A 912211-nucleotide genomic window follows, 5' to 3' on the forward strand; every position below is an offset into this window, starting at 1 on the left:
ATCTTCGGCCCGGTGCTGGTGACCGCGCCTTTCGACGACGAGGACGAAGCCCTGGCCCTGGCCAACGACTCTGACTTCGGCCTGGCGGCCGCGCTGTATTCAAATGATCTGGGGCGCGTGCATGGCCTGATTCCGCGCCTGCGGGCCGGCACCGTCTACGTCAACGCCCACAGCACGCTCGATCCTTCCATGCCCTTCGGCGGCTACAAGCAGTCGGGCTACGGCAAGGACCTCGGGTCGGAGCAACTGGAGTTTCTGCTGGAAACCAAAGCCGTGTGGATCACACTGCCCTGAGGAACTGGGCGGGAAGGCGTCGTCGCCTGCGGGCGGCGGCGTCCATCAGTTGGATGCATCGAATTTCAAGAACAAGAACCCATTGAGGTGATGCCCAGATGAACAGCCAAGCCGAAATCGAGCGTGCGCAGGAGCTGGAAAGACGCATCCGCGTCTTCGAGGAACTGGAAAACAGCAAGCACTGGCCGGGGGCGCTGAACGCCGTCGACTACATCGCCATGACCCTGATGACGCTGGTGCTGGTCATCGGCTCCTACGTCTGGGGGTACTGAGCCATGGCCCCTCAAGAACGCGTCAATCACAGCCTGGAAGCCGAGCGGGGCGACACGCCGCTGCTGCCCAACGAACGCATGTGGGGCTTCTGGGAGTTCACCTACGCCAACTCGGCCCTGGCCATCGCCACCTGGGCTTTCCTCATCGGCGGCGCCACGGCCTTGTTCGTGGGCCCGATGCAGGGCATCGCCGCCATCGTCATCGGCAACATCCTCGGGGTGCTGCTGACCACCTTCGCCACCTGCATACCCTGCGGCAAGTACGGGACCGAGCAGTTCACCTTCCTGCGCAGCATGTTCGGCGGCAATGGCAGCCGGCTGGTGTACGTGCTGGCGGTGGTGTTCCTCACCATGGGCTGGCTGGCGGTGCTGGGGCTGATGTTCGGCCGCTCCATCGACGGTCTCACCAGCCTGGTTTCCGAGCACAAGACCGAGGCCAACGGCTGGCTGGTGCTCGGCTCGGGCTTCTTCGCCATCCTTCTGACCGGCTTCGTGGTCGCCAGGGGGCCCACCTCGATCAAGCTGTTCAACACCATCGTGGCGCCGGCCCTGGTGCTGATCATGGGGGTGATGTTCTACATGATCCTCAGCCAGCACACCTTCGCCGAGCTGATGGCCATGCCCGCGCTGGATGCGCCCTTCGATGATCCGCGGGTGAACTTCATGATCGCGGTGGAAGTGAACATGGCGGCGGGGTTCTCCTGGTGGCCCTACGTCGGCAACCTCGCACGCCTGTCGAAGAACCAGCGGACATCCTTCTGGCCCAACATCATCGGCATCTTCGGCGCCGCTTGCCTGGGCGAAGTGGTGGGGCTGCTGGCCGCCGCCGCGCTGGGCGACAGCGACCCGACCGTGTGGATGGCCCGCATCGGCGGCCTGGTCTTCGGCGTCAGCGCCCTGGGTTTCGTGGCCTTCGCCAACGTCACCAGCATGGTGAACATCCTCTACACCTCCATCGTTGGCCTGCGCCAGTTGGCGGGGCAGAAACTGCGGGCGATGAGGTGGGAGTGGCTGGTAGTGCTGTTCTGCGTGATTCCGGGCCTGATCGTGCTGCTCGCGCCGGGTATCTATGACGGATTCTTCATCTTCCTGGTGTGGACTTCGGCCCTGAACAGCGCCCTGGCGGGCATCGGCATCGCCGACTATTTCTTCCTCCGCCGGCAACGCCTGAACCTGCGCCACCTCTACGCCGACCAGGACCGCTCGCCGCTGCGCTTCTGGCACGGCTTCAACCCGGCGGCCATGGTGGCGCTGGCGGCGGGCTTCGCCATCTACGTGGTGGTGTTCAACCCGCAGACCCTGGCCAACACCACGCTCTTCACCTTCGCCACCGCGTCCCTGCCGTCCTGCCTGCTGGCCGGGGTGATCCACTACGTGCTGACCCGCGTGCTGGTCGCCCGCCTGGGCTGGGGCGGCTACCCAAAGGCGAACGAAAGCAAGACCGAGGTACTGGGCCTCGATGCAAAGGGCTACAGCAATGAATAAGCGATACGACTACATCATCATCGGCGCGGGCTCCGCCGGCTGCGTGCTCGCCAATCGCCTGACCGAGGATGCCGGCACCTCCGTGCTGGTGCTGGAATTCGGCGGCAGCGACCGCAGCGTGCTGATCCAGATGCCCAGCGCCTTTTCCATCCCGATGAACACGAAGAAGTACAACTGGCGCTACGAGACCACGGCCGAGCCGCACCTCGACGGCCGCCGCCTGCACTGCCCGCGCGGCAAGGTGCTGGGCGGCTCGTCGTCGATCAACGGCCTGGTCTACATCCGGGGTCATGCCTACGACTTCGACGAATGGGAATCCCTGGGCGCGAAGAACTGGGGCTATCGCCACTGCCTGCCGTATTTCAAGCGTGCCGAGACCTACAAGTTCGGCGGCGACGACTACCGTGGCGGCGCCGGCCCCCTGGCCACCAACAACGGCAACAACATGCAGAACCCGCTGTACGGCGCCTGGGTGGAGGCCGGCGCCCAGGCCGGCTACATCAAGACCGACGACTGCAACGGCTACATGCAGGAAGGCTTCGGCGCCATGCACATGACGGTGAAGGACGGCGTGCGCTGGTCCACCGCCAACGCCTACCTGCGCCCAGCCATGGAACGGCCCAACCTGACGGTGGTCACCCATGCCATGACCCGGCGCATTCTCCTCGACGGCAAGCGCGCCGTGGGCGTGGAGTACGACCAGGGCGGGAAGACCCATACCGTGCACTGCAACCGCGAGGTGCTGGTGTCCTCCGGCCCGATCGGCTCGCCGCACCTGCTGCAGCGTTCCGGTATCGGCCCGGCGGAGGTCCTGAAGAAAGCCGGCATCGAGGTCCGCCACGACCTGCCTGGCGTGGGCGAGAGCCTGCAGGACCACTCGGAAATCTACATCCAGTACGAATGCAAGGAGCCCATCACCCTCAACGGCAAGATGGGCCTGCTGGGCAAGGCGCTGATCGGCCTGCGCTGGCTGCTGTTCAAGGACGGCCTGGGCGCCAGCAACCACTTCGAGGCGGGTGGCTTCATCCGTTCCGAGCAGGGCTTGAGGTGGCCGGACATCCAGTTCCACTTCCTGCCGGCGGCGATGCGCTACGACGGCGACAAGCCGTTCAAGGGCCATGGCTTCATGGTCCTCACCGGCCCCAACAAGCCGAAGAGCAGGGGCCATGTCCGGGCGCTGTCGGCGGACCCCTACGAGCATCCGGAAATCCGCTTCAACTACCTGGAGAGCGAGGAGGACCGCGAGGGCTTTCGTCGCTGCGTGCGCTTGACCCGCGAGATCATCGGCCAGCCGGCCATGGATCGGTACCGAGGCGCGGAGCTGGCACCGGGGCCGCACGTACAGAGCGATGAGGAAATCGACGCCTTCGTGCGTGCCAACATGGAAAGCACCATGCACCCATGCGGTTCCTGCCGCATGGGCGAGGACGATCTGGCGGTGGTGGACTCCGAGCTGCGGGTGCGGGGCATCCAGGGGCTGCGGGTGATCGATTCGTCGGTCTTCCCCACCGAGCCCAACGGCAACCTCAACGCGCCGACCATCATGCTCGCCGAGCGTGCCTCGGACCTGGTTCGCGGTCGCCGGTCGCTGGCGCCGGAGGACTTGCCGGTAGGCCTGGCCGCCAACTGGGAAACCGCCCAGCGCAGCAGCGCCCCCATGCGTCAGGTCGGCGCCTGAAACCCGCCGGGGGAGGGGCCGTAGTGGCCGCTCCCCCCGGTGTGGCAACGACCGTTCGGCGCTGGTCATCAAACTGTCACGGTTCTGTGGCAGCGCGAACGCAAGGAATTCATCAGAATCGCGTTCAACTGGGGTTTTGCGTTCTGGATTTCCAACATGCGTGTGCTGATCCTGCTCGCCGCGCTCATTTGCGGCTTGCCTTCCTTTACGTTCGCCAACGTCCGCTGCGATGTGACCGTGCCGACCGAGACCGTCGACCTGGGCGACGTGCGCCTGGCCTACCAGAGCGTGGGGCATGAGCGGGACCCGGCGCTGCTGCTGATCATGGGGCTGGGCGGGCAACTGATCCATTGGCCGGACGAAGTGGTGGAGCGGCTCTGCCGCAGCGGATTTCGGGTGATCCGCTTCGATAACCGCGACGTGGGCCTGTCCGCCTGGACCGGCGTTGCGCCCTCGGCCAACCTGCCGTACGAGGTGCTGCGCTACCGCCTCGGACTGCCGGTGACGGCGCCCTATGGCCTGCGCGACATGGCCGTCGATTCGCTGCACCTGCTGGATGCCCTCGGTATCCGGCAGGCTCATGTGCTGGGCGCGAGCATGGGGGGGATGATCGCCCAGCACCTGGCCGACCTGGCGCCGCAGCGGGTGCTCAGCCTGACCCTGGTGATGACCAGTTCCGGTGCCCAGGGTCTGCCGGCACCCAGCCCGGCCCTGCTGGAGCTGCTGGCCCGGCGCGAGGCGCCGAGCCGCGAGGTGGCTGTCGAGCATCAGGCGGACCTGCTGGCCGCGCTGGGCAGCCCCGAGGTCAGCGACGATCGCGCGCAACTGCTGGAACAGGCCGCCCGGGCCTATGACCGATCCTTCAACCCCGAAGGGGTGCAGCGGCAGATCCTGGCGATTCTCGCCGAACCCAGCCGCGTCGATATGCTCAACCGCCTGAAGGTGCCGACCCTGGTGGTGCACGGCACGGCCGATCCGCTGCTGCCGGTGATGCACGGCGTGCACGTGGCGGCGCATATCCGGGGCGCGGAGTTGAAGCTGATCCCCGGCCTGGCCCACCGCTTCCAGGAAGCGTTCAAGGAGCCCCTGTTGTCGGCGGTGCTGCCGCACCTGTTGGCCCATCGTGCAGAGGGGCATGTGGCGCAGCTGTGATCAAGCCGTTGTGGCCGGATGTCTTCGATTGTGGGGGCGAATTCATTCGCGAATGAATTCGCCCCCACAGGTTGTTCCCCGATATCTCCTTACGCCGCATCCGCCCGTGGTCGGCGCGGATGCTCGTGCTTCAGGTAGTGGGCCAGGCGTGCCTGCTGGCTGGCGCTCATGAACAGGCCGAGCTTGGTGCGGCGCCAGAGGATGTCTTCGGCGCTGACGGCCCATTCCTCCTGGCAGAGGTAGTCCACCTCCCGCGTGTAGAGGCCGGCGCCCAGGTGTTCGCCGAGGTCGGCCAGCTCGCGCACACCCCGCAGCAGATGCCAACAGCGGTTGCCGTAGAGGTTGGCCCAGCGCCGGGCGATCGAGGTGGGCAGCCAGCCGAAGTGGGCGCAGAGGGCTTCCACCAGGGCACTGCGGCTTTCCATCTGTTCGCCGCCGGGTAACGGCGCCGTGGCGGTCCATGGGCCCCTGGCATCGGGAAACCAGGGCGCCAGTTGCTCCAGGGCGGCTTCGGCGAGTTTGCGGTAGGTGGTCAGCTTGCCGCCGAATACCGAGAGCAGCGGCGCATCGCCGGGGTGGGCGGAGAGTGCCAGGGTGTAGTCGCGGGTCACCGCCGAAGGGTCGTCCGACTCGTCGTCGCACAACGGGCGGACACCGGCGTAGCTGTGGAGGACGTCCTCTTCGCGCAGTTGGCGCTTGAAGTGGCGGTTGACCACGTCCAGCAGGTAGCGGGTTTCTTCGGGCGTGATCGCCACATCCGCCGGGTCGCCGTGGTATTCGCGGTCGGTGGTGCCGATCAGGCTGAAGCGTTCCAGGTAGGGGATGGCGAAGACGATGCGGCGGTCTTCGTTCTGCAGGATGTAGGCCTGCTCGCCGTCGTGCAGGCGCGGCACGATGATGTGGCTGCCCTGGATCAGGCGGATGCCGTGGGGCGCCTGCTGCTTGAGGTCCTGCTCGATGAAGCGGGCCACCCAGGGGCCGGCAGCATTGACCAGGGCGCGGGCGCGGATCGACAGCAGGCTGCCGTCGGCGCGTTCCAGATGGATATGCCAGAGGCCCTTGCTGCGCCGGGCGCTGACGCAGCGCGTGCGGGTGTGGATATGGGCGCCGCGTTCGCGGGCGGCCATGGCGTTGAGCACCACCAGGCGCGCGTCGTCCACCCAGCAATCGGAATATTCGAAGCCCTGGCTGATCTCCGCTTGCAGCGGGCTGCCAGCACCGAAACGCAGGCCGCGGGAGGCGGGCAGGCGCTTGCGCTTGCCGAGGTGGTCGTAGAGGAACAGGCCGGCGCGAATCATCCAGGCCGGACGCAGGTGCGGCCGGTGCGGCAGGATGAAGCGCATGGGCTTGACGATGTGCGGGGCCTTGGCGAGGAGCACTTCGCGCTCGGCCAGGGCTTCGCGCACCAGGCGGAATTCGTGATGTTCCAGATAGCGCAGGCCGCCGTGGATCAGCTTGCTGCTGGCCGAAGAGGTGTGTCGGGCAAGGTCGTCCTTCTCGCAGAGAAACACCGACAGGCCCCGGCCGGCCGCATCCGCGGCGATGCCGACGCCATTGATGCCGCCGCCGACGATGGCGAGGTCATAGACTTCGGCAATGGGGGGGTGGTTGTGGTTCATGGGCAGGCACCAAGGTCGAAATCGAACTTTCAATGTTCACTTTCGAAAATAGCCTAGTCGAGCAGGCGCGGAATGAACAGCCCGATGCGCGCTTTCGCGCTGGGCGGTCACGGAAAATTCATGTGGGGAGGGCGGTCAGACCCGCTCGAGGTGTACCTTGTGCTCGGCCAGCAGGCGGGTCAGGGCGGGGGACGGTTGGTGGTCGGTGAACAGGCGGTCGACCAGGGCGATGGAGCCCAGGCGTACCACGGCATTACGCCCGAACTTGCTGGAATCGGCGGCGAGGAACACCTGCCGGGCGTTGTCGATGATGGCCTGGGAAACGCGCACTTCCTGGTAGTCGAAGTCCAGCAGGCTGCCGTCTTCGTCGATGCCGCTGATGCCCACCAGGGCGTAGTCGACCTTGAACTGCTGGATGAAATCCACCGCCGCCTGGCCGACGATGCCACCGTCGCTGCGCACTGTGCCGCCGGCCACCAGCACCTCGAAGTCGGGTTTATCGGCCAACTGCGCGGCCACGTGCAGGTTGTTGGTGATCACCTTCAGGCCCTTGTGGCCCATGAGTTCGCGGGCGATGGCCTCGGTGGTGGTGCCGATGTTGATGAACAGCGAGGCGTGGTCGGGAATGTACTCGGCCACCGCCTCGGCGATGCGTTGCTTCTCGTCGCGGTTCTGCCCGGCGCGCATGGCGTAGGCGGTGTTCTGGGTGCTCGAGGCTTCGCTGGCGGCACCGCCATGGGTGCGTCGCAGCAGGCCGTGCTCGGCGAGCTGGTTGATGTCGCGGCGGATCGTCTGCGGGGTGACGGCGAAAGCCTGGGCCAGCTCGTCGATGCTGACGTAGCCACGCTCACGGGTGAGGTCGAGGATGTCTTGTTGCCGTGGGCCCAGGTTCATGCTGGCTCCTTGATTTGCGCGGCATTATAGCGGTGTGCTGCCGAATCACGGCTTTTCCGTTAAGGTACGCCGAATCTGTCGCAGGATTTTCACAATCGAACATGACTCCCGCCATCGATCTGCTGAAGAAAGCCAAGGCTGAGCACAAGGTGCTCAGTTACGCCCATGACCCCAAGGCGCCGTCCTATGGCCTGGAAGCCGCCGAGAAGCTCAACCTGGACCCGGCACGGGTGTTCAAGACCCTGCTGGCCGTCACCGAGAAGGGTGAGCTGCTGGTGGCCGTGGTGCCGGTGGCGGGCAGCCTGGACCTGAAAGCCCTGGCGCAGGCGGCGGGGGTGAAGAAAACCGAGATGGCCGACCCCGGTCAGGCCCAGCGCAGCACCGGCTACCTGGTGGGGGGCATCAGCCCGCTGGGGCAGAAGAAGCGCCTGCGCACCTTCATCGACAGCACGGCGCGCCACTTCGACAGCATCCATGTCAGCGCCGGACGGCGTGGACTGGAGGTGGAGCTGGCCGCCGATACCCTGGCCACCCACACCCAGGGCCAGTTCGCCGATATCGGCCGCCCCTGATTCCCATAACAACAAGGAAGCATCGCCATGGCCCAGTACCTGCTCGCCATCGACCAGGGCACCACCAGCAGCCGCGCCATTGTGTTCAGTGCCCAGGGCCTGCCGGTGGCGCGCGCCCAGCAGGAGTTCAAGCAGTACTTTCCGAAGGATGGCTGGGTGGAGCACGACGGCGAGGAGATCTGGCTGACCACCCTCAAGGTCTGCCGCGAGGCGATCGAGCAGAGCGGTCTCAACCCCGCCGAGATCGCCGCCATCGGCATCACCAACCAGCGCGAAACCACCCTGGTCTGGGATGCGGCCACCGGCACCCCGATCCACCCGGCCATCGTCTGGCAGGACCGGCGCACCGCCGACTATTGCACCGAGCTGAAATCGGCCGGCCACGAGTCCGACGTGGCCAATCGTACCGGTCTGCTGATCGACCCGTATTTCTCCGCCACCAAGCTGCGCTGGATACTGGAAAACGTGCCCGGGGCCCGGGCGCGTGCGGAGCGGGGAGAGCTGCGCTTCGGCACCGTCGACTGCTTCCTGCTCTGGCGCCTGACCGGCGGCAAGGTGCACCGCACCGATGCCACCAATGCCTCGCGTACCCTGCTGTTCAATATCCACAGCCAGCAATGGGACGCCGAGTTGCTGCGCTTGTTCGACATCCCCGCCAGCCTGCTGCCGGAAGTGCTCGACTGCGCCGCCGAGTTCGGTGCGACCGACGCTGCGCTGCTCGGCGCCAGCATTCCGGTGCTGGGCATGGCCGGCGACCAGCAGGCGGCGCTGGTCGGCCAGGCCTGCTTCCAGCCGGGCATGGTGAAAAGCACCTATGGCACCGGCTGCTTCATGATCCAGAACACCGGCGAGCGACCGGTGACCTCGCGCAATCGCCTGCTCACCACCGTCGGCTATCGGCTGAACGGTAAGGTGAGCTATGCGGTGGAGGGCAGCATCTTCGTCGCCGGAGCCGCCGTGCAGTGGCTGCGCGATGGCATCAAGCTGATCAGCCATGCGCGCGACACCGAGGCACTGGCGGAACAGACCGGTGACGCCTGCGGGGTCTACCTGGTGCCGGCCTTCACCGGACTCGGCGCGCCCTATTGGGACCCGCGCGCCCGTGGCGCGATCTTCGGACTGACCCGCGACACCGGGATCAAGGAAATCGTCACCGCCGGCCTGCAATCGGTCTGCTACCAGACCCGTGACCTGCTGGAGGCCATGGCCCAGGACGGCGCCGCCGCGCCGAGCGCCCTGCGGGTGGATGGCGGCATGGTGGAGAACAACTGGGTGATGCAGTTCCTTTCCGACATCCTCGGGGTGCCGGTGGAACGCCCGGAAGTGACCGAGACCACCGCGCTGGGTGTGGCCTACCTCGCAGGCCTGCAGGCGGGTCTGTATCGCGATCTGGACGAAGTGGCCAGTCACTGGCATCGTCAGCAGCGGTTTGCCCCACGCATGGCCGATGACCACCGTAACAAGCTCTACGATGGATGGCTGGATGCGGTGCAGCGAGTTCGCAGCGGCACCTGACCAGGTCCCGGGCGCCCCCATGCGCCCCATTGCGGAAGCGTTACGGCCTGACTCCGCTAGACTGAGCTGACTTCCCTCTGATCAAGGCTGGCCGCGTCATCCGTGTGGGGTGTCGGCGGCCGGTGTGCCGCTTCTGCTTGCCCCATCTCAAGGAGCTTCTCATGCAGCTGGATTTCCACCAGGTCGATGCCTTCACCCAGCGCCCCTTCGGCGGCAATCCGGCGGTGGTCTACCGCCTCGATGCCTGGCTCGACGACCAGCTCATGCAACGCATCGCCGCCGAACACAACCTGTCGGAAACCGCATTTCTGGTGAAGGAAGGCCATGCCTGGCATATCCGCTGGTTCACCCCCAGGGCCGAGGTGCCGCTCTGTGGCCACGCCACCCTGGCCAGTGCCCATGTACTGTTCGAGCTTTATCAGGAGCCGGGCGATCGCCTGGCGTTCACCAGCAAGTCCGGTGAGCTGCGGGTGAGCCGGGAGGAAGAGGGGCGCCTGGCCTTGGACTTCCCGGCGCAGGTGCCGCATGAGGTGGGCGTGAGCCTGGAGCTGGAGCACGCTTTGGGAGTCGCCCCGGTGGATGCGCTGGGGGCCAACTTCCTGCTGGTGGTGTTGGAGTCTGAGCAGGCGGTGCGTGATTGCGCGCCGGATTTCAGGGCCCTGGCCCGGCTGCCCTGGACCGGGGTGATCGTCACCGCGGCGGGGTTGAAGTATGACTTCGTTTCGCGCTTTTTCGCGCCCTCGATCGGCCTCGACGAAGACCCGGTGACCGGGGCCGCCCACTGCGCCCTGATTCCCTACTGGGCGAATCGCCTCGGCAAGCGTGTGCTGCGTGCCGAACAATGTTCGGCCCGTGGCGGCGAACTCTGGTGCCGCCTGGATGGCGAGCGGGTGAGCATTGCCGGGCACTCGGTGCTGGTGGCCAGCGGCCGGTTGTGGGTCTAGGGGATGAACAGGACGATCCTGATTCACGAGGACTGAAAAAAGGAAGGGGCCGCATCTGTGCGGCCCCTTGTCGTTTCAGAGTGCGCCACTGATGCGGCGCACGCCGGATTCCTGGGGTGTGAAATGGGCGGCGACGCTGCCCTGGGCGGGGAACACCACCAGATGGTCGGCAGCGATGCGGATGCCGACATCCTCTCCGGGCTGGTGGTCGGCGTGGCTGGGGAAAATGGACTCCAGCTGGCTGCCGGTGGGGAGCAGCAGGCGATAGAGGGTCGCGGCGCCGAGGAAGGTCTTGCCGATCACCCGCGCGCGCAGGTCGCTGTCCGGTGCGTGGACGATGTCGTCCGGGCGCAGCAGCACATCCACCGCCGCCCCCTGGGGCCAGGTGTAGGCGCGGTTGCCCCGGATGGTACCCAGCTCGGTGTTCACCGCGTCGGCGGATACCAGTTGGCCGCGGATGAAATAGCCCTGGCCGACGAAGCTGGCGACGAAGGGGGTCAGGGGCTCGTGGTAGAGGTTATACGGCGTATCCCACTGTTCCAGCAGGCCGTTCCTGAACACGCCGATGTGATCGCTGACGGCGAAGGCCTCTTCCTGATCATGGGTGACCAGGATGGCGCTGGTGCCGCGCGCCTTGAGGATCTCGCGGACCTCCTGGCTGAGGCGGCGACGCAGTTCGCCATCGAGGTTGGAGAAGGGCTCGTCGAGCAGCAGCAGGCTGGGCTCCGGCGCCAGGGCGCGGGCCAGGGAAACCCGTTGCTGCTGGCCGCCCGACAGCTCATGGGGGTAGCGCCTGGCCAGGTGGCCCAGTTTCACCAGTTCCAGCAGTTCGTCGACCTTGCGCGCGCTGTCGGCCTCCTTGCGGATGCCGAAGGCGACGTTGTCGGCCACGGTCAGGTGGGGAAACAGGGCGTAGTCCTGGAACACCATGCCGATGCGTCGCTTCTCCGGCGCCAGGGTGAAGCCGGCGCGGGAGATGACCTCGCCGGCCAGCTCGATTTCGCCTTCCAGCACCGGCTCGAAGCCGGCGATGGCGCGCAGTGTGGTGGTCTTGCCGCAGCCCGAGGGGCCCAGCAGGCAGCCGATGTCACCGGCGTTGAGATGGAGATTCAGGCCCCGCACAACCTGCTGGTCGTGATAACCGCAGCTGAGGTTGCGCAGGCTGAGGAGCATTTCGTGAGTCATGCGTGATGGGCGTGTTCGACCAGCAATTCAAGCAGGGCCTTCTGGGCGTGAAGACGGTTTTCCGCCTGGTCCCAAGCCACCGAACGCGGGTCGTCGAGCAGGTCGACGCTGATTTCCTCGCCTCGGTGGGCCGGCAGGCAGTGCATGAATATCACGTCCTCCGCCGCCAGGTCGAGGAGCGCCTTGTTCACCTGGTAGGGGGCGAACAGCGCCAGGCGCTTGGCCGTTTCTTCCTCCTGGCCCATGGAGGTCCAGACGTCCGTGCTGACCAGGTGAGCGCCGGCCACGGCTTCGCGCGGGTCCCGCGTGATCCGGACGCGGTCACCCGCCTGGGCGAGGAACGCGGCGTTGGGCTCGTAGCCTTCGGGGCAGGCGACGCGCAGTTGGAAGTCGAACTGGATGGCCGCTTCTATGTAGGTGTTGCACATGTTGTTGCCGTCGCCGATCCAGGCCACGGTCTTGCCCTGGATGCTGCCGCGATGCTCGAGGAAGGTCTGCATGTCGGCCAGCAGTTGGCAGGGGTGCAGGTCATCGGAGAGGCCGTTGATCACCGGTACCCGCGAGTGGGCGGCGAATTCGGTGAGCGTGCTGTGGGCGAAGGTGCGGATCATCACCGCGTCGAGCATGCGCGACATGACGATGGCGCAGTCGCTGATCGGCTCGCCGCGACCCAACTGGGTATCGCGCGGCGACAGGAAGATGGCCTGGCCGCCGAGTTGGATCATGCCGGCCTCGAAGGACAGGCGGGTACGGGTGGACGCCTTTTCGAAGATCATGCCCAGCACGCGGCTTTTCAGGGGCTCGTAACGCACGCCTCGGTTGCGCAGATCCTTCAGCTCGGTGCCTCGGCGGATCAGGCTGTTCAGCTCCTGGGGAGTACAGTCCATCAGGGAGAGAAAATGCCTAGCGCTCATGGTTACTACCTTTCTTTCTTGTCACTGGCCGCGAGTCCTGGCCGGGTGTTGCGGGAACAAAGCAGGCGGGACGGCGGATGAGGCCGCACGAAGCGACGATTTAGGGGGAAGGCGCGATCTTATAAGGAAATGTCGCGGTTTTCCAATATGTGCCGGAAGCCGTGCCGTTCATGGCGATGCGCCCGCGAGGGGATTCGCTCCGGGGGGCTGGGTGCGCCGAGGGTCGGGGCCGCTCTGGCCTGGCGCTCCGGGCAAGGACGAAGTTGTACAACGGCATTGGCACGTCTGGCAATCAGCGGAATGCCAGATTGTTTCAGCCTACCGGCTTGTCTAAGGTGAGCCCAGGTTGAAAAGCGTGAGGAGCGAAAGGGATGGTAGGAACCGGTCCGGATCCCGACCAGGGTAATCCGGGAACGCGGCGTTCCCTCTGGCTGGCTTACGCCCTGCTGGTGGCGGCGGGGCTGGGCGCCATTCTGGTCAGCCTGCTGCAGGTGCTCGACTCCAAGCAGCTCTACCTGCGCGAAGCGGACAAGGCCAATGCCAACCTGGCCTACTCCATTGCCCAGCACGCCCAGGAATCGCTCAAGGAGGCCGACATCATCCTCGCGGGCATGGTGAAGCTGCTGGAGCGCGGGGAGAACAGCCCGGCGGTGATCAACGAACTGCTGATGACCTACAAGCAGCGCACCTCGCAATTGGCCGGCGTGTTCGTGTTCGACGCCCATGGACGCTGGCTCCACACCACCACTCCGCCACCGACGCCCGATGCCAGCAATTCGGACCGGGCCTACTTCCAGCATCATCTCCATTCGATGAGTCGCGATACCCAGGTGAGCAATCCGGTACTCAGTCGTTTTTCCGGCGAATGGGTGCTGCCGGTGTCGCGTCGCTTCAACGACGAGCACGGCCGGTTTGCCGGGGTAGTGGTGGCGGGCATCCGCATCGATCACTTCCGTGCGTTCTACAAACTCTTCGACATAGGCCGGCAGGGCACCATCCTGATCGCCATGAACAACGGCACGGTCATCTACCGGCGCGCCAATACGCCTGGCTCCACCGGGGTGAACATGTCCGGCGGGCATCTGTTCCAGTCCGACCTCAAGCGCTCGCCCGTGGGCGTGGGCGCGAGTATCTCGCTGTTCGATGGCGTGGACCGGGTCTATGCCTATCGGGCGCTGGATCATTTCCCTTTGGTGGTGGTGGTCTCGATGTCCCGCGACGAGGTGCTCGCCGAGTGGGGAGGCAAGGCGGCGATGGTAGGCAGCCTGGTGGCCTTGCTGGTGCTGGCGTTGATCCTGGTCGGCAGCAGCCTGGTGACGCGTCTGCGCAAGCGCATGGACGCGGCCCAGACCATCGCGCGGGAAAACCGCGAGCTGTTCCACCTGGCCAATCGCGACAGCCTCACGGGCATCTCCAACCGGCGACAGTTCGACCAGGCGCTGCAGATGGAGTTTCACCGTGCCGCCACCGTCGGTACGCCGCTGGCGCTGGTGATGATCGATGTCGATTTCTTCAAGGCCTACAACGATCGCTACGGCCATCAGGCAGGGGATGTCTGCCTGAAGGCGGTCAGCGATGTGCTGCGTCGCTTCAAGGTGCGGGCCGGGGACACCGTGGCGCGCTACGGCGGGGAGGAGTTCGCCGTGCTGCTGCCGCATACCGACCTGGCGGGTGCCCGGCTGGTGGCGGAACGGATTCGCCAGGCGGTCTACGAGCAGGGACTGGTCCATACCGACAGCCCCGCCGGCGTGGTGACCGTGAGCATCGGTGTGCACAGCCTGGTGCCCATTGAGGCCGACGGTCCACAGCAACTGCTGGAAATGGCCGATGGAGCGCTCTACCGGGCCAAGAACGCCGGGCGCAACAGGGTCTGCCTGGCCGACCCGGCCCCTTGAGGTCCAGCTGGAGAGGCTGGCGAGCCCGGTTGCGGACCGATCAGGAAATTTCCCATGGGCTTTTCGGACTTCATGGCCTGATGTGCCGCAGTCTCCATTGCTAGGGTGGCGCGTCCCAGAATCGCCTGCGATTCAGGGACCGGTGTCCGCGTAAGGAAAATCTGCGGAACCGATCAGAGACCTATATTTCCATGGAGAAATCGATGAAGAAGTTCCTCGTCCCCGCTGCGCTGACTGCAGCCCTCGCCGTTCTTTCCGGTTGCAGCAGCTACAACGTCAGCCAGCCGGCCACGCCGCTCAACGGGAGCGTGAAGACCGGTCTGAAGGCAGACGTTGCCGTGGGTGAGCAGATCAGCGGACAGTCCGAAGTGAATATCCTGTTCAGCGTCCTGCGTTTCGGTGGCGACTCCCAGTTCGCCGATGGCGTGACCTATGGCGGCGACTCCAGCGGCGTCCTGCCCTTCGGTCCCGATCCGATTTCCGCCGTGAAAGCCGCCGCGGCTTACAAGGCCGTGAAGGCCTCGGGCGCCGATCTGATCGTCGCCCCGCGCTATGAGCTGACCGTCCAGGACTATTTCGTCTTCAAGAAGGTCATTGCCAAGGTGACCGGCAACAAGGGCACCATCAAGTCCATCCATTAACGCCTGAGGTGGATCGGCAGGCCTGATGCCTGCCGATTCATGGCGCTGACCCTGCTGGCCGAGCGGTGAATCTGGCTCCATAGTCTTGCTTTCGCGACCCGACCGATCGTCTCGGACAAGAATAGAGGCCAGGCCATGACCAAGACCCTCCATCACCGTGCGTGCCATCTCTGCGAAGCCATCTGTGGCCTGACCATCGAAACCGAGGACCAGGATGATGGCGGTCGCCGTATCCTCTCGATCAAGGGCGATGCCCAGGACAGCTTCAGTCGCGGCCATATCTGCCCCAAGGCCGTGGCCCTGCAGGATATCCAGAATGACCCCGATCGCATCCGCCAGCCGATGCGCCGCGCCGGCAGCGAATGGTTGCCGATCGGATGGGACGAGGCCTTCGCCCTGGTTGCCGAGCGCCTGGCGGATATCCAGGCCCGACACGGCAACAATGCAGTGGCGGTGTACCAGGGCAATCCCAGCGTGCACAACTACGGGTTGATGACCCACAGCAACTACTTCCTCGGTCTGCTCAAGACCCGCGGGCGCTTCTCCGCCACTTCGGTGGACCAGTTGCCTCACCACCTGATCAGTCAGCAACTGTATGGCCATGGCTTGCTGATTCCGATTCCCGACATCGACCACACCCGCTTCATGCTGATCCTCGGCGGAAATCCGCTGGCTTCCAACGGCAGCATCATGACCGTGCCGGACGTGGAGAAGCGCCTGAAGGCGCTGCAGGCGCGGGGCGGCAAGCTGGTGGTGGTGGACCCGCGGCGCAGCGAAACCGCCGCCATGGCCGATCAGCATCTGTTCGTGCGGCCGGGACAGGACGCGGCGCTGCTGTTCGGCCTGCTCAACACGCTGTTCGAGGAAGGCCTGGGACGCGCCACGCACCTGCAAGTGGACGGCTTGCAGCAGGTGCGGGAGGCCATTGCCCATTTCACCCCTGAAGCCATGAGCCTGCGTTGCGGTATCCCGGCGGAGCAGATCCGCCGGTTGGCGCGGGAGTTCGCCGCCGCCGACAGCGCGGTGTGCTACGGCCGCATGGGCGTTTCCACTCAGGCCTTCGGCAGCCTCTGCCAGTGGTTGATCCAGTTGATCAACCTGGTCACCGGCAACCTCGACCGGGTGGGGGGCGCGATTTGCACCGAGCCCGCCGTCGACCTGGTGGCGGCCACCTCCGGCGGGCATTTCAATCGCTGGCAGAGCCGCGTATCCGGGTTGCCCGAGTACGGTGGCGAGCTGCCGGTGGCGGCTCTGGCCGAAGAAATGCTGACTCCAGGCGAAGGGCAGGTGAGGGCGCTGGTGACCGTTGCCGGCAACCCCGTGCTGTCCACGCCCAACGGGCGGCAGCTGGAGCAGGCGCTGGATGGCTTGGAGTTCATGCTCAGCGTCGATCTCTATATCAACGAGACTACCCGCTACGCGGATTTGATCCTGCCACCCACCGCGCCCCTGGAGCATGAGCATTACGACACCACCTTCAACCTCTTCGCGGTGCGCAACGTCACCCGTTTCAACGACGCGGTGCTGGCGAGGCCAGCAGGTGCGCTGCATGACTGGGAAATCTTCGTCGGCCTGGCCAAGGCCTTCGCCGCGCGGACCGGTGGCGAACTCAAACCTACCCTGGCGCCGGAGCAGATGATCGACATGGGGCTGCGCGCCGGTCCCTACGGCGACCGCTCCGAGCACAAGCTTTCCGTGGCTCGTCTGCGCGATTATCCCCATGGGCTCGACCTGGGGGCGCTCAAGCCTAACCTTGCCAAGCGGATCAGAACGGCCAGCGGCAAGATCGAGGCTGCGCCGGCGATTCTGCTCGCCGACCTCGAACGCTTCGCCGCGCAGCCGGTGCCGCGCGAGGGCGAGTTGGTGCTGATCGGGCGGCGCCATGTGCGCAGCAACAACTCCTGGATGCACAACTATCACCGTCTGGTGAAAGGCAAGCCGCGCCACCAGTTGCTGATGCACCCGCGTGACCTGGAGGTCCGTGGCCTGGTGGATGGTCAGCGGGTGAAGGTGCGTTCGCGCGTGGGCGTGATCGAAGTGGAAGTGGGCGCCAGCGAAGAGATGATGCCCGGCGTGGTCAGCCTGCCCCACGGCTGGGGTCATGCGCGTCCCGGCGTGCGCATGGGCATTGCCAGCGAGCAGCCGGGCGCCAGCGCCAACGACCTGACCGACGAGCGTCAGCTGGACATGGTGTCCGGCAATGCGGCACTCAATGGCGTTCCCGTGGAAGTGGTGGCCGCCTGAAGGCAAGGGAAGCCCGAGCGCACTGCTCGGCTTTCCGTTACAATGCCGCCATCCTGCCGACTCGCCAGTCGGAAAGTTCAGCCGAGGTGCCCAATGGATATCATCGAAACCATCAAAGAGCAGATCGCCAACAACACTGTCCTGCTGTACATGAAAGGCTCGCCGAATGCTCCGCAGTGCGGCTTCTCGGCGCGTGCCGCGCAAGTCCTGATGGCTTGCGGCGAGAAATTCGCCTACGTCGACATCCTGCAGAACCCGGAAATCCGCGCCAACCTGCCAAAGTACGCCAACTGGCCGACCTTCCCGCAACTGTGGGTGGGCGGTGAGCTGGTCGGCGGCAGCGATATCATGACCGAGATGTTCGAGAAAGGTGAGCTGCAGACTCTGGTCAAGGATGCCGTGAGCAAGGCCAGCGCCTGATCACTCCTTGAATTGAAAAGAGCCCCGCCAAGTGCGGGGCTTTTTTATGGTTCATCGCGCTTTCCCGGGGAAGGCGGCCTTGATTTTCAGGAAGAAGTAGTGGGAGTCCCGGAAGCCGTAGGCCATCCGTTTGATCACCTTGATGCGGTTGTTCACGCCTTCCAGGACGCTGGTGTGCAGGGGGAAGCGGGCGCTGGCGAGGATGCCCCGGGCGTATTTGCGCAGATTCCGGGCAAAGCGTTGGAGCGGCTCCAGACCGCTGTCCCGAGCATGCCGTAGCCAACTTCGCCAGCGCCGCCAGCCCTCTCGCACAGTGGGGGCGTACCAGACTTCCTTCAGGGCATCCTTGAGCACGTAGACCGTGGCCAGCGGCTGGTTGGCGTCGAGTAGCTCCTGCAACTGCACGGCTTGCCCGTCCTTCAGACTCTCGCGGTTGCGCAGCAACAGCCAGCGGCTCTGCTTGACCACCTTGCGCGCCGGTTTGTCCTGGCGCAGCAGGTTGGCCTGGTCGACCCGGATGCGGTCGATCACCTCGCGGCCGTAGCGCGCCACCACATGGAAGAGGTCGTACACCACTTCGGCCTGCGGGCAATGCCGCTGCACCTCCAGGTCGAACGCGGTGTTCATGTCCATCGCCACCGCCTCGATCTGTTGGCAGCGCTCGCCGAGCAGCTCGAAGAACGGACGAATCGCCTCACGGCTGTTGCCATGCCCCACCCACAGCACCCGTGTCCGCTCGGCATCCATGATCACCGTGGCGTAGCGATGGCCCTTGTGCAGGGCGAACTCGTCCATCACCAACCGGCGCACCTCGCCCGGATCGAACGCGCCGACGGCGGCTTCCAGGCGACGTTTATCGAGCTGCTTGAGCGTGTGCCAGTGCAAGCCGGTGAGGCGGCTGACGTGGCTGATCGGCAGCAGTTGCAGCAAAGCCTCGAGCCAGGCCTGCAAGCGCCGCGTCAGGCGTGACGCCGGCTCCAGCCAGGCGATCCGCTCGGTCACCCGCCCACAGCGCAGGCAGTCAACGCGGCGCACCGGCACCTGGAGCAGAACGCGCTGGTCGAGCAAGTCGCGATCGCGTACCCGACGCAGTCGGCACTCATGGATCAGCGGACAAGCTTGGCCGCAGCGCCCACATTCGGGGATGGCGTCGGCTCGAGGCTTGAGTTCGATCAGCAGGGTGTTGTCGGCAGAGGGGCGACAGGCGACGACTTCGTAGCCTGGCCAGAACTGGGCAAGATCAATAGGATGCACGGCGGCAGCAGGGAGTGGGGGTTGGTTCGTTTGGCGACTGCCAATTTACCCACTTCCCTGACTGTCAACGCGCTCTTCCCCCAGACTCCGCGAAGAACCTTTTTTATTGCCGGAAGTTCTTGGCGTTATTCGGAATTACGGTTGTCAGTTGAAATCGGTCCTGCTTGCGGAAATTCTGATTTATTTGGGCCTCAAATGAAAAAGCCCCGCATCGGCGGGGCTTATTGCCGTGCGCTGGATTATTCGTCCATCTGCGACTGCAGGTAGTTTTCCAGACCGACTTTCTCGATCAGGCCCAGCTGGGTTTCCAGCCAGTCGATATGCTCTTCCTCGGACTCGAGGATTTCTTCCAGCAGCTCGCGGCTGCCGTAGTCACCGACGCTCTCGCAGTAGGCAATGGCGGTCTTCAGGTCCGGCACGGCCTGCTGCTCCAGCTTCAGGTCGCTGGCGAGCATTTCCTTGGTGTTCTCGCCGATCATCAGCTTGCCAAGGTCTTGCAGGTTGGGGAGGCCTTCGAGGAAGAGGATGCGCTTGATCAGCTTGTCCGCATGCTTCATCTCGTCGATGGACTCGTGGTACTCGTGATCGCCCAGCTTCTTCAGGCCCCAGTCTTCATACATGCGGGCGTGCAGGAAGTACTGGTTGATCGCAACAAGCTCGTTACCGAGGATCTTGTTGAGATGCTGTATGACTTTCTTGTCGCCTTTCATTTGGAATCCTGCCGTGTGAAGAATGGATGATTAACGAATTCTGATCTCCGGAACTATCCGTGTCAAATATAAGTCCTTGAATTGCAAATGAATTTGAATATTAATAAGAATGTTTAACTTCTACATTTGAAGTCTAAACGTCTGAAATATAGGCACAAAAAAACCGGACGCTGAGGTCCGGTTTTTTGTTTTCCGCCGAGCGGTCAGGCGACAGCAAATGACGCCGGGTAGGCGAGGGCGCTCTGGCTGCTCTGTACCTCCGCCAGGGTGTCCTTGACGACCTGTTTGGCGAGGCACGCGCACTTGCCGCACTGGGTACCCACTTCGAGGGCGTTACGCACTTCGCGATAGCTGCAGCAGCCTTCGTAGATGGCTTCGCGAATTTGACCGTCAGTGACACCTAGACAGAGACAGACGTACATGGCGACTCGAGACTCAGGGTGTGGTTGGATGTGAGGGATACTAATAGTAATGAGAATGATTGTCAAAGTTGTGCTTGAAAGCGGCGGAGTAGACGGGTTCGACGGCTGATCGGCGTCAGTCCGAGGGCCTTGGCCAGGGAGTCGAAAGCACCAGGCGGGGCGTGTATGATTGCCCGTCCTTTTGGAAACGGGTGTCACGGCGCCGCCATATAGGTCGGCCAGGCTGTGCCCCACCCCACCGATTACTCATGACAACTAGGAGACATGGAATGAGCGTACTCGTAGGCAAGCAGGCTCCGGATTTCACCGTCGCCGCCGTTCTGGGCAATGGCGAGATCGTCGACAGCTTCACCCTGTCCGAAGCCATCAAGGGCAAATACGGCCTGGTGTTCTTCTACCCGCTGGACTTCACCTTCGTCTGCCCGTCCGAGCTGATCGCCCTGGACCACCGCATTCCCGAGTTCCAGGCTCGCGGCGTGGAAGTGATCGGCGTGTCGATCGACTCCCACTTCACCCACAACGCCTGGCGTAACACCCCGGTGGACAAGGGCGGTATCGGCCCGGTCAAGTACACCCTGGCTGCCGACATGAAGCACGAAATCGCCAAGGCTTACGACGTCGAGTCCGAAGGCGGCGTGGCCTACCGTGGTGCTTTCCTGATCGACAAGAATGGCGTTGTGCGTTCCCAGATCGTCAACGACCTGCCGCTGGGCCGTAACATGGATGAGCTGCTGCGTCTGGTCGACGCCCTGCAGTTCACCGAAGAGCACGGCGAAGTCTGCCCGGCCAACTGGAAGAAGGGCGACAAGGGCATGACCGCTTCTCCGGAAGGCGTTGCCCAGTACCTGGCCGAGAATGCCAACAGCCTGTAATACGCTGCGGCGCGATTCTCAAGCCAAAGAAGAAGCCCGGCATCCGCCGGGCTTTTTCATGTCTGGGTTTCGACGCGGAGTCAGTCCTCGTCGTCGATCCAGCCGCCCATTTCCTTCCAGCGGTTGACGATGCCGCAGAACAGTTCGGCGGTCTTCTCGGTGTCGTAGCGCGCCGAATGCGCCTCGCGCCCGTCGAAGTCGATGCCGGCGGCCTGGCAGGCCTTGGCCAGCACGGTCTGGCCATAGGCGAGGCCGGCCAGGGTGGCGGTATCGAAGCTGGAGAACGGGTGGAAGGGGTTGCGCTTGAGACCGGTCCGATTCACCGCGGCATTCAGGAAGCCGAGGTCGAAGCTGGCGTTGTGGCCGACCAGGATGGCGCGCTTGCAGCCATTGGCCTTGATCGACTTGCGCAGGCCCCGGAAGATTTCCGTCAGTGCGTGCTCTTCGCTCACCGCCATGCGCAGCGGATGGTCCAGCTTGATCCCGGTGAACTCCAGCGCGGCCTGTTCGATGTTGGCGCCCGCGAACGGCTCGATGCGGAAGAAATGGGTGTGGTCCGGGTAGAGGAAACCCTGCTCGTCCATGGCGATGGTGGTCGCCGCGATCTCCAGCAGGGCGTCCGTGGCGGCGTTGAAGCCGCCGGTTTCCACATCCACCACCACCGGCAGGTAGCCGCGAAAACGCGCCGCCATCGGGTGGCGGGGGCCGGACGGCAGGCTGCCGTCCAGTTCGTCGTCGAAGATGTCTTCGCTCACGCTCGCTCCTCCAGCAGACGCCAGCGCAGCTTCTCGCCAGCGCGCAGCGGGACGACCACCTGCTCGCCCAGGGGCAGGGTGGCAGGGGCGCTCCACTCCTCGCGCACCAGGGTGATGCGGTCGGTGTTGCGCGGCAGGCCGTAGAAGTCCGGGCCGTGGAAGCTGGCGAAGGCCTCCAGCTTGTCCAGCGCGTTGCGCTGTTCGAAGGCTTCGGCGTAGAGCTCGATGGCCGCGTAGGCGGTGTAGCAGCCGGCGCAGCCGCAGGCGGCTTCCTTGGCGTGCTTGGCGTGGGGGGCCGAGTCGGTGCCGAGGAAGAACTTGGCGCTGCCACCGGTGGCGGCGTCCAGCAGAGCTTCCTGGTGCACGTTGCGCTTGAGGATCGGCAGGCAATAGAAGTGCGGCCGGATTCCGCCCACCAGCATATGGTTGCGGTTGTACAGCAGGTGGTGGGCGGTGATGGTGGCGCCCACGTTGGCCGAAGCCGATTGCACGAACTGCACCGCATCGCCGGTGGTGATGTGCTCGAAGACCACCTTGAGGGTCGGGAAGCGCTCGACCACGCGGGTCAGGTGTTCGTCGATGAAGACCTTCTCGCGGTCGAACACGTCGATCTCGCCGCGGGTCACTTCGCCGTGGACCAGCAGCAGCATGCCCACTTCGGCCATGGCTTCCAGGGCCGGGAAGATCTTGTCGATGCTGGTGACGCCGGAGTCCGAGTTGGTGGTGGCGCCGGCCGGGTAGAGCTTGGCGGCGTGGATGAAGCCGGATGCCTTGGCCGCGCGGATGTCCTCGGGGCTGGTGCGGTCGGTGAGGTAGAGCACCATCAGCGGCTCGAAGCGGCTGCCGGCCGGGCGGGCGGCAAGGATGCGCTGGCGATAGGCGTCGGCCTCCTCGGCATTGCGAACCGGGGGCACCAGGTTGGGCATGATGATGGCGCGACCGAAGGTACGGGCAGCATCGGCAACGGTGTGGGCCAGGACGGCACCATCGCGCAGATGAATGTGCCAGTCGTCGGGACGCAGGAGGGTCAAACGGTCGGACATGAGGGGCTTCCAGGCGGGCAGAACTGGGCCGACATGCTACCGGAAAAGCCCTTCCGGGGCACGCGGGGCTTGCGCCCGCGGCATGTGTGCCGGCAAATCCGCGCTCAAGTTTTGCCGCCTGGGACCGATATCCAGCAGGAACGCCGCAATTCCCCGTGGAGCCCGCCGTGCGCCAGCGCTATCTCGTCTTCCTGAGCTTGTTCGCCAGCCTGCCGGCCATGGCAGTCACCTTCCAGACGCGCCTGGAGAAGGTGGAGTGGAAGGTCGAGGGCGACAAGTTCGAATGCCGGCTGTCGCAGCCCATCACCGATTTCGGCGCCGGCGAGTTCGTGCGCCGTGCGGGCGAGCAGGCCATCTTCCGCCTGAAGGCCCACGAGCGCTGGCTGGGGGCCGGTTCGGCCACCTTGCTGGCGGCCGCCGCCCCCTGGCAGCCGGGGAGGGGGGATATCAATCTCGGCGTGGTCAGCGTTGGCGGCGGTGAAGTGCCCTTCAACAGTTCCCAGCAGCAGGCCGGGCGCCTGCTTACGGGGCTGCTGGAGGGGCGCAGCCCGCTGGTTCGCCATCGCACCCTGCAGGGCGGCGATGCACTGGAGGTACGCCTGCTGCCGGTGAAGTTCAACCAGGCCTATCAGGATTACCTCGCCTGCACCGCCAAATTGCTGCCGGTGAACTTCGATCAGGTCAGGCATGTCCAGGTGGGCTTTCCCGGTGACGGAATCGAGCTGGATGACCTTTCCCGCGCCAAGCTGGGGATCATGCTCGACTTCATCAAGGCCGACCCCAGTGTCAACCACATCGAAATCGATGGCCACTCCGACAACAGCGGCAACCGCCTGACCAACCGCGACCTCTCGCGTCGCCGTGCCCTGGCGGTGTACGACTTCTTCAAGGCCAACGACTTCCCCGAGGCGCAGATGGTCATGCGCTTCCACGGCGAGCGTTATCCGCTGGTGCCGAACAACAGTGCGGCGAACCGTGCGAAGAACCGCCGTGTCACCGTCCGGCTGTCGCGCGTGGACCTGCCCGTGGAAGCATCGCCCGCGGCGCCCGCCCCCGCTCCCGCCCCGGCAGAGGCGCCGGCGCCCACGGCACCGGGGGTTCCCGCCGCCGCACCCGGAGCTCCCGCCGCCACCCCCGGCGCCCAGCAGGGGGCGGCCAGGCCGCAGCCGCCGGCCGGTTCTTGATCGCGCCATTCGTCGTGACGCCGACAGAATCTGTCGCCTCGTCGTCATAAGCTGTCGCGCCACTGTAATTTGGCCGCCAGGGTCAGTAGAATCACGGGTTTTTCGTACAACCCCCGTGGAGTTGATGGCATGGCGGACGTGAAGAAGGTTGTCCTGGCTTATTCCGGTGGCCTGGACACCTCGGTGATCCTCAAGTGGCTGCAAGATACCTATAACTGCGAAGTGGTGACCTTCACCGCCGACCTCGGCCAGGGCGAGGAGGTCGAGCCGGCCCGCGCCAAGGCCCAGGCCCTGGGCGTCAAGGAAATCTACATCGATGACCTGCGCGAAGAGTTCGTCCGCGACTTCGTCTACCCGATGTTCCGCGCCAACACCATCTATGAAGGCGAGTACCTGCTGGGCACCTCCATTGCCCGTCCGCTGATCGCCAAGCGCCTGATCGAAATCGCCAACGAGACCGGTGCCGACGCCATCTCCCACGGCGCCACCGGCAAGGGCAACGACCAGGTGCGTTTCGAGCTGGGCGCCTACGCCCTCAAGCCGGGCGTGAAGGTGATCGCCCCCTGGCGCGAGTGGGACCTGCTGTCCCGCGAGAAGCTGATGGACTACGCCGAGAAGCACGGTATCCCGATCGAGCGTCACGGCAAGAAGAAGTCCCCGTACTCCATGGACGCCAACCTGCTGCACATCTCTTATGAAGGCGGCGTGCTGGAAGACACCTGGACCGAGCACGAAGAGGACATGTGGCGCTGGACCAAGTCCCCGGAAGCCGCGCCGAACACCCCGACCTACATCGAGCTGACCTACCGCAACGGCGACATCGTCGCCATCGACGGCAAGGACATGACCCCGGCCCAGGTGCTGACCGAGCTGAACCGCATCGGCGGCGAGAACGGCATCGGCCGCCTCGACATCGTCGAGAACCGCTATGTCGGCATGAAGTCCCGTGGCTGCTACGAGACCCCCGGCGGCACCATCATGCTCAAGGCCCACCGCGCCATCGAGTCGATCACCCTGGACCGCGAAGTGGCCCACCTGAAAGACGAGCTGATGCCCAAGTACGCCAGCCTGATCTACACCGGCTACTGGTGGAGCCCGGAGCGCCTGATGCTGCAGCAGATGATCGACGCCTCCCAGACCAACGTGAATGGCGTGGTGCGCCTGAAACTGTACAAGGGCAACGTCATCGTGGTCGGCCGCAAGTCCGACGACTCCCTGTTCGACGCCAACATCGCCACCTTCGAGGACGATGCCGGCGCCTACAACCAGGCCGATGCCGCGGGCTTCATCAAGCTCAATGCCTTGCGCATGCGCATCGCCGCTGGCAAGGGCCGCAAGCTGTTCTGATAAGCTGGTAAGCCATGAGCCCACGGACCCCGGCCACGAGCCGGGGTTCGTCGTTACAGCGCCCGGGATCGCGGGCAACCGATGAGGAAGAATCGATGAGACTGCTGCATACCATGCTGCGTGTCGGCGACCTGGACAAATCCATCGCCTTCTATACCGAAGTGCTGGGCATGACCCTGCTGCGCCGCAAGGACTATCCGGACGGCCAGTTCACCCTGGCGTTCGTCGGCTACGGCGACGAGGGCCACAACAGCGTGATCGAGCTGACCTACAACTGGGGTGTGGAGCAGTACGAGCTGGGCACCGGCTACGGCCACATCGCCCTGGAAGTGGCCGACGTCTACAAGGCCTGCGAGGACATTCGCGCCCGTGGCGGCAAGATCACCCGTGAGCCGGGCCCGATGAAGCACGGCACCAGCATCCTCGCCTTCGTGGAGGACCCGGACGGCTACAAGATCGAATTGCTGTCCCCCTCTCGCAACGACTGACGTGCTGTGCTGATATGAAACCTGGGCGACTTGCCCCGGTATGGAGGCATGGATCCATGGATGGTGACGTTGTCAGCTACGAACGCAACCTCGAATGCCTGGTGCGGGCCATCCAGGAACTGTCCCTGGCCCGCGATCTCGACCGTATCGCCGAAATCGTGCGCAGCGCCGCCCGCGAGCTGGTGGGCGCCGATGGCGCCACCTTCGTGCTGCGGGATGGCGATCGCTGTTTCTACAAGGACGAGGACGCCATCTCGCCGCTCTGGAAGGGCCTGCGTTTCCCCATGGAAACCTGCATCAGCGGCTGGGCGATGCTCAACCGCGAGCCGGCGGTGATCGACGACATCTACGTCGATCCGCGCATTCCCCACGACGCCTACCGGCCTACCTTCGTCAAGAGCCTGGTCATGGTGCCCATCCGCAGCCTGGCACCGGTGGGGGCGATCGGCACCTACTGGGCCACCCCGCGCCTGGCCAGCGCGCGCGAGGTTGGCCTGCTGCAGGCGCTGGCGGACTCCACCTCGGTGGCCATGGAAAACGTCCGGCTGTACGACGAACTGGAACAGCGGGTCGTCGCCCGCACCCAGGAACTGGTCGCGGCCAATCGTCTGCTCTATGAAGAGGCTTGCGAACGCGAACGGGTCGAGCAGGATATCCAGCGCTTCTCCATGACCGACGAACTCACCGGTCTGCACAACCGGCTGGGTTTCCTGCATCACGCCGCCGAACTGCTGAGCGCTTCGCGCCAGCAGGGCACGCCTTGCCTGGTGCTTCACCTGGAGGTCGAGAGCCACGACAGCGGGCCGGGCGAAAACCTGCCGCTGGCGGCCGCGCGCATGCTGCGCGCGCAGTTTCGCCGCGACGACCTGCTGGCCCGGCTCGGCGGTGGCGAGTTCCTCGTGCTGGCCACTGGCTACGGCGAGGCGAGCGCCGTCCTGCAGCGCCTGCGCGCGGGACTGGGGGCCTTCAACCGGGCGACCAACCAGAACCTGGACCTGCGCATCGGGCATGCCGAGTCGACCCGTGGCCAGGGCCTCGAACAATTGCTTTACGAAGCGGACAACGCCCTGCAACGCAGCGGTCCGGGATGGGGTGGCACCTGACTGGCTGACCGCAGGTCTCCGCTATATAGTTCGCCATACAGCGAAACTGATTCCCCGGGCAATCCATGAGCCTCCCCCTCGATCGCACCGACCTGGCCGCCATCTGGCTGACCCTCGAACTGGCTACCCTGACCACCTTGCTCCTGCTGGTGCTGGGCACGCCCATCGCCTGGTGGCTGGCGCGCACCCGCTCGCGCCTGAAGGGGGCGGTGGCCGCGGTAGTGGCGTTGCCGCTGGTGCTGCCGCCCACCGTCATCGGCTTCTACCTGCTGGTGAGCATGGGGCCACACGGGTTCATCGGCCACTTCACCCAGAGCCTCGGCCTCGGCACCTTGCCCTTCACCTTCGCTGGCCTGGTGGTGGGGTCGGTGATCTATTCCATGCCCTTCGTGGTGCAGCCGCTGCAGAACGCCTTCAGCGCCATCGGCCAGCGTCCGCTGGAAGTGGCCGCGACCCTGCGTGCCGGTCCCTGGGACAGTTTCTTCAGCGTGGTGCTGCCCCTGGCGCGGCCGGGTTTCGTCACTGCGTCCATCCTCGGCTTCGCCCACACGGTGGGCGAGTTCGGCGTGGTGCTGATGATCGGCGGCAATATCCCGGAAAAGACCCGCGTGGTTTCGGTGCAGATCTTCGACCACGTCGAAGCCATGGAATATGCCCAGGCCCACTGGCTGGCCGGCGGCATGCTGCTGTTCTCCTTCCTCATCCTGCTGGCGCTGAACACCAGCCGGCGCCTGAAACCCGGCTGGACCTGAGCCCATGCAATCGATCCGTGCGCGTTTCCACCTGCAACTCTCCGGTTTTTCCCTCGACGCCGACCTCGACCTGCCCGGCCGGGGCGTCAGCGCGCTGTTCGGCCATTCCGGCTCCGGCAAGACCACCTTGCTGCGCTGCATCGCCGGCCTGGAGCGGGCTGCCGGGGGCTTCCTGGAAATCAACGGCGAAGTCTGGCAGGACAGCGCTCGCGGCCACTTCCTGCCTACCCACAAGCGTCCCCTGGGGTATGTGTTTCAGGAGGCCAGCCTGTTCGAGCACCTCTCGGTGCGGCGCAACCTGGAGTTCGGCCAACGGCGCATCCCGGCGCGGGCGCGGCGCGTGCACCTGGACCAGGCGGTGGAGTTGCTGGGCATCGGTCACCTGCTGGAGCGCATGCCGGGCGGCCTGTCCGGCGGCGAGCGGCAACGCGTGGGCATCGCCCGCGCCCTGCTGACCAGTCCGCGCCTGCTGCTGATGGACGAGCCCCTGGCGGCCCTGGACTTCAAGCGCAAGGGCGAGATCCTGCCTTACCTGGAGCGCCTGCATGACGAACTGGATATCCCGTTGCTGTACGTCAGCCATTCGCCGGACGAAGTGGCGCGCCTGGCCGATCACCTGGTGCTGCTGGACAACGGCCAGGTGCTCGCCAGCGGCCCGCTGGACCAGACCCTGTCGCGCCTGGACCTGCCCACCGCCCAGGAGGACGAGGCGGGCGTGGTGATCGAGGGGCGGGTGCGTGGGTTCGACGCCGGCTACCAGTTGCTGACCCTCGCGCTGCCCGGCAGCGAGCTGAGTGTGCGGGTGGCCCATTCTCCGGTCGTCGAGGGGCGCACCCTGCGGTTCCGGGTGCTGGCGCGAGACGTCAGCCTGAGTCTGGAAAGACAGCGTGACAGCAGCATCCTCAACCTGCTGCCGGCGCGGGTGGTGGAAGAGACGCCCGCGGCCAACCCCGCCCACGTGCTGGTGCGCCTGGAGGTGGAGGGCACCTCGATGCTGGCGCGCATCACGCGCTTCTCCCGCGACCAGTTGGGCCTGCATCCCGGCCAGGCGCTCTGGGCCCAGATCAAGTCGGTGGCGCTGCTGGCGTAGGCGTTTGCCGCGGTCCACCCTGCGGCCCTGCACGCAGGATGGGGAGCGCGGAGCGAAACCCGTGCGGTCGACCCGATAGGCTTCGTGGCTCCGCCCTACGACGGGGCCAATCCGCTCCCACGCGTCACAGGACGTCGTGGTTGCCGGAGGGCTCCACGCAAACGCAGTTGCGGCCGGACTGCTTCGCCCGATAGAGACCACGGTCGGCGCGGCCGATCAGGCTGTCCAGGGAGTCGTCCGGGTGCATCTCGGCCAGGCCGATGCTGGTGCTCACCTGCAGGTTCACGCCCTTGAAGGGGTAGCGCTGGGCGGCCACGTCGCCACGGACCTTCTCCGCCAGCTGGTGTGCCGTGGCATGGCCGGTGTCCTTGAGCAGGACAATGAACTCCTCGCCGCCCCAGCGGCAGATGATGTCCGACTGGCGCAGGCCATCGCGCAGGTTCTGGGCGAAGCCCTGCAGCACCTGGTCGCCGGCCTGGTGACCATAGGTGTCGTTGAGCATCTTGAAGTGGTCGAGGTCCAGCAGCAGCGCGGCCAGCGGCTTGCGGTCGCGGCGAGCTTCCTGCAGCGCCTGGCCGGCGAGCAGTTCGAAACCGCGCCGGTTGGGCAGGCCGGTCAGGCTGTCGGTGGTGGCCAGCGCGGCGATGCTGCGCTGGTAGCGGCGCATCAGGCGGACCAGCAACACCAGCACGACGACGGTGACCAGCAGGCAGATCAGCAGGTTGAGGTAGAGGGTATTGCGCAGGTTGGCGAGCATGCCGTCTTCGTACTTGTCGACGAACAGGTACCAGTCCAGTTCGGGGATGTAGCGCACGTTCAGGTAGTGGTCGCGGCCGCGCTCCTGGTATTCGAACTTGCCGGTCTGCGGGCGTCTCAGCCTGGCCTGCAGGTCGTTCAGGCCCGGCACTTCGGCCAGGCTCTGGCCGATCCGTGCGCCCATCGGGCCGCCATCCGCCCCGGTGAGGACGATGCGCCCGCCGGTGTCGACGAAGTAGACGCTGCGCTGGTAGCGGCGCTGGTATTCGTCGATCAGCTTGACCACCGCGTCCACCGTCAGGCCCACGCCGGTGGCGCCGAGGAACTTGCCGTCGTAGTCGAACACCTTGTAGTTGATGAAGATGGTCAGCCGGTCCTGGTTGGCCATGTCCACGTCGACGTTGATCTCGTAGGGCTCCTTCAGGTCTCGCACGCGGAAGTACCAGATGTCCCGCGGCTCGTTCGGGCGTATCTGCTTGAGCACGCCCTTGGTCTGGTAATAGGTCAGGCTGCGGTCGGAAATGAAGAAGCTGGTGAAGGCGCCGTAGTGCTCCTGGATTTCGCGCAGGTAGCGGGTCATCTGCTCGACGTCCTTTTCGCCGCGCATCACCCAGTCGCGCACGAACGTGTCGCGGCTCATCATCGAGGAAATCAGGATGGGGCGGACCAGGTCCTTCTGGATTTCCGAATAGACGTTGTCCGAGGTCAGTGGCAGCTCGGTGTTGACGATGCTGCTGCGGATGGACTTCAGGGCTGCCTGATAGCTGACCAGCGAGGTGGCCAGGAAACCGCCGCCGAGCAACAGAATCAGGGCGAGTACCAGCGGGAGATGACTTTGCTTGGTGTGTTCTGGTAACGGCATCGGACAACCTGATCTCGGACTGGTGGCGTCATGCTAGCGTGCGCTTGGTACGGGCGTCACGGACGGGTACTTGGCGTCATGCTATCGGCGGTTCACCCTTTTCCTTGACCGGCTTTTTGCGTCGGTGCCGCTTGAAATGTAGGGCCGCTCGGCGGGATGGGCAAACGGCCGATTGCGCGCCTGGAACACCCAGGGGGCGAATTCATTCGCCAAGGGCAGCGCAGCTGCCCCTGTTGGCGCCAGAAGGGCAGACCGGCGGTCTGCCTGGCGATTGAAATCGCCTCCACAAGGGGCCGCTGCCCGCACGGCGCGGTTGTCAGGCTTCTTCCAGCACCACCACCCGTTGCCCCGCGCGCACGGGCGAGCCGGGCTGCACCCGCACTTCGCGCACCACGCCGTCGCGCGGGGCGGTGAGGGGGATTTCCATTTTCATGGACTCGAGAATCACCAGGGTGTCGCCGGCCTTCACGCTGGCCCCTTCTTCCACCTGCACCTGCCAGAGGTTCCCGGCGATATGGCTTTCCACCGCGTGCTGGCCGCTGCCCAGGGGCGCGTCTTCGCCCAGGTCCGGCGCCGGCTCGTCGCTTTCGAAATGGGCCTGGCCCGAGGCGATCCAGCGTTCCCGCTCGGCATTGAAGGCCGCCTGCTGCTGGGCGCGGAAGGCGGCGATGCCGTCCGCCTCGCGGGCGAGGAAGGCCTGGTAGTCGGCCAGGCACAGCTCCGTCTCTTCTATACGCAGCGGGAAGCGGCCCAGGGGAAAGTCGCGGCGGATGTTCAGCAGCTCCCCGGCCGAGACCGGGTAGAAGCGGATCTGGTCGAAGAAGCGCAGCAGCCAGGGCTTGCCGTCGAAGGCAGCGACGTCGCGGTAGCGGTTCCACATCTGCAGGGTGCGTCCGACGAACTGGTAGCCGCCGGGGCCTTCCATGCCATAGACGCACAGGTAGGCGCCGCCGATGCCCACCGAGTTCTCGGCGGTCCAGGTGCGCGCCGGGTTGTACTTGGTGGTCACCAGGCGATGGCGCGGGTCCAGGGGCGTGGCCACCGGCGCGCCCAGATAAACGTCGCCCAGGCCCATCACCAGGTAGCTGGCCTCGAACACGGTGCGCTGCACTTCATCGAGGTTCGGCAAGTCGTTGATGCGGCGGATGAACTCCAGGTTGCTCGGGCACCAGGGGGCGTCCTTGCGCACCGTGGTCATGTATTTCTCGATGGCCAACTGGCACGCCGGATCGTCCCAGGACAGCGGCAGGTGCACGATGCGCGACGGCACTTTGAGGTCGCCAGCGGCGCAGACGTCGTCCCAGAGCCCGCTGACGGTTTCCAGCAGGCTGTGCAGGGGCAGGGTTTCGGGTTGGTAGTGCACCTGCAGGGAGCGGATGCCGGGGGTCAGGTCGATCACGCCGTCCAGGGCCTGGGCCTCCAGCGCCTGCATCAGCGCATGGGCGCGGAAGCGCAGCACCAGGTCCAGCTCCGGCGCGCCGATCTCCAGCAGCAGGTGGGTGTCGCCGGAAAGGCGCGCCACCAGTCGCTTGTCGCCTTCACCGAGGTCGAGCACGATCGGAGACTGTAGCCCGGATGCAATCCGGGGCACCCTTGGCGCAGTGCTCCCGGCTTGCATCCGGGCTACGCAAGGGTCCTGTGCCTGGGCTAGTTCCCGCGCATCGTCGATGCTCACCGCCACGAAGCGCACCTTGTCCCCGGCCTTCAACTGACCCAGTTGCCAGAGGTCGGCTTCGATCACCGTCACCGGGCAGACGAAGCCACCCAGGCTGGGGCCATCCGGGCCGAGGATCACCGGCATGTCGCCGGTGAAGTCCACGGCACCTATGGCGTAGGGGTTGTCGTGGATGTTGGACGGATGCAGGCCGGCCTCGCCGCCGCTTTCGCGCGCCCACTCCGGCTTGGGCCCGATCAGGCGCACGCCGGTGCGGCTGGAGTTGAAGTGAACTTCCCAGTCGGTGGCGAAGAAGCGGTCGATATAGGCCGGGCTGAAGTATTCCGGTGCGCCGTGGGGGCCGTAGATCACCCGCAGCTCGCGCACCGCCGGCAGCGATGTGCGCTGGGCCAGCGGCAGGCTCGCGCCGTGGCTGGCATCGGTCAGCGGCGCCAGGTGCAGCACGTCGCCGGCGCGCAGGGCGCGGCCGGCATGGCCGCCGAACTGGCCGAGGGTGAAGGTGCTCTTGCTGCCCAGGTAGTCCGGCAGTTGCAAGCCGCCGCGCAGGCACAGGTAGCTGCGCGCGCCGCCGCCGGCGAGGGTGCCCAGGGCCAGGGTGGTGCCGGCGGGCACGAACAGGGCGGTATCCATGGGGTGCGGCTGGCCGTCGAGGGTCAGCGGGATGGGTGCGCCGGTGACGGCCACCACGGCATCGCAATTGAAGCGCAGGCTCGGGCCGCTCATGGTGATTTCCAGCCCGGCGGCGCCCTCGGCGTTACCCAGCAGGCGGTTGCCCAGGCGCAGGGCGCGGTTGTCCATGGGACCGGACGGCGGTACGCCGACGGCCCAGTAGCCGAGGCGGCCGGGATAGTCCTGCACTGTGGTCTGAGTGCCGGCGCTCAGAATTTCAAAGGTATTGGCCTTGTAGCGCAGGCCTTCCAGGCAGCGGGTCCAGGGCGAGCCGCTGGCGAAGGGGGTGTCTGCAAGGATCTGCCGCAGGTAGTCGCGGTTGCTTTCCACCCCGTACAGGGTGGTTTCGGCCAGGGCCCGGTCGAGGGCGGCACTGGCCTCGAGGCGAGTCGGCGCCCAGGCGATGAGCTTGGCGATCATCGGGTCGAAGTAGGGCGGGATTTCGCAGCCGGCTTCCACCCAGGTGTCGATGCGCAGGTGCTGGCCGTCGGCCTCGGGGAAGGCGACGGCGGTGAGCAGGCCGGGGCAGGGCTGGAAGTCGCGGCCCGGGTCCTCGGCGTAGAGCCGCGCCTGAATGGCATGGCCGGCGGGTTTCAGTGCCGTGCCCAGTTCGCCCAGCGGCGGCAGGGTGCCGGCGGCCAGTTCGATCATCCAGCGCACCAGGTCGACGCCCCAGACCTGTTCGGTGACGCCGTGCTCCACCTGCAGGCGGGTGTTCACTTCGAGGAAGTAGAAGCGCTCGGCTTCGCTGTTGTAGACGAACTCCACGGTGCCGGCGCTGCGGTAGTTCACCGCTTTCGCCAGCTTGATGGCGGCGGCGCAGAGTTCATCGGCCATGCCGGCGGGCAGGTTGGGGGCCGGGGTTTCCTCCAGCACCTTCTGGTTGCGCCGCTGCACCGAGCAGTCGCGCACGCCCAGGGCCAGCACCTCGCCCCGGCCATCGCCGAACACCTGCACCTCCAGGTGCCGGGCGAGCGGGATGTACTTCTCGATGAACACGCCGGCGTCGCTGAAGTTGTTCTGCCCCAGGCGCTTCACGGCCTCGAAGGCGTCGCTCAGTTCCACGGCTGAGCGGCACACGCGCATGCCGATGCCGCCCCCGCCGGCGGTGCTTTTCAGCATCACCGGGTAGCCCACCTGGTCAGCGGCGGCCAGCGCGGTATCGAGGTTTTCCAGCAGCTCGGTGCCTTCCAGCATGGGTACGCCATTGGCCTTGGCCAGGGCGCGGGCGGTGTGCTTGAGACCGAATACCCGCAGCTGTTCCGGGGTGGGGCCGACGAAGGCGATGCCGGCGGCCTCGCAGGCTTCGGCGAAGGCGGCGTTCTCGGAAAGGAAGCCGTAGCCGGGATGGATGGCGCTGGCGCCGCTGTCGCGGGCGGCGGCGAGAATCTTGTCCACCACCAGGTACGTGCTGGCGGCGGGGCCGTCGCCCAGGCTGATGGCCTGGTCCGCCTGCTGGATGTGCAGGCTGGCGGCGTCGGCCTCGGAGTACACGGCCACGCCCTGTACATCGAGCTGGCGCAGGGTACGCAGGATGCGGCAGGCAATGGCGCCGCGGTTGGCGATCAGGAGTTTTTCGAACATGAGGTTTTCCCCATGAGTGGTGGGTCGTCCCGCCGGTATTCGGTCAGCACCACGGTCGTCCGCGGAGCATGGCTGGAGGTTTCGTAGGATGGGTCGGGCGGCGTTCCGCGAGCGGAGCGAAACCCATCAATCCGGAGCGATGGGTTTTGCAGGCTCTACCCATCCTACGGGGGTGTCTCGCAGGCATTGGCCGGAGCGGCTCTGGCAGAGCAGGAAGAGCCACCGCCGCAGGCGGATCAGTCCCATACCAGCACCTCCGCCGGCGTCGGGTTCCAGCCGTTGCAGGGGTTGTTCAGCTGCGGGCAGTTGGAGATCAGCACGATGATGTCCATGTGCGCGACCAGCTCGACGTACTTGCCGGCGGCGGAGATGCCGTCCTCGAAGGTCAGGCCGCCTTCGGGGGTGACCGGCACGTTCATGAAGAAGTTGATGTTGGCGCCGAGGTCACGCTTGCTCAGGCGGCCGTCGTGCAGGCTGGCGCGCAGGAAGTTGTCGCGGCAGCTGTGCATGTAGCGCCGGTCCAGGGCGTAGCGCACGGTGTTGCTCTCCTGGGCGCAGGCGCCGCCGAGGGTGTCGTGGCGGCCGCAGGTGTCGGCGCTGATGGTCAGCATGGGGTTGCCGAGGTTGGACCAGAGCACGCTGCCTGGCCCGAGGTAGACGCGGTTCTGCTTGCGCAGGGTGCGCTGCACGTCGTAGCGCTCGCGCGGGTTGCGCGCGTTGTAGAACAGGGTGTCCACCGCCTGGTTGCCTTCCAGGTCCGAGAGGCGCAGGGTCTGGCCGGCCTTCACCTCGGTCAGGAAGGGCTCGCCGGCGGCGATGACCGCGCGGTAGGCGGCGGCTTCGGGGTGTTTTTCGCTGGGGATCGGGTGCATGGGGCGGTCCTCAGATGTACAGGCGTTCGGTGTTGTGGAAGCCGCGCGCGTTTTCCGGGCGTGAGGTGCGGCAGAGCAGGGTGATGCCGTCGTTCTGCACTTGGTGCCAGGACAGCTGCACGGGCTTGGGCGCGTAGGCGGTGTTCGGGTCCATGGGGTGCTGCAGGGCGGTGAGCACCACCAGCGTGTCCATCGGCGCGTACAGCTCGATGTAGTCGCCGGCGCTGGAATTGCCCGGTTCGAACCGGAAGCAGCCGTCGCCGTCCACCGTCACCTTGCTGAACAGGTTCAGGCACATCAGCAGGTCCTGCAGGTTGAGGTCCCACTTGCCCATTTCCACCAGCAGGTTGTCCGCGCCGTTGCGGAAGAAGCCGTTGCGCAGTTCCTGGTAGCGGCCGGCGCCGTACTTCTCGTGCACCTCATCGGCGTTCAGCACGCCGCCGAAGCTGTCGTGCCAGCCGCAGGTGTCGGCGGTGATGGCGGCCAGCACCCGGCCCATGTCGGAGTACAGGCAATGGCCGGCGCTGAGCTTGGCGGTGTGCTGGCACTTGAGGGTGTCCGGCAGGTTCAGGCGCTCGCTCTTGTCGATGGCATTGAGCAGCAGCAGGCTGACATTGGCGCCCCCTTCGAGATCGGTGATGCGCAGCAACTGGCCGCGTTTCAGCACGAAGGAGGTGTGGCCGCCGCCGGGGACGGTTTCTTCATAGAGGGTGGGGCGCAGGGCCAGGGGGTCGCTCATGGGGCAGGTTCCTCGTCAGTGGGCTGTGGCGGGCTGCAGGGCGGCGGCGAGCCGCTCGGGCAGGGCCTCGACGGCTGCGCGGGCGGCGCGGCGGTCGGCGTTCAGGGGAATGTCGTAGGTGATGCGCGCGCCGTAGGCGTTGGGGGCCTGCGGGTCCTGGCGCACCTTGTCGAACACCAGCAGGCGGGTGCCCAGGCTGAAGCCTTCGGCGAGGTCGTGGGTGACCATGAACACGGTCAGCCGGGTTTCCTGCCAGAGGCCCAGCAACAGTTCGTGCATGTCCTTGCGGATGCCGGGATCGAGGGCGCCAAAGGGCTCGTCCAGCAGCAGCACGCGGGGTTTCATCACCAGCGCCTGGGCGATGGCCAGGCGCTGCTGCATGCCACCGGAAAGCTGGCTGGGGTACTTGTCCAGGGCATGGGCGAGGCCGACCTTGGCGAGGATGGCGGCGGCTTCGTCACGGGCCGCGCGCTTGGCGCTGCCGAACAGGCGGCCGAGCAGCGGCGAACGTGGCAGCTCCAGGCCGAGGGCGACGTTGTCCAGCACGCTGAGATGGGGGAATACCGAGTAGCGCTGGAACACCACGCCCCGGCTGGCGTCGGGTTCGGCCACCAGCGGACGGCCGTCGAGCAGCAGTTGGCCGCGGCTGGGGCTTTCCTGGCCGAGCAGCATGCGCAGGAAGGTGGACTTGCCGCAGCCGGAGGCGCCCACGAGGGTGCAGAACTCGCCTTCGTTCACCGACAGGTTCAGGTTCTCCAGCACCACCTGGTCGTCATACCGCTGCCAGACATTGCGGACACTGATGAAGCTCATGCCTTGGCTCCTTCGTACCAGGGGAAGGCCAGCCGCGTGAGCTGGCGCAGGCCCAGGTCCATCAGCCAGGCGAGCAGGGTGATCCACGCCACGTAGGGCAGGATCACGTCCATGGCCAGGTAGCGGCGGACCAGGAAAATGCGGTAGCCCAGGCCATCGGTGGAGGCGATGGCTTCGGCGGCGATGAGGAACAGCCAGGCCGAGCCCAGCACCAGGCGCAGCGAGATCAAGAGGCGCGGCATGAGCTGCGGCAGTACTACGCGGAGGATCAGCGTCCAGGTGTTGGCGCCCAGGGTCTGCGCCTTGATCAGCAGCTCGCGGGGGATTTCCCGGGCGCGCTGTTCCAGGTCGCGGGCGATGCAGGGGGCGATGCCGATGACGATCAGCATCACCTTGGACAGCTCGCCCAGGCCGAAGACGATGAACAGGATCGGCAGGATCGCCAGTGGCGGGACCATCGACAGCACCGTCAGCAGCGGCGACAGCGGCGCGCCGAACAGCGGCAGGGTGCCGGCGGCGATCCCCAGGGCCAGGCCCAGCAGCGCGGCGATGGACAGGCCGATTGCCAGGCGCTTGAGGCTGGAAGCGCTGTCCTGCCAGAACAGGTAGTTGCCGCTGCGCTTGTCCTCGGTGAAGGCCAGGCGCTCCACCGCATCCGCCATCTGCACGGCGCTGGGCAGCAGCTTGTCGTTGGGGTTCTCCGCGAGTCGGGTCGCCGAACCGCTGAAGTAGGCCAACAGCAACAGGGCGAACGGCAGCAGGACCAGGATCAGGCGTCCGGCGCGGTCCGGTTGGCGGTTGATCAGGCGCATGACGGGTACTCGGATAGGTGGAGCGGGTAGGTTGGCGCCGAGGAACGGGGCCCAACATCGTCGGGTATCCGGACGTTCGTTGGGCTTCGCCGCGCTCGGCGCCAGCCTGCGGTCAGAGCTGGCCGTCGGCGGCGAGCTGCACGTAGGTCGGGTCGAAGCGCAGCTTGACGTTGCCCTTGTCGCCGGTGACCACGCCCTTGGCGAAGCTCATGCCCACCGCGTTGGCGTCCTTGGCGCCTTCACCCAGCAGGCCGTGGTTGAACGAGAAACTGGCCACCTTGTCCATGGTCGCCGGCAGCTTCGGGCTGGTGACGAAGGCCAGGGCGTCGGCCGGGGTCTGGAACAGGCGGGTGGCGGCCAATTGCGACTGGTAGCCGGCCAGGTCGGTGCCGGAGGCCTTGGCCATGTGTTCCAGGGCGGCGGCGCTTTCGGCGGTGCCGGCATTCATCAGTGCGACGATCTCGAACCAGGCGCCGGTGAGTGCCTTGCCCAGGGCGGGGTTGGCCTGCAGCGTCTCGGTGTTCACCACCATCATGTCCATGATTTCGCCGGGTACCTTGCTGGAGTCGAATACCAGGCTGGTGCCGGGCTTGGCGGTGATCTCGGCGAGCATGGGGTTCCAGGTGGTCACCGCCTGGACTTCGCGGGTGTCGAAGGCGGCGGCGATGTCGGCGTCGGAGGTGTTGACCACCTGCACGTCCTTTTCCGAGAGGTCGGCGCGCTCCAGGGCGCGGGCCAGCAGGTAGTGGGAGACGGACAGTTCCACCAGGTTGATGGGCATGTCCTTGAGGTCGGCCAGGGTCTTGCCTTCGCCCTTGACCACCACGCCGTCATTGCCGTTGGAGAAGTCGCCGACGATCAGCGCGGTGCTGTCCACCCCGCCGGCGGCCGGAATGGTCAGGGCGTCCATGTTGGTCATGGTGCAGCCGTCGAACTGGCCGGCGGTGTACTGGTTGATGGATTCGACGTAGTCGTTGAGCTGGGTGACCTGGATCTCGATGCCGTACTTCTTCGCCCACTTGTCGACGATGCCTTGGGTGGCGCCGTACTCCCAGGGCATCCAGCCGGCGTAGAGGGTCCAGCACACGTTGAAGCTGTCCTTCTGGGCAGCGGCGGTATTGAAGCTGAGGGCGGCGGCGAGGCCGGCAAGGGCGAGGGCGAACAGACGGGACTTGCGCATGGAGAACCTCCGGTTCGGTTGAGGGCGGGCGGAGCTGCGCGGCACTTCCCTGCAAAGGGGCGCGTTCTCCCGGGCTTTTGTCCCGCCGTGTAACCTCGCTGGAGGTCGCCAGCTCTCGGACCAGTCATCCGCCTGCGCGGACCGGAACCCTAGCCAGCCATTGCAAATTGTGGTGCGTGGACCCGGTGGTCCGGGCAGCTCCTGCACACCAAAAGCAAAGCGAAGGCCGTGCCAAGATGGTTCGAGGGCTCTGGCGTGGGCCTTTCGCTGTAGTCGGGGTGATTCGGAGCGGGAACGGGTGCCCGCTCATGGGGCGTCGGGCGTCAACTTGGTGCGCAGCAACAACTGGCAACGGATTTTTCCGACAGATGCCGAGTGCTGTTCTGTAGGACGTGTTGTCCAACGCAGTGGGAGCCATCCCAGTCGCCGACATTTGTCTGCGCCGTCCCTCGCGGTCGAAGGAGGCCGCCATGTCCTACCGATCATTCATCCTTGCCGTACTCAGCCTGACCCTGGGCGGCTGCGCCGTCTACGACTACGACAACAACTACCCCAGCCGCCGCTACTACGGTGCCGACGACTACCGGGCGCACCGGTATTACTACGATCCGCCCGGTGCCTCCTATTACATCGTCGACAAGCGCTACGACGACCGTTACCACGAGCGTCGCCATTACGACCGTCGCCACTACGACGGTCGCAAGGACTACTACGACAAGCCCTACAAGCGCTATGACAAGCGCTACAAGGACAATGACCACCCGTACCGGCATGATCGCCGCTATTACCAGCCGCGCCAGGACAACTTCCAGGAACGCCGACACGACTACACGCCGCGCCTGCAGACCTGGGGCCGCAACGACCCGCAGCCCGGCTATCGCCAGCCCCACTACAAACAGCCCAGCCACCGTCAATCCGGCTACCGCCAGCAGTACCGGGTGCAGCCGGGCTACGAGGCGCGCCCGCACAACAATCCCCGTTACAACAACCGCAGCAACTGGTCGCTGCAGCAGCGTCGCTGAGCCAGCGCTTTCGGCGTTCGGCAAGACGCTTGTCACAACTCCCGCGCAGCCGGTGACCGGCTGCACGCGGAGGGGCTGAACACGCCACAGGCGGATGAACTCCGCGCGTCGTCAGGGGGTAGCGGCGGCGCCGGGTTCAGATCAGCCCCGATTCGCCATCATCGATGAGGTGCGAGATGCCACCCAGGGCTTCGCGCGCCTGGCTGCGGCTGAGCAGCTTGGACTGGGCGGCCGGCGGCAGGTCGGTGATGCGAATGACGCCCTTGTCCATCAGCACCGTGATCAGGTCGTCGAGCACGCGGATCATGTCCAGGTCGCTCTGCTGCAATTGCACCAGGCTGACCTGGGCCGCCTGGCCGGCGTACCACGCGCGCAATTCCTGGTCTTCGGCGGGCAGCGTCCCGCTCATGCCGTCGAATGCCGTGGTCTCGACGCGCACCAGGCGTCCTTCCGCATCACGCTGGATATACAGCATCGCTCCTGCCCCCTCCTCGAGATCGCTCGCACAAGGTTAGTTGCTGCCCCTTGGTCCCGCCCGTTCGTCGACCCGCCGGTCGGGCAATGCGCTGCCGTCGATCCGGGCTTCGCGGCCGTTCGTCGCTGCGGTGCGCCGGAGTGGCGCTGGAGGGCGCGATTTCCGTGGAGGAAACGCCGTTCAGTGGACAGGTGTAAGCACAATATCAAGTTGACATCAATTTCTAATTCCGCTGTAGAATTGACGTAATTCCGCGTAAGAATAAGAGAAATGATGGTTTATTGACGCGAGATTTTTGGCTCGGTCACTTGAATCTCTGCCGCCATACAAACCTGAAGTGTTGACATGAGCGTATCGAGCGATATTTCCAACCTGTTCAAGCATTTCGGCGGCAGTGTCGACCAGTACCAGGAGATTTCCCGGCGCGATGACGAGCACGATGCCCACAGCCGCTGGCCAGTCGTCTCGGCGGCCGACCCCCAGTCGCCCTCCCGTGACGGCCAGCGCAGTGGCCTGTTCGGCCAGCCCGCTGCCACGCCCGAGCCCCGTATCGAGCCGGTGATTCCGCCTGCCCCGCAGGTTCCGCAAGCGGCGCCCGTTGCCGAATCCTCGGCCTGGTCCGCCGCTGGCCTGCAGGGGCTGCTGGCCAAGCTGGCCCAGGAAGGCCGCGAGGAGGTCCGTCGTGAAAGGCCGGTCGATCACGTCCGGCCGCAACTGGATCACCTCAAGATCATCGCCGTGGTATCGGCCAAGGGCGGGGTCGGCAAGAGCACCCTGGCCGCCAATCTGGCCGCGGCCCTGCAGCGGGTGGGGCAACCGGTGCTGGCGCTCGATCTCGATCCGCAGAACGCCCTGCATCACCACTTCCAGCCGGCCACCGACCTGTCACCGGCGGCGCTCGACGCCGGCATCGCCCAGTCCGGGCGCGACTGGCGCGAGTTGGGCGTGCCGAGCATGAACGGTGTCTTCGTACTGCCCCACGGCCTGGTGGACGAGGACCAGCGGCGCGACTTCGAAGAGCAACTGGAGACCGACCCCTTCTGGCTTGCCCGACGCCTGCACGACCTGCAACTGGCCGAGGGCGCCGTGGTGATCGTCGACACCCCGCCGGGGCCGTCGCCGTACCTGCGCCAGGCCCTGTCGGTGGCCAATATCGCCCTGGTGGTCAGCCTGGCCGACGCCGCGTCCTACACGGCACTGCCGATGATCGACAAGCTGATCGAACGCTACACCGCTGGCCGCGACGACTTCCTCGGCAACGCCTACCTGATCAATCAGGTGGACAATTCGCGGCAGTTGAACAAGGACATCGCGCAGATCATGCACGGCCTGCTGGGCAAGCGGGTGGTGGGTGCGGTGCACCGCGACCAGTCCATTACCGAGGCCCTGGCCTATAACCGCAGTGTGCTGGATTACGACCCGCACGGCCGCGGGTGCCATGACATCCTCCATTGCGCACAGGCCCTGATCGGCCGGCTGGCGACACACGTCCGACACGGACAACCGGCATGACCGCACCGGCGCAAAGGGCCGGCGTCCTGGCGCCGGCCTCCGGTCTCATGCGGCTGCTGAGTCGGCCAGCCTGCTACCGGAGCCTGGCGCTGCTGGCCTTCGGCCTGCTCTGCGTCATCGTCGCGGTGCCCCTGGAGCTGGAATCGCAACTGCTGTTCTCGGCCGTCTGCATGGGGGCCGCGATGCTGCTGCGGCGCCGGGCCAACCGCCTGACCATCCTGGCGATGATCGTGCTCTCGGTCATCGCCTCGCTGCGCTACATGTACTGGCGCCTGACGTCTTCCCTGGGGTTCGACGACCCGCTGGACATGGTCTTCGGCTACGGCCTGGTGCTGGCCGAGTTCTACGCGCTGCTGGTGCTGCTGCTGGGCTACCTGCAGACCGCCTGGCCATTGCAGCGCAGGCCCTATCCGCTGCCGGCGGACCGCAGCCTGTGGCCCACCGTCGACCTCTACATTCCCACCTACAACGAGCCGCTGGACATCATCAAACTGACCGCCTTCGCCGCCCAGGCCATCGACTGGCCGAAGGACCGGCTCAAGGTCTACGTGCTCGATGACGGCCGCCGCGAGGAGTTCCGCGCCTTCTGTGCATCCGCCGGGATCGGTTACATCGTTCGCCCGGACAACAGCCACGCCAAGGCCGGCAACCTCAACTTCGCGCTGAAGCAGACCGGCGGCGAATACATCGCCATCTTCGACGCCGACCACGTGCCGACCCGTTCCTTCCTGCAGATCGGCATGGGCTGGTTCCTCAAGGACCCGAAGCTGGCGCTGCTGCAGACACCGCACTTCTTCTTCTCGCCGGACCCCTTCGAGAAGAACCTCGACACCTTCCGCGAAGTGCCCAACGAGGGCGAACTCTTCTACGGCCTGGTGCAGGACGGCAACGACCTGTGGAACGCCACCTTCTTCTGCGGCTCCTGCGCGATCATCAAGCGCGGTCCCCTCGAAGAGGTTGGCGGCATCGCCGTGGAAACCGTGACCGAGGACGCCCATACCGCGCTCAAGCTCAATCGCCTGGGCTACAACACCGCGTACCTGGCGCTGCCCCAGGCAGCGGGCCTGGCCACCGAGAGCTTGTCCGGCCACATCGGCCAGCGCATCCGCTGGGCGCGGGGCATGGCGCAGATCTTCCGCACCGACAACCCCCTGCTGGGCAAGGGGCTCAAGCTCGGCCAGCGGCTGTGCTACCTCAACGCCATGCTGCACTTCTTCTACGGCCTGCCGCGCCTGGTGTTCCTCACCGCGCCGCTGGCCTACCTGGTGTTCGAGGCGCAGATATTCCAGGCGCCGGCGCTGCTGATCATGGCCTACGCGCTGCCGCACATCCTCATCGCCAGCGTCACCAACTCCACCATCCAGGGGCGCTTCCGCCATTCCTTCTGGAACGAGGTCTACGAGACGGTGCTGGCCTGGTACATCATGCGCCCGGTGTTGCTGGCGATGGTCAACCCCAAGCTCGGCAAGTTCAACGTGACCGCCAAGGGTGGGGTGATCGACCAGAGCTATTTCGACTGGAAGATGGCCCGTCCCTACATCCTGGTGCTGCTGCTCAACCTGTTCGGCGCCCTGGTCGGCCTGGTCAAGCTGGGGGGCGACCCGGACGCCGACGCCGTGACCCTGCTGATCAACCTGATGTGGACGCTGTACAACATCGTCATCAGCTCCGCCGCCGTGGCGGTCGCCGCCGAGGCCCGGCAGATCCGCGCGGAACCGCGTGTGTACGCCCGCCTGCCGGCCACCCTCGGCCTGGCCAACGGCAAGACCGTGGTCTGCCACACCAACGACTTCTCCCAGAGCGGCATCGGCATCAGCCTGCCCGAAGGCGTGCGGGTGGAGCGCGGCGAGAACGTCCAGGTCTCGTTGTTCCGCGATGCCGAGGAAGGCGTGTTCCCGGCCACCGTGGTGTTCGCCCGTGGCCAGGTCCTGGGCTTGAACTTCGTCGACCTCGACCTGCGGCAGCAGCGCGAGTTGACCCGCATGACCTTCTCCCGCGCCGACACCTGGGCCGCCACCTGGGGCCAGGGCGCGGTGGATACCCCCCTGCGCGCCTTGCGCGAGGTTTCCGGCATCGGCTGGCGCGGCATCCGCCTGCTGTCCCGGGCCAGCTTCGCCGAACTGGCCCGCAGTCTCCGTTCACTGGCCCTTGCAGCCAAAACCCAAGCGAGGAATTCATGAGTCTCCAGCGCAACGGAACGTCTTCCGTCTGGTTCGGGCTGGCCCTGTCGGTCCCGCTGCTGCTGGCCAGCGCCACGCCCGCCGGGGCGGAAGAGGCCGCTGCCGTCGCCGATCCCGCGACGAGCGCGCCCGCCGAGGCCGCGCCGGCCGATGCCGGCCTGAGCTACCGCTACACCCTGCGCCAACTGGGCGCGAATTACCCGATGAACCTGCGCGGCATCGAAGGCAGCGACAGCGTCAGCTTCGACGTGCGCGCCGACCAGGTGGTGACCGGCGCCTCCCTCAACCTCGAATACAGCTACTCGCCGGCCCTGCTCAGCGACCTGTCGCAGATCAACGTGCTGGTCAACGACCAGGTCGCCGCCAGCCTGGCGCTGCCCAAGGAAACCGCCGGCACGCCGCAGACGCAGGTGGTGGATATCCCGGCGCACCTGATCACCGAGTTCAACCGTCTCAGCCTGCAGCTGATCGGCCACTACACCATGCAGTGCGAAGACCCGCTGCACTCCAGCCTCTGGGCCAAGATCAACAACGGCAGCCAACTGGACCTGCGGGTTACCCCCATCAGCCTGCCGGACGACCTCGCCCGCCTGCCGCTGCCGTTCTTCGACCCGCGCGACGCGAGCCTGCTGGAGCTGCCCTTCGTATTCGCCGCGAACCCCGACGAGCGCAGCCTGGAGGCCGCCGCCGCGGTGTCCTCCTGGTTCGGCGCCCTGGCCAGCTACCGGGGCGCGAAATTCCCGGTGAGCGTCGGCCAGTTGCCGGAGAAGGGCAACGCCATCGTCCTGCTCGGCGGCGACGCCGGCATCGCCGGTATCGAGGCACCCCGGGGCGACGCCCCGAGCCTGACGCTGATGGCCAACCCCAGCGATCCCTACGGCAAGCTGCTGGTGATCGCCGGCCGCGACGGCGAACAGCTCAAGCAGGCCGCCCGTGCGCTGGTCAGCGGCAACCGCGCCCTGTCCGGCGCCAGCGTGACCATCGAGCGCATCGACAGCCTGGCGCCGCGCAAGCCCTATGACGCGCCGAACTGGCTGCCCAGCGACCGCCCGGTGCGGATCGGCGAACTCATCGACGCCAAGCGCCTCAGCGTCTCCGGCTACGATCCGGGCACCATCAGCGTCGACCTGCGCCTGCCGCCCGACCTGTTCAACTGGCGCCAGCCGGGCGTGCCGCTGCACCTCAAGTACCGCTACACGCCGCAGCCGGTCTCGACCAACTCGTCGCTGCTGGTGAGCGTCAGCGGCAAGTTCGTCAAGTCGTTGCCGCTGCCGTCCCTGGAGCGCCTGAAGGACGACGAGCCGTTGCTGGCCCGGCTGCAGTCCGACGACAGCCTGATCCGTGAAACCGACCTGCTGCTGCCGCTGGACAGCCTGCCGCTGCAGTCGGCCCTGCAACTGCGCTTCATGTACGACTACATCAAGCAGGGCGAATGCCGCGACATCATCATCGACAACATGCGCGGGGTCATCGAGCCGGACTCCACCCTGGACCTCAGCGGCTACGACCACTTCATCGCCATGCCCAACCTGGGTGTGTTCCAGAGCACCGGCTTCCCCTTCACGCGCATGGCCGACCTGTCGGAGTCCGCCGTGGTGCTGCCGGAGGGCGCCGGTGTCGAGGAGCTCTCGGCGTTCCTCACCGTGCTCGGCCGTTTCGGTGAGTCCACCGGCCTGCCCGCCACCGCGCTGACCGTGGCCCGGGCCGAGGACGAGGCGGCGCTCAAGGGCAAGGACCTGCTGGTGTTCGCCTCGGGCAGCAACCAGCCCCTGCTGGAGCGCTGGGCGGCGCACCTGCCGGCGAGCCTGGACGGCGACCAGCAGCATTTCGAGCTGTCGGACCTGGTCTACCGCATGCGCAACTGGTTCAGCAGCGACGAGCGCGCCAACCTGCGCCAGGCCCACGCCAGCCTCACCACCCGTGGCGGCACCGCCAGCGCCTACCTGAGCGGCTTCGAGTCGCCGCTGGACAGCGGCCGCAGCGTGGTGGTGATCGCCAGCGGCAGCCCGGACAGGCTGTCCGACGTCACCGCCGCGCTGATCGGCGGCGAAGACTACAAGGAGTCGATCCAGGGCAGCCTGGCCGTGATCAACGGCAAGCAGGTCAGTTCCCTGGTGGCCGACGAGCAGTACTTCGTCGGCCACCTCGGCTGGTTCAAGTACCTGCAATGGCTGATGTCCCGCCACCTGGGCCTGCTGCTGCTGGTCACCGCCCTGGGTGTGGGCCTGATCAGCCTGCTGCTCTTCGTCAGCCTGCGGGCCCGTGCCCGGGCCCGCCTGAGCGACTGAGGCGCGCCCATGAGCCGAACCCGAACCGCGTGGTTGCCGCGCCTGTGCACCGGCCTGTTCGCCAGCCTGGCGAGCGCCGTGGCGCAGGCCGCCACGTGCGACGCCAACTGGCCGGACTGGCAGCGGTTCGCCGAACGCTGGGTGCAGGATGACGGCCGCGTGCTGGAGTCCAGCCTGCAGCCCGACCACAGCACGTCGGAGGGACAGGCCTACGCGCTGTTCTTCGCCCTGGTGGCCAACGATGCGCCGCGCTTCGAGAAAATCTGGCGCTGGAGCCGCGAGAACCTCGCCGGCAACGCACCGCAGCACCAGTTGCCGGCCTGGCTCTGGGGCAAGGGCGAAGACGGCCAGTGGAAGGTCCAGGACCCGAACTCCGCTTCCGACGCCGACCTCTGGTTCGCCTATGCCCTGCTGGAAGCCGCACGGCTGTGGCGCAAACCCGAGTACCAGGCCGACGCCGGGCGCCTGCTGGGCCGCGTCAAGGCGCAGGAAATGGCCGACCTGCCCGGCCTCGGGCCGATGCTCCTGCCTGGGCCGGTGGGCTTCGTCCAGCCCGATCACCTGTGGCGCCTGAACCCCAGCTACCTGCCGCTGCCGCTGCTGCGCCGCCTGGCGCGGTTCGAGCCGGACGGCCCCTGGCGGGCCATCGCCGAAAACACCGCGACCCTGCTGGTGCGGGGTTCCGCCCATGGCTTCGTCGCCGACTGGGTCGGCTATCGCGGCACCTCCGAGGGCAGCGGCCTGTTCGTCGACGATCCGTTCAAGGGCGATGTCGGCAGCTACGACGCCATCCGCGTCTATCTCTGGGCCGGCATCACCGATGACGCCGACCCGCTGCTGGCCAAGGTGCTGGCCAGCCTCGACGGCATGGCCAGGGTCACTGCCTCCAGCGGCGTACCGCCGGAAAAGGTGGCGGTGCAGCAGGGTCGCGGCGAAGGGGCCGGACCGTTCGGCTTCTCCGCCGCCCTGGTTCCCTATTTCCATACGGCGCGGCAACCCTGGCTCGCCGACCTGCAGTACAAGCGCGCCAGCGCCGGCCTGGAGGCCGCGCTCGCGGGCGAGCGCAAGGCAGACCAGCCGCCGGTTTATTACGACTACATGCTCAGCCTCTTCGGCCTCGGCTGGGCGGAGAAACGCTACCGCTTCGACGCCGAAGGCAGCGTTCACACGTTCTGGGAGTCTCCATGTTCCGCCACCACCCGCTGACCCTCGGTCTCATGCTCGCCCTGGCGCAGGGCGTCGGCCACGCCGACGACAGCGACGCCCAGAGCCTGTTGATCCAGCAGGGGCAGTTCTGGCAGGCCCAGGACAAACCCAAGCGCGCCGCCGAAACCTGGAACAAGCTGTTGCTGCTCGACGCTGCCCAGCCCGACGCCCTTTATGGCCTGGGCGCCATCGAAGTGCAGGCCGGGCAGTTGCGCAAGGCCGGTGAATACCTCGCTCGTCTGCAGGCCATCCAGCCGCTGCCGCGCCAGGCGCTGCAACTGGAGCAGGACATCCGCCTGGCCGAGCCGGCCAACCGGGAGAAACTGGAAGAAGCGCGCCTGCTGGTGGACAACGGTGAGCGCGAGCAGGCCGCGGCGGTCTATCGGCAACTGCTGGGCGGCAAGCCGGCCCAGGGCCTGATCGGCCGCGAGTACTACAACAACCTGGGCTTCACCGAAGGCAACTGGGCGGAAGCCCGCGGCGGGCTGGAGCGCCTGGTGCGCGAACGCCCCGACGACGCCTTCGTCGACCTGTTTCTGGCCAAGCACCTGGCCCGGCGCGAGGACACCCGCGCCGAGGGCATCCGCGCCCTGGCCAGGCTGTCCACCCGCGAGGACATCGGCGGCGACGCCGACGAGAGCTGGCGTCTGGCGCTGACCTGGATGGGCGCGCCGAACAAGGCTCAGGCGCCGCTGTTCGAAGACTTCCTCAAGGCCCACCCGGACGACGAGGAAATCCGTGCGCTGCTGGCCAAGGGCCGCAGCCAGCCCGCCGCCGGGACCGGCGCCTGGCAGCGCGACGCCGGCGTGGCGCGCGGGCTCGAGGCGCTGGAACGGGGCGACCGGGCCAGCGCCGAACGCGCGTTTTCCGCACGCCTGAAGACCCACCCCGACGATGGGGACGCCCTGGGCGGCCTGGGTGTGCTGCGCCAGCAGCAGGACCGTCTGGACGATGCCGAGGTCTTGCTGAGCAAGGCCGTGCGGCAGAAGGGCGGCAGCGCCTGGCGCAAAGCCCTGGATGAGGTGCGCTACTGGTCGCTGTTGCAGCGCGCCCGCGATGCCCAGGCCAAGGGCCGTGGCGCCGAGGCGCGCCGCCAGTTGGAACAGGCCATTCGCCTGAAACCGCGCGACGTCGCCGCCCAGGCCGCGCTGGCCGACCTTCAGGCCGAGCAGGGCGACTACGCCGCCGCGGAGGCGGGCTATCGCCGGGTCCTGGCGCAGCAGCCTGCCAACGCCCAGGCTCGTCGCGGCCTGATCGCCGTACTCGGCCCACAGGGCAAGCAGGAGGAAGCGCTGCGCCTGATCGAGGCGCTGCCCAAGGCCGAACAGGACAAGGTCGGTGGCCTGGGCCAGATGCGCGCCGAACAGGCCATGCAGCGGGCCCGCCTGGCCGAACAGCGCGGCGACCCGGCCGGGCAGCGCGCCGCCCTGGAGGAAGCGCTGCGCCATGACCCGAACAACGCCTGGGCGCGTTTCGCCCTGGCCCGCCTCTATGTCGGCCTGGGCGCCGTCGAGGAGGCGCGCAGCCTGGTGGACGGCCTGCTGGCCAGCCAGCCGAAGGACCCCGACGCCCTCTACACCAGCGCCTTGCTGTCGATGCAGCTCGGCGAATGGCAGAAGGCCCGTGACAGCCTGGCGCGGATTCCGCCGGCGGCGCGCAATGCCGACGTCAACCGGCTGGTGGGCGAGGTGGATTTCAACCTGCGCCTGCAGGACATCCAGGCGCTGAACAAGACCGGCCGCTACCAGGAGGCCCGTGCCTTCCTGGTGCGCCTCGAACCCCAGGCCGCCAGCCACCCGCAGCGTCTGGCGAGCCTGGCCACGGCCTATGCCGAGGCCAGGGACCCGCAGCGCGCCATCGCCATGATGCGCGACCTGCTGGCGCGCAGTCCGCGCGCCGAACCGGGCCTGACCCTGCAATACGCCGGGGTGCTGCTGCAGGCCGACCAGGACGCCGAGGTCAGCGCCATCCTGCGGGACTTGCAGGGGCGCAGCCTGAGTCCGGACGAGCGCCGGCAGTACGACGACCTGCTGTTCCTCTACCGTGTCCGCCAGGCTGAGAAGCTGCGCGAGCGCGGCGAACTGGCCGCGGCCTACGAGACCCTGGCGCCGGCCCTGGCGCAGCGGCCGCAGGACAGCCTGGCGGTGTCCGCCCTGGCGCGCATGTATGCCGCCAACGGCAACCCGAGCAAGGCCCTGGAACTCTACAAGCCGCTGCTGCAACGCCAGCCCGACGATGCCCGGCTGCAGATCGGCGCCGCCGACATGGCCGCCCAGCTGCGCGACGACGGTTTCGCCGAGCAGTCCTTGCAGCGTGCCCTGAAGCTGGCGCCGAACGACCCGGACATCCTCACCAGCGCTGCGCGCATCTATCGCCAGCAGGGCCGTTCGGGCAAGGCCGCCGAGTTGCTGCGCAAGGTGGTGGCCCAGGAGCAGCGCCAGTCGAGCAGCCCGGCCTTCGCCGCCAGCGCGCCGGCTGCCGCCGCCCAGGCCAACCCCTTCGCCGGCATCGGCACCGCCGCCGCGATGTCGGGCGCCATCCCGGCGCCGGTGGGCGCCGAGCCGGCGGGGCAGGGCGAGCGGCTGCCCGCCACCGACCCCCTCTCCGCCGCGCCCATGGCGGTGCCAGCGGCGACCTACCTGGCCGATCCCTACGGCGGGGCGCTGGCTTCCACCGATGCCTACGGACAAACCGCAGCGGCCCTGGCGGCCAACCCCTTCGCCGAGCCGCCGGCGGCCGCCCAGGCGGACCCGCGCGCCGGCATGAGCGAGGCGGCGCGCGCCCTCGACGACATCATTCAGGAGCGCAGCGGCTTCGTCGCCCAGGGCCTGACCATCCGCGCCAACGACAGCGAATCCGGGCTGAGCCGTCTGAGCGACATCGAGGCGCCCTTCGAGGCGAACATCCCGGCCGGCGACAACCGCCTGGCCGTGCGGGTCACGCCGGTGGCGCTGAATGCCGGCAGCCTCGATGACGACGCCGCCAGCCGCTTCGGCGGTGGGCCGGCCGCCTCGGCCGCCAACCCGGGCCTGTCGCCCGGCTCGCAGAAGGACGCCGGGGTCGGGCTGGCCGTCGCCTTCGAGAGCCCCGCCGAGGGCGTCAAGGCCGACCTCGGCACCACGCCCCAGGGCTTCCTCTACAGCACGGCGGTCGGCGGCGTCAGCGTGCAGCGCCCCTTCGCCAGCAACCCCAACCTGCACTGGGGCGCCAAGCTGTCGCGGCGCGCGGTGACCGACAGCCTGCTGTCCTTTGCCGGCGCCGAGGACAAGCGCACCGGCCAGCAGTGGGGCGGGGTCACCGCCAACGGCGGGCGTGCCGAACTGAGCTACGACGACCAGGAAGTGGGCACCTACGCCTACGGTTCCTGGCACCGCCTGCTGGGCAAGCATGTCGAGGACAACAACCGTGGCGAACTGGGCGCCGGCGTCTACTGGTACTTGCAGAACGACGACGACAGGCTGCTCACCGCCGGCCTGAGCATGACGGCCATGGCCTACGACGAGAACCTCGGCCAGTTCACCTACGGCCACGGCGGCTACTTCAGCCCGCAGACCTTCTTCGCCATCGGTGTGCCGGTGAGCTGGGCGCGCCGCTACGACCGCCTGAGCGTGGCGCTGAAGGGCTCCCTGGGCGTGCAGTTCATCGACCAGGACGAGGCCGACTACTTCCCCGGCGACGCCAACCTGCAGGCCGAGGCCAGCCGCGTCCTCGGCCGCGAGGCGGTGTACCGGGGCGAGAGCAAGACCGGGGTCGGCTACAGCCTCGCCGGTGCCGCCGAATACCAACTGGGCAGCCACTTCTACGTCGGCGGTCACCTGGGCCTGGACAACGCCCAGGACTACCGCCAATGGAACAGCGGTCTGTACCTCCGTTACCTGTTCGAGGACATGACCCGGCCGATGAAGCTGCCGGTCAGCCCTTACCAATCCCCCTATTCGAACTGATCGAGTCAAGGAGCCGTTGCGATGTCTTCTTCCGTCCTGGCCGGACTGTCCCTGCTGGTACTCGGCGAAAGCCACATGAGCCTGCAAAACCACCTGACCGAACCGCTCAACGCGGCGCTCGCCCAGAAGGGCGCGACGGTGCACGCCATCGGCGCCTGCGGCGCCAGTGCCGGCGACTGGCTGATCACCAAGAAGGTGGATTGCGGCGCGGAGCTCAAGGGCACCGGCAAGCTGCTGATCAAGGGCCGCGAAGCCACCACCACGCCGATCAAGCAACTGATCGCCGCGGAAAAACCGGACGTGGTGGTGCTGGTGATCGGCGACACCATGGCGTCCTACGACAAGCCCGCGTTTCCCAAGGCCTGGGCCTGGCAGAGCGTGACCAGCCTGACCAAGGCCATCGCCGAAACCGGCACCCGCTGCGTGTGGGTGGGCCCGGCCTGGGGCAAGGAGGGCGGCATGTACAAGAAGAACGCCCAGCGCACCCAACTGATGTCGCAGTTCCTTGCCGCCAACGTGGCGCCCTGCAGCTACATCGACTCGCTGAAGCTGTCCAAGCCCGGCGAGTGGATCACCACCGACGGCCAGCACTTCACCGTCGCCGGCTACAAGGCCTGGGGCAATGCCATCGCGGACGCGATGAGCAAGCTGCCGGCCGCCAGCCTCAAGGGGGCCAAGTGATGACGCGCGCCCTGCATGCCCTGGCGGGCCTGGGTGGCCTGCTGGTCCTGGGCGGCGCCCAGGCCGCCGAAATTCCCCTGTACCCCACTGGCCCCAGCGAAGACTCGGCCTTCCTGCGCTTCTTCAACGCCGGCACGGGCCCCCTGGAGCTGACCGCTGCCGGTTCCGGCGCCAGCCTGAGCGTGGACAGTGTCCGGCGTGCCTCGGACTTCCTCACCGTGCCGGCCGGCAAAGCGGTCAAGGGCAGCCTGAAGCTGGACGGCCAGGAGCAGGCGCTGGATGTCAGCGTCGAGCCGGGCGAATTCGCCACCGTGGTCGGCATTCCCGTGGCGGGGCAGGGCCTGCGCCTGGTCACCGTGCGCGAGCAGCCGGATGACTTCAACGCGCTCAAGGCGTCGCTGGCCTTCTACAGCCTGGATGCCACCTGCGCCGATGCCGGCGTGCAGGCGGCCGGACGCAACGTCGACATTTTCAAGGGCGTGGCCGACGGCAGCCTGCAGCGCCGCTCGATCAACCCGCTGAAACTGTCGGTGCAATTGCGCTGCGGCGGCGCCCCGGTGGGCGAACCGCTGGCCCTCGGCGAACTGGCCGCCGGCCAGCGCTATACCCTGTTCCTGGTGCCGTCGGCCCAGGGCCCGCGCCTGATCCAGGTGCAGGACAACCTGGCCCACTGACGAACGCCCATGGTCTTCGCTTCCCTGGAATTCCTCATCCTGTTCCTGCCGGCGTTCATGCTGGTCTACGCACTTGCCGGGGCGGGGGGGCGCAACCACGTGCTGCTGCTGGGCAGCTGGTTGTTCTACGGCTGGCTGAGCCCGGCCTTCCTGCTGCTGCATGTGCTGCTGACGGGGGTGGGCTGGCTCGGCGGCCTGCTGGTCGAGCGCAGCGGCGACCCGGCGCGCCTGTTGCGTATCCGCCTGCTGGCGGGGCTGATCGCCCTCAACGTGCTGGTGCTGTGCTGGTACAAGTACGCCAACATCCTCGCCGCCACCTTCAACGAGCTGTTGGTCACCCAGGGCGCGCTGCCGTTCGAGTGGCAGAAGGTCGCCCTGCCGGCGGGCCTGTCGTTCATCGTCCTGCAGGTGATTTCCTACCTGGTGGACGTGCACCGCCGGGTGGTGCCGGTGGAGCGCAGCTTCGCCAACTTCGCCACCTACCTGGCGATGTTCGGCCATTCCATCGCCGGGCCGATCATCCGCTACGACTGGGTGCGCCAGGAGCTCAACCAGCGATATTTCAACCGGCAGAATTTCGCCCTCGGCTCGCGCCGCTTCATGATCGGCATGAGCATGAAGGTGCTGGTGGCCGACAGCCTGTCGCCGCTGGTGGCCGTGGCCTTCGCCCAGGAGTCGCCGTCCTTCGTCGATGCCTGGATCGGCTGCCTGGCCTACTCGCTGCAGCTGTTCTTCGATTTCGCCGGCTACAGCGCCATGGCCATCGGCCTGGGCCTGATGCTCGGCTTCCACTTCCCGGAGAACTTCAACCGGCCCTACTGGGCGCGCAACATCCAGGATTTCTGGCGGCGCTGGCACATTTCGTTGTCGAGCTGGCTGCGCGATTACCTCTACATCGGCCTGGGCGGCAATCGCCTGGGCACCTGGAAGACCTACCGCAACCTGTTCCTGATCATGGCCATCGGCGGCCTCTGGCACGGCGGCGACAGCTGGAACTACGTGATGTGGGGCGCGGCCCACGGCCTGGCGCTGTGCGTCGACCGCGCCTGGAGCCGCGCCGGCCTGCCGGACCTGCCGGCCTGGCTGGCGCACAGTGTGACCCTGCTGTTCGTCTGCCTGGCCTGGACCCTGTTCCGCGCGCCGGACTTCGCCACGGCGCTGAACCTGTACGCCGGGCAGTTCGGCCTGCACGGCTTCGCCCTCGGCGCCCCCCTGGCGGCGACCTTGCGTCCGGCCCACGGCATTGCCGCGGCGCTGGGCGTGCTCTGCCTGATCCTGCCGCTCTACCAGGCGCGCGCCGAAGCCCGCTTCGGCGAGGTGGCGCTGTTCCGCGTGGTCGGCGCGCTGTGGCCGGTACTCGGTTTCCTGCTGTCGTTCGCCCTGATCGCCAGCCGCGAAACCGTGCCCTTCCTCTACTTCCAGTTCTAGGGGCCCGAGCATGTCGAAGAAAGACGACTCCCTGGCACCGGTGCCGCCCAGCCAGATGATGATCCGCCTCAGCCCGCTGGTCGGGGCGGTGATGTTCACCTTCCTGTTCTTCGGCCTGGCCTGCAGCTTCTGGGCGCTGTTCGTCAGCGGTGCGATCCAGCTGATGCCGGCGAAGGTTGACTGGAACGCCATCCGCAAGGGTGAGATCACCCACCATATCGCCCGGGAACTGGCCCACGTGCCCTTCGCCCAACAGGCCGCCGACTTGGAGCGGGCGGCCAGTTGGCTGGCCATTGGTGACACCGGCAGCCGCGTGCGCCAGGGGTGTCCCGGCTGGCTGTTCCTCACCGACGAGCTGAAGGTGCATCCCCACGCCGCCGCCCATGCCGAGGCCCGCGCGGCCAAGGTCCGCGCGGTGCGCGACTACCTGGCGAGCCGGAACATCCGCCTGCTGGTGGTGCTGGTGCCGGACAAGAGCCGCATCGCCGCCGACCGGCTGTGCGCCATCCCGCGCTCCGCCGGCTTCGCCGGGCGCGCGGTGCAATGGCAGGCCGCCTTGCAGGGCGCCGGCATCCCGGTGCTGAATCTGGCCGAGGTGCTGGGCCCGTTGGGCAGCGCGGCTTACCTGCGCACCGACAGCCACTGGAACGAGACCGGCGCCGAGGCGGCCGCCCGCGCGGTGGCCGGCCGTGTCGCCGCGCTGGGCGTCACCGCGACACCGGCCAAGGCCGTCCGGCGCACCCGGGAAGCGCCGGCCGTGCGCCCCGGCGACCTGGTGCGCCTGGCCGGACTCGACTGGCTGCCCGCGGCGCTGCAGCCGGCGCAGGAGCGCGTCGCCAGTACGCTGTTCAGCAGCGTGGAAGCGACGGACGACGCCCTCAGCGAAGATGATCTGTTCGGCGACAGCCAGTTGCCCAACGTTGCGCTGATCGGCACCTCCTTCTCGCGCAACTCGAACTTCGTGCCCTTCCTCGAACAGGCCCTGGGCGCCAGCCTGGGCAACTTCGCCAAGGACGGCGGCGAATTCTCCGGCGCCGCGAAGGACTACCTGGCCAGCCCGGCGTTCAAGCAGACGCCACCGGAGCTGCTGATCTGGGAAATCCCCGAACGCGACCTGCAATCGCCGTACGAGGACGACATCGTCCTGCCGCAGGGGTAGGGCACGGAGTCCCGGCGGGCCGCGAATGGTGGACCGGTGACGCGTGGTCCACCCTACGAACCTCCCGGCCGAGGGGGCGGGCCATTCACTCGGTGAACAGCTTCTGCACCACCGAGAAATCCTTCTTGCCCTTGCCCTGCTTGAGCAGCAGGCGGTAGAGCTGCAGCGCCAGGGCGCCCATGGGGGTGCTGCTGAGGCTGTGCTGCGCGGTTTCCTGGGCCAGGCCCAGGTCCTTGGCCATCAGTTCGGCCATGAAGCCGCCTTCGTAGTCCTTGCTCGCCGGAGCGTTGGGCATCACGCCCGGCCAGGGGTTGTAGCGCTCCAGCACCCAGTTGCCGCCCGAGCTCTGGCGCATGATTTCGGCCAGTACGTCCGGGTCCAGGCCGTTGGCCACGCCCAGGGCCATGGATTCGGCGGTGCCGATCATCTGCACCGCGAGCAACTGGTTGTTGCACACCTTGGCCACCTGGCCGGCACCGTCGGGGCCGGCGTGGAAAATGTTCTTGCCCATGGCCTGGAAGATCGGCCGGGCCTTTTCCAGGGCCGCCGCCTCGCCACCCACCATGAAGGTCAGGGTGCCTGCCGCCGCCCCGGCGGTACCGCCGGACACCGGGGCGTCCAGCAGCTCGATAGCGCGCGCCTTGGCCGCTGCGTGCACCTTGCGCGCGGATTCCGGGGCGATGGTCGAGCACTCCAGCAGCAGGCTGCCGGCGGCGATGGACTCCAGCAGCCCGCCCTCGCCCAGCAGCAGGCCCTCCACGTGCCGGCTGGCCGGCAGCATGGTGATGACCACCTGGGCATCGCCGACGGCGTCACGGGCGTCCCGCGCGGGTCTGGCACCCTCGGCCGCCAGTTCGTCGACGGCGGCCTGCACCAGGTCGTAGACCTTGAGTTCGTGGCCGGCCTTGAGCAGGTTGCGGGCCATGGGCAGGCCCATGTGGCCGAGTCCGATAAAGGCGATCTTGCTCATCGTGCTTCTCCTTGGGCCGGGCCGTGCGGCCGCGGCGTTCGGTCAGAGATCGTCCAGCGGGTGCCGGCCTTCCCACACCGGCTCGAAATGGGCTTCCACCACCGTGCGGGGAATGGCCGCCACGTCCGGCCAGTGCCAGCGCGGCGCGTTGTCCTTGTCGATCAGCCGGGCGCGCACGCCTTCGGGGAACTCCGGGTGGCGGCAGCAGTTCAGGCTCATGGTGTATTCCATGCGGAACACGTCGGCGAGGGACAGGTGCCTGGCCCGGCGAATCTGCTCCCAGACCAGGTGGGCCGTGAGCGGGCAGCCGGCGGCCAGGGTCTTGGCCGCGCGCGCCAGGGGCACGTCGCTGTCGTGCTGCAGGGCGGTCAGGGCCTTCCAGGCGGCGGGCAGGTCGGGCACATCCAGCAGCGCGTCGATGCGCTTGCGCCGGGGCAGCCACTGGGCTTCCGGCAACTGGCCGCGGGCTTCGTGTTCCAGGGCCTTGAGCAGGCTGTTGAGCTGGGCGTCGGGCTGGTCCTGCCAGTTGAGCTGGACCAGGCCGGCCAACAGGGCGTCCTGCTGGTCGTCGAGGAGGAAGCGATCGGCCAGGTCCAGGTCCAGGGCGTCGTGGGCGTTGATGGTGCCGGCGCCCAGGCCGAGGAACAGACCGAGCCTGCCCGGCAGCCGGGCGAGGAACCAGCTGCCGCCGACGTCGGGATAGAGTCCGATGTTGATTTCCGGCATGCCGAGGCGGCTGGAGGGGGTGACGATGCGAATCGAGGCGCCTTGCATCAGGCCCATGCCGCCGCCCAGCACATGGCCGTGGGCCCAGCAGATCAGCGGTTTGGGATAGGTGTGGATGCGGTGATCGAGGCGGTACTCATCGGAGAAGAAGCGGCCAGCGAGCGGCGGCACCACACCGGGGTGCTCGCGGCAGGCGTCCACCAGCTTGCGCACGTCGCCGCCGGCGCAGAAGGCCTTGGGGCCATTGCCGCGCAGCAGCACGCAGACGATCTCCGGGTCGTCGGCCCAGGCCCGCAGCCGGTCGTCCAGGGCCTCGATCATCGGCAGGGAGAGGGCGTTGAGGCTGGCCTCGGCGTCCAGGCTGGCGATGCCGATACGTGCGCCATGCAGGCCGTTGCGTTCTTCGAAACTCACATTCATGGTCGTTCTCGTCCGGCTTTCGCTCATTTGTTGCGCCAGTGCGGGTCGCGCTTTTCCAGGAAGGCGTTGACGCCTTCGCGGGTGTCCTCGGCGTCGAACAGGTCGACGAAGCGTTCGCGTTCTTCCGGCAGCCAGCTGTTCGGCCCACGCGCACGGGCACCCTGGATCAGCGGCTTGATGGTGCGCACCGCCACCGGGCTCTGCCGCGCCACCTTGGCGGCCAGCAGCAGGGCGGTGCCACGGGCTTCGCCGCTGTCCACCACCTGCTCCACCAGGCCGATACGCAGGGCGGTTTCGGCGTCCAGCCGTTCGCCGCAGAGGATCATGCGCTTGGCCCAGCCTTCGCCCACCAGCCAGGACAGCGCCTGGGTGCCGCCGGCACAGGGCAGCAGGCCCACGGTGGCTTCCGGCAGGGCCATCTGTGCCTGGCGCTCGGCGATGCGGATGTCGCAGGCCAGGGCGCATTCCAGGCCGCCACCCATGGCGTAGCCGTTGATCGCGGCGATGGATACACCGCGAAAATCGCGCAGGGCCTCGAAGGCCTCGCCGAAGCGGCGGGCCATTTCGCGGGCGCGGGCCTTGTCGCCGTCGGCGAACAGGTTGAGGTCGGCGCCGGCGCTGAAGAACTTCTGCCCCTGGCCGGTCACCACCAGCGCGTAGATATCGTCGTCGCGGTTGAGGTGCTCGATCAGTTGCTTGAGACCGATCAGCGACTCGCGGTCCCAGGTGTTGGCCGGCGGGTGGTTGATGGTGATCAGCGCGGTATGGCCGTGCTTCTCCACGGTGAGTTTGTGGGTCAGGTCGAAGACGCCGGGTTGGTAGGGTTCGACGGCGGTGGTCATGTGCAGCTCCTTACAAGAGGCGGTCCAGGGCGCCGCCCTGTTCCAGTAAACGGCGCGCGATGATCACGCGCATGATTTCGTTGGTGCCTTCCAGGATCTGGTGCACGCGGGTATCCCGCACCCAGCGTTCCAGAGGATAGTCGTTCAGGTAGCCGTAACCGCCGTGGAGCTGCAGGGCCTCGTTGCAGAGTTCGAAGCACTGGTCGGTGGCGAAGCGCTTGGCCATGGCGCAGTAGAGGCCGGCCTCGGCGTGGCGTTGGTCCAGACGATGGGCGGCCAGGCGCACCATCTGCCGGCTGGCGGTGAGGGCGGTGAGCATGTCGGCGAGTTTGAACTGCAGCGCCTGGAACTCGGCCAGGGGCTTGCCGAACTGCTTGCGTTCTTCCACGTAGCGCAGGCTCTGCTCCAGGGCAGCCTGGGCGGCCCCGAGGGAGCAGCTGGCGATGTTCAGGCGGCCACCGTCCAGGCCCTTCATGGCGTAGACGAAGCCCTGGCCTTCCGGGCCGATGCGGTTGCCGACGGGAATGCGCACGCCTTCGAAGGTGATGGTGCGGGTGGGTTGGGCGCGCCAGCCCATCTTGTCCTCGTTGCGACCATAGCGGACGCCTTCGGCGTCGGCCGGCACGAGGAAGCAGGAGATGCCCTTGGCGCCGTCCTCGCCCGTGCGCGCCATGACGATCAGCACCTGGGTGCTGCCGGCGCCGGAAATGAAGCACTTGCTGCCGTCCAGCACATAGTGGTCGCCGTCGCGGCGGGCGCGGGTGCGCAGGCGGGCGGCGTCGGAGCCGGCGTCGGGCTCGGTCAGGCAATAGGACGCCAGCAACTCGCCGTCGATCAAGCCGGGCAGCCAACGGGCCTTGAGCTTCGCGTCGCCGAACGAGGCGAGCATCCAGGCGGCCATGTTGTGGATGGTCAGGTAGGCGGTGGTGGCTACGCAGCCGGCCGCCAGTTGCTCGAAGATCAGCGAGGCGGAGAGTCGGGACAGGCCCAGTCCGCCGTCCTCCTCGCCGATGTAGAGGGCCAGGTAGCCCTGCTCGGCGGCGCGGCGGATCACCTCCAGGGGGAAGTGGTGCCCGCGGTCCCAGTCGGCGGCATGGGGCGCCAGTTCGTGGCTGGCGAAGGCGCGGGCACTGTCCACCAGCAGGCGTTGTTCTTCGGTGAGGTCGAAATTCATCTGTGTTCTGCCTCGGTTCGGTTCCGGGGCGGTGCTGCGCACCGCTGGGCGACTGCGTTCGCCCTTACTTCAGGTGGATGGTCATGTTCGGTCCGCTCACCGGGGCGTCGTCGAACCAGCGGCTGGTGACGGTCTTGGTCTCGGTGTAGAAGCGCACCGCCTGCTTGCCGTAGGCATGCAGGTCGCCATAGAAGGAGCCCTTCCAGCCGGTGAAGGAGAAGAAGGGCAGGGGCACCGGAATCGGCACGTTGATGCCCACCTGGCCGACTTCCACCGCGTGCTGGAAGTGCCGCGCGGCGCCGCCGGAACGGGTGAACAGGCTGGTGCCGTTGCCGTAGGGGTTGGCGTTGACCAGTGCGATGGCCTCTTCCAGGCTGTCCACCTCCATGCAGATCAGCACCGGCCCGAAGATTTCCTCGCGGTACAGGCCCATCTTCGCGGTCACGCCGCGGAACAGGGTGGGGCCGAGCCAGTTGCCGTTGGGATAGCCCGGCACCTGGCACTGGGAACCGTCCAGCAGGCATTCGGCACCTTCCGCCTTGCCTTCGGCGATCAGCCGCAACACCCGCTGGCGGGCCTGCTGGCTGATCAGCGGGCCGAAGGCGGAATGGGCGTCCTTCCAGTGGCCGGGACGCAGCTCGGCCATCTGCGCGGCCAGCTCGGGAATCCACGCCCGCGCCTCGCCGACGAAAACCGCCACGCTGATGGCCATGCAGCGCTGGCCGGCGGCGCCGCAACTGGCGCCCACCAGGTTGCTCAGCACCTGGTCCTTGTGGGCGTCGGGCAGCACCACCATGTGGTTCTTGGCGCCGGCGAAGGCCTGCACCCGCTTCAGGTGGGCGGTGCCGGTGCGGTAGATGTGCTGGCCCACTGGCACCGAGCCGACGAAGGAAATGGCACGCACGTCCGGGTGGGTGAGCAGGGCGTCCACCTGCTCGCGGCCGCCGTGGATCACCTGCAGCACCCCCTTGGGCGCGCCGGCTTCGAGGAACAGCTCGGCAAGGCGGTTGGGGGTCAGCGGGTCCTGTTCGGACGGCTTGAGGACGAAGGTGTTGCCGCAGGCGATGGCCAGGGGAAACATCCACAGCGGGATCATCGCCGGGAAATTGAAGGGGGTGATGCCGACGCAGACACCGAGGGGCTGCACCCAACTGGCGGTGTCGATCTCGCGGGCGACGTTCTCCACTGTCTCGCCCATCATCAGGCTGGCCACGTTGGCGGCGTGCTCGGCCACTTCGATGCCGCGCCAGACGTCGCCCTTGGCATCGGCGAAGGTCTTGCCGGTCTCGCTGGCGAGCAGTTCGGCCAGTTCGTCGTGGTGATCCTTGAGCAGTTGCTGGTAGCGCAGCATCATCCGTGCGCGCTCCGGGACCGGCACCTCGCGCCAGGTCTGGAAGGCTAGCTTGGCGCTGGCGACGGCGGCCTCGATTTCCTCGGCCGTGGCCTTGGGGGCCAGCGCGAGGACTTCCTGGGTCGCCGGGTCGGTCACTTCGATCAGCTCGCGGGCGCGGCTTTCGCGCCACTCGCCGTCGATCAGTTGCGGGATGGTCTTGGCCATCTGGGACCTCCACCCGTGAGACGGGACTGTGTTGTTTCTTGCTCTTATAACGGCCGCCGGGGCAGATGTGGATTGACGATCTTGGTCGTCGGATGGACGATCTTGGCATTGCAGACGCATTCGAGAACCGCCATGAGCCGCTCCGTGGAAACCTCCAACTGGCCGCTGCCGGCCAATGGCGTGCGCTTCACCACGCCGCCCCGCCTGCGGCGTCTGTTGGCGCGTCACCCCTTGACTTCGGCCTGTTATCCCCTGGCGCTGGGCTACTACCCGGAAGCCCTGGGGCACCGCATGGAGCGCCATGCGCCGGCGGACCACCTGCTGGTCTACTGCCGTTCCGGGCAGGGCTGGCTGGAGTGCGGGGATGGACGATTCGAGGTGGCGGGTGGCGACCTGTTGCTGCTGCCCAAGGGCCGCCTCCACGCCTATGGCGCGGACGCCCGGCGCCCCTGGAGCATCTACTGGGTGCATTTCGAGGGAGAGCTGGTGGAGGACTACCTGCGTCCCCTGGGCCAGTCCGTCCTGCATCGGATCGGTGTGCAGCCGCGCCTGCTGGCGGACTTCGATGCCCTGCTGGGGCTGCGCAAGCAGGGGCTGAACCTGCCGCACTTCGTGCATGCCAGCCACCAGTTGCAGACCCTGCTGACGTCCCTGGCGGTGCTGCCGGTGCGTGGCTACCTGAAGTCCGGGCGGGTGCTGGATGTGGACGCGGTACAGGCGGTGATGCGCGCCCACCTGCACGACAGCCTCAACCTCGACCAACTGGCGGCGCAGTTCAAGCTGTCGCGTTTCCACTTCGCCAAGACCTACCGCGCCCTGACCGGCCATGCGCCGATCCAGGACTTCATCCAGTTGAAGATGGCCCATGCCTGCCGGCTGCTGGACGAGGGCGACCAGGGGGTGAAGCAGATCGCCGAGCAGTTGGGTTACGAGGACGTCTATTACTTTTCGCGGTTGTTCAGGAAGGTGGTGGGCATGGCGCCCAGTCACTACCGGGCGCTGCACCAGGGATGAGCCGGGCACGACTTGCAGGTCGTGGCTGAGCTGCGCGAAGCCCAACGTCGGAGCCGTATCGGACGCCGGGCCTCGCGACGCTCGGCGCCAATCTACAGACGCGTCATGCCTCCGCTGTGAGGGGGCGACCGCCCAACAGTTTGAGCCACAGCGCCGCCACTTCGGCCAGGTCCGCGCGCAGGACCTGGGGCGCCGGCAGTTCCATGCGCTGGTAGGCGGGCAGCCTGGCCAGGCGGTTGTCGTCGCGGGGTTCTTCCAGCAACTGGCTGGCGACCTGCACCACGTCCGCCAGGTCCACCGGACCCTTGTGCTGGCGACACCAGTCGCGGCGCAGGCGGGCGCAGTCCTGCAGGCTCGCCGGCAGCTTCCAGGCCCCCAGCAGCAGGTCGCCCAGCTCGGCGGAAAGCTGCTCGCACAGTCGCTGCAGGTCGACCTCCAGGCGCGACACCTGCGGCCACCGGTGCAGTTCCTTGAGCAGCGGCAGACAGCCGACATCCTGCAGCAGGCCGGCCAGCAGGGCGTCTTCCACGTCCAGGTGGGGCAGGTGCTGGGCCAGGCCGGCGCTGAGCGCGGCCCGTTGCAGACTGAGGTTCCAGCGCTTGGTGAAGACCTTGCGCAGGCTGGGTTCGTCGCCCTCGAAGAGGTTCCGCAGCTCGAAGGCCAGCACCAGGTTGGCCAGGCGCCGCGCGTTGAGTTGCCGGACTACGTCCAGCAGGCCGGTGCCAGGGTGGATATGGCCGAGCAGCGGCAGGCCGGCGAATTCCAGCAGGCGCCCGGCCAGGTCGGGACGGCCTTCCAGCAGGGCAGCAGCCTGTTCGTGGGCGGGCGCGCCGCTACCCGGCAAGCGGCGCAGGTGCGCGGAGGTTTCGGGCATTGGCGGCAACGCACCGGCCTCCTTGAGAAAGTGCTCGTAGAGCGCGAGTTTCACCCTGTCGTGACGATTGTCCATGCGGGAATGCTCCGTGCGTCCTTGATTGACAAGGGTAGTGGGCATTTCTTAGGGTGCCCGACCATCGGGCGGGAAGCGCCCCGGCAACCGCCATGGAACAGAAAGCGTGATGACTGAAAGCGACGACCGGATCAAGCTCGAAGCGAGCTGGAAAGAAGCCCTGCGGGACGAGTTCGACAAGCCCTACATGAAGGCCCTGGGCGATTTCCTGCGCCAGGAAAAGGCCGCCGGAAAGGTGATCTTCCCGCCGGGACCGTTGATCTTCAACGCACTGAACTCCACCCCCCTGGAACAGGTGAAGGTGGTGATCATCGGCCAGGACCCGTACCACGGTCCGGGCCAGGCCCATGGCCTGTGCTTCTCGGTGCAACCGGGCGTGCCGGCACCGCCGTCGCTGCAGAACATCTACAAGGAACTCAAGCGCGACCTGAACATCGACATGCCGTCCCACGGCTACCTGCAGTCCTGGGCGGAGCAGGGCGTGCTGCTGCTCAACACCTCCCTCACGGTCGAACAGGCCCGCGCCGGTTCCCATGCCGCCGCCGGCTGGCATCACTTCACCGACAAGGTGATCGAAGTGGTCAGCCAGCAGCGGCCGAACCTGGTGTTCCTGCTCTGGGGGGCCCATGCCCAGAGCAAGGAGCGGCTGATCGACCCCACCAAGCATCTGATCCTGAAGTCGGCGCACCCGTCGCCGCTGTCGGCCTACCGGGGTTTCCTCGGCAACGGCCATTTCGGCCGCTGCAACAAGTTCCTCGCCCAGCACGGCCTGGGTCCGATCGACTGGCGCCTGCCCGAGCTCTGAACGCTCAGCCCGGATAGCACGCCAGCCCTTTCAGGTCGGCCACCATCTCGCGGATGCGCGCCCGCAGCGCGTTGCGCTGGGTCGCGTCGGCGCTGTTGAACAGGTCGGCCAGCAGTTCGGCCAAGGCCGCTTCCGACGCGCGGTAGGCCTGGCGATAAGCGGGCGTCCAGAAGTCTTCAGGTTGCTGCAACAGGGCGGTGACGCGCCGCGGGAAGTCCGCCGTATGACGGCCGTAGAGGGTTCGGCGCAGTTCCTGCTGCCAGGCCTCGCGGTTCTCCGCCCAGATCCGGTTGTAGTCGCCCTGGCCACGAGCCCAGGCGTCGATGCGTGCCCGCTGGCTCGATCGCAGCGGCCCGAACCAGTCCTCCACCCGCTCGCGCATGCGTTGCGCCCGTTCCTCGATCTGTTGCTTCAGCGGCGGTTCTACGTGCTCCTCGCGCAGTTCGGCGTCGCGCTCGTCCAGGGCCACATAGAGCTCACCCATCTGCCGGGGCGTGAGGCTTTCCGCCAGGTCTTGCACGGTCGGGGTGATTTCCACGGCGATGCGCCGGATGGCACCGCGCACCTGGCCGAATTGGCCACGCAGGTCGGCGGGGCTCAGCTGGCGGCGCCGGCTGAGTTCGAGCGATTGTTCCAGCCAGGCGACGTATTCCGGTAACTGGGTGCTGCAATGCCAGGCGAGGTGCTTCTGCAGGCGCGGTTCGAGCCAGTTGCGCTGGCTGGCGTCGAGGCTGACGTAGTCGTCGATCCACCAGGGGATGATCAGGTCGAGGTTGCGGTACGCCAGGTCGAGCCGGCTGCACGCCGCCAGCAGCAGGAAGGCGCTCATGATCAGCAGTGGGCGAAGCGGGGCGAGGCGTCTGGACATTATTCGGCCTTGGCGAACCACGGATAGGGGAGAGCATAGGGTGGACCCACGTGCGCCACCAGAGGTTGCAGGAGCATGAAAAAGAGCCCGCGCGAGACGGGCTAAGCGTGGGTTCGTGATTGCTGCCAGCGGCGGAACAGCGGCTCGGCGAGGAACAGCACCAGCAGCAGGCGCAGCACCTGCAGGGCGGTGACCAGCGGCACCGAGAGCTGCAGCGCTTCGGCCGTGAGGCTGAGTTCGGCGATGCCGCCGGGCATCATGCCGAGCATCAGCGAGCGGTGGTCGAGGCCGTCCAGCCAGCCGAGCAGCTCGGCGGCCACGGCGGCGAAGGCCATGCCCAGGGAGGTGGCGAGCAGGGTGCGGGCGATGAAGCTGGGGGCACGGCGGAAGAAGGCGCGGTCGAAATGGCAGCCCAGGGCGCTGCCGATCAGCCATTGGCCGAGCTGGCTGGCGCCGTGCGGCAGGCCCAGTTGCAGGTCGAAGCCGATGGCCAGGGCGGCGCTGACCAGCAGCGGGCCGATCAGCCAGGGGTTGGGCTGGTGGAAGCGCTGCATCAGCATCGCCAGCAGGGCGCCGCCGCCCAGCAGCAGGGCCAGCCAGCCCCAGTCCACCGGCGCCGCCTGGTGCGGCAGGGCGGGCAGGCCGACGAACAGTTGGAACAGTGCCGGCACGCTGAGGACCACCAGCAGCAGCCGCAGGCTCTGTCCGGCGGCGACGCGGCTGAGCACCGCGCCGTTGCGCTGGCCGAGGTTGACCATCTCGCTGGCGCCGCCCGGCATGCTGGCGAAGAAGGCAGTGGCGCGGTCTTCGCCGCTGCGCAGCATCAGGCTGATGCCGATGACGCTGGAGAGGGCGGTGGCCACGGCGCCGACCAGGATGATGGCGCTGTTGGCCAGGACCTGCTCGATCACCGCCGGGGTGAAGTGCAGGCCGATGCCGATGCCGACGATCCATTGTCCGCACTTGCGCCCCCCCGGTACTTCGGCCAGGGGGACATCGGCGAGGCAGCGCACGGCGATTACCGCCAGCAGCGAGCCGACCATCCAGGGCAGCGGCCAGCCCACCAGGCTGGCCAGCCAGCCACCGATGACGCCCACCAGCGGCGTCAGCAGCCACCTAGGCATGGGCGAGCTTCGCCTTGCTCCGGCGTGCACGCAGCCAGCGGATGCCCGGCAGGGCCAGCATCACGGCGGTGAGTACCCAGAGGGCGATGGTGATCGGGCTGCTCCAGAGAATGCCGAGATCGCCGTTGGTGATGGACAGGGCGCGACGCAGGTTGGACTCCATCAGCTCGCCGAGGACGAAACCGAGGATAAGCGAGGACAGCGGGAAGTCCATCTTGCGCAGCAGGTAGCCGAAGACGCCGAGGGCGGCCATCAGCACCAGGTCGAAGGTGGTGCTGTGCACGGCATACACGCCCACCACGCTGACCACGGTGATGGCCGGCACCAGGACCCAGGTCGGTACGCTGAGCATGCGCGAGAACAGGCCCACCAGCGGGATGTTCATCACCAGCAGGATGACGTTGCCGATGAACAGCGAGGCGATCAGGCCCCAGACCACGTCGGGCTGCTGCTCGAACAGCAGCGGGCCGGGGGTGATGTTGTACAGCGTCAGGGCGCCGATCATCACCGCGGTGGTGCCGGAGCCCGGTACGCCGAGGGTCAGCATGGGGATCAGCGAACCGCAGGCCGAGGCGTTGTTGGCCGCCTCCGGCGCCGCCAGGCCGCGCAGGTCGCCCTCGCCGAAGCGGCCGGAGGCACCGGCCATGCGCTTTTCACTCATGTAGGTGATGGCGCTGGCGATGGTGGCGCCGGCGCCCGGCAGCACGCCGATGACGAAGCCGGCCAGGGCGCTGCGCACGCTGGTCCACCAGGTGGAGGCGAATTCCTTGAGGTTGAACAGCATGCGTCCGCTGGTCTTCACCGCCTTCTGGCCGGTGGTGGTGTGTTCGAGCATCAGCAGCATCTCGCTGACGCTGAACAGGCCGATGACCACAATGACGAACTGGATGCCGTCGGAGAGGCCGATGCTGTCGAAGGTAAAGCGGTAGACACCGGTGGTGGCGTCAACGCCGACCGTTGCCAGGCCCAGGCCGATCAGCGCCGAAAGCAGCGTCTTGACCGGCTTGTCGCCGACCATGCCGCCCAGGCAGGCGATGGCGAAGACCATCAGCACGAAGTACTCCGCCGGTCCGAAGGCCACCGCCCAGTTGGCCAGGATCGGCGCGAACAGCACCACGCCCATGGTGGCGATGGTGCTGCCGATGAAGGAACTCATGGCCGACAGCGACAGGGCGATGCCCGCCTTGCCCTGGCGCGCCAGCGGGTAGCCGTCGAGGGTGGTCATGATGGCGGCGGCGTCGCCTGGCACGTTGAGCAGGATGGCGGAGATGCGTCCGCCGTACTCGCAGCCCAGGTACACGGCGGCCAGCAGGATCAGCGCGGTTTCCGGCGGCAGGCCAAGGGCGAAGGCCAGCGGCAGCAGGATCGCCACGCCGTTGATCGGGCCCAGGCCCGGCAGCAGGCCGACGACGGTGCCGATGAAGGCGCCGAACAGCGCCACCAGAAGGTTGATCGGGCGCAGGGCGACGTCGAAGCCCTGGGCCAGGAAGTTCAGGGTTTCCATCTCAGTTCTCCAGGATGCCCAGCAGGCCGAGGGGCAGCGGGACGTCCAGCAGGTAGTCGAACAGGCCGTAGAGCAGCGCACCCATCAGCACGCCGCTGACCAGGCTCGGCAGCGGGCGGCCGTTGAACAGGAGGCCCAGGCCGAACCCCGCCAGGGCGGTGCTGAGGACGAAGCCCAGGGGCTCGAACAGCAGGGCATAGGCGAACAGGCCGGCGATGAAGAGCGCGACCTTGCGCGCCAGGGGCCAGGAAATCGGCAGGTGCTCGGCATCCCCCGGCTTGTAGATCAGCCAGAGGGCGGCCACGGCCATCAGGAACAGCAGCAGCAGGGGGTAGGCGCGCGGGCCCACCGGGTCGTAGCTGAAGGGCGCCTGGAAGCCCCAGGCGACCACGGCGAGCAGGGCGCAGACGAGCAGCCAGACCGCAGCAAAGATTCGTACGTACATGGCGGTTTACCTGGAAGTACGGAAGCCGCCTCTCCCCGCGGGAGAGGGGGCCTTGATGGGAGGATTACTGCGCCAGGCCGAATTCGCCGGCGAGCAGCTTGTACTGCTTCACCTGGTCGAGGACGTAGCTCTTCAACTGGTCGCCGGTGAGGCTCAGGGGGAACAGGTCACGCTGTTCGCGCAGCTTGGAGAAGTCCTCGCTGGCCAGCAGGGTGTCGAACTGCTGCTTCCACCAGTTGAAGTCCTCGTCGCTGACTTCCGGGCCCATGTAGAAGCCGCGGATCACCGGCCAAGTGATGTCGTAGCCCTGCTCCTTGGCCGTGGGGAGATCGGCCAGCTTGCCCGGCAGGCGCTGCTCGGACAGCACCGCGAGGACGCGGATCTTGCCGGCGGCGAGCTGCGGGGTGACTTCGCCCAGGCCGCTGCTGGTGACCTGCACGTGGCCGCCGAGCATTGCGGTGAGGGTTTCGCCGCCGCCTTCGAAGGCCACGTAGCGCAGCTTCTGCGGGTCGATGCCGGCGGCGCGGGCGATCAGCGCGGTCTGCATCCAGTCCTGACCGCCGATGGTGGCGCCGGCGCCGAAGACGATGGCGGCCGGGTCCTTCTTCACTGCGTCCACCAGGTCGTCGAGGGTCTGGTAGGGGGAGTCGGCGCGCACCGAGATGGCGCCGTAGTCGGTGCCGATGCCGGCCAGCCAGCGCACGGCGTTCTCGTCATAGCGGCCGAACTTGCCCTGGGCCAGGTTGAGCAGGGAGCCCGAGGAGAAGGCGGTGATGGTGCCGGCGTCCTTCGGCCGCTGGGCCACCACGGCGTTATAGGCCACGGCGCCGACGCCGCCCGGCATGTAGGTGACGCGCATCGGCGCCTTCAGCAGGCCGCCGTCCTTCAGACCGCTCTGGGCCAGCTTGCAGGTGAGGTCGAAGCCGCCGCCGGGCTTGGCCGGGGCGATGCACTCGGGGCGCTTGGGTTCGGCCAGCAATTGAGTCGAGAGCAGCAGGCCGGAGGTAATCAGGGCGATGCGGGAGAGGGCGGTTTTCATCGAAGGTCTCCTGTGGAGTTTTATTGTGGGTCACCAGATCGGCAGTGCATAACTGACGATCAGGCGAAGTTCGTCCGCATCGCGGGCGAAGGTGGAACGGAATCCGGCGTGGCGGGCTCGGAAGGTCAGGTTCTTCAGGCTGCCGCTGGGCACCACGTACTTGAACTCGACGTCGCGCTCCCTCTCGCGGCCTTCCTCGGGGCTGCCGGTGACCTGGGCGTTGTCGCTGGTGATGTAGCGGGTCATGAAGCTCAGGCCGGGCACGCCCAGGGCGGCGAAGTCCAGGTCGTAGCGGGCCTGCCAGGAACGCTGGTCGGCGTTGGCGAAGTCGTTGATCTGCACGAAGTTGACCAGGAAGGGGTCGCTGCCATCGATGTAGGCGTAGCCGGTGTCGCCGCTCATGCGCTGGTAGCCCAGACCGACCTTGTGGCTGCCCTGGCCGTAGCTGAGCATGCCGTTCAGCGCGCGGTTGTCCACCTTGCCGGCTTCGGCGCGGCCGCTGTCGTCGCTCACCGCGTAGCGCAGGTCCGCGCTCAGGGTGCCGGCGCCAAGCGGGTGGCTGGCCAGCAGGCCGAAGAAATGCTGGCGGTAGACCTCGTCCAGTTCGGCGAAGTAGTAGCGGCCGGTGTAGTGCTTGCTGAAGGCATAGTCGGCGCCGGCCAGGTCGAAGTGATCGCCCGTGGCGGCAGCGGCGAAACGCTTGTTCTTGTTGTTGATGGCCAGGTCTTCGGAGTTGGTGGAGGCGCGGTCCTTGACCTCCGAGAGGCGTCCGCCGGTGAAGGTCAGGTTGCTGATTTCCTTCGAGGTGAGCAGGCCGCCTTCGAACACCTGGGGCAGGATGCGGCTGTCGCTGGCCTTCACCACCGGCAGTTCGGGAATGTGGGTGCCGAGGCGCAGCTCGCTCTGCGAGGCGCGCAGTTTGGCGGTCAGGCCCAGTTTGCTGTATTCGTCCGGCGTGCCGCCGTCGTCCTGCACCGGCAGCAGGTCGGTGCCGCTGCGGCCGGGACCGGAGTCGAGCTTGATGCCGAGCATGCCGAGGGCATCGAGGCCGACGCCGACGGTGCCTTCGGTGAACCCGGATTCGATATTGAGGATGAAGCCTTGCGCCCATTCCTCGCGCTTGGACTGGCCGCTGCCGTCGTGGAAGTCGCGGTTCAGGTAGATGTTGCGGGCTTCGAGGGTGGCCGAACTGTCCTTGAAGAACTCGGCCTGGGCCTGGGTGGCCAGGGTGCAGCCGGCGATGGCCAGGCTGAGGGTGCGAACAGGCGGAAGCGCCTGCCGTGCGGCAGTGAGCATCGGGTGGTCTCCGTTGTTGTTTTTGTCAGCCGGCGCAACCACGGGCCAGCTGTTTGGCGGGTGGTCCTTGCCACCCTGTCGCGATGCTATGCAGTGAAACTTTCGCCAGCCTTTCAGCGTGAAAGAAAACCGCAGCGGCGTTCACAGGCTCCGACTGCCCGTTAAACTGCTGGGCGATCGCTGCCATTTCGGAGGCTTTGTCGTGCGAATCCTGCTGGTCGAAGACCATCCCCAGCTGGCTGAAAGCGTTGCCCAGGTACTCAAGAGCGCGGGCTGGACGGTGGACGTGCTGCATGACGGCGTGGCCGCCGATCTGGCCCTGGCCAGCGAGGACTACGCCCTGGCGGTGCTGGACGTGGGCCTGCCGCGCCTGGACGGCTTCGAGGTGCTGGCGCGCCTGCGCGGCCGTGGCAAGACCTTGCCGGTGCTGATGCTCACCGCCCGAGGCGAGGTGAAGGACCGGGTCCATGGCCTCAACCTCGGCGCGGACGACTACCTGGCCAAGCCTTTCGAGCTGACCGAGCTGGAAGCGCGCGTCAAGGCGCTGCTGCGCCGCAGCGTGCTCGGCGGCGAACAGCAGCAGCGCTGCGGGGCGCTGGTCTATGACCTGGGCACCCGGCGCTTCAGCCTGGACGGGGACATCCTCAGCCTGACGTCCCGCGAGCAGTCCGTGCTGGAGGCCCTGATCGCCCGGCCGGGCAGGGTGATGAGCAAGGAGCAACTGGCTTCCCAGGTGTTCGGCCTGGACGAGGAGGCCAGCCCCGACGCCATCGAGATCTACATTCATCGCCTGCGCAAGAAGCTGGAGGGCAACGCGGTGCGCATCGTCACCTTCCGTGGCCTGGGCTACTTGCTGGAGAGCCCGGATGCGTGAAGCCGGTAGCCTGCGCGGGCGATTGTTGCGCCGCCTGGCGCTGATGCTTGGCGGCCTGCTGCTGATTGCCAGCCTGAGTGCTTACTGGAATGCCCGCGAGGCCGCCGATACCGCCTATGACCGCACCCTGCTGGCTTCGGCGCGGGCCATCGCCGACGGCCTCTACGAAAATGACGGGCGCCTGAAGGCGGACGTGCCCTATGTGGCCCTGGATGTCTTCGCCTACGACAGCGCCGGGCGCATCTTCTACCAGGTGATCGACCCCGACGGGAAACTGGTTTCCGGCTACGAGCACCTGCCACCGCCGCCGTCGGGCACCCGACGCACCGACGACTATCCGGCCCTGGCGCGTTTCTACGATGCCGAGTACGAGGGTGTCGGGGTGCGCGTGGTGAGCCTGATGCAGCCAGTGAGCGAGCCGCGCCTGAACGGCATCGCGGAAATCCGCGTGGCGGAGACCGAAAGCGCCCGCGAACGACTGGCCCGGGGCCTGCTGGTGGACAGCCTGTGGCGCCTGGCGCTGCTGGTGGTGGCGGCACTATTGCTGGTGTGGTTGGCGGTGAGCGCGGCGTTGCGGCCCCTGAACAAGCTGCGCCTGGCGGTGGAGGAACGCCAGGCCGACGATCTGCGGCCCTTGCCCGAGGTGGCGGTGCAGCGTGAGCTGCGGCCCCTGGTGGATGCCCTCAACCAGTTCACCGAGCGCTTGCGCGGGCTGTTCCAGCGCCAGGCGGACTTCATTGCCGACGCCTCCCACGAGTTGCGCACGCCCCTGGCCGCCCTCAAGGCGCGGGTGGAACTGGGGCTGCGCGAGCAGGACCCGGCGATCTGGCGCTCGACCCTGGAGGTGGCGGCGCAGAACACCGATCGCCTGACCCATCTGGCCAACCAGTTGCTGTCCCTGGCGCGCATCGAGAGCGGTGCGCGGGCCATCGCCGAAGGCGGCGCCGAACGTATCGAACTGGGCCAGATTGCCCGCGAGCTGGGCATGGCCCTGGCGCCGCTGGCCCACGCCCGCGGCATCGCCCTGGCCCTGGAGGCGGAGGACCAGGCCTGGGTGATGGGCGAGCCGACCTTGCTCAACGAGCTGCTCTGCAACCTGGTGGACAACGCCCTGGCCCACACGCCCAAGGGCGGCAACGTGATCCTGCGGGTACGTGCGCCGGCGGTGCTGGAAGTGGAAGACGACGGCAGCGGCATCCCGCCCGAGGAGCGCGACAAGGTGTTCCAGCGCTTCTATCGGCGCAACGCGCAGAGCGGCGGGGCTGGACTGGGCCTGGCCATCGTCGGCGAGATCTGCCGCGCTCACCAGGCGGAGATCAGCCTGCATGACGGCGATGCGGGTGGCTTGAAGGTGCGGGTGCGTTTCCCGGCGGCGTGAGGCGTTCGCAATGGGCCCGCTGAACGAGCGAAATCATTTGAGAGAGGAAGCCACGTCCTACGAACGTGGATGTTCACTCGCGAGGGCTGCAAGGGCCTTGAGGTCAGCTCCGCTCCCACAGGCGATCCAGACCTACGGCGCCAGGGATAGCGGCTGCTGCACTTCCAGCAGGTACTGGGCGACCTTGCCGCTTTCCCGCAGCCGGGCCAGGCCTTTGTTGAAGCGCACAATCAGCTCGGCATTGCCGGGTACCTCGCGGGAAAGCATCAGGTGCAGGCCGTCGCTGCGCAGCGGGAGTGGGTGGAAACTCAAGCGCGCACGTTCGGCGGAGCTGAAGCGGTCGTTGAGCAGGGAGAAGGCAACCACCTTGTCCATCGGGAAGGCATCCAGCCGGCCTGCCAGGACCATTCGCATTCCCTGTTCCTCGTTGCTCAGGCGCTTGACCTGGATTTGCCCGCCCAGCTCGGCCCGCTGGAAGGCCGTGCCGTAGTCGTAGCCGATGGCGCCGCCCAGGCGCAGACCCTTGAGGTCGGCAACCTGCCGCCAGTCCAGGGGACGGTCCTTGCGGTGGAACAGGTAGTAGGTGCTCTCGATCACCGGGTCGCTGATGTAGAAGGTCCTTTCCCGTTCCGGACTGCGTAGCCAGACGGCGGTGCCGGCGCGTTCGCCGCGTTCGGCCAGGTACATCGAACGGGCCCAGGGGTAGAACTCCCAGTGCACCTGGACGCCTTCCAGGGCGAAGGCTTCCTCGACTATGCGCGACGCCACGCCCTGGTGGGGCAGGCTGGCACCCAGATAGGGTGCCCATTCGCCGTTGGTCAGGCGCACCTCTTCCGCGGTGGCGAGCCCGTGGAATAAGAGGCAGAAAGCGAGCAGGAAAACGCGCATCCGGATCCATCCAGCGACGTCAGGGGATGCCTGAGTCTAGCGCCGGATGGGCGAATGCGCGCAGGGTTGTTACTGCAGCATGCCCATGGCCGCTTCCATGGCGGCGGAGAGGTCCTCGTCGGCCTGCATGTCGACGTTGGGGTCGAGGCCGAGCTTGCCGAAGGCGGGCACCTGGCTCCAGTCCAGCTGGGTGTAGGGGTGCTCGCTGCCGAGGTAGCTTTGCAGGGTTGCGACCTGGACGATGTCGACATAGTCGACGCGTGCCGAGTTGCGGTTGAAGTCCAGGTGCTGGCTGGGGACGGCGGCGATCGGCTCGGGGAATTCCCAGGCACGCAGGATGCGGTCGCCGATCAGCGGGTGAATGCGCTCGATCACGTGGTTCAGGCTGATGGAGTCGGCCAGCAGTTCGTTGTGTTCTTCGGCGTAGGTGAGGATCGGCAGCACGCCAATCTGGTGCACCAGGCCGGCCAGGGTGGCCTGGTCGGGCATCAGGCGGGTGTAGTGGCGACACAGCACGTGGCAGATGCCGGCGATTTCGGTGCTTTTGTTCCAGACCTCGCGCATCTTGCGGTCGACCACGTCCGTGGTGGCCTGGAACATCTGCTCCATGGCCAGGCCCGTGGCCAGGTTGCTGGTGTAGTTGATGCCCAGTCGGCTGATGGCCATCTGCAGGTCGGTGATTTCCTTGTTGGTGCGCAGCAGCGGGCTGTTCACCACCTTGATGATGCGGGCGGTCAGCGCGGCGTCGTTGCCGATCACCTTGGCCAGATCCTGGATGCTGGCATTCGGGTCTTCGGCGGTTTCGCGCACCTTCAGTGCGACTTCCGGCAGGGTTGGCAGCACCAGTTCATCGCTTTCGATGGCCTGGATGAGTTCCTGTTGGACTTTGTCGGCTAGCTTGCTCATTCACTTCCTCGTCATTGGCCGGAAAGGACTAGCGTTGGATTTCGCGGTCGGCGTCCAGGGTATAGGGCAGATCCAGCAGGTCGAGCGCCGGGCCGTCGGCGGCACCCAGGTAGAGGCGGCCATCGTTCACGGCATCCTCCTGTAGCACGGCGAGCAGCTCGCAACCCTCGGCCGCCGGGGCTGCCAGCACCACTTCGCCTACCGAGCTCTGGTGCACCGGCGAAAACAGTTCGACACCGGGAAGGGGCGCTTCGCCGGCGGCCAGCTCAAGGCGGTAGAGGCGGCGCTTGAGCTTGCCCAGGTACTGCATGCGGGCAACGATTTCCTGGCCGGTGTAGCAACCTTTCTTGAAGCTGACGCCGCCCAGGGCCTGGAGGTTGATCATCTGCGGGATGAACAGCTCGCGGGTGCTGCCGAAGACCTGGCCGATGCCGGCGCGCACCTGGGCCAGCAGCCAGGCTTGCAGTTCTGCGCGAGGCAGGTGCGCGGCCAGGCGGGCTTCCAGGCTGGCGGCTTCGGCACTGGGCGCCCAGAGTTCGGCGCGGCCGTCGGGCAGACGGATGGCGATCAGGTTGCCGTCGCGGGCGACGCTGTCGGCGGCTTGGGGAAGGTCCAGGCCGAGGGCGAGGAGGGCGCCGTCGCCCTGGCTGAGGCCGAAGCGTGCCCAGTCGGCGCTTTCGTCGATCAGGGTGGACTTGGAGAAGACGGCGTACTTCTTCAGGTCGTTCAACTGCGCTTCCAGCAGGTCGCTGGACAGCGCCAGCAGGAAGCCGTCGCCCTGGGCCAGGATGCGGAAACTGGAAATCATCCGGCCCTTGGGCGTGCAACGGGCGCCCAGGCTGCTGGTGGACTGGTCCAGGTAGTTGAGGTTGCAGGTCACCTGGCCCTGTAGGAACTTCGCGGCATCCACGCCGCGGACGGCGAGCAGGCCTTCGTGAGTGAGCAGGCAGAAGAATGCGGAGTGGGCCATTGCGGATCGCTGGAAAAAAGTCTGGGGCGCCATCATAGAGTCCCGCCGGTGGCTTGTCAGCGGGTGCCCGGCGAGGCGGCTGTGGTTATAATGCGCGCCTCTTTCCTGGAGGCGCTGTGATGGCCGACGCAATTGAACTGAACCGACTCTTCTGGCACAGCCGTCGCGGCATGCTCGAACTGGACGTGCTCCTGGTGCCCTTCGTGCAGGAGGTTTATTCGAGCCTCGACGCCGAGGACCAGGCCCGCTACCGCAAGCTTCTGGAGTGCGAGGACCAGGATCTGTTCGGCTGGTTCATGCAGCGTGGCGAGCCGGAGGATGCGGACCTGCGCCGCATGGTTCGGATGATCCTGGACCGTGTCCAGCCCAAGTGATGTCTTCGAATGCCACTGGCGCCCGTCGCGGCGCCTGTTGGTCCTCTACCTGATCCTGTCGCTATTGGCCGCCCTGGCCCTGTCGTTCGCCGGGATTCCCCTCTGGGCGCGCTTCGCCGGCTTCTCCGCCCTCGCGATTCATGCAGCCTGGTGTCTGCCCCGGCAGATTCTCCTGAACTCCCCCTGGGCCTTTACCGGTTTGCGCCTGGATGGCGACGGCTGGCAGCTCTGGCGTTCGGCCGACGGCTGGCGGCCGGTGCAGCTGCGGCCGGACAGTCTGGCGCTGCCGCAAGCGGTGATCCTGCGCTTCCGCCTGTCGGGCGAGTGGTGGGCGAGGGGGCTGTGCATTCCGGCGGATGCCCTCGATCGCGAGCAGCACCGCCGGTTGCGGGTCAGGCTGGGGTTCAGTCGCCGTAGGTGGGCGGCACCAGAATAGTGTCCCTGGCCTCGGGAAGCAGTTGCGGGTAGTCCAGGGTGTAGTGCAGGCCGCGGCTTTCATGGCGCTGCATGGCTGAGCGGATCATCAGTTCCGCGACCAGCGCCAGGTTGCGCAGCTCGATCAGGTCGCGGCTGACTTTGTAGTTGCTGTAGAACTCGTCGATCTCGCTGAGCAGCAGGCGGACCCGGTGCTGGGCGCGCTGCAGGCGCTTGTTGGTGCGCACGATGCCCACGTAGTCCCACATGAATCGCCGCAGTTCGTCCCAGTTGTGGGCGATGATCACGTCCTCGTCCGAGTCGGTCACCTGGCTGGCATCCCAGGTCGGCAGGCTGGTGGGCATCGCAACCTTGCCCAGTTGGCTGAGAATGTCTTCCGCCGCCGAGCGGCCATAGACGAAGCACTCCAGCAGCGAGTTGCTGGCCATGCGGTTGGCGCCATGCAGCCCGGTGAAGCTGGTTTCGCCGATGGCGTAGAGGCCGGGGATGTCGGTTCGCCCATGCTGGTCCACCAGGACGCCGCCGCAGGTGTAGTGCGCCGCCGGCACTACCGGAATCGGCTCGCGGGTGATGTCGATGCCAAAGTCCAGGCAGCGTTCGTAGACGGTGGGGAAATGGCTCTTCACGAACTCGGCGGGCTTGTGGCTGATGTCCAGGTAGACGCAGTCCACGCCCAGTCGCTTCATTTCATGGTCGATGGCGCGGGCCACCACATCGCGCGGTGCCAGTTCCGCCCGCGGGTGGAAGCGCTGCATGAAACGCTCGCCGTTGGGTAGCCTGAGCAGGCCACCTTCGCCACGCACGGCCTCGGTGATCAGGAAGCTCTTGGCCTGCGGATGATAGAGGCAGGTGGGGTGGAACTGGTTGAACTCCAGGTTGCCTACCCGGCATCCGGCGCGCCAGGCCATGGCGATGCCGTCGCCGCAGGCGCTGTCGGGATTGCTGGTATAGAGGTAGACCTTGGCCGCGCCGCCGGAAGCGAGCACGGTGAAGCGGGCGTGGAAGGTATCCACTTCGCCGTTGCTGCGGTTCAGGACATAGGCCCCCAGGCAGCGCTGACCCTTGCGGCCGAGCTTGCGCTCGGTAATCAGGTCGACGGCGACTCGCTGCTCCAGCAGTTGGATATTGGGGCGCTTCTTCGCCTGTTCCAGCAGGGTGTTGAAGATGGCCGCGCCAGTGGCGTCGGCGGCGTGGATGATGCGCCGGTGGCTGTGGCCGCCCTCGCGGGTCAGGTGGAACTCGAAGCCGCCGTCCTCGCGGGCGCTTTCGTCGTCGCGGGTGAAGGGCACGCCCTGGTCGATCAGCCATTGGATGGCGGCACGGCTGTGTTCCACGGTGAAACGCACGGCGTCTTCGCGGCACAGGCCGGCACCGGCGACCAGGGTGTCCTCTACGTGGGATTCGACCGTGTCGGTAGTGTCCAGCACCGCGGCCACGCCGCCCTGGGCCCAGTAGGTCGAACCATTGCTGAGATCAGCCTTGCTCAGCACGACGACGCTCAGGTGCGAGGGGAGGGTGAGGGCCAGGGTCAGGCCGGCGGCGCCGCTGCCGATGACCAGTACGTCATGCTGGAGATGTTGGCTCATGTCGGTTCCCGCGAAAAAAGCGGCGGCTAGTATATAGCTGGGGGGCTGGGCACAATAGCGCGCTTATGATCTTGCATGGAGCCAGGGAACTTTTTTAGTCGTTCAGGTTCCATTCAGGGTCACCATTTTAAAGAGACGGTGCTTGCTTACTCTGACGCGACGAATGCACATGAAATGTGCAGCCCGGATGCCTGTAGATCAAGCGACTAATATTCTGCGCAGCAAGGCCACTGGCCCTGCTGCGTCATGCTGTGCAGATGAAAAGACAATCTGCAGGAAGCTTGCTTGGAGGGGAGAACTTTTGCGCAACGCCCGAGTCTATTTTGGCAAGCCGATCCACTGGCTGGCGCAACACCCCTTCGAGATCGACGAGGAGTGTTCATGCTAACCCAGGAACAGGATCAGCAACTGGTCGAACGGGTGCAGCGGGGCGACAAGCGGGCTTTCGATCTGCTGGTGTTGAAATACCAGCACAAGATTCTGGGGCTGATCGTGCGTTTCGTGCATGACGCCCAGGAAGCCCAGGACGTCGCTCAGGAAGCCTTCATCAAGGCTTACCGCGCGCTCGGAAACTTTCGCGGCGACAGTGCGTTTTATACGTGGCTGTACCGTATCGCCATCAACACGGCGAAGAACCATCTGGTGGCGCGTGGCAGACGCCCGCCGGACAGCGATGTAAGTGCTGAGGACGCCGAGTTCTACGACGGCGACCACGCCCTCAAGGATATCGAGTCGCCGGAGCGAGCGCTGCTCCGCGATGAGATCGAGGCCACAGTGCACCGGAGCATCCAGCAATTGCCTGAAGATCTGCGCACGGCGTTGACCCTGCGCGAGTTCGATGGCCTGAGTTACGAAGACATTGCCAGCGTTATGCAATGTCCGGTCGGTACTGTGCGATCCCGCATCTTCAGAGCGCGGGAAGCCATCGATAAAGCCTTGCAACCTCTGTTGCATGGAACCTGAGACAGCGGCGACAGCCAAGAGAGGAACCGCCATGAGTCGTGAAGCTTTGCAGGAATCGCTGTCCGCGGTGATGGATAACGAGGCGGACGAACTGGAGCTGCGTCGAGTGCTCGCCGCCAGCGAAGATCAAGAGTTGCGAGCTACCTGGTCGCGTTACCAGATCGCCCGGGCCGTGATGCACAAGGAGTTGCTGGAGCCGCGCCTGGACATCGCCGCCGCGGTATCGGCCGCCCTGGCCGAGGAGGCGGTGCCGCCGACCAAGGTGGCGCGCGGCCCCTGGCGCAGCCTGGGGCGTCTGGCGGTCGCAGCGTCCGTGACAGTGGCCGTGCTGGCCGGCGTACGCCTGTACAACCAGGACGAGGTCGCAGGTACCCAGCAACTGGCGCAGCAGGGCAGTCAACCCACCATGGTCATGCCGCAGGCCCAGCAAGGCGCGGTGCTGGCTGGCTATAGTGAAGAGACCCAGCAGGCGCAGCAGCCCATCGGCGTGAACCAGTCGTCCGGTTGGCACGAGAAACGCTTGCCGGCATACCTGCGGCAGCATGCGCAGCAGGCCGCGATGAGCGGTAGCGACAGCGTACTGCCCTACGCTCGCGCAGCCAGTCTGGAGAGCCGCTGAGGAGGAACATGCGCGCACTTCCGGTATTCATCTTGCTGGGCGGCTGGCTGATTCAATCAGCCCACGCCGCCGACGCTCAGGACTGGCTGCAGCGCCTCGCCGATGCGGAGCAGCGTCAGAGTTTCCAGGGAGTCTTCGTCTACGAACGAAATGGGAGTTTCTCCACGCACGAAGTCTGGCATCAGGTCCGGCAGGGCGGGGAAGTGCGCGAGCGTCTGTTGCAGCTCGATGGTCCGTCGCAAGAAGTGGTGCGCATCAACGGCCGCACACAATGTGTGAGTGGCGCCCTATCCGGCCAGATGTCCGATAGCGAGGTATGGCCGGCTCGTGCCTTCGATGGGAAACAGCTTTCCGAGTGGTATGACCTGCGCCTGGCCGGCGAATCGCGCGTCGCCGGTCGAGTGGCCGTGGTCCTGACCCTGACCCCCCGTGACCAGCATCGCTACGGCTTCGAACTGCACCTGGACCGTGACACCGGCCTGCCGCTGAAGTCGCTGCTCCTGAGCGACAAGGGGCAGTTGCTGGAGCGCTTCCAGTTCACCCAGATCGATACCTCCGCTGCGCCGGCCGATGCCGATCTGCAGCCCGGTCCAGCCTGCAAGGCGGTGCGGGTCGGCGAGGCGCAGGCCGACAAGCCGGCCCGGTGGCGCTCCGAATGGTTGCCGCCGGGCTTTAGCCTCACCGGCGCCCAGCAGCGCCGTAGCCCGGCTTCTTCCGATTCGGTGTCCAGTCTGCTTTACAGTGACGGCCTGGCGCGCTTTTCGGTGTTCCTCGAGCCGCTGCACGGTGCCGTTGTCGAGGATGCGCGCAGCCAACTGGGGCCGACGGTCATGGTGTCCAAGCGGGTCAGCACGGCGGATGGCGACGTGATGGTGACCGTGGTCGGTGAAATTCCCCTGGGAACGGCCGAGCGGGTTGCCCTGTCCATGCGGGCAGCGGAGGCTTCAGCGACACAATGATCCCTGCTGGAGGATCCGCCGCCATCTTGCGAGGCGGGAGCATGGGCTCCCGGCTTGTCTTTTTCACGATGTTCCACCGAGCCTGGGGCTGACGCCCCGGGCTCGTTTTGCTTTCATGTTGCTGTTTTGTTCACCGGACCGGGCGGTCCGGTGAGTCCATACCACTCGTTATGCGACGGGAGCTGTATGTCGATGCTTAACCTAAAATCCTGCATGACCGCCGTGGCCGCATTGCTGCTGCTCGGTCAAACCCTAGTGGCCCGCGCCGAGCTGCCGGACTTCACGCCTCTGGTCGAAGAGGCGTCTCCGGCGGTGGTCAACATCAGTACCCGGCAGAAGGTGCCCCAGCGTGGTGCGGGCGGACCCCAAGTGATGCCCGACCTGGAAGGGCTGCCGCCCATGCTGCGCGAGTTCTTCGAACGCAACATGCCGCAGATGCCGCGCAATCCCCAGGGAGGGCGCCAGCGCGAGGCGCAGTCCCTGGGTTCCGGCTTCATCATCTCCAAGGACGGCTATGTCCTGACCAACAACCACGTGGTGGCCGATGCCGATGAGATCATCGTGCGGCTGTCGGACCGCAGCGAGCTGGAAGCCAAGCTGATCGGCGCCGACCCGCGTACCGACGTGGCGCTGTTGAAGGTCGAGGGCAAGAACCTGCCGATCGTCAAGATCGGCAAGTCCGACGAACTCAAGGTGGGCAGTTGGGTGCTGGCCATCGGCTCGCCTTTCGGCTTCGATCACTCGGTCACCGCGGGCATCGTGAGTGCCAAGGGTCGCAGCCTGCCGAACGAGAACTATGTGCCTTTCATCCAGACCGACGTGGCCATCAACCCGGGTAATTCCGGCGGCCCGCTGTTCAATCTGGATGGCGAGGTGGTCGGCATCAATTCGCAGATATTCACCCGATCCGGCGGCTTCATGGGGCTGTCCTTCGCCATCCCGATCGACGTGGCCATGGGCGTGGCGGACCAGCTCAAGTCCGAAGGCAAGGTCAGTCGTGGCTGGCTGGGCGTGGTGATTCAGGAAGTGAATAAGGACCTGGCCGAGTCCTTCGGCCTGGACAAGCCGGCCGGCGCCCTGGTGGCCCAAGTCCAGGAGGGTGGCCCGGCAGCCAAGGGCGGTCTGCAAGTGGGTGACGTCATCCTCAGCATGAACGATCAGCCGATCGTGGTTTCCGCCGACCTTCCGCATCTGGTGGGCAACCTCAAGCCGGGCAGCAAGATCAGTCTCGACGTGGTGCGCGGCGGCAGCCGCAAGACCCTCGACATGGCTATCGGCGCCCTGCCGGAAGACGGTGACGAGATGGCCGCGGCCACCGGCGACGGGGTCGAACGCAGCAGCAATCGCCTCGGCGTGAGCGTGGTCGAACTGACCAGCGAGCAGAAGAAGGCCTTGGATATCCAGGGTGGCGTGGTGATCAAGGAGGTGCAGGACGGTCCTGCCGCCATGATGGGCCTGCGTCCGGGTGATGTGATCACCCATCTGAATAACCAGGCCATCGCCTCGGCCAAGGCTTTCACGCAGATCGCCAAGGAGCTGCCGAAGAACCGTTCGGTGTCCATGCGCGTGCTGCGCCAGGGCCGTGCCAGCTTCATTACCTTCAAGCTGGCTGAATAAGACGGTAGTGGTATGAAAAGGCGGCCCCGGGGCCGCCTTTTTCGTTTTCGTCTTCCGCCGCATGGGCGTGACGGGCTGGCCGCCGATCAGGTAAACTCCCCCGCTATTTTTCGGCGAGCAGCCTGCTCGCGGCTTTTTCGAGTGTCCATCCGTGAGTGACCTGAGTCATATCCGCAATTTCTCCATCATCGCCCACATCGACCACGGCAAGTCGACCCTGGCGGACCGCTTCATCCAGATGTGCGGCGGTCTGTCCGACCGCGAGATGGAGGCCCAGGTGCTGGACTCCATGGACCTGGAACGCGAGCGCGGCATCACCATCAAAGCCCATAGCGTCACCCTGCACTACAAGGCGCAGGATGGTAAGACCTATCAGCTGAACTTCATCGATACCCCCGGACACGTGGACTTCACCTACGAGGTGAGCCGCTCCCTGGCTGCCTGCGAAGGCGCGCTGCTGGTGGTGGACGCCGGTCAGGGCGTGGAAGCCCAGTCCGTAGCCAACTGTTACACCGCCATCGAGCAAGGCCTGGAGGTCATGCCGGTGCTGAACAAGATGGACCTGCCCCAGGCCGAGCCGGAGCGGGTCAAGGAAGAGATCGAGCACATCATCGGCATCGATGCCACCGACGCCGTGCCCTGCAGTGCCAAGAGCGGCATGGGCGTGATCGACGTGCTGGAGCGCCTGGTGGAGGTGATCCCGGCGCCGGAAGGCGAGATTGACGCTCCGCTGCAGGCCCTGATCATCGACTCCTGGTTCGACAACTACCTGGGCGTGGTCTCGCTGGTGCGGGTCAAGCACGGCCGGGTGAAGAAGGGCGACAAGATCCTGGTGAAGTCCACCGGTAAGGTCCATCAGGTGGACAGCGTCGGTGTATTCACCCCGAAGCACACCGAGATGCCTGATCTCAAGGCGGGCGAAGTGGGCTTCATCATTGCCGGTATCAAGGACATTCATGGCGCTCCGGTGGGAGACACCCTGACCCTGTCCAATACCCCTGATGTGGACGTTCTGCCGGGTTTCCAGCGCATCAAGCCGCAGGTTTACGCCGGTCTGTTCCCTGTCAGCTCCGACGACTTCGAGGACTTTCGCGAAGCGCTGCAGAAGCTGACCCTGAACGACGCCGCCCTGCAGTACGAGCCGGAAAGCTCCGAGGCCCTGGGCTTTGGCTTCCGCATCGGCTTCCTCGGCATGTTGCACATGGAGATCATCCAGGAGCGCCTGGAGCGCGAATACGACCTGGACCTGATCACCACCGCGCCGACCGTAGTGTTCGAGATCGTGCAGAAGAACGGCGACATCATCTACGTCGACAACCCGTCCAAACTGCCCGACCTCGCTTCCATCGCCGAGATGCGCGAGCCCATCGTGCGCGCCAACATCCTGGTGCCCCAGGAGCACCTCGGCAACGTCATCACCCTGTGCATCGAGAAGCGCGGTGTCCAGCGCGACATGCAGTTCCTCAGTTCCCAGGTCCAGGTTTGCTACGACCTGCCGATGAACGAGGTGGTGCTGGACTTCTTCGACCGCCTGAAGTCGGTAAGTCGTGGTTATGCGTCGCTGGACTACAGCTTCGATCGCTTCGAACCGGCTAATCTGGTCAAGCTGGACGTGCTGATCAACGGCGAGAAGGTCGATGCCCTGGCACTCATCGTGCATCGCGACCAGGCCCACTACAAAGGCCGCGCGCTGACCGAGAAGATGAAGGAACTGATCCCACGGCAGATGTTCGACGTGGCGATCCAGGCGGCGATCGGTGGACAGATCGTTGCGCGAACTACTGTAAAGGCGCTCAGGAAGAACGTTCTGGCCAAGTGCTACGGCGGCGACGTCAGCCGTAAGAAGAAGCTGCTGGAGAAGCAGAAGGCCGGTAAGAAACGGATGAAGCAGGTTGGCAGCGTGGAAATCCCGCAGGAAGCCTTCCTCGCTGTGCTCAAAGTGGATAGCTAGGGTCTATGTCGATCAATTTCCCGCTGTTGTTGGTTATCGCCGTGGCAGTCTGCGGCGTGCTTGCACTTATCGACCTGGTTCTGCTGGCGCCGCGCCGGCGCTCCGCGATTGCCGCCTATGAGGGGCAAGTCAGCGAGCCCGACCCCGAGGTTCTCGACCGGCTGAACAAGGAGCCGCTGTTGGTGGAGTACGGGAAGTCCTTCTTCCCCGTGCTGGCCATCGTGCTGGTGCTGCGCTCCTTCCTGGTCGAGCCCTTCCAGATTCCCTCCGGCTCCATGAAGCCGACCCTGGAAGTGGGCGACTTCATCCTGGTCAACAAGTTCGCCTACGGCATCCGCCTGCCGGTGCTGGACAACAAGGTGATCGAAATCGGCGATCCGCAACGCGGCGACGTCATGGTGTTCCGCTACCCCAGCGACCCGAACATCAACTACATCAAGCGCGTGATCGGCTTGCCCGGTGACCGCGTCGCCTACAGCAGCGACAAGCGCCTGACCATCAATGGCCAGCCGGTCGCCGAGAAGCTGATCGGTGAAGAGCCGGGCACCCTGGGGAGCGCCAATCTCTATCACGAGAAGCTGGGCGAGGCCGAGCATCTGATCCGCAAGGAAATGAAGCGCTATCGCATGGAGCCAGGCCGCGAGTGGGTGGTGCCCCAAGGGCATTACTTCATGATGGGCGACAACCGGGACAACTCCAACGACAGCCGCTACTGGAACGATCCCCGAATTCCGAAGGACCTGCTCGGCATGGTTCCGGACCGGAATATCGTCGGCAAGGCGTTCGCCGTGTGGATGAGCTGGCCCGATCCCAAACTGCGCAACCTGCCGAACTTCTCCCGAGTGGGCCTGATTCACTGACGGTCCGCTCGCCATTGCGGTTTTGCGGCGCTGTTCATGACAGCGCCGCAGTCGCTATATAGTCTTGCTTGCGGGCCAACCGGCCTCCATAAAAACACAGACATTGAGGTCGATCATGACGTTCGCGCGTAAGCAGAAGGGTATGTCGGTTCTGGGTTGGCTGCTGGTTCTGGCCGTAGTGGCTTTCCTCGCCAGCACCGCCTTCAAGATCATCCCGCATTACCTCGACTTCTTCTCCCTGGAGAAGATCATCACGTCGATGGAAACCGAGAAGGCCCTGGAAATCCGGAGCATTCCCGACTTCTATAGCCATGTCTCCAAGGGCATGCAGGTCAACGGCATTCGTGACCTGGACCTGGAAAAGGCGTTGACGGTGACCCTGCAGAACGACCAGTTCGAGGCGCACCTCAAGTATGAAAAACGCGAGCCGCTGGTCGAGAACCTCGATCTGGTGGTGCGCTTCGACAAAGAATTCCGTGTGCGAACCCAGTGAGCGTATCCCTCAGCCGTCTCGAGCGTAAGCTCGGCTATACCTTCAAGGAACAGAGTCTGATGACTCTGGCCCTGACTCACCGCAGTTACGCGGGGCGCAATAACGAGCGCCTCGAGTTTCTCGGCGATGCCATTCTCAATTTCGTCGCCGGCGAGGCCCTGTTCGAACGCTTTCCCCAGGCTCGCGAAGGGCAGCTGTCACGGCTGCGAGCGCGCCTGGTGAAGGGTGAAACCCTGGCGCTGCTGGCTCGCGGTTTCGAGTTGGGTGAGTACTTGCGCCTCGGCTCGGGTGAGCTGAAGAGCGGCGGATTCCGCCGCGAATCGATCCTCGCCGATGCACTGGAAGCGCTGATCGGCGCGATCTACCTGGATTCCGGGATGGAGGCCGCGCGCGAGCGCGTCCTCGCCTGGCTGGCCAACGAGCTTGACGGCCTGACCCTGGTGGATACCAACAAGGATCCCAAGACCCGCCTGCAGGAGTTCCTGCAGTCCCGGGCCTGCGAGCTGCCACGCTATGAGGTGGTGGATATCCAGGGCGAACCGCACTGCCGGACGTTTTTCGTCGAGTGCCAGGTCACCCTGCTGAATGACAAGACCCAGGGGCAGGGCGCCAGCCGCCGCATCGCCGAGCAGGTGGCCGCCGCCGCCGCCCTGGTCGCCCTTGGTGTGGAGAATGGCAATGACTGATATCGATACCCCCCGTTGTGGCTACGTCGCCATCGTCGGCCGTCCCAATGTGGGCAAGTCGACGCTGCTCAACCACATCCTCGGGCAGAAGCTGGCAATCACCTCGCGCAAGCCGCAGACCACTCGCCACAACATGCTGGGCATCAAGACCGAGGGCGGTGTGCAGGCGATCTACGTCGACACCCCCGGCCTGCACAAGAAGAGCGACAAGGCGCTGAACCGCTACATGAACCGCAGCGCTTCGGCGGCGTTGAAGGATGTGGATGTGGTGGTCTTCGTGGTGGACCGCGATCGATGGACCGAAGAAGACCAACTGGTGCTGGAGCGCGTGCAGTACGTGCAGGGACCGGTGCTGATTGCGGTGAACAAGACCGACCGCATGGACGAGAAGGGTGAGCTGATCCCGCACCTGTCCTGGCTCCAGGAGCAGCTTCCGAACGCTGAACTGGTGCCCATTTCCGCCCTCCAGGGCCACAACCTGGACACGCTGGAGCGTCTGGTGGCCGAGCGCCTGCCGGAGGGCGATCACTTTTTCCCGGAAGACCAGATCACCGACCGCAGCAGCCGTTTTCTCGCTGCCGAACTGGTGCGCGAGAAGATCATGCGCCAGCTGGGCGCCGAGCTGCCCTACCAGATCACCGTGGAAATCGAAGAGTTCAAGCAGGAAGGTCATGTCCTGCACATCCACGCCCTGATCCTGGTGGAGCGGGACGGCCAGAAGAAAATCATCATCGGCGACGGCGGCGAGCGCATCAAACGCATCGGCCAGGACGCCCGCAAGGACATGGAAACCATGTTCGACTCCAAGGTCATGCTCAACCTCTGGGTGAAAGTGAAGGGCGGCTGGTCCGACGACGAGCGGGCCCTGCGTTCCCTGGGCTACAACGACCTCTGAGCCCCTCATGATCGGCGCGGCGCTACCGGCGTTCGTTCTGCACAGCAGGGCCTATCGGGAAAGCAGCGCGCTGGTCGACTTCTTCACCCCCGAAGGCCGGCTGCGCGCGGTACTGCGCGGTGCGCGCGGCAAGGCCGGCACCCTGGCGCGGCCGTTCCTGCCGCTCGAAGCCGAGATTCGTGGCCGTGGCGAACTGAAAAACGTTGCCCGGCTGGAAAGTGCCGGTATCCCCAACCTGCTGGCGGGCGAAGCGCTGTTCAGTGGCCTGTACCTCAATGAGCTGCTGATTCGCCTGCTGCCGGCCGAAGACCCGCAGCCTGCGCTTTTCGACCACTACGCCGCCACCCTCCAGGCACTGGCCGCCAACCGTCCGCTGGAACCCCTGCTGCGCGCCTTCGAATGGCGTCTGTTGGACGAGCTGGGCTATGGTTTCGCGCTGGATCGGGATCTGGCCGGGCAGCCCATCGCCCCCGAAGGCATCTATCGCCTGTTGCCCGATGCCGGCCTGGAGCCGGTGGGTCAATTGCAGCCCGGCCTGTTCCAGGGCCGCGAACTCCTTGCCCTGGCTGATGCCGACTGGGACGCCCCGGGTGCTCTCGGCGCGGCCAAGCGCCTGATGCGTCAGGCCCTGGCACCTCACCTGGGCGGTCGGCCGCTGGTCAGCCGCGAGCTATTCATGACGATCAAGGAACCTCTCCGTGACTGAAGCCAATCGTGTACTTCTGGGCGTCAACATCGACCACGTCGCCACCCTTCGCCAGGCCCGTGGCACCCGTTACCCGGACCCGGTGAAGGCGGCGCTGGACGCCGAAGAGGCCGGCGCCGACGGCATCACCGTGCACCTGCGTGAAGACCGCCGGCACATCCAGGAGCGCGACGTGCGCCTGCTCAAGGACGTTCTGCAGACCCGCATGAACTTCGAGATGGGCGTCACCGAGGAGATGATGGCCTTTGCCGAGGAAATCCGCCCCGAACACGTCTGCCTGGTGCCGGAGACCCGCCAGGAACTCACCACCGAAGGCGGCCTCGACGTCGCTGGCCAGGAAGCCCGCATCAAGGCGGCGGTGGAACGCCTGGCGAAGGTGGGCAGCGAGGTGTCCTTGTTCATCGACGCAGACCCCGCGCAGATCGAGGCGGCCCATCGTGTCGGCGCGCCGGCCATCGAGTTGCACACCGGCCGCTATGCCGATGCGCACACGCCGGAAGAGGCCGCCCGCGAACTGCGGCGCATCGAGGACGGTGTCGCCCTGGGCCTCAGGCTCGGCCTGATCGTCAATGCCGGCCATGGCCTGCACTACCACAACGTCGAACCGGTGGCGGCCATCCCCGGCATCAACGAGCTGAACATCGGCCACGCGCTGGTGGCTCACGCCCTGTTCGTGGGCTTCAAGCAGGCGGTGGTTGAGATGAAGCAGTTGATCGTTTCGGCGGCTGCGCCGCGCTAAGCAACATCGAAGGGCAGGTCTTCGGCCTGCTCAGCGAATGAATTCGCCCCCACAGGAAATGCACGCACCTTGTGGGGGCGAATTCATTCGCGAAGGGTCGCGCAGCGGCCCCTTTCAGGTCAGGGCTTGCGTGCGATCAACACGGCCCGCGCCGGCGCCGGCAGGCCCTCGATGGTGCGGCTGTGGTCGGCGGGGTCGAGGAATTCGGGCAGGGACTGGAAGCGCATCCAGTCCGTGCTGCGCTGCTCTTCCACGCTGGTGTAGCTGACGTCCACGCAGCGGACATCCACGTAGCCCGCGCGGCGCAACCAGAGTTCCAGCGCGGGCACCGAGGGCAGGAACCAGACGTTGCGCATCTGCGCGTAGCGGTCCTCGGGCACCAGCACCTGCTGGGCGTCGCCTTCCACCACCAGGGTTTCCAGCACGAGCTCGCCGCCCCGGCGCAGGCAGTCCTTGAGGTCCAGGAGGTGGTCGATGGGCGAGCGGCGATGATAGAGCACGCCCATGGAGAAGACGGTATCGAAGCCTTCCAGCTTCGGCGGCAGTTCCTCCAGCGCCAGGGGCAGGTGCCAGGCGGGGAGGTCGGGCAGGAAGCGCTTCATGGCCAGGAACTGGCAGAAGAACAGCCAGTTGGGGTCGACGCCCACCACCGCGTCGGCACCGGCGCCGAGCATGCGCCATTGGTAGTAGCCGTTACCGCAGCCCACGTCCAGCACGCGACGGCCGCGCAGGTCGAGATGGGGTGCTACCCGCGCCCATTTCCAGTCGGAGCGCCATTCGGTATCGATGTGCACGCCGAACAGTTCGAAGGGGCCCTTGCGCCATGGGATCAGACCCTGCAGCGCGGTCTTCAACGCCGCACGCGTGGCGTCATCGCAGGGGCCATCGAGCAGGAAGCGCTGGGCCAATTCCACCTGCTGCGGTTGCAACGGCGGTAGGGCCTCGACCGCAGCGCCCCACCGCTGCAGGTCGCCATGGCCGACCGCCAGCTTGGTGTCCAGTTGCGCGGGCAGGTCCGCCGCCCAGTCCTGCAGGGGGCTGCCCGCCAGTCGTTGTTGCAGGGCGTCAAGGTCCAGCGTACGAATCATGGCAGGGCGATCAGCGAGGCGAAATTGAGACACTGGAACCAGGGCACCACCCTGGAGAAACCGGCGTCGAGCAAGCGAGCGCGGTGTTCCTCGAGGCTGTCCGGCTGCATGACGTTCTCCAGGGCGCTGCGCTTCTGGGCGATTTCCAGTTCGCTGTAGCCATTGGCGCGCTTGAAGGCGATATGCAGCTCGGTGAGCAGTTGATGTTCCTCGGCCTCTTCGAAGCGCAGTTTCTCCGACAGGATCAATGCACCGCCCGGCAGCAGGGCCTGGCGGATGCGACCGAGGAGGTCGCTGCGGTGCTCGCGGGGCACGAACTGCAGGGTGAAGTTCATCGCCACCAGGGAGCAGGGCTGGAGGTCCAAGGCGAGGATGTCCGCTTCCAGTACCTCCACCGGCAGCAGTTCCTGGAACATGGCGTCCTGGGCGTGCAGGTATTCCCGGCAGCGCTCCACCATGGCGCTGGAGTTATCCACAGCGATCACCCGACAGCCGTCCGCCTTCACATGGCGACGCAGGGCCTGGGTCACCGCACCGAGGGAACTGCCCAGGTCATAGAGCGGAGTCCCTGCCTGGGCGAACCGGGCGGCCAGCACACCGATGTTTTCGACAATGGTGGGGTAGCCCGGCACCGAACGCTTGATCATGTCCGGGAACACCCTGACCACGTCTTCGTTGAAGGCGAAGTCGGCGACCTGGGTCTGGGGCTTGGCGTAGATGCGATCGGGGCTTTCGGTCACGGGCCGGTACCAGCAAGGGAAAAGGCCGGCATTCTAGCGGACTGCGCGGCGCGGCCAAACCTCCCTTACTTCAACTGATCGGAAAAGAACTCGCCGGCGCCCTGTAGCGGACCGAGGGGATTGCGCTTGACCTCGTAGCGGCGAATGTTCGGCTCGCCGTTGCTCACCTTGTGCACCAGTACGTCATCCACCAGCACGAAGACCGCGCGGAAGGTCCAGCCCTGCAGTTCACGGTTCTTGCGGAAGTTGAATACGTCAGCCCAGAAATTGCCGACGCGCTGGGTGTCGGTCTTGGTGAACTCGAAGGCGTAGCCGATGCAGCGGTCCTTCGCTTCCAGGCAGCTCATCAGGCCGTCGGGCAGGTAGTCGATGGGGACGTTGGGCTGCACGAACATCAGGCGCACGTCGATGAACGACAGCATCTTGCCATTGCCCTGGACGAGCGGGTCGAAGCCCAGCGAGAACAGCTCGGTCCGGCTGGTCTTGCCGGGCTGAGCCTGGGAATAGCGGATTTCCGCGTCGGTGTAGTCGCGAAAGGGTGACAACACTTCCGCCCGTTCGCTGGGTAACAGGCTACCGCAGCCTGAGAGAAGCACTGCACAGCACAGCATCAAGCTCCACAGTCGTACCAGACCACCCATCCCGCGTTCCCCATTTCAAGTGTCCGCCTAATTCCTATAGCCGATTTCCCGCGAGGGTGCCGATGGTTTTTCCCTGCTTGCCAACGGGGTCAAGCTCCTTGGAACGGAGGCGGCGATGCCCCACTGGCCCAGCCAGTAAGTGAGGATGATGAGATAACTGGCGCCCTCGAAGGGGGCGACGAATCGATTGACGCCGATCAGGCTGTCGGACAGCACGAACAACGTCGCGCCACCGGCCGCGAGCAGCGCCGAGGGACGGTCGATTCCGCTGCCCAGACGGGCCAGGGCACGCCAGAGCATGGCACTGATGGCCAGTGCGTAGCAGGCTACCGGCAGCAGCAATGCGCCCAGGCCGCCGCTGGCAAGCAGGGCAAAGATGGCGCCACCCGCGCTGGCCGCCGCCAGCAGCGCCAGTGGGGCCAGGCGGCGGGTATTCAGCAGGTAGGCGCGCAGGTACGCCAGGTGGGCGACGAGGAAGGCGCCGAGGCCGAAGACGAACAGGTCGCCCGGCCACTCCAGCAGCATGTCGCCGAGCAGCGACAACCCCAGGCCGACGGTGATCCAGCGGCGGTACGGACTGCTCGGTGCGCGGCGCAACCAGAACAGCAGGGCGATGACGGGGACGGGCTTGCTGACGAAGGACAGCCAGTCCAGTTCCAGCGCGCGGCCGGCGAGAAAGGCCAGCACGCCGGCCAGTCCGAAGATCAGGGTTCCCATAAGTGCTCCTGCGGATTCGACAGAGCCCCACTATGGGAAGGTGCCGACGCGCGCGCCAGGCGGCGGACGCCAGCGGCACCGTCATTTGGTGCTATTTGACGCTGATCTGGCAGTCGAAGGATTTGGCGGGCGCCACCTCGACTTCCCAAGGGCGCTGGTAGTCCAGGTGCAGGCGGCCCTCGCCGGGCTGGCTGGCCTTGAAGCGCCAGGTGGATTGGCCGGCGCTGCCCACCAGGCCGGCATCCTCCGGCGTCGAGTAGACCTCCGGGCCGAGGCTCTGCAGCACGTTGGCGGCGGCGTCGCGCATGACCCAGCGGAAACCGGTGGTGGGATTGCTGGGCAGGGTCAACACCAGGGGCTGGCCCTGGCTGAGGGACAGCGGACAGTCATCCCGCTGGTCCTGGACCAGGACGGGGCCGGTCTTCTGCTGGGCGCAGGCGGTGAGCAGGGCGAGGCCCAGTGGCAACAGCAGGCGAGGGGAGGGGACGAGGGACATCGGCGGCTCCATCGATCAAGGGCGGGGCCAGCATAACGGCTGGCTCCGCCCTTGCGTAGGCTGCGAGGAGAAATGACCGGGATGGCGGCTCATCTCGCCGCGGCGACGCGTGACCTGGTGGCGACGTGTAAGCGACTTCGAGCGCGAGCGAACTCGCGCTCCCATCGCGCGCAGGCTCAGTCGAAAAGCACCTTGGCGACATCGGCGAAGCGCCGCGCGAAGTGCACCGTCAGGCCTTCCTTGAGGTAGTCGGGCAGTTCTTCGAAAGCCCCCCGGTTGGCTTCCGGCAGGATCAGCTCGAAGAGCTTCTGCCGGCGCGCGGCGATAACCTTCTCGCGCACCCCGCCGATGGGGAGTACCTGGCCGGTGAGGGTCAACTCGCCGGTCATGGCCACGCCTTTCTTCGGCGTCTGGTTGCGTGCCAGGGAGAGCAGCGCGCTGGCCATGGTGATGCCGGCGCTGGGACCGTCCTTGGGCGTGGCGCCTTCCGGTACGTGGAGGTGGACGAAGGCCTGGTCGAAGAAGGTCGGATCGCCGCCGTAACGCTTCAGGTGTGCGCTGATATAGCTGTAGGCGATCTCGGCCGATTCCTTCATCACCTCACCCAACTGGCCGGTGAGCTTGAAGCCGCGGTTGAGGGTGTGGATGCGCGTGGCCTCGATAGGCAGGGTGGCGCCGCCCAGACTGGTCCAGGCCAGGCCGGTGATCACGCCGACGCCCGCCAGCAGTTGTTCCTTGCGGAAGGGGGCCAGGCCCAGGTAGGGCTCCAGGTCCTTCTGGCCGACCTTGATCTTGGTGTCCGGCTCCTCCAGCAGGCGCACCACCGACTTGCGGATGATCTTGCCAAGCTGTTTCTCCAGCTGACGCACGCCGGCCTCGCGGGCGTAGCCCTCGATCACGGCCGTCAGGGCGCCGTCGGTGATGGACAGGCGTTCCTTCGGCACGCCGGTGCGTTCCAGCAGGCGCGGCCAGAGGTGGCGCTTGGCGATGGCGTGCTTTTCCTCCGTGATGTAGCCGGAGAGGCGGATGGTTTCCATGCGGTCCAGCAGCGGGCCGGGGATGGAATCCAGGGTGTTCGCGGTACAGACGAAAAGCACCTTGGACAGGTCCAGGCGCAGGTCCAGGTAGTGGTCGAGGAATTCGACGTTCTGCTCCGGGTCCAGGGTTTCCAGCAAGGCCGAGGCCGGGTCGCCCTGGTAGCTGGCGCCGAGCTTATCGATCTCGTCGAGCATGATGACCGGGTTCATCACCTCCACGTCCTTGAGGGCCTGCACCAGCTTGCCAGGCAGGGCGCCGATGTAGGTGCGCCGATGGCCCTTGATCTCCGCCTCGTCGCGCATGCCGCCGACGCTGAAGCGGTAGAAGGGGCGGCCGAGGGATTCAGCGATGGATTTGCCGATGCTGGTCTTGCCCACTCCGGGCGGCCCCACCAGCAGCACGATGGAGCCGGATATCTCGCCCTTGAAGGCGCCCACCGCGAGGAATTCGAGGATGCGACTCTTCACGTCGTCCAGCCCGGCGTGGTGCTTGTCCAGCACCTTGCGCGCGTGCTTGAGGTCGAGTTTGTCCTGCCCGTAGACGCCCCAGGGCACCGAGGTGGCCCAATCCAGATAGTTCCGGGTGACTGCGTACTCCGGCGATCCGGTCTCCAGGATCGACAGCTTGTTCAGCTCTTCGTCGATGCGTTTCTTCGCCTGCTCGGGCAGCACCTTGCCTTCCAGGCGCTGAATGAACCGCTCGCTATCGGCGCTGCGATCGTCCTTGGTGATACCCAGTTCCTGCTGGATCAGCTTGAGCTGTTCCTTGAGAAAGAACTCGCGCTGGTGCTGACCGATCTTGCGGTTCACCTCGGCGGACAGCTCGCTTTGCAGCCGCGCCATCTCCACTTCCTTGCGCAGTAGCGGCAACACCTTCTCCATGCGCTTGAGGACCGGCACCGTGTCCAGCACTTCCTGCAGCTCGCGGGCGGGCGCGGTGGTCAGGGCGGCGGCGAAGTCGGTCAGGGGCGACGGGTCGTTGGGGCTGAAGCGGTTGAGGTAGTTCTTCAGCTCCTCGCTGTACAGCGGATTGAGCGGCAGCAGCTCCTTGATCGCGTTGATCAGTGCCATGCCGTAGGCCTTCACTTCGTCACGCGGATCGAGGGGGCTCTGTGGATAGTCCACCTCCACCAGGTAGGGCGGGCGATGGCGCTTGAGCCAGCCGCGGATGCGTACCCGAGACAGGCCCTGGGCCACGAACTGCAGCTTGCCGCCTTCGCGGCTGGCGTGGTGGATCCGTACCAGCGTGCCGTGCTCGGGCAGGGTGTCGGGGTCGAAGTGGCGCGGGTCTTCCGGCGGATTCTCCATGAAGAACAGCGCCACGCAGTGATGTTCGGTCTTGCCCACCAGTTCCAGGGTTTCTGCCCAGGGCTCCTCGTTGACGATCACCGGCAGCACTTGGGCCGGGAAGAACGGGCGGTTGTGGATGGGGATGATGTAGACCTTGTCCGGCAGGGTCTGGCCGGGCAGTACCAGGCCCGTCCGCTGGCTGGAAGTGGCTTCTTCGACGATGTCGGCGTTGATGTCCTGATCGCTCATGGGGGCACCTGGCTATTGGCTTACCCAGGCTAGATGGGGCGGCCTGGAGGGCATTTCAACCGCCTGTGGCGATGACCCCTGCCGGGCGGTGCTGTGCAACCCGGGTTGCGACGTCTAGAATGCGCAAATTTTGTACAAGTTGCCCCATGTTCGAAGCCCGCCTCCTGCGCCTGGACGATCAGGTTCACCACCACGCCCACGACCATCACCAACTGGTGATGTCCCTGGCCGGCCGCGCCGACTTCGAGGTGGACGGACGTGGCGGCGAAGTATGCCGGATGCGTGCCTGCCTGGTGCCGGGCGATGCCGGACACGGATTCGCCGGCGTGGGCGAGAACCACATGCTGATCCTCGATCTGGACGAGCAGGGCACCTCGCCCGAGGACCTGGAATTGCTCGGCCGCCTCTTCGAGACGCCGCGGTACCCGGAGCTGGATGCGGATTTCCAGAACCTCCTGAGCTATGCCGGCGCCGAACTGGCCCGTTACGGCAGCGACCCGATGCTCGCCCGCTCCCTCGGCGGCATCCTCCTGCGTGCCCTGTACCTGCGGCTGTTTGGCGAGGTGCGCCGGCGCCCGCTGGGCAGCCTCGACATCGAGCGCCTGGACGACTACATACGGGACAACCTGGCGCGCCGGATCAGTGTGGCGGAGCTGGCCCAGGTGGCCTGCCTGAGTCCGAGCCATTTCCATGCGCAATTCAAGGACAGCCTGGGCCTGACCCCTCACCAGTACCTCTTGAAGACCCGCCTCGATCGCGCCGCGCGCCTGCTGCGGGAAAGCGATCGACCCCTGGTGCGCATCGCCGAGGAGTGCGGCTTCTCCAGTCAGAGTGCGCTGACCACGGCCATGCGTCGCTACCTGGGCCTGACGCCCAAGCGCTTGCGCGGCGCCGAATAGATCCCGCCCCGCCGTTTCCCGCGTTGCCGGTTATCGGTATTTTTCGCGTAAGTGCAACCGTGCTGGCTTGATTGGGCAACCTTTGCATGAGTTGCTTGTTTGGGTTGTACCCCTATGGAGCAACCTGATGCTTCGTGTGGGGATTGGTTTTTTCCTGGAATGTCCGGCTGGACTGACATGGTCGAGGTTGCACCTTTTGGCGGAAAGTTCCCTGAATCAGAGTTTTTCGCAAATAAACCAGAGAATCCGACAAGAAAGGCGCAGTGCCATATCTCTAAATTCCGCACTCGCCTCACGGCCGCCAAGCGCTCGAAGCGCTCTTGCGGGCCGGGGAGGTTGAACTAGACCAAAGTAGAAGCGAATCCGGAGACGGGTGGGCGTGGCACCGATCGCAGGCCGCCCTTCCCCGGGCAGTGGTCGCGTTGCCGTCTTGTCCACTGCCGTCATTTGCAGCCCGTTGGTCGCCATGCCCTTCGTCTGCCGCCCCGCACGCGGCCCGTGGGGCAAGCAGGGGGATCACTTATTCGCATGGTGGACCGCGCCCGAACCGGCAAGGTCCACTGTCGCATTGGCAGGGCCGGATGCCCTGCGAACGTTGCTCGACCGGGATAGCGTCGGCTCCATGGCCGAGGCGGTCGGGAAGTTAACCGGTGGCTGCCACAAGCGCCCGCCAAATACCAACCACGGAAGCGGATGACCCGCCGCCTCCGAATAAAAACAAACGAACAGGGGAGACCCCCATGAGTGTGAGCAACCCGACACTGATTACCTTCGTGATCTATATCGCGGCCATGGTACTGATCGGCCTCTATGCCTATCGTTCCACCAACAACCTTTCCGACTACATCCTCGGTGGCCGCAGCCTCGGCAGCTTCGTGACCGCCCTGTCCGCCGGCGCTTCCGACATGAGCGGCTGGCTGCTGATGGGTCTGCCGGGTGCCGTCTACCTCTCCGGTCTCTCCGAAAGCTGGATTGCCATCGGCTTGATCGTCGGTGCCTACCTGAACTGGCTGTTCGTCGCCGGCCGTCTGCGCGTGCAGACCGAGCACAACGGCAACGCGCTGACCCTGCCCGACTACTTCACCAACCGCTTCGAAGACAACAGCCGCATTCTGCGTATCTTCTCCGCCGTGGTGATCCTGGTGTTCTTCACCATCTACTGCGCCTCCGGCATCGTCGCCGGTGCCCGCCTGTTCGAGAGCACCTTCGGCATTTCCTACGAAACCGCCCTGTGGGCCGGTGCCGCTGCGACCATCTGCTACACCTTCATCGGTGGCTTCCTGGCGGTGAGCTGGACCGATACCGTCCAGGCCAGCCTGATGATCTTCGCCCTGATCTTCACCCCCATCATCGTGATGATCGCCACCGGCGGCGTCGATCCGACCTTCATGGCGATCGAAATGAAGGACGCGACCAACTTTGACATGCTCAAAGGCGCCACCTTCATCGGTGTGATCTCCCTGCTCGCCTGGGGTCTGGGCTACTTCGGCCAGCCGCACATCCTGGCCCGCTTCATGGCCGCCGATTCGGTCAAGTCCATTCCGAACGCCCGCCGCATCTCCATGGCCTGGATGATCTTCTGCCTCGGCGGCGCGGTGGCTGTGGGCTTCTTCGGTATCGCCTACTTCTCCGCCCATCCGGAGCAGGCCGGCGCCGTTGGCGAGAACCATGAGCGCGTGTTCATCGAACTGGCCAAGATCCTCTTCAACCCCTGGATCGCCGGCGTGCTGCTGTCCGCCATCCTGGCGGCGGTAATGTCCACCCTGAGCTGCCAGCTGCTGGTGTGCTCCAGTGCCCTGACCGAAGACTTCTACAAGGCCTTCTTCCGCAAGAGCGCCAGCCAGCTTGAGCTGGTGTGGGTCGGTCGCGCCATGGTGCTGCTGGTGGCCGTGGTCGCCATCTCCATCGCCTCCAACCCGGACAGCAAGGTGCTGGGCCTGGTGTCCTACGCCTGGGCCGGTTTCGGCGCCGCCTTCGGTCCGGTGGTGATCCTGTCCCTGCTGTGGAAGGGCATGACCCGCAACGGCGCGCTGGCGGGCATGATCCTGGGTGCTGTCACCGTGGTCCTGTGGAAGAACTTCTTCGGCTGGACCGGCCTGTACGAGATCGTTCCGGGCTTCATCCTCTGCACCCTCGGCATCATGATCTTCAGCAAGGTCGGCAGCGCTCCGTCCGCCGCCATGCTCAAGCGCTTCGACGAAGCCGAGAAGGAATACCAGGACGCCCACATCTGACTCTGTGCGGCGCGCGGCTGGTCCTCCGCGTGCCGCGCTCCGGGGTATCCCGGGCTCTCACCTACGACCCGATAGTGCTTCACCGGCCCATGTCCTCGGATATGGGCCGGTTTTTTTTGCCTGGGCGATGCCCCGGCAAGAGTGGGGAGGGCGCGGCGTGCAGGCTTCGGGGCGCGTCCGGCTCCGGTAAGACCATGGTCGAATGGCCCCACAGAAGGGTGGGGGATACAAAAGGCGCCATACAAAAACAACTACCCACCGAGGTAAGACCCATGAGTGCTGCTTCTCTGTATCCGGTCCGCCCTGAAGTGGCCGCCCAGTCCCTCACCGACGAAGCGACCTACAAAGCCATGTACCAGCAGTCCGTCATCAACCCCGACGGCTTCTGGCGCGAGCAGGCCAAGCGCCTCGACTGGATCAAGCCCTTCAACAAGGTGAAGCAGACCTCCTTCGACGACCACCACGTCGACATCAAGTGGTTCGCCGACGGTACCCTCAACGTCTCCGCCAACTGCCTGGACCGTCACCTGGAAACCCGTGGCGACCAGGCGGCGATCATCTGGGAAGGCGACGATCCGTCCCAGAGCCGCACCATCACCTACCGCGAGCTGCACGAGCAGGTCTGCAAGTTCGCCAATGCCCTGCGTGGCCAGGACGTGCACCGTGGCGACGTGGTGACCATCTACATGCCGATGATTCCGGAAGCGGTGGTCGCCATGCTGGCCTGCACCCGTATCGGCGCCATCCATTCCGTGGTGTTCGGTGGCTTCTCCCCCGAGGCCCTGGCCGGACGCATCATTGACTGCGGCTCCAAGGTGGTGATCACCGCCGACGAGGGTTTGCGCGGTGGCAAGAAGGTGTCGCTGAAGGCCAATGTCGACGACGCGCTGACCAACCCGGAAACCAACAGCGTGCAGAAAATCATCGTGTGCAAGCGCACCGGTGCCGACATCAAGTGGAACCCGCATCGCGACATCTGGTTCGAGGACCTGATGAAAGTGGCCGGCTCCACCTGCCTGCCGAAGGAAATGGGTGCCGAGGACCCGCTGTTCATCCTCTATACCTCCGGCTCCACCGGTAAACCCAAGGGCGTGCTGCACACCACCGGGGGCTACCTGGTCTACGCCTCGCTGACCCATGAGCGGGTGTTCGACTATCGCCCTGGCGAGGTCTTCTGGTGCACCGCCGACATCGGCTGGGTCACCGGTCACACCTACCTGGTCTACGGCCCGCTGGCCAACGGCGCCACCACCCTGATGTTCGAGGGCGTGCCGAACTACCCGGACGTGACCCGTGTGGCCAAGATCGTCGACAAGCACAAGGTCAACATTCTCTACACCGCTCCCACCGCTATCCGCGCCATGATGGCCGAGGGCAAGGCGGCGGTCGAAGGCGCCGACGGTTCCAGCCTGCGCCTGCTGGGGTCGGTGGGTGAGCCGATCAACCCGGAGGCCTGGCACTGGTACTACGAGAACGTCGGCCAGGGCCGCTGCCCGATCGTCGACACCTGGTGGCAGACCGAGACTGGCGCCTGCCTGATGACCCCGCTACCGGGCGCCCATCCGTTGAAGCCGGGTTCCGCCGCGCGTCCCTTCTTCGGCGTGCAGCCGGCCCTTGTGGATAACCTTGGCAACATCATCGAGGGTGCCGCCGAAGGCAACCTGGTGATCATCGATTCCTGGCCGGGTCAGGCCCGTACTCTCTACGGCGACCACGACCGTTTCGTCGACACCTACTTCAAGACCTTCAAGGGTATGTACTTCACCGGCGACGGCGCCCGTCGCGATGAGGACGGTTACTTCTGGATCACCGGTCGCGTGGACGACGTGCTGAACGTTTCCGGCCATCGCATGGGTACCGCGGAAATCGAAAGCGCCATGGTCGCCCACTCCAAGGTGGCCGAAGCCGCCGTGGTCGGCGTCCCCCATGACATCAAGGGGCAGGGCATCTATGTCTATGTCACCCTGAATGCCGGCGAGGAGGCTTCCGAGCAACTGCGCCAGGAGCTGAAGGCCTGGGTGCGCAAGGAGATCGGTCCGATCGCCACCCCGGATGTCATCCAGTGGGCGCCGGGCCTGCCGAAGACCCGCTCGGGCAAGATCATGCGCCGCATCCTGCGCAAGATCGCCGTGGCCGAGTACGACGCCCTCGGCGACATCTCCACGCTGGCCGATCCCGGTGTGGTGCAACACCTCATCGATACCCATCGCACCATGCAGGCGGCCTGACCCGGGCCAGCCACCGAACCCCGCCCCGGCCACAAGCCGGGGCGGGGTTTTTCGTTTCTGTGTGGCGTCGGCGTCGGCGGTCGACGCGCGAAATCCGATTGGATATCGGCTTAGCCCGTGGGAGGGGCGCGGTCGTAACAGTCGGCGTTACGCCATGCACGTATCTGGTTCCATCGGAAACGCTCTGATCGATAGTGGTGCGTTTTCAATGGCGGCTCTCGCAAGTTGAAAAGCGCAAAGCCCCTTGAATAGTGGTCTGCGTGTTTTATGGCCCGACAATTGCCTGTTTATTAGGTTTAATGATTTTCCCTGTCCGCACTTTTTGTCCCGCCTGTCAATCCTCTTTCCCTTGTCCTCCGGCCCTTCTGTAATTTGTTGTCGCATTGAAGAAATATCGACTTAAGGGCTGTGGCTAGAATGCCGCACACTCAGTCGTAGCCTTTTGCCTACAGCCACTGTCGGCAAAGACGACGACTCTTTCTACAATTTCGCGGACCGTCTGGACGTGTGCTTGCGCTGCCGACAGAAGCCATATCCTTTTGAAGGAGTCACAAGATGAAGAAGATTGCACTTCTCGGCGCCATGGCGCTGTCCCTGTTGTCGCCGCTGGTCGCCATGGCGGACGACAAGCCCCTGCGTATCGGTATCGAAGCGGCGTATCCGCCCTTCGCCTACAAGACGCCCGACGGCAAGATCACCGGCTTCGACTACGACATCGGCAATGCCCTGTGCGAAGAGATGAAGGTCGAGTGCAAGTGGATCGAACAGGAGTTCGATGGACTGATCCCGGCCCTGAAAGTGCGCAAGTTCGACGCGGTATTGTCGTCCATGACCATCACCGAAGAGCGCCTGAAGTCCGTAGATTTCACCGGCAAGTACTACCACACCCCCGCGCGCCTCGCGATGAAGGAAGGCGCCGTCATCAATGACCCGCTGGCTGACCTGAAGGGCAAGAAAGTCGGCGTGCAGCGCGCGTCCATCTACGATCGCTACGCCACCGAAGTGTTCGCACCGGCAGGTGTGGAAGTGGTGCGCTACAGCTCGCAGAACGAAATTTTCCTCGACATGTCCGCCGGCCGTCTCGACGCCACCCTGGCGGACGTGGTCAACATCGACGATGGCTTCCTCAAGACCGACGCCGGCAAGGGCTTCGCCCTGGTAGGCCCGGCCTTCACCGAGAAGAAGTACTTCGGCGAAGGCGCCGGTATCGCCGTGCGCAAGGGCGACAAGGCCCTGGCCGAGAAGATCAATGCCGCCATCGCTGCCATTCGTGCCAATGGCAAGTACAAGGAAGTACAGGACAAGTACTTCGCCTTCGACGTCTACGGCGAGTAATCGCAATTCCCTGAGAGTGGCACAAACTTCACATAGCGGTTTGTGCCACTTTTTCGTTGTGGCGGTGCCGTCCGGGGCCTTCCGGCGCGCTGCATGAGGATCTGATCATGCTCAACGGCTACGGCTCGACCATTCTCGAGGGCGCCTGGCTCACCCTGTTGCTGGCCCTTTCATCCATCACCCTGGCGGTGATACTCGGCCTGATCGGCGCGGCTTTCCGGCTCTCCCCGGTCAAGTGGGTGGCGCTGCTCGGCGAGACCTATGCCACGGTGATCCGGGGCATCCCGGACCTAGTGCTGATCCTGCTGATCTTCTACGGCGGTCAGCAACTGGTGAACGTGGTCGCGCCCATGGTCGGCTACGAGGACTATGTCGACCTCGATCCCTTCTGGTCGGGTGTCTTCACCCTCGGCTTCATCTTCGGTGCCTACCTCTCGGAAACCTTCCGTGGTGCCTTCATGGCGATTCCGAAAGGGCAGGGCGAGGCGGGCCTGGCCTATGGCATGAGCGGTACCAAGGTGTTCTTCCGCATCCTGGTGCCGCAGATGATCCGTCTGGCGATTCCCGGTTTCACCAACAACTGGCTGGTATTGACCAAGGCCACCGCGCTGATCTCGGTGGTCGGCCTGCAGGACATGATGTTCAAGGCCAAGAGCGCAGCGGACGCGACCCGTGAACCCTTCACTTTCTACCTCGCGGTTGCCGCGCTCTACCTGGTGCTGACCAGCGTCTCCCTGCTGGCGCTGCGCTACATGGAGCGACGCTACTCGGCGGGCATCAAGGCGGCTGAACTATGATCTTCGACTACAACGTGATCTGGGAGAGCCTGCCGCTCTACTTCGGCGGCGTGCTGGTGACCCTCAAGCTCCTGGCGATTTCCCTGGTCCTCGGCCTGACCGCGGCCGTGCCGCTGGCGCTGATGCGTGTGTCCAGGCAGCCCTGGGTGAATTTCCCGGCCTGGCTCTACACCTACGTGATCCGCGGCACCCCGATGCTGGTGCAGCTGTTCCTCATCTATTACGGCCTGGCCCAGTTCGAAGCCGTGCGTGAAAGTGCACTGTGGCCCTACCTGTCCAACGCGACCTTCTGCGCCTGCCTGGCCTTCGCCATCAACACCAGCGCGTACACCGCGGAAATCCTCGCCGGCAGCATCAAGGCCACGCCTCATGGCGAGATCGAGGCGGCCAAGGCCATGGGCATGTCCCGCGCCAAGCTCTACCGCCGCATCCTGCTGCCCTCGGCCCTGCGCCGCGCGCTGCCGCAGTACAGCAACGAAGTCATCATGATGCTGCACACCACGAGTCTGGCGTCCATTGTTACCCTGATCGATATCACTGGCGCCGCGCGCACCGTGAACTCGCAGTACTACCTGCCGTTCGAGGCCTTCATTACCGCCGGTGCGTTCTATCTGTGCCTGACCTTTATCCTGGTACGCCTGTTCAAGGCCGCCGAACGCCGCTACCTGGCCTACCTGGCCCCGCGCAAGGCCTGACGCCATGGAGCGAATCGATCACGAACTGCCCTGGGGTTGCCTCGGAACTCGTCGCCAACTGACGGTATTCCGTTTCGGTGGCGGTGCACGTAAGGCCTATATCCAGGCCTCCCTGCACGCCGACGAACTGCCGGGCATGCGCGTTGCCGTGGAACTCAAGCACCGACTGCGCGAGCTGGAAGAGCAGGGTCTCCTGAACGGCCTGGTCGAACTGGTGCCGGTGGCCAACCCCATCGGGCTCGGTCAACTGATCCAGGCCACCCAGCAGGGGCGCTTCGAGCTGGGCAGTGGGAAGAACTTCAACCGTGACTTCGCCGATCTGGCCGACCTGGTGGCCGATCGTCTGGTCGGGCGCCTGGGGGTCGATGCCGCCGCCAACGTGGCGCTGATCCGCCAGGCCATGGGCGAGGCCCTGGACGCCCTGCCGCCGGCCGGCTCCGAGCTGGACGGCCTGCAGCGCCTGCTGCTGCGGCAGGCCTGCGACGCCGACCTGGTGCTCGACCTGCATTGCGATTTCGAGGCGGCGGTGCACCTCTACTGCACGCCCCAGCACTGGGCCGACCTGCGTTCGCTGGCGGCGCGCCTGGAGGCTGGTGCGGTGCTGACCGCCGAAGACTCCGGCGGCAGCTCCTTCGACGAATCCTGCTCGCTGCCCTGGTTGCGCCTGGCGCAACGCTTTCCCGGGGCGTCGATTCCCCCGGCTTGCGTGGCAGCCACCGTGGAACTGGGCAGCATGGCCGATACCGACAAGCCGCTGGCCGAGGCCCGCGCCGAAGCCATCCTGGCCTACCTCGCCGACCAGGGCCTGATTGCCGGGCAGTGGCCGGCGGCACCGCAGGCTTGCTGCGAGGCCACACCTTTCGAGGGCGCCGAGTACCTCTACGCGCCGCATGCCGGCGTGGTCAGCTTCCTGCAGCCCGCCGGGGCGAAGGTGAAGGCGGGCGATGCGCTGTTCGAGGTGATCGATCCGCTGGAGGACCGCCATGCCGTGGTGCGCGCTTCGGTGGACGGCGTGCTGTTCGCGCGTGAGCGGATGCGCTTTGCGCAACCTGGACTTTGGCTGGCCAAGGTGGCCGGCCGTGAACCCATTCGTCAGGGACGCCTGCTGAGCGACTGAGCCAAACGAGACCGAGACCATGTACAAACTGGAAGTCCAAGATCTGCACAAGCGCTACGGCAGCCACGAAGTGCTCAAGGGCGTGTCCCTGGCAGCCAAGGCCGGCGACGTCATCAGCATCATCGGCTCGAGCGGCTCGGGCAAGAGTACTTTCCTGCGCTGCATCAACATGCTGGAGCAGCCCCACGGCGGCAAGATCCTGCTCAATGGCGAGGAGCTGAAGCTGGTGGCGAACAAGGACGGTGGCCTCAAGGCGGCCGATGCCAAGCAGCTGCAGCGCATGCGTTCGCGCCTGGCCATGGTGTTCCAGCACTTCAACCTCTGGTCGCACATGAGTGCCCTGGAAAACGTCATCGAGGCGCCGGTGCATGTGCTCGGAGTGCCGAAGAAAGAAGCCATCGAAAAGGCCGAGCACTACCTGGCGAAGGTGGGGGTGGCCCATCGCAAGGACGCCTACCCGGCGCACATGTCCGGCGGTGAGCAGCAGCGCGTGGCCATTGCCCGCGCCCTGGCCATGGAGCCGGAGGTGATGCTGTTCGACGAACCGACTTCGGCCCTGGACCCCGAACTGGTCGGCGAAGTGCTCAAGGTGATGAAGGACCTGGCCGTGGAAGGCCGCACCATGGTGGTGGTGACCCACGAAATGGGCTTTGCCCGCGAGGTGTCCAACCAGTTGGTGTTCCTCCACAAGGGGCTGGTGGAGGAGCGCGGTTGCCCGAAGGAAGTGCTGGCCAACCCGCAGTCCGATCGCCTCAAACAGTTCCTTTCCGGCAGCCTGAAGTGATCTCCGACATGGCGGCCCCAGGGCCGCCGTCGTGCGTTCCAAGCCCTTGTCCGCCTTGTCCCTTTCCTCCTGCCGGGGTCTGCTAAGCTGCCTGCCATGACTGCCCATCGAATTGCCTTTCTCCTCTGGCCTGGTACCAAGGCGCTGACCCTGGCGCTGGCCGAGGAAGCCCTGCGCGTTGCCCAGCGACTGCATCCGGACGTGGTCTACGAGATGTCTTTCCTGCAGGCCGAGCCGGCCGCCGAGGGCGCCTGGCGCCTGCCCGGCGAACCCTGGGCCGGCAAGCTGGAAGGCCAGCAGCGCTTGTTCCTGGTGGCTGACGAGCCGCCAGCGCAGCTGTCGCCGGCGCTTTCTGCCGCGATCAAGCAATGCGTGCGTGGCGGTTGCGTGGTCGGCGGCCTCTCCGCGGGCGTCTACCCCTTGGCGCAACTCGGCCTGCTGGACGGTTATCGCGCGGCGGTGCACTGGCGTTGGCAGGACGACTTCACCGAACGCTTCCCCAAGGTGATCGCCACCAGCCACCTGTTCGACTGGGACCGCGATCGCCTCACGGCTTGCGGCGGTCTGGCGGTGCTCGACCTGCTGCTGGCGGTGCTGGCCCGCGACCATGGCGCGGAACTGGCCGGAGCGGTGTCCGAGGAGCTGGTGGTGGAGCGCATCCGCGAGGGTGGTGAGCGCCAGCGCATCCCGCTGCAGAACCGGCTCGGCTCCAGCCATCCCAAGCTGACCCAGGCCGTGCTGTTGATGGAGGCGAACATCGAAGAGCCGCTGACCACCGACGAGATCGCCCAGCACGTCTGCGTATCCCGTCGTCAGCTGGAGCGCATCTTCAAGCAGTACCTCAATCGCGTGCCCAGCCAGTACTACCTGGAGTTGCGCCTGAACAAGGCGCGGCAGATGCTGATGCAGACCAGCAAGTCGATCATCCAGATCGGCCTGTCCTGCGGCTTCTCCTCCGGCCCGCACTTCTCCAGCGCCTACCGCAACTTCTTCGGCGTCACCCCCCGCGAAGACCGCAACCAGCGCCGCGGCTCCAGTCCCTTCGAAGCCCAGCAGCAGCCGGCGGCGGTGGCCGAGCGGGGGTGATCCTTCTCTCTCCCTGCCTCTTCTTTTCTTGTGGGGGCGAATTCATTCGCTGAGCAGGCCGAAGGTCTGCTCTTCGAACCACCAGGGGGCAGCGCTGCTGCCCTTAGCGAATGAATTCGCCCCCACAATCAGTTTGGCCTTCGCTGTAAGTCATTCAGTCCCGCCCCTTCCTCTGATACCCGCCAGTCACCCTGTGGAGAAAATTTCCCCCACGGTGCGTGGCGGTGCCGATCAGCGTTTAAACTGCGCCTTCCCGACGCTTTCTGTCGCATTTCCATAAGCGCCGGTTTTCGCCGGGTTGGCGCTGTAAGAAGTTGTCGCATGGCGGCAATGCCAACCCCGATTCAGTCCCTACAATCCTTTCATCACTAGCCGTTCATGGCAGGAGAAACTGATGTCCGTTGAGCATGCGCAGGTCGAGCGCGCCGATTTCGACAAGGTGATGGTTCCCAACTATGCCCCCGCCGCTTTCATTCCGGTGCGTGGCGAAGGTTCTCGCGTCTGGGACCAGTCTGGTCGCGAGCTGATCGATTTCGCCGGCGGCATCGCAGTGAACTCCCTGGGCCATGCGCACCCGGCGCTGGTCAAGGCGCTGACCGAGCAGGCCAACAAGATCTGGCACGTGTCCAACGTCTTTACCAACGAGCCGGCCCTGCGCCTGGCCAAGAAACTGGTGGACGCCACCTTTGCCGAGCGGGTGTTCCTCGCCAACTCCGGCGCCGAGGCCAACGAAGCGGCCTTCAAGCTGGCCCGCCGTTACGCCCATGAAGTCTATGGCCCGCAGAAGCACGAGATCATCTCGGCCACCAACAGCTTCCACGGCCGTACCCTGTTCACCGTGACTGTCGGCGGCCAGCCGAAGTACTCCGACGGCTTCGGTCCGAAAATGGAAGGCATCGCCCACGTGCCTTACAACGACCTGGAAGCCCTCAAGGCGGCTATCTCCGACAAGACCTGTGCGGTCGTCCTGGAGCCCGTGCAGGGCGAAGGCGGTGTGCTGCCGGCGGACAAGGCCTACCTGGAAGGCGCCCGCAAACTGTGCGACGAGCACAACGCCCTGCTGATCTTCGACGAGGTGCAGAGCGGCATGGGGCGGACCGGTCACCTGTTCGCCTACCAGCACTACGGCGTGACCCCGGACATCCTCTCCAGTGCCAAGAGCCTGGGCGGTGGCTTCCCCATCGGCGCCATGCTGACCACCACCGAGATCGCCAAGCACCTGTCCGTGGGCACCCACGGCACCACCTATGGCGGTAACCCGCTGGCCAGCGCCGTGGCGGAAGCCGTGCTGGACGTGATCAACACGCCGGAAGTCCTGAGCGGCATCAACGCCAAGCACGACCGTTTCAAGACCCGTCTCGAAGCGATCGGCGCCAAGTACGGCATCTTCAGTGAAGTGCGCGGCCTCGGTCTGTTGATCGGCGCCGTCCTTTCCGATGCCTGGAAGGGCAAGGCCAAGGACGTGCTGAACGCCGCCGAGCGGGAGGCCGTGATGGTCCTGCAGGCCAGCCCGGACGTGGTGCGCTTCGCCCCCAGCCTGGTGATTCCGGATGCGGACATCGACGAAGGCCTGGATCGCTTCGAGCGCGCCGTTGCCAAGCTGAACCAGGCGTAAGCCGCCGCTGTACGCAGCGCAGGGACGCGCTGCACGTAAAAGAGCCCAGGGATGACAGGGATTCATACGTGAGCACGGGCCATCGGCCCGGCTTCTCTCCGGATGGAACCACTGGTTCGTCCGGAGTCTTCGACAAGAAAAAGGAGTGACCCCAATGCTGGTGATGCGCCCCGCGCAAATGGCCGACCTCGCTGAAGTCCAGCGCCTGGCTGCGGATAGCCCCGTCGGCGTCACTTCGTTGCCGGACGATGCCCAGGTGCTGGCCGAGAAGATCGCCGCATCCGAGGCATCCTTTTCTGCCGAGGTGAGTTTCAATGGCGAGGAAAGCTATTTCTTCGTCCTCGAAGACAGCGCCACCGGTCGCCTGGCCGGCTGCTCGGCGATCGTCGCCTCCGCCGGCTTCTCCGAGCCCTTCTACAGCTTCCGCAACGAGACCTTCGTGCATGCCTCACGGGAGCTGAAGATCCACAACAAGATCCATGTCCTGTCGCTTTGCCACGACCTCACCGGCAACAGCCTGCTGACCAGCTTCTACGTCGAGCGCGACCTGGTGAGCACCCCGGTCGCCGAACTCAACTCCCGTGGCCGCCTGCTGTTCATGGCGAGCAACCCCGAGCGTTTTGCCGACGCGGTGGTGGTGGAGATCGTCGGCTACAGCGACGAGCACGGCGAGTCGCCGTTCTGGGATGCCGTGGGGCGCAACTTCTTCGACCTCAACTACACCGAGGCCGAGCGCCTGTCGGGCCTGAAGAGCCGTACCTTCCTCGCCGAGCTGATGCCGCATTACCCGATCTATGTGCCGCTGCTGCCGGACGCAGCCCAGGAATCCATGGGCCAGGTGCACCCGCGCGCGCAGATCACCTTCGACATCCTGATGCGCGAAGGCTTCGAGACCGACAACTACATCGACATCTTCGACGGCGGCCCGACCCTCCATGCCCGCACTTCGAGCATCCGCTCCATCGCCCAGAGCCGTTTAGTCCCGGTGAAGCTTGGCGAGCAGGGCAATGGTGGTCGCCAGTACCTGGTGTGCAACGGCCAGTTGCAGGATTTCCGCGCCATAGTCGCCGACCTCGACTGGGTGCCCGGCAAGCCCGTGGTGCTTGGCGCAGAAGCCGCCGAAGCCCTGGGTGTCGGTGAAGGTGCCAGCGTGCGCTTGATCGCGGTTTGAGTCGTTGACCCGCCTCCCACCGGGAGGCGGTGGCCCTGATGGGGCCGGATGAGAGCGAGGCTCTCTCCCTGGCCGCCTTCCCGGACGGAAGGGGGCGCAATTTCTGGAGGCACTATGATCGTTCGTCCCGTACGCAGCGCCGATTTACCGGCCCTGATCGACCTCGCGCGCAGCACCGGCGCAGGCCTGACCACGCTGCCGGCCAATGAGGAGCGCCTGGCGCATCGCGTCGGCTGGGCGGAGAAGGCATTCAGTGGCGAGGCCGAACGCGCCGATGCGGACTACCTGTTCGTCCTCGAGGACGACCACGGCGCCGTCGTCGGCATTTCCGCCGTAGCCGGCGCCGTGGGGCTGCGCGAACCCTGGTACAACTACCGGGTCGGCCTGACCGTCAGCGCCTCCCAGGAGCTGCACATCCACCGGCAGATTCCTACCCTGTTCCTGGCCAACGACCTGACCGGCAACTCCGAGCTCTGCTCGCTGTTCCTCCATGCCGGCCACCGTAACGGCCTCAACGGTCGGTTGTTGTCCAAGGCACGCTTCCTGTTCATCGCCGAGTTCCCCGAGCTGTTCGGCGACAAGGTGATCGCCGAGATGCGCGGCATGTCCGACGAGCAGGGTGTTTCGCCGTTCTGGGAAAGCCTCGGCCGGCACTTCTTCAAGATGGAGTTCTCCCGCGCCGACTACCTCACCGGCGTCGGCAACAAGGCCTTCATCGCCGAACTGATGCCCAAGTTCCCGCTCTACACCTGCTTCCTCTCCGAAGCGGCGCGCAACGTCATCGGTCGGGTGCACACCGACACCGAGCCGGCGCTGGCCATGCTCAAGGGCGAGGGTTTCAGCTACCAGGGCTATGTCGACATCTTCGACGCCGGCCCGGCCATCGAATGCGAGACGGCGAAGATCCGTGCCGTGCGCGACAGCCAGAACCTGGTGCTGGCGGTCGGCACGCCGGGCGACGATGCCACGCCCTTCCTGATCCATAACCGCAAGCGCGAAGACTGCCGCATCACCGCCGCGCCGGCCCGTCTGGCGGCCGGCACCCTGGTGGTGGACGCGCTGACCGCCAAGCGCCTGAAACTCTCCGCCGGCGCCTCGGTCCGTGCCGTGCCGCTGTCGGCCAAGGAGTCCGTATAAATGAGCACCCATTACATCGCCGGCAACTGGCAGGCAGGGCAGGGCGAAGCCTTCGATTCGCTGAACCCGGTGACCCAGGCGGTCGTCTGGTCGGGTCGCGGTGCCGACGCCGGCCAGGTGGATGATGCAGTCAAGGCTGCCCGTGCCGCCTTCCCGGCCTGGGCGCGCCGTCCGCTGGAGGAGCGCATCGCCATCCTCGAACAGTTCGCCGTGGCCCTGCGTGGCCGCGCCGACGAGCTGTCGCGCTGCATTGGCGAGGAAACCGGCAAGCCACTGTGGGAATCGGCCACCGAAGTGACCAGCATGGTCAACAAGGTCGCCATCTCCATCCAGAGCTACCGCGAGCGTACCGGTGAGAAGAGCGGCCCCCTGGCCGATGCCACTGCCGTGCTGCGCCACAAGCCCCACGGCGTGGTGGCGGTGTTCGGGCCTTACAACTTCCCCGGCCATTTGCCCAACGGCCATATCGTGCCGGCGCTGCTGGCCGGCAACGCGGTGGTGTTCAAACCCAGCGAGCTGACGCCGAAAGTCGCCGAGCTGACGGTGAAATGCTGGGTGGACGCCGGTCTGCCGGCCGGGGTGCTGAATCTGGTGCAGGGCGCCCGTGAAACCGGAATCGCCCTGGCCGGCAACAGCGGCATCGACGGCCTGTTCTTCACCGGTTCCAGCCGCACGGGCAACCTGCTTCACCAGCAGTTCGCCGGACGCCCGGACAAGATCCTCGCCCTGGAGATGGGCGGTAACAACCCGCTGGTGGTCGACCAGGTCCAGGACGTGGATGCCGCGGTCTACACCATCATCCAGTCCGCCTTCATTTCCGCCGGCCAGCGCTGCACCTGCGCGCGCCGCCTGTTGGTGCCGCAAGGTGCCTGGGGCGACGCCCTGCTGGCGCGCCTGGTGACGGTCGCCGCCAGCATCCAGGTCGGCGCCTTCGACGCCCAGCCCGCGCCTTTCATGGGCTCGGTCATCTCCCTGGACGCCGCCCGTCACCTGATCAAGGCCCAGGATCACCTGATCGCCAAGGGTGCCAAGGCCCTCCTGGCCATGTCCCAGCCGCTGGCGACGGCCGCGCTGCTGACGCCCGGCATCCTCGACGTGACTACGGTGGCCGAGCGTCCTGACGAAGAGTTCTTCGGCCCGCTGTTGCAGGTGATCCGCTACGCCGATTTCGACGCTGCCATCGCGGAGGCCAACGCGACGCAGTACGGCCTGGCTGCCGGCCTGCTCTCGGATTCGGCCGAGCGTTACCAGCGTTTCCTCATCGAAAGCCGCGCAGGAATCGTCAACTGGAACAAGCAGTTGACCGGTGCCGCCAGCAGTGCCCCCTTCGGTGGCGTCGGCGCGTCGGGGAACCATCGCGCCAGCGCGTACTACGCCGCGGACTACTGCGCCTATCCGGTGGCCTCGCTGGAAAGCGAAACCCTTGCCCTGCCTGCAACCCTTACTCCAGGAGTCAGCCTGTGAATGCCTATGAAGTGAACTTCGACGGACTGGTCGGCCCGACCCACAACTATGGTGGCCTGTCGTACGGGAACGTCGCCTCGCAGAGCAACAGTCAGGCGGTCTCCAATCCGAAGGAGGCCGCGCTGCAGGGCCTGGGCAAGATGAAGGCGCTGATGGAGATGGGCTTCAAGCAGGGCGTGTTCGCCCCGCAGGAGCGCCAGGACGTCGCCGCCCTGCGCAGCCTGGGCTTTGCCGGCACCGACGCCGAAGTGATCGCCCGCGCCGCCCGTGAAGCCATGCCATTGCTGGCCGCCTGCAGCTCCGCGTCCAGCATGTGGACCGCCAACTCCTGCACCGTCAGCCCCAGCGCCGACACCGCGGATGGCCGCGTGCATTTCACCGCCGCCAACCTGAACTGCAAGTTCCACCGTTCCATCGAGCACCCGACCACCAGTCGCGTGCTGCGCGCCATGTTCGCCAACGACCAGCATTTCGCCCACCATGCGGCACTGCCGGCGGTCGGCCAGTTCGGCGACGAAGGCGCGGCCAACCACACGCGCTTCTGCAAGGGCTACGGCGAGGCCGGCGTGGAGTTCTTCGTATTCGGCCGCAGTGCCTTCGACAGCCGCTTCCCGTCGCCGCAGCGCTATCCGGCACGGCAGACCCTGGAAGCCTGCCAGGCGGTCGCGCGGTTGCACGGCCTGGGTGCCGACGGCGTGGTCTACGCTCAGCAGAACCCGGCGGTGATCGACCAGGGCGTGTTTCACAACGACGTGATTTCGGTGGGCAACGGCGAGGTCCTGTTCTACCACGAGGACGCGTTCCTCGAGACCGACAAGGTCCTGGGCGAAGTGGACACCAAGCTGGGCCAGCGCGGCGGTCGCTTCCAGGCCGTGCGCGTGCCGCGCAGTGCGGTGAGCGTGGAGGACGCGGTGCGCTCCTACCTGTTCAACAGCCAACTGCTCAGCCGCGCCGACGGCAGCATGCTGCTGGTCGTGCCGGAGGAGTGCCGCAGCAACGCCAACGTGTGGAATTACCTCAGCGAACTGACCGCGGGCAGCGGCCCGATCCGCGAGGTGAAGGTCTTCGACCTCAAACAGAGCATGCAGAACGGCGGCGGCCCGGCCTGCCTGCGGCTGCGCGTGGCGCTGAAGGAAAACGAGCTGGCGGCGGTCAATCCGGGCGTGATCCTGACGGCTGAACTCCATGCAAGCCTGAGCGCCTGGGTCGAAAAGCACTACCGCGACCGCCTGAGCGAAAGCGACCTGGCCGACCCGCAATTGCTGGTGGAGTGCCGGACGGCATTGGATGAACTGACGCAGATCCTTAAACTGGGCGCTGTCTATCCCTTCCAGCTCAACTGAGAAACCTGAAATGTCCGATGCCCTGCAACTCATCCTCGAAGATACCGACGGCACCCAGCTCGAAACCTCCTGCACCCGGTTCGCCGTTGTCTGGCAGGGCAAGGAGGTCTGGATCCAGCAGGCCGGCAACGGCCAGTTGCTGATCGGCGTCGACGTGGAGGAGGGCGATACCGAGTACGCCAACCTGCTGCTGCGTCCGCTGGCCACCAACCTGGTCAGCCTGCAGCTGGAAATGGAACCGGCCGACGCCGCCGACGACGACCATGTGCACGGTCCCGACTGCGATCACGATCATTGAGGTAACAGGATGCTAGCCCTCGGAAAACTGCTCGAACTGACCCTCGCCGGCCGCGAGCCGACCGAGAAGATCCAGCTGACATCCGGGGGTGTGCGCCTGCACTGGCTGGGCGAGGGGGCGCTGGACGTCACTCCGCCCGCCGCCGAGGACAGCGGGTTCGACCTGCTGTTGTCGGCCGGGGTCCACGGTAACGAAACCGCCCCCATCGAGTTGCTGGACCGCCTGGTCCAGGCCATTGCCCGCGGCCAGCTCAAGCCGCGCGCGCGAATTCTCTTCCTGCTCGGCAACCCCGAAGCCATTCGTCGTGGCGAGCGCTTCGTCGAGCAGGACATCAACCGCCTGTTCAACGGCCGCCATGCCGAATCCAGTGGTTTCGAGGCCATGCGCGCCGGTGAGCTGGAGCGCTACGCCGCCGCCTTCTTCAGCAAGCCCGATCGTTCGCGCCTGCACTACGACCTGCATACCGCCATCCGGGGCTCGAAGATCGAGCAGTTTGCCCTCTATCCCTATGTGGAAGGCCGTGATCATTCCCGCCAGGAGCTGGCCCGCCTGCGCGACGCCGGCATCGACGCCGTGCTGCTGCAGAACAAGACCGGCATCACCTTCAGTTCCTACAGTTATTCGCAGCTGGACGCCGAGGCCTTCACCCTGGAACTGGGCAAGGCGCGGCCCTTCGGCAGCAACCAGGAGGTCAACCTCGACCGCCTGGAAGCCCGTCTGCATGCCCTGATCGAGGGCCGCGAGCCGCCAACCGACGGCGACAGCCTGGACGGCCTGCAGCTGTTCTCGGTGTCGCGGGAAATCATCAAGCACAGCGAATCCTTCCAGCTGCACCTGGCGCCGGATATCGAGAACTTCAGCGAGCTGCCGGTGGGCTACCTGCTGGCCGAGGACATCGCCGGCACCCGCTGGGTGGTGGAAGAGCCGGGCGCGCGCATCATCTTCCCCAACCCCAGGGTGAAGAACGGCCTGCGTGCCGGCATTCTCGTGGTGCCCGCCAGCGTCTGAATCGCGCTTTCCACAGTCTTCTGTATCTGTACCGGCGGGGCGGTGGGCCTTAGGATCGGGCCTTTCGCCCATCCAAGGAGCCCGGCATGAGCCTGATCGACCTGCGCAGCGACACCGTTACCCAACCTACCACCGGCATGCGCGAAGCGATGCAGCGTGCCGAACTGGGTGACGATGTCTACGGCGAAGACCCCACGGTCAACCGACTGGAGGCGACCCTCGCCGAGCGCCTCGGTTTCGAGGCCGCCCTTTTCGTGCCCACCGGCACCATGAGCAACCTGTTGGCGCTGATGGCCCACTGCGAGCGCGGCGACGAGTACATCGTCGGCCAGCAGGCGCACACCTATAAGTACGAGGGCGGCGGTGCGGCGGTGCTGGGTTCGATCCAGCCCCAGCCCATCGACGGCGAAGCCGATGGCAGCCTGGACCTGGCCAGGGTGGAGGCGGCCATCAAACAGGATGACTTCCACTTTGCCCGCACCCGTCTGTTGGCGCTGGAGAACACCATGCAGGGCAAGGTGCTGCCGCTGGACTATCTTGCGGCGGCCCGCGAGCTGACGCGCCGGCGCGGCCTGGGCCTGCACCTGGACGGCGCCCGCCTGTACAACGCCGTGGTCAAGCTGGGCGTGGATGCGCGCGAGATCACCCGGTATTTCGACTCGGTGTCGGTGTGCCTGTCCAAGGGGCTTGGCGCTCCGGTGGGCTCGGTGCTCTGTGGCAGCGCGGCGCTGATCGCCAGGGCCCGGCGCCTGCGCAAGATGGTTGGCGGCGGTATGCGCCAGGCCGGCCTGCTGGCGGCGGCGGGGCTCTATGCGCTGGATCACCAGGTCGAGCGCCTGGCTGAGGACCACGCCAACGCCGAGCGGCTGGGAGCCGGGTTGCGTGAGCTGGGCTTCGAGATCGAGCCGGTGCAGACCAACATGGTCTACGTACAGGTCGGCGAGCAGGCGCGGGCGCTGGGCGAGTTCCTCGCCGGCCAGGGCGTCCGAGTGAGCCCCGCCGCGCGCCTGCGCCTGGTGACTCACCTGGACGTGCGGGCTGCCGATATCCCCCGTGTCATCGAGGCATTTGCTGCTTTTCGACAGGCCTGAGCCGGCGGCCGGCATAAATAGCCGCCTTCTATCGCACAAAGGCACTATCCCCCCAGCGCAGGGCCGATATAATGCGGCCCTTTGCCGGTGATTCGTATGCCCGTCGCCAGACGGCTGCGAGTTTCGCGCGCAATGTTGGAAACGGGCGGGGAATGCCGGGATTTTCTGGAAAACCTGCAGCATTTTCGCCGATTTCCGCTTGCCGTCCTTCGCCGATAACGATTTGCACCCACCGTTGTGGCCGCAGTTTCCGTGGAAGAACCTATGAAAAGCGCAGAAATCCGTGAAGCCTTCCTGAGCTTCTTCGAAGAGAAGGGGCATACCCGTGTCGCTTCCAGCTCCCTGATTCCGGGCAACGACCCGACCCTGCTGTTCACCAACGCGGGGATGAACCAGTTCAAGGACTGCTTCCTTGGCCTGGAAAAACGCGCCTACACCCGCGCCACCACGAGCCAGAAGTGCGTACGTGCCGGCGGCAAGCACAACGACCTGGAAAACGTCGGCTACACCGCGCGCCACCACACCTTCTTCGAGATGCTGGGTAACTTCAGCTTCGGCGACTATTTCAAACGCGATGCCATCCACTACGCCTGGGAATTCCTCACCGGCGACAAGTGGCTGAAGCTGCCCAAGGACAAGCTCTGGGTCACCGTCTACGCCACCGACGACGAGGCCTACGACATCTGGACCAAGGAAGTCGGGATTCCCCACGAGCGCATGGTGCGTATCGGCGACAACAAGGGTGCGCCCTACGCGTCCGACAATTTCTGGGCCATGGGCGACACCGGCCCGTGCGGTCCCTGCACCGAGATCTTCTTCGACCACGGCCCGGACATCTGGGGTGGCCCGCCCGGGTCCCCGGAAGAAGATGGCGACCGCTACATCGAGATCTGGAACAACGTGTTCATGCAGTTCAACCGCACTGCGGACGGCGTGATGCACCCGCTGCCGGCACCGAGCGTGGACACCGGCATGGGCCTGGAGCGCATCAGCGCCGTGCTCCAGCACGTGCACTCGAACTACGAGATCGACCTGTTCCAGAGCCTGCTGAAAGCCTCCGCCGAGGCCATCGGTTGCGCCAACGACGACGCCCCTTCGCTGAAAGTGGTGGCCGACCACATCCGTTCCTGCTCTTTCCTCATTGCCGACGGCGTGCTGCCGTCCAACGAGGGCCGCGGTTATGTACTGCGCCGCATCATCCGTCGTGCCTGCCGTCACGGTAACAAGCTGGGCGCCAAGGGCAGCTTCTTCCACAAGATCGTCGCGGCGCTCGTGGCCGAGATGGGCGACGCCTTCGTCGAACTCAAGCAGCAGCAGGCGCACATCGAGCGCGTGCTGAAGACCGAGGAAGAGCAGTTCGCCAAGACCCTGGAGCAAGGGCTGAAAATCCTCGAACAGGACCTGGTGGGCCTGAAGGGCAAGATGATTCCCGGCGAAACCCTGTTCAAGCTGTACGACACCTACGGCTTCCCCGTCGACCTGACCGGCGACATCGCACGCGAGCGCGGTCTGACCATCGACGAAGCCGGCTTCGAGCGTGAAATGGAAGGCCAGCGCGAACGCGCCCGCGCCTCCAGCGCCTTCGGCATGGACTACAACGCCCTGGTCAAGGTGGACGCTGATACTGACTTTACCGGCTACGTCTGCACCTCCGGCGAAGGCAAGGTCCTTGCCCTGTTCAAGGACGGCCAGGCCGTCGAGCAACTCGCCGAAGGCGAGGAGGGCGTACTGGTCCTGGATCGCACCCCCTTCTATGCCGAATCCGGCGGCCAGGTGGGTGACTGCGGCTTCATCGCCGCCCAGGGCCTGCGTTTCGACGTGCGTGACACCACCAAGGCCGGTGGTGCCTTCCTGCACCATGGCGTGATCGATCACGGCGTCCTGCGCGTGGGTGCCACTGTCACCGCCCAGGTCGACGCCAGCGTGCGCCAGGCCACCGCCCTGAACCACTCGGCTACCCACCTGCTGCATGCCGCGCTGCGCCAGGTGCTGGGTGACCACGTCCAACAGAAGGGCTCCCTGGTCGACAGCCAGCGCCTGCGCTTCGACTTCAGCCACTTCGAGGCCATCAAGCCCGAACAGCTGAAGGACCTGGAGGACATGGTCAACGCCGAGATCCGCAAGAACAGCGAAGTCGAAACCGAAGAGACCGACATCGACACCGCCAAGGCCAAGGGCGCCATGGCCCTGTTCGGCGAGAAGTACGGCGACCAGGTGCGTGTGCTGACCATGGGCGGTGACTTCTCCGTCGAGCTGTGTGGCGGTACCCACGTCTCCCGCACCGGCGATATCGGCCTGTTCAAGATCATCAGCGAAGGCGGCGTAGCGGCTGGCGTACGCCGTATCGAAGCGGTGACCGGAGCGGCTGCGATGGCCTACCTGAACGGCGCCGAAGAACAGCTCAAGGAAGCCGCGAGCCTGGTCAAGGGCAGTCGCGACAACCTGCTGGACAAACTGTCCGCGCTGCTGGAGCGCAACCGCCAGCTCGAGAAGGAGCTGGAACAGCTCAAGGCCAAGGCGGCCAGCGCCGCCGGCGACGATCTCGCCGCTTCCGCCATCGACGTGAAAGGCGTGAAGGTCCTGGCTGCGCGCCTGGATGGCCTGGACGGCGACGCGCTGCTGGCGCTGGTCGACCAACTGAAGAACAAGCTCGGTCGCGCGGTGATCCTGCTCGGCAGTGCGCTGGAGGGCAAGGTGACACTGGTCGCCGGCGTCACCCAGGACCTGACCGGCCAACTCAAAGCCGGCGATCTGATGAAGCAGGCCGCGGCAGCGGTCGGTGGCAAGGGTGGCGGTCGCCCAGACATGGCCCGTGGCGGCGGTACCGACGCCGCGGCCCTGGAGCAGGCCCTGGCGCTTGCCGTGCCGTTCGTCGAACAGGGGCTCTGAAGGCCCCGGCACCAGCGGCCCGCCCCACGCCCGGCGGGCCTTGGCAGTGTTCTGCGTTGATTGTTTAATGGGCGCCCTTCACGGGATTAGGCGGCTTTGAAATGGCTTTGATCGTACAGAAGTTTGGGGGGACCTCGGTCGGCACTGTCGAGCGCATCGAGCAGGTGGCCGAGAAGGTGAAAAAATTCCGCGAAGGCGGCGATGACATCGTGGTCGTGGTTTCCGCCATGAGTGGCGAAACCAACCGCCTGATCGAACTGGCCAAACAGATCAGTGAGCAGCCGGTTCCGCGCGAGCTCGACGTCATGGTTTCCACCGGCGAGCAGGTGACCATCGCCCTGCTGGCCATGGCGCTGATCAAGCGCGGCGTGCAGGCAGTGTCTTACACCGGCAATCAGGTGCGCATCCTCACCGACAGCGCCCACAACAAGGCGCGCATCCTGCAGATCGACGACCAGAAGATCCGTGCCGACCTCAAGGCCGGTCGCGTCGTCGTGGTCGCCGGCTTCCAGGGTGTGGACGAGCATGGCAACATCACCACCCTCGGCCGTGGCGGTTCCGACACCACTGGCGTGGCGCTGGCGGCGGCTCTGAAGGCTGACGAGTGCCAGATCTACACCGATGTGGATGGCGTCTACACCACCGACCCGCGTGTCGTTCCGCAGGCCCAGCGCCTGGACAAGATCACCTTCGAAGAGATGCTGGAAATGGCCAGCCTTGGTTCCAAGGTGCTGCAGATCCGCTCGGTGGAATTCGCCGGCAAGTACAATGTCCCGCTGCGCGTGCTGCACAGCTTCCAGGAGGGTCCGGGCACCCTCATTACCCTTGATGAAGAGGAATCCATGGAACAGCCGATCATCTCCGGCATCGCCTTCAACCGCGACGAAGCCAAGCTGACCATCCGTGGCGTACCGGATATCCCCGGCGTGGCATTCAAGATTCTGGGCCCGATCAGCGCCGCCAACATCGAGGTGGACATGATCGTGCAGAACGTGGCGCACGATAACACCACCGACTTCACCTTCACCGTCCATCGCAATGACTATCAGAACGCCCAGCGCGTGCTGGAGCAGACCGCCAACGAGCTCGGTGCCCGTGAGGTGATCGGCGACACCAAGATCGCCAAGGTGTCCATCGTCGGCGTCGGCATGCGCTCTCACGCTGGCGTCGCCAGCCGTATGTTCGAAGCGCTGGCCAAGGAGACCATCAACATCCAGATGATCTCCACCTCGGAAATCAAGGTGTCCGTGGTCATCGAAGAGAAGTACCTGGAACTGGCGGTCCGTGCCCTGCATACCGCTTTCGAGCTGGATGCCCCGAACCGACAGGGCGAGTAAGGCATTTATCAAAAGGCGCGGCTCATCCCGCGCCTTTTGTCGTTTTTGGCCGCTACGGTGGAACTTTCCTTTTGCCGGGGCTGGTCAATACTTGGGTGTAAGCTCCGGCGGCTAATGTCCTGGAGCCGCAACCATTTCTTTTTTGCAGACTGTTGTCCCGAAACGAATCCGTAAGGAGAAAGGAATGCTGATTCTGACTCGCCGGGTCGGAGAGACCCTGATGGTGGGTGACGATGTCACTGTGACCGTGCTTGGCGTGAAAGGTAATCAGGTGCGCATTGGTGTCAATGCTCCCAAAGAGGTTGCCGTGCACCGCGAAGAAATCTACCAGCGCATACAGAAAGAGAAAGACCAGGAACCAAGCCACTAATTTTTCTGCACTTTTTGCTTTGCAAACGGGGAAAACATGGATATCATGCGCCCCGTGTTGCGGAGAGGTGGCCGAGTGGCCGAAGGCGCTCCCCTGCTAAGGGAGTACACCTCAAAAGGGTGTCGGGGGTTCGAATCCCCCCTTCTCCGCCATTTATCGTGTTGTAGGGTGGTTGGGTGCTAGATCGATAAGTTATTGAAACTTCTCGAAAAAAGCAGTTGACCGAAGCAGAAAGATCCCTATAATGCGCGCCCACAACGCACTCGTAGCTCAGCTGGATAGAGTACCCGGCTACGAACCGGGCGGTCAGAGGTTCGAATCCTCTCGAGTGCGCCATTTTTCAAGGTTCCGGTTTGATCGGAATCGTGGAAGCAACCAGCGGTGATCTGGTCAAAAAACACCATACGCACTCGTAGCTCAGCTGGATAGAGTACCCGGCTACGAACCGGGCGGTCAGAGGTTCGAATCCTCTCGAGTGCGCCATACCGAAGAGGGCCTGCAGAAATGCAGGCCCTTTTTCTTTGTGCTGAAGGCGTGCTGTGTGCCGGCAACGCGTTGCCTGCGAGTGGCAAGGCCTTCTCGCCCGTGCTCGCGGTCTCAGCGTCCGCCTTTCACGCAGCCCGTCTCATCGAACTGCACCAGGTGGCGGGCTCCCTGCTTCGGTTGATAGTGATATCGAACCTGTCCATTTCTGCCGCTGACGCGGTCGGGCTTTCCTAGTGCGCTCTCCACGTCGGCACGGGTCATGCCGCTGCGAACCTGCTTGCGAATGATGGCCTGACGTCGTTCCTGCGCTGAAATCAGCTTGCCGCACACCTCATCCCGCTCACCGACCACTACTATTTCTTGGGTGTGTTGAGCATTTTCCCGGTGATGAATCGGAAAACTCCTGTCGTCAGGTTCTTTCCGTAGCGGCTCGCTGTTCAACAGGTTTGGCGTCCTGGTGCGCTGTTGTTCGGTCTGGCTGCCTGGCGGGCAGCCGTACTGGTTGAAACTGACGTTGCCTTCGGCATCGCTGCAACGGAATACCGAGGCCGCATGCAGCGGGGCTTCGGGCCAGCAGGGCAGGGTGGCGACGAGGAGCATCGAGAGTCGTTTCATGGGGCCTTCTCCTTGGCTTGGACTCTCGAGGGTATCCGCTGATTTTCGTTGCGGGCGCGTGTCCTACAGAGGAACGCCATCGTCGCAACAGGGTGAAGGCAATCCCAGCTTTGCGATGCAAGCGATTGTTCTTTCCATGATTTTGTAACGCGAGAGCCGAACGGCGGTGTTATCATTGCGCGGTCAGCCCCGCCGGGGCATTCGGACAACCATCATGGACTTACCCAGTAGTTACTCAGAATCCCGATTGCACAATCGCGAAATGACTGTCTGACCCCTTCTGGCGTGCTCTGCCACTGGGGGTGGAGCGCGCTATATGACTGAAGTAGAAGCCAAAAAGCCGCAAGAGAGCCTGCAGGACCGTCTGGCCCAGGTAATCGAACTGCTGCATCGCCACAAGCTGGTGGAAGACCTGACGCACCGTCAGGAAGGCCAGCATCGCGACCTCGTTGAAAACCTCGTCCACCGACAGAACCTTGTCGAGCTGCAGCGCAAGCTGGACGAGCTGCACCCTGCCGACATCGCACACATCCTCGAGGCCCTGCCGCTGGATGACCGCCTGACGGTCTGGCAACTGGTCAAGGCCGAGCGCGACGGCGACATCCTCCTCGAAGTCTCCGACGCTGTCCGTGAGTCGCTGATCGCCGACATGGACGATCACGAACTGCTCGCCGCGGCCAAGGAGATGGATGCCGACGAGCTGGCCGACCTCGCGCCCGAGCTGCCGCGGGATGTGATCCACGAGCTGATGGAGTCCCTCGATGCGCAGCAGCGCGAGCGCGTTCGCTCTGTGCTGTCCTATGAGGAGGATCAGGTCGGTGCGCTGATGGACTTCGAGATGGTCACCATCCGCGACGACGTGGCCCTTGAGGTGGTACTGCGCTACCTGCGCCGGCTCAAGGAATTGCCCGGCCACACCGACAAGCTCTTCGTGGTGGATTACGACGGCATCCTCAAGGGCGTTCTGCCGATCAAGCGCCTGCTGGTCAACGATCCGGACAAGGATGTGGCCGAGGTGATGGCCACCGACCCGGTCAGCTTCCATCCGGACGAGGATGCTTACGACGCCGCCCAGGCGTTCGAGCGCTATGACCTCGTATCGGCACCGGTCGTGGACAAGAACGGCAAGCTGATCGGCCGCTTGACCATCGACGAGATGGTGGACCTGATCCGTGAGGAAAGTGAGACCGAAGTGCTCAACATGGCCGGTCTGCGCGAAGAGGAAGACATCTTCGCTTCGGTCTGGAAGTCGGTAGGCAACCGTTGGGCCTGGCTGGCTGTGAACCTGGTCACCGCCTTCATCGCTTCGCGGGTGATCGGCCTGTTCGAAGGCTCCATCGAGAAGTTGGTGGCGCTGGCCGCATTGATGCCTATCGTCGCCGGTATCGGTGGCAACTCGGGGAACCAGACCATCACCATGATCGTTCGTGCCATGGCCCTGGACCAGGTGGGCACTGGCAACACCTCGCGCCTGATGCGCAAGGAGCTGGGCGTGGCCCTGATCAACGGCCTGGTCTGGGGTGGGGTGATCGGCCTGGTGGCTTTCTACCTCTATGGCAGTTGGTCGCTGGGCGTCGTGATGACGGGCGCCATGACCCTCAACCTGTTGCTCGCTGCATTGATGGGGGTATTGATTCCCATGACGCTCACACGCATGGGGCGTGATCCGGCGATGGGCTCCAGTGTGATGATCACCGCCGTGACCGACAGTGGTGGCTTTTTCATCTTTCTCGGCCTTGCCACCCTGTTCCTGCTCTGAACCTTCCGTGTACGAAAAAGCCGCCTCAAGGGCGTAATGCTGTTCACTTAAGCGGAGCAGCCTTGCGGTCCACCGGGTAGCGGGTCTTGGAAATCTTCACCGTCCTGGGTCTTGATGGCTTGGGGCGGTGATCCAGAAACAACCCGCCAATACCGGCTCGCAACTCCGACAGGCGACGGCCCGTGGCCGAAATCGGGTTGGCCGCCGCCATCACGATCAATTGCACGGCGATATAGTGAGCCACCGGCTTGAAGCGGATGTCGGCGGGTGAGCGGCCGAAGGCGACTGCCGCCTGACCGGCCTCACGGCGGATGATGTTGTAGGCCAGCAACAATCCCCAGACCTCCTGGTAGACCAACGCCTTGACCTTACTGCGCAGGGTCACCGCATTCTGCTGCAGGGAACTCTTGATGTTCCGGAAGCCCAGTTCGATCTCCCAGCGCTCCCGGTACAGTGTGGCGACCGCCTTGGCGCTGTAGCGCTCGGCCGGCAGCGAGGTCAGAACGGTTTTTACCTTGCCCTGGACTTCGTAGCTGACCTCGCGCACCTCCCAGTGCGTGGGTAGGTTCGGGTTACGGTTTCGCGCCTGGGGCGACACCTTCATGCGCAACAGGCGATCCCCTTTGCCATAACGCGTCACTTCCTCGCTGACTAGACCCTGGCGGGCCGGGATCAACCAATGTCGGTGGTCACCGCCCTTGTTCAACCCCAACAGCAAATCGGCGCTCCAGAACCCCTTGTCGAACAAGGTCACCGAATGGTCGGGAATCTGCTGCACAAAGGCATCGGCCAAGCGCATTTCACTGCGCCGGTATGGGCTCAGCTGGGCATCCAGAATCAAGTGCGAGCGCACATTCATCAGGGCCACCAGACGCAGCATGGGGAACGGCGTCTGACGGTCGGTGGCGGTATTGCCAGAGCCGAAATGCTCCCGCAGTTCGGGTGTATCCGGGGTGCGCAGCAGTGCACCATCCACCGCCAACACCTGCAGGCCCTGCCAGCTATCGCCGTCATAGCGCTCACACCCCCATTGCTGACCCGTCTGGCGAAACAGCCATTCAACCGGATCGGCCCCCAGCCGTTTGCGTGCCTCGGTGACCCCACTTCTGGCCAGCAGGTGGTCGGAGGCCAGACCCTGGGCGCAGATGTTCAGGCGCCGCGCCACCTCATGGACCGGCTCGTCGCGGAACAAGGCCATGCCGAGCACCAGCCAGAGCACCTGATCACTGGGCAGGCGCCGGCGGCGGATGGTGGCCTGGGCAGAAAGCTCCAGCGCCGACGCCACCCACTCGATCGGGATGTTTTGGGTGAAGGTGCTCAAGTCGGAGAAGTTGAACAACTCGCCCAGGTCGAGCAACTGCTGTTGAAAGGACATAAAAAATCCGATGCCAGAGGTCTGGCATCGGATTCTCGGGGAACCTCGGCTGCAGCTCAAATGCTTATGTGAACAGCATTAGCCTCAAGGGCGGCTTTTTCGTATCTGCGATCCCGACGCCATGGAACGGGACGTGAAAAAGCCGGCTATTGCCGGCTTTCTCGTTCAATGCGGGGTGGTCTCACGACTCCTCGGCTGCGAGTTCCGCATCGTGGGCAATCAGTGCAACCAGCGCATTCTGCTGGCGCCGCGAGAGCTGACGGAAGCGCTGCAGCAGTTCGCGCTCGTGCAGGGTCAGTTCCGGGCTGTCCAGGCGCATGGATACACCTTCGTCCAGCGCGCCTTCCTGGAGCATGCTCTGCTCGAGGCGGGCGATGATCTCGGAGTTCATGCTGCGATGGTGGTTGCGGGCCACGACGGCGATGCGCTCGCGCATGCCCTCGGGGAGGCGAACGACGAATTTGTCAGCCGTGCGACTGGAATAGATAGCCTGTTTCATAGGGCGCATACATTCAACCGGTTAGTTCAGGAAAGCGATGCTGGCAATTAGCTGCGAGATTGTCACCGGTTTGACTGTCCTTAGCAGCAATTGTTCAACCAGTTTCGCGCTTCGAATCGGTACGACCCGCAGATCGTCAAAACATTTCCTTGACGTCAATATGATGTCGAATTGTGGTCATTGTAGCGGCTTTTAGCCAGCACCAATTGTCCAAAATGCGAGTGGATGAACAATCCGTACTTCTCCGACGTGCGTGTAGGCCAACGCCGGTCCTGATCGCACTCTCGCGGTAGCGGACAGTACCGGGCGATGAAACGCCATGATGCTGTCTGGCCATCATGTTGAAGGGTAGCCGCTGTTGTCTGACCACGCTCTGTGCAAAAGAGTCCTTTGCGCTGTCATGAAAGCGGTTCAGAATTTTCACCTCGATCTCCTGTTTCCGGCCACGATCCCGGGACGCAATTCCCTTCTCGTCAGGTGTTCCCATGAAAGGCAGGCTCATTTATCTCATTGGCCCTTCCGGTGCCGGCAAGGACAGCCTGCTCGACGCCTTGCGTGTCGACCTGGACGGACAGGGCTGCCGCGTCGCGCGCCGGGTCATTACCCGCTCGGCCGAGGCCCGCGGCGAATTGGCCGAGGCGGTCAGCCCCCAGGCGTTCGCCGAACGCGAGGCCCGAGGCGATTTCGCCATGAGCTGGTATGCCAACGGCCTTTCCTACGGTATTCCCCGGGTGATCGACGACTGGCTGGAGGCGGGCGAGGACGTCCTGGTGAACGGCTCCCGTGGCTACCTGCCGGAAGCGCGCCGCCGCTACCCTCATCTGCTGGCCGTGCTGCTGACGGTGGAGGACGAGGTCCTGCGCCGCCGCCTGCATGCCCGTGGCCGCGAGTCCGCGGAGGAGATCGAGGCCCGCCTGGCGCGCAATGCCGGCTTCGCCGACACCCTGCTGGCCGGCGAGAATCCCGACCTCTGCCTGCTGGACAACTCCGGTTCCCTCACCCAGACCTGCCAGCGCCTGCTGCAGCTCATCGAGGATCACCGCCCCATCGCCTGGCCGGATTCCGCCTGAGTCTCAGTCCAGCGGCAGCTCCGTGGTGCGCTTGACCTCGCTCATCGCGATGTTCGAGTGCGCCTCCAGCACATGGGGCCGTTGCAGCAACTGGTCACGCAGGAAGCGCTCATAGCTGGCGATGTCCTTGGCCACCACCTTCAACAGGTAATCCGAGCCGCCGGCCATGGTGTAGCACTCCTGCACTTCCGGGTAGCCGACTATGGCTTCCTCGAATTCGGTGAGGTTGTTGCGTCCGTGGGCGGACAGCTTGATGTTGACGAACACCGTGATCGAGAAGCCCAGCAGCTTGGGATTGAGCAGCGCCACCTTGCGCTCGATCAGTCCTTCCTCCTGCATGCGGTGGATGCGCCGCCAGCAGGGGGATTGCGACAGCTCCACCTTTTCCGCCACTTCGGCGGCGGAAAGGTCGGCATTGTGCTGCAGCAGACGGAGAATCTTGCGGTCGATGGGGCTCAAGGCGTTCTGCATGAATCAGTCCGGGATTTTGTTCTTGTTGGAAGGATCATGCGCAAGTCTGGCGCTGGAGCCCAAAAATAGAAAGAAAAAATCAGCACCGTCCGGTCATGATCTTGGCAAGCGTCCGATGCGGCGATCCCGCGCCGGGCTGAACAAGGGATGGCACCCACCGTTGCCATCCAGGTCGCCATAACAATAAAAGGAGCGCCCGCATGTCTCTGGCCGAGATCCGCCTGGATGACAAATACCGCCTCGAAACCGGTCACCTCTACCTCACCGGCACCCAGGCCCTCACCCGCCTGCCGATGCTGCAGAAGCAACGGGACAAGGCCCACGGCCTGAACACCGCCTGCTTCATTTCCGGCTACCGGGGATCGCCGCTGGGCAACCTCGACAAGAGCCTCTGGGAGGCCAAGTCCTTCCTCAAGGAAAACCACGTCCACTTCCAGCCCGGCGTCAACGAAGAACTGGCCGCCACCGCATGCTGGGGCAGCCAGCAGACCAGCCTGTTCCCGGGTGCCAAGTACGACGGCGTGTTTTCCATGTGGTACGGCAAGGGGCCGGGCGTGGACCGCTGCGGCGACGTCTTCAAGCACGGCAACTCCGCCGGCGTTGCGCCCCATGGTGGTGTTCTGCTGCTGGCCGGCGACGACCACGGCTGCAAGTCCTCCAGCATCGCCAACCAGAGCGAGCACGCCTTCATCGGCGCCTCCATCCCGGTGCTGAACCCGGCCAACGTCCAGGAAATCCTCGATTACGGCATCATCGGCTGGGAGCTGTCGCGCTACAGCGGCTGCTGGGTCGCCCTGAAGACCATCGCCGAGAACGTCGACTCCTCCGCCGTGGTGGAAGTCGATCCGCTGCGGGTCGAGGTGAAGATTCCGGACGATTTCGAACTGCCCGAAGACGGTGTGCACATCCGCTGGCCGGACCCGCCCCTGGCGCAGGAAAAGCGCCTGAACATGTACAAGATCTACGCCGCGCGCGCCTTCGCTCGCGCCAACAACCTCAATCAGGTGATGCTCGACTCGCCCAACCCGCGCCTCGGCATCATCACCACCGGCAAGTCCTATCTTGACGTGCGCCAGGCCCTGAACGACCTGGGCCTGGACGAGGAACTCTGCGCCAGGGTCGGCCTGCGCGTGCTCAAGGTCGGCATGAGCTGGCCGCTGGAGCCCATCTCCGTCCACGAGTTCGCCGAAGGCCTGGATGAAATCCTGGTGGTGGAAGAGAAGCGCAGCATCATCGAGGATCAGGTCACCGGCCAGCTCTACAACTGGCCCGTGGACAAGCGTCCGCGTGTGGTAGGTGAGTTCGACGAAGAGGGCAATTCCCTGTTGCCCAACCTCAGCGAGCTGACCCCGGCCATGATCGCCCGGGTCATCGCCAAGCGCCTGGCGCCGATCTACTCCAGCGAGCAGATCGAATCCCGCCTGGCCTTCCTCGCCGCCAAGGAAAAGGCCCTGGCCGCGCCCAAGCACACCACCACCCGCACCCCGCACTTCTGCTCCGGCTGCCCGCACAACAGCTCCACCAAGCTGCCGGAAGGCAGCCGCGCCCAGGGCGGCATCGGCTGCCACTACATGACGCAGTGGATGGACCGCAACACCGACACCTACACCCAGATGGGCGGGGAGGGCGCCACCTGGATCGGTCAGGCCCCCTTCACCGACACCCCACACATCTTCCAGAACCTGGGTGACGGCACTTATTTCCATTCCGGTCAGTTGGCCCTGCGCGCGGCCGTCGCCGCCGGGGTCAACATCACCTACAAGATCCTCTACAACGACGCCGTGGCCATGACCGGCGGCCAGCCCATCGACGGTGAGCTGCGCGTCGACCAGCTCAGCCAGCAGGTCTTCGCCGAGGGCGTGAAGCGCATCGCCCTGGTCTCCGACGAGCCGGAGAAGTACCCGAACCGCGCCACCTTCGCGCCCATCGTGACCTTCCACCACCGCCGCGAGCTGGACGCCGTGCAGCGTGAGCTGCGCGAGTTCAAGGGCGTGTCGGTGATGATCTACGACCAGACCTGCGCCACCGAGAAACGCCGCCGCCGCAAGCGCGGCAAGCTGGTGGACCCGGCCAAGCGTGCCTTCATCAACCCGGCGGTGTGCGAGGGCTGTGGCGACTGCAGCGTGAAATCCAACTGCCTGTCCGTGCTGCCGCTGGAAACCGAACTGGGGCGCAAGCGCCAGATCGACCAGAACGCCTGCAACAAGGACTTCTCCTGCGTCGAGGGCTTCTGCCCGAGCTTCGTCACCGTGCACGGCGGCAGCCTGCGCAAGCCGGAAGCAGCGGGTGCCAAGGCGCTCTTCGTGGCCCTGCCGGAGCCGCGTCAGCCGAGCCTGGAGCGTCCCTGGAACATTCTCCTGCCGGGCGTCGGCGGCAGTGGCGTGACCACCGTCGGCGCGCTGCTGGGCATGGCCGCGCACATCGAAGGCAAGGGCTGCACCGTGCTCGACCAGGCTGGTCTGGCGCAGAAGTTCGGCCCGGTGATCACCCACATCCGCATCGCCGCCAGGCAGGATGACATCTATGCCGTGCGCATCGCCGCCGGCGAAACCGACCTGCTGCTGGGCTGTGACCTGGTGGTGGCCGCCAGCGAGGAAGCCCTGGCCAAGCTCAACGAGCGCATTGCCCACGCGGTGGTGAACAGCCATGAAGCCGCCACGGCCGAGTTCACCCGCAACCCCGACGCCCAGGTTCCCGGCGCGGCCATGCGCGAAGCCCTGGCCGAAGCGGTGGGCGAGTCCAAGACCCACTTCGTCGACGCCACCCGCCTGGCCACGCGCCTGCTGGGCGACAGCATCGCCACCAACCTGTTCATGCTCGGCTACGCCTACCAGCGCGGCTTGGTGCCCATCTCCGCCGAGGCCATCGACAAAGCCATCGAGCTCAACGGTGTGTCCGTGGTCCTCAACCAGCAGGCCTTCCTCTGGGGCCGTCGTGCCGCCCACGACCTGGTGGCGGTGGAGAAGCTGGCCAAACCGGCGGAGGTAGAGGCGCCGCGTTGCGAAACGGTCGAAGAGATCGTCCAGTACCGTGCCGATCACCTGCGTGCCTACCAGGATGCCGCCTATGCCGAGCGCTATCGCGCCCTGGTGGAGCGCGTGCGGCAGGCCGACAGCGGCGAGGACAAGGCCCTGACCCGCGCCGTCGCCCGTTACTACGCCAAGCTCCTGGCCTACAAGGACGAGTACGAAGTCGCCCGTCTCTACAGCGACAGCGCCTTCCGCAAGCAGCTGGAGGCGCAGTTCGAGGGTGACTACCACCTCGAATTCCACCTGGCGCCGTCCTGGCTGGCCAAGCCCGATCCGCTGACCGGCGAGCCGCGCAAGCGCCGCTTCGGCCCCTGGATGCTCAAGGCCTTCGGTGTGCTGGCCGGCTTCAGGTTCCTCCGTGGCACGGCCTTCGACCTTTTCGGCTACAGCCACGAGCGCAAGCTCGAGCGGGAGCTGATCGGCGAGTACGAAGCCCTGGTGACACTGATCCTCAAGGAGCTGAAGCCGAGCAACTACGCCACCGCCGTGGCCCTGGCCGAACTGCCGGAACAGATCCGTGGCTACGGCCCGGTGAAGGAGCGCGCCCTGGCCAAGGTCCGCGAGCAGGAGAAGCAACTGCGTGCGCGCCTGACCGCCAACGAAATCCAGGTGCTGCACCTGTTCGACCCGGCCGCCTGATCGTATTCCTGCCCTGAACCTCCCCCCTCTCCCGCTTGCGGGAGAGGGGCCGGGGGAGAGGGTGCTTTCCGACTTGAAACACGCCAACACCGAATCGAGGAAACACCATGTCCGTCTTCACCCACGTCGAGTTCGATCATCACGAGCAAGTGGTTTTCGGCCACGACAAGGCCACCGGTCTCAAGGCCATCATCGCCATCCACAACAGCAACCTCGGCCCGGCCCTCGGCGGCTGCCGCATGTGGCCCTACCAGAACGACGAACAGGCCCTGCGCGACGTGCTGCGCCTGTCCCGTGGCATGACCTACAAGTCCGCCCTGGCCAACCTGCCGCTGGGCGGCGGCAAGGCGGTGATCATTGGCGATCCGCACCGCGACAAGAGCGAAGCGCTGTTCCAGGCGATGGGTGACTTCGTCGACAGCCTGGGCGGCCGTTACATCACCGCCGCCGACTCCGGCACCGGCGTCAGCGAAATGCGCATCATGGCCGAGCGCAGCCGCCACGTGGCCGGCGCCGGCACTCGCGAGGCCCTGGGCGGCGGCGTGCGTGACGGCAACCCGTCGCCGTCCACCGCCTATGGCACCTTCGTCGGCATCCGCATGGCGGTACAGCACCGCCTCGGTCGCGACGACCTCACCGGGCTCAAGGTGGCCATCCAGGGCGTCGGCCAGGTGGGCTTCAGCCTGGCCCAGTACCTGAAGGCCGCCGGGGCCCAGCTCTGGGTCTGCGACATCCACGAAGCCAACGCCCGTCGTGCTGCCGAGCAACTGGGCGCCACGGTGGTCGGGCAGAACGAGATCTATGGCCTGGACGTGGATGTCTTCGCGCCCTGCGCCATGGGCGGCATCGTCAATCCGCAGACCCTCGAGGCCCTGCGCGCGCCGATCATCGCCGGCGCCGCCAACAACCAACTGGCCGATGCCGGCCTGGCCGAAGAGCTGCGTCGCCGCGGCACCCTCTACGCGCCGGACTACGCAATCAACGCCGGCGGCATCATCGATGTCTGGTACGAGCGCAGCAACGGCAGCGAAGCCGCGCTCAAGCAGCATGTCGAGGGCATCGGCGAGACCCTGCGGGAGATCTTCGTCCGCGCCGACGCCGAAGGCCGCACCACCACCGCCGTGGCCGACCGAATCGCCGAGGAGCGCTTTGGCCGCGATTGAGTGGATTTCCCGGCCGGCCACCCGCAGCGCCGGATGGCCGGCACGTACCTCACTACAACAACAAGACGGTATGTCCCCATGACCCAAGAAAGCCTCATATCCGGCACTGCCGGTGATGCCTCCCGACCCTCCGGCGCCCGTGGACAATGGTCGTCGCGCTGGGCCTTCTTCCTCGCCGCCACCGGCTCCGCCGTGGGGCTGGGCAATATCTGGAAGTTTCCCTACATCACCGGCGAGAACGGCGGCGGCGCCTTCGTCCTCGTCTACCTCGGCTGCATCCTGGCGATCGGCATTCCCCTGCTGATGCTGGAAGTGATGCTCGGCCGACGCGCCCGCGCCAACCCGGAACAGGCGCTTGGCCTGGCGGCACTCGACGCTGGCGCCGGACGCCACTGGCGGCACCTGGGCACCGTGGCGGTGCTCACCGGCTTCCTCATCCTCAGCTTCTACACCCTGGTGGCGGGCTGGGCGGTGGCCTACGTCCCGGATGCCCTGAGCGGACGTTTCGCCGGGATCGACGGCAAGGCCAGCGAGGCGCTGTTCGGCGCCATGCTGGCCAATCCGCTGAAGCTGCTGGCCTATGGCAGCGGCGTGCTCCTGGCCACCCTGCTGATCGTCGCCCTGGGTGTGCAGAAAGGCCTGGAGCGTTCCCTGCGCTTCCTCATGCCGGGGCTGTTCCTGCTCCTGCTGGTACTGGTGGGCTATGCCGCCACCACTGGCCATTTCGGCACCGCCGTCCATTTCCTCTTCGATTTCGACTTCAGCAAACTCACTGGCCAGAGCGTGCTGATCGCCCTGGGACACTCCTTCTTCACCCTCAGCCTCGCCAGCGGCGCCATGATGGTCTATGGCTCCTACCTGCCCGCCGGCACCTCAATCGCCCGCACCTCGATCATGGTGGCCATCGCCGACACCAGTGTGGCCTTGCTGGCCGGGCTGGCGATCTTCCCGCTGGTGTTCGCCAATGGCCTCGAGCCTGGCGCCGGCCCCGGCCTGATCTTCGTCACGCTGCCCATCGCCTTCGGCCAGATGCCGTTCGGCAGCCTGGTGGGCGGGCTGTTCTTCGTCATGCTGGCGATTGCCGCGCTGACTTCTGCCATTTCCCTGAGCGAGCCCACCATCGCCTGGCTCACCGAGCGCTTCGGCATGGGGCGGGTCAAGGCGGTCCTGGTGAGCGGCCTGGGTCTGTGGGTGCTGGGCCTGGGTTCGGTGTTCTCCTTCAACCATTGGGCGGAGTACACCCTGTTCGGCAAGACCTTCTTCGATGCCCTGGATTACCTCACGGCCAATCTGCTGATGCCCATCGGCGGTCTGCTCACCGTGCTGTTCTGCGGCTGGGTCCTGGGCCGCGCCAAGGTGGAAGACGGCGTGGGCATTGCCAGCCCGGCGCTGTTCGGCCTTTGGTGGCGGGTGCTGCGCTATGTCACGCCGCTGTGCATCCTGGTGGTCTTCCTGCACAGCCTGGGCCTGTTCTGAGTCCGTCGGGATGGCATGACAAATCGCGCGGACGCCGTTAACATGCCGCCCGTCCTCAGGACCTCGCCATCGTCGGCGAGCCCGCCGCGTCCCAGTAGCTCAATTGGATAGAGCATCCCCCTCCTAAGGGGAAGGTTGGTGGTTCGAGCCCACTCTGGGACGCCATATAAAGCCCTTTCACGGCGGCAGCGAGTAGCGCCCGTGACAGCAAGCTCGAAGCATCGGCACCCGTCACGCGAACGGGGCGCGGATGCGCAGAACAGCAGTGCTGCCAATGGCGTGGCGCACCGTAGTTCGGATACCCGGGCCGGCCTTCAGCCACTCGCTAACGCGTTTGTGCAGATCGGCCCCACTTCCTTCGTTAACACGCGCAGACGCTCCAGCCGGTCGACCTTGGCGCCGCTGGAGCCCTTCCCGTACTGCGCGGCGATCATTTCGTTCGTGGCTGGCGGCGAACGGCTGCAAGTGGCATGGGCAGTTTGGCGGCCGGCGGTTCCGGCGGGCGATCTGGCTCTATCTTTAAGGCATTCACCCCGTACGTTCATCGAGACTTGGCGTGAGTCTTGCTGCTTTACGGCATGCCGCCAGTCATTGCCTCAAGCCTGGTTACGATGCGTCCGGCCAGCATTCTCATGCGTGAGGATGCGGCGTGCCATTTTTCAACGGGATCCAAGTCCGCATGCCAGATAACCCAAAAGTAGACGACTTCAATAGCTCACCCGCCTTCTGGCGCTCTCAGGAAATGCTCCTGCTGCAGCAGGTCACGGCGCTGGCGGGCAAGAGTCTGGCCGTGGAGCCGGTGTTCAAGGAGATGCTCCACCTGCTTTCCGAGCTGTTGGGCCTGAACCGGGGACGGATCGTCCTGCGCGATGACGATGAACGCGGCGGGACCATTCGCTATGCGTACGGTTTGACCAGGGAGGAGGTGGCGCTTGGTCACTACGCCCTGAATGAAGGGGTGACCGGCAAGGTGCTGGCGCATGGCCAGGTGACGATCGTGCAGGATATCGACAAGGAACCGATCTTCCTCGGCCGCATGGTCGAGCGCAGCAAGCTGCCGGCAGGACCGGTGTCCTTCATCGCCCTGCCTATCCAGATCGGCCAGAAGACCGTCGGCGTGCTGGCCTGCCATCGAATCCGCATGCGAGCCAGGCCATTGGCCGACGATCTGACCATCCTGCGCATCCTGGCGACGCTGGCCGGGCAGATGTTGCATCTGCAGAGTTACATCGAGGAGAAGACCCGCGCGCTGGAACAGCGCAACGACCTGTTGACCAGGGCCCTGCATGCCGATGCGACCCGCTACGGCATCGTCGGGACGTCCCCCGAACTGCTGCGGGCCATTTCCGAGCTGGAGCGGGTTTCCAGTGCCACCGCCAGCGTGCTGCTTCTCGGCGAGTCCGGCAGCGGCAAGGAGCTGTTCGCCCGCGCCCTGCACTTGGCCAGTCCACGTTCCGACAAGCCGTTCATCAAGGTCAATTGCGCCGCCATTCCCGACACCCTGTTCGAGTCCGAACTGTTTGGCTACGAGCGCGGAGCCTTCACGGGGGCCAGTGCGATGCGTGCAGGCTGGTTCGAGCAGGCCGACGGCGGCAGCATTTTCCTCGACGAGATTGGCGAGCTGCCGCTGGGGATGCAGGCCAAGCTGCTGCGCACCCTGCAGGAGGGCACGATTACGCGCCTGGGCGGCAAGCGGGAGATTCCCGTCGACGTTCGCCTGGTGGCGGCGACCAACCGTGACCTGGCCATCGAGGTGGCGCGCGGGCAGTTCCGCCAGGATCTCTACTACCGGCTCAATGTCATCCCCATCCATCTCCCGTCCCTGGCCGAGCGACGTAGCGACATCCCCGCGCTGGCCATGCACTTTCTCAACCGGGTCAACCAGGCCAACCAGCGCAACATCAGCCTGACCGCCGATGCCATCGAGCGCCTGCAGGCGCACCCCTGGCCGGGCAACATCCGCGAGCTGTCCAACGTGATCGAGCGGGTGGTGCTGCTGGCCGACAAGTCGCCCCTGAGTGCCGGCGATCTCGAGCCCTTCCTGAGTATTGGCGAGACGGTGGAGGAGGTGCGGGTACAGCCGGTCAGCAGCCGACCGCAGGCAGAGCCATTTATGCTGTCGCTGCCCGTGCGCCCCTACGCCCCCGCCGGCTCGCACTCCGCGGATGCGTTGCAACAGGCGCTGGTCCAGTGCGGAGGCAACAAGTCGCGTGCCGCGCAACTGCTCGGTCTGACTCCACGCCAGTTCAACTACCGCTGGCAGAAGCTCGGCCTGTAGGCCGAAGCACGACCTTGCCCGCGCTTCTCTCCCACAGGGCAGACCACGGTCTGCCCTGTGCGTTTGATACCACCGCATCGGCCAGATTGGGCGACATTGACATTATTGACAATGTTGCCAATTGGTCGTCCGCCGCCTGATGGTCAGTCGTCGAGAGGGCTGTTCGAATACCTCTCGTCTAATTTCAACTTATTGATTTCATTGTGTTTTATTGGTTTTTCTGCGAATTGGCATACCCCCTGCAAAAGAGCATTCGACACTCGATGGGGCAGCCCGCCTGCTCCCCAGATACCGCTGGAGAATGCCATGACCGCAGCAACCGAGACTTGCCCGACCACCCTGAAGACCTACCTGAAACCGATCGACCGCGAGGGCCTGCTGGCCTTCGCCGAGAAGGGCCGCAACAACCCCGCCAGCCGTGGCACCAACAAGGTCCACACGGTGATGCAGGGGATGTACCGCAGCCTGAGCTACGTGGGCGATCACGAAGCGGTCGTGGTCGATGAGCCGCTGCACCTGTTCGGCGAGGACACCGCGCCGGCACCGGGCGAGATCGTGCTTTCCGGGCTGGGTGGCTGCCTGGCCGTGGGCATCACGGCGGTGGCGACCTGGAAGCAGGTGAAACTGAGCAAGCTGGAAATCTTCCTCGAGGCCGACATCGGCAACCCGGCGGCGTGGGGCGCCGGTGGTGCGCAGATGCAGCCGGAGCAGATGGGCTTCCAGGCGATCCGCGTGAAGGTGCTGGTGGAAGGCGACGCGAGCCGCGAGGAACTGGACGAGATCGTCAGGCACGCCAACTTCTACTCGCCGGTGGCCAACACCCTGCGCAACCCGATTCCGTTCAGCATCGCGCTGGCCGACTGAGCCGCGGAGGACGCCATGAACAGCCTCGCACTTGCAGTACCCTCCGCGGCAGCTGCCTGGACCGACGATGCCCGCGTGCTCGCCGAGGTCGGCCGCGTCGCCCGCGGCCCGCTGGCGCAGATTGTCAATCGCATCGACCATGAGGGCTATTACCCACTCGACATCATGGCTGCACTCGGCGAGGCCGGCGCGCTGGGCGTGCATCTCGACAGTCACGGCAGCCGTTACGGGCTGTCGCTGGCGGCCATGCAGGAGATCAGTCGCACCTGCGGTTCGACCGGCTTCCTCACCTGGTGTCACGACGTCTGCGGCCTGTACATGGAGCAGTCGGGCAACCCGGCGTTGCTGGCCCGGCTGTCCGACCACGCCACCGGGCGGACCTGCGGCGGTACCGCACTGTCCAACCCGATGAAGTCGCTGGCCGGTATCGAGAACATGCTGCTGCGCGCCCACAAGGTGCCGGGCGGCTACAGGGTCAGCGGCTCGCTGCCCTGGGTCAGTCATATCGCCAAGGGGCAGTACTGCGGTGCCATCGCCGCTGTGGAGCGTGACGACGGCAGCCGTTCGCACGAGATCATGTTCCTGCTCGATCTGGACGAGCGCGTCGAGCTCAAGGCCTGTCCGGAGTTCTCCGCCATGGAGGGCACCAGCACCTGGCGCATTCAGCTCGACAACTACTTCGTCGGCGAGGACTGCATGATCGCTGACCCGGCGCGTCCGTTCATCGCCCGCATCCGCGCCGCTTTCGTGCTGCTCCAGGCCGGCATGGCCACCGGCATCGTCCAGGGCAGCCTGGACTCGATGCGCGAGGTGGAGCCGGTGCTCGGCCACGTCAACCGTTTCCTGCACGACCGCCCGGACGAGATCCAGGCCGAGTTCGAGGAGCTGGGGGGGCGGATCATGACGCTGGCGCAAACCCCGTTCGACGGCAGTACCGACTTCCTGCTGGATGTCCTCGACGCACGCACCCAGAGCGCCGAGCTGGCGCTGCGTGCCTCGCAATCCGCGCTGCTGCACCAGGGCGCGCGAGGCTACCTGAAGAGTGCGGCACCGCAGCGGCGTATTCGCGAGGCCCAGTTCGTGGCCATCGTCACCCCGGCGATCAAGCACCTGCGTTGGGAGATGGCGCGCCTGATGAAAGAGGAGATGCCGGCATGAGCGACGCGACCCGAGCCTGGCGGCAGTTCATCTGCCGCGCCTGTGGGCTGATCTATGACGAGGAAATGGGTGATCCGGACAGCGGCCTGGCGCCCGGCACCCGCTTCGAAGACATCCCCGACGACTGGGAGTGCCCGCTGTGCGGGGTGACCAAGCTCGACTTCGAGCCCTTCGTCAGGCGCGAGGCCGCGCCATCCTGTGTGGTGCAGGGCGCACAGCAGGGCAGGGGCGTGGTGGTGGTGGGCGCCGGCCTTGCCGGCTGGGCCACCGTCGAAGCCCTGCGTGCGCTGGACGCCGCGGTGCCGATCACCCTGGTCAGCGCCTGCAAGGGCGACCTCTACCACAAGCCGGAACTGTCGGTGGCCCTGAGTCGCGGCCAGACGCCCGAGTCACTGGTTCGCGAGACGGCGGCCGACGCCGCCCGTCGCCTGGGCGTGCGTCTGTTGACCGACACCTTCGTGGTCGGCCTGACGCCGGCGCAGCACCAGGTACGCACGACCCAAGGCACGCTGACCTACACCCGGCTGGTGCTGGCCCAGGGCGCGCGCCCGGTACTGCCCGCCGAGCTGCCGCCGGCGTTGTGCTGGCGGGTGAACCACCTGAGTGGCTGGAGCGGTCTGCAGGCACAACTGCGCCAGGGGTCGCAGCGGGTCGCCATCGTCGGCGCCGGCATGGTCGGTTGCGAGCTGGCCGAGGACTTCGCCCGCGCCGGGCATCAGGTGACCCTGGTGGATCGCCAGCACCTTCCGCTGGCGGGCCTGCTGCCCGAGCCCGCGGCGCGTCGGCTGCGGCGGAGTCAGCAGCAACTGGGTATCGGCTATCTCGGGGCCGTGCAGGTTGCCGGCGTCAGTGGCCTGGATGACGGCAGCAAGTGCATCGCCACAACGTGCGGGCAGCACCTGGTCGTCGACCAGGTGATCGCTGCCACCGGCCTGGCGACCGATGCCCGTCTGGCGCGGATGGGCGGGCTGGATTTCGACAGGGGCATCCAGGTCGATCCTGGCACCCTGCAGACCAGCGCCGCGGATGTCTACGCGCTGGGTGACTGCGTGAGCCTGGAGGGCACCGCCTGCCGGTTCATCGAACCCATCGCTCACCAGGCCAGGGCGATTGCCCATGCCGTTCTGGGCCTGGCCGGGGAGCGTTACCGGCACAGCCAGCCGGTGATCCGTCTGAAGACCCGCTCCCTGCCGATCGAAATGCATGGCACGCCTTGTGCTGCGGGCCAGTGGCGGGTGGTGCACGAAGACGACAGTTATCTGCTCATGGAACAACAGGTCGATGGGCGTACCGCTTCAACCTTGCGTGTGGGCCAGGCCAAGGCCGCCTGATCGGATGACTCAGAGGAGGGCACAGCGATGACCGACAAGAATTTCTACCGCCCCTATTCGGAGCACAGCAGCCTGTCAGGCTGCACCTGCGGGGCCCACGGCAGCCAGCAGGAACACGACCTGCAAGTCGAGCGGGAGCGTCTGGCCTGCGGGCGTGACAGTGACAGGCTGTCTCGCGACTTCATTGAGGCCGCCGCCGTGCGCGCGCTGTTCCCCCAGGATGCCGCCCGGCGCCGCTTCCTCAAGGCGGTGGGCATGGGCACTGCGATGGCCGCCATCGCCAGCGTGCTGCCGTTGCAGGCGCTGCAGGCAATGGCCGAGGAGCGCGGCCCGCTGGAAAAGAAGGACCTGAAGATCGGCTTCATTCCGATCAACTGCGCTACCCCGCTGATCATGGCCGATCCCATGGGCTTCTATCGGGAACAGGGACTCAGCGTCAGCCTGCAGAAGACCGCCGGCTGGGCCCTGGTGCGCGACAATATGCTCAACGGCGAGCTGGATGCCTCGCACTTCCTGGCCCCCATGCCGCTGGCCATCTCCATGGGCCTGGGGTCCAGCCCGCAACCCATGCGTGTGGCCACCATCCAGAACACTAACGGCCAGGCCATCACCCTGGCGCTCAAGCACAAGGACAATCGCGATCCGCGCAACTGGAAGGGCTTCAAGTTCGCCATTCCCTTCGAGTTCTCGATGCACAATTTCCTGCTGCGCTATTACCTGGCCGAGCACGGCCTCGACCCGGACCGTGACGTGCAACTGCGCGTGACGCCGCCTGCAGAGATGATCGCCAACCTGCGCGCCGGCAACATCGACGGTTTCTTCGGGCCCGAGCCGTTCAATCAGCGTGCCGTGTACGACGGCATCGCCTTCCTGCATGTGTTGTCCAAGGATATCTGGCAGGGGCACCCGTGCTGTTCGTTCGGCACCTCGCAGGCCTTCATCGAGCAGAACCCCAACACATTCGCGGCGCTTTACCGGGCGGTGCTCAACGCGGCCGCCGCCGCCAACGACCCGGCCAATCTGCCGACGATCGCTCAGGCCATCTCCACGCCGAACTATCTCAACCAGCCGGAGATCGTCGTGCGGCAGGTGCTCACCGGCCGTTACGCCGATGGTCTGGGCGAGGTCCGGAACGAGCCCGATCGAGCCAAGTTCGACCCGATGCCCTGGTATTCCATGGCGACCTGGATGCTGATCCAGATGAAGCGCTGGGGCTACGTAAAAGGCGACGTGGACTTCAACGCCCTGGCCGAACAGGTTTTCCTGATGACCGATGCCCGCCGCCACATGGCCGAGCTGGGCATGAACGAGGCGTCCGCCGAACCGGTGAACGGCTACAAGAGCTTCTCGGTGATGGGCCGCCCGTACGATCCGGCCCAGCCGAAGGCCTATCTGGACAGCTTCGCGATCAAGCGCGTGTGAGGAAAGGATCATGAACAAGTCGATACGACTGAAATCCGCCTTGCTGTCGCTGGTGATGCTGCTGGTGCTGCTGATGGTCTGGCAGGTGTCGACCCTGCCCGACAAGCAGGTTGCCGCAAGCGCGATGGATGAGGAGTACGCCCTGCTGATGGGGCAGGCCACGAGCGGCGAGAGCCAGAAGATCAACGGCATGCCTAGCCCGCTGCAGTTCGCCGAACTGGCCTGGGAGCAACTCCGCGATCCCTTCTACGACAACGGACCGAATGACAAGGGCATCGGTATCCAGTTGGTGCACTCGCTGGGGCGCGTAGGCCTCGGCTACCTGATCGCCGCGCTGGTGGCGATCCCGCTGGGTTTCGTGATCGGCATGTCGCCACTGCTCTACAAGGCGTTCGATCCGTTCATCCAGGTGCTCAAGCCGATCTCGCCTCTGGCCTGGATGCCGATCGCGTTGTACACCATCAAGGACTCCACCACCTCGGCGATCTTCGTGATCTTCATCTGCTCGGTCTGGCCGATGCTGATCAACACCGCCTTCGGCGTCGCAGGGGTCCGCAAGGACTGGCTCAACGTCGCCCGCACCCTCGAGGTCGGCCCGCTGCGCAAGGCCTTCCAGGTGGTTCTGCCCGCGGCCGCGCCGACCATCATCACCGGCATGCGCATCTCCATGGGTATCGCCTGGCTGGTGATCGTCGCCGCGGAAATGCTGATCGGCGGTACCGGCATCGGCTACTTCGTGTGGAACGAATGGAACAACCTGTCCCTGGGCAACGTGATCTTCGCCGTGCTGATGATCGGCGTGATCGGCATGCTCCTCGATCTCCTCTTCGCCAGCCTGCAAAAGAAGGTGACCTATGTCGAATGAAGCTCACAAGCACGGTGTCCCCTTCATCAAGGTGGAAGGCTTGACCAAGCGTTATCGCGACGATCAGCCGCCGGTGTTCGAGAACATCAACTTCAGCATCCAGCAGGGCGAGTTCATCTGCATCATCGGCCACTCGGGCTGCGGCAAGAGCACCATCCTCAACGTCATCGCCGGCCTGGAAGAGGCCAGCAGCGGCGGGGTGGTGATGGCGGGCAAGGAAATCTCCGGTCCCAGCCTGGACCGTGGCGTGGTGTTCCAGAGCCATGCGCTGCTGCCCTGGCTGAGCGTCGAGCAGAACATCGCCTTCGCCGTGCGTTCGCGCTATCCGGCCTGGTCGCGCAAGCAGGTGGCCGAGCATGGTGCCCGCTTCCTCGACATGGTCGGCCTCAAGGTCGCGGCGCAGAAGAAGCCCAGCGAGCTGTCCGGAGGCATGAAGCAGCGCGTCGGCATTGCCCGCGCCTTCGCGGTGGAGCCGAAGATGCTGCTGATGGACGAGCCGTTCGGCGCGCTGGACGCGCTGACTCGCGGCGTGATCCAGGATGAACTGCTGAAGATCTGTTCGGCGACCCGGCAGACGGTGTTCATGATCACCCATGACGTCGACGAGGCAATCCTGCTGGCTGACAAGGTCATGCTGATGAGCAATGGACCGCGCGCCCGGGTGGCCGAGATCGTGATCAACACCCTGCCGCGCGAGCGGACCCGCGAAACCCTGCACCACGATCCGCAGTACTACCGTATCCGCAACCACCTGGTGGACTTTCTGGTGCGCCGCTCCAGGGCCATCCAGCAGGGGGAGACGGATGCGGAGTCCGGCGGTGAGCCGCTGATCGTCAGGCCCGGACTGGAAGGCGACGAGCCGCCGCCGGGGCCGGATCAACCGCAGACCTCCACGATGCGCATCGTCGCCTGATCGACCCGCCGGTAACGCCCTTTCCCGCTTCGCCGACCCGCTAACGGCCGCCAGCACGCCAGTACTGGCGGCACGGGGAAGGTGCGCCCTGAAAACATGCCAGGAAAGCCCCCATGCGAGCCAACCCTCTGCTGCTTTGCCCCCTGCTGTTCGCCGCGACTGCGCCAGTCGTGGCCCAGGCCGAAGAACACCTTGCCAACCTGTTCACCCAGGGCAAGCCGCTGCTCGATCTGCGCTATCGCTACGAGCGCGTCGATCAGGACAACGCCGGCGAGCATGCCGACGCCCAGACCCTGCGCACCCGCGCCGGCTTCCAGAGCGGCAGCTGGTACGGTTTTTCCGGACTGTTCGAGGTCGACAACGTCAGTCACATCGGCGAGGAGCGTTTCAACGATACCCGCAATGGTCGCGTTCAGTACCCGCTGGTTGGCGACCCTGACGGTACGGAAATCAATCAGGCGCTGCTGCGCTACGAGCATGGGCGGGGTAGCGCGGTGGTCGGCCGCCAGCGCATCGAGCTGGACAACCAGCGCTTCGTCGGTAGCGTCGCCTGGCGGCAGAACGAGCAGACCTACGACGGTGCGCTTGCCCAGTGGCGGCCGCTCGACGGGCTGACCCTGACCTACGCCTACCTGGACAACGTCAACACCCCGTTCGGTCCCGACGGACAGCATGGCTATCCGACCAACCCGGCGAACATCGAGGGGCACAGCCAACTGTTCAACCTCGCCTATGCCTGGCGTGCGGAACTGAAGGTCAGCGCCTACAGCTACCTGCTCGGCCTCGACAACCTGGCGCTGGCGCCGGCCGCGGCACCGGGCAGCCAGTCCAGCCGCACCAGCGGCCTGCGCCTCACCGGCGTGCGCAATGGTTTCAGCTATGCGCTGGAATATGCCCGCCAGCGTGATTACGCCGGCAACCCGCTGGCGCTGAACAGCCACTATGTCCTCGGCGAACTGGGTTACCAGTACGGCGGTTACCTGGCCAAGGTCGGCTACGAGGTGCTTGGCGGGGAGAATGGGCCGGGCAACCGCGCCTTCCAGACCCCGCTGGCGACCAAGCACCTGTTCCAGGGCTGGGCTGACCAGTTCCTCATCACCCCGGCCGATGGCATCCGCGACCGCTACGTCGGTGGCAGCCTGCCCCTGCTGGGGGGCAGCCTGCAGGTCTGGTACCACGACTTCCGCGCCGACCAGGGCGGCGCCCACTACGGCAAGGAGCTGGACCTGGCCTACAGCCGCCCGATCCCCCAGATCAAGAACCTGTCGGCCATGGCCAAGTACGCCCGCTACGACGCCGACCAGTTCGGCGTGGATACCGACAAGTTCTGGCTGCAGCTTCAGTACCGCTACTGAACGGCAATGGGCGCCCGCCGGGCGCAGGAGGACGCATGCTGCTGGAAATGCTCTACGGACTGGGCGTGGGCGTTGCACTGGGCCTGACCGGAGGCGGAGGGGTGTTGGCGGTGCCGGCCCTCATGCTCGGGCTGGGTTACAGCTTGCCCGAGGCCACGCCGGTGGCACTGATTGCGGTCGGCGCCGCGGCGATGCTCGGCTGCCTGGACGGCTTGCGCCGTGGGTTGGTGCGCTACAAAGCGGCGCTGCTGATGGCGCTGGGCGGCGCCATCTGCGCCCCGCTGGGACTGCAGCTGGCGCGGACCCTGCCCGTCACGGCGCTGATGCTGCTGTTCTGCGCCGTGCTGCTACTGATCGCCGCCCGCATGGCTGGCCAGGCGCTGAGCGCACAGGCGCCGGGGGCGCTGCCTGAGACGCTGGGCAGGAACTGCATGATCAATGTCGCTACCGGGCGCTTTCGCTGGAACGCGCGCTGCTTCATCAGCTTGTCCGCCATCGGCGGGTTGTCGGGGCTGTGCAGTGGCCTGCTCGGCGTCGGCGGTGGATTTCTGATCGTTCCTGGCGTGCGCCAGTTCAGCAACCTCGGCATGCACGGCATTGTCGCTACCTCACTGATGGTGATCGCGCTGATCTCGGCCACGACCGTGACCGGCTTCCTGTGGACGGGGGGCACGCTGCCCTCCGCAGCCTGGGTGTTCATCGCCGCCGCGGGTGGCGGAATGCTCGGCGGTCGCCTGCTGTCGCCACGGGTGCCAGCCCGCCACCTGCAGCTGGGTTTTGCCCTGTTGGCCGGCCTGGCCGCGCTGTTGCTGCTGAGCAAGGCCCTCGTACCCCTTCTGCCGTTTCTCTGATCACCGGAGCCTCCATGCCGCCTCATGTGGAAAGCTTTTTCGACGAACCGACCTCGACCTTCAGTCATGTGGTGCACGGTGGGCCGGGCACGCCCTGCGCCATCATCGATTCGGTGCTCGGCTATGACCCGAAGTCCGGGCGCACCGACACCCGCGCTGCCGATGCCATCCTCGACTACGTGCTCCAGCAAGGCCTCAGTGTGCAGTGGCTGCTGGAAACCCACGCGCATGCCGACCACCTTTCCGGCGCGGCCTACCTGCGCGAACGCCTGGGCGGGCGGATCGGCGCCAGCGAGGCCATCCGCCAGGTGCAGCAGGTCTTCCGGGGGATCTACAACCTGCCCGCCGACTATTGCGCGGCCCACGGCCAGTTCGATCACCTGTTCCAGGCTGACGAGGCGTTCGCCATCGGCGAACTGCGCGCCCGAGCCCTGCACGTCCCTGGCCATACGCCGGCGGACCTGGCGTTCCAGGTGGAGGAGGTGCTGGTGTTCGTCGGCGACACCCTGTTCCCGCCGGATGTCGGCACCGCCCGCTGCGACTTCCCAGGCGGCTCCGCCAGCCAGCTCTACAACTCGGCTCGTCGCCTGCTCGCGCTGCCGGGGGAAACCCGCCTTTTCATGTGCCACGACTACCCTCCGCCCGGACGCCAGCCGATCGCCGAGTGCACGGTGGCCGAACAGCGCGCCACGAACCTCCACGTGCGTGATGGCGTGGGCGAGGGCGACTTCGTCGCCATGCGCCGCCAGCGCGATGCCCAGCTCGACATGCCCAACCTGCTGTTGCCGTCGATCCAGGTGAACATCCGCGCCGGTGTACTGCCGGAGCCGGAGGGCAATGGGGTGCGGTATATGAAGATGCCGATTGATGGCCTCTGAAGCGCGCGTACCGGCCTGGGCGCGTTAGCCGCCCCTGGTCCGTCCATCGGCAAGTGGCGCCCTCGCCGCAGCCTTCCTCCCTGAACAGGCCACAGTGCCTGTCGGTTCCCGTTTCAGCCCTTGCACCCCTGACGCCCGCATCCGTCGAGTGACTCCCCGGCGTTCCGGCACTTTTGCCAACGTCCGAGGCGGCCATTCACGGTGCGGCATAGGTCCAGTCTTCACCGGACATTGTCGACATTGTCTTCAATGTCCGGTGCTGGCCCAGGGCGCCGCTTGCTGGGCAATGGGCTGCGTATGGCCTTTGAAAATTGTAAGAGACTGATTGTAAAGGATTAATTTTCGTGTCGTGGCGGGTTGGTGTGGGTTGGCACACTCGCTGCAAAAGAGCATACGAGTCCAAACGAGCCGTCACTGCTCGATCAACACCCGATGGAGAATGCCATGTCTGCTGCAACCGAGACTTGCCCGACCACCCTGAAGACCTACCTGAAACCGATCGACCGCGAGGGCCTGCTGGCCTTCGCCGAGAAGGGCCGCAACAACCCCGCCAGCCGTGGCACCAACAAGGTCCACACGGTGATGCAGGGGATGTACCGCAGCCTGAGCTACGTGGGCGATCACGAAGCGGTCGTGGTCGATGAGCCGCTGCACCTGTTCGGCGAGGACACCGCGCCGGCACCGGGCGAGATCGTGCTTTCCGGGCTGGGTGGCTGCCTGGCCGTGGGCATCACGGCGGTGGCGACCTGGAAGCAGGTGAAACTGAGCAAGCTGGAAATCTTCCTCGAGGCCGACATCGGCAACCCGGCGGCGTGGGGCGCCGGTGGTGCGCAGATGCAGCCGGAGCAGATGGGCTTCCAGGCGATCCGCGTGAAGGTGCTGGTGGAAGGCGACGCGAGCCGCGAGGAACTGGACGAGATCGTCAGGCACGCCAACTTCTACTCGCCGGTGGCCAACACCCTGCGCAACCCGATTCCGTTCAGCATCGCCCTGGCTGACTGAGCCGGCCTGCTGCCTTGCCAATCACTTCTGCTGGCAGCTGTCATCCCGCGCTGTCCGCATGCCTAACCGAATGAGGAACGCATCATGATTTCCAGCCGTGAAGACGTGACCAAAATGATCCTGGCCGCCAAGGTCAGCAAAGGCCTGAAATGGGGGCATGTCGCCGAAACCATCGGCCTGTCCAAGGAGTGGACCACCGCCGGCTGCCTGGGTCAGATGACCTTCGACAAGGCCCAGGCGGAAACCCTCGGCAAGCTGTTCGATCTGCCTGATGAGGCGGTGGCCTGGCTGCAGATCGTGCCGTACAAGGGCTCGCTGCCGAGCGCCGTGCCCTCCGATCCGCTGATCTATCGCTGGTACGAGATCGTCAGTGTCTACGGCACCACCATCAAGGAGCTGATCCACGAGGAGTTCGGTGACGGCATCATGAGCGCCATCGACTTCTCGATGGACATCCAGCGTCAGGCCGACCCCAAGGGGGACCGCGTCAACGTGGTGCTGTCCGGCAAGTTCCTGCCCTACAAGAGCTACTGATTCAGGCGCCAGCCTCCACTCCCGGCCAGCTGCGGCTGGCCGGCCCCGATCAGACGAGGATGGAATCATGGACAATCAGCTCCTTTTCAGGCCCGAAGAAGTCGCAGCCCTCATTCAGGCCGGCCAGGCCATAGTGGTCGACATCCGTGACCGCGAGAGCTACCAGGCCGGACACATCAGTGGCGCAGTCAATGCGCCGGACGTTTTCTCCTACCTGGCGGAAACCAGCCCCGAGGGTCTGCAAGCCTTGCAGGCGCAGTTCGCCGAGGTGTTCGGCAAGGTCGGGCTCGATGGCCAGAAGGTGGCCATCGTCTACGAGGATGCACTGAATACCCGCTACGGCGGCTCCTGCCGAGGTCTCTGGCTGCTGCAGTACCTGGGGTATCCAAAGGTCGGCATTCTCGATGGCGGCCTGCGGGCCTGGCAGGCGTTCGGCGGCACGGTCGACACCGCCGCGGTCACGCCGGACTCGGTCAGCTTCCCGCTGCGACCGCGTGCCGAGCTGCTGGTGACCAAGGAGCAGATGCTCGCGGCTCTGGCCGATCCCGCGATCAAGTTGCTCGACAACCGCGACAAGGATGAGTGGCTGGCCGAGAGTTCGTCTCCTTACGGCAAGGATTTCGCGCCGCGCAAGGGCCGCATCCCCGGTGCGGTTTGGCTGGAGTGGTACGAGCTGATGGACACCAGCCAGCCGATCGCGGCGTTCAAGTCCGCCGAGCAGGTCCGTGCCCTGGCGACCGAGCGGGGGCTGAGGCCCGACGATGACATCATCATCTACTGCTTCAAGGGCGCGCGGGCAGCCAACACCTTCGTCGCCATGCAACTGGCGGGGTTCACCCGCTTGCGCATCTACCTCGGTTCCTGGAACGAGTGGTCGCGGGACGAAAGCCTGCCCATCGAAAGCGGCCTTCCGAAGGGTGCGGTGCGCATGTTGCCCCTGGCAGGCTGAGGTCGGCGCGGGGGCTCCGGCACGCTGACCAACTGCCTGGCCGGACGTTGCTCGGATCGCTTCGGACGCCAGCCGCTTCCGGGGCGTCCGGGCCTCGCCCCTGGGGCGCAAGCGCTGCTGTGAAACCCTCGCCCGCAGCCGTTATCGGCGCCCCGCCGGGAAATCGAGCGCCCCGGCGGCTTTTTCGACCCGGTGGCCGGTCCGGGTCGAAAAGCAGGCTTGCTTCCTGTACCATGCCGTCCGCAATTCACCCCGAGACTCCCCGAAGTCCCATGAGCGTGTCCCTTCGAATGACTTGGCTGCCCACTCCGCCATAGCGTTTCGCCCCCCGCGTTACCCGTGACTGCTTGCCTTGTCCAGCGGTCGCGCGCCGCTGCCTGTCCGCTTCCCTTGCCGGCCCGGCTGCCTCCTGAACCCAAACAATCCGAAATCCGTACTCGCCTGCTCGCTGCTGCCCGGTGTGCCGGTCGATGCCTTTGCTTTGGACGTCACGATGCTTCAGACAATCAAACAGAACTGGTTTTCCAATATCCGTGGCGATGTGCTCGCCGGACTGGTGGTGGCACTCGCCCTGATACCGGAGGCGATCGCCTTTTCGATCATCGCCGGGGTCGATCCCAAGGTGGGGCTGTACGCGTCCTTCTGCATCGCGGTGGTGATCGCGTTCGTGGGCGGACGTCCGGGAATGATTTCCGCCGCCACCGGGGCCATGGCCCTGCTGATGCTCACCCTGGTGAAGAATCACGGGCTCGAGTACCTGCTGGCGGCGACGTTGCTGTGCGGCGTGTTCCAGATCGTCGCCGGCTACCTCAAGCTCGGTTCGCTGATGCGCTTCGTCTCGCGGTCGGTGGTGACCGGATTCGTCAATGCGCTGGCGATCCTGATCTTCATGGCCCAGCTACCGGAACTGACCAACGTCACCTGGCACGTCTATGCGATGACCGCGGCGGGTCTCGGGATCATTTACCTGTTCCCCTACGTGCCGAAACTGGGCAAGGTCATTCCCTCGCCGCTGGTGTGCATTCTGCTGCTGACCGCCATCTCCATCTATCTGGGGCTGGATATCCGTACCGTGGGCGACATGGGGCAGTTGCCGGACACGTTGCCGGTGTTCCTCTGGCCCGACGTTCCGCTGACCTTCGAGACGCTGGCCATCATCTTCCCTTACTCGGCCGCCCTGGCGGTCGTGGGGCTGCTGGAGTCGATGATGACGGCCACCATCGTCGACGACCTGACGGATACGACCAGCGACAAGAACCGCGAGTGCAAGGGCCAGGGGGTTGCCAACATCGCCGCGGGCCTGATGGGGGGCATGGCCGGTTGCGCCATGATCGGCCAGTCGGTGATCAACGTGAAATCGGGCGGACGTACCCGTCTGTCCTGCCTGGTCGCCGGTGTGGTGTTGCTGTTGATGGTGGTGTTCCTCAGCGACTGGGTGCGCCAGATTCCGATGGCGGCCCTGGTCGCCGTGATGATCATGGTGTCCATCGGTACGTTCAGCTGGGACTCCGTGCGCAACCTGGGCAAATTCCCCCTGTCGACCAATATCGTGATGGTGGCGACAGTCGTGGTCGTCGTCTTCACCCATAACCTGGCCTACGGCGTGCTGGTCGGCGTGTTGCTGGCCGCCCTGTTCTTCGCCAACAAGGTGGGGCATTACCTGGATATCGGTTCCGAACTCGATGGCGCGGGTGAGCACCGCACGTACAAGGTCGTCGGGCAGGTGTTCTTCAGCTCGGCGGAGAAATTCGCGGCCGCGTTCGATTTCAAGGAAGCACTGAGCAAAGTCACCATCGACCTCAGCCGCGCCCACTTCTGGGACATCACCGCGGTCGCCGCGCTGGACAAGGTGGTGATCAAGCTGCGCCGCGAGGGCGTGGATGTCGAGGTGCTGGGGCTCAACCAGGCCAGTGCCACCATCGTTGACCGCTTCGGTGTGCACGACAAACCGGATTCCATTGACTCGCTCATGGGCCACTGAAAGGGAGAACGACCATGACCCACGTAATCGCTTGCATCGACGGTTCCACGTCCTCTCCGGCGCTGTGTGACTACGCCGCCTGGGCGAGCCTGCGTCTCGGCGCACCGCTGACGTTCCTGCACGTCCTGGATCAGCGGCAGTATCCGACCCGGACGGATCTCAGCGGCAACATCGGGCTGGGCAGCCGCGAACACCTCCTGGAGGAGCTGGCCGCACTCGATCAGCAACGCAGCAAGCTGGCCCTGGAGGAGGGGCGCATCATGCTCGCGGCGGCCAAGGAGCGCGCCCTGGCCGACGGTGTTGCGAATCCCGAGTCGAGGCAGCGTCATGGCGACCTGCTGGACAGCCTGCGGGAGCTGGAAGGGCAGACCCGCCTGCTGGTGATAGGTAAGGGCGGGGAAGCCCATGGCGGTTCAGGGCGCCACGTTGGCAGCCATGTGGAAACGGTGGTTCGCACCCTGCACCGACCCATTCTGGTGACCCCGACGACCTTCAAGGCGCCAGAGAGCCTGATGCTGGCCTTCGACGGCAGCGCGACCACCCGCAAGGGCGTCGACATGCTGGCTGCCAGCCCGCTGTTCAAAGGGCTGCCCATCCACCTCGTGACAATCGGTTCGGACACCGCCGACACGCGTGCGCAACTGGATTCGGCCCGTACGGTTCTGCAGGCCGCCGGATTCGCTGTGAGCACGGCGGTCCGCGCTGGCGAGGTGGAGCCTTCTCTGCATGCCTACCAGGCCGAACACGCTATCGACCTGGTGGTGATGGGGGCTTACGGTCACTCGCGCATTCGCCAGTTCCTGGTGGGCAGCACCACGGCGAACATGCTGGCGACCAGCGTCACCCCCCTGTTGCTGTTGCGTTGAGCGGACGCGTCGACGAAGGCCCGGCGGGCTGATTGCCCAGCCGGGCTCAAGGGGTCGCACCGTCGATTCGGCGGGTGGCGTTCGCCGCCCTCAGCGCGTCATCGGCAAGGCCGCGCCGATCAGCGCGAACAGCGTGCCGCAGCCGCGATTGAAGCCCTTGCCGCCGCGCTCCAGCCAGGGGCGGATCTTGAATGCCAGGCGTGCCAGCAGGTACTCCACCAGGAACTCCACCGCCACGAAGGTCAGCGCCATGACGATGAACTGGCTGACCAGGGAGCGCTGCAGGTCGAGGAACTGCGGCAGGAAGGCACCGTAGAAAAGCAGCACCTTGGGGTTGGAGATCGCCGACAGGAAGCCCTGGCGGAACAGCGTGGTGACGGGCGTCGCCGTGGCACCGGCGAGGGGGGTCAGGTGTAATGCCGGCGCCCGCCACAGCTGGATACCCAGCCATACCAGATAAGCCCCGCCCAGCCACTTCAGCACCGTCAGCGCGGCCGACGAGGTCTGCAGCAGGGCGCCCAGCCCGAACATCGCCAGTGCGATCAGCAGGCTGAACCCGGTGACGCCGCCGATGATGGTGAACAGCGTGCGCGTCGAACCGTGCAGGGCGCCGTGGGTCAGGGCCAGCAGGCTGTTCGGACCGGGTGTCAGCGCCAGGCCGATGGTGGCGATGAAGTAGAGCAGCCAGGTATCGGCAGCCATGTGCGCTTCCTCGTGGATTCCTGCGCTGCAGTCTAGGGGCGTCGGGCGTTACACAGAAGGCCTGCCGGGCGGAAAAGCGCCGGTGTCAGGCGCGCTGGCGGGCGCCGGCCAGTCGGAAGGGTCACTCGAAGACGTATTCCAGATCGACTCCCGCATACCAGCTGCGGCCGGCGCCGGCTTCGTAGAAGCGTTGGTTGGCCTCGCCGATGATCACCGAACCGACGTAGTCGCGGTCGAACAGGTTGTTCACGCGCAGGGTCTGGCTGAAGGTCCAGGGGCGCAACCGCTGTTCGACGCGCAGGTACCCGTTGGCCAGGGCGTAGCCCGGCGCGGCGCGGGCCTGGTTGTCGTCTTCCACCTCCAGGCTGCTGCGCAGTTGTCCCTCCAGGCCGGCGCTGATGGCGGGGCGGGGCGTCCATTCCAGGCGCGCGAACAGGCTGTGTTCGGCGATGCCGGGCATGCGCCGGCCCGAGGGAATCGGTTCGCCGGCACTGATGAAGGCCTGGGAATAGCGGGCGTCCAGCCAGGTGTAGGCGAGTTCCAGTCGCCAATGCGCGGCCAGTGCGTGTTCCAGGCCCAGTTCCAGCCCCTGGCGGCGGGTCTGGGCGGCGTTCTGGTAGCGGGTGCGGCCGCCGACGGAGGAAGCCACCACCAGCTCATCCTCCGTGAGGATATGGAACAGCGCCAGGTTCAGGTGCCCGTCGGCGGGCAGCAGCGCCTTGATGCCCAATTCGACCTGCTCGCTGGTGGCTGGCCGCAGGTCGAAGCCGAAGCTTCCGTCCGGGCCGGAGTAGGACAGCTCGTTCAGGGTGGGCGTCTCGAAACCCCTGGCCCAGCTGGCGTAGACATTCAGCTCCGGCGTCAGGGCATAGGTGGCGCCCAGGCTCGGCGTGGTCTTGCGGTAGGTGACGCGGCCGCTGTCGTCGCCGTTGGCCAGATAGTGGTCGTCCACGTCGAACGCCACCTCGTTGTGCCGCAGCCCGCCCAGCAGGCGGAAGTCCTGCCGTTCCCAGGCAAGCTGCAGGTAGGGCGAGGTACCGGTCACGGCGTCGCGTTCGTCGCGGCGCAGCGCACCCTTCACCCCGAGGCTGTCGCCGATGAAGTTCTCGTAGCCCTGGCGGTCGTCGCGGGAACGGTCGTAATCGATTCCGGCGGTGGCGGTGAAACGGCCCAGCCCGGTGTCGAACGGCTGGATCCAGCGGCTGCCGATGCCCTGGTAGTCGCGCGCGAAATCGATCACGCCGCCGGCTTGGCGCGGGTTGACCTGGGCCGCCACCGGGATCGACTGGAACTGCAGCACCCGCCGGGTGCCGCTGTAGAGGGTGGTTTGCCAGGTGGCTTCGCCGACCCGGCGTTCGAGGTTGAGGCCGCCCTGGCGCTGGTCCACGGTCTTGCGGGTATTGAACAGCAGGGTGGTGGCCGAGACCGCGCGCGGGTCCTGGCGGTAGGCCTCCCAGGTCAGGCCCTGCGGGTCCTGGGTGCCGTTCTGGTTCAGGTCGCTGTAGATCAGTGCCAGGCGCGTGTCGGCATCCGGGCGCAGGGTCAGCTTGGCGAAGGACTTTTCGAACTGCGCCGCGCTGTGGTCGCGATAGCCGTCGGTCTCGTAATGGGCGCGATTGACCAGGTAGCCGATGTGGCCATCGCCACCTTCCAGCGTCACGCGCTCCCGCTGGGTCGCCCAGGACCCGAGCGTGGTGCTGCCGGACAGCCGTGGCGAGCCTTCGCCGTCGCGGGAGAACAGCTGCACCACGCCGCCGGAATTGCTCCCGTAGGTGCTGGCGAAGGGGCCGCGCAGCACTTCGATATGGCCGAGCACGTCCAGGTCGAAGCTGGAGGCCTGGCCCTGGCCGTCTGGCGTCGTGGCCGGTATGCCGTCGCTGAGCAGCTTGATGCCACGCACACCGAAGGCCGAGCGGGCGCCGAACCCGCGCGAGGAGAGCTGGGGTTCCTGGGCATGGTTCTGGCGGTTCTGGATGGCCAGGCCGGGCACGCCGGAAAGCGGTTCGGACAGATCGATGCCCGGTTGACCCCGTGGCTGCGGGTCGACCCGGTCCACCGAGAAGGGCAGGTCGAATGCCGGCGCGCGGTAGCGGCTGCCACTGATCACCAGTGGCGGGGCATTCGGCGCTGGCGGATCGGCCGCTGTCGCCGCCCCGCACGCCAGCAGGCAGAGGACAGCGGCGCAGCGGAGGAGGGTGGCAGCCATGATGGAGGTCGTTTTGATGGCTTTTGATACTGGTTGATCTTTCCTGAAGGTAGCATCGGCCACGATACGCCCGGCCCCTCCGGCTGCGCGCGGGCGAGGAATCAACACGCGGTCCGCCCCTCGGATCGCCCAGGAAAAGAACCCAGATCGCATGCGCAAGCACAGACGCCTGACCTTCCGCCAGATCGACCGTATCCATGTCATCAACCGCCTGAGCAGCGAGCCGATGGGCTATATCGCCGACTTGTCCGTCGGTGGCCTGAGGCTGGTCAGTCCTTCTCCGTTGGCGCCAGGGGCCTGTTTCGAAATGCGCCTGGAGGTGCCGGTGCGCGAAGGGCATTTCCGCTCGGTGGACATTCACGTGGTCTGCCAGTGGTCACGCAAGGACGGCATGAGCGGCCGCTTCCACATCGGCTTCGCCCTGGACCGGCCGGCGCCGGAATTCACCGAGATGGTCGCCTCGCTGAATGCGTCGCTGGGATTCGTGCGCGCCCAGAAGAGCTGAGCCCACCGGGACCCTCCAGGTCGGCGCCTTGCCGGGTGACGCTAAGACAGCCGCCACCCCGCGAGGGCCTGTCGGTCAGCCGAGGGTGCCGAGGATGTTCACCCCCACCTTCTCCGGAATCTCGTTCTGCGACAGCACGTGCAGGCCCGGGCTGAACACCCGGGCGTAGCGGGCCAGCAGCGGGCGCAATTGCGGCATCACGGTGAGGATCGGCGGGTGGCCTTCCTTGCGCAGCTTTTCCTTCACCACCGGCATGGCGTTCTGCAGCTGGTTGAGCAGCGCCGGTTCCACCGGGATGTTGTCCAGGCTCACCGGGCCGGCCTGCTGGGCGATGGAGAGGGCGCCCAGCAGGGTGTTTTCCAGGGCGTTTTCCAGGATGAACACGGCAATCTCGCTGCGATCCCCGGCGATCCGCGAGACGATGCTGCGGCGCAGCGCATAGCGCACGTCCGACGCCAGCAGCACCGGGTCCTTGGTACTTTCGCTGCCTTCCAGCAGGGCGCTGGCGATGGACACGATGTCCTTCAGCGGCACTTCTTCCTGCAGCAACTGGCGGAATACCCGGTGCTGCTGGGCGTAGTTCAGCTGCGTCTTCAGGGACTCCGCCAGCTTGGGCGCCTGCAGTGCCAGGCGCTGCATCAGGTGCTCCACGTCGTCGTGCTTGAAGATGTCCGGCAGGTTCTCGCGAATCACCTTGTTCAGGTGGGTCGCCACCACGCTGGCGCAGTCGATCACCTGGTAGCCGAGGTTCAGCGCGCGGGTCTTGTCGCTGGGCAGGATCCACACCACCTGCATGCGGTAGGCCGGGTCGATGCCGAGGATGCCGTCGATCTCGCCGTAGACCTCGGGGGAGGGGATGGCCATCAGGCGGTCGGCGTGCAGTTCGGCGCCGTCGATGCGCTCGCCGTTGATGTGGATGCTGTACTGCGAGGCCTTGAGCCGCAGGCTGTCGCGGATCTGCACTTCCGGCAGGAGGAAGCCCAGGCTCTCCGACAGCGTCTGGCGCACGCCGCGCACCCGCTGCGCCAGGGGCGCGCCGCTGGCGTCGCTGACCAGGCCGACCAGCTTGTAGCCCAGGGAAATCGACAGGCGCTCCACCAGCGGGATGTCTTCCCAGGCCAGGTTCTGCGCGCGCTCCTGGTCCATCGCCTTGCTCAGCGCCTGGACCTGCTCCAGGGATTGCGCTTCGGCGATGGGTTCGGCCAGCGATACCCGCCAGCCGATGTAGCCGATCACCGCGGCGAAGCCGAGGAAGGCCAGGTGCGGCATGCCCGGCACCAGGCCGAGTACCGTGAGGATGCCGGCCACGGTGTAGAGCACCGAAGGCGAGGCGAGCAGTTGCCGCTGCACCAGGTTGGTGATGTCCGCCGACTCGTTGACCCGGGTCACGATGATGGCCGCCGCGGTGGACAGCAGCAGCGCCGGAATCTGCGCCACCAGGCCGTCGCCGATGGTCAGCATGGCGTACTGCTGGAAGGCCTGGCTGCCGTCCAGGCCATGGACGAAGACGCCGATGGCGATACCGCCGAAGAGGTTGATCAGGAGCACCAGGATGCCGGCGATGGCGTCGCCGCGGACGAACTTCGAGGCGCCGTCCATCGCACCGTAGAAGTCGGCCTCCTTGGCCACTTCCTGGCGCCGTACCTTGGCTTCTTCCTGGGTGATGATGCCGGCATTGAGGTCGGCGTCGATGGCCATCTGCTTGCCGGGCAGGGCGTCCAGGGTGAAGCGCGCGGTCACTTCGGAGATCCGCTCGCCGCCCTTGGTGATGACCATGAAGTTCACGATCATCAGGATCACGAAGACGATCATGCCGACGATGAAGTTGCCGCCGATCACCACTTCGCCGAAGGCCTCGATCACCTTGCCCGCGGCGCCGGTACCGGTGTGGCCCTCCAGCAGCACCACGCGGGTGGAGGCCACGTTCAGCGACAGGCGCAGCAGCGTGGTGACCAGGATCACCGTCGGCAGCAGGGAGAAGTCCAGCGGCCGTTTCGACGACACGCTCACCATCAGCACCAGGATCGCCATGCCGATGTTGAAGGTGAAGAGCGCGTCCAGCATCAGCGGCGGCAGCGGCAGGATGATCATCGCCAGGACGGACAGGATCACCAGCGGGATGCCGATGCGCCCGCTGCGCAGGGTGGGGGTCAGTTGCTGGAGTAAACGCATGGGGTCAGGCCCTGTTCAGCAGGTCTTCGGGAATCGGGAGGTTGTCCGCCAGCTCCGGTTTGCCGCGGCGCCCCTGGCGCCACGCCTTGAGCTGGAGGATGTAGGTCAGCACATGGGCCACGGCGCGGTAGAGCTGCGCCGGGATCTGCTGGTTGACCTGGGTGGTGAAATAAATGGCGCGCGCCAGCGGTGGGGCTTCCACCACCTCCAGGCCGTGGGCATTGGCCATCTTGCGGATGTACAGCGCGGTCTCGTCCGCGCCACGGGCGATCACGTAGGGCGCCTGGGCCTTTTTCGGGTCGTACTTGAGCGCGACCGCGAAGTGCACCGGGTTGACGATCACCACGTCGGCGTTCTTCATCACCCGGTTGATCTGCCGTTGCACCAGCTGGCGCTGCAACTGCTTGATGCGCGACTTCACTTCCGGGCTGCCTTCCTGGTTCTTGTGCTCTTCCTTGCGCTCCTGTTTGGTCATGCGCATTTTTTTCAGGAAGAAGAAGCGCTGCAGCGGGACGTCGATCAGCGAGAAGACGACGAACACCAGCAGCAGCGAGAGCGTCAGGTCGAAGGCCAGGGCGAAGGCGCCGGCCAGCGCCTCGTGCAGGTTGCCGCGCTGCAGGGCGATCAGCTGGGGCAGGGCGTCCTTCAGTTGCCACCAGGCCACCAGGCCCAGCACGCCGATCTTCAGCGTGGACTTCAGCAGCTCCACCTGGTTCTGCAGGGAGAACATGCGGCCCAGGCCGGCGATGGGGTCCAGCTTGGACCACTTGGGGTGGACGTTCTTCGACGCGAACAGCCAGCCGCCGGACAGCAGCGACAACGCGACCACCACCAGCGGCGTGAGCAGCAGCGGCAGCAGGATCTGCATGAACAGAAGCAGGCCGTTGCCCATCACCAGGCGAATGTCTTCCAGGCTGATCTCGCTGCGCGACAGGTCCACCCAGGTGCGGCTGAAAATCTGTTCCAGGCCGTGTTGCAGCCAGTCGAGGCTGAATTTCAGCAACAGCAGCGTAGCCAGCAAGGACAGCGTGGTGGACAGGTCCTTCGAGCGGCTGACCTGGCCGTCCTCACGGCTTTTCTTCAGCTTCTGCTGGGATGCTTCCTCGGTCTTTTCCTGGGCGCTGTTCTGCTCAGCCATGGCGCCCCTCGACGAGGATGCGGCCGAGGTTGTCCAGCAGCGCGCGGGTCAGGTGCAGGTAGCTTTCCGGCAGGTTCGGCAAGGTCAGCTGGATGCAGAAGAGCCCCGCGACGATGGCCATGGGGAAGCCCAGGGAGAACAGGTTCATCGCCGGCGAGATGCGGTTCAGCAGGCCGAAGCAGAACTGCAGCAGGGTCATGCAGAACACCAGCGGCAGGGCCACCAGCACCGCCGCCGAGAACACCCAGCCGAGGGACTGCAGGATTGCGCCCAGGCCGGTGTAGTGCAGGCCGCTGCCCACCGGCCAGTAGACAAAGCTCTGGAACAGGATGCTCACCACCAGCAGGTGCCCGTCGATGGCGAAGAACAGGAACACCAGCAGGATGAAATAGAGCTGGAAGATGATCGACGACGAAGACACCCCATTCAGCGGGTCGTTGAACATCGCCATGCTCAGGCCCAACAGGGTGGCGACCACGTCGCCGACGATGCCGAAGATGGCGAACACCAGCATCAGCGCCAGTCCCAGCAGCAGGCCGAAGGCGATCTGCTCCAGCGCGGTGAGCAGGCCCCGCGCCGACAGCGGCTCGATGGCCGGCATCGGCGGCAGGGCGGCGGACAGGGCGAGGGTCAGGGCCAACGCCAGCAGCACCCGCAGGCGCATCGGCAGGGCCTTGTGGCTGAACAGCGGGGCCAGGCCGAACACCGCCATGATCCGGCAAAAGGGCCACCAGTAGCTCTGCAACTGGTGCAGGTACTGGCTGAACTGCAGGATCGCTTCGCCGCCCGCCATGGCATCAGCCGACCAGGCGACCCGCTTGCTTGAAGGTTTCGATGAACAGGTCGCTCAGGGTGCGCAGAATCCAGTGCCCGGAGAACACCAGCATGCCGAGGGTGATCAACAGGCGCGGCAGGAAGCTCAGCATCTGTTCGTTGATCTGCGTGGCCGCCTGGAAAATGCTGATCAGCAGGCCGCCGAGCAGGCTCGGCACGATGAGCACGCAGACCACCAGGGTGGTGATGTGCACAGCGTTGGAGATGATGCCGACGGCGGTATCGGGGGTGAGCATGGGCGACCTCAGAAGGGCTGCACGCTGGTGGTCAGGGTGCCCATCATCAGGGCCCAGCCGTCCACCAGGACGAAGACCATCAGCTTGAAGGGCAGGGAGATCATCATCGGCGAGAGCATCATCATGCCCATGGCCATCAGCACACTGGCCACCACCAGGTCGATCACCAGGAAGGGCACGAAGATCATGAAACCGAGCTGGAAGGCGGTCTTCAATTCGCTCAGCACGAAGGACGGCAGCAGCAGGGAAAAGTCCAGCGCCTCCAGCTTGTCCGGCATCTTCTCGCCGGCCAGCGCGACCATGGTTTCCAGGGAATTGCGGTTGGTCTGCGCCAGCATGAAGCGCGACAGGGTGGTCTTCGCGCGTTCCAGGCCCTGTTCCAGGGTGATGGCGTCGGACTCGAAGGGCTGGTAGGCCTCGCTGTACATCTCCTGCCAGACCGGGCGCATCACCAGCAGCGTCATGATCAGGGCGATGCCCACCAGCACGTTGTTCGGCGGGCTCTGTTGCAGGCCGATGGCCTGGCGCAGGATCGCCAGGACGATGACGAAACGGGTGAAACAGGTCATCAGCATGAGCATCGCCGGGAGGAAGCCCAGCAGCGTCATGATGATCAGGATCTGCAGTTTGACGCTGAATTCCTGGCCGTTTTCCGTCTGGTTCAGGTTGAACAAGGTGATGTCGCCGCCGGCGGCCTGGGCCAGCAGCGGGAAGCCGCCGGCCAGCAGCAGGGCGAGGCAGGCCAGGCGGCGGATCATGCCGGCAGTTCGTTGAAGCGGTTGCTGTTCAGTTCGACGATGCGCAAGCCGTAGTTGCCGTTCATCACCACCACTTCCGCCTTGGCGAACAACGCGCCGTTGACCTTCACGTCGAGCGGCTCGCCGGCCAGCTTGTCGAGGATGATCACGCTGCTGGTGTCCACCTCCATCAGCTCCTTCAGGGAAATCTCCACCGACGCCACTTCCAGGGTGACGTTCACCGGAATCTTGCCGAAGAAGCTCATGTCCGGGCGCGGCGCCTGGATGGCCGCCGGCTCGACCGTCTCGGCCAGGCCGGCATCCAGGTCCAGGCCGTCGTCGTTGATCAGGGATTCGAACTCGTTTTCCGAAACCGCGCTGCTCATGGGGTCTTCACACTCTCGATGGAAGTCAGGAACAAGGTGCCATCGTCTTCGAAGATGGCGCCACGGAAGAGGGCCTGCTGGTTGACGCGCACGTCGGCGCGCTCCTTCAGGCGCAGGGTCAGGATGTCCCCCAGCTGCAGGCCGAGCACCTGGCTCAGGGGCATGCGCGCCTGCGCCAGCACGCAGTCCAGGCGCACCGGCAGGTGCCTGATGTTGTCCAGCGGATCGCCGGCCAGGCGCGGCGGCGGCGGTCCGGCGAGCAGGCTGGTGAGCCGGTCGGTCAGCTCGGCATCCAGATAGAGGAAGAGCGACGATTCGCTGCCGGTGAGGTGGCTGCTGTAGCGCAGCTCGGCGACGTACTCCCAGAGGGTTTCCTCATAGGCGTTGTCGAAGCGCTCCAGTTCGCCCAGGCCCGACCCGCTCAGCAGGGTGCGGCCGAAGATCCGGCAAATGTCCTGCCCCAGGCGTTCGCGCATCCGTTGTTCGGAGGTGCTGATGGGCGTTTCTTCGTGGCTGGGCAGGCTGGTGCCGCCGTAGTAGCACTCCAGGGCTTCGGCCAGCAGGGCGCGATCGATGGTGAAACCCACCTTGCCCAGCGTGGAACGGTAGATGCACTCGGCGGGGCGGGGCGAATGTTCGAGAACATCCACTTTGTTCAATTCGAGATTGATTCGATAACCCCGCAGAAAGTAGTCGCTGATAATGCGCGGATACTTGTGCGTGGTTTCCTTTATATGTTGGGGAATCCGATGATGGTGCCGCCCAAGCTTCTGGGGCTTGAGGCGAATCAGACTTTCGGCGGGCACGCCATGATGGACTTTGGAGTTGCCAGTCATGCTGAAGATTCGTAATTCCAGGTTTGCACCAAAGTTGTGCGTTTGGCGAACGCCTGAATGTCTCGGCCGAAGACATTTCATGCGCCGACGTGCTGCTCCTTACCAGTTGCGCTGAACACCTCGCGGCATCGCACAGTCTGGCCACTGGCGGCGCCATTCTAGGGCTGTAGCCTTGTGGGGTTTAAATCAAGAGCTGTCAAAAGCTGTCTTTTGATCTTTGATTTCGACTTTTGACGGAAAATAAGCGGAGTGCGATGTGGCAATTTGCCCGCACTTGATATGGTGCGCGCACTGACACCGGCAGAACGCCGAGGAATTGGGCTTTCGAATGCCGGTTAAAGCACTAAGGCGACCATTCAGGCGAAAAGTTCAAATTTATTTCGAAATTATTTCGAAGTGTCGAAAGTGCCGGCTTGGCGCAAGGGAAAGATGCAGGTGATATGCGATGAGTAGTCAAAGTCAGGCGCTGACCCGAAGGGATGAAGTCTTGCTCGAACAAGTTCCGGCATTGCACCGGATCGCTGTTATCGGCTGCGCCGGACAATGCCAGGCCCTGCTCGACGGCTTGCGTCGCGAAGGTTGCCGGATAATCCCGTATTCCGGACTGGAGGCGGTGGGCGCCGACGACCTGGCGGACACCGACCTCGCCTTTGTCTTCGCCAGCCAGCAGCCGGACCAGGCGCTCTATGCGCGGGTCGGCGCCTTGCTGCGGCAACTGCCCCAGCTCAGCCTGGTGCCGGTGGTGGAATACGCCGACCAGGAAAAGGCCGCCACCCTGCTGGAGCTGGGCTGCATCGACTACCTGCTGACACCCTTCAGCGGCTCCCAGCTCAGCGCCCTGCTGCAGCGCCAGGCCCAGGCCCGTGCCGCCCAGGACGACTTCGTCTGCTGCTCCCAGGCCGGCCGCCGCCTGCTGGCCATGGCCCAGCGTGTGGCGCCGACCCGCGCGCCGGTCCTCGTCACTGGCGAGACCGGCACCGGCAAGGAGCTGATGGCGCGCTACATCCATCGCTTCTCGTCCACCCCGGACGCGCCGTTCATCGCGGTCAACTGCGCGGCCATCCCCGAGGCCATGCTCGAGTCCATCCTTTTCGGCCACGAGCGCGGCGCCTTCACCGGCGCCGTCACCGCCCAGCCGGGCAAGTTCGAGCTGGCCAACGGCGGCACCCTGCTGCTGGACGAGATCGGCGAACTGCCCCTGGGGCTGCAGGCCAAGCTGCTGCGGGTGCTGCAGGAACAGCGTGTCGAGCGCCTCGGCGGGCGCAAGGAAATCGCGCTGGACGTGCGCATCATCGCCGCCACCAACCGTGACCTGCAGCAGGAAGTGGCGGCGGGGCGTTTCCGCGCCGACCTGATGTTCCGCCTCGACGTCCTGCCGCTGCACATCGCCCCGCTACGCGAGCGGCGGGACGACGTGCTGCCCCTGGCGCGGCGCTTCATCCGCAAGTACGCACCCCAGGACGCCCAGCACAACCTGCTCACCGAAGCCGCCTGCCAGGCGCTGCTGGCCCATGACTGGCCGGGCAACGCGCGGGAGCTGGAAAACACCCTGCAGCGCGCCCTGGTACTGCGCAACGGCCTGTTCATCCAGCCGCGCGACCTGGGCCTGGCGGCGGCCGACCTGGCGCAGCCGCTCGCCACCGGCGCGGCGCCGGTCCAGGCCGTGGAAGGCCGCGCCGCCCTGCGCGCCAGCGGCAAGCTCGCCGAATACCAGCACGTGCTGGACACCATCCGCCGTTTCGGCGGCCACAAGACCAAGGCGGCCGAGAGCCTGGGCATGACGCCCCGGGCCTTGCGCTACCGCCTCAACGCCATGCGCGAGCAGGGCCTGCAGGTACAGCTCTGACCCTTTCCGGAGAACAAGCATGAGTTCGATCACACAGGTCCAGCAGGACATGCTGGCGCGCATGGGGCAGTTCGCCGAACTGGCCGGCGGCGACGCCGTACGCCCGGCCATCCTGCCCAGCGACGGGGCCGCCGACGGCATTCGCGAATCCTTCGAGTCCGCCCTGCGCGCGGTGGACGCCGAGCAGCACCGCGCCGGTGAAGCGATGGCGGCGGTGGACAGCGGGCGCAGCGACGACCTGGTCGGCGCCATGGTGCAGAGCCAGAAGGCCAGCGTTTCCTTCAGCGCGCTGATGCAGGTGCGCAACAAGCTGGCCACGGCCTTCGACGACGTCATGAGAATGCCGCTCTGAGCGGCTGCGGGAACTGAATCGTGCTGCAGTTGATCAAGAGCAAGCTGGCCGAGGGCGGCTTCAAACCCGACCCGCGCCTGACCCTGCTGGCCATGGCCGGCGCCGCCGCATTGCTGGCGGTGGGCACCGTCTACTACCTCTGGCGCGACCAGGGCGCGTTCAAGCCGCTGTATGGTGCCGGCGAGGCCTTTCCCGCCGCCGAGGTGATGCAGGTGCTGGACACCGAAGGCCTGGCCTACCGTCTCCACCCGCAAAGCGGGCAGGTGCTGGTGGGCGAGCGCGACCTGGCGCATGCGCGGATGCTGCTGTCGGCCAAGGGTGTGAAGGTGTCGGTGCCGCCGGGTTATGAGCTGTTCGACAAGGACGAGCCGCTGGGCACCAGCCAGTTCGTCCAGGACGTGCGCCTCAAGCGCAGCCTGGAAGGCGAGCTGGCGCGCACCATCATGGCCGTCAAGGGCGTCAAATCCGCCCGCGTACACCTGGCCCAGGAAGAGGCCACCTCCTTCGTGGTCAACCGCCGTTCGCCGCCCAAGGCCTCGGTCATGCTGACCCTGGACCCGGGGACCCGGCTCAAGCCCGAGCAGGTGGGCGCCATCGCCAACCTGGTGGCCAACAGCGTGCCGCAGCTCAAGCCGCAGGACGTCAGCGTGGTCGACCAGCTGGGGTCGCTGCTCTCCCGCGGGCTGAACACCTGGGGCGACACGGGGCAGAACTGGGAAGTGATCGACGACTACCAGCAGAAGGCCGTGGCCAACATCGAGGAAGTCCTGGCGCCGGTGCTGGGGGCGGGCAACTACCGCATCAGCGTGGCCGCCGACATGGACTTCAGCCAGAAGGAAGAGACCTTCCAGGCCTATGGCGACAACCCGCGCATGCGCAGCGAAGTGCTGCGCAACGAAACCACCCTCGACCAGCTCGCGCTCGGCGTGCCCGGCTCCCTGAGCAACCGGCCGCCGCCCGCGCCGCCGCAGCCCGACGCGGCTGCCCAGGCGGAGGGTGGCAACTCGATGGTGAAGACCGAGAACAAGGCCGCCACCTCCACCCGCAACGAGACCACGCGGCAGAACGACTTCGACCAGAGCGTGACGCACATCCGCCATCCGTCCTACGCCCTGCGCCGGCAGAGCGTGTCGGTGGTGCTGAACGCCGCCAGCGCGCCGGAGGGCGGCTGGACCGCGCAGGCCCGCGCCGAGCTGGAAGCCACGGTGAAGAGCGCCGTGGGCTTCGACGCCAAGCGTGGCGATGAGCTGACCCTGAACGTGTTCCCCTTCACCCAGCCGGTGGCCGTGGAAGATCCGGCACCCTGGTGGGAAAGCAGCGCCCTGCAGGAGTGGATCAAGCTCGGCCTGCTGGGCCTGGTGAGTCTGCTGCTGCTCCTGCTGGTGGTGCGCCCGGCGGTCCGGCACCTGACCCGCGCCCCCGAACCGGCGCCCAGCCACGACCTCCTGGAAGATCCCGAGGCCCTGGCCGCGCTGCCGCGCCATGAAGCCGAGCGCCTGCTGGCCCGCAGCAGCGGGGGAGAACCGGGCGGTGGCAGCGTGTTCGGCGAACTGAACCCGTTGTCGGAGATTCGTCTGCCGGCGCCGGGCTCTGGCCTGGAGCTGCAGATCGAGCACCTGCAGATGCTCGCCCAGAACGACCCCGAGCGCGTCTCGGAGGTGATCAAGCATTGGATCGGCCGCAATGAGAGAAGCCATGAGCCAGCCTGATGAAGGGGCGCTGCCCTCGGTCAAGGACCTGAAGAAACGCCCGGTGCAACAGCGCGCGGTGAGTTCCCTGGAGCAGGCGGCGATCCTCATGCTGAGCATGGGCGACGACATCTCCGCCGGCGTGCTGCGGCACTTCAGCCGCGAAGAGATCATCGCCATCAGCCAGGCCATGGCGCGCCTGTCCAACGTCAAGCAGCCGATGGTCTCTGACGTGATCAGCCGCTTCTTCGACGACTACAAGGAGCAGAGCAGCATCAAGGGCGCGTCCCGTGGCTACCTGGCCGGCATGCTCGGCAAGGCCCTGGGCGGCGACATCACCCGCAGCCTGCTGGACAGCATCTACGGCGAGGAAATCCGCGCCAAGATGGCCAAGATGGAATGGCTCGATCCCAAGCAGTTCGCCGCGCTCATCGCCAAGGAACACGCGCAGATGCAGGCGGTGTTCCTCGCCTTCCTGCCGCCGTCCATGGCCACCGAGGTGCTCGAAGCCATGCCCGCCTCGCGCCAGGACGAGCTGCTGTACCGCATCGCCAACCTGAACGAAGTCAACAGCGACGTCATCCGCGAGCTGGAGCAGCTCATCGACCGCAGTCTGAATGTGCTCACCACCCAGGGGTCTCAGGTGCGCGGGGTGAAGCAGGCGGCGGACATCCTCAACCGCTTCAAGGGCGACCGCAACCAGATGTTCGAGCTGCTGCGCGCCCACAACGACGACCTGGTGACGAAGATCGAGGACGAGATGTACGACTTCTTCATCCTCTCCCGGCAAAACCAGGACGTGCTGCAGACCCTGCTGGAAGTCATTCCGCTGGACGAGTGGGTGGTCGCCCTCAAGGGCGCCGAGCCCGAACTGGTGCGCGCCATCCAGGCCGCCCTGCCGAAGCGCCAGGCGCAGCAGATGGATTCCATCAACCGCCGCCAGGGCCCGGTACCCCTGAGCCGCGTCGAGCAGGTACGCAAGGACATCATGGCCGTGGTTCGCGAGATGGCGGCCGAAGGCGATCTGCAACTGCAACTGTTCCGCGAACAGACGGTGGAGTGAGGCGATGACGGTCAGGGTGATCAAGTCGGCCGGCACCGCCTGGCGCGCCTATCGCTTTCCGCCGCGTTCGCGGGTGCTGCCCGGCGACTCCGGCGAATGGGACAGCGACCCGGCGGCACGTCAGCGCGCGGTGGCCGAAGGCTTCCAGGAGGGCATCGAGCGGGGCTACCAGGACGGCCTCAACGAGGGCCGCGAAGCCGGTCAGCGCGAGGGCATGGAGCGCGGTCGCCAGGAGGGGCAGCGGCTGGGCCGGGAAGAGGGCCGCACGCTCGGCCAGCAACAGTTCGAAGAGGCCAGCCGGCCCTTGCAGCGGGTCGCCGCCGAGTACCGGCAGTTCCTCCAGGATTTCGAGCAGGCGCGTCGCCAGCAACTGCTGGAGCTGGTGAAGAAAGTGTCCAAGCAGGTCATCCGCTGCGAACTCACCCTGCACCCCACCCAGTTGCTCAGCCTGGCCGAGGAGGCCCTGGCGGCGATGCCGGGCGATCCGGGCGAGGTGCAGATCCTGCTCAATCCCGAGGAATGCGCGCGTATCCGCGACCTGGCGCCGGACCGCGCCGAAGCCTGGCGCCTGGTGCCGGACGAGCGTCTGGCCCTGGGCGAATGCCGCGTGGTGACCGCCCAGGCCGAAGCCGACATCGGCTGCCAGCAGCGCCTGGACTCCTGCATGGATGCCCTGGCCGGACACCTGCAAGGCGAAGAATGAAATGAGCGCGCGGGAAACCTTCAACCTCGACGACGCCCTGCGCTCCCTCGACAGCGTCCAGCTGGCCAAGGTCAGCGGCCGCCTGGTGCGGGTGTCCGGCATGCTCCTGGAGAGCCTCGGCTGCCGCCGCATGACCGGCCAGCGCTGCCTGGTGGAGCTGGCCGACGGCAACATGCTGGAAGCCCAGGTGGTGGGCTTCAACCGCGACATCACCTACCTCATGCCATTCAAGAAACCGGTGGGCCTGACGTCCGGCTCGCGGGTCTTCCCGGCCCGCGACCAGGCCCTGCTGCAGATCGACGCCAGCTGGCTGGGACGGGTGGTCAACGGCCTAGGCGAACCCCTGGACGGTCTCGGCAAGCTGGCCGGGCGCGATCCGCTGCCCGCCGAGCTGCCGTCGGTCAACCCGCTGCGCCGACGCCCGGTGAGCGAACCGCTGGACGTCGGCGTGCGCGCCATCAATGCCCTGCTGACCCTGGGCAAGGGGCAGCGGGTCGGCCTGTTCGCCGGCAGCGGCGTGGGCAAGAGCGTGCTGCTGGGCATGATCACCCGGCAGACTAAGGCCGACGTGGTGGTGGTCGGGCTGATCGGCGAGCGCGGTCGCGAAGTGCAGGAGTTCCTGCTCCACGCCCTGGGCCCGGAAGGCCTGAAGAAGGCGGTGGTGGTGGTGGCACCGGCCAACGAATCGCCGCTGATGCGCCTGAAGGCCACCGAGCTGTGCCATGCCATCGCCGCCTATTTCCGCGACCAGGGCAACGACGTGTTGCTGCTGGTGGACTCCCTGACCCGCTACGCCATGGCGCAGCGCGAAATCGCCCTGGCCCTTGGCGAGCCGCCGGCCACCAAGGGCTACCCGCCCTCGGTGTTCGGCCTGCTGCCGGAACTGGTGGAAAGCGCCGGTAACGGCGAGAGTGATCGCGGCAGCCTCAGCGCCATCTACACCGTGCTCGCCGAAGGCGACGACCAGCAGGACCCGATCGTCGATTGCGCCCGCGCCATCCTCGATGGCCATATCGTGCTGTCGCGGCGCCTGGCGGATGTCGGCCACTACCCGGCCATCGACGTCGGCGCCTCGGTCAGCCGCTGCATGAGCCAGGTGTCGCAACCGCGCCACCTGGCGGCGGCACGCCAACTCAAGGAATTCAGCGGCACCTACGAGAAGATCAAGGAACTCATCCCCCTGGGCGGCTACACGCCGGGCATGGACATGAAGACCGATCGCGCTGTGCAACTGGCACCGGCCATCGAGCGTTTCCTGCGCCAGGACGTGGGGGAGGGCGCCGAGCTGGAGGCCTGCATCGCCGCCCTGCAAGGGTTGACCGGCGCATGAAGGAACAGATCGAGATGCTCTCGCGCCTGGCCGGTCTGCGCGGCGCCAGGGTGCGCGAGATCCTCGGGCGGGTGAACTACCAGCGCAACCTGTGCCAGCGCTACCGCAACAACATTTCCGGCCTCAGCAAACTGTGCAGTTTCAGCGCCCCGGTCAGTACCCCCTTGCAGCGCAGCAACCAGCAGCAGTACAAGCTCACCCTGCACAAGATGCTGCACCTGCAGAAAGTGGAACTGTCGGTGGCCGAACAGACCCTGGCGCGTATTCAGGACGAACTGCTGGCGGCCATGCGCAGCGAGAAGCTGCTGGCCCAGGTGATCGACGGACGCCTGCAGGAGTGGCAGCAGGTGCTCGCCCGGCAGGAGCAGAAGATCCAGGACGGGCTGGCCAGCCAGGCCTGGTGGCGGGGGCAGGGCGCGTAGGCGGAAGAATTCTTTGCGCACCGATTTAAGCGCCGCCGCGAAGCGGTCGCCTGTACAGCAGTAACCCGAAGATCTGGACGCAACCATGGAAATCAGCAGGCAATTGAAAACCGGCGCGGCCCTGCAAGCCGAGGCTGCCGACAAGCCCCGCCAGGAGGCGCCGAAGGCCGTCCGCGAGGCCGTCGAAAGCCGTCCGGCGGAAAAGCTGCAGCTGGACCAGATGCAGGAAACCCTGCGGCAGATGCCGGACGTCGACCTCAAGCGCATCGAAGAGATCCGCCAGGCCCTGCGCAACGGCAGCATCGACACCGATGCACGTTCGCTCGCCGCGAGCATCCTGTCCTACCACACCGGCAGCGAGTCGTGACCCGCCGCGACAAACTGCTGAACCTGGTGGAGCGCGATATCCAGCAGGACCGTGACGACTACCTGGCCCTGCGCGGCCTGATGCAGCGCCTCTACGGACACCTGCTGGAGCGCGACAGCCCGCGGATCGAGCAGGCCAACCGGGACATCCTGGCCCTGGTCGACGCCCTCGGCGAGCGTGCCGCGCGCCGTGCCAAGGTGCTTGCCGCCTTCGGTCACGCGCCGGGAATGGCCGGCATGGATTCGCTCTTCGCCCATTACCCCGGTGTTCGTGGCGAACGCCTCGGGCAGGCCTGGCAACAGCTCGGCCAACTGGCGGCCCAGTGCAAGCAGCTCAACGAGCGCAACGGCAAGCTGCTGGCCATGCACAACGACATCCTCACCCAGCTCCTTGGCGCCAACGAGGGCGCGCAGCTCTATACCCAGCAGGCGTACTGAGTCCGGCCGGGCAGGCCGGAAGCCGCCCCGGTCCCTCTCCCTGAAGAGGGGAGGGCGGCGAGGTCCCAACAATCCTGAAGCCCCGGCGCGACGATGGCGCGAGGGAATCCGACGAAGTCGGGTCCAGGGGCAAGCGTTTTTGGTTTCTTCTTTGGCGACTGCAAAAAGAGACTCGCCGGGAGGCGAAACAGAGACGTGCAGCCTGCTCGGCAATCGGCTTGGCCCTGGATGCTCTAGCGACACTCAATGCAGGCATCACCAGGTGCTCCCCGCGCCTTAACGAATCCCTCCGCCAGGTCGCCTTTGCCTGGTAGCACGCCCACCCGAGTGGTGCGGAAACGCTTTTTCCCCTTGTCGTCATCTGGCGTCCAGGGGGAAGCCGGGTTTCTCCTTCTTCGCGCGGAAAGCCGCATGAATACTGGCTTTCGGCCATTGGCATCGAACTTGCTCTTCCAGGCTCAAGGGGTAATACGACATGGCTATAGATTCCGATTACGTAAAGCAGATGGCGTCGCAGCTGGCCAACTACGAGGTGCAGGCCTCGCTGGCCAAGGCCAGTCGCAACCAGAGCGCCTACAAGGCCCAGCTGGACGCGGTGAACAAACTGGATTCGGCGCTGAAGAGCTTCTCGTCCGCTGTGCGTGGCCTGAAGGGCACCACATCCAGCGTGCTGGTGAACAAGGCCACCTTCAGCAAGGAAGGCATGGCGTCCGCGACCCTGGGGCCGAAGGCCACGTCGGGCAGCTACCAGTTCTTCGTCGAACAACTGGCCAGCACGCACCAGGTGGCGCTGCAGGGGCTGCAGACCGATGACATCGATACCCAGGGCGAACTGACCATCAGCCAGAACGGCCTGTCGTTCAAGGTCGACCTGTCCACGGTCGACAGCGATGGCGACGGCAAGAACTCGCTGGAGGAACTGGCGGCGGCCATCAACGGCCATGCCGACAACAAGGGCGTCAAGGCCAGCCTGTTGCGCGCCAATGGCCAGGTTTCCCTGGTGCTGGGCGCCGAGAAGAGCGGCGCGGCCAATGCCATCGGCTTGTCGCTGGCCGGCACCGACGGTGCCAGCAACGTCTTCGAGAACGCCGTCGCCAATCGTCTCGAACTGTCCGCCGCGCGGGACGCGCGGGTGCGCGTGGGCGGTGAGTCCGGGATGCTGCTGACCAATTCCAGCAACACCTTCGACAGCCTGATCGACGGCGTCAGCCTGACCTTCAACCAGACCCACAAGCCTGGTGACCAGCCGCTGCAGGTGGATATCGGCCGCGACCAGACCGGCACCAAGACCCAGGTGCAGAAATTCCTCGATGCCTTCAACACCCTGATGTCCACCTTCGACACCCTCACCGCCAGCGGCGGCGAGAACAGCGGCAACCGTGGCGTGCTGGCGGGCGACTCCAGCGTGCGCGCCATCGAAGGGGCGCTGAATCAACTGGTGCGCAAGGCGTTCGGCGGGAACAGCCTGGCCAACTTCGGCATCGGTGCCGACCGTAGCGGCAAGCTGACCATCGATGCCGCGCGCTTCGAGAAGGCGGTGGCTGCCGATCCTCAGGCCCTGGACCAGCTGTTCCGCGACAAGGACGGCCTGCTGGAGTCCGTGGACAAGAGCCTGTCGGTCTACACCAGCAGCGCCAACGGCCTGATGAAGAATCGCAAGGACTCCCTGAACCAGGGACTCAAGCGTGTCGATGAGCAGTTCGACAGCATCCAGAAGCAGTACGACAACTACTACAACCGCTACCTCAAGCAGTACACCAGCATGATGCAGATCATGGACTCCATGTCCCAGACCAGCAGCCTGTTCTCCACCTCCGGCGGGATGTTCGCATGAGCGGCTACGACATGACGGACAGCTACAACAGCTACCGCGCCATCGACCTGGAAGCCAAGGCCGCCGCGGCTTCCCCCTATGAGCTGGTGCTGGTGCTGTTCGACGGCCTGCTCGACGAACTGGCCCGCGCCCGTGGCCATATCGAGAACAAGCGCTACCAGCAGAAGGGCCAGTCCCTGGAGAAGTGCCTGAATATCCTCAACGGCCTCAACGGCGCCCTCGACTACGAGAACGGCGGCGAGGTGGTGCAGGGCATCGCGCGTCTCTACGACTACTGCATCTACCGGCTATCCGACGTCAGCGTGTCGCTGTCGCTGGACGGCCTGGACGAAGTGGTGCACCTGCTCGGCACCCTCCGCGAAGGCTGGGAGGGCGTGAGTGCAACCCGACGTTGAATGCCAGCAGGCGCGCGAACTGCACGACCAGCTGGAAGCGGCCCTGCTCGCCCAGGACTGGCCGGCGGTGAGCCGCGCCGATCTCGCCATTCGCCAGTACCTGCAGGCCCAGGTAGGCCGCGACCTAGCGGCGGAAGTCCAAGCGTCGCGGCAGCAGCTCAAGGCACTGCACGACCGCGCCATGCACGCTTGCGCCCAGGAGTGCGAGCGCCTGCGGCGCCTGTTATTGAACCGCCTGGAGTATTCCGAAGGACGTTCGGCCTACATGCAGGTGGATGCCTACCCAGGAGGGCGATAGGCCGTGATCCAGACCTTCAATGCGCCATCCCAGCCCCTTGCCGCGTCCACCGGCGAGCCGCTGCCGCTGCCCGCCGCCCAGGACCTGCTCGCGGTCCAGCCCCCGCCGATGGCGGAGCCGGCGTGGCAGACGCGCTCGGCGGTGCTGCCGCCGAGCTTCAGCGACGAACTGCTGGACAGCGTCGACGCCCTCGTCGAGGCCCCGGCGCAAGCGCTGCCCGAGGAACCCCTGGACGAACCGCTCGCCAGTCCGGCCGAGGTCCACACCCTGCCACGCGGGCAGGCCGAGCAGCAGGCCCCGGCGGCACTGACCCCCGAGCTCTGGTTGCTGAGCATGCTGGGCCAGCAGAACCTGCAGGTGCAGGCCCAGGACACGCCGGCCGGCGACGAACCGGCCGGGGCCGCGGCGACGGCTGGCGATCCGCTGCCCCCCGTCGCGTCCAGGCCCGCGCTACGCGCCACCGATGCCGCCCCCCGCGACGCCGTTGCGGCTCCGCCGCCGGAAGCCGCCCGCGCGCCGCATGCGCCGGTCGACCTGCCCGACAGCGCCCAGGCCGCCGTGTCCTCCGCACCGTCCAGCGAGCTCGGCGCGGCGTCTTCCGTGCCCGGGGAACGCGCGGCCCCGGCCGCGCCGCCCGCCCTCCATGTCGAGACACCGCGGGCGCCGGCCGCCAGCGCCGCGCCGACGACCCGCCCGGCACTGTTCGAGCGCACCCTCGGCCTGCACGGCAATGAGGCGCGTTGGGGCGAGCAGATGCTCGGTGCGCTGCGCGACAGTGTCGAGCTGCAGCTGAACCAGCGCGTGCAGAACGCCACGATCCGTCTCGACCCACCGGAGCTGGGCAGCCTGGAGATCCTCCTGCGCCACGAATCCGGCCAGCTCAACGTGCAGATTTCCGCCAGCCAGGCGGATGTCGCCAGGGCCTTGCAGGGCACCAGCGAACGTCTGCGCCAGGAATTGGTGGGGCAGAACTTCCTCCAGGTCAGCGTGCAGGTTTCCGCCGATGGCCAGCAGGGGCAGGGGCAGCAGCAGCACGCGCGTGCGCGGTTCCTGGCCGACGAGGCGCCCCTGGCGGCCCGTGAAACCCTGGGCGAGCACGAGTCGCGGGCCGTGGCGCAAGCCGCCGGCCGGGATGTGCTGGTCACCGTCTAACCCGATCCGAAACCCTGCGACCCAGGTCCAATCGAGAGCCCCGCATGTCCACCACCCGTTTAGTGTTGCTGATGTTCGTGCTGAACATCGCCGTCGTCCTTGGCGGCCTGTTCGTCAACTACAAGATGATCCAGTCCGCCACCCTGGGGGCCGCCCGGCCGGTGGCCGAGTCCGCGCAAGGCCAGGCGGCCGTGGAGGAGGAAGAGGACGAGCCGGCCGAGTACCTCTTCGTGCCGGTGGAGAAGGTCATCGTCAGCCTGGCGGGTGAAGGCCGCGAGCACTACTTCGTGCTCGATCTGGTGCTGCAGGCCGAAGTCGGTACCGATCCGAAGAAGATCGAGCAGGTTGCCCCCATGGTGCGCAGCTCGGTGGTGGCCAACCTTTCGGCCATGCGCTTCGACGAGCTGCGTGCGCTGCCCATCCCGCAATTGCAGCAGAAGCTGGAAGAGCACCTGCTCGCCGACTTCGCCGGCCGCAGGGTGGCGACGCCGTTCCAGCATGTGCTGGTCAGCAAGATGATCGTGCAGTAAGGCCGGGCCCGCGCCATGCACGCCAACTGCAGTGCCGACTTCGACTACACCGCCGCCCAGGGCGCCCTGACGCTGTTGTCGCCGGCGGCGGAGCAGCGCTGGATGATGCAGTACTTGCCGCTGGTCAGGCGTATCGTCAGCCAGCTGTCGCTGCAGGCCAACCAGGTCCTCGATCGCGAGGACATGGAGCAGATCGGCCTGATGGGCCTGCTCGAAGGCCTGCGCCGCTATGGCGAGCCGGACGAGCAGTTTGGCCGTTTCGCCGCCCTGCGCATCCGCGGCGCGATCCTCGACGAGCTGCGCCGCCAGGACTGGCGGCCGCGCCAGGTGCGCCAGCAGGCGCACCGCCTGCGGGACAGCATCCGCGCCCTGGCCCGGCAACTGGGGCGCGAGCCCGGCGAGGAGGAAATCCTCGCCCACACCGGCCTCGACGCCCGGGACTACCAGGACTTTCTCCAGGCCGAGTCCAGCGAGGCGATCGAGAGCCTCGACGCTCTGCTGCAGTCCGGCCAGGAGCAGTTTCACGACGCCGGCTCGGTGGTCGAGGAGCGGGTGCTGCAGCAGCGCCTGCTGGAACAGGCCCTGGGCCATTTGAACGAACGGGAGCGGCTGATCCTCACGCTCTACTACCAGCACGAGCTCAACCTCAAGGAGATCGCGCTGGTGCTGGAGCTGACCGACGCCCGCATCTGCCAACTGATGAAGCAGGCCATCGCCAAGGCCTGTCGTTTCCTCACCGCGAGAGCGTAGAAGCCGCCATGCAGAAAATACTGGGTTCACTCATCATCATCGCCTGCGTCCTGGGGGGCTATGCCATGGCCCACGGCGACATGCGCGTGCTCTGGCAGCCGGCGGAAGCGCTGATCATCCTGGGGGCCGGTCTCGGCAGCCTGATCGTCGCCAACCCCCGTGAAGTGCTGATGGAAATGTGCTCGCAGATCAAGGGTGTGTTCCTCCACAAGCGCCGTGGCGAGGAGTTCCAGCGCCAGTTGCTGATGATGCTCTACGAGCTGCTGGAAATGGTCGACGTCGGCGGCCTGAAAGTGCTCGACGCGCACATCGAGGAACCGGAGCAGAGCGACCTGTTCGCCAAGTACCCGCTGATCCTCCAGGAACCCAACCTGATGGCGTTCATCGCCGACAACTTCCGCCTGATGGCCATGGGCAAGATCAGCGCGCACGAGCTGGAGGGCTTCCTCGAACAGGAGCTGGAAGCCATGGAGCACGCGCTGCTGCAGCCATCCAAGTCGCTGCACAAGGTGGGCGAGGCCATGCCTGGCTTCGGCATCCTGGCGGCGATCATGGGCATCATCATCACCATGGGCAACATCGGCGGTTCGGTGGCGGAGATCGGCACCCACGTCGCCGCCGCCCTGGTGGGCACCTTCCTCGGCATCTTCTTCTGCTACTGCCTGATGGACCCGCTGAGCAACGCCATGTCGCAACGGGTCAAGACCGAGCTGTCGGCCCTGGAATGCGTGCGCACCACGCTGGTCGCCCACGTTGCCGGTAAGCCCACGCTGCTGGCGGTGGACGCCGGCCGCAAGCTGATCGAGCAGGACGTGAAGCCCGCCTTCAAGCAGTTGGAGAACTGGGTCAACCGCTATGAAGAAGAGCGGGACGCGGCATGAGGAAACGCGCCGACAAGGACCATGAAATCATCGTCAAGCGCCGTAGCAAGAAGGGCCATGGCGATGAGCACGGCGGGGCCTGGAAGGTCGCCTTCGCCGACTTCACCCTGGCGATGATGGCGCTGTTCATGGTGCTCTGGATCGTCCACCCGCAGACGCTGGAGCAGCCCAAGGCCATGGGCGACCAGCAGACCAACCCGCTGGTGGACGGAGGTGTCGGCGTGTTCGACGGCGCCAGCCGCACGCCCCTGGAGCTGGATGGCTTGCCGGCGCCGCTGCATCGCGAGGCACCGGCCAGCCCGCAACCGCCCGAACCGGTGGCCGAGGCGGACCCGGCCAGCGCCAACGAGGCGCTGGCCCGGCGCATCCAGTCCAGCGAGGAGCTGCAGCAACTGGCGCGGCTGATCCGCGATGTTTCCGGCACCGTGGACGCGCTGACCAATATCGAAGTCGACGTGGTGCCCCAGGGCCTGCGCATCCTGATCAAGGATGACCAGCAGCGCTTCATGTTCCAGCGCGGCAACGCCAGCCTCGACCCGCATTTCCGTGGCCTGCTGGCGGCTCTCGCCGGGGTGCTGGGCAAGGTGGAGAACAAGCTGATCATCAGCGGCCACACCGACGCCACGCCCTATCGCCGCCAGTCCGGCTACGACAACTGGAACCTCTCCGGCGATCGCGCCCTGCGCGCGCGCAACGTGCTGGTGGACAACGGGCTGCCGCCGAAGAACGTGCTGCAGGTGGCGGCCCAGGCCGACGTCATGCCGATCAAGCCGGACCAGCCGGAAGACGGCGCCAACCGTCGGATCGAGATCCTGCTGCTCACCGAGCGCGCCGAAAGCCTGTACCGCGAGCTGTTTGGCGAGGGCTATGCGCAGGCCCAGGTATCCGCCTCCGGCGCGCGCTACCAGGCACCGGCGAAGCCCTAGCGGCGGGCTCGCCCGCCCCGTTCAGTTCGATGGGCGGGTGGGGCAGTAGACCTGGCGGGTTTCCACCGCGTAAAGGCAGGCGCCCAGGCGTTCGAGGTTGAGCACCGAACCGCGCTTGCGGCTGTAGAGCATGTTGAACACCAGGTCGTTATCCAGGCCTTCGCCGGGCCACAGGCCGCTGACTTCGCCTTCGTCCACCCGCAGGCGGAAGCGCCCGAGAAAACCCGATTCCACCTTGCCCGAGGTTTCGATGATGGCATTGCCCTGGCGGGTCATGGCGTAGAAGCGGCCATCCTTGAACAGGATGGTGTGGGAGACGTCGAGGGTAATGCCGCTGCTCAGGATCACCTGGCCGGACGAGCCGTAGCGGCCCGCCAGTTCGGCACGGGCGTGGAAGTGGAAGGCGATCAGGCCGAGGCCGGCCAGCGCGACGGTGCCCCCCAGAAGCAGGGGACGGCGAAAGCGGCGAATCAATTCAGGCAGCTCTTCAGGTTCTCGTTGGGAATCGCTGCGAGCTGGCTGTTGTGCACCATCAACCAGTTGACTCCGCCATTGGGCTGCACGCAGAGGATTTCATAGAAATCGGCGGTGAGGTTCAGCACCAGCTTGGCCGGCCGGGTGGCGAGCTCCGCCACCTGCTGGGAGAGCGAGTGGGTGTCCATCACCAGCTCCTGCAAGGCTTTTTCGCGGGTGTCGGCGTAGATGATCTGTGCCTTGCCCGCCTGCACTTCGGTGCTGAACACCCGAGTCTGGAACATCGTTGTGTAGAAGCCGCTCAACACCATCAGCAGCATCAGCGCGAGGACGCCGCCAATGCCCACCGTGCGCAGGGAAAGACGCCAGGACGCCAGCGGGCGCGAAAAATGTTCCAGGGAGGCGGCGAAGGGTGGGCTGGGCGTGACTGTCTCGGTCGCCTCGGTGGTCGGTGCGTCCGGCTGCCGTTCGGCAGTGAGGGGTGGGCTGGCGAGGAACTTGGGGTTGAACAGGTAGCCGCGGCGCGGAAGCGTCTGAATGATCTCGCGCCGCTTCTCGTCGCCCAGCACCTGGCGCAGGGTGTAGATCTGCTGGTTCAGGCTGCCCGGCCCGACGATGCGATCGGACCAGGCATGGGACAGCAGCGCGTCCCGTGGCACCACCTGGCCGGGGGTCTGGAGCAGGCGTTCGAGCAGGCGGCTGCCGGAAAAACCCAGGTCGATCTTCTCTTCCCCGTCCGCACGGATCAGGTCCAGGCGGTAGAGCGCCGGATAGAAGCGTGCACGGCAGTCAGTATGGCCGGTGCCGATTTCCAGGTAGGCGATCGATTGACCGGATTCGCTGAGTGGCTGGATGTTCTGCATGCTGGTCATGTTGTCCCGCAACTGCGCTCGCTACGACTCGTGGAGAATGGTTCTGGAACAGCGGATTGCCACTAGGGGGCCAGCATTTTGGCGTCAGAAAAATGTTGCTGCAAGTTCTGTTTTTCTTGTAATCCGATTGATGGGTTCTTCAATAGTGTGCTAGGCGCTTGGCGTGCCTGGGCCGATTTCCGCTAATCCGCAGCTGTAGCGTCCAGCAAGTCGGCGAAAGACTGATGAACCTCGGGAAAGTCCCGATGGACGGGGTGGGGAGAAACGGCCTGTTGCGGTCGATTATGTGTTTTGTGAATACCGCTTCATAAATGAGAACGCCCCGACCAGGTCGGGGCGTTTCGTTTCGCGTGGTCGGTACCGCGGGATCAACCCAGCAGGGACATGACCATGCCCGGCATCTGGCCGGCTTGCTTGAGCATGGAGATGCCCGACTGCATGAGCATGGAGTTCTTGCTCATGGCGGCGCTTTCCTTGGCGAAGTCGGCGTCCATGATGCGGCCCTTGGCCATGTCGGTGTTGTCCTTCATGTTGGCCAGGTTGTTCGCGGTGTGGTTCAGGCGGTTGATGGAGGCACCGAACTGGGCGCGCAGGGCGCCGACGGCGTCCAGGGCGTCCTTCACCAGGTCGATGGTGGCGTTGGCGGCGCCGGTGATCTCGGCGCCCGCAGTGGCGGCGCTGCCGGCGGTGTAGACAGTGGACATGGCGTCCAGGGCATCGGTCAGGGTCTGGATGGCGTCGGAGCCGCCAGCGGTCAGGTCGATGGTCATGGTTTCGGCGGCGGTGGCACCGATCTGGAAGTTCACGGCAGCGGCGAACTTGCCTGCGCTGTTGTCCTTGCTGAACAGGGCCTCACCGGCGTAGCTGGTGTTGTCCATGATGTTGGCCATTTCTTCGGCCAGCTGGTCGTACTCGGCCTGGATGGAGTCCAGGTCGTCGGTGCTGTTGGTGCCGTTGGCGCCCTGGGTGGCCAGGTCCTTCATGCGCTGCAGGATGTCGGTCATTTCGTTGAACGCGCCTTCGGCGGTCTGCAGCATGGAGATGGCGTCGCCGGTGTTGCGCATGGCCACGTCCATGCCACGGGACTGGGCGTTCAGGCGGGTGGCGATCTGCAGACCGGCGGCATCGTCCGCGGCGCTGTTGATGCGCAGGCCGGTGCCCAGGCGCTGCTGGTTGGTGCTCAGCAGGCTGTTGGTCTTGTTCAGGTTGGTCTGGGTAGTCAGCGCCGAGTAGTTGGTATGAATCGACAGAGCCATTTGAGTCTTCCTTCGTGCAAGGGAACTTGATTGAAGCTGGCTGTGATTGCCTGCTGATGGGGTAAGGCGACGGTTCCCGGAAGGGACTTAAATGGCGCTGGAAAAATATTTGGCGGCAGGGCTTTGGCGCTATCGGTGCCGGATCAGCGCCTGTCGAAGGTGCTGCTCACCACCCCGTTGCCGATCACCTTGGCGTCGATGTGCTTCTGGCTGCCGGTGTTCTTCACCCGGATCACATCGCCGTTGCGGCCGTCGGCCAGGGCTTCGCCCTGGGTGGCGGCGACTATGCCTTCATGGCTCGCCTGGATCGTCACCTTCTGGCTGCGCCTGACCAGCAACGCACCGGCCAGCAGCGCCGGAGTGAGCAATTGGTTGGCGCGGATGCGGCGCTTGGCGGTCATGCCCGCCACCTCGGCCGGGTCCTGGTAGAAGCCCTGGCGCGCCTTGCCGAGTTCCTGGGTCTGCAGCGCCAGCTGCGTGGCCGACAGCGCCTGCCCGCGCGCGATCACCCCGGTCGCCACCAGCATCGGCAAGGCCAGGCGCGGGGTGCTCAGCACCGTCACCGGCCAGCCGGGCTGTCCCGGCGGACAACTGACTTGCAGGCGCTGGCGGGTGAGCGGGTCGCCGCCGACGGGGGCCCGCACCACGGGCGTGGCGGGGCAGGGCGACAGGCTGGCGGCGCTGCCGAGCAACTGGTTGTCCAGGCTGTGGCGCATGCCGGTCCAGCCCTGGCGTTGCGCTTCCTGTTGGAGGCTGGCGTCCTGGTAGGCGGCGACCGCCTGTTCCACCTGCCGACGAGCATCGTCGGCGGCTTGGGCGAAGCCGACGCAGGCGAGGAGGAAAAAGGCGGAAGCGGCCTTTCCGCATCGACGCGCCATGGCTGCCGTGGGCGCCTTGCCGTTTCCGCATGGGCGCTCTTCGTGTCTGTAAAAGTTCAGTGAAATCAACTGTTTAGTCTTCCTTGTCGGGTTCGGCACGTTTCGTGCGAAGTGACGCGGGCTTACCAACAGGCAAGGGCAAGAAGCGGATGAGTATACGGATTGACGAAGCCTTGGGCGTCCATACCCGTGCACTGGCACTGCGCATGGAGCGCAGCGAGATACTGGCGGCGAACCTCGCCAACGAAGACACGCCGGGCTTCCAGGCCCGGGACATCGACTTCGCCGGTGAGATGCGGCGGCTGGACGGCGACGGCCAAGCGCTGTACGCCAGCACCGGCGGGCCGAACCTGAAGTACCGCGTGCCGACCCAGCCCGCCCAGGATGGCAACACCGTGGAGCTGTCCGTGGAGCAGGCGGAGTTCTCCCGCAACGCGATGGATTTCCAGACCAGCCTGACCTTCCTCAACATGAAATTCCGTGGGCTGAAAGAAGCCATCGAGGGCCGTTGATCATGTCTTTCGACGCCATCTACCGCATCGCCGGCTCGGCGATGAACGCGCAGACCGTGCGCCTGAACACCGTAGCCAGCAACCTGGCCAACGCCGATTCGGCCTCGGCCAGCGCCACCGACACCTACCAGGCGCGCAAGCCGATGTTCGCCGCGGTCTACGAGAACGGCGAGCTGACCCGCGATGCCGGCCTGGGCGGCGCCCATGTGCAGGTGCTGGACGTGGTCACCTCGGGCCGCGACCCGGTGCGTCGCTACGAGCCGGGCAATCCCCTGGCCGATCGCGACGGCTACGTCTTCTACCCGGACGTCAACCAGATCGAAGAAATGACCGACATGATGTCCGCCACCCGCAGCTTCGAGACCAATGTCGAGGTGCTGAACCGGGTCAAGAGCATGCAACAGGGCCTGCTGCGCCTGGGAGAAGCCTGATGTCCACCGTTAACGGCACCCGCGCCGACGGCAGCGCCGCCGGCACCGACAACGACCTGCCGCGCGCGGCGGTCAACCTCAGCGAAGCGAGCCAGCTGGAGAACAATTTCATCAGCCTGATGGTGGCGCAGATCAAGTTCCAGGACCCCACCAACCCGGTGGACAGCACCGAGTTCCTCAACCAGTACTCGGCCATGTCCCAGGTCAAGAGCATGGAGAACATGACCAAGCTCTCGCAGAGCAACCTGGTGCTGATGGACAACCTGCAGACCCTCACCGCCGCCGGCCTGGTGGGCCAGGAAGTGAAGGTCCGCGTCGAGAGCCTGGAGCTGGACGAGCAGCCCATCGACGGCCAGGTCCAGCTCGAGTTCGCCTCCGGCAAGACCGTGCTGCGGCTGATTGACGCCAACGGCCAGAAAACCGAAATCCAGCTCGGTCCGCAGGTGGCCGGCAGCGTCGATTTCCGCATCGATCCCAAGGCCCTCGGCCTGCGTCCCGGCGAATACCGCATCGAGGTCGATACCGAGAGCGGCGAGACGCCCCAGGTGGAAGTGGCCGGTCTGGTCGGCAAGGTTCGCGTCAGCGCCGAAGGTCCGGTGCTGGAGGTGGACGGAGTCGGCTCGGTGCCGTTCTACAACATCGTCGAATTCGGCCCCGGCAAGACCGCCGTCTGAGCCGCCCCGTCAGTTTTCACATTCCAGGAAGAGGTCCTCGGCCCATGAGCTTCAACATTGCCCTGACCGGTCTGAACGCGGTCAACGAGCAACTCAACACCATCAGCCACAACATCGCCAACGCCGGCACCGTGGGCTTCAAGTCCTCGCGCACCGAATTCGGCAGTGTCTACGCCGACAGCCAGGCGATGGGCGTGGAAGTCATCGGTACCACCCAGAGCATCAGTCAGGGCGGCGCCCTGGTGGCCACCGGACGCAACCTGGACCTGGCCATCTCCGGCGGCGGCTTCTTCGTCACCAAGGCCAGCAACGGCGACGTGCTCTACACCCGCGCCGGGGTCTTCGGCACCGACAAGGACAACTACCTGGTCAACAGCTCCGGCATGCGCCTGCAGGGCTACCCGACCGACGCCGCCGGCAACCTGCTGGTGGGCACCATGAGCGACCTGCAGATCAAGAACGCCAACCTGCCGGCCCGGGCCACCGACAAGCTCGCGTTCGTCGCCAACCTGGATTCCAGTGAGAACGTGCCCGCTGTCGTGCCCTTCGATCCGCAGAACCTGAACACCTACAACTCCACCTACACCACCCGCGTGTACGACTCCCAGGGCCGCGAGCACACCCTGACCCAGTACTTCGTGAAGACCGCCGCCAACCAGTGGGACGCCCACTACTACATGGACGGCGCCGCCATGGGCGGTCCCCAGGCGCTGACCTTCTCCACCGCCGGCCAGTTGACCGCGCCGATGGCGCCGGTGAACCTCACCGCCGCGCTGCCGGGCGTCGACCCGCTGAACATCGCCCTCGACTACACCGGCACCAGCCAGCACGGTTCCGACTTCGTCGTCACCACCAACAACCCCAGTGGCTACCCGCCCGGCGAGCAGACCGGCCTGATGGTGGAGAAGGACGGCCGCGTCTTCGTCAACTACAGCAACGGCGAGCGCCTGCTGCAGGGCCAGGTGGTGCTGGCCAACTTCGCCAACGCCGGCGGCCTGGCCAACCAGAGCGGCACGGCCTGGAGCGAGACCGCCGAATCCGGTGGCCCGCTGATCGGCGTCGCCGGTATCGGCGCCTTCGGCTCCCTGTCCGCCGGCAGCCTGGAAAACTCCAACGTCGACCTCACCCAGCAACTGGTGAGCCTGATGGAAGGCCAGCGCAACTACCAGGCCAACACCAAGGTCATGACTACGGACAAGGAACTGACCCAGGTCCTGTTCGGCGCCATCTGAGGAACCTGACATGGATCGCCTGGGATACACCGCCATGGCCGCCGCCAGCCGCACGATGATGTCGCTGGAGGTGCGCTCGAACAACCTGGCCAACGTCAACACGCCGGGCTTTCGCGCCGACCTCGAGCGCGCCGCGGAAGTCGCGGTGCCGGGCTACGGCTACGACAGCCGCCACCTGGTGCGCGTGCAGGACAACGGCGTCAGCCTGGAGAGCGGCACCCTGATGGCCACCGGCCGCGACCTCGACTTCGCCATAAAGGGCCCGGGCCTGGTCGCCGTGCAGACCGGCGAAGGCGAGGCCTACACCCGCAGCGGCAACCTGCAGATCGATGCCGAACGGCGCCTGACCATCGGCGGCCGGCCGGTGCTGGGGGAGGGCGGTCCGATCGTGCTGCCCGAGTACGACGCCGTGAGCATCGGTTCGGACGGCACGGTGTCGGTGATGCCGCGCGGTGACTTCCTGATGGCCGAGGTGGACCGCATCAAGGTGGTCGACCAGCCCGCCGGCGCCTTCACCAAGAACGCCGCCGGCCTGCTGGTGGCGCGCAACGGCCGCCCGGCGCCGGCCATGGACAACCCGCTGCTGGTCAGCGGCCACCTGGAGTCGAGCAACGTCTCGGCCATCGATCAGTTGGTGTCGAGCATGAGCCTGAACCGCCTGTTCGAGACCCAGGTGAAGATGATGAAAGCCGCCGAGGACCTGTCCTCCGCCGGCAACCGAATGATCCGTGGCAGCTAGAAAGCGACCGCACTCGGCCATGCGGCGTTGGCAGCGTCCGAAAACCGCCCCCTTACCGCTGGTAAACGGTGCCTTTTCGGACGATTCCGCCTTGCCTGGCCTTCGCTCGCAACGCTTTTCATAGGGAGAAAAAGGAATGAGTTCAGCACTCTGGGTCAGCAAGACCGGCCTGGCCGCCCAGGACACCGCCCTGTCCACCGTGGCCAACAACCTGGCCAACGTGAACACCAACGGTTTCAAGTCCGATCGCGTGGTCTTCGAGGACCTGTTCTACGCCGTCGAGCTGCAGCCTGGCGCCCAGGCCGACCAGGTCAACACCGTGCCGTCCGGCATCCAGCTCGGCAGCGGCGTGCGCGTGGTGGGCACCCAGAAGGTGTTCACCGAAGGCAACATGCAAACCACCAACCAGCCCATGGACCTGGCCATCATCGGTCGTGGCTTCTTCCAGGTGGAGGCGCCCAACGGCGACATCCTCTACACCGAGAACGGCCAGTTGCAGCTCAATGCCGAAGGCGTGGTGGTGAACGCCCAGGGCCTGCCGCTGACCCCGGCCATCGAGGTGCCCAACGGGTCCAGCAAGTTCACCGTGGGCAGCGACGGCATCGTCACCGCCGTGCTGCCGGGCGACAGCCAGCCCACCGAGCTGGGCCAGATCACCCTGGTCAACTTCACCAACCCGGCCGGCCTCGAGGCCCTGGGCGGTAACCTCTACCGCGAGAGCGTGGCCAGCGGCGAACCGGTGGAAGGCACGCCGGGCGAGGAAGGCCTGGGCACCCTCAAGCAGGGCGTGCTGGAAGGCTCCAACGTGCAGGTGGTGGAGGCCATGGTGAACATGATCGCCATCCAGCGCGCCTACGAGGCCAACGCGAAAGTGCTGGATGCCGCGTCGGGGATGCAGCAGTTCCTCAATCAGACGGTGTGAGTGCCATGATGCGCGCGCCGATCCTCGTTGCCGCCCTGGCCCTGCTCGCCGGCTGCCAGAGTTTCAACGAACTGCTCCCGGACGAGGACTCCTCGGCCTACCAGCCGCCGGAACTCGACTACAGCCTGCCCGCCACCACCCGTGGCGGGCTGTTCCGTCCCGGCTACAGCAGTTCGCTGATCCGCGACAAGCGCGCCATCGGCGTGGGCGACATCGTCACCGTGGTGCTGAACGAATCCACCCAGTCGAGCAAGAGTGCCGGCACCAGCTTCGGCAAGAGCTCCAGCATCGATGTGCCGGTGCCGACCATCCTCAACCACGAGTACGACCGGCTGAACACCTCCGCCAGCGCCGAGCGCGACTTCAACGGCTCGGCGAAGAGTTCCCAGCAGAACACCCTGCAGGGCTCCATTGCCGTCACCGTACACAAGGTGCTGCCGGGTGGCGTGCTGCTGGTCAAGGGCGAGAAGTCCCTGCGCCTGAACCAGGGCGACGAGTTCATCCGCCTGACCGGCCTGGTGCGCATCGACGACATCAACCGCGCCAATCAGGTGTCCTCGCAGAACGTGGCCAACGCGCGCATTTCCTATGCCGGGCGCGGCGTGCTCAACGACAGCAACTCGGCCGGCTGGCTGACGCGCTTCTTCACCCATCCGCTGTTCCCGATGTGAGCCTGGAGTCCTTCGTGCGCAAATCCCTGCAACTGATGCTGGCCGGCCTCGCCCTGCTCTGGCATCCGACCCTGTCGGCGGTGCCGCTGATGGACCTGGTGGATGTCGAGGGCGTGCGCGGTAACCAGCTGATCGGCTACGGCCTGGTGGTGGGCCTGGATGGCACCGGCGACAAGAACCAGGTGAAGTTCACCAGCCAGTCGGTGACCAACATGCTCAAGCAGTTCGGTGTGAACCTGCCGCCCAACGTCGACCCCAAGCTGAAGAACGTCGCCGCCGTCAGCGTCACCGCCAGCGTGCCGCCGAACTACGGGCCGGGGCAGACGGTGGACGTCACCGTGTCGTCCCTGGGCGACGCCAAGAGCCTGCGCGGCGGCCTGCTGCTGATGACCCCGCTGCAGGGCGTGGACGGCGAGGTCTATGCCCTGGCCCAGGGCAACCTGGTGGTGGGCGGCCTCAAGGCCGAGGGCCAGAGCGGCTCCAGCGTCGCCATCAACAGCGCCACCACCGGCCTGATCGCCAACGGCGCCACCGTGGAACGGACCATCCCCAGCGACTTCACCGAGCGCCCCGAGGTGATCCTCAACATGCGCCAGCCGAGCTTCCAGACCGTCAGCCGGGTGGTCGACGCGGTCAACGCGCGCTTCGGCTCCGGCACCGCCACCGCGCTCAATGCCACCAAGGTGTCGCTCCGCGCGCCGCTCACCAGCACCCAGCGCATGAGCTTCATGGCCATGCTCGAGTCGGTGGACGTGGCCGAAGGCCGCAACCGGCCCAAGGTGGTGTTCAACAGCCGTACCGGTACGGTGGTGGTGGGGCAGGGCGTGCGGGTGAAGGCCGCGGCGGTGTCCCACGGCACCCTGACCGTGACCATCAGCGAGAACCCCCAGGTCAGCCAGCCCAACGCCTTCTCCCGCGGCCAGACCGCGGTCACGCCGCAATCCGACGTGGCCGTCACCCAGGACAAGAACGCCATGTTCAAGTGGCCCGAGGGCTCCAGCCTGGAAAGCATCATCAATACCGTGAACAGCCTGGGCGCCACCCCGGACGATGTGATGAGCATCCTCCAGGCGCTGGAGCAGGCCGGCGCCCTGAACGCCGAACTCGTCGTCATCTGAGCCGGTTTCCCATGAGCATCGTTTCCCTGCCTACCTCCTTCGTCTCCCCGCGTCGCGCCGAAACCCCGGCCGGCCGAAGGGAGCAACTGGAAGCCGTGTCCGAACAATTCGAGGCGCTGTTCCTGCAGCAGATCCTCAAGCAGATGCGCAAGGCCGGCGACGTCTTGTCCGCCGGCAGCCCGATGCGCAGCCGCGAGCTGGACACCCTGCGCGACTTCCACGACGAACTGCTGGCCGAGACCCTGGCCGGCAAGCGCCAGACCGGCATTACCGACATGCTGGTCAAGCAGCTCTCCGGCGACCCGACCGCCGCCGGCCTGGCGGAAACCGTCATCGCCGGCGGCGAGCTGCCCCGCGCCGGCGCGGCCAGCCTGGAGCCCCTGCGCGCCACCTGGCATCGCGGCGGCGAACTGCTCTCCAGCGCCTGGGAGCAGGGCAGCGCCGGCTTCCGCGCCCTGGTCGACAGCCTGATCAGCCAGGAATCCAGCGGCAATCCCGATGCGGTGTCGCCCAAGGGCGCCCGTGGCCTGATGCAGCTGATGCCGGACACCGCGCGGGAAATGGCCGCCGAGCTGGGGCTGGACTACAGCGAGGAACGCCTGACCCGGGACCCGGCCTACAACAGGCAGTTGGGCACCGCCTACCTGAACAAGATGCTCGATCGCTATGACGGCAACCGGGTGCTCGCCCTGGCGGCCTACAACGCCGGCCCCGGCAAGGTGGACGAGTGGCTGCAGGCCAACGGCGACCCGCGCAGCGGGCGGGTCGGCATCGACGACTGGATCCAGCGGATTCCCTATCCGGAAACCCGCGACTACACCCGCAACATCCTGCGCAACCTGGAAGCTGCGGCGCCGCAACCCGGCCCGGCACAAGGTGCATTTAAGCCGGCGGCCGAACCGGTCGCCTTGCAATCAGGCCAGCAGCAGATCCCGTCGGCCAGCGCGCACCAGGCCCGCTCCGCGGCCTTCGCCCAGTCGATCAGGATCGAGAACCAGGAGAAACGCTCGTGAGCCTATTGAGCCAGATTGCCTACAGCGGCCTGCGCGCCGCGCAGATCGGCCTGTCGACGACCGGGCAGAACATTGCCAACGTCAATACGCCGGGTTTCAGCCGGCTCACCCCGAACCTGGTCTCCCTCGGCGGGCAGGGCGGCCCCAACGTCGGCGGCGGCGTGGAAGTGAGCGGCATCCGCCGCATCGCCAACGATTTCCAGAACCGCCAGCTGTGGCGCGCCACCACCGAACAGAGCTACTACAGCGGCTCCCAGCAGTACCTCACCGCCCTGGAAGGGCTGATGAGCGGCGAAGGGTCCAGCATCAGCGTCGGCCTCGACCGCTTCTTCGCCGCCCTCAGCGAGGCCAGCCCCACCCCTGGCTCCATCGCCCTGCGCCAGCAGGTGCTCGCCGAGGCGGGCAACCTCGCCCAGCGTTTCAACGGCCTTTCCAGCAACCTCGATGCCCAGCTCTCGGCCCTGCAGGAGCAGCGCCAGACCATGGTCAACGAAATGAACGGGCTGTCGCGCAACATCGCCGAACTGAACCGCCAGATCGTCGAGGCGCAGTCCGTCGGCGGTGACACCAGCGCCCTGCGCGACCACCGCGAGAGCCTGGTGAAGGACCTCAGCCGCTACGCCGGCGTGCGTGTCAACGAGTCCGCCGATGGCGGCCTGACCGTGGCGTTCGACAGCGGCCAGCCGCTGGTGGCCGGCAGCACCGCGGCACAATTGAGCGTATCCACCAACGCCGCCGGCGAGCAGGTTGTGGAGCTGGCCTTCGCCGGCACCCGGTTCCCGCTCGACCTGAGTGGCATCGGTGGCTCCCTCGGAGGCATCCAGGACGTCGAGTTCGGCCAGTTGCGGCCGAAGATGCAGGCCCTGCACGAGATGGCCGGGCAGATGGCGCAGATGGTCAACGACATCCTGGTCACCGGTTTCGACCTGGCCGGCAACCCCGGCCAGCCGCTGTTCACCTACGACCCCACCAGCAACACCCGGCTGCTCAGCCTGAACAACCTCAAGCCCGAGCAACTGGCTTTCTCCGACACCACGGGGGAGAGCGGCAACAACAAGGTGCTGCTGCAGTTGCTCGACGTGCGTACCCGGACCGTCACCGTCAACGGCAGCCAGGTGGGCCTCAACGACGCCTACACCGGGCTGCTCGGCCAGGTGGCGAGCGCGAGCCGGCAGAACCAGGCCGACCTCAAGTCCGCCACCACCGTCGTCGAGCAGGCCCAGGCCCAGCGTGACAGCACCAGCGCCGTCAGCCTGGATGAGGAGGGGGTCAACCTGATGACCTACCAGCAGGCCTACCAGGCCAACATGAAAGTCATCAGCACGGCCAACGAACTCTTCGACGCCATGCTGGCGGCGTTCTGACGCCGTCCCTTACCGAGAGCGGAACCATGCGGATCACCAACCCCCAGATCACGGCGCTGATGAGCAACTCGATGAGCGCCAGCTCGGCGCAAATCGGCAAGCTGATGCAACAGATGGCCACGGGACAGCGCATGATGCTGCCGTCCGACGACCCCATCGCCAGCGTGCGGGTCATGCGCGTGCAGCGCGAAGAGGCAAGCCTGGAGCAGTACCGCAAGAACATCGCCAACCTGTCCAGCAGCCTCTCCACCCAGGAGGCCAACCTCACGGCCACCTCGGATGCCATGCTCAGCGCCCGCGACCTGCTGCTGTGGGCCGCCAACGTCGGCGCCAATGCCGAGGAAGACGTGGCGGCGATGGCCAGCGAACTCGAAGTCATCGAGTCGACCATCCTCAGTTTCGCCAACGTGCGCGACGAGGAGGGCCGCTACCTGTTCTCCGGCACCCTCAGCGACCGCCCGGCCGTGACCTTCGATGCGGTCACCGGCACCTACGGCCTCACCGGCAACGACAAGCATCGCCAGGCCGCGGTGGCCAACGGCGTGCTGGTGGACGAGAACGTCACCGCCGCCACGGTCTACGGCCCTGGCGTCGATGCCCTCAATGGCCTGCACGAGATCGTGCAGATGCTCAAGGACCCGGCGCTGGACATCACCGATCCCACGGTCAAGGCGCGGATCGACGACGCCCTGGGCAAGCTCGATGCCGGACATGGCAACGTGCTGGGGGCCATCACCGACCTGGGTGGTCGGCAGAATTCCCTGAGCCTGCTCAATGGCAGCAACGAGGAGGTCTCCCTGGTCAATCAGAAGACCGAAGGGGAACTCGCGCGCCTGGACTACGCCGGCGCGGCGATCGACCTGAACAACTACCAGCTGTCGCTGCAGGCGACCCAGAAGACCTACCTGAAGATCAACCAGCTGTCGCTGTTCGGCCTGTTGTAAGCCAGGAGCCCGCCGATGAAGGTCGAGAATTCCCTCACGTCCGTCGCCGTCGCCGATGCCCAGGCGCGTCGCCAGCCGCTGCTGCCGGAAGCGGTGCCGGCCGTGCGACGCAAGGCCGAGAAGCGGGCCGCGGAAACCACCGGCGGCGAACGCGGACCGCACAAGAACGCCAGCTTCAACCTGCAACTGAACCAGCAGCTGTCGTCCATGCAGACGGCGGAAAGCTACCTCGACCAGTTGGCCGAGCACCTCGGCCAGCTCAAGCTGAACATCGGCCGCGAGCTGGCCAACCCGCAGAACGGCGACAAACAGGCCGTGCGCGAGGCCGCCCAGCAGGTCAACACGCTGCTGGAGGAACGCACCCGGCGTTCCGGCAACGCCCTCGACGCCAGCCTCAAGCTGCGCCTGCACGAACCGGTGCGCAGCCGCTTCAGCCTGCAGGGCCTGGACTCGGTGGAGGCCATCCAGCGCTCCGGCAAGGAAACCCTGCTGTTCGCGGGCGGCCGCAGCCTTGGCGAGCCGGTTGCGGTGGTGCTGGACGACGGCATGAGTACCGAGCAGGTGCTGCGCCGTTTCAACGCCACCCTCGGCCAGGCCGGCATCCGCGCCGAGCTGGACCGGGACGGCGCGCTGAAGTTCTCCGCCCAGGAGGGCGACTGGCAGTCGCTCAAGGGCCAGCTCAAGGTGCAGGGCGAGGACAAACTGTTCGCCAAGGGCCGCTTCACGCCGCTGGACAGCCAGGAAGAGGGGCTCAAGGCCTTCCCCACCGACTTCAAGGGCGACACCCTGCGCGAATTGCGCCAGGTGCTGGACCAGGTGGTCAGCGCACTGGACAAGGTGTCGTCCCTGCGCGAACAGATCCGCAACCGCCAGGAAGACATTCGCGAGTTCCTTGCCCGCCAGTCCGACGAAGACGAGCAGACCTGGGCGCACAACTTCGCCACCGCCGTCTTCAACCTGATGCGCAAGAGCCCGAGCAGCTACGGCGCCGTCACCCAGACGGTGGTCGCCCAGGCCAACCTGAGCCGCTATGCGGTGGTGAGCCTGCTGTCGTAAGGGGGTTTTCCATCGCGAGGGGGAGCACGCAGGCCGGTTTCGCGAAAGCACGCGCGCCCGCACCGGCAGCCCGGACGAAATCCGCGAGGGGTATGCCGGGGACGCGGCTTGCATCCGGGCTGGGGTCCGCCCGGCCGTGCGGCTAGAATGCCCCGCACATCCGCTTTCCGAGGTCCATCGCCATGCTCAGCGCCGAGCTCAAGGCCTTCTATATGGTCGCCCGCCTGGGCAGCATCACCCAGGCGGCGAAGAAGCTCGGTCTCAGCCAGCCCACGGTGACCACGCAGATCCGCAACCTCGAAGGCCAGTACGGCGTCGAACTGTTCCACCGTGGCGGCCGCCGCCTGGTGGTGAGCGAGGAGGGCGCGCGGCTGCTGCCCATGGTCAAGGTGCTGCTGCAACAGGAAGCCGATATCGAATTCTTTCTGCGCAATTGCGGGCAGATGCAGGGCGCCCTGCGCATCGGCGCCACCGCCCCTTATTACATCCTCGACCTGGTGCGCACCTTTCGCGGCCGTTTCCCGCAGACCGATGTCTCGCTGGAGATCGGTAATTCCCAGCAGGTGATCGAGGCCCTGGAGGAATACCGCGTCGACCTCGCCGCCTCCTCGCAGAAGCTCGACGATGCGCGCCTGACCCGCCTGGTGCTGGGCAGCGACCCGCTGGTGCTGGCCGTACACCGCGAACACCCCCTGGCGCGGCGCAAGTCCGTCGCCCTGGCCGACCTCAAGGGCCATTGCCTGCTGATGCGCGAACCCGGCTCCACCACCCGCCAGCTCACCGAGGCCATGCTCAAGGACGCCGGCATCGCCATCGGCCCGCTGCTGGAGATCGGCAGCCGCGAGTCCATCCGCGAAGCGGTGATCCGCAACCTCGGCATCAGCATCATCGCCCGCCACGAAGTGCCGGATAACCCGGACCTGCGCGTGATCGAACTCAAGGGCGCGGCGCGGATCGACGAATACCTCTACTGCCTCAAGGAACGCCGCCAGGCGCGTCTGCCAGCGGCGTTCCTGGCCCTGGCGCGGGAAGGCGCCACGTAGATTGGGCTGAGGCACGAAGCCCAACACCACCCGGTGGAGCGCCGCACGTTGGGCCTCGCTGCGCTCGGCGCCCATCGCAAATCCGCCAATGCCACTATCGGCGTACTTTGCCTGACTGCCATCTAGCCTTCGCATTGGCTACCTAGCATCAACCTCGTCGAGTCGTGCACCTGTGCGCGCCCACCGCTCAACGAGGTACCGCCATGCCCCATTCCGACCAGCTCGCCCCCCACATGCGGGTGCGTGATATCCACAAGCGCTTCGGCCATTTCACTGCCCTGGGTGGCGTATCCCTGGATATCGCCGAAGGCGAGCTGGTCTGCCTGCTGGGGCCTTCCGGCTGCGGCAAGACCACGCTGCTGCGCTGCATCGCCGGACTGGAGCAGCAGGACGGCGGCAGCCTGCATATCGGCGAGCGCGACATTTCCCGCCTGCCGCCCCAGGCCCGTGACTACGGCATCCTGTTCCAGTCCTACGCCCTGTTCCCGAACCTGACCGTCGAGCAGAACATCGCCTACGGCCTGGCCGGCAACGGCCGCGAGCAGGCCCGCGCGCGGGTGGCCGAGATGCTGGAGCTGGTGGGCCTCGCCGGCAGCGAGAAGAAGTTCCCCGGTCAGCTCTCCGGCGGCCAGCAGCAGCGCGTGGCGCTGGCCCGCGCCCTGGCGCCGAGCCCGTCGCTGCTGTTGCTGGACGAACCCATGTCGGCCCTGGACGCCCGCGTCCGCGAACACCTCTGCACCGAACTGCGTCAGCTGCAGAAGCGCCTGGGCATCACCACCCTGATGGTCACCCACAACCAGGACGAGGCCATGCTGATGGCCGACCGCATCGCGGTGATGAACCAGGGCCGCGTGGAGCAGTACGGCACGCCCCGGGAGATCTACCGCCAGCCGGCCACCCCCTTCGTCGCCGAGTTCGTTGGCCAGGGCAACTGGCTGCCCTTCGAATCCCGCAGCCAAGGTCACGCACGCGTCGGCGCCCTCGACCTGCGCCTGCCGGAATCCGCCGGCACCGCCGCCAGCGGCCGCCTGTTCTGCCGCCCCGAGGCCATCGCCATCAACCCCGCCGAGCAGCAGGACAACCGCTTCCGCGCCCAGGTGCGGGAAATCACCTTCCTCGGCAACCGCTGCCGCATGAGTTTCGAGCTGGAACAACTGCCTGGGCATCCGCTGCTGGCCGAACTGGACCCGGAAAGCCTGCCGCGCCTGGGCAGCCCGGAGATCTGGGTGGCCCTGCCGTCCCGCAGCCTGCAGGTGTTCGCCTGAAATGGATGCCGTGATCAAGCTGGGCAAGGCCCAAGGCCAAGGCGCGCCGCGCAGCGACCTGGGCGATCGCCTCTTCGTCCAGGGCGGCAGGTACCTGCTGCTGGGCCTGCTGACTTTGGCCGTGCTGCTGCCGCTGCTGGCCATCTTCTGGCGCGGCTTCAGTGGCGAGGCGGGGCAGGGCGGTGGATTCGTCGCCGCCCGCGAGCTGTTCGCCAGCGCCAACTTCCACTGGCTGCTGGGCAACAGCCTGAAGGTTTCCCTCAGCGTGGCGGCCATCGTCGTGCCCAGCGCCTACCTGTTCGCCTACGCCCTGCAGCGCACCCTGATCCCGGCCAAGGGCCTGTGGCGCGGCATTTCCCTGCTGCCGTTGCTGGCGCCCTCGATGCTGCCGGGCATCGCGCTGATCTACCTGTTCGGCAACCAGGGGCTGTTGCGCGATTGGCTGCCGGACAACATCTACGGCTTCTGGGGCATCGTCCTGGGCGACGCCATCTACACCTTCCCCCACGCGCTGATGGTGCTGCTCTCGGCCCTGGGCATGGCCGACGCGCGCCTGTTCGACGCCGCCGCCAGCATGGGCGCCGGCCCCTGGAAGGCCTTTCGCAGCATCACCTGGCCGGCCACCCGCCAGGCGGTGTTCGCCGCCTTCTGCCTGGTGTTCACCCTGTGCATCACCGACTTCGGTGTGCCCGTGGTGGTCGGCGGCGACTACCAGGTGCTGGCACTGGAAGCCTACAAGGCCGTGGTGGGCCAGCAGCAGTTCGGCCGTGGCGCGCTGATCGGCATGGTGCTGCTGGTGCCGGCGCTGCTCAGTTTCGGTGTCGACGCCTGGCTGCGTCGCCGCCAGGGCGAAGCCATGAGCGGCCGTGCCCAGGTCTTCCAGCCGGCACCGTCGAAGGGCCGAGATGCCTGCTTCCTGGTCCTGGTGCTGGTGATCTGCGCCATCCTCCTGCTGGTGCTGGGCATGGCGGTGTACTCGTCCCTGGTGAAGTTCTGGCCCTACAACCTGTCGCTGTCCCTGCGTCACTACGCCTTCGAGGAAACCGCCGGCGGCGGCTGGCTGGCGTACCGCAACAGCCTGACCCTGGCCACCTGCACCGCGCTCTTCGGCAGTGCGCTGATCTTCACCGGCGCCTACCTGATGGAGAAAACCCGCGGCCGGAAAGGCTTGAACCAGGCGCTGCGCCTGCTCAGTTTCGTGCCCATGGCCGTGCCAGGCCTGGTGCTCGGCCTCGGCTACGTCTTCTTCTTCAACCTGCCGGGCAACCCGCTGCACGTCCTCTACGGCAGCATGACCCTGCTGGTGATCTGCTCCATCGCGCATTTCCTCACCACCGCGCAGATGACCGCCACCACCGCCCTGCGCCAGCTGGACGGCGAGTTCGAGGCCGCCGCGTTGTCGCTCAAGGCCCCGCTCTGGCGCCACTACCTGCGGGTGACGGTGCCGATCTGCCTGCCGGCGCTGCTGGATATCGTCCGCTACCTGTTCGTGTCCGCCATGACCACGGTGTCCGCCGCCATCTTCCTCTACAGCCCGGACAGCATCCTCGCCGCCGTGGCCGTGCTGAACATGGACGACGCCGGCAACGTCGGCGGCGCGGCGGCCATGTCCACCTTGATCCTGCTCACCTCGGCCACGGTGTCCCTGCTGCTGGCCTGGGCTTCGCGCGGCCTGCTGCGCCGCTCCCAGGCCTGGCGCAACGGTGCCCCGGCTACCACCTGAACAACCCCAAACCGCAAGCCAACCCCGACAAGGAGCTTTCCATGTTCAAACGCCTCGCCCTCGCCGCCGCCGTTGTGGCCGGCTTCAGCCTCCAGGCCCAGGCCGCCACCGAGCTGACCGTCTACACCGCCCTGGAAGCCGAGCAACTGTCGGCCTACAAGAAGGCCTTCGAGCAACAGAACCCGGACATCGAGATCAAGTGGGTGCGCGACTCCACCGGCATCATCACCGCCAAGCTGCTGGCCGAGAAGGACCGCCCGCAGGCCGACGCCGTCTGGGGCCTGGCCGCGTCCAGCCTGGCCATCCTCGATGCGCAAGGCATGCTGGAGACATACGCGCCCAAGCACCTGGAAACCATCGGCGCCAACTACCGCGACGCCGCCAACCCGCCGGCCTGGGTCGGCATGGACGTCTGGGCCGCGACCATCTGCTTCAACACCGTGGAAGCCGAAAAGCAGGGCCTGACCAAGCCCGGTAGCTGGGAAGACCTGACCAAGCCCGAATACCAGGGCAAGATCGTGATGCCGAACCCGGCCTCTTCCGGCACCGGCTTCCTCGACGTCAGCGCCTGGCTGCAGACCTTCGGCGAGAAGCAGGGCTGGGCCTACATGGACGCCCTGCACCAGAACATCGGCCAGTACGTCCATTCCGGTTCCAAGCCGTGCAAGCTGGCCGCTGCCGGCGAGTTCCCCATCGGCATCTCCTTCGAGTACCCGGCCGTGCAACTGAAGCGCCAGGGCGCGCCGCTGGACATCGTCCTGCCGAAGGAAGGCCTGGGCTGGGAAATCGAAGCCACCGGCATCGTCAAGGGCACCGATCAGCTGGAAGCGGCGAAGAAGCTCGCCGACTTCTCCGCCAGCCCGGCGGCCATGGCGCTGTACAAGGAGAACTTCGCCGTCCTCGCCGCCCCCGGCATCGCCAAGCCGCAGACCGAACTGCCCGCCGACTACGAGCAGCGGCTGATCAAGAACGACTTCGCCTGGGCCTCGCAGAACCGCGACCAGATCCTCGCCGAATGGCGCAAGCGCTACGACGGCAAGTCCGAGAAGCTGCCGCAGTAAACCGAGGTATCCGGCTTCTCCGCTTTGCTCCCTCTCCCTCCGGGAGAGGGCTGGGGTGAGGGAGGCCGGCCCCGCTCGAACCCAAGGAGTTCCCATGCTGCAAGACACCGATATCGCCATGGTCGGCGCCGGCATCCTCGGCCTGTCCCACGCCTACGCCGCGGCGCGGCGCGGTTTGCGCGTCAGCGTCTTCGAGCGCAGCGCCACGCCCCTGGGGGCCTCGGTGCGCAACTTCGGCCAGGCCCTGGTCACCGGCCAGCCGCCGGGTCCGATGCACGCCCTGGCCCGGGACAGTCGGGACATCTGGGCCGGTTGGGCCGAGGCCGCCGGATTCCACCTCCGTCGCAACGGTTCCCTGCTGCTGGCCCGGACCCGTGCCGAGGAAGCGCTGCTGGAAGCCTTCTGCGAGGTGCGCGCCCGCGAACACGGCTACCGCGTGGAGCTGCTGCGCGGCGACCGCCTGCATGACCTTTATCGGGGCCAGTTCAGCCACCACCGTGCCGCCCTGCTGGGGCTGGACGACCAGCAGCTCTATTCCCGCGAGGCCGTGCCCGCGCTGGTGGACTACCTGCGCCGGGAGTACGGCGTCGAATTCCATTTCTCCACCCTGGTGCGCGCGATCGAACCGGGGGTTATCCACAGCACCGCCGGTCGTTGCCGCGCGGAGCAGATCATCGTCTGCTCCGGCCACGACTATCAGACCCTGCTGGCCGAGCAGATCGCGCCGCTGCAACCCCAGGTCTGCCGCCTGCAGATGCTGCGGGTGCGCCCGGAGCGCGACTTCGGCCTGAACCAGGCGGTGCTCACCGGCCTCAGCTGCGTGCACTACGGCGCCTTCTCCGACCTGCCGGAAGCCGAGGCCATTCGCGAGCAGATCCGCAACGAACAGCCGGCCTTGGAGGAGCACGGCATCCACCTGCTGGTCAGCCCGACGCCCCATGGCGAGTTGATCGTCGGCGACTCCCACCACTACGGCAGCGATGCGTCGCCCTTCAATGCCGAAGCGGTGGACGACATCCTGCTGGAACTGGCCGAGCACACCCTCGGCACGCGCCTGACGGTGGTGGAACGCTGGCAGGGTGTCTACGGCGCCCGTGGGCCGGGGCCGTTCTCGGTGCTCAAGGCGGCGCCGGGGGTGACTGCGGTGCTGATGCACAGCGGCGTGGGCATGAGCGTCGGCCCGGCACTGGGCGAGCGGACGGTGGCGGGATTGCTCACCTGACTGCAAACAAAAAGCCCCGCATTCGCGGTAATGCTGTTCACTTAAGCGGAGCAGCCTTGCGGTCCACCGGGTAGCGGGTCTTGGAAATCTTCACCGTCCTGGGTCTTGATGGCTTGGGGCGGTGATCCAGAAACAACCCGCCAATACCGGCTCGCAACTCCGACAGGCGACGGCCCGTGGCCGAAATCGGGTTGGCCGCCGCCATCACGATCAATTGCACGGCGATATAGTGAGCCACCGGCTTGAAGCGGATGTCGGCGGGTGAGCGGCCGAAGGCGACTGCCGCCTGACCGGCCTCACGGCGGATGATGTTGTAGGCCAGCAACAATCCCCAGACCTCCTGGTAGACCAACGCCTTGACCTTACTGCGCAGGGTCACCGCATTCTGCTGCAGGGAACTCTTGATGTTCCGGAAGCCCAGTTCGATCTCCCAGCGCTCCCGGTACAGTGTGGCGACCGCCTTGGCGCTGTAGCGCTCGGCCGGCAGCGAGGTCAGAACGGTTTTTACCTTGCCCTGGACTTCGTAGCTGACCTCGCGCACCTCCCAGTGCGTGGGTAGGTTCGGGTTACGGTTTCGCGCCTGGGGCGACACCTTCATGCGCAACAGGCGATCCCCTTTGCCATAACGCGTCACTTCCTCGCTGACTAGACCCTGGCGGGCCGGGATCAACCAATGTCGGTGGTCACCGCCCTTGTTCAACCCCAACAGCAAATCGGCGCTCCAGAACCCCTTGTCGAACAAGGTCACCGAATGGTCGGGAATCTGCTGCACAAAGGCATCGGCCAAGCGCATTTCACTGCGCCGGTATGGGCTCAGCTGGGCATCCAGAATCAAGTGCGAGCGCACATTCATCAGGGCCACCAGACGCAGCATGGGGAACGGCGTCTGACGGTCGGTGGCGGTATTGCCAGAGCCGAAATGCTCCCGCAGTTCGGGTGTATCCGGGGTGCGCAGCAGTGCACCATCCACCGCCAACACCTGCAGGCCCTGCCAGCTATCGCCGTCATAGCGCTCACACCCCCATTGCTGACCCGTCTGGCGAAACAGCCATTCAACCGGATCGGCCCCCAGCCGTTTGCGTGCCTCGGTGACCCCACTTCTGGCCAGCAGGTGGTCGGAGGCCAGACCCTGGGCGCAGATGTTCAGGCGCCGCGCCACCTCATGGACCGGCTCGTCGCGGAACAAGGCCATGCCGAGCACCAGCCAGAGCACCTGATCACTGGGCAGGCGCCGGCGGCGGATGGTGGCCTGGGCAGAAAGCTCCAGCGCCGACGCCACCCACTCGATCGGGATGTTTTGGGTGAAGGTGCTCAAGTCGGAGAAGTTGAACAACTCGCCCAGGTCGAGCAACTGCTGTTGAAAGGACATAAAAAATCCGATGCCAGAGGTCTGGCATCGGATTCTCGGGGAACCTCGGCTGCAGCTCAAATGCTTATGTGAACAGCATTACCGCATTCGCGGGGCTTTTTCGCAGGCGTCGACTACAGGTCGAAGTCGTAATCGGAAAGCTGCTTCTGCAGGCGCCGCTCTTCGAGGTAGTTGTCGATGATGCGGCGCTTGGTCAGGTTGGTTTTGGCGGTTTCTGCCGGGGCTTCCGAATCTTCGCTGTCTTCGGAAACGAAATCTTCTTCGAGCTCGATGTCGTCTTTGGCTGTGCTCATAAGGGTCACTCCACAAAGCGGGGCGCTATTGGCGCACCTTATAGCGGCAAAGACAGGACCGGTAAAAAAGATTTTTTCAATCGGATACTTGAGCGAATCAATAGGTTATCAATCGTCAGACGTCTTCGCCTTGTACTCGCAAAGATCCTCGATACGGCAGGCGCCGCAGCGCGGCTTGCGCGCCACGCAAACGTACCGGCCGTGCAGGATCAGCCAGTGGTGGGCGTCCAGCAGGAATTCTTTTGGTACGAATTTCAGCAGCTTCTTTTCCACCTCCAGCACGTTCTTGCCGGGGGCGATGCCGGTGCGGTTGCTGACCCGGAAAATGTGCGTGTCCACCGCCATGGTGGGCTGGCGGAAGGCGGTGTTGAGCACCACGTTGGCGGTCTTGCGGCCGACGCCGGGCAGGGCTTCGAGGTCCTCGCGGTTGTCCGGCACCTGGCTGCCGTGCTGCTCGATGAGGATGCGGCAGGTCTCGATGACGTTCTTCGCCTTGCTGTTGTAGAGGCCGATGGTCTTGATGTACTCCGACAACCCCTCCACGCCCAGGGCGTAGATGGCCTCCGGGGTGTTGGCCACCGGGTACAGCCTGGCCGTGGCCTTGTTCACGCCGACGTCGGTGGCCTGGGCGGAAAGGATGACCGCGATCAGCAGCTCGAACGGCGTGCTGTAGGCCAGTTCGGTGGTGGGGTTGGGATCGTCGTCGTGGAGGCGGCGGAAGATTTCGTAGCGTTTGGCGGCGTTCATCGGGAATCAGCGGTCTTCTTGGTCAGGTGGCGCCAGAGCGCCAGTAGCGTTCCCAGCAGGATAAAGGCTCCGGGCGCCAGGGCGAACAGGGGGATGCCATCGGCGCCGAACTGCACCCGCCAGCCCAGCGCGGGCGGACCCAGCAACCAGTCGAAATGGGCGAACAGGCTGGCATGCCCGAGGGCTTCCCGCAGGGCGCCCAGGAGTAATGCCAGCAGGGCGAAGGCGAGGCCCAGGCGCAGGCCGTCGAGCGCGTCCGAGCGTTCCCCTTGGCTCAGCTGCAGGCAGGGCACCAGCAGCAGGTAGAGGTAGGGGCCGAAGGCCCGGTGCAGTTCGAACGCGCCGGCTTGCAGCAGCAGGCTGGCGATACTCACCAGCAGGACGGACAGCAGCAGTGCGCCGAGCCCGTGGGCGGTGCCGGTCAGGTGACGATCGAGCAGCGGCAGGACCAGCCCCAGGAGGCCGAGCAGGGGCAGGCCGACCAGGGCCAGCCCCAGGCCCTTCACCAGCAGGTCGGTGGCGCCGATCAGCAGGGCCAGGCCGATCAGGCCGAGGTGGCTGGCTTTCATGGCGTGGCCTCCCCGAGCAGCAGTCGGCGCTGGCCGTCGAAGAATTGCAGCGCGCGCTGGATGGCGCTGACCACGGCGCGGGAGGTGATGGTGGCGCCGGCGATCTGGTCGAACTGGCCGTTGTCGGCTTTCACCTGCCATTGCGCTTCCGGGCGCCCGGCCAGGGAAACGCCATCGAAGGTTTGCAGCCAGGGACTGCGGGCCGGCTCGATGCGGTCGCCGATACCCGCTGTTTCGCGGTGGTCGAGCACCTTGCTGGCCAGCAGGCGGCCGTCCGGACGGATCGCCAGCAGCAGGTGGATCGGCCCTTCGTAGCCCTTGGCGACGACCGGCAGCAGCACCGCCACCGGGACGCCTTCGCGGGTGGCCAGCCAGGCCTGGTTGGGCGGCGGGCTGCCCAGCAGCTCGCTGGCGGGCAGGGCGATCGGCCGGGCCAGGGGGCGGTTGTCGTAGCTGCCGGCGGGCAGCAGGTCGAGCAGGGCGCGTTCGTCGGCGGCCTGGCGTTCGGCGTCGATCCGCCCGGCGAGCAGTTGGCTGACGGCGATCAGCACGGCCAGCCCGGCGCCCGCCAGCAGGACCAGCACCCGGATGTCGCGGCCATTCACGCGGGCGTCTCCCGGCTGCGCGCCGTCAGCCGGTCCAGGGACGGCGTCAGCAGGTTCATCAACAGGATGGCGAAGGCCATGCCGTCGGCATAGCCGCCCCAGGTGCGGATCACATAGACCAACAGCCCGGCGCCGATACCGAAGTACAGGCGGCCACGGTCGCTGGCGGCGCCGGACACCGGTTCGGTGGCGATGAAGAAGGCGCCGAGCATGGTGGCGCCGCTGAGCAGGTGGAACAGCGGCGAGCCGTTGGAATCGGAGCCGCTGCCGTTCCAGCACAGCAGGCTGATGACGAAGAGGCTGGCCAGCAGTCCGGCGGGCGCGTGCCAGCGAATCACCTTGCGTTGCAGCAGGAACAGGCCGCCCAGGAGGAACGCCAGGTTGACCCACTCCGCGCCGTGCCCCCCGACGCCGCCGAAGGCGGCGTGACCGGCGAAGAGTTCATCGACGGTCAGGCGGTCGTTGTGCTTGAGGCTGTCCAGGGCGGTGGCCTGGCTCCAGCCATCCACCAGACCGCCGCCGACACCCAGGACCTGCTGCAGGGCTTCGCCCAGGCCGGGCTGCTGGCCGGGCGTGGGCCACTGGCTGAGCTGGACGGGGAAGGCCACCAGTACCAGGGCGTAGCCGAGCATGGCCGGATTGAGGGGGTTCTGCCCGAAGCCGCCGAACAGTGCCTTGCCGAACAGCAGGGCGAAGGCGCAGGCGCAGGCGGTCAGCCACCAGGGCGAATAGGGCGGCAGGGCCAGGGCCAGCAAGGTGGCGCTGACCAGGGCGCTGCCTTCGCCCAGCAGGGGGCGGTTGAACAACGCGGCTTGCGTCGCGACGGGCTGCCGGCGCAAGCGGCGAACCAGTGCCTCGCAGGCCAGGGCGACCGGGAGGGCCACCAGCAGTTGCAGCAGACTGCCCCAGCCGTACTGCCAGAACAGTGCCAGCAGGCCCGGCAGGCAGGCCAGCAGCACCAGTTGCATGCTGGGGCGGGGGTCGAAGGCCGGGCGGGTGGTCATCGCCGTTGGTCGTCAGGGATGTTCGGCGAGGGCCCGTTCGGCCTTGGCCAGGCGTTCGCGGGCCTTGGCCAGGGCGGCCGGGTCGTTGTCGGCCTGCCGTTCAAGCTTGCTGAGTTCGGCTTGGGCGTAGGCCAGTTCGGTCTTCAGGGCGCGCATGGCCGGGTCCACCGGGCGCTTGTCGATGCGTTGCAGGTCGGGTGGTTGCTTGCCGGAGGCGTCCTCGGCCGCGTGCAGGGCGACCTCGGCGTCGGCCAGGGCCCGGCGCAGCGCGACCAGTTCCGCGTCGATGGCGCCACGGGCTTCGGCGCCCTTCAGTTCGGCGCGGCGGCTGGCGAGGGCGATCTTGGCCTGCTTGAGGCGGGCCTGGCCGTCGCTGGCGACGGGCGCGAGCGGGCTGCCCTGAAGGGCTTCCAGACGCTGCTGGGCCTGCTCCTCGGCGGCGCGCAGCTCGGCCAGTTGGGCCAGTTGTGCGTCGGTCGGGGCTTCGCCAAAGGCCTTCTCGGCCTTGCTCAGTTGGGCGCGGCTCATGGCGGCGGCGATTTTCGCCTGCTTGAGGGCGGTTTCATCCACCTGCGGCGCCGGGGCTTCCAGGGCCGCCTTGAGGGCGGCCTGGGCCTTGTCGTTGGCCAGGCGCAGCTCGGCGACCTGGGTTTGGAGGTCGGAGGTGCCGTAGACCTCCAGCTGGGCTTCGGCCTTCTTCAGCGCCACCTGGGCCATGGCGGCCTCGATCTTCAGGCGCTTCTGCTGATCGCTGAGGCTGGGGGCGGCGGCCTTCTGCGCCTTGACCCGTTCGATGGCGGCCTGGACGGCATCCTGCGGCGCGGCGGCGGTTTGCCCGGCCTGGGCGATGCGGGCGACACGGGCCTCACGCTCGGCCTGGCGGCGTGTCTCTTCGCGGGCGAGGCGGGCATTGCGGAATTCGAAGCGCTCGCGGAACTGGTCGGCGCGTTGGCGCTGGGCGCCGGCGGCCGGCTCGGCGAGCGGCAGGATATCGATGCAGTCCACCGGGCAGGGCACCACGCAGAGTTCGCAGCCGGTGCATTCATCCGTGATGACGGTGTGCATCTGCTTGGCGGCGCCGACTATGGCGTCCACCGGGCAGGCCTGGATGCACTTGGTGCAGCCGATGCACTCGGCTTCGCGAATGAATGCGATCTGCGGCGGCACCGGGCCGTTGGGGGCGTCCAGGGGCAGCGGCGGGACCTTCAACAGGTCGGCCAGGGCCAGGATGGTGGCGGTGCCGCCGGGCGGGCATTTGTTGATCGGCTCGCCCTGGGCGATGCCTTCGGCGTAGGGCTTGCAGCCGGGATGGCCGCACTTGCCGCACTGGGTCTGGGGCAGCAGGGCGTCGATGCTGCGGATCAGGGCTGCTTGGGTCATGGAGTGCCGAATCCGTTGAAGCCGAGAAAAGCCAGGCCCATGAGTCCTGCGCAGATGAGCAGCATGGGCGTGCCTCGGAAAGGTGCGGGGACGTCGGCCTGTTCGACCTGCGTCAGCAGGTCGTCGAACAGGCGCAACGCGAGCCAGAAACCAAATCCACCCCCCAGCCCCAGCCCCAGTGCCTGGAGCAGGCTTCCGGCCGGGGCCAGGAGCATGGCGCCGAGGGCCGCGCCGTTGCCCAGCAGCAGGAAGCTGTCCACCGCCAGGGCCGGGCGCCAGCGTGCCAGCAGGCGCGTCACCAGCCAGGCCAGGGCCGCCAGCAGCGGCAGGAAGAGGAACAGGCGCAACGGGCCGAGGTTCAGGGGGGCGAGGAAGAATTGGTCGAACAGCCAGGCGAGGGGGGCCGCGGCCGCCAGGAGCACGCCGCCCGCCAGGGCCAGCGCCCGGCTGCGCGGCTGGCGCAGGGCGTCGGCGCCCAGGGGCAGGCCGAGGACCAGGTTACTGGCCAGGGCCGCGCCGAGCAGGGCGAAGAGAAGGTCGGTCATGGGACGTGGCGTCGCCGGGCTGGAAAAAGGGCCGCGTATTATCCGGGATGCAGCCGGAGCGGTACAGGGGCGCGGTGCCCGCAGGCCGTGCCTAGGTTCAAGGCTAGCTCAGCTGAAAGGGGGCAGGTTGGCGCCGAGGAACGAGGCCCAACGTGCTGATGTCCGCCTCCGCAGGTTGGGTTTCGTGCCTCAACCCAACCTGCGGCAGAAAACACAACGCCCGCGATAGGCGGGCGTTGTGCTGCAGCTCGGCGTCTTACTTGACCCGCTGACCCGGCTTGGCGCCGCTGTCGGGGCTGAGCAGGTAGATTTCCTCGCCGCCGGGGCCGGCCGCCAGGACCATGCCTTCGGAGATGCCGAACTTCATCTTGCGCGCCGCCAGGTTGGCGACGTACAGGGTGAGGCGGCCTTCCAGCTTGCTCGGGTCCGGGTAGGCGCTCTTGATGCCGGAGAAGACGTTGCGCTTGGCGTCGCCGATGTCCAGGGTCAGGCGCAGCAGCTTGTCGGCGCCCTCGACGAACTCGGCCTTCTCGATCAGGGCGATGCGCAGGTCGACGGCGGCGAAGGTGTCGAAGGTGATTTCCGCCGCCAGCGGGTCTTTCTCCAGCTCGCCATTGCCCTTGGGCGCCGACGCGGCGGCCAGATCTTCCTTGGAGGCGGCGACCATGGCTTCGACCTTCGCCGGCTCGATACGGGTCATCAGCGGGTTGAAGGGGTTCAACTGATGCTCGGCGAGCAGGGTCTTGTGGTTGTCCCAGGTCAGCGGCGCGACGTTGAGGAAGGCCTCGGCGTCCGCGGCCAGCTTCGGCAGCACCGGCTTGAGGAAGATCACCAACTGGCGGAACAGGTTGATACCGGCGGCGCACACCGCCTGCACCTCGGCCTGCTTGCCTTCCTGCTTGGCCAGGGCCCAGGGCGCCTTGTCGGCGATGTAGGCGTTGGCACGGTCGGCGAGCGCCATGATTTCGCGCATGGCACGGGCGAAGTCACGGTTTTCGTAGGCTTCGGTGATGCTCGGTGCGGCCGCGGCGAATTCGTCGAACAGTTCCGGGGCGGCGTTCTCGGCCACCAGCTTGCCGGCGTTGCCCTTGTGGATGAAGCCGGCGCAACGGCTGGCGATGTTCACCACCTTGCCCACCAGGTCGGAATTGACCTTCTGCACGAAGTCCTCGAGGTTCAGGTCGAGGTCGTCGACGCTGCGGCTCAGCTTGGAGGCGTAGTAGTAGCGCAGGTATTCCGGGCTCAGGTGATCCAGGTAGGTGCGCGCCTTGATGAAGGTGCCGCGGGACTTGGACATCTTCTGGCCGTTCACGGTCAGGTAGCCGTGCACGTTGAGCGCGGTCGGCTTGCGGTAGCCGGCGCCTTCGAGCATGGCGGGCCAGAACAGGGCGTGGAAGTTGACGATGTCCTTGCCGATGAAGTGGTACAGCTCGGCCTTGGAGTCCTTGTTCCAGAAAGCGTCGAAATCCAGCTCGGGACGGCGCGCGCAGAGGTTCTGGAAGCTGGCCATGTAGCCGATGGGCGCGTCCAGCCAGACGTAGAAGTACTTGCCGGGGGCGTCGGGAATTTCGAAGCCGAAGTAGGGCGCGTCACGGCTGATGTCCCACTCCTGCAGGCCGGCGTCGAGCCACTCGGCGATCTTGTTGGCCACCGACTCCTGCAGCGCGCCGCTGCGGGTCCACTCCTTCAGCATGGCGTCGAAGTCCGGCAGCTTGAAGAAATAGTGCAGCGACTCCTTGAGCACCGGGGTGGCGCCGGAAATGGCCGACTTGGGGTTTTTCAGTTCGTTGGGGGAATAGGTGGCGCCGCACACTTCACAGTTGTCGCCGTACTGGTCTTCGGCCGCACATTTGGGGCAGGTGCCCTTGATGAAACGGTCGGCCAGGAACATTTCCTTGTCCGGGTCGAAGTACTGGGTGACCGGGCGGGTGGCGATGTGGCCGGCGTCGCGCAGCTTGGTGTAGATGCTGCTGGACAGCGCGCGGTTTTCTTCCGAGTGGGTCGAGTGGTAGTTGTCGAAGTCCACCAGGAAGGCGGCGAAGTCGGCGGTGTGCTCGGCGCGGACGTTGTCGATCAACTGCTCGGAGGTGATGCCCTCCTTCTCGGCGCGCAGCATGATGGCCGAGCCGTGGGCGTCGTCGGCGCAGACGTAGACGGCCTGGTTGCCGCGCATCTTCTGGAAGCGTACCCAGATGTCGGTCTGGATGTACTCGACCATATGCCCGAGGTGAATGGACCCGTTGGCATAGGGAAGGGCGCTTGTCACGAGGATTTTGCGGGGCTCGGTCATGGTGCTCGGCTACCGGATTACGAAACGAAGGGAAGTCGGCAACTATATAGGCGCGGCGCGATTTTTTCACGTCCGGAGGACCCAGCGGCGAGGCGGTCGGTTAGGATAGCCGCCTATTCCGCTCGGTCTTTCCGGAGTCATGCGATGAGCACTCTTTCCCGCGCCCAGGTCGAAGCCACCCTGCGCCAGTTCACCGATCCCCACCTGAACCAGGACCCGGTCAGCGCCGGCTGCCTGCGCGAAGTCGATATCCAGGGCGGCAATGTCCGCGTGCGCCTGGAGCTGGGTTACGCTGCCGGGCTGTTCAAGGGCGGCTGGGCACAAATGCTGAAGATGGCCCTGGAGAACCTGGACGGCGTGGACGGCGCCGATGTCCAGGTGGATTGCGTGATCGAAGCGCACAAGGCCCAGGAGCAGGTGCCGGCGCTGGCCAACGTGAAAAACATCATCGCCGTGGCCTCCGGCAAGGGCGGCGTGGGCAAATCCACCACCGCCGCCAACCTGGCCCTGGCGCTGTCCCGCGAGGGCGCGCGCGTCGGCATTCTCGACGCCGATATCTATGGCCCCAGCCAGGGCATCATGTTCGGCGTTGCCGAGGGCACCCGGCCCAAGGTGCGCGACCAGAAGTTCTTCGTGCCCGTCGAGTCCCATGGCGTGCAGGTGATGTCCATGGCCTTCCTCACCGATGACAACACTCCGGTGGTGTGGCGCGGCCCCATGGTCTCCGGCGCGCTGATCCAGCTGATCACCCAGACCGCCTGGGAGGACCTGGACTACCTGGTGGTGGACATGCCGCCGGGCACCGGTGACATCCAACTGACCCTGGCGCAGAAGGTCCCGGTGAGCGGCAGCGTGATCGTCACCACGCCGCAGGACCTGGCGCTGCTGGACGCGAAGAAGGGCGTGGAGATGTTCCGCAAGGTGAACATTCCCGTGCTCGGCGTGGTGGAGAACATGGCGGTGCACATCTGCTCCAACTGCGGCCACGCCGAGCACCTGTTCGGTGAGGGCGGAGGCGAGAAGCTGGCGGCCCAGTACGGCGTGGAGCTGCTGGCCTCGCTGCCGCTGTCCATGGCCATTCGCCTGCAGTCCGACGGCGGCAAGCCCACCGCCATCGCCGATCCGGAAAGCCAGATCGCCATGATCTACCAGCAGATGGCCCGTTGCGTCGGCGCGCGCATCGCGCAATCCGATCAGGCCGCCACCGCCATGCCCGCGATCAGCATCAGCGACGACTGACCGCGCCGCGGGGGCGTCCGCTCAGTCGCCCCCGCCGCCACAGCCCCCGCCACCATCTCCACCGCTGTCTCCGAAGTCCGTAGAGCCGGAGTCGCCTCCCGAGCAACCGCTGGAAAGGTCGCTGCCGCAGTGCACCACCCCGCCCGAGTCCCTGGCCGGGCGCGGCAGGCCGCTGCAGTCGGCGACATAGGCGAATCCGCCGGCGATTCCCAACTGGCTGTCCAGGGCGAACAGCAGCGGCACGCGGCTGGGCGCGCGGGGATCGATGCGCTCTTCGCGGCAGCTGAACCACCAGCAGCGACGCAGGCCGGCGTCGCTCTGTCGCTGGCCGCCCAGGGCTGCGGCGGGGGTGTGGTGGAGGAAGCGGCCAAAGGCCAGTTTGCAGAAGGCCTGGTAGGCACGGGTGTGCAGGATGAACTCGTGCCAGAGGTCGTCGACAACCTGGGACGGCATGGAGACATAGCCGTGGCCGCTGTTCAGGTAGGCGAGGAAAAACTGCCGCAGACCGCCCGCGACGAGCTGGCAATCCGCCTGGCTCAATTGCGGATGACGGGTCCTCAGTTTGGCGAGCAGGTGCTCGGGAACGCTGAACCGGCGGATGAAGGCTTCGCGTTTGCGGGTGCGCTGCCGCTTCAGGTACAGCACGGCCAGTCCGACCAGTGTCAGGGCGACGATCCATAGCATCACGATCATGGGACTTCATCTTTTGCGGAGGGCGGGCCGGACATTGTGCAATCGCCAGCGGAAATTCAAGTGCCTGCGACCCGTGCGGCGCTTTCGGCCCGATGGTTCGCCGGTCGGAACGGCCGGCGCCGACCGGTCGTGTGTGACCTTTGCCCGGATGACCCGCGCCCGGTAATATTCGCGGTCAATTTTCAGCCCCTGACAGGAACACCGCCATGAGCATCAAATCGGACAAGTGGATTCGCCGCATGGCCCAGGAGCACGGCATGATCGAGCCTTTCGTCGAGCGCCAGGTGCGCGGCGCGGGCGACAGCCGGGTGATTTCCTACGGGGTGTCCAGCTACGGCTACGATGTGCGCTGCGCCGACGAATTCAAGGTGTTCACCAATATCCATTCGGCCGTGGTGGACCCGAAGAACTTCGACGAGAAGAGCTTCGTCGACATCAAGAGCGATGTCTGCATCATCCCGCCGAACTCCTTCGCCCTGGCCCGCACCGTGGAGTACTTCCGCATTCCGCGCGACGTGCTGACTATCTGCCTGGGCAAGAGCACCTACGCGCGCTGCGGCATCATCGTCAACGTGACCCCGCTGGAGCCCGAATGGGAAGGCCACGTGACCCTGGAGTTCTCCAACACCACCAACCTGCCGGCGAAGATCTACGCCAACGAAGGCGTGGCGCAGATGCTCTTCCTGCAATCGGACGAGGCCTGCGAAGTGTCCTACAAGGACCGCGGCGGCAAGTACCAGGGCCAGACCGGAGTGACCCTGCCCAAGGCCTGAGGTCTGTCTGAAATGAAAAAGCCGGGCGTTTGCCCGGCTTTTTTGTGCCCGCGATGTGGCGGGAGGCCAAGGCGACATCCACCCGGGGGCGGGCGTCGCGGCGCTCAGGGCACCAGCGGCAGGATGCGCTTGTGCTGGGTGTTGTCGTAGGTGCGTACGATGGTGGCGTAGGCTTCGGGGCTGACTTCCTGGCCATGCAGGAAGGCGTCGATTTCCACGTAGGTGACGCCGTGGGCTTCCTCGTCCGGCTTGCCCGGGCGCAGTTCTTCCAGGTCGGCGGTAGGCACTTTGTGCACGGCGCTTTCCGGCGCTCCCAGGTAGCGGGCGATGGCACGCACCTGGTGCTTCACCAGGCCGGAGAGCGGGGCGAGGTCGCAGGCGCCATCGCCGAACTTGGTGAAGAAGCCCATCACCGCCTCGGCGGCGTGGTCGGTGCCGATCACCAGGCCGTTGTTGGCGTTGGCGATGGCGAACTGGGCGACCATGCGGATACGTGCCTTGACGTTGCCGGTGACGAAGTCGCGGCGGGCGTCGCTGAGGTTGTTCAGGTGAGCCACCTGCTCGGCCAGGCCGAGCACGCTGCCGGCGATATTCACCGTTTCTTCTTCGTCGGCGCGGATGAAGTTCATCGCCACCTGGGCATCCGCCTCATCGTGCTGGACGTTGTAGGGCAGGCGCACGGCGATGAAGCGGTAGCCGGCGTCGCCGGTCTCGGCGCGCAACTCTTCCACCGAGAGCTGGGCCAGGCGGCCGGCGGTGGTGGAGTCGACGCCGCCACTGATGCCGAGCACCAGGACTTTGAGGCCGGACTTGCGCAGGCAGTCCTTGATGAAGGCCTTGCGGCGTTCGACTTCGGCCACCAGGGCGGCTTCGTCGGCGAAGGGCGGAACGACGTCCAGGGCCTTGGCGATTTCTTGCTGGCGATTGCTCATGAGGGGAGTCCTTGCTGGGCGTCGGCGACGCGGAAAACGTGTTTCAGGTAGGCGACGAAGTGCTCGTCTTGGCATTGGGACTGGCCCGCTGCGTCGGTAATCCTGGCCTCTGGCAGGCCGTGAAGGGCGCAGGATGCGACAAGGGGGCGGGGCGGTGCAAGACGGCTGGAGTCGGCCAAAGCCTGGAGACCCCATGCAGAGGCTGACCCTGCTGGTGGGCAAAAGAAAAGGCGCCCGGGGGCGCCTTGAAATGTGATCGATGGAGTAAGTCCACCGGATCAGAGCGGCGTGGCGGCGGAAAGTTCCACCGCCGGCGGATCATTTCTGCGGGGTCAGCATCAGGCGCTTGGTGCCGTAGACGGCGTCGAGGTTCTGCGGCTGGAAGGGGAACTTCATGTAGCGCGCCTTGAGCCAGGCGTCGATGCCGTCGGCGTAGTGCGGGCTGGCCGGGTTGCCGGACTGGCCGGAGCTGTTCATGCCGATCATGGGCTCGGGTTGGCCGAAGTCGACGATGATGCGCATGGCCGGGATCAGCCAGGTATCGAAGCCCTGTCCCCAGTGGTAGGCCGAGACGTTGAGGGTGCTGTGGTCGCCGCCGGCCGCATAGGGACCACGGTCCAGGTAGCCCTTCAGGGCGTTGAGGCCGGTGCGCTGGCTGGCGCTCATGTAGGGCGCCAGTCGGGTGCTCTCGGTGACCCACTCGTAGGTATGCAGCTTGCCCCATTGCCAGGCCTTGCGGTCTGCCCCCAGGCGGCTTTCGGTGAAGGTCACGGCACTTGCCAGGCTGCGCGCGAGGATGGTGGCCTTGTCCTCCTTCTGCGGGGTGTTCACGTCATCCCAGAAGGGGCTGTCGACACGGCCCAGCAAGTGGTCGGCCTGGGCCGAGTAGGAGAGGTCGCCGGCCTGCACCAGGGCGCGCCAGGCGGGGCTGGATTCCGGGCCCAGTTCGTCGAGGAAGATCTGCCGCGCGCTTTCGTGGAGGAAGGCGCCGTAGTAGGCGGCATCCGCCGAGGTGGGGCTGAGGCGGCCGTCGAAGGCCAGCAGGCGGCCGAGGCCTTCCTGGGCCTTGCCGCGCTCGACCGGCGGCAGGGCATCGATGGCCTGCTTGAGCGGCTGGGCCATGCCCGGGTCCTGCAGCATGGCCTTGAGCTTGGCCGGGAAGGGGCTGGTCTGGTCGTACTGCATGGCGATCATGCTTTGCCAGTCATGCCGGCTGCTGCCGCCGGCCAGTTCGGCGATGCGTTCGGCGCGCTCCGGGTAGTACCAGGAGTTGGACAACTGCACGCCATAGCCGCCCTGCACGGTGCGGTGGTTGGCGGTGCCGAGCCAGCCCTGGGCGGGGTCCTGATCGTAGGGGTGGAGAATCGGGTCGGCGTAGCCGTCCCAGTCATAGCGACCGTCCCAGCCGGGGGAGGGCAGCAGGCCACGACCTTCGCGACGGTTGGGGTAGCGGCCGGTGACCTGCCAGGCGATGTGCCTGGCATCGGCATAGAGGATGTTCAGGCCCATGGCGCGGACAGCGCGGGTGGCCTCGTGGGCTTGTTCCACCGACTGGGCGCGGGACAGGGCGAAGAAAGCGTCCAGGGACTGGTCGGCCTCGAACTGGCTGGTCTGCAGGGCGATGCCGTAGCCGCTCTTGATCTCCAGAGGCTGTAGCGGGTGCTTGCGCTGGCCCAGCACGCTGTTCAGCAGCGGGCCGTGGCGGGTTTCGTAGATGACCTCGCGCACCGGGCGCTCACCTTTCACGAAGAAGGTTTCCATGCGCTCGCTGGCGGGCAGCCACTTGCCGTCGGCCTGGTAGTAGAGACGGTTGCCTTCGCGCTTGATCTTCTCCAGGAACAGGTCCTGGTTGTCGCCCATGACCATGGTCATGCCCCAGGCCAGCTTGCCGTTGTAGCCAGCGACCACGGCCGGCACGCCGGCGATGGAGACGCCCGCGGCCTGGAATTTCGGCGAGCGGATCTGCACGAAGTTCCACACCGACGGCATGGACAGCGGCAGATGGGTGTCGTTGGCCAGGATGCTGCGCCCGGTGCGGCTCTTCTGCGGGGCGATGGCCCAGTTGTTGGAAGCGGCAACGCCGAGCATGTTCAGCGCGGCGATCTGCCCGGCGGTTTCGTTCAGCGCTGCCAGGCCGGGAATCTGCCCGCCCAGTTGCAGGCCCTTGAGCTTCTCGGCTTCCTCGAACGGCAGCGGCTCGTCCGGGTAGACGGGAGTCAGCCAGGCCAGTTTGTCGGCGCCGACCTTCTGCGCCAGCACCAGGGACGCGATCTCTTCCTGCAGGTTCACCGCCAGGCCGAAGTTCAGCAGGCTGAATACCAGCACCGAGTCTTCCGGTTTCCAGTAGGCAGGTGTGTAGCCGGACTCGGCCAGGTCCATCGGCAGCTTGTCGCGGTAGCGGTAGAGGTAGGCGTTGACGCCGCGGGCGTAGACCGCGAAGAACTCCTTCAGGCGCGGCGAAGCGTTCTTGTAGAGGATGTCGGCGCTCTTGCGCAGGTTCACCGCGCGCATGAACCGGTCGATTTCCAGCACGCCGGGGCCGGCCATTTCCGCCAGGCGGCCCTCGGCCATCAGACGCAGGCCGACCATCTGGCTGAGGCGGTCGGAGGCGTGGACGTAGCCCAGGGTGAACAGGGCGTCGTGGAAGGTGGTGGTCTCGATCAGCGGCATGCCCAGCGGGTTGCGACGGATGGACACGCTTTGTGCCAGACCCTTCACCGGCTGGAAGCCGGAGGTGGGCGGCAGGCTGCTCGAGTAGCGGCTATCCAGCCAGGATTGGCAGCCGCTGAGGCCGATCATGGCGCCAGCGGCGGCGGCAACGCAGAACCGGGGAAGGAAGCGCTTGAAGGCTGGCGAAGCCATGGAACGGGCTCTCCTGAGAGGGGCATCGGATCAAACGCGCTACGTTAGTGAGCCGCCCCGTGCCACGCAAGCGCCGCCGCCCCTACTTTTTTCCGGTGGCCGGGTTGATCCGTTCCACGACTGCGTAGGCGCGGAGGGTGGCCGGGCGGGCTTTGATGGCCTGGTACCAGCGCTTGAGGTTGGGGAAGTCGTCCAGGTTCTGCTCCTGCCAGGGATGGCGGTCGATCCAGGGGTAGATGGCCATGTCGGCAATGCTGTACACGTCGCCGGCGACGAAGGCGCGATCGGCCAGGCGCCGGTCAAGCACGCCATAGAGTCGGGCGGTTTCCTTCACGTAGCGTTGGATGGCGTAGGGCAGCTTTTCCGGGGCGAAGCGGTTGAAGTGGTGGTTCTGCCCGGCCATCGGACCCAGGCCGCCCATCTGCCAGAACAGCCATTGCAGGCATTCCTGGCGGCCGCGCAGGTCGTGGGGGATGAAGCGGCCGGTCTTTTCGGCCAGGTAGAGCAGGATGGCGCCGGACTCGAACAACGAAACCGGCTCGCCGCCATCGGTCGGTTGGTGGTCGACGATGGCGGGGATGCGGTTGTTCGGCGAGACCTTGAGGAAGTGCGGCTGGAACTGCTCGTCCTTGCCGATATCGATCGGGTGGATGCGGTAGGGCAGGCCGGTTTCTTCGAGGAACAGGGTGATCTTGTGGCCGTTGGGTGTGGTCCAGTAATACAGATCGATCATCGAGAAGACTCCAAGGGGGCTCTGGCCTGAAACGAACAGGCCCGCACTAGGCGGGCCTGGTTGAGTGCACGCGCATCAGGCGCCGTGGCACTTCTTGAATTTCTTCTGGCTACCGCAGGGGCAGGGGTCGTTGCGCCCGACTTCCTTCAGCGGGTTGCGCACTGGCTCCTGGTGGTCGTGGTTGCAATGCGGGCCATGCACATGGTGGTGATCGTGGTCATGGTCGTGGTTGCAGTTCGGACCATGGACGTGGGGTTCTTGACTCATGAAGGTTCTACTCCGGGATGTAACTGCCGGGGATTATCTCGCCATTGCGGCTGAGGTGCACGCTCTTGCCGAACATCAGCCCGGTCTTCACTTCGCCCTGGAGGCGGTACTTGATGGGCTCGTTGGGTTTTTCCAGGAGCTTGACGATGTACTTCATGTGTCGCCACAGGTTGGTGCGTACCGGAACCTCGAAGGTCTGGTTGCCACGGGCGGGGACGGTGAACCAGGTACTGGACTCGCCGGATGCGAGCTTCACGTCGTTGAGATAGACGGTGTAGGCCAGGCCGCGTACCGGCAGGCTGACGTCATTGGGATTGTCGATGCGGAAGCGCAGCACGAACTGCTGTTCCAGCAGCTTGGCGCGCACCACGTCGACCTTGAGCAGACGCACATCGGGGTCCTGGAAGCTGCTGCTGATCCAGGTGGAACATCCACTGAGGCCCGAAAAAGGTAGGGCGAAGATAAACAGTAGGCTGAGAATTCTTATCGTTTGCGCCTGGTAAAACATCGCGATACTCCAAGTAGGGCTCCAGTGTAACAAGCAACTGCTCGGCCGCAAGCGGTTGTAGGCCGAAAAAAAGCTGCGCCATACTGCAGGGCAATTCGGACAGGAGTGTGACCAATGGGTCGTTACGAAATCGCCTTTTCCGGGAAGCTGGTACCCGGTGCGCAACTGGAACGGGTGCAGGCGAATCTGGCCAAGCTGTTCCAGGCCGACGCCCAGCGCGTTGCCATGCTGTTCTCCGGTCGGCGCGTAATCCTCAAGAACAACCTGGATGAAGTAGCCGCGGAGAAGTACCGCTCGACCCTGGAGCGTGCGGGGGCGCTGGTCGAGGTGGTGTCCATGGAGCCGGAAATCGAAGAGGTGGAACTGGCGCCGCCGCCCGAGCCGGACGCCGAGGCCCTTTCCGCGTCGGCTCCCCAGCCGGTGCCGGCCGCCGCGACGGGTCGCCTCAAGGTCGTGCCGCGCGATGAGTACATGGCCGCCTTCGCTGGCGTGGACGCACCTGATTTCGGTATCGCGCCGGTCGGCGCCGACCTGCAGGACGCCAAGCCGCAGACTTCACCGCCGCGTTTCGATTTTTCCGGCATCAGTGTGGCGCCGGCAGGCAGTGACATGGGACAGGTCAAGGCACCTTCGGCCGCCCCGCCGCCGGACACCTCGCACCTGCGCCTGGAAGAGCGCAAATAGCCAGACGGAGGCCCGCAACCAGCGGGCCTCTTCGCGATCGATTCAGAAATAGCTCGAACAGCACTTCTTGAACTTCTCGCCACTGCCGCACGGACAGGGATCGTTGCGGCCCACCTTCACCGGCACGGTCGGGTCGAGGAAGTACCAGCGGCCGTCTGCCTGGACGAAGGCCGATTTCTCGCGATGACTGTGTTCGCCGCCCTGGTCGTGCCAGCGCGCGGTGAAGGTGACGAAGGCGTGCTCGGGCTGGCCGCCCAGTACTTCGTGACCCTCCACCTCCAACCCGAGCCAGGTGCTGGACAGGCTCCAGGCGCGGATGGACTCGACATCCAGCCCGGCGCGCTGGGCGGGCAGGGTGGTAGCCACCAGGTAGTCCACCAGGCCCAGCACATAGGCGCTGTAACGCGAACGCATCAGCGCCTCGGCGCTGGCCGCGGGGTGGCCGGCATGATGGCGGCCGCAGCAGACTTCCAAGAGGTTGCCGCTACCGCAGGGGCAGATCGCAGTGCTCATGGCTTACCACCAGTACTTTCCAAAATTCTCCGGGTTGGCCCAGAACTTGGCGTTGAGCCAGTCGGGGACCTGCTTGTATTCGCGCAGGTCGTAGGTGAACAGGGTCAGGGTCTGATCGTCGCGGCGGAAGCGCTCGCTGGCCTGCAGGGCCAGGGCGAAGAAGTCGATGTCCTTCCAGTCGCAGGCGTTGAGATCCGCCAGTACCGCCACGCGGCTGGCGTTGAGGTTGCGGATGCCGCCCAACAGTTCCAGGCCGCTGCGCTTGGGCAGGTGCTCCAGGCAATCGGCCAGCAGTGCAAGATCGAATCGGCGCACGGCCTGCTCGGCCGGCAACGGTCCGGCGGGCACCTGCACCACCTTGCTGTCCGGGTGGGCGGCGGCGAAGGCCTCGAGTGCCGGGAGCGGGCTGTTGCCGACCAGGAGCAGGCTTTGCGGGACATAACGTTCGAGCAGGGCCGCAAGGGCTTGCTGGGGTGTGCGGGAAGAAAAGCTGGCAGTCATCGAAAATCCTCGAACAAGTGGGTCAAGACTAGCCTGAAGGCGAGTCATGGCCTAGTGCTGGCGGTTTCCGGGGCTGGCGTCTTTACTCCCTATTTGTCGGTATGGGCCGATTCTAAGAGGAGACTCGCTTATGAGCATTACACGGACAGCTTTACCCCTGATTCTAGTGACAAGCCTGCTCACCGGTTGCGCCGGCCTGCAAAAGACCGACTGGCCGAAATGCGCGGCGGTAGGGGGTGTGGTAGGTGCGGGGCTGGGTGCGATTGAAAGTGGCACTTATGCCGGCTGGGGCGCCCTGATCGGCGCCGGTACGGCGGCCGCCTATTGCTGGGTGCATGGTGACGGTGACGAGGATGGCGATGGCGTTCTCGACAGTCGCGACAAGTGCCCCGGTACTCCGCGCGGCACCCAGGTGGATGCCGATGGCTGCCCGATCAAGGAAGAACCGATGGTTGAAGAAGTGGTCGTGGTCGAGCACGAAACCATCGTTGTCCGCGACCTGCTGTTCGCATTCGACTCTTCCAAGCTGGATGCCGCCGACGAAGCCGTCCTGGACGACGTTGCCGCTCGCCTGAAGAGCGAAGCACCGGACGCCAAGTTGACCATCACCGGTCACACCGACAGCGTTGGCTCCGATGCCTACAACCAGAAACTCTCGGAGCGTCGCGCCCACGCGGTGGCTGACTACCTCATGCGCAGTGGCATTCCGGCCTCCAACATCGTCAGTGTCGGTGGTGCGGGTGAAAGCCAGCCGGTGGCCGACAACTCCACCAAGGACGGTCGGGCGATGAACCGTCGCGTGGAGATCCAGATCGACCGCTAATCCTCGGATAACCTGCGGCGCACGCCTTGTGCGCCGTGGGGGCCGGGTCTTTACTCCTGTGTTACCGGTTGGTCCGGTGACACAGGAGAATTCTCATGAGCAACCAACTCCCCCGGGTTGCGATTTCCCTTCTTCTGGTCAGCAGTTTCCTCTCGGGTTGCGCTTCCACGTCCAGTGATGGCCGCGCCGCGCTGAATCAGGGGAATTGGCCAATCTGTAGCGTGATCGGCGGCCTGCTGGGCGGCGGACTGGGTGCCATCGAGAACTCCGCCTGGGCGGCTGGCGGTGCCGCAGCCGGCGCGATTGCCGGTGGTCTCATCTGCTTTGCCCAGGATGGCGATGCCGACGGTGATGGCGTGTTCGACCGCCGCGATGATTGCCCCGGAACCCCTGCCGGCATGCCCGTCGACCACCGGGGTTGCCCGCCGCGGACGTATCCCGAAGCACCCGCGGAAGCGCCGCCGCAGGACGAAGTGATCGTGCTCAGCGACATGGGCAACGTGCTGTTCGCCTTCGATTCCGCCGAACTGACCTCTGTCGCCAGGGAGCAGTTGGTGGCCATTGCCAACCGCCTCACCAGCGCCAGCCTGATCAGTGTCAGGGTCGTGGGACATACCGACAGTGTGGGCTCCGAGCGCTACAACCAGGGGTTGTCCGAGCGCCGAGCAAGGCGTGTGGCGGACTTCCTGGCGAGTCAGGGCGTGCCTTCGGACAAGCTGGTCAGCGAGGGCCTGGGTGAGAGTCGGCCAATCGCTGACAATGGCACGGACGTGGGGCGTGCGCAGAATCGCCGGGTGGAAATCCACGTCGACCGCTGACGGGCATTCCTGCCCCTGCATCGATGACGAGCCCGCGATCCCGGAATTTTCCCGGCGGCGAACTGGTACGCCGCCGGGCTTCGGCGTATGTTTCGCAGAATTAGAACAATGCCGGGAGGAAGGCATGCGGGTATTCATGGGGGTGGGCAAGGTCATTGCCCTGTTGTTCTGGTTGGTGGTCATCGCCAACCTGTTCTCACCATTCGCCAGACCATTCGGGACCTTGCTGAACATCGCCGGAGCCCTGGTGATACTGGCCCATCTGTTCGAAATCATGCTGTTCAACGCGCGGCTGCGTGATCGCCCCAGTCCCTGGGGCGATCGCCTGCAACTGCTTCTGTTCGGTGTCTTCCACCTGCTCGGCATCCCGCGCCACCGCCGCAAGGAGGCCCGTGATGCGTAAGCTTGTCATGCTGGCCGCCCTGATCGCCCCCATTGCCCTGGCCGAGGGCCAGGTGAAGGTGGAGGCGCACAACCTCCTCAAGCTGCCATCCAGGACCGGCAGCCTCAGCCTGGACCGGGTCGAGGTGGCCGATTACGCCACGCTGCTGATCCCGGCGGGGGTTACCGAACTGCGGATCGGCGAGCTGCGCATGGGGCGTGAGGCGCGCCTGGGCATCGCACCCTCCGATAAGACCTTTCGCCTGGAGGTGCAGCGGGGCGAGATCGGTACCGGCAGCCATATCACCGCCTCCGGCGCCGCCGGCAGCATGAGCAAGCCGGCCAGCTCGGGCCGCAGTCTCGACCTGCGCCTGGTGGATGTCCAGGTGGGCGAAATGACCGTGGACGTGCGGGGCGGTATCGGCGCGCCCGGTCATCCTGGCCTGGCGGGTGCCGACGGCGATGCCGCCGGCTGTGTCTGGGGCGAGGCCAGTCGTGGCTGGGATGGCCAGCCCGGCGGGGATGGGCAGGCCGGTGGCGCCGGTGGCCAGGTGCGTCTGCAGGTGCCCGAGTCATTCCCCGTGGAACGGGTTCGTGTGCGTCTGGAGGGTGGCGTCGGCGGTGCCGCCGGCGAAGGTGGTGCTGGCGGCCAGGGCGGCGCCGGCAAGGGATGCCTGCTCTACCAGGCCGATGGCGCCAGGAGCGGCCGCGACGGCCAGTCCGGCCGATCGGGAGCCGCCGGCAGCACCGGCAGCTTCAAGGTCGTGCGTTTCTGATCGAGCGCTGGCGCACGGGGTTGTGCGCCAGCTTCAGAAGCTCGGGCGGATGGCGACTACGGTCACCAGTGCCAGCCCGATCAGCAGGTTGAACCCCACCACCCGGCGGATGCGGCCCAGAACGGCGCCGCCTTCCGGCCAATTCTCCGCGTTCACCGCCGTTCGCAGTTGCGGCAGCAGCAGGGCGCTCACCCGCAGGAACAGCGCGAGCATCGCCACGTACAGGCCGATCATCATGTGCACGTAGCGCGGCGCCGCCTCCATGCTGGCGTAGGACATGTGCAGCATGCCGACGCCGGTGAAGGGCAGCACCAGCACCGCCGGCCAGACCCAGAGGAAGAAGCGGCGGAACACGTCCAGCCACAGACGCAGCCGGGCAGGCGGCTCCAGGGTGGCAACGGCAGCGGGTCGCAGGATCATCCAGGCGAAGAACATGCCACCGACCCAGATCAGGGCGGCCAGCAGGTGCAGGGCGTAAAGGGCGGCGTGAGGTGTCATCCGGTCAACTCCATTCGGCGGGGAAGAGAAGGCGCGCTATCATAGCCGCCCTGTTAAAGTACTGAAAATTTATCCAGCATTCCGGCCCCGCCATCTCCCATGCTCAGCACTGAACTCAAGTCCCAGATCCAGGGCGCCTATAGCCGTTTCCTCGAAGCCAAGGGCCTGAAGGCCCGCTACGGCCAGCGCCTGATGATCGCCGAGGTGGCCAAGGCGCTGGGCGCCATTCCCGTGGACGACGAGGGGCATCGCGAGGGGGAACCCGCCGTGGTGGCGGTCGAGGCGGGGACCGGTACGGGCAAGACGGTGGCCTACAGCCTGGCGACCATTCCCGCGGCCAAGGCTGCCGGCAAGCGCCTGGTGATCGCTACCGCCACCGTGGCCCTGCAGGAGCAGATCGTCCACAAGGACCTGCCCGACCTGATGCGCAACAGCGGCCTCAATTTCAGCTTCGCCCTGGCCAAGGGCCGTGGCCGCTACCTCTGCCTGTCCAAGCTCGACATGCTGCTGCAGGAAGGCCAGGCGCAGAGCGCCACCGCGCAGTTGTTCGCCGACGAAGGCTTCAACATCGCCGTCGACGAGAAGGGCCAGAAGCTGCTCAACCAGATGATCGAACGCCTGGCGGGCAACCGCTGGGACGGTGACCGCGACGCCTGGCCCGAGGCCATCGAGGACCAGGACTGGGCGCGAGTCACCACCGATCACAGCCAGTGCACCAAGCGTCATTGTCCGAATTTCCAGCAGTGCGCCTTCTATAAGGCGCGCGAAGGCATGACCAAGGTGGACGTCATCGTCACCAACCACGACATGGTGCTGGCTGACCTGGCGCTGGGCGGCGGTGCCGTGCTGCCCGATCCGCGCGACACGCTCTACGTGTTCGACGAAGGCCACCACCTGCCGGACAAGGCTATCGGTCACTTCGCCCACTACACCCGCCTGCGCTCCACCGCCGACTGGCTGGAGCAGGTGGCCAAGAACCTCGCCAAGCTGCTGGCGCAGAACCCGCTGCCCGGCGATTTCGGCCGCCTGGTGGAAGGCGTGCCGGAGCTGGCGCGGGAGCTTCGCACCCACCAGCAGTTCATGTTCAATGCCTGTGAAGAACTCGCCGACTTCCGCGCCGGCGAGGACATGGAAGGGCGTGATCGCCCGCGTCATCGTTTCGAGGCCGGCGTGGTCCCCGAGCACCTGCGGGAGCTGGGCATCGAACTGAAGAAAGGTTTTTCCAGGCTGCATGACGTCTTCACCCGGCTGACCGAACTGCTCAAGGAAGCCATGGACGGCGAAGGCAGCATCGGCATTGCCAGCCACCAGGCCGAGGAGTGGTACCCGCTGTTCGGCAGCCTGCTGGCCCGTGCCCAGGGCAACTGGGAACTGTGGACCGCCTTCACCGCCGAAGACCCGGAAGACAGCCCGCCCATGGCGCGCTGGCTGACCCTGGCCGAAAGCGGTGCGCTGCATGACATCGAAGTCAACGCCAGCCCGATCCTCGCCGCCGAAACCCTGCGCCGCAACCTGTGGAACGTGGCCTACGGCGCCCTGGTGACCTCCGCCACCCTTACCGCCCTGGGCAAGTTCGACCGCTTCCGCATGCGCGCCGGACTGCCGAAGGCGTCCGTCACGGCCGTGGTGCCGAGCCCCTTCCAGCACGCTGATGCCGGTCTGCTGCGGGTGCCGGATCTCAAGGCCGATCCCCGCGATGCCGCCGCGCATACCGCCGCCATCGTGCGTGAACTGCCAGCCCTGGTGGAGGGCGCGCGGGGCACCCTGGTGCTCTTCGCATCGCGTCGGCAGATGCAGGACGTGTTCGAAGGCCTCGACCGCGATTGGCGCAAGCGCGTGCTGATACAGGGCAACCTGTCCAAGCAGGAAACCCTGAACAAGCACAAGGCGCGGGTGGATGACGGTGAGCCCAGCGTGCTCTTCGGGCTGGCCAGCTTCGCCGAAGGGGTGGACCTGCCGGGTGCCTACTGCGAGCACGTGGTGATTGCCAAGATTCCCTTCGCCGTGCCGGACGACCCGGTGGAAGCGGCGCTTTCCGACTGGATCGAGGCCCGTGGCGGCAACCCCTTCATGGAGATCGCCGTGCCCGACGCTTCCCTGCGCCTGGTGCAGGCCTGCGGCCGCCTGCTGCGTACCGAGGCGGATCGCGGCACCATCACGCTGCTGGACCGCCGCGTGGTGACCCAGCGCTACGGCCGCGCGATCCTCGACGCGTTGCCGCCGTTCCGCCGAGAGATCGCCTGATGACCTGCCGGCGGGCAGGGGATTTCTCCGAGCCCGCGCGTTCCCGGTCGGCGTAATCGCCCCGCCCTTGACGCTGTGCGCCCCCGATCTGCGATGATGCCGCAGTTTTTGCGGGCGCCCCCGGCGCCCGCCCGGTCCGCTTCGTTTTGTCGCACCCCTGGCGAAGAAACGAACGTCCTGCGGTCTATGCACTGCATTCTCTTGGGAACCCCGTCTGATGCTTTCGACACCCAAACGCCCCCTTGTCCTGGCCATCTTCCTCGGGATGGTGGGAATTCCCTTGGCCGCCCAGGCAGAGACCCTGTTCAACTTCGTCCGGCCGCTGGACGCCGTGCAGGTAGCGACCGAGGACGCCAACCTGCCGAGCGTGACAGCCGAGTCCACCGCCGATGGCGAGATCCTCCGCCGACTCACCTTCAACGCCGCCGAGAAACCCAGCCTGCGCCTCACCCCGCAGAGCGGTAGCTGGGATTGGTCCAAGGCCCAGGCCATGAGCCTGCGCATCCAGAGTGCGCAGGATTGGGCCATCACCCTGGACGTCGCCATCGAGAGCACCGATGGCAAGGTACTGACCACCCAGGTGGCATTGCCGGCTGGTCCGGCACAGACGCTGCTGGTGCCCCTGGCCGCCACCTCGCCGAATGCCCACGGCATGCGCGCGGCGCCGCCAGTACCCTGGACGCGTGGGGGCAAGCGCTGGCTGCCGGCAACCCAGGTCCAGGGCGAACTGGATCGCAGCAAGGTCGCGTCCGTGACCCTCTCCCTCAACCAGCCGAATGCTGCCCAGAGCATCCTGCTCGGTCGTTTCGGCACGGAGCAGGACGACCAGCAGGAGGCCCTCTATGACGGTCTGATGGACGCCTACGGCCAGTACGCCCGGGCCGACTGGCCGGGCAAGGTGAAGAACGACGAGCAGTTGAAGAAGGGCGCCGCGGACGAGGCGCGCCAGCTCGCCGACTGGACCGCCAAGCTGCCGCAACAGGATGCCTACGGTGGCTGGCTGGGTGGCGAGACCTTCGAGGCGAGCGGCTTTTTCCGCACCGAGAAGCGCAAGGGGCGCTGGTTCCTGGTCACGCCGGAAGGCCATCCCTTTTTCTCTCTCGGCGTCAACGCGGTCACGCCGGGCCTGAGCCAGACCTACATCGAAGGGCGCGAGGCCATGTTCAAGGCATTGCCCAAGGACGGTGAGCCCCTGGCCAGGCACTTCGGCCAGGGGGATGACCGGGCCGACACCGATGCCAACAAGGGCCGGGCCTTCAACCAGGGCCGCTGGTACGACTTTTATGGTGCCAACCTCGAACGCACCCATGGCGGCAACGACCCGCAGCGCTGGCTCAGCCACAGCGTGGAGCGCCTCAAGGCCTGGGGTTTCAACACCGTCGGCAACTGGAGCGATCCCGCTTTCGGCACCGGTCCGCGCATGCCGTACACCTTGCCGCTGTCCATTCGAGGCGACTTCGATGTCATCAAGACCGGCTTCGACTGGTGGGGCGGCATGCCCGACCCCTTCGACCCGCGTTTCGCCATGGCGGCGGAACGGGCCATCGCCATTGCCACGCGCGACCATCTGGACGACCCCTGGCTGCTGGGCTACTTCGCCGACAACGAACTGGCCTGGGGCGGCCACGGCCAGGACCCGAAAGCCCGCTACGCCCTGGCCTACGGCACCCTGCGCCTGACCACCGACGTACCGGCCAAGCGCGCCTTCCTCAAGCAACTGCGCGACAAGTACCGCAACCAGCAGGGGCTCTCCAAAGCCTGGGGCATCGATCTGCAAGCCTGGGAGTTGATGGAGGACCCGGGGTTCGAGGCACCGCTGCCGAACCCCGAGCACCCGGCCATCGAGGAGGACTTCAAGCGCTTCCAGCGCTTCTACGCCGACACCTACTTCAAGACCATCGCCGATTCGCTGAAGTGGCACGCCCCCAACCACCTGCTGCTGGGCGGCCGCTTCGCCGCCACCGTACCCGAGGCCGTCGAGTCCTGTGCCCAGTACTGCGACGTGATCAGCTTCAACCGCTACACCCGCGAGCCGCAGCACGGGCTGGACATGGAGCTGCTGCGTCGCCTGGACAAACCGCTGATGCTCACCGAGTTCCACTTCGGTTCCCGCGATCGTGGCCCGTTCTGGGGCGGTGTGGCCGAGGTCTACAAGGAAGAAGAACGGGGCCCGGCCTATGCCGCGTACCTGAAGAAGGCCGCTGAAGAGCCGTTGATCGTCGGTGCCCATTGGTTCCAGTACCTCGACCAGCCCGCCACCGGCCGTCTGCTCGACGGCGAGAACGGCCACCTCGGCCTGGTGGGGATCACCGATCGTCCGTGGCAGGGCTTTGTCGAGGCGGTGCGCAAGGCCAACCTCGCCCTGGCGGCGAGCCTCGGCAAACCGCTGGAAGCCAAGGCGCCGGCTGCGCGGGCGGAAGTCGGCAAGCCCTGACGGGCGACCCGTCTTCGGCACGGTTCACAAGGGGCGGCAAGGCTGGAACAATGCCGCCTCCATTTCTTCAGGAGCATGCCGGTGCAGACCCAGGGCTATTTCGACTTGCGCTTCGAGGCGGCGAGAGACGCCTTCGCCGAACTCTTCGCCGACCCGCAGGAGCGCGGCGCCGCCCTTTGCGTGCAGGTCGGCGGGGAAACCGTGCTCGACCTGTGGGCCGGCGTGGCCGACAAGGATGGCCGGGAGGCCTGGCACAGCGACACCATCCTCAATCTGTTCTCCTGCACCAAGCCCTTCGCCTCGGTGACCCTGCTGCAGCTGGTCGGGGAAGGCAAGCTGGAGCTGGATGCCCCCGTCGCACGCTACTGGCCCGAGTTCGCGGCCGCCGGCAAGGCGCGGATCAGCGTGCGCCAACTGCTGTGCCATCGCGCGGGGCTGCCGGCGATCCGCGCCGCGCTGCCGGCCGAGGCCCTCTACGACTGGCAGGCCATGACGGCCGCCCTGGCCGCCGAGGAGCCCTGGTGGACGCCGGGCGAGGCCCACGGCTATGCGCCCATCACCTACGGCTGGCTGGTGGGCGAGCTGATCCGCCGTGTCGAGGGGCGTGGCCCCGGCGAGGCCATCGTGGCCCGTGTCGCCAACCCCCTGGGGCTGGACTTCCACCTCGGTCTGGCGGATGAAGAGTTCCATCGCGTGGCGCACATCGCCCGCGCCAAGGGCAACCTGGGCGATGCCGCGGCACAGCGCCTGCTCAAATGCATGATGACCGAGCCAACCTCGCTCAGTACCCGGTCGTTCACCAATCCGCCGTCGATCATGACCAGCACCAACAAGCCGGAATGGCGGCGCATGCAGCAGCCGGCGGCTAATGGTCACGGCAATGCGCGCAGCGTGGCGGGGTTCTACGCCGCCCTGCTGGAGGGTCAGTTGCTGGATTCGGAACTGCTCGCCGAACTGACCCGGGAGCATGCCCAGGGCGAAGACCTCACCCTGCTGACCGCCACCCGCTTCGGCCTCGGCTGCATGCTCGACCAGCCGGACGTGCCCAACGCCACCTACGGCATGGGCCGCTACGCCTTCGGTCATCCTGGTGCGGGCGGTTCCACCGGCTTCGCCGATCCGGAGCGCGAACTGGCGTTCGGTTTCGTCACCAACACCCTCGGCCCCTACGTGCTGATGGACCCTCGCGCGCAGCGTCTGGCGCGGGTGGTCAAGGATTGCCTGGGCTGAGCCACTCGTCAGGCGGATAGATTTTTTCTTTGCTGATTAACGACTTGCCGCCAGAATTTAAGCCTTATTGTGAAGTCATATCGCCATCATCGCGCTGTCGGTGTGCGGCTTTCAGCGAGTACGGAGCGCTGCCTATGAAGCTGTTGAAGATATCCACCTTGATTCTCTGCGTGTCTGCCTCCGGTTGCAGCATGCTCGGCCAACCGAAGGCCGAAGCCCCCGCCAGGCCCGAAAAAGCCACCGCCGCCAGCCACTGGTGGTGGCCCTTCGGCGCCGAGGCGAAGGCCCAGGCACCGAAGGTGGCCAAGGTGGACGTCAAGGCGACCCAGGCCTGGCTCGACCAGTACGAACCGCGCCTGCGCGAGGCGCTGAAAGGCAGCAGGCTGGAAGTGGAGCGGCGCGAGAACGTCTTGGTGGTGACCCTGCCGGTCGATCCCTCGTTCAACCCGGACCGCCCGAGCATGCTGCTGCCCGTCACCCTCGGGCCCATTACCAAGGTGGCCAAGCTGGTGGAAGGCGATACCAAGACCGGGGTGCTGGTTCTGGGGCACGCCGACAGCTCCGGCAAGGACGACGCCAACCGCAAGCTCAGCCAGGAGCGAGCCCAGGCGGTGGCGGCGATCTTCCGCCTGAGCGGCCTGCAGCGCGATCGCCTGTCCCTCAAGGGCCTGGGCTCGGACATGCCGCGTGCGGCCAACGACAGCCCGCAGGGCCGTGCCCTCAACCGGCGCGTCGAAATGCTGCTGACGCCCCAGGACACCCTGGTTGCGCTCATCGCCCAGCACAGCAAGCCGGCCAGGCCGGAACAGCCGGGCAAGTCCACGCAGGTGGTTGCGGCGGATCAAACCAAGTAGGCCGGGCTTGGGTAAGCTATTGGCTTTCCGTACACAGGACTGCCAACCATGACCCAGACCCTGGCCGATATGCGCCGTGACTACACCCGTGACGGGCTCAGCGAGGAGCAGGCTCCCGCCGAGCCTTTCAGCCTGTTCCAGCACTGGTTCGGCGATGCGGTGAAGACCGAGCAACTGCCGGTCGAGCCCAACGCCATGACCCTCGCCACGGTGGATGCCGAAGGCCGTCCGCATTGCCGGGTGCTGCTGCTCAAGGGCCTGGATCAGCGCGGCTTCACCTTTTTCAGCAATTACGACAGCGCCAAGGGCGAGCAACTGGCCGCCAATCCCTTCGCCGCCATGACCTTCTTCTGGCCGGCGCTGGAGCGTCAGGTGCGTATCGAGGGCAGGGTGGAGCGAGTGACCCCGGCCGAATCCGACGCCTACTACCAGGTGCGTCCGCTGGGGAGTCGCCTGGGCGCCTGGGCCTCGCCCCAGAGCCGGGTCATACGCGATCGCGCCGAGCTCGAATCCCTGCTGTCGCAGACCGAGCAGCGCTTCCTCGACAGCGCGCCCGGTTGTCCGCCGCATTGGGGCGGCTATCGCCTGTTGCCCGAGCGCATCGAGTTCTGGCAAGGGCGGCCGAGCCGCCTGCACGACCGCCTCAACTACCGCCTGGTGGACGGCGCCTGGGTTCGCGAGCGCCTGGCGCCCTGATCCTTTCCCGACGGGCATGCCGGGGCGCTAGACTGCCTGCTGCTCAGGAGACCCCGATGCTCGAACTCGATTCCGCCCTTGCCCAGCTGATCGTCGACCGCGCCATGGCGATCCTGCCCTACAACATCAATGTGATGGACGAGCAGGGCATGATCATCGGTACGGGGGATCCGCTGCGCCTGCATACCCGTCATGAGGGCGCACAGCTGGTCCTCGCCAACCGGCGAGTGGTGGAGATCGATAGCCAGGCAGCGGAATGCCTGCGCGGCGTCCGCCCCGGGGTGAACCTGCCGCTCTTCCATGCCGAGCGGCTGATTGGTGTGCTCGGCATCACCGGTGAGCCGGAGGTGGTGCGCCCCTATGCGGAACTGGTGCGCATGGCCGCGGAAGTGCTGGTGGAACAGCGCCAATTGCAGGTCGAGCGGCACTGGCAGCGGCACCAGCTGGAAGCCTGGCTGTGTCAACTGGCCGATCCCCGGACCGATCTGGTGCAGCTCTCCGCCGAGGCCGAACGCATTGGCCTGCTGCTCGGTTGGCGGCAGCAGGTCTGCCTGCTGGAGCTGGCGGAAGAGGAAGACTTGTCGCACCGGGCCAGGCTCATCGACAGCCTGTCGCGCCAGGGGTATCTCTGCGCGCCCTTGTCCGCTCGGGAACTGATCAGTTGTCGCCCATTCAGTGCCGAGCGGGACGATCAGGCCTGGCTGGAGCTGGCCGACGAGCGCGGCTGGGGCATTGTCCGGCTGTGCGTCAGCGATCCCCAGGCCAGCATTGGCGACTTGCGCGAGGCGGCCGTGGCGACCCGGGCGCTGTTGGCATTCGCCCGAGCCTGCCGGCCGACGCAGCGCCTGCTGCGCTTGGAAGAACATCGGCTGTCGACCCTGCTGTTCACCCAGCGGGACAACTGGTTGATGCGTCGCTGGCTGGGGCCGTTGCAGCGACTGCGGGCGGAAGACACGGATGGCGTCCTGCGCCAGACCCTGCTCAGCTGGCGCGACCACGACGGCCATACCCAGGACTGTGCGCGGGCGCTGGGCATCCATCGCAACACCTTGCGCTACCGCCTCGAGCGCATCGCCGAGCTGGGTGGCCTGGAGGATGTTCGCCATGACCAACTGGTGTTGCTCTGCCTGGGCCTGGACTTGTTGGAGGAAGGGACTTGTGCCAATGCACGGGTCGGCCCGCGAATTGGGGCGCCGCGCTAGGGCATCCGCACAGGGTTGAGGATGGCGGGATTGCTGCACAATCTCCGGGTTGTATCCGGCATCCATAACAACAACCAAGGAGTCCGCACATGGTTCTGGTACTGATTCTGGCGGCGCTGATCGCCTTCATCGTGCTTTCCACCACGCGCCTTAAACTGCACCCCTTCCTCGCCCTGCTCGCGGCGGCCTTCATCGCCGGTTTCGCGTACCAGGTTCCCACCGCCGAAATCACCAAGACCATCACCGCTGGTTTCGGCGCCATCCTCGGTTACATCGGGATCGTCATTGTCCTGGGCACCATCATCGGCGTGATCCTCGAGCGCAGCGGCGCCGCCATCACCATGGCGGAGACGGTGATCAAACTGCTGGGTGAACGCTTCCCCACGCTGACCATGTCGATCATTGGCTACCTGGTGTCCATTCCAGTGTTCTGCGACTCGGGCTACGTGATTCTCAACTCCCTGAAGAATGCCCTGGCGGCGCGCATGCGCATCTCCACCGTAACCATGAGCGTCGCCCTGGCCACCGGCCTGTACGCCACCCACACCTTCGTGCCGCCGACGCCCGGCCCCATTGCCGCCGCCGGCAACCTGGGCCTGGAAACCAGTCTCGGTCTGGTGATCGCGGTGGGCCTGCTGGTCGCGCTGGTGACCGCCTTCGCCGGCATGTGGTGGGCCAACCGTTTCGTCGGCCGCGATGTGCAACTGGAGGATGACGGCCTGCCGCATCCGTCGGAGCAGGACTTCGCCGAACTGCGTGCCAGCTACGGCAAGTTGCCCAGCGCCTTCCAGGCCTTCGCGCCGATCTTCGTTCCTATCCTGCTGATCTGCCTGGGTTCCATTGCAGCCTTCCCCACCAAGCCTTTTGGCAATGGCATCTTCACCGCCACCCTGGGCTTCCTCGGTCAGCCGGTGGTGGCGTTGCTGGTGGGCCTGGCGATCGCCTGCACGCTGCTCAAGAGCGATGACAAGCGCAAGGAGTTCCATGACCGTGTGGTGGATGGGATCCTCTCCGCCGCGCCCATCCTGCTGATCACCGGTGCCGGCGGCGCCTTCGGTGCGGTGCTGAAGATCACGCCGCTGGGCGATTACCTCGGCAGTACCCTGTCGGCGCTAGGTATCGGCCTGTTCATGCCGTTCGTGGTGGCGGCCGCGCTGAAGACCGCCCAGGGTTCCACCACCGTGGCCCTGGTGACCACCTCGGCGCTGGTGGCGCCGCTGCTTGGCCAGCTCGGCCTCGACAGCGAGATGGGCCGCGTGCTGACGGTAATGGCCATCGGCGCCGGTGCCATGACCGTGTCCCATGCCAATGACAGCTTCTTCTGGGTGGTGACCCAGTTCAGCCGCATGCCGGTCTCGCTTGCCTACCGTGCCCAGACCCTGGCGACCCTGGCACAGGGCATCGCCGGCATGCTCGCCACCTGGCTGCTCAGCCTGGTCCTGCTCTGACCGCAATTCCGCCCGGAGCCGCGAGGTTCCGGGCCTTCCCGAGGTAGTTCGATGAAGATCGTCATTGCTCCCGATTCCTTCAAGGAAAGCCTGAGCGCACCCGAAGTGGCCGCCGCGATCGCGCGTGGCTGGGCTTCAGTGCTGCCAGACGCCCTGCTGGTGTGCAAACCCATGGCCGATGGCGGCGAAGGCACAGTGGACGCTGTGCTGGCGGCCACCGGGGGCGAACGCCGTGAGGCGTCGGTACAGGGGCCCCTGGGGGAACCGGTACAGGCCCACTGGGGCTGGTTGGGGGAGGGGCGCGCCATCATCGAGATGGCGGCCGCCAGCGGTCTGCACCTGGTGGCGCCCGCGGCCCGCGATGCCACCCGCACCAGCAGCTTCGGCACCGGTGAGCTGATTCGCCATGCCCTGGATGCCGGGGCGACGCGCATCATCCTCGGCCTGGGCGGCAGCGCGACCAATGATGGCGGCGCCGGCCTGCTGACGGCCCTGGGACTGCGACTGCTGGACCAGAACGGCGCGCCCCTGCCGGCTGGCGGCGCGGCCTTGGCGCGTCTGGCCAGGGTCGATGTGTCGGGTCTCGATCCCCGTCTCGCCGGTGTCGAGTTCGAAGTGGCGGCGGATGTGGATAACCCGCTATGCGGACCCCGCGGCGCCTCCCATGTCTTCGGCCCGCAGAAGGGTGCCACTCCCCGGCAGGTCGAGTTGCTGGATGCCGCCCTGGGGCACTATGCCCGGGTGGTGGCCGAATGCCTGGGCGAAGACCACAGCCTGCATCCGGGTGTCGGCGCTGCCGGTGGTCTGGGCTTCGCCGCCCGCTGCTTCCTCGGGGCGCGCTTCCGACCCGGCATCGAGCTGGTGGCCGAACTCGCCGGGTTGGCCGAGGCGGTTCGGGGCGCCGATCTGGTGGTGACGGGGGAGGGACGCCTCGATTCCCAGACCCTGCATGGCAAGACGCCGGTGGGCGTGGCGCGGATCGCCCGGGCCGCCGGAGTCCCGGTGATCGCCCTGGCCGGCAGCCTGGGGGAGGGCTACCAGCGGCTGCGCGAGGCGGGCATCGGGGCCGCCTTCAGCCTGGTCCCCGGTCCCATGGAGCTGGCTCGCGCGATGGCCAGTGCTGCACCAGAGCTGGAAGCCCGCAGTGCGGATATCGCCCGGCTCTGGACCCTCGCTTCAGGTCAGGCGCGGTAACGCTGCGCCGCACGCTCCAGCCAGGTCGGCAGGTCCTTGCGCTTGACGCCTTCGGTGTAGGCAGCCTGCAGTTGCTCCAGCATGAAGGCTTGCCTGGCCTTGTCGCCCTCTGCCAGGGACAGCGCGAGGTCCCGGTCCATCCAGCGCTTGATGCGTACGTAGAGCCACCAATGGAAGTACAGGCCGGCGGTGGTGGTAATTACGATGATGAAGTAGTCCATGGGCTAACCTTGGTGTACTGGGGCGTAGGAAGATTTCCCGGGTGCCGTCGGAAAGCTGAATTCAGGCTGAATGAAATTTGAGTAGTTTGGTCGTTCTGGTGACAGCCTCAGCGGCGGGGAGTCTAATGGACAGGTAATCAATCTGGAGGAAATGCTATGCGTAAACCCGTCCTGCTGGTGGCCTCTTTCACGGCATTGGCACTGGCGCTGGGTGGCTGTCAGTCGAGCCTGACCGGTGACACCTATTCCCGTGACGAGGCTCGGCAAGTACAGACCGTGCGCATGGGTACCATCGAATCCCTGCGCCCGGTGAAGATCGAAGGTACCAAGACGCCGATCGGCGCCGGTGCCGGCGCGGTGGTCGGTGGTATTGGCGGCAGCACCATCGGCCATGGCCGAGGCAGCGCGGTGGCCGCCGTGGTCGGCGCGGTGGCCGGTGGCCTGCTGGGTGCGGCGGCCGAGGAAGGCCTCACCCGTACCCAGGGTGTGGAAATCACCGTGCGTGAGGACGATGGCTCGATGCGCGCCTACGTCCAGGAAGTCCAGCCCAACGAGGTATTCCGGGTCGGCGAGCGTGTGCGGATCATGACCGTCAACGGTACCAGCCGCGTCAGTCACTGAAGTCGAGCTGCCCATCCGGGCAGCTATTCTTTCATTTTCCAGTCCTGCAAACGGGCGACAGTGGATGCACCTGTCGCCTTTTGGGCTGTGCGTCTTCCGGCGTCTCAAGTGTTTTGAAATGATTCAATCTATCGTCGAGAATCGATAGTAATGGATAATCGCCTACTATTTTCGCTCGCCATTTCCGCCACTTAGGAGGAAATGGCGCTGACCTGGGGGAGATTTGGATGATCCTGGTGCTCATTGTCGCCCTGCCTTTTCTCGGGGCGCTGTTGCCACCACTGGCCGAGCGCCATGGCCGTTCCGTCTGCGCGGGTGCTGCCGCGCTGGTGCCGCTCACCGGCCTCATCCTGCTGCTGGCCCAGACCGACAGTGTCTTCGCCGGCCACGTCCTGACATTCGCCCAGCCCTGGCTGCCTGGCGTCGGCCTGAGTTTCAGCCTGCGCCTCGATGGCCTGGGCTACCTCTTCGCCTTGCTGATCCTCGGCATTGGCCTGCTGGTCATCCTGTACGCCCGTTACTACCTGTCCAGCGAAGAGCCGATGGGGCGCTTTTTCGCCTTCCTGCTGCTGTTCATGGGCGCGATGCTAGGGGTGGTGCTGTCCGAGAACCTGCTGCTGATGCTGGTGTTCTGGGAGCTCACCAGCCTGTCGTCGTTCCTGCTGATCGGCTTCTGGGGAAGTCGCTCCGACGCTCGCAAAGGGGCGCGCATGGCCCTCGCGGTCACCGGCGGCGGTGGCCTCGCGTTGTTCGCTGGCGTGCTGCTGATAGGGCATATCGTCGGCAGCTACGAACTGACCCACGTGCTGGCGGCGGGCGAGCGGATCCGCGCCCACGCCCTCTATCCGGTGGCCCTGGCGCTGGTGCTGCTGGGGGTGTTCACCAAGTCCGCACAATTCCCTTTCCATTTCTGGCTGCCGCACGCCATGGCGGCGCCGACCCCGGTATCCGCCTACCTGCACTCGGCCACCATGGTGAAGGCCGGCGTTTTCCTCCTGGCGCGTCTCTATCCGGCGTTGGCCGGTTCCGACCTGTGGTTCTACCTGGTCAGCCTGAGTGGCCTGGCGACCCTGCTGATCGGCGCCGGCATGGCCTTGTTCCAGCATGACCTCAAGGGGCTGCTGGCCTACTCGACCATCAGCCACCTGGGCCTGATCACCCTGCTGTTCGGCCTGGACTCGCAACTGTCCAACGTGGCGGCGGTGTTCCACATCATCAACCATGCCACCTTCAAGGCCTCGCTCTTCATGGCCGCCGGGATAATCGACCACGAGACCGGCAGTCGCGACATGCGCCTGATAAACGGGATGTGGAAGTACCTGCCGCACACCGCGGTGCTGGCCATGGTGGCGTCCCTGGCCATGGCCGGGGTGCCGTTGTTGAACGGTTTCCTGAGCAAGGAGATGTTCTTCGGCGAAACCCTTCAGCAGGAGCTGCTGGGCAGCTTCAGTTGGGTGGTGCCGGCGGCGGCGACCCTGGCCGGGGTATTTTCGGTGGCCTACTCGCTGCGTTTCGTGCACGACGTGTTCTTCAACGGCGAGCCGGTCGCGCTGCCCAAGTTTCCGCCCCACGAGCCGCCGCGCTATATGAAGGTCCCGGTGGAAATCCTGGTATTCCTCTGCCTGCTGGTGGGTATGCTCCCCGGCTACACCGTGGCGCCCCTGCTGGCGGCCGCGGCGTCCGCCAGCCTCGGCGGCGAATTGCCGGTGTATAGCCTGGCGATCTGGCACGGCTTCAACCTGCCGTTGGCCATGAGCTTCGTGGCGCTGGTCGGTGGCGTGCTGGTCTACGTCTTGCGCAAGCCGCTGTTCCACTGGTACGCGGGGCTGCCCGACATCGACGCCAAGGAAGTCTTCGAGCAACAGGTGCAGCGTGTAACCCGGGTGGCCCGCTGGATCACCGGCGTGCTGGAGAACGGCTCCCTGCAGCGTTACCTGGTCCTGTTGCTGGGCAGCGCCATGGTGTTGGTGGCACTGCCCCTGGCGTCGCTGTCGCAAGTCGCCGGCGATCGTTCGCTGACGCCGCTGGACGGCATTACCGCCCTGGGCCTCGCGGTGCTGGGGCTGTCCGGCGTGCTGAGCGCGGCCTTTCACCGCCAGCGGCTGATCTCCCTGATGATTCTCGGCGTCGCCGGCTTGCTGGTGGCGCTGGTGTTCGCCCGCTTCTCCGCCCCCGACCTGGCCCTGACCCAACTGGTGGTGGAGGTGGTGACCCTGGTGCTGCTGATCCTGGCGCTGTATTACCTGCCGTCCCGCACCCCCGGGGAAAGCTCCAGCCTGCGCGGCCTGCGCGACCTCATCCTGGCCTGTGCCGTGGGCGTGATGGTGGCGCTGCTGGCTTATGCGGTGCTGACCCGTCCCTACACGGGCATCGCCGATTTCTTCCTGGCCAACAGCCTTTCCGGTGGCGGCGGCAGCAACGTGGTCAACGTGATACTGGTGGACTTCCGCGGCTTCGACACCCTGGGCGAAATCACTGTCCTGGCCATCGCCGCCGTGGGCATCGCCGCCATGCTCTCGGGCCTGCGCCTGGTGAATCCCACCTGCGATCCCCAGGGCCGCAACTGGGCCCGCGCCAAGCATCCGCTGATCCTCGAAACCCTGTCGCGCCTGGTGCTGCCCCTGGCGTTGCTGATCTCGGTGTTCATCTTCCTGCGCGGCCACAACCTGCCGGGCGGCGGCTTCATCGCCGGCCTGATCACCGCCGTGGCGCTGGTGCTGCAGTACATCGCCAGCGGCACGGCGTGGGTGGAGCGACGGATGAGCCTGAACTACCAGCGCATGGCCGGCGCCGGCGTGCTGGTCGCCGCGCTCACCGGCCTTGGCAGCTGGGCCTTCGGGCGCAACTTCCTCACCTCCGCCTTTGGCCATTTCGAGCTGCCGCTGGTGGGGGAATTCGAACTGGCCACCGCCATGCTGTTCGACCTCGGTGTCTACCTGGCCGTGGTCGGCTCGACATTGCTGGTCCTGGTCAATCTGGGGCAGCTCAGCCTGGCCCCGGCCGCGAGCAAGGAGATTCATTGATGGAGGCGCTGTTCGCCGTGACCCTCGGCCTGCTCACCAGCAGCGGCGTCTACCTGCTGCTGCGTGGGCGGACCTTCCCTGTGGTGCTGGGGCTGACCCTGCTGTCCTACGCCGTCAACCTGTTCCTTTTCGCCATGGGGCGGCTGGCCGGCGAGGCCGCCGTGCTCGGGCGTGACGTGCAGTACGCCGACCCGGTGCCCCAGGCCCTGGTGCTGACCGCCATCGTCATCGGTTTCGCCATGACCGCCTTCGTGGTAGTGCTGGCCCTGCGCGGCATCGGCGAGCTGGGCAGCGATCATGTGGATGGCCGCGGCGACGGGGAGTCGGCGCCATGACCCACCTGACGATCCTGCCCATCCTGATTCCGCTGTTCACCGGCGCGCTGCTGCTGATACTGCCCTCCATCGAGCGGTTGAAGCGCAGCCTCTCCGTACTCGCCACCCTGGCCCTGGTGCCGCTGGCGCTGCTGCTGATGCAGCAGGCCGGTGATGGCCAGTTGCGGGTGTATGCGCTGGGCAGTTGGCAGCCGCCATTCGGTATCGTGCTGATGCTCGACCGCCTGGCCGCGATGATGTTGCTGGCCACCGCCGTGCTGGCCAGCGCCGCCGTGCTTTACGCGGTGCGTGGCGACGACCGGATCGGCCTGCGCTTCCACGCGCTGTTTCAGTTCCAGCTGCTGGGGATCAACGGCGCCTTCCTCACCGGCGACCTGTTCAACCTCTTCGTGTTCTTCGAAATCCTGCTGATCGCGTCCTACGCGCTGCTGCTGCACGGCGGAGGCGGCGAGCGGGTGCGCGCGGGCTTGCACTACGTGGTCCTCAACCTCGCCGGGTCGGCGCTGTTCCTCATCGCGGTGGGGACCCTCTACGGCATCACCGGGACCCTGAACATGGCCGACCTGGCCCGCCAGGTGGCCGCCGCGTCGGCGGGGAACGTGCCGGTGCTGGCCGCCGCCGGACTGGTCCTGTTGCTGGTGTTCGCCCTCAAGGCGGCCCTGCTGCCGCTGTACTTCTGGCTGCCGCGCGCCTATGCCGCCGCCAGCGCACCGGTGGCGGCGCTGTTCGCGATCATGACCAAGGTGGGCATCTACTCGATCCTGCGGGTCTACAGCCTGGTCTTCGGGCCGGAGGCCGGCGAGCTGGCCAACCTGGCCCAGCCCTGGCTCTGGCCGCTGGCCCTGGCCACCGTGATCCTGGGGGCCCTGGGTGCCCTGGCCGCCAACACCCTGCAGAGGCTGCTGAGCTACCTGGTGGTGGTGTCCGCCGGCACCCTGCTGGCGGCCATCGCCCTCGGTACGCCCGAGGCCCAGGGCGCGGCGCTCTTCTACCTGCTGCACAGCACCTGGGTGGCCGGCGCGCTGTTCCTGCTCGCCGACCTGGTCAGTCGCCAGCGGGGCGACAAGTCCGGCGACCTGGTGCAGGGGCCGGCGCTGCGCAATCCGGGGCTCCTGGGCGCGGCCTTCTTCTGCGGGGCCATCGCCGTCGCCGGCCTGCCGCCATTGTCCGGCTTCTTCGCCAAGCTCCTGCTGCTGCAGTCCGTGCCACCGGGTGGCGGGGCGTTGCCGCTGTGGAGCGTGTTGCTGATCGGTGGTTTCGTCAGCCTGGTGGCCTTGAGCCGCGCGGGTAGCACCCTGTTCTGGCGCACCGGCCACCAGGTGCTCGGCAGTGCCGAACTGGATGGCGGTCGGCTGTTCGCCACGCTGCTGTTGCTGGCCGGCAGCCTGGTGCTGGTGGCCTTTGCCCAGCCGCTGCTGGAGTATGCCCAGGCGAGTGCCGCGCAACTGCACGCGCCGAACCTGTATCGCGCGATCCTGGAGGGCGCTGGAGCATGATGCGCAGACTCTTTCCCCATCCCGCCGAGAGCTTGCTGCTGCTAGTCGTCTGGCTGCTGCTGGTGGATTCCTTCGCCTTCGGCCAGTGGCTGCTGGGCGCGTTCCTCGGCTGGGTGATTCCCTTCTGCATCAAGCCGCTGCTGATCGAGCGGCCCAAACGCTGGCACCCCCTCAGGCTGATGCGCTTCCTGGTGATGGTGATGGGCGACATCGTGGTCGCCAATTTCCAGGTGGCGCGCCTGACCCTGGGGCGCGTCGAAGCGTTGCGCCCGGCATTCGTCGAGGTGCCCATCGAACTGGACGATGAACTGGCCATCAGTGTGCTGGTCAGCGTCGTTTCGCTCACCCCCGGCTCGCTGTCGGCCGACCTCAGCGCCGATCGCCGGACCCTGCTGGTGCATGGTCTCGACGTGCCGGACAAGGCCGCCATGGTGGCCGGGATCAAGTCGCGCTACGAGGCGCCGCTGAAGGAGATCTTCCCGTGCTCGCCTACGTGATCCCCCTGTGCCTGGCCATGCTCGGCCTGGCGCTGCTGCTGACCCTGGCCCGGCTCATCAAGGGGCCCTGCCTGCCGGATCGGGTGTTGGCGCTCGATACCCTCTACATCAATGCCATCGCCATGCTGATGCTCTACGGCATCTGGAAGGGCAGCGACCTGTTCTTCGAAGTGGCATTGCTGATCGCCGTACTCGGTTTCGTCAGTACGGTGGCGGTGGCCAAATATATGCTGCGTGGAGACATCATCGAATGAGCGGCGAACCCATGGCCCTGTGGCTGGAAATACTGGTGTCGACCCTGCTGCTGCTCGGCAGCGCTTTCGTGCTGACCGGCGCCATCGGCCTGTACCGCCTGCCGGATTTCTTCATGCGCCTGCATGGCCCGACCAAGGCCACCACCCTGGGTGTGGGCGGCCTGGTCCTGGCGTCCCTGGGTTACTTCTCCGCCGATGCCGACGGGCTCAGCCTGCACGAACTGCTGATCAGCCTGTTCCTCTTCATCAGCGCCCCGGTCAGCGCCTACATGCTGGCCAAGGCCGCGGTGCTGCAGCGACTGCCCCTGGACCCGCGCACCCGCGGCAAGCCCTGGAACCAGTAGCCGCATCAGTTTTTTCATCGGGCTGTCCCTGTCGGGCAGGGGACGCTCACGCCTAGACTGGTGCCTTTTCAGCGGAGGTTGTATCCATGGCACAGCAAGGTCGAGGCGTGGCGGCGGCCTGCCTGGTGTTGGCGATGGCGCTCTGGGGCAGTTCATTCATCGCCCTCAAGCTGGCCTTTCAGGAGGTGGCGCCGCACTGGGTGATCTTCGTGCGGATGGCCCTCGGCAGCCTGATCTTCCTCGCCGCCTGGCGCTGGCGAGGGCGCCTCGACTACCGACCTGGCGACTGGAAGTACCTGATCGGACTGGCCGCGTGCGAGCCCTGTCTCTATTTCATTTTCGAGGCCCTGGCGCTGCAGCACACCAGCGCATCCCAGGCCGGCATGATCACCGCGCTGCTGCCCCTGCTGGTGGCGGTGGGCGCCTACGCCCTGTTGCATGAGCGCATCACCCGCAGCACCCTGTTCGGCTTCCTGCTGGCGGTGGCCGGTGCCATCTGGCTGAGCCTGGCCGGCGAGTCCGACAACCACGCACCGCAGCCGCTGCTGGGCAACTTCTACGAATTCCTCGCGATGCTCTGCGCCACCGGCTACACCCTGCTGCTCAAGCACCTGTCGTCGCGCTATTCGCCGTTCTTCCTCACCGCCATGCAGGCCTTCATCGGCAGCCTGTTCTTTCTGCCGCTGGCCTGGGCGACCTCGCCCTTGCCAGCGTCCGTCAGCCCACTGGGCATCGCCGCCATGATCTACCTGGGCACCGTGGTCACGGTGGGCGCCTACGGCCTCTACAACTTCGGCGTTTCGCGCCTGCCGGCCAGCCAGGCCACCGGCTACATCAACCTGATCCCGGTCTTCACCCTGGTGTTCGCCTGGGGCTTCCTGGGTGAACGGCTGACCGGCATGCAGGTGCTTGCCGCCGGGCTGGTGTTCGCCGGGGTGGCGTTGAGCCAGTGGCGCAGTACCGCCCCGACGCCGGCTGGGGTCCTCGACTAGGACTTATACGAAAAGGCGTCGAGCGAAGGTCAGGCAAGGCGCAACGACCACCGGGAGTATCCGCCGAAGAAGTGTTGTAAGTGAGCATTCTGAGGGCGATCTCAACGCAGCATCACCGAGCGCAGACACTTTCCGTACATGGCCTAGGACCTGGTCCAGGCCAGCAACACATCCAGCATCCGGTTGGCGAAGGCCCATTCGTTGTCGTACCAGGCCAGCACCTTCACCAGCTCCCCCTGCACGCGGGTGTGATTGAGGTCCACCACGCAGGAAATAGGGTGGCCGTTGAAGTCGCTGGATACCAACGGCAGTGCGTTGCATTCCATCACCCCCGGCGGCAGGTCGCGTGCGCCGGCTTCCAGTGCGGCGTTGATGGCGTCGCGGCTGGCCGGGCGTTCGGCGATGAAGGAAAGGTCCAGCAGCGACACATTCGGCGTCGGCACCCGCACCGCCAGGCCATCCAGGCGCCCGGCGAGTTCCGGCAGCACCAGGCCGATGGCCTTGGCCGCGCCGGTGCTGGTGGGGATCATCGAAACCGCCGCCGCACGGGCCCGGTAAAGGTCGCCGTGGCTCTTGTCCAGCAGGTTCTGGTCGTTGGTGTAGGCGTGCACCGTGGTGACCAGGCCGCTGCGGATGCCCACGGCGCGGTGCAGCAGCAGCGCCAGCGGCGCCAGGCAGTTGGTGGTGCAGGATGCGTTGGAGACGATCTGCTGGCTGCCCAACTGCTCATGGTTGACGCCGTACACCACGGTCAGGTCGGCGCTGTCCAGCGGGTGGGAGAGCAACACCCGCGGGGCGCCCGCGGTCAGGTGCTGTTCCACCTGCGGGCGCTTTTTCATCTTGCCCGAGCATTCCAGCACCAGGTCCACGCCCAATTGGTCCCAGGGCAGGTTGACCGGGTCGCGCTCGCGCAGCAGGTGGATGGTCTGGTTGTTCACCTGCAGGTGACGGTCGTGCAGGGCGACGTGGCCGTGGAAGCGGCCGAAGGTGGAGTCGAAGCGGGTCAGGTGGGCCAGCGATTCGAAGTCGCCGAGGTCGTTGATGGCTTCGATGCGCAGGCGCTGATCGAGCCTCCGTTCGAACAGTGCACGAACCACGGCGCGACCGATGCGCCCGTATCCATTCAGGGCGATACGCAGCATGACGTTCTCCTTTTCCTGTCGTCCTGGATTGAGCTTAGCGACGAAGAGGGAGACGGGCGGTCGAGGTTGTAACGGAAAGCGCCCGAGGGGCCGGCGAACGGCCCCGGGGCGATGCTCGATCAGTCGTTGCGGGCCCCGCCGAAGGCTGCGCAGCCACGGTGTGGCTTGCCGTCCAGGCGCAGTTCGGCGCTGAGGTGCTGGACCGCGCCGCTCATGCCGTCGACGCAGCGCTGGGGCGCGACCCAGAGTTCCAGGCGCTGGCCGTTGGCCTCGCTGGACAGGTTGAAGCGGCCATCCGGCAGTTGCTCTTCCATGTAGGGCAGGGCAAGGGAGGGCTGGCCGGGGCGGTCGAGCACCAGGCCCTGGGTGCTGACGCTGACGCTCCAGTCCGGCTCGTGGCCGCTGGCGCGCAGCAGCAGGCGCTTGAAGTTGATGTCTTCGCAGCCATGGCCTTCGCGTTGCACGCGGTAGAGGGTGTGCAGGTCCAGTTGGCCATCGGCGCCGGGGACGCTCGTTGCCCCCATGCTGGCGCGGACATCGGCGAACAGCGGGCCGGGGCCGTCGGCGGCAAGATTGGCCGCCTCCGGCAGCAGGCCGGTAGCGCCGCCGTCCACCAGGGCGAAGCGGCGTTTCTCGCCACAGGGGCTGAACATCACCCGGTCAGCGTCTACGCTCAGCACACCTTGCAGGCGCACCAGGTTGGCGGCGGGCGCGGGGGCTTTCTCGGCGAACATCTGGCAGGCGCCGAAGAAGGGCAGCAGGCTGAACAGCAGGGGGCGGGCGAAACGCATCGTGGGGTCTCCTTCAGGGAGCGGCCACGTTACCGGCGCGAAGCGCCCGGCTCAAGGGTGGGAAATTCGGATGATAGGGTTCAAGCGTGTCTATGAACCGGTGGCCGAACGGGACGGCCAGCGGGTACTGGTGGATCGTCTCTGGCCGCGGGGCTGCCGCAAGGAGTCCCTGGCGCTGGCTGCCTGGTCGAAGGAGGTGGCGCCGTCGGACGGGCTGCGCAAGCAGTTCTGCCATGACCCGGCGCTGTTCGACGAATTCCGCCTGCTCTACCGTGCCGAGCTGGCGGCGCATCCCGAGCACTGGCAGGGGCTGCTGGAGCTGGCCCGCAAGGGGGACCTGACGCTGCTCTATGCGGCCAGGGACGAGGTACACAACAACGCCCGGGTGCTGGCGGAGTTTCTCGAGGAAGAGCTGGAGCGCGGCGGTCCGCCGAGTTCGCCGACCTGCTACGCCGGCGAGTTGTAACCTCGGGACCGGTGTGCTCCTGGCCAATGGCGTTTGGTCCGCGCATGGCTTCACTGCGGCAATGCACCACATCCAGGTTCGACTTCCTGGCCTGATGGCCTGGCGCTAGAGTCGCCGCCCATGAAAACCAGCCGCCAAGACCGCTCGCTGATTGCCTGGATGCTCTATGCCTGCGTCCTGTTCAATCTCGTTGCCTGCGGCCTGCACCATGGCCAGGCCATGGGCCTGGAACTGAGCGGCCTGGGTGGCGTCTTCTGCTCCACCGATAGCTTCGGCCCTTCGCTGGACAGCGATCCGGGCGGCAGCAACTCCTCTGCGTTCTCCTTCGCGTTCCAGTGCCCGGTCTGCGGCACGGTCGTCCTCGGCATCGCCGCGCTCTTTGTTCTGGCCTGTTGCTGATGCGGCGCAAACGCCTGGCGCTACGGAGCGGCAAACCTTCAGCGAGCTCACCGGCGGCCAGGTGATCACCGCCAACGACGCGCAGAAAGCCAACACCCTGCGTTGGCAGCGGGATGACGTCGGCCTCGACCTGGTGGTCTACCACAGCGAAATCCGTGACGAGCTGCTGGCGCTGAACGATGGCAACGGCCAGCCGCTGGGCACTATCAATGCCGACCGCACCCTCCACCGGGGTGATCGCCGATGCCCAGGGCCGCGACAGCGCCCAGTTCATGCCGGGCGATGGCCGGAGTGTCTACGTTGGCCTGGAATGGCGGCTGTGACGGTAAACCTCCGCGAAGCGTGATTCGTGCCGCCCAGCTCGCCGGTGGGCTACACCGGCGAGCTGCAGGGTTCGATTACCAGACGCGGTAGGTCTGCCCGGTCTGCGCGCCCTCGGCGCTCTTGGCGTAGGCCAGCGCCGCCTCGGCCGCCGGCACGGCCTTGTAACCACGGAAATAGGGCGCGTAGCCCGGTAGTGCCTCCTCGATCACCGTGGGGCTGACGCTGTTGATGCGCTGGCCGCGCGGCAGCTCCAGGGCGGCGCTGCGCACGAAGGCGTCGATGGCACCGTTGACCAGGCTGGCCGAGGCGCCGTAGCGGATCGGGTCGTGGCTCAGCACCCCGGAGGTGAGGGTGAAGGAGGCACCGTCATTGGCGAACTCGCGGCCGATCAGCACCAGGTTGACCTGGCCCATCAGCTTGTCCCGCAGGCCCACTTCGAATTCCGCTTCGCCCATCTCCGCGAGTGCGCCGAAATGCACCTTGCCGGCGGCGCTGATCAGCGCATCGAAGGGACCGGCCTGCTCGAACAGGCGGCGGATCGATGCCGGATCGGTGATGTCCGCCTGCAGGTCGCCGCTGTTGCGACCGACACGGATGATCTGGTGGCGCTCCTTGAGCGCCTGTTCGATGGCCTGGCCGATGGTGCCGCTGGCACCGACGAGGATGATTTTCATGGGGACGGTTCCTTTGTTGGGGAAGGGGAGACCGGCCCAGTGTAGAGTGCTGTCCGTGGTCGATAATCCATGCAATCGGAAAACGTTGGTTTCCGTTTGGAAACAATAGGGTGGTATTTCCCATGAGTGAACTGGACGATCTGGCGGCCTTCGCGGTGCTGGTGGAGGCCGGCAGTTTCACGGCGGCGGCAGAGCGGTTGGGGTGCAGCAAGGGCCAGTTGTCCAAGCGCATCCGCGTGCTGGAGCAGGGGCTTGGCGCGGCGCTGCTGCATCGCACCACGCGCCGTCTCGACCTGACGGCTGCCGGCGCCGCGCTGTTGCCGGAAGCCCAGGCTCTGGCCGCCCAGGCCGAGCGCGCGCGGCAGTCGGTGCGGCGGATGCAGGAGGAGCTGGTCGGCTGCGTGCGGCTGACCGTGCCGGTATCCCTTGGCGAAACCTTCTTCGACGCGCTCCTGCTGGACTTCACCCGCCAGTACCGGCAGCTCCGCGTCGAGCTGGACCTGCACAACGGTTATCGCGACCTGGTGGCCGAAGGCTTCGACCTGGCCATCCGTTCCGGCATGGAGATGGACGAGCGCCTGGTGGCCCGGCCACTGTTCTCCCTGCAGGAAATCACCTGCGCCACCCCGGCCTACCTGGCCGCCCACGGCGAGCCGCTGCATCCGGCGGACCTGGCCGGGCACCAGTGCCTGCTGAATACCCACTACAGCGGTTTCGAGGAATGGCTCTACCACCGCCAGCACCAGTTGGAGCGGGTCAAGGTGGCGGGGGCGCTGGCGAGCAATCACTACAGCCTGTTGAAAAAGGCGGCGTTGGCCGCTGCCGGCATCGCGCGGCTGCCGTCCTACCTGGTCTACGACGAGCTGGCCGATGGTCGTCTGGTGTGGCTGTTACGGGATTACCAGACCCGCCAGACCCCGGTGTTCCTCGTCCACCCCTGGCAAGGCGGCCTGCCGCGTCGTACCCAGGTTCTGGCGGACTACCTGCTGGCCTGGTTCGAGCGCAGCCGCAAGTTGCTGGACCAGGTCGAAAACCTGTAGGAGCGAATTCATTTGAACTTGGGAAACCACGTCCTTAGGGCGTGGTCATGAGTCATCGGCTCTGCCTGTGACGATTGAACTACCTGGCTATCAGGATGGAGTTCGTAGGATGGGGCGAGCGGAGCGATACCCATGCTGACAGGGCTGATGGGTATCGCAGGCTCAACCCATCCTACGTTGCGACGTCGCCATGACAGGCTTCGCGCCGGACAACGCCCCTACCGCGCTCCCGCAACACCTCCCAGCTACGATTTTCCAGGCAGCCCCGAGGTGCCCCCTTCTTGGGGGCCAAGAGCAAGTCCACGTTCTACGAACGTGGGTTTTACTCGCGAAGGGCCGAGGAGCGGCCCGTTGGTCCGATTCGCAAATGAATTTGCTCCCACACGGATTCGACCTATGGGCGCGCGTGACCCAACCGCAAGCTGAACTCCGCCACCGCCCGCTCATCCGCCGCTACCCGCTCGGGAACGAATTCGCGGAGGAATTCCACCCAGGTGCGGATCTTCGCGTCGAGGAACTGCCGCGACGGGTACAGGGCATAGATGCCCAGGGGAAACAGGCTGTGGTTGGGCAGCACACGCACCAGGCTGCCATCCTTGAGGCCGCTGATGGCCGAGTACACCGGCAGCACGCCCACGCCCATGCCCGCCTTGATGGCTTCGGTCATGGCGTCGGCGGTGTTCACCTGGAAGGGCGTCTGGTTGATGCTGACCAGCTCGTGGCCGTCCGGCCCGTCGAACAGCCATTTGTCCAGGGACATCACGTTGTTCACCAGGCGCAGGCAGCGGTGCTTCGACAGCTCCGTGGGCAGGCGTGGGGTACCGTGCTTCTCGAGGTAGCCAGGGGCGGCGCAGAGCACGCTGTAGGTGGTGCCGAGCTGCTTGGAGATGAAGCCCGAGTCCGGCAGCTCCTGGGCGATCACCACCGAGATGTCGTAGCCCTCGTCGAGGATGTCGGTGGTGCGATTGGCCAGGGTCAGGTCGAAGCTTACGTCCGGATACCTTTCGCGGTAGTCGGCGATGGCCTTGATCAGGTAGTGCTGGCCGATGCCGGTCATGGCATGCACCTTCAGATTGCCTACCGGCCTGGCGTGGGCCTCGCTGGCCTCGGCCTCCGCTTCTGCGATGTAGGCGAGGATCTGCTCGCAGCGCAGCAGGTAGCGCTGGCCCGCTTCGGTCAGGGCGATGCGGCGGGTGGTGCGGTGCAGCAGACGGGTACGCAGGTGGGTTTCGAGGGTGGCCACCGCGCGGGAGATGTACGAGGTGGTGAGGTCCATGCGCTGGGCGGCGGCGGTGAAGCTGCCGGTCTCCGCCACGCAAACGAAGGCGCGCATGTTGAAAAGGATGTCCATGAAGGGTCCTGGCCCGGGAGGGAGGCGGATTCTGTCACGAAATGTGTCGGTGGATTATCGCTGAATCAGTACACAATCCTTCATCTATCCGTCGCCTTATCCTGCCTGCCGGCCCCCCCTAGAATCGCCGCCTCCCCTGGCTCTCCCAGCATTCAGGACCCGCCGCAGTGCTCCGCAGACCTTGGCCCGGCATCGTGCTTGCCGGCCTGCTCACCCTCCTTTCCGCCTGCATCGACAGCCATGGCATAGCGCCCCGCGCCGAACGCCTGGATGCCGCCCGGCTGGACGCCGGTTCGGCCATCCGCCGCGCCGAGCGCGATGCCGCCTGGCCGCTCGCGCAGTGGTGGCGCGCCTATGGCGACGCACAACTGGACGCCTGGATGGACCAGGCCCTGGCCGGCAATCCCGGCCTCGCCATGGCCGCCGCGCGGGTGCGACGGGCCCGCGCAATGGCCGGTGTGGTGGAAGCCGCCGAGCAGCCGCAGGTGAGCCTGGAAACCAACGTGCAGCGCAGGCGTTGGCCCCACGACTACTTTTATGGACCCGGCGATCTGGCGCGCACCACCAGTTGGAACAACACCAGCCTGTTGGGTTTTTCCTATGACCTGGACCTCTGGGGGCGCGAGCGCAGCCGCAGTCACCAGGCCCTGGACCAGGCCCGTGTGGCGGTGGCGGAGGCGCGTGTGGCGGCCCTCGAACTGCAAGGCAACCTGATGCGCAGTTACATCCGTCTGGCCCTGTTGCATAACGAGCGGGACATTGCAGAAGCCAATCTTGCACAGCAGGAACACGTTCTCGCCCTGGCCCGGCGGCGCCTGCGCGATGGCATCGGCACGGGGCTGGAGGTCAGCCGCGCCGAGGCTCCGTTGCCGGAAAGCCACCGGCAGCTCGATGCCCTGGACGAATCCATCGCCCTGACCCGCAATCAGTTGGCGGCCCTGGCCGGCAAGGGGCCGGGGGAGGGCGAGCAACTGCGGCGACCGAGCCTCGATCTGCAGCAGTCGCCGGGTCTGCCGTCCAACCTGCCGTTGGCGCTGCTCGGTCGCCGGCCGGATCTGGTGGCCAGTCGTTGGCAGGTGGCAGCCCAGGCCCGCGGCATTGAAGTGGCCAGGGCCGGTTTCTATCCCAACATCAACCTGCTGGGCGGAATCGGCTCAAACGCCACCCAGGGCGGCGTGCTGGATTTCCTGCGCTACGACAAGCTCACCTACAACCTCGGGCCAGCCCTCAGCCTGCCGGTGTTCGATGGTGGATTGCGGCGTGGCCGCCTGGGCGCCGCCGCCGCCGACTACGACCTGGCGGTGGAGCGCTACAACCAGACCCTGGTCAACGCCCTGCAGCAGGTGGCCGACGGCCTGGTCCGCATCCATTCCCTGGAGCTGCAGGCGCGCTTCGCCGCCGAGGCGGTGAGGGCCGCGCAGAAGACCTGCGACCTCGCCCTGCTGGCGCAGCAGCGCGGCCTCGCCGATTTCGACAGCGTGCTGGACGCCCAGCCCACGCTGTTCCAGCGGCAACTGCGGCAACAGCGGGTGTGGGCGACATTGCTCGGCGCCCGGGCCGATCTGCTGCTGGCCCTCGGCGGCGGTGCGCTGCCCGAGCCTGTCGGTCCGGACGACGCCACCCTGGCGCCACGGGAACCGCACCTGCGTCTACTTCCCAAGCCCTGAGGACCCTTCATGGTTCGAACCTTCAACCGCGCGCTGGTCGAGTGGGCGCACAGTGACGGCCTGACCTGGGCCTTCATCTGCAAGGTCCTGCTCACCGCCTTCTCCGCCCTCTGGCTGGCCTACCGCCTGGAGCTGCCGCAGCCGGGCACCGTGCTGGTCACCGTGTTCATCGTCATGCAGCCGCAGAGCGGGCAGGTCCTGGCGAAAAGCTTCTACCGCATCATTGGCACCCTGCTGGGCCTGGCGGTGATGGTGGCGCTGATCGCGCTGTTCAACCAGGAGCGAGTGCTGTTCATGCTCTGCCTGGCCATCTGGATCGGCCTGTGTACCGCCGGTGCCGCGCGTTACCGTGACTTTCGCGGCTACGCCTGCGTGCTGGCCGGCTATACGGCGGTGATGATCGGCCTGCCGGCCACGGCCCACCCCGACGACGCCTTCATGTTCGCCCTCTGGCGGGTACTGGAAATCGGCCTGGGCATCCTCTGCGCTGGCCTGGTCAGCGGCCTGATCCTGCCGCAGAGCAGCAGCGGCGACCTGCGCAACACCCTGCACGGCCGCTTTCGCGACTTCGCCGCCTTTGCCTGCGACGGCCTGGCCGGAGGGCTCGATTCCGCCCGCATCGAGTCCGCCAACGCGCGTTTCGCGGCGGCCGCCGTGCGCCTGGAGAACCTGCGCAGCGCCACCGCCTTCGAAGACCCGCACATGCGCATGCGCAGCGGCCGGCTGACGCGGCTGAACAACGAATTCATGGTGCTGTCCACCCGCTTTCACGGCCTGCACCAGCTGCTGCGGCGCCTGGCCTGGGGGGCGGATGTCGGCGGCGGTGCCGTGCTGGATGCCTTGCGACCCTGCCTCGCGGAAGTCGCTGCCCGACTGGCGCCCCTGCGCGACCGCTTGAGCGGCGAAACCGATGCCGCGCCACTCGCCATCCGCCTGGCCGCCTGCAAACGGGAGCTGATGCCGCTGATCCGTACCGGTCGCATGCAACTCGCGGTGCGGCAGCCCGGCGAGGCCCAGGCCCTGGACTACGACACCGCCGCCGAGCTGCTCTATCGCTTCGCCGATGACCTGCACAACTATGCCCAGACCCACGCCTCGCTGCTGGACGACCGCCACCCCCGCGAGCAGTGGAAGGAGAGCTTCCGGCCTCGCACCAATGCGGTGGCTGCCACGGTGGCGGGCCTGCGCAGCAGCCTGCTGATCCTGCTGCTCGGTCTGTTCTGGATGGCTACCGCCTGGCCCAGTGGCGGTACCTTCGCCATGACCATCGGCATGGTTTCCGCGCTGGCGTCCTCGTCCGCCAATCCTCGGCGTCTGTCCCTGCAACTCACACTGGGCGCCTCCGCCGGTGCCTTGCTGGGCATCTTCATGACCTTTTGCGTGTTGCCGGCAATCGACGGTTTTGCGCTGCTCTGCTGTGCCCTCGCACCGCTGGTGGCGCTGGGGGCCTGGTTGCTCGCGCGACCTCGGCTGGCTGGCGCCGGCCTGGGCCTGCTGGTGTGGTTCAGCATGACCGCCATGCCGGCCAACCTGACGCAGTTCGACCCGCACAGGGTGCTTAACGAGTACCTCGCTTCGGTACTTTCCATGGCCCTGGCGACTGTCGCGGCGGCTGTGCTCCTGCCGCCCAACCGGCCCTGGCTCTGGCGGCGCCTGGAGCGTGACCTGCGCATGTGCGTGGTGCACGCGGTGAGCGGGCGGATGAAGGGCTTGGTGTCCGGCTTCGAAAGCGGCACCCGTGACCTGCTGAACCAGGCCTACTTGTATTCCGCCGGGCGGCCGGATGTGCAGCGCCAGTTACTGCGCTGGATGTTCCTGGTGCAGGAAGTCGGCCACGCGGTGATCGAACTGCGCCTGGAGCAGGCGCGGCTGCCGGCGCTGTCCTGCTACGCCGAGTCCATGCCCTGGCGCACCGCCATCCGCACCATGGGGCGGGCGCTGGTGCGGCTGTTCATCCAGCCTTCGGAAGACAATCGCCAGCGCGCCCTTGGTGCCGTGGAGCGGGCCATCGACAGTGTGCGCCACACCGCCGAGCCTTGCGCCCCGCAGTTCGACACCTCGCCCCTGCGACGGCTGCAGAGCTACCTGCACTTCATCCGCACCTCGCTGCTGGACCCGCAGACGCCCCTGGCCGGCGGCGACGCGCGGCTGCAAGGAGCCGCCCATGCCACGTGAGGTCCCCCTGCACGGCGTCTACCTGCCGAGCCTGACCCTGCTGTTCCTGCTGGCCTTCCTGCTCGGCTGGGGGTTGGACAGGCTGTTCGCCCGGTTCGGCCTGTACCGCCACGCCTGGCACCCGGCGCTGTTGCGCGTCGCTCTGTTCACCTGCCTGTACTGCGCCCTGGCGCTGACCATCTACCGTTGAGGCCTCCATGTCCCTGAAACGCATCATCAGCGTCGGCGCCACGCTGCTCATCCTTGCCCTGGCGGTCACGCTGGTGCGCACGCTCTGGCAGCACTACATGGATTCACCCTGGACCCGCGATGGCCGGGTGCGTGCCGACGTGATCAATATCGCTCCCGATGTGGCCGGGCTGGTCACCGAGGTCAGGGTGCGGGACAACCAGCAGGTGGAGGCGGGCGACCTGCTGATGCGCATTGATCCGTCCCACTACGAGGTGGCGGTGAAACAGGCCGAAGCCCTGGTGGCAGCACGCAAGGCGGCGCTGGACATGCGCCGGGTCAACGCCGAACGCCGTGCCGCCATGGACGACCTGGTGGTCTCCCGGGAGAGCCGCGAGGACGCTGGTCATCTCGCCGCCGCCGCCGCTGCCGACTACCAGCAGGCGCTGGCCGCCCTGGACGCGGCGAAGCTCGACCTGGCGCGCACCGCGGTCCGCGCACCGGTATCCGGGCACATCACCAACCTGAACCTGTACAAGGGCGACTACGCCCAGCGTGGCGAAGCCAGCATGGCCCTGGTGGATGACCGCTCCTTCTACGTCAACGGCTATTTCGAGGAGACCCGCCTGCCAGCTATCAGGGTGGGTGATCCCGCCGAATTGCGTCTGATGAGTGGCGCGCGTATCCGAGGCCATGTGGACAGCATCGCCCGGGGCATCTACGACCGCGACAACCCGCAAAGCCGCGAGCTGATTGCCGACGTCAATCCCACCTTCAACTGGGTGCGCCTGGCCCAGCGGGTACCGGTGCGCATTCACCTGGACGAGGTGCCGGAGGGCGTGCTGCTGGCCGCCGGCATGACCTGCACCGTGGTGATTGGCGAGCGGGGCGGGGCGCCGGAAACCTCCGGCTTTATCAATGGATTGTTGTTTGCACAGTAAAGAGTCCTTGTTTCATCCGGCGCTGTTTCGACAGTGACCCCCTCAATAAAATGATCCCGCCTCCCACGACGAGGCGCTTGCTGCCGTTAACGGCACCGCCAGGTGCTGCGCTGTACCTTCGACCCGTTCGTGGAGAGCGGGTCGAAGTTTCAACTTCCAAGCACTCGGAAAACTATCCAATGAAAACTTTTGCCTTGCTGGCATTGGCCGGCATGTCTGCCTTCGCCTTGGCTGAAGAAACCGTGGAGACCGCCAATACCGTCGAACCCGTGGTCGAGCACTACACCTATGGCATGGAACTGGATATCGCCAAGGTGCTTTCGCGCAGCGACATCCCCGATGCCTGCGGAGTAGTGCCGGCCTTCATGCTCTACGAAGACCACCAGGGCAAGGTTCACCGTCTGGAATATAGGGTGTTCGGCCAGGGTTGCAGTAACGGCTGAGCACCGCGCACACCGATGGTGCAGCTTAGCGCCCGGGCTGGGTAGGAAAGTCTGTTTGCCGCCTCGTCTTGCCGCGCTGCGAGAGTGCGGATATTTTCATTAAAATCTTCACGATACAGCCCCGGACCCTCTCCAACATGCCCGAAACCCGACCCTCCCTGACCCTCACCCTGCTGCAGGCCCGCGAAGCGGCCATGAGCTTCTTCCGTCCCCTGCTCAACCAGCACGACCTGACCGAACAGCAGTGGCGGGTGATTCGCCTCCTGCGCCAGCACGGCGAGCTGGAGAGCTATCAACTGGCCGACCTGGCCTGCATTCTCAAGCCGAGCATGACCGGCGTGCTGGCGCGCCTGGAGCGCGACGGCATGGTAGTGCGGCGCAAGGCCCCGCAGGACCAGCGCCGCGTGCTGGTGAACCTCACCGAAAAAGGCCAGCAATGCTTCGTCTCCATGAGCTCGGGCATGGAAGCCAATTACCAGAAGATCCAAGAGCAGTTCGGCGAAGCCAAGCTCAAGCAACTGTTCGACCTGCTCAACGAGCTGAAGCAGATCAAGCCCTGATCCTTTTGTTGGGCCGCGCCGCGCTCATACGGAACGCCGCCCGCCCGAGCTCTATGCGCCCTGTGGCAGGGCCGGCTTGTCGTAGGAGCGAATTCATTCGCGAAGGACAGCGCAGCTGTCCGTTATCCCAGCGGCACAGTTCGGCCCTTCGGTCCGTTTCGCGAATGAATTTGCTCCTACCGCATGTCGCTTGCACCAACGGATACTCCATGAAAAGTGCAATCGAGACTGCGTAACGTCCATTCTGAGGTCACGCCCCCCCATCCCATAATCGCCCTGCACCCACCTGGGTCCCCGCCTGCGGCAGTGGCCTGGTCCAGTCACCAGGACCGCTTCGGCCCAACGGCGTCGCCTCTAACAATAAGCAGGGCTCCGACATGAAAAAGCCAAACCCTCTCCTTGAAGACCTGAAGGCCATCCTGCCTGCCATCGCCGCCAATGCTGCAAAGGCCGAGCAGTTGCGCCAGGTCCCTGACGAGAACATTGCCATGCTCAAGGGCATTGGCCTGCACCGCGCGCTGCAGCCGAAGCAATACGGGGGCATGGAAATCTCCCTGCCCGAGTTCGCCGAGTGCGTGGTCGCCCTGGCCGGTGCCTGTGCCAGCACCGCCTGGGCCTTCAGCCTGCTGTGCACCCATAGCCACCAGTTGGCGATGTTCCCCGCGCAACTTCAGGACGAGGTCTGGGGCGAGAATTCCGACGCCACCGCCAGCAGCTCGATCGCGCCTTTCGGCAAAGTCGAGGAAGTAGAGGGCGGTGTACGCTTCAACGGCGAGATGGGCTGGAGCAGCGGCAGCGACCACGCCGAGTGGGCCATAGTCGGCTGCCGCCGGAAGAATGCCGAGGGCGAACTCATCTACTGCTTCGCCGTGCTGCCCCGTCGCGACTACGAGATCCGTGACGACTGGTTCGCCGCCGGCATGAAGGGCAGCGGCACCAAGACCTTGGTGATCAAGGACGCCTTCGTGCCCAACCACCGCATCCAGGCGGCCAAGGACATGATGGAAGGTAAGTCCGCCGGCTTTGGCCTCTACCCGGACAGCAAGATCTTCTACGCACCGTACCGCCCGTACTTCGCCAGTGGCTTCTCCGCCATCAGCCTGGGTATCGCCGAGCGCATGCTGGAAGTCTTCAAGGAGAAGACGAAGAACCGGGTGCGCGCCTACACCGGTGTCAGCGTCGGCACCGCCACTCCGGCGCTGATGCGTCTGGCCGAATCCACCCACCAGGTGGCAGCCGCCCGTGCCTTCCTGGAGAAGACCTGGCAGGAGCACGCCGAGCATGGCGAGCGCCACCAGTACCCGAGCCGCGAGACCCTGGCCTTCTGGCGCACCAACCAGGCCTACGCAGTGAAGATGTGCATCCAGGCGGTGGACCGCCTGTTCGAGGCTGCCGGCGGTACCGCCTGGTTCGAGAGCAACGAGATGCAGCGCCTGTTCCGCGATTCCCACATGACCGGCGCCCACGCCTACACCGACTACGACGTCTGCGCGCAGATCCTCGGTCGCGAGCTGATGGGGTTGGAGCCCGATCCGTCGATGGTCTGAGCCGCTGCTCACCATCTCCACCTGCGTGCCACGTGTTCGAACAATCGCGCGGTCACCCCATGAGGTGGCCGCCAGGAGCTGCGCCATGTCCTCCCATGAAAACCTCTTCGATTCCCGTGCCTTCCGCCGCGCCCTGGGCAATTTCGCCACCGGCGTCACCATCGTCACCGCCACCGCGCCTGATGGCACGCGGGCCGGCGTCACTGCCAACAGTTTCAACTCGGTGTCCCTGGAGCCGCCGCTGATCCTCTGGAGCCTCGACAAGCGCTCCAGCAGCCTGGAGGTCTTCCAGCAGGCCAGCCATTTCGCGGTGAACGTCCTCGCTGCCGACCAGATCGACCTGTCCAACCGGTTCGCCCGCCCACGCGACGACAAGTTTGCGGGCGTCGATGTCGAGATGGGCATCGGTGGCGCGCCACTGTTCCCCGACTGCGCGGCGCGCTTCCAGTGCGAGCTGCACCAGCAGCTAGAGGGTGGCGATCACGTCATCCTTATTGGCAGGGTGCTGGCCTTCGACGATCTCGGTCGCTCGCCGCTGCTTTATCACCAGGGCGCCTACTCCATGGTTCTGCCGCATACCCGCATGACGCCGAAGAGCGAAGGCCAGCCCGCCTCCAGCGCCTTTCAGGGGCGCCTGTCGCACAACCTCTATTACCTGATGACCCAGGCAGTACGGGGCTATCAGGCCGATTATCAACCGAAGCAGCTTTCCACCGGACTGCGCACCAGCGAGGCACGCATGCTGATGGTCCTGGAGAACGATGCCGGCCTCGACCTGTGCGACCTGCAGCGGGAAGTGGCGATGCCGCGACGCGAGATCGAGGAGGCGGTGGCCATCCTCAAGCGCAAGGGCCTGGTGGCCGACGCCGGCGAGCGCTATGTGCTGACCCCGGCGGGGGCGGATCAGGCCGAGGCGCTCTGGCGCATTGCCCGTGAACAGCAGGACAAGGTCTTCGCCCAGTTCAACGAAGAGCAGGTGGAGACCTTCAAGCAGATGCTCAAGGCGGTGATCGCCCTGGGTTGATCGAGCCGGAATGAAAAAATGGCGCCCCATGTGGGCGCCATTTTCATGTTTGGGAAGGATGACCCTGTGGGAGCGAATTCATTCGCGAATGGATTCGCACACAGCATGGGTTTCGCTCCGCTCTACCCATCCTACAAAGCTGGCCGTGCAGGAGGTGGGCGTTGGCACTTCTCCGCCGGCGCGAGTCACCCCTCTCCTTTCGGGAGAGGGGCCGGGGGTGAGGGAGGTTTGTGGCCGCTCGGTGCTGAGGTGGATGGCACAAAAAAGCCGGCTACCCGAGCCGGCTTACTTGATATGGGGTAATCAATACACTCCACCCCCGCTCACCGGCGCCTGCGTGCCCTTGAACGCCCCCGCCAGGCTCTGCAGCCCGCGCATCAGCACCGTGGTATCCACGCCGACGGCGACGAAGGCCGCGCCCAGTGAGAGGTAGCGGCGCGCCAGGGCCTGGTCGGCGGAGAGGATGCCGGCGGCCTTGCCCGCATTGCGGATGCGGAGGATGGCGTCTTCGATGGCCTCCTGTACTTCAGGGTGGCCCGGGTTGCCGCGATGGCCCATGGCAGCGGACAGGTCGGCGGGGCCAATGAACACGCCGTCGACACCTTCCACGGCCGCGATCACCTCCAGATTGGCCAGGCCTTCGAGGTTCTCGATCTGTACCAGCAGGCACATCTGCTCGTCGGCGTTATCCAGGTAGCCGGGGATGCTGTTCCAGTGCGAGGCGCGGGCCAGGGCGCTGCCGACGCCACGTATGCCGAAGGGTGGGTAGCGCATGGCGCGCACCAGTTCGGCGGCCTGCTCGGCGGATTCCACCATGGGCACCAGCAGGGTTTGGGCGCCGATATCGAGCAACTGCTTGATCAGCACCGCGTCGCCAATGGGCGGACGGATGATCGGCTGGGCGGGGTAGGGCGCGACGGCCTGGAGCTGGCCGAGCAGCGTGCGCAGGTCATTGGGCGCGTGCTCGCCATCCAGCAGCAGCCAGTCGAAACCGGCGTTGGCCGCCAGCTCGGCGCAGTAGGCATCGGCCAGGCCGAGCCAGAGGCCGATCTGCGGGGTATCGGACTTGAGGCGTTGTTTGAAGTGGTTGATCGGCAGGTCCATGGAGGGCTCCTTGCAGGGCGCGGGTCTGTAGGAGCCAGCTCTGTTGGCGAATCAGAAGCTTCGCGAGCAGAGCGCGCTCCGACGTGGTTGCAGTCCGTCAGACGAAGCGGCAGGCGATGGAGCCCAACTGGTCGTAGTCGACATGGAAGGTATCGCCGGGTTTCGCGGCCACCGGGCGGGTGAAGGAGCCGCCGAGGATGATCTGCCCTGCTTCGAGGGTGACGTCGTAGGGCGCCAGCTTGTTGGCCAGCCAGGCCACGCCCTTGGCCGGGTGGTTGAGCACCGCCGCGGAGACGCCGGACTCCTCGATCACGCCGTTGCGGTAGAGGATGGCCGGCACGCGGCGCAGGTCGATCTCGGTGGGGCGCACGGCGCGCCCGCCCATCACCACGCCAGCGTTGGCGGCGTTGTCGGAAATGGTGTCGAAGACCTTGCGGGTGACCTGGGTGTCCGGGTCCACCTGGTGGATGCGCGCGTCGATGATTTCCAGTGCCGGGATCACCCATTCGGTGGCCTCCAGCACGTCGAAGACGGTGCAGTTCGGCCCGCGCAGGGGTTTGCCGAGGATGAAGGCTAACTCCACCTCCACGCGCGGCACGATAAAGCGCTTGAAGGGAATGTCGCTGCCTTCCTCGAAGAACATGTCGTCCAGCAGCGCGCCGTAGTCCGGTTCGGTGATGTTGGATGAGACCTGCATGGCGCGGGAGGTGAGGCCGATCTTGTGGCCCACCAGCTTGCGACCGTCGCGGATCTTCTGCGCCACCCAGGCGCGCTGGATGGCATAGGCGTCGTCGATGCTGATGGACGGATGGTCCAGGGAAAACTGGCGCACCTGCTCGCGGGAGCGCTCGGCGGCGTCGAGGCGGGCGGCGGCTTGCTGGATGATGCTGGCGTCAAGCATGGAAACCTCAGGAATTCTGGGTGAACAGGGGATGCAGGCTGCTGTGCTTGGCGTCGTAGACCTGGCCGGGGCTTTCGTCGATCTGCAGGGTGACGCCGATGGGTCGTTGTTCCAGCAGTGCGTCCAGATGGCGTCTCAGCACGGCCAGCAGGTTGTCGCCCACCTGCTTGTGCACGGTCGGGCTGCGTCCGGCGCCCATGCGCAGGTTGGCGTAGAGAAAGCCGTAGTCACCCTTGCCGTCAGCCACGGCGGCATGGGCCGCCGGGTAGGCCAGCACGCGGGTGCCGCCGGTGGGGAACACCTGGCGGTCGGCTTCGTCGCGCTGTTCCAGCATGCAGTCGGCCAGGGCGCGGCACAGGCCGCCGATGTCCGCCTCGCGTTCGAGGTCGGGGCTGTAAAGCAGGACCAGATGGGGCATGGCGCGGCTCCTTACAGGCGGCTGGTGGAAGCCACGCCGGCCGGGTTCGAGGCCTGGGCGGCGGGGATGGCCGAGCCATCCTGCGGAGTGACCGGGAAGATGGCGTTGATCTGGCCGGTGCCGGAAGAGCCGAAGTAGGGGGTGACGACTTCGGCCCTGCCGTCGTACTTCGACCAGCCCAGGGCGCCCAACAGCATCGCGGTGTCGTGCATGAAGCCTTCGCCGTGGCCCTTCACCGCGTACTCCGGGAGCATGGCGCAGAAGTCTTCCCAGTCACCGTCCTCCCACATCTGCACCACGCGATGGTCGAGCGTCTCCAGGAAGGGGCTCCAGACGCGGGTGGCGAAGTCCGGCGCCTGGCCGTTCTGGGCGAAGCGATGGGACAGCGAGCCGCTGGCGAAGAAGGCGACGGTGCCGTCGTAGTGCTCTTCCACCGCCTTGCGCATGGCCCAGCCGAGGCGGGCGCTGTCGTTCAGGTAGTGGGAGGTGCACAGCGCCGAGACGGAAATCACCTTGAAGTGCTGGTCGACGTTCATGTAGCGCATGGGCACCAGGGTGCCGTACTCCGGACCGAGGGACGTGGCGTCGTGGGCCATGGTTTCCACGCCCAGGCGATTGCATGCCTCAGCCAGCAGGCGGCCCAGCTCCGGGTTGCCGGGAAACTCATACTCCATGTTGCTGATGAAGTGCGGCAGCTCGTTGCTGGTGTACAAGCCCTTGAAGTGCGGTGCGCAGTTGATGTGGTAGTTGGCATTGACCAGCCAGTGGGTGTCGAACACGACGATGGTGTCCACGTTCAGCTCGCGGCAACGACGACTGATTTCCAGGTGCCCGTCGATGGCGGCCTGGCGGAAGCCCTGGCGCGGGCCCGGCAGCTCTGACAGGTACATGGACGGGACGTGAGTGATCTTGGCGGCGAGAGCGACAGTGCCCATGACATTGACTCCTGATCGTTATTGTTCGGTCGGTTGCACGCCGGCACGGGAGGGGAACGCACGCCCCTCCATTATTCAGCCGTTATCTCACACACCCCAGCGCGGGATGTGATGGCTGCCCATGGAAATGCATACGTTCTTGATCTCGGCGAAGACCTCGAAGCTGTACTCACCGCCTTCACGGCCGGTGCCCGAGCCCTTCACACCGCCGAACGGCTGGCGCAGGTCGCGCACGTTCTGGCTGTTGATGAACACCATGCCGGCCTCGATGCCGCGGGCCAGGCGGTGGGCCTTGCCGATGTCCTGGGTCCAGATGTACGAGGCCAGGCCGTATTCGGTGTCGTTGGCCAGACGCAGGGCTTCGGCTTCGTCCTTGAACGTCATCAGGCAGACCACCGGGCCGAAGATTTCTTCCTGGGCGATGCGCATGCGGTTATCCACATCGGCGAACACCGTGGGCTGGATGAACTGGCCGCGAGAGAGGTGCGCCGGAAGACCCGTCGGGCGCTCCAGGCCGCCGGCCAGCAGGGTGGCGCCTTCCTCGATGCCGATGCGGATGTAGCCGGTGACCTTGTCGTAGTGGGCCTGGGTGATCATCGAGCCGACCTGGGTCTTCGGGTCTTGCGGGTCGCCGACGATCAGGCGCTTGGCGCGGGCGGCGAACTCGGCGACGAAGCGGTCGTACACCGATTCCTGGATGAAGATCCGCGAGCCGGCGGTGCAGCGCTCGCCGTTCAGGGAAAAAATGGTGAACAGCGCGGCGTCGAGGGCGCGGTCGAGATCGGCGTCGTCGAAGATCAGCACCGGCGACTTGCCGCCCAGTTCCATGGAGTACTTCTTCAGGCCAGCGGTCTGCATGATCTTGCGCCCGGTGGCGGTACCGCCGGTGAAGGAGATGGCGCGCACGTCCGGGTGGCGGACCAGGGCGTCACCGGCGGTGGCGCCATAGCCCTGCACCACGTTCAGCACGCCTTTCGGAATGCCGGCTTCCAGGGCCAGGCGGCCCAGTTCGTTCGCGGTCAGCGGCGACAGCTCGCTCATCTTCAGCACCGCGGTGTTGCCCAGTGCCAGGCAGGGCGCGGTCTTCCAGGTGGCGGTCATGAAGGGCACGTTCCACGGCGACACCAGGCCGCACACACCCACCGGCTGGTAGAGGGTGTAGTTGAGCATCTGGTCGTCCACCGGGTAGCTGTGGCCATCCATGCGGGTGCAGACCTCGGCGAAGAACTCGAAGTTGTGCGAGGCGCGGGGGATCAGCACGTTCTTCGTCTGGTGGATCGGCAGGCCGGTGTCCAGGGTCTCCAGCTCGGCCAGGTGCGGCACGTTCTGGTCGATCAGCTCACCCAGCTTGCGCATCAGCCGGGCGCGCTCCTTGGCCGGGGTGTTGGCCCACTTGGGGAAGGCCTCCTTGGCGGCGGCCACGGCGGCAGCGATTTCCTCGGCGCCGCCGCTGGCGACTTCACCGATGGCGTCCATGGTGGCCGGATTGTAGTTGACGAAAACCTCTTTGCTCTCGACTTCCTGGCCGTTGATCCAGTGCTTGATCATGTTGCTCATGCCTCTTGTGGCTTGCGGGCGAAGCCCTTGCTTTCGAAGAACTCGGCTTCGCTGACGATGCGGTTGACCAGGCGGCCGACGCCTTCCACTTCCACCACCACCTCATCGCCCGGTACCACGTCGGCCAGGCCCTCCGGCGTGCCAGTGGCGATCATGTCGCCCGGCTGCAGGGTCATGAAGCTGGAGAAGTATTCGATCAGGTAGGGGATGTCGAAGATCATGTCGGCGGTGGTGCCTTCCTGCTTCAGCTCGCCATTCACCCAGGTGCGCAGTGTGAGATTCGAGGGGTTGGCCACGTCGCCAGCGTCGACCATCCAGGGACCGACCGGGGTGGTGCAGTCGCGGTTCTTCACCCGCAGGTTGGGCCGGTAGTAATTCTCCAGGTAGTCGCGGATGGCGTAGTCGTTGCAGACGGTGTAGCCGGCCAGGTAGGTGAAGGCGTCCTCGCGCTTGACGTTGCGCGCCGGCTTGCCGATTACCGCCACCAGCTCGCACTCGTAATGCATGTAGGCGACGTTGTCGGGGCGCCAGGTGACCTGGTTGTGGCCGGTGTAGGTGCCCGGCGACTTGATGAAGGCCAGCGGCTCGGTGGGCGCCTTGAAAGCCAGCTCGGCGGCGTGGTCGGCGTAGTTCAGGCCCAGGGCGAACATGCTGCCGGTGGCCGGCGGCAGCCACTCGACCTGGTCTTCCGCCAGCAGGCGGCCATCGGCGAGGCGGACGGCGTTATCGGCTTCCACGGTCACGGCGTGTACTTCGCCCTGGTATTGGATGCGTGCGTGTTTCATCTTGGGCTCCTTATTCCGCGACCAGGGTGTTGGCGAGACGGCCGAGGCCGGTGATTTCCACCTCCACGACATCGCCCGGCTGTACGTCGACGCGGCCTTCCGGGGTGCCGGTGATCAGCACATCGCCCTCGTGCAGGGTCATGAATTCACTGATTTCTTCGATCAGCTGCGGAATGCGGCGCACCAGGTTGGCGGTGCTGTTTTCCTGGCGCAGCTGGCCGTTGACGAAGAGCTTGAGGCTGAGGGCGTGCGGGTCCTGCACGTCGGCGGCGGGGACGAGTACCGGGCCGATGGGGCAGAAGCCGTCGCGGCACTTGGCTTTAACCGCCGGGCGGTAGTAGCTCTCTTCCGGCAGGCTGAATTCGTTGACGATCACATAGCCGGCCACATGGCTCAGGGCATCTTCGGCGCGCACGCGGCTGGCACTCCGGCCTATCACCACACCCAGCGCCGGGCCCGGCTGCAGGCGCTCGACGCCTTGCGGATAGACCACCGGCTGGCCGTTGCGATTGCGGGTGTTCGGGGTCTTGATGAACAGCACCGGCTTGACCGGCGGCTTCTGGTAGGGCTGCTGCTGGAATTCCTCCAGGCGGCTCTCCAGCAAGCCCCGGTAGTTAAGCGCAACGCCGAACAGGGTGCCGGTGGCGACGTGGTCGAGGGCAGGGCGCATGGTCGTCTCCTGTGGAAAAAGCGGGTGAGCCGTGACGGACTATCACCCGTAAACGAGGGTTTCGTTAATATGTTAACGTTATATTTAACATGTTAATGAACGTCAAGCCTTGCGCCTTCGCCTTTCGTCATCGAAGGTGGGAGATGTCAGCGGAGAAAGGTCGCCATGTCAGAGCGCCAGCCCATTCCCAACATCAACATCGGCCAGGTCTACGACCAGCGCTACGCCGATGCCGAGGTGCATTACGAAGCCCTGGGCAAGCTGGCGGATTTCTTCGGTCGCAACATGCCGGTGCATCGCCATGACCGGTTCTTCCAGGTGCACTACGTGAAGAGCGGGGCGGTGCGGGTCTATCTGGATGACCAGCAATACCGCCAGGAAGGTCCGCTGTTCTTCCTGACCCCACCGACCATCCCTCACGCCTTCGTCACCGAGCAGGACGCCGATGGCCATGTGCTCACCGTGCGCCAGCAACTGGTCTGGCCACTGCTGGAGGCGGAGCAGGGCCTGGCGGACGGCCCGCAGATTGCGCCGGTATGTGTGGCCTTCGCGGAACTGGGGGAGGAATACCGCGAGGAGGTCCAGCGCCTGGACCTGCTGTTCGGCCAACTGCGCGCCGAGTTCGCTGCCGACCGCCCCGGACGCGAGGCGGCGCTTTCGGCCCTGACCCGGCTGATCTTCATCAGCTTGCTGCGGCTGTCGGCCCGCTCGCTCAAGGCACAACCGGCGCGCCACGAGGACCTGCAGGTGTTTCACCGCTTCAACGGGTTGATCGAGGCGCACTACCGGGAGCATTGGCCCCTGGCGCAATACGCCGGGCAGATGGGGGTGACCGAGGCGCGCCTCAACGATATCTGCCGACGCATCGCCGACCTGCCGTCCAAACGCCTGATCCATGACCGTGTGATGCAGGAGGCCAAGCGCCTGCTGTTGTTTACCGGCAGTTCGTCCAACGAGATCTGCTACCTGCTGGGGTTCAAGGACCCGGCCTACTTCAGCCGTTTCTTCGCGCGCAACGCCGGCATGTCGCCGGGCGAGTACCGCCAGCGCAGGTCAGGGGACAAGGAAGAGGCCTGGCGCTGAGCCCGTCTGCGGGGCGGTCGATGGGTTTCGCTTCGCTCTACGCCATCCTACGGTCGGAACCTGTCTGCCGGGAAAGGGGCATCGTAGGTTGGGTAGAGGAACGAAACCCAACGAAGCCGCGTTACCCTGGCCAGTTGCGGCGCGGAAATTGATGGGTTTTGCTTCGCTCTACGCCATCCTACGGTTGGAGCCTGTCTGCCGGGGTGAGCTCATTGCGGCTGTGGTGCGGCAGCAGGACGCGGTTACCACAGCGCCAGGGTATAGCCGAGGATGATGCGATTCTCGTCGATGTCCTGGGTCAGTCCGTCGCCAGAGCGGAAGGTGACATTGCGCAGGCGGATGTTGAAACCGCGCAGGCTGCCGCTCTGCACCACGTAGGCGAGGTCGGTGTCGCGCTCCCACTCGCGGCCGTTGCGTACCGCGCCCTGTTCCACGCCGTCGCCGCTGACATAGCGGGTCATGAAGCTCAGCCCCGGAATTCCCAGGCGGGCGAAGTCGTAGTCGTAGCGCAGTTGCCAGGAATCCTCCTCGGGCTTCGTGAAGGTGTTGTAGGTCACCAGGTTGACCACGAAGGGATCGCCGCCGGTGAGGAAGGGGAAAGTGCTGTCGCCGGACAGCCGCTGCCAGGCCACGGAGAAGCGCTGGGCGCCGGCGGTGAGGCTGAGCATGCCGTTGAAGTTGCGGTTGTCGACGCGCCCGGCCTTGGCCGAGCCGGCGTCCTGGCTGTCGAAGTAGCGCAGGTCGCTCTTCAGGCTGAGTCCCTCGCCCAGGGGCAGGGTGTGCACCAGCCCGGCGAAGTGCTGGCGATAGATGTCCTGCAGTTCCGACGTGTAGGCGGTCAGGGCAAGTGCAGGTGTTGGCGTCCAGGTGCCGCCGGCGAAGTCGAAGTGGTCGCTGGTCTGCCCGGCGTAGCCGATATCGTCGCGGCTGGACGAGTCGCGCAGATTGGTTTCGGTCAGGCGGCCGGCATTCAGGGTGAGGCCGTCGAACTCCTGGCTGGTGAGCATGCCGCCGCTGAAGGTCGAGGGCAGCAGGCGCGTGTCGTTGTACAGCGCGATCGGCAGGGTCGGCTGCAGGGTGCCTAGGCGCAAGGTGCTCTTTGAGGCGCGCAGCTTGGCGGTCAGGCCCAGTTCGCTGTAGTCGTCCACCGGATCTTTCGTCGCGGGGTCGAAGGGCAGCAGGCCGGTTCCGCGGCGGTCACGGCTGGAATCCAGCTTTACGCCCAGCTCTCCCAGGGCATCCAGGCCGAGGCCGACGGTGCCTTCGGTGAAGCCCGATTCGAAACGGGTAATGAAGCCTTGCCCCCATTCGGCCGCCTTGGACTGCGGCGCGCCTTCCTGGCGGAAATCGCGGTTGATGTAGACGTTGCGCAGTTCGAGGCTGGCCTTGCTGTCGCCGACGAAGTCGGCGCTGGCCTGGGTACTGCTGAGGAGCGCGAGGAAGGCGAGGGTGGGGCGGGACGGATGGGGCCGGGTCATTGTTCTTGTCTCCAGTTGGCCATTCGAGGGGCCAATGGCCGCCGGGGCGGGCATTGGTGGAGCGGATTGATAACAGTTGATTAGCATATTAACAATCAGCTTTTTGTGTATACCTGCCAGATCGTTTTCCCGGTCGTCGCGTGGTTCAGCATTTTCAACAAGATCAAGTTATTGAATTAATTGATTTTTATTTGAAATTTGCGAAATTTTTCTGCATGAGCCATCACTTGTCCGTGGTTGACAGACGTGTTTGAAAGATTAATGTGTTAACGAGATCTTGAACCTGTTAACGAGATCACCGCCGCCGATGCTCCCTTTCCGGCTTGGCAGGCGCACACGAGTACAAGAACAACGAGGCTCACCCCCATGAAGATGTCCAAGCTCGCCGTCCTCTTCGCTGCCGCCTACACGTCCGCTGCGGCCCTCGCGGATACCACCTACACGCTGAAGGTCGCGCACTTCCTACCCGCCAACTCCAATGCCCAGCGCAACATCATCGAACCCTGGTGCCAGCAACTCTCCGCCGAATCCGCCGGTCGTTTGAAATGCCAGCTCTACCCCTCCATGCAACTGGGCGGCACCCCGGCCAAGCTGGCCGACATGGCGCGCAACGGGGTTGCCGATATCGTCTGGACCGCACCGGCCTATTCAGCGGGCAAGTTCCCGCGCATCGAAGCCATGGAGCTACCCTTCATGCTGCCGGCGGGGGCCAAGGCGAGTAATCCGATCATCTGGCAGTACTACGAGCAGTACGCCAGGGACGACTTCAAGGGCTTCAAGGTGCTCTCCGTCCACGGCGATGGCGGCATGGACATCCACACCCGCGGCAAAGGTGTCGCGACCCTGGAGGACCTGAAGAACCTCAAGCTGCGCGCTTCCAGCCGTACCGCTGCCAAGCTGGTGGAGGCCCTGGGCGCGACTCCGGTGAGCATGCCCCCGGCGCAGATGACTGAGTCCATCTCCAAGGGGGTGGTGGACGGCGCGCTGGCGTCGTGGGAAGTGGTGCCGCCGACCAAGCTGGATGAAGTCACCGACCACCATTCCTCGATTCCTGCCGGACAGTCGGCGTTTTCCTACACCGTGCTCGCCATGCTGATGAACCCGCGCAAGTTCGACAGCCTGCCGCAAGACTTGCGCGCCATCATCGATCGCAACAGCGGCCCGGCCCTCAACGACCGCTTCGCCAGCGCCTGGGACAGCTTCCTCGACAACGCCCGCGACGCCACTCCGGCGGAGCAGATGGTCCCCATCGGCGAGCCGGCCTATGCGGCGATGCGCCAGGCCGCCGCGCCGGTGGCCGATGCCTGGGCTGCCGCCGCCACCGACAACGGGCTCGATGGCAAGGCGCTGCTGGAAGGCGCCCGCACGCTCTCGACCAAGGCCCGGTGATCGTCCATGAACGAGTCCCTGTCCTTCGACGCCGCCCCCGCCGAGGGGGCCGGCCTGATCAGCCGCGCGCTGCTGCGCATCGCCCAGGGGTTCGCCCTGGGTGGCGGTTTCATCCTGCTGGCGCTGGTGGCCATGTCCCTGGTTTCCATCATCGGCCGCAAGCTGTTCGCCACACCCATCCAGGGTGATATCGAGCTGATGGAGATCGGCGCGGCAGTGGCCATCGCCGCCTTCCTGCCGTTGTGCGAACTGCGCGGCCAGCACATCAAGGTGGACGCCTTCACCCTCAAGCTGCCATCGCGTGTCCAGGTTTGGCTGGACGCCTTCGCCCACCTGCTGTGCCTGCTGGCGGCGTTGCTGCTGGCCTGGCGCACTGGCCTGCAGGTGTTGGAGAGCCACGAGTACGGCGAAGTGTCCACCCTGCTCTCGGTACCGCTATGGATGCCCCTGCTGGGCATAGTGCCGAGCCTGCTGTTGCTGGCAGTTACCGCTGGCGCACGCACCCTTCATTGCCTCTATCGGGAGCAACGTCCATGAGCGGTTTGAGTCTTGGTCTGCTGGCGCTGGCCGCCACCTTCACCCTGCTGGTGCTGCGCGTGCACATCGGCCTGACCATGATGGTGGGTGGCGCCCTGTGCTTCCTCGCGGTGAATGATGGCGACCTCTCCGCGCTGCTCTTCAGCCTCAACAACCTGGCCTGGTCGCGACTGTCCAACTACGACCTGGCGGTGATTCCGCTGTTCGTGCTGATGGGCCAGTTCGCTACCCACGGCGGCCTGTCCAAGGCCATCTTCCGTTGCGCGGCGGCTTTTGTCGGCCACTTGCGCGGCGGCCTCGGCATGTCCGCCATCGGAGCCTGCGCCGGCTTCGGCGCCATCTGCGGTTCTTCCCTGGCCACTTCGGCCACCATGAGCCAGGTGGCGCTGCCGGAGCTACGCCGGCACAGGTATTCCGGGCGCCTGGCCACCGCCACTGTGGCCGCGGGCGGCACCCTGGGCATCCTCATCCCGCCATCGGTGCCGTTGATCATCTACGCGGTGCTGACCCAGGAATCCATCGCCAAGCTGTTCGTCGCCGCCGTGATGCCGGGCCTGTTGGCGGCGTTGGGCTACCTCGTCGTGGTGCGCCTGATGGTGGCGCGCGAGGCGCAAGGTCACAGCTACAGCGTGCCGGCCAGCGCCGCCGAGCGCTTCAAGTCCTTCCTCCAGGTGCTGCCGGTGCTGGGCGTGTTCCTGGTGGTGATAGTCGGCATCTACGGCGGCTGGGCGAACCCCACCGAGGCAGCCTCCATCGGTGCGGCGGCCTGCGGCCTGCTGGCGGTGTTCCAGGGTGGCATGCGCACGGAGGGCCTGCGCCAGAGCCTGCTGGGCACTGCCGAGACCACGGCGATGATCTTCCTCGTGCTGCTGGGCGCCGACCTGCTCAACTCCGGCCTGGCCCTGACCCAGATGCCCACCGAGCTGGCCGAGTGGGTCAAGCAGAGCGGCCTGGCGCCCATGCTCGTGCTCTGCGCCATCCTGCTGCTGTACCTGCTGCTGGGCTGCGTGATGGATTCCCTGGCGATGATCCTGCTGACCATCCCGATCTTCTATCCGGTGGTCATGGGCCTGGATTTCTACGGCATGACCGAGGTGCAGAAGTCCATCTGGTTCGGCATCCTCGCGCTGATGGTGGTGGAGATCGGCCTGATCCACCCGCCGCTCGGCATGAACCTGTTCATCGTCAACAAGGTGGCACGGGACGTGCCCTACCTGGAGACGGCCAAGGGCGTGCTGCCGTTCCTCGCCTCCGACCTGCTGCGCATCATCCTGCTGGTGGCCTTCCCCGGCATTTGCCTGGGGCTCCTTGGCCTCTGACCCTTCGCGAGCCGCGATCCGGCCCACCTTCGTCCTGCCGGTGTGGAACTCTCAAATGACGCGGTCGCTTTCGTCGGTCGGCAGTGGATTGATCGTCCTGCCGGCCGCACTCGTCGCCGTTGCGCCCCCTGTCCATAGACATGTACCTGCCCACCTTCGCACGGAACCTCGCCGCGAGGGATGCCCGGTGCGAACCATGGACAATGTCCGTGTTGCGACAACTGAGGGTAGAAGGAAGGTATCGTGACTATGGGGATTTAGTGTGTAGAGATCGAGCCTGTCGCCTTGACTGAAGACCTTTAGCTGCATGCAGCTTTTCTACTCGATACTTAATGGCGCATCGCGCCGAATTCTCAACTCTCGCCAGACTCATCACCTGATAACGAGCCATGCGTTTTCGGAATGGATTCTTACGCCTGGCCGAAGCCAATCCTTGGTAAGAGGACGAAGTGACAGATGCTATGAGGTACGTAAAGAGATTCAGTTCGTGTCGTCGAGTTGCTACGGGCTTTCATTTTGCTGAACGCTGAAGTTAGACATAGATGCAAGTGAGGAACTGCACGTAGGATTGCGTGGATACGCCAAGCTAGGCTCTTGTATAAGGAAGTTTCCTACATTATTCCGAGAAATGGCTTAATCATTCGAGTGGTCTATTTAAATTCTTTGGTTATATAAAATAAGGGTGGTTGCGAGGCTAAAGAAATTGGTCGTGAGTTGTTCGTACTTTTTGCTCTGAGGTAATGTCCCAGGGGCGGTCGGACATCTCCGTGGTGTATTTGCCTGCCCGTCGCTCGGTTACGCAATATGTGCGATAACGAGTGTCGGATGCTGATTCTTGTTTTCTCACTTAGGTGTGTATATGTGCAAACTACTACGAAAAATCCGATTATTCTTGGGCAAGGAAAGTTGCGCCGACACTCTCTCAGTGGCGGTATCGTCGTGGGGCTAAAGGTCGGCGAAGTTGATGGTGTTGCAAAAGGACGGTCTCTATTCATGGTTTCGGGAGAGCGGCTCTGTCGCGTGGGCGCAACTCAAAGAATAATTTTATATAAATTAGGTCGGCGTGCCTTTCTTTTGGGGCGTGCACGGGAATAGGCGAGTATTGTTTGTGTGGGGCGCTTTAGTCTATCTACTTAGTGATGGGTAAGTTGGAAGGGGTGGATCGCTCGGGCAATATGTTTGAAGTTTAGAGTGGTGTGTGGAAGGTCTAATGTTTCAGAGGGTTTCTGCGCGTATTTGACGATGCTTCGAGGGGGCTGGTTTTATTGCTAGGTGAGATATATTTATTCGGTTGACTGGATTGTGAGTTTATGTTTTTAGTGTTTGGGTATTAATCTGGCGTATTTTAAGGGGGGTTGCCTCCTGGGCTTTTGGGGAGGCAAAGGCGATGATTGGATTTCTTCTTTTGCTATTCGAAGATGATTGTCGGTTGTCGCATTATCATTGTGGATTTCGTTAAGAAGGAGAAGGTATGAGGGAGTTGACTTATTTTGAATTGGAACTGGTTGGGGGCTGGAAATGCTACCGATACAGTTAACACCACAGTAACGACATCTGGCGCTGGGTATGCGGCAGGACGCGTTATTGCTTCGGCGGTTGGAGGGGCAGTTAATGGAAGTCGGGCTGGCTTGTATGGGGCAGCAGTAGGTGCCGTCATTGGTGCGGCAGCGGGTGTGTATGATTGGTATAACAGTGCTCCTGATGGAAGCGATTATGGTGATGGTGCTGGATATTAATCTATGAAGAATAGCCAGGTGGTGATTGCCGCCTGGATTTAATTGAGGAGGGATGAATAGGTGAGGTTTTTCTCAAGGAAGGCGTTTGATCAAGGGCTTTGGTTTGTTGTTTTTTATGTTTTGGTTGTTCTAACTTTGGCAAGCGTTCTTTCGACTGTGTATTTTGCTGTTTTGGGGGAGGGTGGTAAGAGGAATGAGAGCTTTATTTCCGCTTTGGTCGGCATGGTTTTGGTTTTGTTGCTAAAGGTTGGGCGAAAAAGCCTATAAAGGATGGTCTGAAATTGCCACGTGTTCCTGGCTGACTTCACGCCCGCCGATTTTTGAAAGCGGCCAATTGATCAAAAACACTCAGATCATCAGGGTTTCCCTAAGTGGTAGCGCCGGGCGCAGACGATTGTGACGGGTGCCCTGAAGCGTTCGACGAGACTCCTACGAGTATTCGCCAATGGTGTCATACCGAAGAGCGTCTAGATATAGAGCGCCATCACGCGGGTCTGCAGGAGATCCGGCGCCAGACCTTGTAGCAGGATGTTGGTGCCCGCGCTGCAGTTGATTACGGTGAAGCGGTGCAACGCTTGGCGGACTGTATCGGCAATGGCTCCAACTTAGCCAAGGCAATCATCGTCGCTTCGTTCCGGCCGACGATCCCGAACTCACCGCCGAAGTCTGGTGCGCCGCGGTGGCAATGGCTTTCGACGGCGAGATCGTTGTGGGCGAAGACGGAATGGAGATCGGCCTTGGTCGATGAACGACTTTCCGCAAGGCGACGCGACCCACGTCGGATACCGACTCTGGCCGCGTTGTGTTTACCAGCTTTTCCCAGGCCTGCGCTGTCTTCCGACAGCCGGCTTCAGGCCACCGCGTAGTAGTGCTTCACGAAGCTCTCGCTGAGCACTTCCCAGAGCACCGGAGTGCCCTTGTTTACGAACCAGGTGTCGCCAGTCTTGAACACCTGGCTGTGGCCGGTGGATTCGTCGGTCAGGCGCAGTTCGCCGCTGACTACGGTGGCTTGTTCGCTGAAGGGGTAGACCATGCGGAACTTGCCCCGGGTGGTGCCGAAGTAGGCCGCGCTGACCGGGTCGGTGGGGGCGCCGGCGGTCATCTTGCCGAAGGCGCGGACCTCGCCTTCGAGGATTTCCGAGCCGAGATCGGCGACCGTGCCCCAGGCGTCCAGTTCGTCGAGGGTGATGCCGTGCTTGATGGGCGTGAGGGCCATGGATAGTGCTCCTGTGCGATTGAACCTGTTGGGTGGTGAGCGTGGCTAGCGTCGGCCGTTCCAGTAGCCGGACACCTGATGCCAGGTCTTGCCGGCGCTGAGCAGCAAGGGGCGGACCTGGTCCTTGCCGTGGACGCGGATGCGTTTCACCGAGCTGATCAGGTCGTAGCGGGCGGAGCCTTCGCTCATGCCCTCGGCCAGTACCTTGCAGATGATGTGGCTGGGCGTGACGCCGAAGCCCGAATAGCCCTGGACGAAGAAGGCATTGGGGCGACCGGGCAGGGTGCCGATCTGCGGGAATAGGTTGGGGCTGCAGGCCATGGGGCCGCCCCAGGCGAGGTCGATCTTCACGTTTTCCAGGTAGGGGAAGATCTTCAGCATCAGCGCACGGTTCCAGGCCTTGAGATCGCCCGGAATGTGTTCGATGAAGGGGGTGGCGGAACCGAACAGCAGGCGGTTTTCGTTGGTTACCCGGTAGTAGTCGATGACCGGGCGGATGTCGCTGTAGGCACCGCGAATCGGACTGATGCGCTGGATCAGCTCTTCCGGCAGCGGCTCGGTCATCATCTGGAAGGCATAGGTGTTGATGGTGGACTTGTGCAGTTCGGGTTCCAGCTTGTTGAGGAAGCTGTCACAGGCCCAGAGCAGCTTGCTCGCCCGGACCGAACCCTTGGCGGTGCGCACGGTGATGCGCTCGCCATAGCTCACGTCCAGCGCCGGGCTGTACTCGAATATCTTCACGCCATGGCTGGCCAGCGCCTTGGCCTCGCCGAGCAGCAGGTTGAGGGAATGCACGTGTCCGCCACCCATGTGCAGCAGGGCGCTTGAGTAGGCGTCGGAGCCGATGATCTGGCGCACTTCCGATCCATCCAGGTAGCGGATTTCGTGCCTGGAATTGAGCGATTTGAACTCCTTCTCCCAGGCCCGCAGGGTCTTTGCCTGGCGCGCGTTGAAGCCCATGTAGCCGTATCCATGGCAGAAGTCGGCGTCGATGCCGTACTTCTGGATGCGGCCCTTGATGATGTCGGCACCCAGGTCGCTGATCTCGAAGATCGAGCGCAGTCCGTCCTCGCCGACGTCCTTGCGGATCTTGTTCAGGTCATGGCCGATGCCCGCCATGATCTGCCCACCGTTGCGCCCGGTTCCTCCGAAGCCCAGGTAGCGCGCTTCCAGCACCACGATGTCGGTGATGCCTTTTTCGGCCAGTTCAAGGGCCGTGTTGATGCCGGAGAAGCCGCCGCCGATGACGACGACGTCGGCTTCCAGGTCCTGCTCCAGGGAGGGGAAGGACAGGTCGTACTTTCGGGTCGCGGTGTAGTAGGTGGGGGTCTCGATAGTGATCATGACGGCAGCCTGGAACCGGGTGGCAAGGGGCGGCGGATGCCGCGCGAATGACCTATTAGGGGCCCGCGCGGTGCTACCTGTCTTGACCCAGGCTGCCGGGGTTCTTGTCCGGGACTGACAAGCCTTCCCCGGTCTTGCGGAAAGGGCGGCCCTCAGGCCGTGGTCGGCGCCTCGGCGATCTCCCGGCCCAACTGGCGCTGGCGTGGCAGCAGCCAGGCGCAATAGGCCAGTAGCACCAGGCCGGCACCGGCCATGGCCCAGGGCGCGCCGAATCGTTCGGCGAGCACACCCACCAGCAGGCCGCCGATGGCATCGAAGCCGAAGCGCGTCGAGGTGTAGAGCGCCACCACCCGGCCACGCAGATGCTCCGGCGCCAGGCTCTGCAGCAGGATGTTGGTGCCCACATTGCAGTTGGTGATGGCGAAGCCGAGCACCGCCATGGCCAGCAGCGAGAGCACGAGTTGTCCGCTGGCCGCGAAAGCCAGCAGCGCAGCGCCGGCGGCCAGGGCGCAGGCCATGATGCTGCCGACCAGGCTGGGCAGCGCGTGGCGGTTGGCGAGGAACAGCGTGCCCAGCAGCGAGCCGAGGCCAGCCGCCCCCCAGAGCCAGCCCAGGGTGCGTGCGTCGCCGGTGAAGATGTCCTTGGCGAACACGGGCAGCAGCACGGCATAGCTGGAGGCGGTGAGGTTGACCACCAGCACGCTGGTCATCATCAGGCGGATCGGCGGACGGCCGGCGATGTACCGCAAACCTTCACGGAACACGTCGCGGGTGGAACCCTGGGCGCGGGGCGTTGGCGCCATGCGGATCACCAGCAGGCCCGCGGCCAACCCCAGGTAGGACAGCGCATTGAGGGCGAAACAGGCGGCCTCGCTGGTGAAACCCAGCAGCACGCCGGCCAGGGGCGGGCCGATGAAGCGCGATGAGTTGAACAGCATGGCATTGAGGGCCAGCGCGTTGGGCAAGTCCTCCTTGCCGCTGACGAACTGGCTCAACAGGGACTGACGCAAGGGGGTATCGAAGGCGTTGAGCACGCCGAGCAGGGCGGCCATGGCGACGATCAGCGTCGGCCCGATCAGCCCGGTAGCGGTGAGCAGGGTCAGGCCGATGGCTTGAAGACCGAGCAACCCCTGGACGCCAATCAGCAGTCGGCGCTTGTCATGACGGTCGATCCAGGCGCCCGCCAGGGGACCGACCAGGAGCTGGGGCAGCAACGCCGCGAAGGTGGTAACCCCGAGCAAGGCGGCTGAACCGGTGAGGCGGTAGATCAGCCAGGCCAGCGCCACCTGTTGCAGCCAGCTGCCCAGGGTGGAAATGGCCTGGCCGGTGAAGTACAGGCGGAAGTTGCGGTGGCGCAGGGCGCGGATGGCCTTGGGCCAGGGGCGTCGTTCGGACATCTGGACGGTTACGGGCAGGATGGAAAGAGAAGGTTAATATCTTAACTTCCAGCGCCCTACTGTGGGTTCGAATTCATTCGAAAAGGGTCGCGCAGCGGCCCCGAGGGAGTTTCCATAGGCAAGACTTCCTCCCGCTTCGCGAATGAATTCGCCCCCACAGCCTCACACCTGCCCGAAGGCCAATGTCGGCACGTCGACGATGCTCGACCCGCCATCCGCCACCAGGCTGGCGCCGGTGATGATCGAGGCTTCGTCCGAGAGCAGGAAGCGGCAGACGGAGGCGATTTCCTCGGGGCTGGCCGGACGGCGTAGCGGCACGTCGGCGGTGACCCGCGCATAGGCAGCATCCAGGCTCTCACCGTGGCGCTTCATCAGGGGCTGCATTTCGGCATCGGCCATGGGGGTGCGTACCCAGCCCGGGCAGAGGGCGTTCACCCGGACACCCAGCGGGCCATAGTCCCGCGCCAGGGAGCGGGTGAGGCCGAGCAACGCATGCTTGGCGGTGGTGTAGCCGCACACGCCTTCCCCGGCGGCCAGGGCGGCGATGGAGGCCATCAGGACCATCGACCCGCGACGTACCTGCAACAGTGGCAGGCAGGCGCGCGCGGTCTGGAAGGCGCTGTCGAGGTTGGCATGAATCGCCGCCTGCCAATCGTCGTCGGAGGTCTCGGTGGCGCGGCCCAGGCCGTGGCCGCCAGCGTTGGCGATCACCCCGTCGAGACCGCCGAAACGCTCCAGGATGGCCGGGATGAAGCGCGCCCAGTCCGTGCTGCTGGCGGCGTCCCCGCAGAGCACCAGGCCGCCGGTGTCGCGGGACACCGCTTCCAGCGGCTCGCGGCGACGCCCCACCAGCACCAGTTGCACCCCTTCTCCCGCCAGGCGCCACGCGCAGGCGGCGCCTATGCCGGTGCCGGCTCCGGTGATGAGGACGATGCGGCCGTTCATTGCGGGTACTCCGTGCGGTTGAGCACGCTGCAGTGGGAGCTCACCGGGAAGTTCGACAACTGGCCGAAATCACCGCTGGCGTAGCCGCAGATCTTGCCGTCGCTGCGGTGGTGTTTCAGGTCGATCAGCACCACGCCGAGGGTGGGGATGATCTTCTCGCGCCAGACAAACAGGTAGAGTTCGTCGGCGATCTTCAGGGTGTGGCAGCGGTCGGTATCGGCCAGCCCCTGTTCAACCCCTTTCAGGCACTGCCAGCTGTAGAAGTGCTCGTTGAGGTAGAGGTGCTCGTAGACCTCGGTGGGGCTGTAACGGTAGAGATTGCGCAGACCCACCAGATCGCGGCTCGGGGCATGGGGGCAGGCACCTTCGCGCCAGGCACGGTCAATGCTGCCGTGGAGGAAGTCGGCCTTCACCGAAGTCAGCTCGCCGCCGGAAAGGGCCTTGCCGAACAGGTCGCCCCGGCATTCCGCTTCCGTGGGCATCCGCCCGAGCACGGCGGTGAAGGCAGCGTTGGCAATGTCCAGCACCAGGCTTACGGAAATCTCGCGACCGTCGTCCTGCTTGAGGAAGTCCACCAGGTACAGGCCCTCGCGAACCGAGGTGGCGCGGTAGGGCGATTCACCCCGGGCGCTGCCGTCGGCCATGCTCCAGGCGAGCTGCTCGGCTTCGAAGCGATGCTCGATCCGCCAGCCATTGGCGAAGTGAAGGGTGAAGACCTTGCCAGCGAGGTCCGCCAGGTTCGGCAGGGTAAAGGCCTCGGGGGCGAAACCGTCTGCCAGGGCGCCGACGTTGATCCATTCGGGTTGGGTGGTCATGGCACATCTCCGTTGGGTTGGGTTGGGATGGCGCCATGGTCGGCCGGATGGGGGAGGGGCGGTATCAACCGGAAGGTGGAGCCCGTGCTCCGGCCTGCATGGGTTTCGTTTCTCTACGGAACGCCGCCCGACCCATCCACAAAAGCCGTCCGTGCTTCAGGGAAAGAGCTTGCGCACCAGCTCGGTTCGGCTGCGCGCGCCGGTCTTGCGGAACAGGTTGATCAGGTGGGTTTTCACCGTCGCCAGCCCCAGGTCCAGCTGGCGGGCGAGGTCCTTGTTGGTCAGGCCTTCGCGCAGCAGCAGGGCGATCGCCTGTTCGCGCGGCGTAAGACCGAGGAGTGCGTCGGTCGGCAGGGGCTGCTCCGGCATCTGGCGTACGGCGAGATCGAGCAGGCTGCGCAGGCCGTCGAGGCGCTGCAGGTCCTCGTTGGCGAAGGGGGTCAGGTCGCCGGTGCGCAGCAGGGAAATGCCCGCCACCGGCCGCTGCCGGTCGTGGGCGATCACTTCCACGACGTCGCGGATGCCATGACGGACCAGGAAACCCTGGTAGATACGTCGCGAGTCGCGCGCCTGGCGGGCCATGGCTTCGCGCAGGGGCACCACGGCGTGGCGTTCGTCCTGGCAAAGGGATGGCTGCAGCGGGTCGAAGTCGCGGTAGTGGTCGAGGTAGTCGCGGTGGGTGCGGGCGTTCATGTGCAGCAGTTGGAAGTCCCGGGCGCGCAGTTGCTCGTCGATCCGGTAGAAGGCGAAGCAGGACGCCGGGACTACCCGGCTGAAGGCGTGCAGGCAGTGCAGGCCGAAGTCTTCATGCATGGCGACGCTCCTTTAAATGGAACGAGCGCGGCAGGTGCCGCGCTGTCGTGCACAACACCTATAGCAACCGGCCGCAGCTGTCTTGTCTTTCTCTGCAAGGCCGGTTGCCCCTTCCGGTCTATCCCTCGCTTCGCCTCAGCGCTGCACGGATCTCTTCGCGCACCCGATTGAAGTCGGCCGCCGCCTGCGAGTCCGACAACAGGCTCGCCACCAGCGCCGCGGCGGCGATCTGCCCGCCTTCCAGGTCGCTGGGGTAATGCACGCCGGCGATCACCCGGCTGTCGGCGTGTTCCCGCGCGCGCTCGAACAGCTCGCTGCGTTTCTCCGGTAACACCATGCCCAACAGGGTGGCGTTGAGGTAGGCATTCATGCTGTGGCCGCTGGGGTAGGAATCACCCTCCGGCGGAGGCAGCACGGGCTCCACCCGGGTGTCAGTCTCGTAAGGGCGGGGCCGGTCGAACTGCTGCTTGGCCGGCATCAACACCTGCACCAGGTCTTCCTGGGCGCGGCGGAAGAAGGCACGGGTCAGGGGCAGATTTTCCGCGTCGAAGCCGCTGCCCAGCAGGTCGGCAGCGAAGGGGAAGATACCGTCTTCCCACTGGTCGTCGGCCTGCACTTTCTTCACCTGCGCGGTGCTGCGCGCGGCCTGGGCATCAAGCACGGCCTGGAGGTCGAGCCTGGCGGCGGGCGAGTCGGCAGCGGGCGGCGGTGGCAGGAAGTCCGCCAACTGCAGGCGGGTGCTGGCGAGGTAGGGCGGATAGGCGGTGGCCTGATCGGCCTGAATGGCGAGCGCGGGCAGCAGCAGAGCGAGGCCGAAGATCAGGGCGCTTGAAGTCTTGTGCATGGCAACGGTCCTTATTGTTGTCGAGTGGCGTGAGGCGGTGGTTCCAGGCCGTCTCGCCTGTCCTTGTCCGTCATGGGCGGAGGCGCCGCTTGTGCTTCCCTGCCGCCCCTTTGTCTCCGCGTGCCTGGGGCAGGGAGGGTCAAGGTCCTGGCAGGGAAGGGCAAGCCCGGTTGCGCGACGACGGCGACAAGGGTGGCGTGGAATACCGGCGCAAAGTCATCGAATCCCGGCGTCCTGGCCGGGCAGGAGAACAACGATGCGCAAGTTGGGATGGGTGGCCTGCGGGCTGTCGGTGTTGCCCTTTTCGGTGACGGCCGAGGGGTTCATCGAGGACAGCAAGATGACGCTGCTGAGCCGCACCTACTACTTCAACCGCGACTACCGCGACCAGGCCAGCAAGGCCGGTCGCAATCGCTTCAAGCCGGAATCGGAACGCAACGGTTATCGCGAGGAACTGACCCAGGGTCTGCAGGCCCGCTTCACCTCCGGCTATACGGCAGGCACCGTCGGGTTGGGCGTGGACGCCCATGCCATGCTCGGCCTCAAGCTGGACAGCGGCGGTGGTCGCACCGGAACCGGAAACCTGCCGGTGGGCGCCGACGGCCACCCCGACGACAGCTACGGCAAGCTCGGCGGCGCCTTGAAGCTGCGCCATGGCGCCACGCAACTGAAGTACGGCCAGATGAACACCACGGCGCCGGTGTTCGCCGCCAGCAGCAGCCGCACCTTGCCCGGCATGGCCTATGGGTTGCACGCCGAGAGCCGGGCCATCGATCACTGGTTGCTGGAGGCCGGGCACTTCAACGCGGCCTCGGGGCCCGGCGAGTCCAAGGTTCACGGAGAGATATCCACCGTCTACGGGCGCGGGCGGGTCGACTCGGTGGACTACCTCGGTACTGTCTGGCAGGCGTCGGACGACCTCGCGTTGAGCCTCTACTCGTCGCGCTTCGAGGACATCTGGCGGCAGCACTACCTGGGCGCTGACTACCGCCTGCCGCTGGAGGAGATGCAGGCCCTGCGCCTGAAGCTGGACCTGTACCGCAGCCGCAGCACCGGCCAGGAACGCTTCGGTGCCATCGATAACCTCGCATCCTCCCTGGCGCTGTCCTATGAGCGGGGACCGCAACGTCTGACCCTGGCCTACCAGCGTGTGAGTGGGGACCAGCCGTTCGATTACCTGGCCTTTGGCGACGGGCGCTCCAGTGCCTCCATCAACCTGGCCAACTCCCTCGGTTACTCCGACTTCAACGGCCCGGGCGAGCGTTCCTGGCAATTGCGCCATGACCTCGACCTCAGTGCTCTCGGGTGGGCTGGATGGCGCACCTACGCGCTGCATGCGCGCGGCCGCCACAGCGACGGCAGCCAGACGGCGCCGGACAGCCGCTACGCCGGAAAGTATGGCCGAGGCGGCCGTCACTTCGAGGCCGATGTCGGCCTTGCCTGGCAATTGCAAGCGGGTCCGCTGGCCGGGTTGTCCTTGCGTGCCAGTCAGGTGTGGCATCGGAGCAACACGGCCTATCCGGATGACGACATCGACGAAACGCGCTTGATCCTCGACTACCCGCTGGACCTCCGCTAACGCACTGGCAGCCAGTGGCAAGTCCCCCGGCAGGCTGGGTCAAGAGCGCCCGCCGGGTTTGTCGCAGAGTACTGCTCGACTAACCGTTCATTCGGCCGCCGCGGTGGCCGAGCACGAAGAGGAAACGAGATGAGCATTGCCCTTGAGCCACGCGTTGCGGCCTTCGTCCGGGCCCGCCATGGCCTGTTGATCGACGGCCAGTCCAGGCCGGCGTCGTCTGGCGCCGAGATGCCGGTGCACGACCCTGCCACGGGTGCGGAACTGGCCCGTGTCGCGGTGGCCGGCAAGGATGACGTGGACGAGGCGGTGGCCGCCGCGCGCCGTGCCTTCGAGGGCAGTTGGGCGCGGCAGCGACCGGCGGACCGGGAGCGCCTGCTGCTGAAATTGGCCGACCTGTTGGAGGCCCACGGCGAGGAACTGGCGCAGCTGGAAACTCTGAACAACGGCAAGTCGATCAACCTGTCGCGGGCCATCGAAGTGGGCTCGGGCGTCGAATTCGTGCGTTACATGGCCGGCTGGGCCACCAAGATCGAGGGCAGGAGCCTGGACGTCTCCATCGGCGCCATTCCCGGCGGCAAGTACCGCGCCTACACAGTGCCGGAACCGGTGGGCGTGGTGGGGGCCATCGTGCCCTGGAACTTCCCGCTACTGATGGCCCTGTGGAAGATCGTGCCGGCGCTGGCCTGCGGTTGCACGCTGGTGCTCAAGCCGGCTGACGAAACGCCACTCACCGCCTTGCGCCTGGGCCAGCTTTGCCTGGAGGCGGGGATTCCCGCTGGCGTGGTGAACATCGTCACCGGCGTCGGCGCCAAGGCCGGCGCGGCCCTGGTGGCCCATCCGGGCATCGACAAGCTGGCCTTCACCGGCTCCACCGCGGTGGGCAAGCTGATCGGCCATGCGGCAGTGGAAAACATGACCCGCTTCACCCTGGAGCTGGGCGGCAAGTCACCGGTGATCGTGCTCGACGACACGGCGCTCGAACAGGCCGCCGCCGGTGCAGCAGGGGCGATCTTCTTCAACAACGGCCAGGTCTGTACCGCCGGCTCGCGCCTCTATGTACAGCGCAAATCCTTCGACCGGGTGCTGGAGCGACTGCACGGTATCGCCGCTTCCCTCAGCATCGGGCCGGGGATGGACCCGAGCGCGCAGATCACCCCGCTGGTGTCCGCGAAACAGCAGCGCCGCGTACTGGGCATGGTCGACAGCGGCCGGGCCCAGGGCGCCAGCGTCATCTGCGGGGGCGGGACCCATGGCGAGCGCGGCTTCTTCGTCCAGCCAACGGTGATCGCCCATGTGCGACCGGAGATGCAGGTGGTGCGCGAGGAAATCTTCGGCCCGGTGCTGGTGGCCAGCGCCTTCGACGAACTCGACGAAGTGGTCGCCCTGGCCAACGACAGTCCCTACGGCCTGGCCGCCAGCATCTGGTCCAACGACCTGAAGCAGGTCATGGGCCTGATCCCGCGGCTGAAGGCCGGCACCGTGTGGGTCAACGCCCACAACCTGCTGGACCCTTCCATGCCTTTCGGCGGCTTCAAGCAATCCGGCCTCGGCCGCGAGATGGGCCATGCCGCCATCGAAGCTTTCACCGAGAGCAAGTCGGTGTGCATCGCCTACTAACCTCATCCACTCGCGAGGAATACAACAATGAACAAGAGTTCCCCGAACGGCGCCGGCCTTGCCCTGCCGGCCAGTGCTGACGCCGCCCGGCCGGCGAGGAAGGGTATCGGCTTCGCCACCATGATCGCCATTTGCATCGGTGTGGTGGTGGTGCAGGGCGCGATGATGTCGGCCCTGCAAGGCATGGGCCTAGGCGGCCTGAGCTTCCTCGCCGCCTTCGCGGTGGCCTTTGTCCTGGCGCAATGCTACGTGCAGAGCTTTTCCGAACTGGCGCTGATGTTTCCCCAGGCGGGCACGCTGGCCACCTACACCCAGAAGGCCCTCGGTCACTTTCCAGCCATAGTCGCGGTGTTCGCCGGCTACGTGATAGTGGCCATGTTCGGCCTGTCCGCCGAACTGCTGTTGGTGGATGCCATCCTCGACAAGCTGTTCCCCGGCGTCTTCCCGGCCACCCTGGTACCGCTGGGCATTCTCGTCGTGCTGACGCTGCTGAATATCCTCGGGACCGACGTGTTCGCCCGGGTGCAGAACTTCTTCACCTTCGCCATGGTGGCGGCCTTGCTGCTGGTTGGCGTCAGCGCCGTGGGCGGACTGGCGGAACCGCCGGCGGCGGGATTCGTGGCGGATGTGGACTGGAGCTGGGCGGGCGTGCTCGATGGCAGCTTCTTCGGCCTGGTGACCCTGGCCATGTGGCTGCTGGTGGGGGCCGAATTCATCTGCCCGCTGATCGGCGAAGTGCGGCGGCCGGAGCGCAATATCCCGCGTTCGATGATGCTCTCGCTGACCATCACCTTCAGCCTGTTCGTGGTCTTCTGTATCGGCGCCAGCCGCTACCTGTCGGTGCAGACCCTGACCACTTCGCCCTTGCCCTACCTCGATTACGTATTCGCCGTATTCGGCAAGGGGGCTGTGATCATCGCCACCGTGATGGCCCTGACCGCCACCTGCAGCACCGTCAACACCGTGCTCGCCGCGGTGCCGCGCATGCTCTGCGGCATGGCGGAGAACGGCCAGGCCTTCCCGCAGATGAAGGTGCTGCACAAGCGCTTCGGCACGCCCTGGATGGCCATTGTCTTCGTCGCCATCATCATCGCGCTGCCGTTCCTGCTGATGGGGCCGGACTCCATCATCACCCTGCTGATCGCGGCCTCCACCAGTTGGCTGCTGGCGTACATCATCGCCCACCTCGATGTGATCGTCCTGCGCCGCCGCCATCCGCAGATGCCGCGTCCCTACAGGTCGGCTTTCTATCCGTTGCCGCAGCTGGTGGGCATCCTCGGCATGGGCTACATCGCCCTGAACAACTCGCCGTCAGCGGAAATGACCCAGACCGTCTACCTGTATACCGGCGCTGTGCTGCTGGTGGTGGGGCTGATCGCCGCGCTGTGGGTGAAGCTGGTGATGAAGCGCAAGTTGTTCGAGCCGGATATCTGAGGCTCGATGGCAAGTTCGAAGGGTCGCGCCGCGGCCCTTGTTTCTATCCGCAACCTCCCGGCGAGTGCGGCTTGTCGGTACATGATTAACATGTTAATCATGTCGCCATAATGACAAGGCGGGCCTGAGCCCGTTCCCGGAGGTGTCCGATGGTTTCCCCAGCTGTCCGCTCCCATGATTTCGATTCCTGGCTCCGTGAACTGCGAGGCGTCTGCGGCCGCTTCGAGTCGCGTCCCGCGCTGAGCCATGGCCTGTTCATCGGCGAGATCGCTTGTCGGGACCTTTCCGGCCTGGAGGTGGCGCAGATCCGCACCAACGCCGGCGCGATCAGTCGCCAGCGCACCTCTGTCGACCATGACGATGATCGCCACTGTTTCCTCGTGGTTCAGCGCAGCGGTCGCGCCCAACTGCGGCAGAACGGCGACAGCATCGAACTCATGCCGGGCGAGATGGCCCTGATGGATTCGGCCAGGGCCTGCGAAATCCTGCCCCATGGCCTGATCGAGCACGCCTCCTTCCACCTGTCCCGCGAGGATGTTTGCCGGTCCATGCCGGAAGGCCGGCCCACCTTCGGCAAACTGTCCCAGCACTGCGCCAGTGGCCGCGTGTTGCGGACCCTGGTGGAGCAGATCTGCGGCGGCGAGCTGGATGACTGCGCCGGCCTGGAGGAGGGCGATGCCCTGCAGGACGCGCTGATCGCCTTGCTGGGGCCAACCCTCCGCCAGCAGCCGGGGCAGACCTCCAGTGAGCTGGACATATCCCACATGGCCGGCCTGCGCAGCCTGGCGCAGCGCCTGATCGACCAGTCCCTGTCCGAGCCCGGTCTCACGCCTTTGTTCCTGGCCAGGCAACTGAACATCTCGGTGCGCCAGCTCTACCGCCTGTTCGAAGAAGAGGGCGACAGCGTCTGCCGCTTCATCCAGCGCTCGCGCCTGAAGCGCAGCGCCTCCGACCTTGCCAACCCGCGCTTGCGCCACGAGTCCATCACCGACATTGCCTTCCGCTGGGGTTTCACCGATTCGGCGCACTTCAGCCGCACCTTCAAGAAACACTTCGACCAATCCCCCAGGGATTACCGCGCCAACGCATCCGCCGGCCAGTTACCCTCGTAGATTGGCGCGGAGGAGCGAAGCCCAACTTGGAGGCCAGCCTGAAGTTTTGTCTTGTTGGGTTTCGTTCCTCTACCCAACCTACGGGTGACCGCGGCGCGGTGGGTAGGTTGGCGCCGAGCCTGCGAGGCCCAACGTTGCGGGCACGTTGCACGCGCCTTGTTGGGTTTCGTTCCTCTACCCAACCTACGGGTGACCGCGGCGCGGTTGGTAGGTTGGCGCCGAGCCTGCGAGGCCCAACGTTGCGGGCACGTTGCACGCGCCTTGTTGGGTTTCGTTCCTCTACCCAACCTACGGGTGACCGCGGCGCGGTTGGTAGGCTGGCGCCGAGCCTGCGAGGCCCGATGTTGCGGGCACGCTGCGCTCAGCGCCAGGCCCTAGCGTTCCTTCAGCCGGCGCGCCACGCCGCGCACGCCGGGTTCGTAGAGGTCCTTCTCCACCGCCGCCAGGGCCAGGCCCAGCACCTGTTCGGCGATCAGTTCGTGCTGCTGGTACATGGCGTTCACCGGCAGCGGCAGGAAGTCCAGCAACTGGGTGTCGCCGAAGGTGCCCAGGCGCAGGCTGCCAGGCCAGTCGCCGCGCTCGCGCAGGGCGTCCAGCACGCCGGCCAGCAGCACGTAAGCAGTGGTGATCAGTACATCCGGCAGTTCATCCCCGCGTTCCAGCAATTCGCTCATCAGGCGTCGGCCGCATTCGCGGCTGAAGCTCTCGCCCTGTTCCTCCAGCACCTCGCAGTCCATCCCGGCCAGCGCCTCGTGGAAGCCGGCGCTGCGCTCGGCGCTGGTGGGCAGCTCCGGCCGGGCGCCGAGCAGGACGATGCGCCGGGGCTTGGTCTGCAGCAGGCTGCGGGTCAATTGGCGGGCGGCGTCGCGGTCGTCGCTGACCACCGAACAGAAGCGCCGGGGGTCGCGCACCCGGTCCAGGGCGATCACCGGCAGGCCGGCGTCCAGCAGTTGCGCCAGGCTGTCGTCCTCCGCTGGCAGGCAACTGGCGACGATCAGGGCATCGCAACGTCGCGCGCGGAACAGCTTGAGCAACTGGCGTTCGCTCTCCGGCTCGTCGTCGGAACTGGCGATCAGCAGCTGGTAGCCCCGCGCCCGCGCGCCCTGTTCCAGCAGCTTGGCGAGGCGCGCGTAGCTGGGGTTCTCCAGATCCGGGAGGATGAAACCCAGGGTCCGCGTCTGCCGACTGCGCAGGCCGGCGGCCTGGGGATTGGGCTTGAAACCGTGCTCGTCCACCACCGCCTGCACGCGCTCCACGGTGGCCGGGCTGATGCGCTTCTGCTCGGCCTTGCCGTTGATCACGTAGCTGGCCGTGGTCACCGACACACCGGCCAGGCGGGCGATATCGCTCAGTTTCAAGTTGACGACTCCTGTTATGCGGATGTGTTTCATCGGGCGGGCTTCAAGAAACGAAGATTATCGAGTAACGTGCCAGCTCAGTTTAGTGAAACGATTCAGCAGGCGTCCTGTCTACGCTTTGACCAGCCGCCGCGACGGCTGGTAGGCGCTGCTGATGGAAGGTGACAACGATAAGAAGGGCGCAAGGCCCGGAGAGGTGGTGCGATGCTCGAACTGACCGCAGGGCAGATTTCCATGGGCCTGGTGGCGGCGGACAAGGCGTCCGCGCTGCGCCTGCTCGCCGAGCAGCTGGAAGGCGATGGCCTGGTGGCACCGGGCTACCTGGCCGGACTGGAGGCGCGCGAGGCGCAAGGCGCCACCTACCTCGGCCAGGGTATCGCCATTCCCCACGGCACTCCCGAGACCCGTGAGCTGGTGTACACCACCGGCGTGCGCCTGCTGCAGTTCCCCGAGGGCGTGGACTGGGGTGAGGGGCAGATGGTTTACCTGGCCATCGGCATCGCCGCGAAATCCGACGAACACCTGCGTCTGCTGCAACTGCTCACCCGCGCCCTGGGCGAGGCCGATCTGGGCGCCGACCTGCGCTGTGCGCAAAGCCCGGAAGCCATCCTCGCGCTGCTGCAGGGCGCACCACGGGAACTGGCCCTGGACGACCAGTTGATCGCCCTGGGCGTGGCGGCCGAGGATTGCGACGAGCTGATCCTGCAAGGGGCCCGGTTGCTGCGCCGCGCCGAGTGTGCCGACGCCAGCTTCGCCGCCAGCCTGTTGCAGGGCGAAGCGCTGCCGCTGGGCGACGGCCTCTGGTGGCTGCACAGCGACCAGGGTGTGGAACGCCCCGGCCTGGCCTATCTGACCCCGGAAAAACCCTTGCGCCACCAGGGCCAGCCACTGAACGGCCTCTTCTGCCTGGCCAGCCTGGGGGACGCCCACCTCGCACTGCTGGAGCGCCTCTGCGCCCTGCTGATCGAGGGGCGCGGCCGCGAGCTGGCCCGTGCTACCCAGCGCCGCGCCGTGCTCGAAGCCCTGGGGGGCGAGGCCCGTCCGGACTGGCCGAGCCTGCGCCTGCCGCTGGCCAACGCCCATGGCCTGCACGCGCGCCCGGCCAAGGAGCTGGTGCAACTGGCCAAGACCTTCGACGGCGACATCCGTCTGCGCCTGGCCGACGGCGCGGCCGCTGCCGTATCGGCCAAGAGCCTGAGCAAGTTACTGAGCCTGGGCATCCGCCGTGGCCAGCTCATCGAGATCATCGCCGAGCCGGCCATCGCCGAGGCTGCGCTGCCAGCCCTGAAAACCGCTATCGAGCAGGGGCTTGGGGAAGAGGTGGAGCCGCTGCCTGTCGGCGAAACGGCTCCGGTCGAGGACGAACCGCCCGCCCAGCCCCTGGTCGCGCCGGCACCCGGCAGCCAGCTGCAGGCCGTGCCGGCGGCGCCCGGTATCGCCGTCGGCCCGGCGCACGTCCACTTGCGCAAGGAATTCGACTACCCGCTGCGTGGCGAGTCGCCCGGCGTCGAGCGCGAACGCCTGCAACAGGCCGTCGGCCAGGTGCGCGGCGAGATCGAGGCATTGGTGCTGCGCAGCGAAGCCAAGGCCATCCGCGACATCTTCATTACCCACCTGGAAATGCTTGCCGACCCGGAGCTGGCGGACGAGGTGGATGCGCGCCTGAAGCAGGGCGAAAGCGCCGCCGCGGCCTGGATGGCGGTGGTGGAGAGCGCCGCCGCCCAGCAGGAAAGCCTGCAGGACGCCCTGCTCGCCGAGCGCGCCGCCGACCTGCGGGATATCGGCCGTCGCGTGCTGGCGCAGCTCTGCGGCGTGGACGCGGTAGCCGAGCCGGAGGAGCCCTACATCCTGGTGATGGACGAGATGGCGCCCTCGGATGTGGCGCGGCTGGACCGCGAACGGGTGGCCGGTATCCTCACCGCCCGTGGCGGCGCCACCGCCCACAGCGCGATCGTCGCCCGAGCCCTGGGCATTCCTGCACTGGTGGGTGCTGGCGCTGCGGTGCTGATGCTGGAACCCCGCACGCCGCTGCTGCTGGACGGCCAGCGCGGCCGCCTGGTGGTGGCGCCGGATGCCGCGCAACTGCAACGCGCCCGTGAAGAGCAGGAGGGGCGCCAGCGTCGCCTGCAACGGGCCGACGCCCACAAGCGGGAACCCGCGCTCACCCGCGACGGCCACCCGGTGGAAATCTGCGCCAACCTGGGCGACAGCGGCGCCGCCGCCAAGGCGGTGGCCCAGGGGGCCGAGGGCGTGGGCTTGCTGCGCACCGAATTCATCTTCATGGCCCACCCCCAGGCGCCGGACCTGGCGACCCAGGAGGCCGAGTACCGCCGTGTGTTCGACGCCCTCGACGGCCGTCCGCTGGTGGCCCGCACCTTGGATGTGGGCGGCGACAAACCCTTGCCCTATTGGCCGGTGCCGGAGGAAGAAAACCCCTTCCTCGGCGTGCGCGGCGTGCGCCTGACCTTGCAGCGCCCGCACCTGATGGAAACCCAGCTACGGGCGCTGATGCGGGCCAGCGAGGGGCGTCCGCTGCGGATCATGTTCCCCATGGTCGGCAGCGTGGAGGAATGGCGTCAGGCGCGGGACATGGCACTGCAGGTGGCGGCGGAGATTCCCCAGGCCGACCTGCAGCTGGGCATCATGGTGGAAGTGCCCTCGGCGGCGCTGATCGCCCCGGTGCTGGCCCGCGAGGTGGACTTCTTCAGCATCGGCACCAATGACCTGACCCAGTACGCGCTGGCCATCGACCGTGGCCATCCGACCCTCTCCGCCCAGGCCGATGGCCTGCACCCGGCGGTGCTGCAACTGATCGACCTCACCGTGCGCGCCGCCCACGCCCGGGGCAAATGGGTGGGGGTGTGCGGTGAGCTGGCCGGCGACCCCGTGGCGGTGCCGCTCCTGGTGGGCCTGGGGGTGGACGAATTGAGCCTCTCCGCCGGCGGCATCGCCGAAGTCAAGGCGCGGGTGCGCGAGTTCAGCCTCACTGCGGCCCGCGAGCTGGCCGAAGCCGCCCTGGCGCTGGAAAGCGCCGCGGCGGTGCGCGAACTGGCGGAGCGTTTCTGATGGCACGGATTCTCAGCATTACCCTCAACCCCGCCCTGGACCTGACCCTGCGCCTGGAGCGCCTGGAAGCCGGCCAGGTCAATCGCAGCCTGGAGCAGGCCAGCCATGCGGCGGGCAAGGGCATCAATGTCGCCCAGGTACTGGCCGACCTCGGCCACGAGCTGACCGTTAGCGGTTTTCTCGGCGCGGACAATGCCGACGCCTTCGACGCGCTGTTCGTTCGGCGCGGCTTCGCCGACGCCTTCGTCCGGGTGCCGGGGGAAACCCGCAGCAATATCAAGCTGGCGGAAGCCGATGGCCGCATCACCGATATCAACGGCCCCGGCCCGCAGGTGAATGCGCTGGCACAGGTCGAGCTGCTGATGCGGCTGGACGCACTCGCACCGGGGCATGACCTCGCCGTGGTGGCTGGCAGCCTGCCGCGCGGGGTCGAGCCGCACTTCCTCACCGACCTGATCAACCGGCTTCAGGGCCACGGCCTCAAGGTGGCGCTGGACACCAGCGGCGAGGCCCTGCGTGACGGCCTGCTGGCGGCGCCCTGGCTGATCAAGCCGAACACCGACGAGCTGGGGCTGATCGGTGCGCGCAACCTGTCCAGCGTCCAGGCCCAGCGTGCCGAGGCCGCCCAACTGCGGGCCCAGGGCATCGAGCACATCGTGATTTCCCAGGGCGCCGACGGCGTGAGCTGGTTCGGTCCGGGGCTTGCCCTGCATGCCCGGCCGCCGCGGGTGCGCGTGGTCAGCACCGTCGGTGCCGGCGACTCCCTGCTCGCCGGCATGGTCCACGGCCTGCTCAGCGGCTGGCCGGCCGAGCGCACCCTGCGCCAGGCCACCGCCATCGCCGCCCAGGCGGTGACCCAGGTGGGCTTCGGCATCCGCGACCGCGCGCAACTGCAACAGCTCGAAGGCGCCGTGCAGGTCCAGGCGCTGCCAGAACAACAAGAGGTCTCCCCATGAAACTCGCCCTCGTCACCGCCTGCCCCAACGGCCTGGTCACCAGCGTGCTCTGCGCACGCCTGCTGGACGCCACCGCCCAGCGCCTGGGCTGGAGCACCAGCGTCGAAATCGTCGACCCGAAGCACCCGGAGAGCCAACTCTCCGCCGCGACCCTGGACGCCGCCGATTGGGTGCTGGTGGTGAAGAGCGGGGCGCTGGACCTGTTGCGCTTCGCTGGCAAGCGGGTGTTCGTCGCCACGCCCGCCGAAGCCTTGCACGACAGCGAGGCCTTCCTGCTGCGCGCGGCGGTGGAGGCCAAGGAACAGCCCGTAGAGGGTGCGACCGCGGTCGCCGCCGCGCGCCCGCGCCTGGTGGCGGTCACCGCCTGCCCCACGGGCGTCGCCCACACCTTCATGGCCGCCGAGGCCTTGAAGCAGGCGGCGCAACGCGCGGGAATCGAGTTGCAGGTGGAAACCCAGGGCTCGGTGGGCGCCCGCGATCCGTTGAGCCCCGAGGCCATCGCCGCCGCCGATGCGGTGCTGCTGGCCACCGATATCGAAGTGGACACCGCGCGCTTTGCCGGCAAGAAGGTTTTTCGCTGCGGCACCGGTGTCGCCCTCAAGCAGGCCGAGTCCACCCTGAAGCGCGCCCTGGACGAAGGCCAGGTGCTGCAGGTCGCCAGCGGCGGGGAAGGGCAGAAGGCCAGGGCCGAACCCAAGGGCGCCTACAAGCACCTGCTCACCGGCGTCTCCTACATGCTGCCGATGGTGGTGGCGGGCGGCCTGTTGATCGCCCTGTCCTTCGTCTTCGGTATCGAGGCGTTCAAGGAGGAGGGCAGCCTGGCGGCCGCGCTGATGCAGATCGGCGGCGACGCGGCCTTCAAGCTGATGGTGCCGCTGCTGGCCGGTTACATCGCCTATTCCATCGCCGACCGTCCGGGCCTGGCGCCGGGGATGATCGGCGGCCTGCTGGCGAGCACGCTCGGTGCCGGCTTCATCGGCGGCATCATCGCCGGCTTCCTCGCGGGCTACTCGGCGCGGGCGATCAATCGCCACCTCAAGCTGCCGCAGAGCGTCGAGGCCTTGAAGCCGATCCTGATCATCCCGCTGCTGGCCAGCCTGTTCACCGGCCTGGTGATGATCTACGTCGTAGGCAAGCCGGTGGCCGGCATGCTCGCCAGCCTCACCCACTTCCTCGACAACATGGGCACCTCCAACGCCATCCTCCTCGGCCTGCTGCTGGGCGGAATGATGTGCGTGGACCTGGGCGGGCCGATCAATAAGGCTGCCTACGCCTTCTCCGTCGGGTTGCTGGCGTCGCAGAGCTACGCGCCCATGGCCGCCACCATGGCGGCCGGCATGGTGCCGCCCATCGGCATGGGCATCGCCACCCTGCTGATGCGCCGTAAGTTCGCCCAGGGCGAGCGTGAGGCGGGCAAGGCGGCGCTGGTGCTGGGGCTGTGCTTCATCTCTGAGGGTGCGATTCCTTTCGCCGCCAAGGACCCGCTGCGGGTGATCCCGGCCAGCATCGCCGGTGGCGCCCTGACCGGGGCCCTGTCCATGTACTTCGGCTGCAAGCTGATGGCGCCTCACGGTGGCCTGTTCGTGCTGGCGATTCCCAACGCCATCAACCATGCGCTGCTCTACCTGCTGGCCATCGTCGCCGGCAGCCTGGTGACCGGGGTGATCTACGCCCTGCTCAAGCGCGGTGCGGAGCAAGAGATGGTGTTGGGCTCACAGCGGGCGGAGGGAACCTTGTAGGATGGGTCGGGCGGCGTGCCGCGAGCTTGCGAAACCCATCGCTCCGTCGTGATGGGTTTCGCTCCGCTCTACCCATCCTACAATTGCGTTGCTTTTCCCATGCTGCTGATCTCCAACAACGTCCATCTGCCCGATGACGAAATCGAGCTGACCGCCATCCGCGCCCAGGGCGCGGGCGGGCAGAACGTCAACAAGGTGTCCAGCGCCCTGCACCTGCGCTTCGACATCAACGCCTCGTCCTTGCCGGCGTTCTACAAGGAGCGGCTGCTCGTGCTGCGCGACAGCCGCATCACCCAGGACGGCGTGATCGTCATCAAGGCCCAGCAGTACCGCACCCAGGAACAGAACCGCGCCGACGCGCTGGAGCGGCTCGCAGAGCTGATCCGCAGCGTGGCGAAGGTGGAAAAGACGCGCCGCCCGACCAAGCCCACATTGGGTTCGAAGAAACGGCGGCTGGACGGCAAGGCCAAGCGCGGGGCGATCAAGGCCGGAAGGGGGAAGGTGGATTACTGAGCACCAACCTATCAACCGCGCCGCGGTCACCCGTAGGTTGGGTAGAGGAACGAAACCCAACAAGACGGAGCGTCAGGCTGGTCTCCATGTTGGGCTTCGTTCTTCAGCACCTACTGTTTCAGCACACCTTGGCGATGGCTGCCGCCAGGTCGTCGATGCGGCTGAAGTCCAGCCCTGCCACGTTCGCCCGGCCGGTGCTCACCATGTACACGCTGAACTCCGCGCGCAGCCGTGCCACCTGCTCCGGCGACAGGCCGGTGTAGGAGAACATGCCGCGCTGTTCGCCGATATGCGCGAAGCGCTCCGCCAGGCCGTACGGCTGCAGGGCTTCCACCAGGCCGGCACGCAGACCGGCGACCCGTTGGCGCATGGCGTCCAGTTCCTCGATCCACTGTGCCTTGAGGGCGGCATCACCGAGGATGGTGGCGACCACCGCCGCGCCGTGGGCCGGCGGGGTGGACCAGAGGTTGCGGGCGAGGAAGGCCAGTTGGCTGCGCACGTCGGTGAGTTTTTCGGCATCGGCGGCGCAGACTATCAGCGCGCCGGTGCGCTCACGGTAGAGGCCGAAGTTCTTCGAGCAGGAGCTGGTCACCAGCAGTTCCGGCAGCGCCTCGGCGAACAGGCGCACGGCCCAGGCGTCCTGCTCCAGTCCGTCGCCGAAGCCCTGGTAGGCGAAGTCGATCAGCGGCAGCAGTTCGCGGGCCTTGACCACCTCCAGCACGCGGCGCCAGTCGTCCTGGCCCAGATCGAAACCGGTGGGGTTGTGGCAGCAGGCGTGGAGCAGCACCACGTCGCCGGCCGGAACCTGCTCCAGGGCCGCGAGCATGGCGTCCACATCGAGGCGGTTGGACGTGTCCACATAGGGGTAGTGGCTGACGTTGAGGCCGACGCCGGCGAAGAGGGTTTCGTGAATCGGCCAGGTCGGGTCGCTCAGCCAGATGCCACGGCCGGGCAAGTTGCGGGCGATGAACTCCGCCGCCAGGCGCAGGGCGCCGGTACCGCCCGGGGTCTGGGTGGCGCCGGCGCGGCCGGCGGCTTCCAGCGCGTTGCCGGTGCCCAGGACCAGGTCCAGCAGGAGGCGGCCAAAGGCGGCGTCACCGTGGCCGCCGACATAGGTCTTGGTGGTTTCGATGTCCACCAGGCGTTGCTCGGCCCGCTTCACCGCATGGGGGATCGGGGTCAGGCCCTGGGCGTCCTTGTAGACGCCCACGCCGAGGTCGAGCTTGGCCGGGTTGGGATCCAGGCGGTAGGCGTCCATCAGGCCGAGGATGGGGTCGCCGGGCACCCGGCCAATCGACGCGAAATGGCTCATTTACGCCCCTCGGCGGTTTCCGCCACCTGGTCGGTGCGGGCGGCCATGATGAAGTCGTTGCGGTGCAGGCCTTTGGCTTCGTGGCTCCACCAGGTCACGGTGACCTTGCCCCACTCGGTGAGCAGGCCCGGGTGGTGGCCTTCTGCTTCGGCAATGGCGCCGACGGCATTGGTGAAGGCCAGGGCGTGGCGGAAGTTCTTGAAGCGGAACTCTTTCTCCAGCTGCATGATTCCGTCGCGGACTTCGATGTTCCAGTCGGGGATCTGCTTGATCAGCACGGCCAGTTCTTCGTCGGACACCAGCGGGGCATCGGCGCGGCAGGCTTCGCAATGGGCTTGGGACAGGGCGGTCATGTTCGTTCTCCAGTATTGGGAAGTAGGTTGGTGTAGAGCGAAGCGAAACCCAACATCACGGACTTTCCAGCCTCGATCGTTGGGCTTCGCAGGCTCAGCGCCAACCTACGAAAAGGGTCAGGCCGCCTTCGGCGGGAACTTCGGCGCGTGCAAGCCCAGGCTCATGGCCTTGTGCACCAGCGCCATGATGTCTTCATGGGCCAGGTCGAACAGGCGCTTGAGGTCCGGCAGCACGAAGTACAGCGGTTGCAGGATGTCGATGCGGTACGGCGTGCGCATGCATTCCAGCGGGTCGAAGGCCTGGTGCTCGGGCTCGCCGGAGAGAGCGTAGACGGTCTCCTTGGGCGAGGAGAGGATGCCGCCGCCGTAGATGCGCCGGCCCTGCGGGGTGTCCATCAGGCCGAACTCGATGGTCATCCAGTACAGGCGGGCGAGGTAGACGCGCTCTTCCTTGCTGGCCTTGAGGCCGAGCTTGCCATAGGTGTGGGTGAACTCGGCGAACCAGGGATTGGTCAGCAGCGGACAGTGGCCGAAGATCTCGTGGAAAATGTCGGGTTCCTGCAGGTAGTCCAGCTCTTCCGGGGTGCGGATGAAGGTGGCCACCGGGAATTGCTGGCTGGCCAGCAGTTCGAAGAAGGTCTGGAAGGGGATCAGCGCCGGGACGCGGGCGACGCGCCAACCGGTGGTGGCCTCGAGCACCTTGTTGATCTCGCCCAACTGCGGAATGCGGTCATGGGGCATGCCGAGCTTTTCGATGCCGTCCAGGTACTCCTGGCATGCACGGCCTTCGATCACTTTCAGCTGGCGGGTGATCAGGGTGTTCCACACCTGATGCTCGGTTTCCGGGTAGTGGATGAAACCGTTGGCATCGGGTTCGCGGGCCACGTACTTCGTCGCTTTCATTCGGCCTCCCTGGGATGGGGCTTCGTTGTTGTGTTGCCTTTATCGATAGCGCAGGCCGGGCCGCGACGCAGCAGGGGCGCGGTCGGGCACGCCGCGCACTGGTGCGGGAAATCGTAAGGAAAACTTTACGGTAGCCGTGGGGTGGCCAGGTGTCGCCTTGTCGGCGCGCGGAAATGTCACATATTCTTGACGGAAAAAGTGGGTCGAGAACGGATTCTTTCTTCGACTACCCAAGGAAAAACCCGACCCAGGGGTGCCTGATGCGTATCAAAGTCCATTGCCAGAACCGCGTGGGAATCCTGCGCGACATCCTCAACCTGCTCGTCGACTACGGTATCAACGTCAACCGTGGCGAAGTGGGCGGGGACCAGGGCAACGCCATCTACCTGCTCTGCCCGAACCTGATCAACCTGCAGTTCCAGGCCCTGCGGCCGAAGCTGGAGACCATTCCCGGGGTGTTCGGCGTCAAGCGCGTCGGCCTGATGCCCAGCGAGCGCCGCCACCTGGAGCTGAACGCGCTGCTCGGCGCGCTGGATTTCCCCGTGCTGTCCATCGACATGGGCGGCTCCATCGTCGCTGCCAACCGCGCCGCCGCGCAGTTGCTGGGGGTGCGCGTGGACGAGGTGCCGGGCATTCCGCTGGCGCGCTATGTCGAGGACTTCGACCTGCCGGAACTGGTGCGCGCCAACAAGGCGCGGATCAACGGCCTGCGCATCAAGGTCAAGGGCGACACCTTCCTCGCCGACATCGCGCCGCTGCAATCCGAACACGACGAGAGCGAGGCCCTGGCGGGCGCCGTGCTCACCCTGCACCGCGCGGACCGCGTGGGCGAGCGCATCTACAACGTGCGCAAGCACGAGCTGCGCGGCTTCGACAGCATCTTCCAGAGCTCCAGGGTGATGGCCGCCGTGGTGCGCGAGGCACGGCGCATGGCGCCGCTGGACGCACCGCTGCTGATCGAAGGCGAGACCGGCACCGGCAAGGAGCTGCTGGCCCGCGCCTGCCACCTGGCCAGCCCGCGCGGACAGTCGCCGTTCATGGCGCTGAATTGCGCCGGCCTGCCGGAATCCATGGCCGAGACCGAGTTGTTCGGCTACGGCCCCGGCGCTTTCGAGGGCGCGCGCCCGGAGGGCAAGTTGGGCCTGCTGGAACTCACCGCCGGCGGCACCCTGTTCCTCGATGGCGTCGGCGAGATGAGCCCGCGCCTGCAGGCCAAGCTGTTGCGCTTCCTGCAGGACGGTTGTTTCCGCCGGGTGGGCAGTGACGAAGAGGTGTACCTCGATGTGCGGGTAATCTGCGCCACCCAGGTGGACCTCTCCGAACTCTGCGCCCGGGGTGAATTCCGCCAGGACCTCTACCACCGCCTCAACGTGTTGTCGCTGCACATCCCGCCGCTGCGCGAATGCCTGGATGGCCTGCCGCCGCTGGTGGAGCACTTCCTCGATTCGGCCAGCCGGCAGATCGGCTGCGGCTTGCCGAAATTGGCGCCACAGGTGCTGGACAAGCTGGGCCACTACCACTGGCCGGGCAATGTGCGGCAACTGGAGAACGTGCTGTACCAAGCGGTGTCCCTGTGCGACGGCGGCACCGTTCGTCCGGAACACATCCGCCTGCCCGACTATGGCGCGCCCCAGCCGCTGGGCGACTTCTCGCTGGAAGGCGGGCTGGATGCCATCGTCGGGCGTTTCGAGAAAGCGGTGCTGGAGCGGCTTTACGCCGAGCATCCCAGCAGCCGCCTGCTGGGCAAGCGGCTCGGGGTTTCCCATACCACCATCGCCAACAAGCTGAAGCTGCACGGGTTGGGGAAGGAGGACAGTTAGACCATGGTTCAATGGTCCGGGCGGAGGTGGGCGCGTAAAAAGGGCCCTGTCTGAATCTTGCGTGATGCGGACACAAGCGTTTCTGACATTCCTCTCCCGGAATGATTGGGCGGGCGACCAGATGGTCGCCCCTTTTTTTGCCTGCGATTTTCAATGGGTAGATCGATGGGTTTCGCTGCGCTCTACCCATCCTACGGGGCGGCGGTTGATCGGTGACGTAGGTTGGGTAGAGGAACGAAACCCAACGAGCGGGGCTGCGCGCTCACGCCAGCTTCAAAAGGCCCATCCCCACCAGCAGCAACCCCAGCCCCAGCCAGCCGCGGCCGGCCAGGCGCTGGCCGAACAGCACCGAACCCAGGGCCACGGTGGCGAGGATGCCGAAGCCGCCCCAGATGGCATAGGCCAGCGACAGGTCGATGCCGCGCACCGCCTGCGCCAGGGCGGTGAAGGCCGCCAGGATGCAGAGCAGCGAAGCGGCGCCCAGCAGGCGTCGGCGGAAGCCGTCGGAGTACTTCAGCAGGACGTTGGCCAGCACCTCCAGGGCGATGGCCGCACCCAGCCAGGCGAAATGAATCCAGGTCACGCCGTTCATGCCAGCACCTCCTGGGGGCGCGACTCGGGCGCGGCGCGGGTGCCGGACTTGATCAGCAGGATGCCGGCGATCATCACGGCCAGGCCCAGGGCCTTGTAGAGGCCGATGCTCTCGCCCAGCCAGGTGACGCTGACGGCCGTGATCAGCACGATGCCGATGCCCTCCCAGAGGGCGTAGGCCACGCCGACCGGCACGCGCTTGACCGCCAGGGCGAGGAAGAAATAGGACAGGCCGATCAGCCCGTACATCAGCAGCAGGCCGAGCACGGGGGCGTGTTCGGCGGCGAATTTCATCGAAGTGGTGCCGACGACCTCGAACAGGATCGCGGCCAGCAGATAGATCCAGGAACGCATGGTGTGCCCTCCCTTGGGCAATGCAGGGCCCTTCGCCGGTGGGCGAATGGCGTATGTGCAGGAAGTCCTGGCCGTGGCGAATCGATATCCCACGGCAACACGGAGGAGGGAGGGGCTACAGGTCGCCGGTCCAGTGGCGCTCGCGGGAGGCGAGGCGGGCGAAGTGGAAAGGGTGAATCGTTGTGTTCAACATAATGAACGGAATGTTAGCCGTTATGCCATGGTGAAGGCAAATTTGCCGGTGTGGCGGCTTGTCGCGCTGTTCTTGTGTTCGTTATTTTGTTCGGTGCTTGATGTAATCCTGTGGGAGCGAATTCATTCGCGATTGCAGGACGCAGTCCTGCCCTTGAAACACGGGACCGCTTCGCGCTCCTTTCGTGAATGAATTCGCTCCTACAAAAGTCTGCGACGCGTCCGATCCCGCTACCCCACCTCCCGGCTCAACCAGTCGAAGAATGCCTTCACCGGTGGGTGCCGCTCCCGCCCCGGCACGCAGAGGGTGGAATAGCCCGCGCCGGCCACGCTGACGTCGGGCCGGTAAGGCACCAGCAGGCCGCTGGCGAGGCTCTCCGAGACCAGGATGGAGCTGGCCAGCACCAGGCCCTGGCCGGCGATGGCGGCTTGCAGGGCGTAGTGTTCTTCGTCGTATTCCCGCTGCGGCGCGATGTCCAGCAGGCGTTCCTCTCCCGCCGCCTGGCACCAGGCCTTCCAGCCCAGCTCAAAGAGCAGGGCGTTGTGCCAACGGAGGGTGATCAGGGTCGGCACGCGGTCGCCCAGGCCCTCGACCAGGGCCGGTGCGCCGTAGACGCCGAAGCACTCATCCAGCAGGCACTGGCTGTGCAGGCTGGGGTAGTCCCCCGTGCCATAGCGGATGACCAGGTCGACGCTGGCGTCCTGGTGCAGGTCGATCAGCGCGTTGCGGGTGTCCAGGCGCAGGTTGATCTCCGGGTGCTCGGCGTAGAAACGGCCAAGGCGCGGGATCAGCCAGAGCGCGGCGAAGGCCGGGGTGGTGGACAGCGTCAGGTTGCCGCTGCTGCGTTGCGGACGCAGTTGGTCGAGGGTCTGGGTGACGTCCAGCAGGGCGCCGTGGAGGCTGCCGAACAGGCGCTGGCCGCAGGTGGTCAGGCGCACGCTGCGGGGCAGGCGATCGAACAGCGGCACGCCCAGCCAGCTTTCCAGGCCGCGAATCTGGTGGGACACGGCGGTCGGCGTCACCGCCAGTTCCTCGGCGGCGGCCTTGAAGCTGGACAGGCGCGCGGCGGATTCGAAGGCGCGCAGCGCGGTGAGGGGCAGGCTGGCAAACATGGAAGGCTCCATGGGTGAATTGAATTCAGTCGGATGAACTAATGCTCATTTGTCCGGTGACGGGCGCGTGAATAGCTTGGTGCCTGAGTTTCCACCCATTCAAGTGCTTCTGGAAGCACGGTCGCCAAGGAGTTTGAGATGAGCACGATTCTTTCCGTTCAAGGTAGCCCCCGTGGTGAGCGTTCCCATTCCCGCCGTTTGCAGGAGGCCTTCCTCAAGGCCTGGCAGGCGCGGGGAGAGGGCCGCCAGGTGCTGCGCCGCGAAGTGGGGCGGGTGGCCATCGCCCCCGTGACCGAAGGCTGGATCGCCGCCGCCTTCCACCCCGAAAACGAGGAACGCAGCGAGGTGATGAAGGCCGACCTGGCGCTCAGCGACCGGCTGGTGGATGAGCTGCTGGCGTCCGACCGGCTGGTGATCTCCGCGCCCATGTACAACTTCGGCGTGCCCAGCGGGGTGAAGGCCTGGGTCGATCAGGTCATGCGCGTTCGCCGCACCTTCGGCATGGACCTGAGCAATCCGGCCAATCCGTACACCCCGCTGGTGCTCGGTCGCAAGGCACTGATCATCACCACCCGTGGCGACCACGGCTACGGCCCCGGCGGCGCCAACGCCCATATGAACCACGCCGATCCCTACCTGCGCCTGGTGCTGGGCCATATGGGCATCACCGACGTGACCGTGGTGGCGGTGGAAGACGATGAGTTCGGCGGCGAAGGCTTCCAGCAGTCCTACCAGCGTGCCGAACGCGCCCTGGCGGACCTGGCCGAAACCTTCTGAGGCGCGCGGCCATGGCCTGGATATTCCTGCTGGTGGCGGCCGTCTTCGAGGTGCTGTTCGCCATGGGCATGAAGTACGCCGACGGCTTCACCCGGCCCTGGCCCAGCCTGCTGGTCGTCGTGGCCGCGGTGGCCGGGATCGGGTTCCTGACCCTGTCCATGCGCGTGCTGCCGGTGAGCATCGCCTACCCCATCTGGACCGCCATCGGCACCCTGGGCACGGTGCTGCTGGGGTACCTCCTGCTGGGCGAGGCGCTGACGCCGGCCAAGCTGGTGTCGGTGGTGTTGATCATCATCGGGGTGGCGGGGCTGAGGTAGGGCTTTCTTGCAGGGGCGAATTCATTCGCCAAGGACAGCGCGGCTGTCCCGTAGGGTGGATGGCGCTCTTTTCATCCACCATCGGCGTCCAGTCGAGCCCCTTATGGTGGACCGATGAAGCGTGGTCCACCCTACGAAAGGCCGTCGGCGTGTTTACCTCCGGCTCACCTGCACCGCCGGGGCCGGGTCCTGGCACTGGGTGCTGAGGCCCGGGACGAGGTAGGGCTGGAGGATCGGCGCCATGCCCTTGAGCACCTGCACCGGCAGGGCCGAGGTGAAGCTGAACTTGTCCGACTGGCTGCCTTCGACGAAGGCAGTGAGGGTGCCGAAATGGCGCGGGCCCAGGTAGAAGACAAAGGTGGCGGTGCGGTTCAGCGCCTTGGAGCTCTTCACTGTGCCCCAGCGGGTCACGGTCTGGATGCGGTTGTCGCCGGTGCCGGTCTTGCCGCCCAGCACCAGCGGCTGGCCGTTGGGCAGGGTGAAGCTGCCCTGCAGGCGTCTTGCCGTGCCGCCTTCCACCACCTGGGAGAGGGCGTCGCGCAGGGCGGCGGCGACTTCCGAGGTCATCACCCGCTTGCCTTCGCCAGTCTGGTGGCCCACCAGGGTTTCGTAGGGCGTGTCGGCGGCGAAGTGCAGCTGGTCGATGCGCAGGGTGGACTGGCGCACGCCGTCGTTGAGGATGATGCCCATGAGTTCGGCCAGCGCCGCCGGGCGGTCGCCGGAACTGCCGAGGGCGGTGGCCAGGGACGGCACCAGGTGGTCGAAGGGGTAGCCCAGGCGCTTCCAGTGCTCGTGGATATCGAGGAAGGCTTCCACCTCCATCATGATGCGGATGCGCTTGTCGCGGGCGTACTTGCGCTTGGATTTGAACAGCCAGCCGTAGACTTCGCGGCGCTCGTCGCCACTGGCTTCCACGGCGTCGCGGAAGCTGGCGTCGGGGTTCTGCTGCAGGTAGCCGAGCAGCCAGAGTTCCAGCGGGTGCACGCGGGCGATGTAGCCCTGGTCGTTGAGGTTGAAGGCACCCGGTCCGTAACGCCTGTAGAGGTCCTCGATGCGTTTGTCGGTCAGCGGCGGATTGGCCTTGGGCACCCGCTCGCGCATGAAGGCGGCGAAGGTGGCGATGTCGGCCTGGGGCTGCAGGTAGCGGTGAATGGCGGCCATGCGCGCGCCCCAGGGGTTGAGGCCGTCGAGGAAGGTCGACATGCGCTGCTCGGCGTCCTTGCCCTGGTACTTCTTCCAGAAACGGCGCAGGTAGGTCTGGCTCTCGCGGGACACGAACAGGTCCAGATAACCCTGGCGGCGCGGGTCCTTGTCGTCGGACAGCAACTGCATCTTGCCGCCGTCGGGGCGGTACATGTCGTGCCGCACCACGTCGCGCAGCAGGCGCACGAAAGGCAGGTTGATGGACTCGCGCAGGGCATCGCGCAGGGTCGGCCGGCGACCGTTGTCCTCCTTGCGGAAGTTGTTGAAGGTGTGCAGCCCGCCGCCGGTGAAGAAGCTTTCGTAGGGGCTGGCGGAGTAGGTGCGGTCCAGGGCGGCCTGGAGCATGGCGTCGAGGTTGCGGTCCCTGGTCTGGATCAGGTAGTCGATGGCCCAGCGGCTGATGAAGTCCAGCGGGTCCACCGGCACCTTCTTCAATTCCGCCGCGCTCATGCCGGCATAACGCTTGTGCAGGGTGGCGACGTCTTCCAGGTAGGTGGCCAGTACGCGCAGCTTGGCGGTGGAGCCCAGTTCCAGCTTGCTGCCTTCGTTGATGTCGAAGGGCTGGTCGGTGTTGTCGGTCTGTACTCGCACGCGATTGCCGGACGGCGTGCGTTCGAAGAGGGTGAAGCTGTAGCGTACCTCGCGGGTCTTTTCCGGCGACAGCAGGCGTTCGCCGTAGAGCCCCACCTGTTCGGCGACGGCCGGGTCGGCCAGTTCCCGCAGGTAATCGGTGACGGCGTTTTGCAGTTCGCTGTGCAGGGTGCTGCTGGCGGTCAGGTCGAGGCGGTCGAGGTCATAGAACGGCATCTTCAGCAGGCCGGAGAGGCGGCTGCGGGCGACGCTGATGCCCTTGTTGGCTTCCACCGCCTGGATCGCCGGTTCTTCCACCCAGTCGCGGAAGCGCAGCCGCGCGCCGAGGGCCGCGTCGCGCAGCGGCGTATCGATCATGCCGGCGTTGGCCAGAACGCGGATATGGCTGTCGGTGAGGGTGTTCAGCTCTTCATGGGCGTTGGTCAGGTAATAGGAAGGACGCCGCTGGGCGATGAACAGCGAGAGCACCTGGCGCATGGCCAGGCCGCGCTCGGCCAGGTCGCCATCCTGGCTCGCCAGGGCCTGGTTGACCCGGTTGAAGTCGGCGCCGTACCAGACCCGCAGGCCGTCGGCGATACCGTGCACCTCGCCATGCCCCGGCGCTGCCGAGAGCGGCACGCTGTTCAGGTAGTCCGTGACGATGCGTTCGCGGGCGGGCAGGGTTTCCGGTCCGTTCTGATAGGCGCGGATGCTGGCGGAGACCATCTGGCGGATTTTCTCGCCGGCCGAGGCGGTTCGGCCGAAGGGCGAGTGACGGTACTTTTCCAGCTGGGTGGCCAGGGTGCTGCCGCCAGCCGACTGGCCGTCCAGGTCGATGGCCTTGCCGACCTGGGTCAGCGCCGCCTTGGAGAAGCGCGGCCAGTCCACCGCCGGGTTGGCCAGGGGTTCGTTGTGGTCCAGCAGCTTGCGGTTCTCGATGAACAACAGGCTGTTGACCAGCAGCGGCGGGATGCTGGCGAAATCCGCGTAGCGCTGCTGCGGATAGCTGAACTCGTAGAAGGGCTGGCCGCGGCAGTCGCAGATGCTGATGCCGGCCTGGATCTTCTCCCGGTAGGGCGGAAACAGGCCGTGCTCGGTGTAGTTGATCAATGCCGGGGAAAAGCGCGCCTGCCGCTGGATCTCGTAGCCACGCTTTTCCAGGCGGTCGAGCATCTGCGGTAGGTAGACGTAACCCAGGCGGCGGTCGAACGGGCCGTCGCCGGGATAGCGGATGGCTTTGCTCGGGCCTTCCCCCAGGCGGTAGCTGAGGGTGGCCGCATAGCGGCTCAGTTCCCGCGCCTGGAAGCGCGAAGTCTGCATTTCATGGGTGATGGCGGCGGCGACGATGCCGCCGGTCACCAGGAACACGCTCCAGAACAGGAGACGGTGTCTGCGGCGGGGACTTTTCGGCGGAACAGCGGGGCCATTGAGATGACCTTGGGGTACCTCGTTCCTGGCTTCGTCGGATTGCCATATTGCGCCCATAGTCCACCGGCCTGGCCTGTCACCGCTCTTGCTTGCAATCTTAGTAGGTCGCTAGCGGGCTGCATGGCGAAGTGGCGGCAAAACAGGCGCCAATCAATGGCAGGCGACAATCGGAAGCAACTGCGCCACAACCGGCGCGCCAGACGCTCTGGCCTGCACCCGCGCGGTGCGCGAACGTCGCCGCGAAAGCCGCCGCCTGGCCACTGATCGGGTCATCCGGCGAGCGGTCCTGGAGGCAAGGGAGCCGCCGCCCGTGGGACGTTGACAGCGTGCCGGGCAATGGCCGGTGGCTGGTCCGAGGCGATTGTCCGGTCGGGAATGTCCCGCAAGCGACTAGGCTGAAACCATCCGCCTTTTACGCCGTGGAGGTTATCGTCATGGCCGGTTCCACCGTAATTGCCTGCCTGCGCTACCGCGATGCGCCCGCCGCCATTACCTGGTTGTGCACCAGTTTCGGCTTTGTCGAGCGCCTGGTGGTGGCGGAAAAGGACGGCGGCATCGCCCATGCCCAGCTCAGCCTGGGCACCGGCATGGTCATGCTCGGCTCGGTGCGGGACAACGACTACGGCCGGTTGCTGCGCCAGCCCGACGAAACCGGTGGGCTCGGCACCCAGGGCCTCTATCTGGTGGTGGAAGACGTCGATGCCGTGTATGCCCGCGCCGTCGCCGCGGGCGCTGTCATCGTGCTGCCATTGAAGGACGAGGACTACGGTGGCCGTGGCTTCACCTGCCGCGACCCCGAAGGCCACCTGTGGAGCATCGGCTCCTACGATCCCTGGACGTGAGCCGCCCCGGGCATTGCCCGAATATTCCACTCCAACTGCCGGCATCCCGACTGAACGGACTTTCCGAGGACTACGCCATGCCATACATCACCTTCCCCGACGGCACCCGGGTGCCCGCCATCGGCCAGGGCACCTGGCACATGGGTGAGCAGCCGGGGCAGCGCAGGCGCGAAGTCGCCGCGCTGCGCCAGGGGCTGGAACTGGGGCTGAAACTCATCGATACCGCCGAGATGTACGCCGAAGGCGGCGCCGAGGCGGTGGTGGGTGAGGCCATCGCAGGCCTGCGCGAGCAGGTCTTCCTGGTCAGCAAGGTCTACCCCTGGAACGCCAGCCGCCAGGGCACCGCCCAGGCTTGCGAGCGCAGCCTCAAGCGCCTGGGCACCGACCATCTCGACCTCTACCTGCTGCACTGGCGTGGAGAGTATCCGCTGGCGGAGACGGTGGAAGCCTTCGAGCGCCTGCGCGAACAGGGCAAGATCGCCCGCTGGGGCGTGTCCAACCTGGACCTCGACGACCTCCACGAACTGCCTGCCGGTTGCGCCGCCAACCAGGTGCTCTACAACCCCGAGGCGCGGGGCATCGAGTTCGATCTGCTGCCCTTCCAGCAACGGCAGGGCATGCCACTCATGGCCTATTGCCCGGTGGGGCAGGGCGGCAAGCTGCTGCGCAACGCGGCGATAGCCGAGGTCGCCCGCCGCCACGATGCCAGCCCCGCTCAGGTGGCCCTGGCCTGGGCGTTGCGCCAGGAGGGGGTGATGGTCATTCCCAAGGCGGTCGACCCGCTGCACCTGACGCAGAACGCCGACGCTCATCGCTTGCGACTCGGCGCCGATGACCTCGCGCTGATCGACCACAGCTTCCCGCCGCCCCGGCGCAAGCGGCCGTTGCAGATGGTGTGAGGTGCGGGGTGGGCAATGCGTCACCTGTCCCCCCCGGCGATGTGCTTGGCTCCGCTTCACCTATTCTGCGTACTGCCTGATGGCAGGATAAACCCTCGGGTAAGTTTCCTATTGTCCGACAGCTCTCATAGACTCTTGCCCACGTCTTTCCAGGGAATGGCTTTGATGAAACCTACGTTGTATGCGGTTTTGGGGGTGTTGGGACTGTGTTCGATCGCCCGCGCGGAAGCGCCGCTTGACCAGGAGCCACTGCTGGCTGTCACCGCCGCGACGGCTGCCAGCGCCGGCAGTGAGGCCCGTGGCGTGCTGCGGGCCCGCAACCAGGCGGTGCTGGCCAGCGAACTGGCCGGGCGCATCGTTGAAATGCCCTATGCCGAGGGCCAGGCCTTCAAAAAGGGCGAGGTGCTGGTGCGCTTCGACTGCAGCGCCTACCAGGCCCAGTTGAACGCCGCCAATGCCGCCGTGCGCGCCGCCCGCGAGGAACTGAAGAACAAGCAGCAACTGGCCGCCCTCAACTCGGTGGGCCGCTTCGAGGTGGCCCTGGCCGAGGCGCGCCAGGCGCAGTCCCAGGCCGAGGCGCAGGTCTATCAGGTGCAGGTGCAGCGCTGCCAGGTGAAGGCGCCTTTCGACGGCCAGGTGGTGGCGCGCAAGGTGCAGCCCCATGAAAGTGTCGCCAGCGGCGCGCCGCTGCTGGACGTGGTGGACAACCGCACCCTGGAGATCCATCTGCTGGTGCCGTCGCGCTGGCTGAGCCGGATCAAACCTGACCAGGCCTTCGAGTTCATCCCCGATGAAACCGGCGAACCGCTGCGCGCCGTGGTCAAGCGCCTGGGGGCGCGGATCGACGAAGGCAGCCAGACCCTCCTGCTGATCGGCGGATTGCCGGCCGAAGCCACTGGCTTGCTGGCCGGCATGAGTGGCACCGCGCACTTCCCGGAGACGCCATGAACGCGGCCACACCCGGCGCGGCCGAGCATGTTTTCGCGCGTTTCCTCGGGCTGGAGAAACAGGCGCGCCAGGCCGCCACCACCGAGCAGCTGGCCTACACCATGGTCAACGATGGCCAGGTGCTGTTCGGCTTTCGCCACGCCGCGCTGCTGGTCGCCGGCAAGGTGCAGGCGCTGACCGGCATCAGCGTCGTCGAGCCCAACGCGCCCTTTGTCGCCTTTGTCGAGCGCGCCGCCGGAACGCTCGCGGACCTTGGCCTGCTGGGCGAGACCCGCGTGGTGGAGGCTAGCCTGCTGGACGAGCCGATCCGCGCCGACTGGCAGGCACTGTCCGCTGCCCAGGCCTGCTGGGTGCCCCTGAAGGATCGCCACGGCGAGCCGTTCGGCGGGCTCTGGCTGGCCCGCGACCAGGCCTTCAACGAAGCCGAACTGGCCCTGCTGGCGCAGCTCGGCGACACCTATTCCCACGCCTGGCTGGCCTTGCAGCCACGCAAGCCCTGGCGGCTGCGCTGGCCGAAGAAAAAGCTCCTGGCCATCGCCAGCGCGCTCTGCCTGCTGCTGTTGATGCCGGTGCGCCAGTCGGTGCTGGCACCCGCCGAAGTCGTGCCCCAGGGCGGTCGCGTGGTGGCGGCGCCGCTGGATGGCGTGATCGCCGAGTTCCTGGTCAGGCCCAACCAGAGCGTGGCCACCGGCGACCTGCTGGTGCGCTTCGATGCCACCAGTCTCAAGGCCCAGGCGGATGTCGCCGAACGCGCCCTGGGCGTGGCCGAGGCCGAACTCAAGGCCAACGCCCAGCGTGCCTTTGTCGATGCCGAATCCAGTGCCCGCATCGACCTGCTCGCGGCACGGGTGGAACAGAAGCGCGCCGAGCGCGATTACGCCCGTGAACTCTTGGCCCGCAGCGAAGTACGCGCCGAGCGGGCCGGCATCGCGGTGTTCGCCGACGCTGAGCGCTGGACCGGCAAGCCGGTGCAGACCGGCGAGCGGCTGATGCAGATCGCCGACCCGGCGCAGGCCGAGCTGCGCATCGAGCTGCCGGTGGGCGATGCCATCGCCCTGGAACCCGGCGCCGAGGTGGCGCTGTTCCTCGACAGCGATCCGCTCAACCGCCACAGCGCGCGCCTGGAGCGCGCCGCCTACGAGGCGCAGGCCACTGCCGCCGGACAACTGGCCTACCGCCTCGATGCGGCCTTCGATGAGGCGCCGCCGCGCATTGGTCTGCGCGGCACCGCCAAGCTGTTCGGCGGCCGCGCACCGCTGGCCTACTACCTGCTGCGCCGGCCGCTGGCGGCGGCGCGCCAGAGCCTGGGGTTCTGATGCTGCCCGCGCTGCGCCCCGACCTGCAGCTGTCCCCGGCCGCGCCCGGGCTGGACGGCGCGCCCCAGTGGACCCTGGCCGACCCCCTGCGCGGACGCTACTTCAAGCTGGGCGCGGTGGCCGTGCGCCTGCTGCGTCACTGGACCCTGGGCGAACCGCAGCGGGTGCTGGATGCGGCCAATGCCGAGCCCGGCATGCCGCTGGGCGCCGCCGAGCTCGAGGAAATGCTGCGCTTTCTGCGCGGGCACGACCTGATCGCCGCCGCGGATGAGGAGCAACGCGCCAGCTACGGGCTGAAGGCCGGTGCCTCGAAGCAAAGCCTGTGGAACCGCGTGCTGCACCAGTACCTGTTCTTCCGCGTTCCGCTGTGGCGCCCGGATGCCTTCCTCAATCGCGCCTGGCCGGTGCTGGAGCGCCACGGCCCCTGGCTGCTGCGTGGGGGCCTGCCGCTGCTGTTCGCCCTCGGCCTGTTCCTGGTGGCGCGGGACTGGCAGCGTTTCATCGCCACCTTCCCGCACCTGTTCAGCCTCGGCGGCGCGCTGGCTTTCGGCGTCGCCCTGACCTTCGCCAAGCTTTGCCACGAATTCGGCCATGCCTTCATGGCCAAGCGCGCCGGCTGCCGCGTGCAGAGTATGGGACTGGCTTTCATGGTGCTGCTGCCGATGTTCTACACCGACGTCAGCGATGCCTGGCGGGTGCGTGACCGCCGCTCGCGACTGCTGATCGGCGCTGGCGGCGTGCTCGCCGAATTGGTGCTGGCGGTGCTGGCCCTGCTGGCCTGGTCGCTGCTGCCGGATGGCCCGGCGCGCACCTCGGCCTTCATGCTCGCCAGCGCCACCTGGATCACCACGGTGATCATCAACCTCAACCCGTTCATGCGCTTCGACGGCTACTTCCTGCTCAGCGACCTCTGGGCCGTGGACAACCTGCAGCAGCGTGCTTTCGCCCTGTGCCGCTGGCGCTTGCGCGAAACCCTGTTCGGTTATGGCGAGCCGGCCCCCGAGCCCTGGTCGCCCGCAATGAAACGGCGCTTGCTGGTCTGGGGCTACGGCTCTTGGCTGTGGCGGGCCGTGCTGTTCTTCGGCATCGCCCTGGCGGTCTACCACCTGTTCTTCAAGGTGCTGGGCATCTTCCTGATGCTGGTGGAGTTGGCCTGGTTCATCGGCCTGCCGATCTGGAAGGAGTTGCTCGAATGGTGGCAGCGGCGCGACCAGGCCGAACCGCGCAAGGTGCTGTTCACCGGCAGCGCGCTGTTGCTGGTGCTCGCAGTGCTGGTGCTGCCCTGGCGCGATGCGGTGGAAGTGCCGGCGCTGCTCGAGGCTTCCCGCACCACCGCCCTGCATGCGCCCGTGGCGGCGCGTCTGAAGGCGCTGCATGTGAAGGACGGTCAGGCGGTGGAGCCGGGCGCCTTGCTCATCGAACTGGAGTCGCCGGACCTGGATTCGCGGCAGTCCATCGTTCGCCGCGAGATCGAGATTCTCCAGTTGCAACTGCGCCGCCAGGCCGGTCGCAGCGAGACGGCCGCCGACGCCGGCATTCTCGAACAGCGCCTCGCCGAGGCCGTGGCCGAATACCGTGGCCTTGCCGCCCAGCGTGAACGCCTGCAGTTGCGCGCGCCGCAGGCCGGCGTGGTGCGCGACCTGTTGCCGGACCTGACGGTCGGGCGCTGGCTGAACCCCGTCGATGCCCTGGCGCGGGTGGTGGAGCCGGGCCTGCGCCTGCGTGGCTATCTGGCCGAAGAGTCTCTCTGGCGGGTGAAACCCGGCGCCGAAGGCCGTTTCATCGCCGATGACCCGGCGCGTCGGGCACTGCCGGTGCGCCTGGACGAAGTGGATGCCACCGGCGTCGCCTACCTGGCGCTGGAAGCCCTCGCCTCCGACCACCACGGCCCCATCGCCGTGCGCCGCGATGCCCAGCGCCGCGCCGAGCCGGTGCAGGCCCAGTACGGTGTGCGCCTGAGCCTGCTGGACGACGCCATCCACCCGGCCCAGCCCCTGCGCGGCGTGGCGGTGCTGGACGGCGAGGGGCAGTCACTGCTGGGCGCCGCCTGGCGGCGGCTGGCGGCGCTGGGGGTGAGGGAAAGTGGGTTCTGATCGGTGCGGCGCACGGGGCGTTGCATGCCAACGCCATGACCGCCGACCGTTCGCGCGTGCTCCCGCAATCGTCTTGGAATGCTTGGCGCCGGGCGGGGGAATCAGACGCGGTGACCGGGCGCGCGGCGCATCTGCACCTGCACCTCGTCGCCACCGTCGGGCAGGGGACGGAAGCCCAGCCGCCGGTAGAGGCGCAGGGCGGGGTTGTGGCGCATCACCGCCAGCTCCAGCGCCTTGCCTCGCGCGTCCGCGTCCCGGACGATGCTGCTCAGCAGATCGTCCCCCAACCCCTGGCCGCGGTACCGGGAGTCGAGCCCGAGTTCGAGGATTCGCATGGACGAGTCGCTTTCATGGAGGGTGACCAGCCCCACGGGGCGGTCCTCCAGCAGGAGCACTTCGGTCCGCGCTCCCGGATATCGGCTGGCGAAGACACGTTGCTGGAGTTGCCACTGCTGCTCCAGCACGGCAGGGCAAGCGGCGAGCAGCGCCGGGTCCAGCCCGCGCAACTGGGCGAAGAGCTGGCGCAGCCAGGATTCATCCGCCGGAGTGGCGGGGCGTCGCCGGAGGCTGGCGGATCGGCTGGCCGTCTTTATCTCGCTCATGCGCTGCTGTAATTTCCTCTACCGCTCAGGCCGGTGCCTGAATTCATAACGATCAGGGAGTGACCAGATGTTCATCGAAACCCAGGGCCTCACCGCAAAGATGTTCGCCTCTGAGGTCGGCCAGGTCTTCACCGCCGAGACGGTGCCCGAGCCTGTGCAACTGACCTTGCTCCGAGTGGTGGAGGGCAACTCGCCCAACCCGGGGTTCCGCACGCCATTTTCACTGGTCTTCACGTCCCCGATGAGCGCGCTGCTGCTGGACGCGCAGTACCGCCTGAAAAGCTCCAGCGGTCGGGAATACCTGCTGCACCTGAGTCCGATCGTTTCTTCCCTCGACGGCCTGCGCCACTACCAGGCCCAGTTCAACTAGGCCTGGCAGCGGGCAGCCCGGCTCAGTCGCGACTCGGGTAAACACCCTGGGTGCAGATGCACGGGGTCAACGCCAGGAACGGCTGCACCACGCCGATGGGCAGGTTCTGGCCGCTGACGCCCAGCGTTGCCTCGAGGCCCGCCCGGGCCGGCAGTTCGACGCTTCCCGGCGCGGGTGCGTAAATCTGCACGGTCACGCTGGTGCGGCCTTCGTTCCCCTGGGCCAGGGCCAGCGTGGTGCCCGGATCCGGCTGGCTGGCTGTCGCCGCCGCACTGGAGGCCTGCATGACGACTGTCGCCTCCGCGGTCGCGGCATGGCCGTGCTGCGGCAGGTTGAGGCTGGTCAGGGTGGTGTATTCCGAGCCGGCCATCTGGCCAAGGGGATGCTGGCCGCCTTGCCCCACCGCCGTCCGCCCGCTCAGATTGGGCAGGCCGAATGTCTGGGTGCCGTTGCCGCCGTAGGTAACGCCAAGCAGCGAAAACAGCGCCGTGTTCTGCTGGACGGGCAGCAACTGGCCGCTGCAGGTCATCCAGTTCCGCGGGGCGAAATTGCCGGCGAAGGGGGCGATTGCGCCGAGGTAGCTTTCGATATCCATCCGTGCGTCCTCCGCCGTCAGTTGCGGGAGGGGAAGACCCCTTCCATGCAGATGATGTAGTTGATCACGGTGAACGGCTGGACGATGGAGAACGGCTGGCTGCCGCCGGCGGTCTCGACGCTGACGGTGGCGGCGCTGGTGAGCGGGACATTCACCGAACCGGGTGCCGGTGCGTAGATTTTCACATCGACGGGCGTGCGGCCTGAGGCGCCATTGGATGCGGCCAGCACGCTGTCCGCTGCCGGAGTCGCCGACGTTGCCGTCGCCGTGCTGGCGGGCAGGGACGCGGTGGCGGTGGCGATGGCGGTGTGGGTGTGGGCGGGCATCTGTGCGGTGGTCAGGGTGACCGATTCGGTACCGGCCATCTCGCCGAGGTTGTATTGGGAGGTGCCAGGGGACTGGCCTGCGCCCACAGGCACGCGGCCCTGCAGGTTCGGCAGGGCGAAAGTGGTCTGTCCGTTACCGCCGTAGACGGTGCCGAGCAGGGAAAACACCGCACTGTATTGGGCGATGGCGAGGGTCTGCCCCTGGCAGAACGCCCAGCCGCGAGGCGCGAAGTTGGGAGCCCAACCGCTGATGGAGCCGAGATAGGACTGGTCACTCATGAGATTGATTCCTTCCTTGCGTGTGTGAGGCCTTGTTGGAATAGGCAAGGAAGTACTGGCATTTGCATGGCACATCCTTGCGCGGGGTGAACGATAGACGAATATTCCTTTCGCCTCCTGTTCTTTAGCACAGCGAAGCGTCGACTCTGTGACTCAAACGAAGTAAGCGAGGGCTGTTTAAGACTTATTGGTCATTGCTGGCGGATTGATGGCTAAAATCCGTATGCAGCGTAGGAAAAAGCAAATAACATCGCGAGAAATATCCGGCAGTGCAGAGTCGACGACAGGGAGCGCACAGCATGTTCGGGTCGAATAACAAGAAGGCATACGGCCGTCGGTTCCAGGCCACTCTCCGTTCTCCCCTCGCGCTGCCCCTCGAACCTCGCATGATGTTCGACGGTGCGGTTGCCGCCACCGTTGCCGATACCGCGGCCAGCCAGCCCACCGACACCCCCGATGCGCAGGACAGCGCCACCTCAGAGCTTTCGACCCATGACGGCCTGGCCGCCACCCCCACGGCCGGCACCGGTGACCAGCGCCAGGAAGTGGTCTTCATCGACAACGGCGTCAAGGACTTCCAGCAACTGGTTGCCGCCATCAAACCGGGCACCGAGGTGGTGGTGCTGGATGGCAGCAAGGATGGTCTGCGACAGATCGCCGACTACCTGGACGGCCGCAGCGGTCTCGACGCCATCCATATCATCAGCCACGGCGCGGAAGGGCAGGTGTTGCTGGGCACCTCGGTGCTGGACATGGGCAGCCTCCAGCAACGCGCCGGCGACCTGGCCGCCATTGGCGACGCATTGAAGGCCGACGGCGATATCCTGCTCTACGGCTGCGACGTGGCCAAGGGCTCCGGCCAGACCCTGATCCAGCAGATCGCCAACCTCACGGCGGCCGATGTGGCGGCTTCCAGCGATGCCACCGGGAGCCTGGCCAAGGGGGGGGACTGGGCACTCGAGGCCCGCGTGGGGAGTGTCGAAGCCGGGTCGCCCTGGCTGGCCGGCACACCGGACTACGACGCCCTGCTGGCCACCGTGACGCTCAACTCGAGCTGGTTGAACAACGCGGGCGACGATTGGATTTACTCGGACAATCAAGATGCCGGGAATATGGCGGGCACCCTCGACTCCATCTATCTGGACGTCAATACCAACGCCTTCAATACTCCGCCGGTGGAGTTCACCATCGCCAGTAGCTCCGGCACGGCATTCAATCTCGACAGCATCACGCTACGCCCATTCAACGACAACAACGACTTCCAGTTCGAGATCTATCCCACTGGCGACTATGGCGCGAAGGTCACCAGCGTCCTGATCAGCAACCAGTCCAACCAGTCCATCGTCATCACCACCAATCTGCTGAACATCACGTCCTTCACCATACGTTTCATCGATACGGGCGCCTTCCAGGGCTCGCCCGCCAACATGGACTTCCTCAGCTTCACGACCTCTCCGGCCAATGCAGCGCCCACCCTCGGCGGCGTCAATGGCGACATCGTCGACTGGGCCGGTGTCGGCGGTACGGTGTTCCTGGATGACGGTGCCAATGCCACCCTCGCCGATGCGGAGCTGGGCGCCCTGAATGGTGGCAATGGCAACTGGGCCGGTGCCAGCCTGACCCTGCAGCGTCCCGGTGCTGCCGTGGCCGCCGATGTCTTCGGCTTCGATACCGCGGGCGCGCTGTTCACCGTCAGTGGCTCGGCCACGAGCGGCGAACTGCAGGCCAATGACATGACCTTCGCCACCTACACCAGCAGCGGTGGCGTGCTGATCATCAATTTCACCAGCAGCGCGACCACCGCGACCACCGCCCTGGTCAACGACGTGGCGCGGCACATCACCTACCGCAACAACACCCCGGCCGGCGATGCGACCGTGCGCTACACCTTGAACGACGGCACCTCCAGCGTCACGGCCGACGCCACGGTCACCAGCAACACCATCTACATCACCAACACCACCGATACCGCCACCGTCAACGTGAGTGACGGCGTGAGTTTCAGCGAGGCGGTGGCCATCGCCGCCGCCGACGGCACCGGAACCCAGACGCTGATCTTCGGCAGCGGTTTCACCAGCAGCATGTCGCTGGCCGGCAACCTCGCCATCAACGAAAGCCTGACCATCAACGCCGATGCGGCCTCGGGCCTCGTCATCAGCGGCAGCACCATTACCCTGGGCGGGGGCACCACGCTGAACTTCACCAATAGCTCGGGTACCGTCGGCATCGCCAGTACCCTGGCCGGCAGCGGGGCGCTGAACAAGGCCGGTGGGGGCACGCTGACGCTCTCCAGCACCGGCAATGAAGCCAGCATGTCGGGAGGTATCACGGTCAGTGACGGCACCTTGCAGGTGAGCAACGACGATCATCTGTCGTCCGGCACACTGACGCTGAACGGCGGAACCCTGACCAACGGCGCCAGCAGTTTCACCATCGACAATGCGGTGGTGCTGGGGGCGGCCGGCGGCACCATCAATGTCGGCGGCGGGGGCGGGGCCGCCAGCTTGACCCTGAGCGGTAGCGTCAGCGGTTCCGGCAGCCTGACCAAGAACGGCCAGGCGATCCTGCAGCTCAACGGCGACAACGGCTACAGCGGCGCGACCACCCTGTTCGCCGGCACCCTGATCGCGAACCATGCCAACGCCCTTGGCACCACCGCCGGCGGCACCGCCGTCAGCGATGGCGCGACCCTGCGCATCGGCGGCGGCTTGAGCATCGCCGAAAATCTTTCGGTCAGCGGCAGCGGCAAGCAGGTGAGCGCCATCAACTACGGCGCCCTCCACCTGATTTCCGGCACGTCGACCCTGAGTGGCAGCGTCACCCTGACGGGCAATGCCGACATCAGTGCCGCCAGCGGCGCCACCCTGACCCTCAGCGGCGTCCTGAGCGGATCGTCCAGCTTGAACAAGACCGATGCCGGCACCCTGGTCTTGAGCAATGCCGACAACTCCGGCAATGCCAGCGGCGGCATCAGCGTCAGCGCCGGCACCCTGTCGGTCGCCAGCGACGCCCATCTGAGCAGTGGAACACTCACCCTGAACGGCGGCACCCTGGCGCTGACCAACACCACCACCGTCGACAACGCGATTGTCCTGGCCGCGACGTCCACGGTGAGCGCGTCCACCAGCGCCACCCTCAGTGGCAGCCTCAGCGGCAGCGGCGGCCTGACCAAGATCGGCGCCGGGACCCTCACCCTGAGCGGCAACAACAGTTATCTCGGCGTCACCAATGTTTCGGTCGGCGGGCTGACCCTCCAGGGCGGCGCGGCCCTGGCGGACTCCGCGGCGGTCACCGTCGGTAGCGGCGCCACGCTCACGCTGTCGAGCAGCGAAACCATCGGCTCGCTGGACGGCGCCGGCGGCGTGGCGCTCGGCGCCAATACCCTGACCACCGGCGGCGACAACACCAGCACTACGTTCTCCGGCAATTTTTCCGGCAGCGGCGGCCTGACCAAGGTCGGCAGCGGCACCCTGACGCTGTCGGGCAGCAACGCCTACAGCGGCTCGACGCAAGTGCAGGCCGGCGGACTGACACTGAGTGGCGGCGCCGCCATCGCCGACGCCTCCAGTGTGTCGGTGAGTTCGGGTGCCACGCTGACGCTCTCCGCCAGCGAAACCCTTGGCGCACTGGTGGGAGCGGGGACGGTGCAACTGGGCAGCAACACCCTCACTACCGGGGCGGCCAACCTGAGCACCACCTTCAGTGGCTCCATCAATGGCTCCGGCAACCTGGTCAAGAGCGGCACGGGCACCCTTACCCTGAGCGGCAGCAATGGCTACACCGGCACGACCTCCGTGACGGGGGGCGGCACCCTGAGCATCACCGATGCCAGCAACATCAGCGGCAATACGCTGATCCTCGGCACCGCCGGCGTACTGCAGCTCACCGGCGGCAATGTCACGCTGAGCAATGCGTTCACGCTCAACACTGGCGGTGGCGTCATCAGCAATGCCAACGCGCTGACGCTGTCCGGCGTCGTGTCGGGCACTGCCGGGCTCACCAAGGTGGGCGCTGGTGTGCTGACACTCTCGAACGCCAACACCCATGCCGGCACCACCACGGTTTCCGCCGGTACCTTGTCGCTGACCGGCAGCACCGCCAGCGCCACCACGGTGGCCAGTGGTGCCACCCTGGCGGGTAGCGGCACCCTGGGCGGCGATGTAACGGTCCAGAGCGGCGGCACCCTCTCGCCGGGCATCAGCGTCGGCACCCTGACGGTGAACGGCAACCTGCAGATGAATGCGGGCAGCACCCTGGCCGTGGAGATCAACGGCACCACCGCCGGCATCGGCCATGACCAGATCCTGGTGAACGGTTCGGTGAATGTGGCCGGCGCCACCCTGGCGATTACCCACGGCTACGCGCCCGGCCTGGGCGATAGCTACGTTCTTGTCGACAACGATGGCGTCGACGCCATTGCCGGCACCTTCAGCGGCCTGGCCGAGGGCGGCACGCTCACGGCCGGCGGCAACGGTACGGTGCTGACCGCCAGCTACGCCGGCGGTTCAGGCAACGACTTCACCCTGACCGCGCCGACGAACACGGCGCCCGTGCTGGGCAACCTCGATGGCGGCGGCACCCACACCGAGGGCGGCGCGCCCACCGTGATCGACGCCGACGTAACGGTGTCCGATACCGAGCTCGATCAGCTCAATGGCGGCAACGGCAACTACAACGGTGCATCCCTGGTGCTGGTGCGCAACGGCGGCGCCAACGCCCAGGATGTATTCGGCTTCAGCGATGGCAACGGCATCACCCGCAGCGGCAGCCAACTGATCAAGAACGGTCAGGTGATCGCCAGCTTCGATACCGCTACGTCCGGTCAACTGACGCTGACCTTCAGCGATGCAGGCGGTCAGGTTCCCACCACCGCGGATGTCACCGCCGTCCTGCGGCAGATCACCTACGCCTCGACGTCCGATGCGCCCCCCGCCAGCGTCACGCTGAGCTGGACCTTCAGCGACGGTGCTGGCGGCAACTCTTCCAGCTCGGCCGTGGTGAACCTGGTGGGGACCAACGATGCGCCGGTCCTCGCCCCGAGTTCGCCCATCCTGACCGGCCTGACCGACACCGACGTCAACAACCCCGGGCAGACCGTCGCCAGCTTCGCCGGTGCCGGCATCACCGATGCCGACAGTGGCGCGCTCAGCGGCATCGCCATCACCGGCCTGAACGCGGGCAACGGCACCTGGCAATACAGCCTGGACGGCGGCGCCAGTTGGCAGAATGTAGGCGTCGTCTCGGGCAGCAGCGCGCTGCTGCTGCGCGGCACCGACCGGGTACGTTTCGTCCCGGACGGCGTCAATGGCACCACGGCCAGCCTGACCTATCGCGCCTGGGACCAGACCGGTGCCACCAGTGGCCAGCAGGGCACCAAGGCCGACGCCTCGTCCTCGGGGGGCACCACGCCGTTCTCCCTGTCCAGCGACACCGCCAGCCTCACCGTCACCGCGGTCAACGATGCCCCGGTGGTCAGCGCCAGCGGTGGCAGCACCTCGTTCGTCGAGGGCGACAACGTCGCCTCGACCCCGGTGGTGGTCGATGGCGGCATCACGGTCGTCGACAGCGACTCGCCGCTGCTGCCGAGTGCCACGGTGAGCATCACCGGCAACTTCATCAGCGGGCAGGACGTGCTGGGCTTCACCAACAATGGCGCCACCATGGGTGACATCAGCGCCAGCTACAACAGCGCCACGGGCGTGCTGACGCTGACGTCGGCCGGCGGCGCCAGTGCAGCGCAGTGGCAGGCCGCACTGCGTGCCGTCACCTACAGCAACAGCTCGGAAACGCCGAATACCGCCACGCGCACCATCAGCTTCGCGGTGAGTGATGGCCTCGCCACGAGCAGCAGCGCGACCCGTGGCGTCACCGTGACGGAAACCAACGATGCGCCGGTGGTGAACGTACCGGTCAGCATCAGCCTGCCGGAGGACACCGCCACAGCTCTCACCGGAATCAGTTTCAGCGACGCCGATGCGGGCAGTGGTACCGTCACTGTCACCTTCAGCGTGGCCTCGGGCAGCCTTGCCGCCAGCAGCGGTGGTGGCGTCATCGTGGGCGGTACCACGTCGGCGCTGACCCTCACCGGCTCCATCGCCAACATCAATGCTTTCATCGCCGGTGCCAACCTGAGCTTCACCTCGGCCACCAATGCCGCCGGCAACGTCACCCTGACCGTCGCCATCAACGACAATGGCCTTTCCGGCGGCGCGGCGAAGACCGACAGCGACGTCCTAACCCTGACCGTCACGGCCGTGAACGATGCGCCGACCATCGTCGCTCCCGGCAGCATCGGCGTGACCGAGGATGTGGCGCAGCCGCTCACCGGAATCAGCTTCGCCGACGTCGATGCCGGTTTCGCTGGCGTCACCGTCACACTCGGCGTGGGTTCGGGCAGCCTCGCCGCCACCAGCAGCGGCGGTGTCACCGTGGGGGGGACCGCGTCGGCGCTGACCCTGACTGGCTCCATCAGCGACATCAACGCCTTCATCGCCGGCGGTGGTGTCAGTTACCTCACCGCCAGCAACGCGGCCAGCGACGTCACCCTGAGCGTCACCATCAACGACGGCGGCAACACGGGTACCGGTGGCAGCCTGTCTGCCAGTACCACTGTGACCCTGTCGGTAACGCCGGTGAACGATGCCCCGGTCAACACGGTCCCGGCCACCCAGACGATGCAGCAGGATGGCGTCCTGACCTTCAGTACGGGCAATGGCAATGCGATCACGATCAGCGATCTGGATGCCGGCGGCGGCTCGGTGCGCGTCACCCTGACCGCAACGAATGGTCTGATCACCTTGAGTGGCACGGTGGGCCTGAGCTTCCAGGTGGGCGACGGCACCGGCGATGCCACCATGACCTTCGAGGGCAGCATCGCCAACATCAACACTGCCCTGGCAGGTTTGGCCTTCACACCCACCGGCGGCTATTTCGGCCCCGCCTCGTTGCAGATCACCACCGATGACCTCGGGCTCTCTGGCAGCGGTGGCAACCAGACCGACAGCGACACCATCACCGTCAACGTCGTCCAGCCCAATCCGACGATCACCGGCGTCTCCAGCAGCAGCCCCGACGGCGGCTACAAGGTGGGCGACACGATCAACATCACCGTCACCTTCGACCAGGCGGTCAACGTGGCCGGTGGCTTACCCACGCTACTGCTGGAAACCGGCCTGGTCGATCGCACCGCGATCTATGTGAGCGGTAGCGGCACCAACACCCTCACTTTCGCCTATGTGGTGCAGGCCGGAGACGTCAGCGCCGACTTGAATTACCACTCCACCGCCGCCCTGGTCCTCAATGACGCAAGCATCGCCAGCGTCAGCCTGGGCGCTCCGGCCGTCATTACCCTTCCCGTCGTCGGCGGCGGGGACAGCCTGGCGGACAACGCCGAACTGGTGATCGATGGCATCGCCCCAAGCGTCACCAGCGTCGAGGTGCCGGCCAATGGAACCTACGTTGCTGGGCAGAACCTCGACTTCACCGTCAACCTCAGCGAGGCCGTGACCGTCGACACCACCGGCGGCATGCCGCGCATCGCCATCACCCTGGATGGCGGCGGCACCGTATTCGCCGAGTACCTCAGCGGCTCCGGCGCCACGGCACTGGTTTTCCGCCTGACCGTCAGCAACGGCCAGTTCGACACCAACGGCATCAGCGTCGGCGGCAGCATCCAGGCCAATGGCGGCACACTACGCGACGCGGTCGGCAACGATCTCAATCCCGTGCTCGCCAGCGTGGGTAATACCAGCAACATTCGGGTGGATGCCGTGGTGCCCACGGTGGCCAGCGTCTCCGTCCCGGTGGGGGTGCCCTACAACGCCGGCGATACCCTGACCTTCGTGGTCAATGCCAGCGAGGCCATCATCGTCAATGGCACCCCGCGCCTGGCCCTGGATATCGGCGGCACCACGGTGTTCGCCGACTACGTGGCGGGCTCCGGCACCAACACCCTGGTGTTCCAGTACAGCGTGCGCCCAGGCGACAACGATGCCGATGGCATCGCGGTGAATGGTCTGCTGACCAACGGCGCCGTCTTGCAGGATGCTGCCGGCAATACCATGAACCTGACGCTGAACAACATCGGTGGTACTAGCGGCGTGATAGTCGACACTGTGGCACCGTTCCCAAGCGGCATAGTCGCCATCGACCCGTCGCCGACCAACGCTGGCAGCGTGCGCTTTACTGTGACCTTCAGCGAAAGCGTGAGCGGCGTGAGCCTCAGTGACTTCAATCTGGTGGGTACTGGCACGGCTGCCGGCAGCCTGGCGAGCCTGGTGCAGCTCGATGCGCGGACGTTCCAGATCACCGTCAGCGGCCTGAGCGGCACCGGCACCCTGGGCCTGAACCTGAACGCGTCCGGCACCGGCATCATCGACCAGGCTGGCAACGCCATCACCGGCGGACTGACTGGTGCGGTCTACAGTGTCGACCGCGATACCCCTACGGTCACCGGCGTCAGTGTGCCCGTCGGCGTGGCCTACAACGCTGGCGACAGCCTGACCTTCGTGGTGAACCTGAGCGAGGTCGTCACGGTGAGCGGCAGCCCGCGCCTGGCCCTGGATATCGGTGGCACTACGGTGTTCGCCGACTATGTGGCGGGCTCCGGCACCAACACCCTGGTGTTTCAGTACAGCGTGCGCCCAGGCGACAACGATGCCGATGGCATCGCGGTGAGCAGTTTGCTGACCAACGGCGCCAGCCTGCGCGACGCCACCGGAAACGACCTCAACCTGACCCTCAACGGCGTCGGAAACACCAGCGGCGTGATCGTGGACACCACCGCGCCTGGGGTAAGCGCCACCGTAGCGCCGCTGCCGACCCCCGGCAGCGTGCAGTACACCGTGATCTTCGACGAGAACGTCAGCGGCGTTGACCTCAGCGACTTCAACCTGATCACCACCGGCAACGTCACCGGAACCCTGCAGTCGCTGGTGCAGGTGGATGCCCGTACCTTCCTGGTCACGATCAGCAACGTTGCCGGTTCCGGCACCCTGACCCTGGGCCTGAACACCTCCGGCACCCTGATCACCGACGTTGCCGGCAACCCGCAGGTCTCCGCTCTGTCGGCGCAGACTTACAGCGTGCCGCAGAGCGACGGCGATCCGGAGTTCCGCGCAAGCCCGCCGGTCATCCTGCCGCCCGAGCCCACCGTACCGGTGGATAGCGTGCTGCCGTCGCCACCGCCGCCGCCGTTCACCTCGCCGCTCATTCCGCCGCCGCTGTTCGAGGCGCCGACCCTGGGCAGCGGTATTCCCACCCTGGGCAACATCTTCATCAACCAGGGGGCGCTGGCGCCCAGCTTCATCGCGCAGGTATTCGGTAGCAGCGACGGCTTCGGCGACGGCTCCGGCGCGGGCTTCCTCGGCTTTGGTGGCGGGGATGGCGGTGTGTTCGGCAGCAGCAGTCTGTCGAGCTTCTTCGACAAGGATGTGCCCCAGGAGTCCGGCGAAATGAAACTGTTCGACGGCAAGCAGTGGAAGGGCGGCTCCGGGGGGAGCGGCCAGGGCATCTTCGGTGCGCCCACGCTCGGCCAGCAGTTGCAGGACATCAAGGACAGCGAGCAGCGTCAGGTCAGGGCGTTGGCCCTGGCACTGGGACAGATCCAGGCGGATCGCCCCCAGGTTTGAAGAACAACACGTTGGAAATCGGAAAGTGCCGTGTCTAGGGGGCGGCCCAAGGATGAGCAGAGCAGCGAAGTTTTTCACCGTAAGCGTGCTGGCGCTGGCGGTCACCGGTTGCGCGGTGACCAGCCAGCCCATCGATCGTAGCGTCAGCGAACAGCGCGCCCGGCAGGACCTGGCGACCATGTTCAAGGACCAGGAGCCCCTGAGTGGGCCCCTGACCCTCCACCAGGCCATGGCCCGTGCCGTGAAGTACAACCTGGAGGCGCGGCTGAAGGTCATGGAAGAAGCCCTGGCCAAGCGCCAGGTGGACCTCGCCACCTTCGACATGCTGCCGCGCATGGCCATGGAAGCGGGCTATGCCGGGCGCAGCAACGTCAGCGCCTCCAGCAGCCAGAGCGTGCTGACCAACACCCAGTCGCTGGAACCCTCGACCTCCCAGGACCGCGACCGTGGCGTGGCGGACCTGACCATGGTGTGGAACGTGCTCGACTTCGGTGTCAGCTACGTCAGCGCCAAGCAACAGGCCGACCAGCGCCTGATCGTCGAAGAGCGACGCCGCAAGGTGGTCCACACCATCATCCAGGACGTGCGCTCGGCCTACTGGCGAGCCGTCGCCGCCGATCGCCTGCTGCAGCAGATCGACAGCCTGATGGCGCGGGTCGACGAAGCGCGCGGCAGCAGCCAGCGGATGAGTGCCGAGCGCATCGGCGATCCGGTGCAGGCGCTGAGCTACCAGCGTGCGCTGATCGAGGCCACCCGTCAGTTGGAAGAGCAGCGCCGCGCGCTGTCCCTGGCCAAGACCGAACTGGCGGCGCTGATCAACCTGCCCCTGAACACCGACTTCAGCCTGGCGGCCGCCGACGGCTACGCAGTGCCCGAGCTCAAGGTAGACATCGCCCGCCTGGAAGAAGAAGCCCTGGCCAGCCGGCCGGAACTGCGCGAGCAGGACTACCAGGCGCGCATCAGCGCCGCCGAGACGCGCAAGGCCATGCTGCGCCTGCTGCCGGGCCTGGAGTTCAGCGCCGGCGGGCACTACGACAGCAACTCCTTCCTGGTGAACCAGAGCTGGGCCGACTACGGGGTGAAGGTGACCTGGAACCTGTTCAACGCGCTGTCCGCACCGGCGGCCATCGACGTGGCCAAGGCCGGGGAGAATGTGGCGGCGGCACGCCGACAGGCCATGTCCATGGCGGTGCTGGCCCAGCTCTACGTGGCCAACGCCAACTACCACGAAGCCCAGCGGCAGTTCCAGACCAACCAGGAACTGGCGAAGCTGGACGGCGAGATCGCCGAGCAACTGCGCAACCGCTACAAGACCCAGAGCATCGGCGAGCTGGACCTGATCCAGGGCGAACTCAACACCCTGCAGGCGCAACTCAAGCGCGACCTGTCCTACGCCGAGCTGCGCAATGCCTACGCCCAACTGTTCGTCAGCGCCGGCGTCGACCCGTTGCCGGAGACCTTGCCGGACGACAAGCTGGCGACCATCGCCAGCGCCCTGCAAAGCGGCGAGTCGCGCTGGGAAAGCGGGGACATCGGCGGACGGTAGGAGCGAATTTATTCGCGATGGACAGCGCAGCTGTCCCGTAGGGTGGATGGCGCTTTTTCATCCACCAGCGGCGCCATGCCGGTCTTCGGATGGTGGACCGGTGAAGCACGCTGCTGGCCCCCTCTCCCTCTGGGAGAGGGTTGGGGTGAGGGTGGTTTCCGGCTTGCTCGAAGCCACCCGATTCGCGAATGAATTCGCTCCCACAGTTCGTCGCCCGGTTGCAATCCGGGAAAATCCAGTCGCCTTGGCGAATGAATTCGCCCCCACAGGGCAAAGCGAGACCCATCGCCCCGCCTCAGTGCGCATGCTCCCCATGGTCATGCCCTTCATCATCAGCCGCCCCGGCCCCATGGCCGTGACCGTGACTGGCGCTTTCGCCGCCGCCGTGCTGGTGCCCGTCGCTGCTGGCCACCAGTTGCCGATAGCCGTCCGCATCCAGGGCCGGTAGCTGCTTCAGGAAGGCCACCAGGCCCCAGATGTGCTCGTCGCCCATGCTCTTGCCCCAGGCTGGCATGCCGGTGGACTTGATGCCGTGCTTGATGATCCAGAAGGCCGCCGCCGGGTCGCCGTCCACCCCGAGCCGGGCGAGGTTCGGCGGGGCGGGGTAGAGGGCCTGGCTGAGTTCGGTGGCGGCAAGGCCCGGTGCCAGGTGGCAGTCCACGCACATGGCGTCGTAGTTGCCGGCGCCGGCACGGATCAGGTCCGCGCCGGTCAGCGGTGGAACCTGGATATTCCGTGCGCGTACCTCGATGGAGCGGTCCCGCGCGGCGGCGAGGAAGGCGTGCACCAGGGAGTAGTGCGGGTCGTCGGCGGCGACGTTCACCATGCCGTTGTACACCACCCCGGCGGCACCGGCGGTGACCACCAGGCCGGCGAGGGCCAGGGTCTTTATTGTTCTTTTCATGGTCGGGCTCTCAGAACCAGAGGCGGATACCGGCAACGAAGCGCGCTTCGTTGTTGTCCTCGCCTTCTTCGCGGGCGAAGTCGGCGGTGTTGCCGTAGTTGCGATTCCAGGTCACGCCGATATAGGGCGCGAACTCGCGGACGATCTCGTAGCGCAGGCGCAGTCCCACTTCGGTATTGGCCAGCCCCGAGCCGGCGCCGCGTTCGTGATCGTTGCGGCCGTAGAGGTTCACTTCCGCCGTCGGCTGCAGGATCAGCCGGTTGGTCAACAGGATGTCGTAGTCGCCTTCCAGGCGCAGGGCGCTCTGACCGTTCTCGCCGAGGAAGGCGGTGGCTTCCGCCTCGAAGCCGTACAGGGCCATGCCCTGCACGCCGAAGGCGGCCCAGGTCTGCGGCGAACCCGGCTTGAAATCCTGGCGCACGCCGGCCACCAGGTCCCACCAGGGGCCGATGGCGCGGCCGTAGAGCGCCTGCACCTCGGCTTCCTCGGTGGTGCCGTTGGCGCGTTCACCCTCGGAGCGGAACCAGAAACGGTTGATGTCGCCGCCGATCCAGCCGGAAGCGTCCCAGCTCAGCACGCTGGCATCGTCGGCGTCCTGGTATTCCAGCTGGTCCAGCAGGAAGAAGCTGTGGATACCGCCGGCGTGCATGCGGTGCGGCGGTAGCGCCGGGAAGGCTGCCGCGCGATCGGCGTCGGTCGGTGTCGGAATGGGCGTGCGGCTGCCGTAGCCGGGGATGGCGGAAGGCGGCTGGCCGTGCTGCATCTGGCTGTGGTCCATGGCACCGTGGTCCATCTGGCCGTGCTGCATTTGGCTATGGTCCATGGCGCCGTGGTCCATCTGGCCGTGCTGCATCTGGCTGTGGTCCATGGCGCCGTGGTCCATCTGGCCGTGCTGCATCTGGCTATGGTCCATGGCGCCGTGGTCCATCTGGCCGTGCTGCATTTGGCTGTGGTCCATGGCACCGTGGTCCATGCTTTCCGCCGCCTGTGCGCCGCCAGCCGTGGCCAGCGCCAGGGCGAGCAGGGCAGGGCGCTTGAGGCTATCGATCATCGTTGCTGTCCGCCTTGGGCTTGGCGTCCTTGTGCATGGCGCCGTGGTCCATCTTCGAGTGATCCATGCCGTTCATCTGGCTGTGATCCATGGCGCCGTGATCCATCTGCCCATGGCTCATCTGGTCATGCGCCATCTTCTTGTGCGGTTCGCCAGCGTGGGCGTTGTGCTGGCCAGCCTGGTCGTTCTCGCCGGCCCAGGCGGCGGGGGCCAGCAGGACGAGGGCCAGGGTGGCGGCGCCGAGGATCTGCATCGATTGGTTCATGTCTCTCTCCTTATTCGTCCACGCGGACTTCACGGAACATGCCCATGTCCATGTGGAACAGCAGGTGGCAGTGGTAGGCCCAGCGGCCCAGGGCGTCCGCGGTGACGCGGTAGCTGCGGCGCGTGCCGGGCGGCATGTCGATGGTGTGCTTGCGCACCAGGAAGTTGCCCTGCTCATCCTCCAGGTCGCTCCACAGGCCGTGGAGGTGGATGGGGTGGGTCATCATGGTGTCGTTGACCAGGGTGATGCGCAGGCGCTCGCCGTACATGAGGCGAATGGGCTCGGCATCGGCGAAGGGAATGCCGTCGAAGGACCAGGAGAAGCGCTCCATGTGCCCGGTCAGGTGCAGTTCGAGGGTTCGGCCCGGCTCGCGGCCGTCCGGGTCGGGGAAGGTGCTGCGCAGGTCGGCGTAGGTCAGCACGCGGCGGCCGTTGTCACGCAGGCCGATGCCGGGGTCCGCCAGCTTGGGCGCCGGGGTCATGGTCTGCATGTCCACCAGCGGGTTGTCGGTTTCCGACGCGGGATGGCTCTGCATGGCGCCGCCCATGGCCATGCCGGCGTGGTCCATGCCCGCCATCTGGCTGTGATCCATGCCGGAGTGGTCCATGCCTGGCATGGCGGAGTGATCCATGCCGGCCATCTCGCCGTGTCCCATGTCGCCGTGGTCCATGCCCATGTCGGCCATGCCGATCAGCGGGCGCGGGTCCGGCTGAGGGACGCTCGCGCTCAACCCTTCGCGTACCGCCAGGGTGCCGCGCGCGTAGCCGGAGCGATCCATGGACTGGGCGAAGACGGTGTAGGCCTCGGCGCCCTGCGGCTCCACCAGTACGTCGTAGGTTTCCGCCACGGCAATGCGGAACTCGTCCACCTCCACCGGCTCCACGGGCTGGCCGTCGGCGGCGATCACCGTCATCTTCAGGCCGGGGATGCGCACGTCGAAGTAGGTCATGGCCGAGCCGTTGATGAAGCGCAGGCGGATTTTCTCGCCCGGCTGGAACAGCCCGGTCCAGTTGCCGTCCGGCGCCTGGCCGTTGAGCAGGTAGGTGTAGGTGGCGCCGCTCACGTCCGCGAGGTCGGTGGGGCTCATCTTCATTTCCGCCCACATCCGGCGGTCGGCCAGGGTGGCGGCCCAGCCTTTGTCGGCGACGTCGTCGATGAAGTCGCCGAGCGTGCGCTTGTGCTGGTTGTAGTAGTCCGACTGCTTCTTCAGCTTGGCCATCACCCGCGCCGGATCTTCGTCGGTCCAGTCGCTCAGCATCACCACATAGTCGCGCTGGTACGAGTAAGGCTCAGGCTCCTTCGGGTCGATCACGATGGGGCCGTACACGCCCTCCTGCTCCTGCAGGCCGGAATGGCTGTGGTACCAGTAGGTGCCGTGCTGCTTCACCTGGAAGCGGTACTCGTACAGGCCGTCCGGCGCGATGCCGGCGAAGCTGAAGCCCGGCACGCCGTCCATGTTGGCCGGCAGGATCATGCCGTGCCAGTGGATGGAGGTGTCCTCGTCCAGGCGGTTGTGTACCCGCAGGGTCACGGTGTCGCCCTCGCGCCAGCGCAGCAGCGGGCCGGGGAGGGTGCCGTTGATGGTCTTGGCGATACGCGCCTTGCCGGTGAAGTTCACCGGCGTCTTGCCGATGAACAGGTCGAATTCGGTGCCGCTGAGTACCGTCGGTTGGCCCGGGCTGGTCACCGCCCAGACGGGCGTTTTCCACAACCCGAGACCCCCGATCAGGCCGCCGGCGGCCAGGCCCTTGACGAAGGTCCGCCGCGAGGTTTTGCACTGCATGCCGTTTCAATCCAGTCAGTCGAAAGAGGCGCCGCGCAGCCTCTTCGGTGCGCGGTTCGAGTGCAAAAGGTGCCATATCGGGCAACGGCGGGTGATTACATTTCTGTCAGGTGAGGCGCGCCACTCACATGCCGTTGGCGAATTCCGCGCGGCCCATGTCCACTTGCCGGCGCACGCTGCGCAACGCCTGCGCGTAATGCGACAGCATCGCCAGTGCCCAGTCCGCCCGCTCGCGAATGCGCAGGTCCTCGGTGCTGGCGGCGCTGTCGCCGTTCATCACCGCTTCCACCTGGCGCACGATGAGCTGCTCGGGCAGATAGCACACCCGGCAGTTCTTGTAGCTGGAGGCGCGCAGTTCCGAGAGCGGATAGGCGCCCCCGAGGCCGGCGGATACGCCCACCAGCAATGCCGGCTTGTGGCCCAGCTCGCGCAGGCCCGCATGCACGAAGACGTTCTTCACCGCCGGGCTGGCCATGCCGTGCCATTCCGGCACCACCATCACCACGGCGTCCGCTTCCCGCAGCAGCGCCGCATGGTCGGCCCACAGGCCGTTGGCGTCCTCGGCGGGCCAGAGGGGCAGCGGCGCGCTGCCCAGGTCGATGACGTGGGCCGCCTGGCTCAGGTCGAGCGCCCGGAGGCGCCCGGCGAGGTAATGGGCGACCTTGGCGGACTGGCTGTGCCGGCGGCTGGAACCGGCGATCAGGGCGACCTTCAGGCTCATTGGGAGACCTCCTGTCCGACCGGGCGGGCATGGCTGGCCTTGCGGGTTCGCACCAGGGGCCAGAACACCTCTTCCTGCCAGCTCACCGGCTTGAGGTTTTCGATGCCGTAATGCTGCGGCCGGCGGCGGGTGATCTTCGCGGTACCGAACAGCACGTCCCAGAAGAACAGCAGGTTGCCGAAATTGCCCTTGTAGTGGGTCACCCCGTCGTCGGCGCAGAGGCCGTGGTGGGCGGAATGAGTGGACGGGGTGGAAATGGTGCGCTCCAGGACCCACATCAGCGGCCGCAGCGCGGCGATGCGGTACAGGCGCTCGTCCCAGGGCACGCTGCTGTGGGCGGCGAAGATCACCAGCATCTTTACGATCAGGTAGCCGTAGTAGATGTGCGCCAGCCCCAGGTAGATCAGCACGCCGGACAGCCAGATCCCCGGCATCAGCAGGTAGTAGAAACTGTTGTTGCGGTACACGATGCGAATGCTCATGTACGGCGCCGAATGGTGCGCGCGGTGCAGCGCGTAGAGGAAGGGCACCCTGTGCGCCAGGCGGTGCCACCAGTACTGGGTCATGTCGTCCAGCAGCAGGAACAGCCCCAGGCCGGCGACCCAGTGCAGCCCGGCGAGGCTGCCCTTGAGTTCCGGGGCGAAGCGGGTCATCAGGGCGTCGCTGGCGAACATCACCAGGGGGAAGGTGAGCCCCAGCAGCACGCTGGAGCCCAGGATCTCGATCAGCGCATCGCGGCGCTGGCCCTTCGGCTGGCGGAAGCAGGAGCAGGCGATCTCCAGCAGGATGAAGCCGAGGAAAATCCCGGCGACGACAAGGGTTGGGTTATTGGCGAGCATTGTTGTATTCATGGCAACCTCGGTCAGGCCCGACAGGGGCGATGCCCGACCAATAAGAAACCAGAAGCGGCCAGTTCCCCATGCGCGAAACGGACAGAAACACCCGAGAAACGGCCAATCGCACGCCCCAGCGTTTTCATCGCGGCCACCTGGGCCGGGTGCTGGAACGCTTCCTCCACACTCACCGGCGCAGCCCCCAGGCCGACTACAGCATGGTCGAACTGAAACAGCTCTGGCTGGCCGCGGCGGAACTGGACCCCGCCATCGGCCTGCACCTGTTCGGCCACTTCACCCCGCAGGACTGGCACATCCTCGCGCACCTCTGCCTGTTCTGCCCGGACCTGGCCGCCGCGATCGACTGCTGGCAGCGCTATGCCGGGCTGGCGTCCGACATGGACAGCGTGCGGGTGCTGGAAGACGACGCCGGCGTTTGCACCGAACTCAGCATCGACGCGCCGCCCCAGCTTGCCCAGTACATGGTGGAACACTACAGCGTGATGGGCCTCACCCAACTGCGGCGCGGCACCGGCCAGGCCGTGCTGCCGACGCAGGTGCGGTTCGCCCACCCGCGACCCCGCTACCACGCCGAATACCGGCAGTGGTTCGGCGAGCGCATCGAGTTCGGCTGTGGGCATAACCGCATCTACTACCCGCGGGACGCCCTCCACCTGCCCATGCAGGGGCGTCATGCCGGGATGTTCGAGCTGCTTCGCCACGAGCTGGATCGCCGCGTCGCCCGTGTGCGTCAGCTCAGCGGCTGGGCCGGGAAGGTGGCCGCCGGCGTGCGCCAGCAACTGGCGCGCGGGCAGGTGCCCAGCCTGGACAGCCAGGCCGATGCCCTGCACCAGAGCCCCCGCACCCTGCGTCGGCGCCTGGAGGAGCAGGGGCTGACCTTCCGTCAACTGCTCGACCAGGTGCGGGCCGAGCTGGAACAGCAGCTCGAACTGCAAGGCGAGTCCCGTTCGGAGATCGCCGCGCAGCTCGGCTACAGCGACCTGGCCGCCTATCTCCATGCGCGCAAGCGCTGGCAGGGCGACGACTAGGCAGGCGAGTTTCCCGGCCGACCCGGACGTCCTGGACTATCGTTTCCCAACGGCAGCGGTAGGGTCTGCGCCCTTGCCTGGGTCGAGGAAAACCAATCCCTCTGCGGGAGTAGCGCCATGCAAATCCGCACCCGATTCAGCGCGGTCCTGTTCGCCCTGCTGGCCAGCGCGCCGCTTGACGCCGCCACGGACGCCGGCATTTCCGCTGCCGAAAACGACAACGTGCCCGCCGCCGGCGTGTCCTCAGTCCCGGCGGACGCACCCGCCCCGGCTGCCCAGCCGGCAGCGCCCCAGGCCGTGTTCAGGACCGAAGAACTCGACCAGATGATGGCGCCCATCGCCCTCTACCCGGATTCCCTGCTGGCCCAGGTGCTGATGGCCGCCACCTACCCAGGCAACGTCGCCGATGCCGTCGCCTGGTCCAAGGCCCACCCGGATGCCAAGGGCGACGACGCCGTGAAACAGGTGGCCGACCAGCCCTGGGACCCCAGCGTGCAATCCCTGGTGGCCTTCCCGCAGGTGCTCGCCACCCTTGGCCAGGACCCGGCCTGGGTCCAGCGCGTGGGCGATGCCTTCCTCGCCCAGCCGAACGACGTGATGGACGCCATCCAGCGCCTGCGCCGCCAGGCCCAGGCCGCCGGCAACCTGGAGTCCAACGAGCAGCAGACCGTCACCGTCCAGCCGGCCGCGCCGGCCAGTTCCACCACCGTGGTGCAGCCGGCCGCCACCCAGACCATCGTCATCGAGCCTACCGACCCACAGGTGGTCTACGTGCCCAGCTACAACCCCACCGTGGTCTACGGCACCTGGTCCTACCCGTCCTACCCCCCGCCCTACTACCCGCCGCCGCCCAGCTACGGCTACCCCATCGCCACCGGCCTGGCGGCGGGCCTGGCCTTCGGCGTCGGCGTGGGCATCGTCAACTCCCTCTGGGGTGACTGCGACTGGGGCGGCGGCGATGTCGACATCGACGTGAACAAGTACAACAACATCAACACCAACCGGCAGATCGACCGGAGCCAGAACAAGTTCGTCCACAACCCCATCAACCGTCAGGGCGTGCCCTACCGCGACAACCTCAACCGCCAGCAGAACGGCCTGCGTCTCAGCGGTGGCGCCCAGCGCGAATCGTTGCGCGGCTACGACGACCAGCGCACCGCCGAACGCCAGCGCGCCCGCCAAAGCCTGCAGCAACGCGGCATCGAAGCCCCGGCCCGTACCAACCAGCAGGCCCGCGAACGCGCCCAGGCCGCCACCCGCGACCTGCGCAACGACCCGCAGGCGCGCCAGCGTGCCGAAGGCGCCCTGCAGCAGCGCCAGGCCGGCGACGCCGCCCGCCAGCAACGCCCTCGCGCGCAGAACAACCAGCAGGTGCGCCAGCAGGCTCGCCAGCAGCATTCCGCCGCCAGCCGCCAGGCCCCGCGCAACAACGCTTTCGCCGGCGCCCGGCAACCGTCCCAGAGCCGCGCCGCCGCCAACCGTGGCCAGGTCAGCCGGGCCTCAGCCTCGCGTCCGCAGCAAGCGGCCGCCGGCCGCCAGGTGCAACGCCCCGCCCATGCGCCGTCGCGTGGCGGCGGCGGTCGGCGGCGCTGAACAGGAGACAGCACATGAATCGCGCGAACCGCACTCTCATCCTGCTGTTGCTGGCCGGCTGTGCCTCGCTTGCCGGCGCCAACGAACGCTTCAAGACCCCGGACGCCGCCGCCGAAGCCTTCGTCGCCGCCCTCGGCACCGACGAGGCCGACGCCGAGCGCCTGGCCGCCCTGCTGGGCGACGACTGGCAGGACTACATTCCCACCCAGGGCATCGAGCGCAAGGACGTCGACGCCTTCATCAGCCACTACAAGGAAAAGCACAGCATCGACAGCGCCAAGGGACGCGCCCATATCGTCGTCGGCAACGACCCCTGGACCCTGCCCATCCCCATCGTCCAGGACAAGGACGGCTGGCGCTTCGACGCCAAGGCGGCCGCCGAGGAAATCCGCCTGCGCCGAATCGGCCGCAACGAACTGGCCGCCATCGAGGCCGCCGAGGCCTACCACGACGCACAGATGGACTACGCCGAAGTCGACCGCAACGGCAACGGCCTGCTCGAATACGCACAGAAGCTCATCAGCAGCGACGGCCAGCACGATGGCCTCTACTGGCCCGACGAAGACGGCACCGACGAAAGCCCCCTCGGCCCGCTGTTCGGCGGCCAGGCCCAGGGCGACGACTGGCACGGCTATCACTTCCGCATCCTCACCGCCCAGGGCCCCTCGGCCCCCGGCGGCGCCTACGACTACCTGCTCGGCAAGGCCATGAGCCGGGGCTTCGCCCTGGTCGCCTGGCCCGCCCGATACGGCGACAGTGGGGTGATGAGCTTCATGATCAGCCACGAAGGCCAGCTCTTTCAGAAAGACCTCGGCCCCGACAGCGAAACGCTTGCCAAGGCCATGAAAACCTTCGACCCCGACAGCAGTTGGGATGAAGTCAAAGCCCAGGACGAGCCCTGAGCCCGGGCGGTCATTCGCAAGGCCGGAATGAAAATGCCGCAGGGCGCGTGAGAGCGGCCTGCGGCATTTCGCTATGCAAGGTCGGGCGTCCGTGCCCGCCCCGCTCACCAGGAGGCGAGCGCGGGGTTCATGCGGGCCGTGGCCGGCGCTTTCGTCCGGTTGGCCGCCCAGGAGACCAGCAGGCTCATCGCGGCAAAGCCGAGGCAGATGAGCAATGGGTAGGCGAGCATGATTTCGCCCAGGGAGTACTTCCAGCTCAGCGGACGGGCGATACCCAGCATCGCACCGTAGAACCAGGAAACCCCGGACACGACACCCGCGAACAGCGCGAGATTACGGGCATTGAAGTTGAGCTTGAGCAGGCTGCCGGCCTTGTCCATCGCCGGCATCACCACGCTGTGCAGCACCCAGCCGTTGAGGGTCAGCAGCATGACCACCAGAATCTTTGCCTGGAGCTTGGGGTTGAGGAAGTACATCGCGCCCTTCTGCGAGTAATCCAGCGCGATGATGCCGATGCCGGTGACCCAGAGGGCCGCAAGCGCCATCAGGACGGTCTTCTTCAGCATGTGCAGGTGTTCCTTGTCGGCAGCGGTCGAATCGCGGCCCTGGAACAGTTGCTTGACCATGGCGACATCACTGGTCAGGACCAGGCCGATGGCCACGCAGCACGCAATAAGGTGGGCGTAGACAACGCCCATGCGCGTCAACTCCATGGTTACCGGCTGCTGGAACAGGGCGGCAATAAGATGAAAAAGCTCCATGGTTTACCTCTTTTCTAGCAAATTACGCGGCTGTACTGATGCAACAGCGGCATTGGACTTGTTGGATTGAGCGTTTGTGTTTCGCGGCGAAAAAAAGCTGATTCAAGGGTTGCGGCACCAAACGCCTTTTTTCGAAACGAACTACCCCCTGCACATGAATCGGTGCATGCGGAGTCGTTCCGAGGGGTGAAGGAAAATGAGGGTCGCGTCGACAGTGCTTATGCCGGAACGTGACCTGATCGCCGGGGCATAATAATCGCAACTTTCAGGTTTTGATCAAAAAACGATCAGCTGCCCGACGGGCGGCAGTGACTCCGCAAGCCAAGGCAGCCTCGAAAAAGGTTCGGTGCCCCGCGAAGAATGCGGGTTTCAGACACCCGGGATGCGCCGGTGATTCGCCGGGTTCGCGCGCTCGCGGCGCGCTGCCTTGAGCGATCTCCCTGGGGCCAAAAAAAAAACATCCACGCTCAACGAACGTGGATGTTTTCTTGCCAGGCCGATCATCCTAGGTCGCCGCCGTGAGACCCCCTTGCCGGTCGAAGGCCCGTAGATCATCGAAACCACCGATATGGCGACCTTCGACATAGATCTGCGGCACTGTCCGTCGGCCGGTCCGGGCGACCAGTGCGGCACGTTCCTCGGGGTCGGCGCCGACGTCGATCATGGTGATATCCAGACCGCGGCGCGACAGCAGCGCCAGAGCCTGAACGCAGTAGGGGCAGCCAGTAGCGGTGTAAAGGGTCGCTTTCATGCTGTCACTCCTCGGCAAGCGGCGCGACAGCGGGGAAATCGATCTCCGTCCCGGCCACGTTGTTGACGTAGTTGGTCAGGGTCAGCAGCGCAATCTGCGCCACGATGTCCACCAGTTGGGTGTCGCTCAGGCCGGCGGCACGTGCCTCGGCCAGTTGCGCATCGGTCACCTGGCCCCGGCTTTCGGTCACGTGCCGGGCGAAGGCCGCGACGGCGTCGAGGCTGCCGCGGCGCGCCTGCTCGATGCTTGTCTCATCCAGGCCAGCCTTGCGGCCGAACAACGCATGAGCCGCCAGGCAGTAATCGCAGCCGTTCACCTCGGAGGTGGCCAGCGCGACCGTTTCGCGCTGGCGTGCGGTCAGCGAGTTCTTGCCCAGAGCCTGCGACAGTGCCAGGTATCCGCTCAGTGCGGCCGGCGCATGGGCCAGGGTACGGAAGGTATTGGGAATGGAACCCAGGTTTTTCTGGATGCCGCTCAGCAATGGGCGGGCGGCATCCGGGGCTTGCTCGATCAGAACGGGGGCAATGCGGCTCATGGAGGTTCTCCTCATGATTGGGATTGGCTGGGCACTGGCGCCAGCGTCGAGTTCATGATCTGGAAAACCACTTTCCAATTGGCTGCTAATCGTCAATGTTATGCGGCAGATCGTCCAAACCTGTCGAGAAAACCCCTATGGATCGCCTGTCCTCCCTGCTCACCCATTTCCACATGCACGCCACCACCTACTACAGCGGCGGCTTGTGCGGCACCATCGAATACGACGGCGAGGATCGACAGGGCCAACTGCACCTTCTGCGCGCCGGACGCATTCGCATCCAGGCCGAGCGCCTGCACGTCCACGAGATTGACGAACCGACCCTGATCCTGTTTCCGCGCCCGGTTCCGCACACCTTGATCGCCGACACCGACGACCAGGCCGAGCTGGTCTGCGCGTCGCTGGCCTTCGATGGCGGCGTCGACAACCCGCTCACCCAGGCCTTGCCCGGCTACCTGCTGTTGCCCCTGTCGCAGTTGCCCAATCTGGCGGGCAATCTCGAGTGGCTGTTCCAGGAAGCCTTCGGCGAGGAATGCGGACGCTTCGCCGTGCTGAATCGTCTGTTCGAGCTGATGCTGATCCAGCTCCTGCGCCACCTGATGGCAAGCCGCAGTCTGTCCACCGGCCTGATGGCGGGGCTGGCCGACCCACGGCTGGCGCGCGCCCTCACCTTGATGCACGACGCACCGCAGCAGGCCTGGTCGGTGGAAACCCTGGCACAGGCCTGCAACATGTCCCGCGCCAGTTTCGCGGCGCGCTTCCACCAGGTGGTCGGTAGCACACCGGCCGATTACCTGCTCGGCTGGCGCGTCAGCCTGGTGCAGAAGCGCCTGCGCGAAGGCCGCCCGATCGCCCTGATTGCCGATGAAGTGGGCTACGAAAGCCCATCGGCACTGTCGCGCGCCTTCCGCCGCAAGGTCGGCAAAAGCCCCCGCGAGTGGCTGGGCGCCGCCGAGGCGCAAGCGGTCTAGCCAATGACCAACCCATTGGGCGGCAGCGGCAGGGCTGTCTTGTAACGCACCTGCTTGAGCGCAAAGCTCGAACGGATGTTCGCCACGCCTGGAATTTTCGTGAGATGGTCGAGGATGAAGCGTTCCAGCGCCTGGATATCGGGCACCAGCACACGCAGCAGGTAGTCGGCGTCCCCCGTCATCAGGTAGCACTCCATCACCTCCGGACGCTCGGCGATGGCGTTCTCGAAGCGCGCCAGCGCATCCACCACCTGCTTCTCCAGGCTGACGTGGATGAACACGTTGACGTTCAGCCCAAGCAGCTCAGGCGCCAGCAGCGTGACCTGCTGACGGATCAGACCGAGCTCTTCCATGGCCTTCACCCGGTTGAAGCAGGGCGTGGGGGAAAGATTCACGGCGCGCGCCAGCTCGGCGTTGGTGATCCGCGCGTCGTCCTGCAGGCGGTTGAGAATGCCAATATCGGTGCGGTCCAGTTTTCGCATGATAAATATTCTTTAGATTTGACTGATTGAAGAGTATTTCTCTTTAAGAGGGACAATTACCAGATAAATAGAGAAAGTTTCTCCGCCCGCTCCGGCATAGGCTGTTCCGCATCGATCCATCGATGAAGGAGAGCCGCCGTGACGACGTGCCCGCACAGCCTGCCCACCCAAGCGCAAACCACCGTCGCCACGCGTCGCGTACTGACGCCACGATTCAAGGGCACGCTGCTGCTCCTGATGGCGATCCTCCTGTGGGGCGTGAACTGGCCGGTGATGAAGGCCGGCCTTGGTCACGTCACGCCCGTGTGGTTCTCGGCCAGCCGCTTCGCGCTCGGCGCCCTGTGCCTGTTCGCCGTGCAGTTTGCGACCGGCACCTTGTACCGACCGAAGCGGCAGGACTTGCCACTCATCTTCAGCGTCGGCCTGCTGCAGATGCTCGCGTTCACCCTGCTCGGGTCGCTGGCGATGACCGACATCCCGGCCGGCCGCTCGGCGGTGCTCGCCTACACCACGCCGCTGTGGGTAACGCCCCTGGCGGTGCTGTTCTTCCGTGAGCGCCTGGCCGCGCGACAACTCATCGGCACCGTTCTGGGCATCGTCGGCGTGGCCTTGCTGTTCAATCCTCTCGCCCTCGACTGGAGCGATACGACGCTGCTGCACGCCAACCTCATGCTGTTGGCCGCTTCGGCCTGCTGGGCGCTGTGCATCCTGCACCTGCGCTACGCCAAGGCAGGTGCCAGCGCCTACCAGCTCGCTCCCTGGCAGATGCTGGTCGCGACCATGCCGCTGCTCGCACTGGCGCGGATCGTCGAAGGGCCGTTCACCGGAGATGGCTCCGCGGCACTCTGGCAGATCGTGCTCTTCGTCGGCCCGGTCGCGACTGCGTTCTGCTTCTGCGCGGTCAACGCCGCGAGCATGTGGCTGCCGGCTACCAGCATGTCGCTGGCCATGCTCGGCGTGCCGCTTGTTGGCTTGATTAGCTCGGTGTTCTGGCTCGGCGAAACGCTGAGCCTCAGCCTCATTGCCGGCGTGCTGGCGATTTCCGCCGGCATCCTCGTTGCCATCGTCAAACGGCGGTCGAGCCGTTAGCCGGACATCACTCAGACGTCCCGCTCACGTCATGATCTGTGTGCCGGCGAGGGCAATCGCCCGGTCGTGGGCCGCCTCGTAGAGTGTTCGTGCGTCGCCCAGCAGCAGCCCCACCGCAAAGGCCAGCCGCGCTGCTTCGTGCTGGACGAAATCGCTGTTGTCCGCCTGTTCCACCAGATGCAGCAATTCGATCGCCGCCGTCATGCGCTGCTGTGCGGTTTCGAACAGGTGTCCAGGGCTGGCGGCGGCGTTGAAGAACATCACGTCGTGAAAGGATTGGAAAGGCGAGATGAGGGCCTTGAAGTCACGCATGGCGCACCTCCGCGGTGGAGGAGGGGGAGGGCGAGGCGATGAAGCAGGCGCGGAGGCGCGCGTGGGTAAAAGGTGGGAAACGCATGTCCGTTGCTCCCTCGTGTGATCGGGGATACCGCTGCCCCATTCGTTGCTACGCGAAAAGAGGGTGGCGGTGCCGTGCGGGAGTAGCAAACCGGTCACACGAGGGTTTCCCCACCGGCAAGGCACAAGACCTTCCCCGCACGGCTCCGCCATAGACGCCAAGAAACATCAGGCAGAAGAAAAGCGCCCGTGCTTGAGGCATCGGCGCTTCCGCGCTCGTGTGAATCCGGATTGCTACATCCAGGTCACGGGATTGACCGTGACGGGCCGGACTCTAGCCAGGGCGCGCGTAGGCGCTCAAGGCTAAAGGCTGGTAGGAACTGGCACTGTCAGCGGGTAGGTTTTGCGTACAGAAAAGGCTGTAGGAAGCGGCCCCGCCGTATGTCGCCGTAACCCTTCTGGCCGACGCAAGGTCGCCCGGTTCCAGGTTCGGAGTGGGTCAAAAACTATACTCACGATGCGGGGGTAAAGCTGGGGGGAACCATGCAGGAGGGCTCGCCATGCGCATCCTCACACTGTCCGTGATCCTCCTGGCCATCGCCACCGGCGGCCAGGCCCTCGCCCAGCAACCCTGGCCCACCCCCAGCAGCAGTTCGGGCGAAACCCTCCTTGCCTGGAATGGTGGAGGCCACGGCGGCCGCCACCACCACAAGCAATTCCGCGGCTACGGTCATAAGCACAGCTACAAGCACTACTACCAGCGCCGCCATCACCCCTACTACAACCACCGGCCGCGCGTGATCTACGCCCCGCGCTACTACGGCGGCCACGTCGTCGTCCCGCAGCCGTACTACTACCCGCGTTATGGCAGCCCGAGGATCGTGATTCAGTACTACGACCCGAGGTCGGGAATATTCGTGGGCGGTGATCTGGGCGGGTACTGAGTGAATGCCGAAACGGCTGGCCGGAAGCGGGCTACCGACTTTTCGCGCTACTTAGCAGAGGCCAGGAGATACGCGACCAGCGCATTGGCATGACCATGCCCGAGGCCATGTTCCGCCTTGAGCCAGGCCACCATTTCCATGTGCTTCTTGCCGCTCTGCGTTCCCAGCAGATCGAGCCAATGGCTGATGGGGTGGCCGTATTTTTTCTCTATCGAGGGGAAGTACGAGGCGGGGCCCTTTACCTGGCTTTCTTCGGTCATGGTGAAAGTCCTTTTAGATGCTCGAAGGCCGAAAATCGCTGAAGAAGACAGCGCGAAAGTAGAAGGCGCCGCCGGGCGGCGGCGCCTTGAATCCATCAATCCTGACGGCTGGTGACTTCCAGCAGGTGATAGCCGAACTGGGTTTTCACCGGGCCTTGCACGACGTTCAGCGGGGCGCTGAAAACGACCTGATCGAACTCCTTGACCATCTGGCCACGGCCGAACGAGCCGAGGTTGCCGCCGTCGCGGCTGGAGGGGCAGGTGGAGTGTTGTTTGGCGATGTCGGCGAAGTCGGCGCCGGCTTCGATGGCGGCTTTGAGTTCGTTGCACTTCTCTTCGCTGGAAACCAGGATGTGGCGGGCAGTGGCGCGTGCCATGGTGGTGTACTCCTTGTTCATTGAGGAGGCAGAGACTAGCGGAATTGGTGGGCGATTCAAGGTGCCTGGTCCGCGTTTGCCGGTTCGTCGCCCAATCGTCCGTTACACCTGCCCGCCGTGGGCTTCTGCGACCAGCCAGTCCACCAACGCCTGCAGTGGCGGACTGGCTCCGGGGCGTTCGGGGTAGACGAGGAAGTAGGCGCCGCCGGTGGGCACCTTGAGGTCGAAGGGCGCCACCAGGTGGCCGTTGGCGAGGTCTTCGCCGATCAGTGACCAGTCGCCGAGGGCGATGCCGGCGCCCTGGGCGGCGACGGACAGGGCCAGGTCCATGGTGTCGAAGTGGTGCCCCCCGCTGAGCGCGCCGGGCGTATGGCCGGCGGCGCGCAGCCAGCCTTCCCAGTCGTGCTTGTCCCGCGCAGGGTGCAGGAGTACGTGGCGTTCCAGGTCCGCCGGGGTGTCCAGCGGCAGCGGGCCCTCCAGCAATTGGCGGGTGCAGACGGGCGTGAGTTGTTCATTGAACAGGTGGTGCGCGGTGACGTTTCCGGTCGGCGTGGGGCCGTAGATGATCGCCGCGTCGAACTGGTCGCGGCGGAAGTCCACGCCATAGGCGATGGTGGTGGTGAGTTCCACCGGCACGTCGGGGCGCTCGGCCTGCCATTTCATCAGGCGCGGCAGCAGCCAGCGCATGGCGCAGGTGGGGGCCTTGAGTTGCAGGGCCTTGCGCCGGGCGCCGACTTCTTCCACGGCTTCGTCGATCAGGGCGAACACCTGCTGGATGCGCGGGAACAGGTCGCGGCCCTGTTCGGTCAGGGCCAGGCCCCGCGCCTGGCGCAGGAACAGCGGGTAGCCGAGGTGGCTTTCCAGTCCGGCGATCTGCCGGCTGACGGCGCCCTGGGTGATGTGCAGCTGCTCGGCGGCGCGGGTGAAGTTGCAGCACTGGGCGGTAACCAGGAAGGTGTGCAGGGCAGGCAGGGGCGGGAGGCGTTTCATTGGTTGAGTCATGATCCAGAGACATGGCTAGTATGACGATTTTTGCCTTGTCAGTGTGGCCGCTGGGCGGCTCAATGGGCGCCACTTGTGGCCCTCCAGCCTGTCGTGCAGGGAGCGGCTGTCCTCCGTTCTGCTCATGGAGCCCCTGCAATGTCGAATACCCTCCCGACCTTCCCCGAAACCCTGTCCGGCGTGTGCATCGACGGCCAGTGGTTGCCCGCCGCCGCGCCGCTGGAGGTGGTGAACCCCGCCACCGAGGAGCGCCTGGCGAGCATCGGCACCGGCGATGCGGTGACTGTCGACCAGGCGGTGCAGGCCGCCAGCCGCGCATTCCCGGCCTGGGCTCGCAGCAGCGGCGGCGAGCGTGGCGCGCTGCTGCGGCGCATTGCCGAGGGCGTGCGCCAGCGCCGCGAAACCCTGATCCAGCTGCAGTCGCTGAACAACGGCAAGCCGCTGTTCGAGGCCGCCATCGACGTGGATGACGTGGTCGGCACCTTCGAGTACTACGCGGGCCTGGCCGAAGGCCTGGACGCCCAGCAGGACCGCCCGGTGGAGCTGCCCAGCGAAGACTTCGCCGCCCGCCTGCGCCGCGAGCCCGTGGGCGTGGTGGGGCTGATCGTGCCGTGGAACTTCCCCATGGTGACCACCGCCTGGAAACTCGCGCCGGCCCTGGCCGCCGGCTGCGCGGTGGTGCTCAAACCGTCCGAGGTGACGCCGCTGCCGGAGCTGGAGCTGGCGCGCATCATCGTTGAGGCCGGCGTGCCGGCTGGCGTGTTCAATGTGGTGTGCGGCACCGGCCTGGCGGTGGGCGCGCCGCTGTCGTCGCACCCGAAGGTGGCCAAGGTGTCCTTCACCGGCAGCAATGCGGTGGGTGTGCAGGTGATGCAGCGCGCCGCGGAAACCGTGAAGGGCATCAGCCTGGAGCTGGGCGGCAAGTCGTCGCTGCTGGTGCTGGAACAGGCCGACCTGGACCTGGCCGTGGAGCTTGCCTGTGGCGGTGCCTTCTTCAACGCCGGGCAGATGTGTTCCGCCACCAGCCGCGTGCTGGTGGCCGAACCGCTGGTGGCGGATTTCCTGGCACGGGTGCAGGCCCGCGCCGAGGCCACGAAGGTGGGCGACCCCTTCAGCGAAGGCGTGGAGATGGGCGCGCTGGTGAACGCGGCGCAATACCAGCGCGTGCGTGGCCATATCGAACGCGGTATCGCCGCCGGCGCACGTCTGGTGTGCGGTGGCGAGCGTCCGGCGGAACTGGCGCGTGGCTACTTCCTCACGCCGACGGTGTTCACCGATGTGCCGCAGGACAGCGCGCTGTGGAACGAGGAAATCTTCGGCCCGGTGCTCTGTGTGCGCAGCTTCGCCAGCGAGGCAGAGGCCATCGAGCTGGCCAACGACAGTGAGTTCGGCCTGGTGGCCAGCGTGGTGAGCGCCGACCTGGAGGCCGCCGAGCGCGTGGCCAACGCCCTGCAGGCGGGCATGGTGTGGATCAACTCCCCGCAGGTGATCTTCCCGCAGACCGCCTGGGGCGGTTACAAACAGAGCAGCATCGGCCGTGAACTCGGCCCGTGGGGCCTGGCCTCCTTCCAGGAGCTGAAGCATGTGGTGAGGGCGGTCTGAATTCGGTGGACTGCTTCCTCTGTGGGGGCGAATTCATTCGCTGAGGGCCGCGAAGCGGCCCCATTTCCCCAGGCAGGCCTGCGGCCTGTATAGCGATTGAAATCGCCCCCACAAGATTGGTTGTGCCTGCCCATTGGCCGTTGCCATAGCCAAGCGCACACTGGCTAACGAATTCGGAAAAGGAGTGCTGACCATGGACCTTCAACTTGAAAACCGCAGTGCCCTGGTGTGCGGTGGCAGCTCCGGGCTGGGTTTCGCGGTGGCCGAAGCCTTGGCCAGAGAAGGGGCGCGGGTTTGCCTGTTGGCGCGCAATCTGTCGAAGCTGGACCTGGCGGTGGAGCGCATCCGCAGGGCGGGCGGCGAGGCTCAGGCGGTGGCGGTGGACCTGAACGACCTGGGCGCAGTGGACATGGCCATCGAGCAGGTGGTGGCGGCCATCGGCGCGCCGGACATTCTGGTCGCCAACAACGGCGGGCCGCCGCCGGTCAACGCGGTGGAGTTCGACCCGCAGCTCTGGCACCGCCAGCTGGATGCCATGTTGCTGAGCACCATGGCGCTGGTGAACGCCTTTCTTCCCAGCATGCGCCAGCGGCGTTTCGGTCGCATCCTGATGATTTCTTCCACCAGCGTGGTGGAGCCGATTCCCGGGCTGGTGCTGTCCAGCGCCCTGCGCGGCGCCCTGGCCAACTGGGCCAAGACGCTGTCGGCCGAGGTGGCCGCCGACGGTGTGACGGTGAATACCCTGATGCCCGGCTCCTTCTGGACCGAGCGCACCGAGAACCTGCTGCTGCGCGCCGCCGAACGCAGCGGCAACCCGGTGGCGAGCCTGATGGCCAAGGAGCAGGCGGCGATTCCGGTGGGGCGCTATGGCGCGGCGGAGGAGTTCGGCGCCATGGCGGCGTTCCTCGCCAGCCCCTTGGCCAGCTATGTCACCGGGGCGCGGATTCCGGTGGATGGCGGGGTGTTGAAGGGGTAGGGCAGGCCCTTAGGATGGGTAGAGCCTGCGAAACCCATCCATCCTGACTGATGGGTTTCGCTTCGCTCTACCACATCCTACATATCGTTCTTCCGAGGACATTCACCAGGCCCGTAGGATGGGTAGAGCCTGCGAAACCCATCCATTCTGACTGATGGGTTTCGCTTCGCTCTACCACATCCTACATATCGTTCTTCTGAGGACATTTACCAGGCCCGTAGGATGGGTAGAGCCTGCGAAACCCATCCATCCTGACTGATGGGTTTCGCTTCGCTCTACCACATCCTACATATCGTTCTTCTGAGGACATTCACCACGCGCACGAGCCCGTAGGATGGGTAGAGCCTGCGAAACCCATCCATCCTGACTGATGGGTTTCGCTTCGCTCTACCACATCCTACATGTCGTTCTTCTGAGGACATTCACCAGGCGCACGAGGGCTCGAAGCTGTCGGCCCGCGCCATGGCCCACATGCGTTCGTAGAAGTCCGCTTCGATCTTGTCGTTCAGCAGGTCGCCCGGCTTGAGGAAGACGTGTATCTGCGAGAACAGGCGGATTTCCTTGTCCGAGACGCGCCGCACCAGGTGGCGCGGTTCCAGTTGGTTGGGGTGTTCCAGGCCGGCGGCGGCGAGCATTTCCGCCAGGGTCTTCAAGGTGTTGCGGTGGAACATCTGCACCCGCTGGGCCTTGTCCGGGACCACCAGCGCGCGTTGGCGCAGCTTGTCCTGGGTGGCGACGCCGGTTGGGCATTTGTTGGTGTGGCACGACTGCGACTGAATGCAGCCGATGGCGAACATGAAACCGCGCGCCGAGTTGGCCCAGTCGGCACCGAGCGCCAGCACGCTGGCGATGTCGAAGGCGCTGATGATCTTGCCGCTGGCGCCAAGCTTGATCTTGTCCCGCAGGTTCAGGCCCACCAGGGTGTTGTGCACGAAGAGCAGGCCCTCGCGCAGGGGCACGCCGATGTGGTCGGTGAATTCCAGGGGCGCCGCGCCGGTGCCGCCTTCCTTGCCGTCGATGACGATGAAGTCCGGCAGGATGCCGGTTTCCAGCATGGCCTTGGCGATACCCATGAATTCCCAGGGGTGGCCCAGGCAGAGCTTGAAGCCCACCGGCTTGCCCCCGGACAGCTCGCGCAGCCGGGCGATGAACCGCATCATTTCGATGGGAGTGGAGAAGGCGCTGTGGCGCGCGGGGGAGACGCAGTCTTCGCCCATGGGCACGCCACGGGTGAGGGAAATTTCCTCGGTGATCTTGTGCTTGGGCAGGATGCCGCCGTGGCCGGGCTTGGCGCCCTGGCTCAGCTTGATTTCGATCATTCGCACCTGCGGGCTTTGCGCCTGGGCGGCGAAGCGTTCCGGGTCGAACTGGCCGTCGCTGGTGCGGCAGCCGAAGTAGCCGCTGCCCAGTTCCCATACCAGGTCGCCGCCGTTCTCGCGGTGGTAGGGGCTGATGCTGCCTTCGCCGGTGTCGTGGTAGAAGTTGCCGAGCTTGGCGCCCCGGTTGAGGGCGCGGATGGCGTTGGCGCTGAGGGAGCCGAAGCTCATGGCGGAGATGTTGAACACCGAGGCCGAATAGGGTTGCGCGCATTGCGGGCCGCCCACCACCACGCGGAAGCTGGACGGGTCGCTGAGGGGCGCCGGGCGCATGGAGTGGCCGATGAATTCGTAGCCGGCCTGGTAGACGTCGATCAGGGTGCCGAAGGGCTTGTCGCCGCCTTCGTTCTTCGCCCGCGCGTAGACCAGCGAGCGCTGGGCGCGGGAGAAGGGCAGGCGTTCGTCGTCGCTTTCCAGCAGGTACTGGCGGATCTCCGGGCGGATGCTTTCCACCAAATAGCGGATGTTGCCGAGGATCGGGTAGTTGCGGCGCACCGCGTGGCGCGACTGCAGCAGGTCGAAGATGCCCAGCAGGCTGAGGGCGCCGGTGAGCAGGGTGAAGGGCCAGACCCAGTCATGCTCGACGAAGGGCAGGCTGAACAGGGTGAACAGCACGCAGAAGGCGAAGAAGGCGTAGCGGCTCAGCAGCGAAAGGCTCATGCGGACTCCTTGTTTACAGGTATCGGCATAGGGTAGTGCCTGCGAGCAGGAAATGCCTTTCGACGGCTCAAGATCGGGCTGTAGGAAGGGGCCGCGGGTTGTGCAGGGGCCTTTGATCGTGAGAGCAACTGCCTTTTCCTGTGGGGGCGATTTCAATCGCCAAGCGGACCGCAGGTTCGCCCTGTCGCGCCCAAGGGGGTGATGCCTGGGTTTGGTGGATAGAAGAGCGCTATCCACCCTACGGGCCAGCTGCGCTGGCCAATCGCGAATGAGTTCGCCCCCACGAAGAGCAGGACCGGGCCTGGGCCACAAAAAAACGGCCCCGAAGGGCCGTTTTCTGCTGCAGCGAGCGTTTAGCCGCCGAGGTAGGCGTCGCGCACCTTGGGGTCATTGAGCAAGTCTTCGCCGCTGCCTTGCATGACGATGTGGCCGTTTTCCAGCACATAGCCACGGTCGGCCAGCTTGAGCGCCTGGTTGGCGTTCTGTTCCACCAGGAAGATGGTCACGCCGTCCTTCCGCAGCTGTTCGATGATGTCGAAGATCTGCTGGATGATGATGGGCGCCAGGCCCAGGGACGGTTCGTCGAGCAGCAGCAGCTTGGGCTTGCTCATCAGCGCGCGGCCGATGGCGAGCATTTGCTGTTCGCCGCCGGACATGGTGCCGGCACGCTGCTCGAAACGCTCCTTCAGGCGCGGAAACAGGTGCAGCACCTTGTCCATCTGCTCCTGGAAGTCGCCCTTGGCGGTGAAGAAGCCGCCCATGGCCAGGTTCTCTTCGACGGTCAGGCGGGCGAACACGCGGCGGCCTTCCGGCACGACGGCAATGCTCTTGCGCATGATGTCGCAGGATTCCTGGCCCACCAGTTCTTCGCCTTCATAGCGAATGCTGCCGCTGGCCGCGCGCGGCGAGCCGCAGAGGGTCATCAGCAGGGTGGACTTGCCGGCGCCGTTGGCGCCGATCAGGGTGACGATCTCGCCTTTCTTCACTTCCATGCTGACGCCGTGCAGCGCCTGGATCTTGCCGTAGAAGGTGGAAACCTTGTCGAAAGTAAGCATGGTTCAGGATTCCCCCAGGTAGGCTTTGATCACGTCGGGGTTGTTGCGGATCTGTTCCGGCGTGCCGTCCGCCAGGGGAGTGCCCTGGTTGATCACATAGATGTGGTCGGAAATGCTCATCACCAGCTTCATGTCGTGCTCGATCAGCAGCACGGTCACGTTGTGCTCATTGCGCAGCATGGCGATGAGCGCCTTGAGGTCGTCGGTCTCCTTCGGGTTCAGGCCCGCGGCCGGCTCGTCGAGCATGAGGATGCGCGGGCGCGTCATCATGCAGCGGGCAATTTCCAGGCGGCGTTGCTGGCCGTAGGCCAGGGTGCCGGCCGGACGGTTGGCGACGTCGGTCAGGTTGACCTTCTCCAGCCACTGGGCGGCGTACTCCATGGCCTCGCGTTCGCTCTTGCGAAAGCCCGGGGTCTTCAGCAGGCCGGCGAGGAAGTTGGTGTTGAGGTGGCGGTGCTGGGCGACCAGCAGGTTTTCCACCGCGGTCATTTCCTTGAACAGGCGAACGTTCTGGAAGGTCCGCACCACGCCCTTGTGGGCGATCTTGTGGCCCGGCAGGGCCTCGATCTGCTCGCCATCCAGACGGATGCTGCCGGAGGTCGGCTGGTAGAAGCCGGTCAGGCAGTTGAAGACGGTGGTCTTGCCGGCGCCGTTCGGGCCGATCATCGACACAACCTGTTTTTCCTGCACGCTCAGGCCCACCCCGTTGACGGCCAGCAGGCCGCCGAAGCGCATGGTGAGGCCGCTTACTTCGAGAATCGGGCGGCTCATTGTTTCAGCTCCAGGTGGGGACGTTGCATCGGCAGGAGGCCCTGCGGACGCCAGATCATCATCAGCACCATCAAGGCGCCGAACATCAGCATGCGGTACTCGCTGAACTCACGCATGAGTTCGGGGAGCAGGATCATCACGATCGCCGCAAGGATCACACCCAACTGGGAACCCAAGCCGCCGAGCACCACGATGGCGAGGATGGTCGCCGACTCGATGAAGGTGAAGGATTCCGGCGTTACCAGGCCCTGGCGCGCGGCGAAGAAGCTGCCGGCGAAACCGGCGAAGCAGGCGCCCAGGGTGAAGGCGGAGAGCTTGATCACGGTGGGGTTCAGGCCCAGGGCGCGGCAGGCGATCTCGTCTTCGCGCAGGGCTTCCCAGGCGCGGCCCAGCGGCATGCGCAGCAGGCGGTTGATCACGAACAGGGTCAGCAGCACCAGCAGCAGGGCGATCAGGTAGAGGAAGATCACCTTGTTGATGGAGTTGTAGGCGAAGCCGAAGTACTCGTGGAAGGTCTGCAGGCCTTCTTCGGCACGGCGCTCGAAGGACAGGCCGAAGAGGGTCGGCTTGTCGATGTTGCTGATGCCGTTGGGGCCGCCGGTGAGCTCGGTGAGGTTCCGCAGCATGATGCGGATGATCTCGCCGAAGCCCAGGGTCACGATGGCCAGGTAGTCACCGCGCAGGCGCAGCACCGGGAAGCCGAGGATGAAGCCGAAGAAGGCCGCCATCAGGCCGGCGATCGGCAAGCAGATCCAGAAGCCCAGGCCGTAGTAGTGCGACAGCAGCGCGTAGCTGTAGGCGCCGACGGCGTAGAAGCCGACGTAACCCAGGTCCAGCAGACCCGCCAGGCCGACCACGATGTTCAGGCCGAGGCCGAGCATCACGTAGATCAGGATCAGGGTGGCGATGTCCACCGCGCCGCGCGAGCCGAAGAACGGCCAGGCCAGGGCGAGGACGATCAGGCCCAGGATGAACCAGCGCTGGGTGGAGGGCAGGGTGAGGAAGTTGGTGGTGCCGCTGGACATGCCCGGCAGCTTGGGCGCGGCGGCCCAGGCGCCTTGCACCTGGTCGCGGAACAGTTGCCAGAGGAACATGGCCACGGCGCACGCGGCGATGGCCAGCAGGGTCGAGGTATCGGCGCCGGTGACCACCAGGCCCACGCCCACCACGCTGAGTTTCAGGCCGAGCACCGGGTAGGCGACGGCCAGGACCAGGAGTGCGCTGAAGAACGCAGTCTTGAGACGAGTATTCATACCTTCTCCACCTCCGGACGGCCGAGGATGCCGGTCGGCCGGAACAACAGGACCAGGACCAGCAGGCTGAAGGCCACGACGTCCTTGTACTGGTCGCCGAAGACGTCGGCGCCGAAGGCTTCGGCCACGCCCAGCACCAGGCCGCCGAGCATGGCGCCCGGAATGCTGCCGATGCCGCCCAGTACCGCTGCGGTGAAGGCCTTGATACCGGCGAGGAAGCCGATATGCGGGTTGATCACGCCGTATTGCATGCCCAGCAGCACCGCGGCCACGGCGGCCAGGGTGGCGCCGATGACGAAGGTCAGGGCGATGATGTTGTTGGTGTTGATGCCCAGCAGGTTGGCCATCCTGATGTCTTCGGCGCTGGCGCGGCAGGCACGACCCAGGCGCGAACGGGAGATGAACAGGGTGAGACCGTACATGACCAGGAAGGTGACGACGAAGATGAGGATCTGCATGTAGGAGATCACGACGCCGTTCATGCTGCTTTCACCCAGGATGAAGTTCCCCGGGATCAGGTTGGGGATGGCCTTGTCCTTGGAGTCCTGGGTCAGCAGTACTTCGTTCTGCAGGAAGATCGACATGCCGATCGCGGAGATCAGCGGGATCAGGCGGTTGCTGCCGCGAAGCGGGCGGTAGGCGACCCGTTCGATGCTGTAACCGTAGGCGCTTGCAACGATGATGCTTGCCGCGAAGGCCGCAACAATCAGGATCGGAAGGCTGTCCAGCCCGAGCATGGTAAGCCCGGCGATTGCGATGAAGGCTACGTACGAGCCGATCATGTAAACCTCGCCGTGGGCGAAGTTGATCATGCCGATGATGCCGTAGACCATGGTGTAGCCGATGGCGATCAGGGCATAGGTGCTGCCAACGGTAAGCCCGTTAACCAGCTGTTGCAGATAGTGGTAGAGATCAGGCATTCCCTAACTCCTCGGGCATCACGAAAAGCGGCGCTTGTGGCGCAGCGGAGCCCGTAAAACACGGATAAACAAAGCCCACTGCGCGAGCAGTGGGCTTTGCGTTCAGGCGGGAAGCTTATTTAGCTTCGGTTTTGGTGCCGTCCTTGTGCCACTCGTACACCACGAAGCTGAAGTCCTTCAGATCGCCCTTCTCGTCGAAGGCCAGGGTACCGGTCGGGGTTTCGAACGAGTTGGCGCGCAGGGCGGCGGCAACCTTGGTGGTGTCGTTGTCGCCGGCTTTCTTGATGCCTTCGGCGATGACCTGCACAGCCGCGTAGGCCGGGAACACGAACGGACCGGTCGGGTCTTCGTTCTTGGCCTTGAAGGCGTCTACCAGGGCCTGGTTCTTCGGATCCTGGTCGAAGGACTTCGGCAGGGTCACCAGCAGGCCTTCGGAAGCCGGGCCGGCGATGGCGGACAGCTCTTTGTTGCCCACGCCTTCCGGACCCATGAAGCGTACTTTCAGGCCTTTCTCAGACGATTGGCGCAGCAGCAGACCGAGTTCCGGGTGGTAGCCGCCGTAGTAGACGAAGTCCACACCGCTCTGCTTCAGCTTGGCGACGATGGTGGAGAAGTCCTTGTCGCCGGCGTTGATGCCTTCGAACATCGGCACCTTGATGCCCTTGGACTCCAGGGTCTGCTTCACGGCGGTGGCGATGCCTTCGCCGTACTGCTGCTTGTCATGGATGACGGCAACGGACTTCGGCTTGATGTGGTCGGCGATGAAGTTGCCGGCGGTCGGGCCCTGCAGGCTGTCCAGGCCGATGGTGCGGAACACCAGCTGGTAGCCACGGGAGGTGATGTCCGGGCTGGTGGACGCCGCGGTGATCATCAGGATGCCTTCGTCTTCATAGATGTCGGAGGCGGGCTGGGTGGAGCTGGAGCAGAGGTGGCCAACCACGTAGTGGATGCCGTCGTTGACGATCTTGTTGGCTACGGCAACGGCCTGTTTCGGGTCGCATGCGTCGTCGTAGACCACGCCTTCGAGCTGAGCACCGTTCACCCCGCCGGCCTTGTTGATCTGCTCGATTGCCATTTTCGCGCCAATGAACTGCATCTCACCGTACTGGGCGACCGCACCGGTCACCGGGCCAGCCAGGGCGATCTTGATGGTGTCGGCTGCTACGGAGTAGCTGGCGGCACCGGCGAGAGCCATGGCGGCGAACAGTTTGGAAATCTGCTTGGTAGCCTTATTCATAGTGCTCCACTCTTGTGTTTTTCGTTGTTGTTGTCCTGTTTGCCGAAGCTACGGGACAGGGAATTGCACCCCGCCAACACGCCCCGGCAACTGTACCGGAACAGTGTAGATTGCTGATTTGCGGCTTGAAAAGTCGGGTTTTGATGGCGGAATGATCTTGTGTCGCTTAATCGAAACAAACGTATAGAAATACGGCGTGTCTCGTCGGTGGTTGGCATCGTCGGGATGGGCTTGTCTGAATGTTGACCGACGCTATCATTGCGCCCCCCAATCCATTCGTTACCAACCAACACAAAACAAGCCATGAACGACAACGCTAGCACCCTCTATGCCAAGCTGCTCGGCGAAACCGCCGCCATCACCTGGGAGGAGTTGCAGCCCTTCTTCGCCCGTGGCGCCCTGCTGTGGGTGGATGGCGCCGAAGACCTGGTGGGCGTGGCCCTGGCGGTAGCCGAGGACGACAAGCCCCAGGTGGCGGCCCTGCTGGCTGCCGGCAAACTGAGCAAGGTGGAGGAGATGCGCGCCCAGGACCTGCTGGCGCGCGACCCTAAGCTGTGGGCGGTGGTGGTGGCGCCCTGGGTGCTGATCCAGGAGCGGGACGAGGCGCCCACCCGTCACTGACGGGGCGCCCGGAAGGACGCCAGGGACGGGGTCCAAGAGTGTGCCGTCCGCCCGGTCATGCACCGGTCTGGGGCAACGGCAAAGCCGGTGGGGCGAGCTAGACTCAATCCACCTTCTACTTCTCTTCGATATCCACAGGGAGCGTCATCATGTTCGAGCCAGGCCATATCCATCGGGCTAACCTGCCCGGCTTCCCGGGGCAGCAGTTCTCCGTCGACATCTATTACGAAGCGCGCCCGAATGCACAGGAAGGCACCATGCTGCATTTCCGCATGGTGGGCGAGATCGACGGCAAGCCGTTCGAGGAAGAGTTCGAGTTGCACCGCGACACCGCCTTCAACTTCGCCAGCGTCCTGAGCAAGGCCGCGGTGAAGCATGGGCTGCACCCCAACAGCACCCTGATCATGCGCAACCACAAGGAATACGACCAGGTCTTCGAGGACATCCGTCGCATCCTGGGCGCCGCGCCTGGCGAGGCGGTGAACTTCGACCATCTCGAGAAAGACCGATTCTGAGCCGCTTGCCGCCCTTGCTGATGGGTTTCGTTTCGCTCTACGCCATCCTGCGACTCCCGTAGGTGGGGTAGAGGAACGAAACCCAACGAGGCGCATGCCGACTCGAACTCAGCTCACTCCATCCTCTACGCGCTGACCCAGCGCTGGCGTATCCAGCCGCTCAGGGCGTCCACGCCCAGCACCAGGGTCAGCATGGCGAGGATCACGCTGGCCGCCTGGGCTTCCTGGAACAGCGACAGGCTCATGTAGAGCATCTGCCCCAGGCCGCCGGCCCCGACGAAGCCGAGCACGCTGGCCATGCGGATGTTGTTCTCCCAGCGATAGAGCATGTAGGCCACCAACTGCGGCCAGACGCCCGGCAAGGTTCCGTAGCAGAAGGCCGCGATGCGGCCGCCGCCGTTCAGGCGAATGGCCTCGGCGGGTTCCGGTGGGGTGTTTTCCAGGGCTTCGGCGAACAGGCGGCCGAGCACACCGGCGGTGTGCAGGGCCAACGCCAGCGTGCCGGCGTTCGGGCCGAGGCCGGCGGCCAGCACCATCAGGGCGGCCCAGACCAGTTCCGGCACCGCGCGCAGTGCGTTCAGCAGCAGCCGCGCCGCGCCCTGGGCGACTCCGCCGAAGCGGCCGGCGGCGGGCAGGGCGAAGAGCAGGCCGAGCAGCGCCGCCAGCAGGGTGCCGAGGGCCGACATGGCGAGCGTCTCCAGGGCGCCCCGGCCGATGGCCGCGAGGTGTGGCGTGGAGAAGTCCGGCTGCAGGAAACGCGCTGCGTAGCTGGCCATCTGCGCTGGCGCGTCGCCGCTCACCAGGGCGCCGAGGTCGATGCCCAGGCCGATGAAGGACGCGATCACCGCCACCAGCAGGGCGAGGATCACCAGCAGATTGCCCACCCTCATGCGAACCTCCCGCGCAGGAAGCGGCTGAGCTGGTCGGCCAGCAGCACCAGGGCGAGGAAGGTCAGCAGCATGCTGGCGACTTCGCCGCCGGCGAACATGCGCATGGACAGGTCCATTTGCTGACCCAGGCCGCCGGCGCCGACGAAGCCCATCACCACCGAGGCGCGCACCGCGCACTCCCAGCGGTACACGCTGTAGGAAATCATCTCCGCCGCCGCGCTGGGCAGCACGCCATAGGCGAAGGCGGCCAGGCGCGGGCTGCCGGCGGCGAGCAGGGCGCGGGTGGGGCGCGGGTCGACCGATTCGAAGATTTCCGCGTAGACCTTGCCGAGCATGCCGCTGTAGGTGATGGCGATGGCCAGCACCCCGGCGGTAGGGCCCAGGCCGACGGCGCGGACGAACAGCAGCGCCCAGACGATTTCCGGCACGCTGCGCAGGAAGATCAGCAGCCCGCGCACCGGCCAGCGCAGGGCCTGCGCCCACCAGGCCGGGCGGCCGCCACGGGGCAGGGCGGAAAGGGATAGCGCACGGCTGGCCCAGAGCGAGGCGGGCAGCGCGATCAGCAGTGCCAGGCTCATGCCGGCGGTGGCGATGGCCAGGGTTTCGAGGGTAGCGCGGCCTAATAGAAGAAGGAATTCCTCGCCGTGCTCCGGCGGCCAGAAGGCGGAAAGGAATTGGCCCATGGTGCGGGCATTGTCCTCGTCCAGCAGCACCGCCGGGTTCAACTCGCTCAGCCGCAGGCCGGGCCAGAGCAGCGCCAGGGCCAGCAGGGTGAGCAGCAGCCGCGGTAGGGCGGCCGGGTCGCGGGGCTGGGCGTTCAGCATCGTGGAATGTGCAGCACGGCCGGCGCGACGGGAGGTGATGAGGGTTGGTCGCCACGCAGTTGCTCGTTGGCGTAGAGGGCGTCCAGGTCCGCCTGGGTCACCGCTGTGCGGGGACGGTCGAAGGCGATGCGGCCGTCGCGCACGCCGACGATGCGCGGGAAGTGCGCCAGCGCCAGTTCCACCGCGTGCAGGCTGGCCAGCAGGGTGACGCCACGACGGCTGGCGTCGGCGCAGAGCACCCCGAGGGTGTGGTCGGCCAGTACCGGGTCCATGGCGGAAACCGGTTCGTCGGCGAGGATCAGTTCCGGTGCCTGGTAGAGCACCCGGGCAATGCCCACGCGCTGCAGTTGGCCGCCGGAAAGCTGGTCGCAGCGTTCGAAGAGTTTGTCGGCAAGGTCCAGGCGGCCCAGGGCAGCGGCGGCGCCGGCGCTGTCCAGCGGATGCAGCAGACTGAGCAGTCCCTTGGCCAGCGGCCATTGGCCGAGCTTGCCGGCGAGCACGGCGGTGACCACGCGTTGGCGCGGTGGCAGCGGCGGGGCCTGGTGGACCAGGCCGATGCGGACTCGCAGGCGCTGGCGGGCCCCGGCGGAGAGTGCCCAGGGCGCCGCGCCGAGCAGTTCGAGCTGCCCGGCGGCGGGTTTCAGGTGGGTGGCGAGCAGGCGCAGCAGGCTGGTCTTGCCGGCGCCGGAAGGGCCGATGATGGCGACCCTTTCGCCGTGGGCGACCTTGAGGTCGATACCGCGGAGCGCCGGCTGGCCATTGGCGTGGACCAGGTCCACGCCGTGCAGCGTCAGGCTCACTTCAACAGGCCGGCCGAGCGTGCGGCTTCCTCGATGCCGGTGTAGTTCTCCGGCTTGGTGGGGATGAAGCGGGTGGCGGCCTGCAGGTCGAGAATCGCCTTGTGCTCCGGGTTGGCCGGGTCGAGGGCGAGGAAGGCCTGCTTGATCTTCTCGGACAGGGCTGGGTCGAGGGTGCCACGGACGGTCCAGTTGTAGTCGTAGTAGGTCGGGGTGGTGGCGAAGACCTTCACCTTGTCGGTGTCGACCTTGCCGGCGTCGACCAGCTTCTGCCAGACGCTGGCATTGAGCACGCCGCCATCCACCTTGCCGGCCTGGACCCAGGCCACGGTGGCGTCGTGGGCGCCGGAATAGGCGACGCGGGAGAAGAACTGCTCGGGCACGATGCCGTCCTTCTGCATGAAGTAGCGCGGCATCAGGCTGCCGGAGGTGGAGGACACCGAACCGAAGGCGAACGTCTTGCCCTTGAGGTCCTGCAGGGACTTCACATTGGCGTCGGCGGAAATGAACTTGCTGGTGAACTTCTCGTCCTGCTCACGCTGCACCAGGGGAACGGCGTTGCCGGTCTTCAGACGGGTCTGGACGAAGGTGAAGCCGCCCAGCCAGGCCAGGTCGAGACGGTCGGCGGCAAGGGATTCGACCACTGCGGCGTAATCCGCCACGGGCACGAACTCCACTTTCATGCCGAGCTCTTTCTCCAGGTAGGCGCCGAGGGGCTTGAATTTGCGCAGCAGTTCGGTGGGTGCTTCGTCGGGAATGGCCGAGACCTTGAGAACGTCGGCGGCTTGGGAAACGACGGTGGACAGGGACAGGGCGATGCCGGCCGCGAGGGCCAAGGTGCGTTTGAACATTGGATTCTCCGGTTCAATAGCGGAAAAGGCAGGCGGATTATAGTGGCCCCCCGCCGTCTTGGAAGCTTCCCGTTGCGGGCCAGGCGTTTAAGATGTGCGTTTCGCCAACTGCCTGGAGTCCCGGCATGACCGATTCCCTGCCTTCCATTGCCTTCGCCGGCATCGGCCTGATGGGCTTGCCCATGACCCGTCGCCTGCTGGCTGCCGGCTTTCCGCTGACCGTCTGGAACCGTTCCCCGGAGAAGTGCGCGCCGCTGCTGGAGGCGGGCGCCCGCCGCGTGAAGACGCCGGCGGAGCTGTGCGCCGAGGCGGACATCGTCATGCTCTGCCTGGCCGACACCCGCGTGGTGCGCAAGGTGGTGTTCGGCGAGGGCGGCATCATCGAAGGGGCGAAACCCGGCCAGGTGCTGGTGGATTTCTCCAGCCTGGAACCGGCCGCCACCCGCGAGATGGCGGCCGAGCTGGAAGCGCGCACCGGCATGCGCTGGGTGGACGCCCCGGTGTCCGGCGGCACCCCCGGCGCCGAGGCGGGCACCCTGGCGATCATGGCGGGCGGACATGAGCCGGACGTCGAGCGGGTGCGCCCGATCCTCGCGCACCTCGGCCAGCGCCTGACCCGCATGGGCGCCGTGGGCGCGGGCCAGGTGACCAAGGTGTGCAACCAGATGATCGTCGCCTGCAATGCCCTGGTGATCGCCGAAGTGGTGGCCCTGGCGGAGAAGGCCGGGGTGGATGCCAGCCTGATCGCGCCGGCCCTGGCCGGTGGTTTCGCCGACTCCAAGCCGCTGCAGATACTCGGCCCGCAGATGGCCGAGAGCCGTTTCGAACCCATCAAGTGGCATGTGCGGACGCTGCTGAAAGACCTCGATACCGCCGTGCGCCTGTCCCGCGAGCATGACTCGGCCACGCCGCTCAGCGGGCTGGCGGCGCAGCTGATGCGCCTGCACGGCAGCCAGGGCAATCTGGAGCGCGATCCGGCTACGCTGGTGGAAATGTACCGGGAGAACCATTGATGAAGATCGCGGCCAACCTGTCCCTGCTGTTCACTGACCGCCCGCTGATCGAGCGCGTCATTGCTGCCCGCGTCGCCGGTTTCGACGGCGTCGAGGTGCAGTTTCCCTACGAGTTGCCGGCGATCCGCATGAAGGAAGTGCTGGAGGCCGCCGGCCTGCCGCTGATCCTGTTCAACCTGCCAGCCGGCGACCTGATGGAAGGTGGCCCGGGCCTGGCCGCGGTGCCCGAGCGTCAGGAGCAGTTCGACGATGCCCTGGAGCAGGCGCTTGCCTACGCCGCCATGACCCGCCCGCGCTTCGTCAATGTGCTGGCCGGGCGCAAGGCCGAGGGCGTCACCCGCGAACGTGCCCTGGCGTGCCTGGCCGCCAACCTGCGCAAGACCGCCGAAGCCTTCGCCGTGCTGCACATAGGCGTGGTCTGCGAGGCGGTCAATCCGCTCGACATGCCGGGCTTCCTGATCAACACCCCGGAGCAACTGGATGAGCTGCTGCGCGATGTCGACCACCCCAACCTCAGCGCCCAGTACGACCTCTACCACATGGCCCGCCAGGGCGTGGACGCGGCGGCGGGCATTCGCCTGCTGGCCGGGCGCATTGGCCATGTGCAGTTCGCCGACTGCCCCGGCCGTGGCGAGCCGGGCAGCGGCAAAACCCACTTCGAGCCCGCGCTGCAGGCCCTGCGGGACGACGACTACCCCGGCTGGCTGGGCGCCGAGTACAAGCCCGCGGGCGTAACCGCCGACAGCCTCGGCTGGCTGGCGGACTGGAAGGCCAGGCTGGCCTGAGCCTCCGGTTCACAAGAAACTGATTCAGCAAGAGACCGACAGATGACCGATCCCATCCGCCTCACCCAGTACAGCCACGGCGCGGGCTGCGGCTGCAAGATTTCCCCCAAGGTGCTGGAGGTGATCCTCGCCGGCAGCGGTGCGCAGAACCTCGACCCGAAGCTCTGGGTGGGCAACGCCTCGAAGGACGACGCGGCGGTATACGCCTTGGACGAAGCGCGTGGCGTGGTGTCCACCACCGACTTCTTCATGCCGATAGTCGATGACCCCTACGATTTCGGCCGTATCGCCGCCACCAATGCCATCAGCGACATCTACGCCATGGGCGGCGACCCGCTGATGGCCATCGCCATCCTCGGCTGGCCGGTGAACCTGCTGCCGCCGGAAGTGGCCCGCGAAGTGGTGCGCGGCGGCCGCTCGGTGTGCGACGAGGCCGGCATTCCCCTGGCCGGCGGGCACTCCATCGATGCGCCCGAGCCGATCTTCGGCCTGGCCGTCACCGGCGTGGTGGACAAGCGCCACATGAAGCGTAACGACACCGCCACGGCGGGTTGCAAGCTGTACCTGACCAAGCCGCTGGGCATCGGCATCCTCACTACCGCCGAGAAGAAGGGCAAGCTGCGCGAGGCCGACATCGGCCTGGCCCGCGACTGGATGTGCACCCTGAACAAGCCGGGGAGTCGCTTCGGCAAGTTGGCCGGAGTCCGCGCGATGACCGATGTCACCGGTTTCGGCCTGCTCGGCCACCTGGTGGAAATGGCCGACGGCAGCGGCCTCACCGCGCGCATCGACTATGCCAAGGTGCCCAGCCTGCCTGGCGTGGAGTACTACCTGGAACAGGGGTGCGTGCCCGGTGGCACCCTGCGCAACTTCGACAGCTACGGCGACCGCCTGGCGCCGTTGGCCGAGGTGCAGAAGCTGCTGCTCTGCGACCCGCAGACCAGCGGCGGCCTGCTGGTGGCGGTGACCCCGGAAGGGGAGGCGGAATTTCTCGCCACCGCCGAGGCGCTCGGCCTGACGCTGGCCCCCATCGGCCAGTTGCATGAGCGACAGAGTCTCGCGGTCGAGGTGTACTGATGCGCCCGGACACCGCCGATTACCGCGACATCTTTCTCAATGACCTGCCGATGATGGACGCCCGGGCCCCGGTGGAGTTCGCCAAGGGCGCCTTCCCCCATACCGTCAACCTGCCGCTGATGACCGATATCGAGCGGCAGAAAGTCGGTACCTGCTACAAGCAGCACGGCCAGCAGGCCGCCATCGACCTGGGCCACCAATTGGTCGGGGGCGCCACCAAGGCCGAGCGCATCGAAGCCTGGGCGGCCTTCGCCCGCGCCAATCCCCAGGGCTATCTCTACTGTTTTCGGGGCGGCCTGCGTTCGCAATTGGTCCAGCAATGGCTGAAGACCGAAGCCGGCATCGACTACCCACGGGTAAAAGGCGGCTACAAGGCGATGCGGACCTTCCTTCTGGATACCACCCAGGAGGCCGTGGCGCAGTGCGATTTCGTGCTGGTGGGCGGCCTCACCGGCACCGGCAAGACCGATGTGATCGCTCAGTTGGCCAACAGCCTGGACCTGGAAGGCCACGCCAATCACCGGGGTTCCAGTTTCGGCAAGCGCGCCACGCCGCAGCCGGCGCAGATCGATTTCGAGAACCGGCTTGCCATCGACATCCTGAAAAAACGCGCCGCCGGCCACCAGCAGTTCGTGCTGGAGGACGAGGGCCGCATCGTCGGCAGTTGCTCGGTGCCGCTGGAGCTGTACCAGGGGATGCAGCACTTCCCCATGGTCTGGCTGGACGACAGCTTCGAGGACCGGGTGGAACGCATTCTGCGGGACTACGTGGTGAACCTCTGTGCCGAGTTCATCGCCACCCACGGTGAGGAGCACGGCTTCAGCCGCTTTGCCGAGCGGCTGCGCCAAAGCCTGGACAACATCCTCAAGCGCCTGGGCGGCGAACGTCACCAGCGCATGGCGGCGCTGATGGACCAGGCCCTGGCCGAGCAGCAGGCCAGCGGCCAGGTGGACCTGCACCGGGGCTGGATCGAAGGGCTGCTGCGCGAGTATTACGACCCGATGTACGCCTTCCAGCGCGAGAGCAAGGCGTCGCGCATCGAGTTCGCTGGCGATCAGGCGGCGGTCCTGGCGTACTTGCGGCAGCGCAAGCCGGGGCGGAGCTGAGGGCGAACGTCGATCAGCCCGCCTGCTCAGGGCAGTGCTGCGCGGGCTCCACGGCGACTCACGCCGGATTCGAATCCACCGGCCGCAGCGGCAGCACATTGCTGCTGCCCAGCTTTTGGGGGTGGCGCAGGAAGTCTTCCACGGCGGTGAGTGGCAAAGGTTTGCTGAGCAGGTAACCCTGGATGAAGTCGCAACCCTGGTCGCGCAGGAAGTCCAGTTGCTCGTGGTTTTCCACGCCTTCGGCGACCACCTGCAGGTGCAGGGTATGGGCCATGCCGATGATGGCCTGGACGATCTCCATGTCGGCATGGCTGCCGGGGATATCCATGGCGAAGGAACGGTCGATCTTCAAGGTGTCCAGGGGCAGGCGCTTGAGGTAGGCCAGGGAAGAATAGCCGGTGCCGAAGTCGTCGATGGAGATGCTCACGCCCAGGCCACGGATGCGCTCCAGTTGCTGCAGCGCGTGGTTGACGTTGCTCATCAGGGCGTTTTCGGTGACCTCCATCTCCAGCCGTTGCGGGCGCAGGCCGGTTTCCTGCAGGGCCTGTTGCACCTTGTCCGCCAGTTCATCGCAACTGAGGCTGAGCGCCGAGCAGTTCACCGCCACGCGCAGGTCATGGAGACCGCGGGCGGCCAGACCGGCCAGATCCCGGCAGGCGCGGCGCAGCACCCAGGTGTCCAGTTCGGCGATGAAGCCATTGGCTTCGGCGATACCGATGAAGCGGTCCGGCATGAGCAGACCCAACCGCGGATGCTGCCAGCGCACCAGGGCTTCCAGCTTGGTGATCCGGCCGCTGTGCAGGTCGAGGATGGGTTGGTAGTTGAGGAACAGGCCCTGGTCGCGAGCCAGTGCCTGGTGCAGTTCCTCTTCCAGCTGCAGTTCGAAGGTGGCCTTGTGCTTCAGGTGGTTGCTGAAGAAATGCAGGTTGTTGCGCCCGCTGCTCTTGGCCTGGTAGAGCGCGAGGTCGGCGTGCTTGAGGAGCTCTGCGCAGGTTTCGCCATCGTCCGGGTAGAGGCTGATGCCGATGCTGGTGGTCATGGTGACGTTGCGCCCGGCCAGGGTAATGGGCTCCTTCATGCGCTGCATGATGCGCTGCGACAGGGCCTTGGCTTCTTCCAGGCTGCCCAGGCCGGCGAGCACGCAGAATTCGTCGCCCCCCAGGCGGGCGATCATGTCCTCGCGGCGCAGCGCACTGCGCACCCGTTCGGCCACCACCTTGAGCAATTCATCGCCGGCATCGTGACCGAGGCTGTCGTTGACGCGCTTGAAGTGGTCCACGTCCAGGAACATCACCGCCAGCGGCCGATTGACGTGTGCGTGGGCCTGCAGCTTGTCCGCGAAATATTCGTTGAAGGCGCGGCGGTTGGGCAGGTTGGTCAGGGCGTCGTAGTGGGCGACGTTCTGCAGCTTCACCTTCACCTGTTCCAGTTCCCGCAGCAGATTGTTGACGTGCTGCAGGTCGCGCTCCTTGCGTTGCAGCTTCTTGTCGGCCCAGGCCACGCCCAGGGCGAACACCAGCACCATGCCGGCGATCACCGCCAGGCTGAAGGCGAGCTGAACGGCATTGTCGGCGCGCGCGAGGTGCAGTTCGGTGCCGGCCGGTACGGTCAGCTGCAGGGCCAGGATGCCGGTGAAGTGCATGCTGCAGATGGCGCCGCCCATGGCCAGGCTGGCGGGGATCTTCAGCAGTTGGTGGCCCTCGCAGCGTTCGCGGAAGAAGGTGGACAGCAGCATGGCGGCCAGGCTGGCGGCAATGGCGACGCCCACCGACACCGCGACCATGCCGGGGTGGTAGTACTGGGTCGCCACCGAGCGGATGGCGGCCATGCCGCAGTAGTGCATGAGGGCGATGCCGAAGCCGACGGCGAGGGCCGCCACCAGGTAATGGTGCGGCTCGACCTGGGGCCGGCCGAGGGTGTACATGCCCACCAGCGAGGCGGCGATCACGACCACCAGGGACAGGGTGGTGGTGGGGATGTCGTAGTTGATGGGGATCGGGACTTCGAAGGCCAGCATGGCGATGAAGTGCATCGCCCAGATGCCGCCGCCCAGGCACGCGGCGCCGAGCCAGGTCCAGCGTCGTCGGGTTTCCGGCTGCCGGGCATGGGCCACCCGTTCGGCCATGTCGAAGGCACAGTAGCCGGCCCCCGACGCCACCAGGAACGCCAGCAGGACCAGCCAACTGTTGTGGGTACAGGCCAGCAGGACCTGGCCATCCATGGGAAGTTCGGTTCCGAAACGCAGGCCAAGCCAGTCCATAGAGAGTTTCCCATGCACGAGTTTCGACTTCGGGGCGAGCGCGCTTGCTGGCGAAGTGCCGTCAGTATAGCCAGCATGGGGCATCTACCTTGTACGAACGTGCCTGGGCGCCGAACGGTCATCCACGCGGGATGGCTGGAAGGGGCGGCGTTCCTCCGGGCAGCATCGGGTTACATAAATCAAACTGATTTTCGCAGACAGCGCCCCGCAGGACGCTCTAGATTGCAGGCTCGAACCCGGCTGCCGGTTGTCCGGGCGCCTACAACAACAACGAGACCGACGACCCATGCAGCAATCCCCCCAAGCGGCCAATGCCTGGCGTGTACTTTTCCTGCTGTTCCTGGCCAACCTGTTCAACTTCTTCGACCGCACTATCCCGGCCATCATCATCGAGCCAGTGCGCCATGAGTGGAGCCTGAGCGACTTCCAGCTCGGCCTGATCGGCACCGCCTTCACCCTGGTCTACGCGGTCGCCGGGGTGCCGCTGGGACGCATGGCCGACACCGGCGCGCGCAAGAAGATCATGGGTTGGGGCCTGGCGGTGTGGAGCGGACTGACGGCGGTGAACGGCCTGGCCTGGAACTTCTGGAGCTTCCTGCTGGTGCGCATGGGTGTGGGGATCGGCGAAGCCAGCTACGCCCCGGCGGCCAACTCGCTGATCGGTGATCTCTTCCCGGCCCACAAGCGCGCCCGCGCCATGGGCATCTTCATGCTTGGTCTGCCGCTCGGGCTGGTGCTGGCCTTCTTCACCATCGGCGCCATGGTCAAGGCCTTCGACAGTTGGCGCGCGCCCTTCTTCATTGCCGCCGTGCCGGGGCTGATCCTGGCCATCTTCATGTTCTTCATCAAGGAACCGCTACGTGGCGCCGCCGAGGCGGTGCAGGTGCGGGAGAGTGTGCCGGTGGATAAGCCGCTGCGCCGGGTGCTGGCGATCCGCACCTTCTGGTGGCTGACCCTGGCCGGCCTGACCTACAACTTCGCCACCTACGCCACGAACTCCTTCATGGTGCCGATGCTGCAGCGCTACTTCCTGATGTCGCTGGAACAAGCGGCGATTTCCACCGGCATCATCACCGGCCTGACCGGGCTGGTGGGCCTGACTCTCGGCGGCTGGGTGGCGGACAAGGTGCACCAGAAGTCAGAGCGCGGACGCCTGCTGCTGGCCGCCTTCAGCATGGCGATCGCGGCGGCCTGTACCGGTTTTGCGCTGCTCGCCGGACGCATCGAGATCGGTGTATTCGTCGGCGTCTTCAGCCTCGGCTGGCTATTCGCCTACAACTTCTACACCTGCGTCTACACCGCCATCCAGGACGTGGTGGAGCCGCGTCTGCGGGCCACCGCCATGGCGCTGTTCTTCGCCGGCCTCTACCTGCTCGGCGGCGGTCTCGGCCCGGTGGTGGTAGGGCTGCTGTCTGACCACTATTCCCAGGCGGCGATGCTGGCGGCCGGCGCCAGTGAGATGAACGAAACCTTCAAGGCCGTGGGTCTGCACAACGCCATGTTCCTGATACCGGCTGCGCTGACCCTGACCATGCTGGCACTGTTCCAGGCGGCGCGCTGCTTCGTGCGCGATGCGGCGAACATGCGCGCAGGGCTGACTGCCGCCGCGGCGTGACGGTTTGCGTAAGCGACAGGGCCCGCCTTGTGCGGGCCTTGTCGTTTTACGGTGGAAGCGAAGCCCAGCGGTCTGGTAGAGGCCGCTGCGTTGGGCTTCGCGGGCTCAGTCCAACCTACCTGGCTGCCTGGCTGTAGGGGCGAGCAGGCCGTAGGCCTGCCCATCAACCCGCGACGAGCACCCGGATCGACTCCAGGCGCAGGGCCGCCTTGTCCAGCAGTTGCAGGCCTTCGTCACGCTGGTGGCGAACGGCTTCCAGTTCGCTGTCGCGGACGCTCGGGTTGACCGCCTGGAGGGCGGTGAGGCGGGCCAGTTCCTCGTCCAGTTCGGCCTTCAGACGGCGCTTGGCCTCGGCGACGCGCTCGGCGTGGCGCGGGGCGATCTTGGCCTCGCCGGCGTTGATCTGTTTGGCGAGCACGTCGCGCTGGGCCTGGACGAACTTGTTGGCGCTGCCACGCGGCACGCTTTCCAACTGGTCGTTGAGGGTGTCGAAGGCCACCTTGGCGGCCAGGTCGTTGCCGTTGGCGTCCAGCAGGCAGCGCAGGGCCTTGGGCGGCAGGAAGCGGCTCAGCTGCAGGGCGCGCGGCGCCACCGCTTCGCTGACGTAGAGCAGCTCCAGCAGCACGGTGCCGGGCTTGAGCGCCTTGTTCTTGATCAGCGCCACGGCGGTGTTGCCCATGGACCCGGACAGCACCAGGTCCATGCCGCCCTGCACCATGGGGTGTTCCCAGGTGAGGAACTGCATGTCCTCGCGGGACAGCGCCTGGTTGCGGTCGTAGGTGACGGTCACGCCTTCGTCGTCGCCCAGGGGGAAGCCGGCATCGAGCATCTTCTCGCCGGGCTTGAGCACCAGGGCGTTCTCGGAGTGATCCTCGCTGTCGACGCCGAATGCCTCGAACAGCGACTCCATATAAATAGGCAGGGCGAATTGGTCGTCCTGTTCGAGAATGTCCTCCACCAGGCGTTCGCCTTCGCCGGCACCGCCGGAGTTGAGTTCCAGCAGGCGGTCGCGGCCGTTGTGCATCTCGCCTTCCAGGCGCTTGCGCTCGGCTTCCGCTTCGCTCACCAGCGCTTCCCAGGCGCCATCGTCGCCGCTTTCGAGCATCGACAGCAGGCGCGAGCCGAACCGGTGCTGGAGGGCGTTGCCGGTGGGGCAGGTGGCGAGGAAGGCGTTCAGGGCCTGGTGGTACCACTGGAACAGGCGTTCCTGCGGGCTGGTTTCCAGGTAGGGCACGTGGAGCTGGATGGTGTGCTTCTGGCCGATCCGGTCGAGACGGCCGATGCGCTGTTCCAGCAGGTCCGGGTGGGCCGGCAGGTCGAACAGCACCAGGTGATGGGCGAACTGGAAGTTGCGGCCCTCGGAGCCGATTTCCGAGCAGATCAGCACCTGGGCGCCGAACTCTTCGTCGGCGAAGTAGGCGGCGGCGCGGTCGCGCTCAAGGATGCTCATGCCTTCATGGAACACCGTCGCGGGGATACCGGAGCGCACGCGCAAGGCGTCTTCCAGGTCCAGGGCGGTTTCCGCGTGGGCGCAGATCACCAGCACCTTGAACTTCTTCAGCATCTTCAGGGTGTCGATCAGCCACTCGACGCGCGGGTCGAAGCGCCACCAGCGTTCGCTTTCGTCGCCGCTGTCCTGCTGGGCCTGGAAGCTGACTTCCGGATAGAGGTCCGGATGCTCGCCGATGGGCAGCTCCATGTACTCCACCGGGTTGGGCAGCGGATAAGGGTGCAACTGGCGCTCGGGGAAGCCCTGCACGGCGGCGCGGGTGTTGCGGAACAGCACGCGGCCGGTGCCGTGACGGTCCAGCAGCTCGCGCACCAGGCGCGGCGCGGCATCACCGTCGCCGCCGGCCAGGGCGTGCAGCAGGCTTTCGCCTTCCTCGCCGAGGAAGCCCTTGATGGTGGCTTCGGCCTTGGCGCTCAGGCGGCCCTGGTCCAGCAGCTCCTGTACGGCTTCGGCCACCGGACGGTAGTTGGCGCTTTCGGCGCGGAAGGCTTCGAGGTCGTGGAAGCGGCTCGGGTCGAGCAGGCGCAGGCGTGCGAAGTGGCTTTCCAGGCCCAACTGCTCAGGGGTAGCGGTGAGCAGCAGCACGCCGGGAATGACCTCGGCCAGTTGCTCCACCAGGCGGTACTCGGGGCTGGCCTGTTCCGGGTGCCAGACCAGGTGGTGGGCTTCGTCCACCACCAGCAGGTCCCAGCCGGCGGCGAAGGCGGCGTCCTGGGCTTGCTCACTGCTCTTCAGCCACTCCAGGGAAACCAGGGCGAGCTGGCTGTCCTCGAAGGGGTTGCTGGCATCGCTTTCGGCGAAACGCTCGGCGTCGAACAAGGCCACCTGCAGGTTGAAGCGCCGGCGCATTTCCACCAGCCATTGGTGCTGGAGGTTTTCCGGCACCAGGATCAGCACGCGGCTGGCCCGGCCGGAAATCAGCTGGCGATGGATGACCAGGCCGGCCTCGATGGTCTTGCCCAGGCCCACTTCGTCCGCCAGCAGTACGCGCGGCGCCACGCGGTCGGCCACTTCGCGGGCGATGTGCAGCTGGTGGGCGATGGGCTGGGCGCGGGCGCCGGACAGGCCCCAGAGAGAGGATTGCAACAGGCGCGAGCGGTGTTCCAGGGTGTGGTAGCGCAGGGCGAACCACTTGTGCGGGTCGATCTGGCCGGCGAACAGCCGGTCGTTGGCCAGGCGGAACTGGATGAAGTTGTTCAGCTGGGTTTCCGGCAGGATGCGCGGTTCGTTCTGCGCGGTGATGCCGTGGTAGACCAGCAGGCCGTCGATGTCCTCGACTTCCTGGACGTTCAGCTTCCAGCCGTCGAAGTGGGTGATCTCGTCGCCCGGGGCGAAGCGCACACGGGTCAGGGGCGCATTGCGCAGCGCGTATTGGCGGGTGTCGCCAGTGGCCGGGTAGAGCACGGTGAGCAGGCGGTCATCCGACGTGAGGATGGTTCCGAGCCCCAGCTCCGCTTCGCTGTCACTGATCCAGCGTTGCCCCGGTTGATACTGCTGCGCCATGCCTGTCTCCCTGAGATGAAAAAAGCCGCGTATGGTAACGGAACCGAGGGCGCAGGGCGACGCCGGATCGGGGCCGTGTGTCCGCAAAAGTGTAGCGAGCGCAGGTAAAGAAGCGCCGAAGCTGGCCGACAGACTGACCAAAGGAGGGCTTGAGCATGTTGCCACCCATTCCCCAGGGCCTGGTCCCGGTCACGGCCCAGCAGGACGTGGTCAAACCGCGCCCGGAAATCCCGCCGGTCACGCCCGCGCAGGAGAGCGCCCAGGAGAGTGCCGTCGGCCTGGACAAGCGCCATCCCCAGGAGACCGAGGAACTGCTCCGGGAGGAGCAGCGGCGACGCCAGCGGCGTGGCTATACGCCCCAGGAGCTGGCCGCCGGCGAGGTGGACGAGGAGGACGAAGCCGTGTTGCGGGAGCTGCCCCGGCAAGGCCTGTGGGTGGATGTGGAGGTTTGAGGCGCGCAGAATGGAACCTCCTTTTACCTGAGCCGACCGCGTTGGACCTGTTCGACGATATGCCCCTCCGGCTGCCCGACGCCGATCTGCGCCATGAGCCGGGCTTTCTTGTCGCGGACGAGGCCAGCGACTGGCTGGCGCGTCTGGTGGCTGAAACGCCCTGGGAACAGCCGCAGGTCCATCTCCATGGACGTTTCTACCCGGTGCCGCGCCTGGTGGCCTGGTATGGCGACCCGGATGCCCGCTACCGCTATTCCGGCCTGACCCATGACCCTCTGCCCTGGACGCCGCTGCTGGCGGAAATCCGCGCACGGGTCGTGGACGCGGTTGGGCAGCCCCTCAACGGCGTGCTGCTCAACTACTACCGCGACGGCCAGGATTCCATGGGCTGGCACAGCGATGACGAGGCGGAGCTGGGGCGCAACCCGTTGGTGGCCTCCCTCAACCTGGGCGGTACGCGCCGTTTCGACTTGCGCCGCAAGGGCGGCAGCCGCATCGAACACTCCCTGGAACTGGGCCACGGCGCGCTACTGGTCATGAGCGGGCCGACGCAGCATCATTGGCAGCATCAGGTGGCGAAGACCCGTACCCCTTGCGCACCTCGCCTCAACCTCACCTTCCGTTGGATCCGCTCATGAGCAACGACGAAAACCTGATCGACTTTGGCGCCGAGCGCGACAAGCGCATCCACGACGTCCACGAAAAGCGCCTCAACGACATGCGCAAGGCCTTCGAGCAGGCCATGCCGCTGCCCAAGGGCAAGAAAGGCAAGAAACCGAAGAAGCGCTAGCTACAGGTTGGTTCCCTCCAGCCACAAAAAGGGCTGCGCGGATGGCTTTACGTAGGATGGGTAGAGGTACGAAACCCATCGTTTCGGAGGGATGGGTTTCGCTTCGCTCTACGCCATCCTACGGGACCTGCGCTCGAGCAGGCCATGCCGCTGCCCAAGGGCAGTTCCCCCCAACTACAAAATGGGGCTGCGCGGATGGCTTTTCGTAGGATGGGTAGAGGTACGAAACCCATCGTTTCGGAGTGATGGGTTTCGCTTCGCTCTACGCCATCCTACGGGACCTGTGCTCGAGCAGACCATGCCGCTGCCCAAGGGCAGTTCCCCCCAACTACAAAATGGGGCTGCGCGGATGGCTTTTCGTAGGATGGGTAGAGGTACGACACCCATCATTTCGGAGTGATGGGTTTCGCTTCGCTCTACGCCATCCTACGGGACCTGCGCTCGAGCAGGCCATGCCGCTGCCCAAGGGAAGTTCCCCCCAACTACAAAATGGGGCTGCGCGGATGGCTTCTCGTAGGATGGGTAGAGGTACGAAACCCATCGTTTCGGAGGGATGGGTTTCGCTCCGCTCTACGCCATCCTACGGGACCTGCGCTCGAGCAGGCCATGCCGCTGCCCAAGGGCAGTTCCCCCCAACTACAAAATGGGGCTGCGCGGATGGCTTTTCGTAGGATGGGTAGAGGTACGAAACCCATCGTTTCGGAGGGATGGGTTTCGCTCCGCTCTACGCCATCCTACGGGACCTGCGCGGGTACGAGGCCCATCGCCCTATCCCGCGCCATGGCGCCACAGCCAATCCCTCACCCTCCCCAAAAATTGACCTGGATCAGTGTCCCGAGAGCCGCCTCACAGGGCTACCTGGGCGATTGACCCAGATCAATTTTCCATCCCTGCCGTGCGGGTAACTTGCACCCATCGAAGCAACAACGCCGCAACGCAGGAGGCAGATCATGTTCGTCGATACAGTGGTTCTCGCCGGTATAGGCACGGTCGGTCTCATGGTCGCCTTCTTCGCTGGCGTCGGTTACTTCATCTGGAAGGATTCGCACAAACGCAAACCGCGTTGAGTCACTCCGGGTTTACAGGCACGCAAGGCACCTCGGGCGACTTCGGTCGCCCATTTTTTTGTTCCCGCTTTTCTTCCTGATCGGCCCGCGCCAGACTGGGCGCCATGCCGATCCAGACCCTTTCCCGCCTCGTCGATCTCGACCCGCAGCACTGGGATGCCCTGCTGCCGGACGACCAGCCTTTTCTGCGTCACGCCTTCCTGTCCACCCTGGAAGAAAGCGGCAGCGTTGGCGGCCGCAGCGGCTGGCATCCGGCCCACCACCTGCTGCGCGGGGCAGGCGGCGAGCTGAAAGCGGCTTTGCCGGCCTACCTGAAGAGCCATTCCTACGGCGAGTACGTGTTCGACTGGGCTTGGGCCGACGCCTGCCAACGCGCTGGCATTCCTTACTACCCGAAGCTGCTGGCCGCGGTGCCTTTCACCCCGGTGGGTGGTGCGCGGCTGCTGGCGGTGGACGATGCGGCGGCCGGCGAGCTGCTGGACGCGCTGGTGGTCGATGTGGCCGCCGACGACCTGTCGGGCGTGCACATCAACTTCACCGACGCCTTCGCCGACCGTCACTTGCGCGGCCGCGAGGGGTGGCTGGAGCGCCTGGGCTGCCAATTCCACTGGCGTAACCACGGCTACCGCGACTTCCAGGATTTCCTCGATGCGCTGAGTTCGCGCAAGCGCAAGCAAATCCGCAAGGAGCGTGAGCAGGTGGCGGGGCAGGGGATCGAGTTCCAGTGGCGCCAGGGCCATGAGCTGGAAGAGGCGGACTGGGATTTCGTCCATGCCTGCTACGCCAACACCTACCGTGTGCGAGGCCAGGCACCCTACCTGACGCGTACCTTCTTCAGCCTGCTGGCGCAGCGGATGCCCGAGGCCATTCGCGTGGTGTTGGCGCGGCAGTCAGGGCGGCCGGTGGCCATGGCGTTTTCCCTGCAGGGTGGCGACAGCCTCTACGGGCGCTATTGGGGCTGCCTGGCGGAATTCGACCGGCTGCATTTCGAAACCTGTTTCTACCAGGGCATCGAGCAGGCCATCGCCGCCGGGCTGCAGCGTTTCGACGCCGGCGCCCAGGGCGAGCACAAGTTGATTCGGGGATTCGAGCCGGTGATCACCCGCTCCTGGCACTGGCTGGCCCATCCCGGGTTGCGGGCTGCGGTGGGCGATTTCCTGGTGCAGGAGCGGGACGGGGTGCTGGCCTACGCCGAGGAGGCGCGGGGCCTGCTGCCGTTCAGGCGGGACTGATCAGCCGATCTGGCTGGGGTGATCGGGCGTGACGGTGCTGCCGCCCCACTCGAGGAAACGGATCTTGTGGACTTCACCTTCGCTGTCTTCGTAGACGAGGGTGACTGGCACGACGCCGACTCGTCCGGAGGTGTCGGTGCGGTGCAACACCCTCTGGACGTCGATGTCCATCCCGTAGTGATAGTCCACCGGCGCGACGCCGGCACCTTGGTTCTGCAAGCCATCCTGGGCGAATACACTGGGCGCGAGACTGGAGAGCAGGGCGCTTACAACCGAGGCCATTTTCATCGGCTTTGTATTCCTCTGTTGGGTTTCGCTGACAAGGGACTTTATCTGACCCGCTGAGGACGGTTAGTTCAGTGGCCCTCGTCGACGCTTCCGCTCTGAGCGTTTTTTGATCAGTCCGAATCGCCCGTGCTTGAGCCGCTGCGACCGTTTGTCGCACTGGCTGAAATTCTTCCGATCCTGGTCTACGGGGCGAGTCGCCTCGCCCCTGCGTTGCCGTTCGTCGACAGGCTCAGCTGTTGCTGGCGTGGTTGCCCCATTCGAGGAAGCGAACCTTGCGCAGCTCGCCCTTGCTGTCCTCATAGACCATGGTGACCGGCACCACGCCGGAGCGTTGGCTGGCGTCGGTGCGGTAGAGGACGCGCTGCACGTCCAGTTCCATTCCGTAGTGGTAGTCGACGGCGGGGATTCCGGCGCCGATGTCGCGCTGGTAGTCCTGGGCGAACACGCTGGGGGCGAGGCTGGCGAGTACGGCGCTGACGGCGGATGCGATCTTCATGGGCTGTTCCTCTCGGGGTCCGGGGTCGGTTTCGGATGAAACCGGGTACGGGCTCCATAAGACCTGTCGGACGCGCCTGACAGAAATCGAAGCGCCTTGTAGTGGAGATCAACCGCGTCGATGGGAGACGCGGCCGGACTTCACTCCACCCCGACGAAGCCGCCGGTCTGGTGCTGCCAGAGGCGCGCATAGAGGCCGCCATGGGCCAGCAATTCGGCATGGCTGCCGCTTTCCACCACGCGGCCCTTGTCCAGCACCACCAGGCGGTCCATGCGGGCGATGGTGGAGAGGCGGTGGGCAATGGCGATCACCGTCTTGCCGCGCATCAGGGTTTCCAGGCTTTCCTGGATGGCCACCTCGACCTCCGAATCCAGCGCCGAGGTGGCTTCGTCCAGGATCAGGATCGGCGCGTCCTTGAGCAGTACGCGGGCGATGGCGATGCGCTGGCGCTGGCCGCCGGACAGCTTCACCCCACGCTCCCCGACATGGGCGTCGAAGCCGCGCCGGCCGCTGGCATCCGAGAGCAGCGGGACGAACTCGTCGGCGCGGGCCTTGCGCACCGCTTCCAGCAGCTCGGCATCGCTGGCGCCAGGGCGGCCGTAGAGCAGGTTGTCGCGGATCGAGCGGTGCAGCAGCGAGGTGTCCTGGGTGACCATGCCGATCTGTGCCCGCAGGCTTTCCTGGGTCACCCCGCTGATGTCCTGTCCGTCGATGAGGATGCGTCCGCCTTCCAGGTCGTAGAGCCGCAGCAGCAGGTTGACCAGAGTCGACTTGCCGGCGCCGGAAGGGCCGACCAGGCCGATCTTCTCGCCAGGCCGCACGCGCAGGTCGAGGTCCTGGATCACGCCACCGCCCTTGCCGTAGTGGAAGGCGACGTGCTCGAAGCGCACGTCGCCCCGCTCGACCCGCAGGGGCTCCGCCTGTGGCTGGTCGATCACCTGGCGCGGCACGGCGATGGTCTGCATGCCGTCCTGCACCTGGCCGATGTTGTCGAAGATGCCGGTGACCACCCACATGATCCAGCCGGACATGCTGATGATGCGGATCACCAGTCCGGTGGCCAGGGCGATGGCGCCGACGCTGATCAGCCCCTGGTTGCACAGCCACAGGGCGAGGCCGCAGGTGCCGACGATCAGCAACCCGCCCATGACGGTGACGGTGGCGTCCATGGCGGTGATCACCCGCGCCATCGCCTGGCTCTTGCGGGTCTGTTCGTCGATGGCCTCGCGGGCGTAGTCCTCTTCCTCGCGGGTGTGGGCGAACAGCTTGAGGGTGGTGATGTTGGTGTAGCCGTCGACGATGCGGCCCATCAGTCGCGAGCGGGAGTCGGAGGACTCCACCGAACGCTGCTTCACCCGTGGCACGAAGTAGCGGAGGGCGCAGAGGTAGCCGGCTATCCACAGCCCCAGGGGAATCATCAGGCGCCAGTCGGCCTCGGCGAACAGCACCAGGGAACTGAGTGCGTAGATCAGTACGTGCCAGAGCGCGTCCACCGCCTGCACCGCCGAGTCACGCAGCGAGTTGCCGGTCTGCATGATGCGCTGGGCGATGCGTCCGGCGAAGTCGTTCTGGAAGAAACCCAGGCTTTGCTTCAGCACGTAGCGGTGGTTCTGCCAGCGGACCAGGTTGGTCAGGCCAGGGGTAATGCTCTGGTGCACCAGCAGGTCGTGCAGGCTGTTGAACAGCGGCCGCAGAATCAGCGTCACCACGGCCATCCAGGCCAGTTCCGGGCCGTGCCGCCGGAAGAGTTCGCCGACGGGCGTGACCTGCACCAGGTCGACGATGCGGCCGAGGAAGCTGAACAGCGCCACTTCGATCAGCGCGACGATGAGCCCCACCACGAGCAGGGCGATGAATACCGGCCAGACCTGGCGCAGGTAATAGACATAGAAGCGCAGTACGCTGCGCGGCGGCATTTCGTCTGGCGCCTGGCGGAAGACGTCGATCAGGCGTTCGAAGCGTTGGAAGAGCATGGCGAATCCATCCGGAGGAAAACGCTCGGCCCGGGCGTCCTGCCCGGGCGCGAGTAGCGCTTAGAGGCGCTTGGCGGAAAGTATCACCACCGGCTGCAGCGGAACGTTCTGGTACATGCCACGGTTGCCGGTGGGAACGCTGGCGATCTGGTCGACCACGTCCATGCCGCGCACCACCTTGCCGAACACTGCGTAGCCGAAGTCACGGCTGCCGTGGTCGAGGAAGGCGTTGTCGTTGTGGTTGATGAAGAACTGGCTGGTGGCCGAGTTGACCGCCTGGGTGCGCGCCATGGCCAGGGTGCCGCGCTGGTTGCGCAGGCCGTTGTCCGCCTCGTTCTTGATCGGGGCGTTGGTGTCCTTCTGGCTCATGTCGGTGTCGAAGCCGCCGCCCTGGATCATGAAACCGGGGATGACGCGGTGGAACACGGTGCCGTCGTAGAAGCCGGCGTCCACGTAGTCGAGGAAGTTCTTCACGCTCACCGGCGCCTTGTCGGCATCCAGTTCCACTTCGATTTCCCCGGCGCTGGTGGTCAGCAGCACGTGGGGCTTGTCGGCGGCCAGCAGGTTGAGGGAGACGAGCAGGGCGCAGGCGCCCAGGGCGAGTTTTTTCAGCATCGGTTTTGGTCCTTGTTGCGCTCCACTTCATCGAGGAAGTCGAGCAGGGTGGCGTTGAAACGTTCGGGTTGGTCCAGTGGTGTCGCGTGGCGGGAGTGTTCGATGACCACCAGGCGTGCGTTCGGCAGTTCCTTCACATAGGTTTCCTTCTGGGAAACCGGCGTGTAGTCGCGGTCGGCGCTAACCACCAGGGTCGGACACTGGATGCGCCGCAGCCGCTCGCGCACGCCCCAGCCGATGATGGCGTCCAGCGCGGACAGGTAGGCGCGCTTGTCATTCTGTGGCCAGCGCTCTTCGATCTTGCGGCGCAGTTCGGCCTGTTCCGGCAGCGGGAACAGCAGGCCACCGAGGGCCTTGGCGATGCTCTCCAGGCTGAGCACGCGGGAGAGGGTCCAGCGCTTGGCGATTTCCAGGAAGTCCTTCGGTGTGCGCGGTTTCACCTCCGGGCCGCTGTTGACGATGGTCAGGCTGCGCAGGAGTTCGGGGTGATCGACGCCGAGCTGAAAGCCGATCATGCCGCCCATGCTGATGCCCACCAGGTGCACGTCGATCAGCCCCAGGTGCTCGATCAGCGCGACCACGTCATCGGCGAAGGTGGCGATGCTGTAGCGCTCGCGCGGCTTGTCCGAGCGCCCGTGGCCGCGTACGTCGAGGGCGATGACCCGGTAGCGGGCGGCGAGGGCGGGGACCTGGTATTCCCAGTCGCGGGTGCTGGAGCCCAGCCCGTGGACCAGTAGCACCGGCATGCCGCGACCGTAGTCCTCGTAGTGCAACTGGCAGCCGTCGTTGTCGAAGTAGGACATGCTCGAACTCCTGTCAGACACTGGAAACCGGGGCCGCGAAGGGGACGTCCAGCGGTGCGGAATCGAAGGTCTTCAGCAGTTCGACCAGGATCTGCGATGCCGGGCCCAGGGCCTTGTCCTTGTTGGCGTAGAGGTAGAACGAAGGGTGGCGGCTTCCGCCCTGGTCCAGGGGCAGGGGTTTGAGCTGGCCGTCCTTGAGCTCTCGTTCGATGAGGTGGCGCGGCAGCCAGGCAAAGCCCAGGCCGCTGCTGACGAAATTGGCCGCGGTGGACAGACTGCCTACCGTCCAGCGCTGTTCGGCGCCCAGCCAGCCGACGTTGCGCGGTTGGGTGCGGCCGGTGTCGCGGATCACCACCTGCAACTGGCTTTCCAGGTCCTGGAAACTGACCTGGCGTTGCAGGCGATGCAGCGGATGGTCGGGGTGCGCGACCGCGACGAATTCCACCGAGCAGAGGGCGGCGCCCAGGTAGCCCTGGATATCCAGCGTGGTGATGGCCAGGTCGGCCGAGCCCTCCAGCAGGACTTCCTCGACGCCGGACAGCACCTCTTCACGCAGGCGCACACGGCAACCGCGGCTTTGCGGCATGAACGCGGAGAGGGCGCGCACCAGGCGGGCATTGGGGTAGGCGGCGTCGACCACCAGGCGCACTTCGGCTTCCCAGCCCTGCTCCATGTGATGGGCCAGCTCTTCCAGCTGGCTGGCCTGCTTGACCAGTTGCCGCGAGCGACGCAGCAGCACTTCACCGGCTTCGGTCAGCACCGCCTTGCGTCCTTCGATACGCAGCAGCGGTACGCCCAGTTGCTCCTGCATGCGCGCGACCGTGTAGCTGACCGAGGACTGCGAGCGGTGTGTGGCCTCGGCGGCCTGGGCGAAGCCGCCGTGGTCCACCACCGCCTGCAGGGTGCGCCACTGGTCGAGGGTAACGCGCGGGGCTTTCATGCTGTGCTGCTCCTCTTGCTGCTGATGCCGGCAAATCGCCCGCGCCCATGGCGCTGATGCCGCTTGCGGCGCTCTGTTAAGCTGGCGCTCTCTGCACTGGAGATCGCCCATGAAAAAGCTGTGTTGTGCCGTGTTCGCCCTGCTGCCCGCGCTGGCCGTCGCCTACCCCATCGAGGTGGAGAAGCAGTACAACGGCGCCGAGATCGTCTACGACACCACCGATATTGCCGACAACCTGGCCGCCATCAACATCCAGAACATCGGCGGCACCACAGCCGAATGCAAGGTGGTCTTCGTCAACGGTCCGGAAACCCCGAAGGTGCGCAAGGCACTGATCGAGAGCGGCAAGAGCGCCTACCTGACAGCCACCTTCCAGCGTTCGGTGATCAGGCTGCGGATCAAGCTGACCTGCAAGCCCACATGAGCGGGTCGGGGCACAGCAAGCAGCCTAGTGCCCCTCCTGCTACAAATCAACTTTCTTGATGTTTTTAGGCGGATATTTACGCTTTTTTATCGATTCATGACGACCTAATCTGCGCCCCATCGACGCAATCAACCCCGATGGAGGCAGCCCCCCATGTCCCGCGTACTCGTCATCGAAAGCAGCGCCCGCCAGCAAGGTTCCGTTTCCCGCCAGCTCACCCAGGACTTCATCGCGCAATGGTCGGCCGCCCACCCGGCCGATGAGATTACCGTCCGCGACCTTGCCGTGGAGCAGGTCCCGCACCTGGACGCCGACCTCCTGGGTGGCTGGATGAAGCCCGCCGACCAGCAGAGTGAAAGCGAGAAGGCCGCTCTGGTGCGCTCCAACCTGCTGACCGAGGAACTGCTGGCGGCCGACGTACTGGTGATGGCGGCTCCCATGTACAACTTCGCCATCCCCAGCACCCTGAAATCCTGGCTGGATCACGTGCTGCGCGCCGGCGTCACCTTCAAGTACACCGAAACCGGCCCGAAGGGCCTGCTCACCGGCAAGCGCGCCTTCGTCCTGACCGCTCGCGGCGGCATCTACTCCGGCAGCCCGCTGGACCATCAGGAGCCCTATCTGCGCCAGGCGATGAGCTTCATCGGTATCCATGACGTGACCTTCATCCACGCCGAAGGCCTGAACATGGGCAACGAGTTCCAGGAAAAAGGCCTGGCCTCGGCCAAGGCCCGGCTGGCCCAGGTCGCCTGATCCCGCGTCACCCACCGGCTCCTCCTGGTGCGCCAACGCTCCGTGGGCGCACCTTCCCTGCCCGGCCTGATTCAGGCCGGGCTTTTTTATGTCCGGGAGCAGGGGGCTTTTGCCTGAACGATGGCGTTTTCAACAATGCCGAGGACGGCCCTGCCCGGGTGGTCAGTTTTCCCGCTTGTTAAGCTTCCGCTCGCGGCAAGGAAGGCGTATGTTCGCCGGCTGCTTTGCGAGGCCCCCGATGATTTCCCTCCCGTTCCATTCCCGCGTGCCGAGACGCTCATGAGGCTCTCCGGTCGCGGTGTCGCGCTGTCGCTGACGGCGTCTGTGCTCTTCGCCCTGATGCCCGGTTACGTGCGCGAACTGGCGCCGCTGGACGGCGTGCAGGTCTTCGCCCAGAGGGTGCTCTGGTCGATTCCGGCGGTGTTGATGCTGCTGGCGCTGAGTCGCCAGTGGCCGGCCTTCGTGGCGGTGCTCGGACGCTTGCGGCGCGAGCCCTTGCTGCTCGCGTCATTGCCCCTGTCGGCGTTGTTGATCGGCCTGCAGTGGGGGCTGTTCCTCTGGGCGCCCTTGCAGGGACGGATGCTGGAGGTGTCGCTCGGCTACTTCCTGCTGCCCTTGGCGATGGTGCTGGCCGGTCGGCTGTTCTACGCCGAACGCCTGCGGCCGTTGCAATTGCTGGCAGTGGTGTGCGCGCTGGCGGGCGTGCTGCATGAGCTCTGGCTGACCCGTGCCTTCTCCTGGCTGACCCTGGTCACTGCCCTGGGCTACCCGCCCTATTTCATGCTGCGTCGCTGGATGCGGCTGGATGCGCTGTCCGGTTTCATCCTGGAAATGCTGGTGCTGGCGCCCCTGGCCATCTGGCTGATTCTTCGCTTCTCGCCGCCTGGCGCGTTCGCCCAGGCGCCGCAGCTCTGGTGGTTGATTCCCGGCCTGGGGCTGCTCGGCACCCTGGCTTTTGCCGCCATGATGGCGTCCAGCCGGCTGCTGCCGCTGGGGCTGTTCGGCATTCTCAGCTACGTGGAGCCGGTGCTGCTGTTCGCGGTGGCGGTGGCCTTCCTAGGCGAATCCTTCGATCCCGCCCAGCTCTGGACCTACCTGCCGATCTGGCTGGCCGTGGTGCTGATCGGCTGGGACAGCGCCAACCTGCTGCGCAAGCAGGCGCGGCAAGGCCTGTAGCGTTCCATTCAACGGCCCGCCAGGGCGTCCAGCACGTGGTCCCGCAACAGCGGCGCCAGGTTTTCCGGGTGGGGGGCGCCGGGCTCCAGCCAGGCCAGCTCTTCCAGCTCCGCTGCCGCGTGCACCGCGCGGGGCAGGCGGGCGACGAAGATGTCGGCATCCACCCAGGTGTCGGCTTCATTGGCGGCCGGTGCGCGGAAGCGGCCCAGGGGCGTAAGGGCGGAGGCCTCCAGGCGTAGCTGGAGTTCTTCCCAGAGTTCGCGTTGCAGGGCTTGCAGCGGACTTTCGTCCGCTTCGCGCTTGCCGCCGGGCAGCATCAGCGCCCGGGTACCGCGCTTGCGCACCAGCAGCAGGCGGTCGTTTGGGTCCAGCAGGCAGGCGGCGGCGATGTTCAGGGTGGTCATGTGATCTCGGCTTCGGGCAGGAATTGGTAGTGCAGCTGCACCACGCCGGTGGGGAAGCTGCGCTGCTCGCGTAGCTGGAGGCGGCGTTCGAGGCCGGCGGCGAACAGCGGGATGCCGGCACCCAGCAGATGGGGAATGACGCTGACCACCAGCTCATCGAGCAGGCCGGCAGAGTAGCAGCTTCCGGCCAGTGAACCACCACCCACCAGCCAGATGCGCTTGCAACCAGCGGCAGCCAGTTGCTCGATGGCCTGGGCCGGTGTGTCGTGGTTGATCCGCACGTCCGGCGCGGCGGGCGGCAGGTCGCCGCGGGCCAGCACCAGGCAGGGTTTGCCGGGGTAGGGCCAGTCGCCGCCGAAGGCGAGCAGGGTTTCGTAGGTCGCGCGGCCCATCAGCAGGCCGTCGATGCTGTCGTAGAAGGCCTGATAGCCGTGGTCGTCACCCGATTCTTCGATGGCCTCCAGCCAATCGACGCGGCCATCCGGGCGGGCGATGTAGCCATCCAGGCTGGCGGCGACGTAGTAGATCAGGGCTGGGCGCATGGCAGGGCTCCGATTGTGGCTGGAAAGAGCGTATATGCGCTGGCGGGTTCCGTCGCTGTGTCGCAGGTAAATCGCGCGTTCGCTCGCGACTCCGGGTAACCTATGCAGCTGTTTACGCTTTCGATCGAGGTAGCCCCGTGTTTTCCCAATTCGCCCTGCACGAACGTCTGCTCAAGGCCGTTGCCGAACTCAAATTCGTCGAGCCGACCCCGGTGCAGGTGGCGGCCATCCCGCCGGCCCTGGAAGGGCGCGACCTGCGGGTGACCGCCCAGACCGGCAGCGGCAAGACCGCCGCCTTCGTCCTGCCGTTGCTCAACCGCCTGATCGGCGAAGCCAAGCCCCGTGTACGCATTCGCTCGCTGATCCTGCTGCCGACCCGCGAGCTGGCCCAGCAGACGTTGAAGGAAGTGGAGCGTTTCTCCCAGTTCACATTCATCAAGTCCGGCCTGGTCACTGGTGGCGAGGGCTTCAAGGAACAGGCGGCCCTGCTGCGCAAGCTGCCCGACGTGCTGATCGCCACCCCCGGCCGCCTGGTGGAACACCTGGACGCCGGCAACCTGGACCTGCGCGAAGTGGAAGTGCTGGTGCTGGACGAAGCCGACCGCATGCTCGACATGGGCTTCGCCGAGGACATGCAGCGCATCACCGAACTCTGCGCCAACCGCCAGCAGACCCTGCTGTTCTCCGCCACCACCGGCGGCAATGCCCTGCGCGAGGTGATCGCCAAGGTGCTGCGCGACCCGCTGCACCTGCGCCTGAACAGCGTCGACCAGCTCAATGAGAACACCCGCCAGCAGATCATCACCGCCGACGACCCCGAACATAAGGAGCAACTGGCGCGCTGGTTGCTGGCCAACGAGACCTACCAGAAGGCGATCCTCTTCACCAACACCCGCGCCCAGGCCGACCGCCTCTACGGCCACCTGGTGGCGGGTGGCTACAAGGCCTTCGTGCTGCACGGCGAGAAGGACCAGAAGGACCGCAAGCTGGCCATCGAGCGGGTCAAGCAGGGCGGCACCAAGGTGCTGGTGGCCACCGATGTCGCCGCACGCGGCCTGGACATCGAGGGCCTGGACCTGGTGATCAACTTCGACATGCCGCGTTCCGGCGACGAGTACGTGCACCGCGTCGGCCGGACCGGTCGTGCCGGCGGCGAGGGCCTGGCGGTTTCGCTGATCTGCCACAACGACTGGAACCTGATGTCGAGCGTCGAGCGCTACCTCAAGCAGAGCTTCGAACGCCGCGTCATCAAGGAGCTCAAGGGCACCTACAGCGGCCCGAAAAAGGTCAAGGCATCCGGCAAGGCCGCCGGCACCAAGAAGAAAAAGACCGACAAGAAAGGCGACAAGAAGACCACCGCCAAGTCCGCCGCACCCAAGCGCAAGCCCAGCAAGCCGCGCGAGGAGTCCCGTGTGGTGAGTGGCGACGGCCTGGCGCCGCTCAAACGCAGGAAGCCGGCGGCGGAATAAGCCTTGTCACTGGACCTCACCCAGCCCGTCCAGGCGTTGCTGCTGACTTACTTGGCGATGAGTCTGCTGTGCTTCGTCGCCTACTGGCGTGACAAGCACCTGGCCATCGCCGGCCAGCGACGGATTCCGGAGTCACGCTTGCATCTGCTGGAGCTTCTCGGCGGCTGGCCGGGCGGCCTGCTGGCCCAGCGGCTGATCCGCCACAAGAACCGCAAGGTCGCCTACCAGGTGAAGTTCTGGCTGATCGTGGCCGTGCATCTGGGCGCGCTGGGGTATTGGGTCTCGCATTGATGGCGCAGGGGCTGCCCTGCGGTCAGCTTCGCGAATGAATGCTCACGGACCTGGCCGCTCACGGCACCTGGCGTAGGGTGGATGTCGTTTTTTACATCCACCAACGGGGCCGGGTCTGACGCCGATGGTGGATCGGTAAAGCTGATCCACCCTACGCAGGCAATGTCGGGCCGGTTCAGGGCACCAGCACGATCTTCCCGTCGCGCTCGCCGCTGGCCGCCGCGGCCACCGCTTCCTTGATCCGGCTGATGTCGTAGGTGGCGGCGATGCGCGCCTTGAGCTTGCCGCCGGCGATCAGTTGGATCAGTTCGCCGAACAGCTGCATCTGCTGCTGCGGCGTGGCCTGGCGGAACCAGCGGGCCAGCCAGAAGCCCTTCAGGGTCACGTCGCGGAACACGAAGGAACCCGGGTTCACCTGGCAGGGCTCGCCGCTCATGCGGCCGTAGTTCACCAGCACGCCGCCGTCGGCCAGGCTGGCCGCCAGGTGATCGGTGGAGGCGCCGCCCACGGCGTCGATGCCCAGTTTCACCGGTGCGCCGCCGGTGGCTTCGCGCACACGCTTGGGCAGGTCCGGGCCGTCCACCAGCACCACGTCGCCACCTTCGGCCCGGACCGCCGCCACCGCCGAGTCGCGGCGCACCACGTTGAGGGTCTTCAGCCCGCGGATCTTCGCCAACTGGATCAGGTAACTGCCCACGCCGGAGTTGGCGGCGTTCTGGATCACCCAGTCGCCAGGTTGCAGGTCGACGAAGTCGCGCAGCATCAGGTAGGCGGTGGGTGGATTGACCGTGAGCATCGCCAGTTGCTGCGGGTCGGCGCTGGGCAGCGGGATGAGCTGCTTGGCGTCGGCGATCAGATGGGTGCGCCAGGTGCCGCAGCCCACCGGCAGCAGCACGGTCTGGCCGGGCTTGAGGGCGCTGACGTCGGCGGCGACTTCCAGCACTTCGCCCACGCCTTCATTGCCGCCGATGGCGGGGAGGGGCGGCAACATGCCGTACTCGCCGGTCAGGGTGAGCACGTCGGACGGATTGATCGGCGCCGCCAGCACTTTCACCAGCGCCTGGCCAGCGGCCACGGGCGGCAGTTCGAACTCCACGGCTTCGATCACATCCTGAGGCACCGGGCCTCGGGTCTGGTATTCGGCTTTGAGCATGGCGCTTCTCCTGGCGGCTTGGGGAAGCTGAGTCTAGCCGCTGACCGGCACCGCCAACTGAATCCCCCGGCATTTGCGGCGTTGATGGCATGACGCGTCGAGGACGTTGGAGGTCGTTCTCGTGCGGGGCGCGGGCAGGCTCTTTGCTAGGTTCGGCGGCGAAGCAGGAGTAGCGCTTCCCCACGCCATCCAACAAGGGAATAAGAAGATGAAGATCGCCAAGACGCTGATGTCCGCAGCCCTTAGTCTCGGTCTGGCCGTCACCGCACAGGCCGCCACCGAGCTCGCACACTGGCCCGAGCCCGCGGCGAAGCAATTGAATGCCCTGATCGCCAAGCACGCCAACCAGGGCAATTTCGCGGTATTCGACATGGACAACACCAGCTACCGCTACGACCTGGAAGAGTCGCTGCTGCCATTCCTGGAAATGAAAGGCGTGCTCACCCGCGAGAAGCTGGACCCCTCCCTCAGGCTGATCCCCTTCAAGGATGTGAACGGCCACAAGGAAAGCCTGAACAGCTACTACTACCGGTTGTGCGAAGTGGACGATCTGGTCTGCTACCCCTGGGTCGCCCAAGTGTTCTCCGGTTTCACCCTGGGTGAGCTGAAAGGCTACGTCGACGAACTGATGGCCCACGGCAAGCCGATTCCCGCCACCTACTACGAGGGGGATGAGGTGAAGACCATCGAGATCAACCCGCCGAAGGTCTTCACCGGCCAGAAGGAGCTGATGAACAAGCTCCACGAGAACGGTATCGAGGTGTACATCATCACCGCCGCCCTGGAGGAGCTGGTGCGCATGGTCGCCGCGGACCCGAAGTACGGCTACAACGTGAAGCCGGAAAATGTCATCGGCGTCACCACGCTGCTGAAGGACCGCAAGACCGGCGCCCTGACCACCAGCCGCAAGCAGATCGCCGACGGCCAGTATGACCAGAAGGCCAACCTCGACCTGGAACTGACTCCCTACCTCTGGACCCCAGCCACCTGGATGTCCGGCAAGTACGCGGCGATCCTCACCTATATCGATGAGTGGAAGAAGCCCATCCTGGCCGCCGGCGATACCCCCATCAGCGACGGCTACATGATGTTCCATGGCACCGACGTGGCCAAAGGCGGCATCAACCTGTGGATCAATCGCAAGGCCAAGTACATGGAGCAGATCGCTGCCATGCAGAAGCGCAACGCCGAGGCCCAGGCAAGCCAGGGCCTGCCGGTGACGGCGGACAAGAACTGGATCGTGGTGGTCCCCGACGACATCCAGTGAAGCAGACGGCCGCCCCCGGGCGGCCGTTTCGCTTGTGCGCCATGCACTACAGTGGTTCCTGACGGCTTGATCGGTGAGTCCGGCTGTCCTGGCTGGTCAGTGAAGGCCCGTGAAGTGGCTGGTACGCTGGTGGGCCCTGCGCGAAAACCTGCCCCTGGAGTGATCGATGAAGTACCTGGCGCTCGCCCTCGGCCTGAGCCTGGCTGGCCTGCCGTCCGCCGCCCTGGCCTGGTCCAACCATGCCCTGGGCACCGCCCTGGCGCTGGCGGCGCTGCCGCAGGTCAAGGATGCGCCACCGGTGCGGGTGGAAAGCCTGGAGGCGTTCCTGGAAGAGGAGGGCGTGGCGCTGGAATACGTGCTGGACGAGCAGGAGGCGTTCTTCCGCGACCATCTGCCGGACTATCCCGCCAGGCCCGATGACCTGCGCTGGATTCCCAGCCACAGCGGCGACCCTCGCAAGGCCTTCCTGATGGCACTGCGGGTGAACCCTGAAATCAGGCTGGCCTATTTCGTCCAGGCGCTGCCGGGCATGGACTGGCGCGGACGCCAGCCGCTGGAGGCCGCCGATGTGCTGGTGTTCCGCACGCTCGGTCTCTGGCGCGAATGGCGCTTCTTCCAGGTAAAACCCGGCGACATGCTGCCGGCCCTGGCGGTGGTGGCCAGCGCTGCCGACGAGCCGGACTACGGCCACGACATCAACCTGTTCAGCGACAACCCCGGCGAAATGGGCGCCCGCTACAACTTCGGCACGCAACCGTTCGGCGATGCCCGCTTCGAGTACTCGTCCCAGGCGCCGTTCCATATCGGCTACTACCACGAGGACGAGATCATCTACCGCGCCGCGCCGTACCTGGCGCGCACCTACCCCGAGGTGCGGGTCTACCAGTACCTGGGGCTGGCGCGCTTCGCCTTCGAGAGCGGCCACCCTTACTGGGGCTACCGCTTCCTCGGCTGGGGCCTGCATTACATCCAGGACCTGACCCAGCCCTACCACGCCAAGGCCGTGCCGGGACAGGCCATGCCCCGGCTACTCTGGATTGCCTTGAAGGCGGCGGTGGGACTGGACGACGACAGGCTGGCGGCCATCGAACAGGTGGCCAACCGGCATACCGAGGTGGAGCGGTACCAGGCCGACTGGCTGCGCAGGCTGCTGCGTGAGGGGCGCAACGACAGTCCGTTGCTGCGTGCCTACGCCGACCGCCGCACGGATGGGGATTACCCGCCGTTCGACGGCGAGTCCCTGCGCCGGGTGGTGTCCAGGGAGGCCTACGAGGCCGCCGATGACTTCGACGCGCGGATCGCCCACTGGCTGGCGGGCGGACAGGCGCAGCCGGGGTTCAGCCAGGGCAACCAGTTGGCCTCGCTGCCCGATGACGTGCAGCTCGACCAGGCCCTGGTACGCCTGATCCGACATTTCGGCAGCCACAGCCGCAACGCGACCCGGGCGACCCTGCCCTGATGTCGCGGTTCATGGCTGGGCGACACGTGCTGGTGCGAATTCGTTTGCGGGCCCCACGAGCCGCCTGGCAAGGCAGGGCCTCAGTGATACTGCGGCAAGCGCGGCTCGGCGCTCTCGGGTAGCACGGCGCGTTCTTCGCCCGGCGTCTCCAGCTCGCTCTCCGTGGCGTCCTGCTGGCGGGCCAACAGGCCGAACAGGGTGGTGATGGGGTGCGGCGCGCGATGCTGTGCCAGCGGATCACTATTGCCAGCGGTCACGACCGGCGCCGGCAGGAGCTCGGTCGTGACGCGGAAGTCGCTGATCTCGATCTCCCCGCGGCCTTCGGCCAGCAGGTGGAAGGAGAACGCCTTGCGTGCCTCGGGGTTGTCGAAGGCGAAATCGACCTTCAGTGGCTTGCCCTGTTTCAGCAGTGGCATCTCGGGCATCGGCAGGGCCACATCGCGCTCGAACTCCTTGGCCTTCAGCCGCAACTGGGCACCCCGTTTGTCCATGCGCACGACCTTGATCGACATCTGCACGCGGGTGCGGCTGTTCTTCGGCAGTTCCATGTATTGCGCGCCGATCAGGTTGTCGGCCCAGTCATCCCTGGCCTTTTCCTTCAGGCGGATGCGCTCGCGGCTGGCGAACTGGTATTCCTGGCCGAGGTTGCCGTCCAGCAGCGACTGGTCCAGCAGGGCCGCGCGCTGGGACACCAGGCGGGCCTTCTTGCCGCGGTAGCTGCCCAGGTAACGGGCTTCATCGGCAATGAATCCTTCGCTCTGGTAGCGCCGGCAGACCTGGCGGAAATCGCACTCGGTGAAGGTATCCAGACCGTCGTGATGGCGCAGCTTGCCGTTGGTGTAGGACATCATCTCGCGGCCGCTGGCGTAGTCGCGGAACAGCGAGCGGCCGGCCAGGTTCCGCGGCACGCCGTAGCCGAAGTAGTCGAGGATGGAGGCGGTCAGGTCGACGTGGCCGTAGACGCCGCTCTTGATCGGCGGCAGCGACGCCTGTTCGGGTGCCAGTACGAGGTTGAACCCCCAGGCCGAGGCGAGGCGGACGTTTTCGAGGCCGTGGGATTCGTCCGAGGTGACGATCACCAGGGTGTCCTTCAGTACGCCCTGTTTCTCCAGGCCCTTGAGGAAGGCGTCCACCGCGTCGTCCAGGTAGGCGATGGCGGCCTTTTTGGCGTCCGGGTAGCGCAGCAGGTAGTCGGCGGGCGCCGAGTAGGGCTGGTGGGTGCCGACGGTGAGCAGGGTGAGCATCCACGGTTTCTTCTGCTGGCGCAGTTGCTTCACGTAGGTCTGCGCGCCTTCGAAGAAGGCCTTGTCGTCCATGCCCCAGGGGAATTCAAGGTAGGCCTTGTTGCGGAACCAGTTGCGCCCCAGAGTCTTGTCGAAACCCATCTGCGGCATGATCTTGTCCTTGGCCATGAAGCGCAGCCCCGCGCCCTGCAGGAAGTGGGTGCTGAAACCGTGCTGCCGCATCTGCGCGGGCAGGCAGGCCTTGGCCCGGGCGGGATTGTTCAGCAGTTCCAGGCCCTTGGGCGTGCCCGAGTCCAGCTTGCTGTAGTCGCCGCAGAGCATGGCATACAGCCCGCGGATGGTCTGGTGGCTGTGCAGCACGTAGTCCGGTGTGGTCATGGCGCGTTCCGCCCAGGCGCTGAGCCTGGGCATCGGCGAATCCTGGTAGCTGCTGTTGATCGCCGCGCGGTTGGCGGCGATGTAGGCACCGGGAATGCCTTCCAGGGTGATCACCAGCACGTTGCGCGCACGGCCGGGGCCGGCGAGCAGCGGCGCGCCGTCGAGGTCCAGGCGCGTCAGGGCGGCGATGTCCGGCGGCGTTTCCGGCTGGTCGCCATCGAGCCAGTCCTCGACTGCCAATTGGCCAGTGTTCACGGCGCTGGCCAGCAGCTTGTGGGGCAGGTTGAATTGCCGCCATTGATCGGCGTCGCTGGGCTGCACGGCCTGCAGCGCAACGTGGCCCGCGAGCAGGGTCGCCGGGGCGGCGAACCATTTCCAGTGCAGCGCGCGGGTGCGCCGCCGCCAGCACAGCAGACAGGCGAGCACGCTGGCGCCCAGTGCCAGGCCCAGGTACGGGTAGGTGATGCCGCCGCCCTGGGTGGAGTGGCTGACGAACTGCGGGTCGAGCAGGTATTTGAGGTCGCCGGGCTCCGGCATGCGGCCGACGGCGCCGACCAGTTCGGCGTTGCCGAGGATCATCAGGCACCAGAGCAGCATCAGCGGTAGCGCCAGCAGCAGCGAGCGGCCATGCAGCAGCGCGATCAGGAAGCTGCCGACGGCGAGGTCGGACAGATAGCCGAAGGGGGAGGACCAGCCCAGCCAGTAACGGCTGGCGACGGGAATGACCAGGAACAGCACGCCAAGTGGTGCGAGCGATGAGGACTGCGGCAGCCAACGGCTGAATGGGCGCACAGGAACTCCTGAGATCGGGCGGTGAAATTCCGTCGAGTGAGGCCGGAATGCTTCGGGGTCGCGGGTGCGACGACACGATTCTGAAACATTATTGTGCTAGCGGCCAGTAGACAGTTCCGCGGAATGAAAATTCAGCGGGTTGCTGGCGGCCTTTGCGCCGGGGAAGGGGCCCTCCTGGAAGCCATGCTTCGCGTGGTTCGCCGGCCGGCCAGCGGGTAGAATGCCGCTTCGACTCACAGAGGTAGCGAAGATGGCACTTATCGGGCGATTCAATTCACTTCAGGTGGCCAAGCACACCGACTTCGGCCTGTACCTGGACGGTGGCCCCGACGGCGAAATCCTCCTGCCCAATCGCTATGTGCCCAAGGATCAGCCCACCGAGGTAGGCGACTGGCTGAACGTCTTCCTTTACCTGGACAGCGAAGACCGCCCGCTGGCCACCACGCTCAGGCCCAAGGTACAGGTGGGCGGTTTCGCCAGCCTCAAGGTGGTGGAGATCAACCGGGTCGGCCTGTTCCTCGACTGGGGCCTGCCCAAGGACCTGTTGCTTCCCCATTCGGAAGAGAAGCGCCCGCTACAGGTTGGCGACTACTGCGTGGTGCACGTCTACCTGGATCAACGTACCCGCCGCGTCACCGCGACCGCGCGCCTGGACCGCTACCTGGACAAAACCCCGCCGCGCTACCGTCCTGGCCAGGAGGTCGACCTGCTGGTGGTGGAGCGGACCGACCTCGGCTTCAAGGCCATCATCGACGGTCAGCACTGGGGGCTGATCCACAAGAACGAAGTCTTCAAGTTCGTGCGCAGCGGCATGCGCGAGAAGGGCTACGTCAAGGAAATCCGTCCCGACGGCAAGATCAGCCTGAGCCTGCAGCCGGTCGGTGCCGAGGCGGTCAGTGGCCTGGGCGAGCAGATCATCGCCGCGCTGCGGGCCGAGGGCGGAGTGCTGAAACTTTCCGACAAGAGCCCGCCTGAATTGATCAGCCAGCGCTTCGGCGTAAGCAAGGGCAATTTCAAGAAGGCCATCGGCGGGCTGTACAAGCAGGGCTTGATCCGCATCGAGGACGATCGCATCGAACTGCTCTGATCCGCGCCAAGCGCGCTTCTCGCCGCCCTGAATACACAGCCCCCGGTTCGGAGCCTGCTCCGGCCGGGGGCTTTGCATTGCATCGGTCCTGCAAATTGCACGCTGGAAACGGCCTGAATCGTGCGCAATGCATGGCGAAAGTTGTTAAAAAAGATTGCAACTGGCTGATTTATTTGGCGTTTCCGTTGTCATAGCGCTGGCATGCACACAACCGACGGGTGCAGGAGCAATCATTTTTCTGGGAGAGAAGACATGGATCTGGATTTTGACAAGCTGATCAGCGCCTTTCCGGAATACCAACTCAGCCGCAAGCCTCGGCCGGATGGTGGTTTCGTGCTGACGCTGGAACGCGAGGGGAAATTCTTCCAGCGTGTGGTGGCGGCGACGGCGCAGCTGGATTGGCTGGTGAGTACGCTCAAGCGCGACCTTGCGCTGGAGCATGGCGAAGTTCCGCCGCTGGACTCCCTGAAGGTGCTGCATCGCAAGCCCTTGCCGCGCTACCTGCGCGCCTGAGGCCCGGCGGCCGCGACAGGGGCGCGCGGCCGCACTCGCCAGGGATCAGGTCTCGATGCCGGAGGGGGGCAGCAGGGCATCCTCTTCCTCGCCCTCATGCTTGTTCGACGGCCCGCGCGGCGATTCCTCGCGGGCTTCTTCCTTCCGCTGCTCGCCGAGCAGCGCCTTGGCCGAGGCCTGGACCTCGTCCACTCGTTTGTTCAACTCGTTGACCGCTTCGCCGATGGCTTCCCGGGCGATCTCCTGGGCGGCCGCCTCGGCTTTTTCCGCCAGCGTGTTGGCCGACTCCTCGGCCAGCTCGCAGCCGGCCAGCAGGCTGGCGCCGAGCAGCAGGGCAGTGAGGCGGTGGGCAGGTTTCATGCAGTGTGTCTCCAGTTACGACAGGCGGCGGCCATCATTGCCCAGGGTTGGCTCCGAGGAAACACGCCGACCTGGCGATTCTGTGTACGGAGATTTCCGGCCCAGGTGCAGGGTAAAGCCCCGGGCTCCGCAGCGGCGACTGGATGGAGTCCGGGGCCTGGGGCCGGCGTCGGCCGGCCTCGAATAGACTGACCGGCGGATGCCGGCGGGGTTCCGCGCGACGGCGCGATGCGGGTCGATTCACTAGGCTTAGCGAGGCAATCACTGCCGAGATGGGGTCGAAATGAACACAGCGCCGGGTCTGGTCACACTCTGCTCGCTGTTCCTGGCATCCGCTCTGGCCTGGGCGCAGGACGTCAGCTTCGACGCGATCCAGCCCATCCTCCAGGCGCGCTGCGTGATGTGCCACGCCAGCGAGGCGGCGCCGCTCGGGCTGCGTCTGACCAGCCTCGAAGAACTGCTCAAGGGCAGCCGTAACCGCGAGGTGGTGAAGCCTGGCGACCCGGCCGGCAGCGAACTGGTCCGCCGGCTCAAGGGACAGAGCCAGCCGCGCATGCCGATGACCGGGCCACCCTTTCTCAGCGATGCGGAAATCGCCCTGTTCGAAGGCTGGATAGCCGGCGGCCTGCAGCCCGGCAGCCAGCCGGCGAGCGCGACGGTCGAGCCCGTTCCGCCGCAGCGACCGCCGGCGGGCGAGCCGGTGACCTATGCGCATGTGGCGCCGATCTTCGCCAGCCGCTGCGTCAAGTGCCACTCCAGCAACGGCCTCATGGGTTCCGCGCCGGAAGGACTGCTGCTGAATGCCTACACGGCCATCCTCGACCGCGACGAGCGCATGCGCGTCGTGCCCGGCGCGGCCAGCGCCAGCGAGTTGGTGCGGCGCATCCGCGGCCAGTCACGACCGCGGATGCCGTTCGACGGTCCGCCTTTTCTCAGCGCGGAGGAAACCCAGTTGATCGTCGACTGGATCGACCAGGGCGCCCGTGACTCCAATGGCCAGCCGGCTCCCAGTCCGGTGGGCGCGCGGGTACGGCTGCAGGGTGTGCTGGGGGAGGGCTGGACGTTGGATTCGCTGCCGCTGGTGGTGGGCCCCGGTACGCGCCTCGACAAGTCGCCGGAAGCTGGCGACTACGTGGAAGTGCGCGGACGCTGGGGGGCGGACGGCCGGCTGCTGGTGGAGCGCATCCGGCGGCGTTGATCAGGCTTCGGAGGCGGCCAGCACCTTGCGCGGCCGGCGGCCGCGCAGCAACTCGGCACCGCTGACCAGCACGATGCCGACCAGCACCAGGGTGGCGCCTATGGCGAAGGAAAGGTCGATCTGCTCGCCCAGGACCAGCACGCCGAAGGTCACGCCGAACAGCGGGGTCATGAAGGACAGCACCGACAGGCGCGAGGCCAGGTAGCGGCGCAGCAGCCAGAACCAGGCCAGGTAGCTCACCAGGGCGATCACCACCACCTGGAAGCCGAGGCTGATCACCGCGGTCCGGGTCAGTTGCATATCGGTCTGGCCGCTGTTGAAAGCCACCAGCGTCAGCAGCAGGGCGGCGCCGAACAACTGGTAGAACAGGGTCTTCACCGGGTTGGCCTCGGACAGCGACGACCCGCGAATCACCAGCGTGGTGGCGCCCCAGGCCAAGGCGCCGCACAGGGCGTAGGCGTCGCCCAGCAGCGCGTTGCCGGGCGCGCCGGCAGGCTTGCCGAGGAAGGCTCCGGCGATACCGCCGAAGGCCACCAGCACGCCGAACCACTGGAGGGGCGAGAGGCGTTCCTCGGGGAGCATCAGGTGCAGACCGAGGGCGGCGAACATGGGGGCGGTATAGAGGAATACCGAGACGTGCGATGCGCTGGTGTGGTTCAGCCCTTCGCCGATGAACAGGAACTCCAGGGCGAACAGCGCGCCGACCGCGATGCCTGGCAGCAGGGTGCCGTCGCGGAAGGCGTTACGACCTTCCTTCCACAGGACCAGGGCGCCGAGCACCAGGGCCGCGCCGCCGGAGCGAATGGCCAGCTGCAGGATGGAGGGCACGTCGTCCAGGGTCAGCTTGATCGCCACCTGCTGGAAGCCCCAGCAGATGCAGAGGACGAACATCAGTCCACAGGCGAACCAGTCCAGGGGGAGGCGGGAGGGTTTCATCATAGAACTCGCAAGGCAGAGGGGCACGGCAGGGGCCGTCAAGGGCTGTAGGATCGGCCCTCGGGCACCTTGCATTCAAACGATGATTTGTCATCATGCTTTGACTTGAACTCAAAGCGAACCGGCACCATGCGCCTCCCTTCCCTGATCGCCCTGCGCACCTTCGAGGTGGCCGCGCGCAGCCGCAATTTCACCGAAGCCGCCCAAGAACTGTCCGTGACCCCGGGGGCGGTGAGCCGGCAGATCCGCCTGCTGGAGGCCGAACTGGGGGTGAGCCTGTTCGACCGCACCCGCAACACCGTCACCCTCAACGACAACGGCCGCCGCCTGGCGGGCACCGTCGCCCAGGCCTTCGAACTGCTCGTACGGGGTGCCGACGAATTGCGCGGCCAGGACGAAGGACCAATCCACATCACCTGCGCGCCATCCATTGCCAGCCACTGGCTGATGCGCCGCCTCAACCAGTTCGCCGCCAGCAACCCGGACATAACCCTGAGCCTGGAGGCCACTGAGCAACGGGTGGACCTGGAGCGCGGCGAAGCTACCCTGGCCATTCGCTTCACCACCACCGATACGCCGTTGCCGGCCAGCGAACTGCTGTTCAGCGAAGCGTTCTTTCCGGTGTGCAGCCCCGCCTACCTGGAACAGTTCGGTGTGCTGCGCGAACCCCGCGACATGCTTCGTGCGCGGCTGATCCACACCCACTGGAAGAACAGCGCCAACCTGCAGTTGCCGAGCTGGGAAGACTGGTTCGCCACCTATGTGGGCGAGCCGGGGCCGGTGAAGGGCGGGATGCGCTTCGGCCTGATCGGCCATGCCATCCAGGGTGCCGTGAGCGGTCAGGGCTTTGCCCTGGGGTCCACCGCGCTGGCCTGCGATGACATCGCCCATGGCCGGTTGGTGTTGCCCTTCGGCGGGCGTTGCCGCCTGCCGACGCCCTGGGCCTACCGGCTGGCGTGGAGCCGCAGGTCGCCGCCAGCGGAGAAGGTGCGCCGCCTGATCGATTGGCTGCTGGCCGAGGCCCGCGCCAGCATGCTGGCGGGCCCGGACGACGTGGCGGAAGGCTAGAGGAGGCGGATGACGCCAGGCGTTGCATCCGCCATCGCGCTGCGGAGTCAGATCATCTTGCGCAGTTGATGCAGACGGTGCTGCAGGCCTTCGGCCCATTCCGGCGTCGCCCGGCCGGTGCCGGCGGTGCGGAGCCTCGGGTGATGGCCGACGACGTGGGCAAGGACAGCTTCCTGGCCGGGTTTCACGTCGACGAAGAACACATGCTTGCCTTCGTCCAGGGGGCGCTGGAAACGCTTCACCAGGGGGTTGGGTGTCTGGATGCCGTACAGGCTGCCTTCCCAGACGCTGAAGCCGAACAGGGCGATGGCGAAGAAGATGAAGGGAATCCAGCCGGCCGCCGTGCCGGTCCAGCCGCCGAACCAGGCCAGCAGCATCACCAGGGCCGCCAGGGCCACGCCGATGCCGACGCCGATCAGGCCGGAGTTCAGCATGTCGCGCTTCATCACGGAGGGAACGCCGTGGAGCCGGTAGTGCTCGACGTCGGCATCGCGCTCGCTGAGCACGTGGATCTGTTCGTGGTCGATGCCCTGCGCTTCGAGTTCGCTTTCGACCCTTTCCAGATCCTTGAGGTTGTCGCTGATGTAGTAGTGCCGCTGCATGGGACGCCTCCCATCTGGTTGGCGCCGGTTCCCCGTCCGGCCTTTACCCCCGGGTTTCGGCCATTATCGGCCTGCGTGGAGTTTAGTCCGGCGAGGGCAGGGCGGTGGCGCCCGGCGGCAGGTCGCGTGCCTGTCCGCCTCGGGACGCCAGACGGGGCTTACTTGTTGCCGATGCGGATGTGGCGGCTGGGGGCCACCTGGGCGCTGACGCCCTTGGCGATTTCCTGGATCTCGCCACCCTGCTTCAGGAAGGCGGCGACCTGGGCTTCCAGGTCTTCACGGCTGGTGGTGGCTGCAGGGGGTTTGGGGGTGCTGCTGTGGGAGGTCTTGATACGCATGTCTATCGCTTCCGCTGTTCGTACTGGCCGGCGAGGGGCCTGAAACCGCTGAAAAAAAAACCGGCCCGAAGGCCGGTTCTTCTTTCGGCTCGTGATCAGATCACTTGCACTTCGTCGGCCTGCATGCCTTTCTGGCCTTGCACGGCGATGAAGGAAACCTTCTGGCCTTCCTTCAGGCTCTTGAAGCCGGCGGACTGAATGGAACGGTAGTGAACGAACAGGTCCGGGCCGTTATCGGTGGTAATGAAGCCGTAGCCCTTTTCATCGTTGAACCACTTGACGGTGCCGGTTTGGCGCTCGGACATTGGAATGTCTCCTAGAAACTGAATTATTGCTGGGCTGGACCGTTCCAGCCTGTCACTGAGTGCAGAAAGTCGGCAACCGATGAAGAGGGGACCGCTAAAGTACAGACCGTTTCCCGGTGACACGTGCATCACAGCGCTCGACACAATACCTGTGCTTGCGAGGAATGCCTAACCTTTTATTCGCCGGCCGTCAGATCGTAGTGCCGCGTGACGGGCGCCAGGGCCCGCCGCAACGCCTGCCTCGCCCCTGTCACGGTGCGCAGCGAATCGCCAGGAAAACCGACGAGTCGCTCGGTCTCTTCCTGCGCGATAGCGGCAAGCGCAGCACCTATTCCGCCTGGAACCAGGGGGCGGACTGTTCGTGCACCAGTTGCTCCAGCCAGTCCATGAACAACCGCACCCGGCGCGGCAGGCGGCGATGGGCGTAGAGCAGGGTGGCTTCCAGCGGCGGCGGTGGATACGCCGGCAGCAGCGCCACCAGCTCACCGCTTTCCAGGTACTCGCGCACCCCGTGCAGCGGCACCTGGATCAGCCCCAGGCCGCCCAGGCAGGCGGCGCTGTAAGCCTCGGCATTGTTCACCGTCAGGTTGCCGGCCATGGGCCGCTGCTGCAGCTTGCCATCGACGAGGTATTCGAACCCCGGCGGTCGGCTGCCCAGCACCGAGACGTAGTGCACCAGCCGGTGCCGGGACAGGTCGTCCAAGTCACGCGGCACGCCGTGGGCGGCGAGGTAGGCGCGGCTGGCGCAGTTGACCATGGGGAAGGCGCCCAGGGGGCGCGCCACCAGCGAAGCGTCCAGCACAGGCCCGACCCGCAGCACCAGGTCGAAGCCCTCGCGGACCAGGTCCACCCGTCGGTCGGTGCTGCTGACTTCCAGCTCCACCCCCGGGTGGCGGTCGCTGAACTCGCCCAGGCGCGGCAGGACCACCTTGCGTGCCAGCACGGTCGGCATGTCCACCCGGATGCGGCCGCTCAGGGCGCTGGCATCCTGGCGGAACAGCCCTTCCAACTCGTCCATCTGCGCCAGCAGCTCGCGGCTGCGCTCATAGAGCAGCAGGCCATCCTGGGTGGCCTGCACCTTGCGCGTGGTGCGCTGCAACAGGCGCGTGCCCAGCAGTTCCTCCAGCGCCTGCACCTGGTCGGAGACGGTGGAACGGGGCAGGCCGAGGCTGTCCGCCGCCTGGGTGAAACTTGACAGTTCGCTGACCCGTACGAAGGTTTTCAGTAGCTCCAGCTTGTTCATCCGTGTGGCACCTCGCTCCGGATTGTTCGATTGAGCCGATCAGTGATTCCGGTATCAGCATATTTATCGCGAACTATCCGGACAATAAAGTCCTCACACCTTCCCCACCCGCAGTCAGGAGCACGGCAATGACCCGCAAGATCGCACTCATCACCGGCGCCAGCCGCGGCCTCGGCAAAAGCATGGCGCAGCACCTGGCCGCCCAGGGCATCGACATCATCGGCACCTACCACAGCAAGCTGGACGATGCCGAATCCCTCAGCCGCGAAATCACCGACCTGGGCGGGCGCGCCGCCATGCTCCAGCTGGACGTGAGCAAGAGCGCCACCTTCGATGATTTCGCCGCCAGCCTGGGACGACTGCTGAAGAACGAGTTCGGCCGCGACAGCTTCGATTTCCTGGTGAACAACGCCGGCATCGGCATCCATGCCAGCTTCGCCGAGACCACCGAGGAACAGTTCGACCAACTGGTGAACGTCCAGCTCAAGGGGCCGTTCTTCCTGACCCAGAAACTGCTGCCGCTGATCGCCGACGGGGGACGCATCCTCAATATCTCCACCGGCCTCGCCCGTTTCGCCCTGCCGGGCTATGCCGCCTATGCGGCGATGAAGGGCGGCATCGAAGTGCTGACCCGCTACCAGGCCAAGGAACTCGGTGCGCGCGGCATCTCGGTGAATGTGCTGGCGCCCGGCGCCATCGAGACCGACTTCGGCGGCGGCGTGGTGCGCGACAACGCCCAGGTCAATGCCTTCATCGCCGGCAATACCGCCCTGGGCCGGGTCGGCCTGCCGGAAGACATCGGCGCGGCGGTGGCCATGTTGCTGTCCGATGCCGGCCGCTGGATCAACGGACAACGGGTGGAAGCCTCGGGCGGGATGTTCCTCTGACGTCCCGGCGGCACTGTCCTGAAACGCAACGCCCTCCATAAAGGAGGGCGTTTTCGTTGCCGTGGGGCCTTCAGGGATTCGGCGCGTGGCTGCCGAGAATGCCCGTGCCGGATTTCCGGGTGCGCTTGGCCATGCGTTTTTCCTGGAGGGTTTTCTGAGGCTTTTTCTTCGCCTCGCGTTTTGCGTCGAGACCTTTGCTCATGGTGGTGACCTCCCCGTGAGGGTGGATGGTTCAGCGCATCCTTGCCTTGAAGCGCTCAATGGCCATTACCACCTCCTGGGCTGCGTGAGCCTGTGATTTGCGAAGCCGATGAAAACAGCATAGCCGCCCGGAGGACGGCTGCATGGCCGGACGAATCCTCGACTGCTTAACACTTCATGCGCCAGGCGATGACAGCGCCCCGGCCGTCGCCGCATGATGTGAAATCATCGCTGGACGGTAGTAGGGACCCCATGTCCGAGCTCCTGGGATACGCCGCGCAATCCATTGCCGGTTGCGTGCGTGAACACAACGAAGACGCGCTGCTCTGCGCCCCCGAGCTGGGGCTATGGGCGGTGGCCGACGGCATGGGCGGCCACCAGCGCGGCGAGGTGGCCAGCGCGGTGGCGGTGGCCGCCTTGCGCGATGCCGTGGCGGCCTGCGAGGGCCTGGAGGCCTCGGTGCAGGCCGCTCATCGCGCGGTGCTGGCGGCGGCGTCGGGCTCCGGCATGGGCACCACGCTGGTCGCGGTGAAGTTCGACGGCGCGGCGTTCGGCCTGGTCTGGGCCGGCGACAGTCGCGCCTATCGCGTCGGCCTCGACGGCATCACCCGCCTCAGTCACGACCACAGCCTGGTCCAGGCCCTGGTGGATGCGGGCGAACTGAGTCCGCAGGAGGCCCGCCACCATCCCCGGCGCAATGTGGTGACCCAGTGCCTCGGGCAGGAGCAGCAGACGCTGGATGTGGGCTGGCTGGACGGCCGGCTGGAGCCTGGCGAACTGCTGCTGCTGTGCAGCGACGGCCTGACCGGCGAGCTGGAGGACGCGGAAATCCTCGCCCAGTGCGCCAGCGCGGACACCCTGGAAGAGCTGGTGGCGCACCTGCTGGGACTGGCATGCGAAGCTGGCGGCCGGGACAACATCTCCTGCATCGTCATCGGCCTGGCGCCGCCGGAAACCACCGCGGTATCACGCAGGTCGAAATCGATCCTGAGCCGATTGCTCAAACCGCGAAGACCAAACCCATGAACGACAATCCGCTTGAAATACCCGGCTACCGGGTGCATGGCCGCTTGGGCAAGGGGGGCATGGCCGAGGTCTACCTCGCCACCCAGGAGTCCCTCGGCCGCCAGGTCGCGGTCAAGGTTCTGGACAGGCTGGATGACGATGCCTTCACCGATCGCTTCATCCGCGAAGCGCGCATGCTCGCCTCCCTGCACCATCCCTCCATCGTCACCATCCACGCCATCGACCGCCTGCCCGATGGCCGCCACTACCTGGCCATGGAGTACCTCTCCGGCGGCGATCTCGGCCGCCACAAGGGACAGGCGCTGGAACCCCTGGAAGCCCTGCGCATCGTCCGGCAGATCGCCGGCGCCCTGGCCGTGGTGCATGGCAAGGGCCTGGTGCACCGGGACATCAAACCGGCCAACATCCTCTTCCGCGACGATGGCACCGCGGTGCTCACCGATTTCGGCATCGCCAAGGACCTGGAGCTGGACAGCGAGTTGACTCAGTTCAACGTCGCCGTGGGCAGCCCGGCCTACAGCAGCCCGGAGCAGGCCCAATGCCAGGCGCTGGACGCGCGCAGCGACATCTACAGCCTGGGTGTGATCCTGCTGGAGCTGCTGACCGGCGAGAACCCCTATCGTGGCGCCAGCTACGCCGAAACCGTGCTCAACCACGTGCAGATGGAGCCGCCCCGGCTGCGTCGTGGGCTGGGCGACTACCAGCACCTGATCGACCGCATGCTGGCCAAGGACCCGGACGAGCGCTTCGCCGACTGCCGTGTGCTGCTGGACAGCCTGAACGCGCTGTGCGACCTCGATCTCGACTTCACCCGCATCGCCCCGGCCGCGCCGCTGGAGCGGCCGGCGCCGCCACGGGCCGGCCGCCGTTACGCCGGCCTGCTCTGGGGGCTGGCCGGGCTGGCGCTGCTGGTGGTGTCCAGCGCGGGCGGCTACTACGTCGTGCTGCGGATGAAGGTCGCCGATCTGCTGGCGCTGGGCGAACAGCGCCTGGCCGAGGGCAAGCTGGTGGAGCCGACCGGGGACAACGCCGATTTCTACTTCCACGAAGCGCTGCGCCTGGACGACGACAACGCCAAGGCCGGTGACGGCCTGCAGCGGGTGCTGGCGGCGCGCATCGCCAACGCCCTGGTACTGGCCGAGCAGCGCCTGGGCGAAGACCGCCTGGTGCAGCCGGAGCAGGACAGCGCGGTGTTCTACTACCAGCAGGTCCTGGCCTGGGCACCGGACAACGAACAGGCCATGGCTGGCCTGGAGCGGGTGGCGCAGCGTTTCGTCGACCTCAGCGAAGAGGCCTACAGCCGTCGGGAGTTCGCCCTGGCGCTGGAGTACATCGATGCCGGGCTGCAGGTCGCACCGGCGAACCCGACCCTGCTCGAACTGCGGGCCGTCCACGAGCAGCGGGTGCGCAAGGCCAAGGGTGCGCGCGTGGCGGCCGGCCGTCCGGCCAAGGCGCCGGCGAAGTCGCAGGAACAGAGCAACCCGATCAAGCGGTTCTGGAATCGTCTTTTCAACTGACGGCCAGCCATCGCCGGATCGAATCTGGCGGCATATGGCTATCATTGTCGAGTGCCCTGCCTCCAAGGACCTTCCATGCTCAGGATTCACTTCGCGGACAATCGTCAGGCGCCGATCTGGCTGGTGGACGAACGCTTCACCATCGGCCAGGACAGTCGCAACAGCCTAGTCCTGGCGGACCCGGAGGTCGGCCTGTTCCACGCGGAGATCCGCCAGGACCACGGCCAGTACTACCTGAGCGATTGCGGCACACCCGGCGGCACCTATGTCAATGACGAGCGCATCGGTACGCGTTTCCAGCTGCGTTCCGGTGACCGGCTGCGCATCGGCGCCCTCGAACTGCTGCTGGTGGACCCGGCCAAGGCCGTGCCCCGGGCGCAAGCCGCGACGCGCTGGTTCCTGCAGGTGATCAAGGGCGAACACGAGGGGCAGAAGTACCACGTCACCGGCTCCATGACCTTCGGTCGCTCAGTGAAGTGCGAGTTGTGTTTCAGCGACCAGGAACTGTCGCGTCGGCACGGCGAGTTCTTCCTCAAGGACGACGTGCTGGAGATCAAGGACCTGGCGTCGGCCAACGGGGTGTTCGTCAATCAGCAGCGGGTGAGCGCTGCCGTGCTGCAGCCGGGCGACCAGGTGCGCATGGGCTCGGTGACGCTGCTGGTGATCGGCCCCAGGGTGGCCGCGCCCCAGGCGGTGGACGAGGACGCCACCCTGTTCATGCCCCTGGCCCGCTTGCCGAAGCCGGTTGCGCCGCGACCGGCTGGCCGCCAGCCGGTCGCCAACCCGCTACGGGCAGCGGCGCAACAGCAGAGCGCCGCGCCCAGTGACGCGGCGCGGCAGTCGCCGAACCGGTTGCTGGTCGGCCTGCTGGTGCTGGCGATTGCCCTGGCGGCCGCACTCGCCGGAACGGCGATGCTCTGATGCTCCGGCCCTGCGGGCCTCAGACGGCGATACCGAAAACCTGGGCCAGATGGTCCTCATAACGCTTCACGTCCGCCTCGATGTTCGGCTGTTTCATCACGTCCACGCAGAGGAAGGTGGGCAGGCCGTGCATGCCGAGGAACTGGTTGGCCTTGTGGAAGGGGAAGTACACCGCGTCCACGCCTTTGGCCTCGAAGAAGTCGGTGGGGTCATCGAAGGCCTGCTGGGGCGCGTTCCAGGTCAGCGAGAGCATGTACTGCTTGCCGTGGATCAGGCCGCCGCTGCCGTACTTCTGCGACGCGTCGGAACGGGTGCGGCCGTCGTTGGCGTAGAGGCTGCCGTGGCCTTCGGTGAACACTTCGTCCAGGTAGCGCTTCACGGTCCAGGGTGCGCCCATCCACCAACCCGGCATCTGGTAGATCAGCACATCGGCCCAGAGAATCTTCTGCACCTCTTCGGCGACGTCGTAGCCGGCGTCGATGCGGGTTTCCCTGACGTCGCAACCGGCGCGGTCGAGGAAGGCCAGGGCGGCATCGTGCAGGGTGTCGTTGTACTGGCCATTGGAGTGGGCGAACTTCTTGCCGCCGTTGAGCAACAGGATCTTTTTCATGGCAGGTGTGCCTCCGCAAGGTGATGTGGCGGCAGACTACCGGGGGCATCCAGGCGGAAAAACCGGCCGTGGCGCAATTGATACTTGCTGCTAAATCATGAATTTCGGCAATTGTATTGCGATAAGGTTGATAGAAAGACCGGTCCGAGACGACACCCCATGACTCAACCCTATGGCTTCATCCTTCACGCCCACACCCGCCCCGAGCAAGCCGATGCGTTCGAGGCGCTGTTCCGCGCCTACGTCGAACCCAGCCGCGCGGAGGCGGGCTGCATCGAATACCACATGCTGCGCGACGCCCGGGACCCGACCCTGTTCATCTTCTACGAGGTCTGGAAAAGCCGCGCCCATTTCGAGCGCCATATCGCCCTGCCGCACATGCGCCGCTTCCACGAAGAACGCATGGACTACCTGCGTCGAGAGTTCGATGTCCGCGAGATCGAGATGCTGAGTCCTGCGTCCGGCTGCGCCTAGCCTAAAGGGCGCTGCGGATCAGCCGCAGGTACTCCGGCCGCGTGCCGATGTCGTTGTGCCCCGTCCCGGCGATCACCTCCCAGCGGGCTACGCCGGAACGGAAGCGGGCGAAGAGCTTTTCGCTGCTCCAGCGCGGAATCACTTCATCCCGTTCCGCCACTATCACCAGGGTGGGCGCGGTGATTGCCGGGGCGTAGCGCCAGGATTCGTACGGGTCTTCGAGCATCCAGCGCACCGGATAGATCGGGAACTGCCGCTGGGCCAGTTCGAGGATGCTGTTGTACGGCGTGACCAGCACCAGCCGCGTCGCCGGGCGCTGGCTCGCCAGGCGAATCGCCACGCCGCTGCCCAGGCTGCGGCCGACCAGGGCTACGTCCTTGTGCAGGGCGCTGACCTTGTCGAACAGCGCCAGGGCGTCGCGCTGGATGTCCTCCTCGGTGGGTTTGCCGGTGCTGTCGCCAAAACCCCGGTAATGCAGCAGGTAGAGGGCGTGCTCGGGAAAGGCTTCGGCGAAGTCCGGCAGGCTGCGCGAGACGTCCTCGGCATTGCCACCGAAATAGATCAACGCCCTGGTGCTGGCCAGAGGGCGCACGGTGACGGCGATCCGCTGGTCCGTCACCGGCAGCATCAGCAGGCGGTCGGCGCCGCCGATGGCGCGGGGCTGGGGGAAATAGATCAGCGACCGCTGGAAGACGAAGAGCAACGCGCCGACTCCGAGATAGAGCGCGACGGCCAGCAGGACGGCGCCGATCAGGCTGCGGACCATGCTGTCGGCGGTGATGGAATCCGGCGGGAGCGCACCCCGCAGTGTGTGCGGAGGCCGTGGCGAGGTCTGGGCATGGGGACGGTTCTCCCTGCGGGCGGGCGAGTCCTTTAACCATAGATCGTGCGACCGCCGAGGGTTTCCTAAGCTGAAAGGGCATCCCCTAGCGAGGTGGCCCCATGGAACGCAAGCACGATCTCGAAACCTACAAACGCTTCAAGAAGCAGCACCCCGCGTACTTCCAGGCGGTGGAAACCCTTGGCGCCGTGGTGCGCCAGGCCGGTCCGCTGGATGAGCTCAGTCTGCAACTGATTCAGCTGGCCGCCGCGGCGGCCAGCCATTCCGAAGGCGCGGTCCATAGCCACACCCGTCGCGCCCTGGAGGCCGGCGCCAGTCCCGAGCATATCCACCATGCCCTGCTGGCGCTGACCAGTACCATCGGCTTCCCCACCGTGGTCGCCGCCCTGAGCTGGGCCGGGGATGTGCTGGAGGCCAAGGAGTAGGCCGCACGCCCACGGTGGAGGTCTACCCGAGCGTGATCAACCCTTCACGCTGGGGACCGGCGAGCCGACCACTTCCGGCTCCTGCTGCTGCAGCAACCACATCTGCGCATAGGTGCCGCCGGCATCCAGCAGATCGCGGTGGGTGCCTCGCTCGATGATCCGCCCGGCGTCCATCACCAGGATCTGGTCGGCGTCCATCACGGTGGACAGGCGGTGGGCGATGACCAGGGTGGTGCGACCCACCTGGATGCTGTCCAGGGCGGTCTGGATGGCCTTCTCCGACTTGGAGTCCAGCGCCGAGGTGGCCTCGTCGAAGATCAGGATGGCCGGGTTCTTCAGCAGCGCGCGGGCGATGGCCACGCGCTGCTTCTCGCCGCCGGAAAGCTTGAGGCCACGTTCACCCACCTGGGTTTCGTAGCCATCCGGCAGGCGCAGGATGAAGTCGTGGATGTGCGCGGCACGGGCGGCGGCCTCGACCTCCTCGCGGCTGGCCTCGGGGCGGCCGTAGCTGATGTTGTAGTAGAGGGTGTCGTTGAACAGCACGGTGTCCTGGGGAACGATGCCGATGGCGCTGCGCACCGAGCCCTGGTCCAGCTCGCGCAGGTCGTGGCCATCGATGCGGATATGCCCGGCGTCGATGTCGTAGAAGCGGTAGAGCAGGCGGGCGAGGGTGGACTTGCCGGAGCCGGAATGGCCGACCACCGCGACGGTGCCGCCGGGGGGAATCTCGAAATCCACGCCATGGAGGATTTCCCGGCGCGGGTCGTAGCCGAAATGCACCTGCTCGAAGCGCACCCGTGGGCGGCGGGTCTGCAGGGGAATGGCGCCCGGCGCGTCCTGTACGTCCTGGCGTTCGTCCAGCAGGCCGAACAGCCGCTCCATGTTGGTCAGCGCCTGCTTCACCTCGCGGTACATCATGCCCAGCATGAACAGCGGCGCGGAGAGTTGCAGCAGGTAGGTATTCACCAGCACCAGGTCGCCGATGGTGAGCTCGCCGGCCACGACGCCGGCGGCGGCGCGCCACATCATGGCGGTGACGCCGACGGCGACGATGGCGGTCTGGCCCAGGTTGAGCAGCGCCAGGGACTTGGTCGCCTTGACCCTGGCGTTCTCCAGCACACGCAGGTTCTCGTCGTAGCGCGTCGACTCGTGGGCCTCGTTGTTGAAGTATTTCACGGTCTCGTAGTTGAGCAGCGAGTCCACCGCGCGCTCGTTGGCGCGGGTGTCGGCTTCCACCGAAGCGCGGTAGTAGCGGGTGCGCCACTCGGTCACCGCGAAGGTCCAGACGCCATAGGCCAGCAGGGTGCCAAGGGTGATGAAGGCGAAGCCCCAGTCATAGGCCCAGACCAGCACCACTGTCACCAGCAGCACCTCCAGCAGGGTCGGGATGATGGTGTAGAGGGTCCAGTCCAGCAGGTCGGAAATGGCGCTGCCGCCACGCTCCACGTCGCGGGCCACGCCGCCGGTGCGGCGGCTGAGGTGGAATTTCAGGCTCAACCCGTGCAGATGCTGGAACACCTTCAGGGTGATCTGCCGCGAAGCGCGGGCCATCACCCGGGCGAACACCACCTGGCGCAGCTCGGTGAACAGGGTGACGCCGATGCGCGACGCGCCGTAGGCCAGCAGCAGGGCCACCGGCAATACCAGCAGACCGGGTTCGACATTCAACTGGTCGACGATCTGCTTGAGGGCGACCGGGATATAGAGGTTGGCCAGCTTGGCCGCGACGATCAGGCCCAGTGCCACCGCAATGCGCCCCACATAGGGGCGCAGGTAGGGAAGCAGCGTGGCGATCACGGCGGCATCGCCACGGGAGCCGGCCTTGCGCGCGATGGGCGCGGTGCCGTCGTTCTTGCTGTCGACCGCGTCGTGCGGTACGGGATCGTTGTTCAGGGCTGCCATCGCCCACCTGCCTTCTGTTACGGAGATGTGGCGACCTTACTCCAGCGGCGGACGCATCGCGACGTGTCCCTGGCGATACGGCTAATCGACAGCCGTGATAGCGGACGGCCGGAGCAGGGCGACTCCGAGCCGGCGCGCGATCACCCGCGCCCTCACGCCATCGGCGGCAACCGCCGCTTCACCGGCGTCTTCTTGACGATGGCGGTGCTGGTTTCGGCGCTGACGTTGAGGCGGTCGAGCAGGGTGTCGAGTTGCTCCATGGAGCGCACGCACATCCGCGCGACGAAACAGTCTTCCCCGGTCACCTTGTCGCACTCGGTGAACTCAGGAATCTCCTGGATCAGTCGCTCCACCTCCTGCAGTTTTCCCGGCAACGGACGAACGCGGACGATGGCCTGGAGTTGGTAGCCGAACGCCTTCGGGTCCACCTCCACGGTGTAGCCCTTGAGTACGCCGCGCTCCTCCAGTTTGCGCAGGCGTTCCGCGACGCTGGGGGAGGAGAGGCCGCTGATCTGCGCCAGGGCCTTGAGGGAGCGCCGGGAGTCTTCCATCAGCGCGGAAATCAGTACCTGGTCGATGTCATCGGTCATGGCAGCCTCGTTAAGCGGTTTTACGGAAATGCCTTGATAGTAAAGGTAGATGGTCGTATGCGCCTTTGCTTTCGCATGGCATCAGCGGGTTCTGGCTCGTCATACTGTGCCCAACACAGAGGAGCCCCATCATGGATAAATCAATTCAACGCGGTTCGCTGGAAATGGTCGCCGCCATGCTCATCTCCGGCACCATCGGCTGGCTGGTGATGCTCTCCGGGCAGCCGGTGCTGGACGTGGTGTTCTGGCGCTGCCTGTTCGGCGCGGCGACCCTGCTGGTGATCTGCGCGGCCATGGGCTTCCTGCGGCCCGGTATCCTTACCCGCACCACCTTCCTGCTCGCCGTGCTCAGCGGCGTGGCCATCGTCGGCAACTGGGTGCTGCTGTTCGCGTCCTATTCACGGGCATCGATTTCCATCGGCACGGCGATCTACAACGTCCAGCCGTTCATGCTGGTGGGGCTGGCGGCGTTGTTTCTCGGCGAGAAGATCACCGCGCAGAAGATCGGCTGGCTGCTGGTGTCCTTCGCCGGCATGCTGGCCATCGTCAGCGCCCACGGCGGGCAGGGCGAAGGCGGCGGCGACTACCTGGCGGGCATCGCCCTGGCCCTCGGCGCGGCGCTGCTGTATGCCATCGCCGCGCTGATCATCAAATGGCTGGGCGGGGTGCCGCCGCACCTCATCGCGCTGATACAGGTGAGTACCGGCACGCTGCTGCTGGCGCCGGTGGCCAATCTGTCCAGCCTGCCGCAAGGGACGGAGACCTGGTCGATCCTGCTGACCCTGGGGGTGATCCACACCGGGGTGATGTATGTGCTGCTCTATGGCGCCATCCAGAAACTGCCGACGGCCCTGACTGGCGCGCTGTCCTTCATCTACCCCATCGCGGCGATCTTCGTCGACTGGGTCGCCTTCGGCCGGCAGCTCGAAATGCTGCAGTGGGTGGGCGTGGCGGCCATCCTCATCGCGGCGCTGGGCATGCAGCAGGGCTGGGGCTTCAGTGTTCGTCGGGTGGCGGTGCGCTGAGTCTGGAGGGCGCGGCCCCTTATCGGCCAATGCATGCCGCACAGGGCATCCGACGGGACGCCGGGCACGGCGCCGCTACACTTCCAGGCGACAGCACAGGGGAGGGTGGCGCAAATGCGGGCGTTTCGGTCGATGCCGGTGGCGGCGCTGCTGCTCATGACAAGCCTGGCCGCCGGGGCCTATGAGTCCGACTTCCACTATGGCCTGACCTGGTGGCTCGCCCGCCAGGCCGGCTTCGACGCCTTGCAGAGCCACCACATCGCCCGCGGCAACGAGCTGACCGACACCGGCATGCTCGACGCCAAGCACGCCATCGTCTGGCGCCTGTGTCTTGCGGGCGATGAGAACGCCAGCCGGCTGACCCGCGAGCTGCACTTCCGCGCCCAGAAGAGTCCGCCGGCCGATCCCGAGGAGCGCATCGTCGACAGCGGTCAGGCCTTCGCCAGCCTGGAGGTGAAGAACCTCATCAGGGAGGAGGGGACCGAAGAGGTCGACCGGCTGGTGAGATTCGGCAAGGCCCTCCACGGCTGGCAGGACGCCTTCTCCCATAAAGGTGTCCCCGACACACCAGGCCGTTGCGCCCCCGACTGGGTCTGGGCCCACCCCGAGAAACGGGGCGGCGCCTACCGGCACCAGGCCGACCAGACCTTCATCTATCCGTCGGATTGCCTCGACGCCGCGCGCACCAGCTACGACCTGCTGCTGGCCTATCGACGGGCCCGCGCCATGCCCGGCTCAGCACCTGATTGGAGCCGGCTGTTCGACCGGGTCATTGCGTTCTGCCAGGCCAATACCAGGACCGCCAAGGCCGAGTGGCTGCACAAGCAGCAGGTGCTCCAGGCCGACGCCGTGGCCAGGAACACCAGCCTGCGCAATGGCGACAATCCGCCGTCGCGGGGACGCATCGATCTGGGCGAAAAGCTCCCGAATGCGACAGCCGCTGCGGCCGAAGTCCCCTTCTACGAGCAGCAGGCCATGGCCTGGCAAGCCGATGCGCAAACCCGCGCGTTGCTGCAGCCGCTGCTCCAGTCCCTTCCATCCATCGAAGCCTCGGCGCAAGCCCAGGCCTGGGCCGCCGATTTTTCCCAAGCCTGGCTGACCACGCCGGCGGAAAAACTGGCCGATGCATTGGCGCCATTCTTTGCCGAGGAGGTGCTCAAGGCGCGCCCGCGGCATCTGCACACCCTGCTACGGCTACGCCTGGAGGACCCTGGCATGGCGGTGGACGACCTGAAAGACCTGGAGGCAGGACAGCTGGTGACCGCCAAACCGGATGACTGGCGCTCGTTGCTGGTGCCCGTCCGCGGCCGGGACGCCCCCTTCCTGGTCGGCCACCGCGAGGGCGATGGTCAGCGTATCGCCCTGATCAGCATCCTGCGCAGCGCACCCAACGATGTGCTCCTGATCGACGCCCGACACGATGGCGAGACTTACCGCATCCAGTCGCTGGGCGTGCTGGTGTTCCACTGAAACCAGATCGCGTGCTCCGAGAGGCCCCTTATAGGTAGAGGCCTGGATATTTCCTCATGGCTATTCGAAATAAGGCTTATTGCTAAACCTGAACGGGTAAAGGTTTATAGGTGTGGATTCGCGGGTTGTATACGTTTGAGTGCGGGTTGTTGGTTGCGGGTCGACAACTTTCGGGATGTTTCTCATTCAACTCTCTGCCTTTGTCTATGCTGAACGCGTTGCATGGGGTTGGTTTTCGGTACAAGACAGGAATATGAAGGTTTAACTTCAGGAAACTTCCAGAGTCTGTGTCGGGATGCGCCGTGGCACTGGGCTGTCGCACAGGGGGGAATGGTCCGGAAGCTGGTGTCTCCGCTGGTTTCGTCCCGGCGGCCGGAAACGACCTGAACGAGCGTTGGATGCAGTAACGGTTTGCGGGAACGCCTCGCCTGATTGTGCGAGTTGAAGTTGGCGAAGCGTTATTTGACTGAAAATTGCCAGCCAGGCGAGGACATCCAGATGGTTGACTCCACCAGCAAGTTGGACTTCGACAAGCAAACTAAACCCGATAAGGAAACCCAGGTTGCCGGCACCACCGGCAAATTGAAAGTTGGCGCGTTGATTGCCTTGGTAGTGGGGTCCATGGTCGGCGGCGGTATCTTCTCGCTGCCGCAGAATATTGCCGCGAGTGCCAGTGCTGGTGCCACGTTGATCGGTTGGTTGATCACCGGTGTAGGCATGTTGATGCTGGCGTTCGTCTTCCAGACCCTGGCCAACCGCAAGCCGACCCTCGACGGTGGGGTGTACGCCTATGCCAAGGCGGGGTTCGGCGACTACATGGGCTTTTCTTCGGCCTGGGGCTACTGGATCAGTGCCTGGATCGGCAACGTCAGCTACATGGTGCTGCTGTTCAGCACCCTGGGCTTCTTCTTCCCCCTGTTCGGCGAGGGGAACACGCTGCCGGCGATCATCGGCGCGTCGGTGTTGCTGTGGTTCCTGCACTTCCTCGTGCTGCGGGGCATCAAGGAAGCCGCCTTCATCAACACCCTCACCACCATTGCCAAGATGGTGCCACTGGCGCTGTTCATCGTCCTGACCGGGGTGGCCTTCAAGCTGGACGTGTTCACCAGTGATTTCTGGGGAGCGGGCAACACCGAGCTGGGCAGTGTGATGAATCAGGTGCGCAGCATGATGCTGGTCACCGTCTGGGTATTCATCGGCATCGAAGGCGCGAGCATCTTCTCCGCCCGCGCCGAGAAGCGCAGCGATGTGGGCAAGGCCACGGTGGTCGGGTTCATTGGCGTGCTGCTGCTTCTGGTGCTGGTCAACGTGCTGTCCCAGGGCATCATGGCCCAGGCCCAACTGGCCGGGTTGAAAAACCCCTCCATGGCCGGTGTTCTGGAGCAGGTGGTCGGGCACTGGGGCGCGGTGCTGATCAGCGTCGGGCTGATCGTTTCCCTGGCGGGTGCGCTGCTGTCCTGGACCCTGCTCTGTGCCGAAATTCTCTTCGCCAGTGCGCGCGACCACACCATGCCGGAGTTCCTGCGCAAGGAAAACGCCAATCAGGTGCCGGCCAATGCCCTGTGGCTTTCCAATGGCCTGATCCAGCTGTTCCTGATCATTACCCTGTTCAGTAGCTCCACCTACCTCAGCCTGCTGTACCTGGCGACCTCGATGATCCTGGTGCCGTACTTCTGGTCGGCGGCCTACGCCTTGTTGCTGACACTGCGCCACGAAACCTATGAGCAGGACGCCAGCGGGAGGGGCAAGGACCTGCTGGTGGCGTTGATCGCCGTGATCTACGCGGTCTGGCTGGTGTATGCCGCCGGTGTTCAATACCTGCTGCTTTCGGCGCTGCTCTATGCGCCCGGCGCCATCCTGTTCGCCAAGGCCAAGCGCGAGCTGGGCCAACCCGTTTTCACGGGAGTGGAAAAGGGGATTTTCGCCGTGGTGGTGATCGGCGCCGTGATTGCGGGGTATGGCCTCTACAGCGGTTTCCTGAGCCTGTGAATCGGCGTTGCCTCCGGTGAAGGGCGTGCCCTTCAGCGGAGGCAAGCCGGTCATGCGACGTGACGCCTGTCGCGGGCCCGCGCCCGGGCTCCGTCAGTCGCCGCCGCTCTTGCCGCTCCTGGCGACCCGGAAGGCTTCGAGCCGGCTGTCGCGTTCGTTGGCGTATGCCGGGCTCGGCTCGCTCAGCAGCTCTTCGCGCCGCAGCACCTGGCCACATCCGTCGCACAAGGGGCCCAGGCCCGCCGGCTGCCCGCAACGGTGAACCAGCCGCACCGCAATGCCTTCTTCCGGTGACTTGCACCACTGTTCGCCCCAGGCGCGCAGCGCCAGGATCACGGGGTAGAAGGCTTCACCCTTCGCGCTCAGCCGGTACTCGTAGCGCAGTGGCTTGTCGCTGTAGGGCGTGCGCACCACCAGTTGGTCGGCTTCCATCTGTTTCAGGCGCGTCGCCACCATCTGCGGCGTCCCACCGGTCTGCGCCTGGATCTCGTCGAAGCGTCGGATGCCCATGAACAGCTCACGCAAGATCAGCACGGTCCAGCGATCGCCGACCAGGTCTTCGGCACGGGCCACCGGACACAGGGTTTCAACAGCTTTGCTCGGGCCAGGCATGGGGACTTCCATTCGTTGATTTTGCTGATATGATTTTCATAGCTTTAACGGATGCTAGCAAACCAGGGATGTCCGATCACCCTCAAACGGCGAGGAACCTTCATGTCGAACACCGCCTATCCTATCGGCACAACGGCCTATCTGCTTGTCGATCCCTACAACGACTTCCTCTCCGAGGGCGGTCGCGTCTATCCCCACATCGAGCCCATCGCCACGCAGGTCGGCCTGCTCGACAACCTGCGGGCACTCGACCGCGCCGTGCGCGAACGCGGCATCCAGGTGGTGATCGTGCCGCACCGCCGCTGGGAACCCGGCGACTACGAAACCTGGGCGCACCCGAGCCCGAACCAACGCAAGATCATGCAGGGCCATCACTTCGCCCGTGGCGAGTGGGGCGGCGAGTGGCACCCCGACTTCGCACCCCGGGACGGCGACATCATCGCCTCGGAGCACTGGGGATCGAGCGGATTCGCCAACACCGACCTGGACTTCCGCCTCAAGCAGAGGGGCATCACCCACGTCATTGTCGTCGGCCTGCTGGCCAATACCTGCATCGAAGCGACGGCGCGCTATGCCTCGGAGCTTGGCTACCACGTCACCCTGGTGCGTGACGCCACGGCCGCTTTCCGGCACGAGATGATGCACGCCGCGCACGAGCTGAACGGGCCCACGTTCGCGCACCGCATCGTCGACACCCGCGAACTCCTGCTGGAGCTGCAACAGCACTGAGGGGCTCGACGTGTCCGAAGCGTCCACGACTGCGACCGGAATTTCCGGTCGCCTGCTCGTCATGATGGCGGTGAGCTGTGCGCTCGCCGTCTCCACCATCTACTACCACCAGCCGCTGCTGGCGCAGATGGCCTCGTCGTTCGGCCTGGCGCCGGCGCAGGCCGGCCTGATCAGCACGCTGACGCAACTGGGCTACGCGATGGGACTGCTGCTCATCGTGCCGCTGGCCGACTGCCGGCAGCCACGCCGGCTGGCGACGCTGGCCATCGCCACGAACGCCGGCGCCCTGCTTGCCTGTGCCGCCGCCCCAAACTTTGCAATGCTCTGCGCCAGCAGCTTCGTCGTCGGCGTGACGGCGATCACCGCGCAAATCATCATTCCCTCGCTTTCGTCCCTGGCGACACCTGCGACACGCGGCCGAGTCGTGGGCGCATTGCTGAGCGGCCTCTCCGCCGGGTTGCTGCTGGCGCGCACCGTCGGTGGCTTCCTCGGCGCCCAGGGAGGGTGGCGAAGCGTCTTCGCGCTGGCCGCGCTCGTCGATGTGCCGCTGCTGATCATCGTGGCCCGGAGCCTGCCGCTGGCCACGAATCAGGCTTCGATCGGCTATGCCGGGCTGATCCGCTCGCTGGGCAGCCTGGTGCGCGAGGAACCGGTGCTACGCCTCTGCGCGGCAAGCGGTTTCATGCTGTTCGCCGCGGTCAGCGCGCTCTGGGCCTCGCTGGCGGCGCTGCTGGCACAGCCCCCCTACGCGTTCGGACCCGCCACCATCGGCTTGTTCGGCCTGGTCGCGCTGTTGGGCATCGCCGCGTCGCCGGGCATCGGCGTCCTGGTCGATCGTCTCGGTGCGCGGGCCATGGTGCTGGCGGGGGCGATGACCCTCGTCCTGGGCATGGTTTTCGTCGCGGCCGCTGGCCACAGCCTGGTCTGGCTGATCGTCGGACTGGTGCTGATCGACTTCGGCAACCGTGGCGGCCTGGTCGCCAACCAGTCGCGCATCTACGCCTTGCGCGCCGAAGCGCGTAGCCGGCTGAACACTGTGTTCATGAGCGCCTACTTCCTGGGCGGTGCCGCCGGCGCCGCAGCGGGAAGCTATGGCGCGCACCGCGCCGGCTGGATCGGCCTTGCCTCGGTAGGCGCCTTGTTCGCCGTCCTGGCCGCCGTGATCAACGCGCGCACGCCGCGCACGGCGGACACGACGCTCGCCGTCGAGCGCGCCGGGGCGACGCACGGTCCGCAAGGACCCCGTGAATAAAGGGCCGGGCGAATGCCCGGGGCGGCTCAATGCAGCTCTTTCGACAGCTGGCCGAACTGGCGGTCCGCCGTGCTCAGGCGCTCCAGCTCGCGGCGCACCATGTTGGCGAAGGTGGAGGGCTTGAGGTGGTAGAGCTCGGTAGCCACCCAGGCCAGCCAGCGCGGGCCCATGGCTTCGCGCTGTGCCAGCAGGCGCAGCGCTTCGTCACGGGCCTGCGCGGCATGTTCCTGGTGGAACTGCCGGCGGCTCTCGGGCTCAGTTGGCTTGCAGGCCGACATAGACGTTCTGCACGTCGTCGTGGTTGTCCAGGGCTTCGAGGAAGGCTTCCACTTCCTCCAGCTCGGCGCCGGACAGGCTCACCGGGTTCTTCGCCTTGTAGCCCAGGTTGGCGGACTGCACGTTGAAGCCGAACTCCGGCAGTGCCTTGCACACGGCGTCCAGGTCGGTCGGGTCGGTGTAGAACAGGGTGGCGCCTTCCTCGGCGGCTTCGAAGTCCTGGGCACCGGCCTCGATGGCGGCCAGTTCCACGTCGGCGTCGGCGCTTGCCGGCTCGGCTTCGATCATGCCCAGGTGGTCGAAGTCCCAGGATACGGAACCGGACGTGCCCAACTGGCCCTTGCGGAACAGCACGCGCACTTCGGCGACGGTGCGGTTCAGGTTGTCGGTCAGGCATTCGACGATCACCGGCACGCGGTGCGGGGCGAAGCCTTCATAGAGGGTGCGCTCGTAGTGGACCACTTCGCCCGACTGGCCGGAGCCTTTCTTGATGGCGCGCTCCAGGGTGTCTTTCGGCATGGAGGCCTTCTTGGCCTGGTGCACGGCGAGGCGCAGCTTGGGGTTCATGTCCGGATCGGCGCCGTTGCGCGCGGCGATCATGATTTCCTTCACCAGTTTGCCGAAGATCTTTCCTCGGGCGTTGGCGGCGGCTTCTTTCGGTTTGGCTTTCCACTGGGCGCCCATGGCGGCTCTCTCGCTGGTTGCGTGTTCGGGGAACGGGCTCGGGGCGCGTTCGCGATGGGCGGCGATTCTACTGGGGCGACGGGGCGCCCGGCCAGCCAACTCGTCAGTTGACGTTGCAAGTGGGCGGCCAGGGCCTAGGGTGAGGGAATCCGGATGGCGTTGCGGAGGAACCGGCCATGCTGCAGGCGGTGCTGCTCGATATCAGTGGCGTGCTGTGCGACGGCGACCAGCCCATCCCTGGTGCTCGGGAAGCGGTGCGCACACTGCAGGACAATGGCTATCCGTTGCGCCTGGTGACCAACACCTCGCGCCAGGGCCGGGCGGCGCTTCACCGGCAGTTGACTGGCATGGGGTTCGCCGTCGCGCCCGAGCAGTTGTTCACCGCGCCCCAGGCGGTGCTGCGCCATGTACGGGCGGCGGGGCTGCATCCGTACTGCCTGATTCATCCCGAGCTGGAAGCCGAGTTCGCCGGGCTGCTCGATGCGGCCGAGCCCGACGCCGTGGTGCTGGGCGATGCGGAGCTGCGCTTCGACTATGCGCACCTCGACCGGGCCTTCCAGTTGCTGATCCAGGGGGCGCCGCTGATCGCCATGGGAGATAACCGCTATTTCCGCAGCCAGGGTGTCCTGCACCTGGATGCCGGCCCCTTCGTGCGGGCCCTGGAATACGCGGCGGACACCACGGCGCGGGTGCTCGGCAAGCCCTCGGCGGATTTCTTCGCCAGCGCCCTGGACGACCTGGGCGTGGACGCCGGGTCGGTCCTGATGATCGGCGACGACGTCGACGCGGATGTCCTCGGCGCCCAGGCGGCCGGTCTGCAGGCCTGTCTGGTGCGTACCGGCAAGTACCGCGCCGGCGACGAGGCGCGGGCACCGTCGGCCTCGTTGGCGGCCGACCTGGCCGAAGCCGTGGCGCGCTGGTGTTGAGGCGGGGAGGGGGCCGGCCCCGCACCTGGACGGCGCCAATGCAGTGCCACAGGGGTATGAAGCCAGATTGCCATATGGTTAGACTGCGCTACCCATGCCGATCAACGCCAGACGGCGTTCCCAGTCCCGGCGAGGCGGAGTTCGAATGCAGCCGTTGTGTCCTGCAAAGGCGCCAGAGAGCGCCAACGATGATCGATTCGAGGGCCTGGTCCGCCTGGCCCGCCGACACTTCGGTGTCGTCGCGGCGCTGCTGGCGACGGGCGCCACGGACCGCCCGCGGGTCCGCGCGTACGACGGCCCGGCCTCCGACAAGGCCTGGCGCTTCGAGCCGTTCGACCCGGCCTTGCACGGCGGCGATGCGCTGATCCAGGTCCCCGACATTCAGGTCGACGAGCGCCTCCGCGAGCACGCACTGCTGCGGGCCATGCCCCAGGCCCGCTTTCTCGCCGCCTGCCCACTGCCCCATGCGGGCGGCGAAGTGTCCGGCGCGCTGTACCTGCTGGATTGCCAGCCCCGTGCCCTGGACCCGGCCCAGCAACACATGCTGCGCGAGCTCGCCGGGCTCGCCGCCGACCTGTTGGCGCGGGAAGCGGCCGATGCCCGGCTGCGGCGGGAAATGGAGGCACTGCGCGCCAGTGAGCGGCGCATGGCGCTGGCCATCACCGGCAGCGGTACCGGCATCTGGGACCGCAACGTCGCCACCGGCGAAATCCATTACTCCAGCGGTTGGAAAGCCCTGCTGGGCTACGCCGAGCATGAAATCGGCAACCGCATCGAAGAGAGCTATACGCGTGTCCATCCGGCGGACCTGGACTATGTGCGGGCCACCATCCAGGCGCATTTCGAGCAGCGCACCGAAGCCTATGAAGTGGAGCATCGTCTGCGCTGCCGCGACGGCGGCTACAAATGGGTGTGCAGCCGCGGCAAGGTGGTGGAGCGCGATGCCGTCGGCGCGCCCCTGCGCATGATTGGAACCACCACCGACATCACCGCCCTGCGCGAGATGGCGGAACGGGTGCAGCGGTCCGCCGCGCTGATGACCGACCTGACCAACGAAATCCCGGGCATGGCCTTCCAATACCGGCGAGGCGCGGATGGCCGGTCAAGCTTTCCCTACGTCAGTGGCGGGGCACGCGACATCTATGGACTTGCAGCGGAGTGCCTGATGGACCGCGCGGAGGCCTTGCAGGCGATCATCCATCCGGACGACCTGGCGCACTACCACCAATCCCTGGAATCGTCCGCCCGCCACCTCACGCCCTGGCACCTGGAGTACCGGGTGGTGCTGGCCGGACAGGGGACGCTCTGGCGCCAGGGCGAGGCGCGGCCCAAGCGCCTGGACGACGGCAGTGTGCTCTGGCACGGCTTCATCACCGATATCACCGAGCGCAAGGCGATAGAGGCCGAATTGCAGTTGTTCGCCACCACCGACTTCCTCACCGAGCTCTCCAATCGCCGGCATTTCATGCAGCAACTCGACGCGGAGCTGGTCCGGGTGCGGCGCAAGCCCGACCACGCCGCCACCATCCTGATGTTCGACCTGGACCACTTCAAGGCGATCAACGATCGCTGGGGGCATTCGGTGGGCGACCAGGCATTGCGGCATTTCGCTTCCATTCTCTGCACCCAGCTGCGCAGGACCGATGCCGCCGGACGGATGGGCGGCGAAGAGTTCGCCGTGGTGCTGGGCAATGCCACCCTCGACCACGCCATTGCCTTCGCCCGGCGCATCCAGGCGGAACTCGACAAGGCGCCCGTGCTGCATGGCAACGAGCGAATCCCACTGACCGTCAGCATCGGCGTTACTGCCATCCAGGCCCTCGACCCGAGCGCGGAGGCCGCCTTGTCGCGCAGCGACATGGCCCTGTACCGCGCCAAGCGGGGCGGCCGGAACCGTATCGAGTGCCACAACGGCGCGGCCTGATACGTCGATAGTGCCGGCACGCGGGCCTGCTCGGTGCCGTCTCCCGAGGACCGGCGGCGGTACGGCGCTATACCTTATCGCGAGAAAATCTCCCCCTCATGGGACAGCGCATTGCACAGGATGGGGCGGAATCGCGCATCATGGGCGCATTCAGCTCAAGGGAGGATTCCATGGAGGTCTTGTCATCCGTTCCGCGTCTTGCCGCCCTGTCGCTGGGGCTGGCGCTCGCCGGCAGCGCCGTGGCCAGCGAAGAGACGCAATTGGTGGAGTCCATCAACGCCTATCGCAACCAGGTGCAGCCCTGCGCCGGGCAGGCCTCGATGGAGCTGCCGCCGCTCAGGCCCGATCCGCGTCTGGTCCTACCGGCCGGCAGCATCGGCGACCTGCAGCAGGCGCTGACTCGCACGGCCTATCCGCTGGTCAATGTTCAGGCCATCAACCTCTCCGGCCCCCGCGACGCCCAGGCGGCCATGAAGGCGCTGCAGGAAAGCTTCTGCCAGGTGGTGCTGGACCCGCAGTTCGTCGATGTGGGTGTGAGCCGCGAGGGCGTGGATTGGCGCATCGTGCTGGCGCGGCCGCTGCTGGTCGGCGGCCTGGGTGACTGGCAGGCCGAAGGGCAGAAGCTGCTGGAGCAGATCAACGCCGCCCGTGCCCAGGCTCGCCAATGCGGGACGCAGTCCTTTCCCGCCGCCGCGCCGCTGACCTGGAACGCCACCCTGGCCGACGCCGCCCAGAGCCACACCAGAGCCATGGCCAACCAGAACTTCTTCGACCACAAGGACCGCGACGGCCGTACCCCCGGCGACCGTGCCGAACTGGCCGGTTACGCCGCCCAGGCGGTCGGCGAGAACATCGCCGCGGGCCTGGATACCTCGACCAAGGTGGTGGAAGGCTGGCTGGCCAGCCCCGGCCACTGCGCCAACCTGATGAATGCGCAGTTCCGCGAGTTGGGCGCCGCCTACGCGGTGGACCCGAAGAGCGACGCGGGTATCTACTGGACGGCGATGTTCGGGGCGCAATGAGCACCCCGCTTGGCCGATTCGACTGCGCCCGGAAATCCGGGCTCAGCTTGCCGGCGGCGCCGGACGTTTCGGCGTCGCCCGGTTCCAGCGCCGCTCGATGGCGCCGGATGACGCCGCCTTCAGCAGCCGCTTGAAGCTCGGGCATTCCGAATGGCGCGGCGCGGGACAGGCCGCCGCGTGCCGCAGGCCGTCGCTCATGGCTTTCAGGCGCTTGACCCGCGCGTCGATCTCATCGGCTTTCGCCAGCAGCAGGTCACGGTCGATATTCGGCTCGTCGTCGGGCGAGAACATCGAGCGGATCTCATCCAGCGACAGACCCGCCGCCTGCCCCAATGAAATCAGTGCCAACTGATCCAGGATGCCGGGCGCGAACCAGCGGCGGCTCCCTCGCTGGCTGAGGGAGCGAAGCAGCCCTTTCTTCTCGTAGAAACGCAGCGTCGACGCGGGAATGCCCGACCGTCTGGCGACCTCGGCAATGTCCATTTTCTGCCCCTTGACTTGAAGTTGACTTCAACTTCTACAGTGAGCCCCAGCCCGTCCAACCGTCAACGCCTGGAGGCTCATATGACACTGCTGCACGACATCATCCGGATCACCCTCATCGGCGTCGGCGCCACCGCCGTGATGGATCTCTGGCTCAACCTGCTCAGGCTGCTCGGGGCGCAGACCCTCAACTTCGCCTTGATCGGCCGCTGGGTCGGGCACTTGCCCCGAGGGCGCATCGCCCACGCCGCCATCGCCCAGGCCACCCCGGTTCCCGGTGAACGAGCGCTGGGCTGGATCACCCACTACGCCGTCGGCGTGCTCTTCGCCGCCCTGCTGGTCGTGCTTTTCGGGAGCGCCTGGATGGCCCGTCCGACGCTGCTGCCCGCCCTCCTGGTGGGGGTGGCGACGGTCGCCGCGCCGCTGCTGGTGATGCAACCGGCCATGGGCGCGGGGTTCTTCGCCTCGAAGACGCCGTCTCCCCTGAAGAGCTGCCTGCGCAGCCTGCTCAACCACAGCGTCTTCGGCCTCGGCCTGTTCCTCGCCGCCGTGCTGGTCGACTGGAGCCTGCGCTGATCCCGCGTTGTTGCGAACCCATCTTCCCAACCCATGGAGCCCGCACCATGAAAAAACTCGCCGTCATCTACCACAGCGCCCACGGACACACCGAACACATCGCCCGCCAGGTCTGCGAGGGCGCCCAGGCCGTCGCCAGTACCGAAGTCCACCTCCTCAGGGCCGAGGACCTGGAGAAGGCGCCGGACGTACTGCTCGGCTACCACGGTTATATCCTCGGCTCGCCGACCTATTTCGGCGGCGTCTCCGGCGTCTTCAAGCGCTTCATGGATGCCACGGGGCCGCTGTGGCGCACGCAGCAGCTCAAGGGCAAGCTGGCGGCCGGTTTCACCGTGTCGTCACTGCCGGCGGGAGACAAGCAGTCGACGCTCATGTCGCTCTTCGTCTACTGCATGCAGCACGGAATGCTCTGGGTGGGAAACCCTATCCTGCCCGAGCAGCACCGCGGTGTGCCTTACGACGAGGCCGCCAACCGCCTGGGGTCCTGGTCGGGCTTGGTGGCCCAGTCCAGCCACACCGCTCCAGCGGACACCTTCGCCCCGGGCGATATCAAGACCGCGCGGCTGTTCGGCCAGCACTTCAGCGAAACCCTGCACCGGCTCGCCGGCGCAGCCTGAGCGGCGAGGTGCGGCCATGATTCCCGAACGCTACGGCCCGCCGTTGTTCAGCCTGATCCTCTCCGGGCTCATGTCCCTGCTGGTGTCCGGTATTTCCACCGTCCGCGCCACGGGGCTGGTGCCGGACTTTGCCGGTCTCTGGTTCGGCGCCTGGCTTACCGCCTGGCTCTTCGCCTTTCCGGCGGTGCTGCTGGTCACGCCCATCGCGCGGCGGCTGGTCGGCTGGCTGGTGCGCAAGGCCTGAGGCAGGCCGGGGAATCGAATCGGGGGGGCGGAAACGACGACGGGAGCCAAGGGCTCCCGTCGAGGTGGATCAGTGCGGCTGGTTTAGCGTCAGGCGCATGTGGCGGTTCACATCCTTGTACAGCAGGTAGCGGAAGCGACCGGGGCCACCGGAGTAGCATGCCTGCGGGCAGAACGCGCGCAGCCACATGAAGTCGCCGGCTTCCACTTCGACCCAGTCCTGGTTCAGGCGGTACACCGCCTTGCCTTCCAGCACGTACAGGCCGTGTTCCATCACGTGGGTCTCGGCGAAGGGGATCACGCCGCCCGGCTCGAAGTTGACGATGTTGACGTGCATGTCATGGCGCATGTCGCTCATGTCCACGAAGCGGGTGGTGCTCCAGCGGCCTTCGGTATCCGGCATCACCAGCGGCTCGATGTCCTGCTCGTTGGTGACGAAGGCTTCGGGCAGCGGTACGCCGTCGACTTTCTGGTAGTGCTTGCGAATCCAGTGGAAGCGCGCGTGCTGGCCGCTGGTGTTGCGGACCTTCCAGTCGGCGCCCGGCGGAATGAAGGCGTAGCCGCCCGGCTGCATGCTGTGTACCTGGCCCTGCAGGGTCAGGCTCAGCTCGCCTTCCACCACGAACAGCACCGCCTCGGCGTTGATGTCCTGTTCCGGCTTGTCGCTGCCGCCGTTCGGGGCCAGCTCGACGATGTACTGGGAGAAGGTCTCGGCGAAGCCGGACAGCGGGCGGGCGATGACCCACATGCGCATGTTGTCCCAGAAGGGCAGGTGGCTGGTGACGATGTCACGCATCACGCCCTTGGGGATCACGGCATAGGCTTCGGTGAACATCGCGCGGTCGGTGAGCAGCTCGGTCTGGGCCGGGTGCCCGCCGTGCGGCGCGTAGTAGCTGGATTTGGACATTGGGGCAGTTCCTCATTGTTGTTTTGCTGCCTGGCGCGCGAGGGGCGCCGGGGCGACAAAGCGGGCGGAGCGGTGCGCCGGGGGAGGCGCGAACCGTCGCTGACCGCCACGATAGCCAGCGGCGAATTCATGCACAAATTAAATGTTGAAATCCGCCGTATTCGTTTTTCGAATGCCTGTCAGCCGCGCGTATCCTGGGCCAGCACCTGCGACAGCACCTGGGCGAGCGCCTTGACCATCGGGTCCGCCACCGGTCGATGCAACAGCGCCACCTCGAACACATCCACCGGCGGCAGCCCAGAATTCTTCGGCACCACGCTATGGCCGGCGGTCACCGCGCGCAGGGGCAGCAGGCCGATGCCCATGCCGTCGGCGATGGCCGACTGGATGCCGCTCAGGCTGGAGCTGGTGAAGCTGATGTGCCAACGCCGGCCCACCGACTCCAGGGCGCTGATCATCTCGTCGCGGTACACCCCGCGCGGCGGGAAGGTGACGATCGGCAGCGGGTCCAGCTCGATGCAGGGGTTGCGCGCGCTGTCCACCCAGCGCGTCTTCTCCGGCCAGCAGGCCACCGCCTCGCGGCTGTTCTGCCGCTGCTTGAGCAGCACCAGGTCGAGTTCGCCACGGTCGTAGCTGGCAGACAGGTCGCGGCTGAGCCCGCTGGTGACCTCCAGCTTCACCTGCGGGTAGCGCCGGTTGAAGGCGGCCAACTGCTCGGTGGTGCGCCCGCTGGCGAAGTCGTCCGGCACGCCGATGCGCACCGTCAGCGCCACCGTGGCGCCGGACAGCGCCTCGGCCATCTCGTCGTTCAGGGCCAGCAGGCGTCGGGCGTAGCCCAGTAGCGTCTCGCCGGCGTCGGTGGGCAGCACATCGCGGTTGCCGCGTTCCAGCAGGCGATGTCCGGCCATTTCCTCCAGGCGGCGGATCTTCTGGCTGATGGTGGACTGGGTGGAATGCAGGCGCGTCGCGGCTGTGGTGAAACTGCCGCAGTCGGCCACCGTGACGATGGCCCTGAGCAGGTCGAGGTCGAACAGACGGCTATTCGATTTGTCACTTTCGCTCATGGCGGTATCTATTTTATGAATGGGTGTTCCGCTTTTAGCAGGTTGCCCGCGCCCCGGCAACGCCCGTGGAGCGAGGGACGCCGGTGCTATGATTGCGCTTCTTCCTGCTCGGCAATTGGGTGTCCTATGGACCGCCTGTCCACCTTGCTTTCGCAGTTCGGCGTGCGAGCCAGGCTGTTCCACAGCGGCAAGCTGTGCGGCACCGCCATCTACGATGGTGCCGACCAGCGCGGCCACATCCACCTGCTGCAGGCGGGTCACCTCACCCTGCGGGGGCCGCGTGGCGCCGACCTGTCGCTCACCCGGCCCAGCCTGATCTTCCTGCCCCGCCCCCGCCACCACCAACTCATCCCCGTCGAACCCGAGGGCGCCCGGTTGCTGTGCGCTTCCATGGCCTTCGACGGCGGCGCCGGCAACCCGCTTTCGGCGTCGCTGCCCGACCTGCTGGTGCTGCCCCTGGATGAGCTGCCGCTGCTGGCCGACACCCTGAACTGGCTGTTCCGCGAGGCGGCCGACGGGCATTGCGGCAGGGAGGCGGTGCTTGACCGCCTGTTCGAGCTGCTGGTGATCCTGCTGCTGCGCCACCTGCTGGACCACCAGGCGCTGGACACCGGAATGATGGCTGGGCTGGCTGACCCGAGGCTGTCCCGCTCCCTGGTGCGGATGCACGAGACGCCCCGGCATCCCTGGTCGGTGGCGGAGCTGGCGGCCGAGTCCAACATGTCGCGCACCGCTTATGCCGGGCATTTCCGCACGGTGGTCGGCCAGACCCCGGCGGACTACCTGCTCAGCTGGCGCATCAGCCTGGCGCAGAAGCGCCTGCGGGAGGGACGACCGATTGCGCTGATCGCCGACGAAGTGGGCTATGAAAGCCCGTCGGCGCTGGCCCGGGCCTTCCGCCGCAAGACCGGTTGCAGCCCACGCGACTGGCTGAGGACGCTGGTGGATGCCGAACCGCTGATGGACGAAGGGGCCTGAACGCGGCGGTGCGTGCAGGCCCCTTTGGCGAGGGAGGGATCAGCGGCTTTCCAGGCGGCTGAGGGAGTGACCGGCGACGAAGATGGAGGCGGCGAGCAGGCCCAGGTCCTTCAGCAGGAACTGGCCGGGCGCCACGCTGACGGCGGGGAAGCCGAGGCCGGGCTCGATCACGCCGGGGGTGGAGAACATAAAGCTCAGCGTGGTGAAGAACAGCCCGGCGGACAACACGCCCCCTACCAGGGACAGCTTGGGCGACACCAGCCGGCCGGCGATCAGCAGGCCGATCGACACCTCCAGCACGCCCAGCAGGCTGGAGAAGGTCTGCACGCTGAACAGCCCGTAGAGCCAGCCCAGCAGCGGGCTGTTGCTCACCAGCGGCACCAGCCCTTCGGCTTCGTACTGGGTGAACTTCATGCCGCCGAACCAGAAGTAGATGACGGCGAGGGCGAAATAGGCGCCGTAGATGCCCACGGCGGTGGTCAGGGTCCCGAGGGACGGCTTGGCGGGGGTGTTGCGGTCGAGGTTGCTGATAGTCGTGGTGCTCATTGTCGTGTTTCCTGTGTTCTGGCCAAGGGGCGTCCCGGCAATGGGACTGTGGTCAAGCGGTGTGCGATTTGCGTGATGACGACCCGATCGTCGTTGCGTGCCCCTCACGCCAGGGGCCTTCAGTCCATCCGGCGCGTGTGGTCGATGAGTCATCTCCCGTTGGGCCGTCGCGTCATGCGTCGGGTTGGGGAGAGTCTCTCCGTCCGCGTTGTCTTCTTGGGTTCCGAACGTACGGAGTTCGGTGCAGATCGTTCAGACCACTCGGCAACCGGGCGTGGACCCTGGCGTGGAGCCGTGCCCTGATCTTCGCTTTCCCTGACGTCATCGGGCGTAGCGAGAGGGCCGGGCCATGGGCGGACGGACGAGCGAGTTGCTGCAAGGGGTGTTGGCCGCCCATGGCGGGCTAGCGCGCTGGAAGGGCTTCGAGCGGGTGGACGCGAGCATCGTCACCGAAGGCTTGCTGTGGGGCATGAAGGGCCTGGTGCAGGACAGCGAGCCACGGCGGATGACCGTGTGGCTGCGGGAACAGCGGGCTTCGGTGATGCCCTTCGGCGGCCCGGATCGGCGCACGGCCTGGACGCCCGGGCGGATTGCCATCGAAACCACCGATGGCCAGCTGGTGGCGGAGCGCACAGAGCCCAGGGCGTCCTTTAGCGGCCATGGCGAATCGACCCCCTGGGACCCGCTCCACCGCGCCTACTTCAACGGCTATGCGCTCTGGTCCTACCTCACCATGCCCTTTCTCTTCACCTTGCCCGGCGTGACCGCCGAGGAGATCGAACCCTGGGAGGAGGGCGGCCAGCGCTGGCGCCGCCTGCGGGTGCGCTTTCCGGACAGCGTCGCCACCCACTGCGCGCTGCAGGATTTCTATTTCGATGGGGACTGCCTGCTGCGTCGGCACGACTACCAGCTCGACGTGAGCGGCGGACTGCCCGCCGCCCAGTACCTGCACGACTACATCGAGGCCCAGGGACTGCGCATGCCCGGCAAGCGGCGCGCCTACCGCCGCGATGCGGACAATCGCGCGGTCGACGCGCAACTGCTGGTCGCCATCGATATCAGCGACCTGCACTACACCTGACGCGAGCGCCGGCCGGGATCAGAGATCGGCGCTCTGCTCCCACGGGTCGCTGCTCTTGCCCCGTCGGCTGCCTTTCCTGCGGTCTTCCTCGAAGCGGATCGACTGCCGGCGCTCGCCGGCCTTGCGCCGATCGCCGCCGCCGCGGGTATCGATCTGGAACTTGGCCTTGCCCTGCGCGGACGGCTTGGCGCCCGGTCCATCGATGGGTTCGAGGCCGAGTTCGTCGAGGTTCAGTTTGTCGCTCGTGTTCATCGCGTGGCTCCGGTGGATCACAACCAGAGGGTAGATCGACGGCCGTCAGCCTACCCACGCAAAGGCATGAGCGGTCGATTGCTGCCATCGGCCGGAATCGGCCTAGGCCGTCCAGTCCACATTGTGTTCGTCGAGATAGGCATGCACCGCCGCGCCCAGCGTCGGGTGGAACACTTCGCTGCCGATCTGCTCCAACACCCCGAGGCGCTGCATCTTGTCCTTTACCGGGTCCTTCATCTCGGCGAAGCGCAGTTCGATGCCCTGCTTGCGCAGCCACCGCTCCAGCTCCACCAACATGTCCGCCGAAGTGACATCTACGCTGGTCACCGGTTCGGCGGCGACCACTACGCGGCGCACGGGCGTCGGGGACTCGGCGATGGCCTCCGCGATGCGGTTCTGGAACAGGTCGGCGTTGGCGAAGAACAGCGGCGCGTCCCAGCGGAACAGGACCAGGCCAGGCGGCCGCCGCGCATGGGGATAGCGCGTGATGTCGTGATAGCCGCGCACGCCGTCGACGCGGCCGAGAATGGCGTAATGCGGGCGCCAGCCGTCCCAGAGAAACTCGATCACCGCGATCAGCACCGCCAGGCCGATGCCCGGCACCGCACCGAGCACGACCACGCCCACCAGGCAGACGATGGACAGCCAGAACTCCCAGCGCTGAATCCGGTAGATGCGCCCCAGATCCTTGAACTCGAACAGCCCGATGGCCGAGGCGATCACCACCGCAGCCAGCGCGCTTTCCGGCAGGTGCTTGAGCAGGTTGGGGCCGAGCAGCAACAGCAGCGCCACGCCCACGGCGCCGAACACCCCGGTCAACTGGCTCTTGGCGCCGGCCGCCTCGGCCACCGGTGTGCGCGAGGAACTGCTGCTGATCGGAATGCCCTGGAACAGGCCGGTGGCGAAGTTGGCCACGCCCAGTCCGACCATTTCCTGGTTCGGATCCACCCGGGTGCCGAGCTTGGCCGCATAGGTGCGGGAAAGCACGCTGGTGTCGGCGAACGACACCAGCGCCACGGCGAAGCCGCCAATCAGCACCTGGCTCAAGTCGCCCAGCTCGATCCGTGGCAGCACCAGGCTCGGCAACCCCTGTGGCAGCTCGCCCACCACCTTCACCCCATGCCCGGCGTCCAGGCCGAACACCGCCACCACCAGGGTGGCCGCCACCACCGCGACGAGAATGCCCGGCACGCGCTCGAAGCGCTTGAGCAGAAGGATCGCCACCAGGCTGGCGCCACCCAGGGCAAAGGCATACCAACTGGCCTTGCCGTCGAACAGCGCTTCGATCAGCCGCAGCACATCGCGCAGAGGGCCACTGCTGTCGATGGAAATGCCGAACAGCTTGGGCGTCTGGCTGATCAGCACCGTCAACGCGATCCCGTTCATGTAGCCGTAGCGGATCGGCTTGGACAGCAACTCGGTGATGAAACCGAGGCGCAGCAGGCCCGCGCCGATGCACACCAGCCCCGACACCAGGGCCATGGCGCTGGCCAGGACGATGGCCCGCTGCGGATCGCCAGCCGACAGCGGCAGCACCACCGCGAGAAGGATCGCCACCAGTGCCGAATCCGGCCCGAGTACCAGGAAACGGCTGGGGCCGAACAGCGCATAGGCGAGCAACGGCACGACCGTGGCGTATAGGCCATAAATGCCCGGCACCCCCGATGCCTCGGCATAGGCGATGCCCACCGGCACCAGCATGGCGGTGAGTACCAGACCGGCGACCAGGTCCCTGGGCAGCCAGCTGGGCCGATAGTGCTTCAGGACTTGCAGGCCCGGCAGCCAGCGCAGCCAGCCGGCCGGTGCGGGAGTGGGGGCGCCTGGAGGTCGTTCCGAATGGCGGGGTTCGCTGGGCGGGCTGTCGTTCATGGGGCGCATCGGGTCCTGTGGGCTGACGCTGAAACAAAACCGTCGTGACTGGAAAGGTAGACCCGCGAGCCGCAGGGCGGTGCGCTTTTTCCGAGCGATGGGCCGTTGGCACGGGGCCGCGCGCCGGGTTGGATTCGCGGGTTCGGAGAACGCCCGTTCAGTGCCCTGCGCTGCAGCCTGACGCCGCGCCGGCCAGTGCCTAGACTGCTCAGACACACGCCGAGTCGGGCGTGTCGTCGTCACAACGACCGGATACCTTTCGGGAGGAGGCGGGCGTGAACAATGATCGAAGGGCGGGCATCTCGCGGCGGCGTTTCCTGGGCGGCGGCGCGGTGCTCCTGGGGGGCGGGCTGCTGGCCGGGCGCGCCTTCGCGCAGCAGGGCTGCCCCGTTACGCAAGGCGATATCCTCGGCCCCTACTATCGGTTCGGCGCGCCCTTCCAGTCGCGGCTGGCCGGGCCGGAGGAGCCGGGCGAGCGGCTGGTGGTAAGCGGCACCGTCTACAGCGCGGACTGCCGAACCCCGGTTCCGGGGGCGCTGGTGGAAATCTGGCAAGCCAACGGCGCCGGCCTGTACGACACCGAAAAGCCCGGCAACTACACCGACAAGGGCAACTTCCGCCTGCGCGGCATGCTCTACACCGACGCGCAGGGCAAGTACCGCATCGAAACCGTCATGCCGGGCCGCTATCCCGTGCCACCGAACCTGCCGGGACTGGAGAAGTACGGCGGGCTGATGCGCCCCGCGCATATCCACTTCCGCGTCATCGATGCGCTGCATGTGCCCGTGACCCTGCAGCTTTATTTCAAGGGCGACCCCTTCATTGCCGGCGACCCCTGGGCCCACGAGCGCACCACCAACATCATCGAACTGGAGCAGGACGCCGAGCAGCGCCGGGGCGTGTTCGACATCGTGCTCGCCCGCGGCTTCCAGTGACGCGGCTGGCCGATGGAACCGGCCGCCGCACACCCTTGACCGCAGCGCTGCTATGCGCGCCGGTTTCCCCCGCGTGCAGGGAGACGTGTGGCGTGTGAGGTGCAATCAGCGTCACCAAAATAAATCGGTGCCCCGTTCGGGTCCCGACTACTATTCGCCAGCTGACCGACCAGCCGATCACCCGTGCAGGAGCCTTGATGCCCGTCGTTACAGGCCTGACGAGCCACGATGAACCTCGCCGCCCCGGAGGCTGGACGCTTGGGGAGTCATCCGGAAAGGCCGCCAGGTTTGCGCTGTAACCCGACATAACAACAAGAAGTGAGGATATGGATCATGCAAAAGAAGTCGCTGCTGTTCCTGTTGTGCCTGGTTTGCCCGTTGGTCTGGGGAGATGGACGAAGCGCCGGGCAGTTGAGTGAACTCCGCAGCCGCAGCCAGTTGATGTGCGCCAGCGCGATGGTCTATTTCAACCCCGCCGAACGCACGCCCGACCCGCGAGGCCTGAGCGCCACCTTCGGGCACCTCAACACGATGGAAGCCTACGTGGTGCAGCTGGGGCAGCCCGAGGCGCTGGTGCAGCCGCTGCGCGCCATGAAGAAGGTTTTCGAAACCCTCGATCGACTACCGCCGTCCGAGCGCCAGCGTTATCCGGAACTGATCCAGCAACTGCTCGGCCATCAGCAACAGCTGCAGCAGGCGGCCTCCGCCGCGTATGCCGGTGCCGGGCCCGACCTGGCCGCCGCCGAGCTGGGCGCGCAAAGCCAGGCCCTGTCCACACTGTTGCTGGACCATCAGGTACGTCTCTACCCGCTGCCGCAGAAGGGCGGCCTGACGCTGACGCCCGAGCAGGCCAAGGCGCTCGACCAGATGATCGAGCAGCGTTTCGAGGCGCTGCTGGCGCGTCACGTCGAACATGCCGAGGTGTTGTCCAAGGCCAAGGCCAACTACCTGTTCGTACGTCCGCAACTGCAGCAGGTGGCCAGCGGCGGTAACGCGGGCAGCGGTGGCGCCGAGTTCTACCTCAGTCGCGCGGTCATCGATCTGGACGAACTGGCGCTGGCGGTGGCGACGCCCTCACCCTGAGCCGGACCTCCGGCTCTCCCCAACCGTGCAGCCGCTGTTGCGGCTGCCTGCCAACGACCTGCACCCATGGACGACTTGGTCCGTTGACCCTGTCGTGAAATGAAAAGTCCCTGACAGCCAAAGCGAAGTCGGCACGCACCGTCATTCCTAGGATTTGGAGCGGCGGGACGGAGCGGCGCCATACCGCAACGCCGCCCTTACCTCCGCAACGTTGCTCCCAGCAGGAATACAGATGCGCAAGAACATGCCGATCACCCAACGGGAGCGCCAGGTCCCGGACCACCAGCATCTGACGTCGGCCACCGATTGCCGCGGCATCATCACCTACTGCAACGACGAATTCGCCGCTGTCAGCGGTTTCAGCCGCGAGCAACTGATCGGCAGTCCGCACAACCTGGTGCGCCACCCGGACATGCCGGAGCAGGTATTCGGCCAGATGTGGGACTACCTCAAAGCTGGCAAAAGCTGGATGGGCATCGTCAAAAATCGTTGCAGCAATGGCGATTTCTACTGGGTCAACGCCTATGTCACGCCGATTCTCGACGCGGGGCGCGTGGTCGGTTACGAATCGGTGCGGACCCGCGCCGATGCCAGGCAGGTGCGCCGCGCCGAGCTGCTCTATGCGCGACTCAATCGCGGGCAGGCGGCAACCTCCATCGGCGAGCGGCTGGGTGTCGCCGCGCGCTTCCTGCTGCTGCCACTGCTCGGCGCGCTGCTGGGCGTAGCGCTGTACGCCAACGGGCACGCAGGGCTGGGCATCGCCAGCGTGTTGATGCTGACCTTCGGGCAGACCCTGGCTACCCTGGGGTTCGTGAAGCGTGCTCTGTCCCGGGTGGCGCAGGCGGCGCCCAAGGCATTCGCCAGCGACCTGGTGGCGCGGACCTATACCGACGACACCGGGGCGGTGGCCAGCCTGCAACTGGCCCTGATCAGCGAAGGCGCGCGGATTCGCGCCGCCCTTTGCCGGCTCGGCGATTTCGCCGACCTCACCGCCAGCCAGGCCTCGCAGAACGGCCAGCTCGTGCAACAGGCCGAGCAGGCCTTGCAGGCCCAACGGGTCGAGGCGGAAATGGCGGCCACCGCCATGCACGAGATGGCGACCTCGATCACCCAGGTGTCCAGCCATGTGCAGCAGACCGCCCAGGAGGCCCGGCAGGTCAGCCAGCTCTCGCTGGAGGGCTCGCGCCAGGCGCAGCAGAGCCGAATGGTGGTGGAGAAACTGGCCCAGACCGTGGACCAGATCAGCACGTCGGTAACCGGCCTCGCCAGCGAAGCCGAATCGATCCAGCAGGCGGCGGACATGATTCGCGCCATCGCCGAACAGACCAACCTGCTGGCCTTGAATGCGGCCATCGAAGCCGCGCGCGCCGGCGAACAGGGACGTGGCTTCGCCGTCGTCGCCGACGAGGTGCGCGCCCTGGCCTCCAAGACCCAGGAATCCACCGAGGCCATCCAGCGCATCATCGCCAGCCTGCAAGGCGTGGCCGGTCAGGCCGTGGCGATTGCCCGGCAAGGCAGCAGCGAGGCGCGTAGCGGGGTAGAGCGGGTCGTCGAGACGGAAGCCGCCCTCGACGGCATCACCGTTGCGGTCGAGCGCATCCACCTGATGGCCGAACAGATGGCCAGCGCGGCTGGGGAGCAGAGCCAGGTGGCCGAGGATATCTCGCGGCAGATCGGCACCATCTCCCAGGCCGCCGAACACAATGCGGCGATCACCTCGCGCTCGTCCCAGTTGGGCAGCGAGCTGGCCAGCACCGCGCATTCCCTGCATGCCCTGGTGGCGCGCTTCAACGCTTGAGGCGGGTGGAACGCACCCCGCGTCGTAGGTTGGGTAGAGGCACGAAACCCAACATTCCGGAGCCCGAATCGGGCTCCGACCTTGACCCTCGTCCGGAATACGCCAGCTAATTGCGCAGCGTTATGGCCTTCCTGTAGGTCGTGGCGTCGTCGAGGATTCTCACCATGTATTCGGCCACGTCAGCACGAGTCGCCGTCGAGGTGATGTTCCATCGCAGATCGGTCCCGGACTGCAGGTTTCCACGGGCGGGTTTGTTAGTCAGTGCTGCCGGACGAACGATCGTCCAATCGCAGTCGCTCTCCCGAACCGCTGCTTCTTGCTTCTCCTTGTCCGCCATCACCTCCTTGAGGGCCAGCTTGACGATGAAGCCCGCACCGAAACTGCCGGTGCGGTAGCTCTCACCGACACTGACCGAACTCTCGACAATGATCCGGCCCGTGCCTTGAGACATGGCCGCCAGGATGTTCCGGGTTCCTACCGAGCAAACGGGGACCCCGATCTGGCGTCGACCGAGATCCTCTTTCGCCTGGGGTATCACACCCAGCGTGCAGATCACCGCATCCGAGCCCCGGACCGCAGATGCCACCGAGGCTGGGTCCATAGCATCACCCTCGACGATTCTGAGATTCGGATGCGTCAGGTTGATTCGCTTGGGGTCACGTACAAAGGCGGTGACCAGGTGACCCGCAGACAAGGCGGACTCGACGACGAGCCGTCCTGTCGATCCCGTTGCACCAAAGACAACGACGTTCATCGCACCCTCCCGTCGCGCGGCTTCGATGTGCGGTCGCCCTGGTGAGTGGTTTGGCCCGTGACGCAGGAAGCCGCTTTGCGCGGATACTCGGGCAGCGCCCGGGCCATCAACTGCGCAGTTGGAAGAAGGTTCAAGGCAGGCTCCTGTGGATTCCATGGCGACTGACGTTGTGAAAGGGACAAGCACGCCTGGCACTGAGGCGTACTTCGCTCCGTAGGCAACGATGGGCAGCGCTTGTGCGACGTGCAATAGCACCTAGGTATCGAAATGGAGCAGGGCGCCACTTCACCGCCATGATCACGGTGTGCGGTAGATCGATCTAGCGTGGCGAGCCGCACATGGGCCCCTTGCATGCACGGCGCCGTAGGTTGGGTTGAGGTACGAAACCCAACTCAACCCGACCCTACGGTGTGAAGCCCTGCCGTCCCCCCTCGATTATTCAACTATGCGGATAGCCGAGGGGAGTCTTGCAATGGTGACTTCCGGTCAACATCGAATACCCGCACGTTAAGTGCGTTTTCACATAATTGCGGCTCATGCCTTGTCGTCCTTTACTTTCGGATTGACTTGCGTCACTTCGTCTGCGCGCTTTTCCAAGGCTGGAATGACAAAGCCATAGTTGTACGCAAGTCCCGACGTCAGGATCAGAACTGCGCCCAGGCCCTGACTGATACTGATTAGGTGTTCGAAGGCAAAGTAGTCGACGATGAGAGCGACCAACGGATAGAAGAAACTGAACACTGCCAGGCTTGTAGTGGAGGCTTTCTTAAATGCCGTATAAAGCAGCAGATACATGAACGTTGTATGGAATAATCCAAGTGTGATGAGGGCTCCCCAATGGGCTTGGGTTGTCGGGAGAACGGTGAAGTCGGCGATGAAAAGGAAGATGAGCGCTCCGATAACCATATGACTGCTTGCGATCACTTCCGGGCGCAATTCGTTGGAAATCTTCCGTGTCAGCAATGTAGTAACGGCGTACAAGACGGCCGCTACCAATGCACTGAGGCAGCCGATATAAAACTGCCGATCTACGGTCGCATCTTCAGGCAGGACAATGATTACCAGTCCAACGAATGCCAGTATCAGCCAGATCAGGTTGGAACGCCCGACTTTTTCGTTCATGAAAATCATGCTGCTGAACAGCAGAAAGAATGGTTGTAAGTGGTAGATGATGGTGGTGAGTCCAATGCTGGTCAGTTTGTATGCTGAAAATAGAAAGACCCAATTGAATATCAGGCTAAGTGCCCCCAGCAGCAGGAATACCCACTGCCTTCGGGTGATATGTAGGGGTCGATAGAAACCTTTGCAGAGGCAATATAGGATGAGCCCGCCGCCGCCTATCACGCAGCGAAAGAACACCACGTTGAACGGGTTCTGTTCTGATGAAATCACAAAGAACCCGATGGTTCCCGAAATGATCATGGCCAAGATCATGGCCATGCGTCCTTGTTTTTCTTCAATCATCGCGTTCAAAGTCTTTTACTCCAGCGGACTGCTTGTTTCTATTGCAGATCGGCTTCCAGATTGATCAACATCATATCCCTGTAAGCGATATCGTCGCTGATCGTTAGTATGAGGTTTTTGCCGGGAATGAAGCGGTAGCCATTGGTAATATCTAGATGAGTTTTGGCTCGGTGTTAATCTCGATGATAGTTTTCATATTGATTCTTTAATTGATTTTGGAGGGCGGGGCCTGGTCGTGACGTAATATGGGTTACTGTTTTTCATGCACTGTTAGATGATTGTCTGTGTGTCTTTTGCATGATTTGCCTAAAAATAAAGTGGGGGCTTTTATCTTGTAAATATGGTGACCTGAAATCGGAATTGTCAGACAATCTCTGGGGCGAATATCCCGTTCATTGCGAGATGCTCGAAACGATTGCCCGAGTCAGTTAACGACGCAGATGAACTTTACTTACGCCGAGTCCGAATCCCATCGACTACGGTCCGATGGGATCGGTACTTCGGTGAAACGCTGGTCGGTCTATCTCGCGATTCAGCCGATCACGTGCGGCGGCACCGGCAGCAACTGAGGGCAATCGCGTAGTTGCACCCAGGTCGTGCCTCGCCACTGCAGCACTTCCAGCTCCCGGTCCCGCCATTGCAGCAGGGCGCGGTAGGGCAGTTGCGTACCGATGCGCGCCTGATGGCGCAGGCGCGGCACCACCTGCTGGGTGATCCATTCGCGGATGGAGCGGTTCTCTGGGTGGTAATAGAGGATCAGCACGGCATAGACGCCGGATTCGCTGATGAGCATTTCTTCCTGATACTCGCCATGGCCGTCGCGCATCCAGGCGTGTTGCAACTGGTCGTCGTCCAGGTTGCGCTGCACCCGTTCCGGCATCAGCGGATGGTGAATCAAGCGGGCCAGGTCGCTGGCGGCGAACCAGGGCTCATCGTCCAGCACCACGGCGCGCAGTTGGCGCTTATGGCGGACGAACAGGCTGGGCATCAGGACTTCGGCGTCCTGTTCGCAGGAAGGGTGAAGCGGGGGAAGTTCGGGCATATCCATTACCTCTGCTAGGTCTCAATCAGCTTTCTTAAGGCTGTGGCGCCGGGAGTTAAGAAACCCCACCTAGAGGGCCGGACGTATTTCCCTTTCGGGTGTTGTATTAGCCCACTCCCGGCAGAACAGAGGTTTTGTGCGGGCGCGAGTATGCCGCAGGCACAAAAAAGCCGCTGAGCTTTCGGGAGCGGTCGGACCGCTAGGTGAGTAAGCGTTTCTTAGGCGCCGGGGACAGAGGCTATGGGCAGAGCGGGGGAGGGGCAATGCAGTTGCGCTGTGGGATTTTGCCGATTGAAGATCGCGAAATTTGACCCCGCGTAGGGTGGATGACGCTTTTTTCATCCACCAAACAAAGCCAACCCGCACTCACTCGCCCCAGGTGCCTGCATCGTCTTCCAATGCACTTCCCGCCCAATCCACCGGATAAATCCCATCCCGCACGGCTCGATGAAAACTGGAATACGGCCAGTCCCGCACGTTCCGCACGTGGCCGTGTTTCACCGGATTGAAGTGGATGTAATCGAAATGCCGCTGGTAATCGAGATCGTCGCGGATCAGGTGTTCCCAATAGCGGCGTTGCCAGATGCCGCGTTCGCCACGCTTTTGTTGGGTGGCGGTGCGTAGTTCCGCATTCGCCAACCGTTTGGAGAAGGCGAATTTGATGGCCTTCCAGCGATCCGCATAGGCCCTGTCGCCCGGAGGTAGCGTCCAGAGGCAGTGCATATGGTCGGGCAGTACCACCCAGGCATCGATATGGAAGGGGTGACGCTGTTTCACCGCCCCGACCACGGTGCGCAGCAGATCGATCTCACGCACCAACAGGTCGTCGCGGCGGTCACGCAGGTTGACGGTAAAGAAGTACGTGCCGCCCGGCATCCGTGCACGGCGGTAGTTGGACATGGGTCTTCCTTGAGTCTGTGGGGTGAGTGCATTGGAAAGCGGTGGATGAAGAGAGCGTCATCCACCCTACACGAGCCTGAGAGTTGAGTGCTTCCAGGCTACCTCGCTGATGTGTTTTCTTCTTTTTTTTGTTTGGCAATTAGGGAGGGCCAGCAGAGTGAGTGCATACTCCCTCAGATAGGGGCGGGCTGTTCTCAGTCGATTCTGTTGGCGCTAAGTAGAGCCGTATTTGAGTTGAAGCAAGCTGAGTCTTTATATGGGTATGAGGAACGGCTTGTTGATGAGCAGGCTGTCAGAATTATCAAGAGATCAAAGCGTTTAGAGGGGCTGCGTAACCTTTATCCGCGTAGTGTGTGTGGCTCGAGTGAGATTCCGCAATTCACTGTAGTCGACCCCCGGAAGCCGGGGCGTCAGCTTGAAAAAATCGTAGGAAGTCTAAAGTCGCGTGGCTATAGGGCGTACTACAGAGTTGTGCGAAAAATAAACGATCATTCTTTCGTGGCACAAGTGTAGTGGTCAACCCATTCCGGACAGTGGGTTAAGTTTTTCTTCGGCCACCGCAGGTGGCAGTCCGTCGTTGAACTGATGCGGCCTGATCCAGTTGTAACGGTGCATCAGGTAATGACTGATGTCCCGTTGAGCTTCCTGGGCGGTCAGGTATCCGGTCGTTGGTACCCATTCCGACTTCAGGCTTCGGAACAGGCGCTCCATCGGCGAGTTGTCCCAGCAATTACCCCGACGGCTCATGCTCTGCTGCATCCGGTAACGCCACAGCCGCTGGCGGAACAGGCGGCTGGCGTACTGGCTGCCCTGATCCGAATGGAACATTACCTGTTGTGGCTTGCCGCGTTGCTCGTAAGCCATGTCCAGGGCCTTGATTACCAACTCGGCATCCGGTTTGGCCGAGAACGCCCAGCCAACTACCCGACGGGTATGTAGATCCAGCACTGCGGCCAGGTAATGCCAGCGACCTTGCGCCCAGACATAGGTGATGTCGCCACACCAGACCTGATTGGGAGTTTCGGTCGTGAACTCGCGATTCAGCCGATTCGGAATATCTGGTCGTTCAACAGTGGCTTGCTTGTAGGCGTGCGAGCCCGGCTGCTTGCTGACCAGGCCCAGTTCACGCATTAGCCGGCGTACACGAAAACGGCCAATCGTCTCGCCACTCTCGCGCAGCATGCCCAAGATGCTCCGGCTTCCGGCCGAGCCTCGACTCTGACTGAACAACTGATTGACCTGGCTGCGTAGCGCCACGCGGCGAGCATCGATACGGCGACATCGAAGACGATGGGCGTAGTAGCAAGAGCGCGCCACATCGAAGGCTGAACAGACCACCTCTACCGGCTCCTGCTCACTCAACTGGTCTATCAGCGCGTACGATCGAGTTCGTCTGACATCAAGAGAGCGGTAGCCTTCCTAAGAAACACCTTCGACGGCCTGTAGCGTGAAGCCGAATTCGGCTGCTCGCCGGTGCAGGCCTCTGACCACGCGCTCACGATATTTTTGCTCATAGTGGTCGGCTCCCGGATCCTGATAAGCCATGCCGAAGCGCATCGCGTTGTAGAACAGGATGGCGATCTTGCGCGCCGTGGCGGTCACCGCCTTGGCCTTGCCGATACGCGCCGACAAGCGTCGATAAAAAGCGCCCAACGCCGTGTTCGTTCTGCCAGTGGTTACGGCAGCCAACCGGAGATGGGCTGTCACCCGATTCTTGGTCTTGCGCGTGTGTGCCGAGAGCACTTTGCCGCCGCTGATCCGGCAACCCGGCGCTAAGGTCAGCCAGGAGGTGAAGTGCTGGGCGGTACGCCAGCGGCTCAGATCGGTACCGCACTCGGCGACTAACCGCAGTGCCAGGTAGGGGCCGATGCCGTGGATCTGGGTCAGATCGACGCCGACCAGTTGATAGAGCAAGACACGGACATCGAAGTTGAGCGCGTTCGGCTGTCGCGCGCGGTGGCGTGGCTTCGGTAGCGGTTCACTGGGTGAGGGGCGCTGCCGGGCGAGCCGCTGCAGGCTCTCGGCAATCTGCTGGTCGCAGACTTCAAGCTGCGCCTGATAGGCGTCGTACATGGCCAATGCCTGCGCCAGGGCAAACACATGTTCCGGCTGGTAATTGCCCACCAGGGCACTCTGGATGGTCTCAACGCTCGACTTGCAGCGGGTATCGCGCAGGGTTGCCAGTGTCGCCGCGTTGCGCTCGCCGGCGACGATCGCCCGGATGATGCGCATGCCGGTGGCCCCGGTAATGTCGGCGACCACATGCTGCAATTGCAGGTTCATGTGGGTGAGCGCCTTCTGCATGTGCTGGATATGCGCCGCGGCGTAATCGAGGTGGCGTTCGCGCAAACGTAGATAACTGCGTAACGCTGCGATCTCGCGCTCGGGATGGAAACTGGCCCGCAGCAAGCCACAGGCATGCAGACGCTGGATCCACTGCGCATCGTTGACGTCGGTCTTGCGCCCAGGCACAGCGCGGGCATCGCGCGCATTGGCCAGCACGACGTGCAAACCGTGGCTCTCGAGAATCTCGTAAACCGGAATCCAATACACCCCGGTCGACTCCATCGCCACCGTGGTGACGCCCAGCTCGACCAGCCAAGCGGCCATGCGCTCCAGGTCGGCGGTAAACGCCTTGAAGGTTTGCACCGGCTCTTCGGCGAGATCGATGGGCACGGCCACCACATGGAAGCGCGATCCGATGTCGATGCCGGCTGCACGCTGGTGAATCACTGGCAGACCCTGCCGCTGTGAACTGGACGTTTTCATGAGAACCCTCCACTTACCGGATGTACTGGACGGGGACTCGGATCAGATCACATTCCTAAACGGGGTCACGAAACGCGCCACCACTCACGGGTCCGCAGCTTCCCCTGGGTCAGGTTTTTTGACGGGGACTGAGCCTCCAAAAAGCAGACGACCACTGTCCAGCGCTGTCAGTGTAGTGGTCGTGTTTCTAGCCCAATGGGGCGCGGTGCGCCGGGGAGGCGGTTTTTTAATATCGCTTTCTCCCGCTCCAGCCGGTTGATCCGGGCTTCCAGCTCTTGGATCTTCTGCTGCTCGGGCGTCAGCGCCTTGCTCTTCGGGGTGACTCCCTGGCGCTCATCTTGGAGCTGTTTCACCCAGCGGCGTAATGCCGAGTCCACGACGCCCAGCGAACGGCAGGCTTCGATATGGCTGTAGCCTTGATCCAGTACCAAGGCCGCTGCCTCTCGCTTGAACTCGGCGGAAAACGTACGTCGTTGCTTGTTCATCAGACACCTCTTTCACGGCGAGGATTTTCGCCTAAATCGGTGTCCGGGATCAGTAGACCACTACAGAATGAGATGCTGGTCAGCGAAATAAACATTCATTTAAGCGATGCAATAAATCAAACGCTGGAGCAGGGAAGCCTACCATTTGGCATCCTGGGCTTCATAATTGATGAGCCCGCAGAATAGCCTAAATAAACTACCCATAAGTTAATGGGTTCGAAGGAGAAAAGCGGCAGATCTATTTTCCCTGCTGTAAATGCCTCTCATGGTCGATAGTTACCGGTTGAGACCGGCTGCTATTGACCGATTCTGTTGAAAAACGCCGGGAAAAACCAGGGAGAGGAGAGTGACCTTACCGCTACAGCCAGCCTTTGAGCGGGTATTCCAGGATGAGGTACAGACGATCAATGTCGTCACCGGCCTGGGCCGAATTGCCCCGGTGGCTGACGTGGGACAGATTGATCGAGAGATCCTTGGCTGCACCGGACATGAATCGATAGCGCAGGTCGATATCCCACTCCCAGTGCTTGCCATCACGGCCCTGCTGCGGCACGAAGCGGCCGGTGGCCGGATCGAAGGGGTTGTAGGCGCCGCCGGCCGGGGCGTTGGTGCCGTCGATGTCACGACCGCTGACATAACGGGTCATGAAGGTCAGGCCAGGGATGCCCAGCAGGGCCATGTCAAGATCGTAACGAACCTGCCAGGAGCGTTCGCCGGGTCCGTTGAAGTCGGCGTACTTGATGGAGTTGGCCAGGTAGATGGAGTCGCCGCCGACGAAGTCGAAGGGCGTGTCTCCCTCGATCCGCTGATAGGCGAGGGTGAAGGCCTGGGCGCCGGACAGGTACTTCGCAGACAGGCTGTAGGCCAGGGTATCGATGGGGCCAGCGTGCGCCGCGCCCTGGTCGAGGGTCTTGTACAGGCTGGCGTCGACGACCCATTGCGTCTGCTGCAGGTTCAGGTTGAGGTAGCCCTGACGCCAGGTGTCTTCCAACTGCCCCAGGTAGATCGCGCCGCCAAAGGGACCAGGCCGGGCAAGGGAGGCGCCGGCCAGGTTGATGGCGCTGCCGTTGGTGGTGGCGCCGTAGCCGCTGAAATCGCCCCGGCCCGAGCTGGCGTCCTGATTCTTGAAGGCCGTGAATCGCCCTGCCTGGAAGCGCAGGTTCTGCATTTCAGCGTCGAACAGGAAACCGGTGGCGTATTCGGGCTGTAGGCGCTTGTCCGCCGTATCGAATACCGGCGTCGCCACCGTCATCTCGCCATATCTGATCAGGCTCTGGCCCATCCGCAGCTTCAGGGCGCCACCGGCGCTGGAGTAGTCGTCGGCGCTGCGGCCATCGCTGTCGCGGGGCAGCAACCCGGTGCCCGCATGACCGCGGCCGCCGTCCAGCTTCATCCCGAGAAAGCCGTGGATATCTGCTCCAATCCCAACGGTGCCAGGCGTGAACCCGGAGCGTATCTCCCCGATGAAACCCTGAGCCCATTCCTGGCGGTAGTTCTGGCCACTGGGTGAATCGCTGCGGAAATCGTTGTGCAGAAAGTAGTTGCGGCCGAGCAACGACCACCACGGCTTGGCCAGCGAATCGGCAGCAGGCTCCGCTCGGGCATCACCTGTTCCCATCAGGGGTAAGAGCAGTGCGAGGTATTTCAGCGGGGGAGAGTGGCTCCGGAACACGAGTCGGGCCATGGGCTGATCACTCAGGTGAGCCATGCAGGCGCTGGTTTCCGTCCTGGCAACCTTCCGGACACAGACAGGTTACCTGGGCCGGCGATGAACACGGTGACGAATATGATCAACAGCAACCAGGCGAACTGCCCTTCGGCCAGTGTCCACTGCGGATGCACGATGGCCACCGAAACCAGCAGGACTGCCAGGATTGGAAGGCACGCCAGTCGCGTTAGTACGCCGAGGATGATCGGCAATGGACACAGTACTTCGGCAAAGATCGCCAGGCTAAGCGTTGGCAAGGCACCGAGGTGGAGCGGATCTTCGATTACGGTCAGCTCGTGGCTGAAGTTCAGCAGTTTCGGCAGGCCATGAACCCAGAGCAGAAGCAGGCTGCCGGACACGCGCAGGAACAGCAGGGCCCGGTCGGTCGAGGAGTGGGACATGGCGATACCTTCCAAGGTTGATGGGCTGGCACCACGATGGCGCGTACTCCTGTCCGTTTCTTGTACCTGTGTGCTCGCTTGAACGAACGGTGCCTCGGTCAGTCCTGATCGCCCGCCCCATGGAAGCGCCGCCATCTGGACGGGGAGGTGCCTGCGATCCTTTGGAACACTCGGGAGAAATGGGACTGGTCCGCAAAGCCGCAGTCCAGGCCGATCTGCGACAAGTTGAGTTGAGTGTGCAGCATCAATTGCTTGGCCTTTTCAACACGCATTTTCAGCAGCCATTCATGGGGTGTAATCCCGGTACTCTGCTTGAATGCGCGGGTGAAGTAGCTACGGGAGAGCGAGCACTCCTGTGCCAGTTCGGCAACCGAGAGGCCATCGGTCAAGTGATTGGCAATCAGCTCTTTGGCGCGTGTCACCTGCAGTGTGGAAAGTCCCCTTACCGGTTCCTGCCAGTTGCCCACGTTTCCGTATTGCGAGCTGATGTGCGTGCACAGTGCGAGGACCACTTGTTCGACGAAAAGTCGATTCACCTGGCTTGGCATCTTCAGAGCGGGCAGCAGTGATTGGGTGAGGTGATAAGTGACGGGATCAAGGGTTCCTGGCGGGCAGTTCAGGGCGATGCGCGTGCTGATGCCTTCCTCGTACAGGACCTCCTCGAGCTGTGCACGCTGGAGGTTGATGCGCAGGTTGTCATAGGGGGCGAGGTGCTGGCATCTCACCTCTTCGCCGAGGTAGGCGATGGAAGTGCTTTCCCTGACATGGCCGCCCTTGAAGGCCAACTGGCCTCCGCGCCACAAACGGTGTGAGGCGAAATCTTCGAGCTGGATGATGACCGAAAAACTGTCGCTGCAAGGGATATTCAGGATGCTGTTCAGGTCCGGATTTCGGTCGCTATTGCGGAGGATCGAATACTGGCTGGCAATGAGCTGGGATCTGACTGGGCCTGCGTCTGCAGTGTGGGCTGATGGAACATCGCTGGACTTGGGCATTGGTGGGCTTCTCCAAGGGCAGGTGCTTGTCTGCGAGTCTGTCTGGCTGCCGAGGACGCTTCAGTCCGTAGCTCGGTGGGCCACGTCAGGGGCTTGATTGGTCCCAGTAGGGCGGATTGCCGAAGCGTTCGGTAAAGAAATCGATGAATGCGCGGACTTTCTTCGAACCGCGCCGGTTGGGCAAGTACAGGGCGTACACGCCGCCATCCTCGCTGTCGAGTCCTGCTTTCCATTGCGGAAGCACCACCTGCAGCCGGCCAGCCTCGATGTCCTCTCCAAGGAGCCAACTGGGCATCAGGACCAGGCCCATGCCGTTGAGCGCAGCCTCGCGTAGTACTTGCGAGTTATTGGCACGCAGTGGACCACTCACACGCACGCTTTCTTCGCTGTGACCGCTGAACTGCCAGAGGCGGCTACCGCGCGCGTAGGCAAACGTCAGGCAGGCGTGGTGTACGAGGTCGGCAGGGAATTCGGGCGTGCCGTGGCGACGCAGGTATTCCGGGCTGGCGCAGAGCAAGCGGCGCTGGGGAGCCATTCTCCGGGCCACGACCTGGGGTGAGTCCACGCCGCCCAGGCGAACAGCGAGATCGAGCCGCTGCTCCACCAAGTCAGCTACATCGTCGGACAGCACCAGATCCAGGGTGATGCCGGGGTAGCGCTGGTTGAAGTCGTGCAGGCCAGGTGCGATATGCAATTGGCCAAAGGCAACCGGCAGGCTGACACGGAGCCGACCGCGAGGCGGTCCTTCCGCCTCGCTGACTTCCAGGTTGGCGCTCTCCAAGTCCGCCAGCAGACGCACCGCGTGCTCGTAATAGCTCTCGCCCGCCGCCGTGAGCGTGACCTGTCGAGTCGAGCGATTGAGCAGCCGCGTACCCAGGTGTTGCTCCAGGGCATCCACCTGCCGGGTGACGGAAGAGGTCGCCACCCCCATCTGCCTGCCGGCTGACGCGAAGCCGCCTGCCTCCACGGTGGCGGCGAATGCTTTGAGTGCAGCAAAACTGTCCATGAACCACCTTTGCGTCATTCGCAACGAAGTTAACCGAACTGGCTGGATTATCACTTGGCGGGGGCAAGCATAGATTGCCTCCCAATCGGAGGACAAAGCCATGCCTGGCCGGAACACCTCACTGAAAGCGCATCGCGTACCGGAGATTGACGGCTCCCTTGGGCGCGCCCTTTACCCGTCCGCCCGTGAGATCGATGACCACCTCCCGTTCCACCGCCTGCCGGCGCATTCGGTGGGCAAGTCCCAACCCTGTCCCGGAGTATCCGAAATGCACCTGAACCTGTTCCAGCCGATTGCGGTCGGTCCTTTCACCTTGCCTCACCGTGTAGCCATGGCGCCGCTGACCCGCTCGCGCGCGGGCCAGCCGGGCGATGTGCCGACTGCGCTCAACATCGAGTACTACCGCCAGCGCGCTGGTGCTGCGCTGATCGTCACCGAGGCGACGCAGATTTCCCGCCAGGGCCAGGGCTATGCCTGGACGCCGGGTATCTATAGTCAGGATCAGGTCGAAGGTTGGCGCGAAGTGGCCGATGCCGTGCACGATGCCGGAGGGGTGATCTTCATGCAGCTCTGGCATGTCGGTCGGGTTTCTCACCCCAGCTTCCAGCCAGGCGGCGCATTGCCGGTGGCGCCCAGCGCATTACCGGTGCCGGGCAAGACTTTTATCGTCGACGAGAACGGGCAGGGTGTTTGGGGGGAAATCCCGGTACCTCAAGAGCTAACCCTAGAGGGCATCCGCGCCATCGTCGAAGACTATCGTCGGGCCGCGCGGAACGCGATGCGCGCCGGCATGGACGGTATCGAGATTCACGCGGGCAATGGCTATCTGATCGACCGATTCATTAACAGCCAGAGCAACCAGCGGCAGGATACCTATGGCGGCCACTATCGGAACCGGGCCAGACTGCTGTTCGAGGTCGTCCAGGCGGTGGTCGATGAGGTGGGCGCCAATCGTGTTGGCGTGCGCCTGACGCCAATGGGCCGCTTTATGGGGATGGGCGACGACACGCCGGAAGAGACGTTCGGCCATATCGTCGAAGGCCTCAACAAGTACGAACTGGCCTACCTACACTTGGTCGAGCCGATGATGGTGGGCACCGTGAAGGACGAGCAGGTGGATCCGCGTTGGGATCTCATCATCCGTGACTTGCGCAACGCCTGGCGCGGCATATTGATTCTGGCCGGCGGCTACGACGCAAGGAGTGCGGAAGAGGCGCTCGCCAATGGGCGTGCGGATCTGATCGCCTTCGGCCGACCCTTCATCGCCAATCCGGACCTGCCCCGTCGTCTGCGCGAGGGGCTACCCCTCAATACGCCCGACCCGGCAAGCTTTTTTGGGGGCGACCATCGTGGCTACACCGACTACCCGGCGCATGGCTGAGTGAGCGGTTAGGCAACGTTTCCATGGAAGGAAGACCCGAATAGCACCTGCTTCGGTCGAGCACATCTGTACAGGAAGGGTGGCCGCATCTGTGTTCGATTGATGTACCAGCCTTGGGAGCGATGGACCATGAATCGAAATGACCTGCGTCGGTTGGACATGAACCTGTTGGTGATCTTCGAGTCGTTGATGATCGAGCGGAACCTGACCCGCGTCGGCGAGAAGCTTTTCATCACCCAATCTACCGTGAGTGCCGCCCTTGGCCGTCTGCGCGATCTGTTCGACGACCCGCTGCTGGTGCGCAGCGGACGGAGCATGGAGCCCACGTCGAGGGCGTTGCACATACTGGAGGAGCTGCGTCCGGCGATGGATGTGATTTCCTCCGCAGTGAGTCGGGCCAAGACCTTCGACCCGGTCAGCAGCAGCAACATCTTCCGCCTCGGTCTGTCCGACGATGCCGAGTTCGGCCTGTTCCCGGCTTTGCTCGCGAAGTTGCAGGAGGAAGCGCCGAACATTGTTGTCGTGGTACGCCGTGCCAACTACCTGCTGATTCCGTCATTGCTGTCCTCGGGCGAGATCACCGTAGGCGTGAGCTACACAACCGACCTGCCGGCCAACGCCAAGCGCCGAAAACTGCGTGATATCGGCGTAAAGGTGCTACGCGCCGACAACCGTCCTGGAGCGCTCACGCTAGAGGAGTATTGCGCGCGGCCTCATGTGATGGTGTCGTTCTCTGGCGATTTGAGCGGCGCTATTGATCTCGATCTGGAGCGTATCGGCCGCAGCCGCCGCGTGGTGCTTGCGGTGCCTCAGTTCGGTAGTTTGCGTGCACTGCTACGCAATACCGAAATGATCGCTACGGTGCCCGATTACGCTGCCTGCACCCTTGTGCAGGACAGTTGCTTGCGTGCCGAGGATGCCCCCTTGGAGATCAGGCCGGCGGAGTTGTCGATGGTTTGGAGTTCCGCTCATGACAACGATCCGGCCGAGCGCTGGCTACGCGAGCGCATGATTCAGTTCATGCGCGCACCGACATAGCACAGACGTACAAGAGATACTGGCAGTCTGGTCGGAGGATGGCCGGACCATTTTCCGTGGAGGCGCGTAGACATGCCGGTTCACCGTTCCGCACTCAGGTTTCCCTTACTAGCTGGCGTGCTGCTGCTGGCGTCGATATCGGCCGCGGCGCAACCGCAGGCTGCACACTTGGCGTTTCCCGGCATCGGCCACATGGTCGCTGAGGACAAGGGTTTTCACTGGGTGCCGGTGGTCTATGGCCCCTACCAGCGCGCCAGCCAGGTCCCGTTCATTCAGTAGCTGGGCTGGACGCTGTGCTGAATGCCTTGGCGATAGCGTCGATCACCGCGCGTACCCGCGCGGTGTGGCGTACGTCCTTATGGGTCACCAGCCAGACGTCATAGGGGAGAGGCGCGCGTTCCGGCCACAAGCGCATCAGTCCATCGAGCTCGCCCAGGGGAACCGGGACCTCGCCCACTCCCAGGCCATTGATCAGGGCGCGGCGGACCATCATGCCGGAGGTACAGGTCATGGCGATGCGTCCGTGGATGATCGGCTCCGACGCCAGAAACACGTCCTTGCCGCTGTCCAGGTACGGCTGGTAGACCACTAGATCGTGGCCGGTGAAGGCGGTGCCGGGTTCTGGAATGCCGCGTGCCCGCACATAGTCGGCGGAGGCGAATAGTGCACTACCCCAGCGTGCCAGCCGTCGCACGATGAGTTCCGGGTTCTCCGGTTGATGGGTTCGCACGGCGATGTCGGCTTCGCGCTTGGTGAGGTTGAGCATTTTCGTCGAAGTTTGCAGTTGTACCTCGATGCCAGGATGTTCCCTGCGTAGCTCGGCGATCACCGGAATGATGTAGTCGATGGCGAAGGAGTCGGTGGAGGTAACCCGCACCACGCCGCTCAGGCACTGGTCCATGCCGAGGATCTGCCGCTGCAGCTCGGCGGCCGAGGATTCCATGTTCAGCGCAGCAGCCATGGCGACTTCACCGGCCGAGGTCAGGCTGTAGCCGGCGGAGGTGCGCAGGAACAGGGTGGCTTGCAGCGCTTTTTCCAGTGACGCCAAACGTCGGCCGACAGTTGCTTGGTCCACCGCGAGTACCCGGGCCGCGCCACGCAGGGTCTGCTCACGACAGAGGGCGAGGAACACGCGGGCGTCATCCCAGTTCATGCGAGGCTCTCCTGGCTGATGCAAAAACGCATGTAAGGCAATCGAAATCGCTGCATTATTACATGTCGGTGGATGCTTATGATGACCCCGTCACCACTACTGCCACCCGCCAAAGGGTGCAACGGGGTCAGCATGAGTACCGATACTTCCCGCCTCGCGAATCGAGGTTCCCTGTGGCTGCCAATCTGGGCCGGCCTGTGTGCCAGTCTGGTCGGAATCGGCCTCGCACGTTTCGCCTATACGCCGCTCCTTCCGGCCCTGATCGACGCACACTGGTTCCCCGCCACGGCCGTGGTCTACCTGGGGGCCGCCAACCTCGCTGGGTACCTGATCGGTGCGTTGGCTGGAAGGCCGCTTGCGGCGCGCTGGTCGAATGTCACGGTGTTGCGGGGAATGATGCTTCTGGTCACGGTGTCGTTCTTTGCCTGTGCCTGGCCGCAGTCCCAGGTCTGGTTCTTTGCATGGCGCCTGGTTTCGGGCATTTCCGGCGGGGTGATCATGGTCCTGGCGGCCACCAGCATCCTGCCGCATGTGGCGGCCAAGCGTCGTGGCCTGGCCAGCGGTGCGATCTTTCTCGGCATTGGCCTGGGCATTGCCGCCTCAGGTACCTTGGTGCCGCTGTTGCTTTCACACGGGCTGCAACTGACCTGGTTGGGATTGGGCGCATTGGCCCTGCTGCTGAGTGCCAGCAGCTGGTTCGGCTGGCCTCGTGAGCATCTGCACGCGCCATCCGAACCTATCGAAACGAAGCATCAGGCCTCGTTGGGCGTTCAGGTGCTGTTCGTTCAGTACGCGCTGATGGCTGCCGGCCTGGTGGCGCCGATGATGTTCCTGGTCGACTACGTCAGCCGTGGCCTGGGTGCTGGAATTCACGGTGGGGCACTGATTTGGACGCTCTATGGTATCGGTGCAATCGTTGGCCCCGTGATCTATGGCTTCGTCGCCGACCACGTGGGCGCCCGCTCGGCCATTCGCTGGGTGCTGCTGATCCAACTGGTGGCGCTGGGGTGCCTGCTGGAGAGCCGGAACCTGATAACTCTCGGTGCTGCCAGTGTGGTCATAGGATCGTTTCCACCGGGCATCGTACCCCTGGCCTTGGCGCGAGTGCACCAACTGGTTCCCGGGCGCGTGGCGCAGAACACCACCTGGAGCCGTGCCACGGTGTCCTTTGCGAGCTTCCAGGCCATCGCGGGTTACGCCTACTCGGCAATGTTCAGTGCTAGCCAAGGGCACTATGGCCTGTTGTTCGCAGTTGCTGGAGCCGCGATTGGTTTGGCGCTACTGGCAGAGCTGGCGTTGCTGTGGAAGGGATCGCTGGAACGGAATACGGCCGCTGGGGCCGGCTGACCGCGGAAGGGAGCGGCAGAACCGCTCCCCGCCTGGGCTCAGTGGCCTTCGCTGGCGTTGAACATGGTCTTGGCGTAGATCAGGCCAAGGCCATAGGCGCCGCCGTGCTCGATGGAGGTCTTCACAGTCTGGTCGTAGGTTTCGCCACGGGCCCAGTCGCGTTGCAGTTCAAGCAGGTATTGCAGCGAGGTCATGGGGCGTGCGCCGAGCTGAATCATGCGCTGCATGGCCATTTCGTGGGCTTCGTTGGAAACGTCGCCGCAGGCGTCGGCGATCACATAGACCTCGAAGCCCTGGTCCAGAGCGGAAAGCGCCGGGCCGACGATACATACGGAGGTCCAAAGACCCGCCAGTACGATTTTCTGCTTGCCGAAACGGTTTACTTCGACGGCGATGCGCGGGTCTTCCCAGGTGTTCATGCTGGTGCGGTCGATGACGTGATGGTCAGGGAAAACCGACTTGATCTCGTCGAAGATCGGGCCCGAGAAGCTCTTTTCGGCGACGGTAGTAAGAATGGTGGAAACACCGAACTCCTTGGCTGACTTGGAGACCAACGCGGCGTTGTTGCGCAGGGTAACCGCGTCGATCGATTTGGTCGCGAAGGACATCTGCGACTGGTGGTCGATCATGATCAGGGTGTGGTCGGTTGGATCCAACAGGGTCTTGCCGGGAACGGCCGAAGCGGTGGCCATGGGCGTATCTCCTTGGGTGATGTGCGCAACTCTTGCGCGAGGGATCGCCGGCTACAGGGCCGACGGTACGCCAAAACTATGGATTCCCATGGCGAGGCATTTCTTGGACAGATGTGCTCGACACGTCGCGCAGGCGAGGGCGCAAACGTTCTATTCGCCCTCGATCGGGCTGGGTAGATTGGCGCCAGACAGGTTTGGGTGGCCAGTTCCTGCCGGTACCTGCTTCGCCGTCGTCGCGGTGTCGCCCGGAGTCCCGGCCCAGCGCGCCCCACCGACGCAAGAGATGAATGGCCGATGAGCGCAGTTTCCGATTTTCGCACTGACACGATCCTGCAGTTTGGGCGCTTCCGCTTCTACCCATACGAGCGCCGCTTGCTGCAAGGTGACCGTCCCGTGCGTATCGGTAGCCGAGCCCTGGACATCCTCCAGGTTCTGATCGCGCGGCCCGGCGAAATCATCAGCAAAGACGTCATCATCGCCCAGGTCTGGGGCGCAACCGTGGTGGAGGAGACCAACCTGCGGGTGCACATCGCTGCGCTGCGCCGGGCCCTCGGCGAGGGACGGACCGGCGAGCGCTACATCGCCAACGTACCCCTGCGTGGATACGGCTTCGTCGGCGTGGTCGACACGCTGGCGGAGTCGCCAGGGACATGCTCTCGCGAGGCGCAGCTGAGCAACCTGCCGGTGCTGCTGATGGGGTTGGTGGGGCGCCAGAAGCATATCCGGCACTTGGTCGCGCAACTGCCACGTACTCGCCTGTTGACGCTGGTGGGAGCGGGTGGGATGGGAAAGACGTCGCTGGCGATCCACGCTGCCGACCAGGCCCGATCACATTTTACCTTCACCTATTTTGTCGATCTGTCGGCGGATTCCGATGGTGCGTTGTTGCACCAGAACCTCGCGCGGATGTTCGACGAGCCGACGGGTCAACCTACGTTGTTGCTGCTCGATAACTGCGAGCACTTGGCGAACGTCTGCGCAGAAGCGGTGGAACACCTGCTGTGCTCACATCCGGAACTGCACGTGCTGGCCACCAGCCGCGAGCCGCTTCGTGCCGAGGGTGAGTACGTGCTGCGCTTGCCACCACTGGAGGTGCCTGAGCGGGACGAGGTGTCCTTGGCACAGGCCATGACCTGTTCGGCAGTACAGTTGTTTGTGCAGCGAGCCCGGGAGGTTTCGCAGTGCCTTCGACTGCGTCGGGCGCAGGTTCGAGCCATCATCGAAATCTGCCGACGCCTGGATGGCATTCCCCTTGCCATCGAGATAGCTGCACGGCAGGTGGGTGTTCTCGGGCTCCCCGAATTGGCAGCGCTACTCGATACCCAGTACCACCTGATGATGCCTGGACGGCGGACCGCGCCCGTGCGTCAGCAGAGTTTGCGTGCCACTTACGATTGGAGCTTCGGCCAGTTGGGCACCCGCGAGCAGCTGTGCCTGCGCCTGCTGGCTCGGATGAAGGGTGCATTCACTTTGGAATCGGCGATGGCCTTGCTGGATGACACCCGACTGTGCCCGGCGTGCATCTTTGCCGCCGTACACCATTTGGCGGACAAGTCGCTCCTGATAGTGGAACAGGGGGAGTGTGGGTTGGCGTACCGGGTACCCAACACCGCCCGTGCCTATGTGCTCAGCTCGCCAGGCGCCTCCAGCTCTGCGGCGTGATGCCTTCCAGGCGGCCGAAGATTCGGCAGAAGTGAGCCTGGTCGCAGAACCCGCATTCCAATCCGATCTCTGCCAGCGGCAGGCGCGCTTCTGCCAGTAGTCGCTTGGCCTTTTCGACCCGTTGCACCCGTAGCCAGGCTTGCGGCGAATGCCCGGTGCTGGCCTTGAATTTGCGGCTGAAGTCGCTACGGGAGAGACAGCATGCGGCGGCCAGGGTGGTCACATCAATACCGCTGTCCAGATGCTTCAGCAACAGCGTCAGGGCTCGCTCAAGTTGCCAGGGCGCAAGGCACCGCTGGATGGGGGCCGCCGCGGAAATCGCGGTCACGATCTTGGGCTGTAGCATGCTCATCCTCTCCCTGTTCCGACTGTCTAGGGCCGATCTTTGGGGGAGGCGATGCGGTGAGCCAGTTAATGCGGGTTAATCCTGGTTAACGCGTGTTTACGTGGAGGCGCTCTGCTGCAGCACATGCGTCCAATCCCGGGGTTACGGAGGGCGCCATAGTTAGCGGCATCGACGAACAAGCCTATGGAGCGCCCATGAGCACTGAAGGCATCGACCTGAACAGCGTGGTGACTCTGGTGATCCAGCACAAGGTTCGCGGCGGCTCGCTGTCGCAGTACGAAGCTTGGCTGCGTAAGGCCGTCAAGGCGGCACGGCTCCAGCCTGGTCACCTGGGAGTGAATGTGATCCGTCCGGACGGCGGGGGCGCGACGTTCACTACTGTGGTGCGCTTCGCCGAGGCTGCGCAGTTGCAAGCATGGATTGACTCGGCCGAACGAGCTGTGTTGATCGAGGAAGTGCAGCCATTCCTGGAGGAGGGTGACCACCCGCTGGTCCACGACGACGCGGAGTTCTGGTTCACGCCGGTCGACACACTCCAACCACTGCGCTGGAAGCAGGCCTGCGTCACTTTCCTGGTGATCCTGCCGCTGGCCCTCGCCGTGCCACTGCTCTGGCAACCGCTGTTCCACCTCTGGCCCGTACTCGGCGGCTACGTCGCCAGCAACGTGGTGATCACCGCCAGCATCGTGCTGCTGGTCGTCTACCTGTTCATGCCGCCGGTGACCCGCTTCTTCGCCGGCTGGCTCAGTCAACGCTGAGTCCAGGGAGGGTTCCATGAGCAAAGACCCATCCAGCAACAGCCGCCGCCAGTTCCTCGCCGCCAGCACCGTGCTCGGCGCCGCCGGCGCGCTCTGGTCCGCACTGCCTTTCGCCGGTGACACCGGCTCCACCCATGCCAGCACTCAAGGGGGTTCCATGACCGCTGACCTGATCCTGTTCAACGGCCGCCTGCACACGGTCGACCGTGAAAAGCCTACCGCCAGTGCCGTGGCGATCAAGGACGGCCGCTTCCTCGCCGTCGGCAGCGACGCCGAAGCCATGGCCCTGCGCGGTGACGCCACCCAGGTCATCGACCTCAAGCAGCGCACCGTCATCCCCGGCCTCAACGACTCGCACCTGCACCTGATCCGTGGCGGCCTCAACTACAACCTGGAACTGCGCTGGGAAGGCGTGCCCTCCCTGGCCGACGCCCTGCGCATGCTGAAAGACCAGGCCGACCGCACCCCCAGCCCGCAGTGGGTACGCGTAGTGGGCGGCTGGAACGAATTCCAGTTCGCCGAAAAACGCATGCCCACCCTGGAGGAGATCAACCGCGCCGCGCCGGACACCCCGGTGTTCATCCTCCACCTCTACGATCGCGCTCTGCTCAACCGCGCCGCCCTCAAGGCCGTGGGCTACACCAAGGACACCCCCAACCCGCCCGGTGGCGAGATCCAGCGCGACGGCAACGGCAACCCCACCGGCATGCTCATCGCCCGACCGAATGCCACCATCCTCTACGCCACTCTGGCCAAGGGGCCGAAGCTGCCGCTGGAGTACCAGGTCAACTCCACCCGCCAGTTCATGCGCGAGCTCAACCGCCTGGGGCTGACCAGCGCCATCGACGCCGGCGGCGGCTACCAGAACTACCCCGACGACTACCAGGTGATCCAGGAACTGGCCAACCAGGGCCAGCTCAGCGTGCGCATCGCCTACAACCTGTTCACCCAGAAGCCCAAGGAAGAACTCAAGGACTTCCAGAACTGGAGCAAGGTGGTCAAGCCTGGTGACGGCAGCGACTTCTTCCGCCACAACGGCGCCGGCGAGATGCTGGTGTTCTCTGCCGCCGACTTCGAAGACTTCCTCGAACCGCGCCCGGACCTGCCGCAGACCATGGAGCAGGAACTGGAACCGGTGGTGCGCCACCTGGTGGAGCAGCGCTGGCCCTTCCGCCTGCACGCCACCTACGACGAATCCATCTCGCGCATGCTGGAGGTGTTCGAGAAGGTCAACCGCGACATTCCCTTCAACGGCCTGCCCTGGTTCTTCGATCATGCCGAAACCATCTCGCCGAAGAACATCGAGCGCGTCCGCGCCCTCGGCGGCGGTATTGCCATCCAGGACCGCATGGCCTTCCAGGGTGAGTACTTCGTCGACCGCTATGGCGCCAAGGCCGCCGAAAAGACCCCACCCATCCAGCGCATGCTCAGCGAGGGCGTGCCGGTGGGCGCCGGCACCGACGCCACGCGGGTGTCCAGCTACAACCCCTGGACCTCACTGTACTGGCTGGTAAGCGGGCGCACCGTGGGTGGCCTTGAGCTTTATCCACAGGGCCTGTCCCGCGACACCGCGCTGGAGCTGTTCACCCACGGCAGCGCCTGGTTCTCCAGCGAGCAGGGCAAGAAGGGCCAGATCAAGGTGGGCCAGTTGGCGGATCTCGCGGCGCTGTCGGCGGATTACTTCAGCGTCGATGAGGAAGCCATCAAGTGGATCGAGTCGGTGCTGACCATCGTCGACGGCAAGGTGGTCCATGCCGCCGCCGAGTTCGACAAGCTCGGCCCGCCGCAAGTGCCGGTGCTGCCCGAGTGGTCGCCGGTGGCCATGGTGCCCGGCCACTGGAAGCCCGCCGCACCCCTTGCCGCCCAGGTGCACCAGTGCGTCGGCGCCTGCGCCGTGCATGCCCACAGTCATGAGCGAGCGCGCCAGTCCAGCGTGCCGGTGAGCGACTACCAGGGCTTCTGGGGCGCGCTGGGCTGCTCCTGCTTCGCCTTCTGACGAGCCACATCGTGGGGGCGAATTCATTCGCCAAGGGGGCGCGCAGCGTCCCCTTGCGGGCTCCAAGCAGGCCTGCGGCCCGCCTGGCGATTGAAATCGCCCCTACAGGGAAGGGCATTGCGTTGTTCAACGCGGCGGCGAATGTCAGTGCAGCGTTGCGTAAATCGCATTGGTGTGTTGTGCGGCAGCCGGATTCTGAATTGCCGGTGGGCGACTTAGTCTGGCGCCGCCAACTCTCAACCCACCCGATGAGGTTTCGCCATGTCTTCTGGTAACCCCGCAACCGCCGACTCCAGCACAGCGTTCGCCGTTGCGACGCCAGCATTGTCCAGATCCCTGGTGCTGTTTCTTGCATTCTGCTGCGGCGCAGTAGTCGCCAACCTCTATTACGCGCAGCCGATCGTGGAGCTGATCGCTCCGTCCATTGGTCTTTCGAGCGCTCACGCTAGCCTGATCGTTTCTCTGACCCAGTTCGGCTACGCCCTTGGCCTGCTGTTCCTTGTGCCCCTGGCAGATCTGCTGGAGAACCGGCGACTGCTTGTCGGATTCACCTTCGCCGCGGCTCTTTGCCTGGCGGCTGCCGCGTTCAGCCAAACACCCACTCTGTTTCTCGTCAGCGCGCTGCTGATTGGTTTGACCTCGGTAGCCGTGCAGATCCTTGTGCCACTCGCCGCGCACATGGCTCCGGAAGAGTCCCGTGGCCGTGTGGTAGGCAACATCATGAGTGGCCTGCTGCTGGGAATCCTGCTGTCCCGTCCGCTGGCCAGCACGCTGGCTGAAGCCTTTGGGTGGCGTGGGGTGTTCTACAGTGCGGCAGCCTTGATGGCAGTGATGGCGCTGGTCATGGGGGTTCTACTCCCGCGTCGGGTGCCGGCGCATCAGGCCAGTTATGGCGCTCTGATCGCTTCGGTATTCACGCTGGTCCGGAGGTACGCGGTACTGCGAGAACGTTCTCTCTACCAGGGCTTGCTGTTCGCCAGTTTCAGTAGTTTCTGGACCATCGCGCCCATCGAGCTGGTCCGTCAGCACGGCTTCAGCCAGACCGAGGTCGCGATCTTCGCCCTGGTCGGAGCGGTAGGCGCCATCGCTGCGCCCATCGCCGGGCGTTTGGCTGACGCTGGGCACAGTATCCGTAGTACCGCCTTCGCGCTCTTGCTGGCGCCTCTCGCGCTGCTTGCCGGCTCGCTACCAGGGGGCGATTGGGCATGGATGGTTGTCACTGCCGTACTGTTGGATTTCGCCGTCCAGTTGAACATGGTGCTCGGTCAGCGTGAGGTGTACACCCTTGATCCAAATAGCAGGGCTCGCCTGAATGCGGTGTACATGACCAGCATCTTCGTTGGCGGAGCCCTGGGTTCGCTGATCGCCAGCCCGCTTTACGAGTACGTTGGCTGGGCGTCCTTCGCCTGCTTGTCTGCCTTGCCGCCGGCGGTCGCCATGCTGATGTTCATTCTGCGGTCTCGTGGCTTCGCGAAGGGCTGAGGTTGGGAGCGCAACGGGCGCAGCAGGCTGCACCGGCTCAGCCTGCCCGCCCGGATAACCGGTGGCGGATCTGAATCACGATGCCTTCGGTCTGATAGCGCCTGGCCCCGGCCTCGATGCGCTGCTCGGCGCGGGTGACCCGGCTGTGGTGGCGCAGGTGTTCGAGCCAGGACTCGTCGAAGAAGAATTCGGACCAAATGCGCGGGTTCTCGGCGTCCTGCACCAGCCCCCAGGAAAACGAGCCATTGCGCTGGCGCATGCGTCGCACTTCGGCCATGGCCGCCTGAAAGGCCGACCAATGCTCGGGGGCAATGTCGTATTCGAGGGTGACCATGACGGGCCCGCGATCAGGATCCTGGTCGGCGACTTGTATCGGCACGGGCCAGTGCAGCGAGGGCGCCAGGTCCTCCGCATCGGTAACCGGCAGCTTGAACCAGGCTGTGGCGCCAACACCCAGCAGCAAGGCTGCGGCTGCGGCACAGAGGGCCAGAGGGATCGAGCTGTGACTGGCGACGAAACCCCAGAGCATGCCGCCGGTGGCCATGCTGCCGAAGAACACCAGTATGTACACCGACAGTGCTCGAGCCTTGACCCAACTCGGCACCGAAGTTTGTGCCGCTACCTGCAGGCTGGAAAGCACGGCGATCCAGCCTCCGCCACTCAGCAGCATTACCGGGATCAGCAGGTACAGGTCGCGCACGAAAGCCAGGGCGATTATTACCAGCGCGTACAGCAGGCTGGCCAGTGCAACCAGCCAGTCGGCGCCCATACGCGGGCGCAGGTGTGGCAGCAGCATGGCCCCGGCGACAGCCCCGATACCTACGCAGCCGAGTAGTAGACCGAAGTCAGTTGCGCTGCCATGCAGCTCGGTCCGCACGATAAGCGGCAGCAGCGACATACCCGCACTGGCGCCAAAGAAAAATGCAAAGGCGCGAACCAGTACTGCTTGCAGCGGCCTGGAGGCTCGGCTGTGGCGCCAGCCGGCACGCATCGCTCCGAACAGTCGTTCAGCCGGCATGACCGCCGGGGCAATTTCACGATGCCAGAAAAAAAGGACCGCGATCACTGCGAAGAACGACAAGGCATTGAGGGCAAAGGTCGCCCAGGGCCCGCTCAGACTGACCAGTACCCCGGCTATTGCCGGGCCGACGGCGCGCGCCACGTTGACTCCTACGCTGGACAGGGCGATGGCGGCGGGTAGCTCGGCCCTGCCCACAAGCTCAGGGATCAGGGCCGACCAGGCGGGCATCATCAAGGCCGTACCGATACCCATGCCGAGGGTCAGCAGTAACAGCAGCGGTACCGTGATCAGCCCGCCCAGCGTCAGCAGCGCCAGAGACATGGCTACCAGAGCCATCCACATCTGCACGAGCAACAGAAAGCGTCGTCGGTCCACGATATCGGCCAGAGCCCCAGCCGGCAGTGCAAGAAAGAACATGGGCGCGGAACCGGCGACCTGGACCAGTGCCACATTCATCGGGCTGGCGGACAGTGAAGTCATTAGCCATCCGGCGCCAACTTCATGCATCCAGGTGCCGATGTTCGAAGCGATACTCGCCAGCCACAGCCAGCGGAAGGTGGTTTGGCGCAGCGGACTCCAGGGTGAGAGGGCGGATTGGGGCATGCTCGTGACCAACCTTTCAGGAGATATTCGAGGATCAAGTTAAGGCGGACGACGTCGGCCCCAGCTTGTGCGTTGTGAGGTGGAACAGCGTCAAAGAGTTGCGTCTCGCTGAGAACATGGCGCAAGCCGATACCGTGCTCTCCGTGGCGTTCTTCCTCGCCTTACTGCGGCGGACGGTATCGCTGGCGGAGTCCATGGGGTTCCCGCGCTCTCAACTTGGGTTTAGCCAGGCGTCGAATAGAGCGGTGACTGTGGGCATGAACAGATAGACGACCAACACAACGATGCTCAGCGTGATCAGCACATTGCTCGGGACATAGCCTCCTAGCCACGGAAGACCAGCAAACACCGGTTGCCACAGCAGTGGCACCAGGAGGCTCAGGGGCAGGATCACCAGATAGGTGACGCAGGCTTGCTTCCAGCGTGGTGGTGACACCGCAGAGCTCGGGGCAAACCAAAACTCACGGCTGGTCTCGGCTTCTGTCTGGTCGCCTTCGGTCAGCAGCGGCGCCACTTCGTTGACGAGGTGCCGACGCTCGCTGGAGTCCAGCCAGCACTGCAGCTCGTGAGTACCGGCAAAGCGCAGCACGCAGACGAACCGATCCAGATCGCGTATCACGTTCACCCCCAGATGGCCTGGGTAGGTGCTGGCGATGCGGGTGGTGCGCCGTAGCCATTGTTCGTAGGCATCTTCCCGTCCCGCTTTGATCCTGTGGCGCACGATCAATGTGACTATGCCGAGTTCGTCCATTGGCAGGTCCCGCGGTGGTTCACGCCGTCATCATGCCGGATCGCCTTGCCGAGGGGATCGGCGAGGCACTGACCGATGTCGAGGGGGCCGAAATGATAGCCAAACCCTATTGCAGGTGTTTCTTTAGCTCTGCTCCGGCTTGCAGCATCGCCGATTGCGCGCCGCTGATATGGGCCAGCGGGTTGAGCAGGCCGAAGTCGTGAATCATTCCGTTGTAGCGGGTGGCGGTGACCGCGACGCCGGCGGTATCGAGTTTGCGTGCGTAGGCTTCACCCTCATCGCGCAGCACGTCGAACTCGGCTGTCTGGATCAGCGCGGGTGGCAGCCCCTGAAGCTGCTCGAGCGAGGCGCGCAAAGGCGAGGCAAGGATTTCCGCACGTTGCTGGTTGTCGGTGGTGTAGTTGTCCCAGAACCACTTCATCAGCGGTTTGGTCAGGAAATGGCCTTGGGCAAACTGGTTGTAGGAGGCGGTTTCCAGGTTGGCGTCCGTTACCGGCCAGAGCAGGGCCTGGAAGCGGATCTGCGGGGTGCCCTTTTCCTTGGCCATCAGGCTCACCACCGCTGCCATATTGCCGCCGACGCTGTTGCCGGCTACCGCCAGGCGTGAAGCGTCGACTGATATCTCCTCGCCATGCTCGGCCACCCAGCGCGTAGCGGCATAGGCCTGATTGATCGCGGTGGGGTAGTGTGCCTCCGGCGAGGGGGTGTAACCGACATAGACAGCGACCGCCCCGGAGTTCACAACCAGGTCGCGAATCAAGCGTGCGTGGGTCGGGTAGTCGCCGAGGACCCAGCCACCGCCATGGAAGAACATGAACACCGGCAGCTTGCCCGTGGCCCCTTCGGGACGAACGATGGTCAGTTTGATCGGCTGACCACTCACCTGGATGGTCTTTTCCTCGGTGCGGATTCCGGAGAGGTCGACTTTTACCGAGGCCTGCGCACCGACCAGAACGGCACGCGCCTCCTGCGCGGTCATCTCCTCCAGCGGCTTGCCGCCACCCGCCTCCAGGGCCTGGAGAAAATTCTGGGTGTCCTGCTCGACGCCGGGGCTCCCGGCCGCCCAGGCAAGGCTGCTGGCAAGGCTGAGTGCAGCGACGATTGGGCTTCTTGGCAGGCTCATGATTTGTCTCCCCTTAATGATTGAGCGAGATACCACCTCCGGGTGGCCTCGGGTGCATGGTGTCAGGGAGACATCCTTCGCCTTGCTCGAGCATTTGGACGAGTTAATGCTTGTTAATCCTCGTTGTTTCGCCGACTTGTCCCGCTTTCCTCACTCGCTGCGCTCTTGCGCCCCTCCGAATGTCCCAGCACCATGATGGGAAATGGTGTCGCGAGCCATAGCAGCCCGTCACTCGACAGACACAGGTATTCGCACATGGCGTTTGACGGAATTACCGGCGTGGCAGGAGCCGAATCAGCGGTAGGAGGGGCCCAGCAGCGGAGAGCTGGTGTCGCAGACCGTGTGGCTCGCATTGGCGCCTACGAAGTATTCGCTCACAAGCGCCTGGTGCTGGCTGACGGCCGCCCCGTGCATTTGGGCAGCCGCGCATTGGACATCTTGCTGGTTCTGTTGGAGCACGCCGGTGGTGTGGTCAGCAAGGAGCAATTGATCGCTCGGGTGTGGCCCGACAGTGTCGTGGAAGAGATCAACTTGCGGGTGCATATTGCCGCCCTGCGTAAGGCGCTGGGAGATGGCCGCGACGGCCAGCGCTATATTGCGACCGTTCCCCTGCGTGGCTACTGCCTGGTTGCTCCGATCGCCTGGCAGGAGCCGGCGAAAGATGCAATCAGGTCAGCGGAACACAATCTTCCCCGGCGCCTGAGCCCTATGGTCGGACGCAGCGAGGTCGTCGACAGGTTGGTTCGGCAACTGCGTCATCAGCGATTCATCACACTGGTGGGCCCGGGAGGGATTGGCAAGACCACGGTCGCTCTGCACGTCGCAGATCGACTTCTGGCGGACTACCCGCAGGGCGTCCGACTACTCGACTTGGCCCCGCTCGACAAAGCGGAGCAGCTACCGTCGACACTTGCCGCTGAACTCAACGCGCCTTTGCATGGCGAGGAGCCGATGCCCCAGTTGGTCGGCTACCTGCGCGACCGGCATATGCTGCTGGTCCTCGATAACTGCGAACACCTGATCGATGCGGTAGCCGACTTTGCCGAAACGCTGCTCAAGTCGGCTCCGCGCCTCGACGTCCTGGCCACCAGTCGTGAAGTTCTGCGCGCCGAGGGGGAGCAGGTGCATCGCCTGGGCCCACTTGCCTGCCCGCCACCCACTTTGGCCATGACGCAGGCGCAGGCGTTGAGTTTCCCTGCGCTACAGCTGCTTCTTGAGCGGGCCGCCGACAACCAGGGACGCTTCGAGTTGAACGACAGTGACTTACCGCTAGCCGCTGAGCTCTGCCGACGCCTCGACGGCATTCCCCTGGCGATCGAGCTGGCCGCTGCACAACTTGGCGCCTTGGGACTCACCGGTGTGCTATCGCAGTTGGCCGACTGTTTTCGTTTGCTCAGCAGGGGGCGCCGTACCGCTCCCGCCCGCCAGCAAACCCTGCGCGCTACCTTGGAATGGAGCCATGAGCTTCTTCCGGAGCGTGAGAAGGCCTGCCTGCGCCGGCTGAGTGTGTTCCCCGCCAGCTTCACCCTGGACGCCGCTGCCGCGTTGATGGGAGATGACCAGGACGCGCCGCTGCTGTGCACAGCGCTGGGCCAGTTGGTGGCCAAGTCGCTGGTGAACGCGGACCTTGGCGACGAGCAATCCTGTTACCGTCTGCTGGACACGACCCGCACCTACGCATTGGAAAAGCTTCGTGCTGCTGCAGAAGAGGAGACCGTGCGCCGACGGCACGCAGATTACTGCCTGACCCTGATGAACCGAGCCTATCAGGAGTTGGCTGCCGCTCCTGACAGAGAGAGGATCAGGCGCTTGGCACCGCACCTGGACGATCTGCGTGCTGCGCTCGACTGGAGTTTCGAGGCGCCAGGTGATGAAGCGCTCGCCATTCACCTCACTGTCTGTTCGACACCGCTTTGGCAGGAGCTGTTTCTTCTCAAGGAACACAGCCGCTATGTGGTCAGGGCACTGGCCAAGCTGCGGGCCGTCGATCAGCCCTGCCCAATCCTGCAGATGAAGCTCAAGCTCGTGTTAGGCAGCGTCTGGTACCACACGCGCGGTGGCACCCTGGACACCATCGACGCCTTCGTGAGTGCAGGGCGGCAGGCGGAACGCTGCCAGGACCTGGCCGGACAACTCATGGCCGCGTCGGGGCTCATGGCTGTCAACCTGAGTCGCGCCGACTACTTGGCTGCGCTTGAGCAGACTCGTCACTTTGACCGGCTTTGTCTGCGTGACGGCGCCGAAATGGCGCTGAGCTTGCAACGCCTGAGTGGCCTGGCTCAGCACTTTGCCGGCAACCAATTGCAGGCCAAGCGGCATGCTGTCTCCGCGCTGGCGCAAATCGAGCGGAACCCGTCTGCCTGCCAATATACGAACGGCTTTGGCGTGCAGTACGACCAGCAGGTCGCCGCCCTTACTCTGCTGGCCCGCATCCTTTGGTTGCAGGGCTTTCCGGAGCAGGCCTGGCAACGGGCGCTTCAGGCTCTCGATGTGGCCAAACGCCGCGAGCACGGGACCTCTCTGTGCTACACGCTGACGCTATCGACCTGGGTGATCGCCCGTTACAACGGGAATGTCGAGGCCAGCCGTGAGCTGCTCGAGTTGCTGCTGGAGCAGACTCGCAGGCTCTCCATGAACATGTTCCTCGGCTGGGCCCAGCATTACGCGCGCGAAACATTGATGCCTGGGGTGCCTCTGGGGAATGAACCAGCCTTGCCGGGCGACGGCCTGATCAAAGACATCATGGTTACCCTGAATCCTGCCTATGCCGACGACACGTTGCTCGCACGTGCACGATCCTGCCAGGCCGGCTGGGTCACCGCGGAAGTGCTACGCGTCGAGGCCGAGGCTCTGCTCAACAGTGAGGTTCAGGACCTGGTCGGAGCGGAAGCCCTCCTCGCCCAGGCGCTGAACATAGCCGGCGAACAAGGTGCACTGGCCTGGGAGCTCCGCGCTGCCTGCAGCCTCGCACGCCTGTGGCAACAACGAGGACGCTGGCATGACGCCCACGCACTGCTCGAGCGAGTGTATGGGCGTTTCACCGAGGGGTTTGCCACCCCTGACCTGCTGGCGGCGGGGCAACTGCTCGACGAGTGTTCAGCGGTGCTCGACGCCTCCGTCTGAACCGCATTTAGACCAGCCCTGAGTCACCAGGATTGTCGGTCTCGTGGCTGTCCCTCAGCCTCTCCAGCGCGTAGGCACGGGAAAGGTTCAGCAAGCGGTAGTGCACCACGGAGTCGACTAGCTCCACCTCCAACCAGGACTTGGCCACCAACTGGGTAATGGCCTCGAACACCTGCGCCTCGTCGAGTTGCATACCACTAATGAGATTCAGCGCCATATCCAGTGAAAGCGCTGACTTGAACACCGAAAACCTTTGCAGCACGGTTTTCTCAGACGGACCGAGCAGCGCATAGCTCCAGTCCAGCGTCGCCCGCAGAGACTGATGGCGTGACGCTGCCGTTCTGCGTCCGTGGGTCAGCAACTGTAGGCAGTGCTCCAATTGCCCCAACAAGCCATGCAGGCCCAGCGTACCAACCTGGGCGGTGGCCAGTTCAATTGCCAGCGGCATACCGTCCAGCCGCCGGCAAATTTCGATGACCACGGCGACATCCTGTTCGTGCAGGACAAAACCAGGCAGGTGCGCTGTTAATCGGGCGACGAACAGTTGGACCGCCGAACAGCCCATGACTGCTTCGATGGTCGACGATCTTGGTGGGATCGTCAGTGCGTCAAGCCGTTGTACGCATTCGCCATCACTCAACAGCGGTTCACGGCTGGTCGCCAGGATGGTCAGCTGCGGCGCGCTCCTGAGAAGGCCTTCGACCAGTGCGGCGCAGTGCTCGATCAGATGCTCGCAGTTATCCAGCACCAGCAGCGTCTGGCGAGCGTTCAGGGAGCTACCAAGGTCACACGGGGCGTGTTCGCAGAGCGGCGCAAGGCCGAGTGTGCTGGCAACCTTGGCCGCGATCAGGGTTGGGTCGAACAGGCCACTGAGGTCGATGAAGTAGACACCATCGCGGTAGTGCGGCAACACCATCTCAGCCAGCCGCAGCGCTACGGTCGTCTTACCTATCCCGCCTGCTCCGACCAGCGTCATCAGACGGCGCGTTGGTAACTTGCGGGCTAGCTCGTCGACGACAGCATCGCGCCCAACGATTGGCGAAAGGCGCCCCGGCAGATTGTGTGGCAGCTTGTAGCTCGGCTCATCGGATATCGAATCGTCGGAGTGGGTGAGTTGTACGTCAGCGACGAAGCTGTAGCCGCGCTGCGGGACATTGGCAATGTAGTGCTTGCCGTCTTTGCCGTCGGATAGGGCGCGGCGCAGAGCGGCGATATGTACGCGAAGATTGATTTCCTCGACTACCGTCGCGGGCCAGACGCGAGCCAGAATGGTCTCCTTACTGACCACGTTGCCGGCGTGCTCGAGCAGTAGGTGGAGGATGTCCAGAGCTCGGCTGCCCACCCGCAGCGGTCGATCTCCCTGGAGAATCAGGCGACGTTGGACGTAGTAGTGGAAGGGGCCAAATTCCATCACCGCATCGGTCTGGATAGTTCTGAGTTTGTTCACGCAATCACAAGCGTCGAAACACCCGGCCAGGTTAACCGCAGCCAACTACACGCAACGCTATCTCCCACCCGAGATCGATCGCCCCTCCAATTCAAAGCTTTCCCATAGGATGTCAGTCACTCACGATCGGACAACGCCGAATAGGGGCCGTAGACGGCCAATCAAAGGCCCTATACGGACATCACATGCCTAGCTGAATTGGTGCCGGTATTGCGTGGGCGTAAGTCCGAGCTTGTCGCTAAACAGTGCACGCATCTGCCGCGCGCTACCGAAGCCGCTGTGATAGGCCACTGTCTTCAGCGGCATTTCACTGGTTTCCAGCAGGTTACGGGCGCGGTCGATGCGCGCGCGCTGAACGAACTCCATGGGGGTCATGTTCACATCGCGGCTGAATACTCTGGAGAAGTGGCGCGGACTCATGGCTGCGAGGCAAGCCAAGCGCTCGACGCTAAGGTCCTCGGTCACATTGTCCAGCACGTACTGCTGAACCTTGGTGATGGGAGAGTCATCCTTGGCCAATGCGCTGACCAGAGGACTGAACTGCATCTGCCCGCCCTGGCGCTTCATCACCACCAGCAGCACTTTGGCGACCGCGAGCGCAATCTCCCTTCCGTGATCCTCCGCTACTATGGACAGCGCCAGATCTATCCCGGTCGTGACTCCACCGGAGGTGATGAGGTTGCCGTCCCTGACGAAGACCTGATCCGTTTCGATCTTTGCCTTGGGGAAGCGCTCGGATAGCAGTTCGATGTACTTCCAGTGAGTGGTGACGTGACGACCGTCCAGTAACTCAGCCTGTCCCAGGATGAAGGCGCCCGTGCAGACAGATGCCAGACATCTGGTCTGGGGTGCCACGGCACGCAGCCAGTGCTGCAGTCGTGGGAACTCCTGGTTGTATGCGCCAGGCCCGCCAGGCACCAGCAACACGTCATAGGCGTCGGGCGCGTTATCGATGAGCGTGTCGGCGGTAAGCGCTATCCCATTGGAGGCGCGTACACGCAACTCATCCGAGCAGATTGTGATGATCTCGTACCAGTTCGCCGGATCCAGGTAGCGATTGGCAATCGAAAAGACCTCTACCGGCCCGGCCACATCGAGTAGCAACAGGTCCTGGAACAACACGACAGCGACAGATTTCATAGGGATTCAACCTGCGTGGGTAGCTTTTTTCAGATCGCTCGCTTGGTTGGAAAGCGTCGAGTCGAAAGCTGCGGTTTTGGAAGGTCGATCTGTATTTTTAACCAGCGCGCCAGGGGTAGCCAGGCTGATTGGCAACCTGGAGGACGTCACACTGACGGCCAGACGCGCGGCAATAGTTGGTATCTGGCCGACCAGGCAAGCTCTCAGCGCCTGTCGCTAGATCCGATGCTCGCAAGATGAGAGGCATGTGCATGTCCTGGAAGGCCAACAATGGCTCCAGCTTGCCTAGGCTCTGTACGAAAAGTACTGCCGTAGGCATCGCAGCGTGCAAGCCAGCGTGACCATCGCGCCAAAACTTCTGGCGAGCTTGTCGTAGCGGGTAGCGATTCTCCGGTTCTCTTTCAGCCAGCCAAACATCCGCTCAATGATGTTCCGTTGCCGGTATTTCGGACGATCAAACAGTCGGCGTAGCCCTGGCTTGGGTTGCTGCGGAATCACCGGCTGCATGCGGTAGTGGTCGCAGTACTGGCGCAGATACTCGGCATCGTAACCTTTGTCTGCCAGCAACCAACGACAGCGCTTACGAGGCCGTCCCGACTTTCCGGGGATTCGCACCTGATCCAAGAGCGGCTGAGCATGGGCAATGTCGCTGGCTTGCCCCGGTGACAGCATGAAGCGAAGAGGTATCCCATTGGCATCGCAGATCAGGTGGATCTTGGTGGTCAGGCCGCCTCGGCTACGTCCCAATGCATGATCTACCGGTTCTTCTGGCCCCCCTTTTTCCCGGCGCCAGAAGAGGCTCGGGTTGCGCGCACCGCAGTGGAGTCGATCATCCACGTATCCAGGTCAATCAGGCCTTCCTGATTCAGCCGGACGTGCAATCGCTCAAGTACTCGATCAAACGTGCCGTCGTCTCGCCCGTCGCGGAACCGTTGATACACCGTCGACCACGGGCCGAAACGTTCCGGCAGGTCGCGCCAGGCGGCTCCGGAGCAGAGGGTCCAGAAGATGCCGTTGAGCACCAGCCGATCATCACTTCGCGGTCGGCCCATCTTCTGTTCCGGGAAACCAGATCCTTAATCAACTCCCAGCCCGCATCCGGGAGTTCGTAGCGCCTTGCCATGTGGGCTTCCAGCCAATCATGGCGACGATTCTACCTGCACCGGCTTTTCGTACAGAACCTAGGTATCGAAATGGAGCAGGGCGCCACTTCACCGCCATGATCACGGTGTGCGGTAGATCGATCTAGCGTGGCGAGCCGCACATGGGCCCCTTGCATGCACGGCGCCGTAGGTTGGGTTGAGGTACGAAACCCAACGTTTGCGGAGCCCCGGCCAGGCTCCGGTGTTGGGCCTCGTTCCTCGGCCCAACCTACGGGGGAGTCAGCCGATCACATGCGGCGGCACCGGCAACAACTGCGGGCAATCGCGTAGTTGCACCCAGGTCGTGCCTCGCCATTGCAGGACTTCCAGTTCCCGGTCCCGCCATTGCAGCAGGGCGCGGTAGGGCAGTTGCGTGCCGATGCGTGCCTGATGGCGCAGGCGCGGCACCACCTGCTGGGTGATCCATTCGCGGATGGAGCGGTTCTCTGGGTGGTAATAGAGGATCAGCACGGCATAGACGCCGGATTCGCTGATGAGCATTTCTTCCTGATACTCGCCATGGCCGTTGCGCATCCAGGCGTGTTGCAACTGGTCGTCATCCAGGTTGCGCTGCACCCGTTCCGGCATCAGCGGATGGTGAATCAAGCGGGCCAGGTCGCTGGCGGCGAACCAGGGCTCATCGTCCAGCACCACGGCGCGCAGTTGGCGCTTATGGCGGACGAACAGGCTGGGCATCAGGACTTCGGGGTCCTGTTCACAGGTGGGGTGAAGCGGGGGAAGTTCGGGCATATCCATTACCTCTGTGTGAGCAGCTTTCTTGGAGCTGTTGGCGTCGGGAGTTAAGAAACCCACACAGAGGCCGGGCGTATTCCCCTTTCGGGTCTTGTATTAGCCCACTCCCGACAGAGCAGAGGTTTTGTGCGGGCGCGAGTATGCCGCAGGCACAAAAAAGCCGCTGAGCTTTCGGGAGCGGTTGGTCCGCTGTGTGAGTAAGCGTTTCTTAGGCGCCGGGGACAGAGGCTATGGGCAGAGCGGGGGAGGGGCAATGCAGTTGCGCTGTGGGATTTTGCCGATTGAAGAACGCGAAATTTGACCCCGCGTAGGGTGGATGACGCTCTTCTCATCCACCAGACAGAGCCGATCCCTGACTCGCTGGCGCAAGCTTCTGCCATCGTCCTCCTGCTGTGCGTTCATGCGGGGCGGCCGTCTCTTTTGCCCATTGCGCCAGGAGCGAGAGTCTTCGGAGCTTCGCATGGATGCCGTTTTCTCCTCCCGAATTGGAAATATCCTACTGAACGAAGGTGTAGAGAATGACAATTGTTCTCGCGTAGCGTGGACGCTCCATTGCGGCATCTTCGGTCGCTGTTACTACCGATGCGGCTATTCATATATATGAATAATGGGAATGCGGGATAAGAAAGGGAGTGTTGAGATGAGTAGAGTTGTTGTTGAGTCGGGATGTGGTGATTGGCTGGATGATAAATTATGCAGTGATATAGCGAGGGTTTATTGTTCCGTGGGGTGGGGAGATCATTATGAAGTTTCGTTTGTCAGGGAGTTGTACCGCAATTCTGGATTCTTCGTGTTGGCCCAACATGAAGGCGCGTGTATTGGGGTGCTGCGTGCTCTAACGGATAGCTGCCTCACGACTTGGATTGCAGAAGTGGTGGTTGATCCAGCGTTTCAAAGGATGGGGGTCGGGGCAGCAATGATGAAGGAATTGAAGAAAGTATATAGGCACACAGCTATTTACTCCGAGCCACTGAAGGAGGCGGCAGGGTTCTTCGATAAAATGGGGATTTCACCTAAGGAAAGATTAGTGGCTTGTTCGCGCAAGGCCGAGGATCTGTAAGGCAAAAGCCGTTAAATGAGTGATGCGAAACTGCGAACAAGTAGTCCACGGAACAGGACGTTCCTGAATTGGTAGATGCTCGTCGATCTACGATATCCAGACCTCGCGTAGGGTGGATGATGCTTTTTTCATCCACCAACCGCCGCCATTCCCGGCACCTTGTATGGACAGCCTTAACGGAGCCGCCACCACTCACTCGCCCCAACTGCCGGCAGCGTTCTCCGACACGCTACCCGCCCAATCTACCGGGTAAATCCCGTCCCGCACGGCGCGGTGAAAGCTCGAATACGGCCAGTCCCGCACGTTCCGCACGTGGCCGTGTTTCACCGGATTGAAGTGGATGTAATCGAAATGCCGCTGGTAATCGAGATCGTCGCGGATCAGGTGTTCCCAATAACGGCGTTGCCAGATGCCGCGTTCGCCACGCTTTTGTTGGGTGGCGGTGCGTAGTTCCGCATTCGCCAACCGTTTGGAGAAGGCGAATTTGATGGCCTTCCAGCGATCCGCATAGGCCCTGTCGCCCGGAGGTAGCGTCCAGAGGCAGTGCATATGCTCGGGCAGTACCACCCAGGCATCGATATGGAAGGGATGGCGTTGTTTGACCGTGCGGACCACGGTGCGCAGCAGTTCGATTTCGCGGGTCAGCAAATCATCGCGGCGGTCACGCAGGTTGACGGTAAAGAAGTAGGTGCCGCCCGGCATCCGTGCACGGCGGTAGTTGGACATGGGGCTTCCTTGAGTCTGTAGGGTGAGTGCGTTGGAAAGCGGTGGATGAAGAGAGCGTCATCCACCCTACGTGAGTCTGAGATCTAAGTGTTTTCAGGTTACCTTGCTTTTGTGAAAGCCTCGATTTGATAGTTTAGGAGTGGTGTGATTTTGACCTTGTTGTCGAGATATAGCGCTAGGTGGCTGCTTGAGGCTGAAATTATGTACCCGCGCGATACTTCTTTTTTACCGTCGAGCAGTCTAATGCAAGCGGCCTTGGTTGTTGAGTTGCACTCTGTCTTGTAGATCTCTATATCTCTATTTATTCCTATTTTAGCTCCTTCTACTCCGATGAAAGCTGGGACTAAGAGGAAAAAATTTGCTGCAAGCGGAATTAGTAATATAAAGGCGCTGGTTAATGTGGAGATTAGGATTAGTGACAGGCCGTTTTTTAGGTGTTTTCTATTTTTTATCCAGCCCGCTGGTTTGCTATTTGTTATTATTCTGGGGAGTCTGTTTAGAATTATTATTTCTAGAAGAATTACTAGCGTTAGGCCTGATATGTATAGCCAGATCTTGTAGTTAAGAATTATCTCTAGCCAGGATGTTCCTATGTTGATTATGGCAATGTATGCCAATGTGAAAAGCTCGGTGGTTGACTTGGGGAACAGCTCTGGCGCTATGTTGAAGTGGCTTAAATATGTTTCGTGATATATGAGTCCAATAAGGTAAAGGGATGCATATCCCATAACCCCGAGGAGCGGTGTTAGTACCAGCCAGCTCGCTCTGGCAATTGTTCTATCTGTTGAGGTTTCGTCTGTCATGGTTTTTTTGAATATCACTGAAAATAAAAACCCCGCACTAGGCGGGGCTTTTGTCTTTCTATCGCCACCCCGAATTTCCATTTCAGGCAAAGCGTTTACGTTTTCCTAATGTCTTGACCCGGACTCAATCCCAGCTCAGCGCGCCGCCGGTCTGGTACTCGATGACGCGAGTTTCGAAGAAGTTCTTCTCTTTCTTCAGGTCCATGATTTCGGACATCCACGGGAACGGGTTGGTAGCGCCCGGGTATTCCTCTTTCAGGCCGATCTGGGTCAGGCGGCGGTTGGCGATGAACTTGAGGTAGTCCTCCATCATGGCCGCGTTCATGCCCAGTACGCCGCGCGGCATGGTGTCGCGAGCGTATTCGATCTCCAGCTGGGTGCCCTGGAGGATCATCTGGGTGGCTTCGTCCTTCATCTGGGCATCCCACAGGTGCGGGTTCTCGATCTTGATCTGGTTGATCACGTCGATGCCGAAGTTCAGGTGCATGGACTCGTCACGCAGGATGTACTGGAACTGCTCGGCGGTGCCGGTCATCTTGTTGCGGCGGCCCATGGAGAGGATCTGGGTGAAGCCGCAGTAGAAGAAGATGCCTTCCAGTACGCAGTAGTAGGCGATCAGGTTGCGCAGGAACTGGCGGTCGGTCTCCGGGGTGCCGGTCTTGAACTCGGGGTCGGAGATCGAGCGGGTGTACTTGAGGCCCCAGGACGCCTTTTTCGCGACGCTCGGGATCTCGTGGTACATGTTGAAGATCTCGCCTTCATCCATGCCCAGGGACTCGATGCAGTACTGGTAGGCGTGGGTGTGGATCGCCTCTTCGAAGGCCTGGCGCAGGATGTACTGGCGGCATTCGGGGTTGGTGATCAGGCGGTACACGGCCAGTACCAGGTTGTTGGCAACCAGGGAGTCGGCGGTGGAGAAGAAGCCGAGGTTGCGCATCACGATGCGGCGCTCGTCTTCGCTGAGGCCGTCCTTGCTCTTCCACAGAGCGATGTCGGCGTTCATGTTCACTTCCTGCGGCATCCAGTGGTTGGCGCAACCATCCAGATACTTCTGCCAGGCCCAGTCGTACTTGAAGGGTACGAGCTGGTTGAGGTCGGCGCGGGCGTTGATCATCTGCTTGTCGCCAACCTGCACGCGCGCGGCGGAGCCTTCGAGGTCATCCAGGCCTTCCTGGATGTCGAGGTCGTCGAGGGCCTTCTTGGCGCGGGCGACGGCGTCGGAGTCGGCGGCGGATACGGCGCGCGCGTCTTCAACGGAGCCGGCGGCTTCGTCGTCGAGTTTGTCGATGGTCTTGGCGGCGGCCTGGGCAACGGCGGGGGCTGCCTTGGCTTCGGTGGGGTCTTCTTTGTCGAATTCGTCCCAGCTGAGCATTGTTCCTCTCCTGGTTTGGCGGGCCGGTCTGTGCCGACCTGGGTGTTTGGGTGCGTGGGTGGTTGCACGCTGAAGCAGTGGTTCATGGCCGGGCGGTGGATTGCCCTGGCCTGCGCACACCCGGTACGTGGGGGTGACTGTTCGGATATCGGTGCTGCCTGAGGTTTCCCTCACCCCGGACCCTCTCCGGAGGGAGAGGGGAGGGTTCTTGCTCTCGGTCGAGCGCGAAGCTGGGCGAGTGGCCGCTAGGCGCTGGGTTGCTCTGGCCCCGGAGCGTACTGCTGTACGTGAGGAGCCAGAGCAGCCCGGCAACAACGCGGACGCCGCTCAGATTCGTGCGTCACCTGTCATTGGCAGGCTTCGCAGTCCGGGTTGTCGATGCTGCACGCGCTCGGTACCGGTGCCGGAGCCGGCGCTGCAGCCGGAGCGGCCTGCAGGGTTTCGCTGCCGCCCGCGGACACGGCGTTCAGCTTGCCGGTGTTGATGGTCGACTTCTCGGTGCTGGTGGCGGCCAGGGCGCGGAGGTAGTAGGTGGTTTTCAGGCCACGGTACCAAGCCATGCGGTAGGTCACGTCCAGCTTCTTGCCCGAGGCGCCGGCGATGTAGAGGTTCAGGGACTGGGCCTGATCGATCCACTTCTGACGGCGGCTGGCGGCGTCGACGATCCACTTGGTTTCGACTTCGAAGGCGGTGGCGTACAGGTCTTTCAGGTCTTGCGGGATGCGCTCGATCTGCTGCACGGAGCCGTCGTAGTACTTCAGGTCGTTGACCATGACCGGGTCCCACAGGCCACGGGCTTTGAGGTCGTGAACCAGGTAGGGGTTGATCACGGTGAATTCGCCGGAGAGGTTCGACTTCACGTAGAGGTTCTGGTAGGTCGGCTCGATGGACTGCGATACGCCGGTGATGTTGGCGATGGTCGCGGTCGGCGCGATGGCCATGATGTTCGAGTTACGAATACCTTTCTTGACGCGTTCGCGAACCGGAGCCCAGTCCAGGGACTCGGTCAGGTCGACGTCGATGTACTTCTGGCCACGGGCTTCGATGAGGATCTGCTGGGAGTCCAGCGGCAGGATGCCTTTGGACCACAGGGAACCGTCGAAGGTCTCGTAGGCGCCACGTTCGTCGGCCAGGTCGCAGGAAGCCTGGATGGCGAAGTAGCTCACCGCTTCCATGGACTTGTCGGCGAACTCGATGGCGGCGTCGGAGCCGTAGGCAATGTGCTGCAGGTACAGGGCGTCCTGGAAGCCCATGATGCCGAGGCCGACCGGACGGTGCTTGAGGTTCGAGTTGCGCGCCTGCGGGACCGAGTAGTAGTTGATGTCGATAACGTTATCGAGCATGCGAACGGCGGTCTTGACGGTCTTCTCGAGCTTGGCGGTGTCCAGCTTGCCATCGACGATGTGGTTGACCAGGTTGACCGAGCCCAGGTTGCAGACCGCGATCTCGTCCTTGTTGGTGTTCAGGGTGATCTCGGTGCACAGGTTGGAACTGTGGACCACGCCCACGTGCTGCTGCGGGCTGCGCAGGTTGCACGGGTCCTTGAAGGTCAGCCACGGGTGGCCGGTCTCGAAGAGCATCGAGAGCATCTTGCGCCACAGGTCTTTGGCCTGGATGGTCTTGAACAGCTTGATCTTGCCGTACTGGGTCAGGGCTTCGTAGTACTCGTAGCGCTCTTCGAAGGCCTTGCCGGTCAGGTCGTGCAGGTCCGGTACTTCGGACGGCGAGAACAGGGTCCACTGGCCATCGTCGAATACGCGCTTCATGAACAGGTCCGGAATCCAGTTCGCGGTGTTCATGTCGTGGGTACGGCGGCGGTCGTCACCGGTGTTCTTGCGCAGCTCGATGAACTCTTCGATGTCCATGTGCCAGGTTTCGAGGTACGCGCAGACGGCGCCCTTGCGCTTGCCACCCTGGTTCACGGCGACGGCGGTATCGTTCACTACCTTGAGGAACGGAACCACGCCCTGGGACTTGCCGTTGGTGCCCTTGATGTAGGAGCCCAGCGCACGTACCGGGGTCCAGTCGTTGCCCAGGCCGCCGGCGAATTTGGACAGCATGGCGTTGTCGTGGATGGCGCTGTAGATGCCCGACAGGTCGTCCGGAACGGTGGTCAGGTAGCAGCTGGAGAGCTGCGGACGCAGGGTGCCGGCGTTGAACAGGGTCGGGGTCGACGACATGTAGTCGAAGGAGGACAGCAGGTTGTAGAACTCGATGGCGCGTTCTTCTTTCTGCTTCTCTTCGATGGCCAGGCCCATGGCCACGCGCATGAAGAAGACCTGCGGCAGTTCGAAGCGGATGCCGTCCTTGTGGATGAAGTAGCGGTCGTAAAGGGTCTGCAGGCCGAGGTAGGTGAACTGCTGGTCGCGCTCGTGGTTGATGGCCTTGCCCAGTTTTTCCAGGTCGAAGGTCTTCAGCTGCGGGTCGAGCAGTTCGAACTCGACGCCTTTTTCCACGTAGGCCGGCAGGGCCTTGGCGTAGAGGTCGGCCATTTCGTGATGGGTGGCGCTTTCGGCAACGCCGAGGAAGCCCAGGGCTTCGGCGCGCAGGGTGTCCATCAGCAGGCGGGCGGTGACGTAGGAGTAGTTCGGCTCGCGCTCCACCAGGGTCCGGGCGGTCATCACCAGGGCGGTGTTGACGTCCTTCTCGGCCACGCCGTCGTAGAGGTTCTTCAGGGTTTCGCGCTCGATCAGCGCGCCGTCGACTTCGGCCAGGGCTTCGCAGGCTTCGCTGATGATGGTGTTCAGGCGGCCCATGTCCAGCGGCACCAGGTTGCCGTCGGCACGGGTGATGCGGATGCTCGGGTGCGGCTGGGCGACGTCGCTGCCGGCGCTGCGCTTGGAGCGCTCCTGAGCGCGGGATTCGCGGTAGATCACGTAGTCGCGGGCGACTTTCTGCTCGCCGGCGCGCATCAGGGCCAGTTCGACCTGGTCCTGGATCTCTTCGATGTGGATGGTGCCGCCGGAGGGCATGCGGCGCTTGAAGGTGGCGGTGACCTGCTCGGTCAGGCGCGCGACGGTTTCGTGGATACGCGAAGAAGCAGCGGCAGTACCGCCTTCCACGGCGAGGAACGCTTTGGTGATGGCAACGGTGATCTTGTCGTCGGTGTAGGCGACTACGGTGCCGTTGCGTTTGATCACGCGCAGCTGGCCGGGCGCGGTGGCTGCCAGATCCTGGTTGGAATCGGCGGCCTGCGGCGCTGCGGCCTGCGGGTTCTCGCGAGTGGTGTCGGTCTGCATGGGGTTCTCCATGTTCTGATTTATGTAAGGGCGCCCGAGTTGCCTTCATTGCCTTTTCACAACGCGATGCGCACGGCGGGGCGCCGGGCGCATGACGGAGTGCTACGAGGCAGAAGGGCAGGACTCAGGTGCCTTCCTGGCCCTACAAGTCAATCGCCACGGTGTTAAAACACCGTGACAAACACAATACCTAGTGGTGGGCGTTGTTCGCGCCGCACCCGCTTCCGGCCCCCGGTCAGCTTCTCTGTGTCCTGGGTCGGCACCCTGCGCGGATGGCGCGGGGTGGGTGAAATACCGCAAATGACGCACCGGTGGTCAGGCTCTGAAAAAGCCGTTTGCGCTTGGTTCTAGTTGTGTCCGGTGGTAGGCCATCACCCCAATATGTAGGGGCTGGGCTTGATGGGGGTACAAGATAATGCGCTGTTGGGGGTATTGCAAGGTGAGCCACAACATCTAGCCTGTGGATAAGTTGTGGGTGATTTGTGGGTGACTGTGGGGTAACGGAGGCGAAGGCCCGACGGCTCTAGGCTCTGCCGTTCGTCGCCGCCAAATGGCAGGTTTTCAAGGGCCTGCGACCCTGTCGACGGCGTCGCAAGCTAACACAATATCTTGTGTTTCTGTGACCGTTTGGCATGCGCTGTGCTATCGGGCCGGCATTGCTACAATGCCGACCCTTTTCCGATGGTCCTGACGCTGTCTGCGGGAGTGTGTGGTGGAGCAAGAAGCCTGGCGAATCCTCATAGTCGAAGACGATCAGCGTCTGGCCGATCTGACGCGCGAGTACCTGGAGGGCAATGGCCTGCGGGTGGCCATCGAGGCCGACGGCGGCCAGGCGGTGGCGCGCATCCTCAAGGAGCGTCCGGACCTGGTGGTGCTGGACCTGATGCTGCCGGGCGAGGATGGCCTGTCCATCTGCCGCAAGCTGCGTGGCGAGTACGAGGGGCCGATCCTGATGCTCACCGCGCGCACCGACGACATGGACCAGGTCCTGGGCCTGGAGCTGGGCGCCGACGACTATGTGTGCAAGCCGGTGCGCCCGCGCGTGCTGCTGGCGCGCATCCGCGCGCTGTTGCGGCGCAGCGAGGCGGTGGCCGAGGCGCCGGTGGCGGAGAACCAGCGCCGCCTGGAGTTCGGTCCGCTGGTGATCGACAACGCCATGCGCGAAGCCTGGCTCAATGAACGCAGCATCGAGCTGACCAGCGCGGAGTTCGACCTGCTCTGGCTGCTGGCGGTGAACGCCGGGCGCATCCTTTCCCGTGAGGAAATCTTCAACGCCCTGCGCGGTATCGAATACGACGGCCAGGACCGTTCCATCGACGTGCGCATTTCGCGCATCCGTCCGAAGATCGGCGATGACCCCATGCACCCGCGCCTGATCAAGACGGTGCGCAGCAAGGGCTATCTATTTGTACGAGAGGCCGCCGAAGGCCTCTGACCCAGCGGCCGGCGGTCCGCAGTCGGCGGGCGACAGTCCATGAACTCGATCTTCCTGCGCATCTATGGCGGCATGCTGGTGACCCTGGTACTGGTGGCCCTGCTGGGCATTTTCACCATCCATCAGGTCAACCAGGTACGCGCCGACCAGTACCGCGAAAGCCTGGCCCGAGGCACGTTCCGCCTGATGGCCGATAACCTGCAACCGATGAACGAAGTGGAGCGCCGCCGCGCGGTGGTGCTCTGGGGGCGCCTGCTGGGCATTCCCCTGGAGCTGCAGCCCATGGAGGGTTCGAAGCTTGACAGCAGCGCCCGCAGCCGCCTGGTGCGCGGCCAGGTGCTGGTGGAGCAGACCGGGCCCCACGCGGCGCGGGTGTTCAGCCTGGTCAGCGTGGGCGAGCGGCTGATGCTGACGGGCGACGTGGAGCAGATCAGCGAGCAACTGGCGCGGGCCACTGTCTACCTGTTGATGGACGAGCTGGTGCGCTTCCCGGTGAACGAACAGCCCCAGCGCCTGGCTTCCCTCAAGGAGAACAAGCAGTTCGGCTTCGACATGCGCCTGATCCCGCTGAAGGATGCCGACCTCGACGACGACCAGCGCCGGCGCGTGGATGAGGGGGACACGGTGATGGCCCTGGGCAAGGATGGCGACTCCATCCGCGTCTTTGCCGGCATGGTGGACACACCCTGGGTGCTGGAGATGGGCCCGCTGCACCAGATGAACCCCTATCCACCGCAGATGCTGGTACTGATCGGTTTCCTCGGCCTGACCCTGATCGGCCTTACCGTGTATTTCCTGGTGCGCCAGCTGGAGCATCGCCTCATGGGGCTGGAAAGCGCCGCCACCGATATCGCCCAGGGGCGGCTGGACGTGCGGGTGCCGGCCAGGGGCGCCGACTCGGTGGGGCGCCTCGCGGCGGCCTTCAACGGCATGGCCGAGCAGTTGCAGCGCCTGCTGTCGCTGCAGCGCGAGCTGATCCGCGCGGTATCCCACGAGTTGCGTACCCCGGTGGCGCGCTTGCGTTTCGGCCTGGAGATGATCGCCGACGCCGAGAGCGAGGGCGCCCGGCGCAAGTACATGGAGGGCATGGACGGCGACATCCAGGAATTGGACAAGCTGGTGGACGAGATGCTGACCTACGCGCGCCTGGAGCAGGGTTCGCCGGCCCTGCATTTCCAGCGCGTGGACCTGGATGCGCTGTTCGACCAGGTGATCGCCGAGCTCTCGCCGCTGCGCGCCAGCGTGCGCATCGAACGCGGCCTGTGCCTGAACGTCGGCAGCGACGGCGCCTGGGTGGAAGCCGAGCCACGCTACCTGCACCGTGCGCTGCAGAATCTGGTGAGCAATGCCATGCGTCACGCCGAGTCGCGGGTGCAGCTGAACTACCAGATCGGCCACAAGCGCTGCCGCATCGATGTCGAGGACGATGGCCCCGGCGTGCCGGAAAGTCAGTGGGAGAAGATCTTCAAACCCTTCATGCGCCTCGACGACAGCCGCACCCGTGCCTCCGGTGGTCATGGCCTGGGGCTGTCCATCGTGCGGCGAATCATCTATTGGCACGCCGGCCGTGCGCAGATCGGCCGCAGCGAAACCCTCGGCGGGGCGCGGTTCAGCCTGGTCTGGCCACGGCGACAGAGCGAAGCGGAGACGTTGTAGAGGCTGGCAACTGGTGTGGGATGGTCTTGTGGGGGCGAATTTATTCGCAATGCAGTCCGAAGGGCTGCCCTGTGGGATGCAATGGGACAGCTGCGCTGTCCTTTCGCGAATGAATTCGCTCCTACAGGCCTGTGGCCGGAATCGCCACCAGGCTCAGCAGCCTGTCGTGGAAGCGGCAGTGCCAGCCATCCAGTTCAGCGCCCGCGGGCCATTCCTCCGACAGATCGATCAGCAGCCGCAGGCGTGCGCGTGCGTCGTCGCAGGCCAGGAGTTCGGCGTCGTGGAAGTAGAAGCGCTTGCCCACCAGCGGATAGAGCGCCTTGAACAGGCTTTCCTTGCTGGAGAAGGTCAGGGTGATGCGTTCGGCCTGCTGCGCCGGCGTCAGGCCATCCAGGCGGCGCAGCTCGGCGGGCGTGAGGATTTCCTCCGCCAGGCGCAGGGCGCGGTCCGCGCCCATGGGCTCCTCCAGATCCAGGCCCAGGCCGCACCAGGCGCTGGCGGCGGCGACCAGGGCGGTGGCCAGGCCGTGGCTGTGGCTGATGGAGCCGGTGATGCCGTGGGGCCAGACCGGCGCCCGGTCCTCGCCCAGGGCCGGCACGTCGGGGCAGCCGGTGAGGTCGAGGAGGGCGGCGCGGGCGCAGAGGCGGCCGGCGAGGAATTCCGTCTGCCGTTTGGCCACCGAGCGCTGGATGTTGGCCGGCGCGGGAATGGCGCTGCGGCGGAAGTCGTCGGCGGCGAGCCGGGCCGGTTCGAAGCGGCAGGAACGCATGACCACGCCGGCCAGGGTTTCGGTGAAGGGCCAGGTGGTGTCGAAGGGGCCGCAGCAGGCGGGGTGGTGGGCGGTCATGGCGGCCATTCTGCCCGGCGTCGCCGGAATCGGCCAGTCAAACGGCCGTTTACATATGTTTGCAAATGGCAAACAAAGCGAAACGGAAGCCGGTCCCCTCCTTTTGCGAGACTAATCCTGCGTTTCTTCTGGAACGCAGGTGAGGTTGTAGTCTGGAATCCTGGCGATGCCGGTTCCGGACATTTTCTCTGAATTGAGTGCGGGAGCCCGGATGGGCTCCCGTTTTTTTTGCGCGTGCCGTTCAGGGGTAAAACGGCGTAGGACGGCGTCAGACGTTTCGTTCAGCTTCGGTTCAAGGAGGGTTCAGCAGCGGTTCAGTGGCCGACGGGCAATCTGGCCCCGTGTTCAGCCAACCACCGAGAGGCACATCTCATGAACCGTACCCTGAGCCGTATCGTCCTCGCGTCCTCCCTGGCCCTTGCCGCTGCCGGCGCCCAGGCCGCGGACAACTTCGTCGGCCTGACCTGGGGCCAGACCAACAACAACATCCAGAAATCCGATTCGCTGAATGCGGGCCTGGATAATCCCAAGCTGGATAAAGTCATCCACAAGACCGGCACCTGGGGCGTGCGCGCCGGCCAGCAGGATGACATGGGTCGCTACTACGCGACCTACGAAAACTTCTCCGACAGCGACAGCGGCTACAAGCTGCGCCAGCAGAACCTGCTCGGCAGCTACGATCTGTTCCTGCCGGTGGGTGACTACAACACCAAGCTGTTCGGCGGCGCCACCCTGGGCCTGGTCAAGCTGGAGCAGGAAAGCCGTGGCCTGAGCCGCGACAGCAACATCAACTACGCGGCCGGCCTGCAGGCCGGTATTCTGCAGGACCTGAGCAAGAACGCGTCGATCGAGGCGGGCTACCGCTACCTGCGCACCAATGTCAGCACCGACATGGCGGAGCACGGCGGCCCACGCCTGGGCTCCCTGGACCTGCACAGCAGCGGCCAGGCCTACCTGGGTGCCAACTACAGGTTCTGATCCGTTCTCAGCATCAGGCCGGGCAATTGCCCGGCCGTCTCATTTGACAGGGAGGACCGCGCATGAAGCTGCTGGTCGTGGAAGACGAGGCGTTGCTGCGTCACCATCTCTTCACCCGCCTGGGCGAACAGGGGCATGTGGTGGACGCCGTGCCGGACGCCGAGGAAGCGCTCTACCGCGCCGCGGAATACAACCATGACCTGGCAGTGATCGACCTGGGCCTGCCGGGTATCAGCGGGCTGGACCTGATTCGCCAGTTGCGCAGCCAGGGCAAGAGCTTTCCCATCCTGATTCTCACCGCGCGCGGCAACTGGCAGGACAAGGTGGAGGGCCTGGCCGCCGGTGCCGACGACTACGTGGTCAAGCCGTTCCAGTTCGAGGAGCTGGAGGCGCGGCTCAATGCCTTGCTGCGTCGTTCCTCGGGCTTCGTCCAGTCGACCATCGAGGCGGGGCCGCTGCTGCTCGACCTGAATCGCAAGCAGGCCCGCCTGGAGGGCGAGACGCTGCCGTTGACCGCCTACGAATACCGCATTCTCGAATACCTCATGCGCCACCATCAGCAGGTGGTCGCCAAGGAGCGGCTGATGGAACAGCTGTACCCCGATGACGAGGAGCGCGATCCCAATGTCATCGAAGTGCTGGTCGGGCGCCTGCGCCGCAAGCTGGAGGGCGGCAGCGGCTTCAAGCCGATCGACACGGTGCGCGGCCAGGGCTATCTGTTCACCGAGCGCTGCCGATGACCCGCCGTTGGCAGCGGTTCTACCGGCGCCTCGGCGCGTCCCTGCGGGTACGCCTGATGCTGAGTGCCGCCTTCATGGCGGTGCTGTTCATGCTGGCGCTGCTGCCGGCGTTGCGCGGGGCTTTCGTCATTGCCCTGGAGCAGTCCATCCAGCAACGCCTGGCGGCTGACGCCAGTGCCTTGATCGCGGCGGCGCGGGTGGAGAATGGCCGCCTGACGATGCCCGACAAGCTGCCCAACGAAGAATTCGACAACCTCGATGCCAAGCAGCTGGGCTACATCTACGACAGCCAGGGGCGGCTGGTCTGGCAGTCCCGTTCCTCGCGGGACGAACGCCTGGACTACCGGCCGAGGTACGACGGCCAGACCCATGAGTTCCTGCAGATCGACGATGGTGGGGGGCGCACGTTCTTCGTCTATGACGTGGAGGTGGACCTGCTGCGCGGGCAGAAGGCGGCCTACAGCATCGTCACCATGCAGCCGTTCAGCGACTACCAGGGTATGTACGACGGTTTCCTCCACCAACTGTACATCTGGCTGGGAGGCGCCTTGCTGGTCCTGCTGGGACTGCTCTGGTTCGGCCTCACCTGGGGCTTTCGCAGCCTGCGCGGGCTGAGTGCCGAGCTGGACGACGTGGAGACCGGAAACCGCGACAGCTTGAGCGATGAGCATCCGCGCGAGCTGCTGCGCCTGACCAACTCCCTTAACCGCCTGCTGGACAGCGAGCGCCGCCAGCGCGAGCGTTACCGCCATTCCCTGGATGACCTGGCGCACAGCCTGAAGACGCCACTGTCGGTGCTGCAGGGCGTCAGCGAAACCCTCGCCGCGAGGTCGTCCGATCGCGAGCAGGCGCGGGTGCTGCAGGGCCAGATCGAACGCATGAGCCAGCAGATCGGCTACCAGTTGCAGCGCGCCAGCCTGCGCAAGAGCGGCCTGGTGCGCCATCGCGTGCAACTGGCGCCGCTCCTGGACACCCTCTGCGATGCCCTGGACAAGGTCTACCGGGACAAGCGCGTGCATGTGGTACGGCATTTCGACAAGGGACTTTGGGTGCCGATGGAGCAGGGCGCCCTGCTGGAGCTGCTTGGCAATCTGCTGGAGAACGCCTTCCGCCTGTGCCTGGGCGAAATCCATGTCAGCGCCCGGGTGCGCGATGGCTATTGCGAACTCAAGGTCGAGGATGACGGCCCGGGCGTGCCGGTGGACCAGCGCGAGCGCATCCTCAAGCGCGGCGAGCGCCTGGATGCCCAGCATCCGGGGCAGGGCATCGGCACCGCGGTGGTCAAGGACATCATCGAGAGTTACGAGGGCGAGCTGTATCTCGACGAATCGGCCCTGGGTGGCGCGGAGTTCCGAATCCGCTTTCCAGTGCTCTGAGCGCTGCCGGCCGGTTTTCTTGTGGGGGCGAGTTCATTCGCGATGGGTAGCAACGCTGCCCCGTCGGTGCCGAGCCGGCGAGGCCTTGCGATGCGGAGTAATGCGTCTTGTCGGGCTTCGTTCCTCGGCCCAACCTACGGCAGGACTTCCTGCGCCCGGTAGGCCCCCGGTGTCAGCCCCGTCCACTTCTTGAATGCCCGGTGGAAGGCCGAGGGCTCGGAGAAGCCGAGCTGTTCGGCGATGTCCTGGATCGAAAGCTCGTCGCGCCCCAGGTGGTAGATGGCCAGGTCGCGGCGCAGGTGATCCTTCAACTCCTGGAAGCTCGAGCCTTCTTCCCGCAGGTGCCGGCGCAGGGTCTGCGGGCTGATGTGCAACTGCTGGGCGACCGCTTCCAGGTCGGGCCAGGTGCGGCAGTCGCGCCCCAGCAGACGGCGTATCTGGCTGATCAGGCTGTCGCCGCCATCGGGGCGGGCCAGGAGGTCGGCCGGGGAGTGTTCGAGGAAGTGCTTGAGGGTGCGCTCGTCCTGCAGCAGCGGCATGGCCAGGTAGCGGGCATGGAAGCGCAGGCTGATGCGCGGCGCGGCGAAATGCCGAGTGGTGGGGAAGAGCAGCTCGTATTCGCTGGCATGGGCCGGTTCGGCGTAGCTGAACGTGGCTTCTTCCAGGCGGATGCGCTGGCCGATCAGCCAACTGGCCAGGCGATGCCAGATCACCAGCAGGCTTTCCACCAGGAAATGGTCCGGGTCGCGCAGCGTGGCGTCATCCACCGTCAGTACGGCGCTGTCGCCATCCCGCTCCAGCTGGATGCGCGGGCCGTCGGGAAACAATCCATAGAAGAGGGTGCCCCGGATCAGGGCCTTTTCCAGGGTCCGGCAGTGGATGATGGCGTGGCACATCATCGCGAAGGTCCCGCGCTTGCTGCGCTGCTGGCCGAAGCCCATGTACTCGTCGTCGAGGGTTTCCCAGAGCACTTGCATCAGCCGTGCGAACTGCTCGGGGGCGACGCGTGCGCGGGGTTCTTCGAGAAGCGCCGGCTGGATGCCGGCGCTGCGCAGCAGTGGCACGCACGCCATGCCAAGTCCCTCGGCACCGCGCAGCGCGGCCCGGACGAAATGACTGGCGATGGTGCGTTCGCGCATGGGCGGGTTCCGGAGTCGGGAAGGCGAATGGTAGGGCGGTGATCGAAGCGTCCACAAGGGTTGGCGTGGCGGAAATCCCCCTCGGGCCTTGGCGGGAATCCGCCCTGAGGCCTGGCCATGCTTCACGTGTTTTGTTTTTAAGTTGTTGAAATATAAGTATTTTTATAAATTCAGAGACTTGGCACAGCGACTGCTATAGGGACAGTGCCGTCCATTCGACTGGACCGCACAACAACAAAAGTCTCCCAGACAGGGAGACGGGTCGATCACAGTGACGCCAGGCCGTATGGATCGGGTCGGGATCACTTGAAAGGAACACTGCCATGTCCCGCCAGCCTTTCTACAAGAGCCTGTACGTCCAGGTCATCGTCGCCATTGCCATCGGCATCCTGCTGGGCCACTTCTTTCCGGAAACCGGTGTCGCCCTCAAACCCCTGGGTGACGGTTTCGTCAAACTGATCAAGATGGCCATCGCGCCCATCATCTTCTGCACCGTGGTCAGCGGCATCGCCGGCATGCAGGACATGAAGTCGGTGGGCAAGACCGGCGGCTATGCGCTGCTGTACTTCGAAATCGTTTCCACCGTCGCGCTGATCATCGGCCTGGTGGTAGTCAACATCGTCCAGCCGGGCGTCGGCATGCACGTCGACCCCTCCACCCTGGACACCAAGGGTATCGCCGCCTTCGCCGCCGCCGGCGAACAGCAGAGCACCATCGCCTTCCTGCTCAATGTGATCCCCGGCACCATCGTCGGCGCCTTCGCCTCCGGTGACATCCTGCAGGTGCTGTTCTTCTCGGTGATCTTCGCCTTCGCCCTGCAGCGCATGGGTGATTACGGCAAGCCGGTGCTGGAGTTCATCGACCGCATCGCCCACGTGATGTTCGGCATCATCAACATGATCATGAAGGTCGCCCCCATCGGTGCCTTCGGTGCCATGGCCTTCACCATCGGCCAGTACGGCGTGGGCTCGCTGGTGCAGCTCGGCCAACTGATGCTGTGCTTCTACATCACCTGCGTGTTCTTCATCCTGGTGGTCCTGGGCGGTATCGCCCGTGCCCACGGCTTCAGCATCCTGCGTTTCATCCGCTACATCCGCGAGGAGCTGCTGATCGTGCTCGGCACCTCGTCGTCCGAGTCGGCCCTGCCGCGCATGCTGAACAAGATGGAGAAGCTGGGTGCCAACAAGTCCGTGGTCGGCTTGGTGATTCCCACCGGCTACTCCTTCAACCTGGACGGCACCTCCATCTACCTGACCATGGCGGCGGTGTTCATCGCCCAGGCGACCGACACCCCCATGGACATCACCCACCAGCTGACCCTGCTGGCGGTGCTGCTGATCGCCTCCAAGGGCGCCGCCGGCGTCACCGGTTCCGGTTTCATCGTGCTGGCCGCCACCCTGTCTGCCGTTGGCCACCTGCCGGTCGCCGGCCTGGCGCTGATCCTCGGCATCGACCGCTTCATGTCCGAAGCCCGTGCCCTGACCAACCTGATCGGCAACGGCGTGGCCACCATCGTCGTCGCCAAGTGGTGCAAGCAACTGGACGAGAACACCCTGCAGAACGAGCTGGCGTCCGGCGGCAAGTCCGAAGCCGCCGCTGCGCCGCAGACCGCCGTCTGATCGACCCACCGTTACAGCGTTCTCCTCCCGTCAGGAGACCTCTCCAGCCCGGCCCCCGCAGCCGGGCTTTTTTTCATCCCGGGAATGTGCCGGGACGGATCGGGCGGGCTCGTTGCGGGGTTTCGTAATCGTCCTATTCCGGAGGGTGCCGCCGGTTTGGAGAATCCTGGCGAGCGAGCGGCCCTGGCCGTTCGCCAGGCGTGTCGCCGCGCGACCGTCCCTTCACGTCCAATCCAACGTTCTGATTGAAGTAGACCCCACCATGAAGAAAGCACTGCTAGCCCTGGCCCTGATATCCGCGACCCACCAAGCCTATGCGGCGGATATCCGATTCCAGGGTGAGATCGTCGACGAAACCTGTTCGCTGGAAGTGAACGGCGTCGAAAGCCCAACCATCCTGCTGCCTTCCGTTTCCAGGAAAGAACTCGCGTCGCAGGGCCAGACCGCCGGTGAAGAGTATTTCACCCTGGTGCTCAAGGGCTGTAATGGCGCCACCGCGAGCCAGGGCCTGGTCGCCGCGTTCCTGCCCAATGGTGACGTCAACGCCCAGGGGCGCCTGCTGAACGGCGCCGCTGGCGGCAGTGAAAAGGTCAGCCTGGAACTGCGGGATGACACCACCCCGATCAACCTGGCTTCCAGCGACACCAACAAGGTCACCCTGGTGGAAGAGGGCGGCTCCACCTCCGGCGTCAGCAAGGTGCTGAACGTGCGCTACTACGCCGAGGCGTCGGGTCTGGAAGCCACTGCTGTGGAAGGTTCCGTGCAATACCTCATCCACTATCAGTGAGCCTTGCCCGAAATCCGCTGCCAACGAGGCGCGAATGCGCCTCACCGGTCGCCTGACCGATTGCGTCAACCCGGCTGAGCGCTTGCGTCATTGAGGGGCGCCGGCGCTGGCGCCTAACCTGCGGCACCACGTCGCCCCAGGGAGGCACGCCATGCAGCGCATTCATTTCGAGACCGAACACAACCTTTTCCGCGATGCTTTCCGCGCCTTCCTCGAAAAGGAAGTGGTGCCTCATCAGGAGGCGTGGGAAGACGCCGGCGTGGTGGATCGCGGCGTGTGGAAGAAGGCGGGGGAAATGGGCTTCCTGCTGCCCTGGGCGGACGAGGAATACGGCGGCGCCGGGCTCAAGGATTTCCGCTACGAGCAGATCATGGCCGAGGAACTGGCCTACATAAACGAGCCGGGCTTCATGATCCCGCTGCACTCGGCACTCTGCGGCCCCTACATCGCCGAGTACGGCAACGCCGAACAGAAGGCGCGCTTCCTGCCGGGGATCATCCGTGGCGAAACCATCCTCGCCGTGGCCATGACCGAGCCCGCCGCCGGCTCCGACCTGGCCGGCATGCGCACCACCGCGGTCGACAAGGGCGACCATTACCTGCTCAACGGTTCCAAGGTGTTCATCTCCAATGGCCTGCTGGCCGATGTGGTGATCGTCGCCGCCAAGACCGACCCGGCGAACAAGCACGCCATGGGCCTGTTCCTGGTGGAGCGTGGCATGGCGGGTTTCGAACGCGGCCGCAACCTGAAGAAGCTGGGCATGAAGAGCCAGGACACCGCCGAACTGTTCTTCAACAACGTCAAGGTGCCCAGGGAAAACCTGCTGGGCGACGCCAAGGGCGGCTTCTTCTACCTGATGAACATGCTCGCCCAGGAGCGCCTGACCAACGCCTGCGGCGCGGTCGCCGGCGCCGAGGCGGCGCTGCTCGCCACCATCGACTATGTGAAGGAACGCAAGGCCTTCGACCGCCCCGTGGCGACCTTCCAGAACACCCGTTTCAAACTCGCCGAGATGCGCACCCAGATCGACGTCGCCCAGGTCTTCACCGACCGCTGCGTGATGGATCACAACCAGAAGAAACTCACCCCGGAAGTGGCCGCCGAGGCCAAGCTGTTCACCACCGAGCTGCTGTGCAAGGTGGTGGACGAAGGCGTGCAGCTGCACGGCGGCTGGGGCTATATGTGGGAGTACCCCATCTGCAGGATGTACGCGAACGCGCGCATCCAGCGCATCTTCGCCGGCACCTCGGAGATCATGAAAGAAATCATCAGCCGCGGCATGAAGCTCTGAGGCCATTGCCATCCGGCTGGATCGACGAAGCGCGCGCCAGCCTGGCGCAACCTAGACGCAGGGCAATCATCGGAGGAGTAGATCATGTCCAGAATCGGCGCCATCGACGCCTGGGCCCAGTTGGCCACCGGCCGCACCCGCGAACTGATTCCAGAAGCCGTGCGGCTGTTCGAGAAGTCAGGCACCACGGCCCTGCTCGACAAGGGCCTGAGCCCAGAGGAAACGGTGGCTGAGATGGACCGCGCCGGCATCGACAAACTGATGGTCAGTGCCTGGTGCAGGCCCGAGCGCTGGGTCAGCACGAATGACGAAGTGGCCGAGTACACCCGTGCCTACCCCGACCGCTTCGTCGGCGTCGCCGCGGTGGACATGAGCAAGCCCATGGCCGCCCTGCGCGAACTGGAGCGGGCGGTGACCGAGCTGGGCTTCAAGGCGCTGCGGGTGGTGCCCTGGCTGTGGAAACTGCCGCCCAACCACCGCCTCTATTACCCGCTTTACGTGAAGTGTGTCGAGCTGGACATCCCGTTCTGCACCCAGGTCGGCCACACCGGTCCGCTGATGCCTTCGGAGACCGGGCGCCCGGTACCCTACCTGGACGACGTGGCGCTGGATTTCCCCGAGCTGCGCATCGTCGCCGGGCATATCGGCCACCCCTGGACCGAGGAAATGATCGGGGTCGCGTGGAAGCACGACAACATCTACATCGACACCTCCGCCTACCTGCCACGCTATTACCCCCAGGCACTGCTGCAGTACATGAAGAGCTATGGCCAGGACAAGGTGCTGTTCGGCAGCAACTTCCCGCAGCTGTCGCTGGCCCGCTGCATGGAGCAGGTGGATGAACTGGACCTGCCGGCTGCCGCGAAGGAAAAATTCCTTCACGGCAACGCAAGACGGGTGTTCAAGCTCTAGAGTGCTGAGGCACCACGCCGATAAGCCGACAACAAGAACAAGAGGGCCGAGCATTGAGCGAAGCACTTCCGTTGCAGCGTTTCGCCCATTGGGTGGCGAACCAGCCGGATCGCGTCTGGTTGCGCCAGCCGGTGGCGCGAACCTGGTATCCCATCACCTGGCGCGAGGCCGACGACCGCGCCCGGCGCCTGGCCAGCGCGTTGCGCGCCCTGGGCTGCGAGCCGGGCGACCGGGTGGCGATCCTGGCGAAGAACTGCGCCGAATGGGTGCTGAGCGACATGGCGATCATGCTCGCCGGGCTGGTCAGCGTGCCGCTCTACCCGCTGCAGTCGGCGGAGAGCATCCATTACGTGCTGCGCCATTCGGCCTGCAAGGCGATCATCCTCGGCAAGCTGGATGATGCCGAGCGCCTGGAACCCGGCATCCCCGCCGACGTGGTGCGCATCGCCATGCCCTATCCCACCCTGCGCGCCGACCATGACTGGGGTGAGCTGCTGGCCCGCCATGACCCCCTGCGAGAGACCCATGTACAGCGGCCGGACGACCTGCTCAGCATCCTCTACACCTCCGGCACCACCGGCCAGCCCAAGGGTGTGATGCAGACGGCGCGGGCGTTCGCCTTCGCTTCCAGCCGCGCGGTGAGGGAGATGGGCCTGGGGGAGGAAACCCGCTTCTTCTCCTACCTGCCGCTGTCCCACGCCGCCGAGCGCTTCCTGGTGGAAACCAACAGCCTCTACTGCGGTGGCAGCATCGCCTTCACCGAATCCCTGGAAACCTTCGCCGAGGACCTGCGCGACGTGCGGCCCACCCTGTTTTTCTCGGTGCCACGCCTGTGGACGCGCTTCCAGCAGGGCGTGCTGGAGAAGCTGCCGCAATCAAGGCTCGACCGCCTGCTGCGCCTCCCGCTGCTGGGCCGCCTGGTGGCCTGGAAGGTCCGTCGCGGCCTGGGGTTGGACCGGGCGCGGGTGCTGATCAGTGGCGCGGCGCCCATTCCCGTGGCACTGCTGGAGTGGTACCGGCGCATCGGCCTGATCCTCTGCGAGGGCTATGGCATGACCGAGAACTTCGCCTACGGCAACTTCAACCGGCCCGGGCAGGTGCGTTTCGGCAGCGTCGGCCGGGTAATGCCCGACAACGAACTGCGTATCGCCGACGATGGCGAAATCCTCTACCGCAGCCCGTCGCTGATGGCCGGCTATTACCTGGAGCCGGAGAAGAGCGCGGAGTCCCTGCGTGATGGCTGGCTGCACACCGGCGACAAGGGCGAGATCGACGGCGACGGCTACCTGCGCATCACCGGCCGGGTGAAGGACATCTTCAAGACCAGCAAGGGCAAGTACGTGGCGCCGGCACCCATCGAGGGGGAAATCGCCAAGAGCCTCTGGGTGGAGCAGGTCTGCCTGATGGGCAGCGGCCTGGACCAGCCTCTGGCGCTGATCGAACTGAGCCCGGCGGCGCGCGAGCAGGCCAGGGCGAACGTGGAGGCCGACCTGCTCGCCACCCTGCGACAGCTCAACGGCAAGCTGTTGCCCCACGAGCGCGTCAGCCATTTGCTGCTGGTGCGCGAGCCCTGGACCGTGGACAACGGTTGCATGACCCCCACCATGAAAATCCGCCGTAGCGTGCTGGAAGCCCGTTATGCCTCGACGGCCGAACGCCTCGATGCCCGCCAGGCGTTGCATTGGGAATGACCGCCAGAACCCCCGATCAGGAGTCGCCATGACCGGCCCGCTGTCTTCACTGAAAATCCTCGATTTCTCCACCCTGCTGCCGGGGCCCTTCGCCTCGCTGCTGCTGGCCGACATGGGCGCCGAGGTGCTGCGGGTGGAATCCCCCACGCGCATGGATCTGGTGCGCCTGCTGCCGCCCCACGATGGCGGCCAGTCCACCAGTCACGCCTACCTCAACCGCAACAAGCGCAGCATTGCCCTGGACCTGAAGCGGCCGGAGGCGGTGGAACTGGTCAGGCGACTGGTGCGGGACTACGACATCGTCCTGGAGCAGTTCCGTCCGGGCGTGATGGACCGCCTGGGGCTGGGCTACGAGGCGTTGAAGGCGGTCAATCCGAAGCTCATTTACGTCTCCATCACCGGCTACGGCCAGACCGGCCCCTACCGTGATCGTGCCGGTCACGACATCAACTACCTGGCCCTGGCCGGCGTTGCCAGCTACACCGGCCGTCGAGACAGCGGGCCGCTGCCCCTCGGCGTGCAACTGGCGGATATCGGCGGGGGTTCGTTGCACGGCGTCATGGGCCTGCTGGCGGCGGTGATCCATCGCCAGGCGACGGGGGAGGGCCAGCAGGTGGATGTCAGCATGACCGACTGCGCCTTCGCCCTGCACGGCATGGCCGGCGCCGCCTACCTGGGCGCCGGGGTGGAGCCGGAGATGGAAAACCAGGTGCTCAACGGCGGCAGCTTCTACGACTACTACCGGACGCGCGATGGGCGCTGGTTCTCGGTGGGCAGCCTGGAGCCGCAGTTCATGCAGCCGTTCTGCACGGCCATCGGTCGGCCGGAGCTGGCGGCCAAGGGGCTGTCGCCCAAGGCCGAGGACCAGCGCGAGCTGAAGCGCGCCATCGAGATCGAGTTCGAGAAGCGCGACTACGCCGAATGGCTGGAGGTCTTCGCCGCCCTGGACGCCTGCGTGGAGCCCATGCTGGCGCTGTCGGAGGCGGTGGAGCACCCGCAGCTCAAGGCCCGTGGACTGGTGGTAGACGTGCCCCGCGACGGACTGCCGCCGCAGAAGCAGATCGCCTGCCCCGTCAAGTTCTCCGCCGGCCTGCCGGCCCCACGTCATGCCGGTGGTGCGGTGGGGGCGCATACCGACGAGGTCTTGGCCGGGTTGGGCTTGAGCGCCGAAGAGATCGATGCCCTGAAGTCGGCCAAGGTGGTGGGGTAGTCGGGCGCCGGGAACAGCTCAGCCGCCCACCTGGCTTTGCTCCCCGCTGAACACCAGCGTCACCCGGCAGCGCCGGCAGTAGTAGCGGCGGCCTCGGGCCACCAGGGCGTGGCGCTGGGCGGAGAAGGGATGGCCGTCCGGGCAGGCGCAGCGGTACAGGTAGCGGGTCACCTGGCGCCGCTTCACTTCATAGCTGTGGCAGCGGTCGGGGGGCAGCTCGTAGACGCCGCGCATGATCAGCTGCCATTCCTCGCCATGGGGCTGGATGCGTGGACCGAATAACTGATGGGCCACCAGGTGCGCCACTTCATGAGCCACCGTCTGGCGCAGGAAGTCGTCCTGGTTCTCGCGGTAAAGCTGCGGGTTGAAGCGCAGTTTGTTCTCGTCCAGGTGGGCGACGCCGGCTTTTTGCCCGCGCAGCTTGAAGCTCACTTCGGGGCGGGGAAAGCGGCATTTGAAAAAGGCTTCGGCCTGCTGGTAGCAGGCCTCGACGCGGGCTAGCAACTGCTCGGGCATAGGGCACTCCGTTGGCGCGCAATTATGCCGCAAAGCGCGGCGGGCCCGAATCGCCGTCCTGCCGAGCGGTCGCATGGTCACCGGCCTGATCTCGCCGCCATGAAAAAGGCCGCCCGCAGGCGGCCTGTGCACAAGGATGAACCTCAGCTGGTGTACACCGGCCCCAGGCCGAAGCCCCAGAGGATCACGGCGCAGGCGATCATCGCCACCAGCACCACCAGGCCCACCGCCAGCACCGAGCTGGAGAACAGGAAGCCTTCGTCCTTGGGAATGTTCATGAACGTCGGTATGCCCACGTACAGCAGGTAGACCGTGTAGCAGATGGCCAGGGTGCCCACCGTCGCGCCGAACCAGAGGTGCGGGTAGAGCGCCGCGAGGCCGCCGATGAACAGCGGGGTGGCGCAGTAGGCGGCGAAGACGATGCATTCGGTGACGCTCGGGTTGGCATCGTAGGTCCGCGCCATCCAGTGGATGAAGCCGCCCATCACCGCCACGCCGGCGAGCATCGCCAGGTAGGACATGATGGACATTTGCAACGCGCTGGCCTGGGTGAGCATCACGGGATCGCCCTTGCCCAGTACCCAGCCCACCTGGGTTGTGCCGATATAGGCGGAAATCACGGGAATTGCAGCAAGGATCAGGACGTGGGTGAGGTACATGTGACTGACGCTTTCCTCTTCGCCACGAATCTCCTGCCACTCTTGATCGGGATGGGTGAAGAGCCCCCAAACGTGGTGGATCATGCTGAACACCTCCTCATTATTATGAGGTCGCCCCCCAGCGAAGCGCCGGGGGCGCGTAGCCAGCGCCACCCGGTGCCCGGCCGACCTATGCGACCTTATGTCGCAGTATAGGCAGGTGGTTCGCGGCCGCCTTAGAGCGAATCGAAGATTCAGCCTCAACTGTAATAGCGTTGAAGTATTTCCATGGCTTTGTTGATCGATTGCAGGCGCGACGTGCTGCCGCCGCGATCGGGGTGGTGCTGGCTCACCAGTTGCCGGTAGCGCTGCTTGATCAGCGCCAGGCTCAGCGGCTGGCTGCCGCTATGCAGGCCGAAGAGTTCCAGCGCCGCGAGCTTTTCCTCGCTGCCCTGCATGCGTGTCCAGAAGCTCGCCAGCAGACGCTCCACGTCGTCTTCCGTGGTATCCCGCAGGTTGGCCAGGTCCAGGTAGTAGTCGCGCAGCGGGTCCTGCTCGCTGAGGGCGGCCTCGGTGCCGGGCCGGTACGGCAGCAATTGCACGCACAGCGGGCTGATGACGAGTTGGGCCAGGCCCTCGCCGTTGAGGCGGTCACGCAGGCGGTAAAGGGCGTTGAACACCAGGAAGTGGGTGCGGAACAGCACCAGCTTGTCGGTGAGTTCCAGGTGAGGGATATGGGTGGAGTGGCGGACCTTCAGGCCCTGGATCAACTGATACTCGCTCAGCCCCTCGGGGGCACCACGCAGGAGTTCGTGGAGCTGGTCGCTGAGGTCCAGGGCGGGGTCGAGGTCGCTGTTCATCGCCGGAGCCTAGCACAGGCTGACGATGGGGCTGGGGCGGCGCACGCTTTGTGCGTAAAATAGCCAGCTTTTCGCATCTCCCCCCGGATTTCAGAGCACCATGGGCACCCTTTCGGTCAACCAGAACAAACTGCAGAAACGCATCCGCCGCCTGGCCGGCGAGGCCATCGCCGACTTCAACATGATCGAGGATGGCGACAAGGTCATGGTCTGCCTGTCCGGCGGCAAGGACAGCTACACCTTGCTGGACGTGCTGCTGTACCTGCAGAAGGTGGCGCCGATCAAGTTCGAGATAGTCGCGGTGAACATGGACCAGAAGCAGCCCGGCTTCCCCGAGCACGTGCTGCCGGCCTACCTGGAATCCATCGGCGTGCCGTACCACATCATCGAGAAGGACACCTACTCGGTGGTGAAGGAGAAGATCCCGGAGGGCAAGACCACCTGCTCGCTGTGCTCGCGCCTGCGCCGTGGCACCCTCTACACCTTCGCCGACGAGATCGGCGCGACCAAGATGGCCCTCGGTCACCACCGCGACGACATCCTGGAAACCTTCTTCCTCAACATGTTCTACGGCGGCACCCTCAAGGCCATGCCGCCGAAGCTGCGCGCCGACGATGGGCGCAACGTGGTGATCCGCCCACTGGCCTACTGCAACGAAGCCGATATCGAGGCTTACTCCAGGCTCAAGGAATTCCCGATCATCCCGTGCAACCTCTGTGGTTCCCAGGAGAACCTGCAGCGCCAGGTGGTCAAGGAAATGCTCAACGAGTGGGAGCGCAAGTCGCCGGGCCGCACCGAGATCATGTTCCGTGCCCTGCAGAACGTGGTGCCCTCGCAACTGGCCGACCGCAACCTGTTCGACTTCACCAACCTGCGCATCGACGAAACCGCCGCGCCGCGCACCCTGGACGTGGTCAATATCTGACCCCAGCCCTCTCCCACGGGAAGAACCGGTCAAGGACACCCCATGCGCGACTACCGCTGGCTCCACGAGTACTGCCTGAACCGCTTCGGCTCGGCCGAGGCCCTGGAAGCGCGCCTGCCGCAGCCGCGCAGCGATGCCGAGCTGCGCGCCATGAGCGATGACCGCTACCTGTCGCTGGTGGCCCTGCGGGTGTTTCGCGCCGGCCTCAAGCACAGCCTGGTGGATGCCAAGTGGCCCGCCTTCGAAGAGGTGTTCTTCGGCTTCGACCCGCAGAAGGTGGTGCTGATGAGCGCCGAGCACCTGGAGCGGTTGATGCAGGACAGCCGCCTGATCCGCCACCTCGGTAAGCTCAAGAGCGTGCCGCGCAACGCGCAGTTCGTGCTGGACGTGGCGCGGGAGCAGGGCAGCTTCGGCGCGCTGATCGCCGGCTGGCCGGTGACCGACATCGTCGGCCTGTGGAAGTACCTGGCCAAGCGCGGCCACCAGTTGGGCGGGCTGTCGGCGCCGCGTTTCCTGCGCATGGTCGGCAAGGACAGCTTCATCCCCACCGACGACATGGTTGCGGCCCTCAAGGCCCAGGACATCATCGACAAGGCGCCCACCAGCCAGAAGGACCTGGCCCGGGTCCAGGCCGCGTTCAACCAGTGGCATGCCGACAGCGGCCGGCCGCTGTGCCAGCTCTCGGTGATGCTGGCGCACACCGTCAACCACTGATCCTCAGGGCAGCGCCAGCTCGCGGCGAAACGCCCGTGGCGTGCCCCGATCGTCCATCAGCAGGTACTCCAGTCCGGCGGCAGCGCCGGATGACCCACGTGCCCGGCCGGGCACGTCCAGGACCCACTCGGCGTAGGGCGCGAGCATCTGCCGCTGCCGTTGCAACCTGCCGTCGGGCAGCGTCAGGTCGAGGTCGCCCAGGCTCATGAAATAGGGCGTGGGGTTGCGCCAGACCACCTGCAGCGCGTCGGCCTGCCGGCGCAGATGGATCTCCTGGCGCTCGGGCGCGGCGTCGCTCGGCAGGGGCAGTTCGCCGGGGCGATACAGGACCTTCAATTGGGTCTGCAGCGTCATCGTCAGGCGATTTGCGTCCTCCGCGCCGGCAGTCGTCGGCGGAATCTCCAGCAGGTTCAGCCAGAACAGGCTCTCCCGGTCGCCGGGCAGCGGCGTGGCGTTGCGCATCAGGCGCAGGCTCTGCAAGGCGCCGGGCTCCAGGCGGAACACCGCCGGCAGCGCCACGATCGGGCTCAGGTGCCGTTCGGGCGTGGCATTGCTGCGGCCATCGTCGACCCAGGTCTGCACCAGCACCGGATAGTCGCTGGTGTTGACCAGTTCGAGGGTCTGCTCGCGAGCGCCTTCGGGGTAGATCACCCGCGTGGCGGAAAACTGCAGCCCGGCGTCGACGCTGGCGCTGGCGAGGCCGAGCAAGAGGCCGAGCAGGCGTGCAAGGACGGCCATCAGTGGATTCTCACCACGACTGTCGCATTGGCATCGACCCGGCCGGGCGTGACCCGAGGCGCCAGCGGTACCATGGCCGCGCTGAACTGGCCGGAGTAGCGGAAGGCGCCCTGGGCGCCCGTGCCGTTGGCCTGGAACGTCTGGAGCAGCGGATACCAGCCGGCTGACGTGCCGCTGCCGCCTTCCTGGCCGCCCGTCGGACGGGGGGCCCAGCCCGCCAGCACCAGCGGGCTGTGGTTGCGGTCGAGGATGCGGATGCCGACGCCGGTCGCCACGCCGGGATCGCTGCCGTAACCGTCGGACAGCAGGACCTGGGCACCGCCGGAGGTGGTGACCTGCTCCGGGTGATGACGGCGCAGGGCCTGCTCGCTGTTCTGGGACACCTGCAGCCCCACTTCCACCAGGCCTCGGCCCGTGTGCCCGGCGGTCACGCCGCCGCTGCATTCGATGTCGATGCCGAAGCTGGCCTGGCGGGCGCCGCCATTCTTCAGTTCCGTGGCCGTCATCCGGCCCAGGTCGACCACTGGCGTGGCCGAACGCACCATGCAGCTGTTCTGCCGGGTGAGGTGGGTGTGGTTCCACAGGCCGATGGCCGCCGGCCAGTGCTGGTGCTTGCCGCTGGTGCAGCCCGCGGCGTGGTCGCAGCCCGGGCTCAGGCCGGGGCTGAGCCCGCCGCCCTGGAAGGCGATATAGCCGTTGGGCTGGGCATGGCTGTAGAGCCCCTCCGTCGGTTCGCCGAGGCCGGGCTGGACCTGGGTGTCGTCGAGCTTCACCAGTTCCACGGTGACGTCGCTGAAGTCCCTGGCCTTGATCTCGACCCGGCCAGTGGCGGGGTTGAGTTCACCGGCGATCTGCCGGCGCTGCCAGGTGCGCGAGAAGGTCCGGTTGCTCTGCACATGGGTGATCTTCACCGCGACGTTGCGCCACGGGCTGTAGTAGTGGCCCGGCATGCCGCTCACCTCGTGCCTGCCGCTGAGGGCGTCGCTGCCGTTGGTGGAGAAGTATTCATAGAAGGGGCCGTCGCTGGGCAGGCATTCGTAGGCGACCGTCTCCGGGTTGACGTTGGCGTTGCGCGCCACCGAGATCGTCGCCATGCCCAGCACGGTGCCCGCCGGCTGCAGGCTGTCGGCGTTGAGGGTGACGGCGGGCAGGCCGAGGTTGCCGTTGGCGGTTTCGTGGGCGCTGTACGGCCAGACCGGGCGGCAGGCCGCTTCGGCCAGGCCGGGGGCGCAGGGGAGTCCGATGAGCAGGCCGAGGCTGAGCAGGCCGTGGCGCAGAGGGGAAGCGAGGAATGCCATGTCGGTCGGTTCCTGGGGTCAGGGGTGTTGGGCGGGGCGGCAGGCGGATTCGAGGTGGATCATCGGCTTGAGCCGGTCCGCCTCGGCAATCGCGTAGCCGGTCACGCACTGTTCGTCCGGGGCCTCGCCCCAGCGCACGGTCAACTGGCCGCGCTCCTGCTCGACGCGGGCGTAGAGCTGGCTGGCCTGGCCGACCATGCCGACGTTCCTGCCCTGGGCGTCGTAGACCTCGGCGCCCATGGGCAGCGCCTCGTCGCCGTCGCGCGGCGCCCGCAACAGCAGGGCGTAGCCGGCCAGGGTGTCGAACGTCAGGCGCAAGGCGGCGCCGGCGGTGGGGACGACGCGCTTCTGGGTTTCCTGCAGCTCCACATTGGCGGCCATGCCTTCGCTGTTCAGGCCGACCACGTTGTAGCGGTAGGGCGCCAGGGTCGGCAGCAGGGCGTAGCCGAAACGGTCGATCCGCGCGCCCTGGCCGTTCATCACCAGCGCGCCCTCGGCGCCCTTGGCTTCGATCAGGGCGAAGGTGTCGCCCAGGTACGGACCCGCGGTGATCCCGCCGGAGTGGATCGCCAGCGACCCCATGGCATTCGCCGAGACCTGCCAGAAGTCCGTGCCACGGGACAGGCTGCCGCTCAGCGCCACATTGGGGAAGCGCTTCTGCAGGGTGCCGCCCAGCACCGTGCTGTGGTCGATCTCGGCATGGGAGACGTTGAGGCCGTAGGTCAGGTCCCGCGCTTCTCCGGCCGTGCCGGAGAGGTTCGCCTGGTGGTAGTAGCCCCGCCGGCCGCTGTGGTTGGTACTGGCGGTGAGGGTCGAGTTGCCGCCGGCGCTGCCCAGCGGTATGGAAATCGACAGCATGTGCAGGGTGTTGGCGCGCTGGTCCAGGCTGTCGAAGCGGCGCGAGATGGCCAGGTTGTAGCCGATGCCGTTGGCGAAAGTGCCCGAGTAGCCGAACTGCAACTGCCGGTCGTTGCCCTTGCGATTGCGGTAGCTCTGGGTGGAGGCCGCGAGGTACAGCGAGTCGGTGCCCGCCAGGCGCTGGTTGACCTGGACGTCCAGGCGCGAGCGCTGCTGGTAGCTGCCGGAACTCCAGTCGCCTTGTACCCCGCTTTCGCGTTCGCCCAGGGCGTCGATCAGTTCGCGGTAGCCCTCGGTGGAATAGCGTGCGCTGCCGATGGACAGGTTGGTGCCGCTGCCCTGGAAGGTCCGGCTGTAGGTGGCCTGGCTCATCCAGCCGCGTTTCTGGCCGTCGGGCACCTCCGCGCGGGAAACGGTCGTGCTCAGGCCGAAGGCGCCGAGGCTGTTGGTGTACACCCCGCCCACCAGGGTGCCGAGGTAGCCGGAGGCGGCGCGGCTGGCGAGGCGGGCGGTCAGGGCGTTGCTCAGGCCATATTCGAAGCTGCCCTCGACGAACGACGCCTGGGGCATGTCCATGCCGCCGTGGCGCACCTGGCCGGCGGCCAGCGAGTAGCGCCAGAGGCCCGGCCGCAGGGCGTTGGGCATGGGCGAGTAGGGCACCTTGAAGGTGCTGGTGCGGCCGTCCGCCTCGGTGACTTCCACCTCCAGGTCGCCGCCGTATCCGGTCGGGAACAGGTCGTTGATCGCAAAGGGACCGGGCGCCACCGTGGTCTGGTAGAGCTCGTTGCCGTCCTGGCGAATCACCACCCGCGCATTGCTGTTGGCGATACCGTGCACGGTCGGGGCGTAGCCGCGCAGCGAGTCGGGCAGCATGCGCTCGTCGCTGGCCAACTGGATGCCGCGATAACCCATGCTGGACAGCAGTTGGCCGCTGGTGAAGGTCTCGCCCACGGTCACCTCGCTCTGCAGGCCCGGCAGGCTGCGCTGGGCGTAGGTGCGCAGGGACTTCCAGACGCTGGGCATGTCGTTGCCCGTGTTCAGGCTGGCCTGGTGGCGCAGGCGCCAGCCGGCCAGGTTGAGCCCGGCGTTGAGCCCCAGGTAGCTGGAATGGCTGTGCCCGTCCCGCGCGGTGACCCGGAAGTGGCTGGCGTTGTAGCCGATGAAACCGAGGCTGCCGCCGTCATCCCATTCTTCGACGGGGATGTGTCCGCGCGGCAGGCTGTGCAGCGACGCCTGGGGAATCGACAGCTCCAGGCGCAGCCGTGGAAAGTCCAGCCGTTCGCTGGCGCCGTCGAGGCTTTCGGCCAGGTGCCGGCAGGAGGGGTTGGCCGCGGCCGGCAGTGGCTCGAGCAACTCGGGGAGTACGCCGAAGGCGGCCAGGTCCTCCGGGCTGAAGCAGGCTTGCAGCCTGTGGTCGGCGTCTTCCTCGAAACGCAGGTCCCGGCGGCCGAGGGACTCGCCATTGAGGATGACGTCCACCCCATACGTGCCGGGGACGGCGGCATTGGGCCGGTTGAAACGGGTCAGTGACTGCCCGCTGGCGACACCGCGCAGCAGATGGCTGTCGAAGCTGTAGCCGGCGGCGTCCGTCCCCGCATGGGCCGGCGCCGCTGTCGCCAGCGCAAGGGCCAGCGGCGCGAGTGCTGTGAAACGTCCCATGTCTCAGCGGGTCAGCGGAATGTGCTTTTCCAGTCGCCCGCCGAGGTCGGTGACCAGGAGCAGGCGCAGGCTTTCGGGCTGGCCGGGAAGGCTGTCGCGCCGTACCCGCCATTCGGCCTTCGAGAAGGGCGGCAGGCTGCTGTCGAACGCCACCGGCGCGCGTTGCTCCCGCAGCCCTGCGTCGACTTCGGAAAAGGTGACGAAGTAGCCGGTGGGGTTGCGGACGCCGATCAGCCAGTGGTCGCCCTCGGCGCGGACGTCGAAGCTCAGCAGGTCGGGCACCTGCTGCGGAGCCTGGGCGATGGTCTTGGGGCGGTAGAACACCTTGAGGCGGTGGCGGGGCATGATCACGAACTGGTTGCGGCCCTCCTGGTCGACATGGCTCGGCGGAATCTGCAGCACATTGAGGAAGAACAGCGATTCGCGATCGGCCGGCAGTTCCTCCCCGGTGAAGCGCAGGCGAATGGACTGGCCGGAGCGGCCTTCCATGCGGAACACCGGCGGCGTGACGATGAAGGGGGCGTCGGCCGTTTCCGGCGTCGAATCCTCGGAGCCCCGGTCCATCCAGGCCTGGACCAGGCTGGGGTATTCGGCCCGGTTGCTCATATGCAGCGAGCGCTCGCGGGCGTCCGAGGGATAGAGGATGCGGCTGCCGGTGATCACGACATTGGCGTTGGCCTGGCCGGCGAGCCAGGTGCCGCAGACGAGGGTGAGGCTGATGAGGAGGCGAATTTTCGACATGAACGGGCTCGCGCCGCCGCAGGCGTGGCTGCGCGGCATTGGGTAAGCGTTGGGGCAGGCCCTTCGGCGGGGCGCTGGTTCAGGGCTGGGGATGGTAGGAAGCGGCGGCCGTGCGGCGAATGGGACGAATCCGAATCAGCGCAGCGGCCCGATGCTGGGAGCCTGGCCGGCATTGCGCGTAAGCTTGCCCCGTTCCGCCCGGCGCGGAGGGCGGCGAGGCGCAGAGGAGGATATCGGGATGCAGGACCACGACATCGCACAGGTCGCAGCCGTGCTCAGGGACGCTCGGCGAATCCTGGTCATCACGGGGGCGGGGTTGTCGGCCGATTCGGGCCTGCCGACCTACCGGGGGCTGGGCGGGCTGTACAACGGCGTGACCGAGGAAGGCTTGCCGATCGAAGAGGCGCTGTCCGGTCCCATGCTGCAGCGCAACCCGGCGCTCTGCTGGAAATACCTGGCGCAGCTCGGCCATGCCTGCCTGGGCGCCCGCCCGAATGCCGGTCACGACGCCATCGCCCGCCTGCAGCAACTGAAGCCCGAATGCTGGGTACTGACGCAGAACATCGATGGCTATCACCGCCAGGCGGGGTCGCCGCCGGAGCGGCTGATCGAGATACATGGCGAACTGTCGCCGCTGTATTGCCAGTCCTGCGGGGCGGAAAGTTCCGACCTCACCCGACATCTGGCGGGCGAAATGCCTCCCAGGTGCCGGGAATGTGGTGGTATCCTCCGACCGCCCGTGGTGCTGTTCGAGGAAATGCTCCCAGAGCAAGCCATCGACAGCCTCTACGCCGAGCTACGCAAGGGATTCGATGCGGTGATCTCGGTGGGAACCACGGCGAGCTTTCCTTACATCATCGAGCCCGTGCTCCGCACCCGCCATGCAGGCGGTTTCACCGTGGAGATCAATCCGGCGCTCACCGACCTCAGCCCCGTGGTCGATGTTCACCTCAGAGGAAAGGCCTTAGATATTCTGCAAGGACTGCTGAGTCACATTTTGGGCGATTAAATTTGCAAATCGATTTGATAGAGGGCATAGTCGCGCCTTCATCAAATTCCAGTCGACACGGTCGTGCCCATGCTGAAGCGCTTCGCACCCCTCGTGCCTCTCACCTTCGTCCTGTTTCTCGCCGCTTGCGCGAACACCGCGCAGCAGCAACCGCAGTTCCAGAGCCAGGCGCCCGTAGCCGATGGCGCGCCGGATTCGCTGCTCGCCGATCGCGAGCCCACCGCCCTGGACCTGGCCAACCTCACCGACGACGAGCCCTACCAGATGCCCTCCCTGGCCGACGGCCTGCTGGAGCGCGGCTTCGAACTGGTCGGCACGCCTTACCGCTTCGGCGGCCGCTCCCTGAAGACCGGCTTCGACTGCAGTGGCTTCGTTGGCTACCTGTTCAAGGAAGAAGCCGGCATCCAGCTGCCACGCTCGACCCGCGAGATGATCAACCTGGACGCCCCGGTGATCGCCCGCAGCGAACTGCAGCCCGGCGATATCGTGTTCTTCAACAACCGTGGCCGCGGCCGCGTCAGCCATGCAGGCATCTACATCGGCGACGACCAGTTCATCCACTCCAGCAGCAGCCGTAGCGGCGGTGTCCGCGTCGACAGCCTCGATGACCGCTACTGGAAGGCCAGCTACATGGAAGCCAAGCGCGTCCTGGCGCTGAACACCCCGCATCCGCTGCATCGCTGATCTCGCCGGTTGCGAGACGACAAACCGAGGCGGCCCCAGTGGCCGCCTCGGCTTTTTTCTGCCTGAGCGTACAGCTTTTTCTTGCAATATCACTGTGCGATCAGCACATTAGCGAGGATTCCTCAAGTCAGGACTGACTTGCCATGCTTGCACCGGACCGCTTCGCCATCCTTGCCCTGGCCGCGCTGCTCACCGCTTGTGCGAGCAAGGCGCCGCCTTCCTCGCCCGTCGTCATATCCCCCGTCCCGCAGCAGTTCTCGCCGGCTGCCGAAGACGTCTTGTTTCGCGCCCTGGGCCTGGTGGGCACGCCCTATCGCTGGGGCGGCAACACCCCGGACAGCGGCTTCGATTGCAGCGGCCTGATCGGCTACGTCTACCGCGACGCCGCGGGCATCAGCCTGCCGCGCACCACCGGCGAGCTCCTCGCCATGCGCGCCCCCAGCATCGGCCTCGATGCTCTGCAGAGTGGCGACCTGGTGTTCTTCGCCACCAACGGCGGCGGCCAGGTCAGCCATGCCGGCATCTATGTGGGGGAGGGGCGCTTCGTCCATGCGCCGCGCACCGGCGGAACGGTGCGCCTCGACAGCCTGTCGGACGGCTACTGGCAGCGCAGCTATCTCAGCGCCAAGCGCGTAATCTTCGACCCACGCATGGCGCAGAACCCCTGAGGCCCCCATGACCAACCGCACGCTGAACCTCGACGACGCCCTCTACGGCTACCTCCTCCAGGTCTCGCTGCGGGACACGCCGCTGCTCGCCCGCCTGCGCGCGGAAACCGCCGCGCTGCCCATGGCTCGCTGGCAGATTGCCCCGGAGCAGGGCCAGTTCATGGCGCTGCTGGTGAAGCTGATCGGTGCCCGGCGCATCCTCGAAGTGGGCACCTTCACCGGCTACAGCGCCCTGTGCATGGCCGCCGAACTGCCCGCCGAGGGCCGCCTGATCTGCTGCGACCTGCCCGGCGACTACAACGCCATCGCCCGTCGCCATTGGCAGGAAGCCGGCCTCGCCGACCGCATCGAACTGCGCCTGGCACCGGCCCTGGAGACGTTGGCGCAGTTGGACAGCGGCAGTTTCGACCTGATCTTCATCGATGCCGACAAGGCCAATTACCCGGCCTACCTGGAAGAAGGGCTGCGCCTGGCGCGCCAGGGTGGCCTGATTCTTTTCGACAACGTGTTGTGGAGCGGCCGCGTGCTCGAGGCCGCACCGGACAGCGCCGACACCCGCGCCATCCAGGCCCTGAACAGCGCGCTGAAAAATGACGCACGCGTCGATCTCTCGATGCTCCCCGTGGGCGATGGCCTGACCCTCTGCCGAAAACGCTGAGCCGCATACCCGCGCCGCCGGTTGGCGCCAAGCGCAGCGCGGCCCAATGGCGCGATTACCGGCATGGGCTCGTTGGGTTTCGTGCCTCAACCCAACCTACGGCGGACCGCATGCGCTAACGGGTATGCCGCCACCGGGACCGCAGGTTGGCGCCAAGCGCAGCGCGGCCCAATGGCGCGATTACCGGCATGGGCTCGTTGGGTTTCGTGCCTCAACCCAACCTACGGCGCGCTGCAGACGCTGAGCGGCATCCTTGAACCGAGGGGGTGGCTCGAATTGACGCTGCCTCCCCGAGTCTCTAACCTTCGCCGCTGCCTCAGGTGCCCCATGGCTTCGGCCAATGGGGTGAAACAGGGAAGCCGGTCCATTCCTTCGAAGAATCCGGCGCTGCCCCCGCAACGGTAGGCGAGTAGACAGCCGCAATCGGCCACTGTGCCCCTGGCATGGGAAGGCGCGGCACGGGAGTTTCGGCTCCACTCGCAAGCCCGGAGACCGGCCTGGCGCAAACAGGGCATCGCGGAGCCTTCCGCATGCAGTATTCCTTGTAGATGTCGCGCGGGTGGCACGACGGAGACCCAGACCTTGATTCGCAAGCCTTTCTTCAGGCCGGCGGCGCTTGCGCTGCTCGGCGGAACCTTCATTTCCCCCTCCCTGGTCGCGGCGCCGCTGACCCTCGACGAGCAGGTGGTTACCGCGACCCGCAGCGAGCGGCCGGTGCGCGCCAGCCTCGCCGCTACCACGGTCATCGACCGTGAAGAAGTCGAGCGCAGCCAGGCGCGTTCGGTGCCCGAGCTGCTGCAGAAGGTGCCGGGCGTGACCCTCAGCAACAACGGCGGTCCGGGCAAGAACACCACGCTGTTCCTGCGTGGCAGCGAGTCCGACCACGTGCTGGTGCTGATCGACGGCATCAAGGTGGGTTCGGTGAGCGCCGGCCTCACCGCCTTCCAGGACCTGCCGGTGGAGTTGATCGAGCGCATCGAGGTGGTCCGTGGTCCGCGTTCCAGCCTCTACGGTTCCGAAGCCATTGGTGGGGTGATCCAGATCTTCACCCGCAAGGGCGGCCAGGAAGGGGCCAAGCCCTGGTTCTCCGCCGGCTACGGCACCCACGACAGCTACGAAGGCAGCGCCGGGGTTTCCGGGGGGGACGGCAAGGGTTGGTACAGCCTGGGGGTCAGCAGCCAGGACACCGACGGTATCAACTCCCGCCGTCAGGGCAGCGACTACTACGAGCCGGACGCCGACGGCTACCGCAACCTCTCCGGCAACCTGCGCGCCGGCTATCGTTTCGACAACGGCCTGGAGCTGGATGGCACGCTGATGCGCGCCAAGGCCCACAACGATTACGACGACATCGACTCGTCGGGCTTCTTCCACCCACAGGGCGGCCACAATGCCAACGCAGACAACCGCCAGGAATTGCTGGGCGGCCGCGTCCGCTACAGCCCGGCGGAACGCTGGGATGTGACCCTGCAGGCCGGCCGCAGCGAGGACAAGAGCACCAGCCACACCGATGGCGTGTTCGATGCGCGCTTCGACTCCACCCGCGACAGCGCCTCCTGGCTCAACGACCTGACCCTGGCCGAGGGGCATGTGCTGACCCTGGGCTACGACTGGCAGCGCGACCGGATCAGCAGCTCCACCGCCTTCGACAAGGACTCCCGCAAGAACCAGGGCGGGTTTGCCCAATACCTCGGCCAGGCCGGTCGCCAGGACTGGCAGCTGGCCCTGCGCCGCGACGACAACGAGCAGTTCGGCACTCATGACACCGGCAACGCCGCCTGGGGCTATGCCCTGACCGAAGCGCTGCGTTTCAGCCTGAGCTACGGCACCGCCTTCAAGGCGCCCAGCTTCAACGAGCTGTACTACCCCGGCTACGGCAATCCCGACCTGGATGCGGAAACCTCGGAGAGCTTCGAAGCCGCCCTCGCCGGTCAGCACGACTGGGGCCACTGGTCGATCAATGCCTACCGCACCCATGTGGATGACCTGATCGCCTACGACTCCACCCTCGGCCCGTTCGGCGGCCCGAACAACATCGGCAAGGCGCGCATCGATGGCCTCGAACTGGTGGTCGGCAGCCACTGGCTGGGCTGGGACTGGAGCGCCAACGCGACCTTTCTCGACCCGGAGAACCGCGAGTCCGGTGCCAACGATGGTAATGAACTGCCGCGTCGGGCCAAGGAAATCTTCAATCTGGACCTCGATCGGCGCATCGGCCGCTTCGGCGTCGGCGCCACTGTGCATGCCGAAGGCCGCAGCTATAACGACCTGGCCAACCGCGAACGCGTTGCCGGTTACGCCACGGTGGACCTGCGCGGCGAATACTGGCTGACCGAGGAGTGGCGCCTGCAGGCCAAGGTCAGCAACCTGCTGGACGCCGATTACGAAACCGCCCTGGACTATAACCAGCCGGGACAGGCGGTGTTTTTCACCGTCCGTTACCAGGCCCTGTGAGGAGGAACGTCCGATGAGCGAATCCGCCGAACGCGATGCCCGCCACAAGGCGCGCATGCAGCGCAAGAAGGCCGTGGTCGACGAAAAGATTGCCCAGGCCCAGAGCGAGTACGGCCTGCTGCTGGTGCACACCGGCAATGGCAAGGGCAAGAGCAGTTCCGCCTTCGGCATGGTTGCCCGTGCCTTGGGCCACGGTCTCAAGGTGGGCGTGGTGCAGTTCATCAAGGGCGGCATGTCCACCGGCGAGGAGAACTTTTTCCGCCGCTTCCCCGACGAGGTCAGCTACCACGTGATGGGCGAGGGCTACACCTGGGATACCCAGGACCGCCAGCGCGATATCGAGAAGGCCCGCGCGGCCTGGGCGGTGGCCCGCGGCCTGCTGGACGACCCGCGGATCGGCCTGGTGGTGCTCGATGAGCTGAACATCGCCCTCAAGCACGGCTACCTGGAGCTGGACGAGGTGCTCAGGGACATCGAGTCCCGCCCCGAACGCCAGCACGTGGTCGCCACCGGCCGTGGGGCGCCCCAGGGCCTGATCGACGCCGCCGACACCGTCACCGAGATGAGCCTGGTCAAGCACGCTTTCAAGGCCGGCGTGAAGGCCCAGAAGGGCGTGGAGTTCTGATGGATCACGCCTGTCCCGCACTGTTGATCGCCGCCCCGGCTTCCGGCCAGGGCAAGACCACCGTCACCGCCGCCCTGGCGCGCCTGCACACCCGTCAGGGGCGGCGGGTCAGGGTGTTCAAGTGCGGGCCGGATTTCCTCGATCCGATGATCCTCGCCCGTGCCTCCGGCGCGTCGGTCTACCAACTGGACCTGTGGATGATCGGCGAGGCGGAAAGCCGCCGCCTGCTCTGGGAAGCGGCGGGGGAGGCCGACCTGATCCTGATCGAAGGCGTCATGGGCCTGTTCGACGGCTCGCCCTCGGCCGCCGACCTGGCACGGCACTTCGGTGTGCCGGTGCTCGGGGTGATCAACGGCGCAGCCATGGCGCAGACCTTCGGTGCCCTGGCCGTGGGCCTGGCTACGTATCAGCCGGACTTGCCCTTTGCCGGCGTGCTCGGCAACCGGGTCGGCAGCCAGCGTCACAGCGAGCTGATCCGCGACAGCCTGCCGGACTGGATTCGCTGGTACGGCTCGCTGCCGCGCAGCGCGGATGTGGAGCTGCCCAGCCGCCACCTGGGGCTCGTACAGGCCGAGGAGCTGGCGGACCTGGATGCTCGCCTCGATGCTGCCGCCGATGCCCTGGCCGCCAGCGCCGAAGTGGCCTTGCCGCCCCCGGTGACCTTCGCGGCCCCCGAGCCGCAGTCGCTGGGCAACGAACTGGCCGGCGTACGTATCGGCGTCGCGCGTGATACCTCCTTCGCTTTCCTCTATCAGGCCAACCTCGATCTGTTGCAGCGCCTGGGCGCCGAGCTGGTGTTCTTCTCGCCGCTGAACGATGAGCGCCTGCCCGAGGTGGACAGCCTTTACCTGCCGGGTGGTTATCCCGAGCTGCACCTGCGCCAGTTGCAAGGCAACCGCGCGATGGCCGAGGCCATCCGTGCCCACCATGCGGCCGGCAAGCCGATCCTCGCCGAATGCGGCGGCATGCTCTACCTGCTGGCGTCCTTGACGGACGCAGGGGGCGAGTGCGCCGAGCTGCTCGGCCTGCTGCCCGGCCAGGCACGCATGCAGAAGCGCCTCGCGGCCCTGGCCCTGCAGGAGGCGCCGCTGCCCGAAGGCAGCCTGCGCGGGCACACCTTCCATCATTCGTTGCTGGATTCGCCGCTCCAGCCCCTGGTGCGTGGCCTGTGCCCCAATGACAAACCGGTGGCCGAGGCGGTGTTCCGCATCGGCCGGCTGACGGCGTCCTATATCCACTTCTACCTGCCGTCCAATCCACGGGCGGCGGCGGAGCTGTTCCGACCATGAGCGAACACGCCTTCAGCCCGGATGAGCGCGCGGCGGTCTACCGGGCCATCGCCGAGCGACGCGACATGCGCCACTTCAGCGGTGGCGAGGTGGCCCCCGAGCTGCTGGCGCGGCTGCTGGAAGCGGCGCATCACGCGCCCAGCGTCGGCCTGATGCAGCCCTGGCGCTTTATCCGCATCACCTCCACCGAACTGCGTCGACGCATCCATGCCCTGGTGGAAGCCGAGCGGGTGCGCACCGCCGAAGCCCTGGGCGAGCGCTCCGATGCCTTCATGACGCTCAAGGTGGAAGGCATCCTCGATTGCGCCGAACTGCTGGTGGCGGCCTTGATGGACGGCCGCGAGGCCCACGTGTTCGGCCGTCGCACGCTGCCGGAAATGGACCTTGCCTCGCTCTCCTGCGCCATCCAGAACCTCTGGCTGGCGGCTCGCGCCGAAGGCCTGGGCATGGGCTGGGTGTCGCTTTTCGAGCCCGAGGCCCTGGCTGCGCTGCTGGGCATGCCGGCCGGCAGCAAGCCACTGGCGGTGCTCTGCCTGGGGCCGGTGGCGGCGTTCTATCCGGCGCCCATGCTGGCCCTGGAAGGTTGGGCGCAGCCGCGCCCGTTGGCCGACCTGGTGTTCGAGAACCAGTGGGGGGAGCGCCCATGAGCCTGGGTTTCCTCACCCTCGGCGCGGTGGCGCTGGATGCCCTGTTCGGCGAACCGAAGGGCTGGCATCCGCTGGTGGCCTTCGGCAGGCTCGCCAGCCGCCTGGAAGGGCGTTTCAATCCGGGCGGACGTGGCTGGCGCAGCCACGGCGTCAGCGCCTGGGTGCTGGCGGTGCTGCCGCTGACCCTGGCCGCCTGGCTGTTGTCGGAGCTGCCCTATGTCGGTTGGCTGGTGGGCGTGGTCGCGCTCTATGCCGCCATCGGCCTGCGCAGCCTCAACGAACATGCCGAACCCGTGGCCGATGCCCTGCGAGCCGGCGATCTGTCCGAGGCGCGCAGGCGCGTGGGTTACATGGTCAGCCGCGAGACCCGCGAACTGGACGAATCCGCAGTGGCTCGCGCCGCCACCGAATCGGTGCTGGAGAACGGCAGCGATGCAGTGTTCGCCGCGCTGTTCTGGTTCGCCGTGGCCGGTGCGCCGGGGGTGGTGCTCTATCGCCTGTCCAACACCCTGGATGCCATGTGGGGTTACCGCAACCCGCGCTTCGAGCGCTTCGGCTGGGCGGCGGCGCGCATCGACGACCTGCTGAACTACATCCCGGCACGGCTGGTGGCGCTGACCTACGCCGTGCTGGGCAGGACCGGCGTCGCGCTGCGTTGCTGGTGCCGCCAGGCGCCACAGTGGGACAGCCCGAATGCCGGCCCGGTGATGGCCGCTGGCGCCGGCGCCCTCGGCGTGGCCCTGGGCGGGCCGGCGGTCTACCACGGCGAGCGGCACGAACGCCCGGTACTGGGCGAAGGCCCGGCGGCCCGCGCCGACGATATCGGCCGGGCCATGGACCTGGTGCGCCAGGGCGTGTTGCTCTGGCTGGCGGCACTGATCATCGGAGGCTGGCTCCTTGCTTGAGCATGGCGGACGGCTGCGCGCGGCAGCGCGGCGCTACGGCATCGCCGAGGCGGACTGGCTCGACCTTTCCACCGGCATCGCGCCCTATGGTTGGGAATTGCCGGCCATTCCGGCATCCGCCTGGGCACGCCTGCCCGAGCGGGACGATGGCCTGGAGGAGGCCGCACGGCGCTATTACGGCTGCGCCAGCCTGTTGCCGGTGGCCGGCTCGCAGGCGGCGATCCAGGCCTTGCCGCGCCTGCGCGGGCACAGCCGGGTCGGGGTGATCTCGCCGTGCTACGCCGAGCATGCCCATGCCTGGCGCCGCGAAGGCCATGTGCTGGAAGAGCTCGACAGCGAGCGCGCCGAGCGTGAGCTGGAGCGGTTCGACGTGCTGCTGGTGGTCAATCCCAACAACCCCACCGGCCAGCGCCTGTCGCCGGATCGGCTGCTGCGTTGGCGTGAGCGCCTGGCGGCGCGGGGCGGCTGGCTGCTGGTGGATGAAGCCTTCATGGATTGCACGCCGCAGGAGAGCCTGGCGCCTCACTGCCCGCTACCGGGTCTGCTGGTGTTGCGGTCCTTCGGCAAGTTCTTCGGCCTGGCGGGCATTCGCCTGGGCTTCGTGCTGGCCGAAGCCGCCCTGCTGGAGCAGTTGGAGGAGCGGCTCGGCCCCTGGACCGTCAGCGGGCCCGCGCGGGTGCTGGCCAGGACCCTGTTGCAGGACGATGCCGGCCAGGATCGCCAGCGCCAGGCCTTGCTGCGGGACGGCCAGCGCCTGGAACGCCTGCTGCGCGACTGCGGCCTGGCGCCCAGTGGCGGGACCGCACTGTTCCAGCGCCTGCTGCGCGACGACGCGACGGCGTTGCATGCCTTCCTCGCCGCCCGTGGCATCCTCACCCGGCTGTTCACCACACCCGCGAGCCTGCGCTTCGGCCTGCCACCGGACGAACCGGGCTGGTCGCGGCTGAGCCGGGCCCTGATCGATTATCGAAAGGAACATCCATGACCACCCTGATGGTGCAGGGCACCACTTCCGACGCCGGCAAGAGCACCCTGGTGACCGCCCTGTGCCGTTGGCTCCGGCGCCAGGGCGTGGCGGTGGCGCCGTTCAAGCCGCAGAACATGGCGCTGAACAGTGCGGTGACCGCCGACGGTGGCGAGATCGGCCGAGCCCAGGCGGTGCAGGCCCAGGCCTGCGGCCTGGCACCTCACACCGACATGAATCCGGTGCTGCTCAAGCCCAATACCGACATCGGCGCCCAGGTGATCATCCAGGGTCGCGCCGTCACCAGCATGAACGCCGCCGCCTACCACGACTACAAGCGGGTCGCCATGCAGGCCGTGCTGGAATCCCACCAGCGCCTGCGCGCCCAGTACCCGGTGGTGCTGGTGGAGGGCGCCGGCTCCCCGGCGGAAATCAACCTGCGGGCCAACGACATCGCCAACATGGGCTTCGCCGAAGCGGTGGACTGCCCGGTGATCCTGGTCGCCGATATCGACCGGGGCGGTGTGTTCGCCCACCTGGTGGGCACCCTGGCGCTGCTCTCGGAAAGTGAACAGGCGCGGGTGAAGGGGTTTGTGATCAACCGTTTCCGTGGCGATATCGGCCTGCTCAAGCCGGGCCTGGACTGGCTGGAACAGCGCACCGGCAAACCGGTGTTGGGCGTGTTGCCTTACCTCACCGACTTCCACCTGGAGGCCGAGGACGCCATCGACCTGCGCCAGTCCGCCAAGGCCGGCGACCTGCTGCGCGTCGCAGTGCCGGTGCTGCCGCGCATCAGCAACCACACCGACTTCGACCCGCTGCGCCTGCACCCGCAGGTGCAATTGAGCTTCGTCGCTCCGGGCCAGCCGATTCCACCGGCGGATCTGATCATCCTGCCCGGCTCCAAGAGTGTGCGCGCCGATCTCGCGCGGCTGCGCGAGCATGGCTGGGACCTGTCCCTACAGCGCCATCTGCGCTATGGCGGCAAGGTGTTGGGCATTTGTGGCGGCTACCAGATGCTCGGCCAGCGCATCGACGACCCCCACGGGCTGGAAGGCCCGGCGGGGGAGAGCGCCGGCCTCGGCCTGCTGGCGATCGACACCGTGCTGGCGCCGGAAAAGCAGTTGCGCAATGTCCATGGCCGCCTGCTGCTGGAAGATGCGCCGGTCAGCGGCTATGAAATCCATGCCGGCATCAGCCGCGGCGTCGGGCTGGAATACCCCTTGGTGACCCTCGACGACGGCCGCCTCGATGGTGCCCGCAGCGCGGACGGCCAGGTCATGGGCACCTACCTGCACGGCCTGTTCGAAAGCGCCGCGGCCAGTGCGGCGATCCTGCGCTGGGCGGGCCTGCAAAACGTGCAGGCGGTGGATTACCAGGCCCTGCGCGAACGGGATATCGAGCGGCTCGCCGATCAGGTCGACGCGCACCTGGACACCCGCCTGCTCGTCGAACTCTGCGGTATCCAGGAGAGCGTCCATGGCTGAACTCATCCTCGGCGGTGCCCGTTCCGGCAAGAGCCGGTTGGCGGAAAAGCTCGCCGCCGAAAGCGGCCTCGGGGTCGTCTATATCGCCACCAGCCAGCCGCTGGACGGTGAGATGAGCGCCCGCGTCGCCCATCATCGCGCCCGCCGCCCGGACCACTGGGGGCTGGTGGAAGAACCGCTGGCGCTGGCCCGCGTGCTGCGGGAGAACGCGGCGGCCGATACCTGTCTGCTGGTGGATTGCCTGACCCTCTGGCTGACCAACCTGCTGATGCAGGACGACCCGGCGCGGCTGGACGAGGAGCGCGAGGCGCTGCTCGGCTGCATCGCCGAACTGCCCGGTCGCGTGCTGCTGGTGAGCAATGAAACCGGCCTGGGCGTCGTGCCCCTGGGCGAGCTGACCCGTCGCTACGTGGACGAGGCCGGCTGGCTGCACCAGGCCCTGGCCGAGCGTTGCGAACGGGTGGTCTTCACCGTCGCCGGCCTGCCCATGATCCTCAAGGGAGAGCCCCTATGACTCCGCTGCACTGGTGGCAGGCACCCTGCCAGCCGCTGGACCCCATCGCCCGCGCCAAGGCCCGGACGCGCCAGGACCTGTTGACCAAACCCCGCGGCGCTCTTGGCCAACTGGAAGCGCTGGCCATCACCCTGGCGGCCCAGCAGGGCCGTGAAAGGCCGCGCGTCGACCGCCCCTGGTTCGCCGTATTCGCCGGCGACCATGGCGTGGTGGAGGAGGGCGTATCCGCCTACCCGCAGGCGGTGACGGGCGAGATGCTGCGCAACTTCGTACGCGGCGGCGCCGCCATCAGCGTGCTGGCGAAAAGCCTGGGCGCCACCCTGGAGCTGGTGGACCTGGGCACCGCGCAGCCACTGGAACCGCTGCCCGGCGTGCTGCACCTGCAGGTGGGCGCCGGCACCGCGAATTTCGCCCGTGAACCGGCGATGACCGCCGCGCAATGCCTGATCGCCCTGCAGGCCGGCCGTGCCAGTGTCGAGCGCGCTCTGGGCGCTGGTGCCGACCTTTACGTCGGCGGTGAAATGGGCATCGGCAACACCACCACCGCCAGCGCCCTGGCCTGCGCCTTGCTGGACCTGCCAGCCAGCGCCCTGGCCGGTCCCGGTACGGGCCTGGACGGCAGCGGCGTGGCCCGCAAGGTCGAGGTGATCGAGCGTGCCCTGGCGTTGCATCGCCAGGGTTGCGACAGCGTCGAGGAAACCCTGCGCCGCCTCGGTGGCTTCGAGGTGGCGGCGCTTACCGGCGCCTACCTGGCCTGCGCCCAGCTCGGTCTGCCGGCGCTGGTGGACGGTTTTATCTGCAGCGTGGCGGCGCTCTGTGCGGTGCGCCTGAACCCGGCCTGCCGCGAGTGGCTGCTGTTCGCCCACCGCTCCGCCGAACCCGGCCACCTCGCCGTGCTCGACGCGCTGGAGGCACAGCCGCTGCTGGACCTGGGCCTGCGCCTGGGCGAGGGCAGCGGCGCCGCCATCGCCCTGCCGTTGCTGCGCCTGGCCTGCGAGCTGCACGGCGGCATGGCCACCTTCGCCGAAGCGGCGGTTTCGGATCGCCCGGCATGAAGCTCGACCTCCTGCGCCACGGCGAAACCGAGCTTGGCGGCGGATTTCGCGGCAGCCTGGACGATGCGCTGACGGCAGCTGGCTGGGCGCAGATGCGTCGTGGCATGGAAGGCGCGGGCCCCTGGGACCTGCTGGTGAGCTCGCCGCTGCAACGCTGTGCCGCCTTTGCCCGTGAGTTGGCGCAGTCGCACGGCCTGCCACTGCAGGTCGAGGCCGACCTGCGGGAATTGCACTTTGGCCAGTGGGAAGGGCGCAGCGCCGCCGAATTGATGGAAGACCACGCCGAAGAACTCGGCCGGTTCTGGAACGATCCCTACGGCTTCACGCCGCCGGATGGTGAAACCCTGCTGGACTTCGAGGTTCGGGTCCTGGCTGCCGGCGAACGCCTGCGGTCGCGCTTTTCCGGTCAGCGGGTGCTGTTGGTCACCCATGGCGGGGTGATCCGCATGCTGGTGGCGCGGGCTCGTCAGTTGCCGCGTGCGCGCTTGATGCAGGTGGAGGCGGCCCACGGCGAACTGTTCCGCCTGACCTTCGACGATCACGGTCTGCGGGAACGGCCATGACGCCGCTGCTGATCGCCCTGCAGTTCCTCACCCGCCTGCCGGTGCGCCTGCCGGGCATGCCGGCGCCCGCGCAGATCGGTCGGTCGATGCTCTGGTATCCGCTGGTGGGTCTGCTGCTCGGTTCGTTGCTGGTTGGCGCCGCCTACCTGCTGGAGGGGCGACCCGCGATGCTGTCGGCGGCCGTGCTGCTGGCGCTCTGGGTGGGCCTTTCCGGCGGCCTGCATCTGGATGGGCTGGCCGACACCGCCGATGCCTGGGTGGGCGGCTACGGTGATCGCGAGCGCACCCTGGCCATCATGAAGGACCCGCGCAGCGGGCCCATAGCCGTGGTCGTGCTGGTGGTGGTCCTGCTGCTGAAGTTCGCCGCGTTGACGGCCCTGGTGCAGGCCGGCCAGTGGCTGCCGCTGCTGCTGGCGCCCTGGCTGGCGCGGGGGCTGCTGCCGCTGCTGTTCCTCACCACGGCCTACATTCGCCCCGGCGGCCTCGGCCAGGCCCTGGCCGAGCACCTGCCGCGCCGGGAGCTGCCGGTATGGCTGGGCGTGCAGGGGGGCGCGATGCTGCTGCTGGGCTGGGTGGCGTGGCTGTCGCTCGCGCTGGCGCTGGTGGTGTTCGCCTGGCTGCGCGGGCGCTTCGTGCAGCGGCTGGGTGGGACCACTGGAGATACGGCGGGGGCCATGGTGGAGGTAGTGGAAATGGGCGTGCTGGTAGCTGCTGCCTTGTGCCTGGCTGAAGCCCCTCCCTGAGGGCGGGCTGATTCTGTCGGTGAGGCGTCGTCCTCGGAAGAATTTGGTTGATCTTCGGGGAGGTGCGGGTATATACATGCATCCCATGTTGCCGACCCAATGCCTCTGCACCAAGTTGCGCCGTGCCACCCGTAATGTGACCCGGCTCTACGACGACGCGCTTGCCGATGTCGGGCTGAGCGTCGCCCAGTATTCGCTGCTGAAGAACCTGTCGCGCCTGGACCAGCCGAGCATCACCAGCCTGGCCGAGGCCATGGGCCTGGATCGCAGCACCCTGGGGCGCAACCTCAAGGTGCTGGAGGGCAAGGACCTGGTGCGGCTGGAAGGCGGCGAGGACCAGCGCAACCGCCTGGTGGCCCTGACGCCGGCCGGTCTCGCCTGCCTGCAGCAGGCCTTGCAGGCCTGGGAAGGGGTGCAGGCGCAGATGGCGCAACGCATGGGGCCGGAGAAACGCGCGGCGTTGATGGCGCTGCTGGACGATCTGGAATACCTGGACTGATTTTGCGGATAAAAGCGGGTATCTACCCGCAAAGGACTTCTTTATGACTTCGGTGTGGCGTACGAGTGGCTGGATTCTTCTGGGAGCGTCGCTGATCCTGGCGCTGTCCCTGGGTATCCGTCACGGCTTCGGTCTGTTCCTGGCGCCGATGAGCGGCGAGTTTGGCTGGGGCCGCGAGGTGTTCGCCTTTTCCATCGCCCTGCAGAACCTCATCTGGGGCCTGGCGCAACCGTTCACCGGCGCCCTGGCGGACCGCTTCGGCGCGGCCAGGACGGTGATAGTGGGCGGCGTGCTCTACGCCCTGGGCCTGGTGCTGATGGGCTATTCCGATTCGGCGCTGTCGTTGTCTTTCAGTGCCGGCCTGCTGATCGGCCTCGGCCTGTCCGGCACGTCGTTCTCGGTCATCCTCGGGGTGGTGGGCCGCGCCGTGCCGGTGGAGAAGCGCAGCATGGCCATGGGCATCGCCGCGGCCGCCGGTTCCTTCGGTCAGTTCGCCATGCTGCCGGGCACGCTCGGGCTGATCAGTTGGCTCGGCTGGTCCGCCGCACTGTTGGCCCTGGGCTTGCTGGTGGCGCTGATCGTGCCGCTGGTGGGGCTGCTCAAGGACAATCCGCTGCCGCTCCAGGGCCATGAGCAGAGCCTGGGCGAGGCCCTGAGCGAGGCGGTCGGCCACTCGGGGTTCTGGTTGCTGGCCCTGGGTTTCTTCGTCTGTGGCTTCCAGGTGGTGTTCATCGGCGTGCACCTGCCGGCCTACCTGGTGGACCAGCACCTGCCGGCTTCCGTAGGCACCACCGTGCTGGCCCTGGTGGGGCTGTTCAACGTGTTCGGCACCTACATCGCCGGCTGGCTGGGCGGTCGCCATGCCAAGCCGAAGCTGCTGACCGGGCTCTACCTGCTGCGCGGTGTGGTGATCGTCGCGTTCGTCTATTCACCCCTGAGCATCTGGAGCGCCTATGCCTTCGGCATGGCCATGGGCTTGCTGTGGCTCTCTACCGTGCCCCTGACCAACGGTACGGTCGCTACCCTGTTCGGCGTGCGCAACCTGTCCATGCTCGGTGGTATCGTCTTCCTGTTCCACCAGTTGGGTGCCTTCCTCGGCGGCTGGCTGGGGGGGTACCTGTACGACCACACGGGCAGTTACGAACTGGTATGGCAGATTTCCATCTTCCTCAGCCTGGCAGCCGCCGTGCTCAACTGGCCGGTGCGCGAGCAACCGGTGGCGCGCCTGCAGGCCGCCGAAGCCGCATGAGCCTGCGCCTGGGCTGGGCCTTCGGTGCGCTGCTGCTCGGCCTGCTGCTGGTCCTTGGCTGGTGGGGCTGGCAGCAGGGCGGCCTGGCGCTGATGCAGCTCGGCTTCGTTTGCTAGGCCGGCCGCTTGGCAGTAGCGTAGGCAGATCGCCCGACCCGCGACGGAGTCCGTCATGAAAGCCTTGTCCATCCTCGCCCTGTCGCTCACGCTGTTCGGCGGCCAGGCGCTGGCCGCCGAATGCCCGTCGCTGCTGCAGCATGAACTGCCGCAGTTGCGCTCCAAGGACAGCATCGACCTCTGCCAGCGCTTCGCCGGCAAGCCTCTGGTGGTGGTCAACACCGCCAGCCATTGCGGCTTCACCCCGCAGTTCAAGGGGTTGGAGGCGCTCTACAAGCGCTACAAGGATCAAGGGCTGGAAGTGCTGGGCGTGCCCTCGGACGACTTCAGGCAGGAAGCCGCCACGGCCGAAGAAACCGCCAAGGTCTGCTACGTCAACTACGGGGTGACCTTCGCCATGACCCAGCCGCAGCACGTCACCGGCGATGAAGCGACGCCGCTCTTCAAGGGGCTGATCGCCCAGTCCGGCCAGGCGCCGCGCTGGAATTTCTACAAATACGTGGTGGATCGCCAGGGCAAGGTGATCGCCCATTTCTCCAGCCTCACCAAGCCGGACGACCCGGATCTGGTGAAGGCGGTGGAACAGGCCCTGGCCAGCCAGCCCTGACCGTCAGGCATGAAAAAGCCCGGATTCGTCCGTAATGCCGTTCACTTAAGCGCGCATGACTCGCTCCCCTCTCCCATTTATGGGAGAGGGGCTGGGGGAGAGGGGCGAAATCCCTGCGAAACAGTCGTTTCCCCCTCTAACCCCCTCTCCCCAAAGGGGCGAGGGGACTGATCGAGCCCCATTACTTCTTATGTGAACAGCATTCCGGATTCGTCCGGGCTTTTTCGTTCCGTCGCGGATGGCTCAGAAGCGATAGGTCATCTGCGCGCCCAGGCCGTGGGCGCTGTTCTGGAAGGTGGCGCGGTAGGCGCCCTTGCTGGCGCTGACCTGGTTGATGTCGGCGTCCTTTTCCTTCAGGTAGGAATAGGCGACGTCGATGGTCAGGTCGTCATTGGGACTCCAGGCGGCGCCCAGGCTGAAGATCTTGCGGTCGTCGGTGGGGATGCGCGGCGAGCGGAACTCGTTGCGGGCCGGGGACTGGTCGTAGGCCAGGCCGGCGCGCAGGGTCCACTGCGGATTCAGCTTGTAGGCGGCGCCCACGGCATAGGACCAGGTGTCGCGCCAGTCCTGCTCTTCGACGATGTCGCTGAGGGTGGCGGGCAGACGGCCCTTGTTCTCCACGCGGATCTCTTCCAGGCGGCTCCAGCGGGTCCAGGTGCTACCGGCGTAGAGGGTCCAGCGGTCGTTCAGGTCGTGGGTGACGGAGAAGTCGACGGACTCCGGGGTTTCCAGGTCCAGCGAGGCGTCGTACGTGCCGGCCAGGGGGCCGAACCCACTGCCGCTCAGGGTGGTGTCGCCTTCCAGCTTGTAGTCCACCTTGGAGTGGTAGGTCAGGCCGAAGCGGGTGCGGGCATCCAGCTCGAAAAGCACGCCGGCGTTGAAGCCCAGGGCGGTGTCGTCACCCTTGACCTTCACCTTGCCGTCGTTGCGGCCCGGCGTGGCCGGGTTGAGCACGGCAGAGGTCAGTTCGCCGTCGATGCGGTTGAGGGTGGGGCCGAAGCCGACCGACAGCTGGTCGTTGATGCGGTAGCTGAGGGTGGGTTGCAGGGTGATCACTCGCACTTCGCTGCGGTCACCGTAGTAGCGGCCGGCGTAACCGGACTCGTAGTCGGTGATCAGGCCGAAGGGGACGTACATGCCGAGGCCGAAGGTCCATTTGTCGTCGATCGGCTTGACGTAGTAGCCCATGGGCACGGCCACGGTGGGCACCATGTCGCCGTCGTTGCTGCCGCCGAAGGTGCCGCGGGCGTCATCGATGTCGGTCTTGGCGAAGATGGCCGCCGCGCCGACGCTCACCTGTTCGCGCTTCAGGCGAGACATGCCGGCCGGGTTGCCGAATACGGTGGTGGCGTCGTCGGCCGAGGAGGAGCGGCCGGCGAACGCGGTACCCATGCCGCTGACGCTCTGTTCGTTGATGGCGAATCCGGCGGCCAGGCTGTAGCTGGAAGCGGCGCCGATGGCCAGGGCGAGGGCGGTCTTGAAGACTCTGCAGATCACGGTGAACTCCTGAGCGGTCGTACAAAGGGGCGGCACGCTATCAGGATTCGATGGACCTGGCCAGTTCGTTATTTTCGGGTAATTTCTTGTAAGATTGTCGAACAATACGGCAAAAGAGTGGCATTTTCGCCGATCGTGAAAGCTGATTGGTACGCGGGTTCCTGACTGTATGGTCAGTGATCAGGCGACCTGGCTCAGGCCTCCGACATGGCGTTGCCAGGCCTCGAGGAAGTCCCGCGGACTGCCTTCGGGCTGGAACACCTGGCGCCAGACCATGGCCATGCCGATCAGGTCGTCGGCGGCGGGCAGGACCAAAATGCTGGATTCCACCAGCATCCAGGCGATGGCGGTGGCGTAACGCAAGTTGACGGTCAGTTCCAGATGCGGTGCGGCGAGGAAGGCGTGCTGGCTGGCCAGGCCGCGCACCTGGCTGGCGAGTTCCGGGTCCCGGGCCAGGTGTTGGTCCCAGAGTTGCTGGTGGCGTTCGTCGCTGATGCGGTAGAGGCCGCGTCCCTTGCTGCAATCCAGGGCGGCGCCGAGGGCCGATTGACAGGCGGCGGCACCCAGCAGCAGGCGTTCGGCGGTGGAGGAGGGGCGCTGCAGGTAGAGCAGCGTCGGTCGTATCACGTGTTGGCGGAGATCGCCGGCGGCAATTCCCATGGGGCCCTCGCGAAGGGTGCCGGCGGGGCCAGGGCGTTTTGGCAGCTTCTCATCGTTCTAGGGAAGGGCCCCACCGGGAGCGGAGTTAGCCGCTCGTTTTGAAGTCTAGTGGGATATTTGTGCTGTAAAGGTCTGTTTTTAAACTGTTTCGGGCTTCTGGTTATTGTCCATATAGCTGGTTGTGATTAAAAAACAACCAGCGGCAAAGGGCCTGCCAGCCCTCTGCCACCAAGCTTTCGGCCTTATTCGCCCTTGGCCAGGGGGCGCTGGGTATTGGTGATCCATTCGCTCCAGGAGCCGGCGTAGAGCCGGGCCAGGGGGTAGCCGGCGAGGCTGAGGGCGAAGAGGTTGTGGCAGGCGGTGACGCCCGAGCCACAGTAGGCCACCAGTTCGTCCAGCGGACGGTCGCCGATCAGGGCGGCGAAACGTTGCTTCAGGGCCTCCGCCGGGAGAAAGCGGCCATCGCTGCCGAGGTTGTCGGTGAAGGCCGCGCACTGGGCACCGGGAATGTGACCGGCCACCGGGTCGATGGGTTCCACTTCGCCCTTGAAGCGGGGCAGGGCGCGGGCATCCAGCAGGGTCAGGGCGGCGCTGCCCAGGCGTTGCTGCAGGGTGTCGGCATCCACCAGCAGGTCGGCGTCGGGCTGGCCGTCGAAGCGGCCGGGCTTCGGCGCCGGTTCCACGGCGGTCAGCGGCAGGTCCGCTTCGCGCCAGGCCTTCAGGCCGCCATCCAGCAGGAACACGCCATCGCGCTTGCCCAGCCAGGCCAGCAGCCACCAGGCGCGGGCGGCGAAGGCCCCGGGGCCGTCGTCGTAGAGGACGATGGTGCTGTCGTTGTCGACGCCCCACTCACGCAGTTGTTCGGTCAGTTCGGCCGGGTCCGGCAGCGGGTGGCGGCCGGTCACGCCGCGTTTCACCGGGCCGGAGAGGTCGTGCTCCAGATCGGCGAAGCGGGCCTTGGGAATGTGGCTCTCGGCATAGCTGCGTTGACCGTAGGCCGGATCGTCAAGGGAGAAGCGGCAGTCGAGGATGATCAGGCCCGGTTCATCCTGGCGGGCGCTGAGTTGTGCAGGGGTGATGAGTTGCGCGAGCGACATGGCGGGCTCCTTGTCGTGACCATTGGTGTGGCAAGCATCATAAGGACGCCCGCCCTGACTGTCGCGCGCTATCGGCCGTGGCGCGGAGCCTGCGCCGCCGCTGGTTCAGCGGCAGGCGGCGCGCAGGCGCTGGAAGCCGGCGTCGAGGTCGGCGATCAGGTCGTCCGGGTGCTCCAGGCCGATGTGCAGGCGCACCAGCGGGCCGTCGGCCCTCCAGGTGGTCGCGCTGCGGTGGGCGCTGGGATTGGTCAGCAGGATCAGGCTTTCGAAACCGCCCCAACTGAAGCCCATGCCGAACAGCTGCATGTGGTCGAGCATGGCGTGGACGGCCTGATCGGGCATCGCCTTGAGCTCCACGGCAAAGAGGCCGCAGGCGCCGCCGAAGTCGCGCTTCCACAGCTCATGGCCGGGTGCTCCGGGCAGCGCGGGGTAGAGGATGCGTTCCACCTCCGGCTGTTCGGCCAGCCAGCGGGCGACCTGTTCGGCATTGCGCTGATGGCGTTCCAGGCGCGTCGACAGGGTGCGCAGGCCACGCAGGGCGAGGTAGGCGTCGTCGGCGCTGACCGACAGGCCGAGTTGCTTGTAGAAGCCGCGTACCTGGGGATAGAGCGCCTCGGTGGTCATGATCACGCCCATCAGCACGTCGGAGTGACCGACGATGTACTTGGTGGCGGCATGGATGGAGATGTCCACGCCGTGCTTGAAGGACGCGAAGTTCACCGGCGTGCCCCAGGTGTTGTCGAGCATCACCAGGGCGCCGTGGGCATGGGCGACCTCGGCGATGCTGGGCACGTCCTGCACCTCGAAGGTGAGCGAGCCGGGGGATTCGAGGAACACCACGCGTGTGTTGGGGCGGATCAGTTCGGCAATGCCGCCGCCGATCAGCGGATCGTAGTAGGTGGTCTCGATGCCGAAGCGCTTGAGGGTCTCGTCGCAGAAGGCGCGGGTCGGGTCGTAGACCGAATCGGTCATCAGCAGGTGATCGCCCGGCTTCAGCGTGGCGAGCAGGGCAGTGGTCAGGGCGCTCAGGCCGCTGGGGGTGAGCATGGCCCCGTGGGCGCCTTCCAGTTCGGCCAGGGCGCGTTCCAGGGAGCGGGTGGTGGGGTTGCCGTGGCGGCCGTAGGTATTGAGGGTGCCGCTCTGCGATTGCAGGGCTTCCACCGTGGGAAAGAGCAGGGTGGAGGCGCGGTAGACCGGGGTGTTCACGGTGCCGCCGACGCGGCCCCGTTCGCGGCCTTCGTGGGCCAGCAGTGTTTCTGGATGCAGCTTGCGGTCGTCCACCTGGTGGTACCTCTGGGTCGGCGTAGCGGAAAGGGAGAGCAGCGCCCGGGGGCGTCTGGAATGGGGAAAAGATTACCGATGGCGGTGGGGAATTTCTTTGCTTTGATGGGCCGGCTTCAGTGCGGAGGTAGAAATAAAAACCAACAAATCTGTAATTGTTGGAAAAATATTTCTCTCTGCTTCGTATGTGGGGAAATCACGACTCGCCAGGCTGCGTCAGGTGGTCGAGGGGCAGGGCGGTGGTGTGCTTGATCACTTCCATGGCGAAGCCGGCGCTGACGTCGGACAGGTCGGCCACCCGGATCAGGCGCTTGTACACCGCGTCGTAGCCCTTGATGTCGGGCACCACGATCTTCAGCAGGTAATCCACATCGCCGGTCATGCGGTAGATCTCGACGATCTCCGGGATATCGCGGGTACCTTCGATGAATTGCCGGGTCCAGTCGTCGCTGTGGCGGCTGGTGCGGATGGTGACGAACACGGTGACCCCGAGCTTGAGCCGCTCGGCATCGCAGAGCGCCACCTGGCGGGTGATCACACCATCCTCGCGAAGCTTCTGCAGGCGCCGCCAGCAGGGCGTGGCGGAGAGGTTCACCGCCTCGGCGAGCTCCGCCAGGGAGAGGGAGGCGTCCTGCTGCAGGAGGGCGATGATCTGCAGGTCTTTCTTGTCCATGGGCGGGGTCCGTGCCGGAGGCGTTTGGTCAGGAGGCTGGCCGGCCAACTGTGTCGAAACGATGACAGTCGGCATCATAAGGTCACCCGCGCATGAAGTCGCGCGGACAGAAGATGGGAGAGCTGAATTGCCAAGCCTGCAACTACTGAGCGAACGTGCCTCGCTGATCCGCCGCCTTGGCGTGATCCTGGGAACCCTGTCGGTGGTCTTCTACTACTGCTGCCTGGTGCTGGTCCGGGCACCGCTGGGGCGCCTCGATCGCGCCTGCGTCGACCGCTACACCCGCGCCATGTCGCGCCTGCTGCTGCGCCTGGTACGCATGGACCTGTCGGTGCACGGAACCCTGCCCGATTTCAACGATGGCCGGCGCTACCTGATCCTCTGCAGCCACTCCAGCCACTACGACATCCCGGCCAGTTTCGTCGCCCTGCCGGGCTCGATCCGCATGCTGGCGAAGAAGGAGCTGTTCCGCATTCCCTTCCTCGGCCCGGCCATGCGCGCTGCGGAATTCCCGTCCATCGACCGGCACAACCGCCGCCAGGCCCTGGCCGACCTGGAGACCGCCCGGCGCATGATGGAGAGCGGCATCGTCCTCTGGGCCGCGCCCGAGGGCACCCGTTCCGCCGACGGCCACCTGCTGAAGTTCAAGAAGGGCTGCTTCCACCTCGCGCTGGACACCGACGCGGTAATCGTCCCGGTGTCGATTCGCGGCATCCATCACGTGCTACCGGCGCGCACCTTCCGCCTCAACCTCGGGCAGAAGGTGGAAGTTCATGTGGGTGCGCCCATCGATGCCAGCCAGTACAGCATCGAACGGTTGGGCGAGCTGATGACCGAGACCCGGGCGCGGATGCAGGCGTTGCTGGGGCACGAATCGGCCGACGCCGCCGCGCCGAGCGCGCGCGTGGCAGGCGTTCAGAAGGCCGTGTGAGCGAATCCGTTCGCGACAGGGCCGCGTAGCGGCCCCCAGCGCTGAGCCCGGTGTTCTGCCCTCAGCGAATCTTCAGCTTGCCGATCCGATCGTTTTCCAGGCTGCCCAGGTAGAGGTAGTCGCCTACCGGCTTGGCCGACGTGACCATGCGCAGGTGGGTGCCGCTGGTGTCGTGCAGGCTGTGGACGATCTCGCCCTGCTCGTTCAGTTGCAGCACCAGGCCATAGGGAATCGGCTTGGGCCAGAACATGCGCGGCAGCTTGGCGAGCTGTGCCTTGAGCCAGGGCTGGGTGTGGAGGAAGTCGGCGTCGGCCTTGCGCGGCGAGGGCAGGGCGACCCAGAAACTGCCCTGGCGGTCGCCCTGGAGGTTGTCCGGCAGGCCCGGCAGGTTGTCGATGAATACGTCATGGCTACCGGCCTTGTCGCCGCTGAGCCAATAGCGGGTGATGCGGTAGCGGTAGGTCTCGTTGACCAGCACGAAGTCCTCGTTGGCCGACAGCGCCACGCCATTGGCGAAGTACAGGTCCTTGAGCAGCACCTCGGTCTTGCCGCTGGCCGGGTCGAAGCGCATCAGGCGGCCGTGGGGGCGGGCTTCCAGCAGGTCGAGCAGGTAGTCCGGTTGCTGGAAGCGGCTGGAGGCGTCGGTGAAGTAGATGCGACCGTCGCGGGCGATATCCAGATCGTCGGTGAAGCGGAAGGGCACGCCCTCGGCCTCGGTGGCGAGCACGCTGACCTGGCCTTGCGGGTCGACGCGCAGCAGGCCTTTGTAGGCATCGCCGACGATCAGGTCGCCGGCGGCGTCGAAGTCCATGCCCAGCGGACGGCCGCCGGTCTCGGCAAAGGTCTCGACCTCGCCGTTCTCGGCGATCCGCACGATACGCCCGTCGTGCAGGCTGGCGTAGAGGCGGCCCTGGGCGTCGACGGCGGTGTCTTCCGGACCGTGCAACTGGCCCTGGGCGACCAGTTCGGCCTTCATCAGGGTGTCGTTGGGCTCCAGCACGCCGGTCATCTCGGGCGCCTTGGGGGCGTCCCACGCCAGCGGGTCGATGGGGGAGGGCGTGACAACGAGGTAGATCGCCAGGGCGGCGACCAGCAGGGCAAGAAGGCCCAGCAACTTTTTCATCTTCTTGTATCCGTTCAGGTGAGCGATGGCCGGAGCCTTGTTCTTCTGTGCGCGGGCTTTTTAGCAGCCGGCCGGCCTCCCGCGCCAGGGCTGAATGTCGCAGCGGTGGATGGGGCACCGTCGACAGCGCCGTGGCAGCGCGCCACCCACCCCGATGAAACGCCCGCGGAGGCCGATTCGCGGCGAGCTGGGTCGGTCCTCAAGGCTGGCCCGTGTCGGGCGAAAGCGATGCCAGGCGCGTAGCGGGCGCCCCGCGCGATATACTGCGCGCCACTGATTCAAGGAGAACCCTGTGGCCATCGACATTACCTGGATCCGCGACGACGCTGCGCTGGCCAGACATTGCGCCGACTGGCGGCGCCTGCCCTTCGTGGCCCTGGACACCGAGTTCATGCGGGTCGACACCTTCTATCCCAAGGCCGGCCTGGTGCAGGTCGGCGACGGCGAGCGGGCGTACCTGATCGACCCGTTGCTGATCGGCGACTGGTCGCCATTCGCCGAGCTGCTGGAAGACCGCGCGGTGCTCAAGGTGCTGCATGCCTGCAGCGAGGATCTGGAGGTCTTCCTGCGCCTGACCGGCGCCCTGCCGCAACCGCTGCTGGACACGCAACTGGCCGCGGGTTATCTCGGTATCGGCTATTCCATGGGGTATTCGCGCCTGGTGCAGTCGGTGCTCGGCATCGAGCTGCCCAAGGACGAAACCCGTTCCGACTGGCTGCAGCGTCCCCTCACCGAGATGCAGGTGCGCTATGCCGCCGAGGACGTGCAGCACCTGGCAGAACTCTACGCCGCGCTGGAGCCGCGCCTGGTCGATCCCAAGCGCGCCTGGATGCTGGAAGACGGCGCCGAACTGGTGGCCAACCTGCGCCGCGAGGTCGTTCCCGAGGAGCTTTACCGCGAGGCCAAGCTGGCCTGGAAATTGTCCCGTGCGCAGCTCGCCGTGCTCCGTGAACTCTGCGCCTGGCGCGAGATCGAGGCGCGCCTGCGGGACCAGCCGCGCAATCGCATCCTGCGGGAACACAGCCTCTGGCCCCTGGCGCGTTACCAGCCGGACAACCTGGTGTCGCTGGCGCGGATCGACGACATGCACCCGCGCACCGTGCGCCAGGACGGCAATACCCTGCTTAAATTGATCCGCGAGGCCGCCGAGACGCCGCCCGAGCATTGGCCCGAGGCCCTGCCAGAGCCGCTACCGCCGGACGCCACGCCGCTGCTGAAGAAGCTCCGTGCCGTGGGCCAGGCCGAGGCCGAACGGCTGGGCATGGCGCCGGAACTGATGCTGCGCAAGAAACACCTGGAAGCCCTGCTCAAGAGCGGCTATCCCGATGGCCCCTACAGCCTGCCCGAGGGCCTGCGTGGCTGGCGCCGCGAACTGATGGGCCAGGCCCTGCTGGATGCCCTGGCCACGGCCGGCCAATGACCCTTCAGCCGTGCCGACCGGCACGGCCTGCCCCACGAGTCCGACCATGAAACGTATCTGCTCCATCTACAAGAGTTCGCGCAAGAACGAGATGTACCTCTACGTGGACAAGCGCGAAGCCCTGACCCGTGTCCCCGAAGCCCTGCTCGCTGCCTTCGGCGCCCCGCAGCACGCCTTCGACCTGGTGCTTTCCCCCGAACGCCAACTGGCCCGCGAAGACATCGGCAAGGTGCTGGAAAACATCGAGAAGCAGGGCTTCCACCTGCAAATGCCGCCGGCCCAGGAGGACTACATTGAGCACCTGCCGGAAGAGCTGCTGCGGATGAACGACCCCGTCTGATGAAAGTCCTGATCGCCGAAGAAGAGTTCGCCCTCTACGCCGACCTGCTGCGCGGCGAGGCCGGCCTGCAGTTGCATGGTGGCGTCGATGTGGAGCGCCTGCTGGAGGCGGCGCGGGAGTGTCCGGTCTGGCTCGGCCAGCCCGACCTGCTGGCGCAGTTGCTGCGCCGGGGCTGCAAGCCGGCGTGGATGCAGTCCACCTGGGCCGGCATTACGCCGCTGCTGGCCGCCGAGCTGCCGCACGATTACCGGCTGACCCGCGCTGTCGGCATCTTCGGCCAGGTCATGGCCGAGTACGTCCTTACCTACCTGCTGGCCCACCAGCGGCAGCTCTTCTCGCGCGTCGCCGCCCAGGCCGAGAAGCGCTGGGACAATCGCCTGCCGCACAGCCTGGAGGGCAAGCGGGTGCTGATCGTCGGCAGCGGCGATATCGGCCAGAGCGTGGCGGGCTTCCTCGAACCCTTCGGCGTCGAACTGCATGGCATCGCCCGCGAGCCCAGGCCGCTGGAACCGTTCGAGCGGGTCCTCGGCATGGAGACCCTGGCCGAACAGGTGGCCTGGGCCGACTGCGTGGTGAACCTGCTGCCGGATACCCCGGCGACCCGCGATATCTACGATGCGGCGCTCTTCGCGCGCATGCGGCCGACTGCGCTGTTCATCAATGCCGGGCGCGGCGTGGCGGTGGTGGATCATGACCTGGTGGCGGCGCTGCAGGCCGGCCGACCGGCCGCGGCGGTGATCGACGTCTGCCGCGAAGAGCCGCTGCCCGCCTGGCATCCGTTCTGGACTGCGCCCCACCTGCTGGTCACCGGCCACAGCTCGGCCCCGACCCTGCCGAGCGCCATGGCGGCGCTCTTCGTCGACAACCTCCATCGCTATCGGGCGGGCGAGCCCCTGCGCGGCCAGGTGAACTTCGAGCGCGGCTACTGAGCCCGCCGCCCGGAAACCAGCGGTCAGCTATGCTTGGCCGACACCCCGGAGCCGACGAACGGGCCGTTGAATAACTTGGGTCAGGGGCGGCCAGCGCCAGGCAAAAACAGGTGAAAAAACGCAGCTTACGTGCGGTAAATGAGCATGTGAGGCTGTTATGAACGCGGCGATGGCAACGTAGGTAGTTTTTTAACCGCCTGCTAAACTACGCGCCCCGAATCAACCCCCCTCCCGTACGCCATGGCCGCCAAAGTCGAACCCTTCTGGAAGCGCAAGACCCTCGCTCAGCTCGATCAGGAGGAGTGGGAATCCCTCTGCGACGGCTGCGGCCTCTGCTGTCTGCAGAAGCTGGAAGACGAGGACGACGGTGGCGTCTATTACACGCGTATCGCCTGCAAGCTGCTGGACCTCAAGACCTGCCGCTGCACCGACTACGCCAACCGCCGTCAGTTCGTCGCCGATTGCATCCAGCTCACCCCGGCCCAGGCCGACGAATTCCGCTGGCTGCCGCCCACCTGTGGCTACCGCCTGGTGGCCGAGGGCAAGGACCTGCCGCCCTGGCACCCTCTCGTCTGCAACGACCCTGAGGCGGTGCACAAGGCTGGTATCTCCCAGTCCGGACGCATGCTCAGCGAAAACAGCGTGGCGGAGGACGACTGGGAAGACTATTTGATTTTTCGCGCAGGCTGAGGCGGACAAGGATCGAATCGCCGCCTTTCGAGTCTCAGGGACTGACCGTTACCCACCAAGGAAGCCACCTTCGATGTCCGCCCGTTCCCGGCTGCTGCTGTCCACTGTCCTGTTGACCCTGAGCGCCCCGCTGTGGGCGGCCAAGAAGGTCGATCTCGACTACCAGGTGCGCTTCCTGCCGGACAGCGACCAGGCCGAAGTCAGCCTGGTGCTGGAGAAGGGCGACGGCGTGCGCAGCCTGCGCTTCAACCTGGGTGACAAGGGCTACTACAGCGATTTCAAGGCCAGCGGCAGCTGGACCCAGGACGACCCCGCCCACGGCACCTGGGTGCCCGGCAGCGGCAAGGCCAGCCTCACCTACAGGGTGCGCGTCAGCCACCCGCGCGGCGATGGCCGTTTCGATGCCCGCATGACCCCGGATTGGGCCTTGCTGCGCGGCGACGACCTGGTGCCGGCCGCGCGCCTGGACGCGGTGGCGGGCGTCGACCTGGTGGCCCGTTTGCGCTTCGAGCTGCCCAAGGGCTGGAAGTCGGTGGAAACCGGCTGGCCGCGCATCGGCAAGAATCGATTCCGCATCGACAACCCCGAACGCATTTTCGACCGTCCCACCGGCTGGATACTTGCCGGCAAGCTGGGCAGCCGGCGCGCCGCCCTGGGCAATACCGATGTCACTGTCAGCGCACCGCTGGGCGAGGGCATGCGCCGCATGGACGTCCTCACCCTGCTGACCTTCGTCTGGCCCCATGCCCGGGAAGTCTTTCCCCGCGAGCCCGGCAAGCTGCTGATCGTCGGCGCCAACGACCCTATGTGGCGTGGCGGGCTGTCGGCGCCCAACTCCTTCTTCATGCACGCGGCGCGGCCGCTGGTGAGCGAGAACGGCACCAGCTCCCTGATGCATGAGCTGGTGCACGTCCTCAGCCGCATCCAGGACACCGACCGCAGCGACTGGATCAGCGAAGGCATCGCTGAGTATTACGCCATCGAACTGCTGCGCCGCGCCGGCGGCCTAACCGATGACCGCTACGAGGCGGTTCGCCGGCAACTGCGCCAGTGGAGCAAGAAGGTGGACAGCCTGCGTGGCGAGCACGCCACCGGCGCCATTACCGCCCGTGCCGTGCTGCTGCTGCAGGACCTGGACAAGGAAATTCGCCTGCGCACCGACGGCAAGCATTCCATGGACGATGTGGCCCGTGGCCTGATGCGCCTGGACAAGGCCAGCACCAAGGACTTCATCGAGATCACCGAGAACATCATGGGCAGCGCGTCGGACGTGCTGGACACCAAGCTGTTGCGTTGACCCGACAGGCTGTTCGCGCCCGCCCTACATCTCCCCCCGTCGCCCGCTCAGCAGCTCCAGCAGCGCCGCCGCCACGGGCTCGGACGAGGCCGGGTTCTGGCCGGTGATCAGGTTGCCGTCGGCGACCACATGGGGCTGCCAGTCCGCCACCTTGGAGTAATGGCCGCCCTTCGCCTTGAGTTCGTCCTCCAGCAGGAAGGGCACCACGTCGGCCAGGCCCACGGCGGTTTCCTCGGAGTTGGCGAAGCCGGTCACCGCATTGCCCTGCACCAGCGGCGCACCGTCCGGCGCCTTGGCGTTGAGCAGTACCGCCGGCGCGTGGCACACGGCGCCCACCGGCTTGCCGGCGGCGTAGAGGGTTTCCACCAGCACGATGGAGTGCAGGTCCTCCACCAGGTCCCACATCGGGCCGTGGCCGCCCGGGTAGAACACGGCGTCATAGTCGCCCGGCATCAGGCCGGCCAGCACCTGGGTGTTGGCCAGGGCGCGGCGGGCCTGGTCGTCGTTCCGGAAGCGGTGGGTCGCCTCGGTCTGGAACTCCGGATCGTCGCTTTTCGGGTCCAGTGGCGGATGGCCGCCCTTGGGCGATGCCAGCACCACCTCCGCGCCGGCATCGCGAAAGGCGAAGTAGGGCGCGGCGAACTCCTCGAGCCAGAAGCCGGTCTTCTTGCCGGTGTTGCCCAACTGGTCGTGGGAGGTCAGTACCATCAGGATCTTCATCGTGATCTCCTTGCGGACTCGGTGACGAACGGCCCGGCGGGCTATTCCTCGCGCTTCAACAGGTCGCCGATGGCGGCGAATGCCTTGTAGGTGGCGCGCGGTCCCTGCCGGGCGCCGGGTTGTTCCTCGCCATGCCACTGCTGGTCGGTGTAGCGGGCGTGCTCGTTGTCGTGGCAGTAGAGGCAGAGCAGCTCCCAGTTCGACCCATCCGGCGGGTTGTTGTCATGGTTGTGATCGCGGTGATGCACCGTCAGTTCGGACAGGCGCTTGCCGCTGAATTCACGCCCGCAGCGCGCGCAGACCCAGGGGAACAGCTTCAGCGCCTGTTCCCGGTAACTGTGTTCGCGTCGCTTGCGTTCGTCGGCGAGCAGCCTGTCCAGCTTGCTCGTGGGGCTCGTGCTCATCCGCCGTGCTCTCCCCAGGGGTTCGAGGAAAGTCTAGTCCGGGCGCCGGAGGTCGCCGGCATCCCGTCGCCGTGGGCGGCATCCGGGTGGGCGGGGATTAGACTGAAGGCATCCCTGAACAGGAGGCCGGGACCATGATCCTCTTTCGTGTTCCGTCGCTGCTGGCGCTGGTCCTGGTCGCCGGCACGGCGCTCGGACAAAATCCACCGCTGCTGCAGGCGCCCCTGCAAGCGCCTGCGGGGGCGCCCGGTGCAGCGAACCCGCAGCCTTATCCGCAGGTGGCGCCGCGCGCGATCACCAGCCCCTCGCCGCAGAGCGGAAGCCCGCAACTGATGAAGCGCCCGGACCAGGAGCAGCGCCTGCGGGAATCCCTGGAGCAGCGCGACCAGCCGATCCCCGCGCTGGAGCAGAAGCTGGAGCGCAACAGCCAGGGGCTCGGCACCAGCACCGGCAACCCCTGATCAACGCTGGGGCAGGCCCAGCACCTTGAGCAGGAAGGCGTACTCCAGGGCTACGTCGCGCAGCGCCTGGTAGCGGCCGCTCATGCCACCGTGGCCGGCGCCGAGGTCGGTCTTGAGCAGCAGCGGCTTGTCGTCGGTCCGGGTGGCGCGCAGGCGGGCCACCCATTTGGCTGCTTCCCAGTACTGCACGCGGCTGTCGTTGTAGCCGGCCACCACCAGCATCGCCGGATAGTCCTGGGCGCGGACGTTCTCGTAGGGCGCATAGCCCCTGATTCGCTGGTACACCTCCGGCTCGTTCGGGTCGCCCCATTCGTCGTACTCGGTCACCGTCAGCGGCAGGTCAGGGTTCTGCATGGTGTTCAGCACGTCGACGAACGGCACTTCGGCGATGGCCGCGGCGAACAGCTCCGGGCGCAGGTTGAGCACCGCGCCCATCAGCAGGCCGCCGGCGCTGCCGCCGCTGATGGCGAGTTGCGACTTGGTGGTATAGCCCTCGGCGATCAGGTGTTCGGCGCAGGCGATGAAGTCGCCGAAGCTGTTCTGCTTGTGCTCCAGCTTGCCGGCGCGGTACCAGGCCTCGCCCAGCTCGCCACCGCCGCGCACATGGGCGATGGCGAAGACGAAGCCGCGCTCCAGCAGGCTCAGGCGGGCATGGGAGAACCAGGGGTCGAGGCTTTCGCCATAGGCGCCGTAGCCATAGAGGTAGAGCGGGGCGGGTTTGCCCAGGGTGTCGCGGCGGGCCACCAGGCTGATGGGCACGCGCGTGCCGTCCGCCGCCGTGGCCCAGAGGCGCTGGCTGACGTAGGCGTCGGCATCGAAGGGGCCTTCCACCGGTGTTTCCTTGAGCACCTGCTGCGCACCCGTGGCCAGTTCCAGCTGGCGCACCTGGGCCGGGCGGTTGAGCGCCTCGTAGCGCAGGCGGACCACCGGGCTGTCGAATTCCAGACTGTCCTGCACGTACAGGCTGTAGGCGGCGTCCGGCAGTTGCAGCGGGTAGGGCGCGGCGCCGTCCGGGTGCACCTGGATGATCGGCAGGCCGCCTTCGCGGAGGCTGAGCACGTAGCCGCCGGCGTTCAGGCTGACACCTTCCAGCATGCGTGCCGCGTCATGGGCGATCAGCTCCTTCCAGTGGGCGCGTCCCGGCGCGGCGTCCGTGGCCCGGTAGAGGGCGAAATTGATGCCGCTCTGGTTGCTGCGGATGAACCAGGTCCATTGGCCGTCCAGCTGGCCGTGGTCGGCGTAGTACTCGTGGTCTTCCTCGCGCGGGGCCAGGCAGGTCCAGGCGGCGTCGGGCGTCTCGGCGTCCAGCACCCAGGTTTCGCTGGTGGTCTTGCTGTTCAGCAGGAGGATCAGCTGGCGCTCGGAGCTGGCGCGGTAGCAATGCAGGAAGAAGCGCCCGTCGGCTTCCTCGAACACCCGCTCGGCGCTGGCCTCGCCCAGGCGGTGGCGGTACAGGCGATGAGGGCGGTGGGTGTCGTCCAGCTCGCCGAAGAACAGCGTGGCGCTGTCGTTGGCCCAGGTCATGCTGCCGTCGCACTGCTCGAAGGGCAGGGCGGTGATGTCGCCAGTGGCCAGGTCCTTGATGAACAGTCGGTAGACCTCGTCGCCGCTGGTGTCCAGGCTGTAGGCCAGGCGCTTGTGGTCCGGGCTGACGCTGAACGCGCCGATGGACAGGAAGCCGCCGGCCGCCAGCTCGTTCGGGTCCAGCAGCAACTGCTCGCCGGCTTCGTCCAGGGTCAGTGAGCCGTCGGCCGGACGCGGGCAGCGGTAATGCCGCGGGTATTCGTCGCCGGCGGTGGTGCGCTGGTAGTACAGCCAGGGTCCCCAGGGCACCGGCAGGGACAGGTCGGTTTCGCGGATGCGCCCCTTGATCTCCTGGAACAGCGCTTCGCGCAGGTCCTTCTGGTCGGCCAGCTCGGTTTCCAGCCAGGCGTTCTCGGCTTCGAGGTAGGCGAGCACGTCGGGGGCGTCGCGTTCCTCCAGCCAGCGGTAGGGGTCGTCACCGGGTTCGATGCGGGCGATGGGAGCTTGGGGCATGGGCAGTCTCGAAGGCGGGCGGCGGCGACGGCAGGAGCGCCGGAACCATGAAAAGCGTTTATCATAAGCGCCCTTTTGCCAGCCTTGCCACGGACGCCAATGACTGAAAACGACTACCTGCTCGCCTGGGCCGCCTACGGAGTGGCCGCGCTCGGCTGCCTGCTGGTCTGGTTCCGCCTGACCGGCTGGATGTGGCGCTGGCTGCGCGAACCCCTGCGAGTGCTGGTGGCGGTGCTGCTGCTGACCCCCACCATAGTCGACCCGGCCAAGGACATGTTCGCTCCGGCCGTGGCCATCACCGCGCTGGACCTGGTGTTCAAGGTCGGCAACAACGCCTGGAAGGCAGCGCTGGACCTGACCATGTACAGCCTCATCGCGCTCGTCCTGTATCTGGTCTTCGCCGGCATCCGCTGGCCTATCGAGCGCAAGCTCCAGGCCCGCCGTGCCGAGCGCGAGGCCGCCCGGACGGCCGACGAAGAGCCCACCCTGCGCGAAGTGATGCGCGAGCGCGCCGCCGAGGCGGATACCCGCTACGACAACCACGGCGACCGCCGCCTGCGCATCGAGCCCCGTCTGTAACGCCGAGGCCTTGCAGCCGGGGCACGACACGTTCAGCATGAGCCATCCCTCGCCAAGGAGTGCCCATGGACTGCGTGTTCTGTGCCATCGCCGCCGGCAAGCTGCCGGCCCACCTGCTGCATGAAGACGAGCACTTCCTGGTGCTGCTGGATATCTACCCGTTGCGCCCCGCCCACGTGCTGGTCGTTGCCCGCGAACACGCGCCGCTGCTCACCGACCTTTCCGGCGAAGCCCGCGACCGGCTGCTGGCGCTCACTGCGCGCCTCAGCCAGACCCTGCGCTGGGCGGGCTACGGGCGCGAAGGCATCAACCTGCTGATCAACGACGGCCCGGCTTCCAACCAGCACGTGCCGCACCTGCATCTGCACCTGATTCCGCGTCGCCGGGGCGACCTCGTCGGTCTGCTCTGGCGCGCCCTGACCCGTTTCCTGCCCTTCGGCCGCGCCAGCCTGCAGGCGCGCCTGGAGCGTGAAGCCGACCAACTGAAGAACGCCCTGAAGCTGGAATTCTGAACATGTGCGAACTGCTCGGCATGAGCGCCAACGTCCCCACCGATATCGTCTTCAGCTTCACCGGCCTGATGCAGCGCGGCGGCGGCACCGGTCCGCACCGCGATGGCTGGGGCATCGGCTTCTACGAAGGCCGCGGCCTGCGCCTGTTTCAGGACCCTTCGGCCAGCGTCGATTCCGAGGTGGCGCGCCTGGTGCAGCGCTACCCGATCAAGAGCGAAACGGTCATCGGCCACATCCGCCAGGCCAATGTCGGCAGGGTCTGCCTGTCCAACACCCATCCTTTCGTGCGCGAACTCTGGGGCCGCAACTGGTGCTTCGCGCACAACGGCCAGTTGGCGGGCTTCGCGCCGCCCAAGGGCTTTTACACGGCGGTCGGCGATACCGACAGCGAAGCGGCCTTCTGCGACCTGCTCAACCGGGTGCGCGGCGCGTTCCCCGAGCCGGTGATGGCCGAGATCCTCCTGCCGGTGTTGATCCAGGCCTGCTTCGAATTCCGCCAGAAGGGCGTGTTCAACTGCCTGCTGAGCGACGGCGACTGGCTGTTCAGCTTCTGCTCCAGCAAGCTCGCCCACATCACCCGCCGCGCACCCTTTGGCCCGGCGAGCCTGAAAGACGCCGACCTCACCGTGGACTTCCAGTCGGAAACCACGCCCAACGACGTGGTCACCGTCATCGCCACGGAACCCCTGACCGACAACGAAACCTGGAACCTCTACCAGCCCGGCGAGTGGATTCTCTGGCGTCGTGGCGAGATCGTCACCCAGGGCCGTACCTGAGCAGCGGAGAACAGGGAATGTTGCGAAGCTACCTGCGCCTGATCCTCTTCACCCTGGGCCTGCTGGTGGGCGTGCAGGTGCCGGGTTTCGTCGAAGACTACGCCAAGCGCGTGGAGGCCCATCGCATCGAGGCGGAAGAGGGGCTTTCGGGTTTCCGCGACACCGCCCGGCGCTTCTTCAAGGGCGACCTGGTCGCGCTGGTGGCCCACTACCGCGCCAGCGCCGACCCGGTGATGCGCAGCGACGCCGACAGCATCGCCCACCTGGTGGCCCGCGCCGAGCTGATGCACGCGGAATGGCGGGCTCTGCAAGGCCCCTGGTACCAACGCGCCTGGCATGTGCTGGCCATGGCCAACCCGGAACTGCGCCGGGAAACCTTCGCCGCCTACGGCTACCAGCTGCTGCTCAAGCCCGAGGCCATGGCCTGGGGCCTGGGCTGTGGCCTGCTGCTGGCGTGGGTGGTGGAAAGCCTGTGTCTGCTCATCGGCTCCGCCGCCGGCGTCGGACGCAGCCAGCGTGTGCAGCAGCGGCACAGGTTCTGAGCCGCCGTTCGGGCAACGCTTCGCCAGCTACTCGACGGACTCCGCCGTGCCCGCCTGCAGCGCCTCGGCCAGCGCGCGGAAGCCTTCCAGCAGCAAGCCATCGTCGTGGCTGGCGTTGCTGACGCTGGCCCGCACGAACTGCGGGACCGCCGCCCGTCCCACCGCGAAGGTTTCCGCGGTCGAGATCAGGACATTCTTCAGCTTTAGCTCCGCTTCCACATCCGCCGCCCGCCAGGGTTCCGGCACCTCGATCCAGAAGTGCGGGCTCTGCGGATGCGTGTGGTAGCGCGTGTCCGCCAGCAGGCCTTGCACGAGCGCCTTGCGTCTCGCCAACTCGACGACCTGCTGGCGCCGGAGCTGCTCCGCCACACCGCCTTCGATCCAGTTGCAGGCCAGTTCCATTGCCAGCGGTGTCGCCATCCAGCAGGAGCCGCGTAGGGCCGCCGCCAATCGCCCCAGCAGTGCCGTCGGGGCGTGCAGGTAGCCGACCCGCAGGCCAGCGGCCACCGCCTTGCTCAGGCTGCCGATCAGGACACCCCGCTCCGGCGCGTAATGACTCAGCGGAAGCGGGCGATCCGCCACCAGCACGGCGTGGGCTTCGTCTTCGATCATCAGCAGGTTGTGCTGCCGGCACAGCTCGGCAATGGCTTTTCGGCGCGCGGGCGACATGACGGCCGTGGTGGGGTTCTGCAAGGTCGGGGTGCAATACAGGGCGCTGACCCGGTTGTGCCGACAGATTTCATCCAGGGCGGCGGGGATCAGGCCTTCCTCGTCCATCGCCACGCCCAGCAGGCGGATGCCCTGCATGCGCGCGGCACCGATCAGTCCGGGATAGGTGAGCTGTTCGGTGGCCACGCTGTCGCCGGGGCGTAGCAGCGCCATCAGCGTGCAGAGCAGGGCGTGCTGGGCGCCGTTGGTACACAGTATCTGCTCGGCCTGGGGGCGGAACTCGCCCTGGGCCAGCCAACGGGCGCCGGCCCGGCGATGTCGCGGAAGGCCCTGTTCGGGGCTGTAGAGGGTCAGTTCGTGCAGCCGGTCCGGGTCATTCGCCAGCTCCCGCAGGCTGTCGGCGAGGAACGCGGTTTCCTGTCCGGGGATATGCAGGTTGCGGCTCATGTCGAACAGCCCGGGAGTCTTGTCCGAGGCATTGCGAAAGCCGGTATCGCGCTTGCGCTCGACGTCGTGCTGGCGCACGAAGGTGCCGTCGCCGACCCGTGCGACCACCAGCCCCAGGCGTTCCAGCTCGGCATAGGCGCGGCTGACGGTGCCCGCGGTGATGCCCAGACGGTCGGCCAGGATGCGATGGGGCGGCAACTTGCTGCCGGCTTCCAGGCCGCCGTCGCGAATCTGCTCATGCAGCGCTGCCGCCAGGCGCTGGTACTTGGTTCCCTGTCCCGACTCCAGTGCATTCTTGAGCAATGACAGGGTGTCATTAATCAGTTTGACAGTCATTTGCAGTCCGAATAGCGTGATTTGACGGCGTTAATCTAGCAAATTGGATGCTTTGATATCATGTCAATTATCGAATCGACTGCGAATGTCGCGACACCCTCGCAGCGGTGGCTGAAGGGCCTGGTCACCGCGTTACTCTTCCTGGTGGTCTGCATCAGTTGGGGCACCACCTGGCTGGGTATCAAGATCGCCGTGGAAACGGTTCCGCCGCTCACGGCCTCCGGCCTGCGCTTCCTCATCGCCTTTCCGCTGTTTCTCGGCTTCGCCCTGCTACGCGGCGAGCCGTTGCTGTTCCCGAAGGCGCGGCTCGGCTTCTTCGTCTTTGTGACCCTGTGCTACTTCAGCCTGCCGTATTACCTGCTGAACTACGGTGAACTGCAGGTTTCCTCCGGCCTCACCGCCTTGCTGTTCAGCTGCATGCCGGTGTTCATCCTGATCTTCTCGGCGATTTTCCTCCGCGAACGCATCCATCTGTCCCAGGTGGTGGGCATCGCCATCGGTTTCGGCAGCCTGTTCATGATCCTCCGTGGCCAGGGCCTGAGCCTGGCGCATTCCGGTTTCGCCGGGGTGCTGGCGATCCTCGCCGCCGCGCTCATGCATGCGCTGTGCTACGTGGTGACCAAGCAGAGGGGGGCGCGGATCAGCGTCATCACCTACAACACCCTGCCAATCGGCCTGGCCGGGCTGATGCTGTTCTCGGCGGGACTGGGGCTGGAGCAGCCGGATTTCAGCGGTATCAGCGCGGAGTCCTGGTGGGCCCTGGCTTACCTGGGGCTGTGTGCGTCGGTGGGCGGATTCATTGTCTACTTCTTCCTGCTCAAGCGCCTGAGCCCGGTCGTTCTCTCCTTTGTCTTCATTATCTTTCCGGTGTTTGCGGTGCTCATTGGCGCCTGGTACGAGGGCCAGGCGATCTCCCGTGACTTCGCGCTGTATGCGGCGACGTTGCTGGCGGGGTTCGCGCTGACCAAGCTGCCCCTGGAGCGGCTGGCGGAAAGGCTGGCTCCGCGCGGCTGAGCCCGTGGCGGTCCAGGGCGCGACGAAGGGTTACGACCCAAAGAAAACGGGCCCTTGTGGGCCCGTTCTCGTCACTTGGACAGAAACTTCATCCCATCCTCCAACCCTTGCAGGGTCAGGGGGTACATCTGGTCGTTGATCAGCTCGCGGACGATGTTGGTGGAGGCGGTGTAGTTCCAGGTGTCCTTGGGGTAGGGGTTGATCCAGATGAGCTTCTTGTATTTCTCCATGAAGCGTTTCATCCAGGCGTAGCCGGGCTCCTCGTTCCAGTGCTCGACGCTGCCGCCGGCCTGGGTGATTTCGTAGGGCGCCATGGCGGCGTCGCCGACGAACACCACTTTGTAATCCGGCCCGTACTTGTGCAGCAGGTCGAGGGTGGAGGTGCGTTCGGAAGTGCGGCGCAGGTTGTTCTTCCACACGGACTCATAAATGAAGTTGTGGAAGTAGAAGTACTCCAGGTGCTTGAACTCGGTCTTGCAGGCGGAGAAGAGTTCTTCGCAGACCTTCACGTGGGCGTCCATGGAGCCGCCGATATCCAGCAGCAGGAGCAGTTTCACCGTGTTGCGGCGTTCCGGACGCATCTGGATGTTGAGCAGGCCGGCATCGCGCGCGGTGTGGTCGATGGTGCCGTCCAGGTCCAGTTCTTCCGCCGCGCCCTCACGGGCGAACTTGCGCAGGCGGCGCAGGGCGACCTTGATATTGCGGGTGCCCAGTTCCACCTGGTCGTCGAGGTTCTTGTATTCGCGCTGGTCCCAGACCTTCACGGCACGGCCCTGGCGCTTGCCGGCATCGCCCACGCGGATGCCCTCGGGGTTGAAGCCGCCGGAGCCGAAGGGGCTGGTGCCGCCGGTGCCGATCCACTTGTTGCCGCCGGCGTGGCGTTCCTTCTGCTCTTCGAGGCGCTTCTTGAACTCCTCGATCAGCTTGTCCAGGCCGCCGAGGGACTGGATCTGCGCACGCTCCTCGTCGGTGAGCATGCGTTCGAATTCCTTGCGCAACCACTCCTCGGGAATCAGGGCCTCGATGTGCTCATTGAGGTTCTGCAGGCCCTTGAAGTAGGCACCGAAGGCCCGGTCGAACTTGTCGAAGTGGCGTTCGTCCTTCACCAGTACGGTACGGGCGAGGTAATAGAACTCGTCCATGTCGGCGAAGACGACGTTGTGTTTCAGCGCGTTGATCAGGTCCAGCAGTTCGCGGACCGAAACCGGCACCTTGGCCGCGCGCATTTCATTGAACAGGTTGAGCAGCATGGCTGCACCCTCGTTATCGGTTGGTACTCAGGAGCGGCGCTCCTGGGGCAGGCCGTCGGCGATGGCGTACCAATCGGCCTTGGATTCTGCGTAGATGTGCTTCTGCGGTATCTCGCCCAGCGGCGAATCCAGCGTGCCCAGGGCCACCGATACCCAGTCGAGATAGGGGTGATCGGCGAACCATTGCAAATTCGAGCCGCACTGCCGGCAGAAGGTGCGCGTCACGCCGGGGGAGGAGTGGAAGTGCGCCACCGCCTCCTCGCCAGCGGTCCAGCGGAAGTCGCGCCAGCGCACGTTGCCGTAGCTGGCGAAGGCCGCACCATGGCCCTTGCGGCACTGGCCGCAGTGGCAATGGGTGGCGGACTTGATGGGCGCGTCGATCTGGTACTTCACCGCGCCGCACAGGCAACTGCCGTGGTGCATCTGGGTCTCTCCTGCGTTGCCGGACACATCCCTCACCCCCGGCCCCTCTCCCGGCGGGGAAGGGGAGAAAAAGCCCTCAGCGGCTGGCGCGACGGGCCATGAAAGCCAGGCGTTCGAGCAGCATCACATCCTGCTCGTTCTTCACCAGGGCACCGGCCAGCGGCGGGATGGCCTTGGAGGGATCGCGCTCGCGCAGCACGGCTTCGCCGATGTTGTCGGCCATCAGCAGTTTCAGCCAGTCCACCAGTTCGCTGGTGGAGGGCTTCTTCTTCAGGCCCGGCACCTTGCGCACGTCGAAGAACACGTCGAGCGCCTCGGCCACCAGCTCGTTGCTGATGCTGGGGTAGTGCACGTCGACGATCTTCTTCAGGGTCTCGCGGTCGGGGAAGGCGATGTAGTGGAAGAAGCAGCGGCGCAGGAAGGCGTCCGGCAGCTCCTTTTCGTTGTTGGAGGTGATGATGATGATCGGGCGCTGCTTGGCCTTGATGGTTTCGTTGGTCTCGTAGACGTAGAACTCCATCTTGTCGAGTTCCTGCAGCAGGTCGTTGGGGAACTCGATGTCGGCCTTGTCGATCTCGTCGATCAGCAGGATCACGCGCTCGTCGGCCTCGAAGGCCTCCCACAGCTTGCCTTTCTTGATGTAGTTGCGAACGTCGTGGACCTTGTCGGAATTCAGCTGGGAATCCCGCAGGCGGCTCACTGCGTCGTACTCGTACAGGCCCTGGTGTGCCTTGGTGGTGGACTTGATGTGCCAGGTGATCAGCTTGGCGCCGAAAGCTTCGGCCAACTGCTCGGCGAGCATGGTCTTGCCGGTACCCGGTTCGCCCTTGACCAGCAGCGGACGCTGCAGGGTGATGGCGGCATTCACCGCGAGCTTGAGGTCGTCGGTGGCGACGTAGGACTGGGTGCCTTCGAACTTCATCAGGGAATCCTCGGACTCGGCGCCGGTTGGCAAACCGGACGGTTCAGTATTTGGGAAAGGTCTGACTATAACGCGCGCATGAGTCGACTGTGAACGCAGGGGTTTCATTCAGTCACTGAATGGCAGATTTGCCCTCGACCCGCCACGGGACGCGCTGGACGGCCTGCTGGCGCCGTCTTAGGCTTGGTCCTTTTCCCGCCATGACAAGGAATCCGCCATGAGCCGCATCTTTGCAGACAACTCGCAAGCCATCGGCAACACCCCGCTGGTGCGCATCAACCACCTGGGCCCGCGCGGCGTGACCCTCCTCGCCAAGATCGAAGGCCGCAACCCCGCCTACTCGGTGAAATGCCGCATCGGCGCCAGCATGATCTGGGAGGCCGAGGCTTCCGGTCGTCTCAAGCCGGGCATGACCCTGGTGGAGCCCACCTCCGGCAACACCGGCATCGGCCTGGCCTTCGTCGCCGCCGCGCGTGGCTACAAGCTGATCCTCACCATGCCGGCGTCGATGAGCCTGGAGCGCCGCAAGGTGCTCAAGGCGCTGGGCGCCGAGCTGGTGCTCACCGAGCCGGCCAAGGGCATGAAGGGCGCCATCGAGAAGGCCAACGAGCTGGCCGCGTCCAACCCCGAGCAGTACCTGCTGTTGCAACAGTTCGAGAATCCGGCCAACCCGGCCATCCACGAGAAGACCACCGGCCCGGAAATCTGGAACGACACCGACGGCGCGGTGGATGTGCTGGTGGCCGGCGTGGGCACTGGCGGCACCCTCACCGGCGTGTCCCGCTACATCAAGCAGACCTGCGGCAAGCCGATCCTCTCGGTGGCGGTGGAACCGGTGAGTTCGCCGGTGATCAGCCAGACCCTGGCCGGCGAAGAGGTCAAGCCCAGCCCCCACAAGATCCAGGGTATCGGTGCCGGTTTCGTGCCGAAGAACCTCGACCTGAGTCTGGTGGACCGCGTCGAGCAGAGCACCGACGACGAGGCCAAGGCCATGGCTCTGCGCCTGATGCGCGAAGAAGGCATTCTCTGCGGCATTTCCTCCGGCGCCGCCATGGCGGTGGCCGTGCGCCTGGCGGAGAACCCGGAAATGGAGGGCAAAACCCTGGTGGTGGTGCTGCCCGACTCGGGCGAGCGCTACCTCTCCAGCATGCTCTTCGACGGCCTGTTCACCGAGCAGGAACTGCAGCAGTAATGCCGTGACCCAGGGTGGATGGCGCGTGTCCATCCACCCGTGGCCCTATGCCGGGCCGTACCGAGTCAGCCCTACGACCTCACCGCGGCCGGCACGACCGCCGGCTTGAGCACCAGCCACAACGCCAGCGCGATCAGCACGCCACCCTGCAGGTGCGCCATGGACACCGTCTCGTCCAGCAGCAGCACGCCCCAGAACACGCCGAAGGGCGGGATCAGGAAGGTCACGGTCATGGTCTTCACCGGCCCGATGTTGGCGATCAGGCGGAAGTAGAGGATGTAGGCGAACGAGGTGCAGACGAAGCCCAGCGCGGCCAGGGCCAGCCAGGTGCCCGGCTCGGCCAGCGGTGCCAGGGGCATGGAGGTCGCGTCCCAGGCGAATACCGGCAGCAGGCAGAGGGTGGCGCCGATCTGGCAACCCAGGGCCACCATTCCGCTGTCCATGCCGCCCGCCTCGGTGATCCAGCGCTTGGTCATGAAGCCGGCGAAGCCGTAGCAGGTGGTGGCCACCAGGCAGGCCGCCGCCCCCCAGAGCAATTGCATGTCGAAGGCCACCGGCCCGGTGCGGGTCAGCACCGCCACCCCTGCCAGACCCATGAGCACCCCAGTGGCCTTGGCACCGGTAAGTTTCTCGGCGAAGAACAGCCCGCCGATCAGCACGCCCATCAGCGGCGTGGTGGCGTTGAAGATGGCCGAGTAACCGGCCGGCAGTACCTGGGCCGCCAGGGCGTACATGGCCGCGGGCACGCCGGAACTGACGATGCCGATCACCAGGGTCTTGCCCAGCTTGCCGCGAAAGTCCCAACGGTTGCGCAGCAGGACGAGCAGTACCGCCAGGCCGATGGCGGACAGCAGCACCCGCAGGAAGGCCGTGGGCAGCGCGCCGATTTCCGGCACCAGCACGCGGATGAACAGGAAGCTGGCGCCCCAGATGGCGGCGAGGGCCAGCATGCGGACGAGATCGGTGGGGTTCATGGACGACTCCAGGCAGTGGAGCCGGCAAGATGCGCCGCCGGAATGGGCGGCGCAATCCACAACTTGCTTTCAAATTGGCGGAACAGTTTTCCAGACGATGAGACGGGATTCCTGTAGGGGCGAATTCATTCGCGAAGGGAGGCGAAGCCGCCCCATTGGATGTCTCAGGGCAGCCCTGCGGCCTGCATCGCGAATAAATTCGCTCCCACAAAAATGGGGCACCGTTCAGCTAGAAACTCTTGCTCGCGTTGACCACCCAGGTCGCGGTGCAGACATCGGCGAAACCGTAGTTGCTGGCGCACTCCGATTCGGACAGGTCGGTGTCGATGTAAGCCAGACCCCAGGTCACGCCGAGGAAGTCGCGGGTCAGCTTGGCCTGCCACTCGCGGTAGTCATCGGTGCTGTCGCCGCTGCTGGACCAGAACATCGGGTCCTTGAAGTCCATGCGTCCGTAGCGCAGCTCCAGGCCCACTTCCAGGGGCAGGCTGGTCTGGTAGCCGACATAGCTGTAGAGCGCGTCCTGGTCCTCGCCGAACACGGTCGAGGCGTCGTTGGAGTAGTACGCGGCGAGCTGGAAGCCGTACGCCCCGAGGATGGCGTAGACCTCGCTCTGGTTGAACTGGCTTTCCTTGGGATAGACGTACTTGATGTAGCCCAGGTCCAGGCTCAGGTCATCCGTGGCCTGCCAGTACCAGCCGGCGTAGTAGTCCACTTCCTGGCGGGTCTTGAGGCCGAAGCCGAAGTCGACGTTGGAGGTCCAGGCCCCGGCGTACAGGCCGCTGGCATGCGCCAGGGTGGCACCGGCCTGGGCGGTCGGGTCGTTCTGGGTCTGGGAAATGCCGCGGGTGCGGTAGTCGCTGGCGAGGGTCAGGTCGACCATCAGGGAAAAGTCGTCGGAGAGCTGAACGGCCTGGCAGGCGAGGGGAGCCAGGGTGAGGGCGAGGAGCGTGATACGGCGCATGGTGAGACCCGTTGTTGTGGTTGTTATGGCAGGTGCGGGCATGGCTCCGCCCAACCCCCGTCGGGAAACGGGGGGTGAGGCGGGAGCGGAGGTTTCTTGTCGTTAGCGGTTGGCGTCGAACACTTCGCGGCCGCCGAACCAGGTCTGCAGCACACGGGTTTCGGCCAGGTCCTGGTCGGTCACTTCGAGCACGTCGCGATCGAGGACGATGAAGTCGGCCTGTTTGCCGGGGGCGAGGGAACCGATCGTGTCCTCCAGCCCGATGGTGCGCGCAGCGTTCAGGGTGTAGGCCTGCAGCATGGTCGCGCGGTCGATGCGCTCGTCGGGGTTGAGCACGCCTTTCGGCCCTTCGCGGCTGATGGCCTGGGCGATGGCCTGCCAGGGGTTGGGCGAGGACACCGGCCAGTCGCTGGCCCCGGCGATCATCGCGCCCTGGCTCAGCAGCGAGTGGGCCGGGTACTGGTAGCGGAAGGCGAAGGCGCTGACGTAGGGCTTCACCAGGTCCAGGGTGTAGTCGTCGCCCGAGGCCCAGAGCAGCTGCATCGAGGCGGTCACGTCCAGCGGCTTGAAGCGGGCGAACTCCTTCGGATTCACCAGTTGCAGGTGGGTGATGGAGTGGGCGATGCCGCTGCTGCGGTCCGTGCGTGCCTGCTCGATGCCATTGAGGGCTTCGCGCACCGCGCGATCGCCGATGGCGTGGATGTGCACCAGCCAGCCGCGGGCGTCCGCCGCGCTCACCAGTTCGCCGAAGTGTTCCGGCTCGATCAGCAGTTCGCCGCGCGTCTGCGAATTGGTGTAGGGATCGATCAGCGCCGCGCTCTGCGCCGGGTATTCCAGCACGCCGTCGGCGAACACCTTGATGCCCGGCAGGCTCAGGTTGGGAATGCCCCGGAAGCGCTGGCGCACCGTGTCCAGGGTGTCGAGGTCGGCCGGCCGGCTCTTCGGGTTGGCCACCAGCAGGGCGGCGACGTGGGCGGTCAGCGCGCCCTTCTCGGCCAGGGCCTTGTACACCGGCAGCACGCCGACAGACTGCTCGGTGGGCTTGAGGGCGAAGATCGCCTCGCCCGGCGCGGCGTTGGCCGCCGGGTCCATCCAGGCGGTGATGCCCTGGCTATTGTTGTACTTCACCGCCGTCTCGCCGGCCTTCAGCAGGGTGTCCGTGCTGGCCGGCGGCAGGGCGGCGGCGATGCGGTCCCAGCCGGCGTCCACGGCAAAGCCGTTGGGCTGCCCGTCCTTGCTGGCGCCCAGGGTGCCGCGCTCGGCCTCCGGCAGGGCGGCGATCAGCCCGGCGTCGATGCCGGCGCGTGCCAGCATGGCGCGGTTGGCCCAGCCGGTGTGGTGGTCGCTGCCGCTGAACACCACCGGCACCTCGGCCCATTCGCCCTGGTTGAAGATCCGCCCCAGTTCCTCGGTCTTGCCCCAGTAGGCCGAACTCATGCCAACCACGTTCAGCACCTCGCCCTGGCGCGCGGTGCCGTCGTCGCGCCAGCCGCGCAGGCGCCGTTCCAGCTCCGCCAGCTCCACCACCTCGTCTTGCATATTGGCGATGGACAGCTCCAGGCCGCCGAAGATGGCGTGGGAGTGGGTGTCGATCAGACCCGGCATCAGGCGCTTGCCCGCCAGGTCGATGAGGCGCGTGGAGCCGTCGGCCAGGGCCTTGATCTCGGCGTCACTGCCCAGCTTGAGGACCTTGCCGTCTTCCACCGCCATGGCCTGGGCCGAGGGATGGGAGGGGTCGGCGGTGTACAGCTTGCCGTTGAACAGCACCAGATCAGGCGCCGCCATGGCCGCCGTCGAGGAAAAAGCCAGCGACAGCGCCAGCAGATTGGGTGCGAAAGACCTCATCGTTGAACCCCTTGTTTTTATTGATCTGGCGGCGAGACTAGCGTTTCATCCGGGCTCGGCAGAACGCCCGAAACGTGCAAAACCCTTTTTCCTGAATGGAAAAACCCATGGATAAGCTCGGCGCCATCAGCATGTTCGTTGCCACGGCGGAGCACGGCAGTTTCAGCCGCGCCGCCGAACAGCTCGGCAGGACCCCGTCGGCCCTGACCAAGGCCGTCACTCACCTGGAAGACGAGCTGGGCGTGCGTCTGTTCGAACGCAGCACGCGGCGTACCGTACTCACCGAGGCCGGGCGGCTCTACCTGGAAACCGCGCGCCTGGTGCTGCAGCGCCTGCACGAGGCGGGGGAGGAAGTGAGCCAGTTGCAGCACGGCCTGCAGGGCAGCCTGCGGCTGACGGCGCCGCTGGCGTTCGGCCGGGCCTTTCTCGACGACGTGTGTGCCGGCTTCCTGGCCGAGTTCCCCCGGATACGCCTGCGCGTCGATCTGACCGACGCCTTCGTCGACCTGCTGGAGGCCGGCTATGACCTGGCCCTGCGGGAGGGGCCCAGCGACCAGCCGGGGATGATCGCCAGAGTGGTGGGGCGCAACTGCCTGGCCCTTTGCGCCAGCCCCGCCTACCTGGCGCGCAACCCCCTGCCGGTGAGCCCGGACACCCTCGACCAGCACGATTGGCTGCTCTACTACCACGCCGCCCTCGACCGCACCTATTGGTGGGTGGAGCGTGACGGCGTGCGCCTGAGCCTGCCGAGGCCCACGGCGCCCCGCATGGAAAGCGACAACCACGACCTGCTGATGGCCAGCGCCCTGGCCGGTGTCGGTGTCTACCACGTACCGCTATGGAGCGCCGCGCCCTACCTCGCCGATGGCCGCCTGGTGCGCCTGATGGCCGACTACGAGATCGACCCCGACGCCTTCGGCGCCCACATACTGGCGGTCTATCCCAGCCACCGTCGCGCCACCGGCAAAGTACTGGCATTCGTCGACTACCTGGCCCGGCACCTGGCGGCGCGAGGGTTGGCGTAATGGGGCAGGAGTGAAATTTTAGTGTGGGGGCGGATTCATCCGCCAAGCAGACCGCAGGTCTGCCCCTGGCCCGACTGGGGGGCAGCTTCGCAGCCCTAGGCGAATGAATTCGCCCCTACAACAGGCCATTTTTTCTGGCTAAGCTCGCCTTTCCCATGACCGCAGCCGAGAACAATTCCATGGCGCAGCAATGGCCGGCCGAAGGCATCGCTCGATTGATCCTCGAAGGGTTCGACGACTACCGCGAACAGTTCCGCCAGATCACCGACGGCGCCCGCGCCCGTTTCGAACAGGCGCAATGGCCGGCTACCCAGCAGGCGGCGGCCGAGCGCATTGCCCTCTACGAAGTGAAGGTCAGCGAAACCAGTGGCAGGCTGCGTCAAGCCTATGCGCCGGACGAATTGCTGGACGTGCAGCTTTGGCCGCTGGTGAAAAGCGCCTATATCGACCTGATCGACCTGCGCTTGGACGATGAGCTGTCCGAGACCTGGTACAACTCAATCTTCTGCAGCCTGTTCAGCCACGACCTGATCAGCGATGGCTGCATGTTCATCCACACCACCCGGCCTTCGCTGCGCGCCCACGAGCGTGCGCCCCAGACCCGCAGCTACCGCCCGCAAGGCCGGCTGCACGCGGTGCTCTCGGCGATCCTCGACGATTACCGTTTCGACGTGCCCTACGACGACCGCACCGGCGACCTGGAACGTCTCGAAATCCAGTTGCGCGAGAACCTGCCGGACTGGGTGTGCAAGGACCCGGAACTCACCCTCGAACTCTTTGCCGCACCGCTGTTCCGCAACAAGGGTGCCTACCTGGTCGGGCGCATCTACACCCGCGACGAACAGTGGCCGCTGGTGATCCCGCTGCTGCACCGCGAAGGCAAGGGCATCCAGGCCGACGTGGTGATCACCGACGAAGCGGAGGTGTCCATCATCTTCTCCTTCACCCGCTCCTACTTCATGGTGGACGTGGCGGTGCCGGCGGAGTTCGTCGGCTTCCTCAAGCGCATCCTGCCGGGCAAGCACATCGCCGAGCTGTACACCGCCATCGGCTTCTACAAACACGGTAAGTCGGAGTTCTACCGCGCGCTGATCAACCACCTGGCCAACACCGACGACCGCTTCATCATGGCCCCCGGCGTGCGCGGCATGGTGATGAGCGTGTTCACCCTGCCGGGCTTCAACACCGTGTTCAAGGTGATCAAGGACCGCTTCGCCCACGCCAAGACGGTAGACCGCAACACCGTGATCGAGAAATACCGCCTGGTGAAGAACGTCGACCGGGTAGGGCGCATGGCCGATACCCAGGAGTTCGCCGACTTCCGCTTCCCCCGATCCAAGTTCGAGCCGGAGTGCCTGGCTGAACTGCTGGAAGTCGCGCCGTCCACCATCGCCCTGGAAGGCGACGTGGTGCTGGTCCGCCACTGCTGGACCGAGCGCCGCATGACGCCGCTGAACATCTACCTGGAAAGCGCCAGCGAGGCCCAGGTGCACGAGGCGCTCTACGATTACGGCCTGGCCATCAAGCAACTGGCAGCGGCGAACATCTTTCCCGGCGACATGCTGCTGAAGAACTTCGGCGTTACCCGTCACGGCCGCGTGGTGTTCTACGACTACGACGAAATCAGCTACCTCACCGAGGTCAACTTCCGCGTCATCCCGCCGCCGCGCTACCCGGAAGACGAACTGTCCGCCGAGCCCTGGTATTCGGTGGCGCCCAACGACGTGTTCCCCGAAGAATTCCCGCGCTTTCTCTTCGCCGATATCGGCCAGCGTCGCCTGTTCCAAAAACTGCATGGCGATCTCTACGACGCCGAGTACTGGAAGTCACTGCAGGATGCCATCCGTGCCGGCAAGGTGATCGACGTCTTCCCCTACCGGCGCCAGGAGCGCGAACTGACCGAGGCCATCCAGTAGTCGGATATGGTCGAGCACGTATTTTCCCGCGCCACCTGGCTCAACTCGCTGCATATGTCGGCGCTCACCGTGGCCTTGTTGCAGGAGGAGGGGATTCCCGCCCGCGAGGTGCTGGCCGGCAGCGGCATCAGCGAGCAGGACCTGCTGGAACTGCAGAGGCTGGTCAATCCCGAGCAGGAGCAGCAGGTCTATGCCAACGCCGTGCGCCTGGCGCCACGCCCGGCCCTGGGGCTGACCCTGGGCCTGCGCACGCGCATTTCCGCCTACGGGTTGCTGGGTTACGCCATGCTGTCGGCGCCCACCCTGGGCGAGGCCCTGCGCGTCGGCCTCAGCTACCCGGTGCTGCTGGGCACCTACTTTCGCCTGGAGCTGGAACAGGACGGTGAACGGGTCTGGCTCACCGCCGCCGGCTACAGCGAAGCGGAAAGCCTGCGGGCCTTCAACACCGAACTCTGCTTCGGCTCGCTGAAGGTGATCTTCGCCGACCTGCTGGGCCAGGTACTGCCGCTGCGCGCTGCGCAACTGGACTACCCGGCCGCCAGCGGCATGGCGCGGCCCTACGCGCGGGGCTTCGGCTGCCCGGTGAGCTTCGGCGCAGCACGCAGCGCCATCGGTTTCGACGCCGCCTGGCTGACGCGCCGACTGCCCCTGGCCGACCCGGTGACCCACAAGGAAATGCTCGAACAGTGCCGCCGGCAGAACGTCGAATTCGCCGCCCGCCGCGCCTGGCTGGAGCGGGTGCGCGGCCTGATCAAGGCGCGCCTGCAGGACCCGCCGGGGCTGGAGGAACTGGCGCGGCAGATGAACTGCTCGTCCCGCAGCCTGCGTCGGCATCTGGCCCAGCAGCAGACCAGCTACCAGCAACTGTTGGACGAACTGCGCTTCACCCGCGCCAAGGAAATGCTCCAGCAGGGCGACATCCCCATCTACCGCATCGCCGAAGCGCTCGGCTTCAGCGAAACCGCCAGCTTGCGTCACGCCTTCCAGCGCTGGAGCGGCCAGCCGCCGAGTCATTTCAGGGGGTAGCGGCTACCTGCATCCGCATGGGTTTCGCTCCGCTCGCGGAACGCCGCCCGACCCATCCTACGAGGGTGCCGTCGATCCTCGACGTAGGATGGGTAGAGCCTGCGAAACCCATCGATTTCCCCTAGGGGCGAGTAACTACGCCGCTCTTCGCGCCGCACGCAATTCCGGAATCACCTCATGGGTCAGCCAGCGGCGCAGGTTACGGTTTTCCGGGTGGTAGAAGCGGCGCAGCAGCAGGTCGTAGCTGCCGGATTCGCTGATCAGCATCTGCTCCTCCGCCAGTCCCCGGCCACACTTGATCAAGCCGCTGCGCCACTGGTCCGGGTCCAGGCCTTCGTTCATCCGCACGTTGGCGGAAATGCCCAGCAGGCGGCCCAGGTCGCGGGCGGCGAACCAGGGTTCATCACCCACGAGAGTGGCGCGCAGCAGGCGGCCGTGGCGAATGAAATGGCGGGTTTCGTAAAAGATGGCGCTCATGGTGCAACTCCTTGTCGAACGATGAGGAGCCGCCACCGCGAAAATCCTGAAAGGGTGGCGGACTGTACGAGGTTGGAACCACCGGGTACAGGAACCGGCCGGGCACATGCCCGCCTCGCACAGTCCGCCATGACTGCCAGGTGAAATTGAGTAATGCCCTGTTCACCTGCATGGCTTACCGCACTCCTGTATACATCCGGGGTTCCAGCCCGGGTCACGACCAAAGTCGCAACGAGGCCGGATGCTGCCCAAAGGGCTTGTAAGACGGCAATGCGGTTGCGTTGTCGGACATTTCGGATTTGCGATGCGAGCGAAGCGCATGGGGACATCCATCGATGGGTTTCGCAAGCTCTACCCCTCCTACGGGGGAGCGTTGGCGTTCGGCCAAAGATATTGGCCATATCGATCCCCTATTGGCCGGCCCAACCTCTGCGCAAACGTCCGTGTGGGCCACAGAATCCACCCATCAATAACAAGACAGATGAGGTGCCCCCATGCTGACCGTCTACAGCGACGATCACCGTCTCCATTTCGGCCAGTCGGAACTGGTGGATGGCAAACTCCAGCCCTGCTTCGAAATGCCCAGCCGCGCCGACACCGTGCTGGCACGGGTTCGCCAGCAGGCAATAGGCGATGTGATCGAGCCGAAGGACTTCGGCCTGGACCCGATCCTGCGGGTGCATGACGCCGCCTACGTGGCGTTTCTCAAGGGCGCCTGGGACCGTTGGGCTGCCGAGGGCCACAGCTGCGACATGCTGCCCAGCACCTTCCCGGCGCGCCGCCTGCGCCGCGACGGCCCCATTCCCACCGCATTGCACGGCCAGCTCGGCCACTACTGCTTCGACACCGAGGCGCCCATCACCGCCGGTACCTGGCAGGCCGTGTACAGCTCGGCGCAGGTGGCGCTGACTGCCCAGGACCATATGCGCCAGGGCGCCCACACCGCCTTCGCCCTGTGCCGCCCGCCGGGCCACCATGCCGGCAGCGACTTCATGGGCGGCTACTGCTTCTTCAACAACGCCGCCATCGTCACCCAGGCCTTCCTCGACCAGGGCGCCCGGCGCGTGGCCATCCTCGACGTCGACTACCACCACGGCAACGGCACCCAGGAGCTGTTCTACGCCCGTGACGACGTGCTCTTCGCCTCCCTCCACGGCGACCCGCTGGTGGAATATCCCTACTACCTGGGCCACGCCGACGAGCGCGGCGAAGGTGCGGGCGCAGGCTTCAACCACAACTACCCGTTGCCCCACGGCACCGGTTGGGAAGGCTGGTCCGCCGCACTGGACGACGCCTGCCGCAAGATCGCCGCCTACGCGCCGGACGCCCTGGTGATTTCCCTCGGCGTGGACACCTACAAGGACGACCCCATTTCGAAGTTCAAGCTGGACTCGCCGGACTACCTCCGCATGGGCCAGCGCATCGCCGCGCTCGGCCTGCCCACCCTGTTCATCATGGAAGGCGGCTACGCGGTGGAGGCCATTGGCGTCAACGCCGTGAACGTGCTGCAAGGCTACGAAGGAGCCGAACAATGAACGCCCGCATCCTGCTGGTCGGGGCCCTGTTGGGTGCCTCGCTGAATGCCGCCGCCGAGCCCCAGGTGCGCATCTACAACTGGTTCGACTACATCGGCCCGAACACCCTGAAGGACTTCCAGGCGTCCACCGGCATCACCCCCCAGTACGACGTTTACGACAGCAACGAGGTGCTGGAGGCCAAACTGCTGTCCGGCCGCTCCGGCTACGACCTGGTGGTGCCCAGCGACGGCTTCCTGCCCAACTACATGAAGGCCGGCGTGTTCCAGCCGCTGGACAAGAGCAAGCTGCCGAACTGGGAGAACCTCAACCCGGCGCTGCTCAAGGTGCTGGCTGCCAAGGACCCGGGCAACCAGTACGTGATGCCCTACATGTGGGGCACCAACGGCATCGCCTACAACGTCGACAAGGTCAAGGCGGTGTTGGGCGAGAACGCCCCGGTGGATTCCTGGGAGCTGATCTTCAACCCCGACAACCTGGCCAAGCTCAAGAGCTGTGGCGTCGCCTTCCTCGACTCGCCCACCGAAGTGATTCCGGAGGTGCTGCACTACCTGGGCCTGCCGCCCAATAGCCACAACCCGGACGACTACAAGAAGGCCGAGGCACTGTTGGCGAAGCTGCGGCCCCACGTGAGCTATTTCAGCTCGTCGAAGTTCGTCACCGACCTGGCCAACGGCGAGGTCTGCGTGGCCCTGGCCTGGTCCGGCGGCGCCATGCAGGCGGCGGCCCGCGCGCGGGAGGCCGGCAACGGGGTGAAGGTGGAGTACCGCATTCCGAAAGAGGGCACTGCCGCCTGGTTCGATGTGCTGGCGATTCCGAAGGACGCGCAGAACGTCGAGCAGGCCCACGCCTTTCTCAACTATCTGCTGCGCCCGGAAGTGGTGGCGCCGATCTCCGACCACGTGGCCTACGCCAACCCCAACCGGGCGGCGGACAAACTGATCTCGGCGGAGCTGCGCGACAACCCCAACGTTTACCCGCCGGCGGAAGTCCAGGCCAAGCTGTTCTCGGTGGAGATGCTGCCGCCGAAGCTGGAACGCATCCGTACCCGTACCTGGACCAAAATCAAGACCGGGACCTAGGGGCTCTCTTTGTTGGTGCCTGCTCTTTGTGGGGGCGAATTCATTCGCCAAGGGCTGCGCAGCAGCCCCTGCATTATCGGAGGTGCAGGCCTTCGGCCTGCTCAGCGAATGAATTCGCCCCCACAGGTTTCCTACCCCAGCTCCCCAGCATCAACGCTCCCGCCAGCAGCAACCCCGCACCGGCCACATAAAGCGCCGGCTGCAGGCCGCCGCTCAGCTGACTGCTCACCGCGGCCAGCAGCGGGCCCGTGAGTTGGCCCAGGGCGAAAGCGGCGGTGAGCAGGCCGACATTACGCGAGTGGCCGTGCGGGTCGAGTTCGCGGGCGTACTGCATGACCAACTGCATTCCGGCGAGGAAAGGGCCGCCGCAGAGAAGTACCCCCAGGCTCAGGCCGGCCAGCCCCGGCAGGGCGCACGCGAGGGTGCCCGCGGCCTGCAGCCAGAGGGCCATTACCAGGGCGCGGCGGGTGCCGCCCGGACGCTGTCGGCGCAGGCTGACGACGACCACGCCGAGTGCCGCCGCCAGGCCGAAGGCGGGCCAGAACAGATCGGCCTGCCACTGGCCTTGGAAGCGCACGGCGGCCATTTGCGAGAGGAAGGTGGCGGGGATGATGTAGCCCAGCCCCACCAGGCCATAGGCGGCCAGCAGCGCATGCAGGGCGCGTGGACGCCGGCGGAAGGGCGGGTCGGCCGGACGGGCAACGGGCTGCGGATGGGGCAGCAGGGGGTGGCTGACCAGCGTCAGCAGCAGCGCCAGGGCGCCGAAGGCCAGCCACAGGGTGGCGGAGCCCTGGCCTTGCAGGTTCAGCGCCAGGGCCAGCAGCCCGGTCAGCATCACCCCGAAGGCGGGACCGGCGAACACCAGGCTGCCCAGGCGCGGCCGGCCGCTTTCGGCGGCGATACGCTGGCTGAGCCCGGTGACCACCACCAGCACCCAGGCGCTGGTCACGCCGAGAAGAAAGCGCAGTACGGCGTGGGGCCAGAACCCTTCGACTGGCACCGACGCCAGGGTCAGCAGCACCGTGGCCCAGAGCCCCAACACCAGGCGAAAGCGCGCCTGGCGCGGCGAGCGGGCATTGAAGGCGTCCAGTGCGCCAATCAGGTAGCCCAGGTAGTTGGCCGCCGCCACCAGACCGGCGCCGGTAAGGCTGACCTGGCCTTCGGCGATCAGGTGCGGCAGTTGCGGGGTGAGGGCGAACCGCCCGACACCCATCGCCACTAGCAGGGCGAGGAAGCAGGCGATCAGGCGGATTGGCACGGGCATGGTACGTCTCCGAGGCAAGTCATCGGTTTTCCATGCTAGGGGCTGGATGTGTTCATTAAAAACGAATAAAAAAGAACGCATCTGTTCTCAAATAATGAATGGTTGCCCTATGGAACTCAGCCAGCTCCGCATCTTCCAGGCCGTGGCCGAGGAAGGTTCCATCACCCGCGCCGCCACGCGCCTGCACCGGGTGCCGTCGAATCTGTCCACCCGGCTCCGGCAACTGGAGGAAAGCCTGGGCGTGGAGCTGTTCCTGCGCGAGCGCCAGCGCCTCACCCTGTCGCCAGCGGGTAAGGTGATGCTGGGCTACGCCGAGCGCATGTTTGCCCTGCAGGCCGAGGCCGAGGCGGCGTTGCGCGGCGGCGAGCCGGCGGGGGATTTCGTCATCGGCTCGATGTTCAGCACCGCCGCCATCCACCTGCCGCCGATGCTGGTGCGCTACCACCGCGCCTGGCCGGCGGTGAACCTGCAGGTGCAGACGGCGCCCAGCGGCGAGCTGCTCGACGGCCTGCTCGGCGGCCGCCTGGATGCCGCGCTGGTGGATGGTCCGGTGGAGTACGCCGAACTGGACGGCCTGCCGATGTTCGAGGAAGAGATGGTGCTGATCACCGAGGCCGCCCACGGTCCGGTCAGGTCTGCCCAGGATGTGGCCGGGCTGGAGGTTTTCGCCTTTCGCCAGAGCTGTTCCTACCGCCGGCGGCTGGAGGGCTGGTTCGTCGCCTCGCGGGTGCCGATGTCGCCGCCCATGGAGATCGAGTCCTACCACAGCATGCTGGCCTGCGTGATCGCCGGTGGCGGCATCGCCCTGGTGCCGCGTTCCATGCTGGAAAGCCTGCCCGGCCGGGACGAGGTGCGGATGCATCAGCTGGAGGCGCCGTTCAACCGCGCCACCACCTGGCTGATGTGGCGCAAGGGCATGCTCGGCGCCAACCTGCGGGCCTGGATCGATCTGCAGCAGGTGTAGGCTGGGCCCGAGCCCGCGAGACCCAACACGGCGGGACTGGGCCTGGCCTCGTCGGGCCTCGTTGCGCTCGGACCAGCGTGGCCCGCACCAACCTACGGTAGGTGGGAAGTTTCCTTGATACCGTTCAGCGGTTTGATGTGGGTCAGTGGGAAATTTCCGGGCCTGCGTATTCTGGTTCCTGTCCGGAGCAACTAAGCTCCTGCATAGGGTGGCCCAAGAAGCACGGGCCACCCGACCAACGTCCCAGGAAAGGGGGTCAAGCATGAAGAAGCGGCTAGAAGCGTGGATGTGGCATCTGGGTGTCGCGCTGGGCCTGATCGAGGCACCGCGCCTGCAACCCATTCCGGTCCGTAGTGAAGAACAGCACCGCCTCGCCGGGCGGCGCCGCCAGAGGCAGTAACCGGCTTATTCGTGGGCCCTGAGCCAGTTGTCCGCCAACTCGCGCAGGCGCTCACCGGAAAAGCTGGGGAAATGACCGCCATGCACGGCGCGCACCGGAAGGTTGCGCAGCCGTGCGAGGCTTTTCGCGTAGTCGTCCAGGTTGGAGTGGTAGGCATTATCGATCAGCGGGCCGTCGTAGAGGATGTCGCCGCTGAACAGGATGCCCGTCTTCGCTTCCCACAGGCTGATGCCACCCGGTGAATGGCCGGGGGTATGCAGCACCTCGAGGACCCGGTCGCCCAGGTCCAGCACATCGCCCTCATCGATCAGCCGCGTCGCCGGTGCCGCCTTCACGCGGTATTCGGCGTAGCACAGCGGGCAGTCCGGGTGTGCGTCGAACATGTCGTCACCGACCCAGTCCGCCGCCAGGGTGTTGGCCCCGGTGGGGTTGGCGAGTATTTCCGCTTCCGCCGGGTGCACCAGGCGTTCGGGGAATTCGTGATGCCCGGCGATATGGTCGAAATGCGTGTGGCTGGCCACCGCCAGCAGCGGGCGCCGGGTCAGCCACGGCAGTTGCTCGCGCAGGCTGACCAGGCCGGAACCGGAGTCGATCAGCAGGTCGCGGTCGCGTCCCTGGACGTGCCAGATATTGCAGCGGTAGAAGGGCCGCACGAAGGGTTCACTGATCAGGCTGATGCCGTCGTAGCAGTGCTCGACGTTGAACCATTGGTCGCGGCTGACGATGTTCATGGGGGACCATGCAAGGGCGAACTACCTGCCTGCAGGATGGCACCTGTGGGGGCGAATTCATTCGCCAAGCAGACCGAAGGTCTGTCCTGGATCTCGAAGTGGGGCGGCTTGGCCGTTCTTGGCGAATGAGTTCGGGAGCGGCTCGGCCGGAACAAAAAAGCCCCGGTCGGCGGGGCCGGACCGGGGCGGTAAGGGCCGCCTCAGGGGAGAGGCGGCAGTGCATTCAGGCCAGTTCGCCGGCCGCCGTCGGGCGGCGCGACAGCAGGCTGATCGCCACGAAGCTCACCGCGCCGACAGCCAGGCTGTAGTAGATCGGGGTGTTGGCTTCCAGGCCGTCGGCGTACATGAAGATGCAGGCGGTGATGCTGCCCAGGACCATGCTGGCGATGGCGCCGGCGGTGCTGGCGCGCTTCCAGTAGATGGCGCCCAGCAGCGGGATCAGCATGCCGCCCACCAGCAGGTTGTAGGCCAGGGTCAGGGCACTGATCACGTCGCTCACGACCAGGGCGATGCCCAGTACCACGACGCCCAGCAGCAGGGTGAACAGGCGGTTCTTGTGCGCGTCGCCTTCGTCGTCGGTGCGGCCACCCAGCAGCGGCCAGAGATCCTGGGCAGCAGTGGTGGAGGCGGCGAGCAGGCCGGCGCTGGCGGTGGACATCAGGGCGGCCAGGGCGGCGGCGACCACCAGGCCACGGATGCCATCCGGCAGGGTGGTGTCGACGATGGTGGCGAAGGCGTTGTTGACGTTGTCCAGGTCAGGCAGCAGCACCTTGGCGGCCATGCCGATCAGGGCGCCGGCCAGGCCGTAGAGCACGCAGTAGACGCCGGCGGCGGTGCCGGAAACCTTGGCCACGGTCTCGCTGCGGGCGGTGAACACGCGCTGCCAGATGTCCTGGCCGATGAAGATGCCGAAGAAGTAGATCAGGAAGTAGGTGATGATGGTGTCCCAGCCGATGGCGGTCAGGGAGAAGTAGCTTTCCGGCAGCTTGGCCACCAGGGCATCCCAGCCACCCGCATCGCTCATGGTCATCGGCAGCAGGATGAATACCAGGCCGATGGTCATGATCAGGAACTGCACGATGTCGGTCAGGGTCAGGGACCACATGCCGCCGATGGTGGAGTAGGCGACCACGATGCCGCCGCCGATCAGTACGGACATCCAGAACGGCAGGCCGAACAGCACCTGCATGACGGTGCCGATGGCGATGGTGGAGGTGGCGCCGATCATCAGCGCGTACACCAGCATGATCGCGGCGCTGGCATGGCGGGCGGTCGGGTTGTAGCGACGCTCCAGCACCTGGGTCACGGTGTAGATTTTCAGTTTCAGCAGTGGCTTGGCCAGGAACAGGCTGATGCCCATGATGCCGAAGCCGAGGCTGGCGCAGAGCCAGAAGCCGGAAATGCCGTGGACGTAGCCCAGGCGGACGGTGCCGATGGTGGCGGCGCCGCCGAGCACGGTGGCGGCCATGGTACCCAGGTAGAAGCCCGGCCCGAGGTTGCGCCCGGCCACCAGGTAGTCTTCGCGGGTCTTGGCGCGGCGCATGCCGTACCAGCCCAGCGTGAGCATGGCAGCTACGTATAGGAGTACTACGAAAATATCCAAAGCCATTTCAGGTCTCTCTTTCTATTGTTGTAGCCGCGGCGGCTAAGGCCGCGGCAGGTGTTGCAAGGCGCGCAACGCTTCACACTGCGCCGTTTCAAAGCAATCCTGCTTTTCCTAGTCCTTGTATTCCGGGCACTCCCTTTCGAGCTTGCGCAACCAGGCCTCCCAGACCAGATGGCGCTGCCATTCGGCGGCCTGGAATTGTTCGCATGCGTGCAGGCTCAGTGCTGTAGGCATCTCTCTGATCCCGCGTAGGCCGGAGGCGGCGATCTGTATCTCGCAGGCCTTGTTCAGGTAGTACATGACGTAGAAGGCGTCGGCGACGCTGGCGCCGACGCTGAGCAGGCCGTGATGGCGCAGCATCAGGGCGATGTTGTCGCCCAGCGATGCCACCAGGCGCTCGCGCTCGCCCAGGTCCAGGGCGATGCCTTCGTAGGTGTGGTAGCCGACCCGCTGGTGGAACTCGGCGCTGATCTGGTTGAGCTGGGCCAGGCCGTTGTCCGCCGCGGCCACTGCCATGCCCGCCAGGGTATGGGTGTGGATCACGCAGTGGGCGTCGGCGCGGGCCATGTGCACTGCGCTGTGGATGGTGAAGCCGGCGATGTTGTAATCGGCGTTGCCTTCCACCACGCGGCCGTGCATGTCGACCACGATCAGGTCGCTGGCGCGGATTTCCTCGAACATCAACCCGAAGGGGTTGATCAGGAAGCGCGGTTCCACGCCGGGCAGGCGCACCGAGAAGTGGGTGTAGAGGGTGTCGTCCCAGCCAAACAGGGCGGCCAGCCGGTAGGCGGCCGCCAGGTCACGGCGCAGGAGGGCTTCGTTCTGCATGTTCATCAGTGCCGGATCTGCGAGAGGAAGGCCCGCGTGCGCGGGTGCTGCGGGTTATCGAAGAATTCGGCCGGCGTGGCGGTTTCCACGATCTGGCCGGCGTCCATGAACACCACGCGGTCGGCCACCTTGCGGGCGAAGCCCATCTCGTGGGTCACGCAGAGCATGGTCATGCCGTCCTGGGCCAGCTCGGTCATCACGTCCAGCACCTCGCCGACCATTTCCGGGTCCAGTGCCGAGGTGGGCTCGTCGAACAGCATCACCTTCGGGCTCATGCACAGGGCACGGGCGATGGCCACGCGCTGTTGCTGGCCGCCGGAGAGCTGGCCGGGCTTCTTGTGCGCCTGGGAGCCGATGTGCACGCGGTTGAGGTAGCGCAGGGCCAGTTCCTCGGCTTCCTTGCGGCCCAGGCCACGGACCTTCATCGGCGCCAGGGTGCAGTTCTCCAGCACGGTCAGGTGGGGGAACAGGTTGAAGTTCTGGAACACCATGCCCACCTCGCGGCGTACGTGGTCGCTGCCGGCCTTGGTGGCGATGTCCTGATCCTCCACCGTGATGGTGCCGGTGTCGTGGGGGTTGAGGCGGTTGATGCAGCGGATCAGGGTGGACTTACCGGAACCGGACGGGCCGCAGATGACGATCTTCTCGCCCTGGCGCACGGAGAGGTTGATGCCCTGCAGCACCTGGAAGTCCTCATAGCGCTTGCCGACGTTCTGCAGACGGATGATTTCGTTCATGGCGAGCTCCTCAGATACGGCGCATGCGGGCCAGGGTGCGTTGCACCAGGCCAACGGATTTGCTGCTGGTGCTGGTATGGGCATCCCATGCCAGGCGCCGTTCCAGGCCACCCTGCATCCAGGTCAGGGTGTAAACCATGACGAGGTAGTAGACGAGGGCGACGGCGTAGTACTCGGAGAACTGGAAGGTGGTCGAGACGGTCTGCGAGGTCACCGCCATCAGTTCCTGCAGGGAAATCACCGAAGCCAGCGAGGTGATTTTCAGCAGGGTGATGAATTCGTTGGCGGTCGGCGGCACGGCGATGCGCGCGGCCTGCGGCATGACGACGTAGCGGAAGGTGTGCCAGCGCGACAGGCCCAGTGCGTGGCCGGCGGCGTACTGGCCCTTGTCCACGGCTTTCAGTGCGGCGCGGTTGATCTCCACCTGGTAGGCGGCTTCGTTGATCGACAGCGCGATCCAGGCGGCGATGAAGGGGGTGAACCACTCTTCACGGAACACCGGGAAGAACTGCGGCAAGGCGTTCCACACGAACAGCAGCTGCAGCAGGGTGGGCGCGCCTCGGAACACGCTGAGCACGCCGCGCAGGGTGCTGCGCCAGAAGTTCGCCGGGCCGTCCAGGGCGAGGGCGCAGGGAATGGAAATCAGGATGCCCACGGAATGGGACACCAGCGCCAGGATCAGGGTGATACAGGCGCCGCGGAAGAAGTGCCAGGACGTCAGGGCGTCCCAGAAGACAGTTACATCGAAGTTCATGTACGTGTCCTGCGTGAAAGGAAGCGAGCATTCAGCCTCCTCTCCATCGACGGGAGAGGGCCGGGGAGAGGGCGACATCGCACCCTCTCCGCCGGGGGAGCTGTCAGTGCGCGGCGGTTTCCAGGTTGGCTGGATCGAGCTTCCATTTCTCGGCGATGGCCTTCAGGGTTCCATCGGCCTTCAGGGCAGACACGGCGTCCTCGACGGCCTGCTTGTCTTCCGGGTTCGGCCGCATGTAGGCGCCGAAGATGTCCTTCTCGGGGAAGGCGTAGAGGGTCTTGAACTGGCCGGGGGTCTGCAGTTCGCGGTAGGCCAGTTCGGTGTCCTGGGACAGGCCGGCGGCGGCGCGGCCCACCAGCACCTGCTGGGCGACGTCGCTGCCCTTCGGATAGGTCTGCAGGGTCGCCGGGGTCTTGCCGGCGGCTTTCAGCTCTTCGTTGAGCTTCTCCATGATGGTCACGTAGCGGGTGCCGGACTGCACCGCCACCACCTTGCCGGAGAGGTCTTCCAGCGCGTTCAGCTTGAGCTCGCTCTTGCCGCTGCCGAAGACGATGGTGGCGCTGGACAGGTAGGCCACGGCATTCAGCTTCTGGATGCGCTCAGGGGTGATCAGGGTGCCGCTGATGACCGCGTCGCAACGCTGGGCATCCAGGCCGGGGAGTAAGCCGGTGAACTCGGTGACGATGAAGCGTGGCTTAACGCCCCAATGCTTGGCCAGGGCGCGGATCAGGTCCGCGTCGAAGCCGCTGGGTTCGCGGTCACCGGTCTTCTCGAAGAACTCCAGCGGCGGGAAGGTCGGGTCGGAGCAGACCTGGAAGCTTCCCGAACTCACGAACGAGGGTTTGCCATCGGCGGCCATGGCGCCACCCGTGACGGTGGCGGCGAACAGGCCGGCGAGGGCGAACAGTTTCAGCGGACGATTGCTCATCGTTAACTCCTTCAAGGCGTATTGCAGTGGTTGTTGTTGTAGGCAGTCGCAATAAGGTGGAGCTACTTCATTGTCACGCGGCTTCAGGCGAACCCTGGGCGGCGGTTTGGGAATCCTTGCCCGGAGGCCGCGGACGGCGGCCGCTTCCGGGATCGGCCGACACGTGCTGGTGACAGGCCAGCCAGCGTCCGCCGTCGTGCGCTTGGCGGGTGGCCTCCAGGACCTGTCGCCGTTCGTCCACGGTGGTTCTCAGCGCCGCTCGACACCCGGCAGGACGCAGAGCATTTCGTACAGCAGGTTGGCGCCCAGCAGCGAGGTGTTTCCGGTGGTGTCGTACGGCGGGGAGACCTCGACCAGGTCGCAGCCGATGATGTCCAGGCCCTGGCAGCCACGGATGATTTCCATCGCCTGGATGGTGGTCAGGCCGCCGATTTCCGGGGTGCCGGTGCCGGGCGCCCAGGCCGGGTCGATGCCGTCGATGTCGAAGGTGAGGTACACCGGGCCGCCGCCGACCTTTTCGCGGACTTCCGCCATCAGCGGCGCCAGCGACTTGTGCCAGCACTCTTCGGCCTGGACCACGCGGAAGCCCTGCTTGCGGCTCCAGTTGAAGTCTTCGGCGGTGTAGCCCTGGGCGCGCAGGCCGATCTGCACCACGCGGTCGCAGTCGATCAGGCCTTCTTCGGCGGCGCGGCGGAAGGTGGTGCCGTGGGCGACCTTCTCGCCGAACATTTCATCGTTGACGTCGGCGTGGGCGTCGATGTGCACCAGGCCGACCTTGCCGTGCTTCTTGTGGATGGCACGCAGGATCGGCAGGGTGATGGTGTGGTCGCCGCCGAGGGTCAGCGGGACGATGCCATGGCCGAGGATGCGGTCGTACTCTTCCTCGATGATGCGCACGGCTTCTTTCAGGTTGAAGGTGTTGATCGCCACGTCGCCGATGTCGGCGATGTTCAGCGAGTCGAAGGGAGCGGCGCCGGTCGCCATGTTGTACGGGCGGATCATCACCGATTCGGCGCGGATCTGGCGCGGACCGAAGCGGGTACCGGAACGCAGGGAGGTGCCGATGTCCAGCGGCACGCCGACGAAGGCGGCGTCCAGGGCGTCGAGTTCGGCGGGGGTCTGGACGTGCGGCAGGCGAAGCATGGTGGCGATACCGCCGAAACGGGGCATCTCATTGCCGCCCAGGGGCTGATGGAGTGTCTTGTCCACGGGGTGGCCTCACGTTGTTGTGGTTGTAGGTTGTGGGCCGATTCTGGTGGCTGTGCCATCCGTGAAAAATCGCTGGTGGCAAATAATTACTTCAAGGATTTCTAAACTATCGGGAGCGGGTACACTGCCGGGCTCAGGTCAGGAGTACCTGTTCTTGCGGGAGCGAATTCATTCGCGAAAGGCCGTGCAGCGGCCCAAAGGCATACCAGGGAGCGGGCAGGCCTGCGGCCTGCATCGCGAATGAATTCGCTCCCACAGTCGATAGCCTCTCTGATGCCCGATGGAGCCCCCATGTCCACCGCCATGCCCGACCTCAAGCTCCTGCGCATCTTCGCCAGCGTGGTCCGCCACCAGGGTTTCGCGGCCGCGCAGCAGGAACTGAACCTTTCCACCTCGGCCATCAGCACCTACATGAGCCAACTGGAAGGGCAGGTGGGCCTGACCCTCTGCCATCGGGGCCGGGGCGGCTTCCGCCTGACCAGCAAGGGGGAACTGTTCTACCAGGAGACCCTGCGTCTTCTCGGCGAGCTGGAAAGCTTCGAGCGTTATTCGGCGTCCCTCAAGGGCGAACTGCGCGGCACCCTCAACCTCGGCGTCCTCGACTCCACCGTGAGCGACCCGGCGCTGCCGCTGGCCGAGGTCATCGGTGCCTACAGCCAGGAGCACGCGGCGGTGCACCTGCACCTGTCGGTGATGAGCCCCTACGACCTGCAGCTCGGCGTGCTGGACAACCGCCTGGACCTGGCCATCGGCGCCTTTTCCACGCGCATGAACGGTCTGGTCTACCAGCCGCTCTACCGCGAACAGCACTGGCTCTACTGCAGCGAACGCCACCCGCTGTATGGCGAACGGCGCATTCCCGCTGAACTCATCACCCAACAGCGCATGGTGGGGCGTGGCTACTGGAGCCAGGCGGAGCTGGCGCGGCATGGTTTCAAGCACAGCGCGGCGACGGTGGAGTCCATGGAAGCGCAGCTGATCCTGGTGCTGTCCGGCGCCTACATCGGCTACCTGCCGGAGCACTACGCCCAGCCCTGGGTGGAGCAGAAGCGCCTGCGGGCACTGCTGCCGGCCACCTTCGGCTACCAGGCGCCGTTCTCCATGATCCTGCGCCGGGGGCGCGCCAAGGAGCCGCTGATCCTGACCTTCCGCGACCTGCTGCGTGCGCAGCTCAACCTGCGCTGAGGAGTTGCCGTCATGCGCCGTCCGCACTGCCCGCGCTGCCAGCGTCCCGCAAGCCATTGCCTGTGTCCGCTGATCCCCCATCTGGCCAGCCGCACCCGAGTGCTGCTGTTGCAGCACCCGAGCGAGGTGAACCACGCGCTGAATACCGCGCGCCTTGCTGCCCTGGGGTTGGAGAACGCCGAGCTGCGGGTGGGCGAGCGCTTCGCCGATCTGGCGGAGATGCTGGCCGATCCCCGCTACCGCGCCTGCCTGCTGTTTCCGGGCGACGATGCGCGGCCGGTCGCCGCCGCCGCGGCCGATGATCCGCGTCCGCTGCTGCTGGTGGTGCCCGACGGCACCTGGCGCAAGGCGCGCAAGCTGCTCTACCTCAACCCTGAACTGGACACCTTGCCACGGGTGACCCTGCCCGAGGGCCTGACCTCACGCTACCGCCTGCGCAAGGCGCCCATGGCTGGCGCGCTGTCCACCCTCGAAGCGATCGCCGCCGCCCTCGACATCCTCGAAGCGCCGACGCGCTTCGATGAACTGCTGAGGCCGTTCGAGGCGCTGATCCAGGGTCAGATCGAGGCGATGGGGGAGGAGACGTTCAGGAAGAACCACCCGCAATGACGAGCGATGCCGGCGGGCATTGGCACGGCCTTCTTCATGTAGGCGCGAATTCATTCGCGAAGGGCCGCGCAGCGGCCCGTGGGTCCGCATCGCGAATGAATTCGCTCCCACAAGGTTCCCCACAAGGGCTCAACGCTCCCGCATCGCTTCCTGGCGCGCCTTCAACACCGGTTTCAGCAGGTAGTCCAGCACGCTTTTCTCGCCGGTGATGATGTCCACGGTGGCGACCATGCCGGGGATGATCAGCAGCGGGTGGTCGTCCTGGCCCAGGTGGCTTTTCTCGGTGCGCACCTGGATGAGGTAGAAGCTCTTGCCTTCCTCATCCTGGATGGTGTCGGCGCTGATCAGTTCCAGGTCGGCCTTGAGGCCGCCGTAGATGGTGTAGTCGTAGGCGGTGAACTTGACCATCGCCTTCTGCCCCGGATGCAGGAAGGCCACGTCCTGCGGGCGGATGCGCGCTTCGATCAGCAGGCTGTCTTCCAGTGGCACCACTTCCGCCAGGTCACTGCCCGGCTGCACCACGCCGCCGATGGTGTTGACCTTGAGCTGCTTGATCACCCCATGCACTGGCGACACCACCGTGGCGCGGCTGACGCGATCGTCGATGGCCTTGCTGGTGGAGGTGATCTTGGACAGCTCGGTGCGGGCCTCGTTGAGTTCCTTGAAGGCGTCGGAGCGGAACGACAGCCGACTTTCCTCCATCTTCCGTTCGCTTTCCGCCACCGCCGCCTCCGCGCGCGGGATGGCCAGGTTGGTGGCTTCCAGTTCGCCGCGCGTCTCCACCGCGCTGCGCTGCAGGCGGAGGATCTCCACCTGGGAGATGGCGCCGGCCTTCACCAGCGGCCGGGACATGTTCAGCTCCTGCTGGATCAGCCCCAGGCTGGAGCGGTACTGCTGGCTCTTGGAGCGGAATTCGGCCAGCTCCTGTTTCTTCTGCCGCAGTTGCTCGCCGAGGATGCGCTGTTCGCTCTCCAGGCGCAGGGTGCGCGCCTGGTGGAGGGCCTTCTCGTCCTCGGCCAGTTGCGGTGCCTCGCGGAGGATCTCGTCGGGCAGCTTCATCTCGCGGCCCTCGGCCTCGGCGGACAGGCGTTCGACGCGCGCCATCAAGGCCAGTCGATCAGCCTCGGTCTCGCCCTTGTTGGAGAGAAAGCGGGTGTCGTCCAGGCGCAGCAGCACGGTGCCCTTGTCCACCACCTGGCCTTCGCGCACGAGGATCTCGGAGACGATGCCGCCCTCCAGGTTCTGGATGACCTGCACCTTGCTCGACGGAATCGCCTTGCCTTCGCCGGTGGTGACTTCCTCGAGCACCGCGAAATGCGCCCAGGCCAGCGCGACCAGCAGCAGGCTGCACGCCACCCAGACGGTGATGCGCGTGGCCCGTGGCGAGTCTTCCAGCAGGGCGCCGGCCACGTCCGGCATGAACTCGGTGTCGGCGCCATCGCGGCGGCCGAAGTAGGAGGGAGCTGTTTCCGGGCTGGCCATGGGGTGCCTCCTCAGGCGTTGCCCGGGCCGATGCGGCCCTTGCGCAAGGCATCGATGACGGTGTCCTTGGGCCCGTCGGCGACGATCTGGGCGTTGTCCAGCACCACCAGGCGATCCACCAGCGCCAGCATCGAACTGCGGTGGGTGATGAGGATCAGTGTCCGGCCTGCCGACCAGGTGGCCAGGCGCTGGCGCAGTTGCTCCTCGCTGCTGTTGTCCATGGCGCTGGTGGGTTCGTCGAGCACCAGCAGCGGCGGGTCGAGCAGCAGCGCGCGGGCCAGCAGCACGGCCTGGCGCTGGCCGCTGGAGAGCAGTTGTCCGCGTTCGCCCACCGGCCGCTCATAACCCTGCGGGTGCTGCCGGGCGAGGTCGGCGACGCCGGTCATTTCCGCGACTTCGAGCATGCGCTCGTCGCTGACGTAGCGCGCGCCCAGGGTCAGATTGTCGCGCAGGCTGCCGGCCAGCAGTGGCAGGTCATGGCTGACGTAGCCGATCTGCTGGCGCAGGTCGCCAATGTCGGTCTGCCGCAGGTCGATGCCGTCCAGCAGCAACTGGCCCTCGTCCGGTGTGTAGAAACCGAGGATCAGTCGCGCCAGGGTGCTCTTGCCGGAGCCGCTGCGGCCGATGATGCCGACCCGCTCGCCGGCGGCCAGGCGCAGGCTGATCTTGTTCAGTGCGGGCGAGGTCTGGCCCGGGTAGCGGAACTCCACCTGGCGCACCTCCAGGTGGCCCTGGAAGGTCTGGTGTTCCAGTGGCTGCTGCACGGCCTCGCGCTCCTGGGGCAGGGCCATCAGGGCATCGGTGGACTTCATGGTCAGGCGCGCCTGCTGGTAGCGGGTGATCAGCCCGGCGATCTGGCCAAGGGGGGCCAGTACCCGGCTGTTGAGCATGTAGCAGGCCACCAGGGCGCCGACGCTGAGGTTGCCGGCGATGATGCTGTAGACCCCACCGACGATCACCGCCAGGCCGGCGAACTGCTGCATGAACAGGGTGCCGTTGGTGGCCAGGGCGGAGAGGAAGCGGGCATGGCTGTCGAGGCGGGTCAGGGCGCCGTGGGTGTGTTCCCAGTGGTGCTGGCGTTCGCTTTCGGCGCCGCAGGCCTTGAGGGTTTCCAGGCCGGAGAGGGTTTCGATCAGCAGCGCCTGGCGCTCGGCGCCCAGGGTCAGGCTGCGTTGCACCGTGTCGCGCAGGCGGACCTGGATGATCCAGGCGAAGATCGCGGTGAGCGGGAACGCGAGAAGCGGGATCGCCACCAGTGGCCCGCCGAGCAGACCGATCACCAGCAGCATCAACACCGAGAAGGGCAGGTCGATCAGGCTGGTGAGGGTCACGGCGGTGAGGAATTCCCGCAGGCCCTGGAAGTCGTGGATGCTCTGGGCGAAACCGCCAACGGTGGCCGGCCGCGCCTTGAGCGACATGCCGACGATGCGTTCGAAGAGGGTGGCCGAAAGCACCACGTCGGTCTTCTTTCCGGCGGTGTCCAGCAGGTTGGCGCGCAGCACCCGCAGCAGCAGGTCGAAGCCGGTGCCGATCAGCAGGCCGATGGTCAGCACCCAGAGCGTCGCGGTGGCCTGGTTGGGCACCACGCGGTCGTAGGTCTGCATCACGAACAGCGGCACCAGCATGCCCAGCAGGTTGATCAGGAGGCTGGCGAGCATGGCGTCGGCGTAGAGCCAGCGGGACAGCCGCAGGGTGTCGCGGAACCAGGAGGTCACCCGCGGCACCAGCGGCGCGCGGGCGTCCTCCAGCTCATGGCGTGGGCGCGCGAACAGGGCCTGGCCGGTGTACTCCAGGGCGAGCAGCTCGCGGGCGATCCATTGCTCGCCACCGTCGGCCTCGCTGGGCAGGATCAGTGCCCGGCCCTGGTCGTCGAAGCGGGTCAGCACCGCGCTGCGGCCGCCCTTGAGCAACAGCAGCAGCGGCAGGTTGAGCGGCGAGATGGCGTCCAGGTCGCGACGCAGCAGGCGCCCCTGCAGGCCGGCGCGGGCGGCGGCGCGGGGCAGGAGTTCGGCGGACAGGCGCTGGTCCGGCAGTGGCAGACCGCTGCTCAGGCTGGCGCGGCTGGCCGCGCGGCCGTGCAGCCGGCAGAGAATCAGCAGGCTGTCGAGCAGTGGGTCGTCATGACCCTGGCGCGGGTCCCTGGGACTGTCAGTCCGCTCCATGGTGGTCATGGTCCTGGACTCCCATTCGGGCTCACTTCATCTCGGGCAGTTGGGCTTCGCTTTTCACCTCGGTGAGGGCAACGGCTTCGGCCGGTACCACGACTTTCTGGCGGCGCAGCAGGTCGCCCATGGCGGAAATCACCCGGTACATGGAGAACTCCTCGGTGTAGCGCACATCCACGTAGCGGCGGTTGGCGGTGAAGAGTTCGTTCTCGCTGTCCAGCAGGTCCAGCAGGGTGCGCTGGCCAAGGCCGAACTGCTGCTGGTAGGCCTCGCGGACGCGGGCGGTGTAGTCGGCGTAGGCGCGGGCCTCGGGGGTCTGCTTGCGGGCGTTCTCCATGGCGTTCCAGGCCAGGGAGAGGTTCTCGTTGAGCACCCGCAGGGCGTTGTTGCGGATGTCCATGGACTGGTTGATCTGGTGCGCGGCGGCCTGCAGGCGGGCCTTGTCGCGCATGCCGTTGAACAAGTTGTAGTTCATCACCACGCCGGCCCGCCAGGTGTTGTAGTGGCCCTCGTCGCCCTGCACGTTGTCGTCGGCGGTGGTGGCCAGTTCGGCGTCGAAGCGCGGGTAGAAGGGCGCCTTGGCGGATTCGTACTGGCTTTCGGCGGCCTGCACGTCGGCCTGGGCGGATTTCAGCAGGGGGTTGGTGTCCATCACGCCCTGGCGCGCGGCCATCAAGTCGGCGGGCATTTCGCCCTTGATGGAGGCCGGCGTCACCAGTTCGTCGGCGGGCACACCCACGGCGCTGTAGAAGTTGGCTTCGGCATCGGCCAGGTTCACTTCCTCGGTGTAGAGGTTGTTCTTGGCCAGGGCCAGGCGTGCTTCGGCCTGGTCGACGTCGGCGGTGCTGCCCACGCCGCGCTCGCTGCGCAGGCCGATCTGGTCGTGGATGCGCTCGTGGGCCATCAGGTTGTTCTTCGCCAGGATCACCATTTCGCGGCGTTTGAGCACATCCAGGTAGACCTCCACCGTGCGCAGCGCGAGGCTTTCGGCGGTGCCCAGGGTGAAATACGCGCGCGAATTGACCACGGATCGGGTGCGCTCCACCTCGTTGGGCGTGTTGAAGCCGTCGAAGAGCATCTGCCGCAGGCGCAGTTCGGCGTCGCGGAAGTTCAGGGTTTCCTTGTTGTGATCGCCGAGGGCGCGAGTGGTGGGGCTGTCGGACTGCTCACGCCCTACACCGGTTATCAGGTCGACGGTCGGTAGGTACCCACCTTTGGCGATTTTCGCCTCTTCGTCGGCGACCAGGCGATCTTGCGCACTGGCCAGGAGCTCGGGATGTTTGTCCAGAGTGCTCTGGATCGCCTCCGTAAGCGTCATGGCGTGGATCTGCATGGCCGACATCGCGAGCAGAATGCCGGTCCACAGGGGGCTGAGAGTGTGCATTTTCTGTCGTTCTCCATGTCGGAATTCTGCTTCCCGGCGCCGAAAATTTGGCGAAATTCCATGGCAAACCGTTTCAGGCCTGTAACATCAGAGCTAAGAACAACTTTCAAGCGACCTAAGAAGAATTCTTCACAAGCCTTATCAGGAAAAATTCTTATGCACTCGTCGGAAATCCAAGACATCTTCATGCCAGCAGTTCGTATGTTTTGGGCCTTCCGGACCCGCCGTGCGAACGCGCAATGCGGTCAGGCACAAATCAAGAAACACAGGGCGGGGTAATCCGACGAGAAAGCGTCACGTCGGTCTGTGCGACGATTTATTGACGTTGCGTGGTTTTTTATTGGCGTGGACCTCGTCCTCTGATTCTTCATCCCTCCGTTGCTCGGTTCGGACGTGCTGTGACCCACATCGATTGGGATCGGCGCTGCCCGACTGGCAGCACGTGGTGCGGGAGGAAGGAACATGGCTGGATCAATCGGGGTCGTTCGCCAGGTCGTGGGCGAGGTCTATGCGGTAGCAGCCAACGGTGCGCGCCGCTTGCTGACCGACGGTGACCGGGTATTCGCCGGCGAGCAGCTGGTTACTGGCGCCCGGGGCGCGGTGGCCGTGACGCTCAGCAATGGTCAGGAGCTGGTGCTGGGCCGCGAGAGCAGCATGCCGCTGCACAATGGCCTGCTCGCCAATGCCCCTGACGGGGCCCGGCCCGACGCCGCTTCTGCGGCGGCCGCGCCCAGTCAGCAGGACCTCACCGACGTCGAGCAACTGCAGGCCGCTATCGAGGCCGGCGTCGACCCGACCCAGGCTGCCGAGGCGACAGCAGCCGGTCCTGGCGTGGGCGCCGGTGCCGGCAACGCAGGTGGTGGTCATTCCTTCGTGCTGTTGGACGAGGTTGGCGGCGCGCTGGACCCGACCATCGGGTTCCCCACCGGCGGCATCGGTGCGACCCCCGAGTTCCCTACGCCCTTCATTGACCTCGCTCCCGAGGTCGTTCCCGCGGTGGTCGATGAACCGGTCAACGGTGTACCGGTCGCCGAGGACGACGTACAGGGCATTCGCGAAGGCCAGGAAAGCGTCCAGGGTAACGTGCTGGACAACGATGACGGTGGCCCCGATCTGCCCACTACCTTTCTCTCCTGGCAAGCTCCAGGCGCCAGCAATGGCCCCGGCGGCAGCCTGGTGGTCAACACGCCCTATGGGGTCGTGAGCCTGAATCCGGATGGCAGTTACAGCTTTGTACTGGCCAACGGTACGCCTGCTGTGGAAGGGTTGGCGGAGGGCCAGACCGTCGACGTCAGCTTTGGCTACAGCATTCAGGACAGCAACGGCGACCAGAGCAGCGCGACCCTGACCATCACCATCACCGGCAGCAACGACGTGCCCACCATCGACGTCAGCAGCCCGAACGCCGAAGGCGGCCTGGCCCAGGTGTTCGAGAAGGGGCTGGTGGGCGGCAGCGCGGCGGGGGATGGCAGCAACGTCACGACGGGCAGCTTCACGGTGGGTGATGCCGACGGGCTGGCGGACCTGAAGAGCCTGAGCGTCGGCAGCCTGAGCCTCGACCTGAGCGTCAGCGGCTTCGCCAGCCTGGTGGGGCAGAGCTTCGCCACCGCCCATGGCACGGTGCTGATCACCGGCTACAGCAACGGTACCTACAGCTTCAGCTACACCCTGACATCGGCCACGACCGATGCCGCCGGTCCGGAGACGGACGGCTTCCTTATTAGTGTGGGGGATGGCCTGGCCACGGCCTCGGCCACGGTAAGCATCGAGATCGTCGACGACCTACCCAGTGCCAATCCGGACAGCGGCAGCCTGATCGAGAATGGCGCATTGTCGAGCCTGGTCGGGAATGTGCTGGACAACGACGTGGGCGGCGCTGACCAGCCGAAAGCCTTCAGCAGCTGGAATGGAGTGGCCGGAGCCACGCCCGGCGAGGGCGGCAGCCTGCTGGTGAACACCCCGTATGGCCTGGTCACCCTGAACCCGAACGGCAGCTACAGTTTCGTGCTGGCCAATGGGTCGGCGGCAGTGGAGGCGTTGGCTGCGGGGCAACAGGTGAGTTTGCAGTACGCCTATACCATGCGTGACGGTGACGGTGATCCGAGCAGCTCGACCCTGACCATCACCATCACCGGCAGCAACGACGTGCCCACCATCGACGTCAGCAGCCCGAACGCCGAAGGCGGCCTGGCCCAGGTGTTCGAGAAGGGGCTGGCGGGCGGCAGCGCGGCGGGGGATGGCAGCAACGTCACGACGGGCAGCTTCACGGTGGGTGACGCCGACGGGCTGGCGGACCTGAAGAGCCTGAGCGTCGGCAGCCTGAGCCTCGACCTGAGCGTCAGCGGCTTCGCCAGCCTGGTGGGGCAGAGCTTCGCCACCGCCCATGGCACGGTGCTGATCACCGGCTACAGCAACGGTACCTACAGCTTCAGCTACACCCTGACATCGGCCACGACCGATGCCGCCGGTCCGGAGACGGACGGCTTCCTTATTAGTGTGGGGGATGGCCTGGCCACGGCCTCGGCCACGGTAAGCATCGAGATCGTCGACGACCTACCCAGTGCCAATCCGGACAGCGGCAGCCTGATCGAGAATGGCGCATTGTCGAGCCTGGCCGGGAATGTGCTGGACAACGACGTGGGCGGCGCTGACCAGCCGAAAGCCTTCAGCAGCTGGAATGGAGTGGCCGGAGCCACGCCCGGCGAGGGCGGCAGCCTGTTGGTGAACACCCCGTATGGCCTGGTCACCCTGAACCCGAACGGCAGCTACAGTTTCGTGCTGGCCAATGGGTCGGCGGCAGTGGAGGCGTTGGCTGCGGGGCAACAGGTGAGTTTGCAGTACGCCTATACCATGCGTGACGGTGACGGTGATCCGAGCAGCTCGACCCTGACCATCACCATCACCGGCAGCAACGACGTGCCCACCATCGACGTCAGCAGCCCGAACGCCGAAGGCGGCCTGGCCCAGGTGTTCGAGAAGGGGCTGGTGGGCGGCAGCGCGGCGGGGGATGGCAGCAACGTCACGACGGGCAGCTTCACGGTGGGTGATGCCGACGGGCTGGCGGACCTGAAGAGCCTGAGCGTCGGCAGCCTGAGCCTCGACCTGAGCGTCAGCGGCTTCGCCAGCCTGGTGGGGCAGAGCTTCGCCACCGCCCATGGCACGGTGCTGATCACCGGCTACAGCAACGGTACCTACAGCTTCAGCTACACCCTGACATCGGCCACGACCGATGCCGCCGGTCCGGAGACGGACGGCTTCCTTATTAGTGTGGGGGATGGCCTGGCCACGGCCTCGGCCACGGTAAGCATCGAGATCGTCGACGACCTACCCAGTGCCAATCCGGACAGCGGCAGCCTGATCGAGAATGGCGCATTGTCGAGCCTGGTCGGGAATGTGCTGGACAACGACGTGGGCGGCGCTGACCAGCCGAAAGCCTTCAGCAGCTGGAATGGAGTGGCCGGAGCCACGCCCGGCGAGGGCGGCAGCCTGCTGGTGAACACCCCGTATGGCCTGGTCACCCTGAACCCGAACGGCAGCTACAGTTTCGTGCTGGCCAATGGGTCGGCGGCAGTGGAGGCGTTGGCTGCGGGGCAACAGGTGAGTTTGCAGTACGCCTATACCATGCGTGACGGTGACGGTGATCCGAGCAGCTCGACCCTGACCATCACCATCACCGGCAGCAACGACGTGCCCACCATCGACGTCAGCAGCCCGAACGCCGAAGGCGGCCTGGCCCAGGTGTTCGAGAAGGGGCTGGCGGGCGGCAGCGCGGCGGGGGATGGCAGCAACGTCACGACGGGCAGCTTCACGGTGGGTGACGCCGACGGGCTGGCGGACCTGAAGAGCCTGAGCGTCGGCAGCCTGAGCCTCGACCTGAGCGTCAGCGGCTTCGCCAGCCTGGTGGGGCAGAGCTTCGCCACCGCCCATGGCACGGTGCTGATCACCGGCTACAGCAACGGTACCTACAGCTTCAGCTACACCCTGACATCGGCCACGACCGATGCCGCCGGTCCGGAGACGGACGGCTTCCTTATTAGTGTGGGGGATGGCCTGGCCACGGCCTCGGCCACGGTAAGCATCGAGATCGTCGACGACCTGCCACAGGCGAGGGCCGACGCCGCAGTGGTCGGTGAAGGCAGCAGCGTGAGCGGCAATGTGGTCACCGGCGTCGGTGCCGGCTCGGTGGCCGACCTCTTCGGCGCCGATGGCCGCCCGTCGCCGACCACTGGCGTGGTGGGTGTGCGCGTCGGCGCCGACATTTCGACGCCGGTCGCCGGTGGGGTGGGTGACAGCATCAGCACGGCCTTCGGCACCCTGGTGCTGAATGCCGACGGCAGTTACACCTACACCAGCAGGCCCGACACGGTGGGCGCGGCAGGTGCGGTGGATACCTTCACCTACACCATCGTCGACGCCGATGGCGATCTCAGCACCACCACCCTGACCATCGACCTGTCCGACCACACCGTGGTGGGCAGCGTGCAGGCGGGCTCGGACCAGGATGTGCGCGAAGCGGCGCTGAGCTTTGGCAGCGAGCCGTCGAGCGACGACGAGTTCGCCAGCGGCACGCTGGTGGGCAGCGGCGGCAACGGGCCGTACAGCTTCAGCCTGGATGCCGGCGCGGGCAACGGCCAATACGGGCAGTTGGTGGTGAACAGCAGCGGCGCCTACACCTACACGCTGGTTTCCGCGCCGAAGGTCAACCCCGGCAACAACGGCAACAACCTGCAGTTCACCGAGACCTTCACCTTCAGGGTGACCGACGCCAACGGCAACACCGGGATTGGCGTGCTCACGATCGGCATCGTCGACGATGTGCCGAGCGTCAGCGTGAAGGGGCTGGGCGGGCTCGAGCTGCAGGTGGACGAGACCACCCTCGGTGAGACCGCCAGCACCCATTTCGCCGGGGCCTTCACGACGGTGTTCGGCGCCGATGGCGCGGCGGCGAGCAACGCGATCGAGTACAGCCTGAACGTGAAGGCGCAGGGCGTGGACAGCGGCCTGCGGGACACCGCAACCGGCAACAGCATCCTGCTCTCCAAGGTGGGTTCGGACATCGTCGGCCTGGTCAGCGGAGGAGGGCAGTTGGCCTTCCGCCTGAGCGTGGCCAGTGACGGCAGCGTGACCCTCGAACAGATGCGGGCGATCTTCCACACACCCAACACCGGTCCCGACCAGGCGGCCGGGCTGGCCGCTGCCGACCTGATCACCCTGACCGCGCGTGTCACCGACGCCGATGGCGACAAGGACAGTGCGACGCTGAACCTGGGCGACGCCATCAGCTTCAAGGATGACGCGCCCCGTATCGACCCGTACGTGAAGGTCTACCTCGACGACGATGCCTTGCCCCATGGCAATCCCGGTGGCGTGGGCGACCGATCGCCGGACACCCACAACACCAGCGGCGTCATCGCCCACGACTTCGGCGCCGACGGCCCGGGCGAAATCGAGCTGCAGGACAGCGGTGCGCCCTACGGCTTCACCTATGTGGAAACCAAGGACGGGTTGCTGATCAAGCAGGGCGACGTGACCGTCATCACCATCACCCTGGACAAATTCACCGGGGCTTACACCGTCACTCAGAACGCGCCGATCCTGCACCCCGAGGGCCATGACGAGAATGACCTGACCTTCGAGGTCGAGTACAAGATCACCGACCGCGATGGTGACCGGGCCGACGGTTCGCTGTACATCAAGGTGAACGACGACACGCCAGTGGCCTATGCGGACAGCGCGTCGGTCAGCGAAGGCGGCAGCGTGAGCGGCAATGTGGTCACCGGCGTCGGTGCCGGCTCGGTGGCCGACCTCTTCGGCGCCGATGGCCGCCCGTCGCCGACCACTGGCGTAGTGGGCGTGCGCGTCGGCGCCGACATTTCGACGCCGGTCGCCGGTGGGGTGGGTGACAGCATCAGCACGGCCTTCGGCACCCTGGTGCTGAATGCCGACGGCAGTTACACCTACACCAGCAGGCCCGACACGGTGGGCGCGGCAGGTGCGGTGGATACCTTCACCTACACCATCGTTGACGCCGATGGCGATCTCAGCACCACCACCCTGACCATCGACCTGGCCAACGTCACCGTGGCCGGCGCTGTGCAGGCGGGTTCGGACCAGGATGTGCGCGAAGCGGCGCTGAGCTTTGGCAGCGAGCCGTCGAGCGACGACGAGTTCGCCAGCGGCACGCTGGTGGGCAGCGGCGGCAACGGGCCGTACAGCTTCAGCCTGGATGCCGGTGCGGGCAACGGCCAATACGGGCAGTTGGTGGTGAACAGCAGCGGCGCCTACACCTACACGCTGGTGTCCGCGCCGAAGGTCAACCCCGGCGACAACGGCAACAACCTGCAGTTCACCGAGACCTTCACCTTCAGGGTGACCGACGCCAACGGCAACACCGGGATTGGCGTGCTCACGATCGGCATCGTCGACGATGTGCCGAAGGTCAGCGTGAAGGGGCTGGGCGGGCTCGACCTGCAGGTGGACGAGACCACCCTCGGTGAGACCGCCAGCACCCATTTCGCCGGGGCCTTCACGACGGTGTTCGGCGCCGATGGCGCGGCGGCGAGCAACGCGATCGAGTACAGCCTGAACGTGAAGGCGCAGGGCGTGGACAGCGGCCTGCGGGACACCGCAACCGGCAACAGCATCCTGCTCTCCAAGGTGGGTTCGGACATCGTCGGCCTGGTCAGCGGGGGAGGGCAGTTGGCCTTCCGCCTGAGCGTGGCCGGTGACGGCAGCGTGACCCTCGAACAGATGCGGGCGATCTTCCACACACCCAACACCGGTCCCGACCAGGCGGCCGGGCTGGCCGCTGCCGACCTGATCACCCTGACCGCGCGTGTCACCGATGCCGATGGCGACAAGGACAGTGCGACGCTGAACCTGGGCGACGCCATCAGCTTCCGCGATGCGGCCCCGACAGTCACCAGCAACGGCCTCGTGCTGCTGGATGACGATGCCCTTCCCGGCGGTATCCCCGGGGGGACCGGCGATGGTCCCGACGCGGTGAATACCCTAGGCAGTGTTGGATTCAGCTACGGCGCCGACGGCGCCGGCAGCGTTCAGTGGCTGACCACGGGGGCTCCGGATGGCTTCACCTACGTGAAGTCGGGCAGCACCCTGCTGATCAAGCAGGGCACCACCACGGTCATCGAGGTGACCCTGAACAGCACCAGCGGCGCCTATGGCGTGACTCAGCTTGCGCCTATCCAGCATGCCTTGGGCGGGCATGAGAACGACCAGTTGTTCACCCTGACCTATCAGGTCACCGACAAGGACGGCGATTCCACCAACGGCTCCCTGGACATCAAGGTCAATGACGATACGCCATACGCACGGGACGACATCGCCGATGTGGCCGAGGGCAGCGGCCAGGATTTCAACGTCGTATTTGTGCTGGATTTCAGCGGCAGCATCGACAACACCGAACTGAACACCATGCTCACTGCCGTTCGCAGTGCCGGGCAGACGCTGTTCAATACCACCGATGGCGACGTGCGCATTCAACTGGTCGCGTTTTCGGGAACCGCTGCGTCCTACCCGGTGGTCACCGACGTCGGTTCATTCATCTCGCTGGTCAACAGCCTTAACCCGCAGGCCGGCGGCACGCGTCCGTTCTCCGGCAACACCGACTTCACGGCGGCCATCGAGAAGGCCATGGCGGTCTATACGCCGATTCCGAGCTGGAGCAACCAGGTGTTCTTCATCAGCGACGGCAACCCGAACGAGCAGACCGGCCCGAACGGTTCGTCGCTGACCTCTGCCGTGGCGACCCAGTGGAACCATTTCGTCAATGGCAACGGCATCAATGTGACCGCCATCGGCGTGGGCAACGGCATCAATACCGCACGTCTGCAAGATGTGGATGTCGATGGCTCCGGCTCGCCCATCCTGGTGAACAACTTCGGGGATCTGGTGGAAACCCTGGCCGGTCAGATCGTCGGCGGGATTGTGTCAGGCAACGTGCTGCTGGGAAGTGACAATGCAGTGGGTGGCGGTGATGACGATGCCTTCGGCGCCGATGGCCCTGGTCGCATCCTGTCCATCCAGATCGGTACCACCACCTACACCTGGAATGGTGCCGGCAGCATCGCCGTGAGTACGGGCGGCACCCTTTCCGGCAACATGCTCAATGCGCTCACCACCCCACTCGGCGGCAAGCTGACCTTTGACTTCAGCACGGGCGCCTGGACCTATGTCGCTCCGAACAGCGTGGCTGCCGACACCAGCGAACACTTCATCTACACCATCGTCGACAAGGACGGTGACCCCTCGAGTGCTTCCCTGACGGTACGAATCGAGGACGCCTCGCCGGTGATTGGCCGGGTCGATGAGGACGAACTACCCGGTGGCATCACCGACGGCGATGGCCAGACCACCGTGGCGACCGGCAACCTCAGCGAACTCTTGGTGGGTACCCCGGCCGGGGCGCAGTTCTCTGTGGCCGCAACACCCCTGGCGATGCCCCTGGCGACGTCCCATGGCGTTGCGCTGACCTATTCGAGCGTAGGCAATACCCTGATCGCCAAGGCTGGAACCACGACCATCTTCACCCTGCAGGTGCAGAGCAACGGTGATTACACATTCACCCTGCTGGGCGCGCTGGATCATCCCGGCAGCGGTGCGGGTGGCGACGACCAGCTTCTCACCCTCAACCTGACGGGGGCGTTGCGGGCGAGTAATGGCAGCGGCAGCCTGCCCCTGGCGGGCGATTTGCTGATCCAGGTGGAGGATGACGTTCCGGCCATCCTGCAGAGTTCGAACCTGATGTTCTCCAATGGCGACAGCGTAGCGGGTGCGTCGGGTGTATTCGTGTACAGCACCGGTGCAGACACCCGTGGCGCCGGGCCCTTCTCGCCAGCCGACTCGGATTTCACCTCCATCGGCCTGAGCGGCACCGTAGGCGGGGTGGCGATCTCGTCCGGCGCGGTGACCTGGATGGCCGAATCGGCTGCCAGCGCCACCTTCAGGATCGGTTTCGACTACGCCCCGAACCCCGCTAGTCCGGGGACGTTGGAGCAAGCCAGCGGAACCCTGACCTTCGACAAGGTCAATGGCACCTACAGTGTCGCGCTGGATGAGCCGATTCAGGGCTACACCATCCTCAAGACCAGTACTTCGCTGAGCATCACCGGCTACGAGGTCAACAGCACGGTGCCGGACTCGACCCAGCCCGCGGTCGCGGTGGTGGCGCTGAATAACAACTTCTTCGTGCAGTACACCAGTTACGCGGAGCCAAGCAGCGGCACCGGCAGCGACAACCTGCGTGCCGGCTCGTCCAGCACCTCGGTCTTCACCGACGGCGAACTTTTCAATCAGGCCATGTCCTGGGTGAGCGTGAGCAATTCCGCCAACGGTGTGGCCGGGGACACGTTGGGCAAGGGCGAGGTACTGGATCTGAACTTCTACTCGAGCAACCCTAAAGGTCACCTGGGCGTCGAACCCAATGCTCGGGCCGACGGGATGTTCCTGAAGTTCGATGGCGTGAACAACGAAGACCTGGTCGTGGTGCTGAAACTGATCGGTGTGGGTGGCGTCAAGACTACGCGCGCACTGGTGGTGAGCAATGCCGACATCATGACGGCCAACAGTGCGGTGCTCGCGGCTTACGGCATCTACCTGGACAACAACGATGGCGCCATCGTCATCGAGAAGAACGACTTCAACGCCCCCGGGGAGAACTGGCAGATCTACGGCGCGCAGGTTCTTACCAGCGTCGAGGGCATCACGTCGTCAGCTGCCATCAACTTCAACTCCGCTATCGGCAACGGCGGTGCGTCGAATGTGAACAGCCGTGTGAGTTTCACCTCGTCTGACACCGACCACGACGTGCTCAAGGTTTCCGACGTGGGCTTCATCACATCGGAGACCAACACGCTGGATACCACGCTCGACTTTTCCGTGGCCATTCGCGATGCCGATGGCGACACCTCCTCGACGCGGGTGCTGCAAGTCAACCTCGAGGCCAGCAGTACCTTCGTCGGCACTGCCTCCGATGATGTGATTCAAGGAACCAGTGGCAACGACCTTATTTCCGGCATGGGTGGCAACGATGTGCTGATTGGCGGAGCAGGGAACGATGTGCTCGACGGCGGGAACGGCATCGACACTGCCTCCTACCAGGGCGCGACGGCGGGCGTGACGGTCGATTTGTCGCTGCTGGTTGCCCAGGACACGGTAGGCGCAGGGATCGATACGTTGCTCAATATCGAGAACCTGCTGGGTTCCGGCCTGAACGATACCCTGAGCGGCAACAGCGGCGACAACGTTCTGGCGGGCAACGGCGGCAATGACCGCCTGACGGGAGGAGACGGCGCGGACACCTTCAAATGGCTACTGGGCGACACCGGTGTCACCACCATCACCGACTTCACGCCCGGCGTGGACAAACTGGATCTGTCTCAGTTGCTGACCGGCGAGCACAGCAATGTGGGCAGCCTGGACGACTACCTGACCATGGCCTTCGGTGCGAACACCACCATCACCGTGGATTCCAACACCCCGGCCAACCCGGGGGGCACTGGGCAGACCATCGTGCTGGAAGGGGTGAACCTGCTCACGGCCTACGGGGCGCCGGATACCGCCTCGGTGATCTCCCACATGCTCGATGACGGCACCTTGAAGGTGGACGCCTGATACAGGCCTGACTCCGCGCCGGCCCGGTACGGAGTGGAAAAGGGAGGGAACCATGGTTTACGTGCAACGCGACGAGAACGGCAGTGTGCTGCGGGTGGAGCACGAACCCTTCAACAGCATGACCCAGAGCATGCCGGCCAGCGACCCGGAAGTGTTGAGCTGGTTCGCCAGCCGCAGCCTGCACGACCACCTGATGGCCCTGGCGCACTCCGACCTGGAACTGGTGCGGGTGGTCGAGGATCTGGTGCAGGCGCTGGTGAACCGTGGGGTGATGAACTTCACCGACCTGCCGGAGGCCGCCCGCCACAAGCTGCAGCAGCGCGCCCATGTCCGCGCCCAGGTGGGCGGCCTGAGCAGCCTGGTGCCGGACGAAAACGACCTGTCCTATTGAGCGCGGCTAGCGGGCTGACCGACGACCCGCTCACGGCGCCGTCCCGTTCGCGGGCCGGGTCGTGTCACTCATGCCAGGGCGCCGGCGCACCGACCACGCGGCCCATCACGCCCTGGATGCCCATCTCCCGCAGGACTTCCAACTCACCCTGGGTTTCCACCATTTCGGCGATCAGCGGCAGGTCGATGCTGTTGGTGGCGCGGAACAGCGCTTCGATGAACAGGCGCTTGTCGCTTTCCTGGTCGATGGCGCGGATGTAGGCACCGTCGATTTTCAGGTAGGCCAGGCCCAGGTGGGCCAGGTTGCCGATCAGGCTGAAACGCCCGCCGAAGTGCTGCAGGCCGACGCCATAGCCGGTGCGGCGGATCGCCTGGCAGATCTGCCCGAGTTCGCCGGCCGGCGGCAGATGGCGTTCGTCCAGCTCCAGGGTGAGCTGGGCCGCTTGCTGCGGATGGGACTTGAGCAGGGCCAGCAGGCGTTCGCGCTCCTCCCCCGGACGCAGGCTGGCGGCGGACAGGCTGAGGGCAATGGGCGACGGCGATTGCTGCAGGTGTGCCAGGCAATGCTCCAGCATCGCCAGGTCGAAACGCGCGGCCCAGCCGAGGCGCTCGATCCAGGGCAGGAAGCGACCGGCGGGCACGGCTTCGCCCTGGGGGTCGAGCAGGCGCGCCAGGACCTTGTGGTGCAGGATTTCCGCGGGATTCGCACAAAGTCCCACCGGCTGGAAGTAGAGGCGCAACTTGCCCTTGTTCAACGCATCGTCGATCCAGGCCCGCCAGTCATGCTGGCTCTGGCCCGGGGCAGGGTCGAAATCGTCCAGCCGGGCCCAGGGCCGATTGTGGTCCTGCGCCGCCTGGGCGAGTGCCTGGTCGGCCCGGCCCATGACCTTGTGGATGTCCTCGCCCGGGCGGTAGGCGGCCACGCCGAGCAGGACCACCGGACTGCGGTCACTGGCGCCGGTCTCGTGCAGGCTTTCCAGCTGTTGGGTGATCGTCTCGGCCAGGGGCTCGGTGTCTTCGCCGGTGAGGCCGGGGGCGAGCAGGGCGAATTCGCCGCCACGGCTGCGCGAGGCGAGCCAGTCCGGGGTGCCGCGTTGCAGCACCAGCGCATTGAGGCGCTCACCGATGTCGCGGATCAGGGCATCGGTGCGCTGGCCGCCCAGGCGCTGGTTGAGCCCGCCGAGGTCGTTGACCCGCAGCAGCAGCAGGTAGCCGGAGGCGTTCTGTTCGTTGGGCACCAGTTGGTTGGCCAGGTGGATGTCGAACTGGCGGCGGTTGGCCAGGCCGGTGAGGCTGTCCTGGTAGGCCTCTTCGCGCAGGCGCTCGCTACGCGCGGCTTCCTCGGCGAAGAGTTTGCGCAGCTTGTCCACCATCTGGTTCATGGCCAGTACTACGCGGCGCAGTTCCGGTGTGCGTGGCACCTTGGGCAGGGCGAGAAACTCGCGGCGGCTGATGGCTTCGGCCTGTTGCACCATGTTGTCCAGCGGCCTCAACTGGGTGCGCAGCAGCCAGGCGCCCAGAAGGGCGCTGATGACGCCGCAGAACAGCAACCAGAGCAGACTGCCCACGGCGCTGTCCCACAGCTTGGCCAGGGCGAACTGCGGATGGCTCAGCACCTCCACCCGCGCCGCCTGCTGCCAGCCGCGCATGATCAGCGCGTCACCGCCCTGCGGGCGCAGGTCGACCAGCTGGGCGAACCAGCCCGGCACCTGTTCGCGGGTGCCGGTGGCCTTGCGCTCGGCGATCACGCTGCCGTCCGGGATGCGCACGACGCGGATGCTGGCGAAGTAGCCGCTGTCGAAGATGGAACTGACCATCAGCTCGATCATCGCCGGGTCATCCACATGGGGTGTCATCGACAGGCCGAGGGCCGTGGCGGCGTCCTGGGCGTGGGAGCGCAACTGGCTGAGCAACTGCTCGCGGGAGCTTTCCACGCCGGCGAGGAAACTGCCGGCGAAGGCCAGCGCGAGCAGCAGGCAGATGGCCAGGAACAGTTGCTTGAGCAGGGACATGGGCTAACCCTCTCCTATGGCGAAGCCTTCGGCTCGCATCTTTTTCAGCAGGTCCTGCCAGCGCGACAGCTTCTTGGTGTCCCCGGCGCGCTTGACGCCGGTGTAGAGCCCCTCGGCGTTGAAGGCGTAGACCGGCAGCAGGTCGGTGCGCTGGGAGGCGGGGCGTATCTCGCCGATCAGGTTGTCCAGCACCAGAGGGTCGGCGCTGGGTGTCTTGTAGTAGGTGAGGACCATGTGCGCCTGGTTCTGGCGCAGGGCCTTGACGTAGGTGATGCGCAGCTTCTCGGCGGGAATGCCGAGGCGACGCAGGGTGAAGTACTTGGCGATGGAGTAGTCTTCGCAGTCGCCGGCACCCTTGACCAGGGCTTCGATGGGGGTGGCCCAGTAGTCCTTCTCGTGCCAGGTGCTCAGGTCGTCGGTGAAGCGCAGTTGGCGATTGAAGAAGCGGTTCACCGCGCCGAGTTTATCGCCCTCGGGTTGGTCGACGCTGGCCTGGATCAGTTCGCTCCAGGCGAGGATGCGGTCTTTCGCCGGCCCCAGGTCGCCGTAGCGCCGGGCGGCGTTCTGCAGGATCAGGTCGAAGTCCCAGTTGGCCAGCACGCTGGTCAGGCAGAGCAGCAGGCCGCTGAGCAGGCAGCCGCATTGCCATGCCAGCCACGAGGGTCGCCGCACTCCCTTTGCTGCCCATCGTTGCCGCATTGGCCATCTCTCCGCCCGGAATGCTCAGAGTCTAGGCGGGCAACCGGCGGTTTGCCGAGTGGGCGTCAGTGAGGACGCAGGGTTTTCTGGCGCAGGATATAGATGCTCACCAGCACGGCGCTGGTGAGCATGAAGCCACGGGCCCAGGGCAGCGGCACGAGGATGCAGGAGAGGGTGATGCTGCCCCACATCAGCGCCAGGGCGTAGACCTTGCCCTTGAGCGGGATGCCCTGGCCTTCCAGGTAGTCGCGGATCCAGGGGCCGAGCCGGGGATGTTCCACCAGCCACAGATAGAAACGCCGCGAACTGCGCACGAAGCAGGCCGCGGCGAGCAGCAGGAAGGGGGTGGTCGGCAGCACCGGCACGAAGATGCCGATCACGCCCAGGGCGACGCTGAGCCAGCCGACGACCAGGAGGATCATGCGCAGCGCCGGGTGGCGCTGCTGCTGGATATCGCCGTGGGCCATACGCCCGCCTTAGTGGTGGCGGGGCTTGAGCAGGGCGGGCTTTTCTTCCGGGGCGTTGCACAGCAGGAAGAGGGCGGTCAGCAGTTCGGGGATCTGCTCGACCATCTCGTCCACCAGGCTGCGGTCCCGGGCGATGTCGGCGAACTCGGGCTGTTCGTCGAACAGGCCGGAGCCCACCATGATCGGCAGCAGCAGCTCGCTGACTTCATCCTCGGCACTCTCGAACCAGACCTCCTCGCGGAGGAACACCCCTTCCATGAAGCCGATGCACCAGCCGCGCAGGTCGGAGTCGTCCGGGTCCTCGCCCAGGTCCAGGTCGCAGGGCAGCTCGGGGTCCTCGTCGCTGGCCAGTTGGCGGGCGATGTGGGCCTTGAGGTCCAGCAGGGCGGTTTCGATCTCGGCGCGCTCGGCGTCGCTGCGGTAGTGCGGCGGCTCGGCGAACAGGGCGTCGATCCATTCGCGCTCGGGCACCTGCTCCGGGCAGATCGACAGGGCGGTCAGGTAGCCGTGGGTGGCCACATAGTCCAGAGCCTCCTCGTGCAGGTCATCGGCATCGAGAAAGGCTTGCAGGCGGGACAGTTGCTCAGCGAAGGACATCGTGGGACTACCTTGAGGAATAAACGACGCTGAATTCTAGTCGAGTGCGAGGTTTGCGGCAAAAGCCATGGGCGATGGGCGTGGCCATCTTGCCGTTACGGCTGACGTATAATGCGCGGCTTGTTCCGGAGACCCCCATGCTCGACCAGGCACTGCGCATCCTCAAAGACGTATTCGGCTACGACGCTTTCCGCGGCAACCAGGCCGCGATCATCGAACGCGTGGCCAGGGGAGGCGATGCCCTGGTGCTGATGCCCACCGGCGGCGGCAAGTCCCTCTGCTATCAGGTTCCGGCGCTGCTGCGCGAGGGCCTGACCGTGGTCGTGTCGCCGCTGATCGCGCTGATGGAGGACCAGGTCGCCACCCTGGACGAACTGGGCGTGCCGGCCGTGGCGCTGAACTCCACGCTGTCCGCCGAGGCTCAGCGGGATATCGCCGACCGCCTGCGCCGTGGCGAGATCAAGCTGCTCTACCTCGCCCCGGAGCGTTTGGTGCAACCGCGCATGCTGGCCTTCCTGCAGCGCCTGCCGATCGGCCTGTTCGCCATCGACGAAGCCCACTGCGTGTCCCAATGGGGACACGATTTCCGGCCGGAATACCTGCAATTGGGCCAATTGGCCGAGTTGTTCCCCAATGTGCCGCGCATGGCCCTGACCGCCACCGCTGACATGCGGACCCGCGAGGAGATGGTCCAGCGCCTGCACCTGCAGAATGCCGAGCGCTTCCTCTCCAGCTTCGACCGGCCGAACATCTTCTACCGCATCGTCGCCAAGGATCAGCCGCGCAAGCAGTTGCTGGGCTTCCTCGCCGAGCGCCGCGGCGATGCCGGCATCGTCTACTGCCTGTCGCGCAAGAAGGTGGAAGAGGTGGCGTCCTTCCTCTCCGCGCAGGGTTTTCCGGCGCTGCCGTACCACGCGGGGTTGTCCAACGACCTGCGGGCCTACCACCAGAAGCGCTTCCTCAACGAGGAAGGGCTGATCATGGTCGCAACCATCGCCTTCGGCATGGGCATCGACAAACCCAACGTGCGTTTCGTCGCCCACCTGGACCTGCCCAAGTCCCTGGAAGCCTATTACCAGGAAACCGGCCGCGCCGGCCGTGACGGCCTGCCGGCCGATGCCTGGATGGCCTACGGTCTGCAGGACGTGTTGCTGCTCAAGCAGATGCTGAGCAACTCCGAGGGCGACGAGCGCCACAAGCGCATCGAACAGCACAAGCTGGATGCCATGCTCTCGCTCTGCGAAGAGACCCGCTGCCGTCGCCAGACCCTGCTGGCCTACTTCGACGAAGAACTGGCCCAGCCCTGCGGCCACTGCGACATCTGCACCGATGGCGTGCAGACCTGGGACGCCACCGAGCCGGCGCGCCTGGCGCTCTCGGCCATCCACCGCAGCGGCCAGCGCTATGGCGTCGGCCACCTGGTGGACCTGCTGCTGGGGCGCGATAACGAGAAAGTGCGTTCCGCCGGCCATCAGCACCTGTCGGTGTTCGGCATGGGCAAGCAGTTGTCCGAAGCCGAGTGGCGCACCCTGTACCGCCAGTTGGTCGCCCGTGGCCTCGCGGACGTCGACCTGGAGGGGTTCGGCGGCCTGCGCCTGACCGAAGCCTGCCGCCCGCTGCTGCGGGGCGAAGTCAGCCTGGAACTGCGCCGCGACCTGTCCAGCAAGGCGCCCAAGCCGACCGCCAGCGCCGCCAGCCAATTGGTGCGGGGCGAGGAGCGCGAGCAGTGGGAGGCCCTGCGCACGCTGCGTCGCAAACTGGCGGAAGAACACAGCGTTCCGCCCTACGTCATCTTCCCTGATGCGACTCTGCTGGAAATGCTGCGCAGCCAGCCGCGCAGTCTGTCCGAGATGGCCCGGGTCAGCGGCGTGGGCGCGCGCAAGCTGGAGCGCTACGGCGAGGCCTTCCTCGAAGTGCTCAATGGCGCCGGCGAGGCGCCGCGCGCGGTTACCGACCTGCGCCATGAGCTGGTCAGCCTGGCGCGTGCGGGCATGACGCCCGCGCAGATCGCCCGCCAGCTCAACTGCAGCGAAAAGAACGTCTACAGCCTGCTGGCCGAAACCATCGGCAACCAGCAGCTCAGCCTGGAGCAGGCGCTGGACCTGCCGGAAGACCTGCTGGGCGAAATCCAGGACGCCTTCCTCGATGGCGAAGGCGAGTTGCCGCCCGTGGCGGAAGTGGCCGCACTGTTCTCCGGTCGGGTGCCCGATGGCGTGCTGCACTGCGTGCGGGCTGCCCTGGAGGCGGAGTTCGAGGCCTGATCGGCTGCTGTCGAGGTTCGCGTCAGGAGTATGACGGGGCAAAGCGACGAACTTGTGACGCCGCGCACGACCGGCTAAGGTGCGCCAGAGGCCTCCGACAGAAGAGGTAGATGTGTCCTACAGCAACACTGCCTGGCTTGACGATGTCCGCCCCAATCCATACGCCGATCAACTGGCCCTGGGGTTCCGGCATCTGCGTTTCGCGCGCTCCCTGGAGCGTGAATACCGCGACTATTTCCTCGAAGAGAACTTCGATCTCAAGCGCATTGCCCTGGGGCTCGGTCTGCTGACCTGGCTGGCGTTCGCCGTGCTCGATTTCTACCTGATCAGCAGCGCGGAGCGCTGGTGGATGCTGGCCGTGCGCCTGGGCGTGCTGGGGCTGCTGCTGGGATGCGGCGTGCTGATGCTGCAGCGCCGTCGTCGCGATCTCCTGGCGCCGTTGAGCCTGGTCTGCATCGGCGCCCTCGGTATCGGCGCGGGCGCGGTGGTGGCCATTGCCCACCGCAGCGATCCGTCCTTTCCCTATGAGGGGCTGCTGCTGGTGTGCATGGCGGCCTATTTCCTGGTGGGGCTCCGCCTGGGGGAGGCATTGGGTGTTTCCCTGGTGATCCTGCTGGCCTATGTGGGGCTGGAGATCTGGGCCGGGCTGCCCTGGCCGAGGTTGGTCAACAACCTGCTGTTCCTGCTGTTCGGCAACCTGGCGGGGGCGGTCGGCTGTTACCTGCTGGAGTTCAAGTCCCGCGAGCACTTTCTCATCAGCCGGCTGATGCGGGTGTTGGCCGACCACGACAGCCTGACCGGGCTGTACAACCGCCGCAGCTTCAATCGACAACTGGAACGCCTGTGGCGCCAGGCCCAGCGGGAAAAACTCGGGTTGGCGCTGCTGCTTTGCGATGTGGACCATTTCAAGGCCTACAACGACCGCTACGGCCACCAGGCCGGCGACCAGGTGCTGCAGCAGGTGGCGCGGGTGCTGGAAGGCACCGCGCGCCGTCCCCTGGACATGGCGGTGCGCCTGGGGGGCGAGGAGTTCGCCGTGCTGCTTTATGACGTCGGCGAACAGGAAGCGCGGCGCTGCGCGGAGAGGCTGCGCGCGGCGCTGGAGGCGCAGGCTATTTGCCATGAGGCCTCGCCCACCGCGCCCGTGCTGACCATGTCCATCGGTGTGGCGTGCGTGCATCCGCTGCCGGGCATGCCACTGGCCAGGCTCTACGAGTTGTACGAGCAGGCGGATCGGGCACTCTATGAAGGCAAGGCGTTCGGCAGGAATCGCGTGGTGGCCTAGTTGGTCGCTCCGGATGGCGCGCCCCGTGACTGCCCGGCGCGCCGACCGGTGCTAGCATCGCCGCTCCTTCTGCTTCGAGCGATCCGCATGGACAAGCTGATCCAGGCCGATGGCCAGCCGCATTACGGCATCTTTCCTTCCGCGCCGGGCCTCATCAACTACCGTGACTTCGACTTCCGTTCGCCCATGGGGCGTCGCCTCGGCGCACTGGCCAAGTGGCGGCGATTCCACCAGTTCCAGTATTTCGGCCTGCTCAGCGACGAGTTGATCGGCGGTTGCGCCCTGGCCAACCTGAGCCTGGTGGGTGTCGGCTTCGTCTACCTCTTCCATCCGGCCAGTGGGCGCATGATCGAACGGCAGTTCAAGCTACCGCTCGGGTTGGGTACGTCATTCTCCCAGCAGCCGGACGGGGGCACCGGCGAATTGCGCCAGGGGCGCAATCTGCTGCGCTTGGAAAACTGCGCTGAAACCGGCGAAAAGCGCCTTCTGGTGGCGCTCGACGACGGTACTCGCATCGATGCCCGTTTCAACGAGCGCCAGCCGGCCTTCCAGCCCATGTGCATCTGCACGCCGACGGCGGTGAATGGCTGGGTCTATGCGCAAAAGGTGGCGGGTGTGGCGTGCCAGGGGCAGGTCAGCAGCGACCTGGGGCGATTCGATCTCGGCCAGATAGGCGCCTTCGCCCATCACGACTGGTCGGCCGGCTACATGCGCCCGGAAACCCACTGGAATTGGGCCTGCCTGTCAGGCCTGGCGGAGGGCCGGCGGGTCGGCCTGAACCTGTCCTGCGGGGTGAACGAAACCAGCTTCACCGAAAACTGCTTCTGGCTGGATGGCGAGCTGCTCAAGGTGGATACCGTGCGCTTTGCCTTCGATCGCGACCAGCCGTTGAGCACCTGGAGCATCGCGTCCCACGACGGCCAGGTGGACCTGCGATTCGAGGGCGAGGGGTTGCACCGGGAGCGGCTGAACCTCGGTTTCATTGCAAGCAATTTCAAGCAGGTCTTCGGCCGCTTCAGCGGCACCCTGCGTCCGCCGGGACGTCCGCCAGTGCGCATCGACCAGATGTGGGGGTTCGTCGAGGACCAGTATGTGAAGTGGTAGGGCAGGGGGCTTGCCCGCGGCTTTCGGCTATGATTAGCTGGCTAATTATTAGTATAAGAAGTCCGAGTCATTTCGATGTCCTACCCCGATCAACACCGTTTCGCCATGCAGCTTGCCCAGATGTCCCGCGCATGGCGCGCCGAACTCGATCGCCGCCTCGCCGGCATGGGGCTGTCCCAGGCCCGCTGGCTGGTGCTGCTGCATCTTTCCCGTTTCCAGGAATTGCCGACCCAGCGTGAGCTGGCCAAGAGCGTCGGCGTGGAAGGGCCGACCCTGGCCCGCCTGCTGGACAGCCTGGAAGCCCAGGGCCTGATCCAGCGCATGGCGGTTGTCGAAGACCGCCGGGCGAAAAAGATCGCCCTGTGCCCGCCGGCCCGTCCCCTGATCGAGCGGATCGAGGCCATTTCCAGCCAACTGCGCCAGGAACTCTTCGCGGGTATCGACGACGACGAACTGCGTCACTGCCAACAGGTTCACGCACGGATACTGGCGAACCTGGACCGCCTCTGATGGGGCAGGATCTGGAAGCGCTGCACCAGCGCTTCGGGGCCCGGTATCCGCAGTGGCTGCTGGGCCTGCTCATGCTCGGCAGCATGGCGATGATCCTCGCGTCCACCAGCATCAACGTCGCCTTGCCGGCGATCATGGCCGATTTCCACATCGGCCGCCCGTTGGCGCAATGGCTTTCCACCGGTTTTCTCGCCTCCATGACGGCCGGCCTGCTGCTGGCGGCCTGGTGCCAGGCACGCCTGGGCGCACGGCGTACGGTACAGCTCGGACTTGGCCTGTTCAGCCTGGCTTCACTGCTGGCCCTGGCGGCCACTTCCGCCTGGCAATTGATTGCCCTGCGCATCCTCATGGGCGCCTGCGCCGGCATCATCCAACCGCTGGCGATGGTGCTGATTTTTCGGGTCTATACCGACGGTGGTCGGGGCATGGCCCTGGGCATCTATGGCCTGGGCGTCATGGTGGCGCCCACCCTGGGGCCGACCGTCGGCGGCTACCTGATCGACCACTTCGGCTGGGGTGCGGTGTTCTGGCTGCCCCTGCCGCTGTGCCTGCTGGCGCTGATCGGGGCCCGGTGGCTGATGCCCAGCGAGCGGAACCGCAGTACGCCAGGCGTCGATCTGCCCGCCTTCCTCCTGCTCTGCGTTGCCCTGTTCGCCTTGCTCGGCGCGTTGGCGGAGGCCCAGCGTTATGGCTGGCTGGCGCCGAATACCTGGCTGCCCGGGCTGCTGGGCCTTGGCTGCGCCGTGGCCTTCCTGCGTCGCAGCCGTGCCTGCGCGCGGCCCCTGCTGCCGATGCAGCTGTGGCGTCACGCAGCATTCCGCAAGGCCAGCTGGGTGGCTCTGGTGCTGGGGCTGGGGTTGTACGGTTCCACCTACCTGATTCCACTCTTCCTGCAGACGGTGGAAGGCTATAGCGCGGGCCAGGCCGGTCTGCTGCTGTTGCCGACCGGCGTGGTACTGGGGCTGGCGTCCTTCCTCGGCGGTTGGGCCAGTGACCGTCTGGCGGCGGCGTCCCTGCTGGTGGTCGGCCTGCTGGTGTTCGCCCTGTCCTCGGCGGCCCTGGGGTTGGCGGGGGCGGGCGCTTCCTTCTGGGTGCTCTGTGGCTGGGCCTGTGTCGGCCGGCTCGGGCTGGGGCTGCTGCTGCCGGCCATGAGCACCGGCGCGCTGGACGTCCTCAGTGCGGAGGAACTGGCGCTGGGCGCGGGCGCCATCACCTTCGTCCGTCAGTTGGGCGGCGCCTTCGGGGTCAACCTGCTGACGTTCTTCCTGGAGTGGCGCCATGCCGCCGAAGGGGGCGATGCCGCAGCCGAAGCCCTGGCTTTCGAGCAAAGTTTCTGGCTGGTTGCGCTACTCTTCCTGTTGGCGGTGGTGCCGGCCAGGGGCGTGCGGCCTGCACGAAAATGAGCATGCAAATCGCACGATGAAAAAAATGTCAAGCCCCCTGGCGAAATATTCCGAATAGTGGAGTAAGCTACAACGAAGGTCTGTGGCCAGCTGCCATTACGCCGGATGAGGGAGAGAAAGGTCCGGCGCTACAGGTTTCAGGTGGAGTGGACAGGGAGCGACATTCCACTGTCATGCAGCTTTGAGGTCAGCGTGTTCCACCACGTTTCAGGGGTGCCCGATTGCGGCATCAGGGGCGTGATTCGTGAGTGCGATTGGCCGGGGAGGACATATGGCGAGGGTTCACAAGCTTCTTCTCACGCTTGCTTCCGGGTCTGCGCTCTATTCAGGCCTGGTACCAGCGCTGGGGCTAGGCGAGATAACCCTGCACTCCGCTCTCAATCAGCCGCTGGATGCCGAAATCGAGCTGCTTGAGGTCGGTGACCTGAGCGACAGCGAAATCAAGGTCAGCCTGGCGTCGGCCGATGCGTTCGAGCGTGCCGGCGTCGATCGTTTCATCTTCCTCAACGACCTTCGTTTCAGTCCGGTGATCCGCGGTTCCAGCAGCCGCATCCGCGTGGTGTCCAATAAACCCGTCCGCGAACCCTACCTGAATTTCATCGTCGAAGTGGCGCGCCCCAATGGCAAGCTGCTGCGTGAATACACTTTGCTGCTGGACCCGCCCGGTTCCGCCTTTACCGCGAGCGCCGCCGCGGTCAGCCCGGCGCGCGAGGTGTCCGCCGCCACGGGTCGGGGTGCATCGGTACAAGCTGGGCCGGCGCCTGCCGCAACCGAAGGCAAGCGCTACCAGGTTGTGCGGGGTGACAGCCTGTGGCTGATTGCCAAGCGCGTCAGCGTCGGCAGCGGCTTCTCCCAGCAGCAGATGCTGGAAGGCATCTTTGCTCTGAATCCCCAGGCATTCCCCGGCGGCGACATCAATCGACTGCATGTCGGTCAGTCGTTGCTACTGCCGGACCGCGCAGTGCAGGTCGGCGCCCCGTCGGCCCCCGTGGTCGAGGCTCCCGCTGCTGCGCCGAGCGAGGCAGCGGCGCCTGCCGTGGCGACACCGACCGCGCCGACCCTGGATGTGCTGAACCAGGCCCAGGAACGGGTGGACGCCAGCATGGCCCAGGTCGAGGCCGAGCGTGTTGAGTTGCGCCAGCACATCGCCGAACTCCAGGCCAGGCTGGATGCGATGCAGCAGCAGTTGGACGGCAGCGACCAGCAGATGACTGCCCTGCAGGCGCAGATCCAGCAACGCACCGCCGAGCCGGCCGTCCCGGTCGCCCGCGAAGCCGCCCCGGTCCAGCCAGCCGTTGCGGTGATTCCCAAGGCCCAGGCGGCCGAACAGAGTGTTTCGCTGACGGCGCACGAAGGCACCACCGGTATCAGCCCGTTCTGGTGGGCGATCATGGTGTCCGGCCTGGTTCTGTTGTTCCTGCTGGATTGGGTACTACTGCGCCGCTCCCGCCGCGCGGCCCAGGAGCAGGAGCTGGAAGAAGCCCAGACCAGCGGCAAGGCCAAGGTGGCCTTCCAGCATCGTCGTCAGGAGGTTCAGCCGGTCACCCCGGAACTGCCGGAAGTGGCTCCGGTCGCCAAGGTACAGAGCGCTCCGATGCCGGCCGTTCAGGCCCGCGATACGCGAGTCAGCGCCGATGCCCTGGACGGCGCCAATATCTACATCGCCTATGGCCGCTGGCGCGAAGCCCTGGCCGTGTTGCGCCCGGCTGTCGCCCAGGAGCCCCAGCGCCTGGAGCTGCGTTACCGCCTGCTGGAAGTTCTCGGCGAGCTGCGTGACCCGGTGGCCTTCACCCTCGAAGAAGCCGCTCTGCGCGATGTGGGCGCCGACGAACAACGCCTGGCCGCCATTTGCGCCCGTTATGCGGATGTCGGGTCGGCAGGGAGCGCACCGAGCGACCCCGTCTTCGTACTGGACGAAGCCCCCTCGTCCCTGTCCGCAGCGAGCAACGAACCCATCGACGGCCCGCAGTCCGACTTCGATGGCTATCCGCTGGATGCCGACTGGGAACAGGTCAGCCCGTTCAAGACCGCCGAGCCCAAGCGCAAGGCGAGCGTGGTCCGAGCCTTCCCGACCGTGGAGGACGACGCCGCCTTCCCCACCAACCTGCAGGAGCTGCCGGAAGTCTTCGAACTGACCCTGGATGCCGACACCCTGAGCCCGTTCGGCGAATTGCCGGAGCTGCCGCAGGCCGAGAGCCTGGACGGGTTCGCCGACGAGTTCGTCGATCCCCTGGTCAGCCTGGACGAGCTGGACAAGCTGGATGCCCGTCAGGAGAACCTCACGAAACTCAACCTGGCGCTGGCCTACATCGAGCAGGGCAATATCGAGGCGGCCTGCAGCATCCTCAACGAGGTCATCAGCGAAGGCGACGACCAACTGAAACAGGAGGCGCGTGACCTGCTGGCGAAGATTGCCTGAAGCCTGTCGGCCTGAACGAAAGAGCCCGGACCTGGTCCGTAATGCTGTTCACTTAAGCGGAGCAGCCTTGCGGTCCACCGGGTAGCGGGTCTTGGAAATCTTTACCGTCCTGGGTCTTGATGGCTTGGGGCGGTGATCCAGAAACAGCCCGCCAATACCGGCTCGCAACTCCGACAGGCGGCGGCCCGTGGCCGAAATCGGGTTGGCCGCCGCCATCACGATCAATTGCACGGCGATATAGTGAGCCACCGGCTTGAAGCGGATGTCGGCGGGTGAGCGGCCGAAGGCGACTGCCGCCTGACCGGCCTCACGGCGGATGATGTTGTAGGCCAGCAACAATCCCCAGACCTCCTGGTAGACCAACGCCTTGACCTTGCTGCGCAGGGTCACCGCATTCTGCTGCAGGGAACTCTTGATGTTCCGGAAACCCAGTTCGATCTCCCAGCGCTCCCGGTACAGTGTGGCGACCGCCTTGGCGCTGTAGCGCTCGGCCGGCAGCGAGGTCAGAACGGTTTTTACCTTGCCCTGGACTTCGTAGCTGACCTCGCGCACCTCCCAGTGCGTGGGTAGGTTCGGGTTACGGTTTCGCGCCTGGGGCGACACCTTCATGCGCAACAGGCGATCCCCTTTGCCATAACGCGTCACTTCCTCGCTGACTAGGCCCTGGCGGGCCGGGATCAACCAATGTCGGTGGTCACCGCCCTTGTTCAACCCCAACAGCAAGTCGGCGCTCCAGAACCCCTTGTCGAACAAGGTCACCGAATGGTCGGGAATCTGCTGCACAAAGGCATCGGCCAAACGCATTTCACTGCGCCGGTATGGGCTCAGCTGGGCATCCAGAATCAAGTGCGAGCGCACATTCATCAGGGCCACGAGCCGCAGCATGGGGAACGGCGTCTGACGGTCGGTGGCGGTATTGCCAGAGCCGAAATGCTCCCGCAGTTCGGGTGTATCCGGGGTGCGCAGCAGTGCACCATCCACCGCCAACACCTGCAGGCCCTGCCAGGTATCGCCGTCATAGCGCTCACACCCCCATTGCTGACCCGTCTGGCGAAACAGCCATTCAACCGGATCGGCCCCCAGCCGTTTGCGTGCCTCGGTGACCCCACTTCTGGCCAGCAGGTGGTCGGAGGCCAGACCCTGGGCGCAGATGTTCAGGCGCCGCGCCACCTCATGGACCGGCTCGTCGCGGAACAAGGCCATGCCGAGCACCAGCCAGAGCACCTGATCACTGGGCAGGCGCCGGCGGCGGATGGTGGCTTGGGCAGAAAGGTCCAGCGCCGAGGCCACCCACTCGATCGGGATGTTTTGGGTGAAGGTGCTCAAGTCGGAGAAGTTGAACAACTCGCCCAGGTCGAGCAACTGCTGTTGAAAGGACATAAAAAATCCGATGCCAGAGGTCTGGCATCGGATTCTCGGGGAGCCTCGGCTGCAGCTCAAATGCTTATGTGAACAGCATTACGGACCTGGTCCGGGCTTTTTCGTCTGGGATTCAATCCGCAGCGCGCCGGGGAGCGGGCTGAGGCCGCCCGATCATCCGTTTGGCCGCCAGCACGAGCCAGCAGGCGAGGATGAAGGGTGCCGTCATGGCGGGCAGGCCGAGGACGGCGAAACCCGGTTGCAGGACGACGCCCAGGAGGATGCCGGCCAGCGCGCACCAGGGGCGGCGGAAGTCCTTGCCGAGGGCGAGGGCGATGAGTGCGCCGTTAAGGCTGAACAGACCGCCGAGCGACGCTTGCAGGGGCATACCCAGCGCGATGGCGAAGAGCAGCGCGACGACTGAACCCAGCAGTGCCCAGAGCCCGACGCGCCAGCCAGCGAGGAACAACGCACCGAGTACCAGCGCGCCGGACAGGGGCTGGTCGAGGAAAATCACCTGGCCAATGCCGCGCAGCACCGCAAGCGGCGTGTCGATCCAGCCAGGCTCAAACGCGGTGGCCGCGCTGAGGGTGGGCGTCAGCTCCAGCGGGCCGCCCAGGGCCAGCAGCAGCCAGCCGAGCGCGACGAAGGGCGACGTGTAGGCGCGCAGCCAATTGTGCTGGCGTAGCGCATTCAGCAGTGCGTTGAGCAGCAGGCTGGACAGGCCGGCGGCGCAGAGAATCAGCAGCGCCAGGTAAAGCGAGGCTTCGAAGCGCGCGCTGAGTAGCAGGCCAAGGAGCACGCCGTTGTAGCCGTAGAGCCCGGCTTCGATGTCGTTGGGGCTGTAGCGACGACGTACGGCGGTGAGCCAGGAGGCGCCGCCGCCGAGCAAGGCGCCGCCCAGGAGGCTGGGTGCGCCCACGGCGATGGCGAGCAGGATCAACGCCCCGCAGGCCGGATGGCGCTGGAGGAAAATCTGGCTGAAGCCGTTGAGTTGGGCGCAAGCCCAGCTACGGACTTCGGGTCGTAAAGGCAGTCGGTACATGGCAGCTTGAAAAAAGCAGCGCCCCGGTGAAAGGGCGCCTATTCACCGGCGGTGGCCAGTGGGGATTTCCGTCATCGCCCGGCCTCGGGGCCGGTGCGGGGCGCGCGTGGTCTCTGCGGACTTCGTCGCGCCGGTGTTTCTTCAGTTCAGGGTTTCGATCCGCAGGCTGTTGGTGCTGCCCGGCTGGCCGAAGGGGACGCCGGCGGTGATCACCACGGTGTCGCCACGCTTGGCCATGCCCTGGGCCTGGGCGATCTCCAGTGCGGTGCTGGTGACTTCCTCGACCTTGTGCAGGCGCTCGTTGACGACCGAATAGATGCCCCAGGCCACCGTCAGGCGACGCGCGGTGTTCAGGTTCGGCGTCAGGCTGAGGATCGGCGCCTTGGGCCGCTCGCGGGAGGCGCGCAGGCTGGAGCTGCCGGACTCGGTGTAGTTCACCAGGGCGGCCACCGGCAGGATGCTGCTGATGCGGCGGATGGCGCAGCTGATGGCATCCGAAGCGGTGGCTTCGGCCTGTGGGCGGCTGACGTCGAGCTGGCTCTGGAAGTCCGGGCCGTTCTCCACCTGGCGGATGATCTTGCTCATCATCTGCACGGTTTCCAGCGGGTAGTCGCCGGAGGCGGTCTCGGCCGACAGCATCACCGCATCGGTGCCTTCGGCCACGGCGTTGGCCACGTCGGTCACTTCGGCGCGGGTCGGGGCGGGGGAGAAGCGCATGGATTCCAGCATCTGGGTCGCGACCACCACCGGGCGGCCGAGTTGGCGGCAGGTGCGGATGATGTCCTTCTGGATGCGCGGCACGTTCTCCGCCGGCACTTCCACGCCCAGGTCGCCACGGGCGACCATGATGGCGTCGCACAGGCGGGCGATTTCTTCCAGGTGCAGCACGGCGGACGGCTTCTCGATCTTGGCCATGAGGAAGGCGCGGCCCTGGATCAGCTCGCGGGCTTCGACGATGTCTTCCGGGCGCTGCACGAAGGACAGGGCCACCCAGTCCACGCCCAGGTCGAGGCCGAAGTCCAGGTCGCGGCGGTCCTTGGTGGTCAGCGGGCTGAGTTGCAGCACGGCTTCTGGCACGTTGACGCCCTTGCGGTCGGACAGCTCGCCACCGGCAATCACCTTGGTTTCCACCGCGTCTGCGTGCTTGGCAGTTACCTGCAGGCGCAGGCGGCCGTCGTCCAGCAGCAAGTTCATGCCCGGTTCCAGGGCCGCGATGATCTCGGGGTGCGGCAGGTTGACCCGCTGCGCGGTGCCGGGGGTGGCGTCCAGGTCCAGGCGGAAGGCCTGGCCGCGCTCGAGGTTGACCTTGCCATCGGCGAAACGGCCAACGCGCAGCTTCGGCCCCTGCAGGTCCATGAGGATGCCGATCGGGTAGTTCAGCTGACGTTCGACCTCGCGCACCCACTGGTAGCGCTGGGCGTGGTCGGCGTGCTCGCCATGGCTGAAGTTCAGGCGGAACAGGTTGACGCCGGCTTCCACCAGTTGGCGGATGTCGTCGATGCCTTTGATCGCCGGACCGAGGGTGGCGAGGATTTTTACTTTCTTGTCAGGCGTCATTTTTCAGGGCTCTCGAGAATCAGGATGGCGCGGAAGTCGTTGACGTTGGTGCGGGTCGGTTCGGTGACGATCAGGTCGCCGAGGGCGGCGAAATACCCGTATCCGTTGTTGTTGTCCAGTTCATCGCTGGATGAAAGGCCCTGCTTGACGGCGCGGCTGTGGCTGCAGGGGGTCATGAGGGCGCCGGCGTTGTCTTCCGAACCGTCGATGCCGTCGGTGTCGCCGGCCAGGGCGTAAACGCCCGGCAAGCCTTTCAGGGTGTCGGTCAGGCTGAGCAGGAACTCGGCGTTGCGCCCGCCGCGGCCATCGCCGCGCACGGTCACGGTGGTTTCGCCACCGGAGAGGATCACGCAGGGCGGCTTGATCGGCTGTCCGTGCAGCACCACCTGGCGGGCGATGCCGGCATGGACCTTGGCCACCTCGCGGGATTCGCCTTCCAGGTCGCCGAGGATCAGCGGGGTGAGGCCGGCAGCGCGGACTTTCTCGGCAGCGGCATCGAGGGACTGCTGAGGGGTGGCGATCAACTGGAAGTGGCTGCGGGCGAGACAGGGATCACCCGGTTTGACGGTTTCCGAGCGCGGGTCCTGCAGCCAGGCGCGTACATGGGCTGGCACTTCGATGTCGTAGCGGGCGAGGATCGCCAGGGCTTCGGCGGAGGTGGTCGGGTCAGCCACGGTGGGGCCGGAGGCGATCACGGTGGCCTCATCGCCGGGCACGTCGGAGATCGCGTAGGTGTAGACGGTGGCGGGCCAGCAGGCCTTGGCCAGACGGCCGCCCTTGATCGCCGAGAGGTGCTTGCGCACGCAGTTCATCTCGGAGATGGCGGCGCCGGATTTCAGCAGGGCCTTGTTGATCGCCTGCTTGTCCTTCAGGGTCAGGCCTTCGGCGGGCAGCGCGAGCAGGGAGGAACCGCCACCGGAGAGCAGGAAGATCACCCGGTCGTCTTCGGACAGGCCGCTGACCAGCTTCAGTACGCGCTGGGCGGTTTCCAGGCCGGCGGCATCGGGCACCGGGTGAGCGGCTTCCACCACTTCGATTTTCTTGCAGTCGGCGCCGTGGCCATAGCGGGTCACCACCAGGCCGGAGATCTCGCCCTGCCATTCGCGCTCGATCACTTCGGCCATGGCGGCGGCGGCCTTGCCGGCGCCGATGACGATGACGCGGCCGGAGCGGTCGGCGGGCAGATGGTCGGCCAGGACCTGGCGCGGGTGGGCGGCGGCGATGGCGGTGGCGAACAGGTCGCGCAGGAAGGCTTTCGGGTCGAGGGACATGGCAGGCTCCAGATGAGCGGATTCTTGTTGTAGGGCGGCGTGCCGACGAGGTGGGGCGTCGGGCGTATCAGGCCGATTTCAGTCCCGAACCGCCGCGCGCAGCGGCTCGGGACTGGAATCGACCTTCCTGGTCGTTGGCGCCGTGTCACCGCGGACCAGGAGGGTCGAAAGGGGCCCCATTGAAGGGAGGAACGGGATGTTCCCGCTCACCCTTGCAGTGGGTGTTGGATCACTCCTCGCGGATCGAGAAGTTGGCCATGTGCTCCAGGCCCTTGATCAGGGCGGAGTGGTCCCAGTTGCTGCCGCCGATGGCTGCGCAGGTGCTGAACACTTGCTGGGCATTGGCGGTGTTCGGCAGGTTCAGGCCCAGTTCACGAGCGCCGGACAGTGCCAGGTTGAGGTCCTTCTGGTGCAGGCTGATGCGGAAGCCCGGATCGAAGGTGCCCTTGATCATGCGCTCGCCATGGACTTCCAGGATCTTCGAGCCGGCAAAGCCACCCATCAGGGCTTCGCGCACCTTGGCCGGGTCGGCGCCGTTCTTGGCGGCGAACAGCAGGGCTTCGGCAACAGCCTGGATGTTCAGGGCGACGATGATCTGGTTGGCGACCTTGGCGGTCTGGCCGTCACCGTTGGCACCCACGCGGGTGATGTTCTTGCCCATGGCCTGGAACAGCGGCAGGGCGCGCTCGAAGGCGTTCGGGCAACCACCGACCATGATGCTCAGGGTCGCAGCCTTGGCGCCTACTTCACCGCCGGATACCGGGGCGTCCAGGTAGGCGGCGCCGGTGGCCTTGACCTTCTCGGCGAAGGCTTTGGTGGCGGACGGGGAGATGGAGCTCATGTCGATCACCACCTTGCCGGCACCGACGCCTTCGGCCACGCCGTCCTTGCGGAACAGTACGTCGTCCACTTGGGGGGTGTCCGGCACCATGATGATGATGAACTCGGCTTCCTGGGCGACTTCTTTCGGGTTGGCCAGGGCGACGCCGTTGTCGCCCAGCAGGTCGGCCGGAGCCTTGTCGAAGTGCTCGGAGAAGAACAGGGTGTGGCCGGCTTTCTGCAGGTTCTGAGCCATGGGCTTGCCCATGATGCCGGTGCCGATGAATCCGATCTTGGCCATGTGGTGTACCTCTTTTCTTAGATGGCGTTATGGGTTTTCAGCCAGCCCAGGCCGGCAACGGTGGTGGTGGCCGGCTTGTATTCACAGCCGATCCAGCCCTGGTAGCCGATGCGGTCCAGGTGCTGGAAGAGGAAGCGGTAGTTGATCTCGCCGGTGCCCGGCTCGTTGCGGCCCGGGTTGTCGGCGAGCTGCACATGGTTGATCGCGGCCAGGTTGGACTCGACGGTACGCGCCAGGTCACCTTCCATGATCTGCATGTGGTAGATGTCGTACTGCAGGAACAGGTTGGCGCTGCCCACTTTCTCGCGGATGGCCAGGGCCTGCTGGGTGTTGTTCAGGTAGAAGCCGGGGATGTCTCGGGTGTTGATGGCTTCGATCACCAGCCTGATGCCAGCGGACTGGAGCTTTTCGGCGGCGAACTTCAGGTTGTCCACGAAAGTCTGTTCGACGGTCGCGCAGTCGACGCCCTGCGGGCGGATGCCGGCCAGGCAGTTGATCTGGGTATTGCCCAGCACCTTGGCGTAGGCGATGGCTTTGTCCACGCCAGCGCGGAACTCTTCCACGCGGTCGGGATGGCAAGCGATGCCACGCTCGCCCTTGCCCCAGTCACCGGCCGGCAGGTTGAACAGCACCTGTTCCAGATTGTTGGCGTCCAGGCGGGCGCGGATTTCCTCTACCGGGAAGTCGTAGGGGAAGAGGTATTCGACACCGCTGAAGCCGGCTTCGGCGGCAGCGGCGAAACGGTCCAGGAAGTCCACTTCGGTGAACAGCATGGACAGGTTGGCGGCAAAACGGGGCATGAATGTCTCCTCGAATCGAATTCCCTCACCCACCACGAATAGGTGAGGGAGCAGGCTGGGGATGCGGCGAGTCGCCTCGGGCATCCCTCACCCCCGGCCCCTCTCCCGGAGGGAGAGGGGAGTCGGTCAGTCCAGCAGCGAAATGGCGGTCGGGGCGTCGGCGCCGGTCAGGGCCAGTTCCTCGAACTCGTTGATGGCGTTGATCTCGGTACCCATGGAGATGTTGGTGACACGCTCCAGGATGACCTCGACCACCACCGGTACGCGGAACTCTTCCATCAGCTTGCGCGCCTGGGCGAAGGCCGCCTGTAGGTCGTTGGCGTCGAATACGCGGATCGCCTTGCAACCCAGGCCCTCGACCACTGCGACGTGGTCCACGCCATAGCCGTTGAGTTCCGGCGCGTTGACGTTCTCGAAGGACAGCTGCACGCAGAAGTCGATCTCGAAGCCGCGCTGCGCCTGGCGGATCAGGCCCAGGTAGGAGTTGTTCACCAGCACGTGGATGTAGGGCAGGTTGAACTGCGCGCCCACGGCCAGTTCTTCGATCATGAACTGGAAGTCATAGTCGCCGGACAGCGCCACGACCGGACGGGTCGGGTCGGCCTTGACCACGCCCAGGGCCGCCGGAACGGTCCAGCCCAGCGGGCCCGCCTGGCCACAGTTGATCCAGTGGCGCGGCTTGTAGACGTGCAGGAACTGGGCGCCGGCGATCTGCGACAGGCCGATGGTGCTGACGTAGCAGGTGTCCTTGCCGAAGAACTCGTTCATCTCTTCGTACACGCGCTGCGGTTTGACCGGCACGTTGTCGAAGTGGGTCTTGCGCTGCAGGGTGCGCTTGCGCTCGCGGCAGGCTTCGACCCAGGCGCTGCGGTCCTTCAGCTTGCCGGCGGCTTTCCACTCGCGGGCAACTTCCAGGAAGGCGTCCAGTGCGGAGCCCGCGTCAGACACGATGCCCAGGTCCGGGGTGAAAACGCGGCCGATCTGGGTCGGTTCGATGTCCACATGGATGAAGCGGCGGCCTTGGGTGTAGACGTCCACGGAACCGGTGTGGCGGTTGGCCCAGCGGTTGCCGATGCCGAACACCAGGTCGGATTCCAGCAGGGTGGCGTTGCCATAACGGTGGGAGGTCTGCAGACCGCACATGCCGGCCATCAGCGGGTGGTCATCAGGTATGGTACCCCAGCCCATCAGGGTCGGGATCACAGGCACGCCGGTCAGCTCGGCGAACTCGACCAGCTTGGCCGAAGCGTCGGCGTTGATGATGCCACCACCGGCAACCAGCAGCGGGCGCTCGGCGTCGTTCAGCATGGCCAGGGCCTTCTCGGCCTGGACGCGGCTGGCGGACGGCTTCTGCACCGGCAGCGGCTGGTAGGCGTCGATGTCGAATTCGATCTCGGCCATCTGCACATCGAACGGCAGGTCGATCAGCACCGGGCCAGGACGGCCGCTGCGCATTTCATAGAAGGCCTTCTGGAAGGCATAGGGCACCTGGCCCGGCTCCAGGACGGTGGTGGCCCACTTGGTGACCGGCTTGACGATGCTGGTGATGTCGACGGCCTGGAAATCCTCCTTGTGCAGGCGTGCACGGGGAGCCTGGCCGGTGATGCAGAGGATCGGGATGGAGTCGGCGGACGCCGAGTACAGGCCAGTGACCATGTCGGTGCCGGCGGGGCCGGAGGTGCCGATGCAGACGCCGATGTTGCCCGGGTTGGTGCGGGTGTAGCCCTCGGCCATGTGCGAGGCGCCTTCGACGTGACGGGCCAGTACATGGTCAATGCCGCCAATCTTGTTCAGGGCTGCGTACAGCGGGTTGATGGCGGCGCCGGGGATGCCGAACGCGGTATCGATGCCTTCGCGGCGCATTACCAGGACGGCAGCCTCGATTGCTCTCATTTTGGCCATGTTTTGTGCCTCGTTATTGTGAAAATTGTATACAAGCTACGTGGCTGGATTCTATTCAGCAGCTGACTGATGGGTCAAGGCCATTTGTGAGGCCAAGGGTCGCAGGGCGACGACTTCTTTAAAACGCCCGTTTCATGGGTGTTTTAAGGCAGTCTCAGTGAGCTGGTGGAAATACTGTATACAAAAAATAATGTGATTGTATCTATGTGTTGATTTTTTTGTGTTCGGTGGGATAGTGGGCTACAGCTTTCGGATGCGCCGCAGGACGGGCTGGAAAATGCCCGCATGGTCATGGGTTCTCGGAAACCCAGGCCCGGACGACGCCGCACAAGGTTCAACCACTCACGAGGAACGCTTGAAAATGACCACCCTCACCCTGGAAACCGCTGTGAGCATTTCCAACCATGCTCTGGCCGTCGGCCGTGACCTGCGCACCGCGCCCCTGACCATCGCCGTGCTGGATGCCGGCGGCCACCTGATCACGCTGCAGCGCGAGGACGGCGCCAGCATGCTTCGCCCGCAGATCGCCATCGGCAAGGCCTGGGGCGCCGTGGCCCTGGGCAAGGGCTCGCGCCTGATTGCCGCTGACGCCCAGCAGCGTCCGGCATTCATTGGTGCGGTGAACAACCTGGCCGACGGCAACCTGGTGCCGGCGCCCGGCGGCGTGCTGATCCGCGATGGTCACGGCCAGGTGATCGGCGCCATCGGCATCAGCGGCGATACCTCGGATATCGACGAACAGTGCGCGGTCAGCGCCGTGGAAGCGGCCGGCCTGAAAGCGGATGCCGGCGCGGCCTGATGACTGATGGGGGCTGCCGCGCAGCCCTCAGCGAATGAATTCGCCCCCACAGGGTGGGTGCCGAACGGTACCCACCCTGTGGGGGCGAAATGTTTTGGGGAATGCTTTTTGTGGGAGCGAATTCATTCGCAAAAACAACCCGCAGGGTTGTCAAGGGTCAGGGGCGGGAAGGGCTGCTGCGCAGCCCATGGCGAATTAATTCACCCCTGGAGGGGGCGGAAGTCAGGCGCTCTTGGCCTGGGCCTTTTCCTCGACCTCGCAGCCCTTGATCACCAGGCGGATGATGGTCTCGGCCGCGGCGTCGTAGTCGGCATCGCTGAGGCTGGACTTGCCGGTGACGGTGGAGATCTGCCAGTCGAAATCCGCGTAGGTCTGGGTCGCGGCCCAGATGCTGAACAGCAGGTGGTGGGGGTCGACCTTGGCCATCAGGCCCTGGTCGATCCAGCGCTGGATGCAGTCGATGTTGTGCTTGGCTTGCAGGTTGAGCTGCTCGGTCTGCTCCGGGGAGAGGTGCGGCGCACCGTGCATGATCTCGCTGGCGAACACCTTGGAGGCGTAGGGCAGGTCGCGGGAGATGCGAATCTTCGAGCGGATGTAGGCGGTCAGCACCTCGTGGGGATGGCCAGCCTGGTTGAAGGGTGCGGAAGCCTGTAGCAGAGGCTCGACGATGCTCTCCAGTACCTCCCGGTAGAGGTTCTCTTTCGATTTGAAGTAGTAGTAGACGTTGGGTTTCGGCAGACCGGCCTTGGCGGCGATGTCGCTCGTCTTGGTGGCGGCGAACCCCTTGTCGGCGAATTCCTCGCTGGCCGCGCGCAGGATCAGGTCTCTGTTGCGCTCGCGAATGCTGCTCACATCGGCTCCTTCGTTGGCTCGCCGAGGCGCCAGGAAGGCCGGTCGGCGAGAGGTCGGGCATGGTAGCACCCGCTTTGTAGCGCTCTCAAGCGAGCCACTGGATGAATTTCCTGTATACAAAAAACTTCTGTTCTGTTTCCATTCGGCATCCGTCCATGTCACCGGCGCCCTGTCCGGTGCGTGTTGCGGCAGACGTCACCCATGCAAGACAACCACTTGCTCGACCCCTTCGGGCGTCGAATTTCCTACCTGCGCCTTTCGGTCACCGACCGTTGCGACTTCCGCTGCACCTACTGCATGAGCGAAGACATGGTCTTCGCGCCCCGGGCGCAGATCCTCAGTCTCGAAGAACTCTATGCCGTTGCCGATGCCTTTATCGGTCTGGGGGTTTCGCGCATTCGCATCACCGGTGGCGAACCGCTGGTGCGCAAGGGGTTGACCTCCCTGCTGGCGCGCCTGGGCGCCCGCGATGAGCTGGAAGACCTGGCGATCACCAGCAACGGCTCCCAGCTCGGGCACATGGCTGAAGGGCTGCGCGCCGCCGGCGTCACCCGCCTGAACATCAGTCTCGATTCCCTGCAGCGCGAGCGTTTCGCCGCATTCACCCGGCGCGATCGCCTCGATCAGGTGCTGGCCGGCATCGACGCCGCGCGTGCCGCCGGGTTCCGTCGCATCAAGCTGAACACCGTGGTGCAGAAGGGCCGCAACGACGATGAGGTTGAGGACCTGGTGGCGTTCGCCGTGGAGCGTGGGCTGGACATCAGTTTCATCGAGGAGATGCCCCTGGGCAGCATTTCCAGCCATGAGCGCAAGGTCACCCTGTGCACCTCGGAAGAGGTGCGCGAGCGGGTCGAGCAGCGCTTCCAACTGTTGCCGAGCAGCTACCGAACCGGTGGGCCGTCGCGCTACCACCAGGTGGTGGGCAGCGACACCCAGGTCGGCTTCATTTCCCCCCATAGCCGCAATTTCTGCGGCGACTGCAACCGTGTGCGCGTCACCGCCGAGGGCAAGCTGGTGCTCTGCCTCGGGCATGAAGGTGCGCTGGATCTCAAGGCCTTGATCCGTCGCCATCCGGGCGATAGCGACCGATTGCGCGCCGCATTGATCGACGCCCTCAGGTTGAAGCCGGAGCGGCACCATTTCGAGGCGGACTCGCAAGTCCAGGTAGTGCGCTTCATGAGCATGACCGGCGGCTGATCGAGCTCCTTGGGTTAGCCCTGGCTGCGTTGCGTCATCTCGCCGTAGGAGACCTACTGTCTTCGATGACGCGCCTTGCCATGGCGTCCCCAAGGACCCCGATCCGATTCTGATACTCAAAACAAGATCGCCCTGGAGGCGAAGGAGAAGAGACATGGGCAAGACGCTACTGGTGAAGAACGCCGACCTGCTGGCGACCATGGATGGCCAGCGCCGTGAAATCCGGCAGGGCGGGATGTACATCGAGGACAACCGCATCGTTCAGGTCGGGCCAAGCAGCGAGCTGCCGCAGACCGCCGACGAAGTTCTCGACATGAAAGGCAAGGTCGTCATCCCCGGCCTGGTCAACACCCACCATCACATGTACCAGAGCCTCACCCGGGTGGTGCCGGCGGCCCAGGATGGCGAGCTATTCAACTGGCTGACCAATCTCTATCCGATCTGGGCGCGCCTGACCCCTGAAATGATCAGTGTGTCCACCCAGACCGCCATGGCCGAGCTGATCCTGTCCGGCTGCACCACCTCCAGCGACCACCTCTATATCTACCCCAACGGCTGCAGGCTGGACGACAGCATCCACGCCGCCGGCGAAATCGGCATGCGCTTCCACGCGGCGCGCGGCAGCATGAGCGTCGGCCGTAGCCAGGGCGGCCTGCCGCCGGATTCGGTGGTGGAGAAGGAGTCGGACATCCTCAAGGAGTCGCAGCGCCTGATCGAGGACTACCACGATGCGTCCCACGGCTCGATGCTGCGGGTGGTGGTGGCTCCCTGCTCGCCCTTCTCGGTGAGCCGCGACCTGATGCGCGACGCCGCGGTGCTGGCGCGCGAGTACGGCGTTTCGCTGCACACCCACCTGGCGGAGAACGTCAACGACATCGCCTACAGCCGCGAAAAATTCGGCATGACGCCGGCCGAGTATGCCGAGGACCTGGGCTGGGTCGGCCATGACGTCTGGCACGCCCACTGCGTGCAACTGGACGAGCACGGCATTGAGCTCTTCGCCCGTACCGGCACCGGTGTCGCCCACTGCCCCTGCTCGAACATGCGCCTGGCCTCGGGCATCGCCCCCGTTCGCCGCATGCGCGATGCCGGCGTGCCGGTGGGCCTGGGCGTGGATGGCTCGGCCTCCAACGATGGTGCGAGCATGATCGGCGAAGTGCGCCAGGCGCTGCTGCTGCAGCGGGTCGGTTTCGGCCCGGACGCCATGACTGCCCGCGAGGCCCTGGAAATCGCCACCCTGGGCGGCGCCAAGGTGCTCAACCGTGACGATATCGGCGCCCTGGCGCCGGGCATGGTGGCCGACTTCGTGGCCTTCGACCTCAACCATATTGCCTACGCCGGCGCCTTGCACGATCCGCTGGCGGCCCTGGTGTTCTGCACCCCGACCCACGTGTCCACCAGCGTGATCAACGGCAAGGTGGTGGTGCGTGACGGTCACCTGGTCACGGTGGACCTTCCGCGGGTGGTGGAGCGCCACAACCAACTGGCACGCCAACTGGTATTCGGCGAGTAACACGCCATCCGGGAGCGGGCTGACCCCGCTCCCGTTCTTCCCGTGCAATTGAAAACAAGGAGGAGGTCATGACACCTCGGGTTTTCGGCTGGCTGGCGGCCGGCCTTCTGTCTGCGAATGGCGCCTTGGCGCAGACCTATGTGATCGGGGTCGAGGGGCAGTCCTTCCAGCCCCACTACTGGATCGGCGACAAGGGCGAGTATCAGGGCTTCGCCCGCGAGCTGCTGGATCTGTTCGCCCGCGACGCCGGGCTGGACATCCAGTACCAAGTGCTGCCGGTTAACCAACTGACGCAGCACCTGCTCAACGGCAGCATCGATTTCAAGTACCCGGACAACGCCAACTGGGCCGGTGAGCTGAAGGGCGGCAAGGCCATCGCCTACAGCCAGCCAGTGGTGCAGTACGTCGACGGCGTGCTGGTGCCGCCCAAGCGCCAGGGCGACGGCATCGAGCAGCTGCAGCGGCTGGCGGTGGTGGACGGTTGGACGCCCTGGACCTACCAGGACCGCATCGACGCTGGCCAGACCCAGGTGGTACGCAGCGCCGACCTGGGGCAGATGATCAAGCAGGCGATGAGGCAGCAGGCCGACGGCGCCTACTACAACGTGGTGGTCGCCACCTACTACCTCGACAACATCCGCGCCCGTCCCGGTGCCCTGGTATTCGACCCGAAGCTGCCCCACAGCCGTGGCACTTTCAACCTCTCCAGCCTGCGGTACCCGGAACTGATCGCGCGCTTCGACCGCTTCCTTGCCGAACGTCGGCCGGAGGTGGAGGCCTTGAAGGCCCGCTACCAGGTGGAAGCCAACCTGGACTCCGAGTACCTGGGGCTTGAGCAGTGGAAGATCGATTTCCTCAAACGGCAGAAGGAGAAGGCCACCCCCTGAACACGCCCGGAGCAGAGCGCTTCGCTCTGTGTCGCGCGTCGTTAGGGCGATTTTTTGTACACAATTCTGAAAGAAAATGTTGTTTGTGATGTGCACAGCGTGTATATAGTTCGAAAAATCCTGACTTCAAGATCAGCTTTTTGAGCAGTCAATGCATGGGGTGTCCCTCTCCACCCTGTAAGCCCACGACCGAAAACAACAATAGGCAGGCTTTACCCATGAGTTCGTCCGATATTGCCGGGGCCAGCCCCGAGTCCCGCCACGCCCAGGATGACCTTCCAGCGACGGAGCGCATGCGCGCCACGCTCGCGCGACAGCGCCCGGGCGCTGCGCCGAACGCCCTGGCAGGCGCCAGTAGCCGCGCCAAAGACTCCCTTTGCCCGACTTCCATCATCGAGGTTCTGCAGAACCTCCTGGACGCAGCCGAACAGCGCAACGCTGAAGACAGCCCGTCCGGTATCGCCCGCCATTCCCGCCTCGGCCTGAGCGGCTGACGCGCGGCGCGCACCACTCCCGATCCCGAGCCCACCGCCGACCTGCCCTGATTCCGGGGCGGGCTGCGGGTGGGCGCGGGATGGAAAAACCTGAAACCCACTACAACAAGGAACACGCCATGAAAGCCAAGTATCTGCCGCACTGCCTCGCGCTCTCCACCGGACTGCTCGGGGGGGGCCAGGCCCTCGCCGGTGACCTGCTGTACTGGCAGAACAACAGCCTGACCTACCTCTACGGCCAGAACTTCAAGATCAACCCGGAAATCCAGCAGACCGTGACCTTCGAGCACGCGGACGGCTGGAAGTACGGCGATAACTTCTTCTTCCTGGACAAGATCTTCTACAACGGCGACGAAGACGACCTGGTCGGCAACAACACCTACTACGGCGAGTTCCAGCCGCGCCTGTCCCTGGGCAAGATCTTCGACCAGAAGATCCAGTTCGGCCCGGTGACCGATGTTCTGCTGGCCATGACCTACGAGTTCGGCGAGGGCGATGTCGAGTCCTACCTGATCGGTCCGGGCTTCGACCTGGCCATCCCCGGTTTCGACTACTTCCAGGTCAACTTCTACAACCGCACCACCGACGGCAGCCGCCCGGGTGACAACGTTTGGCAGATCACCCCGGTCTGGAGCTACACCATCCCGGTGGGCAACTCCGACATCCTGATCGACGGCTTCATGGACTGGGTGGTGGACAACGACGAGAACAGCCGCGGCACCTACCACGCCAACCTGCACTTCAACCCGCAGGTGAAGTACGACCTGGGCAAGGCCATGGGCTGGGGCGAGAAGCAACTGTACGTCGGCTTCGAGTACGACTACTGGAAGGACAAGTACGGCATCGACAGCGAAAGCTTCCTCGGCGAGGAAATCCTCGATGGCACCAATCAGAACACCGCCAGCCTGCTGGTCAAGGTGCACTTCTGATCCATCGGAAAAAGACCGGAGGAGGGCGCGATGCGCCTTCCTCACGGTTAGAAGGGGAGGGGAGCTGGTCGCTCTTCTGTGGCGGCGAATTCATTCGCCAAGGGATGCGAAGCAGACCCCTGTGTGGCTTGGGGGCAGTCCTGCGGCCTTTGCATAGGATCTACAGAGGACGTCATCCCTTTACGGACGGGCCCGCCTTGCGGTTAGCCGGCGTTCAGAAGGTGAATTCCAGGTTCACCGTTGGCGTCGATGTGCGGCTGCCCCGGCCGCCGTCCACGCCGAACTTGTTGTGCCAGTACTCGTAGCCCACGCCCAGCCAGAGATTCGGCTTGCGCTTGGCGCCGGGCATGGCGGCGACCATGAGCGAGGTGCGCATCAGGGTCTCCGGGGCGGTGTCCTTGTCGAAGTAGTCCTCGCCCTTTTCGCCCACGTAGTTGATGAACCCCTGGAACTTGGCATCGTGATCACCCAGCTGGAACGGCTTGAGCCAGACCAGGCTGGCCATGTAGGTGGCGTCGAAGGTGTGGTTGGGATGCTTGGCGCCGGGAATGCCCGAATGGTTCTTCTCGCGGTAGTACATCAGGCTCAGGTCCAACACCCCGGCGCCGTTGAATTTCAGAGTGGGGCCGAATACCAGTGCGCGCTTCTTCGCCGAGGCCAGGTTGTTGTTGCGGCTGGCGTCGAAGCCCAGGGTGAAGGCGTAGTCCTTGATCAGTCCGGTGCCCAGCGGCTGGTCGAATACCCGTGAAGCGAACAGCTGGTGACGGTAGACCGCATAGACCTCGCTTCCGCCGTGATCGGTGCCTTTGCGCGGGTCGCGGCTGTCGGACAGGAACACGTCCAGATTGAAATAGTTGCTGCCATAACGGTAGCCGTCCGCATGGGTGAAGCTGTAGGCCCGCTTGGCGAACTTGTTCGGGTTGTTCGGATTGGTGAACTGCTGGCCGTAGCGGAAGCCGACGCTGTTGTTCATCCACTCGAAGAACTTGCCGTCTTCGGCGGCGAATCCGCTCGGACCGGTGGCCATCAGGGCGGCGCCAAGCGCCAGGCTGGTGTAACGACGCATTCGGGTACTCCTTCTTGTTGTTGTTGAGCAGAAAGTCGGGATGAGCCGTGCCCTGGGCGGCGGCGCAGGCCACCATCCCCGGGCGTGAGGTTTTAAAAGAGCCCGCCGTGTGGGCGGGCTATGGAGTTCCGGCCGCACCTCATGGGCACGGACGGATGGGAGCAAAGGCGAAGTCGATCAGTGAGCGGCGCAGTGCCGACTGCGATCCTTCTCACCGAGGATGTTGAACAGCAGGTTCAGGGTGAGGGCGCTGACCGTGGCCATGGCGATGCCGCTGTGGGTGATCGGCTCCATCCAGTGCGGCAGGTGGGCGAAGAGCTCCGGGCGCACCACGGGGGCCATGCCCATGCCCATGCTCACGGCCACCAGCAACTGGTTGCGCCGGTCGCTGATGTCCGCTTCATGGAGGATCCTGATGCCGGTGGCGGCCACCATGCCGAACATCGCCAGCCCTGCACCGCCAAGCACCGCAGGAGGAATGGACGCCACCAGAAAGGCGGCCTTCGGCAGCAGGCTGAGGCCGATCAGGAAGGCACCCGCGGCCACCGTCACGTAACGGCTACGTACGCCGGTCATCTGCACCAGGCCGATGTTCTGGGCGAAGGACGAGTGGGTGAAGGTGTTGAAGAAACCCGCCAGGAAGGAAGCGCCGGCGTCGCACAGCAGGCCGCGGCGCAGGGCGCTGGGGCAGACGTCGCGTCCGGTGATCTTGCCCAGGGCGAGGAACATGCCGGTGGACTCGACGAAGATGATCACCACCACCAGGCACATGGACAGCACCGAGGCCAGTTCGAACTTCGGCATGCCGAAGTGCAGGGGCTCCACCACCTGGAACCAGGGCGTCTCATCCAGGCCGTTGAGGTCGACCATGCCGCAGGCGCCGGCCAGGGCGTAGCCCAGGGCCATGCCGATCAGCACCGATACATTGACCCAGAAGCCCTTGAGGAAGCGGTTCACCAGCAGGATGGTGCCCAGCACCAGGGCGGCGATGGACAGGTACTCCAGGGCACCGAACTGGCTGGCCTGGTTACCGCCACCCGCCCAGTTCACCGCGACCGGGAACAGGGTGAGGCCGATGGAGGTGATCACCGTACCGGTCACCAGTGGCGGGAAGAAACGCACGATGCGCGACATGAAGGGGGCGATCAGCAGGCCGAAGAAGCCCGCGGCGATGGTGGCACCGAAGATGCCCTGGATACCGACGCCGGGCATCCCGGCCATCACCACCATGCTGCCGACAGCAGCGAAACTGGCGCCCATCATCACCGGCATGCGAATACCCACCGGGCCGATGCCCATGGATTGCACGATGGTGGCGATGCCGGCGACCAGGAGGTCGGCGTTGATCAGGAAGGCGACTTCTTCACGGGAGAGACCGGCGGCCTGGCCGACGATCAGGGGTACGGCAACGGCGCCACCGTACATCAGCAGGACATGTTGGAAACCGACCAGCAGCAATTGCATCAGTGGCAGGCGCTGGTCAGCGGGCGAAAGGGCGGTTTCCCGCTCTGTCGGAGTGGTCATGCAACACCTCGGGCGCTTTTGTTCTTGTAAGTCGCTTGGCAACGCCGCACCTCGTGGGTGTGGCGTGCCGGGTATTCATGTTGCGGGCCGGGTGGATGACACCCGGCCTGGAAGCAGCGGTACAGCGGGGAAGAAAAAAAGCCCGCCTGGGGGCAGGCTTAAGAACGGACGGCGCTTGGGGCACCGTCCGTCGTGGTCTTGCGGTGGATCAGTTGGTCTTCGCGCCCTGGGCGATCCAGCGGCCGATCAGGTCGCGCTCTTCCTGGGTCATCTGGGTGATGTTGCCCAGCGGCATGATCTGGGTGGCGACGGCCTGGGCCTGGATCTTCGGTGCGAGCATCTGGATCTGCTGCGGGGTGTCGAGCATCACGCCGCCCGGCGCCGAGGTGAACATCGGGCTGGTGGGCTTGGCGGAATGGCAGACGGTGCAGCGTTCCTGGATCACGCTGTGGACCTTGCCGAACTCACCGCCGGTGGCGCTGGCCTGGGCCGCAGCGGCTTGCGCCGGCTGGGTGGGGGCAGCGGCCTGTTCGGCGGGCGTGCTTTCGCTGGTGACAGCGGCGCTGGCGGGGGCGGCATGCTCCTCGTGGGCGGGCTGGGCCAGGCTCGGTTCGGCGGCCTTGTAGTTCGGCGCGGTGACGAAGGCCAGGCAGATCATGCCCAGGGCGCCGGCCGGCAGGGTCCAGGCGAACTTGTTGCTGTCGTGGCGGGTGTTGAAGTAGTGGCGCACCAGTACCGCGATCACCGCGATCCCGGCCAGGATCAGCCAGTTGTACTGGCTGCCGTAGGTGCTCGGGAAGTGGTTGCTGATCATGATGAACAGCACCGGTAGGGTGAAGTAGTTGTTGTGGCGCGAACGCAGCAGGCCCTTGGCCGGCAGCACCGGATCGGGGGTGCGGTTCTCTTCGATCGCCTTAACCAGCGCCCGCTGGGCCGGCATGATGATGCGGAACACGTTGCCGACCATGATGGTGCCGATCAGCGCGCCGACGTGGATGTAGGCACCACGGCCGCTGAACACATGGGTGAAGCCCCAGGCAGCCCCGACCACCAGTACGAACAGCACCAGGCCCAGCAGGGCGGGGGTCTTGCCCAGGGGTGAGTCGCAGAGGAGGTCGTAGATGAACCAGCCTGCGATCAGCGAGCCGATGCCGATGGCGACGGCGGCGGCCGGGGAAATATCCACGCCGGGCGCGATCAGGTACAGGGTCGGGTTCAGGTAGAACACCACGGTCAGCAGGGCGACGCCCGACAACCAGGTGAAATAGGCTTCCCATTTGAACCAGTGGAGGTTGTCCGGCATTTTCGGCGGGGCGAGCTTGTATTTCTCCAGGTGGTAGATGCCGCCACCGTGGATGGCCCAGAGGTCACCCGACAACCCTTCGCGGGGGTTGGAACGGTTGAGGTTGTTTTCGAGCCAGACGAAATAGAAGGACGCGCCGATCCAGGCGATGCCGGTGATCATGTGAACCCAGCGAATGCCCAGGTTCAGCCATTCGGTCAAATGTGCTTCCACAGTTTGTTACCTCATTTCCCGCCGACCGGCACGCCGATCGTTGGGCTTCTCTTATTAGTGGTGGGGATCGAGGAGAAGCTGTTCGTCCTCGGTGAAGTAATGCTCATCGCAGTTGTTGCCAGAACCACTGCGATCAACCACCAGGAAGTCATCCCGCTTTTCGATCGTCAGCACCGGGTGGTGCCAGACGCCGCGATGGTAATTAACGCCCTGCCTGCCATTGGACATGAAGGCACGGACCAAGCCCGGTACAGGTACATCGCCAAGTGGCGCGACCACGACCAGAAAAGGGTTGCCGAGCAGCGGAATGAAGGCCTGGCTGCCCAGCGGATGTCGTTCCAGCATGCGGATGCGCAAAGGCATCTCGAGGGATTCGGCACTGAAGATGCTGATGATCGCCTTGTCATCCGGTTGGGCGGTCTCGACCGTCGCCAGCTTGTGATAACGGCGGGTGGAGCCGTTGTTGATCATGAAGTACTCGCTGCCGTCGGTTTCGATCACATCGCCGAAAGGTGCGAAGGCTTCTTTGGTCAGGGGCTCGATCTTCAGGGTACGCATGGCTGTTCTACTTGTTCGTTGCAGGTTCCCACCCGGAGAGTGGGGCCGGTGGCGAGAGGGCTGTCATTCCATCCTCTCGCCTGGCTCTCCATCAGGGTGAAGAGCCGATGGGCGGACCGTGGCCCGCCCGGGCGGTTTCGACGCGGTGGACCTGCGGCTTACATCTGCTGCAGGCGGAACAGCGCGATCTTGTTGATCTCGGCCAGGGCGCGGTTGAACTCGGCTTCCGGGGAGTTGTGGATACGCTCCTCGAAGGCCGCCAGGATCTGGTGCCGATTGCTGCCTTTCACCGCCATGATGAACGGAAATCCGAACTTGGCCTTGTAGGCGTCGTTCAGCTCGGTGAAGCGTGCGAACTCTTCAGCCGTGCATTCGTGGATACCGGCACCGGCCTGTTCGCTGGTGCTGGCTTCAGTCAGCTCGCCACGGACGGCAGCCTTGCCGGCCAGGTCCGGGTGAGCGTTGATCAGCGCCAGTTGGGCTTCGTGGCTGGCGCTGAGCAACAGGTCGGCCATGCGCTGGTGCAGGCCGTCGATATCATCGATGCGGTCGTCCCGGCCCAGGTCGAAGGCCTTCTCGGCGACCCAGGGCGAGTGTTCGTAGATGTCGGCGAAGGCCTCGACGAAGGCGTCGCGGGACAGGCGGGACGGGGTCAGGGTCTGGAAGCGGCTCATTTCGCTTGCTCTTTGAAAGGGTGGGTGGCGTGCCAGTGGCGGGCAATGTCGGCGCGGCGGGCGAACCAGACTTTCTCGTGGCCTTTCACGTACTCGATGAAGCGGGCCAGGGAGGCCAGGCGTGCCGGTCGGCCCAACAGGCGGCAGTGCATGCCGATGGAGAGCATCTTCGGCGCGCCGGCGGCGCCTTCGGCGTAGAGCACGTCGAAGGCGTCCTTGAGGTATTCGAAAAAGTCGTCGCCCTTGTTGAAGCCCTGCACCTGGGTGAAGCGCATGTCGTTGGTGTCCAGGGTGTAGGGAATGACCAAGTGCGGCTTCTCCGCGGTGCTGGCCGGGTCCCAGTAGGGCAGATCGTCATCGTAGGTGTCGGAGTCGTAGAGGAAACCGCCTTCCTCCATCACCAGGCGACGGGTGTTCGGGCTGGTGCGGCCGGTATACCAGCCCACCGGGCGCTCGCCGGTCAGTTCGGTGAGGATGCGGATGGCTTCGAGCATGTGCTCGCGCTCCTGGGCCTCGTCCATGTACTGGTAGTCGATCCAGCGATAGCCGTGGCTGCAGATTTCGTGGCCGGCCTCGACCATGGCGCGGATCGCTTCCGGATGACGTTGGGCGGCCATGGCGACGGCGAAGATGGTCAGGGGGATGTCGTGCTTCTGGAACAGGTCCAGCAGGCGCCAGACGCCGACGCGGCTGCCGTATTCGTAGAGGGATTCCATGCTCATGTTGCGCACGCCCTGCAGCGGCTGGGCGGCTACCATTTCGGAGAGGAAGGCTTCGGATTCCTTGTCGCCGTGGAGCACATTGCGCTCGCCACCTTCCTCATAGTTGAGGACAAAGGACAGGGCGATGCGGGACTCACCCGGCCAGTGCGGATGAGGAGGGTTGTTGCCATAACCGATCAGGTCGCGTGGGTACTCAGCGCTCACTGCAGTCTTCCTTCTTGTCTGTTGGACGGTCCGCGGCAACCTGGAAGGTGGGGCGCGACCGGGATGGGGTGATTGTATACAAACTGTTGTGCGAGTTGTAAATCAAATCTTCATCCTGGCTGCCATTCATCCCCTGGATAGGGAACCTGTCCATCCGGTCAGGTCAATAAGACGAAAGGCACGGCCCATGGCCTGTGGATGAAATGCCTGTGACAAGCAGGCCGGTACAGAGCCCGCGAGATTGATGCCGGATATTGTGTACAATTTTTTGAGTTTATGTCTTACATTCTTGTGGTCGCATGGTATTCTGCGCTCCGTACCGGGGCTTGCGCCCTGACCACGCACCGATATGAACAAGCAGAGGAGGTGTGGCGTTCCGATCGCGGCCCGCACAACGGCCCGGTGGACGCCCAGCGAGCAATGGGACGTTTGACCACGCATGTACTGGATGCCGCCCACGGCTGCCCTGGCCGTGACATCAAGATCGAGCTCTACCGCGTCGAAGGCGCAGGCCTTGAGCTGGTCGCCACCGCCACCACCAATGACGACGGCCGCTGCGACGCGCCCCTGCTGCAGGGTGCCGATTACCAGAGCGGCGTCTACCAGATCCACTTCCACGCGGGCGACTACTACCGCGCCCGCGGCGTGAAACTGGCCGAACCGGCTTTCCTCGATGTGGTCGTGTTGCGCTTCGGCATCTCCGCCGAGCAGGACCACTACCATGTGCCGCTGCTGATTTCCCCCTACAGCTACTCCACCTATCGCGGCAGCTAGTACCCGAATCTCGTTACCCTCGACTCACTGGAGTCTTTACGGCCCGTCCACACTGCGGGCCTTTTTTATTTCCGGAGGAGCGTGGTCCGCACCGGCGCCACTGTCTGCCTGTCCGTGCATAAAAAAGCCCGGCACGAAGCCGGGCTGAAACGCATCACGGGGAGATGCGCAAGGGATCAGTTCATTTCCAGCCAGGTCGGCAGCGCCAGGGATATCCAGGGCACGTAGGTGACCAGCAGCAGGAAGGCCAGCAGGATCATCAGCCACGGCAGGGCCGCACGGATGGTCGAGGTCAGCGGCATGCCGGTGACCGCCGAGGACACGAACAGGTTCAGGCCTACCGGCGGCGTCACCAGGCCGATTTCCAGGTTGACCACCATGATGATGCCGAGGTGGATGGGGTCGATGCCCAGCTTCGTGGCGATGGGGAACAGAATCGGCGCCAGGATCAGGATGATCGCCGAGGGCTCCATGAAGGCTCCCGCGATCAGCAGCACGATATTCACCACCAACAGGAAGGTCACCGGCGTCAGGCCGGCTTCGATTACCCAGGCTGTGATCTGCTGCGGCAACTGCTCGGTGGTCAGCACGTGGGCGAAGAGCATCGCGTTGGCAATGATGAACATCAGCATGATGGACAGCTTGCCGGACTCCAGCAGCACCTTGGGTGCCTCGCTGAGCTTCATGTCCTTGTAGACGAACAGGGCGATGAAGGCCGAATAGACCGCTGCCACGGCCGCGGCCTCGGTGGGGGTGAACATCCCGGAGTAGATGCCGCCGAGGATGATCACCATCAGCAGCAACCCCCAGAGGGCCTTGCGCCCGGCATTCAGCCATTGGCGGAACGTCGCGCGGGGCAGGGCCGGCAGGTTCTTTTTCACCGCGATGATGTAGATGGCCGCCATCAGCACCACGCCCAGCGTGATCCCCGGTACCACGCCGGCCATGAAAAGCTTGCCCACCGAGGTTTCGGTGGCCGCGGCGTAGACCACCATCACGATCGACGGCGGAATCAGGATGCCGAGGGTGCCGGCGTTGCAAACGATGCCGGCGCCGAACTCCTGGGGGTAGCCCGAGCGGACCATGCCGGCAATGGCGATGGAGCCAACCGCCGCGACGGTCGCGGGGGATGAGCCGGACAGCGCGGCGAAGAGCATGCAGGCCAGCACCGCGGCAATGGCCAGGCCGCCGCGAATGTGCCCGACGCAGGCATTGGCGAAGTCGATCAGGCGCCGGGCGACACCGCCCGTGGTCATGAAGGCGCCCGCCAGCAGGAAGAAGGGGATTGCCAGCAGGGTGTAGTGTTCCGAGGTCTCGAACAGCTTGATCGCCAGGGAACGCACGGAGTCCGGGCTGAACAGCATGATGGTGAGCGCGCCCGAGAGCCCCAGGGAAATGGCGATGGGCACGCCGATGAACATCAGCAGGAAGAGCAGAAAGAAGAGGAAAAGAACGGTCATTTCGAGTCTTCCTTGTGCGAACCGTCGTCGTGCTCGGTGAGTTTCATCGCCTCGGCCGCCTCATCGGCCAGGCCAAGGCCGGTCTGCTGGTCGCGCAGGATACGCACGAGAACCTCGGTGAAGCGGATGAACACCAGGGCGAAGCCCAGGGGCAGAATCAGGCCGATATGCCACTGCTGGATTCCGTAATGGCCCAGGTCCTCGGCGCCTATGGCGGCGGTGAAGAGCGTCTGCACCCATTCGAAGCTGGCGACTGCCATCAGGCCGGCATAGGCCAGGCAGCAGAAGCAGGCGATGACACCGATGACGCGCTGGACATGGCGCGGGGCGAGCTTGACCAGGGCGTCCACGCCGATGTGGCCGGCGGTGCGCACGCCGTAGGCAAGGCCGAAGAAGATCAACCAGGCGAACAGCGCCTTGGTCAGCGCGATGCTCCAGGTCATGGCCTGAGCCATCGCGAGAATGGCGTCGCCGATGGCGAACAAGCTGTCGCTGGCCGCCTCCCAGCGGTCGGCCAGGTTGTAGAACAGGGTGTAGAGGTTGTTGAGGATGACGTAGACGAAGGTCACCAGTGTCATGGAGGCCAGGAGGAAGGCGATGAAGGCTTCCTCGAAGTGGTCCCAGACGCGCCGCAAGGCATTCATGAATGGCATCTCCCGATGGCTGAAGCGTCGAGCCACGGCCAGCGGGGTTAGCGCTGGCTGTGGCGGGGCGGATTTCACTGGGCCTGGTTGGCGGTCTCCGCGGCCTTGATCAGGTCAGGTCCGATCTCGCCTTCGAACTTCTTCCACACCGGCTTCATGGCTTCGCGCCAATCGTTGCGCTGCTCAGGAGTCAGCTCGATGATCTCGCTGGTCTTGGCCTCGATGATGCGTTGCTTGTCGGCCTGGTTCAGCGCTTCGGCCTGCTTGTTCACTTCGCTGGTGACTTCAGCCGTGATCTTCTCCAGCTCGGTGCGTACATCGGCCGGCAGGCCATTCCAGAACTTGGTGTTGGTGATCAGCATGTAGTCCAGCACGCCGTGGTTGGACTCGGTGATGTACTTCTGCACCTCGTGCATCTTCTGCGAGTAGATGTTCGACCAGGGGTTCTCGGCGCCGTTGACCACGCCGGTCTGCAGACCCTGGTAAACCTCGGCGAAGCTCATCTTGCGCGGGTTGGCGCGTACGGCCTTGAACTGCTCCTCGAGCACGGCGGAAGCCTGGACGCGGAACTTCAGGCCGCGGGCGTCCTTGGGTTCGCGCAGGGGCTTGTTGGCCGACAGTTGTTTCATGCCGTTGTGCCAGTAGCCGAGGCCGGTGATGTTCTTGCTTTCCATGGATTTGAGCAGAGCCTGGCCTTCGGGGCTGAGCTGGAAGCGGTCCACGGCCTGGATGTCGTTGAACAGGAACGGCAGGTCGAACAGCTGGACCTGCTTGGTGTACTGCTCGAACTTGGCCAGGGAGGGCGCGATCAACTGCACGTCGCCCAACAGCAGGGCTTCCATTTCCTTGCCGTCACCGAAGAGCGAGGAGTTGGGGTACACCTCCACCTTCACCTTGCCGGGCAGACGCTCTTCCGCGAGCTTCTTGAACAGCAGCGCGCCCTGGCCCTTCGGCGTGTGTTCTGCAACGACGTGGGAGAACTTGATCACGATGGGGTCGGCAGCCTGCGCGATGCCGGCGGCACCCAGTGCGAGGGCACAGGCAAGGGCTTTCAAAGCGGGTTTGAACATCGATACATCCTCTTGTTGTTCTTGATAGGTGTCAGGCCTCAATGAAGGCCTGGACGAGGCAACAAGAAGGAGTCTAGGCAGCCACTGCCGAATTAGTAGGCGAATGGCTCGTGAATGCGGCATGACCTGCTCTTGTTGGCTCGCGCGCCAATCAATGGCAATCAACGTGCCAGTCGTGCGTGCGCCGCGGGGATTGCGGGCTGGGGCGGAACGGGGGTTGTCTGTGGTGGCGGATTTCCGCCCGATTCTCATGAGATGGTGGCGGAAAGCCGCCATTGGTTTCGGTGTGTATGGGGGCGCCGCGTTCATCGGCTCGACCTGGCCCGGGCATTCGCCGGCTCGTGTTCAGCCTTGAGCAAAAGAAGCCCGGCACGCGGCCGGGCTGAAACGCATCACGGGGAGATGCGCAAGGGACAGGGCAACTCACAGGACACGGCCCTTGCGCCAGTCCTGCAGGACGGCGCGGGTGTCCGGGATGGATGCTGGATCAGGGGAGAGTGTAGGCGGCCATTGTCATTTCGCCGGCCGGTGGTCGGTAATCGTTGGGGGCTGTCGCTGCCAGGAAAGGTGTCGGAAATGAAAAGGCCCCGCCGCGGTGCGGCAGGGCCTCGTGTCGTCGTTTCCGGTCTTACAGGAAGATGAACTTGGCGACGAAGATGGCGCACAGGGCATACAGGCTGATGGAGACGTCCTTGTACTTGCCGGTGAAGGCTTTCATCGCCACGTAGGTCACGAAACCCAGGGCGATGCCGTCGGCGACCGAGAAGGTCAGCGGCATCATGATCACGGTGACGATGGCCGGGATGGTCTCGGTGTGCTCTTTCCAGTCGATGTGGGCCATGCCACCCATCATCAGCATGGCGACGTAGATCAGCGCGCCGGCGGTGGCGTAGGCGGGGATCATGCCGGCCAGCGGGGCGAAGAACATGGCGGCGATGAAGAGAATGCCCACGGTCACCGCGGTCAGGCCGGTGCGGCCGCCGGCGGCGACGCCCGCGGCGCTTTCCACATAGCTGGTCACCGGCGGTACACCGAGCACGCCGCCGAAGACGCTGGAGGCGCTGTCTGCCTTCATCGCCTTGGACAGGTTCTCGATGCGGCCGTCTTCCTGCACCAGGTTGGCACGCTGGGCCACGCCCATCAGGGTGCCGGCGGTGTCGAACATGTGCACGAAGAGGAAGGCCAGGATCACGCTGACCATGGTCACGTCAAAGGCGCCCGTGATGTCCATCGCCATGAAGGTCGGCGCCAGGCTCGGCGGCATGGAGAACACCCCACCGAACTTGACGATGCCAAGGCCCACGCCGATCAGGGTGACGGTCAGGATGCTGATCAGGATGCCGCCGAAGATGCGGCGGTACTCCAGCACCGCGATCATCAGGAAGCAGATGGCGGCCAGCAGTGGGCCGGGAGAGGTCAGGTCACCGATGTGCACCAGCGTTGCCGGGTGGGCGACCACGATGCCGGCGGTCTTCAGGCCGATCAGCCCGAGGAACAGGCCCACGCCCGCGCCCATGGCGAAGCGCAGGCTGCTGGGGATGCTGTTGAGCAGCCATTCGCGGATGCGCGAGAAGGTCAGGATCATGAACAGCACGCCGGAGAGGAACACCGCGCCGAGCGCGATCTGCCAGCTGTAGCCCATGGTGTTGACCACGGTGTAGGTGAAAAAGGCGTTCAGGCCCATGCCCGGTGCAAGGCCGACCGGCCAGTTGGCGTAGAGGCCCATGAGGAGGCAGCCGAAGGCTGCGGCGAGGCAGGTGGCCACGAAGGCCGCGCCATGATCGATCCCGGCATCGGCCATGATGTTCGGGTTGACGAAAATGATGTAGGCCATGGTGATGAAGGTCGTCAGGCCAGCGGCCAGTTCGGTCTTCACGGTGGTGCCATGGAGGCTGAGCTTGAAAAGACGTTCAAGCAGTCCGTTGGCGGGTGGGGTCTCGGCGTACGTTCCTTGTTCTTGTTGTTTGATGCTTTCCACAGCGGGGTACTCCTCATCTCTTTTGTATTTGTTCACCCGGGGCCAGGGGGGCACCGGACTGACTGAGGCGGATGGCGTGAGTGGTGCGCTTCCTCGGATTCTTGACTGCTGGGTCAGGAAGTTCACGGCGCGATTATGCCTTTGTATACAAAAAAAACAAATAATGTTTTCAGTGTTCGAAAAAACGCCTCAATGTCATGAACCTGACGTTCGAGTCAGCTGATGTTGAGACAATTTGTGAACTGAAAAACTTAATAAATCCTTAATAAACAAGGAGTTACTAATTTCTATCAACAGAGAGACGAACGGAGGGCGGCGAGCGGAAAGCACCAAATGGCAGAGGATGGGCAGGTTTTATGCCAAAAAAATGGGAAGAAAACCGACGTCCCTGCGGTTGGCCTGCGGCGAAAAACGCGAAGCGCGATCGGCTGGAAAAATCTGTGCAACTGGTCAGGAATGGGGTTTGAGCTGCGGCGAAACTGTTCAAGGTGGGATGATTGTGTACAATATCACTCGCTTTTTCCCTGATTTCCCTCGCTGACCTACCCGCTCAGCCCGGCGGAAAGGGGCAAAAAGGGCCCTGGAAAACCGCCGACCCCCTTTTGACTCGAGCACCCATGAACGAACAGTTGCAGCCACTCAAGAAGCAGCCGCGCACCGCCAAAAGCACCCGCAGCGGCACGCAGGACGACATCGTCTATGCGCACATTTTCGATGCCATTCTCGAGCAGCGCCTGGCTCCCGGCACCAAGCTGAGCGAAGAAGCCCTGGGCGAGATTTTCGGCGTCAGCCGTACCATCATCCGTCGTGCGTTGTCGCGCCTCGCCCATGAAGGGGTGGTGCTGCTGCGGCCGAATCGCGGCGCCGTGGTCGCCAGTCCCAGCGTCGACGAAGCCCGCCAGATCTTCTACGCCCGCCGCCTGGTGGAGCGCGCCATCACCGAACTGGCCGTGGAGCACGCCACCGTCGAGCAACTGCAGGAACTGCGGCAGATGGTGCTCGAGGAGCAGGCCTGTTTCTCCCGTGGCGACCGTGGCGCGGGCATCCGCCTGTCCGGTGAGTTCCACCTGAAGCTGGCCGAGGCGGCGAAGAATGCTCCGCTGGTGAGTTTCCAGCGCAGCCTGGTGTCCCAGACCTCGCTGATCATCGCCCAGTACGAGAGCGGCAGCCGTTCCCACTGTTCTTTCGACGAGCACAATCGCCTGATCGATGCCATCGAGTCCCGCGATGCCGAGCGCGCAGTGATGCTGATGATGCATCACATGGACCATATCGACGACAAGCTGAACCTGGACGACAGCGGCGCCTCGGACGACCTGCACGCGGTGTTCTCGCACCTGCTGCAGACCAAGAAGAAGCCCGGGCGCGGCAATAACCGCAACGCCTGATCCGTCCCGGTAGAAAGCCTCGCGAAAGCGTAATGCTGTTCACATAAGAAGTAACTGGACTCGATCAGTCCCCTCGCCCCTTTGGGGAGAGGGTTAGGGAGAGGGGGGAAACGACTGTTTCGCAGGGATTTCAACCCTCTCCCCCAGCCCCTCTCCCATAAATGGGAGAGGGGAGCGAGTCATGCGCGCGCTTAAGTGAACAGCATTACCGCGAAAGCGGGGTTTTTTGTTTCTAGAGGATTTGGCGCCAACGACAACCCATCTGTGGGAGCAAATTCATTTGAACTTGGGAAACCACGTCCTTAGGGCGTGGTCATGAGTCATCGGCTCTGCCTGTGACGATTGAACTACCTGGCTATCAGGATGGAGTTCGTAGGAGGGGGCGAGCGGAGCGATACCCATGCTGACCGGGCTGATGGGTATCGCAGGCTCAACCCATCCTACGTTGCGACGTCGCCATGACCGGCTTCGTACCGGACAACGCCCTACCGCGCTCCCGCAACACCTCCGAGCTACGATTTTCCAGGCAGCCCCGAGATGCCCCCTCCTAGGGGGCCAAGAGCAAGTCCACGTTCTACGAACGTGGATTGTTACTCGCGAAAACGCAAAAGCCCCGCCGAGGCGGGGCTTCTTCATGGGCGATGAGTCACCCGCGCTGATGCACGCTGCGGCCGGCGGCGAAGGTTTCTTTCACGGTACGGTCGTCGCCGAGGATGGTCAGGGCGAAAAGCTTTTCCGGCAGGCTGGTGGCTTGCTGCATGCGGTAGTCCAGCAGCGGGGTGGCCTTGTAGTCGAGCACCACGAAGTCCGCGTCCTTGCCGTTGGCGAAGTTGCCGATCTTGTCGTCCAGGTACAGCGCCCGGGCGCCGCCGAGGGTCGCCAGGTACAGGGACTTGAACGGGTCGAGTTTCTTGCCCTGGAGCTGCATCACCTTGTACGCCTCGTTCAGCGACTGCAGCTGGGAGAAGCTGGTGCCGGCGCCGACATCAGTGCCCAGGCCGACCCGCACGCCGTGCGCTTCCAGCTTCTGCAGGTCGAACAGGCCACTGCCGAGGAACAGGTTGGAGGTGGGGCAGAAGGCCACGGCCGAACCGGTTTCCGCCAGGCGCTTGCATTCGTCGTCGCACAGGTGCACGCCGTGGGCGAACACCGAGCGCTTGCCGATCAGCTTGTAGTGGTCGTACACGTCCAGGTAGCCCGTGCGTTCGGGGAAGAGCGCCTTGACCCATTCGATTTCCTTGCGGTTTTCGGACAGGTGGGTGTGCATGTAGAGGTCCGGGTACTCGCCGAACAGCTTGCCGGCCAGCTCCAGTTGCTCGGGGGTGCTGGTGGGGGCGAAGCGTGGGGTCACCGCGTAGTGCAGGCGGCCCTTGCCATGCCAGCGCTCGATCAGTTCCTTGCTGTCGGCGTAGCCGGATTCGGCGGTGTCGATCAGGTAATCCGGCGCGTTACGGTCCATCAGCACCTTGCCGGCGATCATGCGCAGGTCCAGTGCCTGGGCCGCTTCGAAGAAGGCGTCCACCGACTCCTTGTGAACGGTGCCGAACACCAGGGCGGTAGTGGTGCCGTTGCGCAGCAGTTCCTTGAGGAAGATGGCGGCGACATCGGCGGCGTGGGACTTGTCGGCGAACTGCTTTTCGGTGGGGAAGGTGTAGGTATTCAGCCAGTCCAGCAGTTGCTCGCCGTAGGAGGCGATCATGCCGGTCTGCGGGAAGTGGATATGGGTGTCGATGAACCCGGGGGTGATCAGCGCGTCGCGGTATTCCCGCACCTCGACGTCGGCGGGCAGGCTCGGCAGCAGCGCGCTGGCTTCGCCCAGGGCCTTGATGCGGCCGTCTTCCACCACCATCAGACCGTCTTCGAAATACTGGTAGGACTGCTCGACACCCACCAGGGCGGGGTCGGCGATGCTGTGCAGGATGGCAGAGCGGTAGGCGGTTACGTGGCGGGTCATGTCAGTCTCGTTCTTTCGTGATTTCTACGCCCGAAGGCGGAATTCGTCGCAGGTTGGCGCTGAGCCTGCGAAGCCCGATGTCAGCGGTTGTTGGGCTTCGCTCCGCTCAGTGCCGACCTACAGGGATGTCAGGCCTGTTCGCGGCGGGAGGAGGGGATCAGCTTGGCGATGGTCTCGCCTTTTTTCACCTCTTGCCCGAAGTTGGCGTTGTAGGTGGCCACCACTTCGCCGGCGATGGAGATGGCGATCTCCGCTGGCAGCTTGCCTTTGACTTCGCCGATGCCCATCGGGCAGCGCATGCGTTGCACGGTCTCGCTGGCGAAGCCGCGTTCACGCAGGCGGTGTTCGAACTTGACGCGCTTGGTCTTCGAACCGATCAGGCCGAAGTAGGCGAAGTCGTTGCGCTTGAGAATCTCGGCGGTGAGTTCCAGGTCCAACTGGTGGTTGTGGGTCATGACGATGAAGTAGCTGCCCTTCGGCATGTCGGCGATTTCGTCGATCACCTCTTCGTTGACCACCTTCTCCACGCCGTTGGGGATCTGCTCGGGGAATTCGTTCTCCCGGGAATCGATCCAGCGCACCTTGCACGGCAGGCTGGCGAGGATCGGCACCAGGGCGCGGCCGACGTGTCCGGCGCCGAACACGGCGATGTGCGCCTGGGGCTGGCCCATGGGTTCGAACAACAGGACGGTGGCGCCGCCGCAGCACTGGCCAAGACTGGCCCCCAGGCTGAAGCGCTCCAGGCGGGTGTCCTGGGTGCGACGTTCGAGCATCTCGCGGGCGATCTCCATCGCCTTGAACTCGAGATGACCGCCACCGATGGTTTCGAAGATGCGCTCGGCGGTGACGACCATCTTGGAACCGGCATTGCGCGGCGTGGAGCCGCGCTCTTCGATGATGGTCACCAGCACGCAGGGTTCACCGCGTTGCTGCAGGTCGGCGAGGGCGCTGATCCAGCTCATTTGCTCAGTCTCCAGCTACGCAGTGGTCGGGTGGTTCGCGACAGCCGCCAATCGTCCATTGCAGCCTGCTGAAAAGCTACCTGCGTTGCCGATGCGTCGTTGGGGCCAGACTCAAAATGCTCATTTACAGCTCGTAAACTCTGCTTTTTCGTCTGTCCCTGCCTCGCCTCGGCTTCCTCGCCAACGCATTTCAGCAAGCTGCTAGGACGCACAGGGGCCGGCAGCGTTTCCAGCAGCACGGGCTCATTGTCCGGCTGCGTTGTCTTCGAACGATCGGTGGATGTTGTCATTGTTCTGCACCGTTTGTTTGTGCCGGGGCCGGCAAGCCGACCCCTGCGGGGTCATGCCGGTTCGGTCTCCGCCTGTTCGGCGGCCAGGGCCGGCTGTTGCAATTTGCGCATCTGCTCGACTCCCCAGAGCACGCGCTCGGGGGTGGCGGGTGCGTCGATCTGCGGCTGCACCTTGTAATCCCCCAGGCTCGCCACCGCGTCCTTGATGGCGCACCAGACGGCGATGCCGAGCATGAACGGCGGCTCGCCCACGGCCTTGGAGTGGAACACGGTCTGTTCGGGGTTCTTGCGGTTTTCCACCAGCTTCACCCGCAGGTCGATGGGCATGTCGGCGATGGCCGGAATCTTGTAGCTGGCCGGGCCGTTGGTCATCAGCTTGCCCTTGGCGTTCCACACCAACTCTTCCATGGTCAGCCAGCCCATGCCCTGGACGAAGGCACCTTCCACCTGGCCGATGTCGATGGCCGGGTTCAGCGATGCGCCCACGTCATGCAGGATGTCGGTGCGCAGCATCTTGTACTCGCCGGTCAGGGTGTCGACTATCACTTCGGCGCAGGCAACGCCGTAGGCGAAGTAGTAGAAGGGGCGGCCGGCGGCCTTGTCGCGGTCGTAGAAGATCTTTGGCGTGCGGTAGAAGCCGGTGCTGGAGAGCGAGATCTGGTTGAAGTAGGCGAGCTGGATCATTTCCTCGAAGGAGAGGTAATGGTCGCGCACGCGCACCTGCTCGTTGCGGAACTCCACATCCTCGTCGGTCACCTTGAAGTGGGTGGCGAGGAACTGTACCAGGCGGCCCTTGATGGTTTCGGCGGCGTTCTGCGCGGCCTTGCCGTTCAGGTCCGCGCCGGACGAGGCGGCGGTCGGCGAGGTGTTGGGAACCTTGTCGGTGTTGGTCGCGGTGATCTGGATGCGGCCGATATCCACCTGGAAAACCTCGGCCACCACCTGGGCGACCTTGGTGTTCAAGCCCTGGCCCATCTCGGTGCCACCGTGGTTCAGGTGGATGCTGCCATCGGTGTAGATGTGGATCAGCGCGCCAGCCTGGTTGAGGAAGGTGGCGGTGAAGCTGATGCCGAACTTCACCGGCGTCATCGCCAGGCCTTTCTTCAGCACCGGGCTCTTCTCGTTGAACGCGCGGATTTCCTCACGGCGCTTGGCGTACTCGCTGCTGGCCTCGAGTTCGGCGGTCATCTCGGCGAGCATGTTGTGCTCGACGGTCTGGTAGTAGTGGGTGACGTTGCGCTCGTCCTTGCCGTAGTAGTTGAGCTTGCGCACCTCCAGCGGGTCCTTGCCCAGGCTGCGGGCGATGGCGTCCATGATCTCCTCGATGGCGACCATCCCCTGCGGGCCGCCGAAGCCGCGGTAAGCGGTGTTCGACGCGGTGTTGGTCTTGCAGCGGTGACCATTGATGGTGGCGTGTTCGAGGAAGTAGGCGTTGTCCGAGTGGAACATCGCGCGGTCGACGATGGAGCCGGACAGGTCGGGCGAGTAACCGCAGTTACCGGCCAGTTCCAGTTCGATGCCGGTGAGCAGGCCGTCGTCGTTGAAGCCCACGTCGTATTCGACATAGAAGGGGTGACGCTTGCCGGTGATGGACATGTCTTCCACGCGCGGCAGGCGCATCTTGGTCGGGCGCTTGGTGTGGTGGGCGATCACCGCGCAGAGGCAGGCCGGGCCGGCCGCCTGGGTTTCCTTGCCGCCGAAGCCGCCGCCCATGCGACGCATGTCGATGACGATCTTGTGCATCGGTACGCCCAGCACTTCGGCCACCAGCTTCTGGACCTCGGTGGCGTTCTGGGTGGAGGTGTAGACGAGCATGCCGCCGTCCTCGGTGGGCATCACCGAGGAAATCTGCGTTTCCAGGTAGAAGTGCTCCTGGCCGCCGATGTGCAGGGTGCCCTGCAGGCGGTTCTTCGAAGCCGCCAGGGCGGTGGAGGAGTCACCGCGCTTGTGCTGGTGGCTGTCCAGCACGAAATGCTTCTTGCGCAGGGCGTCGACCACGTCCAGCACCGGCTCCAGGTCCTCGTATTCGACTATGGCCGCCATCGCCGCCTTGCGTGCGGTTTCCAGGCTGTCGGCACCCACGGCCAAGACCACCTGGCCGACGTACTCGACCTTGCCATCGGCCAGCAGCGGATCACCCGCGACCACCGGGCCGATGTCCAACTGGCCAGGCACGTCCTTGGCGGTGATGGCGATGGCCACGCCCGGAAACTGATAGCAGGGCGAAGTATCGATGCGGGTAATGCGCGCGTGGGCGCGGTCGCTCATGCGGGCATAGACGTGCAACTGGTTGGGGAACTCCAGGCGGTCGTCCACGTACACGGCCTCGCCGGAAACGTGTTTCGGCGCACTCTCGTGCTTGACGCTCTTGCCCACGCCGGTGGTGATGTCGGCACGGAACAGTTCCGCCAGCTCTTCCTGGGTCTTGAAGTGGTGTTTGTTAGACATACGCGGTCACCCGGGTTTCGACTTCTGGGGATTGCAGCTCGAGGAAGAACTTGCGCAGCAGGTTCTGCGCGGCCAGCAGGCGGTACTCCTTGCTGGCGCGGAAGTCCGTGAGCGGGGTGAAGTCCTTGGCCAGGGCCTCGCAGGCGCGTTCGACGGTGCCCGGGTACCAGGCGGCGCCGATCAGGGCCTGCTCGCAGGCGCTGGCGCGCTTGGGAATGCCGGCCATGCCGCCGAAGGCGACGCGGGCCTTGCGCACCTGGCCATTCTCGATCACCAGATTGAACGCGGCGCAGACGGCGGAAATGTCGTCATCCAGGCGCTTGGACACCTTGTAGGCGCGGAAGGCCTGGTTGTTGCGGGCGCGGGGTACGCGCACCTTCTCGATGAACTCGGACTCCTGGCGGGCGGTGACCTTGTAGTCGAGGAAGTATTCGTCCAGGGGCAGGATGCGGGTCTGGTTGCCCTTGCGCAGGACGATCTCGGCGCCCAGGGCGATCAGCAGCGGCGGAGCATCGCCAATGGGCGAGGCGTTGCCGATGTTGCCGCCCAGGGTGCCCTGGTTGCGGATCTGCAGCGAGGCGAAACGGTGCAGCAACTCGCCGAAGTCCGGGTACTCGCGGGACAGGGTTTCATAGCAATCGGACAGCGGGGTGGCGGCGCCGATCTCGATGAAGTCGCCGTTCTCCTCGATGCGCTTCATGGACTCGATGTGGCCGACGTAGATCATCACCGGCAATTCGCGGTGGAACTGGGTGACTTCCAGCGCCAGGTCGGTGCCGCCGGCCAGCAGGCGCGCTTGCGGGTTGGACACGTAGAAGTCGGCCAGGTCAGCCACGGTCAGCGGCACCAGGCAGCGCTTGTCGCCGCTGTTCAGCTCGGCGGTTTCACGCGGGGCGATGGATTTCAGCTGGGCGACGGTCTGGGCTTCGGCAGCGTCGAACTGGTCCGGCTGCTTCTGGCAGCAGGCCTGCTCGGCGGCATCGATGATCGGGCGGTAGCCGGTGCAGCGGCACAGGTTGCCGGCCAGGGCTTCCATGGTCTGGGCCTTGTCATAGCCGCTGCTGTTCTTCTGCAGGGCGAACAGCGACATGACGAAGCCTGGGGTGCAGAAGCCGCACTGCGAACCATGGCAATCCACCATGGCCTGCTGCACGGAATGCAGTTGACCCTGATGCTTGAGGTCTTCCACGGTGATCAACTGCTTGCCGTGCAGGGAGGAGACGAAGGTCAGGCAGGCATTGAGGGTGCGATAGCGGATGCGGTCCCCGTCCAGCTCGCCGACGACCACGGTGCAGGCACCGCAATCGCCTGAGGCGCAGCCTTCTTTGGTACCGGGTTTGCCGACGTGCTCACGCAAGTAGTTGAGCACTGTGACATTCGGGTCGAGGGCATGCTCGGTGCGCAGCTCCCGATTGAGTAAAAACTGGATCAAGGACGACCTCCAGGCACTTTATTGTTTTTACGAGGGCTCGTATGGGGGCAAATTTAGTGAGGTCTGACCTGCGGGTCAATAAATATTTGACTCAAAAGTCAGGAAATAGTCATTTCTCTAGGTTATGAGCCCGCCGTTTCCGCTCTGTTTCAAGGCTCGGCGCGATTCATACCGCCTGTTTTCAGTGTAGGAAATGGTGGGCCGACCGCCCGGCGGCGGAGAGTCTTGCTGCAGGGCTGAATTCATTCGTCCCTGCAGGAGCCGTCCACACCATGTGGTAGACTCCGCCGCCTGTCCGCGTCCTGCGGCAGAGTCGGAAAATTCCTTCCCCATCGCTCTTGCGTGCACTGCCCGTACCCGTAGTACTGTCAGCGCCGAAGCCTTTGTGCGGGATCGTTTCCGCGCGGCGCACCCAGTTTCCCCACGTTCGAAGGAAAACCATGACGTTCAAGGCACCGGACAGCCTCTCCGAGCAGATTGCCCACCACCTGGCCGAGCGGATCATCCGCGGCGAGCTGAAAGAGCGCGAGCGCATCCAGGAACAGAAGGTCACCCAGGCCATGAATGTCAGCCGGGGTTCGGTGCGCGAGGCATTGCTGATCCTCGAGCGCCGCCACCTGATCACCATCCTGCCGCGCCGTGGCGCCCAGGTATCCGAGCTGACCCAGCAGCACGTGCGCAGCCTCTATACGCTGGTGATGGAGCTCTACATCCTGCTGGGCTATGCGGTGGCCGAGCACTGGCGCAGCGAGGAAGACCTCGTGCCCTTTCGCGCCATCCAGCAGCGCCTGGCCGAGGCGCGCCAGCGGGAGGACATCCTGGGGTTCGTCGACGCCAGCTTCGCCATCATGCAGGCGGCCTATCCCTTTGCCGACAATCCTTACCTGCAGCAGACCCTGGACAACCTGCAGCCGGCCATCGCCCGAACCTACTACATCGCCCTGGAGCGTCGCCGAGGCCAGATGGACAGCTTCGGCGCGGTGTTCGACGGCCTGCTGGCGGCGGTGATCGAGCGCGACCAGGCCAAGGTCCGCGACGTGCTGCTCGGTTACGGCCGGCAGAACTGCGAGCTGGTGCTCGCAGCCCTGGCTGAGCGTTGAGCGGAGCGCTCCGATGCGGCTGAAGTGCATCAAGCTGGCCGGGTTCAAGTCCTTCGTGGACCCGACCACCGTCAGCTTCCCCAGCAACATGGCGGCCGTGGTCGGCCCCAATGGTTGCGGCAAGTCGAACATCATCGACGCCGTTCGCTGGGTAATGGGCGAGAGTTCGGCGAAGAACCTCCGTGGCGAGTCGATGACCGACGTCATCTTCAATGGCTCCAACACGCGCAAGCCGGTGGCCCAGGCCAGCATCGAACTGATCTTCGACAATTCCGACAACAGCCTGGTGGGCGAATACGCCGCCTTCGCCGAGATTTCCATCCGCCGCCGCGTCAGCCGCGACGGCCAGAACACCTATTTCCTCAACGGCACCAAGTGCCGGCGCCGCGACATCACCGACATTTTCCTCGGCACCGGTCTCGGGCCGCGCAGTTACTCGATCATCGAGCAGGGGATGATCTCCAAGCTGATCGAAGCCAAGCCCGAGGACCTGCGCAATTTCATCGAGGAAGCCGCTGGCATCTCCAAGTACAAGGAGCGCCGCCGCGAAACCGAGAGCCGCATCCGCCGTACCCAGGAGAACCTGGCACGCCTGACCGACCTGCGCGAAGAGCTGGAGCGCCAGCTGGAGCGCCTGCACCGTCAGGCCCAGTCCGCCGAGAAGTACCAGGAGTACAAGGCCGAGGAGCGTCAACTCAAGGCCCAGCTCGCCGCCCTGAAATGGCGGGCGCTGAATGAACAGGTTGGCCAGCGCGAGGCGGTGATCGGCAATCAGGAAGTCAGCTTCGAGGCCCTGGTGGCCGAGCAGCGCAATGCCGACGCCAGCATCGAGCGCCTGCGTGACGGCCACCATGAGCTGTCCGAGCGCTTCAACCTGGTGCAGGGGCGTTTCTATTCCGTGGGCGGCGACATCGCCCGCGTCGAGCAGAGCATCCAGCACGGGCAGCAGCGCCTGCGGCAATTGCAGGACGATCTGCGCGATGCCGAGCGGGCGCGCCAGGAAACCGAATCCCACCTCGGCCACGATCGCACCCTGCTCGCCACCCTGGGCGAAGAATTGGACATGCTCGGGCCCGAGCAGGAAATGAGCGCCGCCGCTGCCGAAGAGGCCGCCGCTCAACTGGAAAAAGCCGAAACCGGCATGCAGGCCTGGCAGGAGCAGTGGGACGGCTTCAACCAGCGCAGCGCCGAGCCGCGCCGCCAGGCCGAAGTGCAGCAAGCGCGCATCCAGCAGTTGGAGCAGAGCCTGGAACGCCTGCTGGAGCGCGAGCGCCGTCTCAATGACGAGCGCGCCCAGTTGTCCGCCGACCCGGAAGACGCCGCCGTCCAGGACATGCTTGAGGAGCTGGCCGTCGGCGAGATGCGCCTGGAGGAACTCCAGGCCGCCGAGCAGGGCCTTGCTGAACGCCTCGACGGCGTGCGTGAAGACCTGCAACAAGCCATCCGCGCCCAGCAGGAAGCCCAAGGCGAGCTGCAGCGCCTGAACGGCCGCATTGCGTCCCTGGAAGCCTTGCAGCAGGCCGCGCTGAACCCCGGCAAGGGCGCCGCCGAGTGGCTGCGAGAACACAACCTGGCCGATCGCCCGCGCCTGGCCGAAGGGTTGCGGGTGGAGCAGGGCTGGGAACTGGCGGTGGAGACTGTGCTGGGCGCCGATCTGCAGGCCGTGCTGCTGGATGATTTGAGCGGTCTCGATCTGTCCGGATTCAGCCAGGGCGAACTGCGTCTGGCCAGTGCTGGCCAAGGCGGCGCGCGTGCGCCCGGCAGCCTGCTGGACAGGGTCGAAGCGCCGTTGGACCTGGCGCCCTGGCTGGCCAACGTGCTGCCGGTGGAAAGTCTCGACCAGGCCCTGGCCCGTCGCGGGGCTCTCGGCGAGGGCGAAAGCCTGATCAGCCGTGACGGCTACTGGGTCGGCCGGAACTTCCTGCGGGTGCGTCGCGCCAGCGAGGCGGAAAGTGGCCTGCTGGCCCGTGGCCAGGAGCTGGAACGCCTGCATGCCGAGCGTGGGGAGCGCGAAGCCAGCCTGGAGCAGTTGGAAGAGCGCTTGCAGCAACTGCGCGACAGCCAGCGTCAGCAGGAAGAGCGCCGCGAACAGCAGCGTCGCCTGTTGCAGGACGAGTCCCGCGTCCTGGGCGAACTCAAGGCTCGCCTGTCCGCCCAGCAGGCCAAGGTGGAGCAACTGGCCCTGCGCCGTCGCCGCCTGGAAGAAGAACTCCGCGAGCTGGACGAGCAACGCGCCCTGGAGCATGAGCAGTTGGGTGAAGCCCGGCTGACCCTGCAGGATGCACTGGACGCCATGGCCAGCGATACCGAGCAGCGCGAGAAGTTCCTGGCCGAGCGCGACGGTCTGCGCGAACGCCTCGATCGCATCCGCCAGGAGGCGCGCCAGCACAAGGATCACGCCCATCAACTGGCGGTGCGCGTCGGCTCGCTGCGGGCGCAGCACGATTCCACCCGCCAGGCCCTGGAACGGCTGGCCCAGCAGTTCGAGCGCCTCAACGAGCGCCGCGAACAGCTCAGCCTCAACCTGGAGGAGGGCGCCGCGCCACTGGAAGAGCTGCGCATGAAGCTCGAAGAGCTGCTGGAAAGACGTCTGGGGGTGGAGGAAGAACTCAAGCAGGCGCGGCTGGCCCTGGAAGACGCCGACCGCGAACTGCGTGACGCCGAGAAGCGCCGCACCCAGGCCGAACAGCAGTCGCAGTTGTTGCGCGGCCAGCTGGAGCAGCAGCGCCTTGAATGGCAGGCCCTGACGGTGCGTCGCAAGGCGTTGCAGGATCAGCTCCACGAGGATGGCTACGACCTGCACGGTGTGCTCGCCACGCTGCCGGCCGACGCCACCGAGTCCGCCTGGGACGAAGAACTGGAGCGCCTTGCGGCGCGCATCCAGCGCCTTGGTCCGATCAACCTCGCAGCTATCGACGAATACCAGCAGCAGTCCGAGCGCAAGCGCTACCTGGACGCACAGAACGACGACCTGGTGGAAGCCCTGGAGACCCTGGAAAACGTCATCCGCAAGATCGACAAGGAAACCCGCAACCGCTTCAAGGAAACCTTCGACCAGATCAATGCCGGGCTGCAGGCACTGTTCCCGAAGGTCTTCGGCGGCGGCCATGCCTACCTGGAGCTGACCGGCGAAGACCTGCTGGACACCGGGGTGGCCATCATGGCGCGTCCGCCGGGCAAGAAGAACAGCACCATCCACCTGCTCTCCGGCGGCGAAAAGGCCCTCACCGCGCTGGCCCTGGTCTTCGCCATCTTCCAGCTCAATCCGGCCCCGTTCTGCATGCTCGACGAAGTGGATGCGCCGCTGGATGACGCCAACGTCGGCCGTTATGCGCGTCTGGTGAAGGAAATGTCCGAGAAAGTGCAATTCATCTATATCACCCACAACAAGATCGCCATGGAAATGGCCGACCAACTGATGGGCGTGACCATGCACGAACCCGGATGTTCGCGCCTGGTGGCGGTGGATGTGGAGGAGGCGATGTCGATGGTCGAAGCCTAGTGGCCGGGCCGACGCGAACTCCGGAAGGCGCGGAGGATCAAATTCGCGTTGGCGCCGGTGTAAGCCTCTATCAGAGGTTTCTCTGCTGGGCTGGTCGTGCTAGCTTTATGCCCAATTTTGTCGCACGTGGAAAACGCCAGTCAGAACATGGAGTTGGGCGCCACGTTTCAGGGGACGGGATGTCCTTTTTTCACCATTATCTGTTTGCATTTTTCACTAGGGGACACAGGACTAAATGGATATCGGTCTGCGCGAGTGGCTGATTGTCATTGGCATCATCGTAATCGCCGGCATTCTGTTCGATGGTTGGCGCCGCATGAGTGGCGGCAAGGGGAAGCTCAAGTTCAAGCTGGATCGCAGTTTCTCCAATGTCGCTGACGACGATGAAGATCCGAATCTGCTCGGCCCGGCCCGGGTCAAGGAGCGCTCGCACCAGGAGCCATCCCTGGACGAGGAAGACCTGCCGTCCCTCAGTGCCCGCGAAGCCGGCAAGCGCCGCGGCGAGCCGCAGCAGGGCGACCTGAACCTCGACGAGCCGGTACCGACGCTGCTCAACCCGGTTGATGAGGGCAAGAAGAACGGCAAGGTCCATCCTCAGGTGCAGGCCCAGGAGGTTCCGGTCGAGGAAGTCCTGGTAATCAACGTCGTGTCGCGCGACGAGGCCGGCTTCAAAGGCCCGGCCCTGCTGCAGAACATTCTGGAGAGCGGCCTGCGTTTCGGCGCCATGGACATCTTCCATCGCCACGAGAGCATGGCCGGCAACGGCGAAGTGCTGTTCTCCATGGCCAATGGCGTCAAACCGGGCACTTTCGACCTGGACGATATCGACCATTTCAGCACCCGCGCCGTGAGTTTCTTCCTCGGCCTGCCGGGCCCGCGTCATCCGAAGCAGGCCTTCGACGTGATGGTCGCCGCCGCCCGCAAGCTGTCCCAGGAACTGAACGGCGAGCTGAAGGATGACCAGCGCAGCGTGATGACTGCCCAGACCATCGAGCACTATCGCCAGCGCATCGTCGAATTCGAGCGCAAGCACCTGACCCCGAAGCGCTGATCTGGCGCCCAGTCAACGAAAGAGCAGCCCAGGCTGCTCTTTTTGTTTCAAGAGAACGAGCCTGACCATGACCGATGCCCAAACCGCCGCCGAACGCATCCACGCGCTGCGCGCCGAGCTGGATGCGCACAACTACCGCTACTACGTGCTGGACGAGCCCAGCGTGCCCGATGCCGAATACGATCGGCTGTTTCGCGAGCTGCAGGCTCTGGAGACCGAGCATCCGGAGCTGGTGACGCCGGAGTCGCCGACCCAGCGGGTCAGCGGTGCGGCACTCTCGGCCTTCGGCGAGGTGCGTCATGAAGTTCCCATGCTCAGCCTGGGCAACGCCTTCGAAGAGCAGGACTTGCTGGACTTTGACCGCCGTGTGCGCGAGGGGTTGGGCGAACTGCTACCCGGCGGCGATCTGTTTGGCGACGGGCCTGCGGTGGAGTACACCTGCGAACCCAAGCTCGACGGCCTGGCGGTGAGCCTGCTGTACGAGAACGGCGTGCTGGTTCGCGGTGCCACCCGTGGCGATGGCACCACGGGCGAGGACATCAGCAGCAACGTACGGACCATCCGCAATGTGCCGCTGAGGCTGCAGGGCGAGGGTTGGCCGGCCGTACTCGAAGTGCGTGGCGAGGTCTACATGTCCAAGGCCGGCTTCGAGGCGCTCAATGCCCGCAACCTGGAGCAGGGGGCCAAGACCTTCGCCAACCCGCGCAACGCCGCAGCCGGCAGCCTGCGGCAACTGGACGCCAGGATTACCGCCAGCCGCCCCCTGGAGTTCTGCGCGTACGGCTTTGGCCGCGTGGAGGGCGAGCTGCCGGACAACCAGTTCGCCATTCTTCAGGCCCTCAAGGGGTGGGGCCTGCCCATCAGTCGCGAGCTGAAGCGGGTAACGGGCGCCCAGGGCTGCCTGGACTACTACCGCGACATCGGCGAGCGTCGCGACGGCCTCGCCTACGAGATCGACGGCGTGGTCTACAAACTCAACAACCTGGCCTGGCAGCGCGAGCTGGGCTTTCGCGCTCGTGAGCCGCGCTGGGCCCTGGCCCACAAGTTCCCGGCGCGGGAGGAGCTCACTGAGCTGCTGGACGTGGAGTTCCAGGTTGGCCGTACCGGTGCGGTGACCCCCGTGGCACGGCTCAAGCCGGTGCAGGTCGCCGGCGTCACCGTGTCCAATGCCACCCTGCATAACATGGATGAAGTGGCGCGCCTGGACCTGAGGGTCGGCGATACCGTGATCATCCGCCGTGCTGGCGATGTGATCCCCCAGGTGATGCAGGTCGTGCTGGAGCGTCGCCCGGAAGGTGCGCGTGCCGTGCATATCCCCGAGCATTGCCCGGTCTGCGGCTCCGCCGTCGAGCGCACCCAGTTGATCAAGCGCGGCAAGGGCAAGGAAACCACCAGTGAAGGGGCGATCTATCGCTGCGTCGGCCGACTTGCCTGCGGCGCCCAGTTGAAGCAGGCGATCATCCACTTTGCTTCCCGCCGCGCCCTGGACATCGAAGGCCTGGGCGACAAGATCGTCGAGCAGTTGGTCGACACGGGCCTGGTGGCGTCGCCGGCGGATCTGTTCACGCTTCGGTATGAACAGGTGGTGGCGCTGGAGGGTTTTGCCGACCTGTCCACCCGCAACCTGCTGAGTGCCATCGCCGACAGCCGCAAGCCCAGCCTGGCGCGCTTCATCTACGCCCTGGGCATTCCGGATGTGGGCGAGGAAACCGCCAAGCTGCTGGCTCGCGCCCTTGGCTCCCTGGCGCGTATCCAGCGGGCGCTGCCGGATGTGCTGACCTATCTGCCGGACGTCGGCCTGGAAGTGGCCCACGAAATTCACGCTTTCTTCAGCGATGGCCACAACCAGAAGGTTATCCGCGACCTGCTGGATCGCGGTATCGAGCTGCAGGAAGAGGGGGATCTCGCGCCTGAGTTCGCTGCTTGCGCGACCTTCGCGGGTTTCATCGACAAACTCAATATTTCCGGTATCGCCACCACCGGTGCGAAGAACCTGGCGGAAAAGACCGTCAGCCTCCAGGGGCTCATCACCCTGGCCCGCGACTGGCTTGACCTCAGCGTGATGAAAGGCTTGAACGAAAAGGCCAAGCAGTCCCTGCGCGAGTTCTTCGCGCTGGACGACAACGTCGGTCGCGCCCAGGCAATCGAGGCCCAGCTGCGCGAGTTCGGCATGCATTGGGAAAGTCAGAAGAAGGTCGTGGAAGGCCTGCCGCTGGCTGGGCAAACCTGGGTGCTGACCGGCACGCTGGAGGTCATGAGCCGGGAAGTCGCCAAGGAGAAGCTGGAGGCGCTGGGGGCCAAGGTGGCGGGCTCGGTGTCGGCGCGTACCCACTGCGTAGTGGCGGGGCCGGGGGCGGGCTCCAAGCTGGCCAAGGCCAACGAGCTGGGTATCCGGGTGTTGGATGAGGAGCAGTTCCTGGTGGAACTGGAGAAGCTGGGCTGAGGGGCGTTGCGCGAGGCGATTCGGAAGGGGCGGACCTGTCGGTCCGCCCCTTTTGCATCACTTGTTGATCGCGTCGGTCAGGGCCTTGGCCGGTACGAGCTTGACCACTTTCTTCGCGGCGATCTCGATGGCCTTGCCCGTCTGCGGGTTGCGGCCGGTGCGGGCAGGGCGCTCGCTGACTTTCAGCTTGCCGATCCCCGGCAGGGTGATCTCATCACTGTTTTCCAGGGAGTCGCTGACGATCTCGCTGAGCTGATCCAGTACGGCGCGCACGGCGGCCTTGGTGGTGTCAGTCGCTTCCGCGATGTCAGAGATCAGCTGGTCTTTGGTGAGTGCCATTGGTGTTGCTCCATTCAATGAGTGTCTGGCTTGTGGCCTGGTCGATCGCGCCGGCACCGCTGAGACAAGCGGCGCGTCCGGAAGTGCGGCGGCGGTCGTGGGTATGGGCCGCAACGGCTGGTGAAACTAACACAAAAGGCCCGTTGAGCCTGTGCGCGTGGCCGGTGTTTGCGTCGATTTGACGCAACCGGTCGTCGCCGACTCTGCGTATCGATGGCGTGGCGAACCCCAATCACCAGCCTCTGCGATGAACAGGCGGCGTCATCGCGGATATCGCTCGCCTTACGGCGACCTTCCATCGCGGCGTCACCGGCTTTGGAACAGAGCGTCCAGGACGGCCCGCGCCTTCAGCGACTTTCCAGCGGCCCGGCCCGGTCGCACGGCGCTTCCGGGCCTGATCCGCAAGTGCTTGTAAGGAAAACGGTTTTACCGGTTGTAAGTTGGCAAGGAGCCGGTACAATGGCGCGGCTCGCCGATCTGGCGAGCCGCGTGATGGTGGCCCTGCCGGTCCCCCCGCAACGATCAGCCGTGAACCCGGTCAGGCCCGGAAGGGAGCAGCCGCAGCGGTGAAATCGTGTGCCGGGGTGTGGCTGGTGGGGTCACCTCCAATCTCTCCTGCTGATTGATCCCTAACGGTTTTCGCTCCGGAGCTGCACGGTGGTGCAGGGAGTGATTCGCCCGTGTCTTCTGCGCCTTTCTACTGCTGTTGTCCCGCCTCTCGGTCTACCGCTTCCAGATCGTGGTGCCTGATTTCTTTGTCCCCGGTTTTCTGGTCGCGAGATTCGCCGCTCGCGGCCACTGGGAGGCTCCAGTCTGCGGCTGTGGGCGAGGGGCGCCGCGGGACTGCCTTTTATCTGCACGATGCTCAGCGATAGCGCGCCAGAATTTCCTCGATCTCTCCTGATTCCTTCATCTGCACCAGTGCGCGAAGGATTTGCTGGGTGGGTAGCGCCGGGTCATTGCGCACCAGGCAGCTCACAGGCTCTTCGTCCAGTACGCCGACGTCTATCAGGCGGCTCTCGTTCGGCAGGCTTCGATTGAACCAGTCCAGCGCCAGTTCGTTGCTCAGGGCGTAGCGGTAGCGGCCGACCAGCAGTTTCTGCAGCACCAGTTGCTGGTTGCGGGCCTCGTCGCGCTGCAGGGAGCCGCGATCGAACAGGTGTTGCAGGCGCGGATAGGTGTAACCCAGGACGGTGCCGATGTTTCCCCCGGAGATGGCGTCGGGGCTGGAAAGCGGTTCACTGCCCTGGCGGGCCACGATCAGGTCGCGCTGAGAGAGGACGGGCACGCTCCAGAGATAATCGTCGCCGTCGGAAATCCATTTCGGGCTGATGTAGCAGCGCACGTCGATCTCGCCCTGCTGCAGCGCCAGTGCCACCCGGTTGCGCGACAGGACCTGGATCTGGGCGATTACGCCGAGGCGTTGTGCCAGGCGCTCGATCAGTTCGTGGACGATACCGCCGACCAGCCGATTCTCTTCGAATTCGGCCAGGGGCATGGCCCAGCTGTCCACCGCCGAGAAGCGCAATGTGGTCGATGCCGCAGCGCCGGCGGTGCTCCAACAGAGAAGAAGGGCGAGGACAAACGAGCGCATTGTGCTCCCTCGTCTGGAGATGGTGGCCCACAATGCCCGTTGTTGTGCCGATTGAACAGGGTGCCGTTCGCATCGGATGCAATTTGCTCATCGCTCCGCTAGCATTAGCTCCTTCTGCTCCCCAGACGCGATGGTTTTCAATGAGTTATCAGGTTCTTGCACGCAAATGGCGTCCGCGCTCGTTCCGCGAAATGGTCGGCCAGACCCATGTGCTGAAAGCCTTGATCAATGCCCTGGACAACCAGCGCCTGCACCACGCCTACCTGTTCACGGGCACCCGGGGAGTGGGCAAGACCACCATCGCGCGCATCCTGGCCAAGTGCCTGAATTGCGAGACCGGCATCAGCTCCACCCCTTGCGGCCAGTGCTCGGTCTGCCGGGAGATCGATGAGGGGCGTTTCGTCGACCTGATCGAAGTGGACGCCGCCAGCCGGACCAAGGTGGAAGACACCCGCGAACTGCTGGATAACGTGCAGTACGCACCCAGCCGTGGGCGCTACAAGGTCTACCTGATTGACGAAGTGCACATGCTGTCCACGCACTCGTTCAACGCACTGCTGAAGACCCTCGAAGAGCCGCCGCCCCACGTCAAGTTCCTGCTGGCCACCACCGATCCGCAGAAGCTACCGGTCACCATCCTCTCCCGCTGCCTGCAGTTCTCCCTGAAGAACATGCCGCCGGAGCGTGTGGTCGAGCACCTGACCCATGTGCTCGGTGCCGAGAACGTGCCTTTCGAGCCCGACGCCCTCTGGCTGCTGGGCCGCGCCGCCGATGGCTCCATGCGCGATGCCATGAGCCTGACCGACCAGGCCATCGCCTTCGGTGAAGGCAAAGTGCTGGCCGCCGATGTGCGCGCCATGCTTGGCACTCTCGACCATGGGCAGGTGTATGGCGTGCTCCATGCGCTGCTGCAGGGCGATGCCCGTGCGCTGCTGGAGGCCGTTCGCCAGTTGGCGGAGCAGGGGCCTGACTGGAATGGCGTCCTTTCCGAAATGCTCAATGTGCTGCACCGCGTGGCCGTCGCCCAGGTGCTGCCGGATGCCGTCGATAATGGCCAGGGCGACCGCGAGCGCGTGCTGGCGCTGGCGCAGGCCCTGCCCGGCGAAGACGTGCAGTTCTACTACCAGATGGGCCTGATCGGCCGGCGTGACCTACCCTTGGCGCCGGACCCGCGCAGCGGCTTCGAGATGGTGCTGCTGCGCATGCTGGCGTTCCGCCCAGCGGACGCCGAAGGCACACCGAAGGTGGTGCTAAAGGACCCGGGGATCAGCCAGGCCACGACTGATCCCCAGAACAAACCAGTGGCCGGAGCCGCCTCGCCGGCTCCGGTAGTCGTTGCCGCGCCGGCACCCGCGCCCGTGCAGACACCTGCTACGGTCGTTGCGCCGGCACCGATCGTCAGCGAGCCTGTTGCGGCTCCGGCTCCGGCTCCGGCTCCGGCTCCGGCTCCGGCTCCGGCTCCGGTGATCGATGCGCCAGCCGCGCTTGCCGATGTCCCGGCTTCCGTACCGGAGGCCGAGACGCCCCCGACGCTTGCCGCCGCGCCGGTTGTTGAGGTCGCTCCGGAGCCCGTGGTCGAGGCTGAGCCCGCTGTGGCGGCCGTCGCGCCTGCCGCGGAAGTGGTCGACCTGCCGTGGGAGGAGTCGGCCAGTCCTGCGACGACGCCCAAACTCGAACCTCAACCCGTTGCGGAGCCTGTGTCGGCTGCGCCGGTCGAGCCCGCGCAGATCGCCGTCGCGCCAATTGCGGCCCCCGAACCAGCCATCGCCGTCGCGGCCAGCGATGTCGACGACGATCCGCCGCCCGGCGATTACGACGACTATTACGAGGCTGATACCGACAGCATCGCCTACATGGATGACTTCGGTCCTGCCGAAGCACCTGCCGCCGAAGTCGAAGTGCTGCCAGCCGCGCAGCCGGCCACGGGCCTGGCCGCCGAATGGCTCGACCTGTTCCCGCGCCTGGGGTTGTCCGGCATGACCGGCAATATCGGTGCGAACTGCACCCTGGTGTCGGTGGAGAACGACGTCTGGTGTCTGCACCTGGACCCGGCGCAGAGCGCGCTGTTCAACGCCAACCAGCAGCGTCGTCTGAACGATGCGCTGAACCAGTACCATGGGCGTACCCTGAAGCTGGAAGTCGAAGTGCGCCGTCCGGAGCAGGAAACCCCTGCCCAGGCTGCCGCGCGCAAGCGTGCCGCTCGTCAGCGCCAGGCCGAAGAGGCCATTGCCAGCGATCCGCTGGTGCTGAAAATGATCGAACTGTTCGGTGCCCAGGTGCGCGCCGACACCATTGAACCCCTTGACCGCTGAGGACAATCACCATGATGAAAGGTGGCATGGCAGGCCTGATGAAGCAGGCCCAGCAAATGCAGGAAAAGATGCAGAAGATGCAGGAAGAGCTGGCCAATGCCGAAGTTACCGGCCAGTCCGGCGCCGGCCTGGTGAGTGTGGTGATGACCGGTCGTCATGATGTCAAGCGCGTCACCTTGGACGACAGCCTGATGCAGGAAGACAAGGAAATCCTCGAAGACCTGATCGCTGCCGCGGTGAACGACGCCGTGCGCAAGATCGAGCAGAACAACCAGGAGAAAATGGCCGGCATGACGGCGGGGCTGCAGCTTCCGCCCGGCTTCAAGATGCCCTTCTGAAAAGCGTGATGCCCAATCGGCGCGCTTGATGGCGTTGCCGCCGGATTCGGAATCCTCATGTGCCGCAGCACACTCCGGTTCCTCATCCGTCGGCGCCTTGTCCTGCACGTCGCCTGATCGCCACTCACTCCGTGCAATGCTATTCCTTTCCGGAACTGATACATGAGCTTCAGCCCGCTGATTCGCCAACTGATCGACGCGTTGCGCATCCTGCCCGGTGTGGGCCAGAAGACGGCGCAGCGCATGGCGTTGCAGTTGCTGGAGCGCGACCGCAGCGGTGGCCTGCGCCTGGCCCAGGCGCTGACGGCGGCAATGGAAGGGGTGGGGCATTGCCAGCAGTGCCGGACGCTGAGCGAGGAGGCGCTTTGCCCCCAGTGTGCCGATCCGCGTCGCGACGACTCGCTGCTCTGCGTCGTGGAAGGTCCGCTGGATGTGTTCGCCGTCGAGCAAACGGGCTATCGCGGGCGCTTCTTCGTGCTCAAGGGGCACCTGTCGCCGCTGGATGGCCTGGGTCCGGAAGCCATCGGTATCCCCGAATTATTGGTGCGCATCGAGGCCGGGCAATTCGCCGAGGTGATCCTGGCCACCAACCCCACGGTGGAGGGTGAGGCCACCGCCCACTACATCGCCCAGTTGCTGGCGCCCAAGTCCATCACTGTTTCCCGTATCGCCCATGGTGTGCCCTTGGGTGGCGAGCTGGAGTTGGTGGATGGCGGCACCCTGGCCCACGCCCTGGCGGGGCGTCGCCCGATCGGGCTCTGAGATGAACGGCTGCGGCTGATACGGCCTTGCCGATGGCACAAGTCTCGCCTTGAAAACCAAGCAAGCGCTCGGTAAGTTCAATCGATCTTACCTGGGAGCCTTGCCATGTCCGCCTATCAGGAATACTTCGACGAGTCCCATCAACTGGTGCGGGACGCGGTGCGTCGCTTCGTCGAGCGGGAAATCCTGCCCCATATCGCCGAGTGGGAAGAAGCGGAGGAGTTTCCCCGCGACCTCTACCTGAAGGCAGGCGCGGCCGGCATTCTTGGCATTGGCTATCCCGAGCAGTTCGGCGGCAGCCATGAAGGTGACCTGTTCGCCAAGGTGGCAGCGAGTGAAGAACTGATGCGCAGCGGTTCCGGCGGCCTGGTGGCCGGGCTGGGCTCGTTGGATATCGGCCTGCCGCCGGTGATCAAGTGGGGGCGGCAGGTATTGCGCGAGCGCATCGTTCCGCAGGTGCTGGCGGGGGAGAAGATCATGGCCCTTGCGATCACCGAGCCTTCCGGTGGCTCCGATGTGGCAAGCCTCAGGACCCGTGCGGTACGAGAGGGGGATTGCTACCGCGTTACCGGCAGCAAGACCTTCATCACCAGCGGCGTGCGGGCGGACTACTACACGGTGGCGGTGCGCACCGGCGGCGAGGGGTTCGGCGGCGTCAGCCTGCTGCTGGTGGAAAAGGGCACGCCGGGATTCACCGTGGGCCGCAAGCTGAAGAAGATGGGGTGGTGGGCCTCGGATACCGCCGAGTTGTTCTTCGATGACTGCAAGGTGCCGGCGGAGAACCTGATCGGCATGGAGAACATGGGGTTCGCCTGCATCATGGCCAACTTCCAGAGCGAGCGCCTGGCCCTGGCCGTCATGGCCAACATGACAGCACAGCTTGCGCTGGAGGAGTCTCTCCAATGGGCCGGTGAGCGAGAGGCCTTCGGCAAGCCGATCGGCAAGTTCCAGGTGCTCAAGCATCGACTGGCGGAAATGGCCACTCAGCTGGAGGTCTCCCGCGAGTTCACCTACCGCCAGGCGGCGGCGATGGCGGCGGGAAAAAGCGTCATCAAGGAAATCTCCATGGCCAAGAACTTTGCCACCGATGTGGCTGATCGCCTGACCTATGATGCGGTGCAGTTGCTCGGCGGCATGGGCTACATGCGCGAGAGCCTGGTGGAGCGCCTTTACCGCGACAACCGCATCCTCTCCATCGGAGGCGGTACGCGGGAAATCATGAACGAGATCATCGCCAAGCAAATGAGCCTCTGAATCCGAACCGGAACCTCCGAACGGGCGTTCCGGTTTTCTGTGGTCGAGATATATTATGGCTAGCATTTAACTCGGCCCAACGGTTAGGAGATGACCCGATGAGCGATTTGTCCCGTGAAGAGAAACTGCAAGTCTGGCTGGCGGCCGAGGCTGAAATCCGCGCACGTCTGAAGCCCGGCACCATGAGCATCATGGATGTGGCAGCGCTGAGTCCCCTGGAGTTCTTCGACGGCATCGGTCGCGGCGAGCTGCCGGCGCCGCCGATTGGCGAGCTGATGGGCTTCGTGCCTATCGAATGGTCGAAGGAGCGTTTCGTCTTCCAGGGCCTGCCGCAGATGAAGCACTACAACCCCATAGGCTCGGTCCACGGCGGCTATGCCGCGACTCTGCTGGACTCGGCCATGGGCTGTGCTATCCACGCCAACCTGGAGAAAGGGCAGGGCTACACCACGACTGACCTGCGTATCAGCTACATCCGGGCCTTGACCACCCAGACCGGCCCGGTGCGCGCCGAGGGGCGCATTATCCATGTCGGCCGCTCGACCGCCCTGGCGGAAGGGCGCATCTACGATGTGGACGGCAAGCTCTATGCGACCGGTTCCACCACCTGTCTGATCCTGGGTGGCAAATGAACTCGGCGATGCACTGGTAGGAGCGATTTCAATCGCGAAGCAGGACGAAGTCCTGCCCGATTCAGGCTTGGGCCGGCTGCACCGTCGGATCGCGAATAAATTCGCTCCCATAAGAAACGCCCTGGCTGAACAGTCGGGCAAAAAAAGGTTCATCGCGCTTTCCCGGGGAAGGCGGCCTTGATTTTCAGGAAGAAGTAGTGGGAGTCCCGGAAGCCGTAGGCCATCCGTTTGATCACCTTGATGCGGTTGTTCACGCCTTCCAGGACGCTGGTGTGCAGGGGGAAGCGGGCGCTGGCGAGGATGCCCCGGGCGTATTTGCGCAGATTCCGGGCAAAGCGTTGGAGCGGCGCCAGACCGCTGTCCCGAGCATGCCGTAGCCAACTTCGCCAGCGCCGCCAGCCCTCTCGCACAGTGGGGGCGTACCAGACTTCCTTCAGGGCATCCTTGAGCACGTAGACCGTGGCCAGCGGCTGGTTGGCGTCGAGTAGCTCCTGCAACTGCACGGCTTGCCCGTCCTTCAGACTCTCGCGGTTGCGCAGCAACAGCCAGCGGCTCTGCTTGACCACCTTGCGCGCCGGTTTGTCCTGGCGCAGCAGGTTGGCCTGGTCGACCCGGATGCGGTCGATCACCTCGCGGCCGTAGCGCGCCACCACATGGAAGAGGTCGTACACCACTTCGGCCTGCGGGCAATGCCGCTGCACCTCCAGGTCGAACGCGGTGTTCATGTCCATCGCCACCGCCTCGATCTGTTGGCAGCGCTCGCCGAGCAGCTCGAAGAACGGACGAATCGCCTCACGGCTGTTGCCATGCCCCACCCACAGCACCCGTGTCCGCTCGGCATCCATGATCACCGTGGCGTAGCGATGGCCCTTGTGCAGGGCGAACTCGTCCATCACCAACCGGCGCACCTCGCCCGGATCGAACGCGCCGACGGCGGCTTCCAGGCGACGTTTATCGAGCTGCTTGAGCGTGTGCCAGTGCAAGCCGGTGAGGCGGCTGACGTGGCTGATCGGCAGCAGTTGCAGCAAAGCCTCGAGCCAGGCCTGCAAGCGCCGCGTCAGGCGTGACGCCGGCTCCAGCCAGGCGATCCGCTCGGTCACCCGCCCACAGCGCAGGCAGTCAACGCGGCGCACCGGCACCTGGAGCAGAACGCGCTGGTCGAGCAAGTCGCGATCGCGTACCCGACGCAGTCGGCACTCATGGATCAGCGGACAAGCTTGGCCGCAGCGCCCACATTCGGGGATGGCGTCGGCTCGAGGCTTGAGTTCGATCAGCAGGGTGTTGTCGGCAGAGGGGCGACAGGCGACGACTTCGTAGCCTGGCCAGAACTGGGCAAGATCAATAGGATGCACGGCGGCAGCAGGGAGTGGGGGTTGGTTCGTTTGGCGACTGCCAATTTACCCACTTCCCTGACTGTCAACGCGCTCTTCCCCCAGACTCCGCGAAGAACCCAAAAAAAGGGGGCACGCTTGTGGCGTGCCCCCATTGCCGTCAGTGAATGACAGCCAACCGTCGAAGAGAAGGGCGGAGTCGCCCGGTAAGGCGGTCCGCCTGGAGGCGATGCCTCCGGTGTTGCGTCCAGCGCGCGCCTTGTGAGCACCCGCCGGGGTGGAACGATGCCGCGCCGCTGGGCGCGGCGAGGCGTCAGCCGATGGTCATCAGGCTGGCGTTGCCGCCGGCGGCGGCGGTGTTGACGCTGATGGCGCGCTCGATCAGCAGGCGTTCCAGCGGGATCGCTGTCTCGCCCTGGGACAGCCCCTGGACGCCGATGATCGGCCCTTTGCGGGATGCGACCTGCTGGCAGACGCTACGTAGCTGGTCAGAGTGGCCGTGGTGCAGGACGGCGTCGAAGCTGACTTCGGACTGGGTCCAGTCGGCGACCAGTTGGACGCGCGCCTGGACCGCTTTCGGCAGGGCGCCGCGCAGCTTGCCGGTCAGTTCGCTGGTGCCCCAGAGCGCACTGCTGCCTACGGCCAGGGTGGCGGCCAACTGCGTCAGCAGGTCGGCTTCGTCGTCGGCCAGGCAGAGCACGGCCTCGCGGGGCAGCAGCACGTAGGTGTTGCGCTCGCCGGTCGGGCCGGGGAGTACGCGGCTGAGGCCACTCTGGGACTGCTCGGCGAAGCTGTCGCAGAGGCTGGCCAGGCTGTCCTTGCCGTTCTTCGCGGCCCAGGCCTTGAGGGCTTCCAGGGGCTTGCCCTGGCGTTCGCGCAGACTGTCACGCTGTTGCGCATCGGCGCTGACACCGCCGTCCAGGCGCTGGAAGGTGCGGCTCACGCCGTCGGCCGGACGGGTCGCTAGGAGGCGGTACATGTAGAGCGGACCGCCAGCCTTCGGGCCGGTACCGGACAGGCCTTCGCCGCCGAAGGGCTGCACGCCGACCACGGCGCCGACCATGTTGCGGTTGACGTAGAGGTTGCCGGCATGGGCCTTGTCCACCACCTTGGCGATGGTTTCGTCGATGCGGGTGTGCACGCCCAGGGTCAGGCCGTAGCCGGTGGCATTGATCTGGTCGAGCAGGTCGTCCAGGTCCTCACGCTTGTAGCGCAGCAGGTGCAGCACCGGGCCGAAGATTTCGCGTTCCAGATCGGCGAGGCTGTCCAGTTCGATCAGAGTCGGCATCACGAAGGTGCCGCGCTGCATCACGTCGCCCTCGGTGCGGGCGATCTGGAACACGCTGCGGCCTTTGCTGCGCATGGACTGGATGTGCTTGTCGATGTTGGCCTTGGCTTCGGCGTCGATCACCGGGCCGATGTCCACGTTCAGGTGCTCGGGGTTGCCGATGCGGCACTCGGCCATGGCGCCCTTGAGCATTTCCACCACGCGATCGGCCACATCTTCCTGCACGCAGAGTACGCGCAGGGCAGAGCAGCGCTGACCGGCGCTGTCGAAGGCCGAGGCGATCACGTCGGTCACCACCTGCTCGGCGAGGGCGGAGGAGTCGACGATCATGGCGTTCTGGCCGCCGGTCTCGGCGATCAGCGGGATCGGGCGGCCCTGGACGTCCAGGCGGCCGGCAACGTTGCGGGCCAGAATGCCGGCCACTTCGGTGGAGCCGGTGAACATCACGCCTTTGACGCGCTCGTCGCTCACCAGGGCGGCGCCCACGGTGTGGCCGAGACCTGGCAGCAGTTGCACCACGCCTTCCGGAACGCCCGCTTGGAGCAGGATGCGCACGGCCTGGGCGGCGATCAGCGGGGTCTGCTCGGCGGGCTTGGCCAGCACGGTGTTGCCGGCGGCCAGCGCCGCGGCCACCTGGCCGGTGAAGATCGCCAGGGGGAAGTTCCACGGGCTGATGCACACCACCGGGCCCAGCGGACGGTGGCTGTCGTTGGCGAAGTCGTGACGGGCCTGGGCCGCGTAGTAGCGCAGGAAGTCCACGGCTTCGCGCACTTCGGCGATGGCGTTGTTGAAAGTCTTGCCGGCTTCGCGGACGAGGATGCCCATCAGCGGCTGGATCTCGGCTTCCATCAGGTCGGCGGCGCGGTCCAGGGCGGCGGCGCGCTCCACCGGCGGGGTGGATTGCCAGATCGGCGCGGCGGTGATGGAGGCCAGGATGGCATTGCCGACGTCAGCGGTGCTGGCGTTCTGCACGTGGCCGACCACGTCGCGATGGTCCGCCGGGTTCAGCACGGGCTCGCTCTGGCCTTCGCTGGCCGGGCAGCCAAGCATGGGTTCGGCGCGCCAGTCGGCATGGCCGGAACTCAGCAGGGCGCTGGACAGGGAGGCCAGGCGGTGTTCGTTGGCCATGTCGATGCCGCTGGAGTTCAGACGGGCTTCGCCATAGAGGGCTTTGGGCTGCGGGATGCGCGGGTGCGGCAGGCCCAGGGCGCCTTCGACGGTGGCCATGGCTTCGGCGCTGGCCACCGGGTCTTCCACCAGCTCCTTGATGGAGATGCTGTGGTCGGCGATGCGGTTGACGAAGCTGGTGTTGGCACCGTTCTCCAGCAGGCGGCGAACCAGGTAGGCCAGCAGGGTTTCATGGGTACCGACCGGGGCGTAGATGCGGCACGGACGGTTCAGCTTGCCGTCGGCGACCTTGCCCACCACCTGCTCGTACAGCGGCTCGCCCATGCCGTGCAGGCACTGGAATTCGTACTGGCCCGGGTAGTAGTTCTGCCCGGCGATCTGGTAGATGGCCGACAGGGTGTGGGCGTTATGGGTAGCGAATTGCGGGTAGATGGCGTCCGGCACACCCAGCAGCTTGCGCGCGCAGGCGATGTAGGAGATGTCGGTGTAGACCTTGCGGCTGTAAACCGGGAAGCCTTCCAGGCCGTCGACCTGGGCACGCTTGATCTCGCTGTCCCAGTAGGCGCCCTTCACGAGGCGGATCATCAGGCGGTGCTGGCTGCGGCGGGCGAGATCGATGACGTAGTCGATCACGTACGGGCAGCGCTTCTGGTAGGCCTGGATGACGAAGCCGATGCCGTTCCAGCCTTTCAGGGACGGCTCGAAGCAGAGGCGCTCGAGCATGTCGAGGGAGATTTCCAGGCGGTCCGCTTCTTCGGCGTCGATATTCAGGCCGATGTCGTAGCGCTTGGCCAGTTGGGTCAGCGACAGCAGGCGCGGATACAGTTCACCCATCATGCGTTCGTACTGGGCACGGCTGTAGCGCGGGTGCAAGGCGGAAAGCTTGATGGAAATGCCCGGGCCTTCGTAGATGCCGCGACCGTGGGAGGCCTTGCCGATCGCGTGGATGGCCTGCTCGTAGGAGGCGTAGTAGCGCTGGGCGTCTTCTTCGGTCAGGGCCGCTTCGCCAAGCATGTCGTAGGAGTAGCGGAAGCCCTTGGCTTCGAAGTTGGTGGCGTTGGCCAGGGCTTCGGCGATGGTTTCGCCGGTGACGAACTGCTCGCCCATCAGGCGCATGGCCATGTCCACGCCCTTGCGGATCACCGGCTCGCCGCTCTTGCCGATGATGCGGTTCAGCGAGCTGGAAAGGCCGGCCTCGTTATGGGTGGACACCAGCTTGCCGGTGATCAGCAGGCCCCAGGAGGCGGCGTTGACGAACATGGACGGGCTCTGGCCCAGGTGCTGCTGCCAGTTGCCGGTGCTGATCTTGTCGCGGATCAGGGCGTCGCGGGTGCCCTTGTCCGGGATACGCAGCAGGGCCTCGGCCAGGCACATCAGCGCCACGCCTTCCTGGGAGGACAGGGAGAATTCCTGCAGCAGGCCCTGGACGATACCGGCACGGCCGCCGGCGCTCTTCTGGTTGCGCAGCTTCTCGGCGATGCCATAGGCGAGCTTGTAGGCGGCGTCGGCCATCTCGGCGGGCAGGCGGGCCTGCTCCAGCAGCATGGGCACGGCTTCCTGCTCGGGGCGACGGTAGGCGGCGGTGATGGCCGCGCGCAGCACGGACTGCGGCAGGATGCTTTCGGCGAAGTCGAGGAACGGCTGGTGAGCGGACTCGGGGAGGGCTTCGAGCGCGTCGTGGTCACCCTCGGCCAGGCGCTGGGCGATACCCTGGAGTTCCGGCAGAGTCATGCCGCTTTCCAGTGCCTCGAGGTAGCTGAAGATCGCTTGCTTGATCAGCCAATGCGGGGTGCGCTCGATCCTGCGCGCAGCTTCCTTGAGACGGTCGCGGGTAGCCTCGTCCAGTTTCACGCCAAGGGTGGTGCTCGTAGCCATTTCTTGTCCTCTTTTCAGCCGTGTCCGCACGGCATAGCGGCGCAAAGAGTAACGATGTCCCACAAGGGGTGCAACCGGGTGCAACCAAAGGTCGTATGCAGGGTGCCGTTATCCTGATGAAAGGTCGTAATCCGGCGCGGAAAAAGTTGCACTTTATTGGTGCGGGGCCTTGGGTTCTCGGGCCTTCAGCGATAGGGGGCAGGTTTGGCGGAGTAGGGTGCAACCCAGGTGCAGCCTGCTGGAGCCGATCTGGAAAGCATAGGCCGCCCTCGGCGAATGCCGAGGGCGCGGTGTGCCAGGCGACGGATGGCCGCCCTCAGGCCTTGGCGGCTTCCAGGGCTTCCACCTGGGCGATGAGGCTTTGGCGGGCGTTGTCGAGGATGCGGTCCGACAGTTCCTCGCTGGCGACGCTGCGGGACAGCGTCAGCGCGCCCACCAGGGTGGCGAGCATGGCCACGCTCTGTTCGGTATTGCCGGTTGCCTTCTCCAGACGCTCCAGCAGGCCGACCAGCACGGCATCGGTGATGGGGCTGGCGTTGCCGCGCTGGCCGAGTTCCGCCGACATGGTGGGCAGCGGACAGCCCTGTTCGGGGTGGGCACGATGCTGGGGCGAGAGGTAGCGCTCGAAGAAGGTTTTCAGCGCATGTTCCTTGGAGAATGCCTTGTCCCATTGGGCGCTGGTGTCATTCGCCGCTGCCTGCAGGGCTTCTTCCACCAGGGCGTCCTTGGATTTGAAATGCGCATAGAAACCACCGTGGGTCAGGCCCAGGGCCTTCATCAGCGGCTGCAGGCCGGTGGCGTCGATCCCGTCGGCACGGAAACGGCGCGACGCCTCGGCAACGATGCGCTTGTGGGTTTCGGCTTTGTGGTCTTCGGGGTAACGCATGTGGGTCGCCTCGTTCGCGATTGATATGGCGATTGTAATTCACATCGCCCGTTGCGCGAGGGAGGAATCGATCCGACGTCGGGCCGGGCGTCGGACCGTTCGCTCAGGCCTGTTCCAGGAGGGTCGCGATGCCTTGGCCGCCACCAATGCATTGGGTGGCGATGGCATAGCGGCCGCCGCCGCGCTTGAGCAGGCTGGCAGCCTTGCCGGTGATGCGTGCGCCAGTGGCTCCCAGGGGATGGCCGACTGCCATGGCGCCTCCGTCCAGGTTGACCTTGGCCGGATCGATATTCAGCTCGCGGATGCAGGCCAGGGCCTGGCTGGCAAAGGCTTCGTTGATCTCGAACAGGTCGATCTGGCTCGCGTCCAGGCCGCTGCGCTGCAACAGCTTGCGCGTCGCATGGAGCGGGCCCATGCCCATGATCTCCGGCGGGCAGCCGACCACCGCCACGGCCTTGATGCGCGCCAGGATGTCCAGGTTCCAGCGCGTGGCGAAGTCTTCGGTGCAGACGAACACCGCGGCTGCGCCATCGGTGAGCGGGGAGGCCGTACCGGCCGTGACGCTGCCGCCGAAGGCCGGTTTCAGCTGCGCCAGGGCTTCGGCGCTGGTGCCGGGGCGAATGCAGCCGTCTTCGCTCACCACGCCGTCAGGCGTTTCGATGGCGATGATTTCGTCCTGCAACAGACCCTGGGCGCGTGCTGCGGCAGCCTTGCGATGGGACTCCACGGCCATGGCTTCCTGATCGGTGCGGGAGACCTCGAAACGTTCGGCGACGACTTCTGCGGTATGCCCCATGGCCATATAGGCCTGCGGGTAACCGTTCACCAGCTTGGGGTTGGGCGAGATATTGAAGCCGCCCATGGGCACGCGGGTCATGGATTCCACGCCAGCGCAGACGAAGGCTTCGCCCGCACCCAGCTGGATCTGTCCGGCGGCGAAATGGATGGCGCTCATGGAAGAGCCACAGAAGCGATTGATCGTGGCGCCGGCCACGGTATCCGGCAACCCGGCGAGGAAGCCGGTGATGCGCGCCAGATTCATCCCCTGCTCGGCCTCGGGATAGGCACAGCCGAGAATCAGGTCCTCGATTTCCCGGGGATCGATCTCCAGGCGATCCACCAGGCCTTTCACCACTTGGGCGGCCAGATCATCCGGGCGGAGGTTGATCAGTCCGCCCTTCTTGGCGAAGTGGAACGGCGAGCGGGCGTAACCAGCGATGACGATGGATTGCATGGACGACTCCTCGGGCAAGGGGGGATCAGTGAGTTGGATGATATTTGTAATTCAATTTTTTGTACATGATGGTTGAAATATGACTCGCCTGCCGCTGCGATTCCTGGCGGCCTCAATCGGCCGGCTCTTGAGCCGACGAGGGTTAGCCGATATCTTGAGGCGCCTAACCGTTAGTCTGCTACTCAGTCCCTCGCCGCAGACGCCCCCGGATCTCCGATGAGCTCGCAAAGCCCCCTGTCGCCACGTGTCGACCAGCCGCTGAAAGGCATCGTGCTGGTATGCCTGGCCACCTTCCTGTTCTCCAGCCATGACGCGATAGCCAAGTACCTCGCTGCCTTCTATCCCATCGTGATGGTGGTCTGGGTGCGCTATCTGGTGCATACGCTGCTGATGGCGGGTTTCCTGCTGCCGCGCGAGGGATTGCGCGTGCTGCGCACCAAGCGTCCGCTGCTGCAGGTGGTGCGGGCGCTGTGCCTGGTCGGGGTGAGCCTGTTGTTCACCACCGGCCTGCGGCACATTCCCTTGGCTGAGGCGACATCGGTGATCTTCCTGGCGCCTTTGCTGGTCACTGCACTGTCGGTGCCGCTGCTGAAGGAGCGGGTGTCCCGTGGGCAGTGGATGGCGGTGCTGGTGGGCTTCGGTGGGGTGCTGCTGATCGTGCGACCGGGCAGCGCCTTGTTCACCCCGGCTATCCTCTTTCCGCTGGCGGCGGCCATTTGCTTCGCGTTCTACCAGTTGCTGACGCGCATCCTCGCCCGGACCGATAGCTCGGCCACCAGCAACTTCATTACCGGCCTGACCAATACGCTGTTGATGAGCGCCCTGGTGCCGTTTTTCTGGCACCTGCCGGACAGCTCCGGCCACAGTCTGCTGATGCTGGCGCTGGGGGCCTGCGGCATGGGTGGGCACATGTTGCTGACCCAGGCATTCCGCCATGCCTCGCCACCCCTGCTGGCGCCCTTCGGCTATGGGCAGATCGTCTTTGCCGGTTTGCTCGGGCTGCTGCTGTTCAAGCATGCGCCCGACCAGATCGGCCTTCTGGGCATCGCCATTATCGTTGGCAGTGGCCTGTTCATGGCCTATGCGCAGAAGCGCTGATCGGCGCCTGGCAGGGTCAGCGGCCCGCCTTAGGCGATCTCCTCCCGGCGCGAATCCACGTAGTCCTTCAACCACCTGAGCACCTGTACCGGTTCCCAGCGGGCCGGGTCGAACAGGGCGTAGGCCTGGCCCTGGTAGCCCACCACATCCAGTTGCCGGTGGTAGCCGGCGCGCTGGAACAGCGCTTCGATCTCGGCCAGGCAGGTGTTGAAGTGCAGGCGGCCGAAGGGTGTCTTGCCATCGGTCACCAGCCCTTCCAGGCGCAATTCTTCCACCGCTTCGCGGATTTCTTCCGGCGCCATGCGGCTCACGGTGTATTTCAACTGGCGTACATCCAGCATCCGGGTGTCCTCGATGGATTCAGTGCGGCTGCCGGCTGGCGATCAGGGGCCGTACCTGGTCGCGAGGCGGGAAGGGCAGCGGTAGCTGATAGGGCAGGGGGCTGTTCTGTGGAACAGGCTGTTCAGGCATTGGCAAGCGGATCGGGGCTGATACAGGCATAGGATTTTTCCTTGATTACTGTATATTTATACAGATACCAGTTGCCGTCGTCCGATAGCAACTAAACCAAAGGAAAAATATGCTGTCAGTCATTTCCCACTGACGCAGTACCGGGAAAGAAGAAGCTTGATGACCCGCTCTATCCTGCTGTTTTGCCTACTGTTTTCCGTCGCAGCCGAAGCAGCCGCCCCCCGAACTTTCAATGAGGCGAAGAAGATCGCCTGGAAGCTCTATGCGACCCATCCGGTGGAGTTCTATTGCGGCTGCCGCTACCAGGGCAATCGCGTCGACCTGAAAAGCTGTGGCTATGTCCCGCGAAAGGCGCCGCAGCGGGCCAGTCGCATCGAGTGGGAGCACATAGTGCCGGCCTGGGTGATCGGCCATCAGCGGCAGTGTTGGCAGAAAGGCGGGCGCAAGTATTGCGCGGAGAACGATCCTGCCTACCGGCGTGCCGAGGCGGACCTGCACAACCTGGTGCCGAGCATTGGCGAGGTGAACGGCGACCGCAGCAACTACGGCTTCGCCTGGTTGCCGCAGAAGCCCAGCCAGTACGGCGCCTGCCCGATGGTGGTGGACTTCAAGGCGCGCAAGGCGATGCCACGCCAGCAGGTCCGCGGGATGATTGCGCGGACCTACTTCTATATGAGCGATCGCTATGGCCTGCGCCTTTCCGGCCAGGATCGCAAGCTCTACAACGCCTGGAACCGCCAGTACCCGGTGGAAGCCTGGGAACGCAACCGCAATCAGCGGGTGGCCTGTGTGATGGGGTACGGCAACCCCTTCGTGGGCAAGGTCGATATGGGGGCCTGCCAGCGATAGGGCGGCCACCCCCGGGGCGCTCTTCCTCTTGGACAGGCTTGCCAGCATCACTTGACGGCTGGAATCAGGACATTCGCCCCTACGGGCAATCGATGGACCACCAGTTCGGTAGCAGGCGTTGCACCTCGGGCCGGGCGAAGCGATCGTCTATCAGGTGCACCACGCCCTGGTCCGAGGGCGTGCGAATGACCCGTCCAGCCGCCTGCACCACCTTCTGCAGGCCGGGATAGAGGTAGGCGTAGTCGTAACCGGCGCCGAACAGCAGGTTCATGCGCTGCTTCAGTTGCTCGTTGACCGGGTTCAACTGCGGCAGGCCGAGGGTGGCGACGAAGGCGCCGATGAGGCGCTCGCCGGGGAGGTCGATGCCTTCGCCGAAGGCGCCGCCGAGCACCGCGAAGCCAATGCCTTGGCCGCCCGCCTCGAAACGCTGGATGAAGGCCTGGCGCGCGGTCTCGTCCATCTGCCGGTCCTGGCGCCAGGTCGGCACGTGAGGATGTTCATGGGCGAACAGGTCGGCCACCTGCTGCAGGTAGTCGTAGCTGCTGAAAAAGGCCAGGTAGTTGCCCGGGCGCTCCGCGAACTGCTCGGCCATCAGGCGGGCGATGGGGGCGAGTGAGGCGGCGCGGTTCTGGTAGCGGGTGGACACTTCCGACGCCACCCGCACGTGCAATTGCTCCGGGCGGAAGGGGGAGTCCACGTCCAGCCAGGGTGTGTTGTGCGCCAGGCCCAGCAGGTCGCTGTAGTAATGGCGCGGATTGAGGGTGGCGGAAAACAGTACCGTGGAGCGGCTGGCAGCGAAGCGCGGGGCCAGGAAGGGCGCCGGCACCAGGTTGCGCAAACACAGGCGCGACAGGCTGCGTCCGCCTTTGCCGGGCCGCTTGCTGATATCGAACAGTGAATGACTGTCGAACTGTTCGGCCAGACGGCCAAAGTGCAGGGCGTCGAAGTAGAAGTCCTGCAGGTTGGGATCGACTGCCGTGGGGTTATCGCCCAGGTAGTCAGTGATGGCGGTGACCGCACCCTGCAGGGCGTTGAGCAGCTTGGGCGGTGGTGTGTCGTAGGCGCGGTAGTCCTCGACCTGTTCCCTGTTCAGTTCGCTCCAGAGGCGCGCGACCCGTTCCAGTGGCTTCTTCAGCACAGCGGGTACCGATTTGCGCAGGGCCATGAGGCCGAACTGGTCGAGTTCGGCCGAGTACATCCGGCGTGCCCGCTCCACCAGGTTGTGGGCTTCATCCACCAGCACCGCCACACGCCACTGATTGACGCTGGCGAGGCCATGGAGCAGGGCGCTGCTGTCGAAGTAGTAGTTGTAGTCGCCCACCACCACGTCACTCCAGCGGGCCATTTCCTGGGCCAGGTAGTAGGGGCAGACCTGATGGGCGAGCGCTACGTCGCGAATGGCATCGCGATCAAGCCAACGGCGTTCCGCCGCCGCTTCGCGGGCGGCCGGCAGGCGCTCGTAGAAGCCCCGGGCGAGGGGGCAGGACTCGCCGTGGCAGGCGTTCTCCGGGTATGCGCAGGCTTTGTCGCGGGCCACCAGTTCCAGCACTCGCAAGGGCGAGGCGTCGATTTGCGCCAGGGTATCCAGAGCCAACTGTCGACCAGGAGTCTTGGCGGCGAGGAAGATGATCTTGTCGAGACCCCGGAGCGGCATGGCCTTGAGCAAGGGGAACAGAGTGCCGAGGGTCTTGCCGATGCCGGTGGGCGCCTGGGCCATCAGGCAGCAGCCGGTGCTGACCGCCTTGTACACCGCTTCGGCGAGCTGGCGCTGGCCCTGGCGGAACCCGCTATGGGGAAAGGCCAGGGCGTCGAGGGCGGCATTGCGCGCCGCGACGTGGTGGGTTTCCCGCTCGGCCCAGGCGATGAAGCGCTGGCACTGCGCGTCGAAGAACAGGCGCAGGTCCTCCGCCTTGTGGCGTTCGAGGAACAGGGTCTCCTTCTGGTTGCCGACCTCGAAATAGACCAACGCCAGTTCGATCTCCGTCAGCCCCTGCTGCTGGCAGAGCAGCCAGCCATAGACCTTCGCCTGCGCCCAGTGCAGCCGCCGGTGATTGTCCGGCATCCGCTGCAGGTCGCCGCGGTAGGTTTTCACCTCTTCCAGGCGATTCTGCGCAGCAGCGTAGCCATCGGCGCGGCCGCGCACTTGCAGCGGGCCGTACTGACCGCTCAGGGCGACCTCTGTCTGGTAGTCCTCGCCCCGGCGGCTGGCCACCTGCGCATGGCCGGCGATGCCTTCCAGCGCGGTCGGTGCCGGCGTGAAGCGCAGGTCGAGGTCACCGCCTTTGGCGGTGAATTCGCAGAGGGCCCGCACGGCGACGCTGTACATGGTCAGGTGTTCGCCCACTGCACGTAGCAGACTTCCACGGGGATTTCGTGTTCGGCGCAGAACTCCAGCCAGCGCAGTTGATTGTCCTGCAGGCGGTCGCCGGGGCCTTTCACTTCTATCAGGCGATATCGGCGCGCTTGCGGCCAGAACTGGATCAGGTCCGGCAACCCGGCGCGGTTGGCCTTGATGTCGGTGAGGATGCGTTGGAAGCAGGCCTTGAGTTGGGCGGCCGGCAGACAGGCCAGGGCCTGTTCGAGCAGGGCCTCGTCCAGGTTGCTCCAGTAGACGAAGGGTGACAGCAGCCCCTGCTTGCTGGTGTAGATCCGGCGGATGGTGGCCAGGTAGGCATCGCTGTCCAGTTGGGTCAGGCAGGCGTCGAAGAGGTCCGCGCGCCGGCCATGGAAGTCCGGGCTCAGAAGATCCGCCGGGCCATTGTGGAAGGGGTGGAAGAAGGCGCCGGGCAAAGCCGCGAAGATGGCGTCCCAGCAAAGCAGGCCGAACAGCGAGTTGATCAGGGTGTTTTCCACGTAGTGCACGGGGGCGTCCTCCTGCTGCAGGTGCAGCAGCACCGCGTGCTCCACCGACAAGTGCTCAGGCGGCTGGGGCAGGACCAGATCGATGCGCCGGACCGGTGCTCTGCCGGCGACGGGCTCCTTGGGCAGGCCCAGCTTGCGCCGCAGGCGCGGCAGGATGCGCGCCAGATGCTGGCGTTCCTCGTCGCTCTCGGGAGAGGACCAGGCCTGCATGGCCAGCTCGAAGGCATCGGCCCGGGCCTCCAGGCGTTCCAGTACGCGGATGCGACGCACCCTCGCGCCGGCGTAGTCGCTCAGGCTGTAGAGCACAAGGGCCGCTTCCGGTAGCTCGCAGCGCTCGCAGTGCTGGCCCACCTGGAAAATCAGCTTGCGCCGACGTGCATCCAGCCACGGGTTGGCGTGAGGTTCCACCGGGAGCTCCGCCAGCAGCCCGTCCAAGGCTTCACCCGCCTCGAAACGTTCACGCCAATGGTGCAGGCGCAGGTAGTAATCAAGGTCGGCGCGCACCCGGAAGCCCCGTGCTGCAGCATCGATCTCGACCTTTTCGTACTGGTAGATGCCGAGGTCGGCGAGCACGAATTCGGACCAGTCCTGATACAGGTTGCCGAAAAACATCAGCCGCAGGCGGTCGCAGATGTCCATCAGGCCGAGGGCGTAGATGCGGTCATTGCTGGCCGGGTACCAGTCGCCGAAGTCTCGTGCTTGGCCCTGTGCGTCAAGCAGGGCTTGCAGGCGCTCGGCCTTGCGCCCTGGCGCCTTGCCGAAGCAAGCGTCCACCTCGCCCAGGGTCAGCAAGGAAAAGAGCTGGGGCAGGTCGAGCCGCGGCGCTGCGTCCACCCACCCCATTTCCACCAGCGGCGCGGCGGCTTCTCGCGTGTCGCCAATCTCCGCGTAGTTCAGCTTGCTCGCGCGGAACAGCGTGCCCTTTCGCATCACCATGCGGACCAGCAGCGCCTGCGACGCCCGTGGCAGGGCGCGGAAGTCGCGGATAAAGGCCGATTCCTCGTCGCTCAGCAGGTCGTTGTAACGCTCGCTGATCCAGTCCAGCAGGGTGTGGAAGTTGTGCAGGTAATAGAAGGGATCTTCGAGGGCGGCGGGCATGGCAGAGAGCAAAGGCTGGATTCTACTGTGGATTTATACAGATATCAGGGCCGGCCCGGATTGGGCAAATGGATTTCGATCAAAGGGGCGCGGCGTGCGCAAAGACCAGCGGATTTGTCGTGCCTGCCCCTAAAAGAACTATTGCCAAAGCCTTTGGCCACGCGGGCCGCGGGCTTTGCGGTCGCCCAGCTTATTCCTAGCCAGCGACGACAAAAATCATAATTTCGCGAATCCCTCGCTCTGAACAGAATGCGGCCAACCCCGAACAGATAGCCGCGCCTGCGTACTGGCGGCGGTACCGGCGTTTCTCCAGCGGCTATTTCGCCGGCATCATCGGCGGGTTGTTCGACCAGGCCGGTATCCCCACGGTGATCTGCGGGCCGGGCAGTATGGGCCAGGGCCACAAGCCGGACGAGTTCATCAGCAGCGAGCAACTGGCCGGTTGCGACGCGATGCTGCGCCGTCTGGCGCTGTATATACAGGGTGAGGGAGGGCTGCTGTAGACTGCCTGCGCCAGCGGAATGGGCGCGGCTGTGCAATTGACGAGCGTCAACCCCATTGCTACCATTCCAGCCCTTATGTTGGCTCGATTCCTCCGTCCGGAGGTTGAAAATGCCAATGTCAACTCCGAGATTCGCGCCACGACCGGCTTCGGTTGGGAAGGGCGCCACCGGGGCGACGCGGGATACCAGCTTCGATCTCCGTCGCCTCTATTGATGACTTGACCGCATTGGCTGGAGTGCGGAATAGGGCCTTTCCTGGCCTTTGACTACAGGTATGAACATGAGCGAAAGCTTTGCAGAACTTTTTGAAGAAAGCCTGAAATCCCTCGACATGCAGCCGGGTGCAATCATCACCGGCATCGTGGTCGACATCGATGGTGACTGGGTCACCGTCCATGCTGGCCTGAAATCCGAGGGCGTCATCCCGGTCGAGCAGTTCTACAACGAACAAGGCGAGCTGACCATCAAGGTGGGTGACGAGGTCCACGTAGCGCTCGACGCGGTGGAAGACGGCTTCGGTGAGACCAAGCTGTCCCGCGAGAAAGCCAAGCGTGCCGAATCCTGGCTGGTTCTGGAAGCTGCTTTCAACGCCGAAGAAGTGGTCAAGGGCGTTATCAACGGCAAGGTCAAGGGCGGTTTCACCGTCGACGTCAGCGGCATCCGTGCGTTCCTGCCGGGCTCCCTGGTGGACGTGCGCCCCGTGCGCGACACCACCCACCTGGAAGGCAAGGAACTCGAGTTCAAGGTCATCAAGCTGGACCAGAAGCGCAACAACGTTGTCGTTTCCCGTCGTAGCGTCCTGGAAGCCGAGAACAGCGCCGAGCGCGAAGCCCTGCTGGAATCCCTGCAGGAAGGCCAGCAGGTCAAGGGTATCGTCAAGAACCTCACCGACTACGGTGCGTTCGTGGACCTGGGCGGCGTAGACGGCCTGCTGCACATCACCGACATGGCCTGGAAGCGCATCAAGCATCCGTCCGAGATCGTCAACGTTGGTGACGAGATCGACGTGAAGGTCCTGAAGTTCGACCGCGAGCGCAACCGTGTATCCCTGGGGCTGAAGCAGCTGGGCGAAGATCCGTGGGTCGCCATCAAGGCCCGTTACCCGGAAGGTACCCGTGTGACCGCCCGCGTAACCAACCTCACCGACTACGGCTGCTTCGCCGAGCTGGAAGAGGGCGTGGAAGGCCTGGTACACGTTTCCGAAATGGACTGGACCAACAAGAACATCCATCCGTCGAAAGTCGTTCAGGTTGGCGACGAAGTGGAAGTTCAGGTTCTGGACATCGACGAAGAGCGTCGTCGTATCTCCCTGGGCATCAAGCAGTGCAAGTCCAACCCCTGGGAAGACTTCTCCAGCCGCTTCAACAAGGGCGACAAGATTTCCGGCACCATCAAGTCGATCACCGATTTCGGTATTTTCATCGGCCTGGAAGGTGGTATCGACGGTCTGGTTCACCTGTCCGACATCTCCTGGAACGAAGTTGGCGAAGAAGCCGTTCGCCGCTTCAAGAAGGGCGACGAGCTGGAAACCGTCATCCTCTCCGTTGATCCGGAGCGTGAGCGCATCTCCCTGGGTATCAAGCAACTGGAAGACGATCCGTTCTCCAGCTACGCCTCCCTGCACGAGAAGGGCAGCATCGTTCGCGGTACCGTGAAAGAAGTTGATGCCAAGGGCGCTGTAATCAGCCTTGGCGGCGAGATCGAAGGTGTTCTGAAGGCTTCCGAAATCAGCCGTGACCGCGTTGAAGACGCGCGCAACGTGTTGAAGGAAGGCGAAGAAGTCGAAGCCAAGATCATCAGCATCGACCGTAAGAGCCGTGTAATCAGCCTCTCCATCAAGTCCAAGGACGTTGATGACGAGAAGGACGCCATGAAGGAACTGCGCAAGCAGGAAGTCGAGTCCACCGGCCCGACCACCATTGGTGACCTGATCCGTGCTCAGATGGAGAACCAGGGCTAATCACCCTGCTCCACCAGCAAAAAGGGCGGCCTAGGCCGCCCTTTTTGTTTGTCCAATTCCTGTCATCCCGGCTTGGGCTGTTCAAAGCTCTTCTGGCGTGCTAAAACCTCAATGAGCTGATCTAGCCGCTTGAATTAGAAGGGAAAACCATGACCAAGTCGGAGTTGATCGAACGAATCGTCACCCATCAGGGCCAGCTGTCATCGAAGGATGTAGAGCTCGCTATCAAAACGATGCTTGAGCAGATGTCCCAGGCGCTGGCAACTGGTGACCGGATCGAGATTCGCGGGTTTGGCAGTTTTTCTCTTCATTTCCGTGCGCCGCGCGTCGGGCGCAATCCGAAGACCGGCGAGTCGGTCAGGCTGGATGGCAAGTACGTTCCGCATTTCAAGCCGGGGAAGGAACTGCGGGATCGCGTCAATGAATAGTTTCGGTGATCTCGTAGATGGCTGCGTTATGCTGATGACGGGATTTAGTCGTTTGTTGATCTTGCTCATGTCTGTCGTGTAATGGAGCTCTCTTCCTCCCTATCAATTGGGCAAATTTGACTCAATTCGCGTCGGGTGGTGGTGTGTAGGAGTTTGGATTAGTAGCCTGATATTCATTTTCGTTAAGGTTATTTGCCCGCCTGGTGATGGATAGTTGTTATGATGGCTTTCTATCCCAGGTTTTCTTGTTTGTGATTTCTGCTTTGGCGGGCTTTTGATCTGTGTTTCAACATTGTTTATAATTTGTTTTTTGGGGTCTGGAAGGGCTCAAAGACGATTTTTATATGAAAATACTGATTGTTTCGCAATATTTTTGGCCGGAAAATTTCTTGATAAATGATTTTTCAAGGAAACTGGCCGAGCGAGGGCATGAGGTGACTGTTGCGACCGGAAAACCAAATTACCCCGATGGTGAAATCTATAATGGTTATGGGTTGCCTGGCATTCAGTACGAAACTTACTCGGGAAATATTGAGGTGATTCGTGTACCTATCCGCCCTCGCGGGAGGGGCGGGGCAGTTGATCTTGCACTGAATTATCTGTCGTTTGTTTTTTCTGGTTTGTTTAATTTTCCACGATTGCTCCGTGGTCGTGAAATAGATTTTATTATCGTTTTTGCAGTATCGCCAATAACTCAGGCTATTCCGGCGGTTTTCCTTAAGTGGTTGAAGCGTGCTCATTTGGCTATTTGGGTTCAGGATCTTTGGCCTGAAAGTCTTTCTGCAACTGGATTTGTGAAGAAAGGCCCGTTGCTTAAGCTTGTTGGTTATATGGTTAGATTCATCTATTCGAGCAGCAACACAGTTCTTATTCAGTCGCGTGCGTTCCTTGATTCAGTCATGTCATATTCGGATTCATCAAAAATTGTATATTTTCCAAATTCTATCGATTCCAGTACTTTTGTTGTGGAAGAGAGTGAGATTCCTATTGGGTTAGCTCATGAAATTGAATGCTGCTTCAGTGTTGTTTTTGCTGGAAATGTCGGTAGTGCTCAAGCCATTGAAGCAATTGTAAGTACGGCAGGTCTTCTCAAAGATAATAAAGATATAAAGCTTTTTGTGATTGGTAGTGGCAGTAAGCTGGATTGGCTAAAGGAGCAGAAGGAGTTGCTGGGCTTGAGTAATCTCATTGTTCCCGGGCGATTTTCAGCGGAGTCCATGCCGCACTTGTTTAGGATCTCGTCCGCGTTGCTAGTGTCACTCAAGGATGAGCCAATTTTTTCTTTGACTATACCGAGTAAGGTGCAGGCTTACTTGGCGGCTGGGAGGCCAATCATTGCGTCTTTAGGAGGGGAGGGAGCTCGCGTGGTTCAGGAGTCTGGAGCAGGGCTCGTCAGTCCTCCAGAGGACCCAGTCTCTCTTGCTGCTAATATCAAGCGTTTGTACGAAATGGCTCCGGAGGAGCGCGAGCATATGGGGCAAATGGGAAAACTGTATTTTGCTAAAAACTTTGATATGAACCTTCAGGTAGGCAGGCTGATCGATATCTTGACTTCGCGCTCAGGGTATTGCGTGGGTGAAGGTGGTTCTGGCTAAACGAACAAAGGTGTGCTTGTGGCAAGTTTAGATTCGCTGGTTGTCAGGCTCTTAAGGGGTGGAGCCTGGGCCTTCATTTTTCGTCTATTGGCATCCGTATCCGGGTTCGTGATAAGTGTTATTTTGACAAGGCTTATGGCCCCTGCGGAAGTAGGGGCATATTTTCTCATGCTTAGTGCCGTGTCGGTGGCGTCTGCAGTTTCTTTGTTTGGTTTGAATTTTTCATTAGTTAGGCTAATTGCTGAGGCGATGGGGAAAGGTGAACGAGAAAGAGGGCTGGAAGTCATCAGGAGGGGAACTGGCGTTGCTCTTTTTTTCTCTCTGGCTATTTCCTCTATTTCGTACTTCGTACTTCGGCATGGGATCGCTGCGTTCGGTGAGACACCATTCTCTGATGGCTACCTCCCAGCTCTTGTGGCTGTTTGGATATTTTTTTCTGCAGCGCTGATGCTCCTTTCAGAAATTTATAGGGGGCTTCAGATTTTATTCATGGCTTCAGTTCTCAATGGCTTTCTTGCCAGTTTTCTTGCCGCCTTGGGTTTGTTTGCGTATTGGATAGTGTCTGGAGTAGGAGAGTTGTCAGGGGTTGTTGGAATCATAGTAATTTCAACTGCGGCGTCTTGCTTTTTTGGGTATGTCGTGCTGGCTGTCTTTGAGGGGGGGGGGGTTTCTGTACGTGGTTGGCGAGCGTTGCTGAAGATGTCAGCGCCTCTTTGGATTGCAAACTTGATGCTGATTGTGTTGTTGCAGGTCGATGTTTGGATACTGGCATCTAGTACGGATCGCGCTACGATAGGGTTGTATGGGGCAGCTTCCAGAATTATTCAGTTTTTGACATTTCCCATGCTGGTGATCAACTCGGCGTTGATGCCCATAATTAGCGAGCTATTTTCGAGAGGAGAGGGAGAGAAGCTCGAAAAAGTCGTAAGAGGAGCTGCGATGATTGGATTTCTACCCGCTTTGCTTGTTTTCTTGCTGTTTCTCTTTTGGGGAGGAGAAATTCTCCAATACGTTTATGGTGTGGAGTACGGAGAAGCCGGAATGGTTCTCGTGGTGCTGGCAGCTGGCCAGCTCATCAGCATAGTATGCGGTCCTGCCGGTTATACCCTTATGATGACGGGTAAACAGACGCTTATGATGTGGGTCACTCTAGCAGCGGGAATCTTCTCTGTGACAATGAGTTTGGCCTTGGTATCTAATTATGGTGCTCTAGGCGTGGCTGTGGCAACTTCAGTGGGGTTGGCCACGCAGTGTATTTTTATGTGGTTTTCTGCGTACCGCGCGACTGGTATTTGGACCCATCCATCAATGGATGTTGTGTTTCGCCCATATAAATATCTGAAAGCTTTGAAATGAGTATTGAAGTCAATAAGTTGAATGTGGCGAGTCCAACAGGTCCTTTGGTTTCACTGGTTGTTCCTGCCTATAATGCGGAGCTGTATGTTGAGGAAACTATTGAAAGTCTTCTTGCTCAGAGTTATAAAAACGTCGAAATAATAGTTATTAATGATGGATCTACGGATGCTACAGAATATGTTCTTTCGAAGTTTTCTGGGAAATGTGTAATTATTAATCAGGATAATTGCGGGCAGGCGGCCAGCCTCAATAAGGGGTGGCAACTAAGTCGCGGTGAGCTAGTCGGTTACTTGAGTGCAGATGATACATTGGAGTCTACTGCGGTTGAGCAATTGGTTGCGCAATTTGCAATTCACAAGCGGGCTATTTTTTTGTACCCCGATTATTTCCTAATGGATGGAAGCTCCCGGCGACTTCGCAGTGTTGTGGCCCCTGATTTTGATTACCGTGATGTGGTGTTGATGGGTATATGCCCGGTGGGACCGGGCGCCTTGTTCAAGCGTGTTGTGCTTGATAGTGTGGGAGGGTGGGACCCATGTTTGCGCCAAATACCTGACTACGACTTTATATTGCGGGTTGGGTTGTTCGGTGAGATTCGTAGAGTTCCTGGATTTCTCGCCGGGTTTAGGGTTCATAACGAATCACAGACATTTGCCGCATCAGATGAACGTAAAACTGAAGAATACAAGTATGTCCTGAGGAAGTATTTCGAGCGCAATGATGTTCCTTGGGAGATATATAGCGAGCGTCCAAGAGCGGAGGCGAACGCGCGTATTTTAATGGCTCGATTGCATTTGCGTGCTAGAAGGTTGGCTGCTGCGTTGCGTTGTTTAAGAGAGGCCATGGGGTTGAATGTTACGTCGGTCTTCAGTTTCAGATCGGTTCGGCTTTTGCTGAACGGACTTTTTGGTCATTATCGTCATTGGCTTAAGATGAAGATTAGGGGTTAGCAGAGTGAGTCCTCCGAGGCCCAACGTGAAGCGCGCCTTGTGGTCCGGAATTGATCAATTTTCTTTCTCGGGCGTGAGTCGCACGTGGATGCATCTGTCTTTTTTGGGGGGCTATCTTTTATTGGCTTTCTGGTCGTTCTTGCATGGTGCGGGAAGCCTCCCGGTTTTAGTGATGTTTCATTTTTCATTCCTGCTTTTGACGCTGCTTGCCTTCGCAGGGTTTAGGAGTGATGGTTATTGTTATCTTGCTTTTTTCTTATTTCTCGGCTTCTGGCTCAAGTGGTTGGTTCATGAGATTTTTGAATATCCATTTGTTGAGCCGGTGGGTAATTATTTGGGCGAGCCAGGGCAGGTAGATGTGGCCCTAAGTATCGCGTCTGTTGCTTCGCTCGGTGTGGCGGCGTCCAGGTTATTACATGTTTACGTTGAGAGGCGTTTTTGCGCGGTCAAACCTGTTTCTGCGAAAGAAAATATTCCTTCAATTTATTCTAGATGGTTTTTACATATTTGGGTTATTTTTGTACTTCTCTCTTTTGTTTTGTATTTTTTTAATTATAGATTTTCTTTTTTTCAGGTTGGTGTGAATGCGCGCCTGGTTCTCCCTTCAGGGGTAAATGCAATAGCTGCCTGGTTGGTGTGCTGTGGTATGCCAATGATTTTTTCTTTGCTGCTGGATTGGGAGATTTCTCGGAAACCGGATCGTTATTGGCCTGCTATTTATGGTGTGTGCATATTTGCTCTTATCATGTCTGTTTCTATGGCAAGTCGCGCGGTGTTGCCATTCTTGTACTTGGCCGTTGGGGGCTGTTTGTACTTTCATAAGCGTGAGTACCTTGTGCGCATGATTGCTTTATGGACATGGCGCTTGCCTCTGCTGATGTCTGGATTCTTTGCGTTTTCGCTAATTTTGGTATCGGCGTTCAGGTTGGACACCTACCAGCCGAGTCAGCCAAGTCAGTCCTCTGTTACATCTATAATTGATTCTGAGAGTCCCTCTAGTCTTTCGGCGCTTGATGTTGGGCGAGCGGAGGACATGATGCTTTACAGAGGGACTTTTTTTCAGGTACTGAGGCTAGGTGTCGATCGCTGGATCGGGATTGAGGGGGCCTTGGCGGTTGCTTCGAGTGAAGGCCAGGGCATCTCACTTCTGATGGCGGGTCTTATGGAGAGACCCAGCGCTGGCGTAGATGCTCTGTACCAGAGAATCTCCGGATCCTTTTATAAACATCAGGAAGGTCTGACGTTTCTTACTCTACCTGGGGCCGCTGCTGTTCTTTTTTACAGTGGCTCGTTTTCCATTGTTTTTTTTGGAATGATGGCCCTGGCTTCGATTGTCTTCTTCGTGGAAAGGCTGGCCGTACGAATGACTGGTAGTCACTTGGTTAGTTCGTGGGTCGCTCTTTTGGTGGCGAATTCCGTGTGTCAGATGAATTTCCCTTATCTCTGGGGGGTTTTTATATTGGAGTGTTGTGTCGCATTGCTGGTGCTGGGATTTACCCATAAGTTCGTGATTCGAGAACACTCCGATGAATGACTCTGTGTTCAAGAAGAAGGTGATTTGTGTAACGGGGGCGTCAGGTTTTATTGGCTCTCACCTGATGCCGCTCCTCTTGGATAATCACGAATTTACGGTGAGGACACTTCGCCGAAGATTGCCTGTGAATAAGCTTGATAATGATGAGGTGTATTTAGGTGATCTAACGGAGCCTGGCACCCTTAGTGCTTTCCTAGAGGGGGGGGATATAGTGATACATCTTGCCCAGCCTGCTTGGGGATGTGAGGGAGATGTAAAGCCGTCGGACTGCTCTGAATTGGCGATGGCGTGTCGCGCGGCAGGTGTAAAGCGATTTCTCTATGTCAGTACGGCAACTGTCGTTGGAAATACCGATGCTGTCATCGTGAATGAAAGTACTCCGTGCGAGCCTCGGAATAATTACGAGCGGCAGAAGTTTAATTGTGAGCTGGCGTTGCGGAAAGGGCTTGGTGAGGATGTCGATCTTGGGATACTTCGGCCGACGGCAGTGTTTGGTCCTAATGGGAAAAACTTGGTCAAACTAGCGCGTGTAATTCTTTACTCTACAGATTGGCGTCGCATTATTCTGCGCTTCCTGCATGGGCGGCGCAGTATGCATCTAATAAGTGTGGAGAATGTCGTTGCCTCGGTTGTCTTTCTCGTTTCTTGTGAAAGAGCGCTGGATGGCAATGTTTTCATTCTCAGCGATGACCACAATGAGAAGAACCACTATCAGGCCATTGATCGGCTCTTGGCGAACGCAGCTGGAAGACGTGGTACGGTCTTTGACGTTGCAATTCCTGCGTGGTTGCTTCGCGTGCTGCTAGCTCTTATGGGGCGTTCTCAAACAAATCCTGAGCTCAGATATGATTGCAGCAAGATTGTGTCTTGGGGATTTCGCCATAAGGTGCATCTGGAGGAGTCGGTTGAGGGTTTTATGCGCTGGTACATCAGTAACCAGGGTGGTAAACGGTGAGAGTGCTGCATGTATGTGATGCGATCGATCCGGCTGTTGGTGGGGGCACTGCTGAGAGAACCTTTCAGCTGGCCATAGCGCTCGTCAGAGCAGGGGTGGCATGCACAGTCTTGGCTACGAATTCTGGAGTCACCAAGGCGCGTATGGAGGATATGAAGGGTGTCGAACTAGCGCTTGTACCCAGCTTGCTTCGTCGCTTCTATGTTCCACGTATTTCGTCTGCCCGGATCGACGAACTCGTCTCACAAGCTGATATTGTTCATTTAACAGGGCATTGGAGCATACTGGGCGCTAGGGTTGCAATGGCTGCCCGTCGACTTGGAAGACCTTATGTCTATTGCCCAGCCGGGTCTCTGCGGATCTTCGGTAGATCCGCTCTATTGAAGAAGGCGTTCAATCGACTGGTCGGGCGCCGAATCGTCAGAAGCGCCTCCCGGTGCTTGGCAGTAACAGCTTTGGAGCGTGAGCAGTTCTATGAGTATGGTGTCACTGACTCACAGATCTTTCTGTTGCCAAATGGCGTAAATCCAGCTGAAAGAAAAGGATCCTCAGGTGAGCGTTTTCGACGTCTTTACGACCTCGAACATAATGCACTGTTATTGCTCTTTCTAGGGCGACTAAGTCCCATCAAAGGCCCGGACTTATTGCTGGAAGCGTTCTGCAGTCTCGCTGGGCGCTTCCCGCAAGCGCACTTGATTTTCGCGGGTGGTGATGAAGAGCTTGGTGGAAAGCTACGAGCCAAAGCGCGAGATTGCGAGGTAGGATCGCGCATTCACTTCGTCGGATTTCTTGGTGGGATAGCTAAGCATGATGCGTTAGAGGGGGTCGATTTGCTTGTGGTGCCATCAAGACAGGAGGCGATGTCTTTGGTGGCTCTCGAAGCTGGGTTGGCGGGAACGCCAGTTCTACTCACTGACCGATGTGGCTTTGATGACGTTGAGCTTGTGGGCGGTGGTAGAGTTGCTAGCGTCAATGTGGAGTCCATTGCTGCGTGCTTGGAGAAGATGCTGAACGAGCCAGTAATGCTTGAGTCCATGGGCGCCCGTTTGAAGCAGTTGGTGCTTGAGCGATACACGTGGGACGGCCTTACGAGAGATTGTTTAGCGCTCTATCGGGAAATCATTTCGGAGAGTCGCTGAGAATGCGAGGCATGGCAGGGGTAAATTATTTGGCTTTCCGGATGGAGTGCTAGGCATGCGTGTTTTGGTATTGGGTGTGACCGGGATGCTCGGAAACGCGGTATATAAAATCTTTGACAGTAGTGATGGGTTCGAGGTTTGGGGTACGTTACGGAATTCCCAGGACAAACATTATTTTCCGGCCACGGCACATGAACGACTTATGTCTGGGGTTGACGTGCTTGACCACGATATGCTGGTGAAGGTGTTAGCGAGGATTAGGCCTCAGCTGGTAATTAATTGTGTCGGGCTTATCAAGCAGCTTGCTGACTCGAAAGATCCTCTTAGTGCGCTACCGATCAACGCGATGCTTCCTCATCGGCTAGCTAATCTCTGCGGATTGTTGGGAGCACGTCTGATCCAGCTCAGTACGGACTGCGTGTTTTCCGGTCGCAAAGGGTATTATGTTGAGGATGACGTATCGGACGCTGAGGATTTGTATGGAAAATCAAAATACATTGGCGAAATACGCGATAATCCTCACGTGATTACGCTCAGAACCTCAATTATCGGGCATGAACTATCCACGAATTTTTCTCTAGTGGATTGGTTTCTTGCGCAAGAGGGGGCGGTTAAGGGGTTCTCCAAGGCAATATTCTCTGGCCTCCCGACCGCAGAGCTTGCGCGTGTTATGAAAGACTTTGTTGCTCCCAATGCCGAACTGAGCGGGCTTTATCATGTTGCGACCAAACCGATTTCAAAGCATGATCTTTTGAAGTTGATCGCTAAGCAATATGGAAAAAAAATCGAGATCACGCCGGACGATTCACTGCAAATTGACCGCTCCTTGAATGGGGCTCGTTTCAATCAAGCCAGCGGTTATGTTGCGCCAGAGTGGTCGCAGCTCATTTCGATCATGCATGAAAGTCGTTAACGAATATTACGGATTGAATCAAATGTTCGATGAAAAAATTCTGATGATCACTGGAGGTACCGGTTCGTTTGGTCATACAGTTCTGAAGCGCTTTCTGGATACGGCTGTTAAGGAAATTCGAATTTTCAGTCGAGATGAGAAGAAACAGGAGGATATGCGAATTGCCTTGGCCAACGATAAGGTAAAGTTCTACATCGGTGATGTAAGGGACTATGACAGTCTCGTGCAGGCTATGATTGGTGTTGACTATGTTTTCCATGCGGCTGCTCTCAAGCAAGTTCCTTCCTGCGAGTTCTATCCCATGGAAGCGGTGCGCACCAATGTGTTAGGAACCGAGAATGTATTGAACGCTTCTATTGCAAGGGGCGTACAGCGTGTAGTAGTCCTCAGTACCGACAAGGCCGTGTATCCGATCAACGCCATGGGGATTTCCAAGGCCATGGCAGAGAAACTGATGGTTGCAAAATCACGGATGATTCCCGCTAATGGCCCGGTGATCTGTGCTACTCGTTATGGCAACGTGATGGCTTCGCGTGGTTCGGTCATTCCGTTGTTCGTCGATCAACTCAAATCAGGTATGCCTCTAACCATCACTGACCCCAACATGACTCGCTTCTTGATGTCTTTGGAGGACTCGGTCGATTTAGTCATTCATGCGTTCGAGAACGGGAAACAGGGGGACATCTTTGTTCAAAAGGCGCCAGCATCTACGGTTCGCAACCTCGCCCAAGCGTTAAAGGAGCTCTTTGGCCAAGATAACCCGCTCACTGTAATCGGGACGCGTCATGGTGAAAAATTGTACGAGTCTCTGGTTTCTCGCGAAGAAATGGCCAAGGCCGAGGATATGGGTAGGTATTATCGAATTCCTGCAGACAATCGCGATCTCAATTACAAGAAGTACTTTGTTGAGGGCGAGGAAAAAATTGCTGAACTGGATGACTATACTTCTCATAATACCGAGAGGCTTGATGTTCAGAGCGTCAAAAATGTGCTCTTGAGGCTGGATTATATTCGTGAGGCCCTGAATGCTTAAGGTCATGACGTTGGTCGGAACTCGTCCGGAACTCATTAAAATGAGTCGCGTGATTGCTGAGTTGGATGAACAGGTAAACCATGTGCTTGTGCATTCCGGGCAGAACTATGACTATGAGTTGAATCAGGTCTTTTTCGATGAATTAGGGATACGTAAGCCGGATCACTTCTTGGGGGCGGCTGGAGATACCACGGCCAAGACTATTGCAGAGGTGATTTCCAAGTCGGATGAAATTTTCGATCTGGAAAAGCCGGATGCTCTTCTCCTCTATGGTGATACGAACACCTGCCTCGCAGTGATCGCTGCGAAGCGCCGAAAGATACCGGTATTTCATATGGAAGCCGGTAATCGCTGCTTCGATCAACGAGTCCCTGAGGAACTCAATCGCAAGGTACTTGATCACCTGAGCGACATAAATTTGGTGTTGACAGAGCACGCGCGTCGGTATTTGATTGCCGAAGGTATTCGTCCAGAGACTATTATAAAAACTGGCTCGCATATGGCTGAAGTGCTTGAGCATTATATGCCAAAGATCCTGGAGTCTGAGGTGCTGGAGCTTTCCGGACTCGAGCCAGGTAAGTATTTTGTTGTAAGTGCGCATCGGGAAGAGAACGTCGACACTGCCGAAAATTTGCGCGATCTACTCTATACCTTGCGAGCTTTGGTCGATGAATACGGTTACCCGGTTATTGTCTCCACGCACCCCCGAACGCGCAAGCGCCTGGAGGCTTTGGGCGAGTCTCTCGAGCATCCGTTAATTTCCTTTGTAAAGCCATTCGGCTTGCTGGATTACATAAAATTGCAGATGTCTGCATTTTGTGTTCTTTCCGACAGCGGAACAATTACTGAAGAAGCGTCATTGCTGAATCTGCCAGCGATCACCATCCGAAACGCCCATGAACGTCCGGAGGGGATGGATGAGGGCACTCTGATCATGAGCGGCCTGAAGGCCGAACGGGTCATGGATGCAGTCCGTATCATCACGACTCAGCATGATCGTCTGCAGCGTGTGATCCCGATTGTGCGCGATTACCGTGCTGGGCCAGTGTCCAAGCAAGTGGTTCGGGTGGTGCTGAGTTACACGGACTATATCAACCGCACCGTCTGGTCCAAGGTCTAACTCTCTAGAGGTTGCTGATGCGCTTATTGCTGACTGGCTCCACAGGATTTGTCGGCGGAGCCCTGTTGCGCAAACTGCAGGAGATGCCTCATCTGCAGATCGTAGCGGCAGTTCGCAGCGCTACCGACAAACTGCCTGGTGCGGTTACCAGGTTAACAGTAGATGGTTTGGCACTCGGCACGAACTGGAAGGACTCGCTGAGGGGGGTTGAAGTTGTGATTCACTGTGCGGCGAGAGTGCACGTGATGAGCGATGTCGAGGCCGACCCACTCGCTGCTTTCCGGCGGGCCAATGTTGAAGGTACGCTCGGTCTGGCCCGGCAGGCCCGGGACGCTGGTGTTCGGCGTTTCATTTTCGTTAGTACGATCAAGGTCAATGGTGAGTCCACTAAGCTCGGTAATCCGTTTACTGCTGATCAGGCGCCTGCGCCCGTCGATCCCTATGGCGTTTCCAAGCTAGAGGCCGAGCAAGGACTTCGTAAAATCGCTGAGGAATCTGCCATGGAAGTGGTTATCGTTAGGCCCACGTTGGTGTACGGGCCCGCGGTAAAGGCCAACTTCCTCAACATGATGCGCTGGGTTAACAGGGGAGTGCCCTTGCCTTTCGGTGCTATTCATAATCGGAGGAGCTTGGTTTCTCTATATAACTTGGTGGACCTGATTATCACTTGTGTCTACCATCCCGCAGCGGCGAATCAGACTTTCTTGGTCAGTGATGGTCAGGATGTTTCGACCACCGAGCTATTGCGTCGTATCGGAGATGCTCTTGGGCGTCCGGCGCGACTGTTGCCCGTCCCCAGCATACTGCTCGAAGTTGGCGCTACCGTATTTGGCAGGCGTGCCTTGTCACAACGGCTTTGCGGTTCTCTCCAGGTTGATATTAACAAGACCCGCGAGTTGTTGGGTTGGACGCCACCCGTGAGCCTGGATGATGCACTGAAGAGAACCGCGAATTATTATCTGGAACATCAAGACAAATGACTATTTGGTGGATGCTCGCGGTGGTCGCGTTGGCATCACTTCTTCTCACGGGGGCTCTGCGCCGCTACGCGCTCAGCCGCAGGCTCATGGACATACCAAGCGCACGGAGTTCACATTCCATGCCGACTCCTCGTGGCGGCGGCGTGGCTATAGTAATTTCTTTTCTCGTTGCCTTGCCCGTTCTATCGCTGCTTGACGTTCTTCCCTGGGGGCAGTCTTGGGCGCTGCTGGGGGCGGGATTGTGTGTCGCAGTCGTAGGGTTCCTGGATGACCATGGCCACATCGCTGCGCGCTGGCGTCTTCTGACCCATTCCACCGCAGCTATCTGGGCGTTGTTCCATCTCGGGGGACTGCCGCACATTGAACTGTTCGGTTTTAAGTTGCAACTGGGGATATTGGGGGCTGTGATAGCAGTCTTTTATTTGGTGTGGCTGCTGAACCTCTATAACTTCATGGACGGTATAGATGGTATCGCCAGTGTAGAGGCAATTTCTGTTTGTCTGGGAGCTACTCTCATCTATTGGTACTTGGGACATATAAGGTTGTCTTTTGCCCCATTGCTACTCGCCATCTCTGTGGCAGGTTTTCTGTACTGGAATTTTCCACCTGCGCGGATATTCATGGGAGATGCGGGGAGTGGCTTTCTAGGAATATCGCTTGGCATCCTTTCATTGCAGGCGGCCTGGGCCGCTCCCCAGTTTTTGTGGAGCTGGCTTGTTCTCCTGGGAGTATTCATTGTTGATGCCACTTGGACACTTTTTCGTCGTCTATTGAGGGGCGAGAAGGTCTACGAGGCACATAGGACTCACGCCTACCAGTTCGCATCGCGCCGCTACGGTCGGCATATGCCCGTCACGCTGGCGGTTTTCGCCATAAATCTTTTTTGGCTATTTCCAATGGCCTTCCTGATCGGCGTGGGGCGAGTGGAGGGTGCTGTTGGGCTGATTGTCGCCTATATTCCGCTTTTCGCACTTGCTGTGAGATTCAAGGCTGGCGAGCGGGAATGAGTCGTGTTGCTTGAAGGCTCCGATTACGGTGCGAAAAAGAGGGGGCTCGAAATCTTGATGGATGCTTCCGCGTATTTGAAGGCGCTCGAGATTGGATGAGTTGTGGGGTTTGTTGTGCAAGTCGTGATTAGACGAGGAAAGGATGACCATAAAGCTGCGTAAATGGCTATTGTGCTTGCCTAGGCGGTACAAAAGGCTCATTCAGGTCCTGGCGGATATCGCCTTGGTCGTGCTGGCCTTGTGGTTGGCGTTTCTGGTTCGCCTCGGAATCGAGGCACCACTCAATCCTTTCCTCATTCATACTTGGCTTTTCTTTGTGGCGCCGTTGGTGTCGATACCCATCTTCATTCGCTTTGGAATGTATCGGGCGGTAATGAGGTATTTTGGTAATGATGCACTGGTTACTATTTTTAAGGCGGTAACGCTTTCTGCATTGCTGCTCGCGCTCATCGTTTACTGGAACCGTGAGCCGGCGGTCAATGTGCCTCGCTCGGTGGTCTTCAACTACTGGTGGGTAAGCCTGGTGCTCATTGGCGGTTTGCGTTTGGTCATGCGTCAGTATTTCCTTGGGGATTGGTACGGTGCAAGCCACGCAATGCCGTTCGTGATGAGGGGGGATGGATTACCTCGTGTAGCGATTTATGGCGCGGGGGCGGCAGGAAATCAGTTGGTCGCTGCGCTGAGAATGGGCCGTGCCATGCGGCCAGTAGCCTTTATTGACGACGACAGCAGTATCGCTACGCGTACCATTGCCGGATTGCAAGTCTACAAACCCAAGCACGTACAGCAGATGATTGATCAAACGGGGGCGACGGAGATTTTGCTAGCTATTCCTTCCGCCTCTAGGGAGCGCCGTCGCGAGATTCTCGCGACACTTGAATGTTACCCGCTTCACGTCCGCACAGTTCCCGGCTTTATGGATCTCGCCAGTGGTCGGGTAAAAGTCGACGATATCCAGGAGGTCGATATTGCCGATCTGTTGGGTCGTGACGCGGTTCTTCCCCGAAAGGAGCTTTTCGAACGATGCATCCGCGATCAGGTGGTCATGGTGACGGGGGCCGGAGGCTCTATCGGCTCCGAACTGTGCCGTCAAATACTGAATTGCGGTCCGCGCACTCTGGTCCTGTTTGAGCATAGTGAGTTCAACCTATACAACATCCAGATTGAACTAGAGCGTCGAGTTTCTCGCGAGTCGCAGAGCGTTCATCTCGTCCCTATTCTTGGCTCGGTTCGCCACCTGGCGCGTCTTAACGATGTGATGCGGACTTGGCGTGTGGACACCGTTTATCACGCAGCGGCGTACAAGCATGTCCCCATCGTCGAGCACAACATCGCTGAGGGTATTCTCAACAACGTGATGGGGACTCTCAACACTGCGCAGGCTGCCATTCAGGCTGGTGTCGAGAACTTAGTGCTGATCTCGACCGACAAGGCCGTGCGTCCGACGAATGTCATGGGCGGGACTAAGCGACTTTCGGAAATGGTGCTGCAAGCATTGAGCGAGGAGTCGGCTCCGGTGCTGGTGGGTGACAATGCGTCGATTCATCGTGTCAATAAGACACGTTTCACCATGGTTCGCTTCGGCAACGTGCTGGGCTCTTCGGGTTCGGTGATCCCATTGTTCCGCGAGCAGATTAAGCGCGGTGGGCCGGTCACCGTGACTCATCCAAATATCACGCGCTACTTCATGACAATTCCTGAAGCTGCCCAGTTGGTGATTCAGGCAGGTTCGATGGGGCAGGGTGGTGATGTATTCGTGTTGGATATGGGCCAGCCGGTGAAAATTGCTCATCTGGCGGAGAAGATGGTGCATCTGTCCGGCTTGACTGTGCGCTCTGACAAGAATCCCAATGGCGATATTGCCATAGAATTCACCGGTCTGCGCCCAGGCGAGAAACTCTACGAGGAACTGCTGATCGGTGACAACGTCAGTCCGACCGAGCATCCGATGATCATGCGGGCCAACGAGGAGCATCTGCCTTGGGATGTATTCAAAGGCATCCTCGCCGAACTGTTCTCCGCGGTCGAGCGTGACGACTACGTCCGAGTAAGGCAGATCCTACGAGAGACTGTGAATGGTTACGCTCCCGAAGAGGAAATTGTTGACTGGATTCATCAGCAACGTCGGATTGAGCCTTCCAAGTCGAGGCGCTAGGGTGACAAGGCGGTTTTGGATGTACCGCCTTCCCCTCTTGATGACAAGGAAAGTTCACGATGATCCGTTTTCGAATTGCCTCGCTGTTTTTCGTTCTTTGCTCGCTTTTACTCGGCTACAACCAAGCTTCGCTAGCTGCCAATGCTCAGCCGGTAGTGGCGAGCGCCGAGGTGCAAGTTGGCAAACTCAATATCAACACTGCCGATGAGGCTGCATTGCAGGCTCAGATGGTCGGTATTGGTGCGGCGAAGGCCAAGGCTATCGTGCAGTATCGTGAGGAGCATGGTCCGTTCTCCTCGGTGGACGATCTGCTGGAGGTCAAGGGCATTGGTGCCAAGACGCTTGATAAGAACCGCGAGAAGCTGATGGTGGAGTGATCGCGCGTGGTATGGAAGAGCCGGTGCATCAGGGCCGGTTTTTCGTTGTGACGCCGCAAAGAAAAAGCCCTCGGCATATGCCGAGGGCTTTTTGTTTGGCTCCGCGACCTGGACTCGAACCAGGGACCCAATGATTAACAGTCATTTGCTCTACCGACTGAGCTATCGCGGATCGGATGCGCGTATCTTACTGATTAGAAAGGAGAAGTCAAGCGCCTGCTTGCGCTTCTTCGGCTTCTGTTCAGAGCACCTTGGTAATGGCTCGGGTGATACTTTCCAGGTTGCTATTGTTCAGCGCGGCAACGCAGATGCGACCTGTGCTGACGGCATAAATGCCGAACTCGTTCTTCAGGCGTTCTACTTGCTCGGCGGTGAGGCCGGAGTAGGAGAACATGCCGCGCTGGCGGGCCACAAAGCTGAAGTCGCGCTTGGCACCCAAGGTGGTCAGTTGCTCGACCATGGCCAGGCGCATGCTGTGGATGCGGGTGCGCATCTCGCCCAATTCCGCTTCCCACATGGCACGCAGTTCGGGGCTGTTCAGCACCGAGGCGACCACGGTGGCCCCATGGGTTGGCGGGTTGGAGTAGTTAGTGCGAATGACTCGCTTGACCTGGGACAGCACGCGGCCGGCTTCTTCCTTCGAGCTGGTTACCACTGACAGGGCGCCGACGCGCTCGCCGTACAGGGAGAAGGACTTGGAGAAGGAGCTGGACACGAAAAACGGCAAGCCGGATTCCGCGAACAGGCGCACGGCGAAGGCGTCTTCATCGATGCCGGCACCGAAGCCCTGGTAGGCGATATCCAGGAAAGGAACGTGCTCGCGCTCGCGCAGGACTTCCAGAACGGCTTTCCAGTCCTCCAGTTCCAGGTCCACACCGGTCGGGTTGTGGCAGCAGGCGTGCAGGACCACGATGGAGCGGGCGGGCAGGGCCTTGAGGTCCTCGAGGAGGCCTGCACGGTTCACCCCATTGGTGGCGGCATCGTAGTAGCGGTAGTTCTGCACCGGGAAGCCGGCGGATTCGAACAGGGCGCGGTGGTTCTCCCAGCTCGGGTCGCTGATCGCGACAACTGCATTCGGCAGCAGGCGCTTCAGGAAGTCAGCGCCGGTCTTAAGGGCACCGGTACCGCCGACTGCCTGGGTGGTGACCACGCGGCCTTCCGCCAGCAGCCGGGAGTCGGCGCCGAACAGCAGCTTCTGCACGGCCTGGTCGTAGGCAGCGATGCCTTCGATCGGCAGGTAGCCGCGCGGGGCGTGCGCATCGATGCGGGCCTTTTCCGCTTCTGCCACCGCACGCAGGAGCGGGATTCGGCCCTGCTCGTTGTAATAGACCCCTACGCCCAGATTGATCTTGGTGGCGCGGGTGTCGGCGTTGAACGCTTCGTTGAGACCCAGGATGGGGTCGCGCGGAGCCATTTCGACGGCAGAAAACAGACTCATGATGCGGCAGCTCGGAGGAGGAGGGTGAGGATGGAAGCAACCCCGAACGATGTGCGCTAGGGGTTGCGCAATCGGGCCGGTATTATAGCGGCCCAGACAGCTTGCGGCGACATCGCCCGCAAGCTTTCCGCCAGGTATGACGCCCGTTCCGCGCAGGTGTCACATCCAATGTCGAGGTTAGTATGTCGGAGTTCCAGCTTGTCACCCGTTTCAAGCCCGCCGGCGACCAGCCGGAGGCCATTCGCCAGATGGTGGAAGGGCTGGACGCCGGCCTTTCGCACCAGACCCTGCTGGGTGTGACCGGGTCGGGAAAGACCTTCAGCATTGCCAACGTCATTTCCCAGGTCCAGCGGCCTACGCTGGTTCTGGCTCCCAACAAGACATTGGCTGCGCAGCTATATGGAGAATTCCGCGCTTTCTTTCCGAATAATTCGGTCGAGTACTTCGTTTCGTATTACGACTACTACCAACCGGAAGCCTACGTCCCGTCGTCCGACACCTATATCGAGAAGGATGCCTCGATCAACGATCACATCGAGCAGATGCGATTGTCGGCGACCAAGGCCCTGCTGGAGCGGCCGGATGCCATCATCGTTGCCACCGTGTCTTCCATCTATGGCCTGGGGGACCCGGCTTCCTACCTGAAGATGGTGCTGCATATCGACCGCGGCGACCGTATCGACCAGCGGAGCCTGCTGCGCCGGCTGGCGGAGCTGCAGTACACCCGCAACGACATGGATTTCGCGCGGGCAACGTTCCGCGTTCGGGGCGACGTGATCGACATCTTTCCGGCGGAATCCGACTTGGAAGCCATTCGTGTCGAGCTGTTCGACGATGAGGTGGAGAGCCTGGCGGCCTTCGATCCCTTGACCGGCGAGGTGATCCGCAAGCTGCCGCGCTTCACCTTCTATCCCAAGAGTCACTACGTCACGCCCCGTGAAGTGCTGCTCGAGGCGGTGGATCAGATCAAGGAGGAATTGAAGGAGCGCCTGGAGCAGCTGCGTAGCGCCAACAAGTTGGTGGAGGCGCAGCGCCTGGAGCAGCGCACGCGTTTCGACCTGGAAATGATCCTGGAGCTGGGCTACTGCAACGGCATCGAGAACTATTCCCGCTACCTCTCCGGCCGGGCTGCCGGGGAGGCGCCTCCCACCCTGTACGATTACCTGCCGGCCAACGCGCTGCTGGTGATCGATGAATCCCACGTCACGGTTCCCCAGGTCGGCGCCATGTTCAAGGGCGACCGCTCGCGCAAGGAAACGCTCGTCGAATACGGTTTCCGTCTGCCCTCGGCATTGGACAACCGTCCACTGCGTTTCGACGAGTGGGAGGCCATCAGCCCGCAGACCATATTCGTTTCGGCCACCCCGGGCCCCTACGAAGGTGAACATGCCGGTCGCGTGATCGAGCAGGTGGTAAGGCCGACCGGCCTGGTGGACCCGGAGGTGGAGGTGCGCCCGGCCACTACCCAGGTGGATGATTTGCTCTCGGAGATTCGCAAGCGTGTCGTGGTCGAGGAGCGGGTGCTGGTCACCACGCTGACCAAGCGCATGGCTGAAGACCTCACGGATTACCTGGCTGACCACGATGTGAAGGTTCGCTATCTACACTCGGACATCGATACCGTGGAGCGTGTTGAGATCATTCGCGACTTGCGCATCGGAGCTTTCGATGTGCTGGTGGGGATCAACCTGCTGCGGGAGGGCCTGGATATGCCCGAGGTGTCCCTGGTGGCGATTCTCGACGCGGACAAGGAAGGCTTCCTGCGTTCCGAGCGCTCGTTGATCCAGACGATTGGCCGCGCGGCGCGCAACCTCAACGGCAAGGCGATTCTCTATGCCGATAACGTAACGGGCTCGATGCAGCGGGCGATCGGAGAGACCGAAAGACGTCGCGCGAAGCAGGTGGCCTTCAACGAGGTCCATGGCATTGTGCCCAAGGGCGTGAAGAAGGACATCCAGGACATTCTCGAAGGCGCCACAGTGCCGGGTTCGCGCAGCAACAAGCGCAAAGCGATGGCCAAGGTGGCGGAGGAGCAGGCGCGTTATGAGGCTGAGCTGAAGTCGCCGAGCGAGATCACCAAGCGTATTCGCCAGATGGAAGAAAAAATGTTCCAGTTGGCACGCGACCTGGAGTTCGAGGCCGCGGCTCAGTTGCGGGACGAAATCCAGAAACTACGAGAGCGTTTGCTCCAGCTCTGAATAAGGGCGCCATCAGGCGCCCTTATTCGTTGATCGTCAGCGGCGGCCGAAGATGATCAGCATCACGCCGGCCAGGGTGGCCAGGCAGGCCATCAGGGTGGCGACTTCCAGTCGCTCGCCGAGGATCAGGAATCCCAGCAGTAGCGCCACCACCGGGTTCACGAAAGCGAAGGTGGATACCAGGCTCGGTCGCACTACGCGCAGCAGCCAGAAGTAGGCGGGATAGACGCCCAGGCTGACGGGAATTACCAGATAAGCCATCCACAGCCAGGCGTCCAGGCTGACGCGGCCCAGATCCACGTGTAGCCAATCGCCACGCCAGAGACCGAACAGCGCGAGGATCAAGGTGCCGGTCAGCATTTGCAGGCTGAGGCCCATCCAGCTGGAGCGGAACGGTGGGCGTTTGCGCAGCAGCCAGGCGCCAATGGCCCAGAGCAGCGTCGCCATGACCACCAGGCCGCCCGCGAACCACTGCTGGAACCCCGCTTCAAGGCCCAGGCCACTGCCCATTAGCATCACGATTCCGCCGCTGGCCAGAGCCAGGCCGCAGAGCACCCAGAGGGGTGGGCGGCGATCCAGCAGCCACTCCAGCGCCACGCTCCAGAGGGGCAGGGTGGTGTAGAGCATCGCCAGCATGCCGGTGGGAAGGAACTGGTTGGCGTAGATGAGGGCGCCCTGGCCGACGGCGATCAGCAGTACACCACCGATCAACGCGCTACCCAGGTCCGTGCGTTGGACCTGTGCCATACCGTTGGCCAGCACCCAGCCCAATGCGAGGAGGCCGGCGAAGAGGAAGCGGAGGGTGGCGATGACGAAAGGTGGCAGTTCGCGCAGAAGGAAGTGGTTGGCCAGGTAGGTGGTGCCCCAGCCGATGTAAATCATGGCAAAGGCACCGATCAGTAGAAGGGTGCGGCGGGATGAAACCTGAGAAGACATGTACAGCCTGAAACGCGGAGCGCCGGTTGCTCGGCGCGGATTAGTGGGCGGCGGCGCCTGCGCCGCCGGTTGTGCCGGCCGGCAGGGTGCGAGTGAGCAGCACGGCAAGCATGCTGATACCGAGGGCGATACCAATGAAATGAAAGGCGTCATTGTAGGCCATGATGCTGGCCTGCTGGTGTGCGATTTCGCTGATTTTGCCGAGGGCCGCTTGCTCGCTGCCAAGCTTTTCGGTCAGCAGCGCAAGGCGTTCGGCGACCTGCGGATTGCTCGGTACCAGGGATTCGCGCAAGTAGTCGAAGTAGACCTTGGCGCGGGCATCCAGCAGGGTGGCGAGCAGGGCAATGCCGATGGCACCGCCGAGGTTGCGCAGGATGTTGAACAGACTGGAGGCGGAGCCGGCGTCCTGGGGCTCGATATAGGCCGTGGCGATCAGCGAGACGGTCACCATCACCAACGGTTGGCCCAGGGCGCGGAGAAGCTGGATCTGGTTGAACTGCGGCCCGGCGAAGTCCGGGTTGAGTACGCCCGAGGCGAAGCTGGCGTAACCGAACAGGCCAAAGCCCAGCGCGCAGAGCAGCTTGGGCGAAATGACCTTCATCAACCGGGGTACCAGTGGGATCAGGAACAACTGCGGAATGCCCATCCACATGATCACTTCACCGATCTGCAGCGCGTTGTAGTTCTGGATTTGCGCCAGGTAGAGCGGCAACACATAGATGGACCCGTACAGGCCCATGCCCAGGCCAACGCTGGAAATGCTCGACAGGCCGAAGTTGCGGTTCTTCAGGATGCCCAGGTTGATCAGTGGGTTGGGGCGCGACACCTGCAGGATCACGAAGAGAATCAGGCTGACCAGGGCAATGCTGCCCAGGCCGACGATCAGCTCGGATTCCAGCCAGTCCTTGCGATGGCCTTCCTCCAGGAACACCTGCAGGCAGCCAAGGCCCAGGCCGAGGGTGACGATGCCGGCATAGTCGGTGCGCTTCAGCAGCTCCCAATGCGGTGCCTTCTTTTCCAGGCCGTAGAGCAGGCCGGCAATCATCAGCAGGCCCGGCGGCACGTTGATGTAGAAGATGTATTCCCAGCCGAAGTTTTCCGTCAGCCAGCCGCCCAGCGTCGGCCCGATGGACGGGGCGAAGGTGGCAGTGATGGCAAACAGGGCCATGCCCTTGGCCCGATGGTGCTCGGGCAGTTTGATCAGGGTCAGGGTGAAGGCCAGTGGGATCAGTGCGCCGCCGGTGAAGCCCTGCAGGGCCCGGAACAGGATCATGCTTTCCAGGCTCCAGGCCATTGAGCAGAGCAGGGACGAGACCAGGAAGCCGATGGACACCCAGACCGCTAGGCGTCGCGCCGAGAGCAACTGCACCAGCCAGGCAGTGAGCGGAATCATGATGATCTCCGCCACCAGGTAGGACGTGGAAATCCACGAGCCTTCTTCCAGCGTGGCGGACAGCGCACCCTGGATGTCCTTCAGCGAAGAGTTGGTGATCTGGATATCCAGCACCGCCATGAAGGCGCCAAGCATGGCGCTCATCACCGCGATCCAGTCGCGCCGACTCGGTTCACCCACTGGGCGAACCAGTGCGTCAGCCACCATGGGTGTCGGCCTTCAGGTGCACCTTGACCAGGACGGACATGCCCGGGCGGATTCGGCCCTTGAGGGGATTATCGGCGGCAAACGTCAGCTTCACTGGGATGCGTTGCACCACCTTGGTGAAGTTACCGGTGGCGTTGTCGGGGGGCAGCAGGCTGAACTGTGCGCCAGAGGCTGCGAACAGGCTGTCCACGCGGGCTTCGATCGGGCTGTTGGGAAAGCTGTCGAACACAAGCTCGGCGGATTGGCCGGGGACCATGTGCTCGATCTGGGTTTCCTTGAAGTTGGCCTGGACCCAGATATCGGCGTCCGGCACCAGGGACAGCAGGTGGGCGCCCACCTGAATGTACTGCCCGTTGCGTGCGGCACGCTGGCCGACGCGGCCGTCTACCGGTGAGCGGATTTCCGTACGACCGAGGTTCAGTTCGGCCTGTGCCACTTCAGCGCGGGCGTTGGCGATCTGCGCTTCCAGGCGCTTGATCTCGGCATTCAGGGCATCCACTTGCTGGCGCTGGGCCTTGAGGTCGGCCTCGGCCTTGGCCACTTGGGAGCGCGCCACGCGGGAGTCGGCGGACAGGGTGGTGACCCGCTCCTCGGAAATGTAACCCGGCTTGCGCAGGGTCTGGGCACGGGACAGGTCGATCTGGGCGCGGCCCAGGGTCGCCTGGCTGGCAGCGACCTCGGCCTGGCTGGCGGCGATCAGGCTGGATTGTTGCACCAGCTTGCTCTGCGCCTGGGCCAGTTCGGCTTCGCGCGTTTCGAGCTGGGCGCGCGCGCGCGCCAGGGCGAGCTTGAAGTCATCGGCTTCCAGGCGTACCAGCAGGTCACCTTTGTTCACCGGCTGGTTGTCGCTGACCAGCACTTCCTCGATGCGAGCGCCCAGCTGGCTGGATATCCGCGTGATTTCGCCCTGCACATAGGCGTTGTCGGTGGTTTCGACGAAGCGGCCGATCAGCAGCCAGTGGGCAAAGAGAGCGGCAATGACCAGGGCCACCAGAGTGATGAACACAAAGAGGCGGCGTTGCAATTTGGCAGGCATGGCGAGGAACACTCGAAGTCTTTGCAGAATGTTGCGAATCTATCAGTGTTCCGTGTTCGCAAATAGCCGTTACAATTCAGAAACTTTGTTGCTTATAGGGAACAATAATGGGGTTGGATGATGCGCTGATCTTCACTCGGGTGGTCGAGTGCCACAGCTTTACCCAGGCAGCCCAGAGCCTGGGGATGCAGAAGTCCACCGTCAGCCGGCGTATCGCCCTGCTGGAAGAGCGATTGGGGGTTCGCCTGCTCAATCGCACCACCCGCAAACTGCGTCTGACCGAAGTGGGCTTGGCCTATTACGAGCGCTGCCGGCAGATCATGCTGGACTTCGCCGAAGCCGAGCAGGCGGTGATGCAGTTGCAGCAGGAGCCTTCCGGCCTGCTGCGGGTCACCGCGCCCATCGAATTCGGTCAATTGTTCCTCGGCAGGGTGTTGGGCAGTTTCATGCGCCAGTACCCGCAGATCACCGCCGAAGTGGAGATCACCTCGCGCAATGTCGACCCGCTGGAGGAGGGCGTGGATATCGCCATCATGATCGGCCAGCCGCAGGATTCCACGCTGATCGCTCGCAAATTGTTCGAAAGCGCCCGACGGCTCTGCGCCAGTCCGGACTACCTGGCGGCCCACGGTACGCCGCGCACGGTGGAGGCGCTCGCCGGTCATCGGGCGGTGCTGCTGCCCCAGGACTCCCAGCGCTACTGGATGCTGCAGGGCGAAAGCGTGCCCTGCCAAAGTGTCCTCTGCTGCAACAACATCACCTTTGCCCGCGAGGCGGTCATGGCCGGCGCCGGTATCGCCGCGCTGCCGCTGATGTTCACCGAACCGGCCGTGCAGCGCGGCGAGCTGATCGAGTTGCTGCCCGAAGCTCGACTGCCCAGCGGTGAAATCTATGCGGTCTATCCATCGCGGCGGTTCCAGGCGATGAAGGTCAAAGCCTTCCTCGACTTCCTGATGCGCAGCCTGCCGGTACAGGAAGGACACTTGCTGGAGCCTGCGGCGGCCAGCCTGATAAGATCGCGCCTTTGATCGTCCCTCAGTTCCGAGAGTCCTACATGACCACCGTCCGTACCCGTATCGCGCCGTCGCCCACTGGCGACCCGCACGTGGGCACTGCCTACATCGCCCTGTTCAACCTGTGTTTCGCGCGCCAGCACGGCGGTCAGTTCATCCTGCGCATCGAAGACACCGACCAACTGCGCTCCACCCGCGAATCCGAACAGCAGATCTTCGACGCCTTGCGCTGGCTCGGCATCGAGTGGGACGAAGGCCCGGACGTTGGCGGCCCGCATGGCCCGTACCGCCAGAGCGAACGCGGCGAAATCTACAAGAAGTACTCTCAGGAACTGGTGGACAAGGGGCATGCCTTCCCTTGCTTCTGTACCGCTGAGCGCCTCGACAAGCTGCGGGCCGAACAGACCGAGCGCAAGGAAACCCCGCGCTACGACGGTCACTGCATGCACCTGTCCAGGGACGAGGCCGACAAGCGCATTGCCGCTGGCGAGCCCCACGTCGTGCGCATGAAGGTGCCGAGCGAGGGTGTCTGCGTGGTGCCGGACATGCTGCGCGGCGACGTCGAGATTCCGTGGGATCGCATGGATATGCAGGTTCTGATGAAGACAGACGGACTGCCGACCTACTTCCTTGCCAACGTGGTGGACGACCACCTGATGGGGATTACCCACGTGCTGCGTGGCGAGGAATGGCTCCCCTCGGCGCCCAAGCTGATCAAGCTGTACGAATACTTCGGCTGGGAGCAGCCCAAGCTCTGCTACATGCCGCTGCTGCGCAATCCGGACAAGAGCAAGCTGTCCAAGCGCAAGAACCCGACCTCGATCACCTTCTACGAGCGCATGGGCTTCCTGCCCGAAGCGATGCTCAACTACCTGGGGCGTATGGGCTGGTCCATGCCGGACGAGCGCGAGAAATTCTCCCTGGCGGAGATGATCGAGCACTTCGACCTCTCGCGTATCTCCCTGGGCGGCCCGATCTTCGACCTGGAGAAGCTGTCCTGGCTGAATGGCCAATGGATTCGCGAACTGCCGGTAGAGCGTTTTGCCGCCGAGGTACAGCAGTGGGCGCTCAATCCCGAATACCTGATGCGCATTGCCCCCCATGTGCAGGGCAGGGTGGAAACCTTCAGCCAGATCGCCCCGCTGGCCGGGTTCTTCTTCTCTGGTGCCGTACCGCTGGACGCCAAGCTGTTCGAGCACAAGAAGTTGAGCCCGGATCAGGTGCGCCAGGTCATGCAATTGGTGCTGTGGAAGCTGGAGGCCCTGCGCCAGTGGGAAAAGGACCGGATCACGGGGGTCATCCAGGCTGTGGCCGAAAGCCAGGGGCTCAAGCTGCGGGATGTGATGCCGCTGATGTTCCCGGCCATCACCGGTCAGGCCAGTTCGGTTTCGGTGCTGGACGCCATGGAAATCCTTGGCGCCGACCTCAGTCGCTTCCGCCTGCGCCAGGCCATCGAGCTGCTCGGTGGCGTGTCGAAGAAGGAAACCAAGGAGTGGGAGAAACTGCTCGCCGCCATCGCCTGATGGCCCTCTGGTCGGTGCCGGGCGGTCCCCGCAGCGACCGAGTTCGGGTAAGTGATTGTTCTTCCAGATAAAAAAGTTCGTCTTGTAGAAAAAATAGTGTTGACAGCGGGAGGGGGCGCCCCTAATATGCGCCCCGTCCTCGCGACGGGGCTATAGCTCAGCTGGGAGAGCGCTTGCATGGCATGCAAGAGGTCGACGGTTCGATCCCGTCTAGCTCCACCACTTCTTTCGAGGTGGGTCGCGAACAGGCATGAAGGTTTTGTCCCCTTCGTCTAGTGGCCTAGGACACCGCCCTTTCACGGCGGTAACAGGGGTTCGAGTCCCCTAGGGGACGCCATTTTCCAGCAGCATCGGCAGGCCGGTGCAGCCGAAGTGATTCGGGGCTATAGCTCAGCTGGGAGAGCGCTTGCATGGCATGCAAGAGGTCGACGGTTCGATCCCGTCTAGCTCCACCAAATACGATGCGCCACGCATCGCAGGGTCAGCCTAAACGCTGGTCCCGTTGTTAGAAGGTTTTGTCCCCTTCGTCTAGTGGCCTAGGACACCGCCCTTTCACGGCGGTAACAGGGGTTCGAGTCCCCTAGGGGACGCCATTTTCCAGCAGCATCGGCAGACCGGTGCAGCCGAAGTAATTCGGGGCTATAGCTCAGCTGGGAGAGCGCTTGCATGGCATGCAAGAGGTCGACGGTTCGATCCCGTCTAGCTCCACCAAATCGATGCCGCGCGCATCACACAGGGCCAGCCTAGCGCTGGCCCTGCTGTTCGAAGGTTTTGTCCCCTTCGTCTAGTGGCCTAGGACACCGCCCTTTCACGGCGGTAACAGGGGTTCGAGTCCCCTAGGGGACGCCACTTTCAAGTTTCCCGCTCTGCGGGCTTTTCAAGGGTCATTCCAATCTGGGATGGCCCTTTTGTTTTTCTCCTCAGAAAACCTCCAGCACCGACGAATGGCTTCATGCCCCGCTTGCCAATTTGTATTACGTCAATAATATTATGCTTGTAATTCAACTGGAGGCTGCCATGAGCGACAAGAAAGCCCAGACCCGCGAGCGCATCTTGCAGGCCGCTGCTTCGGCGATGCTGCGGCATGGCCCGCGGGAGCCCGGCGTGGCCGATGTGATGGCTGCCGCCGGGCTCACGGTTGGCGGTTTCTATGCCCATTTCGCCAGCAAGGATGCGCTGATGCTGGAAGTCTTCGACCAGCTGCTGCGCAAGCGACGCGAGCTCATGACGCTGGTGGATCCCAGTTTGCCGGGCGAAGAGCGCCGCGCACTGGCCGCCAGTTTCTATCTGTCGCGCAAGCACCGGGACGCCCTCCGTTCGGGTTGTCCGCTGCCCAGCAGCCTGGGTGTAGTGCCGCAATTGCCGGAGGCCTATCGGGAAATGCTGGCCGAACACCTGGAAGTGATCAGCGCCAGGTTGTGCGACAGCCCCGAGGAGGCCGATATGGCCCTCGCCGACATCGCTCTGATGGTGGGTGGGCTGGCCCTGGCGAGGGCCTTGGGGGAGAGCGATTTGTCTGATCGAGTATTACGCGCCGCCAAGGCGGCGGTCATTTGAGGAGTCCGACCATGAACCACCTGAGCCTGATTCGCGGCGTCAACGCAACTCTGGGGCGTCTGGCGCCGGAAGCTGTCGCCCGTCGCATGCGCCGCCAGTTCATGACGCCGCGCAATTTGCCGCCACGGGACTGGGAGATGCCGCTGCTGGCCAGTTCCGAGCGCATCACGCTTCGTTTCGGCCTGTCCGCGCTGCGCTGGGGAAGCGGCCCGACCGTGCTGCTGATGCACGGTTGGGAAGGGCGTCCGACCCAGTTCGCCGCCCTGATCGTAGCCCTGGTGGAGGCCGGGTATGGTGTGGTGGCGCTGGATGGCCCGGCTCATGGTCGCTCGCCGGGGCGTGAAGCCAATGTGGTGCTCTTCGCCCGGGCCTTGCTGGAGGCTGCCGGCGAGCTGCCGCCGCTGCACGCGGTAATAGGCCATTCCATGGGTGGGGCGAGCGCCATGCTGGCCAGTCAGATGGGGCTGCGTGCCAAGGCGCTGGTGAGCATTTCCGCGCCCAGTCGCATCCTCGGACCCATACGCAGCTTCGCCAGCTTCATGGGGCTGCCGCCGAAGGCTCGAGCGCATTTCGTGAGCCAGGTGGAGCACCATGCGGGAATTCCTGCCGCGCATCTGGACGTGCAGCGCTATCAAATGGACATCCCCGGTCTCGTGGTGCATGCCGAGGACGACCCGCTGGTACCCGCGGCGGACGCCCAGGTCATTCACGACGCCTGGTTCGATAGCCAATTGCTGCGGCTGGAGCGGGGCGGTCACCAGCGCCTGCTGGCCGACGGTCGTCTGGTCAAGGCGGTGCTCGCCTTGCTGGCGCAGGTCCGTGAGTCTCGCGTTGAAGTCGACGCCGTGCGCTGAGTGCGACAGGGCTGGCGGGTGACCTGCCGTCGGTGCTCTACTTCCAAGGTTCACCGGCCCGCGGGCCCGAGAACCCTGCAACGTGGAGAACTGATATGAGCCTGACGATGGATGTGGTGCTGCAGCGGGCGCGCCCGGTCCTGCCTGTGTTGGTGATTGAGGATATCGGGCTGGCCCTGGACCTCGCCGGGGCGCTGAGTGCCGGCGGCGTCGAAGTGCTGGAGGTGACCCTGCGTACGCCGCGCGCACTGGACGCGCTGGCGGCGATTCGCAAGGCGTTCCCGGACTTGCTGGTGGGGGCGGGAACCTTGATCCATACCGAGCAGTTCCTCGAGGCGCGCGATGCCGGAGCGCATTTTGCGGTCAGCCCCGGCTGCACCGAGCGCCTCGCCGCAGCCGCCGAGGAGTCTGGCTTGCCCTACCTGCCGGGGGTGATGACACCCTCCGAGGTGTTGCTGGCGCTGGAATACGGCTATCGCTCGTTGAAGCTGTTCCCGGCCAATGGCAACGGGAGCGTGAAGATGCTGAAGAGCCTGAAGGGGCCTTTCACCGGCATCCGCTTTTGCCCGACCGGCGGGGTGACTCCGGACAACCTGTTGAGTTTCCTGCGCCTACCCAACGTGGCCTGCGTCGGCGGTACCTGGATCGCGCCGTCCAGCCTGATCCGCGCCCGTGCGTGGGATCAGATCACCCAACTCGCCGCCGAGGCGCGCGAACTGGCCAGCAGCCTGGAGCATCATTCATGAATTGGGACATGCCCGATCCCTTCGTCATCGACATCACGGTCGTCGCTGACGACATCGACGGCCTCGGCCATGCCAACAATGCGGTCTACGTCAGTTGGCTGGAGCGTTGCGCCTGGCGTCACTCCCAGAGTCTGGGCCTGGACCTGGCCGAATACCGTCGGCTGGATCGCGCCATGGCCGTGCTGCGCCACGAAATCGACTACCTGGCGGCGGCCTACGAGAGCCAGGCGTTGCAGATGGCTACCTGGATCGTGGAGTCGGACCAGCGCCTGAAGATGGACCGACGCTTCCAACTGGTGCGCCCGGACGATGGCGCCACCTTGCTGCGTGCCAGGACCACCTTCGTCTGTATCGAGCTCTCCAGCGGCCGGCCCAAGCGAATGCCCGCCGAGTTCGTCGAGGGGTACGGGCGCGCGCTGCAGCCGCCGTACCCGCTGGAACTCTAGGCTCCGCACGAAAGACGTCTGTGCTCGGTCGTGCTCCGTGGGATATTCGTCGCCCGTCCCGCTGCGTAAACTACGCGCCTTTATCCTGTGAGCCTGTCATCCATGCAAATCGCCCTGGCCCCCATGGAGGGGCTGGTCGACGAAATCCTCCGCGATGTGCTGACCCGCGTCGGCGGCATCGACTGGTGCGTGACCGAATTCATCCGCGTCTGCGACCGCCTGCTGGCGGCCAGCACCTTCGAGAAACTGGCCCCTGAGCTGGCCCATGGCGCCCGCACCCGTGTCGGCACGCCGATGCGGGTGCAGTTGCTGGGCTCGGACCCGGTCTGCCTTGGCGACAATGCCGCCTTCGCCTGCGAACTGGGGGCTCCGGTAATCGACCTCAACTTCGGTTGCCCGGCCAAGACGGTGAACAAGTCCCGAGGTGGCGCCGTGCTGCTCAAGGAGCCTGAGTTGCTCCACGCCATCGTTCGTGAAGTGCGCCGCGCGGTGCCGGCGGCCATCCCCGTGACAGCCAAGATGCGTCTGGGCTTCGATAGCCCGGATGGCGCCCTGGACTGCGCGCGGGCGCTGGCCGAAGGCGGGGCCCAGCAGATCGTGGTGCATGCGCGGACCAAGGCGGAAGGCTACAAGCCGCCGGCTCACTGGGAGTGGGTGGCGCGAGTGCAGGAAGCGGTCAAGGTGCCGGTGTTCGCCAATGGCGAGGTCTGGACCCTGGACGATTGGCGCCGTTGCCGCGCCGTGAGCGGGGTTGAAGACATCATGCTCGGTCGCGGACTGGTGTCGCGCCCGGATCTGGCCCGGCAGATTGCCGCGGCGCGAGCCGGCGGGGCGGTGACCGAAATGAGCTGGGAAGAGCTCCAGCCCCTGCTCCTGGACTTCTGGCGCCAGGCCCGCCGGAAGCTGGCGCCGCGTTATGCGCCGGGGCGTCTGAAGCAGTGGCTGGGCATGCTCACCCGCAGCTATCCCGAGGCCGTGGCGTTGTTCGCCGAAATCCGCCGGGAGAATGACTGCGGCCGAATCGATGCGTTGCTCGGCCTGTCCGTCCAGCGGCGGGAGTGGGCCGAGGCCGTCTGAACGCTAGCGCCCGCCAGCGACATCGAGGAAGGTGCCACTGGTATAGGACGCCTCCTCGCTGGCCAGCCAGAGGATCGCGCCGGCCACTTCCTCCGCTTCTCCGCCGCGCCCCATGGGTACCGCCTGGCGTACCCGCTCCACGCGATCCGGCTCGCCGCCGCTGGCGTGGATTTCGGTGCGAATCACGCCGGGACGCACGGCGTTCACGCGAATCCCGTCGGCCGCCAGTTCCTTGGCCATGCCCAGGGTCATGCTGTCGATGGCGCCCTTGGCCGCCGCATAGTCGATGTATTCGTTGGGTGCGCCGATACGCGCGGCGATGGACGACAGGTTGACGATGGCGCCGCCCTGGCCGCCGTGGCGGGTGGACATGCGCTTGATGGCTGCGCGGGCGCAGAGGAAGCTGCCCACCACGTTGGCGCGGAGCACCCGTTCGAAGCGATCCGCGTCCATCTCTTCCAGCCGCATCTGCCGTTCCAGCATGCCGGCGTTGTTGACCAGCACATCCAGCCGGCCGAACGCGTGATCCAGGCGTTCGAACATCGCCAGCACCTGGGCCTCGTCGCCCACGTCGGCACCGAGCGCCACCGCGCGGCCACCGGCGGACTCGATCTCCCGCACCAGCGTTTCGGCGGCTTCCCGCTGCTGGCGGTAATTGATGCCGAGGGCGTAACCGCGCTGGGCGGCGAGACGGGCGGTGGCGGCACCGATGCCGCGGCTGGCGCCAGTGATCAGCATGACTTTCATGGAGGTTCCTCGGGGGCTTGAAATGCGTTCGGGCGTCCTTATCTAGGTTACTGCGGGAGGCCAAAAATTGGGTCCCGCCCTTGAACACTTGCTGATTATTCAGGAGATCATCATGAGCACTACGTTATCTCTCGCCCCCCTGTTCCGTCATTCCGTGGGTTTCGACCGTTTCAACGACCTGTTCGAGTCCGCCCTGCGCAATGAAAGTGGCAGCAGCTACCCGCCCTACAACGTCGAAAAGCACGGTGACGACCAGTACCGTATCGTGATCGCCGCGGCCGGCTTCCAGGAAGAAGACCTGGACCTGCAAGTGGAGCGCGGTGTGTTGACCGTCGCCGGCGGCAAGCGCGAGAAGAGCGACGAGTCCGTCACCTACCTGCACCATGGTATCGCCCAACGGGCCTTCAAGCTGTCGTTCCGCCTGGCCGACCACATCGAGGTCAAGGCCGCCGGGTTGCAGAATGGCCTGCTGAACATCGACCTGGTGCGCATCGTGCCGGAAGAGGCCAAGGCCAAGCGCATCCCGATCAATGGACAGCGCGCGGTGCTGGAAAACTGATCTCCGGGCCATACCGGAAAGAAGAGGGCGCCCGAGGGCGCCCTTTTTCTTGCCCGCGACTCGAGGTTGTGGTGGCTTTCGTGCCGGGGTCAGGTCCGCGACGGTCGCTGCCGGCTGTGGGCCAGCAACGCGCGGAACTCGGCCAGCGGTACGGGGCGGCTGTACAAGTAACCCTGGTACAGGTGGCAGCCCTGCTGCTCGAGGAAGGCCAACTGATCCTGGCGTTCAACGCCCTCGGCGATCATTTCCAGGCCCAGGCTGCGGGCCATGGCCACGATGGCGCGGATGATCTCCGCGTCGTTCGGGTCCTGGGTTGCGTCGCGGACGAAGGATTGGTCGATCTTCAGCACATCCACCGGCAGGCGCTTGAGGTAGGTGAGGGATGAATAGCCGGTGCCGAAGTCGTCCATGGCAAAGTTCACGCCCAGCTTCTTCAGCCGGCGCATCTTGCCGATGGTGTCCTCGATGCTCTGGATGACGATGCCTTCGGTGATCTCCAGCTTCAGCAGTTGGGGTGGCAGCTGGCTCCGCTGCAGGCTGCGCTCGACTCGTTCGACGAAATCGCTCTGGCGGAACTGCCGGGGGCTGATGTTCACGCACAGGCTGAAATCGCTGGCTTCGACCAGCCCCTCCGCCACCAGTTGCTCGCAGGCGTTGCAGGCTTCGTCCAGAACCCAGGCGCCTACGTCCAGGATCAGGCCGCTTTCCTCCAGCACCTGGATGAACTGCCCGGGGGACTGTGGCCCCAGGGTCGGGTGGTGCCAGCGGAGCAGCGCTTCGGCGCCCACCACGCAGTTTTCACGGGCGTCGACCTGGGGCTGGAAGTGCAGTTCGAACTCGCCGCGGGCCAGAGCCTGGCGCAGGTCGTTCTCCAGGCGCAGGCGTTCGCTGGCGGCCTCCTGCATGGTGCTGCGGAAGATCTGAATGGCGTTACGCCCGGAATCCTTGGCCCGGTAGAGCGCGATATCGGCGCGCTTGAGCAGGTCCTCCGGGCTGGCGCCGTGATCCGGGATCAGGGCAATGCCGATGCTCGGAGTGACCTGCAGGCGGTGGCCGTCCAGCCGCATGGGTTCGGCCAGCAGGGTGCGCAGTTTGTCGGCGATCCCGCGGACCTGGCGGGTGACTTCCGAACGCTTGCCTTCGAGCCCGGTCAGCAGCACCACGAACTCATCGCCACCCAGGCGGGCGACGGTGTCTTCCAGGCGCACGCTGGCTTCCAGACGGGCGGTGACCATCTTCAGCACGGCGTCGCCCAAGGGGTGCCCGAGGGAGTCGTTGATGTGCTTGAAATGATCCAGGTCGAGGAAGAGCAGGGCGCCGCGCATGTTGTGGCGCTGCAGCAGGGCGATCTGTTGGGTCAGGCGGTCGGTCAGCAGGGCGCGATTGGGCAGGTTGGTCAGCGGGTCGTGGTAGGCGAGGTGCTGGATCTGTGCCTGAGCGTCCTTCAGCGCACTGATATCGCGAGCGGTGAGCAGCAGGCAGGGCGTGCCGTCCAGGTCGATCTGCTCCACCGAGACTTCCACCGTCTTCTGATGGCCGTCGCGATGCTGGCCCAGCATTTCCAGGTGGTGCACGCGGCCGTTGCGTTTGATCGTTTCGATCAGGTGGTCGCGTTCGCTCGGCCGGGCCCAGATGTTCATTTCAGCGGCCGTGCGCCCCAGCACTTCCTCGGCGCGAAAGCCGGTCAGACGGCTGAAGCCTTCGTTGACCTCGATGTAGCGTCCGCTATCGCGCTCGGTGATGGTGATGGCGTCGGGGCTGGAATGGAACGCCTTGGCGAACTTTTCCTGGCTGGCCTTGAGTGCGGCCTCGGCCTGCTGGCGCGCGGTGATGTCTCGGAAGGTCGTGGTGATGCAGAGCTGGCGTTCGACGCGGATGAAGCGACTTGATACCACGCACGTCAGCAGGCGGCCGTCGCGGGTGAGGAAGTGCGCCTCGACGTTGTCCAGGCCCTGGTCGCGGAGCAGGTCGCTGAACAGTCGCGAGCGCTGCTCGGGCTCCGCCCAGAAGCGGAGTTGCGGCGCGGCGCGGCCGACGATCTCCTCCGGCTGCCAACCAAACACCTGGCTGAAGCTGGGGTTGATCTCGATGAACACGCCGTCACGGATGCGTGACACGCAGATGGGGTCGGGACTGGCCTGGAACAGGGTGACGAACTTTTCTTCCGACGCTGCCAGACGCTGTTCGCGGCGCACGCGCTCGCTGATGTCCATGAGGATGCCGGTCATCCGCTGGGGCTGGCCCCGCGCGTCGCGGTAGAGCTTGGCGGTGCTTTCCAGGTAATGCACTTCGCCGTCGGCGAAGCGCGTGCGGTAGGTCACCTGATAGTCGTCGCCGCGTCCCTCCAGCAACTCCTGATAGGCGCGGCGCATGCCCTGCCGGTCTTCCTCCGGCACGCAGACGAAGAAGTCGCGGAAATCGCCTTCGAAGGGCTCCTTGGCCAAGCCATGGAGCGCCGACGCACGGGCCGAACCGTAGAGGATGCCATTGGCGATATGCCAATCCCAGGTACCGAGGTCGGCGGATTCCAGGGCGAGGTTGAGCCGCTCCTGGCTCTCTTTCAGGGCCTGCTCCTGGGCGCGCTGGCGCGTGACGTCGCGGGCCGTCAGCACCAGGCATGTGTGGCCGCCCAGCTCGATTTCCTCGCCATAGAGTAGGCAGATGGCGCGGCTGCCATCGCGGCGTCTGAGGGTGACTTCCAGTTCGTCGAGACGTCCCTGGTGCTGCAGGGCGTCGAGCATCACCTGGCGTTGTCCTGGGTCGTCCCAGAGTCCCAGTTCCAGCGAGCTGTGACCGATGGTCTCGCCCTGGCTCCAGCCGAACTGGCGCTCGAATCCGCCGTTGACCTCCATGAAGCGGCCGCTGGCTCGGTCGGTGATCACCACGGCCTCGGGCGAGCTGCGGAAGGCTTTGGCGAACTTCTCCTCGCTGATACGCAGGGCCCGTTCGGCGCGCTTGCGTTCGGTGGTGTCGAGAAAAGTGCTGATCAGGTAGGACTGACCTTCCAGCTCGATGTACTGGCTGGAGAGCACGCCTTCGAGGAGTTTGCCGTCGCGGGTGCGCAATTTCACTTCCTGGGAGACCGGTGCCGCGTTGCCGCGCGCATGGCGATGCAGCCATTCGCGCTGACTGAGGTCTTCCCAGATGTTCAATTCCAGGGTCGTGCGGCCGATGGTTTCCGCCACCGGCCAGCCCAGCACGTCTTCGAAGTGGTGGTTGGCCTCGACGATCAGGCTGTCGGCGAGGCGGACCAGCAGTACCACGTCCGGGCTCAGGTGGAACAGGCTGGAGTAGCGCTGCCTGGAGTTGTCCAGGTCCTGGGCGCGCTGCTGTTGCCGGGTCACGTCGCGGATGACGCCGATCATCCGCCGGCGGCCATCGGCCAGGGGTTGCAGGCTGCCGCTGATTTCCAGCCAATGCAGGCTGCCGTCGGGCCAGCGGATGCGGTGGCGCATGGCGCGCTCGGCCGGGCGGCCGTCGAGCACTTCCTGAAACAGGCGCAGCACTTCGCTGCGATCGTCTTCGGGAATCAGCTGGATGTAATCCACCGGTTCGTTCAGCGGCCGGTGCGGGTCGATGCCGAACAGCGCTTGCGCGCCGCGGGACCAACTGACCTGGCCGGACTCGATGTCCCAGGACCAGGCGCCCAGCTGGGCACCGTTCAGCGCGGCCAGCAGGCTGGGGGCGTCCTGCCAGGATTGTTCGAAGGCGATGGGGTCAAGGGCAGGGATATGGGGAAGCGGGGGACTCGGGTCACTGACTTTGCGCATGCGCGCCCCTTCCGGCGATAGGGCAGGTATTCGGGTCGGTAAACGGCGCACGCTGATGGCGCCTTCCCGACCCTGTTCTTATGTTCTGCGGCTCAACTTAGCCTTTGCCGTTACAGGTACGCAAGGTCGTCGCGCTGTGCATCCAGCAGTGCCATGAAAGCCTTGGCGGCGTTGGACAGGGTGCGCTCGGTGTGCAGGATGTAGCCGAGCTGGCGCGACAGTTGGATGTCCTGCAGCGGCAGGCGGACCACCGAATCGTCGAGCATGGTGCGCGGCAGCACGCTCCAGGCGATGCCGATGGAAACCATCATCTTGATGGTTTCCATGTAGTTGGTGCTCATGGCGATGTTCGGCGTCAGCCCCTCGGCCTCGAACATGCGGCGGACGATGTGGTGGGTGAAGGTGTTGCCGCCGGGAAAGACCGCCGGGTGCCGGGCCACATCGGGCAGGAAGATGGTCTTGTCGCGGGCGAGGGGATGCTCCGGCGCGGCGACGAAGTCCAGCGGGTCGTTCCATACCGGGACCGCCTGCACCGGCAGCGCGGTTTCCGGTGCCAGGGTGATCACCGCCAGTTCGACGCGGCCGTGGACGATTTCCTCATAGGCCACCTCCGAGTCCAGGAACTGGATATCCAGCGCCACCTGCGGATAGGCCTTGGTGAAGGCGCGCAGCAGTGGCGGCAGGCGGTGCAGGCCGATGTGGTGGCTGGTAGCCAGGGTCAGGCGGCCGCTGATGTCGCCGGAGAGGTTGCTCAGGGCGCGGCGCGTGTCGTCCAGCACATTGAGGATCTGGTACGCACGTGGCAGCAGGGCTCGCCCGGCTTCGGTCAGGCTCACCTCGCGGCCCAGGCGGTCGAACAGGCGCACGCTGAGCTGCTGTTCCAGGGACGCGATGCGCTTGCTCACCGCCGGCTGGGTCAGGTGCAGGCGCTCGCCCGCTTCGGAGAAACTGCCGGCTTCGGCGATGGCAATGAAGGCGTTGAGGCTGGCCAGATCCATAGGGGGCTCCGTGATTGCTGGGACGCGCCTGACTTCATTCCTCGAAGGAATGCTTTAAATAAAAAATATGAATTTGAGTTATTCGATGCAAGCCCCTAGGATCGTCCCCACAAGCAAAAGGGGCTTTCGACCCCTGCGCACCGAAAGACGCTGATGAGGACCTGACCGATGGCCGGCAAGACGCTCTACGACAAGCTCTGGGATGCACACGAGGTGAAGCGCCGCGACGATGGCTCGTCGCTGATCTACATCGATCGTCACATCCTCCACGAAGTGACCTCGCCGCAGGCCTTCGAAGGGCTGCGCCTGGCGGGCCGCAAACCCTGGCGCATCGACGCCAACATCGCCACTCCGGACCATAACGTGCCGACCACCCGCGCCGAGCGCCAGGGTGGCCTGGAAGCCATCGCCGACGAAGTGTCGCGCATCCAGGTCAAGACCCTGGACGAGAACTGCGATGACTTCGGCATCCTCGAGTTCAAGATGAACGACGTGCGCCAGGGTATCGTCCACGTGGTCGGTCCGGAGCAGGGCGCCACCCTGCCAGGCATGACCGTGGTCTGCGGCGACTCGCACACCTCCACCCACGGCGCCTTTGGTGCGCTGGCCCACGGCATCGGTACCTCCGAGGTCGAGCATGTGCTGGCCACCCAGTGCCTGGTGGCGAAGAAGATGAAGAACATGCAGGTGCGTGTGGAGGGCAAGCTGCCCGCTGGCGTCACCGCCAAGGACATCGTGCTCGCGGTGATCGGCAAGATCGGCACCGCGGGCGGCAATGGCCATGCCCTGGAGTTCGCCGGCAGCGCCATCCGCGACCTGTCCGTGGAAGGCCGCATGACCATCTGCAACATGGCCATCGAGGCCGGTGCCCGCGTCGGCCTGGTGGCGGTGGACGAAAAGACCATCGACTACGTCCAGGGCCGCCCCTTCGCGCCCAAGGGCGCCGACTGGGACAAGGCCGTGGCCGCCTGGCGCGAGCTGGTGTCCGATGCCGATGCCCACTTCGACACCGTGGTCGAGCTGCGTGCCGAAGACATCATTCCGCAGGTCAGCTGGGGTACTTCGCCTGAGATGGTGCTGCCGGTGGATCAGCGCGTGCCGGATCCGGCCGTCGAAGCCGATCCGGTCAAGCGTGGCTCCATCGAGCGTGCCCTGAAGTACATGGGGCTGGCCGCCAACCAGGCGATCACCGATATCCAGCTGGATCGCGTGTTCATTGGCTCCTGCACCAACTCGCGTATCGAGGACCTGCGTGCCGCGGCTGAAGTGGCCAAGGGCCGCAAGGTCGCCCCGACCATCAAGCAGGCGCTGGTGGTGCCGGGTTCCGGCCTGGTCAAGCAGCAGGCCGAGAAGGAAGGGCTGGACAGGATTTTCATTGAGGCAGGGTTCGAATGGCGCGAGCCGGGCTGTTCCATGTGCCTGGCCATGAACCCGGACCGCCTGGAGAGCGGCGAGCATTGCGCGTCGACCTCCAACCGCAACTTCGAGGGGCGTCAGGGCGCCGGTGGTCGTACCCACCTGGTCAGCCCGGCCATGGCCGCCGCCGCCGCGGTGACCGGCCGTTTCGTCGATGTTCGCGAGTTGCTCAAGTAAGGAAGGAGAGTCGAGATGAAAGCCTTTACCCAACACACCGGTCTCGTCGCTCCGCTGGATCGCGCCAACGTCGACACCGACCAGATCATCCCCAAGCAGTTCCTCAAGTCCATCAAACGCACCGGTTTCGGCCCCAACCTGTTCGACGAGTGGCGTTACCTGGATGTCGGTCAGCCGAACCAGGACAACTCCAAGCGTCCGCTGAACCAGGACTTCGTGCTGAACTTCCCGCGCTACCAGGGTGCCAGCGTGTTGCTGGCCCGTGAGAATTTCGGTTGCGGCTCCTCCCGCGAGCACGCTCCCTGGGCCCTGGATGAGTACGGCTTCCGCGCCATCATCGCACCGAGCTATGCCGACATCTTCTTCAACAACAGCTTCAAGAACGGCCTGCTGCCGATCATCCTCAAGGATGAAGAGGTGGATGAACTGTTCCAGCAGTGCGAGGCCACCGAGGGCTACCAGCTGACGGTCGACCTGGCGGCGCAGACCGTTACCCGTCCGGACGGCAAGCAGTACAGTTTCGAGGTGGATGCCTTCCGCAAGCATTGCCTGCTCAACGGTCTCGACGACATCGGCCTGACCCTGCAGGACGCCGATGCGATCAAGGTCTTCGAAGGCCAGTACCGCGCGAGCAGCCCCTGGCTGTTTCGCGACGCTTGAAGCCGATCCCGGAGAAACGAGACGTGACTGACAGGGCCCATGAGCAGGTGGTACAGCGCCAGTTCGGTGAGCAGGCCAGCGCTTATCTGAGTAGTGCCGTGCATGCCCAGGGCGCCGAGTTCGCCCTGCTGCGGGCCGAAGTGAGCGGGCGCGACGATGCCCGCGTCCTCGATCTCGGTTGTGGCGCGGGCCATGTCGCCTTCCAGGTCGCGCCGCTGGTCGGCGAGGTGGTGGCTTACGACCTGTCCGAGCAGATGCTCGAGGTGGTGGCCATCACCGCGGCCCAGCGTGGCCTCGGCAATCTGGCGATCCAGCAAGGGGCCGCCGAGTCGCTGCCGTTCGCCGATGCCAGTTTCGATTTCGTCTTCAGCCGTTATTCGGCGCACCACTGGAGCGACCTGGGCCAGGCCCTGCGCGAAGTTCGTCGTGTGCTGAAACCGGGCGGTGTCGCCGCCTTCATCGATGTGGCCTCGCCTGGTCGTCCGCTGCTGGACACCCACCTGCAGGCGATGGAGGTGCTGCGCGACACCAGTCATGTGCGCGACTACTCGCCGGCCGAGTGGCTGCGGCAAGTGGCCGAGGCCGGCCTGTCCACCCGCAGTCACGCCCGCCAGCGCCTGCGCCTGGAATTCGCCTCCTGGGTCGAGCGCATGCGCACGCCGGAGGTATTCCGCGAGGCGATCCTGGCCCTGCAGAATGCGGTCGGCCATGAGGTTCGCGAGTATTTCGAGATTGCCGCGGACGGCTCCTTCAGCACCGATGTCCTGGTGCTCTGGGCCGAACGCTAGAACGAATTGCCTGGCGCGGAGTGCGCCTAACGAGAGGAAAGCATGAGCAAGCAGATTCTGATTCTCCCCGGTGACGGCATCGGCCCGGAGATCATGGCCGAAGCGGTCAAGGTGCTGGAGCTGGCCAACGATAAGTTCCAGCTCGGCTTCGAGCTGACCGAGGACGTCATCGGCGGTGCCGCCATCGACAAGCACGGTGTGCCCCTGGCCGACGAGACCCTGGAGCGTGCGCGCAAGGCCGATGCCGTGCTGCTGGGCGCCGTGGGTGGCCCGAAGTGGGACAAGATCGAACGTGACATCCGTCCGGAGCGCGGTCTGCTGAAGATCCGTTCGCAGCTGGGCCTGTTCGCCAACCTGCGACCGGCCATCCTCTACCCGCAACTGGCCGAGGCGTCCAGCCTCAAGCCGGAAGTGGTTGCCGGCCTGGATATCCTCATCGTCCGCGAGCTGACCGGCGGCATCTACTTCGGCCAGCCCCGCGAGCAGCGCGTGCTGGAGAACGGCGAGCGCCAGGCTTACGACACCCTGCCGTACAGCGAGAGCGAGATCCGCCGCATCGCCCGTGTCGGCTTCGACATGGCCCGCGTGCGCAACAAGAAGCTCTGCTCGGTGGACAAGGCCAACGTCCTCGCCTCCAGCCAGCTGTGGCGCGAAGTGGTGGAAGAGGTGGCCAAGGACTACCCGGACGTGGAACTCAGCCACATGTACGTCGACAACGCCGCGATGCAACTGGTGCGCGCACCCAAGCAGTTCGACGTGATGGTCACCGACAACATGTTCGGTGACATCCTGTCGGATGAGGCTTCCATGCTCACCGGCTCCATCGGCATGCTGCCTTCTGCCTCGCTGGATTCGCAGAACAAGGGCATGTACGAACCTTGCCACGGCTCCGCACCGGACATCGCCGGCCAGGGCATCGCCAACCCGTTGGCGACCATACTTTCGGTATCGATGATGCTCCGCTACAGCTTCAACCAGACCGCTGCCGCCGACGCCATCGAGAAAGCCGTCAGCCTGGTCCTGGACCAGGGGCTGCGGACCGGTGATATCCATTCCGCCGGCGCGACCAAGGTCGGTACCCGCGAAATGGGCGATGCGGTGGTCGCGGCCCTGCGGAATCTGTAATCTGTCGGGCCCGCTGGAGTACCAGCGGCCCACTTTTTCAAGAAAGGTGTAGTTGTCATGAAGCGTGTAGGTCTGATCGGTTGGCGCGGCATGGTGGGTTCCGTGCTCATGCAGCGAATGCTGGAAGAGCGGGATTTCGACCTGATCGAGCCGGTGTTCTTCACCACTTCCAATGTCGGTGGCCAGGGCCCCGCGGTCGGCAAGGACATTGCCCCGCTGAAGGATGCCTACAGCATCGACGAGCTGAAGAGCCTCGATGTGATTCTGACCTGCCAGGGTGGCGACTACACCAACGAAGTGTTCCCCAAGCTGCGCGAGGCCGGTTGGCAGGGTTACTGGATCGACGCCGCTTCCAGCCTGCGGATGCAGGACGATGCGGTGATCGTCCTCGATCCGGTGAACCGCAAGGTCATCGACCAGCAACTGGACGCCGGCACCAAGAACTACATCGGCGGCAACTGCACCGTCAGCCTGATGCTGATGGCCCTGGGCGGCCTGTTCGAAGCCGGTCTGGTGGAGTGGATGAGCGCCATGACCTACCAGGCGGCGTCCGGTGCCGGCGCGCAGAACATGCGCGAGCTGATCAAGCAGATGGGGGCGACCCACGCTGCCGTCGCTGACGACCTGGCCAATCCGGCCAGCGCCATCCTCGACATCGACCGCAAGGTGGCCGAAGCCATGCGCGGAGAAGACTTCCCCACCGAGAACTTCGGCGTACCCCTGGCTGGCAGCCTGATCCCCTGGATCGACAAGGAATTGCCCAATGGCCAGAGCCGCGAAGAGTGGAAGGGCCAGGCGGAGACCAACAAGATCCTTGGTCGCTTCAAGAGCCCGATCCCGGTGGACGGCATCTGCGTGCGCATCGGCGCCATGCGCTGCCACAGCCAGGCGCTGACCATCAAGCTGAACAAGGACGTGCCGATCGCCGATATCGAAGGCATGATCAGCCAGCACAACCCCTGGGTGAAGCTGGTGCCGAACCAGCGCGAAATCAGCATGCGCGAGCTGACCCCGACTGCCGTGACCGGCACCCTGACCGTACCGGTCGGCCGTCTGCGCAAGCTCAACATGGGCTCGCAGTACCTGGGCGCCTTCACCGTCGGCGACCAGCTCCTGTGGGGCGCCGCCGAGCCGCTGCGCCGCATGCTGCGCATCCTGCTGGAGCGTTGATGGCCGGTGGGGCAGCGATGAGGCTCGTCGGTGTCCCCTGACCCTCGATTGCCTGGTGGCGGGAGCGGCGGTTAAAGTGCCGCTCCCTGCACCGCCAGAAGTAGTCCCCCCTCCATGAGTCAGTCCCTCGACATCGCCGTGATCGGCGCCACCGGCACCGTTGGCGAAACCCTTGTCCAGCTCCTTGAGGAGCGGGAATTCCCGGTCGGCAACCTTCACCTGCTTGCCAGTGGCGAATCCGCGGGGGCCTCGGTGCCCTTCAGGGGGCGCAACCTGCGGGTACGCGATGTTGCCGATTTCGATTTCTCCCAGGCACGCCTGGCCTTTTTCGCGGCGGGCGAGGCGGTCACCCGCAGCTTCGCGTCCCGTGCCACCGCCGCCGGCTGCTCGTTGATCGACCTGTCCGGCGCGCTGGATCCCCTGGATGCGCCCGGCCTGGTACCTGAAGCCAATCCGCAACTGCTCGATGGGTTGTCTGTGCCCTATCGCCTGACCAGCCCCAGCGCGTCCGCCGTGGCCTTGGCCTGCGTATTGGCGCCGCTCGGCGATCTGCTCAGACCGCAGCGTCTCGGCGTGATGGCCAGCCTTGCGGTTTCCAGTCGAGGTCGCGAGGGTGTCACCGAGCTGGCCCGCCAGACGGCGGAGCTGCTCAACGCCCGTCCGCTGGAGCCGCGCTTCTTCGATCGCCAGATCGCCTTCAATATCCTGGCCCAGGCCGGCACGCCGGATGCCGAGGGGCACATCGCCCTGGAACGTCGGCTGGCGGGCGAAGTCAGGCAGTTGCTCGGTGAGCCCGATCTGCGTGTCTCTGCCACCTGCGCCCTGGCGCCGGTGTTCTTCGGCGACAGCCTGGCGGTTACCGTGGTGGCCGGGCAGCCAGTGGACCTGGCTGCGGTGCGTGAGCGCCTGGCGCGGGCGCCGGGCGTCGAGTTCGTGGAGGAAGAGGGCGATTATCCGACCGCTGTCGGCGACGCCGTAGGGCAGGATTCGGTATATGTAGGCCGGGTTCGCGGCGGGCTGGACGACCCTTGTGAACTCAATTTGTGGATTGCTTCAGATAATGCAAGAAAAGGCGCCGCGCTCAATGCTGTGCAGTCGGCCGAGTTGTTGATAAAACACTATCTGTCAAAGATACTTACCTGAAAATTTGTAGAAATATTCTAGCTTGACAATACTGGCTTGGCCTTGTCGTTGATGGGGAACCGCCGTTTCGGCGTGCGCAGGCAGCGACAAAAGACCCTCCTCTCGCCTAGCGAGAAAAAAGATAAAACAAGGGAATCTCTCTATGGTTCGGGTTCGCAAACTTGTGCTGGCAATCGCGGCAGCATCCGCGCTGACTTCGGGCGTGGCCAACGCCTTAGGGCTTGGGGAACTCACCCTGCGCTCCTCCTTGAACCAGCCTCTGGATGCGGAAATCGAACTGCTCGAGGTGCGTGACCTGGCCTCCACCGAAGTCAGGCCGAGCCTGGCGGCAGCGGAGGAGTTCGCCAAGGCTGGCGTCGACCGCCAGTATTTCCTGCAGGACCTCAAGTTCACCCCCGTGCTCAAGCCCAATGGCCGCAGTGTCATCCGGGTGACGTCGAGCAAGCCGGTGCGCGAGCCCTATCTAAACTTCCTCGTCGAGGTGCTCTGGCCCAACGGCCGCCTGCTGCGTGAGTACACGCTGCTCCTGGATCCGCCACTCTATTCGCCTCAGGCGGCGGCTGCCGCCGTGCCACGGGCCCCGGTCGCCGCGCCGGCGCCGCGTCCCGCTGCGGCCACGTCTCCGGCTCCGGTTCGTAGCGCCCCGGCCGCCCCGGTTGCCGCCGCGCCGCGTCCAAGTGCCCCGGCTCCCAGGGCACCCGCCGACCAATATCGCACCACCTCCCGCGACACCCTCTGGGAGATCGCCGAGCGCACCCGGGCCAGCGGCTCGGTGCACCAGGCCATGCTGGCCATCCAGGAGCTGAACCCGGACGCCTTCGTCGACGGCAATATCAATCGCCTGAAGAGCGGCCAGGTATTGCGCCTGCCCGACGAAAAACAGATCGCCAGTCGTAGCCAGGCCGAGGCCATTGCCCAGGTGCAGGCGCAGAATGCCGCCTGGCGCGAGGGACGCAGCCTCGCAGGGGAGGGCAAGCGCCAATTGGATGCCACCAAGCGCAGCAGTGCCGGTGCCGCTCCCGCGAAGGTCGAAACCCAGGACAACCTGCGCCTGGTGTCCGCTGAAGGCGGCAAGGCCTCCAGTGGCAGCGACAAGGGCGCTGGCAGCGAAAGCAAGGCCCTCAGCGACAAGCTGGCGGTGACCCAGGAAAGCCTGGACTCGACCCGCCGCGAGAACGAAGAACTGAAGAGTCGCATGAGCGACTTGCAGAGCCAGATGGACAAGCTGCAGCGCCTGATCCAGCTCAAGGATGACCAGCTCTCCAAGCTGCAGGCCGATATGGCCGCCCAGGGGCAGGCAGCACCTGTCGCCCCGGCCGCTGCTCCGGCGGAAACGGTCAAGCCCGAGGCGGCACCCGCCCAGCCACCCGCCGCTGCAGCGCTTGCCGCATCTCCGGAGCCGGCACCGGCACAGCCCGTCGCCCCGGCAGCCGAAGCCCCCGTCTCGCCGGCGGCTCCAACTCCGGCGCCGGCCGAACCCGTTGCCGCCGTCGAGCCCGTCGCCGCCACCGAACCGACGGCTTCCCCTCAGCCTGCCGAACCGGCTCCCGCGCAACCGACCCAGCCGGCGGAACCCGCCGAACCGGTGCAGACAGCACCCGCCGCTGCAGTGGTCGAGCCGCCGCAATCCAGCATCATCGACGACGTGCTGGCCAACCCCATGCTGCTCCTGCTGGCTGGCGGTAGCGCGCTGGTCGCCCTGCTGGTGCTGCTGATGGTGCTGTCGCGCCGCAATGCACTGAAGGAAGCCGAGCTGCAGAACAGCCTCTCCGCACGGGATGACGAGAACACGCTGGACGGCGATCTTGACCTGAAGGACGACAGCTTCGACGCCCTCGACAGCTCGGACCTGATGTCTACCCTGGATGAGGCACCGGAAGCCGCGCCGGCCAAGGCGGAAGAGCGCGTCACCGCGCAGACCGGCGACGTGGTCAGCGAGGCCGACATCTACATCGCGTACGGCCGCTTCAATCAGGCTGCCGAGCTGCTGCAGAACGCCATCAACGATGAGCCCCACCGCGGCGATCTGCGCCTGAAGCTGATGGAGGTTTATGCCGAACTGGGCGATCGCGAAGGTTTTGCGCGCCAGGAAGGCGAGCTTCGCGAAATCGGCGGCGCCAGTGGCGAAATCGAACAGCTGAAAGGCAAGTACCCAGCCATGGTCGCTGCCGCCGTCGCGACTGGTGCGGCTGGACTGGCCGCCGCCGACGATCTCGACAGTTTCAGCCTTGACGACCTGACCCTGGATGACGCCCCGGCGAGCGCTCCGGCGGCCGCGGGTGCAGCCCTGGATGACACCTTCGATCTGAGCCTGGATGACCTGGGTTCCGATCTGGATCTCGACCTGGCAAACGAAAAACCGGCCGCTATCCAGCCGGCTGCGGCACCGGTCGATGAGCTGAGCCTGGACGACCTGGAGCTTGATGCTCCGGCGGCGCCGGCCAATGCAGAGGCCGACCTGGACTTCGACCTGGACATCGGCAGTGGTGAAGAGCTGTTGGCGGGCGATGAGAGTCTTGAGCTCAGTGACGACCTGGCCGATTTCAGCCTCGATCTGGAACCGGCTGCCCAACCGGCGGAGGCCGACGAGGACGATTTCCTGCTCAGCCTGGATGGTGAGCTTGATACCCCCATGGCCACGGAAGAGCCTGCTCCAGCAGCGGAGGAGGCGAGCGCGAACCTGCTCGACCTGCCGGCCGATTTCGACCTGTCCCTGCCCGACGAGCCGGCTGCCGAACCGGTGGCTGACAACGACAGTTTCGCTGCCCAGCTCGACGAAGTGACCGCCGAACTGGACCAGCTCGCTGACAGCCTGCAGCAAGCGCGTGAGCCCGAACCGGTCGCGGTGCTGGAGGATGAGACAGCCGACCTGGGCCTGGGCGAGGAAGACGATTTCGATTTCCTCTCCGGCACCGACGAAACCGCGACCAAGCTGGATCTGGCTCGCGCCTATATCGACATGGGTGACACCGAAGGTGCTCGCGACATCCTCGACGAGGTGCTGTCCGAGGGGAATGACACCCAGCAACAGGAAGCGCGCGAACTGATCGCACGACTCAGCTGATAGATGACAGAAGCAGTACCCGCAGCGGCAGCCCCTGAGGCTGCCGCTGGCATTTACAGAATCGCCCTCGGTGTCGAGTACAAGGGCTCGCGCTATCGCGGCTTCCAGCGCCAGGTCGACGGGGTTCCCTCCGTCCAGGGTGCCCTGGAAAAGGCGCTCTCCCGTGTGGCGGGTGGCATTCCCGTGGCCATCTCCTGCGCCGGCCGCACCGATGCCATGGTCCATGCCAGCGGGCAGGTCGTGCACTTCGATACCCCGGTGGAGCGGACCGATCACGCCTGGATCATGGGGGGCAATGCCAACTTGCCGGCGGACATCAGCATCACGTGGGCCAAGCGGATGCCGACGAGCTTCGATGCCCGTTTCAGCGCCATGGCCCGCCGCTATCGCTATGTGATCTACAACGATCAGATCCGCCCGGCGCACATGGCTGAAGAGGTCACCTGGAATCACCGTCCGCTGGATGTCCAGCGTATGCGCGAGGCGGCTCGCTGCCTGGTGGGCACCCACGATTTCAGTGCCTTTCGTGCCAGCCAGTGCCAGGCCAAGTCGCCTATCAAGACAGTGCATCATCTGGAGCTGATCGAACACGGGCGGCTGATCGTGCTCGATATCCGCGCCAATGCGTTTCTCCACCACATGGTGCGCAACATCGCCGGTGTGCTGATGACCATTGGCGCCGGCGAGCAGCCGGTGGAGTGGGCCAGGCAGGTGCTGGACACCCGCGTCCGGCGCGACGGCGGGGTGACCGCGCATCCCTATGGGCTCTACCTGGTCCGTGTCGAATACCCGGAAGTGTTCGAAGTGCCGCAGCGCTACCTGGGGCCGCATTTTCTCTCCGGCTTGCCGGATACGGTGGGCTGACGCTGTGCCGGGCCTTTGCTAACATCCCAGCTTCTTAGCCTTCAGGTGCCTGCATCTTGTCAGCCGTTCGCATCAAAATCTGCGGTATTACCCGAGTCGAGGATGCGCTGGCCGCTGTCGCCGCCGGCGCCGATGCCCTGGGTTTCGTGTTCTATGCCAAGAGCCCGCGCGCAGTCACTCCGGCCCAGGCGAGTGCCATCATCGCTGCCTTGCCACCTTTCGTGACCACGGTCGGGCTTTTCGTCGATATGCCCCGGCCTGAGCTGAGGGCGCTTCTGGCCGAGGTTCCGCTGGACCTGCTGCAGTTCCACGGCGACGAGACGTCGGCGGACTGTGCGGGTTACGGGCGTCCCTATATCAAGGCCTTGCGGATCAAGCCGGGCGACGAGGTCGCAGCAGCCATTTCCCGTTATCCCGAGGCATCCGGCGTCCTGCTCGACACCTTTGTACCGGGCACTCCCGGCGGTACTGGCGAAGCCTTCGACTGGAGCCTGGTGCCCCGGGATCCGGCGAAGCCGCTGATCCTGGCTGGCGGCCTTACCCCGGAGAACGTGGGCGAGGCGGTCCGTCAGGTACGACCGTACGCCGTCGATGTGAGTGGTGGGGTCGAGGCCAGCAAGGGCATCAAGGATGCCGCGAAGATCCAGACCTTCATCCAGCGTGCACGCGCCTGACATGTGGGGCGCGGACACTTGGCCGGGCTTGCTCGCTGGCGCGTCTCCTGCATATGTGACGGACGGCGTTTCGCTGCCGTCCATTAGCGAGTTGCCCGGGCAGGCGAAGCCTGCCGGGTCGTGTGGCAGGGCCGCGTCGACCGGGCCTGTTTTTTACGAGGGCGATGGCCGGGCCATCGCCGGGGTGATTCCCGGGCATGCCATGAGCATCGGGGTCGCAACCATGAATTCGCCGAAGGACATGCGCGGGGCTATGAACCGCTAGCGCGTGTTCGGGCCTGAAAGCTGTGGAGAACTAGAGCATGAGCAACTGGCTGGTAGACAAACTGATCCCCTCGATCATGCGTTCCGAGGTGAAGAAGAGCTCGGTCCCGGAAGGCCTTTGGCACAAGTGCCCGTCCTGCGACGCGGTGCTGTACAAGCCCGAGCTGGAAAAGACGCTGGACGTCTGCCCGAAATGCAACCATCACATGCGTATCGATGCGCGCACCCGCCTCGATATCTTCCTGGACCCGGAAGGCCGTGAAGAGATTGGCGCCGATCTGGAGCCGGTGGATCGCCTGAAGTTCCGCGACAGCAAGAAGTACAAGGACCGCCTGACCGCCGCCCAGAAAGATACTGGCGAGAAGGACGCCCTAATCGCCATGCGTGGCACCCTGCACAAAATGCCGATCGTGGCCTGTGCCTTCGAGTTCTCCTTCATGGGCGGCTCCATGGGTGCGGTCGTCGGTGAGCGATTCGTGCGTGCCGCCAACGTGGCCCTGGAGCAGCGCTGCCCGCTGGTCTGCTTCTCCGCTTCCGGCGGTGCCCGCATGCAGGAAGCCTTGATTTCCCTGATGCAGATGGCCAAGACCTCCGCGGCCCTGGCTCGCCTGCGTGAAGAAGGTATACCCTTCATCTCCGTACTGACCGACCCGGTCTACGGCGGCGTTTCCGCCAGCCTGGCGATGCTCGGCGACGTGATCGTCGGCGAGCCGCGCGCCCTGGTGGGCTTTGCCGGTCCGCGGGTGATCGAGCAGACCGTCCGCGAGAAGCTGCCGGAAGGCTTCCAGCGCAGCGAGTTCCTGCTGGAGCACGGCGCCATCGACATGATCATCTCCCGCGCGGAACTGCGAGATCGCCTTGGTCGGCTGCTCGCGCAGATGCTGCGCCGTCCTTCCCCGGCTATCGCATGACCCCAAGAACCCTTGCCGACTGGCTTTCCTATCTAGAACAGCTCCACCCCACGGCGATCGACATGGGGCTGGAGCGCAGCCGCGAAGTCGCCGGCCGGCTCGGCCTGGGCCGTCCGGCACCAAAGGTGATCACGGTCACCGGCACCAACGGCAAGGGTTCTACTTGTGCGTTCCTGGCCTCGCTGCTGCGCGCCCAGGGGCTGAAGGTCGGTGTGTACAGCTCGCCACATCTCCTGCGTTACAACGAGCGTGTGCAGTTGAATGGCCAGGAGGCCAGTGACCAGGCGCTGTGCGATGCCTTCGTCGCCGTCGAGGCGGCGCGTGGCGAAATCTCCCTGACCTATTTCGAAATGGGGACCCTGGCGGCTTTCTGGTTGTTCCAGCGTGCCGGCCTGGACGCCGTGGTGCTGGAAGTCGGTCTGGGCGGACGGCTGGATGCGGTCAACCTGGTGGATGCCGATCTTGCGCTGGTCACCAGCGTCGGTCTGGACCACGCTGACTGGCTGGGCGACTCCCGCGAGAGCGTGGCTTTCGAGAAGGCGGGCATCTTCCGCGCCGGCAAACCGGCCCTTTGCGGCGACCTCGATCCGCCCACGCCGCTCCTTGAGCAGGCGAGCGCGTTGCCCGCGCCGCTGTTCCTGCGCGGCCGGGAGTTCGATCTGGCGCAAGGGGAGGGGGGCTGGCACTGGCGCGGCGCCAGTCGTTCCGGGCAGATGCTGGAGCTGCATGACCTGCCGCTGCTCGATCTGCCCATGGAGAATGCCACCCTGGCCCTCCAGGCCTATGCGCTGCTGGACCTGCCCTGGCAACCTGAAATCCTGGCGACCGCACTGCTCGATACCCGTGTCACCGGTCGCCTCGACCGACGCTGCGTGGAATGGCGCGGCAAGCGGCTGTCCCTGTTGCTGGACGTCGGCCATAACCCCCACGCCGCCGAATATCTTGCGGCACGCCTGGCTGCGCGCCCGGTGGCCGGTCGCCGCCGGGCCGTGTTCGGTCTGCTCGCCGACAAGGATCTCCCCGGCGTGCTCGCTCCGCTCCAGGCGCGACTGGACCATTGGGCCGTGGCGCCACTCCCCACGCCACGCACGCGTCCCGCTGCCGAACTGCAGGCGGCATTGACGAACCTTCACGCAAGCGTCAGTGTCCACGAAACTATCGCCGCCGCACTGGAAGCGCAGTGCGAGCAGGCGACACCAGACGACGAAGTCCTGGTGTTTGGATCGTTCTATAGCGTGGCCGAGGCGTTGAGCTGGCTGGAAAGTCGGGCAACCGGGGAGTAGGGGAATGGCTGTATTGGACAAGGGACTCAAGCAACGTATCGTCGGCGCGCTGGTGCTGGTGGCGCTGGCGGTGATTTTCCTGCCCATGCTGTTCAGTCGCGAGGATGAACTGCGCCAGGTCGTGGTCGAGGCGCCGCCCATGCCGAAGGCGCCTGAGATGCCGCCGGTGGAGCTGGAGCAGGTCCAGGTGCCGGAACCCCAGGCGCTGCCCCAGGAACCGGTGCCGCCGCTGGAGACCGCCGAAGAAACCCTGGCGGCTACTGTGCCGCCCGCCCAGCCCGCCGCTCCGGCTGTTCCGGTTCCCGCTCCGACGCAGCCACAACCTCCGGCGCAGCCCAAGCCGGCTCCGGCCCCGCCCGTCGCCGAGGTGAAGACCGAGGAAAAACGCCTCGACGTCAACGGGCTGCCGGTCAGCTGGTCGATCCAGCTTGCCAGCCTGTCCAACCGCGCCAGTGCCGAGAACTTGCAGAAAAACCTGCGCACCCAGGGCTACAACGCCTATATCCGCAGCGTCGAAGGTATGAATCGGGTTTTCGTCGGACCGGTCATTGAGCGCGCCGAGGCCAACAAGCTGCGTGATCAACTGGCTCGTCAGCAGAAGCTGAATGGCTTCATCGTCCGCTTCCAGCCGGAAAAGGGTTGATAGACCCGCATAATCGAGCCCTTTCTGTTCCGCGGGTTACCGGAGGGGAAGTGCTCTGCTAAAATGCAGCGCCTTTTCAGTTTGTGGGCCGCATCGTGGCATTCACCTGGGTCGATTGGACGATCATCGCCATCATCGCCGTTTCCAGTCTGGTCAGTTTGAGCCGGGGCTTCGTCAAGGAAGCTCTCTCGCTGCTCACCTGGATAGTCGCAGGCGTGGTCGCCTGGACTTTTGGCGGCGCCCTGTCGCAGCATCTCACCGAGTTCATCGAAATGCCGTCGGCGCGCATCATCGCCGCCTGCGCCATTCTCTTCGTCGCCACCTTGCTGGTCGGCGCCTTGATCAATTTCCTGATCGGCGAGCTGGTCAGGGTCACCGGTATGGACGGCACCGACCGTGTGCTGGGCATGGCCTTCGGTGGCGCCCGTGGTGCGCTGCTGGTCGTGCTGCTGGTCGGCCTGCTCAGCCTGGCCCCGGTGCAGCAGGATCCCTGGTGGCAGCAATCGGTGCTGTTGCCGCATTTTCTAATGGTCGCCGACTGGTCGAAGAACCTTATTCTGGGCTTCACCAGCCAGTGGCTCGCGAGCGGCATCAGCTCACCCAGCTGATGCGTCGCACCCGGAAGAATGCCCGTCCGTGCCCAAACGGTCTGGTCGGGTACTTGATTAGCCTGAACTACTAGCAGGGGTTGCGTCACATGTGTGGCATCGTCGGTATCGTCGGTAAGTCGAACGTCAATCAGGCGCTGTATGACGCGCTTACCGTCCTTCAGCATCGCGGCCAGGACGCTGCCGGTATTGTGACCAGCCATGACGGCCGGCTCTTCCTTCGCAAGGATAACGGGTTGGTGCGTGATGTCTTCCAGCAGCGCCACATGCAGCGCCTGGTTGGCCACATGGGCATCGGCCACGTGCGCTACCCCACTGCGGGCTCCTCCAGCTCCGCCGAGGCGCAACCGTTCTACGTCAACTCGCCCTACGGCATCACCCTGGCGCACAACGGCAACCTGACCAACGTCGAGCAACTGGCCAAGGAAATCTACGAGTCCGACCTGCGCCACGTGAACACCAACTCCGACTCGGAAGTGCTGCTCAACGTGTTTGCCCACGAACTGGCCCACCGGGGCAAGCTGCAGCCGACCGAGGAAGATGTGTTCGCTGCCGTTTCCGGCGTGCACCAGCGCTGCACCGGTGGCTACGCCGTGGTGGCGATGATCACCGGCTACGGCATCGTCGGCTTCCGCGACCCCCATGCCATCCGCCCGATCGTCTTCGGCCAGCGCCATACCGACGAAGGCGTCGAGTACATGATCGCCTCCGAAAGCGTTGCCCTCGATGTGCTGGGCTTCACCCTGATCCGCGACCTGGCGCCGGGTGAAGCGGTGTACATCACCGAAGAAGGCAAGCTGTTCACCCGCCAGTGCGCGGAGAATCCGCAGTACGCTCCCTGCATCTTCGAGCACGTCTACCTGGCGCGCCCGGACTCCATCATGGATGGCGTCTCGGTCTACAAGGCGCGTCTGCGCATGGGTGAGAAGCTGGCCGAGAAGATCCAGCGCGAGCGTCCGGAGCACGACATCGATGTGGTGATCCCGATTCCGGACACCAGCCGCACCGCAGCCCTGGAGCTGGCCAACCACCTGGGCGTGAAGTTCCGCGAAGGCTTCGTGAAAAACCGCTACATCGGCCGCACCTTCATCATGCCGGGCCAGGCCGCACGCAAGAAATCCGTGCGCCAGAAGCTCAATGCCATCGAGCTGGAGTTCCGCGGCAAGAACGTGATGCTGGTGGACGACTCCATTGTGCGCGGCACCACCTGCAAGCAGATCATCCAGATGGCCCGCGAAGCCGGCGCCAAGAACGTCTACTTCTGCTCCGCGGCGCCGGCCGTGCGTTACCCCAACGTCTACGGCATCGACATGCCCAGCGCCCACGAACTGATCGCCCACAACCGTTCCACCGAGGAAGTGGCCGAGCTGATCGGTGCCGACTGGCTGGTCTACCAGGACCTGCCGGACCTGATCGACGCCGTTGGTGGCGGCAAGGTGAAGATCGATCACTTCGACTGCGCGGTGTTCGACGGCCAGTACATCACCGGCGATGTGGATGAGCACTACCTGAACAAGATCGAGCAGGCGCGCAACGACGCCAGCAAGGCCAAGGCCAGCGCGGTCAGCGCCATCATCGATCTGTACAACAACTGAGCCACGGACATCGGCTAACTCGAGGTTGAGTGAGATGACGCAAGAATGGGAAGCCGGCAGGCTGGACAGTGACCTGGAAGGCGCCGCCTTCGATACCCTGGCCGTGCGTGCTGGCCAGCGCCGTTCGCCGGAAGGCGAGCACGGCGAGGCCATGTTCCTGACCTCCAGCTACGTGTTCCGCACCGCCGCTGACGCCGCCGCGCGTTTCGCCGGCGAAGTGCCGGGCAACGTCTATTCGCGCTACACCAACCCGACGGTGCGCACCTTCGAGGAGCGCATCGCCGCCCTTGAAGGCGCCGAACAGGCCGTGGCCACCGCCTCCGGTATGTCGGCCATCCTTGCCATTGCCATGAGCCTGTGCAGCGGCGGTGATCACGTGCTGGTTTCCCGCAGTGTGTTCGGCTCCACCATCAGCCTGTTCGAGAAGTACCTGAAACGCTTCGGCATCGAGGTGGACTACCCGGCTCTGTCCGACCTGGCCGGCTGGGAAGCGGCGATCAAGCCGAACACCAGGCTGCTGTTCGTCGAGTCGCCTTCCAACCCGCTGGCCGAGTTGGTAGACATCGCCGCCCTCGCCGAGATCGCCCATGCCAAGGGCGCGCTGCTGGTGGTGGACAACTGCTTCTGCACCCCTGCGCTGCAGCAGCCGCTGAAGCTGGGCGCCGACATCGTCATGCACTCGGCCACCAAGTACATCGACGGCCAGGGCCGCACCATGGGCGGCGTCGTTGCGGGCCGTGCCGAGCACATGAAGGAAGTGGTGGGCTTCCTGCGCACCGCAGGCCCGACCCTGAGCCCGTTCAACGCCTGGGTGATGATCAAGGGTCTGGAAACCCTGCGCGTGCGTATGCAGGCCCATTGCGCCGGCGCCCTGGAAATCGCCCGCTGGCTGGAGCAACAACCCGGTGTCGAGCATGTCTACTACGCCGGTCTGGAAAGCCACCCGCAGCACGAGCTGGCCAAGCGTCAGCAGAAGGGCTTCGGCGCGGTGGTCAGCTTCGAGGTCAAGGGGGGCAAAGAGGCCGCCTGGCGCTTCATCGATGCCACCCGGATGATCTCTATCACCACCAACCTGGGCGACACCAAGACCACCATCGCCCACCCGGCCACCACCTCCCACGGTCGCCTCTCGCCTCAGGAACGCGCCAATGCCGGTATCGGCGACAATCTCATCCGCCTGGCCATCGGCCTGGAGGATGTCGACGACCTCAAGACGGACCTGGCGCGCGGCCTGGCGGCACTTTAAGTACTCGAGTCCCGACTGAAAAAAGCGGGGCGGCCACACCAACAGGTGTGGCCGCCCCGTTGCATTTCTGCGGGCGAACTGAGCGTCGTCGTTCGCCCTTTCAGCGCTTGCGCAAGTCCACCGCCGGATCCTGGACGCCGTCGAACAGCTCCACCGGCTGGCGCGGCAGGATGGCCGGGCGACCTTCCTTGTTGTGCTCGCCGACGATGCGGATGTCGTTGTACTTCTTCCCGGACAGCGCGGCGAGGCCGGCGCGGTCGCGGACCACGGTCGGGCGCAGGAACACCATCAGGTTGCGCTTCACGTGGGAGTCACGGGTAGAACGGAACAACCGCCCGAGGATCGGGATATCACCCAGCAGCGGCACCTTGGAGTCGGTCTGGGTGATGTCGTCCTGAATCAGGCCGCCCAGTACGATGACCTGGCCGTCTTCGGCGAGGATCGTGCTCTTGATCGAGCGCTTGTTGGTGATCAGGTCGACCGCCTGGGCGGTGAGGGTGGCGGTGGGGGCGATGGACGAGATTTCCTGCTCGATCTCAAGGCGCAGGGTGGCGCCTTCGTTGATGTGCGGCGTTACCTTCAGCGTCACGCCGATGTCCTGGCGCTCGATGGTGGTGAAAGGGTTGTTGGCGCCCGAGGCGTCGGTGGTAAAGGTGCCGGTCTGGAACGGCACGTTCTGGCCAACGAGTATCTCGGCCTTCTGGTTGTCCAGGGTCAGCAGGCTCGGGGTGGACAGCAGGTTGCTCTTGCTGTTCGCAGAAAGGGCGGTGATCAGCGCGGCGAAATTGTCGGTGCCGATGCCGATGATGGCGCCGTCGGGCAGGGGGGTGGGGATTTCTTCGTCGCGAATGGCATTGAGCACGGTGCCCACGGAGAGCCCGGTATTGCCGAAGTTGACCCCGCCCAGGCCGCCGGTGCTACCGCGGGCATCCACCGCCCACTGCACGCCGAGGGCATCGGTGATGTCGCCGGAAATCTCCACGATAGCGGCTTCCACCATCACCTGGGCGCGGGGCACGTCGAGTTGGCGGACGATGTCCTCCATGGCGGTGACCACGTCCGGCTCGGCCAGCATCACCAGGGCGTTCAGGCTCTCGTCGGCGCGAATCAGGATGTTCTGCGACCTGCCGTTACCGCTGGAGGCACCTTCGGCAGCCCCGCCTTCACCGTTCCTCAGGCCTTCGGAAATCTCGCCGAGGGTTTCTGCCAGGCTCTTGGCGTCGTTGTGGCGCAGGCGGATCACCCGCGTGTTGGCCGAGCGCGAGGTGGGCGTGTCGAGGGATTGCGCGAGGGCCGCCAGTTTTCTGCGGGCGGCCGGAGGGCCGAGGATGATCAGGCGGTTGGTGCGGGCGTCGGCGATCACCTGGGTACCCGAGCCACCCTTGGACTGGCCGCGGTTAAGGGACGCATTGAGCACCTCGGCGGCGTCCATCACCCAGGCGTACCGCAGGTTCAGCACGGTGTAGTCGCGGTCCCCCTTCTGGTCCAGTTGGCGCATCAGGTCTTCGATGCGCGCGATATTGGCGGTGCGATCGCTGATGATCAGGGCGTTGGCCGAGGTCACGGCGGCGAGGTGGCCGTACTGCGGGACCAACGGTCGAATCAGCGGGATGAGTTCAGTCACCGGTGTGTGCTGCACCTGGATCACGCGGGTTTCCAGTCTTTCCGCGCCGGCACGGCTGCTGCCGGCTTCGGCCTTGGCTTCGGCATTGGGAATGATGCGGGCCTGGTCGCCCTGGGTGACCACGGTGAAACCGTGGGTGGCCATCACCGAGAGGAACAACTGGTAGACCTCGTTGAGCCCCAGCGGCGCTTTCGAAACCACGCTGACCTGGCCTTTCACCCGCGGGTCGACGATGAAGGTCTCACCGGTGATATCGGCGATCTGGTCGATGAACTCGCGGATATCGGCGTCCTTGAGGTTGATGGTCCAGCCGTCCTGACGCTGTTGCTGCGCGACGCCCGGTGTGGCGGCAGGCTGGGCGGCGAGCAGCGGCAGGGGCGCGGCCAGCATCCCGGCGGCGATCAGGGCGAGCGTGAGGCGCGAGAAGGTCAGGGTCATCGTTTCATTCGCTTTCCGGGGGCTGTTCGGCGGAAGGTTCGGGGGCAGTGTTCTCCGGGTCTTCCATCTGTTGGCGTAGTTTTTCCATGCGCTCGCGCAATTCGGCGACGTTGTCTTCCTGCAGGCCATTGAGATCATCGATTACCGCGGCAGACGACTCCGCGGAGGTTCCGCTGGCCGGCGTGAAACGTGAACGCGGTTCCGGGAAGCTGAGGCTCTCAAGGCGCCCGCCGCGCTCGATCTCGACCCGGTCGCGGTACACCGCGTGCACCTTGACGCCGCTGGTGATCTCGTCCCCGGCGCTGAAGCGGCGGGGCTTGCCGCCCTCGTACTGGATGATGGCGATGGACTTGTCCGCCCCCGCATGGACGAAGCTGCCGAGCAGGGTCAGGCGCAGGTTGGTGGTGGGCGGCGGGCCGCTGGGTTGGACTTGCGGGGCCGGGCCGAACAGTGGTTCCAGATTCTGCAGGGGCTGCCGGGCGGCGATGGGGGCCCCCGCTTGCGTCGAGGTTTCGGCCGGGGCCCCGACCAGGCGCAACCACTCGCGGGTCTGCCAGGCGAAGCTGGCGCCCATGGCCAGAACCAGCAGCGCACCGACCAGGGCCGGCGCATGGCGTTGCAGCCAGTGTGCGGAATCCGGGACTTGCAAGAGGGGTGAACTCCTAATGCCGTGTTCGTTCTTTGGTTTTATGTTTGGCAGAACTGCTTTGATCATAGCAGCGCAGGCGAGTGCCGGGCTCGGCCGGCCGGATGATGTTGCGAAACGGCTGCTGTGCTAAAGATATCTCTGAATTTTTACGGCTTTAGGTGGTTTTGTTCACACTCGCCATAAGTTCTGGTCAGCGGCTCTGCACAAGGGTCGGATTGCGCTGCAATACTTTCCTCTGGACTCACTTGAAACAGGCGCCCACGGATGAATCCTCCACGCGTTGATGCTCCCCTGCGACGGCTGCCCTTCGGTTTCGCCAAGCGGCACGGCGTGCTGCTGCTGGATGGCCTGGAGCCCTGCCTGGCCCATCGCCCTGGCGTCGAGCTGGTGGCCCTGGCCGAGGCGCGCCGCTTCGCCGGACGCAGCCTGCCGCTGAAGCCACTCACGGGCGACGCCTTCGAGCAGGCCCTGGCAGAGGCTTACCAGCACGACGCTTCCGCCGCGATGCAGCTGGCAGAGGACCTGGGGGGCAGCCTGGACCTCGCGGCCCTGGCCGAGCAGATTCCGGAAACCGAAGACCTGCTTGAGCAAGAGGACGATGCGCCGATCATCCGCCTGATCAACGCCATCCTCGGCGAGGCGATCAAGGAGAACGCCTCGGACATCCACCTGGAAACCTTCGAGAAGCGCCTGGTGGTGCGCTTTCGTGTCGATGGCATCCTCCGCGAAGTGCTCGAACCCAAGCGCGAGCTCGCGGCCCTGCTGGTGTCGCGGATCAAGGTCATGGCGCGCCTGGACATCGCCGAGAAGCGCATCCCCCAGGACGGCCGCATCTCCCTGCGGGTGGCGGGGCGCGAGGTGGATATCCGGGTTTCCACGCTGCCATCGGCCAACGGTGAGCGCGTGGTCCTGCGCCTGCTGGACAAACAGGCCGGGCGACTAACCCTGCAGCACTTGGGCATGAGCGAGCGCGACCGCCATCTGCTGGAAGAAACCGTGCGCCGGCCCCACGGCATCCTGCTGGTCACCGGCCCCACCGGCTCGGGCAAGACCACCACCCTGTACGCCAGCCTGGTCACCCTCAACGACCGCACGCGTAACATCCTCACGGTCGAGGACCCGATCGAGTACCACATCGAGGGCATCGGCCAGACTCAGGTCAATCCCAAGGTGGACATGACCTTCGCCCGCGGCCTGCGTGCCATCCTGCGCCAGGACCCGGATGTGGTGATGGTGGGGGAGATTCGCGACCAGGAGACCGCCGAAATCGCCGTGCAGGCGTCGCTGACCGGTCACCTGGTGCTGTCCACCCTGCACACCAACAGTGCCATCGGCGCCATCACCCGGCTGGTGGACATGGGCGTCGAGCCCTTCCTGCTGTCCTCGTCCCTGCTCGGCGTGCTGGCCCAGCGGCTGGTGCGGGTGCTTTGCCCGCACTGCAGGGAGGCGTATCAGGCCGACGCCGCCGAATGCCGGCTGCTGGGCCTGGAGGAGGACAGTGCGCCGACCCTGCATCGTGCTCGCGGCTGCGCGGAATGCCACCAGCAGGGTTATCGCGGGCGGACCGGCATCTACGAACTGGTGGTCTTCGATGACCACATGCGCAACCTGATCCACAACGTCGCCTCGGAGCAGGACATGATCCGCCACGCGCGGCAGTCCAGCCCGAGCATCCGCGAAGACGGCCGGCGCAAGGTGCTGCAGGGTGTCACCACGGTGGAGGAAGTGCTGCGGGTGACCCAGGAAGAATAGGTTCTTACCCATCATGGCTGCATTCGAATACCTCGCCCTCGACAACAAGGGCCGCCAGCAGAAGGGCGTGCTTGAAGCGGACAGCGCCCGCCAGGTGCGCCAGTTGCTGCGCGAGCGGCAACTGGCGCCGCTGGAGGTGCGCGCGACCCGAGTACGCGAGCAGGAGGAGAAGGGCCGCTTCAGCCTGTCGCGTGGCCTCTCCGCCCGCGACCTGGCGCTGGTGACGCGGCAGCTCGCCACCCTGGTACAGGCGGCGCTGCCTATCGAGGAGGCACTGCGTGCGGCGGCCGCGCAATCGAGCAGCTCGCGCATCCAGTCCATGCTGCTGGCGGTGCGCGCAAGGGTGCTGGAAGGGCACAGCCTGGCCAGCAGCCTGCGGGAATTTCCCTCGGCCTTCCCCGAGCTGTACCGCGCCACGGTGGCGGCGGGGGAGCACGCCGGCCACCTCGGGCCGGTGCTGGAGCAACTGGCCGACTACACCGAACAACGCCAGCAGTCGCGACAGAAGATTCAGCTGGCGCTGCTCTACCCGGTGATCCTGATGTGCGCGTCGCTGGCGATCGTCGCCTTCCTGCTGGGGTTCGTGGTGCCCGACGTGGTCAAGGTGTTCGTCGACTCCGGGCAGACCTTGCCGCTGCTTACCCGCGGCTTGATCGCCCTGAGCGACCTGGTCAAGCACTGGGGCTGGCTGATGCTGCTGGTGCTCCTGGCCGCCATCGTCGGGGCGCGCTGGGCCCTGCGCGACCCGGATGTCCGTCAGCGCTGGCACGGCCTGGTGCTGCGCGTCCCGCTGGTGGGCGCTCTGGTGCGCGCCACCGACACGGCGCGCTTCGCCTCCACCCTGGCCATTCTCACCCGCAGCGGCGTGCCGCTGGTGGAGGCCCTGGGCATAGGCGCCGAGGTGATCGCCAACCGGGTGATCCGCGCCCAGGTGGTGGTGGCCGCGCAGAAGGTCCGCGAAGGCGGCAGCCTGACCCGCGCCCTGGAGGCCAGCGGACAGTTCCCGCCGATGATGTTGCACATGATCGCCAGTGGCGAACGTTCCGGCGAGCTGGATCAGATGCTCGCCCGCACCGCGCGCAACCAGGAAAACGACCTGGCCGCGCAGATTGCCCTGCTGGTCGGCCTTTTCGAGCCGTTCATGCTGGTGGTCATGGGCGCCGTGGTATTGATGATCGTGCTCGCCATCCTGCTGCCTATCCTTTCTCTCAACCAACTCGTGGGGTAATCGCGTGAAACTGCGCCGTAGTCAGTCGGGCTTTACGCTCATCGAAATCATGGTGGTGGTGGTCATCCTCGGCATCCTCGCCGCGCTGGTGGTGCCACAGGTGATGAACCGCCCCGACCAGGCCAAGGTCACGGTGGCCAAGGGCGACATCAAGGCCATCGGCGCCGCGCTGGACATGTACAAGCTGGACAACTTCGCCTACCCGAGCACCCAGCAGGGCCTGGAAGCCCTCGTGAGCCGGCCGTCTGGCAATCCACCGGCGAAGAACTGGAACCGGGACGGTTACCTGAAGAAGCTGCCGGTGGACCCCTGGGGCAACCCGTACCAATACCTGTCCCCGGGCAGCAAGGGCTCCTACGACCTCTATTCCCTGGGGGCCGATGGCAAGGAAGGCGGCAGCGACAACGACGCCGACATTGCCAACTGGGACAACTGATGAACAACAGGCGGCAGGGTGGCGCCGGACGGATGCCCGGTGCCCTGGCATCCGCCGGTTTCACCCTGATCGAGGTGCTGGTGGTGATGGTGGTCATCGCCTGCCTCGCCGGCCTGGCGGTGATCGGCTCCGGCGTCGCCGGCCCCGCCCGCGAGCTGAACAACGAGGCCGAGCGCCTGGCGGGCCTGATCGGCGTGCTCGCCGACGAGGCGGTGCTGGACAACCGTGAATACGGCCTGCGTCTGGAGCGGGATCGCTACCAGGTCTACTACTACGACGAAGCCGGCGCCCGTTGGCAGCCGCTGTCCGATGGCGCCCGCCAACTGCCCGAGTGGGCCGAGCTGACTTTCGAACTGGACGGCGAACCCCTGGTGCTGCCAGCGCCCGCCGAGGATGAGAAAAAGCCCGGAGATGCGCGGCCAGTGCCGCAACTGATCATCCTCTCCAGTGGCGAACTCAGTCCCTTCCGCTTGCGGCTGGGCGAGCGGCGCAGGGATGGGCTGCGCCTGCAGCTCTCCAGCGACGGCTTCCGTCTCCCCCGCGTGGAACACTTGGACGGCCAGGGGCGTGCCGGATGAGACGCAGCCGCGCCTTCACCCTGATCGAGGTGCTGGTGGCCCTGGCGATTTTCGCCGTGGTCGCCGCCAGCGTCCTCACCGCCAGCGCACGCAGCCTGCAGATCGCTTCGCGCCTGGAAGACAAGACCCTGGCGATGTGGATCGCCGACAACCGCCTGACCGAACTGCAACTGCGCGAAACGCCGCCGGGCAACGGCCGCGACCAGGGTGAGCTGGACTATGGCGGGCGCCGCTGGGAATGGTTGAGCCAGGTGGAAGCCACCCGCGACCCGGCGTTGCGACGGGTCACCCTCTGGGTGGCGCCGAAGCCGCTCCGGGGTATCGGCGGCAAGCTGGAAGAGCGGGCCATGGTGCGCCTGGTGGGTTTCCTCGGGAGCACGCCATGAAGCGCGCCAGGGGGTTCACCCTGCTGGAGCTGCTGATCGCCATCGCCATCTTCGCGCTGCTGGCCCTTGGCACCTGGCGCATGTTGGGTGCGGTGCTCGACAGCGATGAGGCGACCCGCCTGCAGGAGCGGCAGCTGCGGGAGCTGGTGCGCGCCATTTCAGCCTTCGAGCGGGACGTGCGCCAGGTGGTTTCGCGCCCGGTCCGCGACGCCTATGGCGAGCCCCGTGCCGCGCTGCTGGGTGAGCATGCCGGCGACAGCGACAGCCTGGAACTGACCCGCGACGGCTGGCGCAACCCCACCGGCGCGCAGCGCTCGCGCCTGCAGCGGGTACGCTGGCAACTGTCCGGCGAACGCCTGGAACGGCGCTATTGGACGGTACTCGACCAGGCCCAGGACAGCCTGCCGCGCGTGCAGAACGCGCTGGAGGGCGTCACCGCCATGAAGCTGCGCTACCTGGATGGCAACGGCGACTGGCAGGACAGCTGGCCACCGGCGGGACCGGCGGCCGATGAGCGCCTGGATCGCCTGCCGCGCGCCCTCGAATTGAGCCTGGAGCATCGACGCTATGGCGAGCTGCGCCGCGTATTGCGCCTGGTGGAAACCCCGCCCCGGCAGTTGCCCCAGGCCGGCGACGGTCAGCCGGATGGCGCGCAACCGGACGCGCAGGGCGGGCAGCAGGCTGGTGCTCAGGAGCGGGCACAATGAAGCGGCAGGCGGGGGTGGCGTTGCTCACCGTGCTGTTGGTAGTGGCGGTGGTCACTGTGGTCTGTGCCGGCCTGATCGCGCGCACCCAGTTGTCCATCCGTTCCAGCGGCAACGCGTTGCACACTCGCCAGGTGGCCCAGTACGCCCTCGGCGGCGAGGCCCTGGCCAAGGCCATCCTCGTGCGCGACCTGAGCCAGGGCGATCCGCGGACGCCGGTGGATCATCTGGGCGAAGCCTGGGCCCGTCCGCTGACCACCTTCCAACTGGACGATGGCGGCTCCCTGAGCGTCCGTATCGAGGACCTCAGCGGTCGCTTCAACCTCAACGGCCTGGTGCGTGACGGGCAACTGAGCGAGCCGGGTATCCGCCAGTTCCGCCGCTTGCTGCTGCGGCTGGGGATCGAGGCGCCCTACACCGAGCGCCTGGTCGACTGGCTCGACCGTGACCAGGAACCCTACGGTCCCAACGGCGCGGAGGACAACCAGTACCTGTTGCTGCAGCCGCCGTACCGAGCGGCCAATCACGCCATGAGCGATGTGTCGGAGTTGCGCCTAGTGTTAGGCATGACGGAGCTGGACTATCGCAAATTGCTGCCATTCGTCACCGTGCTGCCTGCCGATGCCGCGCTCAATGTGAACACCGCCAGCGCCTTGGTGCTGTCTACCCTGGCCGACAACCTGAGCGCCGACAGTGGGGGATTGCTGATGGCCGCACGCGGAACCACGGGGTTCCGCAGCCTGGATGCCTTTCTTGGTCAGCCGGCCCTGGCCGGCATGGGCCTGGAGGCCCAGGGGCTGGCGGTGGGCAGCCAGTACTTTCAGGTGATCAGCGAGGTGCGCCTCGCCGGTCGCCGCCAGGTTCTGGTCAGTACCCTGCAGCGCAGCAGCGACGGCAAGGTACGGGTTCTCTCTCGTGATCTCGGGCAGGACGGCTTGCCGCCGTTGCCCGTCAAGGAGCCGCAGTCATGACACAGGCATGTATCTTCCTGCCGGTGGCCGCCAGCACCCAGCTCGACGCCGAACTGGAGGTGCTGCTCTGGCAAGCCGGCATGAGCCGCCGCCTGCCGTTCGCGCGGGCGCTTGAGGAGGTGGCGCCGCCCTGGCGTCTGGTCCTGCCGGTGGAGGCGGCGACCTGCTGCGCGGTCCGCCTGCCCACCCGGAAAGGGCGCTGGCTACGCCAGGCGTTGCCCTTCGCGGTGGAAGAGTTGCTTGCCGAGGACGTGGAAAACTTCCACCTCGGCCTGGGTGGCGCGCTGGCCGACGGCCGGCACCGGGTATTCGCCGTGCGCCGCGCGTGGCTGGCGGGGTGGCTGGAGCTGGCCGGCAAGCTCGGGCCAGCGCCGGCGGCCATCCATATCGATGCCGACCTGCTGCCGGAGCAGGGCACCCAGTTGCTCTGGCTGGAACAACGCTGGTTGCTGGGGGGTGAAGGCAGTACCCGGCTCAGCTTCGAGGAGCAGGACTGGCCGTACCTGCAAGGCGCCTGCCCGGCACCGCGCAGCGGCTACGCACCGGCTGGGCGCCAGACCCTGGACGGCGTGGACGACTGGGGCGACGAAGGCGATCCCTACGCCTGGCTGGCGGCGCAGAAGGGCGCCGACCTGGCGCAAGGCGAATTCGCCCTGCGCCAGGAAGGCCAGCGCTGGTCCCGCTGGAAGCCCCTGCTGGGGCTGGTGGGCCTGTGGCTGGTGCTGCAGTGGGGCTTCAATCTGGTCCAGGCCTGGCAGCTGGAGCGTCAGGGCGAGACCTATGCCGACGCCAATGAAGCGCTCTATCGCGAGCTGTTCCCCGAGGACAGCAAGCTGGTGAACCTGCGCGCGCAGTTCGACCAGCACCTGGCCGAGGGGGCCGTATCTAGCCAGGGGCGCCTGCTGGCCCTGCTCGGCCAGGCGGCCCAGGCGCTGATCGCCGAAGGCGCGCAAGTCCGGGTGCAGCAGCTGGACTTCAGTGACGTGCGCGGCGACCTCGCGCTCCAGGTACAGGCGCCGGGCTTCGATGCCCTCGAACGTCTGCGTCAGCGCCTGATCGGCAGCGGGCTTTCCGTGCAAATGGGGTCGGCCAGCCGCGATCAGGGCGGTGTCAGCGCGCGACTGGTGATAGGGGGATGAAGATGATCGACGCAATCAAGTCACCACTGCAGACGCAATGGCAGGCCTCTTCCCTGGGCGTGCGTTGGCGCGCCATGCCCGCCCGGGACCGCGTGGCATTGGCCGGGCTGGGCGTATTCCTCGGCCTGGTCCTGCTCTATCTGCTCCTCTGGCTGCCGGCCGAACGTCGTCTGGCCAGTGCCCGCGAGTTCTTCGAGGACCAGCGGGGCCTGCATGCCTACCTGCAACTGCACGCTCCCCAGGCACGCGCGGCACAGCGCCAGCCGCTGGCCCAGTTGGACCCGGAGCGGCTGCAGGGACTGGTCACCGCCACCGCCGCCGAGCAGGGGCTGGCAGTCGAGCGCATCGACAGCGACGCGCCGGGCGCGGTGCAGGTGAACCTGCAGCCGGCCGCTTTCCCCAGCCTGTTGCGTTGGCTGGGCGTGCTGGAAGGGCAGGGGGTGCGCATTGAGGCAGCGGGCCTGGACCGCACCGACGATGGCCGCGTCACCGCGCGGTTCGCGCTGAAGGTGGGGAACTGATCCCGCCCCGATCCAGGGCGCTTGCGCCGGGATGGTGCGCTCCGGTGATCGAGCGATACGGTAAAAGCTGGGTTTGCAGAAAAAATCCATACAGGGTGTTGACTTAGCGAGGGCCACTGCGTAAATTGCGCGCCTCGCAAGGCGATGGGTGGTTAGCTCAGCCGGGAGAGCATCTGCCTTACAAGCAGAGGGTCGGCGGTTCGATCCCGTCACCACCCACCATTCCTTGTGAATTTCGGACGCAAGTCCGGCCGACGCGCAGCGGTAGTTCAGTCGGTTAGAATACCGGCCTGTCACGCCGGGGGTCGCGGGTTCGAGTCCCGTCCGCTGCGCCATACCTTCCATGTTCGAGTCGCTCGGGCATGAGGCGGCAGAAGCTTGTAAGCCTCTGCGCCAGACGCAAGTTAGCTCCATCGGACGCAAGTCCGAACCGACACGCAGCGGTAGTTCAGTCGGTTAGAATACCGGCCTGTCACGCCGGGGGTCGCGGGTTCGAGTCCCGTCCGCTGCGCCATACAGAGAAGCCCTCAGGTAGAAATACCTGGGGGCTTTTTCTTTGCCTGTTCGGCCGGGTAATTTTCCGGTCACCTGGGATCGTTACGTTCTTGGCATGGTCTTTGTTTCCATGACTGCTATCGAACCCGGGAGGAACAGCCAATGGACGATTATCAGGAAGAAATCCTCGATTTCCACGCCTCCGAGCAGGACCCGGTGGAGCCCGCCGACGACGCCACGGAGATGTGATCAGCCCGCCTGGCGCTGGGCGCGGCGGAATTCCCCCGGGGTGCTGCCGCTCCAGCGCTTGAAGGCGCGCTGGAAGGCTTCGGCCGAGGCGAAGCCCAGCAGGTAGGCGATTTCGCCGAAGGCCAGTTCGGTGTCGCGGATGTAGGCCATGGCCAGGTCGCGGCGGGTCTCGTTGAGAATGGCGCGGAACTGGGTGCCTTCCTCGGCCAGCTTGCGGCGCAGGGTCCAGCTGGGCATCTGCAGGCGCGCCGCCACCTCTTCCAGGTCCGGTTCGCGGCCGTGCAGCAGTGGCCCCAGCAATTGGGTGATGCGTTCGCGCAGGCTGCGGGTGCGGGTCAGTTGCTGCAATTCCCTTTCGCAGATCTCCAGTAGTTGCCGCCAGGTGCTCGGGCAGTGCTCGCGGCCGCGCAGCGCCAGGGTGTCCAGGGACAGGCGCAACTGGTTGGCAGCGGCCTCGAACTCCACCGGGCAGCCGAAATACTCGGCATAGCGCTCGGCGTAGTCCGGCGCGGGAAATTCGATCTCCACCTTTTCCAGGCGAATACCGCTGCCCGCCAGTTGGCTCAGGTGGTTCTGCCAGCCGGCCAGCACCGAGTCCACCACGAAGCGGTTGTAGGCGTTGTAGGGGCTGATGGAATAGAAGCGCAGCCAGGCGCCCTTGCTGTCCTCGTGGAAGCTCGATTGGCCCCGGTAGTTACTGGCGTAGAGCCGTTCGAAGCGCGTCAGGGCACGGGCGGCTTCCCGCAGGTTGGGTGCCTGCGCCGCGCAGACGCCCGCCAGGCCCAGCTGGCTGAGGTGGCTGAGGCAGCCCATGCGCAAACCCAGTGCCGGATCGCCGCTGAGCTGGATGGCGGCATGGCCGAGGCGCATGTAGCGCGGGATCGACAGACGTCCCTGGGGTTCGGCGAAGCGCGCGGCGTCCAGGCCAAAGCGCTGCAGCAGCTCCGCGGGCGACTGGCCGGCCTGTTCCAGTGCCGCGACCAGGCTGTGGACGAAGCTGACCGAGAGGTCGCCGAGCTTGACCCGTTGCGCTTTCATCGGGCGCTCAGCCAGGCGTTCAGCAGGTGACTGCCCGGCGCCTCGCTGGCCTGCGGAGCGCCGGCCGGGGTCAACTCGCTGCCAGCGGGCGCGTTGTGCAGAGGCCAGAGCCGACCACGCAGGAACAGCGCCTCGCTGGCGTGGGTCTGGCCGTCGCTCAGGGTCACCTGGCTCTGCGGATAGCCCAGGCTCCAGTCGCGTGTGATGGTCACCAGGCCGCTGGCGGTTTGCAGGTCCTGGCGGGACTCGCCACGGGCGCTCTGCGGCCAGGGCTGGCTGAAGGGCTCGCCGAGCAGTCGGCCGTCCGGGGCGAAGGCCAGCGCCAGGTTATAGAGAGCGCCGTGGCCGCTGCGCAGCTTGCCGTCCTTGAAGTAGGGCGAGGGCAGGAGGATGGAGCCGGCGAGGAGCGTTACCTGGTACTCCCCGGCCAGACGGCTGAACAGTTTCTGGTAGTCCCGCGCCATGCGTCGCGCCTTGGCCCGCAGCAGGGCCTCTTCCAGGTCCTGGCCCTGGAGGAACAGGCGGCCCAGCAGGGTCGGGTGGCTGAGGGTCAGCAACCGGCCGCCCTCGGCGAAGCTGCGGGCCTGGTAGAGGTCGTGCTTCTCGTCCTGCAGCAGCAGCCAGGTGCCGATATGGTCGGGCAGGGCGACCACCGTCTTCTCATTCAGCAGGCCCTGGGCGCGGGCCTGGTCGAGGGCGGCGGCCAGCTTCATCCGCAGCAGGTCCGGGTCGCGGTAGTCGCTGGGGTAGAGCGCCGGGCGGATCGCCAGCAGGTTGCCGTTGGCGCTGGCGGTGCCGACATCGCTGGCCAGGCTGGCGCGCAGGTCGGACAGGTAATGGCCGCGTGGCCGTTCACCGGTCCAGAGCGCATAGGCGGTCAGGCAGCTCACCAGGATGGCGGCGATCAGGGGCGTCAGCAGTTTGCGCATGGGGAGTCCGGGCCTTGGGAATGCCGGTCAGGGTAGGGGACGCACGGCCGCTTGCCAAGGTGGGCTGTCAGTTTGGATCAGTAACTTGTCAGTTTCGATCATTGAGCGGGGCATGCCTGCTCTTTATCTTCAGCCCCATAACCGACCCCGGCCCCGAGGCCAGGGCATTTCGTGAATAGCACCGCCTGTTGTGGAGGAATCATGACCGCAGCCCGTTACCCGCACCTGCTCGCCCCCCTCGATCTGGGCTTCACCACCCTGCGCAACCGCACCCTGATGGGCTCCATGCACACCGGGCTGGAAGAGAAGCCCAACGGCTTCGAGCGCATGGCCGCCTACTTCGCCGAGCGTGCCCGTGGCGGTGTTGGCCTGATGGTCACCGGCGGCATCGGCCCGAACGCCGAGGGCGGCGTCTATGCCGGCGCGGCCAAGCTGACTACCCCTGAAGAGGCGGAGAAGCACCGCATCGTCACCCGCGCAGTGCACGAGGCGGGCGGCAAGATCTGCATGCAGATCCTCCACGCCGGCCGCTATGCCTATAACCCCAAGCAGGTCGCGCCGTCGGCCATCCAGGCGCCGATCAACCCGTTCAAGCCCAACGAACTGGATGAAGCCGGCATCGAAAAGCAGATCCAGGACTTCGTCACCTGCTCGCAACTGGCCCAGCAGGCGGAGTACGACGGCGTCGAGATCATGGGGTCCGAGGGTTACTTCATCAACCAGTTCCTCGCCGCCCACACCAACCAGCGTACCGACCGCTGGGGCGGCAGTTACGAGAACCGCATGCGCCTGGCGGTGGAGATCGTCCGCCGCGTGCGTGAAGCCGTGGGCCCGAACTTCATCATCATCTTCCGTCTGTCCATGCTTGACCTGGTGGAAGGCGGCAGCACCTGGGACGAGATCGTCACCCTGGCCAAGGCCATCGAGGCCGCCGGCGCCACCCTCATCAACACCGGCATCGGCTGGCACGAGGCGCGCATCCCCACCATCGCCACCAAGGTGCCGCGCGCGGCCTTCACCAAGGTCACCGCCAAGCTCAAGGGCGAGGTGAAGATTCCGCTGATCACCACCAACCGCATCAACACCCCGGAAGTGGCCGAACAGGTCCTGGCCGAGGGCGACGCTGACATGGTGTCCATGGCCCGCCCGTTCCTCGCCGACCCGGATTTCGTCAACAAGGCCGCCGAGGGCCGCGCCGACGAGATCAACACCTGCATCGGCTGCAACCAGGCCTGCCTGGATCACACCTTCGGCGGCAAGCTGACCAGCTGCCTGGTGAACCCGCGCGCCTGCCACGAGACCGAGCTGAACTACATTCCGGTGGCCCAGGCGAAGAAGATCGCCGTGGTCGGCGCCGGCCCCGCTGGCTTGGCGGCTGCCACCGTCGCCGCCGAGCGCGGCCACAGCGTGACCCTGTTCGACGCCGCCGGCGAAATCGGCGGCCAGTTCAATGTGGCCAAGCGGGTGCCGGGCAAGGAGGAGTTCTTTGAAACCCTGCGCTACTTCAAGCGCAAGCTGGAGACCACTGGCGTCGACCTGCGCTTGAACACCCGCGTGTCCGCGCAGGATCTGGCCAAGGGCGGCTACGACGAGGTCATCCTGGCCACCGGTATCGCGCCGCGTACCCCGGAAATACCGGGCATCGATCACCCGAAGGTGATCGGCTACCTGGACGCCATCCTCGAGCGCAAGCCGGTCGGGCAACAGGTGGCGGTGATCGGCGCTGGCGGCATCGGCTTCGACGTGTCCGAGTTCATCACCCACCAGGGGCAGTCCACCAGCCTCTCCCGCGAGGCGTTCTGGAAGGAGTGGGGCATCGACGGCGCCCTGGAGGCCCGCGGCGGTATCGCTGGCATCAAGGCCCAGCCGCATGCCCCGGCGCGCCAGGTGTTCCTGCTGCAGCGCAAGAAATCCAAGGTGGGTGACGGCCTTGGCAAAACCACGGGCTGGATCCATCGCACTGGCCTGAAGAACAAGCAGGTGCAGATGCTCAACGCGGTGGAGTACCTCAAGGTGGACGACGCCGGCCTGCACATCCGCGTGGCGGAAGGCGAACCCCAGGTGCTGCCGGTGGACACCGTGATCGTCTGCGCCGGCCAGGACCCGCTGCGCGAGTTGCACGACGGCTTGCTGGCCGCCGGCCAGAGCGTGCACCTGATCGGCGGCGCCGACGTGGCCGCCGAGCTGGATGCCAAGCGTGCCATCAACCAGGGTTCGCGCCTGGCCGCCGAACTTTGATCCACCCCGCCGCCCGGCGTCGGGCCGAGCGGCTTCCCTCCAGCTCCAACCACGTCACATTTCTGCCCTGCCGCCGGTCCGACAGCGTCCGGTGGCGGGGCTCTGCCAACCCAGTCACATTGCTCGGCGGCTAATATCCCCTAGACTTTTCTAAAGTCCGGATCGGTGCGTGCAGAGGAAACCGCGTGCCAAAGGCCCCCCATCAACGCCCGCCGTGATTCACCGCGCAGAGCCAGAGGTAGAGCGATGAGCATGCTGAAGAAGCCACAACTGGTGGAAGCCGTCGTGTTCTTCAACGACCGCGGCATCTGCAAGCAGATGCTCTACTCGGAGTTCGAAGCCATCCTCGACGGTGTGGTCGGCCTGCCGGAGTTCGCCGACTCCCAGATGAACCTGGCCTACCTGATGATCAATCCGCGCCTGCAAGTGCGTGCGGCGGTGTTCTTCTACCTCGACTTCGACGAAGAGGGTCGTGCCGATACGGGCTGGAACCTGCCCCTGCGGCAGTTGGCCGAACGCGCCGGCCGGGGCCCCGACCTGGGCGCCGGCCCCATCCGTCTGGCCTGTCGCAGCCAGTGCCCGGTGGCCTGGCAGCAGATGCACCTGTGGGATCCCAGCCTGAACGCCGATCGCAACGACCTGGCGCTGCTGCGCGATGCCATCAAGGGCAACAGCCTTGGCCTGCTCGTGGAGGAGGAACTGCCCAAGGTGCTGGACGCCGAGCGGTTGCAGATGGCCTCGGAAGACAGTTGGTACGCCCCACCGGAAATCACCCGGGAAATGGCCGAGCAACTGGCGGAGAAGATGGAAAAGGAGCACCGCCTGAAGACCGCCCAGTTGGTGCGGCAGCAGCGCCTGCGTCTCAGCTCCCTCAGCCAGCAGAACGAAGAAGCCATCGCGCGGGTGCGTCAGGCCGCCGACCAGAGCAACTCGGCCCTGCAGGAGCAGATCCGTACCCTGCAGCAGGCTCTGCGCCAGCAGGAAGAGACCAATGCCGAGCTGCAGTCGCAGTTGGCCAGCGAGGTGGAGCGCTATCAGGCGGGTCGTGAGGAAATGACCCTGCAATTGCGTGCCCTGGAGCGCCATGGGCGCACCGAGGCCGACATCCTTCGCACCCAGTTCGAAAGCGAGCTGCAGGCGCGAGTCGCCGCCGCCGTGACCGAGTACCGCGAGCAACTGGCCATCCGCGATGTCGAACTGGCCTACCGCGACCAACTGGACGCCCAGCTGCAGGCCGAGGTCAATCGCCTGCGCCAGGAGTGCGAAATGCTGGAAGGGCAGTCCGGGCAGCGGATGCTGGAGCACCTGGCCCAGTTGGGCGTGGTGTTCGTGGTCTACCACCCGGGCGCCGGCCACCTGACCATCCCGCTGGCGGACATTCCCCGCTATCAGGACAACCCCCAGGCCTACGCGGCGGCCAAGTGCTTCGTCTCCGAGAACCAGTACCGCCAATGGCTGATCCACTACCAGCAGCCCACTTGCGAGGCCAGCCTGGCCAACGGCGAGCGCTGCAGCATGCCCATCGACCGCATCGAGGCGCCCAGCCGCTTCGTGGCCGGCGAGTCCAACTGCTGTCCCCGGCATCGGGCGGGCGGGCGATTGCGTACCGCCGGTTGAGCGGAAGCACAAACCTGCCTGATTTATCCTTGCGCCCCCCGAACGGACGCCAACGGACCCGACCTTGCCCCTGACCCTACCCGACTGGAACCCGCGCGCCACCCTGGCTCCCCTGCGTCTGCCCTGGTTGGACGCGGCTGGCCTGGAGCTGGCCGTGCTGCGCCTGGACGCCTTGGACCCGCTGGTCTCCGGTAACAAGTGGTTCAAGCTGGCGCCCTGGCTGGCCCGCGCCGAGCAGCAGGGCGCCGAGGGGGTGATCAGCCTGGGCGGTGCCCATTCCAACCATCTCCACGCCCTGGCGGCGGCCGGTGCGCGCTTCGGATTTCCCAGCGTCGGCCTGCTGCGTGGCGAACCCCAGGACACACCGACGGTGCGGGACCTCGCGCGCTTCGGCATGGAGGTGCATTGGCTGGGCTACGGCGGCTACCGCGCCCGTCACCAGGCGGGGTTCTGGGAGCCCTGGCGGCAACGCTACCCTGGCTTCCAGGCGGTGCCCGAGGGCGGCGGCGGCCTGCCGGGCGCGCAGGGCTGTGCCGGGCTGGTGGGCATGATCCGCGAGCAACTGGCGGCCCTCGGCTGGGCGGACTATCACAGTCTCTGGACCGCCGCTGGCACCGGCACCACCCTGGCTGGCCTGGTGCTGGGCGAGGCGGGCGCGCACCCGGTGATTGGCGCCCTGGCGGTACCGCCGAGCCATGGCGTGGCCGAACAGGTCGAGGCCATCCTCGACGAGGCGGGCCAGACCGATCGCGACTACCACCTGATCGACGCCAGCCGTGGCGGCTTCGCCCGCCTCGACGCCCGACTCGCGCATTTCCTGCTCGACAGCGAGCGGGAAGGGGGCATGCCCCTGGAGCCCCTCTACACCGCCAAGGCTCTCCTGGCCATCCACGACGAAGCCGGGGCCGGCCGTATTCCCAGCGGCAGCCGCCTGGTGCTGCTGCACACCGGTGGCCTGCAGGGGCGCCGTGCCCTGCAGGCCGAACTGTCGCGACTGGCCGGCTACACTGAGCGGGCAGTGGAAGCACAAGGATGACGCCATGAGCGAACCCCTGACTCCCCAGCAACTGCGTAGCCTGGTTCCGCTCAACGCGCTGACCGACCAGCAGTGGCGCGAACTGCGTACGCAGTTGGTTCCCCAACCGCTGCTGGCGGGCCAGTTGCTGTTTCGCCGGGGCGATCAGGCGCGGATCACCTGGTATCTGCTTTCCGGCGAACTGCTGCTGCGCGACGCCGCGGGTGTCGATACACGCCTGGAAGCGGGCAGCGAAGCCGGTTGCCACCCCGTTTCCACCAGCCTGCCGCGCCTGCACGAGGCCCTGGCATTGCGCGATTGCTCATTGCTGGCCATCGACAGCGCCATACTGGCGCGCCAACTGTCCTGGGGCTCGACCCACCAGGACCTGTTGCTGGAGCACTGCCTGGAGGGTGACGGCGAATGGCTAGAAGCCCTGCTCGCCAGTCCATTGCTGGCCAAGGTGCCGCCGGCCAACGTGCGCAGCATGCTGGAGCGCCTGCGGCGCGTGGAACTGCCGGCGGGCACGCGGGTGATGGACGAGGGCGAGGAGGGCGATTGCTGCTATTTCCTGCAAGCCGGCCGCGCCGAAGTCATCCGTGGCGCCGGCAGTGCGCAGCAGTTGCTGGCCGAGCTGGAAGTAGGTGCCTGCTTCGGCGAGGAGGCCCTGCTGGGGGATTGTCCGCGCAACGCCAGCATCACCCTTTTGGAGGACAGCGTGCTGCAGCGCCTGGACCGCAGCGACTTCCTCGATCTGTTGAAAGCGCCGGTGGTGGACGAGGTCGGCCTGGGTGAAGCTGTGCGCCTGCTGGGGAACGGTGGCCAGTGGCTCGATGTGCGCCTGCAGGAGGAGTACGAACGGGCCCATGCACCCCAGGCGCTGAACATGCCCTTGCACCTGCTGCGCCTGAAGGCACGGCTGCTGGATAGCGATGGAACCTACCTGTGCTACTGCGACAGCGGCAAGCGCAGCGCCAGCGCGGTGTTCATGCTGTCCCAACTGGGCTTTCGCGCCTACGCCCTGCGCGACGGCCTGGATGCCCTGCCGGCGCTGCAGCGGGACGCCCTGATCAGCGAAACCGGCGCCGGCTACCTGGCCCGCTCGGGCGGGCGGATCGAGCGCAGCCGCTGACAGGCTACAAGGGCCCCAGCGGCCAGCGGTCGCTGACCACGAAGACCCGTTCCGCTTCCTTCCAGCGTCCATCGCCATCGGGTGTCAGGCGAGCCAGCAGGCGCGCCGGGCCGTCCGGCTCCAGTTGCTCGCGCCATTGCCGAAGGCGCTCTGCTGTCCAGCGCTCCTCGCTTCCGCTCATCGCTGGCGCCAGCCAGGATTGCCTGGGCATGGCCTGCCAGCAGCCAGCGGCGGACTGGTCGAGGAAGTCGTCCAGCTCGTTCTGGCGGAGCCAGTGGCCGCGCAGGTGGCCCGGATTGGCGCCCTGGGGCGCCGTGCAGTTGCCCGGCCAGGGATAGAACAGGTAACCGCCCAGCCAGAGTTCGGCACTGGCCGGCTGGGCATCCAGTTGAGCCAGCACTTGTCGGCTTTCCGGGCTGGAGGACAGCGGCAGTTGGTGCTGGCTGAGGTGTTCCAGCTTGAGGTCGAGGCGGTCGTGGCTGCCGGGGCCGAGCCATTCCGACGGGTTGCTGCCGTCGCCATGGCGCGGTCCCAGGTAGAGTTTGATGGCCAGTTCCAGGTGATGAACACCTTCTGCGTCGCGCAGCAAGAGGTCGAGCTCGCCCAGGGTCTGGCCGGCGAAGCGGATCGGCAGGTTCGCCGCCAGCAGTTCCACATCCGGCGCCTGGTCCAGGGCGAATTGCCAGAGGCGCTCGTAATAGAAGCCGAGGCGCCGGCTGGGGGCCTCGGCCAGCCAGTGGTCGAGGGGCTCGGGCTGCCGGTCCAGCGTGCGCAGCCAATCGGCCAGGCGTTCGGGATGGCGGGCCCAGCCGCTGGCGCAGAGGGGGTGGCGCTGACGCCAGGGTGGCTGGCTGAGCAGCGGAGGGGAAAGTAGGGCCCAGGCCAGGTCCCGTACGCCGGGGTGGCGCAGTTGGCGGGGCAGGTCGGTCAAGGATTCGAAGGCGTGCATGCTGCGAGCATAGCCGACGGCGGTTTGCCGCTGTCGGCCGCTATCCTCCATAATTTCGCCATTCCCTTCCTACCGATACGGCCCTGGAGCCCTATGGAGCAATTCCGCAATATCGGCATCATCGGCCGCCTGGGCAGTTCCCATGTGCTCGACACCATTCGCCGGCTGAAGAAATTCCTGCTGGACCGCCATCTTCACGTGATCCTTGAAGACACCATCGCCGAAGTACTGCCGGGCCATGGGCTGCAAACGTCTTCACGGAAGATTCTCGGCGAAGTCTGCGATCTGGTCATCGTGGTCGGCGGCGACGGCAGCATGCTCGGTGCCGCGCGCGCCCTGGCGCGGCACAACGTGCCGGTGCTGGGGATCAACCGTGGCAGCCTGGGCTTTCTCACCGACATCCGTCCCGACGAACTGGAAGTGAAGGTGGCCGAGGTGCTGGACGGCCGCTACAGCGTCGAGACGCGCTTCCTGCTGGAGGCGGAGGTGCGCCGCCACGGCGAGGCCATTGGTCAGGGCGATGCGCTGAACGATGTGGTGCTGCATCCCGGCAAGTCGACGCGGATGATCGAGTTCGAACTGCACATCGATGGCCAGTTCGTCTGCAGCCAGAAGGCGGACGGCCTGATCATCGCCACGCCCACCGGTTCCACCGCCTACGCACTGTCCGCCGGCGGGCCGATCATGCACCCCAAGCTCGATGCCATCGTGGTCGTGCCCATGTACCCGCACACCCTGTCCAGCCGGCCCATCGTGGTCGACAGCACCAGTGAGCTGAAGATCGTGGTGTCGCCCAACCTGCAGATCTACCCGCTGGTGTCCTGCGATGGCCAGAACCACTTCACCTGCGCGCCCGGCGACACCATCACGGTGTCCAAGAAACCGCAGAAGCTGCGCCTGATCCACCCCCTGGACCATAACTACTACGAGGTCTGCCGGACCAAGCTGGGCTGGGGCAGCCGACTCGGCGGAGGCGACTGATGAGCCTCGATCCTGGCCGTGGCTACGACCTGATCGGCGACGTCCACGGCTGCGCCCGCACCCTGGAGCACCTGCTCGATCGCCTGGGTTATCGCAAGCACGGCGACGTCTGGCAGCACCCGCAGCGGCTGGCGCTGTTTCTCGGCGATATCATCGACCGCGGCCCACGCATCCGCGAGGCGCTGCACCTGGTCCACGCCATGGTGGAAGCCGGCCAGGCCCTGTGCATCATGGGCAACCACGAGTACAACGCCCTCGCCTGGAGCACCCCGGCGCCACCCGGCAGCGGCCGCCAGTTCGTCCGTGAGCACACACCGCGCCACGCCCGGTTGATCAAGGAAACCCTGGAGCAGTTCGAAGGTCACGCGGCGGACTGGCGGGACTTCCTCGGCTGGTTCTACGAACTGCCCTTGTTCCTCGACGGCGGCCACTTCCGTATGGTCCATGCCTGCTGGGATGGCGAGCTGATTGCCGCCTTGCGTGACATGCAGACCAGCGGCCGGGTCAACGAGGCCTTCATCAAGGCCGCGGCCGACCCCGCCAGCTTCGCCGCCCGGGTGTTCGATCGCCTGCTGCGCGGCACCGACCTGCCGCTGCCCGGCGGCATGACCCTGACCGGCAGCGATGGCTTCACCCGTTCGGCGTTCCGTACCAAGTTCTGGGCCGAGAACCCGCAAACCTATGGCGACGTGGTGTTCCAGCCCGACGCGCTGCCCGAACAGGTGGCCAGCGCGCCGCTGACCCAGGCGCACAAGTCGCGCCTGCTCAGCTACGGGCCGCAGGAGCCGATGCTGTTCGTCGGCCACTACTGGCGGCGCGGTCGGCCCGCGCCGATCCGCGCCAACCTGGCCTGCCTGGACTACAGCGCGGTGATGTACGGCAAGCTGGTGGCCTATCGGCTCGACCAGGAAAGCCGGTTGGACCCGGACAAGTTCGTCTGGGTCGAAGTGGAGCGCCCCGAGGAGCCCCGATGAGTGCAGTGGAAGTATTGCGCCTGCCCCTGAGCGTGGACCTGTCCGGTTTCATCGCCCTGTTGCAGCGCCTGGAAGTGCCCTATCGGGTCAGCGAAGAGTCGGGCGAGCAGGTGCTCTGGGTGCCGGGGGCACAACTGGCGGAGCAGGTGCGCGGGCTTTACGAGCGCTTCCCCGATGGCAACCCGCAGGTCGAGCTGCCCCAGGAGGCGCCGAAAGCGCCGGTGCGTGCTGGCGTTATCGCACAGCTCAAGGCCAGCCGGGTCACCAGCCTGATGCTGTTGCTGACCCTGGCGGTCGCCGCGCTCACGGGCCTGGGCGACAATTTTTCGGTCATCCGCTGGCTGAGCTTCCAGGACTTCCAGATCGAAGGTGACTACATCTATTTCGCGCCGCTGGCCGAAGGCCTGGCGGCGGGGCAGTGGTGGCGCCTGGTGTCGCCCATGCTGATCCACTTCGGCATCCTTCACCTGGCGATGAACGGCATGTGGTTCTGGGAGCTGGGGCGGCGCATCGAGTCGCGCCAGGGCGGCTTCATGCTGCTGCTGCTGACCCTGGGCTTCAGCCTGGTGTCGGATTTCGCCCAGTACTTCAGCAGCGGCGCGTCGTTGTTCGGTGGGCTGTCCGGCGTGCTCTACGGCTTGCTCGGGCACTGTTGGGTATTCCAGCGCCTCGCCCCGTGCCCGGCCTACCGGCTGCCGCCCGGCGTGATGGCGATGATGCTGGTCTGGCTGCTGGTGTGCCTGTCCGGGCTGATCACCGCCCTGGGCTTCGGCGCCATCGCCAACGGCGCGCATATCGGCGGCCTGGTGGCCGGCTGCGCCACCGGACTGGTCGGTGGTGCCCTCGCGCGTTTGCGCCGTTAGAATACGCAGCTCTTTCCCGTTTCCGGTGAGTGGTCCATGTCGTCTTTTGCCCAATTGATCAGCAACATCACCCAGGATGTCTACGAGAGCCTCAAGCTCGCGGTGGAGATCGGCAAGTGGCCGGACGGCCGCGTGCTGACCCAGGAGCAGAAGGAACTGTCGCTGCAGGCGGTGATCGCCTGGGAGCTGAAGAACCTGCCCGAGGACGAGCGCACCGGCTACATGGGGCCGCAGGCGTGCAGCTCCAAGTCCGACCCCATCCCCAACCTCCTGTTCAAGTCGAATTCGGTTCACTGATGCAGGAACTAGGACGCGGCGCACTCAGCAAGATGTCGGTGCGCCTTGAAGCTCCCGTGCAGTACGCCTTCCGCCTGGACGCGGTGGACATCGCGGCGAATCCGCTGATCGGCAGGCCGTTGCGCCTGGAGTTCCTCGGCGCCATCCACTGCATTCACTGCGGACGCAAGACGAAGAAGAGCTTCAGCCAGGGCTACTGCTATCCCTGCTTCACCAAGCTGGCGCAGTGCGACAGTTGCATCATCAGCCCGGAGAAGTGCCATTACGCCGAAGGCACCTGCCGTGAGCCGGAGTGGGGCGAGCGTTTCTGCATGACCGACCACGTCGTCTACCTGGCCAACTCTTCCGGCATCAAAGTGGGCATCACGCGCGCCAGCCAGGTGCCGACTCGCTGGATCGACCAGGGCGCCAGCCAGGCGCTGCCGGTCATGCGCGTGGCCACCCGCCAGCAGTCGGGCTTCGTCGAAGACCTGCTGCGCAGCCAGGTCGCGGACCGCACCAACTGGCGCGCCATGCTCAAGGGTGACGCGCCGGCGCTGGACCTGCCGGCCATCCGCGACGCGCTCTTCGGGCAGCTCGCCGATGGCATCCGTGCCCTCCAGGACCGCTTCGGCCTGCAGGCGATCCAGCCGGTCAGCGATATCCAGCCCATCGAGATCAGCTATCCGGTGGAGGCCTATCCGACCAAGGTCGTCAGCTTCGATCTGGACAAGACGCCGGTAGTGGAAGGTACGCTGCGGGGGATAAAGGGCCAGTACCTGATCCTCGACACCGGCGTGATCAACCTGCGCAAGTACACCGCCTACCAACTGGCCATCAGCGCCGCTTAGTACCATCCCCCAAGGTCGGCTGGGGAATAGTCCATACTCCGACCTTGACCCATTCATCATGCGGCCCAGGGTTTCGGGGCCGCCTATCGAAGAGACTGACCATGCGCACCGAGCAACCGAAAGTCATCTACCTCAAGGACTATCAGGTCCCGGACTACCTGATCGACGAGACCAACCTGACCTTCGAGCTGTACGAGGACCACACCCTGGTCCACGCCCAACTGGTGATGCGCCGCAACCCCGAGGCCGGCGCCGGCCTGCCGCCCCTGGTGCTGGACGGCCAGCAATTGGAGCTGCTGTCGATGTCCATGGACGACCGCGAGCTGGGCGCCACCGACTACCAGCTCACCGACAGCCACCTGACCCTGCAGCCCGTCGCCCAGGCATTCACCCTCGACAGCACGGTGCGCATCCATCCGGAAACCAACACCGCGCTGGAAGGCCTGTACAAGTCCGGCAAGATGTTCTGCACCCAGTGCGAGGCCGAAGGCTTCCGCAAGATCACCTACTACCTTGACCGCCCGGACGTGATGAGCAGGTTCACCACCACCCTGAGCGCCGAACAGCATCGCTATCCGGTGCTGCTGTCCAACGGCAACCCGGTGGCCAGCGGGGCGGAAGAGGGCGGTCGGCACTGGGCGACCTGGGAAGACCCGTTCAAGAAGCCGGCCTACCTGTTCGCCCTGGTGGCCGGCGACCTCTGGTGCGTGGAAGACAGCTTCACCACCATGACCCAGCGCGACGTGGCGCTGCGTATCTACGTCGAGCCGGAGAACATCGACAAGGTCCAGCACGCCATGGACAGCCTGAAGAGGTCCATGCGCTGGGACGAGGAGGTCTACGGCCGCGAGTACGACCTGGACATCTTCATGATCGTGGCGGTCAACGACTTCAACATGGGCGCCATGGAAAACAAGGGGCTCAACATCTTCAACTCCAGCTGCGTGCTGGCCAAGGCCGAGACCGCCACCGACGCCGCCCACCAGCGGGTCGAGGCGGTGGTGGCCCACGAGTACTTCCACAACTGGTCGGGCAACCGCGTGACCTGCCGTGACTGGTTCCAGCTCTCGCTCAAGGAAGGTTTCACCGTCTTCCGCGACGCCGAGTTCTCCGCCGACATGAACTCGCGCACCGTCAAGCGCATCGAGGATGTGGCCTTCCTGCGCACCAATCAGTTCGCCGAGGATGCCGGCCCCATGGCCCACCCGGTGCGCCCCGACTCCTTCATGGAGATCTCCAACTTCTACACCCTGACCGTCTACGAGAAGGGCTCGGAAGTGGTGCGGATGATCCACACCCTGCTGGGCGCCGACGGCTTCCGCAAGGGCACCGATCTCTACTTCGAGCGCCATGACGGCCAGGCCGTGACCTGCGACGATTTCGTCAAGGCCATGGAGGATGCCAACGGCGTCGACCTGACCCAGTTCAAGCGCTGGTACAGCCAGGCCGGCACCCCGCGCCTGCAGGTTGAGGACCGCTACGACGCCTCGGCCAAAACCTACAGCCTGACCTTCCGCCAGAGCTGTCCGGCCACACCGGGGCAAAGCGACAAGCAGCCTTTCGTCATCCCGGTCGAATTGGGGCTGCTGGACGCCGCTGGCAACGACCTGCCGCTGCGTCTCGCGGGGGAAGCCGGGGCGCAGGGCAGTAATCGCGTACTGTCGGTCACCGAGGCCGAGCAGACCTTCACCTTCGTCGACATCGCGGAACGTCCGCTGCCGTCGCTGCTGCGCGGCTTCTCGGCGCCGGTGAAGCTGGCCTTCCCCTACAGCCGCGACCAGCTGATGTTCCTCATGCAGCACGACTCCGACGGCTTCAACCGCTGGGAAGCCGGCCAGCAGCTGTCGGTCCAGGTCCTGCAGGAGCTGATCGGCCAGCATCAGCGCGGCGAGGCACTGGTGCTGGACGCGCGCCTGATCGCGGCTTTCCGCACCCTGCTGGAAGACGAATCGCTGGACCAGGCCATGGTGGCGGAAATGCTGTCCCTGCCGAGCGAGGCCTACCTCACCGAGATCAGCGAGGTGGCCGACGTGGACGCCATCCACGCCGCCCGCGAGTTCGCCCGCCAGTCCATCGGCGAAGCGTTGTTCCAGCCGCTGCTGGCCCGCTACCAGGCCAACCGCGGGATTTCCCGCGACACCGGCTACAAGGCCGAGGCCGCACACATCGCCCGCCGCACCCTGCAGAACATCGCCCTGTCCTACCTCATGCAGAGCGGCAAGGCCGAGGTGCTGGAGGCATGCCTGGAGCAGTTCAACGGTTGCGACAACATGACCGAGCGCCTGTCCGCGCTGGCGGTGCTGGTCAACTCCGGCTTCGAGCAGGAGAAGGCCGACGCCCTGGCACGCTTCGCCGACTACTTCAAGGACGACCCGCTGGTGATGGACCAGTGGTTCAGCGTCCAGGCCGGCTGTGGCCTGCCGGGTGGCCTGGAACGTGTCCAGGCGCTGATGGCGCACCCGGCCTTCACGCTGAAGAACCCGAACAAGGTGCGTGCGCTGATCGGCGCCTTCGCCAACCAGAACCTGGTGAACTTCCACCGGGCCGATGGCGCCGGCTACCGCTTCCTGGCCGACCATGTGATCACCCTGAACGCCCTCAACCCGCAGATCGCCTCCCGGCAGTTGGCGCCGCTCACCCGCTGGCGCAAGTACGACGCCTCCCGCCAGCAACTGATGCGGGCTGAACTGGAGCGCATCCTCGCCTCCGGCGAACTTTCCAGCGACGTGTTCGAAGTGGTCAGCAAGAGCCTAGCCTGATCCCCCTCCGACGGCCCGCACTCAGCGGGCCGTCATCCCCTTGAAATCCCGCCTTCATGAAGTGTTACTGGTTAGCTCCGGTAACACTTTTTTGTTACTCAAGGAAATACATGGCGCCTTCCTTATGTGGGAATCGTCTTAGAAGCCCAGAAAACGCTTGACCAGGCAGCTTTTGGTATGAACGTACATGCCCTGCAAGTGTGATCTTGAGTGACAAATCGTGCCAGATCGTCCGACAAGATCGGACAGAAAATTTGAAATTGATCAGTGGATGATCAGTCACTTGTTTGACTGAATTCCGTCGCATGGGTCGTGAAATATTTCTGGCGGCCATCGACGAATTGGCACCATGGTTGCAATCCCGCTGGCGATTTAGCCCCGTTTCGGTGCATTCGGGACGGGGTGCGCTCTGCGCTGGGGATTTCCTGCCGAAGCAAGACAAGGCCGCCAGGCGGCTGGACAAACGAGCCCGCCCGACGGGCCGCCAATAACAAAGTGATCAGTCCACGGAGTAAGACTCGATGGAGCTCAAGTCTCGTAAGCCCATGTTGCGTTTCGCACCGGCCAAGGCAGGTTTCGCCTTTGCCGGTATCCTGCCGCTGCTGGTAGCCGCCCAGGCCCAGGCGGTGGAGTTCAGCTTCGCCAACGACGAAATTTCCGGTTCCCTTGATACCACCGTCTCGTACGGCCAGCTGTGGCGCGTCCAGGGTCGCGACAAGACCAACGACGACATCAACACCAACGACGGCAACCGTAACTTCGATACTGGTCTGGTTTCCGAGGTCTACAAGATCACCTCCGACCTGGAAGCGACCTACAAGAACTACGGCATGTTCGTCCGTGGCACTGCGTTCTATGACACCCAGATCATGGACAAGCGCAATGACTACCTGGACAACAACAACCCGGCGCAGCCAAGCCAGAACTTCCCGAAGGATGACAGCTTCACTCACGAAACCCGCCACAAGGCCGGCCGTGATGCGCAGATCCTCGACGCCTACCTCTACGGCAACTGGGACGTGGCCGACATGCCGGTCTCCGGCCGTATCGGCAGACAGGTGTTCAACTGGGGCGAAGGCATCTTCTACCGTGGTGGCGTGAACACCACCAACCCGGTGGATGCCGCCAAGTTCCGCCTGCCGGGCTCCGAACTGAAGGAAGTGCTGGTGCCGGTGGAAGCCCTGAGCTTCAACCTCGGCCTGACCGAAAACCTGTCGATGGAAACCTTCTACCAGTGGAACTGGAAAGAATCGGCCATCGACCCGGTGGGCACCTACTACTCCGAAACCGACCTGTTCGCCGATGGCGGCAATACCGCCTATTCGACGCAACCGGCACTGCTGCCGCTGGCAGGAGCCTATTCCGCTCTTAGCGCCCAGGGGCTGGGCGGTCTGGCGGGTGGTCGCACCGTCGATGAAAACGGTGTGATCAAGGTCGCGTCGATCCGTCCGGATATCAACGCCAAGAACGACGGCCAGTTCGGTGTGGCCTTCCGCTACATTGCCGAAGAGCTGAACTCCACCGAATTTGGCTTCTATTTCGTCAACTACCACGCCAAGGAGCCGACCATTCAGGCTGACCTTGGCAGCTACGCTGGCGCCACTCGGCAGCAAATCGCCCAGGGCGTCGTGACTGCCCAGACTATCCAGCAATTGATCCAGGGCGGCTTTAATCAGCAGCAAATCGCGCAGGTCGCCGCGGGTGGGACCACTGGGGTGCCAGCGTTCGATGCAATCATTGGCGGCGCGCTTGCAAACATCCCGAACTTGGTTGCTGCTGGCTTGGCTGATCCAGCGTCCGAACTGTCCCAAGCTGCGAATGGCCTGGCAGTGATCGATGTAGCGAACCAAGTCAACGCCCGTCGTGAGTACGCCGAAGACATCCGCATGTACGGCTTCAGCTTCAACACCACCATCGGCGACGCGTCGGTGTTCGGTGAGCTGTCCTACCGTCCGAACCTGCCGATCGGCATCGCCACCACCAACGACCTGCTGGGCGACCTGCTGCTCCAGGCGCCGCAACTGGCGTCCGGAAGTGTCGTCAACATCGGCGGCCAGAGCGTGCAACTGGGCGACTCGATCCACAACTACGAGCGCGTAGAGGCCTACAATTCGTCCCTGGGCACCATCTACAACTTCGGCCCGGCGCTGTCGTTCGACTCCCTGATCGGCGTGGCCGAGCTGGCGTCCGAGCACCTGCGCGGCAGTGACCTGCAATACACCGCGTTCAACGGCCAGAAGCGCTACTACTCCGGCCGTGGCAACAGCTCCTACGTCTCCGGCGGCGACCGCGACGACCAGGTCAACAAGAACGCCTACGGCTACACCCTGCTGCTTTCCGGTACCTGGAACGATGTCTACGCGGGCGTGAACCTCTCCCCCTTCGTCGTCTACAAGGACGACTTCGAGGGCAACTCCTACCAGACCGGCAACTTCATCGAGGGCCGCAAGGCTTACACCCTGGGTGTCAAGGCCAGCTACCTGAACGCTCTGGAAGCCGAGCTGCAGTACACCGAGTTCTACGGCGGCGGCCAGAACAACTCGGTACGCGACCGCGACAACATCGGTCTCAGCGTCAAGTACTCCTTCTAATACCGACAAGAACAAGACGGGCGCCCAGGCGCCCGATACGGACTCATCACGGAGAAAACCCATGCTGAAAAAGCTTTCGCTGATTAGCGCCGCGGTTGCCCTGGCGCTCGCCGCTGGCAACGCCCTGGCGCAGGTTTCGGCCCAGGAAGCCGCCAAGCTCGGCGCCAGCCTGACCCCCTTCGGCGCCGAGAAGGCCGGCAACGCCGCTGGCACCATTCCCGCCTGGACTGGCGGCATCACTCAGGTTCCGGCGGGCTACAAATCCGGCCAGCACCATCCGGACCCGTTCCCGGAAGACAAGCCGCTGTTCACCATCACCAAGGCCAACCTGGACCAGTACAAGGCCAACCTGACCCCGGGTCAGATCGCCCTGTTCAACGCCTACCCGAGCAGCTTCCAGATGCCGGTCTACCAGACCCGCCGCTCCGGCTCCGCGCCGCAGTGGGTGTATGACAACAGCATCAAGAACGCCACCTCCGCCAAGCTGCTGGATGGCGGCAACGGCTTTGCCGACGCCTACGGCAGCATCCCGTTCCCGATTCCGCAGAACGGTGTCGAGGCCCTGTGGAACCACATCACCCGCTATCGCGGTTCCTACATCGTGCGGCGTGCCTCGGAAGTGGCGGTGCAGCGCAATGGCGACTACTCGCTGGTGACCTCGCAACAGGAAGCCCTGTTCAAGTACTACAACCCGAAAGGTTCGTACGCCGACCTGAACAACGTCCTGTTCTACTACCTGTCCTTCACCAAGAGCCCCGCCCGCCTGGCCGGTGGCGCGACCCTGGTCCACGAAACCCTCGACCAGGTGAAGGAACCGCGCCAAGCCTGGGGCTACAACGCTGGCCAGCGTCGCGTGCGCCGTGCACCGAACCTCGCCTACGACACCCCGATCGCCGCCGCCGACGGCCTGCGTACCGCCGACGACACCGACATGTTCAACGGTGCCCCGGACCGCTATGACTGGAAACTGGTGGGCAAGAAGGAAATCTATATCCCGTACAACAACTACAAGGTTTCCAGTCCGGACATCAAATACAAGGACCTGCTGCAACCCGGCCACCTGAACCCGGCGGTCACGCGTAACGAGCTGCACCGTGTGTGGGTCGTGGAAGGCACCCTGAAGTCCGGCGCCCGCCACATCTACTCCAAGCGCACCCTGTTCCTCGACGAGGACAGCTGGCAAGCCGCCGTGGTCGACCAGTACGACGGCCGTGGCGAGCTGTGGCGCGTATCGGTGGCCTACCTGAAGAACTACTACGACCTGCCGACCACCTGGTCCGCGCTGGACGTGTTCCACGACCTGCAGGCCCGCCGTTACCACGTGCAGAACCTGGACAACGAAGAACCGACCACCATCGACTTCACCCAGGCCATTCCGGACGATGGCTACTTCAAGCCGTCCGCCCTGCGTCGTCGCGGTACCCGCTAAGCGACACCCGAAGGAAGAAGGCCGCTCTCGTAGCGGCCTTCTTCTTTTTGGGAGGAGCCGACTGAAGGCTGGACGAAGGGATGCCGCGCGGCTGAAGGTTGGTGCGGGCCACGCGGGTCCGGGCGAAGCGAGGCCCAATGTTTCACCGAAAATCCCGCCTGTTGGGCTTCGCAGGCTCAGCGCCAAGCAGCGAAGGCGGAAGGGCCGATACAAACGCTGAAGGCTAATCGAAGGAGCTTGTCCCGGCCTTGGTCCGAGCGAACCCGGTCCAACCTCCAGCCATGATCCTCGATCTAGGGCTCGTCGCTCACGGTTACAGAGCGCCACGGGTGATTAACAAAACATAACGTCCCGCCGATTGTGCGCGCTTTCCAAAGCTGGCTAGGATTACTGCGCCTGCCTGCCCGGGACAGGTCCATCTATAACAAAAAGGGGAAAGGTGTATGAGTGAGCCCGTCATGCGGCGCACCCCGTCCGGCCTCTCCGTGGAGAGCCTCCACAAGCCGACGTTCCGCTTCCACTCGCCGCTGGCCAAAGCGCTCTCGCTGTTCAGTGTGCTCTCTGTCCTCGCTGTCGCCGCCGTGCCCATTACCGCATCCGCGCTGGCCGCCGACGCGCCGATCCTCTCCATCGAGTCGCCCAAGGCGGTAAGCAGCCTGCTGCTCGATGTCGCCCACGCCGGCAAGCGCCTGGTGGCCGTCGGCGACCGTGGGCACATCCTCTATTCCGATGACAACGGCAAATCCTGGACCCAGGCCAAGGTGCCGACCCGCCAGATGCTGACCGCTGTCTATTTCGTCGATGGCCAGAAAGGCTGGGCCGTCGGCCACGACGCGCAGATCCTCTCCAGTGAGGACGGCGGCGCTACCTGGACCGTGCAGTTCGAAGACCTGCAGCGCGAAGCGCCGCTGCTGGACGTCTGGTTCAAGGACGCCAGCACCGGTTTCGCCGTGGGGGCCTATGGCGCCCTGATGGCCACCCGTGACGGCGGCAAGAATTGGGAAGACGTCGGCGACCGCCTGGACAACGAAGACCAGTACCACCTCAACGCCATCGCCGCGGTGAAGGACTCCGGCCTGTTCGTGGTGGGCGAGGCGGGCAGCATGTTCCGCTCCTCCGACTGGGGCGAGACCTGGGAGCGCGTCGAAAGCCCCTACGAGGGTTCGCTGTTCGGCGTGCTCGGTGCCGCCGAGCCTGGTGTGGTGATCGCCTATGGCCTGCGCGGCCACCTGTTCCGCTCCGCGGATTTCGGCAGCAGTTGGGAGACCGTGCCGCTGCAGGCCGCCAGTGGCGAGCTGGAGTTCGGTCTGTCCGGCGGCGCGCTGCTGCCCGACGGCAGCCTGGTGGTGGTCGGCCATGGCGGCAGCGTGCTCAAGAGCACCGACAATGGCCGCAGCTTCGCGGTGGTGAACCGCAGTGATCGACTGTCACTGGCCAGCGTCATCGCCGATGAGAAGGGCAACCTGATCCTGGTGGGGCAGGGTGGTGTGCGCGTGGCGTCGCCGACCGGCGCCGAGCTGGGCCAACTATAAGAAAGGCGGAGAGTTTCGATGACGACCCATCACCAGGACAAGGCGACCTTCCTGGAGCGCCTGATCTTCAACAACCGGCCGACAGTGATCATTCTCTGCCTGCTGACCACCGTCCTTCTCGCCTGGCAGGCGCTGCAGGTTCGGCCGTCCACCAGCTTCGAAAAGATGATCCCGCTCCATCATCCCTACATCCAGAAGATGATCGAGCACCGCAATGACCTGGCCAATCTGGGCAACACCGTGCGTATTTCGGTGGAAGCCAAGAACGGCGACATCTTCAACAAGGAGTACATGGAGACCCTGCGTCAGATCCACGACGAGGTCTTCTACATCTCCGGGGTTGATCGCTCCGGCCTGAAGTCCCTGTGGAGCCCCAGCGTGCGCTGGACCGAGGTGACCGAGGAAGGCTTCGCCGGCGGTGAAGTGATCCCGCAGACCTACGACGGTTCCGCCGCCAGCCTGGAAGAGCTGCGCAACAACGTGCTCAAGTCCGGCCAGATCGGCCGCCTGGTGGCCAACAACTTCAAGTCCAGCATCATCGACGTGCCGTTGCTCGAGTCCTACCCGGACCCGAACGACCAGGGCACGCTGCTGAAGCTCGACTACCGCCAGTTCTCCCATGAGCTGGAAGAGAAGATCCGCGACAAGTACCAGCAACAGAACCCCAACGTGAAGGTCCACATCGTCGGCTTCGCGAAGAAGGTGGGTGACCTGATCGATGGCCTGATCATGGTGGTGGGCTTCTTCGGCATCGCCTTCCTGGTCACCCTGGTGCTGCTCTACTGGTTCAGCTGGTGTATCCGCAGCACCATCTCGGTGCTCTGCACCACCCTGATTGCGGTGATCTGGCAGTTGGGCCTGATGCACCTGGCCGGGTTCGGCCTGGACCCCTATTCCATGCTGGTGCCCTTCCTGATCTTCGCCATCGGCATCTCCCACGGGGTGCAGAAGATCAACGGTATCGCCCTGCAATCCAGTGATTCCGACAACGCCCTGACAGCCGCGCGGCGTACCTTCCGCCAGCTGTTCCTGCCGGGCATGATCGCCATCCTGGTGGATGCGGTGGGCTTCATCACCCTGCTGGTCATCGATATCGGCGTGATTCGCGAACTGGCCATCGGTGCCTCCATCGGCGTGGCCGTGATCGTCTTCACCAACCTGATCCTGCTGCCGGTGTCCATCTCCTACATCGGCATCAGCAAGCGGGCCATCGAGCGCAGCAAGCGCGACGCCCAGCGTGATCATCGCTTCTGGCGCCTGCTGTCCAACTTCGCTCATCCGGTGGTGGCGCCCATCTCCGTGGTGATTGCCCTGATCGCCTTCGGTGGCGGCCTCTGGTACAGCCAGAACCTGAAGATCGGCGACCTCGACCAGGGGGCTCCGGAGCTGCGCCCGGACTCGCGCTACAACCAGGACAACAACTTCATCATCAACAACTACTCCACCAGCTCCGACGTACTGGTGGTCATGGTCAAGACCGGCCCCGAGGGCTGCTCCACCCATGAGGCCCTGGCGCCGGTGGACGAGCTGATGTGGAAGATGGAGAACACCCCGGGCGTGCAGTCCGCGATCTCCATGGTCACCGTCTCCAAGCAGGTGATCAAAGGGATGAACGAAGGCAACCTGAAGTGGGAAACCCTGTCCCGCAACCAGGACGTGCTGAACAACTCCATCAGCCGCGCCGAGGGCCTGTACAACTCCGACTGCTCCGTGGCGCCGGTGCTGGTGTTCCTCAATGACCACAAGGCCGAGACCCTGACCCGCGCCGTGAACGCGGTGAAGGAATTCGCCCAGCAGCACAACCGCGAAGGCCTGGAGTTCATCCTGGCGGCCGGTAACGCCGGTATCGAGGCCGCCACCAACCAGGTGATCGCCCAGGCGGAGCTGACCATCCTGATCCTGGTGTACATCTGTGTGGCGGTGATGTGCCTGATCACCTTCCGCTCCGTGGCGGCCACCCTGTGCATCGTGCTGCCGCTGATCCTCACCTCGGTGCTGGGCAACGCGCTGATGGCCTTCCTCGGCATTGGCGTGAAAGTGGCCACCCTGCCGGTGATCGCGCTGGGCGTGGGTATCGGCGTGGACTACGGCATCTACATCTACAGCCGCCTGGAGAGCTTCCTGCGTGCCGGCCTGCCGCTGCAGGAGGCCTACTACGAAACCCTGAAGTCCACCGGCAAGGCCGTGCTGTTCACGGGCCTGTGCCTGGCCATCGGCGTGGTCACTTGGATCTTCTCGGCCATCAAGTTCCAGGCCGACATGGGCCTGATGCTGACCTTCATGCTCCTCTGGAACATGTTCGGTGCCCTGTGGCTGCTGCCGGCCCTGGCACGCTTCCTGATCAAGCCCGAGAAGCTGGCGGGCAAGGTCGGTGGTTCGCTGCTGGCTCACTGAGCCCGGCAGCGGGACAAGAAACCGCGGCCCTGGCCGCGGTTTTTTTATGGGCGTGATCTGGGGGCCTGGCCACCTCGGACTCCGTAGGTTGGTGCGGGCCACTCTGGTCCGAGCGCAGCGAGGCCCAACAACCCGCACATCGCTGGGCTTCGCAGGCTCAGCGCCAGCCTACGAAATGCCCTTGGCCCAGCCTTGCAGCCAGCTAGCGTCGCAGGCAGGGCCGGTGACTCATGCCACGCGCAATGGGCGTGGTTCCCCACGTTCAAATGAATTCGCTACCACCGGGAAAGGCCCAGGATTAGCCCCCGGTCGCGGGGACGGCTATCGCGGATACAGCGGCGGTAGCTGGCCGGATTCGCCGGTCACCTGCTGCCGTTCGGCGGCCGGCAAGGCGCGGATGGCCTTCCACAGGTCCTCGCCCTGCCAGTGCTGGCCGATCTCGCTGTAGAGGGCGCCGTTCAGCCCATCCATGGCGTCGGACAGCGGCACGAAGCGCGCGGCCATGTCGGCGAGGGTCTCCGGTTGCTGGCGTGCCCAGTTGTCCAGGGCCTGGCGGGTGGCGTGCGGGTCGTTGGACTGGCAGGCGCGGCGCAGTTCGTCCAGCAGGGTGCGTGGGCTCGGCCCGGCCTGGGCGGTGGGCAGGACCGCCGGCAGACGGCGGGCGCGCCACCACAGGCCGAACCCCAGCAGGGTGGTGCCGGCGAGCAGGGCGCAGGCGAGCTGCCAGGGCCAGAGCCGCGCCTGGGCCTGCGCATTGCCGACGGGGGCTTCGGCGGTCGGCGCCGGGCGGGCTTCCAGTTCGGGGTTGCTGGCGACTTCCAGGGTGCGCGCGGGAATCTCGCTGCGCTCCAGACGGTTCTCCCGCGTGTTCCACCAGGTCACGACAACCGCCGGCAGCTCCAGGCGACCGCTGCTGGTGGGCACCAGCGCCTCGCGTTCCTCGCGGCTGCCGAGCAGGCCGCGCTCGTCGGTCTTGTTGCCCAACTGCGGTTGGTCGGGATAGCGCCGCAGTCCCTGGGCCTGGGTGGCCGGCAAGGGTGGAATCTGCGCGCTGGAGAGGCCTTCCACCGTCATCATCAGGCTGCGGGTCAGCGAGTCGCCGGTCTGTACGCCGGCGGGGTCGGGGCTCCAGGATTCGGTCAGGGTCAGGTTGCGCGCCGGCAGCCAGGGCGCGTCGGCCGGGTATTCGGCGGGCTTGGGTTTGACGTTGAGGGGGATGCGCGGCGAATTCACCCGCGTCAGCTTGCCGGGGCGCGGGCCGAAGGGCTGGTAGCCGGATTCGCTGCCGGGGTCGACCAGGGTGGCACTGAACACCTGCGGGGGAATCTCCAACACGCCGCTCTTCTGCGGGAAGAGCGCGTAGCGCACCTCGATCACGCCGTGGCGCACACCGTTGATTTCCTTTTCGTAGGTGCGTGGTTCGCCCAGCCGCTCGACGCGGGCGTCGTCCATCTGCAGCGGGCTGAGGCTGCTGTCGTCGTAAAGGGACACCGAGTGGTAGATGCGCAGGGTCAGCATGGCCTGAGCCTGCACGTAGACGCTTTCCTGGTCGAGGCTGGCGTCGATGAACACCGGCGCCAGGTGGCCGCCGGCTGGCTTGTCGGTCTTCTCGGCCTTCTGCACGTTGAGGGTGATGGGGGCGCTGTGCACGTCGCCCAGCTTCAGTGCGGGAATGGTGACGAAGCCGGCCTGCTTCGGCTGGAGGGTGATGATCCAGCGGGTGGCGCGGTCGTTCTTGCCGTTGAAGGTGCCGAGCTGGTTGATCTGACGGGTGCCGAGCACTTCGAAGTCCTGGTTCAGCGGCGTCAGGTCGGGTTTGCCGAACAGCGTCGGATCGGAGGATTCGAGGGTCAGCTCGACGGTCTCGCCTTCGCTGAGGCGGGTGCGGTCGACGTTCGCAGTGAAGCCGGCGGCCTGGGCGGCCAGCGTCAGCAGGCTGAGGAGGAGGGCGCAGAGCGGGCGCGTCATCACGGTTCTTCCTGGCGCTGTTGCTGTTCGTACCAGAACTTGCGGCGCAGCAGTTCGGCGGGGTCGTCGGGGATCTGCCGCAGCCATTGTTCGAGGGCCTGGCGGCGTTCGTCGCCCAGGGGTTCGTTGCTGGCGGTCTGGGTGGGCGCGTGGTCCCGGGGCGTGGTTTGCTCAGCGGTGCCGCCGCTGCCGGACGGCGTCTGGCTGCCTGGCTGGGCCTCGCCTTCGCCTGATTGTGGCGCGTCCTCGGCGGCACTGCGCTCGCCGGGCCGTTGCTGCGCGGAGGCCTGCTCGCCAGGCTGTCCGGCCTGTTGCTCGCCCGCCTGCTGGTCCTGGCTGGCGGCGGCTTCGGCTTCGCGCTGGCGCAGCAACGCCTCCACCAGGGCCTTGTTCTTCTGCGCGGCGGCCAGGTCGGGCTGGCGCTGCAGGGCTGAGTCGTAGGCGTCCAGCGCCGCTTCCAGCTCGCCGTCCCGGGCCAGGGCGTTGCCCCGGTTGTAATGGTCCGCCGCGCCGTCGCCCTGGGCGAAGCGCGCGGCGGCCTCGGCGTAGTCGCCGGCCTGGTAGAGCGCCATGCCCTGCCAGCGCGGGTCGGTGAAGCGCCGCGCCGCTTCGGCGGGTCGCTGTGCCTGCAGCAGGCGCTGGCCCTGCTGGTCCGGGCGCAGCCAGAGGTCGTCGAACTCCACGGCCAGGCTCGGGCGCGGCAACGCCAGCAGCAGTGGCAGGCAGAACAGCCAGCCACGGCGGCCGGCGCAGGCGGCGATCAGCAGCACGGGCAGCAACAGCCAGTGACCCTGGTCGGCCCAGGCCGCCAGCCGGGCGATTTCGCTGCTTTCGCGCAGGCTGCCGGGGCTGTCCAGCAGCCCCAGGCCGCGCAGGTCGCTGTCATCCAGCTGGACGCCGCTGTAGCGGCCGCCCAGGTCGGCGGCGAAGCGGCGCAGTTGGACGCTGTCGAGCTTGGGCAGGAGGATCGTGCCTTGGTCATCCTTGAGGAAGCCGCCGCCTTCCTGGGCAATGGGAGCGCCCGCCGCCGTGCCGACGCCGAGAATGGCCAGGCGCTCGGAGCGGGAGCCGAGGGCCTCGCGGATGCCCTCTCGTTCCTCGGTGCCGAGACCGCTGGTGACCAGCAACAGGCGTCCCTGGCCCTGGCCCCCCTGTTCCAGCAGGCGGAGGGCGCGGGCCACGGCCAGGTCGGCGCGGTGGCCCTGCTGCGGCATGATCGACGGCTTCAGCGACTCGATCAGGTTGAGGCTGGTCATCAGGTCATCGGACAGCGGCACCAGGCTATGGGCGCTGCCGGCGTAGACGACGATCGCCGTCTGCGCGTCGCGGCGGGCATCCAGCAGGTCGCGCAGCTTGCGCTTGGCCTGTTCCAGGCGGGTCGGGGCGATATCGCCGGCCAGCATCGAGGGGGTCAGTTCCAGCATCACCACCAGCGGGTCGGCGCGCTTCTGCGTGCTCTGTTCCACCTGCTGCCAGCTGGGCCCGAGCAGTGCCAGCAGGCCGAGCAGCCAGGACAGGCCAAGGGCCAGCCAGGGTAGCCGGTTGCCACGTTGGCGGCTGCCTTCGAGCAGCCAGGGCTGGAAGGCGCGGGGCAGCAGTTGTTCCCAGCGCCCGCTGCGCCGCTCGCGGTGCCAGAGCTGCCAGAGCAGCCAGCCCAGCAGCGGCAGCAGGAGCAGCCAGGCGGGCCGCAGCCAGTGGGGCCAGAGCGCGATCATGTGCGTCTCCGCAGCCACGGCGGGCGTTGTTGCAGGGCGTGGGGCCAGAGCACGTGGAAGGCCAGGGCGACGCTCAACAGCAGGGCGCCAGCCAGGGGCCAGCTGTAGAGGGCGTGGGCCGGGCGCGCCTGGCTGGCGCGCTGGGTCACCGGCTCCAGGCGGTCGAGGCTTTCTTCGATCGCCTCCAGTTCCTGGCTGTTGCGCGCGCGGAAGTACCGGCCACCGGTCTGTTCGGCGATGGCGATCAGGGTGGGCTCGTCCAGGTCCATGCTCGGGTTTAGGCCGAGGATGCCGAGCACGTCGCTCTGTTCCGGGTCAGCGCCGATGCCGATGGTGTAGACCTTCACCTGCTCCTCGGTGGCCAGGCGCGCGGCGGTCAGGGGGTCGATCTCGCCGCCGGTGTTGGCGCCATCGGTGATCAGCACCAGCACGCGGCTGTCGGCCGGGCGCTGGCGCAGGCGTTTCACCGCCAGGCCGATGGCGTCGCCGATGGCGGTGTTCTTGCCGGCGATGCCGATCAGCGCCTCGTCCAGCCAGGTTCGCACGGTGTCGCGGTCGAAGGTCAGCGGTGACTGCAGGTAGGCCTGGCTGCCGAACAGGATGAGACCGATGCGGTCGCCACGGCGGCCGTCGATGAATTCTCCCATCAGGTGCTTCACCAGGGTCAGGCGGCTGACGTCTTCTTCTTCCCAGCGCATGTCGGCGTAGTCCATGGAGCCGGACACATCCACCGCCAGCAGCAGGTCGCGGCCGCTGGTGGCCATGGGTTGTGGCTCGCCCACCCATTCCGGACGGGCGGCGGCGCAGAGCAGCAGCAGCCAGAGCAGCAGGAACGGGGCCTGCTGGCGCCAGGCCGGCAGGTTGGCGCGGGCACGGCGTCCTACCAGGCCTTCGAGGTCGGCGAGAAAGCTCACCTTCAGCGCCGCTTCGCCGCTGTCCGCCGGGGGCAACAGGAGGCGCAACACCCAGGGCAGCGGGGCGAGCAGGAAGACCCAGGGCCAGGTGAACTCAAACATGTTTGCGCACCCAGGTCTCGACAGACTGGTAGAGACCGGCGATGGCCTTGTCGTCCAGTTTGCACTGCGGCCGGTAGGCGCCTTCGACCAGGATCATCCAGCGCGTCAGGCCGGCCGCCGGACAACGGTTGTCGAGGTAGGCGAGCCAGGCGCGACCGCTCAGGGTATGGCTCTGGTCCGCGGGATAGTGCTGGCGGCACACGCGCTTGAGCAGGCCGTTGAGCTCCTGCAGCCAGGGGCCGGCCGGGGCGCCGTCGTAGGGTTTGGGCAGGTGCGCCAACTCGTCCAGGGCGGCCTGGCGCGCCGGGTCCAACGGCTGTTCGGCTTCGGCGGTCTCCTCGAACGTGGCCCGTCGTCGCCAGTACCACAGCCCCCAGGCCAGCAGGCCGAACAGGGGGGGCAGGCACCACCATCCGGGGGCGGGCGGCCACCAGGCAACGGCGGCCGGCGCGATCAGCGGCTCCAGTTCGTCCAGCGGATTCATTGCGCCCCCTTGCGCTGCAGGTAGTCACGCAGCTGGTCGATCATGCCTTCCTGGGTGGACAGGGGCAGCAACAGTACGCCGAGGCGCTGGGCGAGGCGCTCCCAGCGTGCGACGCGGGCCTCGCCCAGTTCGCGATAAGCCTGGCGCAGGTCGCTGGCGTGGGTGTCCAGCTCCAGTTGGGCGCCCTGCTCGGCGAAACGCAGCAGGCCGGCGGCGGGCAGGGCGTGGTCCAGGGGGTCGGACACCGGCAGGAGGATCAGGTCGGTGTGGCGGGCGAGCAGGGCGATCTGCTGTTCGGCGGTGTCGGACAGGGTGCGCTCGTCGCAGAGGATCACCACCAGGCTGCCTGGCCGCAGCACTTCGCGGGCGCGGCGCAGGGCCAGGCTGAAGCCTTCGCGCTGGATCGCCGCCTGCGCGCCAAGGGCCTGGTTGGCGCGGGCCAGCCGGCTGAGTAGCTGCAGCAGGCTCTGCTTGCTGCGCCGGGGTTTGATCTCGTGGTGCTCGCTGTCACTGAACACCAGGCCACCGACCCGGTCGTTGTGGGCCAGGGCGGCCCAGCCGATCAGGCTGGCGGCCTGGGCGGCGAGGACCGACTTGAACACCAGCCCGGTGCCGAAGAACAGTCGATGGCTCTGTTCCACCATGATGAACACCGGACGCTCGCGCTCCTCGTGGAACAGCTTGGTGTGGGGCTCCTGGGTGCGCGCGGTGACGCGCCAGTCGATGGTGCGCACGTCGTCGCCGGCCTGGTAGATGCGGACCTGATCGAAGTCCACGCCACGGCCGCGCAATTTGGAATGGTGCAGGCCGATCAGCGGACTGCGGCGGGCGGGGCTGGAGAAGATCTGCACCTCGCGGACCCGGTGGCGCATGTCGATCAGCTCCGCCAGGCCCACGTGCACGCCTTCCGCGCTGGCGGCCGGCGGGGCGAAGCCAGGTGTCGCCGGATGGCGTTTCCTGATCCGGAACTTCCAGGCCGCCGCTTTCAGGCGCATCAAGCCACCGCTACCACATCCAGGATGCGCTGGATCACCCGGTCCTGGTCGATTCCGGCGGCCTCCGCCTCGAAGGAGAGAATCAGACGATGGCGCAGCACGTCGAACAGCACCGCCTGGATGTCCTCGGGGCTGACGAAGTCGCGCCCGGCCATCCAGGCGTGGGCGCGCGCGCAACGGTCCAGGGCGATGGAGCCGCGCGGGCTGGCGCCCCAGGCCAGCCATTCGGCCAGCTCGTTGTCGAACTTGGCCGGGGTGCGGGTGGCCATGACCAACTGCACCAGGTACTCCTCCACGGCGTCGGCCATGTAGAGGCCGAGGATTTCCTTGCGCGCGGCGAAGATCGCCTGCTGGCTCACCTGGTGCTCGGAACGGGTTTCGCCATGCAGCGCCTCGCCACGGGCCTGCTGGAGAATCTTGCGCTCCACCGAGGCGTCCGGGAAACCGATGCGCACGTGCATCAGGAAGCGGTCGAGCTGCGCTTCGGGCAGGGGATAGGTGCCTTCCTGCTCGATGGGGTTCTGGGTCGCCATCACCAGGAACAACGGCGGCAGGTCGTAGGTGGAGCGGCCAATGGACACCTGGCGTTCGGCCATGGCTTCCAGCAGCGCCGATTGCACCTTGGCCGGCGCCCGGTTGATCTCGTCCGCCAGCACCAGGTTGTGGAAGATCGGCCCCTGCTGGAACACGAAGCTGCCGTTCTCCGGGCGGTAGATCTCGGTCCCGGTGATGTCGGCCGGCAGCAGGTCCGGGGTGAACTGGATGCGATGGAACTCCGCCTCCACGCCGTCCGCCAGGTCCTTGATCGCCTTGGTCTTGGCCAGGCCGGGGGCGCCTTCCACCAGCAGGTGGCCGTCGGCGAGCAGCGCGATCAGCAGGCGGTCGATGAGTTTTTCCTGACCGAGAATCTGGGTGGAAAGGACGTTGCGAAGGGCGACTAGCGCGTCACGGTGTTCCATCGATGGACTCGTCGAACTGGGGAAAGGAGAGCGGTAAGCCCTCCGCTGATGAGGCATCACTTTAATCCAGACCAGGGGAAGCGGCCTAGAAGAGCCTGTTGTCGGGGTATTGGTTCCGTGATGCAGGTGGGTTTTACGTCGCCCTGGCACCGGCGGCCGGCGCAGCCGCGCGGGAGCGAAACCCTGCGCGAGCCGCTTTGGTATGGGGAATCCATACCGAGGTATGGAAGCGGACGCAGCATGAACGAATATGTCGCAGCGCCGTAAGCGTGGCGTCGTGCTCCCTCGTTAAGCTTTCGCGGCAATGGTGACCGCCGGGTCGCAGTTGTCCCCCCCCGGCGTCGCCCGGAGCGGGGGTGCACTGCCTGGATCGACCTGTGGCCCTTGCTCCGCTTGTAGGCGTTCTACGCTTAACCCACCAAAACGAGCCTAGCGGAGCACAACCATGGCGTTCTTCACGGCGGCCAGCAAAGCCGACTTCCAGCATCAACTGCAAGCGGCCCTGGCGCAGCACGTCAGCGAACAGGCATTGCCACAAGTTTCCCTGTTCGCCGAGCAATTCTTCGGCATCATCGCGCTCGATGAACTGACCCAGCGCCGTTTGTCCGACCTGGTCGGCTGCACCCTGTCCTCGTGGCGCCTGGTGGAGCGTTTCGATCCCGCCAGCCCGGAAGTGCGGGTGTTCAACCCCGACTACGAGAAGCACGGCTGGCAGTCCACCCATACCGCGGTGGAAGTGCTGCACCCGGACATCCCCTTCCTCGTCGACTCGGTGCGCATGGAGCTGAACCGTCGCGGTTACAGCATCCACACCCTGCAGAACAACGTGATCAGCGTGCGTCGCGGCGCCAAGGGCGAGCTGCAGGAAATCCTGCCCAAGGGCACCCAGGGCAAGGACGTGTGTCAGGAGTCGCTGATTTTTCTGGAGATCGACCGCTGCGCCGGCAATGGTGCCTTGAAGACCCTGGAGAAGGCCCTGCTGGACGTGCTGGGCGAGGTCCGCGTGGCCGTTGCCGACTTCAAACCGATGAAGGCCAAGGCCCAGGAACTGCTGGCCTGGATCGACAAGGCCAAGCTCAAGGTCGACGGCGACGAGTTGAAGGAAGTGAAGGTGTTCATGGAGTGGCTGCTGGACGACCACTTCACCTTCCTCGGCTATGAGGAATTCACCGTGGCCGACGACAAGAACGGCGGCCACCTGGTGTACGACGAAAAATCCCTGCTGGGGGTTTCCAGGCTGCGCCGCGCCGGCCTGAAGAAGGACGACCTGCACATCGAGAGCGAAGCGCTCGCCTACCTGCACGAGTCCAACCTGCTGTCCTTCGCCAAGGCCGCCGAACCGAGCCGCGTGCACCGCCCGGCCTACCCGGACTTCGTCTCCATCCGCGAACTGGACGCCAAGGGCAAGGTGGTCAAGGAGTGCCGCTTCATGGGCCTCTACACCTCCGCCGTGTATGCCGAAAGCGTGGATCACATCCCCTACATCCGCCGCAAGGTTGCGGAAATCCGGCGTCGCTCGGGCTTCGACGCCAAGGCCCACCTGGGCAAGGAACTGGCCCAGGTGCTGGAAGTGCTGCCGCGCGACGACCTGTTCCAGACCCCGGTGGACGACCTGTTCAGCACCGCCATGTCCATCGTGCAGATGCAGGAGCGCAACAAGATCCGCCTGTTCCTGCGCCGCGATCCCTATGGCCGCTTCGCCTATGCCCTGGCCTACGTGCCGCGCGACGTCTATTCCACCGAAACCCGCGTGAAGATCCAGCAGATCCTCATGGAGCGCCTGCAGGCGAGCGACTGCGAGTTCTGGACCTTCTTCTCCGAGTCGGTGCTGGCGCGCGTGCAGTTCATCCTGCGCCTGGACCCGAAGAACAAGGTCCAGGTCGACATCGCCCTGCTGGAGAAGGAAGTCATCCAGGCCTGCCGATCCTGGAAGGACGACTACGCCAGCCTGATCAACGAGAGCTTCGGCGAAGCCCAGGGCACCCGCGTGCTCTCCGACTTCCCGAAAGGCTTCCCGGCCGGCTACCGCGAACGCTTCGCCCCGCACTCGGCGGTGGTGGACATGCAGCACCTCTACAGCCTGTCCGACGAGCGCCCGCTGGTGATGAGCTTCTACCAGCCGCTGGCCCAGGGTGAGCAGCAGCTGCACTGCAAGCTGTACCACGCCGACACGCCGCTGGCGCTGTCCGACGTGTTGCCGATCCTGGAAAACCTCGGCCTGCGCGTGCTGGGCGAATTCCCCTACCGCCTGGTGCGTCAGGACGGCCGCCAGTACTGGATTCATGACTTCGCCTTCACCAGCGCCCTGGGTGACGACGTCGACCTGCAGCAGCTCAACGACACCCTGCAGGACGCCTTCGTCCACATCGTCGGTGGCCACGCCGAGAACGACGCCTTCAACCGCCTGGTGCTCACCGCCGCCATGCCCTGGCGCGATGTCGCCCTGCTGCGTGCCTACGCCCGCTACCTGAAGCAGATCCGCCTGGGCTTCGACCTGTCCTACATCGCCAGCACCCTGCTGAACCACGCCAACATCGCCAAGGAGCTGGTGCGCCTGTTCAAGACCCGCTTCTACCTGGCGCGCAAACTGGCGACGGACGACCTGGAAGACAAGCAGCAGAAGCTCGAGCACGCCATCCTCGGCGAGCTGGACAACGTCGCCGTGCTCAACGAAGACCGCATCCTGCGGCGCTACCTGGACCTGATCAAGGCCACCCTGCGGACCAACTTCTACCAGACTGACGCGGCCGGCCAGAACAAGTCCTACTTCAGTTTCAAACTGAGCCCGCGGCTGATCCCGGAAATCCCGCGCCCGGTGCCCAAGTTCGAAATCTTCGTCTACTCCCCGCGGGTCGAAGGCGTGCACCTGCGCTTCGGCGACGTGGCCCGTGGCGGCCTGCGCTGGTCCGACCGCGAGGAAGACTTCCGTACCGAAGTGCTGGGCCTGGTCAAGGCGCAGCAGGTGAAGAACGCGGTGATCGTGCCCATGGGCGCCAAGGGCGGTTTCATCCCGCGCCGCCTGCCGGTGGGCGGCACCCGCGACGATATCCAGAACGAGGCCATTGCCTGCTACCGCATCTTCATCTCCGGCCTGCTGGACGTCACCGACAACCTCAAGGAAGGCAAGGTGGTGCCGCCGGCCAATGTGGTGCGCCACGATCCGGATGACCCCTACCTGGTGGTGGCGGCCGACAAGGGCACCGCAACCTTCTCCGACATCGCCAACGGCATCGCCCTGGAGTATGGCTTCTGGCTGGGCGACGCCTTCGCCTCCGGCGGCTCGGCTGGCTACGACCACAAGGGCATGGGCATTACCGCCAAGGGCGGCTGGGTGTCGGTGCAGCGCCACTTCCGCGAGCGCGGCATCGACGTGCAGAAGGATCACGTCACCGTGATCGGCATCGGCGACATGGCCGGCGACGTGTTCGGCAACGGCATGCTGCTGTCGGACAAGCTGCAGGTGGTGGCCGCCTTCAACCACATGCACATCTTCATCGACCCGAACCCGGATGCCGCCTCCAGCTTCAATGAGCGCAAGCGCCTGTTCGACCTGCCGCGCTCGTCCTGGGCCGACTACGACGCCAAGCTGATTTCCGAAGGCGGCGGCATCTTCCTGCGCAGCGCCAAGAGCATCGCCATCAGCCCGCAGATGAAGGCGCGCTTCGAGATCGAGGCCGACAAGCTGACCCCCACCGAACTGCTCCACGCCCTGCTCAAAGCGCCGGTTGACCTGCTCTGGAACGGCGGCATCGGCACCTACGTCAAGGCCAGCAGCGAAAGCCACACCGATGTCGGCGACAAGGCCAACGACGCCCTGCGCGTGGACGGTCGCGAGCTGCGGGCCAAGGTGGTGGGCGAGGGTGGCAACCTCGGCATGACCCAGCTGGGTCGCGTCGAGTACGGCCTAAACGGCGGTGCCAGCAACACCGATTTCATCGACAACGCCGGCGGCGTGGACTGCTCGGACCACGAAGTCAACATCAAGATCCTGCTCAACGAGATCGTCGCCAACGGCGACATGACCGGCAAACAGCGCAACAAGCTGCTCGCCGAGATGACCGACGACGTGGGCAACCTGGTGCTGGGCAACAACTACAAGCAGACCCAGGCACTGTCCCTGGCGCAACGCCGCGCTCGCGAGAAGATCGGCGAGTACAAACGCCTGATCGCCGCTCTGGAAGCGGCCGGCAAACTGGACCGCGGCCTGGAGTTCCTGCCCTCGGACGAAGAGCTGAACGAGCGCCTCTCCAGCGGCCACGGCCTGACCCGTCCGGAACTGTCGGTGCTGATCTCCTACAGCAAGATCGACCTCAAGGAGTCGCTGCTCAAGTCCCTGGTGCCGGATGACGACTACCTGGCCGAGGAAATGGAAACCGCGTTCCCGGCGCGCCTGGCCGAAACCTTCGGCGAATCCATGCGTCGTCACCGCCTCAAGCGCGAGATCATCAGCACCCAGATCGCCAACGACCTGGTCAACCACATGGGCATTACCTTCGTGCAGCGCCTGAAGGAGTCCACCGGCATGAGCGCGGCCAACGTGGCCGGCGCCTATGTCGTGGTCCGCGACGTGTTCCGCCTGCCGCACTGGTGGCAGCAGATCGAGGCGCTGGACTACAAGGTCCCGGCCGAACTGCAGCTGACCCTGATGGACGAACTGATGCGCCTCGGCCGTCGGGCGACCCGCTGGTTCCTGCGCAGCCGCCGCGAAGACCAGAACGCCGCCCGCGACGTCAACCACTTCGGTCCGCGCGTGGAAACCCTGGCCGGCCGCCTGGACGAACTGCTCGAAGGCCCGTCCCGCGAACAGTGGCTGGCGCGCTTCCAGTCCTACGTCGAAGCCGGTGCGCCGGAAGACCTGGCTCGTGTGGTGGCCGGCACCAGCCACCTCTACACCCTGCTGCCGATCATCGAGGCGTCGGATGTCACCGGCAAGGACACCGCCGAAGTCGCCACGGCCTACTTCGCCGTCGGCGGTGCGCTGGACCTGTCCTGGTATCTCCAGCAGATCACCAGCCTGCCGGTGGAGAACAACTGGCAGGCGCTGGCGCGGGAGGCCTTCCGCGACGACCTGGACTGGCAGCAGCGGGCGATCACCATCTCCGTGTTGCAGATGAATGAAGGCCCGGCGGATATCGAGGAGCGGGTGGCGCTGTGGCTGGACCAGCACCGCGCCCTGGTTGAGCGCTGGAAGGCCATGCTGGTCGAACTGCGCGCCGCCACCACCACCGACTACGCCATGTACGCCGTGGCCAACCGCGAACTCATGGACCTGGCCCAAAGTGGCCAGCACGGGGTGTGCATTCCCTGACCCCCGTGATGCCGTAGGTGTTTAGTGCTCTCAGCCCCGCCTTGTGCGGGGCTTTTTTTCATCTGTACGGGCGGCATCCACCTACAGCGGCACTTAGTCACGGTGACGGGGGCCGGTTGCAAGGCGTTCCGTAGGTGGGTGCTGCGAGCCTGCGAAGCCCAGCGGTGTGCGGGCTGTTGGAACTCGCTGCGCTCGACACCCAGCGACCGCGTCCGGGTCGGTAGCCCGGACGCAATCCGGGGAAATTCGTTCCGCCTTGCGATTCCCCCGCCCCGGACCGCATGGGTATCGCTTCGCTCCACCCATCCTACGGGCGCGCCGCCACAGTGCTGCGCGTTCTGTCGGAGCGACTTCCTTCGCGAAAACGCGTTGCGGCACCTCCCCATCTCGACCGGCGAACCCATGAGGATCGGCCAGGACAAAATGCACGATGCCGAAGCTCTGGACGACTCGGTGTTCTTTCTTGCCCACCTGGGCGGCGCCATCATCAAGGCGTGACGTTGACGCCGGAGGGGCAGGTTGCACGGCTGCCCGCGGACCTGTGGGATCGAATTCATGGGCGATTGAATTCGATCCCACAGCGTTCAGCCTAGCAATCCCCGACTGGCAGGTTCCGCCAGCTTGGCCCATCCCGCAGTGCCGGTTCGTCATGGGCCGCCATGAACCTCGGCAGATCGCGCCGGGCGATCCACAGCTCGCCCTGCCACCTCACCACGCCGACCCGCTGGTCGGCCCAGCTCATGAACGCCCGCTTCGGCGAAACATCCGCCTCCCGGTGCTGGTCGTGCAGCGTCGGGACCACCTCTTCACTGAGCCACTGGCCAATGCTGCGGTGCTCCGGGTGGCCGAAGCGAAACAGCGCGTTGTAGGCCCCCAGATCGCTGATGACATCCAGCTCTTCCCGAGTCCCGCTGTCGTACTGCAGCAACACCGTGCGCCGCTGGTGCACAGGCATGCGCCTGGCCAGGAGGAGCGCGCGCGGTGCAGCGATCAGACGGGCGAAGTCATAGGCGACGAACCAGGGACGGTTGTCGATCATCAGCGCACGAAGTTGAAGGGAATGGCGTTGGAAAACGACGGGAATGAATGCGTCTTGCATAGCGAAGCTCCTACTAGTCGATTGAGGTCCGCCGCTTTTCGCTGTCATTCGAAGGGCGGCAGATCGCGCGGGGTTGACAGACCGGCTAGTAGGCACCGGCAGACCACGAGGGTCTCCCCACGCGACCTGCCATAAAGCAGTGCAGTTCAGAAAACTGCATACGTGCAAATGCCTGCAAAAAACGTCCGCCGTTTTTCGCATGCACCTTGCGGCGCAATCGCGCCTACTAGTCTGGGCTGTCAAACCCGGTCACGGGATTGACCGTGACCGGCGCAGGATAGGGAGGGGCGGGCGGAAGGGCAAGCGGGCGAGTCGGAGGCTGCCTGTAGGAAACGGGTGATGTCTCGCGAGTGCAGCGATACCTGGCGTTGTGGCCGGTGGCGGCGCCGTCAGGCCAGTGCCTGCAGGTACCTCACCACATCCGCCGCACCGGCCAGGCGCAGGCCTTCGCCGAGGGCCGTGGCGTCGGCATGGTTTTTCGGCAGCAGGATGAATTCCGGGGCGCCGGCGTTACGCAGGAAGGTCAGGCGCGAGTAAGGGATGCCGCCGTCCAGCAACAGGCCCATGAACGCCGGGTCGCTCCAGGCCTGCACCGGCATGGCCAGCACGTGGTAGCGGTCATCCAACTGCCCGAGACCGGCGGTATCGAGGTGGTAGTCGGTGATCTCGGCGGGGAGGGTGGCTTCGAGCTCGCGCAAGCGGGCGTAGGCGACGGCGGCGGCGAAGGCCTCGGCGTGCTGGTCGCCGCTCCAGAACACCCGTTTGCCGCGCCAGTTGGCGCGACACAGGTGGATGGGCACGCCCGCGAGGAAGCGTGGCAGCGGCAGGCTGATGGCCTTGATGAAGTCCTTGTAGCTGATGATGCGAACCTTGCGGCTGTGCAGACCGGCCAGGTAGTCCTCGAAGCTGGGGGTGGGCGGCGGTTCGTGGTTGCTGCCGCACAAGCCGTCGACCTGGCGCAGGTCGAAACTGGAGAGGTGCTGCTCGCTGCGCTTGACCACGCCCACCAGCACGGCATGGGCTTCGGCCTTGTCGTCCTGGACGGGGCCGGAAAGGGCGCCGCGCGGCAGCTCCACCAAGCGCTGCAGCGGCGGGCCGGCCTGCCACCAGATGCTTTCCTGGGCTTGCGGCAGTTGCTGGAAGGGCAGGCGTAGCTGGCTGGCGCGCTCGACTATACGACGTGGCGCCTTGCCGATACCGAAACGCTGGGCGATTGCAGCCAGACGGGCGCTCAAGGGTGGTGGTGGCTGCATCTCACTCATGGCCTGAATACTCCCCGGTCACGGGTGGCAGTGTGGCAGAGGGCCGGCGGCCTCGCGAACCGGGCGTGGAACAATTCCGCTTGGCGGGGACGGAGAGCGAACGGACGGTATGGCAGAATTCCGGTCTTCATTTGCCGAGGACGCCTCCATGCCCAGCCTGGTGCTGGATATTTCCCTGACTGCGGACGAATTCCTCGCAGTCTATCAAGGTCGGGCCAACCGTGTGCTGCTGCGCAGCCGCGATGGACGAAAGGTCAGCCTGCCGGCCCATCACCTGCGCGCGCACCTGGATCACGCCGGGGTGTGCGGCACCTTTGTGCTGGATTTCTCCGCCGACGGAAAGCTGCTCAACCTGCGCCGCCTCGCCTGACGGGGGCGGCGCGGCTATAATCGCCGGCCCCTATCGCCGATCGATGCCCGACCGACCATGTACACACTGGCCCGCGAGCTGCTCTTTTCCCTGTCCCCGGAAACTTCCCACGAACTGTCCATCGACCTGATCGGTGCCGGTGGCCGCCTCGGCCTCAACCGCCTGCTGACCAAGTCGCCGGCAAGCCTGCCGGTGAAGGTGATGGGCCTGGAGTTCCCCAACCCGGTAGGCCTGGCCGCCGGCCTGGACAAGAACGGCGACGCCATCGACGGCTTCGCGCAGTTGGGCTTCGGTTTCGTCGAGATCGGCACCGTGACCCCGCGCCCGCAGCCGGGCAACCCCAAGCCGCGCCTGTTCCGCCTGCCCCAGGCGCAAGCCATCATCAACCGCATGGGCTTCAACAACCTGGGCGTCGATCACCTGCTGACGCGCGTTCGCGCGGCCGCGTATGACGGCGTGCTGGGCATCAACATCGGCAAGAACTTCGATACGCCCGTCGAGCGCGCGGTGGACGACTACCTGATCTGCCTGGACAAGGTCTATGCCCATGCCAGCTACGTGACGGTGAATGTCAGCTCGCCGAACACGCCCGGCCTGCGCAGCCTGCAGTTCGGTGATTCGCTCAAGCAACTGCTGGAAGCCCTGCGCACCCGCCAGCAGCGCCTGGCCGCCGAGCATGGCCGGCATGTGCCGCTGGCCATCAAGATCGCCCCGGACATGAACGACGAGGAAACCGCCATGGTGGCCAAGGCGCTGCTGGAGTCCGGCATGGACGCGGTGATCGCCACCAACACCACCCTCGGCCGCGAAGGTGTCGAGGGGCTGCCCTACGGGGACGAAGCGGGTGGCCTGTCCGGTGCGCCGGTGCGGGACAAGAGCACCCACACGGTGAAGGTGCTGGCCGGTGAGCTGGGTGGTCGCCTGCCGATCATCGCGGTGGGTGGCATCACCGAAGGTCGTCACGCGGCGGAGAAGATCGCCGCCGGCGCCAGCCTGGTCCAGGTCTACTCGGGGTTCATCTACAAGGGGCCGGCGCTCATCCGCGAAGCGGTGGATGCCATTGCCGGGTTGCCCAGGCAGTGAGCGGCAAATAAAAAGGGCTCCCGTTTGGGAGCCCCTGGGCTTGCGCCCGCCGCCCGGATGGGGCGTGCTTGGTGAAGTCGGTGTGATCCTGATCAGCCGACGGCGTGGAGTTCGTTCAGACGGTGAATACCGGCGGCGCCGGTGAGCCCATCCCAGTTGTCGCCACGGCCCTCGCGCCAACCGTTGATCCAGGCTTGCCGTGTGGTGGGATGGGTGAAAGGACAAAGATCGCGGGATTTACCATTGATGCCGTGCTGATAGCCGCGCAAGAATGCTCGTTCCATCGGATCACGCTTAAGTCTTCTCATAGGGTGTAGCCCTCATTTGTTGACTGTTATGTCCATTGGGTTCCAATGGCGGAACCCGGCAGAAATGCTCTGCCTTCGAAGGCCCGCTGCCGGCGTGGCGAGCCTCCATCCCTCGCCATTGCGGCGGCGGGTTAAGCTGAGTTCTAACCAATGCCCCCAGGCATGTGAATGATCGTTTTGTCATAAGGGCGTAACTTGAAGGTGGCAACGGCCATAAGCTGACGGAAACGATTTTTGCCACTTTTCGGTCTAAGCCCCGTGGCTTAAGGGCTGGCCGGAGAATTGATGTCGGAGTGCCATTTCATTGGGCGCCTGGCTCGAACGCTTTTTCATTCCGACGAAGGGCCGTTCCCGCGACCTTACGTCACACACTTTCTTACCGCACAGCACTGCTTCTGTGCCGCTGATCGCCTTGAACGGGCCCTGGATTTTCCCGATGTCGGATCGCTTCGAACTTTTCCTCACCTGCCCGAAGAGCCTGGAGGGCCTGCTGGCCGAGGAGGCCGCGCAGCTCGGCCTGCAGGACGTGCGCGAGCAGGTTGCCGCGGTACGTGGTCAGGGCGACCTGGAAACGGCCTACCGGCTCTGCCTCTGGTCTCGCCTGGCCAACCGCGTGCTGCTGGTGCTCAAGCGTTTCCCGGTGCAGAACGCCGAGGAGCTCTACCAGGGTGTGCTGGCGGTGGACTGGCATGACCACCTGCTGCCTGGCGGCAGCCTGGCGGTGGAGTTCAGCGGCCATGGCTCGGGCATCGACAACACGCATTTCGGTGCGCTCAAGGTGAAGGACGCGGTGGTGGACAAGCTGCGTGGTGCCGACGGCGTGCGTCCTTCCGTGGACAAGGTCAATCCCGACCTGCGCATCCACCTGCGCCTGGAGAAGGGCGAGGCGATCCTTTCCCTCGACCTCGCCGGCCACAGCCTGCACCAACGTGGCTACCGCCTGCAGCAAGGCGCCGCACCGCTGAAGGAGAACCTCGCCGCCGCCATCCTGATCCGCGCCGGCTGGCCGCGCATTGCCGCCGCCGGCGGGGCGCTGGCCGACCCCATGTGCGGCGTCGGCACCTTCCTGGTGGAGGCGGCGATGATGGCGACCGATATGGCGCCCAACCTCAAGCGCGAGCGCTGGGGCTTTTCCAACTGGCTGGGCCACGTGCCGGCGCTGTGGAAGAAGCTTCACGAAGAGGCGCGCGCCCGTGCCGAGGCCGGCCTGGCCCGGCCGCCGCTGTGGATTCGCGGCTACGAGGCGGACCCGCGCCTGATCCAGCCCGGCCGCAACAACATCGAGCGCGCCGGCCTGGGCGACTGGGTGAAGATCTATCAGGGCGAACTGGCCACCTTCGAGCCGCGTCCGGACCAGAATCAGAAAGGCCTGGTGGTCAGCAACCCACCCTACGGTGAGCGCCTGGGCGACGAAGCCAGCCTGCTCTACCTCTACCAGAACCTCGGCGAGCGCCTGCGCCAGGCCTGCCTCGGCTGGGAGGCGGCGGTCTTCACCGGTGCGCCCGAGCTGGGCAAGCGCATGGGCATCCGCAGCCACAAGCAGTACGCCTTCTGGAACGGCGCCCTGGCCTGCAAGCTGCTGTTGCTCAAGGTGCTGCCGGAGCAGTTCGTCACCGGCGAGCGACGCCCCGCTGGCGAGGTCGATCAAGCCGCGCCGCGCATCGAGCCGGCACGCCTTTCCGAAGGCGGGCAGATGTTCGCCAACCGCCTGCAGAAGAACCTCAAGCAGCTGGGCAAGTGGGCGCGCAAGGAGAACATCCAGTGCTATCGCCTGTATGACGCCGACATGCCCGAGTACGCACTGGCCGTCGACCTCTATGGCGACTGGGTGCATGTGCAGGAATACGCGCCGCCCCGTTCCATCGATCCAGAGAAGGCCCAGGCGCGCCTGCTCGACGCCCTGGCGGCGATTCCCCAGGCGCTGGACGTGAACCCGGCGAAGGTGGTGGTCAAGCGCCGCGAGCGCCAGAGCGGCACCCGCCAGTACGAGCGCCAGGGCGCCGAAGGGCGCTTCATGGAAGTGAGCGAAGGCGGCGTGAAGCTGCTGGTGAACCTCACCGACTATCTGGACACCGGTCTGTTCCTCGACCACCGGCCGATGCGCCTGCGCATCCAGCGCGAGGCCGCCGGCAAGCGCTTCCTCAATCTCTTCTGCTACACCGCCACCGCCAGTGTCCATGCGGCGAAGGGCGGCGCGCGCAGCACCACCAGCGTCGACCTGTCGAAGACCTACCTGGACTGGGCGCGGCGCAACCTGTCGCTCAACGGCTTTTCCGACAAGCACCGGCTGCAGCAGGGCGACGTGATGGCCTGGCTGGCGGAGGACCGTGGCGAGTACGACCTGATCTTCATCGACCCGCCGACTTTCTCCAACTCCAAGCGCATGGAAGGGGTGTTCGACGTGCAGCGCGACCACGTCCAACTGCTCGACCTGGCCATGGCGCGCCTGGCGCCGGGTGGGGTGCTGTACTTCTCCAACAACTTCCGCAAGTTCCAGCTGGATGAAAGCCTGGCGGCCCGCTATGCGGTGAGCGAGATCAGTGCCGAGACCCTGGCCCCGGACTTCGCCCGCAACTCGAAGATTCATCGCGCCTGGCGTCTGACCACCCGCTGAGGCGCGTTCGCGCCACGCTCCCCACTTTCCTGCCGGCACGTCGGCGGCTCCGGCCGTCCGACGTTTGCCAGGGGCGGTCGGCCACCTGTGCCCCTTCCTAGGCAAAGTGCCACTAGCCTGACTATGTTGATGCTCACAGGGACGGTATTTCCACACCCCGATTCGAGAAGTGAGCATGCAGTCGCTTACGAAGGAAACACTGAACCTGTCGGCATTGCTGTCCGGCCGCCCGCTGGTTTGGCTGGTTTGTTTGCTGGTTGTCTTCGGCGGTGCGGCGTTGACCCTGCTGCTCAGTCAGGCGGTACGCAGCGCGGAGGAAATCCAGCTGCGCGAGCGTTTCAGCCTGGCCGCCAATGAGCGCATCAGCCGCATCCAGGAGCGACTGGACGCTCAACTTCGCGAGCTGGACGCGGTCCAGCGCTTCTTCAGCAACTCCCATGAGGTCACCCTCGGCGAATTCCAGGGTTTCGTCGGTCCGTTGCTGGGCGACACCCTGGTCTATTCCTGGGTGCCGCGCGTAGCCGGAAAGGAGCGGCAGAAATTCGAGGCCCGCGCCCGTGCCGAAGGCATGGCGGGATTCGCGATTCGCGACCTGAAGGGTGACAGCCTGGTACCCAGCCCACCTCGGGACGAATATTTCCCCGTCTACTACAGCGTCACCTCGCGCATCGACGAAGTCCCCCTGGGAATGGACCTGAATTCCAATCCGCCACGCCGCGCAGCCATCGCCAAGGCGCGGCGGACTCACGGCGTCACCGTCACCGAGCGGTTGCGGGTGATCGGGGTGACGGAGCGCGAGGCCAGCGGTGTGGCAATCATGGCGCCGGTCTACGCGGGCCACCTGGCGGACGATGCCCACCTGCGTGGCTTCCTGGTGTCGGTGTTCAGCCTGAACCTGGAAATGGAGGCGGCCATCGCGCCGCATGGCCTGGAAAGCCTGGTGATGCGCGTCAGCGATGTCAGCCTGGATAGCCGCGAACAACTGATCTACCAGAGCGCCGAAACACCGCAGAGCGACCTGCGGCAGAGCCGCGTGGTGCCATTCGGGGACCGTCAGTACTTGCTGGAAGTGGTGCCGAGCGCAGCCTTCCTCGAAGGGCCGCCGTTGTCCACGGCCAACCTGGTGGCCATCAGCGGCCTGGCCTTCACCCTGCTGCTGGCCGGTTACCTGATGCTGATGCTCAACCAGCGGCAGAACGCCCTGGCCCTGGTGGCCGAGCGCACGGCGGCGCTGCGCGACCGTGAGGTCCAGTTGAAACTCAGTGAAGAACGCTGGAGCTTCGCCCTGGACGGTGCCGGGCATGGGGTCTGGGACTGGGAGCCGCAGAGCGGGCGGATGTTCCTGTCGCGGGGCTGGAAGACCATGCTCGGTTACGCGGAGGACGAGCTCGGCGACAGCCCGGAAACCCGCTGTCGGCTGATCCATCCGCAGGACCAGGCGCTGGCCCGCGCCGAGCTGGAGCGTCACTTGCGCGGATCCAGCGCCGTCTACCAGAGCCAGCACCGCATGCTGCACAAGGATGGCCGCTGGGTCTGGGTGCTGGATCGCGGCAAGCTGGTGGAGCGGGACGCCGACGGCCTGCCGCTGAGGATGATCGGCACTCAGACGGACATCAGCTCCAACAAGGCGGTGGAACTGCAATTGGCCATGGCCCACGGTCAGTTGCGCGGCCTGCTGAATGCCGCCACCCAGGTCGCCATCATCAGCACCGACCTGCACGGGGCGATTCTTCAGTTCAATGTCGGCGCCGAGCGCATGTTCGGTTACCGCGCCCTGGAAATGATCGGCCGGCATCCCCTGGTGCTGCACCTGGAGGACGAAGTGGAGGCGCGCTGCCGGGAGCTCGGGCGGCAGCTCGGCAAGCGGATTCCCGACTACCAGGCCTATGTCGAGGAGGTCACTGCCGGCGACCGCTACGACGAACACGAGTGGACCTTCCAGCGCCGCGACGGCAGCCGGCTCATCGGCAGCCTGATTCTCACGGGCGTGCGTGACGAACGCGAGGTGCTGGTGGGGTATCTCGGCGTGGCCATCGACATCACCGAGCGTAAGCACGTGCAGCAGGCACTGGAAGCGCGGGATCGCCTGCTGGAAAAACTCAGTGCGCGGGTGCCCGGCGTGCTTTACCAGTTCCGTATGGCGCCGGACGGGCACTTCAGCTTCCCCTACACCAGCGCCGGCATCGTCGAGGTTTTCGAAGTGACGCCGGATGCGGTTCGGGATGACGCACTGAGCTTGCTGGAGCGCGTCCATCCCGATGACCTGGAGCGGGTGCAGGCCTCGATCCGCCGCTCCGCCGAGGCGCTCACGCCCTGGCGCGAGGACTTCCGCGTACTGCTTCCGCGCCAGGGTCTGCGCTGGCTGCGGGGTGAGTCGGTGCCCGAGCGTAGCGAGGATGGCACCCTGCTCTGGCATGGCTACATCACCGATATCACCGGGCTCAAGCTGGTGGAGCAGGAGTTGCGCGCGCTGTCGATCACCGATGCCCTGACCGGCGTCTACAACCGGCGTTACTTCCAGGAGCGCCTGGAGCTGGAAATCGCCCGCGCCGAGCGGCGCGAGGGGCCTCTGGCGCTGGTGATGCTCGATGTCGACCACTTCAAGCAGATCAACGACTGCCATGGCCACGAGGCCGGCGACCGGGTGCTCAAGACCCTGTGCGCGCGGGTTGGCGAGCGGCTGCGGCGAATCGACGTGCTGTGTCGGCTGGGCGGCGAGGAGTTCGTGGTGCTTTGTCCGGATACCAATGTCGACCAGGCCTTTCAGGTGGCACAGGCGCTATGGCAGGCGCTGGCCCGGGAGCAGGTGCCGGGGGTGGGGCGGGTAACGGCCAGCTTCGGCTGCGCCGACTGGCGCGAAGGGGAGAGCGCCGATGACCTGTTGCGGCGAGTGGATGCCGCCGTGTACGCGGCCAAGCAGGCCGGGCGTAATCAGATCCGTATCGCCGACTGATGGGGGCGACTTTTCCTGTGGGAGCGAATGGGTTCGCGAAGGGCTGCATGGCAGCCCTATTCGGCTCTCCAAGGGAGCCAGGCGGTGGCCGGAGCGGTCAGCGGCTGCCGACCATGCTCTTGGGCTGACGGTAGAGGTCCACCAGTACCTGGTCGAGGATCGCCGAGGCACCCCAGGGACGCGCATCGTTGAGGATGGCGACCACCGCCCAGGTGTTGCCGTTGCTGTCGCGACTGAAACCGGCGATGGCGCGGACGGTGTTCAGGGTTCCGGTCTTGATATGAGCTTCGCCTTCCAGGTTGGTGCGGCGCAGGCGCTTGCGCATGGTGCCGTCCATCGCCACCAGCGGCAGCGAGGAAATGAACTCGGCGGCGTACGGACTCTGCCAGGCGGCCTGGAGGATGGTGGCCATCTCACGAGCGCTCACCCGCTCGTTGCGCGACAGGCCGGAACCGTTCTCCATCACCAGGTGCGGCGCGGTGATGCCTTTCTTGGCCAGCCAGTTGCGGATCACCCGCTGCGCGGCCTTGGCGTCGTCGCCATCGGCGTCGGTGCGGTAGCGCGCGCCGATGCTGAGGAACACCTGCCGGGCCATGGTGTTGTTGCTGTATTTGTTGATGTCGCGGATGACTTCCACCAGGTCCGGCGAGAAGGCGCGTGCCAGCAGCTTGGCGCTCTTGGGCACGTCACCCAGGCGGTCCTTGCCGTCGATGCTGCCGCCCAGTTCTTTCCAGAACGCGCGCACTGCGCCGGCGGCGTAGCCAGGATGGTCGAGCAACGACATGTAGGTCTGCGCGCTGCAGCCTTCCGGCAGCCTGCCACTGGCGATCAGCGTGGTGCCGTCGAACTGGGTCACCGGGTTGTAGCGCACGTCGGGCCAGGAGGGGCACTTGGCGGCCTTGGTCACCTGCACCTTGTTGTCGATGCGGATGCTTTCGATCGGCGGCTCCATGGCCAGGTTGACCCTGCCGCCTTCGGCGCGGGCGATCAGGCGCACGGCCTTGAGGTTGACCAGCAGCGAGTCAGGGCCAACCAGGAAGGGTTTGTTGTCGTCGCCGCCGTCGTCGTTGAAGGCGGGCAACTGCGGGTGGATGAAATAGCTGCGGTCCAGCACCAGGTCGCCGGTGACCTGGCGCACGCCGTTGGTGCGCAGGTCGCGCATCATCAGCCAAAGCTTTTCCATGTTCAGCTTGGGGTCGCCGCCGCCCTTGAGGTAGAGGTTGCCGTTGAGCACGCCGTTCTTCAGCGTGCCATCGGTATAGAACTCGGTCTTCCACTGATAGGTCGGGCCGAGCAGCTCCAGCGCGGCGTAGGTGGTGATCAGCTTCATGGTGGACGCCGGGTTCACCGACACGTCGGCGTTGACCAGCGTCTGGGCGCCCGGGCCGGTCAGCGGCAGGGTCACCAGGGACAGCGAGTTGGCGGAAATCTTGTTGGCGGCCAGGGCCTTCTGCACCTTGGCCGGCAGGCTGGTGTTGACCTGCGAGGCATGCAGCGGCAGCGCGCAGGGCAGGATCAGGGCGGCCAGGGCGAGGCTGCGAACGGACTTGAACATCAGGACTGGCCCTCCTGGCGAGGGCGGGTGACGAAAACGAATGACATGGCGACGGTTCCCACGGGGTTCGGGAAATCGGCGCATTATGCCGCAACCCTTGGCCGACTGTGCGAGTTCGCGGCTCATTTCGTCCGCCCGGATGGCCGGGGCGCGCGGTTGACGGGCAAGTTGCCGCGGAAGCTGCTAGAGTGCCGCCCGTCATTTATTCCGAGGAACTGCCTGATGGCTACCAACCGCTCCCGCCGCCTGCGCAAGAAGCTTTGCGTCGATGAATTCCAGGAACTGGGTTTCGAACTCACCCTCAACTACAAGGAGGGTCTGGAGTCGGAAGCGGTTTCGGCGTTCTTCGAGCGCTTCATCGATGAAGCTGTTGAAGGCAGCGGCCTGGGCTTCATCGGTGCCGAGGACTACGGTTTCGTCTGCCTCGGCAAGCGGGGTTCGGTCAGCGCGGAGCAGCGCGCCCAGGTCGAGGCCTGGCTGCAGAAGGGCCATGCCGAGCTGGCCGGCTTCACCGTCAGCCCGCTGATCGACGTGTGGTACCCGGAGAATCCCGTCAACGCGTGACGGCACCGGAAATGAAGAAGGGCGCCCTGGGGCGCCCTTCTTCATTTCCGAATCCTGCCTTTCAGCTCTCCATGGGAAGGCATCGCGGCGCACCCGGGTCCAGGCACCTGGTCGGTATCAGGTGACGTGCGGCCTGTCCGGCGCGGCAACCGCCAACGCAGACATGGCCGACGAATCCCGCCCTACACCACCCCCGCCTTGGCCAGCACCGCCGCTTCGTCCACCTCGTCGATCTGCTCCGGTGTGAGGAAACGCCGGGCATAGTCCAGGTACACCCCCGAGCGAATGAACAGGCCGAACAGGTCGGGATCGATATGGCCGCCACGGCACATGCCGCCCATGATGCCCAGCGACTCGGAAAGCGTCTTGCCCTTCTTGTAGGGCCGGTCCACCGCGGTGAGGGCTTCGAAGATGTCGGCAATGGCCATCATGCGCGCCGGCAGGCTCATTTCCTCGCGGGTCAGTCGTTTCGGATAACCGGTGCCGTCCATCCTCTCGTGATGCCCTCCCGCGATTTCCGCCACATTCGCCAGGTGTGGCGGGAAGGGCAGGTGGTTGAGCATCAGGATGGTCTGCACGATGTGGTGGTTGATGATGTAGCGCTCTTCCTCGGTCAGGGTGCCGCGACGGACAGACAGGTTGTGCAGCTCGCCCCGGTTGAACTTGTGCGCGGGCACCTGGAGCTTGAAACCCCAGGGGTTGTCCGGCGCGATCAACTCGCTGGCGGGGCGCTCGAAGAGATGGTCGGGTCGATCGGCCAGCAGTTGCTCTTCCGTCGGCAATGTCGGCGCCGGTGTTCGGGCCATGCGCTGGGCCTCTTCCCAGGAAACCCCCAGGCGGTTGTCCAGGGTGCGCATCCAGGTGCGCCCGGCGATGCGTTGAAGGCGTTCCTGGTCGGCCTCGGCCATGGTTTCGCCGCCGAGGTTGCAATGGGCGATGAATGCGAAATCGTCGTCCAGGGCCTGCAGTTCCTCGTCGCGCAGGCGCGCCTGCTCGTTGTCGTCCGCGCCTTGTGCGCGCGCTTGCCAGTAGCGCACCCAGGCGTCGCGCTTGAGCACCTCGAAGCGGGTGCGGATTTCATGGATGCGATCATTCAGGGTTTCCAGCTTGGTGGCCTTGTCCACCACGTACTCTGGTGTGGTCACCTTGCCGCAGTCGTGCAGCCAGGCGGCGATGTGCAGGGCTTCCCATTCCTCGTCCGTGGGGTTGAAGCCCCGGAAAGGCGGTTCCTGGCTGTTCGCGGCGGCGCGGGCGAGCATCAGGGTGATTTCCGGTACGCGCTGGCAGTGGCCACCGGTGTAGGGGCTCTTGGCGTCGATGGCGCCGGCGATCAATTGGATGAAGGCATCCAGCAGTTGCTTCTGCTTCTCCAGCAGACGCTGGCTTTCGATGCACAGGGCGGCGACGCCTGAGATGGCCTCGACGAAGGCAATGCGTTCCGGTCTGAGGATGGCGGGGCGTGATTCGTGGCCGGCATCGCGGTGCAACAGCACCAGCACGCCGATGGTGACGCCCTGGCGGTTGTGCAGGCCGGTGCTGACCAGGTGCACCCGTGGGCTGTCCAGGGTTTGCAGCAGGTCGCGGTAGGCGCCGGCCTGGTCATAGCCGAAGGAGCACACCTGGCTGGGACCGCCGTGGGCTGGCAGCTCCAGCCAGTGCGGCATGGCCGGGCTTTCCATGCCGAAACCGCGGATGCCGTGGGCTTCCAGGTCCTGCGCCTGGTCGTTGAGGAACAGGCCGTGGGGCTCCAGGCGGCCGTTCTGGTTGTCGATCAGGTAAAGCAGGCCGCCGGAGGCCTCGCTGATATCGATGGTTTCGTCGAGGACCCGGCGCAGCAGATGGTCGAAGCGGTTTTCCGCCGAGAGACTGGAGGCGATCTCGAGGAAGCTGGAAATGGTTTCCTTCATTCGCGCCATGGCCACCGCCAACTGGTCCACTTCCAGCACCGGCGAACGGCCCATGGCCGGCAGGCTGAAGTTGAAGCTGCGAATGGCTTCGGCCTGGGTCACCAGCGCACGCAGCGGCCTGACGACAATGCGCGAGAGCAGGATGCCTACCGGAATGCACAGCAGCAGGATGGCCAGGGTCAGCATCGAGCCCTGCCATCGGATGCGATAGGCGTCTTCCAGCAGCTCGTCTTCCGGGGTGAGAACGGCCAGTTGCAGGCCCTCGGGCCCGCCTTCTGCGAGGTGCTGGCGGGCAACTACCCAGCGGCGCCCGTCGATCTCCAGGTCGGTGCGCAGCTCATCCTGGCCGGGGAGGGCGGCCAGCGCGGCCAGTGCCGGGCTGAAGTCCTTCACTTCGCCCAGTTCGAGCACACCGTTGACTCGTTTGACCAGCCTGCTGGTGTCGGGGTAGGCCACGGCATGGCCGTCGGGCTGGTACAGCACCACGTCGGAGGAAGGCGTGGACCGGTGGCTGGCCAGGGTGGCGGAGAGGTCCTCCAGGGTCAGGTCGGCGCCTATCACCCCGTCGCTGCCGCTGGGCCGGGCGAGGGTGGTGCCGACGGCGCTGCTGGAGAAGAACACATAGGGCGCCGTGGTGATCGGCCCACCCTGCTCGAGGGCTCGGTAGTACCAGGGGCGGTTGCGGGGGTCATAGCGTTCGTTGAGTTCCTGGCGGCTGCTGATCTGCTGCAATTGCTCGTCGAAGAAGTAGGTCTGTGAACGGGCCCTGGTCTGGTCGTCGCGTTCGATGCTCCAGACCTGGTAGGCCGCGTTCGGTGGGGCGTCGAAGATCTTCTTCAGCGTTTCACTGCGCAGGTGGCGGACCATGAAAAAGTCGCCGTCGTCATGGCCCAGGTAAAGGGCCGCCAGTTTGGGATTGTCGTTCAGGGCCTGGGACAGCGGCTTGAGCAGGAGGTCAAGGCGCTCGAAGCTGTCCTGGCGCTGGTTGACGTCGCTCAGGGCCAACAGATTCAGCAGGTGGTAGATGGGCTGGTAGGTGTGCCGCAGGTCGGTCTGCACTTCCGAGCTGATGCGGCCGAAGAGCTTGTCGCTGCTGGAGAGGATGATCTGGCTGGTCTGGTGGTAGTTGAACAGGCCCAGGACCACGCCGGTGAACAGCAGAAGCAGGGTGAACAGCACACTGATATGAACGTGCAGCGGAAAGCGACGCTCAGCGAACCTTTGTGGCATTGCGGCAGCTCCTTAGCCCCATCCCCGAGGGGCTACAGCAGCATAGATGCTCTGTGTGACGCTCGTCGTGCAAATTGCCATGAGGGCCGAGGCAGAAGTGGATGTCGGAAAGGGATGAAGTCCTGACGTTTTCTGGTGAACGTCCGCCATGGACGGAGTGGTCGATACCCTGGAATCGCACCTTCGTTCCCGCCGAAATAAGCCTGGGTTTGTAGGACAAGACGCAAGCTGAAGTAGGTTGCGTCCTGAAACCAGTGGTCGGCCTCATTCGGGGGTCGACAGCTTGGCGGGCTTCTCTATCTTGGCAGCCACCAACCACGCCAAGGGAGAGATGCTGTGAGCAAGCTGGTCAATCTGGACGATTTCATCGAACCGGGAAGCGAGTCCACCTACAGGGTGATGATCGTCGACGATCACCCGGTGATTCGCCTGGCCGTGCGTTTGCTGCTGGACCGCGAGGGCTACGTGGTGTCGGCGGAAACGGACAACGGCGTGGATGCCATCGCCCTGGCGCGGGAGCTTCAGCCGGACCTGGTGATCCTCGATATCGGCATTCCCAAGCTGGGCGGCCTGGATGTCATCTCCCGCCTGCATGCCCTGGACCTGCCCCTGCGGGTACTGGTGCTGACCGGGCAGAATCCCAGTCACTATGCGACGCGCTGCATGCAGGCCGGCGCCGCGGGATTCGTCTGCAAGGTGGGCGACCTGGCCGAGCTCACCTCGGCGGTGCGCGCGGTGCTCTCCGGCTACAGCTACTTCCCCAGCGAAGTGATCAAGTCGGGCAGGCGTCAGGTCGGCCTGCCCGATGACCTGGAACTGATCGGCCGTCTCTCCGATCGCGAGCTGGTCGTGCTGCGGTTTCTCGCCAACGGCTACACCAACAAGGACATCGCCGAGGAGATGTTCATCAGCAACAAGACCGTCAGCACCTACAAGACACGCCTGCTGCTCAAGCTCAATGCCCGTTCGCTGATCGAGCTGGTGGAATTCGCCAACCGCAACGCCCTCGCCTGAACCCGCCATGCGCTTTTCTGTCCTGCTGGGCTGGCTACTGCTCGGTTACAGCCAACTGCCGTCGATCAGCATGGCCGACGCCCCCGTCGCGCTGGAACTGCTGGGGCGTTCGCAGTCCCGCGAGCTGAGCGTGCGTCTGGATGATGCGGACAAGCGCTGGCTGGACGCCAAACGGGTGCTTTGGATAGGCACCAACGAACCCGATTTCCCGCCTTTCGACATCACCGCCAGCGGCCAGGACTATGAAGGCGTGACGGCCGACTTCCTGCGCCTGATCAGCCAGGCCCTCGGGGTCGGCATCGAAGTCCTGCGCTTCTCGGACCGGGAGTCGGCCCGCGAGGCGCTGCGCAAGGGCGAGATCGACCTGCTGGGCAACAGCGTCGAAGGAGACGCCGCCAGCCCCGGTCTGATCCAGAGCATTCCCTACCTGCAGCAACAACCGGTGATGGTGACCCGCATCGATGATCGCGACCTCGCCTCGAGCAATCTCGATGGCCTGCGGCTGGCCTACTCGGGCGAAGGCCCCAGCCGTGAGTTGATCCACCAGCTCTACCCGCGGGCGCAGGCCATCCGGCATGGCTCGGTGCGTGCCGCGCTGCAGTCGGTGGCCTTCGGCCAGAGCGATCTGTTCATCGGCGATGCCATGGTGGCCAACTACCTCATCAGGCAGGGCTACCTCGTCAATCTGCGCATGACCGATTTCGCCGGTTTCGAGGGGATGGGGGTGTCCTTCTCGTTGGCCGCCGGCAATGAGCGGTTGCGGCGCATCGTCGACAGCGCCATCGCCGCGATCCCGGAAACCGAGCGGGTCAACATCATCAAACGCTGGGGCGGTGGGATGGGGATGTTCCTGGACAACCTCAAGCCCAAGCTCACCCGGCGCGAGCAGCTCTGGCTGGAGCGACATGGCCCCGCACGGCTGGTGGTGGACGAAACGTTCGAGCCCTTGACCTATTTCAACGCCCAGGGACGCTTTCATGGGATCGTGCCGGACCTTCTCGAACTCATTCGGCAGCGGACCGGCCTGGAGTTCGAAGTCCTCCGCCGCGCCTCCACCCTGGACATGCTCGACGACTTGCGCGCAGGACGGGCGGATATGGCGGCCACGCTGTTCTTCACCCACGAACGCAGTCACTACCTGCGCTTCACCCGACCCTACTTCAGCACCAGCAGCGTGCTGGTGGTGCGCAGTGTCGCGAGCGGCCTGCAACTGAGCCAGATGGATGGCCGAACCCTGGCGATCCCGGCCGGCCATTCCCAGACCGAGTACATCCGCCAGCGTTTCCCTGGAGTGAAGCTGCTCGAAGTGGAAACCGGCCTCCAGGCGCTTTCCCGTGTGGCGGAAGGCAAGGCCGACGCAGCCCTGCACGCCATGGTGTCCTCGACCTTCCTGATCAACCGCTACTTTCCGGGGCGTTTGCGCATCGCCGAGACCGTGGGGCGCGATCCCGGCCGCTTCGCCTTCGCCGTGGCCCGCGACGAGCCCGAACTGCAGCGCATCCTGGAGAAAGCCGTGCTGTCCATCTCCCCGGATGAGCTGGGGAGCATCATCAATCGCTGGTACACCGATGCCGAAGAGTCCGAGAGCGGCTGGGCCGACTACCGGGTGCGTTTCTACCAGATGGGGGCAGCGCTGTTGCTGGTGGCGCTGGTGTTCGCCGTCTGGGCCCTCCATCTGCGTCGGCAGGTGGCGCGGCGCACTCGTGAGGAGCGGCGCCTGAACGACCAGTTGGCGTTCAAGCGTTCACTGATCGACGGCATTCCCTTTCCGCTTTCGGTCTGGGACCCGGAAGGCCGCACCATCACCTGCAACCGCAGCTTCGTCGACGCCCTCGGGGTGCCCCGCGACGACGTGATCGGTCGGCGTCTGAACGAGATCGAGGGCCTCTGCGCGCAAACCCTGGAGGCGCTGGAGCAGTTGGGGCGACGTGCCCTGGAGGGCGGGATGGCGATGTTCAGCGACCAGCCGCTGCACCTGTGCGACGGCACCCGCGCGGCATCCTGCTGGGCCATCCCATATCGCGATGCCGAGCGCAACCTGCGCGGCCTGATCTGCGGCTGGGTCGACATCACCGAGCGTAACCGGCTGATCGACGAACTGCGCCAGGCCAAGGAGGAGGCGGAATCCGCCAACGTCGCGAAGAGCCGGTTCCTGGCCACCATGAGCCACGAGATTCGCACGCCGCTGAACGCCATCACGGGCATGCTGGAACTCGCCCTCAGGCGCGAGGCGCTGGATCGCGGAGCGATCCAGGTGGCGCGCGAGGCGGCCGATTCCCTGCTGGCGCTGATCGGCGACATCCTCGATATCGCCAAGATCGAGTCCGGCCGTACCGTGCTGGAACCCCGGCGAGCTTCGCCGCTGGAGCTGACGCAGTCGGTGGTCCGGGTATTCGAGGGGCTGGCGCGGCAGAAGGGCCTGGAGCTTGCGCTGACGCTCGACCTCGAAGCCCGGGACGATGTGCTGGTCGATCCGTCCAGCTTCAAGCAGATCCTCTCCAACCTGGTCAGCAACGCGATCAAATTCACCGACCGTGGCAAGGTCGGCGTTGGCCTGACGACTCGCTACCTCAACGAGGAGTACTTGCACCTGTCGCTGCTGGTGGAAGACAGCGGAATCGGCATTGCCCCGAAAGACCAGCAGCAGTTGTTCCAGCCCTTCACTCAGCTAGTCGGCAGCCTGGGGGCGGGGCGGGGAGGCACGGGGCTGGGCCTGAGCATCTGCCAGCGCCTGGTGGCGATGATGGATGGGCGGCTGGAGCTTTCCAGCGAGCCGGCGGTGGGTACCCGCATCGAGGTGCAGTTGCGCCTGCCACGGTTGGCCCCCCTGCCGCAGGTGGCGCCATCGCCGGTCATCGCCGAGCTGCCGCCAGGGGCGTTGCGCGTGCTGGTGGTGGACGATCATCCGGTCAACCGCATGATGTTGGCGCAGCAGCTGGAACTGCTCGGCCAGTCGGCCCAGCAGGCCGAACACGGTGAAGAGGCCCTGCGCGCCTGGTCGCAAGCCGACTTCGACCTGGTCATCACCGACTGCAACATGCCGGTGATGAATGGCTATGAGCTGACCCGGCGCATCCGCGCGCTGGAGCGTGAGCGGGGCGGGTCGCCGGGACTGATCGTCGGCCTCACCGCCAATGCCCAGCCGGAGGAACTGGCGCGTTGCCGCGAAGCCGGCATGGACGATTGCCTGTTCAAACCCATCGGCCTGGAGGGGCTGCAGGATTATCTGCAGCGCCTGATTCCCGCGGTTCCTGTTGCCGGAGACCGTATGGGCGTTCGACCGGCCAGTCTCGACCTGAGTTTGCTGCAACGAGCCACGGGTGGCTCCCATGACGTGGCCCTTCTGTTGCTGCGGGAGCTGCACCAGGCCAATGCGGCCGATGCGCTGGAGCTGGACGATTTCCTCCGGGTTGGTCGCCGGGATGAGCTGGAACGCCTGGTGCACCGAGTCAAGGGCGCGGCGGAGCTGGTCAATGCCCAGCCGCTGCTGGCCCACTGCATCGCATTCGGCGAAGCCCACCATGCGGGTGCCGCGCCGCAGGAACTCGAACGCTTGGCCCAGGCGGTACAGGGTAGTCTGGCGAGCCTGCAGGCAGCACTGGCGCAGCACCTGCGGGCGTGATGGTTCAGGCCGGGTACAGCGTTCAGTTGCTCTCGCGTGCGGTTGCCAGGTGCGCCACCGGATTGCCCCAACGCAGACGCGCGCGGTGCGCGAGATAGGCCACCAGCAGGGCGAGCGCCGCGCCGAGCAGGGCGTTGTACAGGCGCACCTCGGGAAGGTGCCAGTCGCCGGACAGGCTCTCGGCCAGCAGCACGAAGCACGCGCAGATCTGCAGCGCGTAAAGCCCGTATGACTGGGCGATGAATGCCCGGCAGAGCACGATCAGCGGCAACAGGCAGACCACCAGCAAGGCCGGGCTTTGCAGCCAGTAGCCCATCCCGATCAGGATCAGCGCAGCCATCAGGCTGCCCAGGCAGCGCTGGATGCCGCGCTGCAGGTTGTCGTCCAGTTCCAGTTGAAGGGTGGCCAGCACCGTCAGCGTCAGCCAATAGCCGCGCGGCAGCCCCGAGAGGCTGACGGTGAGTCCGGCGAAGGCGCCCGCCAGGCTGCAGGCCAGGGCGTGGATGAGCCAGAGCCGGTGGGACATGCGCTGGATGAGGCGCCGCACCATCTTCGTCAGGTTGGCCGGTCGGGGCAGCAGCGGCCACAGGCGCAGGCCGTGCAAGGCGCGCAGGGAAAACGCCAGGAGCATGACCCAGAGCCCGCCGATGGCGAACAGCGCGCCGACCGCCATGCCATTGTTCAGGTTGCCCAGGCCCGCTTGTCCCTGGCCGAGGCAGAGGCAGGCCGCAACGCCGGCCCCCAGTTTGCCCAGTTCGGTGCCGAAGCGTTGCAGCGCGGCCAGCAGGAGGCCCATCAGGGCGAAGCTGGCGAGGCTCGCCAGCGGGTGGCTGGCGGCCCAGAATCCACCCCCGGCACATAGCGCCCCCAGGCCCGTGAGCAGGACCATGCGCAGCATGCCAAGACGGTGCAGAGGGTTGGCCAGGGCGGCCTGAAAGGCGCCGGTGGCCACCCAGAGGAAGCCGCTGTGGCTGGTGAACAGGCCCAGCATCAGTGGCAGCCCGCAGCCCAGACCGGCGATCAGGGCGGGCCCCCATGCCGGCGGGCCTGCGTGCAAGGGCGGGTTTCGTCTGGACAGGTTGTGCATCGCGCGGTCCCCGAGGCGTGGATCAGGTCGGACTGGAGCGGCCGGTCATTTCGCGGGCCATTTCGGTCGCGTAGCTGTCGGTCATTCCGGCGATGAAGTCGATCACCCGGACGAACGAGCGGTACAGCGGCCATGAGGGATCGGGTGCGTTATTGCCGAGCAAGTCGAGGATGCGCCGGTGCTTGAAGGACGGCGTGCGTCCGCCGTGCTGCTCCAGCGCTGCACCGCAGAAGGCGTTGAGGAGGATTTCCAGGGTGGTGTAGGCGCCGATTTCGTGCAGGGTCTTGCGCTTGTCCTGGAAGATCTTTTCGCGGGCGATGGCCTTGGCCTTGAGCACGCAGCGCTTGGCCGCGCCGTGCATGTGCTCCACCAGGTCGCCCTGCAGGGTACCGGCCAGCAGCGCGTCCTGTTGCTCGACGAAGGCGCGCGCGGCGGCGTTGGTCAGGTGTTCGATGGCCTTGCCGCGTAGGATCGCCAGTTTGCGCCGGCGGGAATCCTTCGGACCCAGCTGGCGGTAGGTTTCCGGCAGGTCGTCGCCCACCAGGCCGAGGAGCAGCGCTTCGACTTCGGCGTATTCCAGCAACTCCATTTCCAGGCCGTCTTCCAGGTCGATCAGGCCGTAGCAGATGTCGTCCGCCGCCTCCATCAGGTACACCAGCGGATGGCGTGCCCAACGGTGCTCGTCGAGGCGCGGCAGCTCCAGCTTGGCGGCGATCTGCTCCAGCAGGGGCAGTTCGCTCTGGTAGCAGCCGAACTTGTGCTTCTTGTAGCCCAGGGCCTCGGCATGGCGCGACGTCCAGGGGTACTTCAGGTAGGTGCCGAGGGTGGCGTAGGTCAGGCGCATGCCGCCGTCGAACTGGTGGTACTCCAGTTGGGTCAGCACCCGCAGCCCCTGGGCGTTGCCCTCGAAGCTGAGGAAGTCGGCGCGCTCGGCCTCGCTCATGGCGTCCAGCCAACCCCGTGCCGCCGCTTGTTCGAACCAGTGGCGGATGGCGTCTTCGCCGGAGTGGCCGAAGGGTGGGTTGCCGATGTCGTGGGCCAGGCAGGCCGACTGGACGATCACGCCGAGATCCGAGGGTTCGCACCAGCCTGGCAGTACGTCGCGCAGGGTCTCGCCGACCCGCATGCCCAGCGAGCGTCCCACGCAACTCACTTCCAGGGAGTGGGTCAGGCGGGTATGGATGTGGTCGTTGCTGGAGACCGGATGCACCTGGGTCTTGCGCCCGAGGCGGCGGAAGGCGCCGGAAAAGATGATGCGGTCATGGTCTTTGTGAAAGGGGCTGCGGCCCAGCTCGTCGGTGCTGTGCACCGGTTTGCCGAGGCGTTCGCGGGTGAGCAGGGTCTGCCAGTCCAAGGCCTGTCCTCGCCGTTCAGTGGCCGAAGGCCCTACTCTAACCCAAGCCTCGGCCGGCGACTCGCAGCTTGAATGTCAGTCGAGGTCGGCGGCGTCGATATCCACCAGTAGCAGGCGGCGTCCGTTGTCGATGAATTGCCCCGCGGTCATGCAGTACTGGTTGGTGGTGGCGTCGCGGTAGGTGGTGGACAGGGTCAGGCGGCGTTCCTCCCAGCCTTCGGCCAGCAACTGGTAGAAGTAGGGCCGCCAGGACCAGTTGTGGCCCTGGTAGCTGGAGTCTTCCCGCCAGGCCCCCGATACCCATTGCAGGTTGGGGGAGATCTGGGTGCCGTTGCGGTCGCACTGGTAGATGCGCAGCAGCCAGGGGTAGTCCGCCGGATCGGCCAGGCTGGACGCTGGCGCGCCGCTTTCGGCCCACTCGCGCAGGCCGGCCATCAATTGGCTGAGCGTGCGACGCAGGGTCATCAGTCGTGCGCGTTCGGCCAGCTTGCCCTGCACGTAGCGGTCGCGCAGCAGGGCGAAGCGCTGGACGAAAGCATCGGTTTCGAAGAACGCCAGGCTGGGGGCGGCGAACAGGTAACCCTGCACGTAGCGGGCCCCGCATTCCAGGGCGAAATCCAGCTCGGCCTCGGTTTCCACCCCCTCGGCAATGATCCAGCAGCCGGTTTTCTCGGCCATTTGCGCCAGGGCCTTCACCACCTCGCCGCTCGGTCCGCCGCGGGCTGCGGCCTGGAACAGGCGCATGTCCAGTTTGAGGATGTCCGGCTGCAGTGCCAGTACCCGGTCCAGTTGGGAGTAGCCGGCGCCGAAGTCGTCGATGGCGATTCGCGCCCCGGCCTCTCGGTAGCGCGCCACCACGTCCGCCAGGCGCTGGCTGCCGCCGCCCAGTTCGGTGATCTCGAAGACGATGCGTTCGGCCGGCACGCCGAAGCGTTGCAACTGCTTGAGGCTGGGCAGGGGTTGCCCCGGGCGCAGGCGGCTGATCCAGCGCGGCGAGATGTTCAGGCTGAGGAACCAGTCCGCCGGTGCGGCGTGCAGCCGTTGCAGGGCATCTTCCCGTAATTGGCGGTCGAGGCGGCGCAGGGCCGCCGGCGACAGTTTCGAATCGAGGAACAGCGGTCCCACCGAGTGCAGGCTGCCGTCCGGCTGGCGCAACCGGCCCAGGGCCTCGATGCCGGCGATCAGCCCCGTAGCGGTATCAATGAAGGGCTGGAAGCAGGCGAGCGGTTGCCCATCGATCACGGTGACTCCTTGGCGGAAGGCGAGGGTGGTGGTGCCCAGGCCTGGTGCGCTGGGTCGCTCACCCTAGCAAGAATGTGGCCAGATGCCTGCTTTCATGACCGGTCAGCCGGGGCGGTCCTGCGGCGGGTTCCTGAGCAGCGCCTGTAGCAAGGGATAGAGCGCACCGGCAAGGCGCAGGCCGCGCCTGAGGCTGCCCTTGCGTGCCGCGAGGAAGCCCAGGGCGGCTACCGCCGCCACGCCCCAGAGTGGGGCGTGGGGGATATCCAACTGGCGGGTCAGGTCCTGTGCCTGGCGCAGCGGCTGGGTCAATAGCAGGGACTCGTGTCGCAATTCCTGGCGCTGCATTTCCAGGCGCAGGCGTATCAGCGCCTTGCGCATGTCACGGCGGCTGGCATGGCGGGGCAGTTCCGGCTGGCTCATGGCAGGAGGCGTTCCCGGTCGCGGGCCAGTTCTTCCAGGGTCGCGCCGAAGGGCGACCCATCGTCGTCGACGGCGGCCCGCAGGCGTATCGCGCAGTACAGCGTCGCCAGCAGGTAGAAGAGGCAAAGGCCGCCCAAGGCCTCCAGGCGCCAGGTGTCCCAGAGCAGGACCAGGAGCAGGCCCGACAGGCCGACCAGCAGGAGCAGGGCGAAGATCAGCGTGAGTCCACCGAGCAGCAGCAGGTGCAGGCTGTTGGCCTTCTGCTCCTGCAGTTCGATGCCAAAGAGCTCCACGTGGCTGCGCAGCAGGGCCAACAGCGACGCGCCCACGCGGCGTGGCGAGGGCGCGCGCGGCGTCTTCGGGGAGGTCGGGTCGCCCATGTTCAGCGCCGCGCGGCCAGCAGGCCAAGCAGGAAGCCGACGCCGGCGGCCAGGCCGACGCTCTGCCAGGGGTGTTCCTGGACATAGCCCTCGGTGGCCTGCACGGCGGCCTGGCCGCGCTCGCGCAGGTGCTGTTCGGTATCGCGGAGGGTGTCTCGGGCGCGCTGGAGGCTTTCGTGGATCTGCAGGCGCAGCTCGTCGGCCTGTTCGCCTGCCAGGCCGGCGGTGTCCTGCAAAAGCTTCTCGGTGTCGCTGACCAAGGTCTGGAAGTCGGTCAACAGGTCATCCTGGGTGCGGGCGGTGGTGGTCTTACGGGACATGGCGATTCTCCTTGCAGGACTCAAAGCCTATGAGTCGGTCGTTCTCGCCAGGGTTCACTCTGAATTTTCCGCCGTCCGTTGGTATGGCGCTTGCTTCGGGCTGGGTCGCGGTTGTGGTGCTGTGCGCCGGATCGGGGCATTCAGGATGGTCCGCCCGATTCCGGTACGTGCTCACAACCTTGTGAAAAACAAAGAGAAATGCTGTCAGGTGGCTTCCTTGTGCCGGCCTTCTTGCACCAAATCGGGATGCGACTTCGGTCCTTCGCGGTGCGCGATGGCTTCAGGATGGTGCGCAAGAAGGCATGCCTGAACTGCTTTGGTGCTTTTTTCATCGCTGCCGGAGTTGCCTTCGCCAATGGAAAACCTCAACAGCGCCGTGGAAACCCTGATCCACGGTTCCAACACCCTGTTCATTCTGATGGGCGCCGTAATGGTGCTGGCCATGCACGCGGGCTTCGCCTTCCTTGAAGTCGGCACTGTGCGCCAGAAGAACCAGGTCAATGCCCTGTCGAAGATCCTTTCCGACTTCGCGGTCTCGACCCTGGCCTATTTCTTCATCGGCTACTGGATCGCCTACGGCGTGACTTTCCTTGAACCGGCCAGCGTGCTCGCTGCCGATCACGGTTATGCCCTGGTGAAATTCTTCTTCCTGTTGACCTTCGCCGCGGCGATCCCGGCCATCATCTCCGGCGGCATTGCCGAGCGTGCGCGGTTCTGCCCGCAACTCTGCGCCACCTTGCTGATCGTGGCCTTCGTCTACCCCTTCTACGAAGGCCTGATCTGGAACGGTAATTTCGGCCTGCAGGACTGGCTGAAGAACCGCTTCGGCGCCAGCTTCCATGACTTCGCCGGTTCGGTGGTGGTGCATGCGGTCGGTGGCTGGCTGGCCTTCGGCGCGGTACTGCTGCTGGGCCATCGCAACGGGCGCTACCGTGACGGTCGCCTGGTGGCCTTCGCGCCGTCGAACATCCCGTTCCTCGCCCTCGGCTCCTGGATCCTCATCGTCGGCTGGTTCGGCTTCAACGTAATGAGTGCGCAGACCTTGCAGGGCGTCAGCGGCCTGGTGGCGGTGAACTCATTGATGGCCATGGTCGGCGGTACCGTCGCCGCCTTGCTGGTGGGCCGCAACGACCCGGGCTTCCTGCACAATGGCCCTCTTGCCGGTCTGGTGGCGATCTGTGCCGGCTCCGACCTGATGCACCCGGTGGGTGCCCTGGCCACCGGTGCGGCGGCGGGTGCCCTGTTCGTCTGGGCGTTCACGGCGACCCAGGTGAAGTGGAAAGTCGACGACGTCCTCGGCGTCTGGCCGTTGCACGGCCTGTGCGGCGTCTGGGGCGGCATCGCGTGCGGCATCTTCGGCCAGGAGGCCCTGGGCGGCCTGGGCGGAGTCAGTTTCGTCAGCCAGTTGATCGGTACCGGTCTGGGCGTGCTGGTGGCGCTGCTGGGGGGCTTCGTGGTGTACGGCCTGCTGAAGGCCAGCGTAGGCATCCGCCTCACACAGGAGGAGGAGTACCACGGCGCCGACCTGTCGATTCACAAGATCGGTGCCACCTCACAGGATTGACGCGTTCGCGCAAGTTGCCGATGAGCTACGCAAAGGTTCGCGGGAGGTGCTGATCCCGCGATGCCCATCAAGCCATCCGCATGGGTTTCGCTCCGCTCAACTCATCCCACAAAAGAAAAGCCCGCCGGATGGCGGGCTTGTTCGTTAGGAGCGGCTTACCAGAGCGGCAGGGCGTAGCTGAGGATCAGGCGATTCTCGTCGATGTCGTTGCCGAAGTTGGTGGAGCGCACGGTGGCGTTGCGCCACTTGACGCCGAAGTTCTTCAGCGGGCCGTCCTGGAACACGTAGGCGATGTCCATGTTGCGTTCCCACTCCTTGCCGTCTTCGCGATTGGCCCCCAGGTCAATGTTGTCGCCGGACAGGTAGCGGGTCATGAAGGTCAGGCCGGGGATGCCGAGGCTGGCGAAGTTGTAGTCGTAGCGGGCCTGCCAGGATTTCTCGTCCTTGTTGGCGAAGTCGCCGATCTGCACGTAGTTGACCAGGAAGGGATCGCTGCCGTTGATGTAGGCGAAGCCGGTGTCGCCGCTCATCTTCTGGTAACTGAGGCCAAAGGCATGGCCGCCCAGGGCGTAGGTGAACATGGCGCCGAAGGCCTTGTTGTCGACGTTGCTGGAACCGTCGTCGGTGGAGCGGGCGAAGCGCAGGTCAGTCTTGAAGGACTGCTTGTCACCCAGGGGTAGCAGGTGCACGGCACTGAAGTAGTGCTGTTTGTAGAGGTCCTCCAGCTCGCCGTAGTGGTAGCCGGTGCTGAGGTTGTCGGTCCACTTGTAGGTGGCGCCAGCGAAGTTGAACTCGTCGCTGGTGGTGCTGTTGCGGACGGTGATGCCGCGGGCGGCGCCGGTGGCGACGGTCATGTCCTCGTTGTCGGAGGAGTCGCGCTGGTTGACCTGCTTGAGCTGGCCGGCGTCGAAGGTCAGGCCGGCGAGCTCCATGGAGTTCAGGTGGCCGCCCTGGAAGGTCTGCGGCAGCAGGCGCGAGTCGTTGTACTGGACGACCGGCAGCTTGGGCAGCAGGGTGCCGAGCTTGAGCACGCTCTTGGAGGCGCGCAGCTTGGCGGTGAGGCCGAGTTCGCCGTACTCGTCCTGGGCCCGGGCGGTTTCGCGGTCGCGCTTGAGCAGGCCGGAACCAGAGCGGTCGGGGCTGGAATCGAGCTTGACGCCGAGCAGGCCGAGGGCGTCGACGCCGACGCCGACGGTGCCTTCGGTGTAGCCGGACTCATAGCGCAGGAGGAAGCCCTGGGCCCATTCCTCGGCCTTGGACTGGGCGGCGCCGTCCTGGCGGAAGTCACGGTTGAAGTAGAAGTTGCGTAGTTCCAGGCTGGCCTTGCTGTCCTTGATGAACTCGGCCTGGGCGATGCCCGGCAGGGTGACACTGGCGCCAAGCGTGGCCAGGGCCACGGCTCGCGCAAGCGAGGTCTTGCTCATTGTTATTGTCTCCTCGTGGGATTGCAGGTCGGTCGGGTCGTCCTGTTACAACTATTTGACTAAAGCATTTCGTTACAGATTTTGCATTTAGACGATGGTCGGTTACCCACCTACTGCACCCATTGCGGGTAGTAGCCGAGCGAGTCCTGCACCTCCGCGTCGTGGGCCGGTATCACGGTGAGATCGGGTTCGCGCAGGAGCAGATCATGGACTTTCTGCAACTGTGCGCGAGTACCTTCGCGGTCGTTGTCCACCAGCTTTCGGCTTAGCCAGAACTTCTCCTTCGGCCCGGTGAAGCCTTCCAGACGCCAACTGGCATCGCCGGTAAAGAAGAAGCGGCGACCGTCGTCCAGGGTCAGGAACAGGCCCACCGAACCCGGCGTATGACCGCTGAGCGGCACCAGCACCAGGCGGCGGTCGCCGAACAGGTCGAGGCTTTCTTCGAACCCCATGAAGGGAATCGGCAAGAAGGTGAAGGGATGCCATTTCACGCCGTGGGCGAACTGGCTGGGCAGGATCGCCGGTGGTGCGGCGGTCTCGGTGAACTCGATTTCCTCGTAGGGCGCCCACACTGGGAGCTCAGGAAAGTCCGCCAGTCCCGACGCATGATCCCAATGAACATGGCTGAGGAGAACGCGGTCGACGCGGATGCCGTCGCGGTCCAACTGGTCGCGGGCCGGCGTTACCGCGCCGTACTGCATGAGCGGCTTGTCCCACCAGGGCATCTCGCTGCCGAACTGGCTGTCCACCTGGCGACCCAGGCCGGTATCGAAGAGCAGGGTGGCGGCATGATGCTGGATCAGCACCGCCACATGGTTGGCCCTGACCTTTTCGGTCCACTGGCCGTCGGTCACGGTGAAGGCGTCCAGGGTTTCGGTTTCGGACGTCTTCACCAGGGCGAAGCGGAGGCCTTCGGCCTGGGCGGCGAGGCCGAAGGTGCCCAGCAGGAGCAACACGAAGTACGAACGCAGGCGCATGGGATCAGTGTCCTTGAGGCAGGAATGGGGAGGGGCGAGCCGGCGAGAAATCCAGCGGCTGGCGGCTGCGACGCAGGCGCCAGCGTCCGGGCGTGAGGGCGGCCAGGCTGCCCACCAGCAGCCAGAGCAACTGGGCGAAGAACAGGCGGTGCTGCTCCGGCATATGGTCGCGAATCATCCGGCTGCCCTTGGCCTCCACCTGATCGCGCACGTCGAGCCGCTCCCGCAGTGTCCGTTCACCGGGATGGAAAGGGCTGTTCATGTTGGCCTCCAGGCCCCAGTCAGAGACGGGGCAGGTCGAGGTAGCCGGGCAGCGCGCGGAGACGCGCAAACCAGGCGGCAAGGTTTTCGTAGGGCGCCAGATCCAGGCCACCTTCGTCGGCCAAGGCCAGGTAGGGATAGACCGCCACGTCGGCGATGGTCGGCTGGTCGCCTACCAGCCAGAGACGGCCTGCCAGATGCGTGTCCACCAGTTCCAGCACCTGCCGGCCACGGGCCTGGGCGTCTTCCAGATCCACCGGGCGGCCGAATTTCAATCCGACCCGCGCGCGAGCCGCCCCGTTGTGGATCTCGTTGGCGGTCAGGCTCAGCCAGCCGGAGATCAACCCTTGGGACAAGGCATCCTGCGGGTACCAGTGAGCCTCTCCGTAGCGTCGCGCCAGGTAGACCAGGATGGCCTGGGAGTCGACCAGCGGCTGGCCGTCGTCCACCAGCACGGGGACTTGCCCGCGCGGATTGAGGGCGAGGAACTCAGGGTGCTTCTGCGCACCGCAGGGCAGGTCCACGTTCAGCATTTCGGCCTGCAGCCCCAGTAGGCCGAGGAACAGGCGGACCTTGTAGCAGTTGCCGGAGAGGTAGAAATCATGGAGTTGCATGGCGAGTCCCTTGCGGTGGAATATGCGTCGAATGTTAGACAGACAGGTCTGTATATTTCAAGGGCGAGATTTGCCTCTCACTGGGCTCCGCCTCAGGCGCGGTTTGAGCAGGCACGGGTGGATGCGCATAATGCGCCGGTTCAGGAGGCTGCAATGGCATCGAGCAAACGCGATCAACTGGTCAACACCGCCCTCGCGCTCTTCTACCGCGAAGGCTTCCACGCCACCGGCATCGACCGCATCCTGGCGGAGTCCGGCGTGGCCAAGATGACCCTCTACAAACACTTCAAGTCCAAGGACGAGCTGATCGTGGCCGCCCTGGAGGCGCGCTTCGCGCCGGCGGCCGAGCGTATGGCCCGGGCCTTCGAGCACCTGCCGCCACGGGAGGCGATCCTGCGGGTGTTCGATGGCCTGGACGAGTGGCTGAAGCAGGACGAGTTCTGCGGCTGCGCCTTCATCAACGCGGCGGCGGAATTCCATGACCGCGACCACCCGGTGCATCGCCTGGCCGCCTCCTACAAGATCGGCACCCAGAATTACTTCCGCGAGGCCCTGGAACGCCTCCAGGTCGCGGACCCCGCGCGCCTGGCGCGCCAACTGCAATACCTGATGGAAGGCGCCATCAGCATGGGCCACATCCAGGGCCCGGGCGACCAGGCACTGGAGGCCAAGGAAGCCGCCGACCTGCTGCTTCGCGCGGCCGGCGTCTGAGTTCGCGGCCGCTTGTCTGCGCGGCTCAAGTTCTTCGACCTTCGGCCGCCAAAGAGGGGACATCGCCGACTCCGGACGCCCCCCAATGAATGCCCCGGCTTCTCTTGTACCTTCAGCCCAACGCTCAGCCTTTTCCGGCCTGGCTTCCGCCGTGGCGCGCAAACCGGTGGATGCGCAGGCAACCCTCGCCGGCCGCCTCGGCGAACGCCTGGGGCTCGAGCCGGGGGCGCTGAGCGCGCCGGCGTCCAACTACACCCCCGAGAAGGTGGCGGACCGTGTGCTGGGCTTCATCGACCAGCGCCTGCGCAACGAAAAGGCCGAGGGTGCGGACCCGGCCAGGCTGCAGGGCCTGCTCGACCAGGCACGCGCCGGCATCCAGAAAGGCTTCGATGACGCCCGGAAGATCCTCGACGGCATGGGTGCGCTGGGCGGCAAGGTGGCCGAAGACATCGACGATACCTTCAGCCGCATTCAGGACGGTCTGGACCAGCTTCAGAAAACCTACGCCCAGCCCGCGCAAACCCGCCAGCCCGGCGGGACGCTCGCGGTGGCGGGCTACAGCGAGCGGTTCAAGGCGCAGGCGGAAACCTTCGACCTCGAAGTGAAAACCCGCGATGGCGACAGGCTGCGCATCTCCATCGCCCAGGCATCGGCCAGCTATTCGCGCGGGAGCGTGGCGGCGGCGAGCGACGGCACGAACTCGCTGCTGTCGGCCAGCAGTCAGTCCTCCAGCCTGCGCATCGGCGCCTGGCAGATCGAGGTCGAGGGTGAGTTGGACGACGGAGAAAAAGCTGCCCTGAGCGACCTGCTCGGCCAGGTTCAGGACATCTCCAGCAAGTTCTACGCCGGCGACCTGGCTGGCGCCTTCGACCGTGCCATGGCTCTGGACATGGACGGCGAACAACTGGCCTCCATGTCCCTGCGCCTGACCCAGACCAAGGTCATGCAGGCCACCGATGCTTACGGTGCCGTCGCCCAGCAGGGCGGCCAGGCGGCCAGCGCGGTCAACGGCGCTCTCAAGGACTACGCCAGCAGCCTGCTGGATGCCCTGCGCAGCGCCACCGAACTGGTCGAAGAGGGGCGCGGCACCCTGGAAGCGCTACTCAAGGGCGGCTTCGCCCTCGACGAGCGTTTCACCTCGCCCCAGTTGGCCAAAGCGGAAACCTTCAACAATCGCCTGCTGGACGGTCTGCAGCCCTTGCTGGACAAGGCCCGGGGCCACTCCCGCGAGGTCTGACGCGTGCTAGACTTCGCGCCTCGCTGATCTACGAGGCGCGACCCCATGCTTCCTGAATGCCAACTCTTCGGCACCCTCGGCTGCCACTTGTGCGAAGTGGCGGAAGGCGTGCTCATGCCCTTCGTCGAACGTGGCCTGATGGTGGAACTGGTGGACATCGCCGACCGCGAAGAATGGGTCGAGGCCTATGGCCTGCGCATCCCGGTCCTGCGCCGCTGCGACACCGGGGGCGAGCTCGGCTGGCCCTTCGATGCGACGGCGGTGGCGGCGTTTCTTTCCCGCTGAATCCGCTGCGCCGGGGCCGGGCCGCGCCCCTCGGTCGGACTCGCACCATCCTTCCCATGTACCCGCCTATCGGCAGCACCTCCTGATCGCTCGCATGGGGCTGGCTCCAGGCAGCTCCAAATGTGAAATTTCGTACGAACGAAGTGCCTTGTGGGCTTGCAACCGCCGCCAATAGATTTCTGCTGCCACCGAGCATGCCAATCGCAATGACCGGCTCTCGGCGACAGGTAACCGTCAGCACCCCTTCGACGAGTGGACGGCTGGAAGCAATCTGCCAAGGTAGCGGGAAATGCAAAGCAAGGATGCGGGCGCGTCAGGCGCGCAGGCGGCGGACACGGTTCCACTGGATACGGGGCTGGCCTGCCTGGTCATGCTGGCGCGGTTTCACAATGTCGCCGCTTCGCCTGAGCAACTGGCGCATGAGTGCGCCGAGGCGGGCCGAGCGCTCGGCACCACGGAGCTGTTGCTGGCCGCGCGCCAGCTGGGGTTGAAGGCCAGGTGGGTGCAGGCGAGGCTGGAACGTCTGAATCGCACGCCGTTGCCTGCCATCGCACGCTCCAGGACGGGTGAATTTTTCATTCTGGCGCGCCTGGATGAGGGCAAGGTCCTGATCCACGACCCGCTCAGCGGGCAGCCGGAAATCCTGCCGCAACAGGCGTTCGAGGATCGTTGGTCTGGCGAGCTGCTACTCGTTCGCTCCGAAGCATCCCTTGCGAGTGAACTCGCCCGATTCGACTTCACCTGGTTCATCCCGGCCATCGTCAAGTACCGGAAGCTGCTGGGCGAAGTGCTGCTGGTGTCCTTCGTGCTGCAGATATTTGCCCTGCTGACGCCGCTGTTCTTCCAGGTGGTCATGGACAAGGTGCTGGTCCATCGAGGGCTCTCCACGCTGGACGTGCTGGCGGTCGGCCTGCTCGGCATCATGCTGTTCGAAAGCCTGCTGAGCGGTTTGCGTAGTTACGTGTTTGCCCATACCGCCAGCCGAATCGACGTCGAACTGGGGGCCAGGCTATTCCGCCATCTGGTTGCCTTGCCTCTCGCCTATTTCCAGGCCCGTCGGGTCGGGGATTCGGTCGCACGGGTTCGCGAGCTGGAGAATATCCGCAGCTTCCTCACCGGCAACGCCATCACGCTGCTCCTGGATGTGCTGTTCTCCGTGGTGTTCATCGCGGTGATGTGTTTCTACAGCGGCTGGCTGACGCTGGTGGTGGTGCTATCGCTTCCGCTCTACTTCCTGCTCTCACTGTTCATCACGCCGCCACTGCGGGCACGGTTGCAGGAAAGCTTCAACCGCGGCGCGGAAAACCAGGCGTTCCTGGTCGAGTCCATGAACGGCATCGACACCCTCAAGTCGATGGCGGTGGAGCCGCAGCTCGCCCGGAGATGGGACAACCAGCTCGCCAGCTACGTCGCGGCCAGCTTCCGCACGCAGATCCTCTCGACGCTCGCCAATGAGGGCGTATCTTTGATCGGCAAACTGGTAACGGTGGCGACGCTCTGGCTCGGTGCCCGTCTGGTCATCGACGGCCAGTTGAGCGTTGGCCAGTTGATCGCCTTCAACATGCTGGCCGGGCGGGTGGCGCAGCCCATCATGCGCCTCGCGCAACTATGGACCGACTTCCAGCAGACCGGCGTTTCGATCCAGCGCCTGGGGGATATCCTCAATACCCGTACCGAAATCGCGCAGTCTTCCCGCTCGGCCTTGCCGCCGTTGCGCGGACGGATCGAATTCGACCAGGTGCATTTCCGTTACCGCCCCGACGGCTCGGAAATCTTGCGCGGCATCAGCCTTAGCATCCGTGCTGGCGAAGTGATTGGCGTCGTCGGTCGATCCGGCTCCGGCAAGAGCACCCTCACACGTTTACTGCAGCGTCTCTACACGCCCGAAAGAGGGCGCGTGCTGGTAGACGGCATGGACCTGGCCCTGGCGGACGTTTCCTCGTTACGGCGGCAGATCGGCGTGGTGCTGCAGGAGAACATCCTGTTCAACCGAAGCATTCGGGAAAACATCGCCCTGACCGACCCCGGGGCGCCGATTGAAACCGTGATGCAGGCGGCCAGGCTGGCCGGCGCCCACGAATTCATCCTTGAACTGCCGGAAGGCTACGACACGATGGTGGGCGAGCATGGCGCGTCGTTGTCCGGGGGCCAGCGCCAGCGGATCGCCATCGCCCGCGCACTGATGGGCAACCCGCGCATCCTGATCCTCGACGAGGCCACCAGCGCACTGGACTACGAGTCCGAGCGCATCATCCAGCAGAACATGCAAGCCATCTGCAAGGGGCGCACGGTGATCGTCATCGCTCACCGCCTGTCCACCGTGCGCAATGCCGATCGAATCCTGGTCATGGATCGTGGCCAACTCGTGGAGCAGGGCACCCATGCCGAGTTGCTGGCCCACCAGGCTGGCCACTACGCGCGCTTGCACCGTCTGCAAGGAGGTGCCGCGTGAGCCAGCCCTCCGCAGTCGGATCGCTGCTGCGCCGCTATCGTCGCGTGTGGCGCCATTGCTGGCGTCAACGCAAGGCCATGGAGGCGCCGCCGCGCCTGGGGCATGAAATCCAGTTCCTGCCCGCAGCGCTGGCGTTGCAGGAGCAGCCGGTTCATCCGGCGCCTCGCTATGTCCAGTGGGTGATCATGGCGTTCGCCGTCCTGGCGCTGCTGTGGGCCTGCCTTGGCGAGATCGACGTCGTCGCAACCGCCACCGGCAAGATAGTCCCCAGCGGCAAGAGCAAGGTCATCCAACCCAGCGATGTGGCTGTGGTGAAGGCCATTCATGTCCACGATGGTCAGCGGGTCCGAGCGGGTGACCTGCTGGTGGAACTGGATGCCCAGATCACCGGTGCGGATGTCGAGCGGCTGAAGAGCGACCTGCTCGCGGCCCAGGTGGACAGTGCGCGAGCCACTGCGCTGTTGGATGCCATTCAGCAACAGCGCGAGCCGGCACCGCTGGCCACGCTCATCCCCCACGCTAGCGCTGGGCAGCAGCAGGGGGCTCAGCGCTGGCTGCAGGGGCAATATCTGGAGTTGCGCAGCGCCGTTGAGCAAAAGGAGGCCGAGATCGACCAGCGCGCTGCCGAAATCCGGGCGGTACAGGCAACCCTGGCTTCCCTTCGAGAAAGCCTCCCCATCGCTCGGCAACTCTCGGCCGATTACAAGCGGTTGCTGGACAAGGCCATCGTCGGCAAGCACGCCTGGCTGGAGAAGGAGCAATTGCGCCTGGAGCAGGAAAGGGACCTGCAGGTACAGCAGGCGCGCTTGCAGGAACTGACGGCTTCGAGAACGGAAGCCGAGCGCAGCCGGCAAGGTGTCATCGCCCAGACTCGCCGCGCCATGCTCGACCTGCTGCACCAGTCCGAGCAGTCTGTCGCGGCCCTGACTCAGGAACTGAAGAAAGCCGAACAGCGCAATCGCCTGACGCGCCTCACCGCCCCGGTGGACGGCACCGTGCAGCAACTGGCGATCCACACCGACGGCGGCGTCGTTACCGAAGCCCAGCCCCTCATGGTGATAGTGCCAGTCGACCAGCCGGTGGAAGTGGAGGCCATGCTGGAAAACAAGGACGTCGGCTTCGTGCGGCCGGGGCAGGACGTGGAAATCAAGGTCGAGACCTTCACGTACACCAAGTACGGCGTAGTACACGGCACCGTACTCAGCATATCCAGCGACGCCATCGACGACGAGAAACTCGGTCTTGTCTACAGCGCCCGAATTCAACTTCGCGAAAGCAGCATTCAAGTAGGCGGATCGGACGTTGCGTTATCGCCAGGCATGGCGGTGCGTACGGAGGTCAAAACCGACAAGCGAAAGATCATCGACTACTTCCTCAGTCCACTGAAGGAGTACGCAAGTGAAAGTCTGGATGAAAGGTAATGGCCTGATTCACGAGTCGATTGGTCTGGGGCCGAAACGTGAAATGACGCTTATCTCTTGTCGAGGATTCATATCTTTCATTGTGCGTATTTGTTTTTTTTTATTTGGCAGGCGGTGCGACGAAGGAAGTGTCGATTGGATTGGGGTATTTGGCTTGTTTGCTGTTTTTTCCTTCGTGCCCGGTCTTGTTTTTGGGGTGGTGAGGGTGAGGACACTTCTTCTGGTTTCTTTGGCGTTCGCTGCTCTGACACTCTGTGTTCAGTATTTCTTGAGCGAGGATAGTGTGCTGCAAGTGTGTGTGCTGTTCATGTTTGCGTATTCTGCATCAAAGCCGCTCAGCTATTTCATGGCAAGTGTGTTGGTGGGTCATGGAGATAATGTTTGAGCCTAGGGGGCGGAAGTTTGATGGAAATGCACGGAAAGTACGTCTGCCCCGTCCTTGTTCGAAGTGGGAGCTGGTGCTGAGGGCTGTTATATGAGGGTAAATCGTGGGGATGCATAGAGGGCAGCGTGTCGCTGGCTGGCTGTTATTGGCGTTATTCGCATGTGGAACTCTTTTCTTTAATTACTTTGTTAGGAGGTTTGGTTTTTTTGGGGTGACGTTTTCACTTTATGTGATTTCGATTCTGATTTTTTTAAATGTCGGTGTATTGGCAGTAGAGAATTGGAGGGTGCTGAGTCTATATGACTACAAGAAATGTTTGTTGAAAATTTATGATGGTTCATCTCCGAGGTTTCTGTTTTCTTTTGAGGAGTATAAATGCGCATATGGAGATTATTTGGTGGGGGCAGCTGCGCTTTCGTATTTCCTTCTTCCGATTGTCCTATACGGAAAAATTGAGGGATTTATTGATCGGCAGTCTCGATATCCGCTTGCCATGCTTGTGGCTCTTGCGGTGCATGTGCAAATCGGAACTACATTTGAATTAATCGTTTGGATAGTAAAGAGAAGGAGTAAATGATGTCTGTCTTTCAATTTCTTGGGCGGAAATTGTTTAGGTCAGGTTGTGGCAGTTGGGCTAAATGAAAATAATGATATCGATTATTATTGCTGTTGTGGTGTCGGCTGCATTAGCGGTGGTGGCCGTTGGTCAATACGTTACTTACGTTGGTGAAAGAGATTCGCGTTGGATAAGGGAAGGCTTTTGGAAAGGGAAGTATTTTAACGTGGCTCGAGGTGATCTTGATGAAATAGAGAGAGTGAATATCAAAACGTTGCGTGAGGGTATTTCAAAAGATCAAGGTATTCTTGATTACCTGGGTGGGACTAAGTGCAGGGAAAGTACTGCTTACTGCTATTTTTCGATGCTGTCCGTGGCAAACGTATTAGTAGATGCTGGTCATTTTGATCAAGGTATAGGGCTTATTGGGGCAGTGCGTGATAAACAATCGGATATGTGTTTGGTGAGTTTTGAGTCAAGCTTGCTCAGATACAAGATTGTGCGGCTTGAAAATATGCGGCGCTCGGACTCTCGGCGTGAGGCTGAGGCTGTAATTAGGAAGATTAAACAGGAGGGTGGATTGGTTGTGGATTTGCGGAGTCAGTCTTGCGAGAGGGCGTTATTGCAAAAGCCAGAATTTTTCCATGCTTATACGGCTTTGGTGTCGGAGGTTATGGAGTATGTTGGTGGGGATACGGCAATGGCGGGCGCATATATTCGTGCGGTTGATATAAATAGAGAGCGATGAGTATGGGTCTTCATGCAGGTAGTGGCTTCATCATTAAGGATGGTGGCGGGCAGGCTGTGCAAAAATAAATATTTCCCTTTGTTGTGAGATCTTGGATGATTGTTAGATGTATTTGCTGTGTTTGCGGGTTTTTTAGAAAGTGGCTCGGTAGTGAGTTTATAGAAGCTATATTGTTCGGTGCTTCCTATGTGACTCTGATATTTTTTATTTCATTTTTATTTGGATTGTTTGGGGTTGGCGTTGTTCGATTTGTATCAGTGTACAAGAAGTTTGGCTTTGAGTTTGAGTCTCATGTTGCCGAGCTTTTTTTGGTTTGCCTAGTGGCGTCTTCTCTTGTGCATGCTGTTTTTATGATTTTTTCTTTGCATGGAAAGGAGGTCGTGAAGCAAGTTGGCGGTGGTGTTGTTTGTCTGACTTTATGTGGGTCTCTGATGTTTTTGGCTTTTTTTCTGTTGGGGGTGGGGGTGCTAGGGGATATTGCTTCTGTCTACTACGTAAAAGGAGGTGGAGTTGCATCAATATATATAGGTTCTTCGGTTCTCGGTGGTTGGGTTTGGATAGTTGGGGGTTTATGGCTTTGCATGCGTTCCTACATAGGGGAAGGTGCCGGTGACTGATTTTTGGAAGCTTCCCTAAACTACCAGGGGCAATAAGTGTTCTCCTGTTTCGTCACTTTGATGTGTGTTTTTCTGTGTCTTAATAAGATCTTTCTTGCAAAATTCTTCCTTGCCAGGAAATGAGGTGAGAAAGGAGTATTTTTCCGCCGTCTGAATCTTCGGTGGAATTATCCCGCAGGGCGGATTTGATCAGGCATAGGACATCGATCTGGCTGCAATCTAAGTATTTTTTTTGCGGCGAACGCTTGAGTGCCACAGCAGCGTTGCTACGGATTGGGTGAGGTAATTGACTTTGGTTGCAGGAGGCAGTGTTGAGAGTTTTTGGAATTCTGCTATTGGGCTTCATCCTGCTGCTAACGGCATGTACCGATAGGTTGTGGTTGATAAAACCATTTGATGTGTCGAAGAGCAATCAGGTTGTTATGGCGAATTTTCTAATAAAGGAGAGGGGAAGTTATCAGTCTTCCTTGTTGTTTGTCTGGAAGCAGAGTCTGGATGAGATGCGTGAGCAGGAGAAATTTATCGGAACGGGTGGTGTACCTACGGTGGCTTATGAGTCGGATTCTGAAGTCATTAAGCGCATAAAAGGTGTGCCGATTTCAGTGCATGTTCGTTTGGTCAGAGACGGGGAGTTGCTGGTTGATGAATTCATTGAAAATTCTGGGGCGCAGTTTGGTAAAGGCTTCGACTACAAGGGGTTGTCCAAGAGTGCTGCGGGAAGGGTGATAAAAAACATTACGCTGGAGTTGGGTAATTATTTTGTCGAGGTTTGAGTGGTCAAGGGCGTTGTGATGTATTCGGGGGCTGGAACTTATTTCTAATTTACTTACTACAAGCCAAAGATATAGAGGTTAAGGAGGTTGTATGGCTGGGAATAAGCAATGCACGGTTACTTACAAAGTGGCTGCAGCAGGAAGAAAGTATGTTTATCAGGAGGGGGGTTGTAAAAGTAAATCTGTCCTTCTTGTTGAGTGGCGATAAACAAATTTCAGTGAAATAAAATCGGCTTTGCGTTGGTGTGAGGTGGGATAAGTGGGGCAAAGGTTAAAAGCTCTTGAAGATATTTACTTGGCTACTTGCGCGTTTCTTTTCTATTTGGCAGGCGGAGCGATGAAGGAGGTTACGGTTGGGCTTGGATATTTGGCTTGCTTCTTGTTCGTTCCTTCCTATCCATTGTTGGTTGTGGGAGTAAGGTTGGTCAAGAAAACTACATTGGTTTCAATGTCCTTGGTTTCGGCTTTGTTGGTTTTTGTTGTTCAGTTTGTTCTGGAGGAGGGGAGGCTTTTGGATATGTGTATTCTGTTTTTGATTTCCTATTTTGCGTCAAAACCGTTTAGGTTTTTTTTGGTTAGTTTGTTTGCATGCGAATAAAAGGAGCACTTGGCTATGGGAATGCTTGGAACAACTGCAGTTCTGATGAAAAATGCGGATAGATTGAAGTCCGCAATAGATGCATACGATACTGCTCGGAGCGTTGATAGTGCCTTAGATGTCGCTCAGGCCTTTTCTCAGTTTCTCGGTGTTGCCGCTGTGGCCGGCCTGACTGAGGTTGGAGTAGGCAAATTTCTTCAAAAGGCAGGGCTGGATAGGGTTTTTGACTCGCTAAGAAAAGATAAAGGGTTCCAGGAGTATGTTCAGAGTCAGTTTCATGTAAGAGAGGTTGCCTCAGTTTCGGTGGCAGTTCTGGTAGATTATGGTATTAATTATTTTAATAATAACGTAAGTCTTGGTTCTTGGGTCTATGATCTGATTCATCAGGAGGAGCAGAAGTCTGTCGATTTGGTTGTATTCGAGAAAAAGTTTACCAGCCACTATGCGGGAGGTCTTTTCGATAAGACTTACTATAACGACTTCACCAAGTGGTTCTCCACAACATTGGTGAACTCCTTAAAAGGTTCCAGTGCGCCCGGTTTCGATTTCAAACTGGATACCAGCGGCCTGCGCTACACCCCCATAGGTGCCTTCTACGAATCGCGCACGCCCGCCACCGATAACGCTCCTTCCATCGCTAACAAGACCCTGGTCTTCCTCGACAGCAACGGCAAAACCCAGTCCGCAGCAATGCTGGCAGCGCTGGATGCCAACCGTGATGGCAAGTTGAGCGGTAACGAGTTGGGCACGCTTCGGGCCTGGGCGGATCTCAACGAGAACGGTCTGCTCGATGCCGGTGAGTTGTTGACCCTGGGGCAGGCGGGCATGACCCAGATCCGCGATACCGATTACGGCTTCTACACCCGTGGCAACGGTCGCCGGAGCAATGGCGTCCTGGCGGCACCTGCGCGACCCGATGAGAACGCCGGGTTGCCGGGCCGTGTGAATCGCACTCAGGTCGTTCCTGCAAGCAATTACCGGGCTCTGCGCGATGCCGACCCATTCTTCCTGGCCTATGAGGGGTACATTGTCTGGCAGCCCACGCAGGTGAAGGTCAATTACAAAAACCAGAGCTACCTGATCGGTACCGAGGGCAATGACTGCTTCGATGCCAACTACTACGCACAGTACCGCTTCATCAACAGCGCGCTGCTGGTGAACTTCCTCGGCGGTGGTGGTGACGATCTGGTGGGGGGCAGTGCGCGCAACGACACGATCTGGGGTGGTACCGGCCACGACACGTTGCTGGGCTATGCCGGAAGCGACAGGTTGTACGGCGAGGAAGGCAACGACGAACTGCAAGGCCAGGATGGCGACGATTATCTCGATGGCGGCATCGGCAACGACAAGCTGTTCGGTGGCAACGGCAATGATGTATTGCACGGCGCCGATGGCGATGACGGACTCAGTGGCGACAGCGGCGATGACAGCCTCTATGGCGGAAAAGGCAACGACCTGCTGATAGGCGGGCTGGGCAACGATCTGCTGGAGGGTGGCGAGGGTAACGACAATCTGCGGGGGGATGCGGGTAACGACGTCCTGTTCGGTGGTGACGGCGTCGATGAGCTCCAGGGCGGTGACGGCCATGATCGTCTGCTGGGGGAGGCTGGGAACGACCGGCTGTTCGGACAGGCCGGCAACGATGTCCTCTGGGGCGGAGCGGGCGATGACTTGCTGATGGGCTTCACGGCGGTCAATGAGACCAAGCAGAGCCTGCTTCCGGGGGAAACCGACGATGACCGCCTGTTTGGCGGGGCGGGTGCGGACAACCTCTATGGCGGACTGGGTAATGACGTGCTGGATGGTGGCACCGAGAACGACTTCCTGGCGGGCAACGAAGGCAACGACGTGCTGTATGGCGGTGCTGGCAACGATGAGTTGCAGGGAGGCGATGGCCATGACCGATTGCTGGGCGAGGCGGGCAACGACCGGCTGTTCGGCCAGGCTGGCAACGACATTCTCTGGGGAGGCGATGGTGATGACCTGCTAATGGGGTTCATGGGCACCAATGAGGCCAAGCAAACCCTGTCTGCCGGCGAGACCTACGATGACATTCTGCATGGCGGTGCCGGCAATGACCTGCTGTTGGGTGGTCTGGGCAACGACACCCTGTTCGGTGAAGCGGGCAACGACGAGTTGCAAGGTGGCGATGGCCACGACCTCCTGTATGGCGGCGATGGAAATGACAGCCTCTTCGGCCAGGTCGGGAACGATGTGCTGTACGGCGGCGCGGGTGATGACTTCCTGATGGGGTTCACCGGCACCAACGAAAGCAAGCAAAGCCTTGCTGCCGGTGAACTCGACAATGACTGGCTCTATGGGGGTGAAGGCAATGACACGCTTCTCGGTGGACTCGGTAATGACTACCTGGATGGCGGTGCCGGCAGCGATTTAATGGAAGGTGGCAAGGGTAACGACACTTACATCGTCAACAGTGTCAACGATGTAATTCTCGAACAGGCTGGCGAGGGTTATGACACGGTCATCAGCAGCTCCAACTACTTGCTGAACGCGAATATCGAAGAGCTGCGCCTGGTAGAAGGCTTCGATATCCACGCCACGGGCAACTCGCTGGACAACAAGCTCATCGGTAACAGCCGCAACAACATCCTCGATGGCGTGACTGGCAAAGACACCATGATTGGTGGCGCGGGTGACGATACCTACTACGTGGACAACGCCGGCGACCGGACCATTGAACTGGCCGGGGAGGGTGTGGACACGGTGCAGAGCAGCATCAGTCACACACTGGCGGACAACGTGGAAAACCTCATTCTTCTGGACTTTGCCAAGGCCGAAAAAGGGCTGGTGGATGGCGAGCGCAGCCTGGTTTACGGCTACCCGAAGCGCTACGAGCTGGACTACATGCAGGGCGATGCCGTGCCCAATTTCCAGGGCACCTGCGCCCTGACGTCGATTGCCAACCTGCTGACCCAGGCGGACCGTCCGACAACGGAGGGGGAAGTGGTCAAGGTCGCCATCGACAACAACTGGGCGGTGATCGATCCGGCCAGGCCGGTCTACGAGCGGGGCGGATCCAACTTCGTTCAGCAGCAGGCGATCCTCGATCGCTTCGGCATACGCAACGAGCTTCTGGCCGGCTACAACGAACAGGGGGTCGCCAATCTCATTCGCAGTGGACGAGGTGTCATTGTCGCGGTCAACGCCGGGGTACTCTGGGATGATCCTACCCACCGGGCGAGCGGTGCGGTGAACCATGTCGTCACCGTGACCGGGGCTGCCTATGGTGAAGCCAGCGGCAAGCTGCTGGGCTTTTACATCGCCGATTCCGGTCGGCAGAAAGTCAGCGATATGACGCGCTTTGTAAGCCTGGACAAATTCCGCCAGGCGGCGAATGTCGCCAGCAGCTATGCGATCTACACCATCGAGCCGCTCAAGCTCTGGAACGAGGACATCGATGGTTGGGGTAACACCCTGAATAACGTGCTGGTCGGCAACCGTGGCAATAACGCCCTCAACGGTGGGGCGGGCGACGATACGCTGGAAGGAGGCCAGGGTGATGACAAGCTGTGGGGTGGACTGGGCAATGATCGTCTGGATGGCGGCAGCGGCAACGATACGTTGAGCGGTGGTGCCGGCAATGATACGTACCTGTTTGGCCGGGGCTTTGGGACCGACACTTTGGTGGAGAACGACGCCACAGCAGGGAATACTGATGTCGTGCAGTTCCTGGACGGTGTATCGGCCAGCCAGATCTGGTTCCGGAAGGTCAATGCCGGCCAGGATCTGGAGGTGAGTGTCATCGGCACGGATGACAGCCTGCTGATCAAGGACTGGTACAAGGGCTCGGCTTTCCACGTCGAGCAGTTCAAGTCCGCCGATGGCAAAACGCTGCTGGATGGCCAAGTGCAGAACCTGGTGGATGCCATGGCCGCCTTCGCTCCTCCGGCGGCCGCGCAAACCAGCCTGCCGCCGAATTACCAGTCCTCGCTGTCTACGGTGCTTGCCGCCAACTGGCGTTGATTCGGGCTTTGGCCAAAAAATCCCGGGCAATAAAAAACCCGCCTTTTAGGCGGGTTTTTCGGGATTTGGTCGGAGCGACTGGATTCGAACCAGCGACCTTCTCGTCCCGAACGAGACGCGCTACCAAGCTGCGCTACGCTCCGTTGTGTGGCGCGCATTCTACAGAAAAACTTTTGGCCTACAAGGGGTTAGCGAAAATTTTTTTGAAATTTCTTGCGCGGGAAGGAGGGCAAGAGCGGCGGGCTGCGGATGGCGCGGGGTCGTGGGCGGGGCGAAGGCCCGCTGCGCGGCGGCGGCGTCAGCGGGCCATGGGGCTCAGAGTTCCTTGATGGTGCGAACCTGATCCTTGTTCACCTTGGCGTGCTTGCCGTCCAGTTGTTCGAACTCGTAGAAGCCCGAGTCGTCGTCATACTCGGGTTTGTCCACGGTCTGGATTTCGCGCCCGTCATTGAGGGTGATCACGGCCGGTGAGGAGCAACCGGCCAGAGTGAAAAGGCCCATTGCGAGAAGGAAAGCGGGGATCATCCGCTGGTTCATCGTCATCTCCTTGATGATTACGCTGGTTGTACGCAGCTTCTGACGAAGAACTTCCTGGCAAAGTTCCGACAATCTGGCCTGTTCCCTCAGTCGAACAGGTCCGGCGTATTCAGGTTCGCCAGGCGTGGATCACCGTTCGGGCAGCTTACGGCCACGGGGTTCAGTGTGTGCAGGATGCGTTGCGGGCTGCGCTCCCCGGCCTGCCAGCCGGCTTCCAGAACCGGCAGTACCGTGCGCGGCAGGACGCAGAACAGCGGCTCCCAGAATTCGCCCTGGCGGACCATTACCGGGCGTTCGCAGGCCGCGCCGAGGAGTTCCGCGATCAACGCATCGTCCACCAGGGGGGCGTCGCAGGGCAGGATCAATACCTGCTCATGCCGGGCCACCGCCAGGCCCGCGCGAATGCCGGCCAGTGGTCCGGGATAACCGGGGCTGTCGTCATGCACCAGCCGATCGGCCCAGTGGGCGTAACGCTCGGCGTTGCGGTTGCAGGAAATGATCAGGTCGTCGGTGAGTGGGCGGACCTTCTCGTGGAGCCAGGCGATCAGGGGACGTCCCCGCCACGCCACCAGGCCCTTGTCGCGACCGTCCAGGCGCTGTCCGCGGCCGCCCGAGAGCAGCAGGACAGAGCAGGGGGGCAGGGGCTTGTCGGACATGGCACGGTCTCCAGGGCGGCGCTGTGATATAACACCGGGCATTCACTCCTACAACTGGAAGCCTGCCATGAGTCACAAGGCCGAGGCGCTGTTCGTGCCGCTCAACATTGCCGTTCTTACCGTCAGTGATACCCGCAGCCTGGAGACCGACACCTCCGGCCAACTGTTCGTCGATCGCCTGACTGCCGCCGGCCATCACCTGGCCGCGCGGGTGCTGCTGAAGGATGACCTGTACAAGATCCGCGCCCAGGTCGCCACCTGGATCGCCGACGACGATGTGCAGGTGGTGCTGATCACCGGCGGCACCGGTTTCACCGGTCGCGACAGCACCCCCGAGGCCGTGGCCTGCCTGCTGGACAAGCAGGTAGATGGCTTCGGCGAGTACTTCCGGCAGATTTCCGTCGGCGATATCGGTACGTCCACCATGCAGTCCCGCGCCCTGGCCGGCCTGTCCAACGACACCCTGGTGTGCTGCCTGCCAGGCTCCACCAACGCTTGCCGCACCGCTTGGGACGGCATCCTTGCCGAGCAACTGGACAACCGCCATCGCCCGTGCAATTTCGTGCCGCACCTGACCCGCGCCAACGCCTGCGAGGGACGCGGATGAGCGGTTGCGACCGTCCCGGTCTGATGCCGGTGGAGGACGCCCTGGCGCGTTTGCTGGCGCTGGCCGCTGACGCCCCCATCGCAGGCGCCGAGCCTGTCGCCCTGGCCGAAGCCGATGGTCGGGTGCTGGCCGAGCCACTGGTGGCGGGGCTCGACCTGCCACCCTGGGACAACAGCGCCATGGATGGCTATGCCCTGCGCTTGGCCGACTGGCAGGGCGAGCCGCTGGCGGTCAGCCAGCGCATCCTCGCCGGTGACGCTCCGCAGCCGCTGCAGCCAGGGACCTGCGCGCGCATCTTTACTGGCGCGCCGCTGCCCGAAGGCGCCGATCTGGTGGAGATGCAGGAAAACGCCGAGGTGCTGGACGATGGCCGCGTGCGCTTCCTCGAACCGCTGAGGGCCGGGCAGAACGTTCGTGCCCGTGGTCAGGAAACCCGTATCGGCGAAACCGTACTGCCGGCCGGGACCCGTCTTGGTCCTATCGAGATGGGGCTCTGCGCTTCCCTGGGCGCTGCCGAATTGCTGGTGCGCCGTCGTCCCGTCGTCGCGGTGATTTCCACTGGCGACGAGCTGGTGCCGCCCGGTCAGCCCCTGGGGCCGGGACAGATCTACAACAGCAACCGCAGCCTGCTGATTGCCTGGCTCAAGCGGTTGGGCTGCGCGGTGGTGGATGCCGGCATTCTCGCCGACGACCTTGAACTCACCCGGCAGGCCCTGGCCGGGCTGGGGCAGGTGGACCTGATCCTGTCCACCGGCGGCGTTTCCGTGGGCGAAGCGGATTTCCTTGGCGTGGCCTTGCGCGAGGCGGGCGAGCTGGCCCTGTGGAAGCTGGCCATCAAGCCGGGCAAGCCGCTGACCTTCGGGCATTTTCGTGGCGTGCCGGTGATCGGCCTGCCGGGCAATCCGGCGTCGACACTGGTCACCTTCGGCCTGCTGGCGCGGCCCTATCTGTTGCGTCGCCTTGGCGTGGAGGCGGTCGAGCCGCTGGGCTTCGTGGTGCCGGCCGGCTTCACCTGGAAGAAGCCGGGCAATCGTCGCGAGTATCTGCGTGCTCGGCTGGAGAATGGCCGGGCGGTGATCTACCCCAACCAGAGCTCCGGCGTGCTGCGCAGCGCGGCCTGGGCCGAGGGGCTGGTGGAGGTCCTGGAAGGCACCACGCTGGTCGAGGGCGATACCGTGCGCTTCATTCCGTTGAGTGAGCTGCAGGCCTGAGCGCGAGCCCGCTGACATTCCCTCGAGGGAGCGAATTCATTCGCGATCCGGGCTGCCCCATGGCAGTCCTTCAGCCTGCTTCGCGATTGAAATCGCTCCTACAGGCTCAGGCGCCGTCGCGCCGCTTCGCGATACTCCCCCGGCGTTTGCCCGGTCCAGGCCTTGAAGCTGCGATGGAAGGAGCGGGATTCGGTGAAACCCAGGTAGCAGGCGATGTCCTGGATCGGCAGGTCGCTGCGCAGTAGGTAGTGCTCGGCCAGTTCGCGGCGCAGTTCGTCGAGAATCTGCTGGTAGCTGGTGCCGGCCTGTTGCAGGTGGCGCTGCAGGGTACGCACCGTCATGTGGAATTTCTCTGCCACCCGCTCCTTGCGCGGCAACCCGTCCTTGAGCAGCAGGCGCAGGGCGTTCTTCACCCGCTGTGGCAGCGGTTCGTCGCTGTCCAGCCCGGCGATCAGCGCCAGGGCGTGTTCTTCCAGGGTGCGCAGCAGGTTGGCATCCGCCTGGCGTAGCGGCACGCCCAGGTATTCGAGGGGAACCAGCAGGGCACTGCAGGGTTGTTCGAAACGCACCGGGCAGTCGAACACCGCTTCGTAGTCTTCGGGGCGGGTGCCGGCCGGTTGCGGGTGTTCGAACCAGACTTCCCGTGGCGAGCGTTGCATGTCGGCAATCCAGCGGGCGTAGAGCAGCCAGGAGGCGAGGACGTTCTCCACCATGTGGCGGCGGATCGCTGAGTCCTGGTGGCGGCAGCTCCAGATCATTCGCACCAGATCGCCGTCGGCCTCCATTCGGCTCACGCCCATGTCGCCCACCAGTTTTTCGTAGGGCGCGATGCGGCTCATGGCTTCGCCCAGGGTGGCGCAGTTCATGGTGATGTAACCGAGCACGCTCCAGGAACCGGGTTGCACGTAGCGCGCCGAGTGCAGGCCGAAGAGGGCGTCGCCGGACTCGCGAATCAGGTGGGCCAGCAGGCGCTCGTGGACTTCGCTGGGCAGGCGCCGGCCGTTGTCGGCCAGGTCTTCCGGGCGGATGCCGGCGGCGGCCAGGGCCGTCGCCTGGTCGAGGCCGAGCTGTTCCGCATGGCGCAGGTACTTGAGAAGGGCGGGAACCGAGGTATAGCCGAGGGCGTGCATGCGTTTTCTTGTTATGTCCTGATTGGCGATGGCCACTGTCCCGTTTCGACAGTGACGCCTTGGCGCGGCTGGCTAGTATAGGCAGCCATCGAAATCCTCCGAAACAACCCGAACAAGGAGAATGGCATGCGACGCTGGAACGGCTGGGGCGATGAGGCGACGGTGGTGGAGTTGCCCGCCAATGGGGCGGCCTTCCTGGCCGAGCGCATAGGCACGGGCCAGCCCCTGGCCGACGCCAGCCTGGAGCAGGTGCTGGCGCGCGTGCCGGCCTCGCGCCTGGAGGCCCATCCACTGATCAGCCTGGATGCCGAGACCCGCGTGCGCCACGCCCGTGGCCAGAGCCTGCCCGACTGGCTGGCGATGCGTGAGGGCGAATTCGGCGTGTTCCCTGACGGCGTCGCCTTCCCGGAAACCCCGGAGCAGATTCGCCAACTGCTGGCCTTGGCCATCGAACGTGACCTGGTGCTGATTCCGTATGGCGGCGGCACTTCGGTGGCCGGGCACATCAATCCCCAGGCTGGCGGCAAGCCGGTGCTGACCCTGTCCCTGGAGCGCATGAACCGACTGCTGGAACTGGACGAGGAAAGCCAGATCGCGACCTTCGGCCCCGGCGCCAGCGGCCCGCAGGTGGAAAGCCAGTTGCGCGCCCGCGGCTACACCCTGGGGCATTTTCCGCAGTCCTGGGAACTGTCCACCCTCGGCGGCTGGGTGGCGAGCCGCTCCAGCGGCCAGCAGTCCCTGCGCTACGGCCGCATCGAGCAGCTCTTCGCCGGCGGCACCCTGGAAACCTTCGCCGGTCCCCTGGCGCTGCCGACCTTCCCGGCATCGGCGGCGGGGCCGGATCTGCGTGAGCTGGTGCTGGGCTCGGAAGGGCGCTTCGGGGTGATTTCCGAGGTGCGGGTACGGGTCTCCCGGCTGGCCGAGCGGGAGGCTTTCTATGCGGTCTTTCTGCCCAACTGGCGTCAGGCGCTCGAGGCAATTCGCCGCCTCGCCCAGGCGCGGGTGCCGCTGTCCATGTTGCGCCTGTCCAACGCCATCGAAACCGAAACCCAGTTGGCCCTGGCCGGCCATCCGGGGCAGATCGCCTTGTTGGAGAAATACCTGGCGCTGCGGGGTGCCGGTGCCGGCAAGTGCATGCTGACGTTCGGCGTCACCGGCAACCGCGCACAGAATGCGGCCTCGCTGAAGCAGGCCCGCCGTCTGTTGAAGGGCTTCGGGGGCGTATTCACCGGTACCCTGCTGGGCAAGAAATGGGCGCACAACCGCTTCCGCTTTCCCTACCTGCGCCATGCCCTGTGGAGTGCCGGCTACGTGGTGGATACCCTGGAAACCGCCACCGACTGGGTCAATGTCGACAACCTGCTCGGCAAGGTCGAAGCGAGCCTGCGCACGGGCCTGGAGGAGGAGGGCGAGCGGGTCCATGTGTTCACCCACCTCTCCCACGTTTATGGCGAGGGTTCGAGCATCTACACCACCTACGTCTACCGGCCCGGCGACAGTTATGCCGAGGCGCTGAGGCGCTGGAGCACGCTCAAGCGTGCCGCCAGCGAGGTCATCGCGCAGAACCGCGGCACCATCAGTCATCAGCACGGTGTCGGCCGCGACCACGCGCCCTGGTTGCCGGTGGAGAAGGGGCCGCTGGGCATGGCCGCCCTGCGCAGCCTGGCGACGCATTTCGATCCCGAGGGGCGCCTGGCCCCCGGTGTGCTGCTCGAGGACTGAGCATGGGCCTCTGGAACGCCGACTGGCGCGCGTCCGCCTTGCCGGAGCTGGCCAGTCGCGAGTGGGACCTGATCGTGGTCGGTGGCGGCATCTGTGGCGCCGGCATCCTGCGCGAGGCGGCGCGACGCGGCTGGACATGCCTGCTGCTGGAGCAGCGGGACTTTGCCTGGGGCACCTCCAGCCGGTCGTCGAAGATGGTCCACGGCGGCCTGCGCTACATCGCCAAGGGCCAGTTCGGCCTGACCCGCGCGTCGGTGCGCGAGCGTCAGCGTCTGTTGGCGGAAGCCCCGGGCCTGGTGGACCCGCTGAGCTTCGTCATGCCCCATCGTGGCGGCTTCCCGGGGCCGCGCGTGTTCGGCGGCCTGCTGGCGGTCTACGACGCCCTGGCTGGGCAGCGCAACCACCTCTATTACCCGTTGCAACAATTGCGCTATCTGGTGCCGGGTCTGACCGAGGCGGGCTTGCGCGGCGGTACCCGCTTTTTTGATGCGGTGACCGACGACGCCCGCCTGGTGATGCGTGTACTGGGCGAAGCGCGCGCCGAGGGGGGCGAGGCCCTCAATGGCCTGCGCGTCGCAGCGCTGTTACGGGAGCAGGGGCGGGTGACCGGGTTGCAGGCGGAAGACCTGGAAAGCGGCCGGCAACTGACCTTCCGCGCGCGCGCGGTGGCCCTCGCCACCGGCGCCTGGGCTGACCATTTGCGCGCGGCACAGGGCACGGAGCATATCCGCCCGTTGCGCGGCAGCCACCTGCTGCTGCCGGGTTGGCGGTTGCCCCTGGCCCACGCCATCAGCTTCATGCACCCGGCGGACGGGCGACCGGTGTTCGTTTTCCCCTGGGAAGGCGCGACGGTGATCGGCACCACCGACCTCGACCATCGGGATGGACTGGAACAGGACGCGCGCATCAGCGTGGCTGAAGTGGATTACCTGCTGGAGGCCTGCGCCCAGCAGTTCCCGGCGCTGAACATCGGCCGGGACGACGTGCTGTCCACCTGGGCCGGCGTACGGCCGGTGGTGAGCGATGGCGACGCGCGCCTGAAACCGTCGGACGAAAAGCGTGAACACATGCTCTGGACCGAGCCCGGCTGTGTGACCCTGGCGGGCGGCAAGCTCACCACCTTCCGCCTGCTGGCGCTGGAGGTGTTGCGTGCCTGCGCGGGCTTTGTCGGTCGTGAGCTGCACGAGGCGGACGGTCCGGTGTTCCAGCCCTGCTCGGTTCCGGCCCTGCCCGCCCTGTCGCCGGCCCAGCGCCTGCGTCTGGCCGGGCGACACGGGCGTGCCCTGGCGGAGCTGGCGCGCCGGGTCGAGTCGCTGGGCAATGAACGCATTGGTGCCACCGACACCCTCTGGGCCGAGCTGGCCTGGGCGGCGGAGGGCGAGTTGGTGCTGCATCTGGACGACCTGCTGCTGCGGCGTACGCGCATCGGCCTGCTGCTACCGGAGGGCGGGCGTGCCCTGCTGCCGCGTATTCGCGCCCTGTGCCAGCCGCTGCTGGGCTGGGACGATCCACGCTGGCTGCGCGAAGAGTCGGACTACCTGTCGCTCTGGCGGCGCAGCTACAGCCTGCCCGAATAACAAGAACAAGGACGCATCGTGAGCGAAAAGAGCTATCTGCTGGCCATCGACAACGGTACCCAGAGCGTACGGGCCCTGTTGTTCGACCTGGAAGGCAACCTGCTGGGCAAGGGCAAGGTGCCGCTGCAGGCCTACTATTCCGACCAGCCCGGCTGGGCCGAACAGGACCCGGACTACTACTGGGCCAGTCTCGGCGAGGCCTGTCGGCTGCTCTGGGCGTCGGTGGACATCGACCGCAGCCTGATCCGCGGCGTCTCCCTGACCACCCAGCGCGGCACCGTGATCAATGTCGACGAGCAGGGGCGGCCGCTGCGTCCGGCCATCCTCTGGCTGGACCAGCGCCAGGCCGAGGTGCGCGGGCGCCTCAAGGGGCCGTGGGGCTGGTTGTTCAAGGCCATCGGCCTGGAGGGCACGGTGGACCATTTCCGTGCCCAGGCCGAGGCCAACTGGGTGGCGCAGCAGCAGCCGGAACTCTGGGCGCGCACCCACAAGGTGCTGTTGCTGTCAGGCTTTCTCAGTCACCGGCTGTGTGGCCGTTTCGTCGATTCGGTGGCCTGCCAGGTGGCCTACCTGCCGTTCGACTACAAGCGCCTGCGCTGGGCCGCGCCACGGGACTGGAAATGGCAGTCCATGCCGGTGCGCCGCGAGCAGTTGCCGGAATTGTTCAAGCCCGGCGAGCGCCTGGGCAGCATCACCGCCGAGGCCAGCCGGCATACCGGCATCCCGGAGGGTTTGCCGCTGATCGCCGCCGGTGCCGACAAGGCCTGCGAGGTGCTTGGCGCCGGCGGGGTCGAGCCGAACGTGGCCTGCCTGTCCTACGGCACCACCGCGACGATCAACACCACGCGGCGCAAATACCTGGAAACCATTGCGCTGATCCCGCCCTATCCGGCAGCCATCCCCGATCACTTCAACACCGAGGTGATGATCTACCGGGGCTTCTGGATGGTCAGCTGGTTCAAGCAAGAGTTCGGCCTGCGCGAGATGCAGCGGGCGAAGGAGTTGGGGGTGGAGCCCGAGGCGCTGTTCGATGAACTGGTCGACAGTGTGCCGCCCGGTTCCATGGGGCTGATGCTGCAGCCCTACTGGTCGCCCGGCATCCGTGAGCCCGGGCTGGAGGCCAAGGGTTCGATCATCGGTTTCGGCGACGTACACACCCGCGCGCACCTCTATCGCGCGATCCTCGAAGGTCTGGCCTACGCCCTGCGCCAGGGCAAGGAGCGGATCGAGAAACGCTCCGGCACCGCCATCACCCGCCTGCGGGTATCGGGAGGCGGCTCCCAGAGCGACGCGGCGATGCAGTTGACCGCGGACATCTTCGGCCTGCCGGCGGAGCGGCCGCATGTCTACGAAACCTCGGGGCTGGGGGCGGCCATCGACTGCGCGGTGGGGCTTGGCCTGTACCCGGACTTCCCCTCGGCGATCCGCGCCATGACCCGTGTGGGGCAGGTGTTCCAGCCGGACCCTCAGGCGCGCCAAACCTACGAGCGGCTGTACCGGGAGGTCTACCTCGGCATGTACCGGCAGTTGCGGCCGCTGTACCGGAAGATCCGCGAGATCACCGGGTATCCGGCCTGACGGCGGAACGGACTGTGGGAATGGCGGAGTAGCGGCCAAGGGTGGGTGGCGCTGTTCCATCCACCCGCGGCGCTATACCGGGCCTCGACAGGGGTCAGGCCACGTCCACCAGGACGATCTCGCTGTCTTCGCTGGCGGTGAAACGGAGCACATCCTCATCCCTCACCGCCACGCCGTCCCGGGCCTCGGCGGCTACGCCGTTCACCTCGTAGCGGCCCTTGGCGGCCACCAGATAGGCCTTGCGACCCTTTTCCAGGCGGTATTCGGTGCTTTGGCCGGCCTTCAGTGTGGCGGCAGCGAGCCGGGCATTGGCGCGAATCGGCAGGGCGTCGCCCTCGTCCAGGCCACTGGCCAGGGTCACGAAGCTGCCGGAGCGCTCGCCTTTCGGGAACGGACGGGTCCCCCAGGACGGTTCCGCGCCGTAGGCGGTGGGCATGATCCAGATCTGGAAGATCCGGGTGGTTTCGTTCTCCAGGTTGTACTCGCTGTGGGCGATGCCGGTGCCGGCGCTCATCACCTGCACATCGCCGGCCTCGGTGCGGCCCTTGTTGCCCAGGTTGTCCTGGTGGGTGATGGCCCCCTCGCGGACGTAGGTGATGATCTCCATGTCCTGGTGCGGGTGCGGCGGGAAGCCGGAGTGGGGGGCGATTTCGTCGTCGTTCCAGACCCGCAGCTGGCCCCAGTTCATTCGCTGGCTGTCGTAGTAGCTGGCGAAGGAAAAGTGGTGGCGGGCATTGAGCCAGCCATGATGGGCGCCACCCAACTCGGAGAAGGGGCGTACTTCGATCATGTTCGGGTCTCCTGTCTGCTCGCGGAGGAGGTCTCCGAGAGGAATGGCGCCATGATCGATCATCATATAACGATTAAAAAGCGCAATTTTTCTGGCCTTCATATCTAGCAATTAGATGTTTTCGGCGTCCGAGGTCGTGTCGATGGCGTCATTGCGAAGTTCCTGCGGTCCTATACTCCGGCCACTGCCGATCAACGGAGGTCATCATGGGCGAGCGCAAGGCCTTGCTGATCCTGCATGGCAAGCAGGCGACCAACGAGGAGGTGCGCGCGGCCGTGCGGGTCCGCCGCGCTGAGGGCTGGGACCTCGCGGTACGGGTCACCTGGGAGGGTGGGGATGCCCGCCGCCTGGTAGACGAGGCCCTGGCCGCCGGCTACCGGACCCTGATCGCCGGCGGCGGCGACGGCACCTTGCGCGACGTGGCGGAGGCCGTTGCGCTGGCCGGGCCCGACGCCAGCCTGGCGCTGTTGCCCCTGGGTACCGCCAACGACTTCGCCCGCGCGGCCGGCATTCCCCTGGAGCCGGACGCGGCGCTGGCGCTGCTGGGGTCGGAGCCCAGGGCGATCGACCTGGGCGATGCCGATGGCCACCTGTTCCTCAACATGGCCACGGGGGGCTTCGGTTCGAAGATCACCGCCAATACCTCCGAGGAGCTGAAAAAGGTGCTGGGCGGGGCGGCCTATTTCCTCACCGGGCTGACCCACTTCGCCGAGGTTCACTCGTCCTTCGGCCGTTTCCACGGGCCGGATTTCGACTGGGCGGGCGACTTCCTGGCCGTGGCGATCGGCAATGGGCGCCAGGCCGGCGGCGGGCATCCGCTGTGCCCGCAGGCGGTGGTAAACGATGGCTTGCTCGACCTGTGCATCGTGCCCGCGCCCCAGGACGTGGCGGACACCCTGGCGACCCTGCTGTCTGGCGGCTTGCTCGGCCTCGAAGCGGTATCCATTCGCGCGCGGCTGCCCTGGGTGGCGGTGGATGCCCCAGAGGGCCTGGATCTCAACCTGGATGGCGAGCCCCTGGCAAGTACCGGTCTGCGCATCGCCGCCCGACAGCGGGCGGTGCGGGTACACCTGCCGCAAGACTCGCCGTTGCTGCTGTCCCGCTGAGCGCCGGAACGCTGGCGTCGTGGTATTGGCTCGGGCATGATGGCGCACTGCCATGGCTTCAGGTTTCCGCCGCCCGGCCGACAACCTGCCCAGGCAGTTCCGCCCATCACCGAATCCGCTGCAGGGGAAGTTCCATGGCCGGCATTCTCGACACCGTCGATCAACGCACCCAGCTGGTGGGTGAAAACCGGCTGGAAATCCTGATGTTCCGCCTCAGCGGCCGTCAGCTCTTCGCCATCAACGTGTTCAAGGTGCAGGAAGTGCTGCAGCTGCCGAAGATGACTCTGATCCCGCAGCGCCATCCGGTGGTGTGTGGCGTGGTCAACCTGCGCGGCCAGACCCTGCCGGTGATCGACCTGTCCCAGGCCATCGGTATGCGCCCGCTGGTGCCGGATGAGCGCAGCACCATCATCGTCACCGAATACAACCGCTCGGTGCAGGCGTTCCTGGTCGGCGGGGTGGACCGTATTCTCAACCTCAATTGGGAGTCCATCATGCCGCCTCCGGGCGGGGCCGGCCGGCAGCATTACCTGACGGCCATTACCAAGGTGGAAGAGCAGATCGTCGAAATCATCGACGTCGAGAAGGTGTTGGCCGAAATCGTGCCCATGAGCACCCGGGTTTCCGCGGATCGCCTGGACAATCCGCTGCTGCAGATGGCGGTGGGCCGCGAAGTGCTTCTGGTGGATGACTCCAGCGTCGCCCTGACCCAGTTGCGGGAAACCCTTTCGCAGCTCGGCATGCGCATGCACGTGGCCAGCGACGGGCTGAAGGCGTTGAGGATGCTCAAGGCCTGGGCGGACAGCGGCGAGAACATGACCGAGAAGCTGCTGATGGTCTTCACCGACGCGGAAATGCCGGAGATGGACGGCTATCGCCTGACCACCGAAATCCGCAACGACCCGCGCCTGCGTGACCTCTATGTGGTGCTGCACACGTCGCTGTCCGGCAGCTTCAACGACGCCATGGTGAAGAAGGTCGGCTGCGACAACTTCCTCTCCAAGTTCCAGCCCGACAAGCTGGTGGACGTGGTGCTGGATCGCCTGCAACGGGACCGATGAGCTTGAGCTGAGGGGCTGCGGCTGCGTATAAGGGTGGCTTCGCTCGAATGCCATTCAGGAAGCCGGCCATGCTGCGTCTCTCGTCCCTCTACCGTTTTCCCATGAAGTCCGCCATCGGCGAGCGCCTGCAACGCGCCGAGCTGGATGGCCTCGGGCTAGCCGGCGACCGCCGCTGGATGCTGGTGGATGCCGATAACGGCCGCTTCCTGACCCAGCGCGCGTTCGCCCGCATGTCACAGCTTTCCGCGCGCTGGAACCAGGCCGGCGGCCTGACCCTGAGCGCCGAGGGGTTGCCGTCCCTCGAGGTGCCGCTGCCCGATCCCGATGCCAATCTGCGCGGCGCCTTTGTCTGGGGCGCTCCCATGCACGTGCCGGATGCCGGCGATGAAGCGGCGGAATGGCTCAGCGGCTTTCTCGGCAAGGCCTGCCGCCTGGTGCATGTGCCCGACCACCGCGCGCGGGACATCCCCGGTAGTCTGTTGCCGGAGGAGAAGGTGGGGTTCGCCGATGGCTTCCCGCTGCTGCTGATCGGACAGGCTTCGCTGGATGACCTGAGCGCGCGGGTGGGGCGGCCGCTGGAGATGCTGCGCTTCCGTCCGAACCTGGTGGTGGAGGGTGGCGGGGCCTATGCCGAGGACCGCTGGAAACGTATCCGCATCGGCGGTATCGAGTTCAGCGTGGCCAAGGGGTGCAGCCGCTGCATCCTCACCACCATCGACCCGGCCACCGGCGAGCGCAGCGCTGACCGCGAGCCGCTCACGACTCTCAAGACCTACCGGGAGCGCGAAGGCGAGGTGTACTTCGGGCAGAACCTGATCAACCGTGGCGCCGGGGTGCTGGAGGAGGGGATGGCGGTCGAGGTGCTGGCGTAGTTCAGGTCAGGTCAATGAAAAAGGGCGCCAGATGGCGCCCTTTTTCCTGTCACTGATCGTCGAAATAGCGCTCGTGCCAGTCCACCAGAGGCTGCGGGGCGTTCAGCTTGTGTCCGTAGATCACCGAGTAGGACAGCACGTTCTGCACGTACTGGCGGGTTTCGTCGAAGGGAATGGTCTCTACCCAGACGTCGTAGGACAGGTGGTCGGCGCCGCGCAACCATTGGCGCACGCGGCCGGGGCCTGCGTTGTAGGCGGCGGAGGCGAGCACGCGGTTGCCGTTGAACTGGCCATGGACCTGGCTCAGGTAGGCGGCGCCCAGCTGGATGTTGACATTGGGATCGAACGCCTGCCGCGGCGAGGCCAGCGGAATGCCGAACTTGCGCGCGGTTTCCTTGGCGGTGGTTGGCATCAACTGCATCAGGCCCATGGCGCCGGCCCCGGAGCGGGCGTCGGCCATGAAGGCGCTTTCCTGGCGGGTGATGGCGAACACCCAGCTGGAATGCAGTCCACGCGCCTTCGCCTGCTGGGTCAGCGCAGAGCGGTGGGCCATGGGGAAGCGGATATCCAGGTCATCCCAGTACTGGGCCTGGCTGATGGTGCGGATGGCCGGGAAGTACCACTGCAGGTCGTAGGCGATCTTCGCCTGGGCCACCAGTTCGTCGCGGTTGAACAGGCGGCTGACGTGATACCACTCGCGACGGCCGTTGACGATCTCGCCACGGTCGTGGAATTCCAGGGCGCGGCGGATGCCAGCGGTGTTGCGCACCTTCTGCATCACCTTCGGGTCCAGCGCCAGCGGCTTGTTGTTCAACTGATAGGGCGCCTGGATGCGGTCGGCCGCCATGAAACCGTAAAAATCACGCTCGCGGGCCACCGGCTGGTAGAGCGGGATCGGCTGCTGGCTCTGTGGCTGGGCCAGTTGCAGGCTGCGGGCCTGCCAATAGCGCCAGCGGTTGGTCTTGGCCAGGTCGTCGGGCATCTGCCGGGTCAATTGGTAGGCATCGTCCCAGCGGCCCATGCGCAGCAGCAGGCGGGCGCGCCATTCGCTGACGGTGTTGTCGCGCAACTCGGGGTCGTACTGGGTCATGACCTTGAGGGCACGGGAATCGAAGCGTTTGGCCAGGGTCAGGCCGATTTCGCGGGCGATGGCCACCTTCTCGTCCTTGGAGAACGGCAGGCGGGCCGCGTAGACATCCAGCAGGCTCAGGGCCTTCTCCGGGTCCTGGCGGGCCAGGCGGCGCAGACCGAGGCCCACGGCGTCGGCCATATGGCGGTCGGCAGGGGCGAAGCGTGCCGTCTGGCTCAGCAGTTGTGGCTTCTGCGCCACCTCCACCATGAGCTTGCCCTGGGTGCTCAGGCGCGGTACGCCCTTCACCAGGTGATTGGCCAGGCCATAATTGCGGGCTTCGGCCGCCAGCTTGGCACGCTTCCAGCGCAATTCCTCGGTGAGCTGTCCGCTGGCGCTCCACATGCCGAACAGCACATCGCAGGCGTTGGGCTGCGACTTGCCTACCAGCCAGAGCTTCTTCGCGGTGGCGTAGCCTTCCTGCTTCATGCCGTGTTTGAGCTGGTATTGGCCGAACAGACAGTCCAGTTCGGTGAAATTGAGCTTGGGATCGTAGTGGTTGGCGAAGGTCTGCCATTCGCCACGCTCGGCCAGCCAGCGCAACCAGCGCAGCTTCATCCAGCCGGCCTGGGGCAGGTCGCCGTGTTCAGCGAGGAATTTCTCGATCTCTTCGTTGCTTGCCCATTTCAGACGGGCGGTCAGCTCGTCGTAGGCCAGGTAGGGTTCCAGCGGGTAGTCGCGCAGGGCGCTGGCGTAGCGCTGGTATGGGCCCGAGTCGCCTTTGGCCAGGGCCTTCCTGGCCTCGTCGTACATCAGGCGCTGCTGGGTGAGGGACGCCGCGGACGCGGAGGTGGCCTGCAGGCCGAGCGTGGAAAGGAGTAGGCAGGAAAACAGGCTGAGCAGACGACCGCGCATGAGACTTCCGAGGCAGATATAACGTTGTGGATGCCCCCTATCGAGCATCGAATAGCGCCTAGCTTAGCCGTAAGGCCGGGGCGGTTAAAGCATGGCGCCAGCAGGCGAAACCAGCGGTAAAAAATGCCCGAGAGGCAGTACGGCAAGTCGGGTAGAATGCGCGCCCTGATTCCGGAGGCCCCCCATGACACTGCTCAAGTTCACCGACGTATCCCTCGCCTACGGCGCCATGCCGCTGCTGGATAAGGTGTCCTGGCAGATCGCCCGCGGCGAGCGGGTGTGCATCATCGGCCGCAATGGCACCGGCAAGTCCAGCCTGCTGCGCCTGGTGAAGGGCGACCAGTTCGCCGACGACGGCGAAATCTGGCGTGCGCCGGCGCTGAAGATCGGTGAGTTGCCCCAGGAACTGCCGCGCGCCGACGACCGCAGTGTGTTCGATGTGGTGGCCGAGGGCCTGGCGGAAGTAGGGGCGTTGCTCGCCGAGTATCACCATCTCAGCCAGCACATCCAGTCCGACGCCGACCTGGCCAAGCTGACCCGTGTCCAGCAGGACCTGGAAGCCCGCGATGGCTGGCGTCTGCAACAACTGGTGGAAAGCACCCTGAGCCGCCTGCAACTGCCGGCGGACAAGACCTTGGCCGAACTCTCCGGTGGCTGGCGCCGCCGCGTGCTGCTGGCCCAGGCCTTGGTGGCCGAGCCCGACCTGCTGTTGCTGGACGAACCCACCAACCACCTGGACATCGGCGCCATCGCCTGGCTGGAAGAGGCGTTGCTGGGCTTCAACGGCGCGGTCCTGTTCATCACCCACGACCGTTCCTTCCTGCAGAACCTGGCCACCCGCATCCTCGAACTGGACCGTGGCCACCTGATCGACTGGAACGGCGACTATGCCAGCTTCCTGGTGCACAAGGAGCAACAACTGGCGGCCGAAGAAGCGGCCAACGCCCTGTTCGACAAGCGCCTGGCCCAGGAAGAAGTGTGGATTCGCCAGGGCATCAAGGCTCGCCGTACCCGCAACGAAGGCCGGGTGCGGGCGCTCAAGGAGATGCGCCGCGAGCGCTCCGAGCGCCGTGAGCGCCAGGGCAAGGCGAGCTTCCAGCTGGAGGCGGCGGAGAAGTCCGGCAAGCAGGTCATGGTGGTGGAGAACGTCAGCTTCGCCCATCCAGGCGGCGATCCGCTGATTCGCGATTTCAACCTGGTGCTGCAACGCTCCGACCGCATCGGCCTGCTGGGTGCCAACGGCACCGGCAAGACCACCCTGCTCAAACTGCTACTGGGCGACCTGCAGCCCACCGGCGGCAGCATCGAGGTCGGTACGCGCCTCGAAGTGGCGTATTTCGACCAGTTGCGTCACCAGCTCGATCCGGAGAAGACCGTGATCGACAACCTTGCCGAAGGGCGCGAATTCATCACCATCGATGGCCAGAATCGCCACGTGCTGAGCTACCTGGGCGACTTCCTGTTCAGCCCCCAGCGTGCCCGCACCCCAGTGAAAGCCCTGTCCGGTGGCGAGCGGGCACGGCTGTTGCTCGCCAAGCTGTTCAGCAAGCCGGCCAACCTGCTGGTGCTGGACGAACCCACCAACGACCTGGACGTGGAAACCCTGGAACTGCTTGAAGAAGTCCTGCTGAATTTCCCCGGGACCGTGCTGATGGTGAGCCACGACCGGGCCTTCCTCGACAATGTGGTGACCAGCACCCTGGTATTCGAGGGGAAGGGCCGTGTGCGCGAGTACGTTGGCGGCTACCAGGACTGGTTGCGCCAGGGCGGTTCGCCGCGGCTGCTGGGTGTGGGTGACAGCCGAGAAGCCAAGTCCGAAGCGCCCAGGGTTGCGGAGCCGACGCCTGTCTCCAAGGCATCTCCCGCCGAGGCGCCGAAGAAAAAGCTGAGTTACAAGCTGCAGCGCGAGCTCGAGGCCATTCCGGGACAGATCGAGACCCTGGAAGCGGAGCAGGCGACGCTGCAGGAGGAGATTTCCGATCCGACGTTCTACCAGCGTCCGCCGGAGCAGACCCGCACGGTACTGGAGCGTCTGGACGGCTTGCAGAAAGAGCTGGACCGCCTGATCGAGCGCTGGGCGGAACTGGAAGACAGCTGAGGAAGTGAGCCGGAGAGCCCATGGCCATTGAATACCGTATCAGCCTGGATGACCTGCACGAATTCAGCTACCGCATCGAGCTGGATCGGGAATACGACCAGGCGCGCGCAGCCGTTGCGCCGAAATGGACGCGCCTGGAACACCAGCAGTGCAGTAACTGCCCGCTCAGCCGCGACGCCTACAGCCATTGTCCGGCAGCGGTGGACCTGCACCGCGTAATCGAGGACTTCCAGGGGCTTCCAGCCTTCAAGAAGGCGCAGGTCTGGGTGCGGACCCCGGAGCGCGAGTACGCCAAGGTGGTGGGGCTGGAGGAGGGGTTGCGCGCTTTGCTGGGGGTGATCATGGCCACCAGCGCCTGCCCGGTGCTGGGCAAGCTCAAGCCCATGGCGCAGCAGCATTTGCCATTCGCCAGCAACCAGGAGTTCATCCTGCGGGCGGTATCGCTCTACCTGGCGCGGCAGTATTTCAACTTCCGCGAAGGGCGCCACGCGGACTGGGAATTGAAGGGGCTGGTGCGATTGTTCCAGCAGTTGCAGTTGGTGAATCAGGCGTTCTGGCAGCGTATCCACGATACCTGCGAAGGGGATTCCAACCTCAAGGCGTTCCTGACCTTCTTCTCCATGGCGTCGAGCATGACCTACTCGCTGGAGACCCAGTTGCAGAAGATCCGGCCGCAGGTGATGAGTGCGGGCGAAGGCTTCGATTGAAGCCCGCGCCCACGGGGCATTTCACCTACTCAGGCTTCTTCAGGCGGACCGCGAGTACGTCGCAGGGTGCGCCATGCAGGACGTCATTGGCGGTGGAGCCGAGCAGCAGGGCGAGGCCGTGGCGCCCATGGCTGCCGACCACGATCAGGTCGCACCCCTGTTCTTCGGCGAGACGGTGGATTTCCTGGCGTGGCTGGCCGTAGGCCAGATGGCGCTGGTCGCTGGTCAGCTCGGCGTAGATGCCGGCGAACGACTGCAGGCGTTCGCGGGCCTGCTCGAACTGCTGTTGCTGGAGCATGGACAGGTCCATGGGGACATCGCCGCCGAAGGCCATGGCCATGGGTTCGACTATGTGCACCAGCGACAGCTTGGCACGGCTGGCCTGGGCCAGTTCCTGGGCACGGCGTACCACCGGATGGCATTCATCGGTCAGGTCGACGGCGACCAGAATGTGCTGGTAGGGCATGGGGAGACTCCTCCTTAAGGTTTCGCATGATCACAAGTATGGCTGTCTGCAACGTTTAACACAGGCTTTCGCGCAGGATTACCTTTATGACCCTCTGGATCGTTCTATTGCTCCTGTTGGCGGTGCTCAGCCCCCTGGTCTGGCTGCTGCCGTCGAAGGGACAGCGGGGCCGCATGGAGATTCGCCTGCAGGCGCGGCGGATGGGACTCGCCATGCAGCTGTCGCGCCAGGATTGGCCGCACTGGCTGGTCCAGGAGCCGCCGCATGCCTGCGCCCAGTACTACCGGCCGCGCCTGCGTGGACGCGAGGCCTGGTGCTATTGGCAGAGCGAGCCGGGCATCTGGCTGAATCAGTGGCGTGAGCCGTGCGTCGACCCCGCCCTGCTTGCGAATTTGGCGGCATTGCCTGGAGATGTCTACAAAGTCGAAGCGAGCTCGCAGATGATCGCTCTCTGTTGGGGAGAGCGCGGCTCGGCGGAAGAGCTGCAGCGCATCGCCGACACGCTGAAGGCGCTGGCCTGAGGGCTGCGCCGGGGGCGTGTCGCGCCGAATGCCAATGGTTCAGCTCTGGGCTGCCGAGTAGCGCGCGGAGACGTTTTCGAGCCCGTCGATGATGCGGTCCGAGTACTTGTTGATGAGATACGGCACGCTGTTCTCGTTGTAGTTCTTCAGCGATTTCTCGATGTAGCGCCATTTGGTGCCGATGTCGTCCAGTGCCTGGCGGATTTCCGGCGTGTTCTGCGGGGCCTGCTCCAGGCTGGCCAACCGGCTGGCGAACTCGCCGGCCAGTTCGTCGATGGCCTTGCCGCCGTTGCCACCGATGAAGCTGCCGCCGATGGACGCGCTACGGGAGGCATAGTCCACCGCGATGGCCTGCATCAGCAGGCTTTGATCGCGGCTGCGCTGGGTGAGGGGCGGCACCTGGGTTGAGCTCTCCTGCTGGATCCGGGTGTACAGCTCGTTGGAGAGATCCATCAGGCGCTTATTGCGTGCGGTCAGGTCGGCCACCGGCTGCAGGTCGGTATAACCCTGCTGCTTGAGGGCGGTGACCAGGCCGATCAGTTCGCTGTTGTAGGCCTGCCATTCCTGCGCCAGCTGCGCGCGCAGGGCCTTCGAGGCCTCACCGGGCATCTCGCCCAGCTCTTTCAGGCGGGTATCCGCTTTCTGCACCGATTCGTCGATCAGGCGCGCATAGCGCTGGTCGCCTTCCATGCCGTTGTACATATAGAAGTCGCTCAGGCTGCGCTGGGCGGCCAGGCGCATCTGGTGGAGCTTGAGAAGGCTGTCCGTCTGTGGGGCGGGGGCGGAACCGACGGCGGGAAGGGTAAGCAGGGTAGCCAGCAGAATGGCAAGCAGGCGGCTCGTCATTTGTGCTTCTCCGTGGGCCATTGGCCTCGATTGTTGTTGTTCTGGCGCTCGAATCCTGACGGTCCGAGTGGCACGAATGTACTCGTGGAGCCGGCAATTTGCCAGTGACCTTCCGGAGAGTTTCCCGCTGATCACCGGCAATCGTGATGGGTTGCGATCATTCGCGTGAATCTTCGCCCGCGTTTTCCGCCTCAACCCTGGCGAGGCCGGCTCCAGAGCGGTTCTTTCGTGGCCGACCGGTCACGCTGCGCGATTGACAAGCGCGGACTTTTCCGTGAATCTCCGCTCACCCAAATCAAACGGGCGTATGAATCGAGCGTTTGTCTTGTCAGGCGACTCCGATGCAGCCCGAATATCGCGTCGGCGGGTGTGCCGGACCGATCGGGACTATGCTCCGGCAGCGCCGGAGGCGGGTCCGCCGGTTGGCTCCGATGCGTACAGTCCAGTTTCCCAAACCGTGGAGATCAGTTGATGATTTACGAAGGTAAAGCCATCACGGTTAAGGCTCTTGAGGGCGGTATCGTCGAACTGAAATTCGACCTCAAGGGTGAGTCCGTCAACAAGTTCAACCGTCTCACCCTGAACGAACTGCGTGATGCAGTCGCAGCCATCAAGGCCGACGCTTCGGTCAAGGGTGTGGTCGTGAGCAGCGGCAAGGACGTCTTCATCGTCGGCGCCGACATCACCGAATTCGTCGATAACTTCAAACTGCCCGACGAAGAGCTGGTGGCCGGCAACCTCGAAGCCAACAAGATCTTCAGCGCTTTCGAAGACCTCGAAGTTCCCACCGTTGTCGCTATCAACGGCATCGCCCTGGGCGGCGGCCTGGAAATGTGCCTGGCTGCCGATTACCGCGTGATGAGCAGCACGGCCAAGGTCGGTCTGCCGGAAGTCAAGCTGGGCATCTACCCGGGCTTCGGCGGTACCGTGCGTCTTCCGCGCATCATCGGTACCGACAACGCCATCGAGTGGATTGCTTCGGGCAAGGAAAACCGTGCCGAGGACGCCCTGAAAGTCGGCGCCGTCGACGCCGTGGTCGCTCCCGAGCTGCTGCAGGCCGGTGCTCTGGACCTGGTCAAGCGCGCCATCTCCGGCGAGCTGGACTTCAAGGCCAAGCGTCAGCCCAAGCTGGAAAAGCTCAAACTCAACGCCATCGAGCAGATGATGGCCTTCGAAACCGCCAAGGGCTTCGTCGCCGGCCAGGCCGGTCCGAACTACCCGGCTCCGGTAGAGGCCATCAAGACCATCCAGAAGGCTGCCAACTTTGGCCGCGACAAGGCGCTGGAAGTCGAGGCCGCCGGATTCGTGAAGCTGGCCAAGACTTCGGTCGCTACCAGCCTGATCGGTTTGTTCCTGAATGACCAGGAGCTGAAGAAGAAAGCCAAGCAGCACGACGAAATCGCCCGCGACGTGAAACTGGCCGCCGTGCTCGGCGCCGGCATCATGGGGGGCGGCATCGCCTATCAGTCCGCCTCCAAGGGCACTCCGATCCTGATGAAGGATATCCGTGAAGAGGGTATCCAGATGGGGCTGAAGGAAGCTTCGAAACTGCTTGGAAAGCGCGTCGAGAAAGGTCGCATGAAGCCTGAGAAGATGGCTGAAGCCCTGAATGCGATCCGCCCGACTATGTCCTACGGCGATTTCGTCAACGTCGATATCGTGGTCGAAGCCGTCGTCGAGAACCCGAAGGTCAAGCACGCCGTGCTGGCCGAAGTGGAAGGACACGTTCGCGAAGACGCCATCATCGCCTCCAACACCTCCACGATCTCCATCAGCTACCTGGCCCAGGCCCTGAAGCGTCCGGAGAATTTCGTCGGCATGCACTTCTTCAACCCCGTGCACATGATGCCGCTGGTGGAAGTGATCCGTGGCGAGAAGTCCAGCGAAGTGGCCGTGGCCACCACCGTTGCCTACGCCAAGAAGATGGGCAAGAACCCCATCGTGGTAAACGACTGCCCCGGCTTCCTGGTCAACCGCGTGCTGTTCCCGTACTTCGGTGGCTTCGCCAAGCTGCTGGAATTCGGCGTGGACTTTGTCCGTATCGACAAGATCATGGAGAAGTTCGGCTGGCCCATGGGACCGGCCTACCTGTCCGACGTGGTCGGTATCGACACCGGCCACCACGGCCGTGACGTGATGGCCGAAGGCTTCCCGGATCGCATGGCCGTGGAAGGCAAGACCGCCGTCGACGTGATGTACGAGGCCAACCGCCTGGGTCAGAAGAACGGCAAGGGCTTCTACGCCTACGAGACCGACAAGCGCGGCAAGCCGAAGAAGGTATCCGATCCGGTCGCCTACGAAGTGCTGAAGCCCATCGTCAAGGAGCAGCGTGAGCTGACCGACGAGGACATCATCAACTTCATGATGATCCCGCTGTGCCTGGAAACCGTGCGCTGCCTGGAAGACGGCATTGTCTCGTCCGCTGCCGAGGCCGACATGGGCCTGATCTACGGCATTGGCTTCCCGCCCTTCCGCGGTGGTGCGCTGCGCTACATCGATAGCGTCGGTGTGGCCGAGTTCGTGGCTATTGCCGACAAGTACGCCGACCAGGGCGCGCTGTACCACCCGACCGCCAAGCTTCGCGAAATGGCCAAGAACGGCCAGAAGTTTTTCGGCTAATTGAGCGAGAGTGAAGAATATGAGCCTGAATCCTAGAGATGCAGTCATTGTCGACTTCGGCCGCACCCCGATGGGTCGCTCCAAGGGTGGCATGCACCGCAACACCCGCGCCGAGGACATGTCGGCGCACCTGATCAGCAAGCTGCTGGAGCGCAACACCAAGGTCGATCCGGCGGAAGTCGAAGATGTGATCTGGGGCTGCGTGAACCAGACCCTGGAACAGGGGTGGAACATCGCGCGCATGGCCTCGCTGATGACCCAGATCCCTCACACCAGTGCCGGCCAGACCGTCAGCCGCCTGTGTGGTTCCTCCATGAGTGCCCTGCACACCGCCGTGCAGGCCATCCAGACCGGCAACGGCGACGTATTCGTGGTCGGTGGCGTGGAGCACATGGGCCACGTCGGCATGATGCATGGCGTGGATCCGAACCCGCACCTGTCCCTGTACGCCGCCAAGGCGTCCGGCATGATGGGCCTGACCGCCGAAATGCTCGGCAAGATGCATGGCATCAGCCGTGAGGCCCAGGACCAGTTCGGCGTGCGTTCGCACCAGTTGGCGCACAAGGCCACCGTCGAAGGCAAGTTCAAGGATGAAATCATCCCGATGCAGGGCTACGACGAGAACGGTTTCCTGAAGGTGTTCGACTTCGACGAAACCATTCGTCCGGAAACCACCCTGGAAGGCCTGGCTTCCCTGAAGCCGGCATTCAACCCCAAAGGCGGCACCGTGACCGCGGGTACTTCCTCGCAGATCACCGACGGCGCTTCCTGCATGATCGTGATGAGCGCCCAGCGGGCCCAGGACCTCGGCATCCAGCCGATGGCCGTGGTGCGTGCCATGGCGGTCGCCGGCGTTGACCCGGCAATCATGGGCTATGGTCCGGTGCCGTCCACCAAGAAGGCGCTGCAGCGTGCTGGCCTGACCATCGACGACATCGACTTCGTCGAGCTCAACGAAGCCTTTGCCGCCCAGGCCCTGCCGGTGCTGAAGGACCTCAAACTCCTCGACAAGATGGAGCAGAAGGTCAACCTTCACGGTGGCGCCATCGCTCTGGGTCACCCGTTCGGCTGCTCCGGTGCCCGTATCTCCGGCACCCTGCTGAACGTGATGAAGCAGAACGGCGGTACCCTGGGTGTGTCCACCATGTGCGTGGGCCTCGGCCAGGGCATCACCACCGTCTTCGAGCGCGTGTAAGCGCGAGCGGGACGAGAAACCGGGGCCTTGTGCCCCGGTTTTTGCTTTCATGTGGAGGAGGGTCGCAGGAATTTTCGTCCAAGGGCTGGCTTCGAGCCGAATCACACGGCACCATGCGCAACTTTTGCGGGATGGCCTGCATTCATCACTGTGAGGCAACCATGAGCCTGCAACCGGGTCTCTATCGTCACTACAAGGGGCAGCAATACCGGGTCATCGGTGTTGCCCGGCATTCCGAAACGGAAGAGGCGCTGGTGGTCTACCAGGCCCTCTACGGCGAATACGGCCTGTGGGTGCGGCCGCTCAGCATGTTCACCGAAACGGTTCAGGTGGATGGTGAGCAGATCGCGCGCTTCGCTCTGGTGAGCGCCGAGCCTGACCCCTTCCCACGCCCCTGAGGGGTGTGGAACCGGCCAGGGGCGCGCTTGACCGCGTCGCGTTGGCCACTATATATAGCGGTGCCGCGACAGGCGGCTCCCGCCTTTTACATTTTTCAATCAGGAACAGACCGATCAATGGGCAAATCGCTGGTCATCGTGGAATCCCCGGCCAAGGCCAAGACCATCAACAAGTACCTGGGCAGCCAGTACGTGGTGAAGTCGAGCATCGGCCATATCCGTGACCTCCCCACCAGCGGTTCCGCCAGTGCCGCCAAGGAGCCGGCCAAGCGGGGCAAGACCGCTGCCGAGGCTCCGGCGCTGTCCGCCAAGGAAAAGGCCAAGCGTCAGTTGATCGCGCGCATGGGCGTCGATCCCGAGCATGGCTGGAAGGCCAAGTACGAGATTCTGCCCGGCAAGGAAAAGGTGATCGAGGAACTGCGCCGCCTGGCCAAGGATGCCGACACCATCTATCTCGCAACCGACTTGGACCGCGAAGGGGAGGCCATCGCCTGGCACCTGCGGGAATCCATCGGGGGTGATGACAGCCGTTACAAGCGTGTGGTGTTCAACGAAATTACCAAGAAGGCCATCCAGGAAGCCTTCTCCCAGCCCGGCGACCTCGATATCAACCGCGTCAACGCTCAGCAGGCCCGTCGTTTCCTCGACCGTGTGGTGGGCTACATGGTTTCGCCGCTGCTGTGGCAGAAGATCGCCCGTGGCCTGTCCGCCGGGCGTGTACAGTCCGTGGCGGTCAAATTGGTGGTGGAGCGCGAGCGCGAGATCCGAGCCTTCGTGCCGGAAGAATATTGGGAAGTGCATGCCGACCTGGGAACGGCCAAGGACGCCAAGGTGCGTTTCGAGGTGGCTCGCGAGAACGGCGAAGCCTTCAAGCCGCTGAACGAAGCCCAGGCCATGGCAGCCCTGGAAAAGCTCAAGGCTTCCAGCTACACAGTGGCCAAGCGCGAGGATAAGCCGACATCCAGCCGTCCGTCCGCGCCCTTCATTACCTCTACCCTGCAGCAGGCCGCGAGCAATCGCCTGGGCTTCGGGGTGAAGAAGACCATGATGATGGCTCAGCGTCTCTACGAGGCCGGCTACATCACTTATATGCGTACCGACTCGACCAACCTCTCGGCCGACGCCATTTCCATGGTGCGCGGCTTCATCGAGGGCGAGTTTGGCCAGAAGTACCTGCCGTCCAAGCCCAATGTCTATTCCAGCAAGGAAGGTGCTCAGGAGGCTCACGAGGCGATTCGCCCGTCCGACGTCAACCTGCGCCCAAACCAACTGTCCGGCATGGAGCGTGATGCTGAGCGCCTGTACGACCTGATCTGGCGCCAGTTCGTGGCCTGCCAGATGCCGCCGGCCGAATACCTGTCCACCAGCGTCAGTGTCAACGCGGGCGCATTCGAGCTGCGCGCCAAGGGCCGCATCCTCAAGTTCGATGGCTACACCCGTGTTCTGCCGCAGCAGACCAGGCCGGGCGAAGACGACGTGCTGCCGGAAATGCGCGAAGGTGAACTGCTCAAGCTGCTCAAGCTCGACCCCAGCCAGCACTTCACCAAGCCGCCGGCTCGTTATTCCGAGGCCAGTCTGGTCAAGGAGCTGGAAAAGCGCGGCATCGGTCGCCCATCCACCTACGCGGCGATCATTTCCACCATTCAGGAGCGTGGCTACGTTACGGTGCACAACCGCCGTTTCTATGCGGAGAAGATGGGCGACATCGTCACCGAACGTCTGAATGAGAGCTTCGCCAACCTGATGGACTACGGCTTCACCGCCGGCATGGAAGAGCACCTGGACGATGTCGCCCAGGGTGAGCGGGACTGGAAACACCTGCTGGATGAGTTCTACGGTGACTTCAGAAAGAAGCTGGAGCTGGCTGAGGGTGCCGACAAGGGTATGCGTGCCAACCAGCCGACCCTGACTGATATCCCCTGCCGCGAATGCGCTCGTCCGATGATGATCCGTACCGCGTCCACCGGCGTGTTTCTCGGGTGCTCGGGCTATAGCCTGCCACCGAAAGAGCGATGCAAGGCCACCATCAATCTGGTGCCGGGTGACGAGATCGCTGCCGATGACGAGGGAGAGTCCGAGTCCCGCGTGTTACGCAGCAAACACCGCTGCCCCATCTGCGCCACCGCAATGGATGCTTACCTGCTGGACGAAACCCGCAAGCTGCACATTTGCGGCAACAACCCGGATTGTTCCGGCTACGAAATCGAGCAGGGCCAATACCGCATCAAAGGCTACGAAGGTCCGAGCCTGGAATGCGACAAGTGCGGGAGCGAGATGCAGCTCAAGACGGGCCGCTTCGGCAAGTTCTTCGGCTGTACCAACGCCAGCTGCAAGAACACCCGCAAGCTGCTGAAGAGTGGCGAGGCGGCGCCGCCGAAGATCGACCCGATTCGCATGCCCGAGCTGAAGTGCGAGAAGGTCGATGATATCTATGTATTGCGCGATGGCGCTTCCGGCCTGTTCCTGGCCGCCAGCCAGTTCCCGAAGAACCGCGAGACCCGCGCGCCGCTGGTGCAGGAACTGATTCCACACAAGGATGAGCTGGATGCCAAATACCACTACCTGCTCGATGCCCCGAAGAAGGACCCCGAAGGGCGTCCGGCTGTGATCCGCTTCAGCCGCAAGACCAAGGAGCAGTACGTGCAGACCGAGGTCGACGGCAAGCCCACTGGTTGGCGCGCCTTCTACGACGGCGGCAAGTGGAAGGTCGAGGACAAGCGCTGACCGACTGCAGCGCGCCCCACCGCGGGCGCGCATATACTGCCGGAGTCACTTGTGGAGGGCGCCGTCATGGCCCATGAGCTGTATACCCGCACCAACCAGAAACTCTTCTTCGCCGGCCTGTCACTGGAGTCCTGGCGCAAGGCGGAAGAGGGCAGGGCGATGAATGCCCAGGCGCTGGCGCAATCCGAGCGCGAGGCGTCGCTGTTCCATCTTTATGGTGCGCTGCTCGGTCTGTGCCATGAGATCGCCGGTTACTACCGCCTTCCCGAGGCGAGCGCACCACGCGTCGAGTTGTTGCTGACACCTGAGGTGCTGGCGGCGGCACCGAGTCCGGAGCTGGCCGAGTTGGTCGAGCTGGCACAGCAGGGGGAGACCTGGCTGGCCGAGCTGCTGGCTGCATACGGTGCCTTGTTCATGCCGCCCCAGGCGCCGAAGCAGGCCAAGGTCGATCCGACCTTGCCGCTGATCACCGCCGTCAGCGTGGAAGAGGAGGTGGAGCCGTTGTCGCGGGAGGTCCTGGAGTCCTGGCGGCAGAATCTGAAATCCCTGGCCTTGCGCTTCCGCGAAACCCTCAGCGAATGCTGATTTGATCGACGGACTAGGGCGTGCTGGCGGCTGGCTGGTACAATGGCCGCCTTTCGTGGAGAGATAAGCCTATGCCTACGTCCTTTCTGGAAATTGTCGAGCTACCCGACGGGCGCATTATCCTGCGTCGGGCTGATGACGAGGAGGCGTTGGTGACGCTGGACTTCTCCTCCGATGCCAAAGCCTTTCTCCAGGGGCATCACCTGGAAGTCGCCAAGGCCATGCTGAATGTCGGCGTGCAGATGGCCGGTCGACTGGCCGAGGGCGATATGGATCATCACGACGGACCACGCGTTCTGCATTGAAGTGTGGAGCCGAATCTTCCGTTGATTCGGTTACCGTCTGATGTCATCGGCCCTGGGTGTTCACCTGGGGCCGTTGCTTTTCAGCCCAGTTGAATGTTCAGGCTCTGGGCGCTGCCCTGGCGTGCGGCTTGTGCCAGTTGGCGTTTGGCTTTTTGTCCCAGTTGCAGCCAACTGACCACCGTATGACTGCGGCCCAGGCGCAACGCTTCGCATGCGAGTTCCAGTGCGCTCTGCTCGCCGCGCGGTTGCAGGAGCAGGATGCGCTCGCGGTTGAGGCCGGATTCGCGCAGCCAGTCGCGGGTCAGGCCTGCAGGGGCGCCAATCAAAGTCAGCCAGCGGGCATCCTGTTCTTCGCTCAGTTCCCGCAGCACCGAGGCCAGCAAGTTCCGGCAGTGGCTGGTGGCACCGCGCAGCGAGAGCTCGCTGAAGGCTTCCGGTTCCTCTGGGCCGGGTTCTTCCACGACATCGGTCAGCATCGGCACTACGGGATTGGCCAGGATGGCGTCGTGGAACAGGGGGAGCTGTGACCGGCCAAGCGACTGCGGGAACTGCATAAAGCCTCCTTTAACGGCGGATCACGCCGACACTCAAACCTTCTATCACCAGGTCCTGCTTTTCCAAGCTCACCTCAATGGGGGCGAACTCGGGGTTCTCGGCAATCAGCCAGACCTTGTCGCCCTCGCGCTTGAAGCGCTTGACGGTGACTTCATCGCCCAGGCGAGCTACTACCACTTGGCCATTGCGGGCCTCGCGGGTACTGTGCACGGCGAGCAGGTCGCCATCGTAGATACCGATGTCCTTCATGGACATGCCGCGAACGCGCAGCAGGTAGTCGGCGCGGGGGTGGAAGAAGTCGGGGTTTATTCGGCAGGATTCTTCGATGTTCTGCTGGGCGAGAATGGGCGCGCCGGCGGCGACCCGGCCAATCACCGGCAGGCCGTCGTCTTCATTGTTCCCGGGTTCGAAACCGGGAATGCGGATGCCACGGGAGGCGCCGGGCGTCATTTCGATGGCGCCCTTGCGAGCCAGGGCCTTGAGGTGCTCTTCGGCGGCGTTGGGCGACTTGAAGCCAAGTTCCTGGGCAATTTCTGCCCGGGTCGGAGGAAACCCGTTGTCTTCAAGGCAGCGCTTGATGAATGCGAGAATCTCGGCTTGGCGGGGCGTCAGTTTCAGCATGGCGGCGCTCTGTTTTTATATACAGTGACTGGGATTATATACAGTGATCCAGTCTTGGCAATGCTTGTTTTCTGGAATGGTTGGAAAGCGGGAAGGGTTATGAGCAGGTGAGGCTTCCCGTGATCGGGCGGCTGGGAGGGTGACCGTTGCGTCGGATGGTGGCGTGTACGGCTTGACAAGCTGACCGGCTGAAACGTATGTTTCAAACAAGTGTTTGTCAGGCGGAGGAGCCATGGCCCAGTCGGAAACCGTTGAACGCATTCTGGATGCTGCGGAACAGCTGTTCGCGGAAAAAGGCTTCGCCGAGACCTCGTTGCGCCTGATCACCAGCAAGGCAGGAGTCAACCTGGCTGCGGTGAACTATCACTTCGGCTCGAAGAAGGCGCTGATCCAGGCCGTGTTCTCGCGCTTTCTCGGTCCGTTCTGCCAGAGCCTGGAGCGCGAACTGGACCGTCGCCAAGCCAAGGCCGAGAGCAAGGCCAGCCTCGAAGAACTGCTGGAAATGCTCGTCGAGCAGGCCCTGGCGGTAAAACCGCGTAGCGGCAATGACCTGTCGATCTTCATGCGTCTGCTCGGACTTGCATTCAGTCAGAGCCAGGGCCACTTGCGCAAGTACCTGGAAGAGGTTTACGGCAAGGTTTTCCGTCGTTATATGCTGCTGGTCAACGAGTCGGCGCCCAAGGTGCCGCCTCTGGAGCTGTTTTGGCGCGTACATTTCATGCTCGGCGCGGCGGCTTTCAGCATGTCGGGCATCAAGGCGCTGCGCGCCATGGCGGAGAATGATTTCGGCGTGAACACCTCCATCGAGCAGGTGATGCGCCTGATGGTGCCTTTCCTGGCGGCCGGTATGCGCGCTGAAACCGGCGTCACCGACGAGACGCTGGCCGCTGCGGTGCTGAAACCTCGCAGCAAGGCCCCGGTGGCACCAGCCAAGGCTTAAAACCATATGGGCTCGGGCGAGCCGATCGGCTAAGCTTGCGGCCCATGCAAAACCTCGATCTGCTGCATATTTCCATTGCCGACCAACAGCTCTACGGGTTCGCCGAAGGGCGTCTGGTGCTGCGCATGCCGGTTTCCACCGCCCTGAACGGTCCCGGCGAAACCAATGGTTCCAATTGCACGCCCCGTGGGCTGCATCAGGTTCGTGCGCGAATTGGTGACGGCCTGCCCCTAGGGGCGGTACTGCGTGGCCGGCGCTGGACTGGTGAAGTCTGGGATCCCGAGTTGCACGAGCGCTTCCCGGGGCGCGACTGGATCCTCAGTCGCATCCTCTGGCTGAGCGGCTGCGAACCCGGCCGCAATCGCCTTGGGGCGGTCGACAGCTTCCGTCGCTACATCTACTTGCACGGCACGCCGGACACCGAGCCCATGGGCGTACCCCGTTCCCATGGGTGCATTCGTCTGCGCAATACCGATGTGCTGGAACTCTTCGAGCGCGTGCCCGTCCACTGTGCGGTGCGCATCGACGAAGCGCCTTGCCCGGCTTGGGCGATGGCATCCCTCTCTTAAGGATTTTTCATGCAAGGTTCCCTGATGCTGGATATCGGTGGCACCTGGCTGACCGCCGAGGATCGGCAGATCCTCCGTCAGCCGGAAGTTGCCGGCTTGATCATCTTCGCCCGCAATATCGAGAGCCCGCGTCAGGTGCGCGAGCTCTGCTCATCCATCCGTGCCGTTCGTCCGGACCTGATTCTTGCCGTCGACCAGGAAGGTGGTCGCGTACAGCGCCTGCGCCAGGGGTTCCTGCGGCTGCCGGCGATGCGAGCGCTGGCGGACAACGACAATGCCGAGCAACTGGCCGAGCAGTGCGGCTGGTTGATGGCGACCGAAGTGCTGGCCGTGGGGCTGGATATCAGCTTCGCCCCGGTGCTGGACCTCGACCACCAGCGCAGCGCGGTGGTCGGTAGTCGCGCCTTCGAGGGCGACCCGGAGCGCGCAGCGCGCCTGGCCGGTGCCTTCATTCGTGGCCTGCGCCAGGCGGGCATGGCTGCCACCGGCAAGCACTTCCCTGGCCATGGTTGGGCGGAGGCCGATTCCCATGTGGCGATTCCCACCGACGAGCGCAGTCTGGAGCAGATCCGCCTGAGCGACCTGGTGCCCTTCGCGCGTCTGGCTTCCGAGCTGGACGGTATGATGCCGGCCCACGTGATATACCCGCAGGTGGACAATCAGCCGGCCGGGTTCTCCCGCCGTTGGCTGCAGGATATCCTGCGCGGCGAATTGAAATTCTCCGGTGTCATCTTCAGTGATGACCTGTCCATGGCCGGCGCCCATGTCGTTGGCGATGCCGCCGAACGTATCGAGGCGGCACTGAGCGCCGGTTGCGACATGGGATTGGTGTGTAACGACCGCGCCGCCGCCGAGCTGGCTCTCGCGCGTCTGCAGCGCCTGGGCGCCAAGCCCCCGGCCAGCCTGGCGAGGATGCGCCGGCGCGCCTTCCCCGGTACTGAGTACCGCCAGGATCCCCGCTGGCTGCAGGCCGTTGCAGCCCTGCGCGAAGCCCAGTTGATCGATTGAGGAACCGAAATGACCGTCTACGCCATCATTGGTGGTACAGGCCTGACCCAGCTCGATGGCCTGAGCATGAAAGCCCTGCTCAACCCTGAGACGCCCTACGGCGCGCCGTCGGCCGGCATCGTCCACGGCGAATACGCTGGGCACGATGTGCTGTTCCTGGCCCGCCACGGCCACCCCCACCGGATCGCGCCACATCAGGTGAACTACCGTGCCAACCTCTGGGCCCTCAAGCACGCTGGTGCTCAGGCGGTGATCGCGGTGAATGCCGTGGGAGGCATCCATCCAGCCATGGGCAGCGGCCACCTGGTGGTACCGCATCAGGTGATCGACTACACCCACGGGCGCGCCGGTACCTTCTTCGAAGGGGGGCTGGACCACGTTACCCATATCGATTTCAGTCATCCTTATGACGAAGCGCTGCGCAGCAAGCTACTGGCGGCCTTGAACGCCTGCGACTATCCGCACAGCGATTTCGGCGTCTACGGCTGCACCCAGGGGCCGCGCCTGGAAACCGTGGCGGAGATCGTCCGTCTGGAGCGCGATGGCTGCGACATCGTTGGCATGACCGGCATGCCGGAGGCAGCCTTGGCGCGTGAGCTGGGCCTGCCATATGCCTGTCTGTCGCTGGTGGTCAACCCGGCGGCCGGCAAATCCGAAGGCATCATCACCATGGACGAGATTGAGGCTGCATTGGCTGAGGGCATCGGCAAGGTGCGCAATGTCCTGGCTCATCTGATGAAGGGCTGAAGCGACTCGCGCCGCTGGCAGGTGGAACGCCTCGTTACCTGCCAGCGGCGCGTGTCAGGCGAATCGCGGCAGGGGCGCGAAGAGGGCGTCGATGTCGTCCTCCTGCAAGCGCCAGCCTTCCTTTTCCTGGCCATCGAGAATGCCCCGCGCCAGCGCGGCCTTCTGCGCTTGCAATTGCTGGATTTTCTCCTCCACCGTTCCGCGCGAAATCATTCTGTAGACGAACACGGGCTTGTCCTGACCGATGCGATAGGCGCGGTCGGTGGCCTGGCGCTCCACCGCGGGGTTCCACCAGGGGTCGTAGTGGATCACGGTGTCCGCGGCGGTCAGGTTCAGGCCGGTGCCGCCGGCTTTCAGGCTGATGAGGAAAAGCGGTACCTCGCCGTTCTGGAAGCGTTGCACCGGCGTGCGACGGTCGCGGGTATCGCCGGTGATCTGGACATAGCCGATGGCGCGCTTGCGCAATTCGTCCTCGATCAGTGTCAGCATGCTGGTGAATTGCGAAAACAGCAGCACCTTGCGGCCTTCTGCGATGAGTTCCTCGAGCATTTCCATCAGGCTGTCCAGCTTGCCTGAGCTGCTTCCCCGTGAGCGGCCGCTGCCGTCTTCGATCAGCCGAGTGTCGCAACATACCTGGCGCAGTTTCAGTAGTGCTTCGAGGATCACGATCTGACTGCGCGCCAGGCCCTTGCGGTCGATCTCCTCGCGTACCTTGTGATCCATGGCCAGGCGCACCGTCTCGTAGAGGTCGCGCTGGCGATCGCTGAGTTCGACCCATTGGGTGATTTCGCTCTTGGCTGGCAGTTCGGTGGCCACCGCTTCCTTGCTGCGGCGCAGCAGGAAAGGCTTCAGGCGGGCGTTGAGGTGAGCCAGGCGCGTGGTGTCGCCGTGCTTCTCGATCGGTGTGCGGTAGTTGCGCACGAAGCTCTGGTTGTCGCCCAGCCAGCCGGGCATGAGGAAATGAAACAGCGACCAGAGCTCGCCAAGGTGGTTCTCCAGCGGCGTGCCGGTGAGGCACAGGCGCTGCCTCGCGTCCAGCTGGCGCGCCGCCTGGGCCGCCTTGCTGGTGGGGTTCTTGATGTACTGCGCCTCGTCGAGGATCAGCAGGTGCAGCGACGTTTCCGCGAAGTGCTCCAGGTCCCGGGGCAGCAGGGCATAGGTGGTCAGCAGCAGGTCGTACTCGCCCATGCGCTCGAAGGCCTTTTTCCGCCCGGGGCCGTGCAGGGCGAGTACGCGCAGCCCCGGCGCGAAGCGGGCGGCTTCGTCGAGCCAGTTGGGGATCAGGCTGGTGGGCATCACCACCAGGGCGGGGCGATCCAGGCGGCCGGCTTCCTTTTCGATGAGCAGGTGGGTCAGGGTCTGCAGCGTCTTGCCCAGGCCCATGTCGTCGCCGAGGATGCCGCCGGCCCCGACTTCCCGCAGAGTCTGCAGCCAGGCCACGCCTTCCAGTTGATAGTGGCGCAGGTCCGCGTTCAGGCTTTGGGGTGGGGTGATGACGAGCTTGTCGCTGTCGCGCAGCTTGCGCGCCAATTCACGCAGTTCGTCGCCGCCCTGCCAGTGCAGGTCCAGGCCTTCGAGTTGGATCAGGCGCGCCGCGTCGGGACGGCTCAGGCGCAGGCTCTGGCTCGGGTCCTGGTCGCGCTGGTAGAGCTCGCCCAGGGTGGTCAGCACCGGTTTGAGGCGGGAGAAGGGCAGCATCACCTGAAGGGGGCGGCCATCCGTGGCGCGGGTGGCATCCAGCTGCAGGCGCAACTGCTCGTCGTCCTTGCGCCGTTGCAGGTGTTGCGGATCGAGCAGCTCGGGGGTGCGCTGGATCAGTCGCAGCAATACCGGAAGCAGGCTGATGCGCTGGCCTTCGACGACGATGCCCAGCTCCAGGTCGAACCATTCTCGGCCAGGCGCTTCGTCCACTTCGGCGTACCAGCCTTCGACCTGGCTCAGGTCGAACTGGAAGCCGGGGCGAATATCGATCTGCCAACCCTGTTCACGCAATGCCGGCAGGTGTTCGCGCATGAACTGGAGCCAGTGTTCGTCGCTGGGTAGCTCGAACATTTCGGCGCTGTTGGCCGGCAGCGCCAGGCTCTGCCGCAGGGCCTCCCTGAAACCCAGTTGGCGCAGGCTGTCGCGCCAGGCCTGCTCGGCCTTCGGCTGGCGGGCGATGGAAAGTCGCTCGCCGTTGGCGCGATGCTGCAGTCGCTCCGGGCGCATCGGCTTGCCGTGGGTATGGGCGCCGCCGTAGTCGAACAGAAGGCCGGCGCGGTGCTGCTGGCTGCCGACCATGCGCCCGCTGCGCAGGTCGTACTGGCTCTGGGCGTGGCTGCCGAAAATCAGGCGCGGCACGGGCAGCAGATCGTCCACCAGGCGTTCGCTGGGTGGAGGTGGGAGCTGCCAGCCTTCCGCGGGGCGTGTCAGGAGGACGCTGATTGCGGCGACGCAGTGCTTGCAGTTGTAGCTCACCGGGCAGCTGCAGTTTCCGACCACGCCCAGGCCTCCAGGCGCGAGTCGAATGCGCTGCGTGTAGAAATGGCCTTCAGAGCCTTCGCAGCTGGTTTCGACGGCCTTGTCGCTCAGGCTGAGTAGGCGAATGCGATCTTCCGTGGCGTACTTGAGGCCGCGCGCGAGTGCGTCTGGGTCGAAGTCCAGGCGCCAGTCCATCTGCCTCAGCTGTTCCAGCAGAACGCTCATGGGGCCTTAGAGGGGGCTGATACGGATCAGGATGCCCAGGTTGCCGTGGTCGAGGTAAGTGAGTTCGCCGTTCTTCAGGCGGGTGCCCTGGCGCAGGCGCTCGCTGCTGCTGATCAGGCCGCTGCCATCGAACTGGTTGATCCAGAAGTCGGCCTCGGCGTCGACGCTGCGATCGAGGGTGAGCGCCAGGGTGCCTTCCACCGGAAAATGTCCGAGCTGCGGTTCGCCGATGCTCACCGCGACCTTGTTGGGGATGGCGGAGAGGTTCTGCGACCAGGCCTTGTGCAGCAGCACTTCATAGCCAGCGTTGGGGTTGAGCTTGGCGGCTTCGCCGTCCAGTGCGGTGGCGCGTTCGCTGCCGGCAATGGATTGGCTGCCCGCAGCCCAGTCGTCCGGCGCCGGTTGGCTGGAAGGGATGGGGTCGCCAGCCTGGCGGAAGATGATCATTTCCACCGAATAGAGTCCGTCTGCGAAGGCGGCCGGGGCCAGCAGGGCGAGCAGCAGGGCGAAGTTACGAATGGCACGCATGGGTGGGTCCTTATTGGGGCATCGTTCCGCAGACTACTGCGGGGTCAGGCGTTCGAACAGCGCTTCAAGGGTATTGAAGCGTTCTTCCGGGCGTTCCATGGGAACCTGGAACTTGAACTGGGTGGCGCCTTCGAACTTGTAGCGCTTGGGCTGGCCCTGGATCAGCTTGATCAGCACCAGCGGGTCGACACAGGTGTCGGCGGCGAACTCGATGCGGCCGCCCTGGGGGCCGGCGTCGACCTTTCTGATGCCGAGCTTCTCCGCCTGCAGTTTAAGTAGGGTCAGGCGCACCAGGTGCTTGGTGGGCTCGGGCAGCAAGCCGAAGCGGTCGATCATCTCCACCTGCAGTTCTTTCAGGCCGTCCTCGTCGGCTGCGGAGGCGATGCGCTTGTAGAGGATCAGCCGCGCGTGCACGTCCGGCAGGTAGTCCTCCGGGATCAGCGCCGGCACCCGCAGGTTGATTTCCGGTCCGCCGCCCAGCGGTTGCTCCAGGTTGGGTTGTTCGCCCTTGCGGATGGCTTTCACTGCGCGCTCGAGCATTTCCATGTAGAGGGTGAAGCCGACGGCCTGGATTTGCCCGCTCTGGCCCTCGCCCAGCAGTTCGCCGGCGCCACGGATTTCCAGGTCGTGGGTGGCGAGGACGAAGCCGGCGCCGAGGTCCTGGGCATTGGCGATGGCCTCCAGGCGCTTCTCGGCGTCCGGGGTCATTTGCTTGCGCGGCGGCGTCAGCAGGTAGGCATAGGCCTGGTGGTGGCTGCGGCCGACCCGGCCGCGCAACTGGTGCAACTGGGCCAGGCCGAACTTGTCGGCGCGCTCGATGACGATGGTGTTGGCGCTGGGCACGTCGATGCCGGTCTCGATGATGGTGGAGGCCACCAGCACGTTGAAGCGCTTGTGGTAGAAATCGCTCATCACCTGTTCGAGTTCACGTTCGCGCATTTGCCCGTGACCGACGGCGATGCGCGCCTCTGGCACCAGCTCGGCCAACTCGGCGGCGCATTTCTCGATGGTCGCCACCTCGTTGTGCAGGTAGTAGACCTGGCCGCCGCGCAGCAACTCGCGCAGCAGGGCCTCCTTGATCGCGGTGTTTTGCCGCTCCATGACGAAGGTGCGCACGGACAGGCGGCGCGCCGGGGGCGTGGCGATGATCGACAGGTCGCGCATGCCCGCCACGGCCATGTTCAGGGTGCGTGGAATGGGCGTGGCGGTGAGGGTGAGGATGTCCACTTCGCTGCGCAGGGACTTCAACTGCTCCTTCTGGCGCACGCCGAAGCGGTGTTCTTCGTCGATGATCGCCAGGCCGAGGTTCTTGAAGCGCACGTCATCCTGCAGCAGCTTGTGGGTGCCGATGATGATGTCGATCTTGCCTTCGGCCAGCTGCTGCGCCGCACCTTCCACTTCCTTGGCTGACTTGAATCGGCTCATCACCTCCACGGTCACCGGCCAGTCGGCGAAGCGGTCGCGGAAGCTGTTGTAGTGCTGCTGGGCGAGCAAGGTCGTAGGGACCAGCACCGCGACCTGTCTGCCACTGTGGACGGCGACGAAGGCCGCGCGCATGGCGACTTCAGTCTTGCCGAAGCCGACGTCGCCGCAAACCAGGCGGTCCATCGGCTTGGGCGCCAGCATGTCCGCCAGCACCGCTTCGATGGCGGCCTGCTGGTCGGGGGTTTCCTCGAAGGGGAAGCCGGCTGAGAAGGTCGCGTAGTCGGCCTTCGGGTCCTTGAACGCATAGCCTTCGCGGGCGGCCCGGCGGGCGTAGATATCCAGCAGTTCGGCAGCGACGTCGCGGACCTGTTCGGCAGCCTTGCGCTTGGCCTTCTGCCAGGCTTCCGAGCCGAGGCGGTGCAGCGGGGCCAGGGCGTCGTCGCTGCCGGTGTAGCGAGCGATCAGGTGGAGGCTGGCCACCGGCACATAGAGCTTGGCGTCCTCGGCGTATTGCAGGGCGAGGAATTCGGCGGCCTGGTCGTCGATTTCCAGGGTGATCAGGCCCAGGTAGCGGCCGACTCCGTGGTCGATGTGCACCACGGGGGCGCCCTCGCGCAGCTCCGCGAGGTTCTTGATCACGTTGTCGCCGGCGTCGCCACGGCGCTCGCGGCGCCGACGCTGCATTACCCGCTGGCCGAAGAGCGGGCTCTCGGCGATCAGCGCGATGCCCGGATCATCCAGCAGCAGGCCTTCGTCCAGCGGGGCGATGGTGATGGCCAGGCGCTGGTCGCTGGCGATGAAGGCCGGCCAGCCTTCGACTTCCTGCGGGCGTACCTTGAGGCGGGCAAGCATTTCCAGCAGCACTTCGCGACGTCCCGCCGATTCGGCGCTGAATAGCACGCGGCCGGGGAATTCGTCGAGGAACCGGCGCAAGGCGGCCAGCGGTTCCGTGGCCTTGGCCTGGATCGCCAGGTCGGGCAGGGCGCGGGCGGAGAAACGCTCACGGCCGACGCCGGGCTCGAGGTCTTCCTGGCTCAGCACCAGGCGCGGCGAACCCTTGAGGCGGGCGAAGCAGTCCTCCACGGGCAGGAAGAGTTCGGCGGGGGGGACCAGGGGGCGCTCTGGGTCGACGCGCCGCTCCTCGTAGCGGTTGCGGACATCGGCCCAGAACTGTTCGGCAGCCTGTTCGATGCCCGGCAGGGAAAACACCTGGGTGTCCGTTGGCAGGTAGTCGAAGAGCGTCGCGGTCTCCTCGAAGAACAGCGGCAGATAGTACTCGATGCCGGCGGGGGTGATGCCGCTGGCCAGGTCCTGGTAGATGGGGCAGCGGCGGAAGTCTACGTCGAAGCGCTCGCGGAAGCGTCCGCGGAAGTCGGTGACGGCTTTCTTGTCCAGCGGGAACTCGCGGGCCGGCAGCAGGCGGATGGAGTCCACCTTGTCCACCGAGCGCTGGGTTTCCGGGTCGAAGGTGCGCAGGGTCTCGATCTCGTCGTCGAACAGGTCGATCCGGTAGGGTTGGTCGCTGCCCATGGGGAAGAGGTCGATCAGCGCGCCGCGCACGGCGAACTCGCCGTGTTCGTAGACGGTGTCCACGCAGCGATAGCCGGCTGCCTCCAGGCGCAGGCGCATCTGTTCCACATCGAGCTTCTGGCCGACATCCAGCACCAGGCTGGAGCCAAGCAGAAAGCGCGTTGGCGCCAGGCGGTGCAGGGCGGTGGTGATCGGCACGACCAGTACGCCGCGCCTGACTTCGGGGAGCCGGTAGAGGGTGTCGACGCGCTGGGAAATGATGTCCTGGTGCGGCGAGAAGAGGTCGTAGGGCAGGGTTTCCCAGTCGGGAAAGTGCAGGACGTCCAGTTCCGGGGCGAAGAAGCCGAGTTCCTGTTCCAGGCGTTCGGCAGTCTGGCTGTCGGCCGTCAGCAGCAGGGTGAAACGCTTGCCGGCGCTGGTGGCTTCGGCGATGGCCAGGCTCAGGGCAGCACCGGGCAGGTTGCCCCAATGCTGCTTGCCGGCGGCGGAGGGCAGGGGCGGGAGGCGCAATACGGACACGGGCAAGGGGGCTCCGGTCGGGAAAAGATCGGCGGATTGTAACTATCCCGACTAGCGGATGTCAGTGTTGGGGCCGCTGCTGATTGCCGCCGCCTGCGCGCGCCGTCATAATGTAGCCCCTTTTTTCATCCCCTACATGTGGAAGGTACTGCCCGTGACTCAGAAGCCCGACCAGTGTCTCGGTGAATGGATCGATCGTGAAGCCCTCGCGGAAGCCATGATTCCGATGATTGGCCAGCTGTATCGCAACAATAATGTTGTGACTTCGATCTATGGCCGTGGCCTGATCAACCGCTCCGTGATCGCCATCCTCAAGGCGCACCGTTTTGCCCGTCACCGCCTGGCGGACGAAGCTGAACTGTCGGTTCACGAAACCTTCCCGATCCTCAAGGCCATGAGCGAGCTCAAACTGGGCGCCGCCTCCGTGGACCTGGGCAAGATGGTTGCCAAGTACAAGGCCGAAGGTAACGGCCGCAGCATCGAGCAGTTCACCAAGGATGAACTGGCCGACGTGGTCGGCAAGCAGAACGGCAACGCCCGCGAAGGCACCGACGTCGTCCTGTACGGCTTCGGCCGCATCGGCCGCCTGCTGGCGCGTATCCTGATCGAGAAGACCGGTGGCGGCGACGGCCTGCGCCTGCGCGCCATCGTCGTCCGCAAGGGCGCGGAAAACGACCTGGTCAAGCGTGCCAGCCTGCTGCGTCGCGACTCCGTGCACGGTCCGTTCGATGGCACCATCGTCATCGACGAGGCCAACAGCACCCTGACCGCCAACGGCAACCTGATCCAGGTGATCTACTCCAACGATCCCGCTTCGATCGACTACACCCAGTACGGCATCAAGAATGCCCTGCTGGTGGATAACACCGGCAAATGGCGTGACGCCGATGGCCTGGGCCAGCACCTGAAATGCCCGGGTATCGATCGCGTGGTCCTGACCGCTCCGGGCAAGGGCGCGCTGAAGAACATCGTTCACGGCATCAACCACGGCGACATCACTGCTGACGACAAGATCGTCTCCGCCGCTTCCTGCACCACCAACGCCATCGTGCCGGTGCTGAAGGCGGTCAACGATCAGTACGGCATCGTCAACGGCCACGTCGAAACCGTTCACTCGTACACCAACGACCAGAACCTGATCGACAACTTCCACAAGGGCAGCCGTCGCGGCCGCAGCGCTCCGCTGAACATGGTGATCACCGAGACCGGTGCCGCCACCGCCGCCGCCAAGGCCCTGCCTGTCCTGAAAGGCAGGCTGACCGGCAACGCGATCCGCGTTCCGACGCCGAACGTCTCCATGGCGATCCTGAACCTGAACCTGGAGAAGGCCACCAGCCGCGACGAGATCAACGAATACCTGCGCCAGATGGCCATGCATTCGGACCTGCACAAGCAGATCGACTACGTCTCTTCCCAGGAAGTGGTGTCCTCCGACTTCGTCGGCTCCCGCCACGCCGGCGTGGTAGACGCCGAAGCCACCATCTGCAACGACAACCGCGTTGTCCTGTACGTCTGGTACGACAACGAGTTCGGTTACAGCTGCCAGGTGGTACGCGTGATGGAAGACATGGCCGGGGTCAACCCGCCGGCGTTCCCGCGCTAAGTCGTGACCTGTGAAGAACGGGAGCTTTCGGGCTCCCGTTTTTCATTGTTGCGTTTGTAATCGGATAACAAGAATCGCTCGGGGAATTCCCAGATGGAAGGACACCACCTTCACCAGGGGCCGCTTAAAAGGGGCCTGAAAAACCGCCACATCCAGCTTATCGCGCTGGGCGGCGCCATCGGTACCGGCCTGTTCCTGGGCTCGGCCGGGGTGCTCAAGTCGGCCGGTCCGTCGATGATTCTCGGCTATGCCGTCGCCGGCTTCTTTGCGTTCCTGATCATGCGCCAGCTGGGCGAAATGATCGTCGAAGAGCCGGTGGCCGGTTCCTTCAGCCATTTCGCCCACAAGTACTGGGGTGGCTATGCGGGTTTTCTTTCCGGCTGGAACTACTGGGTGCTCTATGTGCTGGTCGGCATGGCCGAACTGACGGCCGTGGGCAAATACATCCAGTTCTGGTGGCCCGAGGTGCCCACCTGGGTGTCGGCGGCGGTCTTCTTCGTGCTGATCAACCTGATCAACCTGGCCAATGTGAAGGTGTTCGGCGAAGCTGAATTCTGGTTCGCCCTGATCAAAGTGGTCGCCATCATCGGCATGATCGTCCTGGGTATCTACCTGCTGGTCAGCGGCGAAGGTGGTCCGCAGGCGGCGGTCGACAACCTCTGGAGTCATGGCGGCTTCTTCCCTAATGGCATCGAAGGCCTGGTGATGGTCCTGGCCATCATTATGTTCTCCTTCGGTGGCCTGGAGCTGGTGGGTATCACCGCAGCCGAGGCCAGCGAGCCGAAGAAGGTGATCCCGAAGGCGATCAATCAGGTGATCTACCGCATTCTGATTTTCTATATCGGGGCCCTCAGTGTGTTGCTGATGCTGTACCCTTGGGACAAGTTGCTGGAAACCCTGGGCGCCGCTGGCGATCCCTACAGCGGCAGCCCCTTCGTGCAGATTTTCTCCCTGATCGGCAGCGACGCCGCCGCCCATATCCTCAATTTCGTGGTGCTCACCGCCGCGCTGTCGGTTTACAACAGCGGCGTCTACTGCAACAGCCGGATGCTCTATGGTCTGGCCGAGCAGGGCGATGCGCCCCGGGCGCTGATGAAGGTGGATGACCGAGGCGTGCCGGTACTGGCCATCGGTGTCTCGGCGCTGATCACCTTCCTCTGCGTGGTGGTCAACTACCTGGCGCCGCAGAAAGCCCTTGAGCTGTTGATGGCGCTGGTGGTCGCGGCCCTGGTGATCAACTGGGCCATGATCAGCCTGTCTCACCTGATGTTCCGCAAGAGCCTGAACGCCCAGGGCATTCAGCCCTTCTTCAAGGCGTTCTGGTATCCCGTCGGCAATTACCTGTGTCTGGCCTTCGTGGCGCTGATCCTGGGTGTAATGCTGATGATTCCGGGCATCAACGTGTCGGTCTACGCCATTCCCTTCTGGCTGGCGCTGATTGGTGTCTGCTATTGGTTCAAGCGCTCTGCCGCTCGCGCTACCGCCCACTGAGGCGGGGTAGGGGGCCACAAGGAACGGGAGCCATCGGCTCCCGTTTTTTTGCGCGCAGGGTGCGGCTGTCGCCAAAGGGCGGGGGGTAGAGCGGTCGACCCGTGGTTCACAAACGGACGCTGGGTTGCCCTGGACTGGCTAAACCACTGAAAAGAAAGGGCTTGGCTGGCAAGCGCGGGAGCGGCTCTCTATAATCCGCCGCTTAACCGTCCGAAATGCAGCACAGTCGTGCCATCCCATGTTGGTGCGAGTTGGGCGTTTGGGCCCCGGGGCCCGGGTATTGCGGGCAGAAATCCTGTATCAGGCGAAACCTATGATCAGAATCAAGCGAGGGCTGGACCTGCCGGTGGTGGGGGAGCCCGTCCAGCGAATCGACGCCGGACGCCCGGTTCGGAGCGTTGCCGTCATCGGCTTCGACTACCACGGCATGAAGCCGACCATGGATGTCCAGGTGGGGGATCGGGTCAAGCTCGGTCAGCCATTGTTCTCCGACAAGAAGACCCCGGGCGTGATCCATACCGCGCCCGCCGCCGGCGTGATCAGCGCCATTCACCGTGGCGAGCAGCGTGTACTGCAGTCGGTGGTGATCGATGTCGACGGCGACGACGAAGTTCGTTTCGAGCAATATCCCGCCGCGCAACTCGACCAGTTGGACGCGCAGCAGGTGCGTGACAACCTGGTGCGGTCCGGCCTCTGGACCGCCCTGCGCACCCGGCCATTCAGCCGCGTGCCGGCCATCGACGCCACCCCCAGCTCGATCTTCGTGACCGCGATGGATACTCATCCGCTGGCCGCCGATCCCGCCATCGTGATCGCCGAGCACGCCGAAGACTTCGAGCACGGCCTCAAGGTCCTCGCCCGCCTGGCGCGCGTCTTCCTCTGCAAGGCCGAGGATGCCAGCCTGCCGGGCGAAGGCCTGGCCCAGGTCCGCAGTGAGTCCTTCGCCGGGCCGCATCCGGCTGGCCTGCCCGGTACCCACATCCATTTCCTCGATCCGGTGAGCGCCAGCAAAAGCGTCTGGCACATTGGCTATCAGGATGTGATCGCCATCGGCAAGCTGTTCACCAGCGGTCGGCTCTGGGTCGAGCGTGTGGTCGCCCTGGCGGGGCCGGCGGTGGAGAAGCCGCGCCTGCTGCGCACCCGTCTGGGCGCGAACCTGGACGAACTCACCGCCGGTGAGCTGCAGCCCGGTGCGAATCGCGTGGTCTCCGGCTCCCTGCTCGGCGGACGCACGTCTCGTGGCGCCTGCGCCTACCTGGGTCGCTATCACCTGCAGGTGTCCTGCCTTGCGGAAGGCAGTGATCGCGAGCTGCTGCACTACCTGCGCGCCGGGGTGAACAAGCATTCGGTGCTGAACATCTTCGTTTCCAAGCTGCTGGGTGGCCGCAAGTTCGCCTTCAGCACCAGCACCAACGGCAGCCCGCGCGCCATGGTGCCGGTGGGCAACTACGAGGCAGTGATGCCCCTGGACATCCTGCCCACTCAACTGCTGCGCTACCTGATTGTCGGCGACACCGAAATGGCGCAGAAGCTCGGCTGCCTGGAGCTGGATGAAGAGGACCTGGCACTGTGCAGCTACGTCTGCGCCGGCAAGTATGAGTACGGCCCGATCCTTCGGGACAACCTCAGCCGTATCGAGAAGGAGGGCTGAATGGGCCTGCGCAAATTCCTCGACAAGATCGAGCACAACTTCGAGCAGGGCGGTCGTTACGAAAAGTGGTACGCCCTCTACGAGGCGATCGACACCTTTTTCTATCGCCCCGCCAGCGTCACCCGCACCACCGCGCACGTGCGCGACGGCATCGACCTCAAGCGGATGATGATCACCGTCTGGCTCTGCACCTTCCCGGCCATGTTCTTCGGCATGTGGAACGTCGGCTACCAGGCCAACCTGGTGTTCGCCCAGAGCCCCGAGCTGCTGGCGGCCCAGGATGGCTGGCGCTTCGCCCTGATCGGCTCCCTGGGCGGGTTCGACCCGAACAGCCTGTGGGACAACTTCATCCAGGGCGCTGCCTGGTTCCTGCCCATCTATGCCGTGACCTTCATCGTCGGCGGCTTCTGGGAGGTGCTGTTCGCCTCCATCCGTCGCCATGAGGTGAACGAAGGCTTCTTCGTTACCTCGGTGCTCTTCGCCCTGACCCTGCCGCCGAGCATTCCGCTGTGGCAGGTGGCGCTGGGCATCAGCTTTGGCGTGGTGCTGGGCAAGGAAGTCTTCGGCGGTACCGGCAAGAACTTCCTCAACCCGGCCCTTGCCGGCCGCGCCTTCCTGTTCTTCGCCTATCCGGCGCAGATATCCGGCGACGGAGTCTGGACCGCGGTGGACGGCTTCGCCGGCGCGACCTCCCTGGGCCTTGGCGCTGCCGGTGGCGTGGAGAGCATCGTCGGTCACGGCATCAGCTGGATGGACGCTTTCCTCGGCACTATCCATGGCTCCATCGGCGAGACCAGCACCCTGGCCATCCTGATTGGCGGCGGCGTGCTGCTGATCACCCGCATCGCCTCCTGGCGCATCGTCGCCGGCGTGATGCTGGGCATGATCGCCAGCAGTTGGCTGTTCAATGCCATCGGTTCCGAGACGAATCCGATGTTCGCCATGCCCTGGTACTGGCACCTGGTCCTGGGCGGCTTCGCCTTCGGCATGATGTTCATGGCCACCGACCCGGTCTCCGCCTCCATGACCGACACCGGCAAATGGGTCTTTGGCGCCCTGATCGGCCTGATGGTGGTATTGATCCGCGTGGTCAACCCGGCCTTCCCGGAAGGCATGATGCTGGCGATTCTCTTCGCCAACCTGTTCGCGCCCCTGATCGACCATTTCGTCGTCCAGGCCAATATCAAGCGGAGGCTGGCACGCAATGGCTGACCAGAAAGAATCCACTGTCCGCACCCTGATGGTGGCCCTGGTGGTCTGCCTGGTGTGTTCCGTGTTCGTCGCTGGCGGCGCCGTCGCGCTCAAGCCGGTGCAGGTGGAGAACCGCGAGCTGGACAAGCAGCGCAGCATTCTCGCCATCGCCGGCCTGGACGAGCCGGGCATGTCCGCTGGCGAGGTGAAGAAGCGTTACGCCGAACGCATCACCGCCAAGGTGGTTGACCTGTCCAGCGGCGACTTCACCGACGCGGTCCAGGCGGCCGGCTTCGATCCGCTGAAGGCCGCCAAGGACCCGACGCTCTCCGATGCGCTGCCCGCCGGGCAGGACATCGCGTCCATCAAGCGTCGCGAGCGTTATTCCACCGTCTACCTGGTGGAGCAGGACGGCAAGCTCGATACCCTGATCCTTCCGGTGCGAGGTTATGGCCTGTGGTCCACCCTCTACGGCTTCCTGGCGCTCAAGGGTGACCTGAACACCGTGGTCGGCCTCGGCTTCTACCAGCACGGCGAGACGCCCGGTCTGGGTGGCGAGGTGGACAATCCGAAGTGGAAGGCGCTGTGGAACGGCAAGAGCCTGTTCGACGAGCAGGGCCAACTGGCGATCCAGATCATCAAGGGCAGCGTCGATTCCGCCTCGCCCAATGCCGTTCACCAGGTGGACGGCCTGGCCGGCGCCACGCTGACCAGCAAGGGCGTCAACAACCTGCTGCATTTCTGGCTCGGCGAGAATGGCTTCGGTCCGTTCCTGGACAAGCTGAACAAGGGAGGAGCATGAGCATGGCGCAACCGACTATCCGCTCGGTCCTGCTGGACCCGATCCTGCACAACAACCCCATCGGCCTGCAGATCCTCGGCATCTGCTCGGCGCTGGCGGTCACTTCGAACCTGAAGACCGCGCTGGTGATGTCCGTCGCCCTGACCCTGGTGACCGGCTTCTCCAACCTGTTCATCTCGATGATCCGCAGCCAGATCCCGAGCTCCATCCGCATGATCGTGCAGATGGTGATCATCGCCTCGCTGGTGATCGTGGTCGATCAGGTGCTCAAGGCCTATGCCTTCAGTCTGTCCAAGCAGCTTTCGGTGTTCGTCGGCCTGATCATCACCAACTGTATCGTGATGGGCCGCGCGGAAGCCTTCGCGATGGCCAACCCGCCGCTGCTGTCCTTCTTCGACGGCATCGGCAACGGCCTGGGCTACAGCGCCATGCTGGTCCTGCTCGGCATCGTTCGCGAGCTGTTCGGCGCCGGCAAGTTGCTGGGCTACGAGGTGCTGCCGGTGATCAATGACGGCGGCTGGTACCAGCCCAACGGCCTGCTGCTGTTGCCGCCTTCGGCCTTCTTCCTGATCGGCCTGATCATCTGGACCCTGCGCAGTTGGAAGACTGAGCAGAAGGAAGCGCCGAGCTACAAGATCGCGCCCCAGGTATCCAACAAGGAGGCCTACTGATGGAGCATTACCTCAGCCTGTTCGTGAAGGCCGTGTTCGTCGAGAACATGGCCCTGGCCTTCTTCCTCGGCATGTGCACCTTCATCGCCATTTCCAAGAAGGTGGAGACCGCCATCGGCCTTGGCATCGCGGTAATCGTCGTGCAGGCCATCACCGTGCCCGCCAACAACCTGATCTTCACCTACCTGCTCAAGGATGGCGCGCTGGCCTGGGCCGGCCTGCCGGAAGTCGACCTGTCGTTCCTCGGCCTGCTCAGTTACATCGGGGTGATTGCCGCCATCGTGCAGATCCTCGAGATGCTGCTCGACAAGTACGTGCCCGCCCTCTACAACGCCCTCGGCGTGTTCCTGCCGCTGATCACCGTGAACTGCGCGATCATGGGCGGCACCCTGTTCATGGTGGAGCGCGACTACAACCTGAGCGAGAGCGTGGTCTACGGCGTGGGTTCCGGCTTCTCCTGGGCTCTGGCCATCGCGCTCCTGGCGGGTATCCGCGAGAAGCTCAAGTACAGTGATGTGCCCGAAGGCCTGCAGGGGCTGGGCATCACCTTCATCACCATCGGCCTGATGTCGCTGGGCTTCATGTCCTTCTCGGGCGTCCAGTTGTAAGGAGACGACATGCCGAGTTTTGAAATCTTCCTGGCCATTGGCATGTTCACCGCCATCGTCCTCGCACTGGTGGTGATCATCCTCGCGGCCCGCGCCAAGCTGGTCTCCAGCGGCGACGTGAACATCGTGATCAACGGCGAACGCACCATCACCGTGCCGGCCGGCGGCAAGCTGCTGCAGACCCTGGCCTCGCAAAACCTGTTCCTCTCTTCCGCTTGCGGCGGCGGCGGCACCTGTGCCCAGTGCAAGTGCATCGTCGAGAGTGGCGGCGGCGAGATGCTGCCCACCGAGGAGTCCCACTTCACTCGCCGCCAGGCGAAGGAAGGCTGGCGCCTGTCGTGCCAGACCCCGGTCAAGCAGGACATGCACATCGAAGTACCGGAAGAGGTCTTCGGGGTGAAGAAGTGGGAATGCACGGTCGAGTCCAATCCCAACGTGGCCACCTTCATCAAGGAGCTGACCCTGCGCCTGCCGGAAGGGGAGAGCGTGGATTTCCGCGCCGGCGGCTACGTGCAACTGGAGTGCCCGCCGCACCAGGTGGCTTACAAGGACTTCGACATCCAGCCCGAATATCGCGGCGACTGGGACAGGTTCAACCAGTGGAAGTACGTGTCGAAGGTGGATGAAACCGTCATCCGTGCCTACTCCATGGCCAACTACCCGGACGAGAAGGGCATCGTCAAGTTCAACATCCGTATCGCCTCGCCGCCGCCCGGCAAGGACGACCTGCCGCCAGGGCAGATGTCCTCCTGGGTGTTCAGCCTCAAGCCGGGCGACAAAGTTACCGTGTACGGTCCCTTCGGCGAATTCTTCGCCAAGGACACCGATGCCGAGATGGTCTTCATTGGCGGTGGCGCGGGCATGGCGCCCATGCGCTCGCACATCTTCGACCAGCTCAAGCGCCTCGGTTCGAAGCGCAAGATCAGCTTCTGGTACGGTGCGCGCTCCCTGCGTGAAGCCTTCTATACCGAGGAGTATGACCAGCTGGCTGCGGAAAACCCGAACTTCGAGTGGCACCTGGCGTTGTCCGACCCGCAACCCGAGGACAACTGGACCGGCCTCAAGGGCTTCATCCACAACGTGCTTTTCGAGAACTACCTCAAGGACCACCCGGCGCCCGAGGATTGCGAGTTCTACATGTGCGGTCCGCCGATGATGAACGCCGCGGTGATCAAGATGCTCACCGACCTGGGCGTGGAGCGGGACAACATCCTGCTGGACGACTTTGGTGGCTAGAGCGCTGCTGCCGTCGCTCCTGGCCGGCTTCCTGCTGGCCGGTTGCGGCGGTGATCGGCTGGAACAGTTCGGTGGCCCGACCATGGGCAGCAGCTATTCGGTGAAATACCTTCGCACGGCCTCGGGGCCTTCCGTGGACCAGGCCCGTGGCGAAGTGGAGCGCATACTCGCCGAGATCGATCGGCAGATGTCCACCTACCGGGCAGACTCCGAGGTGGAACGCTTCAACGCACTGCCGGCCGGCAGCTGCATGGCGCTGCCGGCGCCGATGCTGGAATTGGTGACGTTCGCCGGCGAGCTGTCGAAGGACAGTGAAGGCGCCTTCGACATGACGCTCGAACCCCTGCTCAACCTCTGGGGTTTCGGTCCGCAATCCCATGGCGACCAGGTGCCCAGCGCCGAGGCGATCGCTGCTGCCCGTGCCGATGTCGGCCAGCGGCACCTGGCCGTCCGTGGTCAGGAGTTGTGCAAGGACGCGGCCGTGCAGCTGGACTTCAACAGCATCGCCGCCGGCTATGCCGTGGACCGCGTGGTCGCGCGCCTTGGCGAGCTGGGCATCGACAGCGCCCTGGTCGAGATCACCGGCGAGCTGAAAGCGGTGGGACTCAAGCCCGATGGCACGCCCTGGCGCATTGCCATCGAAGCGCCGCGGGATGATCGTCAGGTGGCGCAGAAAGTCTTGCGCCTGGATGGGCTCGGCGTATCCACCTCGGGCGACTATCGCAACTATTTCGAGAAGAATGGCCAGCGCTACTCCCATACCCTCGACCCGCAAACGGGGGCACCTATTCGCCACAAGCTGGCGGCGGTGACCGTCGTCGACGAGTCGGCACTGCGGGCCGACGGTCTGTCGACCCTGTTGATGGTGCTGGGACCGGAGGCGGGGGAGGCGTACGCTGAAGCCAAAGGCATCGCTGCCTTCTTCGTGATCCGTGACGGCCAGGGCTTCGTCAGCCATGGCAGCAGCCGCTTCCGCGAGCGGTTCGAACTAGAGGAGCAATGAACATGACCTTCGTACTGGTATTTCTGATCATGCTGCTGGTGGTGCTGGGCATGGCCGTTGGCGTGATCATGGGGCGCAAGCCCATCGCCGGCTCCTGCGGCGGTATCGCCAACCTGGGGATCGAAAAGGAATGCTCGATCTGTGGTGGTGACCGGCAGAAATGCGAAGAGGTGAAGCAGGGCGCCGATGTAGTGGATTCAACGCTCGCCTACGACGCGACCAAGCGCTAATGTGCAGCGCCAGGCGGCTCGGCTAAGCTGCACGCCAGTTCCAGGTCCTGCCCGGGATCGCCGAAACAGGTTCCGAATGCCGCGGTGGGGTTCGCCGCGGATCTTGCCGGGGGCGCCAGAAGGCGCCCCGGCCCGTTATGAGGAGTAAGCATGGCTGTCTACAACTACGACGTAGTGGTGCTGGGTTCGGGCCCGGCGGGTGAAGGTGCGGCGATGAATGCCGCCAAGGCCGGGCGCAAGGTGGCGGTGGTGGACAACCGCCCGCTGGTCGGCGGCAACTGCACCCACCTCGGCACCATCCCGTCCAAGGCCCTGCGCCACTCGGTACGGCAGATCATGCAGTACAACACCAACCCGCTGTTCCGCCAGATCGGCGAGCCGCGCTGGTTCTCCTTTCCCGACGTGCTGAAGAGCGCCGAGCGGGTCATCGCCAAGCAGGTCGCCTCGCGCACCGGCTTCTATGCACGCAACCGCGTTGATGTGTTCTTCGGCACCGCCAGCTTCCATGATGAGCAGACCGTGGAAGTGGTCTGCACCAGCGGTGTGGTGGAGAAACTGGTGGCCAAGCAAGTCATCATCGCCACCGGCTCGCGTCCGTATCGTCCGGCTGACGTCGACTTCAACCACCCGCGCATCTACGACAGCGACACCATCCTCAGCCTCACTCACACGCCGCGTCGCATTATCATCTACGGGGCCGGGGTGATCGGCTCCGAGTACGCCTCGATTTTCAGCGGTCTGGGCGTGCTGGTGGACCTGATCGACAACCGCGACCAGTTGCTCAGCTTCCTTGACGACGAGATCTCCGACGCGCTCAGCTACCACCTGCGCAACAACAATGTGCTGATCCGTCACAACGAGGAATACGAGCGCATCGAGGGGCTGGAGAACGGGGTGATCCTGCACCTCAAGTCCGGCAAGAAGATCAAGGCCGACTGCCTGCTGTGGTGCAACGGCCGTACCGGCAACACCGACAAGCTGGGGCTGGAGAACATCGGCATCCAGGTCAACAGCCGTGGCCAGATCAATGTCGACCAGTACTACCGCACCGAGGTCGGTAATGTCTTCGCCGCCGGTGACGTGATCGGCTGGCCGAGCCTGGCCAGCGCCGCTGCCGACCAGGGCCGCTCCGCCGCCGGCAGCGCGGTGGAGAACGATAGCTGGCGCTTCGTCGATGACGTGCCAACCGGCATCTACACCATTCCGGAGATCAGTTCCATCGGCAAGAACGAGCGCGAACTGACCCAGGCGAAGATTCCCTACGAAGTGGGCAAGGCCTTCTTCAAGGGCATGGCGCGTGCGCAGATTTCCCATGAGCCGGTCGGCATGCTGAAGATCCTGTTCCACCGCGAGACCCTGGAGATACTCGGTGTGCATTGCTTTGGCTACCAGGCTTCGGAAATCGTGCACATCGGCCAGGCGATCATGAACCAGAAGGGCGAGGCGAACAGCATCAAGTACTTCGTCAACACCACCTTCAACTACCCAACCATGGCGGAAGCCTACCGCGTCGCGGCGTTCGACGGTCTCAACCGGCTTTTTTGAGCGGCACCGGCCGGGCGCCTGAGCCGGCCGGGGAGGACCCTCTCGGTGATCCGCGCACGTGGCGCTGGCCGAACCGGGAGAGCTTCTGATCAGGCGATGCCAGAAGCAGAACCGGCCCCTTGGGGCCGGTTCTGCTTTGGGTGGGAGGTGGAGGGCGTCAGCGTACGCCGAGGGTCGCCGCCGCCAGGCCCGGGAAGTCGGTAATGATGCTGTCCGCGCCGAAGTCGGCGAGGCGCCGCATCAAGGCCGGTTCGTTCACCGTCCATACCGACACATGCAGCCCTTCCTTCTGCGCCTTCAGCAGGCGCTCCGGCGTGCACAGGGTCCAGTTCAGCGCCAGCAGGTTGCAGCCGTGGTGCTTGGCCACCTTCAGCGGATCGAGCCAGGCGTACTCCGCCACCAGGCCGCGACTCAACCTCGGGGTCAACCGGTTGAGGGCGCGCAGTACTTCCCGCGAACTGGAAGTGACCGTCACCTTGTCCAGCAGGCCATGGCGCTCGGCCAGTTCCTGGATCGCCAGCACGGTCCGCGCGGCGCGAACCCGCGAGGCGCTCTTCACTTCCAGTTGCCAGTGATCGAACTCGCAGTGTTCGAACAGCGTCGCCAGGCGCGGAATGGGGCAGGGCTGGTGCCAGCCCGGGCCGCCCAGCCGTGCGTCATAGGTCACCAGCTCTTCGGCGTCGTGCTCCGCCACCTTGCCCCGACGGCCGGTGGTGCGCTTCAGGCTGGGGTCGTGGATTACCATCAGCTCGCCGTCACGGGACAGGTGCAGGTCCAGCTCGCAACGCTTCACGCCATGTGACAGGCATTGCCGGAAGCTGGCCTGGGTGTTTTCCGGGCATTCGCCCTTGGCGCCTCGATGGCCGTAGATCAGGGTCACGTTTATTCCCTAGGTGCTCTGGGTTGGTGGTGGCGAACGCTGTCGATGACCCGTCCGCTTTCGAAATAGACCGAAAAGTCGCGGTAGTCCCAGCGGCTGATCGGCGGTTTGCCTACCGCGGGATGCTCGGTGTCAGGCAGGCCAAAGCGTTCCAGGACGGCGCGCTGGCTATCGCCCCGGGCAGGCAGCGAAAGACTCAGGTCGCCCTGGTCGCCGATGGGGATTTCGAGGGTTTGCGCGCTTACGGGCAGCGCAATGAGGAGCAGGGACAGCAACAGGCCGGTACGCGTCATGCGAGGGTCTCAGGGCGAAGGGGAGGAACGTTCGCGGGCCAGGCGTCGCTGCTGGGCCTGCTTCTGCAGAATATGTCGTGCCAGCAGTTGGCGCTGGGCGTCGGTGAGGGCCTCGAACTCGGTGCCGATATCGAACTGGCCATCGTCGCGGGCCTGGTTGTGGATCACCACGGCGCGCAACAACAGACCCAGGGCCTGGGGCATCAGTACCATCTTGATCGACAGGCGGGTGCCCGCTTCGATGGGCTGCGCGCTGCTGAAACCGATGCCGCCTTCCGAGAGGGTGACCTGGCGTGCCGGGCCGATCTCCCGCAGCAGGCTCTGAGCCAGGGCCTGGCCGAGTAGGTCGATGCGCTTGTTGATGACCTTGAGGTAGTTGGCCAGTGTGCGATCGCGCTCATGGATATGCCGCAGCAAGTGCTGGGATTCGAAGTCCATCAGGTGCAGTTCGCTGAGCAGGCTGAAGAGCTGGGAAGCGCTGTCGGCGCCGCTTCCAGCAGCTGTTTCGCCCTGTTTCAACGGGTGAAATTCCAGTGCGATCGTATCTTCGATGCGGTAGTATTCGCGGCGGTCATCCGCGTCTCGTGTCGACATGGCGAACCCATGGCAGCGGTGGTGGTCGAAGAGCTGTTCCGATTTTGCAAGTCCGTTTGCGTCGCCCGGGGCGCCGCGACAGATCACGAACAGAATTTGAGTGTAAACGCTGCTCGCCAAGCCCCGCCACAAGGACGTCCTTTCTTTCGCCAGCGAACTCCACTTCCATGTTCAGACCGCTGTCCCTGTACATAGGCGCCCGTTACACGCGCGCCAAGCGCCGCAGCTACTTCGTCTCCTTCATCTCCCTGACTTCCATGATCGGCCTGGCCCTGGGCGTGCTGGTGATGATCCTGGTGCTGTCGGTCATGAACGGTTTCGATCACGAGATGCGTACCCGCGTGCTAGGCATGGTGCCCCATGCCACCGTCGAATCCGCCGTGCCGATCGGTGACTGGCGAAAACTGGCCGCAGGCGTGGCCCGCCATTCCGAAGTCAGCGCCGTTGCGCCCTACACCCAGGTCCAGGGCCTGCTGACTGCCGACGGCAAGGTGCAGAAGGTGCTGGTCAATGCCGTGGACCCGCAGGAAGAGTCCAAGGTTTCGATCATCGGTGACTTCTTCCGCCAGGGCAGCCTGGCTTCGTTGGCACCGGGCGAGTTCGGAATCGTCATCGGCGACCGCGCCGCCGCCAAGCTGGGGGTGGGCATGGGGGACAAGGTTACCTTCGTGCTGCCCGAGGTCGCGGTAACGCCGGCCGGTGTGTTCCCGCGCATGAAGCGCTTCACCGTGGTGGGGATCTTCCATGTCGGTGCTGGCGAGTTGGACGGCTTCCTGGCCCTGGCCAACCTGTCTGACGTGGCCCGGTTGAAACGCTGGCAGCCGGACCAGGTGCAGGGCCTGCGGTTGAAGCTGAACGACCTGTTCCAGGCGCCCCAGGTGGCCTGGCAGATCGCCGGGGAACTGAAAGGCGAGGACTTCTACGCCCGTGACTGGACCCGCACCCACGGCAACCTGTACCAGGCGATCAAGATGGAGAAGGCAATCATTGGCCTGTTGCTCCTACTGATTGTCGCCGTGGCCGCCTTCAACATCATTTCCACCCTGGTGATGGTGGTCACCGACAAGCGCGGCGACATCGCCATCCTGCGCACCCTGGGCGCCACGCCAAGGCAGATCATGGGCATCTTCATGGTCCAGGGTACGGTGATCGGCATCGTCGGTACCCTCATCGGCGGGGCGCTGGGCATCCTTGCTGCGCTCAACGTGAGCGAGGCCATCGCCCTGCTGGAGCGGCTGCTGGGGCACAAGTTCCTCAATGCCGACGTGTACTTCATCGACTACCTGCCATCCCAGTTGATGGCCGAGGACGTGGCGCTGGTCTGTTCCGCCGCCCTGGTCCTGAGCTTCCTCGCCACTCTTTACCCCGCCTGGCGTGCTTCGCGCACCCAGCCAGCAGAGGCTTTGCGCTATGAGTAACAAGGCAGTCCTGAGTTGCCGCAACCTGAGCAAGAGCTATGACGAAGGCCCGCAGTCGGTCGAGGTGCTGACGGGCGTCGAGCTGGAGCTCCACCCGGGTGAGCGGGTGGCCATCGTCGGTAGTTCCGGCTCCGGCAAGAGTACTTTGCTGAACATGCTGGGCGGCCTGGATACCCCAAGCAAGGGCAGTGTCTGGCTGGCCGGCGAGGAGCTGTCAGCGCTCAGTGAGACGGCCCGCGGCTTGCTGCGCAACCGCGCCCTGGGCTTCGTCTACCAGTTCCACCACCTGCTGCCGGAGTTCACCGCCCTGGAGAACGTCTGCATGCCGCTGCTGATCGGTCGCACCGCCATTCCCGAGGCGCGCCAGCGCGCCACCGCACTGCTGGAACGGGTGGGCCTGGGTCATCGCCTGTCGCACAAGCCCGCCGAGTTGTCCGGCGGCGAGCGCCAGCGCGTGGCCATCTCCCGCGCCCTGGTCAACAACCCAGCCCTGGTATTGCTGGACGAACCCACTGGCAACCTCGACCAGCACACGGCCCATGGCATCCAGGAGCTGATGCTGGAACTCAGCCGCTCCCTGCGTACCGCCTTCCTGGTGGTGACGCACGACCTGCAACTGGCCCGTCAGATGGACCGGGTGTTGCGCCTGGAAGACGGTCGGTTGGTGGCTGCCTGACATGTTCAGACCTCTCCCGTTCTTCATCGGCACGCGCTACACCCGCGCCAAGCGCCGCAACCACTACATCTCTTTCATCTCGCTGACCTCGATGATCGGTCTCGCCCTTGGCGTGCTGGCGATGATCGTGGTGCTGTCGGTGATGAACGGTTTCCAGAAGGAAATGCGCTCGCGCATCCTCGGTATGGTGTCCCATGCCACCCTGAGTGCCGAACAGCCGCTGAGCGACTGGCGTCGCCTGGCCGATGCGGCGCTGAAGCATCCGGAAGTGGTGGGAGCGGTGCCCTTCGCCGAACTGGAAGGCATGCTTTCCTACAAGGGCATGATGCAGCCGGTGCAGATCAACGGCATCGACCCGCAGGAGGAGACCAAGGTCTCCATCATTGGCCAGCACATGGTGCAGGGCGACCTGGCCGCGCTGAAAGCGGGGGAGTCCGGCATCGTCATCGGCGAGATCACCGCGCGGCGTTTTCGCCTCAACGTTGGCGACAAGTTGACCCTGATCGTCCCCGAGGTGAGCAGCGCGCCCGGCGGTATCACCCCGCGCATGCAGCGACTTAATGTGGTGGGGGTGTTCAAGGTCGGTGCCGAGCTGGACAGCTCCCTGGCGTTGATCAATATCGCCGACGCTTCGGCCATCCAGCGCCTGCAGGACGGCGAAGTGCAGAGCGTGCGCATTGCCCTGAAGGACCTCTTCCTGGCGCCCGAGGTATCGCGGCAGATCGTCGCCGAGTTGGGCCAGGGCTACCGGTCAGAGGACTGGACTCACACCCAGGGCAGCCTGTTCAGCGCCATGAAGATGGAGAAAACCATGATTGGCCTGCTGCTGCTGCTGATCGTGGCCGTGGCCGCCTTCAACATCATCGCCACCCTGATCATGGTGGTGGCCGACAAGCGTGCCGATATCGCCATCCTCCGCACCCTCGGCGCCACGCCTCGGCAGATCATGGCGGTGTTCATGGTGCAGGGCAGCGTGATCGGTGCCATCGGCACCCTGGTTGGCACGCTGCTGGGCGTCATCGCCGCCCTCAACGTCAGCGAGTGGATCGCCGCCCTGGAGCGCGCCAGCGGCCGGCAGATCTTCAGCTCCGACGTCTACTTCGTCAGTTACCTGCCATCCGAGCTGCAGCTGGGTGACGTGTTGCTGATCTGCGGCGCGGCGCTGGTGCTGAGCTTCCTGGCAACCCTGTACCCGGCCTGGCGTGCCGCGCAGACTCAGCCGGCCGAGGCCCTGCGCTACGAGTGAGTGCGCTGCCGACAACAAAAACGCCGCATCGAGTGCGGCGTTTTTCATTTCAGCGGCTGATTTCCCGCCGGGCTTTCTGGCGCTTGCGCCAACTGTGTCCGACCCACCAGCGCCAATAGAGCATGGTCAGCATGTAGGCCAGCGCGCCGATCAGTACACCGCAGAGCAGTGATCCTAGGAGAAACGGCTGCCAGACCGAGGAAATTTCCTGGGTAATCCATTCCCAGGTCAGTTCATCGGGTAGGGCGCGCGGGGAAATCTGCATGATCCAGGCGCCCACCTTGTAGGTGCAGTAGAAGACCGGTGGCATGGTGATGGGGTTGGTCAGCCAGACCAGGCCCACGGAAATCGGCAGGTTGGCGCGGACCAGGATGGCCAGGCCGGCGGCCAGCAGCATCTGCATCGGGATGGGCACGAAGGCGGCGAACAGGCCCATGGCCATGGCGCGGGCAACCGAGTGGCGGTTGAGGTGCCAGAGGTTCGGATCGTGGATCAGGGTGCCGAGAAAACGCAGGGATTTGTGGTCCCTGATGGTGTCCGGATTCGGCATGTAGCGTTTGAAGATGCGACGCGGCATGGGCGGTCTCTGGCGGACGGAAGCGCCGGGTATTATGCACACCCGGAAATGACATCGCCGGGTCAGTTTGTGTCGGCAAGTTTAAACGGGATTGCATCGGCCGGAGCAGCTGATGGAGGGCGGTACAGGACGTCGCCGCGCCTCCCGTTCCAGGGAAAGGGAGTCGGACAACCATGGTTTCGGGCCTGGCCACGCTTGCCGTCGGCCTTCTTCTGTTGCGCTGGATGCCCAGCCTGCCGCCGGTCTGGTGGCTCTATCTGCAACTGCTGCTCGGCTTCGCGCTGCTGGGCTCGCGTGCCTGGCGGCCAGGGCTCTTGCTGCTCGGCCTCGGTTGGGCCTGCCTGAGCGCTCAATGGGCACTGGATGACCGCCTGGACCCCCGGCTTGACGGTCAGGTGCGCTGGCTGGAAGGGCGGGTGGTCGGCTTGCCGGAGTCGGCCGACGGCATGGTGCGTTTCGAGCTGGAGGACCTGCATTCGACGCGGGCGCGGCTACCCCGGCGCCTGCGGTTGTCCTGGCTAGACGGTCCGCGTGTGCTGGCGGGGGAGCGCTGGCGCCTGGCTGTCCGACTCAAGCGGCCCCGCGGCTTGGTGAATCCGGCGACTTTCGATTACGAGGCCTGGCTGCTGGCGCGGCGCATCGGGGCGACCGGCTCGGTCAAGGTCGGCGAGCGACTGCAGCCAGCCAGCGGGCCTGTTGCCTGGCGCGATGCGCTGCGCCAGCGCGTCTTGCAGGTGGACGCCTGGGGGCGAGCCGGCGGCCTCGCCGCGTTGGTGCTGGGCGACAGTTCCGGCCTGCAGGCGCGGGACTGGCGCCTGCTGCAGGACACCGGAACCACTCATCTAATGGTGATATCGGGCCAGCACATCACCCTGTTCGCCGGCGTGCTCTATGGTCTGGTGGCGTCGCTCGCGCGCTTCGGACTCTGGCCGCGACGCCTGCCCTGGTTGCCCTGGGCTTGCGCCATGGCCTTCGCGGGCGGGCTCGGTTACGGCGTCCTGGCGGGCTTCGATGTGCCGGTGCAGCGGGCCTGCATGATGCTGGCCGTAGTGCTGATCTGGCGCCTGCGCTTTCGCCACGTTGGCCTGCTCACCCCTTTGCTGGTCGCGCTTTGCACGGTGTTGCTGGCCGATCCGCTGGTGGTCCTGCTGCCTGGTTTCTGGCTCTCGTTCGGCGCCGTGGTCCTGCTGGTCCTGGCCTTTGCCGGGCGACTCGGCGCCTGGTCCTGGTGGCGGACCTGGTGGCGCGCCCAGTGGGTCATGGGGATCGGCCTGGTGCCGCTGCTACTCGCGCTGGCCTTGCCCATCAGTCTCAGCGGTCCGCTGGCCAACCTGCTGGCAGTGCCCTGGGTCAGTCTGGTGGTACTGCCGCTGGCGCTGTCGGGGACCCTGTTGCTCGGCGTTGGCCCGCTGGGGGAAGCGTTGCTCTGGCTGGCCGGAGGGGCCCTGGAACTCCTGCTCCAGATCCTCGCCTGGGCCGCTGCGCAGCTACCCGCCTGGATTCCGTCGCGGGTTCCGCTTTGGGCCTGGCTGCTGGGTGCGATCGGTGTTCTGTTGTTGATCGCTCCGGCCGGCCTGCCGTTGCGCGCCTTTGGCTTCGCCCTGTCGTTGCCGATGTGGTTTCCGCCGCAGGCGCTTCCGGCAGCCGGTCAGGCCGAGGTATGGGTGCTCGATGTGGGGCAGGGACTTTCGGTGCTGGTTCGGACTCGCGCGCATGCGTTGCTCTACGATGCTGGTCCACGCCAGGGCGAGTTCGATCTCGGCGAGCGGGTGGTAATTCCGGTCCTTCGAGGTCTTGGAGTACGGGAGCTGGACTTGATGCTGATCAGCCACGCTCACTCCGATCACGCCGGCGGCGCTGTGGCCGTAAGCCGGGGGCTGACGGTCGCCAAGGTGCTCGGTGGAGAGGCCGGGCAGTTGCCCGGCGAGCTCGGCGCGCTGCCGTGCCAGGCCGGGGATGCCTGGACCTGGGATGGGGTGAAGTTCCTCGTCTGGCACAGGCCCGTGCCCGGCGACAGCAATGAAAGCTCGTGTGTACTGGCCGTCGAGGCCAATGGCGAGCGCATCCTGCTCAGTGGCGATATCGGCGCCCGCGGCGAGGCGGCCTGGATCGCCAGTGGCCAGCCGCTCGCGGCGCGCTGGCTGGTGGCCGGCCACCATGGCAGCCGCACATCCTCCACCCGCTTTTTCCTGCGCGCGGTGGCGCCTGAGAAGGTGCTGATCTCGCGAGGCCACCAGAACGCCTTCGGGCATCCGCACCCGCTTGTCGTTTCGCGGGTCCGGGCTCTCCCGGCCGAGATCCATGACACGGCGGAGCAGGGCGCATTGCGGCTGCACCTGGGGGCCTGGGGCGAGGCCGAGGGCTGGCGGGAAAAGTCCGTTTTCTGGAGGGAAAAATGAGAACGGCGGCGGTCGGCAGGGACCGACCCTATGCTAGAGTGGCGCCACTTTTCCGAAGGGGATTTCCTACCGTGTGGGAGTTGGTCAAAGCCGGTGGCTGGATGATGCTGCCGATCGTTCTGTGTTCCATCGCCGCCACCGCCATCATTGCTGAACGCCTGTGGACCCTGCGCCTCAGCCGGGTCTCGCCGCCGCATCTGCTGGGCCAGGTCTGGCGCCAGATCAAGGACAAGCAATTGAATGGCCAGAAGCTCAAGGAGCTGCGTGCCTCCTCCCCCCTGGGGGAAGTGTTGGCGGCAGGGCTGGCCAATTCCAAGCATGGCCGCGAGATCATGAAGGAGTGCATCGAAGAGGCCGCCAGCCGGGTCATCCATGAGCTGGAACGCTACCTCAATGCTTTGGGTACCATCGCTGCCATGGCGCCGTTGCTGGGCCTGCTGGGCACGGTATTCGGCATGATCGAAATCTTCAGCGGCTTCATGGACAACGGCATGGCCAACGCGCCGGTGCTCGCCGGCGGTATCGCCAAAGCCCTGGTGACCACGGCCGCCGGCCTGGTCGTGGCTATTCCGGCGGTGTTCTTCCATCGTTACCTGCTGCGCCGTGTCGACGAGTTGGTGGTCGCCATGGAACAGGAAGCGATCAAGCTGGTGGAAGTGGTCCAGGGCGACCGCGAGGTCGACTTCGCAGAGGAAGCCAAAGCGTGAAGTTCCGTCGCCGGGCGGGCAACATCGCCCGCGAAGAGGTGTTCCTCAACCTGACGTCGCTGATCGACGTGATTTTCGTGTTGCTGCTGTTCTTCGTGGTCACCACCACCTTCAGCAAGCCCAGCCAACTGAAGATCGAGTTGCCCGAGGCGGTCAGCGGTACGCCGCCGGAAGAGACCCAGCTGAAGACCCTGGAACTCAGCATCGCTGCCGACGGCCAGTACTCGCTCAATGGTCAGAGCCTGGTGAAAAGCGACCTGGCGACGCTGATCGCCGCCCTGGGCCGCGAGTCGGAGGGGGACAACAGCCTGCCGCTGGTGATCACCGCTGATGCCCGCACCACCCACCAGTCGGTGATCACCGCCATGGATGCCGCGGGCAAGCTGGGTTTCAGCCACCTGCGCATGACCACCATCGAGTCTGACGCGGCCAAGCAACCCTGATGGCCTTCTCCGACCGCCTGCTGGACGCCTGGTACCGGGGGCATCCGGCCCTCGGCCTGCTGGCGCCGCTGGAATGGCTCTATCGTGGGGTGGCGCAGCGCAAGCGCGCTGCCTTCCTGGCGGGGCAGGGTGACAGCTACCGACCGCCGGTGCCGCTCATCGTGGTGGGCAATATCACCGTCGGCGGCACCGGCAAGACCCCCATGATTCTCTGGCTCATCGAGCACTGCCGCGCCCGTGGGCTGCGCGTTGGCGTGGTCAGTCGCGGCTACGGCGCCAAGCCGCCACGGTTGCCCTGGCGGGTGTGCGCCGACCAGCCGGCGGAGCAGGCCGGCGACGAGCCGCTGCTGCTCGTGCAGCGCAGTGGTGTGCCGCTGATGATCGACCCGGACCGTTCCCGCGCGGTTCGGGCGCTGCTGGAGCAGGAGCCGCTGGACCTGATTCTCAGCGACGATGGTCTGCAGCACTATCGGCTGGGGCGCGATCTGGAGTTGGTGCTGATCGACGCCGCCCGTGGTCTCGGCAATCGACGTTGCCTGCCGGCCGGCCCTCTGCGCGAACCGGCCGAGCGCCTGGATTCGGTGGACGCGGTGCTGCGCAACGGCGCCGAGGCCGATTCCGTTGAGGGTTTCGCCTTTCGGCTGCAACCCAGCGCGCTGGTCAACCTGCGCAGCGGCGAGCGCGTGGGCCTGGAACATTTTCCAGCGGGCCAGGCCGTTCACGCGGTGGCCGGCATTGGCAACCCGCAGCGTTTCTTCAGGACCCTGGAGGCGCTAAACTGGCGCCCGATTCCGCACCCCTTCTCCGATCATGCAGTCTTCAGTCCCCAGGCCCTGGATTTCGCACCGTCGCTGCCGCTGCTGATGACCGAGAAGGATGCGGTGAAGTGCCGGGCCTTCGCGGCCAGCGACTGGTGGTACCTGGCGGTCGATGCCGTGCCGTCGCCGGCCTTCGTCGCTTGGTTCGACGGGCAATTGGCCCGCCTGCTGCCGAACCGCTTCTAACCCAGGCAGCCCTAGGGCTGCCGTCTCAAGGATTCACTCATGGACCCGAAACTCCTCGATATTCTCGCCTGCCCCCTGTGCAAGGGCCCGCTGAAGCTGGCCGACGACAAGAGCGAGCTGATCTGCAAGGCCGACGCCCTGGCCTTCCCGGTGCGCGACGGCATTCCGGTGATGCTGGAAGGTGAGGCGCGCACCCTGAATGTCGACGAGCGGCTGGACAAATGACCCGGGCCTTCACCGTCGTCATCCCTGCCCGCTACGCGTCCACCCGCTTGCCGGGCAAGCCGCTGCAGGACATCGCCGGTAAGCCGATGATCCAGCACGTCTGGGAACAGGCACGGCGCAGCGCGGCCCAACGCGTGGTGGTCGCCACTGACGATGTGCGTATCGTCGAGGCCTGCCAGGCATTCGGCGCCGAAGTGCTGCTGACCCGCGTCGATCACAACTCCGGCACCGACCGCCTGGCCGAAGTGGCCAGCCACCTCGGTCTGGCCAGCGATGCCATCGTGGTCAACGTGCAAGGTGACGAACCGCTGATCCCGCCGGCCATCATCGATCAGGTCGCGGCGAACCTAGCGGCGCACCCGGAAGCGGGCATCGCCACCCTGGCCGAGCCGATCCGGGACGTCCAGGCGCTGTTCAATCCCAACGTGGTGAAAGTGGCCGCAGACCTCAATGGCCTGGCTCTGACGTTCAGTCGTGCGCCGCTGCCGTGGGCCCGTGACGCCTTCGCTTCCAGCCGTGACCAGTTGCCGGACGAGGTGCCGTATCGCCGCCACATCGGCATCTACGCCTACCGTGCGGGCTTTCTCCACGACTTCGTCGCCTGGGGCCCGTGTTGGCTGGAGAACACCGAGTGCCTGGAGCAGCTGCGCGCGCTGTGGCACGGCGTGCGCATCCACGTCGCGGATGCCCTGGAAGCGCCGCCTGCGGGTGTTGATACCCCGGAAGACCTGGAGCGCGTCCGGCGCTTGCTGGGGGCCTGATGCGCGTTCTCTTCGTATGCCTTGGCAACATTTGCCGGTCGCCCACCGCGGAAGGTGTCCTGCGGCACAAGCTGCGCGAAGCCGGGCTGGCAGAGCGGGTGCGCGTGGACTCCGCCGGCACCGGCGACTGGCACGTGGGCAAGGCGCCGGATGCGCGTACCCGCGTGGCGGCGCAGCGTCGAGGCTATGACCTGTCGCCGCTGCGTGCCCGGCAGGTGTCGGTCGACGACTTCGGCCAGTTCGACCTGATCCTGGCGATGGACGAGAGCAACCTGTCCAACCTGCGCCGGTTGCGTCCTGGCAGCGCGATCGCCGAGCTGGACCTGTTCCTGCGCCGATACCAGCTGGCGCTGGACGAGGTGCCGGACCCTTACTACGGCGGTGAGGAAGGCTTCGAGCAGGTGCTCGACCTGGTGGAGCAGGCTTGCGATGCCCTGATCCTGGAAATCAAGGGGCGCCTGTGAGCCTGGCACTTTTCGAGAACGTCTCCCTCAAGCCCTACAACAGCTTTGGCGTCGACGTGAAGGCGCGGCTGTTCGCCGAGGCACGCACCGACGTGCAGGTGCGTGAAGGGCTTGCCCTCGCCGCCCAGCGCGGTCTGCCGCTGCTGGTGATCGGCGGCGGGAGCAATCTGCTGCTCACCCGTGACGTCGAGGCGCTGGTGCTGCGCATGGCCAGCCATGGCATCCGTGTGCTGGCCGACGATGGCGTGAACGTCCTGCTCGAGGCCGAAGCCGGCGAGCCCTGGCATCCCCTGGTGCTCCGGACCCTGGAGCAGGGCCTGGGCGGTCTGGAGAACCTCAGCCTGATCCCCGGCACCGTGGGGGCCGCGCCGATGCAGAACATTGGCGCCTATGGCGTCGAGCTGAAGGATGTTTTCGCTGGTCTGACCGCGCTGGACCGGGAATCCGGCGAGTTGCGCGAGTTCGGCCTGGAGGACTGCCAGTTTGCCTATCGCGACAGCCTGTTCAAGCGTGAGGCGGGCCGTTGGCTGATCCTGCGCGTGCGCTTCAACCTCAGCCGGTCGCCGCAGTTGCATCTGGATTACGGCCCGGTGCGTCAGCGTCTGCAGGCGAACGGCATCGAGGCGCCGACGCCCATGGACGTCAGCCGTGCCATCTGTGCGATCCGTAGCGAGAAACTGCCGGACCCGGCCGAGCTGGGTAATGCCGGAAGTTTCTTCAAGAACCCGTTGGTGAGCGCCGAATTGGCCCGGAGACTGCGTGGCGAGCATCCGGATCTGGTGGCCTATCCGCAGCCTGGTGGGCAGGTGAAGCTGGCTGCTGGCTGGCTGATCGAGCGCGCCGGCTGGAAGGGCTTTCGCGAAGGCGACGCCGGGGTGCACCGGCTGCAGGCTCTGGTGCTGGTGAACTACGGGGCAGCGACCGGCGAACAGCTGCATGGCCTGGCCCAGCGTATCCAGGCGGATATCGAGGCGAAATTCGGGGTCGCGCTGGAGATGGAGCCGAATCTGATCTGAGGTGCCCCGGAAATGAAAAAACCGGCCAATGGGCCGGTTTTTTCGTGGTGCCAACTTAGCGGTATTCGCAGAGGTAGGCGGTGTCCTGGGCGACTTTCAGCTGGAATTTGCTGTTTGCCGGAACGGTGAACTTGCTGCCGGCGGCGAAGGTTTCCCAGTTCTCGCTACCCGGCAGCTTCACGGTCAGGGCGCCGGCGATGACGTGCATCACTTCCAGTTGGCTGGTGCCGAATTCGTATTCGCCCGCGGCCATTACGCCAATGGTGGCCGGGCCTTCGCTCATGCCAAAGGCGATGGATTTGACGGTGCCGTCGAAGTACTCGTTGACCTTGAACATGCTGGGCTCCTGGAGGGGGTCTGAAAGGGCTCGACAGTATGCCCAAGGTCGGTCCGGGCGTCACTAGGGCGGGGGTTTCAGGCGGGCAGCACCAGCGGTAGCAGGCGCGCGGTGTTGCGTGCGTCTTCCAGGGCGCGGTGCTGCCGTCCCTGGAAATGCAGTCCGGCCAGTTGCAGTGCGGTATGCAGACCCACGGCCCGCTGGAGCTGGCGCACCTCGGCGAAGCGCTGCTTGAGGTTCAGGTGGGGGATTGCGGTCAACTGGCTGTGCAGACCGTGCAACTGCCATTCCTGCTCCAGTTGGCGGCGGTCGTAGTCCCCCCAGCTCGCCCAGCCCGCCAGGCGCGGGCTGTGGTGCGCGAGCCAGCGCTCGAAGGCCTGCCAGACCTGGGGCAGGCTCGCTGCGCCGTCCACGTCGGCCTGGTCGATGTGGGTGAGCTGGCGGCAGAAGCCGGTGAGGCAGGGCCGGCGCGCGGGGCGCACGAAACGCTGGAAATGGTCCACCTCATGACCGTCCGTGCGGACCAGGGTTGCACCGATTTCGATGATTTCCATTTCTTCAAGAGGCCAGCCTCCTTCCTCGGTGGTGGCTTCCAGGTCAATGACCAGCCAATGCGGCATGGGGGTCTCCTTGGCAGGGGCGGCCGGGGCCAGCCTGGTGCGAGTATGGTGGTGCTTTCGCGGGTCGGCAAACTGCGTGTTAGGCTTTTCCGCAGGTCGACGAAGGAGAACAACAATGGCTGAAGTAGCGTTCATCGGTCTGGGGGTGATGGGCTTCAACATGGCCGGACACCTGGCATGTGAAGGTCATTCGGTGCGGGTCTACAACCGTACGCCGGGCAGGCTCAAGCTCTGGTGCGACGAGTTCGCCGGCGACGCGTTCGCCACGCCGCGCGAGGCGGCCGAGGGTGCGGAATTCGTGATGGTCTGCGTCGGTAACGATGCTGATTTGCGCGCGGTATTGCTGGGGCCGGACGGCGCATTTGCCGGTATGGCGCCCGGTTCGATTCTGGTGGACCACACCACCGCCTCCGCTGACGTGGCGCGGGAAATGGCCGTGCTGGCCGCCGAGCGTGAACTGGGCTTCCTCGATGCACCGGTGTCCGGCGGCCAGGCCGGTGCCGAAGCGGGCATGTTGTCGGTCATGGTGGGGGGCGAGCAGGCGTTCTTCGACCGTGCCGCGCCGGTGATCGACAGCTACGCCAAGATGATTCGCCGCATGGGCCCGGTGGGCAGCGGTCAACTGACCAAGATGGTCAACCAGATTTGTGTCGGCGGCCTGTTGCAGGGGCTGGCCGAGGCGCTCCACTTCGCCCAGTGCGCGGGTCTGGATGCCCAGGGCGCTATGGAGGTGATCGGCAAGGGGGCCGCCCAGTCCTGGCAGCTGGAACACCGCCACCAGAGCATGCTGGACGGCAGTTTCAACTTTGGCTTTGCCGTGGACTGGATGCGCAAGGATCTGTCCATCGTGCTGGACGAGGCTGCGCGCAATGGCGCGCAGTTGCCGGTGACGGCGCTGGTCGACCAGTTCTATGCCGAGGTCCAGGCCATGGGTGGCGGGCGCTGGGATACCTCAAGCCTGATCGCGCGGCTGAAAAGGCCTGCTTAGCCATTCGAGGAAAAAGCAGGTGTACTAGCTGCGGAAAATGAAGTAGACGGCGCCCAGCAGGCACATTCCCGCCCATAGATAATCCAGTTTCAGCGGCTGCTGCATGTAGAGCACGCTGAAGGGAACGAAGACGGCCAGGGTGATCACTTCCTGCATGATCTTCAGCTGGCCGACCGGTAGCTCGGTGTAACCGATCCGGTTGGCCGGCACCATGATCAGGTACTCGAACAGGGCGATGCCCCAGCTGATCAGCGCCGCGATGATCCAGGGCTTGGTATTGAGCGTCTTGAGATGGCCATACCAGGCGAAGGTCATGAAGACGTTGGACAGGGTAAGCAGGGCGGCGGTCTGCATCCATACCGGCATGATCTGGGGCTCGGGGGCGGAAAAGATGCGCAAGCCTAATGGGTGAAGATTCTCAAGGAAAGGGGCGAACCATGGCCGTCTGGCGTGGATTGGGGTTGGTGGTTCTGGTGTTGCTTGGCATCGCGATTGCGCTGCTGCGTGGTATCGATGCTTGGCGCAAGGAGGCAGTGATCGCCGAACTGCACCTGCCGCCGGCGTTCACACTGGCGCGAGACTTCGATTTCGGTCGCTACCGGTTGTCCTGGCGTGGCCAGGGGGGCGTGGTTCATCCGCAGGGGCGGCCAGACAAGGTGCTTTGGGCGATCGAAGGCGGTTTCCTGGCCGCGGGCACGGGGCAGGTGGTGTCCGCTCCGCTCGAGCCGGGGCGCATGCCGCGGGATCGGCGTGAACGCTTGTGTCGCGAGCAGAGTCTCGAGTCATTCGAAAGGTTGGGGGGCAGGCTCCAGCTGAAAGGGTTCCTGCGCTGTTCGGACGGCAGTCTGAGTCGCTATCTGGTGGTTCTGGAAGATGACGGTGAGCGCGGCCTGACGCTGACCGTGAACCTTGAAAAGCCGGAGTTGAACCGGCTTTACCTGACCTGGCGCCGGGAAGAGGGGGAGCAGGTCTTCGGCCTTGGCGAGCCGTCCGGCGCCTACGACCTGTCGGGACGGCGCGTGTCGGTACCTGCGACAGGGCATGGTCGGCGCGCCGCCACGAGCCAGGGGATCTATGTCACTTCGCGCTTGCGGGCATTCCACAGCCAGTCTGACGCCTACCAGTTGTTCGACCTGCGCGACCCGCGGCGTGTAGGGCTGGAGGTGCATGCAGGGCGACTCATGGCGCATATCTACAAGGGCGACAGCCTGGAGGAGCTGCGTGCGCATTGGGCTTCGGTGCTCGAGGCCGTGTCCACGCCGCGTACACCCAAGTAAAATGGGCGTTTGAATCCGAACCGTCGTTCCGAGGTGTTTCGTCATGCTCTGCCGCCCGGGCTGTGGTGCCTGCTGCATAGCGCCATCCATCAGTTCCCCGTTGCCCGGTATGCCCAAGGGGAAGCCGGCGGGCGAGCGCTGTGCGCATCTGTCCGCGGAGAATCTCTGTCAGCTGTTCGGTGATCCGCGCCGTCCGGCAGTCTGCAGCGATTTCGACGCTGATCCCGAGGTCTGCGGCGACAGCCGGGAGGACGCCATCCGTCTGATCGGCTGGCTTGAGCAGGCAACCTCGGCGGCCTGAATCACCAGGCGGGCGAATCGCCTGCCACATTCGTGCAAGGAGGGATCATGGGAATCAGGGGCGTGGTGCTCTGTGCGTTGGGACTGCTCGCGGCGTCCAGCGTTCATGCTGAGGGCTGGGAGCTGGCCAGGGACGAGGATGGCATTCGCGTCTTCCTCAGCGAGGTTCCTGGCTCCAGGTACAAGGCCTACCGGGGCGTCGTTACCATGAAGACGGATATTGCCACCCTGCGTGCGCTGCAGGAGGACGTCGCCGGTTCCTGCGCCTGGATCCACGAATGCGAGGAGCAGAAGCTGCTCAAGACCGAGGGGGCGCAGAGCTGGACCTATACGCGTTTCAACACGCCCTGGCCGGTGATGCACCGGGATTCGGTGATTCAGGTCACCTCCGAGCTTGGTGCCGACGGCAGTGTGACGCGCCTGCTCGAAGGGGTGCCCGAGTACCTGCCTGAGTCCACCGGCTACGTTCGGGTGACCGAGGTGAAGGGGCTCTGGAAGCTGGTACCGAAGGGCGCAGGGGAGGTGGAGGTAACCTATGAGTTGCACACTGAGCCGGGTGGCAGTGTGCCGTCATGGCTGGCGAACAGCTTTGTCGTCGATGCGCCCTTCAATACGTTGAAAGCGATGCGTCAACGGGCGGAAAAGCGCTGAAAGGCTAGACGAAGTCGAAATAAAAAAGGCTGCCGATCGGCAGCCTTTTTCATTGGGGGCGCAAGTCTTACTTGCGTGCCTCCAGCGAGATGAACTCGCGCTGCTCCTGGCCGGTGTACAGCTGGCGCGGACGGCCGATCTTGTACGGGCTGGAGAGCATTTCCTTCCAGTGCGAGATCCAGCCGACGGTGCGGGCCAGCGCGAAGATCACGGTGAACATGCTGGTCGGAATGCCGATCGCCTTCAGGATGATGCCCGAGTAGAAGTCCACGTTCGGGTAGAGGTTGCGCTCCTTGAAGTAAGGATCGTTGCGCGCGATCTCTTCCAGCTTCATGGCCAGTTCGAGTTGCGGGTCATTGATGCCCAGTTCGGCCAGCACTTCATCGCAGGTCTGCTTCATGACCTTGGCGCGCGGGTCGAAGTTCTTGTAGACGCGGTGGCCGAAGCCCATCAGCTTGAACGGATCGTTCTTGTCCTTGGCCTTGGCCACGAACTTGTCGATGTTCGACACGTCGCCGATTTCGTCGAGCATGGTCAGCACGGCTTCGTTGGCACCACCGTGGGCCGGGCCCCAGAGGGCCGCGATGCCGGCGGCGATACAGGCGAAGGGGTTGGCGCCGGAGGAGCCCGCCAGGCGGACGGTGGAGGTGGAGGCGTTCTGCTCGTGGTCCGCATGCAGGATGAAGATGCGGTCCATGGCCTGGGCCAGCACCGGGCTGATCGGTTTGATCTCGGCCGGGGTGTTGAACATCATGTGCAGGAAGTTTTCCGCGTAGTTCAGGTCGTTACGCGGGTACATCATGGGTTGGCCCATGGAGTACTTGTAGGCCATCGCCGCAATGGTCGGCATCTTGGCGATCAGGCGCATCGCCGAAACTTCGCGGTGTTGCGGGTTATTGATGTCCAGGGAGTCGTGGTAGAAGGCGGAGAGGGCGCCCACTACGCCGCACATGATCGCCATCGGGTGGGCGTCGCGACGAAAGCCGTTGAAGAAGCTCTTCAGCTGCTCGTGAACCATGGTGTGGTTCTTGATGGTGCCGACGAACCTGACCTTCTCCTCGGCGGTCGGCAGTTCGCCGTTCAGCAGCAGGAAGCAGGTTTCGAGGTAGTCGGATCTTTCTGCCAGCTGCTCGATCGGATAGCCACGATGCAGCAGTACGCCCTTGTCGCCGTCGATGTAGGTGATCTTCGACTCGCAAGAGGCGGTCGACATAAAGCCAGGATCAAAGGTGAAGCAGCCCGTGGAGGTCAGGCCCCGCACATCGACTACATCGGGTCCCATGGTACCGGACAGAACGGGCAGCTCTACGGGGGCTGCGCCCTCGATGATCAACTGCGCTTTTTTGTCAGCCATAGCGGCCTCCTAGTTATGCTTGAAATCATCAGACAGCCCCCCACGCAGGGCCCGGGACACTATAGAGGTATAAATCCGAATGTCAATTTGAAGAAACCCATGTGGCAGTGGGGTTTGCGTGGGTTTTTCGACGGAAAAGGAGGGGCTGTTTACGCCTTTTATATAGGGAGTGCAATCCGCTTTTAGGGGCAGGACTTCGCATTGTCATTAGTCAGCTAACTGTCTATACTCAGCGCCCGATCGCCAGGGGCCTAAAGCCCATATTCTGGAGGTCGGCACTCCCTTTGGTGAGGGGTACCTGATCAGTGCACTTCCCGACAACTTGCCCTGTTTGTTAGGGGCCTCAGTGTGAAAAAAAAGCCGTGAATAGCCAACGACCTGTAAACCTAGATCTCAGGACCATCAAACTCCCCGTCACTGCTTACACGTCCATCCTGCATCGTATCTCCGGCGTCATCCTCTTTTTCGGCATTGCCGTGCTGCTGTTCGCGCTCGACAAGTCGCTGAGCTCCGAGGAAGGCTTCGAGCAGGTCAAGGCGTGCCTGACCAGTCCGCTGGCCAAGCTGGTGATTTGGGGCCTCCTGTCCGCACTGCTTTACCACCTGGTTGCCGGTGTGCGCCACTTGGTAATGGATGCGGGCGTCGGCGAGACGCTCGAGGGCGGCAAGCTGGGCTCGAAAATCGTCATCGTAGTTTCTGCGGTGCTGATCGTGCTGCTGGGGGTGTGGGTATGGTAACCAACGTTACGAACTTCTCGCGTTCGGGCCTCTACGACTGGATGGCCCAGCGCGTTTCTGCGGTCGTTCTTGCGGCTTATTTCCTTTTCCTGCTGGGCTACCTGCTGTTCAATCCGGGTCTGACCTATGCCGAATGGCACGGTCTGTTCTCCCACACCGCGATGCGCATCTTCAGCTTGCTGGCCCTGGTCGCCCTGAGCGTTCACGCCTGGGTCGGCATGTGGACCATCTCCACCGACTACCTGACGCCCATGGCGCTGGGCAAGTCGGCGACTGTCGTGCGTTTCCTGTTCCAGGCGGTATGCGGCATTGCCATGTTCGCGTTCTTCGTCTGGGGCGTGCAGATTCTCTGGGGTGTGTGATCCATGTCTAGCATTCGTACTCTCTCTTTCGACGCCATCATCGTAGGTGGCGGCGGCGCCGGCATGCGTGCCGCGCTGCAACTGGCCCAGGGCGGCCACAAGACCGCCGTGGTGACCAAGGTCTTCCCGACCCGTTCCCACACCGTTTCCGCCCAGGGCGGCATCACCTGCGCCATCGCTTCGGCCGACCCGAACGACGATTGGCGCTGGCACATGTACGACACCGTCAAGGGTTCCGACTACATCGGTGACCAGGACGCCATCGAATACATGTGCTCCGTTGGTCCGGAGGCCGTGTTCGAGCTGGAGCACATGGGGCTGCCGTTCTCCCGTACCGAGCAAGGTCGCATCTATCAGCGTCCGTTCGGCGGTCAGTCCAAGGACTTCGGCAAGGGTGGCCAGGCTGCCCGTACCTGTGCCGCGGCCGACCGTACCGGTCATGCCCTGCTGCACACCCTGTACCAGGCCAACCTGAAGAGCGGTACTTCGTTCCTCAACGAGTGGTACGCCGTCGACCTGGTGAAGAACCAGGACGGCGCCGTGGTCGGCATCATCGCCATCTGCATCGAGACCGGCGAAACCGTCTACATCCGCTCCAAGGCCGTGGTTCTGGCCACCGGCGGTGCTGGCCGTATCTACGCCTCCACCACCAACGCCCTGATCAACACCGGCGACGGCGTGGGCATGGCCCTGCGTGCTGGCGTTCCGGTCCAGGATATCGAAATGTGGCAGTTCCACCCGACCGGCATCGCCGGTGCTGGCGTGCTGGTGACCGAAGGTTGCCGCGGCGAGGGTGGCTACCTGATCAATGCCCATGGTGAGCGTTTCATGGAGCGTTACGCTCCCAACGCCAAGGACCTGGCCGGCCGCGACGTGGTCGCCCGTTCCATGGTCAAGGAAGTGATCGCCGGCAACGGCGTGGGTCCCAACAAGGACCACGTGCTGCTGAAGCTCGACCACCTCGGTGAGGAAGTCCTGCACAGCCGCCTGCCCGGCATCTGCGAACTGTCCAAGACCTTCGCGCACGTGGACCCGGTCGTCGCGCCGATCCCGGTCATCCCGACCTGCCACTACATGATGGGCGGCGTTGCCACCAACATTCATGGCCAGGCCATCACCCAGGACGCCAACGGCAACGACACCATCGTCGAAGGCCTGTTCGCCGTGGGCGAAGTGGCTTGCGTATCGGTACACGGTGCCAACCGTCTGGGCGGCAACTCGCTGCTCGACCTGGTCGTGTTCGGTCGTGCCGCCGGTCTGCACCTGGAGAAGGCGCTCAAGGAAGGTATCGAGGCGCGCGGCGCCAGCGAGACCGATCTCGAGCTGTCCCTCAAGCGTCTGTCCGGTGTCAACGAGCGTACCAGCGGCGAAGAAGTCGCCCCGCTGAAGCGCGAGCTGCAGCAGTGCATGCAGAACTACTTCGGTGTATTCCGTACCGGCGAATACATGCAGAAGGGCATCGCCCAGTTGGCCGAGCTGCGTGAGCGCATCGCCAACGTCAAGATCAACGACAAGTCCCAGGCTTTCAACACCGCGCGCATCGAGGCGCTGGAGCTGCAGAACCTGCTGGAAGTCGCCGAAGCCACCGCCATCGCCGCGGAAGTCCGTAAAGAGTCCCGTGGCGCCCATGCCCGTGAAGACTTCGAAGACCGCGACGACGAGAACTGGCTGTGCCACACCCTGTACTTCCCGGGTGAGAAGCGTGTCGCCAAACGCGCTGTCAACTTCGCGCCGAAGACCGTTCCGGCGTTCGAACCCAAAGTACGTACTTATTAAGGGTGGCCGACATGTCCAACACTCTCACTGTCAGCGTCTATCGCTACAACCCGGAGCGCGACAGCGCTCCGGCCATGCAGGACTTCCAGATCGATACCGGCGGCAAGGACGTGATGGTTCTCGACGTGCTGGCCCTGATCAAGGAGCAGGACGAAGGTTTCTCCTACCGTCGCTCCTGCCGTGAAGGCGTCTGCGGTTCCGACGGCATGAACATCAACGGCAAGAACGGCCTGGCGTGCATCACGCCGCTGTCCGCTGCCGGTCTGAAGGGCGGCAAGCTGGTGATTCGCCCGCTGCCGGGGCTGCCGGTCATCCGTGACCTGGTTGTCGATATGAGCATCTTCTACAAGCAATACGAGAAGGTGAAACCCTTCCTGCAGAACGAGACTCCGGCTCCGGCCATCGAGCGTCTGCAGTCCCCGGAAGAGCGCGAGAAGCTGGACGGTCTGTACGAGTGCATCCTGTGCGCCTGTTGCTCGACCTCTTGCCCGTCCTTCTGGTGGAATCCGGACAAGTTCCTGGGTCCGGCCGCGCTGCTGCAGGCCTACCGTTTCCTGGCCGACAGCCGCGACACCAAGACCGAAGAGCGACTGGCTGCGCTGGATGACCCGTTCAGTGTGTTCCGTTGCCGCGGCATCATGAACTGCGTGAACGTTTGCCCGAAGGGTCTTAACCCGACCAAGGCGATCGGTCATGTGCGCAACATGCTGCTGCAAAGCGGTACCTGATTCGATTGCTGTACCCGCAACACCTGCGGTGCCGGCTTTGCCGGTGCCGCAGTGAAACCAGGAACGCAGCCCACAAAGCCGTATTCCTTATTTGAAAAATATATAGATGACCAGCAGGGGCAACCGGGCTGGTGCCCGGACTATCTGCGGGATCCTTGGTGGCTTCAGTCGCTGTGCCAGGACTTGTGAGCCCTGTAGTGTCCACGCCGATGGCGTCCCCTTATCGAGGGTGACAAAGCATGCAAGAAAGCGAAATGCAGCGCATGTGGAACAGTGGCCACCTGTCCGGTGGTAACGCTGCCTATGTGGAGGAGCTCTACGAGCTCTACCTGCACGATCCCAACGCTGTGCCCGAAGAGTGGCGCACCTACTTCCAGAAGCTGCCGACCGACGGCGGTCTTGCCACTGACGTTTCGCACTCCACCGTCCGCGATCATTTCGTCCTGCTCGCCAAGAATCAGCGCCGCGCCCAGCCGGTGTCCGCTGGTGCGGTAAGCAGTGAGCACGAGAAGAAGCAGGTCGAAGTCCTGCGTCTGATCCAGGCTTTCCGCATGCGCGGCCACCAGGCTTCCAAGCTCGATCCGCTTGGCCTCTGGCAGCGTCCGGTTCCGGCCGACCTGTCGATCCGTCACTACGGACTGACCGATGCCGACCTCGATACCACCTTCCGCACTGGCGAGCTCTACATCGGCAAGGAAGAGGCTACTCTGCGCGAGATTCAGCAGACCCTCAACGAGACGTATTGCCGCACCATCGGCGCCGAATTCACCCACATCGTCGATTCCGAACAGCGCAAGTGGTTCCAGCAGCGCCTGGAAAGCGTGCGCGGCCGTCCTGCGTTTTCGCCGGAAGTGCAGAGCCACCTGCTGGAGCGCCTGACTGCTGCCGAAGGCCTGGAGAAGTACCTGGGCACCAAGTACCCGGGCACCAAACGCTTCGGCCTGGAAGGCGGCGAGAGCCTGATCCCGCTGCTGGACGAGATCATCCAGCGCTCCGGCTCCTATGGCCTGAAGGAAATCGTCATCGGCATGGCCCACCGTGGCCGACTGAACGTTCTGGTCAACACCTTCGGCAAGAACCCGCGCGACCTGTTCGACGAGTTCGAAGGGAAGAAAACCGAGGGCCTGTCCTCCGGTGACGTGAAGTACCACCAAGGCTTCTCGTCCAACGTCATGACCCCGGGCGGTGAAGTACACCTGGCCCTGGCATTCAACCCGTCCCACCTGGAAATCGTTTCCCCGGTGGTCGAGGGTTCCGTGCGCGCCCGCCAGGACCGCCGCCAGGACCAGGCTGGCGACAAGGTACTGCCGATCTCCATCCATGGCGACGCGGCCTTCGCCGGCCAGGGCGTGGTGATGGAAACCTTCCAGATGTCGCAGACCCGCGGCTATCGCACGGGCGGCACCATCCACATCGTCATCAACAACCAGGTGGGCTTCACCACCAGCCGTCCGGAAGACTCCCGTTCCACCGAGTACTGCACCGACGTCGCCAAGATGATCCAGGCGCCGATCCTGCACGTGAACGGCGACGACCCGGAAGCGGTGCTGTTCGTCACCCAATTGGCCGTCGACTACCGCATGCAGTTCAAGCGTGACGTGGTCATTGACCTGGTCTGCTACCGCCGCCGCGGTCACAACGAGGCCGACGAGCCGAGCGGCACCCAGCCGCTGATGTACCAGCAGATCGCCAAGCAGCGTACCACCCGTGAGCTGTATGCCGACGCTCTGGGCGCCTCCAGCGTGCTGGACGCCGCCAGCATCCAGACCAAGGTGGACGAGTACCGTGCCGCCCTGGACAACGGTCAGCATGTGGTCAAGAGCCTGGTCAAGGAGCCCAACAAGGAGCTCTTCGTCGACTGGCGTCCGTACCTGGGCCATGCCTGGACTGCCCGCCACGACACACGTTTCGACCTGAAGACTCTGCAGGAGCTTTCCGCCAAGCTGCAGGAGATTCCGGAAGGCTTCGTGGTTCAGCGCCAGGTCGCGAAGATTCTGGAAGACCGCCAGAAGATGGGCGCCGGCGCCATGCCGATCAACTGGGGCTACGCCGAGACCATGGCCTACGCCACCCTGCTGTTCGAAGGCCACCCGGTGCGCATCACTGGCCAGGACGTGGGTCGTGGTACCTTCTCGCACCGCCATGCGGCGCTGCACAGCCAGAAGGACGCCAGCGTCTACCTGCCGCTGCAACACCTGTTCGCCGACCAGCCGAAGTTCCAGCTGTACGACTCCTACCTCTCGGAGGAGGCGGTACTGGCGTTCGAATACGGCTACTCCACCACCACGCCGAACGCGCTGGTGATCTGGGAGGCCCAGTTCGGCGACTTCGCCAACGGCGCCCAGGTGGTGATCGACCAGTTCATCACCAGCGGCGAGCACAAGTGGGGCCGTCTGTGCGGCCTGACCATGCTGCTGCCGCACGGTTATGAAGGCCAGGGGCCGGAGCACTCCTCCGCGCGTCTGGAGCGCTACCTGCAGCTGTGCGCCGAGCACAACATCCAGGTCTGCGTACCGACCACCCCGGCACAGGTCTACCACATGCTGCGCCGTCAGGTGATCCGCCCGCTGCGCAAGCCGCTGGTGGCGCTGACGCCCAAGTCCCTGCTGCGCCACAAGCTGGCCATCTCGACCCTGGAAGATCTGGCCGAAGGCTCTTTCCAGACCGTCATCGGCGAGATCGATGCGATCGACCCGAAGAAAGTCGATCGTATGGTCTTGTGCAGCGGCAAGGTCTACTACGACCTGCTGGAGAAGCGTCGTGCCGAAGGCCGCGAAGATATTGCCATCGTGCGTCTCGAGCAGCTCTATCCGTTCCCCGAGGACGATCTGGCCGAGGTCTTGGCGCCGTACAAGAACCTCAAGCACATCGTCTGGTGCCAGGAAGAGCCGATGAACCAGGGTGCCTGGTACTGCAGCCAGCACCATATGCGTCGCGTCGCGGCGGCCCACAAGAAGGGGCTGTTCCTCGAGTATGCCGGCCGTGAAGGCTCGGCGGCCCCGGCCTGCGGCTACGCTTCCATGCACGCCGAGCAGCAGGAAAAGCTCCTGCAAGACGCCTTTACTGTTTAACGCCTTCGCGCAGAAGAAACCGAATTAGATAGGAACCTACATAATGGCTATCGAGATCAAAGCCCCCACTTTCCCGGAATCGGTTGCCGACGGCACCGTGGCTACCTGGCACAAGAAGCCGGGCGATGCGGTCAAGCGCGACGAGCTGATCGTCGACATCGAAACCGACAAAGTGGTCATGGAAGTCCTGGCGGAAGCCGACGGCGTCCTGGCTGAAATCGTCAAGAACGAGGGCGACACCGTCCTCAGCGGCGAACTGCTCGGCAAGCTGAACGCCGGCGCTGCGGCTGCCGCCGCTCCTGCAGCCGCTGCCCCTGCTGCTGCCCCTGCGGCTCAGGCTGCCGCGCCGGCCGCCGCTGGCGACGACGCCATCCTGTCCCCGGCTGCCCGCAAGCTGGCCGAGGAGAACGGCATCGACCCGAACAGCATCGCCGGCACCGGCAAGGGCGGTCGTGTGACCAAGGAAGACGTGGTTGCGGCTGTTGAAGCCAAGAAGAACGCTCCGGCTGCCGCTCCGGCCGCTGCCGCCAAGCCGGCCGCCCCGGCTGGCGAGGCCCCGATCTTCGCCGCCGGCGATCGCGTCGAGAAGCGCGTGCCGATGACACGCCTGCGCGCCAAGGTCGCCGAGCGTCTGGTCGAAGCCCAGTCCACCATGGCCATGCTGACGACTTACAACGAAGTCAACATGAAACCGATCATGGACCTGCGCGCCAAGTACAAGGACCTGTTCGAGAAGAAGCACAACGGCGTTCGCCTGGGCTTCATGTCCTTCTTCGTCAAGGCCGCCACCGAAGCCCTGAAGCGTTTCCCGGGTGTCAACGCCTCCATCGACGGCAACGACATCGTCTACCACGGCTACCAGGACATCGGCGTTGCCGTCTCCAGCGACCGTGGCCTGGTGGTACCGGTGCTGCGTAACGCCGAGTTCATGAGCCTGGCGGAAATCGAAGGCGGCATCGCCAACTTCGGCAAGAAGGCCAAAGAAGGCAAGCTGACCATCGAAGAGATGACTGGCGGTACCTTCACCATCTCCAACGGTGGCGTGTTCGGCTCGCTGCTCTCCAGCCCGATCGTCAACCCGCCGCAGACCGCCATCCTCGGCATGCACAAGATCCAGGAGCGCCCGATGGCCGTAAACGGCCAGGTGGTCATCCTGCCGATGATGTACCTGGCGCTGTCCTACGACCACCGCCTGATCGATGGCAAGGAAGCTGTGAGCTTCCTGGTCACCATCAAGGACCTGCTGGAAGACCCGGCTCGTCTGCTGCTCGACGTCTGATCGGCAGTCTCTCTTAACGGCGGCCCCCCATACAGGGGCCGTCCGGTTTCATACGAGAAGGAATGAGTTATGACCCAGAAATTCGACGTGGTAGTGATTGGTGCGGGCCCCGGCGGCTACGTCGCCGCCATCAAGGCCGCTCAGCTCGGCCTGAAGACCGCCTGCATCGAGAAGTACCAGGGCAAGGACGGCAAGACCGCACTGGGCGGCACCTGCCTGAACGTCGGTTGCATTCCGTCGAAGGCGCTGCTGGACAGCTCCTACAAGTACCATGAGGCCCACGAGGCCTTCAAAGTCCACGGCATCGATGCCAAGGGCGTTTCCATTGACGTTCCCACCATGGTCGGCCGCAAGGACACCATCGTGAAGAACCTGACCGGCGGCGTGGCCACTCTGTTCAAGGCCAACGGCGTGACCCTGCTGGAAGGCCATGGCAAGCTGCTGGCCAACAAGCAGGTCGAAGTGACCGGTTCCGACGGCAAGGTACAGATCGTGGAAGCCGAGAACGTGATCCTTGCCTCCGGCTCCAAGCCCGTGGACATCCCGCCGGCTCCGGTCGATCAGGACGTGATCGTCGACTCCACTGGCGCTCTGGACTTCCAGACCGTGCCGAAGAAGCTGGGTGTGATCGGCGCTGGCGTCATCGGCCTCGAACTGGGTTCCGTCTGGGCCCGCCTGGGCGCCGAAGTGACTGTTCTGGAAGCCCTGGACAAGTTCCTCCCGGCCGCCGACGAGCAGGTTTCCAAGGAAGCCATGAAGGTGCTGACCAAGCAGGGTCTGAAGATCCGCCTGGGCGCCCGCGTGACTGGCTCCGAGGTGAAGAAGAAGCAGGTGACTGTGAACTTCACCGACGCCGAAGGCGAGCAGAAACTGACCTTCGACAAGCTGATCGTGGCCGTGGGCCGTCGTCCCGTGACCACCGATCTGCTGGCTACCGACAGCGGTGTGACCCTGGACGAGCGTGGCTTCATTTACGTCGATGATTTCTGCGCCACCAGCGTTCCCGGCGTCTATGCCATCGGTGACGTGGTGCGCGGCGCCATGCTGGCCCACAAGGCCTCGGAAGAGGGCATCATGGTCGCCGAGCGCATCGCCGGCCACAAAGCCCAGATGAACTACGACCTGATCCCGTCGGTCATCTACACCCACCCGGAAATCGCGTGGGTCGGCAAGACCGAGCAGACCCTGAAGGCCGAAGGCGTTGAAATCAACATCGGCACCTTCCCGTTCGCCGCCAGCGGCCGCGCCATGGCTGCCAACGATACCGCCGGCTTCGTCAAGGTCATCGCCGATGCCAAGACCGACCGCGTACTGGGTGTCCACGTGATCGGCCCGAGCGCCGCCGAACTGGTCCAGCAGGGCGCTATCGGCATGGAGTTCGGCACCAGCGCCGAAGACCTGGGCATGATGGTCTTCTCGCACCCGACCCTGTCCGAAGCGCTGCACGAAGCTGCCCTGGCGGTGAATGGCCACGCCATCCACATCGCCAACCGCAAGAAGCGCTGAGCAACACCTCCTGCGCAGGCCACCCACGGGGCCGGTGCAGGATTCAGAACCACGGCGGGCGGCCCGTCGTGAGCAACAGCCGGAAGGCCGTGGCTCACCGCGGAAAGCCCGCCGGACTGCCTTCATCAGCAGTCACAGGTGGCGCGGCACCACGAATGCAGCGCCGAATGCGCAATACCTAAACGAAGACGGTAGACAAGCATGAATCTCCACGAGTATCAGGGTAAGCAGCTGTTCGCTGAATACGGCCTGCCCGTATCCAAGGGCTTTGCCGTAGACACCCCGGAAGAAGCCGCAGAAGCCTGCGAAAAAATCGGTGGCAGCGAATGGGTTGTGAAAGCCCAGGTCCACGCCGGCGGCCGCGGTAAAGCGGGCGGCGTGAAGCTGGTCAAGAGCAAGGAAGATGCCAAGGCCTTCGCCGCCAACTGGCTGGGCAAGCGCCTGGTGACCTATCAGACTGACGCCAATGGTCAGCCGGTCAGCAAAATCCTGGTCGAATCCTGCACCGACATCGCCAAGGAACTGTACCTGGGCGCCGTGGTAGATCGTTCCAGCCGCCGCATCGTGTTCATGGCTTCCACCGAAGGTGGCGTGGACATCGAGAAAGTAGCTCACGACACCCCCGAGAAGATCCTCAAGGCCACCATCGACCCGCTGGTCGGCGCTCAACCCTACCAGGGCCGCGAGCTGGCATTCCAGCTGGGCCTGGAAGGTGACCAGATCAAGCAGTTCACCCACATCTTCGTGAACCTGGCCAAGCTGTTCCAGGACTACGACCTGGCCCTGCTGGAAGTGAACCCGCTGGTGATCAAGGCCGATGGCAACCTGCACTGCCTGGACGCCAAGATCAACATCGACAGCAACGCCCTGTACCGTCAGCCCAAGCTGCGCGCTATGCACGACCCGTCCCAGGACGACGCCCGTGAAGCCCATGCGCAGAAGTGGGAACTGAACTACGTAGCCCTGGAAGGCAACATCGGCTGCATGGTCAACGGCGCCGGCCTGGCCATGGGTACCATGGACATCGTCAACCTCCACGGCGGCAAGCCGGCCAACTTCCTCGACGTTGGCGGCGGTGCGACCAAGGAGCGCGTGACCGAAGCGTTCAAGATCATCCTGTCTGACAGCAACGTCGCTGCCGTTCTGGTGAACATCTTCGGCGGCATCGTTCGTTGCGACATGATTGCCGAAGGCATCATCGGCGCGGTGAAGGAAGTGGGCGTGAAGATCCCGGTGGTCGTCCGTCTGGAAGGCAACAACGCCGACCTCGGCGCCAAGGTACTGGCCGAGAGCGGTCTGAACATCATCGCGGCGACCAGCCTGACCGACGCTGCACAGCAAGTCGTCAAGGCCGCGGAGGGCAAGTAATGAGCGTCCTGATCAACAAAGACACCAAAGTCATCTGCCAGGGCTTCACCGGTAGCCAGGGTACTTTCCACTCCGAACAAGCCATCGCCTACGGCACCAAGATGGTCGGCGGCGTGACCCCCGGCAAGGGCGGCACCACCCACCTGGGCCTGCCGGTGTTCAACACCGTCAAGGAAGCCGTTGAAGCCACCGGCGCCGAAGCTTCGGTGATCTACGTTCCGGCTCCCTTCTGCAAGGACTCCATCCTGGAAGCGGCCAACGGCGGCATCAAGCTGATCGTCTGCATCACCGAGGGCATCCCGACCCTCGACATGCTGGACGCCAAGGTCAAGTGCGACGAGCTGGGCGTGCGTCTGATCGGCCCGAACTGCCCGGGTGTGATCACTCCCGGCGAGTGCAAGATCGGTATCATGCCGGGTCACATCCACCTGCCGGGCAAAGTAGGCATCGTGTCCCGTTCGGGCACCCTGACCTATGAAGCCGTGAAGCAGACCACCGACGCCGGCTTCGGCCAATCCACCTGCGTGGGCATCGGCGGTGACCCGATCCCGGGCTCCAACTTCATCGACATCCTGAAGCTGTTCCAGGAAGACCCGCAGACCGAAGCCATCGTGATGATCGGCGAAATCGGCGGTTCCGCTGAAGAAGAAGCCGCTGCCTTCATCAAGGCCAACGTAACCAAGCCGGTGGTGTCCTACATCGCCGGTGTAACCGCACCGCCCGGCAAGCGCATGGGCCACGCGGGCGCCATCATCTCCGGTGGCAAAGGCACCGCGGACGAGAAATTCGCCGCCCTGCAGGACGCTGGTGTGAAAACCGTGCGTTCCCTGGCTGACATCGGCAAGGCCCTGGCCGAGCTGACCGGCTGGGAAGTCAAGAACGCCTAAGGCGTCCTGACTCAGGCAAAGGCCACCCCCCGGGTGGCCTTTGTCGTTTCTGGCGCAACCCATCTTCACGGAGGTACAACCGCCTGTCGGGCAAGCGACAGAAACGGTTGCTACTCCGACAGCCTGATCCACGCCAGCCGATTCCCCAAGTAAAATCGTCGGGCTTGCAACCATCTCGCTCGCCACGCTCCAAAAGGGCTGAGGCGGGGCACCAGAGATCGATCCCAAACGGATGGATGACGTTTCCCCCAACCCCTGGGGAAACCCTTCGGAACAATGAACTTCTTTCTGTGGTACTTCCCCTCATGACTCGATTGAAAGGCTCGGATCTCCTGGCCCTTGGCTTTATGACCTTTGCCCTGTTCCTGGGCGCGGGCAACATCATTTTTCCGCCCAGCGCCGGCCTCGCCGCAGGCGATCACGTCTGGCGCGCAGCGCTGGGCTTCCTGCTGACCGGTGTCGGCCTGCCGCTGCTGACCGTGGTCGCACTGGCGCGCGTAGGGGGCGGCATGGATCGCCTGACCGCGCCCCTGGGCAAGCGCGCCGGAGTTCTCCTGGCCGTCGCCGTTTATCTGGCGATCGGCCCGCTGTTCGCGACCCCGCGTACGGCCGTGGTGTCGTTTGAGATGGGTGTCGCGCCCTTCGCCGGGGAAAACGACCTCGCCTTGTTCCTCTACAGCGTGGCCTACTTCGCGGCAGTGCTCTTCCTGGCCCTGAACCCGGGCAAGTTGGTGGACAGCATTGGCAAGTTCATCACCCCGGTACTGATCGCCGCGCTCCTGGTCCTGGGCGGCGCCGCCATCCTGGCGCCCTCCGGCGAGATCGGCACCGCAGCGAGCGCCTATCAGGCCGCTCCGCTGGTGGAAGGCTTCCTCCAGGGTTACCTCACCATGGACACGCTGGGCGCCCTGGTCTTCGGTATCGTCATCGCGACCGCGATCCGTGATCGCGGCGTGAAAGACGACGCCCTGGTCACCCGTTATTCGATGATTGCCGGCACCATCGCCGCCATCGGCCTTTCCCTGGTGTATCTGGCACTGTTCTACCTCGGCGCCACCAGCCAGGGCATCGCCAGCGAAGCGCAGAACGGCGTACAGATCCTCACCGCCTACGTGCAGCACACCTTCGGTATCGCCGGCAGTCTGCTGCTGGCCGTGGTCATCACCCTGGCCTGCCTGACCACGGCGGTCGGTCTGCTCACTGCCTGTGGCGAGTTCTTCAGCAGGTTGCTGCCGTTGTCCTACCGTACCGTGGTGCTGGTCTTCGGTGCTTTCAGCCTGCTGGTGGCCAACCAGGGCCTGACGCAATTGATCAGCCTGTCCGTGCCGGTACTGGTGGGCCTGTATCCCCTGGCCATCGTGCTGATCGCCCTCAGCCTGGCCGATCGCCTGTGGGTGGAGCCCCGCCGGGTGTTCATTCCCACCATGGGCGTCGCGCTGATCTTCGGCCTGGCCGACGGTATTGCCGCCGCCGGCTTCAAGGATGTGGTTCCGACGTTCTTCACCCAGCTTCCCCTGGCGCACCAGAGCCTCGGCTGGCTGGTGCCGGTGCTGGTCGTGCTGGCCATCGCGGCGCTCGCCGACCGCCTGCTGGGCAAGCCGGTGCAAGCGATTGCCTGATTCGCCGTGTCGTCCCTAGGCCGCCTTCGGGCGGCCTTTTCATTGGGCGATCCACTGCATATGCGCATAGGGAGTGCGCTTGCGTGCCGCTATAATTCGCCGTGCTCTTAAAAGGAATTCGCATGTCGACCATTCTGCGCAACTGGCCCCACGTGTTGGCCATCCTCTGGTTCATTACCTGCTGGGTGGGCTATACCCGCTACGCGACCTGGAAGGGCAGGGATACCGCCTGCCTGGCCTCGGTCCTGCATCTCTACCGCGAGGACTGGATGCGCCGCCTGCTGCTGCGCGACAACCGCATCGCCGATGCCAGCGTGATCGCCAACCTGGAGCGCAACGCGTCGTTCTTCGCCTCCAGCACCCTGATCATCCTCGCCGGCATCCTCACCGTGCTCGGCTCCACCGACCGGGCGGTGTCGGTGCTGGCCGACCTGCCGCTGGTGCAGCCCGCCAGTCGCGGCATCTCCGAGCTGAAGTTGCTGGGCCTGGCGGTGGTCTTCGTCTACGCCTTCTTCACGTTCAGTTGGTGCATGCGCCAGTACAACTTCGCCGCCATCCTGGTGGGTTCTGCGCCGATGATCGGCGAGAAACACGTCAGCGAGCAGGAGCGCAAGGCGTTCGCCGAGCGCACCGCGCGGGTGGTTTCCCTGGCCGCCAACCAATTCAACTTCGGTCTGCGCAGCTACTATTTCGGCCTGGCGATGCTGGCCTGGTTCATCAATGCCTGGTGTTTCATGCTCGTTACCGCCGGGGTGGTGCTGGTGCTCTACCGCCGCGAATTCCATTCCGATGTGCTGGATGTAATGGTCTACACGCCGACGCAGGCGCCGGATGCGCCCAAGGAGAAAGTCGAATGAGTCTTCCGTTCTGGTGCCTGTTCATTGCCGCGCTGCTTATCTACCTGGCGAAAGCACCCGTGGCCAAGGCCATGAGCGAGGAGGGCGGGGGCTACGACAACCGTAATCCGCGCGCACAGCAGGGGCGCCTGACGGGTTTCGGCGCGCGGGCCCTGGCGGCGCACCAGAACAGCATCGAGATATTCCCGCTGTTCGCCGCGGGCGTGCTGATGGCCCATGTCACCCAGACCCAGGGCTGGTTCGTCGACCTGCTGGCGATTCTCTTCGTCGTCTCGCGGGTCCTCTATCTGTTCCTCTACTGGAACGACAGGGCCACCCTGCGCAGTCTGGTCTGGGTGGTCGGCCTGCTCTGCTGCCTGGTGCTGATGCTCAGCCCGGCAATCTGATCACCCCACAAACGACAAGGCCCGCATCGTGCGGGCCTTGTCGTTCCAGCGGCGGAAGGCTTACTGGCTCTGCTCGTCGGTCGGCGCGGTTTCCGGTGCGGGCTGGGTCGGCGCCGGGGCGGTTTCCGGAGCGGGGGTAGGCGCTGGCGCGCTCGGCTGGGTTTCGGTCGCCGGTGCAGCCGGCGCCTGGGCCTCTTCCTTCTTGTCGCAGGCAGCGAGACCAAGGCTGGCGGCCAGCAGCAGGGCGAGAGACAGGGTTTTCTTCATCATTGAGCCTCCATATGTGGCTTTCCTCATCGATAGCCGTTGGAGCTTGCGAGAAGATTCTAAGTTCCACTGAAATGGCAAAAGCCTGACCGGGCGGTCTCCCACGGCGTAACCGGCCCTGACACGGTATGATTCGCGTCTTTGCCCAGACGCCAAGGTCGCAGTCATGTCGGATCTTTCCCTTATCGAACGGGCGCAGCGCTTCCTCGCCGCGTTGCGCCATTGCCAGGTGCTCGACCTCAGCGTGCACGACGCGTCTGCCGCCGGGCTCACCCTGCGCCTGCCCTATAGCACCCGGATCATCGGCAATCCGGAAACCGGCGTGATCCATGGCGGCGCCATCACTACCCTGATGGACACCACCTGCGGCATTTCCACCGTCTGCGTGCTGCCCGAATTCGAGATCTGCCCGACCCTGGACCTGCGCATCGACTACATGCACCCGGCCGAGCCGCACAAGGACGTCTTCGGCTTCGCCGAATGCTACCGGGTGACCCCCAACGTCATCTTTACCCGCGGCTATGCCTACCAGGACGACCCGTCCCAGCCCATCGCCCACGTGGTGGGGGCTTTCATGCGCATGGGCAAGCCCGGCCAACTGAAGCAGGGAGGTGCGGCATGAGCCTCGACCTCAACGCCCTGGTGCGCGAAGCCCACGAGAAGAACGATTACGACTCGCTGGTATGCCTGATTCCCTACGCCAGACTGATCGGCATGGAATGCCTGCGCCTGGGCGATGACATGGTCTTTCGCCTGCCGGCGAACAAGGACAACATTGGCAATCCGACCCTGCCGGCCATCCACGGCGGCGTGATCGCCGGTTTCATGGAGCACGCCGCCATGCTCCACCTGTTGATGTTCATGGGCACGCCACATATGCCCAAAATCATCGACTTCTCGATAGATTACCTGCGCGCCGGCCACTATCGTGACACCTACGTCCAGTGCCAGGTCTGGCGGCAGGGCCGTCGTGTCGCCAACGTCGCCATCACCGCCTGGCAAACCACCCAGACCGAACCCATCGCCACCGCGCGCGCCCATTTCAAGGTCGACGAACCCTGAGGCACGCCAGGCGCGTCCGGTCGCTTACAAGGAAAGTCCGATGGTTGCGTTACTGATACTTGGCGGCCTGTTGCTGATCGTCACCGGCCTGGTCTGGCTGGTGATGCTCGCCTTCGGCACCAGCCTGCTCTGGGGCTTCGGCAGCCTGTTGCCGCCGGTCACGGTCGCCTATGCGCTCTGCCATTGGCGCACCGCGCGCAAGGCCGTGGCCCTCGGCGCCATGGGCTTCATCCCGCTGGTGGTGGGGGTCACCATGCTCGCCGCGCAGCACCCGGAGCGTCTTCAGGCAATCATCGGCCTGCGCTGGCTCGGCGATGGGGCGCAGGGTGCGTCCGAACTGGACATCCGCCTCAAGGGCGAACTCAACGGCCAGCAGTTCTCGCCGCTGCAGGCTGAGCTGGTGGACGGTGTGCTCAGCCTGCGCGAGGGCCAGGACTTCTATGCCCGTCGCGAGTTGACCATTCGCATCGGCCAGCAGCCCCAGGGCGCCTTGCGCCTGGACGTGCTGCCCCAGGACCAGGGCCCGCGGCCGGAAGTCGAGATCAGCTGGCTGTCGCCGGATCAGGAACTGCCGGAGGCCCGCCGCATCCCTCGTGGCTACACCCTGCACCTGGACCTCCAGCCGGTGGCGCCGAATCGCATGGCGGGGGACTTCCATCTGGTCCTGCCGCCGAAGTTCGCCACCACACTGTCCGGACACCTGGAGGTGTTCACCGACCGTCTGCGCTACCGCGATGGCCGGGTGGATACCACCTACGATTCCCGCGATACCCTGGCGTACGTGATCCGCGACTACCTGCAGCGACGGTTCGCGACGCGCGCGGTCGAACTGGCCCCGCTGCCTGTCGTGAACCTGCCGGCATTGCGGCTGGAGCTGGACGTGGACGCGCGGATCGACGGCCAACTTCAGCACCTGCCGTTGCAGCTCAGCAAGAGCGAGGCGCGTGGCTGGCGCGTCCAGCACGACAGCTTCCCGCCCCTGGCGGCGCCTGCCGCCACCGCCGAAGCGCCCGCCGAGGCGCGCGAGCCGGCGCCGGTCGCCGACACCCCGCGGCCGCTGGACCGCCGCCTGCGCTTTTCCCTGCAGCGCTTGCTGAACAACCCCGGCCAGTACCAGGCGCTCAGCATGCGTGTGTATACGGTTCGCGGCAGCACCGCCGAAGGACGTTTCGCCGGGGTGGATCGCGAGGGCCGCATCCTTATCCGCCGCACCCTGGGTGGCGCCGGGGCCGCCAGCTACAGTTTCGACGTCAACGAGGTCGCCCACGTCGAACTGCTCGAGCCCTGATAGCGGCAGGACGGCCGGCGATCATCCGGCCATTTTCGCCTGCCGGCCGTACCGGGGCGGCAGGCGGGAGCAGCCCTGTTCGCCCCGCGCCCCATTCCGAATTCGCTAAGCACTTGAAATCCTTGTCGAAGGCCCCATCTGGATGACATCCGCCGCCGTGCGCGGCCCAAGCCATCCATGTGGAGAAAGAAGACCATGAGTGTGGAAACTCAAAAAGAAACCCTGGGCTTCCAAACCGAGGTGAAGCAGTTGCTTCACCTGATGATCCATTCCCTGTATTCCAACAAGGAAATCTTCCTCCGCGAACTGATTTCCAACGCCTCCGACGCCGCCGACAAGCTGCGTTTCGAGGCCCTGGCCAAGCCGGAACTGCTGGAAGGCGGCGCCGAGCTGAAGATCCGCGTCAGCTTCGACAAGGACGCCCGCACCATCACCATCGACGACAACGGCATCGGCATGAGCCGTGATGAAGTGATCGCGCACCTGGGCACCATCGCCAAGTCCGGCACCGCCGACTTCCTGAAGAACCTCTCCGGCGACCAGAAGAAGGATTCCCACCTGATCGGCCAGTTCGGCGTGGGCTTCTATTCCGCCTTCATCGTGGCCGACAAGGTCGACGTCTTCACCCGCCGCGCTGGCCTGCCGGCCGCCGAGGGCGTGCATTGGGCCTCGAAAGGCGAGGGTGAGTTCGACGTCGCCACCATCGACAAGGCCGAGCGCGGGACCCGCATCGTCCTGCACCTGAAGGCCGGTGAAGAGGAGTTCGCCGATGGCTGGCGCCTGCGCAACGTCATCAAGAAGTATTCCGACCACATCGCCCTGCCCATCGAATTGCCGAAGGAACACCACGGCGAAGACCAACCGGCGGAAGCCGAGTGGGAAACCGTCAACCGCGCCAGCGCCCTGTGGACCCGTCCGCGCACCGAGGTGAAGGACGAGGAATACCAGGAGTTCTACAAGCACATCGCCCATGACTTCGAAGACCCGCTGACCTGGAGCCACAACAAGGTCGAAGGCAAGCTCGAATACAACTCGTTGCTCTACGTCCCGGCCCGCGCGCCGTTCGACCTGTACCACCGCGAAGCCCCGCGGGGGCTCAAGCTGTACGTGCAGCGCGTGTTCATCATGGACCAGGCCGACCAGTTCCTGCCGCTCTACCTGCGTTTCATCAAGGGTGTGGTGGATTCAAACGACCTGTCGCTGAACGTGTCCCGCGAAATCCTGCAGAAGGACCCGGTGATCGACTCCATGAAGTCGGCCCTGACCAAGCGCGTGCTGGACATGCTGGAGAAGCTGGCGAAGAACGAACCCGAGCAGTACAAGGGCTTCTGGAACAACTTTGGCCAGGTGCTGAAGGAAGGCCCGGCCGAGGACTTCGCCAACAAGGAGAAGATTGCCGGCCTGCTGCGTTTCGCTTCCACCCAGGACGAGTCCGGCGAGCAGAGCGTGTCCCTGGCCGACTACATTGGCCGCATGAAGGAAGGCCAGGACAAGATCTACTTCCTCACCGGCGAGAGCCATTCCCAGGTGAAGAACAGCCCGCACCTGGAGGTCTTCCGCAAGAAGGGCATCGAAGTGCTGCTGCTCACCGACCGTATCGACGAGTGGCTGATGAGCTACCTGACCGACTTCGACGGCAAGGGGCTCGTCGACGTCGCCCGTGGCGACCTGGACCTGGGCAAGCTGGACTCGGAAGAGGACAAGAAGGCCCAGGAAGAAGTCGCCAAGGCCAAGGAAGGGCTGATCGAGCGCCTGAAGAAGGCGCTGGACGAACAGGTCAGCGAAGTGCGTGTGTCCCACCGCTTGACCGACTCCCCGGCCATCCTCGCCATCGGCGAACAGGACCTCGGCCTGCAGATGCGCCAGATTCTCGAAGCCAGCGGCCAGAAAGTGCCGGATTCCAAGCCGATCTTCGAAATCAATCCCGCTCACCCGCTGATCGAGAAGCTGGACGGCGAACAGGACGAAGACCGCTTCGGCGAGCTGTCCCACATCCTCTTCGACCAGGCCGCCCTGGCCGCCGGAGACAGCCTGAAGGACCCGGCCGCCTATGTGCGCCGCCTGAACAAGCTGCTGGTGGAACTCTCCGCCTGATAGCCGGTTGGAATGAAAGAGGCCCGCATGTGCGGGCCTCTTTCGTTGGGCGCGGAAAACCGCGGAATGAGCCGCCGGTTCCGCCGCAGGGTCTAAGCTCAGTCATCCCCCCTTGGCACAGGAGAGCGCTCCATGAACCGATTGCTTCTGCCTTCGCTACTCGTGGCTATCGCCACGCCTTCCTGGGCGGCGATGGTCACCCAAGCGGTGCCTTACGAGATCGATGGCAAGGCCTTCGAGGGCACCCTGGTCTACGACGACGCGGTGAAGACTCCGCGCCCCGGCCTGATGATGGTTCCCAACTGGCTGGGCGTCACCCCGGCTGCTGCCGAGCAAGCCAAGGAGATTGCCGGCCAGCGTTATGTGATCTTCATCGCCGACATGTATGGCAAGGACGTCCGACCCGCCAGCCCGGAGGAGGCCAGGGCTGCTGCCACGGTGGTACGTGGCGACCGGGCGCTGATGCGCAAGCGCGCCCAGGCCGGGGTGGACGTGTTCGGGAAACTGGGCGAGAAGGTGCCATTGGACCCGGGCAGCCTGGGCGCCATCGGCTTCTGCTTCGGTGGCGGCAGTGTGCTGGAGTTGGCCCGCTCCGGAGCTCCGCTCAAGGGCTTCGTGTCCTTCCACGGCAACCTGGACACACCGAATCCGGATGATGCGCGCAATATCCGCGCGCCGGTGCTGGTGCTGCATGGTGCCGACGACCCGTCGGTTCCCAAGGCTCAAGTGGATGCCTTCACCGCCGAAATGACCGCCGCCAAGGCCGACTGGCAGTTGGTGAGCTACGGCGGCGCAGTGCACTCCTTCACCGACCGCGAGGCCAATGTGCCGGGTCGCAACGAATACCACCCGAAGGTTGCCGCGCGGGCCTACCAGGCCATGAACGACCTGTTCGACGAAGTCTTCGGCGGAACGCGGTAGCCATGACGCGAATCCGCGGCCGCGCACTACGCCCCCAGGGTGTGGCGGCGGGGCTGTTGGACGGGCTCTTCACCAGCCGGCGCGATGGGTTTCGCGGGCTCTACCCATCCTACGTGTCCTGCGGAACTGCCGTACGGCGAACTCACCCGTAGGATGCGGTAGAGCGAAGCGAAACCCATCAGTTCCCACTGATGGATTCGGGAACCGCGACAAAGAGGCCGGCTCAGCGCGGCAGTTCGATGCGTGTGGTTTCGCCCGGCACGGTTGGCCAATCGCCCGCTGCCCAGCGGTTGCGGGCCTGCTCGATGAGTGCCGGGTTGCTGGCGACGAAGTTCCAGTTCATCCGCCTGGGGCCCTCCAGGGGCGCGCCGCCGATCATCACCAGGTGGCACCCGCCACAGGCTGTGAGCAGGTACTCGACGCCTTCGGGCAGAACCAGCAAGCTGCGCGGTTCGATCGGCTGGTCGTCCAGCAGTGCCTCGCCGTCCAGCAGATAGAGCGCCCGCTGTGGATGCTCGGTGGGAATGTTCAGGGTGGCGCCGGCTTCCAATTGCAGGTCGGCATAGAGGGTCGGGGAGAGTACGGGGACCGGGGATTGCAGGCAGAATCCGCTGCCGGCGATCAGGCGGATGCGTACGCCGAGGGACTCGTGCTGCGGAAGGCTGGCCGCCGGGTGATGGCTATAGCTGGGTTCGCAGTCCTCGAATGCCTGTGGCAGCGCCAGCCACACCTGCAGCCCGTGGGCGCGGGAGCCGCTGGCCATCAGGCCGGCCGGCGTGCGCTCGACGTGGGCCACGCCGCGCCCGGCGGTCATCCAACTGACGTCGCCCGGTTTCACCACCTGATCCGAGCCGAGGCTGTCCTTGTGCTGCAACTCGCCTTCGAACAGGTAGGTGAGGGTGGACAGGCCGATATGCGGATGCTGGCGCACGTCCATGCCGCTGCCGGGGGCGTAGTCGGCTTCCAGCATGTGGTCGAAGAACACGAAGGGCCCGACACTGCGACATTGGGCCGACGGCAGCGGGCGGAGGATGGGCTGCCCGGCGACCTCTTCGGCGCGTGGGCGGATGGTGAGTATGCTCATGTTCGGACTTCCCGTTCGGTTCACTGGCTGAAGTTGCCTTCCGCGAGGCGTGTTTCGATGCGGGTCTCCACCTGGGTCATCAGCTTGTGCACCGGGCATTTGTCGGCGATGCGCAGCAGAGTGGCGCGTTGCTCGTCGGTGAGGGCGCCGCGCAGGGTCAGCTTCACGTCCAGGCGATACTGCCCCTTGCGTTCCTCGCTGTCGTCGCGGGTCACTTCGACGTCCACGCCGGTCAGCGGAATATCGTTCTTGCGGGCGTAGTAGGTGACGGTCAGCGCCTTGCAACTGCCCAGGGCGGCATCGAAGTAGTCATGTGGCTCCGGGTCGGCACCGGCGCCGCCCAGGTCGCTCGGCAGGTCGGTGAACAGCGGCGACTTGCCGTCCAGTTCGATGCGATGGCGGGTACCGTGGGCGGAGTCGCGGGTGAGGCGGATGGTCATGGAAGGCCTCCTGGCCGGTGGAAGGGAAAGGTCCCGGCTAGGCTAGCGCAAAGACCGGGGTAGCGGGACGGATTGAACGGGGGCCGCGGGCTGCCGGTCTATAGTCGCTCAATCACCAGGGAGCGTTCGTCTTGTATCGACTTGGGAACAGTGTCGCGGCCTTGCTGCTGCTGGCGGCCACCTGCGGCGAGGCGCGCGATTACCGCTACAGCGACGCCCACTTGCACTACGTGGATTTCTTCCAGGAAAGCGACGGCATGCCGGCCCTGATCGACGCGATGGACAAGGGCCGTATCGATCACGTGATGATCTCCGGCATTCCGGTGGCCAAGAAATGGCACGAGGATGAGCCCAAGCGGCCGCGCTATTACGCTGGCGACGACGCCCGCGCCTACTGGTACAGCGCCACCGACGTGCTGGTGGCCGCCGCGGTGAAGCAACTGCCGGCCCGGCATCGCGAGCGCTTCCACCCCTTTCTCAGCGGCTTCAACCCCAACGACAAGAATGCCGACGCCCATATTCGCCGCATGTTGGAGCTGGACCCGGGGCTCTGGCAGGGCATCGGCGAGGTGTTCACCCGCCACGACGACCTGACCGCCCTGATTGATGGCGATACGCCGCGAGCCAACAACGAGGCCATGGGGCGCGTCTATCACTTGGCCGCCGAGTACGATCTGCCGGTGCTGCTGCACGCCAACATCACCTCCAAGCGCGAGCGCAATCCGCTCTATCTGGAGGAGGTGGAAGAGCCGTTGCGCAACCATCCCCACGTGCGCTTCATCTGGGCCCACGCCGGTACAAGCATGGAAATCCACCGTCACCAGACGAAGCTGGACTTCCTGCTGCCCACCCTGGAGCGGCTGCTCGACGCCTACCCGAACCTTTACATCGACCTGTCCTGGAGCGTGCTGCAGCCCTACCTGCTGGACAGGCGCGGCAAGCCGGACCGCAAATGGCTGGCGCTGGTGGAGCGCTACCCGGAGCGCTTCATGCTCGGCTCGGACGTGGTGGGGCGTTTCGATGGCCTGGGCGACACTCTCGCGGCCTACACGCCGTTCCTCGACGCGTTGCCAGAAGCGGTGGCGCGCAAGGTGGCGCGGGACAATTTCCTTGCCGTGCTGCCACGCAAACGGCGGGGTGGTGATGCGCCGTGAGTCTGTCATGCGCTTGTCATGACCACGTCATAACCTCGCGCCACCGCAAACAAGGAGCGCGACATGACCCCCTTTCGAATGACAGCACTCATGGCCCTGGGCCTGGCTTCCGGCGCGGCCCTGGCCGACGTGCGGGTGGACGGGCCGGTGGAGTACGGCATCTTCGAATCCCAGTACCAGGACTACCAGCCGGGTGAGCGCGTGCTGACCCGCAGCAACCAGACCATCCAGCAGACCGACGAGATTCCGGCCAAGCTGGGCACCAAGTTCGGCCTGCGCTACACCCTGGCCGGCAAGCAGGAAAAGGACACCCCGCTGACCCTGCTCTACCTCACCCCTGGCGTGGTCACCCCGGACGGCAAGCGCCACGACAAGTTCGTGGTCGAGCAGCAGATGGCCCCCGGTGCGCCGCTGGACGTCATGGCCTTCGAGTTCACTGAACACCACGAAGTGGTGCCGGGCGAATGGCGCTTCATGGTGTTCCAGGGCGACCGCCTGCTGGCCGAACAGCGCTTCACCGTCCGCTGAGCCCGCGCGCGTCGCCGGGGCGCGCTATAGTCGCTGGGTCTGAAGCAGGCGCGAGGCGCGGGCCCATGGCTGAACAGATCAGCATCCTGGTGGTGGATGACGACGAGGCGATCCGCGAGTTGCTGCTGGATTACCTCGGCGGCCAGGGTTACCAGGTCCGTGCCGTGGCCGACAGCGGCCAGCTGCGCGCACAGTTGGCCAAGGCGCTGCCCGACCTGGTGCTGCTGGACGTGGGGCTGCCCGGCGAGGATGGCCTGAGCCTGGCGCGCTACCTGCGCGAACACCACGACCTGCCGGTGATCATGGTATCCGGCGCCGGCACGCCGCTGGACCGTATCGTCGGTCTGGAGGTTGGCGCCGATGACTACCTGGCCAAGCCCTTCGACCCCCGCGAGCTGCTGGCGCGGGTCAAGACCGTGTTGCGGCGTTATCGCCGCGCCCCGGCCGCCGCCGTTCCATCGGGCCCGGAAAGCGAAACCCCCTGCCTGCAGCTGGGCCTCTGCCGTCTCGACCTGCAGCGCCGCCAACTGTTCGATGCGGTGGGCGAGGAAATTCCCCTGACCGCCATGGAGTTCGACCTGCTCCAGGCCTTTGCCCAACGTCCCAATCGGCCATTGTCCCGCGACCAGTTGCTGAACCTCACCCAGCATCGCGACTGGAATCCCTTCGACCGCTCCATCGACATCCGCATCGCCCGCCTGCGCCGCAAGCTGGAGCCGGACCCGGACAAGCCGCAGATCATCCGCACCGTGCGCGGCGTGGGTTACATGTTCGTGCCGGGATGAGTGGGGGGGGTGAATCCGCAATCCCCCATGCCGATAGGGCAGCTTTGTTTCAATTGTTTCAATGACCTCCCAGCCCCATCGGGCGTGGCCGGGCTGTTCCATACTCAGGCGAGTCGCCACCTCCCGAGGGCCTGCCGGTGAGCCAGCCATTGACCCGCCATTTTGCCGTCAGCGCCGAAGAACATCGCCTGCGGCAGATCGTCGACAACAGCAGCGCGGTGATCTACGTGAAGGACCTCGATGGGCGTCTGGTGCTGGTCAACCGCGCTTTCGAGCGGTTGTTCAAGGTCCGCGCCGAACGGGTGCTGGGACATACCGACCACGAGTTCTTTCCTCGGGAAATCGCCGACGTGCTGCGCGCCAACGACCTGCGCGTGATCCAGCTCGGCCATGAGCTGGAGTTCGAGGAGCAGGTGCCCATGGGCGGGGGCATCCGCACCTACCTGTCGAACAAGTTCCCGCTCTTCGATGGCGAGGGGCGGGTCAGTGCGGTGTGCGGCATCTCCACCGACATCAGCTCGCGCAAGAGCCTGGAAGAGGTGCTGCGTTTCGTTGCCCTGGGGGTGTCCGCCGCCACCGGCAACGAGGTGTTCGAGGCCATCGCCCGCTACATGGTGCGTTCGTTGAATGCCGACTTCGCCTTTGTCAGCCGCATCAGCGACGACGGGCCGCATTGCCTGACCACGCTGGCGCTGTACTACGAAGGCAGGCTGCAGCAGAACGCCACCTACGCGCTCAAGGGCACGCCTTGCGCCGAGGTCTTCGGCCGCAGCTTCCACTTCGTGCCTCGTGACCTGTGCTCGTCCTATCCCGACGACCAGGTGCTGGCGGCCTTCGGCGTCGACAGCTATGCCGGCTTTCCGCTGTTCGCCAGCGATGGCCGGCCCCTGGGGCTGATCGCCGCCGGCCGGCTGGGCAGCATGACGGATCGCGACAAGGTGGAGTCGGTGCTGCGGATTTTCTCGGTACGGGCGGCGGCGGAGATCGAGCGGCTGGAGGCCGAGGCCAGCTATCGGGCGATCTTCGACACCTCGGAGGACGCCATCTTCGTCCACGACATCGACAGCGGCGCCCTGGTGGATGTCAATCCCAAGGCCTGCCGCGCCTACGGCTACAGCTACGAGGAAATGCTCAAGCTGGATATCGATGCCTTCAGCGCCGGCTATTCGCCTTACACCGGCAAGGAGGCCGCCGGCTACCTGGCGCGTGCCGCCGCCGGTCAGATGCAGCGCTTCGAATGGCATCGGCGCAACCGCGATGGCAGCCTGCACTGGGACGAGGTGCTGCTGAAACGTGTGGCCATCGGCGGCATCGACCGCATTCTCGGCATCACCCGCGAAATCACCCAGCGCAAGGAGGCCGAGCAGGCATTGCGCGCCAGCGAACTGCAGTACCGGGCCATCACCAATACCGCTCTGGACTGTTTCATCAGCATGGATGAGAGCGGGCGGGTGCTGGCCTTCAACCCGGCGGCCGAGCAGTGCTTCGGCATCAGTCGCGAGCAGGCCCTGGGCCAGCCGCTGTTGAAGCTGATCATCCCGCCGCGCTTTCGCGATGCCTACGAGCGCGCGCTGGAGCACTACCTGATGACCGGCCATGGCGCCTTCCTCGGCAAGCGCATGGAAGTGGTGGCGCAACGCGCCGATGGCCACGAGTTCGCCGCCGAGCTGGCCCTGACCCAGGTGCCGGGCGACGAGGGGCCGCGCTTCATCTGCTACCTGCGCGACATCACCGAACGTACCCAGGCCGAAGAAGAGCGCGCGCGCCTGGAGCAGCAACTGCGGCAGGCCCAGCGCATGGAAGCCATCGGCCATCTGACTGGCGGCATCGCCCATGACTTCAACAACCTGCTCACCAGCATGCTCGGCTACACCGTCATGGCCCAGGAGCTGGCGGAGCAGGGCGGCGAAGAGCGCCTGGGTAAGTACCTGGCGCGTGTGCAGCGTTCGGCGGAGAAGGCTCGCGACCTGATCCAGCAGATGCTGACCTTCAGCCGGGGCAGCCGGGGCAAGCCGCAGGTGGTAGCGCTGGACCTGTTGCTGGAGGATTTCATCCGCCTGGTGGAGTCCACCCTGCCGGCCACGGTGGAACTGGAGGTCCAGCTCGACCACAACCTGCCGCGCGTGCTGGCCGATCCGGTCCAACTGGAGCAGGTGTTGATGAACCTCTGCATCAACGCCCGTGACGCCATGGGCAGCGTCGGACAACTGCGCGTCAGTCTCGGCCAGCAGGAGCTGGAAGGCGTCTGCGCGTCCTGCCAGCAGCGGATCAAGGGGCATTTCGTCGCCCTCACCGTCAGCGATAGCGGGCCAGGGATTGATCCGGCATTGCGGGCGCAGATCTTCGAACCCTTCTTCTCCACCAAGGCCAGCGGCCAGGGCAGCGGCATGGGGCTATCCATGGTGCATGGCATCGTCCACGAGTACGGCGGCCATATCCATCTGGACAGCGCGCCGGGGCATGGCAGCACGTTTCGCGTACTGATGCCGGTCCATAGCCCGGCGGTGTCGGACGAGGCGTATTTCACGGTTGCCGAGCGACCGCCCCTGCGCTCGGCCCTGCACGGGCGGGTGGCCGTGGTGGATGACGATGCCACGGTGGCGGAGTTCATGGGGGAATTGCTGGAGGGCTGGGGCCTCACGGCCGGCATCTTCTGCGATGCGGAACAGGCCAGCCAGTTGCTCTGCGCCGATCCCTACGCCTGGGATTTCGCCATCCTCGACCAGAGCATGCCGCGTCTCTCCGGCCTGCAACTGGCACGGCGGCTGCTGGCCTCGCGCGCCGACCTGCCCATCGTGCTCTATACGGGGTTCAGCGATGCGCTGCTGGAGAGCGAGGTCCAGCAGCAGGGCGTCAAGGCCCTGCTGACCAAACCCCTGAACCAGCAACGCCTGCATCAGTTGCTGCAGGCCTGGCTGGGCAGTTCGAAGCACGGATACAAAGCCGAAACAAACTGAGCGCCGTCAGCCATCGGGCTGATACAGGCCGGGGCCAATCTGGCATCCAGGGCGGAGCGATTCCGCCAGCCAGAGCCCCAGGCAGGAGCGCACCATGGTCACCTACTTCAAGCGCATCTCGATCTTTTCCTATGGCCTGATCAGTTACCTGATCTTCTTCGCCACCTTCGTCTACTCCATCGGCTTCATCGCCAACCTGCCGTTCGTACCGCGAACCCTGGATGGCGAGCCGCGCCTGCCGTTCTGGACCGCCCTCGGGATCGACGTGCTGCTGCTGAGCATCTTCGCCGTGCAGCACAGCCTGATGGCGCGTCCGGCCTTCAAGGCCTGGTGGACGCAGTGGATAGCCCCGGCGGCGGAGCGCAGCACCTATGTGCTCTTCTCCAGCCTGGCGCTGATCCTGCTGTACAGCTTCTGGCAGCCTCTGGGCGGGGAGATCTGGAACATCGAGAACCATTCCGGACGGCTGGTGATGGGCGCCATCTTCGGTTTCGGTTGGGCGCTGGTGTTCTACTCGACCCTGCTGATCAACCACTTCGACCTGTTCGGTGTGCGCCAGGTCTGGCTGAACCTGCTGGGCGAACCCTACACCGCGCTGGCGTTCAAGACCCCGGGTGCTTACAAGCTGGTGCGCCACCCGCTCTACCTGGGCTGGTTCCTGTGCTTCTGGGCCACCCCGACCATGAGCGCGGCCCACCTGCTGTTCGCGGTGCTGACCAGCCTCTACATCCTCGCCGCCATCCAGCTGGAAGAGCGCGACCTGCTGCGGGAACACCCGGAATACGCCGAATACCGGCGCCAGGTGCCCATGTTGCTGCCGCGCATCGGCGGTCGCACCGAGGCCGGAAACGATCGCGAAGCGGCCTGATCGCCAGGAAAGGAAGAGGGCGCCGTACTGGCGCCCTCTTTTGTTCGAGCGGGGCCAGAGAGCCGCCCCGTAGATTGGTGCGGGCCACGCTGGTCCGAGCCTGCGAGGCCCAACGGTAGCCCGTGGTCGTTCCTTGTTGGGTACGGCAGGTCTTCCCACGGTCAGACCACGAAGCGCGCGATCATGCCGTTGAGTTCCACTGCCAGCCGCGACAGCTCGTGGGTGGCGGCGGAGGTCTGGTTGGCGCCGGCCGAGGTCTGCACCGAGATGTTGCGGATGTTCACCAGGTTGCGGTCCACCTCGCGGGCCACCTGGGCCTGCTGTTCGGCGGCGGTGGCGATGACCAGGGTGCGCTCGTTGATCTCGCCAGCCTGACGGGCGATCTCGTGCAGGGCCTGGCCGGCGCTCTCCGCCAACTTGACCATCGCTCGCGCCTGGGTGTCGCTCTGATTCATGGCGCCGACCGCCGCGTCGGAGCCGGCCTGGATGGTGGCGATCATCTGCTCGATCTCGCGGGTGGATTCCTGCGTACGGTGGGCGAGGGCGCGTACCTCGTCGGCCACCACGGCGAAGCCGCGTCCCTGTTCTCCGGCACGAGCCGCCTCGATGGCGGCGTTGAGGGCCAGCAGGTTGGTCTGCTCGGCGATGGCGCGGATCACGTCCAGCACGGCGGCGATGCCTTGGGCCTGCTCGGCGAGCCTGGTTACCAGATGCGTGGTGTGGGTGACTTCCTCGCCCATGCCGCGAATGGCCTGGACGGTTTCTTCTACCCGCTCGCGGCCGCTGCGCGCGGCTTCTTCCGAGGCGGTCGAGGCCTCCGAGGTGGAGGCGGCGTTGCGCGCCACTTCCTCCACTGCCGCGCTCATCTGGTTGACCGCTGTCGCGGCCATTTCGATTTCATCGTGCTGGCGGCTCAGGGAGCGATTGCCTTGCTCGGTCACCGCATTCAGCTGCTCTGCCGCCGAAGCGAGCTGGGTGGCGGAATGGCCGATCTGTTCGATGGTGTCGTGCAGGTACTGCCGCATGGCTTGCAGGGCTTGCATCAGCCGGGCGGGTTCGTCGCGGCCGGTGCTGTCCAGCTCGCCGGTGAGATCCCCAGCGGCCACCCGTTCTGCGGTGCGCATGGCCTCGCGTATCGGTCTGACGATGCTTTGGGTGAGCAGCCAGGCAATGGCGGTGCTGGCCAGCGCGGCCAGCAGCATCACCAGCAGCAGCGAGCGAGTCGCCTCGTCGACCACCTCATTGCCCTGTTCGCTGGAAATCCGTGCCTGGCGCTGATCCAGGTCGATCAAGGCGGCGAGGCTGCGCGACAGCCGCTCGTAGCGCTGGCTCAGCTCACCGCGGATCAGCGCATGGGCGCGCTCGGTGTCGTTGCGCCGCGACAGTTGCAGAAGTTCCTTGTGGCCGTCCATGTAGTCGCGGCTGGCATCGAGTATCTGCTCGAACAACTGCTTCTCTTCCGGCAGCGACAGCAACGGCCGGTAGGCCTGCTCCACCTTCACCAGTTCGTCGCGCAACCGCTCCATGCGCTGTTCCTGGGCGTCCATGGAGGCGCTGTCCTGGGCGAGGACATGGTTCATCTCGCTGAGGCGGAACTCGGCCATGAGCAGGCCCATCTGCCCGGACGCCTGGACACTGGGGAGCCAGATCTCGCTGATCTGGGTGGAAGCCTGGTTGATGGCCGTCATGCGCTCATGGGCGAAGCCGCCGAGGCCGATCAGCATGAGGGTGATGAGGGCGAAGCCAATGGCTGCGCGGTAGGCGATAGGCAGTTGGCGAAGGAACATGCGTCTACTCCGGTCCGGTACGAGTGGGGTGTCACTGGTCCCTGTAGCGGAGGCGGGCGGCGCTTCTTGATGGCGAAACAGACGGTTCGGAAAAGCCCTACAGGCCTTACGGACCGGGAGTGGAAGAGGGCGGCCACGAACGACGACGCCCGTATCCGGGGGGATACGGGCGTCGTGGATACCGCCGGGGTCGGGCTCAGCCGTTGTAGCGGCGCAGCACCAGGGTGGCGTTGGTGCCACCGAAGCCGAAGCTGTTGGACATCACGGTATCGATCTGGGCGTTCTCGCGGGTCTCGCGCAGGATCGGCAGGTCGGCCACTTCCGGGTCCAGCTCGTCGATGTTGGCGGAGCCGGCCATGAACTTGCCTTCCATCATCAGCAGGCAGTAGATGGCTTCCTGCACGCCGGCGGCACCCAGGCTGTGGCCGGACAGGCTCTTGGTGGAGCTGATGGCCGGAGCCTTGTCGCCGAACACCTCGCGTACGCCGCGGATTTCCGCCACGTCGCCCACCGGGGTGGAGGTGCCGTGGGTGTTCAGGTAGTCGATCGGGGTGTCGACGGTGGCCAGCGCCTGCTGCATGCAGCGGATCGCGCCTTCGCCGCTCGGGGCGACCATGTCGTAGCCATCGGAGGTGGCGCCGTAGCCGACGATTTCGGCGTAGATCTTGGCGCCGCGCTTCAGCGCGTGTTCCAGCTCCTCGACCACCACCATGCCGCCGCCGCCGGCGATGACGAAGCCGTCACGCTTGGCGTCGTAGGCGCGGGAGGCCTTCTCGGGGGTTTCGTTGTACTGGGTGGACAGGGCGCCCATGGCGTCGAACAGGCAGCTCTGGCTCCAATGCTCTTCTTCACCGCCGCCAGCGAAGACCATGTCCTGCTTGCCCAGCTGGATCTGCTCCATGGCCTGGCCGATGCAGTGCGCGCTGGTGGCGCAGGCCGAGGAGATGGAGAAGTTCACGCCCTTGATCTGGAAGGGGGTGGCCAGGCAGGCGGAAACGGTGCTGCCCATGGTACGGGTCACGCGGTATGGGCCGATGCGCTTGACGCCCTTTTCGCGCAGGGTGTCGATGGCTTCCATCTGGTTCACGGTGGAAGCGCCACCGGAGCCGGCGATCAGGCCCACGCGCGGGTTGGAGATTTGCTCGGCGGTCAGGCCGGCGTCTTCGATGGCCTGCTGCATGGCCAGGTAGGCGTACGCGGCGGCATCACCCATGAAGCGGAAGAGCTTGCGGTCGATCAGTTCTTCCAGGTTCAGGTTGACGGAGCCGGACACCTGGCTGCGCAGACCCATCTCGGCGTAGGACGGGTTGTGGCGGATACCGGCCTTGCCGGCGCGCAGGTTGGCGGAAACAGTGGCTTTGTCATTACCCAGGCAGGAAACGATGCCCAGGCCAGTGATCACGACGCGACGCATGCGGATGTCCTTCAGAAGCTGTCGGTGGAAGTGAACAGGCCGACGCGCAGGCCTTCGGCGCTGTAGATCTCGCGGCCATCGACGGCAACGGTGCCATCGGCGATACCGAGGATCAGCGATCGGTTAATAGTGCGCTTGATGTGGATGGTGTAGGTGACCTTTTTCGCGGACGGCAGGACCTGGCCGAAGAATTTCACTTCACCCGAGCCCAGCGCGCGGCCACGGCCGGGGTTGCCCTGCCAGCCGAGGTAGAAGCCCACCAGCTGCCACATGGCGTCGAGGCCGAGGCAGCCGGGCATGACCGGGTCGCCTTCGAAATGGCAGGCGAAGAACCACAGGTCGGGATTGATGTCGAGCTCGGCGACGATCTCGCCTTTGCCGTACTTCCCGCCGGTTTCGCTGATATGCACGATGCGGTCGATCATCAGCATGTTGGGGGCGGGCAGTTGCGCATTACCAGGGCCGAACAGCTCGCCGCGACTGCAGCGCAGCAGGTCTTCCCGGGTATAGGCGTTTTGTTTGGTCATGCGAGCTCCTCAATGGTCCCCGTGCGACACGGGGCTTTGCATTCGTCCTTCTGCCGTGGCCGGTTATAGGGGCGTCATGCGGCAGACTAGTCATAGACTGTTGCGTTGTGGTGAAAGTCACAGCGGGGGAGTACAGACGTTCACTTGAGTGACGTCGCCCCGCCGTTACGGGGGCGCCAGGGGCATCCCGTTCGCAAAGAGTGGTGCACTTTAACATCCCGGGACACTCGACGAATGTCTGGAAACGGCACCAATCGTTTCAGTCCGACGGTCTGCCCAGCCAGCGCTGCATCACTCGCAGCAGGTCGGCGCGCTTGAAGGGCTTGGCCAGGTAGTCGTTCATGCCCGCGGCCAGGCAGGCTTCGCGGTCGCCCTGCAGGGCATTGGCGGTGAGGGCAATAATCGGCAGGACCGCACCACCATTCATCTGGCGAATCTGGCGGGTGGCCTCATAGCCATCCAGCACCGGCAGCCGGCAATCCATGAGAATGGCGGCATAGGGATGGCGCGACGCCTGGTGCACGGCCTGGGCGCCGTCACCCACCAGGCTGACCTGATAGCCGAGGCTGCGCAGCATCGCCTCGATCACGGTCTGGTTCACCGGGTTGTCTTCCACCAGCAGCACGTGCTGGCCGCTGCCCTCGCTTTCTCCACGCGCCTGGCTGGACAGCGCCTCGGCGCTCTGGGGGCGGAACGGCAAGGGGATCTCAAGAGTGAAGACCGAGCCCGAGCCCTCGTGGCTTTCGGCCCGCAGGGTGCCGCCCATGCGTTCGGCCAGGGTCCGCGCGATAGGCAGGCCGAGGCCGGTGCCGCCGTAGCGGCGGGAAATCGAATGATCGGCCTGCTGGAAGGCGTCGAACATGTGCTCCAGGCGATCGGGCGGGATGCCGATGCCGCTGTCATGTACCGCACAGGTGAGCCAGAGCACTTCGCTGTCCAGCGCCTGCCAGCGGGTTTCCACCCGGATACCGCCTTCTTCGGTGAATTTCAGGGCATTGCCCACCAGGTTCACCAGGATCTGCCGCAGACGCGTCGGATCGCCTTGCACCTCGACCCGCTCGAGACCGTCCTGGGTATCCAGGCTGAGGGTCAGCCCGCGTTGCTGTGCGCTGTGCTGGAACACCTGCACCGAGCTTAGGATCAGGTCCAGCAGATTGAAGGGGATGCGCTCCAGCTCCAGTGCGCCGCGTTCGATGCGGGAGAAGTCGAGGATGTCGTTGATCACCTTCAGCAGGTGCTCGGTGGATTCCGTGGCCAGTGCTGCGTATTCCGCCTGTTCCTCGGTCATCTCGGTGGTTTCCAGCAGCTGCAGCATGCCCAGCACGCCGTTCATGGGGGTGCGCAGTTCGTGGCTCATCATCGCCAGGAAGTCCGATTTGGCCCGGTTGGCCATTTCCGCTTCCTCGCGCGCGTTGATCAACTGGTCCATCGCCTGCTGCTGCTCATGGCTGGCCTTTTCCAGGCCGCTGGCGAGGTTGTTGATATGGCGGCCGAGGTCGCCCAGTTCGCTGTCGTCCACCACCGGCAGGCTGGCGTTGTAGTTGCCGTCCTGGATGGCCTTGACCGCTTCCCCCATGGCGCTGATGGGCTGCGACAGGCGGGTGGCCAGGCGGCGGGCGAGGAGGAAGGTGAGCAGCAGGGCGATCAGCGCCAGGACCGTGGCCTTGAGAAGGATTTCCTGCTGGCGGCTGCTGAACGCGTCGTTGGACATGCCGACCACGACGCGTCCCAGGTAGTTGTCGTCGTTGCTGCGGCTGTCGGTCCTGGCCTGGGTGCGCCGGGTCAGCAGGTGCATCTGCTGCTGGACGATCGGTGCGTGGAACACTTCAACCTGGCTGCCGCTCGTTTCCAGGCTGTCCTGCTGCTCCAGATAGACCAGAATGTTGTCGGCGCGGTCGCGCACTTCGAGGAAGCGCACGTGGGGTGTGCCCAGACCGGCCTGGAGCAGGCCTTCCAGGACCTCCAGGTTGCCGGCGACCACGCCATACTCGGCCGCCGGGGCGAGCTGGCTGGCGATCAGCTGGCCTGTATGGTTCAGCTCCTGGCGCAAATCCTGCAAACGGGCGAAGGTGAAGAACCCGGTGAGCAGCAGGGTCAGCAGCAGTGCCGGGCCGAGGCTGATCAACTGGGTGCGGGTATGAATGTCCCAACGGTGCCGCAGGCTCATGGGCACGGCTCTCCTGTGGCGGGAGCGATCGGGATGCGGGGGGTGGGTCGGCACATCGTCCTGTCTGCCTCGGTGCGGTGTCGTCCATGGGGCGGAGCCATGTTGGAACTTTAGTCCCCTTGCGCCCCTGTGCAGGGGGAAATTCGATACGTGGGGGCCGCCGGGGGGCGAATGGGGAACCTTGACGTCAAAAAACTGCGGCATCTTAACCGAGGATGATCGCTTTGCCAGCGCAATGGCTCCGGACAGAGGCTGGCTGGCCGGCGGCGCCTCCGTATAATGCGCGGATTCGCCAAATCCAATGGCCTACATGGACCCGTTATGACTGAACAGCAACCCGTCGCGGTGCTCGGCGGCGGCAGCTTCGGCACCGCCATCGCCAATCTGCTGGCCGAGAATGGCCAGCCTGTGCGCCACTGGATGCGCGATCTCGAACAGGCCGAGGCGATCCGCACCCAGCGCGAGAACCCGCGCTACCTCAAGGGGGTGAAAATCCTCCCCGGTGTGGAACCGGACACCGACCTGCAGGCCGTTCTCGCCGCGTGCGAGCTGGTGTTCGTCGCCCTGCCGTCCAGCGCCCTGCGCCATGTGCTCGAGCCGGTGGCCGGACAATTGGCCGGCAAGTTCCTGGTCAGCACCACCAAGGGCATCGAGGCGCAGAGCTTCAAGCTGATGAGCCAGATCCTCGAAGAAGTCGCACCGGCGGCCCGTATCGGCGTGATTTCCGGCCCCAACCTGGCCCGGGAGATCGCCGAACACGCGCTGACCGCCACGGTGGTCGCCAGCGAGGACGCCGAACTCTGCCGGCGCGTTCAGTCCGCCCTGCACGGCCGCACGTTTCGTGTCTATGCCAGCCAGGATCGTTTCGGGGTCGAGCTGGGCGGTGCCTTGAAGAACGTCTACGCCATCATCGCCGGCATGGCCGCCGCCATGGGCATGGGCGAGAACACCAAAAGCATGCTGATCACCCGCGCCCTGGCGGAGATGACGCGATTCGCCGTACAGCTCGGCGCCAACCCCATGACCTTCCTCGGCCTGGCCGGGGTGGGCGACCTGATCGTCACCTGTTCCTCACCCAAGAGCCGCAACTACCAGGTGGGTTACGCCCTGGGCGAGGGGCTGTCCCTGGAGGATGCGGTGGCGCGCCTGGGCGAGGTGGCCGAAGGGGTCAATACCCTCAAGGTGCTCAAGACCCGCGCCGAGGAGCTGCAGGTCTACATGCCGCTGGTCGCGGGCCTGCATGCCATCCTTTTCGAGGGGCGTACGCTGGCTCAGGTAATCGAGGCGCTGATGCGCGGCGAGCCGAAGACCGACGTAGACTTTATTCCAACCACCGGCTTCTAGGCCCGCCACGAGAGGTGCCTGCGCTCGGTCATGTGTCGTTGAAAATCGGTTCGGAATGCTCATTTGCAGCCGTAAACGCTGCTTCCTCACCGACTTTTGCCTAGCCTGACCTTCGCTCGGCGACATTCATAAAGGGCCTAGGGCCCTTAATTTTTTCGGACAAGGAGATTCCCCCATGAGTGAAGAGCGCGAAGACCTGCAACGCGAGCACATCCTGCTGCGCGTCCTGTGGATGCTGATTTTCGTCATCGTCTGGCAACTGGCCGAGATCGTGCTGGGCGCCGTGGTCCTGCTGCAACTGGGCTACCGCGCCTTCTACGGCGCGCCCAACGCCGGCCTGCTGGCCTTCGGCGACAGCCTGAGCCAGTACCTGGCGCAGATCGGCCGCTTCGGCACCTTCAATACCGAGGAGAAGCCCTGGCCCTTCGCCGATTGGCCGGAGGCCCGTGCACCGCAAGGCGAGGCGCCCCACGACGTGCCGCCGGCCGCCCATCCGGTGCGTGACGAAGAGCCCAAGCTATGAGGCTCTGGCTGCTCCGTCACGGCGAGGCGGAGCCCCGCGCCCATACCGACGCACAGCGCGAGCTGACCCGTCATGGGCGCAAGGACGTGCTGCACAGCGCCGCCCAGCTCGCCGGGCGGCCATTGGGCGCGATCCTCGCCAGCCCCTACGTGCGGGCGCAGCAGACCGCCGAACTGGTGCGCGATGCCCTGGGCTTCAGCGCGCCGGTTGGCACCGCCCCCTGGGCCACACCCGACAGCGATCCGCGTGAAGCGCTGAATTTCCTCGCCGAACGCAACGAGCAGGATCTTCTGCTGGTCACCCACAATCCCTTCGTCAGCGAACTGGCCGGGCTGTTGCTTCATGGCCATCGCCAGGACCCGCTGCCCATGGGGACGGCCAGCCTGGCGGAACTGGAAGGTGACCTGCTGATCCCCGGCCTGATGTCCCTGCGCAGCCTGCATCACGTTCGCCGCCACTGACCGTTCGCAACATTTCTTAACTTGCGCCTCCTCCGGGTGCGTGGAATAGTCGCCCAAGCAAGTGCTTGGTTGTCCCCCACAAAAAGAACAAAGGAGGAAGCCCTGTGGCTGATGCAGTCCGTTTGCCGCTTGAGATGTTCGTTGAGCGTGAAGCCCGTCACCCGAACAAGCGCTACCTGGTCCAGCCGCTCGGCGGCGGTCGGATCGAGGAGCTGACCTGGGCGGATGTCGGCGAGCAGGCCCGGCGGGCCGCCAGTTGGCTGCGCGGGCGGGACCTGCCCCAGGGCAGCCGTATCGCGATCATTTCCAAGAACTGCGCCCATTGGATCATCGCCGACCTCGCCATCTGGATGGCCGGCCACGTTTCCGTCCCGCTCTACCCCAATCTCACCGCCGAATCGGTCCACCAGGTGCTGGAACACTCCGAATCGGCCCTGGCCTTCATCGGCAAGCTCGATGACTGGCCGTCCATGGCCGCCGGTGTGCCCCCGGGCGTGCCGACCATCGCGCTGCCGATCCACCCCTCCGGCGAGTTCGACTTCCACTGGGCCGACCTGCAGGCCGTCAACCCGATCCAGGACAATCCCCGGGGCGCGCCCGGCCAGCTCGCCACCATCATCTACACCTCCGGCACCACCGGCACGCCCAAGGGTGTGATGCACAACTTCAGCAACCTCGCTTTCGCCGCAAGCCAGGGCATGGGGTTGTTCCAGACCGGCGAGGAAGACCGCCTGCTGTCCTACCTGCCGCTGTGCCACGTGGCCGAGCGCATGTTCGTCGAAATGGGCTCGCTCTATGCCGGGCAGACGGTGTTCTTCGCCGAGAGCCTGGACACCTTCCTCGACGACCTGCGCCGCGCGAGGCCCACGGCGATCTTCGGCGTGCCGCGGATCTGGACCAAGTTCCAGATGGGGGTCTATTCGAAGATGCCGGCCCGGAAGCTCGACCGCCTGCTGCGCCTGCCCATCATCGGCCGCATGGTCGGCCGCAAGGTGCTCGCCGGCCTTGGCCTGGACGCCGTGCGCAATGCCCTGTGCGGCGCCGCGCCGGTGCCCGGGGCGCTGCTGGACTGGTACAAGCGCCTTGGCCTGGAAGTGCTGGAGGTCTACGGCATGACCGAAAACTGCGGATATTCCCACCTGTGCCGCAAGGGCGAGCTGAAGCCGGGCTGGATCGGCCGTAACAGTCCCGGTGTCGAGGTGCGCATCAGCGAGGAGGGCGAAGTGCAGGTGCGCAGCGCCGCCACCATGCAGGGTTACTACAAGGACCCGGCCAGGACCGCCGAGACCCTCACCGATGACGGCTATCTGCGGACCGGCGACAAGGGCGAGCAGGATGCCGAGGGCAATCTGCGCCTGACCGGGCGCATCAAGGAAATCTTCAAGACCAGCAAGGGCAAGTACGTGGCTCCGGCGCCCATCGAGAACCGCCTGGCGGTGCATCCGCGCATCGAGCAGGTGTGCGTGGTGGGCGACGGTCTGCCGCAGCCGATGGCCCTTTGCGTGCTGTCCGAAGCGGGGCGACAGGAAGCGGTCAACGACGCCCGCCCGGAGCTGGAACTCAGCCTGCGCAGCCTGCTGGAAGAGGTCAACGGCGGCCTCGACAAGCACGAGCGTCTGCAAGGGCTGGTGCTGGTCAAGGAGGTCTGGGCGGTGGACAACGGCTTCCTCACCCCGACGTTGAAGATCAAGCGCAACAAGGTGGAAGACGCCTACGGCAAACGCTTCCCCGAATGGCTCGAACGCCAGGAATCGGTCGTCTGGCACGAATGAATCCGTCCGGCCGGACGCTGCGTTCCGGCCTCACAAGGAGTGAACCATGGGACTGTGGCAACGAACCCCTGATCTTGCGCACCTCAACGAAACCCTGAAGAACACCATCGGAGAAGGCCTGGACATCCGCTTCGAGGCTTTCGGCGACGACTTCCTCACCGCCAGCATGGTGGTCGATTCACGTACCCACCAACCTTATGGCCTGCTCCATGGCGGCGCCTCGGTGGTGCTGGCGGAAACCCTGGGCTCGACGGCCAGCTACCTGTGCATCGACACCAGCCGCTATTACTGCGTCGGCCTGGAGGTCAACGCCAATCACCTGCGCGGCCTGCGCAGCGGCCGCGTCACCGCAGTCGCCCGCCCGGTTCACCTGGGCCGCACCACCCATGTCTGGGACATCCGCCTGTCCGGGGACGACGGCAAGTCCAGCTGCATTTCCCGACTGACCATGGCCATCGTGCCCCTCGGCACCGAGCCGCCAGTCGGGTAGGAAATGCCAGGCTCCGCCGGAACGCCCGTCGCCAGTCGAGTAGTTAGAGCCTGCTAAACCAGTGGATTTTCACCACAGTCACCCGCAATTTTGTCCAAGAACCCTCGAGCGCCACGGAGTAGAGTGGCGCCCATGGACCGCTCGAACCACATCCCCAGTTGCCTGCCCGGCGTCCGTCTGATCGACGCCCGGTATCAGCACTTCGCCTTTCCCCGGCACTTTCACCTGGAGTATCACTTGGGGCTGCTGGTGTGTGGCCGGCAGCGCTACCAGCATCAGGGCGAAAGCCACCAGGCGGGCGCCGGGGATGTGCTGTTGATGGCGCCGGAACAGATTCACGATGGCGCCGGTGTCGATGGCCAGGGCTACCAGCTCCGCGTGCTCGCCTTCGACCCGCACTGGCTGGATGACGCCAGTCGCAGCCTCAGCGACGATCGCCAGGGCGCGCCGCGCCTGACCACCAGTATCCTCCGTGACCCCAGCCTGCGCGGCCGGTTGCAGGGCCTGCACGGCGCGCTGCTGCAGGGCTCGCATCTGGAGCAGGAAAGCCACCTCTGGTCGGCCCTGGCCAAGGTGCTGGAGCAGGGCTCCACCTTGCGCATCCGCGAACCGACGCAGGGCTTCGATGCCCGCACCTGGGCGCGTTTGCGGGAATGGCTGGAGTCGCGCCTGGATGCACCGCCCTCGCTGAAGGAACTGGCAACCTTTTGCGGTCTCAGCCCCTGGCAGGCGCTGCGGCGCTTCAACCGCCAGTGCGGACTGCCGCCCCACCAATGGCTGACCCAACTTCGCCTGGAGCGGGCCCTGCCACGGGTGCTGCGCGGCGAGAGCCTGAGCGAAGTGGCCCTGGACCTGGGCTTCTACGATCAGGCGCACTTCTCGCGGCTGTTCCGCCGTACCTACGGCGTGCCACCGGCGAAGCTGCGCCGCCACTGACCCTCCCATATCCTGGAGACCTTCCATGCTGGAGACTTTTGTCTTGCTGTCGCTGGCGGCCGCATTCGCCATCGCCCTGGTCGGTGGCCTGGTGCTCCTGCTGGTGGCCCTGGGCCTGGTAGGGCGCCTGCAGGCACCCGGGGTTTGGCAATAGCGCCATCATCACTGGCGGATACAGTCATTGCCGCGTCCGCGGGGCTGCCGGACAATCTCCGGCATTCCCCGACGAGCCGGATGCCATGCCGCACACGATCTTCTTCGCCCACGCCAACGGCTTTCCTTCAGCCACCTACGGCAAGCTGTTCGCTGCCTTGGAGCCTGACTTTCATGTCGAACACCTGGAGCAGCACGGCCACGATCCGCGCTTCCCGGTGAATGACAACTGGTCGAACCTGGTGGACGAACTCATTCACCACCTCGAAGGCCGCGACGCGCCTGTCTGGGGCCTGGGCCATTCACTTGGCGGCGTGCTGCACTTCCATGCCGCCCTGCGCCGACCGGACCTCTATCGTGGCGTGGTCATGCTGGACTCGCCGGTACTGACCCTCGCCGACCGCATCGTCATTCGTGCCGCCAAGCGCTTCGGTTTCATCGACCGCATCACCCCTGCCGGCCGCACCCTGGGCCGCCGCGAGGAGTTCGGCGACATCGGCGAAGCCCGCGACTACTTCGCCGGCAAGACCCTGTTCCGCCGTTTCGACCCGGAATGCCTGGACGCCTACGTGCAGCATGGCCTGGCGCGCCAGGGCGACAGCCTGCGGCTGAAATTCAATGCCGCCACCGAGATCAGCATCTACCGCAGCGTGCCGCACCGCACGCCAGGCCGTCCGCAGCAACTCCAGGTGCCGCTGGCCCTGGTGCGCGGGCGTCACAGCCGGGTCGTGCTGCCCCATCACGCACGCTTGGTGAAGCGGGTGCCGCAGGGCGAGTACCTGTCCCTGCCGGGCGGACACATGTTCCCCCTGGAACGTCCGCAGGAAACCGCCGACCTGCTCAGAACCGTTTTCGGTCGCTGGGATGACCGCCAGGAGGCTCGCGCATGACTGCCCAGGTCGAAGAAATCCGTCTCAACCTGCCCCATATCGAACTGGCCGCCCACCTGTACGGCCCCGAGGACGGCCAGCGGGTGATCGCCCTGCATGGCTGGCTGGACAACGCCAACAGCTTTGCCCGCCTGGCGCCGCGCTTGCCGGGGCTGCGCATCGTCGCCCTCGACTTCGCCGGCCATGGACTGTCCGCCCACCGCGCGGCCGGGGCCAGCTACCTGCTCTGGGACTATGTCGCCGACGTGCTGCAGGTGGCTGAACAACTGGGCTGGGAGCGCTTCTCCCTGCTCGGCCACTCCATGGGCGCCATTGTTTCGGTGCTGCTGGCCGGCGCCATGCCCGAGCGCGTCGAGCGCCTGGCGCTGATCGACGGCCTGATGCCCTATACCGGCGAAGCGGACCAGGCGCCGGCCAAGTTGGGCGAGGCGCTGCGCGCGCAACTGGCCCTGGCCGGCAAGCGCAAGCCGGTCTATGCCGACATCGACCGCGCGGTGGAGGCGCGCATGCGCAGCACGGGCGCGGTCAGCCGCGAGGCTGCGGAGCTGCTCGCCGAGCGCGGCCTGATGCCGGTGCCCGGCGGTTACACCTGGCGTACCGACAGCCGCCTGACCTTGCCGTCGCCGCTGCGCCTGACCCGTGGCCACGCCCTGGCCTTTGCCGGCGCCGTGCAATGCCCGGCCATGCTGGTGCTGGCGGAGGAGGGGCTGCTGCACACCGAGCCTCGGTTCGCCGGTCTGCTGGACGGCCTGGCCCTGGACGTGCGGCGTCTGCCCGGCAAGCATCACCTGCATCTCGATGACGAAGCCGGTGCCCAGGCCGTAGCAGACTGTTTCAATCCCTTCTTCGCCATTCCTTGACTTGCCCCGCCCAACCGGGAAGGCTGGCGGCTTTTGGCCAAGGAGCAACGGGATGATCGACCATCAGGGGAATGTGGCGCAGTGCGCTTGGCGGGCAAAGGTCGCGAAGCTGGTCCAGACTGCTCAATCCATGACGAGCCAATAAGGATGCGCATGCATCAGACCCTGTTTGCCGGCCTGCTCCTGGCCGCATCCGCCCAGGCCGCCGACGTGCCTGAGAGTCAGGACCTGGCCGCGTTGCCGCGCTTTCCCCAGGCCGAGATCACCGATTTCCGTGAGTCTGCGGATCAGGAAAGGCTCTACCCGCAGAGCTCGATCCGCCGCATCAGCAACCGGCTGCGTATGGAGAACAAGGTGGAAACCGTGGGCAAGCAGACCTCGGTCACCTACCGTCTGCCTCGCGACCACAGCTCCAGCGAAGCCTTCGACCGTGCGCGCAAGGATCTGCTGGCTGGCGGCGCCGAGCTCCTCTACTGGTGCCAGGGACGCGATTGCGGTTCCAGCAGTCTCTGGGCCAATGCCATCTTCGGTAACGCCAGGCTCTACGGCCCGGACGACCAGCAGGCCTATCTGTTGCTGCGTCTGGCCGAGCCCCGTCAGGACAGCCTGCTGGCCGTCTACGCCATTACCCGTGGCAACCGCCGGGCTTACCTGCACGCCGAGCAACTGGACGCCGACGCCCCCCTGGGCGAACTGCTGCCCACCCCCGACACCCTGATGCGCGAGCTGAAGAGCCGCGGCGAACTGCACCTGCCGCGCCTGCCGGCCGAACCCACGGAAACCTGGGCGACGCTCCTGAGGCGCTGCCTGAACCTCGACATCACCCTGCGCATCAGCCTTGCCGGCGCTGGCGCCGAAGCCTGGCGCGAAGCACTGGTGGAGCGGGGCGTGCGTGCCGCGCGCCTGGAGCTGGGCGAAGGCAAGGAACCGGGCCTGCACCTGAACCTTCTGCGCTGAGAAACGGTCAGCATCAGTCTCTATGCTTGTGCCTGCCGTGCGCCCGTGGCGTGACGGCAGGCGCCGTCCTTTTTCGTTCGCTGGAGTGATTCCGGGATGCTCGATAACGACCGACTTCTGGTGCAGATCGTCCTGCTCGCCTTGCTCGGTGCCAGCCTATGGGTGCTCGCGCCCTTTGTCTCGGCGCTGTTCTGGGCTGCTGTGCTGGCTTTCGCCAGTTGGCCGCTGATGCGCCTGTTGAGCAACGCCCTGCGCGGCCGTGAGTCCGCCGCCGCCGCGCTGCTCACCGCCGGCTGGATGGTGCTGGTGGCGATGCCGCTGGTGTGGTTGGTGAGCAACCTCGCCGAGCACGTGCGCGATGCCACCGAACTGCTGAAGAGCGTCCAGGTGGAAGGCCTGCCGCCGCCGGACTGGCTGGCGACGGTGCCCCTGGTGGGCGAGCGGCTGGTGAGCGCCTGGCTGTCCATCGACGCCCAGGGCGCCGCCTTCTTCGCCAGCCTCAAGCCCTACATGGGCCAGGCCGGCAACTGGGTGCTGGCGCGAAGCGCGCAGGTCGGCGGCGGTATGGTCGAGTTGGTGTTGAGCCTGGTGCTGGTGTTCTTCTTCTACCGCGATGGCCCGCGAATGGCGCTGTTCGTCCAACGCGGCCTGGAGCGCTTGATCGGCAACCGCGCGCAGCACTACCTGGATCTGGTGGCCGGAACCGTGCAGCGGGTGGTCAACGGCGTGATCGGCACCGCCGCTGCCCAAGCCGTGCTGGCGCTGGTCGGCTTCTGGATTGCCGGCGTGCCCGGGGCCCTGGTGCTGGGCATCGCCACCTTCGCCCTCAGCCTGATCCCCATGGGGCCGCCGCTCGTGTGGGTGCCCGCCACCGCCTGGCTGGCCTGGCATGGCGACTACGGCTATGCGGTGTTCCTGGGCCTCTGGGGCATGTTCATCGTCAGCGGCGTGGACAACGTGCTGAAGCCCTACCTCATCAGCCGGGGCGGCAACCTGCCGCTGGTGGTGGTGCTGCTCGGCGTCTTCGGCGGCATTCTCGCCTTCGGCTTCATGGGCCTGTTCCTCGGGCCCACCTTGCTGGCCGTGGCTTACAGCCTGATCTCCGACTGGATTGGACATGTGCAGCCGCAACAGTTGAGCCCGACCGACGTCCAGGACAAGGAAAACCGTTCCTCCTGACAGAAGCGGCGGGGCCTGCCCCAGCCTCGGCGCTCCGAACCTCAACGGAGGCGAGTGCATGGGGTGGCGCGATTGCGGCTGGAGGCTGGCTTGAGTCTCTCGGCGTTGCAGCCACTGCCAGTTGCTCCGGGGACAGCAAAGCTGCGCCGGCTCAGGGTGTACGCAGTGCTTCGTCGCCCGCCAGGGAGCGATCCACGAGGCGGATGCTGTCCCGTCCGCCGCGTTTGGATTCATAGAGCGCAGCGTCGCTTTGTTCGATCAAGGCAGCCAGGCTTGCCGGTGGCTGGTCGAACAGGCTGGCGCCGATGCTCAGGGTCACCGCCTTGGGCGTGTCGAAGGTCTGGGAAGCCATCATGTGGAACTGTTGCCGCAGTTGGTTGCCCAGCTCGACGACGCGTTCATGCGAGGCGCTACCCAGCAGGACGACGAACTCGTCGCCGCCCAGCCGGGCGGCCAGTGCGCGCTCGGGCAGCAGCGAGCGGATCATCTCGCTGAGCGCCACCAGCAACCGGTCGCCCGCGCCGTGGCCGTACAGGTCGTTGACCAGTTTGAAGTTGTCGATATCGATCAGCAGCAGCGCGCCCGGCCGAGCGCCGCAGACTTCTTCCAGCAGGTGTGGCGCGCGCGCTTCGAGGGCACGGCGATTGTAGAGCGCGGTCAGGGGGTCGCGTGCGGCCAGCCGTGCTATCCGTGTCTCCCGCCGGTGTCGTTCGGTGCCGGTCATCGATAGGGCGATCAGCATGATCGCCATCGCGCCCTCGACCAGCGAGATCTGAATGATCTCGCCACGGAACGCCGCGAGATCGAGCAGCGTGCCGGGAATCACGACCGTCAGGGACTTGATCAGGTAGAACAGGCCGTGGACCAGCAACACGTAGCGCAATTGCACCGCCCCTACGCTCAGCGACTTGCCGTGGGGACGCAGGAGGGCACTGGCCCGGAGCGCCAGCAGGGCGACCAGCAGCGAATTGGCCAGGAACATGAGCTTCGACCACAGCGGCCCATCCGGCAGCAGCAACAAGGCCGCCCAGGCGACGAAGACCAGGTACCAGGTTCGGGCCAGCTGTGTCCCGGTGAAGCGCGCGACGCCCAGCAGGAAAAGCCAGTGAGCGATTACCAGCAGGCCGTTGGCGAACCAGATCCCGATGAACAGCAGCCCGTTTCCGCGCAGCAGGGCCAGCGTCGAGCCGACGGTGATGGTGGCGAAGCCTGCGCTCCAGAACAGCAGAGAGGGTTCGCGAACGCTGCGCCATTCAACGGCCAGGTACAGACTGGCGGCCGCCGCGAGCGCGATGGAAAGGGTCAACATCGTGGGCGGATCGAGCGGCATATCCGAAATGGGCTGTCTGGCGGCTGAAGCCCAGGATTGTAAGCGCACGCCGCGGTCTTTCGTAGCGCCCGCCAGGCGTTTGCGGGTGATGGAGAGGGCGGGCCACTGCGTTTCCCGGAATCTCTCATGGGGTGGAACGGGGGAACCGACCCGCCGTGGATGGCCGGCGTCTTCAGTCGATATCCCGTGTGTCGAACAGGGGGGCTTCGCTTCGTACTACCTCGATCAGGCGTGGCGAGCGCGGGTCATCGTCGAGCTTGGGGCGCACACGCGAAACCCGCAACGTGGTGCCGGTGAAGCTTGCCGCCGCCTGCGCGCAGCCTGACTGCCCGCTTCTTTACGCCTTCTTTATGCCGCGCCGCCCCCGTGCGGCTCGTTCCTTTACGCCCCTCATTCCGACAATGGCTCCACAGCGGCATGGACCGCATCAAGGAGCAAACGCAATGAGCATTCTCGACGGGGTGTCCCTGGTCCTGGCCATGGGGCTTTTCATCTATCTGCTGGTGGCGCTGCTGCGCGCCGAGCGCGGCTAGGAGGCCCCATGCAACTTCAGGACATTGGCCTCATCCTGGCCTTTTTCGCGCTGGTGCTGGCGCCGGCACCTTTCCTCGGGCGCTACTTCTACCGGGTGATGGAAGGGCAGCGCACCGCCCTCGCTCCGCTGTTCGCGCCGGTGGAGCGCTTCTGTTACCGCGTGGCCGGCGTCGACGCCGAGCGCGAGCAGGACTGGAAGGGTTACGCGGCCGCGCTGCTGGCCTTCAACCTGGCGGGCCTGGTGCTGCTGTTCGCCATCCTCACGCTGCAGGGCGTGCTGCCGCTGAACCCGCAGCAACTGCCGGGCCTGGAGTGGAGCCTGGCGTTCAACACCGCCGTCAGCTTCGTCACCAACACCAACTGGCAGGCCTATAGCGGCGAGGCGTCGCTGAGCTACTTCAGCCAGATGGTCGGCCTCGGTGTGCAGAACTTCGTCAGCGCTTCCGTCGGCCTCTGCGTACTGGTTGCCTTCGCTCGCGGCATCAGTCGCCGCAGCACTGACCGCCTGGGCAACTTCTGGGTCGACCTGACCCGTGGCGTGCTCTACGGCCTGCTGCCGCTGTGCCTGCTGCTGGCGCTGTTGCTGGTCTGGCAGGGCGTTCCGCAGACCTTCACCGACTACATCCACGCCGTGACCCTGCAGGGCGCCGACCAGAGCATCCCCCTGGGCCCGGCGGCCAGTCAGATCGCCATCAAGCAACTGGGCACCAACGGTGGCGGTTTCTTCGGTGTCAACTCGGCGCACCCCTTCGAGAACCCCACGGCCTGGAGCAACCTGCTGGAGATGGCTTCCATCATCCTGATTCCGGCGGCCCTGGTGTTCACCTTTGGCCACTACGTGAAGGACCTGCGCCAGAGTCGCGCGCTGCTGGCCTGCATGCTGGTGCTGTTCGTCATTGGCCTGGGCGTTGCCCTGTACTCCGAACATCAGCCGAACCCCGCCCTGGCCGCGCTGCCGATCGAGCAGACGGGTTCCCTGGAAGGCAAGGAGAGCCGCTTCGGCATCACCGCCTCGGCGCTCTGGGCGGTGACCACCACCGCTGCGTCGAACGGCTCGGTGAACGCGATGCACGACAGCTTCAGCGCCCTCGGCGGGATGATCCCGATGTTCAACATGATGCTCGGCGAGATCATCTTCGGCGGTGTCGGCGCCGGCCTCTACGGCATGTTGCTGTTCGTGCTGATCGCCGTGTTCCTCGCCGGCCTGATGATCGGCCGCACCCCGGAATACCTGGGCAAGAAGCTGGAAGCCCGCGAAGTGCGTCTGCTGGTGGCGACCCTGCTGGTGATGCCCGTCGGCGTGCTGGTGTTCTGCGGCCTGGCCATCAGCCTCGACGGCCCGGCGGCCTCCATCACCAACCCCGGCGCCCACGGTTTCAGCCAGGCCCTGTACGCCTACACCTCGGGTGCCGCCAACAACGGCTCGGCCTTCGCCGGGTTCGGTGCCAACACGCCGTTCCACAACGTACTGATCGGCCTGGCCATGCTCCTCGGGCGCTTCGGCTACATCCTCCCGGTGGTGGCCATCGCCGGCAGCCTGGCGATGAAGAAGCGCGCGCCCCTGGGGGCGAACAGCTTCCCCACCCATGGTCCGCTGTTCGTCACCCTGCTGACCCTCACCATCCTGCTGGTGGGCGGCCTGACCTTCCTGCCGGCGCTGGCCTTGGGGCCCATTGCCGAACACTTCGCACTGATCCAGGGCCTGTAACGGAATTCGGAGAACCCAGATGAATGCCCCCATGCAGGCGCTCAAAAGCAGCGCCAAGCAGCAACCCAAGACCTCCTTCGCCGCGCTGTGGCAGCCGGCGCTGCTCCAGGCCTTCGTCAAGCTCGACCCGCGCCAGCTGGTGCGCTCGCCGGTGATCCTGGTGGTCGAGTTGACCGCAGTACTGACCACGGTCCTCTGCTTCATCCCCAACCCGGCGGTGAGCACCGGCCTGGCCGTGCAGATCGCCCTCTGGCTGTGGTTCACCGTGCTCTTCGCCAACTTCGCCGAAGCCCTGGCCGAGGGCCGCGGCAAGGCCCGCGCCGACAGCCTGCGCGCCGGCAGCCAGGGCCTCAGCGCCCGCCGCCGCAAGGCCGACGGTCAGTTCGAGACCGTCGCCGCCGCCAGCCTGCGCCGGGGGGATGTGGTGCGTGTCGAAGCCGGTGAGTTGATTCCGGGCGACGGCGAGGTGATCGAAGGGATCGCCGCTGTCAATGAAGCGGCCATTACCGGCGAGTCCGCGCCGGTGATCCGCGAGTCCGGCGGCGACCGTTCCGCCGTCACCGGCAACACCCGCATCGTCTCCGACTGGCTGCTGGTGAAGATCACCGCCAACCCCGGCGAATCCACCCTGGACCGGATGATCGCCCTGGTGGAAGGCGCCAAGCGCCAGAAGACCCCCAACGAGGTGGCGCTGGACATCCTGCTGATCGGCCTGACCCTGATCTTCCTGCTGGTGGTGGCGACCCTGCAGCCCTTCGCCCGCCATGCTGGCGGCGACCTGCCGCTGGTCTATCTGGTGGCGCTGCTGGTGACCCTGATCCCCACCACCATCGGCGGCCTGCTGTCGGCCATCGGCATCGCCGGCATGGACCGCCTGGTGCGCCTGAACGTGATCGCCAAGTCCGGTCGCGCGGTGGAGGCGGCGGGCGACGTGCATGTGCTGCTGCTGGACAAGACCGGCACCATCACCTTCGGCAACCGCCGCTGCAGCGCGGTGATCAAGGCGCCGGGCGTGGCCGGCAAGGAGCTCGCCGACGCCGCGCTGCTGGCCTCCCTGGCCGACGAGACGCCGGAGGGCAAATCCATTGTCGAATACCTGCGTGCGCTGCATACCGGGCAGGAGCCGGCCCGTGAAGACATCACCGCGATTCCCTTCACCGCCGAAACCCGCCTTTCCGGGGCCGACTGGGGCGGCCACAGCTACCGCAAGGGCGCGGTGGATGCCGTACTGGCCTGGGTCGGCCTGGCCCGCGAAGACGTGCCGGTCCCCCTGGCCCGCGAGGTCGAGAAGATCGCCCAGAGCGGTGGTACGCCGCTGCTGGTGGCCGCCGACGGCAAGCTGCTGGGCGCCATCCACCTCAAGGACGTGGTCAAGCCCGGCATTCGCGACCGTTTCGCCGAACTGCGGCAGATGGGCATCCGCACCGTGATGGTGACTGGCGACAACCCGTTGACCGCCGCCGCCATCGCCGCCGAGGCCGGGGTGGACGACGTGATCGCCGAAGCCACGCCGGAGAAGAAGCTGGCGCGCATCCGCCAGGAACAGGGCGAAGGCAAGATGGTCGCCATGTGCGGCGACGGTGCCAACGACGCCCCGGCACTGGCCCAGGCCGACGTCGGCCTGGCGATGAACGACGGTACCCAGGCCGCCCGCGAGGCCGCCAACCTGGTGGACCTGGATTCCGACCCCACCAAGCTGCTGGACGTGGTGCAGGTGGGCAAGGAACTGCTGGTGACCCGTGGCGCCCTGACCACCTTTTCGGTGGCCAACGACGTGGCCAAGTATTTCGCCATCCTGCCGGCGCTGTTCGCCGGGATTCATCCGCAACTGGGCGTGCTCAACGTCATGCAGCTGGCCAGTCCGCAGAGCGCGATTCTCTCGGCCATCGTGTTCAACGCGCTGATCATCATCGGCCTCGTTCCCCTGGCCCTGCGCGGGGTGCGGGTGCAGGCCAGCGATGCCGCCAGCCTGCTGCGCCGCAACCTGCTGATCTATGGCCTGGGCGGCATCGTCGCGCCCTTCGTCGGCATCAAGGTGATCGACGTCCTGCTCAATGCCGTCGGGCTGGTCTGAAACGCGCCCCTTTCCCGAACCGGGGGAGGGGCTGGCGAGAGGGCAGAGAGCCTCTCGCCAACTTAGATTTCCCACGAGGAACTGCATATGCTTAGCCAACTCCGCCCAGCCATTAGCCTCCTGGCCCTGATGACCCTGATCACCGGCGTCGCCTATCCCCTGACTGTCACCGGCATCGCCCAGGTGGCCTTTCCCGAGCAAGCCAATGGCAGCCTGGTGCGTGACGCCAAGGGCGAGGTGCGCGGCAGCTCGCTGCTGGCGCAGAACTTCGAAGGCCCGCAGTGGTTCCAGCCGCGCCCCTCGGCTGCGAACTTCGCCACGGTCGCCAGTGGTGCCAGCAACCTGGCGCCGAGCAACCCGGCCTTGGCCGAACGCATCAACCAGGACGCCCACCGCCTCGCCACCGAGGGGCATGGTCCGGTGCCCATGGCCCTGGTGACCACCTCCGCCAGCGGCCTGGACCCGCACCTGCCGCCGAGCGCGGTGCGTTTCCAGATCCCGCGCATCGCCGCCGAGCGGGGCGTGTCCGCCGACCGCCTGGAGCGCCTGGTGCGGCAGAACACCGAACAGCCCCTGGTGGGGCCGGCGGTGGTCAACGTACTGGCCTTGAACATGGCGTTGAATGAGATGACTCGATGAGCGATGCCCTGCGCGCCGACGCGCTTCTGGCCGACCTGCCCCATGGCGGGCGCGGCCGCCTGAAGGTCTTCCTTGGCGCGGCACCCGGCGTAGGCAAGACCTACGCCATGCTGCAGGCCGCCCAGACGCAACAGCGCCAGGGCGTCGACCTGCGCGCGGGCGTGGTGGAAACCCACGGCCGCGCGGAAACCGAAGCCATGCTCGCCGGGCTGCCGCAGCAACCGCTGCGGCGTTTCGATTACCGCGGCATGGCGCTCAGCGAAATGGACCTGGACGGCATTCTCGGCCAGCCACCGGAACTGGTGCTGGTGGACGAACTGGCCCACACCAACGCCCCCGGCAGCCGGCATGCCAAGCGCTGGCAGGACGTGCAGGAACTGCTCGACGCCGGCATCGACGTCTACACCACGGTCAACGTGCAGCACCTGGAAGCCCTCAACGACCAGGTACGCGACATTACCGGCGTGCAGGTACGCGAAACCCTGCCGGACTGGGTGTTGCAGGAAGCCGACGAAATCCTCCTGGTCGACCTGCCGCCCCGCGAACTGCTGGAGCGCCTGCGCGAGGGCAAGGTCTACGTGCCCGAGCAGGCCCGCGCGGCCATCGACGCTTTCTTTTCCCAGACCAACCTCACCGCCCTGCGCGAACTGGCCATGCAGACCGCCGCCGCGCGGGTGGATGCCGATCTCAACCGCCGTTACCGCCAGCGCGGCCTGGAAGCGCCCGCCGTGCGCGGCCGCATGCTGGTGGGGATCGACGGCGACCACCAGGCCGAGCGCCTGGTGCGCCATGCCAGCCGGGTGGCCGAGCGGCGCCACCTGCCCTGGTCGGTGGTCCATGTGGATACCGGCGGTGCGCGTTCCGAAGAGGTACGCGCGCGCCTGCAAGGCGCCCAGCAGCTGGCCGAGCGTCTGGGCGGCGAAGTGGTGACCCTGCGCGGCGAATCGGTGGCCAAGGCCCTGGTGCAACATGCCGATGAGCGCCGCGCCAGCCTGCTGCTGGTGGGCCGCAGCCGCCAGCGCCTGCGCCGCCGCCTGCTGGGTCGTGGCCTCGCGGAGCGCCTGCTGTACATGGCTGAAGGGCTGGAAGTCAGCGTCCTGGATACCGAGGCCGATCGTCGCCCGCCCAGTCCGCGTTCCAGCCATGTCGCGCGAGGGCTGGACTACGGCCTGGCGGCGCTGGCCGCGATCGCCGCCAGCGCCCTGGCCTGGGTGGTGTCCAGCTCCCTCGAATTGCCCAACATCTCCCTGGTGTTTCTCGCCGCCGTGCTGCTGGTGGCGGTGCGCAGCAGCCTGGGGCCGGCGCTGCTCTGTGCCGGGCTGTCGTTCCTCGCCTATGACGTCCTGTTCATTCCGCCGACCTTCTCGCTGACCATCGCCCGCCAGGAAGACGTGCTGACCCTGTTGTTCTTCCTGCTGATGGCCGGGCTCACCGGCAACCTGGCGTCGCGCCAGCGCCGCCAGCTCGACGCCTTGCGCGAGACCCAATCGGAAACCACCGCGCTGCTCGACCTGTCGCGCAAGCTCACCGCCGCCACGGACCGCCAGGCGGTGCTCAACGTCGCCATGCAGCAGTTCGGCTGGCCCGACCTCGAGGTCTGCCTGCTGTCCCGTGGCCGTGACGGCATCTGGAAGGTGGAGGCGGGCGCCCAGCGCTTGCTGGCCGACCAGGAACGGGCGGCGGCGGAATGGTCCTGGCAGCACGACCAGCCGGCCGGGCTGGGTACCGATACCCTGCCCGGGGGGCGCTGGTGGTGGCTGCCGCTGTCCGCCGAGGAAGGGCCGCTGGTGCTGCTCGGCGTCAGCCCCCGTGACGAAGCGCCGCTGCCGGCGGGTCGCTGCCGCCTGATCGCCGCCCTCGGCCAGCCCCTGGCCCAGGCCCTGGCGCGTGCGCAGTTGGCCGAGGACCTGGAAGCGGCGCGGCTGCACGGCGAGACCGAGCAACTGCGCAGCGCGTTGCTGGCCTCGGTGTCCCACGACCTGCGCACGCCGCTCACCGCCATGCGCGGCTCCATCGACAGCCTGCTGGCCCTGGGCGAAGCCATTCCCCTGGCCGACCGCCGCGAGCTGCTGGAAGGCACCCGCGACGAGGCCGAGCGCCTCGACCGCTACATCCAGAACCTGCTGGACATGACCCGACTCGGCCACGGCGGCCTCAAGCTCGCCCGCGACTGGGTGGCGCCGGTGGACATCGCCGCCAGCGCCCTGCAGCGCCTGCGCCCGGTGCTGGCGCCGCTGCAGGTGGAGACCCGGGTGCCCGAGCCGTTGCCGCTGCTCTATGTGCATGCCGCGCTGATCGAGCAGGCCCTGGTCAATGTGCTGGAGAATGCCGCGCGCTTCTCGCCGAGCCAGGGACGCCTGCGGGTGGCGGTGGAGGCGGACGAGGCTGAGCTGCGTTTCTCCGTCAGCGACCAGGGGCCGGGCATTCCGCCGGACGAGCAGGATCGGATCTTCGACATGTTCTACACCGCTGCCCGAGGCGATCGGGGCGGGCAGGGCACCGGCCTGGGCCTGGCCATCTGCCAGGGCATGGTCGGCGCCCATGGCGGCCGCGTCAGCGTCGGCGAAGGCCTGGACGGCCGTGGCGCCACCCTGACCCTGCACCTGCCGCTGCACCCGCAGCCGCAGTTGGAAGAAGAATGACATTTACCCTGTAGGCGCGAACTCATTCGCGAAACGGGCCGCAGGGCCGTCTTGCGGGGCTGGGAGACACGGACAGCGGTGCTGTCCTTCGCGAATGAATTCGCTCCCACAAGTAGAAAGTCCGAATTGGCAATGGAAACGACGAATCTCGAATGAGCACCAACCAACCGACCATCCTGGTCATCGACGACGAAGCGCAGATTCGCAAGTTCCTGCGCATCAGCCTGGTCGCCCAGGGCTACCGGGTGCTGGAGGCCGCCAATGGCCGCGAAGGGCTGGAGCAGGCAGCGCTGGCCCGGCCCGACATGCTGGTGCTGGACCTCGGCCTGCCGGACATGGACGGCCAGGACGTGCTGCGGGAGCTGCGCGAATGGTCCGGGGTGCCGGTGCTGGTGCTCTCGGTGCGCGCCAGCGAGGGCGAGAAGGTGCTGGCCCTGGACGGTGGCGCCAACGACTACGTGACCAAACCCTTCGGCATCCAGGAATTCCTGGCCCGAGTACGGGTACTGCTGCGCCAGGGTGGGGCCGGCGAGCAGCAGGAGGCGAGCGTCTCCAGCGGCCCGTTGCGACTGGACTTCGCCTACCGTCGCGTGACCCTCGACGGCAACGAGGTGGCGCTGACCCGCAAGGAGTATGCCGTGCTGGCCCAACTGGCCCGCCACCTGGGCCGGGTGGTCACCCAGCAGCAACTGCTCAAGGACATCTGGGGCCCCACCCACGTGGAGGACAGCCACTACCTGCGGGTGGTGGTGGGCCATCTGCGGCAGAAGCTCGGCGACGACCCGGCCAACCCCCGATTCATCGTCACCGAGGCGGGGGTCGGCTACCGTCTGAGAGAGGCGTAGCGAGCTGTGCCGCCCGACTCGCGCCGGGCGTCCACTGCTGCATGAGCGCGAAGACGCTCCCCACCGGAAGGACCAGCATGCAGCAGTTGTTGAACGAAATCCTCGACGAAGTCCGCCCACTGATCGGCCAGGGCAAGGTCGCCAGTTACATCCCCGCACTTGCCAGCGTCAGTCCCGATCAGCTGGGCATCGCCGTCTACAGCAATGACGGCGAAATGACCTACGCCGGCGACGGCTTGGCACCCTTTTCCATCCAGAGCATTTCCAAGGTCTTCAGCCTGGTGCAGGCCATCCAGCATTCCGGCGAGGCCATCTGGCAGCGCCTGGGCCACGAGCCGTCGGGGCAGCCCTTCAATTCCCTGGTGCAGCTGGAGTTCGAGCGCGGCGTGCCGCGCAACCCCTTCATCAACGCCGGCGCCCTGGTGATCTGCGACATCAACGAATCGCGCTTCGCCGCGCCCTCGCTGTCCATGCGCGATTTCGTCCGGCGCTTGTCCGGCAACTTCCACGTGGTGTCGGACGAGGGGGTGGCCCGTTCCGAGTACCAGCACCGCGCACGCAACGCTGCCATGGCCTACCTGATGCAGTCCTTCGGCAATTTCCACAACGACGTGGAAGCGGTGCTGCACAGCTACTTCCACCACTGCGCCATTCGCATGAGCTGCGCCGACCTGGCGCTGGCCTTCAGCTTCCTTGCCAACAACGGCGTCAGCCCCCACAGCGGCGAACAGGTGCTGACGCCGCGCCAGGCCAAGCAGGTGAACGCCATCATGGCCACCAGCGGCCTCTACGACGAGGCCGGCAACTTCGCCTACCGGGTCGGGTTGCCGGGCAAGAGCGGGGTCGGGGGCGGGATAGTCGCGGTGGTGCCGGGGCGGTTCACCGTCTGTGTCTGGTCGCCGGAACTCAACGAAGCCGGCAACTCCCTGGCCGGCATGGCGGCCCTGGAGAAGCTTTCCGAGCGCATCGGCTGGTCGATTTTCTAGCGAGTGGAGGGGCCGGTCAGCGCAGCGTGTGGGCGCGAATTCATTCGCGAAACGGGCCGAAGGACCGTACTGCGGGGCTGGGAGAAACGGGCCGCTTTGCTGCCCTTCGCGAATGAATTCGCGCCTACGGAAAAGTAGATCGAGCTTCGGAATCAGTTCCCCTGCTCGTAACGCTCAAGGGTTTCGCTGGCGATCTGCCGGCCGAGCTGGATCAGCTCCGGCGCCTTGTAGAACTCGAAGAAGCGGCACACCCGCTTGGGTACGTTGATGAGGATGTCCGGCGGATAGCCGGCGATCTTGTACTGGGCGAGGGAGGTCTGCATCACCTCGAAGCTCTGGTTCACCAGGTCCAGCAGGGAGGCCGGGCCGACGCTGGCGATCACCTCCGAGCCGCTGGCGGACTTGGGGGCGCCCTCGGTTTCCGGGCTGGCGGCCGGCTGTTGCATCTGCGGCGCCACGTCTTCCAGCCAGGGATTGCCGCCAGGCAGGCTCTCCGGGTCGAGCATGCCATGGGCGTCGGCGCCGCTGCGCTTCCAGAACGGCAGCCGTGAGCCGAGGGACGCCATCAGCAGGTCGATGCGTCCCTTGATCGCCGGCGGACGCTCGATCACCGGCAATTGGTACTCGCGTTGGGTGGTGGCGTTGAGGTTGACGGCGATGATCAGGTCGCAGTGGCTGGACACCACCGGGATGATCGGCAGCGGGTTGAGCAGGCCGCCGTCCACCAGCATGCGGCTGCCCTGGACAACCGGGGTGAACAGGCTGGGAATGGCCGCCGAGGCGCGCATGGCCTGGTGCAGGCAGCCTTCCTGGAACCAGATTTCCTGCTGGTTGGTGAGGTCCGTGGCGACCGCCGTGTAGGGGATGGGCAGTTCCTCGATATTGATTTCGCCGACGATGTCACGGATGCGCCCGAAAACCTTTTCGCCACGGATGGCGCCGAGGCGGAAGCTCACATCGAGCAGGCGCAGGACATCCAGGTAGTCCAGGCTCTCGGTCCATTCTCGGTAGTGGTGCAGCTTGCCGGCGGCATAGATACCGCCCACCACGGCGCCCATGGAA

At 65.2% G+C, this 912211-nt stretch carries 809 protein-coding genes, 15 tRNA genes, 1 other RNA gene, 8 pseudogenes and 2 riboswitches (2 of these 835 running past the window's edge); of the genes and pseudogenes, 508 read left to right on the top strand and 325 right to left on the bottom strand.

Annotation, left to right across the window (positions count from 1 at the left end; translation table 11 throughout):
• The 5 genes from PJW05_RS07720 to PJW05_RS07740 form a co-directional block, all read left to right on the top strand.
• A protein-coding gene (locus PJW05_RS07720; protein WP_271411130.1) for an aldehyde dehydrogenase family protein crosses the window boundary here: on the top strand, window positions 1-294 show its 3' portion. The gene continues 1215 nt to the left of window position 1, outside the view; 294 of the gene's 1509 nt are visible here — the last part of the coding sequence; its start codon lies off the left edge, out of view; its stop codon occupies window positions 292-294.
• Between the two features lie 98 nt (window positions 295-392).
• Window positions 393-566, top strand: coding sequence for a hypothetical protein (locus PJW05_RS07725; protein WP_271411131.1), 174 nt, complete (start codon window positions 393-395; stop codon window positions 564-566).
• 3 nt (window positions 567-569) lie between these two features.
• Window positions 570-2051 (top strand): purine-cytosine permease family protein, encoded by a 1482-nt coding sequence (locus PJW05_RS07730; protein WP_271411132.1) that lies wholly within the window; start codon window positions 570-572, stop codon window positions 2049-2051.
• Complete coding sequence (gene betA / locus PJW05_RS07735; protein WP_271411133.1) at window positions 2044-3729, top strand: choline dehydrogenase; 1686 nt, start codon at window positions 2044-2046, stop codon at window positions 3727-3729. The genes PJW05_RS07730 and betA overlap by 8 nt, the downstream gene beginning before the upstream one ends.
• A gap of 156 nt (window positions 3730-3885) precedes the next feature.
• Complete coding sequence (locus PJW05_RS07740; RefSeq protein ID WP_271411134.1) at window positions 3886-4881, top strand: alpha/beta fold hydrolase; 996 nt, start codon at window positions 3886-3888, stop codon at window positions 4879-4881.
• A gap of 89 nt (window positions 4882-4970) precedes the next feature.
• On the opposite strand, the gene glpD is transcribed toward PJW05_RS07740, so the two are convergent.
• Window positions 4971-6500: a glycerol-3-phosphate dehydrogenase gene (gene glpD / locus PJW05_RS07745; protein ID WP_271411135.1), complete on the bottom strand. Its 1530-nt coding sequence runs from the start codon at window positions 6498-6500 to the stop codon at window positions 4971-4973.
• 135 nt (window positions 6501-6635) lie between these two features.
• Window positions 6636-7394, bottom strand: coding sequence for a DeoR/GlpR family DNA-binding transcription regulator (locus tag PJW05_RS07750; RefSeq protein ID WP_271411136.1), 759 nt, complete (start codon window positions 7392-7394; stop codon window positions 6636-6638).
• Between the two features lie 101 nt (window positions 7395-7495).
• Here PJW05_RS07750 and ybaK point away from each other — a divergent pair, with 101 nt between their 5' ends.
• The 3 genes from ybaK (at window position 7496) to PJW05_RS07765 (ending at window position 10425) form a co-directional block, all read left to right on the top strand.
• A complete protein-coding gene (gene ybaK, locus PJW05_RS07755) occupies window positions 7496-7966 on the top strand; it encodes a Cys-tRNA(Pro) deacylase (protein WP_271411137.1) in 471 nt (156 codons plus the stop codon).
• Window positions 7967-7993: 27 nt separating this feature from the next.
• The gene (glpK, locus tag PJW05_RS07760) at window positions 7994-9481 is read left to right on the top strand and encodes a glycerol kinase GlpK (RefSeq protein ID WP_271411138.1); all 1488 of its coding nucleotides are present in this window, start codon (window positions 7994-7996) and stop codon (window positions 9479-9481) included.
• Window positions 9482-9642: 161 nt separating this feature from the next.
• The gene (locus tag PJW05_RS07765) at window positions 9643-10425 is read left to right on the top strand and encodes a PhzF family phenazine biosynthesis protein (RefSeq protein WP_271411139.1); all 783 of its coding nucleotides are present in this window, start codon (window positions 9643-9645) and stop codon (window positions 10423-10425) included.
• 75 nt (window positions 10426-10500) lie between these two features.
• Here PJW05_RS07765 and PJW05_RS07770 read toward each other — a convergent pair whose 3' ends face one another.
• Together PJW05_RS07770 and argF are read right to left on the bottom strand one after the other, a co-directional pair.
• Window positions 10501-11610: an ABC transporter ATP-binding protein gene (locus PJW05_RS07770; protein WP_271411140.1), complete on the bottom strand. Its 1110-nt coding sequence runs from the start codon at window positions 11608-11610 to the stop codon at window positions 10501-10503.
• Window positions 11607-12524, bottom strand: a complete 918-nt coding sequence (argF, locus tag PJW05_RS07775) for an ornithine carbamoyltransferase (protein WP_271411141.1) — start codon at window positions 12522-12524, stop codon at window positions 11607-11609. Before argF ends, PJW05_RS07770 begins: the two co-directional genes overlap by 4 nt.
• Window positions 12525-12895: 371 nt before the next feature.
• On the opposite strand from argF, the gene PJW05_RS07780 reads away from it, so the two are divergent.
• The 4 genes from PJW05_RS07780 (at window position 12896) to grxD (ending at window position 17724) form a co-directional block, all read left to right on the top strand.
• A complete protein-coding gene (locus PJW05_RS07780) occupies window positions 12896-14419 on the top strand; it encodes a sensor domain-containing diguanylate cyclase (protein ID WP_271411142.1) in 1524 nt (507 codons plus the stop codon).
• Between the two features lie 203 nt (window positions 14420-14622).
• Window positions 14623-15060 carry a hypothetical protein gene (locus PJW05_RS07785; RefSeq protein ID WP_271411143.1) on the top strand — a complete coding sequence of 146 codons (438 nt, stop codon included), beginning with the start codon at window positions 14623-14625 and terminating at the stop codon, window positions 15058-15060.
• Between the two features lie 135 nt (window positions 15061-15195).
• Window positions 15196-17304, top strand: coding sequence for a molybdopterin oxidoreductase family protein (locus PJW05_RS07790; protein ID WP_271411144.1), 2109 nt, complete (start codon window positions 15196-15198; stop codon window positions 17302-17304).
• Between the two features lie 93 nt (window positions 17305-17397).
• On the top strand, window positions 17398-17724 hold the full coding sequence (grxD, locus tag PJW05_RS07795; protein WP_044870651.1) for a Grx4 family monothiol glutaredoxin: 327 nt from the start codon (window positions 17398-17400) through the stop codon (window positions 17722-17724).
• A gap of 51 nt (window positions 17725-17775) precedes the next feature.
• Here grxD and PJW05_RS07800 read toward each other — a convergent pair whose 3' ends face one another.
• The 3 genes from PJW05_RS07800 to PJW05_RS07810 form a co-directional block, all read right to left on the bottom strand.
• Window positions 17776-18978 (bottom strand): ISL3 family transposase, encoded by a 1203-nt coding sequence (locus PJW05_RS07800; RefSeq protein WP_271407857.1) that lies wholly within the window; start codon window positions 18976-18978, stop codon window positions 17776-17778.
• A 239-nt stretch (window positions 18979-19217) separates the two neighbouring features.
• Complete coding sequence (gene bfr / locus PJW05_RS07805) at window positions 19218-19688, bottom strand: bacterioferritin (RefSeq protein ID WP_271411145.1); 471 nt, start codon at window positions 19686-19688, stop codon at window positions 19218-19220.
• Between the two features lie 203 nt (window positions 19689-19891).
• The gene (locus PJW05_RS07810) at window positions 19892-20110 is read right to left on the bottom strand and encodes a bacterioferritin-associated ferredoxin (RefSeq protein WP_271411146.1); all 219 of its coding nucleotides are present in this window, start codon (window positions 20108-20110) and stop codon (window positions 19892-19894) included.
• A 269-nt stretch (window positions 20111-20379) separates the two neighbouring features.
• On the opposite strand from PJW05_RS07810, the gene PJW05_RS07815 reads away from it, so the two are divergent.
• Entirely contained in the window at window positions 20380-20982 is a 603-nt protein-coding gene (locus PJW05_RS07815; protein ID WP_271411147.1) for a peroxiredoxin, read from the top strand.
• A gap of 80 nt (window positions 20983-21062) precedes the next feature.
• On the opposite strand, the gene rnt is transcribed toward PJW05_RS07815, so the two are convergent.
• Together rnt and pyrC are read right to left on the bottom strand one after the other, a co-directional pair.
• Window positions 21063-21737: a ribonuclease T gene (gene rnt / locus PJW05_RS07820; RefSeq protein ID WP_271411148.1), complete on the bottom strand. Its 675-nt coding sequence runs from the start codon at window positions 21735-21737 to the stop codon at window positions 21063-21065.
• Window positions 21734-22780: a dihydroorotase gene (pyrC, locus tag PJW05_RS07825; protein ID WP_271411149.1), complete on the bottom strand. Its 1047-nt coding sequence runs from the start codon at window positions 22778-22780 to the stop codon at window positions 21734-21736. The genes rnt and pyrC overlap by 4 nt, the downstream gene beginning before the upstream one ends.
• Before the next feature lie 167 nt (window positions 22781-22947).
• On the opposite strand from pyrC, the gene PJW05_RS07830 reads away from it, so the two are divergent.
• The 6 genes from PJW05_RS07830 to modC all read left to right on the top strand — a co-directional run bounded on the left by PJW05_RS07830 (window position 22948) and on the right by modC (window position 28744).
• Window positions 22948-23964, top strand: a complete 1017-nt coding sequence (locus PJW05_RS07830; RefSeq protein WP_271411150.1) for a flagellar protein MotY — start codon at window positions 22948-22950, stop codon at window positions 23962-23964.
• 129 nt (window positions 23965-24093) lie between these two features.
• A complete protein-coding gene (locus PJW05_RS07835) occupies window positions 24094-25311 on the top strand; it encodes an argininosuccinate synthase (protein WP_271411151.1) in 1218 nt (405 codons plus the stop codon).
• Window positions 25312-25406: 95 nt separating this feature from the next.
• Window positions 25407-25799: a lactoylglutathione lyase gene (gene gloA, locus PJW05_RS07840; RefSeq protein WP_271411152.1), complete on the top strand. Its 393-nt coding sequence runs from the start codon at window positions 25407-25409 to the stop codon at window positions 25797-25799.
• 56 nt (window positions 25800-25855) lie between these two features.
• Entirely contained in the window at window positions 25856-26902 is a 1047-nt protein-coding gene (locus PJW05_RS07845) for a GGDEF domain-containing protein (protein ID WP_271411153.1), read from the top strand.
• Window positions 26903-26967: 65 nt separating this feature from the next.
• Window positions 26968-27654 carry a molybdate ABC transporter permease subunit gene (modB, locus tag PJW05_RS07850; protein ID WP_271411154.1) on the top strand — a complete coding sequence of 229 codons (687 nt, stop codon included), beginning with the start codon at window positions 26968-26970 and terminating at the stop codon, window positions 27652-27654.
• A gap of 4 nt (window positions 27655-27658) precedes the next feature.
• The gene (gene modC / locus PJW05_RS07855) at window positions 27659-28744 is read left to right on the top strand and encodes a molybdenum ABC transporter ATP-binding protein (RefSeq protein WP_271411155.1); all 1086 of its coding nucleotides are present in this window, start codon (window positions 27659-27661) and stop codon (window positions 28742-28744) included.
• Window positions 28745-28868: 124 nt separating this feature from the next.
• Here modC and PJW05_RS07860 read toward each other — a convergent pair whose 3' ends face one another.
• The 7 genes from PJW05_RS07860 to PJW05_RS07890 form a co-directional block, all read right to left on the bottom strand.
• Window positions 28869-30362 (bottom strand): sensor domain-containing diguanylate cyclase, encoded by a 1494-nt coding sequence (locus PJW05_RS07860; protein ID WP_271411156.1) that lies wholly within the window; start codon window positions 30360-30362, stop codon window positions 28869-28871.
• A 316-nt stretch (window positions 30363-30678) separates the two neighbouring features.
• On the bottom strand, window positions 30679-34290 hold the full coding sequence (gene uca, locus PJW05_RS07865) for an urea carboxylase (RefSeq protein WP_271411157.1): 3612 nt from the start codon (window positions 34288-34290) through the stop codon (window positions 30679-30681).
• Window positions 34291-34526: 236 nt separating this feature from the next.
• Window positions 34527-35162 carry an urea amidolyase associated protein UAAP2 gene (locus PJW05_RS07870; protein ID WP_271411158.1) on the bottom strand — a complete coding sequence of 212 codons (636 nt, stop codon included), beginning with the start codon at window positions 35160-35162 and terminating at the stop codon, window positions 34527-34529.
• A 10-nt stretch (window positions 35163-35172) separates the two neighbouring features.
• Complete coding sequence (locus PJW05_RS07875) at window positions 35173-35901, bottom strand: urea amidolyase associated protein UAAP1 (RefSeq protein WP_271411159.1); 729 nt, start codon at window positions 35899-35901, stop codon at window positions 35173-35175.
• Between the two features lie 15 nt (window positions 35902-35916).
• Window positions 35917-36714 (bottom strand): ABC transporter ATP-binding protein, encoded by a 798-nt coding sequence (locus PJW05_RS07880; protein ID WP_271411160.1) that lies wholly within the window; start codon window positions 36712-36714, stop codon window positions 35917-35919.
• Window positions 36711-37526 carry an ABC transporter permease gene (locus PJW05_RS07885; protein WP_271411161.1) on the bottom strand — a complete coding sequence of 272 codons (816 nt, stop codon included), beginning with the start codon at window positions 37524-37526 and terminating at the stop codon, window positions 36711-36713. Before PJW05_RS07885 ends, PJW05_RS07880 begins: the two co-directional genes overlap by 4 nt.
• A 112-nt stretch (window positions 37527-37638) precedes the next feature.
• A complete protein-coding gene (locus PJW05_RS07890; protein ID WP_271411162.1) occupies window positions 37639-38706 on the bottom strand; it encodes a putative urea ABC transporter substrate-binding protein in 1068 nt (355 codons plus the stop codon).
• A 64-nt stretch (window positions 38707-38770) separates the two neighbouring features.
• Window positions 38771-38870: riboswitch (guanidine-I (ykkC/yxkD leader) on the bottom strand.
• A gap of 306 nt (window positions 38871-39176) precedes the next feature.
• Here PJW05_RS07890 and PJW05_RS07895 point away from each other — a divergent pair.
• Entirely contained in the window at window positions 39177-39728 is a 552-nt protein-coding gene (locus PJW05_RS07895; RefSeq protein ID WP_271411163.1) for a hypothetical protein, read from the top strand.
• A gap of 136 nt (window positions 39729-39864) precedes the next feature.
• Here PJW05_RS07895 and PJW05_RS07900 read toward each other — a convergent pair whose 3' ends face one another.
• The gene (locus PJW05_RS07900; RefSeq protein WP_271411164.1) at window positions 39865-40203 is read right to left on the bottom strand and encodes a tryptophan synthase subunit beta; all 339 of its coding nucleotides are present in this window, start codon (window positions 40201-40203) and stop codon (window positions 39865-39867) included.
• Window positions 40204-40548: 345 nt separating this feature from the next.
• Between PJW05_RS07900 and bcsP the strand changes: the two genes are divergently transcribed.
• Genes bcsP through PJW05_RS07945 form a run of 9 tightly spaced genes read left to right on the top strand, consistent with a single transcriptional unit; the run spans window position 40549 to window position 55275 of the window.
• Entirely contained in the window at window positions 40549-41715 is a 1167-nt protein-coding gene (bcsP, locus tag PJW05_RS07905; protein ID WP_271411165.1) for a cellulose biosynthesis protein BcsP, read from the top strand.
• The gene (gene bcsA, locus PJW05_RS07910) at window positions 41712-43895 is read left to right on the top strand and encodes a UDP-forming cellulose synthase catalytic subunit (RefSeq protein WP_442969215.1); all 2184 of its coding nucleotides are present in this window, start codon (window positions 41712-41714) and stop codon (window positions 43893-43895) included. The genes bcsP and bcsA overlap by 4 nt, the downstream gene beginning before the upstream one ends.
• The gene (bcsB, locus tag PJW05_RS07915) at window positions 43892-46183 is read left to right on the top strand and encodes a cellulose biosynthesis cyclic di-GMP-binding regulatory protein BcsB (RefSeq protein WP_271411166.1); all 2292 of its coding nucleotides are present in this window, start codon (window positions 43892-43894) and stop codon (window positions 46181-46183) included. The genes bcsA and bcsB overlap by 4 nt, the downstream gene beginning before the upstream one ends.
• A 9-nt stretch (window positions 46184-46192) precedes the next feature.
• A complete protein-coding gene (gene bcsZ / locus PJW05_RS07920) occupies window positions 46193-47389 on the top strand; it encodes a cellulose synthase complex periplasmic endoglucanase BcsZ (RefSeq protein ID WP_271411167.1) in 1197 nt (398 codons plus the stop codon).
• Window positions 47368-51333 (top strand): cellulose biosynthesis protein BcsC, encoded by a 3966-nt coding sequence (locus tag PJW05_RS07925; protein WP_271411168.1) that lies wholly within the window; start codon window positions 47368-47370, stop codon window positions 51331-51333. The genes bcsZ and PJW05_RS07925 overlap by 22 nt, the downstream gene beginning before the upstream one ends.
• A 21-nt stretch (window positions 51334-51354) precedes the next feature.
• Window positions 51355-52014 (top strand): SGNH/GDSL hydrolase family protein, encoded by a 660-nt coding sequence (locus PJW05_RS07930; RefSeq protein ID WP_271411169.1) that lies wholly within the window; start codon window positions 51355-51357, stop codon window positions 52012-52014.
• Window positions 52014-52688 carry an alginate O-acetyltransferase AlgF gene (locus PJW05_RS07935; RefSeq protein WP_271411170.1) on the top strand — a complete coding sequence of 225 codons (675 nt, stop codon included), beginning with the start codon at window positions 52014-52016 and terminating at the stop codon, window positions 52686-52688. The genes PJW05_RS07930 and PJW05_RS07935 overlap by 1 nt, the downstream gene beginning before the upstream one ends.
• 9 nt (window positions 52689-52697) lie before the next feature.
• Window positions 52698-54116, top strand: a complete 1419-nt coding sequence (locus tag PJW05_RS07940; protein WP_271411171.1) for an MBOAT family O-acyltransferase — start codon at window positions 52698-52700, stop codon at window positions 54114-54116.
• 10 nt (window positions 54117-54126) lie between these two features.
• Complete coding sequence (locus tag PJW05_RS07945; RefSeq protein ID WP_271411172.1) at window positions 54127-55275, top strand: alginate O-acetyltransferase AlgX-related protein; 1149 nt, start codon at window positions 54127-54129, stop codon at window positions 55273-55275.
• An 85-nt stretch (window positions 55276-55360) separates the two neighbouring features.
• Here the strand turns inward: PJW05_RS07945 and mmsB are convergent, their stop codons facing one another.
• The 5 genes from mmsB to PJW05_RS07970 form a co-directional block, all read right to left on the bottom strand.
• Window positions 55361-56245, bottom strand: coding sequence for a 3-hydroxyisobutyrate dehydrogenase (gene mmsB, locus PJW05_RS07950; RefSeq protein ID WP_271411173.1), 885 nt, complete (start codon window positions 56243-56245; stop codon window positions 55361-55363).
• 42 nt (window positions 56246-56287) lie between these two features.
• A complete protein-coding gene (locus PJW05_RS07955) occupies window positions 56288-57391 on the bottom strand; it encodes an enoyl-CoA hydratase/isomerase family protein (protein WP_271411174.1) in 1104 nt (367 codons plus the stop codon).
• 23 nt (window positions 57392-57414) lie between these two features.
• On the bottom strand, window positions 57415-58233 hold the full coding sequence (locus tag PJW05_RS07960) for an enoyl-CoA hydratase (RefSeq protein WP_271411175.1): 819 nt from the start codon (window positions 58231-58233) through the stop codon (window positions 57415-57417).
• 10 nt (window positions 58234-58243) lie between these two features.
• A complete protein-coding gene (locus PJW05_RS07965) occupies window positions 58244-59407 on the bottom strand; it encodes an isobutyryl-CoA dehydrogenase (RefSeq protein WP_271411176.1) in 1164 nt (387 codons plus the stop codon).
• A gap of 64 nt (window positions 59408-59471) precedes the next feature.
• Window positions 59472-60965 carry a CoA-acylating methylmalonate-semialdehyde dehydrogenase gene (locus PJW05_RS07970; RefSeq protein WP_271411177.1) on the bottom strand — a complete coding sequence of 498 codons (1494 nt, stop codon included), beginning with the start codon at window positions 60963-60965 and terminating at the stop codon, window positions 59472-59474.
• Window positions 60966-61097: 132 nt separating this feature from the next.
• Here PJW05_RS07970 and PJW05_RS07975 point away from each other — a divergent pair, with 132 nt between their 5' ends.
• Window positions 61098-61979, top strand: coding sequence for an AraC family transcriptional regulator (locus PJW05_RS07975; RefSeq protein ID WP_271411178.1), 882 nt, complete (start codon window positions 61098-61100; stop codon window positions 61977-61979).
• Window positions 61980-62082: 103 nt separating this feature from the next.
• Here the strand turns inward: PJW05_RS07975 and PJW05_RS07980 are convergent, their stop codons facing one another.
• Window positions 62083-62928: an HDOD domain-containing protein gene (locus PJW05_RS07980; protein ID WP_271411179.1), complete on the bottom strand. Its 846-nt coding sequence runs from the start codon at window positions 62926-62928 to the stop codon at window positions 62083-62085.
• A gap of 109 nt (window positions 62929-63037) precedes the next feature.
• Here PJW05_RS07980 and ung point away from each other — a divergent pair, with 109 nt between their 5' ends.
• Window positions 63038-63733 carry a uracil-DNA glycosylase gene (gene ung, locus PJW05_RS07985; protein ID WP_271411180.1) on the top strand — a complete coding sequence of 232 codons (696 nt, stop codon included), beginning with the start codon at window positions 63038-63040 and terminating at the stop codon, window positions 63731-63733.
• 4 nt (window positions 63734-63737) lie between these two features.
• Here the strand turns inward: ung and PJW05_RS07990 are convergent, their stop codons facing one another.
• The 6 genes from PJW05_RS07990 to PJW05_RS08015 all read right to left on the bottom strand — a co-directional run bounded on the left by PJW05_RS07990 (window position 63738) and on the right by PJW05_RS08015 (window position 70009).
• The gene (locus PJW05_RS07990; protein WP_271411181.1) at window positions 63738-64601 is read right to left on the bottom strand and encodes a DUF6279 family lipoprotein; all 864 of its coding nucleotides are present in this window, start codon (window positions 64599-64601) and stop codon (window positions 63738-63740) included.
• A 101-nt stretch (window positions 64602-64702) separates the two neighbouring features.
• Entirely contained in the window at window positions 64703-65725 is a 1023-nt protein-coding gene (locus tag PJW05_RS07995; protein WP_271411182.1) for an AbrB family transcriptional regulator, read from the bottom strand.
• Window positions 65718-67229: a tripartite tricarboxylate transporter permease gene (locus tag PJW05_RS08000; RefSeq protein ID WP_271411183.1), complete on the bottom strand. Its 1512-nt coding sequence runs from the start codon at window positions 67227-67229 to the stop codon at window positions 65718-65720. The genes PJW05_RS07995 and PJW05_RS08000 overlap by 8 nt, the downstream gene beginning before the upstream one ends.
• Window position 67230: 1 nt before the next feature.
• Window positions 67231-67674 carry a tripartite tricarboxylate transporter TctB family protein gene (locus tag PJW05_RS08005; protein ID WP_271411184.1) on the bottom strand — a complete coding sequence of 148 codons (444 nt, stop codon included), beginning with the start codon at window positions 67672-67674 and terminating at the stop codon, window positions 67231-67233.
• A gap of 64 nt (window positions 67675-67738) precedes the next feature.
• A complete protein-coding gene (locus PJW05_RS08010; protein WP_271411185.1) occupies window positions 67739-68713 on the bottom strand; it encodes a tripartite tricarboxylate transporter substrate binding protein in 975 nt (324 codons plus the stop codon).
• Between the two features lie 30 nt (window positions 68714-68743).
• Window positions 68744-70009, bottom strand: a complete 1266-nt coding sequence (locus PJW05_RS08015) for an OprD family porin (RefSeq protein WP_271411186.1) — start codon at window positions 70007-70009, stop codon at window positions 68744-68746.
• Window positions 70010-70211: 202 nt separating this feature from the next.
• Here PJW05_RS08015 and PJW05_RS08020 point away from each other — a divergent pair, with 202 nt between their 5' ends.
• Together PJW05_RS08020 and PJW05_RS08025 are read left to right on the top strand one after the other, a co-directional pair.
• Window positions 70212-70883, top strand: coding sequence for a response regulator (locus PJW05_RS08020; protein WP_271411187.1), 672 nt, complete (start codon window positions 70212-70214; stop codon window positions 70881-70883).
• Entirely contained in the window at window positions 70876-72261 is a 1386-nt protein-coding gene (locus PJW05_RS08025) for a sensor histidine kinase (protein ID WP_271411188.1), read from the top strand. Before PJW05_RS08020 ends, PJW05_RS08025 begins: the two co-directional genes overlap by 8 nt.
• 132 nt (window positions 72262-72393) lie before the next feature.
• On the opposite strand, the gene PJW05_RS08030 is transcribed toward PJW05_RS08025, so the two are convergent.
• The 3 genes from PJW05_RS08030 to ygfZ form a co-directional block, all read right to left on the bottom strand.
• Window positions 72394-73149: a substrate-binding periplasmic protein gene (locus PJW05_RS08030; RefSeq protein ID WP_271411189.1), complete on the bottom strand. Its 756-nt coding sequence runs from the start codon at window positions 73147-73149 to the stop codon at window positions 72394-72396.
• Between the two features lie 69 nt (window positions 73150-73218).
• Complete coding sequence (locus PJW05_RS08035) at window positions 73219-74055, bottom strand: HDOD domain-containing protein (protein WP_271411190.1); 837 nt, start codon at window positions 74053-74055, stop codon at window positions 73219-73221.
• Between the two features lie 28 nt (window positions 74056-74083).
• Window positions 74084-75025, bottom strand: coding sequence for a CAF17-like 4Fe-4S cluster assembly/insertion protein YgfZ (ygfZ, locus tag PJW05_RS08040; RefSeq protein ID WP_271411191.1), 942 nt, complete (start codon window positions 75023-75025; stop codon window positions 74084-74086).
• A gap of 119 nt (window positions 75026-75144) precedes the next feature.
• Between ygfZ and PJW05_RS08045 the strand changes: the two genes are divergently transcribed.
• A complete protein-coding gene (locus PJW05_RS08045; RefSeq protein WP_271411192.1) occupies window positions 75145-75399 on the top strand; it encodes an FAD assembly factor SdhE in 255 nt (84 codons plus the stop codon).
• On the top strand, window positions 75383-75835 hold the full coding sequence (locus PJW05_RS08050) for a protein YgfX (RefSeq protein WP_271411193.1): 453 nt from the start codon (window positions 75383-75385) through the stop codon (window positions 75833-75835). The genes PJW05_RS08045 and PJW05_RS08050 overlap by 17 nt, the downstream gene beginning before the upstream one ends.
• Here the strand turns inward: PJW05_RS08050 and nadB are convergent.
• Window positions 75804-77420: an L-aspartate oxidase gene (gene nadB, locus PJW05_RS08055; protein ID WP_271411194.1), complete on the bottom strand. Its 1617-nt coding sequence runs from the start codon at window positions 77418-77420 to the stop codon at window positions 75804-75806. The two genes, PJW05_RS08050 and nadB, sit on opposite strands and share 32 nt — an antisense overlap.
• Window positions 77421-77801: 381 nt before the next feature.
• Between nadB and rpoE the strand changes: the two genes are divergently transcribed.
• From rpoE to pdxJ, 11 genes are all read left to right on the top strand, one after another.
• Window positions 77802-78383 (top strand): RNA polymerase sigma factor RpoE, encoded by a 582-nt coding sequence (gene rpoE / locus PJW05_RS08060; protein WP_044870604.1) that lies wholly within the window; start codon window positions 77802-77804, stop codon window positions 78381-78383.
• Window positions 78384-78414: 31 nt separating this feature from the next.
• The gene (locus PJW05_RS08065; protein WP_271411195.1) at window positions 78415-79002 is read left to right on the top strand and encodes a sigma-E factor negative regulatory protein; all 588 of its coding nucleotides are present in this window, start codon (window positions 78415-78417) and stop codon (window positions 79000-79002) included.
• Between the two features lie 8 nt (window positions 79003-79010).
• Window positions 79011-79961 (top strand): MucB/RseB C-terminal domain-containing protein, encoded by a 951-nt coding sequence (locus PJW05_RS08070; RefSeq protein ID WP_271411196.1) that lies wholly within the window; start codon window positions 79011-79013, stop codon window positions 79959-79961.
• A gap of 192 nt (window positions 79962-80153) precedes the next feature.
• Window positions 80154-81578 (top strand): DegQ family serine endoprotease, encoded by a 1425-nt coding sequence (locus PJW05_RS08075; RefSeq protein WP_271411197.1) that lies wholly within the window; start codon window positions 80154-80156, stop codon window positions 81576-81578.
• 151 nt (window positions 81579-81729) lie between these two features.
• A complete protein-coding gene (gene lepA / locus PJW05_RS08080; protein WP_271411198.1) occupies window positions 81730-83529 on the top strand; it encodes a translation elongation factor 4 in 1800 nt (599 codons plus the stop codon).
• Window positions 83530-83534: 5 nt separating this feature from the next.
• Window positions 83535-84389, top strand: coding sequence for a signal peptidase I (gene lepB, locus PJW05_RS08085; RefSeq protein WP_271411199.1), 855 nt, complete (start codon window positions 83535-83537; stop codon window positions 84387-84389).
• 115 nt (window positions 84390-84504) lie between these two features.
• A complete protein-coding gene (locus tag PJW05_RS08090; RefSeq protein ID WP_271411200.1) occupies window positions 84505-84882 on the top strand; it encodes a DUF4845 domain-containing protein in 378 nt (125 codons plus the stop codon).
• A complete protein-coding gene (rnc, locus tag PJW05_RS08095; protein WP_271411201.1) occupies window positions 84879-85568 on the top strand; it encodes a ribonuclease III in 690 nt (229 codons plus the stop codon). The genes PJW05_RS08090 and rnc overlap by 4 nt, the downstream gene beginning before the upstream one ends.
• Entirely contained in the window at window positions 85561-86463 is a 903-nt protein-coding gene (era, locus tag PJW05_RS08100) for a GTPase Era (protein WP_271411202.1), read from the top strand. Before rnc ends, era begins: the two co-directional genes overlap by 8 nt.
• 7 nt (window positions 86464-86470) lie before the next feature.
• Window positions 86471-87169, top strand: coding sequence for a DNA repair protein RecO (recO, locus tag PJW05_RS08105; protein WP_271411203.1), 699 nt, complete (start codon window positions 86471-86473; stop codon window positions 87167-87169).
• Window positions 87162-87908 (top strand): pyridoxine 5'-phosphate synthase, encoded by a 747-nt coding sequence (pdxJ, locus tag PJW05_RS08110; RefSeq protein ID WP_271411204.1) that lies wholly within the window; start codon window positions 87162-87164, stop codon window positions 87906-87908. The genes recO and pdxJ overlap by 8 nt, the downstream gene beginning before the upstream one ends.
• Window positions 87909-88027: 119 nt before the next feature.
• On the opposite strand, the gene cmoB is transcribed toward pdxJ, so the two are convergent.
• The 6 genes from cmoB to lon all read right to left on the bottom strand — a co-directional run bounded on the left by cmoB (window position 88028) and on the right by lon (window position 94166).
• Window positions 88028-88996, bottom strand: a complete 969-nt coding sequence (gene cmoB / locus PJW05_RS08115; protein ID WP_271411205.1) for a tRNA 5-methoxyuridine(34)/uridine 5-oxyacetic acid(34) synthase CmoB — start codon at window positions 88994-88996, stop codon at window positions 88028-88030.
• Complete coding sequence (cmoA, locus tag PJW05_RS08120) at window positions 88993-89736, bottom strand: carboxy-S-adenosyl-L-methionine synthase CmoA (protein WP_271411206.1); 744 nt, start codon at window positions 89734-89736, stop codon at window positions 88993-88995. The genes cmoB and cmoA overlap by 4 nt, the downstream gene beginning before the upstream one ends.
• Window positions 89737-89801: 65 nt before the next feature.
• Window positions 89802-90347 (bottom strand): hypothetical protein, encoded by a 546-nt coding sequence (locus tag PJW05_RS08125; RefSeq protein WP_442969248.1) that lies wholly within the window; start codon window positions 90345-90347, stop codon window positions 89802-89804.
• Window positions 90348-90404: 57 nt separating this feature from the next.
• A complete protein-coding gene (locus PJW05_RS08130; RefSeq protein ID WP_271411208.1) occupies window positions 90405-91094 on the bottom strand; it encodes a lysoplasmalogenase in 690 nt (229 codons plus the stop codon).
• Window positions 91095-91185: 91 nt separating this feature from the next.
• Entirely contained in the window at window positions 91186-91590 is a 405-nt protein-coding gene (locus tag PJW05_RS08135; RefSeq protein ID WP_271411209.1) for a protease inhibitor I42 family protein, read from the bottom strand.
• A 176-nt stretch (window positions 91591-91766) separates the two neighbouring features.
• Window positions 91767-94166 (bottom strand): endopeptidase La, encoded by a 2400-nt coding sequence (gene lon, locus PJW05_RS08140; protein WP_271411210.1) that lies wholly within the window; start codon window positions 94164-94166, stop codon window positions 91767-91769.
• 146 nt (window positions 94167-94312) lie between these two features.
• On the opposite strand from lon, the gene PJW05_RS08145 reads away from it, so the two are divergent.
• The 23 genes from PJW05_RS08145 to PJW05_RS08255 all read left to right on the top strand — a co-directional run bounded on the left by PJW05_RS08145 (window position 94313) and on the right by PJW05_RS08255 (window position 119547).
• Entirely contained in the window at window positions 94313-95065 is a 753-nt protein-coding gene (locus PJW05_RS08145) for an AraC family transcriptional regulator (protein WP_271411211.1), read from the top strand.
• A gap of 740 nt (window positions 95066-95805) precedes the next feature.
• Window positions 95806-97299: a sodium/proline symporter PutP gene (putP, locus tag PJW05_RS08150; protein ID WP_271411212.1), complete on the top strand. Its 1494-nt coding sequence runs from the start codon at window positions 95806-95808 to the stop codon at window positions 97297-97299.
• A 272-nt stretch (window positions 97300-97571) separates the two neighbouring features.
• A complete protein-coding gene (acs, locus tag PJW05_RS08155) occupies window positions 97572-99527 on the top strand; it encodes an acetate--CoA ligase (RefSeq protein ID WP_271411213.1) in 1956 nt (651 codons plus the stop codon).
• Window positions 99528-100082: 555 nt separating this feature from the next.
• The gene (locus PJW05_RS08160; protein ID WP_271411214.1) at window positions 100083-100862 is read left to right on the top strand and encodes an ABC transporter substrate-binding protein; all 780 of its coding nucleotides are present in this window, start codon (window positions 100083-100085) and stop codon (window positions 100860-100862) included.
• Window positions 100863-100969: 107 nt separating this feature from the next.
• The gene (locus tag PJW05_RS08165) at window positions 100970-101659 is read left to right on the top strand and encodes an ABC transporter permease (protein WP_271411215.1); all 690 of its coding nucleotides are present in this window, start codon (window positions 100970-100972) and stop codon (window positions 101657-101659) included.
• Window positions 101656-102354, top strand: a complete 699-nt coding sequence (locus PJW05_RS08170; RefSeq protein WP_271411216.1) for an ABC transporter permease — start codon at window positions 101656-101658, stop codon at window positions 102352-102354. Before PJW05_RS08165 ends, PJW05_RS08170 begins: the two co-directional genes overlap by 4 nt.
• A gap of 4 nt (window positions 102355-102358) precedes the next feature.
• Entirely contained in the window at window positions 102359-103471 is a 1113-nt protein-coding gene (locus PJW05_RS08175) for a succinylglutamate desuccinylase/aspartoacylase family protein (RefSeq protein ID WP_271411217.1), read from the top strand.
• Window positions 103472-103490: 19 nt separating this feature from the next.
• Complete coding sequence (gene aotP / locus PJW05_RS08180; RefSeq protein ID WP_028626373.1) at window positions 103491-104255, top strand: arginine/ornithine transport ATP-binding protein AotP; 765 nt, start codon at window positions 103491-103493, stop codon at window positions 104253-104255.
• A gap of 96 nt (window positions 104256-104351) precedes the next feature.
• Window positions 104352-105341, top strand: coding sequence for a transcriptional regulator ArgR (argR, locus tag PJW05_RS08185; RefSeq protein WP_271411218.1), 990 nt, complete (start codon window positions 104352-104354; stop codon window positions 105339-105341).
• A 394-nt stretch (window positions 105342-105735) separates the two neighbouring features.
• Window positions 105736-106956 carry an aspartate aminotransferase family protein gene (locus tag PJW05_RS08190; protein ID WP_271411219.1) on the top strand — a complete coding sequence of 407 codons (1221 nt, stop codon included), beginning with the start codon at window positions 105736-105738 and terminating at the stop codon, window positions 106954-106956.
• Window positions 106957-107110: 154 nt separating this feature from the next.
• Window positions 107111-108127 (top strand): arginine/ornithine succinyltransferase subunit alpha, encoded by a 1017-nt coding sequence (aruF, locus tag PJW05_RS08195; protein ID WP_271411220.1) that lies wholly within the window; start codon window positions 107111-107113, stop codon window positions 108125-108127.
• Between the two features lie 114 nt (window positions 108128-108241).
• Window positions 108242-109264 carry an arginine N-succinyltransferase gene (gene astA / locus PJW05_RS08200; protein WP_271411221.1) on the top strand — a complete coding sequence of 341 codons (1023 nt, stop codon included), beginning with the start codon at window positions 108242-108244 and terminating at the stop codon, window positions 109262-109264.
• Complete coding sequence (gene astD / locus PJW05_RS08205; RefSeq protein WP_271411222.1) at window positions 109265-110728, top strand: succinylglutamate-semialdehyde dehydrogenase; 1464 nt, start codon at window positions 109265-109267, stop codon at window positions 110726-110728.
• Complete coding sequence (astB, locus tag PJW05_RS08210; RefSeq protein ID WP_271411223.1) at window positions 110725-112071, top strand: N-succinylarginine dihydrolase; 1347 nt, start codon at window positions 110725-110727, stop codon at window positions 112069-112071. The genes astD and astB overlap by 4 nt, the downstream gene beginning before the upstream one ends.
• Before the next feature lie 10 nt (window positions 112072-112081).
• Window positions 112082-112369, top strand: a complete 288-nt coding sequence (locus PJW05_RS08215) for a topoisomerase II (protein ID WP_271411224.1) — start codon at window positions 112082-112084, stop codon at window positions 112367-112369.
• Window positions 112370-112378: 9 nt separating this feature from the next.
• Window positions 112379-113377, top strand: coding sequence for a succinylglutamate desuccinylase (astE, locus tag PJW05_RS08220; RefSeq protein ID WP_271411225.1), 999 nt, complete (start codon window positions 112379-112381; stop codon window positions 113375-113377).
• Window positions 113378-113463: 86 nt separating this feature from the next.
• Window positions 113464-114468 (top strand): low-specificity L-threonine aldolase, encoded by a 1005-nt coding sequence (ltaE, locus tag PJW05_RS08225; protein WP_271411226.1) that lies wholly within the window; start codon window positions 113464-113466, stop codon window positions 114466-114468.
• A gap of 264 nt (window positions 114469-114732) precedes the next feature.
• Window positions 114733-117357 (top strand): alanine--tRNA ligase, encoded by a 2625-nt coding sequence (gene alaS / locus PJW05_RS08230; RefSeq protein ID WP_271411227.1) that lies wholly within the window; start codon window positions 114733-114735, stop codon window positions 117355-117357.
• Between the two features lie 101 nt (window positions 117358-117458).
• Window positions 117459-118694, top strand: coding sequence for an aspartate kinase (locus PJW05_RS08235; protein ID WP_271411228.1), 1236 nt, complete (start codon window positions 117459-117461; stop codon window positions 118692-118694).
• 184 nt (window positions 118695-118878) lie between these two features.
• Window positions 118879-119064, top strand: coding sequence for a carbon storage regulator CsrA (gene csrA / locus PJW05_RS08240; RefSeq protein ID WP_003283978.1), 186 nt, complete (start codon window positions 118879-118881; stop codon window positions 119062-119064).
• A gap of 61 nt (window positions 119065-119125) precedes the next feature.
• Window positions 119126-119216 (top strand) — tRNA-Ser (locus tag PJW05_RS08245).
• Between the two features lie 107 nt (window positions 119217-119323).
• A tRNA-Arg gene (locus tag PJW05_RS08250) sits at window positions 119324-119400 on the top strand.
• 70 nt (window positions 119401-119470) lie between these two features.
• A tRNA-Arg gene (locus tag PJW05_RS08255) sits at window positions 119471-119547 on the top strand.
• Window positions 119548-119661: 114 nt separating this feature from the next.
• On the opposite strand, the gene PJW05_RS08260 is transcribed toward PJW05_RS08255, so the two are convergent.
• Window positions 119662-120165: a DUF4124 domain-containing protein gene (locus PJW05_RS08260; protein WP_271411229.1), complete on the bottom strand. Its 504-nt coding sequence runs from the start codon at window positions 120163-120165 to the stop codon at window positions 119662-119664.
• Between the two features lie 316 nt (window positions 120166-120481).
• On the opposite strand from PJW05_RS08260, the gene mgtE reads away from it, so the two are divergent.
• Entirely contained in the window at window positions 120482-121924 is a 1443-nt protein-coding gene (mgtE, locus tag PJW05_RS08265; RefSeq protein ID WP_271411230.1) for a magnesium transporter, read from the top strand.
• 43 nt (window positions 121925-121967) lie between these two features.
• Here mgtE and PJW05_RS08270 read toward each other — a convergent pair whose 3' ends face one another.
• Window positions 121968-123299, bottom strand: a complete 1332-nt coding sequence (locus PJW05_RS08270; protein ID WP_271408194.1) for an IS4 family transposase — start codon at window positions 123297-123299, stop codon at window positions 121968-121970.
• Between the two features lie 181 nt (window positions 123300-123480).
• Complete coding sequence (locus PJW05_RS08275; RefSeq protein ID WP_041770386.1) at window positions 123481-123807, bottom strand: Arc family DNA-binding protein; 327 nt, start codon at window positions 123805-123807, stop codon at window positions 123481-123483.
• A gap of 476 nt (window positions 123808-124283) precedes the next feature.
• Here PJW05_RS08275 and phnN point away from each other — a divergent pair, with 476 nt between their 5' ends.
• Entirely contained in the window at window positions 124284-124868 is a 585-nt protein-coding gene (gene phnN, locus PJW05_RS08280; RefSeq protein ID WP_271411231.1) for a phosphonate metabolism protein/1,5-bisphosphokinase (PRPP-forming) PhnN, read from the top strand.
• Between the two features lie 3 nt (window positions 124869-124871).
• On the opposite strand, the gene PJW05_RS08285 is transcribed toward phnN, so the two are convergent.
• Window positions 124872-125339, bottom strand: a complete 468-nt coding sequence (locus PJW05_RS08285; RefSeq protein ID WP_271411232.1) for an Lrp/AsnC family transcriptional regulator — start codon at window positions 125337-125339, stop codon at window positions 124872-124874.
• Window positions 125340-125539: 200 nt separating this feature from the next.
• Here PJW05_RS08285 and PJW05_RS08290 point away from each other — a divergent pair, with 200 nt between their 5' ends.
• The 19 genes from PJW05_RS08290 to PJW05_RS08385 all read left to right on the top strand — a co-directional run bounded on the left by PJW05_RS08290 (window position 125540) and on the right by PJW05_RS08385 (window position 148893).
• Window positions 125540-129007: an indolepyruvate ferredoxin oxidoreductase family protein gene (locus PJW05_RS08290; RefSeq protein WP_271411233.1), complete on the top strand. Its 3468-nt coding sequence runs from the start codon at window positions 125540-125542 to the stop codon at window positions 129005-129007.
• Between the two features lie 107 nt (window positions 129008-129114).
• Complete coding sequence (locus PJW05_RS08295; protein ID WP_271411234.1) at window positions 129115-130170, top strand: Glu/Leu/Phe/Val dehydrogenase dimerization domain-containing protein; 1056 nt, start codon at window positions 129115-129117, stop codon at window positions 130168-130170.
• A 78-nt stretch (window positions 130171-130248) separates the two neighbouring features.
• Complete coding sequence (locus PJW05_RS08300) at window positions 130249-131646, top strand: sodium-dependent transporter (RefSeq protein ID WP_271411235.1); 1398 nt, start codon at window positions 130249-130251, stop codon at window positions 131644-131646.
• 88 nt (window positions 131647-131734) lie between these two features.
• Window positions 131735-131811: transfer RNA gene (locus tag PJW05_RS08305), tRNA-Arg, on the top strand.
• A 514-nt stretch (window positions 131812-132325) separates the two neighbouring features.
• Entirely contained in the window at window positions 132326-133924 is a 1599-nt protein-coding gene (locus PJW05_RS08315) for a sigma-54 interaction domain-containing protein (protein WP_271411236.1), read from the top strand.
• Window positions 133925-134230: 306 nt separating this feature from the next.
• Window positions 134231-134788 carry an OsmC family protein gene (locus PJW05_RS08320; RefSeq protein WP_271411237.1) on the top strand — a complete coding sequence of 186 codons (558 nt, stop codon included), beginning with the start codon at window positions 134231-134233 and terminating at the stop codon, window positions 134786-134788.
• A 15-nt stretch (window positions 134789-134803) separates the two neighbouring features.
• The gene (locus PJW05_RS08325; RefSeq protein WP_271411238.1) at window positions 134804-135946 is read left to right on the top strand and encodes an acyl-CoA dehydrogenase family protein; all 1143 of its coding nucleotides are present in this window, start codon (window positions 134804-134806) and stop codon (window positions 135944-135946) included.
• Window positions 135943-137277: an FAD-dependent oxidoreductase gene (locus tag PJW05_RS08330; RefSeq protein WP_271411239.1), complete on the top strand. Its 1335-nt coding sequence runs from the start codon at window positions 135943-135945 to the stop codon at window positions 137275-137277. Before PJW05_RS08325 ends, PJW05_RS08330 begins: the two co-directional genes overlap by 4 nt.
• Window positions 137278-137304: 27 nt before the next feature.
• Window positions 137305-138699 (top strand): ABC transporter substrate-binding protein, encoded by a 1395-nt coding sequence (locus PJW05_RS08335; RefSeq protein WP_271411240.1) that lies wholly within the window; start codon window positions 137305-137307, stop codon window positions 138697-138699.
• Between the two features lie 10 nt (window positions 138700-138709).
• Window positions 138710-139564: a nitrate ABC transporter permease gene (gene ntrB, locus PJW05_RS08340; protein ID WP_271411241.1), complete on the top strand. Its 855-nt coding sequence runs from the start codon at window positions 138710-138712 to the stop codon at window positions 139562-139564.
• Entirely contained in the window at window positions 139554-140477 is a 924-nt protein-coding gene (locus tag PJW05_RS08345; protein ID WP_271411242.1) for an ABC transporter ATP-binding protein, read from the top strand. Before ntrB ends, PJW05_RS08345 begins: the two co-directional genes overlap by 11 nt.
• A 113-nt stretch (window positions 140478-140590) precedes the next feature.
• Entirely contained in the window at window positions 140591-141832 is a 1242-nt protein-coding gene (locus tag PJW05_RS08350) for an alginate export family protein (protein ID WP_271411243.1), read from the top strand.
• Window positions 141833-141867: 35 nt separating this feature from the next.
• Entirely contained in the window at window positions 141868-142683 is an 816-nt protein-coding gene (locus PJW05_RS08355) for a sulfite exporter TauE/SafE family protein (protein WP_271411244.1), read from the top strand.
• Window positions 142684-142697: 14 nt separating this feature from the next.
• Window positions 142698-143561, top strand: coding sequence for an MBL fold metallo-hydrolase (locus PJW05_RS08360; protein ID WP_271411245.1), 864 nt, complete (start codon window positions 142698-142700; stop codon window positions 143559-143561).
• A 444-nt stretch (window positions 143562-144005) separates the two neighbouring features.
• Complete coding sequence (locus PJW05_RS08365) at window positions 144006-144563, top strand: OsmC family protein (RefSeq protein WP_271411246.1); 558 nt, start codon at window positions 144006-144008, stop codon at window positions 144561-144563.
• An 84-nt stretch (window positions 144564-144647) separates the two neighbouring features.
• The gene (gene cynS / locus PJW05_RS08370; protein ID WP_271411247.1) at window positions 144648-145097 is read left to right on the top strand and encodes a cyanase; all 450 of its coding nucleotides are present in this window, start codon (window positions 144648-144650) and stop codon (window positions 145095-145097) included.
• Window positions 145098-145164: 67 nt separating this feature from the next.
• Window positions 145165-146046 (top strand): sulfurtransferase, encoded by an 882-nt coding sequence (locus tag PJW05_RS08375; protein ID WP_271411248.1) that lies wholly within the window; start codon window positions 145165-145167, stop codon window positions 146044-146046.
• A 493-nt stretch (window positions 146047-146539) separates the two neighbouring features.
• Window positions 146540-148027: a SulP family inorganic anion transporter gene (locus PJW05_RS08380; protein WP_271411249.1), complete on the top strand. Its 1488-nt coding sequence runs from the start codon at window positions 146540-146542 to the stop codon at window positions 148025-148027.
• A 14-nt stretch (window positions 148028-148041) separates the two neighbouring features.
• A complete protein-coding gene (locus PJW05_RS08385) occupies window positions 148042-148893 on the top strand; it encodes a universal stress protein (protein WP_271411250.1) in 852 nt (283 codons plus the stop codon).
• Between the two features lie 90 nt (window positions 148894-148983).
• On the opposite strand, the gene PJW05_RS08390 is transcribed toward PJW05_RS08385, so the two are convergent.
• A complete protein-coding gene (locus tag PJW05_RS08390) occupies window positions 148984-149595 on the bottom strand; it encodes a LysE family translocator (protein WP_271411251.1) in 612 nt (203 codons plus the stop codon).
• Between the two features lie 121 nt (window positions 149596-149716).
• Window positions 149717-151801, bottom strand: coding sequence for a TonB-dependent receptor family protein (locus PJW05_RS08395; RefSeq protein ID WP_271411252.1), 2085 nt, complete (start codon window positions 151799-151801; stop codon window positions 149717-149719).
• A gap of 151 nt (window positions 151802-151952) precedes the next feature.
• Between PJW05_RS08395 and PJW05_RS08400 the strand changes: the two genes are divergently transcribed.
• Window positions 151953-152306, top strand: coding sequence for a PilZ domain-containing protein (locus tag PJW05_RS08400; protein WP_271411253.1), 354 nt, complete (start codon window positions 151953-151955; stop codon window positions 152304-152306).
• Window positions 152307-152381: 75 nt separating this feature from the next.
• Here PJW05_RS08400 and PJW05_RS08405 read toward each other — a convergent pair whose 3' ends face one another.
• Genes PJW05_RS08405 through PJW05_RS08435 form a run of 7 tightly spaced genes read right to left on the bottom strand, consistent with a single transcriptional unit; the run spans window position 152382 to window position 158543 of the window.
• Window positions 152382-154478, bottom strand: a complete 2097-nt coding sequence (locus PJW05_RS08405; protein ID WP_271411254.1) for a flagellar biosynthesis protein FlhA — start codon at window positions 154476-154478, stop codon at window positions 152382-152384.
• Between the two features lie 4 nt (window positions 154479-154482).
• Window positions 154483-155616 (bottom strand): flagellar biosynthesis protein FlhB, encoded by a 1134-nt coding sequence (gene flhB, locus PJW05_RS08410; RefSeq protein WP_271411255.1) that lies wholly within the window; start codon window positions 155614-155616, stop codon window positions 154483-154485.
• Window positions 155609-156409, bottom strand: coding sequence for a flagellar biosynthetic protein FliR (gene fliR / locus PJW05_RS08415; RefSeq protein ID WP_271411256.1), 801 nt, complete (start codon window positions 156407-156409; stop codon window positions 155609-155611). Before fliR ends, flhB begins: the two co-directional genes overlap by 8 nt.
• 4 nt (window positions 156410-156413) lie before the next feature.
• On the bottom strand, window positions 156414-156686 hold the full coding sequence (locus PJW05_RS08420; RefSeq protein WP_271411257.1) for a flagellar biosynthetic protein FliQ: 273 nt from the start codon (window positions 156684-156686) through the stop codon (window positions 156414-156416).
• A gap of 8 nt (window positions 156687-156694) precedes the next feature.
• The gene (gene fliP, locus PJW05_RS08425) at window positions 156695-157444 is read right to left on the bottom strand and encodes a flagellar type III secretion system pore protein FliP (RefSeq protein WP_271411258.1); all 750 of its coding nucleotides are present in this window, start codon (window positions 157442-157444) and stop codon (window positions 156695-156697) included.
• The gene (gene fliN, locus PJW05_RS08430) at window positions 157441-157809 is read right to left on the bottom strand and encodes a flagellar motor switch protein FliN (protein ID WP_271411259.1); all 369 of its coding nucleotides are present in this window, start codon (window positions 157807-157809) and stop codon (window positions 157441-157443) included. Before fliN ends, fliP begins: the two co-directional genes overlap by 4 nt.
• A complete protein-coding gene (locus tag PJW05_RS08435) occupies window positions 157806-158543 on the bottom strand; it encodes a FliM/FliN family flagellar motor switch protein (protein WP_271412190.1) in 738 nt (245 codons plus the stop codon). Before PJW05_RS08435 ends, fliN begins: the two co-directional genes overlap by 4 nt.
• On the opposite strand from PJW05_RS08435, the gene PJW05_RS08440 reads away from it, so the two are divergent.
• The 18 genes from PJW05_RS08440 to PJW05_RS08525 all read left to right on the top strand — a co-directional run bounded on the left by PJW05_RS08440 (window position 158442) and on the right by PJW05_RS08525 (window position 173619).
• Window positions 158442-158660 carry a hypothetical protein gene (locus PJW05_RS08440; RefSeq protein WP_271412320.1) on the top strand — a complete coding sequence of 73 codons (219 nt, stop codon included), beginning with the start codon at window positions 158442-158444 and terminating at the stop codon, window positions 158658-158660. The two genes, PJW05_RS08435 and PJW05_RS08440, sit on opposite strands and share 102 nt — an antisense overlap.
• A 430-nt stretch (window positions 158661-159090) precedes the next feature.
• Window positions 159091-160491 carry a sigma-54 interaction domain-containing protein gene (locus PJW05_RS08445; RefSeq protein ID WP_271411260.1) on the top strand — a complete coding sequence of 467 codons (1401 nt, stop codon included), beginning with the start codon at window positions 159091-159093 and terminating at the stop codon, window positions 160489-160491.
• Between the two features lie 19 nt (window positions 160492-160510).
• Complete coding sequence (locus PJW05_RS08450) at window positions 160511-160843, top strand: flagellar hook-basal body complex protein FliE (protein WP_271411261.1); 333 nt, start codon at window positions 160511-160513, stop codon at window positions 160841-160843.
• 20 nt (window positions 160844-160863) lie between these two features.
• A complete protein-coding gene (fliF, locus tag PJW05_RS08455) occupies window positions 160864-162552 on the top strand; it encodes a flagellar basal-body MS-ring/collar protein FliF (protein ID WP_271411262.1) in 1689 nt (562 codons plus the stop codon).
• Window positions 162527-163594, top strand: a complete 1068-nt coding sequence (locus PJW05_RS08460) for a FliG C-terminal domain-containing protein (protein WP_271411263.1) — start codon at window positions 162527-162529, stop codon at window positions 163592-163594. Before fliF ends, PJW05_RS08460 begins: the two co-directional genes overlap by 26 nt.
• A gap of 4 nt (window positions 163595-163598) precedes the next feature.
• Complete coding sequence (gene fliH / locus PJW05_RS08465) at window positions 163599-164297, top strand: flagellar assembly protein FliH (RefSeq protein ID WP_271411264.1); 699 nt, start codon at window positions 163599-163601, stop codon at window positions 164295-164297.
• Window position 164298: 1 nt separating this feature from the next.
• Window positions 164299-165627, top strand: a complete 1329-nt coding sequence (gene fliI / locus PJW05_RS08470; RefSeq protein ID WP_271411265.1) for a flagellar protein export ATPase FliI — start codon at window positions 164299-164301, stop codon at window positions 165625-165627.
• Window positions 165624-166049: a flagellar FliJ family protein gene (locus PJW05_RS08475; RefSeq protein ID WP_271411266.1), complete on the top strand. Its 426-nt coding sequence runs from the start codon at window positions 165624-165626 to the stop codon at window positions 166047-166049. The genes fliI and PJW05_RS08475 overlap by 4 nt, the downstream gene beginning before the upstream one ends.
• An 85-nt stretch (window positions 166050-166134) precedes the next feature.
• Entirely contained in the window at window positions 166135-166416 is a 282-nt protein-coding gene (gene flgM, locus PJW05_RS08480; protein WP_271411267.1) for a flagellar biosynthesis anti-sigma factor FlgM, read from the top strand.
• Window positions 166413-166853 (top strand): flagella synthesis protein FlgN, encoded by a 441-nt coding sequence (locus tag PJW05_RS08485; protein ID WP_271411268.1) that lies wholly within the window; start codon window positions 166413-166415, stop codon window positions 166851-166853. Before flgM ends, PJW05_RS08485 begins: the two co-directional genes overlap by 4 nt.
• Window positions 166854-167328: 475 nt before the next feature.
• Complete coding sequence (fliD, locus tag PJW05_RS08490; protein ID WP_271411269.1) at window positions 167329-168687, top strand: flagellar filament capping protein FliD; 1359 nt, start codon at window positions 167329-167331, stop codon at window positions 168685-168687.
• Complete coding sequence (fliS, locus tag PJW05_RS08495) at window positions 168684-169082, top strand: flagellar export chaperone FliS (RefSeq protein WP_271411270.1); 399 nt, start codon at window positions 168684-168686, stop codon at window positions 169080-169082. The genes fliD and fliS overlap by 4 nt, the downstream gene beginning before the upstream one ends.
• Complete coding sequence (locus tag PJW05_RS08500) at window positions 169066-169380, top strand: hypothetical protein (RefSeq protein WP_271411271.1); 315 nt, start codon at window positions 169066-169068, stop codon at window positions 169378-169380. Before fliS ends, PJW05_RS08500 begins: the two co-directional genes overlap by 17 nt.
• Window positions 169381-169383: 3 nt before the next feature.
• Window positions 169384-170532 carry a flagellar hook-length control protein FliK gene (locus tag PJW05_RS08505; RefSeq protein WP_271411272.1) on the top strand — a complete coding sequence of 383 codons (1149 nt, stop codon included), beginning with the start codon at window positions 169384-169386 and terminating at the stop codon, window positions 170530-170532.
• Between the two features lie 44 nt (window positions 170533-170576).
• Window positions 170577-171062 carry a flagellar basal body-associated FliL family protein gene (locus PJW05_RS08510; RefSeq protein WP_271411273.1) on the top strand — a complete coding sequence of 162 codons (486 nt, stop codon included), beginning with the start codon at window positions 170577-170579 and terminating at the stop codon, window positions 171060-171062.
• Between the two features lie 15 nt (window positions 171063-171077).
• Window positions 171078-171812, top strand: coding sequence for a FliA/WhiG family RNA polymerase sigma factor (locus PJW05_RS08515; protein WP_271411274.1), 735 nt, complete (start codon window positions 171078-171080; stop codon window positions 171810-171812).
• 8 nt (window positions 171813-171820) lie between these two features.
• Window positions 171821-172693 (top strand): flagellar motor stator protein MotA, encoded by an 873-nt coding sequence (motA, locus tag PJW05_RS08520; protein WP_271411275.1) that lies wholly within the window; start codon window positions 171821-171823, stop codon window positions 172691-172693.
• Window positions 172690-173619 (top strand): OmpA family protein, encoded by a 930-nt coding sequence (locus PJW05_RS08525; RefSeq protein ID WP_271411276.1) that lies wholly within the window; start codon window positions 172690-172692, stop codon window positions 173617-173619. The genes motA and PJW05_RS08525 overlap by 4 nt, the downstream gene beginning before the upstream one ends.
• A 21-nt stretch (window positions 173620-173640) precedes the next feature.
• Here PJW05_RS08525 and PJW05_RS08530 read toward each other — a convergent pair whose 3' ends face one another.
• From PJW05_RS08530 to flgA, 4 genes are all read right to left on the bottom strand, one after another.
• Window positions 173641-174093 (bottom strand): hypothetical protein, encoded by a 453-nt coding sequence (locus PJW05_RS08530; protein WP_271411277.1) that lies wholly within the window; start codon window positions 174091-174093, stop codon window positions 173641-173643.
• Entirely contained in the window at window positions 174090-174965 is an 876-nt protein-coding gene (locus tag PJW05_RS08535) for a winged helix-turn-helix domain-containing protein (protein WP_271411278.1), read from the bottom strand. Before PJW05_RS08535 ends, PJW05_RS08530 begins: the two co-directional genes overlap by 4 nt.
• A gap of 368 nt (window positions 174966-175333) precedes the next feature.
• Window positions 175334-176221: a lateral flagellin LafA gene (gene lafA, locus PJW05_RS08540; protein ID WP_271411279.1), complete on the bottom strand. Its 888-nt coding sequence runs from the start codon at window positions 176219-176221 to the stop codon at window positions 175334-175336.
• Between the two features lie 143 nt (window positions 176222-176364).
• Window positions 176365-177099 (bottom strand): flagellar basal body P-ring formation chaperone FlgA, encoded by a 735-nt coding sequence (gene flgA, locus PJW05_RS08545; protein WP_271411280.1) that lies wholly within the window; start codon window positions 177097-177099, stop codon window positions 176365-176367.
• 149 nt (window positions 177100-177248) lie between these two features.
• Here flgA and flgB point away from each other — a divergent pair, with 149 nt between their 5' ends.
• The 17 genes from flgB (at window position 177249) to PJW05_RS08630 (ending at window position 194089) form a co-directional block, all read left to right on the top strand.
• Window positions 177249-177611, top strand: a complete 363-nt coding sequence (gene flgB, locus PJW05_RS08550) for a flagellar basal body rod protein FlgB (RefSeq protein ID WP_271411281.1) — start codon at window positions 177249-177251, stop codon at window positions 177609-177611.
• A gap of 2 nt (window positions 177612-177613) precedes the next feature.
• A complete protein-coding gene (gene flgC, locus PJW05_RS08555; protein ID WP_271411282.1) occupies window positions 177614-178042 on the top strand; it encodes a flagellar basal body rod protein FlgC in 429 nt (142 codons plus the stop codon).
• Entirely contained in the window at window positions 178042-178716 is a 675-nt protein-coding gene (gene flgD / locus PJW05_RS08560) for a flagellar hook assembly protein FlgD (RefSeq protein ID WP_271411283.1), read from the top strand. The genes flgC and flgD overlap by 1 nt, the downstream gene beginning before the upstream one ends.
• 44 nt (window positions 178717-178760) lie before the next feature.
• Window positions 178761-179948: a flagellar hook protein FlgE gene (flgE, locus tag PJW05_RS08565; protein WP_271411284.1), complete on the top strand. Its 1188-nt coding sequence runs from the start codon at window positions 178761-178763 to the stop codon at window positions 179946-179948.
• Window positions 179949-179958: 10 nt separating this feature from the next.
• Window positions 179959-180687 (top strand): flagellar basal body rod protein FlgF, encoded by a 729-nt coding sequence (locus PJW05_RS08570; RefSeq protein WP_271411285.1) that lies wholly within the window; start codon window positions 179959-179961, stop codon window positions 180685-180687.
• A gap of 136 nt (window positions 180688-180823) precedes the next feature.
• Window positions 180824-181609 (top strand): flagellar basal-body rod protein FlgG, encoded by a 786-nt coding sequence (flgG, locus tag PJW05_RS08575; protein ID WP_271411286.1) that lies wholly within the window; start codon window positions 180824-180826, stop codon window positions 181607-181609.
• Window positions 181610-181614: 5 nt separating this feature from the next.
• Complete coding sequence (gene flgH, locus PJW05_RS08580; RefSeq protein WP_271411287.1) at window positions 181615-182280, top strand: flagellar basal body L-ring protein FlgH; 666 nt, start codon at window positions 181615-181617, stop codon at window positions 182278-182280.
• A gap of 35 nt (window positions 182281-182315) precedes the next feature.
• Window positions 182316-183398, top strand: coding sequence for a flagellar basal body P-ring protein FlgI (locus PJW05_RS08585; RefSeq protein WP_271412191.1), 1083 nt, complete (start codon window positions 182316-182318; stop codon window positions 183396-183398).
• An 11-nt stretch (window positions 183399-183409) separates the two neighbouring features.
• Entirely contained in the window at window positions 183410-184411 is a 1002-nt protein-coding gene (locus PJW05_RS08590; RefSeq protein ID WP_271411288.1) for a lytic transglycosylase domain-containing protein, read from the top strand.
• Window positions 184408-185775 (top strand): flagellar hook-associated protein FlgK, encoded by a 1368-nt coding sequence (gene flgK, locus PJW05_RS08595; RefSeq protein ID WP_271411289.1) that lies wholly within the window; start codon window positions 184408-184410, stop codon window positions 185773-185775. Before PJW05_RS08590 ends, flgK begins: the two co-directional genes overlap by 4 nt.
• A gap of 26 nt (window positions 185776-185801) precedes the next feature.
• Window positions 185802-186719, top strand: coding sequence for a flagellar hook-associated protein FlgL (gene flgL, locus PJW05_RS08600; protein ID WP_271411290.1), 918 nt, complete (start codon window positions 185802-185804; stop codon window positions 186717-186719).
• A 15-nt stretch (window positions 186720-186734) separates the two neighbouring features.
• Complete coding sequence (locus tag PJW05_RS08605) at window positions 186735-187775, top strand: hypothetical protein (RefSeq protein ID WP_271411291.1); 1041 nt, start codon at window positions 186735-186737, stop codon at window positions 187773-187775.
• Between the two features lie 182 nt (window positions 187776-187957).
• Window positions 187958-188818, top strand: a complete 861-nt coding sequence (locus PJW05_RS08610; RefSeq protein ID WP_271411292.1) for a LysR family transcriptional regulator — start codon at window positions 187958-187960, stop codon at window positions 188816-188818.
• Window positions 188819-189021: 203 nt separating this feature from the next.
• The gene (locus PJW05_RS08615; protein ID WP_271411293.1) at window positions 189022-190083 is read left to right on the top strand and encodes a putative 2-aminoethylphosphonate ABC transporter ATP-binding protein; all 1062 of its coding nucleotides are present in this window, start codon (window positions 189022-189024) and stop codon (window positions 190081-190083) included.
• Between the two features lies 1 nt (window position 190084).
• Window positions 190085-191806, top strand: coding sequence for a putative 2-aminoethylphosphonate ABC transporter permease subunit (locus PJW05_RS08620; RefSeq protein ID WP_271411294.1), 1722 nt, complete (start codon window positions 190085-190087; stop codon window positions 191804-191806).
• 41 nt (window positions 191807-191847) lie between these two features.
• Window positions 191848-192867: a putative 2-aminoethylphosphonate ABC transporter substrate-binding protein gene (locus PJW05_RS08625; protein ID WP_271411295.1), complete on the top strand. Its 1020-nt coding sequence runs from the start codon at window positions 191848-191850 to the stop codon at window positions 192865-192867.
• 94 nt (window positions 192868-192961) lie between these two features.
• A complete protein-coding gene (locus PJW05_RS08630) occupies window positions 192962-194089 on the top strand; it encodes a TIGR03364 family FAD-dependent oxidoreductase (protein WP_271411296.1) in 1128 nt (375 codons plus the stop codon).
• 37 nt (window positions 194090-194126) lie between these two features.
• Here PJW05_RS08630 and PJW05_RS08635 read toward each other — a convergent pair whose 3' ends face one another.
• From PJW05_RS08635 to metG, 9 genes are all read right to left on the bottom strand, one after another.
• The gene (locus tag PJW05_RS08635) at window positions 194127-195458 is read right to left on the bottom strand and encodes an IS4 family transposase (protein WP_271408194.1); all 1332 of its coding nucleotides are present in this window, start codon (window positions 195456-195458) and stop codon (window positions 194127-194129) included.
• Window positions 195459-195571: 113 nt separating this feature from the next.
• Complete coding sequence (locus PJW05_RS08640) at window positions 195572-195751, bottom strand: PA3496 family putative envelope integrity protein (RefSeq protein WP_271411297.1); 180 nt, start codon at window positions 195749-195751, stop codon at window positions 195572-195574.
• Between the two features lie 108 nt (window positions 195752-195859).
• Window positions 195860-196498, bottom strand: a complete 639-nt coding sequence (nth, locus tag PJW05_RS08645; RefSeq protein ID WP_271411298.1) for an endonuclease III — start codon at window positions 196496-196498, stop codon at window positions 195860-195862.
• Window positions 196495-197067, bottom strand: coding sequence for an Rnf-Nqr domain containing protein (locus tag PJW05_RS08650; RefSeq protein WP_271411299.1), 573 nt, complete (start codon window positions 197065-197067; stop codon window positions 196495-196497). The genes nth and PJW05_RS08650 overlap by 4 nt, the downstream gene beginning before the upstream one ends.
• Window positions 197064-197672, bottom strand: coding sequence for an RnfABCDGE type electron transport complex subunit G (locus PJW05_RS08655; protein ID WP_271411300.1), 609 nt, complete (start codon window positions 197670-197672; stop codon window positions 197064-197066). Before PJW05_RS08655 ends, PJW05_RS08650 begins: the two co-directional genes overlap by 4 nt.
• On the bottom strand, window positions 197669-198676 hold the full coding sequence (locus PJW05_RS08660) for an RnfABCDGE type electron transport complex subunit D (RefSeq protein WP_271411301.1): 1008 nt from the start codon (window positions 198674-198676) through the stop codon (window positions 197669-197671). Before PJW05_RS08660 ends, PJW05_RS08655 begins: the two co-directional genes overlap by 4 nt.
• 12 nt (window positions 198677-198688) lie before the next feature.
• Window positions 198689-200056, bottom strand: coding sequence for an electron transport complex subunit RsxB (gene rsxB / locus PJW05_RS08665; protein ID WP_271411302.1), 1368 nt, complete (start codon window positions 200054-200056; stop codon window positions 198689-198691).
• Window positions 200053-200601: an Rnf-Nqr domain containing protein gene (locus tag PJW05_RS08670; protein WP_271411303.1), complete on the bottom strand. Its 549-nt coding sequence runs from the start codon at window positions 200599-200601 to the stop codon at window positions 200053-200055. Before PJW05_RS08670 ends, rsxB begins: the two co-directional genes overlap by 4 nt.
• Before the next feature lie 256 nt (window positions 200602-200857).
• The gene (gene metG, locus PJW05_RS08675; protein WP_271411304.1) at window positions 200858-202891 is read right to left on the bottom strand and encodes a methionine--tRNA ligase; all 2034 of its coding nucleotides are present in this window, start codon (window positions 202889-202891) and stop codon (window positions 200858-200860) included.
• 144 nt (window positions 202892-203035) lie between these two features.
• Between metG and apbC the strand changes: the two genes are divergently transcribed.
• Window positions 203036-204130 (top strand): iron-sulfur cluster carrier protein ApbC, encoded by a 1095-nt coding sequence (gene apbC, locus PJW05_RS08680; protein WP_271411305.1) that lies wholly within the window; start codon window positions 203036-203038, stop codon window positions 204128-204130.
• Window positions 204131-204151: 21 nt separating this feature from the next.
• Here the strand turns inward: apbC and PJW05_RS08685 are convergent, their stop codons facing one another.
• Window positions 204152-204823: a glycine-rich domain-containing protein gene (locus tag PJW05_RS08685; protein WP_271411306.1), complete on the bottom strand. Its 672-nt coding sequence runs from the start codon at window positions 204821-204823 to the stop codon at window positions 204152-204154.
• A 206-nt stretch (window positions 204824-205029) separates the two neighbouring features.
• Here PJW05_RS08685 and dcd point away from each other — a divergent pair, with 206 nt between their 5' ends.
• On the top strand, window positions 205030-205596 hold the full coding sequence (gene dcd / locus PJW05_RS08690) for a dCTP deaminase (RefSeq protein ID WP_271411307.1): 567 nt from the start codon (window positions 205030-205032) through the stop codon (window positions 205594-205596).
• Between the two features lie 104 nt (window positions 205597-205700).
• On the opposite strand, the gene nadE is transcribed toward dcd, so the two are convergent.
• The 6 genes and pseudogenes from nadE to PJW05_RS08715 form a co-directional block, all read right to left on the bottom strand.
• On the bottom strand, window positions 205701-206528 hold the full coding sequence (nadE, locus tag PJW05_RS08695; RefSeq protein ID WP_271411308.1) for an ammonia-dependent NAD(+) synthetase: 828 nt from the start codon (window positions 206526-206528) through the stop codon (window positions 205701-205703).
• A pseudogene (locus PJW05_RS26720) lies at window positions 206525-206650 on the bottom strand (hypothetical protein); the annotation flags it as partial. The gene nadE and the pseudogene PJW05_RS26720, both read right to left, overlap by 4 nt.
• A gap of 196 nt (window positions 206651-206846) precedes the next feature.
• The gene (locus tag PJW05_RS08700; protein WP_271411309.1) at window positions 206847-209390 is read right to left on the bottom strand and encodes a penicillin acylase family protein; all 2544 of its coding nucleotides are present in this window, start codon (window positions 209388-209390) and stop codon (window positions 206847-206849) included.
• A gap of 82 nt (window positions 209391-209472) precedes the next feature.
• The gene (locus tag PJW05_RS08705; protein ID WP_271411310.1) at window positions 209473-210123 is read right to left on the bottom strand and encodes a glutathione binding-like protein; all 651 of its coding nucleotides are present in this window, start codon (window positions 210121-210123) and stop codon (window positions 209473-209475) included.
• A 75-nt stretch (window positions 210124-210198) separates the two neighbouring features.
• Window positions 210199-210390, bottom strand: coding sequence for an SEC-C metal-binding domain-containing protein (locus tag PJW05_RS08710; protein ID WP_271411311.1), 192 nt, complete (start codon window positions 210388-210390; stop codon window positions 210199-210201).
• 7 nt (window positions 210391-210397) lie between these two features.
• A complete protein-coding gene (locus PJW05_RS08715; protein WP_271411312.1) occupies window positions 210398-210898 on the bottom strand; it encodes an LEA type 2 family protein in 501 nt (166 codons plus the stop codon).
• Between the two features lie 114 nt (window positions 210899-211012).
• On the opposite strand from PJW05_RS08715, the gene PJW05_RS08720 reads away from it, so the two are divergent.
• On the top strand, window positions 211013-211582 hold the full coding sequence (locus PJW05_RS08720; RefSeq protein WP_271411313.1) for a hypothetical protein: 570 nt from the start codon (window positions 211013-211015) through the stop codon (window positions 211580-211582).
• A 42-nt stretch (window positions 211583-211624) separates the two neighbouring features.
• Here PJW05_RS08720 and PJW05_RS08725 read toward each other — a convergent pair whose 3' ends face one another.
• Both PJW05_RS08725 and PJW05_RS08730 read right to left on the bottom strand, forming a co-directional pair.
• Window positions 211625-212095, bottom strand: coding sequence for a YchJ family protein (locus tag PJW05_RS08725; RefSeq protein WP_271411314.1), 471 nt, complete (start codon window positions 212093-212095; stop codon window positions 211625-211627).
• A gap of 3 nt (window positions 212096-212098) precedes the next feature.
• Window positions 212099-212596, bottom strand: coding sequence for a DUF6231 family protein (locus PJW05_RS08730; RefSeq protein WP_271411315.1), 498 nt, complete (start codon window positions 212594-212596; stop codon window positions 212099-212101).
• 130 nt (window positions 212597-212726) lie between these two features.
• Here PJW05_RS08730 and PJW05_RS08735 point away from each other — a divergent pair, with 130 nt between their 5' ends.
• From PJW05_RS08735 to PJW05_RS08750, 4 genes are all read left to right on the top strand, one after another.
• Window positions 212727-213419: an OmpA family protein gene (locus tag PJW05_RS08735; protein ID WP_271411316.1), complete on the top strand. Its 693-nt coding sequence runs from the start codon at window positions 212727-212729 to the stop codon at window positions 213417-213419.
• A 95-nt stretch (window positions 213420-213514) separates the two neighbouring features.
• Complete coding sequence (locus PJW05_RS08740; RefSeq protein ID WP_271411317.1) at window positions 213515-214237, top strand: OmpA family protein; 723 nt, start codon at window positions 213515-213517, stop codon at window positions 214235-214237.
• A gap of 124 nt (window positions 214238-214361) precedes the next feature.
• Window positions 214362-214640, top strand: coding sequence for a DUF1145 domain-containing protein (locus tag PJW05_RS08745; protein ID WP_271411318.1), 279 nt, complete (start codon window positions 214362-214364; stop codon window positions 214638-214640).
• A complete protein-coding gene (locus tag PJW05_RS08750; protein ID WP_271411319.1) occupies window positions 214633-215394 on the top strand; it encodes a collagen-like protein in 762 nt (253 codons plus the stop codon). Before PJW05_RS08745 ends, PJW05_RS08750 begins: the two co-directional genes overlap by 8 nt.
• 33 nt (window positions 215395-215427) lie before the next feature.
• On the opposite strand, the gene PJW05_RS08755 is transcribed toward PJW05_RS08750, so the two are convergent.
• On the bottom strand, window positions 215428-215892 hold the full coding sequence (locus PJW05_RS08755) for a CopD family protein (RefSeq protein ID WP_271411320.1): 465 nt from the start codon (window positions 215890-215892) through the stop codon (window positions 215428-215430).
• A 99-nt stretch (window positions 215893-215991) separates the two neighbouring features.
• Between PJW05_RS08755 and dinG the strand changes: the two genes are divergently transcribed.
• The 8 genes from dinG to PJW05_RS08795 all read left to right on the top strand — a co-directional run bounded on the left by dinG (window position 215992) and on the right by PJW05_RS08795 (window position 227194).
• Window positions 215992-218136: an ATP-dependent DNA helicase DinG gene (dinG, locus tag PJW05_RS08760; RefSeq protein WP_271411321.1), complete on the top strand. Its 2145-nt coding sequence runs from the start codon at window positions 215992-215994 to the stop codon at window positions 218134-218136.
• A gap of 217 nt (window positions 218137-218353) precedes the next feature.
• Window positions 218354-220570 carry a beta-galactosidase gene (locus PJW05_RS08765; RefSeq protein WP_271411322.1) on the top strand — a complete coding sequence of 739 codons (2217 nt, stop codon included), beginning with the start codon at window positions 218354-218356 and terminating at the stop codon, window positions 220568-220570.
• 81 nt (window positions 220571-220651) lie between these two features.
• Window positions 220652-221800: a serine hydrolase domain-containing protein gene (locus PJW05_RS08770; protein WP_271412192.1), complete on the top strand. Its 1149-nt coding sequence runs from the start codon at window positions 220652-220654 to the stop codon at window positions 221798-221800.
• Window positions 221801-221934: 134 nt separating this feature from the next.
• Entirely contained in the window at window positions 221935-222654 is a 720-nt protein-coding gene (locus PJW05_RS08775) for an OmpA family protein (RefSeq protein WP_271411323.1), read from the top strand.
• Window positions 222655-222702: 48 nt separating this feature from the next.
• Window positions 222703-223350, top strand: coding sequence for a pyridoxamine 5'-phosphate oxidase (pdxH, locus tag PJW05_RS08780; RefSeq protein ID WP_271411324.1), 648 nt, complete (start codon window positions 222703-222705; stop codon window positions 223348-223350).
• Window positions 223351-223406: 56 nt separating this feature from the next.
• Complete coding sequence (locus tag PJW05_RS08785) at window positions 223407-224552, top strand: sugar diacid recognition domain-containing protein (protein WP_271411325.1); 1146 nt, start codon at window positions 223407-223409, stop codon at window positions 224550-224552.
• 89 nt (window positions 224553-224641) lie between these two features.
• The gene (locus tag PJW05_RS08790; RefSeq protein ID WP_271411326.1) at window positions 224642-226000 is read left to right on the top strand and encodes a GntP family permease; all 1359 of its coding nucleotides are present in this window, start codon (window positions 224642-224644) and stop codon (window positions 225998-226000) included.
• A 51-nt stretch (window positions 226001-226051) separates the two neighbouring features.
• Window positions 226052-227194, top strand: a complete 1143-nt coding sequence (locus PJW05_RS08795) for a glycerate kinase (RefSeq protein WP_271411327.1) — start codon at window positions 226052-226054, stop codon at window positions 227192-227194.
• Here PJW05_RS08795 and PJW05_RS08800 read toward each other — a convergent pair.
• Window positions 227182-227415: a hypothetical protein gene (locus PJW05_RS08800; RefSeq protein ID WP_271411328.1), complete on the bottom strand. Its 234-nt coding sequence runs from the start codon at window positions 227413-227415 to the stop codon at window positions 227182-227184. The genes PJW05_RS08795 and PJW05_RS08800 overlap by 13 nt on opposite strands.
• A 156-nt stretch (window positions 227416-227571) precedes the next feature.
• Between PJW05_RS08800 and PJW05_RS08805 the strand changes: the two genes are divergently transcribed.
• The 8 genes from PJW05_RS08805 to PJW05_RS08840 all read left to right on the top strand — a co-directional run bounded on the left by PJW05_RS08805 (window position 227572) and on the right by PJW05_RS08840 (window position 234977).
• Entirely contained in the window at window positions 227572-228036 is a 465-nt protein-coding gene (locus tag PJW05_RS08805; protein ID WP_271411329.1) for a glycine zipper 2TM domain-containing protein, read from the top strand.
• 227 nt (window positions 228037-228263) lie between these two features.
• A complete protein-coding gene (locus PJW05_RS08810) occupies window positions 228264-231059 on the top strand; it encodes a monovalent cation/H+ antiporter subunit A (protein ID WP_271411330.1) in 2796 nt (931 codons plus the stop codon).
• Window positions 231059-231394, top strand: a complete 336-nt coding sequence (locus PJW05_RS08815; RefSeq protein WP_271411331.1) for a Na+/H+ antiporter subunit C — start codon at window positions 231059-231061, stop codon at window positions 231392-231394. The genes PJW05_RS08810 and PJW05_RS08815 overlap by 1 nt, the downstream gene beginning before the upstream one ends.
• Complete coding sequence (locus PJW05_RS08820) at window positions 231391-232890, top strand: monovalent cation/H+ antiporter subunit D (protein ID WP_271411332.1); 1500 nt, start codon at window positions 231391-231393, stop codon at window positions 232888-232890. The genes PJW05_RS08815 and PJW05_RS08820 overlap by 4 nt, the downstream gene beginning before the upstream one ends.
• Window positions 232887-233387, top strand: coding sequence for a Na+/H+ antiporter subunit E (locus tag PJW05_RS08825; protein WP_271411333.1), 501 nt, complete (start codon window positions 232887-232889; stop codon window positions 233385-233387). Before PJW05_RS08820 ends, PJW05_RS08825 begins: the two co-directional genes overlap by 4 nt.
• Window positions 233372-233641 carry a K+/H+ antiporter subunit F gene (locus PJW05_RS08830; protein WP_271411334.1) on the top strand — a complete coding sequence of 90 codons (270 nt, stop codon included), beginning with the start codon at window positions 233372-233374 and terminating at the stop codon, window positions 233639-233641. Before PJW05_RS08825 ends, PJW05_RS08830 begins: the two co-directional genes overlap by 16 nt.
• Window positions 233638-233985: a Na+/H+ antiporter subunit G gene (locus PJW05_RS08835; protein ID WP_271411335.1), complete on the top strand. Its 348-nt coding sequence runs from the start codon at window positions 233638-233640 to the stop codon at window positions 233983-233985. Before PJW05_RS08830 ends, PJW05_RS08835 begins: the two co-directional genes overlap by 4 nt.
• 86 nt (window positions 233986-234071) lie before the next feature.
• Complete coding sequence (locus PJW05_RS08840; protein WP_271411336.1) at window positions 234072-234977, top strand: DMT family transporter; 906 nt, start codon at window positions 234072-234074, stop codon at window positions 234975-234977.
• A gap of 143 nt (window positions 234978-235120) precedes the next feature.
• Here the strand turns inward: PJW05_RS08840 and gap are convergent, their stop codons facing one another.
• Together gap and PJW05_RS08850 are read right to left on the bottom strand one after the other, a co-directional pair.
• Complete coding sequence (gene gap / locus PJW05_RS08845; RefSeq protein ID WP_271411337.1) at window positions 235121-236119, bottom strand: type I glyceraldehyde-3-phosphate dehydrogenase; 999 nt, start codon at window positions 236117-236119, stop codon at window positions 235121-235123.
• 119 nt (window positions 236120-236238) lie between these two features.
• Window positions 236239-236910: a COG3650 family protein gene (locus tag PJW05_RS08850; protein WP_271411338.1), complete on the bottom strand. Its 672-nt coding sequence runs from the start codon at window positions 236908-236910 to the stop codon at window positions 236239-236241.
• 70 nt (window positions 236911-236980) lie between these two features.
• Between PJW05_RS08850 and PJW05_RS08855 the strand changes: the two genes are divergently transcribed.
• Both PJW05_RS08855 and PJW05_RS08860 read left to right on the top strand, forming a co-directional pair.
• A complete protein-coding gene (locus tag PJW05_RS08855) occupies window positions 236981-237376 on the top strand; it encodes a DUF488 domain-containing protein (RefSeq protein WP_271411339.1) in 396 nt (131 codons plus the stop codon).
• 120 nt (window positions 237377-237496) lie between these two features.
• A complete protein-coding gene (locus tag PJW05_RS08860) occupies window positions 237497-237775 on the top strand; it encodes a DUF2946 family protein (RefSeq protein WP_271411340.1) in 279 nt (92 codons plus the stop codon).
• A gap of 398 nt (window positions 237776-238173) precedes the next feature.
• On the opposite strand, the gene PJW05_RS08865 is transcribed toward PJW05_RS08860, so the two are convergent.
• Window positions 238174-238773, bottom strand: coding sequence for a short chain dehydrogenase (locus PJW05_RS08865; protein ID WP_271411341.1), 600 nt, complete (start codon window positions 238771-238773; stop codon window positions 238174-238176).
• Between the two features lie 122 nt (window positions 238774-238895).
• Here PJW05_RS08865 and PJW05_RS08870 point away from each other — a divergent pair, with 122 nt between their 5' ends.
• The gene (locus tag PJW05_RS08870) at window positions 238896-239813 is read left to right on the top strand and encodes a LysR family transcriptional regulator (protein WP_271411342.1); all 918 of its coding nucleotides are present in this window, start codon (window positions 238896-238898) and stop codon (window positions 239811-239813) included.
• Between the two features lie 394 nt (window positions 239814-240207).
• On the opposite strand, the gene PJW05_RS08875 is transcribed toward PJW05_RS08870, so the two are convergent.
• Window positions 240208-241164, bottom strand: a complete 957-nt coding sequence (locus PJW05_RS08875; RefSeq protein WP_271411343.1) for a LysR family transcriptional regulator — start codon at window positions 241162-241164, stop codon at window positions 240208-240210.
• A 167-nt stretch (window positions 241165-241331) separates the two neighbouring features.
• On the opposite strand from PJW05_RS08875, the gene PJW05_RS08880 reads away from it, so the two are divergent.
• The 8 genes from PJW05_RS08880 (at window position 241332) to PJW05_RS08915 (ending at window position 249689) form a co-directional block, all read left to right on the top strand.
• Window positions 241332-242831 carry an efflux transporter outer membrane subunit gene (locus PJW05_RS08880; protein ID WP_271411344.1) on the top strand — a complete coding sequence of 500 codons (1500 nt, stop codon included), beginning with the start codon at window positions 241332-241334 and terminating at the stop codon, window positions 242829-242831.
• Window positions 242832-242840: 9 nt separating this feature from the next.
• A complete protein-coding gene (locus tag PJW05_RS08885) occupies window positions 242841-245006 on the top strand; it encodes an FUSC family protein (RefSeq protein ID WP_271411345.1) in 2166 nt (721 codons plus the stop codon).
• A complete protein-coding gene (locus PJW05_RS08890; RefSeq protein ID WP_271411346.1) occupies window positions 244996-245196 on the top strand; it encodes a DUF1656 domain-containing protein in 201 nt (66 codons plus the stop codon). Before PJW05_RS08885 ends, PJW05_RS08890 begins: the two co-directional genes overlap by 11 nt.
• A gap of 7 nt (window positions 245197-245203) precedes the next feature.
• Window positions 245204-246115, top strand: coding sequence for an efflux RND transporter periplasmic adaptor subunit (locus PJW05_RS08895; protein ID WP_271411347.1), 912 nt, complete (start codon window positions 245204-245206; stop codon window positions 246113-246115).
• Window positions 246116-246294: 179 nt separating this feature from the next.
• On the top strand, window positions 246295-246558 hold the full coding sequence (locus PJW05_RS08900; RefSeq protein WP_271411348.1) for a DUF2790 domain-containing protein: 264 nt from the start codon (window positions 246295-246297) through the stop codon (window positions 246556-246558).
• Between the two features lie 137 nt (window positions 246559-246695).
• Complete coding sequence (gene hpaR, locus PJW05_RS08905) at window positions 246696-247118, top strand: homoprotocatechuate degradation operon regulator HpaR (protein ID WP_271411349.1); 423 nt, start codon at window positions 246696-246698, stop codon at window positions 247116-247118.
• Window positions 247119-247495: 377 nt separating this feature from the next.
• Window positions 247496-248665: a p-hydroxyphenylacetate 3-hydroxylase oxygenase component gene (locus PJW05_RS08910; protein ID WP_271411350.1), complete on the top strand. Its 1170-nt coding sequence runs from the start codon at window positions 247496-247498 to the stop codon at window positions 248663-248665.
• Between the two features lie 85 nt (window positions 248666-248750).
• The gene (locus tag PJW05_RS08915; protein ID WP_271411351.1) at window positions 248751-249689 is read left to right on the top strand and encodes a p-hydroxyphenylacetate 3-hydroxylase reductase component; all 939 of its coding nucleotides are present in this window, start codon (window positions 248751-248753) and stop codon (window positions 249687-249689) included.
• 303 nt (window positions 249690-249992) lie between these two features.
• Here the strand turns inward: PJW05_RS08915 and hpaI are convergent, their stop codons facing one another.
• The 7 genes from hpaI to PJW05_RS08950 all read right to left on the bottom strand — a co-directional run bounded on the left by hpaI (window position 249993) and on the right by PJW05_RS08950 (window position 256059).
• Window positions 249993-250793, bottom strand: coding sequence for a 4-hydroxy-2-oxoheptanedioate aldolase (gene hpaI, locus PJW05_RS08920; RefSeq protein WP_271411352.1), 801 nt, complete (start codon window positions 250791-250793; stop codon window positions 249993-249995).
• Between the two features lie 97 nt (window positions 250794-250890).
• On the bottom strand, window positions 250891-251694 hold the full coding sequence (gene hpaH / locus PJW05_RS08925; RefSeq protein WP_271411353.1) for a 2-oxo-hept-4-ene-1,7-dioate hydratase: 804 nt from the start codon (window positions 251692-251694) through the stop codon (window positions 250891-250893).
• Between the two features lie 7 nt (window positions 251695-251701).
• On the bottom strand, window positions 251702-252112 hold the full coding sequence (locus PJW05_RS08930; protein ID WP_271411354.1) for a 5-carboxymethyl-2-hydroxymuconate isomerase: 411 nt from the start codon (window positions 252110-252112) through the stop codon (window positions 251702-251704).
• A gap of 11 nt (window positions 252113-252123) precedes the next feature.
• Window positions 252124-253047 carry a 3,4-dihydroxyphenylacetate 2,3-dioxygenase gene (gene hpaD, locus PJW05_RS08935; protein ID WP_271411355.1) on the bottom strand — a complete coding sequence of 308 codons (924 nt, stop codon included), beginning with the start codon at window positions 253045-253047 and terminating at the stop codon, window positions 252124-252126.
• An 87-nt stretch (window positions 253048-253134) separates the two neighbouring features.
• A complete protein-coding gene (gene hpaE, locus PJW05_RS08940; protein WP_271412193.1) occupies window positions 253135-254595 on the bottom strand; it encodes a 5-carboxymethyl-2-hydroxymuconate semialdehyde dehydrogenase in 1461 nt (486 codons plus the stop codon).
• Window positions 254596-254600: 5 nt separating this feature from the next.
• Window positions 254601-255389, bottom strand: coding sequence for a fumarylacetoacetate hydrolase family protein (locus PJW05_RS08945; protein ID WP_271411356.1), 789 nt, complete (start codon window positions 255387-255389; stop codon window positions 254601-254603).
• 10 nt (window positions 255390-255399) lie between these two features.
• Entirely contained in the window at window positions 255400-256059 is a 660-nt protein-coding gene (locus PJW05_RS08950) for a fumarylacetoacetate hydrolase family protein (RefSeq protein WP_271411357.1), read from the bottom strand.
• A 165-nt stretch (window positions 256060-256224) separates the two neighbouring features.
• Between PJW05_RS08950 and hpaA the strand changes: the two genes are divergently transcribed.
• Window positions 256225-257142: a 4-hydroxyphenylacetate catabolism regulatory protein HpaA gene (gene hpaA / locus PJW05_RS08955; RefSeq protein ID WP_271411358.1), complete on the top strand. Its 918-nt coding sequence runs from the start codon at window positions 256225-256227 to the stop codon at window positions 257140-257142.
• Between the two features lie 242 nt (window positions 257143-257384).
• Here hpaA and PJW05_RS08960 read toward each other — a convergent pair whose 3' ends face one another.
• Window positions 257385-258620, bottom strand: coding sequence for an OprD family porin (locus PJW05_RS08960; RefSeq protein ID WP_271411359.1), 1236 nt, complete (start codon window positions 258618-258620; stop codon window positions 257385-257387).
• Between the two features lie 366 nt (window positions 258621-258986).
• Between PJW05_RS08960 and PJW05_RS08965 the strand changes: the two genes are divergently transcribed.
• The 3 genes from PJW05_RS08965 to PJW05_RS08975 are packed head-to-tail and all read left to right on the top strand — an operon-like array spanning window position 258987 to window position 261865.
• Window positions 258987-260009, top strand: coding sequence for a TRAP transporter substrate-binding protein (locus tag PJW05_RS08965; protein ID WP_271411360.1), 1023 nt, complete (start codon window positions 258987-258989; stop codon window positions 260007-260009).
• A 6-nt stretch (window positions 260010-260015) separates the two neighbouring features.
• Window positions 260016-260546: a TRAP transporter small permease gene (locus tag PJW05_RS08970; RefSeq protein ID WP_271411361.1), complete on the top strand. Its 531-nt coding sequence runs from the start codon at window positions 260016-260018 to the stop codon at window positions 260544-260546.
• On the top strand, window positions 260543-261865 hold the full coding sequence (locus PJW05_RS08975) for a TRAP transporter large permease (protein ID WP_271411362.1): 1323 nt from the start codon (window positions 260543-260545) through the stop codon (window positions 261863-261865). The genes PJW05_RS08970 and PJW05_RS08975 overlap by 4 nt, the downstream gene beginning before the upstream one ends.
• Window positions 261866-264451: 2586 nt before the next feature.
• Here PJW05_RS08975 and PJW05_RS08980 read toward each other — a convergent pair.
• The 7 genes from PJW05_RS08980 to PJW05_RS09010 form a co-directional block, all read right to left on the bottom strand.
• Window positions 264452-264817, bottom strand: coding sequence for a cupin domain-containing protein (locus PJW05_RS08980; RefSeq protein ID WP_271411363.1), 366 nt, complete (start codon window positions 264815-264817; stop codon window positions 264452-264454).
• Between the two features lie 45 nt (window positions 264818-264862).
• A complete protein-coding gene (locus tag PJW05_RS08985) occupies window positions 264863-266161 on the bottom strand; it encodes an NAD(P)/FAD-dependent oxidoreductase (protein ID WP_271411364.1) in 1299 nt (432 codons plus the stop codon).
• A 152-nt stretch (window positions 266162-266313) separates the two neighbouring features.
• Window positions 266314-267558: an MFS transporter gene (locus tag PJW05_RS08990; RefSeq protein ID WP_271411365.1), complete on the bottom strand. Its 1245-nt coding sequence runs from the start codon at window positions 267556-267558 to the stop codon at window positions 266314-266316.
• Window positions 267559-267720: 162 nt separating this feature from the next.
• Window positions 267721-268503, bottom strand: coding sequence for an SDR family NAD(P)-dependent oxidoreductase (locus PJW05_RS08995; protein WP_271411366.1), 783 nt, complete (start codon window positions 268501-268503; stop codon window positions 267721-267723).
• Window positions 268500-269318, bottom strand: coding sequence for a molybdenum cofactor biosynthesis F family protein (locus tag PJW05_RS09000; protein ID WP_271411367.1), 819 nt, complete (start codon window positions 269316-269318; stop codon window positions 268500-268502). Before PJW05_RS09000 ends, PJW05_RS08995 begins: the two co-directional genes overlap by 4 nt.
• Before the next feature lie 156 nt (window positions 269319-269474).
• Complete coding sequence (locus PJW05_RS09005; protein WP_271411368.1) at window positions 269475-270131, bottom strand: helix-turn-helix transcriptional regulator; 657 nt, start codon at window positions 270129-270131, stop codon at window positions 269475-269477.
• Window positions 270132-270249: 118 nt separating this feature from the next.
• Entirely contained in the window at window positions 270250-270975 is a 726-nt protein-coding gene (locus tag PJW05_RS09010) for an acid phosphatase (RefSeq protein ID WP_271411369.1), read from the bottom strand.
• A gap of 256 nt (window positions 270976-271231) precedes the next feature.
• On the opposite strand from PJW05_RS09010, the gene PJW05_RS09015 reads away from it, so the two are divergent.
• From PJW05_RS09015 to feaR, 4 genes are all read left to right on the top strand, one after another.
• Window positions 271232-272554 (top strand): OprD family porin, encoded by a 1323-nt coding sequence (locus PJW05_RS09015; protein ID WP_271411370.1) that lies wholly within the window; start codon window positions 271232-271234, stop codon window positions 272552-272554.
• Between the two features lie 129 nt (window positions 272555-272683).
• The gene (locus PJW05_RS09020) at window positions 272684-274171 is read left to right on the top strand and encodes an aldehyde dehydrogenase family protein (protein ID WP_271411371.1); all 1488 of its coding nucleotides are present in this window, start codon (window positions 272684-272686) and stop codon (window positions 274169-274171) included.
• Between the two features lie 27 nt (window positions 274172-274198).
• Complete coding sequence (locus PJW05_RS09025; RefSeq protein ID WP_271411372.1) at window positions 274199-275605, top strand: APC family permease; 1407 nt, start codon at window positions 274199-274201, stop codon at window positions 275603-275605.
• Between the two features lie 149 nt (window positions 275606-275754).
• Entirely contained in the window at window positions 275755-276717 is a 963-nt protein-coding gene (feaR, locus tag PJW05_RS09030) for a transcriptional regulator FeaR (RefSeq protein WP_271411373.1), read from the top strand.
• 374 nt (window positions 276718-277091) lie between these two features.
• Here feaR and cra read toward each other — a convergent pair whose 3' ends face one another.
• Window positions 277092-278075, bottom strand: a complete 984-nt coding sequence (gene cra / locus PJW05_RS09035) for a catabolite repressor/activator (protein ID WP_271411374.1) — start codon at window positions 278073-278075, stop codon at window positions 277092-277094.
• Window positions 278076-278279: 204 nt separating this feature from the next.
• Here cra and ptsP point away from each other — a divergent pair, with 204 nt between their 5' ends.
• From ptsP to arfB, 4 genes are all read left to right on the top strand, one after another.
• On the top strand, window positions 278280-281141 hold the full coding sequence (ptsP, locus tag PJW05_RS09040) for a phosphoenolpyruvate--protein phosphotransferase (protein ID WP_271411375.1): 2862 nt from the start codon (window positions 278280-278282) through the stop codon (window positions 281139-281141).
• The gene (gene pfkB / locus PJW05_RS09045) at window positions 281141-282097 is read left to right on the top strand and encodes a 1-phosphofructokinase (protein ID WP_271411376.1); all 957 of its coding nucleotides are present in this window, start codon (window positions 281141-281143) and stop codon (window positions 282095-282097) included. The genes ptsP and pfkB overlap by 1 nt, the downstream gene beginning before the upstream one ends.
• Window positions 282094-283836 (top strand): fructose-specific PTS transporter subunit EIIC, encoded by a 1743-nt coding sequence (locus PJW05_RS09050; RefSeq protein ID WP_271411377.1) that lies wholly within the window; start codon window positions 282094-282096, stop codon window positions 283834-283836. Before pfkB ends, PJW05_RS09050 begins: the two co-directional genes overlap by 4 nt.
• A gap of 99 nt (window positions 283837-283935) precedes the next feature.
• Window positions 283936-284349 (top strand): alternative ribosome rescue aminoacyl-tRNA hydrolase ArfB, encoded by a 414-nt coding sequence (arfB, locus tag PJW05_RS09055; protein WP_271411378.1) that lies wholly within the window; start codon window positions 283936-283938, stop codon window positions 284347-284349.
• Window positions 284350-284467: 118 nt separating this feature from the next.
• Here the strand turns inward: arfB and PJW05_RS09060 are convergent, their stop codons facing one another.
• The 3 genes from PJW05_RS09060 to phhA form a co-directional block, all read right to left on the bottom strand.
• Window positions 284468-285661: an amino acid aminotransferase gene (locus PJW05_RS09060; RefSeq protein ID WP_271411379.1), complete on the bottom strand. Its 1194-nt coding sequence runs from the start codon at window positions 285659-285661 to the stop codon at window positions 284468-284470.
• Window positions 285658-286014: a 4a-hydroxytetrahydrobiopterin dehydratase gene (locus PJW05_RS09065; RefSeq protein WP_271411380.1), complete on the bottom strand. Its 357-nt coding sequence runs from the start codon at window positions 286012-286014 to the stop codon at window positions 285658-285660. Before PJW05_RS09065 ends, PJW05_RS09060 begins: the two co-directional genes overlap by 4 nt.
• Window positions 286015-286131: 117 nt before the next feature.
• On the bottom strand, window positions 286132-286917 hold the full coding sequence (gene phhA, locus PJW05_RS09070; protein ID WP_271411381.1) for a phenylalanine 4-monooxygenase: 786 nt from the start codon (window positions 286915-286917) through the stop codon (window positions 286132-286134).
• Between the two features lie 260 nt (window positions 286918-287177).
• Here phhA and PJW05_RS09075 point away from each other — a divergent pair, with 260 nt between their 5' ends.
• On the top strand, window positions 287178-288737 hold the full coding sequence (locus PJW05_RS09075; protein ID WP_271411382.1) for a sigma-54-dependent transcriptional regulator: 1560 nt from the start codon (window positions 287178-287180) through the stop codon (window positions 288735-288737).
• Window positions 288738-288999: 262 nt separating this feature from the next.
• On the opposite strand, the gene mdtI is transcribed toward PJW05_RS09075, so the two are convergent.
• From mdtI to PJW05_RS09090, 3 genes are all read right to left on the bottom strand, one after another.
• Window positions 289000-289329: a multidrug/spermidine efflux SMR transporter subunit MdtI gene (mdtI, locus tag PJW05_RS09080; RefSeq protein ID WP_271411383.1), complete on the bottom strand. Its 330-nt coding sequence runs from the start codon at window positions 289327-289329 to the stop codon at window positions 289000-289002.
• Entirely contained in the window at window positions 289326-289682 is a 357-nt protein-coding gene (locus PJW05_RS09085) for an SMR family transporter (RefSeq protein ID WP_271411384.1), read from the bottom strand. Before PJW05_RS09085 ends, mdtI begins: the two co-directional genes overlap by 4 nt.
• A gap of 423 nt (window positions 289683-290105) precedes the next feature.
• Window positions 290106-290987, bottom strand: a complete 882-nt coding sequence (locus PJW05_RS09090; RefSeq protein ID WP_271411385.1) for a LysR substrate-binding domain-containing protein — start codon at window positions 290985-290987, stop codon at window positions 290106-290108.
• A 138-nt stretch (window positions 290988-291125) separates the two neighbouring features.
• Between PJW05_RS09090 and PJW05_RS09095 the strand changes: the two genes are divergently transcribed.
• The gene (locus PJW05_RS09095) at window positions 291126-291764 is read left to right on the top strand and encodes an FMN-dependent NADH-azoreductase (protein ID WP_271411386.1); all 639 of its coding nucleotides are present in this window, start codon (window positions 291126-291128) and stop codon (window positions 291762-291764) included.
• An 11-nt stretch (window positions 291765-291775) separates the two neighbouring features.
• Window positions 291776-292081, top strand: a complete 306-nt coding sequence (locus PJW05_RS09100; protein WP_271411387.1) for a DMT family transporter — start codon at window positions 291776-291778, stop codon at window positions 292079-292081.
• Window positions 292082-292234: 153 nt separating this feature from the next.
• Here PJW05_RS09100 and PJW05_RS09105 read toward each other — a convergent pair whose 3' ends face one another.
• A complete protein-coding gene (locus PJW05_RS09105; RefSeq protein WP_271411388.1) occupies window positions 292235-295339 on the bottom strand; it encodes a transglycosylase domain-containing protein in 3105 nt (1034 codons plus the stop codon).
• A 377-nt stretch (window positions 295340-295716) separates the two neighbouring features.
• Between PJW05_RS09105 and PJW05_RS09110 the strand changes: the two genes are divergently transcribed.
• From PJW05_RS09110 to PJW05_RS09130, 5 genes are all read left to right on the top strand, one after another.
• Window positions 295717-296124 (top strand): VOC family protein, encoded by a 408-nt coding sequence (locus PJW05_RS09110; protein WP_271411389.1) that lies wholly within the window; start codon window positions 295717-295719, stop codon window positions 296122-296124.
• A 77-nt stretch (window positions 296125-296201) separates the two neighbouring features.
• Window positions 296202-297023, top strand: coding sequence for an aldo/keto reductase (locus PJW05_RS09115; protein WP_271411390.1), 822 nt, complete (start codon window positions 296202-296204; stop codon window positions 297021-297023).
• Between the two features lie 165 nt (window positions 297024-297188).
• On the top strand, window positions 297189-297971 hold the full coding sequence (locus PJW05_RS09120; protein WP_271411391.1) for an efflux RND transporter periplasmic adaptor subunit: 783 nt from the start codon (window positions 297189-297191) through the stop codon (window positions 297969-297971).
• Complete coding sequence (locus tag PJW05_RS09125; protein WP_271411392.1) at window positions 297968-299287, top strand: efflux RND transporter periplasmic adaptor subunit; 1320 nt, start codon at window positions 297968-297970, stop codon at window positions 299285-299287. Before PJW05_RS09120 ends, PJW05_RS09125 begins: the two co-directional genes overlap by 4 nt.
• The gene (locus tag PJW05_RS09130) at window positions 299284-301380 is read left to right on the top strand and encodes an HlyD family efflux transporter periplasmic adaptor subunit (protein WP_271412194.1); all 2097 of its coding nucleotides are present in this window, start codon (window positions 299284-299286) and stop codon (window positions 301378-301380) included. The genes PJW05_RS09125 and PJW05_RS09130 overlap by 4 nt, the downstream gene beginning before the upstream one ends.
• Before the next feature lie 101 nt (window positions 301381-301481).
• Here the strand turns inward: PJW05_RS09130 and PJW05_RS09135 are convergent, their stop codons facing one another.
• Window positions 301482-301982 carry a GNAT family N-acetyltransferase gene (locus PJW05_RS09135; protein WP_271411393.1) on the bottom strand — a complete coding sequence of 167 codons (501 nt, stop codon included), beginning with the start codon at window positions 301980-301982 and terminating at the stop codon, window positions 301482-301484.
• 67 nt (window positions 301983-302049) lie between these two features.
• On the opposite strand from PJW05_RS09135, the gene PJW05_RS09140 reads away from it, so the two are divergent.
• Complete coding sequence (locus tag PJW05_RS09140) at window positions 302050-302352, top strand: DUF6916 family protein (RefSeq protein ID WP_271411394.1); 303 nt, start codon at window positions 302050-302052, stop codon at window positions 302350-302352.
• A 22-nt stretch (window positions 302353-302374) separates the two neighbouring features.
• On the opposite strand, the gene PJW05_RS09145 is transcribed toward PJW05_RS09140, so the two are convergent.
• Window positions 302375-302947: a phage tail protein gene (locus tag PJW05_RS09145; RefSeq protein WP_271411395.1), complete on the bottom strand. Its 573-nt coding sequence runs from the start codon at window positions 302945-302947 to the stop codon at window positions 302375-302377.
• Between the two features lie 17 nt (window positions 302948-302964).
• Window positions 302965-303552, bottom strand: a complete 588-nt coding sequence (locus tag PJW05_RS09150; protein WP_271411396.1) for a phage tail protein — start codon at window positions 303550-303552, stop codon at window positions 302965-302967.
• 386 nt (window positions 303553-303938) lie between these two features.
• Between PJW05_RS09150 and PJW05_RS09155 the strand changes: the two genes are divergently transcribed.
• On the top strand, window positions 303939-313181 hold the full coding sequence (locus tag PJW05_RS09155) for a DUF4347 domain-containing protein (RefSeq protein WP_271411397.1): 9243 nt from the start codon (window positions 303939-303941) through the stop codon (window positions 313179-313181).
• A 52-nt stretch (window positions 313182-313233) separates the two neighbouring features.
• Window positions 313234-314727: a TolC family protein gene (locus PJW05_RS09160; RefSeq protein ID WP_271411398.1), complete on the top strand. Its 1494-nt coding sequence runs from the start codon at window positions 313234-313236 to the stop codon at window positions 314725-314727.
• Between the two features lie 298 nt (window positions 314728-315025).
• Here PJW05_RS09160 and PJW05_RS09165 read toward each other — a convergent pair.
• From PJW05_RS09165 to PJW05_RS09190, 6 genes and pseudogenes are all read right to left on the bottom strand, one after another.
• A pseudogene (locus PJW05_RS09165) lies at window positions 315026-315631 on the bottom strand (c-type cytochrome); the annotation flags it as partial.
• Window positions 315632-315641: 10 nt separating this feature from the next.
• Window positions 315642-316682, bottom strand: a complete 1041-nt coding sequence (locus PJW05_RS09170; protein WP_271411399.1) for a copper resistance protein B — start codon at window positions 316680-316682, stop codon at window positions 315642-315644.
• Window positions 316672-316947 carry a hypothetical protein gene (locus tag PJW05_RS09175; protein ID WP_271411400.1) on the bottom strand — a complete coding sequence of 92 codons (276 nt, stop codon included), beginning with the start codon at window positions 316945-316947 and terminating at the stop codon, window positions 316672-316674. Before PJW05_RS09175 ends, PJW05_RS09170 begins: the two co-directional genes overlap by 11 nt.
• Window positions 316948-316957: 10 nt before the next feature.
• Window positions 316958-318730 carry a copper resistance system multicopper oxidase gene (locus PJW05_RS09180; RefSeq protein WP_271411401.1) on the bottom strand — a complete coding sequence of 591 codons (1773 nt, stop codon included), beginning with the start codon at window positions 318728-318730 and terminating at the stop codon, window positions 316958-316960.
• A 124-nt stretch (window positions 318731-318854) separates the two neighbouring features.
• Window positions 318855-319451, bottom strand: coding sequence for an NADPH-dependent FMN reductase (locus PJW05_RS09185; RefSeq protein ID WP_271411402.1), 597 nt, complete (start codon window positions 319449-319451; stop codon window positions 318855-318857).
• On the bottom strand, window positions 319448-320302 hold the full coding sequence (locus tag PJW05_RS09190; RefSeq protein WP_271411403.1) for a sterol desaturase family protein: 855 nt from the start codon (window positions 320300-320302) through the stop codon (window positions 319448-319450). Before PJW05_RS09190 ends, PJW05_RS09185 begins: the two co-directional genes overlap by 4 nt.
• Before the next feature lie 68 nt (window positions 320303-320370).
• On the opposite strand from PJW05_RS09190, the gene PJW05_RS09195 reads away from it, so the two are divergent.
• From PJW05_RS09195 to PJW05_RS09205, 3 genes are all read left to right on the top strand, one after another.
• Window positions 320371-321333, top strand: coding sequence for an AraC family transcriptional regulator ligand-binding domain-containing protein (locus PJW05_RS09195; protein WP_271411404.1), 963 nt, complete (start codon window positions 320371-320373; stop codon window positions 321331-321333).
• A 117-nt stretch (window positions 321334-321450) separates the two neighbouring features.
• Window positions 321451-322926 carry a DUF3300 domain-containing protein gene (locus PJW05_RS09200; RefSeq protein ID WP_271411405.1) on the top strand — a complete coding sequence of 492 codons (1476 nt, stop codon included), beginning with the start codon at window positions 321451-321453 and terminating at the stop codon, window positions 322924-322926.
• A 14-nt stretch (window positions 322927-322940) separates the two neighbouring features.
• Window positions 322941-323828 (top strand): DUF2950 domain-containing protein, encoded by an 888-nt coding sequence (locus PJW05_RS09205; RefSeq protein WP_271411406.1) that lies wholly within the window; start codon window positions 322941-322943, stop codon window positions 323826-323828.
• Between the two features lie 104 nt (window positions 323829-323932).
• Here the strand turns inward: PJW05_RS09205 and PJW05_RS09210 are convergent, their stop codons facing one another.
• The 3 genes from PJW05_RS09210 to PJW05_RS09220 all read right to left on the bottom strand — a co-directional run bounded on the left by PJW05_RS09210 (window position 323933) and on the right by PJW05_RS09220 (window position 325875).
• Window positions 323933-324589, bottom strand: a complete 657-nt coding sequence (locus PJW05_RS09210) for a hypothetical protein (protein ID WP_271411407.1) — start codon at window positions 324587-324589, stop codon at window positions 323933-323935.
• A gap of 505 nt (window positions 324590-325094) precedes the next feature.
• Window positions 325095-325340, bottom strand: coding sequence for a glutaredoxin 3 (gene grxC, locus PJW05_RS09215; protein WP_271411408.1), 246 nt, complete (start codon window positions 325338-325340; stop codon window positions 325095-325097).
• Between the two features lie 4 nt (window positions 325341-325344).
• Window positions 325345-325875 (bottom strand): carboxymuconolactone decarboxylase family protein, encoded by a 531-nt coding sequence (locus PJW05_RS09220; protein ID WP_271411409.1) that lies wholly within the window; start codon window positions 325873-325875, stop codon window positions 325345-325347.
• A 137-nt stretch (window positions 325876-326012) separates the two neighbouring features.
• Here PJW05_RS09220 and PJW05_RS09225 point away from each other — a divergent pair, with 137 nt between their 5' ends.
• Window positions 326013-326846 carry an AraC family transcriptional regulator gene (locus PJW05_RS09225; protein ID WP_271411410.1) on the top strand — a complete coding sequence of 278 codons (834 nt, stop codon included), beginning with the start codon at window positions 326013-326015 and terminating at the stop codon, window positions 326844-326846.
• On the opposite strand, the gene bkdR is transcribed toward PJW05_RS09225, so the two are convergent.
• Window positions 326843-327328, bottom strand: coding sequence for a Bkd operon transcriptional regulator BkdR (bkdR, locus tag PJW05_RS09230; protein ID WP_271411411.1), 486 nt, complete (start codon window positions 327326-327328; stop codon window positions 326843-326845). The two genes, PJW05_RS09225 and bkdR, sit on opposite strands and share 4 nt — an antisense overlap.
• A 138-nt stretch (window positions 327329-327466) precedes the next feature.
• On the opposite strand from bkdR, the gene PJW05_RS09235 reads away from it, so the two are divergent.
• Window positions 327467-328417 (top strand): DMT family transporter, encoded by a 951-nt coding sequence (locus tag PJW05_RS09235; protein WP_271411412.1) that lies wholly within the window; start codon window positions 327467-327469, stop codon window positions 328415-328417.
• A gap of 24 nt (window positions 328418-328441) precedes the next feature.
• Here the strand turns inward: PJW05_RS09235 and PJW05_RS09240 are convergent, their stop codons facing one another.
• Window positions 328442-328729, bottom strand: a complete 288-nt coding sequence (locus PJW05_RS09240) for a hypothetical protein (protein WP_271411413.1) — start codon at window positions 328727-328729, stop codon at window positions 328442-328444.
• Window positions 328730-329313: 584 nt separating this feature from the next.
• On the opposite strand from PJW05_RS09240, the gene PJW05_RS09245 reads away from it, so the two are divergent.
• Window positions 329314-329697 carry a hypothetical protein gene (locus PJW05_RS09245; protein WP_271411414.1) on the top strand — a complete coding sequence of 128 codons (384 nt, stop codon included), beginning with the start codon at window positions 329314-329316 and terminating at the stop codon, window positions 329695-329697.
• A 47-nt stretch (window positions 329698-329744) separates the two neighbouring features.
• Here PJW05_RS09245 and PJW05_RS09250 read toward each other — a convergent pair whose 3' ends face one another.
• From PJW05_RS09250 to PJW05_RS09260, 3 genes are all read right to left on the bottom strand, one after another.
• Window positions 329745-329957, bottom strand: coding sequence for a DUF4287 domain-containing protein (locus tag PJW05_RS09250; RefSeq protein WP_271411415.1), 213 nt, complete (start codon window positions 329955-329957; stop codon window positions 329745-329747).
• A 95-nt stretch (window positions 329958-330052) separates the two neighbouring features.
• A complete protein-coding gene (locus PJW05_RS09255) occupies window positions 330053-330334 on the bottom strand; it encodes a peptidylprolyl isomerase (protein WP_271411416.1) in 282 nt (93 codons plus the stop codon).
• A gap of 102 nt (window positions 330335-330436) precedes the next feature.
• Window positions 330437-331324, bottom strand: a complete 888-nt coding sequence (locus PJW05_RS09260; protein WP_271411417.1) for a LysR substrate-binding domain-containing protein — start codon at window positions 331322-331324, stop codon at window positions 330437-330439.
• A gap of 150 nt (window positions 331325-331474) precedes the next feature.
• Here PJW05_RS09260 and PJW05_RS09265 point away from each other — a divergent pair, with 150 nt between their 5' ends.
• Window positions 331475-332938 carry an aldehyde dehydrogenase family protein gene (locus PJW05_RS09265; protein ID WP_271411418.1) on the top strand — a complete coding sequence of 488 codons (1464 nt, stop codon included), beginning with the start codon at window positions 331475-331477 and terminating at the stop codon, window positions 332936-332938.
• A gap of 193 nt (window positions 332939-333131) precedes the next feature.
• Entirely contained in the window at window positions 333132-333914 is a 783-nt protein-coding gene (locus tag PJW05_RS09270; RefSeq protein ID WP_271411419.1) for an SDR family oxidoreductase, read from the top strand.
• Window positions 333915-334336: 422 nt separating this feature from the next.
• On the opposite strand, the gene PJW05_RS09275 is transcribed toward PJW05_RS09270, so the two are convergent.
• The 6 genes from PJW05_RS09275 to PJW05_RS09300 all read right to left on the bottom strand — a co-directional run bounded on the left by PJW05_RS09275 (window position 334337) and on the right by PJW05_RS09300 (window position 341186).
• On the bottom strand, window positions 334337-335950 hold the full coding sequence (locus tag PJW05_RS09275; protein ID WP_271411420.1) for an FMN-binding glutamate synthase family protein: 1614 nt from the start codon (window positions 335948-335950) through the stop codon (window positions 334337-334339).
• A 353-nt stretch (window positions 335951-336303) separates the two neighbouring features.
• Entirely contained in the window at window positions 336304-337005 is a 702-nt protein-coding gene (locus PJW05_RS09280; protein ID WP_271411421.1) for an ABC transporter ATP-binding protein, read from the bottom strand.
• A 3-nt stretch (window positions 337006-337008) separates the two neighbouring features.
• A complete protein-coding gene (livG, locus tag PJW05_RS09285; protein WP_271411422.1) occupies window positions 337009-337776 on the bottom strand; it encodes a high-affinity branched-chain amino acid ABC transporter ATP-binding protein LivG in 768 nt (255 codons plus the stop codon).
• Complete coding sequence (locus PJW05_RS09290; RefSeq protein WP_271411423.1) at window positions 337773-339029, bottom strand: high-affinity branched-chain amino acid ABC transporter permease LivM; 1257 nt, start codon at window positions 339027-339029, stop codon at window positions 337773-337775. The genes livG and PJW05_RS09290 overlap by 4 nt, the downstream gene beginning before the upstream one ends.
• Window positions 339026-339949, bottom strand: coding sequence for a high-affinity branched-chain amino acid ABC transporter permease LivH (gene livH / locus PJW05_RS09295; protein ID WP_271411424.1), 924 nt, complete (start codon window positions 339947-339949; stop codon window positions 339026-339028). Before livH ends, PJW05_RS09290 begins: the two co-directional genes overlap by 4 nt.
• A 115-nt stretch (window positions 339950-340064) precedes the next feature.
• Window positions 340065-341186: a branched-chain amino acid ABC transporter substrate-binding protein gene (locus PJW05_RS09300; protein ID WP_271411425.1), complete on the bottom strand. Its 1122-nt coding sequence runs from the start codon at window positions 341184-341186 to the stop codon at window positions 340065-340067.
• Between the two features lie 303 nt (window positions 341187-341489).
• Between PJW05_RS09300 and PJW05_RS09305 the strand changes: the two genes are divergently transcribed.
• Together PJW05_RS09305 and PJW05_RS09310 are read left to right on the top strand one after the other, a co-directional pair.
• On the top strand, window positions 341490-341807 hold the full coding sequence (locus PJW05_RS09305; protein ID WP_271411426.1) for a DUF2288 domain-containing protein: 318 nt from the start codon (window positions 341490-341492) through the stop codon (window positions 341805-341807).
• Between the two features lie 149 nt (window positions 341808-341956).
• Window positions 341957-342322 (top strand): DUF5064 family protein, encoded by a 366-nt coding sequence (locus PJW05_RS09310; RefSeq protein WP_271411427.1) that lies wholly within the window; start codon window positions 341957-341959, stop codon window positions 342320-342322.
• Window positions 342323-342447: 125 nt separating this feature from the next.
• Here PJW05_RS09310 and phnE read toward each other — a convergent pair whose 3' ends face one another.
• From phnE to PJW05_RS09330, 4 genes are read right to left on the bottom strand one after another with little or no spacing between them, the layout of a single operon-like run.
• Window positions 342448-343212 carry a phosphonate ABC transporter, permease protein PhnE gene (phnE, locus tag PJW05_RS09315; RefSeq protein WP_271411428.1) on the bottom strand — a complete coding sequence of 255 codons (765 nt, stop codon included), beginning with the start codon at window positions 343210-343212 and terminating at the stop codon, window positions 342448-342450.
• Window positions 343209-344036 carry a PhnE/PtxC family ABC transporter permease gene (locus PJW05_RS09320; protein ID WP_271411429.1) on the bottom strand — a complete coding sequence of 276 codons (828 nt, stop codon included), beginning with the start codon at window positions 344034-344036 and terminating at the stop codon, window positions 343209-343211. Before PJW05_RS09320 ends, phnE begins: the two co-directional genes overlap by 4 nt.
• A complete protein-coding gene (locus tag PJW05_RS09325) occupies window positions 344030-344836 on the bottom strand; it encodes a phosphonate ABC transporter ATP-binding protein (RefSeq protein ID WP_271411430.1) in 807 nt (268 codons plus the stop codon). Before PJW05_RS09325 ends, PJW05_RS09320 begins: the two co-directional genes overlap by 7 nt.
• Window positions 344833-345684 carry a putative selenate ABC transporter substrate-binding protein gene (locus tag PJW05_RS09330; protein ID WP_271411431.1) on the bottom strand — a complete coding sequence of 284 codons (852 nt, stop codon included), beginning with the start codon at window positions 345682-345684 and terminating at the stop codon, window positions 344833-344835. The genes PJW05_RS09325 and PJW05_RS09330 overlap by 4 nt, the downstream gene beginning before the upstream one ends.
• Window positions 345685-345809: 125 nt before the next feature.
• On the opposite strand from PJW05_RS09330, the gene PJW05_RS09335 reads away from it, so the two are divergent.
• From PJW05_RS09335 to mnmH, 4 genes are read left to right on the top strand one after another with little or no spacing between them, the layout of a single operon-like run.
• Window positions 345810-346697: an NAD(P)-dependent oxidoreductase gene (locus PJW05_RS09335; protein ID WP_271411432.1), complete on the top strand. Its 888-nt coding sequence runs from the start codon at window positions 345810-345812 to the stop codon at window positions 346695-346697.
• On the top strand, window positions 346697-347482 hold the full coding sequence (locus PJW05_RS09340; protein WP_271411433.1) for a hydroxypyruvate isomerase family protein: 786 nt from the start codon (window positions 346697-346699) through the stop codon (window positions 347480-347482). Before PJW05_RS09335 ends, PJW05_RS09340 begins: the two co-directional genes overlap by 1 nt.
• A 42-nt stretch (window positions 347483-347524) precedes the next feature.
• A complete protein-coding gene (selD, locus tag PJW05_RS09345; protein ID WP_271411434.1) occupies window positions 347525-348559 on the top strand; it encodes a selenide, water dikinase SelD in 1035 nt (344 codons plus the stop codon).
• On the top strand, window positions 348559-349665 hold the full coding sequence (gene mnmH, locus PJW05_RS09350; protein WP_271411435.1) for a tRNA 2-selenouridine(34) synthase MnmH: 1107 nt from the start codon (window positions 348559-348561) through the stop codon (window positions 349663-349665). The genes selD and mnmH overlap by 1 nt, the downstream gene beginning before the upstream one ends.
• A 58-nt stretch (window positions 349666-349723) precedes the next feature.
• On the opposite strand, the gene PJW05_RS09355 is transcribed toward mnmH, so the two are convergent.
• Window positions 349724-351925 (bottom strand): putative bifunctional diguanylate cyclase/phosphodiesterase, encoded by a 2202-nt coding sequence (locus PJW05_RS09355; RefSeq protein ID WP_271411436.1) that lies wholly within the window; start codon window positions 351923-351925, stop codon window positions 349724-349726.
• Between the two features lie 286 nt (window positions 351926-352211).
• On the opposite strand from PJW05_RS09355, the gene PJW05_RS09360 reads away from it, so the two are divergent.
• Complete coding sequence (locus PJW05_RS09360) at window positions 352212-353540, top strand: spinster family MFS transporter (protein WP_271411437.1); 1329 nt, start codon at window positions 352212-352214, stop codon at window positions 353538-353540.
• 163 nt (window positions 353541-353703) lie between these two features.
• On the opposite strand, the gene rapA is transcribed toward PJW05_RS09360, so the two are convergent.
• Window positions 353704-356553, bottom strand: coding sequence for an RNA polymerase-associated protein RapA (gene rapA, locus PJW05_RS09365; RefSeq protein WP_271411438.1), 2850 nt, complete (start codon window positions 356551-356553; stop codon window positions 353704-353706).
• A 155-nt stretch (window positions 356554-356708) separates the two neighbouring features.
• Here rapA and PJW05_RS09370 point away from each other — a divergent pair, with 155 nt between their 5' ends.
• The 5 genes from PJW05_RS09370 (at window position 356709) to PJW05_RS09385 (ending at window position 360094) form a co-directional block, all read left to right on the top strand.
• On the top strand, window positions 356709-357005 hold the full coding sequence (locus PJW05_RS09370; protein WP_271411439.1) for an aspartate-semialdehyde dehydrogenase: 297 nt from the start codon (window positions 356709-356711) through the stop codon (window positions 357003-357005).
• Window positions 357006-357064: 59 nt separating this feature from the next.
• Window positions 357065-357643 carry an alpha-ketoglutarate-dependent dioxygenase AlkB family protein gene (locus tag PJW05_RS09375; protein WP_442969219.1) on the top strand — a complete coding sequence of 193 codons (579 nt, stop codon included), beginning with the start codon at window positions 357065-357067 and terminating at the stop codon, window positions 357641-357643.
• Window positions 357640-357795 carry a hypothetical protein gene (locus tag PJW05_RS09380; protein WP_271411441.1) on the top strand — a complete coding sequence of 52 codons (156 nt, stop codon included), beginning with the start codon at window positions 357640-357642 and terminating at the stop codon, window positions 357793-357795. Before PJW05_RS09375 ends, PJW05_RS09380 begins: the two co-directional genes overlap by 4 nt.
• Before the next feature lie 950 nt (window positions 357796-358745).
• Window positions 358746-358862, top strand: a complete 117-nt coding sequence (gene ccoM / locus PJW05_RS26615; protein ID WP_280359762.1) for a cytochrome c oxidase subunit CcoM — start codon at window positions 358746-358748, stop codon at window positions 358860-358862.
• A 104-nt stretch (window positions 358863-358966) separates the two neighbouring features.
• Entirely contained in the window at window positions 358967-360094 is a 1128-nt protein-coding gene (locus PJW05_RS09385; RefSeq protein WP_271411442.1) for a GNAT family N-acetyltransferase, read from the top strand.
• Here the strand turns inward: PJW05_RS09385 and PJW05_RS09390 are convergent, their stop codons facing one another.
• The 6 genes from PJW05_RS09390 to PJW05_RS09415 all read right to left on the bottom strand — a co-directional run bounded on the left by PJW05_RS09390 (window position 360095) and on the right by PJW05_RS09415 (window position 365209).
• Window positions 360095-360382, bottom strand: coding sequence for a DUF2790 domain-containing protein (locus PJW05_RS09390; RefSeq protein ID WP_271411443.1), 288 nt, complete (start codon window positions 360380-360382; stop codon window positions 360095-360097).
• Window positions 360383-360611: 229 nt separating this feature from the next.
• Window positions 360612-360878 (bottom strand): DUF2790 domain-containing protein, encoded by a 267-nt coding sequence (locus PJW05_RS09395; protein WP_271411444.1) that lies wholly within the window; start codon window positions 360876-360878, stop codon window positions 360612-360614.
• Between the two features lie 140 nt (window positions 360879-361018).
• Complete coding sequence (locus tag PJW05_RS09400) at window positions 361019-362851, bottom strand: ABC transporter ATP-binding protein (protein ID WP_271411445.1); 1833 nt, start codon at window positions 362849-362851, stop codon at window positions 361019-361021.
• 60 nt (window positions 362852-362911) lie between these two features.
• Window positions 362912-363466 carry a peptidylprolyl isomerase gene (locus PJW05_RS09405; RefSeq protein ID WP_271411446.1) on the bottom strand — a complete coding sequence of 185 codons (555 nt, stop codon included), beginning with the start codon at window positions 363464-363466 and terminating at the stop codon, window positions 362912-362914.
• Complete coding sequence (locus PJW05_RS09410) at window positions 363460-364269, bottom strand: alpha/beta fold hydrolase (RefSeq protein ID WP_271411447.1); 810 nt, start codon at window positions 364267-364269, stop codon at window positions 363460-363462. The genes PJW05_RS09405 and PJW05_RS09410 overlap by 7 nt, the downstream gene beginning before the upstream one ends.
• Window positions 364270-364282: 13 nt before the next feature.
• Window positions 364283-365209 carry a LysR family transcriptional regulator gene (locus tag PJW05_RS09415; RefSeq protein ID WP_271411448.1) on the bottom strand — a complete coding sequence of 309 codons (927 nt, stop codon included), beginning with the start codon at window positions 365207-365209 and terminating at the stop codon, window positions 364283-364285.
• Between the two features lie 109 nt (window positions 365210-365318).
• Here PJW05_RS09415 and PJW05_RS09420 point away from each other — a divergent pair, with 109 nt between their 5' ends.
• The 3 genes from PJW05_RS09420 to rarD all read left to right on the top strand — a co-directional run bounded on the left by PJW05_RS09420 (window position 365319) and on the right by rarD (window position 367562).
• Window positions 365319-365633, top strand: a complete 315-nt coding sequence (locus PJW05_RS09420) for a 3-phosphoglycerate kinase (RefSeq protein WP_271411449.1) — start codon at window positions 365319-365321, stop codon at window positions 365631-365633.
• 153 nt (window positions 365634-365786) lie between these two features.
• Window positions 365787-366386, top strand: a complete 600-nt coding sequence (locus PJW05_RS09425; protein ID WP_271411450.1) for an FMN-dependent NADH-azoreductase — start codon at window positions 365787-365789, stop codon at window positions 366384-366386.
• A 279-nt stretch (window positions 366387-366665) separates the two neighbouring features.
• On the top strand, window positions 366666-367562 hold the full coding sequence (gene rarD / locus PJW05_RS09430) for an EamA family transporter RarD (protein ID WP_271411451.1): 897 nt from the start codon (window positions 366666-366668) through the stop codon (window positions 367560-367562).
• An 8-nt stretch (window positions 367563-367570) separates the two neighbouring features.
• Here the strand turns inward: rarD and PJW05_RS09435 are convergent, their stop codons facing one another.
• A complete protein-coding gene (locus PJW05_RS09435) occupies window positions 367571-367966 on the bottom strand; it encodes an NUDIX hydrolase (protein WP_271411452.1) in 396 nt (131 codons plus the stop codon).
• Window positions 367963-368508 carry a dihydrofolate reductase family protein gene (locus tag PJW05_RS09440; protein ID WP_271411453.1) on the bottom strand — a complete coding sequence of 182 codons (546 nt, stop codon included), beginning with the start codon at window positions 368506-368508 and terminating at the stop codon, window positions 367963-367965. Before PJW05_RS09440 ends, PJW05_RS09435 begins: the two co-directional genes overlap by 4 nt.
• Window positions 368509-368645: 137 nt before the next feature.
• On the opposite strand from PJW05_RS09440, the gene PJW05_RS09445 reads away from it, so the two are divergent.
• Window positions 368646-369977 carry a DEAD/DEAH box helicase gene (locus tag PJW05_RS09445; RefSeq protein WP_271411454.1) on the top strand — a complete coding sequence of 444 codons (1332 nt, stop codon included), beginning with the start codon at window positions 368646-368648 and terminating at the stop codon, window positions 369975-369977.
• A 3-nt stretch (window positions 369978-369980) separates the two neighbouring features.
• On the top strand, window positions 369981-370268 hold the full coding sequence (locus PJW05_RS09450) for a DUF1294 domain-containing protein (RefSeq protein ID WP_271411455.1): 288 nt from the start codon (window positions 369981-369983) through the stop codon (window positions 370266-370268).
• Between the two features lie 175 nt (window positions 370269-370443).
• On the opposite strand, the gene PJW05_RS09455 is transcribed toward PJW05_RS09450, so the two are convergent.
• Window positions 370444-371421, bottom strand: a complete 978-nt coding sequence (locus tag PJW05_RS09455) for a zinc-dependent alcohol dehydrogenase family protein (RefSeq protein ID WP_271411456.1) — start codon at window positions 371419-371421, stop codon at window positions 370444-370446.
• 208 nt (window positions 371422-371629) lie between these two features.
• Here PJW05_RS09455 and PJW05_RS09460 point away from each other — a divergent pair, with 208 nt between their 5' ends.
• Both PJW05_RS09460 and PJW05_RS09465 read left to right on the top strand, forming a co-directional pair.
• The gene (locus PJW05_RS09460) at window positions 371630-372688 is read left to right on the top strand and encodes a haloacid dehalogenase-like hydrolase (RefSeq protein WP_271411457.1); all 1059 of its coding nucleotides are present in this window, start codon (window positions 371630-371632) and stop codon (window positions 372686-372688) included.
• A gap of 166 nt (window positions 372689-372854) precedes the next feature.
• Entirely contained in the window at window positions 372855-374147 is a 1293-nt protein-coding gene (locus PJW05_RS09465; RefSeq protein ID WP_271411458.1) for a phospholipase, read from the top strand.
• Between the two features lie 80 nt (window positions 374148-374227).
• Here PJW05_RS09465 and PJW05_RS09470 read toward each other — a convergent pair whose 3' ends face one another.
• Complete coding sequence (locus tag PJW05_RS09470; protein WP_271411459.1) at window positions 374228-376561, bottom strand: LTA synthase family protein; 2334 nt, start codon at window positions 376559-376561, stop codon at window positions 374228-374230.
• Window positions 376562-376811: 250 nt separating this feature from the next.
• On the opposite strand from PJW05_RS09470, the gene PJW05_RS09475 reads away from it, so the two are divergent.
• Both PJW05_RS09475 and PJW05_RS09480 read left to right on the top strand, forming a co-directional pair.
• Complete coding sequence (locus PJW05_RS09475; protein WP_271411460.1) at window positions 376812-377648, top strand: CvfB family protein; 837 nt, start codon at window positions 376812-376814, stop codon at window positions 377646-377648.
• A 252-nt stretch (window positions 377649-377900) separates the two neighbouring features.
• The gene (locus PJW05_RS09480; protein ID WP_271411461.1) at window positions 377901-378161 is read left to right on the top strand and encodes a DUF3509 domain-containing protein; all 261 of its coding nucleotides are present in this window, start codon (window positions 377901-377903) and stop codon (window positions 378159-378161) included.
• Between the two features lie 45 nt (window positions 378162-378206).
• Here PJW05_RS09480 and PJW05_RS09485 read toward each other — a convergent pair whose 3' ends face one another.
• Entirely contained in the window at window positions 378207-378521 is a 315-nt protein-coding gene (locus tag PJW05_RS09485; RefSeq protein WP_271411462.1) for a hypothetical protein, read from the bottom strand.
• 283 nt (window positions 378522-378804) lie between these two features.
• Here PJW05_RS09485 and PJW05_RS09490 point away from each other — a divergent pair, with 283 nt between their 5' ends.
• Entirely contained in the window at window positions 378805-379719 is a 915-nt protein-coding gene (locus tag PJW05_RS09490; protein WP_271411463.1) for a c-type cytochrome domain-containing protein, read from the top strand.
• Here PJW05_RS09490 and PJW05_RS09495 read toward each other — a convergent pair whose 3' ends face one another.
• Window positions 379720-380655 (bottom strand): DMT family transporter, encoded by a 936-nt coding sequence (locus PJW05_RS09495; RefSeq protein ID WP_271411464.1) that lies wholly within the window; start codon window positions 380653-380655, stop codon window positions 379720-379722.
• Between the two features lie 129 nt (window positions 380656-380784).
• Here PJW05_RS09495 and PJW05_RS09500 point away from each other — a divergent pair, with 129 nt between their 5' ends.
• On the top strand, window positions 380785-381723 hold the full coding sequence (locus PJW05_RS09500) for a LysR substrate-binding domain-containing protein (RefSeq protein ID WP_271411465.1): 939 nt from the start codon (window positions 380785-380787) through the stop codon (window positions 381721-381723).
• Between the two features lie 47 nt (window positions 381724-381770).
• Here the strand turns inward: PJW05_RS09500 and PJW05_RS09505 are convergent, their stop codons facing one another.
• The 4 genes from PJW05_RS09505 to PJW05_RS09520 form a co-directional block, all read right to left on the bottom strand.
• Window positions 381771-382325 (bottom strand): magnesium transporter, encoded by a 555-nt coding sequence (locus tag PJW05_RS09505; RefSeq protein ID WP_271411466.1) that lies wholly within the window; start codon window positions 382323-382325, stop codon window positions 381771-381773.
• A 158-nt stretch (window positions 382326-382483) separates the two neighbouring features.
• Entirely contained in the window at window positions 382484-382663 is a 180-nt protein-coding gene (locus PJW05_RS09510) for a hypothetical protein (RefSeq protein WP_271411467.1), read from the bottom strand.
• Between the two features lie 95 nt (window positions 382664-382758).
• Window positions 382759-382968, bottom strand: coding sequence for a cold-shock protein (locus PJW05_RS09515; RefSeq protein ID WP_044871522.1), 210 nt, complete (start codon window positions 382966-382968; stop codon window positions 382759-382761).
• 328 nt (window positions 382969-383296) lie between these two features.
• A complete protein-coding gene (locus tag PJW05_RS09520) occupies window positions 383297-384211 on the bottom strand; it encodes a LysR family transcriptional regulator (RefSeq protein ID WP_271411468.1) in 915 nt (304 codons plus the stop codon).
• A gap of 128 nt (window positions 384212-384339) precedes the next feature.
• Between PJW05_RS09520 and PJW05_RS09525 the strand changes: the two genes are divergently transcribed.
• Window positions 384340-385098, top strand: coding sequence for an SDR family NAD(P)-dependent oxidoreductase (locus PJW05_RS09525; RefSeq protein ID WP_271411469.1), 759 nt, complete (start codon window positions 384340-384342; stop codon window positions 385096-385098).
• A 70-nt stretch (window positions 385099-385168) separates the two neighbouring features.
• Here the strand turns inward: PJW05_RS09525 and PJW05_RS09530 are convergent, their stop codons facing one another.
• On the bottom strand, window positions 385169-385300 hold the full coding sequence (locus tag PJW05_RS09530) for a hypothetical protein (RefSeq protein ID WP_271411470.1): 132 nt from the start codon (window positions 385298-385300) through the stop codon (window positions 385169-385171).
• Between the two features lie 251 nt (window positions 385301-385551).
• Here PJW05_RS09530 and PJW05_RS09535 point away from each other — a divergent pair, with 251 nt between their 5' ends.
• From PJW05_RS09535 to PJW05_RS09545, 3 genes are all read left to right on the top strand, one after another.
• On the top strand, window positions 385552-386325 hold the full coding sequence (locus PJW05_RS09535; RefSeq protein ID WP_271411471.1) for a PP2C family protein-serine/threonine phosphatase: 774 nt from the start codon (window positions 385552-385554) through the stop codon (window positions 386323-386325).
• Window positions 386322-387842, top strand: coding sequence for a serine/threonine-protein kinase (locus PJW05_RS09540; RefSeq protein ID WP_271411472.1), 1521 nt, complete (start codon window positions 386322-386324; stop codon window positions 387840-387842). The genes PJW05_RS09535 and PJW05_RS09540 overlap by 4 nt, the downstream gene beginning before the upstream one ends.
• A gap of 75 nt (window positions 387843-387917) precedes the next feature.
• Window positions 387918-388763, top strand: a complete 846-nt coding sequence (locus PJW05_RS09545) for an FHA domain-containing protein (RefSeq protein ID WP_271411473.1) — start codon at window positions 387918-387920, stop codon at window positions 388761-388763.
• 19 nt (window positions 388764-388782) lie between these two features.
• Here PJW05_RS09545 and PJW05_RS09550 read toward each other — a convergent pair whose 3' ends face one another.
• On the bottom strand, window positions 388783-389373 hold the full coding sequence (locus PJW05_RS09550; RefSeq protein ID WP_271411474.1) for an NAD(P)H-dependent oxidoreductase: 591 nt from the start codon (window positions 389371-389373) through the stop codon (window positions 388783-388785).
• A 159-nt stretch (window positions 389374-389532) separates the two neighbouring features.
• Here PJW05_RS09550 and PJW05_RS09555 point away from each other — a divergent pair, with 159 nt between their 5' ends.
• On the top strand, window positions 389533-389847 hold the full coding sequence (locus PJW05_RS09555) for a putative quinol monooxygenase (protein ID WP_271411475.1): 315 nt from the start codon (window positions 389533-389535) through the stop codon (window positions 389845-389847).
• 1 nt (window position 389848) lies between these two features.
• Here PJW05_RS09555 and PJW05_RS09560 read toward each other — a convergent pair whose 3' ends face one another.
• Window positions 389849-390613 carry an alpha/beta hydrolase gene (locus PJW05_RS09560; protein ID WP_271411476.1) on the bottom strand — a complete coding sequence of 255 codons (765 nt, stop codon included), beginning with the start codon at window positions 390611-390613 and terminating at the stop codon, window positions 389849-389851.
• Window positions 390614-390789: 176 nt separating this feature from the next.
• Between PJW05_RS09560 and PJW05_RS09565 the strand changes: the two genes are divergently transcribed.
• Window positions 390790-391113 carry a carboxymuconolactone decarboxylase family protein gene (locus tag PJW05_RS09565; RefSeq protein WP_271411477.1) on the top strand — a complete coding sequence of 108 codons (324 nt, stop codon included), beginning with the start codon at window positions 390790-390792 and terminating at the stop codon, window positions 391111-391113.
• Between the two features lie 36 nt (window positions 391114-391149).
• Here PJW05_RS09565 and PJW05_RS09570 read toward each other — a convergent pair whose 3' ends face one another.
• Window positions 391150-393015, bottom strand: a complete 1866-nt coding sequence (locus tag PJW05_RS09570) for an ABCB family ABC transporter ATP-binding protein/permease (protein WP_271411478.1) — start codon at window positions 393013-393015, stop codon at window positions 391150-391152.
• A 152-nt stretch (window positions 393016-393167) separates the two neighbouring features.
• Window positions 393168-393605, bottom strand: coding sequence for an Lrp/AsnC family transcriptional regulator (locus PJW05_RS09575; protein ID WP_271411479.1), 438 nt, complete (start codon window positions 393603-393605; stop codon window positions 393168-393170).
• A gap of 131 nt (window positions 393606-393736) precedes the next feature.
• Here PJW05_RS09575 and PJW05_RS09580 point away from each other — a divergent pair, with 131 nt between their 5' ends.
• From PJW05_RS09580 to arcD, 3 genes are all read left to right on the top strand, one after another.
• A complete protein-coding gene (locus PJW05_RS09580) occupies window positions 393737-394630 on the top strand; it encodes a DMT family transporter (RefSeq protein WP_271411480.1) in 894 nt (297 codons plus the stop codon).
• Window positions 394631-394744: 114 nt separating this feature from the next.
• Window positions 394745-396100, top strand: coding sequence for a hypothetical protein (locus PJW05_RS09585; RefSeq protein ID WP_271411481.1), 1356 nt, complete (start codon window positions 394745-394747; stop codon window positions 396098-396100).
• A gap of 621 nt (window positions 396101-396721) precedes the next feature.
• Window positions 396722-398089: an arginine-ornithine antiporter gene (gene arcD, locus PJW05_RS09590; RefSeq protein WP_271412195.1), complete on the top strand. Its 1368-nt coding sequence runs from the start codon at window positions 396722-396724 to the stop codon at window positions 398087-398089.
• A 93-nt stretch (window positions 398090-398182) separates the two neighbouring features.
• On the opposite strand, the gene PJW05_RS09595 is transcribed toward arcD, so the two are convergent.
• The gene (locus PJW05_RS09595) at window positions 398183-398701 is read right to left on the bottom strand and encodes a winged helix-turn-helix transcriptional regulator (RefSeq protein WP_271411482.1); all 519 of its coding nucleotides are present in this window, start codon (window positions 398699-398701) and stop codon (window positions 398183-398185) included.
• A 102-nt stretch (window positions 398702-398803) separates the two neighbouring features.
• Here PJW05_RS09595 and PJW05_RS09600 point away from each other — a divergent pair, with 102 nt between their 5' ends.
• Window positions 398804-399430, top strand: a complete 627-nt coding sequence (locus PJW05_RS09600; RefSeq protein WP_271411483.1) for an isochorismatase family cysteine hydrolase — start codon at window positions 398804-398806, stop codon at window positions 399428-399430.
• A 10-nt stretch (window positions 399431-399440) separates the two neighbouring features.
• Complete coding sequence (locus PJW05_RS09605; RefSeq protein ID WP_271411484.1) at window positions 399441-400682, top strand: MFS transporter; 1242 nt, start codon at window positions 399441-399443, stop codon at window positions 400680-400682.
• Between the two features lie 26 nt (window positions 400683-400708).
• Here the strand turns inward: PJW05_RS09605 and PJW05_RS09610 are convergent, their stop codons facing one another.
• Together PJW05_RS09610 and PJW05_RS09615 are read right to left on the bottom strand one after the other, a co-directional pair.
• Window positions 400709-400960 (bottom strand): hypothetical protein, encoded by a 252-nt coding sequence (locus PJW05_RS09610; protein ID WP_271411485.1) that lies wholly within the window; start codon window positions 400958-400960, stop codon window positions 400709-400711.
• Entirely contained in the window at window positions 400938-401642 is a 705-nt protein-coding gene (locus tag PJW05_RS09615) for a YebC/PmpR family DNA-binding transcriptional regulator (protein ID WP_271411486.1), read from the bottom strand. The genes PJW05_RS09610 and PJW05_RS09615 overlap by 23 nt, the downstream gene beginning before the upstream one ends.
• A 176-nt stretch (window positions 401643-401818) precedes the next feature.
• On the opposite strand from PJW05_RS09615, the gene PJW05_RS09620 reads away from it, so the two are divergent.
• The 3 genes from PJW05_RS09620 to PJW05_RS09630 all read left to right on the top strand — a co-directional run bounded on the left by PJW05_RS09620 (window position 401819) and on the right by PJW05_RS09630 (window position 405514).
• Window positions 401819-402568, top strand: coding sequence for a TIGR01458 family HAD-type hydrolase (locus tag PJW05_RS09620; RefSeq protein ID WP_271411487.1), 750 nt, complete (start codon window positions 401819-401821; stop codon window positions 402566-402568).
• 145 nt (window positions 402569-402713) lie between these two features.
• The gene (locus tag PJW05_RS09625; RefSeq protein WP_271411488.1) at window positions 402714-404492 is read left to right on the top strand and encodes a sensor domain-containing diguanylate cyclase; all 1779 of its coding nucleotides are present in this window, start codon (window positions 402714-402716) and stop codon (window positions 404490-404492) included.
• A gap of 170 nt (window positions 404493-404662) precedes the next feature.
• On the top strand, window positions 404663-405514 hold the full coding sequence (locus tag PJW05_RS09630; RefSeq protein WP_271411489.1) for a CAP domain-containing protein: 852 nt from the start codon (window positions 404663-404665) through the stop codon (window positions 405512-405514).
• 42 nt (window positions 405515-405556) lie between these two features.
• Here the strand turns inward: PJW05_RS09630 and PJW05_RS09635 are convergent, their stop codons facing one another.
• Window positions 405557-405997: a helix-turn-helix domain-containing protein gene (locus PJW05_RS09635; protein ID WP_271411490.1), complete on the bottom strand. Its 441-nt coding sequence runs from the start codon at window positions 405995-405997 to the stop codon at window positions 405557-405559.
• An 81-nt stretch (window positions 405998-406078) separates the two neighbouring features.
• Between PJW05_RS09635 and PJW05_RS09640 the strand changes: the two genes are divergently transcribed.
• From PJW05_RS09640 to PJW05_RS09650, 3 genes are read left to right on the top strand one after another with little or no spacing between them, the layout of a single operon-like run.
• Entirely contained in the window at window positions 406079-406573 is a 495-nt protein-coding gene (locus tag PJW05_RS09640; protein ID WP_271411491.1) for a DUF2938 domain-containing protein, read from the top strand.
• 47 nt (window positions 406574-406620) lie between these two features.
• A complete protein-coding gene (locus PJW05_RS09645; protein ID WP_271411492.1) occupies window positions 406621-407190 on the top strand; it encodes a flavodoxin family protein in 570 nt (189 codons plus the stop codon).
• Between the two features lie 16 nt (window positions 407191-407206).
• Window positions 407207-407434, top strand: a complete 228-nt coding sequence (locus PJW05_RS09650; protein WP_271411493.1) for a DUF2798 domain-containing protein — start codon at window positions 407207-407209, stop codon at window positions 407432-407434.
• Window positions 407435-407503: 69 nt separating this feature from the next.
• On the opposite strand, the gene PJW05_RS09655 is transcribed toward PJW05_RS09650, so the two are convergent.
• Together PJW05_RS09655 and PJW05_RS09660 are read right to left on the bottom strand one after the other, a co-directional pair.
• The gene (locus tag PJW05_RS09655) at window positions 407504-408340 is read right to left on the bottom strand and encodes a bifunctional allantoicase/(S)-ureidoglycine aminohydrolase (RefSeq protein WP_271411494.1); all 837 of its coding nucleotides are present in this window, start codon (window positions 408338-408340) and stop codon (window positions 407504-407506) included.
• Between the two features lie 179 nt (window positions 408341-408519).
• Complete coding sequence (locus tag PJW05_RS09660) at window positions 408520-409404, bottom strand: LysR family transcriptional regulator (protein ID WP_271411495.1); 885 nt, start codon at window positions 409402-409404, stop codon at window positions 408520-408522.
• A 126-nt stretch (window positions 409405-409530) separates the two neighbouring features.
• On the opposite strand from PJW05_RS09660, the gene PJW05_RS09665 reads away from it, so the two are divergent.
• Window positions 409531-410382, top strand: coding sequence for an AraC family transcriptional regulator (locus tag PJW05_RS09665; protein ID WP_271411496.1), 852 nt, complete (start codon window positions 409531-409533; stop codon window positions 410380-410382).
• Between the two features lie 39 nt (window positions 410383-410421).
• On the opposite strand, the gene PJW05_RS09670 is transcribed toward PJW05_RS09665, so the two are convergent.
• On the bottom strand, window positions 410422-410928 hold the full coding sequence (locus PJW05_RS09670) for a YkgB family protein (protein WP_271411497.1): 507 nt from the start codon (window positions 410926-410928) through the stop codon (window positions 410422-410424).
• A gap of 349 nt (window positions 410929-411277) precedes the next feature.
• On the opposite strand from PJW05_RS09670, the gene PJW05_RS09675 reads away from it, so the two are divergent.
• Window positions 411278-412009, top strand: a complete 732-nt coding sequence (locus tag PJW05_RS09675) for a hypothetical protein (protein WP_271411498.1) — start codon at window positions 411278-411280, stop codon at window positions 412007-412009.
• A gap of 18 nt (window positions 412010-412027) precedes the next feature.
• On the opposite strand, the gene PJW05_RS09680 is transcribed toward PJW05_RS09675, so the two are convergent.
• Both PJW05_RS09680 and PJW05_RS09685 read right to left on the bottom strand, forming a co-directional pair.
• A complete protein-coding gene (locus tag PJW05_RS09680; protein WP_271411499.1) occupies window positions 412028-412261 on the bottom strand; it encodes a hypothetical protein in 234 nt (77 codons plus the stop codon).
• Window positions 412262-412363: 102 nt separating this feature from the next.
• Window positions 412364-414130, bottom strand: coding sequence for a SulP family inorganic anion transporter (locus PJW05_RS09685; protein ID WP_271411500.1), 1767 nt, complete (start codon window positions 414128-414130; stop codon window positions 412364-412366).
• A 275-nt stretch (window positions 414131-414405) separates the two neighbouring features.
• Between PJW05_RS09685 and PJW05_RS09690 the strand changes: the two genes are divergently transcribed.
• The 3 genes from PJW05_RS09690 to PJW05_RS09700 all read left to right on the top strand — a co-directional run bounded on the left by PJW05_RS09690 (window position 414406) and on the right by PJW05_RS09700 (window position 417946).
• Entirely contained in the window at window positions 414406-415065 is a 660-nt protein-coding gene (locus PJW05_RS09690; RefSeq protein ID WP_271411501.1) for a dioxygenase family protein, read from the top strand.
• 333 nt (window positions 415066-415398) lie between these two features.
• On the top strand, window positions 415399-416148 hold the full coding sequence (locus PJW05_RS09695) for a hypothetical protein (RefSeq protein ID WP_271411502.1): 750 nt from the start codon (window positions 415399-415401) through the stop codon (window positions 416146-416148).
• A 232-nt stretch (window positions 416149-416380) separates the two neighbouring features.
• Complete coding sequence (locus tag PJW05_RS09700) at window positions 416381-417946, top strand: methyl-accepting chemotaxis protein (protein WP_271411503.1); 1566 nt, start codon at window positions 416381-416383, stop codon at window positions 417944-417946.
• 106 nt (window positions 417947-418052) lie between these two features.
• On the opposite strand, the gene PJW05_RS09705 is transcribed toward PJW05_RS09700, so the two are convergent.
• The 4 genes from PJW05_RS09705 to PJW05_RS09720 all read right to left on the bottom strand — a co-directional run bounded on the left by PJW05_RS09705 (window position 418053) and on the right by PJW05_RS09720 (window position 422106).
• A complete protein-coding gene (locus PJW05_RS09705) occupies window positions 418053-418700 on the bottom strand; it encodes an NAD(P)-dependent oxidoreductase (RefSeq protein WP_271411504.1) in 648 nt (215 codons plus the stop codon).
• Window positions 418701-419234: 534 nt separating this feature from the next.
• Complete coding sequence (locus PJW05_RS09710; protein ID WP_271412196.1) at window positions 419235-420164, bottom strand: DMT family transporter; 930 nt, start codon at window positions 420162-420164, stop codon at window positions 419235-419237.
• Window positions 420165-420696: 532 nt separating this feature from the next.
• A complete protein-coding gene (locus tag PJW05_RS09715) occupies window positions 420697-421206 on the bottom strand; it encodes a BRO-N domain-containing protein (protein ID WP_271411505.1) in 510 nt (169 codons plus the stop codon).
• A 366-nt stretch (window positions 421207-421572) separates the two neighbouring features.
• Window positions 421573-422106: an REP-associated tyrosine transposase gene (locus PJW05_RS09720; protein WP_271411506.1), complete on the bottom strand. Its 534-nt coding sequence runs from the start codon at window positions 422104-422106 to the stop codon at window positions 421573-421575.
• A 111-nt stretch (window positions 422107-422217) separates the two neighbouring features.
• On the opposite strand from PJW05_RS09720, the gene PJW05_RS26725 reads away from it, so the two are divergent.
• Entirely contained in the window at window positions 422218-422619 is a 402-nt protein-coding gene (locus tag PJW05_RS26725) for a YcaO-like family protein (protein ID WP_442969249.1), read from the top strand.
• Window positions 422620-422622: 3 nt separating this feature from the next.
• On the opposite strand, the pseudogene PJW05_RS09725 reads toward PJW05_RS26725, so the two are convergent.
• From PJW05_RS09725 to PJW05_RS09755, 7 genes and pseudogenes are all read right to left on the bottom strand, one after another.
• Window positions 422623-423525 (bottom strand): annotated as a pseudogene (locus tag PJW05_RS09725) (IS3 family transposase); the annotation flags it as partial.
• Window positions 423526-424875 (bottom strand): IS110 family transposase, encoded by a 1350-nt coding sequence (locus PJW05_RS09730; protein WP_442969162.1) that lies wholly within the window; start codon window positions 424873-424875, stop codon window positions 423526-423528.
• Window positions 424876-425099: 224 nt separating this feature from the next.
• A pseudogene (locus tag PJW05_RS09735) lies at window positions 425100-425360 on the bottom strand (transposase); the annotation flags it as partial.
• 358 nt (window positions 425361-425718) lie between these two features.
• The gene (locus PJW05_RS09740) at window positions 425719-426978 is read right to left on the bottom strand and encodes an OprD family porin (protein ID WP_271411507.1); all 1260 of its coding nucleotides are present in this window, start codon (window positions 426976-426978) and stop codon (window positions 425719-425721) included.
• Window positions 426979-427055: 77 nt separating this feature from the next.
• Complete coding sequence (locus PJW05_RS09745) at window positions 427056-427469, bottom strand: DoxX family protein (protein ID WP_271411508.1); 414 nt, start codon at window positions 427467-427469, stop codon at window positions 427056-427058.
• A gap of 98 nt (window positions 427470-427567) precedes the next feature.
• Window positions 427568-428464, bottom strand: coding sequence for an AraC family transcriptional regulator (locus PJW05_RS09750; RefSeq protein ID WP_271411509.1), 897 nt, complete (start codon window positions 428462-428464; stop codon window positions 427568-427570).
• Between the two features lie 85 nt (window positions 428465-428549).
• A complete protein-coding gene (locus tag PJW05_RS09755) occupies window positions 428550-429470 on the bottom strand; it encodes a LysR family transcriptional regulator (protein WP_271411510.1) in 921 nt (306 codons plus the stop codon).
• A 268-nt stretch (window positions 429471-429738) separates the two neighbouring features.
• Here PJW05_RS09755 and PJW05_RS09760 point away from each other — a divergent pair, with 268 nt between their 5' ends.
• The 3 genes from PJW05_RS09760 (at window position 429739) to PJW05_RS26730 (ending at window position 432168) form a co-directional block, all read left to right on the top strand.
• A complete protein-coding gene (locus PJW05_RS09760; protein ID WP_271411511.1) occupies window positions 429739-430851 on the top strand; it encodes an alkene reductase in 1113 nt (370 codons plus the stop codon).
• Window positions 430852-430980: 129 nt separating this feature from the next.
• Entirely contained in the window at window positions 430981-431889 is a 909-nt protein-coding gene (locus PJW05_RS09765) for a LysR family transcriptional regulator (protein ID WP_271411512.1), read from the top strand.
• A gap of 72 nt (window positions 431890-431961) precedes the next feature.
• Window positions 431962-432168, top strand: coding sequence for a hypothetical protein (locus PJW05_RS26730; RefSeq protein WP_442969222.1), 207 nt, complete (start codon window positions 431962-431964; stop codon window positions 432166-432168).
• Here PJW05_RS26730 and PJW05_RS09775 read toward each other — a convergent pair.
• The gene (locus PJW05_RS09775; RefSeq protein WP_271411513.1) at window positions 432158-433042 is read right to left on the bottom strand and encodes a LysR family transcriptional regulator; all 885 of its coding nucleotides are present in this window, start codon (window positions 433040-433042) and stop codon (window positions 432158-432160) included. The genes PJW05_RS26730 and PJW05_RS09775 overlap by 11 nt on opposite strands.
• Window positions 433043-433174: 132 nt before the next feature.
• Between PJW05_RS09775 and PJW05_RS09780 the strand changes: the two genes are divergently transcribed.
• Window positions 433175-434389 (top strand): YbfB/YjiJ family MFS transporter, encoded by a 1215-nt coding sequence (locus PJW05_RS09780; protein ID WP_271411514.1) that lies wholly within the window; start codon window positions 433175-433177, stop codon window positions 434387-434389.
• Window positions 434390-434427: 38 nt separating this feature from the next.
• On the opposite strand, the gene PJW05_RS09785 is transcribed toward PJW05_RS09780, so the two are convergent.
• Entirely contained in the window at window positions 434428-435081 is a 654-nt protein-coding gene (locus PJW05_RS09785) for a hydrolase (protein WP_271411515.1), read from the bottom strand.
• Window positions 435082-435375: 294 nt separating this feature from the next.
• On the opposite strand from PJW05_RS09785, the gene PJW05_RS09790 reads away from it, so the two are divergent.
• The gene (locus PJW05_RS09790; protein ID WP_271411516.1) at window positions 435376-436743 is read left to right on the top strand and encodes an ATP-binding protein; all 1368 of its coding nucleotides are present in this window, start codon (window positions 435376-435378) and stop codon (window positions 436741-436743) included.
• On the opposite strand, the gene PJW05_RS09795 is transcribed toward PJW05_RS09790, so the two are convergent.
• Complete coding sequence (locus tag PJW05_RS09795) at window positions 436709-437089, bottom strand: helix-turn-helix domain-containing protein (protein ID WP_271411517.1); 381 nt, start codon at window positions 437087-437089, stop codon at window positions 436709-436711. The genes PJW05_RS09790 and PJW05_RS09795 overlap by 35 nt on opposite strands.
• Window positions 437090-437283: 194 nt before the next feature.
• Here PJW05_RS09795 and PJW05_RS09800 point away from each other — a divergent pair, with 194 nt between their 5' ends.
• The 3 genes from PJW05_RS09800 to PJW05_RS09810 all read left to right on the top strand — a co-directional run bounded on the left by PJW05_RS09800 (window position 437284) and on the right by PJW05_RS09810 (window position 441325).
• On the top strand, window positions 437284-437847 hold the full coding sequence (locus tag PJW05_RS09800; RefSeq protein WP_271411518.1) for an antibiotic biosynthesis monooxygenase: 564 nt from the start codon (window positions 437284-437286) through the stop codon (window positions 437845-437847).
• 16 nt (window positions 437848-437863) lie between these two features.
• Entirely contained in the window at window positions 437864-439843 is a 1980-nt protein-coding gene (locus tag PJW05_RS09805) for an amidohydrolase (RefSeq protein WP_271411519.1), read from the top strand.
• 261 nt (window positions 439844-440104) lie between these two features.
• Window positions 440105-441325, top strand: coding sequence for an MFS transporter (locus PJW05_RS09810; protein ID WP_271411520.1), 1221 nt, complete (start codon window positions 440105-440107; stop codon window positions 441323-441325).
• A 37-nt stretch (window positions 441326-441362) separates the two neighbouring features.
• Here the strand turns inward: PJW05_RS09810 and PJW05_RS09815 are convergent, their stop codons facing one another.
• The 3 genes from PJW05_RS09815 to PJW05_RS09825 all read right to left on the bottom strand — a co-directional run bounded on the left by PJW05_RS09815 (window position 441363) and on the right by PJW05_RS09825 (window position 444823).
• Window positions 441363-442949 (bottom strand): MFS transporter, encoded by a 1587-nt coding sequence (locus PJW05_RS09815; RefSeq protein WP_271411521.1) that lies wholly within the window; start codon window positions 442947-442949, stop codon window positions 441363-441365.
• Between the two features lie 211 nt (window positions 442950-443160).
• Window positions 443161-443700 carry an antibiotic biosynthesis monooxygenase gene (locus PJW05_RS09820; protein ID WP_271411522.1) on the bottom strand — a complete coding sequence of 180 codons (540 nt, stop codon included), beginning with the start codon at window positions 443698-443700 and terminating at the stop codon, window positions 443161-443163.
• Window positions 443701-443806: 106 nt separating this feature from the next.
• The gene (locus tag PJW05_RS09825) at window positions 443807-444823 is read right to left on the bottom strand and encodes an alpha/beta hydrolase (protein WP_271411523.1); all 1017 of its coding nucleotides are present in this window, start codon (window positions 444821-444823) and stop codon (window positions 443807-443809) included.
• A gap of 255 nt (window positions 444824-445078) precedes the next feature.
• Here PJW05_RS09825 and PJW05_RS09830 point away from each other — a divergent pair, with 255 nt between their 5' ends.
• Window positions 445079-447946 (top strand): ATP-binding protein, encoded by a 2868-nt coding sequence (locus tag PJW05_RS09830; RefSeq protein ID WP_271411524.1) that lies wholly within the window; start codon window positions 445079-445081, stop codon window positions 447944-447946.
• Between the two features lie 7 nt (window positions 447947-447953).
• Here PJW05_RS09830 and PJW05_RS09835 read toward each other — a convergent pair whose 3' ends face one another.
• From PJW05_RS09835 to PJW05_RS09850, 4 genes and pseudogenes are all read right to left on the bottom strand, one after another.
• Window positions 447954-449393 (bottom strand): ATP-binding protein, encoded by a 1440-nt coding sequence (locus tag PJW05_RS09835; RefSeq protein WP_271411525.1) that lies wholly within the window; start codon window positions 449391-449393, stop codon window positions 447954-447956.
• Between the two features lie 189 nt (window positions 449394-449582).
• Complete coding sequence (locus PJW05_RS09840; protein ID WP_271411526.1) at window positions 449583-450533, bottom strand: GlxA family transcriptional regulator; 951 nt, start codon at window positions 450531-450533, stop codon at window positions 449583-449585.
• Window positions 450534-450818: 285 nt separating this feature from the next.
• Window positions 450819-451656, bottom strand: a pseudogene (locus tag PJW05_RS09845) (IS5 family transposase).
• Window positions 451657-451915: 259 nt separating this feature from the next.
• Entirely contained in the window at window positions 451916-452425 is a 510-nt protein-coding gene (locus tag PJW05_RS09850; protein WP_271411527.1) for a BRO-N domain-containing protein, read from the bottom strand.
• 643 nt (window positions 452426-453068) lie between these two features.
• Between PJW05_RS09850 and PJW05_RS09855 the strand changes: the two genes are divergently transcribed.
• The gene (locus PJW05_RS09855) at window positions 453069-453488 is read left to right on the top strand and encodes a GNAT family N-acetyltransferase (RefSeq protein WP_271411528.1); all 420 of its coding nucleotides are present in this window, start codon (window positions 453069-453071) and stop codon (window positions 453486-453488) included.
• A 192-nt stretch (window positions 453489-453680) separates the two neighbouring features.
• On the opposite strand, the gene PJW05_RS09860 is transcribed toward PJW05_RS09855, so the two are convergent.
• From PJW05_RS09860 to PJW05_RS09875, 4 genes are all read right to left on the bottom strand, one after another.
• Window positions 453681-454214 (bottom strand): REP-associated tyrosine transposase, encoded by a 534-nt coding sequence (locus PJW05_RS09860; RefSeq protein WP_271411529.1) that lies wholly within the window; start codon window positions 454212-454214, stop codon window positions 453681-453683.
• Between the two features lie 98 nt (window positions 454215-454312).
• Window positions 454313-455107: a hypothetical protein gene (locus PJW05_RS09865; RefSeq protein ID WP_271411530.1), complete on the bottom strand. Its 795-nt coding sequence runs from the start codon at window positions 455105-455107 to the stop codon at window positions 454313-454315.
• Between the two features lie 34 nt (window positions 455108-455141).
• The gene (locus tag PJW05_RS09870) at window positions 455142-456389 is read right to left on the bottom strand and encodes a ribonucleotide-diphosphate reductase subunit beta (protein WP_271411531.1); all 1248 of its coding nucleotides are present in this window, start codon (window positions 456387-456389) and stop codon (window positions 455142-455144) included.
• 347 nt (window positions 456390-456736) lie between these two features.
• Window positions 456737-459628: a ribonucleoside-diphosphate reductase subunit alpha gene (locus PJW05_RS09875; protein ID WP_271411532.1), complete on the bottom strand. Its 2892-nt coding sequence runs from the start codon at window positions 459626-459628 to the stop codon at window positions 456737-456739.
• A gap of 712 nt (window positions 459629-460340) precedes the next feature.
• Here PJW05_RS09875 and PJW05_RS09880 point away from each other — a divergent pair.
• Together PJW05_RS09880 and PJW05_RS09885 are read left to right on the top strand one after the other, a co-directional pair.
• On the top strand, window positions 460341-461063 hold the full coding sequence (locus PJW05_RS09880) for a response regulator (RefSeq protein WP_271411533.1): 723 nt from the start codon (window positions 460341-460343) through the stop codon (window positions 461061-461063).
• A gap of 39 nt (window positions 461064-461102) precedes the next feature.
• Window positions 461103-462719 (top strand): ATP-binding protein, encoded by a 1617-nt coding sequence (locus PJW05_RS09885; protein ID WP_271411534.1) that lies wholly within the window; start codon window positions 461103-461105, stop codon window positions 462717-462719.
• Window positions 462720-462840: 121 nt separating this feature from the next.
• On the opposite strand, the gene PJW05_RS09890 is transcribed toward PJW05_RS09885, so the two are convergent.
• The gene (locus PJW05_RS09890) at window positions 462841-463566 is read right to left on the bottom strand and encodes a 4'-phosphopantetheinyl transferase family protein (RefSeq protein ID WP_271411535.1); all 726 of its coding nucleotides are present in this window, start codon (window positions 463564-463566) and stop codon (window positions 462841-462843) included.
• Between the two features lie 372 nt (window positions 463567-463938).
• Between PJW05_RS09890 and PJW05_RS09895 the strand changes: the two genes are divergently transcribed.
• From PJW05_RS09895 to PJW05_RS09905, 3 genes are all read left to right on the top strand, one after another.
• Window positions 463939-464544, top strand: coding sequence for an outer membrane beta-barrel protein (locus PJW05_RS09895; protein WP_271411536.1), 606 nt, complete (start codon window positions 463939-463941; stop codon window positions 464542-464544).
• Window positions 464545-464606: 62 nt separating this feature from the next.
• Window positions 464607-465284: a response regulator gene (locus tag PJW05_RS09900; protein WP_271411537.1), complete on the top strand. Its 678-nt coding sequence runs from the start codon at window positions 464607-464609 to the stop codon at window positions 465282-465284.
• A complete protein-coding gene (locus tag PJW05_RS09905) occupies window positions 465281-466660 on the top strand; it encodes an ATP-binding protein (RefSeq protein ID WP_271411538.1) in 1380 nt (459 codons plus the stop codon). Before PJW05_RS09900 ends, PJW05_RS09905 begins: the two co-directional genes overlap by 4 nt.
• Before the next feature lie 134 nt (window positions 466661-466794).
• Here the strand turns inward: PJW05_RS09905 and PJW05_RS09910 are convergent, their stop codons facing one another.
• Window positions 466795-467799: an AraC family transcriptional regulator gene (locus PJW05_RS09910; RefSeq protein WP_271411539.1), complete on the bottom strand. Its 1005-nt coding sequence runs from the start codon at window positions 467797-467799 to the stop codon at window positions 466795-466797.
• A 323-nt stretch (window positions 467800-468122) separates the two neighbouring features.
• On the opposite strand from PJW05_RS09910, the gene PJW05_RS09915 reads away from it, so the two are divergent.
• From PJW05_RS09915 to PJW05_RS09940, 6 genes are all read left to right on the top strand, one after another.
• A complete protein-coding gene (locus tag PJW05_RS09915) occupies window positions 468123-469418 on the top strand; it encodes a dicarboxylate/amino acid:cation symporter (protein WP_271411540.1) in 1296 nt (431 codons plus the stop codon).
• Window positions 469419-469680: 262 nt separating this feature from the next.
• Window positions 469681-470205, top strand: a complete 525-nt coding sequence (locus PJW05_RS09920; protein WP_271411541.1) for a fimbrial protein — start codon at window positions 469681-469683, stop codon at window positions 470203-470205.
• Window positions 470206-470356: 151 nt separating this feature from the next.
• On the top strand, window positions 470357-471496 hold the full coding sequence (locus PJW05_RS09925) for an acyl-CoA dehydrogenase family protein (RefSeq protein WP_271411542.1): 1140 nt from the start codon (window positions 470357-470359) through the stop codon (window positions 471494-471496).
• 84 nt (window positions 471497-471580) lie between these two features.
• A complete protein-coding gene (locus PJW05_RS09930; RefSeq protein ID WP_271411543.1) occupies window positions 471581-472408 on the top strand; it encodes an amidohydrolase family protein in 828 nt (275 codons plus the stop codon).
• 53 nt (window positions 472409-472461) lie between these two features.
• The gene (locus tag PJW05_RS09935) at window positions 472462-474099 is read left to right on the top strand and encodes an AMP-binding protein (protein ID WP_271411544.1); all 1638 of its coding nucleotides are present in this window, start codon (window positions 472462-472464) and stop codon (window positions 474097-474099) included.
• A gap of 28 nt (window positions 474100-474127) precedes the next feature.
• Entirely contained in the window at window positions 474128-475309 is a 1182-nt protein-coding gene (locus PJW05_RS09940; RefSeq protein ID WP_271411545.1) for a CaiB/BaiF CoA transferase family protein, read from the top strand.
• 18 nt (window positions 475310-475327) lie between these two features.
• Here the strand turns inward: PJW05_RS09940 and PJW05_RS09945 are convergent, their stop codons facing one another.
• The 3 genes from PJW05_RS09945 to PJW05_RS09955 all read right to left on the bottom strand — a co-directional run bounded on the left by PJW05_RS09945 (window position 475328) and on the right by PJW05_RS09955 (window position 477323).
• The gene (locus tag PJW05_RS09945) at window positions 475328-475825 is read right to left on the bottom strand and encodes a SprT family zinc-dependent metalloprotease (RefSeq protein WP_271411546.1); all 498 of its coding nucleotides are present in this window, start codon (window positions 475823-475825) and stop codon (window positions 475328-475330) included.
• A 143-nt stretch (window positions 475826-475968) separates the two neighbouring features.
• Complete coding sequence (locus PJW05_RS09950) at window positions 475969-476568, bottom strand: Yip1 family protein (protein WP_271411547.1); 600 nt, start codon at window positions 476566-476568, stop codon at window positions 475969-475971.
• A 155-nt stretch (window positions 476569-476723) separates the two neighbouring features.
• Entirely contained in the window at window positions 476724-477323 is a 600-nt protein-coding gene (locus PJW05_RS09955) for a DNA-J related domain-containing protein (protein WP_271411548.1), read from the bottom strand.
• A gap of 100 nt (window positions 477324-477423) precedes the next feature.
• On the opposite strand from PJW05_RS09955, the gene ttcA reads away from it, so the two are divergent.
• Together ttcA and PJW05_RS09965 are read left to right on the top strand one after the other, a co-directional pair.
• Window positions 477424-478248: a tRNA 2-thiocytidine(32) synthetase TtcA gene (gene ttcA, locus PJW05_RS09960; protein ID WP_271411549.1), complete on the top strand. Its 825-nt coding sequence runs from the start codon at window positions 477424-477426 to the stop codon at window positions 478246-478248.
• A 42-nt stretch (window positions 478249-478290) separates the two neighbouring features.
• A complete protein-coding gene (locus tag PJW05_RS09965) occupies window positions 478291-478962 on the top strand; it encodes a DNA-3-methyladenine glycosylase I (protein WP_271411550.1) in 672 nt (223 codons plus the stop codon).
• 3 nt (window positions 478963-478965) lie between these two features.
• Here PJW05_RS09965 and PJW05_RS09970 read toward each other — a convergent pair whose 3' ends face one another.
• Genes PJW05_RS09970 through PJW05_RS09985 form a run of 4 tightly spaced genes read right to left on the bottom strand, consistent with a single transcriptional unit; the run spans window position 478966 to window position 484256 of the window.
• Window positions 478966-479700, bottom strand: coding sequence for a fimbrial biogenesis chaperone (locus tag PJW05_RS09970; RefSeq protein ID WP_271411551.1), 735 nt, complete (start codon window positions 479698-479700; stop codon window positions 478966-478968).
• Window positions 479700-480998: a fimbrial protein gene (locus PJW05_RS09975; protein WP_271411552.1), complete on the bottom strand. Its 1299-nt coding sequence runs from the start codon at window positions 480996-480998 to the stop codon at window positions 479700-479702. The genes PJW05_RS09970 and PJW05_RS09975 overlap by 1 nt, the downstream gene beginning before the upstream one ends.
• Before the next feature lie 18 nt (window positions 480999-481016).
• A complete protein-coding gene (locus tag PJW05_RS09980; protein WP_271411553.1) occupies window positions 481017-483515 on the bottom strand; it encodes a fimbria/pilus outer membrane usher protein in 2499 nt (832 codons plus the stop codon).
• A 3-nt stretch (window positions 483516-483518) separates the two neighbouring features.
• On the bottom strand, window positions 483519-484256 hold the full coding sequence (locus PJW05_RS09985; RefSeq protein WP_271411554.1) for a fimbrial biogenesis chaperone: 738 nt from the start codon (window positions 484254-484256) through the stop codon (window positions 483519-483521).
• A 238-nt stretch (window positions 484257-484494) separates the two neighbouring features.
• Between PJW05_RS09985 and PJW05_RS09990 the strand changes: the two genes are divergently transcribed.
• The 18 genes from PJW05_RS09990 to PJW05_RS10075 all read left to right on the top strand — a co-directional run bounded on the left by PJW05_RS09990 (window position 484495) and on the right by PJW05_RS10075 (window position 500992).
• The gene (locus PJW05_RS09990) at window positions 484495-485265 is read left to right on the top strand and encodes an NAD-dependent deacylase (protein WP_271411555.1); all 771 of its coding nucleotides are present in this window, start codon (window positions 484495-484497) and stop codon (window positions 485263-485265) included.
• Window positions 485266-485334: 69 nt separating this feature from the next.
• Window positions 485335-485949 carry a C40 family peptidase gene (locus PJW05_RS09995; protein ID WP_271411556.1) on the top strand — a complete coding sequence of 205 codons (615 nt, stop codon included), beginning with the start codon at window positions 485335-485337 and terminating at the stop codon, window positions 485947-485949.
• A gap of 143 nt (window positions 485950-486092) precedes the next feature.
• Window positions 486093-486617: a C40 family peptidase gene (locus PJW05_RS10000; RefSeq protein ID WP_271411557.1), complete on the top strand. Its 525-nt coding sequence runs from the start codon at window positions 486093-486095 to the stop codon at window positions 486615-486617.
• Window positions 486618-486624: 7 nt separating this feature from the next.
• Entirely contained in the window at window positions 486625-487275 is a 651-nt protein-coding gene (locus PJW05_RS10005; RefSeq protein ID WP_271411558.1) for an O-methyltransferase, read from the top strand.
• A 301-nt stretch (window positions 487276-487576) separates the two neighbouring features.
• A riboswitch (cobalamin riboswitch) is annotated at window positions 487577-487790 on the top strand.
• A 67-nt stretch (window positions 487791-487857) separates the two neighbouring features.
• Window positions 487858-489729 carry a TonB-dependent vitamin B12 receptor gene (gene btuB / locus PJW05_RS10010; protein ID WP_271411559.1) on the top strand — a complete coding sequence of 624 codons (1872 nt, stop codon included), beginning with the start codon at window positions 487858-487860 and terminating at the stop codon, window positions 489727-489729.
• Window positions 489730-489742: 13 nt separating this feature from the next.
• Entirely contained in the window at window positions 489743-490354 is a 612-nt protein-coding gene (gene cobO, locus PJW05_RS10015; RefSeq protein ID WP_271411560.1) for a cob(I)yrinic acid a,c-diamide adenosyltransferase, read from the top strand.
• A complete protein-coding gene (locus PJW05_RS10020) occupies window positions 490354-491643 on the top strand; it encodes a cobyrinate a,c-diamide synthase (protein ID WP_271411561.1) in 1290 nt (429 codons plus the stop codon). Before cobO ends, PJW05_RS10020 begins: the two co-directional genes overlap by 1 nt.
• Window positions 491640-492290, top strand: a complete 651-nt coding sequence (gene bluB, locus PJW05_RS10025) for a 5,6-dimethylbenzimidazole synthase (protein ID WP_271411562.1) — start codon at window positions 491640-491642, stop codon at window positions 492288-492290. Before PJW05_RS10020 ends, bluB begins: the two co-directional genes overlap by 4 nt.
• Window positions 492287-493195, top strand: coding sequence for an adenosylcobinamide-phosphate synthase CbiB (cbiB, locus tag PJW05_RS10030; RefSeq protein WP_271411563.1), 909 nt, complete (start codon window positions 492287-492289; stop codon window positions 493193-493195). Before bluB ends, cbiB begins: the two co-directional genes overlap by 4 nt.
• Window positions 493188-494180: a threonine-phosphate decarboxylase CobD gene (gene cobD / locus PJW05_RS10035; RefSeq protein WP_271411564.1), complete on the top strand. Its 993-nt coding sequence runs from the start codon at window positions 493188-493190 to the stop codon at window positions 494178-494180. The genes cbiB and cobD overlap by 8 nt, the downstream gene beginning before the upstream one ends.
• Window positions 494177-495646: a cobyric acid synthase gene (locus tag PJW05_RS10040; RefSeq protein ID WP_271411565.1), complete on the top strand. Its 1470-nt coding sequence runs from the start codon at window positions 494177-494179 to the stop codon at window positions 495644-495646. Before cobD ends, PJW05_RS10040 begins: the two co-directional genes overlap by 4 nt.
• The gene (gene cobU, locus PJW05_RS10045; RefSeq protein WP_271411566.1) at window positions 495639-496160 is read left to right on the top strand and encodes a bifunctional adenosylcobinamide kinase/adenosylcobinamide-phosphate guanylyltransferase; all 522 of its coding nucleotides are present in this window, start codon (window positions 495639-495641) and stop codon (window positions 496158-496160) included. The genes PJW05_RS10040 and cobU overlap by 8 nt, the downstream gene beginning before the upstream one ends.
• Window positions 496157-497215: a nicotinate-nucleotide--dimethylbenzimidazole phosphoribosyltransferase gene (gene cobT, locus PJW05_RS10050; protein WP_271411567.1), complete on the top strand. Its 1059-nt coding sequence runs from the start codon at window positions 496157-496159 to the stop codon at window positions 497213-497215. Before cobU ends, cobT begins: the two co-directional genes overlap by 4 nt.
• Window positions 497212-497778 (top strand): alpha-ribazole phosphatase family protein, encoded by a 567-nt coding sequence (gene cobC, locus PJW05_RS10055; RefSeq protein WP_271411568.1) that lies wholly within the window; start codon window positions 497212-497214, stop codon window positions 497776-497778. The genes cobT and cobC overlap by 4 nt, the downstream gene beginning before the upstream one ends.
• The gene (locus tag PJW05_RS10060; RefSeq protein ID WP_271411569.1) at window positions 497775-498521 is read left to right on the top strand and encodes an adenosylcobinamide-GDP ribazoletransferase; all 747 of its coding nucleotides are present in this window, start codon (window positions 497775-497777) and stop codon (window positions 498519-498521) included. The genes cobC and PJW05_RS10060 overlap by 4 nt, the downstream gene beginning before the upstream one ends.
• Window positions 498522-498606: 85 nt before the next feature.
• The gene (locus PJW05_RS10065) at window positions 498607-499020 is read left to right on the top strand and encodes a MarR family winged helix-turn-helix transcriptional regulator (protein WP_271412197.1); all 414 of its coding nucleotides are present in this window, start codon (window positions 498607-498609) and stop codon (window positions 499018-499020) included.
• Between the two features lie 43 nt (window positions 499021-499063).
• Window positions 499064-500269 (top strand): MFS transporter, encoded by a 1206-nt coding sequence (locus PJW05_RS10070; protein ID WP_442969224.1) that lies wholly within the window; start codon window positions 499064-499066, stop codon window positions 500267-500269.
• 171 nt (window positions 500270-500440) lie between these two features.
• Complete coding sequence (locus PJW05_RS10075) at window positions 500441-500992, top strand: glutathione peroxidase (RefSeq protein ID WP_271411570.1); 552 nt, start codon at window positions 500441-500443, stop codon at window positions 500990-500992.
• 243 nt (window positions 500993-501235) lie between these two features.
• Here the strand turns inward: PJW05_RS10075 and PJW05_RS10080 are convergent, their stop codons facing one another.
• The 5 genes from PJW05_RS10080 to PJW05_RS10100 all read right to left on the bottom strand — a co-directional run bounded on the left by PJW05_RS10080 (window position 501236) and on the right by PJW05_RS10100 (window position 506200).
• Window positions 501236-502489 (bottom strand): OmpP1/FadL family transporter, encoded by a 1254-nt coding sequence (locus PJW05_RS10080; protein WP_271411571.1) that lies wholly within the window; start codon window positions 502487-502489, stop codon window positions 501236-501238.
• Window positions 502490-502669: 180 nt separating this feature from the next.
• A complete protein-coding gene (locus tag PJW05_RS10085) occupies window positions 502670-503149 on the bottom strand; it encodes a hypothetical protein (protein ID WP_271411572.1) in 480 nt (159 codons plus the stop codon).
• A gap of 242 nt (window positions 503150-503391) precedes the next feature.
• Window positions 503392-504246, bottom strand: a complete 855-nt coding sequence (locus PJW05_RS10090; protein WP_271411573.1) for a sulfurtransferase — start codon at window positions 504244-504246, stop codon at window positions 503392-503394.
• Window positions 504247-504351: 105 nt separating this feature from the next.
• Window positions 504352-505527 carry a cystathionine beta-lyase gene (gene metC / locus PJW05_RS10095; protein ID WP_271411574.1) on the bottom strand — a complete coding sequence of 392 codons (1176 nt, stop codon included), beginning with the start codon at window positions 505525-505527 and terminating at the stop codon, window positions 504352-504354.
• A gap of 196 nt (window positions 505528-505723) precedes the next feature.
• Window positions 505724-506200, bottom strand: coding sequence for an Lrp/AsnC family transcriptional regulator (locus tag PJW05_RS10100; protein WP_271411575.1), 477 nt, complete (start codon window positions 506198-506200; stop codon window positions 505724-505726).
• A gap of 127 nt (window positions 506201-506327) precedes the next feature.
• Here PJW05_RS10100 and PJW05_RS10105 point away from each other — a divergent pair, with 127 nt between their 5' ends.
• Window positions 506328-507131, top strand: coding sequence for a lysophospholipid acyltransferase family protein (locus PJW05_RS10105; RefSeq protein WP_271411576.1), 804 nt, complete (start codon window positions 506328-506330; stop codon window positions 507129-507131).
• Between the two features lie 61 nt (window positions 507132-507192).
• Here PJW05_RS10105 and PJW05_RS10110 read toward each other — a convergent pair whose 3' ends face one another.
• Complete coding sequence (locus PJW05_RS10110) at window positions 507193-508254, bottom strand: SMP-30/gluconolactonase/LRE family protein (protein ID WP_271411577.1); 1062 nt, start codon at window positions 508252-508254, stop codon at window positions 507193-507195.
• A gap of 292 nt (window positions 508255-508546) precedes the next feature.
• Between PJW05_RS10110 and rnd the strand changes: the two genes are divergently transcribed.
• The 5 genes from rnd to PJW05_RS10135 all read left to right on the top strand — a co-directional run bounded on the left by rnd (window position 508547) and on the right by PJW05_RS10135 (window position 512930).
• Window positions 508547-509674, top strand: a complete 1128-nt coding sequence (gene rnd, locus PJW05_RS10115) for a ribonuclease D (protein ID WP_271411578.1) — start codon at window positions 508547-508549, stop codon at window positions 509672-509674.
• Between the two features lie 46 nt (window positions 509675-509720).
• A complete protein-coding gene (locus PJW05_RS10120; protein WP_271411579.1) occupies window positions 509721-510014 on the top strand; it encodes a YcgL domain-containing protein in 294 nt (97 codons plus the stop codon).
• Window positions 510014-510943 (top strand): D-2-hydroxyacid dehydrogenase, encoded by a 930-nt coding sequence (locus PJW05_RS10125; RefSeq protein WP_271411580.1) that lies wholly within the window; start codon window positions 510014-510016, stop codon window positions 510941-510943. Before PJW05_RS10120 ends, PJW05_RS10125 begins: the two co-directional genes overlap by 1 nt.
• Before the next feature lie 240 nt (window positions 510944-511183).
• The gene (locus PJW05_RS10130; protein ID WP_271411581.1) at window positions 511184-511633 is read left to right on the top strand and encodes a YcgN family cysteine cluster protein; all 450 of its coding nucleotides are present in this window, start codon (window positions 511184-511186) and stop codon (window positions 511631-511633) included.
• A gap of 73 nt (window positions 511634-511706) precedes the next feature.
• Window positions 511707-512930, top strand: coding sequence for a hypothetical protein (locus PJW05_RS10135; RefSeq protein ID WP_271411582.1), 1224 nt, complete (start codon window positions 511707-511709; stop codon window positions 512928-512930).
• A 24-nt stretch (window positions 512931-512954) separates the two neighbouring features.
• On the opposite strand, the gene PJW05_RS10140 is transcribed toward PJW05_RS10135, so the two are convergent.
• Together PJW05_RS10140 and PJW05_RS10145 are read right to left on the bottom strand one after the other, a co-directional pair.
• Window positions 512955-513650: a type 1 glutamine amidotransferase domain-containing protein gene (locus tag PJW05_RS10140; RefSeq protein WP_271411583.1), complete on the bottom strand. Its 696-nt coding sequence runs from the start codon at window positions 513648-513650 to the stop codon at window positions 512955-512957.
• 41 nt (window positions 513651-513691) lie between these two features.
• Entirely contained in the window at window positions 513692-514054 is a 363-nt protein-coding gene (locus tag PJW05_RS10145; protein ID WP_271411584.1) for a YajD family HNH nuclease, read from the bottom strand.
• 134 nt (window positions 514055-514188) lie between these two features.
• Between PJW05_RS10145 and PJW05_RS10150 the strand changes: the two genes are divergently transcribed.
• Window positions 514189-514515, top strand: a complete 327-nt coding sequence (locus tag PJW05_RS10150; RefSeq protein ID WP_271411585.1) for a hypothetical protein — start codon at window positions 514189-514191, stop codon at window positions 514513-514515.
• On the opposite strand, the gene PJW05_RS10155 is transcribed toward PJW05_RS10150, so the two are convergent.
• Window positions 514516-516558, bottom strand: a complete 2043-nt coding sequence (locus PJW05_RS10155; RefSeq protein ID WP_271412199.1) for a S9 family peptidase — start codon at window positions 516556-516558, stop codon at window positions 514516-514518. It lies immediately after the preceding gene.
• Window positions 516559-516651: 93 nt separating this feature from the next.
• Here PJW05_RS10155 and PJW05_RS10160 point away from each other — a divergent pair, with 93 nt between their 5' ends.
• The 4 genes from PJW05_RS10160 (at window position 516652) to PJW05_RS10175 (ending at window position 518961) form a co-directional block, all read left to right on the top strand.
• Window positions 516652-517131 (top strand): MFS transporter, encoded by a 480-nt coding sequence (locus tag PJW05_RS10160; protein WP_271412200.1) that lies wholly within the window; start codon window positions 516652-516654, stop codon window positions 517129-517131.
• A 65-nt stretch (window positions 517132-517196) separates the two neighbouring features.
• Complete coding sequence (locus PJW05_RS10165) at window positions 517197-517643, top strand: HIT family protein (protein ID WP_271411586.1); 447 nt, start codon at window positions 517197-517199, stop codon at window positions 517641-517643.
• A gap of 2 nt (window positions 517644-517645) precedes the next feature.
• Window positions 517646-518419, top strand: coding sequence for a class II glutamine amidotransferase (locus tag PJW05_RS10170; protein ID WP_271411587.1), 774 nt, complete (start codon window positions 517646-517648; stop codon window positions 518417-518419).
• Window positions 518420-518436: 17 nt separating this feature from the next.
• The gene (locus PJW05_RS10175; protein WP_271411588.1) at window positions 518437-518961 is read left to right on the top strand and encodes a DUF2937 family protein; all 525 of its coding nucleotides are present in this window, start codon (window positions 518437-518439) and stop codon (window positions 518959-518961) included.
• Window positions 518962-518988: 27 nt separating this feature from the next.
• Here PJW05_RS10175 and PJW05_RS10180 read toward each other — a convergent pair whose 3' ends face one another.
• On the bottom strand, window positions 518989-520413 hold the full coding sequence (locus tag PJW05_RS10180; protein WP_271411589.1) for an aminotransferase-like domain-containing protein: 1425 nt from the start codon (window positions 520411-520413) through the stop codon (window positions 518989-518991).
• Between the two features lie 111 nt (window positions 520414-520524).
• On the opposite strand from PJW05_RS10180, the gene PJW05_RS10185 reads away from it, so the two are divergent.
• Window positions 520525-521427, top strand: a complete 903-nt coding sequence (locus PJW05_RS10185; RefSeq protein WP_442969250.1) for a DMT family transporter — start codon at window positions 520525-520527, stop codon at window positions 521425-521427.
• A 71-nt stretch (window positions 521428-521498) separates the two neighbouring features.
• Here the strand turns inward: PJW05_RS10185 and PJW05_RS10190 are convergent, their stop codons facing one another.
• From PJW05_RS10190 to PJW05_RS10200, 3 genes are all read right to left on the bottom strand, one after another.
• Window positions 521499-522677, bottom strand: coding sequence for a vWA domain-containing protein (locus tag PJW05_RS10190; RefSeq protein ID WP_271411591.1), 1179 nt, complete (start codon window positions 522675-522677; stop codon window positions 521499-521501).
• 27 nt (window positions 522678-522704) lie between these two features.
• Complete coding sequence (locus tag PJW05_RS10195; RefSeq protein WP_271411592.1) at window positions 522705-523100, bottom strand: GFA family protein; 396 nt, start codon at window positions 523098-523100, stop codon at window positions 522705-522707.
• 76 nt (window positions 523101-523176) lie between these two features.
• Window positions 523177-524022, bottom strand: a complete 846-nt coding sequence (locus PJW05_RS10200) for an AAA family ATPase (protein ID WP_271411593.1) — start codon at window positions 524020-524022, stop codon at window positions 523177-523179.
• A 217-nt stretch (window positions 524023-524239) separates the two neighbouring features.
• On the opposite strand from PJW05_RS10200, the gene cysK reads away from it, so the two are divergent.
• Entirely contained in the window at window positions 524240-525214 is a 975-nt protein-coding gene (gene cysK / locus PJW05_RS10205) for a cysteine synthase A (protein WP_271411594.1), read from the top strand.
• A 71-nt stretch (window positions 525215-525285) separates the two neighbouring features.
• Here the strand turns inward: cysK and PJW05_RS10210 are convergent, their stop codons facing one another.
• The 3 genes from PJW05_RS10210 to PJW05_RS10220 all read right to left on the bottom strand — a co-directional run bounded on the left by PJW05_RS10210 (window position 525286) and on the right by PJW05_RS10220 (window position 528994).
• Window positions 525286-526188 (bottom strand): DMT family transporter, encoded by a 903-nt coding sequence (locus PJW05_RS10210; protein WP_271411595.1) that lies wholly within the window; start codon window positions 526186-526188, stop codon window positions 525286-525288.
• A gap of 229 nt (window positions 526189-526417) precedes the next feature.
• Entirely contained in the window at window positions 526418-527149 is a 732-nt protein-coding gene (locus tag PJW05_RS10215) for a TorF family putative porin (protein WP_271411596.1), read from the bottom strand.
• Window positions 527150-527251: 102 nt separating this feature from the next.
• Window positions 527252-528994, bottom strand: a complete 1743-nt coding sequence (locus PJW05_RS10220) for an amidohydrolase (protein WP_271411597.1) — start codon at window positions 528992-528994, stop codon at window positions 527252-527254.
• Between PJW05_RS10220 and PJW05_RS10225 the strand changes: the two genes are divergently transcribed.
• The 4 genes from PJW05_RS10225 (at window position 528933) to PJW05_RS10240 (ending at window position 532961) form a co-directional block, all read left to right on the top strand.
• Window positions 528933-529109, top strand: a complete 177-nt coding sequence (locus tag PJW05_RS10225; protein ID WP_271412321.1) for a hypothetical protein — start codon at window positions 528933-528935, stop codon at window positions 529107-529109. The genes PJW05_RS10220 and PJW05_RS10225 overlap by 62 nt on opposite strands.
• A complete protein-coding gene (locus tag PJW05_RS10230; RefSeq protein ID WP_271411598.1) occupies window positions 529102-530019 on the top strand; it encodes a LysR family transcriptional regulator in 918 nt (305 codons plus the stop codon). The genes PJW05_RS10225 and PJW05_RS10230 overlap by 8 nt, the downstream gene beginning before the upstream one ends.
• 179 nt (window positions 530020-530198) lie before the next feature.
• Complete coding sequence (gene aceK, locus PJW05_RS10235; protein WP_271411599.1) at window positions 530199-531935, top strand: bifunctional isocitrate dehydrogenase kinase/phosphatase; 1737 nt, start codon at window positions 530199-530201, stop codon at window positions 531933-531935.
• A 6-nt stretch (window positions 531936-531941) separates the two neighbouring features.
• Window positions 531942-532961, top strand: a complete 1020-nt coding sequence (locus PJW05_RS10240; RefSeq protein ID WP_271411600.1) for an AraC family transcriptional regulator — start codon at window positions 531942-531944, stop codon at window positions 532959-532961.
• A 135-nt stretch (window positions 532962-533096) separates the two neighbouring features.
• Here the strand turns inward: PJW05_RS10240 and PJW05_RS10245 are convergent, their stop codons facing one another.
• Window positions 533097-533438, bottom strand: a complete 342-nt coding sequence (locus PJW05_RS10245) for a BRO-N domain-containing protein (protein ID WP_271411601.1) — start codon at window positions 533436-533438, stop codon at window positions 533097-533099.
• Window positions 533439-533932: 494 nt separating this feature from the next.
• Here PJW05_RS10245 and PJW05_RS10250 point away from each other — a divergent pair, with 494 nt between their 5' ends.
• Window positions 533933-534973 carry a histone deacetylase family protein gene (locus PJW05_RS10250; protein WP_271411602.1) on the top strand — a complete coding sequence of 347 codons (1041 nt, stop codon included), beginning with the start codon at window positions 533933-533935 and terminating at the stop codon, window positions 534971-534973.
• Complete coding sequence (locus PJW05_RS10255) at window positions 534970-536055, top strand: extracellular solute-binding protein (protein ID WP_271411603.1); 1086 nt, start codon at window positions 534970-534972, stop codon at window positions 536053-536055. The genes PJW05_RS10250 and PJW05_RS10255 overlap by 4 nt, the downstream gene beginning before the upstream one ends.
• Window positions 536056-536128: 73 nt before the next feature.
• On the opposite strand, the gene PJW05_RS10260 is transcribed toward PJW05_RS10255, so the two are convergent.
• Window positions 536129-537319: a YbfB/YjiJ family MFS transporter gene (locus PJW05_RS10260; RefSeq protein WP_271411604.1), complete on the bottom strand. Its 1191-nt coding sequence runs from the start codon at window positions 537317-537319 to the stop codon at window positions 536129-536131.
• A gap of 109 nt (window positions 537320-537428) precedes the next feature.
• On the opposite strand from PJW05_RS10260, the gene ptrR reads away from it, so the two are divergent.
• On the top strand, window positions 537429-538283 hold the full coding sequence (gene ptrR / locus PJW05_RS10265) for a putrescine utilization regulator PtrR (RefSeq protein ID WP_271411605.1): 855 nt from the start codon (window positions 537429-537431) through the stop codon (window positions 538281-538283).
• A 262-nt stretch (window positions 538284-538545) separates the two neighbouring features.
• Entirely contained in the window at window positions 538546-538683 is a 138-nt protein-coding gene (locus PJW05_RS10270) for a PA1414 family protein (RefSeq protein ID WP_271411606.1), read from the top strand.
• Between the two features lie 5 nt (window positions 538684-538688).
• Here PJW05_RS10270 and PJW05_RS10275 read toward each other — a convergent pair whose 3' ends face one another.
• The 7 genes from PJW05_RS10275 to speB form a co-directional block, all read right to left on the bottom strand.
• Complete coding sequence (locus PJW05_RS10275) at window positions 538689-539414, bottom strand: MBL fold metallo-hydrolase (protein WP_271411607.1); 726 nt, start codon at window positions 539412-539414, stop codon at window positions 538689-538691.
• Window positions 539415-539637: 223 nt separating this feature from the next.
• Complete coding sequence (locus PJW05_RS10280; protein ID WP_271411608.1) at window positions 539638-541023, bottom strand: sodium:solute symporter; 1386 nt, start codon at window positions 541021-541023, stop codon at window positions 539638-539640.
• Between the two features lie 108 nt (window positions 541024-541131).
• The gene (locus PJW05_RS10285; protein WP_271411609.1) at window positions 541132-541854 is read right to left on the bottom strand and encodes a class II aldolase/adducin family protein; all 723 of its coding nucleotides are present in this window, start codon (window positions 541852-541854) and stop codon (window positions 541132-541134) included.
• Window positions 541854-542585 carry an amino acid ABC transporter ATP-binding protein gene (locus PJW05_RS10290; protein ID WP_271411610.1) on the bottom strand — a complete coding sequence of 244 codons (732 nt, stop codon included), beginning with the start codon at window positions 542583-542585 and terminating at the stop codon, window positions 541854-541856. The genes PJW05_RS10285 and PJW05_RS10290 overlap by 1 nt, the downstream gene beginning before the upstream one ends.
• 10 nt (window positions 542586-542595) lie before the next feature.
• Window positions 542596-543339 (bottom strand): amino acid ABC transporter permease, encoded by a 744-nt coding sequence (locus PJW05_RS10295; protein WP_271411611.1) that lies wholly within the window; start codon window positions 543337-543339, stop codon window positions 542596-542598.
• 103 nt (window positions 543340-543442) lie between these two features.
• Window positions 543443-544267 (bottom strand): ABC transporter substrate-binding protein, encoded by an 825-nt coding sequence (locus tag PJW05_RS10300; protein ID WP_271411612.1) that lies wholly within the window; start codon window positions 544265-544267, stop codon window positions 543443-543445.
• Window positions 544268-544516: 249 nt separating this feature from the next.
• Window positions 544517-545476: an agmatinase gene (gene speB / locus PJW05_RS10305; protein WP_271411613.1), complete on the bottom strand. Its 960-nt coding sequence runs from the start codon at window positions 545474-545476 to the stop codon at window positions 544517-544519.
• 291 nt (window positions 545477-545767) lie between these two features.
• On the opposite strand from speB, the gene PJW05_RS10310 reads away from it, so the two are divergent.
• Window positions 545768-546661, top strand: a complete 894-nt coding sequence (locus tag PJW05_RS10310) for a LysR family transcriptional regulator (protein ID WP_271411614.1) — start codon at window positions 545768-545770, stop codon at window positions 546659-546661.
• A 12-nt stretch (window positions 546662-546673) separates the two neighbouring features.
• Window positions 546674-547270: a tRNA-uridine aminocarboxypropyltransferase gene (locus PJW05_RS10315; RefSeq protein ID WP_271411615.1), complete on the top strand. Its 597-nt coding sequence runs from the start codon at window positions 546674-546676 to the stop codon at window positions 547268-547270.
• Between the two features lie 129 nt (window positions 547271-547399).
• Here the strand turns inward: PJW05_RS10315 and PJW05_RS10320 are convergent, their stop codons facing one another.
• From PJW05_RS10320 to PJW05_RS10330, 3 genes are read right to left on the bottom strand one after another with little or no spacing between them, the layout of a single operon-like run.
• Entirely contained in the window at window positions 547400-548752 is a 1353-nt protein-coding gene (locus tag PJW05_RS10320; protein ID WP_271411616.1) for an HlyD family type I secretion periplasmic adaptor subunit, read from the bottom strand.
• 11 nt (window positions 548753-548763) lie between these two features.
• A complete protein-coding gene (locus PJW05_RS10325) occupies window positions 548764-550923 on the bottom strand; it encodes a type I secretion system permease/ATPase (RefSeq protein ID WP_271411617.1) in 2160 nt (719 codons plus the stop codon).
• A gap of 22 nt (window positions 550924-550945) precedes the next feature.
• Window positions 550946-552301, bottom strand: coding sequence for a TolC family outer membrane protein (locus tag PJW05_RS10330; protein ID WP_271411618.1), 1356 nt, complete (start codon window positions 552299-552301; stop codon window positions 550946-550948).
• A 462-nt stretch (window positions 552302-552763) separates the two neighbouring features.
• Here PJW05_RS10330 and PJW05_RS10335 point away from each other — a divergent pair, with 462 nt between their 5' ends.
• Together PJW05_RS10335 and PJW05_RS10340 are read left to right on the top strand one after the other, a co-directional pair.
• Window positions 552764-562933 carry a retention module-containing protein gene (locus PJW05_RS10335; protein WP_271411619.1) on the top strand — a complete coding sequence of 3390 codons (10170 nt, stop codon included), beginning with the start codon at window positions 552764-552766 and terminating at the stop codon, window positions 562931-562933.
• Between the two features lie 52 nt (window positions 562934-562985).
• Window positions 562986-563324 (top strand): tryptophan synthase subunit beta, encoded by a 339-nt coding sequence (locus tag PJW05_RS10340; RefSeq protein ID WP_271411620.1) that lies wholly within the window; start codon window positions 562986-562988, stop codon window positions 563322-563324.
• A gap of 64 nt (window positions 563325-563388) precedes the next feature.
• Here PJW05_RS10340 and lapD read toward each other — a convergent pair whose 3' ends face one another.
• The 4 genes from lapD to PJW05_RS10360 all read right to left on the bottom strand — a co-directional run bounded on the left by lapD (window position 563389) and on the right by PJW05_RS10360 (window position 567098).
• Window positions 563389-565335, bottom strand: coding sequence for a cyclic di-GMP receptor LapD (lapD, locus tag PJW05_RS10345; RefSeq protein ID WP_271411621.1), 1947 nt, complete (start codon window positions 565333-565335; stop codon window positions 563389-563391).
• A 3-nt stretch (window positions 565336-565338) separates the two neighbouring features.
• Window positions 565339-566034, bottom strand: coding sequence for a cysteine protease LapG (gene lapG / locus PJW05_RS10350; protein ID WP_271411622.1), 696 nt, complete (start codon window positions 566032-566034; stop codon window positions 565339-565341).
• Between the two features lie 65 nt (window positions 566035-566099).
• On the bottom strand, window positions 566100-566501 hold the full coding sequence (locus PJW05_RS10355; protein ID WP_271411623.1) for a YbaN family protein: 402 nt from the start codon (window positions 566499-566501) through the stop codon (window positions 566100-566102).
• Window positions 566502-566510: 9 nt separating this feature from the next.
• Entirely contained in the window at window positions 566511-567098 is a 588-nt protein-coding gene (locus tag PJW05_RS10360) for a YecA family protein (protein ID WP_271411624.1), read from the bottom strand.
• A 137-nt stretch (window positions 567099-567235) separates the two neighbouring features.
• Between PJW05_RS10360 and recQ the strand changes: the two genes are divergently transcribed.
• The 6 genes from recQ (at window position 567236) to PJW05_RS10390 (ending at window position 576080) form a co-directional block, all read left to right on the top strand.
• Window positions 567236-569359 carry a DNA helicase RecQ gene (gene recQ / locus PJW05_RS10365; protein WP_271411625.1) on the top strand — a complete coding sequence of 708 codons (2124 nt, stop codon included), beginning with the start codon at window positions 567236-567238 and terminating at the stop codon, window positions 569357-569359.
• A 112-nt stretch (window positions 569360-569471) separates the two neighbouring features.
• The gene (locus tag PJW05_RS10370; RefSeq protein WP_271411626.1) at window positions 569472-570644 is read left to right on the top strand and encodes a GGDEF domain-containing protein; all 1173 of its coding nucleotides are present in this window, start codon (window positions 569472-569474) and stop codon (window positions 570642-570644) included.
• A gap of 87 nt (window positions 570645-570731) precedes the next feature.
• Window positions 570732-571748 (top strand): DUF2804 domain-containing protein, encoded by a 1017-nt coding sequence (locus PJW05_RS10375; RefSeq protein WP_271411627.1) that lies wholly within the window; start codon window positions 570732-570734, stop codon window positions 571746-571748.
• A 75-nt stretch (window positions 571749-571823) separates the two neighbouring features.
• Complete coding sequence (locus PJW05_RS10380; protein ID WP_271411628.1) at window positions 571824-572258, top strand: MarR family transcriptional regulator; 435 nt, start codon at window positions 571824-571826, stop codon at window positions 572256-572258.
• Entirely contained in the window at window positions 572258-573661 is a 1404-nt protein-coding gene (locus PJW05_RS10385; RefSeq protein ID WP_271411629.1) for a DHA2 family efflux MFS transporter permease subunit, read from the top strand. Before PJW05_RS10380 ends, PJW05_RS10385 begins: the two co-directional genes overlap by 1 nt.
• 271 nt (window positions 573662-573932) lie before the next feature.
• The gene (locus PJW05_RS10390; RefSeq protein ID WP_271411630.1) at window positions 573933-576080 is read left to right on the top strand and encodes a FimV/HubP family polar landmark protein; all 2148 of its coding nucleotides are present in this window, start codon (window positions 573933-573935) and stop codon (window positions 576078-576080) included.
• A gap of 48 nt (window positions 576081-576128) precedes the next feature.
• Here PJW05_RS10390 and PJW05_RS10395 read toward each other — a convergent pair whose 3' ends face one another.
• The 7 genes from PJW05_RS10395 to gcl form a co-directional block, all read right to left on the bottom strand.
• Window positions 576129-577460 (bottom strand): IS4 family transposase, encoded by a 1332-nt coding sequence (locus tag PJW05_RS10395; protein ID WP_271410669.1) that lies wholly within the window; start codon window positions 577458-577460, stop codon window positions 576129-576131.
• A 112-nt stretch (window positions 577461-577572) separates the two neighbouring features.
• On the bottom strand, window positions 577573-578484 hold the full coding sequence (locus tag PJW05_RS10400; RefSeq protein ID WP_271411631.1) for an urea transporter: 912 nt from the start codon (window positions 578482-578484) through the stop codon (window positions 577573-577575).
• Between the two features lie 141 nt (window positions 578485-578625).
• The gene (gene pyk / locus PJW05_RS10405) at window positions 578626-580041 is read right to left on the bottom strand and encodes a pyruvate kinase (protein ID WP_271411632.1); all 1416 of its coding nucleotides are present in this window, start codon (window positions 580039-580041) and stop codon (window positions 578626-578628) included.
• A complete protein-coding gene (locus PJW05_RS10410) occupies window positions 580038-581312 on the bottom strand; it encodes a glycerate kinase type-2 family protein (RefSeq protein WP_271411633.1) in 1275 nt (424 codons plus the stop codon). The genes pyk and PJW05_RS10410 overlap by 4 nt, the downstream gene beginning before the upstream one ends.
• A gap of 229 nt (window positions 581313-581541) precedes the next feature.
• Window positions 581542-582432 (bottom strand): 2-hydroxy-3-oxopropionate reductase, encoded by an 891-nt coding sequence (locus tag PJW05_RS10415; protein WP_271411634.1) that lies wholly within the window; start codon window positions 582430-582432, stop codon window positions 581542-581544.
• 17 nt (window positions 582433-582449) lie between these two features.
• Entirely contained in the window at window positions 582450-583232 is a 783-nt protein-coding gene (gene hyi, locus PJW05_RS10420) for a hydroxypyruvate isomerase (RefSeq protein ID WP_271411635.1), read from the bottom strand.
• Window positions 583233-583358: 126 nt separating this feature from the next.
• Window positions 583359-585134 (bottom strand): glyoxylate carboligase, encoded by a 1776-nt coding sequence (gcl, locus tag PJW05_RS10425; protein ID WP_271411636.1) that lies wholly within the window; start codon window positions 585132-585134, stop codon window positions 583359-583361.
• Between the two features lie 361 nt (window positions 585135-585495).
• Here gcl and PJW05_RS10430 point away from each other — a divergent pair, with 361 nt between their 5' ends.
• Window positions 585496-585933, top strand: a complete 438-nt coding sequence (locus PJW05_RS10430; RefSeq protein WP_271411637.1) for a GlcG/HbpS family heme-binding protein — start codon at window positions 585496-585498, stop codon at window positions 585931-585933.
• Window positions 585934-586155: 222 nt separating this feature from the next.
• On the opposite strand, the gene PJW05_RS10435 is transcribed toward PJW05_RS10430, so the two are convergent.
• Window positions 586156-586785: a TetR/AcrR family transcriptional regulator gene (locus PJW05_RS10435; protein ID WP_271411638.1), complete on the bottom strand. Its 630-nt coding sequence runs from the start codon at window positions 586783-586785 to the stop codon at window positions 586156-586158.
• Between the two features lie 201 nt (window positions 586786-586986).
• Here PJW05_RS10435 and moaA point away from each other — a divergent pair, with 201 nt between their 5' ends.
• The 5 genes from moaA (at window position 586987) to PJW05_RS10460 (ending at window position 591805) form a co-directional block, all read left to right on the top strand.
• Window positions 586987-587982 (top strand): GTP 3',8-cyclase MoaA, encoded by a 996-nt coding sequence (moaA, locus tag PJW05_RS10440; RefSeq protein ID WP_271411639.1) that lies wholly within the window; start codon window positions 586987-586989, stop codon window positions 587980-587982.
• 154 nt (window positions 587983-588136) lie between these two features.
• Entirely contained in the window at window positions 588137-589495 is a 1359-nt protein-coding gene (locus tag PJW05_RS10445) for an 8-oxoguanine deaminase (protein WP_271411640.1), read from the top strand.
• Window positions 589496-589563: 68 nt separating this feature from the next.
• The gene (locus PJW05_RS10450; protein WP_271411641.1) at window positions 589564-590382 is read left to right on the top strand and encodes a substrate-binding periplasmic protein; all 819 of its coding nucleotides are present in this window, start codon (window positions 589564-589566) and stop codon (window positions 590380-590382) included.
• A 218-nt stretch (window positions 590383-590600) separates the two neighbouring features.
• Window positions 590601-590876 (top strand): hypothetical protein, encoded by a 276-nt coding sequence (locus PJW05_RS10455; RefSeq protein WP_271411642.1) that lies wholly within the window; start codon window positions 590601-590603, stop codon window positions 590874-590876.
• Between the two features lie 119 nt (window positions 590877-590995).
• A complete protein-coding gene (locus PJW05_RS10460) occupies window positions 590996-591805 on the top strand; it encodes an outer membrane protein OmpK (RefSeq protein WP_271411643.1) in 810 nt (269 codons plus the stop codon).
• A 214-nt stretch (window positions 591806-592019) separates the two neighbouring features.
• Here PJW05_RS10460 and PJW05_RS10465 read toward each other — a convergent pair whose 3' ends face one another.
• The 6 genes from PJW05_RS10465 to puuE all read right to left on the bottom strand — a co-directional run bounded on the left by PJW05_RS10465 (window position 592020) and on the right by puuE (window position 598069).
• Window positions 592020-592832 carry a nucleoside-binding protein gene (locus PJW05_RS10465; RefSeq protein ID WP_442969251.1) on the bottom strand — a complete coding sequence of 271 codons (813 nt, stop codon included), beginning with the start codon at window positions 592830-592832 and terminating at the stop codon, window positions 592020-592022.
• 216 nt (window positions 592833-593048) lie between these two features.
• The gene (locus tag PJW05_RS10470; protein ID WP_271411645.1) at window positions 593049-594395 is read right to left on the bottom strand and encodes a nucleobase:cation symporter-2 family protein; all 1347 of its coding nucleotides are present in this window, start codon (window positions 594393-594395) and stop codon (window positions 593049-593051) included.
• Between the two features lie 208 nt (window positions 594396-594603).
• A complete protein-coding gene (locus tag PJW05_RS10475) occupies window positions 594604-595911 on the bottom strand; it encodes a urate hydroxylase PuuD (RefSeq protein ID WP_271411646.1) in 1308 nt (435 codons plus the stop codon).
• Window positions 595912-595965: 54 nt separating this feature from the next.
• Window positions 595966-596469, bottom strand: coding sequence for an ureidoglycolate lyase (locus PJW05_RS10480; RefSeq protein WP_271411647.1), 504 nt, complete (start codon window positions 596467-596469; stop codon window positions 595966-595968).
• A gap of 158 nt (window positions 596470-596627) precedes the next feature.
• Window positions 596628-597143, bottom strand: coding sequence for a 2-oxo-4-hydroxy-4-carboxy-5-ureidoimidazoline decarboxylase (gene uraD, locus PJW05_RS10485; protein ID WP_271411648.1), 516 nt, complete (start codon window positions 597141-597143; stop codon window positions 596628-596630).
• The gene (puuE, locus tag PJW05_RS10490) at window positions 597140-598069 is read right to left on the bottom strand and encodes an allantoinase PuuE (protein WP_271411649.1); all 930 of its coding nucleotides are present in this window, start codon (window positions 598067-598069) and stop codon (window positions 597140-597142) included. The genes uraD and puuE overlap by 4 nt, the downstream gene beginning before the upstream one ends.
• A 420-nt stretch (window positions 598070-598489) precedes the next feature.
• Between puuE and uraH the strand changes: the two genes are divergently transcribed.
• Window positions 598490-598843, top strand: coding sequence for a hydroxyisourate hydrolase (gene uraH / locus PJW05_RS10495; protein ID WP_271412201.1), 354 nt, complete (start codon window positions 598490-598492; stop codon window positions 598841-598843).
• 176 nt (window positions 598844-599019) lie between these two features.
• On the opposite strand, the gene dctM is transcribed toward uraH, so the two are convergent.
• From dctM to PJW05_RS10515, 4 genes are all read right to left on the bottom strand, one after another.
• Complete coding sequence (gene dctM / locus PJW05_RS10500) at window positions 599020-600303, bottom strand: C4-dicarboxylate TRAP transporter large permease protein DctM (protein WP_271411650.1); 1284 nt, start codon at window positions 600301-600303, stop codon at window positions 599020-599022.
• On the bottom strand, window positions 600300-600947 hold the full coding sequence (locus PJW05_RS10505) for a TRAP transporter small permease (RefSeq protein WP_271411651.1): 648 nt from the start codon (window positions 600945-600947) through the stop codon (window positions 600300-600302). Before PJW05_RS10505 ends, dctM begins: the two co-directional genes overlap by 4 nt.
• Before the next feature lie 74 nt (window positions 600948-601021).
• The gene (gene dctP / locus PJW05_RS10510; protein WP_271411652.1) at window positions 601022-602017 is read right to left on the bottom strand and encodes a C4-dicarboxylate TRAP substrate-binding protein DctP; all 996 of its coding nucleotides are present in this window, start codon (window positions 602015-602017) and stop codon (window positions 601022-601024) included.
• A gap of 628 nt (window positions 602018-602645) precedes the next feature.
• Complete coding sequence (locus PJW05_RS10515; protein WP_271411653.1) at window positions 602646-603995, bottom strand: NCS2 family permease; 1350 nt, start codon at window positions 603993-603995, stop codon at window positions 602646-602648.
• Window positions 603996-604612: 617 nt separating this feature from the next.
• Between PJW05_RS10515 and PJW05_RS10520 the strand changes: the two genes are divergently transcribed.
• The gene (locus PJW05_RS10520; RefSeq protein ID WP_271411654.1) at window positions 604613-605383 is read left to right on the top strand and encodes a GntR family transcriptional regulator; all 771 of its coding nucleotides are present in this window, start codon (window positions 604613-604615) and stop codon (window positions 605381-605383) included.
• 646 nt (window positions 605384-606029) lie between these two features.
• On the opposite strand, the gene guaD is transcribed toward PJW05_RS10520, so the two are convergent.
• The 4 genes from guaD to xdhA form a co-directional block, all read right to left on the bottom strand.
• Window positions 606030-607337, bottom strand: a complete 1308-nt coding sequence (gene guaD, locus PJW05_RS10525; RefSeq protein ID WP_271411655.1) for a guanine deaminase — start codon at window positions 607335-607337, stop codon at window positions 606030-606032.
• 128 nt (window positions 607338-607465) lie between these two features.
• Window positions 607466-608299 carry a xanthine dehydrogenase accessory protein XdhC gene (gene xdhC / locus PJW05_RS10530; RefSeq protein ID WP_271411656.1) on the bottom strand — a complete coding sequence of 278 codons (834 nt, stop codon included), beginning with the start codon at window positions 608297-608299 and terminating at the stop codon, window positions 607466-607468.
• A 341-nt stretch (window positions 608300-608640) separates the two neighbouring features.
• Window positions 608641-611037: a xanthine dehydrogenase molybdopterin binding subunit gene (xdhB, locus tag PJW05_RS10535; protein WP_271411657.1), complete on the bottom strand. Its 2397-nt coding sequence runs from the start codon at window positions 611035-611037 to the stop codon at window positions 608641-608643.
• Window positions 611030-612469 carry a xanthine dehydrogenase small subunit gene (gene xdhA / locus PJW05_RS10540; RefSeq protein ID WP_271411658.1) on the bottom strand — a complete coding sequence of 480 codons (1440 nt, stop codon included), beginning with the start codon at window positions 612467-612469 and terminating at the stop codon, window positions 611030-611032. Before xdhA ends, xdhB begins: the two co-directional genes overlap by 8 nt.
• Before the next feature lie 440 nt (window positions 612470-612909).
• Here xdhA and PJW05_RS10545 point away from each other — a divergent pair, with 440 nt between their 5' ends.
• From PJW05_RS10545 to ligA, 4 genes are all read left to right on the top strand, one after another.
• A complete protein-coding gene (locus PJW05_RS10545; RefSeq protein ID WP_271411659.1) occupies window positions 612910-613569 on the top strand; it encodes a GntR family transcriptional regulator in 660 nt (219 codons plus the stop codon).
• Window positions 613570-613582: 13 nt separating this feature from the next.
• Window positions 613583-617071, top strand: coding sequence for a chromosome segregation protein SMC (gene smc / locus PJW05_RS10550; RefSeq protein WP_271411660.1), 3489 nt, complete (start codon window positions 613583-613585; stop codon window positions 617069-617071).
• Window positions 617072-617306: 235 nt separating this feature from the next.
• Window positions 617307-618122, top strand: a complete 816-nt coding sequence (gene zipA / locus PJW05_RS10555; protein WP_271411661.1) for a cell division protein ZipA — start codon at window positions 617307-617309, stop codon at window positions 618120-618122.
• 67 nt (window positions 618123-618189) lie between these two features.
• Window positions 618190-620565 carry an NAD-dependent DNA ligase LigA gene (gene ligA / locus PJW05_RS10560; protein ID WP_271411662.1) on the top strand — a complete coding sequence of 792 codons (2376 nt, stop codon included), beginning with the start codon at window positions 618190-618192 and terminating at the stop codon, window positions 620563-620565.
• Between the two features lie 57 nt (window positions 620566-620622).
• Here ligA and PJW05_RS10565 read toward each other — a convergent pair whose 3' ends face one another.
• Complete coding sequence (locus tag PJW05_RS10565) at window positions 620623-620904, bottom strand: HU family DNA-binding protein (RefSeq protein ID WP_271411663.1); 282 nt, start codon at window positions 620902-620904, stop codon at window positions 620623-620625.
• A 502-nt stretch (window positions 620905-621406) separates the two neighbouring features.
• On the opposite strand from PJW05_RS10565, the gene ffs reads away from it, so the two are divergent.
• Window positions 621407-621503, top strand: an RNA gene (ffs, locus tag PJW05_RS10570) — signal recognition particle sRNA small type.
• 266 nt (window positions 621504-621769) lie between these two features.
• Here ffs and PJW05_RS10575 read toward each other — a convergent pair.
• Entirely contained in the window at window positions 621770-622498 is a 729-nt protein-coding gene (locus PJW05_RS10575) for a substrate-binding periplasmic protein (protein ID WP_271411664.1), read from the bottom strand.
• A gap of 140 nt (window positions 622499-622638) precedes the next feature.
• Between PJW05_RS10575 and dnaX the strand changes: the two genes are divergently transcribed.
• From dnaX to PJW05_RS10600, 5 genes are all read left to right on the top strand, one after another.
• Window positions 622639-624810: a DNA polymerase III subunit gamma/tau gene (gene dnaX / locus PJW05_RS10580; RefSeq protein WP_271411665.1), complete on the top strand. Its 2172-nt coding sequence runs from the start codon at window positions 622639-622641 to the stop codon at window positions 624808-624810.
• Between the two features lie 11 nt (window positions 624811-624821).
• The gene (locus PJW05_RS10585; RefSeq protein WP_044874918.1) at window positions 624822-625148 is read left to right on the top strand and encodes a YbaB/EbfC family nucleoid-associated protein; all 327 of its coding nucleotides are present in this window, start codon (window positions 624822-624824) and stop codon (window positions 625146-625148) included.
• Between the two features lie 162 nt (window positions 625149-625310).
• Window positions 625311-625910, top strand: a complete 600-nt coding sequence (recR, locus tag PJW05_RS10590; RefSeq protein WP_271411666.1) for a recombination mediator RecR — start codon at window positions 625311-625313, stop codon at window positions 625908-625910.
• A gap of 105 nt (window positions 625911-626015) precedes the next feature.
• Window positions 626016-627164, top strand: a complete 1149-nt coding sequence (locus PJW05_RS10595) for an acyl-CoA dehydrogenase family protein (protein ID WP_271411667.1) — start codon at window positions 626016-626018, stop codon at window positions 627162-627164.
• 98 nt (window positions 627165-627262) lie between these two features.
• Window positions 627263-627796 (top strand): PaaI family thioesterase, encoded by a 534-nt coding sequence (locus PJW05_RS10600; protein WP_271411668.1) that lies wholly within the window; start codon window positions 627263-627265, stop codon window positions 627794-627796.
• Between the two features lie 149 nt (window positions 627797-627945).
• Here PJW05_RS10600 and PJW05_RS10605 read toward each other — a convergent pair whose 3' ends face one another.
• The 4 genes from PJW05_RS10605 to PJW05_RS10620 form a co-directional block, all read right to left on the bottom strand.
• On the bottom strand, window positions 627946-629148 hold the full coding sequence (locus PJW05_RS10605) for an ISL3 family transposase (protein WP_271408251.1): 1203 nt from the start codon (window positions 629146-629148) through the stop codon (window positions 627946-627948).
• Between the two features lie 292 nt (window positions 629149-629440).
• Entirely contained in the window at window positions 629441-633418 is a 3978-nt protein-coding gene (gene putA / locus PJW05_RS10610) for a trifunctional transcriptional regulator/proline dehydrogenase/L-glutamate gamma-semialdehyde dehydrogenase (RefSeq protein ID WP_271411669.1), read from the bottom strand.
• A 316-nt stretch (window positions 633419-633734) separates the two neighbouring features.
• A complete protein-coding gene (locus PJW05_RS10615; RefSeq protein ID WP_271411670.1) occupies window positions 633735-634304 on the bottom strand; it encodes a TetR/AcrR family transcriptional regulator in 570 nt (189 codons plus the stop codon).
• 103 nt (window positions 634305-634407) lie between these two features.
• The gene (locus PJW05_RS10620) at window positions 634408-635538 is read right to left on the bottom strand and encodes a thiolase family protein (protein ID WP_271411671.1); all 1131 of its coding nucleotides are present in this window, start codon (window positions 635536-635538) and stop codon (window positions 634408-634410) included.
• Window positions 635539-635754: 216 nt separating this feature from the next.
• Between PJW05_RS10620 and PJW05_RS10625 the strand changes: the two genes are divergently transcribed.
• A complete protein-coding gene (locus tag PJW05_RS10625; protein WP_271411672.1) occupies window positions 635755-636636 on the top strand; it encodes a DMT family transporter in 882 nt (293 codons plus the stop codon).
• A gap of 29 nt (window positions 636637-636665) precedes the next feature.
• On the opposite strand, the gene PJW05_RS10630 is transcribed toward PJW05_RS10625, so the two are convergent.
• On the bottom strand, window positions 636666-636977 hold the full coding sequence (locus PJW05_RS10630) for a transcriptional regulator (protein ID WP_271411673.1): 312 nt from the start codon (window positions 636975-636977) through the stop codon (window positions 636666-636668).
• A gap of 289 nt (window positions 636978-637266) precedes the next feature.
• Here PJW05_RS10630 and PJW05_RS10635 point away from each other — a divergent pair, with 289 nt between their 5' ends.
• A complete protein-coding gene (locus PJW05_RS10635; RefSeq protein WP_442969225.1) occupies window positions 637267-637956 on the top strand; it encodes an endonuclease in 690 nt (229 codons plus the stop codon).
• Window positions 637957-638035: 79 nt separating this feature from the next.
• Here the strand turns inward: PJW05_RS10635 and PJW05_RS10640 are convergent, their stop codons facing one another.
• Together PJW05_RS10640 and PJW05_RS10645 are read right to left on the bottom strand one after the other, a co-directional pair.
• The gene (locus PJW05_RS10640; RefSeq protein WP_271411675.1) at window positions 638036-640282 is read right to left on the bottom strand and encodes an ATP-dependent DNA helicase; all 2247 of its coding nucleotides are present in this window, start codon (window positions 640280-640282) and stop codon (window positions 638036-638038) included.
• A 2-nt stretch (window positions 640283-640284) separates the two neighbouring features.
• Window positions 640285-641916, bottom strand: a complete 1632-nt coding sequence (locus PJW05_RS10645; protein ID WP_271411676.1) for a VRR-NUC domain-containing protein — start codon at window positions 641914-641916, stop codon at window positions 640285-640287.
• 326 nt (window positions 641917-642242) lie between these two features.
• Between PJW05_RS10645 and PJW05_RS10650 the strand changes: the two are divergent.
• From PJW05_RS10650 to PJW05_RS10725, 16 genes and pseudogenes are all read left to right on the top strand, one after another.
• Window positions 642243-642419: pseudogene (locus PJW05_RS10650) on the top strand (acetylornithine deacetylase); the annotation flags it as partial.
• 280 nt (window positions 642420-642699) lie between these two features.
• Window positions 642700-644379 carry a 30S ribosomal protein S1 gene (rpsA, locus tag PJW05_RS10655; RefSeq protein ID WP_044875460.1) on the top strand — a complete coding sequence of 560 codons (1680 nt, stop codon included), beginning with the start codon at window positions 642700-642702 and terminating at the stop codon, window positions 644377-644379.
• Between the two features lie 149 nt (window positions 644380-644528).
• The gene (gene ihfB / locus PJW05_RS10660; protein ID WP_226283900.1) at window positions 644529-644807 is read left to right on the top strand and encodes an integration host factor subunit beta; all 279 of its coding nucleotides are present in this window, start codon (window positions 644529-644531) and stop codon (window positions 644805-644807) included.
• 344 nt (window positions 644808-645151) lie between these two features.
• Window positions 645152-646402 (top strand): glycosyltransferase family 4 protein, encoded by a 1251-nt coding sequence (locus tag PJW05_RS10665; RefSeq protein ID WP_271411677.1) that lies wholly within the window; start codon window positions 645152-645154, stop codon window positions 646400-646402.
• A gap of 18 nt (window positions 646403-646420) precedes the next feature.
• Window positions 646421-647758, top strand: coding sequence for an oligosaccharide flippase family protein (locus tag PJW05_RS10670; RefSeq protein WP_271411678.1), 1338 nt, complete (start codon window positions 646421-646423; stop codon window positions 647756-647758).
• Complete coding sequence (locus PJW05_RS10675; RefSeq protein ID WP_271411679.1) at window positions 647755-648708, top strand: glycosyltransferase; 954 nt, start codon at window positions 647755-647757, stop codon at window positions 648706-648708. Before PJW05_RS10670 ends, PJW05_RS10675 begins: the two co-directional genes overlap by 4 nt.
• A gap of 25 nt (window positions 648709-648733) precedes the next feature.
• Entirely contained in the window at window positions 648734-650242 is a 1509-nt protein-coding gene (locus PJW05_RS10680) for a hypothetical protein (RefSeq protein ID WP_271411680.1), read from the top strand.
• A 4-nt stretch (window positions 650243-650246) separates the two neighbouring features.
• Complete coding sequence (locus PJW05_RS10685) at window positions 650247-651197, top strand: NAD-dependent epimerase/dehydratase family protein (protein WP_271411681.1); 951 nt, start codon at window positions 650247-650249, stop codon at window positions 651195-651197.
• Window positions 651194-652336: a glycosyltransferase gene (locus tag PJW05_RS10690; RefSeq protein ID WP_271411682.1), complete on the top strand. Its 1143-nt coding sequence runs from the start codon at window positions 651194-651196 to the stop codon at window positions 652334-652336. Before PJW05_RS10685 ends, PJW05_RS10690 begins: the two co-directional genes overlap by 4 nt.
• A gap of 55 nt (window positions 652337-652391) precedes the next feature.
• Window positions 652392-653249, top strand: a complete 858-nt coding sequence (locus PJW05_RS10695) for a dTDP-4-dehydrorhamnose reductase family protein (RefSeq protein ID WP_271411683.1) — start codon at window positions 652392-652394, stop codon at window positions 653247-653249.
• A 22-nt stretch (window positions 653250-653271) separates the two neighbouring features.
• Window positions 653272-654282: a polysaccharide biosynthesis protein gene (locus PJW05_RS10700; protein ID WP_271412202.1), complete on the top strand. Its 1011-nt coding sequence runs from the start codon at window positions 653272-653274 to the stop codon at window positions 654280-654282.
• A complete protein-coding gene (gene wecB, locus PJW05_RS10705) occupies window positions 654275-655402 on the top strand; it encodes a non-hydrolyzing UDP-N-acetylglucosamine 2-epimerase (protein WP_271411684.1) in 1128 nt (375 codons plus the stop codon). Before PJW05_RS10700 ends, wecB begins: the two co-directional genes overlap by 8 nt.
• Before the next feature lie 17 nt (window positions 655403-655419).
• A complete protein-coding gene (locus PJW05_RS10710; protein ID WP_271411685.1) occupies window positions 655420-656382 on the top strand; it encodes a UDP-glucose 4-epimerase family protein in 963 nt (320 codons plus the stop codon).
• A complete protein-coding gene (locus tag PJW05_RS10715) occupies window positions 656379-657389 on the top strand; it encodes an MraY family glycosyltransferase (RefSeq protein WP_271411686.1) in 1011 nt (336 codons plus the stop codon). The genes PJW05_RS10710 and PJW05_RS10715 overlap by 4 nt, the downstream gene beginning before the upstream one ends.
• Before the next feature lie 142 nt (window positions 657390-657531).
• The gene (locus PJW05_RS10720) at window positions 657532-659544 is read left to right on the top strand and encodes a polysaccharide biosynthesis protein (RefSeq protein WP_271411687.1); all 2013 of its coding nucleotides are present in this window, start codon (window positions 657532-657534) and stop codon (window positions 659542-659544) included.
• Window positions 659545-659603: 59 nt separating this feature from the next.
• The gene (locus PJW05_RS10725; protein WP_271411688.1) at window positions 659604-659921 is read left to right on the top strand and encodes a ComEA family DNA-binding protein; all 318 of its coding nucleotides are present in this window, start codon (window positions 659604-659606) and stop codon (window positions 659919-659921) included.
• Window positions 659922-660017: 96 nt separating this feature from the next.
• Here PJW05_RS10725 and PJW05_RS10730 read toward each other — a convergent pair.
• Both PJW05_RS10730 and PJW05_RS10735 read right to left on the bottom strand, forming a co-directional pair.
• Window positions 660018-660093: transfer RNA gene (locus PJW05_RS10730), tRNA-Asn, on the bottom strand.
• 69 nt (window positions 660094-660162) lie between these two features.
• The gene (locus PJW05_RS10735) at window positions 660163-661359 is read right to left on the bottom strand and encodes an amino acid aminotransferase (protein WP_271411689.1); all 1197 of its coding nucleotides are present in this window, start codon (window positions 661357-661359) and stop codon (window positions 660163-660165) included.
• A 182-nt stretch (window positions 661360-661541) separates the two neighbouring features.
• On the opposite strand from PJW05_RS10735, the gene uvrB reads away from it, so the two are divergent.
• The gene (uvrB, locus tag PJW05_RS10740) at window positions 661542-663557 is read left to right on the top strand and encodes an excinuclease ABC subunit UvrB (RefSeq protein WP_271411690.1); all 2016 of its coding nucleotides are present in this window, start codon (window positions 661542-661544) and stop codon (window positions 663555-663557) included.
• A gap of 36 nt (window positions 663558-663593) precedes the next feature.
• On the opposite strand, the gene PJW05_RS10745 is transcribed toward uvrB, so the two are convergent.
• The 3 genes from PJW05_RS10745 to PJW05_RS10755 all read right to left on the bottom strand — a co-directional run bounded on the left by PJW05_RS10745 (window position 663594) and on the right by PJW05_RS10755 (window position 667129).
• Window positions 663594-664439 (bottom strand): EamA family transporter, encoded by an 846-nt coding sequence (locus PJW05_RS10745; protein WP_271411691.1) that lies wholly within the window; start codon window positions 664437-664439, stop codon window positions 663594-663596.
• Between the two features lie 94 nt (window positions 664440-664533).
• Window positions 664534-666033: an MDR family MFS transporter gene (locus PJW05_RS10750; protein WP_271412203.1), complete on the bottom strand. Its 1500-nt coding sequence runs from the start codon at window positions 666031-666033 to the stop codon at window positions 664534-664536.
• A 49-nt stretch (window positions 666034-666082) separates the two neighbouring features.
• Entirely contained in the window at window positions 666083-667129 is a 1047-nt protein-coding gene (locus tag PJW05_RS10755) for an HlyD family secretion protein (RefSeq protein WP_271411692.1), read from the bottom strand.
• Window positions 667130-667236: 107 nt separating this feature from the next.
• Between PJW05_RS10755 and PJW05_RS10760 the strand changes: the two genes are divergently transcribed.
• From PJW05_RS10760 to PJW05_RS10820, 13 genes are all read left to right on the top strand, one after another.
• The gene (locus PJW05_RS10760) at window positions 667237-668157 is read left to right on the top strand and encodes a LysR family transcriptional regulator (RefSeq protein WP_271411693.1); all 921 of its coding nucleotides are present in this window, start codon (window positions 667237-667239) and stop codon (window positions 668155-668157) included.
• 26 nt (window positions 668158-668183) lie between these two features.
• On the top strand, window positions 668184-669665 hold the full coding sequence (gene gltX, locus PJW05_RS10765) for a glutamate--tRNA ligase (protein WP_271411694.1): 1482 nt from the start codon (window positions 668184-668186) through the stop codon (window positions 669663-669665).
• Window positions 669666-669811: 146 nt separating this feature from the next.
• Window positions 669812-669887: transfer RNA gene (locus tag PJW05_RS10770), tRNA-Ala, on the top strand.
• Between the two features lie 39 nt (window positions 669888-669926).
• Window positions 669927-670002: transfer RNA gene (locus PJW05_RS10775), tRNA-Glu, on the top strand.
• 42 nt (window positions 670003-670044) lie between these two features.
• Window positions 670045-670120 (top strand) — tRNA-Ala (locus PJW05_RS10780).
• 62 nt (window positions 670121-670182) lie between these two features.
• A tRNA-Glu gene (locus PJW05_RS10785) sits at window positions 670183-670258 on the top strand.
• A 42-nt stretch (window positions 670259-670300) separates the two neighbouring features.
• Window positions 670301-670376 (top strand) — tRNA-Ala (locus PJW05_RS10790).
• A 62-nt stretch (window positions 670377-670438) separates the two neighbouring features.
• Window positions 670439-670514 (top strand) — tRNA-Glu (locus tag PJW05_RS10795).
• A gap of 168 nt (window positions 670515-670682) precedes the next feature.
• Complete coding sequence (locus PJW05_RS10800; protein ID WP_271411695.1) at window positions 670683-671222, top strand: TetR/AcrR family transcriptional regulator; 540 nt, start codon at window positions 670683-670685, stop codon at window positions 671220-671222.
• 11 nt (window positions 671223-671233) lie between these two features.
• On the top strand, window positions 671234-672076 hold the full coding sequence (locus tag PJW05_RS10805) for an alpha/beta hydrolase (RefSeq protein WP_271411696.1): 843 nt from the start codon (window positions 671234-671236) through the stop codon (window positions 672074-672076).
• A 95-nt stretch (window positions 672077-672171) separates the two neighbouring features.
• A complete protein-coding gene (locus PJW05_RS10810; RefSeq protein ID WP_271411697.1) occupies window positions 672172-672822 on the top strand; it encodes a bifunctional 4-hydroxy-2-oxoglutarate aldolase/2-dehydro-3-deoxy-phosphogluconate aldolase in 651 nt (216 codons plus the stop codon).
• Window positions 672819-673268, top strand: a complete 450-nt coding sequence (locus PJW05_RS10815) for an acyl-CoA thioesterase (RefSeq protein ID WP_271411698.1) — start codon at window positions 672819-672821, stop codon at window positions 673266-673268. The genes PJW05_RS10810 and PJW05_RS10815 overlap by 4 nt, the downstream gene beginning before the upstream one ends.
• Window positions 673269-673370: 102 nt before the next feature.
• Complete coding sequence (locus tag PJW05_RS10820) at window positions 673371-674345, top strand: tRNA dihydrouridine synthase (protein WP_271411699.1); 975 nt, start codon at window positions 673371-673373, stop codon at window positions 674343-674345.
• A gap of 3 nt (window positions 674346-674348) precedes the next feature.
• On the opposite strand, the gene PJW05_RS10825 is transcribed toward PJW05_RS10820, so the two are convergent.
• Window positions 674349-675092, bottom strand: a complete 744-nt coding sequence (locus PJW05_RS10825) for an SDR family oxidoreductase (protein WP_271411700.1) — start codon at window positions 675090-675092, stop codon at window positions 674349-674351.
• Between the two features lie 112 nt (window positions 675093-675204).
• On the opposite strand from PJW05_RS10825, the gene PJW05_RS10830 reads away from it, so the two are divergent.
• Window positions 675205-675651 carry an Hsp20 family protein gene (locus tag PJW05_RS10830; RefSeq protein ID WP_271411701.1) on the top strand — a complete coding sequence of 149 codons (447 nt, stop codon included), beginning with the start codon at window positions 675205-675207 and terminating at the stop codon, window positions 675649-675651.
• An 89-nt stretch (window positions 675652-675740) separates the two neighbouring features.
• Here PJW05_RS10830 and PJW05_RS10835 read toward each other — a convergent pair whose 3' ends face one another.
• Window positions 675741-679421, bottom strand: a complete 3681-nt coding sequence (locus tag PJW05_RS10835) for a sensor domain-containing protein (RefSeq protein ID WP_271411702.1) — start codon at window positions 679419-679421, stop codon at window positions 675741-675743.
• 110 nt (window positions 679422-679531) lie between these two features.
• Window positions 679532-680419, bottom strand: a complete 888-nt coding sequence (locus tag PJW05_RS10840; protein ID WP_271411703.1) for a LysR family transcriptional regulator — start codon at window positions 680417-680419, stop codon at window positions 679532-679534.
• Window positions 680420-680587: 168 nt separating this feature from the next.
• Between PJW05_RS10840 and leuC the strand changes: the two genes are divergently transcribed.
• The 15 genes from leuC (at window position 680588) to PJW05_RS10915 (ending at window position 698050) form a co-directional block, all read left to right on the top strand.
• A complete protein-coding gene (gene leuC / locus PJW05_RS10845) occupies window positions 680588-682012 on the top strand; it encodes a 3-isopropylmalate dehydratase large subunit (RefSeq protein ID WP_271411704.1) in 1425 nt (474 codons plus the stop codon).
• A gap of 15 nt (window positions 682013-682027) precedes the next feature.
• Window positions 682028-682672, top strand: a complete 645-nt coding sequence (gene leuD, locus PJW05_RS10850; protein WP_271411705.1) for a 3-isopropylmalate dehydratase small subunit — start codon at window positions 682028-682030, stop codon at window positions 682670-682672.
• 23 nt (window positions 682673-682695) lie between these two features.
• The gene (locus PJW05_RS10855) at window positions 682696-683460 is read left to right on the top strand and encodes a class I SAM-dependent methyltransferase (RefSeq protein ID WP_271411706.1); all 765 of its coding nucleotides are present in this window, start codon (window positions 682696-682698) and stop codon (window positions 683458-683460) included.
• 42 nt (window positions 683461-683502) lie between these two features.
• Complete coding sequence (gene leuB, locus PJW05_RS10860; protein WP_271411707.1) at window positions 683503-684585, top strand: 3-isopropylmalate dehydrogenase; 1083 nt, start codon at window positions 683503-683505, stop codon at window positions 684583-684585.
• Window positions 684586-684642: 57 nt separating this feature from the next.
• Window positions 684643-685755, top strand: coding sequence for an aspartate-semialdehyde dehydrogenase (gene asd / locus PJW05_RS10865; RefSeq protein WP_271411708.1), 1113 nt, complete (start codon window positions 684643-684645; stop codon window positions 685753-685755).
• A 114-nt stretch (window positions 685756-685869) separates the two neighbouring features.
• Entirely contained in the window at window positions 685870-686898 is a 1029-nt protein-coding gene (locus PJW05_RS10870; RefSeq protein ID WP_271411709.1) for an aspartate-semialdehyde dehydrogenase, read from the top strand.
• A gap of 142 nt (window positions 686899-687040) precedes the next feature.
• The gene (locus PJW05_RS10875) at window positions 687041-689962 is read left to right on the top strand and encodes a FimV/HubP family polar landmark protein (RefSeq protein WP_271411710.1); all 2922 of its coding nucleotides are present in this window, start codon (window positions 687041-687043) and stop codon (window positions 689960-689962) included.
• Window positions 689963-689965: 3 nt separating this feature from the next.
• Complete coding sequence (gene truA, locus PJW05_RS10880; protein WP_271411711.1) at window positions 689966-690826, top strand: tRNA pseudouridine(38-40) synthase TruA; 861 nt, start codon at window positions 689966-689968, stop codon at window positions 690824-690826.
• A gap of 56 nt (window positions 690827-690882) precedes the next feature.
• Window positions 690883-691500 carry a phosphoribosylanthranilate isomerase gene (locus tag PJW05_RS10885; protein WP_271411712.1) on the top strand — a complete coding sequence of 206 codons (618 nt, stop codon included), beginning with the start codon at window positions 690883-690885 and terminating at the stop codon, window positions 691498-691500.
• Between the two features lie 302 nt (window positions 691501-691802).
• The gene (gene accD, locus PJW05_RS10890) at window positions 691803-692675 is read left to right on the top strand and encodes an acetyl-CoA carboxylase, carboxyltransferase subunit beta (RefSeq protein ID WP_271411713.1); all 873 of its coding nucleotides are present in this window, start codon (window positions 691803-691805) and stop codon (window positions 692673-692675) included.
• Window positions 692672-693958, top strand: a complete 1287-nt coding sequence (gene folC, locus PJW05_RS10895) for a bifunctional tetrahydrofolate synthase/dihydrofolate synthase (RefSeq protein WP_271411714.1) — start codon at window positions 692672-692674, stop codon at window positions 693956-693958. The genes accD and folC overlap by 4 nt, the downstream gene beginning before the upstream one ends.
• A gap of 4 nt (window positions 693959-693962) precedes the next feature.
• Window positions 693963-694601, top strand: a complete 639-nt coding sequence (locus PJW05_RS10900) for an SPOR domain-containing protein (protein WP_271411715.1) — start codon at window positions 693963-693965, stop codon at window positions 694599-694601.
• Between the two features lie 95 nt (window positions 694602-694696).
• Window positions 694697-695209 carry a CvpA family protein gene (locus PJW05_RS10905; protein ID WP_271411716.1) on the top strand — a complete coding sequence of 171 codons (513 nt, stop codon included), beginning with the start codon at window positions 694697-694699 and terminating at the stop codon, window positions 695207-695209.
• 89 nt (window positions 695210-695298) lie between these two features.
• Window positions 695299-696804 (top strand): amidophosphoribosyltransferase, encoded by a 1506-nt coding sequence (purF, locus tag PJW05_RS10910; RefSeq protein ID WP_271411717.1) that lies wholly within the window; start codon window positions 695299-695301, stop codon window positions 696802-696804.
• Between the two features lie 34 nt (window positions 696805-696838).
• Entirely contained in the window at window positions 696839-698050 is a 1212-nt protein-coding gene (locus PJW05_RS10915; protein ID WP_271411718.1) for an O-succinylhomoserine sulfhydrylase, read from the top strand.
• A 100-nt stretch (window positions 698051-698150) separates the two neighbouring features.
• Here PJW05_RS10915 and gspD read toward each other — a convergent pair whose 3' ends face one another.
• Both gspD and PJW05_RS10925 read right to left on the bottom strand, forming a co-directional pair.
• Window positions 698151-700112, bottom strand: a complete 1962-nt coding sequence (gspD, locus tag PJW05_RS10920) for a type II secretion system secretin GspD (RefSeq protein ID WP_271411719.1) — start codon at window positions 700110-700112, stop codon at window positions 698151-698153.
• Between the two features lie 4 nt (window positions 700113-700116).
• Window positions 700117-700761: a type II secretion system protein N gene (locus PJW05_RS10925; RefSeq protein ID WP_271411720.1), complete on the bottom strand. Its 645-nt coding sequence runs from the start codon at window positions 700759-700761 to the stop codon at window positions 700117-700119.
• A gap of 264 nt (window positions 700762-701025) precedes the next feature.
• On the opposite strand from PJW05_RS10925, the gene gspE reads away from it, so the two are divergent.
• From gspE to PJW05_RS10985, 12 genes are all read left to right on the top strand, one after another.
• Window positions 701026-702513 (top strand): type II secretion system ATPase GspE, encoded by a 1488-nt coding sequence (gene gspE / locus PJW05_RS10930; protein ID WP_271411721.1) that lies wholly within the window; start codon window positions 701026-701028, stop codon window positions 702511-702513.
• 13 nt (window positions 702514-702526) lie between these two features.
• Window positions 702527-703741, top strand: coding sequence for a GspF family T2SS innner membrane protein variant XcpS (xcpS, locus tag PJW05_RS10935; protein WP_271411722.1), 1215 nt, complete (start codon window positions 702527-702529; stop codon window positions 703739-703741).
• Between the two features lie 49 nt (window positions 703742-703790).
• Entirely contained in the window at window positions 703791-704177 is a 387-nt protein-coding gene (gspG, locus tag PJW05_RS10940; RefSeq protein ID WP_271412204.1) for a type II secretion system major pseudopilin GspG, read from the top strand.
• Window positions 704177-704755 carry a type II secretion system minor pseudopilin GspH gene (gene gspH, locus PJW05_RS10945; RefSeq protein ID WP_442969226.1) on the top strand — a complete coding sequence of 193 codons (579 nt, stop codon included), beginning with the start codon at window positions 704177-704179 and terminating at the stop codon, window positions 704753-704755. The genes gspG and gspH overlap by 1 nt, the downstream gene beginning before the upstream one ends.
• On the top strand, window positions 704752-705141 hold the full coding sequence (gene gspI, locus PJW05_RS10950; RefSeq protein WP_271411723.1) for a type II secretion system minor pseudopilin GspI: 390 nt from the start codon (window positions 704752-704754) through the stop codon (window positions 705139-705141). Before gspH ends, gspI begins: the two co-directional genes overlap by 4 nt.
• Window positions 705138-705848: a type II secretion system minor pseudopilin GspJ gene (gene gspJ / locus PJW05_RS10955; RefSeq protein ID WP_271411724.1), complete on the top strand. Its 711-nt coding sequence runs from the start codon at window positions 705138-705140 to the stop codon at window positions 705846-705848. The genes gspI and gspJ overlap by 4 nt, the downstream gene beginning before the upstream one ends.
• Entirely contained in the window at window positions 705845-706816 is a 972-nt protein-coding gene (gene gspK, locus PJW05_RS10960; protein WP_271411725.1) for a type II secretion system minor pseudopilin GspK, read from the top strand. Before gspJ ends, gspK begins: the two co-directional genes overlap by 4 nt.
• Entirely contained in the window at window positions 706813-707955 is a 1143-nt protein-coding gene (gspL, locus tag PJW05_RS10965; protein WP_271411726.1) for a type II secretion system protein GspL, read from the top strand. Before gspK ends, gspL begins: the two co-directional genes overlap by 4 nt.
• 2 nt (window positions 707956-707957) lie before the next feature.
• A complete protein-coding gene (locus tag PJW05_RS10970) occupies window positions 707958-708476 on the top strand; it encodes a type II secretion system protein M (RefSeq protein WP_271411727.1) in 519 nt (172 codons plus the stop codon).
• 146 nt (window positions 708477-708622) lie between these two features.
• Window positions 708623-708698, top strand: a tRNA-Val gene (locus tag PJW05_RS10975).
• 36 nt (window positions 708699-708734) lie between these two features.
• Window positions 708735-708811: transfer RNA gene (locus PJW05_RS10980), tRNA-Asp, on the top strand.
• Between the two features lie 102 nt (window positions 708812-708913).
• Window positions 708914-708990 (top strand) — tRNA-Asp (locus PJW05_RS10985).
• 230 nt (window positions 708991-709220) lie between these two features.
• Here PJW05_RS10985 and PJW05_RS10990 read toward each other — a convergent pair.
• Both PJW05_RS10990 and PJW05_RS10995 read right to left on the bottom strand, forming a co-directional pair.
• On the bottom strand, window positions 709221-710258 hold the full coding sequence (locus tag PJW05_RS10990; RefSeq protein ID WP_271411728.1) for an AraC family transcriptional regulator: 1038 nt from the start codon (window positions 710256-710258) through the stop codon (window positions 709221-709223).
• The gene (locus tag PJW05_RS10995) at window positions 710255-711187 is read right to left on the bottom strand and encodes a hydrolase (protein ID WP_271411729.1); all 933 of its coding nucleotides are present in this window, start codon (window positions 711185-711187) and stop codon (window positions 710255-710257) included. The genes PJW05_RS10990 and PJW05_RS10995 overlap by 4 nt, the downstream gene beginning before the upstream one ends.
• 201 nt (window positions 711188-711388) lie before the next feature.
• On the opposite strand from PJW05_RS10995, the gene PJW05_RS11000 reads away from it, so the two are divergent.
• The 4 genes from PJW05_RS11000 (at window position 711389) to PJW05_RS11015 (ending at window position 717189) form a co-directional block, all read left to right on the top strand.
• On the top strand, window positions 711389-713425 hold the full coding sequence (locus PJW05_RS11000) for an NADPH-dependent 2,4-dienoyl-CoA reductase (RefSeq protein ID WP_271411730.1): 2037 nt from the start codon (window positions 711389-711391) through the stop codon (window positions 713423-713425).
• Between the two features lie 246 nt (window positions 713426-713671).
• Window positions 713672-715042, top strand: coding sequence for a chromosome partitioning protein ParA (locus PJW05_RS11005; RefSeq protein ID WP_271411731.1), 1371 nt, complete (start codon window positions 713672-713674; stop codon window positions 715040-715042).
• Between the two features lie 70 nt (window positions 715043-715112).
• Window positions 715113-716078: a 1-aminocyclopropane-1-carboxylate deaminase/D-cysteine desulfhydrase gene (locus PJW05_RS11010; RefSeq protein WP_442969252.1), complete on the top strand. Its 966-nt coding sequence runs from the start codon at window positions 715113-715115 to the stop codon at window positions 716076-716078.
• A gap of 4 nt (window positions 716079-716082) precedes the next feature.
• Window positions 716083-717189 carry a cyclic nucleotide-binding domain-containing protein gene (locus tag PJW05_RS11015; protein ID WP_271411733.1) on the top strand — a complete coding sequence of 369 codons (1107 nt, stop codon included), beginning with the start codon at window positions 716083-716085 and terminating at the stop codon, window positions 717187-717189.
• A 4-nt stretch (window positions 717190-717193) separates the two neighbouring features.
• On the opposite strand, the gene PJW05_RS11020 is transcribed toward PJW05_RS11015, so the two are convergent.
• Window positions 717194-718138 carry a DUF1853 family protein gene (locus PJW05_RS11020; protein WP_271411734.1) on the bottom strand — a complete coding sequence of 315 codons (945 nt, stop codon included), beginning with the start codon at window positions 718136-718138 and terminating at the stop codon, window positions 717194-717196.
• Between the two features lie 93 nt (window positions 718139-718231).
• On the opposite strand from PJW05_RS11020, the gene PJW05_RS11025 reads away from it, so the two are divergent.
• The 10 genes from PJW05_RS11025 to PJW05_RS11070 all read left to right on the top strand — a co-directional run bounded on the left by PJW05_RS11025 (window position 718232) and on the right by PJW05_RS11070 (window position 732788).
• Entirely contained in the window at window positions 718232-719119 is an 888-nt protein-coding gene (locus tag PJW05_RS11025) for an NAD(+) kinase (protein ID WP_271411735.1), read from the top strand.
• On the top strand, window positions 719119-720093 hold the full coding sequence (locus PJW05_RS11030; protein ID WP_271411736.1) for a metallophosphoesterase: 975 nt from the start codon (window positions 719119-719121) through the stop codon (window positions 720091-720093). The genes PJW05_RS11025 and PJW05_RS11030 overlap by 1 nt, the downstream gene beginning before the upstream one ends.
• Window positions 720090-720956 (top strand): rhomboid family intramembrane serine protease, encoded by an 867-nt coding sequence (locus PJW05_RS11035; protein WP_271411737.1) that lies wholly within the window; start codon window positions 720090-720092, stop codon window positions 720954-720956. The genes PJW05_RS11030 and PJW05_RS11035 overlap by 4 nt, the downstream gene beginning before the upstream one ends.
• Window positions 720957-720992: 36 nt before the next feature.
• Window positions 720993-721253 carry a YeaC family protein gene (locus tag PJW05_RS11040; protein WP_271411738.1) on the top strand — a complete coding sequence of 87 codons (261 nt, stop codon included), beginning with the start codon at window positions 720993-720995 and terminating at the stop codon, window positions 721251-721253.
• A complete protein-coding gene (locus tag PJW05_RS11045; RefSeq protein WP_271411739.1) occupies window positions 721253-722083 on the top strand; it encodes a DUF2797 domain-containing protein in 831 nt (276 codons plus the stop codon). The genes PJW05_RS11040 and PJW05_RS11045 overlap by 1 nt, the downstream gene beginning before the upstream one ends.
• A gap of 101 nt (window positions 722084-722184) precedes the next feature.
• Window positions 722185-724842, top strand: coding sequence for an aminopeptidase N (pepN, locus tag PJW05_RS11050; protein WP_271411740.1), 2658 nt, complete (start codon window positions 722185-722187; stop codon window positions 724840-724842).
• Window positions 724843-725363: 521 nt separating this feature from the next.
• Window positions 725364-727433 (top strand): DUF1302 domain-containing protein, encoded by a 2070-nt coding sequence (locus PJW05_RS11055; protein ID WP_271411741.1) that lies wholly within the window; start codon window positions 725364-725366, stop codon window positions 727431-727433.
• Between the two features lie 61 nt (window positions 727434-727494).
• Complete coding sequence (locus tag PJW05_RS11060; RefSeq protein WP_271411742.1) at window positions 727495-728862, top strand: DUF1329 domain-containing protein; 1368 nt, start codon at window positions 727495-727497, stop codon at window positions 728860-728862.
• Between the two features lie 443 nt (window positions 728863-729305).
• Window positions 729306-730394 carry a WD40/YVTN/BNR-like repeat-containing protein gene (locus PJW05_RS11065; protein WP_271411743.1) on the top strand — a complete coding sequence of 363 codons (1089 nt, stop codon included), beginning with the start codon at window positions 729306-729308 and terminating at the stop codon, window positions 730392-730394.
• Window positions 730395-730412: 18 nt separating this feature from the next.
• Window positions 730413-732788 (top strand): efflux RND transporter permease subunit, encoded by a 2376-nt coding sequence (locus tag PJW05_RS11070; RefSeq protein ID WP_271411744.1) that lies wholly within the window; start codon window positions 730413-730415, stop codon window positions 732786-732788.
• A 321-nt stretch (window positions 732789-733109) separates the two neighbouring features.
• Here the strand turns inward: PJW05_RS11070 and PJW05_RS11075 are convergent, their stop codons facing one another.
• From PJW05_RS11075 to PJW05_RS11100, 6 genes are all read right to left on the bottom strand, one after another.
• Complete coding sequence (locus tag PJW05_RS11075) at window positions 733110-734756, bottom strand: BatD family protein (protein WP_271411745.1); 1647 nt, start codon at window positions 734754-734756, stop codon at window positions 733110-733112.
• Window positions 734756-736471 (bottom strand): VWA domain-containing protein, encoded by a 1716-nt coding sequence (locus PJW05_RS11080; protein ID WP_271411746.1) that lies wholly within the window; start codon window positions 736469-736471, stop codon window positions 734756-734758. The genes PJW05_RS11075 and PJW05_RS11080 overlap by 1 nt, the downstream gene beginning before the upstream one ends.
• The gene (locus tag PJW05_RS11085; protein WP_271411747.1) at window positions 736468-737487 is read right to left on the bottom strand and encodes a vWA domain-containing protein; all 1020 of its coding nucleotides are present in this window, start codon (window positions 737485-737487) and stop codon (window positions 736468-736470) included. Before PJW05_RS11085 ends, PJW05_RS11080 begins: the two co-directional genes overlap by 4 nt.
• Entirely contained in the window at window positions 737480-737971 is a 492-nt protein-coding gene (locus tag PJW05_RS11090; RefSeq protein ID WP_271411748.1) for a DUF4381 domain-containing protein, read from the bottom strand. The genes PJW05_RS11085 and PJW05_RS11090 overlap by 8 nt, the downstream gene beginning before the upstream one ends.
• Complete coding sequence (locus PJW05_RS11095; protein ID WP_271412206.1) at window positions 737968-738843, bottom strand: DUF58 domain-containing protein; 876 nt, start codon at window positions 738841-738843, stop codon at window positions 737968-737970. Before PJW05_RS11095 ends, PJW05_RS11090 begins: the two co-directional genes overlap by 4 nt.
• 122 nt (window positions 738844-738965) lie before the next feature.
• A complete protein-coding gene (locus tag PJW05_RS11100) occupies window positions 738966-739925 on the bottom strand; it encodes an AAA family ATPase (protein WP_271411749.1) in 960 nt (319 codons plus the stop codon).
• A 445-nt stretch (window positions 739926-740370) separates the two neighbouring features.
• Here PJW05_RS11100 and PJW05_RS11105 point away from each other — a divergent pair, with 445 nt between their 5' ends.
• Entirely contained in the window at window positions 740371-745233 is a 4863-nt protein-coding gene (locus tag PJW05_RS11105) for an NAD-glutamate dehydrogenase (protein WP_271411750.1), read from the top strand.
• 589 nt (window positions 745234-745822) lie between these two features.
• On the opposite strand, the gene PJW05_RS11110 is transcribed toward PJW05_RS11105, so the two are convergent.
• On the bottom strand, window positions 745823-746332 hold the full coding sequence (locus PJW05_RS11110) for a BRO-N domain-containing protein (protein ID WP_271411751.1): 510 nt from the start codon (window positions 746330-746332) through the stop codon (window positions 745823-745825).
• Window positions 746333-746721: 389 nt separating this feature from the next.
• A complete protein-coding gene (locus PJW05_RS11115; protein ID WP_271411752.1) occupies window positions 746722-747594 on the bottom strand; it encodes a DUF6685 family protein in 873 nt (290 codons plus the stop codon).
• A gap of 148 nt (window positions 747595-747742) precedes the next feature.
• Here PJW05_RS11115 and PJW05_RS11120 point away from each other — a divergent pair, with 148 nt between their 5' ends.
• A complete protein-coding gene (locus PJW05_RS11120) occupies window positions 747743-747964 on the top strand; it encodes a DUF2835 domain-containing protein (RefSeq protein WP_271411753.1) in 222 nt (73 codons plus the stop codon).
• Between the two features lie 57 nt (window positions 747965-748021).
• Window positions 748022-749047, top strand: a complete 1026-nt coding sequence (locus PJW05_RS11125) for a quinone-dependent dihydroorotate dehydrogenase (protein ID WP_271411754.1) — start codon at window positions 748022-748024, stop codon at window positions 749045-749047.
• A 92-nt stretch (window positions 749048-749139) separates the two neighbouring features.
• Here the strand turns inward: PJW05_RS11125 and rmf are convergent, their stop codons facing one another.
• Window positions 749140-749355: a ribosome modulation factor gene (rmf, locus tag PJW05_RS11130; protein ID WP_120651711.1), complete on the bottom strand. Its 216-nt coding sequence runs from the start codon at window positions 749353-749355 to the stop codon at window positions 749140-749142.
• Between the two features lie 436 nt (window positions 749356-749791).
• On the opposite strand from rmf, the gene rlmKL reads away from it, so the two are divergent.
• Both rlmKL and PJW05_RS11140 read left to right on the top strand, forming a co-directional pair.
• Window positions 749792-751969, top strand: a complete 2178-nt coding sequence (gene rlmKL / locus PJW05_RS11135; protein WP_271411755.1) for a bifunctional 23S rRNA (guanine(2069)-N(7))-methyltransferase RlmK/23S rRNA (guanine(2445)-N(2))-methyltransferase RlmL — start codon at window positions 749792-749794, stop codon at window positions 751967-751969.
• Between the two features lie 175 nt (window positions 751970-752144).
• Window positions 752145-754922: a sensor domain-containing diguanylate cyclase gene (locus tag PJW05_RS11140; RefSeq protein ID WP_271411756.1), complete on the top strand. Its 2778-nt coding sequence runs from the start codon at window positions 752145-752147 to the stop codon at window positions 754920-754922.
• A 97-nt stretch (window positions 754923-755019) separates the two neighbouring features.
• Here the strand turns inward: PJW05_RS11140 and dacB are convergent, their stop codons facing one another.
• Complete coding sequence (dacB, locus tag PJW05_RS11145) at window positions 755020-756477, bottom strand: D-alanyl-D-alanine carboxypeptidase/D-alanyl-D-alanine endopeptidase (protein WP_271411757.1); 1458 nt, start codon at window positions 756475-756477, stop codon at window positions 755020-755022.
• Window positions 756478-756699: 222 nt separating this feature from the next.
• Here dacB and PJW05_RS11150 point away from each other — a divergent pair, with 222 nt between their 5' ends.
• Window positions 756700-757041, top strand: a complete 342-nt coding sequence (locus PJW05_RS11150; RefSeq protein WP_271411758.1) for a YggL family protein — start codon at window positions 756700-756702, stop codon at window positions 757039-757041.
• Window positions 757042-757223: 182 nt separating this feature from the next.
• Here PJW05_RS11150 and PJW05_RS11155 read toward each other — a convergent pair whose 3' ends face one another.
• Complete coding sequence (locus tag PJW05_RS11155; protein ID WP_271411759.1) at window positions 757224-760178, bottom strand: HD domain-containing phosphohydrolase; 2955 nt, start codon at window positions 760176-760178, stop codon at window positions 757224-757226.
• A 399-nt stretch (window positions 760179-760577) separates the two neighbouring features.
• Between PJW05_RS11155 and PJW05_RS11160 the strand changes: the two genes are divergently transcribed.
• Both PJW05_RS11160 and PJW05_RS11165 read left to right on the top strand, forming a co-directional pair.
• A complete protein-coding gene (locus PJW05_RS11160) occupies window positions 760578-761192 on the top strand; it encodes a response regulator transcription factor (RefSeq protein ID WP_271412207.1) in 615 nt (204 codons plus the stop codon).
• 7 nt (window positions 761193-761199) lie between these two features.
• Entirely contained in the window at window positions 761200-764814 is a 3615-nt protein-coding gene (locus PJW05_RS11165) for a transporter substrate-binding domain-containing protein (protein WP_271411760.1), read from the top strand.
• Between the two features lie 22 nt (window positions 764815-764836).
• Here PJW05_RS11165 and PJW05_RS11170 read toward each other — a convergent pair whose 3' ends face one another.
• From PJW05_RS11170 to PJW05_RS11195, 6 genes are all read right to left on the bottom strand, one after another.
• Window positions 764837-765901 carry an FUSC family protein gene (locus PJW05_RS11170; RefSeq protein WP_271411761.1) on the bottom strand — a complete coding sequence of 355 codons (1065 nt, stop codon included), beginning with the start codon at window positions 765899-765901 and terminating at the stop codon, window positions 764837-764839.
• Window positions 765902-765923: 22 nt separating this feature from the next.
• A complete protein-coding gene (locus PJW05_RS11175) occupies window positions 765924-767255 on the bottom strand; it encodes a deoxyguanosinetriphosphate triphosphohydrolase (protein WP_271411762.1) in 1332 nt (443 codons plus the stop codon).
• 75 nt (window positions 767256-767330) lie between these two features.
• Window positions 767331-768497, bottom strand: a complete 1167-nt coding sequence (locus tag PJW05_RS11180) for an EAL domain-containing protein (RefSeq protein ID WP_271411763.1) — start codon at window positions 768495-768497, stop codon at window positions 767331-767333.
• Window positions 768498-768599: 102 nt separating this feature from the next.
• Window positions 768600-768917 carry a hypothetical protein gene (locus PJW05_RS11185; protein ID WP_271411764.1) on the bottom strand — a complete coding sequence of 106 codons (318 nt, stop codon included), beginning with the start codon at window positions 768915-768917 and terminating at the stop codon, window positions 768600-768602.
• Complete coding sequence (locus tag PJW05_RS11190; protein WP_271411765.1) at window positions 768914-769297, bottom strand: phage holin family protein; 384 nt, start codon at window positions 769295-769297, stop codon at window positions 768914-768916. Before PJW05_RS11190 ends, PJW05_RS11185 begins: the two co-directional genes overlap by 4 nt.
• 2 nt (window positions 769298-769299) lie before the next feature.
• A complete protein-coding gene (locus PJW05_RS11195) occupies window positions 769300-769617 on the bottom strand; it encodes a DUF883 family protein (protein WP_271411766.1) in 318 nt (105 codons plus the stop codon).
• 355 nt (window positions 769618-769972) lie between these two features.
• On the opposite strand from PJW05_RS11195, the gene PJW05_RS11200 reads away from it, so the two are divergent.
• Complete coding sequence (locus PJW05_RS11200) at window positions 769973-771181, top strand: ammonium transporter (protein WP_271411767.1); 1209 nt, start codon at window positions 769973-769975, stop codon at window positions 771179-771181.
• 155 nt (window positions 771182-771336) lie between these two features.
• Here PJW05_RS11200 and PJW05_RS11205 read toward each other — a convergent pair whose 3' ends face one another.
• The 4 genes from PJW05_RS11205 to PJW05_RS11220 form a co-directional block, all read right to left on the bottom strand.
• On the bottom strand, window positions 771337-772605 hold the full coding sequence (locus tag PJW05_RS11205) for an OprD family porin (protein WP_271411768.1): 1269 nt from the start codon (window positions 772603-772605) through the stop codon (window positions 771337-771339).
• A gap of 110 nt (window positions 772606-772715) precedes the next feature.
• On the bottom strand, window positions 772716-773582 hold the full coding sequence (locus tag PJW05_RS11210) for an MBL fold metallo-hydrolase (protein WP_271411769.1): 867 nt from the start codon (window positions 773580-773582) through the stop codon (window positions 772716-772718).
• 4 nt (window positions 773583-773586) lie between these two features.
• Window positions 773587-773844, bottom strand: a complete 258-nt coding sequence (locus PJW05_RS11215) for a hypothetical protein (RefSeq protein WP_271411770.1) — start codon at window positions 773842-773844, stop codon at window positions 773587-773589.
• 19 nt (window positions 773845-773863) lie between these two features.
• On the bottom strand, window positions 773864-774457 hold the full coding sequence (locus tag PJW05_RS11220; RefSeq protein WP_271411771.1) for a glutathione S-transferase family protein: 594 nt from the start codon (window positions 774455-774457) through the stop codon (window positions 773864-773866).
• Window positions 774458-774610: 153 nt separating this feature from the next.
• On the opposite strand from PJW05_RS11220, the gene PJW05_RS11225 reads away from it, so the two are divergent.
• The 11 genes from PJW05_RS11225 to PJW05_RS11275 all read left to right on the top strand — a co-directional run bounded on the left by PJW05_RS11225 (window position 774611) and on the right by PJW05_RS11275 (window position 788224).
• Window positions 774611-775168: a TetR/AcrR family transcriptional regulator gene (locus tag PJW05_RS11225; RefSeq protein ID WP_271411772.1), complete on the top strand. Its 558-nt coding sequence runs from the start codon at window positions 774611-774613 to the stop codon at window positions 775166-775168.
• 85 nt (window positions 775169-775253) lie between these two features.
• Window positions 775254-776405 carry a DUF5610 domain-containing protein gene (locus tag PJW05_RS11230; protein WP_271411773.1) on the top strand — a complete coding sequence of 384 codons (1152 nt, stop codon included), beginning with the start codon at window positions 775254-775256 and terminating at the stop codon, window positions 776403-776405.
• Window positions 776406-776450: 45 nt separating this feature from the next.
• Window positions 776451-776690 carry a glutaredoxin family protein gene (locus tag PJW05_RS11235; protein ID WP_271411774.1) on the top strand — a complete coding sequence of 80 codons (240 nt, stop codon included), beginning with the start codon at window positions 776451-776453 and terminating at the stop codon, window positions 776688-776690.
• A 289-nt stretch (window positions 776691-776979) separates the two neighbouring features.
• A complete protein-coding gene (locus tag PJW05_RS11240; protein WP_271411775.1) occupies window positions 776980-779142 on the top strand; it encodes a type I secretion system permease/ATPase in 2163 nt (720 codons plus the stop codon).
• Window positions 779139-780563 carry an HlyD family type I secretion periplasmic adaptor subunit gene (locus PJW05_RS11245; protein ID WP_271411776.1) on the top strand — a complete coding sequence of 475 codons (1425 nt, stop codon included), beginning with the start codon at window positions 779139-779141 and terminating at the stop codon, window positions 780561-780563. Before PJW05_RS11240 ends, PJW05_RS11245 begins: the two co-directional genes overlap by 4 nt.
• Entirely contained in the window at window positions 780541-780948 is a 408-nt protein-coding gene (locus tag PJW05_RS11250; RefSeq protein WP_271411777.1) for a hypothetical protein, read from the top strand. The genes PJW05_RS11245 and PJW05_RS11250 overlap by 23 nt, the downstream gene beginning before the upstream one ends.
• 109 nt (window positions 780949-781057) lie before the next feature.
• Entirely contained in the window at window positions 781058-781525 is a 468-nt protein-coding gene (locus tag PJW05_RS11255) for a hypothetical protein (protein ID WP_271411778.1), read from the top strand.
• 61 nt (window positions 781526-781586) lie between these two features.
• Window positions 781587-782252 carry a hypothetical protein gene (locus tag PJW05_RS11260; RefSeq protein WP_271411779.1) on the top strand — a complete coding sequence of 222 codons (666 nt, stop codon included), beginning with the start codon at window positions 781587-781589 and terminating at the stop codon, window positions 782250-782252.
• Window positions 782253-782422: 170 nt separating this feature from the next.
• Window positions 782423-782869, top strand: coding sequence for a hypothetical protein (locus tag PJW05_RS11265; protein WP_271411780.1), 447 nt, complete (start codon window positions 782423-782425; stop codon window positions 782867-782869).
• A 335-nt stretch (window positions 782870-783204) separates the two neighbouring features.
• Entirely contained in the window at window positions 783205-783642 is a 438-nt protein-coding gene (locus PJW05_RS11270; RefSeq protein ID WP_271411781.1) for a DUF5625 family protein, read from the top strand.
• 613 nt (window positions 783643-784255) lie between these two features.
• Window positions 784256-788224: a calcium-binding protein gene (locus PJW05_RS11275; RefSeq protein WP_271411782.1), complete on the top strand. Its 3969-nt coding sequence runs from the start codon at window positions 784256-784258 to the stop codon at window positions 788222-788224.
• 66 nt (window positions 788225-788290) lie between these two features.
• On the opposite strand, the gene PJW05_RS11280 is transcribed toward PJW05_RS11275, so the two are convergent.
• From PJW05_RS11280 to mobA, 3 genes are all read right to left on the bottom strand, one after another.
• A tRNA-Pro gene (locus PJW05_RS11280) sits at window positions 788291-788367 on the bottom strand.
• A gap of 172 nt (window positions 788368-788539) precedes the next feature.
• Window positions 788540-788761 carry a YgdI/YgdR family lipoprotein gene (locus PJW05_RS11285; RefSeq protein WP_271411783.1) on the bottom strand — a complete coding sequence of 74 codons (222 nt, stop codon included), beginning with the start codon at window positions 788759-788761 and terminating at the stop codon, window positions 788540-788542.
• Window positions 788762-788847: 86 nt separating this feature from the next.
• Window positions 788848-789417 carry a molybdenum cofactor guanylyltransferase MobA gene (gene mobA, locus PJW05_RS11290; RefSeq protein ID WP_271411784.1) on the bottom strand — a complete coding sequence of 190 codons (570 nt, stop codon included), beginning with the start codon at window positions 789415-789417 and terminating at the stop codon, window positions 788848-788850.
• 67 nt (window positions 789418-789484) lie between these two features.
• On the opposite strand from mobA, the gene moaB reads away from it, so the two are divergent.
• Window positions 789485-790024, top strand: a complete 540-nt coding sequence (moaB, locus tag PJW05_RS11295) for a molybdenum cofactor biosynthesis protein B (RefSeq protein ID WP_271411785.1) — start codon at window positions 789485-789487, stop codon at window positions 790022-790024.
• Window positions 790021-791235 carry a molybdopterin molybdotransferase MoeA gene (locus PJW05_RS11300; RefSeq protein WP_271411786.1) on the top strand — a complete coding sequence of 405 codons (1215 nt, stop codon included), beginning with the start codon at window positions 790021-790023 and terminating at the stop codon, window positions 791233-791235. Before moaB ends, PJW05_RS11300 begins: the two co-directional genes overlap by 4 nt.
• Before the next feature lie 98 nt (window positions 791236-791333).
• Here PJW05_RS11300 and gliR read toward each other — a convergent pair whose 3' ends face one another.
• Window positions 791334-792365, bottom strand: a complete 1032-nt coding sequence (gliR, locus tag PJW05_RS11305; RefSeq protein WP_271411787.1) for an AraC family transcriptional regulator GliR — start codon at window positions 792363-792365, stop codon at window positions 791334-791336.
• A gap of 126 nt (window positions 792366-792491) precedes the next feature.
• Here gliR and PJW05_RS11310 point away from each other — a divergent pair, with 126 nt between their 5' ends.
• The 3 genes from PJW05_RS11310 to PJW05_RS11320 are packed head-to-tail and all read left to right on the top strand — an operon-like array spanning window position 792492 to window position 797242.
• Window positions 792492-794087: an FAD-binding oxidoreductase gene (locus PJW05_RS11310; protein WP_271411788.1), complete on the top strand. Its 1596-nt coding sequence runs from the start codon at window positions 792492-792494 to the stop codon at window positions 794085-794087.
• Between the two features lie 2 nt (window positions 794088-794089).
• Window positions 794090-795664 carry a glycerol-3-phosphate dehydrogenase/oxidase gene (locus tag PJW05_RS11315; protein WP_271411789.1) on the top strand — a complete coding sequence of 525 codons (1575 nt, stop codon included), beginning with the start codon at window positions 794090-794092 and terminating at the stop codon, window positions 795662-795664.
• 18 nt (window positions 795665-795682) lie between these two features.
• Window positions 795683-797242, top strand: coding sequence for an FGGY-family carbohydrate kinase (locus tag PJW05_RS11320; protein ID WP_271411790.1), 1560 nt, complete (start codon window positions 795683-795685; stop codon window positions 797240-797242).
• Between the two features lie 94 nt (window positions 797243-797336).
• On the opposite strand, the gene PJW05_RS11325 is transcribed toward PJW05_RS11320, so the two are convergent.
• A complete protein-coding gene (locus tag PJW05_RS11325; RefSeq protein ID WP_271411791.1) occupies window positions 797337-798032 on the bottom strand; it encodes a pirin family protein in 696 nt (231 codons plus the stop codon).
• Between the two features lie 206 nt (window positions 798033-798238).
• Here PJW05_RS11325 and yegS point away from each other — a divergent pair, with 206 nt between their 5' ends.
• The 3 genes from yegS (at window position 798239) to PJW05_RS11340 (ending at window position 801071) form a co-directional block, all read left to right on the top strand.
• Window positions 798239-799138 carry a lipid kinase YegS gene (gene yegS / locus PJW05_RS11330; RefSeq protein ID WP_271411792.1) on the top strand — a complete coding sequence of 300 codons (900 nt, stop codon included), beginning with the start codon at window positions 798239-798241 and terminating at the stop codon, window positions 799136-799138.
• A gap of 134 nt (window positions 799139-799272) precedes the next feature.
• Window positions 799273-800199 carry a chemotaxis protein CheV gene (locus PJW05_RS11335; RefSeq protein ID WP_271411793.1) on the top strand — a complete coding sequence of 309 codons (927 nt, stop codon included), beginning with the start codon at window positions 799273-799275 and terminating at the stop codon, window positions 800197-800199.
• 68 nt (window positions 800200-800267) lie between these two features.
• Entirely contained in the window at window positions 800268-801071 is an 804-nt protein-coding gene (locus PJW05_RS11340; RefSeq protein WP_271411794.1) for an MOSC domain-containing protein, read from the top strand.
• A gap of 49 nt (window positions 801072-801120) precedes the next feature.
• On the opposite strand, the gene PJW05_RS11345 is transcribed toward PJW05_RS11340, so the two are convergent.
• Complete coding sequence (locus PJW05_RS11345; protein WP_271411795.1) at window positions 801121-803055, bottom strand: transglycosylase SLT domain-containing protein; 1935 nt, start codon at window positions 803053-803055, stop codon at window positions 801121-801123.
• A 184-nt stretch (window positions 803056-803239) separates the two neighbouring features.
• Here PJW05_RS11345 and PJW05_RS11350 point away from each other — a divergent pair, with 184 nt between their 5' ends.
• Both PJW05_RS11350 and PJW05_RS11355 read left to right on the top strand, forming a co-directional pair.
• Window positions 803240-805153: an ATP-binding cassette domain-containing protein gene (locus tag PJW05_RS11350; protein ID WP_271411796.1), complete on the top strand. Its 1914-nt coding sequence runs from the start codon at window positions 803240-803242 to the stop codon at window positions 805151-805153.
• A gap of 20 nt (window positions 805154-805173) precedes the next feature.
• A complete protein-coding gene (locus PJW05_RS11355) occupies window positions 805174-805860 on the top strand; it encodes a DUF6901 family protein (protein WP_271411797.1) in 687 nt (228 codons plus the stop codon).
• Window positions 805861-805885: 25 nt separating this feature from the next.
• On the opposite strand, the gene PJW05_RS11360 is transcribed toward PJW05_RS11355, so the two are convergent.
• On the bottom strand, window positions 805886-806326 hold the full coding sequence (locus PJW05_RS11360) for a universal stress protein (protein WP_271411798.1): 441 nt from the start codon (window positions 806324-806326) through the stop codon (window positions 805886-805888).
• 86 nt (window positions 806327-806412) lie between these two features.
• On the opposite strand from PJW05_RS11360, the gene PJW05_RS11365 reads away from it, so the two are divergent.
• Window positions 806413-806847 (top strand): hypothetical protein, encoded by a 435-nt coding sequence (locus PJW05_RS11365; protein WP_271411799.1) that lies wholly within the window; start codon window positions 806413-806415, stop codon window positions 806845-806847.
• A gap of 39 nt (window positions 806848-806886) precedes the next feature.
• Here the strand turns inward: PJW05_RS11365 and PJW05_RS11370 are convergent, their stop codons facing one another.
• Window positions 806887-807693, bottom strand: coding sequence for a hypothetical protein (locus PJW05_RS11370; RefSeq protein ID WP_271411800.1), 807 nt, complete (start codon window positions 807691-807693; stop codon window positions 806887-806889).
• Between the two features lie 471 nt (window positions 807694-808164).
• Here PJW05_RS11370 and fadB point away from each other — a divergent pair, with 471 nt between their 5' ends.
• From fadB to PJW05_RS11400, 6 genes are all read left to right on the top strand, one after another.
• The gene (gene fadB, locus PJW05_RS11375) at window positions 808165-810312 is read left to right on the top strand and encodes a fatty acid oxidation complex subunit alpha FadB (protein WP_271411801.1); all 2148 of its coding nucleotides are present in this window, start codon (window positions 808165-808167) and stop codon (window positions 810310-810312) included.
• 19 nt (window positions 810313-810331) lie between these two features.
• Window positions 810332-811507, top strand: a complete 1176-nt coding sequence (gene fadA, locus PJW05_RS11380; RefSeq protein WP_271411802.1) for an acetyl-CoA C-acyltransferase FadA — start codon at window positions 810332-810334, stop codon at window positions 811505-811507.
• Window positions 811508-811668: 161 nt separating this feature from the next.
• Entirely contained in the window at window positions 811669-811905 is a 237-nt protein-coding gene (locus tag PJW05_RS11385) for a DUF1653 domain-containing protein (RefSeq protein WP_271411803.1), read from the top strand.
• A gap of 117 nt (window positions 811906-812022) precedes the next feature.
• The gene (topA, locus tag PJW05_RS11390; protein ID WP_271411804.1) at window positions 812023-814629 is read left to right on the top strand and encodes a type I DNA topoisomerase; all 2607 of its coding nucleotides are present in this window, start codon (window positions 812023-812025) and stop codon (window positions 814627-814629) included.
• Window positions 814630-814695: 66 nt separating this feature from the next.
• A complete protein-coding gene (locus PJW05_RS11395) occupies window positions 814696-815214 on the top strand; it encodes a DUF6586 family protein (protein ID WP_271411805.1) in 519 nt (172 codons plus the stop codon).
• Between the two features lie 71 nt (window positions 815215-815285).
• A complete protein-coding gene (locus tag PJW05_RS11400; RefSeq protein ID WP_271411806.1) occupies window positions 815286-815519 on the top strand; it encodes a hypothetical protein in 234 nt (77 codons plus the stop codon).
• Window positions 815520-815599: 80 nt separating this feature from the next.
• On the opposite strand, the gene sulA is transcribed toward PJW05_RS11400, so the two are convergent.
• Entirely contained in the window at window positions 815600-816073 is a 474-nt protein-coding gene (gene sulA / locus PJW05_RS11405; protein WP_271411807.1) for an SOS-induced cell division inhibitor SulA, read from the bottom strand.
• Between the two features lie 10 nt (window positions 816074-816083).
• Window positions 816084-816695 (bottom strand): transcriptional repressor LexA, encoded by a 612-nt coding sequence (gene lexA, locus PJW05_RS11410; protein ID WP_271411808.1) that lies wholly within the window; start codon window positions 816693-816695, stop codon window positions 816084-816086.
• Window positions 816696-816927: 232 nt separating this feature from the next.
• On the opposite strand from lexA, the gene PJW05_RS11415 reads away from it, so the two are divergent.
• Genes PJW05_RS11415 through PJW05_RS11430 form a run of 4 tightly spaced genes read left to right on the top strand, consistent with a single transcriptional unit; the run spans window position 816928 to window position 819959 of the window.
• Window positions 816928-817635 carry a TetR/AcrR family transcriptional regulator gene (locus PJW05_RS11415; protein ID WP_271411809.1) on the top strand — a complete coding sequence of 236 codons (708 nt, stop codon included), beginning with the start codon at window positions 816928-816930 and terminating at the stop codon, window positions 817633-817635.
• A gap of 44 nt (window positions 817636-817679) precedes the next feature.
• Window positions 817680-818204: a L,D-transpeptidase gene (locus PJW05_RS11420; RefSeq protein WP_271411810.1), complete on the top strand. Its 525-nt coding sequence runs from the start codon at window positions 817680-817682 to the stop codon at window positions 818202-818204.
• A 9-nt stretch (window positions 818205-818213) separates the two neighbouring features.
• The gene (gene nagZ, locus PJW05_RS11425; protein ID WP_271411811.1) at window positions 818214-819212 is read left to right on the top strand and encodes a beta-N-acetylhexosaminidase; all 999 of its coding nucleotides are present in this window, start codon (window positions 818214-818216) and stop codon (window positions 819210-819212) included.
• 9 nt (window positions 819213-819221) lie between these two features.
• Entirely contained in the window at window positions 819222-819959 is a 738-nt protein-coding gene (locus PJW05_RS11430; RefSeq protein ID WP_271411812.1) for an S-methyl-5'-thioinosine phosphorylase, read from the top strand.
• A gap of 54 nt (window positions 819960-820013) precedes the next feature.
• On the opposite strand, the gene PJW05_RS11435 is transcribed toward PJW05_RS11430, so the two are convergent.
• Genes PJW05_RS11435 through mfd form a run of 3 tightly spaced genes read right to left on the bottom strand, consistent with a single transcriptional unit; the run spans window position 820014 to window position 826646 of the window.
• A complete protein-coding gene (locus tag PJW05_RS11435; RefSeq protein ID WP_271411813.1) occupies window positions 820014-822644 on the bottom strand; it encodes a DEAD/DEAH box helicase in 2631 nt (876 codons plus the stop codon).
• Window positions 822645-822650: 6 nt separating this feature from the next.
• Window positions 822651-823172 (bottom strand): CsiV family protein, encoded by a 522-nt coding sequence (locus tag PJW05_RS11440; protein WP_271411814.1) that lies wholly within the window; start codon window positions 823170-823172, stop codon window positions 822651-822653.
• 33 nt (window positions 823173-823205) lie between these two features.
• Window positions 823206-826646, bottom strand: coding sequence for a transcription-repair coupling factor (gene mfd, locus PJW05_RS11445; RefSeq protein WP_271411815.1), 3441 nt, complete (start codon window positions 826644-826646; stop codon window positions 823206-823208).
• A gap of 136 nt (window positions 826647-826782) precedes the next feature.
• Here mfd and PJW05_RS11450 point away from each other — a divergent pair, with 136 nt between their 5' ends.
• The 11 genes from PJW05_RS11450 (at window position 826783) to sthA (ending at window position 838677) form a co-directional block, all read left to right on the top strand.
• Window positions 826783-828249, top strand: coding sequence for a glyceraldehyde-3-phosphate dehydrogenase (locus PJW05_RS11450; RefSeq protein ID WP_271411816.1), 1467 nt, complete (start codon window positions 826783-826785; stop codon window positions 828247-828249).
• 93 nt (window positions 828250-828342) lie between these two features.
• A complete protein-coding gene (locus PJW05_RS11455; protein WP_271411817.1) occupies window positions 828343-829740 on the top strand; it encodes an amino acid permease in 1398 nt (465 codons plus the stop codon).
• A 313-nt stretch (window positions 829741-830053) separates the two neighbouring features.
• On the top strand, window positions 830054-831391 hold the full coding sequence (locus PJW05_RS11460) for a Na(+)-translocating NADH-quinone reductase subunit A (RefSeq protein ID WP_271411818.1): 1338 nt from the start codon (window positions 830054-830056) through the stop codon (window positions 831389-831391).
• Window positions 831392-832603 carry an NADH:ubiquinone reductase (Na(+)-transporting) subunit B gene (locus PJW05_RS11465; protein ID WP_271411819.1) on the top strand — a complete coding sequence of 404 codons (1212 nt, stop codon included), beginning with the start codon at window positions 831392-831394 and terminating at the stop codon, window positions 832601-832603.
• On the top strand, window positions 832596-833384 hold the full coding sequence (locus PJW05_RS11470; protein ID WP_271411820.1) for a Na(+)-translocating NADH-quinone reductase subunit C: 789 nt from the start codon (window positions 832596-832598) through the stop codon (window positions 833382-833384). Before PJW05_RS11465 ends, PJW05_RS11470 begins: the two co-directional genes overlap by 8 nt.
• Window positions 833381-834055, top strand: a complete 675-nt coding sequence (locus PJW05_RS11475) for an NADH:ubiquinone reductase (Na(+)-transporting) subunit D (protein ID WP_271411821.1) — start codon at window positions 833381-833383, stop codon at window positions 834053-834055. Before PJW05_RS11470 ends, PJW05_RS11475 begins: the two co-directional genes overlap by 4 nt.
• Window positions 834055-834663 (top strand): NADH:ubiquinone reductase (Na(+)-transporting) subunit E, encoded by a 609-nt coding sequence (gene nqrE, locus PJW05_RS11480; protein ID WP_271411822.1) that lies wholly within the window; start codon window positions 834055-834057, stop codon window positions 834661-834663. The genes PJW05_RS11475 and nqrE overlap by 1 nt, the downstream gene beginning before the upstream one ends.
• Window positions 834664-834672: 9 nt before the next feature.
• Window positions 834673-835899, top strand: coding sequence for an NADH:ubiquinone reductase (Na(+)-transporting) subunit F (gene nqrF, locus PJW05_RS11485; protein WP_271411823.1), 1227 nt, complete (start codon window positions 834673-834675; stop codon window positions 835897-835899).
• Window positions 835900-835981: 82 nt separating this feature from the next.
• Window positions 835982-836902, top strand: a complete 921-nt coding sequence (locus tag PJW05_RS11490) for an FAD:protein FMN transferase (protein WP_271412208.1) — start codon at window positions 835982-835984, stop codon at window positions 836900-836902.
• Between the two features lie 2 nt (window positions 836903-836904).
• Complete coding sequence (gene nqrM, locus PJW05_RS11495) at window positions 836905-837132, top strand: (Na+)-NQR maturation NqrM (RefSeq protein WP_271411824.1); 228 nt, start codon at window positions 836905-836907, stop codon at window positions 837130-837132.
• A 150-nt stretch (window positions 837133-837282) separates the two neighbouring features.
• Window positions 837283-838677, top strand: coding sequence for a Si-specific NAD(P)(+) transhydrogenase (gene sthA / locus PJW05_RS11500; protein WP_271411825.1), 1395 nt, complete (start codon window positions 837283-837285; stop codon window positions 838675-838677).
• A 157-nt stretch (window positions 838678-838834) separates the two neighbouring features.
• On the opposite strand, the gene PJW05_RS11505 is transcribed toward sthA, so the two are convergent.
• Genes PJW05_RS11505 through PJW05_RS11515 form a run of 3 tightly spaced genes read right to left on the bottom strand, consistent with a single transcriptional unit; the run spans window position 838835 to window position 840444 of the window.
• Window positions 838835-839557: a glycerophosphodiester phosphodiesterase gene (locus PJW05_RS11505; protein WP_271411826.1), complete on the bottom strand. Its 723-nt coding sequence runs from the start codon at window positions 839555-839557 to the stop codon at window positions 838835-838837.
• Window positions 839558-839559: 2 nt separating this feature from the next.
• Complete coding sequence (locus tag PJW05_RS11510) at window positions 839560-839850, bottom strand: phosphodiesterase (protein WP_271411827.1); 291 nt, start codon at window positions 839848-839850, stop codon at window positions 839560-839562.
• Window positions 839851-839859: 9 nt separating this feature from the next.
• Window positions 839860-840444, bottom strand: coding sequence for a PilZ domain-containing protein (locus PJW05_RS11515; RefSeq protein ID WP_271411828.1), 585 nt, complete (start codon window positions 840442-840444; stop codon window positions 839860-839862).
• A gap of 167 nt (window positions 840445-840611) precedes the next feature.
• Between PJW05_RS11515 and PJW05_RS11520 the strand changes: the two genes are divergently transcribed.
• Genes PJW05_RS11520 through PJW05_RS11530 form a run of 3 tightly spaced genes read left to right on the top strand, consistent with a single transcriptional unit; the run spans window position 840612 to window position 843784 of the window.
• A complete protein-coding gene (locus PJW05_RS11520; protein ID WP_271411829.1) occupies window positions 840612-841862 on the top strand; it encodes a lipoprotein-releasing ABC transporter permease subunit in 1251 nt (416 codons plus the stop codon).
• A complete protein-coding gene (gene lolD, locus PJW05_RS11525) occupies window positions 841855-842538 on the top strand; it encodes a lipoprotein-releasing ABC transporter ATP-binding protein LolD (RefSeq protein WP_271411830.1) in 684 nt (227 codons plus the stop codon). The genes PJW05_RS11520 and lolD overlap by 8 nt, the downstream gene beginning before the upstream one ends.
• 1 nt (window position 842539) lies before the next feature.
• Window positions 842540-843784 carry a lipoprotein-releasing ABC transporter permease subunit gene (locus PJW05_RS11530; RefSeq protein WP_271411831.1) on the top strand — a complete coding sequence of 415 codons (1245 nt, stop codon included), beginning with the start codon at window positions 842540-842542 and terminating at the stop codon, window positions 843782-843784.
• A 49-nt stretch (window positions 843785-843833) separates the two neighbouring features.
• Here PJW05_RS11530 and PJW05_RS11535 read toward each other — a convergent pair whose 3' ends face one another.
• Window positions 843834-844361 carry a DUF2062 domain-containing protein gene (locus tag PJW05_RS11535; RefSeq protein WP_271411832.1) on the bottom strand — a complete coding sequence of 176 codons (528 nt, stop codon included), beginning with the start codon at window positions 844359-844361 and terminating at the stop codon, window positions 843834-843836.
• Window positions 844362-844534: 173 nt separating this feature from the next.
• Here PJW05_RS11535 and PJW05_RS11540 point away from each other — a divergent pair, with 173 nt between their 5' ends.
• The 8 genes from PJW05_RS11540 (at window position 844535) to murB (ending at window position 851380) form a co-directional block, all read left to right on the top strand.
• A complete protein-coding gene (locus PJW05_RS11540; RefSeq protein ID WP_271411833.1) occupies window positions 844535-846760 on the top strand; it encodes a DNA internalization-related competence protein ComEC/Rec2 in 2226 nt (741 codons plus the stop codon).
• A gap of 71 nt (window positions 846761-846831) precedes the next feature.
• On the top strand, window positions 846832-847467 hold the full coding sequence (locus PJW05_RS11545; RefSeq protein ID WP_271411834.1) for a MotA/TolQ/ExbB proton channel family protein: 636 nt from the start codon (window positions 846832-846834) through the stop codon (window positions 847465-847467).
• Window positions 847464-847910 (top strand): ExbD/TolR family protein, encoded by a 447-nt coding sequence (locus tag PJW05_RS11550; RefSeq protein WP_271411835.1) that lies wholly within the window; start codon window positions 847464-847466, stop codon window positions 847908-847910. The genes PJW05_RS11545 and PJW05_RS11550 overlap by 4 nt, the downstream gene beginning before the upstream one ends.
• Complete coding sequence (gene lpxK, locus PJW05_RS11555) at window positions 847910-848914, top strand: tetraacyldisaccharide 4'-kinase (RefSeq protein ID WP_271411836.1); 1005 nt, start codon at window positions 847910-847912, stop codon at window positions 848912-848914. Before PJW05_RS11550 ends, lpxK begins: the two co-directional genes overlap by 1 nt.
• Before the next feature lie 39 nt (window positions 848915-848953).
• Entirely contained in the window at window positions 848954-849139 is a 186-nt protein-coding gene (locus PJW05_RS11560) for a Trm112 family protein (protein ID WP_077525327.1), read from the top strand.
• Complete coding sequence (gene kdsB, locus PJW05_RS11565) at window positions 849136-849900, top strand: 3-deoxy-manno-octulosonate cytidylyltransferase (protein ID WP_271411837.1); 765 nt, start codon at window positions 849136-849138, stop codon at window positions 849898-849900. Before PJW05_RS11560 ends, kdsB begins: the two co-directional genes overlap by 4 nt.
• Window positions 849900-850364: a low molecular weight protein-tyrosine-phosphatase gene (locus PJW05_RS11570; protein WP_271411838.1), complete on the top strand. Its 465-nt coding sequence runs from the start codon at window positions 849900-849902 to the stop codon at window positions 850362-850364. The genes kdsB and PJW05_RS11570 overlap by 1 nt, the downstream gene beginning before the upstream one ends.
• Window positions 850361-851380, top strand: coding sequence for a UDP-N-acetylmuramate dehydrogenase (gene murB, locus PJW05_RS11575; protein ID WP_271411839.1), 1020 nt, complete (start codon window positions 850361-850363; stop codon window positions 851378-851380). Before PJW05_RS11570 ends, murB begins: the two co-directional genes overlap by 4 nt.
• Before the next feature lie 55 nt (window positions 851381-851435).
• On the opposite strand, the gene ppnP is transcribed toward murB, so the two are convergent.
• On the bottom strand, window positions 851436-851717 hold the full coding sequence (ppnP, locus tag PJW05_RS11580) for a pyrimidine/purine nucleoside phosphorylase (protein WP_271411840.1): 282 nt from the start codon (window positions 851715-851717) through the stop codon (window positions 851436-851438).
• Window positions 851718-851794: 77 nt separating this feature from the next.
• Window positions 851795-852337 (bottom strand): exonuclease domain-containing protein, encoded by a 543-nt coding sequence (locus PJW05_RS11585; RefSeq protein WP_271411841.1) that lies wholly within the window; start codon window positions 852335-852337, stop codon window positions 851795-851797.
• Window positions 852338-852452: 115 nt separating this feature from the next.
• Here PJW05_RS11585 and PJW05_RS11590 point away from each other — a divergent pair, with 115 nt between their 5' ends.
• Window positions 852453-853325: an NAD(P)-dependent oxidoreductase gene (locus tag PJW05_RS11590; protein WP_271411842.1), complete on the top strand. Its 873-nt coding sequence runs from the start codon at window positions 852453-852455 to the stop codon at window positions 853323-853325.
• A gap of 24 nt (window positions 853326-853349) precedes the next feature.
• Here PJW05_RS11590 and PJW05_RS11595 read toward each other — a convergent pair whose 3' ends face one another.
• Entirely contained in the window at window positions 853350-853691 is a 342-nt protein-coding gene (locus PJW05_RS11595) for a DMT family protein (protein ID WP_271411843.1), read from the bottom strand.
• Window positions 853692-853762: 71 nt separating this feature from the next.
• Between PJW05_RS11595 and PJW05_RS11600 the strand changes: the two genes are divergently transcribed.
• From PJW05_RS11600 to PJW05_RS11610, 3 genes are read left to right on the top strand one after another with little or no spacing between them, the layout of a single operon-like run.
• On the top strand, window positions 853763-854602 hold the full coding sequence (locus tag PJW05_RS11600) for a hypothetical protein (RefSeq protein WP_271411844.1): 840 nt from the start codon (window positions 853763-853765) through the stop codon (window positions 854600-854602).
• A gap of 43 nt (window positions 854603-854645) precedes the next feature.
• Window positions 854646-854903, top strand: coding sequence for a YkgJ family cysteine cluster protein (locus tag PJW05_RS11605; protein ID WP_271411845.1), 258 nt, complete (start codon window positions 854646-854648; stop codon window positions 854901-854903).
• Between the two features lie 47 nt (window positions 854904-854950).
• Window positions 854951-855553 (top strand): START domain-containing protein, encoded by a 603-nt coding sequence (locus PJW05_RS11610; RefSeq protein WP_271411846.1) that lies wholly within the window; start codon window positions 854951-854953, stop codon window positions 855551-855553.
• Window positions 855554-855620: 67 nt separating this feature from the next.
• Here the strand turns inward: PJW05_RS11610 and gltA are convergent, their stop codons facing one another.
• Window positions 855621-856907 carry a citrate synthase gene (gene gltA / locus PJW05_RS11615; RefSeq protein ID WP_271411847.1) on the bottom strand — a complete coding sequence of 429 codons (1287 nt, stop codon included), beginning with the start codon at window positions 856905-856907 and terminating at the stop codon, window positions 855621-855623.
• A 362-nt stretch (window positions 856908-857269) separates the two neighbouring features.
• On the opposite strand from gltA, the gene sdhC reads away from it, so the two are divergent.
• The 12 genes from sdhC to PJW05_RS11675 all read left to right on the top strand — a co-directional run bounded on the left by sdhC (window position 857270) and on the right by PJW05_RS11675 (window position 871483).
• Window positions 857270-857644 (top strand): succinate dehydrogenase, cytochrome b556 subunit, encoded by a 375-nt coding sequence (gene sdhC, locus PJW05_RS11620; protein WP_271411848.1) that lies wholly within the window; start codon window positions 857270-857272, stop codon window positions 857642-857644.
• On the top strand, window positions 857638-858006 hold the full coding sequence (gene sdhD, locus PJW05_RS11625) for a succinate dehydrogenase, hydrophobic membrane anchor protein (protein WP_271411849.1): 369 nt from the start codon (window positions 857638-857640) through the stop codon (window positions 858004-858006). The genes sdhC and sdhD overlap by 7 nt, the downstream gene beginning before the upstream one ends.
• Window positions 858007-858009: 3 nt before the next feature.
• Complete coding sequence (sdhA, locus tag PJW05_RS11630; RefSeq protein WP_271411850.1) at window positions 858010-859782, top strand: succinate dehydrogenase flavoprotein subunit; 1773 nt, start codon at window positions 858010-858012, stop codon at window positions 859780-859782.
• An 11-nt stretch (window positions 859783-859793) separates the two neighbouring features.
• Window positions 859794-860510 (top strand): succinate dehydrogenase iron-sulfur subunit, encoded by a 717-nt coding sequence (locus tag PJW05_RS11635; protein ID WP_271411851.1) that lies wholly within the window; start codon window positions 859794-859796, stop codon window positions 860508-860510.
• A 239-nt stretch (window positions 860511-860749) separates the two neighbouring features.
• A complete protein-coding gene (locus PJW05_RS11640) occupies window positions 860750-863581 on the top strand; it encodes a 2-oxoglutarate dehydrogenase E1 component (protein ID WP_271411852.1) in 2832 nt (943 codons plus the stop codon).
• Between the two features lie 43 nt (window positions 863582-863624).
• A complete protein-coding gene (gene odhB / locus PJW05_RS11645; protein WP_271411853.1) occupies window positions 863625-864860 on the top strand; it encodes a 2-oxoglutarate dehydrogenase complex dihydrolipoyllysine-residue succinyltransferase in 1236 nt (411 codons plus the stop codon).
• 69 nt (window positions 864861-864929) lie between these two features.
• Entirely contained in the window at window positions 864930-866366 is a 1437-nt protein-coding gene (gene lpdA / locus PJW05_RS11650) for a dihydrolipoyl dehydrogenase (protein ID WP_271411854.1), read from the top strand.
• Window positions 866367-866567: 201 nt separating this feature from the next.
• Window positions 866568-867734, top strand: coding sequence for an ADP-forming succinate--CoA ligase subunit beta (sucC, locus tag PJW05_RS11655; protein WP_271411855.1), 1167 nt, complete (start codon window positions 866568-866570; stop codon window positions 867732-867734).
• Window positions 867734-868621, top strand: a complete 888-nt coding sequence (sucD, locus tag PJW05_RS11660) for a succinate--CoA ligase subunit alpha (protein ID WP_028629428.1) — start codon at window positions 867734-867736, stop codon at window positions 868619-868621. The genes sucC and sucD overlap by 1 nt, the downstream gene beginning before the upstream one ends.
• Before the next feature lie 305 nt (window positions 868622-868926).
• A complete protein-coding gene (brnQ, locus tag PJW05_RS11665; protein WP_271411856.1) occupies window positions 868927-870240 on the top strand; it encodes a branched-chain amino acid transport system II carrier protein in 1314 nt (437 codons plus the stop codon).
• A 122-nt stretch (window positions 870241-870362) separates the two neighbouring features.
• Window positions 870363-871097, top strand: coding sequence for a DUF599 domain-containing protein (locus PJW05_RS11670; protein ID WP_271411857.1), 735 nt, complete (start codon window positions 870363-870365; stop codon window positions 871095-871097).
• Window positions 871094-871483, top strand: a complete 390-nt coding sequence (locus PJW05_RS11675) for an MAPEG family protein (protein ID WP_271411858.1) — start codon at window positions 871094-871096, stop codon at window positions 871481-871483. Before PJW05_RS11670 ends, PJW05_RS11675 begins: the two co-directional genes overlap by 4 nt.
• Before the next feature lie 60 nt (window positions 871484-871543).
• On the opposite strand, the gene PJW05_RS11680 is transcribed toward PJW05_RS11675, so the two are convergent.
• On the bottom strand, window positions 871544-871750 hold the full coding sequence (locus PJW05_RS11680) for a hypothetical protein (RefSeq protein WP_271412209.1): 207 nt from the start codon (window positions 871748-871750) through the stop codon (window positions 871544-871546).
• 166 nt (window positions 871751-871916) lie between these two features.
• Here PJW05_RS11680 and PJW05_RS11685 point away from each other — a divergent pair, with 166 nt between their 5' ends.
• The 5 genes from PJW05_RS11685 to PJW05_RS11705 all read left to right on the top strand — a co-directional run bounded on the left by PJW05_RS11685 (window position 871917) and on the right by PJW05_RS11705 (window position 877115).
• Entirely contained in the window at window positions 871917-872372 is a 456-nt protein-coding gene (locus PJW05_RS11685; RefSeq protein ID WP_271411859.1) for a PaaI family thioesterase, read from the top strand.
• The gene (locus tag PJW05_RS11690) at window positions 872369-872812 is read left to right on the top strand and encodes a PaaI family thioesterase (protein ID WP_271411860.1); all 444 of its coding nucleotides are present in this window, start codon (window positions 872369-872371) and stop codon (window positions 872810-872812) included. Before PJW05_RS11685 ends, PJW05_RS11690 begins: the two co-directional genes overlap by 4 nt.
• A 40-nt stretch (window positions 872813-872852) precedes the next feature.
• Window positions 872853-874100 (top strand): MFS transporter, encoded by a 1248-nt coding sequence (locus PJW05_RS11695; protein WP_271411861.1) that lies wholly within the window; start codon window positions 872853-872855, stop codon window positions 874098-874100.
• A gap of 195 nt (window positions 874101-874295) precedes the next feature.
• Window positions 874296-876194, top strand: coding sequence for a molecular chaperone HtpG (gene htpG / locus PJW05_RS11700; RefSeq protein WP_271411862.1), 1899 nt, complete (start codon window positions 874296-874298; stop codon window positions 876192-876194).
• 132 nt (window positions 876195-876326) lie between these two features.
• Window positions 876327-877115 carry a dienelactone hydrolase family protein gene (locus PJW05_RS11705; protein ID WP_271411863.1) on the top strand — a complete coding sequence of 263 codons (789 nt, stop codon included), beginning with the start codon at window positions 876327-876329 and terminating at the stop codon, window positions 877113-877115.
• 223 nt (window positions 877116-877338) lie between these two features.
• On the opposite strand, the gene PJW05_RS11710 is transcribed toward PJW05_RS11705, so the two are convergent.
• On the bottom strand, window positions 877339-878199 hold the full coding sequence (locus PJW05_RS11710) for a pirin family protein (RefSeq protein ID WP_271411864.1): 861 nt from the start codon (window positions 878197-878199) through the stop codon (window positions 877339-877341).
• A gap of 20 nt (window positions 878200-878219) precedes the next feature.
• A complete protein-coding gene (locus PJW05_RS11715; RefSeq protein WP_271411865.1) occupies window positions 878220-878639 on the bottom strand; it encodes an OsmC family protein in 420 nt (139 codons plus the stop codon).
• 131 nt (window positions 878640-878770) lie between these two features.
• Here PJW05_RS11715 and PJW05_RS11720 point away from each other — a divergent pair, with 131 nt between their 5' ends.
• The 5 genes from PJW05_RS11720 to mddA all read left to right on the top strand — a co-directional run bounded on the left by PJW05_RS11720 (window position 878771) and on the right by mddA (window position 884931).
• The gene (locus PJW05_RS11720; protein ID WP_271411866.1) at window positions 878771-879793 is read left to right on the top strand and encodes an amidohydrolase family protein; all 1023 of its coding nucleotides are present in this window, start codon (window positions 878771-878773) and stop codon (window positions 879791-879793) included.
• A gap of 63 nt (window positions 879794-879856) precedes the next feature.
• Window positions 879857-880321, top strand: coding sequence for a DUF3859 domain-containing protein (locus PJW05_RS11725; RefSeq protein ID WP_271411867.1), 465 nt, complete (start codon window positions 879857-879859; stop codon window positions 880319-880321).
• Between the two features lie 65 nt (window positions 880322-880386).
• On the top strand, window positions 880387-881106 hold the full coding sequence (locus PJW05_RS11730; protein WP_271411868.1) for a response regulator: 720 nt from the start codon (window positions 880387-880389) through the stop codon (window positions 881104-881106).
• A 137-nt stretch (window positions 881107-881243) separates the two neighbouring features.
• A complete protein-coding gene (locus tag PJW05_RS11735) occupies window positions 881244-884063 on the top strand; it encodes a PAS domain-containing hybrid sensor histidine kinase/response regulator (RefSeq protein ID WP_271411869.1) in 2820 nt (939 codons plus the stop codon).
• Between the two features lie 94 nt (window positions 884064-884157).
• On the top strand, window positions 884158-884931 hold the full coding sequence (gene mddA, locus PJW05_RS11740; protein WP_271411870.1) for a methanethiol S-methyltransferase: 774 nt from the start codon (window positions 884158-884160) through the stop codon (window positions 884929-884931).
• Between the two features lie 161 nt (window positions 884932-885092).
• Here the strand turns inward: mddA and PJW05_RS26735 are convergent, their stop codons facing one another.
• The 5 genes and pseudogenes from PJW05_RS26735 to PJW05_RS11760 all read right to left on the bottom strand — a co-directional run bounded on the left by PJW05_RS26735 (window position 885093) and on the right by PJW05_RS11760 (window position 890826).
• The gene (locus PJW05_RS26735) at window positions 885093-885974 is read right to left on the bottom strand and encodes a methyl-accepting chemotaxis protein (RefSeq protein ID WP_442969253.1); all 882 of its coding nucleotides are present in this window, start codon (window positions 885972-885974) and stop codon (window positions 885093-885095) included.
• Window positions 885975-885995: 21 nt separating this feature from the next.
• Window positions 885996-886718 (bottom strand): annotated as a pseudogene (locus tag PJW05_RS26740) (MCP four helix bundle domain-containing protein); the annotation flags it as partial.
• Window positions 886719-886914: 196 nt separating this feature from the next.
• Window positions 886915-888132: a beta-ketoacyl-ACP synthase I gene (fabB, locus tag PJW05_RS11750; RefSeq protein ID WP_271411872.1), complete on the bottom strand. Its 1218-nt coding sequence runs from the start codon at window positions 888130-888132 to the stop codon at window positions 886915-886917.
• A gap of 11 nt (window positions 888133-888143) precedes the next feature.
• A complete protein-coding gene (gene fabA / locus PJW05_RS11755; protein WP_271411873.1) occupies window positions 888144-888659 on the bottom strand; it encodes a 3-hydroxyacyl-[acyl-carrier-protein] dehydratase FabA in 516 nt (171 codons plus the stop codon).
• A 259-nt stretch (window positions 888660-888918) separates the two neighbouring features.
• Window positions 888919-890826 (bottom strand): ATP-binding protein, encoded by a 1908-nt coding sequence (locus tag PJW05_RS11760; protein ID WP_271411874.1) that lies wholly within the window; start codon window positions 890824-890826, stop codon window positions 888919-888921.
• 321 nt (window positions 890827-891147) lie between these two features.
• Between PJW05_RS11760 and PJW05_RS11765 the strand changes: the two genes are divergently transcribed.
• From PJW05_RS11765 to PJW05_RS11795, 7 genes are all read left to right on the top strand, one after another.
• On the top strand, window positions 891148-892170 hold the full coding sequence (locus tag PJW05_RS11765) for an NAD(P)H-dependent glycerol-3-phosphate dehydrogenase (protein ID WP_271411875.1): 1023 nt from the start codon (window positions 891148-891150) through the stop codon (window positions 892168-892170).
• 175 nt (window positions 892171-892345) lie between these two features.
• Window positions 892346-892693: a DUF4389 domain-containing protein gene (locus PJW05_RS11770; protein WP_271411876.1), complete on the top strand. Its 348-nt coding sequence runs from the start codon at window positions 892346-892348 to the stop codon at window positions 892691-892693.
• Window positions 892690-893154: a phosphohistidine phosphatase SixA gene (gene sixA, locus PJW05_RS11775; RefSeq protein WP_271411877.1), complete on the top strand. Its 465-nt coding sequence runs from the start codon at window positions 892690-892692 to the stop codon at window positions 893152-893154. Before PJW05_RS11770 ends, sixA begins: the two co-directional genes overlap by 4 nt.
• 104 nt (window positions 893155-893258) lie before the next feature.
• Window positions 893259-894926, top strand: a complete 1668-nt coding sequence (locus PJW05_RS11780) for an AMP-binding protein (protein WP_271411878.1) — start codon at window positions 893259-893261, stop codon at window positions 894924-894926.
• Between the two features lie 46 nt (window positions 894927-894972).
• Window positions 894973-895416, top strand: coding sequence for a hotdog fold thioesterase (locus PJW05_RS11785; protein ID WP_271411879.1), 444 nt, complete (start codon window positions 894973-894975; stop codon window positions 895414-895416).
• A gap of 132 nt (window positions 895417-895548) precedes the next feature.
• Window positions 895549-896352: an AraC family transcriptional regulator gene (locus PJW05_RS11790; RefSeq protein ID WP_271411880.1), complete on the top strand. Its 804-nt coding sequence runs from the start codon at window positions 895549-895551 to the stop codon at window positions 896350-896352.
• 25 nt (window positions 896353-896377) lie between these two features.
• Window positions 896378-896506, top strand: a complete 129-nt coding sequence (locus PJW05_RS11795; RefSeq protein ID WP_271411881.1) for a hypothetical protein — start codon at window positions 896378-896380, stop codon at window positions 896504-896506.
• Here the strand turns inward: PJW05_RS11795 and PJW05_RS26745 are convergent.
• Window positions 896463-896561 (bottom strand): annotated as a pseudogene (locus PJW05_RS26745) (hypothetical protein); the annotation flags it as partial. The gene PJW05_RS11795 and the pseudogene PJW05_RS26745 sit on opposite strands and share 44 nt — an antisense overlap.
• A gap of 30 nt (window positions 896562-896591) precedes the next feature.
• Between PJW05_RS26745 and PJW05_RS11800 the strand changes: the two are divergent.
• The 4 genes from PJW05_RS11800 to PJW05_RS11815 all read left to right on the top strand — a co-directional run bounded on the left by PJW05_RS11800 (window position 896592) and on the right by PJW05_RS11815 (window position 900391).
• Window positions 896592-897395 carry an alpha/beta fold hydrolase gene (locus tag PJW05_RS11800; protein ID WP_271411882.1) on the top strand — a complete coding sequence of 268 codons (804 nt, stop codon included), beginning with the start codon at window positions 896592-896594 and terminating at the stop codon, window positions 897393-897395.
• Complete coding sequence (locus PJW05_RS11805) at window positions 897392-898255, top strand: alpha/beta fold hydrolase (RefSeq protein WP_271411883.1); 864 nt, start codon at window positions 897392-897394, stop codon at window positions 898253-898255. Before PJW05_RS11800 ends, PJW05_RS11805 begins: the two co-directional genes overlap by 4 nt.
• 147 nt (window positions 898256-898402) lie before the next feature.
• Window positions 898403-899212: a DUF4892 domain-containing protein gene (locus PJW05_RS11810; protein WP_271411884.1), complete on the top strand. Its 810-nt coding sequence runs from the start codon at window positions 898403-898405 to the stop codon at window positions 899210-899212.
• Between the two features lie 96 nt (window positions 899213-899308).
• Window positions 899309-900391: an AI-2E family transporter gene (locus tag PJW05_RS11815; RefSeq protein WP_271411885.1), complete on the top strand. Its 1083-nt coding sequence runs from the start codon at window positions 899309-899311 to the stop codon at window positions 900389-900391.
• 151 nt (window positions 900392-900542) lie between these two features.
• On the opposite strand, the gene PJW05_RS11820 is transcribed toward PJW05_RS11815, so the two are convergent.
• Window positions 900543-901721, bottom strand: coding sequence for a GGDEF domain-containing protein (locus PJW05_RS11820; RefSeq protein WP_271412210.1), 1179 nt, complete (start codon window positions 901719-901721; stop codon window positions 900543-900545).
• A 443-nt stretch (window positions 901722-902164) separates the two neighbouring features.
• On the opposite strand from PJW05_RS11820, the gene kdpF reads away from it, so the two are divergent.
• The 7 genes from kdpF to glsB all read left to right on the top strand — a co-directional run bounded on the left by kdpF (window position 902165) and on the right by glsB (window position 911149).
• Window positions 902165-902254 (top strand): K(+)-transporting ATPase subunit F, encoded by a 90-nt coding sequence (kdpF, locus tag PJW05_RS11830; RefSeq protein ID WP_036996920.1) that lies wholly within the window; start codon window positions 902165-902167, stop codon window positions 902252-902254.
• An 8-nt stretch (window positions 902255-902262) separates the two neighbouring features.
• Entirely contained in the window at window positions 902263-903963 is a 1701-nt protein-coding gene (gene kdpA / locus PJW05_RS11835; protein WP_271411886.1) for a potassium-transporting ATPase subunit KdpA, read from the top strand.
• A 19-nt stretch (window positions 903964-903982) separates the two neighbouring features.
• Window positions 903983-906037: a potassium-transporting ATPase subunit KdpB gene (gene kdpB / locus PJW05_RS11840; protein ID WP_271411887.1), complete on the top strand. Its 2055-nt coding sequence runs from the start codon at window positions 903983-903985 to the stop codon at window positions 906035-906037.
• A gap of 87 nt (window positions 906038-906124) precedes the next feature.
• The gene (kdpC, locus tag PJW05_RS11845) at window positions 906125-906676 is read left to right on the top strand and encodes a potassium-transporting ATPase subunit KdpC (RefSeq protein WP_271411888.1); all 552 of its coding nucleotides are present in this window, start codon (window positions 906125-906127) and stop codon (window positions 906674-906676) included.
• Entirely contained in the window at window positions 906673-909318 is a 2646-nt protein-coding gene (locus PJW05_RS11850) for a sensor histidine kinase (RefSeq protein WP_271411889.1), read from the top strand. Before kdpC ends, PJW05_RS11850 begins: the two co-directional genes overlap by 4 nt.
• A 152-nt stretch (window positions 909319-909470) precedes the next feature.
• Entirely contained in the window at window positions 909471-910163 is a 693-nt protein-coding gene (locus PJW05_RS11855) for a response regulator (RefSeq protein ID WP_271411890.1), read from the top strand.
• 77 nt (window positions 910164-910240) lie between these two features.
• The gene (glsB, locus tag PJW05_RS11860; protein ID WP_271411891.1) at window positions 910241-911149 is read left to right on the top strand and encodes a glutaminase B; all 909 of its coding nucleotides are present in this window, start codon (window positions 910241-910243) and stop codon (window positions 911147-911149) included.
• Between the two features lie 152 nt (window positions 911150-911301).
• Here the strand turns inward: glsB and PJW05_RS11865 are convergent, their stop codons facing one another.
• On the bottom strand, window positions 911302-912211 hold the 3' portion of the coding sequence (locus PJW05_RS11865; protein WP_271411892.1) for a patatin-like phospholipase family protein. It continues 116 nt past the right edge of the window; only the last 910 of its 1026 coding nucleotides appear in the window; the start codon falls outside the window, past its right edge; it ends in the stop codon at window positions 911302-911304.

Origin of the sequence: Pseudomonas sp. Q1-7 (assembly GCF_028010285.1) — a bacterium.
Taxonomy (GTDB): Bacteria; Pseudomonadota; Gammaproteobacteria; order Pseudomonadales; family Pseudomonadaceae; genus Metapseudomonas.

Bases quoted from the DNA above. Each gene is read 5' to 3' on its own strand.
- PJW05_RS08970 (WP_271411361.1), top strand. From the start codon at position 260,016: ATGAACGAGTCCCTGTCCTTCGACGCCGCCCCCGCCGAGGGGGCCGGC.
- PJW05_RS10090 (WP_271411573.1), bottom strand. From the start codon at position 504,246: ATGTCGCTCGCGCAACTCATCACCCCTGCACAACTCAGCGCCCGCCAG.
- PJW05_RS07875 (WP_271411159.1), bottom strand. From the start codon at position 35,901: ATGAGCGACCCCCTGGCCCTGCGCCCCACCCTCTATGAAGAAACCGTC.
- PJW05_RS09355 (WP_271411436.1), bottom strand. From the start codon at position 351,925: ATGGACTGGCTTGGCCTGCGTTTCGGAACCGAACTTCCCATGGATGGC.
- PJW05_RS10400 (WP_271411631.1), bottom strand. From the start codon at position 578,484: ATGTACCGACTGCCTTTACGACCCGAAGTCCGTAGCTGGGCTTGCGCC.
- PJW05_RS10140 (WP_271411583.1), bottom strand. From the start codon at position 513,650: ATGAAGATCCTGATGGTACTGACCTCCCACGACCAGTTGGGCAACACC.
- PJW05_RS09340 (WP_271411433.1), top strand. From the start codon at position 346,697: ATGAAGATCGCGGCCAACCTGTCCCTGCTGTTCACTGACCGCCCGCTG.
- PJW05_RS08420 (WP_271411257.1), bottom strand. From the start codon at position 156,686: ATGCTCACCCCCGATACCGCCGTCGGCATCATCTCCAACGCTGTGCAC.
- PJW05_RS08785 (WP_271411325.1), top strand. From the start codon at position 223,407: ATGCTCGAACTCGATTCCGCCCTTGCCCAGCTGATCGTCGACCGCGCC.
- PJW05_RS08890 (WP_271411346.1), top strand. From the start codon at position 244,996: ATGCCACGTGAGGTCCCCCTGCACGGCGTCTACCTGCCGAGCCTGACC.
- PJW05_RS11435 (WP_271411813.1), bottom strand. From the start codon at position 822,644: ATGAGCGTTCTGCTGGAACAGCTGAGGCAGATGGACTGGCGCCTGGAC.
- PJW05_RS09475 (WP_271411460.1), top strand. From the start codon at position 376,812: ATGGCACTTATCGGGCGATTCAATTCACTTCAGGTGGCCAAGCACACC.
- PJW05_RS09515 (WP_044871522.1), bottom strand. From the start codon at position 382,968: ATGTCCGAGCGCCAAACCGGCACCGTCAAGTGGTTCAACGATGAAAAG.
- PJW05_RS07785 (WP_271411143.1), top strand. From the start codon at position 14,623: ATGAAGAAGTTCCTCGTCCCCGCTGCGCTGACTGCAGCCCTCGCCGTT.
- bcsP (WP_271411165.1), top strand. From the start codon at position 40,549: ATGAGCGTATCGAGCGATATTTCCAACCTGTTCAAGCATTTCGGCGGC.
- mnmH (WP_271411435.1), top strand. From the start codon at position 348,559: ATGCGCCCGGACACCGCCGATTACCGCGACATCTTTCTCAATGACCTG.
- PJW05_RS08870 (WP_271411342.1), top strand. From the start codon at position 238,896: ATGAGTGAACTGGACGATCTGGCGGCCTTCGCGGTGCTGGTGGAGGCC.
- PJW05_RS07770 (WP_271411140.1), bottom strand. From the start codon at position 11,610: ATGACTCACGAAATGCTCCTCAGCCTGCGCAACCTCAGCTGCGGTTAT.
- sdhA (WP_271411850.1), top strand. From the start codon at position 858,010: ATGTCTAGCATTCGTACTCTCTCTTTCGACGCCATCATCGTAGGTGGC.
- PJW05_RS10520 (WP_271411654.1), top strand. From the start codon at position 604,613: ATGAACGAACAGTTGCAGCCACTCAAGAAGCAGCCGCGCACCGCCAAA.
- PJW05_RS11190 (WP_271411765.1), bottom strand. From the start codon at position 769,297: ATGGGCGACCCGACCTCCCCGAAGACGCCGCGCGCGCCCTCGCCACGC.
- PJW05_RS10455 (WP_271411642.1), top strand. From the start codon at position 590,601: ATGAGTTCGTCCGATATTGCCGGGGCCAGCCCCGAGTCCCGCCACGCC.
- PJW05_RS11335 (WP_271411793.1), top strand. From the start codon at position 799,273: ATGGCCGGCATTCTCGACACCGTCGATCAACGCACCCAGCTGGTGGGT.
- PJW05_RS08235 (WP_271411228.1), top strand. From the start codon at position 117,459: ATGGCTTTGATCGTACAGAAGTTTGGGGGGACCTCGGTCGGCACTGTC.
- PJW05_RS09240 (WP_271411413.1), bottom strand. From the start codon at position 328,729: ATGCGTGACTTCAAGGCCCTCATCTCGCCTTTCCAATCCTTTCACGAC.
- PJW05_RS09020 (WP_271411371.1), top strand. From the start codon at position 272,684: ATGAGCATTGCCCTTGAGCCACGCGTTGCGGCCTTCGTCCGGGCCCGC.
- PJW05_RS10280 (WP_271411608.1), bottom strand. From the start codon at position 541,023: ATGGCTTTGGATATTTTCGTAGTACTCCTATACGTAGCTGCCATGCTC.
- PJW05_RS07765 (WP_271411139.1), top strand. From the start codon at position 9,643: ATGCAGCTGGATTTCCACCAGGTCGATGCCTTCACCCAGCGCCCCTTC.
- PJW05_RS10385 (WP_271411629.1), top strand. From the start codon at position 572,258: ATGGGGCAGGATCTGGAAGCGCTGCACCAGCGCTTCGGGGCCCGGTAT.
- PJW05_RS10195 (WP_271411592.1), bottom strand. From the start codon at position 523,100: ATGCACCACGGCAGTTGCCTGTGCGGCGCGGTGAAGTACCAGATCGAC.
- PJW05_RS11160 (WP_271412207.1), top strand. From the start codon at position 760,578: ATGATCGTCGACGATCACCCGGTGATTCGCCTGGCCGTGCGTTTGCTG.
- PJW05_RS08815 (WP_271411331.1), top strand. From the start codon at position 231,059: ATGGAGGCGCTGTTCGCCGTGACCCTCGGCCTGCTCACCAGCAGCGGC.
- kdpB (WP_271411887.1), top strand. From the start codon at position 903,983: ATGAATGCCCCCATGCAGGCGCTCAAAAGCAGCGCCAAGCAGCAACCC.
- PJW05_RS26730 (WP_442969222.1), top strand. From the start codon at position 431,962: ATGCCGGTTCACCGTTCCGCACTCAGGTTTCCCTTACTAGCTGGCGTG.
- PJW05_RS08860 (WP_271411340.1), top strand. From the start codon at position 237,497: ATGAAAACCAGCCGCCAAGACCGCTCGCTGATTGCCTGGATGCTCTAT.
- PJW05_RS08070 (WP_271411196.1), top strand. From the start codon at position 79,011: ATGCGCGCACTTCCGGTATTCATCTTGCTGGGCGGCTGGCTGATTCAA.
- PJW05_RS10375 (WP_271411627.1), top strand. From the start codon at position 570,732: ATGGACAAGCTGATCCAGGCCGATGGCCAGCCGCATTACGGCATCTTT.
- PJW05_RS10615 (WP_271411670.1), bottom strand. From the start codon at position 634,304: ATGCGTTACCCCGAAGACCACAAAGCCGAAACCCACAAGCGCATCGTT.
- PJW05_RS08975 (WP_271411362.1), top strand. From the start codon at position 260,543: ATGAGCGGTTTGAGTCTTGGTCTGCTGGCGCTGGCCGCCACCTTCACC.
- PJW05_RS09695 (WP_271411502.1), top strand. From the start codon at position 415,399: ATGCAAAAGAAGTCGCTGCTGTTCCTGTTGTGCCTGGTTTGCCCGTTG.
- PJW05_RS11460 (WP_271411818.1), top strand. From the start codon at position 830,054: ATGATCAGAATCAAGCGAGGGCTGGACCTGCCGGTGGTGGGGGAGCCC.
- sulA (WP_271411807.1), bottom strand. From the start codon at position 816,073: ATGCAGTTCCCGCAGTCGCTTGGCCGGTCACAGCTCCCCCTGTTCCAC.
- PJW05_RS11140 (WP_271411756.1), top strand. From the start codon at position 752,145: ATGCAGTCGCTTACGAAGGAAACACTGAACCTGTCGGCATTGCTGTCC.
- ccoM (WP_280359762.1), top strand. From the start codon at position 358,746: ATGTTCGTCGATACAGTGGTTCTCGCCGGTATAGGCACGGTCGGTCTC.
- PJW05_RS08315 (WP_271411236.1), top strand. From the start codon at position 132,326: ATGCCAGATAACCCAAAAGTAGACGACTTCAATAGCTCACCCGCCTTC.
- PJW05_RS08625 (WP_271411295.1), top strand. From the start codon at position 191,848: ATGTTCAAACGCCTCGCCCTCGCCGCCGCCGTTGTGGCCGGCTTCAGC.
- PJW05_RS08590 (WP_271411288.1), top strand. From the start codon at position 183,410: ATGAGCATCGTTTCCCTGCCTACCTCCTTCGTCTCCCCGCGTCGCGCC.
- PJW05_RS10665 (WP_271411677.1), top strand. From the start codon at position 645,152: ATGAAAATACTGATTGTTTCGCAATATTTTTGGCCGGAAAATTTCTTG.
- uca (WP_271411157.1), bottom strand. From the start codon at position 34,290: ATGTTCGAAAAACTCCTGATCGCCAACCGCGGCGCCATTGCCTGCCGC.
- hyi (WP_271411635.1), bottom strand. From the start codon at position 583,232: ATGCCCCGTTTTGCCGCCAACCTGTCCATGCTGTTCACCGAAGTGGAC.
- PJW05_RS11095 (WP_271412206.1), bottom strand. From the start codon at position 738,843: ATGCGCCACCGGGTCCGCGAGGTGCAGATCTTCTCCAGCCCCGCCCGC.
- PJW05_RS09740 (WP_271411507.1), bottom strand. From the start codon at position 426,978: ATGGGAACAGGTGATGCCCGAGCGGAGCCTGCTGCCGATTCGCTGGCC.
- PJW05_RS11000 (WP_271411730.1), top strand. From the start codon at position 711,389: ATGACCGCAGCCCGTTACCCGCACCTGCTCGCCCCCCTCGATCTGGGC.
- ltaE (WP_271411226.1), top strand. From the start codon at position 113,464: ATGAGCCTGATCGACCTGCGCAGCGACACCGTTACCCAACCTACCACC.
- PJW05_RS10200 (WP_271411593.1), bottom strand. From the start codon at position 524,022: ATGAAGTTCGAAGGCACCCAGTCCTACGTCGCCACCGACGACCTCAAG.
- PJW05_RS11325 (WP_271411791.1), bottom strand. From the start codon at position 798,032: ATGATCGAAGTACGCCCCTTCTCCGAGTTGGGTGGCGCCCATCATGGC.
- topA (WP_271411804.1), top strand. From the start codon at position 812,023: ATGGGCAAATCGCTGGTCATCGTGGAATCCCCGGCCAAGGCCAAGACC.
- PJW05_RS09115 (WP_271411390.1), top strand. From the start codon at position 296,202: ATGCCATACATCACCTTCCCCGACGGCACCCGGGTGCCCGCCATCGGC.
- livG (WP_271411422.1), bottom strand. From the start codon at position 337,776: ATGAGCCGCCCGATTCTCGAAGTAAGCGGCCTCACCATGCGCTTCGGC.
- PJW05_RS09110 (WP_271411389.1), top strand. From the start codon at position 295,717: ATGGCCGGTTCCACCGTAATTGCCTGCCTGCGCTACCGCGATGCGCCC.
- PJW05_RS08805 (WP_271411329.1), top strand. From the start codon at position 227,572: ATGCGTAAACCCGTCCTGCTGGTGGCCTCTTTCACGGCATTGGCACTG.
- PJW05_RS09910 (WP_271411539.1), bottom strand. From the start codon at position 467,799: ATGCGCGAACGCACCATCGCCAGTCATTTCGTCCGGGCCGCGCTGCGC.
- PJW05_RS09390 (WP_271411443.1), bottom strand. From the start codon at position 360,382: ATGAAAATGGCCTCGGTTGTAAGCGCCCTGCTCTCCAGTCTCGCGCCC.
- PJW05_RS09775 (WP_271411513.1), bottom strand. From the start codon at position 433,042: ATGAACTGGGATGACGCCCGCGTGTTCCTCGCCCTCTGTCGTGAGCAG.
- PJW05_RS08650 (WP_271411299.1), bottom strand. From the start codon at position 197,067: ATGAAAGCCAGCCACCTCGGCCTGATCGGCCTGGCCCTGCTGATCGGC.
- PJW05_RS11125 (WP_271411754.1), top strand. From the start codon at position 748,022: ATGTACACACTGGCCCGCGAGCTGCTCTTTTCCCTGTCCCCGGAAACT.
- PJW05_RS09510 (WP_271411467.1), bottom strand. From the start codon at position 382,663: ATGCGTATCAAGACCTCCCACAGCAGCACCCCCAAACCCCCTGCAGCC.
- hpaR (WP_271411349.1), top strand. From the start codon at position 246,696: ATGCCCGAAACCCGACCCTCCCTGACCCTCACCCTGCTGCAGGCCCGC.
- PJW05_RS10600 (WP_271411668.1), top strand. From the start codon at position 627,263: ATGAGCGATTTGTCCCGTGAAGAGAAACTGCAAGTCTGGCTGGCGGCC.
- sucC (WP_271411855.1), top strand. From the start codon at position 866,568: ATGAATCTCCACGAGTATCAGGGTAAGCAGCTGTTCGCTGAATACGGC.
- PJW05_RS11110 (WP_271411751.1), bottom strand. From the start codon at position 746,332: ATGCAAGACGCATTCATTCCCGTCGTTTTCCAACGCCATTCCCTTCAA.
- PJW05_RS08985 (WP_271411364.1), bottom strand. From the start codon at position 266,161: ATGATCACTATCGAGACCCCCACCTACTACACCGCGACCCGAAAGTAC.
- PJW05_RS09995 (WP_271411556.1), top strand. From the start codon at position 485,335: ATGCTGAAGCGCTTCGCACCCCTCGTGCCTCTCACCTTCGTCCTGTTT.
- PJW05_RS09850 (WP_271411527.1), bottom strand. From the start codon at position 452,425: ATGCCCGAACTTCCCCCGCTTCACCCCACCTGTGAACAGGACCCCGAA.
- PJW05_RS09925 (WP_271411542.1), top strand. From the start codon at position 470,357: ATGCAGCGCATTCATTTCGAGACCGAACACAACCTTTTCCGCGATGCT.
- PJW05_RS09180 (WP_271411401.1), bottom strand. From the start codon at position 318,730: ATGCAGTGCAAAACCTCGCGGCGGACCTTCGTCAAGGGCCTGGCCGCC.
- PJW05_RS08375 (WP_271411248.1), top strand. From the start codon at position 145,165: ATGGACAATCAGCTCCTTTTCAGGCCCGAAGAAGTCGCAGCCCTCATT.
- phhA (WP_271411381.1), bottom strand. From the start codon at position 286,917: ATGAAAGCGACGAAGTACGTGGCCCGCGAACCCGATGCCAACGGTTTC.
- bfr (WP_271411145.1), bottom strand. From the start codon at position 19,688: ATGAAAGGCGACAAGAAAGTCATACAGCATCTCAACAAGATCCTCGGT.
- pepN (WP_271411740.1), top strand. From the start codon at position 722,185: ATGCGCACCGAGCAACCGAAAGTCATCTACCTCAAGGACTATCAGGTC.
- PJW05_RS08800 (WP_271411328.1), bottom strand. From the start codon at position 227,415: ATGGACTACTTCATCATCGTAATTACCACCACCGCCGGCCTGTACTTC.
- PJW05_RS09015 (WP_271411370.1), top strand. From the start codon at position 271,232: ATGCGCAAGTTGGGATGGGTGGCCTGCGGGCTGTCGGTGTTGCCCTTT.
- PJW05_RS10315 (WP_271411615.1), top strand. From the start codon at position 546,674: ATGCGCCGTCCGCACTGCCCGCGCTGCCAGCGTCCCGCAAGCCATTGC.
- ntrB (WP_271411241.1), top strand. From the start codon at position 138,710: ATGAACAAGTCGATACGACTGAAATCCGCCTTGCTGTCGCTGGTGATG.
- pyrC (WP_271411149.1), bottom strand. From the start codon at position 22,780: ATGTCCGACCGTTTGACCCTCCTGCGTCCCGACGACTGGCACATTCAT.
- PJW05_RS09975 (WP_271411552.1), bottom strand. From the start codon at position 480,998: ATGGCATTCCTCGCTTCCCCTCTGCGCCACGGCCTGCTCAGCCTCGGC.
- PJW05_RS09615 (WP_271411486.1), bottom strand. From the start codon at position 401,642: ATGGGCGCCCAGTGGAAAGCCAAACCGAAAGAAGCCGCCGCCAACGCC.
- rpoE (WP_044870604.1), top strand. From the start codon at position 77,802: ATGCTAACCCAGGAACAGGATCAGCAACTGGTCGAACGGGTGCAGCGG.
- PJW05_RS09945 (WP_271411546.1), bottom strand. From the start codon at position 475,825: ATGCCCGAGCAGTTGCTAGCCCGCGTCGAGGCCTGCTACCAGCAGGCC.
- PJW05_RS11670 (WP_271411857.1), top strand. From the start codon at position 870,363: ATGTCGACCATTCTGCGCAACTGGCCCCACGTGTTGGCCATCCTCTGG.
- PJW05_RS07970 (WP_271411177.1), bottom strand. From the start codon at position 60,965: ATGGCCAAGACCATCCCGCAACTGATCGACGGCGAGTGGCGCGAAAGC.
- PJW05_RS09780 (WP_271411514.1), top strand. From the start codon at position 433,175: ATGAGTACCGATACTTCCCGCCTCGCGAATCGAGGTTCCCTGTGGCTG.
- hpaH (WP_271411353.1), bottom strand. From the start codon at position 251,694: ATGCTTGACGCCAGCATCATCCAGCAAGCCGCCGCCCGCCTCGACGCC.
- PJW05_RS11100 (WP_271411749.1), bottom strand. From the start codon at position 739,925: ATGGAACACCGTGACGCGCTAGTCGCCCTTCGCAACGTCCTTTCCACC.
- PJW05_RS10285 (WP_271411609.1), bottom strand. From the start codon at position 541,854: ATGAACATGCAGAACGAAGCCCTCCTGCGCCGTGACCTGGCGGCCGCC.
- PJW05_RS09135 (WP_271411393.1), bottom strand. From the start codon at position 301,982: ATGAGCGAGATAAAGACGGCCAGCCGATCCGCCAGCCTCCGGCGACGC.
- PJW05_RS08865 (WP_271411341.1), bottom strand. From the start codon at position 238,773: ATGAAAATCATCCTCGTCGGTGCCAGCGGCACCATCGGCCAGGCCATC.
- PJW05_RS09535 (WP_271411471.1), top strand. From the start codon at position 385,552: ATGTCCGAGCTCCTGGGATACGCCGCGCAATCCATTGCCGGTTGCGTG.
- PJW05_RS09485 (WP_271411462.1), bottom strand. From the start codon at position 378,521: ATGAAACCTGCCCACCGCCTCACTGCCCTGCTGCTCGGCGCCAGCCTG.
- PJW05_RS07725 (WP_271411131.1), top strand. From the start codon at position 393: ATGAACAGCCAAGCCGAAATCGAGCGTGCGCAGGAGCTGGAAAGACGC.
- PJW05_RS10710 (WP_271411685.1), top strand. From the start codon at position 655,420: ATGCGCTTATTGCTGACTGGCTCCACAGGATTTGTCGGCGGAGCCCTG.
- PJW05_RS09655 (WP_271411494.1), bottom strand. From the start codon at position 408,340: ATGTCCAAATCCAGCTACTACGCGCCGCACGGCGGGCACCCGGCCCAG.
- kdpC (WP_271411888.1), top strand. From the start codon at position 906,125: ATGCTTAGCCAACTCCGCCCAGCCATTAGCCTCCTGGCCCTGATGACC.
- PJW05_RS08635 (WP_271408194.1), bottom strand. From the start codon at position 195,458: ATGTCCTTTCAACAGCAGTTGCTCGACCTGGGCGAGTTGTTCAACTTC.
- PJW05_RS10410 (WP_271411633.1), bottom strand. From the start codon at position 581,312: ATGTCCCTCGACCCGAAAGCCTTCCTGCGCGACCTGTTCGCCACCGCC.
- PJW05_RS11585 (WP_271411841.1), bottom strand. From the start codon at position 852,337: ATGCCGCATTGGCTGGTCATTGACCTGGAAGCCACCACCGAGGAAGGA.
- PJW05_RS09885 (WP_271411534.1), top strand. From the start codon at position 461,103: ATGAACTCGATCTTCCTGCGCATCTATGGCGGCATGCTGGTGACCCTG.
- PJW05_RS10330 (WP_271411618.1), bottom strand. From the start codon at position 552,301: ATGCACACTCTCAGCCCCCTGTGGACCGGCATTCTGCTCGCGATGTCG.
- PJW05_RS08810 (WP_271411330.1), top strand. From the start codon at position 228,264: ATGATCCTGGTGCTCATTGTCGCCCTGCCTTTTCTCGGGGCGCTGTTG.
- PJW05_RS09570 (WP_271411478.1), bottom strand. From the start codon at position 393,015: ATGGCAGCCCTGAACAACGATCCCGTACCGCACGACGCGGTCGACAGC.
- PJW05_RS09750 (WP_271411509.1), bottom strand. From the start codon at position 428,464: ATGCCCAAGTCCAGCGATGTTCCATCAGCCCACACTGCAGACGCAGGC.
- rarD (WP_271411451.1), top strand. From the start codon at position 366,666: ATGAGGCTCTCCGGTCGCGGTGTCGCGCTGTCGCTGACGGCGTCTGTG.
- PJW05_RS08175 (WP_271411217.1), top strand. From the start codon at position 102,359: ATGGAGCGAATCGATCACGAACTGCCCTGGGGTTGCCTCGGAACTCGT.
- nadB (WP_271411194.1), bottom strand. From the start codon at position 77,420: ATGAGCCAACATCTCCAGCATGACGTACTGGTCATCGGCAGCGGCGCC.
- PJW05_RS09660 (WP_271411495.1), bottom strand. From the start codon at position 409,404: ATGAGCGAAAGTGACAAATCGAATAGCCGTCTGTTCGACCTCGACCTG.
- PJW05_RS10900 (WP_271411715.1), top strand. From the start codon at position 693,963: ATGGCTGTATTGGACAAGGGACTCAAGCAACGTATCGTCGGCGCGCTG.
- PJW05_RS08950 (WP_271411357.1), bottom strand. From the start codon at position 256,059: ATGCGCCCTGCCCTCGACCACGTCGCCACCGGCACCCTGTTCGGCGTT.
- PJW05_RS09665 (WP_271411496.1), top strand. From the start codon at position 409,531: ATGGACCGCCTGTCCACCTTGCTTTCGCAGTTCGGCGTGCGAGCCAGG.
- PJW05_RS11680 (WP_271412209.1), bottom strand. From the start codon at position 871,750: ATGAAGAAAACCCTGTCTCTCGCCCTGCTGCTGGCCGCCAGCCTTGGT.
- PJW05_RS08350 (WP_271411243.1), top strand. From the start codon at position 140,591: ATGCGAGCCAACCCTCTGCTGCTTTGCCCCCTGCTGTTCGCCGCGACT.
- PJW05_RS11370 (WP_271411800.1), bottom strand. From the start codon at position 807,693: ATGACGAGCCGCCTGCTTGCCATTCTGCTGGCTACCCTGCTTACCCTT.
- PJW05_RS10270 (WP_271411606.1), top strand. From the start codon at position 538,546: ATGAAGAAGCGGCTAGAAGCGTGGATGTGGCATCTGGGTGTCGCGCTG.
- PJW05_RS08015 (WP_271411186.1), bottom strand. From the start codon at position 70,009: ATGCTCACTGCCGCACGGCAGGCGCTTCCGCCTGTTCGCACCCTCAGC.
- PJW05_RS09480 (WP_271411461.1), top strand. From the start codon at position 377,901: ATGGATCTGGATTTTGACAAGCTGATCAGCGCCTTTCCGGAATACCAA.
- mddA (WP_271411870.1), top strand. From the start codon at position 884,158: ATGGTCACCTACTTCAAGCGCATCTCGATCTTTTCCTATGGCCTGATC.
- xdhC (WP_271411656.1), bottom strand. From the start codon at position 608,299: ATGAGCTGGATCAGCGCCCTCGCCGACCTGCAGCAACGCGGTGAACCC.
- PJW05_RS11440 (WP_271411814.1), bottom strand. From the start codon at position 823,172: ATGCGTGCCATTCGTAACTTCGCCCTGCTGCTCGCCCTGCTGGCCCCG.
- PJW05_RS08610 (WP_271411292.1), top strand. From the start codon at position 187,958: ATGCTCAGCGCCGAGCTCAAGGCCTTCTATATGGTCGCCCGCCTGGGC.
- PJW05_RS11205 (WP_271411768.1), bottom strand. From the start codon at position 772,605: ATGAGCAAGACCTCGCTTGCGCGAGCCGTGGCCCTGGCCACGCTTGGC.
- PJW05_RS10465 (WP_442969251.1), bottom strand. From the start codon at position 592,832: ATGGCCACCGGTCCGAGCGGATTCGCCGCCGAAGACGGCAAGTTCTTC.
- PJW05_RS09220 (WP_271411409.1), bottom strand. From the start codon at position 325,875: ATGAGCCGCATTGCCCCCGTTCTGATCGAGCAAGCCCCGGATGCCGCC.
- PJW05_RS07740 (WP_271411134.1), top strand. From the start codon at position 3,886: ATGCGTGTGCTGATCCTGCTCGCCGCGCTCATTTGCGGCTTGCCTTCC.
- PJW05_RS10295 (WP_271411611.1), bottom strand. From the start codon at position 543,339: ATGAACTTCGATGTAACTGTCTTCTGGGACGCCCTGACGTCCTGGCAC.
- putA (WP_271411669.1), bottom strand. From the start codon at position 633,418: ATGGCTACGAGCACCACCCTTGGCGTGAAACTGGACGAGGCTACCCGC.
- PJW05_RS09185 (WP_271411402.1), bottom strand. From the start codon at position 319,451: ATGAGCCTGAAGGTCGCCCTGATCGCCGGTTCCAGCCGCCGGCACAGC.
- PJW05_RS11570 (WP_271411838.1), top strand. From the start codon at position 849,900: ATGCGCGTTCTCTTCGTATGCCTTGGCAACATTTGCCGGTCGCCCACC.
- ihfB (WP_226283900.1), top strand. From the start codon at position 644,529: ATGACCAAGTCGGAGTTGATCGAACGAATCGTCACCCATCAGGGCCAG.
- PJW05_RS09290 (WP_271411423.1), bottom strand. From the start codon at position 339,029: ATGAATACTCGTCTCAAGACTGCGTTCTTCAGCGCACTCCTGGTCCTG.
- PJW05_RS08585 (WP_271412191.1), top strand. From the start codon at position 182,316: ATGCTGGCCGGCCTCGCCCTGCTCTGGCATCCGACCCTGTCGGCGGTG.
- PJW05_RS09265 (WP_271411418.1), top strand. From the start codon at position 331,475: ATGTCGAATACCCTCCCGACCTTCCCCGAAACCCTGTCCGGCGTGTGC.
- PJW05_RS10100 (WP_271411575.1), bottom strand. From the start codon at position 506,200: ATGGACAAGAAAGACCTGCAGATCATCGCCCTCCTGCAGCAGGACGCC.
- fliI (WP_271411265.1), top strand. From the start codon at position 164,299: ATGAGCGCGCGGGAAACCTTCAACCTCGACGACGCCCTGCGCTCCCTC.
- PJW05_RS10415 (WP_271411634.1), bottom strand. From the start codon at position 582,432: ATGGCCAAGATCGGATTCATCGGCACCGGCATCATGGGCAAGCCCATG.
- PJW05_RS08365 (WP_271411246.1), top strand. From the start codon at position 144,006: ATGTCTGCTGCAACCGAGACTTGCCCGACCACCCTGAAGACCTACCTG.
- PJW05_RS10120 (WP_271411579.1), top strand. From the start codon at position 509,721: ATGAAACGTATCTGCTCCATCTACAAGAGTTCGCGCAAGAACGAGATG.
- PJW05_RS07955 (WP_271411174.1), bottom strand. From the start codon at position 57,391: ATGAATGTGAGTTTCGAAGAACGCAACGGCCTGCATGGCGCACGTATC.
- PJW05_RS09075 (WP_271411382.1), top strand. From the start codon at position 287,178: ATGCGTATCAAAGTCCATTGCCAGAACCGCGTGGGAATCCTGCGCGAC.
- modB (WP_271411154.1), top strand. From the start codon at position 26,968: ATGAGCCTCCCCCTCGATCGCACCGACCTGGCCGCCATCTGGCTGACC.
- PJW05_RS10170 (WP_271411587.1), top strand. From the start codon at position 517,646: ATGTGCGAACTGCTCGGCATGAGCGCCAACGTCCCCACCGATATCGTC.
- PJW05_RS08990 (WP_271411365.1), bottom strand. From the start codon at position 267,558: ATGTCCGAACGACGCCCCTGGCCCAAGGCCATCCGCGCCCTGCGCCAC.
- PJW05_RS09415 (WP_271411448.1), bottom strand. From the start codon at position 365,209: ATGAAAGCCCCGCGCGTTACCCTCGACCAGTGGCGCACCCTGCAGGCG.
- PJW05_RS07960 (WP_271411175.1), bottom strand. From the start codon at position 58,233: ATGACCACCGCCGTCGAACCCTACCAACCCGGCGTCTTCGACCTGACC.
- PJW05_RS09465 (WP_271411458.1), top strand. From the start codon at position 372,855: ATGAAGTACCTGGCGCTCGCCCTCGGCCTGAGCCTGGCTGGCCTGCCG.
- PJW05_RS11220 (WP_271411771.1), bottom strand. From the start codon at position 774,457: ATGCAACTCCATGATTTCTACCTCTCCGGCAACTGCTACAAGGTCCGC.
- PJW05_RS11285 (WP_271411783.1), bottom strand. From the start codon at position 788,761: ATGAACCAGCGGATGATCCCCGCTTTCCTTCTCGCAATGGGCCTTTTC.
- PJW05_RS09305 (WP_271411426.1), top strand. From the start codon at position 341,490: ATGAACGACAACGCTAGCACCCTCTATGCCAAGCTGCTCGGCGAAACC.
- PJW05_RS11155 (WP_271411759.1), bottom strand. From the start codon at position 760,178: ATGCCACAAAGGTTCGCTGAGCGTCGCTTTCCGCTGCACGTTCATATC.
- aruF (WP_271411220.1), top strand. From the start codon at position 107,111: ATGCTGGTGATGCGCCCCGCGCAAATGGCCGACCTCGCTGAAGTCCAG.
- PJW05_RS08995 (WP_271411366.1), bottom strand. From the start codon at position 268,503: ATGAACGGCCGCATCGTCCTCATCACCGGAGCCGGCACCGGCATAGGC.
- PJW05_RS10720 (WP_271411687.1), top strand. From the start codon at position 657,532: ATGACCATAAAGCTGCGTAAATGGCTATTGTGCTTGCCTAGGCGGTAC.
- folC (WP_271411714.1), top strand. From the start codon at position 692,672: ATGACCCCAAGAACCCTTGCCGACTGGCTTTCCTATCTAGAACAGCTC.
- PJW05_RS09105 (WP_271411388.1), bottom strand. From the start codon at position 295,339: ATGGGCGCAATATGGCAATCCGACGAAGCCAGGAACGAGGTACCCCAA.
- PJW05_RS07730 (WP_271411132.1), top strand. From the start codon at position 570: ATGGCCCCTCAAGAACGCGTCAATCACAGCCTGGAAGCCGAGCGGGGC.
- betA (WP_271411133.1), top strand. From the start codon at position 2,044: ATGAATAAGCGATACGACTACATCATCATCGGCGCGGGCTCCGCCGGC.
- PJW05_RS08705 (WP_271411310.1), bottom strand. From the start codon at position 210,123: ATGATCGATCTGTATTACTGGACCACACCCAACGGCCACAAGATCACC.
- brnQ (WP_271411856.1), top strand. From the start codon at position 868,927: ATGACTCGATTGAAAGGCTCGGATCTCCTGGCCCTTGGCTTTATGACC.
- PJW05_RS10110 (WP_271411577.1), bottom strand. From the start codon at position 508,254: ATGAAAAAGTTGCTGGGCCTTCTTGCCCTGCTGGTCGCCGCCCTGGCG.
- PJW05_RS11415 (WP_271411809.1), top strand. From the start codon at position 816,928: ATGGCCCAGTCGGAAACCGTTGAACGCATTCTGGATGCTGCGGAACAG.
- PJW05_RS08325 (WP_271411238.1), top strand. From the start codon at position 134,804: ATGAACAGCCTCGCACTTGCAGTACCCTCCGCGGCAGCTGCCTGGACC.
- aotP (WP_028626373.1), top strand. From the start codon at position 103,491: ATGTACAAACTGGAAGTCCAAGATCTGCACAAGCGCTACGGCAGCCAC.
- PJW05_RS09170 (WP_271411399.1), bottom strand. From the start codon at position 316,682: ATGATCGATAGCCTCAAGCGCCCTGCCCTGCTCGCCCTGGCGCTGGCC.
- PJW05_RS08740 (WP_271411317.1), top strand. From the start codon at position 213,515: ATGAGCAACCAACTCCCCCGGGTTGCGATTTCCCTTCTTCTGGTCAGC.
- PJW05_RS09825 (WP_271411523.1), bottom strand. From the start codon at position 444,823: ATGAGCCTGCCAAGAAGCCCAATCGTCGCTGCACTCAGCCTTGCCAGC.
- fliS (WP_271411270.1), top strand. From the start codon at position 168,684: ATGAGCGGCTACGACATGACGGACAGCTACAACAGCTACCGCGCCATC.
- PJW05_RS09650 (WP_271411493.1), top strand. From the start codon at position 407,207: ATGATTCCCGAACGCTACGGCCCGCCGTTGTTCAGCCTGATCCTCTCC.
- PJW05_RS09805 (WP_271411519.1), top strand. From the start codon at position 437,864: ATGAGCAAAGACCCATCCAGCAACAGCCGCCGCCAGTTCCTCGCCGCC.
- livH (WP_271411424.1), bottom strand. From the start codon at position 339,949: ATGCCTGATCTCTACCACTATCTGCAACAGCTGGTTAACGGGCTTACC.
- leuC (WP_271411704.1), top strand. From the start codon at position 680,588: ATGGCCGGCAAGACGCTCTACGACAAGCTCTGGGATGCACACGAGGTG.
- PJW05_RS08090 (WP_271411200.1), top strand. From the start codon at position 84,505: ATGACGTTCGCGCGTAAGCAGAAGGGTATGTCGGTTCTGGGTTGGCTG.
- PJW05_RS10240 (WP_271411600.1), top strand. From the start codon at position 531,942: ATGGTCGAGCACGTATTTTCCCGCGCCACCTGGCTCAACTCGCTGCAT.
- gltA (WP_271411847.1), bottom strand. From the start codon at position 856,907: ATGGCTGACAAAAAAGCGCAGTTGATCATCGAGGGCGCAGCCCCCGTA.
- PJW05_RS10125 (WP_271411580.1), top strand. From the start codon at position 510,014: ATGAAAGTCCTGATCGCCGAAGAAGAGTTCGCCCTCTACGCCGACCTG.
- PJW05_RS08535 (WP_271411278.1), bottom strand. From the start codon at position 174,965: ATGACCAGCATGCAGAACATCCAGCCACTCAGCGAATCCGGTCAATCG.
- PJW05_RS09905 (WP_271411538.1), top strand. From the start codon at position 465,281: ATGACCCGCCGTTGGCAGCGGTTCTACCGGCGCCTCGGCGCGTCCCTG.
- PJW05_RS09320 (WP_271411429.1), bottom strand. From the start codon at position 344,036: ATGCTGAACGCCCAGCCCCGCGACCCGGCCGCCCTACCGCGGCTGCTG.
- PJW05_RS10595 (WP_271411667.1), top strand. From the start codon at position 626,016: ATGTCCGCCTATCAGGAATACTTCGACGAGTCCCATCAACTGGTGCGG.
- PJW05_RS11450 (WP_271411816.1), top strand. From the start codon at position 826,783: ATGTGGAAGGTACTGCCCGTGACTCAGAAGCCCGACCAGTGTCTCGGT.
- gspL (WP_271411726.1), top strand. From the start codon at position 706,813: ATGACACAGGCATGTATCTTCCTGCCGGTGGCCGCCAGCACCCAGCTC.
- PJW05_RS08045 (WP_271411192.1), top strand. From the start codon at position 75,145: ATGGCCGACGCAATTGAACTGAACCGACTCTTCTGGCACAGCCGTCGC.
- PJW05_RS07860 (WP_271411156.1), bottom strand. From the start codon at position 30,362: ATGCCGTTACCAGAACACACCAAGCAAAGTCATCTCCCGCTGGTACTC.
- PJW05_RS07925 (WP_271411168.1), top strand. From the start codon at position 47,368: ATGTTCCGCCACCACCCGCTGACCCTCGGTCTCATGCTCGCCCTGGCG.
- mgtE (WP_271411230.1), top strand. From the start codon at position 120,482: ATGACTGAAGTAGAAGCCAAAAAGCCGCAAGAGAGCCTGCAGGACCGT.
- PJW05_RS09920 (WP_271411541.1), top strand. From the start codon at position 469,681: ATGAAGAAAGCACTGCTAGCCCTGGCCCTGATATCCGCGACCCACCAA.
- kdpA (WP_271411886.1), top strand. From the start codon at position 902,263: ATGCAACTTCAGGACATTGGCCTCATCCTGGCCTTTTTCGCGCTGGTG.
- PJW05_RS07790 (WP_271411144.1), top strand. From the start codon at position 15,196: ATGACCAAGACCCTCCATCACCGTGCGTGCCATCTCTGCGAAGCCATC.
- bluB (WP_271411562.1), top strand. From the start codon at position 491,640: ATGAGCGAACACGCCTTCAGCCCGGATGAGCGCGCGGCGGTCTACCGG.
- PJW05_RS11255 (WP_271411778.1), top strand. From the start codon at position 781,058: ATGCATAGAGGGCAGCGTGTCGCTGGCTGGCTGTTATTGGCGTTATTC.
- PJW05_RS11535 (WP_271411832.1), bottom strand. From the start codon at position 844,361: ATGCCGCGTCGCATCTTCAAACGCTACATGCCGAATCCGGACACCATC.
- PJW05_RS10760 (WP_271411693.1), top strand. From the start codon at position 667,237: ATGGGGTTGGATGATGCGCTGATCTTCACTCGGGTGGTCGAGTGCCAC.
- PJW05_RS08775 (WP_271411323.1), top strand. From the start codon at position 221,935: ATGAAGCTGTTGAAGATATCCACCTTGATTCTCTGCGTGTCTGCCTCC.
- PJW05_RS09560 (WP_271411476.1), bottom strand. From the start codon at position 390,613: ATGGTCCGCAGCCTGATCGGCGCCGTCCTGCTGGCCGTCGCGCTCTAT.
- PJW05_RS08275 (WP_041770386.1), bottom strand. From the start codon at position 123,807: ATGCGCCCTATGAAACAGGCTATCTATTCCAGTCGCACGGCTGACAAA.
- PJW05_RS11215 (WP_271411770.1), bottom strand. From the start codon at position 773,844: ATGAACAGCCCTTTCCATCCCGGTGAACGGACACTGCGGGAGCGGCTC.
- PJW05_RS07965 (WP_271411176.1), bottom strand. From the start codon at position 59,407: ATGAATTTCGACCTCACCGAAGAACAACGCCTGCTGGTGGACAGTGCC.
- PJW05_RS11105 (WP_271411750.1), top strand. From the start codon at position 740,371: ATGGCGTTCTTCACGGCGGCCAGCAAAGCCGACTTCCAGCATCAACTG.
- PJW05_RS09025 (WP_271411372.1), top strand. From the start codon at position 274,199: ATGAACAAGAGTTCCCCGAACGGCGCCGGCCTTGCCCTGCCGGCCAGT.
- PJW05_RS08285 (WP_271411232.1), bottom strand. From the start codon at position 125,339: ATGCAGAACGCCTTGAGCCCCATCGACCGCAAGATTCTCCGTCTGCTG.
- motA (WP_271411275.1), top strand. From the start codon at position 171,821: ATGCAGAAAATACTGGGTTCACTCATCATCATCGCCTGCGTCCTGGGG.
- PJW05_RS11605 (WP_271411845.1), top strand. From the start codon at position 854,646: ATGCTCTGCCGCCCGGGCTGTGGTGCCTGCTGCATAGCGCCATCCATC.
- PJW05_RS11600 (WP_271411844.1), top strand. From the start codon at position 853,763: ATGGCCGTCTGGCGTGGATTGGGGTTGGTGGTTCTGGTGTTGCTTGGC.
- PJW05_RS07900 (WP_271411164.1), bottom strand. From the start codon at position 40,203: ATGCTGTATATCCAGCGTGATGCGGAAGGACGCCTGGTGCGCGTCGAG.
- PJW05_RS10380 (WP_271411628.1), top strand. From the start codon at position 571,824: ATGTCCTACCCCGATCAACACCGTTTCGCCATGCAGCTTGCCCAGATG.
- PJW05_RS09405 (WP_271411446.1), bottom strand. From the start codon at position 363,466: ATGCTGAAAAAACTCGCCCTGGGCGCCTGCGCCCTGCTCGTCTCCCTC.
- PJW05_RS09005 (WP_271411368.1), bottom strand. From the start codon at position 270,131: ATGCATGAAGACTTCGGCCTGCACTGCCTGCACGCCTTCAGCCGGGTA.
- PJW05_RS08135 (WP_271411209.1), bottom strand. From the start codon at position 91,590: ATGTCCCTCGTCCCCTCCCCTCGCCTGCTGTTGCCACTGGGCCTCGCC.
- PJW05_RS08360 (WP_271411245.1), top strand. From the start codon at position 142,698: ATGCCGCCTCATGTGGAAAGCTTTTTCGACGAACCGACCTCGACCTTC.
- PJW05_RS10245 (WP_271411601.1), bottom strand. From the start codon at position 533,438: ATGAGCGCCATCTTTTACGAAACCCGCCATTTCATTCGCCACGGCCGC.
- PJW05_RS08795 (WP_271411327.1), top strand. From the start codon at position 226,052: ATGAAGATCGTCATTGCTCCCGATTCCTTCAAGGAAAGCCTGAGCGCA.
- modC (WP_271411155.1), top strand. From the start codon at position 27,659: ATGCAATCGATCCGTGCGCGTTTCCACCTGCAACTCTCCGGTTTTTCC.
- bcsB (WP_271411166.1), top strand. From the start codon at position 43,892: ATGAGTCTCCAGCGCAACGGAACGTCTTCCGTCTGGTTCGGGCTGGCC.
- PJW05_RS11035 (WP_271411737.1), top strand. From the start codon at position 720,090: ATGAGTGCAGTGGAAGTATTGCGCCTGCCCCTGAGCGTGGACCTGTCC.
- acs (WP_271411213.1), top strand. From the start codon at position 97,572: ATGAGTGCTGCTTCTCTGTATCCGGTCCGCCCTGAAGTGGCCGCCCAG.
- PJW05_RS09310 (WP_271411427.1), top strand. From the start codon at position 341,957: ATGTTCGAGCCAGGCCATATCCATCGGGCTAACCTGCCCGGCTTCCCG.
- PJW05_RS08895 (WP_271411347.1), top strand. From the start codon at position 245,204: ATGTCCCTGAAACGCATCATCAGCGTCGGCGCCACGCTGCTCATCCTT.
- moaB (WP_271411785.1), top strand. From the start codon at position 789,485: ATGAGTCACAAGGCCGAGGCGCTGTTCGTGCCGCTCAACATTGCCGTT.
- PJW05_RS09460 (WP_271411457.1), top strand. From the start codon at position 371,630: ATGAAGATCGCCAAGACGCTGATGTCCGCAGCCCTTAGTCTCGGTCTG.
- PJW05_RS09255 (WP_271411416.1), bottom strand. From the start codon at position 330,334: ATGGCACGCGCCACTGCCCGCCACATCCTGGTTTCCAGCGAAGAGAAG.
- PJW05_RS08825 (WP_271411333.1), top strand. From the start codon at position 232,887: ATGATGCGCAGACTCTTTCCCCATCCCGCCGAGAGCTTGCTGCTGCTA.
- PJW05_RS10260 (WP_271411604.1), bottom strand. From the start codon at position 537,319: ATGCCCGTGCCAATCCGCCTGATCGCCTGCTTCCTCGCCCTGCTAGTG.
- PJW05_RS10825 (WP_271411700.1), bottom strand. From the start codon at position 675,092: ATGAAAGTCATGCTGATCACTGGCGCCAGCCGCGGCATCGGTGCCGCC.
- PJW05_RS11595 (WP_271411843.1), bottom strand. From the start codon at position 853,691: ATGCCGGTATGGATGCAGACCGCCGCCCTGCTTACCCTGTCCAACGTC.
- PJW05_RS11365 (WP_271411799.1), top strand. From the start codon at position 806,413: ATGACCCTCTGGATCGTTCTATTGCTCCTGTTGGCGGTGCTCAGCCCC.
- PJW05_RS09940 (WP_271411545.1), top strand. From the start codon at position 474,128: ATGACCGGCCCGCTGTCTTCACTGAAAATCCTCGATTTCTCCACCCTG.
- PJW05_RS11760 (WP_271411874.1), bottom strand. From the start codon at position 890,826: ATGAGCCTGCGGCACCGTTGGGACATTCATACCCGCACCCAGTTGATC.
- PJW05_RS11165 (WP_271411760.1), top strand. From the start codon at position 761,200: ATGCGCTTTTCTGTCCTGCTGGGCTGGCTACTGCTCGGTTACAGCCAA.
- PJW05_RS08075 (WP_271411197.1), top strand. From the start codon at position 80,154: ATGCTTAACCTAAAATCCTGCATGACCGCCGTGGCCGCATTGCTGCTG.
- PJW05_RS08290 (WP_271411233.1), top strand. From the start codon at position 125,540: ATGTCTCTGGCCGAGATCCGCCTGGATGACAAATACCGCCTCGAAACC.
- wecB (WP_271411684.1), top strand. From the start codon at position 654,275: ATGCTTAAGGTCATGACGTTGGTCGGAACTCGTCCGGAACTCATTAAA.
- gltX (WP_271411694.1), top strand. From the start codon at position 668,184: ATGACCACCGTCCGTACCCGTATCGCGCCGTCGCCCACTGGCGACCCG.
- PJW05_RS09360 (WP_271411437.1), top strand. From the start codon at position 352,212: ATGCAGCAATCCCCCCAAGCGGCCAATGCCTGGCGTGTACTTTTCCTG.
- PJW05_RS09395 (WP_271411444.1), bottom strand. From the start codon at position 360,878: ATGAAGATCGCATCCGCCGTCAGCGCCGTACTCGCCAGCCTCGCCCCC.
- PJW05_RS11475 (WP_271411821.1), top strand. From the start codon at position 833,381: ATGAGCATGGCGCAACCGACTATCCGCTCGGTCCTGCTGGACCCGATC.
- PJW05_RS10215 (WP_271411596.1), bottom strand. From the start codon at position 527,149: ATGCGCCGTATCACGCTCCTCGCCCTCACCCTGGCTCCCCTCGCCTGC.
- PJW05_RS11420 (WP_271411810.1), top strand. From the start codon at position 817,680: ATGCAAAACCTCGATCTGCTGCATATTTCCATTGCCGACCAACAGCTC.
- PJW05_RS11510 (WP_271411827.1), bottom strand. From the start codon at position 839,850: ATGACGCGTACCGGCCTGTTGCTGTCCCTGCTCCTCATTGCGCTGCCC.
- mobA (WP_271411784.1), bottom strand. From the start codon at position 789,417: ATGTCCGACAAGCCCCTGCCCCCCTGCTCTGTCCTGCTGCTCTCGGGC.
- PJW05_RS11850 (WP_271411889.1), top strand. From the start codon at position 906,673: ATGAGCGATGCCCTGCGCGCCGACGCGCTTCTGGCCGACCTGCCCCAT.
- PJW05_RS07940 (WP_271411171.1), top strand. From the start codon at position 52,698: ATGGTCTTCGCTTCCCTGGAATTCCTCATCCTGTTCCTGCCGGCGTTC.
- rpsA (WP_044875460.1), top strand. From the start codon at position 642,700: ATGAGCGAAAGCTTTGCAGAACTTTTTGAAGAAAGCCTGAAATCCCTC.
- PJW05_RS10970 (WP_271411727.1), top strand. From the start codon at position 707,958: ATGATCGACGCAATCAAGTCACCACTGCAGACGCAATGGCAGGCCTCT.
- PJW05_RS10630 (WP_271411673.1), bottom strand. From the start codon at position 636,977: ATGCTGGATGTACGCCAGTTGAAATACACCGTGAGCCGCATGGCGCCG.
- cbiB (WP_271411563.1), top strand. From the start codon at position 492,287: ATGAGCCTGGGTTTCCTCACCCTCGGCGCGGTGGCGCTGGATGCCCTG.
- PJW05_RS10470 (WP_271411645.1), bottom strand. From the start codon at position 594,395: ATGACCACTCCGACAGAGCGGGAAACCGCCCTTTCGCCCGCTGACCAG.
- PJW05_RS08640 (WP_271411297.1), bottom strand. From the start codon at position 195,751: ATGAGCACAGCCAAAGACGACATCGAGCTCGAAGAAGATTTCGTTTCC.
- PJW05_RS08730 (WP_271411315.1), bottom strand. From the start codon at position 212,596: ATGACTGCCAGCTTTTCTTCCCGCACACCCCAGCAAGCCCTTGCGGCC.
- PJW05_RS10480 (WP_271411647.1), bottom strand. From the start codon at position 596,469: ATGCGTACCCTGAAGATCGAGCCCCTGACCAAAGAAGCCTTCGCACCT.
- PJW05_RS11690 (WP_271411860.1), top strand. From the start codon at position 872,369: ATGAGCCTCGACCTCAACGCCCTGGTGCGCGAAGCCCACGAGAAGAAC.
- PJW05_RS11465 (WP_271411819.1), top strand. From the start codon at position 831,392: ATGGGCCTGCGCAAATTCCTCGACAAGATCGAGCACAACTTCGAGCAG.
- PJW05_RS09495 (WP_271411464.1), bottom strand. From the start codon at position 380,655: ATGAAACCCTCCCGCCTCCCCCTGGACTGGTTCGCCTGTGGACTGATG.
- PJW05_RS08820 (WP_271411332.1), top strand. From the start codon at position 231,391: ATGACCCACCTGACGATCCTGCCCATCCTGATTCCGCTGTTCACCGGC.
- PJW05_RS08165 (WP_271411215.1), top strand. From the start codon at position 100,970: ATGCTCAACGGCTACGGCTCGACCATTCTCGAGGGCGCCTGGCTCACC.
- PJW05_RS11820 (WP_271412210.1), bottom strand. From the start codon at position 901,721: ATGCCGCTCGATCCGCCCACGATGTTGACCCTTTCCATCGCGCTCGCG.
- PJW05_RS10275 (WP_271411607.1), bottom strand. From the start codon at position 539,414: ATGAACATCGTCAGCCGCGACCAATGGTTCAACGTCGAGCACTGCTAC.
- PJW05_RS09715 (WP_271411505.1), bottom strand. From the start codon at position 421,206: ATGCCCGAACTTCCCCCGCTTCACCCTTCCTGCGAACAGGACGCCGAA.
- PJW05_RS11025 (WP_271411735.1), top strand. From the start codon at position 718,232: ATGGAGCAATTCCGCAATATCGGCATCATCGGCCGCCTGGGCAGTTCC.
- PJW05_RS09640 (WP_271411491.1), top strand. From the start codon at position 406,079: ATGACACTGCTGCACGACATCATCCGGATCACCCTCATCGGCGTCGGC.
- PJW05_RS07890 (WP_271411162.1), bottom strand. From the start codon at position 38,706: ATGCGCAAGTCCCGTCTGTTCGCCCTCGCCCTTGCCGGCCTCGCCGCC.
- accD (WP_271411713.1), top strand. From the start codon at position 691,803: ATGAGCAACTGGCTGGTAGACAAACTGATCCCCTCGATCATGCGTTCC.
- PJW05_RS09670 (WP_271411497.1), bottom strand. From the start codon at position 410,928: ATGAGCACCACGACTATCAGCAACCTCGACCGCAACACCCCCGCCAAG.
- gspI (WP_271411723.1), top strand. From the start codon at position 704,752: ATGAGACGCAGCCGCGCCTTCACCCTGATCGAGGTGCTGGTGGCCCTG.
- PJW05_RS08300 (WP_271411235.1), top strand. From the start codon at position 130,249: ATGACCCAAGAAAGCCTCATATCCGGCACTGCCGGTGATGCCTCCCGA.
- PJW05_RS08630 (WP_271411296.1), top strand. From the start codon at position 192,962: ATGCTGCAAGACACCGATATCGCCATGGTCGGCGCCGGCATCCTCGGC.
- rsxB (WP_271411302.1), bottom strand. From the start codon at position 200,056: ATGACCCAAGCAGCCCTGATCCGCAGCATCGACGCCCTGCTGCCCCAG.
- PJW05_RS11765 (WP_271411875.1), top strand. From the start codon at position 891,148: ATGACTGAACAGCAACCCGTCGCGGTGCTCGGCGGCGGCAGCTTCGGC.
- PJW05_RS09675 (WP_271411498.1), top strand. From the start codon at position 411,278: ATGGGCGGACGGACGAGCGAGTTGCTGCAAGGGGTGTTGGCCGCCCAT.
- fliN (WP_271411259.1), bottom strand. From the start codon at position 157,809: ATGAGCAGCGCGGTTTCGGAAAACGAGTTCGAATCCCTGATCAACGAC.
- PJW05_RS11085 (WP_271411747.1), bottom strand. From the start codon at position 737,487: ATGTTTGAGTTCACCTGGCCCTGGGTCTTCCTGCTCGCCCCGCTGCCC.
- PJW05_RS09275 (WP_271411420.1), bottom strand. From the start codon at position 335,950: ATGAGCCTTTCGCTGCTGAGCCGCTACGCCTTCTTCGCCTTCTGCGTG.
- hpaD (WP_271411355.1), bottom strand. From the start codon at position 253,047: ATGGGCACTGTCGCTCTCGCCGCCAAGATCACTCACGTCCCGTCCATG.
- hpaI (WP_271411352.1), bottom strand. From the start codon at position 250,793: ATGGACCTGCCGATCAACCACTTCAAACAACGCCTCAAGTCCGATACC.
- PJW05_RS11400 (WP_271411806.1), top strand. From the start codon at position 815,286: ATGCCTACGTCCTTTCTGGAAATTGTCGAGCTACCCGACGGGCGCATT.
- PJW05_RS08605 (WP_271411291.1), top strand. From the start codon at position 186,735: ATGAAGGTCGAGAATTCCCTCACGTCCGTCGCCGTCGCCGATGCCCAG.
- PJW05_RS09270 (WP_271411419.1), top strand. From the start codon at position 333,132: ATGGACCTTCAACTTGAAAACCGCAGTGCCCTGGTGTGCGGTGGCAGC.
- PJW05_RS08260 (WP_271411229.1), bottom strand. From the start codon at position 120,165: ATGAAACGACTCTCGATGCTCCTCGTCGCCACCCTGCCCTGCTGGCCC.
- PJW05_RS08460 (WP_271411263.1), top strand. From the start codon at position 162,527: ATGAGAGAAGCCATGAGCCAGCCTGATGAAGGGGCGCTGCCCTCGGTC.
- PJW05_RS08980 (WP_271411363.1), bottom strand. From the start codon at position 264,817: ATGGCCCTCACGCCCATCAAGCACGGCATCACCCTCGACGAACTGGAC.
- PJW05_RS11065 (WP_271411743.1), top strand. From the start codon at position 729,306: ATGAGTGAGCCCGTCATGCGGCGCACCCCGTCCGGCCTCTCCGTGGAG.
- PJW05_RS11675 (WP_271411858.1), top strand. From the start codon at position 871,094: ATGAGTCTTCCGTTCTGGTGCCTGTTCATTGCCGCGCTGCTTATCTAC.
- PJW05_RS11385 (WP_271411803.1), top strand. From the start codon at position 811,669: ATGAGCCTGCAACCGGGTCTCTATCGTCACTACAAGGGGCAGCAATAC.
- PJW05_RS08385 (WP_271411250.1), top strand. From the start codon at position 148,042: ATGACCCACGTAATCGCTTGCATCGACGGTTCCACGTCCTCTCCGGCG.
- PJW05_RS09705 (WP_271411504.1), bottom strand. From the start codon at position 418,700: ATGAACGTCGTTGTCTTTGGTGCAACGGGATCGACAGGACGGCTCGTC.
- PJW05_RS10160 (WP_271412200.1), top strand. From the start codon at position 516,652: ATGACTGAAAACGACTACCTGCTCGCCTGGGCCGCCTACGGAGTGGCC.
- hpaE (WP_271412193.1), bottom strand. From the start codon at position 254,595: ATGATCAAGCACTGGATCAACGGCCAGGAAGTCGAGAGCAAAGAGGTT.
- PJW05_RS09990 (WP_271411555.1), top strand. From the start codon at position 484,495: ATGCAGGACCACGACATCGCACAGGTCGCAGCCGTGCTCAGGGACGCT.
- lapD (WP_271411621.1), bottom strand. From the start codon at position 565,335: ATGTCCCTGCTCAAGCAACTGTTCCTGGCCATCTGCCTGCTGCTCGCG.
- dnaX (WP_271411665.1), top strand. From the start codon at position 622,639: ATGAGTTATCAGGTTCTTGCACGCAAATGGCGTCCGCGCTCGTTCCGC.
- dctP (WP_271411652.1), bottom strand. From the start codon at position 602,017: ATGTTCAAACCCGCTTTGAAAGCCCTTGCCTGTGCCCTCGCACTGGGT.
- PJW05_RS11805 (WP_271411883.1), top strand. From the start codon at position 897,392: ATGACTGCCCAGGTCGAAGAAATCCGTCTCAACCTGCCCCATATCGAA.
- PJW05_RS11640 (WP_271411852.1), top strand. From the start codon at position 860,750: ATGCAAGAAAGCGAAATGCAGCGCATGTGGAACAGTGGCCACCTGTCC.
- PJW05_RS09830 (WP_271411524.1), top strand. From the start codon at position 445,079: ATGGCGTTTGACGGAATTACCGGCGTGGCAGGAGCCGAATCAGCGGTA.
- flgM (WP_271411267.1), top strand. From the start codon at position 166,135: ATGGAAATCAGCAGGCAATTGAAAACCGGCGCGGCCCTGCAAGCCGAG.
- PJW05_RS09800 (WP_271411518.1), top strand. From the start codon at position 437,284: ATGAGCACTGAAGGCATCGACCTGAACAGCGTGGTGACTCTGGTGATC.
- PJW05_RS11315 (WP_271411789.1), top strand. From the start codon at position 794,090: ATGGGCCTCTGGAACGCCGACTGGCGCGCGTCCGCCTTGCCGGAGCTG.
- PJW05_RS08025 (WP_271411188.1), top strand. From the start codon at position 70,876: ATGCGTGAAGCCGGTAGCCTGCGCGGGCGATTGTTGCGCCGCCTGGCG.
- PJW05_RS10135 (WP_271411582.1), top strand. From the start codon at position 511,707: ATGTCCGCCCGTTCCCGGCTGCTGCTGTCCACTGTCCTGTTGACCCTG.
- PJW05_RS09210 (WP_271411407.1), bottom strand. From the start codon at position 324,589: ATGGAGCTTTTTCATCTTATTGCCGCCCTGTTCCAGCAGCCGGTAACC.
- PJW05_RS10810 (WP_271411697.1), top strand. From the start codon at position 672,172: ATGAGCCTGACGATGGATGTGGTGCTGCAGCGGGCGCGCCCGGTCCTG.
- PJW05_RS11590 (WP_271411842.1), top strand. From the start codon at position 852,453: ATGGCTGAAGTAGCGTTCATCGGTCTGGGGGTGATGGGCTTCAACATG.
- PJW05_RS08720 (WP_271411313.1), top strand. From the start codon at position 211,013: ATGGGTCGTTACGAAATCGCCTTTTCCGGGAAGCTGGTACCCGGTGCG.
- flgG (WP_271411286.1), top strand. From the start codon at position 180,824: ATGAGTTCAGCACTCTGGGTCAGCAAGACCGGCCTGGCCGCCCAGGAC.
- PJW05_RS11810 (WP_271411884.1), top strand. From the start codon at position 898,403: ATGCGCATGCATCAGACCCTGTTTGCCGGCCTGCTCCTGGCCGCATCC.
- ung (WP_271411180.1), top strand. From the start codon at position 63,038: ATGACTGAAAGCGACGACCGGATCAAGCTCGAAGCGAGCTGGAAAGAA.
- PJW05_RS10220 (WP_271411597.1), bottom strand. From the start codon at position 528,994: ATGAGGTCTTTCGCACCCAATCTGCTGGCGCTGTCGCTGGCTTTTTCC.
- PJW05_RS11560 (WP_077525327.1), top strand. From the start codon at position 848,954: ATGGACCCGAAACTCCTCGATATTCTCGCCTGCCCCCTGTGCAAGGGC.
- PJW05_RS09490 (WP_271411463.1), top strand. From the start codon at position 378,805: ATGAACACAGCGCCGGGTCTGGTCACACTCTGCTCGCTGTTCCTGGCA.
- xdhB (WP_271411657.1), bottom strand. From the start codon at position 611,037: ATGTCTAACAAACACCACTTCAAGACCCAGGAAGAGCTGGCGGAACTG.
- PJW05_RS09685 (WP_271411500.1), bottom strand. From the start codon at position 414,130: ATGAACGACAGCCCGCCCAGCGAACCCCGCCATTCGGAACGACCTCCA.
- PJW05_RS11310 (WP_271411788.1), top strand. From the start codon at position 792,492: ATGCGACGCTGGAACGGCTGGGGCGATGAGGCGACGGTGGTGGAGTTG.
- PJW05_RS11230 (WP_271411773.1), top strand. From the start codon at position 775,254: ATGAATGCCCCGGCTTCTCTTGTACCTTCAGCCCAACGCTCAGCCTTT.
- PJW05_RS11195 (WP_271411766.1), bottom strand. From the start codon at position 769,617: ATGTCCCGTAAGACCACCACCGCCCGCACCCAGGATGACCTGTTGACC.
- PJW05_RS08790 (WP_271411326.1), top strand. From the start codon at position 224,642: ATGGTTCTGGTACTGATTCTGGCGGCGCTGATCGCCTTCATCGTGCTT.
- PJW05_RS10635 (WP_442969225.1), top strand. From the start codon at position 637,267: ATGACCCGCTCTATCCTGCTGTTTTGCCTACTGTTTTCCGTCGCAGCC.
- PJW05_RS09860 (WP_271411529.1), bottom strand. From the start codon at position 454,214: ATGTCCAACTACCGCCGTGCACGGATGCCGGGCGGCACCTACTTCTTT.
- PJW05_RS10830 (WP_271411701.1), top strand. From the start codon at position 675,205: ATGAGCACTACGTTATCTCTCGCCCCCCTGTTCCGTCATTCCGTGGGT.
- PJW05_RS11115 (WP_271411752.1), bottom strand. From the start codon at position 747,594: ATGAGTGAGATGCAGCCACCACCACCCTTGAGCGCCCGTCTGGCTGCA.
- PJW05_RS09585 (WP_271411481.1), top strand. From the start codon at position 394,745: ATGCGGGCGTTTCGGTCGATGCCGGTGGCGGCGCTGCTGCTCATGACA.
- PJW05_RS07810 (WP_271411146.1), bottom strand. From the start codon at position 20,110: ATGTACGTCTGTCTCTGTCTAGGTGTCACTGACGGTCAAATTCGCGAA.
- PJW05_RS10430 (WP_271411637.1), top strand. From the start codon at position 585,496: ATGACCACCCTCACCCTGGAAACCGCTGTGAGCATTTCCAACCATGCT.
- PJW05_RS11150 (WP_271411758.1), top strand. From the start codon at position 756,700: ATGGCTACCAACCGCTCCCGCCGCCTGCGCAAGAAGCTTTGCGTCGAT.
- PJW05_RS10065 (WP_271412197.1), top strand. From the start codon at position 498,607: ATGTTGCCGACCCAATGCCTCTGCACCAAGTTGCGCCGTGCCACCCGT.
- PJW05_RS09870 (WP_271411531.1), bottom strand. From the start codon at position 456,389: ATGCTCAGCTGGGACGAATTCGACAAAGAAGACCCCACCGAAGCCAAG.
- PJW05_RS09250 (WP_271411415.1), bottom strand. From the start codon at position 329,957: ATGACCGAAGAAAGCCAGGTAAAGGGCCCCGCCTCGTACTTCCCCTCG.
- truA (WP_271411711.1), top strand. From the start codon at position 689,966: ATGACAGAAGCAGTACCCGCAGCGGCAGCCCCTGAGGCTGCCGCTGGC.
- PJW05_RS11685 (WP_271411859.1), top strand. From the start codon at position 871,917: ATGTCGGATCTTTCCCTTATCGAACGGGCGCAGCGCTTCCTCGCCGCG.
- PJW05_RS10695 (WP_271411683.1), top strand. From the start codon at position 652,392: ATGCGTGTTTTGGTATTGGGTGTGACCGGGATGCTCGGAAACGCGGTA.
- PJW05_RS11705 (WP_271411863.1), top strand. From the start codon at position 876,327: ATGAACCGATTGCTTCTGCCTTCGCTACTCGTGGCTATCGCCACGCCT.
- fabB (WP_271411872.1), bottom strand. From the start codon at position 888,132: ATGCGTCGCGTCGTGATCACTGGCCTGGGCATCGTTTCCTGCCTGGGT.
- yegS (WP_271411792.1), top strand. From the start codon at position 798,239: ATGGGCGAGCGCAAGGCCTTGCTGATCCTGCATGGCAAGCAGGCGACC.
- PJW05_RS11795 (WP_271411881.1), top strand. From the start codon at position 896,378: ATGCTGGAGACTTTTGTCTTGCTGTCGCTGGCGGCCGCATTCGCCATC.
- leuD (WP_271411705.1), top strand. From the start codon at position 682,028: ATGAAAGCCTTTACCCAACACACCGGTCTCGTCGCTCCGCTGGATCGC.
- gspE (WP_271411721.1), top strand. From the start codon at position 701,026: ATGAATCCTCCACGCGTTGATGCTCCCCTGCGACGGCTGCCCTTCGGT.
- cobO (WP_271411560.1), top strand. From the start codon at position 489,743: ATGAGCGAATCCGCCGAACGCGATGCCCGCCACAAGGCGCGCATGCAG.
- csrA (WP_003283978.1), top strand. From the start codon at position 118,879: ATGCTGATTCTGACTCGCCGGGTCGGAGAGACCCTGATGGTGGGTGAC.
- cobU (WP_271411566.1), top strand. From the start codon at position 495,639: ATGGCTGAACTCATCCTCGGCGGTGCCCGTTCCGGCAAGAGCCGGTTG.
- PJW05_RS07990 (WP_271411181.1), bottom strand. From the start codon at position 64,601: ATGTCCAGACGCCTCGCCCCGCTTCGCCCACTGCTGATCATGAGCGCC.
- PJW05_RS07780 (WP_271411142.1), top strand. From the start codon at position 12,896: ATGGTAGGAACCGGTCCGGATCCCGACCAGGGTAATCCGGGAACGCGG.
- PJW05_RS11710 (WP_271411864.1), bottom strand. From the start codon at position 878,199: ATGAGCATACTCACCATCCGCCCACGCGCCGAAGAGGTCGCCGGGCAG.
- lpxK (WP_271411836.1), top strand. From the start codon at position 847,910: ATGGCCTTCTCCGACCGCCTGCTGGACGCCTGGTACCGGGGGCATCCG.
- PJW05_RS10150 (WP_271411585.1), top strand. From the start codon at position 514,189: ATGATCCTCTTTCGTGTTCCGTCGCTGCTGGCGCTGGTCCTGGTCGCC.
- ybaK (WP_271411137.1), top strand. From the start codon at position 7,496: ATGACTCCCGCCATCGATCTGCTGAAGAAAGCCAAGGCTGAGCACAAG.
- argF (WP_271411141.1), bottom strand. From the start codon at position 12,524: ATGAGCGCTAGGCATTTTCTCTCCCTGATGGACTGTACTCCCCAGGAG.
- PJW05_RS10675 (WP_271411679.1), top strand. From the start codon at position 647,755: ATGAGTATTGAAGTCAATAAGTTGAATGTGGCGAGTCCAACAGGTCCT.
- PJW05_RS07815 (WP_271411147.1), top strand. From the start codon at position 20,380: ATGAGCGTACTCGTAGGCAAGCAGGCTCCGGATTTCACCGTCGCCGCC.
- PJW05_RS11260 (WP_271411779.1), top strand. From the start codon at position 781,587: ATGAAAATAATGATATCGATTATTATTGCTGTTGTGGTGTCGGCTGCA.
- sucD (WP_028629428.1), top strand. From the start codon at position 867,734: ATGAGCGTCCTGATCAACAAAGACACCAAAGTCATCTGCCAGGGCTTC.
- PJW05_RS09260 (WP_271411417.1), bottom strand. From the start codon at position 331,324: ATGAAACGCCTCCCGCCCCTGCCTGCCCTGCACACCTTCCTGGTTACC.
- kdsB (WP_271411837.1), top strand. From the start codon at position 849,136: ATGACCCGGGCCTTCACCGTCGTCATCCCTGCCCGCTACGCGTCCACC.
- PJW05_RS08190 (WP_271411219.1), top strand. From the start codon at position 105,736: ATGTCCGTTGAGCATGCGCAGGTCGAGCGCGCCGATTTCGACAAGGTG.
- PJW05_RS08405 (WP_271411254.1), bottom strand. From the start codon at position 154,478: ATGCGTTTACTCCAGCAACTGACCCCCACCCTGCGCAGCGGGCGCATC.
- apbC (WP_271411305.1), top strand. From the start codon at position 203,036: ATGAGCACTCTTTCCCGCGCCCAGGTCGAAGCCACCCTGCGCCAGTTC.
- PJW05_RS10060 (WP_271411569.1), top strand. From the start codon at position 497,775: ATGACGCCGCTGCTGATCGCCCTGCAGTTCCTCACCCGCCTGCCGGTG.
- pfkB (WP_271411376.1), top strand. From the start codon at position 281,141: ATGGCACGGATTCTCAGCATTACCCTCAACCCCGCCCTGGACCTGACC.
- PJW05_RS08965 (WP_271411360.1), top strand. From the start codon at position 258,987: ATGAAGATGTCCAAGCTCGCCGTCCTCTTCGCTGCCGCCTACACGTCC.
- PJW05_RS08145 (WP_271411211.1), top strand. From the start codon at position 94,313: ATGTTCGAAGCCCGCCTCCTGCGCCTGGACGATCAGGTTCACCACCAC.
- PJW05_RS09555 (WP_271411475.1), top strand. From the start codon at position 389,533: ATGACTCAACCCTATGGCTTCATCCTTCACGCCCACACCCGCCCCGAG.
- PJW05_RS11040 (WP_271411738.1), top strand. From the start codon at position 720,993: ATGTCGTCTTTTGCCCAATTGATCAGCAACATCACCCAGGATGTCTAC.
- PJW05_RS11455 (WP_271411817.1), top strand. From the start codon at position 828,343: ATGGAAGGACACCACCTTCACCAGGGGCCGCTTAAAAGGGGCCTGAAA.
- PJW05_RS08355 (WP_271411244.1), top strand. From the start codon at position 141,868: ATGCTGCTGGAAATGCTCTACGGACTGGGCGTGGGCGTTGCACTGGGC.
- PJW05_RS11005 (WP_271411731.1), top strand. From the start codon at position 713,672: ATGAGCATGCTGAAGAAGCCACAACTGGTGGAAGCCGTCGTGTTCTTC.
- PJW05_RS08270 (WP_271408194.1), bottom strand. From the start codon at position 123,299: ATGTCCTTTCAACAGCAGTTGCTCGACCTGGGCGAGTTGTTCAACTTC.
- guaD (WP_271411655.1), bottom strand. From the start codon at position 607,337: ATGACCCGCCACGTAACCGCCTACCGCTCTGCCATCCTGCACAGCATC.
- recR (WP_271411666.1), top strand. From the start codon at position 625,311: ATGAGCTTCAGCCCGCTGATTCGCCAACTGATCGACGCGTTGCGCATC.
- PJW05_RS09440 (WP_271411453.1), bottom strand. From the start codon at position 368,508: ATGCGCCCAGCCCTGATCTACTACGTCGCCGCCAGCCTGGATGGCTAC.
- PJW05_RS09500 (WP_271411465.1), top strand. From the start codon at position 380,785: ATGCGCCTCCCTTCCCTGATCGCCCTGCGCACCTTCGAGGTGGCCGCG.
- PJW05_RS08130 (WP_271411208.1), bottom strand. From the start codon at position 91,094: ATGGGAACCCTGATCTTCGGACTGGCCGGCGTGCTGGCCTTTCTCGCC.
- dacB (WP_271411757.1), bottom strand. From the start codon at position 756,477: ATGTTCAAGTCCGTTCGCAGCCTCGCCCTGGCCGCCCTGATCCTGCCC.
- PJW05_RS11170 (WP_271411761.1), bottom strand. From the start codon at position 765,901: ATGCACAACCTGTCCAGACGAAACCCGCCCTTGCACGCAGGCCCGCCG.
- PJW05_RS08710 (WP_271411311.1), bottom strand. From the start codon at position 210,390: ATGAGTCAAGAACCCCACGTCCATGGTCCGAACTGCAACCACGACCAT.
- PJW05_RS10390 (WP_271411630.1), top strand. From the start codon at position 573,933: ATGGCGAGGGTTCACAAGCTTCTTCTCACGCTTGCTTCCGGGTCTGCG.
- PJW05_RS09620 (WP_271411487.1), top strand. From the start codon at position 401,819: ATGCTGCAGGCGGTGCTGCTCGATATCAGTGGCGTGCTGTGCGACGGC.
- PJW05_RS09195 (WP_271411404.1), top strand. From the start codon at position 320,371: ATGCGCGAAACGGACAGAAACACCCGAGAAACGGCCAATCGCACGCCC.
- PJW05_RS09625 (WP_271411488.1), top strand. From the start codon at position 402,714: ATGCAGCCGTTGTGTCCTGCAAAGGCGCCAGAGAGCGCCAACGATGAT.
- PJW05_RS09370 (WP_271411439.1), top strand. From the start codon at position 356,709: ATGTTGCCACCCATTCCCCAGGGCCTGGTCCCGGTCACGGCCCAGCAG.
- lafA (WP_271411279.1), bottom strand. From the start codon at position 176,221: ATGGCTCTGTCGATTCATACCAACTACTCGGCGCTGACTACCCAGACC.
- astD (WP_271411222.1), top strand. From the start codon at position 109,265: ATGAGCACCCATTACATCGCCGGCAACTGGCAGGCAGGGCAGGGCGAA.
- PJW05_RS08525 (WP_271411276.1), top strand. From the start codon at position 172,690: ATGAGGAAACGCGCCGACAAGGACCATGAAATCATCGTCAAGCGCCGT.
- recO (WP_271411203.1), top strand. From the start codon at position 86,471: ATGATCGGCGCGGCGCTACCGGCGTTCGTTCTGCACAGCAGGGCCTAT.
- PJW05_RS08515 (WP_271411274.1), top strand. From the start codon at position 171,078: ATGCACGCCAACTGCAGTGCCGACTTCGACTACACCGCCGCCCAGGGC.
- PJW05_RS09060 (WP_271411379.1), bottom strand. From the start codon at position 285,661: ATGAGCCATTTCGCGTCGATTGGCCGGGTGCCCGGCGACCCCATCCTC.
- PJW05_RS09875 (WP_271411532.1), bottom strand. From the start codon at position 459,628: ATGCAGACCGACACCACTCGCGAGAACCCGCAGGCCGCAGCGCCGCAG.
- PJW05_RS10840 (WP_271411703.1), bottom strand. From the start codon at position 680,419: ATGGATCTGGCCAGCCTCAACGCCTTCATTGCCATCGCCGAAGCCGGC.
- PJW05_RS11275 (WP_271411782.1), top strand. From the start codon at position 784,256: ATGGGAATGCTTGGAACAACTGCAGTTCTGATGAAAAATGCGGATAGA.
- PJW05_RS08510 (WP_271411273.1), top strand. From the start codon at position 170,577: ATGTCCACCACCCGTTTAGTGTTGCTGATGTTCGTGCTGAACATCGCC.
- PJW05_RS11015 (WP_271411733.1), top strand. From the start codon at position 716,083: ATGAGCGAACCCCTGACTCCCCAGCAACTGCGTAGCCTGGTTCCGCTC.
- PJW05_RS09150 (WP_271411396.1), bottom strand. From the start codon at position 303,552: ATGAGTGACCAGTCCTATCTCGGCTCCATCAGCGGTTGGGCTCCCAAC.
- PJW05_RS10360 (WP_271411624.1), bottom strand. From the start codon at position 567,098: ATGTCCTTCGCTGAGCAACTGTCCCGCCTGCAAGCCTTTCTCGATGCC.
- PJW05_RS08685 (WP_271411306.1), bottom strand. From the start codon at position 204,823: ATGATCGTGATGCTATGGATCGTCGCCCTGACACTGGTCGGACTGGCC.
- PJW05_RS08745 (WP_271411318.1), top strand. From the start codon at position 214,362: ATGCGGGTATTCATGGGGGTGGGCAAGGTCATTGCCCTGTTGTTCTGG.
- mdtI (WP_271411383.1), bottom strand. From the start codon at position 289,329: ATGAACGGCGTGACCTGGATTCATTTCGCCTGGCTGGGTGCGGCCATC.
- PJW05_RS09120 (WP_271411391.1), top strand. From the start codon at position 297,189: ATGAAACCTACGTTGTATGCGGTTTTGGGGGTGTTGGGACTGTGTTCG.
- PJW05_RS11470 (WP_271411820.1), top strand. From the start codon at position 832,596: ATGGCTGACCAGAAAGAATCCACTGTCCGCACCCTGATGGTGGCCCTG.
- uraD (WP_271411648.1), bottom strand. From the start codon at position 597,143: ATGAGCCGCTTCCAGACCCTGACCCCGTCCCGCCTGTCCCGCGACGCC.
- PJW05_RS10130 (WP_271411581.1), top strand. From the start codon at position 511,184: ATGGCCGCCAAAGTCGAACCCTTCTGGAAGCGCAAGACCCTCGCTCAG.
- PJW05_RS10745 (WP_271411691.1), bottom strand. From the start codon at position 664,439: ATGATTTACATCGGCTGGGGCACCACCTACCTGGCCAACCACTTCCTT.
- PJW05_RS10070 (WP_442969224.1), top strand. From the start codon at position 499,064: ATGACTTCGGTGTGGCGTACGAGTGGCTGGATTCTTCTGGGAGCGTCG.
- sixA (WP_271411877.1), top strand. From the start codon at position 892,690: ATGAGGCTCTGGCTGCTCCGTCACGGCGAGGCGGAGCCCCGCGCCCAT.
- purF (WP_271411717.1), top strand. From the start codon at position 695,299: ATGTGTGGCATCGTCGGTATCGTCGGTAAGTCGAACGTCAATCAGGCG.
- PJW05_RS08570 (WP_271411285.1), top strand. From the start codon at position 179,959: ATGGATCGCCTGGGATACACCGCCATGGCCGCCGCCAGCCGCACGATG.
- PJW05_RS11340 (WP_271411794.1), top strand. From the start codon at position 800,268: ATGCTGCGTCTCTCGTCCCTCTACCGTTTTCCCATGAAGTCCGCCATC.
- flgD (WP_271411283.1), top strand. From the start codon at position 178,042: ATGTCCACCGTTAACGGCACCCGCGCCGACGGCAGCGCCGCCGGCACC.
- PJW05_RS10165 (WP_271411586.1), top strand. From the start codon at position 517,197: ATGGACTGCGTGTTCTGTGCCATCGCCGCCGGCAAGCTGCCGGCCCAC.
- asd (WP_271411708.1), top strand. From the start codon at position 684,643: ATGAAGCGTGTAGGTCTGATCGGTTGGCGCGGCATGGTGGGTTCCGTG.
- PJW05_RS08395 (WP_271411252.1), bottom strand. From the start codon at position 151,801: ATGGCTGCCACCCTCCTCCGCTGCGCCGCTGTCCTCTGCCTGCTGGCG.
- bcsA (WP_442969215.1), top strand. From the start codon at position 41,712: ATGACCGCACCGGCGCAAAGGGCCGGCGTCCTGGCGCCGGCCTCCGGT.
- PJW05_RS09700 (WP_271411503.1), top strand. From the start codon at position 416,381: ATGCGCAAGAACATGCCGATCACCCAACGGGAGCGCCAGGTCCCGGAC.
- PJW05_RS09530 (WP_271411470.1), bottom strand. From the start codon at position 385,300: ATGAGCAAAGGTCTCGACGCAAAACGCGAGGCGAAGAAAAAGCCTCAG.
- smc (WP_271411660.1), top strand. From the start codon at position 613,583: ATGCGGCTGAAGTGCATCAAGCTGGCCGGGTTCAAGTCCTTCGTGGAC.
- PJW05_RS11790 (WP_271411880.1), top strand. From the start codon at position 895,549: ATGGACCGCTCGAACCACATCCCCAGTTGCCTGCCCGGCGTCCGTCTG.
- PJW05_RS08345 (WP_271411242.1), top strand. From the start codon at position 139,554: ATGTCGAATGAAGCTCACAAGCACGGTGTCCCCTTCATCAAGGTGGAA.
- PJW05_RS09385 (WP_271411442.1), top strand. From the start codon at position 358,967: ATGCCGATCCAGACCCTTTCCCGCCTCGTCGATCTCGACCCGCAGCAC.
- ppnP (WP_271411840.1), bottom strand. From the start codon at position 851,717: ATGTTCAAGGTCAACGAGTACTTCGACGGCACCGTCAAATCCATCGCC.
- PJW05_RS09300 (WP_271411425.1), bottom strand. From the start codon at position 341,186: ATGAATAAGGCTACCAAGCAGATTTCCAAACTGTTCGCCGCCATGGCT.
- lpdA (WP_271411854.1), top strand. From the start codon at position 864,930: ATGACCCAGAAATTCGACGTGGTAGTGATTGGTGCGGGCCCCGGCGGC.
- PJW05_RS09065 (WP_271411380.1), bottom strand. From the start codon at position 286,014: ATGACCGCCCTGTCCCAAGCCCATTGCGAAGCCTGCCGCGCCGATGCC.
- PJW05_RS09810 (WP_271411520.1), top strand. From the start codon at position 440,105: ATGTCTTCTGGTAACCCCGCAACCGCCGACTCCAGCACAGCGTTCGCC.
- PJW05_RS09785 (WP_271411515.1), bottom strand. From the start codon at position 435,081: ATGGCCACCGCTTCGGCCGTTCCCGGCAAGACCCTGTTGGATCCAACC.
- PJW05_RS08615 (WP_271411293.1), top strand. From the start codon at position 189,022: ATGCCCCATTCCGACCAGCTCGCCCCCCACATGCGGGTGCGTGATATC.
- PJW05_RS08330 (WP_271411239.1), top strand. From the start codon at position 135,943: ATGAGCGACGCGACCCGAGCCTGGCGGCAGTTCATCTGCCGCGCCTGT.
- PJW05_RS08885 (WP_271411345.1), top strand. From the start codon at position 242,841: ATGGTTCGAACCTTCAACCGCGCGCTGGTCGAGTGGGCGCACAGTGAC.
- PJW05_RS09550 (WP_271411474.1), bottom strand. From the start codon at position 389,373: ATGAAAAAGATCCTGTTGCTCAACGGCGGCAAGAAGTTCGCCCACTCC.
- PJW05_RS08850 (WP_271411338.1), bottom strand. From the start codon at position 236,910: ATGCGTTTCGCCCGCCCCCTGCTGTTCAGCCTGCTGCCCTTCTTCGGC.
- PJW05_RS08390 (WP_271411251.1), bottom strand. From the start codon at position 149,595: ATGGCTGCCGATACCTGGCTGCTCTACTTCATCGCCACCATCGGCCTG.
- PJW05_RS10290 (WP_271411610.1), bottom strand. From the start codon at position 542,585: ATGAACGAAATCATCCGTCTGCAGAACGTCGGCAAGCGCTATGAGGAC.
- PJW05_RS09455 (WP_271411456.1), bottom strand. From the start codon at position 371,421: ATGCTCAAAGCCGAATACCAGACCCGAGGCCCGGTGCCTCAGGATGTG.
- PJW05_RS10625 (WP_271411672.1), top strand. From the start codon at position 635,755: ATGAGCTCGCAAAGCCCCCTGTCGCCACGTGTCGACCAGCCGCTGAAA.
- cobT (WP_271411567.1), top strand. From the start codon at position 496,157: ATGACTCCGCTGCACTGGTGGCAGGCACCCTGCCAGCCGCTGGACCCC.
- PJW05_RS10815 (WP_271411698.1), top strand. From the start codon at position 672,819: ATGAATTGGGACATGCCCGATCCCTTCGTCATCGACATCACGGTCGTC.
- PJW05_RS10835 (WP_271411702.1), bottom strand. From the start codon at position 679,421: ATGCGCAAAGTCAGTGACCCGAGTCCCCCGCTTCCCCATATCCCTGCC.
- PJW05_RS09600 (WP_271411483.1), top strand. From the start codon at position 398,804: ATGTCGAACACCGCCTATCCTATCGGCACAACGGCCTATCTGCTTGTC.
- PJW05_RS07980 (WP_271411179.1), bottom strand. From the start codon at position 62,928: ATGGACAATCGTCACGACAGGGTGAAACTCGCGCTCTACGAGCACTTT.
- PJW05_RS08755 (WP_271411320.1), bottom strand. From the start codon at position 215,892: ATGACACCTCACGCCGCCCTTTACGCCCTGCACCTGCTGGCCGCCCTG.
- feaR (WP_271411373.1), top strand. From the start codon at position 275,755: ATGGTTTCCCCAGCTGTCCGCTCCCATGATTTCGATTCCTGGCTCCGT.
- PJW05_RS08440 (WP_271412320.1), top strand. From the start codon at position 158,442: ATGTTCGAGAACATCCACTTTGTTCAATTCGAGATTGATTCGATAACC.
- glpK (WP_271411138.1), top strand. From the start codon at position 7,994: ATGGCCCAGTACCTGCTCGCCATCGACCAGGGCACCACCAGCAGCCGC.
- PJW05_RS10585 (WP_044874918.1), top strand. From the start codon at position 624,822: ATGATGAAAGGTGGCATGGCAGGCCTGATGAAGCAGGCCCAGCAAATG.
- PJW05_RS10645 (WP_271411676.1), bottom strand. From the start codon at position 641,916: ATGCCCGCCGCCCTCGAAGATCCCTTCTATTACCTGCACAACTTCCAC.
- PJW05_RS08960 (WP_271411359.1), bottom strand. From the start codon at position 258,620: ATGACCCGGCCCCATCCGTCCCGCCCCACCCTCGCCTTCCTCGCGCTC.
- PJW05_RS10995 (WP_271411729.1), bottom strand. From the start codon at position 711,187: ATGCGCAAACTGCTGACGCCCCTGATCGCCGCCATCCTGGTGAGCTGC.
- PJW05_RS11200 (WP_271411767.1), top strand. From the start codon at position 769,973: ATGGAAAACCTCAACAGCGCCGTGGAAACCCTGATCCACGGTTCCAAC.
- cynS (WP_271411247.1), top strand. From the start codon at position 144,648: ATGATTTCCAGCCGTGAAGACGTGACCAAAATGATCCTGGCCGCCAAG.
- PJW05_RS09745 (WP_271411508.1), bottom strand. From the start codon at position 427,469: ATGTCCCACTCCTCGACCGACCGGGCCCTGCTGTTCCTGCGCGTGTCC.
- pdxH (WP_271411324.1), top strand. From the start codon at position 222,703: ATGACCCAGACCCTGGCCGATATGCGCCGTGACTACACCCGTGACGGG.
- PJW05_RS09575 (WP_271411479.1), bottom strand. From the start codon at position 393,605: ATGACCGATGACATCGACCAGGTACTGATTTCCGCGCTGATGGAAGAC.
- dctM (WP_271411650.1), bottom strand. From the start codon at position 600,303: ATGACCGTTCTTTTCCTCTTCTTTCTGCTCTTCCTGCTGATGTTCATC.
- grxD (WP_044870651.1), top strand. From the start codon at position 17,398: ATGGATATCATCGAAACCATCAAAGAGCAGATCGCCAACAACACTGTC.
- odhB (WP_271411853.1), top strand. From the start codon at position 863,625: ATGGCTATCGAGATCAAAGCCCCCACTTTCCCGGAATCGGTTGCCGAC.
- PJW05_RS07845 (WP_271411153.1), top strand. From the start codon at position 25,856: ATGGATGGTGACGTTGTCAGCTACGAACGCAACCTCGAATGCCTGGTG.
- ygfZ (WP_271411191.1), bottom strand. From the start codon at position 75,025: ATGGCCCACTCCGCATTCTTCTGCCTGCTCACTCACGAAGGCCTGCTC.
- kdpF (WP_036996920.1), top strand. From the start codon at position 902,165: ATGAGCATTCTCGACGGGGTGTCCCTGGTCCTGGCCATGGGGCTTTTC.
- PJW05_RS11060 (WP_271411742.1), top strand. From the start codon at position 727,495: ATGCTGAAAAAGCTTTCGCTGATTAGCGCCGCGGTTGCCCTGGCGCTC.
- PJW05_RS10565 (WP_271411663.1), bottom strand. From the start codon at position 620,904: ATGGCACTCACCAAAGACCAGCTGATCTCTGACATCGCGGAAGCGACT.
- PJW05_RS26735 (WP_442969253.1), bottom strand. From the start codon at position 885,974: ATGCAAGCCCTGCAAGCCATGCGGCAGTACCTGCACGACACCATCGAA.
- arfB (WP_271411378.1), top strand. From the start codon at position 283,936: ATGCTGCTGATCTCCAACAACGTCCATCTGCCCGATGACGAAATCGAG.
- PJW05_RS07750 (WP_271411136.1), bottom strand. From the start codon at position 7,394: ATGAACCTGGGCCCACGGCAACAAGACATCCTCGACCTCACCCGTGAG.
- PJW05_RS09375 (WP_442969219.1), top strand. From the start codon at position 357,065: ATGCCCCTCCGGCTGCCCGACGCCGATCTGCGCCATGAGCCGGGCTTT.
- PJW05_RS07945 (WP_271411172.1), top strand. From the start codon at position 54,127: ATGTCGAAGAAAGACGACTCCCTGGCACCGGTGCCGCCCAGCCAGATG.
- fabA (WP_271411873.1), bottom strand. From the start codon at position 888,659: ATGACCAAACAAAACGCCTATACCCGGGAAGACCTGCTGCGCTGCAGT.
- gap (WP_271411337.1), bottom strand. From the start codon at position 236,119: ATGCTGCGTATCGCCCTGAATGGATACGGGCGCATCGGTCGCGCCGTG.
- gloA (WP_271411152.1), top strand. From the start codon at position 25,407: ATGAGACTGCTGCATACCATGCTGCGTGTCGGCGACCTGGACAAATCC.
- PJW05_RS08400 (WP_271411253.1), top strand. From the start codon at position 151,953: ATGCGCAAGCACAGACGCCTGACCTTCCGCCAGATCGACCGTATCCAT.
- PJW05_RS11785 (WP_271411879.1), top strand. From the start codon at position 894,973: ATGGGACTGTGGCAACGAACCCCTGATCTTGCGCACCTCAACGAAACC.
- PJW05_RS10870 (WP_271411709.1), top strand. From the start codon at position 685,870: ATGAGTCAGTCCCTCGACATCGCCGTGATCGGCGCCACCGGCACCGTT.
- PJW05_RS10715 (WP_271411686.1), top strand. From the start codon at position 656,379: ATGACTATTTGGTGGATGCTCGCGGTGGTCGCGTTGGCATCACTTCTT.
- PJW05_RS11540 (WP_271411833.1), top strand. From the start codon at position 844,535: ATGGTTTCGGGCCTGGCCACGCTTGCCGTCGGCCTTCTTCTGTTGCGC.
- PJW05_RS10075 (WP_271411570.1), top strand. From the start codon at position 500,441: ATGAAAGCCTTGTCCATCCTCGCCCTGTCGCTCACGCTGTTCGGCGGC.
- PJW05_RS07895 (WP_271411163.1), top strand. From the start codon at position 39,177: ATGTCCTACCGATCATTCATCCTTGCCGTACTCAGCCTGACCCTGGGC.
- nqrE (WP_271411822.1), top strand. From the start codon at position 834,055: ATGGAGCATTACCTCAGCCTGTTCGTGAAGGCCGTGTTCGTCGAGAAC.
- PJW05_RS11235 (WP_271411774.1), top strand. From the start codon at position 776,451: ATGCTTCCTGAATGCCAACTCTTCGGCACCCTCGGCTGCCACTTGTGC.
- PJW05_RS10250 (WP_271411602.1), top strand. From the start codon at position 533,933: ATGCTGACCGTCTACAGCGACGATCACCGTCTCCATTTCGGCCAGTCG.
- PJW05_RS10190 (WP_271411591.1), bottom strand. From the start codon at position 522,677: ATGCTGCTCAACCTGTTCAATGAAATGCGCGCGGCCAAGGTGCCGGTT.
- PJW05_RS11770 (WP_271411876.1), top strand. From the start codon at position 892,346: ATGAGTGAAGAGCGCGAAGACCTGCAACGCGAGCACATCCTGCTGCGC.
- PJW05_RS08170 (WP_271411216.1), top strand. From the start codon at position 101,656: ATGATCTTCGACTACAACGTGATCTGGGAGAGCCTGCCGCTCTACTTC.
- PJW05_RS10820 (WP_271411699.1), top strand. From the start codon at position 673,371: ATGCAAATCGCCCTGGCCCCCATGGAGGGGCTGGTCGACGAAATCCTC.
- PJW05_RS09840 (WP_271411526.1), bottom strand. From the start codon at position 450,533: ATGAAATCTGTCGCTGTCGTGTTGTTCCAGGACCTGTTGCTACTCGAT.
- PJW05_RS09425 (WP_271411450.1), top strand. From the start codon at position 365,787: ATGTCCCGCGTACTCGTCATCGAAAGCAGCGCCCGCCAGCAAGGTTCC.
- PJW05_RS08320 (WP_271411237.1), top strand. From the start codon at position 134,231: ATGACCGCAGCAACCGAGACTTGCCCGACCACCCTGAAGACCTACCTG.
- rmf (WP_120651711.1), bottom strand. From the start codon at position 749,355: ATGAGAAGACTTAAGCGTGATCCGATGGAACGAGCATTCTTGCGCGGC.
- PJW05_RS10575 (WP_271411664.1), bottom strand. From the start codon at position 622,498: ATGCGCTCGTTTGTCCTCGCCCTTCTTCTCTGTTGGAGCACCGCCGGC.
- PJW05_RS10180 (WP_271411589.1), bottom strand. From the start codon at position 520,413: ATGACTGTCAAACTGATTAATGACACCCTGTCATTGCTCAAGAATGCA.
- PJW05_RS10335 (WP_271411619.1), top strand. From the start codon at position 552,764: ATGGCTGGATCAATCGGGGTCGTTCGCCAGGTCGTGGGCGAGGTCTAT.
- PJW05_RS09400 (WP_271411445.1), bottom strand. From the start codon at position 362,851: ATGCTCTTCCAACGCTTCGAACGCCTGATCGACGTCTTCCGCCAGGCG.
- PJW05_RS11225 (WP_271411772.1), top strand. From the start codon at position 774,611: ATGGCATCGAGCAAACGCGATCAACTGGTCAACACCGCCCTCGCGCTC.
- PJW05_RS08065 (WP_271411195.1), top strand. From the start codon at position 78,415: ATGAGTCGTGAAGCTTTGCAGGAATCGCTGTCCGCGGTGATGGATAAC.
- PJW05_RS09635 (WP_271411490.1), bottom strand. From the start codon at position 405,997: ATGGACATTGCCGAGGTCGCCAGACGGTCGGGCATTCCCGCGTCGACG.
- PJW05_RS11070 (WP_271411744.1), top strand. From the start codon at position 730,413: ATGACGACCCATCACCAGGACAAGGCGACCTTCCTGGAGCGCCTGATC.
- lolD (WP_271411830.1), top strand. From the start codon at position 841,855: ATGAGTAACAAGGCAGTCCTGAGTTGCCGCAACCTGAGCAAGAGCTAT.
- PJW05_RS08620 (WP_271411294.1), top strand. From the start codon at position 190,085: ATGGATGCCGTGATCAAGCTGGGCAAGGCCCAAGGCCAAGGCGCGCCG.
- dinG (WP_271411321.1), top strand. From the start codon at position 215,992: ATGCTCAGCACTGAACTCAAGTCCCAGATCCAGGGCGCCTATAGCCGT.
- aceK (WP_271411599.1), top strand. From the start codon at position 530,199: ATGGCGCAGCAATGGCCGGCCGAAGGCATCGCTCGATTGATCCTCGAA.
- PJW05_RS08660 (WP_271411301.1), bottom strand. From the start codon at position 198,676: ATGACCACCCGCCCGGCCTTCGACCCCCGCCCCAGCATGCAACTGGTG.
- PJW05_RS09545 (WP_271411473.1), top strand. From the start codon at position 387,918: ATGCTCAGGATTCACTTCGCGGACAATCGTCAGGCGCCGATCTGGCTG.
- ptsP (WP_271411375.1), top strand. From the start codon at position 278,280: ATGCTCGAACTGACCGCAGGGCAGATTTCCATGGGCCTGGTGGCGGCG.
- zipA (WP_271411661.1), top strand. From the start codon at position 617,307: ATGGATATCGGTCTGCGCGAGTGGCTGATTGTCATTGGCATCATCGTA.
- astE (WP_271411225.1), top strand. From the start codon at position 112,379: ATGCTAGCCCTCGGAAAACTGCTCGAACTGACCCTCGCCGGCCGCGAG.
- PJW05_RS10300 (WP_271411612.1), bottom strand. From the start codon at position 544,267: ATGAGCAATCGTCCGCTGAAACTGTTCGCCCTCGCCGGCCTGTTCGCC.
- PJW05_RS11715 (WP_271411865.1), bottom strand. From the start codon at position 878,639: ATGACCATCCGCCTCACCCGCGACTCCGCCCACGGTACCCGCCATCGC.
- PJW05_RS08670 (WP_271411303.1), bottom strand. From the start codon at position 200,601: ATGACCGACCTTCTCTTCGCCCTGCTCGGCGCGGCCCTGGCCAGTAAC.
- PJW05_RS09790 (WP_271411516.1), top strand. From the start codon at position 435,376: ATGAGCGCAGTTTCCGATTTTCGCACTGACACGATCCTGCAGTTTGGG.
- PJW05_RS08160 (WP_271411214.1), top strand. From the start codon at position 100,083: ATGAAGAAGATTGCACTTCTCGGCGCCATGGCGCTGTCCCTGTTGTCG.
- PJW05_RS09155 (WP_271411397.1), top strand. From the start codon at position 303,939: ATGATGTTCGACGGTGCGGTTGCCGCCACCGTTGCCGATACCGCGGCC.
- PJW05_RS11730 (WP_271411868.1), top strand. From the start codon at position 880,387: ATGGCTGAACAGATCAGCATCCTGGTGGTGGATGACGACGAGGCGATC.
- argR (WP_271411218.1), top strand. From the start codon at position 104,352: ATGACTGCCCATCGAATTGCCTTTCTCCTCTGGCCTGGTACCAAGGCG.
- PJW05_RS09915 (WP_271411540.1), top strand. From the start codon at position 468,123: ATGTCCCGCCAGCCTTTCTACAAGAGCCTGTACGTCCAGGTCATCGTC.
- gcl (WP_271411636.1), bottom strand. From the start codon at position 585,134: ATGGCCAAAATGAGAGCAATCGAGGCTGCCGTCCTGGTAATGCGCCGC.
- PJW05_RS08125 (WP_442969248.1), bottom strand. From the start codon at position 90,347: ATGCTGTGCTGTGCAGTGCTTCTCTCAGGCTGCGGTAGCCTGTTACCC.
- PJW05_RS10445 (WP_271411640.1), top strand. From the start codon at position 588,137: ATGGGCAAGACGCTACTGGTGAAGAACGCCGACCTGCTGGCGACCATG.
- PJW05_RS09680 (WP_271411499.1), bottom strand. From the start codon at position 412,261: ATGAACACGAGCGACAAACTGAACCTCGACGAACTCGGCCTCGAACCC.
- PJW05_RS08835 (WP_271411335.1), top strand. From the start codon at position 233,638: ATGAGCGGCGAACCCATGGCCCTGTGGCTGGAAATACTGGTGTCGACC.
- gliR (WP_271411787.1), bottom strand. From the start codon at position 792,365: ATGCACGCCCTCGGCTATACCTCGGTTCCCGCCCTTCTCAAGTACCTG.
- PJW05_RS09200 (WP_271411405.1), top strand. From the start codon at position 321,451: ATGCAAATCCGCACCCGATTCAGCGCGGTCCTGTTCGCCCTGCTGGCC.
- PJW05_RS08035 (WP_271411190.1), bottom strand. From the start codon at position 74,055: ATGAGCAAGCTAGCCGACAAAGTCCAACAGGAACTCATCCAGGCCATC.
- nqrM (WP_271411824.1), top strand. From the start codon at position 836,905: ATGACCTTCGTACTGGTATTTCTGATCATGCTGCTGGTGGTGCTGGGC.
- PJW05_RS10255 (WP_271411603.1), top strand. From the start codon at position 534,970: ATGAACGCCCGCATCCTGCTGGTCGGGGCCCTGTTGGGTGCCTCGCTG.
- PJW05_RS10725 (WP_271411688.1), top strand. From the start codon at position 659,604: ATGATCCGTTTTCGAATTGCCTCGCTGTTTTTCGTTCTTTGCTCGCTT.
- flgH (WP_271411287.1), top strand. From the start codon at position 181,615: ATGATGCGCGCGCCGATCCTCGTTGCCGCCCTGGCCCTGCTCGCCGGC.
- PJW05_RS11120 (WP_271411753.1), top strand. From the start codon at position 747,743: ATGCCCAGCCTGGTGCTGGATATTTCCCTGACTGCGGACGAATTCCTC.
- PJW05_RS09760 (WP_271411511.1), top strand. From the start codon at position 429,739: ATGCACCTGAACCTGTTCCAGCCGATTGCGGTCGGTCCTTTCACCTTG.
- leuB (WP_271411707.1), top strand. From the start codon at position 683,503: ATGAGCAAGCAGATTCTGATTCTCCCCGGTGACGGCATCGGCCCGGAG.
- flhB (WP_271411255.1), bottom strand. From the start codon at position 155,616: ATGGCTGAGCAGAACAGCGCCCAGGAAAAGACCGAGGAAGCATCCCAG.
- PJW05_RS11055 (WP_271411741.1), top strand. From the start codon at position 725,364: ATGGAGCTCAAGTCTCGTAAGCCCATGTTGCGTTTCGCACCGGCCAAG.
- ptrR (WP_271411605.1), top strand. From the start codon at position 537,429: ATGGAACTCAGCCAGCTCCGCATCTTCCAGGCCGTGGCCGAGGAAGGT.
- PJW05_RS10505 (WP_271411651.1), bottom strand. From the start codon at position 600,947: ATGAATGCCTTGCGGCGCGTCTGGGACCACTTCGAGGAAGCCTTCATC.
- PJW05_RS09410 (WP_271411447.1), bottom strand. From the start codon at position 364,269: ATGTCCTACTTCGACAACGACGGCTGCCAGTTGCACTACGAGGACTAC.
- PJW05_RS11695 (WP_271411861.1), top strand. From the start codon at position 872,853: ATGGTTGCGTTACTGATACTTGGCGGCCTGTTGCTGATCGTCACCGGC.
- PJW05_RS07835 (WP_271411151.1), top strand. From the start codon at position 24,094: ATGGCGGACGTGAAGAAGGTTGTCCTGGCTTATTCCGGTGGCCTGGAC.
- phnN (WP_271411231.1), top strand. From the start codon at position 124,284: ATGAAAGGCAGGCTCATTTATCTCATTGGCCCTTCCGGTGCCGGCAAG.
- PJW05_RS09525 (WP_271411469.1), top strand. From the start codon at position 384,340: ATGACCCGCAAGATCGCACTCATCACCGGCGCCAGCCGCGGCCTCGGC.
- ttcA (WP_271411549.1), top strand. From the start codon at position 477,424: ATGGGCACCCTTTCGGTCAACCAGAACAAACTGCAGAAACGCATCCGC.
- hpaA (WP_271411358.1), top strand. From the start codon at position 256,225: ATGTCAGAGCGCCAGCCCATTCCCAACATCAACATCGGCCAGGTCTAC.
- flgB (WP_271411281.1), top strand. From the start codon at position 177,249: ATGAGTATACGGATTGACGAAGCCTTGGGCGTCCATACCCGTGCACTG.
- PJW05_RS10005 (WP_271411558.1), top strand. From the start codon at position 486,625: ATGACCAACCGCACGCTGAACCTCGACGACGCCCTCTACGGCTACCTC.
- PJW05_RS11240 (WP_271411775.1), top strand. From the start codon at position 776,980: ATGCAAAGCAAGGATGCGGGCGCGTCAGGCGCGCAGGCGGCGGACACG.
- PJW05_RS07930 (WP_271411169.1), top strand. From the start codon at position 51,355: ATGTCTTCTTCCGTCCTGGCCGGACTGTCCCTGCTGGTACTCGGCGAA.
- nth (WP_271411298.1), bottom strand. From the start codon at position 196,498: ATGAACGCCGCCAAACGCTACGAAATCTTCCGCCGCCTCCACGACGAC.
- PJW05_RS08215 (WP_271411224.1), top strand. From the start codon at position 112,082: ATGTCCGATGCCCTGCAACTCATCCTCGAAGATACCGACGGCACCCAG.
- PJW05_RS09980 (WP_271411553.1), bottom strand. From the start codon at position 483,515: ATGGGACGTTTCACAGCACTCGCGCCGCTGGCCCTTGCGCTGGCGACA.
- PJW05_RS09710 (WP_271412196.1), bottom strand. From the start codon at position 420,164: ATGATTGAAGAAAAACAAGGACGCATGGCCATGATCTTGGCCATGATC.
- gspH (WP_442969226.1), top strand. From the start codon at position 704,177: ATGAACAACAGGCGGCAGGGTGGCGCCGGACGGATGCCCGGTGCCCTG.
- PJW05_RS09160 (WP_271411398.1), top strand. From the start codon at position 313,234: ATGAGCAGAGCAGCGAAGTTTTTCACCGTAAGCGTGCTGGCGCTGGCG.
- PJW05_RS08000 (WP_271411183.1), bottom strand. From the start codon at position 67,229: ATGGAAACCCTGAACTTCCTGGCCCAGGGCTTCGACGTCGCCCTGCGC.
- PJW05_RS09140 (WP_271411394.1), top strand. From the start codon at position 302,050: ATGTTCATCGAAACCCAGGGCCTCACCGCAAAGATGTTCGCCTCTGAG.
- lapG (WP_271411622.1), bottom strand. From the start codon at position 566,034: ATGCGGCAACGATGGGCAGCAAAGGGAGTGCGGCGACCCTCGTGGCTG.
- era (WP_271411202.1), top strand. From the start codon at position 85,561: ATGACTGATATCGATACCCCCCGTTGTGGCTACGTCGCCATCGTCGGC.
- PJW05_RS09630 (WP_271411489.1), top strand. From the start codon at position 404,663: ATGGAGGTCTTGTCATCCGTTCCGCGTCTTGCCGCCCTGTCGCTGGGG.
- recQ (WP_271411625.1), top strand. From the start codon at position 567,236: ATGCTCGACCAGGCACTGCGCATCCTCAAAGACGTATTCGGCTACGAC.
- PJW05_RS08445 (WP_271411260.1), top strand. From the start codon at position 159,091: ATGAGTAGTCAAAGTCAGGCGCTGACCCGAAGGGATGAAGTCTTGCTC.
- PJW05_RS11610 (WP_271411846.1), top strand. From the start codon at position 854,951: ATGGGAATCAGGGGCGTGGTGCTCTGTGCGTTGGGACTGCTCGCGGCG.
- PJW05_RS09145 (WP_271411395.1), bottom strand. From the start codon at position 302,947: ATGGATATCGAAAGCTACCTCGGCGCAATCGCCCCCTTCGCCGGCAAT.
- flgC (WP_271411282.1), top strand. From the start codon at position 177,614: ATGTCTTTCGACGCCATCTACCGCATCGCCGGCTCGGCGATGAACGCG.
- grxC (WP_271411408.1), bottom strand. From the start codon at position 325,340: ATGAAAGCGACCCTTTACACCGCTACTGGCTGCCCCTACTGCGTTCAG.
- PJW05_RS11185 (WP_271411764.1), bottom strand. From the start codon at position 768,917: ATGAGCCAGCCGGAACTGCCCCGCCATGCCAGCCGCCGTGACATGCGC.
- PJW05_RS10225 (WP_271412321.1), top strand. From the start codon at position 528,933: ATGGCCGCCGTCGAGGAAAAAGCCAGCGACAGCGCCAGCAGATTGGGT.
- PJW05_RS10000 (WP_271411557.1), top strand. From the start codon at position 486,093: ATGCTTGCACCGGACCGCTTCGCCATCCTTGCCCTGGCCGCGCTGCTC.
- PJW05_RS11395 (WP_271411805.1), top strand. From the start codon at position 814,696: ATGGCCCATGAGCTGTATACCCGCACCAACCAGAAACTCTTCTTCGCC.
- PJW05_RS09820 (WP_271411522.1), bottom strand. From the start codon at position 443,700: ATGGACGAACTCGGCATAGTCACATTGATCGTGCGCCACAGGATCAAA.
- htpG (WP_271411862.1), top strand. From the start codon at position 874,296: ATGAGTGTGGAAACTCAAAAAGAAACCCTGGGCTTCCAAACCGAGGTG.
- uraH (WP_271412201.1), top strand. From the start codon at position 598,490: ATGGGACGTTTGACCACGCATGTACTGGATGCCGCCCACGGCTGCCCT.
- PJW05_RS11430 (WP_271411812.1), top strand. From the start codon at position 819,222: ATGACCGTCTACGCCATCATTGGTGGTACAGGCCTGACCCAGCTCGAT.
- PJW05_RS08005 (WP_271411184.1), bottom strand. From the start codon at position 67,674: ATGTACGTACGAATCTTTGCTGCGGTCTGGCTGCTCGTCTGCGCCCTG.
- PJW05_RS11800 (WP_271411882.1), top strand. From the start codon at position 896,592: ATGCCGCACACGATCTTCTTCGCCCACGCCAACGGCTTTCCTTCAGCC.
- PJW05_RS11030 (WP_271411736.1), top strand. From the start codon at position 719,119: ATGAGCCTCGATCCTGGCCGTGGCTACGACCTGATCGGCGACGTCCAC.
- PJW05_RS08295 (WP_271411234.1), top strand. From the start codon at position 129,115: ATGTCCGTCTTCACCCACGTCGAGTTCGATCATCACGAGCAAGTGGTT.
- arcD (WP_271412195.1), top strand. From the start codon at position 396,722: ATGGTCGGCGGCGGTATCTTCTCGCTGCCGCAGAATATTGCCGCGAGT.
- nagZ (WP_271411811.1), top strand. From the start codon at position 818,214: ATGCAAGGTTCCCTGATGCTGGATATCGGTGGCACCTGGCTGACCGCC.
- PJW05_RS08735 (WP_271411316.1), top strand. From the start codon at position 212,727: ATGAGCATTACACGGACAGCTTTACCCCTGATTCTAGTGACAAGCCTG.
- glpD (WP_271411135.1), bottom strand. From the start codon at position 6,500: ATGAACCACAACCACCCCCCCATTGCCGAAGTCTATGACCTCGCCATC.
- PJW05_RS09280 (WP_271411421.1), bottom strand. From the start codon at position 337,005: ATGCTTACTTTCGACAAGGTTTCCACCTTCTACGGCAAGATCCAGGCG.
- PJW05_RS09245 (WP_271411414.1), top strand. From the start codon at position 329,314: ATGCGCATCCTCACACTGTCCGTGATCCTCCTGGCCATCGCCACCGGC.
- PJW05_RS10755 (WP_271411692.1), bottom strand. From the start codon at position 667,129: ATGCCTGCCAAATTGCAACGCCGCCTCTTTGTGTTCATCACTCTGGTG.
- PJW05_RS08335 (WP_271411240.1), top strand. From the start codon at position 137,305: ATGACCGACAAGAATTTCTACCGCCCCTATTCGGAGCACAGCAGCCTG.
- PJW05_RS10040 (WP_271411565.1), top strand. From the start codon at position 494,177: ATGACCACCCTGATGGTGCAGGGCACCACTTCCGACGCCGGCAAGAGC.
- PJW05_RS10800 (WP_271411695.1), top strand. From the start codon at position 670,683: ATGAGCGACAAGAAAGCCCAGACCCGCGAGCGCATCTTGCAGGCCGCT.
- dcd (WP_271411307.1), top strand. From the start codon at position 205,030: ATGAGCATCAAATCGGACAAGTGGATTCGCCGCATGGCCCAGGAGCAC.
- PJW05_RS08450 (WP_271411261.1), top strand. From the start codon at position 160,511: ATGAGTTCGATCACACAGGTCCAGCAGGACATGCTGGCGCGCATGGGG.
- PJW05_RS09335 (WP_271411432.1), top strand. From the start codon at position 345,810: ATGACCGATTCCCTGCCTTCCATTGCCTTCGCCGGCATCGGCCTGATG.
- PJW05_RS09955 (WP_271411548.1), bottom strand. From the start codon at position 477,323: ATGAACAGCGACCTCGACCCCGCCCTGGACCTCAGCGACCAGCTCCAC.
- PJW05_RS09855 (WP_271411528.1), top strand. From the start codon at position 453,069: ATGAGTAGAGTTGTTGTTGAGTCGGGATGTGGTGATTGGCTGGATGAT.
- PJW05_RS09610 (WP_271411485.1), bottom strand. From the start codon at position 400,960: ATGTCGGCCTGCAAGCCAACTGAGCCCGAGAGCCGCCGGCAGTTCCAC.
- PJW05_RS08840 (WP_271411336.1), top strand. From the start codon at position 234,072: ATGGCACAGCAAGGTCGAGGCGTGGCGGCGGCCTGCCTGGTGTTGGCG.
- PJW05_RS09085 (WP_271411384.1), bottom strand. From the start codon at position 289,682: ATGCGTTCCTGGATCTATCTGCTGGCCGCGATCCTGTTCGAGGTCGTC.
- PJW05_RS11350 (WP_271411796.1), top strand. From the start codon at position 803,240: ATGACACTGCTCAAGTTCACCGACGTATCCCTCGCCTACGGCGCCATG.
- PJW05_RS09985 (WP_271411554.1), bottom strand. From the start codon at position 484,256: ATGTCGAAAATTCGCCTCCTCATCAGCCTCACCCTCGTCTGCGGCACC.
- PJW05_RS07870 (WP_271411158.1), bottom strand. From the start codon at position 35,162: ATGCACCCGATCCCCAGCGAAAAACACCCCGAAGCCGCCGCCTACCGC.
- PJW05_RS09755 (WP_271411510.1), bottom strand. From the start codon at position 429,470: ATGGACAGTTTTGCTGCACTCAAAGCATTCGCCGCCACCGTGGAGGCA.
- fliH (WP_271411264.1), top strand. From the start codon at position 163,599: ATGACGGTCAGGGTGATCAAGTCGGCCGGCACCGCCTGGCGCGCCTAT.
- PJW05_RS10990 (WP_271411728.1), bottom strand. From the start codon at position 710,258: ATGAAAGCGCAACGGGTCAAGCTCGGCGACCTCTCGGTCAGCTTCGTC.
- PJW05_RS09765 (WP_271411512.1), top strand. From the start codon at position 430,981: ATGAATCGAAATGACCTGCGTCGGTTGGACATGAACCTGTTGGTGATC.
- PJW05_RS09930 (WP_271411543.1), top strand. From the start codon at position 471,581: ATGTCCAGAATCGGCGCCATCGACGCCTGGGCCCAGTTGGCCACCGGC.
- PJW05_RS10735 (WP_271411689.1), bottom strand. From the start codon at position 661,359: ATGAGTCTGTTTTCTGCCGTCGAAATGGCTCCGCGCGACCCCATCCTG.
- PJW05_RS11090 (WP_271411748.1), bottom strand. From the start codon at position 737,971: ATGAATCCGCTGGACGAACTGGAGCCGCTGATCGCGCCGGCCGCCGTT.
- PJW05_RS08380 (WP_271411249.1), top strand. From the start codon at position 146,540: ATGCTTCAGACAATCAAACAGAACTGGTTTTCCAATATCCGTGGCGAT.
- PJW05_RS09890 (WP_271411535.1), bottom strand. From the start codon at position 463,566: ATGACCGCCCACCACCCCGCCTGCTGCGGCCCCTTCGACACCACCTGG.
- lon (WP_271411210.1), bottom strand. From the start codon at position 94,166: ATGAGCGATCAGGACATCAACGCCGACATCGTCGAAGAAGCCACTTCC.
- PJW05_RS10325 (WP_271411617.1), bottom strand. From the start codon at position 550,923: ATGACCACCATGGAGCGGACTGACAGTCCCAGGGACCCGCGCCAGGGT.
- PJW05_RS11520 (WP_271411829.1), top strand. From the start codon at position 840,612: ATGTTCAGACCGCTGTCCCTGTACATAGGCGCCCGTTACACGCGCGCC.
- PJW05_RS11300 (WP_271411786.1), top strand. From the start codon at position 790,021: ATGAGCGGTTGCGACCGTCCCGGTCTGATGCCGGTGGAGGACGCCCTG.
- PJW05_RS11855 (WP_271411890.1), top strand. From the start codon at position 909,471: ATGAGCACCAACCAACCGACCATCCTGGTCATCGACGACGAAGCGCAG.
- gspJ (WP_271411724.1), top strand. From the start codon at position 705,138: ATGAAGCGCGCCAGGGGGTTCACCCTGCTGGAGCTGCTGATCGCCATC.
- PJW05_RS07935 (WP_271411170.1), top strand. From the start codon at position 52,014: ATGACGCGCGCCCTGCATGCCCTGGCGGGCCTGGGTGGCCTGCTGGTC.
- rlmKL (WP_271411755.1), top strand. From the start codon at position 749,792: ATGTCGGATCGCTTCGAACTTTTCCTCACCTGCCCGAAGAGCCTGGAG.
- xcpS (WP_271411722.1), top strand. From the start codon at position 702,527: ATGGCTGCATTCGAATACCTCGCCCTCGACAACAAGGGCCGCCAGCAG.
- PJW05_RS11725 (WP_271411867.1), top strand. From the start codon at position 879,857: ATGACCCCCTTTCGAATGACAGCACTCATGGCCCTGGGCCTGGCTTCC.
- PJW05_RS10085 (WP_271411572.1), bottom strand. From the start codon at position 503,149: ATGGGAATTGCCGCCGGCGATCTCCGCCAACACGTGATACGACCGACG.
- nadE (WP_271411308.1), bottom strand. From the start codon at position 206,528: ATGAGCAATCGCCAGCAAGAAATCGCCAAGGCCCTGGACGTCGTTCCG.
- PJW05_RS09950 (WP_271411547.1), bottom strand. From the start codon at position 476,568: ATGATCCACCACGTTTGGGGGCTCTTCACCCATCCCGATCAAGAGTGG.
- uvrB (WP_271411690.1), top strand. From the start codon at position 661,542: ATGTCGGAGTTCCAGCTTGTCACCCGTTTCAAGCCCGCCGGCGACCAG.
- PJW05_RS10020 (WP_271411561.1), top strand. From the start codon at position 490,354: ATGGATCACGCCTGTCCCGCACTGTTGATCGCCGCCCCGGCTTCCGGC.
- PJW05_RS09380 (WP_271411441.1), top strand. From the start codon at position 357,640: ATGAGCAACGACGAAAACCTGATCGACTTTGGCGCCGAGCGCGACAAG.
- PJW05_RS11515 (WP_271411828.1), bottom strand. From the start codon at position 840,444: ATGTCGACACGAGACGCGGATGACCGCCGCGAATACTACCGCATCGAA.
- PJW05_RS11080 (WP_271411746.1), bottom strand. From the start codon at position 736,471: ATGATCGCGCTCTGGCCCCACTGGCTGCGGCCCGCCTGGCTGCTCCTG.
- PJW05_RS08875 (WP_271411343.1), bottom strand. From the start codon at position 241,164: ATGGACATCCTTTTCAACATGCGCGCCTTCGTTTGCGTGGCGGAGACC.
- PJW05_RS09565 (WP_271411477.1), top strand. From the start codon at position 390,790: ATGGAACGCAAGCACGATCTCGAAACCTACAAACGCTTCAAGAAGCAG.
- gspD (WP_271411719.1), bottom strand. From the start codon at position 700,112: ATGACCCTGACCTTCTCGCGCCTCACGCTCGCCCTGATCGCCGCCGGG.
- PJW05_RS08930 (WP_271411354.1), bottom strand. From the start codon at position 252,112: ATGCCCCATCTGGTCCTGCTTTACAGCCCCGACCTCGAACGCGAGGCG.
- PJW05_RS09795 (WP_271411517.1), bottom strand. From the start codon at position 437,089: ATGCTACAGCCCAAGATCGTGACCGCGATTTCCGCGGCGGCCCCCATC.
- flgL (WP_271411290.1), top strand. From the start codon at position 185,802: ATGCGGATCACCAACCCCCAGATCACGGCGCTGATGAGCAACTCGATG.
- PJW05_RS09100 (WP_271411387.1), top strand. From the start codon at position 291,776: ATGGCCTGGATATTCCTGCTGGTGGCGGCCGTCTTCGAGGTGCTGTTC.
- phnE (WP_271411428.1), bottom strand. From the start codon at position 343,212: ATGAGGGTGGGCAATCTGCTGGTGATCCTCGCCCTGCTGGTGGCGGTG.
- putP (WP_271411212.1), top strand. From the start codon at position 95,806: ATGAGTGTGAGCAACCCGACACTGATTACCTTCGTGATCTATATCGCG.
- fadA (WP_271411802.1), top strand. From the start codon at position 810,332: ATGAGCCTGAATCCTAGAGATGCAGTCATTGTCGACTTCGGCCGCACC.
- PJW05_RS09090 (WP_271411385.1), bottom strand. From the start codon at position 290,987: ATGTTTGCCAGCCTGCCCCTCACCGCGCTGCGCGCCTTCGAATCCGCC.
- PJW05_RS09645 (WP_271411492.1), top strand. From the start codon at position 406,621: ATGAAAAAACTCGCCGTCATCTACCACAGCGCCCACGGACACACCGAA.
- PJW05_RS09730 (WP_442969162.1), bottom strand. From the start codon at position 424,875: ATGAAAACGTCCAGTTCACAGCGGCAGGGTCTGCCAGTGATTCACCAG.
- sdhD (WP_271411849.1), top strand. From the start codon at position 857,638: ATGGTAACCAACGTTACGAACTTCTCGCGTTCGGGCCTCTACGACTGG.
- PJW05_RS09505 (WP_271411466.1), bottom strand. From the start codon at position 382,325: ATGCAGCGGCACTACTACATCAGCGACAACCTCAAGGATCTGGAAAGG.
- gspG (WP_271412204.1), top strand. From the start codon at position 703,791: ATGGTGGTGGTGGTCATCCTCGGCATCCTCGCCGCGCTGGTGGTGCCA.
- PJW05_RS08750 (WP_271411319.1), top strand. From the start codon at position 214,633: ATGCGTAAGCTTGTCATGCTGGCCGCCCTGATCGCCCCCATTGCCCTG.
- PJW05_RS08915 (WP_271411351.1), top strand. From the start codon at position 248,751: ATGTCCTCCCATGAAAACCTCTTCGATTCCCGTGCCTTCCGCCGCGCC.
- PJW05_RS11815 (WP_271411885.1), top strand. From the start codon at position 899,309: ATGCTCGATAACGACCGACTTCTGGTGCAGATCGTCCTGCTCGCCTTG.
- PJW05_RS08855 (WP_271411339.1), top strand. From the start codon at position 236,981: ATGATAGGGTTCAAGCGTGTCTATGAACCGGTGGCCGAACGGGACGGC.
- PJW05_RS07880 (WP_271411160.1), bottom strand. From the start codon at position 36,714: ATGAGCTTCATCAGTGTCCGCAATGTCTGGCAGCGGTATGACGACCAG.
- PJW05_RS09970 (WP_271411551.1), bottom strand. From the start codon at position 479,700: ATGGCCGTCCTTGCACGCCTGCTCGGCCTCTTGCTCGGCCTCGCCAGC.
- PJW05_RS11530 (WP_271411831.1), top strand. From the start codon at position 842,540: ATGTTCAGACCTCTCCCGTTCTTCATCGGCACGCGCTACACCCGCGCC.
- fliP (WP_271411258.1), bottom strand. From the start codon at position 157,444: ATGATCCGCCGCCTGGCCTGCCTCGCCCTGCTGCTGGCCGGCGGCTTC.
- PJW05_RS08900 (WP_271411348.1), top strand. From the start codon at position 246,295: ATGAAAACTTTTGCCTTGCTGGCATTGGCCGGCATGTCTGCCTTCGCC.
- astA (WP_271411221.1), top strand. From the start codon at position 108,242: ATGATCGTTCGTCCCGTACGCAGCGCCGATTTACCGGCCCTGATCGAC.
- glsB (WP_271411891.1), top strand. From the start codon at position 910,241: ATGCAGCAGTTGTTGAACGAAATCCTCGACGAAGTCCGCCCACTGATC.
- PJW05_RS07975 (WP_271411178.1), top strand. From the start codon at position 61,098: ATGAGCCGCTCCGTGGAAACCTCCAACTGGCCGCTGCCGGCCAATGGC.
- PJW05_RS07885 (WP_271411161.1), bottom strand. From the start codon at position 37,526: ATGCGCCTGATCAACCGCCAACCGGACCGCGCCGGACGCCTGATCCTG.
- PJW05_RS10620 (WP_271411671.1), bottom strand. From the start codon at position 635,538: ATGCAATCCATCGTCATCGCTGGTTACGCCCGCTCGCCGTTCCACTTC.
- PJW05_RS09900 (WP_271411537.1), top strand. From the start codon at position 464,607: ATGAAGCTGCTGGTCGTGGAAGACGAGGCGTTGCTGCGTCACCATCTC.
- PJW05_RS09330 (WP_271411431.1), bottom strand. From the start codon at position 345,684: ATGTTCAAACGCACCTTGGCCCTCGCGGCCGGCATCGCCCTGTCCCTG.
- PJW05_RS11020 (WP_271411734.1), bottom strand. From the start codon at position 718,138: ATGCACGCCTTCGAATCCTTGACCGACCTGCCCCGCCAACTGCGCCAC.
- PJW05_RS10395 (WP_271410669.1), bottom strand. From the start codon at position 577,460: ATGTCCTTTCAACAGCAGTTGCTCGACCTGGGCGAGTTGTTCAACTTC.
- PJW05_RS08030 (WP_271411189.1), bottom strand. From the start codon at position 73,149: ATGCGCGTTTTCCTGCTCGCTTTCTGCCTCTTATTCCACGGGCTCGCC.
- fliD (WP_271411269.1), top strand. From the start codon at position 167,329: ATGGCTATAGATTCCGATTACGTAAAGCAGATGGCGTCGCAGCTGGCC.
- PJW05_RS10700 (WP_271412202.1), top strand. From the start codon at position 653,272: ATGTTCGATGAAAAAATTCTGATGATCACTGGAGGTACCGGTTCGTTT.
- PJW05_RS10210 (WP_271411595.1), bottom strand. From the start codon at position 526,188: ATGAACCCCACCGATCTCGTCCGCATGCTGGCCCTCGCCGCCATCTGG.
- PJW05_RS09815 (WP_271411521.1), bottom strand. From the start codon at position 442,949: ATGCCCCAATCCGCCCTCTCACCCTGGAGTCCGCTGCGCCAAACCACC.
- PJW05_RS09435 (WP_271411452.1), bottom strand. From the start codon at position 367,966: ATGACCACCCTGAACATCGCCGCCGCCTGCCTGCTGGACCCAAACGAC.
- PJW05_RS09895 (WP_271411536.1), top strand. From the start codon at position 463,939: ATGAACCGTACCCTGAGCCGTATCGTCCTCGCGTCCTCCCTGGCCCTT.
- PJW05_RS11210 (WP_271411769.1), bottom strand. From the start codon at position 773,582: ATGCGCCTGCGTTCGTACTTCGTGTTGCTCCTGCTGGGCACCTTCGGC.
- PJW05_RS10340 (WP_271411620.1), top strand. From the start codon at position 562,986: ATGGTTTACGTGCAACGCGACGAGAACGGCAGTGTGCTGCGGGTGGAG.
- PJW05_RS10230 (WP_271411598.1), top strand. From the start codon at position 529,102: ATGGATAAGCTCGGCGCCATCAGCATGTTCGTTGCCACGGCGGAGCAC.
- flgA (WP_271411280.1), bottom strand. From the start codon at position 177,099: ATGGCGCGTCGATGCGGAAAGGCCGCTTCCGCCTTTTTCCTCCTCGCC.
- mmsB (WP_271411173.1), bottom strand. From the start codon at position 56,245: ATGAGCAAGATCGCCTTTATCGGACTCGGCCACATGGGCCTGCCCATG.
- PJW05_RS11045 (WP_271411739.1), top strand. From the start codon at position 721,253: ATGCAGGAACTAGGACGCGGCGCACTCAGCAAGATGTCGGTGCGCCTT.
- selD (WP_271411434.1), top strand. From the start codon at position 347,525: ATGACCGATCCCATCCGCCTCACCCAGTACAGCCACGGCGCGGGCTGC.
- PJW05_RS10545 (WP_271411659.1), top strand. From the start codon at position 612,910: ATGACGTTCAAGGCACCGGACAGCCTCTCCGAGCAGATTGCCCACCAC.
- PJW05_RS09540 (WP_271411472.1), top strand. From the start codon at position 386,322: ATGAACGACAATCCGCTTGAAATACCCGGCTACCGGGTGCATGGCCGC.
- sthA (WP_271411825.1), top strand. From the start codon at position 837,283: ATGGCTGTCTACAACTACGACGTAGTGGTGCTGGGTTCGGGCCCGGCG.
- flgE (WP_271411284.1), top strand. From the start codon at position 178,761: ATGAGCTTCAACATTGCCCTGACCGGTCTGAACGCGGTCAACGAGCAA.
- PJW05_RS10450 (WP_271411641.1), top strand. From the start codon at position 589,564: ATGACACCTCGGGTTTTCGGCTGGCTGGCGGCCGGCCTTCTGTCTGCG.
- PJW05_RS08715 (WP_271411312.1), bottom strand. From the start codon at position 210,898: ATGTTTTACCAGGCGCAAACGATAAGAATTCTCAGCCTACTGTTTATC.
- moaA (WP_271411639.1), top strand. From the start codon at position 586,987: ATGCAAGACAACCACTTGCTCGACCCCTTCGGGCGTCGAATTTCCTAC.
- PJW05_RS10310 (WP_271411614.1), top strand. From the start codon at position 545,768: ATGTCCACCGCCATGCCCGACCTCAAGCTCCTGCGCATCTTCGCCAGC.
- gspK (WP_271411725.1), top strand. From the start codon at position 705,845: ATGAAGCGGCAGGCGGGGGTGGCGTTGCTCACCGTGCTGTTGGTAGTG.
- PJW05_RS10355 (WP_271411623.1), bottom strand. From the start codon at position 566,501: ATGGCCCACGGCGATATCCAGCAGCAGCGCCACCCGGCGCTGCGCATG.
- PJW05_RS10320 (WP_271411616.1), bottom strand. From the start codon at position 548,752: ATGGCCAGCCCGGAAACAGCTCCCTCCTACTTCGGCCGCCGCGATGGC.
- PJW05_RS08725 (WP_271411314.1), bottom strand. From the start codon at position 212,095: ATGAGCACTGCGATCTGCCCCTGCGGTAGCGGCAACCTCTTGGAAGTC.
- PJW05_RS11345 (WP_271411795.1), bottom strand. From the start codon at position 803,055: ATGCGCGGTCGTCTGCTCAGCCTGTTTTCCTGCCTACTCCTTTCCACG.
- PJW05_RS10875 (WP_271411710.1), top strand. From the start codon at position 687,041: ATGGTTCGGGTTCGCAAACTTGTGCTGGCAATCGCGGCAGCATCCGCG.
- PJW05_RS09580 (WP_271411480.1), top strand. From the start codon at position 393,737: ATGGATAAATCAATTCAACGCGGTTCGCTGGAAATGGTCGCCGCCATG.
- pyk (WP_271411632.1), bottom strand. From the start codon at position 580,041: ATGACGCCTGACAAGAAAGTAAAAATCCTCGCCACCCTCGGTCCGGCG.
- PJW05_RS08910 (WP_271411350.1), top strand. From the start codon at position 247,496: ATGAAAAAGCCAAACCCTCTCCTTGAAGACCTGAAGGCCATCCTGCCT.
- lepB (WP_271411199.1), top strand. From the start codon at position 83,535: ATGTCGATCAATTTCCCGCTGTTGTTGGTTATCGCCGTGGCAGTCTGC.
- nqrF (WP_271411823.1), top strand. From the start codon at position 834,673: ATGCCGAGTTTTGAAATCTTCCTGGCCATTGGCATGTTCACCGCCATC.
- PJW05_RS09125 (WP_271411392.1), top strand. From the start codon at position 297,968: ATGAACGCGGCCACACCCGGCGCGGCCGAGCATGTTTTCGCGCGTTTC.
- PJW05_RS10460 (WP_271411643.1), top strand. From the start codon at position 590,996: ATGAAAGCCAAGTATCTGCCGCACTGCCTCGCGCTCTCCACCGGACTG.
- PJW05_RS11360 (WP_271411798.1), bottom strand. From the start codon at position 806,326: ATGCCCTACCAGCACATTCTGGTCGCCGTCGACCTGACCGATGAATGC.
- PJW05_RS09095 (WP_271411386.1), top strand. From the start codon at position 291,126: ATGAGCACGATTCTTTCCGTTCAAGGTAGCCCCCGTGGTGAGCGTTCC.
- PJW05_RS10175 (WP_271411588.1), top strand. From the start codon at position 518,437: ATGTTGCGAAGCTACCTGCGCCTGATCCTCTTCACCCTGGGCCTGCTG.
- PJW05_RS09205 (WP_271411406.1), top strand. From the start codon at position 322,941: ATGAATCGCGCGAACCGCACTCTCATCCTGCTGTTGCTGGCCGGCTGT.
- PJW05_RS10805 (WP_271411696.1), top strand. From the start codon at position 671,234: ATGAACCACCTGAGCCTGATTCGCGGCGTCAACGCAACTCTGGGGCGT.
- PJW05_RS09010 (WP_271411369.1), bottom strand. From the start codon at position 270,975: ATGCACAAGACTTCAAGCGCCCTGATCTTCGGCCTCGCTCTGCTGCTG.
- cobC (WP_271411568.1), top strand. From the start codon at position 497,212: ATGAAGCTCGACCTCCTGCGCCACGGCGAAACCGAGCTTGGCGGCGGA.
- PJW05_RS09595 (WP_271411482.1), bottom strand. From the start codon at position 398,701: ATGCCTGGCCCGAGCAAAGCTGTTGAAACCCTGTGTCCGGTGGCCCGT.
- PJW05_RS09965 (WP_271411550.1), top strand. From the start codon at position 478,291: ATGCGCGACTACCGCTGGCTCCACGAGTACTGCCTGAACCGCTTCGGC.
- PJW05_RS11490 (WP_271412208.1), top strand. From the start codon at position 835,982: ATGGGCAGCAGCTATTCGGTGAAATACCTTCGCACGGCCTCGGGGCCT.
- PJW05_RS08700 (WP_271411309.1), bottom strand. From the start codon at position 209,390: ATGGCTTCGCCAGCCTTCAAGCGCTTCCTTCCCCGGTTCTGCGTTGCC.
- PJW05_RS08010 (WP_271411185.1), bottom strand. From the start codon at position 68,713: ATGAAAACCGCCCTCTCCCGCATCGCCCTGATTACCTCCGGCCTGCTG.
- PJW05_RS09190 (WP_271411403.1), bottom strand. From the start codon at position 320,302: ATGAATACAACAATGCTCGCCAATAACCCAACCCTTGTCGTCGCCGGG.
- PJW05_RS10640 (WP_271411675.1), bottom strand. From the start codon at position 640,282: ATGTACAGCGTCGCCGTGCGGGCCCTCTGCGAATTCACCGCCAAAGGC.
- alaS (WP_271411227.1), top strand. From the start codon at position 114,733: ATGAAAAGCGCAGAAATCCGTGAAGCCTTCCTGAGCTTCTTCGAAGAG.
- PJW05_RS08475 (WP_271411266.1), top strand. From the start codon at position 165,624: ATGAAGGAACAGATCGAGATGCTCTCGCGCCTGGCCGGTCTGCGCGGC.
- lexA (WP_271411808.1), bottom strand. From the start codon at position 816,695: ATGCTGAAACTGACGCCCCGCCAAGCCGAGATTCTCGCATTCATCAAG.
- PJW05_RS11635 (WP_271411851.1), top strand. From the start codon at position 859,794: ATGTCCAACACTCTCACTGTCAGCGTCTATCGCTACAACCCGGAGCGC.
- PJW05_RS08945 (WP_271411356.1), bottom strand. From the start codon at position 255,389: ATGAAACACGCACGCATCCAATACCAGGGCGAAGTACACGCCGTGACC.
- PJW05_RS09720 (WP_271411506.1), bottom strand. From the start codon at position 422,106: ATGTCCAACTACCGCCGTGCACGGATGCCGGGCGGCACGTACTTCTTT.
- PJW05_RS10145 (WP_271411584.1), bottom strand. From the start codon at position 514,054: ATGAGCACGAGCCCCACGAGCAAGCTGGACAGGCTGCTCGCCGACGAA.
- bkdR (WP_271411411.1), bottom strand. From the start codon at position 327,328: ATGCGAAAACTGGACCGCACCGATATTGGCATTCTCAACCGCCTGCAG.
- cysK (WP_271411594.1), top strand. From the start codon at position 524,240: ATGAGCCGCATCTTTGCAGACAACTCGCAAGCCATCGGCAACACCCCG.
- ligA (WP_271411662.1), top strand. From the start codon at position 618,190: ATGACCGATGCCCAAACCGCCGCCGAACGCATCCACGCGCTGCGCGCC.
- PJW05_RS09175 (WP_271411400.1), bottom strand. From the start codon at position 316,947: ATGAACCAATCGATGCAGATCCTCGGCGCCGCCACCCTGGCCCTCGTC.
- PJW05_RS07995 (WP_271411182.1), bottom strand. From the start codon at position 65,725: ATGCCTAGGTGGCTGCTGACGCCGCTGGTGGGCGTCATCGGTGGCTGG.
- fadB (WP_271411801.1), top strand. From the start codon at position 808,165: ATGATTTACGAAGGTAAAGCCATCACGGTTAAGGCTCTTGAGGGCGGT.
- PJW05_RS08765 (WP_271411322.1), top strand. From the start codon at position 218,354: ATGCTTTCGACACCCAAACGCCCCCTTGTCCTGGCCATCTTCCTCGGG.
- rapA (WP_271411438.1), bottom strand. From the start codon at position 356,553: ATGGCGCAGCAGTATCAACCGGGGCAACGCTGGATCAGTGACAGCGAA.
- PJW05_RS09225 (WP_271411410.1), top strand. From the start codon at position 326,013: ATGGATCGCCTGTCCTCCCTGCTCACCCATTTCCACATGCACGCCACC.
- PJW05_RS10915 (WP_271411718.1), top strand. From the start codon at position 696,839: ATGACGCAAGAATGGGAAGCCGGCAGGCTGGACAGTGACCTGGAAGGC.
- bcsZ (WP_271411167.1), top strand. From the start codon at position 46,193: ATGAGCCGAACCCGAACCGCGTGGTTGCCGCGCCTGTGCACCGGCCTG.
- PJW05_RS09050 (WP_271411377.1), top strand. From the start codon at position 282,094: ATGAAACTCGCCCTCGTCACCGCCTGCCCCAACGGCCTGGTCACCAGC.
- PJW05_RS09420 (WP_271411449.1), top strand. From the start codon at position 365,319: ATGAAAAAGCTGTGTTGTGCCGTGTTCGCCCTGCTGCCCGCGCTGGCC.
- metG (WP_271411304.1), bottom strand. From the start codon at position 202,891: ATGACCGAGCCCCGCAAAATCCTCGTGACAAGCGCCCTTCCCTATGCC.
- fliR (WP_271411256.1), bottom strand. From the start codon at position 156,409: ATGGCGGGCGGCGAAGCGATCCTGCAGTTCAGCCAGTACCTGCACCAG.
- cmoB (WP_271411205.1), bottom strand. From the start codon at position 88,996: ATGATTCGTACGCTGGACCTTGACGCCCTGCAACAACGACTGGCGGGC.
- PJW05_RS11075 (WP_271411745.1), bottom strand. From the start codon at position 734,756: ATGACGCGCCCGCTCTGCGCCCTCCTCCTCAGCCTGCTGACGCTGGCC.
- PJW05_RS09000 (WP_271411367.1), bottom strand. From the start codon at position 269,318: ATGACCACCCAACCCGAATGGATCAACGTCGGCGCCCTGGCAGACGGT.
- PJW05_RS09520 (WP_271411468.1), bottom strand. From the start codon at position 384,211: ATGAACAAGCTGGAGCTACTGAAAACCTTCGTACGGGTCAGCGAACTG.
- PJW05_RS11355 (WP_271411797.1), top strand. From the start codon at position 805,174: ATGGCCATTGAATACCGTATCAGCCTGGATGACCTGCACGAATTCAGC.